Here is a 903,500-nt window from a genome sequence, read left to right on the forward strand (position 1 = left end):
GCTCGTCCAGGTGGAGCACGTCGGCGCTCTTGAGCGTGCCGTTGCTCGCGAAGTCACGGCCCTGGGCGACGCGCCTGCCGTCCACGCCGGTCAGCGCGGCGCTGAACTCGCGGGGGATCTCGTCACGGCCCGTGTCGAACAGCCCCTGCAGGTCCCAGTAGCTGGCGCTGGTGAACGCCAGGCGCTCGCGCTCGCGCTCCACGACCAGGCGGGTCGCCACGGACTGCACGCGGCCCGCGGACAGCCGGGGCTTGACCTTCTTCCACAGGACGGGGCTGACCTCGTAGCCGTAGAGGCGGTCGAGGATGCGGCGGGTCTCCTGGGCGTCGACCAGCCGCAGGTTCAGGGCGCGCGGGTTGGCGACCGCCTCCTGGATCGCCCTCGGGGTGATCTCGTGGAAGACCATGCGGTGGACCGGCACCTTGGGGTTGAGCACCTCGCGGAGGTGCCAGGCGATCGCCTCGCCCTCCCGGTCCTCGTCAGTGGCGAGATAGAGCTCGTCAGCGTCCTTGAGCAGCTGCTTGAGCTTGCTCACCTGCGCCTTCTTGTCATGGTTGACGACATAGAGCGGCTCGAACTCGTGGTCCACGTTGACACCCAGGCGGGCCCACGACTTCCCCTTGTACTTCTCCGGGATGTCGTCGGCCTTCTCGGGGAGGTCGCGAATATGTCCGATGCTGGACTCCACGACGTAGCCGCGGCCGAGGTACCCAGCGATGGTCTTCGCCTTGGAAGGCGACTCGACGATCACCAGGCGGGTTCCGCCGGCGTTGCCGTTCTTGGCTGGCACGCTGCTTCCTACCTCGCTGTTCGCATTCGTTCCCCGTTCACTTCCACTCGGGTTACCCGATCTGGATCGGGCACACTCCCAAGTAAAGCCGCAAGGACGCACAATAAAGCCCTATGGGAGCCGACGTCCCCTGCCCACCCTCGGAGACTAATCGCTGTGCTGGACTACTCCTACTTGGTTCTCCATCTTCCGCGTGGCACCTCCCGGGACACGGCCCGGCGGATACTGACCGAACACGCAGAATACGGCGACTGGGAACTCGACCGTCTGCGACTGTATCCCGACGGCCGTCGTGACATCCGACTGCGTCGCAAGATCATACGTGTGACCAGGACGATGTGACCCCGGACATGGCTTTGCCCGTCCCGGGCCGCGCCCCCGGAACGGGCAAAGCTTCTCTGCCCCACAGGGCGATCGAAGATCACGATGTGCAGTGACGATCTTCTCGCGCCATGCGTGGAGCGCCTGTGCGTCTCCCTCGATGGATCGGAGGGGACATGTCTGGCGAGTTACTAACGTCTTACTTCCGGGCGAACCGGATACGGCGAGCGGTCACGAAAAGCGTGGCGGAGGCGGCGGACATGGCGCCGAGCACCAGAGCGAGCAGCGAGCCGGAGTTCATCCCGGTCACGCCGATCGGCTGGGCGGCGCTCATGAGGCCGACGGGCAGGGCGTTGCCGATGGGCGTCGAGGGAACCAGACCGGCGGTGGGAGCCAGCGGCGAGTCGCCCTTCTTCGGCGAGGACTGAGCGGAGCGGGTCGCCGCGCCGGGCAGGCCCGAAACCCCGGCCGCGTCCGAAACCCCGGCCGAGTCGGCGACGGCGGCCGGGTCGGCGACGCCCGGCACCTCGGGAAGCTCGGGCAGGCCGGCCGCGTCGCGCGCCTCGTCGGCCACGGGCAGCGAGGAGGTCCCGGAGGCGCCGGCCTGCTGGGCCAGCCCGGCCACGCTCTTGGTCGGGTTCAGCCCCGGGACGACGGGAAGGGTGGACAGCAGACCGCTGGTCCTGTGCTTGGCGGGGACGCCGTTCCACTGGCCCTGGCCGGCGGCCTGCGCCGCGTTGCGGAGCCTGCCCTGGCCCCCGCCCACGTGCGAGCCGCCGAGGCAGCCCGCGGCCGCGTCGCCCAGGGCGGCGACGGCGTTGCCGCAGGCGTTGATCGGCGCGGTGATCGGGATGAGGACCTGGTTGCCGCCGAGGACGGACGACCGGCCCGAGGTGGTGTTGCCGCCGACCCCGCGACCGCCGCCGTGCCCTCCGCCCTTGATGGAGGCGCCGCCCCTGCAACCGGCGAAGGCGTCGCCGAGGACGGCGACGGCGTTGCCGCAGACGTTGATCGGCGCGGTGATCGGGATGAGGACCTGGTTGCCACCGAGGACGGACGACCGGCCCGAGGTGGTGTTGCCGCCGACCCCGCGACCGCCGCCGCGCCCGGGACGGCCGGCCTCGACCGAGGAGCCGCCCTTGCAGCCCGCCTCACCGTTGCCGACCGAGTTGCCGCAGAGGTTGATCGGCGCGGTGATCGGCGCGATCACCTGGTTGCCGCCCCCCACGGAGAAGCGGCCGTCGGTGCCGTTGCCGCCCGCACCCTGCTGGGGCCCGGGACGCGAGCCGTGCCCGCCCGGGTGCCCACCGGAGTGACCGCCCGGGTATCCGGGCTTGCCCGGCCGGCCGGGCCTGCCCGGGCCGTTCTCGCCGGGAACCCCGACGCCGCCCTTGCAGCCGGAGAGCGCCTTGCCGAAGACCGCGGCCGAGTTGCCGCAGACGTTGATCGGCGCGGTGATCGGCGCGACCACCTGGTTGCCGCCGAGCACGGACGACCGACCCGAGGTGGTGTTGCCGCCGGCCCCGCGGCCGCCGCCCGCCCCGGTGACGGAGGAGCCGCCCTTGCAGCCCGCCACGGCGTCACCGAAGATCGAGACGGCGTTGCCGCAGGCGTTGATCGGCGCGGTGATCGGAGCGACCACCTGGTTGCCGCCCAGGACGCTGTGCGCACCGGTCGTACGGTTGCCGCCGGACCCGCCGCCGCCGCGGCCCGACCTCGTGACGGAGGAGCCGCCCTTGCAGCCCGCCCGGGAACCGCCGAGGACCGCGACGGCGTTGCCGCAGGCGTTGATCGGCGCGGTGATCGGCGCGACCACCTGGTTGCCGCCGCCCACGGACGACGTGCCGGAGGTCTTGCCGGGGACGCCGGAAGCGCCGCCCGAGTCCTCGACGGAGGCGCCGCCCTGGGACGACCCCGCCGCTTCGCCCGCGACGCCCACGCCGTTGCCGCTGATGTCGACCGGCAGGGTGATCGGCGCCTTGACCTGGTTGCCGCCGAGGACCGAGTGGTCGCCGTCGGTGTCGGCGAAGGCCGTACCGCTGCCCAGGGACATGACACCCAGTGCGAGCAGTGCTGCGGGAGCCGTGCCCTTAGCCCACGTACGCATGATTTATGCTCCTTGCGGTTCTTAGGGGGATACCTGACGTCTCGTGACCGGCACGAAGCCAGGCGGGATCAGCCGAGAGCCCGCACAGCGGAAGCCTCGACGGCCTGTCACGAGGAACTGGGAACTACAACTGGGAACTACTTCGTCGCTGTTGACATCGCTGCTGACGGAGCGACTTCCCGGACAGGGAACCTGCGCGCTCCGCGACCGGCCGGCCCGTCCTGAGTGAGCCAGAAGCCGATCTGTGAGACGAGATCAGTCAGGAGAGAAAGAGGGGTCGTCCGCCGCTGTGCGGACGACAGGGGGAAGGGCGCACGCCGACGCGACGCGCCGCGCCGTCACCCGCGGGTCGTAGACGAACCGCGTGACATCCCCCACACCCGGGCCCGAAGGGCCGGACCCGCCACTGGTCTGGGGCACGAATCCGTTGGCTCCAGAACTGTGGTCAGCGGTCGCGGGCACCGGGGAACCCGGCTTCGACTGGCTGGTGAGCCCGTCCACGCCTCGGCCCGCCATGGCCTCGGCATTGCCCGTCACCGAGAATCCGCCACTGTCCGTGGGGAAGACATCGGCCTCGAAGGCCGACCCGGAAGTGGCTGGGTCGGGGACGCCGGAGCCGGCCACTCCTGTCACCGCGGTGGTGTCCGCGGCCGCCGGAGCGGCGCCGAGGAGTCCGAAGACGACGGCGAGCAGCCAACCGGCGGCCAGTAGGCCGCCGATCGCGAAGGCTCGCCTGACGATCAGCCAGGCACCGGCCGCGAACCGCGCCATCCGGTCAGCCCGGGCGAAGACGGCGTCGTCAGCGGAAACGGCCACGGGCGCACGCCGAGCAGCGGGCGAGGACGCCCTCCACTGCTCATGCGACACGCGCACCACGTGACCTCCCCGAAGCTCCTGGCCGGGCCCGCCTTGAGGCAGGCCTCAGCCCTTCAACGGAAAGTTACGTTAGCAGCACGGGGAGTTAGCGCGAAGGGTTTCCGGCGGCTTTCCGAAAGAACCTCTCAGCAGCCGTCAAGGAAGCGGTCAAGCACCCGCACCCCGAACTGGAGCGAATCCACCGGCACCCGCTCGTCCACCCCATGGAACATCCCGGAGAAGTCCAAGTCCGCGGGCAGCTTGAGCGGCGCGAACCCGAACCCGCGGATGCCGAGCGCGCTGAACGCCTTCAGGTCCGTGCCCCCGGAAAGGGTGTACGGCACGGCGAGGGCGCCCGGGTCCTCCGCCACGAGCGCGTCGGCCATGGCCCGCACCAGCGGGCCGTCGAACCCGGTCTCGAGGGCGATGTCGTGGTTGACGAACTCCCTGGTCACGTTGGGGCCGAGCAGCTCGTCGACGGTCTGGAAGAACTCCTCCTCGTATCCCGGCAGGAACCGGCCGTCCACGTGCGCTACGGCGGTCTGCGGGATCACGTTCGTCTTGTAGCCCGCCTCCAGCAGGGTGGGGTTGGTGGTGTTGCGCAACGTGGCGCCGATCATGCGGGCCAGCGGGCCCAGCTTGGCCACGGTCGCCTCGGGATCGTCGAGGTCGAGTTCGAGCTCCAACGCCTTGGAGAGCTCGGTGAGGAGGGTGCTGACCGTCTGCGTCAGCCGTACCGGCCACTCGTAACGCCCGATGCGGCCGACCGCCTCCGCCAGCTCGGTGACGGCGTTCTCCGCGTTGAGCATGGAGCCGTGCCCGGCCCTGCCGGTCGCGGTCAGCTTCATCCAGGCGATGCCCTTCTCCGCCGCCTCGATGAAGTACAGCCTGCGCGCCTCGTCGATGGAGACGCTGAACCCGCCCACCTCGCCGATCGCCTCGGTGCACCCGTCGAACAGGTCCTTGTGCTCGGCGGCCAGCCAGTGCGCGCCGTACCCGCCCCCGGCCTCCTCGTCGGCGGTGAACGCCAGCACCACGTCCCGGGGCGGCCTGCGCCCCTCGCTGAGCCGCTGCCGCACGACCGCGAGGATCATCGCGTCCATGTTCTTCATGTCGACGGCGCCGCGTCCCCAGACGCACCCGTCGGCGATCTCCCCGCTGAGCGGGTGCAGGGTCCAGTCGGCGGCGTCGAAGGGGACGACGTCGAGATGCCCGTGCAGGAGCAGCGCGTCGCGGGAGGAGTCCTCCCCCTCGACGCGGACGACCACGTTCGCCCTATGGCTGTCCGACTCCAGGATCCGCGGCTCCAGCCCGACCTCGGCCAGCTTCTCCGCCACGTACTCGGCCGCCGCCCGCTCACCGGGGCCCGAGTTGTCACCCGCGTTGGTCGAGTCGATCCGGATCAGGTCACGGCACAGCCCCGCGACCTCGTCCTCACCATTGAGCGTGGTCATGGCGACTCCTTAGGATTGATACGGCTTGCGCCTCCCATCCTGCCGCCGCCGAGGCCGTCCCGGCATCCCCGCGGGACCTGCTCGCATACCGATATGACGCAAGCCCAAGAGTTTGCTAACCTGATTCCGCCGACGCGGGATGACGGTCCAGCGTGCAGGCACCAAGTCCGGGTGGCGGAATAGGCAGACGCGCTAGCTTGAGGTGCTAGTGCCCTTTGCGGGGCATGGGGGTTCAAGTCCCCCCTCGGACACAAACCCTTCTCCTATGGAGTCCTGGTCACTTACAGAGGTGACCAGGACTTTTCTCTTTCCCGGGTGATACACCAGCCGGAGTCCGAGGTTCGCGTAGATCTTCGCCTTCCGCAACGGGTCGGCCTGGGCGAGGAGCTGCACCGCGTCGCCGAGCTCGCGCATGAGCGCCGCCAGCTGGCCTCGGTCGAGCACGCTCCGGCGGGGCGGCGGCATCCGGCGAAGCCTGTTCTCCGCCTCCGCCTTGCGGGCCTGCTCCTCCCGGATCCATCCGGCGACCACCGCGGGGTCGGCACCGGCCTCCAGGGCGGCACGGTGCTGGGAGAGCCTGCGGTCGCAGTCGGCGATCTGGCGGCGGGCCATCGCGATCCCCTGCGCCTCGGGCGGCAGCAGGTCCTGGGTGGCCAGCAGGTCCTCCAGGGTGCGGCCGACGTTCGAGGGTGAGAAGAGCCTGCCGAGCCAGCGGTCCAGCCGCGGCACCACGGCGTCCTCGCGCAGGTAGACGTTGCGGGGATGCATCACGTGGTTGGCCAGGGCGTACTCCTCGGGGAAGCGGCACCGGTAGTACGGCGCGTCGTTGGTCCACTGCCCCTGCATCCTGCGCTCGCAGGCACCGCAGAACAGCAGCCCGCGCAGCTGGTACGGCTTGGGCGTCCGCTTGCGCGTCTTGTCCGTCGGCCGGTCGCCCCGGCCGGCCAGCGTCGTCTGGGCGGCGGCGAAGTCATCCTGGCCGACGATCGGCGCGTGGGCCACGCTCTCCGACCACACCCACTCCTGGCGGGAGTTCCAGCGGAGTTTGGTGGTGTGGCCCAGGCCGACGTCGTCGACGTCGATCAGGACCTCGTCCTTGCGCTGCCTGTTCCACACCTGGTGGCCCGTGTAGCGGGGATTGGTGAGGATGGCCCGCACCGCGCTCTTGGACCAGGCGATGCCGACACGGTGCCGGTTGCGCCCGGGGTCGTGGGCCGACGGGCTGGGGATGCCGTCGCGGGTGAGCCTCTCGGCGATGGCGAACAGGCCGTACCCGTCGAGGAACTCGGCGAAGATCCGGGCCACCACGGGTGCGGCCGCCGGGTCGAGCTCCAGCCGGTGCAGGCGCCGGCCGTCGGCGGCCTTGGCCGGGTTGGGGTGCGGGCCCGCGTCGCCCAGGCGGTAGCCGTACGGCGGCCGCCCCCCGAGGAAGCGACCCTCCATCTGCGCCTGGGCGGACATCGCGGTCCGCACCCGGATCTTGACGCGGTTGCGCTCGCCCTTGCTCATCCCGCCGAACACGCTCATGACGAGGTCGTGCGCCTCGTTGGCCGGGTCGATCGGCCCGCCGACCTCAGGCACCCACAGCGGCACCCCAAAGTGCTCGAAGATCGGGAAGGTGAGGCCGTACTGGTTGCCGTAGAAGGCCCGATGCGGCTCGCCGATCACCACGGCCTCGAACCCCCGATGCGGGTCGCGCAGCTCGGCCAGCAGCGCCGCGGCCTGCGGGCGCCGCTGCCAGGGGATCGAGCGGGACTTGTCGACGTCGAAGAACTCGGTGACGATCTCCCCGCCACGCGACTCGATCAGCGCCCGCGACCGGGTGATCTGCCAGGCCCGCGACGAGGCGGGGTCCTGGTTGTCCTCGGTCGAGACCCGACCGTAGAAGGCGAACCGCATCGGTGCTCCAGCTCTCCGTTCCGGGTTCTCAGGCGACGTCGGGGACGGCTGCGCCGACCGACTCCGCGTGGGCCTCCAGCAGGATCTCCAGCAGCTCCCTGGCGGCGCCGGGGGTCAGCCGGGGCGGGCCCTGCGGGAGCACCACGTGCACGCCGGGCTGGCCGGATCCCTTGACGGTGGTCATGATGGTCACGCTCCTGTTCGTGGACGGGGGCGCGGCTCCGGTGGCTTGCTTGGCGGTGGGCTCCGGAGCCGTTTCGCGGTCGGGGGTCGTTTCGGGGTTCACGGGACGGCCGGGGTACGGCCGCGGCGGCACAGGGCGCACCGGGCGGGGTGGGAGGCGCCGTGCGGGCAGCCATCGGTCGCCAGGGCCTCGGCCAGGGTCCGGTCGGCCGGTCCGGCCCGGGGCGTGGTGTCGACCGGGTCCGGCAGCTCGGCCAGGCGGCTGCTCAGGACCGCGTACGGGTTGCGGACGCCGACGGTGTTGGCGCCGACGTGCTCGGCCAGCGAAGCAGGGCTCCAGCCGCCGGCGAGCGCGGCCGTGACGGCCGGGGCCAGGCGCCGGACCTGTGCCGGTGACAGCGGCCAGGCCGCGCCGAGCGCTGCGGCGAAGCTCCGGACCGGCTCGGGGATCTCCTGCCCCGGCTCACCGCCGCCTGAGGCCCGGCCCGGCGCCGGAGCGCCGCTCGCACGTGCCCGCGCAGGCGGTGGTGGTTCATGGTGGTTCTCTGGTGGATTGGGTGACGCCTGTGTCACCCCTCCCCTGACACCTGTGTCACCCCTCGCGGTCGCCTGTGTCAGCCCGGACGGATTGTCAGGGGTGACATCCCGTCCGGGGTCGAACGAGTTATCCACAGTTTCCACAGACTCGTACACAGGTTCGATATCGCTGTGCACAGGCTTGCGGAGCACCAGGGAATACCCGTTCGTCCCACGAGGTCCGATTCCGCGATGCACGACCAGGTGCCCGGCGGCGACCAGGTCGGCCATGACCCGCCGTACCGAGCGGGGGCTGATGTTGGCCTTGCGGGCGATGGTCGCCACCGCGGGCCAGCACCCGGTCCCGTCGTCGCGGGAGCAGGCGTCGGCCAGCGCCAGCAGCACCAGGCGCTGGTTGCCGGACGTCGGCGAGTGCTGCCACACCCAGTTCATGACCGCGATGCTCATCGTGCCTCCCCCGCTCCGGGCAGGCGCAGGCCCCGGAACGGCCGAACCACCGCCTGCCCGTCGACCCGCCGTACGAGGACGTTGCGTGGCGCCGGCCGGGGCGCCCGACGCCAGGTCGGCCACGAGGGGCGGCCGGGCAGCGGCCGGGCCTTCGACGGCGCCGCGTAGGCGACGACCACCGTGACGGCCCGGCCCCGCTCCAGATACGTGCGACCGATCACCGGACCGCCTCGGACTCGGCGACCGGGCCGATGGCCGCGACCCGGCGGAGAAGCCTGAGCATCTGGTGAGCCCGCTCCAGGGCATCGCCCACGGGCGGCTCCGGAGTCGCCGGCCTGTGCTCCGGCGGCCCGCCGTGGTGACCGCTCCAGTGCAGGACCCGCTCCGCCAGCTCGTGGCCGTGCCTCACCCGCCACTCCGGCAGGGCCCTGACGGCACCGTGGGCGGCGTGCCACCACCCGGCGAGGCCTCGCGTGAGGCCGTACATCTCCGAGCCTCTCCAGGCGACCAGCCGACGGCCGCCGAAGACCTCGACGAGCCTCTCGGCCACCTGGTCGAGAGGCACGGCGTCGGCCGCGACGTCGCGCTTACGCCGGGGCGGAGCCGACGGCGTCAGGGCGACGTCGACGAGGACCTGGCCGTCGACGGAGAGCACCACGACACGGCTCGGCGCAGTTCGCTCCCATACACCCTCGGCCGGGCGAACCGGGATCTCGGTGACCGCCACGACGGCCGCGGCCGGGTCGGCCAGCACCTCGCGGGCCCAGGCGGCCGCGGCGGCCCGGTCGCGCTGCCAGGCACGGTGCCGGGCGTCGTGGTTGCGGATGTCCATCATCGCCATGACGCACTCACCGCACGCGAGCGCGCGGTCCACCGACAGCTCCAGCGGGCGCGTCGACTCCGTCAGACACACCCCGCAGACGTAGGCGTGGGTACGGCGGGCCCGGGCGGCGGCCACCTGGGCCTCACTGAGCGGCCGCATGGGCCGGGCCGTCTCGATCTCGTACAGGGGCGCATGCTTGTTGCCGTGGTAGAACAGCCAGCCGCGCGGTGCCTGCCCCTCGGCGGGACGGCGCCGGTGGTCCCGGACCAGCTGTGTCCGGGTGGCCAGGCCGTCGGGCACCTCGTCGTAGCGGTAGACGGGCAGGCCGTCGATGTGGGAAGCCATGGGTTCACCTCGATCTGTGAAAGTCAGCATGAGCGTGCGCACCCCGCCCGGGGCGGGGGCGCGTTCGGGGCGAACGGTCAGAGCGCGAAGACGGCCGCGACCGCGAGGGCGGCCAGCGCGGCGAACGCCAGGTCGATCGCCAGCCGCAGCCGCCGGTACTTGGCCCGGGCGGTCCGTGACAGGTGGACGATGTCGCGCGCCCGCCGGGCCTGCGGGTCGTCGGCCAGTACGGCCAGCAGCTCCTCGGCGTCCCTGACGGCGGCGTGGGCGACGAACCCCGTCCCCGGCCCGGAGCGCGGCAGGGACGGCCGGATCACGCCCAACGCCACGGCCGAGGAGGCGCCCAGCAGCGCCACCGCGCCCGCCAGGCCGACGCGGGCCGGGACGGCCAGCTCAGGAGCCAGTACCGACAGCGCGGCCAGAACGCTGAAGGCGGTCCCCGCGAACGCGAGCACCGTGGCGGCCTTGGCGTCGGTACGGGCCAGCTCGGTGCGGACCGCCTCGGTCTCGGCGAGCAGCTCGGCGGCGCCGTGCTCGTCGAGACGGTCCGGCCGGGCCCGTACCGTTCCGGAGACGGCTACCGGTACGGCCTGCGTCGGCGTCTCCGAAGCCGGGGTGAGGGGCGGGCGGGTGGCGAGGTCCTCGACGAGGGCCAGGTCGAGGTCGTCGATGACGATGACGTGCGCGGTGGCCAGCAGGTCGACCCAGACCGGGGCCAGGCCGGGGCAGGCGGCGAACTGCTCGTCGGTGATCAGGCCGTGGGCGTGGTCGACGGTGCGGTAGGCCAGGGCCTGGACCTGGTGGGCCATCAGCCAGCGCGGACGGCCGGCCGCGCGGACGCTGGGCGCCACCTCTCCGGTCAGGGTCGTCTGGAACAGGTGCCAGTAGTGACCCGACCGGTCCACACCGGTGCACCGGTCGTAGCGGCCCGGGCGCCATCCTGCGGTGACGGGCGTCAGGTGGCCGACGATCAGGCCGGTCTGCTCGGCCACCAGGGCGCGGGCGGCCTGCTCGGGCTCGCCGTAGGGGGCGAGGTGCCCGGCGGGAGGCGCGATGCCGGGGGCGGTGGCCTGCTCGAACATCAGGTACTGGCCTGCGGCGTCCTGGACGATGACGCCCACGCTCCTGTGCTCACAGGCGGTCAGTGATGTCGTGGCCGGGGCCGGGGTGGTGCCGTTGGCGGCGGTGATGTGCATGATGGTGTTACCTCTCGATCTATTGGGTTTGGGAGGGTGCGGGCGCGCCCGGCGTGGGTTGTCTTGGCGGATTGGCCACGTTGGTGCGCGCCCGTCGGCGTGTCAGGCGGCGGAGCGGTCGCCGGCCAGCAGCTCCTGCAGCAGGGGCCGGTGCGCGGCGAACACCTGGCCGTCGTAGGTGCGCGCCAGGTGGGCCGTCAGGACGCGGTAGGTGTCGGCGCGCACCCACGCGGCCCGTTTGGCGTCGTCGGCACCCACCGGGACGGGGAAGTCTGTCCAGTGGCCGGTATCCAGGTGCGTCCGGGCAGGCACGGTGACCATCCACGCCTCATCGCTGGCGCGGGGGTCGGGGACGTACCGGGCCGGAAGCGCCGTCCAGATCACCCCCTCCAGGACGAGGCCGGTCTCCTCGGCCAGCTCCCGCACCGCCGCATCGGCCGGGCTCTCGCCGGGGTCGACCTCGCCGCCGGGCAGCGCCCAGCCGTGCCCGTCGGCCCGCTCGACCATGACCAGCCACCGGGCGCCCTCCTCGTCGACGGCGGTCACGACGGCGTCGGCGCACAGCTGCTCACCCCAGTGGCCCAGCTCGCCGCGACCGCGCCCGATACCGGTCTTCTCGCACGGGTTGAGCGGGCGGCCGTCGACGACCTGGAAGGGGATCGCGGCGGCGGCCTGCCGGGCGGGCCAGTCGATCACGGTCGGGTCGGTTTCGGGGTCGGCCCAGCCGTCGCGGACGCCCTCGACCAGGACGGCGGGGTGCGTGTAGGTGTTCTTTCTGATCATGAGGGTTGGCTCCTTTCTCTGGATGACGGGCTTGTCGAGGTCGCGGTGGGTGACGCTCGTGCTGACCTGTACGCGGCGCAGCAGGTCGGCCACGGCCTCGGCCAGGGCGACCGAGCGGTGGCGGCCGCCGACGCAGCCGATGGCGATCTGGATGGGGCGGCCGCCGGGCCGGTCCAGCGCACCGCGCAGGCCCAGGGCGGCCGAGGCCAGGCCGCGCACGGCCTCGATGGCGCCGGGCGTGGCCAGCACGTGGGCGCGGACCGTGGCGTCCAGGCCGGTGCGGTACCGCATCGCCGGGTCTACGTGCGGGTCGCGAAGTGAGGTATGCACATCGAGGGTGACGTCGGCGGTGGGAGCCGGGGCGTGGCCGTAGCCGAAACTGGTGACCACCACCGTCGTGTGGTCGCCGTTCCGGTCAGTGCCGTACATCTCGGCGGCGGCCGTGGGCAACTGGGCAACGGCCTGCTGCAGGGCGTAGTCGGTGCTCATGAACTGTCCTTCTCTGGGTTGAAGGGTGATAGGGCGGGTGCGGGTCAGGAGGCGGTGGCGACCGCGCGGCGGCGGGCACGCAGGGTGGGGTGGGTGCCGGTGATCCAGCCGCCGGCCCGGTACCACCACGGGTCAGCCGGAGCTTCGGCCAGGGTGGTGGTGACGATGGAGTGGCCGGGCAGTCCGGCGCCGTCCAGCAGCCGCACCGAGTAGACGTCGGCGGCGATCTCCTCGCGCCGCTCGTCGCGGCGCTCCAGGAGGGTGAGCACCACTCCGGCGGCCAGGCCCAGCACCATCAGCCATCCCGGGGCACCGGCGAGCACGGCGCCCATGGTGAGGGCGATGACGATGCGGACGTCCCGGCCGCGGGCGGAGCCGTGGGTGTGGCCCAGGGCGTGGTGAGCGACCTCGTGGGCCAGCGCCCCGTGCAGCCGCGCCGCCGGCCCGTTCAACAGGCCGGTGCCCAGGCCGATGCGGCGCACCCCGGTGCAGGGGTCGGTGTAGCTGACGGCCGCGTCCTCAAGGCCGGGCTCGATGACGACCAGGACGTCGTCGACCGTGGCGGTCCGGGTGAGCATCCCGGTCAGCCGGGCGAGTTCGGCCGCCTCGGCCGACGCGGCGGGGATGGGCGTGGAGGCCTCGGCCTCTTCACCGTCGGCCGGAGCGTCCGTCCGCGGCGCCTGGCGATCGTCGAGCGGGTCGGGATCGACGGCGGGTGGGATCAGGTCGGGCCAGTCGGCGGCGGAGATGACGCGCCCCTGCAGCGGGGCGTCGGTGCGGTTCATCGTGGTCCTTCCAGGCGGTGTACGGGGTGTGCGGGTGTACGGGTCCGGAGGGGGGTTCAGCAGGTTCGGAGATGTTCAGGAGGGGGGTCGTCATCCCCCGTACGCCCCGTACAGGTCCGGTGTTTTCGCTGCTCAGGTGGGTGTACGGGGCTGTTCGGGAGGGGTGTGCGGGTGTACGGGGCAGACGTGCGGCCCGTACACCGCGGCCCGTGGTCAGGCCGCGGGCCAGGCGGCCACCTGCGGCGGCACCTGGACTTCGCCGCGGTGGATGCGGTCGGCGGCCGCCAGGACATCGGCCAGGGCGTAGCCGCGCTTGTGCTTGCCCGACACCAGGAAGGCACGCGGCAGCGGCCGGATGCCCAGCGGCGCCAGCAGACCGGGTAAGTCGGCCTGCTCCAGACCGAGCAGCGCGGCCAGCGTTTCCGAATGCATCCGCTCGGCGGCACCGAAGGCGGCGATGGTGCGGCGCACGATCTCCGGCAGCGGCTGCTCGACCGCCGGAGCCGACGGGGCAGTGACCGGCGCGCCAGACAAACCACTCGGGGTGGTGGGCAGGGCCATCAGGTCCGGCCAGTCGGCCGCCGTACCGGTGGCCGCCGGAGCGGCCGGAGGCTGGGCGGGGGTCGTCAGGTCGGGCCAGTCGGCGGCCGCCCCGCCGGACAGGACCTCGAAGCGGGGCCGCGGAACGACCGCCGCCGCGACCGGCGCGGCAGAACCGGTGCTCGGGCCGGAGGGCAGGCAGGCGACCGGCGCCGGACCGCCGCCGTCGACGTCACCGTCTTCGTCGTCGAAGTCGTCGGCCATCGCGGCGAAGACGGCGCGCATCCGCTCCAGCCGGGTGGCGTAGGCCGGTCCGGCCGCCTGCGCCGAGGCCTCGTCCAGATCCGGCCGTAGACCGGCGATCGCCAAGGCGGCGGCCTCGATCTGGCTGGGGGTGATGTTGTAGGCCCGGAACGGCCGCGGCTGGGCGCCGTCGACGCTGATGAACCCGGTGCCCTTGCCGGCGAGCTGGTCCATGGCGATGCCCAGGTGCCAGCCGAACATGTGCCCCAGCTCGTCCTCATCGGGCCCGTACATCTGAATGCGCACGCCGGTCTGGCGGCGCATGTTCGTCGGCACCAGATCGCTGGTGGGCCGCAGCGAGGAGATGATCACGTTGACGGCCTCGTTACGGCCGATGTTCTGCAATTCCCCCAGCAGCGCCTCCAGCTGCCGGTCCTGCACGGCCTGGGCGCCCTCGTCGACCACGATGGTGATCTGCGGCAGCTGTGGGCTGACCGGCAGCAGGCTGGTGTCGTGGGCGCGCTTGAGCTTGCGGTAGGAGGCCTTGCGGTGCTTGGCGATCGTGATCCCTGAGGCCAGCATGAGCTTGCCCTCCTCGGCGTTGGGCGCGGCCCAGTCGATCGGGCACCGGGTGACCTTGCCGTCCAGCCACACGTCGATCCACGGCTGGGTCAGGCCACCGCCGTTGAGGTCCAGGTGCCACACCAGGTGATCGGCGCACCGGCCCAGAGCGACGGAGATGTCCTGCAACAGCGTGGTCTTGCCCGAGCCGCGTTTGCCGGAGACCAGCATCGACTCCTCGCGCACCACGGCGCCGACCAGGTCGGAGTTCGAGTACTCGCCGAAGACGACGGGCTCCAGCACGCTGCGCGGGCTGTGGTCGGCCGGGTAGGCGATGACCTGGGACAGGCGGTTGACGGTGTTGACCCGGGCGATGACCAGGCGGCGGTTGCCGCCGCCGACGAACTCCACCCCGCAGCCTTCGGGCAGGCAGGCGTCGGTGGCCAGCGCCTCGGCGCGGTCCTGCAGGTGCTTGCGGGTCACCCCGCCGCCGGGCAGGGTCAGGTGCACGTCGTATCCGGCCCGGGTGGGCCAGACGATGACGTTGGTGACCTCGACGCGGACGCTGCACACCCGCTGGATGCGGGCCTCCCAGTCGGTGCCGATCGCCGCGACGTTGCGGGTGACCAGCGCCGTACCGGGCACCACGGCCGGAGTGCGGCGGCGGGCGGTGGCCCTGCCCAGCGGGGACAGCACCCCGGAGGCCAGGGCGCCGACGCCCAGGGCCGCCCAGACGGGCTGGGCCCACACCGTGGTGGCCAGCGTGTAGGTCCACCAGCTTCCCGCCCCGATCCAGCAGCCGACCCGGTAGAGCAGCGGGGCCGTGGAAAGGTCGCGGTGAGCACCGGCCACGACCGTCCCCACGGTGCCGACCGTGCCCGCGGCCACGCCGACCAGCGGGTCGAGGTGGGTCACGTCGCCGACCACACCGAGCGCGGCCAGCGCCAAGGCGCCCTGCACGGTCGCGCTGACCGGGCCGCGCGGAACCAGCGACCAGTCCACGCGAGGTGCGTGGGCGGCGCGGTTTCGGGCGGTCCGAGGACGCGTTCTCGTGGTGGTGCTCACCGGAGTGTCTCCTTTCAGCGGTACTGCGAAGGCCACGGTCAGAGCCGAGGCCGGGGCGGCTAGATGCGGCCGGCGTCCCAGAGCGTTTCGTTGGTGCGGGGAGCGTCGCCGCGCTTGAGGTCCTCGGCGTGAGCCCGCTTGAACAGCGGCGCGACCTCCTGGGCCAGGCTGATCAGGTGGCGGTGGGCGGCGTACAGCTCGGCGAGCTTGTCCACCACGGCCGGGTGAATGGGGTATTCGGACTGCAGGCGGGCGGTGTAGGTGCGGATCGCCATCGCGACGTTGGCCGGGACCTCGGCCAGCTGGTCCATCTCCCGCGCCACGGTCCACATGTCCTCGGGGGCGTAGCGGGAAGCAGCGGCGTTGACGTCGGCCGCGGCAGCGGCGAGCGGGAAAGCCATCGGGCTCCTCCAGGTGGCAGGGCCGCCGGTGGGCGGCGTGTACGGATGACGGCGCCGGCGGGTGCCGGAGCCGGTGACGGCGGGCTCGACGTTCGCTCCGGTGGCCTCCGGACTCGGCGAGTCGCCGGGCCTGCTGGTGTCGGGCGCGCCGGCCGGGTCGGGTTTCTTGCCGGTCTCGGGGGTGTCGGCCTTCGTCTCTTCGGGCTGGGCCTCGGGGGCGGACGTGGCCTTGCGCGCCTTACGGGCCTGGTAGCGGTCGACCAGCAGGGCGAGCAGCGTCAGCAGGAACGCGGCGGCCTGGCCGTCCCAGCGCCACAGCAGCCCCGCCGCTCGACGCCGCATCGCGCGGAACCCGCCACCGGCCCGGACGGCACGCCAGGCGGCCGAGACGCGCCGCCCGGTGCGCCGGTCGGCCCAGGCCGCGGCGCGGCGTGCCTGCCGGAGCGTGAAGCGTCCGGCGGCCCGCCCGGCCCGGGATCCGGCCCGTCCGGCGGTCCGGCCGAGGCGACGCCCGGCCCGACCGGCCCAGGCGAACACGCGGCCGGCCCGGTGCCCGGTCTTGCGGTCGATCCACGCGGCGCCTTGGCGGGTACGGCGTGCGGCCGCACGGGCGCCTCGGCCAGCCAGGCGGCCGAACGCCCGCCCGGACCGCCCGACGCCCCGAGCCACGCCACCGACCGTCCGGACGGCTCCGGTAACCGCTCGGCTCGCCCGCCGGGTGACCCGGCCTGTCCCGGCGACCGCGCCGCCGATTCTGCGACCCGCGCGACCTGCCGCGGCCAGCGGACCCTGGCCACCCGAACGAGACGCCTTGGCGCCACCGGTAGCCGCGCCGCGACGGCCCGCACGGCCGGTGAACGCCGTACCACCGGACCGAGCTCCACCACCGGACCGCGACCCACCGGCCCGGCCGGCACCACCTGAGCGACTCGCGCCGCCCAGCAGCCCTGCGGACCGGCCGGAGCGACCGGACGAGAAGCCCAGGCCCCCGGTGCCGCGACGGCCACCGGACCCGGGCAAAAGGCCGGCGCCGGATCCACGGCCGGAGCGGCCGGTCGACCGGCCTCCGCTGAACAGGGCACTCGTCACGCCACCGCGGCGCGACGTGCCCGCCCCGCTACCGGCTGAGCCGGTCGACCGGGACGCTCCGGAGTGGCGGCCGGAGTGGTCGCGCCGGGAGCCGCGGCGCAGGTAGGCCACGGCACCGCCACCGGCCAGCACCCCACCGCCGATCAGGCCCGGCAGGCCCAGCAGCTGGTACAGGCTGCCCAGCACCACCGCGGAGGCCGACAGACCACCTGCGGCCAGGTGCGCGGCAGGCACCCCGGCATGCTCCTCCGAGCCGTCCTCGTCGTCCTGGTCGATGTCACCGGCCGGGTCGGCGCTGGACTCGCCGGGAGGGCTCCATACCTGGTCAGCCGGGGTGTTCGGGGGGGACGTACGGGGGGTGTTCGGGGGTTGGGAAGCGACCGCCGGGGCCTCGACGGGCTCGGTGCCGACGGGGCCGGCCGAGTCGGTGCCGGTGGAGTTGGCCGTGGTGCTCATCGGGTCACCTCCGCCGTGCTGCTCCAGTCCAGGCGGCACCACGCCGTGCGCCCGGCCGGACCGGTCGTGGCCTCGTAGGCGTCGGCCAAGCGGGCCACGATGTCGGCCAGGCCCCAGCCGGAGGCACCCGCCTCGCGGCGGACCGGGACCGGACGCGGCCCCTGGTCGATCACACTGACCTCCACCGCGGCCGCGGTGACCTCCACCCGAACCGTGAACGCGCCACCAGGCGCACCGGACAAGCTGTGCAGCACGGCGTTGGTGATCAGTTCGGAGGTGACCAGGGCCACGTCGGCGGTACGCGGACATCCGGCGGGCAAGCACTTCAGCGTCCACGCGCGAGCGGCGGGGACCTGCTCGGGCACCCCGGCGAAGGTGCGGGCCATCATGGCGCCACCTCCCGCAGCAGCGCGGTGATAGCGGCGTTGACGTCCAGGTGTTCATACTCGCGGCCCAGGGGCACCAGCCCGAACGCCCGATCCAGGAAGTCCTGGACGGCCTCGCGCTGGGCGTAGAGCGCGAAGGGGTAGCCGTGCTCGGGGGTGACGGTCAGGACGAGGTAGTCGTCGACCTCCTCGTGCGGGGCCACGGTGACGTCGCCCTGCCCGGCCCGGTCGAGCAGGCCGGCGGCCAGCAGCATCCGGGCGAAGCCGTACACGACGGTCTCCTTGCGACCCTGCACGAAGGCCAGGCGCACGGCGTACGGATCGCTGACGCGGTAGGAGAGCACCGCCGCGAGCGGATAGTCCGGCCGGTCCGTCGGCCACAGTGTGATGCCCTTGGTGATCTCACGGTTGCTCATGCCGCTGCCTCCTGGGCCAACTCCGCACGCAGCACGCGGGCGGTCTTGGGCGCGCAGCGCAGGGTGCGACGGATCTCCTCGACGGTGGTCTGCTGCGGGTCGATCGTCCCGGCGGTGATCGCGGCGTGCAGCGCGGCGCGGTGCTCTTCGATCGACCGGCGGGGGGTCGGTTCCTCGCCGTCATCGTCGATCGACCGAGGCGCCACCTGCTGGTCGATCGAGCGGCGAGGCGCGTCGATCGAGGCGAATCGATCGAGCGGCGCCATGCCCGCCTCGCCCGCCCGGGGAGCTGGGATCGACTGATGGTCGATCGACGGGCCCGGCTCGATCGAGGGGGAGGCGATCGACCCGGTGAACAGAATCGATCGGGCCACGTCGTCGCGGCGCTCAGCGAACGCCTTGAGCCTCGCCATGGCCTCCTCACCCGCCTCGATCGACTCGGCCGAGGTCGTGCCGGGGCGGACGATCGACCCGTCCACGATGACCAGACGGCCGTCTCTGGCAGCGGCTCGATCTGCCTTACGCTCGTACCTCACGATCGAGCGAGCCAGACGCCGGTCCCGGCGAGAAGCGGCCGGCCCGACCCCGTAACGGTCGATCCACGCCGCCGTCCACGCCTCCTCGGTCGAGCACTCCTCGCCGCGGGAGGCGCGGATCGAGGCTGCGGCCCAGGACAGGCGCGGGTAGCGCAGGCGCCGCCAGGCCGCCCGGCGAATCTCCGCCGCGGAGCGTTTGGCGGCGGTCTGCTGGGTCAGTGAGGCGGTCAGCTCCCACAGGGCGATGCCCAGCAGGGAGGCCAGCGCGAGGATCACCCCGACCTGCAGTCCGTCGCTCTTGCTGGCCGTGACGCCGTGCCAGAGGTTCATCGTGGCGGCGATGCCTGCCAGGCCCCAGGTCGCGGCCCGATAGCGGCCGATCGGCAGCTGGGCCGCGATGGCGCGGTGCACCAGGTAGGCGATGTACCAGACCCCACCCTCCAGCGCGATCGGCAGCGCCGGGGCCATGACGCCCAGGTGCATCACATCGCGGGCGAACTCCAGCTGCCCGCGCCAGGCGATCGCGATCGGCGCGCCCATCGCCACGGCGCCCACGATGACCGGCGCGCGGGTGACCACCACGGCGGCCAGGACTCCGACACCCCGGCGCACCGCAGTTCGACGGTCGACGCGAGAAGCAGCACGCTGGCGACGACGCTCGGCGCGACGGGCGGCCTTACTGGCAGCCCGCTCGGCACGAGCCTGTTCGGCCTGGCGAACCTGCTCGGTCGCCATCTGCATGCGCGCCTGCTCCAACCGCAGGGAGGTTTCGGCGCGGGTTGCCTCGGCCTCGGCCCGGCGCGCATCAGCCTCGGCGCTGGCGACGACCCGCTCAGCGCGGGAGTCGTAGTAGGAGGCGGTCATCACGCCACCGCCCCGGAGTCCTCAGTGAGCTGACGGGCGGCCATACGGCGGGCCGTACGGCGCCGGTTGTAGACCATGCTCTGCCGCTTCCAGGGAGCGGTGCCGCCGCGAATGCCGTGGAACCAGGTGCGGGGCAGGTCGTACTCCTCGCGCAGCGCAAGCTCCAGGCACTCAGCCCGTACGGGACAGTCACGACACAGCCGACGAGCGGTGGCCTCGTACTCGGCGCGACGCGCCATGACCGCTTCTGTCGGCTCACCGCCATTCGGGGAAGGCTCGGACGGAAACCAGGCGTCGGGGTCAGCACTGCCGACGCATGCTCCGACGCCAAGAACACGACGGGACAGGGTGGGGGTGGACGCGGCCGTCACGGCCGTGATCAGGGGTGGAATGATGGACAGCATCCGGGTGTGTCCTTTCCTGGGTGAACCCGGTTCTCGCGGCCCCGGTGTTGCACCACCGGGGCCGTCTTCGCTGATCTGTCTGCCGCCCCTCTAAGAAGACGGCTACAGGCTCACCTGTAGATGCCTACTCGACTAGAGGAGTTGCCTTCTCTTTATGACTCCTCTAGACGAGTTCGTCAAGGCTATCTGGCAGGCAATTCGTAGGAGAGCAGGTAAGCGTCGCTGGACATGACCGTGTCGCACACCTCAACGGGGCGGCCATCGACGGCGTAAGCCGTACGAACCAGACGGAACACAGGAACACCGGGGGCAAGCTTCAGTGCACGCACCTCGTCGCGGAACGGCATCCGAGACTGGATCTCCTCGACGAAATGGTCGAGCTGGTAGCCCAGCTCCTCCAGCCGGGCGTAGATGCCACCGGGCCCGCTGTCCGGCTGCTCGATGCGGGTACCTCTCGCGATCTCAGCCGGAACGTAAGAGACAGCTGTTTCCACTGGCTGCCCATTGATCAGGTATCGCCGAGAACGGGAGATGACCGAGCTGTTCTCCCCAAGCCGAAGGAGCTCGGCGACCTCGACCGGCGCCTGAATCTCAGCGATCCTGATGGAGTCCACCGACGGCTTCCCACCGGCCCCCTCAGTCTCCGCGATGAACGCGGCCTTCCCCTGGTCACGATGCCGACGGGCGAACCGGTCGGAGGCCAGTCGCCGAACCGGCGGCCGCGACCGCACGAAGACCCCGCGGCCATGCTCGGCCACCGTGAGCCCCTCGCTCTGCAGGACCTGGAGAGCGTTCCGGATGGTCATCCGAGCGACACCGTAGTGCTGCATGAGCTGAGCCTCGGAGGGCAGCTTGTCACCCTCACGGAGAGTCTCACGGCCGATCGCATCCCGGATGTGATCGGCTATCTGGCGGAACACAGCCCGGTCGCCGGCCGGGTCCAGCTCCGGCAGCGAGAGCTCCGCCATGCTCTAACTCCTCAACTCGTACATACGTGTACCGTCGAGTCTAGTGACGGCCAGCGCGAAAGGTCTGTAGCCATGGATCACGACAACATGCACTCCGTGAGCGTGGCTGGCGTGATCCTCGACGAGTGCGGACGCGCGCTTCTCATCCAACGGCGCGACAACGGGCACTGGGAAGCACCAGGGGGGATCCTCGAACGGGACGAGGACATCACTTCGGGCCTGCTCCGCGAGGTACGCGAAGAGACCGGCCTCAAAGTCGAGCCCGTGGCTCTGACCGGCGTCTACAAGAACATGTCCCGCGGCATCGTCGCTCTGGTCTTCCGCTGTCACGCTGTTGGAGGCCAACTCACGGAAACCGACGAATCATGCGCCTTCCATTGGGCCACTGCCGATGAGATTCGAGCGCTAGCATCAGAGGCATTTGCTGTTCGAGTTCTGGACGCGATGAACATGGGCCATCCCCCCGCCGTCCGCCAGCACGACGGTACTCACCTCCTAGGTATGGCTCGTAGCTACCTCTGAGAAATAGCAGCCGATGACCCACCTTTCATGAGGACGGGAAAATCAATACACATAATCGGCGCGACGAGGGCCGGCATTAGAACTACTATGGAGCCACGCCTACGTCGACCTGCACGATCTGTGCACGTCCGTCCCGCAATGAAGCCCGGCGATGAAGCCGGGGTGGAGCCCCGCACCAACCCCTGATACTGGCCAACCTCCTCCCCGCAATGAGGCCCGGCGATAGAGCCGAGGTGAAGCGTCGTAGCTGACCGCGCGAGCCCTGGTGCCAAGGTTCCTGCAATGAAGCTGGGCGATGGAGCCAGGATGAAACGCTCGCGGCGTTCCCGCATCGGTACGCCAGCTGTCCCCGAAAAGGCCCGGATATAGAGCCGGGTGGAGCATCTCGATCCGCTGAGACTCTTCAGAGACGTTGACGCCACCACAATAAGGCTCGGCGATGGAGCCGAGATGGAGCGTACTCACCCTCAGTAAAGTGACGTGCACCGATGCGATTCCGCAACGAGGCCCGGCGATGGAGCCGGGACGGAGCTCTCCAACACCAGCGCCGGTCAGGTCGCGATCTTCTCTCCGCAATGAGGCCCGGCGGTAGAGCCGGGGTGAAGCGGTTCGCAAGCTGGGAAGATAGCTGAAAGTATCCAATTGAGTGCGTTGAACTTGTCCGCTTTGCCTGCGAAACGGTTCGTTTGAGCTTAAGAACCTCCCCAGGAAAGCGGGTGCACTTGAGGTTCCAAACCCGCCCCGCTGGAGCTAGCAGGAAGAAGCAGCAGTGTGGTGTTGTCAAGGAGCAGCTGATCGGTGACTGCGGAGCAAAGGGTCAGTCTGGCTCATCGGCGATGCGTAGGGGAACGAGGACGCCGGCGCTTTTGCCGCCTTCGATAGGCTGGCGTTCCGCTCCAAAGACGTCAAAGACGCCCAGAGGGAGAAGTCTCATGCGGTCGACCGTGACGGTCTCTGCCTGTCCCTTCGGAGAGGGCCTCAGGAAGGGGTGATCAAGGAGGGCTTGGACGGCGTGGGCACCGAGGGCGGGTTTCCATAGGGGCCAGATCATTACGGTGCGTCGGTTGTGGCGGTGCCATAGGGCGGCAGAAACGGTGTGGCCGTCGCCGGTGATGTGCAACAGGGGCAGGGCCTGGGTGGCCAGCCAGGTGGCACCGGGGACTCCGGCCGGGATGGATTTCCCTGAAGGGTGGTCGGCGGCGCTGCGTAGGACGCGGTGGTCGAGGTATTCGCCGGTGAAGCCGTCTACCCGACGCCATCCAGTCAGGGCTTCGGTGAGCCTGGGCCAGTTCTGCCCGCACTACCTCCAGGAACTTATGGACTCCAGCAGCGCGAGCCCCCAACGGCCATAGCGCTGTCCGCTGAAGATTACCGCGAGCATCCAACACATCACGCAAATTCAGAGGCCGGGCTTCCGTGAACGCCGAGCTTTGCATAGGACTACAGAAATCTGTGCAGAGGATTACGGAAATCGACATTCGGTGTTAATTCTGTCGCCGATCGCCATATAGCTTGCGTGATTATACGTCTTCAGAGACCACAGGATCCCGCCCGGCCAAGATGATCAGGCGGGATCCTCGGTCAACATCCAGCAGCTTAACGGCCATGTCTCACAGGGCGACGGCGCCAGTCAATTCGGCTCTGTCGACCAATGAACTATTCAAGATTCTCTCTCAGACGATGCGGACTCAACGTCTGAATCTGACGTGCGAGGCGACTCGACCATGATCGTCGATCTCTACCCTTTCCAGATGATCCAGATCGCCACGTCGGGGCGTCCAGTCGCAGTACGGAAGATAGGACACTCGCCACATCCAGGATTCTCGGGACAGGAAGACATCTCGCTTTCGCATGGAGACCTTGGGTGCCATCAATGTTCCGACTACGCCGTATGGCAGAGTTACGACGAGAAGGGCGAGAGCGATCGATGCTATTTCGCTACGAGTGGGATCCATCCGGATGATGGTGAGGGCGAGCGCGAACGGAATTGCGGCCATCCCTAGCCACAGCAATGATGCCATGATTCGGCGATCCCTTAGCGGGCGCGGAGGATGCTCGCCTGAAGACAGTGGTCTCTTCGGAAGATCATCCTTCCATCCTGTTGGCAGCGGTTCCCGTTTCATAGCCCACGCTTCCAGCTGCTGTATTTAGTAGTCACCGTTACTCGAGTGAACCAGGGGCCGGTTTCTGTAATCCGAGGCGCATTGAATTTTGGGATGATAACTGTGATTACCCGCCAGCGCGTGGTGACCGTAGTTACGGTCCTCGTCCGCCTCTCCTGGACTGAACGCTTCTTCCCCTTCCTCTTAATGAGATCCTCCATAGGAGTATCCCATATGAGAACCGTCCGGGTCTCCAAATAGACGTTGACCGTCGTCGTCGTAACGGTCTCGACCGTCGTTTCGATGGATGAAACGGCGATCCCCGCTATAAGCCCGGCGGTACTGGCGACCCACCAGTTGGCCACGGGCTTGGTCGCGACCGTGACTATAGCTGCGAAGCCGACCTCAAGAAAATTGTCCGCGATCGTATCACGTTCTTTCTTCGACGAGGTGGTGGTACTGCTCCAGATAGGCTTCTCGCTCGTCCCGTCCACATCCAATTTGTTTACGGGGTCAGCGCTGCAGTAGTCGTAGGCATTAGCGCTACCGCTCGGGATCGGGTCGGTTTGGAGGAAGCGGCCGGTTTGGGGATTGTAGAGGCGTGCGCCCATGAAAACGAGACCTCCGATGGCGTCGGAGGAGCGCTCGTGGGAACCGAGCCAGCCGTAGCGCCGGGAACTATCGCCAGTCTGCGCACGAGGGGTTCCGAACTCCGTTGTTTCGGAATAAGCATGAACCCCGGTGGCATCGGGCCTGTTGTCGCTTGTGGCGACGATGTCTCCGTGCAGGTTGATCAGTTGGAGGGTAGATGTGCCGTCACTGTTCTGGATCGCACCGAGTCCAGACAAGCCAGGGACGTTTCGAGTCCAGGTGCCATCTGCTTCGCTGATCCAGGTGGGGGAATCTTCGGTGCCCGAGTAGTGATGGGTGGTCGTGCCTGGCCGGGGACCACCAATGGTGGTCATGGTCTTAATCCGTCCACCGGGGTCGAGGATGAAGGTGCTTTGCACACTTCCTTGTGTCAGCGCGGACGCCTTGTCATTGACGAAGTACTCAATCTCGAGGTCAGCGCCTCCAGTTACCTGGGCGGATGGCACTCGTGTCGTGCGGCCGAGGTTGTCGTAGGTGTAGCCGTCATCGGTGATGCGGTCAGCCGCGTCGTAATGATGCTGCTGGACGTTCGGAGTGGTCGTGGTGGAACAGGATCCAGCGTTGTCTGCGGGATAGCTGGTCAGACTCGTCCGGTTGGTGTTGCGGTCGAAGCCATAAATCCGGGTGGCACACGTCCCACCATAAGTGTCTTGGACCTTGGTCAGGCGTCCAGCGCCGTCGTAGTCGAAGCGCTGGGCACTACCTGCCGATCCTTGCTGAGCGGCGATGCGTCCGTTGAGATCATAGGCTGCAGTAAAGCTGAGCCACTCCGTGCCGTTTTTGGCATAGGACAGTCCGATCTGCTTGCCAGCGTTGTCGTAGCGGCTGGATGCCTCCAGCCCATTCGGGTAGCGCTGGAGAATGAGTCGTCCTGCGATGTCATACGCTCCTGCGAAGACACCCGCCCCGCCCGTATCGATCTTGGTGATCAGATTTCGGCGTTCTGCTCTTCCCTTCGCATCAATTCCACCGTAGGTGAAGGTGGTGACGCCCTTGCCGTCGTTGCTGGTAGCGATCTGCCCGTCGAGGTTGTATTCGGCCGTCGAGGTGACCCCGGTGGCGTCGGTCGTCGAATTCGCGCGACCAAAGGAGTCGTAGCCCATACTGATGGTGTCGCTGCCGATCGACTTGGTGGTCTGCAGACCGGTCGCCGGGTCGTAGGTGTACGTGGCCTCAGCGATGGGGGTGCTTGCGGAAGCCGGTTGTACGTCGATCTTCGACTTGATCGACCGTCCTGCGGCATCGTAAGTGAGCGTGGTCGTTCGCGTCACGGCACCGGAGGTCTCTGTGGTGGTGACTTCGTTTCCGTAGTACCCGTACGTGATGAGCTTGATCGAGATCGGTGCACCTGGGGGTTGACTCTTGGGCGCCGTTCGGCACATCAAGCCAGCCCACTGCGGCTTGTTGCCGCACGCTGTAACCGTTGGATGGGCTGCAGCCGTGTAATAGCTCACTGCTGTGGTTCCGGCGTCCGCGCCGTTGGACTCGGCCATGCGGCGTTCGATCTGCCGTCCTGCGGCGTCGTATCGGGTGCGCTGTACGATGTCGCTCTTTTGTGCCGACGAGCTCGTCGTCGGCTTGCGCAATGTCCAGCCGGATGGGTCACCCGACACCAGTGGGTCGTAGCCAGTTGTCACGGTCCGCTTGTCGTTCTCGTCAGCCACCCTGTCCAGCACCATGGGGGTGGTTGTCGTCGTGGTGACGAGGTGGTAGGTGATATCGGTCGTTGGCTTCCCTTCGTCGTAGACATTGGTGATGTTGTCGCGCACCGTAGCGAGCTCGCCCGAGGCGAGCGTCGCAAGGCGAGCCGGCCCTATCTCGGTAAGAATGTCGCTGTCCGCAGAGTATGTCGTGATGCGTGCGAGCAGATCGGCACGCTCCGCAGTATCCGGACGCGCTGCCACATAAGAGCTTGTGTCCGCGGTCGGCGTCAATGCCTGCGCCCGATTATCTGCCGACAGGTGCCAGACGGTGTTGCCCTTGTCGTCGTAGCGGCTTGAGGTGATCTGCCAGACTCCGGCGCCGTGGGCGGCGCTGTTGACCAGGCGGCCGTTGACATCAGTGTAGATAAGCTGGCCGTACTCCCAGTCACCCGCTGCGGGCTGGTAGGCGCCAGTGCCGCCTCGGGGCGGCAGGTGGGAAGCGGGGAAGATCGCTGTTCCCGTCATAGGCAAGTCCGTGCTCTGGCCCCACTTGGCGGTCTCGGTGACTGTGAGGTTGATAGGGGCGTCGGTGCCGCCGATCGGCACGTTATAGGCCACTGCCCAGGTCGGATCGACCGCGCCAGCCTCGCGCTGTACGTGGGCCAGGCGGCCGGTGGTGTCATACTCCATCCGCCACGGGGCCAGGCCGGGCGGGGTGAGCTGGGACAGGCGGCCCTCGGCGGTGTAGTAGTAGGTGGTGGCCAGGTTGGTGCGAGGGTCGGTGACCTGGCGCAGGTGGCCGGTGGAGTCATACAGGTAAGAGGCCAGTACGGTGGTCTTCATCGCATTGGTGGCCGGGTCGAAGGCGGTGAAGGAGACCTGCTTGACCTGCCCTGTGTAGTCACCCCAGCCCGAGGCGACCCCGGTGGCGGTGGTGGAGGAGGCGTAGCCGATCTCCAACGCCCGGCAGCCGGCTATCAGCGTCGCGCCGCACGTCACACCGGTTGGGACCGGTGCTAGGACCCGGGTCACTCGCCCTTGCGCATCCCGATGGTAGGTGACCGCAGACTCGGCGGCTGCCGTCTCGGCGCGGGCGACCACCCATTTGCCGTTCAGCCTCGTGTAGGTGGTCTTCGAGCCGCTGGCGTCGGTGACGGTCAGTTCCTCGGTGCCCACGGTGATCTGTGAGCCGTCGGCGGCGTCGTGCACGCCGGTGAACTTCTGGCCGTCGCGGACATAGTTCAGCGTTTCACCGCTGGGGCCGACAAACTGCAGTGAATCGGTCCCGGTGCTCGGATAGAAGTCCGCGATACTGGACGGCACTGCGGGGAAGCCCGCCCGCCAGCCGGGGCCGAAGACCTTGTTCTCAGTGAGTTGCTCGTCGTCCCGGTCGGCGGTGGGGTCCAGGGTGGTCAGCGTACGGCCGACCTCGACGCCGAACAGGCCGGCGTCGGTGGCCTTGACGGAGAAATCGCCGGTCTGCAGCGCCACCTCACCGGGGCCGATCTGTGCGGTGGCGTAGGAGCCGCCGAAGGCCGAGCGGTCGAGAGTGACTTTGGCGGCTGGGGAACACTGCTGCCCGGGGCCAGAGCTCTTGCTGAAACAGGCGCGGACCTCGACCGAGCCGTCCTTCTTGCCGGCGTCACGCAGGGTCTTGGCCACGTCCCAGGTGAGATCGGCGAAGTTCTTGGAGGTGTCGGTGCGGGTCTGCGGCCAGGCGGTGATCGGGGTCGGCGATCCGGGAACGGTCACATCGGCCGCTGGGACGACGATCGTGTCGTCCCAGGGCAGGAAGAAGCCGGTGCGGTACTCGTAGCGGACCCGGTCGTAGTCCGGTGCGGCCGCGGCGGCCAGGGTGACCGCTTGTCCGGTGCGACTGTTGAACTGCGGGCTGGTCACACCTCCGGCGCCGACGCCAAAGCTGTGCGTGGTGACCTGGGAAAGGTTGTGCGCCTTATCCCGGACTTTGACGTAGATGGTGTGCCAGCCGTCTACCGGGGCGATGGGAAAGTCCTTGACCATCTTGCCCTGGGACCAGCCCCAGCCGGTGGTGATCCGGTTCGGGGTGGACGGGTTGTCCAGCCCCCACCACAGCTCGACACCGGTATTTCCTGCGTTGAATTCGCTGGAGGTGGCCGCATCCGTTCCCAGCCAGCATTTGGCGTCCTGCTGCTGTGCGCTCCACTGGCCCGCAGGGTAAGTGCAGTCGAAGTAGGAGAGGGTGGGCGCGGTCACGTCAACGTTCAACGACTGCCATTGTGACCAGGCCGATGAGGAGGAGGCGTCGGAGGCACGGGCGCGCCAGCGGACCGTCCAGTTGTCGGCCAGCTTGCCCGCCGGAATCGTGATCTTCGCCTCAGTGTTGGCGGTCACATTGTCGACCTCACCCGACCAGATGAGACCGCTCCCCTGGGTGGGGACCGACGGGTCGTGCTCGACCTGGAACTCGGCTTTCAGCACACCACCGTCGGCGTCGTTGACCTCGGCGGCCAGTGCGGGGGTGAGGGTGGTGACGTAGAACTTGTTATTGGCCGCAGTCGCCGGCACCGCGCGCAACCTGCCGGTCCACGGGGTGGAACCGTAGGTGATCACCAGCTTGGGAGGATTGGCGGTACTGCTGTCATCAAAGAACCAGCCGAAAGTGTTGGCGCGGTTCGGTTCATCGCTGGCTGCCAGGACGAGCCCGTGGCCCGCGGCGCCGGAGGCCCACGCCTGGGCGATCGTCGTAACGGAGACCGACCAGGGGACCCTCTCCGGGTAGGAGGTCGGTCCGCAGACCGTCGGCGGTGCCGAGAGCACCTCACCGTCGCTCGTCGAGGAGGGCTGGTTGGACCAGAAGACGCCGGGGCCGTTCCACGGGTCCGGGTTCCAGCTGCTGGTGATGCGCCGGACACGGAGGCTCTGCCCGGTCGGGCACCTGACCAGGTCTCCGAGCAGGTCCAGGCGCGCGTCCACCACCTGCTGACCGGACAGGCTGGAGGTGTCGAAGTGGATCAGGGCGCGCTGAACGTTGGTGCCGCCCGACGTACAGGGCGTACTGTCACTGATGCCGGGTGTCAGCTCCAGGCCCATGCCGCCGCCTCCGCCGGTGGTGCAGGGGGAGTTGACGGTGAAGCCGTTCGGTGAGGTGAGCGTTGTGGTGGGGTCCACCGTCACCGGATACTTCGTGGTCGGGTCGGCCAGGAACTTCGGATCGGGCTTGAGCACCAGCGTCTGCTGCCCGTTGTCGTCCTTGACGACCTTCGTGTCGATGCCGGCTTCCGCCGACGCCGCGTTCGCTGGCTGGGCTGACTTGTCAGTGGAGGAGTCGTACATGAAAGGCTCGGGGGCGGCGGCGACGACCTTGCCCTTGGGGGTGATGAGCTCCAGTCCGCCCTGCTTGGTCGTGCCGAGCCGGAGTCCCTCGGTCTGCACCGGAAGCTTGAACTCCACCGGTCCGCTGGGGCGTTCCCGCAGCACCACGTCGTGGCGGAATCCGGTGGGCAGGGCGGTGACGACGAGGTCGGCGCCGACGCCGGCGGCGTTGACGTAAGTGGCGGTGTTGCCCTTGATCGTAGGCTTCGGCAACGGGGCGGGCCACTTCAGTGCGAACGACCGCTTGTCGCCGTGTGACATCTTCGCCAGTGGCCGGTCCTGGCCTCCGGTGGAGAACTCGACGCCGGCTTTAGCCGCTCTCGGTCGGAGGACACCGTTGTCCTCGATCAGTGTCGTGTCCACCGCGACCCATTGTTCGCCCTGCTTCACGCGGACGATACCGCTAACCGTTTCGGTGGTGAAAGTGGAGTCGGGGTTGGCATAGGTGAGATTCGATTCGGTCGTCTCATTGGTGATCAGCACCCGGCTGCCCTGGAGGCGGGCGGTCAGCGCGGCCGACACCCGGTCCGGGCGTTCGGTCACCGTCTTGGCCTGCGGTGGCTTGAGTTTGGGCGGGGGAGTGGGGGCTGCTTGGGCTGGCTGTGTCGATGTCGCCATCAGGGCGACGGTGAGGCCCGCGGCCAGGAGTCGTTCGAGTGACGGACGTCGGCGTAACGGCGTGGCGGAGCGGACCATCAGGGGGGAGTGCACCCACCCTCCATTCAGACAGAGGAAAGACAAGGCCGTCAGAACGTACGATGGAGATCAACGATCATGTAAGTGGCCATAAGGGATCAAAAGGATCACTCCAGGCGTATGCACCGCGAGGAAACGCCTCATGCGTCACAGGAGATAGGCATCTCAGTCGAGGCCTAGCCAGGGAGTGTCCTGAGAGCTCAGCAGATGGGCGAAGGGTTGGGGTCGCCCCTCGGACACACGTGATTCACCCATGAGGTGCTGGTCAGCTCCCAAGCCGACCAGCACTTTTCTTTTTCCCGGGTGATAGACGGGCCTCAACCCAAGGTTCGCGTAGATCTTCGCCTTCGGGCCGGTCCCGCCTCGCCGGGATCCGCGCCGTCCCACCGAGGGCGTGCGCCATCTCGGCCGGCCGGCCGGGCCGGTGCGGCGGGCGCCCGTCCCCCGGCGAGCGCGGTTCTGACAGCCGGAGCCGGACGCCGGACCCGTGCCGGTGACAGCGGCCAGGCCGCGCCGAAGCGCCGGACCGGTTCGGGGATCTCCTGCCTCGACTCCCCGCCGCCACCTGAGGCCCGGCCCGTCGCCGGAGCGCCGGTCGCGCGCCCGCGAAGGCGGTGGTGGTTCATGGCGGTTCTTGGGTGGACCGGGCAACACCTGCGTCACTCCCTTGCGGCCGCGGATGTCAGCCCGGACAGTTTGTCAGGGGTGACATCCCGCTCCGGAGTCGAATGAGTTATCCACAGTTTCCACAGACTCGTACACAGGTTCGATCTCGTTAGGCGCAGGCTTGCGGAGCGCCAGGAAGGACCTGTTCGTCCCTCGGGGTCCGATTCCGCGATGCACGATCAGGCGACTGGCGGTGACCAGGTCGACGAGGACCCGCCGCACCGAGCGGGGACTGATGTCGGCCTCGCGGGCGACGGTGGCCACCGCAGGCCGGCATCCGGTCCCCTCGTCACGTGAACAGGCGTCGGCCGGCGTCGACGGTCGCCGAAGACCTCGACGAGCCTTTCGGTCACCTGGTCGAGCGGCACGGCGTCGGCGGTCTCGGCGACCAGGTCGGCGACGTCCACCGCGTCGAGTTGGTCCAGCCGGGCCTGCGCCCGAGGAGCGGCACCGGACCCGGGGTGGGGGTGTTGGCAGTGGTGATGCGCATGATGGAAGTACCGCTTTGATCTGAGTGGATCGATGGGTTGCGGGCACGCCCGGTGTGGGCTGTCTTGGCGGATGACCACGCTGGTACGCGCCCGTGGGCGGGTCAGATGGCGGGGCGGTCGCCGGCGAGCAGGTCCGCCTCGGCCGTGGCCGAGGCGACCGAGCTTTTCCGGACCGAGGACTCGTCGATGCGCTTCGTCGGCGCGTGGTGATAGCGATTGGCCGCATGAACACTGATCACGCCGCTCCCGCCGACCTCGCCGCGCTTCGTACCGCCTTCGACGTCGGAGCATGTGAGCCACCCCTGGGTTGGGACGCTGTGCACGTTTTCGAGGCAGAGCACGGGGTCGTCCTGCCGGAGCCGTATCGAACGTTCGTCGCGGAGATCTGCGACGGGTCCTGTTCGGGCCCGCCTGACCACGGACTGGTGCCGTTGGCTGATCTGCCCGACGACTGGGGAGACGGTCGACCGCAGCGGGTCTTGGCCAGTCCCTTTCCATTGACGGAAATGTGGTCATGGGAGGAGGATCCGCGCCCCCAGGAGGAAGTCGATCTCCTTCTCAACCCGGTCTTCGACCATGGCTCGATCGTTCTGGGCACCGACGGGTGCGGCATGTACTGGCATCTCATCGTCAGCGGACCGCACCGGGGGCACGTCTGGCAGATCAGCGGCGAGGGCGCGGGCCCCTTCGGCGCCGAGTTCGGCTTCACCACGGGGGATCCGGGCTTCGCCGGATGGGTGAAGCACTGGGCTGCAGGCAAACCCTGGTTCGATGCCGCTTGAGGCGAGGATCACGACGCCCTCCCGATCAAAGCCACGACGGAGGTGGGTGCGAAGGCGTGCGATCTCGACGTCGCAGCCGCGGATGCGAATGCGTTGACCAAGGATTTCAACGGGACCAGCTGAACGACACCGGTCGCCGTCCCCGCCCAGCACTCGGTGGGCAGGGCGGTGGCCGGTGAGGCGACATGCGCCGATCAAGGCCCAGGACAGACGGCGTCGAGCGCGGCGCCGAAGCGCCGGACCGGTTCGGGGATCTCCTGCCTCGGCTCACCGCCGTCGCCTGGAGTCCGGTTCGTCGGGGCACCGGTCGTGCGCGCCCGCGTAGGCGGTGCTGGTTCCCGGCGGCTCCTCGGTGGATCAGGTGACGCCTGCGTCACTCCCTGCGGTCACCTGTGTCAGCCTGGACAGATGGTCAGGGGTGACGTCCCGCCGTGAGGTCGAACGGGTTATCCACAGTTTCCACAGACTCGTACACAGGTTCGATCTCACCATGCACAGGCCTGTGGAGTACGAGGGAGTACCCGTTCGTCCCTCGGGGTCTGATTCCGCGATGCACGATCAGGTGACCGGCGGCGGCCAGGGCGACAAGAACCCGCCGCTCAGCGGTTCGCCTCGGCCACCCCAGGGACCTTGAGGGAGGACCCAGCGGCGACAGTCGTCCAGGTCGACGTTGCCGCCGCAGATGATGGTGACCATGCGGCGGCCGACGAAGCGGTCGGGGTCTTCCAGGACGGCGGCGACACCGAGGGGCGCCGGGGGCTCGACGACCAGGCCCGCATGCTCCAGAAGCGTCCGCATGCCCGCGACGATGGACGTCTCTCGGACCAGGACGGCGTCATCGGCCACCTTCAGGAGGTCGTCCAGCACGGCGGGGATGGGGTATCGAACGGCGACGCCGTCCCGCTCACCGAAATCAAGGACGGTGACCCCGAGCAGGTCCAGATCTTCACCAAGCTCGGCCTGCGTCATTATCGAAAGAGCCCACTCAGCCTGCCCGAGCTCTGCAATCGTTCGGTCGGCGAAACCGTGCGGACGAGCGGCGTGGCTCCGACCGACGTCGGTGCGGTACTGCTGGCGACGACGGTCAACTCGATCCACGCCGTGGGGCTCGACTATCCCGAGGTGGCGCAGATCCTCGGCGACCATGGCCTCATCGACACCAAGCTGTGCTGTGGCGAGCCATCCCGCCGGACCACCCGCAGGAACGGATGGAAAAGGTCTTCTGCGGAAACTACAACATGCTGATCCAGCGCAGCCTGATGCGGGAGCTCGGCGTCGGCGAGAGGGCGTTCTATCTGGAGAACCTTCAACGACTGGGCCACGTGTTCTCCTGTGACGTATTGATCAACCTCAGCGACTACGCGGCCTCGACGTCCGTCGCGCCAGCCACGACCTTCACCTGCCTGACGGTGGGCTACTTCCGGTGGGGTTGTTTCGTCTTGCAGAAGACCTGACGACGCCGGTCGCCGGCCGTCACAGCTCGGTCTCGGCGATGATCTCCCTCATGATCTCGCTGGTTCCACCCGCGATCGTGCCGAGTCGCGTGTCCCTGAAGACGCGGGAGATCGGCGCCTCCGAGAGATATCCATGACCGCCGAAGATCTGTAGGCACTGCCCCGCCACCTCGACGGCGAGCTCGGTGGCCCGCAGCTTCGCCATGGCGCATTGAGACACCGCCGACTTCCCTTGACTGTGCAGCCAGGCCGCATGGTAGGTGAGCTGGCGCGCCGCCTCCGTGTGGCTCATCAGCTCGGCCAGGCGATGGCGTATCACCTGGTGACCTGCGATCGTCTTGCCGAAGACCTCGCGCTCGTTCGCGTATCGTCGGGCCAGCTCGAGCGCGTAGTCGATCTCCCCCAGCGCCAGGAGGGCCGCCGCAATCCGCTCGAGCTGAAACGCCTTCATGATCCAGAAAAACCCGGTGTTCCTCCGGCCGAGAAGCTGGCCGGTCTCGACCACGACGTCCTCGAATTGCACGCTCGCGGTGTCGGAGCAGTGCCACCCCACCTTTTCCACCGGGGTCCTCGTCACCCCCGGCGCTCGGGCGTCGACCACGAACAGGCAGATGTCGCCGGAGCCGGTGCTCGCCGCCGAGCCATCGCTCATCCTCACCGCCGTGACCATGAAGTCCGCATTCAGACCGTTGGTCACGAAGGCCTTGCTGCCTCGGATGGAGTATCGATCACCCACCGACATGGCCCGTGCTTCACAGCGGATGCTCGACACATCGGATCCGGCCTGGGGCTCCGTGATCGCCAGCGCAGCGATCTTGTCGCCCTGGATGGCCGGCTTCAGATACTCGAGCTTCTGATGATGGTCGCCCGCCAGCTGCAGGTAGGTCGTCGCCATGTAGCTGTGGACGGACATCGCGCCGCGAAAGCCGCTGTGGCCGAGCCGGCCCAGCTCCTCCAGGTAGGCGACCGAGTGAAAGAACGGGAGCTCGCGGCCGCCGTATGCGCTGGGGTAGTGCAGTCCCAGCAGCCCCTCCTCCGCGAGCAGCTTCCACGCGTCGCGTGGAATCCGGCGCTCCGATTCCCACGCCTCCAGATGCGGGGCGATGCGCTCGCACAGGAACCGCCGCGTTCGCACGCGGAACGCATCCGTCTCAGGAGAAAAGTAGATCGAGTTCACACCGTTGTCCTTGACCTGCTGGGGGCTTTCTCGCCGACGCGAGGGAGTGTCATCTGGCGCTGGCGCCGTAAAGGAACGTGCGCGCGTTCAGCTCGAACAGCCCGGCCTGCTCCCCGGGCGTCAAGCGGCTCCGCATCTCCTCGAGCTTCGCTCCTGGGTTTCCTGAGAGGTCATAGAGCGGTGCGTCGGATCCGAAGATGACCTGGTCGGGTGCCTTCGCGCAACCCTCCAGCACCATCTCCAGGCCATGATCCGAGAGCAGCTGAAAGGATGAGATGTCCGAGTAGAGGTTCCTGGGGTGCCGCTCGAGCAGCTCGATGGTCCCCTCCAGGTCCCAGACCATGCCGTGCGCCGGCGCGATCGGCACGTCAGGGAACCGCCGCATGACCTCCTCAAGGCTCTGCGGATACCGTTGCTCTCGGCCGAGCGTCGGCAGAGAGGCCCCCTCGCCGAGCGCCGGACCGAAGTCGGCGATCAGCAGGATCGACTCGACGATGGCGTGGGTGTCCGTCTGCGACAAGAGCCGCCGGGCGTTTCGGTCCGAGAGGTGGAGGCGTACGGCGCGCTCGACATTCCCGCCGCCGGACTGACCGCCGTCGAACATTGAGCCTGCGACGCCCGCGATGAATCCAGGTGAGATGCAGCGTGCGTCCGCCGGGTGGACATGGATGTCAATCATGGATGCCAATCAAGGACGCCAGTCATGGAGTCATGGAGATCCCAGTCCCCATGTCTAATCATCTGCCACGACGCGATGAAGCGTCGGGAAGATCTCGGGATCGCTGTAGCCAGGGAAGCCGTCCACCGCCTTTCGGCAGATGAGGTCATGGGAGTGCTGGAAAACCGGCTTCTCCTTGCTCATGAAATTCAGGTTGCGATAGCGATTCTCTCCGTCCTGCAGGTGGACCGACAGGGCGCGCCGCAGCGAGTCAATGGAACCCGGTGACTCTCTCGTTCTCGGCGGACTCGCGCGCGGGCGGCTTGTAGATGAGCTGGTCCTTCCAGTGCCTGATCTCCTTGGCGCCGATCAGGGCGGCCGCGATCGCCGAGATGATCGGCGGCCGGGATCGCCGACTGTGGAGATCTTGGAGAGCTCGATGTGCTCGGTGACCTCGTCGAGCTCTTTGCCGATGAGGTCCTCCAGGCTCAGCAGCAGGTTGATGTACTGCCTCGAGTCCAAGCCCGGCGACTGGAGCGGCGTGGACGGGGACAGGTCGGCCTGACGAACCGTCCCGTCCTGGCTGAGCATCGCGACCAGCACTCGGCACACTTCGCCATATGGGCTTACCTGAGTCGACATTGGCACTCTCCACTGGGCGTTCAAGGCGAGAACGGCTTGGACGGTCACCCGGACGGATCTGCGGTCAAGAATGGAGAAATGGTCACCGAGCAACAGGGGCTGCCATTGAGCTTCTCCATTTCATGGCACCGAACCAGCCTGCTGTCCTCGAAGAGTGCGACGCCGCCGTCGTGAATCGACACTTGATGGTCAGAGAGGTCAATCGTTGATTGCGCGCGTCCCGGCTTCGTTGTTCAAGCTTTGTCGTCGGGCGCCACGCTACCCTCAAGATCTTTCCGTTTCAAGGTTCGACGGTGGAGTGGCAGTTTCGGTCCGTTTCGATTTTGATTGTCGCCGAGAGACGCGACCTGGCGGTGTGTTCTCCGCGCACTGGGTGTCGCGCGCGAGAGCCTGCCGTGGCGGCAACCGGCCATGGACATCGGGGTTTCCGCCTCGACGATCTCGCGCACGGCCAACGGCCTGAAACCGATGTGACGGCAGAGGAAGTCATCGCTGCCGCCAGGCTCTTCCGCGTCGAACGTGACGCTGAGGGCCGCTGAACGGACTGGCCCCAGTACGTCACCGGCAAGCCGGCCTCGCTCGCCGCCCGCGTCGAAATCGACTAGGTCTGGGCAGTGCCGCGCGCACGCTAAAAGGCGGATCCAGCTCAAACGCGACCCCACAACGGACAGGACCGGCGCTTTCTCAAATGGCGAGATGAATGGCGAGTGACCTACGACAGGGCCCGGGTCGGCGACGCCGCACCGACACCGTGACCGGCAAGACCACCATCACCGCCGTGTCGGCCTATTGTCAACTCTCCTCTTCGAGGATTGCGTCGAAGACCCCCAGGGCGTACTCCTGAAGTCGGTCTCGCGTCGCTTGTTCTCCAGGCTGATCCAGGAAGCCTGGAGAATACGCACTCGCGACGGTCACCACTACTCCCGACCCTCGGGACACACGTCCGTCGGCGCGTCCGAAACCGCGCGGCGCCCATCGGTCGAGTTCCTGTTCGAGGTAGCTCCGTCGACTCGTCACAGCATCGAGAGTCCGCGGCGATTCGCGGTGTGACCAGCACTCCTTCGATCCGATTTTCACCTACGACGCGGTAACGGAGAACGCTCCGCCAGGTCGCACCTCTCGGCGATAATCAAAATTGAGTCGGACCGAAACTACCGCTCCACCGTCGAACCTTGAAACGGAAATATCTCGAGGGTAGCGTGGCGCCCGACAACAAAGCTTGGACAACGAAGCTGGGAAATGCGTAATCAACGACTGACCTCTCTGGGCATCAAGTTGAGCCACGACGGCAGCGTCGCCCTCTTCGAGGACAACAAGCTGGTTCAGTGTCATGAAATGGAGAAGCTTAATAACAACCCTCGTTACTCCGAGTACAGACTTACGGGGAGTGAGCTGTCCGACCTGCTCCGTGACATTGGATATGAGTGGAGCGAAGTGGACGCGCTCGTCATCGACGGCTGGCACACGACCCCGTTCGAGGTGACCCTGGGCGGGGAGACCGTGCCATTCGAGGTGGCGGACTATGGCCATCCCTACGACGTCCGCGCGAGTCCGCCGGCGAAGAAGCCCGCGTTCAGCCCCTATTTCGAGCGGGATTGCACGAGCTACCATCATATTGCCGGGCACATCTTCTCCGCCTATTGCAGCAGCCCCATGGCCCAACGAGGCGAGACCTCGTTCGTGTTCGCCTGGGATGGCATGTCGTTCCCCCAGCTCTTTCACTATGACCGGGGCGGCCAGCTCGAGTGCCTGGGCTACCTGTTTCTCATGAGCGGGTTCATCCACACGTACTTCGCCGCGAATTTCGCTCCGTACAAGGAGTGCCGGCCGAATGACCTCTCGCTTGCCGGCAAGCACATGGCCTACATCGCGAAGGGGCAGAAGCAGCCGTCCCTCATCGAGGGCTTTCACTCAATCTTCGGGAAGCCGGTCGCCAAGACCGGGAGCGTCACGACCCACGACCAGATGCTCGAGTTCGAGCAAGCACTGCTGTTGAAGCCCGTCTTCCGGGCCAAGGCCAGCCGCTTCAGCGACGACGACATCCTCACCGCCTTTCACCACTTCATCGAATTCATCGAAGAGGTGCTGGTCCGGACGCTGGCCGCGAGGCTGAACGAGTTCGACGCAGGAGCCCGGAACCTGTGCCACGCCGACGGGTGCGCGCCGAACATCAAGTGGAACAGCGCGATCCGGCGCTCCTGCGACCTGAAGGAGCTGTGGATTCCGCCGTTTCCCGACGACACCGGTGCCGCCATCGGCATCGTCTGCTGCGAGCTCGTCGCCAAGCACGGCTACGAGTCGATCGACTGGGATGTCTACAGCGGTCTTCCAGACCGAGGGCCCGCTGCAGACGGTCAACGAGCGAGAGAATCCGGAGATATACGCGCTGCTCAAGCACTACTCGGAGTACAGCGGGCTGCCGATCCTTTGCAACACCAGCGCGAACGACCTCGGTTCCGGGTTCTCTCCTGATGTCCAGAGCGTCGCCGAATGGGGCCATGTGAATTACATACGGAGCGACGGAACGCTTTACACGCGGACGACAGAGGTCGAGTGATCAGTAATTCACAGCGGCGAGAGGAACGGATGTCAACCAGTGCGGACGCCCCTCACGAATTCCGGGGTGGGCTTCATGAGGTCTTCCGCCAGCGGGCGAAAGAGCTGCCTTCGCGGACCGCGGTCGAGTTCGGCGGCGAGAGCCTGACCTACCAGGAGCTCGACGGCTCCTCCGATCGGCTCGCCGGCTGGCTTACCTCTCGGGGCGTGAAGACCGGCGATGTGATCGGTCTGTGCTTCCCGCGGGGAATCGACATGGTCGTCGCCGTGCTCAGCATCCTCAAGGCGGGGGCGGCCTACCTGCCCATCGATCCGGACCATCCGTCGCCCCGCACTCACCACATCGTCGAACACAGTCGAGTGAGCCTCGTCGTCGCCCCTCCGGAACTCGCGGGCTTGTTCGACCGACCCGATCTCACGCTCGTCGCGTACGAGCGCAGCGCGTTCGCCGACACCGCCCCGCCCGACTGGACCCCGGTGGCGGTGCCCGAAGACGCGTCGGCCTACGTCATCTACACCTCGGGAACGACCGGCAAGCCCCACGGCGTCATCGTCCGGCACGGGAACGTCGACAGACTGTTTCGTGAGACGGAGCGCTGGTTCGGGTTCTCCCAGGCCGACGTCTGGACCCTGTTCCACTCGATCGCGTTCGATTTCTCCGTATGGGAACTCTGGGGTGCGCTGCTGTACGGCGGCAAGGTGGTCATCGTGCCGTACGTGACCACCCGCACGCCCGAACGCTTCTACCAACTGGTCGTCGACAAGGGGGGCACGGTCCTGAGTCAGACGCCGACCGCGTTCCGCTCCTTTGACGCGGTCGACGCTCACCGCAGCGCCGACCTCTCTCTCCGGCACATCGTCCTGGGCGGTGAGCCGATCGACAAGGACGTCGCCGCGGCGTGGCTGGCGCGTCGCGGCGAGTCCCGCCCGCGGCTGGTGAACATGTACGGGATCACGGAGACGACCGTGCACGTGACGTACCGGCCGCTGACGCCGGACATACTCGAGGCGTCCGAGCACTCGCCCATCGGCGTGCCGATTCCCGACCTGACCATCCGGCTTCTGGACGACGCCGGGCAGCCGGTCGCGCACGGCGAGATCGGGGAGATCCACGTGGGCGGCGCCGGCGTCGCCGCCGGCTACCTGCACGACGCGGATCTCACGGCCTCTCGGTTCCCGCACCTGGACGCCGGCGACGCCAGGCCGGAGCGGATCTACCGCACGGGCGACCTCGGCGTCACCTACGACGGCCTCGAGCACTTCTTCGTCGGGCGCGCGGACACCCAGATCAAGCTGCACGGCTACCGGATCGATCCGCGGGAGATCGAGGCCGTCGCGGACGCGCAGCCGGGCCTCTCCGGCTCCGTCGTGCTGAAGGTGTCGCGCTCCGACGGCGACGCCCACCTCGTGCTGTTCTCCCTGTGTGGTCGGGGGACCACGCCTGCTCAGCGCGACGCCGCCCGCGAGGCGGTGATGACGCGCATCCGCGAGTCGCTCCCCGCGTACATGTGCCCCGTCCAGTGCATCCTGCTCGAGGAGCACCCAAGGAACCACAACGGCAAGGTCGACCACGACTCGCTGCGGGCGGTGTACCACGCGCAAGACCCGTCGCTGCGGCTGGACACGATCGACGGCTACTCCGAGAAGGTCCGGGCCATCTGGGAGCAGGTCCTGAGGAAGCCCGTCGTCTCGTCGGACATGGACTTCTTCGAGGGCGGCGGCACTTCGCTCGATCTCATCCGCATCATGGCGGAGACGAAGAACCAGTTCTCCGTGGAGGTCGACCTGGGTGTCTTCGCCGAGGGTCTGTCTCTCGACCTCTACGTCGAACAGGTCGGCAAGCAGCTCGCGTCCGAAGCCGATTGACCGCCGGTCTGTTAGCCCCAGATCTCGGGAGTTGATGTCATGAGTCAGTTCAAGCTCACGCCCACCGAGCTCGGCGAATTCCAGCGGAACGGCTACGCCGGGCCGTTCACGCTCTATGAGCCGTCGGAGATGGCCGACCGCTGGCGGAAGGAGCGGCTGAGGCTGCTCGATCGGAGCCAGTCCGTCTATCAGGACACGGAGGCGATCTCGCAAGGAACCAACATCTCCAACTACGACCGCCACCTCGACAACGGCTTCCTGGCCGAGCACATCGCGCGGCCCGAGATCGTCCAGCGCGTGACGAGCATCCTCGGCGACGACGTCATCTGCTGGCGATCCGAGTTCTTCCCGAAGTACCCCGGTGACGAGGGCACCGACTGGCATCAGGCGGACACGTTCGCCAACGCGGGAGGAGAACCCCAGATCGTCTGGGCCGAGGACAAGGAGTACGGCGGCACGATCACGGTGTGGACGGCTTTCACCGAGGCCACCGTCGAGACCGCCTGCCTGCAGTTCATCCCGGGCACCCACCGGCAGATGTTCTACGACGAGAGCCTGGGGATGCACTACGACCCCGAGGTGAACCGCAACAAGAACAAGAACGGCGTGAACCGGGGCTTCTTCGGCTACGACTATCGCCAGCTGCAGATCGATCCGGACTGGTCTCCGGACGAGAGCAAGGCAGTGTCGATGGAGCTGAAGCCGGGGCAGTTCATCATCTTCTGGTCGACGCTGATGCACGCCTCCCACAGCCACGCCGGGCGGACGCAGGAGATGCGCCTCGGCTTCGTCAGCCGCTACGTTCCGGCGTCGGTATACGTCTATCCGGACCTTGACGAGATCCGCGAGTACGGCGGGCGCATCTCGCTCGACCGCTTCGGGTGCGTGCTGGTGTCGGGTGAGGACCGGTACCGGCGAAACCGGCTCCTGACCCACACGACGACCGGCATCCCGTTTCGCAGGAACGGCACATGAGTGGGCCCAAGGAGTGGGCGGCGCACGCCGTCGAGGTCTTCGGCCAGGTCAAGCCGCTGGCCGATCGGCTGCCGCAGGACCGCTTCGAGGTGGTCGTGGAGGACCTCGAGCGTCTCGGCGAGGCTTCCCAGCGCCTGTTCGACCGCCTCGCGCACGAGGTCGGCCTGCGCCAGGCGATTCATGTCTGCTCCGCGCCGCAACAGGCCCCCAGCTCGTTCGGGCTCGCGATCGAGCGCCGGATCGGCGGCTTGCTCCGGGACGTCGAACCGCTCGAGGAGTGGGCCCGGGGCACCGGGGACGCGCTGCTCGAGCGCGCCGCGGCCAGGGCTCGCGACCAGGCGCCCCGGGTGGTGCGGATCAACACGCGCGACGGCCTGACGCTCGACGCGTTCACGGCCGGTGATCGGACGCGTCCCGCGGTGATGCTGGTCCCTCCCTGCGGCATGCCCGTCGAGCTGTCGCAGCGGTGGCTGCGAGCGCTCGGCGAGGAGCACTTCGTCATGACTTGGCAGACGCGCGGCCTGTTCTCCCCGCGTGATCCCGAGGCTGACATGGCGAGCGACGTGGCCACTCAGGCCGGCGATCTGCTGGCGGTCATGGACGCGCTCGACGTGCCGACCTGTCACGTGATGGGCCTCTGCGGCGGCGCGGTGATCGCGCTCGAGGCGGTCCACCGACGCCCCGAGCGCTTCCGGTCAATGAGCTTGTGGCACGGAGACTACGACTTCGGGGCCCACTCGACGAAGACCGATCACCAGCGGGACGTCCAGGCGCTGATGGAGATGGGAGCGGACAGCCAGGCGAAGGCGACCTCCTACCAGAAGCTCATGCGTCGCCCCGCCGCCCTGGCGACGATCCCCGAGCGGGTCGCACCGCTGGTGATCTATCCCTACGCCACGCCGACCCTGTTCCATCACTATTGTCGGCTGAACCTCGCGATCATGTCCTTCGACGTCACGGATCTGCTCGGCCGCGTTCCCCACCCGACGCTGGTCGTGACGAGCCGGACCGACACGACCGCACACCCGGAGGGTTCGCATCGCGTGGCGCGCGAGCTCGCCCGTGCCCGTCTCGTCAAGGAGCCCAGCGGGGATCATCTCTCCGTCTTTGACGCTTCGCCCCGATTGACCAAACTGGCCGTCGACTTCATGGCGGCGCAGCATTCGACCTACGTCTGAAGGACAATGATCAACACCGCATCCCTCGAAATCGAGAAACTCAATCGTGACCTCGGCGAACTCGCCGAGGAATGCGTCCTCGTGCGGGACAGGACAGGGGACCGGCGGGTCGTCGCGGTCTTCGTCGTACCGGGCGAGGCCGCCCCCGCGGTCCTGCGGGCAACGGCCCTCTGCGAGGAGGCCGACGCGGACGGCGAACTCTCCCTGTTCGAGCCCGACGACGACCTGATGATCTTCCACCGCAACCGGCGGGAGGCCGACTTCATCTTTCGCGAGGTGTTCCGGGACAACGAATACCTGCGCAACGGAGTGAGGTTGCCGGATCGCCCGACCGTGATCGACGTCGGCGCGAACATCGGCGGGGCCTCGGTGCTGTTCGGAAAGGCGCGCCCGGACGCCCGGATCTTCGCAATCGAGCCCGTCCCTCACCTCTGCCGGGCCATCGAGCTGAACGCCAGGCTGCACGACATCGACGTCGTGGTCATTCCCTGCGCGGTGGGCGACACGCGCCGGCAGACGGTGGTCACCTACTATCCGAAGAACACGGCGATGTCCGGTCTCCTCGCCGACCAGGCGGACCGGGAGGTCCTCAAGGCCTATCTCGTGGGCCATGAGGAAGCCGCCTCCGAGGCCGGGCTCGACGCCATGGTCGCCGAGCTGCTCGTCGGCGAGTCCATCGAGTGCAGCGTGAAGACGCTGGGGCAGGCGCTGGAGGGCCATCCCATCGACCGCGTCGATCTCTTGAAGATCGACGTCGAGAAGGCGGAGTGGCAGGTCCTGCACGGCATCAACGACGAGCTGTGGCAGCGAATCGATCAGGTGGTCATGGAGGTCCACGACATCGACGGCCGGGTCGCCGACTGCGTCTCCCTGTTGGAGAGCAAGGGCTTCAACCTGCTGGTCGATCGAAACCAGGACCTGTTGAACACGAACATGTACGGCGTCTACGGCCGACGGGGACCCGTGGGACCGGATCTCTCCTCCCCGCCCTGGCGCCGGCCGCTCTCGACGCGCCGGGCGCTGGCCGGAGCCATCCGTGACGAGCTCGCCGGCGAGCTCGCCGACCTGGCGGTGGAACGGTTCCAGTTCGCCACGGCCCTGCCGAGGGACGCCCACGGCGAGATCGACGCGGCCGCGCTCATCGCCCGGCTCTCGGAAGGACCCGCTGAGGGGGGCCCGCTGTCCGAGATCGAGGAGAAGCTCGCCTCCATCTGGCGCAGGATCTTAAAGGTTGAGGACATCTCGGCGTCCGACGACTTCTTCGCCCTGGGCGGGACGTCGCTGAAATCGGTGCGAATGGTGCTCGAGGTGGACGAGGTTTTCGGCGAGAACGTGCTGCCGCCGGATCAGCTGTTCGGCGGCAGCCGTTTCAACGAGATCGCGGCGATCATCCGCAGGAACATGAGATGAAGAGGTCGGCCCGGCCCCTGCTGCTCTATCCCCACGGGCTGGAGTTCATCCGCGCGTTCCGGGCCTGTCTCCTTTCCGGGGTCGCGCCCGTGCCCTGCCACCCGCCGAGGAACATGCGCACGGTAGAGCGTCTCCTTGCCGTCGCCCAGAACGCAGGCCTCCGTCGTCCTGACCGATGAGACGATTCGAAGCCGTGCGGGTGAGAGTCTCGCGGAGGCCGACAGCGCCGACGAAGGTCACGAGTGCGTGTGCGACCGGTCGGGCTCGGCCGCGACCGCGTTGATCGCAACCCACTCGCTCGGGTGACCCGGTCGCACTTCGGCGACCGTCCGGACCGCTCGTCCGCGCAGCTCGGCTTCGAGCCCCCCGAATCGCTCGGTTCTTCTGGAATCCGGACGAGGGTGCGATATGAAGGAAGCGGCGACACAACGCTCGATTCGCACACTAAAGTGATCTTGAGTGTGCGGCCGTGACATCACGGCAGGAGCAAGCGGAAGGCAGTGGTCAGAGATGTCAGACGCCCCCCAGGACCGGGTCGCCGCAGTCGACCTGCAGACCAACCGGCCGCACTCGGCGCGGGTCTACGACTACATCATGGGCGGCAAGGACAATTTCGCCGCTGACCGGGACACCGCGGCCAAGGTGCTGACCGACTGGCCCGGGCTGCGCACCTCGATGCTGGCCAACCGGGCCTGCATGCACCGGATGGCCCGCCATCTCACCGGCCTGGGGGTGCGGCAGTTCATCGATGTCGGCACCGGCATTCCCTCGTCGCCGAACCTGCACGAGGTGGTCCAGGAGACCGCGCCCGACGCGCACGTCGTCTACGTCGACAACGACCCCATCGTGCTGGCGCACGCGCGCGCCCTGCTGACCGGCACGCCCCAGGGGCACATCGCCTACATCCAGGCCGACATGCGCGCCCCCGAGACGCTTCTCGGCGACTCCACGCTCCACCAGGTGATCGACTTCTCCCAGCCGGTCGCGCTCACCGTGATAGCGATGCTCCAGTTCGTGGAGGACGCCCAGGGAATGGTGCAATCGCTCCTCGAACCGCTCCCCTCGGGCAGCCACTTCGCCGTCACCATCCCGACCGACGAGCTCGCCCCCGAGTCGGAGCGTCTCGCCCGCGAGTACACCGACAGAGGCATCCCCATGTACCTGCGCGGCCGCGCCGAGGTGGAACGCCTGTTCACCGGCCTGGAGCTGCTCGACCCGGGGATCGTCCCGATGCCCCGCTGGCACCCCGGCCCCGACGACGAGCCTCTCCCGGACACCGCCACCAACATGTACGCCGCGGTGGGCCGTAAACCGTAGGGAGGTCGACGACGGCGTCGCACCGAGACCGGCCGCAGGCGAGCCCGTCGAGCCGCCGCCTCCAACCTGGGGGACGCCCGCCCTCCCTGAGATCGCCGACCGCACCGCCCCCTTCTCAGGGCTCGGCATGGCAAGCGGATCGCTACACGAAGGCGACGACGGCATATCGCTCGTCCTGGACGGGCCGCCCCCACAAAGCGGCATCAAGCAGTGGCTCGACGCGCAACGTCCTGACCAGCGGGCGCAGTGCCTGGACAAGCCGCTCGGCCTCGACTCCGCCCATCCACGGCATCACCTCGGACCCGACCGCATAGGACTGGTCCTCGTCCGGTTCGGCAGACGCCCAGCGCCCCTCGACGAGCACCAGACGCCCTCCAGGGCGCAACAGGCCGATCCATCGGCGCAACGCCTCCTGCGGGTCGGGCAGGGTCCACAGCAGGTGACGGGAGAGGATCGCGTCGAAGGACGTCCCTGCCCGCGCGGGCGGGTCGCTCGCGTCGCCCACCGTCATCACGGCCTCGAAGCCGGCCTCCGTGAGCTTTCGCCGAGCCTGTTCGATCATCAGCGGCGCCAGGTCCACTCCGACCGGCCGGTGACCCTGCTCGGCGAGCACCAAGGACAACGAGCCGGTGCCGCACCCCAGGTCCAAGACATCGGCAGGCGAAGAAGGCATCCACGAGCGCAGGCGCTCTTCCCACACGGCCTTGACGCCGGGATCGCGAAGGCCGTGGTCGGCTTCCTCGTCGAAGGACGCGGCGAGAGCATCCCAGAAGGCCGCGACCGAAGCACTGATTTCCGGCATCGGCCGATCATGTCACCCGCCGCCGACAAGAGCGCGGGTCAGGCCGAGGTCCTCCTGCACCGGGCTGTCGCCGTCCATGATCGCCTGAGACCATCGGCGCGCGTCGTGGCGGCCGACACTGCGAAAGCCGAGCATTTCGCGGAGGCAGTCGGCGGCGAACGGGCCGGAGGAGGTTTCGACCAGGTCCGCGCCGGGACCGGCGTCACGCGACGCGGCGGGATACTTCCGCGTATTCGCCTCGAACACGCGACTCCAGTCCCGGGGAATCGCCTTCGGCTTGAGCACGTCGCCGGATGTCCTCCGTTCGGCCGTGTGTTCGGGATCGTCCTTGTCGGCACGTTGGCACTCCCTGCTTTTTCCTCCCTGCGCCGACGATTCCGACAGCTGGATTTCTTCTCACAAACCGCATATATCAAGGCATGTTTTCCTACCGAAACGACGAACGGGCCGCGCCCCACAAGTGAGGCGCGGCCCTGCCGATCGGGTGGCCGCCCGGATCGGTCGCGATCAGACCGTCCGGCTCAGCCGACCTGGTTGCTGGTCCAGCGCTGGGTGGGGGCGGAGGAGTTGCAGGTGGCGAGGACCAGGCCGGTGCCGCCGCTGGTGCCGCCGCCGCTCGCCTGGACGCACTGGTTGGTGCCGACGCTCGCCTTGATCTGGTAGGTGACCCCGGAGATCGAGGGGAACGTCCACTGCTGCGCGGTGGCCCCGGTGCAGGTGACCTGGACCACGGCCGTCCCGGCGGTGCCGCTGCCGCCCAGCGGGGTCAGGCACTTGCCGCTGTGCGCGCTGGCGATCGTGTACGCGCCGCCGCCGACCGCGTCCAGCAGCCACTGCTGGTTCTTCAGGTAGTTCAGCGGCCACTGCACGATGGAGGCGTTCTCCGAGGTGTCGAAGGCGTACAGGTCCATGGCCATGCTCGGTCCTGAGGAGTCGAAGACGTCGTTGGTGAAGACCGTGGTGATCCCGTCCGCCACGCCGCCGGCGGGGTCGCTGCTCGTGCTGGTCAGGACGATCAGCTGGTCGGACTCCGCCGAGGTACGGGTGACCCCGCTCTGGGTGACCCGCTCCCGGAGCCTGTAGCCCGCGCTGGTGTTGGACGGCAGGCCCGTCACCCGGATCGTCTTCTGCCAGGACGGGACGGTGGCGACAACCGTGCCGTTCCGCAGGAGCTGCACCTCATGGGTGACGCCGGTGCCGTAGACCTTGGTGCTCGGCGCGTACTTGAAGGCGATCTCGGTGCCCTCCACGTCCACTCCGGTGAGGAGTTGGGCCGGTAGCGGCGGGATCGTGGTCATGGCCGGAACCGAGGAGCCGTGCTCCAGGTAGAGGCTGTGGTTGGCGGCGTTCCAGGAGGTGGACAGGTAGGTGCCGACCGGGGTGACGCCGAAGTAGTCGTCCCTGCCGCAGTCCATCAGCCGGACCGCGAGCGGGTCGGGGCAGGCCACGGTGGCGCCGCCCTGGCAGAGCGTCTCGTTGGAGTCGCTGCAGTGGTAGCCGGGGATGTGGTTGGGGGCGTTCGTCAGAATCCCGCCCAGCGCGTGCGCGAGCTCGTGGGTCATCTCGTGCCCGGTGGCGCAGCCCGGTGAGAGGGCGACCCAGGTGGCGTACGAGTTGTGGCGGTTGCCGGTCCCGGACGAGTCGTCGTTGGCGATCGGACCGTCACCGATCGTGTCGCCACAGCCGTTGCGGCCCTCGACGTAGGCGATGTAGATGTGGTCGGTGTCGGTGTAACCGAGGTCCTGCAGCGACTCCATCCACTCGTCGTTGGCCTCGCCCGTGGGGATCTGGACGGAGTCGATGTCCAGGTCGCAGCCGGTGGAGCCGGTGGTCTCCCAGCGGATCCAGCGCTCGGCGCCGTCCCGGCGCGCGCTGTCGTTCACGTTCTCCTGCGTGACCCACGCGGCCTGCCGGATCAGCGGCTCCTTCTCGGTGAAGTGGTCGGAGCCTGATTCGTACGCGTAGATCAGTTTGACGCGATGGCCGCTGACGCCGTCGCCGACGCAGTGCACCTGCGGAACGACGATGGCACCGCCGGTGGCGGCGGCGGGCGTGGCGGGCGTCAGGCCGAGCAGAACGAGGACGGGCACCGCGACGGCGAGCACCCGCGCCCGGAAACCTCGTTTCACACTCATCGATGGCATCAGAAATTAACCTCTCCTGCGACGTCCAGCAGTTTTCGCGCACGCCGAATACGCCCGTGCAGCCTCATGTTGAAACGCATCGATGCCCGGTCGACGTGGAAGTCGTGCCAGAGTTACCGGTCGCGATCCGTGGTGGCGGATTTAACCCCGTTGGCTTGATCGATTCCATACGATAACCGCCGCCGAATCGCCCGGGAACCGTCTGACGGTAACAGAAAAGAAACTTTACAGATGTGAAAATTGTGACACATGTTAAAACAATCCCGTTCACGTGCGCTCGGACTTGTCAAGGAAATTGATTCCGAACGGGTGGCGAATGCCCGCCTCCGAGGCATTCGATCGGGATCCGCACCTGGTGAAAAGGTGTCGGCGGCAGGCCACGGCGCACGACGAGGCAACGGGATTCCCGGCCCCGGTCGTTTCACACGGACGTCCTCACCCGCCAAGGCGACGTCTCCGGCCAAGACGGCATCGGCCGAGTCCCCTTGACGCCCGCGGAAAGCGTGTCGATTTCCGGGAAAGCTCGGAGGTGCCGACATTGTCGTGGAAACGCGTCGACCGAGATCCGGCGAAGGAGCGTTCCAAGGGGGCAGGAAACGGGCGAAAGGGCGCGCCCCTCGGGCACATCTGCGACCCACGAAGTCCCACTCACGCGCGGAGGCGACCTTTTCCCGGGAGACGGCACGAGTTTCCGGGAGACGTGCGAACCCTCCCGAAGGACGCGCGAGCCGGAGCCCGAGGTTCGGGTGGATCCTCACCTCGGACCGGAGTCGTCCGGTCGGGACCGTCAGGGGCGAGGCGGCGCAGGGCAGGGCGGCGCAGGGCGGGGCGGCGGCTCCGTCAGTCGTCGCGGAGGGCGAGCCCCTGCTCCGCGAGGGCGACGCGCAGCATGCCCAGCGCCTTCGGGCCCATGCCGTGCAGGGTGAGGAGCTCGGCCGCGGTGACGCCGGGGAGTTGCTCCATCCGGGTGTAGCCCGCGTTGATCAGGGCGCGGCGCGCCGGTGCGCTCAGCCGGGGCAGGTCGCTCTCGCCGTCCACGCTCTTGTCTCCATCCCTGTGTCCGTCTTGCTCTGTGTTCACCTTGCGGTGGTGAGGGTACGGCCCGGGGCCGACAGTTTCTCCGCGACTCGGGTGGCGTCCGCCGCTCCAGTGATGACTGTGTCACCTTCTGTGGACGCGGAGATCCTCGGTGGACCCGAAGACCCTCAGACGGATCATGAGGGGCGTCCCTCCTCCAGGGCCGACCGAGTTATCCACAGGGCGTTCGGGCAATTGAGCCACTTATCCACAGATTTCGAGATGTTGTGCACAGACTTCCGAACAGTTCGAGGCGAGCGACAGATCTCCGTCCTGCCTCCGCAGCCCCTTCAGGCCCGCTCAGGAAGGCCGCCGGAACGGGCCCAGGCGACCGCCGGAGTCCACCGGGAACCCGCGTCCGTGGGCGGAACGGCGTCAGGGCCGCCTCAGGCCCCGTACTCCGCCTCGACCTGCCGCACGATCTCCGCGTTCCTGGGCCGGAAGGCGGGGTAGAACTCCCTGCCGCACTCGAGGTCCTCAAGGGCCACCTTGATCTCCCTGTCCAGGAGGGGGCGGGCCCGCGCGGGGGTGAGGCGGGGCAGGTAGTAGTGCCCCTTGGGCAGGTCGGTTTCGGGAGTGTCGTCCTTGCTGGCGATCTCGTCCCGCTCCGCGGTGAACAGCCGCCACCCCCAGACGTTCATGGCCGTCGGCTTGGTCGAGGTCAACCGGTACCCCTTGCCCGTGAGGCAGTCGGCCATGGCGGAGGCGAGTTCGACGAGCTTCGGATCGCCGTCGAGTTCGCGGCCCGTGCGCTGGTCGATGAGCGCGTTGGTCTGCGCCGACCAGTCGTCCATGGACTTCACGACCTTGCCGGTGATCTGCTTGTACGCCTGCGCGTCGCAGGCCTCCGACATCTCGTCGTAGGCGTCCTGCTGGGCGGGCGAGAGGTCGTTCTTGATGGCGAAGTTGGGGTTGACGGGCGCGTCGGCGGGCCTGGCCGCCGGGTTTCCCATCTCCCTGGGGTAGACGAACCAGGAGAAGATCTCGAAGCCGTACTTCGAGCGACGGGCCTTCATCGCCGCGTAGTCGCCGGAGTAGTCCTTCTCCTGCTCGTCGGTCCCCTTCATGGCGGACACGTACGGGACGTATCTGAAGCCCTTGCGCTTCATGCAGTCCGCTTTGATCGCCTGGAACCGGTGCCTGTTGTCCTGCTTCCCGGTGGGCGTGGCGGGTTGCCGCACGGCCCCGCCCCCGTCGGTGGCGGTGGCGGTGCCGCATCCGGCGAGCACGACGAGAACGGCGACAACCAGAAATGATCTCTTGGGCATGCCGAGGACCATACTCCGTTCAACGAAGTATGGTCAATCGGGAACGCGGCGGCGGTGACCGTACGGGACGAGGGCCGTCAGGGCGGTCAGGAAGACCAGCAGGCCCCAGTAGGCCAGGTGCTGGCGCGTCAGCTCGGCGAGGTGCTCGCCGAGCTGTACGGAGACCGCCAGGAGATAGACCACCGCCGCCAGCGCCCAACGGAGATCACGCGCCGTCCTGGCCGCCCACACGGCCAGGCAGAGCACGGCCAGTTCGAGGACCGTCCGGCTGAGGCTCAGCGGAAGGGGCGTGCCCTCCGGCATCCACCCGGGGCCTGTCCACGCGGCGAACGGCACCGCGGCCGCCCACCGCCAGGACCTGGTCCGCGGCGGTCCGCTCCCGGCCGCCAGCGCCAGCAGGCCGCAGCAGACGAACCCGTAGCCGAGCGCCACGGTGACCGGAGCACTCGCCGCGAACAACGGCTCGGCGGTGAGGAAACCCGGATAGACGGGAAGCAGCGTCACGTCGACCGGCTGCCAGGCGGTCGCGACCGCCATCGCCTTGGCCCCGGTGAGCGATACGAGCGGCAGCGCGAGCCGTACCCTGCCGCGCAGAACGGCCAGCAGCGCGAGCGCGGACAGCGCGACCCACCCGGGGATCGACCCGGCGTACGGCAGCAGCACCGCCAGCTGCGCGGTCATCACGACGGTCACGCCCAGGTGCAGACCGTCCCGCCACGCGTCACCACGCGCCGCCTGCCTGACCCGCTCACGCAGCCCGCCGGTGACGAGCCCGACCGCCTCCCGCACCTCGGGGGTCGTGCGCCCCGGGGCGGCGCAGTCGAGCAGCACGCCGAGGAGCTCCTGACCGTGCGCGGCGCGGTAGCCGGGCGGGTAGGCGAACAACAGCCACCGGTAGCGGCGTTCGAGCGGCGTCACGCGCGGGCGGCCTCCGGGCCGCCTCACGCGTAGCTGGTGCGGTTGATGACCAGGGACGCGGCCTGCTGCATGCGCCTCGCCTCCGCCTCGAGCACCGTCCGCCCCGACTCCAGGACACGGAAGTAACGGCGGACCCGGCCGTTGACCGTCTCCTCCCGGTCGACCGTGATCAGCCCCCGGTCGCCGAGCCGCTCCAGGATGCCGTAGAGGGTGCCGACCGAGGGTTTCACCCGGCCGCCGGAGAGCTCCCCGACGACCTTCATGATCGCGTGCCCGTGCAGCGGCCCGTCCAGCAGCGCGGTGAGCACGTAGTACATGGGTTCGCTGACCTCGTCCGTACCCCTGGGCATGCCGCCGAACATAACACGCGTGACGGCCGAACCGCCCCCGACGACGTGGCACCGCGAACCGGCCGACGGCCTTCCCTCGCCCCTGTCCCCCGCCGCTGATCCCGGCGCACGCCTCAGAATCGTCCGCTCCGGCTGGCCTGCTCGGGGCGCGGTCCGAGTGTGATGCGCGCGGAGCGCGGAGGGGTGGCGAGGTCCGTCCGTGCGCGGACCGTGCTCAGTGTTCGGTGAGACCTAATGGTCGGTGAGGGGGTTCTCGTTGGCGGCGACGTGGTCGAGGGCGGCCTGGGTGAAGGCGCGGACGCGGCTGGTCTCCGCCGTGGTCCGCCACAGCAGCCGCCACTCGAAGGGCGATCCGTCGGGGATGGGGACGTAGGCGACGTCCGGCCGCGCGTCGTAGCGGGCGGCGTGGGTGGGGACCGGGAAGACGCCCTTGCCCGCGCCGACGAGGGCGAACATCTCCTGGACGGTGCCGAAGGCGGGCCCGCGCTCGATGGGCTCGCCGTTGGGGGTCCTGCGGGGAACGAGGGCCTCGTCGATGTGTTCCGGGATCGAGCGGGGGCGCAGGACCCTGTCGCGGGCGAGGTCGTCGAGCGAGACCGAGGCGCGACGGGCGAAGGGGTGCCGGGCCGAGACCGCGAGCATGGGGTCCTCGCGGAACAGGACCGGGCTCGCGGTGAGGCCGGAGTCGCGCGGGGGCTGGACGACGGCCAGCAGGACGTCGATCTCGTCGGCGTCGAGCGGGGTGGTGCCGTCGCTGTACGGGCTCTCCCTGATCTGGACCTGACAGGTGGGATGGCGGGCACGGAAGACGTCCGCCACCTCGAGGACGAACCTGCCGACGGCCGTGCCGACGAATCCGACCCGCAGCACGCCGTCGACGCCCCGGCCCGCGGCGACCGCCCTGTCGACGCCTTCGCGGATCTGCCGGTAAGCGGGATCCAGGTCGTCGTACAGCCGTCGGCCGATCGGCGTCAGCGCCACCCTGCGACTGGTCCGCTCGAACAGCGGGGCGCCGATGCGGCGCTCCAGCTTCTTGATCGTCTGGCTGACCCTGGCCGTGGACACGTGAAGGTTCTCCGCGGCGCGTCCGAAATGCAGTTCCCTGCCGAGCTCCAGGAAGATCTCGATATCGCGCCGCTCCACCGTGAACCCCCGTTCGTGAACCTCCAGGTTAACGAACGTTGCGTAACCGATCATTGTTTCCGGTTCCGGCCTGGATGATCCTTGAGGAGGCGGGCTGGGACGGTGGTCCCGTGACTTCGCCGACCACGCCTGTGAAACCGCCGCAACCGGCATCTGGAACCTGGGAAAGCGCACCATGATCAAAATCCTCCAGACGGTCTCCCTGCTCGCCGCGACCGTCACCGCCGGACTCATGGCCGGACTGTTCGCCGCCTTCGCCTACGCGGTGATGCCCGGCCTCGGGCGCTCGCACGACCGCACCTTCGTCGAGGCGATGCAGCGGATCAACGTGGCCATCGTCAACGGCTGGTTCATGTTCTGCTTCCTGGGCGGGCTGCTGTTCACCGTCCTCGCCCTGGTGCTGCACCTGGGGTCGGGCCGGGAGGTCCTGCCGTGGATCGTCGCCGCGCTCGTCCTGTACGGGGTGATGTTCGTCGTCACCGCCGCCGTCAACGTGCCCCTCAACGACCAGCTGGCCAGGGCGGGCAGTCCCGGCGACATCGCGGACCTGGCCGAGGTGCGGCGGCTCTTCGAGTCCAGGTGGGTCACCTGGAACCTCGTCAGGGCGGTCGCGAACGTCGTCGCCTTCGCCGTCCTCGCCTGGGCCCTCGTCCTGCACGGCCGCGCCACCGCGACGGCCGCCCCCCGGCCGGACGCCGGACAGGTGGGGCACGGCGTGACCGCCGTCGCGACCCGTCTGTCCGTGCCTCATCTGTCCGGCCCGCCCTCCCGGTACGGCGACAGGCCCGCTTCCCAGGCGCGGTGACCGGGAACGTTCACCGGGTCGCGCACCGTTCGAAGGCACCGGGCAGGTCCGTGTCGGCACTCGCCGTACCGGCGCCCGGGAGAGACACCATGAACCCGGTGAGGGCATGCGGTCGCCGCACCGGCCTCCCCTACAGGGCACCGGACCCTTTCAGAGGCACCGCACCGGGCCCCTCAGCTGAGGGTCTGGAAGAACTCGCGGACGTCCTCGACGAGGAGGTCGGGCTGCTCAAGGGAGAGGAAGTTGCCGCCGCGCTCGAACTCCGTCCACCGGACGACGTCGAGCTCGCGCTCGGCGAAGCGGCGGACGGCGACGTCCGTCGTCAGGGCCACGGCCACGGCCACGGGGACGTCGCCGCGCTCCTTGGGGGCCCAGGCCGCGGGGTCGTGGGCCATCTCGTAGTAGAGGTTGGCCGAGGAGCCCGCCGTGCCGGTGAACCAGTAGACGCTGACGTTGGTCAGCAGGTGGTCACGGCCCACGGCGTCCTCGGGCAGGTCGGCGGCGGCGTCGGTCCACTCCTTGAACTTCTCGGTGATCCAGGCCAGCTGCCCCACCGGTGAGTCGTGCAGGCCGTAGGCGAGGGTCTGCGGGCGGGTGGACTGGATGACGTTGAAACCCATCATGTCGTCGCGGAAGTTCTGCAGCCGGGCCAGCCGCTCCTGCTCGCCCTCCGTCAGGCCCGCGAAGTCGGCCGGGTCGTCGGAGGGGAAGGTCACCAGGCCGTTGAGGTGGACGCCGACGACGCGGTCGGACGCCTGGCGGCTCATCTCGGCGGCGATCCAGGCGCCTCCGCCGCCGCCCTGGACCCCGTAGCGGTCGTATCCCAGCCGGGCCATCAGCTCGACGAACGCGCCCGCGATGCGGCCGGTGTTCCAGCCGGGGCCGCTGAGCGGCCCGGAGAAGCCGACCCCGGGGGTGGAGGTGACGATCACGTGGAAGTCCCGCGACAGCGGTTCGACCACCTCGGTGAACTGGGTGAAGGAGCCCGGCCAGTCGTGCAGGAGCAGCAGCGGCGTGGCGTCCTCCCTGGCGGAGCGGACGTGTACGAAGTGGATGTTCTGCCCGTCGATCTCGGTGGTGAACTGCGGGAACTCGTTCAGCCTCGCCTCGGCCCCGCGCCAGTCGTAGCCGTCGGCCCAGTAGTCGGCCAGGCCCTTCAGGTAGTCCACCGGCACGCCCCTGCTCCATCCCGCGCCGGGGACCTCGCCGCTCCAGCGGGTACGGCGGAGCCGGTCGCGCAGCTCCGACAGGTCGGCGTCTGAGATGTCGATGCGGAAGGGCTTGATCTCGGTCACGGCGACGCCTTTCTGAACCGTCGGGAAGCGGGGACTGAGCGTCTCCCGCCTCCCAAGCGAAGCGGAATGTTCTGTTCCAGAATAGCAGAACAAATCATTCCGTTCCACTTACACGTCGCCTTCGACGCCGCCCCGGCGTCCCCGTGCTCAGCCCGCCTTCCCCGAAACGCCCGCCGCCTCGGGGTCCGCGCTCGGCGGCGCCTCGATCACCGACGGCCAGCGCAGGAGTGCGGGCAGCGTGAACAGGGTCACGGTCAGGTGGACCACGCCGCCGATCACCCACGGCGCCGTCAGGCCGTACGCGGCGGCCACGAGACCGCCCGCGAGGGCGCCGAACGGGAGCGCGCCGAAGGCGACCATCCTGGTGGCGCTGCCGACCCTGCCCATCAGCTCGTTGGGGATCAGCCGCTGGCTGAGCGACTGGGCCATCACGTTCCAGACGGACAGGCCCGCCGACCAGACGCCGAACAGCGCGACCACGACGACGGGCTGCCTGCCGAACAGGCCGATCGCCACCAGGCTCAGCGCGCTGGCCACCGAGACCCCGATGACCACGGAACGGGTGCCGAAGCGGTTGACGACACGACGGCTGACCAGACCGCCGGCGACTCCGCCGATCGCCATCGCGGCCACCAGGATCCCGTAGCCCGCGTCCCCGACGCCCAGGACGTCCTTGGCGAAGAGCACGGTCACCGACTGCGCCATGAAGACGCTGAAGTTGCTGGTCGCGGCCAGCAGGACGGTGACGCGCAGCACCCGGTGCCCGGCCAGCCAGCGCAGGCCCTCCATCATCTCGGCCAGCACGCCGCGACGCTCCGCCGCCCGCGCCCCGTCCGCCGTGCCGGTCCGCCGCCGGTCCGGGGCCACCGTGCGGATCGCCCTGAAGTGGCCCGCCTCGCTGCGGATCCGGGCGATCAGCAGGAGCGACAGGAGGTAGGTCGCGGCGTTCACCCACAGCGGCAGCGGGACCAGGAGCACGAACAGCGCCGAGCCGAGGGCCGGGCCGAGGAACATCCGGCCCAGCGTCTCGGCCGTCACGTTCCGCCCGTTCGCGGTCTCCAGGTCGGCGCTCCGGACGATCGTGGGGATCAGCGCCCTGCTGGAGCCCATGAAGATGATGTCTCCCGCGCACAGGCCGAACGCCAGGATGTAGATCATCCAGATCTGGGTGCCGCCGAAGGTCACGACCAGCGCGACGGCGACGAGCAGGAACGTCTGCGCCGCCTGGGCTCCGATCATCAGCAGGCGCCGGTCGTACCGGTCGACGATCACACCGCCGACCAGGGCCAGCAGCAGCCAGGGCAGCTCGGTGGCCAGCGGCACCCAGGAGATCAGCCTCGGGTCGCTGGTGAGCTTGCTCGCCAGCAGCGGCAGGGCGGCGATCACGACGCCCTCGCCGAGCGTCTGGATCGAGTAGGCCGACAGGAGGTAGTGGTAGTTGCGGCCGAGACCGGAGGCCTTCCCGCCGGTTCGGGGCACGGCGGCGCCGTCGGTCACCATCGGGGCGCGCCCTCGCCCGCACCGGTCACGCCGCCGTCCGGCACGGCCACGCCGCCCGCCGTACCGGGACGGTCGGCGGTGTCCGGAGCCGTGTCCAGAGCTGTGTCGAGAGCTGTGTCCAGAGCTGTGTCCAGAGCTGTGTCCAGAGCCGTGTCCAGAGCTGTGCCGAGAGAGGCGCCGGGATGTGCGTCGGGATAGAAGAAGACGCCCGCCACCCGGGCCTGCGAGCCCGGCCCCAGGGCGGTGACATCGACCTGGCCGATCCTCTGGAGCCTGCAGCCGCCGCCCGCGTAGCCTCCCGCGGGCGTGTAGTACAGCCCCCAGCACGCCTCCCACTCCTCGGTATGGCCGGTCTCCAGGTCGACCACCGGCTCCGCGCGCGGGACGACCCTTTCCTGCACGACGGCGCCGGCCTCGGCCCCGTCCCGCAGAGCCTGCCACCACTCACGGTCGCCGACCTCCCAGCCGGCCGTGATCCCCCGCCCGCTGTAGGCGCTGTTCGGCTTGAGGATCAGATGCTCCCTCCGCTCCCTGCAGTGCTCGACCAGTTCCCTGTCCTTCAGCGCGGACTCGCCGGTCAGGGAGCGCGTCCAGGGCAGCATGCGGTCGACGAGCAGCCGCTCGTCCTCGGAGAGCCGCGTCCGCAGCCCAGGGTCGGACAGGAACGTCATGCACCCCTTCTGCCGGTGGATCTCCGTCTCGAGCGGGGTCCAGATCACCACGCGTCCCTCCTCGTGCGCGGTGAAGAGCTGCTCGGTGAGCCGGAGGCCCTCCGGGTGGTCGATGACCTGGTCGACCTCGAAGACGCGGTAGACCAGGTCGACCGGGGCGTCGCCGAACAGGACCCTGCCGTTCCTGACGCGCAGGTCGGTGATCTCGCCGAGATGGCATTCGAGGCCGAAGCCCCGCAGGAGTCTCTGCAGGGGACGCCAGGCCTCGCCGAACGCGGCCAGGCCGCCCTCCCCCTCGATCACGGCGACCACCGGGTCCCGGCCTCCGGTGACGGCCGAGCTCGCCTGGCGCAGGGCCTCGGCGACCATCTTCGGCGCGTCCGTGTAACGGAGCTCGTGCCGGTCGGCGAACGCGCGGAACGCGTCGAAGTCGAGCATGGCCTTCGTCGCGGGACCGACCCATTCGAGGCCGCCGGTCTCGCTGGTGGCGTTGAACTCCAGGATCTTGAACGACTCGCCGTCGTGGTAGGCGTCGACCCGGCCGAAGCGGGGCGGTCTCACCCCGCCGAGACGGCGCATGAGCCGTGCCCGGGGCGGGCTGATTCCCAGGGCCTCGCAGAACCGGCCGAGGTCTCCGTCGAAGAGCCGTTCGGGGAGCGAGGTGAGGATGTCGACGGTGCGGACCGTGTCGTCCGCGAACCGGTTCAGCTCGCTCTCGCCGATGAAGACGGGGCGGGTCAGGTACTTGCGGTCGAGGGTCGCCAGGTAGGGGAACCGTTCCTCGTCGTGCAGGTCGATCTCCGTCAGGAGGCTGTCTCCGCTGAGCAGCTCCTTGTTGAACAGCTCCGTGATGCGATTGGTCATGAGTCCGATCCCGTTCTCCACCGGTCCGCCAGATCAGGTCCTGCCGGGCACTACTCCAGACGCCGGTCGATCACCGGTTTGATCTTGCCGCTCACCGCGTTCCTCGGCAGGGCGCCCTCGCCGTGGCACTCGACGACCAGCCTGAACACCTCGAGGCCGTCGCCGAACGCGTGGCGGTCGCTGAGCGCCTCGAACTCACCGCTCAGCAGGTGGCGCACCTTCTCCGGGTCGAGGTCGAGCGGCGACTCGGTGCGGACGATCACGGTGTCCGTGCCGTCGCTCGAGGTGATCTCGACCTGCAGCCGCGACACCTGGAAGACGGAGAGCGCGGCGAGGATCTCGTTGTACAGCACCGTGCGGGCCTTGACCTTGATCAGGCCGTCGGACCTGCCGAGATACTCGAGGACCCGTCCCGAGACGCCGCAGCCGCAGTCGCGGACGGTGATCCTGCCGACGTCGCCTATCCGGTAGCGGATCAGCGGGCCCTCGAACTTCTGCAGGCTGGTGACGAGCAGCTCACCGGCCTCGCCGTCCGCCAGCGGCCTGCCGTCGTCGTCGACCACCTCGATCAGGTTGTAGTCGTCGCAGAGGTGGTGCAGCGTCCCGTCCAGCTCGCGGCACTGGTAGCCGAGCTGGGCGCCGTCGTTGGCCGCGACGATGCTGGAGATCACCCGGACTCCGAGGTGCTCGCGCAGCCACGCCTTGTCGGTCTCGGTCATCGCGGTGCCGCCGTAGACGACCTTCTCCAGACGAAGGCCCGCGTCGCGCGCCTTCGCCTCGCGCAACATCGGGAGGATGAGCGCGGGCTGGCCGACGACGGCGTTCACTGAGAAGCTCCGCACCAGCGTCAGCAGGTCGTCGACCGTGATGTGCTGACCTGTCGTGTAGCACTCGATCGGCATCTGCGAGAACTCGCAGCTGCTGGTGATCAGGCCGCCGTAGAGGCTCCCGCCGAACAGGGCGTTGATCAGTCGGTCGCCCTTCTCCAGGCCGACGCCGTACAGGACGGGGACGGCCTCCCGCACCATGTTCGACCAGTCGGCGAGGGAGTAGACGATGTAGCGCGGCCCGCCGGTCGTCGCCCCGCTGCGCAGCACCTCTCCGCTCGGCGGCGCGTCACTGGACATGTCCCTGCTGACCGGCAGCGTGTGGGCGTCGAGCTCCGCCTTGTCCAGGACGGGCAGCAGCGTCAGGTCCGACCGGTCGGCGACCCTGGGGAGGTCCCGGTAGTACGGCGTGCGGCGGGCCCGCTCGACCAGGTAGCGCAGCTTGGCCCCGACGCGCCCCGCGTCCTGTTCCGCGTCGCGGCTGCGGGCGACCGCGAGGCGGGTGCCCACCAGGTAGTCGCGGTTGAACAGCCGCCCGACCCACTCCGCCCTGCAGTCGGCGGCGAGGACGGCCGCCGCCCGCCCGGCCCGCGCCCCGGCCGCCGCGTCGATCCGGACGCGCGGTTCGGGGACGTCGACGAGCAGGCCGTCCGCCGTGTCGTCGTCCCCGTCCACGCCGTCCTTCCGCGGGCCCCTCACCGAGGCGTCCGGCAGGGGGAAGCCCGCCTGCCGGAGAAGACCGGTCACGGCCTGCCAGAGATCCCGCCGTCCGGTGCGGATGACGACCTCGTTGCCGGTCGCCCAGCCGAGCAGCAGCCCGCGCAGGGTGCGGGAGGGCACGTCGTCGTCCAGCAGGACCGTGCCGACCGGGGAGAACTCCTCGACGTCGTCGCTGCCGGACAGCGACCGCCAGGGGTACTGGCCGAGGCCGCCGAACAGCTCGTCGAGCCCCTCGGTCAGCGTCGTGCCGTCGAACAGGCCGGTCAGGTCGTGCGCGGCCAGCAGCCTCGCGGCCTCGGAGTCCGGCTCGGCCGCCACCAGCCGTTCGACGTGCTCGACCGCCAGCAGCAGGTCGGTCGGGTAGTGCCTCACCGCGGGCTCCCCGTACGGACGAGGGGCGCCAGGACGAACTCCCCGAGCAGTTGCCTGAGCACCCCGGGGTCGGGGTGCGACGCCTCGATGAAGACCGGTATCTCCCACTCCTGGTAGGTGATGTGGTCGGGCAGGGGCTGCGTCCCGTCCAGCGTGTGCACCCTGTCCACCCACGGGTGGTGGCGTATGTGATCCGGCACGTCGACCTCGTAGCCCTCCTCCGGGTTCAGGTGGTGCCCGGGGAAGATCGCGAAGCCGTGGTAGCGCCCGGTGACGGGTTCCGGCTCCGGCCTGGGCCAGCCGAGGCGGATGGCGATCTCGTGCGAGGGCAGGTGCACTCCCGTGTGGCGCAGGTGGGAGGTCACGATGCCCGCGCCGCCGAGGCGGTTGGCGATCTCGAGGAAGACGAGCTCCTGCTCCTTGGTCTCGAAGAACTCGAGGTGCACGCAGCCGGTGTCGATCTCCAGGGCCCTGAGGACCTGTTCGACGAAGGCGCGGTGGCGCTCGTCGTGCTGGATCTGGTGGGAGGCGATCGGCGTTCCCCGCGCGAAGTCCACCGGCGTCCTGACACATCTGCTGAACACGACGTTGACCAGTTCGCCGTTCTGGACCAGCCCGTCGGCGTGCAGGACGTCGCCGTCGACGTATTCCTCGAGCTCGAAGTCGCCGGGGTTGGCGAGCCTGCGGTAGGCGGCCAGCGCCTCGCCGGTCGTCTCGTGGATGACGACCTCCTTGCTCGAGGCCCCCTGCCGGGGCTTGAGGACGGTCCTGCCGGTCCAGGGCAGTGAGCCGTCCCGTGACGGGCCGGCGGCCGCGTCCCCGGCGTCGCCCGTCACGGGCAGGTCCGTCACGGGCAGGTCCGTCACGGGCAGGTCCGTGACAGGCGGATCCGCGACGGGCAGGTCCGCGACGAAGCGCGGGTAGCGCACGCCCGACCCCTCGAGCGCCTCCTTCATGGCGACCTTGTCGCGGACCCGCCGCAGCCGCTCCAGCGACGGGCCCTCGATCCCGAGGTGGCGCCGTACCCGCCAGGCCAGCAGGACACCGTCCTCCGACAGCGACAGGACCTGCTCGAACCCCTCGTCGGGAGAGATGTTCTCGACGATCCATCCCGCCAGGTCGTCGTGCGGGCCGACCGCGAAGCGGTGGCAGCGCAGCCATTCCGGCAGCTCGGCCATCCGCTCGGCGCGGCCGACGTAGGTGACGTCGTGCAGCTCGTGGTCGATGCCGAGGTGGTAGTCGATCTTGCGGTACGGAACCTGGTGGATGACCAGAATCTTCATCTCGCGCACTCCAATGCGGTGACGCCCCAGCTGAAGCCCATGGCGCTGGTGGCCAGGAGGATCAGGTCCCCGTGTCGCAGCGCTCCCCGCGTCTGGAGGTCGCGCAGCGCGATCAGGGTGTCGGCCCCGCCCATGTGGCCCAGCCGGTGGTAGTTGAAGACGCTCCTGGACTCCGGTATCCCGACGGTCCGCAGCAGCCGCTCGTGCATCCTCCGGTCGCCCTGGTTGATCAGGAAGTACGAGACGTCGTCCTTCTTGCCCCCGACCGCGGCCAGGGTCTCGTCGATCAGCCGGGTGAAGTTGTCCACGTACGCGTCGGCCAGCCCGGAGCGGTGCTCGCCCCGCCGGATGGTCAGGCGCTCCCGCCGGTGTTCGCCGAAGTAGTAGTCGGACCAGCTCGGATCCGTGCGCGCCGTCGAGTGGAGCACCTCGAAGGAGAGGCCCTCACCCGCCACCAGAACGGCCGCCGCCGCGTCGCCGAAGTTGAACAGTTCCTTGGAGCCGGGGTCGTCGTAGTCGACCATCTTGCTCAGCCGGTCGCCGACGAGCACCAGCGCGTGCCCGGTTCCGCCCGCCGCGATCCTGTCGAGGGCGATCTGGATCGCGGTCGTGCCCGCGTTGCAGAAGTTCGTCACCTCGAAGCAGTGCGCGCGGTCGGCACCGAGCGCCGCGGCCACCTTCGCCGCAGGCGACCAGAACGGGGTGTCCCACTCGCCGGACCCCGCGAAGATCACCTGCCGGATGTCCTCGGGGCGCGTCCCCGTGCGGTCGAGGAGCGCCGCGGCCGCCTCGAGGGCGAGCTCCCACGACAGCTCGTCCTCGCCCAGGGCGGGGATCTCCTCGCAGTGCGTGATCTCCCTGATGGCCTCGGCGGGCACGCCGGACGCCGCGTGCATCCGCGCCACGCTGACGCTCGACCGCGGGAGGCGGATCTCGAAGTCGACGATCCCGCCCATCACTCGCCGGATTCGATGCTGATGCGGTGCACGGTCCGTGACACGCCCGGCTCGACCTCGGTGGCGCAGTGGTAGGTCGTCGCGGTCTTCCAGATGACCAGGTCGTTGGGCGTCCAGCGGTGGGTGTAGACGTGGTCGGGGTCCTGGACCAGCTCGTCGACCAGCGCGAAGAACGCCTCGTTCTCGTTGGCGTCGAAGCCGACCACCGAGTCGAGGTACTCCGGCGCGCCGTACAGGTAGGGACGTCCCGTGTGGGGGTCCTCCCTGACCAGGGGGTGCTCCACCTTGGGGTGCTCGATGTCGATCAGCGCGCGGAACTCCGCGACCGAAAGGCCGATGTGCTCGCTGCGGATCCGCAGGCGCTTGCTGACGGTGGCCAGCGCGGTCCGGCCCGCGACCTTCCGCTTCCACTCCTCCGGCAGGCGTTCGTAGACGTCGGCCGCGTTGGCGTACAGGGTGTGGCCGCTGGTGGAGGGCACGTTCACGCCGTGCAGCATGGTGTAGGGCGCCGGGTTCGCGACGAAGGTGGAGTCCTGGTGCCAGAAGTTCCCGACCCTGGCCACGCCGATCGGCTTGTTGTCCCTGATCTCGTTCGAAGAGATCATGATCTCCTCGAACTCGGGGTGACGGTACTTCTCGAGGACGAAGGGAACCGGCTTCCCGAGGCGCGTCGCCAGCTTGATCTGCTGGTGGGGCGTCAGCTCCAGGCCTCGCACGACCACCAGTTCGCGCTGCCGCAGGCTCTCGACGAGCTGGTCGAAGACCTCGCGCCGCTCGAAGTCCTCGTAGGTGACGTCGGACAGCTCGGCGCCGATGAACGGGGTTATCTCACTGACCTTCATGTTGCCCTTCTCATCTGTTCGTGGACGAGTCTGTTCGTGGACGAGGCGGTCGTCCTGCCGCGTCCGTCTGTGCGCGAGGCCTTCCTGGTCCGGCCTCGCCGGCAGCGGGCGAGGCCTCCTCGACGGCCTCGCCGGTCGGAGGCGAGGCCTTCTCGTACGGCCTCGCCGGTCGGGGGTGAGAGCCCGGCTACTCGGGAGCGAGACTCTTCCGCAGCGCGGCGACGAAGTCGTCGATCTGCTCCGGCGTCCTGTACGGCGGGACCGTGACGCGGAAGCGCTCCGTTCCCCTGGGGACGGAGGGGAAGTTGATCGGGGTGACGTAGATCCCGTGCTCCTCGAGCAGGCGTCGTGACACGCGCCGTACGCGTTCCGCGCCGGGCACCATGACCGGCACGAGATGGCTTTCCGCGTCGATGAAGTCGATGCCCGCGGCGCGCAGCGCGCCCTTCAGGTACCGCACGTTGTCCATCAGTCTCCGCCTGAGGGCGTCGCCTTCCTGGACGAGGTCCAGGCCCTTGAGCGTCGCGTCCATGCTGGACTGCGGCAGGGCGGTGGTGAAGATGAATCCGGGGGCGTGGGAGCGGACGTAGTCGAGGGCGCCGTCGGGACCGGCGACGTATCCGCCGACGGTGCCGACGGCCTTGCCGAACACGCCCTGGACGAAGGTGGGGCGGTGTTCGCCGAGTTCCTCGCACACTCCCGCGCCCGTCGGGCCGATGGTGCCTATGGCGTGCGTCTCGTCGACGAACGTCAGCGCGTTGTACCTGTCCGCGAGGTCGCAGATGGCGCCGACCGGCGACACGTCCCCGTCCATCGAGTACACCGACTCGAAGACGATCAGCTTGGGGTGATCGTCGCCGTACTCGGCGAGCGCCCGCTCAAGCGCGTCGAGGTCGTTGTGCGGGAAGACGTGTTTCCTGCAGCCCGTGCGGAGGATTCCCTCGATCAGCGACCTGTGGTTGCGGGCGTCGGAGAACACCACGATGTCGGGAATCGCCGAGATGAGGGTGCTCAGCGTCTCGAAGTTGGCGACGTATCCGCTCGAGAAGATCAGCGCGCGTTCCTTGCCGTGCCAGGCCGCGAGTCTGGTCTCCAGTTCGACGTGGGTCGCGCTGGTCCCCGCGATGTTGCGCGATCCGCCGCTTCCCGTGCCGTGTTCGACGGTCGACTCGATCTGCGCCCGGACGAGTTCGGGGTGCTGGCTCAGCCCGAGGTAGTCGTTGCTGCACCAGACCTGGACCTTCTCCGCGCCGTGCGTCGCGTGACCGCGCTCGGCGGCCAGGTGGGAGCAGGGGAAGAAGCTGCGATAGAGGCCGTTCCGTCTGAGCTCCTCAAGCTTCCTCGGAAACACCTCCAATAACGTGTTCGGCTGTTCCGTCAACGCTTGCGTCATGAATCGACCCCGGTTCCTTGAGAATTCCACATGGCCTGCGGCCGGTAGAGACGGCGCTCGAAAGGAAAACGCGAGAAACAACGACCCCGACCCCGGGCACGCGACGGGGGAGACGAAAACGAAATCATGCGTGCCGATCCACGTGAACGACGTTCGTGACGTTCTTCCGGACCTGACGTGCGACCGCCTCGTCCGGTCCGGGAACACGGGCCCGGTGAACCCCGGATTCCCTGTCCGAATCCCGGCTATGTGGTCATGGGCCTGTTCCCGTCGAGGAACCGGTCAGCTCTCGTTCTTGCCATGGATCTCATCGCCCCTATCGAGAGACTGGCCACAGGGAGTGCTGTTCTGTGTGCGAAGCCGAATCCCGGCTGGATACCCGCACATTTTCCTCTATTACCTACAGGGATGGTAGGTAAGTGAAGAATAAGTGTCAAGGATGGAATTGCGGTGTAGCTCCGTCCGATTTGTGTCACACGCCGGGCACCGAACGTCATTCCGCCCTTCCGGCGGAAAGGGCGTCGATCAGGCGTGCCGCCGCTCGCGGACCAGTTCCACGATCGCGGCGATGTCGGAGTCGCCCCAGCCGTGCTCGGCCGCCTCCTCGTAGAGCCGCTGGACCAGTCGGGCGATCGGCAGGTCGAGGCCCAGCGACTCCGCGAGTTCGGCGGCGAGCCGTACGTCCTTGGCGCCGAGCCGTGTCGTGAACCAGCCGTGGTGGTCCCCGCCGATGACGTCGTCGAGCCGGTTGTGCAGTGCGGGGGCGACGGTCGGCCACTGGAAGAGGAAGTCGCGCAGCATCGACTCGTCGAGCCTCGCCGCCTGACCCGCCGCCACCGCCTCGGAGACGACGGCGAGGCCGGCCAGGAGCAGGTAGTTGTTCAGGAGCTTGTACGTCAGCGCGCTTCCCGGGTCGTCCCCGCAGTACCGCTGGACCGTGAACACGTCCCGCCAGACGGGGTCCAGCCTGCGCACGTGCTCCCGTTCGCCCCCCAGGAGTCCCATGGCCTGACCCTGCGCGACGGTGGCCGGCCCTCCGACGATCGGCGCGGCGACGAACCTGCGTCCCGGCGCCGTCTCCCGCAGCTCGCGGGAGGTGGCGGGGGAGACGGTGCTCATGTCGGCGATGATCGGGGTCTCGTTCGCGCCGAGACCGGTCAGCCGCGCCATGACGTCCCTGCTCGCCCGGTCGTCCGCGAGCGACATCAGCACACCCTCGACGTCGTACGCGGCGTCCATCGGCGAGGACGCCTCGACGGCGCCCGCCTCGACGACCTCGGCGGCTTTGCCCGGCGTGCGGTTCCAGACCCTCACCGTGTGGCCGCGCGCGAGCAGCCGCCGAGCCAGCGCCCTGCCCATCCCGCCCATACCGAGCACCGCCATCCGCATGTGCCCTCCCCCTTTTGCCCCGCTTCACGAAGAATTCCCGGATTCGCGGAACGACAACCACAAGGGGTGACAGCCGGTTGACCATGAGCCGACATCCCCTTCGACGCGCCTGAGCGCGGGGCGTCAGCGCCTCCGGCCGGAACCGTCGGCGTTCGGTCACCCGGCTCCGGCCGGGACCGTCAGCGTTCGGTCAGCGGCCCGTCAACGCCGCCGCCGAGGCTTCGGGCATGACCTCCTCCTCCGAGACCCCGGAAACCCCCAAGATCCCCGATCCCACCGACCCCGCCGGTCCCGTCGCCCCCTCCGGTTCCTCCGGCTCCCGGAAGTGGGGCACGCTGGCGATCGCCTGCCTCGCCATGCTGCTTCTCTCCATAGACCTCACGGTGCTCCACCTGGCCGCGCCCAAGCTGGTCGAGGACATGCGCCCCTCCGCCACCCAGTTCCTGTGGATCGTCGACGTGTACGGCTTCGCGCTGGCCGGACTCCTGGTCACCATGGGCAACGTCGGCGACCGGATCGGCCGCAAGCGGCTGCTGCTCACCGGCATGGTCGCCTTCGGGGGCGCGTCGGCGCTGACCGCGTACGCCGTGACCCCCGAGTGGCTGATCGCCGCCAGGGCGTTGCTCGGCGTCGCGGGCGCGACCGTCATGCCGTCGACCCTGTCGATGATCCGGAACGTCTTCACCGACCCCGGGGAGCGGACGACCGCGGTCGGTGTCTGGAGCAGCGTCTCCGCGCTCGGCTTCGCCGTCGGCCCCCTGGTCGGCGGGGTGTTGCTCGACGGCTTCTGGTGGGGGTCGGTCTTCCTCGTCAACGTCCCGGTCGCCGTGCTGATCGTCGCCGTCGGCGCGGTCGTGCTCCCCGAGTCGCGCAACCCGCGCCCCGGACGCCTCGACGTGGTGAGCGTGCCGCTGTCGATCGTCGGCGTCATCGCGGTGATCTACGCGCTGAAGACCGCCGCCCACGACGGGATCTCCGGAACCGGCGTCTGGGTCGCGGCCGCGGTCGGCGCCCTCTCGCTCGTCCTGTTCACCCGGCGGCAGACCCGGCTGGCCGAACCCCTCATCGACGTGCGTCTCTTCCGGCACCGCGCCTTCTCCGGCGCGGTGGGCGCCAACGTCGTCTGCATCTTCTCGATGCTCGCCGCCTCGCTCGCCTTCGCGCAGTACTTCCAGCTCGTCCTGGGCTGGTCGCCGCTCGTCTCGGGGCTGGCGAGCCTGCCCGGCGGGCTGGCCGCGGCGGTGGGCGGGAGTCTCGCCGCCCCACTGGTCGCCGCCGTCGGCAGGGCACGGGTCGTCGCGCTCGGGCTGGTCGTGAGCGCTGTGGGGTTCGTGCTGTACAGCCGGTTCGGAACGGACACGGGCTACGTGTACATGCTGGTCGCCATGGTCCTCACCGCCGTCGGCAACGGGTTCACCTTCGCCGTGACCAACGACACCGTCCTCGCCTCGGTCCCCAGGGAGCGCGCGGGCGCGGCGTCCGCGATCGCGGAGACCGGTCAGGAGATGGGAGGGGCGCTGGGCATCGCCGTGCTGGGGACCGTGCTCAACAGCGCCTACCGGGCCAACCTGCGGCTGCCCTCCGAGGTGCCCGCGCCCGCGGCGGACCAGATCGGGGAGTCGCTCGGCGGGGCGCTGCAGACCGCGGCCGCGCTGCCGGACCAGGTGGCGGGGGCCGTCGTGCGGGCCGCCAGGCAGGCGTTCGTCGAGGGCATGCAGACGACCCTGGTGACGGGGGCCGTGCTGCTCGCCGTTCTGGCGGCGGCCGTGCTGGTCGCGCTGCGCGGTGTTCCCAAGGTGATCCCCGAGGTGATCCTCGACGGTGAGGGCAGGGTCCAGGACGGGCCCGTCCCCGCCACGCAGAGCACGCGACGCTCACTGTGAGCATTCGCGACCCCCAAAAGGGTCAGACCCTAATTGCCCGGCCGACGCGCCTGATCGGGCGGCCCGAACACGTGAAAACCATTCGGATCGGACCCCGGGGAGGGCGGACGGCAATCCGCGCGTGGAAACGATTTCATACCCGTCGCCCACGGTGCGTAACCCGGCACAGGAAACCGGAAAAACAACGCAGGACCAACGGAAACCCCGCTTCAGGGAAATAGCGGATCAACAGTAAACGTCACAGACCAGCACAAACCATCAGATGTGCGGTTCTCCAGAGAAGCCCGACCCGACCCGTGGAGCACTCAACCGCAGGTCACCGCAGGGAGGGTTTCGGACATCCCATAATTGGCATTAGGTGTTATTTATAACCTAATAACCATAAGTGCCGATTACCATCTCCCTTTACCTTCCCAATAGATCACGGTCAGTCTAATATTTGGACCTATGTCATGGCGCGCATCAGATTTCCCAGACGAGGAAGCCTGGCCTCCCGGTCGTGGCGGCGCTTCCGTCGGAGACGAATCTGATGACGAGTCCGACTGGCACCCCGAGCGGCTTCCGACATTCAACTGGCGGAAGGTCATTCTGTTCGGGGCGTTCTCCGTGATCATTGGCGGAGCGGGCATCTGGTTGGTCAGGCAGAACGCGTCGGAACAGCAGACGCTGGTCGCCGACCCCTCTCCCCAGATCTTCACCGACTCCTCCCCCAAGCTCCCGGGAGCGGGCGACGATCCCGGGCTCTTCGGGACGGGCGGGAGCACTCCGCCGCCGAGCCCCTCATTGAGCCCCTCACTGAGCCCCTCATTGAGCCCCCCGCCGAGCACAGCCTCCCAGGGCGCGACCGACAGGCAGCCGATCCCCTCCGCCTCCGCCCAGGCGGGCCGGGGCGACGACGAGAAGGCGAAGTCCTCCACCGCCCCGACCGCCCCGGAGAAGGCGCGGATCGAGAGCTCCTCCCCGCCGCCCGGCGACGCCTCCCAGCTCACCATCCGGCAGGCGTACCGCATCCACGGCCGCTACCAGAAGGAGCTGTCGGCGGTCCAGGGGAAGCTGGACGAGGCCGCCATGGGAAAGCTCGAGGCCGGGCTCGCGGTGGAGCTGACCCGGGCGAGCTTCAAGACCGCCCGCATGCAGGGTGAGTCGGTGGCGTCCGGCACCTGGCCGAACCCGCAGGTGTGGGTGGCACGGCACGTCGAGGGCAGCCCCGACTGGTTCGTCGCGGTCTCCCACGAGCAGGGCATCGCCCGGGTCGTCGACCTGATGACCGAGACCTCCGCGGGCTGGCGTCTGGTGGCCTCCGGCGCCGACACGCGCGCCACCCCTCCGGACTTCCCCAGGATCGCGACGGACGCCGAGGGATACGCCACGAGCCTGCCGGAGAACGCGACCGGCCTGGTCGCGACGCCGCGCCAGATCGCCGCCGCGCACCTGGCGAGCCTGGAGAGCGCCAAGCCCGACCCGAGGTTCGAGGACGGACCGTGGACCAGCGAGACCGTGCGGTTCTGGCAGCAGGAACGCGCCCAGCTCGAGGAGGCGGGGTGGATTCTCAGCCTGTCGTACCGGCCTGAGGGGCCGGTACGAGCGCTGCGGACCGGGGACGGGGGCGCCCTGGTCTGGTACGCGGCACGCTCGACCGACTCCCGTATGGCCGAGCGGGTGGGGGCGAAGGTCACCCTGAAGGGGTCGGCCGCCGTCCGCACCAAGAAGAAGGCGTTCGCCCACTCGGCGAGCGCGACCTACGGACGGATGTACGTGACCTATGTCCCCCCCGCCGGCTCCACCGAGCCCGTCCGCGTGCTGGGCGAGTGGAGTGATGTCTTGGAGAGCCACGGCGACTGACATCCCACTGGAAGAAGAGGAACACCCATATGACACCTTCACGTAAGCCCTCACGCGCGACGGTGATCACTGCGAGTATCGCGATCGGCGTGTTCGGGGCCGGCGCCGGGCTGGGAACCGTCATCGCCGCCCGTTCCGAGCAGCCTGTCAAGGGCGAGGTCATTCGCCTGGCCGCCGGCACCTACACCCTGAACGACGGGGCGCAGGCGTGGACGTCCCAGAAGGCCGGGGGCGACCCCGCTCCGCCCGCCGGCTCCAACGCGGGCGGCGCGATCACCGACAAGGGGGCGGCCAAGACGTCGATGAACGCGAAGATCTGCCTGACCGCGACCATCGACGGGCACGCCGTCTCCGGCGGCGGAGGAGGGTGTCAAAACCTTCCCGTCCTGGCGAGCGCCCACGCCCCCCTGCAGCGTCCCGGCAACCCCAAGAGCGTGACGACCAAGGAGGCCGCGCCGCCGAAGACGGCGACCAACCCGCCCGCGGTCAAGCCCGTCAAGAACTCCACGCCCCAGGAGAACGGCGGCGGCGGTGGAGGCGGCGGAGGCAACGGCGGCGGTGGAGGCGGTGGAGGCACGCAGAAGGCCCCCGACCCCGCGCCGATCCAGCCGCCGAAGGCGACGACCAAGCCCGCTCCCGCCCCCGCGCCGACGAAGAAGGTCAGCGGCAACATCTCCGACAGCGGCAGCACGATCGACAAGCCCTCCCAGAATCTCGCCGAGAAGCCGAAGCTCAACATCGGGGCCTCGGCGGGACCGAAGAGCGCCGACGACCGGGAGGAGAAGAAGCAGCAGGAGCCTCCCGCTCCCAAGCAGGCCAAGCCGACGGGCACCCTCAAGCCCGCCCTGCCGAACAGCACCCAGAAGCCGAAGTCCCAAGGTACGTCCAAGCCGACGTCCCCCACCGCGGCTCCCAAGCCGTCCGGACCGCTCAAGCCCGCCCACCCCACCTCCGAGCCACTGGTCACGAACGGTCCCGCCGAGCCCGACCGGCCCGCGCAGGAAGCGCAGCTTCCCACCCCCGACTCCCAGCAGGAGCCCGACGGGAGCGTGCTGAGGCCCGCGGACCCGTCGCAGGAGGGCGGCGCCTCCGACGGCTCCGACTCCCTTCCGGTCTTCAAGGACCCCGAGCTCCTCAGGCGGGCCCAGGAGGCCCTGGGGCTCGACAAGAACATGCGCTACACCGACGAGAACGGCGTGTGGGACCTCAACATCGCTCCGCCTGGCACTCCGCCGTGCCGTGACTACTCCCCCGAGGAGCTTCAGGGGCTGGGCGCCGACCAGGAGGGCGCGGTCATCCCGCGCGACTCGTGCCAGTGGCCCGCCTTCGTCCGCTGGCTCTACGCCGAGCCCGCGCCGGGTGAGGTCAGCAACTGGACCAAGTTCACCGGCCTGCCCGAGCGGAACCTGGAGTTCGTGGTGACGAACCAGGCTCCGGAGCAGCCCGACCAGCAGAACCAGCAGGGCGAGCAGGGCCAGTCGGACCAGCAGGAGCCCGGCAACGAGCCCGGCCAGCTCCTGCCCGACCAGCCCGGCCAGCTCGACCCCGCGCAGCCCGACCAGCAGAACCAGCAGAACCAGCAGAACCAGTCCGATCCCGCGCAGCCCTCGGGGCCGGAGCAGCACTCCAGCCGGTTCGACCGGTCGGGCGGAGTCGACCCGGCGCAGCCTCCCCAGCACGACCGTCGTGGCTCCGGCCATGTCAAGTCCGGTCCCGGTCAGGTCGAGCCGTACCAGGACGGGTACACCGGCCCATGAGCACGTCCACCGGCGCCGGGCGTGACACGCCCGGCGCCGGCCAGGGGGCGGCATGGGTGAGCGAGCACGGCGCGCACCTGATGGACTACGCCGCCTCCCACCTCGCCTCCGACCGGGTGCTGCCCGCGGTGGCCTCCGCGCTGGCCGCGTGCCTGGCCGAGCCCCCTGCGCAGAACGTCGGCGTCAGAGGACGGCTGTTCGCCGTCCTCCGGCGTGACTGCCTGACCGCCCCGGGTCACCGGGAACGGTACGTCCCCGACACGGGACCCGGCATGCCGGACGAGGAGGTGACCGAGCGCGTCTGGTCGCTCGTCGAACCGCTGGGCACCGAGACGCTCAGGCTGATGTACCGTCACGGGCTCGCCACGGAGGACCTCTCCCACGTGCTGGCGATGCCCGTCGAGGACGTCACCAGGCTCGCCACCCGCACCCAGGACCTGATCGAGATCCTGGCGAGCGGACTGGACGCGCTCGCCAACAGGCGTCGTGGCTGCCAGGAACTCGAGCCCCTGGTCGAGACGCTCTTCCCCGAGGAGGAGTGGACGGCGTCACGGCTCGACCAGGACGCGCGGGCGAGCCTGCTGTCCCACATGGTCAAGTGCCCCGTGTGCGCGCGACCGATCAACATCCGCTACACGGTCCCGCAGATGGTCTCCCATCCGCGGATCCGCGCCCTGACCGCCCAGACCAGACGGCGACTGCTGGAGTCCCTGCCGCCCGCGGCGGACCAGCCCGCGCCCGCCCGCGGCGGCGCGCCCTCCGCGCCCGGACGCGGCACCTCGCCCTCCGTGCTCGCGGCGCCCACCGCGCCCCCTGCGGCCACCACGCCCGCCGAGGCGCCCGGACGCCCCAGGCCCGCCGCCTCCTCCTCGTCCGGGTCCTCCTCGACGGCCGGAGTTCCTCCAGCCGCGGGAACGCCCAAGGCGACCAGGCCCGCCAAGTCCTCCGCGCCCACCAGGGCCGCCAAGGCGACCGGGTCCTCCGCGCAGGCAAGGCCCCCCAAGGCGTCCGGCTCCCCGGCGCAGGGCAGGTCTCCTTCCCCCGACGGACCCTCCGGGGCGACCGGGTCGCCCGCCCCCGGCGCAACCACCAGGACCGGAGAGGCCTCCAGGACCGGAGGGGATCGCCGGTCCGCCGCGGGGGAGGCGACGGCCGCCCAGGGACCGACCGCCGACGCCAGGCAGGAGGCCGAGTCCGCACCGCCCCGAACGGCCAGGCAGGACCGCTCCAGGCTCCCCTACCACCCCGTTCACCCCGACCGCGCGGACCGTTCCGACAGCTCCGGCCATTCCGAACGCCCTGACCTGCGGGAGCAGCAGGAGTCCCAGGAGCGGCCCGGCCGCCAGGGCCGTCAGGACCGCTCCAGGATCCCGTACGGCCCCGCCCTGCGGGACCGCGCCGCCCACCAGGACCGCCCCACGCTGCCGTCCATGCCCGCCCTGCCCTCGGGCCCGTCGGGCACGGCGGGGCCGCCCCTCGCGCCGCCGGTCCCGGGGCAGGACACGCCGCTCTACGACGCGCTCTTCACCCAGGCGTGGGCACGCGGCGGCGACGCGACCACCACCATGCCGTCCATGCCGTCGGTGCCGTCCGCCGCGACCGGCCGCCCCTCCGGCGACGCCCGCGCGTCCGCGGCGAAGAAGTACCGCGACGTGGAGGAGGAGGAAAGCTTCGGCGGCGCCGGAGTCCGTTTCCTCGAGGCGATGTCGTGGGCGGGGGAACGGATCAGGACCACCACCGTCAAGATCATGATCATCGTGGTCGCGGGAGGAGCGGGCACCCTGACGGGGATGAACCTCCTGGCGCCCGCGATCACCCCGGAGGACGGCTCCCTGCGGGCGACCACCGCGCAGGAGCCCGCGCCCCGTGGGACCGCGCCCCTCGAGACGCCTCCCGAGACGCCCGCCGGAACCGCCCCCGCCGAGACGCCCTCCGAGGCGGCGCCCTCCGAGGCGGCGCCCTCGGGGAACACGCCCGCCGACCGGAACGGACTCGCCGCACGGGTGCGGATCCCGCCCCTGGTGACGCTCGACGAGTTCGGTCAGGGAAACATGCTCCTCACCGTGACGGGACCCGCCATGCGGTGGCGGATATCGGCTCCCGGGCTGGTCGTGAGCCCCTCCAGCGGCACCTCGAGACCGGGACATCCGGACGTGATCACCCTGCGCGCCCTCCGGATCCGCCACTGGTGCGGCACGCCCTTCTCCGCGACCGCCCCGCTGACCGTCCACGGCCCCGACGACTCGATCACCACGACGGTGCGCTGGCAGACGTGCTGACCACCCCCTCCCTCCCGATCTTCGCAAAGCTCTCTGTGAAAGGACCTTGGCCATGACGGAGACGTCCCCCCAGATCCAGTCCTCGCCGCCCCCGCAGGGCGAGCAGTTCCAGGAGACGGTCCCCCTCACCGCCGAACACCTGCTCATCAACCGGCGTCCGGAACCGGCCGGTGGATGGCGTCGCCTCGTGTGGCAGCTCTCCGGCGGGAGGATCATCCCCGCGGAGTCGGCGGCGGAGCTGGAACGCCGCACGCTGATAGCCCAGGCCCAGACTCCCGTGGCGAGCGGGCACCACCGGATCGCGGTGATGAGCCTCAAGGGCGGGGTCGGCAAGACCACGACGACCGTCGCCCTCGGCAACACCCTGGCCTCCCTGCGGGGCGACCGGGTGATCGCCATCGACGCCAACCCCGACCGGGGAACCCTCGGCATCAAGGTCAAGTCGGAGACCGCGGCGACCATCCGCACCATGCTCGCCGAGGCTCCCCACATCCTCCGCTACGCGGACGCGCGCGCCTTCACCTCCCAGTCGCCCGCACGGCTCGAGGTCCTCGCCTCGGACACCGACCCCGCGGTGAGCGAGGCGTTCAACGCCGAGGACTACCGCACGGTCGCCGGGCTCATCGAGCGCTACTACTCGATCTGCATCACCGACTGCGGGACCGGGCTCCTGCACGGGGCCATGGGGGCGACGTTGGAGTTGGCCGACCAGATCGTGCTGGTCAGCCTGGTGGCGGTGGACGGGGCGAGTTCGGCCGCCGCGACGCTGGACTGGCTGACCGCCCACGGGCACGCGGACCTGGTCAAGAACGCCATCGTCGTGCTGAACGCCGTCGAACCGAAGTCCGACGTGGACGTGGAGCTGCTGGAACGCCACTTCGGCTCCCGCTGCCGCGCCGTGATCCGCGTGCCGTACGACCCGCACCTCAAGGAGGGCGCCGAGGTGGACCTGGTCCGCCTGCGGCCGACCACCAGGGGCGCCTACCTTCGCCTGGCCGCAGCCGCGGGCCAGGCGTTCGGCCAGCGACAGGACCGGAGCCGTTAGTGCGACCACCGATCTCCGAGGACCGCGACCTCGACTGGGATCTGGGGCCTCCCCCGCGTAACAACCGCCGGATGGTCATCGTGGTGATCTCGATGGTGGGGGCGATCCTGCTGGCGGTCGGGGTCTGGCGCCTCATGGGATCCGGGTCGGACGATCCCCGGTCGGTCTCCACCGCGCAGGTCGCCGACACGAGAGTCGCGCTCGCCCCTCCCTCGGGCTACGAGAGCGAGGCGGGCTACCCGGTCGGGTTTCCCCGCACGGAGCTGGGGGCGGCCTCGGCCGCCGCGGCCGCGCTGGAGGCCGCCTGGACGCTGGACGTCGCCCAGGCCGAGCACGCGGCGGTCCTGTACGCCCCGCCCGACCAGCGGGAGGTGGCCCGGGCAGGCGCGCGGGCCTCGGTCGCCGGATGGCGGGAGACCCTCGGGCTTCCCAAGACCGGGGCGCTTCCCCCCGGGGCCGCCATGCGGACCAAGACGATCGGGATCCAGTGGCGACCCCGTTCCAAGGACCTGGTCCAGGTCTCCGTCCTGGTCCAGGTCACCGCGACGAAGGGGGTCGGGGACACCGACCCGACCTATTCGAGCCCGTACGCCATGAACCTGCTGATGACCTGGAACCCCACCATGCGCGGCCCGAGCCAGGGGGACTGGGTCAACATCCCCGACCCCGCCCCCGCGGCCGTGCCCCGCGTCGCCCCGCCCGGCACCCCCGAGTTCACCGCCGCGGGCTGGAAGCCCCTCTCCGGTCCCGATCCCACCCCCTAGATCGAGGAAGACCATCCATGCCTCCACGCAGTCCGTCCAGACGCGTCACCCTGGTGTCCGGCCTTCTGCTGGCCGGGGTGTCCGCCACGACCAGCGCGATCATCGCCCAGCCCTGGACCGCCCTGGCCGAGCCGGGAGGCGGGTCCTCGGCCTCCTCTCCCGCGCTCGCCCCCCAGTCCGCCTCCGACGACTCCCCGGCCACGGGGTCCGACCTGCCTCCGCTGTCGGACTCCGAGGGGTCGTCGGTGTCGGATGACTCCTCGAAGTCCGCACAGGAGCCGTCGGACACCGGCCCCTTCGCATCGGGGGACGACTCCCCGGCGCAGGAGGAGGGCCCGTCGGACACGGGGTCCGCCGCCAAGGACGATCCGCCCGCCGACGAACCGGAGGCGGTCGCGAAGAAGGTCGAGGAGCTCGAGAAGGCCGAGGAGCCCGAGGATCCCGAGGGCTCAGAAAAGTCCGAGGGCTCGGGGAAGTCCGGCAAGCCCGAGGGCTCGGGGAAGAAGGGCAAGGAGTCCGGGGAAGGGACGCAGGAGGCGCCTGCCGCCAAGAAGAAGGCTCCCTCGTCCGAGGTCCCCGCGCCGAAGCACCCTCCTGTCTCGGCCGACCAGCACCAGTCCGCCAAGGTCCCCGCGCCACACTCGAAGAGCAAGTCCGCCCAGGAGCCGCAGAAGGTCAAGGCCTTCCAGGAGCCTTCCGAGAAGTCCGGCACGTCATCCTCGAAGCAGGCCCCTGAGACGTCCGCGGATGACTCCGACCAGACGGCCTCGGAGAAGGCCGGCACGACCATGTTCTTCGCGGCGTCCCCCGTGACCGACGAGACGTCGGCTCCCGCGGAAAGCCAGGCTCCCGAACCGGCCCAGACCCCGGTTCCGGACAAGAACGGCAAGCCCGCGGCCACCCCGACGCCCACGGCCGCGCCCACGTCTTCCAGCACGCCGGAGCCCGCCCACAGCCCGACCCAAACCGTAAAACCCGAAAAGACTGGTAAGTCGGAAAAGTCCGCATCTTCACAGCCGAAGCCGCCGAAGAAGGCACCCGCGAAGAAGGCGCCGAAGCCCTCTGCGAGCCCGACCGCGAAGACCGCGACCCCGCGCCCGGCGACCCCGAAGCCGACCCCGCAGAAGGGAACACCGAAGAGCACGCCGAAGCCGGCCGTGAGCCCGACCGCGAAGACCACGGCCGCCCCGTCACCCACTCCCACGAGCCCCGTCTCCCCCACGCCGACCCCGACGTCGCAGACGGCGGAGCCCACGCCGACGGCGACCGGCGTTCCGACCGGCGTGCCCACCGTTCTCAGCTTCCCCGGCCCGACGGCCACCCCGACCGCCGTTCCCACCACACCCGCGCAGGAGCCGACCGGAGAGCCGGGGACCCAGCCGACCTTCGTGCCGTTCCCGGCGTCCCCGTCCCCGCGAGCGGTCGTCCCGCTGCCGCCGCTGCGCGGCTTCTTCGCCTCGGAGGTCTGCGGGTCGCAGCAGATCGCGGCGTGCTGGAGCCTCGCGCCCTGGCGTAGCCGTACCGCCGAATTCCCCATGACGCCGCCGGGCGCGGGACAGCACTCGCCGGCGACGCCCCGGTGGGTCTTCGAGTCGCCTGTCAGCCGTGCCGCCGCGCCGAACTCGTCCACGACCTGGTCACCGAACGTGGCCGGCTGCTGGAGCTTCAGCCCGTCCGCGCTCTGCGCCAGACCCGAGGAGAAGCAATCGTGATGTCCCGACCCCACGTGCGATTAGCCGTGCTCAGCGCGGTGGCCGCGCTGGCGGTGACCACCCTCACCGCGGCTCAGGGCGAGGTCGCCTCCCGTGCGGCCTGCTCCCCCTCGAGCGGCGGTTCGAGCGCCGCCGAGGCTCTCGGCTGGGGGACGCCGGACTGGTGCGCGGAGTTCGACGACTACCTCGACCCGGACGACTGGGTGGTCTACGACTCGCCGGGGCACGCCGGAAACGGCCGCCGCTCCTCGGGGCAGCTCTTCCTCGGCGACGGGGCCCTCTACCTGCACGGCACGGCCGACGGCACGACCGCGGGACTGGCCAGCCGCCACGGTCAGACCTACGGCCGCTGGGAGACCCGCATCCGGCTGTATCCAGGAGCCGGGTCGTACCACCCCGTCGCCCTGCTGTGGCCCCAGGAGGGCGGGGGGAACGTGCGGAGCGCCACCGACGAGGAGATCGACTTCCTCGAGGTCATCAACGACCCGGGCAGGCAGCGGCCCAACTTCTTCCTGCACACCCCGCAGGGCCAGGAACAGGCGCACGCCACCGTGGACATGACCGGCTGGCACACCTACGCCGTGGAGAACACCCCGCAGGGGGTCACCGGCTACCTCGACGGACGGGAGTGGTTCCGCTCGTCCAACGCCACCCACAGCCCGATGTCGGCCTGCCTGCAACTGGACTGGTTCCCCGGCCAGGGCGGCTCGGGGGAGGCGTGGATGGAGGTCGACTGGCTCCGCATCTACTCGCTGGACTCCAAGGGAAGCTCCAACGGGAGTTCCAACGGAAACGCCAACGGAAACGCCAACGGGAGCGGCAACGGGAGCGGGAGCGGCAACCAAAACCCCAACGGGAGCGGGAGCGGCAACGGGAGCGGCAACCAGAACCCCAACGGAAGCTCCGGCAAGAACTTCGACGAAAACCCCAACGGAAGTCCTGGCGACGGCTCCGACGAAGGCCCCGACGGGAGCTCCGGCAAAGGCTTCGACGAAGACCCCGACGGAAGCTCCGGCAAGAACTTCGACGAAGACCTCAACGGGAGCTACGGCGACGGCTTCGACGAAGGCTCCGACGTGGACTTCGACGGCGCGGAGTGAGCGACTCCTGGTCACCCACTCACACCGGAGGGCGCGGGATGCCGATCCCGCGCCCTCTCCGTCGTCTCGGACCTCCTACTCGCCCCCGGCTCGCCCCCGACCCTCTCCGCGCCCCGGACCTTCCCCGTCCCGGGACTCCGCGCTCCAGGCTCCACGTCCCGGGGGCCGCGTCCCAGGCTCCACGTCCCGGGATCCGCGTCCCAGGGGCCGTGTCCCGGGATCCGTGTTCCGGTCAGGGTGTGTACGGCCTGGCGGCACGCCCCTGGCTCAGGGTGGTCGCCCACCAGATGAGCTGGTCGAGCATGACCTTGGCCGCGCCGTTCGCACCGTCCGGCTCGGTCAGTCTCCCCTTCTCGTCGAACTGCGTGGGCGTCTGGTGGAAGCTCACGGTGTCCCGCAGGGTCATCACGTGCAGCTCGGCGAAGACCAGACGGAGCTGTTCCACCGCACGCAGGCCTCCGGAGCGGCCGCCGTACGAGACGAACCCCACCGGTTTCGCCGCCCACTCGTGGCGGACCGCGTCGACGGCCAGTTTCAGGCAGGCGGGGTAGGCGTGGTTGTACTCCGGAGTGATCACCACGAAGCCGTCGGCCGCGGCGATCCTGGCCGCGAGTGCGCGGGCCTCCTCACCGGGGCCGTCCGCGTTTCCTGACTGGATCGGGGGAAGCGGGGTGCGGCTCAGGTCCATCACGTCCAGGCGCAGGTCGGGCCGCTGTCCGGCCTGGTCGAGGAACCATCGGCCGATCATCGCGCCGACGCCGCCCTCTCTGGGGCTTGCGATGATCACTAGGATGTCCGGCACGATGGCCTCCCTGGTCGACGGCTCGTATGACCACCGTGCAACCTCAAGCGCACTTGAGGTCAAACCCCCGTGCGCGCCAAGGGCGTGGGCCGGGCGTCAGCCGGGCAGCCGCAGCTCGAGGACCTGTCCCGGCCACTCGCCGACCTTGAAGGGTTCGGTCCTGGTGAACCCCTGACTCTCGTAGTACTCCACGAGACGGCCGTCGTCACCGGCGTAGCAGTCGACCCTGAGGAGCGCGACTCCCCGCCCGGCCGCCTCGGCCCTGGCGTGCCCGAGCAGGGCGGAGCCCACACCGTGGCCGCGGAAGCGCTGATCGATGACCAGGCCCTGGACGTACAGCTCGGGCTCCCGCGCCGGGGGCACGTAGTCCACGGCAGCCCCGAGCACGGCGCATCCGGCGGGCTCCCCGTCGACCTCGGCGATCCACATGCCGCCGGAGGCCGCCCACTCGGTGACGCGCTCGACGCGGGCGGGGTCGGCGGAGAACGGCCGGCTGCCCCACTGACCGGTACGGCCCCGCGCCGCCAGCCACGCGACGGCGCTGTCGAACATGCCCAGCACGACGGAGACGTCGTCGGAACTTCCCTTTCGGATCACCATCGGCGGATGGTAACGGAGCAGGACACCGGGGGACCAGCCGATTCCACGCCCTTCTTCCAGCCACACAGGCCTTCCGGCCGCACAGGCAGCTTCTGGCCGCACAGGCAGACACACCGACTGATTCGCGGTTCTTATCCCACCCTTATGGAGGATTAGTACACTCGGCGACGGCCGGAAACCGGCTCCCCGGTCACGGGTGCACGCCCTGACCCACTTTCCACAGGAGTCACGTGAGTAGCGGGTTGACCGAGGCGCCTGCGAAGCCGGAGGGCCAGGCCCGACCCCGGCGGCGCCGTAGATGGCTGTGGTGGCTCGTGTCCGCGGTGACCATCGTCGTCCTCCTGGTGGCGGCCACGGTGACGGGCGCGTACTTCAAGCTGAGCGGGAACGTCAAGCACATCGACGTGCCCACGGAGGACCTGGGCGCCCGCCCCGTCAAGGTCGCGACCAAGGCGCTGAACGTCCTGGTCGTCGGGTCGGACCAGCGCGGCGGCAAGAACGCCAAGTACGGCAGGTTCCCCGGCGAGCGGACCGACACGATCATGCTCGCGCACATCTCGCCGAAGCGGGACAACGCCATGGTCGTCAGCTTCCCCAGGGACTCGATGGTCCAGTTGCCCGAGTGCCGGGCCAGGCAGGGGCTGGCGGGCCAGCAGGCGCACCTGGGCATGATCAACGAGTCGTTCAACTCGGGCGGGATCGCCTGCACCTGGAAGACTGTCGAGGCGCTCACCGGCATCCACATCGACCACTTCGTGAAAGTCGACTTCACCGGCTTCAAGGGCATGGTCGACGCGGTCGGCGGGGTCGAGGTCTGCGTTCCGGAGCCGATCAACGACAAGAAGGCCCTGCTCACCCTGCCCGCGGGCAAGCAGACGCTCAAGGGCGAGCAGGCGCTGGGCTACGTCAGGGCGCGCTACAGCCTGGGCGACGGCTCGGACATCGGACGCATCCAGCGCCAGCAGATGTTCATCGCCTCGATGGTCAAGAAGGTGATGAGCGGCGAGACGCTCACCGACCCGACCAAGCTCTTCGGTTTCCTCGACGCGGCCACCAAGTCGGTCACCACCGACCCCGGGCTCACCCCGGGAGTCATGAAGGACCTGGCCACCAGCGCCGAGGGGCTGGCCGCCGGGCAGATCCACTTCATCACCACCCCGTGGAGATACTCCGTCACCTACCCGGGGCGGGTCGAGTGGGTCCAGCCGCAGAGCAGGAAGCTCTTCCAGATCGTCGCCAGGGACATCGCGGTCGCCGGCTCCGGGGTCAAGGGCGGCCAGTCCAAGGTGCCCAGGTCGAAGATCCAGGTCGAGGTGCGAAACGGGACGGCACGCAGCGGGCTCGGCTCGCTGGTGGCCGTGCAGCTCGAGGAGCGGGGCTACCACATCGCCAAGATCGGCGACGCGCCGCACAAGCCGTACCCGAAGACCACGATCGCCTACTCCCCGAAGGGCGCTCCCGGAGCGCCCACCCTCTCCCGCGACGTACTCAAGTCCTCGGGCAGGCTCGTCCAGCGGGCGGTCACGCCCAGGCTCATCCTGACCGTCGGCGACGACTGGCAGGGCCTCAAGCCGCTGAAGCAGGACGACGTCGACAGCCTGAAGGGGTTCGACGCCACCCACGACTCCTGCGCGGGCACCTGATCGTCGGGGTTGAGTAGGGTTCGAGGCATGTTGCACGGGCGGACCGCCGAACAGGCCGTGATCGATCGCCTGCTGTCGGAGGCCCGCGCGGGCCGCAGCGGCGCCCTGCTCGTACGAGGCGAGCCGGGCATCGGCAAGACGGCGCTGCTGGACTACGCCGCCGCGGGGGACATGCGGGTGATCCGCGGCACCGGCGTCGAGTCGGAGGCGGAGCTGCCGTTCGCCGGGCTCCACCTGCTGCTGCGCCCCGTGCTCGACCGGGTGAGCGCCCTGCCGGAGCAGCAGGAGCGGGCCCTGCGGGCCGCCTTCGGACTGGCGTCGGCGCAGGCGGGCGACCGGTTGCTGGTCGGTCTCGCGGTGCTCTCCCTGCTGTCCGAACTCGCCGAGGACGGCCCGTTGCTGGTGCTGGTCGACGACGCCCAGTGGCTCGACCGGGCCTCGACCGACGCGCTGCTGTTCGCGGCGCGGCGGCTGGACGCCGAAGGGGTCGCGCTGATCCTCGCCGCGCGCGAGCCGTTCACCGCGCAGGGCGTCGCCGAGCTGCCGGTGAAGGGGCTCGACGCCACGGCGGCCTCCGCGCTTCTCGGCCCCGGCGTCGACCCCGTCGTGCGCTACCGCGTGCTGGCCGAGGCGCGGGGCAACCCGCTCGCCCTGATCGAGCTGCCGACGGCCGCCCCCGGCGACGGTACGGCGCTGCCGCTCACCAGCCGGGTCCAGGAGGCCTTCCTCGGGCAGGTGAGACGGCTTCCAGAAGCCACCCAGGGACTGCTGGCCGTGGCCTCGGCCGAGGACACCGGCGACCTGGGGGTCGTGCTGCGGGCGGCGGCCGGGTTCGGGGACTTCCTCGAGGACCTCCACCCCGCGGAGAGCGCGGACCTGGTCAGGGTCGACGCGGGGACGGTGACCTTCCGGCACCCTCTGGTCAGGGCGGCCGTCTACCAGGGGATCCCGCCCAGCCTCCGCCTGGCCGTGCACAGGGCGCTGGCCGACGCGCTGGAGGGGCAGGACGAGGCCGACCGGCGCGCCTGGCATCTGGCCATGGCCGCGACCGGGCCCGACGAGGAGGTCGCCGCCGAGCTGGAACGCACCGCGGCGCGGGCGAGCGACCGCAGCGGTTACGCCGCGGCGGCCACCGCCTACGAACGGGCGGCCCGGCTCAGCGCTCGCCCGGAGAGCCAGGCGCGACGACTGACGCTGGCGGCCGAGACGGCGGCGTGGGCCGGCGAGCTGGACCGGGCGGGGGCGCTCGCCGAACAGGGCGCCAGGCGACTCGCCGCGCTCGCCGGAAAGACGGGGGGACAGCTCGCCGGAAAGGCAGGGGAACAGCTCGTCGAAAAGGCGGGGGGACAGCTCGCCGGAAGGGCGGGGGGACAGGCGGATGACGGCGGAGAGCTGACCGGCGACGGCGACGAGCGGGCGGCGCTCGGTGCTCGGCTGACGCATGTCCGCGCGACGGCCGACTTCCTTCAGGGCGCGCCACACGCCGCCTGCGAGGCGCTGCTCGACGGGGCGGAGACCGCGAGCGCCCCCCGGGCGGCGCGCATGCTTCTGCAGGCGCTGCACAGCGCCTGGTACCTCGGCGCGCCCGAGCTCGAGCGCGCCGTCGCCAGGCTCGGCGCGCTGTCCCTGCCCGCCGAGGATCCGCTGACGCCGGTCGTCGCGTTCGTCACGACGACGCTGTCGCGGAACCAGCGGAACCAGGGGACGCCCCCACCGGCACGGACGTCCTCCTCGAACGCCCAGACGCCGCCGTCGCTGACGGAGGTGATCGCCGAGGCCAGGAGGGCGGGTGCGGACAGCCCGCGTGACCTGGTCCAGGCCTGCGGGGTCGGGCTGGCGGCCGGGCAGGACGAGGAGGTCCACGAGACCGCCAGGTCGCTGCTGGCCGAGGCCAGGACGCTGGGCAGCGTCGGGGTGCTGCCGACGCTGTTGTTCTTCCTCGCGGAGACCGAGCTGTTCGGCGGACGTCACCGCGACGCGCTGGCCACCGCCACGGAAGGCCTGCGCATCGCACGGGACACCGGGCAGCTGCAGTGGGCCGGGCAGATGAGCGCCTTCCTCGCCTACCTCGCCGCGGTCGAGGGCGACGAGGAGCGCTGCCGAGAACTCGTGGACGAGGCGCTCGCCGAGGGCTTCGCGGGAAGCGGGTGGACGACGTGGGCGCTGGGCGTCCTCGACCTCGGGCACGGACGAATCGAGGCCGCGCTGTCCCGCCTCGAACCGATGGCGGGCGGATACCAGATCTCCGAGACGCGCTGCGTGCCCGACCTGGTGGAGGCCGCGGTACGGCTCGGCTCCCCCGAACGCGCGGCCGAAGCCTTCGCCCACTACCGGAAGTGGGCCGACGGCACGCGGCGGCCGTGGGCGGCGGCCCTGGTGCTGCGCTGCCGGGCCCTGCTCGAAGAGTCGGAGGAGCACTTCGTCGAGGCGCTGCGACTGGACGGGCGGCCCTTCGAACGGGCCAGGACCGAGCTGCTCTACGGGGAGTGGCTGCGCCGTACCAGGAGGAAGGCTGACGCCCGCGCCCACCTGCGCGCCGCGCTGGAGACCTTCGAGCGACTCGAGGCCGCGCCGTGGGCGGGACGCGCGCGTGCCGAGCTGAACGCCACGGGATCAGCCGCTCCGGTGACGGCGGCCCCCGGCGCGCTGGCCCTGCTCACCCCGCAGGAGCTGCAGATCGTACGGCTGGCCGCACAGGGACTGTCGAACCGGGACATCGCCGCCCAGCTGTTCCTCAGCCCGCGCACGGTCGGCCACCACCTCTACAAGGCGTATCCCAAGCTCGGAGTCGCCTCGCGCGGCGAGCTGGGCTCGATCGCCCTGTCCGACTGAGGCGACACGTCAAACTAAAAGGACATAAGAGCTTATTCCACCTTTGCTTACCGATGAGGACACGCGCTCTATAAAGAGGTGAAGGGTCTTTCGGGGGGAACGGTGGTCTCATGGCAAGGGCCTCGCTCGATCCAGGCCCGAGCGACGCTCACCACAGTCATGATCTTCGCGGTGGTGCTGGGAATCGGCTCGTTCGCGACGTCACTGGCCGTGCGCACCAGGGTCCAGGAGCAGACCGTCCACACCTTGTCCCAGGCCGCCCGGCAGGCCTATGAGATCAACCGCAGGTTGCACAGCGACCTCCTCCCCACCCAGCAGGTCAGCCGCCTGCAGGTCGTCACCCGCGACGGCCGGGTCGCCGCGGCCAGCCCGATGATGCAGGGACGGCCCGCGCTCAGCGACGTGTGGCCTGCCGAGGACGACCCCCGGGTGGTGACCAGATCCTGCACGGCCGTCCCCGGAGACGAGCAGTCGTGCTTCATCATCGTGGGCCTACAGGACAGCGCGTCCTCCTTCGGCGACGTCATGGTCTACGCGGCGACGCCCGAACCCCCGTTGCTCACCGGTCACTCCCTGGAGATCGGCCTGGTCGGCTTCTCCGTCGCGATCCTCGCCCTGCTCGGCTGGGGCACCTGGCGGGCGGTCGGCCGGACCCTGGAGCCGGTGGAACAGATCCGCAGGGAGATGTCCGAGATAACCGCCTCCGACCTCAGCCGCCGGATGCCCGTGAGCGACGAAGAGAACGAGATGTCCGAGCTCACCAGGACCATCAACGCGACCCTCGAACGCCTGGAGAGGGCGGTGGAGCATCAGCGCCGTTTCGCCGCCGACGCCTCGCACGAGCTGCGCACCCCGCTGACCGGACTGCGCACCAAGCTCGAACTGGCGCTCGTCGATCCCGAGGCCGAGGATCCGGTCGCGACGATACGGTCGGTGCTGGACGACGCGGATCGCCTCCAGGCCATCGTGAACGACCTTCTTCTGCTCGCCCGCCTCGACGCGGGGGTGAGCACGGAGGACGAGCCGATCGACCTCGCCGAGCTCGTCGCAGGCGAGGTGGGACGACGCCCCTCCCGACACGAGATCCGCACGCACCTCACCCCCGACGTGATGGTCAGAGGCGACAGGCTCCAGCTGTGCCGGCTGCTGACCAACCTCCTGGCCAACGCCGACCGGCACGCGGCGAACAAGGTCGCGATCCGTGTCGACAGGGAGGGCAACGACGCCGTCGTGGAGATCTCCGACGACGGGCTCGGCATCCCGACCGAGGAACGTGAGCGGATCTTCCAGCGGTTCACCCGCCTGGACTCCGCGCGCAGTCGCGACGCCGGAGGGACCGGCCTCGGCCTGCCCATCGCCAGGGACATCGCCTCGGCGCACCGGGGCATCCTGTACGCCACCGACAGTGCGAACGGCCCCGGCGCCCGGCTGGTCCTCAGACTGCCGCTGGCCACCGTCATGCGCACGTGAACCGGCACGCGCGCCTGTCACGCCGAACCTCTCAGACGTCACACCGGATCTCAGAGGTCACGTCGGACCTCGGACGTCACACCGGATCTCGGACGTCATGCCGGACATGGACCGGATCGCCCACCCGCACCAGCTGGAAGAGCCGCTCGGCGACATGTGAGGGAACCCGGACGCACCCGGACGTGGAGGTGTCCGCCGGAGCCGGGGCCTGGGCCGCGGGCGCGGCAGAGCTCGCGGGCCTGCCTACGGGAGAGGCAGTGGGACGGACCACGGGAGAGACGGTGGGGCGCGCCGTGGAGGAACCAGTGGGACGAACGGTGAGGGAAGGGACAGGACGCACGGAAGGAACAGGACGCGCGGAAAGAGAAGGGCGCACGGAAGAAGGGGGGCGTGCGGAGAGAGCAGGACGCACGGAAGAGGCAGGGCGCGTGGAAGAAGGGGGGCGCACGGCGGAAGGAGCGGTGGAAGCGGTGGGGCGCGCCGAAGGGAAGACGGGGACTCCCTCCTTCAGCCAACGCACCGGCTTGACAGGGAGACGCGCCTCGACGCCGCTCAGCGCGCCTCCACGCACACCGACCTGCGTGCCTTCGCCCACACCGGCCTGCGCACCGCCTTGCACGCCGCCTTTGGCGTCGTCACCGAGAACCGGCCAGGAGTCGCGTTCGAAGGAGAACGTCTCGTACATCGACGCCAACGGGTCTCCGCCGGAGAGCGGAGCACGCTCGGCGACGCCGAAGTCGCCCTCCGGGGTGATCGCCGTCGAGCTGCGGCCGTACCGGCAGAAGTACGGTCCGTCACCGGTGAAGACGTAGGAGATCAGCGCTGGACGCTGGTTCTGGTAGACGGTGAGAAGCTGGCGGTCCAGGTCGATCTCCACCCGCCGGTCCCCTCCCGAGGGAACGAGCGGCGGCAGTGCGCGCGGGTGCGCGAGAGCCCGCCAGGTCTTCCGGTCGACTTTGTCCTCGGGCATGAGGCCCTGCGACTTCTGGAAGGCCCAGACGGCGGCCTGAGTCTCCATGCCGTAGTAGCCGTTCACCAGCCCCGGCAGGAAGTTCAGCTTCTGCAGCCTGCGCTGCAGTCGCTCGACGGGCTTGGCGTAGTCGCCTGGACGAAGCTGCCTGTCGGTCGGCGGCGGAGCCGCGAATCCCAGAACGCCGAAGGAGAGAACGATCGTCCCCGCCAAATACTTGATCACATGGCGATAGGTACCCCCACGACCGGGGACAGCCATGACATCGCGCGCAAAGAATCACCCAGCCAGAGTTGGCCTGAACTCATCATGTGCAAGGATCAGGTCATGCACAGAGTCGTCGTACTCGCCCTGGACGGTGTCATCCCGTTCGAGCTCGGCATCCCCTCCCGAATCTTCGCAATGGCGAAGGGACCGGCCGGCGAGCACCTGTACGAGGTCGTCACCTGCACCGTGGACGGCGGCCCCGTCAGCACCGAGGCCGATTTCTCGATCTCGGTCGATCACGGAGCCGAGGCCCTGGCCACGGCGGACACCGTGGTGATTCCCGCGACCCACAAGCTCGGCCCGATCTACCGGGAGGGACGGCTTCCGCAGCCGCTGGCGGAGGCGTTCGCCCACATCAGGCCGGGCACCCGCCTGGTCTCGATCTGCACCGCCGCCTACGTGCTCGCGGCGGCCGGACTGCTCGACGGCCGTCCCGCGACCACGCACTGGAGCAGAACGGATCTGTTCCAGAAGCTGTTTCCCCAGGTCAAGCTCAATCCCGACGTGTTGTTCGTCGACGACGGAGACGTGCTCACCTCGGCGGGCGTGGCCGCCGGGATCGACCTCTGCCTGCACATCGTCCGCCGCGACCACGGCAGCGAGGTGGCCAACAGTGTGGCCAGGCGCTGCGTCGTCCCGCCGTGGCGAGACGGAGGGCAGGCCCAGTTCATCGAACGCCCGATCCCCGAGCAGTCCACGGCGACCACCGCCGCGACCAGGGCCTGGGCGCTGGAGCGCCTCAACCTGCCGCTTCCCCTCACCGAGCTGGCCGCCCACGCCCGGATGAGCCGCCGCACCTTCACCCGCCGCTTCCGCGACGAGGTGGGCGTCAGTCCTGGCCAGTGGCTCATCCTGCAGCGGGTCGAGCTCGCCCGTCGCCTTCTGGAGACCAGCGACCTCCCCGTGGACGGCGTCGCCATCGAGGCCGGATTCGGCACCGCCGCCTCACTGCGGCAGCATCTGCAGACGGCCATCGGCGTCTCGCCGATGGCGTACCGCCGTACGTTCAAACCGGCGGCTGAGGTCGCGCCGCCGGTCAGCCGTGCCGCAGGTGCTCGCGACTGAGGTCGAGCAGCATCCGGACGTGGACGTCGGCGAGGCGATAGTAGATCATCCGCCCCGCCCTGCGACTGGACACGATGCCTGCGGTCCGCAGCAGTCTGAGCGCGTGCGACACCGCCGTGTCGCTGACCTCGACCGTCTCCGTGAGGTCGTAGACGCAGAGCTCACCCGCCTCGAGCAGGGCGTACAGGAGCTGGGCCCGGGTCGGATCGCCCAGCAGCCGGAACAGCTCGGCGAGCTGGGTGGCCTCCTGCGGGGTGACGAGCCGATCCTGTGTCACCGCCGCCCCGGCCTCGTCAGGGTCCATGGGAGTGCGTATGTCGAGAGCGGTGGCGACATCCATGGGCGAACTCCTGAACAGATGCTCAAATGATAATCACTATCATATCAAGTTCTCCGGCTTGGGTTATGGAATGTTGTGTACCCAAAGTTATGGAACATGCGTCCCCCGAGCGCTCCCGACACCCAGGCGGCGCATCCACAACACGCCTTGACCACCGTCTTTCTCCGCCATCCGCCGTCATCCTCCCTGATCCGCCGTCGCCGTCCGCCGGGGGCGCGCCACGGGTCGAACCCGTGGCGCGTCTGACCATCACATCCCTGATCGCGCCCCCGGCCTCAGCGGCGACGGCCTCCTGACCGCGCCCCTGAGCACGACCCTGAGCACCGCCGGCGTCAACGGGCCCTACGTGGCCGGAGCGGCACTCGTCGAAGCGGCACTCGCCGGGGTGGCGCTCAGCGGTTCCGCGATGTCCTCCAGGCTCTTGCCCTCCGCCTTGACGCCGAGGAACACCTCGACCAGGCCTGCGGCGATCATGAGAACCGCGCCGATGCAGAAGGCCAGCGCTGTGTCTCCGGGCCTGCCGCTCTCCACGAGGTTGGCGAAGACCAGCGGGCCCGCGATGCCGCCGACGAAGGTGCCGATCGCGTAGAAGAACGCGATGGCCATGGCCCGCGTCTCCATCGGGAAGATCTCACTGACGGTCAGGTAGGCCGCGCTCGCTCCCGCCGAGGCGAAGAAGAGCACCACGCACCAGCAGGCGGTCAGCGTGAAGGCGGTCAACACGCCCTGGTTGAACAGCCAGGCCGTACCGAGCAGCAGCAACCCCGAACCGATGTAGGTGGCGGAGATCATGGGCACGCGGCCGACGGTGTCGAACAGGTGCCCGAGCAGCAGGGGACCGAGGAAGTTGCCGATCGCGATGACGGCGAAGAAGTAGCCGGTGTTCGTGTCGACCTTGAAGAAGGTCGACAGGATCTGGGCGTACCCGAAGGTGATGGCGTTGTAGAGGAACGCCTGCCCGATGAAGAGTGAGAAGCCGAGGATCGTGCGCTTGGGGTAGCGGGCGACCATGGTGTGCGCGATCCGTCCGAAGCCGATCGACTGGCGCTGATGGATGGTCATCGACTGCGAGGGCTCCTCGAGCCGGACGTCCTTCTCCTGCTCGATCCGCCCCTCGATGTCGTCGACCAGTTTCTCCGCCTCCTGGTCACGGCCGTGAATGAACAGCCAGCGCGGGCTCTCCGGCACGTGCCGCCGGACGAGCAGGATGCCCAGGCCGAGCACCACGCCGAGACCGAACGCGATGCGCCAGCCCACGTTCACCGCGAAACTGTTCAGCAGCGGCACGGTCAGCAGGGCGCCGCCCGCCGCCCCGAGCCAGTAGCTGCCGTTGATGACGATGTCGATGCGGCCACGGTGACGGCTCGGGATGAGCTCGTCGATGGCCGAGTTGATCGCCGCGTACTCGCCGCCGATGCCGAACCCGGTCAGGAACCGGAACAGGAAGAACCACCACGCGGAGAACGACAACGCGGTCGCGGCGGTGGCGATCAGGTAGACGATCATCGTGATGATGAACAGCTTCTTGCGGCCGAACCTGTCGGTGAGCCAGCCGAAGAACAGCGCCCCGAGACAGGCTCCGGCCACGTAGAGGGCCGCCGCCGTACCGGCCACCTGGGTCTGGGTGATCTCCAGGCCGCTGCCCGGCTTGGCGAGCTGGGCGGAGAGGTTACCGATGATCGTCACTTCGAGGCCGTCGAGGATCCACACGGTTCCGAGGCCGATGATGATCATCCAGTGCCATCGTGACCATGGCAACCGGTCCAACCTCGCGGGGACCTTCGTGGTCACCGTCCCCGTCTCAACGTCACTCATGACGCCACCGGCTACCCCGGAGCGATCACCCCATTCCCGCCCACCCCCTTCTCCCACGTCACCCCGCCCCTCCCCCTACCTCCCCACCCTCACCGCCCCTTCGCGAGCCTCCCCACCCCTCGCCGCCCCTTCCCGAACCCCCACATGGCGATCCCCTGAACACCCCCTCCGCACCACCCCGAACGCCTCCCGCCAAGACCCTCCTCATCACCCCGAAGGCCTCCCGCCAACACCCTCCGCACCACCCTGAAGGCCTCCCGCCGACACCCCCCACACCACCCTGAAGGCCTCCCGCCGACACCCCCCACACCACCCTGAAGGCCTCCCGCCGACACCCCCCACACCACCCGAACGCGCACCCCACCGCCTCTCTCACCGCCTCTCTCTCGGGGCTCCTCCACGGCGCCGGTACGGCGAGCGGCGACATCGACCTGATCGGCGCCGATGAGCGGCGAGCGACCCGGTGAACCCGTCCAGCCGCGACACAGGCCATCGGGTCGTACGGCGGAAGGCACGGCGAACCGCAGGTCGGGCGAGGGCGACAGCGGCCTGACACACCGCTGCCGCCCTCACGGAATCACCGCCGGGACAGGTCCGACGCCTCGTCCGGCCTCGTGTCCGGCCTCACGGCGTCGAACCGGACCACCTGCCCGTCACCGTTCCGGCGACGCAGCCTGGCCTTCTCCAGCACGCGGACCGAGGCCGGGTTGGACAACTCCACGTTCGCGTACACCTCGTGCACACCGGGTGCGGTGAAGGCGAAGGCGACGATCGCCCGGGCGGCCTCAGGGGCATAGCCGCGTCCCCGCCGGGACGGCACGATGCCGTACCCGAACTCCAGGGCCTCCTCGGCGGGCGGCCAGAACAGGCCGACAGCGCCGACCACCAGGCCGCTCTCCCGCTCGACGACCTGGCGCTGGCCGTACTCGTTGCGGGCGTCCGGCTGCTCGGCGACGAACCCGGCGATGACACGGTCCCCCTCGGCGGGGAAGTCGTCGGCCCAGTGCGCCAACCGGCCGCCGTCGACAACGGCGGCGATCTCGTCATCGGACCACGGCCGCAGCACGAGGCGGTCAGTGATCAGATCCGTACCGGCAAGGGAGAAGGAAAAAGAAGAAGACACGCGACACTCCTGGTCGTTCGAACGACCCGGGCCGCGCCTCTAGGCTCGCGCGACCCGGACAAGGGCATGACGATGAAGCGTGGGGCTGACCATGGCCTCATCCTCCCTTGCCTCGGCGGAGTGCGACTCTCGCGTCAGGGCAGCGTAGACATTCGAAACACCCGCCGACAACCCATAAACCCGAGGCGACGAACCATCACAGCGAACCTGCCTCCCCCGGCGGTCTCCCGGCTCCTTCGGTGGTCTCCCGGTCAGGGCAGGCCGTACCTCTTCCTGATCACCTTGGCCTCCTCCTCGGTCACCTGACGCGGTGTGCGGGCCAGTGTCTGGCGCAGGTCGGACAAGATCTTGTCCGCCGAGCCACGGAGCCGCGTCCGATGGTGGACGAACTGCTCGTCAAAACGCTTCGCCGCAGGCCCCGACCACACCGTGCCGGAATGAAAAGCCTGAAATGGCGTCTCGACACCCCTCTCGATCTCCTGCACCAGCGGCTCGACCGTCCGCAGGGCGTCTTCCATCGCGGCATAGAGCGGATTGGGCACCAGGTCCGCCATGCTCCGATCAATCCTTCACCGGGGAGGGAGACGCTGCCTTGGTCGATGAGATGGCACTCGGGCTCTCAGACGGGGCACTGACATCGGTGATCAGCTTCGGCGCGATCAACTGCATCAGCGCGAGCACGTCGGCGGCGTTGTCACGCCCCTTGACACCCATCTCAAGTTGCACAGTGATTTGAGCCTTACCGCGCACGAGAAGAGCATATGCGGCGTTATTCTCACTGTCCACATCCTTGAAATAATACCCAATGGCTCCAGGAACTATTTTCGGCAGCGGCGAAGCGCCGTCTTTGACCTGCTCATCGACTTTCTCGGAGTAACCTCCCGAAGTAAGGCCTATCTGCAGCGCCTTTAACTGCTCCCCACCCCTTCGGTAGACCGTGCATGTTCCATATCCAATTCCTTCGTCTAACGCAAGATTGAAAGATCCGCGAACCAGCGGCTCCCTATCCCCAATCATCAGCCCAACAGCCTTCAATGGAACATAATTACATATGTAAGGAGGAGCGGCAGAGGTAGGCAACGGACTACGATCAGCCTTAACCTCCCCTTCTCCGCAGGCCGTCAAAGAAAAGAGCACCATCGCCGCCATCAAAGCGGACACTCCTCTTGCCGTCATCGGTTTTTAACAAAAGCATGTTCGAAGCCGTCTCTCATACGCCCTTCAACCTCCTGCAACAAATCTTTCGAGGGCCCTTCATGCAGCCACCGTTGATACGCGTTGAACCTGAGATTCTTCTCTTCATTACTAGAAAGACTTTTGTCGAACATCTCCTCATTGGACATGAGAGTTTTGCCGTCGTCTTTAAGGAAGTTCTTGGGGCTGTCACGAGGATCGTCTCCCTTCCGAAGCCCCTCCAGCGAAGCCCAAGGGTGAGCTGGATCAGCAGGGTCGGCCAAGCCGAACACGCCGTGATTCAGCATGGCCTGAGCGGTGATCCTCTCCATGATGACCACAGAGTTATCAACAGCGGCGTTGGCCACATCAGCGGCATCAGACTCCGCTTTCCCTTTGAACGAATCTTCGAGCATGCCCGTCCACGCGCCCACAACGCCAGCTGTAATGGGCCAGGTTCCTGTCTGCGGTACGGCAAGCGCGGTATTGATCACCCCCGTGAGGATCTTCATATTCCGCGCCTGAGCCTCATCCATTTTCTTCCCCTGCTCGATCTTCGTCAGCCCCGCCGCATCGGTGATCATTCCGAAACCCGCTCCAGCGCGTAGCGCATTGGTCTTGAGCGTGCTGCTTTCCCCGCTCTTGGACATCTGCTCAGCACCATAATCCAGAAGCCAACCGCTGAAGGCTGTCTGGGCGGCCAGAACAGAGGCGAACGCCTTGTCGTCCAAGAAAGCCTCTTTCATAACTGCTCGAAGTTCTTCTCTTTTGAACTCCGCTCCCCAGACATCACGTCCGCGCGCACTGGGGTTGTCGTCACCTCGCGCTGCAGGCACAAGAGCATCGGCAGCTTCCTGGGCGACGCGGTCGACGTCGCTGATGTAGCCGGCGAGGATGCGGCCGACGGTTGCGGGCTTCAGGATTGTTTCGATGGAGTCGCCCGCCTTGATCTGCTTAGCTCTCAGGTGCACGAACTCCGAGGCCAGCTTCGCCGACAGATAACCGCGTGACGGGTTCTGTGGTGAGCCCTCGTGGTCGCGGAAGGTGAGCATCGCGGCTTCCAGCGCCTTGCCCAGGGCCTCGCCGCCATCGGTCGTGTCCCAGTCGACCAGGAAACGCTCCATCGTCGTGGGGTCGCCCGCGAAGAAATCCTGCGCCGCAGCGGGGTTTCGGCCGAGCGCCTCCAGAAGAGGAATCATGACGTTCGAGTCGATGCCCGCGGGGACTGACGCGCGATCCCAGGCGTCGAGCTTCCTGGCGACCCCCAGGAGGAAGGGTGAGGCGATCGTGCCGTGTTTGAGTGCCAGCGCGACCGCGCGGTACTCCGTGCCCGCCCACCCCAGGGCAGGCTTGGACGTGAGTTCGTCGCGCCAGGCGTTGCTCAGTTTCGAGCTTGCCGTACCCAGTGTCTTACCGAGGGCGACCTGAAGCCGTTCCGCCTTCTTGCCGCCTCCTTCTTTCACGGCCGCCGCCATGACCTCGCGAAACTTCGTCGCCCCCAGCGTGTTCATCAGCGCCACCGCGAACGTCGCGTTCCCCGTCCGTTTCTCCAGCTCCGCCACGGTCTTCTCATCGATCTTGCCGTCCTCGGCGGCCTTGGCCAGCTTGGCGGTCGCGGCGTAGACGTCGGGGTCGTGGGCGGCCTTGCCGTACAGGGTCTCGTCGAAGGCGGTCAGGCCTGCCGGGACGGTGGCAGAGGCTCCCCACTCGGTGCGCTCGGTGCGGATCGTCTCGCTGCGGCGGCGTAGGTCGGGGCGGGCGGTCCCGATCCAGTTCTGGACCTCGCGCAGGACGTTGAGTCCGGAGGTGTCCAGGTCGAGCTTCTGCAGGGTGGTGCGGATCTGTGGCTCGTTCCTGCCGAGGGTGTCCTGCGCCCGGCCGAGGGCTCGCTCGAAGTCGTCCATCGAGGCGGGGTCGATGCCGGAGTACTCACCGTTCACGCCCTTGGGCTGGGTGGGAGGTTGGGGTGGGGGCGGTTGGGAGGTGGGTGAGGGCTTGGCGGCGACCTGTTGCGGAGGGGTGTCGGGCTGCTGGGTTGCGGGGGACGGTTTGGGGACCGGCGAAGGCGTCGGCAGCGGCGAAGGCGTGGGGTACGGGTGAGCCATGGGGGCGACGGACTCCAGCGCGGTCGACGGAACACGACAACTCCGGCGACAAGATTATTTTCAATCCGCCCTTTAGTAAAGATCCCCATCAAATTGGATATGTCGGCTAATACCCCTTCGCCTACGGCCTACGGACAGCGGACGAGTCTCGACGCCTACACGGCTCCGGCGGCCAGCACCTCGCGGAACTCGTTGACGGCGGGACGATCCCGCTGTTCGAGGGGTACAGCACGCAGCACCATTTGTCCGGTTTCGATGATGTAGGTGTCGCGACGGGAAGCAGGCAGGGAGTCGATCACTGCTGCGGCGCGCCGCATTCCCTCGTCCACCCCTCCGTTGACGACCGCACACAACCCTTCGTGGAGCCTGACATTCGTCTGGTATTGATGGCTTCCGGTGATTCTGAGAGTGTTTTCACGGGCGGCGTCCGCCTTGGCCTCGTCTCCCGCGCTGGCATACACCCAGCTTTCCGCGAAATGGATCTGGCTTTCCGTCCAGAAGCCAAACAAATCACCGGAAGCCCCCTTTTCGGTCAGATCACGAAGGGCGTTCAGCGTCTGGCGCGCCTCGTCGTGCCTGCCGAACAGCGCCAACGCCTTCGCCCGGGTGGCCAGCAGGGTGAGAGAGGGCTTACCTGTGAGCCGCTCGGCCTCGTCGAGCAGGCGCAGGACCGTTTGGAAAGGCCGCTGTCCGTAGAGCCCGCCTGCCGCCTCCTCCGCGCGGACCAACACGCGCGTCTCCCGATCCCCGGAGGCGTCGGCCGCCTGACGGGCCACCTGCGACCAGCGGATGGCGGGCCCGTGATGGCCCAGGCCGGTCAGCACGTTGGCCTGGATGTTGGAGAGCACGGCGGCGGCGCGCCGCAACCCCGCCTTCTCGGCGAAGCTGGAAGCCTCCAACTGACGCCCCAGAGTGAACAGGTCGACGCCGAGATCGGCCGCCACCTGTTCGGAACGCCGGGTGCGCATGGCGTGCAGGTGGTCGTCGCAGGCCAGGTTCCAGTCCTCCACGCTGCGGAAACCCTCTCCGAGCGACAGGTCGAGAAGGCGGCGGACCGGCTCGACGGAAACGCCCAGCGCTCCCATTCCGGCCGTTGCGAGTTGTAGAAGTCGGCGGCGCTCCATGGCGTCCTCCTCGTCGCGGATCGAGGGTTCCTTTTCGAGAGTACTCCCAGCCTGCCGTTCCAAATCTGCGATAAGAGCGCGAATTGCCACAAGCTGACCATTGGCCTCAAGGGCGTCGTCGATGGCTCGGACATGGCCGGGATGCGGACAGTTGAGACCGCGCTCCCAGCGGGACAGCTCCCCTTGGTCCACATACGCCTTTTCGGCCACCTCTCGTTGTGAGAAATGTCGGATTTCTTCCCGCCAATGACGCATCAAAGCGCCTAGAAGATGCCAAGGAGACGCGTGAGGATCCACGGGACGAGAGGCGTTGTCCATGTCCGCTCCGGATGATGGGTGATGGGAGCCGGTCTCCCATCAAAGCTTTCCTGCGGGAATTCCAAATCTCTTCCACTATGGCATCCACGAAATGAAAAGCCCCGGGAAACGAAGGACCCGCCCGGCGCTTACGCGACCGGACGGTTCCTCGACCAGGAAAGCCCCCCAACCATGACCAACCCCAGTGCCGCGTTCCCCGTCCTTGAGGCGGAGAGCGACTACCGTTGCCGCTGCTTCGACGACGTACCGCCCATGCCGATGGGCTGCGCCCGCTGCGGGTATCCGCCGTACGCGCACGGCTGCCTCGGCTTCGCCGTCGACCACGAGTACGAACAGCCGTCCGGCGCGCTGATGGCCGAACGGCTGGAGATCAGGCACCGCACGGGGCCGCACCGGTTGCCCGCCGCCAAGCCGCTGACGTCCGTCGCCCCGGTCCAGGTGACCTCGCCGACGCCCGTGCGACACCACCCGGCCGAGGCCGCGACCGCCCCCGCCGTGGCGTGGCGACCGGCCATGCCTGTCGCGCCGGAGCCACCGGTCGTGCTGACAGCCGACCACGCCAGAGGTGTGCCGGAGTCGCCGGTCGCGCCGACGGCCGATCGCGCCAGAGGTGTGCCGGAGGTGCCGAGACAGCCGACCGCCCCGACCGGGCCGACCGCGCCGGTCACGCCGATCCCGCAGGTCAGGCCGGACGTGCCGGAACAACCCGCCGCACCGGAGCGCCCCGCCGCCCCGAAACCGGAGCAAACCACCCAACCGGCCGTGCCGAAGCAACCGGGACCGTCGGAGCCGCCGAACGGTCCCTCGATCGGACAACGGAGGTCTGATCCATGGAACCCCCTGAGACCGCCCTCCATCCAGCGGAGATCCCTGGTTGGCGGACCATCCGCAGCGACGCGGGACGCTACTGGGCCAGCAGGAGACAACCCTTCCCCAACGGTTCCGAGTGGGACGGCCCCCCGTACCGGACCGTGGACGCCGACACCTTCGACGGGCTGCGCGCCATGGTCGCCCTGCAGGAGGAGGCCGCCCTGCACGTCCGCTCAAAGGACACGCACGACGGCTGACGAGCGGGCGCGGCGGCCCTTCCCCGGCAGCCGCCGCGCCGTACGACGTGCGGCTCGGGAAGGAGGGGCCCGGGCCGCACCCTGACGCGGTTTCCCGCACTTGCGGAGAACACGCTCCTCCGGCACAGGCCTGTGCGGAGAAGCCCTCTCCCTCATGGCTCACGCCGGTGGGACGCGTGTTCGCGGGGAAGCCGCCCCGCACCGGCCGCAGCCCCCTGCGGCCGGTGCGGTTCCATCCCCTGACGTGACCACGCCCTGAATCTCCTGACATGACCAAACCCTGAGCTGACCAGGACAATTGCCCGTCTTTTCGGTACATTGCCCGAATATTGAGAGACTTGGTGCCAGCTAGGGGGAGCATGAAAGCCCGGATCACGGGCGTCGCGACGTATCTGCCGCAGCGGACGATGACCAGCACAGAGGTCGAACGGCGGATCGAGGGATACGTCCCCCGCAGAGGCGTCGTCGAACGGCTGACCGGCATCCGATCGCGGCACGTCGCCGACGACGACCAGCAGGCGTCCGACCTGGCCGCTGAGGCGGCGAGAAAACTCGACCACGTGGACGTCGACCTGCTGATCTTCGCCTCGGCGTCGCAGGACATGGTCGAGCCGGCGACCGCGCACATCGTGGCGGCCAAGCTCGGCCTGTCCTGCCCGGTGTTCGACGTCAAGAACGCCTGCAACAGCGTGCTCAACGGGATCCAGGTCGCCGAGGCGCTGATCCTGACGGGCGCGCACCGCAGGGTGCTGGTCTGCTCGGGCGAGGTCCCGTCGCGGGCGATCAGGTGGCGGGTACGGGACCACGCGCAGTTCGTGGACTCCTTCGCCGGATACACGCTGTCGGACAGCGGGGCCGCCGTGCTGGTGAGCGCCGACGCGGAACGCGGCATCTTCTACCGTGACTTCTCCGCCGACTCGACGGCCTGGGCGATCGGCACGCTGCCCGGCGGAGGGTCCGCGCATCCTCGCGACCCGGAGTACTCCTACTTCAGGGGCGACGGGCGGCGGCTGAAGGAGGCGTTCGAGCTGGTCGGCCCGGACATCTTCCTCAACGCGCTCAAGCGCACCGGGCTGGGCTGGAACGACTTCGCCGTCGTCGCCGTGCACCAGGTGGCGGTGCCGTACCTCGAGTATCTGGCGGCGGAGCTGGACATCCCGCAGGACAGGCTCGTGGTCAGCCTTCCCGAGCACGGCAACTGCGCCTCCGCCACCCTGCCGCTCCAGCTCACGCTCGGCGAGTGGGAGCCGGGCGACCGGGTCGCGCTGCTCGGCCTGGGCGGCGGGATCAGCATGGGCGTGATGCTGGCGGAGATGTGACGAGACGTGTGTCCGGCACCGGCGGAGACGTGATGGACCTGTGGGTGATCGTTCCGGCCTACAACGAGGCCGGGGGCATCGAGGCGACGCTTCGGGCGCTGGCCGACCAGGACGACCGTGACTTCACGCTCGTCGTGGTGGACAACGCCAGCACCGATGAGACGGCCGAGATCGTCAGACGGCACGGCGTCCAGGTGATCACGGAGTCCAGGAAGGGCACGGGCGCCGCCTCCGACACCGGCGTGCGTCACGCCATCGCGAACGGCGCGACCCACATCGCCAGGACGGACGCCGACTGCCTGCCCCGCCCCGACTGGGTGCGCAACGTCAGGCGCGCGTTCGGCGACGGGCTGGAGATGGTCGGCGGCAGGCTGCTGCCCAGGACGGACGAGTTCCCGCTGAAGTTCTGGGAACGGAGGCTCATCCCGTTCGTGGTCGACGTGGCGGCGACGTTCGGCCGTTTCCGGCCGGGAAACCGGTCACCGGAGTATCTGGGGCCGTACGTGATGATCCCCGGCTGCGCCATGGCCATCACGGCCTCGCTGTACGAGCGGGCCGGAGGCTTCCCGAGGACCGCGATCGAGGAGGTCCACGAGGACCGGGCCCTGGTCAACCGGGTCCGCAAGGTCACCTCCGCGTACGGCTCGCGCCGTGACGTGGTCGTCTTCGGCTCCGTCCGCCGGCTTCGGGCGTACGGCCTCGCGGGCACCCTGGCCTGGTACGCCGACCACCGCTACCGTCCCGAAGTGATCGACATCCGGTGAACCACGAGACCCGGCTCTATCTGGCCGCGCATCCTTTCGTCTACCCCCTGATGCGGCTGCTGGCCCGTCTCGGCCCGGTGGTCCGGGTCCCGGGGCTCGGAGTCGTGGTGAACGACGCCGCCACCGCGCGTGCCGTACTGACCGACGAGCGGTTCCGCAAGGACGGCCCCGGCTCTCCCGGCGACCTGTGGACGCCGGTGCTCGGTCCTTCGGTGCTGCTCAACATGGAGGGGCCGGGCCACGCGGCGCTGCGCAGGAAGCTGATGCCGCTGTTCACCCCGGCGTACGTCTCGGCGCTGGTCGCCGACGTGCTGCGGGAACCGCTCGACGCCCTCTCCGCGCGTCTGGAGCGCGGCGAGACGGTCGACCTGGTCGACGCCATGCGGGTGATGGCCGGGGCGGTGATCTGCCGGGTGATCGGGTTGGGCGAGGTCTCCGAGGAACGGGCCAGACAGCTGTTCGCGGACGGGGAGCGGGTCGTCTCGATGGTCTCGCTGCGCTCCCGGCGGCTGAACGATCGACAGGTCGCGATCGCCGGACAGGTGCTGGACGGGATCGGGGACATCGCGCAGGCCGCCTACGAGGCGGGGGACGAGTCCACGGTCATGGGGCGGATGCGGGCACAGGGGCTGTCCGCCGCCGAGGCTCGCGGCGCGGCGGGCGCGTTCTTCCTGACGGGCACCGAGACCGTGGCCACCTTCGTGCCCCGGTTGATCGCCCTCCTGCACGACCACCGGACGTACGTCGACGACCTGGACCGGGTGATCGAGGAGGCCATGCGGTTCACCACGCCGACGCCGGTGATGCTGCGCTCCGTCGGCTCGGCGGCACGGGTCGGCCGGGTGGCGGTGCGTCCCGGAGACAGGGTGCTGATCGTGACGCACAACTGCGCCCGCGCGTACGGCCCGTTCGACCCCTCGCGGAAGCATCCACCCGAGCTGCGGCGGCTCTGGTTCGGCGCGGGCCCGCACTTCTGCATCGGCTACCCGCTGGCCCTGGCCGAGATCAGGGCGGTGGCCTCGGTCCTGCTCTCCCACCACGTGCGTGTCGTACGGCGACGCGCGGCCAGAGGAGTCCTCATCCCCACCTACGAGCACCTGTGGATCACGGCGGCATGAACGACATCATCACCGGGATCATGGCCACGGCCGAACGGGAACCGGACCGGGTCGCCCTCATCGACGGCCGTGGCCGCGAGATCCGCTACGGCGAGCTGGCCCGCCGCGTGAACGCGGTCCGTGACGCGATGGCCGACCGAGCTGAGAACACGTCACGGGACAGCGCGTCATGGGACAGGGGAAGCGGGGAGATCGGGGACGGCGTGCTGTTCGCGGTGCGGCCCGGGGTGGACGCCGTGGTGCTCGCGCTGGGTTCGGTCGCCGCGGGCGGGACCCTCGTGCTCGCCGATCCGGGGCTCGCCCCCGACGTGCTCGCCGCCCGCATGGAAGCCACCCGCCCCGGATGGGTGGTCGCCGAGTCTCTGCTCTACACGCTGAGCGGGCCGCTCAAGAGGCTGGCCCGCCGTCGCGGTCTGCTGCTGCCGAACCTCCGTGACCCGCTGCCCGGACGACCCGTCCGCCACCTCCACACCGGCCCCTGGCTGCCCGGCGTGCCCAGGGGGGCACTGCGCCTGTCCCGACTCCTCAGATCGTCCGGCTCGGCCCCTGCCAAGGACGACGTCCACGGCGACGCGCACCGGGTCGGCCACCGTGCATCCGCGCCGAACACGTCCGCGACGCCGCCCGCCGTACCGGCGCCTGAAAGCAGCAGCACGCTGGAGCGACGGGAAGAGGCGGAGCGGCCAGAAGGAACCACGCGGCGGGAAGAGGCGGAGCGGCAAGGAGAGGCGGAGCGGCGGGAAGGGGCGGAGCAGCGAGGAGAGGCGGATATGTCCGGCGCTGACGCGCCGGACATATCCGAAATTTCAACAGATCAGCCTGCGGCGGTGATCTTCACGTCGGGGACCACCGCGCGTCCGCGGGGCGTGGTGCACACGCGGGGGTCGCTGGCCGCCGGGCTGGCGTTGTTCCGGAGTGTCTTCCCGCTGGGGCCCGGCGACGTCGTGCACACCGACCAGCTGATGCTGGGGCTGCCCGCGCTGCTGGCCGGGGCGACCTGGTCCCTGCCGGGGGGCGGGGACCTCGCCGACGAGCTGGCCGTCAGGAAGGCCACCCACACCTTCGCCGTCCCCGTCCATCTGGACAGGCTGCTCCGCCGCACACCCAGGCTTCCCGACACACTGCGGTACCTGCTGCTCGGCGCGGCCCCCGCGCCTCCGGCCGTGCTTCGCAGGGCGGTCGAGGCCGGGCCCGAGGTGCTGTCGGTCTACGCGATGACCGAGGCGCTGCCGATCGCGATCGCCTCCGCCCAGGAGAAGCTGGCCCAGACGGAGGGGGACCTGCTCGGGACGCCCCTTCCCGGGGTCGGCGTGCGGATCGCGGACGACGGTGAGCTGTTCGTCTCCGGGCCGCACCTCGCCCAGCGTTATCTCGGCGAGGACCCGTTGGAGGAGATCGCGACCGGGGATCTGGCCCGTCTCGAGGAGGGCAGGCTGGTCCTGCTCGGCCGGAAGAAGGACATGATCCTTCGTGACGGGGTGAACATTTACCCCGGCCTCTACGAGCCCGCGATCGCCGCGCTGCCGGGGGTCGCGGAGGCCGCGATCGTCGGGCTCGCCGACCCGGAGACCGGGGACGAGGAGGTCGTGCTGGCGGTCATACCGGCCGACGGCTACGACGAGGTCCTGCTCAGGAAGGCCCTTCCCGAGATCGTGGACGCCGCGGCGCTCCCCGACCGCGTCGAGGCGCTCGACGCCTTTCCCCGCTCGGGGCGCGCGGACAAACTCGACCGCGCCGCCCTCCGCGAGCTGGTCACCCGCCGTGCCTGAGCACGAACACAGGAGCCACGGGCACGGGAGTCACGGCAGCGGGAGTAACGGCTGTAAAGACGGGCGCAGGGACGGGTGCGGCAAGAGGGTGGGACGGTGAGGGTCGGGGTGACGGGGGCCTCCGGGTTCGTGGGCGGGGCGGTCTGTCGCGCTGCCGTGGGCGAGGGCTGGGAGGTGTCCGCCTTCGGCAGGCGTCCTTCCGTCGAGCCCGCGCACGTCGGCGGCGCGCCGTACACCGCGTGGGACCTCCTCGGCGCCAGGCCCCGGCTGCCCGAGGTGGACGCGGTGATCCACTGCGCCGGGAGCGTCACCGACTGGGGGCCGCCGTCGGCCATCTGGGCGGCCAACGTGGACGGCACCCGCAACGCCGTCTCCGCCTTCCCGCGGGCCAGGTTCGTGCACGTCAGCACGGCGAGCGTCTACGATCCGCTCCTGCCGACCGTCATGGCCTCCGAGGAGGCGGCCCCGGTCCGCCGGTACGTCAACGCCTACGGCGCCTCGAAGGCCGCCGCGGAGCGGATCCTGGAGCGGCTGGGCGGAGGGGTCGTCCTCAGGCCGCACGCGATCTACGGCAGGGGGGACACGACGCTGCTCCCCCGGGTTCTCGGGGCGGTGCGGGGGCGCAGGCTGGTCGCGGTGGGGGACGGACGCCAGCGGATCAGCCTGACCTCGGTGGACAACCTGGCCCGCGCGTGTCTGCTCGCCGCCGCCGGTCCCGTGGAGCGCGGCGTGTTCAACGTGACGGACGCCGAGCCCGTCGTCCTCGACGACGCGCTGCGGGAGATCCTGCGGGAACGCGGCGTCGACGCCGAGCCGTGCTATCTGCCCCGCGCGCTCGTCGAGCCTCTCGCCGTCGCCGTGGAGACCGCGTTCCGGCTGCTCGGACGCCCGCACCCGCCCCGGCTCACCCGGTACGCGGTGGGCCACCTGGCCGTGGAGCGGACGCTGGACATCACGGCCGCCCGCGACCGGCTCGGCTACCGGCCGTCGGCGACGTCGTTCGCGGGCGCCTCAGGCTGGTGAGACGCGAACCGCTCTCTCCCGGCCGGCGATCACGAGGATCTTCGCACTCCAAACATAGGGTCAACACAAACTTGTAGTGACACCATGTTTTTCGTCTAAGGTGGGGGCATGACGTTCACCTTCGGCATCTATCCCGGCGCTCTCCTGGGCGACGAGACCGGAGCCGTGCCCCTCTCCCGTCCTGACGACCCCGAGCGGATCATCGCCGCGCTGCGGCTGCTCCAGGGGGACGCGCCGACCCTGCTCGTGCGCGCGTACCGCCCGTTCGCGCAGACCGTCGCGCCCGACGCGCCGCCGACCCCCGCCGATCCCGCGCGCTATCTCGGGCAGGGACGCAAGCTCGACCTGGTGCTCACCTTCCGCGAGCCGACCGGAGCGCTCGACGGCTGGCTGGACTTCGTCCGCGCCACCGTGCGGACCGAAGGGCCCCAGCTGGGGACGCTCCAGCTCTGCGAGGAACCCAACGCGAACCTTCCCGTGCTCGACGGCAGCACGCCGAACGTGCTTCAGGCCCTCGTCCAGGGGGTGGTCGCCGCCAAGGAGGAGGCCCTCGCCCACGGCCACGACGTCGCCGTCGGCTTCAACGCGGTGCCGACCTTCGACCCCGCCGACACCTTCTGGCAGGACCTGGGCGCACTGGCCGACGACCGCTTCCACCGGTCGCTGGACTACGTCGGCCTGGACTTCTTCCCCGACGTCTTCCGGCCGATTCCCGCCGAGCAGCTGGCGGAGGCGGTCACCGCGGTGGTCACGGGGTTCAGGAACACCAGTCTCCCGCGGGCGGGCATCGCCCCGACCGTGGCCGTCCGCGTCTGCGAGAACGGCTGGCCCACCGGCCCCGACCGCACCGACCGGCGCCAGGCCGAGGTCGTCGAGGAGGTGGTCCGGACCCTCACCGGACTCGGCGACGACCTCAATCTCACCGGCTACTCCCTGTTCGGCCTGCGAGACGCGAACAGCTCCGGCGCCTCCCTCTTCGACCGCTTCGGGCTCCTGCGGGACGACTACGCGCCCAAGCCCGCCTTCGACGTCTACCGCGGGCTGATCGGGGAGCTGACACGCTGAGTCGCCTGCCGGGAGGTCAGACGTCGGCCTCCGGCGGGCCCGCGCGGGACAGACGCGTCTGACGGACCGCGAAGACGGTCACGGCCAGGACCAGGCCGACGGCGAAGAGCACGCGCAGGCCGATCCGCAGAAACCCCGTCAGCGCGTCGAAGATCGCGGCGACGGCCTCGGCCTGCGATCCGTCGCCGGGGAAGTCGGGCAGGAAGAGGCCGCGGATCACGACCAGGACCACGGCCAGCACGACCATGCCGCCCGCCAGGCCGAGCCCGGCGCCGATCAGGGCGCACTGCCGGTCCCTCGCCAGCAGCGTCCCCGTCACCAGCAGGACCGCCGCCAGGATCGGCAGCGCCCCCTTCGCCCTGACCAGCCAGGCGTGGACGGTCCTGACCCTGACCAGGTCCCTCGTGAAGAGCAGGTCCATCGTCGGGTGCAGGCCGGGAAGGCGGGCGGCGACCGGCATGCCGACCTCCACCATGCCGGTCCTGGCCGTCTCGTACACCGGCGAGAGGTCGAGGCCGACGGTCCCGCCCCGTACGGCCGCCGCCTCGCCCCGCCCCGCCAGGATCGCGTGCACGCGGCGGTGCGTCACCTGGTTGACGCGCCTCCAGAGCGCGGGGAACCCCTCACCGGAGACGATCCTGTCCACGACCACGTGGACGGAGTGGTCGGACACGGAGGAGTCAAGCTCCTGCAGCGGATCGGTGATCGCCACGGTCACCCGGTCGGCGACGGCGTCCTGGACGGCGGGATTCTCGGCCAGCGGCGCGACCGTTTCGACATAACGCCCGGCATCGCCGACGACGTCCGCCGCCCAGAATGCGACGAGGGCGATCGGCGCGAGAACACAACCGAGCACGACGAAGATCACGCTGATCATTCTCCGCACAGGATCCTCCTCACCGCCCTAAACGGGGATCCCCCTCCTTACCAGGCAAAACCCACTAGACATTCTTTTTGACCGCGATTTGGAATTGCGCAATCCCCGCACCTGTCGGGAATTAATGCACCGAATCTTGACTGAGGCTTCTCAGCGCGTCGTTTGGGTACATAGCTCATTCATCCGAAAACCATTACTAACCTGCGACGTGGGGGGCACAGGGACAGGAGATGTTGACCGGATGGCAGGTAACAGCGATCGCCTGAGCGTCGGCTCGGGCCTGGCGCTCACGCTGGGTTCCGCCGCGCTGTGGGGTCTGGCACATGTGTGGGTGGGGCGGCGCGTCACCGGAGCCGTGCTGATGGGGATCTACCTCACCGTCGTCACGGCGGTCGTGGCCGCCTTCGTCGGGGCGAAGCTCGAGCTCCTCTCCCTGATCGTGCAGCCCGGCTGGCTGTGGACCCTCACGCTCGGCGCGTTCCTGTTCGCCGGCGCCACGGTGGCCGTGGTCGTCCGGTCGTACCAGCTGGTCCGTCCCAGGTCGCTGTCCGGCCCCGCCCGCTACCTGTCGGCCTTCGCCGTAGGCCTGCTGTGCGCGCTGGTGATCGCTCCGATGGCCTACGCGGCCAGGCTGGCCTACCTCTCCCAGAGCGTGGTGGCCTCCGTCTTCACCGAGAGCGCGACCCCGATCCCGGTGGACCCGTGGAAGGGGCACGAGCGGCTCAACATCCTGTTGATCGGCGCGGACGCGGCGGCCAACCGGACCGGCATCCGCACCGACAGCATGACCGTGGCCAGCGTCGACACCAGGACCGGCACGACCGTGCTCTTCGGTCTGCCCAGGAACCTGGAGAACGTCCCGATGCCCGCGGGCCCGGCCCGCGAGCACTTCCCCTTCGGCTTCGGCGGCGAGCCGCCGTACACCCCCGGCATGCTCAACGAGGTCTTCCAGTACGCCGAGGAGCACCCCGAGATGGTCCCCGGCCTCCCCGAGGGCCGCCGCGGCCCGGCCCTGCTGAAGAAGACGATCAGCGACTTCACCGGCCTCGACGTGACCCACTACGTGATGGTCGACATGTTCGGCTTCGCGAAGATCATCGACGCGATGGGCGGAGTGAGGGTCACCGTCAAGGCCCCCATCGTGTACGGCAGGCAGAACGAGGGCCTGATCCCGCCGGGAACGCGCAAGCTGTCGGGCGAGGAGGCGCTCTGGTTCGGCAGGGCCCGCACCTACAGTGACGACTACGTCAGGATGGGCAGGCAGAAGTGCCTGATGAACGCCGTCACGAAGCAGGCCGATCCGGTGACGGTGCTCAGGAGCTTCGAGAGGCTGGCCGACGCCACGACGAACGCGGTCTCCACCGACATCCCGAAGGAGTTGCTGCCGAACCTGATCGAGCTCTCCGAGAAGGTCAAGCACTCCAGGATCAAGAGCTTCCAGTTCGTCCCCCCGCTGATCGACACCGGCAATCCCGACTACGGCCTGATCAGGCACAAGGTCGCCGCCGTGCTGTCGAGGTCGGCCGACGTCTCCTCCGCGACCTCGGGCCCCTCCAGGAGCGCCAAACGGCAGCCGGCGAACGGTCCCGCCACGCTCGACGCCGTCTGCGGCTGATGACGGGGTCCGGTGAAACCGGGAGCGCGGGCGACGTCCCGGATGTTGTCATGGAGTGATTACTCTTCGTGACAATGGAGGTTCGGGGATGAAACGTCGCCCAGTGATCGCGAGCCTGTTCGCCACAGCCTTCCTCCTGCCCCTCGGCGGGTCGCCCGCCCTGGCCGATCCGCCGCCCGCGTTCTCCGTCACCGCCGACCCGCCGCCCGCGACGTCCGCCGTCCTCGATCCGCCGCCCGTGATCTCCGCCGTCCTCGATCCGCCGCCCGTGATCTCCGCCGTCCTCGATCCGCCGCCCGTGATCTCCGCCGTCCTCGATCCGCCGCCCGTGATCTCCGTCTCCCTCGATCCACCGCCTGCGGTCCCCGTCGTCGCCGACCCGCCGCCCGCGATCTCCGTCTCCCTCGACGACGGGGTCCGGCGGGCCGCCCCCGGCAGCGAGAGCGTCTACACGCTGCGGATCGTCAACCAGGGCGCGACCGCCCTCGAGGGCGTCACCCTCGCTCAGACGCTGCCCTCCTCGCTGATCTTCGTGAGCGCCGACGCGGGGGGACGCGTCCAGGAGGGGAAGGTCTCCTGGACGGTCGACGTCCCCGCGAAGCGGGAGACGGTCGTCCATCTGAGCGTCCGGGTCGGCGTGGTCGCGGCGGGCGAGACGCCGAACCTGGCGACGACCGCCTGCGCCCGCAGAGGCGGCGGGCCCGTGCTGGTGTGCGCCACCGACATCGACACCCTGGTTCCCGAGAAGAGGTCGCCGAGATGGCTCCTGCCGGTCTCGCTGCTCGCCGGCGGCGGCCTGGCGGTGGGAGTGTTCCTGGTCCGCCGTCGCCGCCACCGCCGGCGCCGCCAGGTCCTCTGAACGCCTGGCGCGCCCCCGCGCGAGGAAGATCCCTTCTGCCGGAGAGTGTCACCCGGTTCGCCGCGATCCGGGCGACGCCCTCCCCCGTGGCTTCCGGGGGCCACTCCGCCTGAGGGCACGACTTCCGACTTCTGGGCACCCACGCCACATCTGCCCCACTGAGCCCAAGGGCCCACTTCTGTCCCACCGATCCCGAAAAGGGTTACCGAGACCACACAAAAGAACACGAAGCGATAACAGTGCCACGTTCCACATCGCCCTGGCTTGACATGCGGCCTAGCCTGGCCCTTATATGCACATAACCGACTTATTAAGTAGGAATTAGGGAGTAGTCATGAACGCTCGCGGCGCTCGCGGGGTGGTGGCGGCACTGGCCGTACTGGCCCTCACGACCTTGGCAACCGCCTGCGGGAGCTCGGGAACGACAGGGGCGACCGGCAGCGGGGGCTCCGGCGGCAGCGGAGACAAGCTCGCGGAGGTCCGGCTCGGATACTTCCCGAACATCACTCACTCCACGGCACTGGTCGGCATCGAGAAGGGCCTGTACGCCAAGCACCTCGGCGGCACCAAGCTCACGGCCACCACCTTCAACGCGGGCCCGGCCGCGATCGAGGCGGTCTTCTCCGGTGCGATCGACGCCACCTACATCGGCCCCAACCCGGCCATCAACGCCTGGGCCAAGTCCAAGGGCAAGGCCATCAAGATCATCGCGGGAGCGGCCTCCGGCGGCGTCTTCCTGGTCGTCAAGCCCGAGATCAACGGCGTCGAGGACCTCAAGGGCAAGAAGATCGCCACCCCGCAGCTCGGCAACACCCAGGACGTCGCCCTGCGCTACTGGCTGCAGGAGAAGGGCCTGAAGACCGACACCAAGGGCGGCGGCGACGTCAACATCATCCCGCAGGAGAACTCCCAGACCCTGCAGACCTTCGCCACCGGCGACATCGACGGCGCGTGGGTGCCCGAGCCGTTCGCCAGCCGCCTCGTCCAGGAGAGCAAGGGCAAGATCCTCGTCGACGAGCGCGACCTCTGGCCCAACAAGCAGTTCGTGATCACCCACCTGATCGTCCGCCAGGAGTTCGCCGCCCAGCACCCCGAGGCGGTCAAGCAGCTCCTCGAAGGGCACGTCGAGGCCAACGCCGCCATCGCCGCCGACCCGGCGGACGCCGCCAAGACCGTGAACGCCGCGCTGGAGAAGCTGAGCGGCAAGCCGCTCAAGCAGGAGGTCCTGGACAGCGCGTTCAAGAACATCTCCTTCACCAACGACCCGATCGCCTCCTCGTTGACCGGCAGCGCCGACCACGCGATCAAGATCGGTCTGCTGCAGCCGGTCGACCTGAACGGCATCTACGACCTCAAGATCCTCAACGAGATCCTCAAGGCCAAGGGTCAGACCGAGGTCGTCGACAAGTAATCGCCTGATCCCAACCATCAGGAGGGCACAAGTGACAGCTCCGCTCACGGAGCGGGCGGCCCGCCGGACCGGGGGCGCCGAGCCCGCGGTCCGGCTGGACGGCGTCTCCAAGATCTACGGCCAGGGCAAGAACGGGCTGCTGGCCCTGGACAACATCTCACTCGCGGTCGAGCCTGGCGAGTTCGTCAGCCTGCTCGGCGCCTCGGGCTGCGGCAAGAGCACCCTGCTGTCACTGGTCGCCGGGCTGGACAGGCCCACGGCGGGCACGCTGGACACCGGGGGTCGAAAGATCGCCATGATGTTCCAGGAGCCCGCGCTCTTCCCGTGGCTCACCGTCGCCGCCAACGTCGAAATGGCCCTGCGGGTGCAGGGCGTGGGCAAGAAGGAGCGCCGGGAGCGGGCCACGGAGTTCCTGGAGATCGTCCATCTGGGCGGGTTCGGCGGCAAACGCCCGCACGAGCTGTCCGGCGGCATGCGCCAGCGGGTCTCCCTGGCCCGCGCGCTCGCCCAGGAGGCCGACGTGCTGCTGATGGACGAGCCGTTCGGCGCGCTGGACGCGATGACCCGCGACCTGCTCCACGACGAGCTCGAGCGGATCTGGCAGAAGCGCGGGCTCAGCGTGCTGTTCGTCACCCACAACGTCCGCGAGGCCGTACGGCTCGGCGACCGGGTCGTCCTGCTGAGCAGCAGGCCCGGCAAGGTCGCCGAGGACTTCCCCGTGGACATCGACCGTCCCCGCATCACGGACTCGCCGGAGGTCGCCGAGCTGGCCTCGACCATCACCGATCGGCTCCGCAAGGAGGTTCTGCGCCATGGCCGTTGACCAGGCACCCCCCGCCGGCCAGCCCGCCGACGTGCACGCCGCCCAGCTCGCGGGCCTCGACGCCCTCGAGCTCGGCGGCAGCACCAGCAGCGGCCTGGCGACGCGCGTCTGGGGCAGGGTCTGGCCGATGCTCCTCGCGATCGCCATCGTGCTGGCGATCTGGCAGGCCATCGTGTGGAGCGGCCGCTGGCCCGAGTACGTCTTCGCCGGTCCCGCCGAGACCTTCGGCAAACTCGGCGAGCGCCTGTCCGACCCCGAGTACTGGCAGGCCATCGGGGTGACCATGCGGCGCGCGGTCACCGGATTCGCGATCTCCGTGCTGGTCGGGCTGGTCATCGGCGCCCTGGTCTCCCGGATCAAGGTGCTCAGGGCCGCCTTCGGCTCGCTGATCACCGGCCTGCAGACCATGCCGTCGATCGCGTGGTTCCCGCTGGCCATCCTGCTGTTCGGACTGACCGAGAGCGCGATCACCTTCGTGGTCATCCTCGGCGCGGCGCCGTCCATCGCCAACGGCCTGATCACCGGGGTCGACTACACGCCGCCGATCCTGCTGCGCGCGAGCCACGTGCTCGGGTTCCGCCGCCTGCAGCTGTACCGCCACGTGATCCTGCCCGCGTCACTGCCGTCGTTCCTCGCCGGGCTCAAGCAGGGCTGGGCCTTCGCCTGGCGCTCGCTGATGGCCGGTGAGCTGGTGGTCATCATCGCCCACCAGGCCTCGCTGGGCGAGCGGCTCTACTACGACCGAGAGCTCGCCGACTCCGCCGGCCTGCTCGGCACGATGATCGTGATCCTGGTCATCGGCATCGGCATCGACCTGCTGTTCGAGACCGGCGACAACGCGTTGCGCCGCCGCTGGGGTCTTCAGCAGGTGCGCAACTAGCCGACATGCGGATCTCCGCCAGAACCCAGTACGCACTGCGGGCCGTCACCGAGCTGGCCGCCGCGCCTCCCGGACCCGTGCCCGCGGAGAAGATCGCCGTAGCCCAGAACATTCCCAGAAGGTTCCTGGACAACATCCTGCTGCAACTGCGGCGGGCCGGGATCATCCACAGCCAGCGCGGCCCCGACGGGGGCTACTGGCTGGCCCGGCCCGCCGAGGAGATCACCCTGGCCGACGTGATCATGGTCGTCGAGGGCAATCCCGAGCACTCCCAGCGCGTCGACTACCCAGGGGTCGCCAGGCCCCTGGCCGACGTGTGGAGCGCGTTGCGCGAGCACGAGGAGACGCTGCTCAGCGAGATCACCTTCGCCCACATCATGAAGGACGCGCTCCCCTGACGGCGGCCCTCGCCATGCCGCCGACCACCAGGTGATGGAAGGGCCGGATCACGTTGAAGTAGACCGGCCCCGTCCAGCGGTTGTACTTCACGATCGTGGCGACGTGGAAGCGCCCCGGCTCGGCCACGACCGCGAGATGGGCGGTGAGGTGCGACTCGGTGACGCCCGCCACGAAGTAGTGGTCCTCCTCCGCGTCGGCCACGGTGAAGAACATCATGCTGTCGCCGGGGGTGAAGGAGACGTCCTCGGGACGGATGACCCTCGCCGACGGGATCCCCTCCTGCCGCATGCCGAGCAGGCGCACGAACACGGCGCGCACCCGGTAGAGGAAACGCACCCAGCCCGGCTCCCACGAGGCGAGCCCGCAGAGGAACTCCCTGAGGGTGAGGTCGCCCTCGACGGTCTTGACGTCGACGTGGTCCGCGCCCTCGGCCAGGGCACGCAGCCGCGGCAGGCCGGCGGTCAGGGGGTGGAGCGGGGACGCCTGTCCGGTTCTTGTCATGGTCGCTCCCGGGTGGAGGGGTAGGGCCGCAGGGCCAGGTCGTAGACCTCGCGGAGTTCCTTGACGGTCAGCGCGGGGACCAGGTGGCCCGCGCCGATCAGGACCAGGTAGAGCAGCAACGCCATGTTCCGCGGCTCCTGTCCGCCGCGCTGCTCCCACAGGGCGCTCAGGTAGTCGATCCTGCGCCGGTCGACCCGCTCCTGCACGGCACGGGCCAGATCGTCCTGCTGGGCCCAGGCCCGCACCGCGACCTCCAGGGCCGGGGAGTCGCCGGAACCCGCGACCAGGTCGAGCAGTCGTTCCAGCCTGACCGTCGCCGGAGCGGGCGCGGCGGACTCGACGGCCTCGATGAACTCCGTGGTGAACCGTCTCTCGAAGTGCTCGAGCAGCGCGGCCCGGTAGGCGGGCATCCCCCTGAAGTGGTGGTAGAAGGACCCCTTGGTCAGTCCGAGCCGCTCGCACAGCAGCTCGATGGTCAGTGCTGGGACGCCCTGGACCGCCAGGATCGCGAGCCCCTCGTCCAGCCAGTCCTGCTCCGTCGCCATGCCTACACCATGCCATACGGTTTGGTATGTCGTCAGGGTGGGGCGGGAAGGGGTGGGCGATGACGTTCCGTACGATGATGGTTACGGACGGACGTCGAGCGAGGGGGAGTCCCCGACGAAACGCACAGCGCCCCACCAGCGGCACGCCTCCTCACGCCTTGAGCGCTGGGAGCGCGGGAGCGAGATCCCGCTCATCCTCGCCTCCCTGACCTTCCTGGCCGTCTTCGCGACGCTGGTGCTGGCTCCGGGCATGCCCCGCCCGCTGCGGACGGCGGGCTGGGCGATCATGCTGGGCATCTGGGCGCTGTTCGCCGTCGACGTCGCCGTACGGCTCGCGCTCGCCCCCGACCGCCGGGCGTTCCTGCGCCACAACTGGCTGGCGCTGGTGATCCTGGCCGTGCCGACGCTCTGCCCGCTGCGGGCGGTCGGCATGCTCAGCAGGGCGTCGATCCGGCACCGGCGGCGCATGCTGGAGTTCCACGCGCAGGTCGCGGCCTACGGCGGCCTCACCGCCCTGCTGTTCGGGCTCACCTCCGCCCTCGCCGTGCTCCACGTCGAACGCGACGCGCCGGACGCGACCATCAGAACCTTCGGCGACGCCGTGTGGTGGGCGGTCAGCACGATCGCCACCGTCGGCTACGGCGACACCTATCCGGTCACCGGGAGGGGCAGGTGGATCGGCGGCGTCCTCATGCTCGGCGGGGTCGGCCTGCTGGGCGTGGTCACGGCCTCCTTCGCCTCCTGGTTCACCTCCCGCTTCGAGGACCTGCGGGAGGAGGACCTCCACGGGAGGCCCCCCGCCGAAGGGGCCGGGGGCGGACAGGCCCGGAACCGGAAGGCCTCGGACGAGGGAACCCCGGACCGGGAAACCCCGGCCTGACCGTCCCCACCGGCCCGGAAAGCACCGATATCAGCCGCACCGACGCCCGACTCCCCGCGCCCACGCTGTGCTTTCCCTGCCCATAGCGGCGTTGGAGCCCCGGGGATCGTGGCATGATTATCACTCCCAGGACCTTGCAATGATTTTCATAATCAGATTGGATCGTCGTCGTGAGGGTGGCATTCGTCGGTAAGGGCGGCAGCGGCAAGACGACTCTGTCGGCGCTGTTCGCCAGATACGTCGCGAGCCAGGGGGCGCCGGTCGTCGCGATCGACGCCGACATCAACCAGCACCTGGGCATGGCGCTGGGCATGGACGAGGCCGAGCTGCCCCTGCCGATGGGCGCACACCTGACCGAGATCAAGGAGTACCTCCGCGGCGGCAACCCGCGCATCTCCTCGGCCGCGGCGATGGTCAAGACCACGCCGCCGGGACGGGGCTCGCGGCTGCTGCGGCTGGCCGAGGCCGACCCGATCCACACCCGCTTCGCGGCGCCCACCCCGCACGGGCCGCGGCTGATGGTCACCGGCCCGTTCGACGAGGACGACCTGGGGGTGGCCTGTTACCACTCCAAGGTCGGCGCGGTGGAGCTGTATCTCAACCATCTGCTGGACGAGGCGGGGGAGTACGTGGTGGTGGACATGACCGCCGGCGCCGACTCCTTCGCCTCGGGCCTGTTCACCCGGTTCGATCTGACGTTCCTGGTGGCCGAGCCGACCCGGCAGGGGGTGGGCGTCTACCGCCAGTACCGCGACTACGCGGCCGACTACGAGGTGCCGGTGGCGGTGGTGGGCAACAAGGTGCACGGTGAGGGCGACGTGGCGTTCCTGCGTGAGCAGGTGGGCGATGACCTGCTGGTGTGCCTGGAGCACTCGGCGGCGGTGCGGGCGATGGAGCAGGGGCGGCCGTTCGCGCTGGCGGATCTGGAGCCGGCCAACGTCAGGGCGCTGCGGGTGTTGCTGGCGCATCTGAACGGTCAGCGCAAGGACTGGGCGCGGTTCGGCCGTCAGGCGGCGCAGTTCCATCTGCGCAACGCCGAGGCGTGGGCCAACCGGGCCACCGGCGAGGACCTGGCCGCCCAGATCGACCCCGACTTCGTCTTCGGGCCCACGCGAGTGTTCCTCTCGCGCTAGATGGAGGCAAAACGGGCCCGCCTTAATGTCTGTAAATCCCCTTCTGAGAGGAGAAGGCAGCATGTCGCTGACCGTCCCGAACGAGCTTCTCGACCAGGCGAAGGCAGGTGAGGTGGACGACGCGGCATTCGTCGCCTGCGTTCGCGACTCCCTGCCCTACGCCTGGTCGCTGATCAGCGACCTGGTGCAGCAGCGTGACCGCACCGGTGCCGAGTTCACCGACAACACCGTTCCCCCGCCGGACGAGAGCGCCCGCGGCCAGCTCCTGCGCTGCCTCGCCAGCGACGCCATGCGCGGCGCGCTGGAGCGTCACTTCGGGGTGAAGCTGGCCTTCCAGAACTGCCACCGGGTCGCGGTCTTCGACCCGTCCGCCGTCAAGGCCCACGCCGAGTTCGTCACCGCCAGGTCCCAGATCCTCAACCAGCAGCCCGAGCTCGTCGACTGCTAGGGCCTGTTCTGTGGATCCCGCCTACGCCGCGGACCGTCCGGGCGGCGGGACCTGACGGACCCGGGGCAGCACCTCCGCCCCGAGCCGCCTGATGTTGTCGAGGGTGCGGGCCTGCAGGCCCGCACCCTCGACCATGAGGATCAGGTGACGCAGTCCCGTGCCGGCGACGGTCCGCTCTATCCTCTCCACGCACAGGTCGGCCGAGCCGACCGGATGCGTCCGGCAGAGGAAGTCCACATACTCGGCGACGTCGCGCCGCGGTCCCCGGCGCCCGTCGACCGGCACGTACCCCGCCAGGCCCGGCCCCAGCCATCCCGGCATGGCCGCCCTCAGCTCGGCCACGGCCCGCTCCGTCGAGTCGGCCACGTGTCCCACGGCCGCCGCCACGTGACCGGGATCCTCCGGGCCGTAGGACCGCAGCAGTCCGGCCCGCGCCTCGTCGTCGGCGTGCATGCCCAGCAGCATCGGCAGGCCCCGCTCGGCGGCCAGCGCCACGCTCCCCGGCGAGGTGCACGCCACGACCGGCCTGAGCCTGACGGCCGGGACCATCGGCACCTCCCTGAACCGGAAGAACTCCCCGTCCGCGGAGACGGTGTCCTGCCCGAGGGCCGCGCACAGCAGGTCGAGCGACTCGCGGAAGCCCCGCTCGAACCGGGCCAGCCCGGTCCCGAAGACCTCGAGCTCCAACCAGGGCCCGCCCCGCCCGACCCCGAGCGCGAACCGCCCCCCGGACACCTGGTCGAGGATCGCCGCCTGCTCGGCCAGCTCGACCGGGTGCCGCGCCGACAGCACGCTCACCGCCGTCCCCACCCGGATCCTGCTCGTACGGCCCAGCGCCACCCCGGCCAGCGTCACCGCCGACGGGCACACGCCGTACGACATGAAGTGGTGCTCGGCGATCCAGGCGTCGTCGAACCCCGCCTCCTCCGCCGCCACGACCGCCTCGACCGTGTCCCGCAACACCTGACCCGGCTCACGCCCGGGAAATCCCGCCGCCACGAGAAAGACACCGATACGCATGGTGCCTACCTTGAATCAGCGCGAACGAACAGGAAAGCCCCGATCTCCATTTCCACCGCCCTCCACGAGCGGACAGGCCGCGACGCAGATGATCACTTCATTTTGACGAGCGGATACATGATTCGTCCGAGGCCGAAAGGGGACGTCAAGTCGCCCGCCGAATGTCGGGGCGCGTGGCACGATGGAGAGGCAGACGAAGGAGGCGAGGATGGACTTCGGCGCACTGGAAGCACAGCTCGGCGCGCTCTGCCGACGGTTCGGAGTCAGCGAGCTCGCCGTCTTCGGATCCGTCGCCCGGGGAGAGGAGCGACCCGACAGCGACGTGGACCTGCTGTACGTCCGCGCCGAGGGCGCCCCGCTCGGCCTGCTGGAGATCGCAACCCTGCAGGGGGAGCTGGAAACTCTCTTCGGCCGTCCGGTCGACTTGGTGGCCAAGCACTACCTCAACGAGGCGATCAGGGACGAGGTGCTGCATGACGCCCAAGTCCTCTACGCGGCGTGACGAGCTCTATCTCTCCGACATCGTCAGGTCGGCAAGATCGATCGCGACCTTTCTCAAGGGTGTCGAAGAAGACCAGTGGCTGCGCGACGAGCAGCTGCAGTCGGCCGTGCAGTGGAAGATCATGAACATCGGCGAGGCCGCCAACGGTCTCAGTGAGGCCGCCAGAGCCAGACGCCCGGAGATCCCGTGGCGCGAGATCCGTGGCCTACGGAACATCCTCGCGCACGCGTACTTCTCGGTGGATCTTGGCGCGGTCTGGAGAACTTCCAGAATCGACGTTCCGGTCATGGAAAGGCAGGCTCTGGACCTCCTCTGGCTGATCAACCCCGAGGTCGCGAAACAGTTGGAGACAGACGGCGGTTCGGCGGGTGGGTGAGGGGTCTAGCCGAAGAGGTCGAGTTGGCCCTCGCCTGCCAGGGGGTTGCGGTGTCGCTTGAGGTGGCGCCAGCGGGGCAGGTCGTCGAGGTAGGACCACGACAGACGGTGGTGTTCCGTCGGGCCCAGGGCGGCCAGGGCCTTCTGGTGAACCGGGGAGGGATAGCCCGCGTTGTCGGCGAAGCCGTACTCCTCGAAGCCGAGCGAGGCCATGTGGGCGTCGCGGCGGACCTTGGCGATCACCGAGGCGGCGGCCACGCAGACGCAGGACAGGTCGCCCTTGATCTCGCACCGGACCGGCCACGGCGCTCCGAGGTAGTCGTGCTTGCCGTCGAGGATGACCACGTCCGGCCTGACCGGCAGCTCGGCCAGCGCCCGCCTCGCCGCCCTGCGCAGGGCCTCGGTCATGCCGAGCTCGTCGATCTCCTCGTGTGACGCCTCGCCGTACCCGATGCCGACGGCCCACGCGGTGATCTCGTCGAACATGGCGGCGCGGCGGGCGGGGGTGAGCATCTTGGAGTCGGTCAGGCCCGCCGGCGGCTCGGACAGGTCCGTGACCACCGCGCACACCGCGACAGGACCGGCCCAGGCTCCCCTGCCGACCTCGTCGACTCCGGCGACGATCTTCGATCCGCCCGAGGAGAGCAACCGTTCGAGCGCGTATGAGGGAGGCACGGTCCGACGTTACCGGCCGGCGAGGCGGACGGGGTCGAGGTCGGCTGCGAGGAGGCGGGCGGCGACGTGCACGGCCCGCAGGGTGACGGAGACGGCGGGACGGTGGACGCCGGAGGCCCTGGCGACGGCGTGGACGTCACGGCCGACGGGCGCTCCGGGAAACTCCCGCACCACGATGCCGCGAACTCCCGCGGCCAGGGCCAGGGCGGGGACGGCCGCGATGCCGATGCCCTTGGCGACCAGGCTGAGGATGGTCCCCAGCCCCTCGAACTCCCACGGCACCGGCTGCGCGCCGCCGACCTCGGCCAGCAGGTGGTCGACGGCGAGCCTGGAGGGTTCGCCGTCCGGCGTCGCCATCCACGGCTCGTCGCGCAGCTCGCGCAGGTCGACCGGCTCGTCCAGGGAGGCCAGGCGGTGCCTGCGCGGCACCACGAGCACCAGCGGGTCGTGCAGCAGCGGGAAGACCCGCATCGTCTCCGTCTCACGCACCCTGCCGTACCAGTCGTCGACCAGGGCGATGTCCGCCTCGCCCGAGCGGACCTCCCGCATCCCGCGTCCCGAGCGCTCCTGCCCCATCCGCAGGGTCAGCGCGCTGTGGCGGCGCAGCGACCTGGCCAGCGCGGGCGCGAAGGCCACGGCGGCGGTGGGGAACGCGGTGACGGTGACCCGCCCCGAGAGGGTCCCCTCGTGGGCGGACAGGTCCGACTCCGCGGTCTCGACCATCGACAGGATGCGTTCGGCGTGCTCGACCAGGCGACGCCCCGCGTCGGTCAGCTCCGCGCTGCGGGCGGTCCGGTCGAGCAGCACCGCCCCCGCCTCCCGCTCGAGGGCGGCCAGTTGCTGCGACACCGCGGACGGGCTGTAACCGAGGGAGGAGGCGGTGGCGGCGATGCTTCCCCTGCGGGCGAACTCGCAGATCAACACCAGACGACGAAAATCAAGCATCGGACTTCCTTACGCCCACCCACACCAACCGCAGCTTGTTCCGATGCCTGCAGCCCATCACGCTTGGGAACGTTCCGCAATGATCGAAGGGACATCCATGAACGTGACGCTCTCCGCCACCCTGGCGGCGAACGAGGACATCGAACGAAGACGGCGCGCCGGTGAGCGGGTGTTGCATCTGGCCTTCGGCGAGGCGGGTCTGCCCGTTCATCCGGCGCTGCGCGAGCGGCTGGTGGCCGCATCGGAACACAACGGATACGGCCCGGTCGCCGGAGCCTTCGAGCTGCGCGAGGCCGCGGCCGGATACTGGCGACGGCGCGGCCTGCCGACGGACCCCGAGCTGGTGGTCTGCGGTCCGGGCAGCAAACCCCTGCTGTACGGCCTGCTGCTGGCGGTCGGCGGCGACGTGGTGCTGCCGATGCCGAGCTGGGTCAGCTACGCCGCCCAGGCGGATCTGGTCGGGGCGCGCCCGCTGCTCGTCCCCGCGCCCCCCGGCGAGGGAGGGGTGCCCGATCCCGAGCGCGTCGTCTCCTCGGTCCTGCACGCGCGGTCCAGGGGACGTGACGTCCGCTCGATGCTTCTCACCCTGCCGGACAACCCCACCGGCACGCTGGCCTCCGCGGGAACGATCGGCCGCCTCGTCGAGGTCGCGCGCGACCTCGACCTCACGATCATCTCCGACGAGATCTACCGCGACCTCCTGCACGACCCGGCGGGCGGTTTCCTCAGCCCCGCCGACCTGGCGCCGGAACGCACGGTGATCACCAGCGGGCTCAGCAAGAGCCTGGCTCTGGGCGGCTGGCGGATCGGCGTGGCCAGGCTTCCCTCCGTCGTGCTGCGCGACCGGCTGCTCGCGGTGGCCAGCGAGATCTGGTCCAGCCCGGCGGCCCCCGTCCAGCAGGCGGCGGCGTACGCCTACACCGAGCCCGCCGAGCTCGTCGAGCGGATCGACCGCAGCAGGCGGCTGCACGGCACGGTGGCGCGGGCGGTGTGCGACAGGCTCGTCCGGGCGGGCGCGCGGGTCGACGCCCCCCGAGGCGGTTTCTATCTCTACCCCGACTTCACGGGCCTGCCCTTCGCGACCTCCGCCGAGCTGGCGGCGAGCCTGCTCGACGGGCACGGCGTCGGTGTGCTCCCCGGGCACGCCTTCGGCGACGACCCCAAGAACCTCAGGGTGCGGGTGGCGACCAGCCTGCTGTACGGCGAGACCGCCGAGCGGCGGCTGGCCGCGCTCGAAGCCGCCGACCCCCTCCAACTGCCCTGGATCAGAGCCTCTCTCGACCACCTGAGCGAGGCTCTGAACGGCCTGGGACAGGAGCGTCCCGCACCGGGCGGCAACAGGCATGCCACGGTCGTTCCCGCCCCGGTCACGGGGTGATCGTCAGGGGCGTCCCTTTGTGGAAACTTTACCTCGGCGTCGAGCGCGTCCGGGGTAGCATCTCCATGCTCTGACCTGGGGTTTTACACTCCATGCTGCAGGGCGCTAGGCACTTTCCTGGATGCTCACCAAGATGTCTCGTGTCATTTGGCACCAGGCATGCCCGTCAGCCCCCATCATGTGCTCATGCCCGCTTTTGTCACCCTGTCCGGGCGCTCCGTGCGCCTGGAACCGCTCAGCCTCGCGGTGGTCGACGACCTCGTCGCCGCGGCGAGTGAGGACCGTTCTACTTACGCCTTCACTCGCGTCCCGCAAGGCCGGGAGGAGATGGTCTCCTATGTGGAGGCCACTCTGGCTGAGCAGGCGGAGGGCCGCACGATGCCCTTCGCCATCCGGTGGCTGCACACCGACCGCATCGTCGGTGCCACCCGTCTCATGCACCTGGAGTACTGGCAGGGTCCCATGCCCTGGCCACCGGGCGCGCGTGGAGCGGTGGGCGAGGTCCCGTCCGTGGCGGACATCGGTTACACCTGGCTGGCCGCTTCGGCCCAGGGCACGGGTGTCAACCGGGAGAGCAAGTACCTGATGCTCTCGCTCGCCTTCGAGACCTGGCAGGTCCACCGCATCACGCTCAAGGCTGACGTGCGCAACGCACGCTCCCGGGCCGCCATCGAGGCCCTCGGCGCACACCTGGACGGTGTGCGACGGGCGGAGACCCGAGGCGCCGACGACACGGTCCGAGATACCGCCTACTACTCGATCCTGAGTTGCGAGTGGCCGGTCGTCCGAGAACGGCTCCACACGCGGCTCGGCCTGGTCGAGGCAGCGTAGAGGCGCCCTTCGTCACTTCGATGACTTCATGGAACAAAAGGCCCGCCCGGAGTTCCGAGCGGGCCTGATGTTCGTCTCGCGACCGTTCACCGACGGTCGCGACTTCGGTTTCGACATCTTTGTCGGTGTCAGCGTTTCTTCGGACTCCCCGATCGTCCGCGTCGGCTACTCGTCGTCGTCGCCGCCGTCGACCTCGTAGACGTAGTCCCACCTGCCGCAGTACTTCCGCGCATTGTGGTGGGCGTCCCAGTAGCAGGTCCGGACCTGGACGTTGTCGATGTCGTACCGCTGCAGGTGGAAGGCGCGGTAGCCGTTCGAGCCGCACTGCTTGTAGTCCTTGTAGGACTCGTCGCCGTTCTCGTTCTCGAACTTGATCTGGACGTAGCCGCACAGCCACTTCGGCGAGTACTTGTCGTAGAGCTTGCCCTGGATGTGGACCTCGCCGGGCTCGTCGTCCCACACGTGAACCCGCGCCTTGGCCCTGGAGCCGTCGTAGTACTTGGAGTAGTGGGTGCTCCACTCGTCATAGTCGGCGGAGGAGGAGACGGAGCTCGCGGTCGCGGTGGCGGCCGAGGCGGAGGAGGTCAGGCCCGGGACGCCGACCGCGAGGACGGCGGTCGCCGCGGCGAGACCCAGGAGGCTGCGGAACGTGCGGTTCATGGTGGTTCTCCCTGAGGGTGGGACTCCCTTTTCTTTCGCGGGAGTCATGGCTCATTGATAGAGCGCTCCACCTGCACCCCGCTTACAGCCTCTTTATCGACGCCTGCAGGCGGCTGACACGCCGGGCATGGCCGCCCCCGTATGGGGCCATGCCCGGCCCTCCATAGCATCCTCGTTGTGGTTCAACGCCCGATTGACGATGAATCAACACTCGGGTTAACGAGTGGGCGGTTTCCTTTGGAGGAGGCATCGAAGGACCTATCATGCGGTCATAAAGCTTTCCTTTAGGGCGGAGATCGAGGAAATGGCTGCTCACGGCAGCGAAGAGGGGCTGCGCTTCGCCTTGCTCGGCCCCGTCCAGGCTTGGCGCGACGGCGTCGAGCTCGATCTCGGCACCCCGCTGCAACGGTCCATCCTGACGATGCTGCTGTTGCGGGAGGGCAGGGCGGTGACCCCGGCCGAGATGATCGACGCGGTCTGGGGCGAGGACGCCCCGCCCCGCGCCCTCGGCGCGCTGCGCACCTACGTCTCGCGGCTACGGGCCGTGCTGGAGCCGGGCAGATCCCCTCGCACCCGCCCTGAGCTGCTCACCTCTGTCGGCAGGGGATACGCCCTGCGCCTGAACGACGCCTCCTTCGACCTGACGCTGTTCGAACAGGGCGTGCAGGAGGCCGAGGCCGCCCGGCGCACGGGAGACGGCCACGGAGCCGCGGAGAGCCTGCGCGCGAGCCTGGCGCTGTGGGGCGGCGAGCCGCTGGCCGGGGCCGTCGGCCCCTACGCCGAACACCAGCGCGGCAGGCTCGTCGAGCGCAGGATGAGCGTGCTGGAGACGCTCATGGACCTGGACCTCGAGCTGGGCAGGCACGCCGACGTCGTCTCCGAGCTGGTCGCGCTGACCGCCGACCACCCGCTGCGCGAGCGGCTGCACGCCCAGCTGATGCTCGCCTACTACCGCTGCGGGCGGCAGGCCGACGCGCTGGCGGTCTTCGCCGAGACCCGCACCGCGCTGGTCGACGAGCTCGGCATCGAGCCCGGCCCCGGCCTCACCGCCCTGCACCAGCGCATCCTCAACGGCGATCCCGGCCTCACCGCCGCCACCGCCGCCACCGCCTCGCCGCCGCGGGTCCCCGCCGCCGCCCAGGAGCAGGCGGGAGAGGCAGAGGCCGCCGAGGGGGAGATCCCCGAGCTGCCCCGTCCCGCGCAGTTGCCCGCGGCCGTGAACGACTTCACGGGACGCCGCCAGATCATCGCCAGGCTGCGGACCCTGCTGTCGGCCCACGCGGGCACGGACGGCGTTCCGGTGGCCGCCATCTCGGGCATCGGCGGCGTCGGCAAGACGGCGCTCGCGGTGCATCTCGCGCACACCATGCAGGACCTGTTCCCCGACGGTCAGCTCTACGCCGACCTGCGCGGCTACGGCGACGAGCCGACCGCCCCCGAGTCGGTGCTCGCGGCGTTCCTGCGCGGGCTCGGCCTGCCCCCGGACATCATCCCCGACGGCCTGGCCGAGCGGTCCGCGCTGTTCCGCTCGCTCCTGGCCGACCGGCGGATGCTGGTGCTGCTCGACAACGCCAGGGACGCCGCCCAGGTGGGCCACCTGCTGCCGGGCTCCGCGGGCTGCGCGGCGATCGTGACCAGCCGCCACAAGCTCGCCGACCTGGCCTCGGCCAGGCTGGTCGACCTGGACGTCATGGAGCCCGACGAGGCGCTGAGCCTGTTCGGCACCGTCGCGGGCGCGGAACGGGTGGCCGCGGAACGCGCCGCCGCCATGGACGTGGTCGCCGCCTGCGGCTTCCTGCCGCTCGCCGTGCGGATCGTGGCGGCGCGGCTGGCCGCCAGGCCCTCGTGGACGGTCGCCTCGCTGGTGCCCAGGCTGGCCGACGAGCGCCGCCGCCTCGACGAGATGCGCGTGGGCAACCTCGCGGTCGAGGCGACCTTCGCCCTCGGCTACGGCCAGCTCGCCCCGGCGCAGGCACGGGCGTTCAGGCTGCTCTCCCTGCCCGACGGCCCCGACATCTCGACCGGGGCCGCCGCCGCGCTGCTCGCGCTGAACCCGATGGACACCGAGGACATCCTGGAGTCCCTGGTGGACGCCAGCCTGCTGGAGGCTCCGGCTCCCGGGCGCTACCGCTTCCACGACCTGCTCAGGCTCTTCGCCCGCCGTACCGCGGAGCGCGGGGCGGACTCCGAGGCGGGCGTCCCCGCGCTGCGGCGGCTGCTCGACTTCTACCTGGCGTGCGCGCGCTCGGCGCACCGGCTCGCCTACGAGGGCAGCATGGTCGCCGACCAGCTCTCGGTGACCGGTTCGGGTCACACGTTCGCCTCGGCGGACGAGGCCGTCGCCTGGCTGTCCGCCGAGGCCGAGTCGCTGTTCGCGGCCGTAGCCCAGACGGCCGCGCACTCCGCGGGCGTGCGGGGGGCGGAGGCGCTGCTGCCCGCCGCCGACCTGCTGCTGGCCATGGAGCCGTTGCTGGAGTCGGGCAGCCACGCCCGCGAGTTCGAGCTGCGGACCAGGGAGATGCTCGCCGCGGCCCAGCGGCTCGGCGCGCCCTCCAGCGAGCTGCGCTGCCGCTACGTGCTGGGCAGGGTGCTGTTCGGCGCCAACCGCCTCACGGAGGCGCAGCGGGAGTTCCAGGCCTCGCTGAGCCTGGCCGTAGAAGGCGATCGCATCGTCAGCGGGGAGGCGCTCAACGCGCTGGCCGTGGTGGCCGGCCGCCAGCGCCGCCACCAGGAGGCGCTGGCCCTGTTCGACGCGGCCCGCAGGGCGTTCAGGGAGGTCGGCGCGCCGGGAGGCGAGGCGCTCACGCTCAGCTACTCGGCCAGGGACCACCTGTTCCTCGGCCAGGCCGAGGAGGCGATCGCCGCCGCCGAGCAGGGGCTGGCCATCTTCATCGAGATCGGTTCGAGTGCGGGGACCGCCCGCGCGCGCTACCACCTGGGGATGATGCTGTCGCGGGTCGGGCGTCTCAACGAGGCGGTCCACCACCACGCCGAGTGCCTGGCCTTCTTCCGCGCCAGCAGGCAGCGGGTGTGGGAGCAGCGCGTCTGCTCGCGCCTGGCGGAGACGTTCATCACCGCGGGCCGGTTCGCCGACGCGACCCGTCACGCGGAACAGGCGCTGACGGTGAGCCGCGAGATCGGCCACCCGTACGGCGAGGCCCTGTCGCTGTGGGTGCTAGGCAGAGCGCTCGCCGGGCAGGGCGACGCCCGGCGCAGCCGTGACTGCCTGCAGCGGGCCCACGACGTCTTCGACACGCTCGGCGCGCCCGAGGCCGCCGACCTGCGCGCCCTGCTCGATCGCGACCGCGTCGACAACTGATCCGTATCCGTCGTACAGGTCGTACAGGTCGTCGTCGAGACGTGTCATCCAGAAATGGTTGATCACTGGTATTCCCGTCGTCTGGAACCTTGGATGTCGGACGCGGGGGTGTCCGGCCGGCCGTCGGGCCGCCGGGGACGCGTAGGGGGCCCGGTTATCCGGTGCGTCGCCCGTCGGCCTGCCGCCTCACTGTGACGACCGGCCGGACCCGGCACGACCCCTTACCCCCCGGGCTCGTGCCGTGCCCACGACCAGAGCTTCCCGCCCGGCGCTCAACATCGGATCAACAACCGATCGGTGGCGATATCCAGAGATATGCACAGCCTGTGGATAATCACCCTGTGGATATGTGGAAAAATCCCTCGGCGAGCAGGGGCCGCAGTCCCTCGGGAGCCTTCGCCCGCAGGTCGTCCGGGTCCTCGCCGGTGAGCTCCGCTATCGCCGCGAGCAGCGGGTCCAAGGGGTAGTCGCCGTCGCAGACCCCGGCGAGAGCCGCCTCGACCGTCCCCACCGTCGCGGTACGGCGCAGCCCCCGCGTCTGCCTGAGCACGATCCTCGACGGGTCCTCCGCGCCCGGCGGGCCGACCCGCTCCTCGAGCACGCCCGCCGCCACCGCGAGCCTGGCGCCCAGGAGCTCCTCGTCGGTCAGGCGGTGCGTCGCGCCGATGGCGGCGAGCACCTCGTCCACGTAGTCCCCCACGGGAAGCTCGACCCGCTGGCCCAGTTCCTCGATCCGGACCACCGGGTCGAGGCTCCCGGAGTCGTACAGGCTGATCCAGCCGAAACCGACCCCGGTGACGCCCATGGACTCGAACCATCCGAGCCAGTCGTCATAGAGCTCCCGGTAGCGGGGGGTGCCCTGCTCCGCGGCGTCCCTCAGCCACAGCTCCACGTACTCGGCCGGGTCCTGGACGTCCCGCTGCACCACCCAGCCGTCGCAGCTGGTCCCCGCCAGCCATCCGCCGACCCTGTCCCGCCAGTCCTCACCGTCGACGTGCAGCCAGTTGGCCAGGAGCTGGCAGGTGCCGCCGGGGGAGAGGAAACGGGGAGCGAGCCGTACGAGGTCGCGGCAGAAGCCGTCGGCCTCGAAGCCGGACTCCCGGTAGGCGAACCGGCCGCGAGGAGAGATCACGAACGGGGGGTTGGAGACGACCAGGTCGAAGCGCTCGCCCTCGACGGGATCGAACAGGGAGCCCTGTCGGGCGTCGACGCCGTCGACGCCCGACAGGGCCCAGCTCAGCCGGGCCAGCTCGAGGGCGCGGGGGTTGACGTCGGTGGCCACGATCCGGCGCGCCCGATCCGCCAGGTGCAGCACCTGGACTCCGCACCCGGTGCCCAGGTCGAGAGCGCGCTCGACGGGACGGCGCGAGACCAGCTGGGCCAGGTTCGCCGACGCCCCTCCCGCGCCGACGACGTGGTCCTCGCGCAGCGCCGGGTCGCCCGGCCTGACCTTGCGGTCGGAGACGACGTAGCCGCCCGTCTCCCATGGCTGCAGGTGGACCGCGGAGGTGACGAGGCCTCCCTCGACGGTCACCAGCCCCGCGGCGGCCAGCCCGTCCACCGGGAGCCATCCGGGCGCCTCGACCGGCGCGCCCAGCCACCACAGCCGGATCAGCGTGCCGAGCGGGTCGCCGTCGCGGGTGGCGCGCAGCGCGGGCACCGTCTCCTCACGGGCGAGTGCCGTCGCGGCGACCTCGCCAAGGCGCTCGCGAACACCGTCGATCGTGTAGCCGGAGTCGAGCAACAGCTCTCTGAGGCGGTCAGGAAGATCGTTCACAGGGCCATCCTCTCGTACGGCACCCCAGGTGATGAGACCGTTACAGACCGCCGTAAGCGTTCTGCAAGCGGACCTCAAGTGAGAGGCGGTACTTATTTACTACCGCACCACCCTGTTCCAAAGGATCCAAGATGTTGATCCCCTGCTTCGCATGTGAGTCCCGTTTCCGTCCTGACGAGTATTTCCGCGCCTGCCACGACTACAACCGGGGCAAGGATCTGGTCGCGTGGACCTGTCCTCGGTGTGGAAACCAGGACGAGCTTCGGGTCCTGCCGGGCGAGCTGGGGTTCGGCTACCCACGTCGCGGCAGGTTCGACGTCAGCGACAGGGTGCGTGTGCCAGGTCTGCGGCGGCAGCGCCAGGACCTGCGACTGGACATCTCGCTGGACCGGAAGGTCTGGCGGGTCCCCTCCCGGCTGCGACAGCTGGCGGGAGCGCACTGAGACCGCTCCGGCCCGGAGGAGCCCCCGTGATCCGGGCCGGAGCACTCAGAGAGACTTGGGCTGCTGGCGCAGGCTCTGCCAGGCGGCCTCGCACAGAGCGGTGATCTCCTCCTGCGTCGGCTGGTGGGCCCCGGCGAACCACAGGCGGCACATCTCGGTCGCCGGTCCGAGCCAGAGCACGTAGCACATGGTGGTGGGGACGGGCTGGAGCAGGCCGCCCTTCATGTGCGGCCGCCACCAGTCGGAGACCTGCCTGAAGAAGGCCCTGCGCGACTCGGAGACCTCGGGACCGCCCGGCTCGTCACGCTTCGGCGGCCGCTCGCTGATCAGCAGGTGGGCCCGCTCCCGGTTGTCGCCGCACCATCTCATGTGCAGCTCGACGATGGCCTCGATGCCCTCCTGCGCGCCCTCGTGACGCCGCAGCTCGCCGAGGAACGCCTCCTGGTAGAGCCGCAGGGTGTCGGCGTAGAGCACGCCGAAGACGTGTTCCTTGCTGGCGAAGTGGTGGTAGAAGCTGCCGACGCTGACGCCGCTCTCCTCACGGAGACTGGCCAGCGTGGTCGCCGAGACGCCGTCCTGGCTGAATCGACGCAGCGCTCCCTCGATGATCCGGGTACGGCCGTCGCGTCCGTTCTTGGCACTCTTCACAGTGTCAATGGTGGGGCAACAGAACCTTGTTCCGCAAACGTTGTCGGAAACACCAGCGGACGGGTCGATCATAACGTCCCGCCGCCGGCGACCACACGCCTCGACATGCCCTGTCGAGCCCCGGGGCGGGATCAGCTTCGGGGTTCGACCGGCGCGGCCACCTCGACGACCCCGCAGGAGACCCTCATGGCCGCCTCGGGCCACAGCCTCCTGACCATCGCCAGGACCCTGCGGTTCTCGCCGAGCACGTCCATCGTCACGGTCCCGACGCCGTTGACCGACGCCCGGCGCAGCAGCCTGCGGACGAGACGGGAGCCGAGCCCCCGCCCCTGCCACTCGTCGGCCACGACCACGGCGATCTCGATCTCGGCCGCCGCGCCCGCCACCCCTGCGCCCCTGACCCCCATCGCGTGACCGACGACGGTCTCCCCCGTCACGGCGAGCAGCGCGTCCCTTCGCTCGTCGACCGCGAGCAACGCCCTGACCATGCTCGCGCTCGGGACGCCCACATCGACGAGGAAGCGCAGGTGGCGGGTCCGCGCCGACAGCCCCGTCAGGAAGCGGCGGATCGCCTCCTCGTCGCCGGGCCGGGCGGGTCTGATCTCGACGACGTCACCGGGCGGGGTCCGCGCCGGAGCGGGGCACGCGAGCACCGGCTGAGTTCGCATCATGGACTTAGGGTCGCGCCGGACATCTGGGTATGTCAACTAGACTTAGCTGACGTTGGAGGTGACGCCGTGGCCCCCTACGATGCGGACATGAGCGAGGCGGCCCTCGGCGACGCGCTCCTGCGCCCCGACAACTGCTCCATCGAGCGCGCCCTGGCCATCGTGGGCGAGAAGTGGACGTTCCTGGTGCTCAGGGAGGCGTTCGCGGGCGTGCGCCGGTTCGCCGACATGCAGGCGGCGACGGGAGCCCCCCGGCAGATCCTCAGCGCCCGGCTGACACGGCTGGTCGCGGAGGGGCTGCTGCGCAAGGTCCCCTACCGCGAACCGGGCCAGCGCCAGCGCGACGAGTACCGGCTGACGCAGATGGGCCTCGACCTCTTTCCGATCCTGGTGGCGCTGATGCGGTGGGGCGACCGCCATCTGGCCGACCCGCAGGGCCCCGCCGTGCTCCTCACCCACCGCGACTGCGGCGCGCCGGTCGAGCAGTACTTCCGCTGCGCCGACGGCCACGAGGTCTCCGGCCCCAGAGAGATCACCCCGATCCCCGGCCCCGGCGCGCCGCGTCCGCGGTGACCGGCGCGCTCTCCCCGTCGGGCGCCGGAGGCCCTAGCGCTCCAGCGCGCGCAGACAGCGCCTGAGGCTGAGCACCGAGATCACTCCCGCCCCGCCGAGCAGCACCGCGACCAGTGAGGTGCGCACGACGAGGTAGGTCTCCACGCTCTGGCTGAGCAGCAGCCACACGCTGAGAGAGGCGTTGAGGAACTGCGCACCACCCCACAGCATCGACTGCCCCAGGAAGAAGCGGCGCATCCGGGGATGCTCCAGCAGGTGATCGGGGAGCGGCACCAGGTCGGTCGCCACCCGTTGCACCAGCGGACGCCGCAACGGCGCGGTGAGCAGAAAACCCATGCTCGCGCAGAACACCCCGAGACAGGGCTGCAGGAAGAACAGCACCGGACTCCCTGTCGCCGCGGCCAGAACCGCCCTGACCGTGATCGTTCCCGCGGCCAGGAGCACGGTGCCGGGCACCGGGCTGCGCTTGACGAGCCGCCAGACGATGCCGCCGTAGACCCACGCGACCGCGACCGCGAGCGCGCCGTACAGGCCGAAGAACACCAGCCCGGCGTAGAAGACCGCGACGGGGAGGATCATGCCCTCCAGCACCCGGGGAGCGGCGTGCCGAAGCAGTGCGCCCAGACGGGGCAGTGCGACCGGAGCGGTGGGAGGCGACAGGAGCAAAGTCATCGGGCGCGAGCTCCGGGGGTGGTGGAACGGTCCGGGGGGACGGATCCATCTGACCGTACGCGATGTCCGGAGTGTCCGACAGCTTTTCTGGAACATCGGCATCGGGGGCACTGGAGCGTCCCGCCGCGGCAAACGACGCACTCGGGGGAGAGGGCGGTGCGTACGGTGCCTACCCTTGGGAGCGTGTACCGGTTCCTTCTGACTCCCCGATGGCTGGCGCTCCACGTGGTGGTTCTGCTGGTCATCCCCGCCTTCGTGTTCCTGGGCCGATGGCAGTTCGGACGTTTCGAGGAGCGGTCGACCAGCAGCCACCAGACCACCGCCAACCTGTCCGCCGCCCCCGTGCCCGTCGAGACGCTCACGGCACCGGGCGGCGGCGTGCCGGCCAAGGACAGATACCGGTCCGTGACGGTCAAGGGCACCTTCGACGCGACCCACCAACTGCTGGTCCGTCGCCGCGTCCAGGACAGCGTGGTCGGCTTCTACGTGCTGACCCCGCTGGAGACCGGTGAAGGCCGGGGGGTGCTGGTGAACCGGGGCTGGGTCAAGGCGGGCGCGACGGCGGACGCCTCCCCCGAGGTCCCCCCGCCGAGCACGGGTGAGGTGACTGTCACTGGACGGCTACAGCCCAGTGAGACCGAGGAGTCCTCGGGCATCCGGGACAGGAAGGGCCTTCCTCCCGGGCAGGTCCTGCTGATCAACACCGAGGCGATCGGGCGGGGCCTGCCGTACAAGCTGCTCGGCGGTTACGTGGACCTGACCGCGCAGTCACCCCAGGCCGCCGCGGCGCCCGCGCCCGTCCCCGCGCCGGACGTCGGCGGAGGCGGCGGCCTCAACCTGGCGTACGGCGTGCAGTGGTGGCTGTTCATCGGGATCGCGGTCGGCGGCTGGGCGCTGCTGATCCGCAGGGAGGCCGCGGACCTGCGGGCCGAGGCCGTGAAGAAGGAGCAGGCCGAGCCCGTCGACGCGTAGGCCCTCCCGCGACCACCCGGCAGCCTTCCGGCAGGCTCTCCGACCACCTCGGCGCTCATCCGGCAGGCTCCGCGGCTACCCCAGCACCCTTCTGGCAAGCTCCCCGACGCCCATGGCGGCGGCCACGGCGACCACGGACAGCAGGATCGACATCAGGCAGCCCGTCCCGCCGCCCAGCCTCCGGGTCGGCCGCGGTCGCCGCCCGCGCCGGTACCACAGCGGCCTGGGTTCGAGCAGCAGGAACGCGAGCGCGCCGATCTGGCCGGCGGTGAACATCCAGAACCACGCCCACCGGTTGCCCAGCCTTGGCGTCGAACCGAGCATGATCAGGAAGGTCAGCCCCCAGGCCAGGCCCACCCAGCCCAGGCCCAGGCGCGGGGGCACCTCGAACGGCCAGCGGATGAGCCCCCGGGACGACGTGCCCGTCTTCCGGTCCACCCTGGCCACGGCGGCGGCGTCGCGTCCGAGCCGCTCGACGGTGTAGCTCCGCTGCCCGTCCCCGACCGGCGTCCGGTCGATCCTGTGCCAGATCAGCGGCCCCTCCGACCACGTCAGCTCGTAGATCTCGCCTGTCTCCTGCTCCGGCGTCGACGTCCGGTACTCGACGCTGGAGACCCGGCCCGCGGCCAGCGCGGCGCGGAACTCCGGCAGCGTCCTCGGCGAGGGCGACAGGCTCAGCGCGACGACGAGGGCGCCGCCCAGGAGCGCGAGCAGCAGCACGATCCTGACGACGAGCCCGGCGATCCGCCAGCCCTCGCGCACCTCCGCCGGCTCGCTCCGGCCCGTCGCCCCCGGCCCGTGACTCGTCGTACCCGGCCCGTTCTGATTTTTCGCGTCCGGCCCGTTCTGGCTTTTCGCGTCCGGTCCGCCCCCGCCGGTCGCATCCGGCTCGTTCAGCTCTTCAGGACTTGTCGCGTCCGACCTGCTCCGGCCCGCTAAATCCGACTCATCCTCGGGTAACTCACTCGGCTCGCTCCGGCGTGACTCACCCGATTGACCGGATCCGCCAGGCTCTTCCCCGCCTAAGGTCATACATCCTTACTACCTCACGTCCAGGCGGCGACCATGCCGAGACCGAAGAAGATCGCCACAGCGAGCGCGAACCCCTGTGTCCCGTCGAGCCTGGGCCGCGTGGGCAGCGCCTCCTGCGGCCCGCGCCACAGCGGATACGGCTCCAGCAGCACGTAGAGCAGCGATCCGCCGACCAGGAACATCCACAGCCACGCCCAGCGGCTGGCCAGGCGGTTGTCCCCACGGGTGAGCATCAGCAGCCAGGCCAGCAACTCGGCGGCGACGGCGAGCGGCGCGAACGGCTCCCACCAGCGGGCGTACGCGGGCGAACCCATCAGCATCCCGGCCAGGCCGAACCGCTGGAACCCTCCCGAGCGCGTGATCTCCACCGACGGGTCGGCCGCCGCCCGCACCCTGTCCAGGAACTCCGCCTGACGACGCTCAAGCACCGGGCGGACGAGCCTGGTGGTCACCGGGTCCCAGACGTCGTCCGGCGGGTCGAAGTAGGCCTCGTTCCACGACAGCGGGCCGTTGGCCCACGTCAGGGTGCCGTACGCGGGCCAGTCACGGTCGTAGACGATCTCGGTCACGGTGCCCGCGCGCAGGTCGGAGACGAGCTCCTCCGCGCCGCGCAGCGTGGGATCCTGGTTCAGGTGGACCACGACGGTGGACAACGCCAGCACGAACAGCAACACGAGGCGCGCGCCGTACGGGACGCCCTTCCACGCCGGAGCCGTGCTCCACGCCGGAACCACGGTGTGCCCGCCCTGCATGTCCGCCCCCATCGCGAGATGTCCGCCGCTGGATAGATTAGGGCGCGTGACGCGGCACATCGAGTACGCACGGCTGCACAACTTCAGGGACGTGGGCGGTTACCCGACCGAGGACGGGCTCCAGGTGCGCTGGCGACGACTGTACCGGTCCGACTCGCTGCACTGGCTCGCCGACGACGACCTCGACAGGTTCCACGCCCTCGGCGTCCGCACGGTGATCGACCTGCGTCACCCGGAGGAGGTCGAGCGCAGGGGCCGGGCCCCGCACGGGCCCCGCTACCACAACCTCTCGGTCGAGCACCGGGGCTGGAACTTCGAGCAGTACGACCCCGAGGCGGGGATCGCGAGATTCTTCGCCGACCGCTACCGCGAGGTGACCCAGGACGGCAGCGGCGAGATCAGGCAGGCGCTCGAGGTGATCGCCGACGCGGACAACGCGCCCGTGGTGGTCCACTGCGCGGCGGGCAAGGACCGCACCGGGGTGCTCACGGCGCTGGTCCTGCGGCTGCTCGGGGTGTCAGAGGAGAACGTGATCGCCGACTACGCGCTGACCGGCCTGGCCACGCCCAGGGCGATCGCGTTCTGGAGGCAGCGGAACCCGGGCGAGCCGCTGCCGTGGCCCGGTTTCGGCCAGGCGCCCGCCGACGCCATGCGACTCTTCCTGACCGAACTGGGCTCGGTGCGTGACTACTGCATGACGACGCTCGGCGTGAGCGAAACGCTGACGAACGCCCTTCGCGGACATCTTTTGAAAAATCCCGTTATTCAGCCGATCCAGGGGTAGAGGCACGCTTCGAGACCCGCCGCGAGCGGCACCCTCGGCAGGCGGGTCCCCGTCCCCGGGGTCGCCGTTTCCCCCTCCAGCGGCCCCGGGGCCCACCCGAAAGTGCGTCGGAGCGCGACCGAAAGAGCGACAGGGCATGACCGGGACAGCGGTGAGCCGACACAGATACCAAGCGGATATCTTGCAGGTTGTTCAGTGTGATGTCAGCGACGTACGGTTTACCGCGTGACTACGCCGCTGCTGCCCGACCCCGAGCCACGGCGGCGGGACTATGTGATCATTTCGGCCGACGACCACCTGATCGAGCCGCCCGACATGTTCGAGGACCGGCTCCCCGAGAAATACACCGATCTCGCCCCCAAGGTGGTGGAGACCGACTCGGGTCACCAGGTCTGGCGGTACGGCGGCGCCACCTACCCGTGCGCCGGTCTCGACGTGGGCGCCGGGCTGCCCCGCGAGCAGTGGACGCTCGACCCGGTACGGTTCGAGCACATGCGTCCCGGCTGCCACGACATCGAGGCCCGGGTCGAGGACATGGACCGCGCCGGCATCTGGGCGGCGCTGTGCTTCCCCGGCATGCTCGCGGGCCAGTCGGGGATGGTCTTCGCCAAGACCCGCGACCAGGACCTCGGCCTGGCGGTCCTGCGGGCGTGGAACGACTGGCACGTCGACGTCTGGGCGGGCACCTACCCCGAGCGGATCATCGCCCTTCAGCTCCCCTGGCTCACCGACCCCGAGATCGCGGCCAAGGAGATCAGGGACAACGCGGCCAGGGGGTTCAAGGCCGTGCTCTTCCCCGAGTTCCCCACGCGGCTGCGGCTGCCGTCCATCCACAGCGACCACTGGGACCCGTTCTTCCAGGCCTGCGAGGAGACCGGCACCGTCGTCTGCCTGCACACCGGTTCGGCCTCCTGGACGCCTGTCCCGTCCACGGACACCCCGATCGAGGCGATCACCACGCTGATGCCCGCGAGCGCCATGTTCGCCTGCGCCGACTGGCTCTGGTCCGGCGTGCCGCTGCGCTTCCCCGCGCTGCGGATCCTGATCGTGGAAGGCGGCGTCGGCTGGCTGCCGATGCTGGCCGAGCGCGCCGACTACGCGCTGGACCACCCGGTCGCGGGCGAGGCGTCGTGGGAGGGCGGCCTGAAGCCCAGCGAGGTCCTGCGCCGTAACTTCTTCTTCGGCACCCTGAATGATCATGCTTTGTCCGGTGTGCGCTTCGCGGTCGGCCTGGAGCACGTGCTGCTGGAGAGCGGATATCCGCACTCCGACTCCACCTGGCCGGACACCCAGAAGGCCGTCGCGTCGAACCTGGGCAACCTGCCGCCCGCCGACATCGCCAGGGTGGCCTACGGCAACGCCGCCCGCCTGTTCGGCCACCCTCTGCCGTCACGGGCATGGCTCAGGATGGAGACACTCTGACCCGGGTGGAGGTCTGCTCGGGGTGGTCGGTCAGGGCTGGTGCGGTGACCGCACACCTCCACCGAGTTCCCTCCACCGGGTTCGCCGTGTTTTCAGGCGCCGGTACGGCGAGTGCTGACACGGACATGTCCGGCGCCTTCGAACGGCGCACGACCCGGCGAACGTCCCCGGTCACAGCACCAGGTGGTCCGGCCAGGGCCCGGGGGTCTCGGTCAGGGCCTGATGGTCGGTCAGGATCTGGATGGTCCGGTCAGGAGGGGAAAGCCCTGGCCTGGATGTTCCTGCGCTCCCAGTCAACGTAGCGCCCGCTCTCACCGAGCAGCGAGCCCATCAGCCAGAGGAAGACGCCGAAGTCGTCCGCGACTCCGACGAGCGCCAGGAAGTCGGGGATGACGTCGATCGGCGAGAGGATGTAGACCACGCCGAGTGCCAGCATGCCAAGCTTGCCCTTGGACATTCCGGGGTAGTGTCCGCGCGTCGTCGCGCCGATCATCTTGGGGATGGCACGCAGTCTGGCGCCGAGGCCCGGTGAGCCCGGCTGTGACACCTGCTTGTAAGCCCGCCACGCCTGTGCCGCACGCGCCGCCTTCACCATGTGAACCCTCCTTGGGGGAGCACGCTCGTCCAACGGCCTTCTACCCTGCCGTCTTGAGATATAACGCGTACCCTTCTTGCGCGGTTCCCGGCCATTCAGGCGTGTTCGCGGGTTCGCGCTCCGGGGGAGCTGGAAAAGCTACGCCCTCTCGAGAAGAGCCCCCACCCGTGGGACGCCGGCTTCGGTGAGGCAGTCGATGCCCCCACCCTCACACCTGGGCAAGTCCCCACGAAAGCTATGTCGGGCAGACAAGCCCCCGCCCTCTCCTGTCCACTTCCGTCCCCACCCGGCTCCCCACACCCACACCCACACCCAGCATGGAACACCTCAGACCCACACCCAGCATGGGACACCTCAGCCCCCAGCATGGGACACCTCAGGGCGCCGGAGCGGCGAGGGGGGAAGCGGGCCTGATCGGCGCCGGTGAACGGTGGGCAACCCGGCGAACGGGTCCATCTCACGTCATCGCTCGCCTTCGGCAGGCTCGTCCGCCAATGCTGGGACCGGAAACGTCTGCCGGGCCGCGCGGTCATTCGCCGAACGCCGAAGACGTCCGCGACAGGCGACGCAGGCGGCGACACTCCCTCTGTGTCATGCGGTCCGAGTGCGGAACCGCTGCGCTCACGTTCCGACGACGATGGCGACGATCATCGCGACGAGAAGGGGAGTGCCCAGCGCGCCCGTCCAGATGATCGCCTTCCTGGAACGCGTCATGAGCGCACAGAGGAACGCCATGGCAGCCAGCCCGAACGCGATGCCGCTGGGCACCAGGATCGCCCGCCACACGCCGCGTTCCCCTGTGGGCAGCACCCGGTCCCCCTCGGGAGTCAGTACGCCCGCGAAGACCTCGCCCACCTCCACCTCCGGGACGGTGTCGACGACGATCGGCTGCTTCGACCGGTCGTCGAACACGAAGTGCACCTCGCAGTCGTAATTCGTGCGCCTCGACCGCCCGGTCCCCACGGTGTAGGGCTCGCAGGACACGACGGTCGCGGTGCCGGGCGTGCCCTCGTGACCGAATGCCGCCTTCAACTCCACCGTGACGACCCCGGCGAGCGCGACCATCAGCCAGATGAACAGCCCCGTCGGAATGACCAGGCACAGCACCATCCCCACGGTCATCCCGATTCCGAAAGGCTCCTGCGCCTTGACCGACGCCGATCGCGATCCACGGGCCGGGATCTTCCTCGGCGGCCGGTTGGCCACCCCCTGATGGGGACGGCGTGTCCTGGTCTTCCTCGCGCGGCTCACGTCCTCCACTCTGTGCACCGGCACTTGAAAGCCACCTGTGATCGACTGGTCCGCGAGAAGGCCCGGCCTCAGCGGCCGGGGCGGCCGTTCAGCGCAGGAGTGACGTCGAGCCATCCGGCAAAAAGTCCTGGTTCAGCTTCTCGACCTGTACGGAGCAAGCGCCGTCGAAACGCAGGCCGTCCTTGACCTCGCACGCGAAGCGAACAAACGAGGATGGTGGCACACCTACGGTGACGCGGTGCCGCCGTGGTTTCAGGTCTTCATCGGCCTCGAAGCGGAGGCTGCGTCGATCCAGACGTACCAACCGCAACTTGTTCCCGGCCTTCTTCAGAGCGAGGCGTACGCGCGTGCCGTGATCGAAACCGACCAACCCGGCATCTCTGACGAGGAAATCGATCGGCTCGTCGGCCTCCGTCTGGCGAGGCAGAGGATTTTGACCCGGCCGAATCCACCCGCGTTGTGGGCGGTGATGAGTGAAGCAGCTCTCAGGAACACGATCGGCGGCTCTTCCATCATGCGTGAGCAGCTTCTCAAGCTCTGCGACACCCGGCGTCTCGGTGAAGTCACCCTTCAGATCCTGCCCTTCACCCGAGGCGCCCATCCTGGCATGCTCGGCCCTTTTCACCTGTTGGAGTTTCCCCGCCCCTCCGACATCGACGTCGCCTATGTCGAGTACCTCACAGGTTCTATTTATCTAGAGAAAACAGAAGAAGTGCGCAGGTATAGACTCGTTTTCGACCATCTTCGCGCGGCCGCCCTGCCGCCGAACGAGTCTCTTGCGCTCATAGGCGCGGTCATAGAGGAGATGACTTCGTGACCGTAGGAAAACCCACGCCGAGTGACTGTCCAGAACTGCATCAGGCTGTCTGGCGCAAAAGCAGTTACAGCGGCAACGGCGGTGCGGACTGCGTCGAGGTGGCTGACAATCTTCCCCGGGTCGTGGCGGTCCGGGACAGCAAAGACCCTCACGGTCCGGCCCTGATGTTCTCCCTCGCCGGGTGGCGTGGGTTCGTCGACGGCGTCAGGGGCGGCGAGTTCGACGACCTGGGCTGACCGCGTCACCTCATGTCCGAGAAACGGAGAAGCAGGTGGGCAGTCCGAGATCGGCGTCGGGCGTGATCGTCCAGAGGCGGCAGCCTCTGTGACCGGCCACGCCCCGACCACCGCGCTCCTCGACCGCTTCGTCGCCGACGTCGCACCGCTCGTGCCGCTGACGTCGGTGTGGGCGCACGGATCACTCGCCGGAGGCGACTACCAGCCGGGCCGCAGCGACCTCGACCTGATCGCCGTCCTGCACCGGCCCTGCGCTCCCGAAGAGGAGCGACGTCTCACCGAGGCTCACGAACGGCTGGGCGCGGCCGTGCCGCTCGCCGCGAAGCTCCACTGCAGTTACGCCGTCGTGACGGAGCTGGACGACCCGGAACGCCCCCATCTCACCTGGGCCCACGAGGAGATCATGCGGCGGCCGATCACCCCGGTGACCCGGCGCGAGCTGCACGAATTCGGGCTGGTCCTGTACGGCGGGCCCCCGGCGTCCGTGCTGCCGCCCGTGACCGACGAGGAGCTCACCGAGTTCGTCGTCAGGGACCTGAGGGAGTTCTGGCGTCCGCATCTCGACCATCCCGAGCTCTGGCTTCATGACATCTGGGTGGACGCCGCCCTGCTCACCCTGGCCAGGGGCACGGTGACGCTGCGGGACGGAAGACTCGTCACCAAACGTCAGGCCCTCGCCGTGCTCAGGGAGATGCGGGCTCCGGCACGGGTCGTCGACGACGTCGAGCGCCGCCGCTACGGCCCGCCCGGCTCTCCCGGCCAGGACTCCCATGAGACTCGGGGCACCCTGGACGACGCGCGATGGCTCGCTGATCGGGCGAGCCTGACGCTCGGCTTCCTCACCTCCGAGATCGACGCGATCATGGCCCGCCACCCCGTCGTGCCCACCCCGGATCCGTGTCCCTGACCCCTGCTGTGAAGCGGGGTTCAGGCCCTCACCATGGCGATCTCTCTCAGGCGACGGGACGCTTTTCCCGCGACCGATCAGCTGAGCGGCTCAGACACCTCGCCAGACCGCCGGACCACCGACCCGCCCCTGGGAGTGGCCCGCGAGCGGTCACCGCCTGATCGCGGTGTGGCGGAAGGGGCCAGCGGCCTCGATCTGGGAGGCGATCCTGATGAGGAGGTCCTCCCTGCCCGCCGCCGCCACGAGTTGGACGCCGACCGGCAGCCCCTCGGCGGTCCGGTGCAGGGGCAGGGAGATCGCGGGCTGGCCGGTGGCGTTGATCGGCGAGCTGAAGGCCACGGCCTGGTTCGTACGGCCCCGCGCCATGCTGACGTCGTCGGCGGGCAGCCAGCCGAGGGGGAAGGGCGCGACTCCGAGAGACGGTGTGAGCAGCAGGTCGTGAGACTCCCACCAGGCGGCCATCCGGCGGCGGAACCCGTCGATCCAGTCGCGGGAGGCCACATAGTCGACCGCGCCGAGCTCGCGGCCCGTCGCCCCCAGGATCCGGTTGCGCGTCTCCAACTCGTCGAGGTCGACGGGCTTGCCGCGCCAGCGGCCGATCTCCTCCAGGTCGGCCGCCACGTGGGTCGCGACGACCGTGCCGAAGTGCAGCGCGAAGTCCTCGTCCGCGAACGTCTCCGGGCCGCCCGGCTCGACGTCGTGGCCGAGCGACTCCAGCAACCCGGCCGCCCCGATCACGGCGGCCGCCAGGTCCGGGTCGGCCAGGACCGTTCCCCTCGGGTGCTCGGCCAGGAAGCCGATCCGCAGCCGTCCGGGGTCAGCCCCGACCTCCTCGGCGAGGGTCCGGGGCCAGGCGGGCGCGCCGTACGGGTCGCCCGGCATCGCTCCGGCGATCACGTCGAGGGTCGCGGCGCTGTCCCTGACCGTACGGCAGAGCATGCCCGGCGCGGAGAACCCCGCCCAGGCCTCGCCGAGGGACGGCCCGTAGCTGATCCGTCCCCGGCTCGGCTTCAGCCCGACCAGCCCGCACATGCTCGCCGGGATCCGGATCGACCCGCCGCCGTCGCTGCCGGTGGCCACCGCGACCAGGCCCGCCGCCACCGCCGCCGCGGATCCGCCGCTCGACCCGCCCGGGCTGTAGGCGGTGTCGTACGGGTTGCGTGTCGGCCCGAACGCCTTCGGCTCCGTGGTGATCGTGGTGCCGAACTCCGGGGTGTTGGTCCGCCCCAGGACCACGAACCCCGCCCCGCGCAGCTTGGCCACGCCGTAGCCGTCCCGCGCCACCTCGACCCCGTCGAGCACACGGGACCCGGCGCGGTACGGCTCTCCTGCCATGCTCCAGCCCAGGTCCTTCAGCAGGGTCGGCACCCCGTGGAAGGGGGCGTCCCGAGGGAGCGCGTCGATCTCCGCCAGCGCCCGCTCGAACCTGCGGTGGACGACCGCGTTGATCTCCCCGTCGTACGCCTCGATCCGCGCGATCGCCGCCTCGGTGAGCTCTCTCGGTGAGACCTCGCCCGTCCGCACGGCCGCCGCCTGACCGACCGCGTCGAGCTCGAACAGGTCGTCCAACGCCCCACTCCTTGCCGTCGTGCCAGGGGCCGACACTCCCTGCCGTCATGCCGGACGCTGGCTTCCGTGCGGCCCGACGGCCGGGATCACGCTCCCGGAGGGGAGCTGGGCATCGGCCTGTCGGGTCCCCGTCGCCCACATACTTCCGGATCGCGGCCTGGCGTGTGTCACGGCCACGCGCTTCCAGGGCCCGGTCTTTCCGACTTCACGGACGCGGTCTTTCGCCTCCGGCCTTCCGGAACACGGTCTGGTGCGTGTCGGGGCCCGTGTCGCCTCCGTGTCGGTCATCGTGCGACCGGGCGATCACGGGGCCGCTCCGGGAAGCCACTCGGCGAGTGGTCTCCGGCACGGAGCCCTGGGCGGGAAGGACGGGTCACGCCACTTCGGCGACACGTCAACATATCGGTTCCGCCAGGGATTCCATTACTCTCCCGTGACCCTCTGTTAGATGTTAGAACGTTTATGTGACGAAAAACCGGTGCGGGAAGCGACGACAGGCACTTCTTGGTGCGGCGGTGCTGGCGACCTGTGTGGCCGTCCCGGTGACGGCGGGAGCCGTGGTCGCGTCGGCCGACGTCCGAGATCTCTCCGACCGGTGTCTGGCGGCCGGTCTGAACGGGACACTCGTCAGTCTCTCCGCGTCGATGTGCGACGCGACGGGCGTCCCCTCCGCGGGAAACGGCCTCCCGTCTTCCGGGAGCGGCCTGGACGGCGAGGAGACGCGGGCCGGCGGTCAGCCGGTCGGCGACCCCCGGCTCCCCGCGGACGCCGCCTCCCCGTCGCGGAGCGCGAGCCCTGCCTCAGAAGGCGGAGCACCGGCAGAGGTCAGGGTCACACCGGAGCCTTCCCCTGAGTCCGCTCCTTCGTCCGGGACAGCCGCCGGGGGCGACGACGGACTCGGCGTCGATCTCGATCTCGGCCTCGATCTCGGCCTCGGAGGCGAGGACGGGGACGGAGCCGAGGCGGAGGTCAAGGTCGGGGTCGATGCCGCCCCTGAGCCCGAGTCCGGGGGCGGGGGCGGGATCCAGGCCGAGATCGGAGCCAAGGCAGGGGTCGGGGCCACTCCCGGGGTCGAGGTGGAGGCCGGGGTCGACGTCGGAACCGGAGCCGAAACGGAGGCCGGGGACGACGATGGGAACGGGGACGGGATCAAGGTGGGGGCCGAGGTCGGAGTCGGGTCCGGCCTGGAGGCCGAGGTCGGGGTGGAGGTCCGAGTCGGGTCCGGGGGGCGTTGCCGCAAGGGCGTGCTGGGGTCGCTGCTCGACCTGTCGGCGCCCTGTGGCCCGGTTCCCAGGATCGTGAAGCCTCTTTCCTGCCTCGGTGTCGTGTCGGTGCTGCTCGGTTCCGACTCCTCGTGTCACGAGTCGAAGCCCAGCGCGACGGCGACGCCCAGTCCGGCCCCCACACCGACTCCCGCACCGACTCCCAGTCCGGCCCCGACGCCGGCTCCCAGTCCCGTCCCCACCGTCACGCCGACACCCGCACCGACGCCGACGCCCCCGCAGACACCTGAACCGCAGACACCTGAACCGCCGTCGCCGTCCGCGTCCGTTCCCCTGCCCTCCACGCCCACGCCGTCGCCTCCGGCGACTCCGGAGCCTCCCGCGCCCACGCCGCCCGCCCTCCCGTCCGTCTCCCCGCCCCCGCGTCCCCTTCCCGCCGACACCCCGCCCGTGGTCATCGCACTGCCGACCCCGAGCCGCTCGCCCAGCCCGTCTCCGAGCGACACACCGACCGCCACGCCCTCCGACCCGGCTCTCGCCCTGCGCGGGCAGCGGATCCTCGACCGCTTCGCCGAGCGGCGGCACGGAACCGACCGCAGGATGGTCATCCTGGTGCTCTTCACCGGCGTCATCTCGGTGACCGCCATCGCCATGCTCAGCCGCAGAGCACGCAGGCGGTGACCGTGGGCCGTACGGCCCGGCGCTCCGGGCGCGGGCCGTGACCGGGCGCCTCGGTTCACCGGCGGGGGAGCGCCCGGTTCACCGGAGCGGAGCTCACTGCGTACGAGGCTGGCGGAAGCGCACCATGTTGCCGGAGGGATCGCGGAAGGCGCAGTCGCGGACGCCGTACGGCTGGTCGATCGGCTCCTGCAGCACCTCGCCGCCCGCGGCGCTGATGCGCTCGAAGGTGGCGTCGCAGTCGTCGGTCATGAAGATGACGCCGCGCAGATGCCCCTTCGCCAGCAGTTCCGCCACGGCCTCCCTGTCGGCGGGCGAGGCGTTCGGGTCCGCGAGGGGCGACTCGAGGACGATGTCCACGTCGGGCTGCGACGGCGCGCCGACGGTCACCCACCGCATCCCCCCGTACCCGACGTCGTTGCGCACCTCCAGGCCGAGAACGTCCCGGTAGAAGGGGAGCGCCTTGTCATGGTCGTCGATGGCGATGAAGCACTGTGAAAGCTTGATGTCCATGCGTTTCACGCTAGAGGTGGGGCGGCGGACTTCGCTTCTCCGTTCCTGATCGGTCGCGTGTGGATCTTGGAGATGCAGGCCGGGATCGCGGCGCCCTCGTCATGGCGGCGGGCCCGGTACGAGCTCGGGCTCTCGCCGACCAGCTCGGTGAACCGCGAGCTGAACGACCCCAGCGATGTACAGCCGACCTCGAAACAGACCTCCGTCACCGTCAGGTCACCCCGCCGCAGCAGCGCCTTGGCCCGCTCGATCCGGCGCGTCATCAGGTAGCTGTACGGCGTCTCGCCGAAGGCGGCGCGAAAGCTGCGGGAGAAATGCCCCGGCGACATGAGGGCGACGCGCGCCAGCGCGGAGACGTCGAGCGGCTCCGCGTAGTCGCGGTCCATCAGGTCGCGGGCCCGGCGCAGCCGGACGAGGTCTTCCAGCGTCACACGACCACCATGCCACAGCGCCCGGCGGCGTCTTCGTCGGCCCGGCGGCCGTGAACGTCACGATCCACGGCCGGAGGGTCGGCGAAGCGATCCCACGACCCGTGCCGGTCCGGGCGGTGTGGAGGAGGGCGGGAGCGCGAAGGGCCCGGGGCGGCGTGGAGGAGGGCGGGAGCACGAAGGGCCCGGGGCGGGGATCCGCCGCCGGGCCCTGTCGGGTGCTCGGAGGAGTCGCTCAGCCCGCGGGGAACTGCGCCGGGAACTGGGCGTCGATCTGGTCGTACTGCTTCTGCACGGCCACGAAGTCGTCGGGGCCGACCGCGCCCAGGCCGTTGAACGGATGGCTGATCAGCATGATGAAGCCGATCCCGATGACGACCACGCTCACCCGGACCAGGTCACCGACGATCGACGCGCCCGTCGGCCTGGTCCCGACCGTCCAGGGGAGCACGACGACCAGCAGTCCGGAGATGAGCATCGAGATGACGAAGATGCTCTCCAGGCCCGTGTTCGCGTCGTCCGCCCGCACCGCGCGGGCGTGGGCGATCTCGGAGACGTGGCTGACGGCGTTCTGCTGGAGGACCTTGCTCTCGTCGCTCGCGGGCCTGAGCCTGATCACCTCCGCGCGCATGTCCTCGAGCACCTTCGTGGGGACGGGGGACATCTCGCCACGGGCCATGAGGGGCCAGTCGAGGGAGACGCTCTTGGCGGAGTAATCCCGGATCCTGGCCCGCAGCGGCGCCGCCTCGGGGATGGGGGCGACCGACCAGTACATCTCGCTGAGCGTCTCCGTCTCGGCCTGGACGTCGGTCTGCGTGGTCGAGATGGCGTCCCGGCAGAGCACCACGGCGTAGGCCAGGACCAGAAGGTAGACGGCGAGTGCGAGGTTGGCGGCGAAGTCGACCGACGCCGAGCCGTGATCCTCTCCCTCGCGGCCCTTCCGCCTGAGCACGAGAAGCGCGATCAGCGTGATCGCGACGGAGACTACCACCAGCACGCTTATCCAGCCCATGAGACTCCCTCGAATCGGCCATGAAGGTAACTACCGAGGGTAATCTTTTCATTACGCAAATGCCTGCGGTTCGGGCCACAGTTCACGCACGAAGTTCGTGGACCCCCGCGATGAAGTCCCTGGCGACGCCGCGCAGGCCCGGCAGGTGCGAGAGCCCCACCAGCCGGTCCACCAGCGGGACGACCAGTTCGATGAACCTGTGGGTGCGCGCGCAGCCCTCCGAGGAGTCGTGCACCCAGAACAGCACGACTCCCATCGACATGAGCCAGAGCAGCTCGGGCAGTTCCGCCTTGAGTTCGGCGTCCATCCGGTCGGCCGACCCCTCGACCACCTTCCGGTAGAGCGCGATCGAGGCGTCCCGCGCGGGCGAGGACTCGGCGCTGAAGGGGCTGAGCGGGTTGCTCGGCTCCGCCGCGTGCTTGAAGAACTTCACCGCGAACTCGTGGTACGGCTCGGAGACCCGCACCCACTCCCGCAGCACGCCGCCGAGACGCGGGGCGAAGGCGCTCTCCACGGCCAGCAGCCTCTCGCACGCGGCCTCGTGTTCGGCCTGCGCCCGGTCGTAGTACGCCTGGACGAGGGCTTCCTTGGAGGCGAAGTAGTAGTAGGCGTTGCCGACGGACACCCCCGCCTCCGCGGCGATGGCCCGTATCGTGGTGGCCTCGTATCCACGCTCACGAAACAGCCTCAAAGCCGTTTCTACGATGATTTCCCGGGTCTTATCTGATCCCCGGCTTTTCTGGGTCGGCTCGGCCACGTTCGTCACTGTACGACCCATGACGCCGTTAGGTCAGCGAGGCGCACGATGATCGCCACCACACGGCAAATTTCATCGTGCCGGAGGGGTCACCGCGAGTCCGATGTGGGATTGATCCTTCTTGTGGAAGGGCTCCCGCGACAAGGGATAACAAATGGGGAAACGTCCCTGTAGACGGAGAGCGGCCCGACTTACGGCGGGGGCACTTCTGGCTCTGCAGATCTCGTTCATCGCGATGGCCTCGGACGGCAACGCCGCGGCCGGGACCGCGCACGCGCCGGTCGCCGTCATGGTCGTGGACCCGCCCGTGGTGGCCGGGACCGCGCGACGCGGCGTCGTCGGCGCTGTCGGCGGGGCGTACGACGTGGGCGTCCTGGAGACGGCCCGGCGCTACACCCGGGACCTGTACCGGCACGCCACCGCGCTGCGCGAGGCCGTCACGCCGCATGACGGCACCGTGCCCCGCAGGACCACCGTGTGGGCGCAGGAGGGACTGAGCGAGGCCCAGCCGCGGGAAAGGCTGGGCGGCGTCCAGGTCGCCGCCCAGCAGGCGCAGGAGACGCTGGAGACCCGGGAGGCGCCGCAGGGGAAGGCTCACGGCGCGCAGGCGCGGGAGGAGGCGGCGCGCCGCGTGCCCACCGTACGGCTGGGCCACCTGCAGGCCACGCAGCGCCTGAGGCAGGCGGGCCTGGGCTGGAAGTCCTCGGGAGGGTGCGTCAACCGCAACGTGAGAGTGTGCACCTCGCTGGAGGCCGTCAGGACGGCGACCGTGACCAAGGTGATCGACCTGAAGCGCAGGAGCGGGTGCCCCGTCGTGATCACCGGAGGCACCGAAGTCGGGCACGCCCCGGGCCCCTACAGCCATCACGAGGGCTACAAGCTGGACATCAAGCCCAACCGCTGCATCAGCGGCTACATCAAGCGCGAGTATCCCTACCAGCGGACGCGCGGTGACGGAGCCCCGCTCTACGGGGACTCGGAGACCGTCTACGCCAGGGAGCCCGACCACTGGGACATCCTCTTCCGCTGACGCCCGGAGCTCCGCAGACGGCGTGAGGACCGCGTGAGGAGCGCGCCCGCCCCGCCCGCCATGGGCCCCCGGCCGCACGCCCGGGACCCGGCTCGTCCGCGCGCCGTACGGTGAACGTCCACCGTACGGCGCGCGGCCCCACGCCGGGCCGCCCGCGGGCGGCCCGGCGTGGACCGCTACGCGAACTCGGCCGCGACCAGCTCGGCGATCTCCGCCGCGTTCAGGGCCGCGCCCTTGCGGAGGTTGTCACCGCAGACGAACAGGTCGAGGGTGTTCGGGAAGTCGAGCGCCTGACGGATCCGGCCCACGTAGGTGGGGTCGGTGCCGACGACGTCCGCGGGGGTCGGGTAGACGCCGTTGGCCGGGTCGTCCATGACGACCACGGTCGGGGCGGCCTCCAGGATCCGGTAGGCGTCGGCGACGGTGATCTCGCGCTCGAAGGTCGCGTGCACGGTCAGCGAGTGGGTCGTGATCACCGGGACGCGGACGCAGGTCGCGGAGACCTTCAGGTCGTCGATCCCGAGGATCTTCCTGGACTCGTTGCGGAGCTTGATCTCCTCGGAGGCCCAACCGCCGTCCTTGAGCGAGCCCGCCCACGGGACGACGTTGAACGCGATCGGCGCGGGGAAGGGCGACTCGCCCTCGCCCAGCTTGTTCTGCAGGACCTTGCGAACGTCGCCCGCGGTCTGTCCGACCGTCCTGTCGCCCGCCAGCGCCTCGATCTCGTCGTAGAGGCGGGCCGAACCCGCGACGCCCGCGCCGGAGACCGCCTGGTAGGAGGAGACGACCAGCTCGCGCAGGTTGTACTCCTCGTGGAGCGCGCCCATCGCGGCCATCATCGACAGCGTGGTGCAGTTGGGGGTCGAGATGATGCCCAGCGGACGGTTGCGGGCGGCCTCGGGGTTGACCTCGGGCACGACCAGCGGGACCTCGGGGTTCATCCGGAAGGTGCCCGACTTGTCGATGGCGATCGCGCCGCGCTCGGCGGCGATCGGCACCCACGTCGCGGAGACCTCGTCCGGCACGTCGAAGATCGCGATGTCGACGCCGTCGAAGACCTCGGGGGTCAGCTCCTGGACGACCAGGTCCTCCCCGCGGACCCGCAGGACCTTGCCCGCGGACCTGGCGGACGCGACGAGCTTGATGTCGCCGTAGATGTCCTCGCGGGTGGAGATGATGTCGCGCATGACGGTGCCGACGGCACCGGTCGCGCCGATCAGAGCGAGAGTGGGCTTGCGGCTCATCGGCCGGTACCTCCGTAGATCACAGCTTCAACCTGGTCGGCGTCGAGGTTGAACGCGCGGTGCGCGGCGCTGACGGCCGCGTCCACCTCGTCCTGCCCGACGATCACCGAGATGCGGATCTCCGAGGTGGAGATCATCTCGATGTTCACCCCCGCGTCGGCGAGGGCGGCGAAGAACGTCGCGGTGACGCCGGGGTGCGAGCGCATGCCCGCGCCGATCAGCGAGACCTTGCCGATCTGGTCGTCGAACAGCAGCGTCTCGAAGCCGATGTGCTGCTGGATCTTCTTCAGTGCGGTGAGGGCCGTGGAGCCGTCGCTCGCGGGCAGCGTGAAGGAGATGTCCGTCCGACCGGTCGCCGCCGCCGACACGTTCTGCACGATCATGTCGATGTTGACTTCGGCGTCGGCCAGCGTTTTGAAGATCGTGGCAGCCTCGCCGACCTTGTCGGGAACCCCGACAACGGTGATCTTGGCCTCGCTCCGGTCGTGCGCGACGCCGGAGATGATCGGCTGCTCCATCTGTGTTCCTTCACTGTCGGGGTCGGAGGTGACCCACGTGCCTTCCTTGGTGCTGAACGAGCTTCTTACGTGGATCGGCAGGTCGAAACGGCGGGCGTACTCGACGCAGCGCAGATGCAGGATCTTGGCGCCGCAGGCCGCCATCTCCATCATCTCCTCGTAGGAGATCTTGGGGATCTTGCGGGCGACCGGGACGATGCGCGGGTCCGCGGTGAAGACGCCGTCCACGTCGGTGTAGATCTCGCACACGTCGGCCTCGAGGGCCGCGGCGAGTGCGACGGCGGTCGTGTCGGAGCCGCCACGGCCGAGCGTGGTGATGTCCTTGGTGTCCTGGGAGACCCCCTGGAACCCGGCCACGATCGCCACCTGGCCGCCGTCGAGAGCCTCGCGGATCCGGCCCGGCGTCACGTCGATGATGCGGGCGCGGCCGTGCGAGGAGTCGGTGATCACACCCGCCTGGGAGCCGGTGAACGAGCGCGCCTCCTGGCCCAGGTTGGCGATCGCCATCGCCAGCAGCGCCATCGAGATGCGCTCACCGGAGGTGAGGAGCATGTCGAGCTCGCGCCCCGGCGGCAGCGGCGAGACCTGCTGGGCGAGGTCCAGCAGTTCGTCGGTGGTGTCGCCCATCGCCGAGACGATCACCACGACGTCGTTGCCGGCTTTTTTCGTCGCGACGATCCGCTGGGCGACCCGCTTGATGCAGGACGCGTCGGCGACGGACGAACCACCGTACTTCTGAACAACGAGCGCCACGAGATGTCTCCGAAGCAATCTAGGGCTGTGGAGCTCTCAGTCTACTGGCGCACCGGTAGAGCACTTCTGGTTTGGCCCACTATGTGGACAATCACACTGTTGTGCGCTCTTCTGCCACGTCCAACCTCGTGTGGGCGACAAGTGCCTGAAGGGCACGCATGGCCGCTCCCGCGTGGTTGCCCCACGTGTTGAAGTAGGAGTACTGCCACCACCACAGCGCCTCGAGGGGACGGCCCGCCTGGTAGTGCCTGAGCCCGTGCAGAAGGTCGGCCGCCACGGCCGTCAGGTCGTCGGAGAGGCGGTACGGCGTGACCGAGGTGTCCTTGTAGGGATCGAAGACCTCGGCGTAGTCGTCCACCGGGCCGAGCCGCTCGGCCAGGGCCGTGCGGACGGCGTCGACGTCCGGGTCCTCGCTCAGGTGCGGCTCCCAGTTGCCCGACAGGATCACGTCCTGGCTGGCGCCGAGCTGCGCGCCCGCCGAGCTGACCTGTGCGACCTCCACCAGCAGCAACGGCAGGATGGCGTCGCCGCCCTCGCCACCCGCCAGCCTGGTCAGGCCGTCGATGTAGTTCTCCGCGTGCCCGGCGACGTTTTCCGCCAGGGCACCCCATGCGTCAGACATCCAGCAGCCTCCTACCCTCGAACGCGCGGCCCAGGGTGACCTCGTCGGCGTATTCGAGGTCACCGCCCACGGGCAGGCCGCTGGCCAGTCGTGTGACCCTCAGACCCATCGGCTTCACCAGACGGGCGAGATAGGTCGCCGTCGCCTCCCCCTCCAGGTTGGGGTCGGTGGCGAGGATCAACTCGGTGACCTGGCCGTCGGCCAGGCGCGTCATCAGCTCCCGGATGCGCAGGTCGTCGGGACCCACCCCGTCGATGGGGCTGATCGCCCCGCCGAGCACGTGGTAGCGGCCCCTGAACTCGCGGGTCTTCTCGATCGCCACGACGTCCTTCGACTCTTCGACGACGCAGATCACGTGGGGATCGCGCCGGGCGTCACGGCAGATCCGGCACTCCTCCTCCGCCGCGACGTTCCCGCAGATCCGGCAGAAGCGGACCTTGTCCTTGACCTCGAGCAGCGCGTGGGCGAGCCGTTTCACGTCGGCGGGCTCGGCGGCCAGCAGGTGGAAGGCGATGCGCTGCGCGCTCTTCGGACCGACGCCGGGCAGCATGCCCAGCTCGTCGATCAGGTTCTGGACGACCCCCTCGTACATGGCTTCAGAACCCGGGCAGCTGGCCGAGGCCGCTCCCGCCTCCCAGCCCCTGCGCGAGCGGTCCGAGCTTCTCCTGCTGGAGGTCGGCGGCGGCGCGCACGGCGTCCCTGATCGCCGCGATGACCAGGTCGGCGATGGTGTCGGCCGTCTCCTGGGGGTCGCCGGGGTCGACGGCCTCGGGACTGATCCTCAGTTCGAGCAGTTCACCGCCCCCGTTGACCGTGGCCACGACCAGGCCTCCGCCCGCCGAGCCCTCGACCTGGGCGTCGTTCAACTCCTGCTGGGCGCTCACAAGCTGCTGTTGCATGAGCTGTGCCTGCTCCAGCAGTTGCTGCAGGTTGACATCCCCTGGATTCACCGTCGTGTGCTCCTCATCCGTGACGTCAGTCGTCACGAGCCTACGGGGTCCGTGGCAGGTGTTGCACTGGCGCATGCCCGTGTTCCCCAGGGACGGCGGCTAAACCCGCCCGCCCGGTCCGGGCCGACGGCCGCGCCGGGTCCCGGCCCCCCTCCAAGACGTCCGGGACCCGACGTCACACGCACCGGAGCGGCCGCACACGGCGGCGTGTGCTCAGAAGGTATCCGACGCCACGTTGCACACACGTTGCGATCGTTCAATCACCCTCCGCACTCCCTTTTGGCGGAACCGGTTGCGGCCGACCGCCCGCACCGCCGATGCTTCGGCAATCGGCCCGACCCTGGAGAGGCACATGTCCGGCAGCCGCCCGGGAGCCGTCCCGGACATCAACGCCCACTCGGTACGGCTGCGCCGTCTGCACGAGGCCGCCCTGGACGGCGCACGCCCCCGGGGCGAGACGCCGCGAAGCCTGATCTCCGCCTCATGGCGCAGGTCCATGGACGCGGGGGTCGACCCGGAGACCCGATCCGCCCCGCCCGCCTTCGAACGACGGGATCTCCGGGACGTCCGCTCCCGCCACCCCATGGGGGACCTGCTGCCGCTCATCGCCGGGACCCTCCTGGACGCCGCCTCCGCGAGCGCGCACATCCTGATGGTCACCGACGAGGAGGGCCGGGTGCTCTGGCGCGACGGCGACCGCGAGGTGATGCGCACGGCGGACGAGGTGGGGCTGGCCGACGGCTTCCACTGGGGCGAGCACGCGATCGGGACGAACGGCATGGGCACCGCGCTCGCGACCCGGCGACCCGTCCACGTCTTCTCGGCCGAGCACCTGGTCAGGGCGCTCCACTCCTGGTCGTGCTCCGCCGCGCCGATCGTCGACCCCGACGGCGGGCAGGTGCTCGGCTGCGTCGACATGAGCGGGAGCATGCACGCCCTGCACCCCGCGACCGTGGCCCTCGTCGAGACCACGGCGCGTCTGGCCGAGAGCCACCTCGCGCTGCGCATGCGCGAGCGCGACGACGTGTTCCGCGCGCGCAACGACAGGCACCTGCGGGCGCTGCGGGGCGAACCCGGCGCCCTGGTCACCGCGACGGGACGCGTCGTCTCCTGTGACAGGACCCGGCAGTGGGGCGACCGCGTCCGCCTGCCCGGGTCCGGCGACCGGGTGGTCCTGCCGGACGGCGGAACCGCGTTGCTCTCCCCCCTCGACGGCGGCTTCCTGCTCCGTCTCCCCGAGCGGGCGCACGCCCCCACCCTGACCCTGTCCTTCCTCGGCACGGACCACCCGGACGCCGACCTCGACGGCCTCCGCGTCCCGCTGTCCCCGCGCCACGCCGAGATCCTCACCCTGCTGGCCCTCAACCCCCGGGGCACGACCGCCGACCAGCTCTCCTTCCACCTGTACGGCGACGCGGGCAACCCGGTGACCGCCCGCGCGGAGATCCACCGGCTGCGCGTCCAGCTCGGCCCCGTCATCGCCGCCAGGCCGTACCGCCTGACGTGCGCGGTGCGGGCCGACTTCCTCGACCTCAGGCGTCTGCTCGCGGAGAAGGACGCCGCCGCGGTCGCCCATGCCTACCGGGGGCCGCTGCTGCCCCGTTCCGAGGCTCCCGCGGTGCGCGGCGAGCGAGAGGAGCTCGAAGGCCGGGTCCGCGCCCACCTGCTGTCACGAGGCTCCCCCGACGACCTGTGGACCTACGCGAACACCGAACACGCCAGGAACGACGTCCACGTCCTGGAACGCCTCCTCGTCATGCTCCCCCACGACGACCACCGCGCCGCGGTCGCCCGGATCCGCCTGTCCGCGCTCGCCCTCCACTGACCTCTCACGCCTCTCACCGCGCGCCGTCGCGTTCGAGATCCCCACGACGCCGGGACTTCGAGATCCCTACGACGCCGGGACGGAGAGCGGCGGGGCCGCCGCGGGCCGGGCGTCAGGTGTGGTCGATCTCGCCGATGATCTGGCCGCCGAGCTCGCGCTGGATGAGGGCCATGCCGCTGAGCGCGTCGACGTCCGCGTCGGCGTCGTTCAGCGGGTCGACCTCGTCGGTGTCGGAGGCGGGGGCGCGCCCCGGGACGGTCTCCGGCCAGGCGGACCTGTTGCCTCCGGCTTTCGGGCCCGTCTGTGCGGCGGCCATGGCCGCGGAGCGCGCGGCGGCGAGGCCGGGGCTCGGAGAGGGAGGCGACCCGGGGTCGTCGGGAAGCGGCGCGTCGGGCCAGGACTCGTCGGTCGCGGGCGGGGCCTGGCGGACCTGGGCCTGAGGACCCGTGTGAGAGGCCTGCGGGCTCCCCTGGCCGCCGTGCGCCCCCGGAGCCGGAGCGGCCGCAGCGACGGACGTGGGGCCCTGCGCGGGCTCCTGGCGCGGCTGGACGGGGGGCCGCGGCGGGGCGGCGGGAGGACGCGCGCCACCGGACGGCGCGGGCGCGCCGCCGACGACGGCCTCGACTTTCCAGTTTCCGCCGAGCACGTCCTGCAGCGCCGCGGCGACCACGACGTCCTTGCCGCCGCCGGTGAAGTTCCGCATCGCGCCCACCTGGGCGAACCCGAGCGTGACGACCTTGCCTTCGACGCCCACGACCTGGGCGTTGGTGTTGACGTTCGCCCAGACGACGATGCTGCGCTGCTTGAGAACCCCGAGCACCTGCGGCCAGGCCTGCTGGACGGATCCGACCTCCGCTCCGGAGACCGGCGCGGACACCGCCGCGCCCGAGGGCTGACCCGGCGGCTGGCTCGGCGGCTGGGAGGCCTGCTGTGCGCCCTGCTGGGTCTGCGCCTGCGGTACGCCGGCGCTCTGGCCCCCCGGCCTGGTGGGAGCGGGCCAGTCGTCGTTCCCGGAGCCGGAGCGGGCGGGCGGGGCGGTCGGGGCGGGCGCTGTGGAGATCACCTGAACGGGAGCCGGGACGGCCGCCGCGGGGGCCTGCGCGACGACGGGAACGGCCATGGGCGCCTGCGCGGCCACGGGGAGGGCCGCGACGCCGCCCTTCTCAAGGCGCTCGAGCCTGGCGAGCAGCGCCGCCTCGCCCTGCGCGACCCCGGGAAGAAGCGTCCTGGCGCACATCAGCTCGAGCAGCAGCCGCGGCGAGGCCGCGCCGCGCATCTCGATCAGGCCCGCGTTGAAGATCTCCGCGGCGCGGGTCAGCTCGGCCGGGCCCATCGAGGCGGCCTGCGCCTGGAGCCGCTCCAGCTCGTCGCCGGGCCGGTCGAGCAGGCCGCTGGTCGCCGCCTCGGGCACGTTGGCCAGGATCACCAGGTCGCGGAAACGCTCCAGCAGGTCCATCGCGAACCGGCGGGGGTCGTGGCCCCCCTCGATCACCCGGTTCACGGTCTGGAAGACCTTCGCGCCGTCACGGGCGGCGAAGGCGGCGATCATGTCGTCGAGCAGGTCCCCGTCGGTGTAGCCCAGCAGGGAGACCGCGCGCGCGTACGTGATGCCCGCCTCGTCCGATCCCGCGAACAGCTGGTCGAGGATCGAGAGCGAGTCACGTGCCGACCCGGCGCCCGCCCTGACCACCAGCGGCAGCGCGGCGGGCTCGAAGGGGACGTTCTCCGAGGTGAGGATCTCCTCCATGAGCGTGCGCAGCGCCGCGGGCGGGATCAGCCTGAACGGGTAGTGGTGGGTCCGGGACTTGATCGTCCCGATGACCTTCTCCGGCTCGGTGGTCGCGAAGACGAACTTCAGGTGCGGAGGAGGCTCCTCGACGAGCTTGAGCAGCGCGTTGAAACCCTCACGGGTCACCATGTGCGCCTCGTCGATGATGTAGATCTTGAAGCGCGCGGACACAGGCGCGAAGAAGGCCCGCTCCCGCAGGTCGCGGGCGTCGTCCACGCCACCGTGCGACGCGGCGTCGATCTCGATGACGTCGAGGTGTCCGGGGCCGGTCGGGGCCAGCGCCACGCAGGAGTCGCACTCCCCGCAGGGGTCGGGAGTCGGGCCCTTCTCGCAGTTCAGCGAGCGGGCCAGGATGCGGGCGCTGGAGGTCTTGCCGCAACCCCTCGGCCCGCTGAACAGGTAGGCGTGGTTGATCCGGCCGCTCCGCAGCGCCTGCCGCAGCGGCTCGGTGACGTGCTCCTGACCCTTGACCTCCGCGAAGGTCCCGGGCCGGTACTTTCGGTACAGCGCAAGACTCATGCGACGATCCCACCTGCGAGGGAGCCTGAAACGAAGAGACCCCTCGCACACCCGCCAGAGCCTGCTTATCCTTGCTGCCTTCCGGCCCTGGGGAGGTTCACAGGATGACGCCGCGCGAGGGGTCCGGGCACAGTCTAGCCTCTGATCCGACTGCTCGGGGCCGCGAACGCGGGGCGCGAATATGTGGTCAACGCACTCCTGAAAGTTCGGTAAGCTTCTCCACGGAGGATTCGCCTAGTTGGCCTAGGGCGCACGCTTGGAAAGCGTGTTGGGGGCAACCCCTCAGGAGTTCGAATCTCCTATCCTCCGCGCTTGGTTGAGCAGCAGAAACACGAAGGGCCCGGACTATCCACCCGGGCCCTTCGTGCTGTCCGGGTCCCGGTTCGGGTCTCAGCCGGTCTCTTCCAAGGGCTTCTCACCCCTGCCCGCCGCCGCCTCGCCGGCCTGCCAGAGCAGCCCGCCGACCTGCTTCGCCACGGTCCGCCGGACGGTGTCGGCGTGGCTCCGGCGCCCGCCGGATCACCTGGGACACCGCCTGACGACGGCCCTCGACACGACGGGGTCGACCTCGGCGACTGTGAGCGTGGGCGCCTGCGGATCCTCTCCCCAGGTCGACGGCTCGCCGCGAGAAGCAGGGCGCCGGGCCGGAGCGCTCTCGGGAACGTCCAGGGCGTACGGCGGGGTCCGGGGAGCCTCCGGAAGGACTCTCCGCGCGTCGCGCGGGCCGGGGGCGGCCTGTCCCACCTTGAAAAGGGGCTCCGCTGCACTTGTCGTCCCTGCTGCCGTTCGAGCCTCCGGAAAACACCGACTTTTCTGGAAAGTGACTGTCCGCCTTCTTTTCGACGCTCCCTGTCGGTCACTCCGGTCAAAATCTCAAAGGCGCGCGGATCACGGCGACCAAGAGTGCGGTCCGCACGAGAAACGGCGACCGCGACCGTCAAGAGGTCCGGGCCCGCCGAGTCCGCGACAGCCAGGACACGTCGCCGAGAGGCGGCCGCGCGCGTGCGAACCCGGGCCCTGGCGGCCCCCAGGCCCGCGACGAGCCTGGGAGCCCCGGCCGTGGCCCGGGGTGTGGAACCTCCTGTCCTTCGCCGTCCCTCAGTCTCCGGAGTGTCTGCCGAGTCTCACGGTCGTCGTGGCGGTCGAGCCGTCGGGCCGCCGGAGTCTCACCGTGGCCGTGTCACCGGGTTCGCGTGCGGAGAGCACCCTGCTCAGCGCCTGGACGGTCAGGGTCGGGACGCCGTCGACCGAGACGATCACGCTGCCTGGGCTGAGGACCGCGTGCGCCACGCCTGCGCCCGTCCGCATGACGCCGACGCCCGCGGGCCTTCCCCTGCGGTTGACCACGGTCCGCACGGCGACCCCGAGGGCGGCCCGGTCGGTCTTGGTGACCTTGCCGTCGCTGATGAGCTGGCGGGCGACGTCGGTGACGGTGTTGGAGGGGATCGCGAAGCCGATGCCCGGAAGCGTGCTGCCCGTCTCGACGCTGACGACGTTGGCGACCAGGATGCCGTCGACCTGACCCGACAGGTCGACCAGGGCGCCGCCGCTGTTGCCGGGGTTGATCGCGGCGGTGGTCTGGACGAGGCCCTTGATCGTCGTCGTGGCGGGAGTCGCGCCTTCCTGGGCCGCGAACTGGACGCTGCGGTCCAGCCCGGAGACGATGCCGTCCGAGACGCTGCCGGACAGGCCCAGCGGGTTGCCCATGGCCAGCACGATGTCGCCGATGGACAGGTCGTCGGAGTCGCCGAAGACGGCGGGGACGAGGTCCGTCGGGTCGTCCACTTCGAGCACGGCCAGGTCGTTGGCCGGGTAGGCCCCGACCAGCCTGGCGGGCCGGGAGGGGCCGCCCGTGGCCAGCGAGACGTCGAAGCCGGTGGCGCCGCTGACCACGTGGGCGTTGGTCACGATGTGCCCAGAGGTGTCATAGACGACGCCCGAGCCCTCGCCGAGTTCCTTCGAACCGGCCTTCGAGATGATCTGCACGACGGACGGGAGCACCTTGGCGATGCCCCTCCTGTAGTCGGCCTCCAGGGTCGTCGGGATCCTCGCCGCGGGGACGGCCACGCCGGCGCCCGCCTCGGGGCTTCCCTTCCCTCGCGGTCGCGGGTCCGCGCCTGGACCGCCGCCGACGAACAACACCATCACCACAGCCAGCGCATGAACGGTTACTGTCTGCATTCTCCCCATGCAGGGTATTTGCCCAGATCTCGGGGAAAACCGCAGGTCGGATGGAGTATTTCCCGGCTCCCGCCGTCCGTCGGCATGCCAGGCCCTCCTGGGGGCAGTGGGGGTCCCAAGCGGATCGAAGGGACGTCTGCGATGGATTTCAAGGACGATGTCCAGCTGGACAGCTCGCAGGTCGAGAGAGGCGGCCGGAGGGGGATCCCCGGCGGAGGGCTCGCGATCGGCGGCGGGGCCGCCGGAATTCTCGCGCTCATCGTGGCGCTGATATTCGGGATCAACCCCGGCGACGTCACCGGCGGCGAGCCGGCGCCGGTGGGGACCGGCTCGAACCTGAGCGCCCAGTGCAAGACCGGGCAGGACGCCGACCAGAACGAGGAGTGCCGGGTCGTCGGCGTGGTCAACAGCATCCAGGACTACTGGCCCACGGTCGTGCAGGACTACCGGCCGGCCAAGACCGTGATGTTCTCCGGCCAGGTCAACACCGGCTGCGGCGCCGCCGACGCCTCCGTCGGGCCGTTCTACTGCCCGGCCGACCAGAAGGTCTACCTCGATCTGAGCTTCTTCGAGCAGTTGCAGAGCAGGTTCGGCGCCAAGGGCGGCCCGTTCGCCCAGGCGTACGTCATCGGACACGAGTACGGCCACCACGTGCAGAACCTCCTGGGCACCAACGCCAGGGTCCAGGGCGACCGGCAGGGGCCGGAGAGCGGCTCGGTCAGGCTTGAGCTGCAGGCCGACTGCTACGCGGGCGCGTGGGCCAAGAACGCCTACCAGACGGGCCTGTTCGAGAAGCCCTTCACCGACCAGGACATCGAGGAGGCGCTGAGCGCCGCCTCCGCCGTCGGCGACGACAGCATCCAGGAACGCACCCAGGGCCGGGTCGACCCGGACGGATTCACCCACGGGACGTCCGCACAGCGTGTCAAGTGGTTCACCACAGGTTACGAGACCGGCGACCCCAGCAGGTGCGACACGTTCGCGGGGAGCATCTGAACGGCCCGCTGACCTGGTACAGGAGAGACCGGGCAGGCAAAGAATCCGAATCTCTCATAAACTACGTACTGTGATCTTCAAGTTGATCGGTGATGGACGGCCCTACCCCGAGCACGGCCTCTCGCATCGCGAGTGGGCGCAGATACCCCCGCGACAGGTCCGGCTCGACACGCTGATCACCACGAAAGCGGTGCTCGACCTGCACTCCCTGCTCGCCAAGGACTCCACGTTCTACGGCGACCTGTTCCCGCACGTGGTCCAGTGGCGCGGCGACCTCTATCTGGAGGACGGCCTGCACCGAGCGCTGCGCTCGGCCCTGCACCAGCGCTCCATCCTGCACGCCCGGGTCCTGGAGCTGCCCACGGACGGCTGAGCGCCTCAGGCGCCGGGGACAGGCGCGGAGGAAGGCCTGTGAAACGCGAAGAGGGCTCCCGGCGAACCGGGAGCCCTCTGTCTGTGGCGGTGGAGGTGGGATTTGAACCCACGGATAGGTTGCCCCATCACACGCTTTCGAGGCGTGCGCCCTCGGCCACTAGGCGACTCCACCGCGGAGCAGCTTACCGGATATCCGCTATTGCTCGCGCATCCGGCGAGAGGCGAAGAACTCGGTGAGAACTCCGGCGCACTCCTCGGCCAGCACGCCCATGACGACCTCGGGCCGGTGGTTGAGCCTGCGGTCCCGCAGCACGTCCCACAGCGAGCCCGCCGCGCCGCCCTTGACGTCCACGGCGCCGTAGACGACGCGGTCGACCCTGGCGAGCACCGCGGCCCCCGCGCACATCGTGCAGGGCTCCAGGGTGACCACCAGCGTGCAGCCGGTCAGCCGCCACTCGCCGCGGGCCCGCGCGGCCCCGCGCAGGGCGAGGATCTCGGCGTGCGCGGTCGGGTCGGCCAGCGACTCGCGGTCGTTGCCCGCCTGGGCCAGCACGGAGCCGTCCCGGTCCAGGACGAGCGCGCCGACCGGCACCTCGCCCCTGGCACCCGCGCTCACGGCCTGTGCCAGGGCCAGCCGCATCCCGGGAACGTAGTCGGCCGCTTCGGGGGAACGCTCCCACGGAACCCGCGCCCCGGGAACGGGGGTCTCGGGAAGGGGATCCGTCACCGAAGCCGGTCGAGCTCGTCCGCGAAGGCCAGCCGCTCCGCGATCACCGAGAGCGTGTCCGCGGGGAGCGCGCCCTCCTCCATGCTGAGCTCGATGAGCTCCTCCGGACTCAGCCCGAGGTCGCTCAGCAGCTCGAAGTCGCCCGCGGGCCGTACGCCCAGGTCGGGGGTCTCCTTGTCGGGGGCGACCCCGGCCAGCTCGGTGAAGAGCTCGCCGAGACCGTCCGACAGGCCCGCGTGCGCGTCGGACAGGAAGGCGCGGGGCTCCTGGTCGCCCTGGTAGCGGACGATCGCGAACCACTCGTCCTCCACCTCGACGCACAGCAGGGCCAGCTCGTCGCCGTTGAGCCCGAGGTGTTCCTGGACCGCGTCGCCCAGGTCGTCGGCTATCTCGGCGGCGCTGAGGTCCACCTCCGCGCCGTTCCACCCGTCCGCGGTGCGGACGAAGGCCGCCGAGAACACGCTGTTGGCGGATTGTCTGGAGGACATGGCCGATCTCCCGAGGTCAGCCGAACACCGAGTCGATTGCGCGTTCGAACGGCTCGGAGAATCCCAGCCGCGCGGCGATGCTGGACAGCACGTCCTCGGGGAGCAGGTCGATGTCCCCCGAGAGGATGCCGAGCTCCATCTCGTCGAGGCCCAGGTCCGCGAAGATCGACAGGTCTCCCGCGGGGAGCGCCGTCTCCTCGTCCTGGAGGATCGCGTCCAGCTCGTCCTCGTCAGGCACCGGCACGTCGAGGTACTCCAGCGCCTGCCGTGCGAGCGGGAAGTCCCAGGACGCGGCGATGTCCGAGAGGAAGACCTCCACGTGCTCACCAAACACCCGTAACGCCACGAAGAACTCATCCCCAACGGCGACCAGGCCAATCGTCCCGTTGATGCTCGGCTGCTGGCGCAGAGCATGGATCAGACCCTGGAGGTCGGAGGTCAGCGCCACGGGAAGCATCTCCGCTTCCCAGATGTCGTCCTCGCGATAGACCACGATGGCAAAGTCCAGAGAGTCTTCGTCTGACATGGCCATCCCCACCGGTGCGTTCTCTACGGACGTCAATGCTTTCAGAAGCATCGCGTCCGCGTACGCCTCCGGGGCCAAATTGTGATCCAAATCCGGGTGAGCGGGCGATGTCCCGCAGGTGCCCGGGGGTTGTCCCCTGAGCGGCCGTTCAGGATAGCGTGGGCGACCATGGAGACCCTCGTCGTCGACCACCCGCTCGTGGCGCACAAACTGACCGCCCTGCGGGACGCCGGCACGGACTCGCCCACCTTCCGGCGTCTGGCGGACGAGTTGGTGACGCTGCTCGCCTACGAGGCGACCCGCCACGTCCGCGTCACCGAGCTGACGGTCGAGACCCCCGTGGCGACGGCGCGGGGCGTACGGCTGGCGCAGCCGTACCCGTTGGTCGTCCCCATCCTCCGCGCGGGGCTGGGCATGCTGGAGGGCATGACCCGGCTGCTGCCGACGGCCGAGGTCGGCTTTCTCGGGATGATCCGCAACGAGACCACGCTCAAGGCGGAGACCTACGCCACCCGGTTGCCCGACGACCTGTCGGGCCGCCAGGTCTACGTGGTCGACCCGATGCTCGCCACGGGCGGCACGCTGGCCGCGGCGATCCAGTTCCTCTTCGAACGCGGCGCCGACGACGTGACCGCGCTGTGCCTGCTGGCCGCGCCCGAGGGCATCGCCCACATGGACGAGGTCTTCTCGGGCAGCGACAGGCCGATCCGCCTGGTGACCGCGGCCCTCGACGAGCGGCTGAACGAGCACGGCTACATCGTCCCCGGGCTCGGCGACGCGGGCGACCGTCTCTACGGCGTCGTCTGAGAAGATCTCCCTGGTCAAAAGGGAGTCGTTGCATCTTCTCTTCGTTACACAGCGTGCTTGAATGGGTACAAGCAGTAGCGAGGACATCTCTTCTGTGTCCCAGGCCGATGACCCGGGCGCACACCAGGGAGAAGCATGAGCGAGATAAGCATGACGGACCAGGAGCCCGACCCGTACGAGCACGTCAGTGCGGCGTTGCGGGACGAGTTCTCCGAGGTCCACCCGGCGACCACGGTGACCCGCTGCATCCAGGCGGCGCACTACGGCGCACTCGAGGTGACCGGCCAGGCCCATCCGGGGCTGGTCGAGCGGATCGCCCGCAAACACCTCGAGGTCCTCGCGCTGGTCGCGAGCGAACGCGGGTGACGGACATCACATCTGCGCGATCAGGCCTTCACCGAGAGCCCGCAGCCTGATCAACGAAGACGCTTTACCTCGCGAATGGCATGGGTAATGTATACGGCGGGTGCAGTGGGTGAGTGGTAGTAGGAGGCCGCAGTGCAGGTCAAGAAGGTTCTAACGTACAGCGCTATCGCTTTTGTAGCATTTTACCTGTTCACCCGACCAGGTGACGCAGCGAACACAGTTAGGGGCGCCATGGACTCGGTGTTCAACGCGGCCAATTCTCTGGCCCAATTCGTTTCCCATCTGTCATGAGACTGGTGACCCACGGGGACTCCGCTCCCTCGTCGGTCAACCGCTACCTCCTCCCCCACGAACAGCAAGTGATCATGGTACGGCGTCACCCGGCCGTACTCCTTCGCCCCGTCGCCGAGGTCTTCGGCGGCCTGATCCTCGCCGGACTGCTGAGCAGGTGGTTCGGCGACCAGGGCGGGAGCGGTGCTCTCGTCGTGGTCTGGTGGGCTTGGCTGCTGCTGCTGATCCGCTTCGTGTGGAAGGTGGCCGAGTGGTCGGTCGACTACTTCGTCGTCACCTCCAAGCGCATGTTGCTCACCACGGGCCTGATCACGCGCAAGGTCGACATGATGCCGCTCGGCAAGGTGACCGACATGAGCTTCCAGCGCTCGCTGCTCGGTCGCATGCTGGGATACGGCGAGTTCGTCCTGGAGTCGGCCGGTCAGGACCAGGCCCTGTCGAGGGTGAACTACATCCCCTACCCCGAGACGCTGTACCTCGAGGTCTGTCAGATGCTCTTCCCCGGCGGCAACGATTCGGATGATTAGTGCCCCTATGTCCCGTATGACATAGGGGCGGGGAGAGTCCGCAGGTGGATTCTCTTCACGTGGGGTTACCGATTCGACTGCTTCGTGCAATCATGGCGGGAACATTGACCATCCCCCGCCCTGAGAGATCAGATGCCGAGTCAGGGAACCATCGGTGACCGCGTCCGCGGACTGCGGCTGAGTAGGCGCATGTCTCAGGCCCAGCTGGCAGGGCCTGACCTCTCCGACAGTTATGTCTCCCTCATCGAGTCCGGCAAGCGGACGCCGACCCCCGTGGTCGCGCGTCTTCTCGCCGAACGGCTGGGGTGCACTACCGAGTTCTTGCTACACGGGATCGAGCCGCGCCAGCGCATCGACACCGAACTCGGCCTGCGCCACGCGGAGCTGGAGCTGCAACACGGCGACCCGTCCGTCGCCGCAGAACGGTTCGGTGAGATCGTCAAGGTCGCCGGCGAGGAGAACGCCATGCTGGCCGCGCACGCGCGGCTGGGGCGGGCTCGTTCGCTGGAGGCCCAGGGCAAGGTCGGGCCGGCGGTGGAGGCGTTCGAGCGGCTCCGCCGCGAGGCCGCCGCCCACCCCGAGCGACTGGCCGACCTGCCTCTGACGGTGGCTCTGAGCCGCTGCTACCAGCGCGCGGGCGACACGCTGCGCGCGCACGACCTGGCCTCCTACGCCCTCACCCAGGTCAACCACCTGGCTCTGACCCAGGGCGAGATCGCCATCGACCTGGCCTCCGCCCTGGTGGAGACAGAGGGCGGCAGGCCGCAGTCGCCTGGCCTGTCCTACGTCAGGCACATCCTGGCGGTCAACGGCGTGCCCGCGGCGGTCAACCGCACCTCCGAGATCCACTCCCTCTGGCAGGCGAGCATCGCCGCGGCGGAGGGCGAGGACTCGGCGCTGGCCGTACGGCTGGCCGACGACGCCATCGCGACGGGCCGCCCGGCCCGGATGGCGTTCAGGCTCGCCGGCATCGCGCTGGAGTGGGCACGGCTGACGGTCTCCATCGGAGACACCTCGTTCGAGGAGGTCTACGAGCTGGCGACCGCGGCGAGCGGGGTCTTCGCGGCCTTCACCGAGAAGGCCGGCGAACACGCGGGAAGTCTCGTCGTGCTCGCCAGGCTTCAGCTCAGCGGAGGCAACCCCGACAACGCGGTCAGCCTGGCCAGGTCCGCCCTCGACACCCTGGCCGGTCAGTCCGGCCCCATCGCCGCCACGGCGCACCTGGTCCTCGCCCAGGCCTCGCTCACGCGGGGAGAGGGTGACGTCGTGCCACGTCTCGACACCGCCAAAGGACTTCTTGACGCTCTGAGATCGGAGCGGTCCAATCCCGACCGGGAGGTCGCACGAGCCTGGCGTGAGCTAGGTGACCTCTACGGCAGGGGCGGCGTCGGCGAGGATCAGACAAACGCGTATCGTAGGGCTCTCGAGGCAGCCGGAGTCCGCGACACGATGGTGGGAATGACGGTCGATTCGACGTTGGTCCGATAAAGCAATCCGCCTCCCCCGGAACTCCGGATTTGTTTTTCTGCCTCCGGAATAACTAGGGTCTACCAGTCATTGACTCATAGGATGATTGGTTTCTCCGGAGGAGGCGGACTGTGAGTCTGCGTACGGCGCAGCGGGCGTCTCTCGTTGACCAGGTGATCGATCAGCTCAAGGAGCAGATCACGTCGAACTCCTGGCAGATGCACGCGAAGATCCCGACCGAGACCGTGCTCGCCGAGCAGCTCGGTGTCGGGCGCAACACCGTGCGTGAGGCGGTAAGGGCACTCACCCACGCAGGCCTGCTGGAGTGCCGTCAGGGCGACGGCACCTACGTCCGCGCCACCAGCGAGCTGTCGGGCGCCATGCTGCGGCGGCTGCGCACCGCCGAGCAGCTCGAGATCCTGGAAGTACGGCGCGCGCTGGAGGTCGAGGCCGCCCGGCTGGCCGCGACCAGGCGCACCGACGCCGACATCATCCGCATCGAGGCCGCCCTGGCCGAGCGGGAGCGGGCCTGGGAGCTCGGCGAGCCGACCGCCTTCGTGGAGGCGGACCTCGCCTTCCACGTCGCCGTCGTCCAGGCCACCCACAACCTGGTCCTGATCGATCTCTACGAGGACTTCTCCGCCGCCCTGCGGGCCAGCATCACCGCGGCGGGCACCTCGCTCAACAGCACCTACATCCCGCACGACGCCATCGCCCGCGCCATCACGGCGGGCGACGCGGCGGCAGCCGAGCGCGCGGGCCACGCGTGCATGGAGCACATCCTGATCGCCCTGACCGAGGCCCAGGAGCTCACCACCTGAGGCCGTGCGGCCTCACCTGATCCGAGACCTCTCACGGCGCGACGCTGTGGCCCCGTCCCTTGCCGGGCGGGGCCACAGCTGTGTGAGGCGACGGTCGGCCTACCGTGGAAGGGGCCGGTAGACGGTCTTCCTGGCGGATCCGCCGGGGAAGACCACGACCAGATGCTCCTCGCCCAGGTCGCGGCCCTCGTCCTCCCTGGCGTAGACCCGCAGCCGGTAGCGCCCCGGGCCCTTCAGCGCCAGGTTCGGCAGTCTCGCCCCGGCTCCCGAACCCCTGCCCTCCGAGTAGACGGGCACCCCGAGACGGCCGCTGCGGCTGACGATGCCGACCTCGGCCACCTGGTCCCATCCCTTGAGCCGCAACGGCGGGGCGGAGCCGAACGCCTTCACGGTCAGGCATATCGGCTCGTTCTCGCGGTAGGTCATCACGACCGCCGAGCTGCCGGAGACGCCGACGAACCCGTCGTCCAGGGCCACGTCGAAAGCGTCGTCCTCCGTGGGGTCCCCGAAGTCGTGGAGGCCGTATCCACCGCCCTCGAACAGGAAGTACGCGGCCGTCCTCTGCCGTCTGGCCCGCAGTCCCGGCCAGGGGTCGAAGCAGCGGGCGTTGGTCTCCGCCACGTAGCGCGCGTTCTCCGCCTGTTCCTCGACCTCGGAGCTCAGCAACTCGGGCGACCGCACGGCCACCGTGTCCGGGCACAGGAACACCAAGGCGTCCTGGTCGACGCCCCACGCGCTGCGCGCGCTGCCCGCCCGTTTCAGCAGCGCCCCCTGCTCCCTGCCGTCGGGGGCCGCGCACATGAGCCTTCCGTACGCGAGAATCTGCTGGTCGGAAAGGGTGTCGGGGAACATCGGCGGGATCCTGCCCGCCTCTGCGCGCGCGTGGCAGAGGAACGCCTTCTCCCTGTCCTGCGGCCTGGTGTCACCGTAGCGGCGGTGCAGGTCGGTCCATTCGAGGCACTCGTCCTCCCAACCGGTGTAGGTGAGCCGGGGAGTCACCTCCGGCTGGATCATCCCGAGGAGCGGCACGAGCACGACCGTCGCCGACGCCGTCCTGAGCAGGCGGGACGGCCTGCCGCCGGCCGCGAGGACGACCTGCCCGCCGGGGTCGGTGAGCTCGTGGGCGGAGCGGGCGATCCACACCGTGAAGAAGACGTTCAGCTCGCCCAGGAGCCAGAGCACGGCCGGGCTGAGGGGCAGGGAGACGAGGCCGACGAGCATGACCGCCAGCCGGATCACCATCGACGCCACGACGGAGAACCAGCCGATCCTGACGGTGGCGCTGCTCCAGCGGCCGTCCCGCCGCTGGCCGACGAGGATCACCGCCTGCCAGACGAAGGCGACCAGACCGAGGAGCATGAGGGCCGAGGGCAGGCGCACCCCGGGGATCTCGTCGGCCGCGACCATCGCCATGGCCGTCAGGTCGCCCCAGGCGCACAGAAGGGCGAGCGTCCGCAGTCGCCGGGATCCCCAGACGACGGCCAGGACGAACAGCACCTTCAGCGCGCCCCACAGAGCGCCCCTGAGGGCCTCGTCGAGGACGTCGGGGAGCCGGCCGGTCAGGACGGAGAGGAACAGGGAGTCGGCGACGGCCAGGTAGAGCAGCCGCCGCAACCGGACCGCCCGCCGTCCGGCAGGCCCCTTCCCGCGCGGGGGAAGGGTGAAGACCTGCCAGAGCATCCACGCCTTGAGCACGGCCAGCACGGCGAGCTCCGCCACCACCACGGGGAGGACGGCGAACGTCCCGCCGAAGACGTTCAGGATCCGTCCGCTCAGCGGGAGCCATGCGACGGCCGTCCAGACGTAGCCGATGTCGCCGGTGACGACGCTGACCACTGCGGCGACAGCCACGATCACCAGGTAGAGCCCAGCCACGAACTGCCCTAAACGGTGTCGGAACACACCAAATCCTTCCTGCAACAAGAAGGATGATCATAAAGTCCGGTCGCCCGAAGGCCGACGAGAAAACCACGGAGCCCGCGACCTCCACGAGCGCGGATCTCTCACCTCCGCCCGCCCCACACGGACGATGATCTTCCCGGTGAGCACGGAGGCACGACGCGGGTCGATCGTCGCCGTCTGCACCGTTTTCTTACACATGCCCGGCTTTCTTACACATGCCCGGCGAAACACCTGTTTTCGTCTGGGAAGATGATCATCTCGTATGCCCCTTTCCGAAGATCTCCCCGAAAAGGACACCGTCTCCATGAGGCTCTGGTTCGCCCTGGCGACTGCCGCACTGATCGCGACCATGCCGGTCTCCGCCCTTCCCGCCGTCGCGCAGAGCACCCCTCCGGACCCGGTGCGGGCGCTCAAGCAGCAGTTCCGGACCGAACGCGGCGTCCAGATCTCCGAGGTCACACGTCTTACCCGCGACGGCAGGACCCTGCTCAGGATGCGGGCCGGCGGCAGGCTGCAGTTCGGCCCCTCCGGCGCCGTCGCCTCCGACGGTCTCTGGCAGGAAGCCCCGGATCCCGCGACCCTGAAGAAGCGGGAAGGAACCGACGACGAGCTGGTGCGGATCGAGCTGATCAATGTCGGGGGGAACCGCTACCTCTCGGGCCTCGACTTCGGCTTCTACCCGGCCGCACGAGGCAAGACCTGGGTGCGGACGAAGTCGCCCCGGGGGGTCGAAGCCGACGCCGCGACCATCAGCACACAGACGATCGACGTGTTCGACCCCGCCGTCCTGAAGACCGTGTTGAAGGGGACGACAGGCAGGCCCGTCTCCGGCGGGTTCCTCTACCGGGGCTCGGTGAGCTACGCGCAGCTGTACCAGGCGGCCAGGAACGTCTACGCCGTGCCGCTCCGAGGCGCCGCCGTCGAGGAGCTCCACAAGATGAAGATCGCATGGCGGCTGTGGACCGACCCCACGGGCCTGCCCACACGTCTGATGACCTCCGAGGCCTCGGGCGGGAAGGGCCTCCCGATCCTCAGCCGGACCGACACCCGCTACACCGACTGGGGATCGCACGTCCTCGTCATCGCCCCGCCCGCCGACGAGGTCGTCGACGAGAAGGAGCTCAAACTCCCCGATCTCGCCGAGCTTCTCGACCGGCTGGAGCCCAACGAGCTCATCAGCGCGCTGAACGCCCGCCAGGACGGCGATGACTCCTCCTCCCGCGCCAGGACGTCCGCGCACTGAGCGTCCGCGCCGCTGACCCGCCACCGGTCTCGTGAGGCTCGCCTCTCGAGACCGGCTCGCGGTTCTGCCGGTCAGGCCAGGCGCAGGGACATCACGAGGTAGCGGAAGGCGGGCTCCGCGTCTCCGGGAACCTCGGTGACGAGGGCGGGGCGGCTCGGGGACTGCATGTTGAGCCGGACGAAATCGGTCTCGACCCCGCTCAGGCCGTCGAGCAGGAACTGGGACTGGAAGGCGATCTGGATCTCGTCGCCGACCAGGTCGGCGTCCAGGACCTCGGCTCCGCGACCGATGTCGCCGCCGCCCGCCTGGATGAGCACCTGCCCCTGGCCGAAGGCGAGCCGGACCGCGGTGTTGCGCTCGGCGACCAGCGCCACCCGCTTGATCGCGTCGACGAACGGGGCGACCCGCACGTCCGCCCTGATCGGCCAGTCGTCGGTCAGCCGGGAGCGGTAGTCGATGAACTGCTCGTCGAGCAGGCGGACCGTGGTGCTGCGGCCGACGCTCTCGAACCCGGCGACCCCGTCGCCCAGACCGACCGAGACCTCACCGCCGCGCAGCGACCTGGCCACCTCGACGAGCACCCGGGCGGGCACCATGGCGGCGGCCGTGACATCCGGCTTCTCGGGACGCCAGCCGAACTCCCTGGCCGCGATGCGGTAGCGGTCGGTGGCGGCCATGGTCACGCTCTCGCCCGCGATGTCGACGCGGACGCCGGTCAGCATGGGGAGCGTCTCGTCGCGGCTGGAGGCGGGAGCCACCTGGCCGACCGCGCTCGCGAAGACGCCGCCGCCGACCGCGCCGATCTTCGGCGGCGCGGCGGGCAGGGCAGGGAAGTCCTCCACCGGCATCGTGAGCAGGCCGAACTCGGCGCTTCCACAGGTCAGCACCGCCTCGGAGCCGTCGGTGACGATCTCGACCGGCTGGGAGGGCAGGCTGCGGGTGATCTCGGCGAGGATCCGGCCGGGGATCAGCACCCTGCCGGGCTCGGCCACGTCGGCCTCGACCGTGGCGCGGGCGGAGACGTCGTAGTCGAAGGCCGACAGCACGAGGTCCTCGCCGTCGGCCTCCAGCAACAGGCCGGAGAGCACGGGAACGGCCGGGCGGTTGGGCAGAGCGCGGGCGGCCCAGACAACGGCGTCGGCCAGGACATCGCGGTTGACCCGGAACTTCACCTGAGCATCCCTTCGTCCCGAACGGCACCACGTGCGGTGGCCGTACTCCGGAGAACGGTAGCCGCTGCCACCGACAGAACCCTCCGGCACTGACATATCACTCGGTGGGCCAAAGGTCACGTTCTGTCGTGGACGTCGCAGTGACGCCGCCCGGCCCTGACACAAGGACGGAGGGAAGCGGCGCAGGCGGGATACGTCGTTCGGAAGGCCTCCGTCAGCGGCCGAGCTCGGCCAGTTCGTCGCTGGTGAAGGTGAGTCTGACCGCGAGTTTGGTGTCGTCGGTGATGAAGCCGACGAAGTCGAGGTCCCAGAAGGGGCTCGTGCCGTCCCCGTGGATCGAGGTGGCGTCCTTGACCCCGTTGGTGCCGGGCTTGACGGCCTGCTGGCGGGCGTACCACTGGTCGACGAAGAAGCACGAGGGACCGTACGTGCCGATCTTGTGCAGGTCTCCGGGGGCACGGCCGACCAGCACGTAGGCGTGGCCCTGGCCGCCGACGGTGGCGAGGATGTTGACCAGCTCGACCGTGACGCCGGGGCCCAGCAGGTCGGGCCGGTCGGCGAACATCCCGATGACGCAGCAGGCGAACAGCGTGCAGTTGGCGCTGGTGGCCGTCTGGTACTTGGCCCGGCCCGCGGCGACGTACCGCTTCCTGAGCTCCACCCTGGCCCGCTCGAACGTGGCCCCGGTCACCGGCCCGTCGAGCCCCGCGGCCGCGCCCAGGTTGCCCAGCTGCACGGCTTTGAGGTCGGCGAACGTCTTGCCGTCCGCGATGATGTCGGGCACCTCGCCCCTCTTCGCCGGGGCCTCCAGGTCCGCGACGTCGAGGCTCGAGTCCACGACGTGCCGCCAGGGATTCCACACCTTCGCGGTGGCCAGCGGCGTCATGTCCAGCGCGGCCTGCACGGCGGCCATCTGTGTCTGCTTCAGGTTCACGGTGCCGTGCGTGTTCTCACTCATGGTGCTCTCCTGGTGCCGTTTCTGGTGCAACCCGACATTCCCACCCCGTCAATTCCAGGACAACGCGATGGCCTGTTGTGGACAGCCCGGATCGGCGGCCGGGGCCCGGCCGGTTCTCGCCGCGTGCCTGACCGCGGTCGGCCGTCCCGGGGCCGTGACCGGTTGTCGCGGACGCGACGCCGAACTATCGTCGCCAGATGATCCCCACCGTTTCAGGAAGATTCGCGTCCTTCCTCCTTGTGGGGTTCACGGCGGCGGCCTGCAGCACGGCGACGGCTCCCGTCACACCGTCCGAGGCCCGTCCATCCACGACCCGCACGCCCCTTCCGGCAGGCGGCTGCCCGCCCGGCTCCGTCCCCTCAAGCGCCGTCCCCTCAAGCGCCGTCCCCTCAAGCGCCGTCCCCTCAAGCGCCGTCCCCTCGGGTGCCGCCGCCTCCCCTGCCGCGAGCCTCCCCGTCTCCACCCGGAGGTTCCGCGAGCAGCACGACTACAACGGCGACGGCTACGCCGACCTCGCGATCGGCGTGTCACGCGCCACCGTGGACGGCAAGGCGGAGGCGGGGCGGGTCGACGTGCTGTACGGCTCCTCCACCGGCGCGACCTCCGGGAACTGTCAGGTCGTCACCAAGGGCACCGGTGCCGCCCGGGGCGGCCGCTTCGGCCAGGACCTCGCCTCCGGCGACTTCGACGGCGACGGCCACGCCGACCTGGCGAGCGCCACCGGAACGCGTGGCGGCGACCTCACGATCGTCTTCGGCTCCGACGACGGGCTGTCCGGTGAGCCGGTCGCGGTGGCGAGGCCCCCGGCGGGCTCCTTCGGCGGCCATCTGACCACGGGCGACTTCAACCGTGACGGCCGTCAGGACCTCGCGGTGGAGGGCGCCGACGCCACGGTGTGGGCGGCGTACGGCCACCGCGGCATCAGGACGGGAGAGGCGGGCTGGAAGCCCGTTCTGTCGAAGGGCGAGGCCGTCTCCGTCCGCGCGCTCGCGACCGGCGACGTCACCGGCGACGGCTTCGCCGACCTCGCCGTCACCTACTCCGAGGACGACCCCGCCGACGAGGGCAGGAGCGTGGTGTACCGCGGCTCGCCGACCGGCCTGGCGGGCCGGGTGCGCGGGACCTTCCCCGGCTGGGACGTGGGCGCCGTGGCGATCGGCGACCTCGACGGCGACGGCCACGGCGACGTGGTCGCGGGCATGGCCTGGGATCACGGTGAGGACCCCGGCGGCCAGATCTACGTCAGCCGAGGCTCCGCCGACGGGCCGGCCGCGCCTCGGGCGGTGGGACCCGCCTCGCCGGGCATGCCTCAGGAGCCGCGGGGAAACGGCGGCTTCGGCGCGTCGGTCGCGGTCGGTGACGTCGACGCCGACGGATACGCCGACGTCGCCGTCGGTGAGAGCGAGAGGCCGGGCGTCGTCTACGTCCTGTACGGCGGGCCCGGCGGGCTGTCGGTGGACGGCGCCCGGGTGCTGGACCCCGGGGCCGCGGGGATCCCCTCCGACTCCGCCTCCGATCAGAGATTCGGGACGGATGTCGCCCTGACCGATCTCGACGGCGACGGCGCCCTCGAACTCGTCGTCACCTCCGTCTCCGTACCGGCCGACGGCGTCGCCGAGACGCGCGTGACCGCGCTCTTCCCCGACGGACGCCGGGCACCGGTCCAGCTCGCCCACCAGCGGCTGGACCACGCGTTCGACCACACGTTGGAGTGACCCGCGTGCGCCGTCGCGGCGACGGCTCCCGGCACGCGGCACATGCGCCGGTGAGCCGGGCCGTACACCGATCGGTGTAGCGGCAGGTGTCACCGGACGGACGACGCCGGAGACACGCGCCGTTCCTAGCGTTGGGGCCATGAAGAAGACAGTCCTCGCCGGAGTCGGCGTCGGTACGGTGGCATTCACGATCTCGGACGTGGTCAACAGGGAGATGAGCCCCGTCGGCGAGACCATCAGCAGGTTCGTCAACACGGGCGCCGGATGGCTGGTCACACTCGGGTTGCTCGCCGTCGCGCTCGCCGCGGCGGCCCTCACGGTGGCCGTTGCCCGAAGCGGCGCGGGCCGTGCGGGAACCTGGCTGCTCGGCGTCTGGTCGGCGGGGCTTCTGGTGGCCGCGATCTTCCCTGCCGACCCGCCGGGACGGTGGGACGACCCGTCGGTGTCGGAGACCGTCCACGGGCTCGCCGCCTGGGTCGCTCTGACGGCGTTCACGGTCGCCGCCGTGCTGCTCACCAGGGCCTGGCCGCGAGACACCCTGCTCACCGGTGTCACGATCACGGTGGTGGTTGGGATGATTCTGTTCGTGGTCACCCTCGTCGATGTCATGGTCGCCCGGTCCCTGCCCCCGGTGGTCGGGGTGACCGAACGCGTCGCGATCGCCGCCGACCTCGCCTGGATGGCGCTGGCCGCCCTCCGCCTGCCCCGCCCGAACCCGCCCCGCCCGAACCTGTCCGCCCCGAGCCTGTCCCGTACGAGCCGATGATCATCACCTTGACGCCCGCGGTTCTCACGACCGTCGCCGTCCTCACCGGACTGGCGGCGGTCGGAGCCCCGATCGGCTGGCCTGCCGCCGCCCTGGCGCTCCTGCTCGGCGGCCTGCTGCTGGTGAGACGGCGATGGCCGGTCGGCGTCCTGCTGGCCTCGGCGATCGTGCTGGCCGCGTTCCAGGGGGCGGGGCTGTTCGAGGGCGGCTGGGTGTGGCCGCTGACGGCGGCCCTCCACACCGTGGCCGCGGCGGGCCGGACGCGCTGGGCCGCCGGTGTCGGACTGTTCCTGCTGACCTACGCGATGACCTGGGACTGGGCCGTGGCGGGTGGTTCCCCGGGCCGCGTGCTCGCCGCCGGCGGCACGGAGACGCTCTGGCTGGCGCTCGTGCTGGCGATCGGCAACGCCCGGCGCAACCAGCTGCGCTGGCGGGCGCAGCTGGAGGAGGCGCGCGAGGCGGACGCCCGCAGCCGGCTGGCCGAACAGCGGCTGGAGATCTCCCGCGAGCTCCATGACATCGTCGCCCACACCCTGGCCGTGGTCGGCGTCCACCTCAACGTGGCCGCCGACACGCTCGACGAGTCTCCCGAGGAGGCTCGCGAGGCGCTGCGCACGGCGATGGAGGTGCGGAACAAGGCGATGGGAGACCTCCGCTCCCTCGTCGGCGTCCTGCGGATCGACGGCGGCACCGCTCCTCAGCCGGACCTGGGCGGGATCGCCGCGCTCGCCGCCGCGGCCCGGACGACCGGCCTCGACGTCGCCCTGCACGAGGAGGGAGACCCCGCGTCGGTCCCCGCGCCCCAGGCCGTCGCGGCCCACCGGATCGTCCAGGAGGCGCTGACCAATACCATCAAGCATGCGGACGCCGCCCACGTCTCGGTACGGCTGCGCTACACGAGCGCCGCGGTGACCGTCGAGGTGACCGACGACGGCCACGGCGGGGCGGCTCCCGTCGAAGGGCACGGCCTGACCGGCATGCGTGAGCGCGTCACCGCGCTGGGCGGCTCGCTGAGCATCGAAAGGAGTGGGGGCTTCGCCGTACAGGCGCACATCCCCCTGAAGACGTGACGATCAAAGTGCTGCTCGCCGACGACCAGGCTCTCGTCCGGGCGGGCTTTCGCAGCCTGCTCGGCCGGTCCAGGGAGCTCACCGTGGTCGGCGAGGCCGCCACGGGTGACGAGGCTGTACGGCAGGCCAGGGCCACCGAGCCCGACGTGATCCTCATGGACATCCGCATGCCCGGCATGGACGGCATCGAGGCCACCCGCCGGGTGCTCGCCGAACGTCCCGCGACCAGGGTCGTCATCCTCACCACCTTCGACACCGACGAACACGTCTTCGCCGCCCTGCGCGCGGGCGCCAGCGGCTTCCTCACCAAGGAGGTCGAACCGGCCGAGCTGCGCCGCGCGGTCGCCCTGGTCGCCGCGGGAGAGGCGCTGCTGTCGCCGAGCGTCACCCGGCGGGTCGTCGAGCAGTTCGCCCACCGGCCCGTCCCGGTGAGCGGCGACGCGCTCGAGGCGCTCGAGGTGCTCACCGCCCGCGAGCGCGAGGTCGTCCGGCTGGTCGCCGAGGGGCTGTCCAACGACCAGATCGCCGCCAAGCTCGTGATCAGCCCGCTGACCGCCAAGACGCACATCACCCGGGCGTTGACGAAGCTGGACGTTCGCGACCGGGTGCAGTTGGTGATCCTCGCCTACGAGAGCGGCCTGGTGCGGCCGGGCTCCTGACACCGGACGGTCTTCGTCACCGGCCAGGCCCCGTCGTCGAACGGGTTGTGCCCGCGCCGGGGCGCGGAGCATGATCTTTTCCAGAGGTCGCCGCCGATGGCGTGACGGGAGCGGCGACGCCGTGGACTGGAGGAACGGGATGCGCACCGAAGGACGGATCGAGCGGGCCAGGCTGTTCTACGAGCGCGCGGTCTTCACCGGAGACGACGGCGAGTCGTCGGAGGTGGAGCGGGGGCTGGACGCGGTCGAGGCCGATCTCGCCCTGGCCCGAGGCCGGATCCTCCATGCGCGGTTCTTCGAGGAGCGGCGCGAGGACCCGCGTGAGCTGGAGCTGTTCGAGCACGCGGCGCGGCTGTACCACGCGCTCGGCGACGTGTCCGGCGAGAGTGACGCGCTGTTCTGGGTGGGGTGCGTCCACCAGGTGGTGCGGGGTGACGACGACACCGCCGTCCCCCTCTTCGAGCGGTCCCACGAGCTGGCGACGCAGGCGGGAAACCGGGCCGTCCAGGCCGAGGCGCTCCGGCACCTGGGCATCGCCGAGCACGCCGCGGGCCGGTTGGACGCCGCACGCGAGCGGCTGGAGGAGTCGGTACGGCTGCGCCGGGAGATCGGGCTCCTGGCCGGTGTCGCGTCCAACCAGGTGGGGCTGATCCACATCGCCGCCGCCCAGGGCCGCCGCGAGGACGCTCTGGCGCTGGCCGAGGAGGCGCACGCGCTCGCCGAGTCCTGCGGCGCGAAGCGCGTCACGCGCCAGGTCGAGGAGGCGCGAGCCCGGATATAGCCGCGGGCTCGCCGATCTCAGAGGCCGCGCACGGCGGCGACGCCGAAGGGGGTCCGCGGAGTGCCCGGCCCGAGCGGACCGCCCTTGTCGAACTGCGAGCCGACCACGTAGAGCGTCCCGTTCACACGCGCCAGCGTCGTCGGGAGCGCAACGCCTCGTCGGTCACCCGCTGCTCCACGTGGGCCGCCGAGCCGTCCTTGGCGACCTTCCACCGGCTGATGGCGTTGGCGGTGTTGTGGACCGCCCAGAGCCTGCCGTCCTGCGACTCCAGTCCGTCGGCGTGCAGCATGTCGCCTCCGCGCAGGGCCACCTTGCGGATCGCGCCGGAGGCGAGGTCGAGGCGGTACAGGTCGCCGCCGGTCATGTCCGCGGTCAGCAGGTAGCGTCCCGACGGGTCGGCGACGATCCCGTTGAGGGTGAACGCGTCGGGCGCGTGCGGTTCGAGGGCGTCGCCCAGGTCGAAGCGCGGGGTGAGCGTCGCCCGTCCCCCCGCCGCCCGCGCGAGCTGCCGGGGCGTGACGCGGTAGACCACGGCCCGGACGCTGTCGGTGAGGTAGGCGCTGCCGTCCGGGGCGACGGCGAGGTCGTTGACGAAGGTCGCGCCCTGTCCGGGGACGTCGAAACGGGCCAGCAGGCGGCGGCTGCGCGTGTCGTACACGGAGACTCCGGTCGTGGAGTCGGTCACCCACAACCGTCCCGCCCGGTCCACCTTCAGCCCGTTGGCGGTGTCACGCCCGTCCGCGCCCGCGGGCAGGAACACCTGGGCCGTCCGCCGGCCCGGCGTCATCTTGAAGATCGTGCCGTCGGCGTACGACCCGGCGTAGAGGTCGCCCGTGCGCGGGTCGGCGGCGACGCCCTCGGGGTAGACCCGGTCGCCGGGCAGCTCGTACGCCGTGGAGATCGTCACTGAGGTCGTCGGCGAGGTCGCCGTGGAGGTCGGCGTCCACGGGTGGGACACCGCGGAAAGGCCGGCGGCGGCCTGCGCGCCGGGGGTGAGGGAGAGGGCCGCGGCGAGAGCCGTGGCCACGATGGCTGTGGACGAGCGAAGCGGAGACATGACGCCTCTCTGTTCGGCTGTTCGCAAGGATCGAAAGAGCATTACCTTTGATTCGAACTCACACCATAGTTAGAGCTCTAATGATCGTCAACGCATTAACCTCGTGGGTCGTTACCATGCACAGGTGACCTCGATGCCCGTTTCCGAGCGCCTGGGCTCCCACCTCAAGCGCGCGGCGCAAGCGCTCAGCGCGGCCAAGCAGGCGACGTTGAAGCAGGCCGGTCTGACGGTGCCGCAGTACGCGGCGCTGCTGTACCTGTCCGACAACCCCGGCATGTCGGCCGCCGCGCTGGCCAGGGCGTGCGCGGTCACCCCGCCGACGATGAACACCGTGCTCAAGAACCTCCAGGAGCAGGGCCTGATCGAGCGCACCCCGCACGAGTGGCACAGGAACATCCTGGAAACCCGTCTCACCGAGAAGGGCGAAAGGGTGCTCGCCGACGCCGACCCCCGCGCGGTGCGTGTCGAACGGGGGCTCGCCGCGGAGTTCAGCCAGGAGGAGCGGGAGACGCTGGTCGCCCTGCTGGGCCGTTGCATCGGCTTCCTGGAGTCGGCCAGGCAGGCGGAGCACTGACAGCCGGGGAGCGCCCGAGCCGGGAGGCGCGGGCGTGGCGGACTAGCCGCGGGCGGCGTTGAGGTAGGCGAGAACGGCCAGGACGCGACGGTTGTCGTCGTCGGAGGGGGCCAGGTCGAGCTTGGCGAAGATGCTCGCCGTGTGCTTGCCGATCGCGCTCTCGCTGAGGAAGAGCCGCTGCGAGATGGCCGCGTTGGAACGGCCCTCGGCCATCAGCTCCAGCACCTCCCGCTCGCGCGGGCTCAGCGCGCCGAGCGGTTCGTGCCTGGCGGTGCTGGCCAGAAGCTTGGCGATCACCTCGGGGTCCATCGCGGTGCCCCCGGCCGCGACCCGGCGGACCGCGTCGACGAACTGCTCGGCGTTGAAGACGCGGTCCTTGAGGAGGTAGCCGATCGCTCCCGAGCCGTCGGCCAGCAGCTCGCGGGCGTAGAGCTGCTCGACGTGCTGGGACAGGACGAGGACCGGCAGGCCGGGGACGGCCCCGCGAGCCGTCAGCGCCGCCTGGAGGCCCTCGTCGGTGAAGGTCGGCGGGAGCCGCACGTCGACCACGGCGACGTCGGGCCGCAGCGTGGTCAGGGCCGCGAGCAGCTCGGGCCCCGACTCGACGGCGGCGACGACCTCGAAGCCGTGCGCCTGGAGCAGATGGACCATGCCGTCCCTCAGGAGGTAGAGGTCTTCGGCGATGACGACTCGGGGGCTCATCCGGGCAACCCTAGACAACACACCCGCCCGCCTCCAGGTGGGCAGGCGTGGTCTGGGCGATCGCGTGCTTGCGGGCGTGCGTGAGGGGCAGGCCGACGGCCAGGCCGTACAGGGTGAGGCCGAGGAAGACGTTGAACACCATCAGCGGCCACTGCAGCGGCTCCGGCAGGTAGAGCGCGACGAACCAGCTGCGCTCCGAGGCGCCGAAGATCTTCAGGAACATGGCGACCAGGCCCTGGGGGAACAGCGGAAGCCAGCCGATCCCCCAGCCGAGCGCGACGACGGCGTGCTTCCACTTGGGCATGGAAGGGGCCTTCCCCGTCTGGGGAGTGGGCAGCGCGTACGGAAGGTCGAGGGTGGCCGTGGTCGGGCCGCCGGGCGGGCTGCTGAGCGCGAGCACCCCGTCGAAGGCCGCCAGGCGCCGTTCGATGCCGTTCAGGCCGCTGCCGCGCGAGGGGTCGGCTCCTCCCGAGCCGTCGTCGGTGACGGTGACGCGCAGCGTACGGCCCTGGCCGCTGATGTCGACCCACGCCCGGTCGGCCCCGCCGTGTCTGACCGCGTTGGTGAGCAGCTCGCTGATCGAGAAGTAGGCCGCCGACTCCACGGGCGAGTCGGGGCGCGACTTCAGGTCGACGGTGACCGCGACCTTCAGCGGGCTGTCCAGCGCCAGCGCCCGTACGGCGTCGCCAAGACCGCGCTCGGCCAGGACCGGCGGGTGGATGCCCCTGACGAGGTCGCGCAGCTCGGTGAGCGCCGTGGACGAGGCCTCCCGCGACTTGGCGAGCAGCGCCTTGGCCGCCGCCGGGTCCTTGTCCATCAGCTCCTCGACCGCGCCCAGCGTCATGCCGATGGCGACGAGCCTGGCCTGGGCCCCGTCGTGCAGGTCGCGCTCGATCCGCCGCAGCTCGGCCGCCTGGGAGTCGACCGCGTCCAGCCTGACCTGGTCGAGCTTGTGGACCCGCCCCGCCAGCACGGACCTCGCGGTCGGCGCGAGCAGCAGGTGGTTCCACCACCCGTAGAAGCGGAGCAGCCACGGCGTCGCGAACACCCCGCCGACGGCGAGCACCGCCGCGAGGGGCGTGACCACCGGATGCCAGAACCACATCCTGGCCAGGCCGTACACGACGGCGGAGAACGGCAGCAGCAGCAGGACCCCGCCGATGATCGGGTTGAGGAGGAGCCAGAGCGCGTCCCGCCAGGTGGCGGGGTCGGAGAGCATCCACTTCAGGCGGTTGTTCCACGCGGGCCACCGCGGCGTCTTGTAGAGCTGACGCTCGTGGCGGTACCACCCGTCGGGCTGCGGCTTGGGAGGGGGAGGCGGCGGCAGGTAGGACGGCTCGATCCGGCTGCCGATCCACACCCCGTTCAGTCTTCTGGCGAACGTGACGCGGCTCCGGAGCAGCCTGGTGGTCGGCATGAAGAGAAAGATCATCCCCATGCCGAACGTCAGGATGGTCGACAACAGGACGAGGACGACCAGGAAGGCGTCCAGGAGAGCGAGCAGGCCCAGCGTGAACGCCCTGCCGGCCGCGACCGCGTATCGCTTCATGCGTCGAGTGTCGGCCATCGCGGCGTCCCCGCCCAGTGACGCTGGACGCCGCCGGACGGTGGAGGTAGCTCCACCCCCTCCGGGTGCCCAGACGGCTTCTGCGCGCCCGCCCCGCTTCCTAGCGTCTTCGGCATGAGAGTCATCGAGGTGGGCAACCTCCGCAAGCGGTACCGTGACCGGCTCGCGGTCGACGACGTGTCGTTCACCGTCGAGGAAGGCGAGATCTTCGGCGTCCTCGGTCCCAACGGCGCGGGCAAGACCACCACCGTCGAGTGCGTGGCGGGCCTGCGCGTCCCCGACGCGGGAACCGTGAAGGTGCTGGGCGGTCTCAGCGGCGCGGAGCTGAGGGAGAAGCTCGGCGTCCAGCTGCAGAGCTCAGCCATGCCCGCGAAGATCAAGGTGTGGGAGGCACTCGACCTCTACGCCTCCTTCTACCGGATGCCGGCCAACTGGATCACGCTGATGGAACGGGTGGGACTCGCCGACAAGCGGGACACGCCGTACGCCAAGCTCTCCGGCGGCCAGAAGCAGCGGCTGTCCATCGCGCTGGCGCTGGTCGGCAACCCCCGCGTGGTGATCCTCGACGAGCTGACCACCGGGCTCGACCCGCAGGCCAGGCGGGACACCTGGGAGCTCATCGAGCGGATCCGCGAGGACGGGGTGACGGTCCTGCTCGTCACCCACTTCATGGAGGAGGCCGAACGGCTCTGCGACCGGATCGCGCTGATCGACTCCGGCAGGGTGGTCGCCGTCGACAGCCCCGCCGGCCTGGTCGCGCGGCTCGACCGCTCGCAGCGCGTCAGGTTCCGGCCCTCCCGCCCCTTCGACGACGCGGTGCTGACCGCGCTGGCCGAGGTGGACGGGGTGCGCCACGACGGCGACCGGGTCGAGGTCACCGGCTCTGGCGACCTGCTGCTGGCGGTCACGACCGCGCTGGCCTCGGCAGGAGTCGTCCCCGCCGACCTGCGGGTGGAGCAGGCGACCCTCGACGACGCGTTCCTGGCCCTCACCGGAAAGAAGATCTCCGAATGAACAAGATGATCCTGACAGAGGCGAAGCTCTTCCTCCGCGAGCCGGGTGGCCCGATCTTCGCGATCCTGCTCCCGCTGGCCCTGCTGCTGGGGCTGGGCAGCATCCCCGGCTTCCAGGAGGCCAGCGCCGAGCTGGGCGGCCAGCGGGTGATCGACACCCAGCTCCCGGGCATGATGGTGATCCTCTCCGTGGTGACGATGGCGCTGACGGCGCTGCCCGCCGTGCTGGTGACCTACCGGGAGAGCGGCGTGCTGCGCCGGATGTCCACGACCCCGGTCGGGCCCGCCCGGCTGCTGGTCGCCCAGGTGGTGAACAACGTCGCGGTGGCGGTCGTCGCGACCGCGCTGCTGATCGGACTGGGCAACCTGCTCCTCGGGGTGGCCGCGCCCAGGAACCTCCCGGCCTTCCTGGGAGTGTTCCTGCTGGGCAGCGCCTCGGTGTTCGGCCTGGGGCTGCTCATCGCCGCGCTGGCCCCGAGCGCCAAGTCCGCGCCCGGCATCGGCTCGCTGCTGATGTTCCCGCTGCTGTTCGTGGCGGGCATGTGGATCCCCCGTGAGCTGCTCCCCGACCTGGTGCGGCGGATCGGCGACTTCCTGCCGCTGGCGCCGTTCGCCCAGGCGCTCCGCGACACGTGGGCGGGTCACGCGCCGCAGCCGCTGCACCTGGCGGTGATGGCGGCGACCGTGCTGGTCACCGGCGTGCTGGCGACGCGGTTCTTCCGGTGGGAGTGACCGGGCCTCCGGTGGGGCCGGGAGTGACCGGGCGTCCGGTGCCCCCGATACGGCCCGGGGCGTCCCGCGGGACGCCCCACGTCCGGTACGGCCCGCACCTTCGGGGGCGCGGGCCGTACCTTATTTGACTGATCGTTCTAGATTGCCCTACGGTTCCTCCATGGCGAGAACGAAGGAGTTCGATCCCGACGTCGCGCTCCAGGCGGCCCTTGAGCTGTTCTGGGAGCACGGCTACGAGGCGACCTCCATGAGCGACCTGGTCGACCGCCTGGGGATCGGCAGGGCGAGCCTGTACGCCACGTTCGGCGGCAAGCACGACCTCTACCTGAAGGCCCTGCGGCGCTACGCGGCCAACCGGACCCCCTCGCCCGTCGAGATGCTCTCGCAGCCGGGGCCGGCGCTGCCCGCCGTACGGGGGCTGATCGAGTTCTACACCGAGGACTCCATCCGCGACCGGCGGCGACGCGGTTGCATGATCGTGAACGCGGCGGGCGAGATGCTCCCCGGGGACGAGAAGGTCGCCGGGCTCGTCGACGCCAACTGGACCGCGCTGGAGACCGCGCTGACCTCGGCGCTCATCCGGGCGCGGGCGCAGGGCGAGCTGGCGGACGACCGGGATCCTCAGGCGCTGGCGAGGTTCCTGCTGGTCTTCCTGCAGGGGTTGCGGCTGATCTCCAAGGGGCCGCCCGACCCCGCGCGGCTGCGTGACGCGACCGCCCAGGCACTGACGATTCTTGACTGATCAATCCAATAAGGGGCTGGCATGAGGTTTCACGACAAGGTGGTTCTGGTGTCCGGCGGCGGCTCGGGCATAGGACGGGCCGTGGCCCTGGGGTTCGCCCGCGAGGGCGCCCGGGTCGTGGTGGCCGGGCGCGGCCGCGAGGCGCTCGACCAGACCGTGAAGCTGGCCGAGGGCGGGAAGGTCACCGCGCTGACCGCGGACGTCTCCGACTCCGGCTCCGTGGCCGGGCTGGTCGGCGAGATCGTCGAGCGGCACGGCAGACTGGACGTCGCGATCAACAACGCCGGGGTGCTGGCCACCGGCAAGGTCGCCGACCAGGCGGAGGAGGACTTCGCCAGAGTGGTCGACACCAACCTGACCGGCGTCTTCCTGGCGATGAAGCACGAGATCCCGGCGATGCTCGCCGGAGGCGGCGGGGTCATCGTCAACTTCAGCTCGCAGATAGGGCTGCACAAGCGCCTGCCCGGCTTCGGGGCCTACGCCGCGTCGAAGGCCGGGGTGACGGCGCTGACCCGCACGGCGGCGCTGGAGTACATCGGCCAGGGCATCCGCATCAACACGATCAGCCCGGGATCGCATGACACGACGATGTCCCTGCGCCCCGGCGAGACGGAGGCCGACCGGGCGGAGCGGGTGAGGGGCCAGGTCCCGATCGGCCGCGTCGGCTCCCTGGACGAGATCACCGGCACGGTCCTGTGGCTGGCCTCCGAGGACGCGGGCTACGTGGTGGGCGGTGACATCGTGGTGGACGGCGGCTCGACAGCCTGAACGGCGACGGGCCTGAACGGCGACGGCCAAGCGGACAGCCCGAACGGTGACGGACGCCTCTGCCGGGCACGCGACCTGCCGCCTCCGGATGCCCGGCCCCCACCGGCGCCGGTACGGCGAGGGGCGGCGTCGACCTGATCGGCGCCGATGAGCGGCGCGTTCCCGGTCACGACGCCAGGCGCGCGTCGTAGGCCTCGCGGGCGCTGCGGACCTGCTCGATGTTCCCCTCGGCCCACGACTTGATGGCCATCATGACCGGCTGAAGGTCCTGTCCGAGATCGGTCAGGGCGTAGTCGACGCGGACCGGCACCGAGGGCGTCACCGTACGGGAGACCAGGCCGTCGCGCTCCAGGCTCCGCAGGCTCTGGGTGAGCATCTTCTGGCTGATGCCCGCGATGACCCTGCCCAGGTCGCTGTAGCGCAGCGGACCTCCGGACAGGGCGTTCAGGATCAGGCTGACCCACTTGTCGCTGATCGTGTCGAGCAGTTCCCTCGCGGGGCAACCCGCCAGGTACGCGTCGTACGCGACCCGCGCCTCGTCTCGCCGCTGAGCGGCTGTCTGGGTGGCCATGACGCCCCTTCCGGTGCGGTACGCACTTCTGGGTGCGCACTTCCCGATAGAGAGTAACGCTCCATAAGTTTGCGCCACCGGAGGGGAGGTCCCCTCGGACGCCGGTCCGAGCCCCGATCGGAACCTGTGATCGGAACGTGTGGAGGCAGCGATGCGCGCAGTGGTGGTTCGTTCGTTCGGAGGTCCTGAGGCGCTGGAGGTGGAGGATGTCCCGGTCCCCCGTACCGGGGCGGGGCAGGTGCGGGTCAGGGTGGAGGCCGCGGCCGTCAATCCCGTCGACGTGGCGACCAGGACCGGGGCCCTCGTCGAGTTCGGGCTGGTGGACCGGCGTGAGGTCCACGGGATCGGCTGGGACGTGGCCGGAGTCGTCGAGGAGGTCGGCGCGGGGGTCACCGGATTCGCTCCGGGGGACCGGGTGATCGGCCTGGCCGACCGGCTCGACGTCTCCCTCGGCGCGTACGCCGAGCAGATCGTGCTGGACGCGGACGCGCTGGCCCCCGCCCCCTCGGGGGCGACCCCGGCGCAGGCCGCCACGCTCCCGCTCAACGCCCTCACCGCCGACCAGGCCCTCGACCTGCTGAACCTGACCGAGGGGCAGACCCTGCTGGTGACCGGCGCGGCGGGCGGGGTCGGCGGCTACGCGGTCGAGCTGGCCGTGCTGCGCGGCCTGCGGGTGGTCGCCGTGGCGAGCCCCGCGGACGAGAAACTCGTCCGCGGGTTCGGCGCGGAGTTCTTCGTGCCGCGCGACGCCGAGCTGAGCACCGCCGTACGGGAGCTGGTGCCGGGCGGCACGGACGGCGCGGTCGACGCCGCGGCCCTCGGCACCCCGGCGCTCACCGCGGTGCGCAACGGCGGCTCCCTCACCGCCGTCCTCGGCGGCGCGGCTCCTTTCCCGCTGCGCGGCACCAGGGTGGCCAACGTCTGGGTCCGCGCCGACGGCGAGCGGCTGGCCGAGCTCGCCGGGCTGGCCGACGAGGGACGGCTGACCCTCAGGGTCGAGGACACCTTCCCGCTCGACCAGGCCGCCGCCGCCCACGAGCGCTTCGCCGGGGGCGGTCTCAGGGGCCGCCTCGTCCTCATCCCCTGACGTCCTGCCGACGGGTCCCCTGGCGTCCTGTCCACGGCGGTCCGGATCAGCCGTGACCCCTGACGCCCGCTGGCGGCGAGCCGGATCAGGCACGATCCCCTGACATCCTGCCGACGGCGGTCCGGAACAGGCGTGACCCCTGACGTCCTGCCGACGGCGGTCCGGGACAGGCGTGATCTTCTGGCGGTTCCGTCGATGGCGAGGTCAGATCAGGCGTGCCAGGCTTGGACAATGCTGACCCTGGCTCATGTGAGCGACATCCACATCGACGACTCTCCCCGCAGCGTCGAGCGGACGCGGGCCGTCATGCGTCATCTGGAGAACCTGCCCGGACCGCTGGACGCCGTCATCGTGACCGGAGACATCGCCGACCACGGTTCGACCGAGGAGTACGAGGTGGCCCGCGAGCTGCTGGCCTCCCGCCACCCCACGGTGCTCTGCCCGGGAAACCACGACTCAAGGGCCGCCTTCCGCAAAGTCCTCCTGGGCCAGGACGGCGACGGGCCGGTCAACCAGGTCCTGCGGCTCGACGGCCTCACCGTCGCCCTGTGCGACTCCAGCGTTCCCGGCCGCCCGGAGGGCCTGCTGGAGGAGGAGACCCTGGTCTGGCTGGACTCGGTGCTCGCCGAGTCGTCGCAGACCCCGGTCATCGTGGGCATGCACCATCCGGCGGTCGCGCTGGGCATCCCGTACGTCGACGGGATCGGGCTGCGCGAGCCCGAGCGGCTGGAGGCGGTGCTGCGCCGCCACCCGCAGGCGGTGGCCGTGCTCGCCGGGCACGCCCACACGCCCGCGAGCACCTGGTTCGCCGGTCGCCCCCTGCTGGTGGCCCCGGGAGTGATCAACACCGCCCTCATCCCCGCGGAGGCCAGGGAACGCTACCCCGTCGACCTCGACCTGCCGCCCCAGATCGCCCTGCACGTCTTCGCCGAGGGCCGCCTCACCACCCACATCCGCCCGATCGTCTAGTCACGCCGCCCAAGGAGCCGGTACGGCGGGCGGCGACGCCGACCGGACCGCCGCCGACGCGCAGCCGTGAGGCTGCGGAGTTGATGCCGGCTGCTTGGGAACGTTGGCATTCGTAACTGGTGCTGTCCGCGTGACTTTGTCCGCCCCTGTGGCATTCAGCGAAGGCAGTCGCGTTGACGGGAAACCCGCCCACGGCCCGCCGGAGGACCGCCGACCGGCCGACTAGTGGGAGGCCATGTCGACGAAGCGGCTGTAGTGGCCCTGGAAGGCGACGGTGACCGTCGCGGTCGGGCCGTTACGGTGCTTGGCCACTATAAGGTCCGCCTCGCCCGCTCTGGGAGACTCACGCTCGTAGGCGTCCTCCCGGTGGAGCAGGATGACCATGTCCGCATCTTGCTCGATCGATCCGGACTCGCGCAGGTCACTGACCATGGGGCGCTTGTCGGTCCGCTGCTCGGGGCCACGGTTCAGCTGGGAGATCGCGATCACCGGGACCTCCAGCTCCTTGGCGAGGAGCTTGATCGCACGGGAGATCTCGGAGACCTCGTTCTGGCGGCTCTCGGTCTTCTTCGGCGAGGACATCAGCTGGAGGTAGTCGATGATGACGAACCGCAGGTCGTTGCGCTGCTTGAGACGGCGGCACTTGGCCCTGATCTCCATCATCGACATGTTGGGCGAGTCATCGATGAACAGCGGCGCCTCGGCCACCTCGCCCATCCGCCGGGCCAGCTTGGCCCAGTCGTCGTCGGTCATCGTGCCCGCCCGCATCGCGTGCAGCGCCACCTTGGCCTCCGCCGACAACAGACGCATGGTGATCTCGTTGCGGGACATCTCCAGCGAGAACACCACCGTGGTCATACCGTGCTTGATGGCGGCAGACCTGGCGAAATCCAGACCAAGGGTCGATTTTCCAATGGCAGGCCGGGCAGCCACAACGATCATCTGGCCGGGGTGGAGACCGTTGGTGAGGGTGTCGAGGTCCTGGAAGCCGGTGGGAACGCCGACCATCTGGCCGCTTCTGCCGCCGATGGCCTCCAGCTCGTCGAGGGCGCCCGGCATGATCTCGGCCAGCGGGATGTAGTCCTCGGAGGTGCGGCGCTCGGTGACCTTGTAGATCTCGGCCTGGGCACGGTCGACGAGGTCGTCGACCTCGGCGTCCTGTCCGCCGTAGCCGTAGGAGACGATGCGGGTCCCGGCCTCGATGAGGCGCCTGAGGATGGCCTGCTCCCGGACGATCCTCGCGTAGTAGCCCGCGTTGGCCGCGGTGGGCACGACGGCGGTCAGCGTGTGGAGGTAGGCGCCGCCGCCGACCCGGGCGACCTCGCCGCGCTTTTGCAGCTCGTCGAAGATGGTGACGGCGTCGGCCGGGTCACCCCTGCCGTAGAGGTCGGTGATGATGTCGTAGATGATCTGGTGGGCCGGACGGTAGAAGTCGTCGGACCTGAGGATCTCGACCACGTCGGCGATGGCGTCCTTGGAAAGGAGCATGCCACCGAGGACGGACTGCTCGGCCTCGATGTTGTTGGGCGGGGTGCGCTCGAACCCTGGCTCGAAGACCGGTGGCTCCGCGATGCTCACCGTGCACCCCCTCACTCGAACATGGTTTCGCTATCTTCAGTTGTAACCGACCGGTCTGACAGTCTCTCCGCTCCCGGGACCATGTGGCAACGCGACCTGTCGACAGAGGTGTGGATAAGGTGTGCAGTTTTCCCCCAGAGGTGTGGGAACGCTGTGGACAGTGCTGTGGATAACCGCCCCCCGCAATCCACAGTGCCGCACTGAACTGGGAAAACGTCATCCACCGCCTGTGGAGGAAAGAAAGTTGGGGTGACACGCCGAGACCCTCCTCACATTGCATTCCCTGCCTTCTTGATCCTCTTTACGGCCCCTGTGTCGCCTTCGCACATGTAAGAGACAAAATGGAGCCGTGCCACCTACCTCCACCACGGCTCGCGACCACGACAGACAGATCCTCCGCCTGGCGGTCCCGGCCTTCGGGGCTCTGGTGGCCGAACCCCTGTTCCTGCTGACGGACACCGTCGTCGTCAGCCGCCTGCCCGCGCCCGCGCTGGGCGCGGTGGGAGTGGCCAGCACGGTGCTGGGCGTGCTGGTGTCCCTGTGCGTCTTCCTCGCCTACGGCACGACGGCGGCGGTGGCCCGGCAGATCGGCGCGGGCAACACCCGGCAGGCCCTCCGGCAGGGAGTCGACGGTCTCTGGCTGGCCGCGGGAGTCGGACTGGCGATCATCGTGGTGGTGTGGCCGCTCGCCTCACCGATCGTCGGACTGGTCGGCGCGGAGGGCGAACTCGCCCGCCAGGCGGTGACCTACCTGAGGATCAGCCTCCTGGGCGTGCCCGCCATGCTGCTGGTGCTCGCCGGGACCGGAGTGCTGCGGGGCATGCAGGACACCACCACCCCGTTGCTGGTCTCCGTCGGCTCGTTCGCGCTCAACGCGGCGCTCAACGTCACCTTCGTCCTGGGGCTGGGCTGGGGCGTCGCGGGCTCGGCCTGGGGCACGGTCCTGGCCCAGTCGCTGGCCGCCGCGGTCTACCTGACCCTGATGTTCGGACGGCACAGGGCGCCGATCAGGCCCGACCTGGCGGGCATCAGAGCCGCGGGATCCGCAGGAGTCGCCCTGATCATCCGTACGGCCTGCCTCCAGGTGGTGCTGGCCGTCGCCGCCACGATGGCGACCCGTATGGGCGAGGAACAGATCGAGGCGCACACGATCGCCATCAGGATCTGGACGCTGCTGGCCTTCGCCCTGGACGCGATCGCCATCGCCGGGCAGGCCATCACGGGGCGCGCCCTGGGCGCCGGCGACACGGCCGGAACCCGCCAGGCGACCCGGAGGATGGTCGGGTGGGGGATCGGCTCCGGCGTGGTGCTCGGGCTCCTGGTGGTCCTGGCCAGGCCGTTCGTGCCCGGCATGTTCGACGCGGGCCCCGAGGTCGCGGGGCCGCTGTCCGACCTGCTGTGGTTGATAGCGGTCCTGCAGCCGGTCGCCGGGGTGGTCTTCGTCCTCGACGGGGTGCTCATCGGCGCGGGCGACCAGCGTTATCTCGCCCTGGCCGGGCTGTGGACGACCCTGGCGTACCTTCCCGCCGTGCTCGCGGTGGCCCTTCTCGGCGGCGGCCTGCCGGCCCTGTGGCTGGCGCTGGGACTGTGGATGGCGGCCAGGTTGATCACCCTCGGTTGGCGGGCGCGCGGCACCGCGTGGCTGGTGATCGGTGTGTGATCTGGAGGTGTCCACCACGTAACCAGCAGGCTCTTGTACCGCGGAACCCCCTGCGGCACTGTGAACAGTCCGGCAATACGGTTGTCCCACCCACCATGATTGGGTCGCGTCGTGCCCGAAGGTCACCCCTCGTCGATCATCCGCCGTCTCCCTCCGAGCGAAGCGACAAACCGTTGGACCGGCGGCGCGCGTCACGGCCTGCCCAAGGCCTACCGTCCGGCTGATCTCGTCGTCATGGGTGTCGGCGTCATGATCGGCGCGGGCATCTTCAGCCTCGCCGGACGCCAGGCGGCCACCATGGCGGGCCCCGGAGTCGTCCTCTCATTCATGATCGCCGGTATCACCAGCCTGCTCGTCGCCTTCTGCTTCGCGGAGCTGTCCTCGGCCCTGCCGAGTTCGGGCAGCGCCTACACCTTCGCCTACGTCATCTTCGGCGAGGTCTGGGCCTGGGCCGTCGGCTGGGCTCTGGTGATGGAGCTGCTGCTGGCCAGCGCGGTGGTGTCCCGCGTCTGGTCTCTGTACGCCTCGCAACTGCTCACCGACCTCGGTGTGCGCCTCCCCGCGCCACTCGCCGCGATCACCGGCCAGGCCGAGGGGTTCGACCTGTTCACGCTGTTCATCCTGGTGATCCTGACCGCCGTGGTGACGCTGGGCGCCCGGATCGGGCTGCGTGCCCTGCGGATCATCGTGGTCGCCAAGCTGCTGGCCATCGGTGCGGTCATCGTGGTCGGCGCCATGCACTTCGACCAGCGCAACCTGTCGGCCATCCCGGTGCCCGCCACTCCCGCCGAGTCCACCGCCGGCACCCTGGACTCCCCCCTGCTGGGCATCCTCTTCGGCCAGACGGGGGCGTTCGGCTGGTTCGGCATCTTCGCCGCCTCGGCGGTCATCACCTTCGCCTACATCGGCTTCGACGTCGTGGCCACCGCGGCCGAGGAGTCGGAGGACGCCTCGGGGTCGGTGCCGAAGGGCATCATCCGCAGCCTGGTCGTCACCACGGTCATCTACATAGCGGTGGCGCTGGTGATGGTCGGGATGACCTCCTACGAGAAGATCAACAGTGAAGCGCCGCTCGCCAACGCCTTCCGCGAGGCGGGCGAGGGCTTCATGGTGCACATCATCAACCTCGGCGCCGTCCTCGGGCTCACGACGGTCGTCCTGGTGCTGCTCGTCGGCCTGACCCGCGTCATGTTCTCCATGGCCAGGGACGGGCTGGTCCCGAGTCGCCTCGCCAGGATCAACAAGAGATACCGCAGCCCGACCAGGGTCACCCTGCTCATCGGCGTCCTGGCGATCCTGCTCGCCGAGTTCGTGCCGGTGCTCACCCTCGAACCGCTGGTGGTGATCGGCACCCTGTTCGTGTTCGTCTCCGTGGCGGCGGGCGTCCTCAGGATGCGGCAGACGATGCCCGACCTGCCCAGGGGTTTCCGCGTCCCGCTCTCCCCGGTCGTGCCGATCGCCTCGATCGTCGCCTGCCTGTGGCTCCTGGTGAACCTCCAGGTCGTCACCTGGCTGTACTTCATCGCCTGGATGGCCCTGGGCGTCCTGGTCTACCTGCTGTACGGCAGACGCAACAGCGCGCTCGCGGCGGGAGAGCAACCGGTGGACCCCCTCGCCCCCGGCCTCCGCGGACGCCACAGACGCTGAGCCCGCGCCCTCGCCCCGGTGAAGGCGCGGGGCCGGGCGGCGCGCGACCCGGTGGGGGCGCCCGGCCGCCGGATCAGATTCGCCGGGCGTCGAGGACGCTGCGCAGGAACTCCCGGGTTCGGGGCTGCCGGGGGTCGGTGAAGACCTGTTCGGGCGTTCCGCGCTCGAGGAGCACGCCGTCGTCGAGGAAGCAGACGGTGTCCGCGATCTCCCGGCAGAAGCCCATCTCGTGGGTGGTCAGGATCATCGTCATCCCCCCCTCCTTGAGCTCCCTGATGACGCTGAGCACCTCCGTGACCAGCGCGGGGTCCAGTGCCGAGGTCACCTCGTCCAGCAGCATCAGACGGGGACGGGTGGCCATGGCCCGGATGATGGCGGCGCGCTGCTGCTGGCCGCCGGAGAGCCGGTCGGGGTAGGAGGCCGCCTTGTCGGCCAGACCGAACCGTTCCAGCAGCTCACGGGCCTGGTGTTCGGCCTGCTCCCTGCCGACCTTGTGCACCTTGCGCGGGGCCAGCGTGATGTTGTCGAGCACGGTCATGTGCGGGAAGAGGTTGAACGCCTGGAACACGATGCCCATGCGCTTGCGCACGTCGTCGGCGTCGACGCGGACGTCGGTGATCTCCTTGCCATCGAGGTGGATCGTGCCGTCGTCCACGGTCTCCAGCAGGTTCACGCAGCGCAGCAGTGTGGACTTGCCCGATCCCGAGGCGCCGATCAGGCAGACCACCTCGTGCGCCTCGACGGACAGGTCGATGCCGCGCAGCACGCTGTGACCGTGGTAGTTCTTCCAGACGCCCTCGATGGTCAGCAGGCTCATGCGCTCTCCTCATCCGTCGGCCCGCCCGCCGACCTCCTTCTCGACCCGCCCGTCGGCGCGCCGTGCCCGTGAAGACCGCCGTGCCCATGAAGACCGCCGTGCCCATGAAGACCACCGTGCCCACGAGGGTCACCGTGCCCGCCGTACAGGTCGGACCTGTCGGAGCCGCCGCGACCGGCGGCCCGCCCGCTGCGGTCCCTCACTGGCCCCGCCGCTGCTGTGACCTGGCCGCCAGGTAGTCGGTGAAACGAGCCAGAGGGATGGTGAGCAGGATGAACAGCAGCGCCCCCACCAGGTAGGGCGTGTAGTTGAACGTGCTCGCGGCGTGGATCTGCGCCTGGCGGAGCGCCTCGAGCGGGCCGATCGTGGCGACCAGGGCGGTGTCCTTCTGCAGTGAGACGAAGTCGTTGAGCAGCGGCGGCGCCACCCGTCGCACGGCCTGCGGCAGCACCACGTGGCGCATGGTCATGCCGTGGCTCAGCCCGAGGGACCTGGCGGCGGCCCGCTGGCTCGGGTGGACCGAGTCGATTCCCGCCCTGAAGACCTCCGCCACGTACGCCCCGTAGGACAGGGTGAGCGCGATGACGCCCAGTGTCACCAGATCCGTCGGCACGCCCTGCAGGTCGAGCGCCGGCAGACCGAAACCGACGAGATAGATGACCAGGATGGTCGGCACACCGCGGAAGACGTCGGTGTAGGCGACCGCGAGGGCGCGCAGCGGGAAGAACACCGGCGCCCTGAGGTTGCGCACCAACGCGACCAGCAGGCCCACGACGAGGACCAGCGGCTCGGCGATCAGGAAGATCTTGACGTTGAGCAGGAACCCGTCCAGCACGTCGGGCAGCGCCTTGACGAACTGCTCGGGGTTGAAGAACGTCTCCCGGACCCTGGGCCAGCCGGGAGAGCCGGCCACACCCCAGACGAGCAGGACGATCACCAGGAGCGTCGAGACGGTCGCGACCGAGCCCGACCTGATCGACCGCCGCCTGCGCAGACGCTCCCGCTCCAGCTGCCGGGCGCTCTTCACCCAGCCGGGCGCGCCAGACGCGCCCGGGACGTCGGAGAGACCAGGCGTGCCTGCCGTGTCCGGGGCGCCGGACGCGGCGGTCTTCCGGTCACCGCCGTCCAACGAACACCTGCCCGCCGAATGCCCGGATCCCGCACCGGGAGTCCTCCCGCCCCGTGGAACGCCACACCGTCCGGCGGACGCGCGCCGAGACCACCGCGCCGGAGCTCTCCCGCCCCACGACACAGCGCGCGGTACGGCCGACACGTGTCAGCACCGTCCCGCGCGGCGAGTCCGCGTCACCGCGTGAATGTCTCGCTGTCACTACTTCAGCTCCGGCGCGCCCGCGGCGGAACCGAGCCACTCAGACTCGATCTTGGCCAGTTCGCCGGAGGCGGTGAGCTTATCGATCGCCTCGTTCACGCAGCTCACCAGCGGACTGCCCTTCTCGAAGACCGCGCCGAAGACCTCCGGCGTGCCCGAGGCGGTGCCGAACTGGCCGACCAGCTTGGAGTTCTCGACCTGGGCCGCGGTGACGTAGAACGCGGTCGGCAGGTCCACCACCACGGCGTCGACCTGCTTGTTCTTCAGCGCGTTCACCACGTCGATCTGCTCGTTGTAGACGTTGGGCTCCGCGGAGGGCTGGATGACGTCCTTGACCGCCTGCAGGGAGGTGGTCCCGACCTGCACACCGATCTTGGCGTTCTTCAGGCCCGCCAGGTCCGTGGCGGAGGCGGTCTTCGAGCCGTCCAGCGCGACCACGGCCTGCTTGACCGTGTAGTAGCCCTTGCTGAAGTCGACGACCTTGGCCCGGTCCGGGGTGACGGAGACCTGGTTGACGTCGAAGTCGAACTGCTTGGGGCCGGGGGCGAACGCGGAGTCGAACTTCACCGTCGACCAGGCGACCTCGCCGTCCTGGAAGCCGAGCTGCTTGGCGATCGCGTGGGCGACGGCACCCTCGAAGCCCTTGCCGTTCGCCGGGTCGTCGTCCTTGAACCACGGTTCGTAGGCGGGCTTGTCCGTGCCGATGGTCAGCTTGCCCGCCGTCTTCAGCGCGAGCTTGTCCTTCGCGCACGAGGCGGGCGCGGAGGAGGCGTCCGAGGAGGCGCCTGCCCGGGTCGTCGAGTCCGAAGCCGGCGCACAGGCAACGGCGGTCGCCGCGAGGGCACCGAGCGCGAGCAGCACCGAGGGACGGGGCATGACAAACCTCCAGGGAGAAGCGATGACCTCCGAATTGTATGTATCGGCGGTGACTGGGAGTAAAGCGGCTTCCCCGGGGGGAAATTCGGGGTTTCAGATGACCCTGTGGGCTGACACGGACAGGGCCCCCTTCCCGCGCGGGAAGGGGGCCCTGTCTGAAACGATCTCAAGCGATCTCAAACGACCGCTCAGGCCGCGACGACCTCGATGTCGAGGGCGGCGGAGACCTCCGGGTGCAGCTTGACGCTGACCCGGTGGGAGCCGAGGCTCTTGATCGCGGAGGCGATCTCGATGCGACGACGGTCGAGCACGGGACCGCCCGCGGCCTTGACGGCCTCGGCGACGTCACCCGTGGTGATGGAGCCGAAGAGACGGCCGGAGTCGCCCGCCTTGGTCTTCAGGACCACCTTGAGCGACTTGAGCTGGCCCGCGACCTCCTGGGCGGTGCCCAGGTCGCGGATCTCGCGCGCGTCGCGCGCCTTCTTGATCGAGGCGATCTGCTTCTCGCCGCCGCGCGTCCACACGATCGCGAACCCACGGGGGAGCAGGTAGTTGCGGCCGTAGCCGTCCTTGACCTCGACGATGTCGCCGGGGGCGCCGAGGCCGGTGACCTCACTGGTGAGAATGAGCTTCATCTGTCCGACCTCCTTAGCGCGCGGTGCTCATGTACGGCAGGAGCGCCATCTCACGAGCGTTCTTGATAGCGGTCGCCACGTCACGCTGGTGCTGGGTGCAGTTGCCCGTCACCCGGCGGGCACGGATCTTGCCGCGGTCGGAGATGAACTTCCGAAGCAGCGCCGTGTCCTTGTAGTCGACGTAGGAGATCTTGTCATGGCAGAACAGGCAAACCTTCTTCTTGGGCTTGCGCAGTGCCGGCTTGGCCATCGTGGTGCTCCTTTCAGAGCCCCGCCGTGAGGCGGGAATGGTCGCTGCGGATATGGACTGGTTTTCTCAGGCGCGGTCCGGGCCGTCCCGGAGGACGGCCGTCCTGAGACCTAGAAGGGCGGTTCGTCGCTGAAGTCGCCGCCGCCGCCGAAGTTGTTGCCGCCGCCGTAGTTGCCACCCGGCTGCTGACCGCCGCCGTAGTTGCCGCCCGACTGCTGGCCGCCGTAGTTGCCGCCGCCGCCGAAGTTGCCGCCGCCCTGAGGCGCGGCCGGCGCGGCGGATGCCCACGGGTCGTTGGCGGGACCGCCGCCGAAGCCGCCGCCACCGCCACCGCCCTGACGGGCGGTCTTGTTGACCTTGGCTGTGGCGTTCTTCAAGGAGGGGCCGACCTCGTCGACCTCGACCTCGTAGACCGTGCGCTTCTCGCCTTCCTTGGTCTCGTAGGACCGCTGGCGCAGCCGTCCCTGAACGATGACCCGCATGCCGCGCTGCAGGCTCTCGGCGACGTTCTCCGCCGCCTGCCGCCACACGTTGCAGGTCAGGAACAGGCCTTCGCCGTCCTTCCACTCGTTGGTCTGCTTGTCCAGGAACCTCGGAGTGGACGCGATGCGGAACCGGGCCACGGCTTGCCCCGTAGGGGTGAAACGCAGCTCGGGGTCGTCGACGAGATTGCCGACGATGGTGATCGTGGTGTCGCCTGCTGCCATGGCTAGCGCTGCCCTTCCTGCGGCCTTCGCGGTATATCGGCTCAGAGTACGGCTGCCGTCCGACAAAAGTCGGGGGTTAGTGCACGTCCGGACGCAGGACCTTGGTGCGGAGGATGCCCTCGTTGAGGTTCATCTGCCGGTCGAGCTCCTTGACCGTCGCGGGCTCGGCGGTCAGGTCGATCACGGCGTAGATGCCCTCGGGCTTCTTGGCGATGTCGTAGGACAGCCGACGACGACCCCACACGTCGACCTTCTCCACGGTGCCGCCGTCATTGCGGACGACCGTGAGGAACTGGTCGAGGGAAGGGGCCACCGTGCGCTCATCGAGCGAAGGGTCGAGGATGACCATCACTTCGTAACGACGCATGCTGGCTTCCAACCTCCTCTGGACTTTTGCGGTCACGACACCGTGCCGTGACAGGAGGACGCTGACGTCTTCGCCGCGGACGCCCATTTCGGCGGCCGTGGCGGAGGGTGGGCGATGACACACCCATACAACGCAGCCGTGCCAGCCTACCAGGGCGTCAAGGGTTGGGCCGTCACAACGCAGGGCAGTCATCTAGCAGAGGAAAGGGGAGGTGAAAACCATGCCGGACGCTTCTCGTCCCCTCGGGAACCTGATCTTCCGCACGCTGAACACCGACGGCCGGCGTCACCCGCTGCAGAACGTCCTGAGCGTCGTCACCATCGCCTGCGGGCTGATCGCCTTCGTCGCGGGGCTGTTCCCCGCCGCGCACGCGATCGCCGCGTGGCTCGGGGTGCTGGGATTCGTCGGAGGCCTCTACTCGCAGTACGTCTCGGCGACCACCCCGGAGCGTGCGCTGAACATCGTCGGCATCGTGGCGTCCTTCGTCGGCGTGGCCTTCGGCATCTACCACGGCGGTTTCTTCCCGTAGAGTCCCGAACGGCCCGATCCCGCGACGCCGCAGGCGTCGCGAGGGGTTCAGCCCAGGTGCAGGTCGACGCCGAGCAGGACGAGGAACCACAGGAAGACGGCCAGCAGCGCCTCCGCGACGTCCTTCAGCAGCGCCGGGGTGATGTAGTGGTGGATCCAGGCCACGTAGAGGCCGACCAGGATGTAGATCAGACCGATCAGGCTCATCCCTCTGCGGTAGCGGGCCACTTCGACTCCTCGGGGGGTTCGGCCCGCCTGGAGCGGGCGTCGGGGCGCGCCGTGCGACTGCCCTCGTACGGCGCGTCGAAACGGCTACGCTCGAACACATGCCGCTTATCGGAGCTCATGTCGACCAGGACGATCCGCTGACCCAGGCCAAGGCGCGCGGCGCCGACGTGGCGCAGTTCTTCCTCGGGGATCCACAGGGCTGGAAGGGCCCGGTCATCGGCGACAGGACGCGGGAGATCAAGGACTCCGGCGTCGAGGTCTACGTCCACGCCCCCTACGTGATCAACGTGGCCACGGCGAACAACCGGATCCGCATCCCCAGCCGCAAGCTGCTGAGCTCCCACCTCGCGGCGGCGGCCGAGCTCGGCGCCAAGGGCCTGATCGTGCACGGTGGGCACGTCAACGCGGGCGACGACCCGCAGAAGGGCTTCGACAACTGGCGCAAGGTGTTCGAGCGCCTCGAGGAGCACGAGGTCCCCGTCCTCATCGAGAACACCGCGGGCGGCGGCAACGCGATGGCGCGCAAGCTGGAGAGCATCGCCCGCCTCTGGGACGCCCTCGACGGCTTCGACGTGGGATTCTGCCTGGACACCTGCCACGCCCACGCGGCGGGCATCGACCTGGTGGACGCGGTCGAGCGGATCATGGCCATCACCGGCAGGATCGACCTGATCCACTGCAACGACTCCCGCGACGCCGCGGGCTCGGGCGCCGACCGGCACGCCAACCTCGGCGCGGGCCAGATCGACACCGAGCTCATCCTGGCGGTGTGCCGGAGCGCGGACGCGCCGATCGTGGTCGAGACGCCCGGGGACGGTCAGGCCGACGACATCGCCCTGCTCAGGAAGAGCCTGTAGGACGCCGGCACCCAGGCTGTGGAACGTCGGCGTCCACGGCCTGCGACCCCCGCTCGTGCCGCTCCGCTCGTGGCGTGCGCCTGTGCCGCCCCTGCTTGTGGCGTGCGCCCGGACCGCCCCGCTCGTGGACATCGCCTGGGGAGCGCCGCCTGTGGACAGGGCGTCAACAATCCCCAGCCTGTGGATAACTTTTCTGGATTACTTCGCGCCAAGAGTGGGTAGGGAAGTTCACCCCGCCCAGACGCCGTCCAGGAGAGTCAGCGTGTTGAGCGCCATCAGCGGGCCCGCGACCAGCGCGTAGACGACGATTCCCCAGTGCCTCGGCCACTGTCTCCAGCCGGGCAGCCGAGGCGGGGCCGGGGTGCTCGCCCTGCCCACGAGCAGGAACACCGGCCACCACAGCAGCGCGGCGCGCGGAATCGAGAGGTAGTAGGCGGAGCAGACCAGGGCGCCCACCTGGAGTCCCACGTAGACGAGTTCGCTCCACCGCCGCAGCCGGAGCAGGAGCAGGACGAGCCCGATCCCGACGAGAGCCCCGGCGAGCTCCAGCCGAAATATCCACACGAAGCGCCCGTCTCCCATGGCCGCCTGCCACGTCGTGGCCAGCGACTCCCACGGCCACGCCAGGTGCCGCCCCCAGCCCGCCTCCTGCGCCTGTCTCCAGTCCAGCCAGTCGCCGCCCCGGACACGCTGCCAGACGGCGGAGAGCGCCAGCGGCACGAACGGCACGGCCAGCCATCCCGCCTGCCGTACGGGACGCCGTTCGGGCCCCCGTTCGGGACCCCGCTCGGGACTTCGTGAGGTGAAGAACTCCACGACCAGCGCGAGGGCCAGGAACAGGCCGGTGATCCGTACGCAGGAGGCGCAGGCGGCGAGCCCCGCGGCCAGTGGCCACCGGTCCCGGCGCGCGGCCAGCCAGGCCGGGATCGCGAAGGCGAGGAAGAGGGTCTCGCTGTAGCCCGCGAACAGGAACACCGAGGTCGGCCAGAGCAGCAGCGCCGCGACCGCGCGCCACCCCGCCCCCCTCGGTCCCTCGAAGTCGGCCAGCCTGGCCAGCGCGACCGCGGCGACGACGGCCGCGACGGAGGAGACCAACGCCCCCGCGACCGTCCAGTCGTCGGTGAACAGGTGCGCCGCGCGGAGCGTCAACGACGTTCCCCTGAGCGACGGAGCGTCGACGGCGTTCCCCGTGAGGAACGCGGACGGCCCGTCGCCCGGCGGCGCCGGGAGGACTCCTCCATCACGACGCCCCGATCAGGACAGGGCGAGCCTGAACCTGTCGGGGGCCCCGTCGAAGACGCCGCCCGCCTGGTCGTCTGTCCCGTCCTGCCGGATCACGTCCTTGTCCGGCCTGAGGATGTCGCGCACCACGAAGGCCATCATGATCAGGATGGTGATCACGCGGCCCCACACGCCGGTGAAGTAGGTGTCGGCGGAGATGCCGAGGTAGGCGTTCTCCGGGTTCTGGGCCACCAGGTAGAGCCAGATCGCGAAGAAGTACCAGCACTCGGCGACCTGCCAGAGCGCGAACGGCTTCCAGCTGGGCCTGGCCAGCACCGCGAAGGGGATCAGCCAGAGCACGTACTGCGGCGACCACACCTTGTTGGTGATCATGAACGCGGCCAGGGTGAGGAAGCACAGCTGCATCAGCCGGGGCCGCGTCCTGGCCGTCACCGCCAGCACCGCGATCGCCAGGCAGAACGCGGCCAGCGCCACGATGCCCAGCGTGTCGAGCCGCTCGGCGTCACCGAGGATCGGCCACTGCTTGACGTTGAAGAAGTACCAGATCGACCCCCAGTCGGCGGGCCGCTCCTGGCTGAAGACGTAGAACCGGCTCCAGCCGGGGAAGGCGAAGATCATGATGGGCACGTTGACCACGAGCCAGGAGCCCACCACGCCGCCGACCGTCTTGAGGAAGGGCGCCCACCTGCCGGTGCGCAGCGTCAGCAGGAACAGCGGGCCGAGGAACATCACCGGGTAGAACTTGGTGGCGATCGCCAGCCCCAGCAGAATGCCCGCGAGCCACTGCCGCCGCTTCGACCAGGCGAGCAGCGCCCCCAGGGCGAGGGCGTTGGCCGCCAGGTCCCAGTTGATGTACGCGGTGAGGATCAGCGCGGGGGCCAGGGCGTACCAGAGCGCGTCCCAGCGCCTGGCCGGACCCGCGAGCGCGGCCATCAGCAGCACGCTGACGACCAGGGAGATCGCCATGAGGATCACGGTCAGGTCGTAGAAGGCGACCCCGGGATCGCTCATGGACGAGGCGATCCTGCGGAAGAACTCCATGATCCCGCCGATGCCGACGGGGTACTCGACCGGGTGGCCGAAGTAGGGGATCTTGCCCTCGTTGAGCTTCTCGTTCCACCACAGCGGATAGATGTCGGTGTAACAGAAGTTCGTGAACTGGCCGATTCCCTCGTTCCAGGCCCCGCCGAAACGGCAGGGCCACTTCCACAGGTAGGAGAGCACCGCTCCCAACGCCGCGAACAGGGCGAGAGGGACGTAGGGGATCACACGCGTACCGAAGTCGGGTAACGCGACCGGCGTCGTCTGGGTGCTCTTCGTCATCAGGGGTGCTGTCCCGTCGGCTTGGGGCTGGGCATGACCGCCGCTCCCGGGGCGACGCCCGTGTCGAGCCCCCCACCGGTGTCGGTGCCGGAGTCGTCAGGGGCCCGCTCCGCGCCGCCGTCGTCGATCTGGGGGTCACACGAGATGTCGCCCGGCTGGCACTCGTCGGTGATCGGCGGAGGCGTCACCCCGGTGTCGTCCGGCATGCCGTCGTCGCCGAAGTCGTCAGGGTCGTAGGACTCGGTCGGCGTCGGGGAGGGCGTGGGCTTCGGCGCGAGGTTCTTGTCCGTGCCGACGTTGGCGGGCTCGGGGAACTGCAGGACCTCCTTGCCCTTCATGGCCTCCTGCATGAAGGCGTGCCACACCCGGGTGGGATAGGTGGCGCCCTGGATGTCTCCCAGCGACACCTCGGCGTTGGTCTTCAGCTGCTGGCGGTACATGCCGACCGCGGTGGACAGCTGCGGGGTGAACCCGACGAACCACGCCTCCTTGTTCTCGTCGTTGGTGCCGGTCTTGCCGGCGACCGGACGGTCGAAGAGGGCCGCGGCCCTGCCGGTGCCCCGGGGGTCCTTGACCACCTGCTGGAGCGCGACGATGGCGTCGGCCGCGCTGTCGGCGCTGATGACCTGGGCGGGCTGGTCGTTCTCCCTGAGCACCGTTGTCTTGTCACGGTCGAGAACCTTGATCACGACGTGGTTCTCGAAGTGCTTGCCCCCGTTGGCGAAGATCGAGTAGCCGCCGGCCTGCTGGACCGGGGTGACGGGGCCCGAACCGATGGTGATGGCGTAGGAGTGACTCTTCTGCGCCTCCTTGAGCTTCTCCTCGCTGAGGCCCGCCCCCGCCGCGATCGCGATGACCTTGTCCAGCCCGACCTCCTCGCCCATCTGCACGAAGGCGGTGTTGACGGACTCGGCGGTGGCCCTGACGACGTTCACCGAGCCGCCGGGGATGTCGTGGGAGTTCTTGATCGGGTTGGTGCCGGGGGCCGTGATCGGCCCCTTGCCCAGCAGGTAGCTGTTGAGGCTGTTGCCCGCCTCGAGCCAGGCGGCCAGGACGTAGGGCTTGAAGGCCGACGCCGCCTGCTTCTCCGACATGAAGGCGTCGTTCCACTCCCGCTTGATGAAGTTGGGGCCGCCGTAGAAGGCGACGACCCGTCCGTTGCGGGGGTCGACGGCCGCGAGACCGGTGTGGATCTCCCTGGAGAGGCCGGAGGTGTTCTCCTGGACGGCGCGCTTGGCCGCGAGCATCAGCTTCTTGTCGAACGTGGAGTAGATCTTGTAACCGCCCTGCTCGACGTCCTCCTGGTCGATGCCCCTGCGCTTGAGCTCCTTGAGCACCTCAGTGATCATGTAGCCGTTGATGCCCTTGTAGTAGTCCTTCTGCCGGTAGGCGATCCGCTTGGGGGCGGTGGGGGACTTGGCGGGCAGCGAGCCGTACTTGGCGGGGTTGATCAGGGCCATGCCCTTGATCACGTAGTCGTAGCGCTCCTGGGTCGGCGCCAGGTTCTTGGCGTTCTCCGCGCGGTCGAAGGTGTCGGGGTTCTGGATGCGGCCCGCGAGGTAGGCGGCCATCTCCGGGGTCAGCTGATCGACGTTCTTGTTGAAGAACGCCTGCGCGGCGGCCTGGATGCCATGGGCGCCGCGCCCGAAGTAGATGGTGTTGAGGTACTGCGTGATGATCTGGTCTTTGCTCATCTGCTTGTCCAGCTTGATCGCGACGAAGATCTCCTTGATCTTCCGCTGGATCGACCGCTCCTGGCTGAGGCCGTCGTAGTAGTTACGGGCCATCTGCTGGGTGATGGTCGAGGCGCCCTGGACCTGCTCACCGCTCACCGTGCTCCACAGCGACCGGGCCATGCCCTTGAAGTCGATGCCGTGGTCCTCACGGAAGCTGCGGTTCTCCGCGGCGATCACCGCGTCCTTGACCTGCTCGGGGATCTTCTCGGCCGTGACGATCGTCCGCTTGACGCCGAGGCGGGCCAGCACGGTCTTGTCGCTGTAGTAGATGACGCTTCCCTGGTCGTCCGCCTCGTCCTGGGGGGTCGTGGGGACGGGGGTGTTGGCGTAGGCGACCGCGATCATGCCGAAGACGCCGGCGGCGAGGATCGTGAAGCTCGCCACCACGATCTTCCAGCTGGGCAGGAAGCGCTTCCATCCGGTACGCCTCGGCTTGCCGCCGCTCCTGCCGCTCCTGCCGTTCCCGCCGGGACCGTCAGGGCCGTCGGGACCGTCTCCACCACCGGGCCCACCACCGGGCCCACCGCCGGGCCCGCCGGGACCTCCCGGCCCCTCGGGCGCCCTGAAGGCCGCGCTCCCCTCGGGACCGCCCGCGCCGCGACCGCCGCGCGCGCGCCTGCTCCGTCCGCCACCGGCGGCGGGCCCCGATGGACGGCCTCCTCCCGCCTGGGCGGCGAGCATGGCCTGGGTGTCCTCGAAGGCGGCCTCCGCCCTGCGTCCGCCCGCCGGGTCGGTGTCCTGGCGGCGCATCCCGCCCGTCCTGGAGTCGGGTCCCTGCCCGCCCGCCGCGACCGTCCGAGGGTCAGGGCTCTGCCCGCCCATCACGACCGTCCGAGGGTCGGGGCCCTGGTTGCCCGCCGCGGCCGCTCTGGGATCGGGGCCCTGGTTGCCCGCTCCGACCGTCCTGGGGTCGGGGCCTCTGCGACCGGCTCCCGCGGCCGCGGGGTCGAAGCCCGCCTGTCGCGGCGCTCCCTGCGCCGGACCCCGGCTCATGTTTCCGGTTTGGGGAAGCGGGGGCGGGGGAACCTGCTGAGGAGCGGCTCCTGCGCCTGAGCGACGGCGCCGTCCCTGGGGAGCCGACGCGTCGGGCCCCTGCGGGCGCCCGTACGGCTCCGGGTCATGGCTGTTGCTGTAACTCACGCGTCCTCGTTCGGTCATCGGGGTCTACGACGGCGTGCAGGCGGGTGAGATTACCGTCTGCGAGCGGCTGCTCTCATCGCCTTGGCTCACTGGTAGCCGACCTATTCGGGTGGATCTCCGTTCCCGAGGACGAACGAGGCCGTCAAGTGGTTCCGAGAACAACCTTGGCAGACCTCTCCCACCTGAGCGTGGAATTCGCCGCATTGAGCGGTGGTCCCGGACATGCGGGGGCACGAGCCCACCACCGTTCGCTGTGACCACATAAGCGTCACACTACGGCTTTTTACTGTTTGCGCCCAACCTCTTGGGAAAGTCGTTAATTGCAGGGATATGTTGGTCCGACGTATCCTCAGGATGTATCGGCTCGATACATCGACGCGAGAGGTGGTGGTTTCCCGTGGCCAGCGGACGTGGCGGCGTGCTGGAGCTCGCCGTGCTCGGGTCGCTGCACGAGACCCCGCTCCATGGCTATGAGCTGCGCAAACGGCTCAACTCTCTCCTCGGAATGTTCCGCGCGTTCTCCTACGGCTCGCTCTACCCCTGCCTCCGTCAGCTGCTGACGGACGGGTTGATCGTGGAGGACGACGACTCCGACACCTCCACCGCCGAAGCCCCCATCACGCTCACGGGGCGTCGATCGAAGATCGTCTACAAGCTGACGGCGGAGGGCAAGGAGCGCCTCCAGGAGCTGCTCACCCAGGCCGGTCCATCAGCCTGGGAGGACGAGAGCTTCGGAATCCACTTCGCCTTCTTCAGGCACACCGAGGCCGAAGTCCGCCTGCGCATCCTCGAAGGACGCCGCAGCAGGCTGGAGGAACGGCTCGACGGCGTGCGCACGGCCCTCGCCAGGACGCGGGAGCGGCTCGACAGCTACACCCTCGAGCTGCAACGTCACGGACTGGAGTCGGTCGAGCGCGAAGTGCGCTGGTTGAATGAGCTGATCGCCACGGAGCGGCGAGGCTCCGCGATGGACGAAGAGCGGCGCTCCGCTCAGGAAGGAACCTCACGGGCGCCCGCGCCCGGAGCGGATAACACGGGGCGGCACTCCGCCCCGGAAGACAATTGACCATTCAGAACAAGGGGAGCGAGTGCCATGGGTTCGGTGCGCGTAGCCATTGTCGGTGTAGGCAACTGTGCCTCGTCGCTCGTGCAGGGCGTGCATTACTACAGGGACGCCGATCCGGGCAGCCGGGTGCCGGGCCTGATGCACGTCAAGTTCGGTGACTACCACGTCGGCGACGTCGAGTTCGTCGCGGCGTTCGACGTGGACGCGAAGAAGGTCGGGCGCGACCTCTCCGAGGCGATCGTCGCCTCGGAGAACAACACCATCAAGATCTGTGACGTGCCGCCGCTGGGCGTCACCGTGCAGCGTGGCCACACCTACGACGGTCTTGGCGAGTTCTACAGCGAGATGATCGAGGAGTCCGACGAGGCTCCGGTGGACGTTGTGCAGGTCCTGAAGGACAGCAAGGTCGACGTGCTCGTCTCCTACCTGCCGGTCGGGTCGGAGGACGCGGACCGCTTCTACGCCCAGTGCGCCATCGACGCCAAGGTGGCCTTCGTCAACGCGCTGCCGGTCTTCATCGCCTCCGACCCCGTCTGGGCGGAGAAGTTCACCCAGGCCGGTGTCCCCATCGTCGGCGACGACATCAAGTCCCAGGTCGGCGCGACCATCACGCACCGGGTGATGGCCAAGCTGTTCGAGGACAGGGGCGTGGAGCTGCTGCGCACCTACCAGCTGAACTTCGGCGGGAACATGGACTTCATGAACATGCTGGAGCGCAAGCGCCTGCAGTCCAAGAAGATCTCCAAGACCCAGTCGGTCACCTCCCAGATCCCGCACGAGATGGGCAAGGCGGACGTGCACATCGGCCCGTCCGACCACGTGCCGTGGCTCGACGACCGCAAGTGGGCCTACGTCCGCCTTGAGGGAAGGTCCTTCGGCGACACCCCGCTGAACCTGGAGTACAAGCTGGAGGTCTGGGACTCCCCCAACTCCGCCGGCGTCATCATCGACGCGGTCCGCGCCGCCAAGATCGCGCTGGACCGGGGCGTCGCGGGGCCGATCCTGTCCGCCTCCTCCTACTTCATGAAGTCCCCGCCGGAGCAGTACTCCGACGAGGAGGCCCACGAGTACGTGGAGAAGTTCATCCGCGGCGAGGTCGAGCGCTGACGCTCCCCCTCCTGCCTCCCCGCCAGCGCGGGCGGGGAACGGCACGGGGTCGTACGCCGTAGGCGTCATGGGAAAGCCCTCCGTCCCGACAGGACGGAGGGCTTTCTCGCGTGGGTCAGCGGGCGGCGGGCGGGAGTTCGGCGGAGTCGGCGACCGGCCAGCTGAGGGGATCGGCGCCGAGCTCGACGAGGTGGGGCACCTGCTCGCGGCACCACGGGGAGATCGCGAGGCGGTCGCCGAGCACCTCGGCCGTGAACTCCTTCCACGGCATCCAGCGCACCGCCTCGACCTCCTCGGGGTTGGGGACGGCCTCGGTCGTGACCACCGCCCGGTAGACCGGGCAGAGCTCCCGCTCGACGATCCCGCTGTCCATGACGGCGCGGTAGGAGAAGCGCGGCAGCAGCAGGTCGACGCCGCCCACGCCCAGCCCGAGCTCGTAGGAGAGCCTGCGGACGACCGCGTCGGCGAGCGACTCGCCGGGCAGGGGGTGGCCGCAGCAGCTGTTGGTCCACACCCCCGGCCAGGTGGTCTTGTGCGAGGCCCTGCGGGTCAGGAGGATCCGCCCCAGGTCGTCGAACACGTAGCTGGAGAAGGCGAGGTGCAGGGGCGTCTCGGTGCCGTGCACCGTGGCCTTCGGCGCCGTGCCGATCGCGTTTCCCGCTGGGTCGACGAGCACGACGTGTTCATCAGCTGTCACTCGTCCGAGGGTACGTGACCATGTCAGCTCGTTATGCCTGATCAGCGTTACGTCATGAAAGGTGGGGAACTGTCCGGCGGGTCGTTCTCAGGGTTGTTCCCGATGGTCGCTTCGGGGCGGTCACGCGTAGGCTGAGCGCGTGTCATTCGTGTCCGATCTACGCGTCGTCCTGGAGGGCCGGGACTTCAGGAGGCTGTTCGGCACCCGTCTGGTGTCGCAGTTCTCCGACGGCATCTTCCAGTTCGCGGTGGCCGGATTCGCCTTCTTCAGCCCGGAGAAGAGCACGAGCGCCGTGCAGATAGCCGCCGGGCTGGCCGTGCTGTTCCTGCCGTACTCGATCCTCGGGCCCTTCGTCGGGGTGTTCATCGACCGGTGGTCGCGGCGGCAGATCCTGGTGATCGCGCCGATCGTGCGCGGGGCGCTGCTGCTGCTGGCCGCCACCCTCGTCGCGACCGGCGTCCCCGACGCGTTCTTCTTCGCCGCCGCGCTCGCCGTGCTCGGCGTGAACCGCTTCTTCCTGGCCGCGCTCGGCGCCTCGCTGCCGCACGTCGTCTCCGCCGACCGGCTGCTGGTGGCCAACGCGGTCACCCCCACCTCGGGCACCGTCGTCACCTTCGTCGGCGCGGGAGTCGGCTACCTGGTGAACCGGCTCCTCGGGGGCGACCACTACGGCACGGCGATCCTGCTGGCCGTCTCCGGCCTCACCTTCGGGCTGAGCGCGCTGATCGCCAGGACCATGGACAGGCGGCTGCTCGGCCCCGCCTACGACTCGGAGATGCCGCAGACCCGCGAGGCGCTGCGCAACGTGGTGAGCGGCCTGGTGGACGGCGCGCGGCACATCGCGCACCACAGGGCCGCGGCCGCCGCGATGGGCGCGATGGCCACCCACCGGTTCATGTACGGCATGTGCACGGCGATGGTGGTGATGCTCTCGCGCTACTACTTCGCCGACAGCCCGGTGAACGCGCTGGACGCGGTCTCCCTCGTGCTGGCCACCTCGGGGGTGGGCTACGCCCTGGCCATCGTGCTCACGCCGTGGGCGACCGAGCGCTTCGAGATCGAGACCTGGGTCCCGATCATGCTCGTCACCGCGGGGGTGCTGTCGTTCGCGCTCTGCGCGCCGTTCCAGCAGTGGGGCTTCGCCGCGGGCGGCTTCGTGCTCGGCGTCGCCGGGCAGAGCATCAAGATCTGCGCGGACACGAGCGTCCAGCGGGACGTCGACGACGCCTACCTCGGCCGGGCCTTCTCGATCTACGACATGCTCTTCAACGGCACCTACGTGCTGGCCGCCGCCGTCGCGGCGGCACTGCTGCCGCCCAACGGCAGGTCGCTGCTGGTGCTCGGGATCATCTGCGCCGGATACGTCGGCGGCGCGGCGCTCTACCGGGTGGTCACGCCGAACCGGGCGGCCGACCCGCTGCCGTCGTCACGTCCCTGACCGGCCGGGCCCCCGGCCGAGTGACCTGGCCGCCGCCGTCATCGCGGTCGTGATCCGGTCGAGGTCGTCGCCGATCGAGTAGGGCGGCATGGTGTAGATCAGCCGGTTGAAGGGGCGGAGCCAGACCCCGTGTCCCATCACGACGTCCTGGACCCGCCGGACGTCGACGGGCTCGTGTGTCTCGACGACCCCGATCGCGCCGAGCACCCGCACGTCCTTGACCCCCGGGGCCGCCGCGGCCTCTGCCAGCCCCTCGGTCAGGCCGGCCTCGATCCGCTTGACCTCCTCGCGCCACGGACGCTCGGCGAGAAGGTCGAGGGAGGCCCCGGCGACGGCGGTCGCCAGCGGATTGCCCATGAAGGTGGGGCCGTGCATCAGCACCCCGATGCCCGCCGCGACCCGCTCGGTGCACAGCGTCGCCGCCAGGGACATGTAGCCGCCGGTCAGCGCCTTGCCCAGGCACATGATGTCGGGCCTGATCCCGGCGTGGTCGCAGCCGAACAGCTCTCCCGTCCTGCCGAACCCGGTGGCGATCTCGTCGGCGATCAGCAGGACGCCGTGCTCGTCGGCGAGCTCGCGGAGCCCGCGCAGGTAGGCCGGGTGGTAGAAGCGCATGCCGCCCGCCCCCTGGACGACCGGCTCCACGATGATCGCCGCCAGCTCGCCCGCGTGCGCGGCGACCGTCTCGGCGAGGTGGGCGAGGTAGGCCTCGTCGAACTCGGCGGGCGGCAGGTCGGCGAACACGTGCCGGGGCAGCGCGCCGGAGAACAGGTGGTGCATGCCGTTGACCGGGTCGCAGACGGCCATCGCCCCGAAGGTGTCGCCGTGGTAGCCGCCCCTGACCGTGAGCAGGCGGCTTCTGCCGGTGAACTGGAACGCCATCTTGATCGCGACCTCGACCGCGACCGAGCCCGAGTCGGCCAGGAACACCCGCGGCAGGCCGGTCATGTCGGCCAGCGTGCGCGCGAGCCGTACGGCGGGCTCGTGGGTGAGCCCCCCGAACATGACGTGCGCCATGTCCTGGAGCTGGTCGGTCAGGGCCCGGTTGAGCCTGGGGTGGTTGTAGCCGTGGATGGCCGCCCACCAGGACGACATGCCGTCGACCAGCTCCCGCCCGTCGGCGAGCGTCAGGCGCACCCCGTCCGCCCTGGAGACCACGTGCGCGGGCGCGTGCGACGGCACCGCGGCGTACGGGTGCCACACGTGCTCACGGTCCAGCTCCCGCAGCCTGTCGAGGCTCCGGGCGTCCGGGGGGCCTTCGGGGGACGGACCGGTCAGGGGAGGAGTCCGTTCTCTCCCGCCCAGGCGCGCAGGGCCTCCGTCGCCGCCTCCTTGCCGACGACGCCCTTGTCCAGGCGCATCTCCAGGAGGAACTTGTAGGCGCGCCCCACGGCCGGGCCGGGGGGCAGGCCGAGGAGCGCCTGGATCTCGTTGCCGTCGAGCTCGGGACGGATCTTGCCGAGCTCCTCCTCGTCGGCCAGCCTGGCGATGCGCTCCTCCAGGTGGTCGTAGGTCTGCGACAGCGCCTGGGCCTTGCGCCTGTTGCGGGTCGTGCAGTCGGCGCGGGTCAGCTTGTGGAGGCGTTCGAGCAGGTGCCCCGCGTCGCGGACGTAGCGGCGCACGGCCGAGTCGGTCCACTCGCCCGTGCCGTACCCGTGGAAGCGCAGGTGCAGCTCGACCAGGCGGGAGACGTCGGCGACCACGTCCTTGGGGAACTTCAGCTCGGTCATGCGCTTCTTGGCGAGCTGGGCGCCGACCACCTCGTGGTGGTGGAAGGAGACCCTGCCCCCCGGCTCGTGACGGCGGGTCTTCGGCTTGCCGACGTCGTGCAGCAGCGCGGCCCAGCGCAGGATCTTGTCGGGGCCGTTCTCCTCGAGGCCGATCGCCTGCTCGAGAACGATCAACGTGTGCTCGTAGACGTCCTTGTGCCGGTGGTGCTCGTCGATCTCCAGGCGGAGCTTGGGCAGCTCGGGCAGGACGTGGGCGGCGAGCCCCGACTCGACGAGAAGCGCCAGGCCCTCCCGGGGGTGGGCGCCGCAGATGAGCTTGTTCAGCTCCTCGCGGATCCGCTCCGCCGAGACGATCTCGATCCGCTCGGCCATCGCGGTCATCGCCTCGAGCGCCGCCCGGTCGACGGTGAAGCCGAGCTGGCTGGCGAACCTGGCCGCCCTGAGCATCCGCAGCGGGTCGTCGTCGAAGGACCGCTCGGGGGGACCCGGCGTGCGCAGCACCCTGGCGTGCAGGTCGTCGAGGCCGCCGTGCGGGTCGACGAACTCGCGTGAGGGCAGGCGCAGCGCCATCGCGTTGACCGCGAAGTCGCGCCTGGCCAGGTCGCCCTCGAGCGTGTCGCCGTAGACCACGTCCGGCTTGCGCGACTTGGGGTCGTAGGACTCGCTGCGATAGGTGGTGATCTCCAGCAGCCAGTTGCCCTTGCGGACGCCGACCGTGCCGAAGTCGATGCCGATCGTCCAGACGGAGTCGGCCCAGTCGCGGACGAGGTCGAGGACCGTCTCGGGGCGCGCGTCCGTGGTCAGGTCGAGATCGTTGCCGATCCTGCCGAGGAAGACGTCGCGCACCGAACCGCCCACGAGGGCTATCTGGTATCCCCTGGCGGCGAACAGCTCACCGAGCTCGTCGGCCACAGGGGCGATCTTCCGGAACAGCTCGCTCATGCCGTGCCGCTGGCTCTCAGTCAGGTTTGAAAGGGACAAGCCGGGTAGGTCCTTCGGTTACGGAACATGTTCCCCTCTGGGGATACACCTCAAGCGATCACCAGGTTACGGTCGGTAAGAGACCGTCGGGGGCCGTGCGTCGAGGCTAGTCGAGGCAAGGAGCACATACATGAAGGACGCCCTCGCGATCCACCGCTGGCTCCTCGCACACCAGGTTCACCATGAGATCGTACGCCTTCCGAGCGCGATGACGTGTGCCGAGGAGCTGCCGGAGCTGCTGGCCGCGAGTCCGGCGACCTGCGTCGCGGTCACGGTCTTCGAGGTCACGACCCGCCTGGGCCGTCAGCCCGTCGCCGTCGTCGCCTCCGTCGACTCCCCTCCCATGCCGGGCGTCGTCGGCGGCATCCTCGGCGCCCGCAGGGTCCGTCCCGCCTCCGCCTTCACCGTGAACTCCGCCACCGACTACGCGGCCGGGCTGGTCTGCCCGCTGCTGCTGCCCGACGGGCTGACCGTGCTGGTCGACGGACGCCTCGCAAACAGCGACGAAGTCGTTCACACCCCGACGGGAGAACGCCGTACGGCACTGCTGATCCGCGCCGATCACCTGCTCACACTTGTTTCAGGGAAAACCATCGACCTGGCCCAATCCCGGTCACGGAGGGAGCAGGCGACCTTCCCGCTCGCCGGATAGGCCATAGCATTACGGGCGTGCGCCGTACTCGACCCCTGGCCGGCACGTGAGCTACAAGGTCACGATGCTCGCCGTACTGACCGCCACGCTGCTCTCCCCAGCGGCCGTGGCGCTTCCGGGTACGGCGAACGCCCAGACGAACGCGGGAGCGTCCACGCGGACCGGCGCGGAGAGCTCCGTGGCCCGCCAGTCGCCCCAGCTGGTGCTCGAGGCCATGACGCCCGACGTGCCCCGCGAACCGACGACCGAGATCAGGATCTCCGGCTCCTTCGTCAACACCGGCACCCAGACCGTCAGCGGCATGCGGGTCCGGATGCACTACTCGTCCCAGCCGTTCCTGCGCCGTGCCGACATGGAGGCCTACGCCGGCGGCCAGGGTCTTCAGCCCGGCGCGTGGCGTGACGAGCGTTACCTCCAGCCGGGCACGCTCGCGCCCGCGGCGAAGGCCCCGTGGGAGTTCGTCTTCACCCCGCAGCAGCGGGGCATCTCCCGGTTCGGCGTCTACCCGATCATGATCGAGGTGATCGACGCCTTCGGGCAGCAGGTCGCCGTGCAGCGCACCTTCGTGGTCTACATGCCCAGGGGCATGAAGGTCCCCCGCACCAGGCTGGCCATGGTCATGCCGATCGTCGACCAGCCCCGCAGGGCCGTCGACGAGGTCTTCCTCGACGACACCCTGCCCGCGTCCATGGCCTCGGGCAAGCGTCTGGACGACCTGCTGAGGATCGCCAAGGACACCTCCGCCGCCAAGAACCTCACCTGGGTCGTCGACCCCGCGCTCCTCGACGACGCGCGGACGCTGGGCGCGCCGTACTCGGTGAAGGTGAAGGACAAGATCGAGAAGCGCTCCGCCGACGCCTCCGCCGCCAAGTGGCTCGCCGACCTCCGCGCCGCGCTCGCCGACTCCCCGGTCGTGGCGACTCCCTACGCCGATCCGGACGTCGCGGCCCTGGCCCACAGCGGCGTCGACGACTCCACGGGCACCGCGATCGAGGCGGCGAAACGCACCGGCCACGAGACTCTCGGCCGCGACACCCTGACCACCGTGAACTGGCCGGCGAACGGGATGATCGACTACGACGGCCTGGACCTGCTGTCCAAGGGCGGCGTCGACACCGTGCTGCTGAACGAGGCGAACCTGCCCCTCGTGACACCGTCCGCCACGACGCCGGACGCCTCGACGACCCTGAACAGCGTGAACGGCCCCGTCACCGCCCTCGTCACCGACAGGGCGCTGAGCGAGACCCTCGACACGGACACCTCGGTGGCCGGCGCCGCGGTGCTGAACCGCCAGCGGTTCGTCGCGGAGACCGCGATGATCGCCTCCGAGCCCGGGGCCGTCCCGAGGACCGTGATCGCCGCACCGCAGCGGCGCTGGTCCCCCGACCCCGCGTACGTCACGGGGCTGGTGAAGACGGCCTCGACCCTGCCGTGGCTCGCCCCGGCCACGCTCGACTCGGTGAAACGGGGCAAGGGGGTCGCGCCCCAGCGGGCCGACCTCACCTACACCGACCAGAACCGGCGCGAAGAGCTCGCCAAGCCGTACATGAAGAGCGTCAGGCGGGTCGGCCGCAAGGCGGACCTGACCGCGGCGGTCACCGACGCCCAGGACATCGACGTGTTCGACCTGGCGCTGCTGCGCCTGTCCTCGTCCGCGTGGCGGGGCAGGGGCGACGCGGCGGCGCCGTACGTCACGCAGGTGGGGACCGCGGTCGACGGCCGCATCCGCCAGGTCTCGATCACCGGCAACGAGCAGTCGCCGCTGCGCACCCTCGCGGGCACGAACGGCGAGGTGCCGATCAGCGTCCGCAACGGCCTGGCGGGGCCCGGCAGCAGGGTCTCGGTCCGCCTCAAGGTGACCTCGGAGCGGCCCAGGCTGTTGAAGATCGAGAACTACAAGGACGAGTTGACCATCATGGGCGGTCAGAACCAGACCGTCCGGGTTCCCATGACCGTGCTGGCCAGCGGCCAGACGAAGGTGAAGGTCCAGCTCATGACCGGCGACGGGCGCAGGTACGGCACGCCGGTCGAGCTCACGGTCCGCACCACCGGCTACACGGGGATCGCGCTGGTGATCGTCGGAGCGGCCATCGTGGTGCTGCTGGCCGCCGTCGTGCTGCGCATCCTGCGCCGCAGGGGAACCCGCCGCGTCGCGGCTCCGGCCGCGCCGAGACGCGCGAGCGCCCCGGCGGGCAACGAGTCGTGAGCACCTGGCGACACAGCCATCTGGCGTATCTGGCGGAGGAAAAGCAATGAGCAGGGTGCTGCGCGCGAGCGCGGTCATGGCGGCGGGCACGATGGTCTCCCGCGTCACGGGTTTCGTGCGCACGGCGGTGCTCGCCGCGGCCATCGGCACCTTCGCCCTCGGCGACGCCTACAACGTGGCCTACACGATCCCCCTCATCCTGTTCGACTTCCTCATCGGCGGCATCCTGAGCAGCGTCGTGGTGCCGATGATCGTCCGGCGGCAGCGCAGCGACGCCGACGGGGGCCGGGCCTACGAGCAGCGGCTGATGACGCTCGGGGTGATCGTGCTGACGCTGGTCGCGGTCGCGGGCGTGCTGATGGCCAGGCCGTTGATCGGCCTCTACAGCACGGACTGGAACCCCAGGAAGATCGAGGTCGCGATCAAGCTGGCGCAGTACATCCTTCCGCAGATCGCCTTCTTCGGCGTGGGGGCGATCGCGGGGGCGATCCTCAACACCCGTGACAGGTTCGCCGCCCCGATGTGGGCGCCGGTGCTGAACAACATCGTGATGATCGGCGTCTCCCTGGCCTACTACGTGAAGCTGGGCCTGGCGGGCACGGACGTCAGCACGGTGAGCGACGCCGACCTGGCCCTGCTCGGTCTGGGCACCACCGCGGGAATCGTGGCCCAGTGCGCGGTGCTGGTCGTCTCGCTGCACCGGGTCGGCTTCCGGTTCGTGCCCAGGCTGGACCTGCGGGAGGCGGGGCTCGGCGAGATGGGCCGCACCGCCGTGTGGACGTTCGCCTACGTCGGCATCAGCCAGCTCGGCTTCCTGATCACCACCAGGCTCTCCTCCGGGGCGGGCGAGCGGGCCCCGGGCGCGGGCAACTCCGCCTACGCGTACGCCTACCAGTTCTTCCAGCTCCCCTACGGGATCATCGCGGTCTCGGTGATCACCGCGATGCTGCCCCGGATGAGTCGGGCCGTGGCGGACGGGCAGCTCGAGACGGTCAGGGAGGAGTTCGGCTCGGGCGTGCGCCTGGTGTCGGCGCTGCTGGTGCCCTCCGGGCTGCTGCTGATGGTGCTGGGCCCCGCGGTGACCGTGCTGATCTTCTCGTGGGGCAACATGACCGTCGACTCGGCGGTCTACATCGGCAACGTGCTGCAGGTCTTCGGGCTGGCGCTGGTGCCGTTCTCGATCTTCCAGCTGCTGCTGCGCGTCTTCTACGCCTTCGGGGACACCAGGACGCCGGTCTTCGTCGCCTTCGGCAACGTGACGGTGAACGCCGCGCTCAGCCTCCTGGCCTACCTGACCCTGCCCGTCCAGTACATCGTGATGGGCCTGGCCTTCGCGTTCACCGTCACCTACGTCCTGGGCTCCGCGGTCGCCTGGGCCCTCGCCAGCCGCCGCGTGCACGGCCTCCAGGGACGCGCCGTGGCCGCGGGGCTCTCCCGGATGTACGTCGCCGCGCTCCCCGCCGCGCTGCTCGCGCTGGGCGTGCTGTGGCTGACCCAGGAGACGACCGGCCTGAACCCGCTCAGCGCGGCCGTCATGCTGGCCGCGGGCGGCGGTCTCGGTATGGTTCTGTACCTGGTCATCGCGCACCGGATGCGCATCCCCGAGGTGAGTTCGGTCGTTGAAATGGTCGCGGGCCGGGTACGCCGGTAATCCAAAGAGTTGTTCCAAGCGTCTGACAAGGAGAACACGGGCGGAACCTGCGCGGGACTAACATGGTGCAACGCGTGTGGTGACATGCGGCTAATGGAAGCAGGAGGGCGTGGGCGGATCCACCCGGCATCGCGTGATGTGTCCTGATGTGTCAATCTGGTGTGGCGCTGTCGTGTTCTCACTTGTGGAGAGCTCATGAGTTCCTCCGCCGTCGAGCCCGGTACGAAATTGGCCGAGCGTTTCCGGCTTGAGGATCGCGTCCACGAGTCCAGCGGGGCCACCTTGTGGAAGGCGATCGACGAGGTGCTCGCCAGGCCCGTCGCCGTGCACACCTTCAACCCCGACTTCCCCCGTCTGAACGAGGTCGTCTCCGCCGCGCGCGTCGCCAGCAGGCTGACCGACCCCCGGCTGACCCAGGTCTTCGACGCCACCGAGGACGACGGCCACTCCTACGTCGTCAGCGAGTGGGTCAGCGGGGAGACCCTCACCGACATGATCGCCGCGGGTCCGCTCGAACCCGAGCGGGCCGCCGCGCTGGTCGCGGAGGCCGCGGAGGCGCTGGCCCACGCCCACGAGGCCGGCCTCGCCCACCTCTACCTGACCCCTGAGCACCTGGTGTGGACGGCGGGCAGCACGGTCAAGCTGCTCGGCCTCGGCATCGACGCCGTGCTGATGGACGTCACGAGCGAGGACTCCGCCCGCGCCGACACCGAGGGCCTCGGCCGCCTGCTGTACGCCGGGCTGACGGGTCACTGGCCCGGCGAGGAGGACTTCGGGCTTCCTCCCGCCCCCATGGACGACGATCACTACTGCACACCGCGCCAGGTCACCGCAGGAGTGCCCGGCTACCTCGACACCATCGTCTGCCGGGCGTTGCTGCCGGAGAGCAAGCGCGGCCTCACCCCGTTCACGACGCCGGCCGAGCTCGCCGACGCTCTCAGCTCGGTTCCCAGGCCCGCGCCGATGCCGATGCCGATGCCGATGCCGATGCCGGCGGCGCCCCAGGTGACGGCCTCTCGCTCCGAGGGCCTGGACACCGCGGCGTCCCAGCGTCCCAGCCCGCCGCCGATCCAGCACATGCAGCCGCACAGGCCGCGCCCCTCCGGCGGCGGCGGAGTGCTCGGCAAGGTGGCCATGACCGTGGTCGTGCTGCTGGTGATGGCGGCCGTCGGCCTGGGCGCGTGGACGCTCGGCCGCAGCATCGGCAACGCCGGCACCCCGACCCCGGGGGTGACCGTCACGCCCACGCCGACCACGGCGGTGGCGACCCGCGAGGTGAAGCCCCAGTCGGTCTCCGGCTTCGACCCGCTGGGCGACGGCGAGGAGCGGGCCGAGCTGGCCCTCAACGCGGTCGACGGCAAGCCCTCCACCGACTGGCACTCCGAGTCCTACGAGTCGGTCGACTTCGGCAGGCTGAAGGCCGGAGTCGGTCTCCTGCTCGACCTGGGGCAGAACGTGCCGGTCAAGCAGGTGACGGTCGACTTCGGCGGCGAGAGCTCCGGCGGCACCGTTGAGCTCAGGATCGGCGACTCGGCCGACCTGAACAGCCTGTCGGTCGCCCACAGGTTCACCGACGCGTCGGGAAAGAAGACCTTCAGCGCTGACTCACCGCAGAAGGGCCGCTACGTCCTGCTCTGGTTCACCAAACTGCCCACCTACCAGGGGAAATACCGCGGCACCGTGCACGACGTGAAGGTCCTCGCCATCAAGTGATGCCAGAGCGATTTGATCGTTTTTACCCGGCTTCTTGCCGATCATGTGAGATTTCGTGGCACCATCTATCACGTAGTGGTGTTCTCCCCGGATCGGCACAGCCAGGACTCTCCTTGTGAATTCCCCACCCGAGACCCCGCCAGCGGCGGCACAGCAGATGGCGCGGCCCATGGTGTCCGACGCCGATCTGCTGACCCGGCACATCGCCGGAGACCCGCACGCCTTCAGTGAAATAGTCAAGCGACATCGAGACCGCATGTGGGCGGTCGCCCTGCGCACGCTGGGCGACCCCGACGAGGCGGCCGACGCCGTACAGGACGCCTTCGTCTCGGCCTATCGCAAGGCCGAGAGCTTCCGCGGCGAGGCGGCCGTCACCACGTGGCTGCACCGCATCGTGGTGAACGCCTGCCTGGACCGCATGCGCCGGAAGTCCGTCCGCCCGGTCGCCGACGACGAGCTCGTCGAGGCCGCCGAACGCGACACTCCGGTGCTCGACCAGACAGCCGAGCGCGAGGTCTCGATGGAGGTCTCCGCCGCGCTCAAGCTGCTGCCGTCCGACCAGCGGGCGGCACTCGTGCTCGTGGACATGATGGGGTACTCCGTGGAGGACGCGGCGCAGGTCCTGGAGGTGCCGAGCGGCACCGTGAAGAGCAGATGCGCGCGCGGACGCGCGAAACTCGCCCCAATTCTTTCGCACCTGCGGAACCGATCCGACCTGTCTCGCGTCTCATCCGCGAAGGGAGCAGAACTTCGTGACGGGTGATACGCACTACGACCTGGAGATCCTCGCCGAGCTGGCAGAGGGTCTTCTCGACGCCGCCACGGCCCTGCAGGTACGCGAGCATCTCGCGGTCTGCGACCCCTGTGGCGAAAGCCTCGCCGACCTCGCAGCGGTTCGTGAGGTGCTCGCGGCGACGCCCACACCGGCGATGCCGATGGGGGTCGCGCTCCGGATCGACCGCGCGCTGGCCGCAGAGGCCGAAAGCTTCCGTGGAGGTGGAGTAGGCCTGGTGGAAGCACCGGCCTGGGACGAAATAATGCGCGACGCGCCGTGGGAGACGAAGCCTCTCCCCGCGCCTGAGCCGGTTCTGCCGGAACCCGAGCCTGAGCCGGTGCCCAGACTCGGAGTCGTCGGCGACGACGGCGCCATCAGGCCCGCCAGGCGGCGCAAGGCCACGCAGCGGCGCCGCTGGGCGCTGCCCGCCGTGGCGGCCGGAGCGGCGGCGGCGGTCGTCGGCGCGGCCGTGGTGACGACCGGGGCTCTCAACGTGGCGGCGCCGCCGAGCCGCGTGTCGGTGGAGGCCCTGCCGGCCCCGGCGAAGAGCGACGGCTACCAGCTGACCGACAGCAACTGGAACTACACCGAGCAGGAGCTACGCGGGTCGCTGCTGGACTACATCGGTCCCGCGCAGATCGTGGACGCCCAGGACCAGTCTGAGGGCTACAAGCTCGCCCAGTGCGTCAAGCAGGTCTCCGGCAAGGTCGGCAAGTCACCGTTCGCCGTGGACCAGGGCTTCTACAACGGTCAGGAGGCCAACATCATGGTCTTCTGGAACAACCAGGCCAAGAACAGGGTGCGTGTCCACGTCGTGGGCCCGCAGTGTGACGACGTGCGCAAGCCCGCCCTCGCACACTGGAAGTAGGCCGCCGGCGTCGCCGGTGACGACTCACGCGAACAGAGCCCGGCATGGATTCGTCCATGCCGGGCTCTCGCGTGTCGTACGGGAATCACCGACGCCTAGGATCTGTTGACGCCACTGGCAACGACAGAGGGAAAGGCGCAGCAGTGATCGACGTCCGGAATGTGATCGTCATTGGATCGGGTCCCGCCGGTTACACCGCGGCCGTGTACTCCGCGCGCGCCGACCTCAAGCCGCTGGTCTTCGAAGGCTCGGTCACCGCGGGCGGCGCCCTGATGAACACCACCGAGGTGGAGAACTTCCCGGGCTTCCCCGACGGGATCATGGGCCCCGACCTCATGGACAACCTGCGCAAGCAGGCCGACCGGTTCGGCGCCGAGCTGGTCGCCGACGACGTGGTCGAGGTCGACCTGACCGTCACCCCCAAGGTCGTCAAGACCGCCACGGACACCTACCACGCCAAGGCCGTCATCCTGGCCACCGGCTCCGGCTACCGCGAGCTGGGCGTGCCCAACGAGAAGCGTCTGTCCGGCCACGGCGTCTCCTGGTGCGCCACCTGTGACGGCTTCTTCTTCCGCGGCCAGGACATCGTGGTCGTCGGCGGCGGCGACACCGCCATGGAGGAGGCCACCTTCCTGACCCGGTTCGCCAACTCGGTGACCGTCGTGCACCGCCGCGACGAGCTGCGCGCCAGCAAGATCATGCAGGATCGCGCGTTCGCGAACGAGAAGATCCGCTTCGTCTGGGACAGCGAGGTCGTCGACGTGCTGGGGGAGAAGAAGGTCTCCGGGGTGCGTCTGCGCAACCTCAAGACCGGCGAGGAGAGCGAGCTCGCGGCCACCGGCCTGTTCATCGCCATCGGTCACGACCCCCGCACCGAGCTGGTCAAGGGCCAGGTCGAGCTCGACGACGAGGGCTACATCAAGGTCGACTCCCCCTACACCCGCACCAACCTGGACGGCGTCTTCGCCGCGGGCGACGTCGTCGACCACATCTACCGCCAGGCGATCACCGCCGCCGGCACCGGCACCGCCGCGGCGCTGGACGCCGAGCGCTGGCTGGCCGAGCGCGACAGCTGACCGTCGACAACCACACCACCGCAGAGAGGGAGCAGCAAACCTTGGGCGCCATCAAGAACGTTACCGACGCCAGCTTCGACGCCGACGTCCTGAAGAGCGACAAGCCCGTCATCGTCGACTTCTGGGCGGAGTGGTGCGGCCCGTGCCGCCAGGTCGCTCCGATCCTGGAGGAGATCGCCAACGAGCAGGCGGAGAAGCTGACCATCGTCAAGCTCAACGTCGACGAGAACCCGACGACCGCGGGGAACTACGGCGTACTCCAGATTCCGACCCTGAACGTCTACAAGAACGGAGAGGTTGTGAAGCAGATCATCGGCGCCAAGCCGAAGGCCATGCTGCTTCGCGAGCTCGAGGGCATCATCTAGGTCCTCCTCCCGAAGCCGGGGAGAGGACCCAAGGGCCCCCTGCGGCTGTCGCACCCCACAGCGCCCGCCGTACCACCCGCTTTCCGAGCGGCACACCCACCGTGAAAGCCCCCTCGCGTCCCACCGCAGGGGGCTTTCGCACGTCCGCGCCCGTCGGCGACGACCGGTGGTCCCGCCTGCGGAGGCGGAATCCCCCACGCCGGGTCTTCCCAAAAATCGGGTCACGTTCAGCGGACCGAAATATGGCCTTAAAAGGCCCTCAGGCCGCCTCAGACAGGCCTCAGCGCCCTCTCCGGGGACATGGACCCCAGCAGCCTCTCCAGAGCCACCTCGACGTCCTCACGCCACGAGACGGCGGACTTGAGCTCCAGGCGGAGCCTGGGGAAGCGCAGATGCGGTCTCACCGTCTTGAACCCGACCGAAAGGAGGTACTCGGCGGGCATCAGGCACGCCCCCGGCTGCTCCCACTTCAGATCGCCGAACGCCTCGATCGCCCGCACCCCGCGCCGGGTCAGGTCCTTGGCCACGCCCTGCACCAGCATGCGGCCCAGGCCGCCGCCGGAGAACTCCGGGATGATGTGCGCGGTCATCAGCAGCACGGCGTCCGCGCTGACCGGCGACGTCGGGAACGCCACCGAACGGGGCACATGGTGCGGCGGCGCGTAGAGGACGAAGCCCGCCGCGACGCCGTCCACATAGACGATCTTTCCGCAGCTGCCCCACTCCAGCAGGGTCGAGGAGATCCAGGCCTCTTTCTCCAGCCCCGGATCACCCGCCTCGACGGCGCGGTTGCCGTTCACGGGATCCAGTTCCCAGAAGACGCACCGGCGGCACCGGTGCGGCAGGTCGTCGAGATTGTCAAGGGTGACGTTTGCCAGCCGACGCGACACCTGTTGGCCCCAATCCTGGCGAGACGAGTGCAAGCCATGGCGAAAAACGCGCGAAAACGGCGTCTCCAGCTGGCATCGTAGCTCAGTGAGGGCCCTGGTTTCAGGGTGTCCCGTCCCCACACGCAGACGACAACCGCCTCTGCCGTACCCTGGTTTCTCTAGCTTGAGCACTCCGTGCTCCTCATAGCCAAGGAGGTGGACCGTGCCCCAAGAGTCAGATCACGGTCAGGCCATCGCGTCCCACGGGTCGCGGATCGACGCCTATGTCGATCGGTACGCCGCACGAGCTACCGGGATGGTCGCCTCCGAGGTTCGAGCTCTTTTCGCCGTCGCGTCGAGGCCGGAAGTGGTCTCGCTCGCCGGTGGCATGCCGTACGTCACCGCTCTTCCCCTCGACGTCGTGGGAGAGCTCGTCGCCGACCTGGTGGCCCGCCGCGGCCCCGTCGCGCTCCAGTACGGCTCAGGCCAGGGTGACCCGCACCTGCGTGAGCAGATCTGCGACGTCATGAGCCTCGAGGGCATCGAGGCCAACTCCGACGACGTCGTGGTGACCGTGGGCTCGCAGCAGGCCCTCGACCTGGTCACCCGCATCTTCATCGACCCGGGCGACGTGATCCTGGCCGAGGGGCCCTCCTACGTGGGCGCGCTGGGCACCTTCTCCGCCTACCAGGCGAAGGTCGTCCACATCTCCATGGACGACGAGGGGATCATCCCCGAGTCGCTCGCCCAGACCATCTACGCGCTGAAGACGGCCGGCAACAGGATCAAGTTCCTGTACACCGTCCCCAACTTCCAGAACCCCGCCGGGGTCACCCTCAACGTCTCCCGCAGAGCGCAGATCCTCGACATCTGCCAGCGCGCGGGCGTGCTGATCGTGGAGGACAACCCGTACGGCCTGCTCGGCTTCGAGGGCGGATCCATGCGGGCGCTGCGCGCCGACTGCCCAGACGGGGTGGTCTACCTCGGCTCGTTCTCCAAGACCCTCGCTCCCGGCTTCCGCGTCGGCTGGGCGCTCGCCCCGCACGCCATCCGCGACAAGCTGGTGCTGGCGATGGAGTCCGCGGTCCTGTCCCACTCCGTCTTCAGCCAGCTCGCCGTCGGCCAGTACCTCGCCACCCAGCCGTGGCGTGAGCAGATCAAGACCTTCAGGGAGCTCTACTGCGAGCGGCGCGACGCCATGCTCGGAGCCCTGGAGGCGATGATGCCCGCGGGCTGCACCTGGACCCGCCCCGCCGGCGGGTTCTTCGTCTGGGCCACGCTCCCCGAGGGGCTGGACTCCAAGGCGCTGCTGCCCCGCGCGGTCGCGGAACGGGTGGCCTTCGTGCCGGGCACCGGCTTCTACGCCGACGGCAGCGGCTCGCGTCACATGCGCCTTTCCTACTGCTACCCGGAGCCGGAGCGCATCCGCGAAGGCGTCCGCCGTCTGGCCGGAGTGATCGAGCAGGAGCTGCGGGTGCGCGACACCTTCGGCCCCGGCGCGCCCGCTGACCACATCGGCGTCGACACCCCGGGCCCCGACCTCGCCTGACGGAGCCCTGACGGGTCCGTCCCCGAAGTCCGCAACGGGATCCCTGACGTTCCCGGACCGGTGAACGCCCGCCGTCACCACGTCCGGGACCGTCAGGACCGCCCTCCCATACCCCCTCAAACGCATCAGAACGGCAGTCCATCTCCCTGACCCGCCGTCGCCCCCTCACCGGCCCGGTCGCCGTCCATCACACCGACACGGCACGGCGTCCGCATCACCCGCCCTCACCGGCCCGTCACGACACGAAACCCCACAACCCCGCCCTCCTTGCCTTCGCACGCCTTCACCGGCCCGTCGCCGTCCACAGCGTCGGCACGGCGTCCGCACCACTCGCCACCGCCGCCCTCACCGGCCCGCCACCCCCGCACCACCGAGACGGCAAGGCATCCCGCATCCTCACCACTCGCCTTCGCACGCCTTCACCGACCCGTCGCCGTCCACAGCGTCGGCACGGCGTCCGCACCACTCGCCACCGCCGCCCTCACCGGCCCACCGCCCCCCACGCCAACGAGACGGCACGCCCCCGCATCTCCGCTGGTTCGTCGCCGCCCACACCACCGGTACGGCACGACATCCCGCATCCTCACCGATTCGCCATCGCTCACCTCGCGACACGACGCCTCCGCGCTCCAGCGGCTCGTCATCGCCCCCTCACCGATTCGTCGCCGCCCACACCCCCCAGCGCACCACGGCATCCCACACCCCACCGGCTCGCCAGCGCACACTCCACCGGTTCGTCGCCTCCCACAGCGCCGGTACGGCGAGCGGTGACGCTGAGCGGATCGGCGCGGATGCGCGGTGCGCGACCCGACGCATGGCGGTCGCCTCGCCGGACGAGGCGCTCCCTTGGGACCGGGTGGCGGCCCATGGACCGGAGGTTCGCCCGGTCGGTCGGTAGGCATCCTGGTTCGCCCGGAGGCCGCGTGGACGCTCCGGAGAGCTGTTCGGTGAACGGGCCTGTTCGGTGGGTCCGAAGGCCGGAAGGTGGCTTCTGAGATGCCGGGGGAGCACTCTGCGGTCATCTCAGGGACGGCTGTCGCGGCACGCCGGGAGGCGGCCGGTCCGCGTGCCGACGCGGTGATGCCGTACGGTGACGTCCGACGTTCCACTACGGCGTCACCTTGGACGCTGTGCCGTGACGTCACTTCGGGTGCCGTGCCGTACGGTGACTTCCGGCGCCGTTGTGCGGCGATCGTCCCGGTCGTGTGAGAGCGACCCCAAAGGCTCGGCGTGGGCCGCGAAGAGAGGTATTTTCGGATGGGTGATCTGGGCCACGTGCTCGTCCTGGCGGGTGGGCTGTCCTACGAGCGGGAGGTGTCCCTCCGGTCGGGTCGTCGCGTGAGCGAGGTGCTGCGCGGAGCGGGGATCTCGGTGGAGACACGCGACACTGACGCCTCCCTGGTGCCCTACGTGCTCGCCGATCCGCCGGACGCGGTCTTCGTCACCCTGCACGGCGGAGCCGGAGAGGACGGCGCCATCCGGTCGGTGCTCGAGCTTCTCTCCGTTCCCTATGTGGGCGCCGGCCCGGACGCCTGCAGGGTGGCCTTCGACAAGCCGACCGCCAAGGCGGTCGTCCGTTCGGTCGGCGTGCGCACCCCCGACTCGGTGACGCTTCCCAAGGAGACGTTCCACGACCTCGGCGCCTCCGCCGTACTGGCCCGCATCGTGGAACGCCTCGGTCTTCCGCTTTTCGTCAAGCCGTCCCGTGGCGGCTCGGCCCTCGGGGCGTCGGTCGTCCGTACCGCGGAGGAGCTTCCCTCCGCCATGGTCGGATGCTTCGCCTACGGCGACACCGCGCTCATCGAGCGCTACATCGAGGGAGTCGAGGTCTCCGTCTCCGTGGTCGACCTCGGTGAAGGGCCGGTGGCCCTGCCGCCGGTGGAGATCGTGCCGGACGCGGGCATGTACGACTACGCCGCGCGGTACACCGCGGGACACACCGAGTTCTTCGCTCCGGCGCGTCTGTCTCCCGAGGCCTCGGCCGCCTGTGCGGAGATGGCCGTCACGGCCCACACCGCCCTTGGTCTGCGTGACGTCTCCCGCACCGACATCATCGTCGACGGATCAGGGTTTCCCTACTTCCTCGAAGTCAACGTCGCTCCGGGGATGACCGAGACCTCCCTGCTTCCCATGGCGGTGGAGGCCGCGGGCGACGATCTCGGCACTCTCTGCCGGGTCCTCCTGGAACAGGCCGCAGCGCGTCACTCCTCCTGACCTTCTCCCCCTCACGGCCCGGCGTCGAAGCGAATCGTCGCCGGGTCTTCCGCGTGAACCCGCCGACGAGTCATCACCGGCCACGCCGTCGCGCTTCCAGTGGTGGTGCTCCACCCCGCAGGGGCAGCAGCAGAAAGATCCACAAAGCAGGTCCTAGGCTGGATCATGTGCTGACTTCCACTCCTTCCTTCCCCAAGAGCTTCGCCAGTGACAACCACGCCGGTGTGCATCCGGCGGTGCTCGCCGCCATCATCGATGCCAACACCGCGGACGCTCCGGCCTATGGCGGGGACCCGTGGACACGGGCGATGGAAGACGCCTTCCGCGTCGAGTTCGGCGCCCAGGCGACCGCTTACGCCATGTTCAACGGCACCGGCGCGAACGTCGTGGGACTGGGACTCGTCCTGCGCCCGTACGACGCCGTGCTCTGTCCGGAGAGCGCCCACATCAACGTCAACGAATGCGGTGCCGCCGAGCGCGCCCTCGGCGCCAAGCTCATTCCTCTCCCCACGGACAACGGCAAGATCACGGTGGAGGACGTCCGCGGTCAGCTCTCCGTCCTGGGCGACGAGCACCACGCTCAGCCCCGTGTCATCTCCATCTCCCAGGTGACCGAGTGCGGCACCTGCTACACCCCGGACGAGATCGCCAGGCTCGCCGAGTTCGCCCACACTCGCGGGCTCTTCCTCCACATGGACGGCGCCCGGCTGGCCAATGCCGCCGCCGAGCTCGGCTGCTCGATGCGCGCTCTCACCACCGAGGTCGGCGTGGACCTGCTCAGCTTCGGCGGCACCAAGAACGGCGCCATGGGAGCCGAAGCGCTCGTCCTCCTCAGACCGGAGCTGGGCGCTCCCGCGTTGTTCCTCCGCAAGCAGGGCATGCAGCTCGCCTCCAAGATGCGCTTCGTCTCCGCCCAGCTGACCGCGCTCCTCACCGAGGACCTCTGGCGTCAGAACGCCTCACACGCCAACGCCATGGCCCACCGTCTCGCCGACGGCATCGCCGACCTTCCGGGTGTCTCGCTTCGCTATCCCGTCCAGTCGAACGCCGTCTTCCCCGTGCTGCCGGAGAAGGTGATCTCCGACCTTCAGCAGCGCCACCTCTTCCACGTCTGGGACGAGGCCGAGAATGTGGTGCGCTGGGTGACGGCCTTCGACACCACTCCCGAGCACGTGGACGCGTTTGTCGCCGACGTTCGGCTGGCCGTACAGGGGGAGGCCGACGTCTGACGGCCAGACTGTTTCACGTGAAACAAGCGCGGGCGTGAGCCGTGTTTCACGTGAAACAGGACGCGGATCAGTTCGCCGGGCGGGAGTGTGTTTCACGTGAAACGCACTCCCGCCCGGCGGGCGGAGGCTCTCCGGAGAGTCCCCGCCCGTGGCTCTCCTCAGAGTCCCGGACGCACGGCTCCGCCGAAGAAACTCCCTTCCTCTGGGGCGCGTTCCACGCTTCCCGGGGTCGCATTCCACCTGCGCGTGACCGAGGCCATTCGGCCAAACCATCTCTTGTCCCCCGGTCACGTCGCCACCGGGCGAGAACCCGGCGGACGGGACGAGGGGACAAAGGGCGAGGGGCGGCGAGGGGCAAGGGGACAGCACCGGGCTTGGAGATCCTCCGCGATCGAAGGGGACGCTCTCCTGCACGCACCGGACGCGGCGCGTGATCTCGGGAGCATCCTGACGTGCCCACCTGCCGACAGCGCCCTCATGTCGTCGTTCGGGTTCTCACTGTCGAGCGGACATTCGCTGTGCGTCGCCGGAAGCTCCGCCAGCGGACGCGGCGGCTCCTCCGGTTCGGTCACAGGGCGGCCCCTCGGGCACGGCGACTCCTCCGGGCGCGGTGCTCCCTCCGGACGCGATGACCCCTGTGGTTCGGTCAGGGCGGCTCCCGGATGCGGTGGCCATCCGCCCACGGCCCTCGCGGATCCGCCCCTCGGTCAGTCTCTGACCGTCGTAGCCGGCCACGGTCAGCGGGGCGCGGCAGCCCTCGTGGTCGGCGATCGGCGGCTCCCTCGCCGCCCGCCGCCCGGACAGGCGGACACGAGCGACTCGCGTCGGCCCGAACGGCGGAGGCGACGATGACCACGTGGGACAGTCAACCGCCGACCAGCCTGACGGGGCTTGGCCAAAACGGGATACTCGAGCAGCTGTGCCCGGCCGGGGAATGCCACGGAGGTCGTGGCACTCGACCTTGCCGACGACGTCCTGGACGCGGGTCTGCTGTCCGGTGGCACGCCCTGCCTGTCGGCGGGGTCGGGTGGTGTCAACGGGTGAGCCGCCCTGGCCGACCGCGCGACTTCGGTGCCGCTTCGTCCCGTGCCCGTGGTCCGAGCCACGCACCTGCGCCCGGTGTGAATGCATCGCGGCAGCGACGTAGTGGGGCGGTCCGACGCCTCCGCTGTCGAGCGCCGGGCGAGACCCCACCTCACGCTGATGTCCCCAAGAGCGTGATCGCTCCGGAGACACCCGTGCTCCGGCCGGAGACTGAACGGCGTGTCGGAGTGGGTGAAGGCGTCAGGGCACACGAAACGGCCCTCGTGTTTCACGTGAAACACGAGGGCCGTGGAAGAGCCGAAGGGTCACTCCTCGGTCGGCTGCATGGAGCCCGGAGCCATTGTCGCGATGATGCGTTCCAGGTCGTCGATCGTGGCGAACTCCACGACGATGCGACCCTTACGGCGGCCGAAGTCGACCTTCACTCGGGTTTCGAAGCGGTCGGAGAGGCGATCGGCCAGATGGCGGAGCGCGGGCTCCTCGGCCGGTTTCGCCCGGGGCGTCTTGGGTGTCGTAGCCGGGGCCGGGGCCGCCATGGCGTCGCCCACCGCCACGATCTCCTCGACCGCCCGGACCGACAGCAGCTCCGCGACGATCCGGGCGGCGAGGTGCTCCTGCGCGGCGGGGTCGTCAAGAGTCAGCAGAGCGCGGCCGTGCCCGGCGGTGATCGTGCCCGCCGACACCCGGCGCTGGACCTTGGGCGGCAGGTTGAGCAGACGGATCGTGTTCGTCACGTGGGAGCGGGAGCGGCCGATGCGGGTGGCGAGCTGCTCGTGGGTCGCGCCGAAGTCGTCGAGCAACTGGCGGTAGGCCGCCGCCTCCTCCAGGGGGTTGAGCTGTTCGCGCTGGAGGTTCTCGATGAGCGCGTCCAGCAGGAGCTTGTCCTCCTGGGTGCTCCGTACGATCGCGGGGATCTTGGAGAGTCCGGCGAGCTTCGAGGCGCGCCACCGGCGCTCCCCCATGATCAGCTCGTAGCCCTCCTCCCCGGTTGCGCGCACCACGACGGGCTGGAGAAGACCCACCTCGCGGATCGAGGTGGCCAGCTCCTTCAGCGGCTCCTCGCTGAAGATCTCCCGGGGCTGGCGCGGGTTCGGCGCGATGTCCTCGATGGGGATCTCAAGGAAGTAGGCCCCCGCGACCGGCTTGGGACCGGCCAGCTGCGGGGTCACGGGCTGGGGCGCGGGCGCGGGCGCGGGCGCGACCATGATCGCGGATGCCGAGGGCGCGGACGTCTCGGTCACGGCCGGGCCCGTCGGAATGAGCGCTCCCAGCCCCTTGCCCAGGCCTCTGGGCGACTTACCTACCACAGTCCCTCCCCGTCAGGGTCCCGCCCTCGGTGGCCTTCACGACGACGGTCACGGATCTCTGCGCGTTCACACAGCGGCGCCACGGTAGGCGATCTCACGAGCGGCGTCCATGTAGGCCATCGCACCGCTGGAGCCAGGGTCGTAGGTCATGACGGACTGGCCGTAGCTCGGCGCCTCGGAGACCCGGACGCTCCGGGGAATGAGCGTCTTCAGCACCGTGTCCCCGAAGTGGGAGCGGACCTCTTCGGCGACCTGTGAGGCCAGTCTGGTCCTGCCGTCGTACATCGTCATCAGGATGGTGGACAGCTCGAGTGTGGGGTTGAGGTGGGCGCGGACCAGGTCCACGTTCCGCAGCAGCTGCCCCAGGCCCTCCAGCGCGTAGTACTCGCACTGGATGGGGATCAGCAGCTCGTTCGCCGCCATCAGCGCGTTGACGGTCAGCAGGCCGAGCGAGGGAGGGCAGTCGATGAGGATGTAGTCGAACTCGACCGCGGTGTACGCTCCCAGCGCGCGCTGCAGGCGGGCCTCACGCGCGACCATGGAGACCAGTTCGATCTCGGCGCCCGCCAGGTCGATCGTGGCGGGCGCGCAGTAGAGCCCGGGCATCTCCGGGACCTCCTTCACGACCTCCGCGAGAGGCACGTCCTCGACCAGGACCTTGTACATGTCGGGCACGTCACCACGGTGCTCGATGGACAGCGCCGTCGAGGCGTTGCCCTGCGGGTCGAGATCCACGACGAGCACCCGCTGGCCGTGCATGGAGAGCGCGGCCGCGAGGTTCACCGATGTCGTGGTCTTGCCCACGCCGCCCTTCTGGTTGGCGACGGTGAAGATGCGGGTCTTGGGCGGCCTGGGCCAGGCGTCGCCTCGGCTCCCAGTGGTGTCTCCAGGAGCGGCCGTAGTCGTCTGAGCCGATGTTTCACGTGAAACCACTGAGCTGAGTGCCTCTCGTACCAGCGGCGAGTCGCCGGGATTAAGGGGGGGCTGGGTCACGGTCGTCGTCCTTTCAACCGGCCTGACTGCCACGGCGGAAGCCGGTGCCGGCCAGCCCAGACCAGAAGGGCGTTCGTACGGTGAGGCGACGGGGCCTTCGGGCCAGCCGAGACCGCCTCCCGCGCTCACAGTCGCACTTCCACGGTCATTCACTGGCCTCGTACCCGCTTTGCTCGGTCTGTTCTACTGGCCTCGTGCCCGCTTCGCCCGCGGAGCACGATCCTTACGGCGAGCACCCTGCCGCGCTCCTCCGGCGGCCCGACCGGCGACCACCCGGATGAGAGTTGCAGGCGGCTCGACCTTACCGTGCCCGACCGAGACAAGCTCGGCGGTCTGCACCCCACTGGCCCGCAATTGCGCCTCGGCGTCCGCCAGCTCCTCCGCTGCCCGTTCTCCCTTCAGCGCCAGGAGCTCGCCCCCTTCACGCAGCAGCGGCAGCGACCACTTCAGCAACCGGTCGAGCGGCGCCACCGCGCGCGCGGAGGCGACGTCGAACTCGCGTTTGCCCACGAACTCCTCGGCCCGGCCGCGCAGCACCTCGACGTTGCCGAGTTTCAGGGTCTCCACGCACTCCTCGAGGAACACCGTCCTGCGCAGGAGAGGCTCGAGGAGGGTGACCCTGATGTCGGGCCGTACGATCGCCAGCACCAGGCCGGGCAGGCCCGCTCCCGATCCGATGTCCACAAGACGCACGTTCTCGGGCACAGCCTCGGCGACCACCGCGCAGTTGAGCAGGTGTCGGTCCCAGATGCGGGGCACCTCACGAGGACCGAGCAGGCCGCGCACCACTCCGGGACCGGCCAGCAACCCCGCGAACGTCTCCGCCCTGGACCAGGCGTCGCCGGTGAACACCTCGCGCGCAACCTCGGGCGGCTCGGGGATCTGGTCGCTCACTCGACGCTCACTCTTCCTCGGGATTTTCTCTGGCAGGGCGTTCTAAGGCTAACGGCCCACTCCGCACGGCTGTACAAGGGCAGGCCGTGAAAAAGGGCCGCGCCCCCTGGTTTCCAGGAGCCGCGGCCCTTTCATCATTTGTACGTCATACGGGGAGGCATCCCCTTGTGCGGAGAGCTCCGCTACGCGGGGAGGACCACCACGAAACGTCGGGGCTCCTCGCCCTCGGACTCGCTCCGCAGGCCCGCCGCCGCGACCGCGTCGTGCACGATCTTGCGCTCGAACGGGGTCATCGGCTGCAGCGACTTGGGCTCGCCGTTGCGCTTGACGTCTGCGGCGATCTTGGTGCCGAGCTCGGTGAGCTCGGTGCGGCGGCGTTCGCGGTACCCGCCGATGTCCAGCATGAGACGGGAGCGTTCTCCCGTCTGGCGGTGGACGGCGAGGCGGGTCAGCTCCTGGATCGCCTCCAGCACCTCACCGTTCGGCCCGACGAGGTCACCGCCCTTGACGTCGACGACCGACACCACTGCTCGGTCACCCTCGACGTCCATGTCGATGTCACCGTCGATGTCGGCGATGTCGAGCAGACCCTCGACATAGTCCGCCGCGATCTCGCCTTCCTGCTCCAGCGCAGCGAGATCAGGAGCCGCTTTCACGGTCTCCTTTTCGGCCTCGGCCTCGGTCACGTCCGGCCACTCCTTCGTGCTGTCGGGTTGATCGTCAGGACTTCTTACTACCCGTCCGCTTGCTGCGGGGCTGACGGGTCGGCTGCTGGCGGGCCACCTTGGGCTCCGGCGGAGCGGGAGGCGCCTCCGGCTCGGGAGCGCTCTTCTTGACCTTGCTCAGCAGGCCCGGCTTGGGCTCGGGCGTCACCATGTTGCCCTTGGCGTCGAGCACGGGAGAGGGGTTGCGGCTGTAGAACCAGTGCTGCTGCCCCAGGGTCCAGAGGTTGGTGGTGACCCAGTAGAGGATCAGGCCGAGGGGGAAGTTCAGCGAGAAGATGGCGAACAGCGGCGAGATGTACATCAGGATCTTCTGCTGCTGCGCCATCGGGTTGTCCGGCATCTGGGCCATCGAGCGGCCCACGCTCTGCCGGACGGTGAGGAAGGTGGTCAGCGAGCTGATCGCCACGAAGACCGCCAGGACGATCTTCGTCTGGATCGGGTTCGCGCCGAGCGCCTCGATCTGCGCGGAGTCGGTCCAGAAGGTCGCCGGCAGCGGCGCGCCGAAGATGTGCGCCGCTCTGGCGCTGTCGACCAGTTCCTTCGACATGCCGAACTTCAGCTCGCCGTGAGCCATGGCGTTCAGCACGGTGAACATCGAGATGAAGATCGGGAACTGGGCCACGATCGGCAGGCAGCCGCCGAGCGGGTTGGCCCCCTGTCCCTGGTACAGCGCCATGACCTCCTGGTTCATGCGCTGCTTGTCGTTCTTGTAACGCTTGCGAATCTCCTGGACCTTGGGGGCCAGCTCCTGCATCTTCTTCGACGAGCGCATCTGCTTGAGGAAGAGGGGGAAGATCAGCAGCCTCATCAGCACCGTCAGGGTGATGATGGTCAGCGCCCAGGTCAGCCCGCTGTTCGGGTCGAGGAAGCTGCTATAACCCTGGTGAATCCAGGTGATGACTTGAGCGACGGCTGTGTACAGCCAGTTCAGCCAGGACAGCTCCACCGAGCTAGCTCCCTTGCGTTTCGTCGGACCGGCCCGGGCTCGGGGGCACCGGGTCAAAACCTCCGGGATGGAATGGGTGGCAACGCCCGATTCTCCGGATCGTCAACCATGTGCCGCGCAGGGCTCCGTGAACAGCCACGGCCTCGAGCCCGTAGGCACTGCACGAGGGATGGAAACGGCAACGGGGACCCAGGAGAGGGCTCACGTAGGCCCGGTAGAACCGGATAGGAGCCATCAGGGTCCTGGCAGCCGGGGAGATCCCGGCGGTATGCTGCGCTGTCATCATCGCCCATCCCTGCGAGCCGTCGAAGGCTCTCGCCGCCTGAGTAAACGATCCAGCGCGACGTCGAGTTCGGCGGCAAGGCGCTCGCTTCGCGCGGACGCGGCCGGTGGATTGGCGCGTACAACCAGCAGGCTACCTCGCGGAAGGCGGTCGAGACGGTCTCGCATGAGGTGTCTCAACTGACGTTTGACGCGATTTCGGATGACCGCGCCGCCGACAGCGCGGCTCACAACAAATCCCACTAAGGGCGATTCATCCGTTTCCGCACGCACGCTCAAGTGCGCGACCAGGGTGGGACGGCCTGCTCGGCTTCCCTTTCTGACCGCGTTGGCGAACTCCTCGCCCCGGCGCATGCGGGACACGGGCGGCAACACGAGAGGACCTTGGTTGACCCTGGGCAGGTACGGCTATCGCCCGCCGACGTCACGGCCGGCGGGCGACGGATCTCTGCCACGGCCCGGCGAACCGGGCACACGGATGCGTCAGGCGGAGAGCTCGGCGCGGCCCTTGCGACGGCGGGCGGCCAGGATGGCGCGACCGGCGCGGGTGCGCATGCGCAGCCGGAAGCCGTGGGTCTTCGCGCGACGACGGTTGTTCGGCTGGAAAGTACGCTTGCTCACGAGTGGGCTCCAGGCTCAAGGCGCGCCCCCAGCACATGGGGACGCTCGACAATGGCTGGCTTGCCGGAAGCGGGGCATGCGAAATAGCCGCCGCGTGACAAGCCGACCGTCGTACGTTACGGGGAACGCGTGGCCCAGGTCAAACCGAAGAACACGCGGATATAGGTTATCCACGAATCCACAACCCCTTTTTCCACCGCCGCCCCGCCGTCCACAGGATGTGCACTCAGCCTCCCCCACACTGCCACTAGGCTGTGGACAACGTCTTGAACACAGGCTGTGGACAGGGCTACTGTCGGCCCTTCCAGCCCTGCTCTCAGCTGCCTGGACGTGCCGGGTGGCGGGTGCGGGGCTGTGCACACCGTGTGGATTCGATGTGGATTCCAGGCGGCGACCCCGGGCGGGCGGCAGGGGCGCCGGCATGTGGACAACGGGGGAATCCGATGGGCCCGGCGGCCATCGGTGTGGATAACAATCGCGATGGGCTCATGCGGGGGCCGCGTCGACAGGAGGATGGGCCGGGCATGGACGGAATGGACCTCGGTGAGGTGTGGGCGCGGGCGTTGGAGAACTCCCTCAACGCGAGCGTCCCGTCCCAGCAGCGCGTCTGGCTCAGCATGACCCGGCCTTTCGGTCTCATGAACGACACCGTGGTGCTCGCCGCCCCGACCGATTTCGCCAGAGATGTCCTGGAAAACAAGCTTCGTCCCCTGATCAGTCACGCGCTCTCCCAGGAGTTCGGGCGCCCGATGCGGGTCGCGGTCATGGTCGACCCCAGCGCCGCGGGCTCGGAACAGGGCGGCGTGCCCCGCGCGGAGACTTATCCCCAGGCGCCGCCGCAGAGTTATCCCCAGGGCGGCGGATCCCAGCAGGGTTATACACAGCCGGTAACCGCCCAGCACCACAGCGCTTCCGGCCTCCAGAACCCCTTCCACTCCCAGGGTCCCGCCGCCGCGCCGTCCACCGACTATCCACAGCGTCAACCACAGGGGCAGGCTTTCCCCTACTCCTATCAACACGCTGAGGAGCCTGCGCAGCCGTACCTCCCCTCAGAACCGCCGGCCTCGCCGCCGGTCGAGCAGTCCACCGGATACGGCCGCGGCGGCTACACCCCCCAGCCCTCTCCGCCCCGCCCTGAATCTGATGGTTTCGAACGCCCCGGCCAGAACTTCGAGCGCCCGGCGCAGACCGCGGGCCCCGTGCAGAACCGGTGGGACGCCAGGAGCGGCCGCACACAGGGGGAGCCCGCCCGCCTCAACCCCAAGTACACCTTCGAGACCTTCGTCATCGGTTCGAGCAACCGCTTCGCCCACGCCGCCGCGGTCGCGGTGGCCGAGGCGCCGGCGAAGGCCTACAACCCGCTGTTCATCTACGGCGACTCGGGCCTGGGCAAGACCCACCTGCTGCACGCGATCGGCCACTACGCCCAGAGCCTCTACGACGGCGCGCGGGTGAGATACGTCAGCTCGGAGGAGTTCACCAACGACTTCATCAACTCCATCCGCGACCACAAGGCCGACAACTTCCGCGGACGCTACCGGGCTGTGGACATCCTGCTCGTGGACGACATCCAGTTCCTCGAGGGCAAGGAGCAGACGCAGGAGGAGTTCTTCCACACCTTCAACACCCTGCACAACGCCAACAAGCAGATCGTCATCTCCAGCGACCGCGCCCCCAAGCAGCTGGTCACCCTGGAGGACCGGCTGCGCAACCGGTTCGAGTGGGGGCTGATCACCGACGTGCAGCCGCCCGAGCTGGAGACCCGCATCGCGATCCTGCGCAAGAAGGCGATCCAGGAGGGCCTGGCCGCGCCGCCCGAGGTGCTCGAGTACATCGCCAGCCGCATCTCCACCAACATCCGCGAGCTCGAGGGCGCCCTGATCCGGGTCACCGCGTTCGCCAGCCTGAACAGGCAGTCGGTCGACCTGCAGCTCACCGAGGTCGTGCTGAAGGACCTGATCACCGAGGACGCGGGCTCGGAGATAACGATCGCCACGATCATGGCGTCGACGGCCGCCTACTTCGGCCTGTCGATCGACGACCTGTGCGGCGGGTCGCGCTCGCGCGTCCTGGTCACCGCCCGGCAGATCGCCATGTACCTGTGCAGGGAGCTGACCGACATGTCGCTGCCGAAGATCGGACAGCAGTTCGGCGGACGCGACCACACCACGGTCATGCACGCCGACCGGAAGATCCGTTCCCTCATGGCCGAGCGCCGGTCGATCTACAACCAGGTCAACGAGCTGACCACCAGGATCAAGCAGCAGTCGCGCAATGGATGAGTTTTCCCCCGACGTGATGCACAGGCTGTGGAAAACCTTGTGGATCAGTGGTACGGCCCCGCCGGACGACACGGAGCGAGGCATTCCACCATGAACATGCCGGTTTCGACGGTTTCGGCACGCTCCAGCGAGCTGGGGACAACTCTGGGGAGAACCTGGGGAGAACCTGGGGAGAACTCGTGGACATCCTGGGGACGCCCTGTGAAGAGAGTTTTCCCCAGGGACAAAACGACCTCATACCCGGTGGAGAACCTGGGGAAACCTCGTGGATAACCGGTGGACGAAGGGCACGTGATCTGGGGACGGCCTGTGTGTACAGCCGGGTTCTCCCCAGGCCCAGGAGTTCTCCACACCTTCCGCCCACACCTCCGGTGGATGAAAAAACCATAGCTGAGCTGCGGAAACATAGGCTTTCCACAGTTTCCACCGCCCCTAATGCGATGACCCCTTGTATCTCTAACTAGGAAACTCAAGACCCATAGAAAGGGTTCCGGGGGAGCGAGCGTGCGGGACAGTGAACACTTGAACCCAAGGCACCGAGCGGACAGCGCTCGACACACAGGAGGCAGATCCACGTGATGTTCCGTATCGAGCGAGACGTGCTCGCTGAGGCGGTCGCATGGACGGCACGCAGCCTGCCGGCGCGCCCTTCCGTGCCGGTGCTCGCCGGCATGCGCCTGGAGGTCACCGAGAAGGGGCAGCTCAAGCTCTCCGGCTTCGACTACGAGGTGTCCGCCGAGGTGACCCTCGAACCGCAGAGCGGTGAGGCGGGCGTCGTGCTCGTCTCGGGCAAGCTCCTCGCCGAGATCACCAGGGCGCTGCCCGCACAGCCTGTGGACTTCGTCGTCGAGGGCGCGAAGGCGGTCGTCACCTGTGGCAGTGCCCGGTTCACACTTCTCACCATGCCTGTGGAGGACTACCCCTCCCTGCCGACCATGCCGCCCGCGGCCGGGCGCGTCGGCAGCGACGTGTTCGCCTCCGCCGTCGGTCAGGTCGCCGTGGCCGCGGGCAAGGACGACACGCTGCCGATGCTGACCGGCGTGCGCATGGAGATCGAGGGCGACACCGTCACCCTCGCCGCGACCGACCGCTACCGCCTCGCCGTACGCGAGCTGAAGTGGCAGCCGGGCCAGCCCGACTTCTCCGCGGTCGCGATGATCCCCGGCAAGACCCTCGCGGACGCGGCCAAGGCGCTGGGGAGCACGGGCGCCGAGGTCGAGGTCGCGATGAGCTCCGTCGGCGGCACCGGCGAGGGCATGATCGGCTTCTCCAGCGCCGGTCGCCGCACCACCACCCGCCTGCTCGACCCCGAGTTCCCCAAGTACCGCTCGCTGCTGCCGACGGAGTTCTCCGCCAGGGCCGAGCTGTCCACGAGCTCCTTCGTCGAGGCCGTCAAGCGCGTGGCCCTGGTCGCCGAGCGCAACACCCCGGTGCGGCTCGCCTTCCGCGACGGCGAGGTCGTCCTGGAGGCGGGCAGCGGCGACGAGGCGCAGGCGGTCGAGGTGCTGCCCGTCGACTTCGAGGGCGACGACATCAACATCGCCTTCAACCACCAGTTCCTGCTCGAGGGGCTCGGGGCGATCGACTCCGACGTGGCCAGACTGCAGATGACCACCTCGACCAAGCCCGCCATCCTCACCGGCGGGAAGCACGCGGACAAGGAGGGCGTGCCCGACTACCGCTACCTGATCATGCCCATCCGCCTGTCCAGCTGACGCGGCCCGCACCGGACGGCCCGCGCGGCCGCCGGTGCCGACGAGGCCGCCGAGGGGGGAAGAGGTCGCACAGGTGGGGAGACCAGGCGACGCCGGGGACGTGAACGCGGGGTCCGGCGGGGTAGGAGGCCGCCCATGAGTCCGATCATGGTGAAGGCCTGTCTCAACGGGAGCAGGAAACCCGGCGACCATCCGGCGCTCCCCCTGACGCCCCTGGAGCTCGCTGAGGCGGCCCGTGGGGCTCGTGAGGCGGGTGCGGCGGCTGTTCACATGCACCCGCGTGACGAGGCGGGCAGAGAGTCTCTCAGCCCCGCGCACATCGGGGCCGCCGTGCGCGCCGTGCGGCGGGCGTGTCCCGGCATGCCCGTCGGCGTGAGCACAGGCCTGTGGATAACCGGCGGAGACCCGCAGGCGCGGAGCGAGGCCGTGCGGACGTGGGCGGCGCTCCTCAGGGAGGACCGGCCCGACTTCGCCTCGGTGAACCTCTCCGAACCCGGCTTCCCGGAGCTGTGGCATGATCTTCGGCGGCTCGGCGTCGACGTCGAGGCCGGAGTCTGGACGACCGGCGACGCCGAGGCGCTCGCCGCGACAGGGCTCGAGTGCGCGCGGGTGCTCGTCGAGGTCATCGGCGGCGCCGAGGACACGGCCGTCTCCAGGGCGCACGCCGTGCTCGGCCGCCTCGACGAGCTCGGAGTCCCCGGTCCACGCCTCCTCCACGGGGAGGAGGCGCCGGCCTGGATACTTGTGGACGAGGCCGGGCAGTTGGGGCTGGCCACGCGCATCGGCCTGGAAGACGTTCTCCACAGCCCTGTGGGCGACCCCGTCGAGGGAAACGCCGACCTGGTACGACTCGCGATGGCACGCCTGGCGTAGGTGGATGATGGAACCCTGAAGGGGGTGCTCGTATGCAGATCGGCATGGTCGGGCTGGGCAAGATGGGCGGCAACATGGCCGAGCGGCTGCGCCGCGGCGGTCACGACGTCGTCGGTTACGACCGGGACCCGGCGGTCAGCGACGTCTCGAGCCTGAAGGAGCTGGTCGACCGGCTCCAGGAACCGCGCGCCGTGTGGGTCATGGTCCCTGCGGGCGCGCCGACCCAGGCGACGGTCGAGGAACTCGGCAACCTGCTGTCGGCGGGCGACATCGTGGTCGACGGCGGCAACTCTCACTATCTGGACGACCAGAAGCACGCGGCCGACCTCGGGGCCAAGGGGATCGGCTTCGTCGACTGCGGTGTGAGCGGCGGCGTCTGGGGCCTGCAGAACGGCTACGCCCTGATGGTCGGCGGCACGGAGGGCGACGTCGGGCGGCTGGCGCCGGTCTTCGAGACCCTCAAGCCCGAGGAGGACGGCTTCGTCCACGCGGGGCCCGTCGGCGCGGGCCACTTCGCCAAGATGGTCCACAACGGCATCGAGTACGGCATGATGCAGGCCTTCGCCGAGGGCTGGGAGCTGCTGGAGGCCTCCGACGTCGTGACCGACGTGCCCGGCGCGTTCGCCAGCTGGCGGCACGGCACCGTCATCCGCTCGTGGCTGCTGGACCTCATGGTCAGGGCGCTCGAGGAGGACCCGGCGCTGGCGGAGCTCAAGGGCTACGCGCAGGACTCGGGCGAGGGCAGGTGGACGGTGCAGGCGGCCGTCGACCACGCCGTGCCGCTGCCGGTCATCACCGCCGCGCTGTACGCCAGGTTCGCCTCGCGGCAGGACGACTCCCCTGCCATGAAGGTCGTCGCGGCCCTGCGCAACCAGTTCGGCGGCCACGCGGTCACCGCGAAGGAGGGCGAGGTCGCCAAGGGGGCGGACGCCCCCGGCGCCGACGTCACCCCTCCGGCCGAGGCCGACAGGTAGCGGCGAGCCCGCGTGGGCGTCGCAGGAGGCGCGGAGGTCGTGGCGCGCCCGGCCCCGTGGACCCGGGCGGGCGCCCGCGAGGCTCCGGTGACGGGCGGGGACGGCTAGTCTTCCTGGGGTGCATGTCGCCCACCTCTCGCTGACCGACTTCCGGTCCTACGACACCGTCGACCTCGGCCTCGAGCCGGGCGTCACGGCGTTCGTCGGGCCGAACGGGCAGGGCAAGACCAACCTGGTCGAGGCGCTGGGCTACGTCGCCACGCAGTCCAGCCACCGGGTCGCCAACGACGGCCCGCTGGTGCGCCAGGGCGCGGCGCGCGCCATCGTGCGCTCCGTGGTCGTGCGCGACGACCGGCGGGCGCTGATCGAGCTGGAGATCAACCCGGGCCGGGCCAACCGGGCCAGGCTGAACCGCTCGCCCGTCTCCCGCCCGCGCGACGTCATCGGCATGCTGCGCACGGTCCTGTTCGCCCCCGAGGACCTCGCCATGGTCAAGGGCGACCCCTCGGAGCGGCGTCGCTACCTCGACGACCTCCTGGTGGCCAGGGCCCCCCGTTTCGCGGGGGTGCGCGCCGACTACGACCGGGTCCTCAAGCAGCGCGGCGCCCTGCTGCGCACGGCGGCGCAGGCACGGCGCGGCGGCGGCCGGGGCGGGCGGCGCGCGGAGAACGACTCGGGGTTCGCGGCCGCGGGCGCGGGAGACCCGCTGAGCACCCTGGACGTCTGGGACGCCCACCTGGCCAGGCACGGCGCCGAGCTGCTCGCGGCCAGGCTCGAGCTGGTCGAGGAGCTGCGCCCGCTGGTCGCCGCCGCCTACGCCTCGCTCGCCCCCACCTCCGCTCCCGCGTGCCTCGACTACCGCGGCACCCTGCCCGCGCGGGCCCAGGCGGTGACGGAGGCCGCCGAACGGACGGCGACGGAGCGCCGCGAGGACCTGGAGGAGCGGATGCGCGCCGCGCTGCTCGAGGTCAGGAGCGCCGAGCTCGAACGCGGCGTCACGCTCGTCGGCCCGCACCGCGACGACCTGTTCCTCGGGCTCGGGGAGCTGCCCGCGCGCGGCTACGCCAGTCACGGCGAGTCGTGGTCGTTCGCGCTCGCGCTCAGGCTGGCGGCCTACGACCTCCTCAGGACCGACGGCGGCGACCCCGTCCTGATCCTCGACGACGTCTTCGCCGAGCTGGACAGCCAGCGCCGTCGTCGCCTCGCCGAGATCGTGGCCCCCGCCGAGCAGGTGCTGATCACCGCCGCGGTCGCGGCGGACGTGCCCGCCGAGCTGGTCGGGGCCCGGTTCGACGTCACGGAGGGAAGTGTGGTCCGTGTCCGATGACGGCCTGCGGGGCGGACGCGGCCAGGCGTCGCCCTCCGTGACATCTTCCGTGACACCTTCCGGGCCCTCCTCCTCGGCGCCCGAGGCGGGGCGGCGCGGAGCGGGAGCCGCGGAGAACGCGGCGGCCAGGGGCGCCGCGATGGCGAGGGAGAAACTGGCTCAGGCCAAGGCGGACGCCGCGAAGCGGGGCCAGCTTCCCCGGCGCGAGCCACGGCGCAGGGCGCACGGCGGCCCCCGCAGGGACTACGGCGATCCCCAGCTTTTCGGCAGGGCCATCGCCGATCTCCTCGCCGCCAGGGGGTGGGAGCAGCCCGTCGCGGTCGGCGGGGTGTTCGGCCGCTGGCAGGAGATCGTCGGCCCCGATCTGGCCGCCCACACCAAGCCCGAGACCTTCGCCGACGGGGAGGTCCTGGTGACCGCGGACTCGACGGCATGGGCGACCCAGGTCAGGCTGTTGGCAAGGACGCTGGTCAGAAGGTTGAATGAGGAGCTGGGGGACGGGACCGTGCAGCGGGTGAGGGTGCGGGGTCCGCAGAACGGACCGCGTCAGAGCGGTGGTCTGCGCGTCACCGGCAGCCGGGGACCCGGCGACACCTACGGGTGATCCACAACCGGGTGATCCACAACCCGGAAAACGGATCAGCGGCCTTTCAGACGCGACAACCCCCCTCCGCGTAGGGGGATGTTCGAGACGAGGGTCGACGCGCGACAGAGGCTTCTAGAGCCCGTCAATGCCACACGACACGTTCCGAGCCGCTAGAATGAAATCGAATTCCGGACACGTCCGCTTGCGTGTCACCCCGGCTTCCTGGCCGACTCCCCTGGGTGAACGCATCGGGGCATTCACGACGGTGACGGGCACGGCGGGGCTGACAGGCTCTCTCGCCGCGTGTCCGCGGCAGGAGGATTTCGCACTTGTCCTACGACGCTAGCTCAATCACCGTCCTCGAAGGACTCGAGGCGGTCCGTAAGCGCCCTGGCATGTACATCGGCTCGACCGGCGAACGCGGCCTCCACCACCTTGTTTACGAGGTCGTGGACAACTCCGTCGACGAGGCCCTGGCCGGACACGCGGACAGGATCGAGGTGACCCTCCTCGCCGACAACGGCGTGCGGGTCGTCGACAACGGCCGAGGCATCCCCGTCGGCATCGTGGAGGCCGAGGGACGTCCCGCGGTCGAGGTCGTCCTGACCGTGCTGCACGCGGGCGGCAAGTTCGACAGCAAGTCGTACGCCGTCTCCGGCGGTCTGCACGGCGTCGGCGTCTCGGTGGTGAACGCCCTGTCCACCGCGCTCGAGGTGGAGATCCGCACTGACGGCCACCACTGGCGGCAGAGCTACTCCCACTCCAAGCCGACCGCCCCCCTGGCGAAGGGGGAGCCGACGGAGGAGACCGGCACCTCGATCACCTTCTGGGCCGACGACACGATCTTCGAGACCACCACGTGGAACTTCGAGACGCTCTCCCGCCGCTTCCAGGAGATGGCCTTCCTGAACAAGGGCCTGACGATCACCCTGCGCGACGAGCGGCCCGACCACATCGTCAACGGCGAGCCCGCCGAGGTCGTCTACCACTACGAGGGCGGTCTGTCGGACTTCGTCCAGCACCTGAACTCCAAGAAGGAAGCCGCCCACGTCTCGGTGATCGACTTCGAGGAGCACGGCGAGGGGATCTCGGTCGAGATCGCCATGCAGTGGAACAACTCCTACAGCGAGTCGGTCTACACCTTCGCCAACACCATCAACACCGCGGAGGGCGGCACCCACGAGGAGGGCTTCCGCGCGGCGCTGACGTCGATCGTCAACCGCTACGCGCGCGAGCAGAAGTTCCTCAAGGAGGGCAAGGACGACAACCTCACCGGCGAGGACATCCGCGAGGGCCTCACCGCGATCATCTCGGTGAAGCTGGCCGACCCGCAGTTCGAGGGCCAGACCAAGACCAAGCTGGGCAACACCGAGGCCAAGTCCTTCGTGCAGAAGGCCTGCAACGACCACCTGCGCGACTGGTTCGAGCGCAACCCCGGCGAGGCCAAGGACGTCATCAACAAGTCCCTGCAGGCCTCGCGCGCCCGCATCGCGGCCCGCCAGGCCCGCGACCTCACCCGGCGCAAGTCGCTGCTCGAGTCGGGCTCCGGCCTGCCGGGCAAGCTGGCCGACTGCCAGTGGAGCGACCCGGAGAAGTGCGAGCTGTTCATCGTCGAGGGCGACTCGGCGGGCGGCTCGGCCAAGGGCGGCCGCGACTCCAAGTTCCAGGCCATCCTGCCCATCCGCGGCAAGATCCTGAACGTGGAGAAGGCCCGCATCGACAAGGTGCTGAAGAACGCCGAGGTCCAGGCGCTGATCACCGCCATGGGCACCGGCGTCCACGACGAGTTCGACATCGCCAAGCTCCGCTACCACAAGCTCATCCTGATGGCGGACGCCGACGTCGACGGCCAGCACATCAACACGCTGCTGCTGACGCTGCTGTTCCGCTTCATGCGTCCGCTGATCGAGGCAGGGCACGTCTACCTCTCCCAGCCGCCGCTCTACAAGATCAAGTGGGACCGCAGGGGCGAGGACGCCTCGTACGCCTACTCCGACCGCGAGCGCGACGCGATCATCGAGGACGGCATGTCCAGGGGCAAGCGCGACCCGCGCCTGCACGACGGCATCCAGCGGTTCAAGGGTCTGGGCGAGATGAACGCCGGCCAGCTCTGGGACACCACGATGAACCCCGAGACCCGGGTGCTCCTCCAGGTCACCCTCGACGACGCAGCCCAGGCCGACGAGCTGTTCAGCGTTCTCATGGGTGAGGACGTCGAGGCCCGCCGCTCCTTCATCATCAGGAACGCGAGAGACGTCCGTTTCCTCGATGTGTAGCGGCGGCCCCATACAGACTTCTCTTTCGAAAAGGACCCATCACCCGTGACGGATGTGAACACTCCGCCCGCAGAGCAGCGCATCGAACCCGTCGACATCCAGTCGGAGATGCAGCGCAGCTACATGGACTACGCGATGTCCGTCATCGTGTCCCGCGCGCTGCCCGACGTCCGCGACGGCCTCAAGCCGGTGCACCGCCGCGTGCTCTACGCGATGTACGACGGCGGCTACCGTCCCGACCGCGGCTACTTCAAGTGCTCACGCGTCGTCGGCGACGTGATGGGTTCCTACCACCCGCACGGCGACTCCTCGATCTACGGCACCGTGGTACGGCTCGCCCAGCCCTGGGCGCTGCGCTACACCCTGGTCGACGGCCAGGGCAACTTCGGATCGCCGGGCAACGACATGCCGGCCGCCATGCGGTACACCGAGTGCAAGCTCGCGCCGATCGCCATGGAGATGATCCGTGACATCGACAAGGACACCGTCGACTTCCAGCCCAACTACGACGGGCGCTCCCAGGAGCCGCTGGTCCTGCCGTCGCGGTTCCCGAACCTCCTGGTCAACGGGTCGGCCGGCATCGCGGTCGGCATGGCGACGAACATCCCGCCGCACAACCTGCGCGAGGTGTCCGACGGCATCAAGTGGGCCCTGCAGAACCCGGAGGCCGAGGACGAGGAGCTCCTCGAAGCGCTGATCGCCCGGGTCAAGGGCCCCGACTTCCCGACCGGCGCCCTGATCGTCGGCCGCAGGGGCATCGACGACACCTACCGCACCGGCCGCGGCTCGATCACCATGCGGGCGATCGTCGAGGTCGAGGAGGACGCCAAGGGCCGTCAGTGCCTGGTCGTCACCGAGCTGCCCTACATAGTCAACCCCGACAACCTGGCGTTGTCGATCGCCGAGTCGGTGAAGGACGGCCGGATCAGCGGCATCGCCGACGTCCGCGACGAGAGCTCCTCCCGGGTCGGCCAGCGCCTGGTCATCGTGCTCAAGCGCGACGCGGTCGCCAAGGTCGTGCTGAACAACCTCTACAAGCACACCCAGCTGCAGACCACCTTCGGCGCCAACATGCTGGCGCTGGTCGACGGCGTGCCGAGGACCCTGCGCCTCGACCAGTTCGTCCGTCACTACATCACCCACCAGATCGAGGTCGTGGTCCGCAGGACCCGCTACCTCCTGCGCAAGGCCGAGGAGCGGGCCCACATCCTGCGCGCGCTGCTCAAGGCGCTCGACCGGATGGACGAGGTCATCGCCCTGATCCGGCGCTCCCCGTCGGCGGCGGCGGCCCAGGGCGGCCTCATGACGCTCCTGGAGATCGACGAGATCCAGGCGCAGGCCATCCTCGACATGCAGCTGCGCAAGCTGGCCGCCCTGGAGCGGCAGCAGATCACCGACGAGTACGACGCGTTGATGGCGCACATCATCGACTACCAGGCGATCCTGGCCTCGCCCGAGCGGCAGCGGACGATCGTCTTCGACGAGCTCTCCGAGATCACCGCCAAGTACGGCGACGAGCGCAAGACGGAGATCATCGCCTACGAGGGCGACATGTCGATCGAGGACCTCCTCGCCGAGGAGGACATGGTCGTCACGATCACCCGGGGCGGTTACGCCAAGCGCACCAACACCGACCTCTACCGGGCGCAGAAGCGCGGCGGCAAAGGCGTGCGCGGCGCGCAGCTGCGCCAGGACGACATCGTCGACCACTTCTTCGTCACCACGACGCACCACTGGTTGCTGTTCTTCACGAACAAGGGCCGTGTCTACCGGGTCAAGGCCTACGAGCTTCCCGACTCGGGCAGGGACGCCCGGGGCCAGCACCTGGCCAACCTGCTCGCCATGCAGCCGGACGAGGTCGTGATGGAGGTGCTGGACCTGCGCGACTACGAGGTCGCGCCGTACCTCGTGCTTGCCACGCGCAGCGGCCTGGTGAAGAAGACGCGCCTGTCGGAGTACGACTCGCCGCGCTCCGGCGGTCTCATCGCCATCAACCTGCGGGAGGACGACGAGGTGATCGCCGCCAGGCTGGTCTCCGAGGAGGACGACCTCCTGCTGGTCTCCCGCGGCGCGCAGTCCATCCGCTTCACGGCCTCCGATGAGGCCCTGCGTCCGATGGGCCGGGCGACCAGCGGTGTGATCGGCATGCGGTTCCTCGAGGGCGACGAGCTCCTGGCGATGAACCGGATCGCGGACGGCGACGATGTGTTGGTCGCGACCGAGGGTGGGTATGCCAAGCGCACACCTGCCGATCAGTACCCTGTGCAGGGAAGAGGCGGCAAGGGCGTCCTGACCGCCAAGATCGTTAGTGCTCGTGGCAAGCTGGTTGGGGCTGTCATGGTCAGTCCGGAGGACGAGGTTTTCGCGATCACGTCCGTCGGCGGGGTTATCCGGACCAGCGCAGGAGAGATCAAGCAGTCTGGTCGCCAGACCATGGGGGTGCGTCTGATGAATCTGGTGGAGGGGGACAGCGTCGTGGCTCTCGCCCGCAACGCCGAGGCCTTGGAAACTGAGGAAAACGGGGAAGGTGAGTAGCCCGTGAGCTCTCAGGCAAGACCAGGACCACGTCCTGCTTCCTCGTCGACACGCGACCAGGTGACAGCGAAGATGGACAAGGCCACCGGAACGGACCCCGTTGAGGCGGCCGAGTCGCCGGCAGGCGGTAGCAAGCCCACGCCGGAGACCGATAATTCGGTAACCGATGACTTCAAGGGCAGGCAGAGCGTGACGGCTATCGAGGACGGCAAACCAGGCGATCCAGCGACGCGTCCGCGTCCGGCGTCGGGCGAGGCTGGAAACCCCTCCTGGGCTCCGGGAGGGCTGTCCGCGCCTCCCCCCGCCCCGGACGGCAGGAAACCGGCGTCTGACACCTCTCCGAGGACGCCGCGCAAGGCCCATCTGGTGCTGCGCAGAGTCGAGCCGTGGTCGGCCATGAAGTTCAGCTTCGTGGTCTCGCTGGTCTGTTTCGTGGTGCTGTTCGTCGCCGTCGCGGTCCTCTACATGGTGCTGAACGGCCTCGGGGTGTTCGACAACATCATCCAGACGGTCAACCAGTTCACCGTCTCGGACGGCAAGCCCTCGGCCAACGGCTTCGACATCGCCTCCTGGTTCGAGCCGGTCCGCATCCTCGGCTACACCGCCCTGATCGGCGCGGTGAACGTCGTCCTGATCACGGCACTGTCCACCCTCGGCGCGGTGATCTACAACATCGCCTCCGACCTGGTCGGCGGCGTCGAGGTCACCTTCAGCGAGGCCGAGTAGGCATCCGCCGCCATGTCCCCGGCCACCGAGCCGGGGACATGGCGCAAGCCGGTGCCGGGACAGGGTAAGCTTTTCCCTGTTCGAGCGAACGGATTCGCCTCCACAAGAGGGATGCGATACCGTTCTTGCACGCAACAAGGGGCTATAGCTCAGACGGTTAGAGCGCTTCCCTGATAAGGAAGAGGTCCCAGGTTCAAGTCCTGGTAGCCCCACACAGTTCTCCCAGCTCAGAGGCTAGATCCCAAGATCGCGGATCTGGCCTCTTGATCGTTTGTTAGCCGTTTGTTAGTGGGATCTCCCCCGATCAGGTGACAGAGATCAGTCCACATCGACAACAGGCGGAAGCCTTGGCGCTCCTGGTGTCACTCCTCTCGTGTCGGTTCGTAGCTTCAGGCGCAGGTGGACGTTCCTGCTTCTCGACTGGGATCTCATCCCAGAAGTACTCGTACTAGCCTGAGCCGGAGTTCGGAGGTGCCGGCTTCCAGGGAGAGATCATGCAGTTCGAAGTCCTGCCAGTTCGGAGGCGGCCACTATCGAATGCGAGAGGGGCGTTCCTGGTCAGAGACAACTGGGACGACTACACCTATAAGACAACGTTCTCCCTGTTCTACCGCGATGCTGACGAGCTTCATGAGATCGGGGATGTGAAGATCGGTCAATTCGGTATGGAGGATCAGAGTCGCCCCTCACTGCCGGACGGTTTCCGCTTCCATGAGCTGGGAGACGAGTTCTTCTCTCTCGGACAGGATGACTCCTACTACGAAAAACTTCGCGATCTGGGGGACGGGGTCCGAGAGACGGTACTGCGCGCTCTGCGTGATGTTGCGTTTGATCAGCAGCTGTACCGACGCGCCCTCACTGAAGATGTGATGACGACATCCTTGATGCGATCGGTCAAGGATGCAACGGTCACAGGGCAGTACCACCGCATCGCCGTAGGCGGGGTCACGTTGACCGCGTTCCAGTTCACTTACGAAGGACCACCGCTAGTTGAAGCTGAAGGTTCCCCTCTGAAGCTCTCTTTCGCGGTGGCACCAGATTCTCATCCTCCGACGAACATCCATGCCCTGATCGGTAGCAACGGCGTGGGTAAGACCCGCCTGCTGAACCACTTGGCCCGATCGATCGCGGACGGTTCCGCCTCGACGGCAGAGGTTGGAAAGATCACAGCCCTTACTGACCGCAACCATCACCCGTTTGCAAACCTGGTTTCTGTCTGTTTCAGTGCATTCGACCCATTCCAGCCGGTCAGGGTCCCTAACGGGATCAGTCATGCCTATGTGACCCTCAGCCGGGGCGGTGTGCACGACGGTAGGGTGCCGCAGCCTCCTAAGGACTACCGCGCTTTGGCGGCGGAGTTCGGAACCGCAGTGCGAGGCCTTAACGGTGCACGACTTCTTCGTTGGCAACATGCGGTGGGGACGCTGGAGGCTGACCCTCTCTTCCGGGATGCGCGGGTATCTGCCGTCACCGAGCCATTGCCTGGTTCATCGCTCCGTATGGAGCCTGAGGCGTTGTTCGATGGTCTCAGCTCTGGCCATAAGATCGTTTTGCTGGCGATCACTCGTCTGGCTGATCTTGTTGCAGAGCGCACACTTGTCTTGATCGACGAACCTGAAACGCACCTGCACCCTCCGCTGCTGGCAGCGTTTATACGAGCCCTATCTGATCTACTCATCGACCGCAATGGCGTTGCTATCATCGCCACCCACTCACCCGTCGTTCTACAGGAAACGCCCAGAAGCTGTGTCTGGAAGCTTCGTCGATCCGGGTACCTGCTGATGGCAGACCGCCCAGAGATTGAGACGTTCGGGGAGAACGTCGGTGTCCTAACTCGCGAGGCTTTCGGTCTTGAGGTCACTCGTTCGGGATTCCACAGCGAGCTGGAGGAGGCAGTGCGTGAAGGCTTGACCTACGAGCAAGTCCTGAACCGATTTGATGGACAGCTCGGTGGTGAGGCCAGAGGAATCGTACGTGCTTTGGTTGCAGTACGGGATCGTGAGGGCCGCCTCTGATGTGGTCGCTCCCACTGCCATCTCATACAGCCGACAGCGCGTATCGTGTCTGTATCAGCCGCGTTCGCGACGCGGAGCTCAAACAACGGCTCGTGGGGTTTGAGAGCAGTGTTAGCGATGCGGCAGCTCGTTTTGAGGAAGCAGCCCGGGCCGAGGCTCTGTTCACCCTTAATTCTGTGACTTTTGCACCCGCTTCGGAGAAAGATCGGGTAGATCTGACCAAGGTCTACACCGACCGTATGGCTAAGAACGGAGCTCCCGGGCGGGCGATCTACGACGCTCTGAAGCTGGCCGCGAAGCGCTGTCCGCTATGTGGCCACCGCGATGTCGCCACTCTCGACCATCACTTGCCGAAGGCTGGCTACCCTTTCCTGTCCGTTGCACCCGCGAACCTTGTTCCCGCCTGCAGTGACTGCAACAAGATCAAGTCAGATGCTTTCCCCTCTACAGCGGAAGAGCAGACTCTTCACCCCTACTTCGATGACATCGACCATGATCAATGGCTGAGCGCCGAGGTTGTCCCGGGGCGGCCCCCTTCGCTGAAGTTTTTCGTTGATCCGCCACAGCAATGGTCTACCTGCCTAACAGCGCGCGTTCGGCACCACTTTGCCACCTTCGGCCTTAGTGTTCTCTACAGTGTCCAGGCTGCTACGGAGCTGTCGGAAATCGCCCATGCCTTGAGGATCCAGTTCGACGTTGCGGGAGAAGAGGGAGTGCGTGGGTACGTCGAACAAGTAGCCGCTAGCCGCAGCGCGGTCCATCTCAACAGCTGGAGAGCTGCAACCTACAGGGCGCTGGCCAGTAGCTCCTGGTACTGCTCTGGCGGATTTTCGTTCGACTGGTAGTGATGGGGAGGGGCATCATGGCTCCTCTCCAGATGTCGGTCGTGGAATCTCGAAGAGACTTTGTCGCTCTCTATGAGAGATATGCAGGTGATTCGCTCTCGGAAGACCCGAGAGCGAATCACCTTTTTCTAGATCCTTTCATCTCCTAAGCTCAGCAACCGGAGCAAGCTGGCCGTGCTGACACGGTAGAGGTCGCAGATGCGGATGGTGCGTGCCGGGAATTCGTTCTTCTTGGCCAGTTCGTAGGCCTTGGTTCGGCCGATGCCGAGGATGCGGGCCGCGGTCATGAGGTCCACCGTGGGCGGCAGGTTCTGGAGGTCGCGGAGGGTGAGGTTCTTCATTCCGCCTCCCCTGCCGTGGGCGAGGACTCGCGGATGCGGGCGGCGGCCAGCCTGCTGTAGTCCTCGTTGAGTTCGATGCCGATGAACTGCCGACCGAGGTGTCGGGCGGCAAGAGCGGTCGTTGCCGCGCCGGAGAACGGGTCGAGGACGGTGCCGCCGGGGCGGCAGCCGGCGGCAATGGCGCGCAGGGGGATGTCGATGGGGAACGGGGTGTAGTGGGCGCCCGGGTAAGGACGGGTGGAGATGGTCCAGACGTCGCCGGGGTTGCGGCCGTTGAGGTGGGCGGTGTCAGAGGGGCCTGGCCGGTCGGTGGCAGGGCGATGTCGTGACCGTTGCCGTTGGTTGCCGCTTGGTCGTAGGCGCTGGGAGATGGCCAGGGGGTCTGGATGGAGATGGGTTTGGTGGCGCTGCGGCGGGCGCGGCGGGACAGGGGGCGGTCGCCGGTGTACGGCTCGCAGACGGCGTCGAGGTCGAACCAGTAGAAGCGCTGCTTGACGAGCAGGAAGATCAGCTCGTAGCGGGTGGACAGGCGGTCCAGGACGGACTGGGGCATGGCGTTGGGCTTGTGCCAGACGATGGCGTTGCGCAGGATCCAGCCGTCCTGCTGGAGGGCGAAGGCGACCCGCCAGGGCATGCCCGGCAAGTTCTTGGGCGCTACGGCAAGGCGGGAGCGGGGGCGCACCAGGGGCTGGTGCTCGTTGTAGTTCGTGCCGCGTAGGTAGCCGTCGGAGTTGGCGGCGTAGACGTCGCCGAGGTTCAGCCAGCAGGTGCCGTCGTCGGCCAGCACCCTTCGGGCTCGGTGAACGTCGCGCGGAGGGTGTCTAACGGCACCGTGGGATACCAGAACTGTCCGAACGGGTGCTTGATCACCGGACCTTTGCCTCGGTCCATGCTCGGGTGAGGATCTCGTTGACGGTGTCGTTTGGGGTTTGGTCGGAGGTGTCGAGCCAGAGTCCGAGGCGGGGGGTCTGGTTCCGCAGGCCGTCGTCGAGCAGGTCGATGGTCCACTGGTTGTAGGCATTCTTGCCGCGGGCTGCTTCCCGGGCGGCGATGGCCTCGGGTCGTGGGGCGAGCACCACGATGAGCAGCGGCCGTTGCTGGATGAGTTCGATCATCTCGGTGAGGTGTTCGCCGAGGATGACGTCTTGGGCGACCACCGTGAACCCCTCCCGGAAGTACTCATTGCAGGTCGCCGCTGTCAATCGGTGGCGCAGACGCAGCTGCCGCACCGCCTCCTCGGAAGGGTCGGGAGTCATGTCCGCCTGCCCGTTGATCACCATGCGCCGGAACAGGTCACCTCGGACGTGCACCGAGCGAGGCAGCCGTTCAGCCAGCAACTGCGCGATGGTCGACTTCCCGGCCGCCTGGATCCCGGTGATGAGGATGACGGCCTGCTGATGTGCTGGGGTCACTGCGCGGTGTCCTTCGTGGATCGGCGGCTGATGTCGGCGGCGTAGGTCATCCAGTCGCCGCTGCTGGCGCGTTGCCAGGCGACCGCGACGTCGATGTGGATGCCGAGCATGCGGGCGAGCAGGCAACGTTCGCCCTGTTGTGATGTGATGCGCCGCCCGGACTCTGTCGCGCGCGGCGCGCGGCCGTCATGCTGTGCGGGTGGCAGAGCTTATACGGACCGAGGGTGGCATCGGTAGCTTACGCCTCAGCCCAGACGCCCAGTTCGTTCCCGCTCGGGTCAGTGAAGTGGAACCGGCGTCCACCGGGGAACTCGTACGGCCCGTTCACCACCTGGCCGCCCGCGTTCTTCACAGCCTCCACAGACCGGTCCAGGTCGGTGGAATAGAGCAGCAGAAACGGGCCGCCTGCCCGCGCCTCCTGGCCTGTGCGGAGACCGCCCACTTCGGGTGCGGCTTCCCCCTGCGGGCTCTGGATGCCGGCGTACCCTGGCCCATAGTCGTTGAATCGCCAGCCGAACGCTTCGGTGTAGAAGCGCTTGGCCTGCTCAAGGTCGGTGACCGTGAGCTCCACGTAGTCAATGGCATGGTGTCGGTGCGGAGATAGCTGAGTCATGTGCTGCATTATGTGCTTCGGCTACGACATCGTGCGCTGACAACGCCGGCTCGCGTCGCGGAGCGGCAACATGCGGGTTGGCTGGGCAGGGATGGCCACGAGCCGGGCGGAATGGCTGACCAAATGGGTGGTCTTCTTGAGGTGTCCGTAGAGCTTGTCTTTGTCTAGGTCCAACGCGGCGAACAGATACAGGACTCGGTCCTCTTGAGGATCACCCGGAAGGCCCGCCGCACGTTGGCCGCGTCCACTCGGTCCCCTGCTTGCCGGCGAAGACGAGGTCGTTCTCCTGCCACAGATCCCCTGCCTTCTATCCTCGCGAGCGCCTGCCGTTCCCGGTGTCCGCGCAGGGCGTCCACACACAGCCTGGAAAGAGCGAGCGTCCGCCGGGACTTCTCCGTCTTGGTGTCTCCCCCGACCCGCACCGAACGCCGTACCATGATCGACGACAGGACCGGGGGATCGGCGTCCGGCTGGCCGTCCAGGTCGACGTGTGACCACGTGAGCGCCCGTAACTCCTCGGTCCTGGCGCCGATGAGCAGCGACACCACGACGCGGGCGTGTAGGGTCGCCCCCTCAGCCCCCTTAGCACCGACGCCGCCTGGCCGAGCGTCAACGACTTCGAGGGACGTCCTTACCCTTGGGGATCTCGCACAGCTGGGTGATACGGAGGAGTTCCCATGAACGGCGACGAGCACGAGTCCGATCTCGATGATCTCGACCTGACCCCCGAGGAGCGTGACCGGCTCACCGACGCACAACGCCCCTTATGGGAGATCGTCGCCGCGTCCCTACGCGCCGACGTCCTTGAAGGCCGCTACGCTGCCGGTGCGCCCCTGCCCAGCGAGACCGCCCTGTCGGCTCGCTACAGCGTTTCGCGTCCCACTGTCCGTGACGCCGTTGAAGCCCTCGTCGGTGAAGGGCTCGCCACCGTGGTACGCGGACGCGGCACCTTTGTCCGTGCCGTCCCCGACCGGTACGCCATCCTGCTCGGCGCATGGCCCCGCCACGACATCGCCAACGCGGAGTTCATCCCCATCGCCCGTGGCTGGGGATGGAGCCGTCTGCCCATCCCCTTTGGGGAGGACGACGAAGGCAGGGAGACCTATGAGCGGGTCGACTTCACCCCTGCCAACCGGGACATCGCCACCGCCCTTGGCCTGAGCACCGGCCACACGGTGTTCCACCGCTACAGCCGATGGCGTCACGCCGCAACCGGCCTGATCATCGGCGTCAGCTCCCACACCGTCCGCGAGGTCCTGTCCGACCGGCCCCTCAACCTTCTGAAGAGCGCCTACGGCATCACCTCACTGGGCTTCTACGAAGCGCTCACCAAAGATCGCGGTCCGGTCACCTGGGAGACCACCGTCACCGCCCGCATGCCCTACGCCGACGAACGCGAGCTGATGGCCCTGTCGGTCGGCAGTCCGATCCTGATCATCCGCCGCACCCTCGCCGACAAGGACGGCCGCCCCCTGGAGATGACCGAGGTCAAGGCCGACGCCGAACGTTTCGAGACCGTCTACGCCCGCGAGAACCCCGCTGTTCCCCCTGCCCCAATGGAAGACGTCGACCTCGACGACTTCGAGCCCGTCCCCGAGAAGCCGGAGCACGAGCAGGAGGAGCAGCCCGCCCCGGAACCCGAAGGCCGGATCCTGCTTCTGCTGTGATCAACTGCGCATCGGCATCCTGGTCTACGCCGCCAACTTCCTGCACGAGTCGTGGCCGGACTTCAACGACCTCCTCGCGACCAAGACGCGTCAGGGGTGCCGGGTGCGCGTCCTCTTGGGCGACGCCGACTCACCGGTCATCCGAGGCCGGGGAGCCGATCAACCGCTGTTGACCACGGCGCCCAGGAGTCGCATGTCGAGCATCTCCTTGGAGAAGGGAAAGCCAGTGATCTTCCTTGCCAGGGCGAAGGCGCGGGGGAACCCGGCGTCCACGTCCGGGCCGTCCTCGTTCAGGTCGGGCTCCAGTCCGACTTTGCGCATCATGTCGACAAGCCGGTCCGGTTCGTTGCCCCCACGTGCATCGGGACCCAGCAGGTCGAACCAGGTGACCAGTTCACCGTCGGCCGCATAGACGAAGTGGTCCGTGGCATGGAGGTTGCGGTCGATCGACACGACCTCGGTCTTCTGAGAGAGCCGCCTCAGCAGGGAAAAGTCGGCTCCGATCGATCCCGTCCAGAGCTGTATGAGCACCGACCAGCCATCCGTCTCCAGTGCGCCCACGTAGCCGGTGCGCATCGCATCCGAGTCGAAGCACGCCATCGTTCTCTCCTGGAGTTCCTCGAAGGTCACTCCTGTGATCGCGCCGCTGTCCGCGCCGAGACGAACCAGCGCCTCAGCGGGGGAAAGGGATCGGACGAAGGTCACGCAGGAGACGTCGTAGAACGGTCCGAACTCCTCAAGCCAGTCGAACATCTCGTGCAGGTCGGCCACCGTGACTCCCTCAGTCGGTTAGGGATCATGCTGGCAGTGGTCACCGACAAGGATGACGCCATCCACGGAGCGAGCGTTGACTCCGCTTCGGAGGGCACGCATATGGGTGACCAACTGGGTGACGACCGCCCCGGACGACGCCGGACGACGGTGGAACACTGCGGACCGTATGCGCAGGTGGGAGCGGGTGCAGCCCATGATCCCGCCCCCACCGGCTTTGCCTGACAAGGAAGAGGCCCCAGGTTCAAGTCCTGGTAGCCCCACCCAGTCTTCCCAGCTCAGAGGCTAGATTCCAAGATCGCGGATCTGGCCTCTTGATCGTTTGACCGTCGACTGGAACCCCACCAGAGGGCATCGACGTGTTCAAGTGAGTTTCCTGGGCACCTTGATCCGTTTCCTTGCGGAGCTGAGTACCTGCTTGAGGTTCAAGGGCCGCGTGCTGGGATTCTGACCAGAATGACCTTATGGATTTAGCTCTCTCCTGCCCCGTAGGTCTCGAAGGCAAAGAGTGAGCATCGATCGAAAGCCACCGCGTTCATCTCACTGCAGCTCTTGAGAGCAACGATCGTGCCCTGGTGATTGGAACGATCAAGGGCCTCGTGGAGGCCACCGCCAAAGTCGTGCTTGACGTGCGAGGAGAGACGGTTCCCGGGCGACTTTTCCGGGGCTGACGCCCTTCGCTCTCAGGGCGCGGAAGATCTTTTCCAGAAGCTGTGAGGTCTCCGTTGGATGCCGTGTTCCGGCATCGGCGGTGGACACCGCACGCCTGGTGAACAGGATGACAAGAGCCCGGTGACGGGAGACTGTCACGCCGGGATTCTGTGGGAGCCTGAGGCTGAGATGCCTCAGGCCACCCGACTGGCCGATGGGCGTGGATCTTCGGGCTCTGGCAGGAGGTGCTGGTCGGTCGCTCAGGTCTTCGTGGGTGAGGAACTTGAGGCGGCCCCTTGTTGAGTTGCCGCTCTGGGACCGCCTCGCTGAGTCCTCACGCGTCCCGCCTCGCAGGGGACGGGCTGATGAGTGGCAGGTGAAGGATAAAGCGCGCCCCGTGAGAGGACGCGTTCTGGACATGGAGGGTGCCGTGGTGGGCGTGGGCGATGCCGCGGGCGATGGCCAGTCCCAGTCCGGTGCCGCCGTGATCACGGCTGCGGGCGGTGTCCAGGCGGGTGAAGCTCTGGAAGATGTGGTCACACTCGCCTTCGGGGACTCCCGGACCATCGTCAGTGACGCTGAGCTCCGCCTCACCGACGATGCGGCGTACCCGCACCACGATGACGTGCGCGGCGTGGCGCTGGGCGTTGTCGAGCAGGTTGTGCAGAAGCCGACAGATCTGCGAGGGAACGACATCGACCGTCACACCGGGGTGCACATCCAGGCGTACCTCGTGGCGGTCGCCGGTACGGCTGCGGATTTCGGCTTCGGCGAGTTCGGCCAGGTCGATGCGTTCGAAGGCGGTAGGCGGGACGGCGCTGAGCCGGGCCAGCAGCGTCAGATCGTCAATGATGGCCTGAAGCCGGTTCACATCGCGCAGCGTGTGGTCGATCAGCTCGCTCAGGTGGGTCTGGTCGGGATGCAACTGTGCTTCCTCCAACTGTGCACGCAGCCCGGCAAGCGGGGTGCGCAGTTCGTGGGAGGCGTCGGTGGTGAATCGCCGCTGGAGTTCGAGTGACCGTTGCAGCGACGCGGTGGCACGTTCCAGTTCCAGCGAGATGGCGCGCTCGCGGGTGTAGCGGCGGGCGTTGTCGATGCACACCGCCGCGCGGCTGACCAGCTCCTCGGCCAGGGAGACATCGTCGTCCTCGAACGGATCGGACGCCTGCCACCGCGTGAACGTCACCGCCCCCAGCACCCTGTCCTGGGCCAGCAACGGCACCGCGATGACCGAGGAGGCCGGTTCCCCGGCCACCTGCACCGGCCGAGCGCCACCCGGATCCGGCCAGAGCACCGTCTCCCCTCTCGCCAGACAGCGCGCCTGCTGGGAGGAAGCGAGATAGTGCACCGGCTCGCCCGCGGCGACCGGGCTCACGTTCTCCCGGGCACTCTGGACGGCGACCCGGCGCAGGCCGCCAGCGAGCGCTGCGGCCTCCTCACCGCGCATGACGCCCTCGCTGAGATCGACGGTCACCAGGTCGGCGAACCGTGAGACGGTCACCTCGGCGAGTTCCTCGGCCGTCCGCACCACGTCGAGGGTCTGACCGATGTTCATGGTGGCCTCGCACAGCAACCTCAGGCGCTTGCGCGCCGCAGTGGCGAGCCTGCCGACCTCCGGTTCGCCGAAGAGGAACAGCCACGGGTCGACGGGCGTGGAGGCCTCCCGCGGGGAGCCGGACGGCGGCCGCGTCTCGTTCTTCTCGCCCATGCCGGGCCATGCGTTGCCCACCGCCAGGAGACGGGCCGCGCCGGGTGCGGTGCTCGCAGGATCGCCGCCGCCTGCGGCGCCGTCGTTGACGACAAGTTCTCCGTTCGCAGTGTTCTGGTTGTGCACGACGGTTGCCGGCGGGGCCGCCGACCGGCCCAGTCGATCGCATGCTGACGTGACGGGGTCGTCGGTGAGGCACTGCCACCGGCCGCCCTGGATCCGGACCTGCGCCACGACGCCGACCATACCGGCGGGTTCCGGCCCAGGCAGGGAGCGCAGTGTGGCGTTGCGACCATGGGACAGGGAGACCTCGACAGCCGCCCGCTGCCCGTACGCGATCAGCTCGGCGGCCTTCTCCTCCAGTGCGAGACGATCGCCGAGGGGGAGATCGCGGAGCAGCGATTCGGCCTCCTGAGCGGGCAGGAGGTCGGGCAGGTCCACGGTTCGCAGGTATGCGTCGAGCAGGGCGCGCTCCTGCGCGGTGCTCTGCTCCAGGAGCCGTTGTTCGATGGCCTCGGCCACCTGACGGGCGAGCACGCTCATCTCCGGATGCGCGTATTTGTTCAGGCACGCGATCGTCACCACACCGCGCGCGTACCCGGTGAGCGGGTCGAGGATCGGGACACCGGTGGCGGTGAACGGCTGCATGCACCCGGCCAGATGTTCGGAGCCCACCACCCGCACCAACCGCTTCTCACGCAGGGGAGTTTCTGCGGCGTTGGTCCCGAGGAGTGCTTCGGTGTACTGCACACCCGGGAAGTGACACTTGCGGTCGAGCGTTCTTTTCAGCTGCAGATCACTCTCATAGCGCTGCAGCATCCTGGCCTGCTCGTTGGTGAGGAGCAGAGACGCGCTCGTGTCCGCGATCACGGTCTGGAACCGCTCGAACACCGGTCGGGCCACCCGGGCGAAGGCGCAGTCCACGTCGATCTCAACCGGATCGGCGAACCCGAGTCGTTCCGGGACGAGCCCGAGCTCCTGACACCTGCGCCACGACTTCAAGATGACAGGCCGAACATCTCCCTCCACCGACTGCCCTTCGCAGAACCGCTCGAAGATCCGCTCGGTGCGTGCGGCCATGTTGATCCCCCGAAACCTGCAGCCGACGTCGTTCCTGACACACCTCTTCAAGATTAAATAGCCAGCATACGGAGCAAAACGCCGTAAATCACCATGTAATGCCAGGTCAGCGGCAAATTTCCGTCTATGTGGTCGCTGCTCGCGGCGGTCGGCATGGCCGGTGCCGACTCGCTTGACCTTGCCCCGGGTGAAGCTGCGCGGGTAGCGGCAGAACACGTCCGGTGAGCGCAGGTGAGCGCCCTTGGCCGAGGTCGACAAATCCCGTTGCGGACCCGAAGTCAGGCCTTGGGTCAGACCCCGCCGGGAGGCGTTCACCTACGTCATCACCGTCAGGCCTGGTCGGCCTGGCCCCCGGAGACCAGGTCGAGGGTGATGTCGACGATCATGTCCTCCTGGCCGCCGACAGGTGCACCGCGTGATGCTCGAACCGTTCCCCGCCCCGGGATCTCGACATCCACCAGTCCGAGCCTGATTCGCTCGTTGTCGTAGATCAGCCGCTCACCGTGCACGGTTCACCGTGTCTGCTCTTCGTCGGTGGCCACACTGTGAAACCACAGTCCAACATCACCGGCGTACATGGTCATCGCGACAGACAGCACCCGGTCGCGAATGTCCCATCATGATCATTACCGAACTGTTCTCATGGGGTGTCAAGCGCAGCGCGGCTTACCTCCTGCGTGCCGCTGGTCAGGCGAGGCGGGTCGGAACGGGGCCCTGCGCCAGGCCCTGGCGGACCTGGCGGGTGAGATCGTCGGCCAGGATTTCCGGCTGGCACCTGGCGAGCCCGTCAAGTGCCTGGGCGGCGACGTCGGCGGGGTCGGCCTTCGGGACGCCGGGCATCCCGGCGGTCATGTCGGTGTCCATGAAGCCGACGTGGAGCGCCGAGACGCTGATTCCTCGAGGTTGAAGTTCCTCACGGGCTGCGTCGGTCAGGGCCCATGCGGCGGCCTTGGCCGCCGCGTATGCCCCGGCCCGTGCCGGGTGCATCCACGAGATCACCGACAGGATGTTCAGGATCGCGCCGCCGCCGTTGGCCTCGATGACCGGCGTGAACGCCCGTGTGACGGCAAGGGGGCCGTAGAAGTTCGTCTCCAGTTCCCGGCGCACCGCGTCGATGTCGCCGGCGATCAGGGGCGTGCCGGTGGAGATCCCGGCGTTGTTGATCAGAAGGTTCGCGTTGGTGGCGATCTGAGCGGCGGCCCGGATTGATTCGTGGTCGGTGACGTCGAGTCGGAGCGGGGTGATGTCTGGCAGGTCCAGCTCGTCGGGGCGGCGTACTGCCGCATAGACCGATGCGCCGCGCTCCAGCAGCTGTGTCGCCAGATGACGTCCCAGGCCCCGGTTCGCACCGGTGACCACCGCGATCGCGCCGTTCAGCTCCATGTCTCCTCCTTGGGGGTGGACCCGTTCTCGGATCCCTAAATAGATTACGATCATAATCTATAGAAGGAGCGTAGGATAGATGATGACCAACATCCAACGAGGGGAACGCGAGTGGGTCGCGAATCACAGGCGCAGGCGCAGCAGAACCGCGAGCGTGTCGTCGACACGGCGTCCCGGCTCTTCCGCGAACAGGGCACCGAGGTCAGCGTCGCCGATCTGATGAAAGCGGCAGGGCTGACCCACGGCGGGTTCTACAAGCAGTTCGCCTCCAAGGGGGCGCTCATCGGCGAGGCGACCGCGCACGCCTTCGACGAACACACTCGCCTGCGCGCCACCGCACTCGAACGACACGCCGGGGACCACGACGCCGCCCAGCGGGCGTTCATCGACGCCTACCTCTCAACCGGGCACCGCGACAACGCCGCGGACGGCTGCCCTGTCGCCGGGCTTGCCGTCGACATCGCCCGCGGTCACGGCGACGCCGAAGCTCGCCGCGTCTTCACCGAGCAGGTCGGCGACACCGCCGCCTGGCTCGCCACCGCAGACCAGGACGGCATCGCCCGGCTGTGCACCATGGTCGGCGCCCTCGTCCTCGCCCGCGCCACCACAGGCAGCCCGCTGTCCGAAGACATCCTCGCCGCTGCACGCGCGGTGTTGACCGGCGCCGGCGACCAGTTCGCCCCGTAGGCGGCCACTCCGCGGGTGGGTCGCCGAGGCGTCTTGCGGTACCACGACGATTCGCGCTCGTGGGGCGGATGTCTTGATTCATGTGTTTTGAGGATCAGTACGGTGAACGCCCAAAAAACGATGAATCCTGAAAAATCACCTTCAGTAGAAGTAGACGGAGCGGGCCAGGCGTGGAACTGCGTGACATCGAGATCTTCCTGACCCTGGCCGAGGAACTGCACTTCGGCCGCACCGCCGCCCGACTGCGCGTATCACCCGCCCGCATCTCCCAGGCGATCCAGAAGCAGGAGCGGCAGATCGGCGCGCCGTTGTTCGAGCGCAACAGCCACACCGTACGGCTGTCGCCGGTCGGGCAGCAGCTGCGCGACGACCTTCGGCCTCTTTACGCCGGGCTGAAGGACAGCATGGAACGCGCCCAGCTCGCCGGCCAGGGCATCACCGGCGTCCTGCGCGTCGGCATGCTGCCCGCCAACGCCTTCGACCTGCGCCCTTACTGGGACGTCTTCCGCCTCCGGCACCCGCAGTGGAAGCTACGCGTCCAGAAAATCCAGTTCAGCGACGCCTTCGCCACGCTGCGCCGCGGGGACATCGACGTCCTGATCGCCTGGCTGCCCGTCGACGAGCCCGACCTCACCGTGGGACCCGTCCTGTTCGCCGAACCCCGGGTGCTGGCCGTCTCCACCGGCCACGAGCTCACCCGCCGCACGTCGGTCTCCCTGGAGATCGCCGCCGACTTCCAGCACCCGCAGTCCGACACCCGGCCCGACTACTGGTACGACGCCGCCATTCCGCGCGAGACCCGCCGCGGCCGCACGATCGAGCGTGGCCCGCTGGTGCATGACACGGAAGGCGCCATCACCCTCGCCAGCATGGCCGAGATCGTCGTGCTCTTCCCCGCCCACATGACCCGCTACTGGATGCGGCCGGACATCACCTACCTGCCGGTCACCGACATGGGGCCGCTGCCGTACGCGCTGGTGTGGCGCAGTGAGACGGAGAACGAGCTCGTTCGGGCCCTGGCCGAGGTCGTCCGCGATCTCGGCCCCCTCGCGCCACAGCACTGATCGCCGAACGACATGGTGAACCCGGAAGCGTTGGGCGGTCCGGACGTCATCAGGTGCAGCGCCGCCTGGGGAGGGGGGCTCCACCGGACGATCTCGACGGCGACGGTGCAGGCCACCTCCGGGATCAGGTGGCGGCGGTGCACGTAGCGCAAGCCCTCCTCGCTGCCGGCCCCAAGCGCGCTTCCGGTCCCCGGCCGGCGCGTCCAAGAACGCGTGCTCGCGCGACGTCAGCGTGAAGTACTTGATCAACTCCTCGCGCCCGATGTCTGGGAACGACCGAAGACGCTCCGGCTGCTCATCCGACAGAAACCTCGTCAACATCGACCACTCCATGCGCTACAGATCACCCAGGTCGTGACGAGCCGTAGCGGAGATGATCAACAAGGATCGTGGAAGGCGAGAAGCCGCAGGTCAGAGGTAGATCTGTTGGATTTCCGCCGTTTGCTACGGGAACCCCGTTAAGCCGGTGGTTAACGCGGCGTTGCGAGATCCGGCATTGCCGACAGCGAGCCGTACCGGCAGCCTTGATCCAGGACGAATCAGCACATGGAAGGGGAAACGTGGCATACAACCGCATACGAGCAGATTCATGAACATTATCGGCTCAACAGTCGTCTTCACCGTCGACGATCTGCCGAGGTCCCGCCACTTCTTCACCACCTACCTGGGTTTCCGCGAGGTGCTCGACACACCGGATCTCGTCTGGCTGAACCGCGATGACGCGGCCGTCGACATCATGCTGCACCAGCACGTCCTCGAACGGCCGCGCGAGCGGATCGCCCAGCCGGTGGTGGCGTTCGCGGTCACCGACCTGGTCAAGGAGTCCGCGCGGCTGAGCGCCGAGGGCGCGCCCGTCACCACGCGGTTGCGGCGCAGCCCGTGGGGCGAGCGGCTGATGCGCCTGACCGACCCCAACGGCATCGTCGTCGAGCTGACCGAGTGGATCTCGCCGAGCGGCGCCTGATCCGCCCCACCGGCTCTGCCGGGAGCACACGCCGCGGCCGGCGGCCGAGCAGCCGCCCGTCCCCGTCGCACCGCGCGCTGACAGGCGCACCGGCTGGTGTCAGCGGCCGCGTCAGAGCGGCGACGGTCCCGTCTCAGGGCAGCCGGCGATCGTAGACCCATCGAACTTCGTAACCGATTCCCAGGAGCTCACCACCATGTCTCTCCCCCTCACCGCCCAGGACAAGCTCACCCTCCGCACCGCCGCCTACGGCGCCGTCACCCTGCTGGCGTCCGCCGACGTCGCCGGCTCGCCGCACAAGGCCGCCACCGCCGGCTCGCTCGCCCTGTACGGCGCGACCGGGCCGGTCGGGCACGTGCTCGCCGAGAAGAAGCCGGGCGTCCACCTGGAGGGCAGGACGGTGGCCGCGATGGCCGACCACGTGCTGCCCGCCCTGACCGCCTCCATGACCCTGCTCACCCAGCAGGACCCGGCCGCGGCCGGAGACTTCCGCCAGGCCGTCCTGGTCGCCGTCGAGGCCGCGGCCCGCTCCCATCGGGGCGAGCCCAGCCCGACCGCGACCGAGATGACCCGCAAGATCACCGAAGCTCTCGACGCCGTCTGACGAGCCGGTCGCCCAGCGCGGCCGCAGCCGACCGGCTACGAACAATCACCAGGGATGTCCATGTCTCTTCGCCCATGGCGAGCCTCACTCGCCGCCGTCCCCCTCGCGGCCGTGACGGCGGTCGCGGGGGCTCCCGCCGCCTCCGCGACCGCTGAGCCGGAGATCGAAGTCTCCGGCGGAGTCACCCAGCCCGTCTTCTCCTACACCGATGCCATCCGCGAGCACGTCCGGGTGGAGTCGCCGCTCGACAGTGACGGCGACGGCAGGAAGGACCTGGTCCGGGTGGACATCATCCGGCCGAAGGAGTCCGACTTCGGGCTCAAGGTCCCGGTGATCATGCACCAGAGCCCGTACTTCGACAATCCCGGCGTCGGCTTCCAGCTGGATCACAAGAAATACGACGCGAACGACAATCTGACGAAGTTTCCGCTGTTCTATGACAACTACTTCGTGCCCCGCGGTTACGCGTTCGTGTCGGTCGACATGGTCGGCACCCGGTTGTCAGAAGGCTGCCCGACCGGAGGCGGCCCGTCCGACGTGCTGGGCGGCAAGGCGGTCGTGGACTGGCTGAACGGCCGCGCACCCGCCTACGACGACAACGGCGACCCGGTGAAGGCCACGTGGACCACCGGGCGCACCGGGATGATCGGTCACTCCTACGAGGGCGCGCTGGCCATCGGGGTGGCGGGCACCGGGGTGGCCGGGCTGGAAACGATCGTGCCGCTCGCCGCGCCGAGCAGTTGGTACGACATGTGGCGGGTGAACGGCACCCTCACGGACTTCAAGGGCGGGCAGGTGTGGCTGGCCAAGCGGGTCGACGCCGATCCGCCCGAGAAGTGCGCGGCGGTGCACCAGCGGATGACCGTCGGCTCCGACGACGCCACCGGCGACCACAACGCCTACTGGGGCGAGCTCGACTACCGGGACGGGCCGATCTCGAGCGCGCGCGACGTGCGCGCCAGCGTCTTCCCGGTGGTGGGCATGCACGACCGCAACGTGATGGGCAACCAGTTCTCCCGGTGGTGGGCCGCGTTGCCCCGCCGCGTCGAGCGCAAGGTGTGGGTCACGCAGTACGGTCACCTGGACCCGTTCTGGGCCCGCCGCGACGTGTGGGTCGACACCCTGCACAAGTGGTTCGACCACGAGCTGATGGGCGTGGCCAACGACATCATGCGCCGGCCGCGCGCCGACGTGCAGCTCGGCCCGGACCGCTGGATCACCCAGGCCGGCTGGCCGGCGCCGACGCGTACGGTGACCCTGAGGCCGCGGCAGGACGGCTCGCTGGTCCGCGGCCCCTCCAAGGGCGCTGGCAGCTTCCTCGACACCAAGCAGGCCGAGCTCGCGATGGCCGAGAGCCCCGCCACCGCCGACCCGAACCGGCTGGCCTACCTGACGCCGCCGTTGGAGGAGGCGGTGCGGTTGTCCGGAACGCCGACGGTGAGCCTCAAGGTCAAGCTGGACAGGTCCACCGCCAACCTGGGCGTCCTGCTCGTCGACTACGGCACCGACACCCGCATCCACGGCGTCGACCCCGCCCAGGGGCAGGGCCTCAAACTCGTCCACGGACAGGACTGCGTCGGCGAGGGCACGGCCGATGACGACGGCTGCTACTTCAGGGCCGGGGACAACACGATCACCTCCGGCCTCCAGGTGGTCTCCCGCGGCGTCATCGACGCGCAGAACCGCAGGTCGCTGAGCCGTCCGGCACCTTTGACCCCGGGCCGGCCGTACCAGATCACCTGGGAGATGTTGCCGCAGGACTACGAGTTCAAGGCCGGACACCGGCTGGGTCTGGTGCTGACCGGGACCAACGCCGACCTGGACCAGGCCGTCCTCGGCGAGGGCGAAACCGCCACCGGGGCCAGGGTCACCGTCGACCTGGCCGGCACCTCGATCACGCTGCCGCTGGCGATCTCCGGCTGACAGCGAGCCGGGCTTCCCTCCACACATGCAGGACAAGGCGGTTCACCTTGTCTCCTACCAGTTCAGGTTCACCTTGTCTCCTACCAGTTCAGGAGTATCCGCACATGAAAACCACCTGGTTCGTCACCGGTGCCGGTCGCGGTCTGGGCCGCGCCTATGCCGAGGCCGCGCTGGAGCGCGGTGACCAGGTCGTCGCCGTCTCCCGAAGCGTCGTGCGCGGCGACTTCGACGACGCCTACGGCGACCGCGTGCTGCCCTTGGCCGTCGACGTGACCGACCGGGACGCCGTGTTCACCGCGGTGTCCACCGCGGTCGAGCGCTTCGGGCGGCTCGACATCGTGGTGAACAACGCCGGGAACATGTCCTCGGGCATGGTGGAGGAGTTCACCGAGGCCGAGGCCCGCGCCCAACTGGAGGTCAACTTCTTCGGCGCGCTGTGGGTCAGCCAGGCGGCCCTGGGGCGGATGCGTGAGCAGGGGTCCGGTCACATCGTGCAGATCTCCAGCGTCGGCGGCCTGGGCGGCTTCCCGAGCACGGGGTTGTACAGCGCGAGCAAGTTCGCGCTGGAGGGCATGAGCGAGGCGCTGGCGCTGGAGGCGGCCGCCTTCGGGGTGAAGGTCACCATCGTCCAGCCGGGCGGCTACTGGACCGATCTGTACACCAGCATGACCTCGACCGCTCCGGCGGAGCCGTACGGTCCGCTACGTGCCGAGCTGGCCAAGCAGTGGGCCGAGGGGTCGATCGACAGCGATCCGAGGTTGGCCGCCGAGGCGATGCTGAAGCTGGTCGACAGCCCGGAGCCGCCGCTACGGTTGCTGCTCGGGAGCATGGTGTACGACCTGGCCTTTGACATCTCGCGCCGACGGATGGAGGTGTGGGCGGGCTGGGAGGAGGTCAGCCGGGCCGCCGAGCACGCCGTACCCGCTCCCGGGAGCGATGGCTGACCTTGATGCGGTCGAACGGTGCCGATCGCGCTCTCATCCGTGATCAGGGTCTGTGACGCCGTTGGGCGAGGGCCGGCGCGCACGTCGGGGGCGGACGAACACGCGAAGACGGAGTTGACCCCTCGGTCGGGACACACAGACCGGCAGCTGTCGGGGGCGAGGGAGGAACGGGCCAGGAATCCGCCGGGGTAACCCGTGACCCCGGCAGGCGTGGCGGCGCCGTCCCCCCAGATCCCACGCCGCCACGCCTGGTCCATCGGGGTCGTCCGGACAGCAGCTCCGTCCAGATCACCCCAGCCTCACGGATCGAGCAGGGCGGCGTCCCGTGCACCTCGGGCCTGCCGCCAAACCCGTGCGATCTTGGGCATGTCGCGCTTGTCGGTCGACTCGGCCTGGACGATGCTGGCGATGGTCATGATCTCCAGTGGCGTACGGCCGACACGCCTGGCAACGTCCACCAGGTCGCTGTCCTCGGCGGCGCGCTTGAAGCGTGTCACCATCGCGGCGAGGATCTCGTCGGGGCTCGACGTGGGCGAGAACTCGTAGGTTCCGGAGAAGAACTCGTAGGTTCCGGAGAAGAGGAATCCCTCCAGCGCGCCTTTGGCGTAGGCCGGAAGGCCAAGCGCCCTGCTGTCCTGGCGGCCCGCTTGAACTCCACCAGCGGTCTGTCGGTGGCGGTCGACAACTGCTGCAAGATATCTGAGAGCCGTAGTCCTTCTCGCACGGTCAGGGTGGTCTGTTCCTGTCTGGTCTCGACAGGCGCCTTGCCAGGGCCCTGCCCGGCCACGTCCTTGGGGGCCGCGACCTGGGAGGAGAGCCCCTGGACCACGAGCGTGGATCCGACCGCCATCACGGTGACGGCTGTCGCCGCCGCCAGGGCGAGGCTGCGGCGACGGGATCGGTTCCCGCTGACCTCCTGCCGCGACAGTCGCGCTTCTGCGCGTCCACTACCCGGGTGAGGGGAGGTTGTGGAGATGGACGACACCGGACATGGAGGGTGAAGTAGGCTGCCTCGGGCTCGGCGTCGCCGTATGGGCAGGGGTTCCTGGGGGTGGGTGACCTGACAGTTCGTCATCGGTCTGTGGCCGTTGTGTCGACGGCTCGCCGGGTGGGGAGAGCCCTGGCGCTGCTCGCGGCCGTGGCGGTCGTGCTGGCGGTGGTGTTGCTGTCGCCCTTCGTGCTGAAGGAGGTCTCCGGCGTCCAGGGGGTGGACTGGAACCGGCTGAGTCAGGCCGGTGCGGCGTACGGTTTCACGTCGGCGATCGTCTCGGCGCTGGCGCTGGCCGGCGTCGCCGTGTCGCTGATCGTTCAGAACCGGCAGGCCAGGGCGGAGCAGATTCAGGCGATCCGCGGCTACTACCTTGAGCTGGTCCGTCTGGAACTCGATGACATGGCGTTGTTCCAGCCTGTGTGGGGTGACACCGACATCGCCGACCCTCACGAGCGGAAGCGGCATGTCTACGCCGACCTCATGATGAACTACGCGTGGATGGGCTTTGAGATCGGGACCATTCGCGAGGGTCTGCTGCGGGACATGCTCGCCGGGATGTTCGCCGGCGAGGCCGGGCGGCGTTACTGGGGCAGGGCTCGTACCTCGTGGATCGCCGGTTCGTCGGGGAGTCGTGTGGGTCGTCGTTTCCTGGCCGTCGTGAGTGAGGAGCACGCTCGGGCGGTTGCCGCCGGACCTCCGGCCCGCTCGGTCGTCGTCTCCGATCCACCCGCCGCGCCCGCGGCGAGGGCGGCGCGCGTATGGCGGGTGTCGGTCGGCGCCCTGATCGGCCTGGGCGCGGGCCTGATACTCGGATCAGTGCTCCGCGACCGACGCTGAAGCCCGAACCTCCTCGCGTCAGGCCTTCTTCGTCGGCCCAGGAGACCGGCGACGCCGAGGATCAGTACATCGAGATGTGCGGATGGTCGAAGTGGTTGGCGGTGATGCTGCCGCGGTCGGACATGCCGCGCCAGCCTGAGCCGCTGTTGATGCGCTGACGCCAGATCACGTACTTGACGCCGAGCCGGTCCTTGTTCGCGATGGCCCAGGCGGCGATCTCGTCGCCGAGTGCGCGGTTGGCCGCCGACGGCATGGCGCCGCCGGTGCTCATCATGAAGTCGCAGGCACGGCCCAGAGGGTGCTCACCGCTGCCGCCGCTGCGGTGGCAGCCCACCGCGTAGGGGAGGTCGAAGCGCTTGGCGATGGCCTCACGCATGATCCGGGTGCGGTCGGTGATGTTGTCGGCGCCGATGGGACTCTGAGGCGCCCAGGTGCCGTCGGCGCGGCGGCCGGAACCGGTCGGGACGAGCCGATCGAGTCTGTTCTTGATGTCGCCGACCACCTCCTTGGCCTTGTCGCGCCGGATGTCGGCCTTCTCGACCTCGGCCTCGATCCTGTCGGTGAGGTCGGCCGCGCTCTCCGCGGTCTTCCTCGTGCGTTCCAGGCCGGTGGCGAAGCTCTGCACGTAGGAGCTCTGCTGGACGGTGAGCTGCCCCGCCGCCGTGGATCCCCTCAGGTCGGGGGCGAACAGCAGAGCGGGCAGGTTCCCCTCGCCGCTCTGGTAGCTCCCCTGGACGACGGCGTCGACCTGCCGCCTGACCTCGGCGTAGACCTCTTCGGCCTTGCTCAGGCTCTTCTTCGCGAGGGCCGCGGCTTTCTTTGCCTTCTTGAGGGACTTGCGTTTGGCCGCGTAGGCCTTGGTCAGTTTGTCGACCTTCGTGGCGGACTTGGCCAGATCGGTGCGGAGCTCCGCCTCGGTGGGGGCGGGGGCGGCGGCGGAAGCCGTGTTCGCGGGGCCGAGCGCGAGTGTGACCGCGGCGAGAACACCGGCCGTGAGGGATGCGTGACGACGGAACATGGGGGACGTGCGGGTCAACTGCTTTCCTCTCCTCTGCCGACCGGGTTAGCTGACGGGTTCGGGCTGGAGGAAGCCCGTCCACCGAAGTGGATTCACCCCACGTGCGGTGGGTCCCCGGTTCCCAGGCGAGGCGCCTGGGATTAGGCGTGTCGGCTGCTACAGCCGAGGCGAAACGGAGCTTAGTAGTAAATAACAGGTCATGTGAAGTCAAAGTGCACTAAAGGGGATGTTGATCTCAGTCAACATCAACTATGCATGAAACGGTCACCCATGTCTGAGGCCGCGCCCCCGATGCCCTGACGCCGCCGCCCGGTCTCGGTCCGCGGCACCCGTCCGGACAGCCGCAGAGGGATGTCCCGCCCGCGGAGGACTCGCCGTACGACGGTCAGCGCCTTGTCCTGCCCGTCCTCGTCGTCTCGCCGTCCCGTAGTCATGATCGTCGGAGTGTTAACCGCAGTCTTATCGAGGATTTGCGGTAATCAGGGCATGCGGATATTGGTGGCCGAAGACGAGCGTTTCCTCGCCGACCTGGTGGCCGAAGGACTGCGCGAGCAGGCGATGGCGGTCGACATCGTCCACGACGGGGCCGCCGCGCTGGAACACCTCGTGGTCAACGACTACGACGTGCTCGTGCTGGACCGGGACCTGCCCCGGGTGCACGGTGACGAGGTCTGCCGTGAGCTGGCCCAGCGCGGGGAGTCGGTGCGCATCCTGATGCTGACCGCCTCCGGCGCGGTGCACGAACGGGTCACCGGACTGAACCTGGGAGCAGACGACTACCTGGCCAAGCCCTTCGCCTTCGGCGAGTTGGTGGCGCGCATCCGCGCGCTCGCCCGGCGGGGCGGCCCGCCGCTGCCCCCGGTGCTGGAATGGGACGACGTCACCCTGGACACCGCGCGTCGGCAGGCCCACCGCGACGGCCGCTATCTGCCGCTGTCCCGTAAGGAGTATGCGGTGCTGGAGGTGCTGATGCAGGCACGGGGCAAGGTCGTCAGCACCGAGGAGCTCCTGGAACGGGCCTGGGACGAGCACACCGACCCGTTCACCACCGTCGTCAAGGTGACGATGAGCAAGCTGCGGGCCAAGCTCGGTGACCCGCCTGTCATCGTCACCGTCCCCGGAAGCGGATACCGGCTGTGAGCACGGCGCGGGTCGCGCGGCGGACACGGCCGTTGCTCCGTGGCTCGATACGGACCCGGATGACGCTGCTCTACGGTGGGGTCTTCACGGTCATCACCCTGGGGGTGCTGATCGCCGCACAGCAGTTCCAGCAGATCATCGTCGGCAGGCAGTTGCCGGACTCCCCCCTGAGGCTTCCGCTCAACACGGTCCCGTGCGATCGGCGCCCCGCCGACGCCCCCTGCTCGATCATCCCCTACAGCCCCCAGCAGACCGCGCCGGGGCCGGACCGGTTCCTCGCCAAGGACGGGACCGAGCTGAAACAGAACCTGGTGAACTCCCAGCGGATCATCACCGTGATCGCCATCGTGGTGATCACGGTGCTGGCGTTCACGGTGTGCTGGTGGCTCACCGGGCGGCTGCTGCGGCCACTTCACCGCATCACCACCACCGCCCGCCGGCTGTCGCTGTCCAACCTGCACGAACGCATCGCGCTCACCGGAGCGCAGGACGAGCTCAAGGAACTCGCCGACACCTTCGACGCCATGCTCGACCGGCTGGAACACGCGGTGGCCAGTCAGCGCCGCTTCGTCGCCAACGCCTCCCACGAACTGCGCACCCCCCTCGCCATCCAGCGAACCGCCATCGAGGTCGGCCTGGTCAATCCCTCACCCGCGAAGCTCGCCGTGATCCGGGCCGAGATGCTGCGCAACACCCAACGGTCCGAACGGCTCATCGAGGGCCTGCTCCTTCTCGCGCAGGGGGAACGGGGCCTCGACGCCCGGGCCCCGGTGGACCTCGCAGCGGTGGTCGAGCAGGTCATCAAGGACCACCTGCCGCTCGCCGAACGCGGCGACGTCGTCATCACCACGACCACCGTCCGCCCGGTCGTCGTCGCCGGTGACGAGGTGATGCTCATCCGGCTGTTCGCGAACCTGGTGCACAACGCGATCCGGCACAACCACCCCGGCGGGCACGTCACAGTCGAGCTGTCCCCCGAGAGCGGGGCGGTGGTCCGTAACACCGGCCCGCACGTTCCGCCCGACCGGATCGGCGAGCTCTTCGAACCCTTTCGGAGGCTGCACCGGGACCGGATCGGATCAGCCGACGGTGCGGGGCTGGGCCTTTCCATCGTCGCCGCCATCGCCCACGCCCACGGCGGCACCGTGCACACGACGGCCAACCCGGGCGGCGGGCTCTCCGTCACCGTGTCCCTCCCGGCCCTCACCCCGTCCTCCCCGGTCGAGTCGTCGGGCGTCTCCGGCAGGCGGTAGCGCCGACGCGCGAACAGCGGACGTCGCGGGGCCGGCCCTGCCGTTCGCCCGGCGCGGAGACTCCCCGTCACCCGTCCCTCCGCGATCAGGTTGACGGTCGAGGCCGTCGGATGACCGCGAGGGACGGGCGTCCCGCCGGACGGGTGAGCCGTCACCTCTTCGGGGCGGGGACCTCCTTGTTGCAGACGGTGAAGGCCGCCGTGAGCTTCTCCTGGGTGTCTCCGGGGCCCTGCTCGACGCTGAGGTTGGTTTCTCCAGGCCCGGGATCCTTGGCGTCGATTCCTTGCCTGCGCAGGCACTCCGCCGTCTTCAGGGCGTGGTCTGTCAGCTCCTGGGGCGGACCGCCCTCGTAACGGGCGGGAGGCGCCAGCTTCCCGCAGGCCGCCCGGGCCGCCGCCGACTTCGGGTCATTGGGGTCGGCCGTCACCTTGCCGCCGCCCGGAGGCCTCCCCTGGGAGTCGGGGACGGGAACCTCAACGCCGTTCTTCTTCATGCACTGGGCGAACTGCAGTGCCTTTTCGTACTCGTCCTTTGACAGCGTCTGCTGTTGCGCCTGGCCGCCGTCGCCGCACCCGGTCAGGCCGAGTGCGACGACGGCCAGAACCGCCGCGGCAAATGAGAGTCTTTTCACGCTCCCAGCATGGACGCCGCGGTATATCGGCACGGTGACCGGCAACGTTAACCATTCCCTTACGCGATCTTCCGGGCGGCGGATCGCGAAACCACCGCACGCATGTCGGTCGCCCGGGCGTCGGCGGAATTCCCGCGCGCGCAATTCCGTCAGGCAGGCGACTGGATTTTGTGAACCGGTCGCTTTTCGGCGTCGTGGCACGGCCCGGTGCGTTCGGAACGCCGGAGAAACCGCTCTGGAATCCTTCGAGGCGGCCCCGGCCCGGCGTGCCGGGTCGTCATCTCCGCGGAGCGGGGACCTCCCTGTCGCAGGCGGCGAAGGCCGCCCTGATCTTCTCGGGGGTGTCTCCGGGGGCCTCGTCAACGGTGAGGCCGATCTCTCCCGGCCTGGGGTCCTTGGCGTCGATCCCTCGCCTGCGCAGGCACTCCGCCGTCTTCAGGGCGTGGTCCACCATCTCCTGGGGCGGCTTTCCGTCGGAGTGGGCGGGCGGCGCCAGCCTTCCGCAGGCCGCACGGGCCGCCGCTGTCTTCGGATCGTTGGGATCAGCCGTCACAGAGACCCCCGCCGGCATTCTTCCGTCGGGGTCGGGGACGGGAACCTCAAGGCCGTACTTCCGCATGCACTGGGCGTACTTCAGCGCCTTGTCATATTCGTCTTTTGTCAGCGTTTTCGGTTCCGTCTGGCCGCCACCGCAACCGGTCAGTCCGAGCGTGACGGCGGCCAGGACCGCTGCGGCGAGCGAGAGTTTCTTCATGTTCCCAGCGTGAGGACCGCGGGGTTTCGGAACGGTGACCGCCGACGTTAACCGTTCTCTTACACGCTCTTCCGGCGGCGCCTAAGGCCGTGGTTAACGGTTGTGGTCACCTCGGAGAAACCGGTCGTCGTCCAGGCTGAGCGCCATGAAGTCGTGATCGTCGATCGGAGGGAGGTCGATCATGCTGGATTCCGACGTCGAAACGTCCGACGCGAGGAGAAGCCCGCCCCCGCCCGGCGGAACCCCGCGCCCGCGCCCGCGCCGTCGCCGCTGGGCGTCGCTGGGCGTGGCTCTGGCGCTGGTGATCGGCGCGTCAGGCGGGACCTACTACGCCCTGCGGGGCGGTGAGAGCTCGACGCCGCAGGCCAGTGCCGCGTTGCCGACGGTCCCGGTGGTCCGCGTCGACATGATCAGCGTGCGGAACGTGGACGGCACCCTCGAACACGCCGGCAGCTACACCGTGCTGGGCGGCGGCGGGCGGATCACGTGGCTGCCGGAGGCCGGTGACGTGATCCGGCGGGGTGAGCGGGTGTACGGGGTGGACGGCCACGGCGTCCCGTTGTTCTACGGGACGACGCCGTTCTGGCGTGACCTTCGGCAGGGGATGACCGGGCGCGACGTGCGGCAGCTGGAACGGAACCTGAAGGCACTCGGCTATGGCCGCGACCACGGCATGACCGTGGACCGCGAGTTCACCTGGGCGACCGCGCGGGCCGTCATGGACTGGCAGGACGACCTGAACGTCCCCCGGACCGGCGAGGTGAGGATGGACGCGGTGACGGTGCAGCCGGGCCCGATCCGGGTGACCGCACTCAACGCGGTCCTCGGCGCCCAGGCCGGCGGCACCGTGCTGACCGCCAGCGGCACCGAGCGGGTGATCACGGTGAAGCTGCCGGTCAACGACCAGAGACTGGCGAGGAAGGGGTCCGAGGTCCGGGTCACCCTGCCCGGCGGAAAGACCGCCACGGGACGGGTCACATCGATCGGAAGAGTGGCCTCCGCCGGCGCCACCAACGCTCAGTCGCAGACGGGAGAGGGCACCCGGAACGCCACCGTCGCGGTCCACGTCACCTTGGACGGGGTGAAGAGCGCGGGCGGCCTGGACGGCGCCCCGGCCACGGTCGGGTTCTCCGGCGTCAAGCACAGGGGCGTGCTGGCGGTGCCGATCAACGCGCTGCTCGCCTCGGGCGAGGGGGAGTACGCGGTGAAGGTCGTGGAGGCCGACGGGACCTCCCGTGACGTGCCGGTGAGGCTCGGCGTCTTCGACGGGGACAACGTCGAGGTGAGCGGCGACCTCGCCCCGGGAATGAGGGTGGAGGTGCCCCGGTCATGACCGGTGAGAGGGTGGCCCCGGTCGTGGTGGAGAACGCCACCAAGGAGTATCCCGGTGGTGTGCGAGCAGTGCGTCAGGTGTCGCTGACCGTCGAGGCCGGGGAACTGGTGGCGATCGTCGGCCCCTCCGGTTCGGGGAAGTCGAGCCTCCTGAACCTGATGGGGACGCTGGACAACCCCACCTCCGGCCGAGTCCTGATCCAGGGGCACGACGTCGCCAGGCTCCCCGACCGGCGGTTGGCGGCGGTGCGGGCCCGGTGGATCGGGTTCGTGTTCCAGCAGTTCTTCCTCACTCCGTACCTGACGGCTCTGGACAACGTCGCCACCGGGCTGCTGTATCACGGGGTGTCGCCGCGGCGGCGTCGCCGGCTGGCCCAGGTCGCGCTCGAACGGGTGGGGCTCGGCCACCGTATGGACCATCGGCCGAACCAGCTGTCGGGCGGGGAGAAGCAGCGGGTCGCGATCGCGCGGGCCGTGGTGGGTGACGCGCCGTTGCTGCTGGCCGACGAACCGACCGGCAACCTGGACTCGGTGTCGGGCGCCGGAGTGCTGGAGCTGCTGACCGAGCTGAACCGCGACGGCACCGCGGTGGTGGTCATCACCCACGACATGGATGTCGCGGCCGCGTTGCCGCGGCGCCTGGAGGTCCGGGACGGCCAGATTCACGCCGACGTCCGGGACGGCCGGATCCGCGCCGGCGTCCGGGACGTGGACACGGGGGTGTCGGCATGATCCCCCTGCCGGAACCGGAGCGGCTGCACCCGCGCGACCTGGTGACGACCGGCCTGGAAGGGTTGCGTGGACGGCCGCTGCGCGCCGTGCTGTCCGCGCTCGGCATCGCCATCGGCGTCGCCTCCATGGTCGGACTGGTGGGGATCAGCACGATCAGCATGGCCGGCCTGTTGGAGGAGATCCGCCAGCTGGGCACCAACATGCTCACCGTGGGACCCGGCACGACGCTGCTGGGCAAGGACGCCGACCTGCCACCCGGCGCGGAGGGCATGGTCTCCCGGATTCCGGGGGTGACCGGGGTGACGGCGGTCGGGCTGGTGCCGGACGCCACCGCGCGCCGTACCGACAGGATTCCCTCGTCGACGACCAGCGGGGTCGCCGTACAGGCCGCTCGGACCGACCTGCTGGAAGCGCTGGGCGGCACGGTGCGGTCCGGCGCGTTCCTCAACGCCGCCACCAGCCGGTATCCGGCGGTGGTGCTCGGCTCGGTCGCGGCGGCCCGGTTGGGCGTCGACCGCGCCGGCGCGCACATCCACATCGCCGGTCAGTGGTTCCTGGTGGTCGGGGTCCTCGACACGGTGAAGCTCGCCCCCGAGATCGACCGGTCGGCGTTGATCGGCTGGCACCACGCCACCCGGCTGGGGTTCGACGGGCACGCCACCACGCTGTACGAGCGGTCCACCAACGAGACCGTGGAGGCGGTGCGGGAGAAGCTGTCCTTCACCGTCAATCCCGAACACCCCGAAGAGGTGAAGGTCAGCCGTCCGTCGGACGCGCTGACCGCCGAGGTCGCCACCACCAGCGCGTTCAACGCGTTGTTCTTCGGGCTGGGCGCGGTGGCGTTGCTGGCCGGTGGCGTGGGGATCGCCAACATCATGGTGATCTCGGTGCTGGAACGCCGCCAGGAGATCGGGTTGCGCCGGTCGCTGGGAGCGACCCGCGGGCAGATCCGTCTGCAGTTCCTCACCGAATCGGTCACCCTCTCCACACTCGGCGGCGTGGTCGGAGTCGGTGTCGGGCTGGTCGTCTGCCTGGGCTTCGCCGGATACAGAGGCTGGCCGTTGGCGTTGCCCACGCAGGCCATCGCCGGCGGGGTGCTGGCCGCCGTCGCCATCGGCGCCGTCGCGGGCCTCTACCCCGCCCGCCGCGCCGCCCGGCTCACCCCCACCGAAGCCCTCGCCACCGCCTGACCGACCGCCTGACCAGCCGACCCCGGGCCGGTCGGGCCGGTCGGGCCGGTGACCGCACCGGGCGGGGAAGAGGCACTCCCCGGCCTCGTCGCCCCACGCGCCGGCGGAGGCCTCTTCCCGCCCTTACACACAGCTCGGCATGTTCTCTACGTGAGCCGGTCATGTGAATTTCACGCGCTGGTGGCCGGGTGTGGGGACAGTTCGACCATGAGCGTCCTTCTCGTCTCCGCTCTCGTCACCTCCCTTCTCGTTCCCGTGACCACCTCCGGCGCCGTCAGGGCGTGTTCCGGGGTGGCCTCTGACTTCGACGCGGACGGCCGCGCCGACGCGGTGATCACGGCGCCGTACGCCACGGTCGGCGACGGGTTCCGGGCCGGCGCGGTGACCGTCATGTACGGCGTGACCAGGGCCGAGCGGTTGTCCCAGGACAGCGAGGGCGTGCCCGACGCCGCGGAGACCGGCGACTCGTTCGGTTCCGCCGTCGCGACCGGAGACTTCGACGGCGACGGCTGCGCCGATCTCGCCGTCGGCGCGTCCGAGGAGTTCCTGGGCGGCAGGGAGCCGGGGGCGGACGGTGACGGCGTGGTGCACCTGTTCCACGGATCACCTCGTGGACTGCGCCCGGGAAGGACTCTGGACGTCACCGACTTCGGACTGCGCCCGGCCCGTGATCGCTTCGGCGCCGCGCTCGAGGCGGGGCAGCTCGACGGCGACGACGCCGACGAACTGGTCATCGGGACTCCCGGGCTCGACGTCGGGGGCGGCGTGGGCGTCTACGGGGTCAGGGGACGCAAGCCGTACATGATCACCAAGGCGACCCCGTGGGTCGCCCAGGAGGCGCTGAACACCGACGAGTTCGGATCGGTGATCGCGACCGGGGACTTCGACGGCGACGGCAGGGACGAGATCGCGGTGGGCGCGCCGGGGGACGGAGGGCTGCGCTCAGGGGCGGGGTCGGTGACGGTCCTGGACATCGCCGCGAGGCAGGCGGGTCCCTACACGCAGGAGAGCCCCAACGTGAAAGGCGCGGGAGAGAAGTGGGATCACTTCGGCGCGTCCCTGGCCTCCGGCGACTTCAACGCCGACGGTCGTGACGACCTGGCGATCGGCGTGCCCGGGGAGGACCTCGACGCGAACGTGCGCGCCCTCGAGTACGGCGCCGGAGCGGTCAACGTGCTGTACGGCTCGCCGCGAGGGCTGAGCTCCCTCGGCAGTGAGATGTGGACGCAGAACTCCCGAGGCGTCAGGGGGAGGACGCGTTACGCCGACCGCTTCGGCGCGTCACTCGCCGCGGGCGACTTCAACGGGGACGGAGACGACGACCTGGCGATCGGCGCGCCGGGGGAGAGCGCGGTACAGGTGCTGGCGGGCACCCGTTCCGGTGGCCTGACCAGCCGTCACAACGTTCTCATCCCCCACGGCGGGAACGGTTTCGGCTCGGCCCTGGCCGCGGTCCGGCGGGGAGGGAACGTCTTCGACGATCTGCTCGTCGGCTCCCCCGACAGCGGCGCGGTGGTCCTCATCGGCGGCGTCCGGAAGAAGGGGTCCTTCCCCGGGCTCGCGGCTCAGCGGCTCCGCACACTCGGAACAGGTCCGTCCGGAGCGCTGTACGGCTACGCGCTGCTCCCGTGAGAGGCGGCGGCCGAACATGGGCGAGCCCCGGAACGCACGGGTGAGCGGGCAGGAGCCCGCGCCGCGGAGACGCTCCGCGGGAACCGCCTGATCGCGAAGGAAACCGGGTTCTCCGGCAAATCATTTGATGGCAAACAAACAAATCATTTGACAACAAACGAACGGAACGAAACGAATTCCCCGTCGACCGTCCGGCGAACACGGTCTGTACGGGATATTCTTCGTTCCGTGTTCGGCCGCGAGCCGGAGCCCGTGTTCGGCCGCGCGCGTCGGACCGCTCCAGTCCGCCGCGGCGACGCGGTCCGCGGGGTTTTCCGGCTCCGCGTGTGCGACGGTCAATCGCCCTGTGGCCTGCGCGAGTGAATTATCGGCGTCCGCCGGGCTCGGCGGAAACCGCGCGGGGCCGACATTCGATGACTGGCGCTCAGGGCGGGGTCCTGTCTCTGCGTGCACAGTCAAGGCGAATGGCGGCCGCCCGAAAGGCATATGACTGCACCATTAAGAGTGCGTACAGTGACCGTTAAACATCTCAGTGTGCAGCATGCGACAAGTATTCGCTGGTCAGAGCCGTGTCCGCCGCCTTATTGATTAACAATCTAAAAGCCGTCATTGATGCCGAAATGTCCGTTATATATCGGTATATCCATATGTTGACAGCTTTTGGTCAACCGAGACGGTTGACGGTGGCGTTCCCCTCGGCATACCCTCCCGGAAGCGTCTAAAGCGCTCTTAAAGGACGCGCGCTGGAGCGTTCAAAGTTTCAATTATTTTGCTGGGGCGCAGAACTACTCGGCTGCGCCAAAACGGGCAAATGGGGAATGTAATCGTGTTGTTCAATGCTGTCGTCGGGGCTGGGCAGAAAAGCAAGAAGTTCATATGAGAAGGCCCGCCGTGGCCATTACCGGTGGCGCTGGATTCCTCGGCTCGCATCTTTGTGAGCGTTTTCTCGCCGAGGGTTATCACATCATCTGTGTCGACAACTTCCTCACCGGCTGCGTCGCCAACGTCGAGCACCTCATGGCTGACGACCACTTCCGCCTGGTTCGCGTGGACGTGTCCCAGCACCTGGTCGTCTCGGGAGCCGTGGACGCCGTGCTCCACTTCGCCTCGCCCGCCTCGCCCGTGGACTACCTCCGGCTGCCCATAGACACGCTCCGGGTCGGTTCGAGCGGCACGTACAACGCCCTTGAGCTGGCCAAGGAGAAGGGCGCGCGGTTCGTCCTCGCCTCCACCTCCGAGGCGTACGGCGACCCGCTCGTCCACCCGCAGCCGGAGAGCTACTGGGGCAACGTGAACCCGGTCGGGCCGCGTGGCGTCTACGACGAGGCCAAGCGCTTCGCCGAGGCCATGACCATGGCCTTCCGCCGGGCCTGCGGCGTCGACACCGCGATCCTGCGGATCTTCAACACGTTCGGCCCCAGGATGCGGCCCTTCGACGGCCGGGCGATCCCGACGTTCATCAGGCAGGCGCTGCTCGGCGAGCCGATCACCGTGTCCGGGGACGGCAGCCAGACCAGGTCGATCTGCTACGTGGACGACCTGGTCGAGGGGGTCTTCCGGGTGTTCAACTCCGACCTGGCCGGGCCGGTCAACATCGGCAACCCGCACGAGATCTCCATGCTCGCCCTGGCGGAGTGGATCAAGGAACTCACCGGCACCGCGTCGGAGATCGCGTTCGTGCCACGGCCGCAGGACGACCCCGAGGTGCGCCGTCCCGACATCACGCTCGCCGGAACCCGCCTCGGCTGGGCGCCGAGAACGCCGGTCGAGCAGGGGCTGCGGAACACCATCGCCTGGTTCCAGGAGCATCCGCAGCTGTGGAGCACCGAGAACCTGGCCGGTGCGGTCTCCTAGGGCAGGCGCATGAGCACGTCGGCGAGGGTCGGTTACACCGACCTGTTCAAACAGGACCGGTCCCATCCGCACTGGGCCTACCACTACGCGCAGCGCCTGGTCGAGCGGCACGGCCCCGGGCGACGGGTGGTGATCCAGACCAGCATGTCGCCGAGCGGCTGGTTCCATGTCGGGAACTTCCGCGACACCGCCTGCGCGTACCTGGTCCACCGGGCGCTGCGGCGCCTCGGACAGGACTCGCTGATCCTGCTCAGCTTCGACGACTACGACCCCATCAGGGTCAGCCAGGCGGTGGAGCAGCCTGACCTGGCGGGTTACGGGCTGCGCCCGCTGGGGGCCGCCACCGAGCGCAGCACCCGGATCTGCCGCCGCTACGTCGCCGAGCTGAAGCGGATGGGCATCTGCCCCGCCGACGCCGACGCCGACGGCCGTACCCCGGCCGACTCCCCCTGGCAGACCCACTACCAGCACGAACGCTATCTCGCCGGCACCTACGTGCCCCTGCAGCGCCGCTACCTGGCCGGCGCGGGGAAGCTGGCCAAACTCCTCGGACAGGCGCCCGAGCACCTGTTCAGCGTCTACTGCGAGCAGTGCGGCAGGGGGGCCACCCGCAACCTGAGGCTGGGCCGCGACCGGGTGCGCTACGCCTGCGCGTCCTGCGGCGCGCTCACCACCACCAGGCGCATCGAGCTGGTGAAGCCGTCCTGGGCGCTCGACTGGACGCTGCGGGTCACCCACGAGCGGATCGACTGCGAACCCGCGGGTCAGGACCACTGCAGCGCGGGCAGCACGATGGACCGCACCCGGGTGATCTACCGCGAGTACCTCCGCGCGCACCAGCCGGTGATCGTGCCGTACGGCCTCGTCCGCCAGTTCGGCGACCGCGGCAAGGTGTCGGGCTCCCGCGGCGGCGGCATGACGCTCGGCGACCTCATGCGGGTGATGCCGCCCCGGCTGATCCTCTTCCTGTACGGCAGGCCCAACTGCCTGTCCGACTTCCGGCTCAGCCTGGAGTTCGCGGCCTTCCTGTCCTACTACGACGCCTACGACCGCTTCCTGGCCAAGGTGCGGGCGGGCGACCGCCGAGCCGTCGCGCTCCACGACCTCATCACCGACGAGAACGACGAGACGGTCCGGCTGCCCGGGATGCGCGCCGTGCTCGGTCTGCTCCAGACCCACTGCTACGACGTCGAACGGGTGACCGCCGTCCTCGGCCAGGCCGCGGCGGAGCGGGTACGGCACGCCCACGCCTGGCTGGCCGCCCACGGCCGGTGCTGGATCGACCAGGTCGCCGAAGCCGAGCCAGGGGACCTGCTCGTCGGCGGCGACCTGCCGGAACGCTGGACCCGCGAGTCGTACCGGACGCTCTACCTGACCCTGTTCGGCACGGAGGCGGGCCCGCCGCTGAGGCGGCTCGAGGAGGTCTTCGACCGGGCCGAACTCGTCGCCGCGGTCCACGCCTACCGCGATCGCGGCGATCGCCCCCTGCGCGATCGGGTGCTCGCCCAGCTCAGGCCGGGGGAGTCCGATGCACGTTGAGATCATCGACCCCACCCTGGAACCGGTGCCCGCCGACTGGGAGGTCTTCCGCAAGCAGGAAGGCCTGATCGCCGCCTGGCAGGCGGAGGCGCTCACGGCGGTCGCCTGGTGTGCCGCCCGGCCGGTCTATCTGGGGATCGTGCGTGAGGGAAGCCAGGTCGTCGGCCTGTTCAGCGGCGCCGTGACGGGGCTGCCGCAGGTCCGGGGCAGGTACGCCGAGCCGGGGGCGCTGCCGTGGGTCGGCTGGTTCGACTGCCGCCTGCTCGTCGGGTTCACCAACGGGTTCGCGTTCGCGGCCGAGCTCGGCCCCGCGGATCGGAGCGAGGCGGTGGCCGCGTTCGAGAAAGCGCTGCGCCGCAGGCTGGGCAGACGCTGCCTGGGCGTCCTCTACCGGCAGATCACCGCGGACCTGCTCCCCACGGTGGGACGCAGGTTCCGGCCCAGGGTCACCACCGCGCCCAACACGCTGCTGCCGAACCGCTGGTCGGACATGGCCGGCTACTTCGCGGACCTGCCGCGTGACCGGCGGCGCCGACTGCGCCGCGTCCACGACGAGGCGTCCGAGCGGACGCGGGTGATGGCGGGCGTCGACGACATCGACCCCGTGCAGGCGAGCGTGCTCGCCCAGGCCACCGTGCGCAAGCACGGCCGTCTCGCCCCGCCCCTGCCCGCCCGCTACTTCAGGGCGCTCAGCGGTGAGGAAGGGGTGCGCTACTTCGGTCATCTCGACCAGGAGCTGCTGCTCTCCTTCGACCTGACGTTCGACGACGGCAGGCGACTGGTCACGACGGTGAACGGCTCGCTGGAAGTGCGGGACGGCGGTCGGCGCGACCTCTACTTCGACCTGTACCTGCGGGAGATCGGCTACATGATCGCGCATGGCCGTGAGGGCTGCGAGTTCGGCAAGGGGATGGCCGAGCTGAAACAGCGCTTCGGATGCGAGCTCGTTCCCCAGTCCACGGTGATCGCCGCGTGGTGACCGTAAAACCTCAGAGAGGAAAGACCATGGAGTTCTCACAGGCGCTCGGCACGCACCTGAAAGCGATCGAGGCACGTGACCTGGACGGTTACCTGGCGACCGTGCACGAGGACGCGTCGCTGATCCTGCCGAACGGAACGTTCCTTCGGGGCAGGGACGCCGTCGCCGAGTTCCACGCCACCTGGTTCGACGACCCCGACTGGTCGATGCGGGCCGAGATCGTCCGGACGGAGACGGTGGGGGACTCCGCGTTCACGGTGCTGTCGGTGGTCTACGACGACCTGGACCCGAACGGGCAGCCGTACCAGAAGGTCTACTACCTGACCCTGTACTTCACCCGCGTCGACGGGCAGTGGCTGCTCATCCACGATCAGAACACCTTCTACTGAGATGAACGGACGGGGATTCTCACAGTCGGCCTGGGACAGGGGATACCGGGCCGTCGTGGCGCGGGCGTTCGCGACCGTGCCGTACTACCGGGAGATGTGGGCGGAGGCGGGCGCGCGGCTCGACGAGCCCGTGGTGACGTCGGCGTCGCGGCTGGACTCGTTGCTGGAACGGCTGTATCCGCTGGGCGCGCCATACGAGCGGCGGCGGGAGGCGCCCGCGTGGGCCGGCGAGCCCGCCGAGCTGTTCGAGGCGTTGGAGCTGACGGGGAGCCACCGGCGCGACCGGCCGCTGTTCGAGGTGCGCGAAGCCCTGCTGGACTGGGACAGGATCGGCCCGGGCGGGGCGCGCTACCACGTCGTGCTCAGCGCTGCGGCGGAGGTGGCCGACCCGGAGCTGCGGTCGGCCGGCCTGCGGGCCCTGCGCGCCGCTCACGAGCCGGGACTGCTGGGCGACGCCGCGCAGATCGCGGAGCTGGACGACCGGCCCGACCGGGCGCGGATCTTCCTGCGTCGGTCCCCCGCGGCGCTCGGCACGCCCGGCGCGCCGCCCGAGGACCCGGACGGACCGTCGCGGGGCGCGGAGGTCCTGCACGACGTCCGCCTCGGCTACCTCGGCGCGCGCCATCGCGGCTGCGGCCGGGCGCACGTGAACTGGCGGCGCGTCCACACGCGCCAGGGCCAGGCGGGGCCGCTGTTCACCATGCTGCGGCGGCACAGGCCGACGCTGGCGAACATCAGCCTGCCGGGCACCGACCACCTCACCGTGGACCGCTGCGGGGAGCACGGGACGCCGATCCTGACGGCCGACGGGGTGAGGCCGTGAGCAGGCTGCGATCCACGATCAACCTCGTGCCGGTGGCCTACCATCTGGCCAGGATCCGTCGCCAGGAGCGCCTTCCCTACGGCGCGCAGCGGCACATCCAGTCCCGGCTGCTGCGCGCGCTGGTACGGCACGCCCACGCGAACGTCCCCCACTACCGGCGGGTCCTCACCCCGGCGCAGGTCGAGGGGCTGCGGACCGCGCACGACCTGGCCGGCTTCCCCGTGCTCGACCGCACGGACCTGCACGAGGCCGCCACCGGCACGGAGCTGCTCGCGGACGGTTTCACCGACGCCAACACCCGCGCCGCCACGACCAGCGGCTCCTCCGGAATACCGATCACGATCCGCAACTCGGAACGCGACCTGGGCTACCTCCGCGCGACCTACCTGCAGGACATGTTGTCCAACGGGCTGCGTCCCGCCGACCGCATCGCCTACTTCAGGGTCGCGCCGTTCCTGCGCCACCCGCTGGAGCGGGCGGGGGTGCTGCGCGGCTTCCACATCCCGACCGACCGGACGCTGGACGAGCAGGTGGCGGCGTTCCTGGCGGCCAGGCCCACGTTCCTGATCGGGTTCCCCAACGTCATCGCCAGCGTCGTGGACGAGCTGCGGCGACGCGGCCTCGCCCACGAGGGCGTCAGGACCGTGCTGTTCGGCGGCGAACGGCTCACCCCGACCGCCCGCGCGCACATCCTCGACTACTTCGGCGCGACCCACCGCGAGGTGTACGCCTCGGTCGAGGTCTTCACCATCGCCCGCACCTGCCCGCGGGGCAGCCTGCACCTTCGCACGACCGACCTGGTCGTCGAGGTCGAGCACGAGGACGGGACCGTCTCCGTCGAGGACGGCCAGGGCGAGATCCTCGTCACCAGGCTGCGCAGCGAGGCGATGCCGCTGATCCGCTACCGGCTCGGCGACCGGGTGCGGATCACCCCCAACGACTGCCCCTGCGGGGTGGCCGCGACCCCGATCGTCCGGGAGGTCGTCGGCCGCAGCGAGGACCGCATCGTCGCCGCCGACGGCAGGCGGTACTACGGGGACTTCCTCACCAGCGCCGTCCAGACCTTCCCCGAGGTGAGCAGGATGCAACTGCTCCAGAGCCGCCCGGGGGCGATCGAGGTGCTGGTGATCCTCGCCGAGGACGCCCGCGCCGACGTGCTGGACGACATCGGCCACGCGGTCCGGCGCAAGGCGCCCGACCTGGAGGTCACCGTACGGCGGGAGCGCCGGATCGTCCCAGAGGCCAACGGAAAGATCAAGATCGTGAAAGTGCTCGACGCCTCCCAGGGTCGTGCGCTTTCTGGTGATTCACCCTCATCTGAGGGGTCACCGTCAACAGAGAAAGGTCAGCTGTCAGATGTCGCTGAAGGAAACGATTGACCAGCGTCTCGCCGAGCACCTGACGTCCGCGTACGCGGACGAGCACGCCGTGCGCAAGCTGTCGCAGCACTTCCGCCGCGAAGGCTACGTGAAGCTGCCCGGACTGGTCCCCCAGGACCTGTTCCAGGAGGTCAGCACGGAGGTTCACCGGCTGCTCGACCTGCACGAGAAGCGGATCGACATCCAGCTGGCCGAGACCGGCAACTCACCCCGCTACATGAGCACGATCAGCCAGCAGGCGATCGCCAAGGACAGCGAGCTCATCCCCGCCGTCTACGAGTCGCAGGCGCTGATGGGCTTCCTGTCACAGCTGGCGGCGCAGCCGGTCAAGCTGTGCCCGTGGGAGGAGGAGAAGTACATCGCCATCCGCCAGCACAAGAGGGGGGACACGCACGGCTGGCACTGGGGCGACTTCAGCTTCACGGTGATCTGGATCATCGAGGCCCCGGGGGCCGAGTACGGCGGCCAGCTCCAGTGCGTCCCGCACACCGACTGGAACAAGCAGGACCCGCGCGTCGAGGAGTACCTCCAGGAGCACCCGATCAAGACGTACGGGCACGTCACCGGCGACCTGTACTTCCTGCGCTCCGACACCACGCTGCACCGCACCATCCCGCTGAACGCGGACAGGACCCGCATCATCCTCAACACCTGCTGGGCCAGTGAGTCGGACACCAAGAAGGAAGCCACTCACGAGACCATGCACGCGATGTTCGACTGACCTGATGTCCGACTCCTTACATTCGACGGGCGCGCATGCGGGCAGGAGGGCCGTCCGCATGCCGCGCCCCGGCATCACCGCGATGATCCCGTGTTACAACGAGATCGACTGCGTCGAGCGCGCGTACCGGGAGATCCGGGCCGAGCTGGTGAAGTACGAGGACGTCGAGCTCCTGTTCGTCGACGACGGCAGCACCGACGGCACCCTGGAGGCCATCAAGGGCTTCGCGGCCGAGGACCCCCTGGTGAAGTACATCTCCTTCGCCAGGAACTTCGGCCTGGAGGCGGCCTTCTCCGCGGGCTTCAAGTACGCCTCCAAGATGTGGACGGTGCAGTTCGACGCGGACCTGCAGTCGCCTCCGCACGAGGTGCACCGTCTGGTGGAGAAGGCGCTCGAGGGGTACGACGTGGTCTTCGCCGTGCGCGAGAACCGGCAGGACCCCTGGCACCGGCGGCTCGGCACGTGGGCGCACCAGACGATCGCCCGGCGGTGGCTCGGCATCGAGCTGCCGCAGGGCGCGTCGGTGTTCCGGATCGTCAGGACCAGCGTGGCGCACAAGGTGGTGGACAGCAGGCTGTCCACGCCGTACTTCATCGCCACCGCGCCGCTGCTCGGCGCCCGGTACACCACCTTGCCCACCGCGCACCATCCACGCCTGGACGGCACCGGCAAGTGGAACCTGCGCAAGCTGTTCTCGCACGCCATCGAGCTCTTCGTCGGGTTCTCGTTCAGGCCGCTGACCTGGCTGATCGGCCTGGCGGGCGCCGTACTGGCCGCGGGGGCGGCGACCATGGCGCTGACGCTGGCCGGGCGGCTCGGCCCTGTCGCGGTCGAGCTGGCCGGCCTGGCCGCGGCCCTGGTCACGCTCGCCCTGCTGCTCGTGGTCGCGCGCTACCTCGTGCGGGTGATGCGCGTACAGGCGATCGGCGTGCCCCGCTACCAGATTCGTGAGGCCAACATCCCGATCCGCGCGGATGAGGCCCTATACGGCTACGAGACACCCCACGTCGTCGGTCAGTTCAGGGAACCAGAGGTCTGGGAGGACGCCAGTTGAGAAACCTCATCGTGCTCGGCGGGGGCGAGGACCAGATCCCCGCCTATCGCGAGGGCCGCAGGCTCGGGTACCGGGTCATCGGCGTCGACCAGCGCCCGGACGCGCTCGGCGCGGCGGAAGCCGACCAGTTCCTCTGCATGACCAGCAGGGATCCGGAGGGGATCGCCCGCGCCCTGGGCCCGATCGACGTCGCGGCCGTCATCTCCCCCGCCAGCGACGCCGCCCAGGAGTCGGTGGCCGAGCTGAGCCGGATCTACCGCACGGCTCACCAGACCGCGCCCGACGCGCTGCGCTGCTCGGTGGACAAGGGATTCTTCCGGGAGGTGGTCGGCCGGGTGGGGCTGCCCTCCTACCGCCACGTCCAGCACGACAGCGCCGAGGAGCTCACCCGGGCGGCGGCGGACCTGGGCTACCCGCTGATCGTCAAGCCGGCCGACTCGTCGGGCAGCAAGGGGATCACCGTGCTCGACGGCCCCGACGACCTGCTGGGCGCGATCGAGTACGCCTGGAAGCACTCCTTCTCCCGCCAGGTGATCCTGGAGGAGCTGGTCGAGGGCAGGCACGGCGCGGTGGAGTCCTTCTTCGCCGGCGGCAGGCTCGCCTTCATGGCGGTCACCGACCGCGTCATCACCGGGCCACCGGCGATGATCAGCGTCTCCCACGTGGTGCCCGCCGACCTCGACGAGTCCGTCCACGCCCGGCTCGGCGAGGCGATCACCGCGATCTGCGCCGAGGTCGGGCACCGGCAGGGACCCGTCAACTTCGACTTCGTGCTCACCCCCGGCGGCGACATCCACTTCATCGAGATGGGCGCCAGGCTGGGCGGCAACGGCATGCCGCTGATGGTCCAGCACGCGTTCGGGCTGAACACCGTCGAGGCGGCCATCCGGCTCGCCCTGGGCGAGCCGCTGACGATCGACACCGCGCACCGGCGGACCGCCATGCTGCGGATCCTGGCCTCGGAGACCGACGGCGTGCTCACCGCCGTCGAGGGGCTGGAGGAGCTCGAGCGGATGCCCGAGGTCGTGGAGGTGCAGGTGTTCAAGTCGCCCGGCGACCACGTGCGCGCCTACACGCAGGCGGGACACAAGCTCGGCTACCTGGTCATGGTCGCCGACACGCGTGAGCTGCTGGAAGACGCCGTCGACCGGGCACTGCGCACCCTCAGATTCGAGATCGAGCCTGATACGAAAGGTTCCCCATGCTCCCCCGTAAGCCCCTCGGCTTCCTGATATTCGCGGGACTGGCCGTCGCCGCCGCGGCGTTCGTCTGGTTCGGCCTGCCACACGACCGGGAGGTGAAGTCGCTGTGGCTCTTCCTGGTGAAGCTGCTGCCCTTCGTCTTCGCCACCGAGGCCGTGGCCAGGCTCGACGTGGAATGGGCCAAGCGCATCAGGCTCGTGCTGTGGACCGTGCCGGTGGCGTTCCTGGTCTACTTCCTCTACTTCGTCCCCAAGATCTTCTTCTTCGGCGGAGTGGAGACCGGGACCAGGGAGTCCTTCTACGCCCTGTACTACCACGTGCTCACGCTGACGCCGCTGATCATCCTGTCGCTGACGCTGGCCAACCGGCTGGGCGGCGGCACCGCGGCGACGACGCGCAGGCTCGCCTACGGCATGCTGCTGCTGATGCTGTCGGGCCTGGAGGACTTCGCCTTCCTCACGGTCAACGACCACACCGACCCCGCCTACGCCACCATTCCCGACGTGTGGGACTGGGCCTCGCACATGACCGTGTTCCTCGGCCACCCGCCGACCAGGAACGAGGCGTACGCGTTCATCATCGTGCACGTGCTGCTGGCGCTCGGCGTGTTCTTCAGCCCGCAGCGCTGGTGGGACTCCCTGGCCGCCCGTACCACCAGGCCGCGCTCGGCGCAGCCGGAGAGCGTGTAGCTATGTTCACCCGGGAGGCGGGCTACATACCGCTCACCATCGCGCGGCAGTACGGCGGCGCGGCGGGGCTGCGCCGTCGTCAGCTCCGCGGGCTCAACCAGGTGCTGGAACTGGCCCGCACCCGGGTGCCCTACTACCGCGACGACCCCCGTTACGCCCGTGGCCCGCTGCGCGACCTCGCCGAGCTGTCCCAGCTTCCCGTGCTGGACAAGCAGGTGCTGCGCGAGCAGCCGCTGGAACGCATGCTCGCCGACGGGGTCGACCAGGACGACTGCCTGTCCTTCCAGACGAGCGGCAGCACCGGGCGACGGGTCAGGATCCTGCACGACCAGGACAGCCACGACTACCACATGGCCGCCTGTGTGCGCAGGTTCCTGGCCACCGGCCGATACCTGCCCACCGACCGGCTCACCCACATCCGCCCGTTCGCGCCGCCCGCCCGGATGTTCGAACGGTTCAACCTCTTCAGGAGGCATGTGATCCTCTCGCACCGGCCGATGCGGGAGATCAAGGCGGAGCTGCTGGCCAACCGGCCCAAGGTCCTGATCGGCTACCCCGTCCACCTGCGCGCGCTGTTGCGCGAGCTCACCCCCGCGGAGCTGGCGCGGCTGAGGCGGACCCTGCGGATCGTCATGACAGAGTCGGAGCTGCTGCTCCCCGAGCACCGGGCGCTGTTCAGCGCGCAGTTCGGCGCCCCCGTCTTCGACGAGTACTCGGCCTTCGAGGTGCTCAACGTCGCCTACGACTGCCGGTACGGCCGCGCCCACCTGGGCGAGGACCGCGTCTACTGCGAGATCGTGGACGAACACGGCAACGCGCTTCCCGACGGGGAGCCGGGTCACGTGGTCGTCACCGCCTTCCTGGAGCGCGCCATGCCGCTGCTGCGCTACAGCCTGGGCGACATCGGCCTCATCGAACCCGACCGCTGCCGCTGCGGCCGCCGTTTCCGCACCCTGCGCCTCACCACGGGACGCAGCAACGACTACGTCACCCTCCCCTCGGGGGAACGGCTCTACCCCGACGCCTTCCTGCACCTGGCCGCCACCCACCCCGGCGTCAGCGAGTGCTTCGTGCACCAGGACGCCGACGGCCTGGTGCGCCTGCACGTCGTCCCCAGCGACGACGCGGGCGAACAGGTGCGCGCGACCGTGCGCGAGAAGCTGTTCGCGCTGGCCGGCGGCGAGTTCCCGCTGGAGGTGGTGACCGCGGAGTCCGTGCAGATCACCCCCGGCGGCAAGGGGAAGTTCGTCACCTCCGACTACGCCGCGCCCTTCGCATGAGGCTTCCCGGGACGGCCACGCCGAAGAGGCTGGCGGCGCTGATCGGCGGGCGGGCGGCGTTCCGGGGAACCATGCTGCTGGCCAACCTCGTGCTGCTGGCCGTCTGGGGGGCGACGGACTACGCCGGATACGCGCAGGCCATGGGCAGCATGGCCTTCCTCGCCCCGCTCGCCTCGATCGGGATCGAGAAGTGCGCGCTGAAGCTGATCCCGCGCCTGAGGCACACCGTCGGCTCGCTGGTCGGCGTCTTCGTGACGCTCGCCGGACTGCTGTTCCTGGTGGCGCTCGCCGTCCTGGGGACCGTGCTGGCCGTGGGGAGGCCGGAGGCGTGGCTGCTGGCCGGGCTCGCCGGGCTGTACATGATCTGCGTGGGCGTCAACCAGGTGCTGCTCGGCCTGGCCAGGGCCCTCGGCAGGCCGGGGCGGGACGTGGCCAACCATCTCGTGCTGTGCGTGGCGCTGGCCTGCTGGACGGGGGCGGCGGCGTTCCTGGACGCCACGCCGACGGTCTTCCTGGCGCTGTGCGCGACCACCACGGCCGTGCTCAACGTGGTGGCGCTCGTCCTGCTGCGCCCCCGGTTCGGCGGGTTGCGGCGCCGCAGCCTGGTGCGGGCCGCGGTGGGGACGTCGCTGCTGATGTCGGTCGCCGACCTGGTCGGCGGGCTGTCGATGAGCCTGCTGTTCGTGGCGCTGTCGGTGTCCGGCGCGCAGGCGGAGAGCACCGGGCTCTACCTGGCCTCCGCCGCCTCCTCCGTACTCCTCAACGCCTTCTCCTACCTGCTGCGCATCCTGCAGCCCGACGTCTCCCGGTCCCTGCACCAGCGTGACCTGACCGCCGCCTACGACCGGCTGTCGCGCTGGCTGCGCCTGCTGGTGCTGGCGGGGACGCCCTACGTGCTGACCGTGCTCGGGGTGGCCCTGGCGGTGCTGCGCCCGTACGGCGGCGTGGGGGTCGTCATCGTCTACATCGCCTGCGTCCCGGTCATCTTCGCGGCGGGCAGCGCCAACTACATGATGGAGAACGCCAGCACCGAGGCGCTGACCGCGACCGCGGCGGGGGCGGCGGTCTCGCTCCTGGCGGTCGCGGCGCTGGCCTTCCTGACCGTGCCCCTGGCGGGCGCGCTCGGCGCGGTGACCGTGCTCGCCTTCGGCGAACTCGTCCACGCCGCGATGATCCTGCGCTGGCTGCGATCACGGCGCGCGCCCTCTCCCCGTCTCGTGCCGGGACGTGAACATGCGCGTTGAGACGCCGACGCCCAATCTGTCCCATCCCTCGCGGCGGTCCCTGTCGGGACCCGTGCCGCACCGTGCCGTCACCACCGGCGGAAAGGAAGCACTGCCATGACCTACACCTCACTTGTCACCGGAGGCGCCGGGTTCATCGGCTCCCACGTCGCGGCCGACCTGGTTCGCGCCGGTCACCGGGTCGTGGTGCTCGACGACCTGTCGGGCGGGGACGCGGCCAACGTGCCGGAGGGGGCCCACTTCCACCACGGCAGCGTCTGCGATCCCGAGGTGGTGGACGGCCTGTTCGCGACGTGGAAGTTCGACTACGTGTTCCACCTGGCCGCGTACGCCGCCGAGGGGCTGAGCCACTTCATCAAGCGCTACAACTACACCAACAACGTCATCGGCAGTGTCAACCTCATCAACGCGGCCGTCAACGCCGAGACCGTGCGGTGTTTCGTCTTCACCTCCTCCATCGCCGTCTACGGCCACGCGGAACCGCCGATGACCGAGGACCTGACGCCCGCGCCCGTGGACCCCTACGGGATCGCCAAGTACGCGGTCGAGCAGGAGCTGAAGGTCACCCATGAGATGTTCGGCCTGCCGTACATCATCTTCCGCCCCCACAACGTGTACGGCGAGCGGCAGAACATCGGCGACCGCTACCGCAACGTCATCGGCATCTTCATGAACCAGATCCTGCGCGGCGAGGAGTGCACCGTCTTCGGCGACGGCGAGCAGACCAGGGCCTTCAGCCACATCGACGACGTCGCCCTGCCGATCGCCCGGTCGATCGAGAACCCGCGTGCCTACGGGGAGACCTTCAACATCGGCGGCGACACGCCGTACACGGTCAACCATCTGGCAGGCGCCGTCGCCGCCGCCATGGACGCGCCGCTGCGTGTGCGGCACCTGGAGGCCAGGCACGAGGTGGTGCACGCCTTCTCCTCCCACGACAAGGCCCGTGACATCCTCGGCGTGGGCGCGGACTCGGTGTCCCTGGACGACGGGCTCGCCCAGATGGCCGCCTGGGCGAAGAAGCACGGACCGCAGGAGCCCTCGGTGTTCTCGGGGATCGAGGTCAGCCGCAACATGCCTCCCTCGTGGCAGGCCCTCGTCGTGCCCTCCGAACAGTCCGAGTGACCCGTTCGCCCGGCGCGTGACAGAGGTCGCGCGCGTGGCACGAAACGACCCGGGGCCCGCGTCGCGCGGGACCCGGGTCGTGGTGTTCCCGGGGGATTTCCGACTGACGGGGCGTGTCACCCGTGGGAGTGACGAAGTGTGCCGGGTTCCGACTCCGCGGCCCGGCCCGCGGGCGAATTCGCGCCGGTGGCCTGGCCTTCGTTCGGATACCGGATGACCTGCGGCTTCAAGCATCGAAACAGGGGTATGGCGTGCCCTGCTGCCGACTGTCGGCGCTCTGTCACGCACCGTCGGCGCGTCGGTGGGCGCATGCCCGAACTCGATTCTCGATGACGGCGACGGGCTTCCCGTCGCCGTGGCTCAGGGGGAGAAACGATGGAAGAGTCCCATCCGATCAGGGAAACGGTGGACAAGGTCGTCGACAAGGTGACCGATGTCGTGTCCGGTGGAGGGCCGTCCGGCGAGATCCCCGGCAGGCCGGGCAGCCGGCCGCCCACGGTCGACGAGCCGACCGAGCCCCGGGAGCCTCTCCCGCCCAAACCCGACCAGAGCGGTCCCGATCCGTTCAGCCCCACGGGGCAGTCCGTCGACGTGTCGGCGGCGGAGCGCGCGCAGGGCGGCGAGCGCCTCACGACGGCCCAGGGCCTGCGCCTGGTCGACACCGACCACTCGCTCAAGGCGGGCCCCCGGGGGCCGGTCCTGCTGCAGGACCACCACCTGCGCGAGAAGATCATGCATTTCGACCACGAGCGCATCCCCGAACGCGTCGTGCACGCCCGCGGAGCCGCCGCGCACGGCGTCTTCCGCGCGTACGGCACGGCCACGACGGTGACCAGGGCGGCGTTCCTCGCCAAGGACGTCGAGACTCCGGTCTTCGTGCGCTTCTCGACCGTGCTGGGGTCGCGCGGGTCGGCCGACACGGTGCGCGACACGCGCGGTTTCGCGACGAAGTTCTACACCGGCGAAGGCGTCTTCGACCTGGTGGGCAACAACATCCCGGTGTTCTTCATCCAGGACGCGATCAAGTTCCCCGACGTCATCCACGCGGGCAAGCCGCACCCCGACCGGGAGATCCCACAGGCGCAGAGCGCGCACGACACGTTCTGGGACTTCGTCTCCCTGCACACCGAGGCCACCCACCACACGCTGTGGAACATGTCCGACCGCGGCATTCCCCGCTCCTTCAGGACCATGGAGGGCTTCGGGGTCCACACCTTCAGGCTCGTCGACGCCGAGGGGGCGACGACGCTGGCGAAGTTCCACTGGAAGCCCAAGGCAGGGGTGCACTCGCTGGTGTGGGAGGAGGCGCAGATCATCAGCGGCGTGGACCCGGACTTCCACCGGCGCGACCTCGCCGACGCGATCGAGGCCGGGGCCCACCCGCAGTGGGAGCTGGGCATCCAGCTCTTCCCCGACACTCCGGAGCAGACCTTCGAGGGCATCGACCTGCTGGACCCGACGAAGATCGTTCCTGAGGAGCTGTCGCCGGTGCAGCCGGTCGGCGTGCTCACCCTCAACGCCAACCCGGTCAACTTCTTCGCCGAGACCGAGCAGGTCGCCTTTCACGTCGGCCACCTGGTGCCCGGCATCGACGTCACCGACGACCCGCTGCTGGCGGGACGCCTGTTCTCCTACCTGGACACCCAGATCACCCGTCTGGGCGGCCCCAACTTCGGGCAGATCCCGATCAACCGCACCCACGCCCCCGTCAACGACATGCTGCGTGACGGCTTCCACCAGGACGCGGTGCACTCCGGTGTCGCGCCGTACAAGCCGAACTCGCTGGACGGCGGCTGCCCCTTCTTCGCGGGGCAGCAGGAGGGCGGGTACCGGGAGACGCCCGTGCAGGTGCCCGCGGCGCGGAAGGTCCGGGAGGCTCCGGCGTCGTACGCCGACCACTTCAGCCAGCCCCGCCTGTTCTGGCTGAGCCTGACCCCGGTCGAGCGCGAGCACGTCATCGCCGCCTACACCTTCGAACTCGGCAAGGTCTACGAGCAGGCGATCAAGGAGCGCAACCTGAGGGTGCTCGCCGAGATCGACCCGTACCTGTGCGAGCAGGTGGCCCAGGGCCTGGGCCTGCCGGTCCCGAAGCCGGTGAACTCGCTGCCGTCCGTCGAGCCCAGCCCGGCGCTCTCCCAGCTGGGACACACCTGGCCGACCACCGGCAGGATCATCGGCGTCGTCGTCGACGGCGGCGGCGACCTGGACACGGTCCGCGCCGTCCGTCAGGCGGTCCTGGACGGCGGCATGGTGCCGCTGATCATCGCTCCCGCGGGCGGCGTGCTCGGAGCGGACGGCGACGACCCCGTCACGGTGCAGCGCACGTTCGCCACGGCCAGGTCCGTCGAGTTCGACGCTCTGCTGCTGGCCGGCACGCCCGCGCCCGGCAAGGACGCCTACGGGGCCAGGGACGCCAAGGCGGGAAACGGCACGGCCGCCGGGGCGCGCACCGATCCGCGGGTGCTGCTGATGCTCGGCGAGGCGTTCCGCCACGCCAAGCCGATCGGCGGCTGGGCGGATGCCGCCCAGGCGCTCACCGCCGTGGGGATCGACACGGACGCGCCGGGTGTGATCGTCCAGGACGACGCCGAGGCGGTGCTGGGAGAGGTCGTCCGGCTGCTGGGACAGCACCGGGTCTGGGAGCGCTTCCCCACCACGGCGGCCGTCGTCTGACCCGTCCCCGGTGCGCGGACGTCGCCCGATCCACCGCGGTGGACGTCGTCCGGTCCGCCGCGCGGAGCGGTCCGGTCTCCTTCGGGGGACCGGACCCGTGGCACGGGCGCCCCGCACGTCGGCCGTCATCCGAGGTCAGGCGGCGTTTTCGTCGCCTGACGCGGGGCAGGCATCCTCCAGGGGAACGTCGCGGGCCGGACGATCTCCACGGGGAACGAGGGGAACGGGGGCTCCCATGGCGCAGACGTTCGACGCGTCCGCATACGGCCGCGCGATCGCCGACGTCTACGACGACGTCTATGCCACGACCATATCCGGCGACTGCACGGCGTCCGCGGTGAACCGGCTTCACGAACTCGCCGAGGGAGGGCCCGTCCTGGAGTTCGGCATCGGCACCGGACGGCTGGCGCTTCCCCTGGCGGAGCGCGGCCTGAGCGTCGCGGGCGTCGAGGGCTCGGTGGAGATGGTGCGGGCGCTGCGCGCCAAGCCCGGAGGCGACCGCATCCCGGTGGAGATCGGCGACTTCGCCGCCACCCGGGTTGAGGGCGAGTTCGCCCTGGTCGTGCTGGCGATCAACACGATCTTCGCGTTGCCCTCCCAGGACGCCCAGGTGGCCTGCTTCCGCAACGCGGCGGCCCATCTGCGGCCCGGCGGCCGGTTCGTGGTCGAGGCGTGGATTCCCGATCTGGCCGCGTTCCGGAACGGGACGGCGCTGCGCCTGCTGTCACTGAGCGAGGACAGGGTGCTGGCGGAGGCGGCGCGGCTGTCCCCCGCCGACCAGATGATGTACACGACGAAGGTCAACATGACCTCCGACGGTCTGCGGCTGCTGCCCGCCAACCATCGTTACGCCTGGCCCGCCGAGCTCGACCTGATGGCCCGTCTCGCGGACATGGAACGCGAGGACCGGTGGGCCGACTGGAACGGCGCCCCGTTCACCGACGACAGCCGGGCGCACGTGTCGGTCTACCGCCGCTGACCGCCCGCCGGGGCTCTTCGCCGACTTCGCCCCGGCCCTTCGCCGAGCCGTTCACCGGGCCGTTCACCGGGCCGTTCACCGGGCCTTTCCTCATCTGGAGACCAAGATGCGCCTGCCCGTCCCACGAGGCCCCATCACCGCCGTGCTCTTCGAACGGCTGACGCGCCCGCCCCACGGGTTCGACCTCCCGCCCGTGCGCGCCGGGGAGGCGGCCCTCGAGGACGAGGACCTCCAGCTCGCGCTCTTCGCCTGCTACGAACTGCACTACCAGGGCTTCGACGAGGTGGACGACGGATGGGAGTGGGAACCGTCGCTGCTGGCGGCCAGGCAGGCGCTGGAACGGCGGTTCGAGGACGGGCTCGCGCGGACCGTGCCGCGCCCGCCCGAGGTGCCGCCCGCGCACGTGCGCCGCGCCCTGACCGAACTGGTGGCCGCAGAGGAGGGTCCCTCACTCGCGGCCTTCCTGGAGAGGAGGGCCGATCCCGAGCAGTTCCGCGAGTTCGTCGCGCACCGGTCGGTCTACCACCTGAAGGAGGCGGACCCCCACACATGGGCCATCCCCCGGCTGCGCGGCCGGGCCAAGGCCGCCCTGGTGGAGATCCAGGCCGACGAGTACGGCGGCGGCAGGCTGGAGCGGATGCACTCGGAGCTGTTCCGGGCCACGATGCGCGCCCTGGACCTGGACGACTCCTATGGCTCCTACGTCGACCGGGTGCCGGCGATCACCCTGGCGATCGGCAACGCCATGTCCATGTTCGGCCTGCACCGCCGGCACCGGGCCGCCCTGCTCGGCCACCTCGCGGCCTTCGAGATGACCTCCTCCCTGCCCAACCTCAGGTATGGCCGCGGCCTGCGACGACTGGGCGGCGACGCGACGGCCTGCCGCTTCTACGACGAGCACGTGCAGGCCGACGCCGTCCACGAGCAGATCGCCGCCCACGACATGTGCGGCGGGTTCGCCGCCGCGCACCCGGAGCTGATCGGCGACATCCTGTACGGAGCCGCCTGCGCCCTCACCCTCGACGGATTCTTCGCCGGACACGTCCTGGAGTGCTGGACCCGGGGAGGCACGTCGCTGCGCGAGGCGGGCCTGGCGGTGGGCGACCGATGACGGACCTCGACTACGTGCTGCCGTTGCGCTGGGACGACGATTCGGGGCTGGAGGAGCTGACCGCGTATCTGCGGTGGCTGGGACGCGGCCACCGGGTCATCGTCGTCGACGGCTCCCCCGACCCGCTCTTCGACCGGCACGCCGCCCTCTGGGACGGGCTCGTCGTGCACGTGCGGCCCGACGCCGACCTCGTCTTCGCCAACGGCAAGGTCAACGGGGTGATCACCGGGCTGCGCAGGGCGCGCGCCGAACACGTGGTCATCGCCGACGACGACGTCCGCTACGGCGAGGCGGAGCTGGCCAGGCTCGACGCCCTGCTGGAGGGGGCCGACCTGGTCAGGCCGCAGAACTACTTCGACCCCCTGCCCTGGCACGCCCGCTGGGACACCGCCCGCATGCTGCTCAACCGCGGCTTCGGCGCCGACTACCCGGGCACGTTCGGGGTGCGCAGGACGGCCTTCCTGGAGACGGGCGGCTACGACGGCGACGTGTTGTTCGAGAACCTGGAGCTCATCCGCACGGTCCGCGCTCACGGCGGACGTGAACGCCGTCCTCTTGATCTCTACGTGCGCCGTCTTCCGCCTGATTCGGCGAGGTTCTGGTCCCAGCGCGTGCGGCAGGCCTACGACGACCTGGCGCAGCCCCCTCGCATGCTGTTCTTCCTGGCCGTGCTGCCCGCGCTCGCCGTCGCTCTGCTGCGACGGCGCCGCCGGGCGGTCCTGGCCTGCGCCTGCCTGTCGGTCGGGGTGGCGGAGATCGGCCGCCGCAGGGCCGGCGGGCGGCGCGTCTTCCCCTTCTCCGCCGCGCTGTTCGCCCCGGTGTGGGTGCTTGAGCGGGCCACGTGCAGCTGGCTGGCGCTGGCGGCCAGGTTCCTGCGCGGCGGAGTTCCCTACGCCGGACGCCGGATGCGGATCGCCGCGCACTCGACGCGCCGGATACGGGCCACCGCGGGGTCGGCTCGCGGAGCCGGAACGCGGGCTCAGGCCGCGGGATCGGGCCCGCTCGTGGCCTGGAAGCCGGAAGGCTTGTGCGAGCCGTCGCAGAACGGCTTGGACGACGAGCGTCCGCAGCGGCACAACGCCACCGTCGATCTGCCGGGGTCGATGACGTCCCCGTCCTGAGTCATCAGCGTGAACGTCCCCCGAACCAGCAACGGTCCGTCCTCGCATGGGGTCACTGTGACCGGATTATCCGTTTTGTCCCTCACGTTGGAACTGTGCCCGCCGAGACGTCGGAGAAACGAGGGCGAAGCGGCCCCGCGTCGCCCCCGCCGTACGACGCCGGATCACGCGCGGCCTCGGGCCTGCCCCCACAACAGGGGGTTGCCCTGGAGCCGACTCCAGAACCTAGAGTACGCCGCATGATCACCTCGTTCACCAAGGGAGCATGACCATGCGCTACCGCGTCCTCGGCGGCACCGGCATCGAGGTAAGCGTCCACTGCCTCGGGACCATGATGTTCGGCTCCGTGGGCAACCCCGACCACGACGAGTGCGTCCGCGTCGTCCACGCCGCCCTCGACCAGGGCGTCAACTTCGTCGACACCGCGGACATGTACTCGGCGGGCGAGTCGGAGGAGATCGTGGGGAAGGCGCTGCAGGGCCGTCGTGACGACGTCGTGCTCGCCACCAAGGTGCACTTCCGGATGGGCGAGGGGCCGAACCGCAGCGGCAACTCCCGGCGCTGGATCGTCAGGGAGGTCGAGGAGAGCCTCAGACGCCTGCGGACCGACTGGATCGACCTCTACCAGATCCACCGCCCCGACCACACGACCGACATCGAGGAGACGCTCTCCACGCTGAGCGACCTCGTGCACCAGGGAAAGATCCGCGCCTTCGGCTGCTCCACGTTCCCCGCCGAGGAGATCGTCGAGGCGCACCACGTCGCCGAGCGTCGTGGCCTGCTGCGCTTCAGGACCGAGCAGCCGCCGTACTCGTTGCTGGCCCGGGGCGTCGAGACCTCCGTGCTGCCGGTCTGCCGCCGGCTGGGGATGGGGGTGCTGACCTGGAGCCCGCTGGCCTCGGGCTTCCTGACCGGCAAATACCGCAAGGGGCAGCCCGTCGACCTCGCCACGGGACGCGCGGCGCTGACGCCGGCGCGCTTCGACCCCTCGCTTCCCGTGAACGCCGCCAAGCTGGACGTCGTCGAACGGCTCGTCGAGGTCGCGGACGGCGTCGGCTGCTCGCTGCCCGAGCTGGCCGTGGCCTTCGCCGCCGCGCATCCCGCCGTCACCTCGGTGATCACGGGGCCGCGGACGATGAGCCAGCTGGAGGCACTGCTGAAGGGCGCCTCACTCACTCTCGACGACGAGACCCTCGACCGGATCGACGAGATCGTGCCGCCCGGCGTCAACGTCTACCACCCGGACGGCGCCTGGAAGCCGCCGGTCCTGGCCGACGCCGCCCGACGCCGCCGCCCCCTCGCGGACCGCTCCGCCGCCTAGGAAGGACCTAGGAAGGACATTGTCTCTCCTGTTCGTCAGCGCAGCCGGTCACGCCAGGGGTGCGTGCCGTGCTCGACCGCCAGGGCCTCCTCCAGCCAGCGTCGCTGCGCGCCGGTCAGCAGGGGCAGTGTCTCGGCGAAGTCCGTCTCGTCCTTGGCCCGTCGGCCCCTGGCCTTGTACAGCAGCTGGACCTCCGGAACGATCCTGTGGAAACCGTCCTCGGCCACGGTGAGCGAGCTCAGGGGGCGGCGGACGCGCGCGTCGCGCCGGTAGACCCATTCGTCGCCGTCGGCCTCGTCCAGCATCAGCTGGAAGCGCCACGGTCCGTCGGCGCGCTCGCGGACCCAGATGTCGTGTGCCCTGGCCGGCAGCGTCTCGCCCACCGGCCAGGGACGCAGCGTGCCCGGTGGGTCGGCCACGTGGCAGTCCCAGTCGGCCAGCAGGCGGCGTGCCGCGAGCTGGTCGCGCCGCAGCAGACCGACGTCGACGTCGCCGTGCTCGCGGTAAGCCCGGCCGACCACCAGCTCGATCGCGTACCCGCCGCTGATCCACCAGGGCGCGTCCAGGCCCTGGAACAGGGCGATCACCTCTGCCAGCGGCATCGGCTCCCACGGGGCCCCGACGGGCTCTCGCCGCGTCGTCACAGGACCGTCAGCCCGCGGGTCGCGAGAATGGCGGCGGCCTGGGCGGAGCTGATGACCGCGCCGGCGAGGGCGCGGAGCTGGCCGTCGTCGAGCTCGCCTATGTCGGCCTCTCGCAGGTCGGCCTTGGTGAACCTGGCCTCGACCAGCCTGGCGCGGATGAGACGGCAGTCTGTGAAGACGGCACCGGTGAAGTCACAGAAGGAGAGGTTGGCCTCGTCGAATCGGACGCCTTCGAACTCCTGCTTCTTGAAGGAGCACCCGGACAGGTCGGCCAGGGTGAGATTGGAGCGGGAAAGGCGGAAGGAGGTGCCGCGGGAGCCGGTGAGACTGGTGCCGATCATCCGGCAGCCGGTGAAGCTCGCGTCGGTCAGCAGCGCGTCGCCGAACCGGGCCCCCGACAGGTCGGTGTCGGTGAAGACCGCGTCGGTCAGCTCGGCCCGGACGAACGTGGTCTTCGCCCCTCCGCCGCCGCTGAAACGGGCGCCTTCGAGATCCGACTCTCTGAAGTCGGTCTGGTCGAGCACGCACTTGTCGAAGACGTGGCCCGCCAGGTCGGCCTCACTCAGATCGGCCCGCGTCAGATTGCAGTTCCTGAAGACGTACGGCTCCGCCGCCAGGACGTCGGTCAGCGCCATACCCGAAAGGTCCAGGTCCTCGATGTTCCGTTTCTCCGCCAGCAGCTCTGTGAGGTCCATGCCGAGCATCCAAGCAGAGGCTTGGCCGATCTTCGACCCCCGTGCCGCCGCCGTGGCGAGGCGCCATGCCACAGCACTGCCACACCCCTGCCATGACGGGGCCGCCACTGCGGTGAAGGGGGGCTGGAGGCTTTTGTGCTGATTCTCCCCGGCGGGACCGGCCAGGTGGTTGAGTGGATGTGCGCAGATGTTGATGTTCGACCTTCGTTCGGCTCATACGAAAGAGGCGAAAGATGCGCTGGCTGAAGACGAGCGCCCTCACGCTCGCGGTGGTGGCGATGTCGGTTGCGGTGTCGGCGTGCGGCGCGTCGGAGCCCGTCGGCGACGCACGGTCTCCTGCGGCCCGGTCGCCCGAGGCGACGCCGACGAGCACGGCGGTGGCGGGGATGTTCGGGGACGTGTGCCAGGCGACCCGGACCTCCGACCGTCCCGCGCAGCCGTCCGACGAGATGCGGAGGAAATTGCAGGCCATGGGGGGCGACCCCGCCGCCTGGTACGGCGAGAAGGGGCTGTGGGTCGTGCTGGAGACGTCGCGGTTCGCCTACGCGGCCAAGGAGGGAGAAGAGGCGCACATCAAGATGCCGTGGTGGCGTGAGCGCGACGAGCAGTTGACGTTCCAGGCCACGTCGCTGCAGACAGGGGAGACCGTCGTCGGTGACGTGCCCGGCGGTTACGCCGCGCCCGGCTTCCAGGCCAGCGGGGTGGACCTGCCGCACCTCGGCTGTTGGCGGGTCACCGGCGCGCTCGGCGCGACCAGGGTGAGCTTCGTCCTCGACGTCGTGTCCGCGCCGAAGGACTGACCCGGTCGGTGCGACCCGCGATTCGCCGCGGCGTCGTCACCCGGCACGCCGTGGACCGGTGGGCGCGTCGGGGCCGTGCCGTTCCGAGGACTCCGGAACGCGCCGCCGGGACTGTCGGGAACCGCCGTGCGAGGGGCGGTCCATCCCGGCGATCAGCTCCAGCTGTTCGAGCTGTGCGTCGAGGTTCGGGGCGGCGACGCGGCAGACCAGGTGTTCCGCGCCCGCCTCGGTGTAGCGGGCCAGCGTGGCGGCCACATGCTCGGCGGGGCCCGCGACCAGCACCTGGATCGTCCGCACCGTCTCGTACGGCAGGCCGTACACGGCCCGGCAGTAGGCGTCGAGCTCCCGCTCGCCCCGCTCCGCGTCGTCGGTGATCAGAACCGTGACGAACAGCGCGGGGGTGATCGCGTCCTGGAGGCGTCCCCCCGCGTTCGCGGCCCGCCGCACCGTCCGCAGACCGGCGCGGTAGTCGGCGGGGTCGGGCGGATAGGGCAGCCATCCGTCGTAGAGCCGTCCGGCGCGCTCGAGCGCCGACGGGCTCGCCCCGCCCAGCCAGATCGGCGGCCCGCCGGGCCGGTGGGCCGGTGTCGACTCGGGCAGTTCGTCGAAGCGCAGCACCTTGCCGTGGAAGGCCCGCTCGCCCGCCCACAGCGCCCGCCACAGGGCGACCGTGTCGTCCAGCCGCTGGAAACGACGCTCCCACGGCACCTCCGACACCGCGTACTCGATCTCCGACCGCCCCGGGAAGCCCGCGCCCACCGTGACGACCAGCCGCCCCGCGGACAGGTGGTCGACGGTGGCCAGTTCCTGCGCCGCCGTGACGGGACGACGGAGGGCGGGAAGCAGCGCCGCGGTGCCGAGCGTGACGCGTTCGGTCACCGGCGCGAGGGCGGCGAGCATGGCCAGCGGCTCGACACGCGCGCCGAGCAGGGTGTCGTTGGCCCATACCGAGTCGAAGCCGAGCCGTTCGGCGCGGACGGCGAAGTCGACCAGCCGCCGGGCGTCGTCCCACTGGCTGTGGTTGGCAGGGAGCAGAACCCCTAGTCGCGTGTTCATGGAACGAATGGTTCTTACATCGGTGAATGCCAACAATTCCCTCGAAGGAATAGACGGCCCCGGCAGACTGGGAACGTGGACTTCTCCCAGGCCCTGCGCGCGACCCGCCGGAGCAGGCACCTCAGTCAGCTCGACCTCGCCCTGCGCGCGGGCACGACGCAGCGCCATCTCAGCTTCATGGAGAGCGGTCGTTCCAGGCCGGGCAGGACCATGGTGGTACGGCTGGGCGAGTCGATGGAGCTGCCGTTGAGGGAACGCAACGAGCTCCTGCTCGCGGCAGGCTACGCCCCCGTCTACCCGCAGACCCCGCTCGACGACCCGAGCCTGGAGCACGTGCGCGCCGCGCTGGGGCACATCCTGACCGGGCATCTGCCCTACCCGGCGATCGTCGTGGACGCCGGGCACGATCTGGTGCTCGCCAACGACGCCTTCGGACTGCTCACCGAGGGCGTCGCCGAGCACCTGCTGCGCCCGCCCGTCAACGTGCTGCGCCTGTCCCTGCATCCGGAGGGCCTGGCGCCGCGGATCGTCAACCTGTCGCACTGGGCGCGGCACATCCTCGACCGCATCCCGCGCGACGACCTCCACGAGGAGCTGTCCGGCTACGTGCCGCACCTCGCGCCGGGGCCCGACCACGTGGGCTTCGCCGCGCCCATGCGGCTGAGTTCTCCCCGGGGGGAGCTGCGGCTGACGACCACGATCACGACGTTCGCCACCGCGATCGACGTGACCGTGGCGGAGCTGAAGCTGGAGGCGTTCCTGCCCGCCGACGCGGCCACGGCGGCGCTGCTGGCCCGGTGACGGGCCGGGCGAACTCCGCGGACCGCCGGATGTCGGCCCGGGGGGACTCCGCGAACCGCCGGACGCCGATCCGGGTGGACTCCGCCGGCCCGGATGAACCCGGCGAACCGCCGGAAGGCGTGTGAGGGCGCGCCCCGGGCGATCTCCGGCCGGGTGTCCGCGGAGCCGACCTCGTGCCGCCGGTGGACACCCGGCAGGCACTTGGCGGACGCCGGGTCGAGCGAGGCGTGAGACCGTTTCCGGCCGATCGTAACGGTCCGGAGCCATTGAGATCACGGGGCTGGGGCGGGTCGCCGCCGCCGTCTACGCTGCGATCATGCGTCGGGGTCTCGGAATCCTGCTGGCGGCCGCAGTGATCATGAGCGCCACGGGCTGCACGCCCGTCGGGGGCGGTCTGACCGGAGTCGGCGTCGACGCGGAGGGGCACCCGATCATCGTCCTGGCGTGGTGCGACGGCGCCGCTCCCGAGCATGCGATCGTTTTCCGTGCCAGGGGAAGCGCGGGCACGGCTCCCCAGGACGATCCCTCCGACCTCCCGGGGGGCACGGCGTCCGCCGAGGCCACGCGGGAGGTGAGGTTCAACGCGCCCTCCCTCGACGGGAACAGCGCGTCGTTCCGGCTTGACGCGCCGGCTGACGGCTGGGCGGCCGAGTCGGAGCCACTCGTCCTCGAGGCGGGGGTCACCTACAACGCGCGCGGCTGGAAGGGAAGCGGCTACACCCAGGTCAGCACCCAGGACGTCAGCTTCACCGCCGGTGACGTGGCGGAGCTCAAGCCGGGCCAGGTCCTCGTCCAGCAGCTCGACGAGAAGACGCAGGCGATCAGGTGGATCGACGCGGTGATCTCCCGGGAGGAGTTCGACCGGCAGGGACGGGATCCGGCCAGCTGCGAGTGATCCCGGACGGTTCGCGGAGTCCCCGGACGTCGCCGTCGGCCGGGCCGCTCACGGCGACCGTGTCCAGTCGTAGCCGGTGACCTCGACGACGCGGGCCACGACCACCGTCACGTCGTCGTCGGTCGACCGCCGGTAGGCGGCGTCGAGCAGCGCGCCCGCGCACAGGTACGGCGGTGCGTCGAAGTGCCGCCTCACCACGTTCTGGACGTCGAGGAACGACAGCACGTCGGTCAACCCGTTCGTGGCCACGACGATCAGCATGCCCGGCCGGACGTCGATCCTGTCCACGTCGCTGTACAACGTCTCCTCGGCGCCGACCGCGCGCAGCAGGGGACCTCCGCCGATGGAGTGCGGAGTGGTCAGGATCTGCCCCTCCCTCGGCCCCGTGAAAGAGTAGACGGCCCCGTCGCCCACGTGGGCGAAGGCCGCGAACCACGAGCCGTCGTCCTCCGCCAGGCTGACCAGGTCGAGCGTCGTGGCCATGCCGGTCAGCTCGGGGGCGTCGCGTCCCGCCCCTCGCAGGGTCTCGTTGGCGGCCTCAAGGCTGTCTCGCAGCCCGAGCAGCGGATCGGGCGAACCGCCCGCCTGTCCCCTCAGCACCGCCCCGAGGGCCAGCGCCGACGCCCAGCGGCTCGCGGTCGCCGCGCTGACGCCGTCGGCGACCGCGATCAGCCGGTCCTGGATCAGGAAACCGTCCGCGTTCGCTCCGCGGTTGCCCGCGTTCGTACGGCCTGCCGCGTCGAAGGCCAGGACGGGCGAGGGAAGCGGCCCAGGAGGGACGACGAGGGGGAAGGAGGGGGTTCCGCTCGTCGTCACGCTCTCCACCCCGGGGGACGCGTCCCCGCCGAACGGGCCGTCCGCCCGAGGGGAGGACGCCGGGGAGGGGGACGCCGGGGAGGGGGACGCCGGGGAGGGGGCTGGAGAGACGGAGGGCGCCGAGTCCCGGGGGGACGTCGGGAACACCAGGGCGTCAGGGTACGGCGGCCTGCCGACAGGGGACGTCCGGCCACCACGGGGCGGGCTGTCGCTCCGGGGCGGGGTGTCGTCGTGGGACGGGATGCCGGTAGGGAACAGGTCTCTGTCCTGGGGAGGGACGTCGGTGGGGAGCGGGCTTTCGGTTTCGAGGCCGTCCGCCGGTTTCCGGGGGGTCGCCGGGGCCAGCGGAGGGCGTGAAGGCGGCGGATCAGGGGTGTGGGACGGCGGATCAGGGGTGTGGGACAGAGTCGGCGGGTCCGGGGAGACCGTCGGGGTCCGGGCGGCCGGTGAGGACGGCGTCCGGGGGGTCCAGGGGACGAGGGCGGGCGGCGAGGTCCCGGGGACCGCGCCGCCTGTTCTTCCCCGCCTGGAGTCCGGGAGGGGGGCGGAGACCGCCAAGGGGCCGGAAGGCGTGCTCCGCCCGGTGTAGAGGGACTTCGTGCGGTTCATCTTGACGGCCAGTACGGAGATTCCCGCGATCACCACTGCGGCGGCGGCTACCGAGGCCACGAGAACGGTGAGCAATCACCTCACCGCCGAAGCAGTGGCGATCACGGCCGGCATGTTGCCTCCTTGATCTGTTCTGGTCTGATGGGGGCTGTCGCCGTCTGCCGGAAGAGTCCTAGTTCGAGGGGCTCTCTCCCTGCTCGCCGCCGAGGCCGCCGAGGCCGCCGAAGTCTCCGAGGCCGCTGGAAGTCCCGGAACCGTCGACACCCCCCGAACCATCAGGAACCGCGAGACCGTCAGAAGTATCGGAACCGACGAAGCCGACGGAGTCAACGGGCTGCGACGGCAGGCCCGTCGCCACCAGACGGTCCTCGGGGACGATCCGGGGCGCCTGGGCCTCGTTCGCCTCTCTCCGGCCGGCCTCCGCGGCCTCGTCCGCCCTCCGATGCACGGTGAGACCGACCCGCATGTCCGGGACGACGCCCAGCGTCTCGTTCAGCCTCTGCCTGGCCCAGCCGAGCGCGGCGGTAGGGGTGAGGCCCTCGGGGGCGCGGTCGGCGGGTCGGTGGCTGAGCCACCGGTCGACCAGCTCCCCCAGCTCGCGCGGCAGGCCGGGAACGAGCCTGTCGACGCGCTCGGGCCGTACTCCCGCCTCCATCAGGCGGCGTGCCTGCAGGATGTCGCCGTTGGCGTCGGCGCCGACCTCGCGGCGCAGCGGCGGCATGCCGGTCAGCAGCCAGTAGGCCAGGGCGCCCACGCCGTACAGGTCGGACAGGCTGTTGGGGGTGGCGTCGCCGTCGCCCAGCTGCTCGGGGCTGGCGAACCACTTCGTCCCGCCGGGGAAGACGGTCGACACGCTCTGCCCGGCCTCGTGCAGCTGGGACATCCCCCAGTCGATGATCCTGACGTTGCTCGGGCCGTCGAGCACGATGTTCTGCGGCTTGATGTCCAGGTGGATGATGTTGCTCATGCCGGCCGCCTCGAGTCCGGCCAGCACCTGGTCGAGGACCCACAGGCTCCACTTCAGCGGCACGCCCGCGCCCAGCTGCCGCTGGACGTAGAGGTTGAGGCTGCCTGGCCGGTACAGCGGGGAGACGAGGTAGACGGCCTTGGACTTGCGGTCCTGGCCCGAGTCGATGATCTCTCCGATGTGCGGGTTGCTCAGCCGCATGCCTCGCACCTCACGCAGGAAGGTGCGGAAGCGCTTGGGGTCGTTCTGGGCCTGGTGGAAGACCTTCGCCACGACGGTCCTGCCGGGGTTGGCCAGCTCGTAGGCCTTGTAGAGACCGGCCATGTCGCTCGAGTCGGCGTTCAGCGACTCGTACACGCACCACCTGTCGTTGAGCACCATGATCGGCGTGTGGTCGTGGCCGTCGGGGACGGACGGCTGGTGGAACACCTGGTGGCCGGGGTCCGGCCGCCGGGGCGACCTGGGCCCGTGGTCGGCTCCCACGTTCCCGTCCGACCAGAGCGGGGCCGTGGGGGTCGAGAGGTTCACCGGGGAACGGAAGGACGGCGGGTTCTGCTTCTGGACGCGCAGCCACTCCTTGATCGTCACCTTGACCAGCTCGTGCTGGGCCTCCAGCCAGGCATGCTTGCGCGCGTGTTCGTAGGCGATCGCCTGCAGCGTCACCTCGCCGTCTCCCCGGTGGCGGACGATCTTGCCGTTCAGCAGGACCATCTCCCTGTCGATCTGCTCCAGCTGGTCACTCCGTACCCGCTGGTCGTGCACGGTGTGCTTGAGCGTGGCCTTGAGCAGCACCGGCGCGAGGTCGACGCCGAGCAGGAGCAGGGTCAGCAGGATCCGCCAGACCAGGACCTCGCCGTTCTTCGCGGTGATCTCCAGGAAGGCCCGCTCCCGGTCCAGCAGGTCGTATCCGCCCTCCGTGAGGCCGGAGACCTCCTTGGCCTTCTTCCGTTGCTCGGCGCGGAGTGTGGAGATCTGCCTCTTGTTCTCCCCGCGGAGGGTCTCCAGGGCGTCCTGGGCCCTGGAGACCTTCTTCTCCAGGGTCTTCTGCCGTGCGAGCGCGGCCTTGTAGAGGTCGCCCGGTCCGGCGTCGTAGCCCTCGCACTTGCCGGTCAGCTGGCAGTTCGCCTCCTTCGTGGCCCTGTCGTAGGCCTTCTCCAGCTTGGTGACCGCCTTCTGTCGCGTGTCGACCGCCGCCTGCAGTTCCTTGATCTTGCGCTCGTACGGCACCGCCACCTGCTTGTCCCGCAGGTCGGCCGCCGCGGCCTTGTCGAGCGCGAGCTGCTCGCCGATCCTGAAGGAGAAGATCTGCAGGAGCAGCACCTCGGAGATGAGCAGGGACGCGATGACGGCGATGCCCACGCGGACCCACGTCGCCGCCGACCTGGTCCGCGCGGTCTTCACCAGAGCGGGCGTGGGGTGGTCCGCCGGGGCCGGAGGCGCGGAGCCCGGCTTCTGGTGGGGGATCTCCTGCAGCGGGCTGACGTGGCTCACGATGGAGCGGTCGATCATCAGCACGAACGCGGCGAAGAACAGGCCGACGGGCAGCATGGTCACGACGGGCAGGGACAGGCCCATCGCGGCGACCGACGCGGCGCTGTAGACCGCCATCCCCGCGGTGAGCAGCATGAGGGCGCCGAGGGTGACGAACCGGTGCCGCTCGTGCGTGCCGCCGATCAGCCGGGGAACTCCTCCGGTGACGAAGATGAGAAAGTCTCCGAAGCGGCGGAACACCGAGCGCCGGGGGCTGCCGCCTCCGCCGTGGTCCGGAGTCGTGTCCACGTGCGTGGACCCGTTGGGGAACAAACCGTTGATCAATTCAATCCCGTCCTCGCTTGGGCACGGGGTGAGCCGTGCTGAGCGGACTCGAACGGGGCGGGAACGCCTCGCCTTCGGGATCAGAGTCGGGTCGCGGGGCCGCGCGTAAGAAGAGGGGAGTTTCCACAGGCCCGTGATCCGGGAGAGCGCGGACCTTAGGTGTTTTTCCCCACACCGGGGTGAACGCGCTGGTCAGGCTCGACGAGCCCGCGCAGGCGCGTCTCCCAGAGCACCTCCGGGCTGCGGTGTCTCCTCATGTAGTAGAGGGCGAGCAGCAGGCGCTCGTGGGCGCTCGCGTGGGTCACGCCCGAGACCTCCTTCAGGCCGTTGTCGATGTGGTGCGCCACGGTTCTGACGCTGATGCCGAACTCGGCGGCGATGTCCTTGACGCGGTGCCCGTCGGCCAGCCGGCTGAGGACGTCCAGGTGCCGTTTCGTCGGCGATCCCACGAACCTCGGCTCCCTGATCGGCGCCATCGGGACGATGTGCAGCGGTCCCAGCTCCTCCGGGTCGGCCGAACGGCACGCCGCGACGATGCCGTCCCGCTCGGCGAGGAACCCGTCGGGGGTGAGCCGCGCGCGTTCGACGGCCAGGGAGAGGCGTGTGCCGTACGAGATCTCCCTGAGCAGGCCGAGCTGTGTCGCGGTGAGTTCGAACACGCCCCGGGTCGCGGCGTCCAGCAGGGCCGACGCCAGTTGCGGGGACAGGTGGACCTCCCGGCGCGAGGCGTGGAGCAGGGCCTCCTCGATGCTGGACGGGTGGACTTTTCCGCGGGGCAGCACGCTCCACACGCCCAGGAGGAAGGCCGCCGTCCGGAATCGCCAGTCCTCCCGGTCGGTCCACACCACCGTCGGCTGCCGCCCCACGACCTGGAGGGCGCTCTCCCGCGAGCCGTCGACCTCCAGGTCGAGCAGACACACCTCCGCGCTCACCTCGGAGGCGACCAGGGCCTGGGCGTCGGGCACGGACACGACGACGTCGAAGCGGCCGTTCAGGTTCAGCGCGGTGACGATCCCCTCTCGGGTGGCCGGGTGCGACTCGACGACGGCGACACGTATGGGCACGCTCACTTGCCTTCCTCCGCGGTGGTGCTGCCGGTGGGGAACTCGATGGTGACCCTGGTGTCCTCCTCGGGGCGCGATCTCCAGGTGAGCCGCCCGTCGAGGTCGCGCAGACGTCTTTCCAGGTGCGCGAGGGTGCGCAGGGCGGGTTTCTCGGGGAAGCCGCGGCCCTGGTCGGTGACCGAGACCCTGACCGTGCCCTCCTCGATGTCCGCCCTGACGTAGGCGTGGTCGATGCGGGCGTGCTCGGAGACGTTGGTGAGCACGGCGCGGAGCGCGTCGCCGAAGGCGTTCTGCACCGCCTCGGGGACCGTCTCCGAGTACTCCCTGAAGTCCTCGGAGATGACCGGCTCCACGATCAGCCTGCGATCGCGTATCTCGACGATCTCCCGGTGCAGGATGCGCAGCAGCGCGGCGCGGTCGCTCGGCCTTCCCGTGGCGAAGAAGGCCCGGAGCTGTCCGTAGTCGCTCACCAGCAGCTCACGTAGCTCCGCGAACTCCCCGGCGCGCGCGCAGTCGTGGCCGGTGACCTTGAGCAGGGTGTTGCCCCAGTGGTTGTAGAGCTCGTAGGCGAGCTGGAGGTAGGCGCGCTCCTCGGCGACGTGCCGGCTGAAGTCGGCCAGGTCGGCCGCGGTGCGCCGGAGGAAGGCGGCGCCTCGCTCGATCAGCACGGCGAGCACGAGGAAGCCCGTCACGGCGATGAGCGTCGGCGACTGGGTGAGCTCGCCCGGCCCGCCGCCGGCCACGACGGCCAGATAGGTCCCGGAGATCGCGACGGTTCCCACCCCCAGCAGCTTCGGGTCGCGCGACAGTGCCGCGCCGCTGATCTGGTCGGTGGTCCAGAAGACCAGCGGAGCCAGGGCCTCGGGGCGGTGAGCCGGGGGCGCGCCCCAGCTCGCGAGCAGGAGCATGACCACGCCGGTGCCGAGTTCGACGGAGGCGGTGAGGGTCCCGCCGTACCGCCTGCCACGGAGGATCCGCAGGAACAGCCAGGAGGTCTCGGCCGCCGCCACCACGAGGATCGCGATCCCCGCCCCGGGTCTCAGGCGGTTGATCATGTCGGGCGCGGTTCCGGCCATCTGGAAGATGTGGAGCAGACGGTAGAGCAGGAAGATCCTGGCGAGCTGCCACTCCATCCGTTCCCGGGCGAAGCGGTACTTCTCGGTGCGGTAGTACCCCGTCAGGTCCGCCCGCGGCTTCCGGCCGCGCCACGGCCCCTGGAAGATCGCACCGAATCCCATCCGGGTTCCTCCTCGTGATCGCTGTGTCGTACGGCGAGCCGCAGGGACGCGCGGGCACGGCGAGGAGTCGTCGCCGTGCCCGCCGCCGGGGCGGCGCTCCCGGACGTCCCGGGCGGCCCGGGCCCGGGGCGGCGGAGAGTCGTGGTTTCTGAAGACGCGTGCCCCTTGGACGTTCCAGGAGCGGTCACGGTTGCCGATTTAAGTGTGATAAGTAGGGACTCCAGATGTATTTATAGGCTGGTTTGGGAAAACCTCATAGAGGGTTCCCTGTCCTGGTGATATCAGAGGGAGGAGAGGGGGCTTATGCCCTTTTCCTGTTGCTCTGAGGTGCGATTTATTGGTAAGTCGTGGTTCTGCTTCCGTTGCCGGGGCGAGGAACTCGCTTCCCGGGCCGGGAAAGGCGCTTCACGTGGGGCGTCGCCGTACGGAGCGGGCGTCCGCGGTACGGTCCTCCCGGGCCGACAGGGCGGGAAGGAAACGGCGGGAGAAACACGGCGGGGGCTCCGGTGCTTTCCTGTTTCCCCGTCGGACTCCGGTTCCAGGGGCCGTCCGCCGCTTCCAGGAGTGACAGGGCCGTCCCGGCTTCCCGTTCGCGGATTTTCCGCCGTGCCCCAGAGGGCGGGGAGACGAGTGCGGACTGAGTCCGCAATGCGATAAATGGCCGGATTATGGAGCGGATTCCCGCTTGGACTGAGGAAACGAGACGACGCGGGGCCGTCGCACCTCACCGGGTGCGGCGGCCCCGCGCCCGTCCGGCCGGCGTCCCGCTGACGGGCGCAAGCCGTGCCCGCGCGCTGATCGGAGCCTGGAGGGGACGCGCACCCCTTGTTCCCGGGCGGGGCGTCCCCCCCTGATGCGAGACTTCCCTTATGGGAAGGATCGAGCCCGGTGGGCTGCTGCCGCACCTGCGGCTGGACGAGCTGTTGTCGGAGTTGCAGGTCCGTCTCGAGGCGGTGCTGGCCACCCGCGACCGGGTTCACGCCCTGCTGGACGCGGTCGTCTCGGTCGGCAGCGACCTGGACCTGGAGACGGTGCTGCGCCGGATCGTGGAGACCGCGACCACCCTGGTCGAGGCCACCTACGGCGCGATCGGCGCCATCGGCGAGCAGAACACGCTGGTGCAGTTCATCCCGGTCGGACTGACCGAGGAGGAGATCGCCCGCATCGAGCACTGGCCGCACGGCCTGGGGCTGCTCGGCCTGCTCATCAAGGATCCCCGGCCGCTGCGCCTGGCCCACATCTCCGACCATCCCGAGTCCTACGGGTTCCCGCCCGGGCATCCGCCGATGGGGTCGTTCCTGGGAGTGCCGATCCGGGTCCGCGAGGAGATCTTCGGCAACCTCTACCTCACCGAGAAACGCGGCGGCGGCGCTTTCGACGAGGAGGACGAGGCGATCGTCACCGCGCTGGCCACCGCCGCCGGCGTCGCGATCGAGAACGCCAGGCTGTACGAGGAGACCCGCAGGCGGGAGATGTGGCTGCAGGCGTCCTCCGAGGTCACGACCAGCCTGCTGTCGGGGGTCGAGCCCCGGCGGGTGCTCACGCTGATAGCGCGGCGGGCCCGGCAGATGGCCGGCGCCGACATCGTGACGGTGCTGCTGCCCGACGAGACCGGACGGGTCCTGCGAGCGATCATCACCGACGGGCCCGCCGCGGACACGCTCCCCGGCGACACGCCCGCGGGGCACGCGGACGACCGGGAGACCGGACAGCCGAAGGCGGGCGGCGAGCGGGCCGATGACCACGGGCGCGAGGGCGCGGAGGCCGGGGGCGAGGTCGCGGTCGACGACTCCCTGGCGGGCCGGGCGTTCGTCGGGGGCGAGCCGCTCATGGTGACCGACCCGGCCGAGGCCGGCGGTCCGCTCGCGATCGCCGGATACGCCTCGCTCGGCCCGGTCGCCGCGGTGCCCATCGGGGCGGCGGGAGCGGCTCGCGGGGTGCTGTCGCTGGGCAAGCGTTCGGGGCGCATCCCTTTCACCCAGGCCGAGCTGCGCACCCTGCACGCTTTCGCGGGGCAGGCCGCGATCGCCCTGGAGCTGGCCGAGAGCCGGATGGACGCCGAGCGGCTCGGCCTGCTGGAGGACCGCGACCGGATCGCCCGCGACCTGCACGACGTGGTGATCCAGCGGCTGTTCGCCGTGGCGATGACGCTGATGAGCACGGTGCGGCTGGTGGAGCGGCCCGAGGCCTCCTCAAGGGTGCAGAACGCGATCGACGAGCTGGACGCCACCATCCGGCAGATCCGCTCGACCATCTTCGCCCTGCAGACTCCCCATCGGGAGGGCCACGACGGAGAGGCGGGGCTGCGCGCGCGGATCGTGGGCCTGGTCGAGGGGGCTCGCGGCCACCTGGGGTTCATGCCGGGGCTGGAGATGCAGGGACAGCTGGACAACACCGTGCCGCCGGAGGTGGCCGAGCACCTGCTGGCCGTGCTGCGCGAGGCGCTGTCGAACGTCGTGCGCCACGCCAGGGCGTCGCGGGTCGACGTGCGCGCCGAGGTGAACGGCGACCGGCTCGTCCTGGTGGTGAGCGACAACGGGATCGGGCTGTCCGAGGAGGGCAGGCGCAGCGGGCTGCGCAATCTCGCCGAGCGCGCCGAACGGCTCGGCGGTTCCTTCGAGGTCGTCTCGCCGTCCCAGGGCGGCACCCGCCTGAGCTGGGGCGTGCCCCTCGACTGAGGTGGGAGACACCGGTTCCGCGCCGCGGGCGCCAGGCCTTTCGCCCACCGGGCTCTGATCGCCCAGGGGTGTCCGGTCAGTGCCGGATGCGGCGTCCGGAGAGCTGTTCGGCGCGCACCACGATGAAGTGGTTGCGGTCCCCGGGCGCCCAGGCCGTCAGCGGCAACCTGGACAGCCTGGCGATCTCCGCGGGGTCGCACACGGCGCGCGCGCGGCCCACGGCGGTGACCGACCATCCGGTGCGCGTGTCCGGGTCGAAGTCGTCGACCTCGAAGGCGACCACGGTGTGCCGGGTCGCGGCGGCCAACTTCGATCCCACGCCGGTGCGGATGACGATGTCCTCACCGTTCTCGCCGTCCAGGCAGAAGGTGACCGGCTGCACCGCGGGCAGAGCGCGGTCGGTGAAGACGATCCGCCCGATCGGGGTCGAGGACAGCAGATCGAGGCACTCCTGGCGGGAGAGCACGTCCAGCCCTGCCGAATCGACGTTCATGTCGACAAGCCTTCCGTGACACGCGTGCCACGGAGCAGAGGCGAAGGTCCCCTCATCGGCGGCGATCGGCCTTCAGCGGTACGGCGGGCGACCGTGAGACGCGGCCGTGCCGGCGCACGTCGCGGAAGTCCACCGGCACGGCCTTCTCCTCGGCGCGCGGGGAGACCGCCTGCAACTGGTGGAAGACGTACAGGTTGAGCACCTGCTGCGCCTCCGGCCTCTCCGCGCGGACGTGCGCCCGTTGCCACAGGCGCTCCCACGCCCGCGCGTGCCGCCTCGTGAGCGCCTCGAAGGAGCCCGCGCGCACCACCGCCGACCTGGCCGCGGCCTCGCTCTCCGTGACGGCCCGGTCCTCGGAGGTGTACAGGGCCACGACCTTCTCCACGGCGACCTCGTCGCCCGCCCGGACCTCGACGGCCAGGTCCTCGCTCACCCAGCCCTCTTCGACGCCCCGCTCACATCCCCTGCCGCCGCCCTTCCCGGCGCTCTCCCCGGCTTCCTCTCCGGCGCCGGCACGGCGTCGTCCTCCGGCCAGCGTGGTGCGGGCGGCCAGCGCGATCTCCACACCCGAGGCGGCCGTGCGCGTCAGCAGCTCGATCACGCCGTGGGCCGCGTGCGCGCAGACGGGGACGAGGCGCGGGTCGGTCCGCTCCCGGTCGGCAGCGTCCCCCGGACCGGCGACGCGTCCGTCGAGCACCGACCGGACCTCGAGTGTGCCGTCCCAGTTCTCCGGGACGAACGTCGTGGCCAGGGCGGCCAGGTGCGGATCGTCCATCGAGACCAGGCGTCGCTGTTCGATCCGGGTGATCCGGCCGAGGGGGTCACTGATCCGCAGCAGCCGACTGAGCACCCCCCGGCGCATGTCGAGGGTGTGCCGGCAGTCCAGGATCTCCGCGCCGCCGGGGGCGAACCAGTCGCCGCCGTTCGCGCGGAAGGTCAGAGGCAGCCAGTTCGGCACGTTGAGGAGGTCCTCGCTCCCCGTCGATCGGTCGGCGGAACGGGAGGCGGGCAGGTCGTGACAGCCCGCGACGTAGGTGCCGGGAGAGTGCACACCGTCCGCGCGCGCCTCCGGCACCGCGCCCCGGGTGGCGAAGTAGCCGTTGCCGAGCGTCGTCAGTGTCTCTCTCAGTCCCTCGAGGGCGGGATCGAAACCGTCGTAGGTGAGGAGCCAGGGGTCCACGTCTTCTCCCGTCAAGTCGCGGTCGCGCCACCGCGCCAGGCCGGTCCGGCGGGACCGTCCGGCACCGGGCGGCGCGGTGGCGCGACTGTCCGCATTCCACTACAGGAAGGCGTCGGGGACGAGGGTCGGAAGTCCCTGGCCGTCAGGTCTTTCGACCGCTGTGAAAGTGGACGACGAATGACATACCACTCTCTTTTGTTCAGAGTTAAATATGTCCGCTTTTTACCTATATGAGTTTTTTTGTCGGTTTCACGGGTAGGGGACAACCGATTCGGAAAGCAGACGCTTCCGACACGTTCAAAGCGGCAGACATCGGCTCTCAGCGGTGTCTTCCTCCTGCCCGGCGGCCCGTCAAGCCTCCTGGGCGTACGGAACTCACGATGAAGTGATCGTTTTAGGGGTGGCGATCGTGAAATGCGGAGTGCAGGTGGCCCTGGCCGTCGGCGCGGGTTACCTACTTGGTCGGCATCACAAGTTGCGGATGGCGCTCGCGCTGGCGGCGGCCGGCGCCACGGGCAGGCTGGGGGCGGGCGGAAGCGACCTGCTGCAGCAGGGCCTGAAGGTGCTCGGAGCCTCTCCTGAGCTGGAAAAGATCACCGAAAGCATTCGGGGTGAGCTGCTCGACGTCGGCAAGGCCGCGATCAAGGCGGCGGCGAGCAGGCAGGTCGACTCCCTGACCTCCAAACTCCACGAACGCGCCGAGTCGCTGCGCGTTCCAGGCGGTCTCCTGGGCGAGGAGGAGGAAGAAGAGGAGGAGGCCCCCACGCCCAGGCGTCGCGCCGCCGCAGGGCGGGGCCGTACGGCGCGCAAGGCCCGCGCGGAGGAACCCGAGGAGGAAGAGGAGGACTACGAGGACGAGGAACTCGAAGAGGAGGAACCCGAGGAGGAACCCGAGGAAGAAGAAGAGGAGGAGAGGCCGCAGCGCAGGACGACGAGAGCCCGAGCCCCGCAGCGCGAGCGGACGCCCAGGCGCGATCGACCCGTTCGCCGGGTCCGGGGATGAGGCGCGATGGCTGAGACGGCTGAGGAGAACAGGACCCAGCCAGCCGGTGGGAACGCGCAGACAGCGCCCATCGACCAGCTCACCGAAGAGCTCCGCAACCTCGCGGAGGCCGCCGGGGAGCGGCTCCTGTCGTCCGTGACGGAGAAGATCGGCGGGCTGACCGAACGGTTGACCGACTACGTCGGCGGCGGCGGTGGTGACGGTGGCGGTGGCGGTGGCGGGCTGAGCCTGATCGGCTCGGTGATCGGATCGAAACACCCCGTGGCGACCGGACTCAAGGGGGTGGCCAAGATGGCGGTGGGAGGCCTGTTCCAGAAGATCACCGGAGGCGGTGGAGGTGGCGGCAAGGGCGGAAAGGGAAAGAAGCTCAAGATCACCAACATCGTCGAGACGCTCGACGTGGGCGCTCCGCTCAGGGTCGTCTACAACCAGTGGACCCAGTTCGAGGACTTTCCCAGCTTCATGAAGAAGGTCGAGGGAGTCGAACAGAAGGCCGACGAGAAGCTCTCCTGGAAGGCACAGGTCTTCTGGTCCCACCGGGTCTGGGAGTCGACGATCATCGACCAGATGCCCGACCGGCAGATCGTCTGGCGGTCTCAGGGCCCCAAGGGCTGGGTCGACGGGGCTGTGACCTTCCACTCCCTCAGCCCCAACCTGACCCGGATCCTGCTCGTGCTGGAGTACCACCCGCAGGGCTTCTTCGAGAAGACCGGCAACCTGTGGCGGGCCCAGGGACGGCGGGCGCGTCTGGAGTTCAAGCACTTCCGGCGGCACGTCATGACGCAGACGCTGCTGCACCCCGACGACGTCGAGGGATGGCGCGGCGAGATCCACGAGAGCAAGGTCGTCAAGGACCACGAGACCGCCCTGCGGGAGGAGGAGGAACAGCGGGAGCGGGAGGAGGCGGAACAGGGGCCCGAGGCGGAGGGCGAGCAGGAAGGCGTGGAGCCGGAGGAGGCGGAGGCCGAGGAACCCGAGGAGGCCGAGGAGGCCGCGGAGCCTGAAGCGGAGGCCGAGGGGGAGCCCGAGGCGGCCGAGGAGGAACCGGAGGAGCCTGAGGCGGAGGCCGAGGAGGCCCAGGAGGAGGAACCGGAGGAGGAGCCCGAGCCGGTCAGACGTCCGGCACGGCGCAGGCGCCGCGACGTGAGCGCCGAGGAGGAACCGGCGGAGGAGACCGCGCAGGAGGAGCCCGAGGAGGAGCCCGAGCCGGCGAGGCGCCCGGCACGGCGCAGGCGTCGTGAGAGCGAGGCGGACACCGAGGACAGGCCGCCTCCACGCCCGACCCGCCGCAGGGCCGCGGCCCGGAGCACATGACGCGGGATCCGGGGAGAGGAGGTAGAAGATGACCATCGTGCAGCCTTCGGGAGGCGGCGCCGCCGGCCGTGGTGGGTCGTCCTCGTCGGGCCTGGCCGACGTGATCGACACGATTCTCGACAAGGGCCTCGTGATCGACGCCTTCGTCAGGGTCTCCCTGGTCGGCATCGAGCTCGTGACGATCGACGTGCGCGTCGTCGTGGCCAGCGTCGACACCTACCTGCGTTTCGCCGAGGCCGCCAACAGGCTCGACCTCACGCAGACGGGAGGCAAGGGGCTTCCCGAAGTCGTGCAGGACATGACGCAGGGCGTGGGCAGCGCGAAGACCAAGGGCATCGCCCAGGGGGCGATCGAGGCGGCGGGAGAGAAGCTCCAGGAGTTCCTCGGCGGTTCGGACGAGGAGTACGAGGAGCGCCGACCGGCGCCCCGCAGGCGGCGACGGCGGGAGGAAGAGTGAGATGCCCGGCTCCGCAGGAAAGACCGAGACCGCCAGGCCCGGACAGGACCCTCGGCGCGAGGAGACCGCCCGCCATGAGCCGGGCAGGGGCTCCTACGTCTACGGCATCGTGCCCGGTGACGTCGAGCTCGACCCCGAAGCCCGCGGGGTCGGCGACCCACCGGGCCGGATCCACCTGGTACGGCACGGCGACGTCGCCGCCCTGGTGAGCGAGGTCGCCCTCGACCGCCCGCTGGGCAGGCCGGACGACCTCGTCGCCCACCAACGGCTGCTGGACGGCGCCGCGGCCGAGGTGCCGGTGCTTCCGCTCCGTTTCGGCGCGGTGGTGACCGACAGCAAGGCGGTCGTCGAGGAGCTGCTCAAGCCCCACCACGACGAGTTCCTCACCGCCCTGAACGATCTCGAGGGGCAGGCGGAGTACGTCGTCAAGGGCCGCTACGTCGAGCGGGTGGTGATCGGCGAGGTCCTCGCGGAGAACCGCGAGGCCGCCAGGCTGCGCGAGGAGATCCGCGGCAAGCCGGAGGACGCGACGTGGGACGCCCGGATCAGACTCGGAGAGCTGCTCGGCGAGGGCGTCGAGGCCAGGCGCGACGCCGACACCGAGACGCTGGTCGCGGCTCTCGCGCCGCTGAGCGTCGCCGTCGCCCTGCGCGAGCCGACCCACGAGCAGGACGCCGTGCATGTGGCGTTCCTCGTCGAGGCCGAGAGGCAGGACGAGTTCGAGCAGGTCGTCGACGAGTTCGGCGAGCGCTGGACGGACAGGGTGACCCTGCGGCTGCTGGGGCCGCTGGCGCCGTACGACTTCGTCATGGCGCCCGCGCCCGAGGAGGGATGACGGATGGACCTGTTCGGTCTCACCTTCGGTCTGCCGTTCGCCCCGATCCGGGGCCTCATCAGGCTGGCGGAGATCATCCAGGAGCAGGTCGAGCTGGAGACGCGGTCCCCGGCCGCGGTCCGGCGTCGGCTCGAGGCGGTGGAGGAGGCCAGACGCTCCGGACTGATCACCGAGGAGGAGGAGGCCGAGGCGGTGACGCGGATCCTCGAACAGATGACGGCCCAGAGCGGCCCGCCCGGCGGCATCCCGCCGGGCGACGACGGCGGAAGGGGATGATCTCGTGCCCGCAAGGCGCGGAGCCCGCGACAGACGGGCCGCCGACCTCGAGGTCTCCGACGACCTCTACGAGGAGGACGAGGAGGTCCTCGACGACGAGGACGACCTCGACGAGGACGGGTCGCCGAGGGAGACCTCGGACAGGAGAGCGCGCTCCCGCGCCCTCTCGGCGGCGACCGCGGGAAGGGCGGGGCTGAGCTACATCGCCGAGCTGACCGCCAAGGAGATGGAGGGCGTCACGTTCGTGCAGCCGGAGGAGAACGGCTGGGTGGTCGGGGTGGAGGTCCTGGAGGACCGTCGCGTCCCGTCCTCCGGGGACATCCTCGCGCTCTACGAGGTGGAGATGGACCGGGAGGGGAGCCTGCTGTCATACCGCAGGACGAGCCGCTACAAGCGTGGCAAGGGCGACAACAGTGAGGCGTCGTTGAGATGACCTATCCGGCACGGCCAGGCTCCATGGCCTCGCAGGGGTACGGCAGCAGCAGGTCGCTCGCGGGACGGGAGACGACCAACCTGGGCGACATCCTGGAGCGCGTGCTCGACAGAGGCGTGGTGATCGTGGGCGACATCCGCGTGAACCTGCTGGACATCGAGCTGCTCACGATCAAGCTGCGCCTGCTGATCGCCTCCGTGGACACCGCGCGCGAGCTGGGCATCGACTGGTGGGAGCACGATCCGTGGCTGAGCTCCGGGGATCGTGACCTGGTCGAGGAGAACCGCAGGCTCCGCGAGCGGCTCGCCGCCGTCGAGGGGGACGGCGGGGAGCGCAGGGCCGTCGAGTCGTCGAGGGAGAGCGCCGAGGGGCGCGGATCCGCCGAGACGTCCGGGGAACGGTCACGTGGGGTGAGGCGGTCACGTGGGACGGGGGAACGCGGTGACTGAGGCTGGCACGTACGTGTACGCGATCACCCGCGACGCGGGCACTCCCCGCCCTGAGGGGCTGAGAGGGGTGGCCGGAGCGCCGGTGCGGACGGTGGAGCGCGCCGGGCTCGTCGCGTACGTCAGCACCGTGCCGCTGGACCAGTTCGGCGAGGAGCCGCTGCGGCGCTCGCTGGAGGATCTCGACTGGGTGGGGAGCACCGCCCGCGCCCACCACCACGTCGTCGAGACCGTGGCGCAGGCGGTCGCGACGGCCCCCGTCAGGCTCGTCACCGTCTACAGCGGCGAGGAGCAGGTGGGCGACCTGCTGGAGCGGCGGCACGACGACTTCGTCGAGGTGCTCTCCCGCGTCGCCGGACGGAGGGAGTGGGGGGTGAAGGCGTACGTCGGGCAGGTCGCGGAGTCTCCCCTGGCCGGTGGGCGGACCGGTGGAGATCCCGGTGGGCGGACAGGGGAGACCGGCGGTCCTGGGACGGCCTACCTGAAGCGGCGGCAGTCGAGCCTGCGCGACCGGGAGAACGTCTGGCGGCACGCGGCGGCCCAGGCCGAGCACGTCCACGCCTCACTGGCGGCCGCCGCCGTGGCGAGCAGACGCCACCGCCCCCAGGATCCCGAGCTTTCCGGGCGCACCGAGTGGATGGTGCTCAACGGCGCCTACCTCGTCGACGACGACCGGAGCGAGGAGTTCGTCGCCGCCCTCGACGCCCTGCGCGGGCACGGGCTCGACCTGGAGCTCACCGGGCCGTGGGCCCCCTACTCCTTCACGGCCGTCGATCTCGGCGCGGCGGATCGGGAGACGGCCGACTCCCCCGGCGTCGCCGGCCGGAGGAGGTCCGCTGATCCCGGCGGGACGGGCCGGGGGACATCTGCCGATCCCGGCGGGACGGGCCGGGGGACGTCTGCCGATCCCGGTAGGACGCGGGATGCGTCCGATGATCCCGGCGGGGCGGGGCGGGAGGCGTCCGGTGGTCCCGGCGGGGCGGACTCACGAGCGCACGGCGGTCCCGGCACGGCCAGGCGGGGGACGCCCGATGACGCCTGACATCTCCCGAGACGTCTCACGAGGCGCGGCGCTGGCCGACCAGGGGCGCATCCCGCCGCAGCGGGTGGCGCTCGTCGACCTCCTGGACCGGCTGCTGGCCGGAGGCGTCGTGGTGACCGGGGACATCGTCCTGTCCATCGCCGACATCGACCTCGTGCGGATCTCCCTGCGTGTGTTGATCATGTCCGTCCGGGAGTCGATCGAGACCGACCGGGAGACCGCCGAGGGGGAGACCACGACCGGGCGGGAGACCGCCGAACGGCAGACCATGACCGAGCGGGAGACCTCATATGACCCGGTCTGGACGTGAACACGTGACCCGGTCTGGACGTGAACCACGTGTGGTGTGGTCGCGCGGGACGCGGCCGGATGGGGCACGCCACGGGACGGCGAGATCGCAGGCGTCACGGTCGGACGCGGCACGGTCGGGACGCTGGCGCGTCAACACCGACCCCGAGCGGGTCGAACGTGATCTGACATGTCTCGTCCTCACCCTTGTCGAACTCGTGCGCCAGCTGGTCGAACGGCAGTGCGTGCGGCGCATGGAGCAGGGGGACCTGTCCGACGAGCAGATCGAGACGCTGGGCCTGACGCTGATGCGCCTCGAAGAGGCGATGGCGGAGCTGTGCGAACGTTTCGACCTGTCCCCCTCCGACCTCAACCTCGACCTCGGTCCCCTCGGCACGCTCCTTCCGATGGACTGATCACGTGGGCTGATCACGGCGTGTTCCCGGGGGACCGGCCATGGCGGCCCGCTCGATCTCGATGAGCGAGCCGCTCCTGCGCTCCGCCTCGTGGGCCGCCCGGCCGCCGCGCAGCCCGAACAGCCGTTTCGTCCAGGCCAGATAGGCGAGCAGGGCCAGATTGACCAGGAACGCGCCCAGCCGGAGCGGGGTGACCCGTTCGGCCAGTTCGTGGATCTCCAGCGGAAGGAAGACCCCGGTCGCGACGAACGCGAAGTACTCGCCCCAGCGTTTGAGCAGCCACAGTCCCACCGCCTCGACCAGCTCGATCACGGCGTAGCCGACCAGCGCGGCGGTGATCCAGCCGAGTGTGGCCTGGCTGGCTCCGAGCGCGTCCTGGATCCAGGACAGGACCCTGGAGCGCTGGACGTCGAGTCCGGCCTCACCGAGGATCGGCAGCGCCCGCTCGAAGATCTGCCGCAGCGATCCGCCGCCGCCCCTGAAACGCCATACGGCGTAGGCGGCCGTGATCAGCACGACCGCCCTGATCAGTCGCTCGACCGCGAAGAACCGCAGCACGACGGTGTCACGCAGGTGGCGCCCTCTGCTCACGTCCGGCGCCTCGTCCGCGGGTCCGCCGCCGTCGGCCGCGCCGACCGTGAAGTCGGCGCAGCGCAGGCAGCGCCACGCCTCACCCGCCGCCGTGCGCGCCCGCAACCGGTCGCGCAGCGCGGGATCGTCGGGAGCGTAGGTGCGGTGGCCGGTGAAGGCGCAGGTCAGCAGCGACCAGTCCATGATCGTCACGCTAGGCGCGCCCACCGGTTCCTATGGCGCGTAACACGCCCGGTTTGAGGTGTCATTACCGGAGTGCCGTCGCCCATTCATCGCATTCGATTCCCCGGCATCGGATTTTTGGAATCTGTCATGATCCCCGGTGTGCGAACTCGAATTCTTTTCGTGCGCCACGGGGATTCCCACCACACGAGGGACGGCGTGATCGGCGGTCCCAGAGGATGCCGCGGCCTCACCGACGCCGGACGCGAGCAGGCCGCGGAGGCCGGGCGGCGGATCGCCGCCGAGACCGTGGGCGAACGGGTGTCGATCCACTCCTCGGTCCTGCCGCGGGCGGTCGAGACAGCCGGCGCGATCTCCGCCGCCCTCGGCCTGCCCTTCTCCCAGGACTGCGGGCTCTGCACCTGGCACACGCCGCCCGAGGCGGACGGACTCACCCACGAGGAGTTCGCCAGACGCCTGGGCGTCGAGGGCGGCGGCGTCTACCGGCCGTTCCAGGAGGGCAACGAGACCTGGGCCGAGGTGGTGACGCGCACGAGCAGGACCGTCACCGACCTGGCCCACCGGCACCGGGGCGGGACCGTCGTCGTGGTCGGCCACGCGGAGACGGTCGAGATCTCGTTCAACGCCCTCGGCCTGATGTCGGTCTACCGGCCGTTCGACCTGAAGGTGTCCCCCTGCTCGGTGACGGAATGGGTCACCGAGCAGGACCCCGTCCAGTGGCCGCCGCCGAGGTGGACGCTCGTCCGGTTCAACGAGACCCCGGGCACGCCCGCCTGACGGCCTCCCCGCCGGGCTCTCCGCCGCTCTGTCCGTCAGGAGGCGGCTGTTGCCCGAGGCTCAGCCGTCGCGGTCCCGCCTCGCACGGCTCAGACGGTGCCGATCAGACGGTGCCGATCAGACGGTGCCGATCAGACGGTGCCGATCAGACGATGCCGCCGTTCGCCCTGATGACCTGGCCGTTGACCCAGTGGCCGGGACCGGCGAGGAAGGCGACGACCTCGGCGATGTCCGAGGGGGTGCCCAGGCGCTCGAGCGGCGGCTGAGCGGCCATCCTGGCGACGGTCTCCTCGTCCTTGCCGTCGAGGAACAGCGCGGTCGCGGTCGGGCCGGGGGCGACGGCGTTGACGGTGACGTCACGGCCGCGCAGCTCGCGGGCGAGGATCAGGGTGACGGCCTCGACGGCCCCCTTGCTGGCCGCGTAGGCCGCGTAGCCGGGCAGGGCCAGGCCGAGGACCGAGGTGGAGAAGTTGACGATCGCCCCGCCGGACCGCACTCGGCGCGCGGCCTGCTGGCCGACGACGAAGGTGCCGCGGATGTTGGTGCGGTGCATCCGGTCCAGGGCGTCGAGATCGATGTCGGCCACCGGGGACAGCACCATGATCCCGGCGGCGTGCACGACGACGTCGACCCCGCCGAAGGTCCGCTCCGCGACGTCGAACAGGGCGCTGACGGCCTTCTCGTCCGCCACGTCCGCCTGTACGGCGATCGCCCGCCCCCCGGCCCCGACGACGGCGTCCACCGCGGCGTCCGCCTCCGGCCGGTTGCCCCCGTAGTTGACGACGACGGCGTGTCCGTCGGCGGCCAGGCGTTCCACGACCTGGCGTCCGATGCCGCGCGACCCTCCGGTGACGATCGCGACACGAGCCGAAGTGGTGTTCATAGCGGCACATCCTCACTCATCACGGCTTCATGTGCAGTTCTTCCCCCCTTGTCCCGCCTTCCTGCCCGGCCGCACTGCCCGGCCGCACTGCCCGGCCGCACTGCCCGGCCGCACTGCCCGGCCGCACTGCCCGGCTGTACGGCGAGGTCAGCGGCTCGGCGCGGACCCGGCGACGGAGAAGGTCACCGGCAGCTCAAGCAGTCCGTGACTGCGGAAGGAGGGCTGCCAGCGAAGCTCCTCGACAGGCGTCGCCGGCGCCAGGCCGGGAAGGCGGCGGACCAGCGTGCCGATGGCGATCTGCGCCTCCGCGCGGGCCAGCGGAGCGCCCAGACAGTAGTGGACGCCGTGCCCGAAGGCCAGGTGGGAGTTCTCCCTGGGCCCTGGGGCGAAGCTTTCCGGGGCGAAGAAGACGCTCTCGTCGTGGTGGGCGCAGGCGAGCGACAGCAGCACGGTCTCCCCTGAGGGGATGGTGACGCCGCCGACGGTGACGTCCTCGACGGCGAAGCGCCGGATCGCGTACGGCGTGGGCGAGACGAAACGCAGCACCTCCTCCACGACGGACGGCGTCAGACGCGGATCGTCACGCACGGCGGCCAGCCACGCGGGGTGGCGCAGCAGGGTGAGGATCCCGTTGCCGATGAGGTGGACGGTGGCCTCGTAGCCCGCCCACAGGATCAGGAAGGCGAGCGAGGTCATCTCCTCCTCGCCGAGCCGGTCCTCCTCGTCCCGTGCCGCGATCATCGCCGATATGAGGTCGTCGGCCGGCTCGGCGCGCTTGTCGGCGACGAGGCGTGCCAGGAGGCGGCTCATCTGCCCGACCGCCTCCCTGGCCAGGGCGGGTTCGCCGGGGTCCGGGGCGATCAGCGTCGTCGTCCAGCTCCTGAACCTCTCCCGGTCACCGGAGGGCACCCCGAGCAGCTCCCCGATCACCGTGATCGGCAGCGGCACGGCGAGGGCCGCCATCAGGTCGGCCCGGCCGACCGGCGCGACGGCGTCGAGCAGCCGGCCGGTGATCTCCTGGATGCGGGGTCGCAGGCCCTCGACGCGCCTGGCGGTGAACGCCTTCGACACCAGCCGCCGGATCCGTGTGTGATCCGGCGGGTCCATGTTGAGCAGGTTCGTGTCCAGGGCGGGGGGAAGCCGGAAACCGCCGTACCCGCCGCCCGAGTTCTTCCTGTTCAACGACAGGCGCGGGTCGTTCAGCGCCGCGCGCACGTCGGCGTAGCGGGTCACCAGCCACACCGCGGTCCCGTCCGGGGTCGTCGTCCGCCGCACGGGACCGTCCTGGCGCCACCGCGCGTACGACGGATACGGGTCGGCCATGAAGTGCGGGTCGTCGGTCAGCCCGAACGACGGGGTGAGGTCGGTCTGGTCGGTCACTGGGGCTCCTCGGCGGTCGGACGCGTCCTTCCTCGCTCCGCGGTGGGACGGAGGTCGTGGCTCCAGCGTGGCACGGCGGCGCCGTACCGTGCCGAGGATCGGTCAAGGTCGCCGGTCAGAGCCGGCGCCCGGACGGGCGGGGCTCAGAGGGGGAGGGAGCCAGGGATCAGGGGGCAGGGCGGCGGGCAGAGGACAGGTGCTCAGTGAACGGACAGATAGCCGAACTCCACGATGCGCCTGGCCGACGCCTCGTAGCCCTCCCTGCCCTTGGGGGCCAGCGTGCCGAGCCCGTCGACGTACCGGTTGTACATGCAGAAGGCCGCCGCGATCAGCACGGTGTCGTGGATCTCCAGGTCGGTCGCCCCCTCCTCGCGCGCCGCGGCGACCAGTTCGGACGTGACCTTGCGGCCGGTCTCCTGCACCGCTCCCGCGATCCGCAGCAGGGCGCGCAGCTTCGGGGAGACGGGCGCCGAGTCCAGGTCGGCGCGCACCTGGTCGACCAGGGTCATGCCCGTGTCAAGCTGGGCGGCGGCGAACGCCGAGTGGGAGGCGCAGCAGAACGCGCACTCGTTGAGACCGGAGACGTAGGCGGCGATCAGCTCGCGCTCTCCGGGAGTCAGCGGGTGCGGCCCGCGCAGCAGTACCTCCGCCAGTTCGTTGAGCGGTTTGGCGGTCTCGGGCCGGAACCGCATGGGGCCGGTGATGCCGGGGTTCTCCTGCTCGTCCACGCCAAGGTCGATGTGTGCCACGAACGTCACTCCAGGGAGGTCGGTGAACACTGGCACGGCCCCGGAGGCAGGGCCGCCCGGACTCCGTCCGGCTCGCGGTCAGGGCCCGGCCGGTCGATGGTGGCACGGGACAGTCCCGGCTGTCTTCTCTCTTCGTGCGCAATAAGCCGACAAGTCCTCATCCGGCCAACCTGCTGTCGTTGACAGCGGGTTACCCGTCCCCCATCGTCGAAGGGATCACATGCGATGGCGTGGGGGAGATCATGTCCGAGGTCAGGATTTCCGGGTCGGCCTCCGAAGGGTCGGCCTCCGAAGGGGAGACGCACCAGTACGTCATCGTCGGCGCGGGGCCCGCGGGCCTGCAGCTGAGTTACTTCCTGCAGCGGGCGGGCGCCGACTACGTGACGCTGGAGCGTGAGGACGCCCCCGGGCACTTCTTCGCCGACTATCCGCGTCACCGACGGCTGATCTCCCTCAACAAGGTGCACACGGTGAGCACCGACCCGGAGATCCGGCTGCGCTGGGACTGGAACTCGCTGCTCAACGACTCGACCGAGCTGCTGTTCCCCAACTACAGCAGCGAGTACCTCCCGCAGGCCGACGACATGGTGCGCTACCTCGCCGACTTCCAGCGGCTGCACGGGCTGGCGGTGCGCTACGGCACGGCCGTCGAGCGGATCGAGCGGACCGGCGACGGCTTCCTCGTGCGCACCGCGGACGCCACGCTGCGCTGCCGGTGCGTCATCGTGGCCACCGGATGGGGCGTGCCGTACGTGCCGCCCGTCCAGGGGATCGAGCACGCCGTCGGCTACGAGGAGATGGAGGTCGACCCGGCGGCGTTCGCCGGTCAGCGGGTGCTCGTCGTCGGCAAGGGGAACTCCGCGTTCGAGACCGCCAGCGCGATCCTCGGCCACGCGGCGATGGTCCACCTGGCCAGCCGCAGGCCGCTCCGCCTGGCGTGGAACACCAAGCATCCCGGCGACGTGCGGGGGCAGTACGGCGCGATCCTGGACAGCTACCAGTTCAAGACGCTGCACTCGGTGCTCGACTGCACCATCGACGACATCCGTCCCGTGGGAGACCGCTTCGAGGTCCGCATCACCTACACGCACGCGGACGGCGAGCAGGCGGTCCTCGAGTACGACTCGGTGCTGCGGTGCACCGGCTTCCGGATGGACACCTCGATCTTCGACCCGGCGTGCCGCCCCGAGATGGTCCGCGACGAGAAGATGCCGGCGCTCCGCCCCGACTGGCAGTCGGCCAACGTGGACGGCCTCTACTTCGCGGGAACCATCGCCCAGGACCGCGACTTCAAACGGGCGTCCTCGCCCTTCATTGACGGGTTCCGCTACAACCTGCGCACGCTCACCGCCCTGTTGCGCGAACGCTACGACGAGGTTCCGCTGGGCTACGACATGGTGCCCGCCGACCCGCAGAAGCTGACGTCGCTGGTGCTGGACCGGGTGAACTGGAGCTCCGCGCTGTGGACCCAGTTCGAGTACCTGTGCGACGTGCTGGTGCTCGACGAGGCGACCGGGCAGATGCGGCACTACACGGACCTTCCCGAGGACTACGCGGTCTCCCGGTTCAAGGACGCGTCGCACTACTACACGGTCACGTTGCGCTGGGGCCGCGACGACTACGGCGACGTCTTCGCCATCGAGCGGCACCCCGAGCCGGGCAGGGCGCGGGAGAGCGCCTTCATCCACCCTGTCATCAGGCGCTACCGGGGCACGGAACTCCTCGCCGAACAGCACCTGCTGGAGGACCTGCTCGCCGAATGGCGCCGCCAGGACCGGCACGTCGAGCCCCTGCTGGCCTTCTTCAGCGAGGACCTGGCGTAGACCCTCTCAGCACCGGACCATCACCTCGCTGAGCGGTTTGCGGGACAGGTCGGGCACGCGGGCGTCCGCGGCCGGGTAACCCACCGGCATCACCAGGTACGGCCGCTCCTCGGGGGGCCGCTCGCACACCTCGTTGAGGAAGCGCATCGGGACCGGCGTGTGGGTCAGCGTGGCCAGACCGGCGTGATGCAGCGCCGCGATCAGCAGGCCGACCGCGATGCCCACGGACTCCTTGACGTAGTAGGGCTTGGGACTGCGCGGTCCCTGGTGCACCTCGAACACGACGATCACCACGGGGGCGGTCTCCAGGAACGGCTTGTGCCAGTCGGTGCCGATCGGGGCGATCGTGTCGAGCCACTCGGCAGGGGCGCGGCGGGAGTAGAACTCCCGCTCCTCGGCCTCCGCGGCCTCGCGCAGCCGCCGTTTGCGGGCCGGGCTCGTCACGACGGCGAACCGCCACGGTTGCAGGTTGGCGCCGCTCGGCGCGCTCGCCGCAGCCCTGACGGCCGCCTCTATCACCGCTTCCGGCACCGGGTCGGGCGAGAACTCCCGCACCGACCTGCGGGTCGTCATCAGGTCCGCGAACGCCCCCGCGTCGCGGGTCATGTCCGCGGGGCGCATTCTGCGGGCGTTCAGGGGAATCGTCGGGTGCTGCGCGGTCTCGGTCAACGAAACGCCTCCCAGTCCATGCGGCGTCTTCCCAGGACTCCCAGGATGACCCGCGGGCGGCGGCGATGTCCTTACGGTGGCGTGCTCTCTTCGCGGCGCGGTCCGTTCCCCGCGAACCTCCGCCACGTCGGCGTGTTCTCCCCGGGACGGGAGGCGGACACCGCGGAGGCGAGGGGCGGCGTGGAGGCGAGGGGCGGCGCCGTGCGCGCGACGAGGTGGTCCACGACGCCGGCGAGCCCGCCGCTCCCCGTGGCGGCCCGCCGCTGCCGCGTCGCCCCGTCCCCGCCCTCGACGAGACGTCGCAGCCAGTCGGTGACGAGCTCGAGGTCGCCGTGCTCCTCCAGCGTCGGAGCGGCGAGACGGAGCAGGCGCCGGGCGAGCTCGGCCGCGGGCACCGCCTCTCCCGTGCGCACGTCGACGCCGTGCCCGCCCAGCCCGTCGCGGGCGGCCCGCCAGTAGGCGATCCGCATCAGCTCGGCCGAGACGACCGGGCCGGGGTCGCCCCGGTCGACGGCCGCCAGCGCGGCGACCACCAGGCCGCGGACCAGTGCGGCGACCAGCGCCGACTCCTCGGCGGTGATCGGCACGTCGGACACCCGGATCTCCAGCGTCGGCTGGTGCGCGGACGGCCGGATGTCCCAGAAGACGGTGCCCACGTCGACCAGCGCGCCGGTCTCCTGGAGGGTCGCGACGAACTCGTCGTAGTGGGCCGCCGAGGTGAAGTACGGCGGCGGCCCGGCCACCGGCCAGCGGTTCCACACGAGGGTTCGCCAGCTGGCGTATCCGGTGTCCCGTTCGGCCCAGTACGGAGAGTTCGCCGCGAGCGCGATCAGAACGGGCAGGTGGGGACGGAGGTGGTTGCTCACCAGCACCGCCCGCTCCCGCTCCGGCAGCTCGACGTGCACGTGCAGCGCGCAGATGCTCAGCTCGTCGTGCAGCCCCCTGAAGGTCGCCGTGCCGAGGTCCTGCCGGGGACCCTCGGTGATCGGCGAGGGGATCACGTTCCCCAGCACGGGTGTGCCGCTGGCGATGATCCGCAGCCCCTCGGCCGAGGCCGCGGCGGCGAGCGCCACGCGGGCCTCGGCGAGCTGCCCGTGCAGTTCCGCGACCGTGTGACAGGGCTCGGTCCGCGTCTCCAGCTGGAGCTTGGTGATCTCTCCGCACACCCGCGTGCCGAGCCGCTCGCCCGCGCGGCGTAGCACCGCCTCCGCCCTGGGCACCGCGGACCTGGTCACCTGGTCCACGACCAGGAACTCCTCCTCGACCCCGAACCGCGGGCCCGCCGCGCCCTGCCCGTCAAGCCGTGAACCGTCGCTGTTCATACCTGCGCTCGCCTTCGCGGTAAACCCCAACGGCCGCTGAAGCGCGGCTGATCACAGCGTATTGGGGGACACCGCGCCAGGTGCGACTATTCGGTCAAGACGGTGCCGCCAGCACTCGCTCGACGAGGGCGGCCAGCAGCGCGGCCCGGTCCGGCATCGCCCGCACGTCGACGTACTCGCCGCGTGCGTGCGCTCCGCCCCCGACGGCGCCGAGCCCGTCCAGGGTCGGCACGCCGAGCGCGCCGGTGAAGTTGCCGTCGGAGGCGCCGGGCGCGTGCGCGCCGTCAGGCGGCGGCAGGCCGATGTCCTTCGCCGCCGCCTGCGCCATCGCCAGCAGCGGCAGCGCCGCCTCGGGCGTCAGCGGGTACCGGTTGATCCCGCCGTCGACGGACAGCGTGGCCTCGGCGAGGCACGGGGACAGCTTGCGGATCCTCTGGTCCACCCGGTCCAGCTCCTCCCGCGACCACGCGCGGACGTCGACGGACAGGACCGCGGTCTCCGGCACCGTGTTCGTCGTGGTGCCGCTCGTGAGCAGCGTGGGGGTCACACTCGTCCCCTCGGAGGCGGACGCCAGTGCCTGCAGGGTGAGGATCTGGTGGGCGACCTCCACGGTGGCGTTGACTCCCCGCTGCGGCTCGACACCGGCGTGGGCGGCCCTGCCGTGGACCGTGAACCGGTAGACGGACCCGCCCTTGCGCGCGACCTTCAGCTCTCCCGTGGGGGTGCTCGCCTCGCAGACCAGCACCGCCCCCGAACGCAGGGCCTCGCGCTCGATCAGGGAGCGCGAGGTGACCGAGCCGCTCTCCTCGTCGCAGGTGAGCAGCACCCCGACCCGGGAGGTGTCGGCCATCAGGGCCAGCGCGGCGAACATCTGCACGATGCCCGCCTTCATGTCGCACACCCCCGGCCCCGTCGCGGTCCCGCCGGTGACGGTGAACGGCCACTGCTGGATCGTGCCCGCGGGCCACACCGTGTCGAAGTGGCCCAGCAACAGCACCCGCTGCTCCGGAGCGGCCCACAGCAGGTGGGGCAGACCGTCCCTGACGACCCGCCGCGCCGGCCTGCCGAGCACGCTCTCCCCCCAGCTCGCCACCAGGTCGGCGCAGGCCGTCAGGTGGCCTGTCGAGCCGGGGGGCGACTCGCACGAGACCAGCTCTCCCAGCCGGTCCACCATCTTCGCGGCGTCTTCGTGCGCCGCCCATCGCATGGCGCTCAGTTGCTTCATCGGGCTCCTTCGGCGTGGACGCCCTCCGGCCGGGTGACGGGTGCCGGGGGCCTGGGAAACGCGGAGCGACGCCGTACTCCCACCGGTGCGCGTCCCGTGGACCCTCGCCGTGACGAGGGTCCACGGGACGCGCCTGGAGTTCGGCGTAGTGCTGGAAGTGCCTTGAAAAGATGCCAATTCGCTAAGTGTCGGAGATTTCATCCTTTGAGGCTTCTTCCGCGTTGCCCATCTCGCGCCCGTCGGTTCGGCGCGGGCGTGAACCGCACGGCGGCGGCACAGACGACGGGCACAGACGACGGGCACAGACGACGGGCACAGACGCGGTGAGTGCGGGCGCGGGCACGGGGCGAGAAATTCATGCGACATACGACCGAGAAACCGAGAAGATGGGTTCTCTTTGTGCTTTGTGTCGTTTTTGAAGGAGCCAGCAAGTGCACAGCTACCGGCGCGATCTCGACATGCTCCGGCACCGGGGGTTCGCCTTGCTGCTCACCGCCAGGACCATCTCGACGCTGGGCGCCTCGTTCGCCCCGGTGGCCCTCGCCTTCGGCGTCCTGGCGCTGCCCGGGGCGACGGCCAGGACGCTCTCGGTCGTCCTCACCGCCGAGGCGCTGCCGATGGTGGTGTTCATGCTCGTCGGCGGAGTGATCGCGGACAGGCTGCCCCGCCATCGGGTGATGATGGCGGGCGAGACGCTCAACGCGGCGGCCTTCTTCTGCCTCGCCGCGATGATGCTCACCGGTTGGACCCCGCTCCCCGCGATGGTCGTCGCGGCGGCGCTCAGCGGTGTCGCGATGGCGGTCCTCTTCCCCGCCCTGACCGGCATCATCCCCGACGTCGTCCCCGCGGACCGGCTGCAGACCGCCAACGCCCTGCTGGGACTGGGCACGAACATCTCGCGCGTCGCCGGGCTCGTCCTGGGCGGAGGCACGGTCGTCCTGCTCGGCGCGGGCTGGGCGCTGGTCGTGAGCGGCATGATGTTCGCCGTGGCGGCCGTGCTCGTGGCCGCGCTGCGCCTGCTTCCCGCGGAGCCCTCCGAGGCCGGGGAGTACGTCAAGGGCAACTCGGTGCTCGCCGACCTGCGCGACGGGTGGCGCGAGTTCATCTCCAGGCAGTGGCTGTGGGTCGTGGTCGCGCAGTTCTCCATGATGATCCTGGCCGTGCAGGCCGCGCACGGCGTGCTCGGGCCGCTGGTGGCCAAGGAGCATCTGGGCGGGGCGCCCGCCTGGGCGGCCGTCCTGGCGGGCGAGGCGGTCGGCATGATCGCCGGTGTCTTCGTCACGCTTCGGCTGCGGCCCCGCCGCCCCATCCTGGTCGCCACGCTTCTCACGCTGCCCACGGCGCTGCCGTACCTTCTGCTCGGGGTGGGGGCTCCGTTGTGGACGATCGTCATCGGGGCCGTCGTGATGGGCGTCTGCTTCGACATCTTCGGGGTGCTGTGGAACACCACGATGCAGCGGGAGATCCCGGCGGAGTCGCTGTCGCGGGTCAGCTCGTACGACGCCCTCGGGTCCCTGATGTTCGGTCCCATCGGCCTGATGCTGGCCGGACCGGCGGCGATCCTGGTCGGTCCGAGACCCGCGCTGCTGGGATGCGCCGCGATCGTCCTGCTGGCCTCGCTGGCCGCGCTGCTGTCGCCCGGGGTGCGGAACCTGCGGGCCCCCGACCCCGTGGAGGAGGTCGCGGCGCACTGAGCGTCCTGGCCGCGCCGAGCGTCATGGGCGGGCTGGGGTGTGGCGCGCCGGGGACGCGCGGGGGCACTCGGGGCGCGCCACGGAGGTGATCACGGCGGGCGGAGGCAGGTCTGTTCTGTCGGTTTTCTTCCCCCTTGCTGTGCTGTCCTTCCGTCGTTGACACCCCCTGGGGCACGTGAAACCGTACGGGCGCCGTACGTCCGCGTGCCCATGGAGGCGGTCATCGTGTCGACTCACCAGCTCTACACCTCCGCTGTCAACGAGCCCGTCTGGGACGTCCCGATGTCGGGTGACGCCCGTTTCGCCTGGGAGTACGACGAAAACAGGGAGAAGCTGCTGGCCCTGTACCAGAAGGGCAAGGACAAACAGTGGGACTCGGTCAAACGCATCGACTGGGACCTGGAGGTCGACCCCTACGACGCGCTCGGCCTCCCCGACCGGTCACTGGCCGTCTACGGCACCAGGCACTGGGAGAGGATGAGCGACCGGCAGCGCAGGGAGGTGCGCCGTCACTACGCGTCCTGGCAGTTCTCCCAGTTCCTGCACGGTGAGCAGGGAGCGATGGTCACCGGGGCCAGGATCGTCGAGACCGTGCCCGACATGGACGCCAAGCTCTATTCGGCGACCCAGACCATGGACGAGGCCCGGCACGTCGAGATCTTCTCCCGGTTCCTGCACGAGAAGATCGGGATGATCTATCCGATCAACGGCAAGCTGCAGGGCCTGCTCGGCGAGACGCTCACGGACTCGCGCTGGGACATGCCCTACCTCGGGATGCAGGTCCTCATCGAGGGGCTCGCGCTGGCCGCCTTCGGCGTCATCCGCGACGCCAGCACCAGGCCGCTGCCCAAGCAGATCCTGGCCTACGTCATGCAGGACGAGGCGCGGCACGTCGCCTTCGGCCGTCTGGCACTGCGCGACTACTACGGTCAGCTGTCGTCGGCCGAGCTGCGCGAGCGCGAGGACTTCGTCATCGAGGGCTGCTACCTGATGCGCGACCGTCTCCGCGGGGTCGAGATCTGGGAGAACTTCGGGATCGGCCGTGACGAGGCCATGGAGATGCTCAAGGACTCGCCGTACATCAGGATGTTCCAGAGCCTGCTGTTCAGCCGCATCGTCCCGTGCGTCAAGGACATCGGCCTGTGGAGCGACCGCATCCGTCAGGCCTACGACGACATGGGCGTGCTGGAGATGTCCAAGGGTGACCTCGACGCCCTCATGAGGCAGGACGAGGAGATCGCGGACCGGATCGACAGCGAGCGCTTCGCCGCCGAGGAGACGGAACGCCGTCAGGAGGTCGACGCGGTGATCGCCGAGGCGGCGGCCTCGTCCTGACCCGGTCTCCTCCCACAGGGGCGCGTCCGGCCCGCCGTACTCCGGCACCCCTTGTGCATGCCGGTCTTACCAGGCGAAAACCAGTGATGTCTCGCAGGGGGGACCTGGTAGTACTGGGTACGGCTCCGCGCGCCCACGGCGTCTCCGAGCCCCGTGAGCCCAGGGCCGAGAGGAGAGCAGACGCGTGGACCTGACCGCCGTTTCCGGAGAAGGGCCATGTGAGGGTCCCGCGACCGCCATCGCCACGGTCCCGCGAGGACGGCACGCCTTGAAGGCCGGCTCCGCGACGTGCGCGGAGGTGACCGCGTGAGGTTCAGGGACCAGGTGCTCGTCTTCGACGCCGACGACACCCTCTGGGAGAACAACGTCCTCTTCGAGCGGGTCATCGACGACTTCCTCGACTGGCTGGAGCACCCCACCCTCGACAGGACCGAGATCCGCGCCATCCTCGACGACGTCGAGGCGGCCAACGCGGCGGCCCACGGGTACGGCAGCAAGGTCTTCCTGCGCAGCCTCGGCGAGTGCCTGGAACGGCTGTACGAAAGGCCCGCGACCGAGGAGGAACGACGCCGGATCGACGAACTGGTCGTCGCGCTCGTCGAGCACCGCGTCGAGCTGGTCCCCGGCGTCGCCGAGACGCTCGCCGAGCTCGGAACCAGGCACCGGCTGCTCCTGCTCACCAAGGGCGACCCGGAGGAGCAGCGGCGCAAGCTGGACGCCTCCGACCTCGCGCACCACTTCGGCGACATCCACATCGTGGCCGAGAAGGACGTCGACGTCTATCTGTGGCTGGCCAGGGAGCACGACCTGACGCCCGCGAACACCTGGATGATCGGAAACTCCCCGAAATCGGACATCCTTCCCGCTCGCCAGGCCGGAATGAACGCGGTCTTCATCCCGAACGACAACACCTGGGTGCTCGAACAGACCGAGCTCGACCCTGACGACGAGCGGGTGCTCCGGCTGCGGACGTTCCCCGAACTCCTCGACCACTTCTGATCCGAGCCGTCCCCGCTCCGGCACGTCCCCGCTCCGGCACGTCCCTGCTCCGGCACGTTCGAGAAAGGCCTCTCCATGACCGCAGGCCAGTCACCTGACGTCGTAGGCGTCCCGTCCGGATCCGCCGGACGCGAGCCGAGGACGCCCGCCGTCTCATGCGTGTTCGTCTGCCACGACGGTCAGGGCCGGGTGCTGCTGGCCCGGCGCGGCGCGGGCGCGCGGGACGAGCCGGGAACCTGGGACTGCGGCGCCGGGGCACTGGAGTACGGCGAGTCGTTCGAGACGGCCGTCGCCCGCGAGGTCCGCGAGGAGTACTCGGCGGAGGTGCTGGAGGCCGAGACGATCGGCGTCCGCAACGTCCTCCGCGAGAACCCCGCCTCCCACTGGGTCGCGGTGATCTTCGCGGTCAGGGTGAATCCCGGTGAGGTCGCGATCGGGGAACCGCACAAGTTCGACAGACTGGACTGGTTCTCCCGGGACGCGCTGCCGAGCCCGCTGCACTCGCAGCTCGCCGAGACCCTCGCGCTCTTCCACACGTGGCGTGAACGCACCTCGCCGCACGGGGAGGACGTCTCCGCGCGATGACGGACACCCGCGTGGCAAGGCCCGTGTGACGGTGCCCGGCGGCGCCTGGGGCGATCGGGCGGCCCTCACCGGCCGGTGGCCTTCACCGGTCGGTGGCTCTGGCCGGCCCGAGAAGGCCGCCCGAGACCGATGGAGCCGTTCCCGTCACCGGTCCCGGAGCCGGTACGGCGGTGGCTCCCCAGGTCAGTACGGCAGCGAGCGGTCGCTGAACCGCTTCGTCACGAAAGGCGCCTTGAACTTCGGGAAGGCGACCGTCTTCACGTCACCGTCCGAGGTGTAGCGCTCGTCACTGTGCGCCTGCAGCCAGTCGAGCCAGGCGGTCGAGCAGAATTTCGCGCAGTCGCCGGTCTTGTCCATCGAACGGATCCTCGGGATGCCGACCGGATTGAACTTCTTGCTGAACGGCGACTCCGCCGGGGTGTACCCGGCCAGGAACACCCCGCCGTAGTCGTAGGAGACGCCCTCGGAGGAGCCCTTGAGGCCCCACTCCTTGGTGCTGGGCTGGTTGCCGTACGGCAGCGCCAGGGTGATCGGGGCCGAGGCGATCAGACCGGTGATGAGCCTGTGCCCGGCGGCGACCTCGGCGGCGACCTGGGCCTGCGACTTTCCTCCCAGGCTCAGGTGGTCCTTGGTGTGGTTGCCGATGTCGAACCCCTTGTCGCGGAGCCACGTCAGCATCTGCGCCTGCTCCTCGGGCGTCGCCTTTCCGAACATGTCACGCGTCACGTAGAGCGTGGCCACGGGCCTGAACCCCGGATGCCGTTTGGCGACGTCCTGGAGGATGGCGACGGCGGTGCCCGGCTTGGGGGTCCCCATCCCGTCCAGGTCCAGCTGCGAGGGTGACGAGTCGTCGAAGGTGAGGACGACAGGGTGCCGTCCCGCGGGGATGTCGATGCGCCCGGTGACGTACTCGGCCGCCGTGATCGGGACGTAGTTCTCCTTGGCCAGCCGTTCCAGCTCCGTGCGGAACTGCTGGGGAGTGCGGTCATCCTGGGTCGTGGGCTTGTCGATCACCCGGTGGTACATGAGCACGGGGATCTGCCCCAGCTCGTTGGCGTGAACCTGCGCCGCCGCGGCCGTTCTGGACTTGGTCGAGGCCGCCTTCCGCGCCTCCGCGGAGGCGGCCGACGCCTTCGCGGCCGCGGCGACCGCGGCTGGGTCCTTGTCCCCCGCCTCTTCCTGTCCCATGCAACCAGCCAGTGCGGCGCCCGTCGCCGCGGTCGTCACAACGATGCAGATCCCCCTGAGACGGCTCATCGACTCCCCCTCACGCGCTGACGATACGCAGGTGATCCCCCGCTGACCTGCGAATCGATCCCCGCGTGAAGCAAAGCTTCGTATCCGGCGAAGTGTTCGCGGGCGGAGGAGGCGTCGGACGCGCGGTGAGGTTCCACGGAGCGGGGACCCACGGGCGAGGATCACCGAGAGACCCCACGGCCCCGGGCCGCGCCCCGGAGCGAGGTCCTACGGGGCGGAGTCCTGACGGGTCGCCCCCGGGTCGCCCCCGGGTCGCCCCCGGGTCGCCCCCGGGTCGCCCCCGGGTCGCCCCCGTAGAGGAAGTCCCATGCCGTCCTGTGCGCAACGGCCCCATGTCGTGTCCTGCGCGTCACGGTTCCCGCAGGGCGGAGTCCTACCGGTCCTACGACCCTTCGGTCCTGCGGCCCTGCAGGGCGGGGACGGGATTCAGGCACATCCGCAGGCGAACCCGTGATCCGCCGGAGGCCTGATGGATGGTGAACTCGTCGCACAGCTGGCTCATCAGCCACAGGCCGAACCCCCGTACGGTGCCCGCGGGCCGTTGCCTCGGGACGTCATGAGGAGTGAGATGGCCCACGGTGTCGACGATGTCCACGGTGATGCGGACGTCGTCATGCCAGACGCTCACCGTGCCCTGGCCGCCGCCGTGCTCGAGGACGTTGATGACGGCCTCGTTGACGGCGATCAGCAGGTCGTCCAGACGGGTGCCTCGCATGCCCGCCAGGGTCGCGTGCCGGAGGAGCCGGTCTCGCAGAGCGCTGAGATCGTCGTCGATCGGCCACTGCTGACCGTGGTCGCCGGTCACGGCACCCCCCTTGACATCGCCTTGTCTGGCAGTCGCCGGGAGAGCGGGTTCACCCGCTCCAGAATCAGGGCGTTGCTGACGAGTTCCATGATGCTAGACATCTGCCCGGTCGTTGCCAACTTACGACCGAGCGGACACCGGAGATCCACGTGGGCGGCCGCGATCACTGCAGCGGCGACCGGCGAGACCTCAGGGACTCGACCGCTTCGGCGACGGTGGGCCGGATGCCGAAGGCCTGGGTGAGCCCGGTCAGATGGAAGAGCCTTTCCAGGCGATGGTGAGGGTTGGCCAGCGCGATCCCGCACCCCCGGTCGTGGACGAGTTTGCGGACGGCCAGGAACACCTGGATGCCGGTGGAGTCGCAGAAGCTCAGGTCTGTCAGGTCGATGACCAGGTCACGCGGCTCCGGGCCGACGGCCTCGTGCAGATCGTGACGGAACCGCTCGGCGTTGGTGTAGTCGAGCTCCCCGGACAGGGCGAGGACGGACACCTGCTCCAGGGTGTCGTCGGGGACGGCGGTGACATGGACGACGGCGGTCACGGGGCTACCTCTGCAAACGGTCGGGTGGGAGAAAGGGGCGGGAAAGGCGCGGCGCGCCGCCGTACGGCGGGGCCGAGGGGCGACGGCGTCGCGGTGCTGTCAGGCGCACCGCCCCGGAAGCCGGAGCACTTCGCTGAATGCCGACGTCGTTCACCCGCAATCTCGAGTCCTCCACGAGGGCGCCGACGCGAGGGAGCCGGCGCGAGGGCGCCGACGCGAGGGCGCCGACCGTCTCGCGATGTGCCATGGTCGACATCACCGTGATGGACCTCAGTTTACCGACCCGCCGAAATCTCGTTGAGTACCTTTTAAGCACCTGTTCACGGGTGAGGTGTCACCGCTCATCCGTGCCCCGCCGCCCCGGGACACCCGCGAGGCGCGCCCGGGGAATGAATCCTCCCGAGGATCGGCTGATCGATACGTCGCCGACCGGCGGCCCGACGAAGGAGGCTCCCGTGCACATCGACGTCAAGCTCTCGCCCACCGGTGACTTCTACGAGGCGGAGGTGGACGGCAAGCACGCGGGCAAGCTGGAGTTCGCCCGACGTGACGGCGTCATCGTCTACATCCACACCGAGGTCGACCCGGAGTTCGAAGGCAAGGGAGTCGGCGGGGCGCTCGCCCGCACCGCCCTGGACGCGGCCCGTGCCGAAGGCGTCCGGATCGTCCCGCGCTGCCCGTTCGTCGGAGGATGGATCAGGCGGCACCCCGAATACGCCGACCTCATCAAGGACTCCTGACCACCCCGGGTCTCTCTGCCCGTCTCCGCTAGGATTCAGGCGTCTCGGGGGAGAAGTGAGTGGAGATGCCTGTTCTTTCCCGCGTGCTCGCCTCCGCGGCGATTCTGGCGGCCACGCTGTCGGCTCCCCTGGCACCGGCCGAGGCCGCGTGCGCGCCGGGAAGCGGGCCGAAGCTGGCAGGCAAGGACCTCACCAGGGTCGCCCTGCCCGCCGACCTCACCTGCGCCGACCTCCACGGCGCCAAGCTGGACGGCGTGAGGGTGCGCAGCACGCTCACGCGGGCCGACCTCAGGGGCGCCTCCCTCAAGGGGGCGGAGCTGTACGACGCGAAGCTGGCGGGCGCGGACCTGCGCGAGGCCGATCTCACCGAGGCGTCCTTCCCCAACGCCGACCTTCGAGGGGCCGACCTTCGCGAGGCGATCCTCGACGACGCCACGCTCCAGCACTCCCATCTGGAGGGGGCCGACCTCTCCGGGGCCACGATGGTCCGGGCCGAGGCGTACTACGCCCAGTTCGACGACGCCAAGCTCGTGGGCGTGGACCTGCGAGAAGCCGACGCCTACTACGCGGACCTGCGCCGTGCCGACCTCACCCGGGTGAAGGCGGGCAAGGCCCGGCTCTACAACTCGATCATGATCAAGACGGTGCTCACGGACGCCGACCTGGCGGGCGCGGAGCTCTACTCCACGGCCGCGGACGGGGCGACCTTCCAGGGGGCCGACGTCACCGAGGCCGACCTGCGCGACGCCATGGGGCTCGACCTCTCCGGCAGCACGGGCGTGCCCAAGGAACTGCCCGCTCCCGCTCCCGGATGCGAGCCCGGCAGCGGCCAGAAGTACGCGGGCCGCGACCTCACCGAGGTCAGGGAGTTTCCCGACGATCTGAGCTGCGCCGACCTGACCGGCGCCAAGCTGGACGGGGTCGACCTGAGCTCCGTACGGCTCGACCGCGCGATCCTACGCGGAGCCTCGCTCACCGGAACCAGGTTCCGCTCCCTCAAGGGAGCCGACCTGCGGGGCGCCCGTCTCGTCGGCGCGGAGTTCGGCAGCGCCGACCTGAGCGGGGCCGACCTCGGTTCCGCCCACCTGTCCAGGGCGAACTTCGGCAGCGCCGAGCTCAGGGGAGCCAGGTTCGTCGGCGCCGACCTCCGCGACGCCCGTTTCGGCAGTGCCAAGGGCGACCGGGCCGACTTCACCAAGGCCCGGATGGATCACGCCGACCTGAGCAGCGGCCAGTTCTTCGACGCGGTCTTCCGCGACGCCGCGCTGATCGGCGCCGACCTGACCTTCACACGTCTCAAGGGCGCGACCTTCAAGGGCGCCGACGTCACCGACGCGGCGACGGACCGCGCGCGGGACGCCGACCTCTCGGGTTCGACGAGCAGGATGGCGGTCGGCTGGATCGTCGTCCTCTGGCTGGCCGGTCTGGTCGCGGCCTTCGTCGCCGTCAGGGTGGCGCTGAGGATCCTGCGGGGCAGGCGGGCGGCCAGACGTTCGGCCGCGGAGTCTCAGGTCCGGTTCGAGGCCTCCAGGCTGCGGGCCGAGGAGGAGGTGACCTCGCTGGGCGAGGAGATCGACCTCCTGGACCAGGAGGGGGCGGAGGCCGAGGCGGACGCCTGGCACGAGGCCCTCGACGCCTACGACGCCGCCAAGGTGGCGCTCGCGGCGGCGAAGGACGACAAGGACCTCAAAGCGGTGAGGGCCATCGTGCACCGAGGGCGCGACGCGCTGACCCGTCCCAGGGGACAGACGGCACGCGAGAGGCCCAAGCCATAGCCGTCGTAGCCGTTGGGAAGACGGCCTGATCGGGCGTTTCATTCCGTTCGCCCTTTCGGCACTTTCAGTCTGTTCGGCCTTCCGCGTAATCACGGTAATCGCACCTGAACGGATGTAATGCCTGGTCAGAAGGGTGTGGAGGGGATGTGCGGCGTTGCCGCCCGCCGATCTTCCCTCGAGGGCAGGCGCCATCGGCCTCTTTCGCGGGCTATCGTGAAGCGGGTATGGCTCGAAGCCCGACTCGTCGCGTATTGCGGCTGTTTGGATGCGGGCCGTACAGCAGGATGATTAGAATCAGCCGGTTGGTGGAGATTGGCCGTTTCGGCTTGTCGCCCGGACCGGATCATGGCCCGATCCCTTGCTAGGCTGCAGGGAAACGTTGGAACCGGGCGTTGTCTCACCCCGGCAGGTGAGACCGTCAAGAAGTGGGGTCACACCGTGAAGAAGCTGCTCGTTCTGGCGCTCGTCGCGCTTGGGGGACTGCTGATCTGGCGCAAGGTGCAGGCGGACCGAGCCGAGCTCGATCTGTGGACTGAGGCCACCGGCAGCGAGAACTGAACAACGCGGCTACCGATTCGGGTGCTTTCATGGTCCTTGCCCAAGATGGGGGAGTAACACCCATCAGGCTTGCCTGTCTGGATCTGGCAGGCACCACGATCGGTGATATCGCCATGGTCGAACGGGCGTTCGCCGAGGCGATCGCCACGCAGGGCATCGTGCCCGGGACCGGTGCGTACGCACGTGCCATGGTGCACGTGCACCGGTCCCGGGGCTGCTCGACGATCGACGTCTTCCGGGGCATCTTCCCCGACAACGAGGCCCAGGCCCAGGCGGCGAACCTGACCTTCGAACGCTCCTACGAGGGCGCGATCGGACGCTCCGGCCTCATCCCGATGCCCGGCACCGTGGAGACCCTGGACAAGCTCCGTGACGGCGGCGTCAAGGTCTGCCTGATCACCGGCTTCAGCCGGACCGCACTCAGCCGCGTCCTGGCGGCCCTGAGCTGGTCCGACAGGATCGACCTCGCCCTCTGCCCGGAAGACGCGGGCCGTGGCCGTCCGATGCCCGACATGGTGCTGGCCGCGGTCCTGCGCCTCGGCGTCCAGGACGTCCGCCAGGTCGCGGTGGCCGGAGACTCGGAGAGCGACATGCTCTGCGGACGCCGAGCCGGCGCGTCGGTGGTCGCCGGAGTCCTGAACGGAGTCCACAGCCGGGAACGCCTCCTCAAGGGCGGCGCCACCCACATCCTGGACTCCATCACCGACCTGCCCAGCCTGGTGCTGGACGGCAGCCCGATCGAAACCCCCGTAGGCGCCTCCGCCCACTGAGCGCATCCCTCGGCGTGGCACGGCGACCGCATGTCCTCCGGGGGGCGTCTGCCCTGTTCCAAGGGCTGTCATCCCCCCGATGCGAACCTCCGGCCGCCACAGCGGACAGCACGCCCGCCTTCCGCGACCGGTAACCCCATCGGCACGCCCCCCGGCCCAATGCCCCCAGGGAAGCCTGCTCTGTCTCCAGACAGGAAGCGGCTTGACCGCCCCTCCGCCGCACGCGACTCGCCCGGGCTGAGGCCGTCACCTCGGAAGGTCCTCAGACCTCAACAAGGACACCAAAGGCAACAAAGCCTGAAATACAGTCCACTCCCTGGCACGTCCGCGGTCTCCTCGTGACCACCGGACAGCGGAAGCCGAGTGGCGCGAGAGGGGGTCCTGTTGCTACGGTGTACGACTGAAGCAGGTCGCGAGCGCGTTCTTCCACGCATGCCGGCGACTTGATCTCGGGGCCTTAGCTCAGTTGGCAGAGCGCCTGCTTTGCAAGCAGGATGTCAGGAGTTCGAATCTCCTAGGCTCCACCAGCGCAAACACCCCTCACGCGATCTTCGCTCAGCTCCCTCAGGCTATTAGCCCGCCTTGAGTGGTGGTTTCGCGCTGCCGGGTCACGTCCAGCGAAGTGGTATATGAGCTGACCTTCGGGTGCCTACGGCACTCTGTCGGCCGCGCCACTCCGAACGGGTCTTCGGCTGTGCCTGCGGGCGCTCCACCTTGACCAGTTCCTCGGGCCCTGCGTGGTTTCTCTTAGTAATGTCGTTGACCATGCGGATTCTTGTTCTTGGCGGTACATCATTTGTGGGTCGCGCCATCGTAGAGGACGCTCTGCATGCCGGTGCCGAGGTGACCTTGTTCGGTCGAGGCAGGACCGGGACCGACTTGTTCCCCCTGCTGTCCCGGCTCATCGGCGACCGTGACACCGGCGACTACGCGGCACTGCACGATGGCACATGGGACGCGGTGGTGGACGTCAGCGGTTACGTACCGCGCCACGTCGCGCAGTCGATGGACGCGCTCCGGGACCGGGTGGGCCGATATCTGTTCATCTCAAGCCACATGGTGTACCAACGTACGGGCGTGGGGCCAGGCTCGGATGAGGACACTCCACGTCGGCCGGTAGTGCGCGACACCGAGGAGCGCGATGACGACACCTACGGTCCGCTCAAGGCGGCATGTGAGGACGACGTGGTGGCCCGGTACGGCTCGCGGGCAACGATCGTGCGGCCGGGAAAGGTCGTCGGGCCACACGACCCATCGGACATGTTCCCGTACTGGGTACGGCGGGCCTCGTACGGCGGGCGGGTGGCGCTGCCCGCAGACCCCGAGCAGCCGGTGCAGATCATCGACTCGCGCGACCTGGCCCGCCTGGTGGTGCGGTTGCTCGTTGATGAGCGCCCCGGCGCGTTCAACGCGGTGGGACCTGCTGAGCCGACCACGCTCGGGGCGCTCATCGAGACCTGCGCGCGGGTGGCGGGCACTGAAGTCGAGATCGTGCCGGTGTCGCCCGACGCGGCGCCACCGCTGTTTCCGCTGGTGCGGACGAACTGGCCGACGCAGCAGCGCAGCTCGGCACGGGCCCGTGCGGCGGGAATGCCCGCGACTCCGCTGGAGGTGACGGTGGCTGACGTCTTGTCCTGGGACCGTGAGCGCGGAGAGCCTCCCCTGCGGAATGGTTTCTCTCCGGAGGAGGAGCAGGCCCTACTGGCGCTCCAGGGACGGTAGGGCATCCGCAACCCGCTCGTCATGGGACTTATGGGAGTCGTCCAGACTCCCTATCTACGGCGCTGTAATGTCGGCGATTACCACCGGACACCGTTATGCCCCCGGCGGGGGCCTCAGGGGCCGGGATGATCAGGCGGGCGGGGTGTGCGCGTCGCGCGGGGAAGACCAGCTCACGGCGCTGATCGTCGGGCCATCAGCGGGCCATTAAGGGCGGTCAACAGCGGTCAGTCACGGTCACTCGCGGGGAGTCCGCCGCCCAGCTCAGAGCCCGTACAGTCCAAGATCAGACCGATTCGCAAGCAGGATGTCAGGAGTTCGAATCTCCTGGGCTCCACCGGCTCCCCGACACGAAAAAGCCCAGGTCGGACGTTACAGTCGTCACCTGGGTCCTGATCTTCATCAAGCCCCGTTTCGCCTCCGTGCCCGTTGAGTGCCCGATCCCTCCTTGAGTGCCCCATGGGCGAAGCCGTCAAGGCGGCGACGCTCCGCGCCGCCTCGCGGTCCTCGCCCGCTCGGCGGCCAGGCATACGGCCTGGGGGCCGGTCCCGGCCGCCGGCGACTCGGCCCCGCCCATTGCCCACCGCCCAAGCGCATGACATCAACCTGCTACCGCCGAACGTCGTACCGGCCGCGTCCCATGCATTCCGCGAGGCAGAATGATCAACTATGGCGACGACAATGCGTCAATACGGTGGTGCTCCCGATCTGCGGGCGATGCAGGAACTCACGCAGCGCTTATGGTCGCCCGCAAGTCCACACCACGTGGGCGATCTGGCGTGGGGCCGCTTCATGTACACGCCCGACCAAGCCGACTGGCCCATCGCTCTCTGGGAGGACCACGGCCGTGTGATCGCATGGGGCTGGGCACAGTTCCCCGACGACCTCAAACTCCAGGTCGATCCCGCCCATCCCCAACTGCTCGACGAGGTCCTCGACTGGCTCGACGACCTCGCCGCCGGCAACCCCTGCGAGATCAACTCGCTGGACAGCCAAGAGGAAGTACAGACGGCTCTGCTCCGCCATGGATACCGACGACGAGAGAGCGGCCCCTACTTCGCCTACCACATGCGGGATCTGACCGATCTGCCCGCAGTTGTGCTGCCGGAAGGGTTCACCGCACGCGTCGTCGACGATGAGGCCGACCTGGACCAGCGCGTGGCCGTGCACCAGGCGGCATGGAACTCAACCCATGTCACCACCGACTCCTATCGAGCCGTCATGGCCTCATGGCCTTACCGCTCCGACCTGGACTGGATCGTCGAGGCTGCCGACGGGAGCTTCGCCGCGAACTGCCTGATCTGGCTCGACGACGCCAACAAGGTCGGCCTCATCGAACCCGTCGGCACTCATCCCGAGTTCCGCCGCCTCGGCCTGTCCCACGCCGTATGCCTCGCCGCCCTCCATGCTCTCAAGGATCTCGGGGCGACCACCGCGATCGTCTATCCTCGCGGGGATCCCGCCTATCCAATCCCCCAGCACCTCTACCGCGGCCTCGGCTTCAGGCCGTACGACCGCACACGTACATACACCAAAGCAGGCCAACGATGATGTACTGACCCTGCGGACACAGCCACGACCGAGCCACGGCGGGATCAACAGGAGAAGCAGCGCCTCCGGCGGGGGCACTCCGGCTCCGGGATGATCAGGCGGGCGGGTGTGCGCGTCCGCGCAAGGGTCTCAGGCCGTGCCCGTCGCGTGCCCGATGGGGCGGGAAACGAGAGGGAACAGCGGGAGTCACGGGAAATGCGATCAGTGCTGTGAGCTGCGTCTTCGCAGGTCGAGCAAGATTGGCATGCGTCTTTGCAAGCAGGATGTCAGGAGTTCGGACCTCCTGGGCTCCCCGCCAGCTCAAAGGCCACCTCCCATGATCGAGAAGTGGCCTTTTCATGTCTGTACGGAGTACGGCTACGGCTCCGCCTCTCACCAAGGTCTGATCTAGCCGATGAGGGCCTCGGTGATCTGACGGGTGGTCTGCGCGGCGACCCTCGGGTTGACAGCTGCATAGGTGGTGTAGGCGTTCAGACCGGTGGCAAGGGCCCAGCCGCGCCCCCGGGTCCAGGTGGCGTCGTCTACATCGAGCGTGGCGCGGAAGGCGGCCCGGCTGTCGGCCGACATCAGGGTGAAAGCGATGATCAGATCACAGGCCGGATCGCCGATGCCGAGCCCGCCGAAGTCGATGACCGCGCTGAGACGGCCGTCGACGGTCAGCAGGTTGCCGGTGTGGAAGTCGCCGTGGAACCAGACCGGAGGGCGATCCCAACCGGGGGCGCTCACGGCCGCGTTCCACAGTTCGGTCATGGCGGTGGTGTCGAACACGCCGTCGGCCTCTGCGATGGCGGTCCGCGTCGCGCGATCCCGGCCCGCCAACGGCTGGTCGGCGAGGTCCTCGCGGGCCTCCATGGCCTGAACGTCCTCGGACATGAACTGCTGAAGGGCAGTTAGGAATTCCGCCAGTTGGACGGCGGCCACGGACGAGTCGGCCAGTGCTTCGACGGTCGCCACCTCGCCCTCCAGCCAGCGGGACACCGCCCACCGCCACGGATAGCCGAAGTCGGGCTCACCCACTCCCACCGGTACCGGGACGGCCAGGGGCAGTCGCGGGGCGAGCCGGGGCAGCCACTCAAGTTCCTTTTCGGCCTGCCCGATGGCGCCGTCGTGGCGGGGCAGCCGGACGGACAGCCGCTCGCCCAGCCGGTAGATCACATGGTCCGAGCCGGCCGGATCGAGCAACTTCAGAGGCAACGCGGCCCACTGCGGGAACTGCGTATCGACCAGCCTCCTGACCAGCGCGGCATTGATCGTGGGGCGGGTGTCCGCGGTTCTCACGGTTGCCAAGAGCAACTCCTGCGATCGGCCCGCTCCGTACGGCGGGGGCCGGACTATCCCAGTGCACTGTGGCTTGCCTTGTCGACCGGATTTCCCTCAGCCGGACTGACCGGGCCACCAAGGCCATATCCATGGAATCGGCCTTGGTGGTGCGTGAGGGCCTGGAAACCGAGGGCCGGACGCGTCCGTCTTCGTCTGGCGGTGCAGCAGCTTGCCCGCGACGCGCTGGAGCCGCCAGAGGATGGAGGCGGACTGGGGACGGGTCGTGCGTGGTGCACCGTGCAGGTCGTGAGCGTGATCACCGGGCCATTGAGGGCGGTCAACGGGGGCCGGTCACGGTCACTCACAGGGAGCCCGCCGCACAGTTCAAGGCCTGTATGAACCAAGATCAGGCCGATTTGCAAGCAGGATGTCAGGAGTTCGAATCTCCTAGGCTCCACCAGCTCCCTGGACACAAGAAAGCCCAGGTCGGACGCTATGGTCGTCACCTGGGTTTTGATCTTCGTTCGATCTGGTTCCGCCTCCGTGCCCGATTCCCATACGTGACTGGCGTGATGTAGCTGTGGTCACAGTGCGTCAACATCATCTTCTGCAGACTCGTGTCACGGGATTCCTGAGCGGTTCTGACCGGAGTCTGTAGGCTCTATGAGCAGGGAAAGGAGTCCAGCATGACCGCGCAGCCGGATGACTTCGTGCCGTCCGGTCCGTCGATTCCTGAGAAGAACCTGCGGGCCATCCGCGCCGCTTTGGGGGTGGCGCAGGACCGAGAGGCGTTCGATGCAGGGCTCAAGGCGGTGCTCGATGAGGTTCGAGTCAGTTTGGATCTCGGCGCGTTGAACGCTTTCGTCCATCGCTGGTGGATCTCCGCGTGCGACTCGGTGAGAGATCTGGAAGGCCGCCGCCGAATGCACGCCAAGGCCGAGCAGGTCCTTGCCGGTGGGCCGATCCCCTCAGGAAGGCCATGGCGTGAGGTGCTTGGTGACCGCGGAGTCGACCTGTAGGTTTACCAGATCACGCTTGATTCCTTCGCCGAAGAGCAGATCGCTGCGATTCCGGCGGAAGCGCTACGTCCACTCGCTGAGTTGCTCACCCTCCTTGAGGTCGCACCGTGGAGCGGCCAGCCGTACAACCCGGCCAACCCCAAGGCCAACATGCTTACGCACACGTTCGGCGAGCGGGGCCTCGCGACGTACATGGTTCTGGACGAGCAACGCGAGGTGTATCTCATACGTGTTGAGTGGCCATGATTCTGGACGAGGCGGTAGGGGGCGCGGCCATTCGACAGACGCTGGATGTCCGGCAACTGAGATCTTCCGAAGAGCGGTTCTCTGAGTGACCAACTGAGTGACAACGGCTCCGGACGTCCACAGACGACGGTGGATCACCATGGACTGTTTATGCAGGTGGGGGCGGGTATTCGCCGAGGTCCCGCCCCACCTGAGGTGCTTTGCAAGCAGGATGTCAGGAGTTCGAATCTCCTAGGCTCCACCAAAGAAAAGTCCAGGCCAGGGGTGGTTTCCCGGTCTGGGCCTGGGCCGTTCAGGGCCCTTTGCGAGCCGTACGGCACGGAAATGCGGCAACGGTTACGTACTCAGCCGGCACCGGTCTTTTCGGCTGTCTTTCGCTCATCCGCTGTCCCACCGTGGTCGGGTGACCGGAACCACGGAGAGCAGGTGGTTCAGGCCCTTGAAGTCCTTGGGGTTGCAGGTGTAAAGGGGCAGCCGGTTCGCGACGGCCACGCAGGCGATCATCAGGTCCGCGGTACGGGGGCGGGGTTTACGGCCTGAGGCGATGACAGCCGTCCATAGTTGGCCGTACTCGCGGGCGGCGGCGTCGTCGAAGGGAAGTGGATCGAACTCGGCCTCGACAGTCTGCAGGATCTTCATCCGTTGGGCGAGCTCCTGCGGTCCAGTGGCCACCAGCACACCGACTGACAGCTCCGCGGTGGTGATGGCACTGATCATCATCTCGTCGGGGAGCTCGTCGGGGTCGATGCCGGCGCGCAGGATGAGGATGTTGGTGTCGAGCAACCCCTGGGCATGGGTCATTCCTTGTTCTCCGTGAACTCGCCTCTGCCGTAAGCGCGGTCATAGGGATCGTAGAGTTCGTCGTTGACGTGGCGGTCCATGTCCTCGCGGTATTTCCGGTCGTCCAGCCATGGCATGCCACGAGACACGGCGGTGAATTCCGCTCGTGAGACGGCCCGGCGTCGGCGGCGGATGGGGACGAGGTCGCCGATGTGGTGGCCGTTTCGGGTGACGGCGTACCGTTCCCCTCGTTCCAGCCCATCCATGATCTCGGCTGACCGGTTACGCAGGTCGCGCTGGGAGATCTGATGGGAGGGTTCAGGTTGAGGAGTGTTCACTCTTCGACCTTACAAGGATGTGCCACCGCGTGCTACAGGATGGCACAACTTGGCGAGGTCATCTGGGATCTTGATCTGAAAGCCTCGGTGATGGGGAGAAGACGGAGGGCAGAGGGCAGCCGAGGCTTTGAATTGGGTAGGTCGAGGAACGCCGCCGGGCCATTGAGGGCGGTCAACCAGATCATCGTCGTCCGCCTGCCCGCGTTCGACCTCAGATCGGCGAAGACGAGTCCCTCGCCGGTGATCTGCATCAACTGACGTTCGATCCGCACGGTTCCGGCGCCGCCACCGCGTCCACACAGAGGACAGCTCGGGCAAGGCTCCTGTGGCCGCCCGGGTCTCGCCATCGTGGCCAAGGCCTGTATCAAAGATCTTGTGACAGGATCGCGGGGTGCTGCGACTCACCGATTTCATCATCGACTGCCCGGACACGATGAAGCTGGCGGCCTTCTACTCTGAGGTGACGGGACGCCCGATCAAGGAAGGCAGCCACGAGAACTGGGCCGGCATCAAGTTCGGCGAGATCGAGCTGGCCTTCATCCGGGTGGACGACTACCGCGCTCCGCAGTGGCCCGACAGCGAGCACCCCAAGCAGTTCCACCTCGACTTCGAAGTGGACGAGATCGAGTCCGAGCAGCGCCGCGTCCTCGACCTCGGCGCGACGCTGCAGCAGGACTTCATCGGCCCCGACGGCTACGGCTGGCGGATCTACACCGACCCGATCGGCCACCCCTTCTGCCTGTGCCGGAACAAGGGCGTCGTCTGGACCGACCAAGGCCCGATCTGGCCCTAGTCGTGGGTCGGCCACCACACCCATACAGGTCGCGATCACACTGTGGCTGATCACCGGAATCACCGAATGATCTCCGCTACGGTGACCACTCGGTGAGCGCGTGATTCGCCCTCAGACGGACCGGAGGAGACGGGACGATTCCGCTCTGCGCAGATCCGGCCGAACTCGAACGCGCCGTCTATCTAAGGTGAGGCATGGCCTCTTCTGTCCCGCCGCTACGTCCAGCGATCGACCGGACCGACTCCAAGCCGTCTCCGGCTCGCGAGCCGCTGTGGCGGCACGCGCTCGGTGAGTGTCTCCGAGGCCTTCGTCACGAGCGGGGCGAGAAGTTGAGCGAGACGGCACGTCGCGCCGGAGTCTCGCCGCAGTATCTCTCCGAGATGGAACGAGGCGTCAAAGAGCCGTCGAGTGAAATGATCGCTGCGGTCGCCGGCGCGCTGGATGTGACCCTGGTCGATCTGACCCTTGCCGTCGCCGAGAGCCTGCGGTCTGCTCAGAGCAGCGCGTCGAGAGGTGCTACCTGCTCGGCGGCGTACGCTCTGGCCGCGTAGCGTGGCCTGCCGGGATCATCCACCGGCCTACGAACGCTCCTCGATGATCTGATCGAGGAGCCCGTACTCCAAGGCCGTGGTCGCGGTGAACACGCGATCGTGATCGGTGTCGGCGCGTAGGGTCTCGATCGTCTGGCCGGTGTGCCGTGACAGTATGCGCTCGATGTCCGCTCGGACACGGACGACCTCGTCGGCTTGCAGGATGAGATCGGGGATCGTTCCGCGCCCCTGAGCAGCTGGTTGGTGCAGGATCACTCGTGCGTGTGGGAGAGCGGCACGTTTTCCCTCGGCACCCGCGGCGAGAAGGACCGCGCCCACCGCGACGGCCTGTCCAACGCAGGTTGTCGAAACCCGCGGGCGGATATAGCGCATGGTGTCATATATCGCGAGCATCGCGCTCGGATCCCCGCCTTCACAGTTGATGTAGAACTGTATTTCGGCATCGGGGTTGTCCGACTCCAGGAAAATCAGCTGCGCGATGAGCGCGTTTGCGACGCCCGCATCGATTGCGGTGCCCAGATAGATGATTCGCTCGGTGAGCAGGTGCGAGTAGACATCCATGATCCGCTCGCCACGAGAATTCTGAGTGATGACGTTCGGAATCGTATACGTGGTCATCGGCCGGCTCCTTCGGTGACGTCGAATCCGAGCCGTGGGCGATTGCGTGGCGCGATTTCGGCGAAGTTTTGCACGATTGCGTCTATGAAGCCGTAGTCCAGTGCCTCTTGCGCTGTGTACCAACGATCGTGCAGAGAGTCCTCGAATATGCGCTCGACGGGTTGCCCCGTGTCCTCGGCGATGAGACCGAGCACCGTGTCGCGAGTATGCCGAAGGTCGCCGGCCTGCAGTTCGATGTCGACCGCGGTGCCACCGATTCCCGCCGAGCCCTGGTGCATCAGGACACGTGCGTGCGGCAGGGCGCGGCGCTTCCCTCGGGCCCCCGATGACAGCAAGAATTGCCCGGCGCTGTAAGCAATGCCCAGCACGAGGGTCGACACGTCACAGGGAATGAGTCGGATGATGTCGCGGATCGCAAGCATCGAGGGAACCGACCCGCCCGGCGAGTGAATCCACAATGCGATGTCCGTCGACGCGTCCTGCGCGGCGAGTGCTATCAGTTGCGTGGCCAGCAGTGTCCCGTTGTCGTCGTCGAGGGGGCCGTCGAGAACGAGAACACGCTGCTCGTAGAGCTCGCGCCTTACCTGCGCATTGAACAGTGGAAGATTTGATTCTCCGCTCATGCGTCCATCATGTGAGGCGGTCCGGACCGGCGTCGACACGATCTGCCTGGGGCAGATCTGCTCTGAGCAGCGCGAGCTCGGTTTCCAGCCCGGTTCGTGGCGTTGCGTTCGGGAATCGAGTGGGGCGAGCGCGTCGGCGGGAGCCTCGGTCTCGATTCCGTCATGATCAACGGCGCGCGCAGCCCGTTCGATCCGGTGACAGGCGTCGGTTCAGGCTCCACCAGCTCCCCTGATACGAAAAAGCCCAGGTCGGACGCTATGGTCGTCACCTGAGCCTTGATCTTCGTTTGGCTTGCCTATGCCTCTGTGCCCGTGGTTGCTGTGGACCCTTCGCCAAAGATCATGCGGTGCCCGCGGGCTGTGTCCACGTATTCGCGGACCCGGTGGATGAGCTCGTCCCGGAGTTCGAAGACGAAACAGTAGTCGTTGGCGTATCGATTGCCATTGGCGAGCCTCGCCGTCATGGTCGCCTCCACGGTCACCCGCTCGCCGTCGGTGTGGGACCCGTGAAAGGTGACGGTGACGTCACGCGCGAACAGGCGGGGGAAGTCCTCGACGAAGAAGTGCACGATCGCCTTCCTGCCTACCATGTGGTTGGTCGTCTCGAGCGCGACGGCAGTGGCGTTCCCAGGGGGTGACAGCCATTCGGCGTCCTCGGTGAGGACCGCGGAGATCCGGTCGGGGTCGTTGCCGGCGAACGCTTGGAAGGCGTTCTGGATGATGTTGTAGCTCATGACCCCACTGTCACCGTCACTGCGTGCCGGTGTATTGGACAAATGTTCCGGTTGATCGCTCTTAGCATGGGGCCATGCGACCTGCCGCGCACGAGCATTGGACTGTGGCCGGGTGGGATGTCGTGAGGTCGCCGAGGCCCAACCGGGTAGCCGGTGTCACCATGGCCGGGTTCCACAGCCGCAGTACGGGCTCGGTCGACGTGCGGGTGGTTCCCCACCCGGCCATCACACTGGTTCTGGAGTTCGGCAACGGCCCGCTCGTCGTGGACGCCGCCACCGGCCGGCAGCAGCGGGGAAACCTTGTCGCCGGGTTCTTGCACAGCGCTGTTCGGGTGCGAGGCGAGAACGTCGAGTGTGTGCAGGTGCGCCTGTCCCCGGTGGTCGCACGCGCCGTGCTGGACGTCTCCCCATCGGAGCTGGACCATACCGTGGTCGCCCTCGACGACCTGTGGGGCCAGGACGCGGCACGAATCCGACAGCAACTCGGCGATGCCACGTCGTGGCAGCATCGTTTCGCGTTGGTGGAAGCGTTGCTCGCCCGCCGAGCGGAAAGGGAGCCGTCGGTAGACCCCGAGGTGGCCTGGGTCTGGGAGCGGGTCATGGTCAGCCGCGGCCGGGTCCGGGTCGAGGACCTGGCGGCCGAGGTCGGGTGGAGTCGCAAACGCCTGTGGTCCCGGTTCCGGTCACAGGTCGGCCTTCCCCCCAAGCGCGCCGCGATGCTGGTCCGCTTCGACCATGCCGCCCATCGCCTGGCCGCAGGCGAAGACGCGGCCCGGGTGGCGGCGGACAGCGGCTACGTCGACCAGTCCCATCTGCATCGGGACGTTCTGGCGTTCACCGCGGTGACTCCGGCGACCGTGGTCAGCCAGCCGTGGCTGGCGGTGGACGGCATCGCGTGGGCGGGGCACGGCGCGGGCGGGACGGTCTGACACCTTGCTGCGCGCAGTACGCATCGCTCGGCACGGCACGGCACAGGGACAGCGTCCACCCTCGTGGAGCGCGATCCGTGTTCCTCGGCTGATCACCGTCCGTGAACGCGGAACCGGCCGTACGCGCAGAACTCGAAGTGCGTCACAGCAAGAACCCGTCCGGCCCGGCGTCGGCTTCCCCGGATCACCCCGCCGTTCGCGTCGGCGGTCGCTCCGGACCGACGTGACACGCCCCGCCCGCCGGATGTCTCAGCCCCGGCCCACCGGGGAGCCGGGTCGCTGTCCTGTCAGCCGCTGATGTCGTGCGGTGCATCGGGAGGGCGCCGGGTGGGACCAGAGATCAGGACAGGGTGTCCTTGATCGCGAACTGGCCGTTGTTGATCACGAACTTCTGGTTGGTGTTGTTGCTGTCGCACTGCCACAGGTACACCTGGGTGCCGTTGCCGCGGTCGTTGGTGACGTCCAGGCACAGGGGGTTGCCTGAGTTGAGGGTGGACCTGAGGATGATCGCGCCTCTCCGGACGACCCAGAGCTGGTTGGGGTTGCCCAGGCACTGCCACTGGTAGACCCGGGTGCCGTTGGTGCGGTTGTTGGAGGAGTCCAGGCACATCGTCTGGTTCCTGCCGATGGTGTCTTCCACCTTGATGAGGCCGTTGTCGATGACGAACTTCTGGTTGGTGTTGTTGCTGTCGCACTGCCACTGGTACATCAAGGTGCCATTGCCACGGTTGTTGCTGACGTCGATGCACATTGGGGGCCAGGCCAGGGCGGTGCGACCGGCGGGCTGGAGAGCGGAGGCGGTGGCGGGCTGGAGGGCGGAGGCGGTGGCGGGCAGGGCGGTTGCCGCGCCCACCGCGGTGGAGATGAGAGCGACGGCTAGCAGACGGTGAGCAGGCATGATTGGCTCCCAGGAGAGTTGATCAGGTCCCAAGCACCATGTCATGACTGAAAGTCCTCGATCAATTACTCTGAGTGTGATTCCTCTGCGTGTCGGAACGTTCGGATCCCCGGACCATTGGCTCTCCCCGGCAGGCACCCCGGTCACGTTGACGGACGATTCCACGCCTACGGACTCCAAGGGAGAGGAGTGATCGACCTGCCGAGCGGTGGCGCTTCCCGTCGCGGAGCAGGATCGTTCGGAGCTGTTCAGGATGGGCCGCGTATGCCCTCTGATCCGCGTTGAACCGTCCGGAACAGCCTGAAGCCGATCTTTCGATCCGTGGATTCCGGGTTTGAGAGCTTGCCACAATCGGGCCGTGGACTCTCAGGACTCTCCGCTTCGCAGGGCTGTCCGGCTCTGTCTCGCAGGCACTCACGCCGACGAGGTCGCCGCCGGCGCTCTCCATGTCATGGAGTGCCTGGAAGACGACGACTGGGAGACAGCCCTCATCCTTCTCGAGGATCTCGGCGACGCTCGTCCACAACTGCCCGAGTTCTGGAGCCTGCTGGCCGACGCGGCCCGCTTGCTATGGCTCCGGGATGACGCCGCCTGGTACGAATGGCGGCGCGGTCAGGCCCGCAACGGCGCTCTCCGGGCCGAGCTCTGCCTGATGCGTGCCGAGGAGGGAGGCCGAGCGGTGCCGATACCTCCCGGCGGGTCGCTCCGGCCCATGTGGGACATCGGCCACCGTACGCCCGAGGGGGATCCCCTGCTCGGCGTCGCCTTCCTCTGGGTCGAGGGCCGTGATCCGCTGGAACCAGGCGAGTGCGCGCCGGTGAGGCTCATTCCCCTGACTCCTGGGAACTGGCGGCACCTCAGGCCGGATGACGTGATCACCATGCATGAGCTGCGGCCGCCCGTCGCAACGGCGCGCATCATCGAGGTCATGCCGCCCGCGGCGGGTGTCTCCCAGGGGCGGGAAAGGCTCTCAGGGACGCGTACTACGACGAGCGCTGCGACATGGGCGCACGACGGCTCATGTTCACATCCGTCCAGCACCGGTCAGGATCGGGTTCCGAACCCTCGTGCATGGCTGGGACGGTCCTGACAAGAGGCTCGTGGACGCCGGCCGTCGGGCCTCTGGTGGAGCCGCTCATGGTGTGGCCCTCGGCCGGACACGTAGGGCTTCGGGCATTGGCGTCGGCCTAAGATCAACTCATGCGAACCGGCTACAACGAGGCTTTGGCGATGCTCGGATACCTGTTGGGCGCGGTGGCCTCGTCTGTGCTCGTCGAATGGGCGCACGAGGGCGGTCGGGAGTCGCTCGGTGAAGTTCTGCTCATGTGCTCCCTGTTGTTCGAGGTCGCTTTTCTCTTCGGGGTGGTCCGGCTTCTCTTCCGGGGGGTGCGGTGGGGCGGTCGCGTCTTCGCACGCCGGGGGCGGACAACGACCCCACAGGACCCTCCCGGCTCGCCGGGCCGTTAAGGGGTCGACGGCGGTCGGTCACGGTCACTCCCGGGAAGGCCGCCCGGCTCGGACCCCCTACGGCCGAAGATCGGACCGGTTCGCAAGCCGGATGTCAGGAGTTCGAGTCTCCCGGGCTCCACCCACTCGAAGGCCAGGTGACGGATCAGGGCTGCGCCAGGTAGTCGGCGAGGGCGCCGCGGCTACGTTGGAGGCTGTCGATGCGCTCGTCCATGGCCGCCAGTTCCCCGTTCAGGATGTCCCACAGGTCCGCGCACCAGTCGAAGTCCGGGCGCTCGCCCCGTGCGCACGGCAGCACGGAGCGGATCACCTCGGTGGACAGACCGGCCTTCAGCAAGGCGCGGACCTGCCGCACCGTGACCACGGAGTCCTCGTCGTAGTAACGGTAGCCGTTCCGCCCACGTCTGGTGTCGAGCAACCCTTGCGCCTCGTAGTAGCGCAGCAACCGCGGGCTGACCCCGGTACGCCGGGACAACTCTCCGATCAGCATTCGACCCGCCCGCCCGTAGTTGACCTTTCCATTGATGTGAGGCCCTAACGTCGCCCCATGGCCGGACATTCCATGTGGTTTGTCCGCAGATCATTAATTTCGCACTGCTGGAGCCATGTATGTCCTCTTTTGTTGCTCAACGTAACGGCCACGCGGCGAGCGCCGAGGAGTTGGCGCCGCTCGCCTTCGCGGGCTATGCCCACTTCACCGCCATGCAGGCGCGTGGAGGTCAGGTCCGGGGTCTCGACCTCCACCTGGAGCGGTTGCGATTCGCCTCCGAGGAGCTGTTCGGTCAGGCACTGCCCGACGATCGGGTGCGGGCCTGTCTGCGGGCGGCGCTGCAGGCCGGTCCGGCCGACCTTTCGTTGACGGCCACGGTGTACTCCTCAGGGGGCGAGTTCACGGTGGAAGGGGCTCATCCGGAACTCGAACTGCTGGTGCGTACCGGACCGGCCGCGTCCGGCCCGCGGGGCCCGCTCACGCTGGCGGTGGTCGAGTACGAACGGTTCCTCCCGACCGTGAAGCATGTCGGCGAGGTGGCCAAGACGTATTTTCTCCGCCAGGCCGTTCGGCAGGGCTTCGACGACGCCGCCTTCGTCGACCGCCGGGGGCGGCTCAGTGAGGGGTCGATCTGGAATCTGGCCTTCTGGGACGGCGCCACGGTGGTGTGGCCCGAGGCTGAGATGCTGGGCGGCATCACGATGGGTGTCGTCCGTCGGCAGTTGGACCGCCTCGGTGTGCCCCAACGCGTCCAGGAGGTCACGCACGCGGACCTGCCGACGTTGGCGGGAGCCGCCGTCATGAACTCATGGACGCCGGGAGTGGCGGTGCGTCGGATCGGCTCCGTGTCCCTGCCTGAAGCGTCGTCCTTCGTCGAGGTGCTGCACCGGGCCTACCAGGCCGAACCGCTCACCTCGCCGTAGGAGCCGGTCCGGGCGCGGAGGCTCCGCGCCAGGGCGGGGATCATCACCGTCGCGGGGACGAGGTGCAGCCCGAGGAGGGCGGTGACGGTGGCGGTGTTCGCCCCGCAGAGGAGGGGCGGAACCAGCGAGATCGCGGTCAGCGACACCGCCGTCCACACGAATCGCTCGGCGGGGCGGGCGCTCCAGCGAAGAAGAGCGGCGGCGATGACGATGCCCACGACCGAGAAGAAGCCGGTCACCACGGCGAACCCGGGCAACGGGATCGTCTCGCCGCCATCGGGGACCTCGAAGTCGACGCCGACGGCCTGGGCGAGCGCGGCGGCGAGGGTGGTGGCCGCCATCGCTGCGAGCGTGGCGACGAAGCCGGTGCCGGCGAGCCCGCGGAGTCGGCGGGTGTGGCTTGTCCGGCCCGACGCCGGGCCTGCGACGACCCCGGTGTCATTCGTGCTGTTCATGTCATCCTCCATCGTTCGGTGACCGGCGTAGGGGTGTGTCGACACACGCGCGCCGCCGCGCAGCGCGAGCGTCCGCACCGGGACTACTCCGTGCCGTCCGCCGGCAGGCGCTCCGGCAGGCCGAGCCGCGGGAACCGGTCGTCGTGGAATATGACGATCTCGGTGATCGCCCCGCCGGTGACGCGCAGGACGTCGATCGTCAGCGGCAGGTACGCGCCCTCCCGCTGCCGCCAGAGGTAGAAGGCGACGGCGGGTTGCCGGTTCACGGAGGTGGGGACGGCGCGCAGGCGCTTCAGGTCCTTGAAGCCGCTCTCGACCCAGTCGTTCACCACCGTGTCGCGGCCGACGTACAGGCCCGGCGTGGGCGGCATCGAGCAGCGGACGTCGTCCCGCAGCAGTGCGGCGAGCCCGTCGATGTCCGTGGCCACGCTGGCGTCGGTGAAGCGGCGCACCACCTCTCGCGTCCCGGCGTCCTCCTGGCCGCCGGTCCAGTCCTGCCGCTCGGCGGGCAGGTGCTCCCGCATGCCGGCGCGGGCCCGCTGCAGCGCGCTGTTCACGGAGTTGACGGAGTCCCCGAGGAGCTCCGCGACGTCCTTCGCCGGCCAGCCGAGCACGTCCCGCAGGATCAGCACGGCCCGCGGGCGCGGCGCGAGGTGCTGGACCGCGACCAGGTACGCCAGCTCGATCGTCTCCCGCGCGACGGCGACGGTCTCCGGCTCGTCCGCGTCGCCCGCGGGCAGCTCGTCGAGCAGCCGGTCCGGGTAGGGCTGCAGCCACAGCACCTCGCCGCCGGTCGCAGGCTCCGGGCGGCACTTGGCGAGCAGGTCCAGGCAGGCGTTGGTGGCGATCCGGTACAGCCAGGCCCGGAACGTCGACCGCCCCTCGAAGGTCTCCCGCCGCCGCCAGGCACGGAGGAACGTCTCCTGCACGGTGTCCTCGGCGTCCTCGAACGATCCGAGCATCCGGTAGCAGTGCACGTGCAGCTCCCGCCGGTGCCGCTCCGCCAGCCCCGAGAACGCCGGCTCGTCGACCTCGCCCAGACCGCTCCCGCCCAGACCGCTCCCGCCCAGACCGCTCACGCCCAGCTCCTCCAGCCGCGTGTCCGCACTCATCGCGTCATCCTTCCGCCTCGTCGTGTCCCGTCGTAGGTATGACGGGTGCGGGCGCGACAACTCATCACCGGGGTCGGCCGGCATGGCTGATCCGGTGACGGATCCGGTGGCGGAGCACGACGCGCGGTACGGCGAGGAGGGCGCGGGTCCGCCGGAGCAGGCGCGGCGCAGGTTCCGGACGAGGGCGCGGCCGGCGATCACGACTTCGCGGTCCGGTCGGTTCGCAGGCCGCGCATCGGTCCTGGCCTGCGCTTCGGGTGACCGTGATCGGCTTCGATCGGGGTGTTCGCACACTGAGCCTTCTCGTCCTGCGTAGCGGTCGGTCTCGGACCGCCGCCACTGTCGTTGCCCTTCCACCGAAGGGCCCTTAACGTGTCGCAGCGTGACAGCGTCCAAGCCCCTCGTGTATCTCCTCACGGGTCACCCCGGCTCCGGCAAGACCACATACGCCAAGCAGCTTGCGCGACGCGGCGTCGTACGCCTGTCCGTCGACGAAGAAGTCATGGCCCGCCACGGGCGCTTCGGTGTGGACTACCCCGCCCACGACCACCTTGAACGGCAGCGCCCCGTCCTCAAGGAAATCCAGGAAAGGCTGATCCAGCTCATCGGATCGGGCCACTCGGTCGTACTGGACCACGGACTCGGCCGGCGCGGCGACCGCGACCACTACAAGGGCGTGGTCGAACGGCACGGGGGCTCTTGGCGGCTCCTGCACTTCAAGGTCGACGCCGACGAGCTCATCCGCAGGGTGACGGACCGTAACCAGCGTCAGGAGGGCAGCCCGATGAGCCTGGAGATCCTGAGATGGATCATCGAAAACTCCGAGGAGCCGGTTGACGAAGGTCAGGTACTCGTGACCGCCGAGCGCCCCTTCCACGGTCAGGACCTCGTTCCCGGCCCAGGGTGAGCGCGTGCCGCCGTGTTCCTGGCGGGCGGTGGTTCCCGCCAGGTTCGAGATCACGGTCGGCTCACGTCAGCTTCCGCTGCCGCCTTTCCACGTCGGGTCTTCGATCGCGACGCACGGCCCGACCTGGCCGGTGATCATGTGCGCCGTCAGCCGCCACAGCATTTCCCGCTTCTCCGTCTCGGGGGTCTCCTCCTCGTTTCCGGCGAACTCCAGCACCAGTGTCTGGTCTTCGCCGATGCGCCGGGGGTCGATCTCCAGCCCGCCGTCGACCATACGGGCGACCGCGGTGGAGTCCGGCCCCATGGCCGTCACCCGGCCGACCGTCTTTCCCCTGCCCGTCCTGCACTCCTTGCCGGGCGGGAGGTAGCTGATGTCGGCCCTGACGCCCGCCGCGTCCAGGTCCCGCTCCAGCCGGTCGGCGTCCTTGAACTCGTGGATCCGCACTTCGACCGTGCCGTCGGCGTTCTTGCTCACGGCGTAGGCGGACGTCTCCGTCCCCGTCAGCACGGAGACCGCGAACGCCGCCGCCGGGACGACGAGGGCCAGCGCGCTCCCTGCGAGCAGTCGGCGGGCTGGATCGGCGTCCGGTCTCCCTACAATGGCCCGGTGAACCGCGCATTTCGGCTAGATGACCTCAAAGTGCTACGTGTCGGTGTGAAATGGGCTGACGTGGGCCCGGGTGTGCTTCCCGTCTGGATCGCCGGAACGGACGTCCCCATGCGCGTGTTCGCCGTCCCGGCCCCGGTCACGGCGGAGATCCTCGACCGGGTCTCCCGAATGACGTGCTGAGCGCCGCGGGGCTGAGCGCCGAGGAGGAGGCCGCCTACCGGCTGCTGGTCAGAACCGCCGGAGTCGAGCCCGCCGAGCTGGCGGAAGAGCTCGGCGTCGAGAGTGAGGCGGCACGGCGGACGCTCGGCTCCCTGCTCGCCAAGGGGCTGGCGCGGGCCGTACCGGGAGAGTCCGACAGGTTCACCGCTGTCGCGCCCGACGTGGCGCTCGCGGCCCGGCTGCACAGGCGGCAGGAGGAGGTGGACCGGGCCAGGCAGGCCGTGGAGCAGCTCACCGGGGAGTACCTGGTCCATGCGCGACGCCGCGAGGCCGCCCAGCTGATCGAGGTGATCACCAGCAGGACGGCGCTGCGCGAGCAGTTGCGCCTGCTGCAGGACAACGCCCGCCACGAGGTCGTCAGCCTCTGCCGGGCCGGGCACGTGGCGATGACCTCGCAGGAGAACACCGAGGAGCTGGCCGCGCTGCGACGCGGGGTCGGCTATCGCGTCCTGTACGAAAGCGTCCTGCTTGAGGAACCGGGCATGCTGGTCAACCTCGCCGAGGGAATCAGGCTGGGTGAGCGGGCACGCGCCCTGCCCACCCTGCCGGTACGGATGATCATCGCGGACGGCGAGCTGGGCGTGCTCCCGCTGATCCAGCACACCGGCGGGCTGACCCAGCTCACCGCGGCGCTGATCAGGCCGAGCAGCCTGCTGGACGCGCTCGGGGCGCTGTTCGAGAGCCTCTGGGAGCGGGCCACCCCCGTCAGTCTCACCAGGTCGGAAAGCCCGCTCGACTCCGACCACCTCTACCTGCTGTCGCTGCTGGTGGCGGGCGTCTCCGACAAGTCGATCGCCACGCAGCTGAAGGTGTCGCAGCGAACCGTCCAGCGCCGGATCACCCACCTGATGGAGCAGGCGGGCGCCCAGACCAGAATGCAGCTGGCCTGGCACGCCGCCCGTGAGAACTGGTTGTGACGGTCAGTACGCCCTGATCACCGTCTGCCTTATCTGGTTGCCGCCGGAGTCGGCGGCGGTGACGCGAAGCGACGGACGCGGGCGGAGGACGACCGCGCTGTAGCGACCGTGGCCGAGGGGGAGAACCGGCTGCCTGCGCCAGGTCGCGCCGTCGTCGTAGGACAGCTCCAGCCGCAGGTCCTTGACGGTCAGTCCGCTCACGCCCTTCTGGTGCCGTACGGCGAAGCCGAGCAGGCCGGGCCGCACGTCGTAGTCGACCTGCAGCAGCGGCAGCACCTGCTGGCCCCGCTTCGACCTGAACGTCCAGGACGTCTCGGTCGCGATCGCCCGCGTCCACTGCTCGGAGGTCCGCTTGGTGGACAGCTCAAGGCGGTACTCGGCCTCCTGCGGCACGGCGGGGAAGGCGCCCCAGGCGTCCTCGCGTTCCTCCACGAGCTCGCCGTTCCTCAGGAGTCTCGCCGAGACGCCGTCGTTGTCGACCCCCGCGCGGGAGGCGTGGCCGGAGGCGTCGACGAACTCGGGGACGCGGATCTCCAGGGTGTCGCCGGTGCGGGTGGAGGGAGTCAGCCAGTCGGGGATGGCGGGCCGTACGACGGGCGCGTGCCAGCTCTCGCCGATCCGCTGACCGGGCTGGTAGGCGCGGGGCGGCTCGGTCAGTCCGTCCCGCAGCCGGTTCATGTCGTCCCAGGTGAACTGGTGGTTGACGATGTGCTGCCAGAAGGAGCCGTTCGCGCTGACGTGCTCGGCCCGGCGCGACGGCGTCCTCACGATCCGCTGCGTCTCCATCTGGTTGCCCAGGGAGTAGGCCTGCCAGGGCCGCCAGCCGAACCGCTGCTCCTTGGCCCAGCCGAACCCGCCCGTGTGATGGTATTCGGTGTCCACGCGCGCGGTGTTGCGGTTGCTCACCTCGTGCACGATCTTGTCCGGCACGTGCCCGCCGGAGACCTGCATGACGTCGTAGAGGTACGGCGACGCCGTCGTCCCGCTGATGTCCAGCAGGGTGTGGCCCTTCCTGACCTGTTCGAGCAGCCGCTGTCCGTGATCGTTGGCGATCAGCATGACCGGGATGGGCAGCGACACCCTGCCCGGGTTCCAGCCGCGCCCGAGCGCGTCGTCGGGAGTCATCACGATGATCGCGGCGACCGCTCCCGCCGCCACCGCCGCCTCGGCGGCGTCTCCCCACCCCACTGACGGGTCGTCCAGCACGGCGACCTTGCCCCGGGCGCCGCCCGTCCCCTGCACGAGCCGCCACAGGTGACGGCCCTCCACGCCGGGCGAGCCGCCCAGGAAGCCCATCGGGTACGGGGAACCCGCCACCCGTGCGGAGATCTTCGGAGCGGTCAGCTGCCAGCGGGAGGCGAACTCGAACGTGCCCTCGCCGACCGGCCGGGTCGGTGAGACGTTGAGCCCCTCGACGACGTCGAAGTTCATGACGCCCTGGGAGATCTCGCGCGAGCCGAAGGCGCGGTGGGTGAAGTAGGTGAAGATCCCCACCTGCTCCGCCGGCTCGCTCACCTTGACGGTGACGGGGCTGGTTCTGCGATAGTCGAGGAGCACCTCCAGGTCGCGGTCGACCTTGAGCTCCGGAATGACGACGAGCCCGTCGCGCGGGTGCATGCGGCCCCACCCGGTCGCCAGGTTGATCGCCTGCGTCATGTAGGTGCCCTCGGAGACCTCCACGGTCAGGCCCTGCTCGGGCACCCAGGTGAAGACGTCGTCCTGCTGCGACGCGCCGAACATCGACAGGGTGTCGGTGCTGGTGGGCTTGCCCGCCGCGTCCACGGCGGTGAAGCGGACGCTGTGCTGGGGTCCCTTCCAGGTGAGCGCCAGCGTGGTGTGCACGGTCTCGGCTCCCGCGGTCGCGGTGACGTGCCCGCCGTATCTGCCGAAGGGCAGCGTGGCCAGGTCCACGCGGACCTGGACCTCGGCGGTGCCGCCGGCCGCGACGGTGACGCTCCGCGCGCTGAGCACGGCGTCCTTGAGGGTGCTGGAGAGCTCCAGCGTGACCGGCGCCGCCGTGCCGTTGGTGTAGACGATCGTGCCCTCGGCCGTGCCCGTCCCCTCACCCTTCTGGTGTTTGCCGAGGTTGACCACGCCGGTGGCCGTCACGCCCTGCCGCAGGGCACGCGCCACGTCGAGCCTGCCCGCGCCCGCGTCGTCGACCTGCTGGCCGGCCACCGTCGTGGCCGAGTCCATCAGGGCGTCCTTGATCTGCCCCGCCTTCCACTCCGGATGGCGCTGTTTGAGGATCGCGGCGGCCCCCGCCACGTGCGGAGTGGCCATGGAGGTGCCCGACGCGGCCGTGTAGTGCTCGTCGACGGGCTGGCCCATGCCGGTGCCCGCCGCCCTGGCCGCGACGATGCCCACGCCCGGCGCCGTGAGGTCCGGCTTGGGCGCGTCGTCCAGGCGCGGACCCCTGCTGGAGAAGTCCGCGATGACGTCCTTGCCGTCGACGGCGCCGACGGTCAGCGCGGAGGTGGCCGCTCCCGGGCTGCCCACGGAGTAGGCCGCGCCGTCGTTGCCCGCCGCGACCACGAAGAGCGCACCGGTCCGCTCGGTGAGATTGTCGACGGCGACGCTGAGCGGGTCGGTGCCGTCGGTGACGTCACCGCCGAGGCTCATGTTGATCACCGACGCCCCCTCGGCGGCGGCCCATTCCATGCCTTCGATGACGCCGGACAGGGTGCCGGACCCGTCGTCGCCGAGCACCTTGCCGATGATCAGCTCCGCGCCGGGGGCGACGCCCTTCTTGCCGACCCCGCCCGCGATGGTGGCGGCCACGTGGGTGCCGTGCCCGTGGGCGTCGTTCACGTTCGGGTCGCCGGTGAACACCCTGGTCTGCTTCACCCGGCCCGCGAGATCCCGGTGGGTCGCGTCGACCCCGGTGTCGAGGACGGCGACCTTGACGCCCTTGCCGTCGAACCCGGCCTGCCACGCCTCAGGCGCTCCCACCTGCGGCACACTGTGGTCGAGCGAGACCTTGACCTTGGCGTCGAGCCAGATCTTCGTCACGCCCTGGGCCAGGCTCGCCCGCTCCTCGGCCAGAGACTTCCACAGCTGGCCGATCGTGCGCTTGTCCGCGGAGACGGCCCGCCCGTTGACGCTCTCCAGCGGAGTCGCGGTCCTGGTGGTCATGGCGTCGTAGACGAACAGCAGTGGCAGCCTGTCCGCCGCCGCGTCGTCGTAGCCCTGCTCGATCAGGTCGGTCACGGAGAACAGGCTCGGGTCCAGCCGCTTGGCCGCCAGGTAGGGCACCATGTCAGCCGGCAGGACCCGCAGCTCGCCGTTCTCCTCGGTGGTGTGGAAGCCCATCCGGTCTCGGCCGGGGCCCGGCTTCACCTCCACCGCGTGTCTGCCCTGCCCCGCTTCCCTGACGGTCACCACGTCACCGGTGATCAGGGTGACGCGGTGGACGTCGAAAGCGGCGGGTTGCGTCGTTGCCGGGTACGGAGAGCTCAGGAGGGCGGCGGCGGACACTCCCACCGCCGCCACATGTGCGGACCAGTGCATGGGGGGCAAACCTCTCGCGTCAACAAACCGTGATCACGAGAGTGAGCGCCGACAGGCCCTGCCCGCCAGCGTTCAGGCCTGCCGTTTGTCTGCCATGTCGTTGATGCGACACGGCCCGCCGCCCTGACGCCGCCCGAGCACGCGGCGTGGACACCGGTCCCGGCCTGTGGCGGGACCACGGGCCGCCCCTCGAACCGCGTGCCCTGGGCCGGCATCCGATACCGGCCCGCACGGGTCGGGCGGCGGGTTCGTCCCCATGACGTGACCGGCGAGGGCCGCCGGGGGCCGGGTGCTTCGGCCGGGCACCCGACCGTCTCTCAACATGTGCTCACATCAGAACTATTGCATGCCCATCTCCCGATGTGTATACATCTCGTTAACGAAAGCACACATCCGAAGGAGGTGTGGCGTGAGCTGGTTCGCCCTCGCCACTTATCGGGCCGCCGACGAGACCAGACCGGCCCTGGCGCTGGCCCCCGACCGTGTGCACGACCTGGGCGCGATCATGACCGCGCTCGACCGCTCCGGGCCGGTGCCGACCGTCGCCGAGCTGATGTCGGCCTGGCCCGAGCACGAGGAGGACATCTGCGCCCTGGCCGAACAGGCCAGGGAACTCGACGGGCTGGCCGACGTGAGCGCCCATGTCGTCGAGCCCTACCGCCCTGCCCGGATCTTCGCCGCGGCCTCGAACTTCGTGGACCACGCCGACGAGATGGGCACGGTGCTCGCGGCCAAGGCGGACAGCCAGCCGTTCGTGTTCATGAAGGCCGACTCCTCGGTGATCGGACCCGGCGAGAGCGTGGTGATCCCCGCGACGTCGGAGCAGGTGGACTGGGAGGTCGAGCTGGCCGCCGTGATCGGCGTCGGCGGCCGGGACATCCCCGTCGAGCGGGCGCTCGACCACGTGGCGGGTTACTCGATCCTCAACGACGTCTCCGCCCGCGACCTCAACATGCGCACCGACTTCCCCTTCGCCTTCGACTGGTTCAGGGGGAAGTGCTTCGACACGTTCGCGCCGTTCGGTCCCTGGGTGGTGCCCGCCCGGTTCGTGCCCGACCCGCAGCAGGTCGGGCTCCGCCTGGCGGTCAACGGCGAGGTCATGCAGGACGGCAAGACCAACGAGATGATCTTCACGCTGGCGGAGCAGATCGCCTACCTGTCGAGCATCCTCACACTCCGCCCCGGCGACGTGCTGGCCACCGGCACACCCGACGGGGTCGGCATGGGCCGTGGCGTCTACCTCGCGCGTGGCGATGTCATGCGCGCCGAGATCGACGTCATCGGCGTTCTGGAGAACCCGGTGCGCTAGCCCCGCACCGGCAAACCCCCCAAAGGAGTCCAGATGGACATTGCCCGGCGCGCGGCAGCGCTCCTCGTCCTGCCGTTGCTGGCCGCGTGCGGCGCGACAGAGGCGGAGGCGGGCGGGGACCTGACGAAGGTGACCTTCAACCTCGCCTGGTTCCCGCAGGGCAGCCTGGGCGGCGTCTTCGCCGCGATCGACCAGGGGTACTACAAGGAGGAAGGCCTGAGCGTGGAGCCCGTCCGGGGGTACGGCGGCACGCGTACGGTCAACGAGATCGACCAGGGCCAGTTCGACTACGGCTACGCCGACCCGATCAGCGTCATCCTGAACCGCGCCAAGAAGGGCGGCACGGTCATGGTCGGCGCGCTCAACACCGTCTGGCCCGGCGGGCTCTGCTACGACGCGGGCAAGCGGACCGTCGACGACCTGGCCGGCCTGAAGGGCCTGGTGCTGGGCGGCGGCTCGACCTCGCCGATCCAGAGCCTGCTGCCGGTCTGGCTGGCGCGCAACGGCCTGCCCGCCGACCACATCAAGATCATCAAGATGGATCCGGCGGTCATCGACTCCGCCCTGGTCCAGGGCAAGATCGACCTGTCGGACTGCTGGGCCGGCAGCAACCGGGCCACCGTGCTCGACCTGGCCAAGAAGGCCGGCAAGCAGATCAAGTGGCTCGACTACCGCGATCACAACCTCGACATGTACGGCAACGGCATCGTCACCTCCGCCGACCGTCTTCAGAAGGATCCCGAGCAGGTCAGGAAGTTCCTGCGGGCGACCTACAAGGGCTACGCCTACATGAAGGCCAACCCGGACGAGGTCGTCGGAATCATCGCGAAGAAGTATCCGGAGATGAACCGCGAGGTGCTCGCCAGCCAGGTCGGCGACATGAACACGCTCATCGGCGACGGCAAGGGGCTCTTCGACGAGGCCCGGATGAAGTCCACCGCCGAGATCATCGGGACCGCCTTCAAGGTCGACGTCCCGGCCACCGACGTCTACACCAACGACTACCTGAAGTGAGGCGGTACCCATGCCCAAGCCTCGTCCCCGCAAGCTCGGCCACCTGGTCCTGCAGGTGCGCGACATCCAGGCGTCCGCCAGGTTCTACACCGAGATCGTCGGTCTGACCGTCTCGGACTGGATCGGCGACCAGATGTGCTTCCTGCGTGCCGGAACCGACCACCACGACCTGGGCCTGGCCCAGCTCCCGCCCGAGACCGCCGCGCTGCCGCCCCGCGAGGTCGGCGAGCGCGCAGGGCTGGAGCACTTCTCCTACGAGGTCGGCAGCCTGGCCGAGATCGAGGGGATCGCCGACTTCCTGGAGGAGAAGGGCGTCGAGATCGTCCGCGGAATCGGCAAGCACGGCCCCGGCGAGAACCTCTTCCTGGTCTTCCGCGACCCCGACGGCAACTTCGTGGAGTTCTACGCCGACATGGTGCGGATCGACGCCGACCACCCGTACGAGCCGTCGGTGTGGGAGGACAACCTCGACGCCTACGACCAGTGGCGCTTCGAGAAGTTCCGGGTGCCGGCGCCCGGCCTCTACCAGGAAAAGGCGTGAGGCGGATCGCCGAACCGGCTCTGCTGGCCGCGGTGCTGCTGGCGCTGTGGGAGTGGCTGCCGGGACTGCTCGGGCTCAAGTCCTACCTGCTGCCGCGACTGAGCGAGGTGGCGGCGGCGGGCTGGGAGTCGCGGGAGACGATGCTGGAGTATCTCTGGATCACCACCGGCGAGGTGCTCATCGGTTTCCTCACCGCGGCGGTCGGAGGCGTCGCGCTGGCGGTGCTGATCTACGGTTCGCCGGCGCTGCGGCGCACGCTCTACCCGCTGCTGGTCGGGCTGCAGGGACTGCCCAAAGTGGCGCTCGCCCCGCTGTTCGTCGTGTGGTTCGGCTACGGGCTGGGCTCGAAGGCGCTGATGGCCTTCCTGTTCGCGTTCTTCCCCGTGGCCATCGCCACCCTCGGCGGCCTGGCCGGCACGCCGCTGCACCTGGAGGAACACTTCCGGGCGCTGCGGGCCTCCCGCTGGGCCACCTTCACCCAGCTGCGCGTGCCGTACGCGCTGCCGGCGGTCGTCGACGGCTGCAAGGTCGCGATGCCGCTCGCGGTGATCGGCGCGATCGTCGGCGAGTTCGTCGGGGCGGAGAAGGGGCTGGGCAGCCAGATCCAGTTCGCCGCCTCCAGCAACCGCACCGACCTGGTGTTCGCCGCGCTCGTCCTGATCAGCGCGCTGTCCTTCGTGCTCTACGGCGTCATCGAACTGCTCGGCCGCCTCGTGTGGTGGCGCGGGCGCTCCACCACCTGACCCCACCATTCGAAAGCCATCTGAAAGGGAAACGACCATGGCGAAGTTGCGTCACGTGGCGCTGGCCGTACAGGACGTCGAGGCCTCGGCGAAGTTCTACAGCGAGACGTTCGAGATGGAGATCGTCGGCAAGACCGAGTCGCCGATCGCGTCGGGACTCTACCTGTCCGACGGCACGGTCTGTCTGGCACTGCTCAACTACAAGACCGACGAGGCCGCCGGGCTTGAGCGCGGCAAGGACTACGTGGGAATCCACCACTTCGGCTTCTGGTGCGACGACCTCGACCGGCAGGGCGCCACGATCAAGGACAACGGCGGCGAGTACTTCATGGATCTGCCGCTGGAGAAGGACTCGCTGTACTACGAGGCCAAGTACCGCGACCCCGACGGCGTCATCTTCGACATCACCCAGAACGGCTGGGTCGGAGCGACGAAGTGACGATTCCCGCGACCGCCGCCCCCGCGCAGGGGGCGGCGCCCGCCGCGGCCGCGATCACGCTGAAGGGCGTCTCCAAGACGTTCCCCGGCGGGATGCGAGCCCTGGAGGGGGTTGACCTGACCGTCCCCGCGGGCGAGTTCGTGGCGATCCTCGGTCCGAGCGGTTGCGGCAAGAGCACGCTGCTGCGGATCGTGGCCGACCTCATGGAGGCCGACCCGGGCGGCTCCGTCGAGGTGGACACGCCCAAGGAGCTCGGGGTGGTGTTCCAGACCAGCAACCTGCTGCCGTGGCTCACGGTCGAGGGCAACCTGACCCTGGGCGCGCGGCTGCGCGGCGTGCCGAAGGCGGACATCGCCGCCCGGGTCGGGCCGATGCTGGAGACACTGGGCCTGGAGAGCTTCGCCCGCAAGCACCCGCACGAACTGTCGGGCGGCATGCGGCAGCGGGCCGCGCTCGGCCAGACGCTGATCTGCCGCCCGAAGACCGTGCTGTTGGACGAGCCGTTCGGCGCGCTCGACGCCCTCACCCGCGACCGTCTCAACGTCGAGCTGCTGCGGCTGTGGCAGGACCTTCGCCAGACCGTGCTGCTGGTCACCCACAGCATCCCCGAGGCGGTCTTCCTGGCCGACCGGGTCATCGTGATGAGCGGCCGTCCCGGCGCGATCGCCGAGGATCTGCGCATCGACATCCCCCGCCCGCGCGACCCGGCCGAGACCCGGGCGCTGCCGGAGTTCACCGAAGCCGCGCAGCACCTGCGCAAACTGATGGGAGTCGTCTGACATGCACGAACTGCACGGCGTCGTCACCGCCACGCCGACCCCGTTCACCACGTCGGGTGAGGTGGACGAGGCACGTTTCCGCGAGCTGATCCGCTGGTTCCTGACCAGCGGCGTACACGGGATCTCCGTGGCCGGCAGCCAGGGCGAGTTCTACAGCCTGGAGACCGCCGAGCGGCTGCGCCTCATCGAGATCGCCGTGGAGGAGACCGACGGCCGGGTGCCGGTCTACGCGGGCACCGGCGCGGTCTCCACCCGCGACTCGGTCGCGCTGACCCGCGCCGCGGAGTCGATCGGCGCCGACGTCGCGATGGTCATCACCCCCTACTTCGTCTCCCCGTCCCCCGCCGAGCTGGCCGAGCACTTCCGCCAGGTCGCCGCCGCCACGACGCTGCCGGTGCTGCTCTACAACAACCCGCCGCGCACCGGCGTCACCCTCGTCCCCGCCGACCTGAGCGCCCTGGGCGGCAACGTCGTGGGAGTCAAGGACAGCGGCGGCGACCTCACCGTGGCGATCGAGCACATGCTGAACGGCGCACTGCTCTTCTCAGGGCGCGACACGATCACCCTCGCCCTGCTGCTGCACGGCGCGGCGGGCGCGATCTCCCCCGCCGCGTGCGTCTTCCCCCGTCTGCTGGTCAGGATGTACGACGAGGCCAGGGCAGGGCGGTTCGAGCAGGCCAGGGCGATCAGCGACGCCCTCGCCCCGCTGCGCCGGGCCTGGGATCTCGGTTCCTTCCCCGTCGTCATCAAGGAGGCGATGGCCCTGGCAGGGCACGACCCAGGGCCGGCCCGCGCGCCGATCGCACCGCTGTCCCCGTCCGGCAGAGCCGCGCTGGCCGAGGTCGTCGAGCGGATCCAGAAGATCGAGTCGGAGCTGCTCTGATGCTGGACCGGCTGTTCCGCGACGCCCGCACCGCCAACCGGTTCACCGCGGAGCCGGTGCCCGACGAGCTGTTGCGAGAGCTGTACGACCTGGTGAAGCTGGGCCCCACCTCGGGCAACCTGTGCCCGGCCCGCTTCGTCTTCGTCCGCACCCCCGAGGCCAGGCAACGGCTGCTCGCCTGCCTGGACGCGGGCAACGTCGTGCGCACCGGTGAGGCGCCCGTGACCGTCATCGTGGGGTGGGACGAGCGGTTCCACGAGATGGCACCCCGTCTTTTCCCCGGCCGGGACGATCTGATAACGGCCTACGCGGGGGATAATAGGAAGGATCATCGGCACGAGGTGGGCCTTCGTAACTCCAGCCTTCAGGGGGCGTATCTCATCATGGCCGCACGAGCACTCGGCCTTGACTGCGGGCCCCTGTCGGGTTTCGACAGCGTGAAGCTGGAGGCGGAGTTCTTCCCCGACGGACGGACCAAGGTGAATTTCCTGTGCAATCTGGGCCGCGCCGACCGGGCCGCGTTGTTTCCACGACTACCCCGGCTCTCATTCGAGGACGCATGCACGCTTCTGTAGGGAAGACCAGGTCGGAGGAGATCCGGCAGCGCATCGCCGACGACATCGTCTCCGGGCGGCTGAAGCCCGGACAGAAGCTCGACGAGCCCGCGCTCGCCGAGCACTACCAGGTGTCGCGCACCCCGGTGCGTGACGCGCTGCGCCAGCTCAGCGGCACGGGGTTGGTCCGCATCCTGCCCAAGAGGGGCGCGTGGGTGGCTGAGATCGACCCGCAGCAGCTCGACGAGCTGTTTGAGGCGTGCGCGGAGATCGACGCGCTGTGCGCCAAGCTGGCAGCCGTCCGGCTGACCGGCATCGAGCGCCGTCAGCTGGAGCTCGCGCACACCCAGTCCGAAGACTACGTCAGCGGCGGCGACGACGCCGGCTACGCCGTGTGCAACGAGAAGCTGCACGATCTGATCTACCAGGGCAGCCGCAACCGGGCGCTGGTCGACATCGCACGCGGCCTGCGCCAGCGGGCGGCCCCGTTCCGGCTGCCGCAGTTCTACGTCCGCAACGAGCGGATGAACGCCTCCTTCAAGGAGCACGCGCTGCTGGTCAAGGCGGTGGAGGCCGGCGACGCCGAGGCCGCCTACGTGGCGATGCACACCCACATCACGAACTCCTCGGTGCACGTCATCGAGTTCTTCAAAGAGAGCATGGCCGTGTGGTGACGACCGGCCGCGGCCGGTGAGCCCTCCCGGTCGCACGCCCCTGACGGCGGTCACCCGCCGTGTCCACGGAGGCCGACGGCCCGGTCGACGTGAGGCCGAGCGCGCCCGGCCACGACGTGTCCCCGCTCCTGGACCGGATCGTCAGGAGGTCGCTCGTGTGTAGCGGTCGGCCAGGCGGCGCAGGTGCACGAGGAGCTCCGGCGGCCCGCTGACGTGGAAGTCCGCGCCGAGCAGGCCCAGGTAGACGCCGAGGGTCTCGACCGTGTCCGCGCCGGTGTGCAGGACGCAGGTGTGTTCGTCGACGCTTTCGACCGTTCCGACCGCCGGGCTGATCCGGTCGGCGACGACCTCGGCCGGCGCGTGCACGGTGACCCGTGCCCGATGGCGCCAGGCGGCCGCGGACGCCCGGCGTGAGACGTACGCGGCGACGTCGTCGTCGGGCAGGTCGCGCGGCGTGAAGCGGGGCCCGGTCGGGGTCCGGGGGCGTACCCGGTCGACGCGGAAGGTGCGCCAGTCGCTCCGCTCGACGTCCCACGCCAGCAGGTACCAGCGGCGGCCCCAGTTGACCAGCCGGTACGGTTCGACGGTGCGCACCGTGGTCGCGCCGACATGGTCGAGGTAGTCGAACCGGAGCCGTTCCCGGTCGCGGCAGACCGCGGCCAGGGCGGTCAGGATCGCGGGGTCGACCCTGGGCCCGACGTCGTCACGGGGGACCGGCACCGTGTAGGTCTGCAGGGTGTTGACCCGGCGTCGCAGCCGGGACGGCAGCACCTGCTCCAGCTTCGCCAGCGCCCGCAGGGACGCCTCCTCGATTCCCGCGACGGCGCCGCCGGTCGCGGTCCGGAGGCCGACGGTGACGGCGACCGCCTCCTCGTCGTCGAGCAGCAGCGGCGGCAGGGCCGCGCCGGCGCCGAGCCGGTAGCCGCCGACGGCGCCGCGCGTGGCCAGCACCGGGTAGCCGAGGCCGCGCAGGCGCTCCACGTCGGTGCGGACGGTCCGCCCACTCACCCCGAGGCGCTCGGCGAGCTCGGCGCCGGTCCAGTCGCGCGGGGTTTGCAGGAGGGAGAGCAGCCGCAGCAGGCGGGCGGAGGTTTCCAACATCGCCCAAGGTTTTCAGATAATTAGGAGCGAACCCTTCCTAATGCTCCGGCAGAGTTGCCGGCATGACCGAGATCCACGAATTCCGCATCGACATCCCGCAGGCCGACCTGGACGACCTGAACGAGCGCCTGGCCCGGGTCCGCTGGACCGACGAGCTGCCCGACGCCGGCACCGACTACGGCGTCTCGCTGCGGTACCTGCAGAGCCTCGTCCAGCGGTGGCGCGACGGGTACGACTGGCGCGCCTGGGAGGCGAAGCTCAATGAGCACCCGCAGTTCACCACGACCGTCGACGGGCAGAACGTGCACTTCCTGCACGTCCGCTCACCCGAGGCGGACGCCACGCCGCTGCTGCTCACGCACGGCTGGCCGACCACGATCGTCGAGTACCTGGACGTGATCGGCCCGCTGAGCGACCCGCGGGCCCACGGCGGCGACCCGGCCGACGCCTTCCACCTGGTGATCCCCTCGGTGCCCGGTTTCGGCTTCTCCGGTCATACCGCGGAGCGGGGCTGGAACAGGTACCGGATCGCGAAGGCGTGGGCCGAGCTGATGCGCCGCCTCGGATACGAGCGGTACGGCGCGCACGGCAACGACGGCGGCTCGCTCATCTCGCCCGAGGTGGGCCGCCACGATCCCGAGCACGTCATCGGCGTGCACGTCACCCAGGTCTTCTCCTTCCCGTCCGGCGACCCGGCCGAGCTGGCCGGCCTGTCCGAAGAGGACCTGAAGAAGGTCGAGTTCCTGCGGTGGTGGCTGGACAACGGCGGCGCGTACGACAAACTGCAGTCCACCGCGCCGCAGACCCTGGCGCACGCGCTGGCCGACTCGCCGGTGGGGCAGCTGGGCTGGAACGCGCAGTTGCTCGGCCCGAACCTCGATCCGGACTACGTGCTGACCAACACGATGATCTACTGGCTGACCAACACCGCCGCGTCGTCCGCCCGCCTCTACTACGAGGACTTCCACGCCGCCGACAAGCCGGCCGAGCCCACCACCGTGCCGCTCGGGCTGGCGAACTTCGCCTGGGACTTCCAGTCGATCCGCCCGTTCGCCGAACGCGACCACAAGAACATCCTGTCCTGGAACGTCTACGACACCGGCAGCCACTTCGCCGCGCACGACGCGCCCGACCTGCTGGTCGACGACATCCGCGGCTTCTTCCGCTGGCTCCGCACCTGATCGGCTCATCACCCGGGCCATGGCCTGACCGGGAGCGTCGACGGCCTCCGTCCCCAGGGAAATCGTCGTCGACGCCCCACCCGACGAGACGCCTGAGGACCTCGGCCGGTCAGCGGTTCGTCGCCGCTCCGCAGGCCGGGCGCGAGGTGGCCGTACGGCCGGACGTCCACGGCCGAGAGTGACCGGACGGAAGACGCTGGGACATGTTTTCGAGATGGAGGGCCATTACGCGACTCATTCGATCTCCCTAACGTTGAGGGCGTCAAACCGAACGACAAGGGAGAGCTCCCATGCGTGCTGTTGTCCAGAACTCCTTCGGCGGTCCCGAGGTCCTGGAGGTCGTCGATGTCGACCGCCCCGAGCTCCTCAGTGGTGAGGTGCTCATCCGGGTCCGGGCGAGTGGCGTGAACCCCGTGGACGTCGCCGTCAGGTCGGGGGTCTATCCGTTGCTGGGTGAGCCCGGTTTCGGGGTGGGGTGGGATGTCTCCGGCGTCGTGGAGGAGGTCAGTCCGGGGGCTCGGTTCAAGGTGGGCGACGAGGTCTTCGGAATGCCCTTCTTCCCACGTGCCGCGACCGGATACGCCGAGTACGTCGCCGCCCCCTCACGGCAGGTCGCTCGTAAGCCCGCCTCGCTCGACCATGTGGAGGCCGCCGCCGTGCCGCTGGCCGCGCTGACGGCCTGGCAGGGGCTGGTGGACGCGGCGCGGGTGAAGGCCGGCGACCGGGTGCTGATCAACCGCGCCGCCGGAGGAGTCGGGCACTTCGCGGTGCAGATCGCCAAGGCGCGCGGGGCGTATGTGATCGCGTCGGCGAGCGAGGCGCGGCACGAGTTCCTGCGGAGCCTCGGAGCGGACGAGGTGATCGACTACCGGGTCACCGACTTCGAGGACGTAGTAAGTGATCTTGACATCGTCTTCGACTCGAACGCCCAGGGTTCGCGTTCACTGAGCGTGTTGCGGCGGGGCGGCACGCTGGTGACCATCATGGAGCACTGGAACCGAGAACTGGAGGCCGAGGTCGAGGCGGCCGGGCGGCACTTCGCGGGGGTTTCGGTCGAGCCTGACTACGCGTCCCTGGAGGCGATCGCCGAGCTGATCGACGCGGGACGGATCCGGCCTCACGTACAGGAGACCTTCCCGCTCGAAGAAGCGGGCAAGGCCCACGAGCTGGTCGGTTCCGGACAGGTGCAGGGAAAGGTCGTCCTGACCGTAGGGTGAGGGCGTGGACATCCTGACCGAGGCTCTGAGTTCGATGCGGACCGGGCGGCCGACGTCCGTCCGCACCGACGGCCGCGCCCCCTGGGGGCTTCGGCTTCCGGCGGTCGCGGGGGCAGGCTTCCACGTGGTGCTGCACGGGACGTGCTGGCTGGTGTCCGTGGAGGACGCTCCCGGCCATGTGAGGCCGATCGCGCTGAGCCCGGGGGACGTGGTCTTCCTGCGCGACGGCAGCGGCCACATCCTCGCCGACCACCCGTCCACACCAGCTGAGGTGGAAAGGCCGGAGCAGTTCCACCCGGGGTCGCCGATCGGCACGGTCAGGACAGGCGGCGACGGCGCGCTGACCAGCCTGCTGTGCGGCAACTACCACCTGGACCAGGGGCGGCCGCACCCGCTGGTGCGGCAACTGCCCGAGGTGATCCATCTGCGGACGGGGCCCGGTCGCCACCCGGAGCTGAGCGCCGCCGTCCAACTGCTCGGCGCGGAGCTGGAGAACCCGCGGATGGGATCGGTCGGCATCGTGCCCACGCTGATCGATTCGCTGCTGCTCTACATTCTGCGCGCCTGGCTGGAGGCTCAGCCTCCGGCGGAGGCGAAGGGGTGGGCCGCCGCGCTCGGCGACTCGGCGGTCGCACCGGCGCTGGCGGCCATTCACGAGAACCCGTCGGCCCAGTGGACCGTCGAGTCGCTGGCCGAGCGGGCCGGGCTCTCCCGCGCCGCCTTCGCCCGGCGGTTCGCGGCGCTGGTGGGGGAACCGCCCATGGCCTATCTGACCCGTTGGCGCATGACGATCGCAGCCCGGCTGCTGCGCGAGTCCGACATCCCCCTGACCGCGGTCGCGGCCCAGACCGGATACGGCTCGGAGTTCGCCTTCGCGAAAGCCTTCAAACGCGAGTACAGCCTGGCCCCCGGTGGATACCGCCGCCAGGTCAGGACGGCCTGACGGCGGAACGGTCCCCGGTGGGTGAGATCGTGCGGCGACATGGCGCACCGGCCGCCGGCGGTCCCCACCGCGTTACACGGGGGCGCTCGACACGCGATGCGATCCCCGGGCGGTTCCGTGGAGATCGCGCGGGAAATGTCGTAGCGGGACGCTAACTTCGTCATGTGTCGAGCCAAGCGATCACCGCCCGTGAGTCGGTCAAGCAGGTCGGGCGCCCTGCCCACTGACCCCCCGCATCACGCTGACGCCGCAGACGTGGCGTTCATCGGTCCCGGACCGGGGTCATGGGTCACTCTTCATAACTTCAACGACAAAGGGCAGCGAAATGGGCAAAATCATCTCGAACTTCTTCATCTCTCTGGACGGCGTGGTCGAGTCGCCGGACCAGTGGCACTTCTCGTACTTCGACGAGGAGATGGGCGCCGCGATCGGGGCGGGCATGCAGATCGCGGGGGCGTTCCTGATGGGCCGCAAGCTGTACGAGGAGTGGTCGGCCTACTGGCCGACGACGGGCGTGGACCAGGAGTTCGGCGAGTTCATCAACAACATCCCCAAGTACGTCGTGTCGAACACCCTGGAGAAGGCGGAGTGGAACAACACCACCGTCGTCTCCGGTGACGTGGCGGCCAGGCTGCGCGAGATCAAGGAGCAGACCGACGGCGCCGTCCAGATGTCCGGCTCCGCGACGACCGTGCGCTGGCTTCTCGCCAACGGGCTCCTCGACGAGCTGAACCTGCTCGTCCACCCGATCGCCGTCGGGCACGGCCGGCGGCTGTTCGAGGACACCCCGACCTACCCGCTGAAGCTGGTCAAGTCGGAGACGCTCAAGAGCGGCGTGCTCAACCTGAGCTACGTTCCGAACGTCGACTGACCGCTGCCCGCGGGACGCCGCCATGGTTCACGTTCGTCATCATGGCGACGCCCCCTTCACAGCCGCCGAACAGGAGCTGGGTGAAGCCGGGCGTCGCGCCCGGGTCCACCGTCGCCGAGATCGAGCGGCTGGAGGAGCGTCGTCTCCAGATCCGGGAGGCCGGCCTCGCGGCCGTCTTCCCCGTGGATGAGGAGGCGTCGGAGGGTTCACGCCGTGGGGCGGGCCGTCACGGCTTCAGCTTGTCGGCCTCCCGGATGTCGTGGAGGTGGATGAGGACGTCGAAGGAGCGGGCGATCGCGATGTTGGCGGGCGGATAGGGGTACTGCGTGCCGATGTTGCGCGTGGGCCGGGTGACGCCCAGCCAGGCACGCGCGGCGGCCGGGGCCTTGCGGATGTCGAGGTAGTAGTCCTGGTAACGGACCTTGTCCAGGGTGTACTCGTTCATGCCGGGCTCGGACGCCCCCACGGAGAACTTCTTCCATTCACCGCCGACAGCGGTGTCCTTCGACAGGAAGGAGCCCTGGTTGAAGGTGAAGCCGATGGGGAGGTACTTCTTGCCCATCGTGTCGCGCAGGAACGACCCCTGCGTCTTGGGATACAGCTTGGGATCACCGGCGACGTAGCCGACGTGGTCGTTCTGCGCCGACAGAAGGACCTTGTGGCCGGTGTGCCGCACCCACCAGGTGACGTTCTGGGCCATCACCTCGTCGCGGAAGCGCTCGAAGGCGGGCAGCGAGTCCGGGTCGGTGACGTCCACGGTGAAGAACTTGGTGGTCTGGGCGATGGAACGGGCGTTCTGCTCGGCCCATTCGAACGCCTCTCCGCCGGCGCCCTTCTGACTGCTGATCAGTTCCAGGGCCTGCTGCGCCTTGGCGGCGAGCTGCCGGCGTTCCGCGAGCGGCTTGCCCAGATAGGCGAAGGCGTCGTCGATCGGGCGCAGGCCGGTGTAGAGCTCGTTGAGCCGCGGCAGCGACTCCGGGTGGGTCCGCTTCACGTAGTCGGTCACCCGGCCGAAGAACTCGTCGCTCAGGGTGGGGGCGCCGAGGTCGTCGCCCATGAAGTGGACGGTGCGGCCGGGGTGGCGGCGGTTGTAGTCGCGCATCCACTCGATGAGGCTCAAGAACTCCTCGCGGTCCCACGGGGAGTTGGCCAGCGCCTCCTTGGCGATCTTACGGGCGTCGCCCTTGCCGGTCTGCAGGTAGTCGTCGATCTGGAGTCCCGCCGACCAGCTCATCTCCAGGGCGAAGGTGGTGAAGCCCTTCTCCTCGACGAGGTAGCGGAAGACCCGCTCCTTCATGGCGAAGAACTCGTGCGAGCCGTGGGTGGCCTCGCCGAGGCCGACCACCCTGGCGTCGCCGATCATCGCGCCCAGAGCTCGCAGGTCGGCCGTGTTCCCCCCGGGTTCGGTCGAGCGCAGCGGGCGGGCCGTCTGCTCCAGTGCGAAGATCGGGCTCTGCTTCTCACCGGCCGTAGCGGCCACGGCCCCCACGGGGGCGAGGACCGCCCCCATCACGATCACCGCCGCCCCCAGCAGTCTCCTCCGGCCGACGCGCTTCCGGTCCCTAGCCACGCGGTGTCCCCTTAACGTGCGTATTGCCACTTGAGAAGGATCAGACCTCATGGTGTGATCCGTACGCCAACGAGACTACGGATCACGGCAGCACGCCCCCCATGCCGCTGACCAGCGTCTTTCGGGTGAGGCGCGCCGGTGCGTCAGGGTAGGGCGGGCCCTACCCCGGGTCGCTGCGAGCCGGACGGGCGGCCCGCTCGCAGCTCTCCGTCGGATCGCCGCCCGTGCCGGATGGCTCTGTCGCGGACCACGGCGTTCTTCTCACATGGATTCGTAGCGGGTTTCGCCGAGGCGGTGTACCGCGCGAACACTTCTTTCACCGATGGAGTGCTCAGCCGCCTTGTCCATACGGTGATCCCTGTCCTCAGGCGCCCAGCAGACCGGCAACCGGTAATTGTCGCCGTCCAACGGGTTCGCGTAGCCCACGCCGACCGTTTCGGCGGGGTCCCCCTGCTTCTCGCAGATCGAATAGCTGACTTCGTCCCAGTTCGCGCCACGTGTGCAGGGCGTGGAGGCGTCGAAATCCAACCCCCTGGATCCGGAACAGTTTTTGAGGAGCCTGTCCCAGGCGGAGTCGCATGTCGCGATCCGCAGGAAGACGCCGGTCTTGAGATCTCGCAGACAGTTGACCCTCATGTTCAGGCCGAATGCGCACTCGTTGGGAGAGAGCCCTTCGACACCGCAGCCGAGATACTTGTCGAGAAGGCCGGAGCAGTTCACCCCGAGTGCGCGGCACGTGCCGAGGACCTCGAGGTACGTCGGGCAGGACAGGTCATCGCCTCGCGTGTCGCCGCGACATTCGTAGTAGGCGTCCCGCGCCCTCACACAGTCGAAACCGCTGGCCGGGTCGAAACCGTCCGGACAGCGCAGGAACTCCCTCTCGCCTCCGGCGCACACGTCGTCGGACCGCTTCGGAGTTCCTGTCCGGCACGACACGTATGATTCGAACGACGAGGCGCAGTCCTGTCCGCTGTGAAAGGACGACCGTTCTCCGGAAGAGCATTCGACTCGGACGATCAGTGCTTGCTGGCACACCGTGGATGAGTCATCCGTCGAAAGCCGCTCCACGCATTCCCGGTAACCAGGGGCTTTCGAACGGCAGTCCAAACCTCTCGGCCCTCGCCCCTTCGGGCAGACGTCGTCGGCCGCGACATGCGAATCACGGTCACTGTGAATCTCGTGCCATGTCGGCTGCGGCCGCGAGATGCTCGGGGCGGTCGTGGTCGTGGAACAGCCGACCAGGATGGAAACGGCCGCGAACACGACCAGGAAGACCCGGATTCGCCGCCTCGCTGCGGCCATTCACCCTCCCGGTCGATTTCGTGTTCGGCGTGCGGGCGTGGACGGAACGGGCCTGCCATGACGATATATCACGGTGGATCAGTCGCGGCGTCTCGCGTGGAAACGCACCCGGAGTCGAAAGCCGGAAAAGCGCGACGGGTGAATCGGGCGTCTGTCAGGCCCGCGTCTTGATCGCGCTGTGGACCGCCTCGAGGAGGGCGGCGGCTCTTCTGTCCGGCACGCCTTCTCGGATGTGGTTCATGACGTAGCCGAAGGCGAGGCCGAGCGCCGGGTCGGCGAAGCCGAGCGATCCGCCGTAGCCGGGAAACCCGAAGGCGGTCGGGCTGTACCAGAAGGCGTCGGGCGTCGGCAGGCCGAAACCGGTGCCGAGCCGGACGGGCACCCGCAGGACGCGGTCGACGCCGCTGACCTGTTCCGCGGTCGCCGCGGCCAGGGTGTCGGGGGTGAGAACGCGATGCCCGTCGACCTCGCCGATGAGCGCGGCGTAGAAGCGGGCCAGTGCGCGGGCCGTGCAGACGCCGTTGGTCGAAGGCATCTCGGCGGACTGCTCGTCGGGGTCGTCGTGGTTCAGCATCGGCGTGACGACGCTCATCGACCTCATGGTCAGGGAGGTGGGATCGGCGTAGGCCCTCATCATCTCGCGCGCGGGCTCGGGAAGGGCGTCCAGGTCGATCCGGGCCAGGGCGTCCAGGTCGAGCGGGGCGGCGACGATCCGGCTGACCCGGTGCCGCTCGGTTTTCGGCAGTCCGATCCACAGGTCCAGGCCGAGCGGCGCGGCGATCTCTTCGGCGAGGAAGGTGCCGAGGCTGCGGCCGGTCACCCGGCGGACGACTTCTCCGACCAGCCAGCCGTAGGTGTGCGCGTGATAGCCGTGCTCGGCGCCCGGCTCCCAGGAGGGGCGCTGGGCGGCCAGCGCGGTCGTCATCGGGTGCCAGGCGATCGCCTCCGCCGGGGTGATCGGATGGTCGATCGCGGGCAGCCCGGCCTGGTGGGTGAGCAGCCAGCGGACCGGGATGCGGTCCTTTCCGTTCGCCGCGAACTCCGGCCAGTACTCGGCGACGGGTGCGTCGAGGTCCAGTTCGCCCCGCTGGGCCAGCAGGTGCGCGCAGGCGGCGGTGATGCCCTTGGTGGTGGAGAACACGACCTGCAGGGTGTCGCGCTCCCAACGGCGGCCGGTCCCGGGATCGGCGATTCCGCCCCACAGGTCGACGACTTTCCGGCCGTGCAGGTAGACGCCGACGGCGGCCCCCACTTCCTGCCCGCCGGCCAGGTTGGCCGCGAACGCCTCGCGCACTCCTTCGAACCCCGGTGCGGTGGTACCGCTGATTTCGGGCATGCGTCATCGCCTTCCGGATGGGTGTTCGTCAACGGGGAAGGGCTACCTGCGCCACGTCTCGATGAGCCAGGCGCAGATCTCCGGCTCGGTCATCTCGGGGAACTCTTCGGTGAACGTGGCGAGCGCGCGCATCGCCTCGTCTCGGTCCAGGCCACGCACCGTCGCCGCCCTGAGGTACTCCTGACGCGCGGCGGAAGGACGGCCACCGCCCGCGCCGCGGCCCGGCAGGCCGTCGCGCCACCGCACGATTTCCGCCAGCCGATCAGCCCGCCAGCCTGGAGCTCCGTCGACCTCGACGTCGGGCTCAGGAAACGGGTGGTTCGAGTCGCTCGGATAGCGGGAGCGCCATTTGTGCACCGCGTGCCGGCTCACCCCCAGCGCCTCGCCGATGCCGAGAACGCCGAGAAAGTGCTCGGTCATGGCGCACCAACTTGTCTGTCCGGCCTCCTCCGTTGGTCTCATTCCTACCACGCCTGAGCCGGCGTCCCCGCGTCCACAGGATGCGTCGAACGTCGTCTCTGTTGGAGACAATATTAGAAGGCGCGACAAAACATCGTCAACAACGAAGACGAGGTTCTCCCCGAAGGTCTCCGGCGCCAGGCTGGTGGGTGCCTCCGGCACGGGTCGTGGCGTGATCGGTCGTTTCCGTCGCCGAGCTTGGATAGCGTCGAGGTCATGCGGCTTCATGTGGGATGCGCGATGTGGACGCACGCGCCATGGCAGGGGCGTTTTCTGCCCCACCCGCTTCCTCCCGGGGAACGACTGCGGGCCTACGCGACCTGGTGCAACGCGGTGGAGGGGAACACGACGTTCTACGCGACGCCGACGAGGAGCACGGTGGAGTCGTGGGCGCGCCAGACGGATCCCGACTTCCGCTTCGTGGTCAAGCTGCCCAAGCCGATCACGCATGAGCGTCGTCTCACCGGCGGTGAGGAGGAGCTTCGGTCGTTCCTGGAGGCGATCGAACCGCTCGGGCTGCGAGCTCACGCCCTCTGGGTGCAGCTGCCGGGGTCGTTCTCTCCCGCCGACCTCGGCACCCTGGCGGGCTTTCTTCGCCGGCTCCCTCGTTCGTACAGATACGCCGTCGAAGTCCGTCATCGTGCGTTCTTCGACGACGCGCGATCTGTGCGGCTTCTCGAAAGGGTGCTCGCCGGCGTCGACGCCGAATGGGTCCCGTTCGACACCGTCACCCTCTTCCAGAGCCCTCCGACCAGCGACGCCGAGCGGGATGCGTGGACGAAGAAGCCGCGCGTGCCGCGTAGGTCGGACGCTCTCACCGACCGGCCGATCATCCGCTATCTCGGCCGGGACGCCACGGAGCGCACGGTCGAGGGCTGGCGGCACTGGGTCGACACGGTCACGGAGTGGCTCCGCGAAGGTCGTTCGCCGACCGTTTTCATCCACACCCCCGACAACGCCGACGCGCTGACGCTCGCCCGTCGTTTTCACGAGGAGGTGCGGACCCGGCTGCCCGGGCTCGAGCCGCTGCCCGAGCCCATGCCGGCCGAGCCGCTGACCCTGTTCTGACCGCGGAGCCCCCGGGTTCCTCACGCCGGGGCGCGGGTCACAGGATCGGATCGGCTCCGCTCACCGGCTGGCGGGTCCAGGCTCGGTGCTCGGACTCCCGGATCTCCTCCTCGGCGGTCTGCTCCACCCTGGCCATGGCGATCCGCAGGATCGGCGGGGCCATCAGCGAGGTCACGATCGCGACGAGCACCACGATGGTGTACGCCTCGACGCCGAGGATGCCCAGCCGCAGGCCTACCATGGCGACCACCACCTCGATCACGCCGCGGGCGTTGAGCCCGGCGCCGAGCGCGAGTGCCTCCCACTTGTTGAGCCTGCTCAGCCGCGCCCCGGCGTAGGCGCCGAGGAACTTGCCGATGATCGCGACGGCCAGTACGGCGAGCCCGCTGAGCAGCACCTCGGGCCTGGTCAGCGCGGTCAGGTCCATCCGCAGGCCCGCGGTGGCGAAGAAGATCGGCGCGAACACCGACAGCACGATCGTGCGCAGCGGGGCGAGCCTGACCGGATCGACCTTGCCCGCGTTGCCGATGAGGATGCCGCAGACGAAGGCACCGAAGACCGCTTCGAGCCCCAGGGCGTGGGTTCCGGCCGAGGCGAGCAGGATGAGCACAGCCGCGGTGGCGACGGTCAGCCCTGGTTCGTCCGACTTGTCGGCCAGCCGGAGCGCGCCCCTGACCATCGGGCGGCCGAGCGTGAGCGCGAACACGATGATGGCGGCCAGGCAGGCCAACGAGGTCAGCACGGTTCCGGTGGTCACCGCGTTCACCGCCATCGCGCTCACGATCGACAGCATGAGCCAGCCGAAGGCGTCGTCGATCATGCCGGCGGTCAGCGTGAGCTGGCCGATGTTACGGTGCAGCAGCTTCATGTCCATGAGGGTCTTGGCGATGACCGGGATCGCGCTGACGCACATCGCCACGCCCAGGAACAGCGCGAAGACGGTGGTGTCGGTGCCGTCGGGGATCAGCGCCCCGGGCAGCAGGAAGCCGACGCCGATGCCGAATCCGAGCGGGAGGACGAGGCCGCCGACGCTGACCCCGGCGGCCGTGGCGCCGCGTCGGCGGACCAGACCCATGTCCATGTGGATGCCGGTGAGGCCGACCAGCAGGATCACGCCGATCTGGCCGACGGCGTCGAGCAGGTGGAACTGTTCGAGGTTGGCGGGGAACAGCCAGTTGTGCAGGTCAGGGGCGATGTGCGCGAGGAAGGAGGGGCCGAGGACCACGCCGACGAACAGTTCGCCGACGACGGCGGGCATGCCGAAACGGGCGGCGAGCCGGCCGAGGACCAGTGCCAGCATGAGCAGCAGGCCGACCTGTAGAAGGAACACAAGCAGGTTGTGCGCGGCGATCGGCGCTACGGGAGCACCTGACAAGGCGAGCATGATCCCCCTTGAAGGGTAAGCGATTCCCAGAATGTCTATCTGTGCCTGCTTGGAGCCCACTTGTAGGTGAATCACAAACTAATCGAAGGAGGGTTGCCGTCAATAGCCTTTAAGGTTGGCCGGATAAGCGGTGACGCATTTCATGACGGCCCTTCCGGCGGGCCCGTATGGGGACCATGATCGAATTCATGGGATGCGATGACATTCTTGCCGGTGGGAACGGTGTTTTTCGCCGGGGGGCCAGAACGGCCCGGCGGGGGGCGTTTCCCCTGGTCGGCCGCGCTCGCGGACGGGCCTGCCGCGTACGGCCCACACCCCTGTCCGTCCGGTCACCTGGACCGTCCCGCCGGGACGGGGCGGAGAAAGGCGCATGACGCCGATGTGTGACCGCGATATGGCATCGCGTCACCCGTTCGAAGTCCGGCGTCGTTGTTCGCCGCGGTGAGCGTCATGACGGTCGCGGCTGATTTCCGAGGGACGCCGGGCTTTCTGGAGCCTTTCTCCGTCAGACGTGTTTCAGGCGGCCCCTGGAACGGCTCCCGCCCCGACGGCGGTTTCCGCCGCCGGGGCGGGAGCGAACGCAGCCGGCTACGAAACGGGGCGAAAAGCGGTATGGCGGATATGGGATGCAATCCTGCCCCCTCTTTCCCGCCCGCTGTCATCCGGCCGGAAGCGAGAAGCGCGAAACGGCGGACCGGCCGGTCAGGTGGCCGACGGTCCAGGCGAGGCCGGAGCCTCGGCTGCCGTCGAGCCCGTCGAGGATGCGGATCACTCCGTACGCCAGGACCAGCAGGGAGGCTGCGACAAACGCGACGCGGGGCTTCATGCAGGGGCTCCTCAGTGACGTGCTCACCCCTCAAGCCTGGCTTTCCCCGGCCCGGAAGTAATCGCCGAGAAGGGCTGTCCCAGCACTCCTTCGCACGAGGGAGCGGCTCTTTCCCGCGTCGGCGGCTCAGGCCCGCCGGCGCTCCCGTTCCGCGGGCGCCGGGGCCGCCCGCATGGCCTGACCCGGCACCCGTCGGAAGCCCACGACTCCGCACGGCCTGACCCGGCACCCGCCGGAGGGCCACGACTCCGACATGTGACGGCACGCGTGAAAGCGCCTCCAACGCATACGCTGCGCTCCATGGCTCACGCACCCGCAACGGATCCCGTCATCCCGGGCGTTCGCCCGACACCTCTCGGCGCGGGTGAGAAAGCCCGCCTCCGTCCCGCGAGCAGCCGAGCAACCGCGATCATCGTCGCTCCCGGCGGGCGGCGCTCCGACCTGGGCGGGTGACGGTTCTCGATGGCGCCGAACGGCACCGACGCCTACGACGGCCTGGACGTCCCTCCGCTCGTGGCCCGCGCGGTCGAGCTGGCGAGGAGGCGGGGCTTCCCCTTCTCCTGCCGTCCCGAGCAGGGGCGTCTGCTCCAGGTCCTGGCCGGAGGAGCCCGCTCCTCCGTCGCGGAGACGGGCACGGGATGCGGGGTGGGTCTCGCCTGGCTCGTCACCGGAGCGCGTCCGCGCACCGACATCGTCAGCGTGGAGCGCGAGCCCGACCTCGCACGGGCGTCGGCCGAGCTTTTCGCGGACGTGCCCGGCGTCACCGTGATCTGCGGCGACTGGAGCGTGATCTACGACCGCGCGCCGTACGACCTCGTGGTCCTCGACGGCGGCGGCCACGGCAAGGTCGGTGCTCCCGCCGATCCGTCCCGTCTGCTCCAACCCGGCGGAACGCTCGTGGTCGACGACTTCACCCCGGCTCTGACGTGGCCGCCCATGCACGAGAACGAGCCCGACCTGGCTCGTCTGCACTGGCTGGAGCACCCCCTCCTCGACGCCGTCGAACTCCGCCTGGCCCCCGACCTGGCGGCCGTCGTCGCCGTCCGCCCGCCCCACGGGCGATGACGCGGCACGGCGACCGGCACGGTGACCGGCGCGTCGGCCTCAGCGGGGAAGACGCAGGGCGACGACGAGCCCTCCCTCGGGGCGGGCGCTGGCGGTGACGGTGCCGCCGTGGGCGTCGGTGATGGCCCGCACGATGGACAGGCCGAGCCCGGCCCCGCGCGCCGAGCGGACGCGTTCCCCCTGCAGCCTGCGGAACGGCTCGAACAGTTCGTCCACCTCGTACGGCGGGACCACGGGGCCCGTGTTCTCCACCGTGACGACCGCGGCGTCGTCGTCCTGGTGGACGGTCACCCAGACATCGCCGCCGCTGACGTTGTACTTGACCGCGTTCTCCAGGAGGTTGAACACACAGCGTTCCAGGAAGAGCGGGTCGCCCACGGCGAGCGCCTGACGCGGATCCTCGTGGACGGTCACCCGCCGCCTGCGCGGTTCGAGGGAGATCTGCTCCAGCGCGGTGCGCACGACCTGGCACAGGTCGACGGGCTTGCGGACGGTGAGCTCCTGCTCGGACTGCGCGAGCAGGAGCAGCCCCTCGATCAGCCGCTCGTATCTGGCGTTGGTGCCCAGGAGCGCGCGGGCCAGCGCCTTGAGGTCCGCGGAGGCCGTCGGCTCCTCCAGCGACACCTCCAGGATGGTGCGGTTGATCGTCAACGGGGTGCGCAGTTCGTGGGAGGCGTCGGCGACGAAGCGGCGCTGGGCGTCGAACACCCGGTGCAGGCGGTCGAGCATCGCGTCGAAGGTGTCGGCGAGCCGCTTGACCTCGTCCTGCGGGCCGTGGAGCGCGATCCGTTCGTGCAGGGTGCTCTCCGAGAGCCGCTGCGCGGTCTCGGTGACCCGGTCGAGGGGCCGCAGCGCGCGGTCGGCCACCAGGTAGCCGACCACCACCGCGATGATCCCGATCAGGATCATGACGACCAGCGAGGAGCGCACCATCTCGTCGAGCACGCTGGCCGCCCGCTGCTCGACCTCCGTCCTCAGCTGCTGGGCCGCCTGCCCGGTGGGCGTGTCGTCGATGAGGGTCTTGGGAAAGGTCTGGTCGGTCGCGCCCGGGGGCAGCACCGCCTTGTTGAGCTTCACGACGAACTGCTGGTTCAGCGCCCTGGCGGTCAGCAGGTAGGTGAGCCAGAGCAGCACCGATCCCGCGGCGAAGAACAGCCCGCCGTACAGCAGGGTGAGCCGCATGCGCAGGCCCGGTCTGTTCCAGGGGAGACCGAAGGGAAGGGCTCTTCTCACGAGGGTCCCTTTACCGCGCGACGGGTTCGGGACCGTCAAAACCGGTACCCCCTGCCCGGCACGTTCTCGATCACCGAGGGAGCGCCGAGCTTCTTGCGCAACGAGGTGATGGTGACGCGCAGCACGCCGGTGCCCGCCTCCGCGTACTCGTCCCACACGCTCCTGCGCAGCTCCGCCGAGCTGACGAGATCCCCGTCCGCTCGCAGCAGCACCCGCAGGACGTCGAACTCCTTGCGGTTCAGCGCGATCTCCCGCCCGTCCCTGGTGACCGTACGGCGGGCGGGGTCGAGCCTGATCCCGGCCCGTTCGAGCACGGACGGCGCCGATCTGGGGGAACGGCGGGCCAGCGTCCGTATCCTGGCCACCAGCTCGGCGAACGCGAACGGCTTGGTCAGGTAGTCGTCCGCGCCCATGGAGAGCCCGTCGACCCGGTCGCGAATCTGCCCCGCCGCGGTCAGCATGAGGATCCTGCCGTGCTCGTTCTTGCCGGTCAGCTCGCGGCAGACGTCGTCGCCGTGGACCTCGGGGAGGTCGCGGTCGAGGACGACGACGTCGTAGTCGACGTAGGCGGCCATCTCCAGCGCGTCCTGCCCGTCGTAGGCCACGTCGACGGCGATGGCGTGCAGCCGCAGGCCTCGCGCGATGGTGTCGGCCAGCTGTTCCTCGTCCTCGACGACAAGCACTCGCATTCCGCCTCCCTGTTCTCTGACGAGAGTGGCCGAAGGTGTGTTAGACGCGGGTAAGACGGTCGCCGGGGTTCACGGCTTATCCAGGTTTAGCACCGCGCCCGCTGAAGTGAGGCCGCGCCCCGGGCGAGCGACCCGCGGCGCGAAGGAGTGAGCCATGAGGGTTCGACCGTTGCTGGCCGCCGTCTCGCTGACCCTGTCACTGACCGCGTGCGGCGCCGGAGCCGGAACCGCGTCCGGGACGGGAGCGGGCAACGACGGCGTCGCCGGCGTGGGCGGCGGCTCTGCCACGCCGGCCGCCTCCGCCTCGGGGTCCGCCCCGACCGACCGGCGGGAGGCGCAGCTGAAGTTCGCCCAGTGCATGCGGGAGCACGGCATGGACGTGCCCGACCCGGGACCCGACGGCAGGGTCATGATCAGGCAGGGCAAGGGCGGCGGCGAGGCCACGGCGCAGAAGGCGATGCAGGAGTGCGAGCACTTCATGAAGGACGTGGTCAGCGACAAGGGGCCCGCGAACGACCCGAAGGCCCGTGACCAGATGCTGAAGTACGCCCAGTGCATGCGGCAGCACGGCGTCGACATGCCGGACCCCGGCACCGACGGCCGGTTCAGGGTGGAGATCCCCAAGGGCGGGGAGCCGAAGCTCAAAGAGGCCGAGGAGGCGTGCAAGGAGTTCGCGCCGAACCTGAAGGGGCCGCAGTGAGGAAGGGGCTCACCGCCGTCGCGGGCCTTCTCGTGCTCGCCGCCGCCTGGACGGCGGTCGCGGTCCTCGGCGACGGCGGCACGCAGGCGGCGGCGCCGAGCAGGCCGCCCCTGCCCGCCACGGCGACGATCACCCGGCAGGACCTGGTGGACACCAAGACCGTGGACGGCTCGCTCACCTACGCCGGTGAGCGGCGGCTCGGCACGGACGCCTCCGGCACGGTGACGTGGGTGGCGGCGGAGGGCGCGGTGGTCCGCAGAGGCCGCCCGCTCCTCAAGATCGACCGGAAGCCGGTCGTCGTGATGTACGGCTCGCTGCCGCTCTACCGCCCGCTGCGCCAGGGCGTGTCGGACGGGCCCGACGTCGAACAGCTGGAACGCAACCTCAAGGCGCTCGGTCACGGCGACTACCTGACGGTGGACGACCACTTCAGCTACGCGACCCACCTCGCCGTCAAGGAGTGGCAGGACGACGCGGGCCTGCCGGAGACCGGGCAGGTGGACGCCGCCCAGGTGATCTTCCTGCCCTCGGCGGTCCGGGTCACCGACGCGAAGGTCGCGGTCGGCGAGAAGGTTGCCCCGGGGCGGCCGGTCCTCACGGTCAGCGGCATGCGGCGGCTGGTGCACGTGGACCTCGACACCGGTGACCAGACGCTGGTCAGGAAGGGCGCGAAGGTGTCCGTCGAACTGCCTGGCGGCGAGCGGGCGACCGGCAGGATCAGCGCGGTCGGCACGGTCGCCGAACCGGTCGAGTCCGGCCAGGGTGGCGACGGCGGCACCACCGTCGACGTCGACATCACCCTCGACAGGACCCCGAAGACCAGGCTCGACCAGGCCCCGGTCGAGGTGGAGCTGGTGAGCGAACGACGCGAGAACGTCCTGACCGTGCCGGTCGAGGCGCTGCTCGCGCTGCGCGAGGGCGGATTCGGCGTCGAGGTCGTCGAGGGCGGCGCGACCCGCGTCGTGTCCGTGGAGACGGGCGGCTTCGGCAGCGGCCTGGTGGAGATCACCGGTAAGGGGCTCTCCGAGGGCATGAAGGTCGGAGTGCCCGCCCCATGAGCGAGCCGTACACGGGGGAGACGGACAAGCCTGACACGGCGGGCGGGGCGCTCGCGGTGGGAAGGAGCGGGCCGTACACGGTGGGCGGGCCGCGTGTGGTGGGGAGGAGCGGGCCGGACGCGGGAGACAAGGGCGGCCCGGACGCGGTGGGCGGGCCGTACGTGGTGGAGCTGCGCGATGTGACCAAGCTCTACAACGGGCACGTGCAGGCGCTGCGCGGGGTGGATCTGACGGTCGGGCACGGCGAGCTGGTGGCCATCGTGGGACCTTCGGGTTCGGGGAAGTCCACCCTGCTCCACATGATCGGAACCCTGGACCGGCCGACCACCGGGGTCGTGCGCATCGCGGGCCGTGACGTGGCCGAGCTCTCCGACCGCGAGCTGTCCGCGCTGCGCGCACGCCACCTGGGGTTCGTGTTCCAGCAGTTCCACCTGTCCCCCGGGGTCACCGCGCTGGACAACGTGGCCGACGGCCTCCTCTACACCGGCGTCGCGCTGCGGAGCAGGCGGGAGCGGGCCGCGGCGGCACTGGAACGGGTGGGACTCGGCCACCGGCTGGGGCACAGGCCGAACCAGCTCTCCGGGGGCGAGCAGCAGCGGGTCGCGGTGGCCCGCGCGGTGGCGGGCGACCCGCCGCTGCTGCTCGCGGACGAGCCGACGGGCAACCTGGACTCCGCGGCGGGGACCGAGGTGCTGCGGGTCCTACGGGACCTGCACGCGGCCGGAACCACGATCGCGGTCATCACCCACGACGCGGAGATCGCCGAATGGTGCCCCAGACAGGTCAGGGTCCGCGACGGCCAGATCATCGCCGACCGGGGCGACGGCCGCGAACCCCCGGCGGAGATCACGAAGGGAGGCGCGACGTGACGCGCACGGCAGGGCGGCTGACGCCCGCCAGGCTCAGCCCCTCCGACGTCCTGCGGGTCGGCGCGGTGGGGCTCCGCACCCGTCCCACGAGGGTGATCCTGTCCGCGCTGGGGATCGCCATCGGCATCGCCACCATGATCGCGGTGATCGGCATCTCGTCCTCCTCGCAGGAACAGCTGCTGCGCCAGCTCGACCGGCTCGGCACCAACCTGCTCACCGTCTCGGCGGGCCGCACCCTCTTCGGGGAGGAGGCCAAGCTGCCCACCGGGGCGGTCAGCATGGTCAAGCGCGTCGGCCCGGTCATCACGGCCTCCGCCACCGGAGTCATCGAGGCGACCGTGCGGCGGACCGACCGCATTCCCAAGGAGGTGACCGGGGGCATCGCCGTACAGGCGGCGACCACCGAGCTGCTCACCACGCTCGAGGGAGGCGTCACGAAGGGGGCCTGGTTGAACGCCGCCACCGAGCGGCAGCCCGCCGTCGTCCTGGGGTCGAAGGCCGCAGAACGGCTCGGCGTCACCAGGACCGGCGTGCGGGTGTGGATGGGAAAGCGGTGGTTCACCGTCATCGGGCTCCTGGGCCCCATGCCGCTCGCCCCCGAGATCGAACGGTCGGCGCTCGTCGGGTTCCCCGCCGCAGAGGAACACCTGGGCTTCGACGGGCATCCGACGACGATCTACGAGAGGTCGGCGGAGGAGGCGGTCGAGGCGGTCAGAGGGGTCCTGCCCCGCACGGTCAATCCGGAGAACCCGGAGGAGGTCGACATCAGCAGGCCCTCGGACGCGCTGGTCGCCAGGGCCGCCGCGGCGGGTGCGTTCACCAACCTGCTGCTCGGCCTCGGCGCGGTCGCGCTGCTGGTCGGCGGGGTCGGGGTGGCCAACACCATGGTGATCTCGGTGCTGGAGCGTCGTAAGGAGATCGGCCTGCGCCGTTCGTTCGGGGCGACCCGTGGGCAGGTACGCGTCCAGTTCCTGGCCGAGTCCCTGCTGCTGTCCGCGCTGGGCGGGGTGGTGGGGGCGGTGCTCGGCGCGCTCGCGACCGCCGGATACGCCCTGTCGCGAGACTGGCCTCCCATCGTGCCGCCCTGGGCGATCGGCGGCGCGGTCGCCGCGACCCTCGTCATCGGCACGGTCGCCGGGATCTACCCCGCCATGCGCGCCGCCCGCCTGTCTCCGACGGTCGCCCTGGCCACCACATGACCGGACGCGGGCGGCGGCACCCGTCGTCGCCCGCCCGTCGCGCCGTGTTCCGGGCACGTCCACGACGTCGGCACGGCGGGCGGTGACGCCGTGCGGTGATGGTGGGCGGCGACGGCGGGCGGGTCGGCGGCGGGTCGGCGCCGGCTCCGGGGCTGGGGCTGGGGCAGAGGCGGGGGCGGGTGCGGGGCTGGGGCGACCTCCGCGGGGGGCGAGACGGTGTTCCTCGAGGTGACATTCCTGTGTGAAAGGCGGTAACTCGAGTGACGACCGCCCTCGGTTCTTGCGGTTCCTCGTGATCATCAGTCAGGATCTTGCCCGTTGCCGCGCGGAGGGTGATGGATTCACGTGAAACACATGTCTCTGCTGGTCGCGCCTGTCGTGGCGGTGGTGTGCCTTTCGGGAACCGCTCACGCGGAGCCGGGGGTGACCGAGACATCGGGGATCCGTGGAGTCGACGTCAGCAACTGGACGGGGCAGGTCGACTGGGCGGCCGTCGCCGCCGGCGGCGGCGCGTTCGCCTTCGTGCACGCCTCGGAGGGGCTGAACTACCGTAATCCCCTGTTCGCCGAGCAGGAGGGCGGAGCCGCGGCGGCGGGACTGATCCGGGGCGCCTACCATTTCGCCCAGCCTCACGAGTCGGACGGCGCGGCGCAGGCCGACTTCTTCGTCGACAACGGCGGCGGCTGGGCTCCGGACGGTCAGACCCTGCCCGGCGTGCTGGACATCGAGGACAATCCGTACACCAGCAGAAACGGCCTCGACAACTGCTACGGAATGGACCAGGGGCAGGCGGTCGCCTGGCTGGACGCCTTCACCTCCCGATACCGGGAGCGGACCGGACGGGACGCGATCATCTACACCACCACGAGCTGGTGGCGGACCTGCACGGGAAACTCCACGACCTTCGGCCGCAACCCCCTGTGGCTGGCCCGGTGGGGCGCCGAGCCCGGGGCGCTTCCCGCGGGCTGGCTGCGCCACACCTTCTGGCAGGCCGCCGACAAGGGGGCGCTTCCCGGCGGGCAGAACGTCTTCAACGGCACCCTGTCGCAACTGAGGACGCTCGCCCAGCCTCCGGCGGAGCTGGCCGCCGCGGGCAGGGTGGCGGGCGACAACGCCTACGTCGTCACGGTCCTCAACACCGCCCCGATTCCCGCCGCCGGAATCGAGGTGGTCGGCAGGTCCCTCGGCGGGCGGAAGATCGTCAAAGCGGGCCCCGGATGCCTGTTCAGCGGTACGGAGGCGCACTGTTCGATCGCCGAGCTGAGCCCGGGGGGCACGGCCGAGCTGCGCTTCGTCACCAAGCCGAACAGGCAGGGCAGGAAAGAGGGGGCGGGAGCCGGCAGGGCGGACAAGGCGGGCCGGGCGGCCAGGGAAGACCGGACGCCTCGGGAGGAGCGGACGGCCCGGGAGGAGCGGGCGGCCGGGGATGATCAGGCGGTCCGGGAAGAACGGACGGTCAGGGAGGAGCGGGCGGCCAGGGGTGATCAGGCGGCCAGGGAGAACCTGGCGGGCGGGGACGACCAGGCGGACCGGACGAACGGGGATGACCAGGCGGCCCGGGAGGGGCGGACAGTCGGGGATGACCAGGTGGCCCGGGAAGAACGGACGGTCAGGGAGGAGCGGGCGGCCAGGGGTGATCAGGCGGCCAGGGAGAACCTGGCGGGCGGGGACGACCGGGCGGGCAGGACGAACGGGGAGGACCGGGAGCGAGGAATGAGGGTCACCATCGGCACGGTGGTCCTCACCGTCGGCTCCGAGCGATAGGGCCGGAGGGCCCGGCCTGACGGGACGTCGGCCGGAGCGGCCCGGCGACGGCGTCGGCACGGCCGTCCTGATCGATCAGTGGTGTGCTTCGCGCTTCAATAGTGCATAATGCAATAAAGAGGTTTGCATTAGGAGTCGTGATGCCGCGAAGCCCAGATCTGGTCGGACTGACCGTGCTCGCGCTGCTCTCGGTCAAGGCGAGTCACCCCTACGAGATGCACCGGCTGATCCTGGACACGCACAAGGACTACGTGACCGGGCTGCCGCGCAGTCTCTACCACGCGGTCGACCGTCTGGCCGGGGACGAGCTGATCGTGCCCGTCGAGACGAGCCGGGAGGGGCGCAGGCCGGAGCGGACGGTCTACCGGCTCAGCGACGAGGGCAGGGCGGAGCTGGGGACCCGGCTGCGGCGGCTGCTGGCGGAGCCGGGACAGGACAGACGGCACTTCCTCGCCGCGATCTCGCTCATCGGATGCCTGTCCGAGCCTGACGCCGAGCGGGCGCTGCTGACCCGTGCCGCGGCCCTGGAGAGCGCGGTCTTCGCCTGTGACGCGCACCTGAGGAGCCTGGAGGAGAGCGGGCTGCCCCGGCTGCTGCTCCTCGAACTCGAATGCGAGCGCGCGCTCCGCGGAGCGGAGCTCGACTGGGTGCGAAGCGTCCTGGAGCGGCTCGGGACAGGGGAGCTGTCCTGGAAGGACCGTCCTGGTTTCGACATGATGGGAGCGTCGGATGAAGAAGACCCTGCTGTATGAGGTGGCGGGGGTGGTCGAGACCTCGCCGGAGCGGGTGAAGCGGCTGATCCTCGCGGTGCGTCCCGGTCCCGTCGGCCCGGACAACGTCTGGCTGCTGTCCTCGGCGGGAGGAACGGTCGAGGGAGGCCCGGGACGGTTCACCCTGCGGATGCCGGGCCACGCGATGACCGTCGAGGTGACCGAGGAGACCTTCGCCGCCCAGGGCGGATGGTGGTACAGGGGGGAGTACACCGTCGAGCCGCATCCCGAGGGCACGCTCTTCGTCCACCGCGTCTTCAACGTCGCCGCCCGGGGCCGCTGGGCGGCTCCGCTGGCCAACCGGCTCTTCGTCGGCTTCGGCGGGAAGACCAGGAGTGGTTTCGCCGACGGGCTCCGGCTGATCGGGCGGGAGCTGGACTGCGGGACGCGCCTGCTCTGACGCGCCCACGTCGTCCCGGGCTCTCGATCGCCCGCCGGACCCGAGGGAAAACCTTTCGCGATCACGACATAAGTGATCATATGCTCCGCCTCATGACGTTCGAGTGGACTCCGCTGGCCATAACGGGTGTGAGCGAATGGGCGGAGCTGCTCGCGGCGGTCGAGGCCGAGGACGGGACCGGGGAGCACCACAGCCAGGACGACCTCGTCGACGAGCTCGGCCTCGCGCTGCTCGACCTCGAGGACGGCACCCGCGCCGTATGGGACGGGGACAGGATGGTGGCCTTCGGAGCCGTCTACGCCAGACAGGCGGCGGACCCGGTTCACCTCATGCGCCTGTGGTGCGCGGTGCATCCGGACTACCGGCGTCGCGGCCTCGGCGGGCGACTGGTGGACTGGGCGGTCCAGGCCGCCAGGGTGATCCACGAACGGCGCTTTCCCGGCCTGCCTCTCGAGCTTCACGCCTATGTGAACGACCGCAACCGGTGGGCCGGGGCCGTGGTGACGGCGGCCGGTCTGACGCCGATCCGGTTCTTCTACGACATGGGCCGCGGCCTGGACGACCCCCTGCCGGTGGGCGTCATGCCCGAAGGCCTGAGGGTCGTCCCCTATGCCGAGGACCTCGACGAGACGGCCATGCGGGTGCGCAACGAGGCCTTCGTCGATCACTGGGGCAGCGTGCCGCACACCCGGGAGAGCTGGCGGAGCATGGTCGTCGGGGCGGGGGCCTTCAGCCCGGAGGACTCCTTCGTCGTCCAGGAGGAGTCGGGAAGGGGCGTCGGGCTGCTGATCACCCACTACTTCGAGGCCGAAACCGAGATCACCGGCGTCCGTGAGGCGTGGATCCAGATCATCGGCACCCTGCGCGAGTGGCGGGGCAGAGGGGTGGCGGGCGCGCTGCTCGCCCACGCCCTCACCGAGTTCCGCGCCAGGGGATACCACAGGGCCGGTCTGGGGGTGGACGTGGCCAACTCGACCGGCGCGCTGGGCGTCTACACGCGTGCGGGATTCGAGGTCAAGCAGCGCACGACGGCCTACGGGATCGAGCTCAGCCCAGGCGGATGACGCCCTTGGAGACCTTGATCCTCCGTCGGGGGAGCGCCTGCGAGGCCGGTCCCCTGACGACGGAGCCGTCGGTGACGCTGAACCTGCTGCCGTGGCAGGGGCAGTTGATGGTGCCGCCGCTGATGGTCCCGACCGTGCAGCCCTGGTGCGTGCACTTGGCGCTGAAAGCCCGGAAGGTGCCCCTGACCGGCTGAGTGACCACCCATGTGCCCTTGATGATCTTTCCGCCGCCGACAGGGATGCTCTTGGTCTTGACCAGGACGGGAGCGGCGTCCGTCTCCGCCTCTGAGGCCTCGGCGGGGCGCGCCCACGTGACGGCGGAGGCGACCAGGGCGGTGGCGCCGCCCAGCAGACTCCGGAAGATCATCAACCTGCGGGTGGGGAACGGCATGGCGGGCCTCCCGTGACGAGGGCTCCTCAGTGAGCCACGGGTGATTCATATCACGGGAAAACGGGCGCGCAACCACGCTCCCCGGGATCCGGCGACGAGGTCGAGGCGGCCGCCGTGCCGTACCGCGATGTCCCTGGCGATGGCGAGCCCGAGCCCTGATCCGCCCGCGTCCCTGTCCCTGGCCTCGTCCAGCCGGGTGAACCGGTCGAAGACCGCCTCACGGTGCTCGTCGGGGATGCCTGGCCCGTCGTCGCGCACGTCGAGCAGGGCCTCGCCCTCGTCGAGGGCCAGACGGACGGTGACCGTGGAGTCCGCGTGCCGTACCGCGTTGTCCACCAGGTTGGCCACCAGGCGGCGCAACTGGTCGGCCGAGCCCCGGACCACCGCGTCCACCGCCACGTCGAGCGCCACCTGGATCTCGGGCCTGGGGCGGGACCTCGTGGCCTCCTCGGCGGCCACCTGGCCGAGGTCCACCTCCTCGTGGCAGGCGGGCTCTCCCGCGTCCAGGCGGGCCAGCAGCAGCAGGTCGGAGGTGAGCTTCTGGAGCCGTTCGACGTCGGTCAGCGCCTCCGCCGCCAACGGCTCCGGCGGGGCGAGCTCCAGGCGGGTGCGCAGGACGGCCAGCGGGCTGCGCAGTTCGTGGGCGGCGTCGGCGACGAAGCGCTTGTGCCGGTCGACGGCGAGCTCCAGCCGGTCGAGCGTGCGGTTCATGGTCTCGGCGAGCCGGGCGATCTCGTCGCGCGAGCGCGGCACGGGGACCCGGCGGTGCAGGTCGCTGGCGGTGATGTCGGCCACCTCGGCGCGGATGGCCGAGACCGGCGCGAGCGCCCTGCCGACCACCAGCCAGGTCAGCGCCGCGACCAGCAGGAGCAGCGCGGGGATGCCGGGCAGCAGCAGGCCCTGCAGGGACTGCAGGGCGGCCTTGGTCGGCTCCAGGGAGGCCCTGGCCCGCACCAGCAGCGGTCCCTTCGCCGTGGCGACCGGCATGGTGGCCACGGCGAAGGAGCCACAGGACGTCCACTTCCGAGTCGGCGCCCCGGCGGGAGGCGTGGCCGAGGACTCGACGGAGAACACCGGCTCCGTGGGCACGCAGGAGAGCGCGGAGACGGAACCGGAGACGGTCGAGGAGACCTTCGAGAGGAGGGCCGGTCGGTCGTCGGGGGTGGTGAGGTCGAACCGGGGGTCCGCGCCCCGGACGGACTCGTCGATGATCATGATGTCCGGATCGATGACCCGTTCGGCGACTCCGCCGACGCTGTCGGCCTTGCTGTCGGCCTTGAGCCGGGTGAGGAGCGCCTCGGCGGTGGCGTCGGCACGCCTGGTGGCCTCAAGGGACGCGCTCTCCACCAGGCTGCCCCTGAGCACGCCGACGAGCACGGCCGCCGCGACCCCCAGCGCGACCGCGACGATGACGGTGGCCGCCAGGGTGGCTCTCACCCGGACCGACAGACGTGGCATCTCAGGCCTCCAGCCGGTAACCGGCGCCGCGCACGGTCACCAGGGACGTCCGGCCGAACGGTGAGTCGATCTTGCGACGCAGCGCGCTGATGTACACCTCGACGATGTTCGGGTCGCCGTCGTAGGCGAAGTCCCAGGCCTGGGCCAGCAGCTCGCTCTTGGAGACCACCTCGCCCGCCCTGCGGGCCAGACCGTGCAGGACCGCGAACTCCTTGGGGGTGAGGGAGATCTCGACCTCTCCCCTGCGGCAGCGGAGCCCGGCCGGGTCGACGGCCAGGTCGCCGACCACGATGGAGACGGGCCGCGCCCTGCCTCCCCTGCGGGTCAGCGCGCGCAGCCGGGCCAGCAGCACCACGTAGGAGAACGGCTTGGACAGGAAGTCGTCGGCGCCGGTGTCCAGGGCCTCGGCCTCGTCGTGCACCCCGTCCTTCGCGGTGAGCATCAGGATCGGCGTCCAGTTCTCGGCGTCACGAAGCCTGGCGCAGACGGTGTAGCCGTTCATGCGCGGCAGCATGACGTCGAGCACGATCACGTCGTAGGCGTTCTCACTCGCCATCCACAGCCCGTCGCGTCCGTCGTGGGCGACATCGACGGCGAAGCCCTCGGCGGCCAGGCCGCCCTTCAGCAGGTCGGCCAGGCGCTTCTCGTCCTCAACCAGCAGCATGCGCATGCCGTCCAGCGTGCCGCAGCCCGCCTAAAGCCAACCTGAAGACGACTTCTGCCGCCTTCAGGCTGGGTTCAGCCGACGGGCGCGAGCCTGTGATCTCCAGATCCACCGAGCCAGAAAGGGAGAACAGGCATGCGTACCCGCATCCTCGCCGCCGTCACGCTGACGGCCGGTGTCCTGATGAGCACGCTGACCGGCGCGGCCAACGCCGACACCCCGCCTCCGGCGACCGTCACGGACACTCCGACCCCGGCGCCCACCGTGGAGAACCCCGCCCTCGACGAGGGCGCCTTCGTCGTCCGCTGCGAGGGCGGCGCGGTGATCGCGAGGGTGCGCAAGCTCTCCGAGGAGGAGATCAGGAAGCTCAAGGAGAAAGGCGCTCTGTTCCATGAGAGGAGGCTGAAGGGAGACGTGCGGCTCAGGGGCGGGGAGTCGACGGTGATCACCCCCGACGCTCTCGGCGAGCTCCCCGACCCGGCGAAGCTCAAGGAGCTCAAGGAGCAGCTCAAGGAGAAGGCCTTCGAGATCCGGGTGGGCGGTGTCGAGGAGGCGCCGGGGGGCACGAAGGGCTCGGGCGAGGGCGCCGTCGCGCAGTCGTACTCGATCTTCGGTGAGGCCGCCCCCGGGGAGCCGAACCCGGTCTTCGACGAGGCCGTTCCCGATGTCAAGGGGCCGGCCGACGACACGGCGGCACCCGTCAAGCCCCATGTCGAGGGCGCCGAGGAGCCCGCGTCCGAGCTCTTCACCAAGGTGCTGCCGGACGGTGACATCACGATCGTGGAGTCGCCGGCCGCCGGGGCGGAGAAGAAGGCCTTCTCGCTCGAGAAGCACGGCCCGATCCACTGCGTCAAGCGGCCCTGACCTCGCGCGGGCCGTGCCGCACGGGGGACCGGCACGGCGCACGCGGGCCGTACCGCACGGAGGACCGGTACGGCGGCGGCGCGGAGAGGTGAGCGCGGGGGTGCCGGACGAGCCGAGGGGAAAGGCCATGGCGCCCGCCGGTGACGATCCCGGTACGGTCGCCCCCCGAAGACGCCGGAGTCCGCGCGGACGGTCTCTCCCGCGCGGACGGTCCCTCCCGCGCGTTCGGGCTCTCACGTGTGCGGACGGAAGAGCCCGAACGCGCGGATACGGCCCGCACCAGGCTGGTGCGGGCCGTATCCGTGTGGATCAGGGCAGCTTCTTCGAAGCCTGATCCGCCGCGTGCTCGGCCTTCTCGCCGGCCTGGTCGGCCTTGGCGCCGATCTTCGCCTTGGCCTCCTCCGCCACGTCGGAGACCTTCGCCGACGCGGACCGCGCCTTCTCCGACGCCCACCGCGAGGCGTCCGAGGCGTTCTCCTTCATCGCGTCGGTCCACTGGTCGGCGCTCTTGCGGTACAACGCGAAGCCGACCGCGCCCACCGCGAGGCCCGTGAGCAACAGGAGCGTCGGCCACCTGCGGGACCTGGTCCGAGGCGTGGGATCGACCTTGCTGGCGGCCTGCGACAGCAGGGCGCTGACCTTCGGTGCGAGCTGCTCCTCAACCGAGTGGGCGGCAGCGTCCAGCTTGGGCGCCGCCCATTCCCTGGCGACATAGATCCTGTCGCCGGCCGCGCCACGGGCGTGGCTGGCGGCCTCACGGGCCTGGATGGCCGCCTCGCGGGCCTGGGCGGCCACCGGGCCGACCCGCTCGGAGGCGAGATCGGCGGCACGGACCACCTGAGCTTTCACCTGATTAAGCCGCGTGTCCGGAATCACAATCGTGTGGCGCTTTCCAAATAGTGCAAGAGGCACGTCAACCTCCCCAGTCGTCGGGGCCCCGTTGCCTCCCCTTCCCGCTCGAAGGCGGCTCAATCATTACCGGCCGTGGGAGGATGCTAGGTGGACCGGCTACGGCCGCAGCCATCAGAACACCATGAAACAGCACGTTGCAGAGGCTTTAGCCAACGACATGAAGGGGGAGCCCGATCGTGGCTGAGAAGTTGATAGCGAACCTGAACACCAATCGCGGCACCGTGAAGATCCAGCTTTTCCCGGACCACGCGCCCAAGACCGTGCGCAACTTCGTCGAGCTGGCAGAGGGCACCCGCGAGTGGGTGCACCCGGAGACCGGCCAGAAGACCAACGCCAAGCTCTACGACGGCACGATTTTCCACCGGGTCATCGACAACTTCATGATTCAGGGCGGCGACCCGCTGGGCCAGGGCATCGGTGGCCCGGGTTACAAGTTCGACGACGAGATCCACCCGGATCTGTACTTCAACCGCCCCTACCTGTTCGCCATGGCCAACGCCGGCATCCAGGGGGGCCGGGGCACCAACGGCTCGCAGTTCTTCATCACCGTGGTTCCCACGCCGCACCTCAACGGCAAGCACACCATCTTCGGTGAGGTCGTCGAGGGGCAGGACGTCGTCGACGCCATCGTCAAGACCGAGACCGACGCCCGCGACCGTCCCACCGACCCCGTCGTCCTGGAGTCGGTCACCGTCGAGCGCGTCCAGGGCTGAGCGATCCGGGCGGTGGACTCCCCTCGCGGAGGCCACCGCCCGGAGATCGCGGGCTCGTTCGCTGGTGCGTGTGCTCGGGATCATGCATAGGCTGGCAGTCTGTGGATAACAGCACGGTCGAAGGGGCCAGCGACACGCCATGACCACCCAGCCACCCAGCGAGTCCGAAACCGCTGCCGTTCCCACGTGTTACCGGCATCCGGGTCGTGAGACCTACGTGCGCTGCCAGCGCTGTGAGCGGCCCATCTGTCCCGACTGCATGCGCGACGCCGCCGTCGGCTTCCAGTGTCCCGAGTGCGTGAGCCAGGGCAACAAGACGGTACGGCAGGCGCAGTCGGTCTTCGGCGGCAGGGCGGTCGCCACGCCCAGGGTCACCTGGACGCTGCTCGTCGTCAACGTCCTGGCCTATGTCGCGGAGACCCTCAGCACCAACCGGGTGCTGGCCGACTTCGCCATGGACTCGGGTTCCGTCGCCTACGGCGAGTGGTGGCGTCTGATCACCGGCGCTTTCCTGCACGCGCCGCTGAGCGGCGGCGCGTGGGCGATCACCCACATCGTGTTCAACATGTGGGCGCTGTACGCCATCGGCCCCGAGCTGGAGCGGCGTCTGGGCTCCGTGCGCTTCCTGGCGCTCTACCTGCTGTCCGCGCTCGGCGGATCGGTCGCGGTCTACCTGTTCGGCATCGCGGCGGTCGGCGCCTCCGGCGCGATCTACGGCATGTTCGGCGCGCTGTTCGTGGTCGCCAGAAGGCTGGGATACGACGCCCGCGGCGTGCTCTGGCTGATCGGCATCAACGCGGTGCTCACCTTCACCTTTCCCGGCATCAGCTGGCAGGGGCACCTCGGCGGCCTGATCACCGGCGCCGTGGTCGGCGGCATCCTCGCCTACGCGCCCGCGAAGAACCGCAACGCCTTCCAGTGGGGAGGCTGCGCGCTGGTGCTGGTGGCGCTCGTCGCGGTGGTCCTGCTGCTGCCGCCGTACGTCTACCAGATGCAGTTCGGTCTTTCCGGCTGATCCACACCCTGATGCTTCCCCAGGGTGTGGATAAACACTGTGGAAAAAACTAACGCCAGCGAGTGGACAGCACCACGCCGAAGATGATGAAAACGAACCCGATCAGCAGGTTCCAGTTGTGCAGGGCGCCGAGCCCGGGTGCGTTGGGCGCGACGTAGTAGACGGCGATCCACAGGATCCCGATGATCCAGGAGGCCACCATGACCGGCGCCAGCCAGCGCGGGCTCATCTTGACCTGCTGGGAGGTCTGCGGCGGCGTGTAGACCGCCTTCTTGCGAGTCTTGGACTTGGGCACTGGGTTCTCCTGCGTCAACCCTGCGCGGTCGGATCGTGCGCAGGCCGTGTCAACTAGCGTAATCGCTGGTGGCGAAGACCCGAGTAAGAATAGTCGGCGCACCCATGACATGGCGATCCCATAGAGGGCCATAACCACGCAAACCTTGATTCAACGGTGTGATTCTCGCTGTTACCCGGTGATTCCTCGTGGTTGTGGCGCTCGTCGCGGGGTGCCCGCCGGGCCGGCAGCGGCCGTAGTCTGGTGTGTCGTGTTCTCCTGGATCGAACCCCGCGCCCTCCTCGACCGCTCCGCCGTGGGCCGATGACCCGCGTCCTGGTCGTGGACAACCATGACAGCTTCGTCCACACCATCGTCCAGTACCTCCGCATGCTCGGCGCGACCTGCGACGTGCGCCCGCGGGACCACGTGGTGCCCGAGGACGCGGCGGGCTTCGACGGGGTCCTGATCAGTCCGGGCCCCGGCGCCCCCGAGGACGCCGGGGTGAGCGTCCCGCTCGTCGGCTACTGCGAGGCGCACGCGCTACCGCTGCTCGGCGTCTGCCTCGGCCACCAGGCCATCGCGATCGCCCACGGGGCCACCGTCGCGCGGGCCCCCGAGCTGATGCACGGCCGCACCAGCCTGATCACCCACGACGGGCGCGGCGTCTTCGCCGGACTGCCGTCCCCGGTGACCATGACGCGCTACCACTCGCTGGCCGTCGTGCCCGAGACGATCCCCGAGATCCTCGAGGTCACCGCGACCACCGACGACGGCGTGGTCATGGGGTTGCGCCACCGCGCCGCGCCCGTCGAGGGGGTGCAGTTCCATCCCGAGTCGGTGATCTCCGAACACGGCCACCTGCTGCTCGGAAACTGGCTCGCGAGGACCGTGTAACGCCCCAGCCGCCTTGAACGACTAACCAGTGAGCCCTTCCGCCATCGCCCCCGAGTGGCGGAAGGGCTCTTTTCCGTCCCGGGGAGAAACCGTCGTCCATCGGGGAGACTCCCGGCGCGAAAGGCCCCGCGCACCAGCGGCCCGTACGGCGGGAGCCCGGCACGCAGGGCCCAGAACGCGAAGGACCCCCGCCGTGCGGCGGGGGTCCTCCCACGTCCTCGAAGGAGCGCGGAGTCCGCGATCCCGGCCCCTGCTGGGCCGCTGGGGGTCAGTTCAGGTTGCCCTCGTCGTCCGGCGGGGTGTCGAAGATGGGACCGTCGTCGGTCTCCGTCGGCTCCGGGTCCGGCTGCTGGGTCTCCGTCGGCAACTGCTCCTCCGGATACGAGGGCTGCTCGGTCGGCTCAGGGGCCTTCCCGCTGGAGACGACCAGCGTGATCGTGGTGCCCGGGTTGAGCTTGGCGCCCGCCTCGGGAGCCTGGCTGAGAACGGTGCCCTCGGGCAGGTCGCTCTCCTGCTTGACCACCTTGACCTTGAAGCCCGCTCCCTTGAGCGTCGAGGTGGCGTCGCCGACCGTGAGGTTGACCACGCCGGGAAGCTCGACGGCCTCCTTGGGGATGTAGATCCGGACCGTGCTCTCCTTGGCGGCCTTCTTGCCCGCCTCGGGGTCGGTCTGGAAGACCTTGCCCTGCGGAAGGCTGGAGATCTTGGACTGCACGCTCACCTCGAAGCCCTTGGCCTCGAGCGCGGCCGTCGCCTCCTCCACGGTCATGTTGAGCACGTCGGGAACCGCGATCTTCTCCGCGCCCTTGGAGACCTTGAGCGTGACCACGCTGTTCGGGGCGACCTCGGTGTCCGCGGGGGGATCGGTGTCGATGACCGTGTCCTTCGGCAGCTTGTCGTCGAACACCTCCTCGACCTTGGCCTGCAGCTTGAGGTCGCTCAACGCCTTCTTCGCCGAGGCGAGGGTCTGGGTGGCCAGCGCGGGGATCTTCACCTTGCCCTCGCCGGCGTTGTCGCTCGGCGAGCTCAGGAACATGTAGCCCACGCCGATGAAGGCGCCGATGATCAGCAGCGGCACCAGGATCCACGCCGCCGTCTTGACCGCGGTGTTGTCGCCGCCGCCCTGCTGGCGGCGACGGCCGCGCTCGCCCCTGCCGCCCTCCTGCGTGCCGTACTCGTAGGCGGGGACGGCGGTGGTGCGCTGGGTGGCCGGGCCGGGAGCGGGAGGCTGCTGCTGCATGGTGCGGGTGGCCGCGCCGTAGTTGTTGGCCAGGGCCATCGTCTGGGCGTCCATCGGGATGCCCGACATCGCCCGCTGGATGTCGGCCCGCATCTCCGCCGCGCCCTGGTAGCGGTGCGCCGGGTCCTTGGCCATCGACTTCAGCACGATGGCGTCGGCCCACTTGGGGATGTCGGGGTCGATCTGCGACGGCGGGATCGGGTCCTCGCGCACGTGCTGGTAGGCGATCGCCACGGGGGAGTCGCCGGTGAACGGCGGCTGCCCGGTCAGCAGCTCGTACAGCACGCAGCCGGTGGAGTAGATGTCGCTGCGGGCGTCGACCCGCTCGCCCCTGGCCTGCTCGGGAGAGAGGTACTGGGCGGTGCCGATGACCTGCGCGGTCTGCGTCATGGTCGCGGCCGAGTCGGCCATCGCGCGGGCGATGCCGAAGTCCATGACCTTGACGTCGCCGTTGCGGGTGATCATGATGTTCGCCGGCTTGATGTCCCGGTGGACGATGCCGCCGCGGTGGCTGTAGTCCAGCGCCCGCAGGATCCCGTCGACGAGTTCGGCCGCGCGCTCGGGCAGCAGTCGCCGGTCGGTGCGCAGCAGGTCGCGCAGCGTGCGGCCGTCGACGTACTCCATCACGATGTACGGCACCGGAGCGCCGTCCGTCACGTCCTCGCCGGTGTCGTAGACCGCGACGATGGACGGGTGGTTCAGTGACGCGGCGGACTGCGCCTCCCGGCGGAAACGGGCCTGGAAGATGTGGTCCCTTGCCAGGTCCGCGCGGAGGGTTTTGATGGCGACGATCCGATCCAGCCGGATGTCTCGTGCGCGATAGACCTCGGCCATGCCGCCACGCCCGACGACGCCGTCAAGCTCGTAGCGATCGCCGAGGCGTCGGGGCTGAGTCATTTCCTGCACTGTCCCTTACCGTTCATCTTGGGTGCCGCTGACCTCTTGGGCCACCGGTGTCCATCATCGACCCGTTGCCGCATCACGTCTCCCCGTTCGGCTGGTTTGTGTCGCCGGGTGTGGGGCTGCTGCTCGGTGTGGGGCTCGGTGTCGCCGGCGGGGTGGTGGGTGTTGGGGTCGGGGTGGTCGGACTGGGGCTGGGCGATGGTGACTTCGTCGGCCGGACACTGGGCGTGGCCGATGTGCTTACCGTAGCCGAAGGCGTGGGCGTAGGTCTGAGCGACTTCGTCGGGAAGACCGGCGGTCTGGACGTCACAGGCTTGGTCCTGCTCGGCCTGGCCGAGGGGGTCCTGGTGACCGAGGGTGTCGGGACGGCGGGCTCGGTGGGGCCGCTGTCGCCTGGCCGTTCGGTCAGGTCCCGGACCACCAGGGTGCCCAGTCCCAGAGCCGCGGCGCATCCCGCGGCCGCGGCGACGATCACCGTTGTCCGTCGCAGTCCCCGGCGGCGTGCGGGGGGCCGCGCGGCGCCAGAAGAGGGCGGCCCCGCGGGGACGGTCCCCGGCGGCGGCGGGCCCTCGGGAGCGGTCGCCGGGGTGGGCTCCCCGGGGGCGGCCAGGGCGGGGGCCACCTCTCTCGGCCACTCGCCCGCGGGCTCCGCCCGCCAGCCCGCCGGATCGGTGAGCATGGCCAGGTCGGTGTGCTCCGCGGCGGCCATCGACCCGCGCAGGGCGTGCGCCCGTTCGGCCAGCAGCCCCGCGTCGGGGGGACGGAGCGCGGGGTCCTTCGACAGGCAGGACATGACCAGGTCGCGCACCGGGAGCGGCACACCGGGCGGCAGCGGCGGCGGGTTGTCGTTGATGTGCATGAGCGCGATCGCCACCTGCGTCTCGGCCCTGAACGGCGGCCTGCCCGCCAGGCACTCGTAGGCCACCACGCCCAGGGAGTAGATGTCGGTCGCGAAGGTGAGCCGCGCCCCCGAGGCCTGTTCGGGGCTGAGGTACTGCGCGGTGCCGAGCACGGTGCCCGTCTGGGTCACCGGCGCGGCCTCCAGGGCCCTGGCGATGCCGAAGTCTGTGATCTTGATCACGCCGGTTCCGGTGACGAGCAGGTTGCCCGGCTTGATGTCGCGGTGGATGATCCCCGCACTGTGGGCGGCCCGCAGGCCTCTGGCGGTCTGGTGGACCACGTCGAGGGTGACCTCGGGGCCGAGGGCGCCGTCGCGCGCCAGGATGCTCGCCAACGACTCGCCGGGCACCAGCTCCATGACGAGGTAGGCGACGTCGTCGGCCTCGCCGTAGTCGAAGACCTGGGCGATCGCCGGGTCGGCCAGCCTCGCCGCGATCCTGGCCTCCATCCTGAAGCGGTCGCGGAAGGCCGGGTCCGCGGCCACGTGTCTGCGAAGCAGCTTGACCGCGACCTCGCGGCCGAGCAGCTCGTCCTTCGCCCGCCAGACCTCGCCCATGCCGCCCGTCGCGATCCGCCCGAGCGGGCGGTATCGGCCTCCGAGCAGGGCGGTCATCTGCCCAGCACCGCTTCCATCACGCTCTTGGCGATGGGTGCGGCGGTGTGACCGCCGGAGGCGTCGTCACCGGCGCTGCCGGACTCGACGATGAGCGCCAGAGCGACCTTGGGATCCTCCGCGGGCGCGAAGGAGATGAACCACGCGTGCGGGGCCTTGCCCTGCGAGGTCTCCGCCGTGCCGGTCTTGCCCGCGACACTCACCCCGTCGATCTTCGCGGCGCTCGCGGTTCCGTTGTTGACGACGCTGACCATCATCTCCCTGAGCTTGCCCGCGGTCTCCTCGCTCACCGCGGTGGACAGCTCCTCCGGGTCGGCCGAGTCGATCTCGCTGCCCTCGGCGTCGGCGACCCTGTTGACGAGGTACGGCTTCATGACCACGCCGTTGTTGGCGATGCCCGCCGCGACCATGGCCATCTGCAGCGGCGTCATCTGGTTGCTGCGCTGGCCGATCGACGTCTGGGCGAGCGCGGCCTGGTCCTCCTCGGGGCCGATCCCGCTGCCCGCGACCGCGAGCGGGATCTCCAGCGGCTCGCCGCCGATGCCGAACTTCTCGGCCTGCTCCTTCAGGGCGTCGTAGCCCAGGCTCATCGCGATCTTGGCGAACGGCGTGTTGCACGAGCGCTCCAGCGCGAACGTCAGCGTCACGCGCCCTGAACCGCACGCCGCGCCGCCGGAGTTGGGCAGGTCGGCGGTGGTGTTGGGCAGGTCGAGCCGCTGCGGGGCGTCCACCTCGGTCTGCGGGCCCACGGTGTCGTCGCTCTCGAGGTAGGCGGCCAGGGTGACCACCTTGAACGTCGAGCCCGGCGGGTAGGTGCGCTCGATCGCCCGGTCGAGCAGCGGCTGGTTGTCGTCCTTCGCGAGCTTGTCGTAGGCCGTGTTGACGGTGGCCTTGTCGGGCTTGGACAGCGGGTTGGGGTCGTAGGTGGGGATCGAGACCATGGCGAGGATCGCCCCGGTCTTCGGCTCGATCGCGACCAGCGCGCCCTTCTTGCCGCTGGCGCCCAGCGCCTTGTAGGCGGCCTCCTGCGCCTTGGGGTTGATCGTCAGGTCGACGTTCGCGCCCTTCGACGTCTTGGCGGTGAGCAGGTCGATGCCGCGCCGGATCAGCAGGTCGGCGTCGCTCCCGTCGAGCAGGCTGTTCTTCGACGCCTCCATGTCGCGCGCGCTCTCCGGCGCGAAGAACCCGGTGACGGGCGCGTAGACCTTGCCCTCGGGGTAGCGCCGCTGGAAGCGGTACTTGTTGCTGCCGGTGTCCACCGACTCGGCAAGCACCTTGTTGCCCGCGGTGATGCGGCCGCGCTCGATCTCGTAGCGGGCGTAGAAGTTGCGGGTGTTGCGCGAGTCTTCGCGCAACCCCTGGGCCCGCACGACCTGCAGGTAGTTCACGTTGAGCATGAGCAGGCCGAACATCAGCAGGCAGACGAGGGCCGCGCGCTTGAGGGGACCGTTCATCGCTGGAACACCTGCGTCATTCCTTCGTCCTGGATGGCCTGGGGCGGCGGCTTCCTGGCCGCGTCTGACATGCGTACCAGCAGCGCGATAAGGATCCAGTTAGCCAGCAGCGCCGAACCGCCCTGTGACATGAACGGTGTGACCAGGCCGGTCAGCGGGATCAGGTTGGTGACGCCGCCCACGATGATGAAGACCTGCCAGGCGAGGATGAACGACAGGCCGCCCGCCAGCAGCTTGGAGAACGGGTCGCGGGCCGCGATGGAGGTGCGCAGGCCGCGCTCGACGATCAGGGCGTAGATCATCAGCAGGGCCATCAGCCCGGTCAGGCCGAGCTCCTCGCCGGTGGCGGGGAAGATGAAGTCGGAGAAGGCCAGCGGGATCTGCTCGGGGTGGCCCTGGCCGAGGCCGGTGCCGATCACGCCGCCCTGCCCCATGCCGAAAAGGCCCTGCAGGAGCTGGAAGCTGCCGCCGACCTTGTCGTAGAGGGCGGGGTCCTCGGGGTTGAGGTAGACCGTGAAGCGGTCCTGCACGTGGCTGAACAGCATTCCGGCGAGGATCGCGCCGCCCACGAAGAGCAGGATGCCGATCAGCACCCACGAGGTGCGCTGGGTGGCGATGTAGAGCATCGCGATGAACGTGCCGAAGATCAGCAGGGAGGAGCCGAGGTCCTTCTGCAGGACCAGCACGCCCAGGCTGAAGCCCCAGGTGATGAGGACCGGGCCGAGGTCGCGGGCGCGGGGCAGGTCGATGAACAGCAGCCGCCGCCCCGCCAGGGCCAGCACGTCGCGCTTGGCGACGAGGTATCCGGCGAAGAAGACGACGAGCGCGAGCTTGGCGAACTCGGCGGGCTGGAGCGTCGCGCCGCCGACCCCGATCCAGATCCGGGCTCCGTTGATCTCCTTGCCGAGGAACGGGATCAGCGGCGAGACCAGCAGGAGCAGGCCGACCGCGCCCGCGGTGTAGGTCAGCCGCTGGAGCGCGCGATGGTCGCGCAGCACGATCAGCGTCACGGAGAACAGGACGACCCCGACTCCGGTCCACACGAGCTGGTTGGTCGCGGAGGCTCCGCCCATCTTCGCGGCCTCGAGGCGGTAGATCATCACCAGGCCGAGGCCGTTGACCAGCGTCACCAGGGGGAGGATCAGCGGGTCCGCCCAGGGGGCGAACTTCGCCAGCACGAGGTAGGCGGCCAGCATGAACCCGCCCAGGCCGAGACCGTAGGTGAGCATGCCTGAGGGGATCTGCTTGTCGATCGCCAGCCCCACGTTGGCGTACGCGCCCATGATGATCACGACCGCGAAGGCGAGCATGGCCAGCTGGGCCACTCGCCGTTTGGCGGGCAGGAGAACGGGCTCGACGCTTGGGGTGCTCATGTCTCTACTTTGTGGGTTCCGTGGTGGGAGTGCCGCTCGGCGGAGGGGATTGCTTGTCTTTTTCGTCGGGTTTCTGGGAGGGCGTGGGCTTCTGCGGGGAGGCCGCGGTGGAGGTCTTCAGCTCGGCGATCTTCTTCAGCCCGGCGTCGACGCCGTCGACGGGGATGCCGTTGCGGACCAGCCCCTGCTGGAACGCGCCGAGGGCCGAGACCGACTCGGTGGTGCTCCGGGCGACGTCGAAGAGCTCGAAGGGGCCGAGATTGGTTTTCACACCCTGGAAAACCACTATCTCGTCACCTTTCGCCCCCACGAAGTACTGATCATCGAGCCACTGGTTCCCGAAATACCAGCCTAGGCCGCCGCCGACGAGGACGACGCCTCCCACGGAGGCCAGAAGCGGCCACAGCCGGCGGCGCTTGGCCGGCCGCCCCGTGGCCCTGGCGACCGGCTCCTCGGGGTCGTCGTCCGTGAAGACGGGCTGCGGCATGGTGACCGCGCTCGCGCGGCCCGCGGGGGTGTCCGGCGGCTGGGACCGCTGCCTGGTCGACCCCGCCGCGCCGACCACGGCGGCCTCGGCGGGCGGGGAGGTCCCCTCGTCCACCTCCAGCACGTCGGCGAGCACGCAGGTGATGTTGTCGGGCCCGCCTCCCCGGTTGGCCAGGTCGATGAGCGCGCGGACCACCGTCTCCGGGTCGTCGATCGTGGAGAGCGTCTGGTGCAGCGTCTCCGCGGTCACGACCCCGGACAGCCCGTCGGAGCACAACAGGTAGCGGTCGCCGATCTGGGCCTCGCGCAGGGACAGGTCGGGCTCGACCTCGCCGCTGCCGTCGAGCGCCCGGAGCAGGATCGACCGCTGCGGGTGGGTGGCGGCCTCCTCCTGTGTGATCCGGCCGTCGTCGACGAGCGACTGCACCAGGGTGTGGTCGTGGGTGATCTGGTAGAGCTCACCCGACCGCAGCAGGTAGGCGCGGGAGTCGCCGACGTGGACCAGCGCGACTCTCGTCCCCGACCACAGCATGGCGGTCAGGGTCGTGCCCATGCCCTTGAGGCTGGGGTCGCGGCCCACCATCTGGTGCAGCCTGCGGTTGGCGTCGCGGACCGCGGCCTCGATGGCGCTGAGCAGGTCGGCGCCCTGGGTGTCCTCGTCGAGGGAGGACATGGCGGCGATGGCGACCGAGCTGGCCACCTCGCCGTGTGCGTGACCGCCCATGCCGTCCGCGACGGCGAGCAGTCGGCCGCTTGCGTACGCCGAGTCCTCGTTGCCTTCGCGGAGGAGGCCGACGTCGGAGCGGGCGGCGTAACGGAGTGCGATGGTCATTTGCGCAATTCGATGACGGTCTTGCCGATGCGGATCGGAACACCGAGCGGCACCGGAGTCGGACGGGTGACTTTAGAGCGGTCGAGGTATGTTCCGTTGGTAGAACCGAGATCTTCCACGATCCACTGACCGTCCTGGGGAAAGAGCCGGGCGTGCCGGCTCGACGCGTAGTCGTCGCTGACCACCAACGTGGCGTCGTTCGCCCTGCCGATGGTGATGGGCGTCTCCGAGAGAGTGATTGTGGTGCCCTGGAGGGGCCCGCCGGTGACGACCATCTGCCGTGGCTCCCCCTTCTTGGATTTCGCGGGCGGCTTGACGGCCTTCGGCGCCTTGCGCGCGGGGACGGCCGCGGTGGTGCGTGACCCGAACAAGTCTGTCCGGATCACGCCGACCGCGGCAATCACGAAGAACCACAGCACCGCTAGGAACGCGAGGCGGATCAGTAGCAGCGTGAGGTCGGACATGGACCGTCTGTTTACCTTTAATCGCGCCGGAAAACCAGAGTCGTCCGCCCCAACGTCACGCGAGTGCCGTTCTGGAGCTCGACCCGGCGAACCGGCTGGCCGTTGACGAAGGTGCCGTTCGTGGAGCCCAGGTCGACGAGCACGACCTGCGGGCCCTCCACACGCAGCTCGGCGTGGTGCCGGGACACTCCCGGGTCGACCAGCCGCAGATCACAGTCGGTGCCCCTGCCGAGCAACGTCACCGGTGTGGTCAGGTCGTAGGAACGCTGCCCCTGCGGGTCGTCCTGGGTCGAGACCAGCAGGCGGGGGCGGCCGCCGAAGGCGTGCGGCCTGGCGGCGGGCACGTCGCTGACCGGCTGGCGGATCTCGTCCTGCTCGACCGTCGCCCCGCGGATCACCCCGGAGCGGATGCGGAACAGGCCGACCGCCAGGTCGTCCGCGGTCTCGAAGCGCACGCGCACCGGCCCCACGAAGGAGTAGCCCTGTTCCTTGGCGTACTCCCTGGCGAGGTTGGCCAGTTCGTGGCTGATGCTGTCGGCGTAGACCTCCAGGCGCTCGCTGTCGGTCGTCGACAGCTCGACCACGAAGTCGTTCGGCACGAGCGTGCGTCCCTGGGCGACGATCGCCGCCCGCTCGTCCATCTCCCGCTGAACCGCGCTGGCCACCTCGACCGGTTGAAGGTCGGATTTGAACGCCCGCGCAAAGGCCCCCTCAACCAGACCTTCGAGCCTCCGCTCGAAGCGCTGAAGGACTCCCACCGGGTCCCTCCCTTCTTCCGTCTATGTAGGTCACGGCCGCTTGGGGCTTCTTCCTCGCTCTCTCGCACCCAGCTACTCCGCTCCGCGTCTAGGAGGATCGTATCCGGGTTCGTGGGCATCGGCTGATCCGTGCTAATGTTTCAACGCACCCAACAAGGGCGGGTGGCGGAACGGCAGACGCGCACGGTTCAGGTCCGTGTGTCCGAAAGGACGTGAGGGTTCAAATCCCTCCTCGCCCACTCACATTAGACCCCGGTCTCGCGTAAGCGGATCGGGGTCTTTTCTTCGTATCGGAAACGGCGCGCTCATCGGACCATCCGTCGTTCCGGCGGGGGGTGGGTCGATCATCGATCAAGGTAGTCGTTCGCTCCGTCGTAGAGAAGTCCCGGCCGCCGCGCGTTCCTCTCCGGCTTCCGATCCGGCGCGGGCGGTCCGTACGTTTTAGCCGTCTGCCCTTGCCGATCACTTTCGAACCGCTTACAGAGGGCGGCGGCCGTGAGTGATTACGCTGACAGAGAAAACGGGCCGGGGAAGATTCTTTCCCCGGCCCGTTTCACTCCGGTCGCCGAGCGCCGTGCCCCGTGTCGCGTGTGAGGCCGGTGGGAGAGCCCTCCCAGCGGGCCCTCCCGGCGGTGCGGCGCGGGCCCGGCCGGGACGCCGCCGGGACACGGTCAGGACACGACGAGAGCCCGCACGTCCAAAAGCTCGCCGAGCAGGTCGGTGAGGCTGACCATGCCGACCACCTCGCCGCCCTCTGTGACGAGACCCACATGGGCGTGCGCCTCCTGCAGCGCGGAGACGGCCTCGGGGATCGTCGTCTCCCGCGCCAGGCGGGGAACGGGGCGGGCGAGCTCGGCCGGCGTCGCGCCGGGACGGACCAGCAGGTCCCTGACGTGCAGCACCCCCAGGACGTCACCGGGCCTGCCCGAGTTGACCAGCAGGCGCAGGTGCCCGCTCTCCGCGGCCGTCCTGCGCACCTGGGCGTCGCTCGCGTCCCCGGTCACGCAGGTGGCCTTCGCGATGGGCAGGGTCAGACGCTCGATCGGCTGCTGGTGGACCCGCAGCGCCCGGGTGAGCAGGTCGTGCTCCGCCCGGTCGAGCAGGCCCATCCGCCCTGACTCGCCGACGAGCATCGCCAGCTGGACCGGGGTCCTGGTGGTGGCCAGCTCGTCCCTCGGGCGCACGCCGAACAGTCCGAGCAGCCCGTTGGTCAGGCCGTTGAGCGCGGCCAGCACGGGGCGGACCACCCGGGTGAAGCCGCGGAACGGCAGGGCCAGGCCCATCGCCGCGGTCTCCGGGTGGGTCAGCGCCCACGACTTGGGAGCCATCTCGCCGACCACCATGTGCAGGAAGGTGATCAGCGCGAGCGCGATCGTCAGCGAGATGGGGACCCGCAGGGACTCGGGCACGCCGACCGCCGCGAAGACCGGCTCCAGCAGGTGCTCGACGGCGGGCTCCGTCACCATGCCCAGGCCCAGGGAGCACAGCGTGATGCCCAGCTGGGCCCCGGCGAGCATCAGCGACAGCTCCCTGCCGCCGCGTACGGCGGCGCGGGCGGTGACCCTGGCCAGCCTGCCCCCCTTGCCCGCGAGCTCCTCGAGGCGGTGCCTGCGGGCCGAGATGACCGCGAACTCGGCGGCGACGAAGAAGGCGTTGCCGATCAGCAGCGCGACGCCCAGCAGCAGGGCTCCGGTCGTGCTCATCGCTCGCTCGCCTCGTTCCTTGCCGTGTCCTGTCCCGCCGTCCGCGACGAGGCCATGGCGGGCTCGGTGTCGCCCTCGCCCTCACCGCCCTCGCTCTCGCTCTCGCCCTCGCCCTCGGCGTCGGTCCCGTCGTCGCTCTCCGTCCCGGCCGCGGGGAAGGTCAGCCGCACCCACTCGGGGACCCTGCGGTGCACCGACAGCACGGTGAGCGTCGCGTCGGCCTCCTCCTCGCCGTCGTCTTCGAGCAGGTCGGTCTCCAGGGTCAGGGTGACCGTGACCTGGTCGCCGGGCTCGGCCATCCTGCCGAGGGTGGCCAGGACCAGGCCGGCGACGGTGTCGTAGCCGTCGCTCTCGGGGAGCGACAGCTTCGTCGCGCGCTCCACCTCGTCGAGCCGGAGCGTGCCCGGCAGGTCCCAGACGCCGTCGCCGTTCGCGACGACCCCCGCGGGCTCCGGGTCGTTCTCGTCGATCAGCTCGCCGACGAGCTCCTCCGCGAGGTCCTCGACAGTGACCACGCCCGCGAGCCCGCCGTACTCGTCGATGACGCACGCCAGGTCGTCCCGGGCGGCGCGCATGCGCTCCAGCACGACGGGCAGCGGCAGCGAGTCGGGGACCAGCAGCGCCGAGCGGGTGATCTGCTCGATCGGGCCCTCGGTCAGGCCGGACCGGAGCAGCTCCCGCACGCCGGTGACGCCGACCACGTCCTCGCCGTTGTCGCTGCACAGCACCGGATAGCGGGAGTGGCCGTGCTCGGCGACGGCGTCGAGCAGGTCGGAGATCGGACGCTCGGCGCGCAGCAGCACCACGCGGGGGCGCGGCACCATGACGTCCTCCGCGGTGCGGTCGCCGAACTCGAGCGCCCGCTCGAGCAGGTCGGAAAGGCGCGGGGGAAGGTCGCCCGCCGTCGCCGACTCGGAGATGATCCGGGACAGCTCCTCGGGGCTCGCGCCGTGCTCGATCTCCTCGACGGGCTCGACGCCGACCCGGCGCAGCAGGCCGGTGGCGGCGGAGTCGAAAAGCCGGATGACCGGGCCCGCGATCTTGAGGTATAGGATCGTCGAGCGGGCCAGGAACTTGGCCACCGGCTCGGGCCTGGCGATGCCCAGGTTCTTCGGGGCGAGCTCGCCGAGCACCATCTGGACCACGGTGGCGACGGCGACGGCCAGCGCGAGCGCGAGGCCCGGCACCGCGGCTCCCGGCACCCCGGCCGACTCCAGCAGGGGACGGATCACGGTGGCGATGGCGGGTTCGGAGATGAAGCCGACCAGCAGGGCGGTGACGGTGATGCCGAGCTGCGCGCCCGACAGCATGAACGACAGGCGTCCTGTCACCGCCAGGGCGCGTTCGGCCGCCGCGTCGCCTGCGTCGGCCTGCTCGCGCAGCACGCCGCGGTCGGCGGCGACGAAGGCGAACTCCTGGGCGACGAAGTAGCCCGTCGCCAGGGTGAGGAGCAGTACGGCCAGCAGGCCTAGAGCCGTGTTCACCGGGTGGCTCTCCCGGTTGGGTCAGCGCTTCCCGTGCGTTCGCACGGGCAGGTACTCCATGGGTCCGGAGTGGACACGATCTTCCTTTCGAGCAGAGGACGTCCTCTACCGTAACGATCCGCGTGGGGGTCGATGTTTCCAGATCGGCCAGCGATCCTAATGTTGGTTGATAAGCACCCTTTTATGTACTTTTCCATAGGGAAAGCTTGGGAACGCGTCTGCGGGCGACGGACTCACGACGTAGCGTCGATAATGACGGTCTCATCGTGAGTTCGAGAGGTGGCTGGGATACGACGTGGGTGACTGGACGGAAGACGACGATCGCACCCGCGCGCTGCGGTCGCCCACGCCCGGGCCCCCGCCGTCGCGAGCGGCAGGGCAGCCCGCCTATCCGACGCAGGGCCTCGACCCCCACCAGGGTCGTCCCGAGCAGGGCCGTCCCGGCGAGGAGTCGCCGCGGGACGACACGAGGCAGAGGGCGACCTCCCGGGTCTACGGCAAGCCCAGGGAGGGATCGAGGCCGGTCAGGCCCCTGCCGGGTTCGGCGGGATCCGCCGACGGCCCGCACGGACCGTCGGGAGGCTCCTCCGGCGGCGAGGGCGGCGGGTCGCGCGTGCCCGGCCTCTCCTGGCGGCCGAAGCGGCCGGGCAGGCTGGCCGTACGGATCCTCGTCGGGCTGCTCGTCGTCCTGCTGGTGGTCGCCGTCGGCGGATACTTCACGATCAACTCGCGGATGCAGCGGATCGACGCGCTCGGCGACTACAAGGGCCGCCCCGCGGACACCCCGGGCTCGAACTGGCTGCTGGTCGGCTCCGACAGCCGGGAGGGCCTGAGCAAGGCGCAGCGCAAGAAGTTCGCCACCGGCTCGGCCGTCGGGCGCAGGACCGACACGATGATGCTCCTGCACATCCCCGACACCGGAGACCGCCCGACCCTGGTCAGCCTCCCGCGCGACTCCTACGTGCCGATCGACGGCCATGGCCGCGGCAAGCTGAACGCCGCCTACGCCTTCGGCGACGGCGGGCCCAAGCTGCTCGCCAAGACCGTCGAGCAGGTGACCGGCATCCGGATCGACCACTACATGGAGATCGGCTTCGGCGGCTTCGTGGGCATCGTCGACGCCATCGGCGGAGTCGAGATCGACGTCAAGCAGAACATCAAGGACCGCAAGGCCGGGATCAACCTGAAGAAGGGCAAGCAGGTGCTGGACGGCGGCACCGCCCTCGGCTACGTCCGCACCCGCGCGACCGGCGCCATCCCCGACTTCGAGCGGACCCAGCGCCAGCGCCAGTTCTTCTCCGCCGTGGTGAAGAAGGCCGCCAGCCCGGGAGTCCTGATCAACCCCTTCACCTCCGTCCCGCTCGCGCTGAGCGCGGCCGACTCGGTCACGGTCGGCGAGGAGACCGGCGCCTTCAACCTGCTCTCCCTGGGCCTGGCCATGGGGGACAACCCGATCACCACCGTCGTCCCGATCGGCTCCCTGCCGACCATCAACGGCGAGGCCGTCGTCCAGTGGGACCGCGCCAAGGCCCTGCGCATGTTCGAGGCCCTCGCCCAGGACAAGCCGGTGCCCAAGGACGCCCTCGGCAAGTAGCCCCCGCGGGCGGCCTCAGCCGCTCGCGGCGATGCTGCCCGCGACGGCTCCCGCGACCACCGCGGACATGATGGCGGCGTTGACGGCGGCGATGGTCTTGGCCACGGCGTCGCCGGCCCAGTTGCCCTCGGTGATCTCCTTGATGCGCTCCTTGCTCGCGCCGGGGAACGCCTTACGGTCGATCTTGGCGGCGTGCAGGACGGCGATCAGCACCGCTGTCCGCTCGTCGGGGTCGGCCCCGGCCAGCACGGCTTCGACGCGCTCGCGGACGCCCTGCTCGACGCTCGGGTCGCGCTCCGGGTAGCGGGTGCTGGGGAAGACGCTGAGGATCTTGCGCTGTTCCTCGCCCAGCACGCCCCGCTCGGCCAGGCCGGACAGCAGGCGCTTGCGGAGCTTGGCGGAGTGCAGCCTGTGAACCCACCAGTCGGGCTTGCGCTCCTTCGGCTCCGCGGCGATCCTGGCCAGCGTCGCGTCCAGCTCCTCCTCGCCCAGCGGCGTGGGGTCCAGGACGGTGACCTTCTTGTCGGCCAGGTCGATCCGGCCGTTGACCGCCAGCTCGGCCAGGAGGGAGCCGCCCAGCGCGGCGTCCAGCTCCGCCGAGCTGACCAGTTGCCTGCCCTCCGCCTCGCTGTAGGCGAGCAGGAGGACCTCCTCAGCGATGATCGTCATGTCTCGACCCTATGCCGTAAGCACTCCGTAAGCGCCGCTGCCCCGCCCGCGGGATATTTTCGGCCCAGGGCCGCGAGGACACGGGGGTGCGGTCGCCGTACCGGGCCCGGGAGGAAACGTCATGAGGATCAAGAGACTGCTGCGTCATCCCGCCACCTGGGTGGTTCTGACGGCGGGCGCCGTCGCGTTCGGCGTCGCCCTCTACCTCTTCCAGCCGTGGCGCCTGTTCACCACGGTCGAGGTGAACGAGGCGTCGCCGGTCGCCGCCGCGCCGTCGTCGCCCCAGGGCACGCGGCCCACGGGCTCGGAGGCGTCCGGCGGGGCCGCACGGCCCGAAGGCCAGGGAGCCACGGGCCAGGGGAACGGCGGAGGCGCTGCGGTCCTGGCGGAGGGCGCGTTCGTCTCGCACGAGCACACGACCACGGGCAAGGCCGTGCTGCTGCGCCTGGCCGACGGGAGCAGGGTGCTCAGGATCGAGGACCTGGCCACCTCGGACGGCCCCGACCTGCGGGTCTGGCTGAGCGACCAGCCGGTGAGGAAGGGCAACGCCGGGTGGTTCAACCTGGACGACGGCAGGCACCTCGAACTGGGGGCCCTCAAGGGCAACAAGGGCGACGCGAACTACGCCGTGCCCGCCGGGGCCGACCTGACCGGCCTGAACTCCGTCACCATCTGGTGCAGGAGGTTCTCGGTCTCCTTCGGCGCGGCGTCCCTCACCTGAGAGCGGCCGTCCCGCCCCGGCCTGAGAGAATGCCCGGTCTATGAGCATCTCCGAGGAACTCCACGCCATCGGCCGCCCTCTCGTGGAGGCGCAGCTCGCCCATCCGACAGTGGCGGGGATCGCCAGAGGAGACCTGCCGGAGCCGGTGTTCCGGTCGTGGCTCGAACAGGACTACCTGTTCCTCCTGGACTACGTGCGGGTCTTCTCCCGGCTGGCCTGGCAGGCCCCCGACGGTCACCTGGGCGATCTGGTCGACCTGGCCCATGCCACCTTCCACGAGGAGCTGGACCTGCACCGCTCGCTGTCCGCCGAGTTCGGCGCGGACCTCGCGGGCGCGAGGAAGGGGCCGGCGTGCGCCGCCTACACCTCGTTCCTGCTCGATTCGGCCGCGGACTACGCCGACGGGCTGGCCGCGCTCTATCCCTGCATGTGGGGCTACTCCACCCTCGGGCGCGTCCTGGCGGAGGACCCTCCGGCCGAACCCCGCTACCGGGCCTGGGTCGACACCTACGCCCACCCCGCCTTCGCCGAGCTGACCGAGCGCGTCGCCGTGATGATCGACGAGGCCGTTCCCGACCTCGGCAGAGCGGGGAAACTGTTCACCGAGGGGATGGCCCACGAACTCGCCTTCTGGGACGTCCCCTGATCTAGCCTGGAGGCATGCCCGAGCTTCCCGAGGTGGAGTCGCTCGCCGAGTTCCTGCGTGAGCGCGCGGTCGGCAGGCCGGTCCTCGCCGTCGACGTGTTCGCCTTCCAGGCGCTGAAGACCGTGGACCCGCCGGTCGCCGCCCTCGTCGGGCTGACCGTGACCGGGGTGGTCAGGCACGGAAAGTTCCTCGACGTCGACTGCGACGGCCTGCACCTCGTCACGCACCTGGCACGTGGCGGCTGGCTGCGCTGGCACGACGACCTCTCGGGCGCGAAGCCCGTCAGGCCGGGCAGGAGCCCCCTGGCCGTCCGGGTACGGCTGGCGCCCGCCTCCGAGGACGGCGGGGAGCCGGGTTTCGAGCTGACCGAGGCCGGGACGCAGAAGCGCCTGGCCGTCCACGTCGTGAGAGAGCCGACGGAGGTCCCCGGGATCGCCGGGCTCGGCCCCGACCCCCTCTCCGCCGACTTCACCGTGCAGACCCTCAGGGAGATCGTGGGCGGCAGCCGCGCCCATATCAAGGGTCTTCTCCGCGACCAGCGGGTGGTCGCCGGGATCGGCAACGCCTACTCGGACGAGGTCCTGCACGCCGCGAGGATCTCTCCCTTCAAGGTCGCGGGGACCCTGACGGACGATCAGGTCGCGGAGCTCCACGAGGCCGTCGTCGGCACCCTGGGCGCGGCGCTCGCCCGGGCGCGCGGCCTGGCGGCCAGGGACCTCAAGGCGGAGAAGAAGTCGGGCCTGCGGGTGCACGGCAGGACGGGGCAGCCCTGCGAGGTCTGCGGCGACACGGTCCGCGAGGTCTCCTTCGCGGACTCCGCGCTGCAGTACTGCCCGACCTGCCAGACGGGCGGCGAACCGCTGGCCGACCGCCGCATGTCCCGCCTGCTCAAGTGATCACTGCGCCCACGGCGGCAGGATGATCTGGCCGCCCAGGGTCGCCCTGATCCCGGCCGAGGCGCACGCGGTTCCGGTGGCCCGCTCGGTCGGGGAGTCGTTGCGGATCGAGAACGGGACGCCCGGCGCGACGATCAGCGCGTCACCCGCCTCGATCACGTGCTCCACACCGTCGAGGGTGCCCACCATCCGCCCCGAGTTGGCGACGAACACCTCCTCGCGGTCGACGGTGTGCTCCTTGCCCACCGTTCCCGGAGCCATCTCGAACGACCAGACGGCCAGTTCCGCCGAACCCCGCGAGGGGACGGCCAGGGAGCGCACGGTCATCCCGCCGTTGTCGAAGACGGGAGCGTCAGCCAGGTTCGCGACGGTCATCGATCCTCCAAATGGTAAACCTAGTTGTCTGTCTCTCAAAAGGTAAACCTGGTTGTCTGTATCGTCAAGGGGGCGGCGGGTGCGACGAGAGGTACATGGCCGCTTGTGGACGAGATGGGGGCGGTCGGACTGCTTTGCGCCCCGCAGGTCGGCGGACTTGGAACAATGGAGGCATGAGTGTTCCTGAGGTCGAAGCGCAGGCCGTGCCGGAGAGCGCGTTCCTGCTTGACGTGCGCGAGAACGACGAGTGGCAGGCCGGACACGCGCCGACGGCCGTTCACATCCCGCTGGGCGAGTTGCAGGCCCGGGTCGAGGAGGTGCCGAAGGACACGCCCGTCTACGTGGTCTGCCGGGTCGGAGGCCGTTCGGCGAACGCCGCCGCCTGGCTCAACCATGTCGGCTGGGACGCGATCAACGTCGGCGGCGGCATGCAGTCATGGAGCTTCGCGGGCCGCCCCATGGTCAGCGAGAGCGGCCAGGCCCCGTTCGTCGCCTGAGACGCCCCTCGGCGCCCGGATCCCGCCAGGGGCGTGGTCATTGACGGCCGATGCCCCTGGGGGCGGGGTTCTGGGCCCTCTCCAGGGTCGCGAGGGCGTTGATGACCGCCGCGCGTTCCCTCGGGGCGGCGGGTGAGCCGCGTGGCTCGATTCCAGCCCGGCCCGGAGCTCTCCGGGGGAGACAGTGTCCCGTCACCCCTGGTTCCGCCATTCCGCGCGGACGGGGCCTGACACGCCGCCCGGCCGCCTGTTTGGCTGGTCTCATGACGACCTTCCGGCGTCCCGCCCGGTCCTTCTGGCGTGCCCTGGCAAGGCTGGTCGCGCTGTCGGTCCTGGTGGGAGGCACGCTCGGCGTGGTCATGTGGTGGCTGCTGGCGTCATTGGGGGAGACGTTGTCGCGGGTGATGTGGAGCCTGCCGTCGCTCCCCTTCAACCCGTAGGCGTTCGCGCCCGGCCTCCCGTCACCCGGCCGTCACCCGGTCGTGCCGCCTCAGGTCGCGACCTTGACGCTGAGGGCGGGCGGCGAGACGAACGACTGTGACCTCGTCTGGGCGACCCCGGCGACGCGCCGCCCCGTGCAGTCGGTGGAGGCGAAGAACCCCTTCCCCAGGTCGGGAGGTGTTCTCCGGAGGCCGTACGGCCGGGTTCACGGAGGGCGCCGTGCTTTCACGGGCGGGCGTGGAGGTGCGAGACCGGGTTCCGGACGCGTCAGACGGTAACCGGGAGTGGACAAAAGATGCATCATTGGGGCGCGAACTGGGCTGATCCCAGTTCGGGACGTAAGCAACAGCCGGGAGCTTGGGACGGCCAGGCTGAGAGGGCGACTACGGCTGTCGCCGACCGCATGAACCTGTCCGGCCAGTGCGGCTTCGTGATGGCGGAGAGCGTAAGCCCAGCTTAAAGGCCGTCTTTCTGTCCCTGGTTGCCCTCGCTGCTCTCTGTGCAGCTATGAAGTACGACAGCCTGAGGCCGATTCGCAGTCTGATCGCCTTGACAGAGCCAAGTATGCCGATAAGTAATCTCTACTTGCGGTACGGGCTGCATCTGTGATGTGCTCGGCTGCCGTAATTAAGTGGCTCTGTCCTTAATCAAATGGGGTGTGCCGTTGAGTGGCGGCGCAACGGAGGTGTTTGAGCAGAAAATTCCTATAAACAAAAATTTCTGCCGTGGTTTCCCTGTCTCCCCGAAGGCGGCCTGCAATGCGGAAGTCAGTCAAGTTGGCGCTGGTGAATGTGAGTGCTTGTATATCATTGGTTGCCGGTTCCGCCGTCGGTGCCACCCCCGCTTGGGCGGCAGGGTGCCGCAAGGTGGAGGCGTCGTCAATTAAATACTATCAATTTCCCACCGGCAACCCCACGCTTTATCCGCACCGTTTGCGTAAGGGCGCGAAGGTGTGGGTGGACGGGCACTCAAATTCGCGGTACTACGTTCGCACCAAGGTGGGGGAGCAATGGTGGTGGGGCTGGATCAACGATGGTCTCAGCAAGACGAAGTCGACTAGATGTTAGTGCTGACCGCCCCCTTGGGCTCTGTACGTCAAGGGAGGGGTTGAGTGCCCCTTCCCTGTGTTTTCAATCAGCGTTGTCGGCTTGGTCCAAGGCGTCGGCAAGTTGCCTCGGAGTCTCACTGGTTGCCTTACCGGTGGTGTCAGCATAAACCTCCGTTGTCATTTTAGTGCTGCTGTGGCGTAGAAGTCGCATGACTGCGCGGAGGTGAATACGGAAAGGCCGTGCCCCAAAGCCCATGGCCGCTTGACGAATCCCATGGGGACACTCCGCGGAACCGGCGGCCGTCTTCCGTCGTTGATCGTTTCAAAGCGATCCTCTCCGAGAGTCGAGGGCATTTGTCTCCCAGGGTTCTCCGATTGTCGTGCGCGCTCCTCACCACCGTCCTGCTTTCCGGCTGCGCCTCCGGCCTCCCGGCGTACCGTTCCACCCCGGGCGCTGAGGAGTTCGAGTCCTCCGGCGAGGACGACCTATGGCCGGGCGACGAGGAGATGGAGGAGAGCGACGACGAACTGTATGTCGCGATCTGCGTGAGCAAGCGAACGCGGAGCCGCGTGGCCTACCGTCCCTGCGACGACGCCCAGCCCGGCTTCACCTGGTACTTCATACCGGAAGAAGGGAAGATCCCGGCCACGGACCAGAAGGCGAAGGGCGGTTCGTTCACCGACCCCGGCTACGAGGGCTTTCGCGCCCGCGCCCGTGGTGGTCCCGTCTCCGAGGCCATCGTCTCCGACGAGGAGAACCGGGTCAGCGTGTGTGTACGCAAGCGCACGCGCGTCCGGGTGGCCGACGACAGGTGCGACGACGAGGACGACGGTTTCGCCTGGTACAACATTCCCCTCGACGGCTACGCCCCCGCGGTGGGCCGGAAGGCCGAGGGGGGATCCTTCTACTTCACCGGCTGGGACGGCCTCAGAGCCCGCAAGAAGGGCGGTAAGGCGAGAGACGCCGTCATCGAGCGGGTCCAGCAACCCCAGAGCAGGCCGACCAGGGGCCCTCGCTGCACCATGACGATCAACGGAAGGTGCGCGAACGCGGGCAGCGGCTGCACCTACACCGTCAACGGAGCCTGCAGGGACAACGGCGGCTTTCCCGGCCTGCCCCCGGGGAGGGCGGACGTCCACGGACGCGCATCGTGACATGTTCCTCGCCGGGGGTGGTAGCCGGGAGCGGACAAATGGTGCATCATTGGGGCGCGAACTGGGCTGATCCCGGTTCGGCACGTAAGCAAGAGCGGGAGCTTGGGGCAACCAGGCTGAGAGGGCGACTACGGCTGTCGCCGACCGCATGAACCTGTCCGGGTAATGCCGGCGTAGGGAGCACGTCATGGCGTCCGACGTCATTCATTCCAAACATGCCGAGGCACCCCTCACCCTCGACCAGGCCGCTCCGAAGACCCTCGGCATGCTCGACCAGGGCGCGTTCTGGGCCAACCTGGGCGTCAGCCTGCTCGGCTTCTCCTTCGCGCTGTTCCTGATCAACCCGCTGGGCGACAGGCCGCTCACCTTCACCGCCGCGCTGCTCGCCGCCCTCGTCGGCAGCCTCATCGGCACGGCCATGGTCGGCCTCGCCGCGATCCCCGGCGTGCAGACGGGCCAGCCCGCGATGGTGCTGCTGCGCGGGCTGTTCGGCGCGAAACTCTCCTACGTCCCGACCGTGCTCAACATCATCCAGATGATCGGCTGGGGCGCGTTCGAGCTGTGGGTCGTCGCGATGGGCGCACAGGCGATCTTCGGGGACTCGGTCCCCTACGCGGTCTGGGCGATCGCGGCGGGAGTCCTGACGACGGCGCTGACCATCTATCCGCTGGGAGCGATCAGGCTGCTGCGGCGGTTCGTCACGGTCGGCGTGATCATCTCCGTGGCCTGGTTCGCGGTGGTCTTCCTGCGCGAGACCCCCGCCCAGAGCGGCGGCTCGTGGGACGCCTTCGCGGCGGCGGTCGACTTCGTGGTCGCCCTGTCGGTGTCCTGGGTGCCCGTCGCCGCCGACTACGCCAGGCATTCGCGGTCGAGCCGCGCGGCCTTCACCGGCGTCGTCGGCGGCTACACCATCGGCCAGGTGGCCTGCCTGGCCGTCGGCGTCTACGCGGTCGCGCTCGCCGGCCACGACGTGGTGCTGAACCAGCCGACCGCCGTGTTCGCGCCGTTCGTCGCGGCCCCGCTGGGCGCGCTCTTCTTCGGCATCCTGGTGCTGCGCGAGACCGACCAGTCGTTCGCGAACGTCTACTCGACCGCGATGTCGCTGCAGAACCTGATGCCGAGGGTGGACCGCCGCGTCTTCTCCGTGGCCATCGGCGTGCTGACCACGGCCGTCGCCCTCGTCGTCGACGTGAACTCCTACGGAGCCTTCCTCAGCATCATCGGCGCGGTGTTCGTGCCGATGCTCGGAGTGCTGGCGGTCGACTACTTCCTGCTCGGCCGGGGCAGGAACTGGGACACCTCGGAGAACGCGCCCTCCCGCCCGGCCATGGTGATCCCGTGGGCGCTCGGCTTCTTCACCTGGTGGCTGCTCACCACCTCCTCCCAGGTGTCCTGGTGGGCGGCGATCTGGGACGAGGTCAGGTCCTTCCTCGGCTTCGCCCCGCAGCCCTGGATGAGCGCCGCCCTCGGCGCGTTCCTCGTCTCGGGCCTGGTCACACTCGGCCTGGGAGCCGTCCGCCGCCGTCGGTAGGGGCCGCGGTGCGCTCCATGCGCAGCAGTCGTTCCTTGGCGGTCGCGCCCCCCGCGTAACCGCCGAGGACGGCGTCGCTCTCGACCACCCGGTGGCAGGGCACGATCACGCAGACGGGGTTGCTCCCCAGCGCGTTGCCGACCGCGCGCAGCGCCCTCGGCCTGCCGATCCGTTCGGCGATCTCGCGGTAGGTGGTCACCGTTCCGTACGGCACCGCGAGCATCATCTGCAGCACCGTCCTGGCGAAGGGGGTGGCAAGCTGCAGGTCGACCGTCGTGGTGAAGGTGCGGAGCCTGGCGGAGAAGTAGGCGTCCAGCTCCCTGCGGACCGGGTCGAGCCGCCGGGGGTCGGGGCCGATGAACGAGCCGATCTCCCTGCTGACGCGCTCGAAGACGACGTTCTCGTCCTCGTAGCTGCAGGCCACGACGCCTCGGTGCGTCACCGCCAGGGTCAGCCGCCCCACCGGGCCGTCGAGGGTGCCGAACGCGATGTCCGGGTGGGTTTTTCCTATGTAGGTGGGCGAGGTCACCCGTAGCAGTGCGTCGAGGTCGCCGGATGACATGGCCCCACCCTTCCGTATCCAGGTGTGTGGTGACCGCAGCGTATCGGACGGATCTCCTCAACGAGTGTCAGCACATGCGGACGAAAGGCCAAGATCAGGCCAGTTGACAGGGCACTATGGGGATGTGGGTGACGACAGGGCCGAAAGTGATGAGGGCATCGGCCGCGCGGTCGTCGCCGGTGCGCCCAACGCGATAGTCGCCCTGGACCGAGATCAGGCGGTCCTGGCGTGGAACCCGGCCGCCGAACGCCTCTTCGGCTGGTCGGCGGAGGAGATGGTCGGCCGCAGGCCTCCGGTGGTCCCCGAGGAGCTGACGGCCGAGCACAACGCCGTCCTGGAGAGGGTCCGCACCGGAGGCCAGGTCTCGCTGCGGACCAAACGCTTCCGCAGGGACGGCAGCCTGCTCGACGTGCGGGTGGACACCAGCGCGCTGCGTTCGGAGGCGGGGGCGCTGCTCGGCTATGTCAGCGTCTACCACCTGGCGCAGGACGACGAGAGCGCCCAGGACCGGGTCGTCCGCAGGGCCCGGCTCGTCCGCAGGCTCACCGACGTGGTCGCCGACATCAACGCCGAGCGGGAGCTGCCCGCGGTGCTCGACCGGATCGCGGCCAGCCTCACCGAGCTGACCGGGGCGGACGCGGGCGGGTTCGTGCTCATCGAGGGCGACAGGCTCCGCCTCGTGGCCAGCCACAAGCTGCCCGAGTCGCTGCGCGACTCGACCGCCCACATGCGGACCAGCCTGGTCGGCAAGCTGCTGCGCACCGGCAGGACCGTGATGCTGGAGACCGGCGACCAGGCCCGTCTCGACGAGCTGATCTGGTCACAGCTCCCCGGTCTGCACACCATCGCGCTCGGTCTCGCGACGGCGGGCGGCAGGCCGTACGGCGCCCTCTACGCCCTGTTCGCCAAGCACAAGGCGGGCCACGTGGAGCTGGAGCTGCTCGAACTGCTCGCCGGGCACGCCGGGATCGCGGTCGGCAACGCCATGGCCTACCAGGAGGCCGTACGGCAGCGCGCCCACCAGCGGGCCGTGTTCGACGCCAGCGCCGACGGCATCGCCGTCCTCGACGACCGGGGCAGGGTCATCCAGTGGAACCCCGCGGCCACCGAGCTGACCGGGTTCGACGCCGCCGAGGTGATCGGCGGGCCGCCGCCGTTCGAGCTGCCCGCGCCCGGCGACAAGCTCGCCCTCCAGCTTCCCTCGGGAGCCTGGCTGGACGTGCTCTGCGCGGAGATCGTGGAGACGGGCGAGATCGTCGTCGACTTCCGCGACGTCACCAGGGCCAAGGAGCTGGAGGAGGCCAAGGATCTCTTCCTCGCCACGACCAGCCACGAGCTGCGCACCCCGATCACCGTGGTCCAGGGCTTCGCGGGCACTCTCGACGCCCGCTGGGACGGCATGACCGACACGGAACGCCGTTCCGCCGTGCACATCATCGCCGAGCGGGCGCGTTCCCTCGGCAAGCTCATGGACAACCTCCTGCTCGGCTCCCGCGCGGGAGCCGGGGAGCTCACACTCAGGATCGAGGGCATCGACCTCGGTGAACTGCTCAGGGCCGCCACCCTGGGGCTGCCGGTTCTGTCTGATGTGCACAGAGTTGAGGTGATCGTCCCTGAAGACCTCCCCCCGGTGTCCGGTGACGCTTTGGCCACCGATATCGTGCTGGGCCAGCTGTTGGAGAACGCCTTCAAATATTCGCCGGACGGTGGCCTGATCAGGGTCGAGGCTTGGGCGGACGGTGACTGGGTGGTGGTGGTAGTGGACGACGAGGGTGTCGGCATAGCGCCCGCGAGCAGGGAGCGGGTCTTCGAACGCTTCGTGCAGGCGGACACCGGAGACCGCCGCCGCTTCGGCGGAGTCGGCCTCGGACTGTACATCGTCCGCAGCCTGGCCCGGGCCCAGGGCGGAGAGGTGTCCGCGCATCCTCGGCAGGGAGGCGGCACCCGGATGCGGCTGGCGCTGCGCATTGCCGACACGCCGGGCGCCCTTACCTAATCGACACGCCGATCCGGTAACAAGCCGGTAACGGATGAGCTGATCTATTGTCGAATGTGCACAAGCTGTAATTGGCGCTCGGTTTCTAAGACCAACTAACGGGGCATTTCGGTCGTACTGGGGTGTGTTCCTCAGGGGGAACAGGGATACGGGGAGGTGAGTGCGTCGAGCGTCGTGTTGTTGCCGTATGCACCGTCCAGCGTCGCTGTCGCACGCCAACGCCTCTGCTCTGACCTGCAGGAATGGGGATTCTGCGAGACCGCGATAGATGATGCGGTCCTCGTGGTGAGCGAGCTGCTGAGCAATGCGCTCCGGCACGCGCATCCGTTGCCGTCCGGTCAGATCAGAGTGGCGTGGCGCTGGACCGACGAGCACGTGGAAGTAGCGGTGAGTGACGGTGGGGCCGCCACGGAACCGCGTGCGGGACGCCCAACGCTCTCCTCCCTGGGGGGCAGGGGCCTCGGCATCGTCGAGTATCTGGCCACCAGCTGGGGGGTCAGGCACGAAGGCGAGATGACCACGGTCTGGGCGGTGGTCACAACCGTGAGCACGGTAGGTAACGGCAAGGTTTCCGTCCCCGAGCCCGCGTTGAGGGAATGCGGATAGGGCGCGTCCCGCCTCACCCGATGAGGCGGGGCACGATCCTGGTGACCTGGAGAGACATTCCTTCGCACGGCGTGCCGACTTCCCGAAGCCGTGGCTACGCAGAGTGCCGGCCTCCCGAACGCCGACGCCGCAGGACGCCGAGCGTCCGGGCTCCCGCGGCGCCGCCTCCCCTGACGCGGAGCCGCACACGTCGCCTTCCCTGACGCGGAGCCGTACGGCCAGGCCGGTCGCGGCCCGGCCGGCGCCCGGTCAGTGTCCCGCGAGCGCGGGGCGGTACAGCACGGCCCTCTCCGCGGCGGCCCACGCCGTCGTGACCAGCAGGTAGAGCCCGGCCGCGAGCGGCAGCACGGCGGCGGCCAGGATCGTCGCGAACGGCAGCAGCGGCATCACCTTGTGCAGGACCTCCGGCTGGACCTCCTCGCCCATCGTCCGCCGTATCCGCCACGAGGTGGCCAGCGCCACGGCGAACAGCAGCAGGAAGAGACAGGCGAAGACCAGCGTCGGCCCGCTGAGCAGGCCGAATCCGGCGACCGTGCTCGCGAACTGCTGCCCGAGCGGCACCCCGAACAGTCCGTGGGTGAGCAGCGCGTTCGCGTGCCCGGCGATCGTCGAGGAGACGAAGACCCGGTACATGACCATGAAGAACGGCAGCTGCGCCAGGCCCGGCAGGACGCCCCCGAAGGGAGAGGCCTTCTCCCGCGCGTAGAGGGCCCTGGTCTCCTGGTACAGCCGTTGCGGGTCACGGCCGTGCCGCTTCCGCAGCTCCTTGATCTTCGGTGCGAGCCTGGCCTGGACCCGCGCGCTCCTGGCCTGCTTCACGCTGAGCGGCAGGAGCAGTGCCCGGACGGCGAGGGTGAACACGACGATGGCGGCGGCGGTCGAGCCGAGTGGCTGGGAGAGAGCGGTGATGAGATCCGCGGTGAACTCGATGACGGGGTCGAACATGGGAGAGCCCTTCTGACTGGAAAAGAATTCAGTGCAGAAGGCGCCCGCGCCGGGACGTCCTTATGCGGGCGCCGGGCCCGTGGACGGCGCTCTCGGTCGTGACCGCCCCGCTCGGTCGGGGTCGCGCTGGCGGACGAACATGATCCGTCCCGCCCGCTCCCGCTCCGCCATCGGCGAGGGCCGCTCCGCCCGCGAGGCGCCCGGCACCCCGCGCAGCGCCCAGGCGAGCAGGAGCACGCCGAGGCCGACGACGGCGGTCGCCGTCACGGCGCCGCCGCCGTCGAACATCCAGACGAACAGCGTCTGGACTGCGAGCAGTGCGTTCACTTGGAGAACTTGCTCACCGCCGTGACCGCGGCGACGATCAGGAAGGCCACGATCGCCAGCACGAAGACGAACTTCAGCAGCCCGAACAGCGCGGGGAGCACGAGTCCGAAGACCACGTAGAGCGCGAGGATGCCGCCTATGACGGCCAACACGGTACGACCCATGGCAGCCACCGTACGTCCGGCGCGGGCCGGGCGAGTGCGCGAACCATAACGATCTAGTCCTTACGGAGTGGTGACGGCGCGTGGCATTCGCGGAGGACGGGCCTACCGTGGGAACCATGAGTGCGCGGATTCTGGTGGTCGAGGACGATCCGACGGTGGCCGAGGTCGTCACCCGGTACCTGGAACGCGACGGTCACCTGGTCGAATGCGTGGGAGACGGCGCGGAGGCGCTCAGGCGCGCGCTGTCCAACCCGCCCGACCTGCTCGTGCTCGACCTGATGCTGCCCAAGATGGACGGGCTCCAGGTCTGCAGGAAGCTGAGGGAGCGCTGGCCGGTCCCCGTCATCATGCTGACCGCGCTGGGCGAGGAGATCGACAGGGTCGTCGGCCTGGAGACCGGAGCGGACGACTACGTCACCAAACCCTTCAGCCCCCGTGAGCTGGCCCTGCGGGTGCAGTCCGTGCTGCGACGGGCACGCGGCGCCTCACTGCCCGCGGGAACCGGCGTGCTCAGGGACGGCGACCTGACGGTCGACGTCGGCGCCCACGAGGTGCGGCTCGGCGACGACGAGGTCATGCTGACCGCCAGGGAGTTCGACCTCCTGGCCCACCTGATGCGCAACCCCCGCCAGGCCTTCAGCCGTTCCGCGCTGCTCGACCAGGTCTGGGGCTGGTCCTTCGGCGACTCCTCGACGGTCACCGTCCACGTCCGCAGGCTCCGCGAGAAGATCGAGCCTGATCCGACCGCCCCCCGACGCATCGTCACGGTGTGGGGCGTGGGATACCGCTACGAACCCCTGGCCGTGCCGTGATCCCCGAGATCGTGGTGATCGTCGCGGTCACGGCGGGGCTCGGCCTCCTGGTCGCGCTGGCGGGCCTGGGCGTGATGCGGCTGCTCAGGGAGCGGTCGATCGGGGTCATGCTCGCCGTGGTCGCCGTGGTGACCGTCGTCGCGACGGTCGGCGGCGTGGTCGCCGTCACCCTGAAAATGATCATCGATGGCACCCCGAGGGACATCGTGCTCAGCGTGGTCGCGGTCGGCGGCCTGGTCGGTCTCGGCGTCGCGACGGTGCTCGCCCGCCGGGTCGTGGCGGCCAGCCGCAGGCTCGTCGCCGCCGTGCACGCGGTGCCGCCGACAGGGGAGTTCACGCCGCCTCGCGGCCTGCCCGCCGAGCTCGACACCATCGCCAGGACCCTGGACGAGGCGTACGAGCGCCTCCGCCTGGGCCACGAGCGCGAGCGCGCGCTGGAGAGCGCCCGCCGCGAGCTCGTCGCCTGGGTCAGCCACGACCTGCGCACCCCGCTGGCCGGGATGCGGGCCATGGCGGAGGCCCTGGAGGACGGCGTCGTCGCCGACCCGGAGACCGTCAGCCGTTACCACGCCCAGATCCGCCTCGAGGTGGACCGGCTGTCCGGCATGGTCGGAGACCTGTTCGAGCTGTCCAGGATCCACGCGGGCGCCCTGCGCCTGTCCCGGCGGCGGATCGGCCTCGGCGACCTGGTCGCCGACGCGCTGGCCGGGGCGGAGCCGTTGGCCAGGGCCAAGGGAGTACGGCTCGCCTGCGAGGCCGAACAGGTGGTCCCGGTCCAGGCCGACGCGGGGGAGCTGTCAAGGGCGCTGCGCAACCTGGTGGTCAACGCCATCAGGCACACCCCCGGCGACGGCACCGTGTGGGTACGGGCGAGCGTGAGGGACGGCGTCGCCTGCCTGTCGGTCGCCGACTGTTGCGGCGGCATCCCCGAGGACGACCTGCCCCGTGTCTTCGACGTCGCGTTCCGCGGCGAGGCGGCCAGGAGCCCCGCCGTGGACGGCGCGGGAGCGGGCCTCGGCCTGGCGATCACCAGGGGCATCGTCGAGGCCCACGAGGGAGCCGTCGACGTCGTCAACGCGGGCCCCGGCTGCCGTTTCGAGATCCGCCTCCCGCTGTCCGCCTGAGATCTTCCCCGGCAGGGAGGTCAGGGGTCGCGCGCCAGGAGCCGCAGCCGGTGGGGCGCCTCGGTGGTCTCGGTGGCCTCGCCGCCCGTGCCGCCCCCGCGGCCGGGCTTCGTGCCGCCCTCGTGACCGGAGCCCGTGCCGTTCTCACGTCCGGGGTCCGTGCCGTTCTCGTGGTCGGGCTTCGGGCCCTCGTCGCGGTCGGGCTCGACGTGCTGGCAGGAGTTCGGGGCCCTCGGCGTGCAGAAGGACTCCGCCATGGCGCGGAACGTCGGGCACGGCCACCGCCACATGCAGCTGCGGCAGCGCAGGATCGGGTTGGCGGCGTCGCTGGTGATGCCCCCCGCGTCGCGGGGCTGGTGCAGGTCGAGCAGCCTGACCCCGAGGGCCGCGAAGCCGAGCAGCTCCTCTCGCGCGCCCTCGAGGAAGTCGAGATCCGCGCTCGTCAGGCGGGTTCTGATCGGGACATATCCCTCGTGGTTCACCAGGCCGCGTAGCGAGTTCGCGGCGTCGTGCCACGACGTGGCCTTCTCGGTGCGCGTGACCATGGACTCCAGGTGCTTCCGGAGTCGTTGTCGCTGGGGATCCTCAGGAAGGTCGGTGTTCATCGATGTGTTCGAGCCCGTTTCTACTCAACGGCCGCCACTGTCGTAGCGCAGGGACGGTCGGGAGGTTCCGGGTCTCCCCCCTTTCCGGCTAAGCCGGTGTTGCTCAGAGTCAAGTTTCGCGCACTCAGAGTTTTCATGAGGCCTAAACGGGGGACAAAGGGCCGACGACTCGTGGTTGGGCGAGAGAACGTGACCAGTGGCCTTCGCGCCGCTAGTGTGCCCGCTGTGGAGCTAAAAGTCTCAACTCGATCACATGCCGGGCACACCGTCATGGTCATTGTCGGGGAAATCGACCTGTACACCGCGCCTGGCCTGCAGGCCGAGTTCACTCGGCTGCTCCAGGAGAGCCCGGCCACACACGTGGTCATCGACATGTCCGGCGTGGAGTTCTGCGACTCCACCGGGATGAACGTGCTGCTGTCCGCGCTCAAGCGGCTGCGAGAACGCGGCGGCGTCCTGGAACTGGCGGCGCCCAGACCCGCCGTCCGTAAGATTCTTCAGGTCACCGGCCTCGACTCGGTCTTCACCGTGCACGAGACGGTGCCCGAGAAGCTGCTGACGGTCAAGCGCCAAGCATGACCGGGACAGCGGTGATCATCCCGGCCAAGGACGAGGCCGACCGGATCGGCGCGACCGTGGCCGCGGCCCTGGCGTTGTCCGGCGTCGACCTCGTCATGGTCGTGGACGACGGCTCGGCCGACCAGACGGGCCGGGTGGCCAAGGCCGCCGGAGCCCGTGTCATACGGCACAGCCGCAACCGGGGCAAGGCCGCCGCCATGGAGAGCGGAGCGGAGGCCGTACGCCTGCTCGACGGTGGGCCCCCCCGCCACCTGCTCTTCCTCGACGCCGATCTGGGGGAGACCGCGCGGGCGGCCGAAGCCCTGATCAAACCGGTCGAGGCGGGCGAGGCCGACATGACCGTCGCCGTGTTCGTCACCCGCGTGAAGCTGGGCGGTCACGGGTTCGTGGTGAAGCTGGCACGCCAGGGCATCGAACGCGCGACCGGCTGGACCCCGGCCCAGCCGCTCAACGGTCAGCGCTGCCTGACCAGGGCGGCCTTCGAGGCCGCGCGTCCGCTGGCCCGAGGGTTCGGCGTCGAGACGGCTCTGACGATCGACCTGATCCGCAAGGGGTTCCGCGTCCGCGAGGTCGAGGTGGAGATGGCGCACCGGGCCACCGGCACCGACTGGAAGGCCCAGCTTCACCGGGCCAGGCAGTTCCGCGACGTCGCATGGGCCCTGCTGGTCCGCAGGTAGGCCACCTTGGGCGGGGACGGGCCGGGCACCGTGCCGGATGTGCTGGAATTTGCGGGTGACTCGGGAAGCGTCAGTAGTCGATGACACGCGGGTTCCCGCGCGTGACACGCCGCGGGGGCTCGACGTCGTCGCGTTCGCGGCCGTCGGGCTGTCCGTCGGGCTGACGATCCTGATCGGGCTGCTCGGGCCGTCGACCATGGTCCCGGGGCTCGCGGGGCCCTCCTGGCAGCCGCCCTACTCGTTCCAGGCGCGTCCCGACGGGCATCTGGTGATCGCCATGGCCGCGGTCGCGATCGTGCTGGGCGGAGCGGGGCTGGCGGGCGCTCTGCGCTCCCGGTGGAGGCCCGATCCGCGATGGCCGCTCGTGGCGGGCTGTGCGGCGGCCGTGCTGCTGGCGTTCCTGCCGCCTTCCGGCTCGCCCGACCATCTCAACTACGCCGCCTACGGCCGCCTGGTCACGCTCGGGCAGAACCCCTACGTCACGCCCCCCTCCGCGCTTCCCGCCGATCCCGTGCTCGGCGCCGTGGAGGAGTGGACCGGGGTGACCAGCGTCTACGGCCCGGTCGCGACCGCCGTACAGGCACTGGCGAGCTTCGTCGGCGGCGACTCGGTCAGGCTCACGGTCTTCGTGATGGCTCTGGTCAACGCGGCCGCGTTCGTCGGGACCGCGCTGCTGATCGACCGCTTCACCAGGGGAGACGCGGACCTGCGCCGGCGGGCGGCGCTGCTCTGGGCGGCCAACCCGCTGATGATCTACCACCTGGCCGCGGGGATGCACGTCGACACCCTGGCCGTGGCCTGCATGGTCGCCGCCCTCACGGCCAGAGGGGCGGCGTCGGGGCTGCTGCTCGGCGTGGGGATCGGGGTGAAGCTGAACGCCGGGCTCGTCGCGCTCGGCCCCGCGTGGGAGCTGCGCCGCTCGCCGGGCAGGCTCGCCGTCGTCGCGGGGACGGCCACGGCGACCGTGCTCGTGATCTACGGCCTCGCGGGATCGCACGTGTTCGACCAGGTCGGCGCGGCCAGCAAGAAGGTCTCGTTCGGCACGCCGTGGTACCTCGTCAAGGTCGGGCTGCAGGAGCTGTTCGGATCGGGCTCGTACTCCGCCTGGACCCAGACGGGTTCGCTGCTCCTCATGGTCGTCCTGGCCTGGCTGATCCTGCGGGCCGCGCCCCGGGACACCGCCCCCGTCGTCGCCGCGGGGATCGTGGTCGCCTGGCTGTTCGCCGCGACGTACGCGCTGCCCTGGTACGACGGGCTGGCCTTCGCGCTGCTGGCCATGGCCTCGTGGCCCGCGCTGGAGGGCTTCATGATCGCGAGAGTGGTCGTCCTGTCCCTGGGCTACCTTCCCGCCAGGGAGGCCATGCGCCCCGAGGACCTGTCCTGGCTGAAGACCGTGGTCAGGGAACGGGCGGTGCCGTGGTCTCTGCTCGCGCTGACGGTCGCGCTGGCGTGGTGGGCTGCGAGAGCTGGAGCGCGCGCACGCAGGCGGTCAGCGTCAGCGGCACCGCGACCGTGAGCGCCATCGCCGGGATCGCGATGCCGGAGTCGTTCATCAGGAACCCGATCAGCGCGCAGGCCAGCGCGCCGATCAGTCCGGCGCGCAGCGGCGGGGCGAGCGAGTAGGCCCGGTCGAGCGCGGAGGCCCCCCACCGGGAGGGACGGTCGAGCACCAGGAAGAGGAACGCGAGCGCGACCAGCGAGAGCAGGGTCAGCGACCAGTTGCCGACCGTGACGCCGACCATCGCCCCGAACTTGCGGCCGACGACCGTCCAGGCCTCGCCGTCCAGCACCTGCTGCACGAAGGCGCCCAGGTGGGTGCGCTGGCCCGCGGGCTTGAGCCAGTCGACGACCGCGATCGCGCCGATCAGCAGGGCGCCCGCGACGCCGACCAGGGCGAGTTTGACCGGTGAGACCCGCTTTCCCGCCAGCAGGATCAGGAAGACGGCCACCCCGACGAGGAAGGCGGGGACTCCGCCGAAGTCGGCTCCCCACGCGGGCCAGCCGTCCGCGAAGACCGCGAGCCCGCCGTAGAGCGCGCAGACCGCGAGCGCGAGCGGACGCCGTCCCGCGGAGATCAGCCACTGGGCGATCCCCGCCATGGCCAGGATCGTCCCCGCGGAGTAGACCGCGAAGGCGATGTTGCTGAAGCCGTAGAAGCGCCCGCCGGTGACGGGCTCGTAGCCGGTGACGGCGTTCACCTGAAGGCTGGAGCCGGTCATCACGTCGGCCAGCAGGGCGAGCGAGGTGATCGCGGCGACCGCGGTCAGCGGGCCGAGGACGTGTGCCCGCCACGGTCCCGCGAAGGCGATCGCGGCGACCGCGCAGGCGATGCCGAGGATGGTCAGGATCACCGACGCCATCGGGGCGGGGAACGTCCACCAGGGCACGAGCTGGGCGAGGAAGGTCGCGATCGGGATCGCGCCGCCGACCGCCGCGACGCCCTTGGTGGCCGTCAGCGCCCGCGAGCCGCCCCAGCCCCGCCGGACGGCGAAGGCGGCCAGCAGGTAGAACAGGATCTGCACGCTGACGAACACCGCGAAGAACGGCCCCTGCACCCTGCGCAGCACCTGGCTGGCCAGGTCCTCGTCCGCCAGGTTCCCCACGATGGCCGAGGTCGGCTCCCCGCCGGACCCCGCGCTTCGCCAGGGGTGGCCGACGACGCCGTTCGGGGTCTCGAGGCCGAGCAGGCCGATCGCGGTCGCCGTCAGGTCGGTGTTGGTGACCAGCCCGTCCTGCCGGGTCGAGGAGGCGCTCAGGTAGCCGTGGGCGTACGGCGCGCCGTCGGCCGAGGGGCCGTGGGCGATCGCCACGTGCAGGTGCGCCGAGGCCTCGGCGTCCGACAGACCCGCGAGCAGGACCGTGCTCCCCTGCGGCAGCCGGGCCAGGAGCGCGCCGACCTGACCGTCGGCGCTCACGACCGCGTCCTGCCTGGCCTGGCCGGTCAGCCCGACCGGCGCGCCGCCGGCGTCGACGCCCCGCGCGATCCACACCCTGGCGAGGTCGGCGATCTCGACCGTGACCAGCCGGTACGGCGCGAGGTCGCCGAGCGCCTCAACGCTAGCCGCGTATTTACCGACTTTTCCGGACTTGTCGGCGGCGCCGAGGGCGGCTCCCGGCCCGACCGCGGCCACCTTCCCCCCGGCGTCGACGGTGAGCTGGCCGAGCCGGCCGAGCACCGGCCGGTAGGAGGTCTGGGTGGCGTTGTACGTCACGAGCGCGGACCAGCCGGGCACGCTCGCCCCGCCGTCCGGGGCGGGAAGCGGCGGCGCGGGCAGCTCGCAGGCAGAGCCCGGAGCGCCCGCCCGCTGGCCCGCGGAGACGGTCAGCCAGCCCGCGACCGGGCAGGTGAGGCTCCGCGTCGGCGGAGGCACCGCCCTGGTGGACATCGACGCCGCGCCGCCCTCGTCCACGAGCCTCCACAGGTTCGGCGTCCGCGTCCGGTCCAGGTCGCTCCACTCAAGGCCGGGCACGCCGACCACCACGACCCTGGCGGGAAGCGCCCTCGCCGCCGAGTCGGCGACCGCCGTGCCCGCGCCGAGAAGCCCGGCGAGCCCGGACAGCGACAGCAGGAGGGCGACCAGCGCGACACGCCAGGCGGGAGACGGGGCGACACGCCGGGCGGGACGCGGAGTGCCGTGCGGGCCCGCGCGCCAGGCCTCGGCGCGCGGAACGGAGAGAGGACCGGCGTGCCCGTCGGTGCGCCGAGCGGCTTTCCGAGTGACGGTGTGCTGAGCGGCGTGTCGGTCGTCATGCCGACCGCCGTGCGCCGAACCCATTCGGTTCCCCCGTATCCGTACCCGTTGGCGGCGGTTTCCTCCAGGCCCACGGTAACCTGCCTGGTCGTGAAGACTGGCGAGGTGACCACGACCAGGCGGCCACCGTGGACGTGGCCGCTCGCGCTGCTGCTCGTCGCGGTGGCCGTCGCCCCGCTGGTGCTTCAGTGGCTGGGCAACGCCGACGACCAGCGTCTGGTCGACCTGGATGTGTACCGTACCGGGGGGCAGGCCCTCCTGGGGGGGCGACCGGTCTACGACTTCGTCACACCCGCGCCGCAGCTCCTGCCGTTCACCTACCCGCCGGTCGCGGCGATGCTGGCCGTCCCGCTGGCGGTGATGTCGTGGCCGCTGGCGCAGTGGGTGTGGACGGCGGGGGTCTTCGCGGCGCTGGCCGTCACCGTCGGGCACGCCTTCCGCGCCTTCCTGGACAGGGCGGCCGTGCCGTACCCGGGGGGCGCGGGCGTCCCCGGCGGGGGGCGGGGGGAGGCGTCAGGGCGGGGCGGCGCGCCGTACCGGAAAGGCGTTTCCCGGCTGCCCGGCGGCCTCGGGCTGCCGGCGGTGTTCGCGTTCCTGACGGTCGCCTGCACGTATCTGATGCCGATCAGGGACCAGGTCCGCTTCGGTCAGGTGGACATCCTGCTGGTCGCGCTCTGCCTGGCCGACTGCGTGGCGCGCAGGCCGGTGTGGCCGCGCGGCATGCTGATCGGCCTGGCCACCGCGGTCAAGCTCACCCCGGGCGTCTTCCTGGTCTACCTGCTCATCACCGGTTTCGGCCCCGGCGCGCGCCCGGAACAGCGCAGGGCCTTCCTCATGGCGGCCTTCACCGCCGCCCTGCTGACCCTCCTGCCGTTCCTGGTGATCCCGGGCGACGCCGCCGACTTCTGGTTCGGCGCGCTGTTCGACCCCGAGCGGCTCGGCGCGAATGCCGCCACCACCAACCAGTCCATGCGCGGCATGCTCATCCGGCTCTACCTGCCCGACCAGCTGACCAGCCTGCTGTGGCTCGCACTGGTCGCGGTCGTCGCCTGGTACGGCTTCCGCCACGCGCGCAGGGCGCTGCTCGACGGGCACACGATGACGGCGGTCGCGCTCGTCGGCCTGATGGCCGTCCTGCTGTCGCCGGTCGCCTGGATCCACCACCTGGCCTGGGTGGTCGTGGTCCTCGGCGCGCTGGTCGGCGACGGGCGGGATCCGGTGCGGATCCGGGTCGCCGCGGGGGTCTGGCTCTACTACGTGCTGCCGATCCCCTGGTGGGGAGTGTCGATCAAAGCGGCGGAGGTGCCGGTGCTCAGCCCGGTGCTGGGAAAGATCGTGCAGAACGGGTTCGGGCTGGGCGCGCTCGTCCTGGTCTGGCTGCTCGGGGTGTGGCTGCCGAGGCGCAGGAGAGTTTTCCCGCAGCCTTCCGAACCGGCGATCCCCCTGGACCGCGGGCCCGCCGGTCGACGGTGAGCTGCCCGAATATGCAATTTCGCGCACACTTTCGGACAGGCGCCGGATAGCCTGGGAGGCATGCCCAGACTCGCCTACCTGGGACCGGAGGGCACCTTCACCGAGGAGGCCCTGCGGATCCTGGCACCGCACGCCGAGCGTCTGCCGAGCGCCAACGTCGGCGCCGCGCTGGACGCCGCCCGTCATGGCGAGGCCGACGGCGCCGTCGTCCCGCTGGAGAACTCACTCGAGGGCGGCATCACCAGCACCCTGGACGAGCTCGCCCGGGGTGAGCCGCTGCTCATCGTCGCCGAGCTGCTGCTGCCCGTCGAGTTCTCGCTCCTGGTCCGGCCCGGCACCCGCATGCGGGACATCAAGCGGATCTTCACCCATCCGGCGGCCATCACCCAGTGCCGCAACTTCACCGCCCGCGAGTTCCCCGACGCCGTGGTGGTCTCGGCCCCTTCGACCGCCGCGGCGGCCCAGGAGGTCTCGCTGCCCGACTCGCCGTACGACGCGGCCATCGCGGCGCGCATCGCCGGAGACAACTACGGCCTGGTCGAGCTCGCCTCCGACGTCGGCGACCGCTCCGACACCGTGACCAGGTTCGTCCGGGTGGCCCGTCCGGGGGCGCTGCCCGAGCCCACCGGCTCCGACCGCACCTCCCTGGTCGCCTTCCTCGCCGACGACCACCCGGGCGCGCTGCTGGAGATGCTCACCGAGTTCTCCGTGCGCGGCGTCAACCTGACCCGCATCGAGTCGCGTCCGACCGGTGACGGCATCGGCCGCTACTTCTTCCACTTCGACTTCGAGGGCCACGTGGCCGACGCCAGAGTCGGCGAGGCCGTCTCCGGGCTCCACCGGGTCTGCTCGGACGTGCGCTTCCTCGGCAGCTATCCGCGGGCGGACGGCCTGTCGCCGCAGATCAAGCGGGGCACGGCCGACGACGACTTCGCCGAGGCCGCGAGCTGGCTGGCCAGGATCCGCGGCGGTCAGGTCTGAGCTCCCGCGAAACGCGGGGCCGAAAGGGGACGGGGCGCGCGGACCGGAGGGCATGACACCTGAAGGGGGTAATAGGGGCGCGGGCGCGAGCCGTACGTCGGTAGCCTTGTTCTGTGATTGACCTGCGTACCCTTCGTGAGGATCCCGACCGGCTACGGGCGTCGCAGCGTGCCCGCGGTGAGGACGACTCTGTCGTCGAAACGCTGCTCGACCTGGACGAGCGCAGGCGCGGCGCGCTGAGTCGCTTCGAGACGCTGCGCGCCGAGCAGAAGAGCATCGGCAAGTCGGTCTCCCGCGCCTCGGGAGAGGAGAAGGCGGCGCTGCTCGACCGGGCCAAGGACCTCGCCGTGCAGGTCAAGTCGGCCGAGACCGAGGCCGAGAAGCTCGCGGGGGAGCTCGACGGGCTGCTCTACACGGTGCCCAACCTCGTCGAGGAGGGCGCTCCCCACGGCGGCGAGGACGACTACGTCGTGCTCGAGGAGGTCGGCGAGAAGCCGGTCTTCGACTTCGAGCCGCGTGACCACCTGGAGCTCGGCGAGCTGCTCGGCGCGATCGACATGGAGCGCGGCGCGAAGGTCTCCGGCTCGCGGTTCTTCTTCCTGAAGGGCGTCGGCGCCAGACTCCAGCTCGGGCTGCTCAACATGGCGATGCAGCAGGCGATCGAGGCGGGTTTCATCCCGATGATCCCCCCGGTGCTGGTGAAGCCGGAGTCGATGCAGGGCACCGGCTTCCTCGGCGCCCACGCGAGCGAGGTCTACCACCTGCCGGAGGAGAACCTGTTCCTGGTCGGCACGAGCGAGGTGCCGATGGCGGCCTACCACGCCGACGAGATCCTCGACGGCTCGGCGCTGCCGTACCGCTACGCCGGATGGTCCTCCTGCTTCCGCAGGGAGGCCGGGTCGTACGGCAAGGACACCCGGGGCATCATCCGGGTCCACCAGTTCGACAAGATCGAGATGTTCTCCTACTGCCGTCCCGAGGACGCGGCGCAGGAGCACCGGCGTCTGCTCGACTGGGAGAAGGAGATGCTCGCCAAGGTCGAGCTGCCCTACCGGATCATCGACACCGCCGCCGGAGACCTCGGGACGAGCGCCGCGCGGAAGTTCGACTGCGAGGCGTGGGTGCCCAGCCAGGGCCAGTACCGCGAGCTCACCTCGACCTCCAACTGCACCGACTTCCAGGCGCGCCGCCTCGCCGTGCGCTTCCGCGACTCCGGCGGCAAGCCCCAGCACGTGGCCACGCTGAACGGCACCCTCGCCACCACCCGCTGGATCGTCGCCATCCTGGAGAACCACCAGCGGGCCGACGGCTCCGTCGAGGTCCCCAAGGCCCTGCGCCCCTACGTCGGCCTCGACGTCCTCGAGCCGGTCAAGTAGCACTCCGCGGTCAGGGTCGCGCCTGACGCCGAGGGCCCACGCCGTACGTCGGCGTGGGCCCTCGGCGTTCACGTCTCGGGAGTGGTGCGGGGCTTCGCGTTCACGTCTCCGGGGGTGGACGGAGCCGGGGCCGAGGCGGCGCCCGGGACTCTCGCGGCCCTCCAGCCGATGGCGGCGGACCCCACGACCCCGGCGCCGCCGACGATCCAGGCGAGGAACGTCGCCGTCGAGTAGTCGTCGGGAACGCCCGAGCTCCAGCCGGAGAAGATCAGGCGGATCGTGAGCGCCGTGCAGACGGCCGTGACGGCGGGAGCGAGCCAGGCCAGGACGGACACGCGCGACCTGGCCGCCGCCGTGGCCGCGAGGCACACCGCGAGGAAGGCGCAGGCGAGGCCGAGGAGCACCAGCGGGGCGAAACCGGTGACGCTCCACACGAACCCGAGCGAGGCCAGGAGACAGGCGGCCACGGACAGGCCGCTGACCCGTCGTTCGTGACGGCGTGCCATGGACAGGCAGAGCAGGAAGCCGAGCAGACCGGCGAAGAGGCCGGAGACGTACTCCGGCGTCAGATCGAGGTCCGGCGCGTGGAGCGGGGTCGCGGCCTCCTCGGAGAAACCCTCGGCCGAGAAGCCGAGCCGCCGCCAGGTTCCCCGCACGTCCCGTACGGCGATGCCGTCGGAGCCGTTAGTCATCACCACCACGTGCCCGTCTGGCCGGGACTGGACCGCGAGGCTCGAAGAGCCCTGCCACAGTGACCCGTGGCGCTCGTCGTCGTGTCGCCGCAGCACCTCCTCCCGCCCCGGAGTCACCCCCCACACCGTCTTCCAGCTCGTCCCGCCGTCCAGGGACTCGTCCACGGCCATGCGCGGAGGGGCGACGCGGTAGCAGTGCCGCGGTTCGTCCGGCAGGCAGGCGCTGGTCGCCCCCTGGGGGATCGGGGTGGGGGTGGGGGCCGGAGAGGAGGTGGGGTCCGGCCGTCTGTTCCAGGTCCGGCCACCGTCGCGAGAGACGACCTTCCCGTGGGAGTCGTAGTCGAGGAAGACGGTGATCGCCTCGCTGTCAGCCAGAGCCGACACGGCCGAGGGCGGTGGGGTCGCCTGGGAGGTGGCGGTCACCGCGACCAGGGCGACGGGGACGACGATCAGCGCGCGGGCCCGCCGTACGGCGTGGCCGGAGCGGCAGCGGCGCCAGACCAGCCAGGCGAGGCCGAGCGCGGGCAGGGCGGCCAGGTCGGACGGGTCGGCCAGCACCCGGGAGGGCCCCGCGAGCAGGGACCAGGCGTGGGAGGCGAGAGCCGCCCCCGCCTCCGTGGACTTGACCAGGGCGAAGCCGACGCCGGTGGCGACCGTCGCGGCCAGGGGAGGGACACGGACCAGGGCGAGCAGGGGCGGAGCCACGAACAGGCCCGCCACGTCGCTCAACTTGCCGGTGACCGGTCCGGGCCAGAGGCCCTTGAGCACGTGGTCGTTGACCAGCAGCACGAAGACGGCGATCACGGTGACGGGATGGCCGAGCCAGGGCAGGGCAGAGCCGGAAGGATGCCTCATGCCGGGATAGACGCCTCGCTCCCGGGCCTGGTTCGGACGGCGCGTCCCTCGTGATCAGGCTGTGTCGTGCCCGTCACCCACGGGACGCCGCCGAGGGCGCCGTGTGCGCGTCACCCACGAGATATCGCTGGAGGGTGGGTCCCAGCCAGTCCACGACGTCCTCGCGTGACATGGCGACCACGGGCGGCAGGCGGAGCACGTAGCGGCACAGGGCCATGCCGAGGACCTGGGTGGCGACGAGGCCCGCCCTGACCGGCGCCGGCCGGGCGGCGTCGCCGATCCCGGCGATCAGGGGGCCGAGCTGGCCCGCGAAGATGTCGCGCATGCGCTCGGCCACGGCCTCGTTGGTCACGCCGGTGCGCAACAGGATCATCATGCCCTCGTCCTGTTCCCAGCGGTCCATGAAGTGCCCGGCGAGCGCCCTGCCCACCTCGTCGCGGGGGATCGTCGTCAGGTCGGGCAACCTCAGGTCGAAGTCCGCGGCGGCGGCGAACAGCTTCTCCTTGTTGCCGAAGTAGCGCATCACCATGGCCGGGTCGATTCCCGCGTCGGAGGCGATGGCGCGGATGGTGGCCGCCTGGAAGCCGTCGGCGGCGAAGCGTTCCCGCGCCGCCGCCAGGATCGCGGCCTTGGTGTCCTCGGAGGATCTCCTCATGTCAACAAGTGTAGGCCAACATGTGTTGACATCCATCTCGCGGAGGGGCACTGTTGTGTCAACAGGCGTTGGCCAACATGTGTTGACATAGCTGCGGAGGTTGAGATGCCCGAGACGCTTCCCAAGACGCTCCACGAGACGCTTCCCGAGACCACGGACGTCCTCGTCGTCGGCGCGGGACCGACCGGCCTCACCGTCGCCCTCTCCCTCGTCGAACAGGGGGTCGACGTGACCGTCGTCGACGGCCAGGCGGCCGGCGCCAACACCTCCAGGGCCGCCGTGGTCCACGCCAGGACGCTGGAGGTCCTGGAGGGCCTCGGCGTCTCGGAGCGGCTGACCGCCCTGGGCGTCCACGCCCCCCGGTTCACGATCAGGGACCGGGACAGGACGCTCGTGCCGGTCGCGTTCGACGACCTCCCGACCCGCTACCCCTACACGCTGATGGTCTCCCAGGCGGTCACGGAGCGGGTCCTGCTGGAGCGCCTGACCGAGCTGGGCGGCCGGGTCGCCAGGCCGTACACCCTGGAGAGCCTCACCCAGGACGACCGGGGGGTGACCGCGGTGCTCGCCGGCGGCGCGACCGTCACCGCGAAGTACCTGGTCGGCGCGGACGGCATGCACAGCACCGTCCGTGAGCAGGCGGGCGTCGGGTTCACCGGCGGGGAGTACGGCGAGTCGTTCACCCTGGCCGACGTACGTCTCACCGGCGACCTGCCGGGAGACGAGGTCGTCCTTTACTTCTCACCCGCAGGGCTGGTCGTGGTCGCCCCGCTGCCCGGCGGCGTTCACCGGATCGTCTCCATCGTGGACGAGGCGCCGGCCAGGCCGGATGCGGCGTTCGTCCAGGAACTGCTGGACGGCCGGGGGCCCGAGAGGGGCCGGGTCGTGGTGCGGGAGGTCGTCTGGGGGTCGCGGTTCCGGATCCACCACCGGGTGGCCGACGCCTTCCGCGCGGGACGGGTGCTGCTGGCCGGGGACGCCGCGCACGTCCACAGCCCCGCGGGGGGCCAGGGAATGAACACCGGCATCCAGGACGCCACCGCGCTGGGCTCGGCGCTCACGGCGGCCCTCAGGGGCGACCAGGCGGCTCTGGACGTTTACGCGGAGGCGCGCCGCCCGGTCGCCAGGCAGGTCGTCGCGTTCGCGGGGCGTCTGTCGCGACTGGCCAACATGAACAGACGCCTGCGCCCGGCCAGGAACCTGGTTCTCCGGGCCCTGGCGCTCAGCCCGGCCTTCCGCAGGGCTCTCGCCTGGCGGTTGTCAGGCCTGGTCTACCGCTGAGACGGAACCTCGCGGACGCCCGGGCCTCGGCGGCGGCACGCGGGCGGGGCTCACGGCGGGCCGCGTGGCCCTGTGAGGGCCCGTAGGGGCTCGTGGGGGTGTGTTCGGCCTTGGGAGTGGCTTGGGTGAGAGAGGGGGCGTCTGAGGGCCGTGGGGGCTTCAGAGAGCCAAGCGGGGGGCGGAGGGCCTCGAAGGGGGCTCCGAGAGGCCGAACGGGATCCGGCGGGCCCGCCGGTCCCTGCGGCGCCGGAAAGCCCCGACAGAGGCCTGAAAGGTCGGATAGAGCCCGAAAAAGGAGCAAGGCGGGGTTCGCTCGAAGCGAACCCCGCCTTACTCCTCTACCAGAGGTCTATGCGTCAGACGGCGCGGACCTGCGAGGCCTGCGGACCCTTCTGGCCCTGCGTGATCTCGAACTCGACCCGCTGGCCGTCCTCGAGGCTACGGTAGCCGTTGCCCTGGATCTCGGAGAAGTGCACGAACACGTCCGGTGCACCGCCGTCCGGTGCGATGAAGCCGAAGCCCTTTTCAGCGTTGAACCACTTGACGGTTCCCTGAGCCATTAAAGCTCTCCCTCAGGATTTGAAACTTTGGGATTCACACCTCATGAACCCCATGTGTCGTACAGCGGGCCCCGGGGTGGTTCAGTCAAACTGGTTTTCACAACGGGATTCAGCTAATACAACGCCATCACATCTAACACTATCTGGCGCGGTCGTGTTCCCGCCACGAGGAAGATTCCTCCGAGACGGATCCCGGGGGTGGTGTCCGTCGCATCACAGTGCAGACTGGAGCCTGTTATGGGATGCCCCCGGCTCGTCGCCACAGACCTCGACGGCACCGCTCTGCGCTCCGACGGCACCGTCTCCCCCCGGACCGCGGCGGCCTTCGCCCTGGTGGAGGGCGCGGGGGCCACGCTGGTCTTCGTGACGGGACGTCCGCCCAGGTGGATGCACACGGTCGCGGGAGCCGTACGGCACCGGGGGCTGGCCATATGCGCCAACGGCGCGCTGGTCTACGACCTGCACACCGAGCAGGTCGTGAAATCTCATCTCATCGCCACAGACGTCCTTGAGGAGGTCGTGAGGCGGCTCCGCGAGAAGGTGCCGGACCTCGTGTTCTCCGTGGAGTACGAGGGCGGGTTCGCCCACGAGGCCGCCTTCCGTCCCGGCCGCCTCGACCTCATGACGGGGGTGGGAGTCCAGGTCGACGCGGACGCGCTCATCTCGCGGCCGTGCGCCAAGCTTCTGGCCCTGCACCCCGGGATGGACGCCGACATCCTGCAGGCGGCGGTGCAGGGGCTGGTCGGCGAGTTGGTCACGCCCACCCACTCCAGCGGTCGCGCCATGATCGAGATGAGCGCCCACGGCGTGACGAAGGCGTCCGCCCTGGCCGCCCTCGCCGAGGACGGGGACATCACGCCCTCGGAGGTCATCGCCTTCGGCGACATGCCGAACGACCTGCCGATGCTGAGATGGGCAGGCACCTCCTACGCCGTCGCCAACGCCCATACGGAGGTGCTGGCCGCGGTCGACCACGTGACGGCGGCCAACGACGACGACGGGGTCGCCAGGGTCCTCGAAACCCTTTACAGCGAGTGATTGACAGTTGTTTACGATGGATAACGTCCCTTTTACGGTAAGTAGCCCCTTTTGTGGCAAGTGGCGGCCCTTTACGGCAGGTGACACCGAGCCTTACGGTGAGTGATCCCGAACCCGCTGCGGTCGACGCCCGCGAACTCCTCTCGGGCAGGCATTCGCCGACCTTCGAGCGGCCCCCTCACCCGCGCCTCACGGCCGCTTCCCGGGACCTTTCCCGCTTCCGCGGTCGCCGGGGTCTCCGGGGCCGTTGAGGGCCGGTGGCCCACGGAGCGGCCAGGGACCGCTCGGGCCCGTCGGCGGGAGCCCGTACGACTCACGGCCACTCACGGCCAGAAGGCTCGCGGAGGCGCACGGCGCACGGCCAGAAGGCTCGCGGAGGCTCACGGCTCACGACTCACGGCCAGAAGGCTCGCAGGGGCGGAGGCCCACAGCCCACGGCTCACAGTCAGGAGGCTCGGGGCCAGGAGGCTCGCACGGGCTCCCCGGCCAGAGGCCCACGCCTCACGGCCAGGGGCCTCATGGACGGGAGACCGCGCCGAGACACAGCCGGAGACGCGCGGTCAGGGGCTCGGCGGGGACTCGTCAGGGGTTCGTGGTCAGGGGCTCGCACCGGGTGACCGCGGTCAGGAGCCCTGCCCGATCACAGGTAGGGGCCCGAGCTGCCCTGCTGGCCCTCCTGCGACAGGGACACTCCACCCGGCAACGCCCTGCGCATGTTCTCCAGCTGGGCGCGGGCCGCCATCTGCTGGGCGAAAAGCGTCGTCTGGATCCCGTGGAACAGCCCCTCGAGCCAGCCGACCAGCTGGGCGTGGGCGACCCGCAGCTCCGCCTCACTGGGCGGGGTGCCGTTGCCGTCCTCGGTGAAGGGAAGCGAAAGCCGTTCCAACTCGTCGACCAGCTCGGGAGCCAGACCGTCCTCGAGCTCCTTGATGGAGCTCTGGTGGATCTCCTTGAGCCGCTTGCGACTGGCCTCGTCCAGCGGAGCCGCCCTGACCTCCTCGAGGAGCTGGCGGATCATGCTGCCGATGCGCATCACCTTGGCGGGCTGCTCGACCAGGTCGGCGACAGAGCGCCCTTCGCCGTCCTCCTCGGTCGTGACCCCCTGAGGGCCAACGACCACTACATGCGGGGTGCTCTCCTCAGCGTTCATAGTCCTCAACTTACTAGCAGGATTTTGCCGACGTGTTCCCCGGATTCCAGGATCCGGTGAGCTTCCGCGGCGTCGTCCATCGGCACCCGAGAGTGGATCACCGGGCGGACCACTCCCGCATCCACCAGGGGCCAGACGTTTTCCACGACGCCGCGCACGATGACCCCCTTCTCGTCGACAGGACGCGCACGCAGCGTGGTGCCGTGCACCGAGGCTCGTTTCGCCAGAAGCGCACCCAGGTCCAGCTCTCCCCTGGAGCCCCCCTGCATGCCGATCACGACGAGCCTGCCGCCGCTCCTGAGCGCTCTCACGTTCTTCTGGAGGTACGGACCGCCGACGATGTCGAGAATGACGTCGGCCTGGACCTTCTCCGAGAAGTCCTCCCCGTGATAGTCGATCCCCTCGTCCGCTCCCAGCTCCAGACAGCGGGCGATCTTCTCCGCGGATCCCGCCGTGACGACCACGCGCGAGCCGAACGCCTTCGCCAGCTGCACGGCCAGCGTGCCTATCCCGCTGGCGCCGCCGTGGACGAGCAGCGTCTCGCCCTTCCTGAGCCGCGCGGTCATGAACACGTTGGACCAGACGGTGCACGCCACCTCGGGCAGCCCGGCCGCCTCGACCAGGTCCACGCCGTCGGGCACGCGCATGAGCTGCTGCCACGGCACGGCGACCCGCTCCGCGTAGCCGCCGCCCGCCAGCAGGGCGCACACCCGGTCACCGACCCTGAAGCCCTCGACGTCCGAACCCACCTCGGCGACCACCCCGGAGCACTCCAGCCCCGGGTACGGCGAGGCCCCGGGCGGAGGGTTGTAGCGCCCCTGTCTCTGCAGGATGTCGGCCCGGTTGACCGCGGAGGCGGCCACGTCGACGAGGACCTCGCCCGGCTCAGGACGGGGATCGGGGACCTCCCGCCAGTCCAGCACCTCGGGTCCGCCAGGTTTATCGATCACGATGGCGTGCATGTCTCCAAAGCTATCCGCTGGGGATCAACTTGGTGGTTGCCAGCATTGACGAGAACACAGGGCGTTAACCTGCTATGTGTTTGCTGCCCTTTTACGCCCATCCCGAGGGGGAACACGGTGGCAAGACACGATCGTGAGGAATCTCTCGAGGAACAGCTTGCCTGGCTCGACGCTATCAAGGAACAGGAGGAGGCGCCCTCCATCGCGTTAAAGAGCGGTTCGATGGACGACGCCGTCATTTCGCCATATCCGAAGGACCCCTGGAGCTCGGTGCCCGCCGAGCCTGACGCGGCGTCGTCATCGCTGTTCCGCACGGCCGCCGACTCCTCCCGCGACCTCCCGGGCACGGCCACGGCCGTGCCGGGCCTGTCCGCCGAGGACGCCGACGCGGCCGACTGGATGGAGGCGTCGGGGCCGGTGAGCTCCTTCACCGTGCCTCCCGCGACATCGGCCCCCTCACGGGACGACGAGGGTTTCCTCGCTCCCCTCAAGCCGTTGCCCCGCTACGAGGCGGACGACGCGGACGACTACTCCACGGGCAAGCTCACGGACGGTCACACCGTCGGCGAGTTCGCCGAGCCCGAAGCCCGCACGCCGTACATCGAGCCCGAGCCCGAGCGGTCCCGCGGTCTGTTCGAACAACCCCACCGTCCGCTCGACGCGTCGGAGACCTTTCCTCTGGTCGACGCGGAGTCGCGCGGTCCCGGCGTGTCGCACGGCTCCGAGACGTCGCACGACCACGGCCTCTCACCTGAGCCGGGTCTTTCACGAGGCTCCGAGCTCATGTCAGAGCCCGGCTCCTCCCACGGGCCCGACCAGCCGCACGGGCCCGACGCCTCCCACGGCCCGCACGGCTCCCGCGGCGACCTTCCGCGCGAGCCCGAACTCGAACCGTTCAGACCCTCGGCCCCCGAGTCGGGGGCGTTCACACCCGGCGGCACGACCTCCGTCCACGAGCGGTTCACACCCGCGGACAGCGGCCCCGATCGCGACCGGTTCGGCTTCGGTGGTTTCGAGCAGGACGACGCCGGTCAGGAGCGCGCCCCGTCCGGCTCTCCTGAGGCCGAGCCCGACCGCGCCCACGGCAGGTTCGGTTTCAGAGACACCGATCAGGAACGCGACCAGTCCGCGTTCGCGAGCGGTGAGCAGGACCGTGGCGGCTCGGTGTTCGAGGCCGCCGCGCCGTTGACGGCCGAGGAGCCGCCCCAGCGTGCCCCTGAGCGCGTTGAGCGCACTGAGCGCACTGAGCGCACTGAGCGCCTTGAGCATGCCGAACGCGCCGAGCATGCCGGCCGTCCTGAGCGTGCCGAGCCCGAGGCCGCGGAGTCGTTCCGGACCACGGGTTCCTTCGGCGCCGACGCGCCGAAGGAGGCGGTGCCTGAGCGCTCCTCCAAGAGCGGCACAGGGGCGTTCGGCGCGGAGCCCTCTCCGGCTCCTGCCGCCGCTCCGGCTTTCGACCGGAACTGGGACAGGCCTTTCGGCCAGGACAGCCCCTTCGGTCAGGACAAGCCCTTCGGGCAGCGAGGCGGGCCCTTCACCCAGGAGGAGCCGGGCAGACCGGACAAGCAGGGCGGGTCAGGGGGGCCGGACAAGCAGGACAGGTCCACAAGAGGAGACAGGGAAGCCTCCTTCACCTCGGAGAGGGACACCACCTTCGCCCCCGGCCAGGACAAGTCCTTCGTCCCGGAGACGCCTTCCGCGCCCGAGCGGGAGACACCCTTCGCCCCCAGCAGGGACACGGCCGAGCCGGTGCGGGAGCCGTACCAGCCTCGCCGCCGTCACTCGGCCCCGCCGCCCGCTTTCAGCGCCCCGTCCCGGCAGGCCTCAGGAGGCAGGCCGTCAGCCGACAGCCTGGACCCCGAGTCGCTGCTCAGAGGACGTCGCAACGCGCCGTCCGGCGGCTGGCGCAGGCTGATCTACAAGGCGTCCGCCGGACTGATCAAGCCCGGTGAGTCCCCCGAGGCCCGCCGCCGCCGCGAACTGGTCGCCCGCGCCCGCACCCCCGTCGCGACGGGCCACCACCGCGTCGCCGTACTGAGCCTGAAGGGCGGCGTCGGAAAGACCACCACCACGGTCGGGCTCGGCGCGACCCTCGCCCAGTCCCGCGGCGACAGGGTCATCGCGGTCGACGCCAACCCCGACCGCGGCACCCTGTCGGACAAGGTGGAGCTCGAAACCTCCGCCACGGTCCGCGACCTGCTCAACGAGCGCCAGCAGATCAAGCGCTACGTCGACATCAGGGCCTTCACCTCACAGGCTCCCTCGCGCCTGGAGATCCTCGCCTCCGATCGCGACCCGTCGGTCTCCGAGGCGTTCAGCTCCTCCGACTACCAGTCGGTGGCCCAGGTCCTGGAGAACTTCTACTCGATCTGCATCACCGACTGCGGCACCGGCCTGCTCCACTCGGCCATGTCCGGCGTCCTCGGCCTGGCCGACCAGCTCGTCCTGGTGAGCTCACCGTCCGTAGACGGCGCCCGCGCCGCCTCGGCGACCCTGGACTGGCTGGAAGCCCACCACTACGAGGAACTGGTCCGCTCCGCCACGGTGGTGCTGTGCAGCGTCCGCCCCCGGTCGAAGTCCACCGTGGACCTCGACCGCCTCGAAGCCCACTTCGCAGCCCGCTGCCGGGCCGTGATCCGCATTCCCTACGACCCCCATCTGGAGGAGGGAGCCGAGATCGAACTGGACAGGCTCCAACCCGCGACCCGTGACTCCTACCTCCGCCTGGCCGCCTCCGTCGGCGATGGCTTCGCCGGTCAGCAACCCTGAGTCCCGATACGGCGGACGCCCCGCCCCCGAAACGGAGACGGGGCGTCCGCCGAGTCCCGGGCACGCCCGGAGCAGTGAGAGACTAAGGTGCAATCTGACACGTTCTTATCGCGTGTCGCCCAGGAGAGCTCGCCTAGTGGACGATGGCGGCGGTCTTGAAAACCGCTAGGGCCGGTGACGGTCCTCGTGGGTTCGAATCCCACGCTCTCCGCCAACCTCCGAAAACGGCGTCTGACCAGGGGTTTTCCCTCGGTGGGGCGCCGTTAGTCGTTTCGGGGCTGCGCAGCCGTACGCCACCGTGAGCACCCCTCGGCCGGTGCTCGCGGAATATACGCGGAATGATGTTGGTCACGTTTCCCCAGGTCACGCTGTGAAACCCGATGAGACGTGCCGGTTCGACGCGAAGCCAAGTCGCCGGATCCCGGACCGTGACCGACACCATCTGACGTCGGAGAAACGGTTCTTGGGAGTCCAAGGTCGTCCGGCTACGTCCATGGCCGTTGTCGCTCAGTCCGAAGGGCTTGGCCGTACCTCAGACATCCCAAACCGTTGGCTGGTGCGAGTGCTTTCCCCGCCTTCCCTCGTCATGGGAAACCAGCCGTCAGGCAACGTGGGATGCCGGCGCGGTCCAGGTGTTGCACGCGGCCGGGGAGGCGGCGGTGAACCCCTTCTGCAGCCAGGCGACCCGATTCTTCCCAGTGCCGTGGCTGCGTTCCTTGTTGACCTCCTCATCGCCGCTCTGCCGGTAGAGGTCCACGACGTCCTTCCAGTCCCTGTCCTGGTACTCCTGTGAGGCCCAGACGCTGCCCATGAACGCCGCCCCCAGGCAGTCGGCCTGCAGTTCCAAACGGCGGCTCTGTGTCAACGCTTGAGCTTTGGTGCGGGCCGGCATGTTCTGGTAGGCGGTTGCCATGCCGGTGAGATTCTGAAGGTGATGGGCATACTCGTGCGCGATGAGGTGCAGCGTCACCGGGTCGGCCGGGTCCGTGATGGCGTAGTCGCTGATCAGGATCACCAACTGCCGGCCGTTGTCGCAGTAGCGGCCGGTGACGTTCTTGCCCCAGGCCGACCCGCACGCGCGACTGGGCTTTGCCATGAACCGGATCTTCGGCTTCTTGAACGGTAGGCCGACCTTCTTCAGCTGCGCAGACCACGAGGCGTCCAAGCAGTTCAGCATCGCTGTCAGGTGCTTTTTGGCGGCGGTGAAGCTGCCGGAGTCCTCCAGTTGGTGGCCGCAGGGCACCGTTAGCTTGCCGCTGCGGTACAGCGGGTTGCGGGTCAGTGCTTCAGTGCCGGTGGGAACAGGTACGCCAGCGGCGCCGGTGCCGGCATGGGCAGTGCCGGTAAACAGTAGACCGGCCAGCGCCCCGGCCAGCAGGGCGATACGGGGGGTATGCACGGGGCCAAACCCTATAGAAGCGGTGATAGGGACCGAAGGCATTTAATCCTCACCGTGCCAGCCCGCTGGCGACAGGCTGGCAGCGAATCAACCGCATGGCTTCCGAACAGCGAAAAGGCCCGGCTCCATCATCTGGAACCAGGCCGTGCCCCGGTGGAGATGAGGGGATTCGAACCCCTGCCCCCTTCGTTCCGAGCGAAAGGCCCCGTGGTGAAGGGACCCTTGAGCGTAGGTGCGATCATGCTGCGAGTGCATCCTCGATTCGCCGGTTGGCGACCTCCACACCCCCGTCGATGCACTTGGCGTAGACCCTGAGCAGCACGTCCACCCCGTGCCCCGCCCGCTCAGCCACATCGGGGGCCGCCACCCCGGCGTTGAGCCAGAGCGACACAGCCGCGTGTCGTAGATCGTACGGCCGGGCCGCCAGAGGGGACACCTGCTGTTCGGGAGTCAGCGCCAGAAGTCGAGCCGCCTTCCACGTCTCGCAGTAGGTCCCGATGGAGATCACCCCGCCACGCGAGGTCCGGAACAGTCGGCCGTCCTCGTGCGCGCCGAACTCGTCGAGGTGCTCCCGCAGGATCGCCACCAGCTCCGGCGGGATGGGCACCGGTCGCCCTTCGTCCTCGGCCCGGTGCTTGAGGCCCCGGTCGTCATGAGCCTGCCCGCTGTCGGTCCACCTCTTGTTCGCCTGTGGCTTGGACTTGGCCAGGACGAGCCGCCCCCAGCCGGTCTCGGGAAGGCGGCAGTCCTGCTTGCGCAGCCCGAGGGCCTCGGCCGGGCGCAGACCGCCGAAGTAGAGGCAGGCGAAGAAGCCCCGCAGGTGCCGGCCACGGTCGAGGCGGCCCACGTAGGTCACCGCGGTCAGCAGTTCCCGAGCCTGGACAGGATTGACCACCACCCGCCGGTCCACGACCTCCCGGACCTTCGGCGGCTTCCACGCCTTCACCTTGCCGATCGGGTTGGAGGCCAGCTCCTCCAGGTCCACGGCGTACTGCAGGGCGTTGTAGAAGACCGACCGCTTCCGGGCGATCGTGGTGGCAGCGGCGGCCCCACCGTCGAGGTTGAGCGTCAGCGCGTCCAGGCCGAGCCGTACGTTACGCACCTTGGAGAGGGCGTGCACGGACAAGGAATGGCGCTCAAGCCACATAAGGGCCGACCGAATCGTTTCCGGGCGCTTCACCTGCCGGGTGGCGGGAGGAAGCGCGTACTCTCGCAGAGCCTCCCGGAGAACGAGCGGCTCAGGCTTACCGGGCGCATTCTCATCGACGAGAGCAGGGGGTGACAGTTGCCAGTGCGTCAGTGAGGCTGTCACGGGTCTTGGCCGCGACATGAGGCCATTTCATGTCCACGTACGCCCAGGCGAAGGCGAACCACGTGACCGCGTTCTTCACCTTGGTCATGGAGACGGGTAACCCGGTTTCCGGGCCGAAGGCCTCACCCCGCTTGGCCGCCTGGCGGAGGTCGGAGAGAAAGCTCTCGGCGAGAGCCTTCGTACGCAACGTCTTCGACTTCTGACGGCCGCCTACTTTCCAGCGGACCTTGTAAGAGCTCGTAAGAGGCGGTCTTACTCGACTGGTTACGCCGCACCTCCCAGAACTTCACGTCATAGGAGGTGATCACGCGGCCTCCCGGAGGGATTCCAGCCAGGTCGTGACCTCGCTGCGCCACACGCGGATCTCGCCGTTCGGGAGCTTGAGGTCCTGGGGAGCGTGGCCGATCTTCCGCCAGCGGTAGAAGGCGCGCCGGGACACCCCGCCGAGCTTGTTGAGGATCTCCGGCAGGTCATGAGCTCGTCGCGGTTCTTGTTCATGCCGCCTCCCTCAGCGCCGTGGTTGCCGAAAGATCAAGGACGGGTCTGCCGTCGGCTCTGGCCCGGAGTTCGTCGAGGCGGGCGCGGGTTCGGTGGCGGTTGGCCACGCCGCGCAGCAGCCGGACCTGCAGCGGGGTGCGGGGCGGGTCCTTGGTCGAGACGGGCCGCCAGATGTAGCGGTGCGGGTCGGTGGCGGTGTCGTCGGCGGGTAGACCGAGCATGTCGAGCACCCAGGCGCGGTGGTCGGCCTTGTGGTCGCGCAGGGTCTTGTTCGACCACTTGCGGAGAGCAGGACGCGGCGTCCGGCGTAACCGAGGTGTTCGGCCTTGTGCGCCTTGCCGTACCTGTCCCTGGACGCCCACCACCTGGCCCGCTGGCACGGTAACTGCCTGGTGCGTTTCGGTGACCCCGGCACCGTCGAGGACCTGCGCTCAGCCCTGGCCGGGATGGACGGCACCTACAACCGCGCCGAATCCGGAGTCCGCTGCGACCTTGCCCACGCCCTCCTCGCCCAAGGCGAAGCCGAGGCAGCCCAACCCCACATCCAGCGAGCCCGGCAACTGGCGACCATGATCGGCTCACGCCGCCAACGCCGCCGCATCGAGAAACTCACCAAGGCCGTCAGGCGCGCCCTGAGTTGAGCCGATCCCGGGCGGCGTACAAACCGATCAGCGTCCCTGAAGTCCAGATGTCCCCGTGGGCGATGATGTCCGGGATCTGCGCCATCGGAATCCACTCGACGAGATCCGCCTCGATCTCCCCGGTCGGACTGCCGACCAGCTCGGCCCCACGGGCGAGAAACAGGTTGTGCTCGGAGTCGACCATGCCCGCCATCGGCTGATAGGTGAGCAGGTGCTCGATCTCCTTGACCCGGTACCCGGTCTCCTCCTCCACCTCCCGGGCCGCCGTGTCGATGGCCTCCTCACCCGCGTCGATCAGGCCGCCGGGCAACTCCCAGCCCCATCGGTCGGCCAGGAACCGGTGCCGCCACATCAGCAGCACCCGGTCCCGTTCGTCGACCACCACGGCGATCGCCGCCCGGTCCAGGTGCACCGCGTGATGCTCGAACCGCTCCCCGTCCGGGATCTCGACATCGACGAGCCCGAGCCGGATCCCCCGGTTGTCATAGATCAGTCGCTCACCGTGCACGACCCAGCGCGACCGCTCCTCATCGGTAGCCACACGGCGAAGCTACTGCTGACCGTGCCTGACATGTAGCCCTGTTGGCCGCTATACAGCTTCGAACGAGCCCACGGTGACTTTCCCCGCCAGTCATCCCAGGAGGAGAACAGTGATCAAATCGCTGCCCACCGCGACCACCACCGAGGAACGCCACCGCAACGCCCCCATCGCGATCCTGCCCGTCGGCAGCTTCGAACAGCACGGCGACCACCTGCCGCTCAGCACCGACACGATCATCGCCACCCTCATCTGCCGAAAGATCGCCGACGCCTACCCCGTGCTGCTGCCGCCCCCGATCACCATCTCCTGCTCCCACGAGCACAGCGCCTGGCCCGGCACCGTCAGCATCTCCGCCCGCACCCTGCACGCCGTCATCACCGACATCCACGACTCGGTCACCCGCGCCGGGCCCCCGCGCCCTGGTGGTGGTCAACGCCCACGGCGGCAACTACGTGCTGAGCAACGTCGTCCAGGAGGCCGGCGCCGAAGGTCGCACGATGGCCCTGTTCCCCACCCGTGAAGACTGGCAGCAGGCCCGGGCCGCCGCCGAGCTGGCCAACTCCATGCACGAGGACATGCACGCCGGAGAGATCGAGACCTCGATCCTGCTGCACGCCTGCCCCGAGGTGATCCGCCCCGGCTACCAGGACGCCGACCACATCGCCGACGACCGCCGCCACCTGCTGACCGAGGGCATGCGGGCCTACACCGACAGCGGGGTCATCGGTCGTCCGTCCCTGGCCACTGCCGAAAAGGACAAGGCCGTCCTCGACGCCCTGACCAGCGGTTTCGCCGACGTGGTAGCCCTGCTCGCCAAGTCCTGAGCATTGCCGTCCGCTCTGGGAGAAGAACAAGGAGATGTTTCAGGGGTGGCGTTAGCGTGACGTCATGCCAGTGGAGATCGTGTTCGAGACACACTCATGGAGCCAGGACAACGATCAGGGGATCGCCACCGGATGGCTACCCGGACGGCTGTCCGAACGAGGCCAACGCTTGGCCGTGGAGCTGGGGGAGCGGCGGCGCGAGGACGGTCTCACCGCTGTTTTCACCTCGGATCTTACCCGGGCGGTGGAGACCGCTTCCCTGGCCTTCGCCGACACCGGTGTTCCGGTCCTGCATGACTGGCGGCTTCGGGAGTGCGACTACGGCGACGGCAACGGCATGCCTGCGGTTCAGCTGCACCGCAACCGGTCCGCGTATCTCGACAAGCCTTATCCCGGGGGAGAGAGCTGGCGGCAGGCGGTACACCGGGTGGGCCGCTTCCTCAACGATCTGCCCCTGCGCTGGTCCGGCACCCGGGTCCTGGTGATCGGACACGTCGCGACGCGATGGGCGTTCGATCACCTCATCGACGGCACACCCCTGGAAGAGCTGGTGAACTCCGACTTCGGCTGGCGTGAGGGATGGGAGTACCGACTGACCTGACGGGGGTTGGACCGCGCGTCAGTCAGTCGTGGAAGGCTGCTCGATGCCCAGAACCACGCACAGGATCAGGACACCGTGCGGGAAGCCGTGCGCGAACACTGCCGAATTGTTCTTATGAGTATCAAGCGGCGGCGCGCCGTACCCCCGGCCCTCCGCCCGCCCGCCCGCCGTCCGGGCGTGCGGCCTGGGGGCCGGTCCCGGACGGCGGCGGGACACCGGGCCGGGCACCGCACGCCGGCCCCGCCGTACCGATCGAACGCGCCGGTCAGGGGTGCCGCGCCGCCGCACGGATGCAGCTCTACGATCGCCACGGCATGGCTGGCCGCCGGACATGGTTGGGGGCGATCGAAGGTCCAGAGCTTCGTTCCTCAGTCCTGGCCCACCGAGTAACGTGGCTGATCTTCGAACTGCGGACAGCTGGCCGGTCTATCGGTGGCGGACTCTACGATCGCCACCTATGAGCCCCTATGCGGAGACCGTCCGGGTGGAAGTAGACGTCGAGGACTGCAGCACTGTCTTACTGGCGGACTGGGACGGCGACGACGCGGGCGACGTGGTGTGGTCCGTCGCGCTCGTCACGGTACGGAAGGCCATGGCCGAACTGTCGATCGTGTATCAGCACGGCGACGGCATTCCCTTCACGGTGACCATCGCCGACCACGACCCGGGCGCCGACCTCGACGGGTACGAGGAGATCGTGGAGATCGACTTCCTGTCAGCGACCGGCGAGATCTCCCTGATCGGATGGTGCATGGACTGGGACGATACGGCGATGCGCCGCCTTCCTCCGCTACCAGCCGGTCCAGGCCTCCACCGGCTGCGTTACCACGTCTGCAGCACGCTTGAGAAGCGGCCGGATTTCGCTGGCAACCATCACTACCTACAGATCTGGCCCGCACAGCCGTCCCCGCCCGTCGTCGTCAAACAGGGCGAATGGATCGCTCATTTGAACGACGCCGCCACCTGAGCCTCGTGGCCGGGCGGCGTGTGCAATATGCGTGCAATGATCAAGAGCATGAAGGTGCGCCTCGGAGGTTCCACCGTAGGTGGAAGGACGTGCATAGTTCGCAACGGTCACGAGCTGTAAAACCGTCGGCTCAGCCTACGCGGGTTCAAGTCCTGCACCTACCACACCAGCAGAAAGAGCCTTCTTACCACTGGAAATGCGGTGCGAGGGCTCTTCTCGTATGTCTCACCATGTTCCGGTCGAAAGGTCGACAAGGCCGATATCAGCGGTATCAACACTCGGTCAACGGCAAGAGTGTGTGATCAGCGCTATTGGCGAATGACAGTCCCGCTCAACATCACCGACCGGGTCAAGGGCGCCTGCGGCGTCGCTTCGCGGTCAACTTCGTTGACCCTTGACACGGCGGCAGTGGGATGGTGGTCGGGCGCAGATGGGGAGCGGGACGTTCTTGACTCGCGGCGTCCAGGGCGTATCTTCCTTTTAGGAAAGTTTCTTAACGGAAGCGCCATTTACCTTCGGAATCGGAGGAAGCGCACATGAGAAGAAGCTGGGCCGCGGCCGTGTCCGCCACCGCCCTGCTCACCGCGTCGCTGCTGGTGGGCTCCGCGTCCCCCGCCCACGCCGCCCCGACGGGCTGCACCACCTGGCAGGTGGGGTACGTCGTCTACAGCAAGTGCACGGGCGGCACGGGCACGCAAGCGGTTCACGCGAGCGGCCTGCACGTGAACCCTGTATGGGGACCGTACTCTATGGACGGTCCTCGGGTGGGGGTGGGCGAGATATCGTCGGTCAACTTCCCGGGCACCGTGCAGTACCGAGGCGTCACCTTGTACGACTGACGCGACAACGAGCGACATGACGACGCCCGCTCCTCCCCCTTCGGGAGGAGCGGGCGTCGCGTTCAGACACCACTCATTGGAAAGCTGCGCATTCAGCACAGCGGGGAGATGAAGAGCCAGCCCCGGTACCAGTACGCCAAAGTCGTGGGGCAGAACAGTCGAGGGCCTTTCCTGCATGCGGTGCCCATCTGATGCCCATTCCCATGGCTCCAGGCTTATTCGGGCTGGGCAGAGCGTTATAGGCGCGGGTCTGTAAAACCGTCGAGGCTTAGGAGCCCGGCAGCAGGCATCCGTGGTCTTCTCCTAACATGATCGAATGAGTGGCCGTCGAGGTGACCGGGAAGCAGCCGAGGGAAACTGGAGCTCCCTTCGGGAGGCTGTACACCACCTCGCTCTGCCCGCACACGGACAGCTTCAATGGATCGGATCCATGTGCGTGGACGAACTGGCCCTCGATTTCGATGCTGTCTATCCCGCCTCGTGGCAGTCACGTGAGGCCGGATGGATCTCCGAAGGACTCGCTGCCGTCCTCAGCACCATCGACCAGAAGCTGACTGCCCTCACTGAGCAAGGCTCTTCGGCATGGACCGAGGAAGCCTTGCATTCCCATCCCGGATGGCAGGAGCTGAGGGGACTCGCTCACCGTGCGCTCACCCTCATGCTGGCCGAGCCTTGGTCTGTCCCCTCTTGATCGAATCGCGCCGCTCGCCTACCAACACGACCGCGGGATATACGCGGGATGATCTTTGGTGGTCGAGGCGCGGGAAGGTGCTGCCGCCCTGGTCAGAGACCCTGCCAGGGCTTGGAACGCAGTGCTCTTGAAAACGACTGGGGCCGGTGACGGTCCTCGTGGGTTCGAATCCCACGCTCTCCGCTCACCTCGCAAAACGGCGCCTGACCAGGGGTTTCCCCTCGGTGGGGCGTCGTTGGTCGTTTCGGAGGTGCGCAGCCGTACGCCACCGAGAGCGGTTCCATGTCGTCGGTCGTGGGATGTCCGTGGGATGGAACTCAGTGAGTTTCCCCCGGTCAAGCCTGAGAAAACTGCGCCGAGGCAGCCGAGGCAATGGGAGGACAGTAGTGGAACAGGTCTACTGGGACCGGATACCGGGGCCACGTCGGCGCCTTTCCGAGGCCGCTCAGGCCGCGACGGAGACACTGGCCTGATCCGTGTCCGCCCAGCAGGCCGCCCGCGCGTTGGCCGATCTCCGGTACGCGGTCACGGACGACCATGCTGGAACCCTCTACCTGGCCGCCGTGCCCGCGACGACTGTGCTCCGGCCGTCCCTCTACCACGGAGGGCGCCTCGCGAAACGGCACAGGTTGACACCTCGGCAGGCGGTGGAAAACTCCTCTCGGGGAGAGGGTGATCCTAAGAAAGGTCCACGGTGTCACTGCGCCAGTCATGGACAGCGGACTATGAACCACTGTGCCGCCCGTTCGACAATTGGACTCTGCCCATCGAAGAACTCAACCTCACGGTTCGTCCGTACAACCGTCTCAAGCGCGCGGGCATCCACACCTACAGCGAGTTGACCGCCCGCAGTGAGCAGGACCTGCTGGCGATCGAGGGCTTCGATCCCACGATGGTCGAAGAGGTCAAACAGCGACTCGCCGATGTCGACAAGTCGCTGCGCCCCCTTCCACCCGACACGGCCCGGGAACACGTCGCCGTCATCGAACTCAGCGGTACGCCGTCCGTCCGAGCGGTGGCCTTTCACCCTGACGGCCGCCTGCTGGCCACCACAGGCGAGGCCGACACCGTGCGGCTGTGGGACACCACCACCGGCCAAGCCGTCGGCGCCCTGCTCACGGGCCACACCGACACCGTCCACGCGGTGGCCTTTCACCCTGACGGCCATCTGCTGGCCACCGCCGCCGCGGACGACACCGCGCGGCTGTGGGACACCACTACCGGCCAACCCGTCGGCACTCCCTTGGCCGGCCACATCAGATCTGTCTTCGCGGTGGCCTTCCATCCTGACGGCCACCTGCTGACCACCGCCGGCTGGGACTATGGGGTGCGGCTGTGGGAGGTCTCCACCCGCAGGCTCATCGCCCTGTTCACCGGCCATACCGGCACCATCTGGTCGGCGGCCTTTCACCCCGACGGCCACTACCTGGCCACCGCGAGCGAGGACGGCACCGTACGGCTGTGGGACGCCACCGGCCAGACCGTCGCCCTGTTCAGCCACGCCAAGCCTGTCCACACGCTGGCCTTTCACCCTGACGGCCACCTGCTGGTCACCGCAGGCGAAGACGGCGCAGTACGGTTGTGGGACATCGCCACCGGCCAGTCCGTCGACGCCCCGCTCACCGGCCACACCGAAGCCGTCTGGTCAGCGGCCTTCCACCCCGGCGGCCGCATCCTGGCCACTGCCAGTGTGGACGGCACGGTGCGGTTGTGGGACATCGCCACCGGCCAGACCGTCGCCCTGTTCATCGGCCGCTTCAGGTTCTTCTATCCAGTGGCCTTTCACCCCGACGGCCACCACCTGGCCATCGCGGGCAACGATGGCACAGCACGGTTGTGGGACATCCCAACGCCACTTGGGACCGTACCACCGGTCGCAAAGTAGCTTTGGGCGACGAAACAGGGGCAAGTCATGCGCTCTCCAGATCGCGGGTGGTGAGCATCGTCCCTCTGTGAAGCTGCGGTACTGGCCGCCCCTCGTCCTCGGCCCGGTGCTTCAGGCCTCGATCGTCGTGGGCCTGCCCGGAATCGGTCCACCTCATCGAGTACGACCGCGGCGGGCTCAGCCGTTGACGAAGGCGAGGTTGGTCGCGTCGTAGCGGGTGCCCGCGACCTGCTCGGGCGGGGCGGCGGCCTCGATGGCGGTCAGGTCCTCGGCGGACAGCTCGACGGCCAGGGCCGCGAGGTTCTCCTCCAGGTATCGCTGCCGCCGGGTACCGGGAATCGGCACCACGTCGTCGCCCCGGTGCTGCACCCAGGCCAGGGCGAGTTGGCCGGCGGTGACCCCCTTCGCCGCGGCCAGCTCGTTCAGCTTCGCGACGATCGCCAGGTTCCGCTCGAGATTGCCGTCGGCGAAACGTGGCTGGCTGCGCCGCATGTCGGTCTCCGCCAGCTCTTCGACCGAGCTGTACCGGCCGGTCAGGAAGCCGCGCCCAAGCGGGGAGAACGGGACCAGGCCGATGCCGAGCTCGCGGCAGAGCGGGACGATCTCCGCTTCCAGGTCGCGGGTCCACAGCGACCACTCGCTCTGCAGCGCGGCGATCGGGTGCACCGCGTGCGCGCGCCGGATGGTTCGCGCGCCGGCCTCGGACAGCCCGAGGTGGCGGACCTTTCCGGCCCGCACCAGCTCGGCCATGGCGCCGACGGTCTCCTCGATCGGCACCTGCGGATCGACCCGGTGCTGGTAGTACAGGTCGATGTGGTCGACCCGGAGCCGGCGCAGCGACGCCTCGCACGCCTGCCGCACATAGGCGGCGTCACCGCGGATCCGGGTGGGCTCGCCCAGGCGGTTGGCGAAGCCGAACTTCGTGGCGAGCACCACCTCGTCGCGGCGTCCGGCGATGGCCCGCCCGATCAACTGCTCGTTGTGCCCGGCACCGTAGAAGTCGGAGGTGTCCAGGAAGGTCACCCCGAGGTCGAGGGCGTGACGCAGCGTCGCGATCGACTGCGCGTCGTCCGCGGCGCCGTAGCCGTGGCTCATGCCCATGCACCCCAGGCCCTGCGCGGAGACTGCCAGTTCGCCTAGGTGTCGGGTGGGGATGTCGGTCATGCTGCTGCCTCCTAGGTTCGAAGCCGTCTGACCACGACGCTAGGTGCTGGAGCACGCTCCACGTCAACCGGGCGTGAACGTCGTCACCGGCCCTTCGCGACAGCCACCACCCGAGCCCGAACCAGCCTGACGGGCCACCTCGCCGACCCGGCGACACCCTGACCGGCGACTTCGGCAGCCCGGAACCAACGAAATCCCGCCCGATCAAGCCGATCGACGGGATCCCGCCAACTTCCTTCACGCCGTCTCAAGAACGGCCTCTGGTGGGGTGTTCACGAGTGTGATCGAGCTGGGACGAAGGAGGGGAGGCGAAGATCGTTTCCCGGGTCCAGGTTGATCGTTTTCCGAGGTCGACGCTTTGGGCGGCTTGGTTGTGGCTCCTGTCGGCTGCGGGGATGCAAGGCGCAGGCTCAGCGGGATCGGGGGAGTGACCATAGGTACATCGCCATGAGGAGAGCGGTCAGTCCGCCGCAGATCATCGCGGTGGAGACCGAGAAGGCGTCGACGACGCGTCCGCCGAGGAACGCGCCGAGTGCGAAGGTCGCCTGGAAGGAGGAGGTGAAGACGACCGTGGCGGCTTCGGGCGTGTGAGGGGAGGCGGTGATGAACGATGCCTGCGAACAGACGGGCACGCCTCCGTAGGCCAGGCCCCAGACCACGAGCAACACCACGGCGCCGGCGGTTGTGCCGCCGACCGAGGGCAGCAGCAGGGTGGTGGCCGCGATCAGGCAGCCGCAGGTTGCGAAAGCGGCTCGCAGGCGGGTGGAGGTGGCCTTGCCGGCCAGGAAGTTGCCGGCGATTCCGGCGATGCCGTACGCCAGCAGGACGGCGCTGACGGCTGCGGGACGCAGGCCGGTGACGTCCTGGAGGAAGGGCGTGACGTAGGTATAGGTGCCGAAATGGGCCAAGACGATGAGGAAGGTGGCCAGCAGGGCGGTTCTGGCGCCCCGCGTACGCAGCAGGCCGAGCAGGACGCGAGGGCTGGTGACCTGGTGGGCGGGCAGTGGCGGCAGCAGCATCAGCAGGGCGGCCAGGACGAGGACGGCCAGCGCGGCCAGGACCAGGAAGGCGGTTCGCCAGCCGGCGAGGTCGCCGATGAAGGTGCCGGTCGGTACGCCGAGCACGGAGCCCAGCGGCACCGCAGAGAAGATCACGGCGGTGGCAGTGCCGACGGCGTGCGGCGGCATCAGGCGGCCGGCCAGCCCGGCCCCGATGGACCAGAAGCCGCCGATGGTGAGGCCGACGAGCACCCTGGAGATCAGCATGACCCAGTAGGAGGTCGCCACTGCGGCCAGCACGTCGGCGGCGGCGAGCACCGCCATCAGGACGCACAACATCACGCGGCGGTCCAGGCGCGCGGTGGTCAGTGTGACGGTGGGGGCGGCGACCGCGGCGACGATGCCGGGCAGGGTCATGGTCAGCCCTGTGGCGCCGTCGGAGATGCCGAAGTCGGCGCCGATGGTGGTCAGCAGGCCGATGGGCAGGATTTCGCTGGTGACGATGGCGAAGATGCCCAGCATGAGCGAGGTGACCGTGAGCCAGCTGACGAAGGGCGAGCGGGACTGGGCGAGGGTGGTGGACATCGTTCCCGTTCAGGCAGGTGCGAGTGGACTGCGAACACAGCCAAGCAGTGGTGAGGCAGCGGGCACTGGCATGTTTCGGACGCGACCGTCGCCGTGACGACATCCGGTAGTCGCGGGGCTGTAGTCCTGCACGCATCGCCGATCACGCACGGATCCCGTCAACTTCCTTCAGGCCATCCCAAGAACGGCCATTGGAGGGGTGTTCACGAGTGAGCGTGAGCTGGACGGATGACACGGAATGGAAGATCGCTTCCCGCCGCCGACCTGATCGTTTCCCGTGGCCGGCCAGCTCTGTGTCTCTCGGGTGTCCACGGTCGCTGTGAGGTCGGTGACTCTTCAGCTGTCGTTCTTCTCTCGGTTCTTTCTCAGTCAGATCGTCGTGACAGGGGAGAGTCGATGGACACAGCGGATCGGTGTCGGCGCCTCGCGGCCATGGAGGCTCGCGGGCGTTCCATGGCTTATGACGTGTTGGCGGGGCAGATCGCCGGCGATGCCGAACTGATCGCCTTGACCGAGGAGCTTCCTGTCTCGGAACGGGGGTCAGCCGAGACGGCGGGAATTTCGACCATGGGTGGATCTTGAGTCCTCTGGCCTGCGACAACGTCGAGGTGTTCGAGTTCCGCCGTGCGACTCACGCCAGCCGAACTTCCGAGATGACCCAATCTCGGAGGTGGTCTGCGGGCCGTACTTCCGAGATTCCGCGCTCCAGGACTCCGGAAGTGCCAGTCCGCTTCCGAGGTTACGAACATGATCGACTGTTTGGCCGCTTCTGCTCGCATCTCGGCTCGACCCGTCGTCGGTGTGCCCGGCGGGGTTGCGGAAGGACATGATGCCGCGGCCGTAGCCGGTGACGAGTACCCGGTGCCCACCCCGGGGTGGCCTGCGGATCTCTTTCCGCACCGCGGTCATGGCCAAGTGGTCGGCCGCGGCGAGAGGTCAGACAGCGGGGTTGCGGAACTGTTCGATCAACGCCGCGTAGCTGTCGTCGGCCCGGCCACCCGCTGCCGCGCGCGTGGCCAGTTCCAGAAAGAGCTTCGGCACCTCGGCATTGACCCCCAGCACCTCACTCTCCTGGACAAGATGCTCCATCCCACCCACGTGAACGGCGATGGTGGCATCCGCGGCCGGGTAGGCGCCCTCGTCGATCTGCCGTGCGTACGCGCTCACGTAACCGGTCGTCACGTTGATCGCGGTGGTGGCCAGGGCTGCGAAGGTCGAGGCCTTGACGTTCGCGGTGCCCAGTAGCGCGGCGCCCTGCAGGAAGCCGTTCAAGACACCCCACATGATGCTCAGGACCGACATGTCGTACAGGGCAGACAGTCCGTGGTCCTCATCGAGGTACACCGCCCCGCTCTCGCCGAGCGCCCGCAGAGTGACCTCGTGCTCCTCGAAGGCGGCCTTCGGGCCCGCGTACAACACCGTGGCCTGCGCGGTGCCGATGGCCTGGGGCAGGGCGAGGATCGCCCCGTCGAGGTAAGCGCTGCCGATCTTGGCCGCCCATCCGGCGGTTTCACGGGCCTGGGTGGAACTGGCCGTGGTCAGGTTGACGAGGGTACGGCCGGCCAGTGAGGAGGCGACCGGGTCGAGCAACGCGCGCACGGCGTCATAGTCCGAGACGCAGACCACGACGAGCGGGCTGGCCTCGACGGCGCTCTTGATCGAGCCGGCCAGGGTGGCGCCGCCGGCGACGAGATCGCCAGCCTTGGCCGCCGAACGATTCCAGACGGTGGTCGGGTGACCGCTCGCCAGGAAGGCAGCCGCCAGCGCATGGCCCATCAGTCCCAGGCCGACAACGGTGACCGGTGACTGTGAGGCGGAAATAGGGGACATGGATGCTCCTGTGGGTTTCATGCGGCATCCGCCGCGTTTGGATGGGTTCGTACGGCACAGCCAGGCCGCGAGCACTTCAGACGAAGAACCCGACGATGCTGTGGATGCGGCCGTCGGCGAACTCGACCACGTCGTAGCCGGTGGCGACCGTGCCAAGTCTCCACGTGAAGAGCGCGCGGCCATGGTGGGCGCCTATCACGGCGCCGAGGGTGAACTTCGCCTCGCCGACCTGCGCACGCATGCGGCCGATCACCTCCGACAGCTCGGCGTGCCCGCGCAGGCCCACGTTGTTGGGGTCGACGTAGAGCGAGTCCTCGGTGAGGACGGACTTCATCAGCGTCATCCGGGCGGTGTCGTCCCGCTCGTTCCAGATGTCGAGGTAGGCGAGGATCACGTCGGTCGTGCTCACGTGCCGACTCCTTTCGCAGTACACATCGTCCAATTACTACACGCCGTTTAGAAAGGACACGTCGTACAATATGGCAACGTTGTAGACTGTCAAGTGTGAGCGACCACACGACGAGCCGTCGCGACCGGCTGCGCGCCCAGACCAGCGCCGAAATCAAGGCGATCGCCATGAAACTCATGGCCGACGGGGGCCCGGACGCCATCACCCTGCGCGCCATTGCCCGCGAGATGGGCATGACGGCCGGAGCGATCTACAGCTACTTCGCCACCCGCGACGACCTGATCACCACGCTCATCGGCGACGTCTACACCTCCGCCGTCGACGCCGCCGAGGCCGCCCGTGACGCGGTACCGCCAACCGATCCCGGCGCCCGGATCCTGGCCTGGGCACTGGCCATGCGCGGGTGGGCGTTGGCCAACCCTGAAGGCTTCCGGCTGATCTACGGCGACCCGGTGCCCGGCTACCGCCCGCCCGGCGACGGCCCGGGCAAGCACGCCGAGGTGCGCGCCTGCAACGGCCTGGTCGGCCTCGTCGCCGCAGCCTGGCCGACAGTCCCGGCACGCCAAAGCACCGACCGCGCCTATGACTGGGCTGACTTCGACCCGGACTTTGTCGCCCATGTCCGGGCGGACTTCCCCGACCTGCCACCGGCGGCCATCGCGATGACGCTGAGGGTGTGGGGCCGGATGCACGGGCTCATGGCATTGGAGATCTACGGCCACATCCGGCCCCTCGTCCACGACCCGAGCGCGGTCTACCGCGACGAGATGCGCGACCTCATCGCTTCCCTGGGTGCGTGTACGGAGTAAGACCAGAGGGCTGCTGCGGGAGGGCGGTGGTCATGGTGGGGTTCAGTCCTGGCACCCAGTGACGGAGGTGGGGTTCAGGCGCACAAAGTTCGCCGTCTACGTATGGCGGGCCGACCGCCTGTAGTCCCGAGAACTGCGCCACTCGTTCGTCTCCATCCTGAGTGACCAAGGCGTACCTCGAGACCGTCGCCGATCTCGTCGGGCACGCGGGCACAGCGCCACCGAAGCGGTCCACCGGCACCAGCTCACGCCAGTGATCACCACCTTCGGCGACAGCCGGCACGGTAGAGAACCCGACTGAGATGGCTCCCCTTGGCTTCCAGACATGAGAAAAGGGCCCTCGGATTACTCCGAAGACCCTTCTCGCCTGCATCTTCCTGTGGGTGGGATGTTCACGAATCGGGCTGACCTGGGGCGCAAGAGGGGTTGAGAAGATCGCTTCCCGGGAAGAGAATGATCGCTTCCCGCGTACGCAGGCCGGGCGTTGACCGTTCAGGGGTCAGCGGGTCGCGTCGGGCATGTGAACTGTCACGTAGGGATGCGGCTGCTCCAGCCACTCGCCGGTCAGTCGCGCCCCGGTGGTGTGGTCGATGACTGCGAGGCAGGCGGGCTTCCAGTCGTGGTCGGCGCGGCCATCGAGGTCGTCCTCATCCTCGTCCTCGTCGAGGTCCTCAGGCAGGGGCTCGGCGAAGAAGTCCGTCATCGCCTGCAGTTCGGGCCATCGGGCCAGGCCGGCATGGTGTTCCGGCCGCCCGGGGAAGAGCGCGTCGATCGCCAGGACGTGCTCGCCTGCGGCCGCGAAGCTCAGCAGATTGTTGGCATTCACGTTCCACCAGGCGTTGTAGACGCGCGCTCCCTCACTGAGCCGCCGGAGCACGGCGGGGCTTGTCCCGAGACAGCCCCACTCGAAGAGAACGGTGGTCGAGCCGCACTGGTCGACGAGGACGGGGTAGGCGTCGCGCTCGGGGGGCGCGATGGCGTCGAGCGGTGCCGGCTCGTGCAGCTGGTAGGGCGTGTTCCCGGCGAGCCGGGCGGTGACCTGGTCCAAGGTGAGTGCTCGGCCGTTGTCGGCAACTATCGCCGTCCAGCACATGCCTGCGCTGAGCCACTGCGTGTTGCTTATCAGTCGCTGGTAATGCTCGCGCAGGTCGGCGGTCGGCGGCTGCCCGGTGTTCAAGCAGGGCTCCTCGGCTCGGCGGGAACGGACCGTCGAGATCATCCCAGAGGCGCAGCGGAAGCGGCCAGACGATCCACGCTCAGAGCTTTCCGCTGACTCTGTGAGGTTCCGCAAGGGTCTTGCAGTCTTTGGTGCCAGCAATGCCATTGCGCCTACAGTGTGGAGTCGCCGTTATGCGTTGAGTGATGTCAGCGGTCCTGGTGACTGCTGCGAGGGAGGCGATGGTGACGTCGCTGCTGACAAACACCGGGGCGTTGGGGTGTTGTCTGGCCACAGCCGGACAACGAGGGTTGAGCCACAGCGACACGGCCGCGTGCCGCAGGTCGTACGGCCGGGCCGCCAGCGGGGAGACCTGCTGCTCGGAGTCAGCGCCAGGGGCCGGGCCGCCTTCCATGCCTCGCAGTACGTCCCGATGGAGATCACCCCGCCGCGTGAGGTCCCGAACGGTCGCCCGTCCTCGTGGACGCCGAACTCGTCGAGGTGCTCCCGCAGGATGGCCACCAGCTCCGGCGGGATCAGGGAAATCAGGGGACGATGTAGTCCACGTAGCCGCCGTCGACGCGCAACGCGCCGCCGGTGGTCGCCGAGGCGTGGTCCGAGCTGAGGTAGACCACCATGGCGGCGATCTCGTCCGGCTCGATCAGGCGTTGGATCAGCGATCCCGGCCGGTGCTGCTTCATGAACTCGGTCTGAGCCCGATCCCAGGGCAGCTCGTCACCGACGAGGGCGCGGACGAAATCCTCCACCCCCTCGGTGTGCGTCGGCCCGGCGATCACCGTGTTGACCGTCACGCCCGTACCGGCCGCCGCCTTGGCGAAGCCCCGCGAAACACCGAGCAGCGCCGTCTTCGTCACGCCGTAGTGGACCATCTCCTCGGGGATCACCAGGGCGGAGTCGCTGGCCATGAACAATGCCCGGCCCCAGCCCCGGTCGCGCATTCCAGGCAGGTAGTGGCGCGTCAGCCGGACGGCCGACATGACGTTCACGTCCCAGAACCTCTGCCAGGTGTCGTCGTCGACCTCCAGCACTGGTCGCGGAGCGAAGATGCCGAGGTTGTTGACGAGGATGTCCACCGAAGGCAGTCGATCGACGACCACGGCGACGCCCTCCGGGGTGGACACGTCGGCTGCCACACCATCGAGCCGCGTGCCCGGCAGCAGCTCCGCGCGTAGTTCCGCGACCACCGCATCGACGCGTTCGGCGTCGCGACCGTTGATCGTGGTGTCCGCACCCGCAGCGGCCAGCCGCGCGGCGATCACACGACCGATCCCCTGGGTCGATCCGCTGACGAAGGCCGTCCTGTCAGTGAGGTCAATCAGCATGGTTTCATCCCTACCCGGCACTGGAACGACGGCTCGCCAGGGTGAGGGGGGAGGCCTGATCCATGGCGAAAGTTTCCCGCCCGTTTCCGGTGGTCGGCGACACCGCGGCGGGCGACGGAACCTGACCAGGGGCCGCGGCTCATGGCCTCGCGCGTAGGAGAAGAGTCTGAGGGTCCTGACCTGCGGAAAGGCTGACGGAAGCCGACAGCTCAGCACGTCACCCCGCGTCGGGGTGACGTCTGGTTCTCCCCTCGTAGCCTGGAGATCTGACCTGAAGGGGGAGGTCGGACATGGCAGAGACCAGACGCGGTTTCGATCCGGAGTCTCGGGCGGGCGCGGTGCGCATCGTCCGGGAGACCGGCGATCCGATCGCTCAGGTCGCCAGAGAGATGGGCGTCAACGCCAACACCCTGTCCGACTGGACACGGGCCGGACCCGACCCGGTCTCGACCCTGGAGAAGGTTCCCCCTGTGTCAGGTCCGCCGTGGTCTCGGAGGAATCCAGCGTGACCTGCGGCCCGACAAGTCAGTCCGGACGGGGAACGACATGGTCGTCCGGACTGACTTGTCGGTTTCTGCCTCAGCCAGCCTTGCGCTCGCGGTCACCGTCCACCGATCGACATGACGGTGGGGAGGTCTCCGCCGTCGTCGGCCACGCTGTCCCACAGCGGTTCGCGCGGGTCGGACGGGAGCTGTCAACGGCCATGAGCGTGTCGGACAGGCGATCGGGACTTCAGCGTCCGGACGGCCGGCCCACTCGCACGCGCTGCAGGTCTTCTCCGACCACGACGGTGCCGTCGTAGTCTCGCCTGATCGTCGACCGCCAGTGTCCGACCGGGAGCTTCGGCGGCGTGGGCGAGGTGATCGAGAGCGGCACGATGTGCGACAGGGCGAGGGTGCGCGCTCCGGCCCTCGCAGCGATACCACCGATCTCGGTGATATCGGTGTGACAGCCACGCAAACCGGTCACCATGAATTCCGCCATGCCGTGGTCCAGCATGCTCTGGCCGTCCATGATCTCGTGCACCAGCACGTTGGTGTTCCGGGCCAGCTCCACGAGGTTGTCGCTCGGTGTGGTGTCGCCCGAGAATGTGACGCTGCCGTGGTCGGTGTCGAACCGGAAGCCGAACGCCGGGAAGGGCCAGTAGTGGTTGACCAGGGTGGCGCTCACTCGCACGCGATCGTCCTCGTACATGGTGAAAGGACGCATCCGGGGCGGAGCCGGAAGGTCGGCCGACGCGTTCACCCGAAGGTCGTGTGGCACGACGATGTCCCGGATATCCGGTCCGAGCCGGGCCCGGATTCCCTGGCTATTCGTCGTGGTGGCGAATCCGGACAGCACTCCGTTGTGGACATCGGTCATGCCCGGGTGCGGGTTGTCCGGTTGGATCAGCTCCACCCCCGGCATCGGCACCCCGGGCGGCAGGCCCAGCGACGGCGGACCGTAGACGTGCAGCTGACCGGGGTAGCCGTAGTCGTGTCCGGGCAGTGACCGTCCGAACAGGATCAGCGGGAGGTAGTCGGAGAAGTGGTCGGCGTGGAAGTGGGTCACGAACAACGCCCGCAGCATCGCATGGGTCACCCCGGCCGCGTACATTTGCCGGACCACGCCGCTGCCGCAGTCGACCACGTACGCCGCACCGTCGACCACCACGACCTGGGAGGTCATCTGCCGGTCCGTCATGGGTACCGGACCACCGCCGGTGCCCAGCAGTACCACGCTCGTACCGGACCAATTCTGCTTGCCCGGCCCTGGCCTGGCCGATTCCGCGTTCGCCGCGGCGGGGGCGAGCACGGCACCGGCCAAACCGGCCACACTCGCCCCGCCGAGCGCACCGATGCCCTTGAGCACGCTGCGCCGCGAGCTGCCCGATCCGGACGTCGCGCAGCAGGAGGACATGGGGAATTTCATATGACACCACTTCTTTCGACAGCGGCACCGATGCCGCCTTTGATACGCGGAAAGGGCACGAGTGAGCGTGCTGACGCGCCAGCGCGGGTGCGACGGAGCGCATCGCGAGCATGAGCGGGGCGTTCCACGGCGTGATCACCCCGACGACCCCGACAGGCACCCGGCGAGTGCTCGGCACGGAGGCGTCCTCGTGCGGTGGCAGCTCGTCGTAGGGCACGTCTCACACTCCGTTTCCGAACACAGGGCGTCCTCGGACGTCGACTGTGGCCGCCGATGCTACGTGCCGCAGACCACGGAGCACCTCGCCTGCCGTGTCCTAATCTCAGGCCGGATGATGCGACACCGTGTCTGAGAAGGAGGCGAGGGCATGGCGCTGGACGACGCGGTCCACCCCCTCGCGGGGCCGGCGCCTTCTGCGCAGTGTGAGAGGGGGCGCGAGATGCTTCCTTCCTGGTCAGAGCTCCTGTCGTCGCGCACAACGCAGTTCTCCTGAAAACTGCTGGGGCCGGTCGATGAGAACTGACGGCGTCACGGGAGCTCTCACCGCCGTCGAGGTCTATCCGCCGGACACGAACGCCAGGATGTCGCCTACCGCGTCGCGCAGGCTTTCGAAGTGACGGTGCGCTCCGTCCGCGGCGACAGGTGTGTTGACGTTCCACACGGTCATCCCCGCCCGCAGCCCGGCCTGCACGCCGGAAGGAGCGTCCTCGACGACCAGGCAGTGTTCCGGTGTGACACCGAACCGCCCGGCGGCCAGGAGATAGGGGGCGGGAGACGGCTTGCCCTGCTCGACCGCGGCCGCGTCCACGATCACCTCCGGCATCGGTAACCGGGTACGAAGGAAACGTCCGCGGACTCGGTGAGCGTAGTTCGAGGTCACCAACGCCCATGATCCCGGCGGCAGGCCGTACAGCAGTTCCGATGCTCCGTCGAAGGCCGCGTAGACGCCGGATCGCACGTCCTCGTCCTCCAACTCGTGAAGCACGGTCAAGCAGGTGTGAGGATCCCGGTCCGGTGCGACGGCGGCGAAGGTCTCCGTCGGCCGGGTTCGAAGCGCCACACGGTAGACCTCCTCGGGATCCAGGCCATGCCGCACCGCCCACGTCTCCCAGACGCGACGCTGGTTGTCCAGGGCATCGATCAACGTGCCGTCGACGTCGAAGAGGACACGTCTCCCAGGTCTTGGGGGTTGATGAGCGGCGGACACGCGTTGATCATGTGCAACCACCGGGGCGGTGTCAAAGCTCGGCAACGCCGCTCGACGTGTGCTGGAGCTGACGTACGAATCGTGTCGCAGTCACTTGCGAAGCGACAAAGGGGTCCCGCGACGTAGGCTCCCGTTCATGACCTCGCGCCGGGCCGATGTCTACACCTCGGTCTCAACGTGGCAGCAGCCTCATCCCGCCCCCACCTCACCCGAGCGCACCGCGCTGGTCAAACGGGTCGCCGACCGCGTTCTGGCGCTCGGTGACGGACGGCTCCGGGTGGGCGTCGACGGGCCGACCGCGGTGGGCAAGACAAGCTTCGGTCACGAGCTCGCCGAGCAGATCAGCAGAGCGGGCGGATCACGCAGGGCTGATCGCCTGTCGAGGTCGGCCCGTCTTGCGGCCCTGTTCTCTCGCCGGCCCCGGCGCCACCTGATGGGCTACCCCATAATGGGGGTCGTGCCCGGATTTGATCACGATGCGCGAGCGATTCTGGCGGAACTGTACGCGTCACTGGATCAACGGCGACGACCTGAGGACATCGCTGATTTGATCTTGAGGGCCAATCTGGCACTGGAACCAGATGGGCAGGGCCTGACGAATCGGGAGCGCGCACTGCTGGAGCGGGCGGCGGCCAATTCGGGACGGCGACGCGGGTATGTGACCTCGATGAATGAGGATTTCGCCCGGCCTGTCGGTGGGGCACGGCAGGTGGCGGCCACGGCGCGACTGTTCGAGGTGCCCGACGGATCGGCCACGGTGGACACCGACACGCCGGATGCGCTCATGGCGTTCGCCGCGCAGGTGGGAAGTGAGGTCGGCTGGACTCCGGGTCACAGCGATTTCCTTGCTGATCGGCTGGATCGGAGGAAACGGGAAGCAGCCGGTATGGAGGTGTCGAAACGACAGTACAACCGGCGGTTTCGTGCGCTGCGGCGGCTGGAGGCCAAAGCCGGCACACTGCGCGGTGAACAGGACAAGAGACGTCTGACGCTGCTCGGCCGATCAGGGCTCGCGGCCCGGATCACGCTGGAGCGGTTCCAGAGCGACCCCGCTGCGGCGTACTTCGTGGCCTACTACGTGGCCCGGCGCAATCTGCGCCGCGAGTTCTCACTGTCGGGCAGGGGAAATCCGTTCGACGAGGTCGCTGAGATGCTGCTACGCCGGTGCGGGAACGGGACGGACTGGTGGATGATCTCGTTGGTGTACACGGCCGCCCAGGTACTGGCGCGGCTGAGCGACACCGAGCGGGGGCAGTTGCTGGGGATGTGGTCGGCGGCCATGCGGGAATGCGCGGATCTGCTGGAGGAACTGTGGGAGCGCAGTGACTTCGACCGCGAGGAAATGGTGGTGTACCGAGGAGACGACTCCACCACCTGGAACCTCATGGCGCAGGCGTACAACATCGCCCGGTTGTCATGGCTCGATTGCCTGGCGGCGATGGGGGCGCTTCATCTGCTGGATGTGGCATGCCCGGGCAAGGTGATGCGGCTGATGGCCTACGACCTGGTGCGTTGGCACCGCAGTACAGGCTCTGACGTGGACCCGGACACCCTCGTATGGACGCGGCTGCCCCTGCCGTGGGATGTGCTCAACGGGAGAGCCTCCTGCACCCGGCAGCAGGTGGAGATGGTCTGCCTGCGCGCCGGGATCACTGCGAGCCAGCGTGGATGGACCGCGCCACGCCCGAAGCGCAGCGTGCCGCTCTTCCAACTGACGCCCGAACTGGTGCACGGGGTCACGGTCGCCGACCCCGTATGGGCGTCACTGCTGCGCAGCGCCGGAGTGTTCAGCGGCAAACGCGTCAAGCCGGGCCGCGATGCGGAGATCGCCCATGCGCTTGGTTCCGGTGTGGTGACCGGGGAACTGCCGGCTCCACCGGAAACCGGTGGCGGCCCCGGCACCGGCCGACCATAATGATCAAAGGCTTCGCCGTAGCTCAGTGGTAGAGCGCCCGGCTCGTCATTCCGGGTGGACGCCGGTTCGAGCCCGGTCGGCGAAGCCCATTTCGGTGCGACCCGGGACGCCCGGGTCCCTGGCGGTCGGGTCGCCTGCGACGCGCGATTCCGGGAGCCGTCCTGGGAGCCGACCAGAGGGACGATCACGAACCTGGTTGGACTCCTCCGAACAGCTGAATCATCTGGAGACCCTACGGCGGATCGGCCTGAACGGCCTTGGACGTCGTTCGGGGACCTGCGGATCAGAAGGCGGGACCGTGCCACTCGACCCAGGAGCGCAGCCGATGGAGGATCTCGTGTAGACGGGCGTCATCGGCGAGGCCGGGAGGTGCCCAACGCCGTCAGATCAGAAGCAGGGTCTTACCCAGGGCACGGCGTGACTCGATCGCGGCGTGTGCGTCCGCGGCGCGCTCCAGGGGGAAGGTCTGCCCGATGATCGGCCTGATCCGGCCCGCCACCGCCGCCGACATCACGTGCTCAGCCCAGTCCCGCATCTGTGGCCCGAAGCCGAAGAGCTGCTCGATCCCGATCACCCTGACTCCGCGCCGTCGCGCCTGAGCAGGGTCGATCGCTGTGACCTCGCCGCTGGAGGCACCGTGGACGGAGAAGCGGCCACCGTCCGCCGTCACCTCGAACGCGGTCCGCCCGATCTCTCCACCGACCCCGTCGAACACCACGTCGGGCCCCGCGCCACCGGTCGCCTCGCGTACCTGCTTCGCCCAGTCCGGATCGGAGTAGTCGACCACGGCAGCCGCGCCCAGATCGCGAACCAGGTCCAGTTTCCCCGCGCCGCGCGCGGCTCCGACGACTTTGGCGCCGGCTGCCCGAGCCAACTGCACCAGCAGAGTGCCGACACCTCCGGCCGCCGCCTCGACCAGCACCCACTCCCCGGGAAGGATCCGGGCACCCTCCACCAGGCCCGACGCGGTGCTGCCGTCGGTGTGCAGGGCGGTGGCCTCGGGCAGCCCCAGCCCTTCGGGCACCGGGATCAGGTTCTCCACGACGGTCACCGCACGCTCGGCGAAGCCGCCGGTCTCCCCGATGTCGGCGATGACGCGTCGTCCGGACCAGCTCGGATCCACGCCCTCCCCGACCGAGCTCACCCGGCCGGCCACCGTACCGCCCGGCACGTACGGCAGTGCGGGCCTGCTGTGCCACCTGTCGACACCACGCCGGATCTGCGTCTCGACGAACGTCATGCCCGCGACGGACACGTCGACCACCACCTGCTCCGGTCCGGCGACCGGGTCCGGCGCCTCGCTCGGAACCAGCACCTCAGGACCCCCGAAACGCGTCACCTGCACCACTCGCACGTCAATCGCTCCCCTGCGCTCAGCTTGTCCGGCACCGGCGCAGAGAAGTCTTCAACCTCAATCGAAGTCGAGGTCAAGGGATCACTTCCGCGGCGTACGGCTTCGAACCCTCCGCAGACGAGCCGAGCCCGCCTACGGCGACGCCCTGCGCGTCCCGCTGGGGCCACGTCTTTCGGGGCTTCACCCGACCCCCAGGTGAAGAGTGGTTCCTTCCAGCGTCTTCCCAGCTCAGCGACCAGGCGCGATGGAGACTTCCTGAGCTGACGGTGTGGGTTCGGCTCCCGTCACCCGCCCCAAGCTCCCTCATCGCACCGAGCCAGGTCTTCGACCAGGAGACGCGCCAGTCCTTCCTCAAGCCTCAAGTCGATTTTCATGCTGACGGCGCGGGTCCGATTTCTTCATGCTCGAGGGCGGCGTGAAATCGCATGTCGCCGAACTGGACGTCTCTGGCATACTCCGCCGATGTGACAACTGATTCTGTCGCCACTCTGACCGTCGGCGATCGCGATCCCGAGCTGAGCAAGCGGCTCGACGACGCGCTGACCGCCTTCAACGCCGCCGTCACAGGCGTGTCCGAACAGGGATCTTTCTTCGTCAAGGTCATTGACGAGGACGGAGAACTGGTAGGCGGGCTGACCGCCTGGACCTGGGGAGGCCTCTGCGGTATCGCGATGCTGTGGGTGCGGGAAGACCGTCGCAAGGACGGATGGGGCAGCAAGATCCTTCAGGCCGCCGAGGCCGAGGCGCTACGGCGCGGCTGCGACCGTGTCGCGGTTTCATCGTTCACCTTCCAGGCTCCCGGCTTCTATCAGCGGCACGGCTACGAAGAGACCGGCCGGATGCTCGGGATCCCCGGCGGGCACGAAGACGTGCACATGTTCAAATCTCTGACGGGTCCTTCCGAGGCCAAATGACCGCCGTTCCCGATTCGTCAGCTCATGGCGGCGAATCATCCAAAGATGATCTTGCAGTACGGCTCACTCCGAAGGCGCTTCCTGGCGCGTTCGCAAGGACAGGACACGGGCTGCGCCCTCGACGCTGTCAGATCGGAAGGCGGACGTGGCCGCCCTGCCAGCGGGCGCGCAACCAGCGGTCGTGGCTGGCGACCACGATCGCGCCGGGCCCGTCGGCGCGCAGGGCCTCTTCCAGTTCGTCGGAAAGGCGGGGGGAGAGGTGGTTGGTGGGCTCGTCGAGCAGGAGCAGCTCGGGAGGGTCGGCCACCAGCAGCGCCAGCGCGAGTCGGCGGCGCTGACCGACCGACAGCTCTCCCACTCGCAGGTCCATGTCACGCGGGCCGATCAGGCCCAGCGAGCGCAACGGTACGGATTCGGCGCGCTCCGGACCGAGCACGCGCTCGTACGTCTCCCGCACCGTGCGCTCCGGCCGCTCGAACGCGGTGTCCTGGGTCAGCAGTCCGACGGTCAGTCCGCGCCGTCGCCGTATCTCTCCCCGCGCGTCCAGCCGTCCGGCCAGCACCGCCAGGAGCGTGGACTTGCCCGCGCCGTTCGATCCGGTGACCAGCAGCCGATCGCCCGGCGCCAGATCAAGCCGGTCGATCGCGAGCCGGCCCGGCACCCGCACGTCCCGCAGCGACAGCAAGGTCTCCCCCTGAGGATCGCAGGAGTCGGCGGCCTGGGCGGCCTTCGTGGCATCGGCGGCGGCCACCACGGTGCGGGGGCGGAAGCGGAGCGGGGACGGTGGGGCGGGGACCTGTTCGCGTTCCAGCTCGGCGAGTCGTCGGGCGGCGTCGCGCACCCGCCGCGAGATCTGCTGCTGCACGCGTCCCGCGCGGTGCCCGTACCCCATCTTCTCGTTGTCGCGCCGCAGCCCGTCCAACGCCACCCGTCGCGCCGTCACCGCGACGGCACGGCGCAGCTCGCCGAGCTCCTCCTGTTCCTCGGCGTGGCGTCGCTCCCAGCGTTCGCGCTCGGCGCGCTTCTCGGCCAGGTACGCGCCGTATCCGCCGCCGTACCGAACGGGTCCGTCCAGCGCCGGGTCGAGGTCGACCAGATCCGTGCAGACCGCGTCCAGGAACGCCCGGTCATGGCTCGCCACGACCACCACCCCGGTCATGCCGCGGAGCTCCTCCTCCACGAACACCGCGGCGGCGTCGTCCAGGTGGTTGGTGGGCTCGTCCAGCAACAGTGCGGCGGGCCGTCTGACCAGCAGTGCCGCCAGAGCGATCCGCCCACGCTGCCCGCCCGACAACGACGCGAGCGAACGCCCGTGCGGCACGCCGCCCAGGCCGAGCCGGTCGAGGATGATCTCCGCGCGCCGGTCGGCGTCCCAGGACTCGCGTTGTTGCGCCTGGTCGAGCCGGGCTCCGTACGCTTCGAGCAGAGCGGCGTCCTCCGGGGACTCCGCGAGCGCCCGGGTGAGCCGGTCGAGCTCGGCCAGGTCCGTACGGGCCTCCCGCAGGGCGTCGTCGAGCACGTCGGCGATCGTGCTGTCACCGGCGAACGGCAGCTCCTGGTGCAGGAAGCCCAGGTCGGCGGGCCGTATGACGGCGCCGGAATCAGGCCGGTCCACCCCGGCCAGCAGCCGCAGGAGTGTGGACTTGCCCGCGCCGTTCTCGCCGATCAGCCCGATCCGGTGGCCGGGCGCGGCGGTGAGCGAGACGCCGTCGAGCACGCGCCGCGCGCCCAGCGTCCGTACGAGATCGCGTGCGAGCAGCGCGTCACTCACCGGCGGACCCTCCCGCCTCCAGAAGCCGGCCGCCCGGCGGCGCCGCCCCGGTCTGCTCCACGAACCGCTCGTCATGGCTGACCGCCACGTTGGGGGCGATCAGGCCGGTACGGCCGCCGCCCACGCCGAAGGAGAGACCGCCGAAGGAGAGACCGCGGAAGGACAGGCCGGCGCAGGACAGGCCGGAACAGACGATGAGCGCATCGGACATGCGGAAGACCTCGTAGGAGAACACGGGCGCGCCGAAGCCGCCCGGAAGGGGACAGGGGGTCGGGGAACGACGACGAGGGCCACATCGGCGGCGGTCATGCGCGCCTGCCGGGGCCTGTCAACCTCCGGTATCACCCGGAGATGTCGTCGTCACCTGCCACGTCTGGTCTCCTGGCTTCCGATCTCAAGCGTCTCTCACCATAGCAGCCGCAAAATCAGCGTCTCGTCGGTCGTCCGCGCCGGACGGGTCCTGGCGGAGGAACAGGTTCAGCCCCCGGTCCGCCCACAGCTCCTCGTCCAGGTGGTGGTCTCGCCATTCCTCCGGCGGGTCGGCCAGCCAGTCATGGCCGAAGATCGCGTACGGATGCTCCGCCCGCCCGCGCTCCAGCTCGTACTGGCCCAGATACTCCATCAACGGTCGCCACAACTGCCTGTTCGCGACGACCAGGTACGAGGCCGCCAAGCCCGGTTCGTGCAGCCAGCCGCGCGTCATCCGCGCCTGGAACACGTCGGTGACGGGAGACGGCTTGGCGTCGAAGGCCGGGCAGATCAGGTGCCGCGCGACCGCGATGTGCGCCCCGGGAGGCATTGTCATGCGCCGGCGCACGTCGTGCCAGACGTCCCCCACGACAGGGTCGGCCTCCAGCTCCTGCCGATCCGGCGTCCGCAGGGTCAGCCAGCTCATGAAGGCCCGCAGGCGGTTGCTCCTGCGGCACCGGAGCAGGGAGAACGCCTCTGGCTGACGGCCCAGCCAGAACCGGACGGACGCGGCCGTGAACTCGCCGTGGATCTCGCGCGCCATGGTGACGAGCTCGTCGTGGTCGGCGGGAGTCGCCCCGACCGACCGCAGGTCCTCCTCACCCACCAGCGAGACGTACCGGCCCATGACTCCGCCGCGCCGGCGCAGATGCCTGATCGTCCGCATGACCGTCACGCACGCGTGCGGGTCGCGGGCGTCGCGCAGGAGCTCGCCCATGACGTAATCGCGAATCCGCCGGTGCATCCGCTCGTAACCGACGGGGTCCCGCCACCGCAGGTGGTCGTCGAGGGCTTCGCGCAGCACGCCGTTGACGTCCAGGCCGTCGGCGGCGATCTCGACGTACGGTTGCGCGCGGAGCCAGTCGAACAGCTCCGCCGCCCGGCCGCCGGGCAGCACCGCGTCGAGGAGGCCCTCGGTGGTGTGGCGGGCGTGCGCGCACACGTGCAGCGCCCACCGGTGCGGCTTCGTCGGAACGTCACCGGCCAGGCGGGCGAGCACGTTGTCGACGACGTGACGTACGGCGTCGCGGCGCGAGGGCTGTCCCGTGGCCGACATGTTCCTGCCGACCTCGGCGGCGAGCGACAGGGCGAAGGGGTGGCCGGCGGCGAAGTCCACGACGGACCTCCGCAGGCCGGGGTCGACACCGTGGGCCTCGAGCAGCGCGGTCGACTCCGTGGCCGTGAGGGTTCCGAGACACCGGGTCAGGATCGTCCCGGACCAGGCCGGATCGGTGAGCCAGGCGGCGCTCGGCCCGGTCCTGCCCGCCACCACGACGACCGCGTCACCGGGCAGCCGCCGGAGGTGTTCCTCGCGCAGCCACGGCTCGAGATCGCCCAGCTCCTCGAAGGAGTCGATGAGGAGAACCGGGCCGGAGACGCCGGAGAGCTGCTCGGTGAGTCGTTCGAGTCGTTCGAGTCGTTCGGGGCGTTCGCGTGCTTCGGCGATCGCCGAAGCGTGGAGGCGCCATACCCGCCGTCCCGCGGCGGTGGCGTCGTCGGCGAGCTCGCCCAGGAGCGCCGACTTGCCGATGCCGGCGGGCCCGTGAACGAAGAGAAGAGCGACGCGTTCGCCGCGGCTCTTCTTCAGCAGATCCTGGAAGGCCGCGCGTTCGGCGCCCCTTCCGACGAACTGCCAGGCGGGCGGCCGTTCCGGCGTCGCGCCTGCCGGCTCAGGCAGGGCCTGCGGCTCCTCCGAGGGGCGCGCGGCAGGCCGCTCGTCCCCCAGGACGGGCATGAGCTCGTCGTCCGAGAGCTCGTCGTCGTGGTCCGCGTCGGCCCGCAGGATCTTGTCGTGGATCGCCCGCAGCCGCGGCCCCGGCCCTGCGCCCAGCTCCTTTCCCAGCAGGTCGTAGACCATCCGGTAGACCTCCAACGCCTCTGCCCGCCTGCCGCTGCGGTACAGGGCGAGGAGGTAGATCTCATACAGCGACTCTTCGAGCCGGTTCAGCTGGATGAGCAGCGGGACCTCGGCCGCCACCTCGGCGTGCTCCCCCTGCTCCAGGCGGAGCCGCAGCGACTCCTGGGTGGCGATCAGCCTCAGTCGTTCCAGCCGGAACCGCTCGCGTTCGGCGGCCTCGCCCGGGACCCCGGCCAGCGCCGAGCCCGTCCAGAGGCCGAGCGCCTGCTCCAGAAGCTTCACGGCCGCCGTGAGGTCGCCGTTCGCGCGTTCGTGCCGGGCGGTTTCGAGCAGATCGGCGAACTCGGCGGCGTCCAACGCGAACAGCGACGGGTCGAGTGTGTAACCCCCCGACTGGGAGCTGATCGCCGAGTCCAGTCCGTGCGCCGACAGCAGCCGCCGGATCCGGGAGACATAGGTCCGGATGACGGCTTCGCCCGTGGCCGGCGCCTGCTTGCCCCACAGGCCGTCGACCAGCTCGCCGATCCGCACGAGGCTTCCGCCGTTGGCCAGCAACACCATCAGGACGGCCTGTTGCTGCGGCGCGCCGAGATCCAGCCGCGTGCCGGCGCAGTCGAGGCCGGGGGGACCTAGAACGGTGAACCTGCACGGAGCCGAGACCACCTTCGGCTGTCCAATCACGACCGGGACGCTTTCCTTCACGAGACGGCACGGCGGCCGGCCTGTCGCACGGGTCCGCAGTAGTACACGCCAGAAGGTAGGTTCGCCCGGATCGTTGTCGCGAGCGTCATATGACGCTGTTCGTGTACGTCATGCCGGGGCGGCGCGACATGCCGGAGAACGAACGGGCCTCCGGCGAACCCGGCGACGCGTCAACGGCCCCGCGCGGCGTCAGTAGTCTCGGTCGGAGACGTCCGGGAGCGGCTTCAGGGCGTCAGCGACGGGGCACGCGACGCGAGAGGGGCGGGGAACCTCGATGGCCGGGGTGAGCTTTGGGCTGTTAGGTCCGATCAAGGTCTGGCGCGGTGGGAAAGAGGTGGAGGCGGGGGCCCCGCAACAGCGCGGAGTGCTCGCCCTGCTGCTCCTCGGCGAGGGGCGTCAGGTCGCGCTCGACGAGATAGTGGGCGCGTTGTGGGGCTCCGAGACGCCGCGCAGCGCCATCGTGAGCACCCGCGCCTACGTCTCCCGCCTGCGCCGGATGCTGACCGGCGGCGATGCCGACGGACCGGGCGGCGAAGCGGAGATCAGGTCGGCGGGTGGCGGTTATCAGCTGCTCGTGGATCCCGGCGCGGTCGACGTGACGGTGTTCCGGCAGGCCACCGCCGCCGCTCGGGAGGCCCGCGAGCAGGGGAGGGCCGCGGAGGCCTCCCGGCTGCTGCGCGGCGCGCTGGCGCTGTGGCGCGGACCGGCGTTCGACGGGCTGGGCGGGGCCTTCTTCGAGGGCCGGCGTACCTGGCTGGAGCAGTTACGGGCCTCGGCCATGGAGGAGCGTTGGGCGCTCGCCATCAAGCGGGGCGACTGCGGCGAGGCGATCGCCGAACTGACGCTGGCGACGGCGGCGGAGCCTTATCGCGAGCGGTTGTGGGAGTTGCTGATGTGGGCCCTCGACCGCGACGGCCGCTGGGAGGAGGCGTTGTCGGTCTACCGGCGGATCGCCCGGTTGCTGGACGACGATCTCGGGCTGGACCCGGGTCCCGGCCTGCGCAGGATGCACGCCCGGATCGGCGCGGCGGCGAACGCCTCGCTGGTCTGACCGGCGACTCTCACAACGCCTCGCTGGTCTGACCGGCGACTCTCACTCGGAGGACCTCTCCTGAAGGGGTTTGAGCATCAGCGCGAGATCATCCCGGGAGCTCACCCCCAGTTTGGGGAAGATCCGGTGCAGGTGGGTGCCCACGGTCCGGTGAGAAAGGTACAGCCGTTGCCCGATCTCCCGGTTCGTCAGCCCCTCGGCGGCCAACTGCGCGATGCTCAGCTCGTGCGGGGTGAGCTTCTCCCGCGTGTCCGGGTCCCGGTTCGGGCTCGACTCTCCCGCACCGCGCAGCTCCCGTCGCGCTCGCTCGCCCCAGGTGGCCATGCCGAGCGCGTCGAAGGTCTCCCTGGCCGTACGCAGGTGCGTCCGGGACTCCACGGCCCGGCGCTGCCGCCGCAGCCATTCGCCGAACGCCAGATGGAGCCGTCCCCGCTCCGCGGGCCATCCGGTCAGGTCCGCCCGCAGCGCGGCCGTGAACAGCTCCTCCGCCTCCTCGTTCCGGGCGAGCACGGCGCGCGCGTAGCGCAACCCGATGTGCAACGCCGGTGAGGACGTCGACGCGGCCTGCGGCTCAAGCTCGCGCAGGATGTCGCGCATGGCGGCGGTCTGCCCGGCACGCACGGCGGCCTCGGTGAGCTCCGCGAGGCAGTAAGCGCGCAGGGCCAGCTGATAGGCGGGGTCCGCGGGATCGAGCATCCGGCTCAGGTCGGCGAACGCGTTGTCGAAACGCCCTTCGCCCATGGCCGCGAGCCCGCGCGCGAGCTGGACGGTGGCCAGGACGGGCCGGGCGCCGGCGGCGAGTCCGACCCGTCCGGCCTCGTCGGCGAGTGCTCCGGCCTGGTCGTGGTCGCCTCTCAGCGCGGCGATCTCGGCCTGGACGGCCGTGGCCAGCCCGTACATGAACGGCTGGCCGGTCTCCTGGGCGAACGTGGCGGCCTCAGCCGCGACCGGCACGGCCGTGGCGAGGTCGCCGAGCCGGGCCAGGCTCCACGCCTGAACGGCCAGCGCCCGGGGCAGCAGCCCGAGCCGGCCCTGGGCGCGCAGTCCGGGCGCGGCCGCCGCGGAGAAGCGGGCGGCCAGGTCGAACGCCCCGACCTGCAGCGCCGCGCTGCCCAGGTAGCGGTCGACCTCCGGGTCGGCGCCGGCCGCGCCGGCCAGTTCGCGCAGCCGTTCGAGCACGGCGGCGCCCCGCTCGAACGGCGCGACGTACGCGGCGATCGCGACCATGCGCGGGTCGTCGGCGGGAACGGGCAACCGGTCGGCGACGCCCAGGAGCGAGCGGCGGGCGGCCGGGCCCGGTTCGGACCAGAAGCAGCGCATCGCGGCGCCCCACAGGATTCGGACAGCCGACTCGACCTGCCCGTCGGCGGCGACCGACGCGGCCAGCCCGGCCAGCTCCGACACGCGGGAGACGTCCTCGCGCACCCCGTCCTCGAAGCCGCTGAGCAACCAGGCGGCGGTGGCGCGTCGGCGCGGCGAGAGCCCGAGGGCCTGTGCGTCGCGCACCAGACGCTCGGCTGTGTCGCGGCGGCCGGATTCGACCGCGAGCTCGGCCGCCTCCAGCAGCCTGGCAGCCTTCCGGTCCTGCTGCTCGCTCAGCCTGGCCGCCTGCTCCAGCGCCGCGACCGCGGCGGCGACCCCGCCTCGGTGCCGGGCCCGCTGAGCCGCGTGGTCCAGTTCGTCGGCCACTTCCTCGTCGGCTTCGACCGTCGCGGCGGCCCGGTGCCAGGCCCGCCGGTCCGGATGTTCGCGCAACGTCTCGGCGAGGGCCAGGTGGGCCCGCCGGCGCTCGGCGAGCGTCGAGGCCGCCGGGATCGCCGACCGCATCAAGGGATGACGGAACCTCACCGCGTCGATGGACAGCTCGATCAGCCGAAGCTCGGCGGCCGGTGCGAGGATCTCCAGTCCGATCACCGGTCCCAGGATCAGGCCCGTGGCCGCGAGCGTCTCCGCGACCGAGTCGCTCTGGTTGAGCGCCGCGACCAGCAGGGCGGTGCGGCCCGGCCCTGACAGGGCGGCGACCCGTGTGGTGAACGCGCGCTCAAGACGTTCGCTCAGCGGCGGCGCGGAGCCGGGCCCGCCGAGGCGATCGCTCGGCGAAAGCGGCGAACCGGCTCCGCCGTGGCCTTCCATGGCCGCCGGCAGCTCGGTCAGCGCCAGAGGGTTCCCGGCAGCCTCCTCCAGCAGCCGTGCCCGGGCCGCCGGAGTGAGACCGGGTGCGATCGAGTCGAGAAGCTCGGCGGCGACCGTGTCGGAGAGCCGGCCGACGGGCATCGGGGACAGGCCGGCGTCCGGCAAGGGGGAGCGTTCGCCTTCCCGGAGCGTCGCGACCATGACGATGGGCTCGGATTCGATCCGGCGCGCCACGAAGGCGAGAACGTCGAGGCTGGCGCGGTCGAGCCAGTGCACGTCCTCGGCGACGACCAGCAACGACCGGGCGGCGGCGGCCTCGGCCAGCAGGGTCAGCGTGGCCAGGCCGACGAGGTAGGCGCTGGGTTCCGCCGGGTCGGCGAGGCCCAGCGCGCTGCGCAGGGCGTCACGCTGCGGGGCCGGCAGCGCGTCCACGCCTGCCCGGACCGGGTACAGCAGCTGCTGCAAGCCTGCGTAGGCGAGGTTCTGCTCGGCCTCCACGCCGGTCGTCGTCAGCACGCGCAGGCCCGCGAGCGACGCCGCGGAGACGGCTTCCGCCGCGAGCGCGGACTTGCCGATGCCGGCCTCTCCCCGAAGGAGGACGCCGCTGCGGTCCCCGGGGCGGTCGACGATCTCGGCCAAGGCCTTCAGCTCGGGTTCCCGTCCGAAAAGCGGCATGGTCTGGCACTTCTCCCTTCGGCGTCCCCCGCCGCGCGAGTCCTGCGGCGACCCTACCGAAAGCGCCCGGCGCCGGTGCTCGACGTCACGGGGTGCTCTGTTGGGTGAGGCCTCCGCAGGTGAAGCCGGCCTCGCGCGCGGGGTCGAGCTCGATCTGGCCGAGGTTGGTGGTCTCCATGGGCCTGCGGAAGGTCTCCATCTTGTCGCAGTCGTACAGGACGTACGTGCCGTCGCTCTCGCCCAGCAGCATCATCCAGCGGCCGTCGTAAAGCGGTTTGTCGTCCTCGGCGCTCTTGAGCACCGCCCACTGGTCCTGGAAGCCGACGGCGTTCAACAGCTCGTTGGCCTGGCCGCTCTCCTGGACCTCGACCGCGCCCTCGACGAGTCCCAGGATGAGCAGGAAGCCCAGGCCGACCCCGGTCATGCCGCCGACGATCACCTTCGCGCCGGCGCGCCCGACCGGTTTACGGCGCAGCAGCCGGAACGGAACCAGGAAGGCCAGCACGCCCAGCCCCACCGCTACGACGACCATGACGAACAGATCCAGCTCGCCGAAGAGGAGAAGAGTGCCCCAGTACGTCGCCCCGCACCACAGCGCCGCCAGTGCCGCGCTGATCCAGGGCCGCTCCCTGATCCTCCGCACGAGCCTGCGGGCCGCACCTCGGGTGATCTTGTCGGCCAGCCAGCCGAGGCCGACGAGGACGCCGAGCGTCGGGGCCGCGATCAGCAGGAGAAGGACCAGGGTGCTTGTCATCCGGCCGAGCAGAACCGCCTGGTCGACGCCCACCTGCTGCGGGTTGACGCCGAAGACGGCGTACATCTGCTCGATGCCGATGTAGAGGACCGCGTAGAGCGCCACCGCGATCGGCACCACGACGGATCCGATGCGTTCGAGCAGTTCCAGGACACCGCCTCCGTCCTCCTGCGGCACGGGGGCGTGGTCATCCGGAATCGCCGGTGTCTGCGGTGGTTCGAGGGATATCGGGTAGCTCGACATGGCGCCTGACCATAGGCACCGTCCGCGTATACAACGTTGACAACACGTATGCGCCGGGGCCGCGCCCGCCACTCCCGCCGCGACGGGCTACGGCGGCGACGCTCACCGAGGGATAGTCGGCGAGCGGGCGGGCGTCCCTGCTCAGCGGCGTTCCAGGTTGCGTGTCGTCCGCTCCCACCTCTCCAGGCTGCTCGGCAATGCGCCGTATACAGACACTCATGACACGCCCAGGCGAAGTACGTAGAGTTGGCCGTCACGTGGTGTGACGCGTCTCCTGGAGGCGTGTCGCCCCCGCTGCGACGGTGCCGAACAGGGGAACGGCCCATGGCAAGACGGCCCGCGTTCGGTGTGGACGATCGGCTTTATGGACTTGATAGTCCAATTTAGGTTTTCTAGGCTCCGCTTGCCACAGGCTTCTTCGAAGAGCGGCGAACACCGGGCCTTCCTGTTCCCGACCGACTACATGACCGGATTCCCCGATCGACCGCGTGCCCGGCCCCGACCGGTGCGGCGGCGGTGAAAGGAGTGGGAGAACCGTGGAACAGCGCGTGCCAGCGATGGTGGGCCGGGATGACGAACAGGAACAGCTGTCCGCGTTCGTGACGGCCGTCGGCGGGCGGGCCCTCATCCTCAGGGGCGAGACCGGGATCGGCAAGAGCGCCCTGCTCGACCACGCGGTCGGCCTCGCGACCCCGCACCACCAGGTGATCCGGGCCGCCGGAGTCGAAGCGGAGGCGGAGCTGCCCTACGCCGGTCTGCACCAGTTGCTGTACCCGCTGCTCGCCCACCTGTCCGGACTCGACGACGGGCACCGCGCCGTCTTCGACGTCGTCTTCGGGCCGGGCCAGGGAAGAACGCCGTCGGTCATGTCGCTCGGCATCGCCGTGCTGGACCTGCTGGCCCTGGCGGCCTCGAGCAAACCGCTGCTGCTGGTGCTCGACGACGGTCAGTGGCTGGACGCCTCCAGCATCGAGGTGTGCGGTTTCGTGGGACGCCGGCTGGCCGGCGGCGCGGTGAAGATGCTGATCACCGTACGCTCCGACGTCGCCTCGCGGTTCGACACCGCCGCCCTCGCCGAGCTGGCCGTGACCGCCCTCACGGACCAGGCCGCCGAGCGCCTGCTGGACGCCCACCATCCGCGGCTCGAGGCGCGGACCCGGCGCATCGTCCTGGAACAGGCCAGAGGCAACCCCCTGGCCCTGCTCGAACTGCCGTCCTACGTCAGCGGCGGCCACGCGGGCCGCCCGGGCGACGAACTGCCCACCCTCGACGGCATCCCGCTGTCGCGCCGGCTCCAGCACGTCTACGGCATGCGCATCCAACGCCTCGACGCCACCGTGCGCGCGGAACTGCTGCGAGGCGCCCTGGACGGCGTCGCGGCGGGGCCGGGCACGAACCGCGCGCACGGCGTCCGCTACCGCATGCGCGACATCGACGAGGCGGCGGCGGCAGGCCTGCTGGGCACCGACCCCCTCACCGGCGACGTCGTCTTCCGCCACCCGCTGATCCGGTCGACCATCGTGCAACTGGCGACGCCCAACCAGCGGCGCGCGGCGCACGCCGAGCTCGCGCGGGTGCACCACGACGACATCGAACGGCGCGCCCGCCACCTGGCGGCCGCACAGATCGACCCCGACGAGGAGGTGGCCGCCGCGCTGGAGGCCGCGGCCAACTCGGCGACCCGGCGGGGCGGCGCGGTGGCGGCCGTGGCCTGGCTGACCCGTGCGGCGGAGCTGAGCGAGACCTCCGCGGACCGGTCCAGGCGGCTCGGCGACGCCGCCTTCATCGCCGGGCACGCCGCGCTGCTGGACCAGGCGCGCGAACTCCTGCGCTTCGACTCGGCGCCGGGCGGCCGGAGCCCGTCGCCCGCCACCGTCGTCACCACCGCGTACGCGGCCCTGTACGAAGACGGCGACATACGATCGGCGCACCGCCAGGTCACCGCCGCGATCGAGGGCCCGCACACCGGCCACGAGCCGGCCCAGACGCTCACCCGGCTGGTGAACCTGCTGCTGGCCATCAGCCAGTACGCCGGCGACGCCACCCTGTGGAAACGCGCCCGACACCTCACGACGGCCCTGGGCGACCGCCTCGACCCGCGCTCGGCGATCTACCGCGACGCCTGGAGCGACGTCGTCCGCCACGGCGAGGGCGTGCACGAGCGCGTCGAACAGGCGTTCACCGCCTCCCCCGTCCTGGAGCCGTGGGACCTCTCACGGCTGGCCGTCGCCGCCTACCACGCCGACACCCTCAGCCGGTACCGGCCCCACCTGCAACGCGCCGTGGACCAGGAGGTGGAGACCGGCGCCGTGGCCAACGGCATGACCATGCTGCACCTGATCATGCTCGACCAGATGGCCGTCGGCGAGTGGGACGACGCCGAGCGGACGGGACAACGCGCGCTGGAGCTGACCACCTCCCACGGATACACGCTGTTCGCCCACCACACCCGCGCCTACCTTGGGCTGCTGGCCGCTCTGCGCGGTCAGGTGGAACACGCCCGCGAGCTGCAGGCCGTCGTGGACGCCTGGGCCCGCCCCAGAGGCGTCGGCTTCCTGACACAGATCGCCGACGCCGTCGGCACCACCGCGGCCCTGAGCGAAGGCGACCACGAGGCCGCCTACCTGCACGCCATCGGCATCACGTCTCCAGGCTCCTTCGAGCCCTACGCGCACCAGGCCTCCCGTACCCTGCTCGACCTGGTGGAGGCGGCCGTGCACACGGGCCGCCTGCAGCAGGCCCGCCTGCACGCCCAAGCCGCGCTGGACGCCGGCCTGCCCGGCATATCGCCCCGGCTGGCCCTGGTCACCTACGGCGCTCTGGCGATGACCGCCGCCGACGACAACGAGGCCGAGGAACTGCACGCCCGAGCCGAAACCGGCTCGGCGGAAACCGACTTCCCATTCGAACTGGCACGCATCCGCCTCGCTCACGGCATCCGGCTACGGCACACCCGAGGTCCCAGAACGGCCCGGCCTCTCCTGATCCGCGCCGCCGAAGCCTTCGACCGGCTTGGCGCCGCGGGCTGGGCCGAACGGGCGCACGCCGAACTGCGGGCCACCGGAATGCCCGACTCCGCCTCGCCCTCGTATCTGACCGCGCTGACCTGGCAGGAACGCCGGATCGCCGACCTGGCCGCCGGCGGGCTGACGAACAAGGAGATCGGCGAACGGATGCACCTGTCGCCGCGCACCGTCAGCTCCCACCTCTATCGGGTCTTCCCCAAACTGGGCGTCGCGTCCCGCGCCGCGCTGCGCGACGCGTTGAGCAAGCGCGGGGACGAACCCCCGTCACACTGACGGCCCTGCCCGGACGCCCCGCTCGGCGAGCCAGCGCAGAACGTAGTCGGCGACCGTCCGCCAGCCGCTGTCGACGACCAGCGAATGGGCCCGGTCGGGGAACTGCTTCAGGCCGCTCACCGCCGTCGAGTCGCCGTACAGCTTGTACACGGCGCGGGTGGCGGCGTCGGGCACCAGCCGGTCCTCCTGCCCGGAGATCAGCAGCAGCGGGCCGCGGGCGGCGTTGCCGGTGTCCACGAAGGGCCGGGGATGCCCGACGGCGCCGCCGCCCAGCTCGGCCAGCAGCCGGCGCGGCGCGGGAACGACGTGGCGCTCGAAGAGCCCGGCCGCCTCCTCCTCCGTGACCGCGTTGGCGAAGACCTCGCCGAACCGCGTGGCGTCGAGACAGGCCGGCCACGGCCCGCTCACAGGCGCCGAGACGTCACCGACCGGGACGGGGGCGATGGCGACCGCGGCGCGACCCAGGTTCGTGCCGATGAGGTGCTGCGCGATCAGCCCGCCCACCGAGTGACCGACGATCACGGGCGGGGTGTCGAAGGAGCGGACGATCCGCGCGTAGTGGTCGGTGAGGGCGTCGAGCCCCAGGTCCGACAGCGCCTCGGGACGCCGGCGGGCTTCGGCCACCGTGGCGGGTTCCCCCGGCCAGCCCGGCGCGGAGACGGCGAAGCCGAAACGGGAGAAGCGCTCGTCCCACGGCTCCCAGGACAGCGCGTGCAGCCACGCGCCGTGGATGAAGACGACAGGAGTGGGGTTCACGAATCCTCCGGGAGCGGCGACGAACGCACAGGACAAGAATCACCGAGGCGTGCGACCGGTGGGAACAGTCGAATGACTCAATGTCGCGGACCGGCTTCGCGCGACCGTCGTCCCGCTGACGGGCCCGCGGCTCTCGAGGCGCGGCGGGCCGGTCGGCGCCGGGGCGGCGCGCAGCGGTAGCCCGCGGCAGTCACGACGGCCGGGTCAGGGGCAGGGGGACATGACGGCCGGGTCAGAGCCCGGGGAACATGTAGTCGGTGATGACGCGGTCACCCTCGCCGAGCACGAGCACCTCCAGGCCGCCGCCCACCGCCTCGTCGCCACCGACAGGCACCATCTCCCAGGTGAACTTGACGACGTCGTGCAGACGGAGGGCGTCGCCGCGGGGGCGGAAGAAGAACTCTCCGGGGGCGACGAACTTCTCGTAGGAGCGCATCACCCGCACTTCGATCTCGTCGTACCCGTGGGCCTCAAGGGTGGTGGAGTCGAAGCCCAGCCCCGCGGCGACCTCCCGGATCTCCTGCGGCGGCCGGAGGACGTGGGTCCCGTCCCCGGCCCACACCTCCTCGATCGCCTTTCGGCGCAGTCCGGCGTCCGGCTCGTTCCAGAGCGCGATGTAGCGGTCGGCCAGTTCCTGTGTCTGGATGTCGGTCACCGTTTCTCCTCGGTCGCCGGGTTCGTGTGCCCGCTCACCTTGCGAGAAAGGACCTTCACCCGACAATTCCCCGAAGGGAATGGCCGACGGCGCACGCACGGTGACCACGTACGGCGTCAGGGGCGCGGCATGGAGCGCACGGCGCCGACGGACGCCGGTCCCGCAGCGACCGCGGCCTGTCAAGCGGCGGCCGCGGTTTTCGCATCGGTGTCGCAGTCCAGGCCGACCGAGTCGGCTGTGCCGATGAGAATGAGCGTCGTTCAGGAGTATTTGCCCGGAGACGGAATTCCGCTGTTTTCCGGCCCCCATTTCTCGCCGTACGGAGCGCCAGGTCTCTTCGTGGTCCGACCCTTTTCAGGGGGCCGTACGCGCATCCGGACAATGGTCGATGCCGACGTTTCAAAGGGCCCGGGCGGGCCTGTTCCCGGCTCCGGTTCGGAACCGGCGGACAACAGCCGGAAACACGTTTGTGTCACGGATCCGCCGTGTGCCGGACGGCGTGGATGAGCCCGCGCCGGCGGGGCCGGCGCGGGCTCACGGTCGTTGGTCGGACGGGGTGTGTCAGTTCGTGTCGAGAGCGAGGGCGATGTCGGTGATGAGCAGGGGGAGCGTGCCGAGATGGGTGGCGGTTCCGGTGAGCAGGTCGACCGAGTTGAGCGTCGCCTCGATCGTCCCGTCCTCCTCGTTCGGGACGAGAAGGGTGGCGAAGGCCGAGTTCGAGACGGTCTTGCCGCCGCTCAGGTCGCTGTAGATGTCGAGGCCCGCGTTGGTCTCGGCAGCCCTGCCGAGCGCGCCGGTCGGGGCCAGCAGGCCGTTGTTGGCCGGTGACTGGACGACGACCTGGTCGCTCGCCGTGTTGATGTCGAACAGTGTGGTCGAGGTGGCGCCGTTGAGGTCGTTGTTGGTGTAGGCGGCCGCGGTGACCCCGGCGATCGCCGGGGAGCCCGGGGCGGAGCTCAGGGAGTAGTCCGACACCGTTGCGTGGTTGGCGAGGTTGTGCCGCAGGTTCTGGCCGGTGTCGCTGACCACGCGCAGCCGGTCGGCGGCGGGGTTGAAGTCGACGCCGAAGAACGTGCCGTTCAGCGCGACGCTGAGCTGGGAGACCTTCGTGACGACCACCTCCTCGCCGACGTTCGTCGGGATCTTGAGCGTGTAGATGCCGCCGCGGTTGCCGACGGCGTAGAACTTGCCGTCCTGCACACGGAAGTCGATCCCGATCACGGAGGTGTCGTTGGTCAGCCCGTTGAACCGCCTGACCCAGTTGAGCTCGTAGGGATTGTCGGTCGTGAACGTGGCCATCAGCTTGCCGTCACTGGTGATCCCGTACGCCCGCAGCGAGGCGACCGCGGCCGACCCCGAGCCGGCCGCCGAACCGGAGCTCGCCGCCGAACCCGTCCCCGCCGATCCAACGGTGAGCGCCGCCGCGGCCGCCAGCGCGACCAGCGCGGTGACCCCCCTCTTGATCCGTCCCTGCATCAATGCCTCCATCGAGTCGTGCTGGCACGTTCAGCTGACAGCCCTTGTCGTCTGGATTCGACGACGCTGTCAGCGGCAACAACCTTGCCTGGAGACGAGGGCAGTGTCGTCGTGACATGTGTGGAAGTGCCCCGTCGTGATCAAGGTCGAATTGTCATTTATCGCAATCACGGCGCCGGTGGAAATCGGATTTGAGAAGGCCCGCGGCGATACCGATCCCGGCTTTGGGTGCGCCCTTTATGTATTTGTAATGTGCTCGACAGGGGGCGCCTGCTGCGAAAACGGCGTTGTGCCGCCACTGCCGGCCGGACTCGGTGATTATCCGGACGTTCATCTGCTGAGTGTCGCGCCGTGACGGGCTACCATCGGGACGTGCTCGGCTAGTTCGGACAAATCGGTTCGAAAACATGAGGGTTGTTCGGCCGGCGCGGTGCGTGCGATGCCGCCCGCACCAAAGGAGAGATCGATCGGCATGGGCGATCTTCTGCGTTTGTTGATGAAACGATCCGACGCCAACGCGCGAGCCGAAGTGAGCGTGTACATGCGTGAGCTGCCGGACTATCGCAGGGAGGCCGCCAACCCGCAGGCGTACGCGGAGACGCTGGAGTACGCCGTCTGGCTTCGTCGACGCACGATCGAGTGCGTCAGCGAGGACCAACCGCTCGCGGCGGAGGACCTGGCCTTCGTCGGGAGCATCGGTCAACAGCGTGTGCGGCACGGCTTCTCCCTCCATACGGCACGGCGGGTGCTGGCGCTGCACACCAACCTGATGCTCCGCGAGTTCTACGACGCGGCCGAAGGTCAGGACGTGCAGGAACTGCTGCACCTGCTGTCGTGGTTCGGCACCCAGGGCACGCCGGGCGCCGCCGCCTATCTCCAGGCGTACATAGACGCCGAGCACCTGCGTCTTTCGGTGGCGGCTCGGGTGCGCACGCTCACCCAGCTGCTGCTCACCGGCGACGCCACCGCGCCCAGCCTCGCGCGCAGCCTGGGCGTCGACGTGCACGACCACTATCTGGTGGTCATCGTCAGGATGCCGAGCCAGCTGTTCGGCCGCGCCGACGCCACACACGACGATCTCGTCGCGAGCGTGTTCAAGAACCACCTCGCGCTATTGTCCTGGCAGCAGCCGAACGAGTTGCTCGTCCTGGTGCCGCATGACGGCTCCGTGTCGTTGTCTCCCATGTCGTTGTCGCCCATGGCGTCCGACGGCGACCGACTCATGAGCCTGGTCCGCGAGATCGTGGAACGGGTGGCCCGGCCCTGCGCGGTGGGGACGGCCGCCGGCGCGGCGAACGCCCTGAACAAGGCGGTGGAGCTGGCGCGGCGCGTGGCCCACGTCGCACCGGTGGAAGCCACGCCGCGAACCCTCTCCGGAGTCGCCGACGTGTTCGTCGAACTCGGCGCCGCGCAACTCCCCGAGGTCGACCACTGGCTGCGTGAGATCGCCCGCCGCCTGGCGAACGGCCCCGATCTGGTGGTGACACTGGACGCCTACTATCGCGCCGACATGAACCGGCTCGCCACCGCGGCCGCCCTGCACATCCATCCACGGACGCTGGACTACCGCCTGCAACGCGTGTACAACTTGGTCAACGTCGACCCCGGCTCGGTGCGCGGTGTGCGGATCCTGAGCACCACCGTCGCCCGAGTGCTGGCCGGCGCCTGGACCCAGGCCCAGGCGCTGGTTCCTCCCGCCCCGGCGTTCCGCGTCCCACCTGACTTCGGCCCCGCCACCACCGGCGTACCGTACTGACCTCTCCCGTCGGTTCTGACCACGAAGCCGCCCGCCGACGGTCACGCACCCTCGCCTGCCACCGGACAGAATCGGGTTGGACGACGGAAGGCACTGGATGATCCGCCTGCGGAAAGCAGTCAAAGGGTTCGCATTCACGATGGCCATAGGGCTGGTCGGATTCGGCGTGATCTTCGGGGTGTCCGCGCTGTTCGACCTACCGTGGCTGGTGGACGTGCTGGGCAGCGGCTCCATGCCACTGGTCATGGGCTTGCTCGTCCTGCTGGGACCGGTGGCCTTCGTCGCGTGGTCGGTGCGGAAGATCGGGGGAAGGCGGCGTCGGCGGTCCTCGTAGGCCGGAGTCACGGCATGAAGTACATGGCGCTGATGTACGCCGATCCCGCGGCGACCGGGCGACGACCGCTTGATCAGGAACAGGGAGCGGTGCGCGGCGCGCGTTCAAGCTCCCCGTTCCACCTCAGCGCTTCGTCGACGGAGGCGCGGCTCAGTCCGATCTCTGGGGCGATCGTGATCAGCAACGTGGGTTCTTGCCGGTTTTCGGCCCAGTCCAGGGCTTCGGGAGTATGGGCGTCGTCGATCCACACAGCGGGCCGCTCGGCCGCGTACGCCGCGATGACCGGAACCTTCGCTCCTGGCCGGAACGGCGCCTGGGGCATGGTGAGCACCGGCAGAGGAGAGATCCCCAGCACGGGCGTCAGCAGACGGTTCGCGTCGTCGTTCCAGCTTGTGGCCCACACCACGTCGAACAGCCGGCCGAGTTCGGTGATCCATCGGCCGTGCGCCGGACAGAGGCGTACCGGGTCCTCGTCGACGAACATCGCGTACTCGCCGAACCCCGGAGGGCATCGAGGCGCGGCGAAGGGATTGAGAACGCCGTCCACGTCGAGAAGGAGTACGGGGCGCGTCATCGACCCAGTATCGAGTCCCTGAATCAGCGGCGCCAGCACTACGGCGGCCCTGTCCCCCCGTCTCACTCGAGCGCGTCCCGCTGGTCGAACGGCGGCATGCCCGCTGATCCTGGAGACGGCGGAGGGGCGGGACCACGCGGTCGGCCGGGCGGAGGATGGGGAACCGGACGGGACCCCAGTACGCTCGCGGAGTTCGCCCCCGCGTCTGATCCACATCGGATTCCGCCTGTCGGGGTCGCGTGAGGGGCGACGGAAGGGAACGCCTGTGTCTGCCGTGTCGCCCCCGCATCCGGTTCGCTGCTGTGGGCAGGAGCCGTTCGGGCAGCGTGTGGCTCTGGTGAGCGCGAACGGCACGCTTGTGCGCCCGCCGGATCTGCGGCGGGTCGGGCGGTTCGACGCGGTCACCCCGTACGGCGCGGCCGGGGCGGCCGGTTACGTCGCGCCGGCGCAGGCACTGGACGGGCGGTGGGGGTACGTCGACCAGACCGGCAGGTGGCTGGTCGAACCCGCTCTTGAGCGGGCGAAGGCGTTCAGCGGCGGGCTGGCGCGCTTCCGGCGCGACGGGCGCTGGGGGTACCTGAACGACCAGGGCGAGATCGTGATCGAGCCCCGGTTCGGCGACGCGGCGGGGTTCGGTGACGGGAGCGGGCTCGGTGACGGGGCCGGGGCCGGATTGGCTCCCGTGCGCGTGGACGAGGGCTGGTGCTACGTCGACCGCGGTGGCCGGGTCGTGATCTCCGGTCCGTTCACGGACGCCGAGCGGTTCTCCGCCGGGCTGGCGGCGGTGAGGATCGGCGATCGGTGGGGCTACATCGACGCGGACGGCGTCCTGGTGATCAGGCCGAGGTTCGCGTTCGCGAAGCCGTTCTCATCCAAAGGAGCGGCGCCGGTGCAGGACCCCGAGGCCGCGTGGGGGCAGGGGTGGGGGCTGATCGACCGTCAGGGAGGCTGGATCGTCGAGCCTCGGTACCTCCACATGGGGGAGTTCACCGGAGAGGGCCTTGTGTCCGCGCACCTCTGGGACAGCGGTGAGGGATTCGTCGACGCGCACGGCTCCACGGTCGTGGCCCACCAGAGCGGTCTCAGCGGTCGGATGGTGTGCGGACTCGCGCGTCTCGGGCACGGGAGCTCGTCGGTGAGCTTCGTCGGCGGGACGGGCGCCGTGGCGATCGCCGGGCCGTTCACCTGGGCCATGGACTTCCGGCCCTGCGGCGCGACCGTCGCGCTCCGCGGCGAGGACTGGGGGGTGCTGCGCGCCGACGGCGAATTCATCCCCCTCTCCCACCGTGAGCCGCTGGCCGACCAGGACGAGGACCACGGCGGCGTGCACGGCTTCAGCCTGAGCGGGCTCGCCCCGTTCGTCACCTACGAGGGGGACGTCGTCCACGTCGACACCCATGGGCGTGAGGTGTGCCGGATCGAGGTCGCCGTCCCCGGCGCGGCGGGCCGCGCGACCGGGACGAGCGGGCAGACGCCGTTCACCCGCGACGAGGGCGAAGGGGGCCTGCCCGTCCGGGACGCGGTGAGCGGCGGGCCGGAGCGGGTGTCCCGCATCCGCGACGCGGGGGGCGGCGAAGTGTGGCGGAGCGACCCGGCGTCGGGCGTCTTCTCCCCGGAACCGGCCTTCCTGCGCCGGGACGCGGCGTACCACTTCGCCGACCTGGCTCACTGGGAGGGCGACGTCGTCGCCACGGCCGAGAAGCTGCTCGCCGCCGAGCCGCGCCGCTTCCTGCCGTACACGGTGTCGTACGGCGGTGATCGCGACGGCGACGTCTACGATCTCTCCGGAGCGGACGAGGACGACGTCGAGGAGTACGCCGGACTCGGCGCCCTGGAGGAGCTCGCCGCCGACTACGCGTACGAGAGCACGTGGGGCGCCTACCCCTTCCTGGGCGCCGACGCGGAAACGGCCTTCGAGCACTACTTCGCCACGCTCGCCGAACGGCTCAGCGCGAGGTACGGCCCGGCGGACGTCGCCGGGCCCGGCTGTCTCCTCCAGGGCGACGGCGACGACCTGCGGGCGTGGCGGGTCGGGGACCGGTTCCTGGTGTTGCAGCGGTGGGCCGCCTATCCCGGTGGGAGCTTCGAGCACCAGCTGTGGCTCGCCGCCGTTCTCGTCCGCCCGGAGACGTCGGGCGGATGACGGGCCGCCGCCTGATCAAGCGGTCGGGTGTGGCGGTCGGCGGAGCGGACAGGCGGGTCAGGGGGTTCTGGTGAGGGGGAGGCCGGTGAGGAGGCGCTCGCGGAGGGCGGAGCCGCGGATGCCGATCTCGGGGAGGTCGTCGGGGTGGGGAGCGCCGGTGGTCAGCAGTTCGGGAGTCAGGAGGCCGCTGAGCGGGGCGTCGGGCGTCGGGTCGACGAGACCGCCGACGGGGGCGGTGGAGAGGTCGAGGTAGGCGGGAGCGAGGACCCTGCCGTAGAGGGTGCCGGTGACCAGGTCGGGGCAGAACTCGTCCCAGAAGATCGACACGGTGGTGCGCAGATCGCCGTGGATCATCACCAGCTTCTCGGTCATGTCGCCGAAGAAGGTCTCCGTCGTCACATGACCGAGCACGATCAGCTTCGTGTCGCCCGCCAGGTAGATGTTCTTCGCCCGTAGGTTCCCCAGGACGATCAGCGCGGCGGCGCCGTCGTCCACGTCGGTGATGTTGCCGTCGACGGTCAGGTCGCCGTCCACGACGTACCCGGTGGCCCCGTCGGGCGTGCCCTCCCGCCACGGGGTCCGCTCGTGCTCGTCGAGGGGGAGCTCTCCGGTCACCGAGGCGGGACCGGGCACCAGGATGTACTCCTCCTCGTACAGGTTCTCGTATGTGCTCCTCGGCAGTCTCCGCTGCTCGAACAGGCGCACCGCGTCGTCCCACGCGAGGTAACCGCTTCGCATGCGCGTGACCATAACACCCGTCCCCGACATCCGCCGCCGGTGCGGCCGAGGGAGTCGTGAGTCGAGTCCGGCCGCCGGGAACGTGCTTCGCCGCGTCGCGGAGGGTCCGTCCGAGGCCGGGGCGTCCTGCCGCGAAAGCGCTGTCAGTCAGGATCGATGAGGCCGGTCGTGGTGACTTCGGCGCGGAGGGTCACTCCCAGGAGTCCGGTGGGTCGATGACGAGATCCTCCGGGCGGGGAAGCGGCGCCGGTGCGTCTTCGCAGGAGTAGACCTCCAGGCACGAAAGACGCCCCTCTTCGACGAAGAGCAGGACACCGTCACCGCGCCCGCGCACGCCGGCGGAGACCACGACTCCCTTCCGCGCCGGAACGGCGAGCGCGAGGGGGCCGCCTTCCGTGCGAAGGTTCACCGTCGCGCATCCGCATCCGCACCCCCCGGTCACGACCGCCGAGGGAACCTGGGCCCGAAGTTCGTCCACGCCGGGGAAGTCCTGGGCCAGAAGGGTCAGGATCACGGCTTGTTCCTCGGCTGAGAGGTGACGCTCGCTGGTCGGCACACCTCCACGGTACCGAACCAGACACACGGCATGATCTTACGTAAACGGGATACGGGGCCGACGCGAATTTCGGAGCCTTCGGCGCTTCGGGTCCGTCGTGTGGGACGAAAAACACGAAAGCATGACTGGCATCCCAAAACCCCGACAATGATGCCCATATTACGCATTATGGCGATGAAACAAAGCTAGCGGATCGATAAAAAATAGAATAAGAAAGAGGTGTTATATCCGTTCGCATCAGCATAATTCCGTCGAATCGCTGTCGATCGATCAGCCGTCCTCGCCGCCACCACTCGTACTCCGTGACGCCCACCCGCCCTGACCGGCTGTTCGGCGCGCCGCGGAGGTAGGCCCATGCCGTCAGAAGGCGGAGCGCCTCCGGCTCTCCGGTTCGTGGAAAGGGAATCGTTCATGCCGTCAACCGAAACGACCGCACCGTCCGGAAAGGCGGCGCGCGGCGCCGCGCCCGTGCCGGTGACGAGAGCGCGGGCCACGAGGCTGGGCAGGGCCGCCTTCGGCGCGCTGGCCGCCATGGTGATGGCTCTGTCGACCACCGCCGCCGGCGCGAGTGCGGTTCCCGGCGGGGGCGCGCACGCTCCCGCGGGCTTCCCCGCCGGGTTCAGGGGCGGGAAGGTCGCCGTGGACGGCGGCGCCGTTCACTACGTTCGCGGCGGGTCGGGTCCGGCCGTCGTGCTCCTGCACGGCTGGCCGGAGACCTCGTTGATGTGGCGCAAGGTGATGCCGGGACTGGCCCGCAATCACACCGTGGTCGCGATCGACCTGCCGGGACTCGGAGGGTCCGACATCCCGAACGGCGGCTACGACAAGGTGACCGCCGCGCACCGGGTCCGTCAGGCCGTCAACGCGCTCGGCCTCGGGCAGGTGGAGATCCTCGCCCACGACATAGGCGTCCTGGTCGCCTACCCCTACGCGCGTGACTTCCCCGGCGAGGTGAGGCGGCTCGTCATGATCGAGGCGCCGTTGGCGGGCTTCGGGCTCGAGGACCTCTACGGGGTGAGCTGGCACCTGCGGTTCAACTCGTCCCCGGCGCCGATTCCCGAGAAGATCGTGGACAACGACGACGTCAGCACCTACCTCGGCATGATGTTCGACTTCAGTCATCGTCCCGAGGCGATCGAGCGCGAGCCCTACTACCGGGCCTACGCGAGCCCGGCCAGGCGCACCGCGAGCTACGAGTACTACCGGGCGTTCGCCGGGGACGCGGTGAACAACAGGGCCAACGCGGCCAGGCGCCTGCCGATGCCGGTGCTGGCGGTGGGCGGGCAGCACTCCTTCGGAGCGCGTGTCGCCGACTCCTTCCGCCAGGTCGCCGACGACGTCCGTCCCGTGGTCGTTCCTGATTCCGGTCACTTCGTCCCCGAGGAGAATCCGGGCTTCGTGACCGACTGCGCGAGCCTGTTCCTCGGCGCGCCGAACGGCGCCCCGCAGCGGCCGGAACTCGCCCCCTGCGCGCCCTGACACCGTCCGGCGGGCGGCGTCCGGCGGGGCGGGACCCCGGCGGGCACCGCCGGCCGTCGCTCCGAGGCTTCCGGCCGGACGCCGCCGTCGTCCCCTCGACGCGCCCGGCCGGGTTCCGCGGGCGCGGCCCGGTCAGCGAATGCGCTTCAACGTCAGCCACCAGGAGGCCGCGGCGGCCAGGAGTCCCAGTGTCATCAGCCCGATCACGAGCCCGTAGGGCAGGTCCGTCGTCTGGGGCACGACGAGCATCGTTATGAACGCGGCCATCAGCAGTTTCGCCCACCCGTACGCCTGCGGCTCGTGCCGGTCGTTCTCGCGGACCCAGCGGGGCAGCCGGTCGGTCGCCAGCACGTACAGCCCGAGCGCGCAGAGTGCGAAGGCGAACAGCATCGCGATCCCGGCGTGCGCGTTCATCTGGACCCGCCTCCGTCCTTTCCTGCGGGAGCGCGAATCGGTTGCCCGAAAAGGCATCCGATCCCACGATATTCTTGCTTTTCTGGTGATTCCACGCAGTTGACGGATGATTTGCGAGACACGGAACTGCGCGACCTCGTGCGCGTTCCCTGCGGCGGGGTCAGCTCAGGGACGGAGTCGGGGCCGGGGCGTAGGTCGGGGACGCGGTGGGAGTCGGGGGAGAAGCCGGAGCCTCGGTGGGAGCCGCGGTGGGAGCCGCGGTGGGCGTGGAGGTCAGGGGCGCGGTGGGGGGCGACGTGGGGGCGGCCGCGCCGCAGGCGCCCGCGGAGCGCTGTTCCTGGGCCAGCTGGTCGACCGTCTTGGTCCGGTAATCCTGCTGTTGCCGGGACGACGGTGTGTACCGCCATGACCCCCCCTCGAAGACGAAGGCGAAGTCCTCCGCCTCCCCGGCCCCGGTCGCGAGCACCGTGGCGTCGTCGCCGGTGATCGTGATGTCGGAGACGGTGAACCGGGTGTCCAGCGAGAGGGGCGGGCAGAGCTCGAACAGCCTGACGTAGTCCTCACGTTTGACCAGTCCCTGCGCCTGCGCGCTCCACAGGTCCCAGAAGTCGCCGTACGACCCGCTGGAGTAGCTGTCGAGCGCCAGCTGGGCGGCCTGGCGCACAGCGGACTCCGAGTGCTCCGCCCCCTGGGAGGTGTGGGCGCCCTTCGGCCCGGAAGTGGGGTTGAACACCGCGACCACGGTGACGACCGCCGCGACGAGCACGCCGACGACCATGGTCAGTATCGCGGCCACGCCCCGGCCTGTCTCGCCTCTCTGCGACCTGCCGTGCTGCGGCGGATAGCCCACGTGAGGCCTCCGGGGGGCCGACGGGAACGGACGGGCGAGCGAAGGGCGGGGAGCGGACGGGCGTGACGTGCATGACGAGCGGCGACGAACATGATCTTAACTCCCGGCGCCCGGGGTCGGCCATGGCGGCCCGGGGAGGAACGGGCCCGCAGGCCGCATAATGCCCTCCGTGGGCGAAACGATCGGTACGGCCGCCGCGGTCTTCACCGGAACCAACGTGGACGACGTCATCATCCTGACGGTGCTGTTTCTGACGGCCAGAGCGGGCGGTGTTCCCCGCCCGTGGCAGATCGTCGTGGGCCAGTACGCGGGCATCGCCGTACTGGTCGCCGTCTCCGCCGTCGCGGCGCTCGGGCTGACCGTGGTGCCCGACCGGTGGGTGGGGCTGCTCGGGCTGGTGCCGTTCGGCCTGGGGGTGCGAGGGCTCTTCAGGAAGGGCGACGACGCCGCGCCGGTCGCCTCGGGGGTCGTCTCGATCGCCGGGGTGACCGTCGCCAACGGCGCGGACAACATCTCGGTCTACACCCCGCTGTTCCGCACGATCGGCGTGGGCTCCAGCCTGGTCACGGTCGCGGTGTTCGGCGTGCTCGTGGCGGTCTGGTGCGTGGCGGCCTCCTGGCTCGGATCGCACCGGAGGGTCATCGACCTGGTGGAGCGGTCGGGGCGGTGGCTCGTGCCCGTGGTTTTCATGGTGATCGGCGCGGTCATCATGGCAGGGATGATCTTTAGGGAATAATGCACCATTCGCCCGAATTTGCGTAACCCCAAACGGGGAATTACTTCGTATGCGAGGACATTTAAGGTTCTATCGGCATAGATGGTTCAAAGTGTGGATCGCAATGATGGCGCTGTCGGCCTCACTGATCTTCATGATGGAGGCGGTCGGCAACCAGGCGGTGATGCCCGCGGCCTTCTTCTACGGCGCGGCCGCGGGGCCGGTCGCACTCCTCGTCGCCATTCACGACAGGACCGGCATCGGTGACAGCGTGCCAGGCATCACGCTGGTGGGGATGTTCCTGTTCGGCGGAGGAGTGGCCCTCCTGCTCGGTGGATACTTCGACTCCCTGCTCATCACGGACAAGGGCGGCCCCTCGATCCTGCGGGTCGGATGGATCGAGGAGGCGGCCAAGTTCGTCCCCCTCCTCGCGGTCGCGCTCACCGGGCAACACCTCACCAAATCCGCCGGTGTCGCGCTCGGTCTGTCCTGCGCGACCGGCTTCGCCATCATGGAGTCGATGTCGTACGCCTGGAAGAGCATCAACCACGACAGCGCCGTCGGGGCGGGCATGGTGCTGTTCGTACGAGGGCTCACCACGCCCTTCAGCCACCTGGCCTGGACCGGCCTGGTCTGCGCGGTCGCCTTCGGGGTCTGGCAGACCATGGGGCGGGTCGTGCTGACGAGCGCCGTCACCGGGACCTTCGCGGTGGCCGCCATACTCCACTCGCTCAACGACGGCCTGCTCACCCTCGACGTTCCCGGCCCCGTCAGACTCTTCTTCCCCGTCGTCGCCGCGGTGAGCTACTGGCTCTTCCACCGGGCCACCCGCGACCTGACCTCGGCCGCTCTGCCGGATCCGACGCCCTCCCGCACCTGACGGACGGCCTCTCCGCCGCGGCGAAGGGCGTCACCCGCGCGGGAAGGCCACGACACCCGCCCGCGGGGCCTACTCGTACGGCTCGGCCGGCGCGTCGACCCTCGCCAGGTCCGTGCCGGCCAGCTCCGGATAGACGACCCCGTTGGGCATTTCGCCGAACGTCTGGGGGATCCAGGTCCCGACGACCTCCACCCAGGCGTTCTCGGGCGGCGCCTGCAGCCCTTTGACCGCGACCTTCAGCGGGAAGGCGTCCGCGGCGCAGCAGGCGATCTGCATGCGGGTGACGTACCACTGGCCTTTCCTCTTCGAGGGGACGACGAAGCCGGTCAGCCTGACCTCGCGGCCGGTGAGGGACCTTTCGCCGTCGTCCCACGCCCGGCCGATGAACTCGCCGATCGGCATGTCCACCGGCCCCTTTCCGGTCAGCGGGGTGAAGGAGCTGAGAGCCTGGCCGCGGGGCGGCGGAGTGTCGGACCTGGCCGCGGCGAACGAGCCGAGCGCGGGCGGGGCGACAAGGAAGATCGCGAAAACCGGCAGGAACATCAGCCACGCGACCCGCGGTCCACGGGAGTGGTCGTGCCCGTGCCCTCCGTGGTCCCCGTGGTCCCCGTGCCCCTCGTGTTCCTCGTGCCCCTCGTGGTCCCCGGGCCCTCCGTGGTCCCTGTGCCCTCCGTGGTCCCCGTGATCTCGGGGCTCCTCCTGTCCGGAGGAGCCCCTCGACCTGAAGGCCTGGAGCAGTCCGGCGAGGCCCAGGACCACCAGCACCGCCCCCGCGGCGATCAGGAACGGCCTGAAACCGGGCTTCACATAGTTCAGGTACGTCGAGGAGAACGCCGAGATCCGCAGCACGGCGCAGCCCAACATGGTCAGCAGGAGGTTCTGGGTCACACGGTTCACAGCAGGGACCACCCGAAGACGATGCTCACCAGGACGGCGAGCGCGAAGGTCAGTGGAACGAACCTGACCGCGAACGCCCTGCCGAACGTGCCCGCCTGAAGCGCGATCAGCTTCAGGTCGACCATCGGCCCGACCACCAGGAAGGCCAGTTTCGCGGTCGGCGAGAACGCGGTCATCGAGGCCGCCACGAACGCGTCGGCCTCGGAGCAGATCGACAGCAGCACGGCCAGCAGGGCCATCACCAGCACGGACAGCCACGGCACATCGGCCACCGCCGTCAACCACTCCCTGGGAACGGCGACGTTGAGCGTGGCGGCGGCCAGGCCGCCGACGATGAGGAATCCGCCCGCGTGCAACAGGTCGTGGCGCATCGCCTCGCCGAAACGCGTCCACTTCCGGCCGTCCCCGTGCGGGCGGGCGGGCACACGCAGCCACTCACTCCGGCCGAACCGCAGCCAGAGCCAGCCGACCAGCACCGCGACGAGCAGCGACGCCCCGAACCTGGCGACCGCCATCATCGGCTGTCCGGGGAAGGCGACGGCCGTCGCGACCAGCACGACGGGGTTGATCGCCGGTGAGGCGAGCAGGAAGGCCAGCGCGGCGGCCGGAGTCACCCCGCGCGCCATCAGGCCGGACGCCACGGGCACCGACGCGCACTCGCACCCGGGCAGCACCGCGCCCGCGACCCCCGCGACGGGCACGGCGACGGCCGGGTTCCTGGGCAGGGCCCTGCTCCAGAACGACGCCGGGACGAACGCGGTGATCGCGGCGGACAGCGCCACCCCGAAGACCAGGAACGGCAGCGCCTGCACGCAGATGGCGACGAAGACCGTGGCCCACGTCTGGAGCGCGGGCGCCGTCAGGCGGGACGCGAGCGTGAACCGGCCCACGACCAGCAGGACGACGACGAGCGCGAACCCCCACGGCAACGCGCGTCCCGGCGAGGCACGCCGTCCCCACGAGTCGGGAGGAACAGCCTCGTCCTGGTCGTCCCAGGCGCTCCGCGAGTCGGTCCGCAGCTCGAACATGATCCATATCGTGGCAGATTCCAGTCGTGTTCCACGCGGAACATTCGAAGCCTGGTCGTTCGGGGCGGCGCAGCCCGGACCGGTGCCGTCCGGGCGGGCCGCCCGCTCACCGCCAGGGCGTCACCACCCCCAGCCGGGACGTCACCACCCCCAGCCGGGGCGTCGCCCCTCACCGCCGGGACGTCACCACCCCCAGCCGGGACGTCGTCCGCATCGCCGGGGCGTCGCCCCTCACCGCCGGGGCGTCATCCACACACCGCCGGACGTCATCCGCATCGCCGGGGCGTCACCCGCTCACCGCCGGGGGCGTCACCCGCTCACAGCTGGGCCAGCAGCCACCGGGGGCCGATCACGTCGGCCCCCAGAGCGGTGACCCGCTCCCGCAGCCCCCGGTCCGCGGTGACGACCAGGACGCGCTCCCACGCAGCGGCATCCCGTACGGCCCGCACGACGGCGTCGTCGCCGCTCCCCGGGGCCGAGACCAGCGAGACGCCGGGAACGGCGGCGACGTCGCGGGCGGCGCCCTCGACCACCACGGTGAAGCGGGGGAACCACCGGGCCATCGCGAGCGTCTCGTCGGGGAGCGTGCGCACACCGCCCGCGCTGAGCGCGCCGACCTCGGAGATCAGCTTGGCGGTCGCTCCGGCGCGGTCCTTCCACCAGCCGTGCTCGGCGCGGGCGCCGACGATGTTCGCGGCGTCGAGGACGACCAGCCGGGGACCGAGCGCCGGCCTGATCGCCGGCCAAGACTCGGCGAAGCCGGGATGCAGCTTCCTGTCCGAGATCTCGCCAGGGGTGAGCCAGCGCAGGTCGGCGCTCTCGCTGTTGGCCGGGACCGCCTCCAGCAGCGCGGAGGCCTCGGCGATCACCGTCTGGAAGGACCAGCCGCCGTGGTCGTCGACGTAGACGCCCTGGACCCGCAGGCCCTCGCCGTCCAGGGCGGCCTCCTCGCGGGCCTCGCGGAACGCGCCCGCGACGGCGTCCTCGTGGCTGTCCAGAGCGCCTCCCGGCAGCCCCCAGGTGCCGCCGTGATGGCTCCACATGGAGCGTTTCTGCATCAGCACACGGGGTGTCCCCGAGGTGTCGTGGTGGACGGCGAGCAGCCCGGACGCCCCGTGCACTCCCCAGTGCTGATGCCCACGGTCACACAGGGCCCATCCGTCTCCGTCCTTGGCCACCATGGGACCAATCATGCACCAGCGGCCCTCGCCCTCCGGGAGAGGACCGTTCGGAGACGAACGGTCCTCTTGCCCTCGTCGTGTTCGGGAACGTTCGCGGCGCCGGTACGGCGAGCGGCGGCGACGGCCTGTTCGGCGCCGGTGAGCGGCGTGCCGTCCGACGAAGGTCTCCGGGCGCCGCGTCGGAGGTCCCCAGGAGGAGGCCGGGGGCGTCGCGGCTCAGTTGCCGCCCTCGCTGAAGTGCTGGTAGTCCTTGATCCCCGTCCAGTAGCCGCCCCACTCCCAGCCTTCCCGCTTGAACGCCAGGACCACCCGGTCGCCGGGGTTGATCACTCCGGGCGCGTCCACCGGGCGTTTGGCGAACTTGCGGGCGTTCTTGTGGGCCACGGTGCCGTTCGAGGACAGGTAGGGGTTCTCGCGGGGATTGAGGTCCACGGCCCTGCCGTACGCGTGCTGGGACCAGTTGCTCGACCCGGTCGCCGGGCGGCAGTTGAACGCCGAGGTGTTGTCGGCGTCGATGGAGTCGAAGTCGTCGCCCTTGTAGGCGTCGACGAGTTCCATCTTGTAGATGGGCCAGCGCCAGCCGTACAGGCGGCCGAAGACCGTGACGATGGCGTCGGTGGCGTCCTTGTTCACGACCATCCGCCCGGTGTGCGGCTTGTCGTCGAATCCCCAGTAGGTCATCGTGATCAGCCGCAGGTTCTCCAGGGGGACGGGGCAGCCGGGCCGCCAGGAGTATCTGACCTGGTCGCGGGTGACCTTGGACACCTTGGCCGAGAACTTCGGCGGTCCTGTGCGGGTCGGGGCGGGGGAGGCGGAGGTCGGCTCCGGCGACGGCGTCGGTGAGGACGCCGGTGAGGACGCCGAGGAGGGCTGGGCGGGCGGCGTGCCCTGGGGCGTCTGCGCCTGCCGGCCTGGCTGGGGGGCGGCGGCCGTGCCGCACGCCGTCGCGAGGCAGCCGACGGCCACCGCGAGCGTCGCCTGGATGCGTATCACGAATCGAGAGCTTCTCACCTGTCGTCACCCCGCACCGGATAAATAGGACAAGCCTTCATTGTAGTTGTCCGGCTACGCGAAGTGATAAAGGCGGCGATCGCCTCGCCGCTGTCCGTGTCGTCCTGCCTGGGACTCAAGCGGCGCTGTCTTGCACCTTTCACCCTGGTTTCGGGTGAGGCGGCGCGTGCGCCGACGTTCTTTGGCTGAGCTTTTCTTCGAAAATCTCGTCCCTGTGTTCGAAGTGGCGCTACAGTCGACGACATCGGATCGAACACGGGTTCGGGCGACGTCTGTCCAGGTGAGGGGTGTGTCATGGCGATGCTCGCGACGTTGCCGACGACCTGCGCCCCGATCCCGCGGGCTCCCGCACGGCGCCGCGCGACACGCCGTAGCGCTTTCTACGGAAATCTACGTCGGCCGCTATATCCCGTCATAAAGTCCGAGAGCGTGGACCCCGTGCGCAATCCTTACGCCCCCGGCGCGGGGCAGCGCCCCCCAGAGCTCGCCGGGCGCGACCGTGAGCTACAGCAGTTCGAGATCGTCCTGGAACGGGTGGCCCGTGGCCGTCCCGAGCGCAGCATGGTCGTCACCGGGCTTCGCGGCGTCGGCAAGACCGTCCTGCTGAACACCTTCAAGTCCATGGCCATGCAGCGGCTGTGGGGCACCGGCAAGATCGAGGCCAGACCCGACCAGTCGATCCGGCGTCCGGTGGCCGCCGCGCTGCACCTGGCCGTCCGCGAGCTGGCCCCCAGGCACCGCGCGCCCGAGCGCATCGAGGAGTTCCTCGGGGTGCTCAAGGCGTTCGCGATGCGCGACCCCAGCGCGGCCAAGGGCACCTCGCACTGGTCGCCCGGGATCGACGTGCCCGCGAGCAGGGGGCGTGCCGACTCCGGCGACCTGGAGATCGACCTCACCGAGCTGTTCGTCGACGCCGCCGCGGTCGCCACCGACCTCGGCGTCGGCATCGCCCTGTTCATCGACGAGATGCAGGACGTGCAGACGCCGGACGTCTCCGCGCTCTGCGCGGCCTGCCACGAGCTGTCCCAGAGCGGCGGACCGCTGATCGTGGTCGGGGCGGGCCTGCCGCACCTGCCCAGCGTGCTGTCGGCCAGCAAGAGCTACTCCGAGCGGCTGTTCCGCTACGCCAGGATCGACCGGCTCGACCGTGAGGCGGCCGATCTGGCGCTCATCGCTCCGGCCGAGAGCGAGGGGGTGGAGTTCACCCAGGAGGCCCTCGACGCGCTCTACGAGGCGGCCGACGGCTACCCCTACTTCGTCCAGGCCTATGGCAAGGTCGCCTGGGACCTGGCGTTGCGCAGCCCGATCACCGCCGACGACATCAGGGTCTCCGCCCCCGAGGCCGAGGAGGAGCTGGCGGTCGGGTTCTTCGGCAGCCGCTACGAGCGGGCGACCCCTGCCGAGCGCGACTACATGCACGCGATGGCCTCCATCGGCGATGAGCCGGTGGCGACCGCCGACGTGGCCGAAGGCCTTGGCCGCAAGCCGTCCAGCCTCTCCCCGGCCCGTGACAGCCTCATCAAGAAGGGCCTGATCTACAGCGCCGAGCGCGGGCTGATCGCGTTCACCGTGCCTCATTTCGGAAAGTTTCTGCGTTCTCAGCCCGCCTGAACATATGTTCGATATACTGTGGCAAGGCCCTAGGCCTCTATACGGCTCTCTAGTGGGGAAGCTAGAGAGCCGTATAGATCTGAATCGTGCCTGCCTAAAAAGATCTAGGTGTTTCTAGCGCCCAGCCGATACAGGCATAGATTCCGGCAGAGGAGCCACCTCGACGGGCTGGCCGTCGAAGCCGACCGTCGCCACACGCACAGCCGGATGCCGCCCGCTCAGATAGACCGCGAAGACCACGTCCACCGGGTCGCCCGACCGGCTCCGCCCCTCGTAGACGAAGAACCGCCAGCAGAGCTCCCGCCAGCTGTCCACGGGGTCGGTGCTCGACAACAGCTTCTCGTGCGCGCGCCAGGCCGTGCTCGTCCGCAGGCGGTTGAGCGCGGGCGCAGGGTCGAGCGGGCGTTGCTCACACGGCGCGCGATAGCGGAGCCGGGCGACGGTCTCCTCGATCTCCGGCGACAGCGCGGCGAGCACCAGCAACCCCGCTGCGGCGGCCAGCGCCTGCGGCCAGGTCATGCCGCTCAGCAACGACCAGCCGGGAACCGGCGGAGTCCAGATGAGTCCCGCGGCCATGGCGGTCAGCACCATCGTGCGTCCCAGCGAACGCAGCCCCACCGGCACCGCGCTGACCTCGCCGAAACAGCCACAGCCCACGTCGGGACGGCGTCGCCGTAGCTCCCACAGCACATAGGTGGAGACGGCGAAGAACGCGGCCGTGCCCCAGCGGAACACAGGATGGCCCGTCAGCACCAGGCCCGCCAGCAGGGCCGCCTCCCCGGCCGCGCAGCCGAGCATGGCGGGCGCGCGCCAGCGATCGGGAACCAGCACCGCGGGCCCGAGCCTGCTCAGGGCGCCCGGCTCGGTCTCTCCTCTGGCCGTCCACACCTTGGACAGCGCACCAGCCGCCAGGAGCGCGCCCAGCACCGGGAGCTGCGCGGCGGCGATCATCGTCAGCATCTGTGTCACCCCAATCCGACCCGGGCGTTGAAGCACCCCTTGGTCAGGTCTCCGCCGAGCTCCACGAAGGAGACCGGCGACAGCTCCACGATCCGGCCGCGCGGAGAGGTGCCGCACTCCAGGCAGCGGTCGCAGAACCGGCCCGCCATGCAGCCGCACGCCACAATGGGCAGCACCGAGGTCCGCCCGGTGCACACGTTGCGCACGCTGAGCGCCGAGCCCAGCGCGAGATAGGGCAGCGCCGTACAGGACACGCCCGCGTCCTGGCAGTCGCTGTCGGCACGTTCCAACATGGGGTACGCCACCCCCTGCTCACCCCAGTCGAAGGCGTCCGACCAGGTCGCGGTTCCGGAGATCCGCGACTGCAGGCCGCTGTAGCCGGGAGGCGGTTTCGGCACGGCCGTCCAGCGGTAGGGCGGCTGAGAGGTGGCGGGCAGACGGGCATGGGCCACGCCGCCCTCACGGACCCCGATGGCGTCGAAAAGGTAACCCGCCTCGAACTTCGGGTGCCTGACCCGCAGTCGCCCCGAGGCGCCGTAGGGGATGACGATCGTGCGTCTTCCCCCGTGGGGCCCGCAGTACAACTCCACGGTGAGGTCCTTGCGCTGGGTGCCGATGGACTGGATCACGCCGGTTATCCGGGTGATGTCCGCCCAGATCCGGTCCGCGACCCGGCCGTTCCGCAGTGCTCTGATGATCACATGGGCGCCGACCGGCAGGTCGGCGGGAGAGACGGTCTCACCCCGCCAGGCGGTGGCCCACGGCGCGATGACGAGCCGTTCCTCCCTGCCCTCCGGGGTGTCGACGATGATCAGATGCGGACTGACGTCCAGGATCTCGCCGATGACCGGGCGCAGCGGCTCGCCCTCGCCCTCGTCGGGAGCGGACTCGGAACCGGTCCCCGGCTCGAGCTCGGCTCCGGGTTCCGTGAGGGGTCTGCCAAGCGCGGCCGCGGCCAGCACGCGGCGGCGGTCGGCGCTGCGGTACGGCATCGTCACTCCCCAGGTTTCGCAAAGGTCTCCCCGTCAGCGTCACATGCTTGCGAGGGTCTCGCCGTTCGCTTCCGCCAATAATTCCGGCAGGTAGCCGACGAGGTATCAAAATTCCCATCCCTGGTGGAACGCGTTGCCTCCCGTTCTAGGGCAAACCAGTACCCGAGAGCACCTGGGGCCTCAGTGGCAGGACTGGGGTGTTCTTTGCCGTTGACGGGATGAAATATAGGTTCTGGTTCAGCCGGATTAGGGGGTCAGGCTGCGATTCTGGCCACGAGACGCACCTGACCACGGGCTGGTGATCGCGGTGACCGGCGGGACCCACGAGGAGTTCCGCGAGTACGTCGTTGCTCGCGGTCCCGCGCTGCTGCGCGCCGCCTACCAGCTCACCGGGCATCCGAACGACGCCGAGGACCTGCTGCAGGCCGCCCTGTTCAAGACCTATCTCGCCTGGGACCGCATCCAGGACCACACCGCTCTGGACGCCTACGTGCGCCGGGCGATGGTCAACATCAACATCTCCTGGTGGCGGCGGCGCAAGCTGGAGGAGTATCCGTCCGAGGAGATTCCCGAACCGGTTCTCGCCGGTGGTCCCGGCCATCTGCCCGAGCAGGTGGAACAGGCCCTCGACCGGTTGCCCAACCGGATGCGGACCGCCGTCGTGCTGCGCTACTACGAGGACATGACCGAACCGGAGATAGCCAAGGCGCTGGGCATCAGCGTGGGAACGGTCAAGAGCACCGTCTCCAGGGCGATGGCCAGGCTCAGGGGTGACCTCACCGTCCCCGCGCAGCGCCGGCTGGAGTCGCAGTCGTGGTCCCGGCAGCCTGCCGACCTGAGATAGCCGTGGTCCCGACGGCCGGTCGACGTGGGGTCGTCATGGTCTCGGCAGTCTGCCGACCAGGGATCGCCGTGGTCCCGACGGCGGCCGGTCGACCTGAGACGGCCGTGGTCCCGGCGGCCGGCTGACGTGGGTTCGTCCGCCCGAGGCCGTCGCCGCGGCGTCGCCGTCCCCGCGGCGGAGGTGGGTCCGCCGTCGTCCGGGGTGAGGGGCGACGTCACTCGACGAAGGCGTCCTCGGCTCCCGCCGTCGCGCACGGCCGTACGGCGTCGCGGATCGTTCTGAGGGCGTCCAGGAAGGCGCTGAGCTGCTCGGGTGAGAGCAGGCCCGTGAACCACTCGTCGATGTCCGCCAGATGCTGGGGGAGCACCGTGCTGAGCCGTTCGGTGCCCGCCTCGGTGATGGCGGCGTAGGAGGCCCTGCGGTCGGTGGCGCACGCCTGCCTCACCACCAGGCCGTCGCGCTCGAGCCGGTCGACCACGCGGGTCACTCCGCTGGTGGACAGGCTGGTCTGCGCGGCGAGGTCGCTCATTCGCAGGCGTCTGCCGGGGGAACGCGCCAGCCGTATCAGGGTTTCGAAGTCGATGTCCGAAAGGCCCGCGGCGGCGAAGGACAGGTGCGTCTTCGCCATGAGGCCGCCGAAGGCCTCGGCCAGCAAGCCCATCGCCGTAAGCCGGGAGTCGTCAAAGGGGATCACAACCACACTGTATCCGACGATAGTTGACGAGAGGAATATTCCTCGTGTAGAAATATGTTGACGCAAACATCCGCACAGCAAGCACCCCTTCGGGAGTAGACATGACCACTCGGACCTGGGAAGACCTTCAGCTCCCCACCCCCGGCACCTTCAACCTCGACGCCGCCCACACCCGGATCGGCTTCGTCGTCAAGCACATGATGGTGAGCAAGGTCCGCGGTCACTTCGACCAGTTCTCCGGCAGCGTCACCGTGGCGGAGAACCCGCTGGAGTCGTCCGCCGAGCTGTCCATCAAGACGGAGAGCATCAGCACCGGTGTCGCCGACCGTGACGGCCACCTGCGCAGCGACGACTTCCTCGCCACGGAGAAGTTCCCCGAGATCACCTTCCGCAGCACCCGCGTGGTCGGCCACTCCGGCGACGAGTTCACCGTGGTCGGCGACCTCACCATCCGTGACGTCACCAAGCAGGTCGAGCTCACCGTCGAGTACGGCGGCGCCGGCACCAACCCCTGGGGCCAGAACGTGTGGGGCTTCTCCATCACGACCGAGATCGACCGCGAGGAGTTCGGCCTGACCTGGAACCAGGCCCTGGAGACCGGCGGCGTCCTGGTCGGCAAGAAGATCAAGATCGAGATCGAGGGCGAGGCCAACCCCGCCTGATCCTCGCGATCCACAGGGGCCTCCCTCCCTCGCGGAAGGGGGCCCTTCGCTGTGTCCACAGAGCGGGACCCGTGATCTCACACAGCAAGAATCCCCAGCCCGACCCCGCCGGTCATCTGGGAAAACCCACCCTCGTCCACAGGTGTGCACGAAGTTATCCACAGGGGTGGATAACTTCTCTCGCCCCTCCGAAGGCGACGCGATCCATAACCGCTTTGCCGCCTCGCCTGATGGCCGGTACTCTGTGCTGAGCCACACGGCAACCAGGAGGCTTCGCCTAGTCAGGTCTATGGCGCCGCACTGCTAATGCGGTTTGGGTTTACCGCCCATCCGGGGTTCAAATCCCCGAGCCTCCGCAGATGAAAGGCCCCCTCTCGAAAATCGAGAGGGGGCCTTTTTGATCTCCGAACCCTGTCAGGGTTGCAGCTCGGGTTGCGGTTGCCGCTCGGCCTTCACCCGTCGCCCCGGAGAGCGGTCCCCATGCGCGTGCTCGCGTCCTGCACGAGAGCACCGGCCACATGGTGTACCGCTCGGTTGTGGTCACCCGCGCGTGGCCGAGGATCTCCTGCACGACACGGATGTGCACACCCTGTTCCACAAGGAGCGTCCCGGCCGTGTGCCGGGCGTCGTGAAGCCTGGCGTCACGGACACCGGCCCGCTTGAGGAGCGCCTTCCACGCCTTGTAGTCCTCGCTGCGTTCCATCGGCCTGCCGTGCCGGGTGGCGAAGACGAGGTCGTGTTCCTCCCACAGATGCCCGGCTCTGGCCCGCTCGGCTGCCTGTGCTTCGCGGTGAGCCCGAAGCAGGGGCAGCAACTCGGGAGGGCACTGGAGGGTGAGCTTGCCCCTTACGACGATCCATGCTTGCGAGCCAGGAGGCAGACATGTTGCCGCTTCTGCCCCTCGCCTGGCTCTTCGAGTAGTCGGGCGGTGACGACCAACCCGGCCTCGGCGAGCAACTCGGTGATGCGGTCGGGCGGCCGTAGATAGGAACCGATCGACACCGGGTGGCCGTATGCGTGCTGGAGATGCCGATGCTCGTCGCCGACGTGGGTTCCCAGCAACAGGTGGCCGCCTGGTGCAAGCGTCCGATGAAACTCGGCGAACACCGTCGGCAACTGCTCCGCTGGGATGTGATGGGTCGAGTACCAGGCGATGACCCCGCCCAACTCGCCGTCCTTGAGATCCAGCGCGGTCATCGAACCCACCTCGAACCGTAGACCCGAGTATCTCCGCCGAGCCACCTCGACCATCTTGGGCGACAGATCGATGCCGAACACCGGCACTCCCAGTGCGTTCAGGTGCGCCGCCACATGGCCGGGCCCGCACCCGATGTCGGCGACCGGCCCCTGCCCGGCGGCTTGTACGAGCTCGGCGAACGCGGCCAACATCGCGCGTGTCAGTGGCATTGACGTGAGCGCGTCTCCGACGAGCTCTGCATAGTCGACGGCGACGGTGTCGTAAGACTCGCGAGTAGCCGCCAGGTAGGGGGGTTCGACCATGCCGATCACCGTAGCCGTCACCAAGCGCGCGAGGACCGATGTGATCAGTACTGAGGCACTCTGTCTTCAATGGGGCACGGATGCCGCTACCACCCTCACGATCGCCTGAGGGTGGCTGATCACCCCACGGGGCGGGGCGATCGACGGTCCGAGGCTTCGTTCCTCAGCTCCGGCCCACTGGACAGCGTGGCTGGTCGCGGTTCATCCTGACGGCATGGCGGAGACGCCGAGGACTGCCGATCAAAGTGGATCGTGCAAGCCCTCTGACCTGCATTGAACCGTCCCGAACGACCCCAGGCGATCTTTTGGGCAGCGGCCACGTTCACACCGATCCGGCGCTGCTGGCGGGCGTCGTCGGCGAGCCGCCGCACAACACGGACGTTCACGGCGCCGAACCGGTGACCATGCACGCGGCCGGCACCTCGGCGTGGGTGGTGATTGAAGCCACCGATTCCGGCCGGGGGATCGAGCCCGAGGATATGGCCCATATTTTCGAGCCGTTGTTCAGGGCCGCCCCCTCACGCGTGGACGGCGGCGGTTTCGGTCTCGGCCTGCCGATCGCTCAGGCGCAGGCGGCTTTGCTGGGTGGCGGCATCAACGTCATGTCCACGCCCGGTGCCGGAACCTCGTTCGCCGTCTACTTCCCGCGTTTCACCCGTTTGTGAGCCCAGGCCGGTGAAAGAGCTGTGGAGCGCCTCGCACCGCATCATCCACGGCGCGAAACGCCCCACACTTTCCTGTCCTAAGCGGCTAAAAGCCCACTTGTCCGCTCAGGTCGTCAGTTTTGCTTTTCAGCAACTCTCGAGCCTGTTGAATGAGCCGAATGACTCATGGCTGGTGCCGTTGCCCGGTGCGATGTCGAGACACACCGAGTCGGGCCCCCAGTCCCAGATCGCGTAGACGCTGACCCAGTAGGAGCAATGGTTGACGATGCCCACGCCCTCGAACGGGCCTTCAACCCAGTACGGCTGTGCCTTGACGCAGGAGGGTACCGCCAGGGCGGACGAGGCGGCTTGAGGCCCGGTCGCTTGCGTATCGTCGAGTACGCGGGCCGAGGCGGGGGCGGCGAACAGCCCGATGGCGGAGACCGCGGCGAGGCTGGCGACTAGCGTCTTCATTGCATTCTTCATAAATTATCTCCTTTGCTTGGAGTGCTGATATTGCACACCGAAAGAAGGGCTGGATGGATGGGCCTTTTTCAGTAGAGCATGGCAAAAGTGCTAGATCAAGACGCAAAGGCAAGTACATGCTTAATTACACAGAGTGCTCTTTTGTGGGATAAATAGCATCGATCATCCATAACGTCAAGAGGTGTCTTTGAATGAATTGAACATATAGGGTCGGGGTTCGTCTGAACGCGCATTTCGGCTTAAGGTTAATTTTGGATGCTCAGAAATACCCGAATACGCAGCACTGTTTTCGCAAGCGTGTTGTCGGCGGCGGCCCTCGTGGCCACGTCCTTCACGCTCGCTTCACCGGCCTGTACAACACGCGATGGCGAGCGGACGTAGGAACCCGACACAAGTCCGAGGCGCGAGAGCGCGTCAAGCGTTTCGTCCAGGACCCGAGGTTCGCACGCGGCTCGTGTGCGGACTTCGGCCTGGTCGTCACGAAAGAGAACTGGGTTATCTTCGACTTCGACCACAAATCACCTGAGATGAAGGCACACAACGTCTCCGAGGTCTGCAAGACCGAGTCGATGGAGATTGCCGAGATCAAGGTCTCCAAGTGTGGCGTGCGATGCGCGAACTGCCATCGGTTGTGGACGTATCGAGAACGGCACTGAGGCGCCACACGCGACGTCGTCCAGGTTGGCCGTCCAACTCTGTTCCAGGAGGTGACCATGCCCCCTCGCCGCGTCGGCTCGCCGCAGCACCTGAACCGCCCACGCGGAAGCGTGCGCCGGACCTGCGCGACGCCGTACACGCGGCCGTCAAGTCGATGGACTGGCTGACCGCCTCTGACCAGGTGATGCGGGCGCTGTCGCTGCGGCAGGCTGAGGAGATCGAGAAGGTGATCGACCGGGCCGAGGAACCGGCGGAGCTGCGCCGGGACCTACCCGGGGACAAAGGCGCGCTGCGGCGGCTGCGGGCTCTGGAGTCGATGTGCGAGGTGACCAAGACCGTCGGCTGGCTCGGCCCGCAGCTTCAGGGCGTGCTGTGTGACCTCGGCGGAACCCCGGCGGCCCGCAGGGCGATGGCAGCGCTTTCGCTGGACGACGCAGATCCCGAACGGTTACTCGCCCTGTTCGTTGTGTTTCTGTACTTCTGGGTGCAGCACAGTCTGTGGGGACAGACGCCAGGCAAGCGTCTGCTGCGCATCCGCCTCATCTCCACGCGGACGACAGTACGGCCGACGGCGGGAAGGACAGCCCTGCGCGCGCTGATCTTCCCGCTCCTGGTCTTCGTGCCGGTCGCTGGGCCGATCGCTCTCATCGTGGACGGGGTGTGGGCGCTTCTCGACCCTGAAGGCCGGACGCTTCACGACCGGTGGGCGAACACCGACGTCACACGGAAGGTGTCGAAGGTCCAAGCCCAGATGTAGCGGAACCGACAGCCGGCCTCCAGCGGAGGACCCCACCTTGACCCGGCCCTACCCCGCTTCCCTGTGGGCAGGGCGACGGCAGACGAAGCCGTACGGCGATCGGCAGTGTCCGGACGGCGGCCGCCTCTCACTCGATGACGTGAACCAGGCTCTTGTCCATGAACGCATACTCTTGCAAGACTAGTCGTGTGTCGTCGATACGTGTCTTCATCCTTGGTGCGTTGTCCGAGCGCGGTCCGATGCACGGCCATCAGCTGCGACTCCTGGCCGAGGAGGAGCACCTCGACCTGTGGACCGACATCACCGTCGGCGGGCTCTACGGGGCGATCAAGCGCCTCGCGGCGGAAGAACTGATCGAGGAGGTGCGGACAGAGCAGGTCGGCTCATACCCGCAACGCAAGATCTGGCGGATCACCGACGCCGGCTCTCAGACGTTGTCGTCGCTCCGGCTGAGCGGGTTGCGCGAGATCGTGCTGAAGCCCGACCCGTTCGACCTCGTCCTCACCCGGCTCGATCCGGACCATCTCGATGACCTGCCCCTTGTCATCGGCGCTCGGATCACGTCGCTGGAGGCGATGCTCACCGAGTACGAGGCGCATACGCGGGCGATCGCCCGCTATCTGACCCTGGCGGAATCCCTCGCCATGGAGCACCGCGTCGTCCGACTGCGCGCGGAGATCGCCTGGCATGAGCGGCTGGCGTCGCAGTTGCACAAGCTGATCATTGACGAGAGGGCTCGGAGGGACTCGCATGACCCAACGGGGTGAAGTACGGCCGACGGCGCGTTCCCCCTTGTTCGCACGGCCGTCCTGTTGAGGGCGCGTCCATGGCGCTGCCGGTCCCCGCAGGACGCGTCGGTGGTCGGTGCGGGTACAAGCCGGTCTTCCTCGCCGGGCTGATCCTGTCGCCCAGGCGAAGTAGCGGCGAACCGGGCCCAGTGCTGGAAACGCCGGACCGGCAGGAATCCTTCACGGCTCATCAACGCGGCAGACCCCGTAGGAGGAAGAACTCATATGTCACGTGACCGCGTCTTCGCCTGGCACCTCGAGCTGCGAAGCGTTCATCGCCGCCTGGAGAAGGCTCTGGAGGACGCTCGAAGGGCGATCCGTTCCGGACAGCGCACCCAGGCTCTCAATCCCGAGCTCCGCAGCTTCTGCTACACCTTCTGCTCCGTGCTGGGGAACCATCACCGCAGCGAGGACGCCGACTTCTTCCCGGCCCTGCTGAAGCAGATGCCGGAGCTGGAGCCCGTGATCACACGCCTGGGCCGCGAGCACCAGGTCCTCGCGCAGCTCCTCGCCGACTTCCAGCAGAGCCTGGACTCCCCGGAAACACCGCCGCAGCAGCTTTTCCTGCAGATCAACAACATCAAGGCCTTCATGAAGGCCCATTTCGCCTATGAGGAAGGCTCCCTGAACCGGGCGCTTCGTGCGCTCGACGCCTCAGAGAGCGAAAAAGGCCGGATGTTCGGCGACTTCTCATCGGCTGAGAGCGTTTCGGGAGGACGCCAGGACGAACCGGCATGGTGGAGGAAATGGAATGGTTCTGCGTCGAAGGGGTAGCGGGCCTGCCGAAAACGCGTCCACGCGGTTCAAGCCGCAGCGCGCCGCGTTACCCGGTCCTCCGCCGCCCGCCGTTCCGCAGGCCGTGTCGCTTCACCGAACGCGGCTGATCACAGGACGAGATCACGATGCCACCAGTACAGGGTGATGTCATGGCCCTTGCGTTTAAAGGTGACCGGTTCGTCGTCGGCCAGGTGAAAGCCGGTAGCCCGCGCCACCGCGACGCTTGCTGCGTTCTCTGGATCAATCCGTAGGATCAGGCCGCGCATCCCGAGTGAGGTGCGTGCGTAGTCGGCCATCAACTCGACAGCACGAGCCGCCAGCCGTTCTCTCCGGTGCCGAGCGCCGATCGCGTAAGCGAGTTGGGCCACGCCGCTCTCACTGGCCGTGCGGAAGAGCAGAACCTCCCCTTGTGCTTCGCCGCCATCCCTGGTGATCGCGAGTTGTACGCCGCGATCGGCGGCACGCGCTTCACGCGACTGAGACAGATACTCCTGAGCGGCGTCGAAGTCGAAGGGCGAACGCAGCGGAGTCCAGCGAGCGACCTGCGGTTCATCGAAAAGGGCAGACATGACAGGAAGGTCCTCATCGGTCCACTCACGCAGGTGAATCCCGAGGCCCGACAGTTGAATGTGGAGAGGGAACCGGCCTTTGGTGCCGTCCAGCGCCGTCATGGAGTCGATTCTGCTGGAGAACGCATCTTGTGATCAAGATACTGGAGACTTCCCGGCTGGCGAGGAAGGGCCGTGACCCGTACGGCTCTCACTTTCCGATCACGTCGTCAAGGACAGGCGGCGGGGGTGATCGACCCCGTTCGGGCTGTCGTCATCAGGTCTCGTCGCGCTCGCGGAATGTCAAGTAGCAGGCCAGCGCACCCGCCGCGAGCACGGGCGCTCCCACCAGGATCGGCGCTGTCAGCCCCCAAGCAGCCGCGATGAATCCACCGGCGAGGGCACCCAGGGGCGCCGCGCCCATCACGACGGTCATCGAGACACTGCTGATTCGGCCGAGCAGCTCAGGCGGAGTGAGCCGTTGGCGAAGTGTCCGGGCCGCGACCGCCCACACCCCGAACGCGCCGCTCGTGGCCGCCAGCCCGACGACCACGACAGGAACCGACGTGCTGAGCCCGAGCATCAGCTGTCCCGCCGCGGCGCACATGAGACAGCTCGTCAGCGTCGCCGTGGATCCGATCAAGCGCGTGATGCGCGCGGCGAGGTAGCCGCCGACCAGGCCGCCCACGGCGCCCACACCCAGCAACCCGCCGTAGGCCCACGCGGGCAGTCCGAGAACCTTGTCGACGTAGAGCACGAAAATGGGGAACCAGACGCTGTCCATCAACGCGAACAGACCGCCCAGGACGACAAGGGCACGCGCGCGCCGATGGTGCGCCAGCCACCGCAGACCCGCTCGCGTGTCAGCCCATATCCGACTCCTGCGAGCGGGGGACACGGCTTTCTTCGCGAACACGTTCGGCAGACTGAAGATCAGGGCCGCCACCAACGCCAGCGCACTGCCGTTGACCGCGAATGGAAGCACCATCGCGACACCGAACAGGTATCCGCCCAGCGGTGGCCCCACCAGCTCGTTGCCCGCGACTTCGGCGTTGACCAGGCCGCCGTTGGCCCGATCGAGGTCGGCGTCACTGACCAGAGGGGGAAGGAGCGTGGCCGTCGCCGTATCACGCAGAGTTTCTCCGACACCGCACGCGAACGCCACTGCGTACACCAGGAAAATACTGGCGACACCAAAAGAAAGCGCGACTACGAGAAGCCCCAGCAACAGCACACGTGCCGCATCGACGAGAACCGTCAGGCGACGCTGATCATAACGATCGACGACGGCGCCCGCGAACAGGCCGAATATCAACCACGGGCTCTGGCCGGCAACGGCCACGCCGGCCACCACGACCGGGTCTGAACTCATGACAGCCGCCAGCAACGGCAAAGCCGCCATCCGAATCCCGTCACCGAGATTGGACAACGCCGTCGCCAACCACAGACGGTGATACGCCGGTCCTAAAGACATCGAAACCATGGCCGCCCTCCGGCCCGTGATTATTTCAACGACTCATCTGATTGCCAAGCCGTTGACGCGTTTCCGTATGAGCCTTCGGTGTGCTGACACAGAGAGGCGTTTGCCGCACGCAGTGTGAGACCTGTGCGCCGTGAGCCTGGCCGCACAGCGAAAAAGGCAGTCGAAAGTGCAGCCAAGAGTGCGCTCAAGAGGACGGGCGACAGCGGACGTCCCCGGACGTCGCTCCCGCAGGTGAGATTCTCAGACCTCGACGAATCGGCTTCTCTTAATCCGCCGACTTTGGCTGTTCTTGTTCGGGGACGAGACCGAAGCCGTTGTCGACGAGCGCCGTGATCGCGGCTTCCATGCGGTCGCGTGTGACCCGGTCGATCACGACGAGGTCGGGCTTTCTGAAGAAGGCGGCACCACGCGCCAGTTCGTCGGTGGTACCCGGCCGTCGGCCTCCGCACCGGGCCGCACCGCCGCTCGCTTTCCGCTCCAGCGGCGCCGACCATGTGCTTTCGCCTGCATCGCCACGACCTCTCTGTTCCTGTCCGGCGTTATGGAATGCTTTGCTCCATGTCTGAGTCGGATAAGACCACCGCGAGCGAGATAGGCACCGTAGGGGACGCCCTGACCGTGAGGACCTTGGGAAACGTCGCCCTTGTGCTTGCGGTGGCGGTTGCCGTCTTTGCTCTCATCCTCTATCAGGAGATTTCCACCAACGCCCTCCTCGGGATGCTCATCCTCACCGGAGTCGGAGTAGGGCTTCGCATCGAAGCCGCGGTCCGTCTTCGTGGCTGACGGAACCCCCGTAACCCTCACGAGAGCCTTGCGGCGGCAAGAAGCGCCTTCCGCTTTCAAGAGGAACTCGTGGGCGACGCCGAGCGCGCCGTCAGGCCGGGCGCGACGAGCACGCGGAAGGGATCACCGGGAGGGAGGGCCGTACGGTGACGCCTCGTCGTCCTCGCCCTCCTCCAGGGACTCGGCGAGAGTCTCCGGGGGCAGGACGGCGGACGCGCCGATGACCTCGATGCCCAGAAGACAGCCCCGCTCGTCGAGGTCGAGGATCACCTCGCCGGACATCTCCTGGGCCTCGACCAGAACCTGGGTCTTGGCCTCGCCCGAAGCGATCTCGTCCACCAGGTAGATGTAGGCGACGTCGTTTTCCCTGTCGTATTCGATCCGCAAGGTCAACCTCTCGCGCTTTCGCGGGACTGTTCCTACCTGCGCCACATGGCCGAGACCACTTTCCCGGCACTGTTCACCACGACGCGGACGCGCTGGCTTTCGTGGACCTTCGTGCCCTTGGTGTTGCCGGGTTTCCCCGGTGACCGCCTGGCCTGTTCGATCATATCGTCGCTGATGCCGCGCTGAACCTGACGAATCTCGGCATGTCCCGACTTGGCCTCGTCGCCGCCGCTCCGGCGGCCGCCGTTGGCGTTGCCGCCGCTGCCGCCGCTGCGCCTGCCGCCGCCTCTGCGGCCGTTGCCTCCGGCTCTGGCGTTGTTGTTGCTGCGGCCCATCAGGGCCATGCCGTCCCGGGGGGACCGGGGGCCCGCCGCCGCCCTCGGGCCGACGGTGCGGATCGGGACGCGGCCTCCGGCTCCGGCGAGCGCGAGAGGCGGGCCGCCGGGGCGGCGGAGGTTGTCGAGGACGCGGCGGAACTGCTCGGTGACCCGGCGGTTGAGCGCCGGGGCCAGCACCCTGCCCGCGCCCTCGGCTCCCTCGCGCTGGATGCGGCCGATCACCGCGCGCGTGCGGTACATCTCCGCCGAGGCCGCGGCCCCGCCGAACGGGCCGCCCGCGAGGAACGCCCTGGCCACTCTCACGGACGCGTAGACGGCGGCCGTTCCCACAGCGAGTTTCACGCCCGTGGTCAGCCAGGCCGCGTTGTCGAGGACCACCGGGGCCGTCCTGGCGGCGTTGGCCGCCTGGCTCAGGTGTCCCCCGTTCCCGCCGGTCTCGTCCCAGTGGCTCGCCAGGGCGGTCGCGGAGTCGCCGCGGTAGTTCTGCTTCGTTCGCCGGATCGTCGCGTCGGCCTCGGCCGCGGCGGGCTCGGCGTGCGCCAGCACGGTCCGCCAGGCGTCGGCGTCCTTGCGGATCTCGTCCTCGTCGACATTCGGCCAGGGAACGCCGAGCAGACCCAGCATCGCGTCGACCTGCGGCGGCACCGTCACGCCCACGTCAGATCCGCCTTTCGCCGTAGGGGGCGTAGGGGTCGTCCTGCGCGCCGTACAGGCCGCTCGACTGCTCGATGCTGGCGGCTTCGGCCGTGTCCGTGTTGGCGAGCACGGTGTTCATGGTCTCGCCGGTGCCGTCGATCACCTCGGACAGGCCGGTCATGGCTCGCAGCCCGAGCGTGCTGGCTTCGGTGTACGGTCCGATGAGCATGGAGAGCAGCCCGTCGTCCCTCCAGGACGCGCCACCGGATCCGCGTTCCGTGAGCCGCCGCACCGCCGCGGCGTAGTCCTCGCCGTGAATCCGCATCCGGGAGGCTTCCTGCCCCACAGCCTCCCGGGAGATCTCAAGTCCAGAAGCCATGCGGAAGACCCTAGCTGGAAGATCCACCTAGTAGGCGATATTTGGTGCTCTATATCTCTTTGTCACTGTCAGTCACTTTATTTGCTAACTATCCGCCGAACGAGAACATGCGCTCTTTGTTCTAGAGTGGATGGCTTATCAGCGCCTCACCGCCGGAGCCGACATGCCGACGCCCCCTTCGCCCGACGACGACGTCGAGCGCCTGGAGCAGGTGCTGATCCAGGGGCGCAGGATGATGGAGCGGCTCCAGGAGGCGCGGGCCGGGATTCGTGACCTGACCGGAAACGCCGAGAGCGCCGACGGTCTGGTGAAGGCCGTCTCGAACGGGCAGGGCGACATCGTGGAGCTCCGCTTCGATCCACGCGTCATGCGTCTCGACCCCGCGGCCCTTGGCGGGCAGGTGACCAGGGTGCTCCAGGCGGCCCAGGACGACGCGGCGAGGCAGGCCCGGACGATCGTCGACGACGCCCTCGCCGACACCGCGAATCTGCCGGAACCGCTGGACGAGCGCTTCATCCGAGACCGGGTCGACCAGGTGGCCCGCAATCTGCTCTGACCGGAGGCACGTGTGTACGGCTCTCGCATCAACCCGGCCGACATCCGGGAGGAGGACCTCGTCCGGGCCGACGAGCAGGCGGACAGGGTGCTGGCCTGGATCGAGGAGGCCCAAGCCGGTCTCGACGAGGTCACCGGCACCGGCGAAGGGGCGTCCGGGCAGGTCACAGCGAGGGTGACGGCCGAAGGCAGGGTGCTGGACGTCGCGTTCGGACCCCGTGCGATGCGGCTCGACAGCCGCACCTTGGCCGAGGAGGTGGTGTCGGCCGTCGCGCGGGCCAGGCTCGACGCGGCGCGTCAGACCGACGAGCTGATGCGCGAGGGGCTTCCCGGGTTCGACCCCGTCGAGGCCGCCGCACAGTTCGAAGGCCTTCTGGACACCCCGTGGCGCCGGTAGCGCTTCGCCCCCGGCCCCGCCGCGGCCGAGGTCTCCGCCCAGTCTCCGCCCGGTCGCCGGCTCGGGAACGGGCGCGGACGGTTCGGGAACGGCCACGGACGGTTCGGGAACGGCACGGACGGTTCAGGGACGGGCACGGACGGTTCGAGAACGGGCACGGACGGTTCAGGGACGGGCACGGACGGTTCAGGGACGGGCACGGACGGTTCGGGAACGGGCGCGGACGGTTCAGGGGCGGGCACGGAGCGGTCGCCGGTTCCGGGCTGCTGAGGGGCGGGCGCTACGCGGGCTCCGCGGCGTCGGCCGTCCCGCTCCCGCCGTGGGCGGAGAGCCGGTCGGGGTGCCACGGCATCCACTTCCGCTCGACCTCCGCCTCCAGATCGACCCTGTGGTGCCGCGCCATGAGCAGGACCTGGGACAGGACGTCCGCCAGTTCGGCGCGGAAGCCCGAGTCCAGCTCCTCGGGGGAGCGCCCCTTGGTCCTGGCCTGTCCTGAGCGCATGAGGAACGCCTGCGTCAGCTCGCCGACCTCCTCCTGGAGCTTCAGCAGGAACCAGGTGTCGTCGCGGGTGATCCCGTGTGCGCGGGCGTAACCGCTCGACACCGCTTCGACCTTGTCCGTGAGCCGCTCCAGGTCCATGCCGGGAGTGTAGGGAGGCGGGTCGGCTTCGTGCTCGCCGTACGGACATCGAGCCGCGTCTCGCACGCGCGCCGCTCGCCGAGGAGGAGGGATGGCAGGGCGTCGGCCTCCGCGACGAGGGGGAGAGCGACGCTCCGCGACGAAGCTTCGCGACCGCCGAGGGGGAGACCGACGCTCCGGAGAGAACCCTCGCGAGATCGGTTCGCCGCTCCTGCCCGATCCCGCGGCGGAGTTCATCGGCCCGGCTTACGAGTTCCTGATCAGTTCGGCGCGGACGATGGTGTCGTCGACCCAGAAGTCCGTGTTCGAGTTGGGGGTGTTCACCTGGACAGTGATCTTCTTGTCGCAGTTCGCCGTGGCGTAGTCGGCGGGGCACCGCACGATTCCCGTACGGATCATCGAGCCGGAATGCCAGCGCCAGACGCCGGGCTCGGCGCTGTCCCAGGCGAAGTCGCCGCTGCCGTCCTCGTTGCTCGGTCTGAGGAGCTGGCCGTCGGCGAGGACGCGGCCGCCGCACCATCCGGTGTCGCTCGGTCCCTTGCACCGGACCTCGGCGTTGACCCAGACGGTGAGGTGCGCCGTCGTGCCCTTGGGCACCTGGACGGTCACCGAGCCGCAGCTGAGATCGGTCCACGCCGTGCTCGTGATGCTCTGTGGTGTTCCGTTGGTGACGACTTCGACCTGGGTGTTCCGTCCCCGGTGCCAGTTCCTGTTGCATGTGTCGAGGCCGCCGCCTTCGTGGGCGGCCGGTGAGACGGAGGCGGGCTGTTCCTGCGCGAGCGCGGCCGGCGAAAAGACGAAGACCAGCGATGCGCTTGCTGTAGCGAAAATCGGAACAAAGCTTGTTTTCAACGCCTGTTTTCCCATTTATCGTCCTTTCCTTGTGTGGGCGAATGCCCACGTCTCCAGGGGCTCCGATCGGGCGGCACCGGAACTGCGGTGACGGGTCCCTTCTATCCCACGCTCTGGATCTTTTCCGGAACGGCGCGCACGAGGCCGGTGGCAGGTGGCGTATCAGGGGTCCGATGTGAACGTTCGATGACCCGGCGCTTTTCGCGAGAAGGCTTCTCCGGGCTCGCCGGGCAAGGACGATCACTGATATTTCCGCTTTTGTGAGCTGCTTCGCGGAGGGCGGGAGCGTTTCCCCACGACGCCGGATTCGGACGTCTCACCTGCGCCGGGCAGCGCCTCGCGGGGTCGCCGTACGGCGCGCGGGGGTCGCCGCGCGGCGCCGGTGAGACGTATTCTTGCGTCGCACACGAAAACGCAGTCCGGTTGGTAGCCCGGGCACCGCTCGTCGTAACCGCCCTCTCCAGGGATGTCCGGTGTGCCGTAAGCGGCCTCGTCAGGCCGTCTGTCGGCATACCCCTGGGAGGGCGTCATGGTTTCGCTGTCCGTTTACTTCGAGGGCCCCTTCTGGGTCGGCGTCCTGGAGATGGTCGACGACGACCGGATCCGCGTGACGCGGTTCGTCCTCGGTTCCGAGCCCACCGATCCCGAGCTCTACGAGTTCCTGATGCGGCACGGGAGCGCGCTCCTGGAGCAGACCGCGAGCGCGCGTGCCGTGCCGGCCGGCACGCGCGCGGTGAAAAGGGTCAACCCCAAGCGGGCGGCCAAGCTCGCCGCCCGCGAGGCCGCTCGGGTGTCCACCAGGAGTACGGCTTCGCAGGAGGCCATGCGGGTCGAACTGGAGAGCCGTAAACAGGAGGCGGCGACCGACCACCGGGCCCGTGAGCGGGAGCTGGCCGAACATCGGCGGGAGGTCGCCAGGAGGAAGCGCGTCGAACGCCGCCGGGACAGGTGACCGGGCGTGTGCGAACGCGACGGCGGCGGGGCGGCCGGGGGTATGAACGTGCCGTCAGGGCAGCCGGGGGTGCGAACGCGGCGTCAGGGCGGCCAGGGGTGCGACGCGGCCGAGGTCAGACGCCGCCGGTCACGGAGATGGCCTGGCCGGTGATGCCCGTGTTGGCGGCTGAGCCGAGGTAGACGACCGCGTTGGCCACCTCGGCGGCTCCCAGCAGGCGGCGGACGGGCGCGCGGTCGCTGTACACGTGGCTGATCGGCCCGATCCGCTCCCCGTTGCGGGCGGTCGTGGTGAGGCCGGGCATGACCACGTTGGACAGGATGTCGCCGTCCTTGCCGAGGCTGAAGGCCGCCGACCGGTTGAACCCGTGCAACGCCGCCTTGGCCGCCGTGTAGTACTCCGCGCCGATCATGCCCTCGACCACGAGACCGGAGGAGATGTGCACCAGGCGTCCGAAACGACGCCCGCGCATGACCGGGGCGACCAGTCTGCTCAGCCCGATGTAGCCCTCGATGTTGCGCCGCAGCACCTCGAGCCACTCCTCGTCGGCCACGTCCTCGAAGACGTGGTCCGGCGAGGGCGTCCAACCGCTCGCGCGCAGGGCGTTGTTGACCAGCAAGTCGATCCGGCCGGTCCAGTCCAGCGCCGCGGAGACCAGGGCGTCGGCCGATGCGGCGTCGCCCAGCTCGTAGGGGACGACCAGGGCGCGCTCGCCGATCTCCTTCGCCAGCGTCTCGACGTCCTCGCGCGAGCTGCGGTAGGTGAGCACCACGTCGGCGCCCTCGGCCGCGTAACCGCGGGCGATCTCCCTGCCGATGCCTCCGGACGCCCCGGTCACGATCACGGTGCGGCCGTTCAGTCCCAGGTCCATGGAAACTCCTTAACCGTTTAACTAAATGGGCGAGATCCAACCGGGTGTTCTCGATCACTTCAGTCGGCGGAGGGCGTCGCGCTGGGACTCGGTCAGATCAGACAGAAAGGCGTTCTCAGCGGTCCGCCACAGCTCGGTGATCGGTTCTTCCAGGGCCCTGCCCGCATCGGTCAGCCAGATCCGCTGGACGCGGGCGTCGGCGTCGTCGCGTCGCCGTACGACCAGACCCTGGCCCTCCATGCGACGCAACACCTGTGTGATGTTGGCGGGGGTGACTCCCGTGCGGGCGGCCAGGACTCCCTGGCAGATCCCGTCCTCGCGCCAGAGCTGGGCCAGGTAGACGTCCTGGCCCAGGTGCAGGCCGTGCGTCTCCAGGCCGACGGCGATCCGGCGCTTGTGCGGGCCCAGCCGAGCCAGAAGCGCGTACATCGCGCCGTCCAGCAGGCAGTAGCCGTCCTCCACTCCTCGAAAGGTAATTAACCCATTAACTGATGTCAACGGCCCGCCCCCGCCTCGCCGGAGGAGCCGGCCCGCCCCCGCCTCGCCGGAGGAACCGGCCCTCCCGTCATGCCGGGAGGGCCTCCAGGAGGTCGTCGCGGTCCCGCCTCCCACGGGTCACGGGCGGACGGCCACGGGCGAGGGACGACAGCCGGTCACAGGTAGACGCGGGGGTCGGCCAGCAGCGGGCGCGACAGCCGTACGGTGATGAACTCGTTGTCGTCGGGCCTGCCCGGCGTGCGACCGGCGGCGAACGGGAAGTTGTTGTCGTCCAGCACGCCCAGGGTCCGGTCGTTGAGGATCACGACGTCCTCGATGGTCTGGAACGGGAAGCGGAAGGTCTCCCCGAACCCGCCCAGCCCACGGGGGTTGGCCAGGTCGAGCAGGTCGGCGACGAGGGTCTTGCGCAGGTTCTGGTCCCGGGCGTCCACCAGGTAGACGAGCTTGGTCCTCGCCGCGTCGCCCTGGAGGTTGTCACGCTCGATCACCAGGAAGCGGTGCCGGTCGACCGCGATCATGTCGCCGATCGCGTTGTCCGGACTGTCCAGCCGGTAGGTCCACCGCTTGCCGGTGTAGGCCCGCTTGCGCAGGTCGAACTCGTGCATCCGCAGTGCCCCCGCGGGGTCGCCCGTCACGGTCCCCTCGAGCAGCGGGTAGAGGGCACGGCCGTCGACCGAACGGGCCATGCCCTCGAAGCCCTTGCTCCGCCCCAGGTTCGGCTGCTCGCCGTCGAGGAACGGGTTCTCCGGAGCCTTCACGCCGGGCAGGGGGACCGGCGCCTCCAGCAGCCTGCCCGTGGACGAGAAGTGCAGCAGGAACGGGCCGAACTCGTCACCGATCCAGTAGGTGCCGTCGACGGTCCGCACGATCGACTCCACGTCGAAGTCCGCGCCGGTCAGCGTCCTGTCGGGGCGGGTCAGCGGCCAGGTCACGTGGCCGTCGGGGTCTTTCAGGTCGAACCCGCCCAGCACCTCGACCCCGCCCTTGCGGAAGTCGGGTCTGATCCGGTGGACCCTCAGCAGGAAGTCGGCGCTGTTGGCCTTGGCGCCGTAGCCGTTGTCGGACAACACGTCGAAGGTGCCGTCGTGCCGACGCACGACGCCGCTGAAGCCCTGCACCGGCTGCGCGGCGAACGGCGGGGTCACGCCGTTGATCGGGGCCGTGCCGAGCTGCGCCCCCGACGGCTCGCTGCCGGGCACGAACGTCTGGGCGGGCAGGGAGGCGAAGCCGGTCAGCGTGGCCCGCTCGAAGCCGGGACGCCAGGGGTCGGCCGTCGCGGGCGCGGACATCGCCAGTGCCAGCACGGCCGCCCCGAGCGTGATCGTCATGCGTCGTCTCATGGCGGGCAGGTTAGGAAACCCATGTGAACAGCTGATGTTGCGCCGCGGGCCGTACAGCGAAGAACCGTGCGGCGGGTCGGAGACGTGAGAAAAAAACGGATGCAACAGAACAGCGGCCTCAGACGTCCCTGGGGCTGTGGAGTTCACCGATTTCGTCGCCGTGCGGGGAAGTGCTCTGTACCGGTACGGATACGTTCTCACCGGTAACGCCGAAGACGCGGCCGACCTGACCCAGGAGGCGCTGATGCGCCTGGGGGACGCGTGGTCAAGGATCAGGAAGAAGGACGACCCCGAAGGATACGTCCGTACGACCATGGCCCGTCTGCACATCAGCCTCTGGCGGCGATTACGCCGAGAACGCCTGGTCGCTGCGGTTCCAGAGGCCGCCTACACCGACGACCACCTCGGTGGCGACACCGGCCTGTGGAACGAGCTGAAGACCCTGCCGCCGAAACAGCGGGCGGTGCTGGTCCTGCGGTACTACGAGGACCTCTCGGATCAGGAGATCGCCGAGCTGCTCGGCATCTCACGCGGCACGGTGCGCAGTCAGGCCGCCCGTGCGCTGGACAAACTCAGAGTTCGGGTGACCGAAGCAGAGACGGAGGCGGTGAGATGAACGACAGGAGCGAGGCGGAGCTGATCCGCGTGCTGGCCGACGCCGCGGACGCCGCGCCCGGGCCCGAGGGAGACCTGGTCGAGACGGTGCGCATGCGGTGGAGGCGGCGCGCCCGCAGGCGGCTCCAGTCGGCGTTCGCCGTCCTGGGGGTGCTCGCCGTGGTGGGCGGCGGCACGGCGGTCGCCAGAGGTGCCTTCTTCCGTGGGGGCGGAGAAGGCGACGTCTTCACCGCGGTCACGCCGACGGCCGCCCAGTCGTCCGCGCTGGACCCCGACGTCGTCGACATACGGCCGGTCAGCGAGATCTGGCCCTCCGCGGTCTTCAAGATCCCCGCCGCGGCGGCCGACGGCTGGAAGTACCGGCCGATCACGGGACTGAGCGCCACGCAGCTCCTGCTCTCCGCCGAGTCGTCGTTCGAGAAGGCGGGCAGGCTGGAGGTCTACGACACGACGGCGGGCCGAAGCACCGTGCTCACCCAGATGCCTGCTCCCGAGGGAGTGAAGGGCTACTTCGCCCAGGACGTCGAAGTGGGGACCGACTACGTCGCATGGTGGGGGGAGACCCCCAACACCCCCGACAAGTGGGCCGACTTCTGGGTGGCGCCCAGGACCGGCGGGCCGGCCAGGCGCGTCGGCGAGGTCACAGGGGCCCTCGCCGAGGTGACACGGCTCGGCGTCACGAGGGACTCCGTCGTCTGGTCGGCGGGAGACGGCGGGATCTACCGCATGCCGCTGGGCGGAGGCGCCTCCGAACGGATCGAGGGGACCGAGGGACTCCACCTGCTGACATGGCCCTGGGCGGCCGACGCCGGTGGGAAGGACGAGGAGACGGTGCCGGGAAACCAGACCAGGCTGGTCAACCTGGAGACCGGGCAGACGACCGAGGTGGACGTCCAGGAAGAGGTGAAGGGCCTCCGCTGCGGCCCGGTCTGGTGTTTCGGGGCCGAAGGGGGCGCGGCCCTGGCACAACGGCCGGACGGCTCGGACCGCAGGACGCTGCCCGGTCTGGGGGAGGGAAGCGAGCCCTCCCTCCTCACCGGAGGGACGGGGTTCCTCGGCTTCTTCGGAGTCCTCGGAGTCGGTCCGCAGGAGGCGGACGAGAACCGGTACGTGCCGCTTGCGGTGGTGTACGACCCGGCCACCGGGGCGACGGCCGGGATCGGCGAGCGGGACCGGAACGGAGGCGGCGGCTTCGGCGTCGGCATCTCCTCCTCACCCACCTCGATCGTCTACTGGGACGCGGACGAGAAACAGGCGCAGGAGTGCGAGCAGGTCGACGCCACCTCGCTCCCCCTTACCGGCCCTTCGGGCGCTCCCACTCCCACGGGGAAGGTCAGGGCGTGCACGACGACCCAGAAGGGGGGCGGAAAGGAGTTCACCGTCGTCAACCTTCTCGCTGTTCCGGCCATCACACAGTGACGGTCACCGTGTGCTGACGCGGCGCCGGTCCGGTTCACCGGTCGTGGGGTGCTCGAGACTGCGGCCTCGAGCGCCCCGCGACCGTCACAACCCGACCGGCGTCACGCCCGGTCGGCATCACAACCCGACCGCCGTCACGCCCCGACCGGCGTCACAATCCGACCGACGGAGGGCCAGTCACACGACGTTCGTGTGACTGCCAGAGTCTTTTGGGACTACCGAGGGCCGGGGGCGGGGCCCTCGGGGTCCTCGAAGCCTCCGGGAGTGCCCCGCGCCTCTCGACGGCGCTCCCTTCGGGGCCTGTCGGAAACCCACGACGGTTTTCCCAGGTCGCCCCGATTCCGCTACGTCCCCGACGAGAGCTCCTGGGCCAGGATCGCCGCCTGGACGCGGCTGCGGAGACCCAGCTTGTTCAGCAACCTGCTGACATGCGTCTTCGTGGTCGCCTCGGCCATGTCCAGCTCGGCGGCGATCTCCGCGTTCGACATCCCCCTCCCGATGCATGCCAACACCTCGCGCTCACGCGGGGTCAGACCCCCCGCCCCGGGTGTCGGACCCCCCACCCCGAGTGGCCTGTGCTCGTCGTACGGCCTGCGCTCAGGGACGGCCGCCCCGAAGGCCGAGATCAACCGGCGGGTGACCGACGGAGAGATCAGCCCGTCGCCCCGGGCGACCACCCGCACCGCCTCCACCAGCGCGTCGGCGTCGGTGTTCTTGAGCAGGAACCCGACGGCCCCGGCCCGCAACGCGCCGAAGACGTACTCGTCGATGTCGAAGGTGGTCAGGATCAGCACGTCCGTGACCTCGCTCAACTCGCGCGTCGCGCTGATCCCGTCCAGTTTCGGCATCCGGATGTCCATCAACACCACGTCTGGCCGTAGCTCGCGGGCCATCGCCACCGCCTGCTCACCGTCCGCGGCCTGCCCGACGACCTCGATGTCCCCATGACCGTCAAGGATGAGGACGATCCCGGCCCGGACGGCTGCGTGGTCGTCGGCGACCAGGACTTTGATTGTCATGAGATCTCCCCGGTGGGCAACTCGGCGTGAACACGCCATCCGTCGTCGTACGGCCCGGCCTCGAAGACGCCACCGACCAGGGCGACCCGCTCCCGCATCCCGGTGATCCCGGCACCCGCACTGGGGAGCTCCCCGGCGACGCCCCATCTTGCTCGTCCGGCACCGTCGGAGGACCTCCGTCCCGTCTCAGGGGAATGCTCGCGCCCCCCGGAAAGCCTCCCCTCCGCCGAAGACCTCCTTCCCGCCCGATTCTCCACGCTGTGACTTCCCACGCCCGGGGATTCCTGGAGGTCTGGCGTGAACTCCCGCCTCATCCCGGAAACCTCCCGTCCTCCCACGGAGACCTCTTCGACTTCCGTCACTCCGAAGGTCTCCCAGCCCGCGCCGACGGACCGGCCCGCGCCGACGGACCAGCCCGCTCCTCCGCGGAGCGGATTGACCGCGGTGAGCGTGACGACGCCGGGGCGATAGCCGATCATCAGGTCGACGACCTCCCCGCCGTGCTTGAGCGCGTTCGTCAGCGCCTCCTGAATGATCCGGTACCCGGCGAGGTCCACCGCGGCGGGCAGATCCCTGGCCTCGCCCTCCACGCGCAGCCGTACCTCCAGACCGGCCTTCCGCGCCCGCGCCGCGAGCTGGTCCGCCTCCGCCACCCGCCGCCGGGTCGCCTCGACCTCCTCACCGTCCTGCCGGAGCAGCCCGATCATGGTGCGCATCTCGGCCATGCCCTGGACGCTGTTCTCCCGAATCGACTCCAGCACCCCCCGCACGGTCAGCGCGTCGAGGTCCTTGCGGGAGAGTACGGCCGTCGACTGAATGGCGATCGCGCTGAAGTGATTGGCGATCATGTCGTGCAGTTCACGCGCCATCCTGGCCCGCTCGGCGTCCACCGCCGCCCGCCGGTCGAGCTCGGCCAGCCGCGCGACCTGCTCGGCCCTGGCCCGCTCTGACTCGGCCTGGTTCCTGAACTGTCTCACGATCAGCGCGCTGATGACCGGAGTGGTCCCGACCAGGGCGAGCTGTACGGCGGACATCGCGAGGAAGGCCAGGTCCCGGTAGATGAAACCGGCCACTGCGCCGCCTATGACGGACAGGACCGAGGCGATGCCGAGCAGCCACCTGCCCAGCCTGGCAGGGCCGTACAGGGTGGCCGCGTAGAGGTTGTCGGTGAAGACGAGGATCGTGGACAGGGAGTACCCCACCATGAGGTCCATCGTGATCCCGACAACGCCCAGCGCGAGGGCGCCGACCGGGAAGGTCCGCCGTACCGCGACACCGAGGCAGGTGATCAGCAGTGGTACGGCGAGCAGGTAGACGGGCACGGTGTCGGGGAGCTGGGGAACGAGGGCGAGGAGATAGCCGGGCGTCGCCCGACGGGTGTAGACGCCGGAGGCCAGCAGGGCGAGACCACCCACGAAGGCCGTCACGGCCCACAGTCCGTCATCCCGTCTCATACGCTTCATCTCATCATCCCGCGCCGGGCCGCTGATCCGGCCACAGGCGGGTTCGCCGTACATAGAAGGATGTAGACCGGTTCATCAGCGTCGACGATGCCCCGCACGGGTTCGCCGCCGATCCTGGAATCATGATTCTGGCGGTAATCATCGGCTGCGAGATCGGGTTCTGGGTTCTCCTCGGGCTGGGGCTCGCCTCGCGCTACCTGTGGCGCATGCGGCGGCTCAGCACGATCCTGCTGGTCTCGGTGCCGCTCCTCGACGTGATCCTGCTGGCCGCCGCCGTGATCGACATGCGTGCCGGCGCCGAGGGAAGCTGGCGTCACGGCCTGGCCGCGGCCTACCTCGCCTACTCGATCGTCTTCGGCCACCGAACCCTCAAGTGGGCCGACGCGAAGTTCGCGCACCGCTTCGCCGAAGGCCCCGAACCCTGGAAGCCTCCGGAGGGCGGCATGGCCAGGGCTCGTTACGAATGGGGCATGTGGCTGCGGATCGTCCTCGCGTACGGCATCGCCTGCGCTCTGCTCTTCGGCCTGACCTGGATGGTCGACGACCCCTCCAGAACGGCCGCCCTGACCGCCTTCATGGGCAGTCTCCTACGGGTCCCGTTGATCGCCGTGCTCTGGCCGGTGAGCTACACGCTTTTCCCGAAGAAGGTCAAGCAGGCCGAGCGACCGGAGGAGGTCACCACCGGTCCCAGTGCGTGACCTCCTCCATCGGCACTCTCCGCGCGGGCCTGAAGCCCGTCCCGATCGTGTACGCGACGGGAACGAACGCCACCTGCATGACTCGTTCGTACGGTATGCCGAGCACCTCGGCCCCCTCCCGCTCCAGCCTCAGCGGCCCCAGCCACGCCGTGCCCAGCGCACGAGCCCGCGCCGCCAGCATGAAGCTCCAGGCCGCGGGCATGATCGAGCCGAACGTGTTGGCCTGCTCGAGCACGCTCGCGTTCTCCGTCCGCCCGGTGATGCACGGGATGAGGAACGCGGGCACCTCGTGGATGTGCTCATAGAGATGCTGGAGCCCCTCCCACACCCGCTCCATCGACCCGGGGAAAGCGTAGGCCCGCCGCGCGTCCTCCTCCGGCATCGGCGTCCCCGGCTGGTTCATCCCCGCCCGCCACACCGCCGCGAGCCTCTCCCGCTGTTCCCTGTCGGTGACGACGACGAAGTGCCAGCGCTGCCGGTTACGCCCGGTCGGCGCCTGTACGGCCAGCCTCAGGCACTCCTCGATGAGCTCGCGGGGAACCGGCCTGGTGAGATCGAGCCGCTTGCGGACGGCCCTGGTCGTGGAGAGCAGTTCGTCGGGCGTCATCCGGCCTCCTCAGGATTTCGATAACGGTCGAATTGTGTGGCCAGATTTCGACGTTTGTCAAAGCCTCGAAGTACGATGCCGGTATGCGCGCCCTCCACCACCCGGACGTCTCCACCGTCGCCCTGCCCAGCGTGCTGAACGCCCTGGCGGACGAGGTCCGACTGATGGTCGTCCGCCAGCTGGCCGAGGCCGGAGGTGTGGTCTGCGGTCAGTTCGACGTCCCCGTGAGCATGTCGACCCTCTCCCACCACCTGAAGGTCCTCCGCGAAGCGGGCATCCTCCGTGTCACCCCCCAAGGCAGCTTCCGCCGCCACGAGCTCCGCCTCCCCGAAATGGAAGCCCGCTTCCCCGGCGTCCTCACCTCGATCCTCCAGGCCACCCCCTGACCCCCCACCCCTCCGACGACCACCTCACACCCGGATCCCCTAACTGGTTCGAGGCATCGCTCAGGACCCGCTATGATTACTTACGCAGCGAGCGGCCGTAGCTCAATGGATAGAGCATCTGACTACGGATCAGAAGGTTAGGGGTTCGAGTCCTCTCGGCCGCGCCACTGTGACCAGGGCGTTCCTTGATCATCAAGGGGCGCCCTGTTCATTTTGTAGCAACGGGTGTAGCAACGCGCTCAGGACGCGGATTTCTCTCGCTTCGCCCGGGGCGCGGTCAGGTCCGCCAGGACACCGTCCAGCGTGTCGGCCGCGCCCCGCTTCACCTCCTCCAGCAGATGCACATACACGTTCGCCGTCGTCGCCTGCCGGGTGTGGCGGAGAACACCCTGGATCGTCTTCAGATCGGCGCCCTCGGCGAACAGGAACGACCCGCAGGCGTGCCGCAGGTCGTGCAGCCGCACCCGCCGCCCGATCCCGGCACGCTCACACAACGCGTCCCAGGACCGGTTGACGTTACGCGGCTCCAGCGCCGTGCCCACGCCCGTGGTGAAGACCAGATCCGGATCGGCCCACACCTTCGCCCGCAGCCGCTCGGCGTTCTGCGCCCGGCGGTGCACCGCGAGGGCCTGGAGCGCCGTGGCCGGGATGAGCATCGTCGCCTTCGACGCGCGGGTCTTCAGCTTCTTCTCCACGAGCTGGCCCTTACGGCGACCGGTCGCCTCGTCCTTCTCGCCGCGCAGACGCTGGATGCTCTTGACCAGCCGCACCGTCCCGGCCTCGAGGTCGATGTGCGACCAGCGCATGCCGAGCCCTTCACCGCGGCGAAGCCCGAGCGCCAGGAGCATCAACCAGTAGACCCACAGCGGGTCGCCCGCGGCCTCGGCCAGGAGCTGGCCGGCCTCCTGCTTGGTCAGCGGTTGCACCTCTTCCCGCTCGACTGCGGGGGCGTCCACCAGCAGGCACACGTTGCGCCCGAGGCTCTCGTCGTCCACCGCGTCGGCCAGGGCCTTGCGCAGCACCGCGTGCGAGTAGGCGACCGTGCGGGCCGACAGCTTCGGTGGCGGCGGCAGCTCGGTCTCGCCGGGCCGCAGCTTACGCCGTACCCGGCCGCTCGGCTTGTCGGCCAGCTCCAGCAGCCACCTGCGGATGTCGGTGGTGGACAGCTCCACCAGCTTCACCCTGCCCAGGTGCGGGATGATGTGCTTCTCCGCCGTGTCCTGGTAGGAGTCGAGAGTGGACGGCGCGATCCGTCCGGCGGCCACGCGCTGGGGCAGCGTCACCGCCAGCCACACCTTGGTCAGGTAGTGCTCCACGGTGTCGGTCCGGCCCGCCGTCACCGGCAGGCCCGCGGAGATTTCGGCCTCGGCTTTCTTCTTCTTGTCGGCGGCCTCCTTGCGGGTCTTGCCGTAGACCGGCTTGCGCTTGCCGTTCGGCAGATACACCGTGGCGACCCATAAGCCGTCGGAGGCGCGCTGGAACGGGCGCCCGTCGCGGTTGCCGCGCGTGCGCTCTTTGCGGGGGGAGTTGTCCGTCATCCTGCCTTTCCTTTTTTTCCGGGGGGAAGGTGTCCACGGCGTCGTGCCTCGCGGACCCATCGGTGAACGGCCGACACCAGGACCCCGGCCTCCTGCGCCAAGACCACCGCAGGCCGCGAGCTTTCCGCGGCGGCCGAGGCGTAGGCGCGGGCAACCTCCTGATAGAAGGCGTCCGAGCCGTCCGGGCGTCCCAGCGGCGTGCGTGCGGATGACGCGGGGGCGGCGGCCAGGGCGCGTAGCTCGCCCAGCGTGAGCTGGTCGTCCTCCGGCTGCTCCTGCTGCTCCAGCGACAGGGCCAGCGCGGCGAGGTCGGTGTTGGCCAGCGCCTCCAGACGGCCCAGGGAGATTTTCCGCAGGGTGTCGGAGGTGATCGCCTCACCCTCGACGAGCACCCCGGTGACCGTCCAGCGGCCGTCAGGGTTCTGCTCGATCCGGGCTCGGACCTCGGTGTCTTTCGGGCCGGTGATCGCGGTCCATCCGAGACGGCGTGCTCGCTGGGAGCCTGGTGTGCGGCTGCTCATGGCGCACACCGTACTGCGAACTCTGGCGTTCGTCTAGGTTCGCTGACGTACACGCGCAACCTAGCGCACTTGTATGAACGATCGAGTCGTGCAAGTCTCAAGAGGCGGACATGCGTGCCCGCGAGCTTGCAGGAGGTGCCGCATGGCTGTGGACGATCAAATCGCGTACCGGCCGGAGCAGGCGTTGAAGGTCTTCCCGATCGGCCGGACGCTGCTGTTTTCGCTGCTGAAGTCCGGCGAGATCGAGTCGTTCACCGTCGGCCGCGCCCGCTTCATCCCGCGCGAGGCCCTGGAGGAGTACATGGAGCGTCTTCGCGCGGCGGCGCGGTGTGGCACAGCCGAGTAGACGGGCCAGGCCCGGCCCGGGATCGCCGGGCCGGGTCTCGACGCCGCTGGAGAAGGCCGTCACTCCTTCCCGTGTGGGGTGAAGTGACGGGCGGGCCGTCGCGCACTGGAGCGTTCCGGCGCCCGGGGCGGAATAGGGATCGAGCGCGTGGTGGACTCCGCTGTGGCCATCGTCTCGGCCACGACCACGACCGCGACAGGGGGAGGCTCCAGCGCAACCGGTGACTCGACGACCGCCACCGTGCCGCACAGGCTCACGGCGGTGACCGATCCGCACAGCACGTCACGCAGGCCGGCCAGTGCCAGCAGTGGCAGGGCGAGCAGGCCATGGTTGCGCTCGGCCCGCAGCGCTGCGGCGACCGCGGCCCGCCGCTCGTCGTGCGGCAGTTGGGAGTTCACGATGATGACGAGCTTGCCGTCCTCCTCTCGGTAGGTCTCTACGGGGACGTCGTCGGGCAGTTCCCGGTAGCGGATGACGTGGGTCACGCCGCCCCCTGTATTTCGTGATGCACCTCCCGCCAGACCTGTTGGACCCGGTGCCAGTCATGGGCTTCACGTAATGGGTCGGCGGCCCGTGGCGGACCGTGCACTATGAGCGTGACGGCCGCGCCGTCGATCTCGACGGTGACCGGGAGGTAGTCCGGGCTTCCCGCGCGCCAGGCGGCGATGAGCTGCGGGGGCGGCAGGGTGGGGGAGTTCGGGCCGAGGATGCTCTGCTGGATGACGATCAGCGCGCGTGCCTGTGCAAGATCGGCTTTAGCTTGCAGGAGCTGCCGGTGGAGTGAGGTCTCCGAGTCGGCGGCGCGTGCCTGCCAGGTGGCCAGGGTGGTGATGTGGCGGATGCGCGCCTGGATGCGATCGAGAGCAGCTTCTGCATCCGTGCCGGGGGGTTGTGAATGCATGGGTTACACACCTTTGTGCATGTTGCGACGACCGTGCAGTGTGCTTCCCAGGCGCCCCGCGGTGAACTGGCGTTCCCATCATCGACGGGTTTAGTCCTGCCGCTATCGGATCGTTACGTCCTGACCGGTTCAGCCCGTGTTGGTGCGCCGTTCATTGTCATTGGTCTGCGACTGCAACGGGACCGAACGCATCGCCTCGATCAGAGTGATCGCGGCTAGGCGCTCGTGCTCGGGAAGATCTGCTTCCCAGATCGCCTGGAGACCTGGATCTGGGTAGCGAGGTGCCTGCTCGGCCTGCTCGGCTGGCTGCTCTTCGTCGGCCAGGATGCGGAACACCTCTCCCTGTGGCCAGCTCAGTGCAACTTCCAACCCTCGCGCGGCCCAGGCCGTGACGGGGCCAGGGCCGTTGCGGATGCGCTTGAGGGTGGGAACAGAGATCTTGGCTCTTTCGGCCACCTCTTGCCACTTCAGCCGCAGGTCATTGCGGCGCTCATTCATCGCCTTCTCCAGTCGGAGGCGGGCGTCGTCCTCGGGCTCCATGTCCTCGCCCTTCATGTGTCCGAGAGCTTTTATTAGCGAACATTAGCGCTGATGAGCTTGTCCAGCTCGCGAACAAGGATCTAACCTTCCGGTTATCCTTGACGACTAGCAATGAGCCCTAATGAGCCGTAGCGTGGGGTCATGGCTCACTTGCGACTCCCCTTCGACGGCGACCGCCTGCGGGATCGGCGCGAGCGGCGCGGCCTGTCACAGACCAAACTCGCTGCTCTCGTCGGCGCGTCTCCCAGCCGCATCAGTCAGCTGGAGGCAGGCGAAAAGCCCACGCCCGCCCTGCTGCTGCGCCTGGTCGCCGCGCTGGACGTCGAGATCGACGACCTGCTCACCCCGCCCCCGGTCGACCAGCCATCGGAGAGGGCCAAGCAGAAGGCGAGCTGATGGCCAGCGCCGACCACTTGAGCGCGGCCTGTGACCACTCCTCAATCACTCCCTGAAGGAGATCCCCCGTGAGAGGCATCAAGACCATCGAGTCCGACGGCACGGCCGTCATCACCCCCATGGCCGCCGCCCGACCCGACATCGAGGCGCTGCTGACCCCGGCCGAGGTCGCCACCATGTTCCGGGTCGACCCCAAGACCGTCACCCGGTGGGCCAAGGCGGGCAGGCTGTCGTCCATCCGTACCCTGGGCGGCCACCGTCGTTACAAGGAGGCCGAGGTCCGCGCGCTGCTGCGTGGCGAGCAGGTTGCGGGCGCGTGATGAGCCGCATCGACGACCTCCGGCAGAACTGGCCCGAGCGCACCGCCGTACGGCACAAGGAGACCGGCGCGACCGGCGAGATCGCGTCGTGCCCGCTGCGGGACCCGATCGCCCGTGACCGCCGTCTCCGGCCCACGCCGCACCTGCTGCTCAACAGCAGCGACCCTGGCGTGGTCTGGGTCCGGTGGGACGACCGGCCGGGCTGCTGGATGCGGCCCCGCTGGCTCCAGAAGATCCGCGTCCGGGGAAGGCACTGATGGGCACCGTCGCCGTCCTTCCCTCCTCGGTGTCGCTGCCCGAGGCCGCCGGGCCGGTCATCACGGCCGCGACGCCCGGTGGGCTGATCTTCCTGGAGATTCCCAGCTCCGGGTTCACGACCGTGGAACCCGACGCCCTGCCGCCTGGCCTGTCGCAGGCAGCGATCGACGAGCTGTGCGCCATCGCGCAGCGCACCCGCGAGGCCCTGACCGAATGGGCCGCCCGGCACACCACGACCCCTCGTCTGGAGGTCCTGCCATGATCCCCCTGCCCGCCTGCCGGACCGTCCTGGGCGAGTACGCCGCCTACCAGCTCGCCCACGTCGGCCACCGGGTGACCGGCCAGGCCGAGGCCGTCGCGCTGGTCACGCCGTACGACCACGCCCACCGGCCGACCTACCTCACCTTCCGCCGCGACCCTGGCAAGGCGTGGCAGGCACTTGCCGGGGAGCGCGCCGTCCTGACCGACGCGATCCACGCGGCCGGGTCCGAGACCCGCATCGTCGGGATGGGCAGCGATGAGCTGGCCGCCCTGCTGACCATGGCGGAGGCGGCGCGATGACCACGCCCCCGCCCGAGGTCCACGTCCTAGACGACCCGCTGGAGATGGCGAACAACCTCGTGGCCGCCGTCGGGCGGCTGGCCGCGCACACCGCCCGCGACCCGATGCAGGCCGCCATCCACGGCTTGGCCTCCCGGGCGGTCGCCGCCGCCGAGCAGGCCGAGCGGCTGGCCACGGTCTCCATCGCCCGGGACCTGCGACGCCTCACCGACCACCTCACCGGCAGCACCGCCGAGCGCACCGCCGACCAGCCGACCGAGGAGCCCGACACCCTCACCGAGGCCGTCCTACGCGAGGCGCGACGCCACAGCACCGGCTATCTCCGGGACACCTACGCCCGAAGCACAGAGTTCGGCCACCCCTGGCTGTTCCTCAAGAACGCGATCGAGATCGTCCTGACCGAACGCGGCGAACCGATCCCCACCACCCCCGAGGAGTCGTGATGGGTCTTCCTCTGAACGTCCACCTCTACACACAGCTCACACCGGACCAGGTCCGCAAGACCCTGAGCGATGACGGCTGGTCGAGCCTGGACATCGGCCCCCTGCGAGTGCAGATCCCGCGCGGCGACCTCACCCGCATCCGGGCGGCTCGGATCCTCGCCGAGGCCATCGCCGCCCAGGCGGACTTTTGGGGCAAGGACCTGGCCGAGCTGGAGCGCGAGCTGGTGTCTGCCGAGGAGGCCGCCACCGCTCACGTCCCGGAGACCAGCGGCCCGATCCCGGCCCCGCCCGCTGAGGAGCCGTCCGCCGAGGAGCCCGTCGGCGGTGACGATCCGGCCCTGGACGCCCGGGTGACCGCCTTCATGAAGGCACCGGAGAGCCACCGCCGAGGCCGCAGAGGGGGTCAGTGATGGGTCGCCATCGGCAGGAGCCCTACGAGGAGTGGGCCGCGACCTGGAATGAGCAGAACCCTGACGTCTGGCTGGCACCGCTGACCGGTAGCCGCACCGAGAGGCAGGTCCGGCCGACCCTCACCGAGCGCGGGCTGCGCCTGGCCCGCCGGGTCGGTCTCCGTGCCCAGCGTCTGCGCCAAGCCCTGGCGAAGGGCGGTCCGCGATGAGCTACGCCCCACTGTGGCCCGACTGGGCCGACCAGACCCGGCAAGCCCTCGCCTGCGTGGAGGAGCTTCCCGAGGACAGCCGCACCGTGTTGCAGGACCTCGCCGCGTACATCGGCGAGGAGCTGCGCATGGAGTTCCCCGACGTCGAGCCCGGCCTGGTCGGCTGGATCACGCTCCGGGCGGCCTCCCACCTCGGCGGTCTCATCCGCGAGGCGTCCGGCCCGATCGAGCCCTCCACGTACGTCACCATCGGCCTGCTGGCCGGTGACCACCTGGTGGGGTCCCCGTGAGCGCGGCCCGCACTCAAGACGAGATCGTCGCCCGTGTCCGCGCTGTGGCCGATGAGGACGTCTTCGGTTTCCGCCGCGAGATCCTGATCATGGCCCTGCACTACCAGCGAGCCCGCGAGTTCCTTGCAGAGGACGCGACGGATGACGGCTGGGAGGTCGCGGACGCCGAGACGGTGGTCCAGGAGGCGCGCGAGTACTACGCCTTCGCCCTCGGCAAGATCGCAGCCCACCGAGGCATCTCGGCGAACCGTTCCGTGGACCGGCTGACGGAATACGCCTGGCTGCTCGGCCGAGACGACGTGGTGGCCGCGATGGACGCCGCTTCCTATCCGCAGTACGGCGCACCGAAGGTCCGCGCGTTCGGGCTCGGCCTCGAACTGAAGTGGCCGGACACGGCCGAGATGACCCGCATGGCGGCCGGAGAGCCGTGCCGCCCCGGGTGCGATGAGGGGTGCGGACGATGACCGGTCTCATCACGCCCGCCGCGCGCCTGCTCGCACCCGCCGGCCTGTCCCGCGAGGAGTGGCTGGAGGTCCGCCGGACCGGCGTCGGGGGCTCGGACGTGGCCGCGATCCTCGGCATGGACACCCGCCGTGGGCCGCTGCACGTCTACCTGTCCAAGCGCGGTGAGGGAGAGCTGGCCGAGCGCCGTGACCCACGCCTGGACCGGGCCGCCCGGCGCGGTCACCGGCTCGAAGGGCTCATCGCCGAGTTCTTCGCCGAGGAGACCGGCCACGCTGTGGTCGAGTCTCCCGGAACGCTCCAGAACGCCGAACGGCCATGGATGCTCGCCAACGTCGACCGCCTGGTGGTCGAGGCACCGCCGGACGGCGTGGCCGCCGCCGTCTACGAACCGGACGGCGTCCTGCCGTACGGCGTGACCGGGCCGCTGGAGTGCAAGAGCCGCACCTGGCGCTCGGCCCGCCGGGAGGACTGGAAGGGCGAGGAACCGCCGGACGGTCCGGCCCTCCAGGCGTACTGGTACCTGGCCGTCACCGGCTACCAGCGCGCCTGGGTGGCCGGAAGCGTCGATGACGACTTCGTGTGGTTCCGGCTGGAGCGCGACGAGGAGCTGATCGGCCACCTCGTCACGCTGGTCACCGAGTTCTGGCATGACCACGTGCTCACCGGAGTCGAGCCGGACCCGGGCGACCTGGAGGCCACGGACGAGCTGCTCGGCCACCTGTGGGACGTGAAGCCCGACGCGGTGAAGTTCTTCGCGGGGGCCGAGGTCGCCGAGATCGACGCGCTGCTGACCGAACGGGACGGCATCCTCGCCCAACGCAAGGAGCTGAAGCGCGACCTCGGCCGGATCGAGAACCGGCTGAAGGCCAAGCTCGGCCCCAACGAGATCGCCGAGGTCGCACTCGCGCCCGGCCGGGAGCTGTACTCCTGGCACCGCAATGGGACCTTCGCCAGTAAGCGGTTCCGTGAGGCTGAGCCGGAGCTGGCCGCCGAGTACGTCCACCTCGTCAAGGCCATCGACCGTGAGCGCCTGGCCGCCGAGAAGCCCGACATCTACGCGCGCTTCCGCGCCCGCGTCTTCCGTACCCCCGGAGGATCATCATGAGCACCGACCTAAAGGGCCGGGTCGCCCAGCGTGCGACCGGCAACCGGCAGGTGAACAAGGAACTGGCCGTCAAGGCGAAGGTCCGCGACGTCCGCCAGCTCTTCCAGAAGATGCGGCCCCAGTTCGAGATGGCGCTGCCCCGGCACGTCACCGTGGACCGCTTCCTGCGCATGGCGCTGACGGCCGTGCAGAAGACGCCGAAGCTGCTGGACTGCACGCCGGAGAGCCTGCTGGCCGCGCTGCTGGAGTCGGCGCGTCTGGGTCTGGAGCCCGGTACCAAGCAGGCCGCCATCGTGCCCTACGGCAAGCAGGCCACGTTCATCGCCCAGTGGCAGGGCCTGGTGGACCTGATGTATCGCTCCGGCCAGGTCGCCAGTGTGGTCGCCGAGTTCGTCCATGAGGGCGACGAGTGGGGCTACCGGATCGGCGACGGCGGGCAGTTCTGGCACGAGCCGGACCTGCTCGCCTCGCCCGAGGAGCGCGGCCCGATCGTCATGGTGTACGCCTACGCGGAGATCAAGGGCGGCGGCCGGTCGAAGATCGTGACGCTGAACCGGTGGCAAGCCATCGAAATCCGCGACCGCTACAGCAAGGCGTACGCCCTGGCCGAGCAGCACCGCCGTGAGGACCCCGAGGACTTCGCTCTCAACCCTGACAAGGGGTGGTTCAACAGCACGTGGCACACGGAGTTCGACGCGATGTGGCGCAAGTCGGCAGTTCGGAGGCTGGCCGACTGGGTGCCGCAGAGTCCGGAGTTGGTCGAGCTGCTGTCCCGGGAGAACGAGGCGGGCGAGAGCGAGCTGCCCGACTTCGACTTCGAGGGCGAGGTCGTCGGCGAGAGCGAGGAGCCCGAGACGTCGGCCGACGCCCCGCCCGGCCAGACGGCCGAGCCGCCCGCCAGGCCCGCGCCGGACTACGTGTGCGAGCGGTGCCAGGCCGTCGGTCAGCACTTCGAGGACGAGTGCCCGGGGACCGCATCATGAGCGTCATCGGCCAGGCCGAGGGTATCGAGCACGGCACCGTCAAGGGCTACAAGCAGCACACCTATAGGCAGATCAAGCCCTGTGACGACTGCAAGAGGGCACTGCGCGAGGACAGGGCCGCCGTGCGGCGAGGCGAACGTCCGAAGCAGACCGGTCAGACGGAGAAGGTCGTCCGGCGTCCGTCATCCAAGAAGCAGGCACATACGCAGGTTCAGGAGGCTGTGCCCGTCCGGCTGATGCCGCCGCCTCCCGCTCCGTTCACCGACCGCTCGCGCCTCGGCGTCCCCGTCCAGGGGCACGAGCTGGCCATCGGCGATGTGATCGTCTTCCTCGGCAACCACCACCGGATCGACCGCTTCGAGCCCTACACCGGGTCGCTTCTCGCCGAGCTGGGTGAGGGCACCCGCGTGGCGTGCGCGGGCGCGTGGGGGATGACCGTCGGGCCGCGCAGCACGGTGCGGATCCTGCCGCGACCGGCGGGAGGTGAGCGCCGTGAACCGGTATAGCATCGCCGCCCAGCTACGGCGGATCGCCGGGGAGAAGCCCACCGACATCACGGCGGCGTTGCTGCACCTGGCGGCCGACCTGGAGGGGGGCCGCTACCAGGCCAGGACCCCACCGGTTCCTGAACCGGTCGTCGAGCAGTCCGCGCCGCCGGTCATGGAACCGCCTGTGGAACAGCCCGCGCCGGTCCCCGGGACGGCGGAGGCCAAACCCGAGGAGGAGACACCCGTCAGGCGCGGCCTGCTCGGCATCTTCCGGCGGCTGTCATGAGCGAGCCTGAAGGGCTGCGGCTGACCGTCACCTGGGAGTTCACCGGCCGCGCGTCGGTGGAGCGGGTCTTGGGCTTCGTCGAGCGGTGGACCGCCGAACAGGTCGGAGTCGACATCCCTGAGCTGCGGCCGGTCCAGGTCCAAGCCGTGGACGTGCAGCTCGACGCCGCGTCGATCCGGCGCACACGGGCAGGCACCGCACTCCGTCGACGGCGCAAGGCGCTCGGCCTGACTCAGGAAGAGCTGGGCGAGCTGGCGGGCCTGAGCAATAGCGCCGTCAGCAACTGCGAGACCGGGCGCGTCACCATCGACAGCCCCTCATACCGGCAGCTTCGCCAGGCGCTCGACACAGCGGAGAAGGCCCGGCCATGACCAGATCCAGACTCGCCACGCCGGTTGAGCCCTGCTCCCGTCGTGGCGACGCTCGGCGGCGGTACCGCGCCACCGTCGCCGGGCCGTGCCCGCCTCGCCCTTTCTGGGGGGTGAGGGCGAGGCGGGCACCCATGCGTCCAGGCCCGGGTGCTGGGGGGTCCCCGGGCCTGGACTCGAGCGCCCGGTCGGGTGGCGTGCGCGACGCCGCCCGGCCGGGCGGGGGATCCGCCGCGGAACGGGGGCCGTGGCGGATCCCCCTCGATGCCGAGGAGAAACGTGATGAGACAGCGTGACCGGTACGGCGCGTGGGGGCTCGACAGCCCGCGAGGCAAGACCTGGCAGGACCGGGCCGCCTGCGTCGGGGCCGACCCCGAGATCTTCTACCCCAAGGTCAGCACCGCACGGAAACAAGAAGGGGCCGAAAGGCGCGCGTACGACAAGGCCAAGAAGGTGTGCGCCCGCTGCACGGTCCGCCAGGAATGCGGCGAGTACGCGCTCGCCAGGGACGACCGGTACGGCATGTGGGGCGGCCTGACGCCCCGCCAGCGCCGGATCCTGCTCAACCAGCGGATGAAGGCGGCGGGATGAACGAGTACGACCACCGCGCCCGCGACCTGGCCGCCGAACGCCTTCGCCCGGACCGCAAGCCCCCGACGCTCGACGAACTGCTGACCGAGCTGATCGCCACATTGCACCGGCTCTACACCACGCGACCAGGCAGGGGGAGCAGATGAGGGTCTCCGTAGACGCCATCACGATCGGTGAGCGGGACCGCACAGATCTCGGCGACCTGGACGAGCTGGCGGCCTCCATCGCCAAGGTGGGCTTGCTGCATCCGGTCGTCATCACCGAGGCCCGGGAGCTGGTCGCAGGAGGCCGGCGGCTGGCGGCCGTACGGCTGCTCGGCTGGAGCGAGGTTCCCGTAACGAGCGTGGACCTCGCGACGGCGGCCGAAGTGCTGAAGGCCGAGGCCGACGAGAACACCTGCCGTAAGCCGCTCACGCCGTACGAGGCCAGCCGGGCACGCGAGCGGCGGACGCGAGTGCTGGCACCGAAGGCGAAGGAACGCCAGGGAAGACGTACTGACCTCGAACTTTCCGCCAAGTTGGCGGAAGGTTCCCAGGCGGATCGTGAAACCCGGAAAGTCGCCGCGGTCGGCACCGGCTACTCGGGCTCGACCCTCGACAAGGTGGATCGGATCCGCGACGTCGCCGAGCGCGGCGTCGTCCGCCAGGGCAAGGCCGAGGTGGTCGTTCCTGAGCCGGTGCGCGAGGTCGCCCGCCAGGCCCTCGGCGAGGTGAAGACCACCGGGGCCGCTGTGGAACCGGCCGCCCGCAGGGTGGACCAGGCCTTGGCCGAGTACGTCGCGGAGTCGGCCGACGTGCAGGCCGCGCGACTGCGCAAGGAGACGTTCCGCCTGATCGGCCAGCTCGGCGACGGCCTGCCCAAGCTCGACGCCGGCCGCGTGGCCGCGCTGTGTGACGAGGACATGTGGGAGGCGATCACCACGGCGCGCGACCGCCTGGAGGCGTGGATGCACGACGTGGGCGAACGGCGTGGGTCGGGCCTGCGCGTGATCAAGGGGGAGAAGTGAGTGACATCTACCGGATGCTCTCGCCGGAGGAACGTGCCGAGTACGACGCGCTGCTCCACGAGGCCGGATACGACGACAACGGCGTGCAGCGACCGGCACACGAGATCAAGGACCGGATGCACAGGCTGCTCCAGCAAGCCGTCCAGGCCCATCGGACCTGGGCCGGGTATGTCCTCGACGCTGACGTCCGAGAGGGCCATCACAGGCGGTTCAAAGGATGGGACCGCGCCCGCCAGGTGGTGAGCACTCGCCACGGTGGCCGGGTGGTCAAGCGCTCGGCCGTCATGTCCCTGCGCCGACGCGACCCCGACAACGGCCGGACCTACTGGCAAGGGACGTTCTACCCCGACATGACACGTCAGGACCTTCTCGACGTGATCAACGGGTCCGAGGTCCGGATGGGCTCCGAGCGCATCACGATCGCGACGGCCCGCAGGCTCATGTCCCTCCTGGAGGAGACCGGCGTGGTCACGGTCGCCGAGGCGCTGGAAGCGCGCGGTGTGGAGCTGGAGACCTACCTGCTGGAGGAGAGCGCCTGATGCCGAGGATCCGAAGCGTCAAGCCCGAGTTCTGGTCGGACCGCAAGCTCGCCCGCCAGCACTCCCGCGATGCCCGCCTGCTGTATATCGCGCTGTGGAACCAGGCCGACGAACACGGCCGCGTACTCGGCGACCCGCGGTGGATCAAGGGCAACTGCCTGCCTTACGACGACGACATCGACGATCAGGCGATCAAGAGCCTCCTCGGCGAGCTGATCGCCTCCGGACGCGTTCAGCCGTACGTCGTCGAGGACGACCCTTACCTGTTCCTGCCGAAGCTGGCCAAGCACCAGCGGCTCGAAGCCGCCAAGGTCCCGAGCCGTTTGCCCGAGCCTCCCGAGATGAGTGGCCCGGACGATCCTCCGCCCGGTGGCACGCATCTGTCCGAGCCGGACGCGATCGAATCCGAGCCGCGCGCAGACGAGTCCGTGCGGGACTCAGACGAGTCAGCGCTTTCTTATGTGGCAGGTAGCAGGGGGCATGTAGCAGGTGGCAGGGAGCAAGGTTCTCCGGTTACCGCCGCAGGCGGTCCTACGCGCCGTAACGCGCGCACGCGCGAGAGAGCGCCTGCGGCGCAACCGGAAGATCTCCTTGCTCGCCGGGTCATCCACGCCATCCCGCGCTACCGGACCGCGCCCGGCTGGGTCCGTAAGCACCTCGCCGCCCTGACCCGTGGAGCCCTGGGTGCCGGATACGGCTCCGAGGCGCTCACCCGCTACGCCCGGATGGTCATCGAGGAGGAGCGCTTCCTCGGCCATCAGCACATTCCGGAGCTGCGCGATGCCCTGCGGCGCCTGGAGCTCGATGTCCGCCAGGGCGACGCCTGCCCCTGCTGCGGCCGAGACCCCGACGACTGCCCGACCGCCCCGGCATCGGCCGTCGACGACCGGGCGTGGACCGACGACGACCGGGCCGCCTGGGAGCGCATCGTGGCCCACCTCGGTGCCGACCCTGACGAACTGGCCAGGGGGGCGTGATGAGCGGACCGTTCGAGGCCGACGTCCGCCGCCTGGTCGCCGTCTTCACCCGCCGATTGCGTGAGATGGCCGGTGCTGACCCGGAGATCCTTGCTGCCGACCTGGTGGCCATCGTCCGCGGTCACGGCTGGCGTCCGGTCGAGGCCCTGAAGCCACCCGCCCCGGTCATCGGCGACGGCAACGGCCGCGCCGAGTACGCCGCGCGCCGGGCCGCCCTGGATAGCCGCCCGCCCTGCGTGTGCGGCGCGGCCGTCACCGACCACCAGCTCGACGGCGGACGCCGCACCGGGTGTGCGGCCACCGCCTGCACCCGCTACGCCCCCATCCCCACCCCGACCTCCGAGAGGAGTGCCTGATGCCGCCCCGGATCATCGTCGCGATCGAGCTGGTCAACGGTGGCCGCGCGCAGGCCGTATGCCGCACCGACCACTGCACCGCCCTGAAAGGCAAGCGCTGGAAGGGCGAGCCGCGCGCTGCTAAGGCCGACGCCGCCGAGGACGCTCGCCTGCACCGGCTGTGGCACCGCCGCCAGCAGCCCATCCCGACCGAGGTCGTAGAGGCAGGAGCATGACCGCAGATCTCGGCGCGCTGCGCATCCACCTGGAGGCCCTGCTGCCGCTCGCCGTGGCGGAGCTGCGTCAGCACGACCACACGCCGGAGCAGCTCGTCGCGATGGCGGCCCGCTCCGGCAAGGAACTCGGGCACCTCGGCGACGCCGTGCAGTGGCCCGGCCGCCACAGCGGGGAGGCCCTCGGCGCGCTGCTGACCGGCATCGCCGTGGCCGAGCTGGTCACCCCCGGCACCGCGCGCCAGATGCTCGCGATCCTCGGCAGGGGGCACTGATGCAGCTCACCTACTACGTCGCGCCCTGGGACGCGGACGACGCCGAACAGCCGCCGGAGGAGGTGCAGGCGCGCGACGGCCTGCGCTGGGGGTACGTGGCCGCTGATCTCGACCGGTTCACCCGCATGGCCCTGTCCCGGCAGATCGGCCTTCTCGCCTTCGCGCCGGCCGAGCGGTACGAGATCGTATGGTCGGCCGTCGCGCTGGCGCTGTACGAGGCTGACCGGCAGCCCGCGCCTGCGGACCTCATCACGGCGGGCTGGCAGGCCATCACCGTCGCGATCCAGACGGAGGCCCGTCACCATGGACGTGACCTGATCCGGCACAAGGGCACGACCCGCCGGTCTTACGTCATGTACTGGGATGCCGCCGCCCCTCGCCATATTTCCAGCCCGGAGAACGGCATCGTCGAGCGCCTGGCTGTCGATCAGATCTGGCCCATGCTCACGGCGGGTCAGCAGGAGGCACTGGCCGCCCTCGCGGTCCACGGCAGCGTAGCCGCCGCCGCGCAGGCGCTCGGCAAGTCCACCGCGGCTGTTCACGTGATCGCCCGCGCCGGTCGGCTGCGCTTCAAGCAGTGGTGGCACGAGGGCGAGACGCCTTCCCTGCCGTGGGGCCGAGACCGGCGCCGCTCGGAACCCGCCACGCACTGCCCGGCCGGGCACGAACGGACCTCCGAGACCTCCTACATCAAGCACACCATGTGGCGCGGCAAGCCCAAGCGGCAGATCGTGTGCCGAATCTGCCGTGAAGAGCGCCGAGCTGGAGGACGGTCATGAGCGACTCTCTCTCGCCAGCGCTCGCCGCGGCCGTCCACCTGGAGATCGAGAACCTCCGGCGTGTGGACGACGATCTGCGCGCCACCCAGATCGCCGCCGTCCTCGATGCCAGCCGCCGCTCCATGAACATCCCTACGCACGGCGATGACCTGTTGTTCGGCGGTCGCCACTGCGTCCCCACCTTCGCCGAGATGGCGCGCGTTCTCGCCTGCCTGGCCTGGCAGCCCGGCGGGGTGACCGTGTTCGGCATGCACCTGTGCGCCCGCCACGAGCTGTGCCTGGCGGCCGAGAGCGGGCGGAGGACGGCGTCATGACGACCCCGCTGTTGATCCTCACTGTGAAGGGCACGCCCGCCGGACAGGGCAACTTGAAGACCGGCGCGCACGGCAAGAGCTACCACGCCAACGGGGGCGAGCTGAAGGCGTGGCGGGAGAAGGTCCGGGCCGCCGCTCTCGACGCCCTCGGCCGTCACGAATGGGTCGCCACCGGCAAGCAGCCGTGCATCTTCTGCGCGGTCGGACCGAAGGAGCACGCCGAGCTGCTCGGCCCAGTCCGGCTGGAGACCGTCGTCACCGTGGCCAAGCCGCGAACCGTGACCGCTGAGTGGCCGATCACCCGGTCCTCCTCGGACTGGGACCACTACGCCCGCGCGATCGGAGACGCCCTGACCGGCGTGGTCTACGCCGACGACTCCCAGGTCGTCGACGGCCGCCTGATCAAGACCTACCCGTACGGCCACGAGCACGCGCTGGGCGAACCGGGCGCGGCGATCCGGGTCTGGCCGGTGGACGCATGAGCACCGTTACCGCCCGCCGCCGTCCCCTCGCCGACGAGGTCGCGCATCCTGTGGCGCGTACTACGGTTCCCGCCTGCCGGGGTCACGACCCTGAGCTGTGGTTCGCCCACGGCCTCGACGCCACGCTGGCACGGGCCGTGAATATCTGCCGCACCTGCCCCCTGATGAAGCCCTGCCGGGCGTACGCCACCGCCTATGACGTCGATGGCGTCTGGGGCGCGACGACCCGCGCCGAGCGCGACGACTACCGCCGCGCCCACGGCATCCGGCCACGCAACATCCTCGGCTTCGCCTCGCGAAAGAAGGCCAACTCCTCCCCACGGCCGAAGCGGCAGCGGCGGACGCTTTCGGCGCCCGCCGCGCCTGAGCCCGCATCGGAGATCGTGCCTACCAAGCACTGCCCGCGCTGCGGCACTGACCGGCCGCTGAATCGCTGGTACCGCAACAGGGCCACCGCTGACCGCCTGTCGGCCTGGTGCAAGCCCTGCCTTCACGAGATCGCCCAGAAAGGTTCGCATCCGTGACGACCCTGAAGTTCGACAGCAAGCTCGGTGCCGCGGCCTCGGCGGCTCTGGAGGAGCACATCCGGCCGATCTACGACCGGCCCGGGTGCTCGCGTCTGGCCATCATTGAGTTCCGCCACATCGAGCGCACTCAGCCCGCGCCGGAGTCCGACAAGGACCCCTCGGTGAAGGTCCGCATCAGTCACTGCGAGATCCCCGGCCGAGACCAGGAGGGTTACGTCCGCGAGGCCCAGCGGGCGCTGTACCTCCAGCGCACCGCCGCCGGAACGCTCGACGATGACGGCCAGCTCCAGCTCACCCAGAGCACCCTGTCCCACATCGGCGGCCTGCTGCACGAGGTCGAGGTGGCCCGGCTGCGCGCCGGCCTGCGCTACTGGGTGGACTACGCCGCCCGGGTCAACGCCAACGGCAACCTGACCATCTCCGAGATGCACCACGAGCTGGACACCGTCGCCCGGGGCCTGGCCGCGTTGCTGCACAACACCCCCGAGGAGGAAGCGTGATCGACCCGTCCGTGTTCGCCGCCGAGGTCGCCCGCCAGATCGACGCCCACACCGCGTGGGACTCCCTGCACGAGTTCAGGACCCTGCATTGGGACGGCGAGCGGCTCACCACCGGCACCCTGGCCGCCATCGCGCCGAACGTCCCGCCGGACGCCTACCCCGACCTGATGGCCGGCGTCGCCCAGAAGGAGATCCTCAAGCAGCAGGAGCAGGGCAAGCACACCCTGTACGCCTTCAGCCTGCTGTTCGAGGCGCACGCCGTCATGCACGACTCGGCCCAGGCCACGGCTGAGGAGAACGCGCGCTTCCAGCGGGACCGGCTGGAGCGCCGCTTCCACCAGCGGGAGGATGCCGTCGAGGTCCTCGGCATCTACCTCGTGGACGTCCATGGCCGCCTGTGGACCGGGACGAAGCGACGCGACACCGGGAAGGTCGAGCAGCACTACTACCCTGACCCGGCGCGTACGCCCATCGGAGGCGGCTTCATCCAAGGGCTGCGCACGGTGGCCGCGGTTACCAGGGCCACGCTGCACGGTCTTCCGATGCCGTCGAGGCTGCGATGAGCAGCCACGTCCACCACGGGACCGCGTCCCTGACGATCGCGATCCGGCAGGCCGACGGCAGCATGGTCTCCCGCCGCTGGCTGACGTGCGAGCACTGCGCTGAGCACCTGGCCGCGCAGCTCGGCCCGCCGTTCGACGAGGTGCTGGCCACGGCCGATGCCCGCCAGACGCTCCAGGAGATCGCCGGGACCATGCCCGGCTACATCCAGACCGATCTGCGGGGCGAGCCGTGAACGCCGTCGAGGCCGGCGACCTGTTCCGGCTGCTGAGCTGGATCTTTGGGACGGCGCCGTCCGGCGAGGAGCCGGTGAACGACGCCGAGGCGATGGAGTCCGCCGCGGTGCTGGCCGACCGGGCACACCAAGCACTCGGCACCGGGCCGGACGGCCAGGGCGTGCGGGCGCTGTGGTGTCAGGTGAAGCCGGTCATCACGGTGGACCGGGTGCCGCACGACTCCGGTGGTGTGCTGCCGTCCGGCCTGCGCCTGGTCCGCAACACGACCGGTCAGCCCGAGCCCGTACGGCTGGACGGCCGTGATGGCTGAGGAACTGATGCTGTTCGGCACCCCCGACGTCCCCAGGCCCGAGCCGCCGAAGGAGTCACCGGGAGTGCGCCGGACTCGGCGGCAGGCCGGCCTGCTCGCCGTGGGCGTCCACCCGCTGTCGGTCGTGCTCAGCTCGACGCTTCGCCTGCCCGAGCAGGCCGCACCACATGACGACCGCCGCGCGCCCGGCCGCCGCTGTGGCAACTGCGCCTTCCGCCGGACGAACGCCTGGGGCTACCCCAAGTGCGCCTTCGGCGACGGTGTCCGGGCCAGCCACAGCGCCGCGACCGAGTGCCGCGCCTGGTGGCCCGGCTGCACAGACCACGAGTGGAAGGAGAAGGCGGATGGCTGATCTGCGTATTGATCTACGTGCTTGCCGAGCCTGGCAAGGGGATAAGGAACTCCGTCTCACGCACCTTGAGTTCCGGTTGCTCACTCTGCTGGCTGATCACGTCGGGACCGTAGTGACCCGCAAGCAGATCATGCGCGAGGTGTGGGGAATCGACCGGTGGGACTCCACCAAGACCGTGGACATGCATATCTCGTGGCTGCGCCGGAAGCTCGATGACGACGCCACCAGGCCGTACTACATCAGCACCGTGCGGGGCGTCGGCTTCCGCTTCGACGGATCCGCAGAGATCATCGGTGATCCCGCCTCGTCTGCTTCGGCCGGCGACGGCTTGGCCCTGGCCCGCGCCGTGGTGGCCGACTTGCGGACGCTGGCCGACCAGGCGGAGAAGCGTCTCGCCGAGCTGGAGCACGCCGCCGTGGATACCCACCCGGCTCGGTCTGGCCCGACTGCAACCCGCACGGCGAGATCCACCGCGATCTCGTCGGCGCCTGTCATGAGCGGCACCAGCTGGAGATGACCGCCCGTTCGACTGGTCGCCGTGACACCTACCGGATCGCCGAGGTGTGCCTGATCGAGGACGGCGACCACGACCGATGAACCCACCTCTTACAGCGAGCTGGCCGAGCTGCAAGAGTCCCTGGCGGTTCACGGAAGCTCGCTGAGGCTATCACTCAGTTTCTCACTCAGAAAACACTAGGCTGTTTCAAAGGCAGGTGAGCCAGTCATTGATGGCAGTGATGTGGATGACGGCCTCGTAATGAACAGCGAGCTTGTCGCACTGGGTGGAGACGGCACGATGACGTTTGATCCGGTTGATGCTACATTCCACGGCATGCCGGTTCCGGTAGTTGGCGGAGTTAAAATCCGGGGGCCAGCCGTCACTGCTACGCGCCATAGCTGGCCTATATATCATTGTTCATTCTTGTTAAGTTATTGGGCTGGATTCCTGACTTCTACACAGCCCTCGCCTACCCGAAAGACAGCTTCATAGTTCACGGCATTCAGGAGATCGCAGATAGCTCGCAACATCACCGTAGCTACCTGTGACTCGAAGTTGACCATTTCCTCAATGGTTCCACTGCTACTGTTTGCGAGGCCTCGATTAGTTGTCCACGTCACTGAGATACTCTCCGAATGGAGATCTATTAGAAATCCTCCATTGGCGTCGGCTGGCGCGAGCCCAGATATCTTGAGATGCCACTCGACATCTCTGAATAGACGCTTCACAGCTGCTGAGGTATCTTTCATGAACTTTATCCTAGATCTCGAACATAAGACCAGGGACGGCTTCGTGGAGCCGTCCCTGAGATCGAAGGCTAGCTATCGCACGGTCAGAACGGGATGCCAGTCCTCGTCCGCCGCGCCGTCCTTGCGGTAGCTGGAAAGCTGGGTGACCTGCTTGCCATCTACGCTGACTAGAACGAGGCCGTTTCGGAACTCATTCGAACAGGCGCCTTCACAGCCCAGCGCGATCAGGTGATCGTCATCAGCCCAAGCCAGTAGTTGTAGAACCGGCTGAGTTCCGACTGCCTGATCTGTTGCTAGCTCTCTCACCTGCGTGGGGAGTCCAGGAGCGCCTGCCACGAGCTTGCCGTTAGGGGAAATCCCTGCCGCTCCGATCTCATCTCCTGCGGCCGTTGCTCCGAAAGGAGCCCTTAACTGGCCGTCCAGACTACGCCAGGACTTTCCGTTCGATGAGGTAAAAGAAGGAGCAGATATTGCGTCGCCGGATTCCCATTTGAAATCTTGTCGAGTACCGCCGGAACGTTCCGAGGCGATCTTATTGAATTTGGTCTTTTTGTCTGCGGTATTGACTATATAGAAACCGGTGCGGGTTGAGGGCTTGTGTCGCCGGAGAGCTTCCGAGAAGAACTCGGCCTCGTCAGGGTGACTGGTGTATGTCGTAGCAAGGATCTTGCTGCCGTCCGGCGACCAGGCAACGCTTCCGGCGGGTTGTCCAAGGTTGATCCAGGAAACGATGTTACCAGTAGATACGTCGAGGATACCGAGCCTCTTTGAGGGAAGTTCTCCGTCCAGAACTGCTGCAAACTTGAGTCCTGGGGCCACATCGAGCCATGACCATGGAGTAGCTTCGTAAGATCCGGAGCGCGGGTTGTGCAGATACCATGTGCGATGAAGGCGCTTCACGTTCCCCTGCACGGTGCCCCATTGGCCGATCCAGTATGCAGAAACTGCCATACGGCCCGCCGCTATAAGGCTCTTGGGAGGACTGTTTCGAATGTCGGAAGAGACACCCGCCGGAGCCACTCTAGTACGAGTGTCAGACGAGTTTCCTGCATTGGCGCCCGATGCCAGCTCGGCTGCATTTGCAGATTGCAGCCCTTTTAGCATCAAAGAGCCTCCGCTTACCAGAGCCATCGTTGTCACGGCGGCAATTATTGGGATGATTATCTTCCGTCGGCTACTGCGTCTCGAACAAGACGGGTCGTCTACGTGGTCGGCATTGGCTCGCATATACACCCCATTTAATAAGCGTTGATGATCTATAGATGTCGGAAGATAGTTGTATATGCCACTAGCCAAGCTGACAATCAGGCGAGGTTGCCGTGTTGGAGGGATATCCGGTGGAGCCCTCTTGGCGCCAGGTAAGCAGATCCCGAAAGCCGGATCCGCTAGCCCAAGTGGTGGGGCCACATACGCCGTTATTTCCGTTAGTGTCATACGCCTCCCAGCTCATGATATCGAAATCTCTAAGTCCCGCCCCTGCGCGCATGCCGTCTGTGGATTTGTCGCATGCTTGAAGAGCGTCTACGGCAGGATTATAGACTGCCTGCGAGTAACTAGTTGATACTTCGCAGACGGGAAGCGCGCGTGCGGGCGTAGAGAAGCTAATCGTTACGGTACATGCCAGAGTTCCGGTTATAAGTAACTGCACTGCTCGCGATCGACGCACAATAGTCCTTTCGTCTGCCGAAGCTATTTAAAAGATCTTATCGTGATCGCTTGACCGAAGACAAGGTCATATCTGTCAGCAGTAAGTTGCGGAGTGCATTATCCCTAGTCAGGTAGGTCTCGCGCGACTTCTAGCTAAGCTAAAAGAGTGGCCGATATATCCAATTTAGTGCCCACATAAACCCATCACCGTCATGCTAAGCCCTGGGATGGTCACCGCCCAGTCGAGGGGTTTGGCCACGTCAGGTCGGACGTCTGGAAAAGCCGTTGCTCACGTGCACATGTTTCCGGCGACCCCCTCGTTCGCTGGTTGCCTTGCCAACAAGCTTGAAAGGCCGGTGTTACAGCGGGGGCTGGTTAGGGCCTGCGGCGATCGGCTATCCCGGAGGTATGAGGTATGCCGTGGGCGGCGGGCTGACCGCCACGGAACGCGCCCGGCGGGAGCGGTTGCGCTTCGAGGCCGCGGAGTTGTTCGCACAAGGGGTGCCCGCGCCGGAGGTGGCGCGGCGGTTTCGGGTGAGCCGCATGTCGGCCAACCGCTGGTACCGCACCTGGCAGACCGGCGGGCCGGAGGCGCTGGCCTCCAAGGGGCCGGGCGGGGAGAAGTGCCGATTGAATGCGCAGCGCCTGGATCGGCTGTGCTGTGAGCTGGGGCGCGGTCCGGTCGCGCACGGCTTCGTCGAGGACCAGTGCTGGACGCTGGCGCGAGTTGCCGACCTGATCGCGGCCTTGTTTCATGTCCGCTACACCTTGCGCGGGGTGTCGTATCTGCTGCACTGGATCAGCTGGACGCCGCAGATGCCGGTTCATCGGGCTGTCGAGCGCGAAAGGGGGTGATCGAGTTGTGGGTCGCCGAGGAATGGCCGGCGACAAAAGGGCGGCGCTCGACCTGGGTGCCTGGCTGTGCTGGGCCGATGAGGCTGGGCAAAGTCTGAGGCCGCCCGGGACGCGGACTTGGGCGCCGCCCGGCCGCGTACTCCGGTGGTGAAGGTGACCGGCAAGGGATATGGCCGGGTGGTGCTGGCCGGTCTGGCGTACCGGGTCCTGATCCGGCGCGGGCAGCCGGGCGAGATCAAAGCCTTCACGCCCTGGCATCTGACCGCTCTGCTGGATGCCACCCATACCCAGCTCGGCGGGCCGCTTGTGTTGGTGTGGGACAACGACCGCCGCCACCTGTCACGGGCGATGCGCACCGCGATCGAGGCGCGTCCCTGGCTGACGGTCTTCCAATTGCCCGTTTACGCCCCGGAGTTGAACCCGGCCGAAGGAGTGTGGTCGGTTCTCAAACCGCGGCCTGGCCAACCTCGCCCCCCATGACACCGACCAACTGCTGCACTGGTCAAGAACAAGCTTAGACGGATGCAGGACCACCCTGCGCTGCTCGACGGTTTCATCGCCCAGACCAGCCTCATCCTCAAAGCGCTGTAACACCAGCTTTTCAAGCTCAGCTGCCGATCAGGTGACATTTCTGTCCGCCATGCATGATCTTCAGAAGACTGTTCGTGGCCTTCAGATGGACGAGGGAACCCTCCCGTAATCATCGAAATTTGTAATATCCTCTGTCGGGGTGAATCCGCGAAAGGAAAATGAATGAGCGAAAACAGCAAGAGAATCGTCGCTACTGTGCTCCTGGTGACCGACGGCATCGGCGAACAGCTCGACATGGCCCACGTTGCGATCGGTGGCACGAACGCCTCGACCCTGGTCCCGGCTTCCCGCATCGCCGAGGACACGGGCGTCCCGGTGAACGAGCTGCCGGGCCGGAAGTTCGGCGCCCTGTGGACGATCGGCGAAGACGATGAGGAGCTTTCGGATTTCCGTCTTTTGAATGATCCCCGCATTTATCGGGGTTAGGGAATATAGCGTCCGGGGGAGAGAAAATGTCAGTCGGTCAGCCTATCATTAATCGTAGGAAATGGGGCAGGCAACCCCATCCGCTGAGAAATGGAGGAGCCTCCAATGACCGAGTTCCCCGAAATTCCCCCGGAGCGCGAGGAGCGGACGGACCACCTGCTGGCCCACGCCGCGCACACCCTCACGCATGTGGCGAAGGTCCTCGCCCGGATCGGGATCCGCATCCCGCTGGACGTCGAGGACTCCGACACGCTCACGGACGCCCTGGAGCGGACGCTGGACCTGATCGACGACCGTCCCGAGGCTCCGGAGCAGGCCAAGGGCGCGATCTTCGCCCTGACGCTGCGCTGGCTCATCGCGATGGACATGGTCGCCGCCTACCGGATGATGGGCCGCGACTGGCGGGAAGCTGCCGCACTCGACACCCTCAAGCAGGTCGAGATGCTCACGATCATCGCGCTGAACCTGCTGGACGGTCGCGACTCGCTGAACTGATCCCCCCGCCGAAGCGCCCCCGTTTCGGCGGGGGTGCTTCCTTGTGCATGAGGACCGGCGGGGCAGGCCGAGGCCCGCAGGCAACCCGCCGGTCAGGCCCGCTGAGAAAGGGGCCACTTCCATGGTAGAAGGCACCGGCCCCGCTGCGGAGGTCACACTTCTGGTCGCCGAACTGGCCGAGCTGCTGGCCCGCCTGGAGGAGCTGCTCGCCGAGCCGGTCGCCGACCCCACCTCGGGCACGATGAGCCATCACAAGGTGACCGGTTCGCCCGCGCCCTGGCACGCCGAGGCCGGGCCGGTCCTGATGGACATCCACGAGGGCGTCCGTCGCCTGGAGGCGAGCCTGCGCCGAGAGGTCGCCGGACACCTCGGCGACCGCCGTGGCGGGTCCGACGCCAACACCGCGGCGGCCCTGGCCTCGATCGCCCGCCTCGTGCACGCCGTGCCCGAGGAGGCCGCCCGTCGTACGGCGCGCATCCTGTCCGGTTGGATCCGCCGGGCCTCGGAGGTGCGCGACATCGGCGAGGCCGAGCGGTGGGAGCCGCTACGTGCCCCGGCCGGCGAGCTGCCGCCGGCCTGCCCGTACTGCAAGACCTTCTCGCTGCGGGTCGGTCGCCGAGAGGGCCGGGTCAGGTGCGCTAACCGGCGGTGCGTGGATAGCGATGGGCGTCCGCCGGTTGCGACGATCGACAAGAACCGGCTGAACGGGGACGCCATGCTCGTCTGGGTGGACGGCCGGACGATCTACTACGGGGACATACCATAAGAGGCTGACCCGATGTTGACGGCTCTGCCGCTTCGACCGGATTTGTGCCGGTCGTGGTACGTATGCATTCCGCTTCCTGCGGATAATTGGAATACCCCGTCGGGGCACCGCTATCTAGCTGAGCGGTGCCCCTTTTGTTAGTCGAGCTGTTTTTATGCCTGTCAAACTCCGATCACTCTTTCGGAGATCGGAGCAACAGTGGCCGCTAAGGTGAGAGGTCGAACTGGAAATATTAAGGCATATTTATTTGCTGGTCAGCAGCTCGCTACTGCGCCAACAATGATTGACTGTGCCCCCTGATAAGCGGCGGGAATCGTGGTGGCGGCCCCTGGGTTGATGCAGTAGGACCAACCTGTGCCGTTCCCGTACTGCCTAAGATAGGAGCGTCGGGTGCAGTAGGAAGCGACCCCCGTGATCGGCGGGCTGAAACTCGTTAGGCCTGCGGTGCAGGGAAGCGTAGCAAAAACAGTTCCGCTTCTGCTTAGGTAGATCTCCGCAGGGGCGGCTTTAGAGCTCTCCGCCGATGCTACCTGTGGGATCATCAACGCACATGACGCTGCGATAAATGCTGCAGCTAGCCGACGCATCCACTGGCTCCTCTCGTTGTTTGCCACAGTTTTGGCCGCACTGGAGGAGAATAAGCTTCTTCGGTTCGTTAAATCAAGCGATAACCTATTGTGCTCATTTGTGTGCAGGTAGTGAAAGCTGAGGAGTGAGGTCGACTAGAATCTCTGGGTTGAGGGCTTTTAGGGGAGCGGGTCGGCTGGTCGCGACCGGTAGGTTATGGGCTGATGCCGCATAGACGACTGACGCCATGGTGAGGGCGTAGGGGTTGGAGGGGCGGAGCAGCTTAGCTATGCCAGCTGCCGTGATGTAGGTCACATCGAACATGTGTGTGGAAGGGAGGCTGATTAAAAGGGAGAAGATCGGGTGTAGCTCCTCGGGGGTTTGCGTCATTGCGGTAGCTAGAGATGCTGCCGGAATCACTAGGAGTTCCGATTTCGTTACACTGGACCACACGATGGCTTCTAGATATTTGGCTCGCCCTGTGGCAAGTTCCCTGATCGCAACATGGTCAAACACTCGTCCCGTTGCAAGAGCGCCACCGTTTTCAAGAAGCTCATGATTCCGCTGCTGCACAAGTTCGAGCATCTGCGACGAGGGCTCCCCAAATAGTGCTTGGAGTCTAGACAATGCCTCTTCGGGTTCGATGTGGGCAGGAGGGGCCGCTTCACCGGTGATGGGTTGCTCGACATGCATGTCGTCAGGCTAACCGCTACACCTGGGAAGGTCACGATTTGACTTGGACGTCTTAGGCGTACAGATGCGGGCAATGAGCTGAAGGACCCGATGCGAGGTACTCCCTGTGAGCCAGGTGGTCGAGCTGCTGGGCGAGCACATCACCACCGACCATCCCGACTGGCCCAAGGAGATGAGGCTGTGATGGACGAGCTGATCGCGTTCTTCTCGGCAGGTCGCCGACCTGGAAGCCGGCGACCATCACCGGCTGGCAGCGGCCGGACGCCTCGACCCGCCGCGGCCGTCCCCCGCGCCGACCTACCATAGAAGGCGCGTGACCGACGCCTGAAGCGGAAACCGGTGATGGTGGGGAAGAAGTCAGTCGTTCAGCAATGCCTGAAAGTTAGGGCAGTCGATAGCATGCCACTCTCGTGCAAAGATCTCTGAACCGTCCCTAATCACCTCTACGTGCCATGGCAGGCATTCGTGGCATGGCTAGATCTCGCATGGGGTGCCATCCTCCTCCTCGGCTGCAAGATCAATTGATCCGACTGGCGCTGAATAAGTGGTGTTCGGCTTGCGGCCTTTGGGGGTCTCCACCGTGCCAGTATCGAACAGGTGGAAGAGCGGAAGCGGCATGATGGGGGCATGGACGCCTGGACCGTGGAGGACGCCGCCGCCCTGCTCCATCCGCCGCTCACCGCGGCGGAGGTGCGGGAGATGATCGACCTCCTCCACCTCCAGCCGTGCGGCTCCCGCCGCACCGGCCGCCGCGGACGACCGGCCCCCACATACGATCCGACCGTCCTGCAACACGCCCATGCCCTCGTAATCCGAGGACGAGTTGACCTTGCTCGAATTCGGGCAGCATAATTCGAAGCAAGTTCCGCATGTCCTCAGACGGAATACGGACGCCTCGCCAGCCTCTCGGCCAGCTCTACCGCCGCCTCGATCGCCTCGGCCTTGGCCTTCCCTCGAAGTGTTCGCGGGATGGTGAAGAACAGGCGGGAACCGTCCCGCAGCGTGACTTTGATGGCTTGTCGCTCGTCGGTGAACATTCGCGACCACCTGCCTAAACATGTGCTGAACCCGCATTACAACACGAATGCCGGATTTAGGCCAGGCCCAATTGCCGCCTTATGGTCGGACTTCCCAGGGGAGGTACGGGTCAGAGCAGGCCCAAGCTTCCGATGATCAGCAGGGTGAGCGTCACCGCTCCGACGAAGGCCACGCCGCCCCTGCCTAGCGCGGCATGAGGTGTGTCTCCACTGGCTCGCGCGAAGAAGCCTGCAATCAGGGCGACGATGATCCCAATGAGGATGGCCACGAAGACAAGCAGGGTCTTGAGGGGGGTCATGCTCTCTCGACTCTCTATCTAGGTCGAGGCCGAGCTGATGTACGGGTAATCCGACAAAGGCTCGACCTCACGTGAACAACAACGTGTGGTGCTGCAATGCCGGAGCTCCGTACCCTGTTGGCGTCGTGCTCCGCAGCTACGGGGCAACCATCGTGGCCCCCCATAGACCGACTGCTCTTTCAGCGTGACATATGTACGCGATGCTTCGATGCAAAATGCAGACATTCCCCAATGCGATGGTGGGCTGGATGTGGCCAGAAGTAAGGGACGCTCAGGCCGTCCCTACCGCCGTCTCCGCGACCAGGTCCGCGCCGCCTCCCGCGTCTGCTGGATCTGCGGGCACGCCATCGACCTCACCCTTCCCCCTCGCCACCCCCTGAGCTGGACCCTCGACCACCTCGTGCCCCTGTCCAAGGGCGGCGACCCGCTCGACCCGAGCAACGCGAGGGCAGCGCACTACCGATGCAACAGCGGACGCGGTAACCGCCTCCGCGCACGCCAGCCCACCACCTCGCGACGCTGGTAAGTCTCTGACCTGTGAGAACGTGAGTATGTCCGTTTTTGATCACGGTCATTGGTCGACCCGCGCCCCAGTCTCCCTTTTTCTCCCCCCGGCCTCGGGGGTGCCCGGTCGGAGGTGACCATGCCCCCTCGCCGTCGTCGGCTCGCCGCAGCACCCGAACCGCCCGCGCGAGAGCGTGCGCCGGACCTGCGCGACGCCGTCCGCGCGGCCGTCGAGGCGATGGACTGGCTGACCGACTCCGACCAGGCCATGCGAGTGCTCGCGCTGCGGCAGGCCGAGGAGATCGAGAAGGCCATCGACCGGGCCGAGGAACTGGCCGAACTGCGCCGGGACCTGGCCGGGGATGAGGGCGCGCTGCGGCGGCTACGGGCGCTGGAGTCGATGTGCGAGGTCACCAAGACCGTCGGCTGGCTCGGCCCGCAGCTCCAGGGCGTGCTGCGTGATCTCGGCGGCACCCCGGCGGCCCGCAAGGCGATGAAGACGGACAAGCCGATCGGGGGACGTCTTGCTCAGCTACGCGCCGACGCTGCTGGGGAGCACGATTCCTAGGATCTGGACGCCGCCGCTGGTGACCGGCCCGCCGGGGCCGTGTGGGTGCGGGTGCGCCCTGACGCCGGCGACCTCGCGCGGGTTCTCCGCCGTGGACTTCGGCCGCGACGTCATCGGTGTCCGGCCGATCCCGTGGCAGCGCTGGCTGCTGATCCACGCGCTGGAGGTGCGGCCCGACGGGAGGTTCCGGTTCCGCACGGTGCTGGTGCTGGTGGCCCGGCAGAACGGCAAGACCACGATCGTCGAGGTCAAGAACCTGTGGAAGATGTTCGTCCTCGGCGTCGGCCTGGTGATCGGCACCGCCCAGAACCTCGACATCTCCGAGGAGTCGTGGGACAAGGCGGTCGAGATCGTCGAGGGCACGCCGGAGCTGGCGGCCGAGGTCGCGGCGATTGACCGGACGAACGGCAAGAAGGCGTTGCGCCTGGCCTCGGGCTCCCGCTGGAAGATCGCAGCGGCCTCCCGCCGCGGCGGCCGAGGACTGAGCGGCGATGACGTCAACCTCGACGAGCTGCGCGAGCACCAGACGTGGGACGCCTGGGGCGCGGTCACCAAGACCACGATGGCCCGTCGCGACCCGCAGGTCTGGGCCTTCAGCAACGCCGGAGACGATCGCTCGATTGTGCTGAACGAGCTGCTGACCGCTGGCCGCCTGGTCGCTGCCGACCCTGCTCTCGACCCGTCGATGGGCCTGTTCGAGTGGTCGGCCCCGGACGAGGTGAAATGCACCTGCGGACGGCCGAGCAACAAGCACACCGCGACATGCCGACTTCAGGACCGTACGGCGTGGGCGCAGGCCAACCCGAGCCTCGGCTACACGGTCACCGAGGAGGCCCTGGCGAGCGCACTGGCCACCGACCCCGAACCGATCTTCCGCACTGAGTGCCTGTGCCAGAGGGTCGAGTCCCTCATCCCGGAGTGGTCCGTGATCCCCCAGGACGCCTGGAGTGCGGTCGCCGACCCGGCGTCGAAGCTGGTCGACCCGGTGGCCTTCGCCTTGGACGCGACCCCGGACCGGAGCATGGGCGCGATCGGCGTGGCCGGCCGGCGGGCCGACGGCCTGGACCACGTCGAGGTCGTCGAGCACCACCCCGGCACCGGATGGATGGTGGCCCGCACGCTGGAGCTGGTGCGGCGCTGGCGGCCGTGCGCCGTGGTGGTCGACGGCGCAGGTCCGGCCGGCTCGCTCATCGCGCCGCTGGAGGCGGCGGGGATCGAGGTGGTCAAGCCCAGCGCCCGGGAGTACGCCCAGGCGTGCGGGTCCTTCTACGACGCGGTGGTGCCGCCGGTGAACGCCGCAGAGGACTGGGCATCGACGCTGCGCCACCTCGATCAGGCCCCGCTGAACGCGGCGCTGGCCGGAGCAGCGAAGCGCGACTTGGCGGACCTGTGGGCTTGGACCCGCCGCGGCGCCAGCGTGGACATCTCCCCGCTGGTCACGGTGACGCTGGCCCGTTGGGGACACGCGACCCGGGCGCACCTGCTCGACGACACCGACCCCATGAACAACATCTGGTGACCTGGTGAGGAGGACGATGGCGCGCTCCTCGCTCATGGCCGACCTGGCGGGCTCGGCCGGTACGGCGCTCCGCTGGCTGGTCACGGTGCTGCCCGGCCTGGCCGGTCTGGTGCTGGTCTCCTACGGCGCGTGGCTGGCCTGGCCGCCAGCCGGGTGGATGACAGCGGGCGGGCTGCTGCTGGCCGACCGGGCGTGGGAGCAGATCCGCACCGATCGGAGTGAGTCGTGAGCATGCTGTTCGGTACGGTCCGGCGCGCGGAGCCGCTCGAGCGCCGGGAGTCCGCGGACCCGCCGATCCCGCCGAACAGCGCGCTGTCCAGCAGCTACGCCCGGGTGGACCTGAACCGCGCCGAAGCCTCGCTCCAGAAGGTCGCGGTCTGGGCATCGGTCACCCTGTTGGCGGGCACCGCGGCGATGCTGCCCGTCGACGTCCTGTCTGGCACCGGGGCGGACAAGCGCGAGCGGCCCAAGCCGCGGTGGCTGCTCGATCCGGCCGGGGACGGCAACGGCCTGGAGGACTGGACGTGGCAGCTCATGTATTCGTGGCTGCTGCGCGGCAACGGCTTCGGCCTGGTCGGCGAGCGCGATCCGCGCACGGGTGCCGCGACGCAGATCCTCTTGCAGCACCCGGACGAGGTCGCGGCCTGGAAGGACCAGGAGGGCAAGCCTCGCTACCGGATCGGCGGCAAAGAGGTTCCGAAGGACCAGGTATGGCACAAGCGCGTCTTTCCGGTGCCCGGCCGCCTGAAGGGCCTGAGCCCGATCGAGCATCACGCGCTGACCGTCGGCGTCGGTATCGCGGCGTTGCGCTTCGGTAGCCAGTGGTTCGAGGAGGGTGCCCACCCGACCGGCATCCTGACCTCGGACAAGAACCTGGATCAGGAGCAGGCGAGCACGGCCAAGCAGCGGTTCCTCGCCGCGATCCGCGGAAAGCGTGAGCCCGTCGTCATGGGGGCGGGCTGGCAGTACAAGGCCATCCAGATCGCGCCCGGCGAGTCGCAGTTCCTGGAGACCAATCAGTTCACCTCGGCGGAGTGCGCCCGGATCTTCGGGCCGGGCCTGGCCGAAGTCTTGGGTTACGAGTCTGGCGGGAGCATGACCTACTCTAACGTGGAGTCCCGCAGCCTGCACCTGCTGATCTACGCACTGGACCCGTGGCTGACCCGGCTGGAGCGGGTGCTGACGGAGCTGTTGCCGCGCCCGCAGTACGTGAAGGTCAACAGGAACGCCCTGCTGCGCACGGACCTGCTCACCAGGTTCCGCGCCTACCAGATCGGTATCCGCAACCACTTCCAGACGCCGGACGAGGCGAGGGAGCTGGAGGACAGGCCGCCGCTGACCCCCGAGCAGATCACCCAGTTCACCACGCTCCCGCCGACCGGCGGCTCGGGCGCGTCGGACAGCACCAGCCAGGAGGAGTAGATGAACCTCGCCGAACGCGCGAAGACCGGCGGGCGCGAGCGTCGCGCCTACCCCGTCCAGCTCGAGGTCCGCGGCAAGGCCGGGGCGCTCGTGGAGATCACCGGCTACGCCACGGTGTACGAGCAGACCTACGAGATGTGGGACATGTTCGGTGCCTATGACGAGGTGGTCCGCGAGGGTGCTGGCACCAAGACCCTGGGCGAGAACCCGCAGACGCAGCTCCTGCTCAACCACGGCGGCCTGTCGATGGCCTACACCCACGCCGGGACGCTGCGCCTGGCCGAGGAACCGCAGGGCCTGCATCTGGCGGCCGACGTCAACACCGCCCGCGGCGACATCCGGGACATGGTGCTGGCCATCGAGGACGGAAACGTCGACGAGATGTCGTTTGCGTTCAGAGTGACTCGCCAGCAGTGGAGCCCGGACTACATGCAGCGCGACATCATCGAGTACAGCCTGCACCGCGGCGACGTGAGCGTGGTCAACTTCGGCGCGAACCCCGCAACCAGTGTCGCGCTGCGCGGCCTGGACCTCGACCGCATGGGCGACGAGCAGGCCCGCGCCCTGTACGAGCGGCTCGGCCAGCGACTCGCGCCGCCCGCCCCGCCTGCTCCCCCCGCACCTGAGACCCAGCGACGCAATCCGCTGTCGCTGTTCGAGGCCGAGGCCGCAGTCCTCGGCTGATCCCGCCTGACCCCTGACGCGCCGGAGCCACGCCGGAGCGTCCTGCGGCATGCCCGCAGGTCGCCACCACCTGGCCACCACCCGGACGGACGACGGCACGACCCACTCACGAAGGAGGGCTCCATGCTGGAGTTCCTGCGCCAGCAGCTCGCGAAGCTGCTGGAGGAGAGGGCCGCGCTGCGTACCGAGCTGGACGCCGTTCTGACGGCTCCCCGGGCTGAGCAGCGCGACCTCAATGAGGAAGAGGCCACCGCGTTCGCCGAGAAGCGCGAAGCGATCAAGGCCAAGGACACCGAGATCGAGCAGCGTCGCGAGCGCATCGCCGAGCTGGAGGAGGACGCGAAGCGCGAGGCCCGCGCCGCCGAGCTGACCGCCCAGTACGGCCAGACCGGCGAGGCCCGGGAGCGTGCCTCCGGCGTGCAGGTCACCGCCGAGCCGGAGACCTACCGCCGCGGCGGCAAGGTCTCCTACTTCCGGGACCTGGTCCGCGCCCAGCTCCAGGGCTCGCGCGACGCGGTCGAGCGGCTCGCGAGGAACGACCGCGAGGTGGCCGCCGCCCTGGAGAAGAGGGCGTTGTCCACGACCGACGGCGCCGGCGGTGAGTTCGTGCCGCCCCTGTGGATGATCGACGAGTACGTGGGCCTGGCCCGCGCCGCCCGGGTGGTGGCCAACCGGATGCGGCCGATGCCCCTGCCGGGCGGCACCGACTCCATCAACCTTCCGAGGCTCGCCACCGGTACGGCGGTCGCCGAGCAGGCGACGCAGAACACCGCGGTCCAGAACACCGACGCGACCACGGGCAGCGTGGCGGCGGCCGTGGCCACGATCGCCGGCCAGCAGGTGGTCTCGCTCCAGCTCATCGAGCAGAGCCCGATCAACATGGACGATGTCCTCCTGGCCGACTTGGCGGCGGACTACGCCATCAAGGCCGACGTCTTCGTTCTCACGAACAACGCCGCCGGGAAGCGTGGCCTGCTCAACGTGTCCGGTGCCAACGCCGTGACCTACACGGACGCGAGCCCCACGGCGGGCGAGCTGTACGCCAAGGTGGCTGACGCGATCCAGCAGATTCACACGGGCCGGTTCATGCCGCCGGATGTGATCTTCATGCACCCGCGGCGCTGGGCGATGCTGCTGAGCGCCCTGGACTCGGCGGGCCGTCCGCTGGTGACCCCGGCGGCCAACGCGCCGCAGAACGTCCTGGCGGCCGTCGGTGAGATCAACTCCGAGGGCTTCGTAGGAAGCATGCAGGGATTGCCGGTCTTCGTGGATCCCAATATCCCGATCAACCTCGGTGCGGGCACCAACGAGGACCGGATCATCGTCGCGCGTAGCTCCGACGTGATCCTGTTCGAGGGCACCCCGAGGTCGGAGACGTTCCGGGAGACGAAGGCAGCCGAGCTGTCGGTCCTGCTCCGGTTCTACAACTACGTGGCGCTGCACTCCGAGCGCTACCCGAAGTCGATCAGCGTGATCAGCGGTACGGGCCTGGTCACCCCGACGTTCTAGTACGCCACCGGACCGGGCGGGGCCGCGCGCTCCGCCCGGCCGGTCCCGCACACCCATCTACCTGGAGGCATCACCCATGGCTGAGATCGACGGCGTGCAGCCGACCCCGGAGAAGGCCGAGGAGCAGCAGGCCGACAACTCGTGGCCGAAGCCGGGCGAGGAGGGCTACGTCCACCCCGACGGCACCCCGCAGAGCGTGCAGCAGCTCGAAGACAACCGCAGGGCGGCGGCCGACCGGGCGGCTGCGGGCAGCGTCGTCCACGGTGCTCCGCTGGCGACCCCAGGGCCGGACGTGCAGGCCGAGCGGGACAAGGCTGTCGAGCGGGCCGAGTCCTACGACGGCACCACCACCGAGCAGGCCGAGGAGCACCTGACCGAGTGGATCGAGGAGAAGACCGAGGAGAAGGCCGACGAGGCGGCCGACGACGAGCAGGCCAAGCCCGCCGCCCGCCGGACCCGGGCCTCGCGGTCCGCGGACACCAAGAAGGAGTAGGACATGCCGGAGCAGGTGCCGGTCCGCTCGGTGCGGACCGGCGGCACCGACTACATCGAGGTCCCGACTCCTGAAGAGCAGCAGGTCGCGGCCCTGCGTCGAGAGCACGCCGGCTACCTGACGCGCGGCCTGGGCGACCGGGCCGAGCAGGTGGCCGCCGAGCTGCGGCGCCTGGGTGCGGACGTCGAGGAGGGCCAGGAGCAGCGGGAGACGCCGCGCGTTCCGGAGCCGGAGAACACCGCCGACTCCCGGCCGCTCCAGCGCACCGCCCGGCGCGGTCGCCGCGAGTAGGCGATGACCTACGCCTTCGGGGCACCGGCCCGGCTAACCACGGAGATCCGCTCCAGCGGCCAGCTCGTCACCCCGGCGTCCATCACGCTGACGATCCGGCTGCCGGACGGTACGACCGCCGGGCCGCTGACCCCGCCCGCGGACGGCGTAGGGCTCTACCACTACGACTACGTCTCACCCCAGGCCGGGCGGCACATCGCCCGATGGACCAGCACCGGCCCGGCGACCGCGACCGAGGAGCCGTTCGACGTCGCGCCGATGTGGGACGCCGGAATCGTCTCCCTCGCCGAGACGAAGAAGCACCTGAACATCACCTCGACGGCCGATGACGCCGAGCTGGCCGAGGTGGTTCGCGCGGTGACGCCGGTCGTCGAGCGGCACGCCGGGGCGGTGACGCGCCGGATCCACGTCGAGGACCACCCGGGCGGCTACGCCTTGGCGCTCCAGCACACTCCGGTCCTGACCATCACCTCGATCACCGGGGCGCGGCCGGGCGTGCTGAACCAGGCGGTGGACCAGCTCGCCGACGCCCAGGTGACCGGCGTGGTTCAGCGTCTCGACGGCGGGTGGATCTCCGGGCCGGTGCGGGTGACCTACACCGCGGGCCGCACCGAGGTACCGGCGAACGTCCGCCTGGCCGCGCTGATCATCATCGGCCACCTGTGGGAGATCCAGCGCGGCACCGTGGCCCCGCGGCTCGGCGGCGACGACGAGGTGTGGGATCCGCGGGCCGGGTTCGCCGTGCCAAGGCGGGCGCTGGAGCTTCTGGGCGAGCAGGTATCAGGAATCGCGTGAGGTGACATGAGGCTGTCGATCGCCGGGATGCCGTATCGGGCGGACTACCGGTTGGAGCTGGACGGGCACAACGTGGCCCGCGGCCTCCAGCGGGCGGTGCTGGATCTGGACCGCAACAGCATGCCGACGCTGGAGCTGGAGATTCGCGTCCACGAGGTCGAGCGGCTCGACGTCGAGGAGGTCGAGGTGGTCCTGCCGGAGGCGACCCGGGACCTACTGACCCGAATCGGCTGGACGCCGCCCGGAGGTCAGGTTGAACCTGACCCCGTGACAGGTCAGGTTCAACCTGACCCCGGACCGGCGGCCGGAGCATAAGCCATGCCGCAGACTGTGAGCACCGTCCCGGCCGTCCTGGAAGCCCTGGTGGCCGCCGCCCGCCGAGTGCTTCCCGGTGTGCAGGTGGTGGACGGCCAGCCGCTCGCGGCCGATCAGGAGATCATCTGTGTCGGCTTCACCGGGGAGCCCGGTGAGACGTCCGTGGAGAACGTCCGCACCCGCGAGCAGGTGACGCTGGACCCTGACCGCGAGTCCTACGAGATCACCTGTCTGGTCGCCGTACTGCGCGGAGAGGCCGACGCCGCCGCCGTGCGGGCGCGGGTCTACGAGATGGTGAGCATCCTGGCTGGCGAGCTGGCCACCGACCCGACCCTCGGCGGGGTGTGTGGGCGAACGCAGCTCACCACTGAGGACCTGGCCCAAGAGCAGACCACCAAGGGCGCACAGGCTGTCGTCCGGTTCGTGATCACCGTGGATGCCTGGACGTACTGATGGCCAAGGAGCAGAGCGGCACCGACGAACTGCGGCGGCTGGTGCGTGACCTGGGGGCACTGCCCGCCGAGGTGCGCAAGGAGCTGCGGCCTGCGCTGCGCAAGGCCGGGACGCGGGCGCGCACCCGGGCGAAGGCGAACGCGAGCTGGTCGCGGCGCATCCCGCGAGCGATCCGCCTTCAGGTGAGCTTCGCCAAACGCCGGCCAGGCGTGGCCCTGTCGGTGAACAAGCAGCGGGCACCGCACGCGAGGCCGCTGGAGAACCTCGGCAAGCCGGGCACCTTCCGCCACCCGCTGTTCGGCGACCGCAAACGCTGGGTGGCACAGCGCGCCCGCCCCTTCTTCTTCCCTGCCGCCGCGGCCGAGTGGCAGCAGATCGACCGCGACGTGGCCACCGCCGTGGACGCCGCCGCGCGCAAGCACGGATTCCGATGAGAGGACGAACCGATGCCCCTTGATTCGCGGCTGCTGGTCCAGCTCGCCGCCAACCTGACCAGCTCGCTGGACCTGACCACGGTCAGCGCGCCGCTGTCGTTCGCCCGGCAGCTCAACCTCGCCGACGGCACCGGCCTCAACCAGGCGAACCGGCTCTGGTCGGATGAGCGCACGCTGGCCGCCTCGGCGAGCGAGGACCTCGACCTGGCCGGGGTGCTCACCGACCCGTTCGGCGCTTCGATCACCTTCGCTCGAGTGAAGGGCCTGATCGTCGCGGCCCCGCTGGCGAACGCCAACAACGTGGTCGTCGGAGGCGCGAGCAGCAACCCGTTCGTCGGCCCGTTCGGTGCCGGAACCCACACGGTCGCGGTGCGGCCCGGCGGCCTGCTGGTGCTCATGGCTCCTGACGCGACCGGCTACGCGGTGACCGCGGGCACGGGCGACCTGCTGAAGGTGGCGAACTCGGGCGCGGGCTCCAGCGTGACCTACCAGATCGTCGTCATCGGCGCGGCGTCGTAAGGGGGCGGCCATGGCAGAGCTGGAGCTGATCCGCATCCGTCATCCGCGGATCGACGACGGGCAGCGGGTGATCGAGGTCCCCGCCTCGGCGCTGAGCCACTACCAGCGCTCCGGCTGGGAGTCGGCAGTCGATCCCGTCGAGGAGCCACCGGGCGAGGCCCCGGCCGATCCGCCGCCCGACGGCAAGACCGCACCCGAGCAGGACACCGAAGCCCTGGCACCCGCCGGGGCTTCGCCATTGGAAGGCACTGAGCAGCCGCCGCGGCGTCGGCGCGCAACCAGGGGGAATGAGTAATGGCCGCCACGCCCATCGCAGCCGTCCAGCGCTACTGGCCCAAGGGCACGCTCAAGTGGTACTGGGTGCCCACCATCGCCAACATCAACGCGCCCACCCGGGCCGAGCTGAACGCGGGCGTCGACCTGTCCCGCGAGGTCGCCGCCTACGAGGGCTGGACCACCAGCTCCAACTTCGAGGACGCGCCGGACGTGAATTCGAGGTTCGTCTCCAAGGTGGCGGGCGACATCGAGGCCGAGGACTCCAGCCTGACGATGTACGCCGACCCGTCCGGCAACGACGCCCGCACTCTCATGCCGAGAGGTACCGAGGGCAACGTCGTGCGTTTCGGGGGTGGCGACGTTCCCGGTCGGAAGATGGATGTCTTTCCGGTCGCCGTTGGCGCAGTGAGCAAGCCGTTCGAGATGGACGCGGTTCCCGTGTGCCAGTTCCAGTTCGCGATCACCGACGAGCCCGCCGAGGACGTCACCGTTCCCGCCTGAGTGCGCGAGCTGCTGCGGCTCATCTGGGCCGACTTGCGGCGTCTGGGCCGATTCCTTGAAGACCTACGAGAGCGAGAGATCATGGCACTTCTGGGCCGCGAGCAGATCCTGGCCGTCGACGACCTGCCCGTGGAGGACGTCCCCGTTCCCGAGTGGGGCGGAGAGGTCCGCCTGCGCGGCCTGACCGGCGCTGAGCTGGACGAGTACCAGGCGTCCCTGGTCGTGCAGACCCGGGACGGCACGCAGAAGACGAACCTGCGCAACGCCACGGCCAAGCTCGTCTCCCGGTGCGCGATCGACGAAGACGGCGCTCCGCTGTTCGAGCCGAAGGACTTGCTCAAGCTCAGCAGCAAGAGCGCTGTCGCCCTCCAGCGCCTGGCCAACGTCGCCCAGCGCCTCAACGGCCTGACCGACGACGACCTGAAGGAGCTGACCGAGGATTTCGGCGACGGCCCGAGCGCCTCGACCACCACCGACTAGCGCTCGCCCTCGGCTGCACCGTCGCCGAGCTGCTCGCCCGCATCAGCGCCCGTGAGCTGGCGGCCTGGCAGGTGTTCGAGCGGCTGACCGGCCCGATCGACCTGCGTGTGCGGATCGACCAAGCCGCCGCGCTGATCGCCGAGCGCATCACCAACAGCCTGACCGAGACCAAGGGCAAGACCCCCGAGGCCGCCGACTTCATGCCGCGCTGGGACGCACCCGCACCGATCGAGTGGGAGCAGGGGGGAGGCGACGATGGCGACGATTCGTAACCTCCTCATCCGGCTCGGCGTGGACTTCTCCGAGCGCGGCATCAAGAAGGCCGAGCGGGCGGTCGCACGGTTCGAGAAGCGGCTGGTCGGGGTGAGCCGGCTCGCGGCGGGCGGTGCCGGCCTGGCATCCCTGGCCGGCGGGGCGACCGCGCTGAGTGCTGCCCTGGTCCCGGCCGCCGGGGCGCTGCTGGTGTTGCCGGCCCGCCTTGCTGCGACCCAGGCGGCGGCGGCCACGCTCAAGGTTGGTTTGTACGGCGTAGGCGAGGCCATGTCCGCGGCGGCCTCCAAGGACGCCAAGGCCCTGGACGAGGCTCTGAAGAAGCTGTCACCCAGCGCCCGCGCGTTCGTACGAGAGAGCACCGGGATCTCCAAGTCCTTCCGGCCGATCCGCGCAGCCGTACAAGAGCGCATGTTCGACGGTCTGGCCAAGCAGGTGCGGCCGATCGCGGGCAACCTGCTGCCAGCCGTGCGGCGCGGCATGGTCGGTGTGGCGGGCGGCCTCAACGCCGGAGCACGGGAGGCTGCGGCGTTCGCCAGGACGCCGCTGGCCCGCGGAGCCCTGGCAGCCGTGTTCGCCACCACCGAGCGCGTCACGCGACGGCTGAGCAGCGCTGTCCAGCCCGCGCTGCGCGGCATCACCTCGCTGACGGTCAACAGCCTGCCTCTGCTCGAGCGGATGGCGGGCTGGGCGACCAACGGGGCCAAGGCCGCAGGCGCGTTCCTGTCGTCCGAGCGCGGCGCGACCATGCTCCGCAACGCGGTCCAGCGCGCCGGGGACACCCTCGCCCAGCTCGGCCGGATCGCCGGGAACGTGGGCCGTTTCCTGGCCGGTGTCTTCCGCTCCGCCAAGGGCTCCGGCGACGGGGTCCTGACCACCATCGAGCAGGTCACCGCCAAGATGGCGGCTTTCTCCGCCTCCGTCGGCGGCCAGCAGCGGATGACCGAGGCATTCCGGCTACTGCTGGAGATCCTGCGCGCGGTGACTGGAGTGCTGCCCATCTTCCTCGGGCCACTGGGTGCCGTCCTGAAGATCATGACGTCGCTGCCGGAACCGGTGCGCGGGGTGGCCGTCCAGCTCTTGGCGTTCTCCGTCGTCGCCGTCGCGCTGGGCGGCAAGCTGTCGTTCCTGTTCAAGACGATCACGAGCGTCTCCGGAGCGGCGATCACCGCAGGCGGCGCGATGATCAAATTCGGGTCTGGCCTGCTGCGTGGCGGGGCGGCGCTGGGAGAGAACGCCTCGGCGGCGGCACGGGCCGGTGTGGCGGTGCGCAACTTCAGCGTCCTGGCCTATCAGGGGATGCAGACCACATCGCTTCTCGCCGTGAGTATGGCGAAACTGGCCTGGGAGAAGGGGCGGGCCGCCGCTCAGGCCGTGCTCGCCACCACACGTACGGTGGCCATGACGGTTGCCCAGAAGGCGGCGGCGGTCGCCTCGCGGGTGTTCGCAGTCGCGATCCGTCTGGTCAACGCCGCGATGCGGGCCAACCCCATCGGCATCGTCATCACCCTGCTGATCGCGATCGGCGGGGCGTTGGTCCTGGCCTACAAGAAGAGCGCCACGTTCCGAGCGATCGTGGACGGCGCGTTCCGGGCGGTCGGCAGGGTCGGGTCCTGGTTGTGGAACAACGCCCTCGGACCGGCGTTGAAGGCCCTCCGCGATTTCCTGGTGGTCACCCTCGCGCCGAAGTTCCTGTGGTTCCACAACACGATCGCGGCCCCTACCTTCCGCAAGATCGGCCAGGTCATCAGCTTCGTCGTGAACTCGATGATCAGGCCGGTGCTCTCGTTCCTGGCCAAGACGGTGACTCAGACCATCCCCAACGCCTTCCGGACCGGCGTGGATGCGGTCAAGCGGTTCTGGGATCGGCTGGTCGACATCGCGAAGGCGCCGGTCAACTTCGTGATCCGCTTCTACAACCAGGGCGTCGGCAAACTGATCAACCAGCTGGCGGAGTTCGTCGGCATCAAGGCCCGCCTTCCCGGCATCCCGTACTTCGCCCGCGGCGGTGTGCTGCCCGGATACGCGCCCGGCCGGGACACGATGCTCGCGGCGGTGAGCCCTGGAGAGTCCATCTTCCGGCCGGAGTTCACCCGGGCCGTGGGCAGCGGGTTCGTCGAGCAGGCCAACCAGATCGCGCGCCGCGGCGGCCCAGAGAGCGTACGGCGGTGGCTGACCGGCCCTGACGCCCTCGGCGGCGAAGGACTCGCGTTCGCCCGTGGTGGCATCGTCCCCTTCGCCGGCCGATACGCCTTCGGCGGCATCATCGGGAAGTTCATCCAGGGCGTGAAGGACTTCACGATCGGCAACGTCGCCAAGGGCGCGCGGACCCTGCTGGACAAGGTGCTCGGCGTCATCCCCGGCGCGGGCATGATCCGCGACGTCATCGCGGGCATCCCGTCCTGGATCAAGGACAGCGTCGTCAACTGGGTCAAGGCGAAGGTCGGCATCGACGGCGGCGGAACGGGCGGCCCCGGCGTCCAGAAGGCGCTGGCCTTCGCTCGCGCGCAGGCGGGCAAGCCGTACCTGTGGGGCGGCGTCGGCCCCGGCGGCTACGACTGCTCGGGCTTCATATCGGCGCTCGTGAACGTCATCAAGGGCCGTAACCCGTACTCACGCCTGTTCACCACGTTCTCCTTCACCGGGGGCAATCAGGGGCCGCAGGGGTTCGTGCGCAACCTCCGCTCAGGGATGATGGTCGGCGTCACCAACGCCGGGGTCGGCCACATGGCCGGCACCCTCGGCGGCGTTAACGTCGAGTCGCGCGGGTCCGCGGGCGTCGTCGTCGGCCCGGCCGCCCGCGGCTTCAACAACGGGTTGTTCCCCATGAGGTACGGCCTGAAGTTCGATTCCGGCGGCGTCATGCCTCCAGGCCACGGGGCCTACTACAACGGCACCGGGAAACCGGAGTACGTCTTCACCCAGCGGCAGATGGCCAGCATGGGCGGCACCATCGTGATCCAGAAGCTCGAGCTGCGCTTCGCCGACGACCGCAACATGTATGAGAAGGGCCGTGAATTCGCCGAGGGCCTGCGCGAGTACAAGCGCCGCGGCGGGAAGCTGCCCACGCCATGACCCAGGCGCCGGACATGCCTCGCCTGGTGGTCGAGGTCGCGTTCACCTCGGGTGCGAACCTGGGGACGGCGTTGCACCTGGACGACGCCAGCCGGGGACGGCTGGGCACCGGCACTCTCGCCGCAGGCGACACGTGGGTGGAGGTCTCGGCCGACGTCAAGGTGCCCGCCATCACGACCCGGCGCGGCTCCACCCGCGTGGAGTCCCCGCTGGTCCGCTACGAGGCGGGCACCGGCACGGTAGTGCTGGACGACCCCGACCAGCGCTTCGACCCGACGAACCTGTCCGGGCCGTACGTCTCCGGCGGCCGGAGCCAGGTCACCGCGATGCGGGCGGTCCGCATCCGGGCCGTCTGGAACAACACCGCCTACCCGCTGTTTCGCGGCTTCGCCGACTCCTGGGATCTGGACTGGGGGCCGACGACGGCCACGGTGAGCGTTCCATGCACGGACGCCTTCAAGGCGCTGGCCGCCAAGCGGCGCAGCACCGGTATGCCCGTCGGGGACGGGGAGGACATCGGAGCCCGCATCCACCGCATTCTCGACTCGGCGGGCTGGCCGGCCGAGGACCGCCTGATCGGCACTGGCAGCACTGCGTTGCAGGCCACCACCCTGGAGGGCGACCCGCTGGCCGAGGCGCAGCTCGCCGCGGACACCGAGATCGGCGAGCTGTACGCCGATGCCGAGGGGCGGGTCCGCTTCCGCGGGCGCATGGCCCTGCTGACCGATGCCCGCTCGGCTGTCTCGCAGGCCACGTTCGGTGCCACGCCCGGCGTGGTCGAGCTGCCCATCAGCACCGACGACGCCCAGCTCTACAACGAAGTGAAGATCACACGGGTGGACGGCGTCGAGCAGATCGTGACCGACCCCGGCAGCATGGACGAGTTCCTGCCGCACACCTTCGAGCGCAGCGACCTGCTCATGACCACCGACGCCGAGGCCGCCAGCTACGCCGCCTGGATCCTCTACATCAGCAGCGAGCCCGAAGTCCGCTTCGACAAGATCGTGATCTATCCGCGGCGGGACCCAGCCGTGCTGTGGCCGCAGGTCCTCGGCCGCGAGATCGGCGACCGCATCACCTGCGTGCGCGTGCCGCCGACCGGTGGCTCCCCGGTGATCCGCGACAGCTTCATCCGCGGCATCGAGCACGAGATCGAGGGCCAGCGCTGGAAGACCACATGGCATCTCCAGTCCGCCACGAAGGTCGGCTCCTTCCTGACGCTGAACAACGCGACCACCGGTCGCCTGGACTTCAACGCCCTGGCCTACTGAGGGGGACGGATGAGCTTCAAGACCTTCAACGCCGGAGACGTACTGACGGCGGCCGACATCAACAACTACCTGATGGCCCAGTCGGTCATCGTCTGCACTTCCGGCACCCGGCCCGCATCGCCGATCGAGGGCATGACGGTCTACGAGACCGACACCGACCGGTACGCCAGCTACACCAACGGGTCGTGGTCGGAGATGATGACCATGGGTGCCTGGGCCAACTACGCCCCCGGCTGGAACGGCGCGATCGGCAACGGCACCATCGTGGCCCGGTACACGCGCCTGGCGGGCCGCACCATCATGTTCCAGATCCTCCTCACCTGGGGCGGCACCACCACGGCCCCGGGCGCGCAGTGGCAGTTCTCCATCCCGGTGGCCGCCGCCCGGAACTTCGCCGGCGTGGCGACGGTGTTCGACTCTTCCGCCGGCCGTCTGTGGACCGGCTCGTTCCGCGCGCTCAGCTCCTCCACTCAGATCGACCGGGTCTTCGTGGACTCCGCGGACGGTGACACGGGCAACGTGAACCGCTCCTGGGTCCTGAACAGCAACACCGCACCGTTCACCTGGGCGTCTCCGGACGAGCTGTCCATCTCCGGGTTCTATGAAGCAGCGACCGGATGACGACCCGGCGGACGAAGGCGCTCGGCGAACATCCCTTCGAGCTGTTCTTCGGCGGCCTGGCGGTGTTCGCCGGTGCCTTCGCCGTGCTCGGCGTCGTCGGCTCGGCCAGCGTCAACGCGCTACTCCCGCTGCCGGTGGTGCGCGCCTGGGGTGCTCTGCAACTGCTGGCGGGCGTGCTGATGGTGGCCGGGATCCTGTTGCCTTACGTCCGGCCTCGCGCTCTGGTGCTGGGCTGGCGGATCGAGCGGGCCGGGCTGTGGCCGCTGGCCGCGACCGCAGTCATCTACGCCGTCGTCGTGCTGGCCTACTCCGGTACCCGGGCGCTGTACCCGGCGGGCGTCTACCTGGCCCTCGCCGCCACCTGCCTGGCCCGCGCCGCGACCGTCACCCGGCTGGAGCGTGAGCTGCGCCAGGTCGGCGGGCGCGATGGCGGTTGACTGGCTGACCCCGGCCGTCATCGCGCTGCTGGCCGGCGGCGCCGGGCAGCTCCTGACCACCCTGGTCCGTACTCACATCGACCTGCGCCGGGCGCGGTCGGACGAGCGACGCGCCCCGGTCGATCTGGACGCCGCGGCCCTCGGTGGCGCCGAGCTGGCGGTCGGCACGGTGGTGGCCGCGCTGCGCGAGGCCGAGGCACGCATCGCCCGCCTGGAGCGTGAAGCCGCTGACAAGGACCGCCGCATCGAGCACCTGGAGCAGGACCTGACCCGGGCACACGCCCGGATCGGACGCATGCAGGGCGAGCTGGACCGCCTGCGGCCCGACCCATGAGCCGCGCGTCCGCCCGCCTCGACCGATCGGAGGGAACGTGATCGACCTCGTCAGCCGCGCCGACTGGGGTGCCCGCGCGCCGAGCGGCTCCTACACCACGCTCACCGCCACCCGGGGCGTGAAGGTCCACTACACCGGGGGGCATGTGGACCCGGCGACCTTGGCGAACCACGGCCAGTGCGTGGCGGCCGTGCGCGGCATCCAGGGCGGCCATATGAACGGCAACGGCTGGATCGACATCGGATATTCGCTGATCGTCTGCTCGCACCGGAAGGTCTTCGTCGGCCGCGGCCTGCACCACGTCCCAGCAGCTAACGGCCCCGGCCTCAACAGCGGGCACTACGCCGTGCTCGGCCTGGTCGGCACCTCCGGCGTCGTCACCCCGCCGGACGCAATGCTGCACGGCATCCGCGACGCAATCGAGTACCTGCGTGAGGAGGGTGACGCCGGGACCGAGATCCGGGGCCACCGCGACGGCTACGCCACAAGCTGCCCCGGCGATGCGCTCTACACCTGGGTCCAGGCCGGAGCGCCCCGACCATTCACGACCACCCCACCCACCGAACCGCCCGAGGAGGAAGAAGTGCCCGAAGTCGTCTCGCTCGGCCTGAGCGCCGAGACCACCATCAAGCCGAACATCACCCATCAGCCCTGGTGGACCGAGGAGTACCGGGACACAGCCAGCTGGCACCCGGCCGGCGGCCAGTCCATCGCGCCGGACGCCGACGTGTGGGCTGACGTCGCCGCGTTCATCGCGCTGCGCGGTCTGACGCCCGGCGAGAAGGTCGAGATCGGCTTCACCCGGCACCTGGCCGAGGGCACGCTGGTGGACTACGCATGGCCGACCGGCCGCCTCATGACCGTCCACGCCGACGCCGACGGCCGCGTGGAGGCCAACATCGGCGGCCACCTCAAGCTGTCGGCGACCCAGCGGGGCCGGGTGACCATCCGGCACGCCAGCGCAGGCACGGTGACCATGGAGACCGCCTCCGCCTTCAAGGCCATCCTGCACCGCTACACCTGATCCTCGAAGGAGGAGTCATGCCCAACGTGCTCACCTCGATCGCCCGGACCATCGCGTCCAAGCTCGTCGGCGGCCTGATCGGCGCCGGGGCCGCGCTCGGCGTCGTCGTTCCCACAGACCTGTCCGAACAGACCACGGTGGCGGTCTCCGGCGCCGTGTTCTTCGTGGTCCAGGTTGTCTACTACGTCGTTGCTCGGTGGGTAGAGCGCCGGTATCCGTGGCTCGGCCAGCTCCTGCTGTGGAGCAAGTTCCAGCCGGTCTACCAGGAGGCGCGCACGGTCCGCGCCACCGAGGCGGCGCGTCCTCTGCCGTAGCTGGGCAAGTTCATCAGCGGCCCCTGCTGTCCTTCGGGACGGCGGGGGCTTTTTCGGTTGCACTCTGACCCCTCATAGGATCGTCCGTAACCACGCAGCACCTAGGGGGACTATGGCCGACTACGAGTTCCCGTCTGACCTGATCGAGGCGCAGCAGGCCTACTGGGCGGCCGACGCTCGCGTGCAGGAGGTCACCGACGCTCTGCCGTCCTCGCTCGCGATCGTGTCAGGGGAGGCCGTGATGAGCGACGAGCAGCGGGCCGAGCTGGAGCAGGTGCGTGCGGCCCGCCTGGACGCCCTGGAGGTGCTGGACCGGCACCCGCGGTGGGCGACGGTGGAGGACCGGTACGCCGCCCGGCTGGCGCTGCGGCGGGCCGCTGAAGCGTGATCGCAGTCCGGGACGCCCGGCTCAGTCGATGGAGACGGCCTTGAACCAGTAGTAGCCGTCCGGGCCGATCCAGCACTGGGTGACCCAGACGTGCGCCCCATAGCGCTGGATGATGTGATCCCGATCCGCCTGGCACTGCGCCAGGGTGGAGAAGGGGCCGCGCGTGACCGACGGGGGAGGGTCGCCCGCGAGGGCGGCGGCGGGCGCTGCGCCGGCCAGGACGGCGGTGCCCAGCGCTGCCGCGAGCAGGGCGGCGGCTGATAATCGGCGGATTTTCACGGGCGACTCCTTGTGGCTGGGTGGGAGGACACCTCAAGGTGACCATCGATCAGCGAGGGTGGGGAGCTACCGGTTTCCCATATTTCGGCTGCATGGCGTGCCGTCCGCAGGCTGTTTCGCATGGCTGAACAGCCTCGCTCTCCCCAGGCGGGTGGCCTTGCGGAAGGCCGCCAAGGGCTGAGCGGGCACGCCCCGCGCTGGTGTCCGAGGCGTGCCTGTCAGGGTCAGGGGAGGTACACCGCGTAGTAATAGCCGTCCTGCCACTGGTATCGCCGGTCCTCATAGTGGCAGGCCCTCACCCCGTTCACTCCGTATTCGATCTCCTGTTGGAGGTCCCTCCGGCAGGCCTCCGGGGTCGAGTAGGGACCCCTCTCGTACCAGTCGGGCGGCAGCAAAGAGGAGTGCACCCCGGTGGCGAGCGCGCCGCTGGTCTGGGTGGTGGCGGCGGCGGGCGCTGCGCCGGTCAGGACGGCGGTGCCCAGCGCTGCTGCGAGCAGGACTGCAGCAGGTAGTCGACGGACCTTCAAGGTGGCTCCTCAGCTCGGGAACGAGAAGAACACCTCAATATGACCATGCAGCGCCGAAAGCGAGGAGCTCCCATTTCCTCATATTTTGGATGCATAGATCGCTTTTTCTGGTTATTTTCTTCCACTCCGAATGTGGCGTTTTTATCCTCTCTTACGAAATGCAGTGATATTTCACTATCAAATTCACGCAAAAGGGCATTGACGTACCGTGAGACACCTGGCGCGAACCCTGCGGTGTGGCGATACCAGGGCGACGCCGGCTGACGGGTGGGGCCGGACGGCAGAAAGCCCCCGCCCCGGTGAGGGGCGAGGGCGCCGGTGTCGGCTGCGACGTTGGTGGCGGCGCCGACCGGGGCGGCGGAGGTCACGGAGAAGCAGCGGGCCGAGCTCGCCGGGGTGCGGGAGGCGCGGCTCGTCGCGCTGGAGGTGCCGGATCGGCACCCGTGGTGGGCGACGGTGGAGGACCGGTACGCCGCCCGGCTGGCACTGCGGCGGGCCGCTAAAGCGTGATCGCACCCCAGGTCGCGGGGTGGGTTCAGACGGTGAAGACCCTCTTGAACCAGTAGTAGCCATCCGGGCCGACCTGGCACGGGGTGACATAGAAGTACGACCCATAGCGCTGGACGACGAGATCCCGGTCCACCTTGCACGAGTCCACGGTGGAGTAGGGGCCGTACGTGACCCCCGGGGGAGACTCGGGAGATATGGCGGCGGCGGGCGCCGCGCCAGCCAAGGCAGCGGCGCCCAGCGTTGCCGCGAGCAGGGCTGCGGCTGACAATTGACGGACCTTCACGGTGACTCCTTACGGCTGGATAGTCGGACACCTTCAGAGGATCATCGATCGCCGAAGGCGAGGAGCTACCGCTTCTCCATATTTCGGCAGCATGGCGCACTGCCCTGCGGCTGTTTCACTTGGCCTGAACAGCAGAGGGCCCCGCTCACCCTCCCTCAGGAGGACGAGCGGGGCGCTTGGTGCGTCTGGCGTCAGCGGGTAGCGCCCTCACTGCTCTCGGCGGCGGTGGAGAGTGGCACGTTCGGGCAGGCTCCGGCGAGCTCGGTCAGGGTGTCCCGTTCGGCGGCGTCGACGGTGAGTGCCCACCGGAGCTTGACCGCGACCCATTCGGTGACGTACCGGCAGCGGGCTGGCTGGTAGGGCGGCAGCCACTGGCTGGGGTCCTTGTCCGCCTTGGACCTGTTGCTGCGCGCGGTGACCGCCACCAAGTGGCCGGGGTCGTCGAGGTCGTTGGCATACTCCTGCCGCTGGGCGGCCGTCCAGGTGGAGGCGCCGGAGTCCCACGCCTCCGCGAGCGGCACCAGGTGGTCGACGTCGAGGCGGCCGGCCTCTTCGACGATCGTGTCGTCGTAGTAGGAGTACCACCTACCTCCTACGAGGTCGCAGCCTGGCTGCTCGACCTGGGGGCGGTCGCGGCTTCCTCGATCAGCGCCTCCTCCCGGGTGTTGCAGCCGTCGCGGTCGCTGTCGGTCCAGTGCTTGAAGGACGTGCGCTTGTAGCCGGTGCGGTCCTCGAGGGCTACGGGGAGGACGGCGACGGCCTCTCGCAGGAGCGGGCCTGGGGTGCGGGCTGAGGTGGCGGCGCTGGCGGGGATGGCGGTGACGGTCAGGGTGAGGAGCAGGGGGAGGGTGGCGGCGGTGCGCCGGGTCGAGGTAGGCATGGGCCACAGCTATCAGGCTTCGTTGCTCTATGTGGTTAATCTGCTACCTGAAGTGCCGAATGGGTTGGGGTGACCGCCACGAACGGCACGAAACCCCCGCCGCCCAGAAGGGCAGCGAGGGCTCGTTCGCCTCCGAATCAGGCGCGCTTCCACCGCCACTGGCCGTTGTCGTACTGCGAGCACTTGTAGCGTCGGTTGGTGACCTTGGCGTAGCCGTACCGGTTGTGGGCCGCCTTCGGGCAGTAGGCGCCCGGGGTAATGCAGTTCCAGTGGTTACCAGACCGCTGGTAGGTGCACGCGGCCGTCGCCGCAGAGGCACCGCCCTGAATGCTGGCGGCGGCGGGCATCGCGGTGGCGGGAACAAAGGCGGCGACGACGAGGGCGATGGAGACGATGAGGCGCTTGAGCAAGGATGCTCCCAGAACGTGGGGGATGAACATAAGGGAGACGGGCGGTGTCCGCACGGAGTTGGCCCGCGGTGGTGTCCTCATCCGGACAACGCGAGAGAGCAAATCCCGTTACTCGTTCGACTGATCTCCGACTGCTCTGCTGCGCCGCTTCACTTCCACGCCCCAGCGCTTACGCAACCACTCGATCCCGGCGTAGAAGCCGACGATGCCCGGCAGGGTGAACAAAGCTGAGCCCCACCCTTGGGAGAGGTTCACGTTGATCACTCCGAAGGCCAGGAGAGGGCCGAGTAGACCCCAGGTGCGCCAGTCCGACGTAAGCACCCAGCATGCTGCCTGGTACAGCCGGTAGAAGCGTGGCTGGTCTGGTGCCTGGAGAGCAATGCGGAGTTCCCACACGCGGCCGAGCTGCTGGAGGGCATACATGATCTGCATGGCTCCAGTGGCTTTCGCCTGCGCTAGGTCGTACAGCTCAGCCTTCAACTCTTCGGTGAAACGGCTTCGATGCTGAGCTGGGAGCAGTCTCATCGCGAGGCTCACGAGGTGCTCGGCTGAGTGAGATGTGGAGGCAGGCTCCTCCCTTGCTATGAGCGATTTTGATCTTTCAGCTGATATATCGACTTCTCCTAGAGCGACAAGGAGATCACTAACTTGACGTAGGGCGTTATCGAGGTCGTGTACAAGGTCGTGGGCGTGAGTGTCGGCAAGGTCGTGGGCGCGCATGAGGTTCTGCGCTAGCTCGTGAGCGTGGGTATGGGTGAGGTCGTGAACGGGATGGCAGGGACAGATGAAGGCGCGAATGTGAAGCCGAGTGAGGTCACGAGTGAGGGTACGAGTAAGAGCGCGGGCCCGCGGTAGGTCGTGTTCAAGAGCGAGCGTGAGATCCTGGGCGCGGACGCTGCTGCGGGCTAGGCCAAGTGTGAGATCAACGGTCTGGTCGAGAACCTCAAGGGTGCCTACGGTGACGCCGGGCCCATAATTACGCTGGTCAGGCTTGTTAGTTAAACGAGGATCACTCACGCCGTACCACCCATAGGCCGTTGGGTCAGATCGCGCAGCATGCCGACTTTGGTGCGGGCCTGAGCGAGTGCAAGACGGGCGCGCTCGGCGCCATCCGGGGTGAGCTGGTAGTAGCGACGGCGAGGCCGGGCTGCCTCGTGAGGATCGACGTCCTCGAACCGGGATTCCAACCAGCCGATGCCCTCGAACCGGGCGAGGATGGGGTGGATGGTGCCGCTGGCCAGGCCAGAGGCAGCGCAGATCTCCAGCCCGTACATCTCCCTTGTGGGGTCGTCAAGGAAGGCGCGCAGTACGAGCTGGGTCGGGATGGTCATTTTGGGAGTGCTACCCATGCTGTAACTCTAGCTAGGGGTAGGGGTATGCGTAGCGAAAACCTCATATCTCCCATATGGCCGGGCTGAAGCTGAGTCTCCCCCGGCGATCACAGCTCCTACATCAGTGCAGTTGCCCTGCCCGAAGACCTTCGGGGAGTCCCTTGCGCACGGCGCGCATGATGGCCGCCCGTGCACCTCGCTCAGTGCGGCCTTCGAGGGGAAGGGGGGTGCCGGTCAGGGTGTACCACTCCTCGGCGCCGGTGTACTGGATCTGCACATGTACTCGGTCGTCGCAGATCTCGGTGCGTACGGTGACGTCTCCAGTGATGACGCCGACTTCATCGGTCATCACCCCGCCTGGTCCGGCAACCGCGTGCGATTCGTGGCTGTGACTGCCGGCCACTCGTCCCCTCCCCGTCCTCCCGCCCTGCCGAGGTTATCGGCAGGTGTCCAGCATCTCGCCCAGCGCCGCCTTCTCTGTCTGGGTGATGGACAGGGCGTAGTGCTGCTTGACCTGTACCCAGGCGCGGGCGTAGGTGCACCAGTAGCTGCGCAGCGGCGGCTTCCACTGGTCCGGCGATTGGTCGCCCTTGGATCGGTTGCTGGCGGCGGAGACGGCAATGAGCTGCGGCCTGCTCAGGTCGTTGGCGAACGCGCGCCGGCGTTGGGTGGACCAGGTGTCGGCGCCGGAGCGCCAGGCGTTGGCGAGGGGCACCATGTGATCGATGTCGACGCTGGAGGAGCGGGTGTAGGACCGGCCGTCGTAGACCGACTTCCACCGGCCGGAGACGGCGCGGCATTCGTCGTCATGGCGAACCGCCGTGCCGTCCCGTTTGAGGACGACCTCGCGGGTGTCGCAGCCGGGACCCTTGAGGGATTGACTCTGCCAGTGGGGGAACTTCGCCCGTGAGTAGCCGGTCATGGAGTGGGGTTGGGCGACGGTTAGCCCGGCCAGCGCGGTGCGAGCCGCGGTGGTGGTGATTGGGGCTGGTGGCGCAGCGGCGGAAGCGGCTTGCACGGGGAGAACGGAGGCTGTGAGGAAGGCGGCCGAGGCGCCGAGGATCAGGGGAAAACGCACCGAGTGCTCCAGCGGGAGGGGATGGGCTGTTTGGAAGACGGTTAGGGAGGGTGAGAGGTTGGCGGCCGGGGCCGAGGATGACGCCGGATCGGTGCGGCTATCAACGGGGATCGCCGTAGTCACGGGTGGTACAGGGCGCATGGAAGTCTTGTATTTCTCTATTGCGTTGTTTGTGGCGATATGTGGATGCGCATACAGGCAGGTCCTTATGGAAATGACACATAGCTGCCTGCCGAAACGGTCTCCACGGAAAGGCGTGGTCAACTAGCCTTTCCCTCGCATGGGTCACAAGACGCTCACCTGAGTGCTTCTTTCGCCTGTCTCAAGTCATCGGGTCGGTACTGCCCGATGAACATCGGGCGGAGGGGGCCGGCCTTCCCGGTCATCAGGTGAGGAGCTGTCGCGTGACGTCAGCACCCCTCCCGTCACCTGACGGGAACAAGCGTGAGAAGGGCTTGTGGATCTATGCCGCAGCGAAGAAGGTGGCTTTCTTCCTGGTAGCCCGCGGGCTCTGGGAAGCAGTCCGCCTGCTGTGGCGGAGGATCCGTGAGGGTACTCCCTGGGACGACATCCTGTAAGGGATACCGCCCCGGAGAGCCTTCTCCACGCTGCCCTCGGTTTGACGCACCAGCTGGCAAGCACCGCGTCAGGCCGGGGGCTTCTTCGTTTTCAGTGGACTGTCCACAGCATGCTAGCGAGCTTCGGCTACTTTTGCAGACTTTTGGCACTGTTAAAAGTGCGCCAAAAGTCCAAAAGTCCAGCGGGGGTAGGTCCCTCATCGAGGAATACCCGCTGGTCAGCAGCTTCCGCCTTCTGACTCTCGGAGTCAACTACCAGTTATTTTATCGCTGACTTCTGTCATCGGTTGAAAGTAGAGACGCAGGCTGTGCCTCTCCTTGCTCAGGTGCCGTCGCCTGTCTGGCCGCGCAGCAGCGCGCGCACCTCGGTCTCCCAGTACCTCCGTTGTCCACCCGGAGTACGGGTGAAGGTGAGCCGACCCTCTCTCGCCCAGCGGGTGACGGTCTTGGGGTCGACTCGGAACATGCTCGCGACTTCGCCGGGGGTCAGGAGCCGCCCGGTGGTGCCGTCGATGGCGAAGGAGCCGTCAGAGCCGGTGACCATGATGGTCGCCATAGGAGATCTCCCGGGGAGTGTGGGGGCGGAAGCGGCCGGACGGCTCGCGGAGCGTGTCAGCACGAGCCGTCCGGGGATCAGGGGATTCGCCGCTCTCAAGCGGGGAATCGGGGGCGGCACACCTGGCAGGGACGCCACCAGATGAACCGTCCCTGAAGCATTCGCCAAGGCCCGGCGGTGGGGTACTGGAACGAGGCCAGCACCAGCATCCGGAAGACCAGCACGGTCGGGCCTTGGCGGATGAAGTCGTGCAGCTGGCGGTGGGAGTCGCACATCTCCTTGGGCGGGAGGCGTACGAGCTTACGGGCGAGTACGAGCTGGTGGACGAACAGGACCACTACGGCGACGGCGTAGGCGACGGCCGTGTAGGTGGTGATCAACCCGATCGTTTCCAACGGGTCTACTCCTCAGGAGGGCAGGCAGGGGGATTGCCGGACCCGGTCGAGGATCTCGGCATGGTGGGCGAGCGCTTTGGCCAGGCGCTGGGGCGTGGAGCGGCCGATGGAGGCCCGCGCTCCGGCCGCGCGCTGAGCGGCGGTCACCGGCTGGTGGCGGTGCGCCCACCAGCGAGGCAGGCCCGGCAGGTCGCGCGCCTCGTAGTGCCAGCCCGGGTAGAGGGTGCTCAGCAGGGCGATGACGTCGGAGTCACGGGTCATGCGCGGCTCCTCAAGAGGCCACGCCACACCAGCGCGTAAGTCCACGGCCAGGCGGCGGCGCACCCGATCAGGCCCAGGACGACCAGGGCGCGGGGGCCGATGCCAAGGCAGGAGGCGTGCGGGGTGAACATGCGCTGGGTGAAGCGGGGGGTGGTGGCGACGTACAGCGTGCATATGGCAAGGCAGGTGAGTGCGCCGGAGCCGTACAGGCACAGCACGTTGAGCAGCGACTCGAGCACGGGTTTCCTGACGGGACGTGGTGGGACGACGGATATACGCGCTGGGGTAGTGCCCGGCCGGGGTGAGATCCGGCCGGGCACCAGGTGCCGGTCGTGGGGTCAGGCGACCGGCGGCGGTTTCCCTTCCCCGACGTGTGGAAACCGCGCTTGTGTGCGGCCCGAGGCCCTCTTTCCCGGGTCGCACGTCGAGAGGTGCGGCGGCGGTGAACCGTGCCGTCGCCGCACCGGCTTTCAAGACCGCAGGAAGCTCCGGAGAGCAGCAGGAGACCGAGGAAGGTCAGGCAGGGTCTTCAGGAGCTCGGCCTGACGGGTCAGCTCCTCGTCCATTCGCTCCGAGGAGGGCGTCTTGATCAGGAGCCTGATACCCGCGTCGATCTCTCGCTGGTCGGGGAACGGGCTGCGGAGGGCGCTCCAGACGCGGATGCCCGAGTCGTAGGAGAGGTGCCAGCCGGGATGCTTCTGCCGTAGCGCGAGGAGCTGCTCACTGAGCAGGCCCACGTCCACGGGCGGTGTTCGCGGCCTCGTCACGCGACCCTCCGGTACGGATGGCGTGAGGGCTGCGGCGCGGCGGCGTGCGCCTGGGAAAGGATGCCGCCGCGCCTGCTCGGGGGAGGCGGAGACACAGGGGCGGGCGGGGGTGCCTCGCCTCGGGCGACCCTGGCCATCTCCTCCTCGTACATCAGGGCCTCCAGGCCCTCGGCCGTGTCGGACTCGACCAGTACCGGCTGAGGCGCCGACCAGCCCGCCACGGCGTAGAAGCGGCGGTTGCCCAGGCTGTAGAACACGGTCCACTCCGGCCACTTCTCGTCCAGCTGCTTGGCCTGCTCGCGGGCCGGGCCGTCCCACAGGCGGCGATACACCTCGGAGACGATGGCCTGCCCGTCACGGTGCCGTCCCGGCGCGCGGGATGGGCGGCCGATCATGACATCCCCCGCGTGGCTACTTCCTCCTGGTGGTGAACCTCGTCGAGCAACTGTCCGTAGGTGTCGGCGTCCACGGTGCGGAACGGCGGCGAGGACAGCTCTCCCTCCGCCACGTCGTTCGGGAAGGGCTGCTCCCGGGTGGCCCAGTAGCGCCCGGCGTCGCTGAGCATCACTCGCCAGCCCGGGATGGCCGGTTCGGGCGTTACGGATCTACCATCTCCCATGGGTCGGACCTCCTGAGTCCGGTCAAGGGCCTGTCCCGGCGCTCGCATCGTCGGGCAGGTCCGCCTTATGCGGTGAGGAAGAAAGATCTGGAGCCCGCCGTACGGCACGGGCAGGCGTCGCGTCGGCGGAGCGGCGTCCGCCCTGCCGGAGCCGCGGGCACTCGCGCGGGGGTCGCCGAATGTGGGCCGCCGGTCGTCGTCGCGCCGGGGCGGTCGGCCGGCAACGGGGCGCGACCAGGGACGAGGGAAGGGCCGGGGCGCCCGTCTGGGCAGCGGCGTTACGGCGGGTGCGGCCGGGAGCGGAGCCTGCTGCGGGGCCGCGGCGGGCACGGGCGCGAGGGACTGCTGGACGAGCGGCTCGGGGCGGCGCTGCGCGGGCACGAGGGGGATCACCTCGACCGGTGCGACGTCGGCGGGCGGCTCGACGCGGGGGAGGACCTGCGGGCCACCGCGACGCCGGGCCTCCAGGCGGGCGTTCATCAGCGCGCCGTCCGGCTGAACGTACTCGTGATCGGTGGACTGGCCGGGGCAGCCGTGCGCGTAGGGCGCGTGCCCACAGGCGGCGCACCCCATCGGCATCGGTGCCGCATCGGCGAAGCAGCCGCAGCCGTCCCGAGAGGCCGTGTTCCGGTCGAGGACCGGAGCACTAGGGTTGTTCATGGGTCAGGACTCGCTTCCTGATCAAGGACCCGTCCTCGGTGTGCGATACCGGTGGCGGGTCCGCTTCGTCTAAAGCGGAAAATCGAGCGGTAGAGCGTGCCTAGGCATGCCTAGGCGTGTCTATGCGTGCTTAGGCATGCTGGAGATCGCCCAAGCGCGATGCAACCAAATACCGTCGCGTCCATGATCGAATTCGAGCCAGGCCGACCCAAGTGGGAGCAGATCGCCGAGGTCTACGAGCAGCGCATTCGCAGTGGCGAGTGGCCGCCTGGGCACAAGCTCCCGAGCATCGTGGCGATCATGGGAGAGTACGGCGTAGGGAACAACACTGGTCGTCACGTTCTTCAGCACCTGCGGGATCTCGGGCTCGTGAAGCTCGTGCCGAGCCTGGGCACTTTCGTGCTGCCGCAGGGGTAGACCGCCGTTCGGGACGGCCGATCCGGGTACCCCTGTCATGATGGCCTCACTCACAGTGTTGATATTGCGAGCTCATCATGCGCGTGCCGACGGCACGCGCGCAAGACGTCGGCACAGAGAAATATCGCGTTGGACACGGCACACTGGTGCCCATGCCTATGAAGTCCCCCACTGTCCGGCATCGTCGCCTGGGCCGTGAGCTGCGCAGACTCCGTGAGGAGGCTGGTCTCAGTACCAATGAGGCGGCGCTTCGGCTCGGATGGTCGCTCAGCAAAGTCCATCGCGCCGAGGGCGGCCGAATCATGGTCTCCGAGACGGACTTGACCCACGCCTGCGATCTGTTCGGGGCCGACAGTTACACCAAGGGCGGGCTGATCCAGCTGGCTCGCGACGCCAACCGCCGTGGCTGGTGGACGGCTTACTCCGACGTGTTCACTGGTAACTACGTCGCACTCGAAGCGGAGGCCACGGCCATCCGCACATGGGAGACGGCGGTGATCCCCGGACTGCTCCAGAGCGAGGACTACGCACGGGAGGTCATCCGCGCACGGCATCCGGACCTGAGCGCGGGCGAGCTGAAGCGGCGCGTGGACGCCCGCATGGTTCGCAAGATCAATGTTGTTGGGTCGACTGCCCCGACACTGCACGCCTTGATCGACGAGGCAGCCATACGCCGTCCCGTGGACTCTCCAGACACCATGGACCGCCAGCTCGGCGACCTTCTCCAGGTCATGGAATGGCCGCACATCACAGTGCAGATCTTGCCGTTCAGTGCCGGAGCCCATCCGGGGATGGAGGGAGCCTTCTCAGTCCTGCACTTCGACCCGGAGGACCCGGCCGTCGGCTACGTTGAGAGCCCGGCGGGAGAGGTATACGTCGAAGCAGCCGACCAGGTGCGGAACCTTATCCTGCTGTTTGAGCGCCTCGCTGGCGCGTGCCTGTCCCCCGAGGAGTCCGCGGCGCTCATTGCCGCGGTAAGGAGCAAAGCATGATCTCCCCCGACCTGTCCGGCGCCGAGTTCCGCAAGTCCAGCCTCAGCGGCGGCAACAACAATTGCGTCGAAGTGGCGACGAACCTTCCCGGCGTCGTCGCCATCCGTGACAGCAAGGACCCGTCTGGCCCGGCGTTGACCTTCTCGGCGACGGCCTGGGGGAACTTCCTGGAGGACATCCGCAGCGAGGGTTTTTGATCGAGGACGACGAGTCCGCGGCCGCGCGCCTGGGAAGCTTCGGCCGCGTGGCTCGTTCGCCCCTCACCGCAGAGATTTCGGTGCGCAGACGATAGCCTGTCGGCTTTGTTTTTACATCGGTAGATGCGCCTATATTGGTCCGTAAAAGTGGACGGAATTCCAGATACGCCATGCTAGTAACCCCGCGTCCCATCTCAGGACGCGGGGTTTCGGTTTTCAGGGTCAGACCGCGCGCCGTTCGATCGCGCGCTCGGGGACGCCGGCCTCGGCCAGTCGGGCGCGACGGCGGTCCCGCAGGACGACGACACCGAGCCGGGTGCGCTGGGCCTCCAGGAGCGTCTGGCCCTTGCGCATCAGCTCGTGCAGGGACTGCTTGCGGATGCCGAGGATGCCGGCAATGTGGTTGATGGAGTAGTCGCCGCCCTCCTTGGCGGCCGAGGCCGCGCGGGCGATGGCGCGGAGTTTGGCCTGGCGGAGGGTCTCGGTCAGCTCGTCGATGAGGACGAGGTTCGCGGGGTCGTCGGCGGCGTGGTCCTCCAGCCGATTGAAGAACCGGGCGAGGTTGGCCGCGAGCTCGGCGGGCTCGGTGACCCGCTTGGCACGTCGGGGAGCGGTCATCGGAGACCTCTTTCAGGAGAAGCTGCTGGGGCCGAACGGAGCGCCGAGTAGCGCGGGATGGTACGCGCGTTTTCCCAGTACAGAGCGCGGTTTCGTGTAGCGGCTGGTGTAGCAACGCGTGTAGCAACGCGGCGACGTTCACTGTCATCCGCCGACGTTCACCGAAGTCCGTGAGCTGGGAAGACGTACTTCGGTGAACGTCAGCGACCCCTCTGCCTAGGGCTACGGATCAGAAGGTTAGGGGTTCGAGTCCTCTCGGCCGCGCAGCAGGTCAGAGGCCCTCCGGGATCATCCTGGAGGGCCTCTTTCATGTCCGTACAGCAGCGCAATACAGCAAGGGGATCTACCGCCTCCGCCGCCGGCCCTGACGGGTGCCGGAGAGAGTTCATGAGAGCCTGCTGACGAGCCCCTGTTCTGTCTCACCCGTCTGCGAAGATCCTGAACTCCGCGTACCCGAAGTGACGGAGTCTCACGAAATGAGCGATGAGCGGCCCGCAGGCGTCGACATGTACCGCCACTATCGGCGTCTTCTCAAAGACAACTGGCTGGGGGAGGCCATCTGCTGGACCGTTGTCGTCCCCAACGACGGAATACCGCTCACGCTCGCCGAGATCGGGGAACGAGTGAGCGGCGGCACGAGCTACGAGATCCACGAGAAGGCATCCTTCGAGGACGACTACTCCGACGAGGCCGACTGGGCGATGCTGGCAGGGCAGTCCGGTTCGGTGACCGAGTTGTTCGAGTACAACGGCTGCCACGGCACCTATCCGCCCACGCTTCCACGTCTCAGTGTCGGTGCCCGGGCCTACAGCGTCTACTGGAACGTGAACGCCAACAACCGCGTTGCCTTCGCCGCCGATGGAGAACTGCTCCTGATGGTCGATGCCATGTACCCGGAGGAGTGGGCGCAAGAGCCGAATCTGACGCGCTGGCCCGAACTGGTGGCCATGGCGCCGCACTTCAAATGGAGAAACGGGAAGAGCTGGCGAGCGGCGGCGCTGGCGACGATCGAGCTGACCACAGGAGCCAGGCTGAGCCTGGACTGGTTTGACCAGGAGCGCCCCTATCTCACTTCCCAAGATCCTGTATCGGGTTGAGCAGAGATGAGGCCAAATGCGATCGGAGGAGGCGCGGAAGAGGGCCCTCAGAGTCTTTGAGGGCCTTCTTGCTGACTGCGGTCGTCGTTAACCGTTGAGGCTGGCGTTCAATCGATCGAGTGCCTTACGCGTCTCGGGCGACGGGATCTGGGTGTAGACGTCCATGGTCATCGAGATCTGCGAGTGTCGCAGGACGCGCATCGCGACGCGGGGGTGGACGTCGAGGGCGGCCAGGAGCGAGGCGCAGGTGTGCCGGGTGTCGTGGACGCGGATCGTCGGTACGCCCGCCCGCTGGCAGTGGGCTTCGAAGGCCCGGTTGAAGTTGCGCGGTTCGATCGGTGTGCCGTTCCGTGTGGTGAAGACGAGGTCGGAGTCCTGCCACTTCTTCCCGGCGGCCTTACGGGTGTCCTCCTGGACGTGCTGACGGTGCTTGAGGGCGGTGACGCACAGGCCGAGGAGCGGCAGCGAGGTCGTCGAGTCGTCGGTCTTGGTCGTCTCCCGGTGAAGAAGCTGGCCACGGACCCGGTTGAGCTGACGGGAGATCCACAGCTGCTCGCCACCGAGGTCGACACAGTCCCAGGCCAGCCCGAGCACCTCACCACGCCGCAGGCCCAGGACGAGGATCAGCACGTAGGCCGCGTAGAGCGGGTCGTCAATCGCCCGCAGATGTTCGAGAAACCGTCGTGCCTCGTCGACGCCCCACACCACACGCTGTCGCTTCTTCTTCGTCTTACTGGCGGCGGGCAGGGTGGTCAGCGCCGCGACGTTCTTGGAGATCAGCTCCTCCCGTACGGCGTTGCCCAGCGCGGAGCGCAGGACACGGCGGATGCTCGCGATGGTGCTCCGGGAGGGATACCCCTTGCAGCACTTCCCGACGGCGCAGCATCGTCGCTTGTTCTCCAGGCGCCGGTGGTCCTTCTTCTGGTCACAGCAGGTGCACAGGGTCGGCAGCGTGTTGAGCCAGATCTGCACGTCGCGGACCGTGAGCTTGTCGAGGCGCTTCTTCCCCAGGCTGGGGATGATGTAGAGCCGGACCAGCGGTTCGTAGGCCACGTAGGTCGTCGGCTCCCGGTTGGGCTCGATCACCTCGGCGAGCCAGCGCGTCAGGTAGGCGGCAAGGGCGGGGTGCTTGGTCGGCACCGGCCCCTTGCGCGCCAACTCGTGGAGCTTGAGCCACTTCTCGTGGGTCTCCTGACGGGTCTTGCCATAGGCCCACTTCCGGGTCCTCTTGCCCTCCGGCGTGGTGACCCAGACGTAGCCCGCCCAGCCGTCCTTGTACGGGAAGACCGACCCCTCACCGTTCGAGTGCTTTCCCATCAGGCCGCCTCCTCGCGAAGTCGGGTCACGTAGTCGTTCAGCGCGGACTCCGGGATACGGCGGCAGCGAACGCCGACCACGACGGAGGCGAGCTCGCCAGATCGGATGAGGGTGTAGAGCGTCCACCGGCTGACCTTGAGCTTGGCCATCACCTCGGGCACCGTCAGCATGTCGTCGGTCTTCATCGGCCGCCTCCACCGTCCGGTGAAGCGGATGGGGGCGGGTCACCACTCAGGAGAGCGGCAAGCAGGGCATCTCCGGTGGACAGGCCCTTGCCCGCGTACTCCCAGTGAGAGATCACGAGGACGGTGTCCTCGTCGAACAGGGGCAGGCGGCCGGTGGTGATCTCGTCGGTGCGGGCGTGGTCGCGGCGTTCGTCGCGGATGGCGCCCATAGTGGTGGAGTAGTGCCGGGACCGGGTGGAGAAGTGGCCGCGGAAACCCAACATGTGGGCCCACTGGGTCAGCCGCAGGTCGGCGTACTCGTCGAGGTCGCCCAAGCGCATGCACTCGGCGATGAGGCGGCGGGGATGGTCGCGCAGGTCGAAGGCGGTCAGGTCGTCGAGGGGGTTGATGCGCCGATCGAGGGTGCCGACGCATTCGGCGGCCTTGGTGGCGTACTTGGCGATGTAGCCGGCCACCGCCTGGTCCGACAACTCCCCGTCCATGGTGATCTCGCGGACGTCGAGCTGCCGTCCCCACCGCAGGACCCGTGCAGGTTCGTCGGCGGTGGCGGGAGTGGTCACGGTGACAGCGTGAGCGGCGTGCCGTACGGCGTCGGCCAGCATTTCCGCTGTGGCCCAGGCCGGAGGCGGAGAGTCCGGCCCGTCGGGGCCGTCGAGGCGGATGACGGCGTGGAAGTGCACCATCCCGCGCCGCTGGTACTCGGCGACCTTGGCAAACGAGATCGTGCACTGGTCGCGCAGTTCCCGCAGCGTCAGGCCCGCGGTTTTGGCGACGCGGCGGCGCAGGGCGTCGGTGAAGTACTTCCACAGCTGCGGGGCCAGCGCGTTGAACAGCACGCTGCCGGTGTAGTCGTAGCAGTCCGGGCACAACGGTTCGCCCAGGCAGGACTCCTCGGCTCCGTGGCGGACGGTGCAGGACATCACCCGGCCGTGCGGGCAGGTGACGGCGTCCCGGCGGGCGTGGCAGGGCAGCGGCCTTCCGTTCTTCTCCCGCCGGGTGTGCACGGTGCCGAAGGAGGGGGCGGTGAGGGTGACGAACAGGCATGGATGAGCGGTCACCGAGGCCGGGACGCCCTTGCCGCCGACGAGCCCGGCGCGGATGAGGTGGTAGGTGTCGGCCCGGTAGACCTCGGCGCAGGTCGGGCACCGGGAGGCCCGCCGGGTCTTGCACGGCAGCCGAAGGACGCCGTCGGGTTCGGTGGCGGTGGTGTAGGAGTGCAGGAGCCGGCCGGTCGCACGGTCGACGTGCAGGACGCGACCCCGCAGGTGGATCGGCTGACGGCACCCGCCCGTCCGGTGGATCTGGAAGGCCCAGCGGGGGTAGTTGCGGTCGTTGAGACGGGTGATCATGCCTGCGATCGCGTGCGGATCAGGGTGGATTGTGGGCAAGATGGTCTCCTCCTTTCACTCGTTCGGGTGAGGGGGGATGGCCCCCGACCTGGCAGGCGTCTTGGCGGATGTACGGCCAGGCCGGGGGCGCCGACGACTCAGCAGAAGCCGAGGCCGTCGCAGTGGGTGCAGGTGGTGCCGAGGCTGTCGCTTCCGGTGCCGCCGCAGGTGCAGCACCGCCACCACCGGGACGGGATCTCAGCCGACGTCACCGGCTCGGCCGACGTCACCGGCTCCTCAGGCGGGTCAGAACTCATGACGCGGCTGGGGAACGTCGGGATGGGCGGTGCTGAGGATGGCGGTCCACTCGACGTGGACGGCGCCGAAGCAGCGCGAGACCGTGTAGAGGCCCAGCGGCAGCAGCCGCGGGTCCACGGTGGTGCCGCACAGGGCGGCGATCCGGTCGATTTCGGCGCACAACTCCTCGTCGGTGCCCTGCTCGGGGTAGTAGGTGATGATCGCCGGGTCGATCGGGACAGGGACGGCGGGGTTGGCCTCCAGGAAGATGGCCAGGTCCCGCAGGCCGCCGATGAAGGCGGTACGGCGCTGGGTGTCGGTGGACATGGTTGGTTCTCCTTCTCATAGGGCGTCCGGCGCGGTGCGCAGGGTGCGCAGCAGGTCGGAGGCCAGTTGGTGGGACACACCCAGACGGGCGCGCAGCGTGTCGCGGCTGATCGGCCTGCTGTGCGCGGTCTGGTATTCCTCGGCCACGCGCCGGGCGTAGTCGAGGAGCTCTGAGGACGGCCCGTCCTGTTCGGCCTCGACGGCCTGGACGGGCGCGGAAACCGAGACCGGTTCGGAGACGATCTCCGGTACGAAGGACGAGGCTAGGGACGACTCGGGCCGGGGGCCGGTTGCTCGCCGTTCGAGCATGGAGACCGCGACGAGGAACGCCCCGGCCGGGGTCGCGGCGGTGATCCAACCCCAGGGGGACGGGTCGGCCTGGTTGAGATTGGCGGCCAGGGACAAGACAACCCCGGCGACCAAGACAAGGGTGGGCCAGGAGATCCAGCCGTTCTGGGTACGTCCGGTGTGCTTGTCGCGCTGGCGTTCCCGGGCGGCCATGACACAGGTCAGGTCGACGCACACCGCCACCGCCCAGGACATCCACCCGGTCTGGCCGTGTTCGGCGGCGGTGTCGCGGATGTGGGTGAACGATCCGGCACCCGCGATGGCGGCCAGCGCCAGGATCGGCCCGGCGTCCAGCACCCAACGGATGAGGCGTCGCATCGTGTCCCCCTTCCTTTCAGCGGCTCAGGCGGTGAGGAGTTCGTCCAGGTCGGCGGGATCGAACTCGGTCGTCGGAGCATGGGCGGTGATCTCCGCCCAGGACGGGGCGAGATCGGCGTACATCCGGGCCGCGTGTTCGGCGGCCTGCTCGGAGACGTGGAAGGAGCGGGCGCGGTACCACTGGCCGTCCTGGGAGGCCACGATCGCCACCCCCGGTGTCTCCGAGGGGATCGCCCGCGCTGAGGCCAGGGCGGCCGGGTCGAGGTCGCCGAGGGTCATGGTGGCTGTCTCTGGATCGTTGACCCGGTGGCAGATCCGCCCCGAGCACTGGGCCCGCAGCGCGGTGACGCCGGGGCCGAGGTCGGAGCCGATGCGCTGGCCGCAGCAGAACAGGTAGATGCCGAACGCCCGTCCGAGCTGCGCCACCCGCAGCAGCGCCGTGGAGGTGCGGGCGATCTCGTCTTTCTCGCTCTTGTCGGCCATCAGGTACAGCTCGGCCAGCTCGTCGACCAGGACCACGACCGGCACCGGTCGTACCGCCGGGGGAAGCTGCCAGATGTTGCGGGCGCCTGCCGTCCGGCACAGGCCCATCCGCTCCAGCATGAGCGCCACCAGGTCATCGAGCAGGCCGGTGGCCTCGGTGCGGGTGGTGGCCAGCGCCGACAGCCGGGGCGTGTAGGGGGTGAACTCCACGCCGCCCTTGAGGTCGACGCCGACCAGCGCCACCGGCTGCGGCGCCAGCCCGACGAGCAGCGCGTTGGCCAGGTTCGACTTACCCGACTGCGTCGCTCCGGCGTTCAGCCAGTGCGGCACGGTGCGAAAGTCCATCACCCACGGCTTACCGGTCTCCAACCGGCCCACCGTCACCGTGAGCAGTTCCCCCGAGGGCGGCAGCTGATCGGCCCGCACGAGTGGATCTCGGATGGTGGCGGCCAGGACGACCCGTCCGGGACGCGGGGACGACACCCGGACGGCGTGCACGCCCCAGGAGTGCACCAGCCGTTCGGCGACCTCGGCGTAGTCGGCGGGGATCTGCCCCTCCAGCAGGCAGACGGTGACGCGCCAGCCGTGCCGGGTCGGCAGCGGGAACCGCATCCACGGCGTGGTGTCGACGGCGATGCGGCGGAAGCGGCGCCGTACCTTCACGGTGCCGGTGGAGATGAGCGCGCCCGGGGTGAGAGTGAAGGCCCAGCGGGCGCGCTTCTTGGTCAGCCCGCACCCCAGGGCGACCTTGCGCCAGGAGGCCCGCACGCTGAATGCGGTGAGCGGGTAGCCGGCCACCGGCCAGAACGACCGAGGGTGCAGGCGCCGCCAGGCCGTCAGCACGACCAGCGCGCAGGCCAGGACGAGCAGCGACTGCAGTAGGTCAGGCATCGTCGCCCCCGCCTGGTCTGCCGGAGACGGGGACGATGGAGGCGGCCTTGTAGCTGATGCCCCAGCGGGTGGTGCCGTTGCTGGGGATCTCCCAGACGTAGCCGACCATGCTGGTCGGGACGACGTCCTGGCCGGGAGCGATGGGTGGTTCTCCGGAGGTTCCGACCTTGACCAGTTCGATCCGGCCCAACTCGTCCTCGGCGAGGAGCACGGATTCGTAGACCTTGTTGCCGTCCTTGTCGGTCTTGATCTTTCCGCTGTCCTGGTCGATGACGCGAGGACGAGCGGCCTTGACGCAGGTGAAGCGAAGCCGGTGGGTGTCGACGGGGATCGGGATGTTGCGCATGGGTGGACCTCCTTGTTCGTCTCGGCCAACATAGTCAACCTAGTTAGCTTGGATGTCAACGTTCTCATGGTTGGCCTGGTCGCGTGTCTGTGCTGAACTAGAGACACCCACGACCGAAGAAGAGGGCGGATGGTCAAGAACACCGGGCGGCCCGGCTACCTGCAGATCGCCGACGACCTGCGCGACCAGATCCGGCGCGGCACCCTCGCGCCCGGCGAGGCGCTGCCCTCCACCGCCCAGCTCGCGACCGCCTACGACGCCTCGCTGAGCGTGGTGAAACTCGCCGTCGGAGTACTACGGAACGAAGGGCTGGTGATCGGCCAGCAGGGCAAGGGCGTGTTCGTCCGCGAGGACGCCGCCCCCGCCCCGCCGGCCTCCGACGAACTGGCCGAGATCCGCGCCACGCTGCGTGACCTGTCGGCCCGGCTCGAACGAGTGGAGTCGAAACTCGCCGACGAGTAGCGCGCTCATCCGCGCACGTGGCAGCCGGTGACCCGACGAGCCAGGCCCGCCGCCCGGCTCGGCGGCGCCGCACCCAGCTGCATCCGCCGGTCCTCCTGACGCATCCCGACCAGGACGACCACATAGCCGACGACAACCACCGCGCCCAGCACCAGACCGACGATCAGCGGGATCATGGTCGCGCTCACGTCCAGATCACCCCCGCCTCGGCGGTGCCGTACGGGCGGTTGGCCGGACGCCGCACCTGACCACGCCGCCGGTTCGTCCTGCGCCGGGCCACCTGACGGCGAACCCACCGCTCACGCGCCCGGCACTTACGGCAGACGAACTGCCCCTCCTCCAGCGCCCCGCCGCACTCGCAGGCGGGCGTCTCGTCGATCGGCCGGATGTAGTTGATCACTGCTGTCTCTCCTCTCGTCGCTGCCAGTGATGCCTTGCGATACCGAGAGTGCGACGAAGAGTCAGGACGTGATCACTACAGGATGGGACATGTACAGGACGTCCGGTCTACGATTGCCACGTCCCTGGACGTCCCGGCTTTCAGGCAGGTGAGATGGCGAACGAGCGGTTACGGATAGCCCTTCTCGAACACGGCACCACCGTCGACGCACTGGCCGAAGCCGTCCAGGTCGACGCCAAGACCGTGGAGCGGTGGATCACCCAGGGCCGCATACCGTACCGAAAGCACCGATTCGCGGTCGCCAAACTCCTCGGCGTGGAAGAGGCCTACCTATGGCCGGACGCGCTGACCCCTGCGCAGGCCGCAGCCGTCTCCGGAAGCGAACTCGTCACCGTCTACCCGCACCGCTGGGCCGTCCCCAAGGACACCTGGGGACGTCTGTTTTCCACGGCCCGGGAGGAGATCGGCGTACTGGTCTACAGCGGCATCTTCATCGCCCAGGACACCGGCATCATGCGCACCTTCGCTGAGAAGGCCACGGCCGGTGTGCGCATCCGTATCCTGCTCGGTAACCCGGACGCGCTCGAAGTCGCCCAGCGCGGCGCGGACGAAGGCGTCGGCGACGGCATGGCCGCGCAGACCCGGATGGCCCTGATGCTCTACCGGCCGCTACAGCAGGTCGAGGGCATCGAGATCCGGCTGCACCACACCATCCTGTACAACTCCATCTACCGCGCCGACGACCAGCTTCTCGTCAACACCCACATCTACGGCAAGTTCGCCGCCGACGCCCCGGTCATGCACCTGCGCAAGGTCACCGGCGGGGACATGGTCTCGACCTACGCCGACAGCTTCGAAGCCGTCTGGGCCGGCGCCACCCCCGTAGAGTCCTGAGTCATGGCCCGCCGCATCGACTTCTACGACGACCCCACCGCACCCGCACCCAACAGCCTCGTCCCCTCGGTCAACGTCATCGTCGTCAACGACGCCGGTGACATCCTGATGATCCGCCGCACCGACAACGACAACTGGGCCGTGCCCGGCGGAGCCATCGACCTCGGCGAGTCCCTGCCCCAGGCGGCGATCCGGGAGACGCTGGAGGAGACCGGCATCACCTGCGAGATCACCGGCCTGGTCGGCACCTACACCGACCCCCGCCACGTGATCCTCTACACCTCCAATGGCGAGGCCCGCCAGGAGTTCTCCATCGTCCTCACCGCCCGACCCGTCAGCGGTGAGCCGACCCCGAGCGACGAGTCCCGCGAAGTCCGCTGGGTCCCCCGCGACCAGATCGACTCCCTGACCATGGACCGATCAATGCGGCTACGGCTCGGTCACTTCCTCGACGGCGCCGGGCCGCACATCGGGTAAGCACGCTCACGCCGTCGAACGTCACGACGACCCAAGATGCCTGTACGTTCATATCCCGGAACGTTCCCTCGTCTTGGAAGGCGGTCTCATGGCCGAGCGCACCCTTACCGATGAGCTGTATGAGGCAGAACGCCGCCTGCAGGCGGCCATGCTCGCCGGAGACGTCGAGGAACTCGATCGGCTGCTCGACGAGCGGCTTGTCTTCACTGGCCCGCCGGACGGCGCGTGCCACCCGCAGGCCAAGCAACTCGACCTGGACAACCACCGCTCACGCCGACAGGTCATGACCAAGCTCGTCGAGGAAGACCTGACCGTGGTCGTCGCGGACACCACCGGCGTCACCTGCTTCCTCGGCACGCTGGAGGGCACGTTCGCGGGGGAGCCGTTCGCCATGCGTCTGCGCTACACCCGTACCTGGGTCCACACCGACGAGCACGGCTGGCGCATCCTGGCCGCCCACGCCAGCCCGGCGTAACGTCAGGTCCCCGCGTCCAGGGCAGCCTGTACGGCGTGCACGGCCGCGGTGATGCACGGAGTCGCCTTCGTGATCGACCGGCTGACCAGATGTTCCGGGCCGTACCGAGAATGGATCTCCAGCAGCCGAGCCTCCGCCTCGACCGGCAGACCATCCGGACTGGTGGTCATGTCGCAGTAGGTCAGCGCCCCGACCAGCTCCGGACGTTCTTTGTCGAACTCGGCGTTCAGCACGTCCAGCAGGCCGCGCTCGGCCGCCTCGTACTCCGCGCACGTGTGGTGAGCCACCAATCGGGCGATCGTGCCATCGGCCCGCTGAACGTCGCGCAGATACCGGGCGCCATCCAGCGCGTGGGAGCCCGTGTCGACCAGCGCGGGGGAGTAGCCGATGTCGTGCAGCCAGGCCGCCGCGGTCAGCAGATCGGCCTCCGCACCCAGGATCGGCGCCAGCGACACCGCTCGCGCGGCCACCCCCTGAGTGTGCGCCCACCGGCGCGGCAGAGGCTCTTCCAGCAGCTGCCGGGCCAGGTCACGCGCCCATTCGGCTTGTCCCATGCGCTTCACCATAGAAACCGTCCCCAGAATCCTTCCAGAGATGACACCAGACGTCCTAAGACGTCTCAAAGCGCCGCAGGGCGGACGAACCGCCCCTTACCGTGCAGTGTCACAACCAGCCCCTCACCCTCCAGTTCGGCTAGAGCCTGCCGGACAGTGTTGCGAGATGCCCCGTACCGCCGTCGCAGCGCGCTCTCACTCGGCAGAGCCGTCCCCACCGCCAAGACCCCCGTGATGATCTGCTCACGCACCTCGGCGGCGATCTCCTGGTAGCGATACAGCGCCGCCCGCCGCTCGGGGTCTTTCACCCGGCGTCCCGCACCGGGCATCGTATCGATCAGCCCCTCTTCCTCCAGGACGGCCAGCGCGCGCCGGACCGTACTGCGAGCCACGCGAAAACGCTGGGCCAGCGCCGCCTCCGAAGGCAGGGCGCCGGCCGGAGGATAGTGACCGGCAGTGATCTGCGCGCGGAGCCGTTCGGCGATCCGGTCGTAGACCTGCTTGCCGGTCAGCCACCCATCGGTGTCCTCAGTCATGCGTCATCAGCGGCCGTGCGCGCCGCGAATGCTACCCAGGTCGATGTTGAGCGTGCCCTGCTCACCCTCACGCCAGCCCCGCCGTACAGCTGCGGCGATGTCCTCGGCGGCCATCGGTAGGTGGATGGTGGAGGTGCGTTCGTCGGGCTGGTCACCCCAGTAGAACCAGTAGAAGACGACCTGGACGTAAATGCGGCGGGTACGGGCGTTGTGGTCGGTGATCTCCAGGCAGGGCTGGCCGTTGTGGTCAGCGGTCAGGAAGGTCGGCACGTACAGCGCGGCGAGGTAGCCGCGCAGCGTGGTCAGCTGGTCCTGCTGATAGGCGACGATCTTCTCTCTGGACATGGTCGGGTGCTCCCGTCGGCTCAAGACCCCGGTAGGAGGTACCGGGCGTGATGCCGCTGAGTTTTCTGCGCGGGGTCGGACACAGGCACCACGACCTGAGGGACGTCTGGGGACGTCTTATGTTAGCGTCGCTGGTACCGACCTGCTCCGGGAGGTACACCCGCATGAACGAGAACCTTCGCCACGCCCTCATCCGGGCCCGCCTGCACCCCCTCGACGTGGCCACCCACCTGACCGTCGACCCCAAAACCGTCTCCCGCTGGCTCGCCGGCCGCGTCCCCCACCCCCGCCACCGCCTCGCCGTCGCCGACCTCCTCCACGTCGACGAGAACGACCTGTGGCCCGAAAGCGACCGCCGCCGCCCAGGACTGTCGCCCGAGATCAAGGCCGTCTACCCGCACCGATGGGCCGTCCCGGCCAACGTCTGGCGTACCTTCTTCGACTCCGCACAGACCGAGATCGGCATCCTCGTCTACAGCGGCCTGTTCCTCGCCGAAGACGCCGGACTGCTCCGCATCCTGACCCAGCGGGCCGCTACTGGAGTGCGAGTGCGCATCCTGCTCGGCGACCCCACCAGCCCCCATGTCGCCACCCGCGGAGTCGACGAAGGCGTCGGAGGCGACGTCATGGTCTCCAGAACCCGAAACGCCCTCACCCTCTACCAGCCCCTCCAGACCGTCGACGGGGTCGAGATCCGGCTCCACGACACGATCCTGTACAACTCCATCTACCGCGCCGACAACGACCTCCTGGTCAACCTGCACGTCTACGGCACCCGCGCCCCCGAAGCCCCCGTCATCTACGTCACCGGCAACGAACCCGACAGCACCGCCACCACCTACCTCGACAGCTTCGAACGAGTCTGGTCCAGCGCAACACCCGCAGTTCAGAGCGGCTGACGACAACCACTCCAAGATCGGAAGAAACTTATCTATCCGTCTTCAAGGCGGTCCGCCTGCGGCGGCCCGCACGCGTCGGGCGGTCGTTGGCCGCACTGCGGCTCTTCGGCTGGTCGCGGCCACCGCCGCCCACGCGCCTGACCATTGCACGAACAACTTAAGTCGGTAGAAGCTCATCACGATCGACGGCGTGTCGACCGATGTGCAGATCATGGGCAGTGGCCGTTAGAGCCTGCCTCTGGCGGGGGCTCCGGCTCCGCGCTGATCATCTCACGTGGGGTGAACTTGCGAGATAGCTGGTGTGGAACCTGATCACCTCGCACACCGTCAACCCAGGCAAGCCTAGACCGGCTCCTCCGGCTCAAGCCCGGTTATGACGTAGAACTCACCTCCACCAATTCAGGAAAAATCATCCTTCGGGAAACTCGGCGTGGTTTACGAAGCTCACTTCACGTGGAATGACAGAATTGCGTCGCGAGATTCGGCCACGAGAGGAGGCGGGTATGCCGACAGCAAATAATACGTTGATTTTCTTTGGGCTTCTCGGCGGATTGCTGCCCGACTTGCTGCGCTTCATCAAGGGCAGAAACCAAGGATTCCCTGATTATTGGAGGAAGTCGAGCTTTTGGTTAGGTTTAATACTCCTCATGTTACTGGGCGGTTTTGCGGCGTGGATTGGCCGCGCAGATGAAGTCACAGAAGCACTCGCTTACGGGTACGGCGCCCCCGAAATACTCAGCAGGATCCTCGGGAAGGATCCGGAAACAGAAGCTACTCGGGGAGGAAAATTCCGTCTGCGGGCGTGGTGGGACAGCTGACGAGGGAAGCTCAATCGATGGAGATTACGAGATTCGAGGTGGGTTGGAGGCAGGACGGCCGACGTAGCGGCTGGCAATGCCTACCTGGCCAAAATGCGCTCCTCGGGACAGAGGAGTTCTATCCACTAAGGCGGTGGACGCGATGGAGAGTATGGCGGCTCCGTAAAGCGTACGGCTTGGATACCCAGAGGCGCTTCTGGGACCTTGTCGAGGACAAGGAGTTCTTGGCGTGGTGGAATCAGGCTGCCGCTGGCGGACACGACAAACTTTTTTTACTACGTTTTCCTCCGAAAGTGTGGGAGCTGCCATGGGAACTGCTAGTTGAAAATCTTAAAGCCACTCGCATTCATCCGCATGTCCTGATTGCCCGAGGGGTCGATACCTCAATCCCGGAGTCACCTAGAGTCTTCGATAAGCCCCTGAAGATTCTTATTCTCAAAGGCGCAATACATGCACGCGGGTATAGTCGGCTGAATCTCGACGGCGAGACGAAATTGATCATGAGTGCCTGGAGTGGATTGCCTCAGGAGGCGCGCCGGTGCGTTTTGGAGCCAGTTATTACGGACAAAATCAAAGGTAAGGCTATGACCATAACAGAGCTACCAGACCTCTTGCGAGAACATTTGCCAGACGTCTTATGGTTCAGTGGGCACGGTCGACGGGATCCGAAACCGGGTCTGCTGTTCGCTGACGGCACCTGGGTTCCGCCTCAACGCTTCGCTGAGTCGATCACAGCATCTGGTCATGTACCGCTGTATACGGTGTTCTGGGCGTGTGACACTGGCCGGAGTGACCCTTCTGACGCTGGCAATGTGTCATCGCCGGCATTCTTTGCTGCCCTCACGCAAGCCGGAGTCATGTCGAGCCTCCTCGTGCAGGCACCCATCGGGGACATCAGCGCAACGAAGCTCGCTCACAAGCTGTTTTTTTCACTTGCAACTGGCCTTTCGCTAGAGGCCGCGACCGCCAGAGCGCGAGCTGATCTCCTTGACGATGCCGCCGCCCGGAAACTGGACTGGTCACTTCCGGTTGTGTGGAGTTCGGGCCTACCAGAATTGCGCCTTGAGTGGGACTCAGTGGAACGAGCGCGCCTGCAATTTCTGGGGGCTGAGATCCTGGCCCGGGCGCTGCTCAGTCCTTCGCAGCTTCTCGGCGCGCCGACTTCGCAAGAACGGGACCGCGCCTCGGCGTGGGTAAGGCGACTTGGGAACTGGATAGTCGGGGAGTTCAGCAGCGAGAACAAGTACGTCTGGTTGCGAACACTGCAGGCAATACAGGCGGATACCTCGCTTCTGGTGATCTGCGTCGACCTGTCCGTAGATGTGGGTAGGCCCCAGACTGTGGAGGACCGCCTAGCGAGCTGGGCCGAGCAGGTCTACCTCCGCATCCGCCCTGGGAAGATCCCCAGGCAGATGACGAGCATCCTCACAATGATGCAAGAGCACCCACAGAAAGGTTGGCGAGATCTGTGCTCTATGACCGATATCTTCCTGGCGGTCGTGCAGCCGCCGACTTACGAGGCCACGTGGTTCTGGCAGAACCTCCAGCGTGCCGCAGTAGCCGCGGTCCTTAGCCCTAACCAGGTTCCCCACGACATCATCAACGGTTGGGGATGGGCTGCGGACCGCATCAGCGCGATGCTTGATGATCAGATAATCGAGGCGGCCGTCCGGCAAGCCCCCAGGCTGGCCCAGGCCCTTGCAGTGCTCGGCACCCCGATTCCACCCACCTACCTGCGGCTCACGGGTATAACGGACGGACAGCCCAGCACCGTTCGTGACTGGGAGCTAGCCGATACTGTCCTGGTTAAGACGCTTTCAGGCGGACGGGTGATGGCAGCGGCCGCCCAAGACTACATAATGCGGGCACTGCCCGATCGAGAGATACGGCAGGCGCATCAGGACTGCATAGCAATCCTCTCCGAGCTCCGGCCGAGCTTGGAGGTCAGCGACAACCTGCTGGGGCACCTGATCAACGCCCGTATGGACGACGAGGCACTCATGCAGGCTGCCTACCTCTGCCAGCAATACTGGAGAGATAACCAGCCACAGGCGGTTCGCCGCACGATCCGGCGTCTCGGTAGCCTGCAAACCGATCTTCCCAGCGAGGCGCGGCTCATAGCGGCGTGGGCGCACGTAGTCCTTGGGGATATGGTGCGGGCTAGGTATTGGCTTGATCGGGCACACCCGGTAGCCCTTCTCGACAGCGCGTGGAAGTGCGCACTTCTAGCCGAGCTCCTCAAGAGTGAGGGAACCGAGGTTTCAAGACAGGGCACGCTCGACAACATCAACCAGGCAGTGGAGTTCTGTACCGAGGCACTCCGGAGTGGGGACGACCAGACTCGGTTCGGGGCGCAGCGGCAACAGCGGGCATACCGACAGAACCGGGCCCGAATCATGCAGTATCTATTTTACGATGCCAGCGGTGCGGCGGCTGAATACCACAGCTTGATCAATGAGTCGCGTAATGACCTAGGGGCTGACCTGGATGTGGCCATTATGAGGCGGAATTATGCGGAGTGCCTTACAGTCCTCGCCACAGGCCCTGAGGACCACCGATGGGATGATGCCCGGACGAAGTTGCAAGAAGCTCTCGAAGCAGCCAGCGCCTACCCGCAACTGCCAGTGATATCGGAGATCCTTTACGAGCAAGCCGGGATGGCTGAAGCCGAGTCCGCACGCGCCGTGGCAGAGCGACTTCTTGGCGAATGCATCGAGGCGGCGAGCGAGGCAGGACACGAGATGATGGTCGCTATCGCCGAGAACAAGCGATTCTGGCTGACCGGGCCATTCTCAATGGATACGTGGCAGGAAATCGCCGACCGGCTGGAAGGCTATGCCAATCATGGCTGGGCTGCCCGGAGCCTCATGAACAGCCGCATCCGGGCGGCACAGGTGCTTGCCGTAGAGCACGACTTTAACCGTGCCTGGTCTCTTCTCCAAGAAAATCGCAGCCTCCTCGCCCATAGTCGCGCTTTTTATATCGGTAGAAGCGACGAGTGGAGGATCGTGCTCACATATAGCGGGCTGGAGGTCCTCGCAGCGGAAAACAGCAGCGCGGGGCAGTACTGGCAAGAGTTCCTTCAGAGATATCCGTGGAGTAGTGAATGGCTGGAAGAACGGGCTATTCATGATCCGGCACAGGCGTGGGGGCAGTTGTGATGGGGACAGGTTCGCTTGGCGGCGGCGGAAGCGGAGGTAGCGGAGGAGGGGGAGGTTCCGGCCGCGCCGGTCTGGTCAGCTACCGTTTCTGCGGCGGCTCGATGTCTAACGCAAAGATTTCACAAAACGATATTAGAAAGGAAATATCAGACCTGTTAAGTCGGCGAGCCAGCGCAGCATTCCTGAAAAAGCAGTTCACCAGCCCGATCGTGGCAAACATCTACAAGCACCTAATGAACCTCGCGCTCGCCAGGACTACAGCTGACCCGCTGGATCGACTCACCGAGGGCTTACAGGTCGACTCTACACCTGGCTTTCTTGTGCGGCTCGCCAACGAAATCGTCAGTGCGGATGCCAGCAGTGAGCCTGACCGACGGGTGCGCGAGACGGCACGTGTTTGCCTAGAAGACTTCCTGATCCTAGCTACCGGGAACGACCTCGACCTTTACACGTCAGGGACCCGTCAGGAGGCTGCCCAGAGGCTGAAGTCGTCAGTGCTCGAAAACACTCTGGGAAACTTCCTGGCTAGTCTGATAGTGCGCGTCGTTGAACGGGAAGAAATAGAGAGGCTCTCGGCTGAGGCCGTGCTGCAGCTTCAGGAAGACGCACAGCGGCGGGCTAATATGGCGATTGACAGCTTTAAGAGCAAGTTTCCGGCCTACAAATACCGCGACTTCTTCAAGTATGTCCAGCAGGAACCGGCCTGGTTGCTGAGGGAGATTTCCTCATGACCAAAGAGACCACGGTTCGCTGTGAGGTCAGAGGGTTTCGCACCTCATACGGAAGCCAGTACATCCAGTTTGATATCGGCTCAGACCTGGTCATGCGAGCTGAAGGAGAGTTCGGTCGACGCGGACTGTCCCCCATAGCAGCCGACCTAGTCGATCTCGGCGCGGCCGTTTACCAGATCGAGCGCCAGCTACGTGGCAGGCAACGCACGAACCCTGCAGTGAAATTCGACCTTCACATCGCATTGCGGGATCCTGGGTCCTGGACCACTCCGGCGTTGACGGCGCTCACTGCGATCCTCGCAGATCTTGGGAACGCAGAATGGGACGTTAAGGTCCATCAGCGGCGAGACATCCAGGTCGCCGGGCATCAGCGCAACACCGAGCGCAAGGTCGATCGGGTGGTGCTGCTCTCGGGTGGCCTCGACAGTGCGAGTGGCGCGGCAACCTGCAAAGCTAACGCATCGAGAACCTGCCTCGTCTCCTTCTATACGCGCCAGAAAGCTTCGCAACGTGATATTTCCAAGATGCTCGGATTCCATCCGCCAGTGCAGTGGCGCATGTCGAGGCGGCCGGGTGGCCGGGGGCACACGTTCCGTTACCGGAGCTTTTTCTTCCTATGTTTGGGAGTGGCAGTTGCTGATTCGTGGGAAGCGCGGAAAGTGCTGCAGTATGAGAACGGCGTCCTAGCTACTGCCATGCCGCCGGGGCCATCATGGTTCATGACCCGCCATGCGTATCCGGTGATGCAAGCTCAGATGGCGACGCTCGCGGGTGCCCTTCTCGGCGGCACCTGGAGTGTGGAGAACCCCTTCCTTCAACTGACCAAGCGGCAGTGCCTTGAGGCCGCCCGGCGTGTGGCAGGGACACAAATGATGGAGGAGGTCGCTGCGCGGACCGAGACATGCTGGTTCCACTGGTCGAACCGCACCGCGGGCGGTCTAAAGGCTCCTGGCATCCCGTGCGGCGTATGTGTTCCTTGTATCGTCCGTAGAACTGCGCTGTCGGACGGTGCCTACGCGTGGGACCTGTGCGAGGACGAGGTGAAAAATGATCTCTATCATGGCCGGGCTTTCCGGGCCTACTATGGATTCCTCAGTGACGTGCACAGCGCTGGCGACTCGCTCAGTAAATTCTACGGGCTTATGCCAGCCGCTGGACGGGAACTGTACGTCAGAGACATCTTCACGCTTCAAGAATTTCTTGATCTCTTCGGACGATTCGCATGCGAGTTCATGGAGACATTTCAGCCATGAGTGAGCCGATTCGCGCCTTGAGCGTCCGCCAGCCATGGGCCGAACTTATAATCAGCGGGCGGAAGACAATCGAGCTAAGAACGTGGACATCTGACTATCGCGGGCAACTGTGGCTGCATGTGGGGAGGAGAGAGGATTTCCGGCTTGAATCAGAGTTTGGACTGAAAGGATTATTTCGGGGAGGGTTCATAGGAGCTGTGGAACTGATCGCGATCGTGCCAATGGACGCCCAACGATGGGAATCCTGGCGAGAACGGCACTGCGAGACCGGCGCCTACCGGCCTGGGCTGTTCGGCTTGATTCTCAAGGATCCCCGCCGCTTCAACACTCCTATCCAGGCGCCCGGCGCCCTCCGCCTGTTCATTCCTTCTCCTGAGTTTCAGGACCAACTCCGACAAGCAATCAGCATTGAGTAAATTCGCAGCGCTGCCCCCTCCGGTCAAATGCTATATTGCAGTGGTAGACGGCAAATTAGCTCCGCGCTGGTCATAAGCTAACATGCTGCGCAATGCATGGGCGACAAAGATCGAGTGCACGACTGTTGAGGCCGGATCAATAGTCTGCTCAATGCGGAGAAAAGCCACACCGTTCTCGACGGCTTCGGCATCCACACGCTGACAGCGCAGGCTACAACCGCCGTCGAAGACAACGGTTCACGGATCATCGACGTCGAAGCCGTCAACATCATCCGTACCAGCTTCGAACGGCTCGGCGGGACCACACTCGTCGACCGCACAGAAGCGCTACTTGTGCAGAGCTATCAGGCCACCCTCAGTGGTACGGCAGCCCGTATCCGCACCCCGGCCGGCATCACCGACCTCTATGTCGTCACACCTGATGACGTAGAGATCGTGGAAGCCAAACGATCGGCGGAGCATGCCTTCGTCCGCCAGGCGCTCGGGCAGCTTCTCGATTACGCGCCTCACAGCCCGCAGCCGGTGACTCGACTCACTGGACTGTTCCCTACGCGACCTGCTGATGCCGATGTGCGGCTGCTTCATCGCTACGGCATCGATTGCGTCCACAAGTCCGAGTCGGGAGCCTTCGTGCGATTGCCGGCGTCTGCGCCGCAGCGAGAAGCCATGATGAAAATCATCCACGGCGATGACGGCGCGGACGAAGGTCTATCTGTCATCTGATGACCAGATGGTGTATCGGCCGGAGGGATGAATCCCCAAATACCTGAAGATCACATTCGTCGGCTCGGTATGATCTTCCACCTCTTGCTGACTCGGGCTGAGGAAGGGATCTCAGAAGGTATCGCGGCCTTCGTGCGCTCCTCCCCAAACGCCACTCCTCACCGCACGTGAGGAATTCTTCACCGGATACCTTGGCAGGACCTCTTGATCATTCCGCCGCGACCGGGCCCGAACTGGTCGTTCAACCCAACGCCCAGTTGGATCGTTCCCGATGGATGGGAACCTCCTGCCGATTGGTCCGCCCCTGAGACCGGCTGGTCATCCCCTCCCTCAAACTGGCTTTGGTGGATTGAGAAAGACACGAAGACACCGCCCATGCCTGCTCCCTCACTGCTGCCCCTGACGCAGGGCGGGACGTTCCCCCTTGAACGTGGACACCTTGGAGACTGGATCTTGAGGTCCAGGGGAAGATATGTCCCTGATGGTGATGAAGAACTACCCACCCGAGTTCAAGGCCGACGCGGTGGCGCTGGCGCTGTCGAGGCCGGACCGGACGATCACGTCGATCGCCCGGGATCTGGGCGTCAGCCGTGAGACGCTGCGGGTCTGGGTGCGGCCCGACACCGTCGGGGCAAGGCATGGTCCCACCCCGCCAGCCTGACGAAACCAACGCGTCCCCACCGCCGGCGACACGCCGATCTCCATCGCGGCGTCCTCTGAACTCACTCCACGAGCGATCGCTCGCCAGAACCGCACACGATCCTCACGCCAGGCGACAGCCAGCCGTCCCAGTGAGGGGATCTGACCGCGATACAACCGGACAGCCTGCTGCTTCTTGCCCAGGCCCAATTCGCCAACACCTCCAACGACGAAGTGTTGCGAGCACCGATTGAATCCACCCTCGCTACCGCGATCGGTGTAGAAGATCACCCCGTCGATGTTCCCGCCCCGCATGACCGCGGCCATCTGCAGCGAGGCGACCGTCAGGGCGGCATCGTGATGCTCACTCATGGCATAGCCGAGCAGGCGGCGGGAGAACAGGTCCTCCACCGTGGCCAGATACAGCTTGCCCTCATCGGTGAGGATCTCGGTGACGTCGCCGCACCACAACACGTCCGCGGCGACCGCATTGAACTGGCGGTGCACCAGCTCCGGTGCCGCAGGCGCTTTGCCCTGCCGGGTCAGCGAGCGGGGCAAACGCCGTATACGAGCCATCAGGCCGAGCTCCGACATCCGGGTCGCGACCGTGTTCACCGACACCTGCCAGCCGTGTTCGCGCAGGTCATGGGTGATGCGCGGGGAGCCGTAGGTGCGGCCGGAGTCCTCGAAGGCGGCGGTGATCGCCGCATCCAGCTCCTCTCGCCACCGCTGGCGGTCACCCGGCGCGCGATCACGCCACTTGTAGAACCAGGACTGCGAGACTCCCAGGATCCGGCAGGCCGTGGCGTGGGGAACGCCATGCTCGGTCTTCTGGGAGGCGATGAAGGCTGCCACGCTCACCGGCCCGTCGCCTCTTTGACCCACAAGACCACCGAGCGCTTGAGCACTGTGAGGATGGGTGACGTGCCCCCGGGCCCACTCGGCCTTTTGCCGACGCAGCCGGGCCAGCTCCTCACGCTCGGACTCGATCAGTTCCCCATCAGCATCACGCTCACGGGCCAGGCGGTCCATCTGCATCCAGTTGGCCAGCGTGCTCGCGTTCATCCCCAGGTCCCTGGCGACCGAGGCGATCGATTTCCCGGCCTCCCGCACGATGCGCACCGCACCGACCCGAAACTCCGGATCGAAGCTGCGTCTGGTCTCTCTCATGCTCCGACCTCCCCCTGGTCAGGTCTCCACATTACGAGGGGAGGCTCACTGCGTTGTTGCCCGCCCTTCGTCCACACTTGATGATCAGCTCCTCATCCAAGGTGGAGGCACATATGATCGAGCTGTTGGCAGTGCTTCTAGCCTCGGGGCTGGCGTGGCTGATCGGCAGCCAGATCACCTACCGCTGGGACGACGTCAAACGGCGGCGGGAACTCGATCTAGCTGCCGTCGAGAGCTTCTACCGCGCCTACGGGTCCTTCATCGAGGTCTGGCGGCTGTGGAACGCACACAAACGCCGTTCGGAGCAGGTTGCGGCCCCCGCCGACATGCAGTGGCAGTGCCTACAGCGGGCGGCCGCCGTAGAGGGGAGCCTTGAGGCGATTCTGATCAAGATCGTGCTGGAGCGGCGGCTGACGAAGGACGACCGGCTGCTGCTGGGCTGCTTCCGGCAGGCATACCAGTCGCTGCGAGAAAGTGTGCGGGAGGATCGTGAACTGAAGTGGTATGCCAGGAAGGACGACTACGAGGCTCACCGCCGATACAGGGCGTTTAAGGCACTGGCGGTGTATTCGGCCAGACTCCTGCAGACCAACAGTACGCGGTGGCTGATCGGGACGCGGCGCACAGACATCCCGTCGAGCGAGGAGAGCATCTGCTTCTTGCTCGCAGCAACCGACGCGGCTCGAAGATACGACTGGCTGGAGACGGCCGAGCGCATCCTCAACATCACCTCCCTAGTCCCGCAGCGGGACGATGTTCGCCCTGTCGAGGGCACCTCATGAGTTCATCGGCGAGCAGGGCTTGATGTCGGCCTGCTGCATCGCTGCGGCAGTCCCAGATGGGTGTTGAGCAGGGACTGCAGGATTTCGCGACGCCTTGGGGGATCCTTACGGTTCCCTGCGCTCACCACCGCCCCCTGATCAGCCGTACGAGCCTGCGCAGCCGGGCACGCCAGCGCGGCAACGGCGCCTGCTGGCTGGGCACGAAGCCGAACGGCAACCAGCAGTGCACGAGCCGCAGCCCCTCCCGCCACTCGTGCGCCAGAACGTGAACCGGCGGCCGCCAGCGTCCGCGCTCAGCACGAGCGGACGTCGTGGTTTGCCCGCCATCCCTCCATTAGATGACGAAACTCAAAACCGGGACACTACTCGATGCGCCGCGCAGCCGCAGCTGTGAGACTTGGCGATCCTTGCCGAGTGGGAGGCGGGTTCCATCATGTCGTCACTGGAGGCTCAGGTTCGAGTACGTCATAGCGGAGCCTAAGGGCCGGAGGCGTCAGCAGCGGGATACGGCGGCGCTGCGTCCACAGCAGGGGTGTTCCGTCGGTGCGCCGGGCCAGCATCGCGCGCCGCTCCAGCCGCAGGCCATCGGTCGGGATGGCAGCGGGCTCGATTTCGTGGACCGGATGGACGGCGGACACGCGCAGCAGGTCGCTCTCCGGCTCGGGCAGCGGGGTGGGCTCGGTAGACAGGTCGGCGGCCCGGCCTTGGACGAATCGTCGACGGCCCGCGATCTCCTCAATGAGATAGGGGTGCCAGCGCGGGGGAATTCGTGTGGCCACTTGGTAGGTGAAGCTTGGCCGCCCGATCGCGTTCACGCTTTCGGGCGGTGCTGGATGTGGGTCTTCGGGAGTTGCCTTGTCCCGGCCGCGGAGGCGCTGCTCGACGGCCCAGACGAGGTTGGCGTCCTCATCAATGCCAAGCGTCACTTCGTCGAGGACTGGTCCGGTCAGGGGGGCTGCGGCCGTTGCCCACACCACCAGTGATTGCGGGTCAAGGCCCTCCGTAGCGAACAGACTCCAGCCGTCGGCGGGCGGGGACAGCGGCCAGCTTTCGCCGAAGGAGTCGATCACGGTGACGTCGGAGAGTGTGATGATGTGACCTGTGAGGGCGTCGATGGGGAAGCTGAACCAGTCGTCGGACTGGTTCATGATGAGGTCGATGAGCAGCAGCGTCGCGAAGTGTGAACGGTCCGGTGGGTAGCCGCCGATGTCGACCTTGCCGTTCTCGATCTGCCACCAGCGGGGCAGCGGCGCCCCCGGGTAGTGGATCCGGCCTGGATAGGCGGATACCTGACAAGTGAGGGTCGAGGCGACAGATCCGGTGGCGTCCGCGCTGAACCAATCCAGATGTCCGCCGTCGTGCCGCTGCACGCGCAGATTCGCGTCTCCCGCACTGAACTCTGCGTCGTAGCTGAACTCTGCCGGGTTCCACAGGTCTTCGGGATCGGCGGGAGGCTGCAGGGTTCCAAACCAGTTGAGGTCGAGCCCAAGGTCGGTGCGGTCCCACAGTGCGCGGCCGTCGTAGCCACTGCCGTCGAGCAGATCGTAGGGCGTCGGCAGCTCGGCCAGAAGTAGCGTCGGGTCGTCGGTAGGTAGTGGGCGGCCCGCTGCGGCGGCGGCGGCCTCGACGAGCCGCCCAGCGGTCACCCTGCGCCCCGCGGTCCAGAAGTCGCCCGGCTCCGACTCTACGATCGCTTCTGCCGGTGTGGTCAGCGGATCGGCCCCGTCCGGCACCTGGATCGGAGTCAGCCGGATGTTGTAGGAGATTTGGACCGGTGAGGAGGCGTCCTCGCCTTGATGCTCGCCGAGCTGCCACTGCCGCCCGAGCAGCCATGCCGGGTCAGCGACCTCGGCCGCGAAGCCACGAGCGAGGTCGTCCAGCAGTGGTTCGGCTTCTAGCCTGCGCACGATGTCGTAGATGGTGACCATAACTTCACCCCTGGGGATCGAGGAAGGTTTCGATCCGGCCGGCGGCGGGCAGCAGCGCAGTCGGCAGGAGCCCGCGGAGTTGCGGATCGAGGTCGGCCGGGCGGGCCATGCGGGCATGGGCCAGCTGGCGAGTTTCAACGATCACATCGAGCAGCGTGGCCGGGTCGAGCGAACCTCCCGAATCCGGCGGCACGGCTAGCAGGATCGCCTGCGGGGCGCGGGCCGCCGGGGCATCGAACCCGAATGCGGCAGCCGTGGTGTGTTCGGTATCGGGAATCACCTCGGTCCACCGGTCGATCACGGTCGCCGCCACCTGGTCGAGGGTCGGCGGACCATATGCCACCACGAGCCGCTCGGTGTTGGCCGGACCGCTTTGCCAGGGGTCGGTGGGCTTGGTCGCCCACGCTTGCAGCGGTTGCCTGGCGAGGAACTGATGGACTTCGAGGCGGGCAAGGGCCGGTCGCACTGCCGCGACCACCGTCAGCCATTCGAGGTCGAGGTCGGCCTGAGCGAAGGACGGCAGGCCGTCGGGCCGTGACAGCAGGGCCAGTTGCCCGGTCGGACACACCAACGCGGTGATTGCCTCCAGCAGGCCGTCCCGGTCGAGTTGCTGCGCGGAAGGCGCCATCGCGCGCCGTGCCAGCAGCAATTCCCGAGCCATCAGTGGAGAGTTGGTAAGGATGCCCCATCGGCGGCAGGCCAGCAGCAGCCGCTCCAGCGCCGTCGCGTCGGTGACCGTGCCGAGGAGGTCGGTGAGCACCTCGCTGGTCCTCAGCAGCCGCAGGTATCGCCCCCGCAGATCGTCTTCAATGCCGCTCGGCCCTGTCGGCTTGCCGGGGCGGGTAGTGATCGCGTCAGGTTCCGCCGGTGAGCGACCCAGCAGGCCAACCAACCGCACCGCGGCTTCGTAGCGTTCAGAACCGTCGAAGCCGTCGAAGCTGTCGATGTCGCCCAGCGCGTCGGTGGCGAGCCGCTCCAACTCGGTGCGCGAGAGCGTCAGCGCATCGGCGGGGCCAAGCCCGAGGTCGGCAAGTGTGACCGAGGAAGAGCCAGCTGTCCACACCCAGTCGATGGCCTCACCCGCCTGGGTGGCCACGAATCTGGCCACGGCAGGGTCGGCGATCTCGATTGGGGACTGCTCGGCCCGCGCGAAGTTGTCGGCGGGCTCGGGCGGGGCGGCGGCGTCGGGGATGAGCACCAGCACGCTGGTGGCGACGGCTCGGCCCTGCCGCGGTGTGCGTATGACTTCGAGCTCGGGCGGCCGGGACAGACCCGCGGCAGCGTCCATCGCGGCGCCTGCCACTGTGGCGCGTCCCTGGGTGACGTGGTGTACGGCTTCGGCGACGAGGAGATCGCCGTAGGCATTCACTGCGGCCCGCAGCTCCTCGAGCTGGGCGCGCTGCTGGGCAGAGAAGCCCAGCCCAGCCGGGTCGGTGGCGAGAACGGCTAGGCCATCGCACACCCGTCGCCCGGCGTGCTCGGTGCGTAGCCGGAACTGGTCTCGGAGCTGGTCGACCAAGGCGCGGGAACCGGCGATACGCTCCACTTCACGACCGAGCGCCTCGGCGAGATGAGCACCAAGGCGGACGTGTTCGCCGATGCGGGCTGCCTCCCGTACGGTACGAGAGGTGAGGTCCATGTGCCATCGGCTCGGTTCAGGGTCGCTGACTGCGCGATCGCGCAGCACGGTCGCGGTCAGCGCCTGACCTGGGGAGGGAGCGTGCAGCAGTCCGGCGGAGGTGGGGCCGGGGCTGCCCGGGCGGGGCGCGTCCACCCAGCCGTATGCGCCCAGCACGGGCTCCACACCTGCATCGAGCAGGGTCTGCAAGCGGCGGGTCGGCGGGCCAAGCAGCCAGGGGTCGAGCCGGTAGAGCGCGGTGTCGACGGTGGCGCGCAGCAGCCGCTCTAGCCGATCCTCGGGTATGTCGGCCAGCTGCTCTATGCTCTTGGCGACCATCTGGAACGCGTGGGCGGCGGGCGTGGCGCCGCTCACCAGCGCCTGGGTGGTGCGGTTGATCCAGTGCTCGAGCCGACCCGGCTCAGTGAATGGCCGAGCCACCGGCTCTGGACCCGGGGTGGTGTCGCCCAGTGCCTCGCGGCCGACGTCGCCGATAGCCACCTGCAGGGCCCGGATCACCAACCGCAGCAACAGACTGGCGGGGCGGAACCGTAGGAACGCCTCCTCCAGGAGCTCGATGGACTGGAACGTCGTCGGGTTCCTGTGGGCGAGTTCGACGAGCTGCTTGAGCACATCTGTGACCGTGCGGTTCGCGGGAAGCTCCGCTGGCACCACGAGCGGCAGCGCCAGCGGTCGTGACCTGCCGCGCGCGCCGTAGCGCCGGGTCGGATCGAGACCGAGCTCGGCACTGAGCGGGTGGTCATCACGCCATGCCTCATCGAATTCCGTCCAGCTCACGTCGGCGCCAAGCAAAAGCAGCGACAGCCACCAAAGCTCCAGCGGGAATGCGCGCCGGTGGCGGTAGCCGGGAGCGCTGGGCACATGTCCGATCAGGTCGAGCAGTTCCTCGGCGGAGGCGCCCGCGGCCGTGCCACGGCCTTCGGCTGCGGCCTGCCACTGCTCGCGCAGCAGCATAAGTGGCCTGATCAGGGCGGCTTCGACATCGTCGGCGTCGGCGATCCAGCGAGACAGTGCCGTCGCCGGGAGCAAACCGTAGGGCTGTGAGCCGACGCGCAGCACGGGAAACGGCCCCTCGGGAAAGAGCGCCTGGCGCGCCCAGGCGGCGGCTTCTGCGGCGAGTGGCAGGCCCCACACGTCCGTGGCGGCAAAGCCCCACAGTGCGGGCCACAGTGCCCCGACCATCGCTGTGGAGTCGGAAAAGTGTTGTCCGGGCGGCCCGGGGAGGGCGCCGAGCGCGTCGGGGTCACCCGTGAGAGCCATGCTGATCGTGCGGTCGTTGTCAGTGGGGAGGGCGTGGAGGAGATCGAACCAGGTGTCGGCGTCCTGGGCCAGGTTTGCGGCGGGGGTGCCGTCGACGGAGTTGGTGGCGGTGCCGAGGGCGATCAGGCCGAGCGACCCCGCGTCGCGGTGGTCGCCGAACAGCGTTCTGGGCATGCCTTGTCCGAGGCCGGTGACGACGAGTAGGTCGATGTCGTCACCGTTGCCGTCAAGCTCAATTTCGCCCGCCAGTCCGGCGAGTTTGGCCTCCTCCCAGTCCTCCCACCACCGCACGACTGAGAGATTGTCGGGATCGTAAGGCTCGATGGTGAGCCGGTCGTGATCCACCTGCAGGGTAAGCACGTGCCGAGGTGCTCCACCGCCGGAAGCTAGCCATACGAGCAGTTCGGTCGGAAAGCTGGATATCCGGGGGAAGACGGGCCTGACCCTGAGCTCACCGGGGTCGATCACCGCCCCTTCTGGCATGTAAGTGCGAACGAGGAACGCCGCTCGGGGAGCGCCCACCGCCGTGGCGAATTCGTTCCATGCCGCGCGGTCGACCTGTTGAGCGTAACGCTGAAGCGCGGTCATCTCGGCCTCGGTCGGCCGCGGGTCGTGGCGGGTGAGCCATGGCTCGTCCGGCACGACGCGCAGGCATAGCCGAGATCCGGAGAACCGGGTCTCGATTCTCAGCGGCAGCAGCACGCCTACCTCGGTCATCACAGTCTCCTCAACTTGTCGGCGGCGGTGATGGTGGGGATGGGCGCTGCGGGGTCAGGCTGTTGCCGGCGATCAGCACGCGGACCGGCTCGGCGAACGCCTGGTCGGCATACAGCGCGCCGTCGGCGTTGGCGGGGACGGGCTGGCCGTCCCCTGGGATCGGTCCGCCAGGTGGTTCACCGACGAGTGGTTTGTTGTAGAAGCGGTAGCCCGTGGGAGGCTCCTCCAGCACGACCCAGTGGGTTTCAATCTGGTCGGGCTGGAACCCCTGGAAACCGAAGAACGTGACGTCGGCACCGATGCGACCCTGAAAGCTCGGCAGCACGCGGGCCGCGTCGTCTGGCGGGTCAAGGTCGAAGCGGACCTGCCCGGCGTGCTTGGCGGACACCAGGTACAAGAGGGTCTTGGGGTAGCGGAGGAAGAGCTGCCCGCGGAAGACGAGCACCAGGTCGGTGCCGGAGGCCCCACCGGGGCGGTGGGCTGCGGCGCCGAGGTCGCTCGCGTCCGGCCAGTTGGCCACGCCGATGATGTCGTCGATCCGCTCTCCGCTGCCGGTGTTCGCGCGCTCCCAGAACACCCGCAACGGGGTGCATCCCGCGGCGACTGGCATGTTGCGCCAGCGCAGCTCGGTGAGGAGCTGGGTGTTGTAGCCGAGAAGGAAGGCATCGGTGAAGACCGGATTAGTCTCCAGCGCGATGACGGTGTTGTCCTTCAGCTCGCCGACGCCGGGCAGCAGCCACTCGGCGAAGTTGTCGTTCAAGTCGCGCCAGACCGGCCGGGGAAGCCCGACGCATACTTCGGGCGGGGTCAACGGCTGGCTCGGGTCGAGGCCGTCGATCGTGCCCAGCACGCGCACGCGCGCCGGGGCGTCCTCGGCGGTGGGGTCGAAAAGCGGGACGACACTGTCGGCGAGGGATTCCAGGTCGACCAGTCGGCAGTCCGACTCCGGGATGTCCTCTTCCAGGGCCCTGATCAGTCTGATCAGGTCCGCGAGATTTTCGCGCGGGTCGGGGAAGGTTGCCAGCACCTCCGCCAGCCGCCTGCGCATCGCCTCGACGGCCCTCTCATCACCGGCGTCGACTCGGGTGGCGGCCGTGAGCGTCTCGATGGCCCGTCCCCACGCCAGATCCAGGCGCCCACCGCCGGCCGCGTCCAGCAGCCTTTGTCGCAGCGTGGTGCTCTGGCTGCGTAGTGGCGACGGCACGCCGGACAAGTCGAGGCGCCCCAGGCCGTTCACCGCTCCGGTCGGGTCGATCTCACCGGAGAGGCTGGCTTGCCAACGGCGCTCATCGAAGTCGGAGACACCGAGCCGCTGGAACGACGGTACGCCGTCTTGCGAGGGCTGGGCGTCTTGCCGGCAGCGGTTGGCCGCCTTGAGCACCTCTGCCGGATCGGCGCTGCCCTGGGCGGCCAGTGCCGTACGAGCGGGGCCCAGCCGCAGCGCGCGGCGCACCGCTGTGGAGAACACGCCGCGGGGCAGGGCCCGCCCAGGGGCGGTGGCGAGGTCGGCCACCGGGCCATCCGGGGTGACTACGCGGCGCAGCGCCGGGCCGAGCAGCCACAACCGACGCAGCGCGTCAGAGGGCAGGCGTTTCGCCCACAATGCCCCCGAGGCGGCCAGCCCCAGTGACAGATACGCCAGGCGCTGCGCGGCCACTGCTTGCGCGCCCGCGTGCTCGCGCGCCTCCTCAACCAGGGTCTCCTGCAACCGGATGCCGAGCTCTAAGCCGAGGCCGGCGGCGCCCCGGTGACGCGGATCGCCATTGAGAGTCCGGCTCCAGGTGCTGAGCTGGCCGCCCCAGGCCTCGCCGTACCCGGGTGGGCCGATCACCGGACGGTCCAGGGGGTCGGGATCCGGGGTGATGCGCTCGACCAGGTCGGAGGCGACGTCGGAATCCAGGGCATCGTCGGATGACCTGACTGGAGCCAGCGCGCCACGGATCTTCAAGGCGGTGTCGAGGCCGTAGGGATAGAGCGCCGGTGCGCGGCCCGTCTCCGGGTCGGCGTCCCCAGGCCGCAGCCGCTCCGCCAAGATGGGGAAGCTACCCGCCGGCGTCGCGGTACGAAACCGCCAGGTGTCGAAGACCGGCAGCGTCACCGGCGCGCTGCCGTCCCACGCCGTGACGATCTGGCTGCCGGCCTGCCGATAGGTCGGCACCAACACGGCGACATAGGCCAGGCCACCGGTCAGCGGCCGCCGAGACAGCAAACGGGCGATGCGGTGGCCGTCCGCGTGCTGCACGTGGGCGAACGGGCAGATCGCGGACGGCCCGGCCAGCGTGTGCAGCGCCTGTACGGTGGCCCCGAGTGTGACCTGTTGCCCGGTGACGGTCAGCTCGTCTTCGGTACCGACGACGAGGGCCAGCCACGTGTGCAGGTTCCCGGTCCCGTCCGGCGGGTTGCTCGCGGGGGTGTAGCGCCAGGGCAACGCCGGGTCGGCCAATTCGATGTGGGAGCACTTGTCGGTCTCGGCATCGATCGCACCGGGCGCCGGATACCGGCCCACGATCGCGCCGGGTTTGAGACCGACGACGTCCTGCGGACCGGTCAGGAGGAATCGCACGTCGCCAGCGGCGGTGTTGGTGATCGTCACGTCGTCGGGGCCGCGCCCGGTCAGCGTGACGCTCGTGCTCACGAGAAGGCGCCCCTGCTCGGTTCCGGTCACCAGATCGGCGACGCGTTCGCGTGTCCAGCTGAGGAACGTCAAGCTCGAGGGCACGGCAATCTCCTCTAAAAACTGATCCGCGACACGTGATCGGATGCGGGCAGAGCCGCTGCGCCGACCCCGGCGGCAGTGAGCTGGTGGGCCTGGCTTTCGCTGATGTCGTCGACCCGTACGGCGCCATCACCGCTGCGGACCTGCCATCGCTCGTCGGCGACGGCGATCGCGGCATCGACGGGTTCACGTGCCAGGTGCCCGGTACGGTTTCCGACGGCGTTGACCAGCCAGCCCGGTACGGGGAACGCGAAACCCGTCACCGGCTCGGTCTGTGGCAGTCGGATCTGCTGCACCTGCACATCAAGGACGCGGGTCGAGCCCTCGGCCAGCCCGGCGACGCCAAGTTTCACCCCACCGTCGAGGCGCTCGAAGGCCTTGCGGTTGAGCGCGTCTGCGTCGGACAGCTCGGCGAAACTCCCGGGCGCGAACCAGTCGACAGCACTGCCGGTCACGGCCGTGCCTCTGGCGCTGACGGTCTCAGGCTGGCTCAGCGGTGAGCCCTCAAAGCGCTGGAGCAGCAGGTTGAGCGGAGCTCTGGACTGGGTCCACAAGATCTGCCCGAGCGGGGAGAAAACCGGCAACGCCAGCCCAGAGGCGGGCTCGACCACAGCGAAACGATCCTCGCCGCCCTCCACCGACAGGTTGGACGGCTTGACGAGCTCCCTTGCGAGCTCGAGGACGGCGCTGGCCACAGGGCTGGCTACGGGCCGCGCCTGCGAGCCGATACTGAAGGAATCCTCCCAGCAGATGTCGAAAAACAAGATCTCGATGCAGAATCTGCCGTGGAAGGTGATCGGGCCGGGGCCGGACAGTTCTCCTCTGAGCGACACCCCCGCCAGGTTTCTGCGCCCAAACCGGACCCGAAACGAGGCCCTGAAGTCGATCTGGAAGAAGAACGGCTCAAAGCGGATCAGCGCATCGAAACCGAGGAAGCCCCGGGCGGTGATCGATCCTGAGTTGATCGCCACCTCCACCGAGGCGCCGAGCTGGAGGGTGTTCGTGGTGATCGCGAAGTAGCCCTCGAAGCGCAGGTACAGAAAATCGCCGGGGCTGCCTCGGGTCATGGCCACGCGGGTGAGCGAGGGCGGCATCACCAGCGGAGCGGGAGAGTAGGCGGGGTGGAGACCACCCACCGAGAGCAGTGCGTAGGGCTGGTCACCCCAGCTGAGCCGAAACGCTGCCCCGCCGGCCAGTTCCAGCACCTCCATGAGAGTGCTATCGATCAACACCGCGTCGAACTCGAGCACCTTCTTGGCGACGTCGAGCAGGCCGATGATGTTGAGGCGGATCTTCAGCAGCGGGCCGTTGCCTAAGGGGTTGGCGATCGTCGCGCGCGCCGACCCCAGCACCATGATCTTGGTAGGTCCAGGCAGCTCAATAAAGATCCCGAGGTCGAAGTGGACCAACTCGACCCACGAGAGCTGGAGTGTCGGCCCCACCATGATCACGCCTGCGGCGCGGGGGAAGACCGTGTCGAGCTCTCGGTTCAGGGCGGCCGCGTTGCCGATCGGGTCTTCGGGGGCGAGGATGCGCCGGGCCGCGCCGGAGGCGATCCTGGCTCGCAGAACATCGACATCGATGCGCCGATTCAGCGCAAGCAGGCCACCCACCGACGACAGAGTGAAACCGAAGCCCAACTGGACCGGCGGAAAGGATGCCCGCAGCACGACCAGCAGCGCAAAACCGCCACCGGGCAGCTTGGTATCGAGCAGAGCCAGGGCGTCGACGCCGATGTCGCCGATGCCGACCTGAAAGTCTCCGGCGTAACGGCCCGCGTCCTGGTCGAAGGCGATGAACCCGCCGCCCTTCACCGGACCGGCCTCGATCGCCAGGCCCAGCCCGCGCGGCGCCAGGAACCGCACCCCGATCGCCGCCACACCGAGATCGAAGGTGCCGGGCGGCGGCGGGCCTTCGCGCCCGCCGCGCAACAGCAGGTCGGCTCCAGTACCGACGCCCTCGACGGAGGCGGTGAACGGCCCGAGCGTCACCTGGCCGGTGAGCCGGGCCTCGACCGTGACCGTGGGCGTGGTGCCCGCGACGAACAGCAGCGCGAGGTCAAGCCGGTCCAGCCGGGCCGGGCCCAGTTCCACCTCGAGAGGAACGGCGACTGCCAGACCCGCCCCGCCGCGGAAAGTCAGTCCTTCCTCCTGGGTCCAACGCACCCCGAGGTCGAACTCCATCTGGAGGTTTTCGGGCAACAGGGAGGCGAGGAAGCCATCCGCATCGGCGAGTGAGACGACGAACTTTCCCTCACGCACTCGGGCATCGACGATGAGATCGGCCCGCACACCGTCCGCCCTGGCTGCGAACTTCGCCCCGACGGCTGCCTGCAGCGCTTCCGCGGTGAGCCGAGTGCCGCCCACCTCACCAAAGATCAGCAGCGCCTGGCCGGGCGAGGCGAGGCGGGCGGCACTGAGGATGATCTCGCCCTTGACAGCACCGACCAGCGTGATCGCCTCCACCGTCCCCGGCGGATGCAGCCGCAGGCCGTCGCCGACATCCAGCGTGCCGGACGTGCTCAACCGGACCTGCCAGGCAGCGTCAGGCGGGGAAAGCACCACATCGGCCTCGGGCAGCGAGGCAATCCCTATGGACAGGTCGAGTGCGGTCGGCAGCGTGCCCTGGCTGTCCGGTGCGAGGTCGAACAGCACGACGCGCAGCTCGGGCACGGCCGGGTTGAACGCGGCCGGCATACGCACCGCGTCCAGCAGCGCCCTGAGCCGCTCCAGCACCAGCAGTGCGTCCAACGGGGCGGTCGGCGAACCCCACCCGTACACCTCCCGCAGCAGTGTGGCCGGGTCGCTGAGGAACGTCCCCACGCGGTCGAAGTGCAGCTCGCGGTGGGTTCCGGCGGGACGGTCGGCGGTAGCGGGGATGGACGTGTTCTCGGCGAGCCCGAGCAGGGTGAGCGTGCGGGCGAGGATCGGCCGATGACCCTCCACGAACCCGACGACGATGTAATCGAGGAGCCGCTCGGGCAGGTGCTCGATGATCGCGCGCACTTCCCCGGCGAAGCCGCCCAAATCCGCCGGATAGGCGTTCCTCACCCGCTCGGCCAGCGCCTTCACCTTGAAGAAGGCATCCTTCACCAGGGGTACGAGCTCCTGAACCGCCGCCCTGATCGCACCGGCATTGCCGTCGCCGATCGCGTCGATCAGCGGCTGGACCTTCGGTGCTACGGCGGCGACCGCGGCCGCCGCCGCCGGCACCTCCGGAGCGGTCTCGACCGCGGCGCGTACCTCGGGCGGCAGCGGCAGACCCAACTCCTCAAAGAACTGAACCGCCGCCGCCGGGCTGGCCAGTCGCTGCTGCACCGGCTCCAGCGCATGAGCCAGCACCAGCGCCAGGCCCTCCACCGTTCCGGCCATCAAGCACCTCTACCGCGGAGCATTCGAACCAGCGGCCCGACTACCGCTCGGCGCAGCACGCGCGCCAGACGGGGCCGGCCAGTCAACCGGCGCGTCAGCCAGGGACCGACCCGGCGATAGACGAAGTCTATGGCTCGCATCACTGTCCGCTCCTCGGCCAGATGACGGTTCCGCCAGGATCGCAGCCACACCAGGTCAGGGTGATAGATGGCGCCGCACAGGATCAACGTCAGGGGACATTGTGTACAGCTGAGCTTGAGGATCTCCTTCGTCATTGCATCCCGGCAAACCGCGCAGAAGGGTGTCGGGGGAGTCACGGTGCGCATCGCGCAGTCGTGCTCCGAGCGATAGACGCCGCAATGGCTGTACAGCGCCCCCTCGAACAGGCCCACCGTGCCGGGCGGGTATTTACTCGGCGTCCCTTTGTTAGATGTGGTGCAGGTCTGATCGGCTTTCAACTTGGGCAGCGAACCTATAGCGGGCGCGAGGTGGTGGCGCCACTTCAGTTTGGATTGGTCAGTCTCGATCGTGACGTTGGGCTGAGGTGGTTCTTCACCACTGGCGTAGCGGTCGGGACCGTCATAGTCGTACTCGTCGGCGAGCCCCAAGACATGGCCCAGTTCGTGAGCGACCACCTCCTTCAGGTTAGCCGTCAGTGAGACAGCGGCGACCTGCCCCACCTTTGCCCCGCCCTCCAGCGTCGAGTTGACGAGCACCACGATCGCCTCCCAGTCGGCCACCTCGTCGTTCACCGTGTCCAGCACGAGGTCGTTATCAACCGTGAGCACACGCCGTCTAGTGTCATCTCCGCAGCGAGTTGCATCGAAGTACGTCCGCCGGAGCGCCCCGGTGCCGCCGATATCCTCATTCCCACAGGCTTTGGGGTCGTCCACACCGCGCTCGGTCGAATGCACGTCGATCCGGTGGACGTTGATGAGGCCCCATAGCGTCGTGAAGGGCTCAATCGCCCTGAGACCATTTACCACCTCATCGACTTTGGTGTGGTAAAACTCCATATCCTCCGCCAGGAACCCATCTCCTAGAATCACCAAGGTCCAGCGGAAGCGGTCATCCCCATGATCGACGATCTTCTTTTTGGTGTCGACCAAGCCGTCTGAGGCGCCCATGTCAGCCCAGAGGCTCCTCTCGAAGCGGGAACCGACCCAGCTCGACCGGCACATGGCCAGGCAGATCATCCCGCATCACCGCCCGCAGGGCCGATGGCAGCGCGTCCGGCTGTGCGAGGAGTACGACCTCGCGGGCGAGCTCGTCGAGAGGAACGATGACACTGAATGCGCCTGAAGTCAGACGGTTGGGCACCGTGGAGGCCCCTTCCGAGCCACCGAAGATCTCGATCGTTGCCGGCATGGCGCTGGGCACCGCCTGGCGATATATCACCTGGCCCTCAAGGGTGTGCAGCTCGGCCGTCACCGCGTCGGCCCGCAACTGGACCGTTGTGTCCTCTCCCTCCGGCGCGGCTTTACCGACCGGCGTCCGGGACCTCAACCGGATGCCCTTGGTGTCGTAGGCGAACGTGAGCCTCACGGCTGGTGTTCCGACAGCCATCACGCCCTCCTAATGGCCATTTGTATGGGCCGTTGTACTCCATCATAGGGTCGGGCAACTATTCGTGACGTTAGATATAGGTAAAGACAGGCAGGTGAACGAACAGGATGAGCGGCGTGAGAAGCGCCTACAGTTTCCTCACTTCTGCCGTTCTCTGCTCATGGGCTAGGGCGACGCGCAAAAGGCTGTCCAAACCGTGCGGGATTTCATTGCTAAGACTATGGTTGCTGACGCCACACGCTTGGCGTGCGACCAATTAGCTCGTATAGGTCCTCCTGATCCCGAGTGATGGCGCGAAATGCCGAAGAGGTGAAGCCTCCCACCGGACCGGAGCACCCACGGTCACATTGCCCGCGTTGTCGGGGCCGGGCAGGTTGGTGGCCAAGTACCAGGTGGCCTTGTCGGGCAAGGTGGCCGGGTCGGTGGTGGCGACCACCAGCCGGGTGGCACCGTCCGGACCCCAAAAGCCCAGCCTCGCCTCGGCGGCCCACCACATCTCGGTGTGTCCGTCGCGTAAGCGGCGGTGCATCGGCGTCCAATCCCCGGGATCATTCGGGTCGGCGCAGGCCAGCACGGCGGCGGCCTCACGCGGGGTGTAGGCATCCGCGCCGTAGGCCCAGACACCGTGCCGCGGGCGCACCGCCACCACCCAGCCCAGTCCTGCCCGGCGCAGCTCAGCGCGGAAATCGTCCAGGTCGCCATAGGCGCAGTCGGCCAGCGCCGCACGAAACCGCACCCCGGTCGCGACCGCGCGGCGGCCAGCTCGACGGGGATCTTCCACTTGGTACGGAAGACCGGGTCGCTCTTACCACGCGCGAAATGACGGGCCGGGGTGTAGGGCTGGGCGTGCAGCGGATAGTAGAGCCGCTCATCGGCCCATAGCGTGCTCACCGTCACCACGCCGTTGTCAGTCTTGCCGACTCGGCCAAGCCATTGGCGGCCCACATGCGCGGTGGCCGTGCCGTCTTTGCGGTCGCCGCTGTCATCGATCACCAGCACCCCACCCGCGTGCGGGACGGTCACCGGCTCGGCCAGCAACAGCTCCAGGCGCCGGGTATTGACCCGATCTGGATCTCAGCACGATTCGGACAGGAAATACTGCAGCCGCTGCGCCGCCGCGCTCTTGGATCCGGTCACCGACATGATCAGCCCGCTGACAGATGAAGGGTCAACGCCGGCGGGTAGGACGAGCCGGGCGGTGAACTGGCCGTCGCTGTCGAGGTCCTCGCGCACCTCCAGGGCCTGGGTCTCCTCAGGTAGGCCGGTGGCCCAGTCGAGCACGGCGCGCAGCAGCTCGGCGTGCTGGGCGGTGGTCAGCTCGCGGCCGCGCGCCAGCGGCGCGCGGGTGCCGCCGCGCAGCGGGACGGCCAGCGCCTGGATGGTCACGCCGTCGAGGGCGCCGATGCAGCTGTGTCCGCCGGCGTCGAGTCGGCGCAGCGGCTAGCCTGTCCGGGAGGCGAGCGTGCGGGGCAGGGAGGCCTGCTCGGCCTCGCGCAGGCGCAGGGACGCGAGGGTTAGGGTGATCGGCGGCAGAAACCGCTCGTGTGGGCTGCAGGTGACGGGGTCATGTCCACGGACGTGGTGTACAGCAGCGCCGTACAGCAACGCTGCCTTACGGGATCACGCCGCTCCAACCAGCATCCACCGCTTCACCAGCGCGGGAAGCCGCTGACCAGACCTCTGCTCTTCCCTACGGATCAGAAGGTTAGGGGTTCGAGTCCTCTCGGCCGCGCAAGCGCAGAAAGGCTCCTGAGCAGGGATTATCCGCTCAGGAGCCTTTCTTCTTTTGTGGCTCACCCGGTCTCCTCGGCGTCCGTGGGAGCCAACCTGGGAGCCAAAGGCACCGGCCTGCTCAGCAGAACACCGGAGATCGCCTCCGTCGCCGCGCGCTTGTCGCCTTCCATCAGGTGCCCGTAGACATCCTTCGTGATCGCGATGCTCGCGTGCCCGAGGACGTCGGAGACCACGTGCAGTGGTGTGCCCTGGGCGAGCATGAGCGAGGCCCCGGAGTGCCGTAGCTCGTGCGGGTGCCAGTGGCCGAGCCCGGCCTTCCGGGCGAGCTTGGAGAACAGGTGGGAGAAGGTGTCGGGGTCGGACGGATTGCCGAAAGCGGTCGGGAAGATCAGCCCGTGCTCGGTCCACTCCTGTCCGGCCTGAAGGCGTTCTCTGTTGTGCGCGCTCCTGTGCTGCCTGAGCGCGTCGACCAGCTCGGGAGTCAGGCAGAGCGTCCGGCGTGACTTGCGGGTCTTCAGCTCGGAGATCACGAGCTTGGTCTTGCGGTCGGTGTCGGCATCGCGGTTCTTGACCCGCTTCACCGCGTGTGTCACGCGCAGCGTTCGCGCTTCCGAGTCGAAGCCGCTCCACATCAATCCGAGCGCCTCACCGCGGCGGAGCCCGAAGACGAGGGAGAGCAGGACGAGCGTCCCCATCCGATGTTCGGCGACCTGGTCGAGGAGCATGCGGGACTGGTCGACTGTGAGCGTCCTGCCCTCGTCGGTGTTGATCCGGGGAGGCATGGACAGCGCCGCGACGTTGCGTGCGACCAGGCCCTCACGCTCGGCCTGCCCCAGCGCCTTACGGAGCACGGCCCGCATGATCCGGACGCTGTTGGGCTTGTAGGTCGCTCGCTTGGTCTGCCAGAGCGCGTCGACATGGGCGACGGTCAACGCGGTGAGCTTGTGCCGCCCGAGCCCCGGCTTGAGGTGGAGCCGTACCGTGTCCTCGTAGTCGTCCAAGGTCGAATCGGCGATGTGCCCGGGGAGCGTGGACAGCCACCGGTCGAGGAACGCACCTACGGTGATCTTGTCATCGGGGACCGGAAGTCCCTTGGCGATGCCCTCGCGGATCTTCTGGACCTTCTCCACGACCTCGGTCCGCGTCTTGCCGGAGACCTTCTTACGGAGGCGCTCTCCGCTCGGCCTGTAGCCGATGGAGATGGCACCGCGCCACCGGTCGCCGTCCTTGTAGATCGAGTCCTCGTTGCGGCCGCGTTTCTTCGTGCTCATGCTGCTTGCTCCTCTTCCAGATGCGCGACGAACTCGGCGAGCGCGGCGGAGGGAATCCTGCGAAGGGTGCCGACACGGACCGAGCGGAGCGCGCCCGATCGCATCAGCGCGTAGACCGTGGTCCGGCCGATACCGAGAAGCTCCGCCGCCTTCTCCGGCCGGAGAAGCACAGGGGCGAGGTCATCGATCATGCCGCCTCCCTCAGTGCCGTGGTTGCCGAAAGGTCTGGGATGGGTCTGCCGTCGGCTCTGGCGCGTAGTTCGTCGAGCCGGGCGCGGGTTCGGTGGCGGTTGGCCACGCCGCGCAGCAGCCGGACCGGCAGCGGGGTTCGGGTCGGGTCCTTGGTGGAGACCGGCCGCCAGACATAGCGGTGTGGGTCGGTCTCGATGTCGTCGGGCAGGCCGAGCATGTCGAGTACCCAGGCCCGGCGATCAGCCTTGTGGTCGCGCAGGGTTTTGTTCGACCACTTGCGGGAGACCAGGACGCGGCGTCCGGCGTAGCCGAGGTGTTCGGCCTTGTGGGCCTTGGAACGGCACCGGCCCGGCGTCATGCCCGCCTTGGCGTCCTTGGGCTGGATGCCGTAGCGCAGCCAGTTGGCGCAGGTGGGGGAGCAGGGTTCGTAGCGCAGCGCCTCGACCAGCGGGCGGCGTGGTCCCGGCGGGCCCGGTTGACCGCTGCGCGGGCAGTCGACGCGGCCGGGGTCTCGTCGCCCTGCTCGTCCTCGTCGGGGTCGAGGTCGAGGGTGTCGCCCAAGCTTTTGGTGAGGTACTTGGTCAGGTAGCCGATCCGCTTGTGCGCGTCCGGTGACCCGGCCAGAAGGCCCTGCACGTCGACCTGGGCACCGAAGCGCATCACATGCAGGGGCTCGGCCTCGTCGTCCTGGTCGAGCCGGTCGAGGGCTTCGTGCCAGGTGGGCAGGAGTTCGCCGGTGGCGGGGTCGAGGTAGTCGCCGGCCTGCCCGTCCGGGTACGGCGCGGGCTGCTCGTCCCGCTCGGCCCAGACCGGCAGGTGATCGCCCTCAAAGCGCACCTCGTCGATGGAGGGCCACCACACCTGGTGATAGGTGGCGGCGGCGATGGCCTTGATCTCCGCACGCGGCAGGGTCCCGCGGATCGCCATGTGCAGGTGTGGCGCGAAGCGCTTCTGGGGTTCGACGGTGGCGAAGTACTGCACGTCGTATCCGGCGACCCTGCGCAGGTTCTGCACGAACCGGTCGATGAGCTTGGAGAAGTGCAGTGCGTCGCGGGCCGCCGTCGCGTAGTCGTAGGTGGCCGGGTCGACGGGCACGCCCTGGCCGGGGCGGACCTTGCCGTAGGAGGGCAGGGTGAGGGTGACGAACAGCGAGGGCCGGAACACCTGCCCGTCCGGGGCGACGTAGGTTCGGCCCAGGGTGGTGTTCTGCCGGGCCCGCTTGGGAAGGTCCGGGGCGTCCTGGCGGCACCGGGTGGAGCGGGAGCGGCGGGGCGCGGTTCGGCCGCCGGTGACGTTGCCGCGCATCCCGGCGGCGTTGATCTCGGCGTCGATGCCCGCGATGGCCTCGTCCCAGTCGGCGGTGTCCTGACTATCACGCTCGGCTTGGTCGCGCTTGGCCTGGACGTCGGCGCGGAACTCGATCAGCCACCTCTGGTCATCGGTGGCCGGGTGCGGTTCGGCGACGGGTTCGGCGTCGAGGTGCCAGCCCTCGCGGCATTGAGCCTTGCGGAGCTGCTTGTTGCGCTGGGCGCAGGGCGGGCACTTGGCTTCGCTGGTGGTGCCGCAGGGGATGTCGAAGGGCTCTGAGGTGCCGGTGTGGGTGTCGAAGCGGCGTAGTTCGATGGGGCGGATGCAGACGCCGTTGAGTTTGGCGACTTCGACGGCGACGTCGAGGGCCAGGGGCAGGGTGTCGCGGACGGTGCGGGGAAGGGTGCGGTCGGCTCCGTTGGGGGGTGCAGAGGCGGACGGGTGGGCGGTGTCGGTCACCTGGCCTCCTTCCGGGGCGGGTCGAGGATGTCGGCGTGCAGCCGGTAGGCGTCGCTGTGGGGGTGCTTGTGCAGCCGGGCGGTGTTCAGGTCGATGATCACGACGACTTCGGCGAGGTCGGAGCCGTCGAGGGGCCGCAGCCGCCGGAAGGGCAGGGCGTCGATCTCGTCGGCGGTGCCGTGGATGGTGATTTTCATCAGGCCACCTCGGGCAGCGGCAGGGTGTCGGCGCTGAACAGGGCGACCATGTCGCGGATGTCGTCGTCGGAGACGTAGGCGGCGCGGGCCCGGATCGGGTCGGGCGAGGTTTCCAGGCGGACGTAGGCGATGCCCGCGCCCTGTTCGGGGATCGGGGAGATGTGGTCGGCCAGTGCGCCCCGGTCCCGGGAGCCGTCGCCGAGAATCATGTCGACCTGTTCGGACTCGTCGAGTCGGAGGGCGATCTTGTCGGGGAACAGGTTGCGGATGGTCAGCACGTCCTTGCGCGGGTCCTGGAGCGCCGCGAGTACCCCGACGCCGACCGCGCGACCTTGGGTAGTGAGCGTGGCCAGGGCGGCGATGGTGCGGACCCGCAGGCCCTTGTCGGGCTGGTAGGCGGTGAGGAACGCCACCTCATCCACGACCACCAGGACGAACGGGTCCTCCATGGTGGGGACGTGGGTGCGCCTGACCCCGGCGAAGCGGCCCGCTCGTTCCTGCATGACCTTCACCGCGGCTTCCAGCAGTTCGACGCAGGCGAGCGGGTCGGCGGCGTAGTGGTCGCCGAACAGGTCCCGGCCGAAGCTCAGCTCCATGAGTTTGGGGTCCAGCGCCCAGATCTCGGCCAGGCCCACGCCGGCGGCGGGTAGCAGCCCTCGGATCGTGGACCAGATCACCGAGCCCTTGCCCGCCCCGGTAGCGCCCGCGACCAGGACATGGGTGCCGTGGACCTTGAGCCGCCACGGAGTGCCGTCCTCGCAGCGGCCGATCTCCACCGGCCCCACCGACGCCACGGCCGGGATCGGGAGGGCGGGCAGCGGAACGGCCAGCGGGTCGCGGCGGGGAAGGTGAGCAGCAGCCGGCCGGACCGGGTGATGGTGACCCGGCAGGAGGCCGCGCCGAACCCGTGGGCCAGGTGTTCGACGCGGTCGGCCCAGTCGGTGACGGCCTGACCGGTGAGGATCTTGACGGTGACCAGGTCGGCCCACGAGGTGCACGAGACGGCCACCAGGTGAGGCAGGTATTCGCGCCCGCTGACCTGCCGCGCTAACCCGGAGATGGTCATCACCGGTTGCCAGTGCCGCCGGTACACCCAGACCAGCCGCCAGAAGGCCAGCAGCCGCCAGCCGATCAGGTGCAGGAACGAGGGCCGGTGGATCAGCGCCCATCCGGTCGGGACGGCCAGCAGCAGGGCCACGACGCCGAGGCCGTATGGCCAGCCGTAGACGGTCCAGATCACGCCAGGCAGCGCGGCGACGGCCGAGGCGATCGGGTGCCGCCAGAGCAGGCGCATCAGACCGGCCAACAGCCGCCAGGCATAGATGACCAGGGTCACCAGAGCGGGGGTGCGGACGATGGCCGGACGGAACACGACAGCGGTGTCGGGGGTGGTGGAGACGAGGCGCTGTGCCTCGTCGCCGGGTAGCTTTTTGAACATTAGGCTGAAGACCTCTTCCTTGATTGCGTGTCGGGAGAGAACCGAGGGGCCGCCGGGAGCTGCAACTTCCAGCGGCCCCGCTTACGTGGTCAGGCCGGGTCGTCGTCCCGGTTGGGCGAGGGCGCGGGAACGACGGCCTGACCGGTGTGCAGGCGCTCGCACTCGTCCCGGTAGCGGGCGGCGGCATCGGCGATCTCCCGGGCCAGGTCCAGGTCGGCGGAGGTGACCGGTCCGCCGCCGGTGGTGGAGATCGACAGCTGGCCCTCGGCACTGCCGATGCAGAGGTAGGGCCGGATGCCGTGGACGTTCATCGCGATGACCGACAGTTCGGCGGTGTGGAAGGACACCCCGAGGCGGGTGTTTCCCTCGTGGATGGACGCGGTGACGTAGGTGTAGGGCCGGTAGTCGTCGTGGGTGCTCATGCTGCGATCTCCTTGCTGGTCGTGGTGCTGGCGGTGTCCTTGGCCGACGCCGAGGTGGTGGTGTGCTTGGTCGGGACGGCAGCCCTACGGGGAGCACGCATGGCGCGGACCTTGATCGAGTAGGCGAGGCGTCCGGCGCCGTTGACGTAGGGGGTGACGGTGACGTTGTCGAACTCGACCGGGGTGAACGGCGAGTCGGGCAGCGGGGCCGGGGGAACCGGCTGGACGGTGGACAGGATCTTGACGGCGACGGTCTTCTGTCCGGCCTTCACCGTCGGGTCGGCGTCCATGACGGCGACCTGCCACACTGGGTCTCCGGTGAGCTTGTCGCGGGACTGGACGAACCGGCCGTTGGTGGAGGCGTCGAAGTCCTTGACGGGCTCGACGTCGCCGACGACGTAGCAGCCGTGCGGGAAGACCATGTCGAAGCTGACGGGGATGGGGCCTTGCAGAGCCATGATGGCACTCCTCTGTCGTTTGACAGGCACTTAACCTGTCATGTGCTTCGAGGATAAGAAAGCCCGCTTGGTAGGTCAAGTACCTAAGTGGGCTCGCGTGGTGAGACTTGTCTACCCGATCGGATAGACGTCCTCCAGCTCGTGGCGATCGGCCGGGAGAAGCACCTCCACCACGGCCAACGCCTGTCCCGAGGCATCCCTGACCGCGCCGTAGACCGCCAGAAGCGGCGTGTTCTTCGGCATGCCGAGTCGCTTGGCCTCGTCGGCTGTGGGCATCCGTGCGGTGATCTGCTGCACGATGTGATCGAACCGCACCCCCTTCCGGGAGCGCAGATGTTCACCCAGCCCCTCGGTCAACAGGTCGGCGCTGGTCAGGTCGGTGCCCTCGGTCAGCTCAAGCGGCACCCACGCCGAGACGATCTCGGCGGGTCCGCCGTCACGGCTGATCAGCCGACGGCGCAGGAACGCCTTGCTTTTCGGGGCGATGTCCAGCAATGTCGCGATCCGCTCAGGGGCGACCAGCGCGGCCACCTCCGTCACCTCGCCGTCGGAGGAAGTCTCGGGGCTGGTGAGGTGTGCCTGTCCAGGGCGGGACTGCTCCACCGAGGCCGTCACCGGACGGCCGCGCACGAACCGGCCCTTGCCCTGCTGAGACTCGATCCACCCTTGTTCCCGCAGGACTCGCAGGGCGGCGACCACGGTGGGCCGGGAGACGCCGAACTCGTTGATGAGCTGGTTCTCGCTGGGCAGCATGGAGCCCGGAGGGTAGTCCCCCGACTCGATGCGCCGCTGTAGCGCCTGGACAAGTTGCGCGTACTTCGGCGGTACGGACTCTAGCGACATAACGACCGTCCATCACCCAACAGGTTGTTTTACCAAGCTAGAGCGTAACTTGGCTTTCCTCCCCTGTCACGTGTTCGAGGGCGGGGAGGCTGGAGGAAAAGAAGGTCCCGGCAGACAGGAGCGGGGGAAAGGGCGTGCGGTGCCGGGGTGGGCCGCATGCGTCCGCTTGAGCTGTCTGCCGGGACGGTGGGAGGCGCGACGGGACAGGGGTAACGCTCCTCGGCCCCCTCCAGCACCGAGGGACCCTGCCCCGCCGCGCCCGCTTATCGGCCGACGTACTCGGCCAGGACTTGTGTCGCGCCTTCCAGGTCGTTGACCGGGTGGCGCTTCTCGGCGGACTGCCAGGAGAAGTAGGCGCCGCCGTATCCGACGAACACCCACACCGGCATCCCCACCCTGGGGCGGGGAATCATCAGTGCCGTGCCGTTGTCCCGCAGCTCGGCACGCACCCCGCGCCGCAACAGCGCATCCTGCAGGAGGGCGAGGAGGACCGTTTCACTCTGCTGCTCGTCTTGAGGGCCTGCCTGTGGGGGAACGGCGATGGCCTGAGGAAGGGGGTTCATGTCACGTTCCTTTCGACCCGGCCGCTTGCGAGGCAGTCGAGACATTCCTGTTCTCCGTACGTCTCGTGACCACCGCCGCTCTCACCGACGAGAAGGGCACGGCTTGAGCTGCGGAACTTGGTCCCCCGCCCTCGGCAAGAGGGGCAGGGCATCTCTTCGCTGGACTCGTCTGGCCGGGTCACCGTCGCCATCTCCTCGACATTTGATCCGCGCTCCCTGCGGCGGAAGGCGGGCTGACGTAGCGTGGTTGCTTGATGACAAGTCCACCGGCAAACCGGAGACAGCAGGACCCCCACGTGGTCCCCTGTTCGCTCCCCTCTTGACTCCCCCCGCTGAGAGGAAAGGCAGGAGATGCCCGAGAAGGCCCCGAACGCCCTGCTGCGGGCATGGCGCACCGCCAACCGGCTCACCCGGCTGGAGATGGCCGAGCGGATCAACGCCACCCCGACCGGCATCGCCGAACGCCTGGCGTGCGACGAGGAACGGGTCCGCCGATGGGAAACCGGAGAGGTCAGGTGGCCCAGCACCTTCTATCGCCTGGCGCTCACCCAGCTCGCCGGCCTGACTCCGGAACAACTCGGCTTCTCCCGGTCCATCCGCCACGAGACCCGCAAGGCAGTCGCGAGCGTCTCCGCCCGAAACGACCACCCCGCGAAGGCTAACGCTCCGGCGGGTGTGCCGCGTACCGTGGATCTCGTCAGCGAGGGGGAGGACGAGGGTGCGATGCGACGCCGCGAGTTCGTCGGACTGACCGGAGCCGCCCTGTTCAGCGCGGTTTTCCACCAGCCCGAGCCATCCCACGACAAGGGCCTGGACACCGACGATCTCGCCGTCGCACTGCTCGAACACTCCAGCTTCACCGACGGCCCCGCGGACCTGGCATCGATCGCCGCCATGGTGGCCCAGGCCAAACGGAGCTACCAGGCCAGCCACTACTCCCAGGTGATCGCCGGGCTACCGTCCCTGATCCGCACGCTCCGCACCGCCTGCTTCGCGCTGGACGGCGACGAGAAACTACGAGCGCACGTCTTGTCCGCCGAGGCGCACCACATCGCGGCGTCCATCCTGCTCAAGCAGGAGAACAAGGGGCTGGCCTGGCTCGCCGCGGACCGCAGCCTCCTGGCCGCCCACGCCAGCCACAGTCCCCTGGCGATCGGATCGAGCTCCCGGGTCATCACCCGCGCCCTCATGGACGGCGCACACCACCGAGTCGCCGTCAGCACCGCCAACACCGCAGCCGCCCGCATGGACGCCGACCTCAAGCAGCCTTCCGGTGACGAGCTGTCGATCTACGGATCGTTGCTGCTGAGCGGTGCCGTCGCCGCAGCGCAGACCGGCAACAGGCACGTCATTGCCGAACTGCTCGACGAGGCCGCCCAGGCGGCCCGGCGACTCGGCTACGACGGCAACCACCAGTGGACCGCCTTCGGCCCGACCAACGTCCTGTGCCACCGGGTCAACATCGCCCTGCGGCTCGGCGACGCGGGAACCGCGATCGACCACGCCCGCCAGATCGACCTGGACAGGCTGCCCACCAACGAGCGCAAGGGCACCCTCCTGATCGACACCGCCCAGGCGTTCCTCATGTGCGGCAAACACGACAAGGCTCTCCAGGTCCTGCGCGCCGCCGGACAGATCGCCGCCGAGGAGGTCACCGGCCGACCGGCCGCTCTTCGCCTTGTCCGCGACATCACCGTCACAGCCCCGATCAGCGTCCGGCGGGAAGCTCGCGAGTACGCCACATCCCTGGGAGTCGTCGCCTGATGCAGCCCGGCAAGGTCCTCTACGTCATCGTGTGCGCCGCTGGAGCCGCAGGTGACGTCGGTCGCCTGGTCGCTCTCGCCCAGGACGACGGGTGGATCGTCCAGATCGTCGCCACCCCGCCCGCCCGGGACTTCATCGACGTCCCCGCCCTGGAACAGCAGACCGGCCGCCCGGTGCGCAGCCAGTACCGCAAGCCGCACGAACCCCGGCCCCCGCGAGCCGACGCGATCATCGTCGCCCCCGCCACCTACAACACCATCAACAAGTTCGCCCAGGGCCTCACCGACACCTACGCCCTGGGCCTGCTCGCCGAAGCCCCCGGCCTGGACATCCCCGTGGTCGTGCTGCCCTTCGTCAACACCGCCTTCGCCTCCCGCGCCCCCTTCCGCCGAAGCGTCGAAACCCTGCGCGCCGAAGGCATCCCCGTCCTGCTCGGCCCCGGCCAGTTCGAACCCCACCCACCCGGCACCGGAGGCGACATTCTGGACGCCTACCCGTGGGCCTTGGCCCTCAAAGAGATCGAGCAGTACCTACCCCGGTAGGGGGGCGGATTCCGTAGCGCGGACACTGCCGAATTGTTCTCATGGGTTGTCAAGCGGCGGCGCGCCGCGCCGCCGTACCCGGCCCTCTGCCGCACGCCGCCCGGGCGTGCGGCGTGGGCGCCGGTCCCGGCCGGCGGCGACCCGGGCCGTAACCGCACCGCGCGCCCGCCGTAGCCGATGTGACACGCCGACCCGTGCGACGCACCGCCGTACTGCTTTGCCCCTCACGATCGCCTAATTGTGGTTGACCTGCGTTGATAGTTGGGGGCGATCGACGATCCGGGACTTCGTTCCTCAGCCCCGGCTCACCGGGGATCGTGGTAGACGACCGCTCTCATGCGGCCACAAGCTACGGCACATGGCGTGAGATTAGTTCTCGGATATACCCCACCCAGGTTAAGGCAGAGAGCTGATCAGCGCATCCGCTGTCAGTGGGGCAGGGCCCCCGGCATGCTGCATGACCAGGTCAGAGATATGGCAGTCAGCTTGAGGGACACTGTCCCGTGCATCCGTACTGGACTCGCCTGCCAAGACGAACGATGCAACGTGCTGGCAGTCAAGACCGAGCGCCGTTGCAACCAAATCCCAAGTGCTGTGTCGCTGTAGCTGGGTGACGTAAGTGTCCCGCGCGTCAGTGACGGCATTGGGCGCGCCACCCGCGGGTCGAAGACTGCGCGCGGCGCGCCCTGGAACACCCTTGTCCTTACCACCCTCTGCCTGGCTCGCTATGACAGATCGGGACCACCATCGTCGGAATCCTGCTCGCTACGTTTCCTCCGAGCTGAGATCAGAGCAGTTGCCAGGCCCACACCACCAATAGCTAGCTGCACTAACAGATTCAAAAACTCAAGAGTATGGATCACGGCGCTCTCCTTGAAAGCTGTAAATCTTCCGGCGGGATTCCGTTCCCGTGTGCTTATTCCAGAAAAGAGGAAGCAGCGCCGTCCGGTTAGATAGATGGACAGCTACAAGCCGATCATGTTCCAGCGAGCGAGCAATAACGGACATAACTACATGCGTTCGGACAATCACCAGACAGGCGCGGCCGGCCTGGTCTACGCTGACGGACATTCGCGGACATCACCGGACACCCCTGGAAGACCCCCATGGACACCTCCTCCCCTCCTCCTCATGACCACAACGATCAGACCTTGCGTGTGGAAACAGTTCGTACTCGCCAGGAGCTCAGCGATGCACTACATGTTTTGCATGTACGCGCTGATCGGCCGTCCTATCGAGAGCTAGAAAAAAGGACTACCCATGAAGGAGTACGCCTGGCACGGACCACAATCTCGGAAATGCTTTCCGGTAAACGATTAGCCCCTAAGGCCGTCACGCTTGCTTTTGTAAAAGCATGCGGAATCATCGATATAGAACCGTGGCAGCAAGCTTGGGAACGTGTTGCCACAGTAGAGCGTAGTCCAATACTGGAAATTCCAGACCCTGAGCTTGTCGCTTTGCGAAAGGAAAATTCGCGATTACAAGCCCAGCTAGAAGCTGAACGAGCTAATCATGAAGTCGAATCTGCTTCTCTCCGAACGACTCTCGACGATGAGAATGAGCGAAATCTAAAAACTATCGAGCATTGGCTTGAAATAGCAGAAAAGATCGCCCACGAATTGGCTGATAATGGCCACTATAAAAGCGCTAGAGATCTCCAGCAGCGTGTGTATAATTCCAGTGCCGAGATGCTTGGAGATGAAGATTTAGGCACTTTAATCATCCGAAACGACCTTTCATTCTGGACGGGGAAAGCTGGAGATATATTAAAGGCGCGGAATATGTACAAGGAGCTATCTTCTCTATGCGTAAAAGTGTTGGAGCCTAAAGCATACGAAACATTGCACGTCTTTAATAATTACTCCTGGTGGCTTGGCGAGGCGGGAGACTATGAAAGTGCCCGTAAGATATCCAGTGATATATTATCGATCTGCGAGAAGCAATGGGGTATTGAAAATGAAGAAACTCTCGCCGTGCGAGCTAACTATATTTGGTTGGTCGGTAAGGCTGGGGATCCCGTGGCCGCATGTGATCTATATAAAAGATGGATTCCTGTCTATGCAAAAGTCTGGGGCACTGAGAATCCTCAAACTCTTGTTGCTCGGAATTGTTTCGCTCACTGGACTGGCGAAGCAGGAAGCGCGGTAGAAGCTCTCGAAATGTGCACTAATCTATTGCCCTTTTGCGAGCGGATATTGGGGTCTGAACACCCTGACACGCTCGCAGTGCGAAGCAACATTGCACGATGGACCGCTGAAACGGGCGATACGAAAGCGGCCCTAAATCTATATACGAAGATAGTTAATATTTATGATCGCGTATTGGGTAGAGACCACCCTGAAACCCTCATCGCTGTGGCGGGGGCGGCCAATTGTATGGGTGAGACCGGTTATATAGTAACAGCGCGTGACGCATTGGCTCATGTGGTCAATACTTGTTTGGAAAAATTGGGAAATACTCATCCGAGTACTCTGGAGGCTCATAAAATGTACGCACGATGGGCACAAAAGGTGAGTGATTTTGAATTGCGTCGCGAACTCCATCAGCAATAAGGTCATGTCGTAGCAGGAAAAGTCACGGGTTGTAAAACCATCGGCTATGAGAGACGCCTGGCGGATCTTCCAGGAATGGATCGTTTCCTAGCGCTATGCTCACCGGCGTAGTGCCAGGGATAGGAAGGGCGTTGTCATGGCGGAGAAGACTAAGAGCGACGCCCGCCGGGCCTTCCTTGACACGCTGCAGAATGGTCAGGTCCGTAAGGGTGTTGTGTCCTCGGTCGCTAACTTCGGTGCGTTCGTAGATCTTGGTGGTGCGGATGGACTGGTACGCGTCCCTAACCTGTCCTGGAGACGCTTCGACCATCCGTCCGAGGTTGTGCAGGTGGGGCAGGAGATCACCGTCACGGTTCTGCACGTGGATATGGAGCGTGAGCAGGTCTCGCTGTCGCTCAAGGCCCTGCAACCAGACCCGTTGCAGCAGTTCGCCCGCACCCAGCTCGGCCGCGTCCTTTCTGGACACGTCACGAAGGTCACCCCGATCGGGGTATTCGTCGGCGTCCACGAGGATGTGGAGGGGCTGGTGCCCCTCTCCGAATTCACAGCGCATCACATCGACGACCCCGAGCACGTGCTGCAGCTCGGTGACGAGGTTGTCGTCCAAGTCGTTGATATCAACATCGACACGCGTCGCGTCAGCTTCGTCCTTCAGTTTTCGGTATCTGATTGACCAGTCGGCGCTAAGGGGCAGCGCGGAAGGTCAAGTTGGATGAGGTATATGCGCCTGCACGAGGCGCGATCGGTCACCGGAACGGCGCGCATCATCGAGATCACGCCGCCCGTAACGACGAGTCCTTAGTTGCAGTTCTAGTTGCAATCCAGCCCCGTTCAACTGCGTTCCGTAAGGACCGTCCGTGCCCCTTGGTCCAGATGGAACGAATCAGGACGGGCAGGATCAGAGCTGCTAATGCGGTTTGGCAGCAATGCCATCGGGAGTTCAAATCTCCCAGCTTCTGCAGGTCAGAAGCCCTCTCCCAGGATCTAAGGGAGGGCCTTTGATGTCTGAACCCTGCCGGGTTGTAGTTCTCACCCGTCGCCCAGAGTGCACTCGTGAGGATCACTGCAACCGTGCTGCCAGGGTTTGCGCTCTGTCACACCGCTAGGTCGCCGAGCGAACCCTGGGACGGCTGATGCTCTACCGCCGCCTGGTACGCGGTTACGAAGCCCTGCTGTACCGATCCGAAGCCATGATCCACGTCGCCATGATCGACCTCATGACCCGCGAACCCACCCCAACCTGGGGAGACGCCTGAAAGTCCAATCAGACGGAACTCGCGGGATCAAACACCTACTAGACGTGACGGGCGTATCCGCGGGCAACGGTGGGGCGCCTTCCAAGTAGGCAGTGCCAAGCTGAAGGGGGAATGGAAGAACTGCGGGGAGAGATATTTGAACTGCGGGGTGACTTAGCTGGAGTCTCAGTCCCCGCAGTTGACAGTTGATCGATATTCGTCGTACGGTCTTCTCTGTCTGGCAGAGGTCGCGCTGGAACACAGGTCCACCTCGACACGAGAGGATCCCCCTTGGACACCACCACGCCCGTTACGACCGGACTCCCGGTGAGACTGACTCCGTTCCGCAGCTGCGCTGCAATCGGCGTCGGTAACTGGGAGAACATGCTCTCCCTGCTTCCGAATCCCGTTGCTGTGGAGCAGGACGCGATCAAGTTCTCTCGGCGTACCTCGAATTCATATGCCGATCTGCGTGCGGAGGTGCAGCGCACCCTTCATGGCACGGCGAAGGGCCGGAACGTCCCCCACTACGCGGACTACCTGGCAGCGGGCCACCGCGGGGACCTGGGAGATGCCTGGTCCTCTCCGCCTCTCTGCCTGTGGTCGCCGCGTCCCTTGATCATCGGCGAGTCCGGCAATACGCATCTTCCGATCGGCGGAGGACTCATAGCGATTGACGCTGAGACCCAGCTCGCAGCCATGCATGAGGTAGCAGACAACCTGGAGCACTACGAGCTCAAGGACGGCAGCCTCTCTGAAATGCTGGTGGCCTACGAGGTGTACTGGGGTATCAGCCTGGAGGACGCGCGACAGATCTTCCACGACCGTAACCTGAAGGGCGTTGCGGTCGACAAGAACCTCTCCCTGAACATGGACCAGCGTGACGCGGGCACAATAATCGCTCGACAGATCCTTCAGAACGAAGTCATCCCCGCCCTTGGCGCCGACCCGAAGCCCTTCAGCAGCTTCGTCAACATGTCCTCCCGCCAGATCGGCAAGAAGTCTCATCACTGGGTGACTCTTTCCGCTGTCCGTTCCCTGGCGGTGACCGCTCTCCTCGGCAAGGCCGGAATCGAGGCAACCTCCGGCTCGGTCAGTACAGACCGCCTGCCTGCCGGAGTCACGATCCAGGAAGCAGCACGAGAGATCTCCGAAGCCGTGGCTCGAATCCTGGGCACGCACACCAGCGCTTTCGCTGATCGGTCCGCTATCACCGCTCCGGCTGTAATGGCTGGGCTGGGTGCGGTCCTGCATCACACGCTGCCGTGGGCCAATGACGAGGACATACGCCTTACGCCCACTGAGCTAGAGGACATCTTGGCCGATGTCCAGTGGGAACGTAAGGGCTGGGTTGGGGTAGCCGCCAAGTACACCCCTAAGGGATCCCTGTCCTTCGCAGGTGGTGTAAAGGACTCCGGTAACGCGGTCTATAACGCCTTGCTCCACCCCCATACCAAGGGTGGTCACAAGATCCGGGGGAAGATCTTCACGGATGTCAATGAGGTATCCACCAACAGCTGACCTTCCAGATAGCCCATGGTTAGGGCTCGGAGACCCGCTTCCGAGCAGGTCGCATTGAGACCGTTGACGCTCCAACTCTGGGAGCCAACTTGGGAGCCATCAAGCCGCATGACCCTGGACCGAGCTGAATCGATGTGAACAGGCGGATCGTGCGCGACCTGCGCGGCGAACTGGTCTGAACGCCTCTGGTGACTGTTCGGGGACCTACGGATCAGAAGGTTAGGGGTTCGAGTCCTCTCGGCCGCGCTAGGCGAAAGCCCAGGTCATCAGCCGGTGACCTGGGCTTTTTCGTGCTCTGGATCAGCTGTTGGTGTCCGGCTGTCGTCGGCTGTCTCCGGTTGATCGTGCCGAATACGTGCCGAAGGTTCAGCCCAGAGCTTCGCTGATCCGGCGCATGGAGACCTCGTCCTGGCCCACGAGGCACTTGGCGTAGGTGCGCAAGAGCACTTCCACGCTGTTGCCTGCCCACTCGGCCACCTGCTTCGGCGAGATGCCAGCGTTGAGCCAGGTGGACAGGCACACATGACGGAGGTCGTAGACGCGCTTCGCCGGCGGTGAGCCGTACTCCTCCGGACTGAGGGCGGCGCGGCGGGCCTTGTCCCAGACCCGCTGAATGGTGCTGGTGGCGAGCACCCACCGTGAGCGCCGTAGAAGACCCGCCCGTCCGGACCGGCGCCGAAGGTTTTGAGGTGCTCGCGGAGGATGGTGACGAGTTCGGAGGCGCACGGCCTCTTGGCTCTCGCTCTGGCGGCGTTCCGCCCACCTGTGCTGGCCCTCACCAGTTCTCCGGTCACCGAGCAGGGCAGAAGGAGCGCACCGCGGCAAGAAGAACCGGGGCGGGCAGGAGAGGAGACGGGGCGGTCAGTTCTCCGGGTCAGGGAGCAGGACGGAGAGGAGGGAGGTGTCGGGGGGCAGGCGTAGTAGTTGGTAGAGCATGCCGCCCACTCCCGGCATCAGACCTGGGCTGAAGGCGTCACGTGAAAGGCCACTCACCGGGCCGTGCTCGTCCATGCTGCCGATCATGTACGCGGCGAGGTACTCCGGAGTCAGCTCTTCGGGCCCGACACCCACATCGATCGCGTGGCGCACGATTTCCCAGTTGCCGAGGTCTCCGTGGCAGAGCGTGTGGTTCCAGCCGATGCCCCTCGACCAGGACGACGCGGCGGCCCGGCGCAGCACGTCCGCCCAGCGTGGGTCACCTTCGCGGGCCAGCCGGTCGGCCGCGACGAGGCCGATGCCGGCGGCTCCGTGGCACCATGCGCTGGAGGTCACGCGAAGGTCATCCACTTCGCGCAGGTCACGCCAGCCCTTTTCCGCCGGGTCGTACAGTGACTCCTCGTACAGAAAGGCCCTGTCTGCCAGGGCGCGAAAGTCCGCAGCGCGGGCCGTGGCGCTGTCGGCGAGCCGGGCCAGCGCCCAGGCGATCCCGGTGGCGCCGTGTGAGACCCCGCCTAACCCTTGTGGGAACGCGGTGCTGGGCCAGCGTGCTCCCCGGTCGTCGATGTGGGCCAGTGAGAGCAGGCGCTCCCCGATGCGGTCGGCCTGCGTGGACCACTGCTGGTCACCGGTCTGTTCCGACAGGCGGAGCAACGGCACGATGGCGCCTGCCATACCGGTGAGCAGGTCGTACACCCCGTCGGCGGCCACCGCCTCGGGCAGTTGCCCCGCCAGGGCGCCGGCCCGGGCGACCGCCTCCTCCGAGCCGACGGTGCCCAGCCTGCGCAGCAGCAGCCAGCTCCAGATTTGCGAGCCGACGCCGACATAGCCGCCTGGGGTGGCGGGGCGGCGCCGCGGCCCGGTGCGGCGTGCCTCCGCGTCGCGCTCCTCGGCCAGCCTGATCGTATGGAGGAGATCGGCGAGCAGTCCGTCCAGCCCTGGCACCTCGTCGGCTCTGCCCTGCCCGGTCTCACTCACGTAGGCGGCCAGAGTGATGGCGACCCCGTACGCCCCGCCGTACACGTCGGGAGACAGCGACTGTACGAACCAGCCGTCGGAGGTGAGCACCGGCGCGGTCCAGGTGACGGTGCCGTCGTCGCCCCGGACCGCCGTGTCAAGCATGCTGCGGGCGATCCCGGCCGCGATCCGACGCCGGCGCCGCTCGAGGTCCTGGTGCCGGATGGGAGGCACGGGCATACGCTTGTTGGCAGGCATCCACCCTTCATTGAGGTAGGCGCTGACCAGAGCGGACCGGATCACCTCGCGGTCCAGGGCCGCGTCGCGGTCGCGCCAGCGCCGCAGCGCGTCCGCGATGAGGTCCTGCTCGTCTCCGTAAGAGGTTCCGCCAGGGCCGTCCAGACGGCCGCGAGCAGGGGTCGTGGCGAAGAAGGGGATGTCGCCGACCAGCAACTCGGCCACCTCGGCGTCGATCACCTCGGGGTCCGATGGTGCGCTGGGCAGGTTCTCGGCATGCTGGGCCAGCAACCCCGCCGCCTTGCCCATCGCGGTCGGCTCGTCGTGCAGTGAGGTCGGGTGCCACAACATGCGGGCCAGCTCGGCGTACGCCTCGGTGGCGCGGAGCACGACCCGGATCGGACGGTCGGCGAAGTCCGTGAGCAGCCCGGCGAGCTCATCCCGCCGATCCAGCATGTCGAGGTGCTCGACCAGCTCGGTGAATCCGGACAGCACCAGCTCCCAGTAGTGGACGAGGATCGGATCGGGGCTCGGGTGGTTGCTCACCGCTCCCAGCTCGACCCGTTCCATCCCCAATCTCGCCATGTCCGTGCCCGCGTCGACGACGACCGGCACCTGCGTGTACGGCTGCTGGCCAGGCAGGCCTCCGACGGCGGACATGTCGACGCCGCGCCAGGCGAGCGAGACGCCGCGTCCGGGAAGGAGTCCGGTGCGCAGCACCGATCCGCTGAGCAGGTCGGTCGCCTGGTCGACGGCGTCGCCGTATCCGGACGGTTTGGCCGGGACGTGCGGGGTGAACAGCGTCTCGCAGTCGACGACGACGGGCGCGGGACCGGCCGCGATGAGGTTCTCCATGTGCAGGTCGCTGCCGCCGATCAGCCGCATCAGCGCCAGCCAGTGCCCGACACCGCGGTAGAAGGACCGCAGCTCCGTCTCGTCGGCGCAGTAGCGGTGCTGGATGTGCTCCGCCCAGCCGTACCCCTGGCGAATCAGCACGTCGGGTACGCGGATGCGGCTGCCGGCGGGCAGCTGGGGTGCCAGGCGGTCGATCAGCCGCGCCAGCGCCTCGTCCACGGCGAGGGACCGGGGCTTGTAGACCACCTTGCCCTGCGAGCCGTGCAGGACGGCGACGCTGTGCCCTCCGCGATGGCTGTCTCCCGCCCCGAAGTCGACTCCGACCAGCTCGCCTCGGAGACCGCCGGGCAGTGCGGTGAGCGCCGCGCGGTCGGCGGCGAACCTGCGGGCCAGTTCCACGGCCGCGGCGCACCTGTTGTCGATGATCGTGCCGAGCCTGGACAGCATCGTGGGGTAGTGCCCGGTCAGGGACAGCCAGAACTCGGGCGTCGCGGCCGTCGCCTTCCACTCCTGCCACCGCAGCTGCGGCGTCTCGGCGGTCAGCCTTCCGGTGATCCTGGCGGCGTTGAGTTCCAGCAGCAGGACCCTGTTGACCTTGAGGCGGACGGTCTCCTCCAGCGCTTCGGCGGTTCTCTGGCATATCAGCCGGGCCTCCGCCTCCGTGAGGCCGGGGATCGATCCCAGCGTGGCGGACAGCCCGACCAGCGCCGGTGCGGTCAAAAAGTCCAGCGACGGGTCGAAGTCCCCGGCCATTCGGATTATCCTTCCTTGATCAGCAGCAGAAGCGGCTGCAGGTGCACGAGCTCGCCAGCCGGGTGTCCAGGGCCGTCAGCGTGATCTCCGACTCGGCGTAGTCACCGATGAACAGCGGGCCAGCCGGGCTGTCCCAGCCCTCGACGTCGGCTCCGCTGCGCCACGCGGAGACGATCTCCTCAGAGCGTTCCAGGGTGACAGGCATTCTTACTCCCTCCATGACCAGGCGTCCCGATCAGCGTTAGTCGGCCGATCGAAAAAATCAATACATAGCGGACGAAATGTAGACTTGTCGGCATTCAGCAGAAATGGCGAAAGCTGCCGTTGGCTGTGACGGAGCTTGCCCAGACGCCGACGGGATGTCCGGAACGCGCGAGCGAGACCGGCCACCCTCCACACCACCGGCCCACGCCCATCAAGGGGACGACAGCGCACGTCAGGGGTTTCGTCCCGCAACGGGCCATGACCACCACCTCGGCGACGGCGCTCATGTGCGGGACGACCCAGCGAACCGCTTTCATACGGAAGGGGAGGCCGCGAGAAGGTTTCCGCTGTTCGGGAGCGCGGCAGACGGCGGGGAACAGCCCCGACCACGGGCCGTCCGGCTGGATCCGTCGGGCCTCGGAGGTGCGCGGTATCGGCGAGGCCGAGCGATGGGAGCCACTGCGCGCCCCGGCCGGCCAGCTCCGCCTGCCTGTCTCACTGCCGCACGTTCTCCCTGCGGGTCGGCTGCCGGGAGGGCCGGGTCCGGTGCGCGAACCGGCGGTGTGTGGACGGCGACGGGCGTCCGCCGGTTACGACGATCGACAAGAACCGGCTGAATGGGGATGCCATGCTCGTATGGGCAGACGGCCGGACGATCTACTACGATGCAACTTAGTGACCTGTGGAATCCACATGGTATATAGATAATTTCGAGAAATTGTCTATATTGTTTTTCTGTGTGGAATATGGGCAAGGTCAAGGTTGATTCCTTTCGCTGGCCAGAATTGAATTCTCCACTCTTCTATACCTGAGGGGGGAGATTCTTCATCGGGCCAGATCCAGCCACTCCCAGGGCGGCTACTTGCTCTGATCACCCACTCGCTAGCTTCCTTACGAAGGTCCATTGGAACCAGGGGAGAGTTGCTGTCAAACAGCTTACTTAAGTAAATTATTCCTGAGCTGGAATAGAATGGTGCATTCTTGCTTCTTGTCCAATGCGAGGTGTCCTCGGGAGGAGGGCCATCCCATAGCTCTAATGTGACCTTGATATCGTGCCAGGGAGCCTCGCTCCAGAAAATTGCCTCATTCAAGGTTGCCTCAAACCAGGAATTTTCGGGAAGGCGGGCCGCGAGTTCTTCTAGACGGGGCCATCCATCTGGCTCGTCCAGAATGCCATCTTGATCTTCAAGTAGAAACTGGCTCCGCTCCACGGTGATTACTTCTTGGAGCTTTTCAATAAGTTGTGACATTTATTTTCCATGAATTCGAGAATGCGCAATGCGTGGCTTCTTGATGGAAGCGCACGCATTGCGTTTTGGGGGACGTATGTCTATTTCCTTACGTCAAGGATTGATTCGCTTTCCGTTTTTATCGTAGAGGCGAATGAAGAATTCCTCGCCGTCCAGTAGGCGATCGTAGACATAGTAGTAGCGGATGCCCCCTCGTGTGCGTCCTCTCCATGAACCGTTTTCTCCAGTGGGAATCGGCTTCACGCTGTAGTTTACTCCTCGCGGCCTGTAGTTTATTCCATCGACTGGAAGATTCTCCTGCCAGGATACCCGCGCACCTTCATAGGTCGAAGCGAACGGGAATTCGTCACATTGGTTCCCTGCGGCTACCCAAGGAAATGAATTTGAGCCACTAGTGGGAACCCATTTTGGATAATAGGACCATCGGCAAGCCGACTGTGCCCGGCTCGTGTTTCGAGCACTACGATCGCCATCCCGGGCGATTTCGTCGTCGTACTGGTAGAGGCGATGACGAGGCGTCTGTCCTTCCCTGCGGATCAGAAGGTCAGGGGTTCGAGTCCTCTCGGCCGCGCAGATGCAAGGAAGCCTCTGAACAGGGATTACCTGCTCAGAGGCCTTCTGGTTTCTCGATTGTCTCGGCGTCTTGCCAACACCCTCGCTAACAGCGGGTCCCTCATTGTCCGCCAACGCTCGCTAACAGCGGGTCCCTCACTGTCCGCCGACGGCCTTGCGAAGACGTCGGCGGCGGAGGCCTCCGCCGCCCGGATCACATGGGCGTGGACGCGCAGGGCGATGAACAGGGCGGCATGGCCGAGACGGGCTGTGACGACGCGGAAGGGGACACGGTCGGGAGCAGTGTTGTGGCGCGGATGTGCCGCGGGTCGTGGGGCCGGGCGGGCGGGAGCGGCTCCTGGCTTCGGGCCGTTCTTCGGATCGTTGTGGCAGGGGATCATGGTCGCGACGAGCGAGCTGACTGTGTCGGGTGGGAACGCGCGATTCATCGGACACGCGGTGACATTGTGTCTGCCGCCTCAGTTTGAGGCCATCAGTGTTCGCGTCGTCACCAAAGGCGATTGGCCCATCTGTCCGCAGGTCACCGAGGCCGGTGGCCCTTCTTTTTACGGCTGGCCGGCACGGCCCGGCGGCCGGAGCCGTTCTGTGCGGGTTTTTGTGATTGCCGCTGTGCCGGTTTCTCCGCAGAGGGGGCGGGGGTACGGCCCCGCGAGCTGTTCACCGTCCGGCCGCGGACGATGCCGATGAAATCTTCCACCAGGTCAGTGGTCGCGTCCGTGGGCCAGCTCAGGGCGACCTGGGACTGCGGCGCGTCCAGCACCGGCCGGTACGTGAGATCCCTGCGGTGGTGGAGGCGTGCCAGCGACAGCGGAACCAGGAGAATCCCCGTGCCGGCCGCTACCAGCTCGACCGCGTCCGCAGTTGTGGCCGGGCGGGTGAACGCGGGCAGCCCGGGCCGGAGCGTCCACTCGATGGTGTCGTCCAGAGGATGGAACACCTCGTCGTCGACAAGGTCGGCGACGGCCACCTCCTCGGCGGCGGTCACCACGTGGTCCTTGGGCACCACGACCACCGTGGTCTCCACGTAGAGAGGAATCACGCTGAGCCCGTCCCGGTCGACCGGCAGCCTGACGAGTCCGGCGTCGGCGCCGCCACTCCGTAGGAGTCCCACCACCTCGGCGGCGGGAACCGCGACCAGGGTAACCGGCACGTCGGGCATTCTCTCGGTCCAGACGTTGACCCATTTCGCGGGTGTCACCCCGGGCACGTACGCCAGTCGAAACATCCTGCCGGTCTCTCCGTCAGTCACATCCTCAGGGTACCGATGTCAAGGGAACCTGTTCCGGCTGACTACTCTTGACGCCATGACCTCGCCCAAACCGAAGACCACCCAGACAATGAAGCCTGCGACCGCGGCCAAGAAGCTGGGTGTCCCCCTCTCGGCCACTCCCGCCGAGTTCCAGGAGGGTGTCGTCTCCAGGGACGAGCTGAACGAGTTGCAGTCGACGCCACCCGCCTGGCTCGCTGACCTGCGCCGCAACGGCCCGCACACCAAGCAGGTCATCGCCGCGAAGCTCAAGGTCTCCGTCGCCGGCCTGCTCAGAAACGGGATCACCGAACCGCTCACCACCGCTGAGATCGAGGCGCTGAAAGCGGAGAACCCGGAGTGGCTGGAGCGTGAGCAGTCCCTCCAGGTCGAGGTCCGCAAGGAAGCACTCCGCCTCAAGCAACGCTAGACAGCTGAGATCTCAAGCAACGCTAGACGGCTGAGATCCTGCACGTTTCGGACCCCAGACGCGTCTCCAGGCTGCCGCCACCGCCTCGCTGAGTGACTGTCCGGGTGACAACGCCCTGGACGAGGGCCAGTCCGGTTGCGTCCACGGGCGTGGCACCTCTCTGTGTCAAGTGGTCGAGAACAGGGAGGTGTCCCGGTCGCGGCGCATGGTGCGGTAGACGATGTCGGCCAGGCGGATCAGGCGGTCAGGTGTCGTATGAGCCGTCCCAGGGTTCGTGGAAGCCGAGGGTGTCCGGGTAGAGCTCGGCGTGTTCGGTGCCTTCGAAGGTCTCGATGACGAGGCCGAACAGCACGCCGTCGAACTCGTGCCGGAAGGGCCGGATGGCGATGTCGCCGTAACAGCGGCCAGGGAGGGCGTCGAGCCACTGCTTCAGCAGGTCCTGGGCGGCGTCGACGGACGCCCGGTGGTGGACTTCGGTTCCGGTGCGCTCGATGCGAGAGCCGAGGTGATGGCCGGCGGTGTCGAAGGTGTGCAGGACGGCGTGCCAGTGTTTGTGGGCCGGCCAGTCGTCGGTGTGGGTGTAGCCCCTGGGGAAGACGGCGACGACGGAGCCGAGGAACTGCCCGCCGTCCCAATGGCCGATCGTGTCGGTGCGGTAGTCGGGCTCGTAGCCGATGGGGATGATCTTCGGGACCGTCATGCGCTGGAGAGTAGCCACCCGGTACGACAACACCTCGGCGCTGCTCCTGCTCTGCTGGCGGAAGTGCTGACACCGTCCCCGGACGAAGGCGGACGCTCACAGAATAGGCAGTCGTCTGCGGATCTCACGCTTGAGGCTGGAAGCCTCCGGCGGAGCTGGGAGTTGTCCGGCAGACCGGGAAACATCGGTCGATCCGGTGGAAGGCCCGCCCGTACCCCGTACAGGGTGGCCCTGTGCTCCGGCATGCCGGCGAACGTCGACCGGCCCGCGTCGTGCACGCTCTTGGCGAGCCGGGTGCGAGTGGCGTGAGACGCCGTCGTACAAGACTCTGAGCTTATGAGCGACGACGTTCACCCGGGTCACCACTGGCGCTCCTTGTACGAGAGCATCCTCGACCATGAGGGCGATGGGCTGACCGGCGTGCTGTTGCGGTGGCTGGAGGAGCATCCGGCGCATGTGGCGGAGGTGCGGGAGGCGGGCAGGCCGGAAAGTCACCTGATCCCGTTGGGGAGATCTCATGAGGGGGGCTACAGCCCACTGGAGCGGTTGTACGCCGTGAGCCGCATCCTCGACCTGCTCACCCTGAACCACCAGAATCCCCAGGACGGTTCGGCGGCGATTCCGGACGAGGCTTATCCGCCGGTCGGCGTCTATCCCGTCTTCTGTGAGGCGCTGGGCGCGGATCGTATCGGCAGGCGGGCGTTCCACCCGTTCTTCCACGAGATCGTCGAGGTACGGCAGGCCGGCGACCCCGACAGGCCTCCCTCGATCATTGAGGAACGCTGGCCTGGTTACCTGATGGGCTCGATGCTGCTGAAGCGGGCCGGGGTGGTCGTCACCGCCGGGGCGCGACACCTGGCCTCGGGGGTCGCCGACCGCTCCACCCTGTACTGGACCTTCTGGCGCCGCTCACGATCCACCCATGACCTTTCGCACGGCTGGGGGCACAACTCGCAGTGGTCGACCGATTTCCGCCGTGACTACCTGGTCGACGGCCGGTTGCACTACAACGTGGACAAGGCCCTGGACCCGGATGACAGGGGGTGGGGAGAAGACGAGAAGGGCCTCGGCCCGGCGTCGATGATCGAGCTTGTCCGATACCGGTGCGGCACCGTCGCCGACCACGGGGACGACCTCTTCCCCTACGACGATCACCACGTCGAGCCGGCCCCCGCGGGCTGACTCGGTGTAAAGGTGTCGGGGACGGATGGACTGCCGAAGGCGGTCGGGAAGATCAGTCCATGCTCGGTCCACTCCTGTCCGGCCTGAAGGCGTTCCCTGTTGTGCGCACCCCTGGGCCGTTGAGCGCGTCGACCGGTTCGGGAGTCAGGCGCATTCACTCATGACCGACCCGAGCCGCGGGTCAACCGGCCTACGAGATTCCCAGGCTGACAGCGGGTTCGAGTCCCGTCACCCGATCCAAAGCCAAAGGTCCAGGCCAGGGGTACATCCCAACCCCGGGCTTGATCGTTTCCGCGGGGTTTCTTCGTTCGACCGGTCGGCAGGAGACGGCCGGACCTCAGAAGGCGCTCACCGGGTGGTCGGGCTCGAGCGGTCGCCCGGTCCCGGGGTCCAGCACGACCACCTGCCCACCCCAGATCTTCCGATCATCGCCCGGCCTGTCGTCCAGGCGCACGTGCGAGGGATCGACCCAGGTCACCACAGGCAGGCCGTCAGCGTGTTCGGAGCTGAAGCGCTCCACCAAGGGCCACTCGCGCGTCAGCAGGCCGTCGTTCTTGCGGACCACGAGCGCCCAGTCGGGGATGATCCAGTCGTCGTACAGGACACGCGTCTCCAGCCCGCTGCCGGTCGGGCCGGGGATCTGGGCGTACACCTGCCAGTTGTTCACGTAGGTGACCAACCCCGCCGTCGTCCAGATCATCGCAAGCGCGACGGCGGGCCCGCGGGGCCCTCCCCCGAAGACGATCGCCCCGGAGACGATGATCAGGCTCGCGGCCAGGGTGCCCAGCAGGACCGGCCGGTCGAGGACCGCGTAGTGCCCGACGGCGCCGACCAGGGCGCTCGCCACCGCGAGGACCGCCAGGAGAAAGAGGACACCGGCGGTCCGTGTGCGTAGGTGCGAACTCATGGCGGCACGCTACGGACCGGGACTTGTGATCCACTGGGAGTGGAGGAAGGCGAACAGCCGGTGCATCCCGCGCCGGGTCGGTGTGGCCGGCAGTCGATGTCCGTTCCCGCCTGCGAAGGCTCTCAGGACGACCGTACGATCTCGTCGATGAGGGCGGCCAGCCGGCGTGGCTGGGACAGGAACGGAGAGTGACCGCTGGCGAGCCGGCGGATCTCGGCGGCTTGGGCTGCCATCCGCTCCTGCAGTGTGGGAGGGATGGCCCTGTCCTGCTCTGTGATGACGTAGGTGGACGGGATGCTCCGCCAGGCGGCTACGGAGACCTTCTCCGCGAACGATCGAACGGTCTGGTTGACCAGCTCGCTCACCGCCTGCTCGGCCTCCGCGTCGGGCAGATCGCCGTAGAGCGAGGTACGCGGTTCGTTGATGAGCGGGAACAGGCCGTCTGTGTCCTCGGGGTCGGGGACGCCGTGGATGGTGTACATCGACTGTCCCCTGTCCGGCATGTAGGCGGCGAGGTAGATCAGCCGATCGACATTGTCCGCTCCGGCGGCGGCCTCGGTGATCGGGATGCCTCCGTAGGAGTGGCCGAGCAGCACGACCGGTCCTGCGATCGACGCCAGTTCCGCAGCCAGCACGGCGGCATCGTCATGCATGCCCGCGGTGGGATGTTCGCCGGCGCTCGAGAGCGCCGGCGTGTGCGTGCCATGGCCGAGCGCGTGCAACTCGGCCTCGAGCTTCGCCCAACTGCTCGGCCGGTGCCAGGCGCCGTGGACGAGCATCACGGTAGTCATGAATGGTGCTCCAAGATTCTCATGCGATATTGCGGCATATCGGACATGGTGACGCTCCTGTGTCTGTCAACCTGCCGCCGGAGAAGCCCGATGGCCGTCGGCGAACTCGTACTCGATGCGAGCGGACTCCGCCCCAGGAGTTTCTCCCGACAGCGGTCCGGCCGCGCCGGTGACGAGGCTCCGGTCAGCGGTCCGCTGTCGCGGTGAGCGCGTAGTCCCAGAGACGGTCGGCGGCGGCCGGGTCCACCGACCAGGCCGCGACGCCTGCGGTCGCGCCCGGGCCGCCCGGCACCACCTCGGCCTCCTGGTTGTCCGAGGAGAAGAACCGGCCCGTCACGCCGTCCAGCAGCGGGGACCCGGCGAGCAGCGCCGAGGTGGCGGCGCCCTGCTCCGGGGTCTTGTAGTAGTCGGGGGTCACCAGGTTCCCCTCGTCGTCCATCGCGCCCGCTGCCCGCATGGTGTCCTCGTCAAGGTGCCGCTGCAGGTTGGTGTGGATGTAACCGGGCTCGAGCGCGTTCGCGGTGATTCCGTCGGCGGCCCAGCGCCGGGCGGTGCCGACCGCGAGCAGCACGTCGGCCGTCTTCGACTGCGCGTACGCGACCCACGGGTCGTACGGGCGGCGCTCGAAGTGCGGATCGTCGAAGTCGAACGGCGCCAGCAGCTGAGCGCCGGAGCTCACCATGACCACCCGCGCGTCGCCGGCCTGCCTCAGGTTCTCCCGCAGGCCGGTGATCAGTGCGAAATGTCCGAGAAAGTTGGTCGCCACCTGCAGCTCCCAGCCGTTGGCGGCGACCTGGCGGGTGGGCAACGCCATGATCCCGGCGTTCGCCACGATCGCGTGCACCGGCCCGATCCAGTCGGCCGCGAACGCACGCACCGAGCCGAGATCGCTCAGGTCCAAGGCTCGCCGGCCGTCCGCGGGGTTGCGGGTCGCGACGGCGACCTCGGCTCCCGCGGCCCGCAGCGCCCGGACGGTCTCCAAGCCGATCCCCGAGGCTCCGCCGGTGACGATGATCCGCCGCCCGGTGAGGTCGACACCGGCGAGGATCTCGGCGGCCGTGGTCTCGGCGTTGAACGGGGTGCTCATGCGTGTCATGACCGCAACGGTAAAGACCGGACGTTGGACGCGGAATGGCTCAGGGTCCAACATAGTTGAGTGAGCGTCCAGCAAGCCGATCCTCTTGAAGACGTCCTCGCCCTCCTCGGCACGACCAGCCGCCTGTCCGTCAGGCTGGTGGCCGGTGGCGAGTGGGCGGTGTCGTACGAGCCGCCGCCGGCGGTCAAGTTCGTCGCGGTGCGCCGCGGCCACTGCCTGCTCACCGTCGACGGCGTACCGGAGCCGATCGAGCTGGCCGAGGGCGACTGCTTCCTGCTCACCCAGCCATGCGCATACGCCATGGCCAGTGGTCCAGGGATGCGGCCGGTCCCGGCAGGACCGGTCTTCGCGGCGGCGGCCGACGGCGTGGCCCGGGTGGGGACCGGCGAGGACGCGGTCTTCATCGGCGGCCGGTTCGACTTCGGCGAGCGAGCCCGCGAACTGCTGCTCGACGTGCTGCCGCCGGTGATCCACGTGCCCGGCCGCACCGCCGAGGCCGCGACCGTACGCTGGGCGCTCGAGCAGATCGACGCCGAGCTGCGCGACCGGTCGCTCGCCTCGACGCTGGTCACCGAGCATCTCGCCCTGGTCATGCTGATCCATCTGCTGCGCCTGCACCTGGCCGTCGCCGGGCCGGGCGCGGCGTCCGGCTGGATGGCCGGGCTCAGCGACCCGATCGTGGCCCCGGCGCTACGGGCCATGCACGCCCGTCCGGCCCACGCCTGGACGGTGGCGGAGCTGGCCGAGGCCGCGGCGGTGTCCCGGTCGACACTCGCCGCCCGCTTCAGGCGAACCGTCGGGCAGAGCCCGCTGGGCTACCTGACCGGCTGGCGGATCGAGCTGGCGACCGACCGCCTGCGCCGCGGCGACGACACGGTGGCGATGATCGCCCGCAAGGTCGGTTACGGCTCGGAGAGCGCACTGAGCAACGCGTTCAAGCGGGTCACCGGCGCGTCCCCGCGCGAGTACCGCCGCCGGACCAGAACGGCGGGCGGCGGTCGGATCGTGCACGGAGCCGGGTTCGGCCTTGGCGCGTAGGGGCCCTACGGCGAAGTCTCCCAGGAAACATCAACTGGATGAGCGCGGTGACGGAGGCGGAGAGGCTTCCCGCCCGAGAGCACTTGGGGCGCGTGTGAGGGCGAGCGCGCATTCCGTGATGTGCCGCAGGGCTTACCGGTGGTCGTCATGGACCTCGTCCAGATCGAAGCCCACCGAGAGGATGTCCATGAGGTGCATGGCCATCTTCAGTTCCTCCGGCCGTACGGTGATGTCACCCCTGGGGGCGATGCCGGTTGGGCGGCGGACCTCTCCAGGCCGGCTCATGGTCTGCAGGACGAGGAGGTCGTCGTGGACACGGAGCACTGCCAGGGATTCGCGGGCACCGAGGGTGACCCTGGTGACGGCGACCTGTCCGGATTCCCGCAGCGCATCCCGGAACAGGACGTACCACTGGTCGGTGATCGGGTCTGTTCTTCCAACGTAGTAGGCCTGCCCTAACAACATCAGGTCGATGCTGCCCTCGTCGACGGAGGCCAGCACGTTGATCCGCTTCTTGCCCGGTAGGGGCAGGCCGGCCGGGGCCTTGTCGCCCAGGACGGTCTTCCGGTCGTCGGGGTGCCGGTAGCCCTTCGTCGCTTTTCGACGCTCGATCTCCCGGTCCTCTTTCTTGCGCCACCGTTTGCGGCGCACCGATGAACCGTCCTTGGCGTGGACCTGGTGCGGGTCGAGATCGCCGTGCTCCTCGGTGATCTCATAGAGGGCTACCGGGATATCGATGCTGCCGAAGGAAATGGCGCCTTTCCAGATGGCCTTCATTTCTTCCCCTTTCACAGGCTATCCCGCAGGGGGCACGGTGACAGCCGACGGCCGCGGGGCGGCTCTCGGCACCGACTGACCGTCACTCGGGACGGCCGCATCGTCCAGGGCGGGATCCGGCGATGACGACGGAGAACGTGGGCACGCCGACGCCGGCGTTCCTCCTCTTCACAGGTGGTTGAACGGACGCCTGAGAGGGGCCAGGAGCAGGCAAGGTGGCCCGCTGTGGCAGCCGTACGGCGGCATGCCGCGCCGCTCGCAGCCGGTCCATCTCGTTCTAGGCCCCGCTACCAAGAGGCAAGCTTTCGGCAAAAGGGTTTGATTCCCTGCTTCGTCTGTGCCTAGCGTGAGGTTCAGGCATTTCGAATAAACATTCGAACAAGGCGACGGCCGTCGGGATGCATGTTCTGCCGGGCAGGACCGTGTTCCGTCCCTCCCCAGGCCCATCTCGAACCGCCGTCCAAGACGCCAGGGGAGCACGGCGTGAATCACTTTACCTTCACCACCGCCACCAAGGAGCAGGCCAAGGCCCGCATCGCGCTCATCGGGCCCACCGGATCGGGTAAGACCTACACCGCCCTGCTCGCCGCCACCGGACTCGGCGGGCGGATCGCCCTCGTCGACACCGAGCACGGCAGCGCTGCCAAGTACGCCGACGAGTTCGCCTTCGACACCCTCCCGCTCACCGTGTTCCGGCCCACCACGCTCGTCGACGTGCTCGCGGTAGCCGCCCACGACGGCTACGACGTCATGATCGTCGACTCCCTGAGCCACTTTTGGTCCGGCGCAGGCGGGATGCTGGAGCAGGTCGACGACGCGGCCAAGCGCGTCGGGGCGGGTGGCAGCTTCGCCGGCTGGAAGGAGGCCCGCCCCCAGGAGCGGGCGATGATCGACGCCCTGCTCGCCTATCCCGGCCACCTCATCGTCACCATGCGCACCAAGACCGAGTACGTCGTCGAGGCCGACGAACGCGGGCGCAAAGTGCCGCGCAAGGTCGGGCTCAAGCCCGAGCAGCGCGAGGGCATCGAGTACGAGTTCGACATCGTCGGCGACCTCGACCAGGAGAACACCCTGGTGATCTCCAAGTCCCGGGCGAAGCCGCTGTCCGGGATGGTGTTCCACAAGCCGGGCCTGGAGTTCGCCGAGGCCGTCCTCGGCTGGCTCGAGGCCGGCAAGCCGGCTAGGTCGGTGCACGATTACGTCACGGCGGCCATGGCCTCGGACGCCACCCCCGACGGGCTGCGCGGCCTGTACGAGCAGGCCCGCCGACACAATCTGCTCGGTGCCGCCGTCCTGGACAGCGACGGAGAGACCCACACGCTTGGCGAGCTGATCGTGCGCCACGGCACCGCGGCACGGAACCGGGCCACCCAGGAGGTCGCATCGGTGGCCGGGATCAAGCGGAAGAAGGGTGAGGTGGTGTGAACCTCAAGGACAGCGCCACCCGGGTCGCCGTGCTTCGGGTGCTGCGCGACATCGTGGACGCCGCGTACGAGGCCGAGCGCCGTACGGTGCTCGACGGGTTGCGCGCGGCCCGCGCCGAGTTCGCCGTCAAGTCGATCCGGACGACCCTGCCAGACCACACGCCCATCGCCACCATCACGCTCATCGACCCGCAGCCGGCGGTCGTGGTCGCCGACGAGGACGCCTTCACCGCCTGGGTGGTCGCGAACCACCCCAGCGAGGTGGAGACACTCATCCGGGTGCGCCCCGCCTGGCAGCGGGCATTCCTCACCCACCTCGTCGCCCGCGACCCGGTCGCCGACCCGCACACCGGCGAGGTGATTCCGGGGCTGACGGCGGTTCCGGCCTCCGCGCCGCGGTCGTTCAGCCTCCGGCTGCTGCCCGGCGGGCCGGAGGAGATCACCCAGGCCTGGCGCAGCGGCCGGCTCGACCTGCGCCAACTGCTCGCCCTCGACGGCGGCGAGGCGTGATGACCACCGTCACCACCTACTCCGACCGAGCCGCGCTCGCCACTGTGCGGTTCCCGGCCTCCCAGGCCGGTCACCTCGACTGCGGCGGCTGGACGTTCGAGGACGACTCGCCGACCCGGCTTCAGGCCGCCCGTCGAACTCGAACAGGCATGGGTGAGGAATCACCCATCGCACGAGAGGAAGCCCATGGCTGATGAAACCGTCATCACCGTCGTCGGCAACCTGACCGACGACCCCGAACTGCGCTTCAGCTCCAGCGGAGTCGCGGTCGCGCACTTCACCGTCGCGTCCACGTCCCGCGTGTACGACCGGGAGGCCAAGGAGTGGCGGGACGCCGGGACGCTGTTCCTGCGCTGCTCGGTCTGGCGGCAGGAGGCGGAGCACGTCGCACAGTCCCTGCCGCGCGGCGCGCGCGTCATCGTCCAGGGGCGACTGCGCCAACGAACATACGAGACCAAGGAAGGCGAGCGCCGCACCGTGGTCGAGTGTGAGGTCGACGAGATCGGTCCCTCGCTGCGGTTCGCCTCCGCGCGCATCATCGAGGCCCCGCGTGCGAGCGTCCGCGCCCGTGCCTACGCCGGCGCCAAACCGTCCGCCGACGACCTGTTCGCCCAGCACGACGAGGGCGGGCCGCATGCCCCCCGGAGGAGTGAGGAGCCCTTCTGATCGTCAGAGCACTGCACAAAGGCTGATCGACATGATCATCTCGGTGTCAACGGACCTCCCGGCGGCCTGGACACCGCAGGTGGCCCTCGGTCCGCTCCACATCCGCCGCCATCCCGAACACCAGGTCGACCCGGCCCGTCCGGACGCTCCTCGAGACGCCTCCGGGGAATCCCAGGGGGCGCGGCGTCCCGCCACCGACCCGGAGCCCGACGGCGCGCCGCGGTGGCAACGACACGCACAGCATCCCACCCAAGGTGGACCCATGAGAGAACAGGACCGCGAGGGGGCGCTCGAGCTCGCCCTCGCTCAGATCGAAAAACGCTTCGGCAAGGGCTCGATCATGCGCCTGGGCGACGACCCGAGGGCCCCGACCGAGGTGATCCCGACCGGGTCGATCGCCCTGGACCTCGCCCTTGGCGTCGGCGGGCTGCCCCGGGGGCGGGTGGTGGAGATCTACGGCCCGGAGTCCTCGGGCAAGACCACGATCGCCCTGCACGCGCTGGCCAACGCCCAGCGGACCGGCGGCACGGTGGCTTTCATCGACGCCGAGTACGGCCTGGACACCGAGTACGCCAGGCGGCTGGGTGTGGACACCGACGCCCTGCTGATCTGCCAGCCCGACGACGGCGAGCAGGCCCTGCAGATCGCAGACACCCTCATCCGCTCCGCCGCTCTCGACCTCATCGCCATCGACTCCGTCGCCGCCCTGGTGCCGCGCGCGGAGATCGAGGGCGAGATGGGCGATTCCCACGTGGGCCTGCAGGCGAGACTGATGAGCCAGGCGCTGCGGAAGATCACCGGCGCGCTGAGCCAGTCGAGAACCACCGCGATCTTCATCAACCAGCTCCGTGAGAAGATCGGCACGCCGTTCCCGGAGGTCACCCCCGGCGGCCGGGCGCTGAAGTTCTACGCCGCGGTGCGCCTGGACGTCCGCCGGATCGAGACGCTCAAGAACGGCACCGAGCCTGTCGGCAACCGCACCCGCGTCAAGGTGGCCAAGAACAAGATCGCTCCGCCGTTCAAGCAGGCCGAGTTCGACATTCTCTACGGGATCGGCATCTCACGAGAGGGCGGCCTGATCGACATGGGCGTCGAGCACGGCTTCATCCGCAAGTCCGGCGCCTGGTACACCTACCAGGGCGACCAGCTCAGCCAGGGCAGGGAGAACACCCGCACCTTCCTCAGAGACCACCCCGACCTCACCGACGAGATCGAGAAGAAGATCAAGGAGAAGTTGGGCATCGGGCCGAATCTGAGTATCACCCCCGCTACGCCGGCCGAACGCTGATCCGGTGACCGTCGCCCATCGAGCAACTGACGGCACTGAACCGTCCGGGACCACCGCAGGCCGTCCGCCGCGGATCACTCGCAACGGCGACCACAAGCGGCCCACACCGTTACATCGCACCAGCCGTGTGTTTCCGACCGGGAGACGGGATTGATATGGAGGGACAGCCGTTGCCACTGAAATCTCTCCTGCAGAGGCGGAGAACCGCGCGCCGTGCCGATTCGGTCGAGTCCGCGGCACGGGTGACGACGTCATCTGCGGTCCACGTCATGCCGGTGGAGTCCTGACGGATGAGCAGGTCGAGGCATGCGGGGTTCCGAAACCACCCCAAGCCATGGGGAGAAGGCCGACAGACTCGCACAACGACCCACAGACGAGACGGTCACGGTAAGGGGAACGTCCTCACACCAGGCGATGGTCCGTCGCAAGACCTGTTGCGACACCCGTCGGGCAGACGGACTCCTGAACGCCACATCAGCCAGCAGAAGACCAGCACACGCGCACACGCCGTACCTCAGCAACGTTCTCGGATGCCGAGGAGCATCACATGAGCGACACCGCTCGGGCCATTCGCCGCGTCTACCTCGCCTGCGAATTCCTTCCCGCCGACCCCACCGTACGCGGCCTCGTTTCCATCGGCCTCACCGACGACGCCGGCCGCGACTATTACGCCGTCAACAACGACATGGATTTCACCGCCGTGCTCGACGTCCCGTGGATGGTCGACGACGTGTGGCCCTGGCTGCCGCGGTGCACCGCCGACGGCTATCCCTACCTCCTCGACCGCGTCCACCCCGACGTCAAGCTCATCAAGGAGATCCGTGACGAGGTGGCGATGTACTTCGCCTGCGGTCCCCCGGAGACTCACCTGTATGCCGCCTGCGGCGGCCAGCACATCCACCGTCTGCACTCCCTGTGGGACAACCACTGGGAGGTGATGCCGTCAGCGGTGCCGCGCTGGTTCCACGAGCTGTGGTCCCTCGCCGTCCAGGCCGGAAACCCACCACTGCCGGAGCGGCCCCGCAGAGAGCACCACGCGCTCACACACGCCCGCTACTACCGCACCCTGCATGAGCGCCTGCTCACCCTCACCGCCTGCCCACGGTGTGGCGGTGACGGTTTCCGACCCGCTCGTGGCTTTCATCGGACGCCCGCCGGCCGGCAGTGGGCCGCACCCCCGCGGATCGGGTGCGTGGACGAGAGCCCTGCGACTCGCCGGGTGCCGGAAGATCACGGCTACCCCCCGTACCGGCCGGACACGGGAAGTGATCGGTCGACACGTCTCCCCACCCGCCAGATGCACTCCGTCGTCTGCGATGTCTGTGCCTACGTCTACGACGAGGACGGCGACGGCATCCTGGTGTTCGTCGACCCGGAGGAAGCCGTGCGGGACGTGTTACGGCACCACTGGATGTGCCTGACCGACGGACGGGCGATCTGCCCGCGCGACGACGAGGAACACCGAGCCGTGTATGACGAACTGATGCCGCCCGAGCCGGGAGCCGGGGGCGACGAGCGGATCCCGCCCGACGAGGAGATCGACGAGCGGATCCCGCCCGACGAGGAGATCGACGAGCGGATCCCGCCCGACGAGGAGAGATGAAGTTCCTGCACACATCCGACTGGCACGTCGGCAAGGTGCTCAAGGGCCACAGCCGGCTCGACGAGCAGCGGGCGGTCCTGCGCGAGATCGTCCAGGTGGCACAGGAGCACCAGGTCGACGCGGTTCTCGTCGCCAGCGACCTGTACGAGTCGTCCGCCCCGTCGGCAGACGCCCAGCAGCTGGTCGTTCAGGTGCTGCTCGCACTTCGACGCACCGGTGCCGAGGTCATCGCGATCGCCGGCAATCACGACCATGCCGCCACCTTCGACGCCTACCGGCCGCTCATGGCGAGCGCGGGGATCACCTTGGCCGGCAGTGCGCGCGTCGCGGCCGACGGCGGGGTGGTGGAGTTCACCGCGCGCTCGACAAGGGAGCCGGTCATCGTCGCCCTGCTGCCGTTCCTCTCCCCGCGCCACGCGGTGCGTGCTGCCCAGCTGGTCACCAAGACGCCCGGGGAAGCCGCGGCCGGCTATGGCCGGCTGGTGCGGGACCTGCTCGCCGCGCTCACGACCGGCTTCCGCGATGACGCGGTCAACCTCGTGATGTCGCACCTGATGGCGGCCCAGGGAAAGCTTGGCGGGGGCGAGCGGTCCGCCCAGTCGATCGCCGAGTACTGGGTGCCGGATGACGCCTTCCCACCCGACGCGCACTATGTCGCCCTCGGACACCTGCACCGTCGCCAGTCGCTGCCCGCGCCGTGTCCGGTTCACTACTGCGGCAGCCCGATCGCCCTCGATTTCGGGGAGCAAGACAACCCCTCGGTGGTTCTCGTCGTCGAGGCCGAGGTCGGCGCGCTCACCCGCGTTGTCGCCGAGGTGCCGATCAGATCCGGACGGCGGCTGCGCACCGTACGTGGCACCGTTGACGAGCTGACCCAGCGCGCCGACTCGTTCGGCGACGACTACCTGAGGGTCCTGCTGTGTGAACCAGCGCGCGCAGGTCTGCAGCAGGACGTGCGGCGGTTGCTCCCCAACACGCTGGAAGTGCGCGTCGACCCGACGTTCACCGCGTCGGCGGACCCGGTGAACAGTGCCCGGCCGTCCACGCCGGTCGTCGGCGTGGAACGCGGCCCTGACGAGCTGTTCCACGAATACTGCGTCACCCGGAAGCTGGTCGACGAACGGGTCGAAGCGCTGTTCGCCAGGCTCCATGACCAGGTCACCACCGGGAACACCTGACGGCGCAAAGACATCTCAGGAGAGGAAATGGCAGGCCACGCGCTTCTCGACACGATGCGACCAAGCGGTCGCCTCGTCGTGGAGGATGCCGGTCGTGAGGCATCCGTGCGGGATGCCGACAAGGGCGATCAACTCGCTGACACCGGTTGGGAACCTCGATGAGACCGGTGCTGCTGGAGATGAACGGCTTCGCCTCGTTCCGGGAGGCGGCCACGGTGGACCTCCGCGAGGTGGACTACTTCGCGCTCGTCGGCCCAACCGGGGCGGGCAAGTCCACCGTCGTCGACGCGATCACGTTCGCCCTGTACGGATCGGCGCCGCGCTGGGACAACCGGCGCACCATCACGCACGCGCTCGCGCCGACCACCGACCGGGGCACCGTCCGGCTTGTCTTCGACCTCGCCGGACACCGCTACGTCGCCGCCCGGGAGCTGCGTCGAACCGCCCACGGTGGCGTCCACGTGAGGAACGCCAGGCTGGAGCGACTCGCCGCCCCGGGCGCGCTTGGCATGCCGGGCGACGCCGCTGAAGTGCTCGCCTCCGACTCCGAGGTCACACCTGCGGTGGAGAAGCTGTTCGGGCTGTCGTTCGAGCACTTTCTCACCTGTGTGGTGCTGCCGCAGGGGGACTTCGCCGAATTCCTGCATGCGCGACCGGCCAAGCGGCAGGAGATCTTCGTCAAACTGATGGGGCTGGAGGTCTACCCCCGGATCGCGCAGGCGGCGAACGCGGAGGCCGAAGGCGGAAAGCAGCGCGCCGAACTCCTCGCCCGGCAGCTTGAGGAGTTCGGCGATGCGACCGAACGCGCCCAACAGGTGGCCCAAGGCCGAGTGGCCGTGTTGGAGAAGGTCGCCGAGCGGGTCCGTACGGCGCTGCCCGGACTCAGGGAACATGGCTCGGCCGTCACCGAGGCGCGGAAAGCGTGCGAGACGCTGACCGCGGAGCGAGACCGGCTGGGAACGGTTGCCGCGCCGGCTGGACTCGAGGAGCTCGGGAGGCGGGAACGCGAGATCAGAACCGTCGGCGAGCTGGTCGACAAGGAACTCACCGAGGCTGAGGCAGCCGACACAACCGCCCGCGAGCGACTCGCGGCAGCATCGCCCCGAACCCTCCTCGAGCAGACCCGCCGCGACCACACGGAGCTCGACGAAGCGGAGAGAAGGCTGCTCAAGACGCAGGCGCTGCTGCGGCGGCATGCCACAGCGCTCTCTGACGCGACCGCTGCCGGGGAGGAGGCCGAGAGGCTCGCACTGCGGGCGCGACGGACGGAGCAGGGGGCGGCGCGCTTCCACCTCGCGGCAGCGCTGCGACCGCATCTGCGAGACGGCGCGGCGTGCCCGGTATGTGGGCAGCGGGTCACCACGATGCCCGGCCCACTGGTCGCGCCCGACCTCGAAGCGGCCGAGCGAGCACGAGTCCGGGCTGACCGTGAAGTGGAGCGGCTGGGCGACGAGCGGACGAAGATGACCCGGATCGAGCAGCAGGCCACCAGCGAGCTGAACGCGCTCACCGGCCGGATCACCGCCCTGCGTTCCGTCCTCGCCGACGCACCCACCCTGGAACAGGTGACCGCCGCGCTCACCTGTCGGGAGCAGTTGGAAAGGGCGGCCGACGAGGCGGACACAAGGCTGCGGCGCGCGCGAGCCGACAGGGCGAGCACCGAGGAGGCCATGGCGAGCGTCCGCCGGGAGGTGCGGGCGGCCTGGTCGGCGCTTGAGCGCGTTCGTGACCCGCTCGTCGCGCTCGGGGCTCCGACGCTGGACCGTGATGACCTGACCGCGGCGTGGACGGCCCTTGTCTCCTGGGCGGCCGGGGCCGCCGCCGTCCGCGAAAGGGCGCTGTCCGACGCGCACGAAAGACTGGTGAGGGTCCGCGGCGAGCTCTCCGCCGCCGAAGACCGGCTTGCCGACGTGCTCGCCGCCCACGAGGTGAACCCCAACACGGGACGGCCGCTCACCGAGACGGCCGAGCCGGCGGTCGCTGTGGCGCTGGAGGAAGCTCGGCAGGGGGTGCGGCGTCTCATCGAACGACGGGAGCAGGCCGCGAAACTCGACGTACGGCGGCAGGAGGCAGCGCAGACACATCAGGTGGCGAAGACGCTTGGCCACCTCCTGCGCGCGGACGGGTTTCCCCGCTGGCTCGTCGCGACGGCCCTTGACACACTCGTCACGGACGCCTCCGAGACGCTCGCCGAGTTGTCCGGTGGGCAGTTCGGGCTGATCCACGACGACGGGGCCTTTTTCGTCGTCGACCATGCTGACGCGGACAGCCTGCGGCCGGTCAGGACGCTGTCCGGCGGCGAGACCTTCCAGGCCAGCCTCGCCCTCGCCCTGGCGCTTTCGGCACAGCTGCCGACCATGGCCGCGGCCGGCGCCGTCCAACTGGAGTCGATCTTCCTCGATGAGGGGTTCGGCATGCTGGACGAGACGACACTCGAGACGGTCGCCGTCACGCTGGAGGAACTCGTGGCCCACAAGGACAAGATGGTCGGCATCGTCACGCACAGTAGCGCCCTGGCCGAACGGGTGCCGACCCGCTTCACCGTCCACCGGGACCAGCGAACATCCTCGGTACGGCGGGAAGCTCCGTGACCTCGCATGTCGCCGCGGATGAGATGGCGCTCCTCGATCGACACGATTGCGACGTCCGATCCGGCCCGGCCGCCGCTCCCAGATCACCAGGCCAGGGAGCCGATGACCTTGGCGAAGACGTCGGTCGCGGGTGACTCCGCCGCCGGTGAAAACCGGGCGGCATTTCGCGTAACTTGTCGGGATGGTGGGTATAGGTGATGAGTTTTGTCGGTGGCGTAGGTCAGTCTTTGTATGACCACGACTTTTCATGAGACCCGCGGCTGGAACGTCAGCAACGACGAGGTCATGTCCGACAACTCCGATCGAGGTGCCGTGTCCATCGCACAGCTCGACTCATCCGCCAAGTCCTCGACCACCGTTTCAGGTCGCCCTCCGGCCGTGATCCGGCTGCTGGTGCTCGCCACGTTCGTGGTGATCCTCAATGAAACGATCATGATCAACGCGATCCCACGGTTAATGGGCGCGCTGCACATCACCGAGCAGACCGCGCAGTGGCTCTCGACCGCCTTCATGCTGACCATGGCCGCCGTCATCCCGGTCACCGGATGGTTCCTGCAGCGGGTGTCCACCCGCGTCGCGTACACCACCGCGATGGGTCTGTTCCTGCTCGGCACGGCGTTGGCCGCCGCCGCGCCGACGTTCGAGGTGCTGCTGGGCGCCCGCATCATCCAGGCGTCCGGGACGGCGGTGATGATGCCGCTGCTGATGACCACGCTGATGCAGGTGGTGTCCGAGAAGGACCGGGGCAGGGTGATGGGCAACGTCATGCTGGCCATCTCGGTCGCGCCCGCGATGGGCCCGGCGATCTCGGGGGTGATCCTTCAGTTCGGGTCCTGGCGGCTGCTGTTCGTCGTGGTGCTCCCCATCGCCGCCGTGATCACCTGGGGCGGACTTAAGCAGCTCAAGAACGTCGGGGAGCCCCGGTTCAGCACCATCGACTGGTTGAGCGTGGTGACCGCCTCCGCCGGCTTCGGCGGCCTGGTCTACGGACTCAGCCGGTTCGAGGGGGGTGACGTCCGTGTCGCCGCCGCGATCGTGGGGGCTGGCCTGGTGGCCATCGCAGTCTTCGTCTTCCGCCAGCTGTCGTTGCAGAAGCGTGGTACGCCGCTGCTGGACCTGCGTGCCCTGCGCCACCGCACCTACACGGTCGCGCTGATTCTGATGGCGGTGGCCTGCATGGCGATGCTCGGCGCAATGATCCTGCTGCCGCTGTACCTGCAGAACGTCCGCGGGCTCATCCCCCTGGAGGCCGGGCTCCTCATGATGCCGGGCAGTCTCGCGATGGGGCTGCTCGGTCCGACCGTCGGCCGCCTGTTCGACCGGTTCGGCGGCCGGGTTCTGGTCATCCCCGGCGCGATCGGAATCACGCTCGCGCTCGCCGGCTTCACCCAGGTCACGATGACCATGCCGATCTGGCAGCTCCTCGGTCTGCACGCGCTGCTGATGGTGAGTCTGGCCGCGACCTTCACCCCGGTGTTCACCCTCGGGCTCGGAGCGGTTCCGCCGTCGCTCTACTCTCACGGCAGCTCGATCCTGAGCACGCTGCAGCAGGTCTCCTCAGCCATCGGCACCGCGCTCGTGATCACCGTGATGAGCGCGCGAGCCGATGTCCTGAGATCCACGGGGGCCACGGAGGCGCTCGCCAACCTCGACGGCATGCGGCTGGCCTTCGTCGTCAGCGCGGTGCTGTCCGTGGTCGTGATCGTCACCGCCTTGCTTCTGCCGGCCCGGGCGGACAGCGCCGGCAAGTCCGAGGGAGCCGACCGATGAAACCGGCGTCGGCGACGCCGAGCTGCTGACAGCTGTGGATCGGAGCGGCGGCCACCCGCGAGCTGTTCCGATTCCAGGTCAGGAGATTTCGTCGAGAGGAGCGAACATGGAGTCGGGATCGGCCAGCGGCAGCGGGACTCCGACCGGTCGGGCGCCCATTGACTGCGCCTGCCGTTCCGCTCAAACCATTGAGGAAACGGTGGGATGGTGGATCTCTCCCGTTTGGAGCGCCAGCGCTTGGTCGCGGTCACCGCCGCCCTGTTCACCGACGAGTCTGACGTCTCTGAAGTGTTCGAGGTCTGGCTTCATCTGGAATCGGCGACCGTCGAGGTTCGTGTCGCGGCTGATTGGACGCTGCGGATCACACCGGACGAGCCGGGGGAGAGTTACGTGATGCCGGAGTTCGGCAGCCGCGTCGATGTCGTCCGGGCTCCTGACGAGGTTCCGTTCACACGTCATGTCGGTGAACGGCTTGTGCGGGTGATCGAGCGATTCGACGTAGAGGCTTTCGGTCAGTGCATGGAGGCGGAGTTCGTCTTCGGCACGGGGAACGTGGTCGCCTGGAGCTTCGGAGGCGATCTTCATCTGGCCGACCGGTGAGCCCGTGAGACGGAGGACGACATGGCATTCCAGCATTTGACGGAGCACTACGAGGGTCTCCTCCGGGCGTGTTCGGGCTGGTTGTCGGAGGGGCTGGCCTGGACCGCCGTCCTGCCGGTCGACGGCCCGCTGTCGCTGGAGGAGACGGTGTCCCGCCTGCTCGACGGCGAGCGGCCACCGTTGATCGAACTGGAGGACGAGGAGGCGTACGAGGAGGACGCCGTCCTGCTGGGACAGGCGGGGAACGCGACGATGATCGTCCAGACCTTCGGGAAGAACTATGTCTGGGAATCGGATGCTCTCGGCAGGCTCAGTGTGAACGCGCGGGTCTGGCATGTGGCGTGGGAGGTGACGAGGAACTCCCGGCTGATCCACGCCGCGCACGGGCGGGTTCTGGCCGAGGTCCCGCATCTGGACCCCGCCTACGTCATGGGAGACGACCCCACCGCCGTCGAAGCCGAACTGGCGGCCTTGGGATCGGTCGTCGACGCGCCCTGGCCGGCCTCGCAGGCCATGGCCATGGCCATCGTGGAGGGCAGCACCGGCGTGCGCCTGGACCAGGACTGGTTCGAGCGTTCCCATCCGGCCGTCGTCGTCGGCGAGCCCGAGTAGCCGCGCGACACCGGAGGGCCGCGGTCGCAGGGGCCGATGCCGGGCTTGATCCCGGCCGCGTCGGCCTCGACTCATTCGTCGAGATACCCGCGTGGTCCCGCTCCTCGATTGTGACTTGTCCGTAAGCTGAGGTTGTGTCCCCCACACTCGTCTTGCTCGACGGCGTCCGCTGGCAGGGGGCGCGCGTCATCGGCGATCGCGCGCAAGCCCTGCTGGCCGCGCTCGCCATGCACGGGCGGGCGGGGGTCGGCGACGAGCGCCTGATCGAGGAGCTGTGGCCCGACGAGGCTCCGGCCAACCCGGCGAAGGCGCTGCAGGTGGTCGTCTCGCGGACCAGGGCGGCGACCTGTGCCGACGTCGTGGTGCGGATCCCGCGTGGTTACCGGCTCGGGCTGCCCGCCGGTCAGGTGGACGCGCTGCTGCTCGGCGCGCTGGTGGAGCAGGCACGGGCCGCACTGGGCGAGGACGACATGGCGCTCGCGCGTCGCCGCGCCGAAGAGGCCATGGGGCTCGTGGCCGGCGGCCTGGGCGACGCCGCGGGCCCACTCGCCGAGCTGAGGGCCGTCGCGGCGGGGCAGGCGGCCGAGGCGCGACGGGTGGCGGCGATCGCGCGGGGCCGGAGCGGCGCTCACGAGGGCGCGCTGCCGCTGCTGGAGGAGGTCGCGGCGGACCGGCCGCACGACGAGGAACTGCTCGCCTGCCTGCTGCGCAGCGAGGCCGCCGTACGGGGTGTCGCCGCCGCTCTGGAGCGCTACGAGCGGTATCGCACGGGCGTGGTCGCGCGGCTCGGCGCCGAACCAGGGCCTGAGCTCGCCCGTGTGTACGCCGAACTCCTCGTCGCCGATCGGCCGGTACGCGAGGGCATCCTGTTCGACGGTTCCTCGCTGCTCGGCCGCGACGGCGACATCCGCGCGGTGCACGCCCTGTTGCAGACGAACCGGGTGGTCTCCATCGTCGGCCCCGGCGGGCTGGGCAAGACGAGGCTGGCTCATGCCGTCGGCAGGAACGCCGCGCAGCCCGTCGCTCACTTCGTCGAGCTCGTCGGCGTCTCCTCGCCGGAGGGCGTGGTGGGCGAGGTGGGCTCGGCGCTCGGGGTCCGCGACTCGGTCAGCGGGCGTCGTGCCCTGACCGCCGGGCAGCGCTCCGACGTTCGCGCCCGGATCGCCCGGCATCTCGACCAGGCTCCGGTGCTGCTGATCCTGGACAACTGCGAGCACGTGATCGAGGCCGTCGCCGACCTGGTGGCGTTCCTGACCGTGACGACTCGCGACCTGCGGGTGCTCGTCACCTCGCGCGCCCCCTTGTCGATCCCCGCCGAACGCGTCTACCCGCTCGGCGAGCTGCCCGCGGGCGACGCGGTCGAGCTGTTCCGCCAGCGCGCCACGGCCGCCCGCGCGGGTGTGCGGATCGACGAGGGAGTGGTCGAGGAGGTCGTCGCCCGCCTCGACGGGCTGCCGCTCGCGATCGAGCTGGCCGCGGCCAAGGTGCGGGTGATGTCGGTGGAGGAGATCGCGCGGCGCCTGGCGGACCGGTTCGCCCTGCTGCGCGGCGGGAACCGTACGGCCCCCGACCGGCACCAGACGCTGCTCGCGGTCATCGACTGGTCGTGGAATCTGCTGGACGAGCCGGAACGGCGGGCGTTGCGGTGGTTGTCGCTGTTCGGCGACGGTTTCACGCTGGCCGCGGCCGAGCGCGTACTCGGCCCGGACGCCCTGCACGTCGTGGACGTGCTGATCGAGCAGTCGATGTTGAGCGTCCGCGAGACGACGTACGGCCTCCGCTACCGGATGCTGGAGACCGTCAGGGAGTTCGGGCGGATGCGGCTGAAGGAGGCCGGTGAGGAGGCATCCGCTCGGGGGGCGCAGCGGGCCTGGGCGACGGCGTACGCCCTCGAGCACACCTTCGAGATGTTCGGTCCGGCGCAGTTCGCGGCGGTCGACGCGTTGCACGCCGAGGAGAGCAACCTCGCCGATCTGCTTCGGCAGGCTCTCGGCGAGCCCGATCCGGTCACGACGGTCCAGCTGCTGGTCGGCGTCGGCGCGCTGTGGTCGATCCGCGGCGACCACCCCCGGATCCTCGTGCACCGGGACGCGATCATCCAAGTGATCACCGGCTGGACGCCGCCGCCGCACCTCGTCGAGGAGACCAGGGCCGCCGTGCTGATCACGCTCGTGAACACCGTGATCATCACTGATCACCGCAGCGATCCGTTGCGCGACCTCCTCCGTTCGCTGCCCGTCGGTGACACGACGAACTCCCGGGTGGCGGCGATGGCCACGGTGCTGCTCGCGTGCGACGTGGCCGACGGCGCCGACGTGCGCCGCCGGCTGGCGGAGTTGTGCCGGAGCGCCGACCGGGAGGTGGCCCTGGCGGCGACGCATATGAACGTCCACGTCCTGGAGAACGCGGGAGACGTGACCGGGGCGATCGAGGCCGCCGAGCGGACCCTGACGATGCTTCCCGAGGACGAGGGGCCATGGTTCGCCGCGACCATGCACGCCGTGCTGGCCCACCTGGTCATGCAGCTCGGCGACCGCCGACGGGCGGTCGGACACGCGCGGACCGCCATCCCGGTGCTGAGCCGGCTCGGCGCCACCGACGACGAGACCCAGCTCCGTTCGGTACTGCTGATCTCCGCGCTCGCCGACGGCGATCTCGACACCGCCGAGGCCGAGCTCGCCGAGATCACCCGGATCAACGACAGCGAGGCGGTGTTCGCCGGAGGGGCGATCGTCTCGTTGTGCGCGGCCGAGCTCGCTCTCGCCCGCGGCGAGACGGCCGCCGCGCTCGCGGAGTACCGCCTGGCCGTCCAGCGGGTGCGTGACATGCGCCTGCCGGGGGTGCCGCACGCGGAGTTCACACCGTGGACGACCATCGTGATGTCGGTCGCCCTGACGGCGTACGCGTATCACGCCCCGCCGGAAGACGTCCGGTACGGCGAGGAGTTGTTCTCCACCGTCCGGGGCCACGACCTGCTGGCCGCGGAGAACCCGGTCTTCGACTACCCGGTGTGCGGCTCGATGCTCTTCGCGTTCGGCGCCTGGGGGCTGCTGCGCGGAGCCATGGCTCCGCGCGAGGCCATCGGGTTGCTGGTGCTGGCCGAGCGGTTCGCGTACAGCGGCAACATGCCCAGCATGACCTTCGAGCGGATCGAACCGTACGCGGAGCGGGCCGCGCCCGGGGTGATCGACGCCGTGCGGGCAGAGTACGGCGACCGACGCGGCCCCGACCTGCTGGACGAGGCGCGGAGTCTCGTCGCGCGGATCTCCGGCCATGATGGGCGGAGGTCACATGTGCCGCTTGTAGCTGCGCACCGACAGCGGCGCGAAGATCGCGATGACGATCAGGCTCGCCAGGAGCGTCCAGGCCACCTCCCCGCTGACCAGGGCGTTGTTGGCGAGGTCGCGGGCGGCCGTGACCAGGTGTGAGACCGGGTTGACCCGTACGAACGCGGCCAGCGGGTCGGGCATGGTCTCGACGGGGACGAACGCGTTCGACAGGAACGTCAGCGGGAACAGGATCATCATGGAGATGCCCTGTACGGCCTGGGCGCTCCGGGCGATGGTGCCGACCCAGGTGAAGACCCACGCCAGCGACCAGCCCGTGAAGATCGCCAGCAGGATCGCAGCGAGCACGCCGCCCACTCCGCCGCCCGGGCGATAGCCCATCACCAGGCCCATGCCGAAGGTCAGGGTGGCCGCGATCGTGTAGCGCAGCAGGTCGGCCACCATCGGACCGGCGAGCGGCGCGATCCGGGCGATCGGCAACGACTTGAACCGGTCGAAGACGCCCTTCTCCAGGTCCTCGCGGAGTTGGGTGCCCGTGGCCATGCACGTCGTCAGCACGGTCTGGGCGAGGATGCCGGGGATCATCAGGGGGAGGTAGCTCTCCACGTCGCCGGAGATGGCGCCGCCGAAGACGAAGGCGAACATCGCGGTGAACAGGAGCGGCTGCAGCGCCACGTCGAAGAACTGCTCCGGGTTGCGGCGCATCTTCTTGAGCGCCCGCCATGCCATCATCAGGGTTTGGCTGAGGGTCTCCCCCATGGAGACGCGCCGCCGGGCGGCCGCGACGCGGTCGGTGGCATGGAACGTCTCGCGGGTGGGTGCGATCAGGGTGCTCATCGGTTCTCCTCCGTGCCGGTCTTGTCGTCCCCGTCCGTCTCGTGGCCGGTGAGGGCGAGGAACACCTCGTCCAGGCTGGGCTTGGCCACGCTCACCGAGGTGATCGACACTCCGGCGGTGCGCAGCGCGATCAGTACGTCCGCGGCCAGGTCGGCCTGGTCGAGGGCGACGTTGAGGCGGCCCTGCTCCGGGCTGAGGATCGGCTCTGAGCCGAGGACGCGCCGCACGACCTCCACGGCGGCGGGCACCTCGCCCGGCTCGGCGAGCCGCAGTTGGAGGGTGGAGTTGCCGACCGCGGTCTTCAACTCGTCGGGGGTGCCCTCGGCGACCTTGCGGCCGTGGTCGATGACGGCGACGCGATCGGCGAGCTGGTCGGCCTCGTCCAGGTACTGCGTGGTCAGCAGCACCGTGCAACCGTCGGTGACCAGGCCGCGGATGGTGTCCCACATCTGGCCGCGCGTGCGCGGATCGAGACCGGTGGTCGGCTCGTCGAGGAAGATCAGCGGTGGTCTGGTGATCAGGCTGGCCGCCAGGTCGAGGCGCCGGCGCATGCCGCCGGAGAACTGCGCGATCGGTTTGTCGGCGGCCTCCTCCAGGCCGAACTGGCCCAGCAGCTCCGTGGCGATGCTCCGGGCGCGCGGCGCGGCGATGCCCTGCAGGCGACTGAAGAGCCAGAGGTTCTCGCGGGCGGTCAGGTTCTCGTCGACCGACGCGTACTGTCCGGTGACGCCGACCAGCTGTCGGATCACGTGCGGGTTGCCGGCCACGTCGACCCCGAAGATCTCCGCGCGTCCCGCGTCGATCTTCAACAGGGTGGCCAGCATCCGTAGCGTGGTGGTCTTTCCGGCGCCGTTCGGGCCCAAGACGCCGAAGATCTCACCCGGGTGTACCTCCAGGTCGATCCCGTCGACGGCACGGTGCTCGCCGAACGTCTTCACCAGCCCTTCCACACGTACGGCCAGATCGGTGCCCCCGTCGAGGGCCGGGCCGCCCCCGGTACGTCCGAGTTCTGTGATGCTCATGGCTTCACTCTCGGCGGCGCCGGTTTCACGGCGCCCTCGACCGGGTTTCACCGGTTGCCGGGAGCCTCACGGATCCGTCTCCATGTCCAGCTCGCGCATGTGCCGCGGCAAGCGGTCGGGGTCCTTGCCGGTTCAGCCGATCGCGCGCGGCGCGTGAGTCACTCCGAGGCGGCCGGCCCTGTCGAGCAGGTATCGCCGCTCGACCTGGTTGTCCGTCAAGGCGGCCGCCTCGCGGTACAGCGTCGCCGCGCCGGCCGTGTCGCCGGTCATCTGGAGCAGGTGGGCGCGCACCGCGCGTTCCCGTTGCCGGGTCAGGGGTTCCTGATCCAGCCGGTGGTTCCGGTTGAGGTCGTCCAGGAGTGCCAGCCCCCGGGGCGGTCCGTACGCCTGGGCCACTGCCACCACCCGGCTCAGCCGCACCGGCGCGGTCGGGGTGAGCCGTTCGAGCCACAGGTACAGCACCGCGATCTGCGGCCAGTCCGTCTGCTCCGGTGACACGGCCGCGGCGTGCACGGCTGCGATCGCCGCCTGCAGTTGGTACGGGCCCACCTCGCGCCGGCTCCAGACGCTGTCGATCAGCTCGGTGCCCTCGCGGATCAGGCCGGGATCCCACTGTGTCCGGTCCTGTTCGTCCAGTGGCACCAGCTCGTCGTCACGGCTGGTGCGAGCGGGGCGTCGTGACTCGGTGAGCAGCATCAACGCGAGCAGACCGGTCACCTCGGCGTCGTCCGGCAGGGAGTCACGGAGCATGCGGGTCAGCCGGATCGCCTCACGGGTCAGGTCGACGCGGGCGAGTTCGCCGCCGGTGGAGGCCGTGTAACCCTCGTTGAAGATCAGGTAGAGCACCTGCGTCACGGCGACCATCCGACTGTCGCGGTCGGCGTCGGTCGGCGGGGTGAAGCGGGCGCCGGCGCGGGCCAGTCGCTGTTTGGCGCGGCTGATCCGGGTGCCCATGGTGTTCTCGGCCGTCCCGTAGGCGTGCGCGATCTCGGCGGTCGTCAGACCGCCCACCGCGCGCAGCGTGAGCGCCACCTGGGAGGCGGTGCTCAGCGCGGGGTGGCAGCAGAGCAGCAGCAGGGTGAGGCTGTCGTCGGTCTCCTGCGAGGGGGGCGCGTGGCGGGCCGGTTCCCGCATGGCCAGTTCGGCGATCCCGGCTTCCTGCTCGCGCCGACGCCGGGCCTGGTCGGAGCGGAGCAGGTCGACCATCCGCCGGTAGCCGATCCGGATCAGCCAGCTGCGCGGGTTCTCCGGCACGCCGTCGACCGGCCATGCCCGGCTCGCGGCGAGCAGCGCCTCCTGCACCGCGTCCTCGGCGACGTCGAAGTGGCCGAAGCGCCGGGTCAGCGCGCCGAGCACCTGCGGCGCCTCCACGCGCAGCAGGTGCTCGACGTCCGCGCTCATGCCGGGTCCGCCTTCCGCGTGCCCTCCCGGTCCTTCACCTCCGCCGGGTGTCGCCCGGTCACGCCGTGAACTCCTCATCCATGATGGGTCGGATCTCGATCGGCTCGCCCAGCACCTCGACGATCCGCGAGGCGATCTCCACGGCTCGTTCCCGGCCGGCCACGTCGATCACGGCGAAGCTGGCCAGGACCTCCTTGAGCTCGGCGAACGGTCCGTCGGTCGCCACCACCCCGTCCGACGTCCTGCGGACCGTGGTGCTGACCACCGGGTGGCCGAGGCCCTCGCTGCCGACGAACTCGCCGGTCTCGATCAGCTCTCGCTCGAACCTCTGGTATGCGGCGAAGGCGGCCGTCGCCTCCTCGGAGGGCGTGTCGGCGGTCGCGGCGTCCCAGGCGGCGGCCGGTGTGTAGCCGAGCAACAGGTATTTCACGGCGGATCCTTTTTGATCGTTGTCGGTAACTGTACGTCGGGTCAGGCGGAGCGGCGCATGGACGGCGCGAGGGCGGTCGTCCAGGTGAAGGCGACGGCGGCCATGACTTCCTCCATGGTGGGTCCGTCGTCACCTCGTGGCCGAGTCCGGGATCTCGACACGGATGAGATGTGATCCACATCACATGCGGCGGGCGTCGAGGCGTGTGGCCCGCCTCCGAGGTATCGGCAAGTACTCACCAAGGAGGACGAGATGTCTGAGACCAACCAGCCGAGTGCCGAACTGAAGGCTCTGGATCGCCTGGTCGGCGCCTGGGCGATCACCGGCGGCGCGGAGGGAACCGTGCGGTACGAGTGGATGCCCGGCGGGTTCTTCCTGCTCCAGCACGTCGAGCTCACTCAGTTCGGCCAGCCGATCACCGGTCTGGAGGTGATCGGAAACCTGCGCCCGTTCGGCGAGCCGGTCGGCGCGGACGTGGTGTCGCGGTTCTACGACTCCGCCGGCAACACCCTCGACTACGTCTACGAGCTGACCGGTGACAAGCTGACCATCTGGGGAGGCGTGAAGGGCGGCCCGGCGTACTACGAGGGCAGGTTCAGCGCGGACGGCGCCACGGTCACCGGCGAATGGGTCTATCCGGGTGGGGGCGGATACGCGTCGACCATGACCCGGATCTGACGTCGGTCCGCATCACTGCTCCGAACGGCCGGGGATCGGGGAGGCTCCCTGAACGGGGAGGTCACCGCTCTCCGACCGGTTCGCCCGGCGCTGCGGCCTTCGCCTCCGCCGCCGCGGGGCGAGGCGATGTCGTGGTCGGCGCCGACCGTTCGGCGGAGGAGGTCTCCGCCGAACGGCGGAGACCGGGCGTGGACGACTCCACGTCTCAGCCGTGGTGACCGCATGTGCCGGGTGGATAGTGTCAGGTCGTGCTCGTGAACATCCGGAATGCCGCATGACGATCAGATTGGTCATCGCCGACGACCATGTCATGATCAGAGCGGGCCTGCGGCTGGTCGCGGAGAACGCGGACGGCATCGAGGTGGTCGGTGAGGCGGCTGACGGGAACGAGGCCGTCGCCCTCGCCCGGTCCGAGCGTCCCGACGTGCTGCTGCTGGACCTCGCGATGCCGGTCGTCGACGGTCTGGAGGCCGCCCGCACACTGCTCGGCGACCCCACGCCGCCCGGGATCGTGATGCTGACGACGTTCGGCAGCGACGAGAACCTGGACCGGGCGCTGCGTACCGGTGTCAACGGGTTCCTGCTGAAGAGCTCGCCCCCTGAACACCTTGTCGAGGCCATCCGGGTGGCGGCGGCCGGTGACGGGCTCATCGACCCCGCGGTGACCATGCGGGTGATCGCCTCCTTCGTGGCGCGACCGGTGCTGAAGCCGCCGCCGGGGCTGGACGCGCTCACCGAGCGTGAGCGCGACGTGCTGCTCCTGATGGCGCGCGGGCTGTCCAACCGCGAGATCGCCGGAGAGGCAGGCGTCGGGGAGGCCACGGTCCGCAGCCATGTCGCCCAGATCCTGCGCAAGCTGGGCCTCCGCGGTCGTCTGCAGGCGGTGGTTCTGGCCTATGAGTCCGGCTTCGTACGTCCTGGCGAGGTGTGATGCTCTCCGTGCGAGGCGGCCGGCGGCTTCTGATCGGGTTCCGCCTGCCCGATGGATGGCGGCCGAGCCGCATGGACATGCTGCTCGCTCTCGCTGTGGTGGTGGCCGGGCAGGTCGAGTCGTTCGGGAGGCAGGGGCTGGATCCGGGCCAGGTCCGCCATCCCGTGCCGCTCGCGGCGGGCGCCGTCGTCGCCGGGGCGCTCCTGGCCCTGCGCCGCAGATCCCCGGTGGGAACGCTGCTGGTGCTGATGGCCGTCGGCGCAGCTGTGCGGGTGGTCACAGGCGGCCTGTACTACCCCGCCTGGCACTTCTACTCCACCCTCATCCTCGTGCACACCGTGGCCGGCGCGGCGGAGTTGCGCAGCCGACGCGGGGCGGCCGGCCTCGCGTCCGTGCTGACCGCCTACCTCTTCCTGCAGGCCTTCCAGTACAACGACCTGGCCGAGGTGCTGATCAGCGCCGTCTTCATCGGCGTCGCGTACGTCAGCGGCATCCTGCTTCGCCGCCAGATCGACCAGACGCTGCGCCTGGCGAGGCGGACCGCCAGGCTGGAGGCCGAACGCGAGGAACAGGCCAGGCGCGCCGTGGACGAGGAACGGGCCAGGATCGCCCGTGAGCTGCACGACATCGTCTCGCACAACGTCAGCCTGATGACACTGCAGGCGGGCGGTGTGCGCACGATGCTGGGCGAGGAAGCGCGGCGCGAGCGCGATCTGCTGCTCAACGTCGAGCGGGCGGGCCGCGAGGCCGTGGAGGAACTGCGGCTCATGCTCGGCATGCTGCGCGATCCCGGCGGGACGGGCGTCCAGCCGCCGTCCGCGGGCCTGGACGGCCTGGACGCGCTGGTCGCGCAGGTCAAGGACACGGGCGTGGCGGTCGGCGTAGGCGTGAAGGGCCGGCCACGACCGTTGCCGCCGGGGCTCGACCTGTCGGCGTACCGGGTGGTCCAGGAGGCGCTGACCAACGCGCTCAAGCACGCCCGCGCCGGCCGTATCGACGTCACCGTCACCCATTCACCCGGCGCGCTGGTCCTGGAGGTCGTCGATGACGGCACGGGCGACGGCGGCGGCCAGGGCAGCGGGCACGGCCTGATCGGGATGCGCGAGCGGGTGGCGATGTACGGCGGCGAACTGACCGCGGGGCCCACGCCGGGCGGCCGCGGCTACCGCGTGCACGCCAGGTTTCCGCTCGGCTGAGTCCCCGTGCGGTGGCGAGGTTTCCGCTCGGCCAGGTCCCGCACGACGGCGGAGACGAGGTCGTCCGGCAGGCGGACGACCGTCCTGTGCGGCCCGATCTAGCGTCCTTCTCCAACGGTCTGTCGCCGACGAAGGAGAACGCCCATGTCACCGCTGTCAGATCCGGTCCGGTTTCGCCGCCTGGCCGCAGGGGTGTGTCTCATCGCCGCGCCGGTCATGTACGTCGCGGGGATTCTCGCCGACCCCGCGCTGAGGCTGGGCGGTGGCGTCGACACGGTCGGCGTCTACGGACGGCATCTGGAGCAGGTTTCGCTGAGCGCGGCGCTCCTGCACTGGAGCTGGGTGCTGCTGGTGCCGGGCGTGATCGGCATGATCCACCTCGTACGGCGGCGCGCGGTGCTGCTCGGGCACATCACGGGCGCTCTCGCGCTGCTGGGCGTGGTGAACTTCTCCGCCCTCATGCTGGGAGACTTCTTCTACGCCCGGCTGGAGCGTGAGCTGGTCCCCGCCACCGGCGCCGCGCTGGCCGATCAGGCCCTGGCCGACCCCGGGGCCGTTTTCGGCTTCCAGATCCCCGGCTTCGTGGGGCTGGCCGGGCTGTTCCTGCTCGGCCTGGTCCTGGCCTACGGCCGCCGGGCGCCGTGGTGGGCCCCGTTCGCCATACTGGCGGGTGTTCTCACCGCGCCCGTGTTCTGGGTCGGCACGGTGATCGGAGGACTTCTGTACCTGGCCGGGGCGGGCGCCGTCGGAGTTCGCATGATCCGGATGACCGACGTCGAGTGGGCCGACTCCGGCACCCGCGAACACCGCGAACACGATGAAGGCGTGCGGTCACCGCACTAGACGGCGCGGGTCAGTCGCTTCGCGGCGTCGGGGAAGAGGTCTGCCGCGCGTCGCCTGACACCTTCGGCCTCCTCGACGGACAGGGCGCCGCACTCCGCCAGACCGCGAAGGTTCGCGTCGGCGGACGCCTCGGTCGTGCACGGGGCGCCCCAGTCGCTGCCGTAGACGATGTGGTCGGCGCCGACGGTGGCCACCGCCGGAAGCAGCGACTGCACGGCGGCGGTCGCCGCCGTGTCGACATAGAGCTTCGAGACCTGCTCGTCGATCTCGTTCGCCGTCATTCCCTGTGGCACCCATGCCTCGCCGCCGAGAAGGCGGAGCCGTCCGGTCAGCGCGGGGAAGGCGCCTCCGCAGTGGGCGATGACGAAGGTGATGTTCGGGTACCGCGTGAACGTCTTGCGGAACAGCATGTCGAAGACGGTCCGGGCGGTCTCGAAGGCCACCTCGTACAACGGCGCCGGGTGATCCAGGACAGGGGGGCGACGCGCGTCCGGGTGGACGAACACCACGGCTCCCCAGTCGTCGAGCTGCGCCCACAACGGCGCGAGTGAGTCGTCGCCCAGGTGGACGCCGTTGTAGTCGGCCGTGACCGCGAACCCGTCGGCGTCGAGGTGCTTGTGCGCCCGCCTCGCCTCCTGCAGGGCGGCTGACGGATCGTCGGTGGGCAGCCCCGCCAGGAGACCGAACCTCGACGGATGGTCCGCCACGAGTTTCGCGCCGTGGTCGTTCGAGGCGCGAACGGCGGCCACCGTGCTCGGGACGTTGCTCAACAGCTGCATGGCGGTTCCCGAGGAGTCCATGTAGGCCAGTGTCCGCTCCAGGGACCACTCGTAGGGCTCCGGGAAGTAGATCCCCCTGCCGAGCATGGCCTGCCATGCCCGGGTGCGCTCGTCCTTCGTGCTCGGCGGGGAGAAGTGTGCGTGGATGTCGATGCATCCGTCGGCACGGGCGGTCGTTCGGTGTGGTGCGGTGACCATGGGCGTTCTCGCCTTTCCGTACTGGTGTCAGTCGCGACGCGGATCCGCTCGGGTGACCATCGGTGGTGTCAGTCGTGACGCGGATCCGCTCGGGTGATAACCGGTGGTGTCAGTCGCGGTGCGGATCCGCTCGGGTGACCATCGGTGGTGTCAGTCGTGACGCGGATCCGCTCGGGTGATAACCGGTGGTGTCAGTCGCGGTGCGGATCCGCTCGGGTGACCACCGGCTCCCCTCGGCGCGGTCCGCGGAGCGACCGGGCGTGAACGGATGATCACCGTCTTCCGGTTCTCGGCGCGGGGTTACGCGCGCCGCGGCTGCCCGCCGGTGAACAGCGCTAGGCCCTCCTCGATCTCCCGGAGCGGGCTCTGCTCCAGAATCGGCGCCAGCAGCGCCCGGGCCTCGGCCGGTGAGACCAACGCCGACGGGTCCACCTCGTCCACCCGCCAGCTGCCGCTGTCGTCGTAGATGTACTCGCCTGCGAGCCGCCCGTCGCGATAGGGCCAGCACGCCGCGAAGTTGTGCGAGACCTGGTAGACGCCCCGGGGGTCGACGTCCTCGCCGGCGAGCGCCGGATCCGTGCCGCGGACCACCTGGGCGAAGACGGCCTCGATGAAGACGCCGTGGTCCGAGACGGCCACCTGCTCCTCCAGGGCGCCGAACACGTTGACTCCCTCGGAGACGATGTGCGAGTAGAAGCTGCGGACCTCGTCCATGCCGTCGCACACCGTGGTCCTGCCCCGCTCGGTGATCCGGTAGATCGGGTGGTCCACCATCATGGCCGGCGTGAGGATGTCCTCCCAGAAGCCCGACACCTCCAGCAGCGCGTGCCGACGGTAGTTCTTCAGCATGTGCCGATGCGTCGGGTTCTCGACGACCGCGAGTGCGGCGTCGACGCCTTCGGTGATGTCACGGACGTCAAACACCTTCATCGTTCTCTCCTTTTTCGTTGTCAGCTGATGTCGGCACGGACGAGGGGACCGTCCGCTCTCCGAGGTAGGCGCCGGCCAGTTCGTCGATCCTGGGCCGCATCTCGTCCGTGGTCCCCGAGGCCGCCATCGTCCCGCCGGCCATGACATGGACGCGGTCGACCCACCGCAGTGCCACGTGGACGTGTTGCTCGACGATGAGGACCCCGCATCCCCGCTCGGCCGCGATGCGGCGAAGCACCGGGAAGAAGGCGTTGACGACCAGCGGCGCGAGACCCAGGCTCATCTCGTCCACGATCAGCAGGCTCGGATCGCGGCACAGAGCCCGCGCGAGCGCGAGCATCTGCTGCTCTCCGCCGGAGAGCGCGGCGACCCTGCGGCCGCCGAGCTCTCCCAGCGCGGGGAAGTACTCCAGCACCCACTTCGGCGGCCTCCGCGCACCGCAGGCGAGCCTGATGGTCTCGTCCACGGTCAGGGACGGGAACAGCGAGCGGTCCTCGGGGACGTGCTGTATGCCCGCCCGTGCGCGTTGCGCCGGCGCCAGCCCGGCGATCGAGCCCGCGTCCAGTCGGATCTCGCCCGAGTACACGCTCACCAGGCCGGAGATCGCAAGGAGCGTCGTGGTCTTTCCCGCGCCGTTGGCGCCGAGCAGGGCCACCAGTTCGCCCCGCTCCACCGAGAGGCTGACGTCGCGCACGACGGGCACGGACGCGTATCCGGCCGTCAGGCGTCTCACTTCCAGCAGGCTCACCGCGCCCCCTCGGTCGGCAGGCTCGGCTGGAGCCGCTCCTCGTCTCGTGTCTCCGGGTCGTCGGCGCCCAGATAGGCCGCGACGACCGCGGGGTCGTTCCGCACCTGCCGGGGCGCGCCGCTGGCGATGACCGCGCCGAAGTCGAGGACGTACAGCCGGTCGCAGATCCCGAGGACGAGCGGCATGTCGTGATCGACGAGGACGACCGACGTGCCCGAGGCGACGACGTCCCGCAGGATCTCGCCCAGCAGGTCGCGTTCGCTTCCGTCCAGGCCGGCCGCGGGTTCGTCCATCAGCAGCAGCTTCGGGTCGCCGGCCAGCGCACGGGCGATGCCGACCAGAACACGCTGTCCGTGCGACAGCTCGCCGGGCATCCGGTCGGCCAGCCCGCCTATTCCCAGGCGTGCGAGAGCGTCGTGTTCCGCCCGCTCGCCGCCCCGGCGGGGAAGGACCCCGACGGCTTTCGGCCGGCGGGGAACCGCCATCCGCACGTTCTCGGAGACGGTCAGGTCCTCGAAGAGTTGCAGTGTCTGCCAGGTCCGGGCGATCCCCATGCGGGCCCGCTCCGACGGCCGGCGGCGCAGGACGTCCTGTCCGTCGAACGTGAGGGCGCCACTCGTGGGCGTGGCGAATCCGGTGATCGCGTCAAGCAGCGTGCTCTTCCCCGCGCCGTTCGGGCCGATCACGCCGACCAGTTCCGTCGGCGTGATCTCGACGTCGACCTCGTTGAGCGCGCGCACGCCGCCGTAGTGCAGGCAGAGCGCCTCGGCGCGAAGGAGGGGGCCGGCCATCATGACTCTCCCGTCGCGGTCACGCCACGTCGCCGCTGTCTCCGCCATGTCTCCCGCAGGGCGCGTGCTCCGTCGGCGACGCTCACGGCGACGCCGTTCGGCGATCCGATCACGGTCAGGATCACGGCGAGTCCCGCGAACAGGGGCTGGTAGTCCGGGCCTATCCCGAACCACGTCGTCACGGCGTGGAACAGGAGACCCTGTGACACCAACAGGCCGCCCACGAGTGCGCCGCTGACCGTTCCGACGCCTCCCAGTACGGCGACGCCGAAGAACGCGATGGAGGTCAGCGGCCCGAAGCGATCCGCGCTGACGCCGGCGAAGTTGTAGCCGTACAGCACACCGGCGACCCCCGCGAGCAGGCCGCCCATCGCGAAGGCGGCGGTCTTGACGGCCCCCACGTTCACGCCGGTCGCCACGGCGGCGGCCTCGCTGGAGCGGACGGCCAGCATCCGCGCGCCGAGGGCTGATCGCCGGACCCTGACCACGAGGAGCGCGCACCCCAGAAGGGCGACGAAGACGACGAGGCCGAATCCGCTGCTGGGCGACTCCGTCCCCCAGAACGAGTGGGACGGGGAGATCTCCGTGCCGAAGACCGTGATCGGCGCGACGTTCGCGGGACGCAGTCCGCTGCCCCACTGCGGGTTGCCGAACCAGAACCGCTGGGCGGCCACGCCGCCGGCCAGCGTCAGCACCGCCAGCTGGAGCCCGCGCACCCGGCGTGCCGGCACCGAGAACAGCAGGCTCGTCGCCACCGCTGCCGCGATGCCGGCGATCGGGGGCAGGGGGAAGGGAAGGTTCGCGTCGGTTCCGATCGCGGCGGTCACATATCCGGCGGCCCCGGCCACGGCCATCTGGGCGAAGGAGATCTGGCCCACGAAGCCCGTCGTGACGACGACCGACAGGCAGAGCACGGCCCCGAGCATCGTGTTGATCAACGCCTGGCGCCAGTCGAACGAAAGCCCTGCCAGTGCCGCGACGACGACCACGGCGCCCACGACGGCGGCGGGCCCGACGTGCCGAGGCCGGGGCGCGCGGGGCATCGGGGGCGCGACCGCCGTCAGCCTGTCCGGCAACGCGCGTCCCCTGAGGTAGAGCACGACGGCGAGCACGAGGAAGGGCGCCAACTCGGTCACGCCCGGCAGCGGTGCGCCGTCGACCTTGGGAAACCACGGCTGTCCCTGGAAGAGGGCGATCAGCGAGTTCACCGCCCCGAGTCCGAACGCCGTGGCGACGGTGACGCCGAACGACGAGAAACCACCGAGCAGGGCGGCGGTCAGCACCGGGACGACCAGGAGCGTGAAGGTCGTCGGCTGCAGCTGTGTCGTGGGCGCCGCGAGCATGCCGAACAGTCCTCCGAGCACGCTCGCGATCACCCAGTTGGCGGACTCAAGACGGGCGGTGGACAGTCCCAGGAGCACCGAGCCCTTCCTGCTGTCCGCGGCCGCGCGGGTCGCGATCCCGAACCGGGTGTAGCGGTAGAGCGTCCAGAGCAGGGCCGTCACCACGACCACGAGGCCGGCCAGGAGCAGGCGGTCCTCCGGAATGGAGACGCCGAGCAGGTCGACCGGCGCCTGCGGCAGGACCGCCGGGGCGGCGACCGGGTCGGCTCCCCAGCGAAGGACGATCACCGCCTGCACCGTCAGCAGGACGCCCGACGACGCGACGATCTTGGCAAGCGGACCTGCCTTCGCCAGCGGCCGGTAGACCAGCAGGTACTGCAGCACGCCGAGGCCGGCCGCCAGGGCCAGGCCGATCGCCAGGGCGGGCAGTGCGCCGAGCGGTTCGCGGTCGGCCGTCAGCGGGATCGACGGCGGCAGTACCAGGGTCCCGGTCGTACGCAGCTCGGAGTACACGTAGGCGGAGTAGGCCGCGGTGGCGCCCGCGGCGATGTTGATGACGCCCGTCGAGCGGTACGTCACCACCATGCCGGTGGCGAGCCCGGCGATGAGCGCGCCGTACCCGAGCCCGAGCATCATGAAGGCGAGGATCTGTTCGGTGCTCATCGGCGGACCTCGGGGGCGGCGTCAGCCGGTGGAACGCGTCGCGCTGTCATTTCGTGATGCCGATGCTCTCGGCGTTCACTTCGACGGAACGTTCCCACCGGTCGCCGCCCTGGTACTCGGCCAGGAAGACGGTGGTCGAGCAGAGCGACGGAAGGCCCTTGTCGGCGAGGAAGCCGCAGGCGACGCGGTCGGGTCCGAGGAACAGCGGGCCGCCGAACCCCTTCCACCAGTCGGAGACCGCCGCGGGTGTGGGGTCGGCGCCCAGCTGGTTGAGCATCTTCGCGTCCAGAATGATCGAGTCCCAGGCGTAGGGTGCGAGCCCGCCGACCTTCGCGCGCGGAGCGTAGGCGTTCATGACGCTTCGGTAGATCGCGGCCTGCTGGTCCGTTCGGGGGGACAACACGTTGCGGGACTGTCCCACGTACGTCCACTTCGGCAGGTCGCCGCCGTTCGCCTGGCGCACGGAGTCGTCCGTGCAGAAGTCGAGCGCGATGATCGGCGCCTTGACGCCGAGCTGCTGTACGGCGCGCGCGGTGGGAACGCAGCTGGGGGTGTTCGAGATCCGCACCACCGCGTCCGCGTCGAGTGCTCCCGCCGAGACGAGCGCGGAGGCGACGTCGGCGGAGCCGGTCTGGGTGGCGACCTGTTTGAACGAGACTCCGAGGTGGCCGAACGCGGCCGCGACCGACTTGGCGCCGAAGGCCGAGCCGGGGTCGTCGCCGTCGTAGACCACGGCGACGCGCTTGGCCTTGAGGACGTCGGCGACGTACTTCGCGATACCGCCCTGGATTCCGTACGAGCCGGGCCAGGGCTGGTACACGCCCTTCGCGGCGACGTCCGTGGGGGAGGCGGGCGTCTGCCCGACGACCGCCTTCCGGTCGCTCAGGGTCTCGTAGACGGCCGCGGTCCCGACGGTCAGCAGGCTGAGCTGGACGACCTTCACCCGTTCGTCGTTGGCCATCTTCTGCGCACAGTTCAGCGCCTCCTCCTGCGCGGAGACGACCACGCAGGGGACGAGCGCGAGCGGACGGCCGCCGATGCCTCCCAGCTTGTCGTTCACGAACTTGACGGCCGCCTCCGCCGCGACCTGCGACTCGGGGAAACTCGGGATGCCGCCGTGCTGGGTGATGAACCCGATGTGCACCGGCGGCTTGCCGGCGTCCGCACTCCCCGGCGTGCCGCCGACGTAGGCGCTCAGCGTGCTCTGCGCGACGCTCAGGCTCGGCAGTCCGGCCGTGCTCGCCGGCGTCGCGTTCGCGCCCGTCTGTCCGTTCGACTCCGGGCCGGAGCAACCGGTGAGTCCCAGGAGGACTCCGGCGCCCGCCGCCGCGACCGCACGCCAGTTGCGCCTGCGGCCAGATATGTAGCCGGTCATTCGTTGACGCCCCTCATGTCGCGGCCGTTCGACGTGAGCTCGATCACCGGGTCGTGACCGTAGATCCATCCGTTGTGCGTCAACGGGTCCTCCTTCGCGAATGACTCGTCCCTGGCCTGTTGCGCCGGTCCGTCGGGCAGGTGGTTGGTCTCGGCCCTGCCTCGGCTCGCCTGCTGCACCCGGGTGGCCCGTGGACGGCGGATCCTCTCGTAGCGTTCGAGAGCGCCCTGCGGGTCCGCCGGCCGGTCGGCGAGGCAGTGAGCGAGCACCGCGGCGTCTTCGAGCGCCTGGGCGGCCCCTTGGGCGTAGAACGGGAACATGGGGTGTGCGGCGTCGCCGATCAGCGCGATCGGGCCGCTGGTCCAACGGGGCAGCGGATCACGGTCCAGGAGCGCCCACTGGCCGGTGCTGTCCGCCGCCGCGAGCAGCGCGGTCAGCTCGGGCGCCCATCCGCCGAACTCCGCTCGCAGGTCCTCGATCCGGCCCTCGGCCGACCAGGACTCGGTCGTCCAGTCATGCGCCGGTCCGAAGGCGACGATGTTGACCAGTGCGCCCGCGGAGATCGGGTAGTGCACGAGGTGGCGGTCGGGCCCCAGCCAGAGTGTCTGGACGGGACGCAGCGCGAACGCCGGAGCCCGGTGCGCCGGCACCAGGCAGCGGTAGGCGCACATCCCCGAGAACCGCGGCGGCCCGGTCCGCCCCACGAACCGTCCGACGGTGGTGTGCACCCCGTCGGCGCCGACGACGACGTCGGCCACCGCCCGTGATCCGTCGGCGAAGGCGATCTCGACGCCCCGGGTGAGTCGCTCCAGCCCGACGACGCGGCTGTTCAGCCGCAGCGCCGACTCGGGAACCGCTGCCCGGACCACGTCGAGGAGATCGGCGCGGTGGGTGACGTAGCACTGCTCGCCGTAGCGGCGCTCGCACTCGTCGCCGAGTCGCTGGGAGAACAGCACCCGTCCGTCGGCCCAGCGCCGGAACTCCCAGCCGGTCCGCAGTGCCACCGCGCGTTCCCTCAACCGCTCGAACTGGCCGAGGCGGCGCAGCAGCCGTACGGCGTTGGGTGACACGACGAGTCCCGCCCCCACCTCGGCGAGCTCTCTGGCCTGCTCGTACACGGTCACTTCGATTCCGGCGCGGTGGAGGAAGGCCGCAGCGGCGAGGCCGCCGATCCCCCCGCCGACCACGGCCACCCGTGGGCCCGGCGGGGACGGCTTGTCGCTGATGCCCATTCGCATGCTCCTGTCGATCTGAGGGGTGAAACCGGCGACGCCGCCGACGTGAGCGGCAGGGGCGTTCCGGGGCGCGAGCGCGAATGTCCCGTCGGTGAGGCGGCAGGTGTGTCGGCGGCCAGACCGTAGACTCGCTTTGCGGGCTGCCCCTACGATCCACGGCGGGCGCGGCGTGCCGCAGCATGATGTCCGTTGAACGGACTCCTTCCTGGTCCGCGCCGCTCGGCGAGCCGCACAATGACACCGATGCCACTGCCATCCCGAGTAGGTGATCGACATGGCCAACAGCACCGAACGCGGCCGAACGGTCACGTCCCGGGCATTCGCCGTCCTGGGCGCGTTCACCCCGGCGCAGCCGGAGTTGACGCTCGCCCAGATCTGCCGGATCACGGGCCTTCGCCACGCCACCGCGCATCGGCTGATTCGCGAGCTGGTCGGCTGGGGGGCGCTGGAGCGCACTTCACGCGGCGCCTATGTGATCGGCCTGCGGCTGTGGGAGCTCGGCACGCTCAACCCGCGGGGGTTGCCGCTGCGCGTTCGTGCGATGCCGTTCATGGAAGACCTCCACGCCGTCACGCGACAGCATGTGCAGCTCGCCGTCCTTGACGGCGGTGAGGCTCTCGTGGTCGAACGGATCTCCGCGGCCGACGCGATCCCCGTCGTGTCCCAGGTGGGCGGGCGGCTGCCGCTGCACGCCTCCGCCGTGGGCAAGGTGCTCCTGGCGCACGCGGACGAGGAGCTGTTCGCCGGGGTGGTCCGGGACGGCCTGGCCCGCTTCACCGCCTCGACGGTCACCGACGAGGCGGGACTGCGCGTGGCGCTGGCCGAATGCCGGCGGACGGGCGTCGCCGTCGTACGGGAGGAGATGAGCGCGGGCGCCTACTCGGTGGCGACGCCGATCACCGACGCGAAGGGACGCGTGGTCGCCGGGCTCTCCGTGGTGGGGCCTGACCCGGCGATCCACCGGCTGGTGCCGGCCGTCGTGATGGCGGGGCGCGGCATCTCCCGCGGCCTGACCTCGGTGCCCGGCCCGGCCGGCGGGGACGACGCCGCTCTCCTCTGCGGACGGTCGTCGACCCGCGAACCGGCCGGGGCGGGCGGTGAATGAGCGCCCGAACGACGTCCGGGCCGAGATGAGCGGGAACGCGGAGGACTGGCTGTCGTCACGCCCGCGCGGGCGCGAGCACGATGTCGAAGCGCGCCCTGGACCAGGCGCCGTCGACGGACCGGCCGTCCGGCGTCGGCGTGCCGGCCGGCTGCCGCTCGAAGTCCTTGACCAGTGACTCCCTGACCCCGAAGACGCTGTCCTTGTCGAGCAGTTCGTCCCCTCGGACGAAGATGTGCGTCACCAGCCGCCGACACCCCTCCGCGGTGACCATGAAGTGCAGGTGGGAGGCGCGCATCGGGGATCGGCCGACCGCGGCGAGCAGTTCGCCGACCGGGCCGTCATGCGGGATCGGGTACGGCGTCGGGGTGATTCCCCAGAACGAGTAGCGCCCGTCGTCGTCGGTGAACAGATGGGCCCGGGCGGCTGTCCGCTCGTCGTCGTACTGCACGTCGTACCTGCCGTGCTCGTCGGCCTCCCAGACTTCGATCCTGGCCCCGGGCACGGGCCGGCCCGCCGTGTCGGTGACGGTCCCGTCGACCAGGCACGGCTCGCCGGCGGCGCCGAAGGCGATGTCCCCGCCGATCGGCGCCTCCGGGCTGTTCTCGACGAAGAAAGGCCCGAAGACGGTGGCCTCGGTCGCGTCGCCGTCGGCCTCGTTGTTGATCGTGATGGTCTGCATCGAGGCCCCGAGGACGTCGGAGAGCAGGATGAACTCCTGCCGCCTGGCGTCGGTGATGTGACCGGCCGCGGTGAGGAAGGCGATCGCCGCCGCCCACTCCTCCTCGGTGAGCCGCGTCTCGCGCAGGAAGCCGTGGAGGTGACGCGTCAACGACCGCATCACCTCCCTGAGCCGGGGGTCCCGGCATCCGTCGAACGACCTCAGCACCCTGTCGGTCAAGGCGGTCTCCCGGCGCTCCTGTTCGGCCGGGACACCGGCGGAGGCGATGGTCGACGGCGTGGTCACGGCGCTCCTCCAGCCTGGACGGCCCGTCCTTCGGGGCGGGAAGGAGACGCGGAACGGTTCTTCACGGTGTTCTCCGGATCTTGTCGGTGGAGCTTCCCACGGTGATCGGGCGGCCGGTGACCAGGCCGATGTCGCAGGGCCGCCCCAGGGCATGGGGGGCGGTGCGGGGAGGACGTCAAGGCGCGTCTCCCGTCCAGGCGGCGTGCAGGAGCGCCGTCAGTTCGGGCCGGTTCACCGGCCGCGGATTGGCGTACGGCCCGGCCAGCACCTCCTCGGCCACCCGGGCGAGATCGCTCTCGGCGACCCCCAGGTCTCTGAGACTCCCGGGAGCGCCGAGCCTTGCCGTGAGGGCCGTGAGAGCGGCGACGGCGTCGGCGGCGTCGGCGGTGTCGTTCAGGCCCAGGGACCGGCGCAGGGCGGCGGCCGCGGCCGGAACCGCGGGCAGGTTGTACGCGGCGACATGAGGGAGCATGACGGCGTGGGTCGCGGCGTGCGGGAGGTCCAGCATGCCGCCGAGAACATGGCACAGCTTGTGGTGCAGGCCCATCGTGGTGGCACCGAGGCAGGCTCCGCACAGCCACGCCCCCCGCAGCGCCGTCGCCCGTCCCACCCGGTCGCGGGGGTCGTCGGCGATGAGCGGCAGGGCGGTCGCGAGATCCCGGACGCCCTGTTCCGCCATGGCCGTGACCACCGGAGAGCCGTCCGGGGCGTACAGGGCCTCGACGGCGTGGGCGACCGCGTTGAGCCCGCTGGTCACCGAGACGTCGACCGGAAGCGTCATGGTCAGCTCCGGGTCGTAGACCACGCTTCGCGGCAGGACGGCGGGGGCGCGTCCGGTCCGCTTGCGGGCGTTCTCGGTGAGTCCCCAGATCGGCGTCATCTCCGAGCCGGCGTAGGTCGTGGGCAGCGCCAGCACGGGCAGCCCCCGCCGGAGCGCGAGCGCCTTGCCGAGGCCGACCGTCGACCCGCCTCCCGCGGCGACGCAGCCGTCGACGGCCAGGTCGGCCGCGACCGCCTCCGCGGCGGCGACGGTCTCGACCGGCACGTGCATCCGCGCCTCGTCGAACACGCCCACGGCGCGCTCACCGAGCAGCGCGGTCACCCGCTGGGCCAGCTCCCGCTGCTGCGGGGTGGACAGGACCAGTATTCGTCGCGACCCGATCCGTTCGGCCTCGTCGGGAAGCCGGGCCATGCTCCCCGCACCGAACACGACCCGCATCGGCAGGGCCTCGTGGACAAAGCTGTCTGTCATTCGTCGTCTCCAGTGCGGCATGTGCCGGATGTCAGGATCGGGCCGGCGGAACGGCGCGGGCGCGCCGAACCGTTCCGCCACGGCCGCGTGGTCCTTTCGCTCACGCGTTGCTCGGAAAGTCGAAGCTGGCCCCGGAGTTCCCGTGGGGAGCGCCGTGCGGCCGAGGCCACCGGGTCGTGACGACCTTGGCGCGGGTGTAGAAGCTGACGCCCTCAGGACCGTGCACGTGCTTGTCGCCGAAGAGCGACTCCTTCCACCCGCCGAAGGAGTAGAAGGCCATCGGGACCGGCACCGGGACGTTGACGCCGATCATCCCCACGTGGACGCCGCGCTGGAACCGGCGCGCCGCCTCACCGCTGGAGGTGAAGACGGCCGTGCCGTTGCCGTACGGGTTCGCGTTGATCAGCGCGATCGCCTCGTCGACGTCGTCGGCGCGCACGACGCACAGCACGGGACCGAAGATCTCCTCCCGGTAGACGTCCATGTCCCGCCGCACCTGGTCGATCAGTGTGGGACCGAGGAAGAAGCCCTGCTCGTGTCCGGGCACGACGTGTCCGCGACCGTCGACCACGACCCGTCCGCCCTGCTCGGCCCCGGTTTCGATCAACCCGGCGATCCGCTCCCGCGCCTGACGGGTGACGACGGGGCCCATCTCGCTGTCCGGGTCCCCGCCGGGCCCGACCCGCACCGCGCGCGCTCGCCGGGCGACCGCGTCGACCACCCTGTCGGCCTCGGAGCCGACCGCGACCGCCGCGGAGACGGCCATGCAGCGTTCTCCCGCCGAACCGAAGGCGGCGGCGACGAGATGGTCCGCCGCGAAGTCGACGTCGGCGTCGGGCAGGACGACGGCGTGGTTCTTGGCCCCGCCGAGCGCCTGGACCCGCTTGCCCGTCGCCGAGGCGCGTTCATGGACGTAGCGGGCGATGGGCGTGGAGCCGACAAAGGAGACCGCGGCCACCTCCGGTGAGTCGATGAGGGCGTCGACGGCGACCTTGTCCCCGTGCAGGACGTTGAAGACGCCGTCCGGCAACCCGGCCTCCTGCCACAGCCGGGCCAGCAGCATCGACGCCGACGGGTCACGCTCACTCGGCTTGAGAACGAAGGTGTTGCCGCAGGCGATGGCGACCGGGAACATCCACATCGGAACCATCGCCGGAAAGTTGAACGGCGTGATCCCGACGCACGCGCCGATCGGCTCGCGGAACGACCAGGTGTCCACCCCTGTCGAGACCTGGTCGGAGTAGTCGCCCTTGAGCAGGGTCGGGATGCCGCAGGCGAACTCGACCACCTCCAGGCCGCGGTGCACCTCCCCGAGCGCGTCGGACAGCACCTTGCCGTGCTCGGCGGTGATCAGCTCGGCGAGCCTTCCCGCGTCGCGGTTGACCAGCTCCCGGAAGGCGAACAGCACCCGGGTGCGTCGCATCAGCGACGTCTGGCTCCATCCGTCGTATGCCGCCCTGGCGGCGTCCACCGCGGCGGCCGCGTCCTCGGGCGTCGCGAGGAGCACCTCGTTCCGCTGTCGGCCTGTGGCGGGGTCGTAGACGGGGGCGGTTCGCACCGACCGTCCCGCGACGGCCCTGCCGCCGATCCAGTGCTCGATGACAGCCATGTGTTCCTCCTTGATCGTGCGGGCGGGCCCGCGCTCACGTGTTTTCCGCGCCGGCCTGCCCGCGTCGCCGGGCCAGCAGGGTGGAGATCGCCACGGCGACGACGAGAGCCACGCCGTTGAACACGTCCGGCACCCAGTCCGCGGCGCCCGCCAGCGTGAGTCCGCTCACCGAGAGCGCGACGAACAGCGCGCCGACCACGGTGCCGAGCACGTTGTAGCGGCCGGGGTCTATCGCGGTGCCGCCGAGGAAGACGGCGGCCAGCGCGGGAAAGAGCAGGTCGACTCCGCTGTTCACCAGACCTCCGCCGTTGCGCGCGGTGAGCAGGACGCCGGCGACGCCGGCGAGTCCCCCGGAGATCACGAAGGCCAGGAAGGACATCCGGGTGACCGAGATGCCGACCAGGCGGGCGGCGGAGGGGTTGCCGCCCACGGCGTGGAGACGGCGGCCGACGGCGGTCTGGCCGAGCACGAACCAGCAGGCGGCGATGACGGCCGCCACCGGCCAGATCACCCGGGGCAGACCGAGCCAGGTCCCCGAGCCGAGGTCACGCAGCGGCTGCGCGATGTCGCGGGTGATGCCCACGCCGCCCGTGTACCACTGCACGACTCCGGGAAGAAGCGTGGCGGTGCCGATCGTGACGATGAACGCGTTGAGCCGGAGCGCCGCCACGAGGGTCGCGTTGACGACGCCGACGGCGAGTCCGGCCAGCAGGCCACCGGCCACGCCCACCGGCAGCGGGACGTGATGGTCGGACAGCAGCGCCGCGCAGGCGATCGAGGAGACGAGCGAGGTCGCCGCGACGGAGAAGTCGAAGTGCCCGCCGACCAGCGGGAAGATCGCCGCGATTCCCAGCACGGAGACCACGGCGATGTTGCCCAGGACCGCCTGGAGGTTCGCCGTCGTGGGGAAGGCCGGGGAACTCGCGGGCAGGACGCTGAAGAACAGGCACACCGCGCCGAGCAGCAGGACCAGGCCGTACCGCTCACCCAGCCTCCGTAGCGCGTGGGACCTCGCGGACGCCGCTCCCGGCGGCGTGATGGCGCTCATGACGCCTCCCGGTCGGCGTAGGAGTGCTTGACGATGGCGGGGATGGCGACCTCGGCGCCGCACAGGCGCGCGGCCACACGTCCGGCCCGCAGCACCACGACGCGGTCGCAGAGGTGGGCCAGTTCCTCGACGTCGGAGGAGGCGACCACCACGGCGGCGCCGCGGGCGGCCACGGCCCGGAGCCGTTGGTAGATGTCGGCCCTGGCCATCACGTCGACGCCCTGGGTGGGCTCGTCGAGCAGGAGCACCCGGGGCGCTCGCTGGAGCCAGCGGGCGACCACGACCTTCTGCTGGTTGCCTCCCGACAGCCGGGTGATCGCCTGACCCGGACCCGAAGTCTTGATATTGAAGTCGTCGATCGCGCTCTGAGTCGCGGCCCGTTCGCTGGACGGTCGCAGCCACGACCACCGCACATGCCGCCTGAGGGTGGCGATCGTGGTGTTCCGCACGATCGAGAAGTCACCGAACAACGCGTCACCGTGACGGTCCTCGGGCACCAGCGCCACCCCTGCCCGCATGGCGGCCCGCACGGACGGCGGCAGCGGCCGCCCCTCGATCAGGATCGTGCCGGATCGCGGCGAAACGGCGCCGAACAGGCTGCGGAGCAGCGTCGAGCGCCCGGAGCCGAGCAGTCCGGCGACGCCCACGATCTCCCCGGCGTGCGCCTCCAGGCTGACCTCGCGCAGGGGGCCGACGCAGAGCCCCCGGACCTGGACCGCCGGCTGCGCCGACGACCTGTCCCGCCCGGGCGCGGCGGCGCGCGCCGGGTAGAGGGCCTCCACCGTCCGCCCCGCGATGAGCTCGGCCAGCCGGAGCCGGTCGAGGTCCGCTGTGGGCAGGCTCTCGGCGACCACCCCGTCCCGCAGGACCGTCACCCAGTGCGCCAGCGACAGCACCTCGGCCAGCCGATGGCTGACGTAGAGGATCGCCTGCCCGGCGGCGGCTCTGCGGGCGAGCGCCTCAAGGAGGACGTCCACCTCGTGGTGGGGCAGGCTGGCGGTCGGCTCGTCGAGCACGAGGACCTGGCCCGGCTCGTCGTCGGCGAGCGCACGGGCGATCGCCACCATGGTGCGGTCCGCCGGACGCAGACTCGCCACCTTCGCCCCGGGGTCGACCGAGAGGTCGAAGCGTTCCAGCTCGGCGGCCGTGGAGCGACGCAACCGCGACCACGACACGGATCCGAGCCGGGTCGGAAATCCGCGGGAGAGCGCGAAGTTCTCCGCCACGGTCATGTCGAGGACCAGGCCCAGGTCCTGGTGCACGAAGCGCAGCCCGGCCCGATCGGCCGCCGCCGCCGTGAAACCGGCGAGGTCGGCGCCGGGGCGTCCCCGCCCGCGCAGGGTGCCGGCGTCCGCGTGTTCGATGCCGGCCAGCACCTTGATCAGGGTGGACTTGCCCGACCCGTTGCCTCCGGCGAGGGCGTGTATCCGCCCGGGGCGCAGGGTCAGGGAGACACCCTTGAGCACCGGGACCGCGCCGTAGGACTTCCGCACGTCCTCGACGTGGAGGACGGCGTCGTGCGGGCCGGGAGCTTCGGCGCTCATCGCCCCCACGCCTTTCTGTACGCCGCGCGGAAGTCCATCGGCGCCACGTAGGGGCCCGACCGCGGCAGGTTGGCGCGTGAGTCGACGGTCTGGAAACCCAGGCCCGCGGGTATCGGGTTCTGCCCGGCGAAGACCCTGATCAGGGTGTCCACGGCGGCCCACCCGTACCAGTCGATGGGCTGGCCGACCGCGGCGTTCTGCCCCTGGCCGCCGCGAATGAGGTTCAGGTTGGGCGGCAGGCCCTCTCCCCCGATCAGCTGGAGCTCGGCGCGGCGCGGCGAGCCGGCGACCGCCTGTGCGGCTCCGGCCAGGACGAGCGAGTCGAGCGGGATCGACACCCAGGTGGCGTCGGGGTGCCGCAGGAGGGCCGATTCGACGAGCTGGCGCACGTCGCCGAACGTGCTGAGCGTCACGTCCACGGGGTGGACCTTGCATCCGGAGCACGAGGCGATGCCCGTGGCGAACCCCTCGTGCAGCGCCGAACCGATGTTCGTTCCCTTGAAGACCAACTCGATGATCGACGCCCGGCCGCGTGACCGTGCCATGATCCACTGGGCTCGTGCCTGGCCGATGGCCTTCTGGTACTCCTCGTTGGTGGGGTACTCGTCGGCCGGTATGACAGAGGCGGTGAACAGCCGCTCGCCACTGGCGCCGACTCCGGTGTCGCAGTCGAAACCCCAGAAGTCGACGGTGAGCACGCCCGCGGCCTTGGCCTCCCGGAGCGGCTGCCGGATGTCCGAGCAGTCGACGGCCTCGGTGATGATCGCGTCCTGGCGGGCGGCGACGCCCTGGCGGACGCACTGGGCGAAGGCGCCGCCGGCGTTCAGTCTGCCGTCGCAGATCTGGGCCTCCCAGCCGACGGTCTCGGCCGCCTCCTTGACGGCCTCCGCGCCGGTCTGGCACCCGATCGCGCTCTGCCCGCAGGACACGATCCACACCTTCTTGCCCGGGGGCACGGAGGGAGCGGCCGTCGGCGGGACGCCGTAGGAGGAGCCCTTGATGAGTTCGTCGATGAGTTTGTCGAGGTCCTTGTTCCCCTCACCCGTGGCGTCCGTGGACGAGGCGACGCCGGATGAGGTGACGCCGGACGAGGTGGTGCCGGACGAGCAGGCGCCGAGGGCGAGCATCCCGGCGCAGAGCAGGGCGAGCGGATTCCGCCTCCAGGTCTTGCTGAACAACGTCGTACCTCCTGATCGGTCCTGGTAGCGAAGCGGCACCCCCTGCGCCGCGAGGCTGAACGTGATGGGTCGTCAGCCGAGTGCCGCCGCGAACAGCGCGGTGAGCTCGGTGACGGCCCGGTCCGCGCCGGGCGACACGGCCGGCATTCCGAAGAAGGGGTGGATGAGACCGGAGTAGACCCTGAGCGTGGCGGGCACGCCTGCCTGGAGCAGCCGGGCCGCGAAGACGACGCCGTCGTCGCGCAGCGGGTCGAAACCGGCGACGCCCACCACGGTGGGAGGCAGTTCGCCGAGGTCCTCGGCGAGGGCCGGGGACACCCGCGCGTCCTGCGCGGCCTCACGGTCGCCGCGGAAGTAGAGCTTGCTGATCACGGTCAGGTCCTCGGCCTCGAAGAAGTACCCCGTGGCGTTCTCGGTCATCGAGGGGTACGACGCCGTGAAGTCCGTGACGGGCGAGGCGAGCAGCAGGGCCCGGACCGGGTTCCCGCTCCGGGCGGCGAGCAGCGCGGTGACGGCGGCCAGGTTGCCGCCGGAGCTCTCCCCGGCCAGGCCGATCCGCCCGGCGTCGGCGCCGAGGCGATCGATGTTGGCCCGTACCCAGTCGAGCGCGGCCGAGGCGTCCTCGACGGCGGCCGGGAACGGGTTCTCCGGGGCCAGCCGGTAGTCGACCGACACCACGACGGCGGACAGCTCGTGGCTCAGGCGGCGGGCGACGTCCTGCATGAGGTGGGCGCTCCCCATGACGAAGCCGCCGGGGTGGAAGTACAGCACCGTCGGGACCGGCTCGACGGCCTCGGGCCGGAACACCTTCAGGCGCAGGCGTCCGACGGCGACGTCCTCCTCCGAGGCGATCGGCGCGAAGGCCGCGGGGTTCCACCCGCCTTCGACGGCCTGGGTCATCCGGGCTCGCATCTCGTCAGGCTCACCGTCGAACGATCCCGGTGCTCCGACGGAGCGGAGCAGGCCGAGCAGGTCGGCGAATCCACCGTCGAGTTCACTGCCGAGGGGCATGGGGTTCCTCATCTTCCTCGTTGGGTCTGGTTCTGGTCCGCGGGCGCGCGAGGTCGCGCGGCCCGGGTGAGCGTTCGGGCACGGCCCGGTAGTGCTGGGCGCGATCCGGGTGAGCGCTCGGGCACGGCCCGGTCAGTGCTCGGGGCGGGGCAGGGCGGGCGGGGTTCAGGGCGCGAGGACGCGTCGGTGGGACTCCTCGGCGAGGGCGCGCAGCCGATCGAGGTCGACGCCGACCAGGACGCCGCCCCGCTTGCGGACCACCCCGGCGACGACGACCGTGTCGACATTGCCGGCGTGTGCCGCGTTCACCACCGCGGCCACCGGGTCGGTCACCGGATGGAGGTTGAGGTCGGTCGCCCGGACCAGCACGATGTCGGCGGCCTTGCCGGGCGACAGGCTCCCCACCCGATCGCCGAGCCCGAGCGCGTCGGCGGCGCCCTGGGTGGCCAGGTGGAACGCGTCACCGGCGGAGAAGGCGCTCGGCGGGTCCTCGAAGCGCGACTCCCCGGTGTTCACCCGGCTCCGGGTGGCGGCCAGCGCCACCTTCATCTGGGTGAACAGGTCCGAGGCGCCGAACGCCTCGGTGTCGCTGCTGAGCCCGGTCGTGACGCCGAGGCCGCGCAGACGGTCGATCGGGGTGTGCCCGATGCCGGGGAAGCCCTGCTCGTGCTGCGGGGCGACCGCGGCGCTGACGCCGTGGTCGGCCATCATCCGCAGCTCGTCGTCGCTGTTCTCGCTGCAGTGCACGAACGTCAGGTCGGGACCGAGCAGGCCGGCGTCGTTCATCTGGGCGATCGCGGCCATCGCGCCGAAGTCCTTGCCGCAGCCCATGTGGATGGACGTGCGGATGCCGAGGTCGCGGGCCATCGCGAGGTCGTTGCGGGTCACGTCCATCGTCGACAGCTCAGGGCCGCGCCCGGCCAGTGCCAGCGTGACGAGGGCGTCGTCGTCGAAGAGCAGGTCGTTGCGGATCCGGCGCAGGTCGTCGGTGTGGTCGCGATCGCTCCCCATGATCCACCCGGGCAGGTCCACCAGCGGCCAGCCGTGGCCGAACACCGCGCGTCCGCCCGCCTCCCGCAGTCCCCGGATCGCGGCGTCGCCGTGTTCTGGGGAGTTCTGCACGTGCGACCAGTCCATGAGCGTCGTCGTGCCCGCGTCGAGGGCGGCGAGCGCGCCGAGCAGGTTGCCGACGTAGACGTCGTCGGGCCGGTACCGCGAGCCGAGTCTGCCGAACATCTCCCCGAAGTAGGTCATCAGGTCCATGCCGGTGCACCGGTGGCGCACGGCGGACTGCCAGGTGTGTTTGTGGGCGTCGACGAGTCCGGGCAGCACGAGCATCCCGGACGCGTCGAGCACCTCGGCGTCGGGCGCCACGATCTTCTGCCCGACCTCGGCGATCGCTCCGTTCCGCACCAGGACGTCGGTGTCCTTCGCGGTTCCGATCACGGGGTCGCCGGAGACGACCCAGCCACCCGTGATCAGCAGGGCGGTGGCGGCGTTGCTCATCCGATGCACCTTCCGTGGTCTGTCAGTGGCCGGCGAGCGTCAGCTCGGCGCGGACGTCATGGCCGATCGCCTCGGCGTACGCCGCCTGGAGCTCCGGGTCGGACGGACTGGTCGTCCAGGCCCGCGCGACGTACGCGTCGGGACGGACGAGGACCGCGGCCGCGCCGGCCAGCTCGCGGGTGAAACCGGGGTCGTCGGCCACGACCCGGGTGACCCGGGAGAGCGGCTTCCGGGTGGCGGGCGCCTGGTCCGCGCGCTCGACGAGCACGAACGCGCTCCGGGCCGCGACCTCGGTGTAGCGGCGCTCGCCAAGGCGGAGCTCGCCGACGCGGGTGCCGTCCGCCGGGTGCGGGTCGGTCTCCCGGTGGTAGGTGGTTTTGAAGCCGCTCAGCCGGTCACGCAGGATCGTGTTCACCTCGGGGACGGGGATGAGCTCCGTCTCGACGAACTCCTTGAGCTTGAGACCGCCCGGGGTGAAGTCGAAGTGCAGCTTGCACTGGGTCGCGACGTCGTCCATGAGGTCCTGGAGCACCGGATGCCGCTCGTCGTCGTAGGTCTGGAGCAGCGCCTCGGGCGCGTCGCCGGTCGCGACCAGACCGAGTTTCCAGCCGAGGTTGAAGGCGTCCTGGATGCAGTAGTTCATGCCGATGCCGCTGGCCGGGTAGTGCACCCGGGTGGATTCGCCGACGAGCGACACCCGGCCCCGGTGGAGGTAGGGCGTCATCTTGTGGGTGTCGCCGTACCGCGAGACCCACTTGGCGGTGGTGATGCCGAAGTCCTCGCCGAAGATCGCGCGCAGGCTCTCGCGTACCTCCTCGATCGTCACCGGCTCGGTGCGCGGCACGGTGCGACGCGCCTCGGCGACGATGATGAAGCGGGTGGTCCGCTGACCGAACGGATAGGCCAGGACCCAGCCGTTCTCGTTGCGCCGCATCTGCATCGACGCCGCCCACGGGAACGTCAGGTCGGCGTCGATCGACACCGCGGTCATCTCCGCCTCCCGCCCCTCGAACGGGACGCCGGCGCGGGTCCGCACCTCGCTGCGGGCGCCGTCCGCGCCGACCAGGAACCGGGCGTCGAGCCGAACGGTCGCCCCGTCGGCGTCGAGCGCGGTCACGGTGACGCCGCCTGTGCCCTCGGTGTGCTCGACGTAGGTCATCCCTCGCCGCACCTCGGCGCCGGACTCGACGGCCCAGGCGCGCAGCAGGTGCTCGGTGGTGGTCTGCGGCAGGATCAGCGCGTACGGGTGCGCGCTGTCCAGCAGGTCGTAGCGCAGGCCCACGAGCCCGGCGTAGATGTAGCGAGGAACCTCGAAGTCGGGCCGCCAGTTCTTCGCGGCCTCACGGAAGCGGCCCATGAGCCCTCGGGCGTCGAGGAGTTCGAGCACGCGCGGCTGGATGACGCCGGCCCTCGACGGGCTGTCGCCCTCCCGCTTCTCCAAAACGATCACACGTGCCCCGACCCGGGCGGCCTCGGCCGCGACGGTCGCACCGGAGGGGCCGCCACCGATGACGATGACGTCCGCGTCAGTCCTTCGCATTTCTCTGCCTCGCTCCCTGCCAGCCTGTCCGCTCCACGGACAACTGTCCGCTCACCGGCGTGCGGCTGAGCATAGGTTGGCTGCAATCCCGCGTCAATGCCGTCAACACCCTGTAAAACAGCTGTACAGCACAGGGGAGCGCAGATGCGTACACTTGTCCGTTGTACGGATGATCGCCTTTTCCTGGGCGCAAAAATCGAGGACGGTGACCATGGCTCGGGAGAACACAGGCCCCGATTTCATCGAGGCCCTCGCACGCGGCCTCGACGTGATCAGGTCCTTCGGCGTGCACCGCCGGCCGATGTCCCTCAGCGAGATCGCCGGCGAGTCGTCCCTGGCCCGCCCGACCGCGCGACGGGTCCTGCTCACGCTCGAGCACCTCGGCTACGTGCGTCCCGCCGACGGCGGTTTCACGCTGACCCCCCGTGTCCTGGAGCTCGGCGTCGCCTACACGCTGTCGGCGGGCCTGTGGGACGTCGCGCAGCCGTACCTGTGGGATCTGGTCCGCTCGACGAACCAGGCGGCCTCGGTCGCCCTGCTCGACGGCTCGGACATCATCTACGTCGCCCGTGCCGCCGTTCCGAAGGTGGTCTCGGCCAACATCAACGTCGGCATGCGCCTACCCGCGCGCAGCACCGCGCTCGGCAAGGTCCTGCTGTCCTCGCTCGACCGCGACCGGCTCGACAAGGTCCTGGCCACCCCGTCGACCGCGGTGACCCGCCCCTTCAGGGAACAGCCCCTCGAAAACCTCCAGGACGAGCTCCGCGAGATCCGGGCCCGCGGATGGGCCGCTACCAACGAGGAGATGACCCCCGGTGTCCGGTCGATCGCCGCGCCCGTCCGCGACGGCGACGCCGCCGTCGTCGCCGCCGTCAACCTCAGCGCCATCGCCGCCGAGGTCACCCACGAGCAGATGACGGAGGACTTCCCGCCCCTGGTCCTCCTGGCGGCCAGCGAGATCGGAAAGAACTACGCCCTGATCCGGAACATCCCCCAGACCCTCGTCTCGGAGCAGGCCGGGCGCGGGCCGGATCAGGCCTGAACCAGGTCCTGGCGGATGTGCGCCAGGTCGTTCGTGATCCGGGCCGCGGTCTCGGTGAGCACGGGCAGGACGTCGCGCAGCAGGTCGTCGACGGTGGCACGGCTGACATGGGTGGCCACGTTCAGCGCGGCGACGACCCGCCCGTTCCGGTCGTGGAGGGGGACGGCGACGGAGCGGACGCCGTCCTCCAGCTCCTGGTCGACCAGGGCGTACCCGTCGTTCCTCGCCCGCCGTACGGCTGCCGCGAGTTCGGCGGACGAGGTGACGGTGTGCCCGGTCAGCGGCTGAGGGGTGATCGCGGACAGCCGGTCGTCGGGGAGGCCGGCCAGCAGCACCCGGCCCATCGAGGTCGCGTACGCGGGGAAGCGGGTGCCCACGGTGATGTCGACGCTCATGATGCTCGTGACGGGCACGCGCGCCACGTAGACGACCTCGTCGCCGGAGAGCATCGCGACCGACGCCGACTCGCGGACCCGCGCCACCAGGTCTGCCAGGTGTGGCTGGATGACCTCCTGGAGGGTCCGTGAGGACAGGTGGGCGTAGCCGAGCTCCAGGACCTTGGGCAGGAGAACGAAACGGGCGCCTTCCGCGGCCGCGTACCCGAGCCGCTCCAGGCTCAGGATCGCCCGCCGTACCGTGGCCCTGGGCAGGCCGGTCACCCTGGCGGCGCCGGCGAGGGGCAGCCCGCCGCGTGCCGAGCCGAGGGAGACCAGCACGGCCAGGCCGCGGGCCAGCGACTGGAGATACTCGGCGCCCAGTTCCTGTTTCGCGGCGCGGGAGGCGTCCACGGCGGCGGACGGCGCGGACGGCGGCGCCGGCGCGGACAGCGCCGTCTCCATTTCGGCGACCGCCTTCCTGAGGCGGGGCAGGGCATGGGCGCGCAGCCCGGCGACGGTGTGCCTGCTGGTGTGGCTGGCCACGCTCAACGCGCAGACCGCCCTGCCGCTCCCGTCCCGTACCGGCATCGCCACCGTGATCAGCCCCGGTTCCATGAGCTGGTCGTCCTCGGCCCACGGCGCGGCAGGGTCGAGCAGCGCCAGACCGGCCGCGCAGCGGTCGGCGGGCAGCAGTTCCCCGGTGCGGAAGGCGACGGACATCGTGCGCCGCCGGGTGAACCGGCCGACGAGGCGCACCCCGTCCCCGTCGGGAACGGCCAGCGACACCGACTCGTCCAGTTCTCGCGCGAGCCTGTCCGCGTGCGGGCCGAGGATCTCCGCCAGGCCGCAGCAGGCGAGATACGCCTCGCCGAGCTCCAGCAGGGGAGGGGCGAGCAGCACGTCGCGGTCCTCGACCCGCAGGTGGCCGAGATGGGCGAGGGTCGCCACGACGCGGTCGACCGTGGACCTGGCCAGGCCGGTCGCGCGTGTCAGGTCGGTCGCGCGCATCCGCCGCCCGGGGTCGGCCGACAGGGCGCGCAGCACGGCCAGACCGCGTTCGAGGGTGCCGGCCCGCTCCATTCGATCTCCTCTTCGCTCGATGGAAGCACTTTGACAGGCACGTTCACGCCGCGCATACTCGTCGCATATTAGTGAACTAAAGTTCACTATACGAACACCTGGAGAGCTGTGGGCAGAAACAAGGTGGTCGCCACCGCCGGGGAGGCACTGGCGGACGTGCGCGACGGCGCGTCTTTCGCGGTCGGCGGTTTCGGTCTCAGCGGCATCCCGAACGTGCTGATCCGAGCCCTCTACGACACGGGGGTGACCGGCATCGGCGTGGTGTCGAACAACTGCGGTGTGGACGGCGGCGGCCTGGGCGTCCTGCTGGCCGCCGGGCGCATCGCCCGGGTGACCGCCTCCTACATCGGTGAGAACCGGGAGTTCGCCCGCCAGTACCTCGCGGGGGAGCTGGAGGTCGAGCTGACCCCGCAGGGCAGCCTGGCCGAACGGCTCCGCGCGGGCGGCTGCGGCATCCCCGCCTTCTACACCCCCGCGGGGGTCGGCACCCCGGTCGCCGACGGCGGGCTGCCGCTGCGCCACGCGAAGGACGGCTCGGTCGCCGTGACCTCGCAGCCCAAGGAGGTGCGCGAGTTCGACGGCGTGGAGTACGTCATGGAGCGCGGCATCACCACGGATTTCGCGCTGGTCAGGGCGGCGCGCGGGGACCGGCACGGGAACCTGGTGTTCAGGAAGGCGAGCCGCAACTTCAACCCGCTGGCGGCGATGGCGGGGCGCGTCACGGTCGCCGAAGTGGAGGAGCTCACCGACCTGGACCCCGACGAGGTGCACCTGCCCGGCGTCTTCGTGCAGCGCGTGGTCGTGCTCACCCCCGAGCAGGCCGCCGACAAGGGCATCGAGAAGAGGACGGTCCGCTCATGACGTGGTCACGGGACGAGATGGTCGCCAGGGCCGCGGCCGAGCTGCGCGACGGCGACCACGTCAACCTCGGCATCGGGCTGCCCACCCGCATCCCGTCGTTCCTGCCGCCCGAGGTGGACGTCGTGCTCCACTCGGAGAACGGCGTCCTCGGAGTCGGCCGCTATCCCACCGAGGACGAGGTCGACCCCGATCTGATCAACGCGGGCAAGGAGACGGTCACCGTCCTGCCGGGGGCCTCCTTCTTCGACTCCGCGCTGTCGTTCGGCATGATCCGCGGCGGCCACATCGACGTCGCCGTGCTCGGCGCGATGCAGGTCTCCGCCCGCGGCGACCTGTCCAACTGGATGGTTCCCGGCAAACTGGTCAAGGGAATGGGCGGGGCCATGGACCTGGTGCACGGCGCCCGCAGGGTCATCGTGATCATGGATCATGTGGCCAAAGACGGCTCACCGAAGATCGTCGAAGAGTGCTCCCTGCCGCTCACCGGAAGGGCCTGCGTCCACCGCGTGATCACCGACCTCGGCGTCCTCGACGTCACGGGCGAGGGGCTGGCGCTCGTGGAGACCGCACCCGGGGTGAGCGTGGAGGAACTGCGAAGCCGTACGGCAGCGAAGGTGATCGCATGAAGGACGTCTACATCGTCGACTCGCTCAGGACCCCCGTCGGCAGGTACGGCGGAGCGCTGTCCGGCGTCCGCCCCGACGATCTGGCCGCGCACGTCGTCGGGGCACTGGCCGAGCGCACCGGCCTGGAGCACGCCGACGAGGTGATCCTCGGCAACGCCAACGGCGCCGGTGAGGAGAACCGCAACGTCGCCAGGATGGCCGCGCTGCTGGCCGGGCTGCCGGTGACCACGCCGGGCGTGACCGTCAACAGGCTCTGCGGCTCCGGCATGGAGGCCGTCATCCAGGCCTATCGGGCGATCGCCGTGGGCGACGCCTCGGTGGTGATCGCCGGCGGTGTGGAGTCGATGACCCGCGCCCCCTGGGTGCTGCCCAAGCCGGAGCGGGCCTTCCCCGTCGGCGGCCAGGAACTGGTCTCCACCTCACTCGGCTGGCGTCTGGTCAACCCGAGGATGCCGCGGGAGCACACTGTGGCCCTCGGCGAGGGAGCCGAGCTGATCGCCGACAAGCACGGCGTCACCCGCGAGGAGCAGGACGCCTTCGCCCTGGCCAGCCATCAGAAGGCGGCCAAGGCGTCCTTCGAGCGCGAGATCGTCGCCGTGGGCGGCCTTTCCCGGGACGAGGGCATCCGCGAGGACACCTCCATGGAGGCGCTGGCCCGTCTCAAGCCGGTCTTCCGCGAGCACGGCACCGTGACGGCGGGCAACTCCTCCCCGCTCAGCGACGGCGCGGCGGCGCTGCTGCTCACCGACGAGGCGGGGCTCGCCGGGCGCGAGCCGCTGGCCAGGATCGTCGCCACCGGCGTCAGCGCGCTCGACCCCCGCCACTTCGGCCTCGGCCCGGTCGAGGCGACCAGGAAGGCACTGGCCAGGGCGGGCGTCGGCTTCGGCGAGCTGACCACGGCCGAGCTGAACGAGGCGTTCGCCGCCCAGGCGCTCGGCTGCCTGGCCGAGCTGCCCGACCTCGATCCCTCGATCGTCAACCCGTGCGGCGGCGCGATCGCGCTCGGCCACCCCCTGGGCGCGTCGGGCGCGCGCATCACCGGCGCCGTCGCCCACCGGCTCGCCGAGGCCGGTTCGGGCACCGGCCTGGCCTGTCTCTGCATCGGTGTCGGCCAGGGGCTCGCCATCGTGCTCGAAAGGTGACCCCCGCGCCTCCGCCAGAGCCTGAGCGCGTCGGTCCGGCCTCGTGAGACGACGTGGACGACGGGCGGGCCACCTCTTCGGCCCGGCCCGCCACGACCCTTCGGCCGCGCAGGAGAGAGCCCGGCTCACCACCCGGTGAGCCGGGCTTTTTCGTGCTCTCGACCGGTCGTCGGCGTCCGGCCGGCACCGGGCGGTACTTCAGCGCGCCCGCCGCGGCGCGCCAGGGGAGACGCACGTCACATCCGTTCCTGTTACATCCTGCCGGGCTGTCTCGTCCGAGAGGTGTACCCATCGACAACGACAAGGAGTGCACCATGGATGCTCGCCTGAACCTCCTCGGCAACCCGGTCGCGGCCAAGTTCCTGCGGCACATCATCTCGGCGGACAAGGCGGTCTCGGACTCGACGCTGCCGGCCGCGACGCAGGAGCTGGTGAAGATCCGTGCCAGTCAGATCAACGGCTGCGGTTTCTGCCTCGACATGCACACCAAAGAGGCCGCGCACGCCGGGGAGACCTCGGTGCGCCTCAACCTGATCGCGACCTGGCGGGAGGCCACGGTGTTCACCGACGCCGAGCGCGCCGCCCTGGAACTGACGGAGCAGGGCACCCGCATCGCCGACGCGGCCGGTGGCGTCACGGATGAGGCCTGGGCGGACGCCGCCAAGCACTACGACGAGGACCAGCTCGCCGCCCTGGTGTCCCTCATCGCCCTCATCAACGCCTTCAACCGCGTGAACGTCGTCGTCCAGCAGCCCGCCGGCGACTATCAGATCGGCCAGTTCGGATAACGAGGAGCATCCGGCGGGGACGTGCCGCCGCCGTCGGCGGCACGTCCCGAATCTCAACCGAGGACCTCGCCGCGGCCGTCCTCGACGAGATTGAGAACTCACACGAGAACAAACGCTTCACCGTCGGTCACCAGGGCCGACAAGGCTCGCCGACCTCCCGGTCGCGGTGCCCGAGGGAAGCGGCCGAGCGGCCGTGCACGCCGCCGCGCCGGCTCTTCACGCGCGCCGGAGGCGAGACGTACGCTTCGTAAAGTACGTGCTTGACGTTCGTTGCGGAGTTGGCGCGAGTGAATCCTTCGGAGATCGAGTTCGTCGATCGCATGGGACTGATCATGGAGCGACTGGGCGGGGCGCGAACGATGGGCCGTCTGCACGCGTGGCTCATGATCTGCGACCCGCCCGACCAGTCCCTCACCGACCTGGCGGCGGAGCTCGGCGTGAGCAAGACCGCGGTCAGCACGGTCGCCAGGCAGCTGGAGCTGAGCGGAATGGTGGAACGCGTCCCCACCTCCACCCGCGAGCACCGCTACCGGATGGTCGGCGGCGGGTGGGACCAGGTCATGCGGATCCAGCTGGCCGTCGTCAGGCAGAGCCTCGACACGCTCGACTTCGGGCTGTCGATCCTCGGCGACGACCGGCCCGTCCAGCGCGGTCAGCTGAAGGACACCCGGGATTTCTTCGCCTTCGTCCTGCAGGACTCGGACGCGATGTTCGAGCGCTGGAAGGAGTACCGCGAGACGTCGTCCTGACGTACATCAACAGAGGGATCCTCAACCAAGGAGAGGCGATGCCGGACATCGTCGAACGGTACGACATCCCCAAACGGCACTTCTGGCTGCACGGGCCCCGATCGGGCCCGGCGGTCGAGTTCGACGCCCGCACCGGGCTGTGGAACGTCTACGGTTACCCGGAGCTGCACGAGGTCCTCGGCGACCCCGCGACATACTCCTCCGACACCATGCGCGTGGTCCCCAAGGAGCTGATGCCCAGCGAGGACGACTTCTCGCTGAAGGGCTTCATCACCCAGATCGACCCGCCGGACCACGGCAAGCTGCGCAAACTGGTCAGCAGCGCCTTCACCCGCAAGGTCGTGGCGGATCTCGAACCGAGGATCGCCGCGCTCACCCACGAGCTGCTCGACGCGGCGCGCGAGCACGACCGGTTCGAGCTCGTGAGAGATCTGGCCTATCCGCTGCCGGTCATCGTCATCGCCGAGCTGCTCGGGGTGCCCAGCGGAGATCGCGCCCTGTTCAAGCGGTGGGCCGACGCGCTGTTCCAGCGCGACAGCGAGATCTCACTCAACCGGTCCGCCGAGGAGCGCAGCGCGGACCTCGAGGCCGCGATGGAACCGTGGAAGGAGATGTCCGCCTATCTCGCCGCCCACGCCGCCGAACGACGGCGACAGCCGCGCGCCGACCTGCTCACCAGGCTGGTGGAGGCCCAGGTGGACGGCGAGCGCCTGCCCGACGAGCAGGTGGTCAACTTCGCGATCATCCTCCTGCTCGCGGGGCACATCACCACGACGATGCTGCTCGGCAACACGGTGCTGTGCCTGGACGCCTTCCCCGAGCAGCAGGACAGGGTGCGTGCCGACCGCTCCTCGCTCCCGGCCGTCATCGAGGAGTCCATCCGCTTCCTGACCCCGTTCGCCCTCCTCGGCCGCGCCACCACCCGCGAGGCCCGGCTCGGCGGCGTGACGATCCCGGCGGACCAGATGGTCATGATCTGGCTCGCGGCGGCCAACCGGGATCCGCGCCAGTTCTCCGACCCCGACGTCTTCGACCCCGGCCGCGACCCCAACCCGCACCTCGGCTTCGGCCGCGGCATCCACTTCTGCCTGGGCGCGCCCTTGGCCCGGCTGGAGGGACGGGTCGCGCTGAACATCCTGCTCGACCGGTTCGACACCTTGCGTACCGACCCGGACGACCCCGTGCAGTTCATCCCCACGCCGTCCCTGACAGGAGTGCGCCGCCTTCCGCTCATTCGGGGGTGACGCCGAGCCGTACAGCGGCTTCACGCGGCGACACCGCCTCACGCGACCACACGCCGCCGACCGTGTCCACCGTCTGACCAGGACCCGAGCCGCGTGACGTGTGCGCCGCCCTTCCGGCGAGGACCGGAAGGTCAGGGGCTCGCGTCCTGTCGGCCGCACAGATGTAGGAAGGCCCCTGAGCAGGGTTCGCCCGCTCAGGGGCCTTCTGGTTTCCCGACCGCCCTGACGATCGCCCGGCGGCGGCCGATCTCCGTACGCGGCCGGGGGCGATCACCGGGCCGGGGAGGACGAGCGCGCCGGGTTCCGGCCCGGCGTGGGCCGGTGAATCCGTAGCCGGGTGAATCGGGTAAATAGGTCGCATCCCGACGCCGCGTTGTCACGGATCGGAATGCTTTCCTGTCTTTCACAGGAGGGAATCATCGAGCGACAGGAGCGAGCCCTTGCCACCCGCCAGCACCAAGTTCCGGATCCGAGTCCGGATGCGCGCTCGCCCCGTCGACGAGCCGCACCGCGTCGCGAGCCCGCTCGAGCTCCTGTTCGACCTCACCTTCGTGGTCGCGGTCGCGGCCGCCACCGCCCAGCTCGCCCACACCATCGCCGACGGTCACGCCCTGACCGGGCTGGTCCCGTTCCTCCAGGTGTTCTTCGCGATCTGGTGGGCCTGGATGAACTTCACGTGGTTCGCCTCGTCCTACGACACCGACGACGTCGCCTACCGGCTGCTGACCATGGTGCAGATGGCCGGCGTGCTGGTGCTCGCCGCCGGTGTGCCGGCCGCGGCCGACCACTCCGCCTACGGCGTCGTCACCCTGGGCTACCTCATCATGAGGGCCGGACTCGTCGTCCAGTGGCTGCGGGTCGGCCTTGAGGATCCGGTGAGTCGTCGCACCGCGCTGCGCTACGCCGCAGGCATCAGCCTCGTGCAGATGGGGTGGATACTTCGCTTCCTGCTCGTGGAGACGGGCGTCCTGCCCCCGTCGTCCGCGCTGCCGTTCTTCGGCTGCCTGGTCGCCCTGGAACTCGCGGTGCCGTGGTGGGCGGAGCGGGCCAGGGCCACCAACTGGCACCCGCACCACATCACCGAACGCTACGGCCTGTTCACGATCATTCTGCTCGGCGAGAGCGTCCTCGCCGCGAGCAGGGGAGTCGAGGGAGCGCTCGAAAGCGGCGAGATCGGGGGGTCCTTCCTCGTCATCGCAGGCTCCGGCCTCGTCCTGCTGTTCGCCCTCTGGTGGCTGTACTTCCTCGTACAGGACGCCGAAGGTCTCAGCGACCGCCGTAACTGGTCCTACCTGTGGGGGTACGGCCACTACGGCATCTTCGCGGCCCTGGCGGCCCTCGGCGCCGGGCTCGAAGTCGCGGTGGAGCAGAGCGGGCACAAGGTGGAGGCGTCACCGCTCACGCTCGGCTACGCCGTCGCGATTCCGGTCGGCTCCTATCTCGCCCTGCTGTGGGCGGTGCACGCGCCTGTCGTCACCGAACGTCTCCTGCGTCCCGCCGCGGTTCTGGGATGCGCCGCCGTCATCCTGTCGCTGCCGCTCGCGACGCCCTGGATCGGCGTGGCCCCGGTGGTCGCGGCGATCGCGGCCATCTGCGTCCTGCTGGTCGCGGGCACGATCGCGACCCATGCCGATCGGGGCCGAGCGGGCTGACACCGGAGCGCACGGGTCTTCCGCGGCCCGCGCGGGTCAGGGCGCGGCGGACACTGCGGTGATCTTGGCGGGGTTCATCATCCACAGCACCTGGTCGATGCCCTGCGGCGAGGCGTTCACCGTCAGGACCGCGAACACCTCGCCGTCGCGGCGCAGCAGGGCGGACGTCTGCCCGTTGGTGCTCGCCCACGCCACGTCGACCCCGGTCCAGAAGTGGCTCGCGAACGCCCTGACGTACTTCGCCACCCTGGGCGCGCCGACCACGGGGATGTGCGAGGCGCGGACGGCGCCGCCCCCGTCGGAGTAGCTGATCACGTCCGCGGCCAGGAGCTTCTCCAGTGCGGCCAGGTCGCCGGAGCGGGCGGCGGTGACGAAGGCCGCCAGCAGCCTGCTCTGTTCGGCGGCGCTCACCGGCGTGCGGCGCTCGGCGCGCACGCGTTTGCGGGCCCTGCTGACCAGCTGGCGTACCGCCACCTCGCTGAGCTGGACGATGTCGGCGATCTGCCGGTAGGGGTAGTCGAAGGCCTCCCGCAGCACGTACGCGGCGCGTTCGGTGGGGGAGAGCCTCTCCAGGAGCAGCAGGACGGCGAACTCCAGCGCCTCCCCGCGTTCGGCGCCGAGGTACGGATCCGCACCGGTGTCGACGGGCTCGGGCAGCCACGGGCCGATGTACGTCTCGCGGCGGACGCGTGCGGACTGGACGGCGTTGATGGCCAGCCTGGTGGCCGCCGTCGCCAGGAACGCGGCCGGGTCGCGCACCGCGGCGCGGTCGCTGCTCTGCCAGCGCAGCCAGACGTCCTGCAGCAGATCCTCCGCCTCGGCGGCGCTTCCCAGCATCCGGTACGCGATTCCGAACAGGCGCGACCGCAGGCCCGCGAAGACCGCCGCGGCCTGTTCGAGATCTTCCGGCCCGCCTGACTCGGAATCCGTCACTGCCACCCCCCTGCCGTGACAGTCTCCCATCCCGGGTCGCCGCCCGCCGTTCACCCCCCGTGCGCCCGCCAGCGGAAAGATCTGCCGCCGGCGTGTTCTCGCCACAGGTCAGAGGGTATTCAGAGGCAGAGGCATTGATCGTTCTCGAGGGGCTTCCTCCGCGGCCTGAAAAAGAGTTTCGCGGTGGCTGTCACAAGTCCGGATGCTGCCCTGTCTTAGCTGGCGACCGGTCGGCAAGGGGTGCCCCGGTGGACAGAGAGGGTTTGCCATGAAGATCGTCGTAGTCGGTGGAACCGGGCTGATCGGGTCGAAGCTGGTGGCGAAGCTGGGTGAGCACGGCCACGAGGCGGTGGCGGCGGCGCCGAACACCGGCGTCAACACCATCACCGGCGAAGGGCTGGCCGAGGTGCTTGACGGCGCGCAGGTGGTGGTCGACGTGTCGAACTCCCCGTCGTTCGAGGCCGCCGCGGTGCTGGAGTTCTTCGAGACCTCCACCCGCAACCTGCTCGCCGCGGAGGCGGCGGCCGGCGTCGGTCACCACGTCGCGGTGTCGGTGGTGGGAACGGAGCGGATGCCGGAGAACGGCTACTTCCGGGCGAAGATCGCCCAGGAGCAGCTGATCGAGAAGTCGTCGATCCCGTTCTCGCTCGTGCACGCGACCCAGTTCTTCGAGTTCGTCCGCCACATCGCCGACGAGGCCACGGACGGCGACACGGTGCGGGTGGCGCCCGTGTTCTTCCAGCCCATGGCCGGCGACGACGTCGCGGAGGCGGTCGGCAGGGTCGCGGTGGGCGCGCCCCTGAACGGCAGGATCGAGATCGCCGGGCCTGAGCGGTTCCGGATGGACGAGTTCTTCCGCGACGTGCTGGGCGGCTGGGGCGATCCGCGTCAGGTCGTCACCGACGTGCACGCGCACTACTTCGGCAGCGAGCTGGGCGAGCGGACGCTGGTGCCGGGTGACGACGGCGCCGCCCTCGGCCAGATCCGCTACCGCGACTGGGCCAGCCGGAACGACGCAGGGAAGTAGGCGCGTTCCCGCCCGGGCTCCATCGCCCTCAGGTTACGAAAGGTGGTTTCCCATGTCCGACAACGACCCGGCGGTCACCGGGCCCAAGCCGAGATCGACCGCGTGGCAGACGGCGCTGACCGTGCTGCAGGAGGCCGAACCGCCGTTCATCCCGCAGGGAACGCACGTGATGACCGTGGTGATCGAGTTCCCGCCCGGCGACCCCGGCACGCCGCCGCACCGGCACTCCGGACCGGCGTTCGGCTTCGTGCTGGAGGGCGAGATGCTGCTGGAGGTGGAGGGCGAGCCGGAGCGGGTCGTGCGCGCCGGGGAGGCGTTCTGGGAACCGGGCGGTGACGTCATCCACTACCAGGACGGCAACAACCGCGAGGACGTCCCGCTGCGGTTCACCGTCACGATGCTGTGCGAGCCGGGCAAGCCGATGCTCACCCTGGTGGACGAGGAAGAGCTCGCCCAGCGCAGGGAACGCCGCGCCCCGCGCCCGTCCTGAGCGAGGACGGGCCGCTCGCACCATGACGCGGCTGACGCACGCGACCAGCCGGCCCGCCGGACATCCACCCACGTCACGCATGGAGGAAAGATGAGCGTTCCGAGCGGAGAAGGCGACTTCCTGTACGAGCTCGAGGTCGAGGTCGAGATGGAGCTGACCGTGGCCGAGGCGAGCCGTCCTGAGGAGGCCGCCGGCCTGCCGGTCACCGAATGGCTGTTCGATCCGACGGACGTCGAACGCGAGGAGGTCGGCCTGCGGGGTCTGCTCGGCGCCCTCGAGGCGCTGGAGGGCGACTCCCGACCCGACGATCACCGTATGTGAGGAGCACCGCCCCGGGCCGTCCGGCGGAGGTGGAATCCGCCCTTTTCCGACAGTCGAGGCAGGACACGAATGAGACTCGTAGAACCCCAGCCCCCTTCCGCTCCTACCTCTCCGGCACGGATCGACACGCTCGAAAGCCTGCGCGAGCACCTTCAGTGGGCGATCGAGCTGGAGCACGCGACCCTGCCGCCGTACCTGTGCGCGCTCTATTCGCTCGACCCGGAGCGCAACCCGGAGGCCGCCGCAGTGGTGGGCAGCGTCTTCGTCGAGGAGATGCTGCACCTGGCGCTGGCCGCGAACCTGCTCAACGCCGTCGGCGGCCGGCCACGACTGGACATGCCGGGAATGCTGCCGCCGCATCCCCGGCGGTTGCCGCACGGGGATCGCCACCTGGAGCTGTCGCTGCTTCCCTTCGGCGCGGAGGCACTCGAGATGTTCCTGCGGATCGAAAGGCCGGCGCCGCCCGGCGCTCCGGCGGAGGGCGCGGGCTACGAGACGATCGGGCAGTTCTACGCCGCGATCGAACAAGGTCTGCGCCACCTGTGCGAACGGCTCGGCGAGCGGGAGGTCTTCCGCGGCGATCCGGCTCGCCAGGTGGGCGCCGCCCACTTCCGGCACACCGCCGGGCGACTGGTCGTGGTCGACGGTCTGGACTCCGCCCTGGCGGCGCTGGAGGAGATCGTCGAGCAGGGCGAGGGCATGGCCGGCGGCGAGGTGTGGGACGGCGACCAGGAGGTCTTCCATCCCGAACGGGAGGAGGTCGCGCACTACTACCGGTTCCAGGAGCTCAAGACCGGCCGGCGGTACCGGCGGGGCGACACCCCGCAGTCCGGGCCCACCGGCGAGACGATCTCCGTGGACCTCGCCGGCGTGCGTCCGATGAGGCGCGACCCCCGTCTGGCCGACCATGCTCCGGGCAGCGCGATCCGCACCGCGCAGGAGGAGTTCAACCACACCTACTGCGCCGTCCTGCATCTGCTGGAGCAGGCGTTCAACGGCAGCCCGAAGCTGCTCGCGGTCGCCACCGGCACCATGTACGCGCTCAGGGCCCAGGCCCGGGCCCTGATGCGGATGCCCGACGAGGACGGCACGACGGCCGGTCCCACCTTCGAGTACGTGGCGCCCGAACTGCGCCGGTGGAGCGTCGGCGACCGGCAGCGGATCGCCGTCCTCGCCGACGGCCCGTACGTCGTGTACGGCGGCGTCCCGCTCAGGCGCAAACGCAAGATCGTCTCAGCGGAGAACGACGCGCTGACCTGGAAAACCGGCGAAACGATGGAGACCGAGGAGACGTACGCGCTGTGCCGCTGCGGCCACTCGGGCTCCAAACCCTTCTGCGACGGGACCCACGCCGTGATCGGGTTCGACGGGACCGAGACCGCGGGCACGCGGCCGTACGCGGAACTGCAGCACGTGCACGACGGGGTGGGCGTCTCGGCCCAGCGGGTGGGGGAGCTGTGCGTCCACGCCGCCTTCTGCCTGGGACGCACCAGGCCGATCGCCGAGATGCTCGCCGACACCGGCGACAGCGACGTGCGCTCCGACGTCATGGGCCGCATCGATCACTGTCCCTCCGGCTCCTACAGCTACGCGCTCCAACGCGGCGGCGAGGCGATCGAGCCCGACCTGCCGCGGGCCGTCTCGATCCTGGAGGAGGAGGAAGGGCTGGCCAGTGCGCTGTGGGTCACCGGTGGAGTGCCGGTTCTGCGGGCGGACGGCCTGCCGCTGGAGACCCGCAACAGGGTCACGCTGTGCCGCTGCGGGCACTCCGGCAACAAACCGCTGTGCGACGGGACCCACCGCGAGATCGGCTTCCGCGAGGAGACACCGGACCGGTAAGGCTCGCCGTCCCCGCCGTCCCCGCCGTCCCCGCCGTCCCCGCCGTCCCCGCCGTCCCCGCCGTCCCCGCCGGCTCCGGCGGGGACGGTCAGCGGGACGGTTCCCCGCCGCGCCGAGCAAGGCCTGACAGCGCCAGAATGATCGCGAGAGGTCTATATATCCCTATTGGGGGGGATTATGCTCTGGGCAGTTCTGAAGTGGATCACACGGAGGTGCCTGTGAGAAAGATGACCGTCCGCCGCAAGAGCGCGCTGCGCCTGCTGTCCGGCGCCCGTCGGCTCTGGATCGAGTGGTGCTGGTAGCTGTCGGCGCGGCGGGTGCTTCCGGGCACCCGCCCCTGCGGTGATCGACCCGGCCGTGACCGGCGAGACGGGCGGCTACGACTGCCACCGCGACCGCGGGCCGTACGCCGGCGTCGGGGCCTTCCTCGGCCGGATCGCCGCCGACCGTCCCCGTCTGGCCTCCCGTCACAAGATCGAGCTGCACGCCATCGCACCCTGGCTCGACCGCGCGGCACGACCGGCCGCCGAGGAGGAGTCGATCCGGTTCCATCCCGCCCGGCGCACCGCCTGCCTGGCCTACGGCGCCGCGGAGTTCGTGGCGGCCTGGGCGGACACGCTCCGGCGCCCGGTCACGGTGCGGTTCGACCACGTCGGCGACGCCGACGAGACCACCCGCGAGCTGCTGGACGCGCTGACCCGCCGGATCGGGGCGTCCCGGGTGCGTCTGGACCTGCGCGACGGCGGCGCCCGCGAGCCGGCGGCGGCCGACCCGACGCCGGAGGCGACGCGCACGGCACTGGGCGACAGCCTGGCCCGCGGCTTCTACCACCACGCGGCGCGAATCGCGGGGCGCGGGCGCGCCGCGGTGACCCCGGACGGCGACCTGCGGCACTGGTGGGCGTTCACCACCGGCCTGGCCACCGCCCTGGCGGCACTGGACCGCGCCGCCGAAGCGCTCGACCTCTACCACGAGGCACGCGCCGTCACCGACGACCCGAAGATCACCATGTCGGCCGCGTACTCCACCGCCATGCTGTACGCCAGGCACCTGTCGGCGGCCGACCGGGATCCGGCGCGGGCGCGGCGCTGGCTGGAGGAGGCGCTCCGCCTCGCCGCCGGGCTGGACGACCCGCGGCAGCGGGTGCTGTCCACCGTCTTCTACGAGCAGGGCCTGGCGCTGCTGGACGCCAGGGAGGGCGATCCCGCCCGCGCGCTGCGGCTGATCGACGACGGGCTGGCCCGGCTCGCGGCGGTGCTCGCCCCGGGCGAGCGCCCGCAGGACCTGGCCCGGCTGCGCCACAACCGGGCGCAGGTGCACCTGGCCCTGGGCGATCCGGCGCGGGCCCTGGCCGATCTCGACACCGTGATCGCACACGACCCCGGCAACTGTGAGTACTACGTGGACCGGGCGGCCCTGCATCGTGCGGCGGGCCGGTCCCAGGCCGCGATCAGGGACTACGGGACCGCGATCCGTCTGGGACCGCACCTGCCCGAGGCGTACTACAACCGGGCCGTGCTCCAGCAGGAGCGAGGCCGCCCCGAGCGGGCGTGTGACGACCTGGAGCACGTGCTCGCCGTCGACCCCGGGCACCTCGACGCCCGGATCGCCCTGGTCAACCTGCGGGTGGAGCGCGGCGCGCTCGACGCGGCCGAGGCGGGCGCGCGGGCCGGGCTGGCGCTGGCCCCGCGGGAGCCCGCGCTGCTGTGCACCCTCGGGCTGATCCGCTCGGAGCGCGGCGGTCTCGCCGAAGCCGACGAGCTGCTCACCCAGGCCCTGGCCGGGGATCCGGAGCTGGTCGAGGCATGGACGAACCGGGCCGCCGTCCGGTTCGAGCGCGGCGACGTGACCGCCGCCGTGGCCGACCTGGACCGGGCGGTGGCGCTGTCGGCGGCGCCGGTGCCCCGCTACAACCGGGGCACCGCGCTGATGCGGCTGGGGCGCTGGGACGAGGCCGCCCGCGACTTCGCCCACGCGCTCGCCCAGCCCGGCCTGGACCGGGCGCTACGACGCGACCTGCGCGCGGAGCTGGCCCGCTGTCGTCGCGTCATGTCCGGATGACCGCCGAGTCCCTCCACTTCTCTCCGGCGGTTTCGCGCGCGCCCTTCTGATTTCGTCGGCGATTCGGCCCTCGCGGAATTGTCGGCAGGCCTGGCTAGCATCTGTTCCTCCAAGGGGGCGGACTAATCCGTTATTCCTTGCATATCTAGACCTTTCTAGATATGTCGCTGCAGATCGTAAGAGAGGAATGTTGTGGGATTATCAGGTAGGGCGGGGCGTCGAATCGGGGGGCTGGTGGCCGTTGTCGCCCTGGCGTCCTGCGCCTTCGCCCCGGGAGCGCAGGCGGCCCCGAACCCGGTGGTCTTCGGTACGGCCTCCGCCTCACCGAAGACCCATACCGGCGTCTGCCCGAAGACCGTGACGCTGTCCACCACGGTGAAGGTCAAGGCGCCGGTGGCGCTCAAGTACGCGTGGATCTTCAGCGACGGAGACAGGAGCGGCACCAGGACCTACCGGGTCGGCGGCAAGGGCCTGAAGACCGTCCGGCTGTCCACATCGGTCAAGGTCACCGGCGACGCTCGTGGCTGGGGCGCGGTTCGCCTGGTCAGCCCGGTGAAGAAGACCTCCGGGAAGGTCTCGTTCGCCGTCACCTGTGCCGGTGAGGGGCAGACCATCGGCGACGTGTGGGACAGCGTGGCCACATCCGCCGAGGGAGCCGACACGCCGGACGCCCCGGCCACGCCGCCGCCCACCGGGCAGGACGACGACAAGCCCGCTCAGAACCCGGTGCGGAAGGCCGCCATCGTCTTCGAGCGGACGACCGCGTCGAAGTGCCCGCTGACCTTCAAGGTCCACGGCTACTTCGAGGGGCTTCCCGCCGGTGCGCAGACTGTTCAGTACCGCCTCGTCGGCGCCCAGGAGTGGAAGAGCGTCAACGTGCCGGCCGACCACGGTGAGGTGTTCACCGCCGTGCTGGAGACACTCGAGTGGGACTGGGAGACGGACAGGACCTCGGTGCAGATCGAGGTCAGGCAGCCGAACGGCCTCAGGTCCAACATCCTCTACTACTTCGAGTGCGGTTCGCCGAGCGACAGCGAAAGGGCGGGGTTCGGCGCCACCGCTGAGAAGATCGCGCTGACCGCCGCCGGCGGCCCGCTCGTCGAACTGGTCGCCGACGCCTACCTGGACGCGGTCCAGGCCGTCTCCGGCGCACAGGTCGCCCTTGTCAGCAGGTACGGGTTCCGCACGGACCTGGACGCGGGTCCGGTCACCTACGACGAACTCTATGTCGCCCAGCCCGCCGGGCTCGCCATCGACGTGCACTCCATGACCGGCGCACAGCTCAAGAAGCTGCTGGCGTACAAGAATCCCTCGGGCTGGGTGCTGACCCCCTCGGCCTCGCTTCGCTACACGGTGAAGGACGGGGCGGTCACCGAGCTCACGCTGAACGGCGCTCCGGTGACCGACACCCAGGTGATCAAGATCGCGGCCAACTACATCCTGATGGGCGGCTGGCAGGGCTTCCCGCAATGGGAGGGAAGCACCGGCGTCTATCACGGCGGGCCGGACGACAGAGGAGCTCTGGCGTCCTACATCTCGAAGAACTCGCCGGTCAAGGCGCCGAAGGGAGACCGCGTCACCATTCGATGAGTGACCCGACCGGCCGGGCGGCATGACGCCGTACGGCCGCGCCGATCGCCGGGCGGAGTGCGTTCCGCCCGGCGGTTCGCCGCAGGGCGAACCGGGTGCGCTCCGAGAGGTCCGGGGTGCCCTCAGGTGTTCCCGGAGTCTGTCGGCGCGTCCGCGTTCTGCTCGCGGGAGTACTCCATCAGCTCGTCCTCGTCGATGACCTCGTCGGCGGGCGGGGCGGTGACGACGAGACGGAACCCCCAGTCGGTGTAACGGGTGTCGATCCACCTGATCAGCGGATCCTTCCCGTCTCCCATGGTGTCGACGGTGATCAGGCGCTCGGGCAGACCGTCACGGCCGGTCCAGAGCCGCCAGGAGACCTTTCCCTTGCTCTTGCGGCCGACGGGCCGGCCCGAGACCCAGTTGTAGGCCCCCTTGGAGACCTCGCTCAGCTCCCTGTAACTCATGACGCCCCGGTGCAGGAGGCCGCCGGAGACGGGTTCGCTCGCCGAGCGCTTCAGCAGGGTCCTCATCGTGGTCGCGTCGTACACGTCGAACGGCTGCAGGCTGACGTCCTCGGCCAGGTCGCGGCCCATGAGGCCCCTGTGCTTGTTCTGGAACCGGATCCACTTCTTGCCGTCGGGAACCGGCCCGGGATACACGCTGGCGGCGTCGTAGGCGTCCTTGCCGACGCGGATCACCCGGTAACGGTCGGGCTTCTCAGACTTCGACCGGGGGAGGTTCCACCAGGTGAAGTCCGCGGCCACCGGGCCTGACGGGCCGAACTGGAGGCCGCCGGTGACCCGGAACCCGCCCGTGGTGCTCTTCGGCTTCCTGCCGTAGTGGTGGCGGATGGTCTCGGCGATCCGGACGCCGTGCTCGTTCCTGAACTGCCGCTTGATCGCGCGAGCCGGATCGGGGGCGCCGGCCTGGGCGGCGGCGGGATTCGCGGCGACCGGTACGGACGCGAGCAGTACGGCGACCGCCAGGGCAGCCCATCGTCTCATGGGGGATTCGTCCTTATTTATGAGCTATTGAGGCATTCAACCGAAAGCGCCGGCATCTCGAGTATGGCGCGTGCGCCGCGTTCTCGACAGTCAGCGGCCGTCCATGACGTCGACGAGGACTCGCGGATACCTGTCACATCTTTAATATGTTTTTAACATGTCCGCATATTTCGTGGTAAGACGGACAAGGCGAATTTCAAGATCGGCTGGATGGTCCGCGCTTCGCCTACTCGCGGTGACCGCTCACCACCGGATTCGGAGCCGTCGACGGGGTTGATCACAGACGGCCGAATGCCTCGGGGGAGGCCAGCCGACGACGATTGGAGCAATGTGCGACGGAAGTACCCCCTGCTCGCCGCTGTCTTCGTAACGGTGGCGGCGTTGTTACCCGTCTCTACGGCCGCAGGCGCGGCCACCCGAGACGAAATCTCGGCGGACGTCGCGAAGGGCGGCATCGTCTGGGCGCCCTGCGAGGAGGAGCCCTCCGCCGAGTGCGGCACACTGGCCGTCCCCATCGACTGGTCCCGGCCCGGCGGGCCCACCGTCGACCTCGCCCTCGCCCGCCGCAGGGCCACCGACCCCGCGGCCCGGATCGGGTCCATGCTGGTCAACCCGGGCGGTCCGGGCGGATCGGGTGTCGAGTTCGCCTACGGCGCCCCCGGCTTCTTCACCGAGGAGCTCCAGCGGCGGTTCGACATCGTCGGCTTCGACCCCCGGGGCGTGGGCCGCAGCCACCCGGTCATCTGCTCGGCGTCGGTGTACAACCAGATGCCGTACGCGGTCATGACCAGCCAGGCCGACTTCGACAGGTGGACCGCCTACAACAAGAGGCTGCGCCAGGACTGCCGGGCCCGTACCGGCCCCCTGTACGACCATGTCGACTCGGTGAGCGTCGCGCGCGACATGGACGCGATCCGCGCCGCGCTCGGCGAGGAGAAGCTCACCTACTACGGGGTCTCCTACGGCACGCTGATGGGGCAGATGTACGCCGAGCTCTTCCCGCAGCGGGTTCGCGCTCTGGCCCTGGACAGCAACATGGACCACAGCCTCGGCGTCAGGGCGTTCCTCGACACCGAGGCCGCCGCCGTCGAGGACGCCTTCGACGAGTTCGTCGCCTGGTGCGAGCAGGAGCCCGGCTGCGCCCTGCACGGACAGGACGTCCGGGCGGTGTGGGAGAGGCTGCTGGCCAAGGCGCGCGACGGCGAGCTGTACTACCCGGGCGTCCCGGATCGCCCGATGACCGAGGTGCAGGTCCTCTGGCAGGGCGTGCTGGGCACCGAAGGCCCCGCCTGGCAGCTGCTGAGCGAGATGCTGCACGCCCTGGACGGCGGGCCGCTGCCGCCGTGGGTGCCTCCGCTGCCCGGCCGGCAGCCCGTGACGGGGGAGGTCGCCCAGCTGCCGACCGCGATCCTCTGCCAGGACTACAACCTCCGGGTGCGTGACTACAGGGAGTACGCGGCGCTGCTGCGGAGCTCCGCCCGCCTGGCTCCTGACATGCGTCTGAACCCGATGCCGATCGAGGACCTGTCCGTCTGCCTCAACCACCCCACGGGCAACCCGCAGCACCGTCTCCGCTACACCGGGAGCGCTCCGCTGCTGCTGGGCAACTCGCTCCACGACCCCTCCACGCCGTACGGCTGGTCGGCCAACGCGGCCTGCCAGCTCGGCTCCAAGGCGGTGCTGCTCACCTACGAGGGCTGGGGCCACCGCATCTACGGCAAGGACGAGTGCAGCACGGTCCCGATCGACGACTACCTGATCTCGCAGGTCGTGCCGCCGCACGGCTTCCGCTGCCCCGTGGGGGGCGGAGCCGGGGCCAGGGCCGGGCAGCGGCCCGAGGTGTGGCCGACGGACCGGCTCCCCTGGGCCGGCCCGGTCGCGATCCCGTCCTTCCCGCGGCCGATCCCGTCCAGAACGGCCGGGTGAGCCGTAACCGCGCCTGATCACGCACAACGGCGCCCGTGGCCCGCACGAGGCCACGGGCGCCGTCGTCTGTGACGACCGCTCACGCCACCAGGTGCTGCTCGGCCAGTTCGGTCAGCTTCACGGTGTACAGGCCGCCGCGCTCGGCCTTCACGTCGGTCACCTCGAGCTGCGTGCCGGGGGCGAGGATGTACTCCTCCTCGCCGGTGAAGGCGGAGAAACCGCGGATGCCCACGGCCCGCGCGGGCAGCACCTCGAAGAGCGTCCGCTTGCCGCGACGTCCGAGGAACGCCTGGGCCACGCTGAGCTCCGACGTGCACGAGGACACGCCCCACCACGTCACGGTCCGGCCGAGAGGGTACTGCGCCCGCAGGTCCAGCGACACCCCGCGCCACAGCGGCTCCTTGCGGGCGGGCAGACGCGACACGGCCGAGAACAGGAGTCGTAGATAGGGGAGGTACGGGACGATCCGAGTGCGGTCCGGGTCGCGCAGGGTGGCGTTGATCTGCCGGTAGAACGCCGACTCGCAGGTGTAGAGGTAGAGGGCCGCGATCTCGTCGGCGGACAGCTCGCCGGCCGCGCCGTCCGCCTGCTGCTCGCCGAACCGGTACGACCGCGTCGTGTGCCGGTCGAGGCCCGACAGCAGCTTGGCCACCGGGGCGACGGCCTCGCGGAAGTCCATGAGCGGGGTGTCGAACACGCCGGTGATCGCCGGGAGCTCCAGCCCCTCGTCCTTGACGCCGGCGAGCCGTTCGAGGTAGAGCTTGTGCAGCTCCATCGTGGAGGCGATGAACGCCCCCATGCGGCCGGCCGTGTCCTCGTCCGCTCCGCCGGCCCGCGCGGCGAGTTTGTCCCATCCCTTGCCGGGCAGCCAGTCGATCTCGTCGGCCCCGAGCGCCCTGAGCGCCGTGTTCACGGCGGCGAAGTGGTCCCCGTCGCAGAAGATGTCGCCCTGTGCCGCGGGGTTGGGGTGGTCGATGTGCCAGACCTCCACCTCGGGATACTTCTGCTGGAGCCGGAGCACGACCTCCTTCAGGCTGCGGGCGTGCACTCCCCACCACGCGAACACCACGCCCCGGTCCTGCTCGTCGGCGTTCTGCTTGGCCCTCAGGATCTCCTCGACGAGCCTCTCGACGACCGGTCGCCAGAACGCGGTGTGCCGGTCGGTGGCCATCGCCCCGTCGCCGCTGGCGGTGAGCGCCGCGTTCAGCAGCAGAACGCCCTGCGTGAGCATCGCCTGGAACCACTCCGGCGGCTGCACGGTGTCGTGCTCCTTCAGGAGCGCGCGGATGTCGGCGATCGGCGTCTTCTTGGGGATGCCGTGCTTCCACATCGCCGCCGCCTTGATGATGCAGCGGATGGTGATGACCTTGCCGAACTGGCTGTCCTTCCAGTCGTGGAAGGTGTTGTCGAACATGGCGATGCCGGTGGCGCTCTCAGCCCGCGGGTACGGGTTCTGGCCGAAGACGACGACCTTCCACTTGTGCGGCGGGTTGGGCTTGAGCGCCTGGAAGGTCAGTTCCCGGACGGGCACGATCTGCGGGCTGCGTTCCAGGCCGATGAACGTGGCCGCGGCGGGCTGCGCCTCGATGACCGGCTTCAGGAGCGGCAGCCACGGCTCGCCGCCGCCCTTGAAGAGCTCGGCGAGGGCCAACGGGTCGTTCGGGGCGTTCGGGTCGGGTGGAGTGGGGACGTCGGCGTCTCTCATCGTGAGCTCCCGGATCGGCGAGCCGTACCGGTGACGGCACGGGGGATTGAGGTGGGGGAATTGTGCCGTACGAAGATCCAGAACGCGATCGTCGCTCCCGGGTCTCCAACCAAGATCCTGTTTGTCGGTGGGGAGCGGTACCTTCGGGGGCGTTGGAGACAGCCTTCCCCCCCGTCCGGAGTGAACGATGACCGTCAAGCATGTGCAGCCGCCGCTCAGGGTGGTGCTGGTGGACGTCAACGCGCAGGTGGTGCAGGCGTGGCGGGCGGCGTTCGCCGACACCCCCGAGGTCGAGATCCGCCAGGGGTCGATCCTCGACCAGCACGTCGACGCCTGGGTCACTCCGACCAACTCTCGCGGGCGGATGGACGGCGGGGTCGACGCGGTCATCAAGCGCCACCTCGGGGCGGGGATCCAACTGCGCGTCCAGCGGGCGATCCGCGACCGGTTCGGGGGGACGCTGCCGGTGGGAAGCGCCGTGTGCGTGCCGTCAGGGGCGACCAACCCGAAGTTCCTGATCTCGACGCCGACGATGACGCGGTCGGCGCAGGACGTGAGCGAGACGCTGAACGTGGCGCTGGCGTGCGCCGCCGCGTTCCAGGCCATCCACATGCAGAACGAGGAGCAGCCGGGCGGCATCGGGTCGGTGGCGCTGGTCGGCATGGGCGCGGCGACGGGCCAGGTGCCGCCGCGGGTGTGCGCCAACCTGATGTGGACCGGCCACACCCTGTTCAACGACCACCGCTTCCGCGACTACGACGACCTGCGCAAGACGATCCGCGAGCAACTCGACGACCTCGAGAGCGGCCACGAGGAGGAGCGGGTGCGGATCAAGCCGCCCGCGGGCCGTTCCCGTGGCTGACGAGGCGAACGCGACCCGGTCGAGCGGCTTCCCGCGTTCCGCGTGACGCGGGCCCGCCGTCGCCCCGCGGCTCCTCGCCGTTCCGGTCGTCGACGGTCTGGATGGTCCAGGGATTCCGGTCGATGCCATGAGCCTTTTTCGTCCCCTGGCGGCAGGGCGCCGGTCACAGCGTGATCGCGAGCTTGGCGGTCGCCTGACGACGTAAGAAACCCTGGTGGATGGATTGATCACCACGACCAGATCCGTCACGACCAGGGGTCTCGGACGCTGTTCTGTCGTGCTGCCGTCGATGTGTCGCGTTCAACGGGCACAGGGACCGAGCGTCACGCCGTACAGGGCAGGAACAGGCCCGCCTCCCAGAAACAGGCCAACCGCTCCCACGCCGGGCTCCGCAGCCTCGGCGAACGCGCCGACGCTCAGCTGAAGAGCTGGAAGATCCTCCGCGAGCCGCGTTGCGGCCCCGGCAGAGCCGGCCACCTGTGCGAGGCCCTCGCCGTCCTGCGAAATCATCGTGCCACCAGGACCGCCTGAGGATGAAAAAGGCTCTCCGGATCGATTCTTCAACGAGGGCCGTCGTCGCAGACGAGAGCTCTTCAATATCGAACACGGGCGGTCTGCCCTACCGTCAGGGATACATATATGGCAGATTGGTGTGAGACGTCTGGAAAGCGTTGACACTGAGGGTCGCTCGGCGCCTGGTCAACCAATACGCCATGAAATGCGACCTGAGACTGTTGCTTCATGTCCAATGAGATCACCGACACCAAGTGGAGGAATGTTGACTCTCAACCTGAAGTCTCACGCAACAACGGTGGTTGGCCATACCGCGGTTCTCGTTCTGGTGCTCAGTGGATGCGGCGTGTCGGCCTTGGAGGCAAGCGGCTCGCCGTCAACTCCCCCAAATTCGCCTGCCGTAAGGTTTTTAGGCGACGACCCCCGCATTCTGGTGCACCGTCTCCCCGAGCCCATGGAAGCTCCTGTCGAGGGAAGGCTTGGCTATGACAAGGAAGGGGCATGCCTGGTCATAGAAGACTGGGGAGGCGCCGGGGCGGTCGGGATTCCCGTGTGGCACGAAGGTGTCAAGCCGATTCGAAAACAACAGAAGGCGGGAATCCAGCGCGACGACGGCCTGGTTCTCCTTGAAGGAGACAGGTTCACCGCCTCCGGCGGAATGGTCCGGCGAACCGCAAAGGAGTTCGCGCACCTGAAGGCATCGTCCTGGTGTTCAAAAGCGCCAGACCACTACGTGGTGATAAATGACGACGTTAAGAAGTCCTGAGCCGTCGTGGAGTCGCCGAATTCTCTGCCATAGGAACCCGGCGACTCCACTCACTGTGACTACCTGGTCCACACTTGCCAGCTCGAACCCCACGGACTGTATCCTACGCCGGTGAATCGCGACGGACCGTCTGTGTAGGCTCTGCCCGCATGGATGCCGTATGCGGTGTTGTTCCAGAACCAGGGGCCACCGCTGTCGCCGCCGGTTGTGACTGCGTGCTCGACAATGACGTTTCCACGTTCACCCGTGTGGTAGTCCACGATGCTGCATGCATGTCCGCTGACCCGGCCATAAACGCATACGGGGACGCCGTCATCGGCCCACAGGGCGTCGTCCGCATATCTCGGACTGTTCACATTCGCGTAGAAGGTGCGCGTGAGTGTTTTCCCTCCCTCGTTGTACGAGGCGACATCGAAGGACGTCGATCTAAACATTCGCGATATAGTGGTGCGATCGCCACCTTGGGTCGGATGGTTGATGTACCAGAGGTACGGATCGTCCGCACAGTGTTCCGCGGTCGAAGAGCGACGCGTGGTGCCGTTCGTGATGTTGAATCCCATAGTGCACCAGGGAGTTCCGTCGGTACGCTCCTGGTGCCCACCCCCACGCAAATAGGAGTCTTCGTTCACGGGCACTGTGAGACCGTCATCACGGCTGACCACGGCGTTGATGTTCTTCTGTGTCGTTGATGACCGAATCAGTTCTTGAAGCGATTCCGCCGCGACACCCGCAGCCGCCTCCTTGAACTTCACCTTGAATTCGATCTTTCCCGTGAACGGCTCCGCGTCCGCTACCGCAGCGACAGCGACACCTGGCTGCTCGGAGAGAGTCTGGAGAAGCTGTGACGTTGTCGCGCGGAACTCTTCCTCGGTGTATCCCCGATCACCGGCGAGTTCGACTCGCGCCGGCAACTTTCTCGCCGACTCCAGCGCCGCAGGCGGGACAGGCCCTTTGAACCCGAATTGAGCCCCGCGACCGTCGTCCACCATGGCTACAGCGGCGATCTGCCCGGGGAACTCGTTGCGGAGGCCGGCGGCAAACTTCGTGAACTCCTCCGCCCAGCCCCATCGGTCGATCGACTCTTCGAGGGTGATGCCTTTGGTTTTCGCCAGTGCACCGAGATCGTCGATCTCGGTCAGTGACAGGTCGTCGATTTCAATTTCTGGACGCCCAGGAGGGCCGTCGGGCCAGTTGGGTCGCACCTTGCGAGCGGCTTCCGCCTTCTTGGCGTACTGTTCGATCGCTTCTGCAAGAGGTGTTCCGTGCCGCTCGGCGTCGGACTTGACTTGCTGCAGCCGGGGTCGCTCCACGGAATCACCCTGGATGACGACGGGGTCGCCCACTCCCGCCAACGCCTCCGAAGGGCTGATAACACTCGTACCTGTGAGGAGAAGGGGGATGGCCGCCAGGTACCTTTTCACGCCGTTTCCTTTCGACGGATGATCACGGACGTATGATCAAAGGTAAGCCAATATCGGAGAATGTAAACACCTTGACAAATGTTGACTGACATGAATAATCAATATTATTTGTTGCATGATTGCGTCCTAGTGTGACCGTCATGCCGCTCCCGGTGATCGTCCTGGGCCTCCCGCGCTCCGGTCGGCCTCCATAATGCGCCGGTGTCCGACGCCGGCGAGGTCGAGGAAATCACGAGCCGATCCGCCGATGCGGACAGGAGAATTGGACTGAATGTGCACGTCGTACACGGCGCGCAGGCAGTAAAGCCGCCTCTCTTCGCAGCGAATGCCGTACGGCAAGACATGCGGCACCGCCGTCGCACACATACGAGTACCGTTACATCGCGCCAGACGTTTGAGCGGCACCAAACGTCAGCGACGAGAACCCGACTGCGAGACCACATTGAAGTGGTCAGGGTCGTCCGATCGCTCGCTTCGCCACTCGCCGTACCTGGCCGGGGTGATCACCGCCGCCCTCTTTCGTCGGGCGATCCCGCCCAGTCCAAGCACCTCCACACACCCGCTCCCGAGCAGTCCGACGGGGAGAATGAAAAGCTCACTGATCGAGGGGTACGTCACGCCGCGTTGCGCCCAGCCCCTGAAAACTCGTTGCCGACGGCGTGAGTCTCTTCCTACGGTCCTTCCGTGACGATTGCATACGAGTGGCGAGGCCACTTCGACAACACGGCGATCAACGCGCTGCACGCGGAGGGCTTCGGTCATGCGCCTTTGAAGGATGACTGGTGGGCTCAGGTCAACCGGCACAGCCTCGGGTGGGTCTGCGCCACGGAGAGCGGTGAGCTCGTCGGCTTCGTCAATGTGGCATGGGACGGCGCCGTCCACGCCTTCATCCTCGACACCCTCGTGACGGGAAGAGCCCGGCGGCACGGTGTCGGGACCGAACTCATCGCCGTCGCCGTCAGAGAGGCCCGCGCGGCCAAGTGTGAATGGCTCCACGTCGACTTCGACGACGACCTGAAGGACTTCTACTTCGGGGCCTGCGGGTTTCAGCCGACACATGCCGGCCTCATCGCCCTGTAGCCAGGCACGATACGGCAGCCGCTTTCCGGCCCGGGATCCGCGACAGCCCCGCGACCTGTGTCGCCAAGATGAGATGGGCGCCATGTGTCCGGTGCGGTGTGATCTGTCGTGTCCGGCATGCGGTGAAACGCCGCGCGTCGTACCGAACGCTGATGTTTACTGTGGGAGTGGACATCGCGCAACTCGCCGACCAGATCGTTCCGTACGCTGCAGCGGCGCTGGGCGCATATGGCACCGGCGCCATCGCAAAAATAGGCGAGAACACCACAGACGGCGCCGCCTCCATCGGTCGGAGGCTCGTCATCCGAATCTTCGGTGAGAAGCCGAGTGAGCAGGCGCAGGAGGCACTCGACGATCTGTCCGGCGCTCCCGGTGACCCGGACCTTCGCGCGGTGCTCCGCGTCCAGATCAGAAAGGCGCTCGCGGCCGATCCCGTGCTGGCCCGCGAGGTCGCGGAGATGGTCCGGAGCTCGGGCGTCGTCGCCTCCGGCGAACGGTCGGTCGCGGCGCACGAGATCTCCGGCATCGTCGTCACCGGCGATGGCGCCCAGATCAGAAAAGCGTGATGAAGGCGGCCGGTGACCGGTCGGTCGCCGTCGACAGGAACTCCGGGGTGGTCGCGACCGGCGACAGTCCACAGATATATCTCAGCGAACCGCAGCCCAGGGCGGAGCCCCGGTCGTTCTCCCTGCACCCTCCGTTCGGCCGCCTGCCCCGGATCATCCGCGGCCGCGAGGACATCCTCCACGACCTTCTCGGGATGCTCGACGCCCCTCCTGCCAGGCCTCAGGTGCTGCACGGACTGGGGGGATGCGGCAAGACGACCGTGGCGCTGGGAATCGCCAGACAGGCCTGGGAACGGGGGCACACGGTCGCCTGGGTGTCGGCGTCCGAGCCCGACCGCCTTCTGCTCGGGATGCGCGAGCTCGCACGGAGGCTAGGCGCGACGGAGCAGGAGATCAAGGCCGCGTGGAGCGGAGAGGCCAGCCCGATGGACCTCATCTGGGACCTGCTCAACGCGGCCGCCCGGCCGTGGCTTCTCGTGTTCGACGAGGCCGACGATCCGACGTGGCTCGGCGGTGAGAACGGATACCCCGATGACGGGACGGGCTGGATCAGGGCGGGCCGGGGCGGACTGACCCTGGTGACCACCAGGGTCTCCAACCGGCTGGTCTGGGGCTCGGAGGCCGACATGCACCCCGTCGCCACCCTGGACGTCCAGCAGGCCGGGGCGCTTCTGATGGACCTCGCGCCCGCCGCGGGCGTGGTCGCCGAGGCACTCGTCCTGGCCGAACGGCTCGGCGGCCTGCCGCTCGCGCTGACCGCGGCGGGCTCGTATCTCTCCCAGGTCGGCACCGGGGTCGGCCTGCTACGACCGGCGCACATCCGGACGTTCCTGCAGTACGACGCCGCTCTCTCCGCGGGCGGCAGCGCGCTCCTCGACCAGCAGGACGAACGCAGGCACCGGCGCCTCGTCGGACACACCTGGGAGATGAGCCTCGACCATCTGGAAGGACAGGGGCTCACCCAGGCGCGGTCGCTCATGCGGCTGCTGTCCTGCTTCGCCGTCGCCCCCCTGCCGGTCGCGGTGCTCAGCCCGTCGGCGTCGACGGTGCGCTCGCTGGAGGGGCTCATCCACTACGGGCTCGTGGACGTGCAGGACTTCGCCGAGGGCGAGGGAGAGGATCCGGTCCCCGCACTGCTCGTCCACCGGGTCGTGCACGACGTGAACGCGGCCAAGCTCGCCGAGTCGCCGACCGGGACCCGCCACGCGACCTGGGCGGAGGCCGCGACGCTGCTGGCCCGGGCGGCCGCCCAGGCAGCGCCCGAGACCTCTGACGGGTGGCCGTGGTGGCGCCTGATCGGAGTGCACGTCGCGGGACTCCTGACGGACCTGCCGGTCGAAGTGCCGCAGGAGACCCTCCAGAACGCGCTGCGGGCGGGGCTGCGCGCGTACGCGTACATGTCCTTCTCCGGTGAGAGCGACACCGAGGCGATGGCGGAGAGCCTGATGGCGCGGGCCGCCGTCCTCGCGGCCGACGACCCCACCCGGCTGGCGGTCGAGCATCGGCACACCCTGTCCGTCCTGCCGTGCGCGGAGAAGTACGAGGTGTACGCGAGGGGGCTGGCCGCCCAGGAGGCGGTGCTCGGCCCCGAGCACCCGGAGACTCTGATCACCCGGCACAACTGGGTTCTGCACGCGTGGCAGCACGGCCTGATGGCCGACGACGTCGCGGAGCTCGAGACACGACGGCTGCTGGAGGCCCGGTCGAGGGTGCTCGGGCCTGCTGACCCCTACACCATCCTCACCCACGCCGAACTCGCCCTGATGATCGGCCACCGGGGACACTCCGAGCAGGCCAAGGCGGAGTACCTCCAGATCATCAAGCACTGCGGTACCTCCAGTGAGCTGCGAGACCACCGCTTCCTTCCGAACAACATCCGTCACCAGCTCGGACATGTCCTCGACGAGCAGGCCCAGTACGTCGAGGCCGAACGCGCCTACCGCTCGCTCATCCACGACATGGAAGCCGCGGAGAGCCTCGGAGGGGAGTACCTACGGCTGCGGCTGGCCCTGGCCAGGAACCTGCGCGAGCAGGGCCGTCGTGCCGAGTCCAAGGCGGAGTACGACGCGTACATGGCGTTGTTGCGGGAGCTCGCCGACACCCCCGCCATGCTGCTGCTCCAGGCCCGCCACGAGTACGCGGAGATCCTCGTCGAGGAGGGGGCCCTGGCGGAGGCGGAGGCGGAGTACCGGGCGGTGCTCGCCGAACGCCTCCCGGTCATGGTGCCCGACGACTCGGTCGTCCTCAGCGAGCGCCACTGCCTCGCCCACTGTCTGGAGGCCCAGGAGCGGTACGAAGAGGCCGAGCGCGAGCTGGCCGGGATCGCCGCGGCCTTCGAGGCGATTCTCGGCGAGAGCTCGAAGGAGGCGAGGTCGGTTCGACGGTGCCACGCCAGGCTCCTCATGACGATGGACAGGCTCGACGAGGCGGAGCGCCGGTACCGGGCCGTTCTCGAGGACGAGGACGACTCGCTGAGCCGGTACAGGCTCGCGCGGATCCTGCAGAGACGAGGCGAGTTCCAGGAGGCGGCCGAGCACTTCCGGTCGGTTCTGGCCGAGGAGACCGCCCGGCTGGGAGCGGGCCACTCCGACACGCTCATCACACGTCTTCACCTGGCCCAGGTGCGTCACGAGCTCGGGGAGGTCTCCGGCGCGGACGCGAAAGCCGAGTGCCAGGAGATATACGACGCCCACGCGGGCCTCGCCGACGCGGACCCTGAGAGAACAGAAATGATCGAGGAGGTGCTGACGCTCTTCAAGGACAGGTGAGAGCGCGGACCCGCCCCGTCGGCCACTTCGGGAGGTCGAAGACATTCCCTCTAGATCATATATGATCTTCTATGTTATATTGGCCCGCGTGTCCACCACCGACTCGACCGCGGGAGCGGTACACGCGTCGACAGCCGCGCACGCATCGCGGGAAACGGCCGTCACTGTCACCGGCGGCGTCGCACCGAGCTCGCTCGGCGCGACACTTCCCCACGAGCATCTCCTGAGCGATTTCGCCCCGCCCGGCGACACGGCCGAGTCCTGGGCCAGAGTGGGGCGCGTACGGCCCTCTGGCGCGAGCCGACTTCAGCTCTACCGCGCGCCGCTCACGATGGAGCTGCTCGGCGAGATCGGCATGGGCGCGCCCAACAGGGACGACTGGCTGCTGGGCGAGGAGGAACTCGCTGCGAACGAGGCCGCCGCGTTCAAGCTCGCCGGCGGCGGCACCCTGGTGGACGTCACGAGCGTCGGCCTCGGTCGTGATCCGGCCGGCCTGCGCCGGATCGCCGAGACGACCGGCCTCAACGTCGTCATGGGCTCGGGGTGGTACCACCCGGCGTGGGTCGAAGGACTCGCCGACCGCGATGTCGAGAGCCTCACCGAAGAGATCGTCCGGGACCTCGTCGAGGGCGTGGACGGGGTGCGCGCGGGCATCATCGGCGAGCTCGCGGCACTTGATCCGGAAGAGCCCGCCGAGCGCGCCGTCCTCGTCGCGGCGGCCCGGGCGTCGGCCGCCACGGGCGCCGCGATCACGCTCGACCGTTCCGGCGACCCCGCCGTCCAGCAGCGCGTGCTCGATCTGCTCGCCGAAGAGGGCGCGGACCTCACCCGCGTCGCCGTCGGGCACTGCGACGCGCTCTCCCCGCGCCCCGACGAGCTCGAACCGCTCCTCGAGCGCGGGGTGTTCGTCCAGTTCGACCAGCTCGGCAGGCTGCCCTCGGCGCTGAGCGTGTCCGACGACCAGGACGTCGTCGCGGCCGTGCTCGAGCTCGCCCGCCGGGGCCACGCCGAGCGGATCCTCCTGTCGCAGGACGTCTCCACCAAGTCGCAGCTCCTCGCCTACGGCGGCGGCGGCTACGGCTTCATCCTTCAGCAGTTCGTCCCGTACATGAGGATGCTCGGAGCCGACGACGCCCTCATCGAGTCCGTCACCGTGCGGAACCCGAGGCGACTCCTCACCATCCAGACCCCGAAGGCAGATTCGTGAGCCGCTATCCCTTCGAGATCCCGAACATCGCCGGCAAGGCGCTCACCGTCGCGGGTCCCGTGGACCCGTCGACGCTCGGGGAGACGCTCATGCACGAGCACATCTTCGTCGACCTGAGGCGTCCGCCGCAGTTCCGTCGTCCTGGCGAGGACTCTCCCGAGACCGCCGAGCCCCTCACGCTCGCCAACCTCGCGCGTACGCGCCACGGTGGCCCGAACGCCGACAACGACGTGATGGGCGACTTCGACGAGATGCTCTCCGAGGTGCTCGCCTTCGCCCACAACGGGGGAAGCACGATGGTCGAGGTCTCTCCCATCGGCGTGGGCAGAGACCCCGAGGCGCTCCTTCGGCTCTCCCGCGCGAGCGGGCTCAACATCGTCATGGGCGGCGGCTGGTACACCCCGACCTTCCACCCGGCGTACATGAGCGAGCGCGGCGTCGACGAACTCGCCGACATCATCGTGCGCGACGTGGCGGTCGGGGCCGACGACACCGGCGTCCGCTCGGGCATCATCGGCGAGGTCGGCGCGGAGTCGGTGCCGCTGACCGACAACGAGCTCAAGAGCGTACGCGCCAGCGGACGCGCGAGCAGGATCACGGGCGCTCCCATCACCTTCCACTTCGGCGGCGTCGGCGAGGAGAAGTTCCAGGTTCTCGACATCCTCGAGGAGGAGGGCGTCGCCCCGTCGAACATCGTCATGGGGCACTGCATGGACGTCCTGGGGCCGTCCTTCGGCGACCGCCTCCTCGCGCGCGGCGTCTTCGTGGAGTTCGACTTCATGGCCTCGCCGGGAAGCCCGTGGGGGCACCTCGTCCTCGGGAGCGACCACAAGGTCGTCCGGGGCATCGCGGACCTGGTCGAACGGGGCTACGCGAGCCAGATCGTGCTCGGCCACGACGTGTGCCAGAAGATCCAGCTCAAGCGGTACGGCGGCAAGGGATACGACTACATCTCGCGCTACTTCCTGCCCGCCCTGCGCCGCCTCGGCGTGAGCGAGGAGGCCATCCGCACGATCATGGTCGAGAATCCGGCGCGAGCGCTCGCCTTCGCGGAACCGCGCTGACCAGGATCGCACGTCCACAACAATTCGATCACTCAACGAGGGCAGAGCCATGTCAGTCGCCCCAGTTCCCTTTGACCCTGCCCTGAACGCGATGCTCGAGAGCATGCCCCGGTCCGAGGGGCCGGCGTCGCCCGCCGAGGCCATCACGATGATGCGCGAGACCGGCGGGGGCATGCCCACGCTGTCGGTCGCAGAGGTCATCGGCACGCGTGAGATCGACGCCGAGGAGCGCACGATCCCCGGGCCCGACGGCGCCCCGGACCTTGAGATCACCGTGCTGCGTCCGCGAAACCTGACCGCCCCGGTTCCCGGTCTGTACGACATCCACGGCGGCGGCATGATCAGCGGCCACCGCCACCAGGACACCCCTCGCCTCGCCGACCTCGTCGAGCAGCTCGGCGTCGTCGCCGTCAGCGTCGAGTACCGCCTCGCTCCCGAGAACCCCGACCCCGCCCCGGTCGAGGACTGCTACGCCGGCCTGAAGTGGATGTCGGAGAACGCCGCCGAACTCGGCGTCGACCCCCGGCGCATCGTCGTCATGGGCGGCAGCGCCGGAGGCGGCCTCTCGGCCGGAGTCTCCCTGCTGGCGCGCGACCGCAAGGGACCGCACCTGGCCGGGCAGCTGCTGCTGTGCCCGATGCTCGACGACGGCAACACCACCCCCTCAAGCCACCAGTACGACGGCCGCGGCACCTGGCCGCGCGCGATGAACCTGATCGGATGGCGGTCACTGCTCGGCGAGAAGGCGGGCGACCCCGCCGCCGACGTGTCGATCTACGCCGCCCCCGCGCGGGCGACCGACCTGTCGGGCCTGCCGCCCGCGTTCGTCGAGGCGGGCAGCGCCGAGCTGTTCCGCGACGAGAACGTGGAGTACGCCTCCCGCATCTGGGCCGCGGGAGGCCAGGCGGAGCTGCACATCTGGAGCGGCGCCTTCCACGGTTTCGACGTCTTCGCCCCCGATCACGAGATGACGCGGGCCGCCCTCGCGACGCGCCTGTCGTGGTTCCGCCGCGTGCTCGATCTCTGATCACCTCAGTCTTCCCGACAAGCCGATTCGACAGCTCGCATCGGCTACGACGAATGCCCTCGTCCCCGGCAAAGGATCTCTGTGACTGAACCGTTAATTCTTGGGATCGCAGCGTCGCACAACGGAGGAGCGTGCCTTCTGCGCGGCTCCGAAGTGCTCGTCGCGATACAGGAGGAACGACTCGCTCGGCAGAAGCGGATCTACCTCCAGCCCGCGGACCCCGCGCTCTCGGTGAGCTACTGTCTCGACCGCGCCGGAGTCACCGTCGACGATCTCGACGCGGTCGTGGTCTGCACCCAGGAACCCCAGGGGAGCCGCGCGAACAGGCTCGACCTCAACCCCCAGTTGCGACCGGCCGTCGAGAACGGCCGGGCGTACCCGATCTCCCATCACTACGGCCACGCGGTGAGCGCCTTCTGCACGTCGGGCTACGAGGACGCGGCGATCCTCGTGATCGACGGGCTGGGCTCGCCCTGGGCCGACCTGTCCGACGAGGAGCGCGCCACCTGCGTCGGCGCCGCGGAGGGCTGGGAGTCGATCTCGATCTACCGCGCGAGCGGAACCGAGATGGTCCCGGTGGAGAAGCAGCTCGCCGTCGACCTGTACGTGGAACCCGACGGCGGACGGTACCGCTGGGATCAGCCCCACACCGGCATGCCGCGATTCCGCACGCTCGGCGGGATGTACTCGGCCGTGTCCTGGCAGCTCTTCGAGCACGGGCTCGAAGGACCGGGCAAGACCATGAGCCTCGCCGGGCTGAACGAGCCCAGCTTCCCCGTGTCGGACTTCCTGAGCGTCGAGGAGTCCGGCCTCGTCACCTTCAGGGACACCGTTCCCGAGCACTTCACCGACGACGTCCGCTGGCCGGAGCGCACCGACGCCTACACCGCGCTCGCGGCGTCGGTGCAGGCGGCGCTCGAACACGCCGTCATCGCCCTCGCGGAGAGGGCTCTCGCCCTCACGGGAAGCACGCGCCTGTGCTTCGTCGGCGGCGTGGCCCTCAACGGCATCGTCAACGACATCCTCGCCAAGCGACTGGGACCCGAGAACGTCTACGTGATCCCGGCCGCGGAGGACAGCGGAACCGCCATCGGCGCCGCCTACGCGGGCCTGTGGCGACTCGGCCGCGGCCACCCCGCCAACCGCGTCACCCACGACTTCCACGGCGCGCCGTACCCGAACGACGTCATCCGGGCCGAAGCCGAGTCGAACCCCGTCGTCCGCTGGCGTGAGGAGCGCGACCCGGTGGCGGCGGCGGCCGGACGCGTCGCGGAGGGCCAGATCGTGGGCTGGTTCCGCGGCGGAGCCGAATTCGGTCCCCGCGCGCTCGGACACCGGAGCATCATCGCCGACCCGCGGCGCGCCGAGAACAAGCTCCTGCTCAACAGCAGACTCAAGCGCCGCGAGGAGTTCCGTCCCTTCGCTCCCGCCGTGCTCGAGGAGTACGCCTCCGAGTGGTTCGACATCGAGGACGCGCCGGAGGCCTCGCCGTTCATGCTGCGCGTGGCCGCGGTGCTGCCCGGCAAGACGGAGCTGATCCCGGCGGTCGTCCACACGGACGGCACCGCGCGGGTCCAGACGGTCTCACGCGAGGGCAACCCCGACTTCTACCGGGTGATCGAGGAGTTCCACCGCCTCACCGGTGTGCCGATGCTGCTCAACACCTCGATGAACGGCAGAGGCGAGCCCATCGTCGAGCGTCCGTTCGAGGCCATGCAGCTCGCCGTGACGGCGCCCCTCGACGCCGTCTACTTCGAGGAGTCGGTCATCGAGCCGCTCGAGACGGAGGTGGCGAAGCTCACGCCTCGTCACGTGAACGGTCTGGCCTTCATCGAGATGCCCGGGACGGAGTTCATGCCGCTGGACGTGAGCAGGCAGTACGACCACGCCGTCAGCGTCCCGACTCCGTGGGGACCCGTCGTGCACCGGCTGGACAAGCAGGCGCAGGCCGTCCTCGAGGCGGTGGACGGCGAAAGAACCGTCGCCGAACTCGGCTTCAGCACGGGTGAGGTCGTGCGACTGCAGCGCATCGGACTCCTGGAGTTCCGGCCGTACCTGCCCTGAACGAAGGGAGGCTCCAGCACGCGAAAGCCGGAGCCTCCCTTCTTCGACCGGCGGACACGCTGACGGGCGGTCGGCGCGCGCGGTCGTTCTGTGGGTACGGCGACGGCTCCCGCTCAGGGCTGGGCGGATGAGAAGAGAGGCCCGTTCCCGGTTTCCCCGGGAACGGGCCTCTCGTCTGTTCTGGCGATCTCCGGATCTCCCGGCCGGAACGGGGCCCCGCGGCGGTCCCAGCCGCGCCGTCCCGGCGTCCGGAACGGCGTCACGACACCGGATCCGTGGGACTCGCACCGCTGTGCCCGGTTTCCGGGAATGTGGAAAGTTTTGCGACCAGATGGGCATCTTCATGCCCGCGGTGCTTCGAATTGAAGCGTATGAGGTCCGTCACGCGCGCAACGTCGTCGCCGTGCTTCGCCGGCCGGGCCTCAGCGAGGAGAACGCCGTGACTGACACCGATGTCGTCTACCTCCGTCAGGCCCTGCCGGTTCTGGTCGCCTACACCCGCCAGGTCGTGATGCAGATGGATCTGGAGCGGCTGCACTGCGCCGCCGAGGAGGCGAGACTGCCCGCCGAGCAGGTGGCGTTCCTGACCGCCGTGCGGACGTTCCAGCGGACGGTCCGCGGCCTCGAGGTGGACGAGGGCGCGCTGGTGTGACCCGCGCCGCGGCCGACGGCCCGGTGTTTCGGGTCGCCGCTCACCGCTCCGGTGTCCGGTCGCGCAAGGCCCGGACGGTCCAGTCGAACACCGGCGTCAGGCTTTCCGGGGCCGGCCAGCCGTTGATCACTGCGAGCAGCCGGAGGTACCGCTCCCTGCGAGGGTCGTTCGCGGTCTCCAGCCGGGCCAGCAGGCGGCGCCGGAGGTCGACGTCGTCGGGGAGGCCGGACAGGTGCGCGTACTCGGCCGTGACCGCCGCGACGACCGGATCGGCCTGGGGGGAGAGCGGGTCGACGCCGGTCGCCACGGCCGGGCCGACACGGTCGCGGACCACCGCGGCGGCGTCGCGGCGCGGACCCGTGGTCCCGCCCAGGGCGCGATCGGCCGCGTGCTGCTCGGCCATGCGCCGGAAGCCGGCGCGGAAATCCGGGTCCTGTGACAGTTCGGCCAGCTCCACCCACGCCTCGACCTGCTCGGCCTCGGGGTCGTCGGGGAGCTCGGGGGTCATCGAACGGGCGATCCCCGTGAATCCGTGGTCGGCGTCCAGTCCGCCGAAGGCGGCGTCGAGGAAGTCGCCGATCAGGCGTCGGCGTTCGTCCTCGGAGAGTTTGGCCAGCTTGTGCATGAGATCCATCTCCTCGGGGGTGGACCCGCGCCTGGCCACCGCCGTCAGCACCGCGCGCCGCAGGCGCAGCGTTCGGATCTGCGCCTCCAGCGCCTCGGCGTGCGCCGCGGCGACCTCGGGAAGTGAGGCCTCCCGATCCACGACCGTCCTGATCGTGGGGAGGTCCAGTCCCAGGTCGCGCAGCGTCCGCACGAGGTCCAGGCGCGCGACGGCGTCGATGCCGTACAGGCGGTAACCGGCCGGGCTGCGGTCGGTCGGCGGCACGATCCCGCGATCGGAGTAGAACCGGATGGCCTTGACCGTAAGCCCGGTCCGCCGGGCCAGGTCGCCGATCGAGTAGAGAGTGCCGCCGTTCATGCCCTCACCTTCGCGTCTCCCCCTGCGGGAGACTCAAGCTCATTCGCCCGCCGACGGCCGGTCGGCGTGCCGCAGCCAGACGTAGTCGACCGGCTGGGCGGAGTTCCACTCCGCGGCCAGATGGGCGTCGACCGGCAGGAAACCGGCTCGCCGGTAGCAGCGCAGAGCCCGTTCGTTGTCCGGGTGCACGCGCATGAAGACGTCCGCGTAGCCCGCCTCCCGGGCCAGCGCGACCAGCTCTCGCACCAGCTCGCGCCCGACTCCTGCGCCCCGGGCGCCGGGTGCCACGATGATCCGGGCGAGCTCGACCTCGTCCTCCTTGGCGTCGAACCACAGCTCCCCGTAGCCGAGCGGTTCCCGGCCCTCGAAGAGCATGTGGGACCGTACGTCCTGCGCCGCCTGCCAGTCGGCGACGGCCTGTGAGGGCAGAGGGAACTCCTGCCGCCCGCACCACATCGCCACCTCCCGCGCCGAGGCGGGCCAGCCCGCGACCGTGGCCGCGTACGTCGTGGCGAAGGGCAGCAGATTCATGCCTGATCCATCCGTTTCATGCGTCCGGTGGACACGACGTCGCGTCCAGTGGTCACGATGCCGCAGAACGCCGTCGTCGGGAGACGCCGTGAACGCCGTCGTCGGCCGGGAACCGCCTCCGCTCAGGCGGCCCCGTCGGTCGCCGCCTTCACGAAGATGTCGGCCAGTTCCCGCGCGTAGTCCTCGCACTCGGTCTCGGGGCGCTGCCGCAGTCGTTTCGGCACCGCCTGCATCGTGGCGAACATGGCGTCGGTGAAGACCTCCGGGTCGAAGCCGCGGAACTCTCCGGCGCGCTGTCCTTCGACGAGGAAGGCGATCAGCTCGCCCCGGCCCGACTCGTCTCGCTCGGTGACCTCCCGGAGGACGGCGGGAGAGGTCGTGGCGGTGTTGATCTCCCGTAGCGCGGCCATGTCCTCGGGGTGGCGCGCGCAGTGGCGGACGTAGCCGGTGAGAATGCGCCGCAGCCCCTCCTCGTAGCTCGCCACCGGCTCCGGGCCGCCCTCCATGGCCTTGTCCAGGCGGGAGCCGACATGGTCGAGCACCTTCCTGACCAGCTCGTCCTTGGTCCCGAAGTGGTAGGTGATCAGGCCAGGGCTGATCGACGCGCGCTTGGAGATCCGCACGAAGGACGCGCGCGCGAAGCCCTCCTCCGCGATGGTCGCGATCGCGGCGGCCATGATCTGCTCGCGCCGGGCGGCCTCGATGAAGGACTCGCCGCCGTCGCCGTCCTTGGCTGTTTGCACGTATAGAATTCTATATGGTCAACTAGTCGCGTGCCCACCGCCATCCGAACCGCATCGGCGAGCCCGCGATGAACGACCGCGCACTCGCGCTGACCGGCGCGACGGTCCTCGTCGGCGACACCCTGGAGCCGTGTGAGAGCGCGACCGTCCTCGTCGAGAACGGCCTCATCGCGGCCGTCGGCCAGAACGTGGCGGCGCCGCGCTCCGCCCTCGTCCTCGACATGACCGGACGCACGGTGCTCCCGGGTCTGATCGACTCCCATGTCCATCTCGGCCCGCCGGAGACGACGCGCGGCGTCAGACCGGGTCCGCTGGCCCGCTCCAGGGCGGTCGTCGACTGGATGCGCTTCCAGCCGGGCAAGCGGCGCGGCTTCCTCGGCCACGGGGTCACCACGGTGTGCAGCCTGGGCGACGAGAACGACTGGGTTCACGACTTCCGCCGCAGGAGCGCGACGGGCGCGTTGACGGGGCCGCGCCTCCTGATCGCCGGGCCGATCTTCACCTCTCCCGGCGGGCACCCGGTCGCCACCGTCGGCGCTTCGCCCGGCGCGGACTGGGTCCGGGTCCCCCGTGGCCCGGACGAGGCGCGCGAGCAGGTGGGCACGCTCGTCACGGGCGCCGATCCCGTCGACGTCGTCAAGGTCGTGCACGACCGCGGAGACCCCCGCCGCCTGAGCCTTCAGCCGCTCGAACCGGAGATCCTGGACGCGATCGTCGCCGAGGCCCACCGCCACGGAACGAAGGTCGTGGCCCACTGGGGGACGCTGGAGGACCTGGAGGAACTGCTCGCCGCCGGTGTCGACGGCCTCCACCACCTCGAACCGCGCGGACCCCTCGCGGGGTGGCCGCCGCACCTCCTCGCGGCCATGGTGCGGCGCGGCGTCACCCTCGCGCCGACGCTGGCCGCGACCGACGTCGTCCTCGACGCCGACACCGCCGCCGTCATGAGGGAACGGGTCGCCGAGTTCCACGCCGCGGGCGGCACGCTCATCGCGGCCAGCGACGCGGGCATGCCCTCGGTGCGCGCAGGGGCAGGCCTGATCCGCGACATCACGCTGCTCGCCGAGTCGGGCCTCACCAACCGCGCGGCGCTGGTCGCCGCCACGTCGGCGCCCGCCCAGGCGATGGGGGCGCGTCACATCGGCGTGATCGCGGCCGGTCGCGCCGCCGACCTCCTCGTCGTCGACGGCGACCCGCTCACCCGGCTGGGTGCGCTGAGCGAGGTGGCGATGGTCCTGCGCGACGGCCGTGTCGTCGTCGATCGAACCCGGCAGAAAGTGTGATCCACATGACGAAGAACAGCCAGGCGGAGCCGTCCGTCGTGCGGCACTCCGCCGGAACCCACCTGTTCCTGTGGACGGTCTTCCCGTTCGGCGGCGCCGCGGTCGGCTGGCTGCTGTCCCAGGCGCCCGGGTGGATCACCCGGATTCCGGCGCTGCCGACGATGGAGAAGATAGAGTTCCTCGCCCGGCTGAGCGGCCCGGTCATGACGGCCGTCCTGGTCGTGGCCGGTCTCGTCGCCGGGTGCGTGGTCACCCTGATGGCCTACGACGACATCGTCACCGTCGAGGTGACCCCCGACAGGACGAGCATCACCCGCTCGGGCGACACGAAGACGCTCGATCGCGAACTGGTCGGCGCGGTGTTCGTCGACGGGAAGCACCTCGTCCTCCTCGGCGGGGACACCGGGGAACTCGCCCGGGAGAAGACCGACCACGGAGGCGACAAGCTCCGCTCGGCCTTCGAGGCGCACGGCTACCCCTGGCACGACGGAGATCCGCACAAGGGCGAGTTCCAGCGGTGGGTCGACGGGATGCCGGGGCTCGACAGTCATGCCCAGGCGATCCTGCGGGCACGCCAGAAGGCACTGGAGGCCAAGGACTCCGACGACGTCGCCGAACTCCGTGCGGAACTCAGCCGGCACGGCGTCGTCGTGCGGGAGGACGGGAACCGCCAGTACTGGCGCCCGACGCGGCGCGCCGACACCTGAGCGCGCGTCGCCGCCCTCGCCGTCATCGGCTCTCGGTGACGGCCGGGACCGGCGGCGTGCGGCCCAACGGGTGGACGGCGGTCGTTTTCGCTCCTCCGGCGGGGCGGCGGCCCGCCAGCCGGCACGCGAGGCAGTCGCGATGGCCCGTCATGGGGTCCTTCACCCTCCAGTCCCACTGTTCCGCGGGCCGTGGCCCGCTGGGCTTGCCCCAGCCCCTCAGGTGCAGCGCCCAGGTGACCAGGCCGCCGAAGAGGATCACGCCGAGTCCGAGCCAGACTCCGGGGAGGCGGTTCACGCACATGGCGACACCCGCTCCGGCGAACCCGGTCAGGGCGATGACGCATCCGCTCCATCCCGCGACGGTGTGTCCAAGGTCGACGTCGTCGTGCACACCGCTCATGGATCTCCTCGGCGTATCGGTGAGATACTTATCTCACGTACTAATTATCTTAGATGCTAAGGAGATTGTCGATGGAAGGCAAGTCGCGGTCCGTGGCGTCGGCCGAGCAGGCGGTGGCGGGAATGGACGGGCTCATCGCGCTCAGCCTCGTCGGCCAGCACGACATCGCCCAGCGACTGGGGTTGAACGTCACGGATCTGACCTGCCTCGGCCACATCCTGGGGGCCGCAGGCGGTCCGATCAGCGCGGGCGAGCTCGCCGAACGGGCCAACCTCACCACCGGCGCCGTGACCGGGGTGCTGAACCGCCTCGAACAGGCTGGATACGCGCACCGGCAGGCCGACCCCTCGGACCGGCGGCGGGTGCGAGTCGTCGCCGACGCGTCCGCGGCCACCCGTGTCGCCGCCGTCTACGAGCCCTTCTACCGGCGGCTCTTCGAGCTGTTCGCCGACTACACGCCTGACGAGATCGGCGTGCTGGCCGACTGGTTCACCCGCGCCACCGCCCTGATGCGGACGTCCCTGGAGGAGATCCGGCAGGAGACGTCCGCCTGACGCGGAGCGCGTGCTCGGGGAGGCGGGGCGGCGGCGGTGCGCTCGGCGTCGTCCGCCTCGACGGCGTCGCCGTCCTCAGGGGCCGCCCGCCAGGGGGAGGGAGCCGTACGGCTCAGCCGTGCCTGAGCCGCTGGAGGAAGGAACGTCTTTTGCGGGGCGCGGGTTCGGGGGCGGGCTTCTCCTCCTCGGCGGGACGGCGTGCCCGCCAGTCGTCCACGACCTCCTCCACGTCGATGAGCGGCTGGACGAGCGGCGGGCCCGACAGGGACTTTCCGTAGCTCTCACGGATCTTGTCGTTGACGGCCCCGATGATCCGGCGGGCTTCGTCCTCGCTCCGGGCGGCCACCGCCGCCGCCCGGGACTCCTCGGCCTCCTTGCGCAGCGCGAGCGTCCCCGGCAGCGGGAACGACAGGTTCTCCGCCTGCATCTTCTGCCTGATCCACCACATCTCGTCATGCGGTCTGCCCTCGCCCGGCAGGGGTTTGCCCGTGCCCGGAAGGTCGTCGAACTCCCCGCGCTCGGTGGCCTCGCGGATCTGCCGGTCGATCCATGTCTCGAAGCTGACTCCAGGCGGCTTGCGTTCGGTCACGGCTTCACCTCCGCGTCGCGATCGGCGTCACCTTCGAGGATAACCAGGGGTCCAGCGCGGAAGGCGGGCTCTGCGAGAGGTCCGCACCCCTCTCCTGTCCAGAGGTCGTCGCGTCACGGGAGGGGGATCGCGGCCGTCGCGTGGCCCTGGAGACACCCTGACGGCCGTCGGCGACACCCCGGCGGTGATCGCGCTTCTCGGCGTCCGAATCTGACAACGGTCGAAAACTGGGCTGACTGCGGCATTCACTGTTAGGAAACTTTCTTTTATATTTGACTTACCCCTCAGCGAAGGAAGCGACAACATGCGACGAACGATCTCAGTCTTATCGGCGGCGGTCATCGCCATCGCCACGGTGGTGTTCACCGCCACGCCCGCCCTGGCGCATGGCTACATCACCTCCCCGCCCAGCAGGCAGGCCCTCTGCGCCCAGGGGAAGGTCGCCAACTGCGGCCAGATCATCTGGGAGCCGGCCAGCGTCGAAGGCCCCAAGGGGCAGCGGAACTGCAGCGGCGGCGACGCCCGCTGGGCACCCCTCGACGACGACAGCAAGGCGTGGCCGGTCACCAACGTCGGCAACTCGATCACCTTCAACTGGCGGATCGAGGCCCGTCACGCCACCAGCACGTGGGAGTACTTCGTCGGCGGCACCCGCATCGCGGTGTTCGACGACCGCGGCAGGCTGCCGGGCTCCACGGTCTCGCACACGGTCGACCTGGGCGGCCGGACCGGCCGTCTCAAGATCCTCGCCATCTGGAACATCGCCGACACCGCGATGGCCTTCTACAACTGCGTCGACGTGAAGGTCGGCGGCGGAAACGAGCCGTCCCCCACGCCCACCTCGAACCCCACGCCGACCGTCACCCCGACCGTCACCCCGACCTCGTCCCCGACCCCCACGGTGTCGCCCACCCAGGGACCCGCCACCCCCTGGACCTCGGGCACCGTCTACGAGGCCGGCGCTCAGGCCACCTACGGCGGCGGCACCTACAAGTGCCTCCAGAAGCACACCGCGCTGCCCGGATGGGAGCCGCCGAACGTTCCGGCGCTCTGGCAGCGGCTGTGAGCTGATCCTTCGATAGCGAAAAAGCGCCCGGCGCCCCACAGGGGCTCCGGGCGTTTTTCCGTCGGGGCGCTCCACGCCGAGCCCGTTCTCTCCCCAGACTCTCTCCGGACTCTCTCCGGACTCTCTCCGGACCTGGAAGACGCCACGAAGGAGGACGTCAGGGCCGTCCGGCGTCCCGGGGCTCCGCGCGGAATCGAGACTCCACGTCGCCGTGTCAGGAGGGGTACCGATCGCGGGCGGGCACAGGGATGTCAGTAGCCGACATTGAAGTGCCTTCTTCCGCGATCGCTCCCGCCTGCCAAGAATGACGCTACGTCCAAGGAGTCCAGGGGAGAGTTCTCATGATCGTGATCAGCGGGGCGTCCGGCCGGCTCGGCAGGCTCACCGTCCGGCACCTGTCCGAACGCGTCGATCCGTCGCGGATCGTCGCCCTCACCCGCACCCCGGAGAAGATCGCCGACCTCGCCGGCCTCGGCGTCCGGGTACGGCAGGCGAGCTTCGACGACACCGAGTCCCTGGCCCGCGCGATCGACGGCGCCGAACGGATGCTCGTCATCAGCACGGGCACCCTGGGGCGCCGGGTCGAACAGCACGCCGGCGCGATCGACGTCGCCGTCAAGGCGGGGGTCGGGCACGTGCTCTACACCTCGATGACCCGCGCGGGGGAGCCGGGCAACCCCCTGGCGATCCTCGCCGACCATCGTGACACCGAACGGATCCTGGCCGACTCGGGAGTGCCGTTCACCGTTCTGCGCAACAGCGTCTACGCGGACATGCTGTCGCTGAGCCTGCCACTCGACAGGGCCGTCGAGACGGGAGTCCTGGCAGGCAGCTCAGGAGCGGGACACGTTCCGTACGTCACCCGGTCCGACTGCGCGGCCGTCGCCGCCGCCGTCCTCGCCGACGGCGGCCACGAGGGGCAGTTCCTTGACGTCACCGGCCCGCAGGCGCTGGACCACCACGGGATCGCGGCGGCGTTGTCGCAGGCCACGGGGCGTCCGGTCCGCTACGAGCCACAGGCGGAGGACGAGGCGAGGCAGGAACTCGTCGCGCGCCTGCCCCCTGAGGTGCTGGCCAAGGGGGCCGAAGCGGCACTGGAGAGCGCGTTCCGGTTCTGGGGGCACGTCCAGGACGGCTGGCTCGACGTCACCACCCACACGGTCGAGCGTCTCACCGGCCGTCCCGGCACCACGCTGGCCGAGTTCTTCGCCACGTCCGGGATGTTCGACGCAACGGCCGCGAGGACACGGGAAGGCTCGTGAACGGGAGCCACGCCGCCGAACCGCTCCTCGCCCGCTGTCACCGGGAACCTCGCGGAAACCAGGGCCTGCCGGACGAGGGCCTACAGGAGCCGGCGTAGCCTGTCGGCCGTCTCGTCCATCCGGTCGGCCGAGACGGCGTCGGCGCGCCCCAGCAGGCCGAACACCCCGGGGCCCCGGAACTCGCCGGGCAGGTCGCCCATCCGTGGCACGAGGTGGAAGTGCACGTGACCGAAGCCCTCCGCCTCGGCGAACTGCACCACGTACGTCTTCACGCAACCGGTCACCTCGTGCAGCGCCCGCGACAGCCGGACCTGCCAGCCGCCGAGGGCGGCCGCCTCGGCGTCGGTCAGGGCCGCCACGGCGGTGACATGACGCCGGGGAACCAGCACCAGCCATCCCGGCAGCGCCGTGCCGAACGCGTGGGCCACCCGCCAGTGCTCGTCGAAGGCGACCCTCTCCCGGGGCGGCAGCGCGTCGAACTCCGCCTCCCTGTCACAGGGGTGGCACGCCGTGGAGATCGTCATGCCGCCCGATGCTACGGGGGCCGCACGCCGCCTCACCAGGCTTGCGGGCAGGTCCCGGTCCCGCCCGATCCGCGGTCGGAGGGAGCCGGCGGCGACGACCGGCGGGCGACGGTCCCGCCCTTCGCGCTCCGCGGGCGGGCGGCGGGCTCACGGGCGAACCGATCTCGGACAGAGCGGCCCGGCACTGGCTAGGATCGGATCACCAGCTTGTCCCGATGGAGGGATGGAGGATGGTGACCGAGCACCCGCATCCGGACGGCCGCCCGCGCAACTCCGTCGCGGCGGCCGCGGCCGCGCTGTCCCATCTGGGACGGCTGCGTGATCTGCCGGTCATCCTCATGCTGGCATGGGTGGGCTGGCTGGCCATCCCGTGGCCGTTCGGCGGCCTCGCCCAGGCTCGCGGCGCGACGGGGCAGCCGCTGACCACGGGCCTGCAGTCCCCGATCGCCGGAGTCCGGCCGCAGACCTCCGAGGTCGTCGTCGAACGGGTTCACGGCGGCGCGCCCGCCGGTCAGGGCGCGGTGGCCTCCACGGGCTGGACCCTGGCCGCGGAGCCCGCCGCCCGCCCGGCGCTGCTCGTGAAACCGGCGCGGTCCTCGGCGGAGGGCAGGCCAGGGGACGCGTGCCCCGGGCCGACCACCGAGGTGGAGGGAGCCGCGTGCCCCGGGCCGGTCGTCGGCGAAGGAGAGGCGGCGTGTCCCGGCTCGGAACCGGCGCCGGGCACATGTCCCGAACCGGCCGCCGGGGCCGCGCCGACGTCGGCGAGCGTGGGGGAGCTCATCGCCTCGGAGCGGGCGCGCATCGCCGGGGAGGTGCACGACGCCGCTGGACACGGCCTCGCGACCATCGCCATGCAGGCCGGGGTCGCCCTGCTGATGCTCGACGAGCGTCCCGACCAGGTCCGCGAGTCGCTGGAGGCGATCCGGACGACCAGCGTGCAGGCGCTCAGCCGCCTCCGTTCCGCCCTCGACCTCATCGACCCGAAGGTCTCGGAGCACGACCTTCCCGGTCTGATCGCCGGGGTGCGCGCGGCGGGGCTGCCCGTCGACGTCGAGCCCGCGGAGCCGGACGTCCCCGCGCACCTCGCGGACGCGGTCTACCGGGTCGTGCGCGAGTCGCTGACCAACGTCCTGCGCCACGCCGGTCCGACGGAAGCCTCGGTCCGCGTGGCCGCCGAGCCGCGCGAACTCGTCCTGGAGATCGCCGACAGGGGAGGCGGCCTGCCGGGGACGGGCGAGGCACACCTGACTCCGGCCGTCGAGGGGCGGGGGCTGACCGGGATGCGGGCCCGGGTGACAGAGGCCGGCGGCTCGTTCAGCGCGGGTCCCCGCGAGGGCGGCGGCTTCCGCGTCGAGGCCAGGTTCCCCGTGGACACCGTGTGACCCGAGACCCCATGACCTCGGAGACCCCATGACCCGAGACCTCATGACCTCGGAGACCCCATGACCCGGGAAGCCGCATGACCTCTCCCACGGGCCCGATCCGCGTGGCGCTCGCCGACGACCAGGCCGTCGTGCGCATGGGCCTTCGAGCGCTCATCGACCGCGAGCCCGACCTGGAGTTCGCCGGTGAGGCCGCCGACGGCGCCGGGGCTCTCCGGTTGCTGGGCGAGACGCGTCCCGACGTCCTGCTGCTGGACATCCGCATGCCCGGCATGGACGGCATCGACACCCTGCGGGCCATCGCGGCCGATCCCGCCCTCAACGCCACCCGCGTGGTCGTCGTCACCACCTTCGAGGTCGACCACTACGTCTTCGCCGCGCTCCAGGCGGGCGCCAGCGGGTTCGTCCTGAAGGACAGCGCACCCGAGGAGCTCACCCGCGCCGTCCGGGTCGTCGCCTCGGGTGAGGCCCTGCTCTCCCCGTCCGTCACCAGGAAGGTCATCGGCCTGTTCGGCCGTCACGACGTCACCCCTGTCGCGGGCCTGGAGACCCTCACCCCACGGGAGCGCGAGATGGTGGCCTGGGTCGCCACCGGGCGGTCGAACGACGAGATCGCCGCGGAGCTGCTCATCAGCCGCGACACGGTCCGCACCCACGTCAGCCGCGCCATGGTCAAGCTGCACGCCCGCGACCGCGCCCAGCTGGTCGTCTTCGCCGTCAGGTCCGGCTTGACGATCCCTTGAGGAAGCCCTTGTAGGCGCGCTGCTCCACCTGCGCCTCGATCTGCTTGATCGTGTCGAGCCCCACACCGACCATGATCAGGATCGTCGCCCCGCCGAACGGGAAGTTCTGCTGGGTCCCCGGATCCCGCAGCAGTGTGAACGCGATGATCGGCAGCATCGACAGCGCCCCCAGATAGGCCGCCCCCGGCGCCGTCAGCCGGGAGAGCACGAACCGGAGGTGCTCCGCGGTCGGCCGTCCAGGGCGGATGCCGGGCACGAAGCCGTTGAGACCCTTCATGTGCTCGGCCACCTCGGCCGGGTTGAAGGTGATCGACACGTAGAAGTAGGTGAAGGCCACGATCAGCAGGAGATAGGTCGTGATGTAGATCGGGTGGTCACCCGACAGGAGGTAACGCGCGATCCACTCGGAGACCGGTCCGGTGCCGCCCGTCAGCTGCGTCACCAGCTGCGGCAGGAAGAGCAGCGAGGAGGTGAAGATGACGGGGACGATCCCGGCCTGGTTGACCTTCATCGGCAGGTAGGTCGCGCTCCCCGGGTACGTCTTGCGGCCGATCATCTGCTTGGCGTACCGCACCGGGATCCGGCGCTGTGCCTGCTCGATGAACACCACGGCCGCCACCAGCACGACCCCGGTGACCAGCATGGTCACCAGCGCGAACGGGCTGATCACGAAGATGTTCGACAGGTAGGAGGGGAAGACGGCGACCACCTGCGTGAAGATCAGGATGGACATGCCGTTTCCGATGCCCCGGTCGGTGACCAGTTCGCCCAGCCACATGACCACGCACGTCCCGGCCACCATGGTGACCACGATCACGATGAGTGCCAGCAGGCTCTGGTCGTGCAGCATCCGCTGGTCGCAGTTGGGGAAGATCTGGTTCGCGCGGGCCAGCGAGACGACCGTGGTCGCGTTGAGCAGGGCCATCGCCACGGTGAGATATCTCGTGTACTGCGTGATCCTCGCCTGGCCCTCCCGCCCTTCCTTCCTGAGCGCGTCCAGGCGTGGGATCACCGTGGTGAGCAGCTGGACCACGATGCTGGCGGTGATGTACGGCATGATCCCCAGCGCGAACACCGACAGCTTCAGCATCGCCCCGCCGCTGAACAGCTGGAGCAGGTCGACGAGCCCGCCGCGCGTGTTGCTCAGACAGGCCCGCACCCCGGCCACGTTCACCCCGGGGGCGGGCAGCAGCTGCCCGAACCGGAACAGCACGACCATCGCCAGGGTGAAGAGGATCTTCTTCCGGAGATCCGGCACGCGGAAAGCACGGAGGAGGACAGTCAGCATGCGCCGAGTCTGGCCGCGTGGCCGCGCGGGGACATCCGCTCACCGGAGGCTTCGCCGTACGCAGATCCGCGTACCTGATCCGGCGGAGGGGCCGGAGAAGGGGACCGACTCCGGAGAGAAGCCGTCCGCCGCGGGCAGGTCGAGCCGTCCGGCGCGTCGGCCGTCTCCGCCGTGGGGACGTCGGTGCGGCCGCGGGCGTGGTCAGCCGGTGAGGCCGAGCTCTCGGGCGCGCAGGCCCGCCTCGAACCGGGACCTGGCGTCGAGCAGTCTCATCAGCTCGGCGACCCGGCGGCGGTAGGTGCGCAGCGAGAGGCCGAGCTCGCGCGCCGCGGCCTCGTCCTTGTGGCCGGCGCCGAGCATGGCCAGGATCCGCAGGCTCTCCTGGCCGAGCACGGGCGGGCGGACGCGGCGGAACTCGGCCAGCTCGGTGGCGGCGTCCCAGGTCGCCCGGAACAGCGAGCTCACGCTCCTGACCACGTCGGGGGAGCGGACCACGGTGTAGGCGCGCTCGCCGCGGACCGGTGGCCCGGCGAGGATCGCGACCCTGTCGTCGATGACGATGGTCTCGTACGGCAGGCCGGTCGTGCAGATCCGTACGTGAGCGCCTCGGTCCGCCACCTCGAAGAGATGCCGTTCGGCCCTCTCGTCACCGAGGACCTGTGGGTTGAAAAGCTTTCGGACGGTCAGGGGCGTGGCCGTGCGACGCCTGGCCTCGACGATCCGCGCGCGCATGCCGGGCATGGCCCAGGTTCGCAGGTCGCCCGCGGCGCAGACGAACTCCCGCTCAGCGCCGAGGAACAGATGACCCGCGCGCTCGGCCAGCTCCTGCTCGCCGCGCAGGGTCACGTTCCGGTCCGGATCGACGGTCATCACGTCAAGTGTGCGGGCTGTCGTGGCGCGGGGCAAAACGGCGAGGCGCGACGGCGTGAGCGGCGCGGTGGCGTTCCAGATGGGCGGCCTGCCGTGGGACGGGGAGGAAGTGGCAACTTGCTGCCACCGCCTCGCCTCGCGGGTGGGGGGAACGGGAGGGTCGGGGCATGACGCACACACGGATCGACACGGCCGGACACTGGAAGCTGGAAGGCGAGACCCGCATCGCTCGCATCGGGTTCGGCGCGATGCGGCTGCCCGCGCGGGGCTGGGACGGGCCCGCCGGAGAGCGGGACAGCGCGCTGGCGGTGCTGCGGAGGGCGGTCGAGCTGGGCGTCGACCACATCGACACCGCCGCGTTCTACTTCTACGAGGACCTCGCGGCCAACGAGCTGATCCGCGCCGCGCTGCGTCCCTATCCCGAGCATCTGGTGATCGCCACCAAGGTCGGCCCTCGGCGAGGCCCGGAGGGGTGGCTTCCCACGGCGGGTCCGAAGGAGCTGCGTGCGGACGTCGAACAGAACCTCCGCGAGCTCGGCCGTGACTCCCTCGACCTGGTCTACCTGCGGGTCGGCCACATCGGACCGTCCACGGAGTCGATCGCGGAGCGGTTCGCCGTGCTGGCCGCCATGCGGGAGGAGGGGCTCATCCGGCACCTCGGGCTCAGCAACGTGTCGAAGGCGCAGCTCGCCGAGGCACGGGCGCTCGCCCCGGTGGCGGCGGTGCAGAACCACTTCCACCTCCTGCGGCAGCGGGAGGACGCGGACATGCTCGCGGAGTGCGAGCGGGAGGGCATCGCGTACGCGCCGTTCTTCCCGCTGGGCGGGTTCGGCCTGCCGGACGACGGGCGGATCAGGCGGGTCGCCGACCGGCACGGCGTCACGGTCGCCAAGGTCATGCTCGCCTGGCTGCTCGCCCGCTCCCCGGTGACGCTGGCCATCCCGGGCACCTCCTCGCCGGCGCACCTCGCCGAGAACGTGGCGGCCGCCGAGCTCCGGCTGACGCCCGAGGACATGGACGAGCTGGCTGTGGTCCGTGCCCCTGAAGAGGAAAACTGACTTTCTAATGTGAGATTAGTGGGCTAAATCTTCTGATCACCCGCGGGCCCGCGTAGGGTCGCCGCCATGAGGACCATGATTCCCGTGGCCGCCCCGTCCGCGCCGGGCCCGCATGCCAGGCCCGCCAGGTCCACCCGGTCCGCCAGGCAGGCCAGGCAGGCCCGGCAGGCCCGGTCCGCCGCCCGGCAGGCACGGGCGAGGCCGTCGCGGCGTCGCGAAGCCGTGCGGAGGCGCGGATGATCGTCACGGAGCTGACCGTCTACCCGCTCAAGAGCGGCGGCGGCACCGCGCTGCGGGAGGCCGAGATCACCCCGCGCGGCATACGCCACGACCGCGCACTCATGCTGGTCACGCCGTCGGGCAGGCACCTGTCGCAGCGGGAGGTCCCGAGGATGGCGCTCCTGAGGCCGGTCTACGACGGATGGAAGCTCAGGATCGACCCCGTCGACCCCGCCGTCGTCGAGACCCCGCTCGTCCTCGACGTGCGCCGCGACGGGCCGGCGCGGGACATCACCCTCTTCCGCGCCCCCTCCCGCGGCGTCGACCAGGGCGACGCCGCGGCCGGCTGGTTCTCCGCGGTGCTCGGCGTCCCGTGCCGCCTGGTGAGCTTCCCCGACGACCTTGTCCGCCCCGTCGACCCCGGCCACGTCCGGGGCGAGGTGGGGTACGCCGACACCTACCCGCTGCTCGTCGCCTCCCCCGAGTCGCTGGCCGAGCTGAACACGAGGCTGCGGGAGCCCGTGCCGATGAACCGCTTCCGGCCGAACATCGTCGTCTCCGGCTGGGGCGAGCCGTTCGGCGAGGACAGGGCGCGGCGGCTGCGCGTCGGCGACGTGGAGATCGAGCTGGTGAAGCCGTGCGGGCGCTGCATGATCGTCAACGTGGACCAGGAGACGGGGGTCAGAGGGCGCGAGCCGCTGCGCGCGCTCGCCGCCTTCAGGACCGTCGAGCAGAGGATCCTCTTCGGTCAGCGGGGCGTGCCCCGCACAGCGGGCGTCATCCGCGTCGGCGACCCCGTCGTCGTCTTGGACCGCTGACGGCGACCTGAACCATTGAGGGTGGCCTCTGAACCTTTTGAGGGGGCTCTGGACCGTTGAGGGGCCCTGGACCATTGGCGGCGACACACGCCCGGCCTGACATGCCGGACACACAATCTTTCATGAGATTGTCATTTTCTGTCACCCCTCCCCACCTCTGACGAGGCGCCCCTGGATCGTCGGCCCCGGCCCCTGTCGGCGCGTAGACCCGGCGGGGACGCTCTCCCTCGGGAAATGTCGCTCCCGTCTGGGAGGGTGACCTCGTGGAAGAGGAAGTCATCCCCATCCTGCGCGTCGAAGACGCCTCCGCGGCGGTCGAGTGGTACGAACGCCTGGGCTTCGCCAAGCAGTGGGAGCATCGCTTCGAACCGGGCTTCCCCGCCTTCGTCGAGGTCGCCCGCGGCTCTGTGCGGATCTTCCTGTCAGAGCACAGGGGAGACGCCCGCCCCGGCACGCTGGTCTACCTTCGCGTCCGCGACGTCGACGCCGTGGCCGCCGAGTTCGGCGGGCAGGCGGAGGATCTCCCCTGGGGGCGGGAGATCGAGCTCCGTGACCCGGACGGCAACCGCCTACGGGTCGCCACCCCGGCCTCCTGACTTCTTCCCCCGCCCTGGGGACAGACGCCGGGTTCGCCACCCGGACCACGCACCGCGCCGCTCACCGGCACCGAGCCGCTCCGTGTCGCCGCTCGCCGTACCGGCGCTCGGTGGAGGAGTCCGGTGTGGTGAGGGTGGCCTGGTCGTGTGCGGGGTGGGGCTGGCCGGTCGCGGGACCTGTGGCGTGCGAGTCCACGCGCGTGGATTCGTGGGGCGGTGGCGGTCAGCGGCCTGTGGCGTGCGAGTCCACGCGCGTGGACTCGTGGGGCGATGGCGGTCGGTCGTGGCGGTCAGAGGGTGGTGCCGTCGAACGCCAGGCCGTTCCACAGGGCGCGTTCGTTCCCCCGGGGGTCGTCGGACACCTTCGGGGGGAGATCCCAGATCATCGTGGCGCGCCGCGGGGTGCGGTAGGGCGGCCACGCGGGCCTGGAGATCGTGCGGCGCGCGGCGGGGTCTCCGGTGCGGGCGAAGGAGGTCCAGGCGTCGACCATCTGGTTCGACAGCGTCGTCAGCCGTGCCCGGTCGGTCCGCAGCGCCTCGTCACCGCCGGGGACGCCCCTGAACCGCAGGGTGCCGAACACGAAGGGCAGCTCGATCGTGTGCACCGCCCCGATCCCCTTCGGAGGAGCCCAGTCGAACTGGTACACGTAGGTGGGACGCCAGCGGCTCTGCGCCTCGGCGAGCCTGAGGGCGGGGATCCGCACGCTCTGGTCGGTGAACATCGCCAGGGCCGCCTCCCGACGTGTCCTGCCCTTCCGGTAGACCGCGGTCATCCGCTCGCGCCGGGCCGCGAGCTCCTTCGGGAAGAACGCGTCGTACTGCCGCGCGAGGCCGCTCAGCCCGTTCGGGGTGAATTGGCCGAAGAAGTTGACCTCGTCGCGGTCGCTGCCGACGAGGAGGTCCACCCCGCGGGCGTTGCCGGCCGCGACACGCTTGACCACCGATTCGCGGACCAGCGTCCCGTCGACGTACGGGCCGAAGTAGAGCGCGCCGCCCGCCGCGCCGGGGAGGGCGGCGACGGCCTTCTCCTGGACCTTGAGCACATCGGCCACGGGCATGGTCCTCAGCGCGGCGATGTCACGGATGGGGAAGGCGGCGGCGAGTTCGCGCTCGAACGCCGGGGTGTGGACGAGGGCTCCACTGCCGCTCTGCAGGACGGCCCGGCGGAACAGCCTCTCCGGGTGGTCGGTGGCGAGCATCGCGCTGATCGAGGCGGCGCCCGCGGACTCGCCGACCACGGTGACGTTCGCCGGGTCGCCGCCGAAGTCGGCCACGTGCCGTCTCACCCAGCGCAGCGCGGTCATCTGGTCGCGCAGCCCGTTGTTGCCCGAGCCGCGGTAGGACGGGTCGAGGCCGCCCAGCTCGGTCCAGCCGAGCACCCCGAGGCGGTAGTTGAGGGAGACGACCACCGCGTCCCCCCTGGCGGCCAGACGCCTCCCGTCGTAGCGCGGCTCGTTGCCGGTCCCGTACCTGGCCGCGCCGCCGTGGACGAACACGATCACGGGACGCTTCGCGCGATCCGGTCGCGGCGTCCACACGTTGAGGTGGAGGCAGTCCTCGTCGGTGTAGACCTTCCGGTCGTCGGGGTAGTCCTCCGTCAGCACATCCCGGTCCTGGGGACAGACCCGGGCGTCGTCGACGGCTCTGAGCGTGCCCTTCCACGGGCTCACGGGTTGCGGCGGCCGGAAACGCCGCTCCCCGACGGGTGGCGCGGCGTACGGGATCCCCCGGAAGACGCACAGGCCCGCGTCGGCCGTTCCCGAGACGACGCCGAGCGAGGTGCGGGTCACGCAGGCCGTACGGTCGCCGACACCGTCGGTTGCCGTTGCCGTTGCCGTTGCCGTTGCGGTTGCGGTTGCGGTTGCCGTGCCGGTGGCGGTGGCCAGTGCGAGGGCGGTCCCGGCGACGGCGAGAACGGAGGGAACACGGAACATGAAGGTCTCCTTTGCGAAGGCTGCGGTAGAGCCTCGCGGCGCAGGACGCCGGGCCGGATCGGCTCGCGGGGTGAATCCGTGCTCGCTCGTGAGAGTGAGGCCGGAGCCGAAGACCGGAGGAGCGAGAGACCGAAACGGGGCCGTGTGCTTCGTGGACCGGGGTTCGGGGTGTGCTGCCGGAGTTGCTCCTTTCGCGGTGTGAGGTTGACGGCTGTTCATGCTGCGGGGCATGGGGCCGGCCGTCTGGGTTTCCCTCTGGTGAGTCAACCTCGGTCACCCGGTTCCCTCCCAGCCAGACGGTTCCCCCCACCCGTGCAGCCCGTGCTTCGGTGAAGCGGTCGTTGCCCACCCCTCACCTGCCTGGTCGGCTCCAGCCCAGAGGCCAATCCCCTTGGAAGCGCTTCTGGTGATGGCTGAGAAGAACGACCACGCATAGGCTGATCACATGACTCCTTATCTTGAGGTACATGTGACCACTGACACTCAAGAAGAGGCAGAAAAGATCTGTAATGCCGCTGTGCGGGGGCGCGTGGCGGCGGGCGCACAGATCATCGGCCCAATCACTTCCATCTACTGGTGGAAGGGTGAGATTCAGCGAGATGAAGAGTTCTTGATCCTGATGAAAACCACCAAGGATCGGTTGGATGAACTCATTTCGGTGGTGAAGGCTGAGCACTCATATGAGACACCCGAAATTGTGGCAATCCCAATCGAGGGCGGATTGGTGGAATACTTGACCTGGATTAAAGTAGAGACGGCGGAGTTGCCGTCGGTCGAGTAGCGGCGTATTCGGCATGGAATTCACGGGCGGCAGCGGTTCGGGACTCTCTGAGTTCCTTTGCGACCTGGCCGAGACGGTCCCAACCGAGTGGCGAAGCCATGGCGTCGGTGGCGGCGAGCGAGGAACGGGCGTGGTCTATTCCTTCTTTGATGTCGCCTACTCTGATGCGAGCTATGGCCATATCGGCCTTGACGACGCACAGCTTTTTTATTTCGGGTTCTGCTCCGAGACTTGCCGTGATGCCGTCTAATGCCATGAAAGATTTCTCTTCGTGGCGTATGCGAGTGTAAACCGCGAGTTTCATTGAGGCGAAACGGGCCGCATCCAGGAAGCACGTCCAAGGTCGGTCGTTGATGTCAGCGGTGGCGTATACCTCTTCGGCTCTGGCGATGGCGTTCAGAGCGGTGTTCCGGTCGCCAAGAAGTGCGGCGTCCTCGGCCAGTCGGGCAAGCAGCCAAGCCTGTGTGGCCGGTGCGGCTTCCCCAAGCCTTTCAAGCGCTGTCTTCGCAAGCCGTACGCTATAAGCGCCGTCGCCTCCGGTCATGTAGGTGCGATAGCCGGTCCATACTGCCGCTGTGGCTGGGTCATGGCCCTGCTTGGCAGCCATGCCGACCAGGCGTGAGAGCGAAACGGCCTGTCTTGTGTCTCCCAGCTCCCAGGCAAACCAGCCCGCAAGTACCGCGCTTTCTCCTGCAGTGACGGCGAGGCGCTTCCGCAGAGCCTCAGAAGGACCACTTTCAAGAAGGGTGCTGATCTCGCTTAGATGGGTCATGAGAGCTGGATACAAGGCGTGCGCGGGAAAATTCTCTTCTAGCCGATGAAACCCTCGTGTTCTGGATTCGAGATGGCTCACAGTCACGTTGTCGGGCCGATGGTCTCCGGCGAGAGCACGCAAAAGACGTTCGGCAGGGTCGAGCACTGTGCTTGTTGTGACGGTTGCAGCAAGCTGCAACAGGGCACGCCTGTCCATACGCTGGTCTAACCTTCCCACAGTCCATGCAAGTGTGAGCGGATCGCCCATCTTTTCACTCGCGTAGCTTGAGGTGGCGGACGTCGGCAACGGCAGAGGTAGAAGTCGCCGACTCTCCGTCGGCGATTCTTCGACAAGATCGGCCTCCGTCGACGGGCCGCGTTGTGTAAGACCTGCGACATCGTCGCAAAATAGCTCATCTTCGTCCAGGCCAAGCACGCGGCAGTAGAGAAGCCGGTATGGGTCTTTGGGCTTGTGTCTACCTGCCTCCCAGTCTCTAATCATTCGTGTGATGGAGTCTCGCCCCGGCAAGCCATCACGAACGCGCCCGTCTGCGGCATTCATGAGCGCACGCGCCATGTCCCGCTGAGACCAAAACTTGTCGCGTCGCCCGGCACGTAGCCGTAATGCCCAGAATGGGGCATTTTTCATTGCGGCACCTCTGGGGGCAGGAGACGTTTCTATCTCCTCCAGTCTCCTCTGGTCCAGCCTGTCCGCGAGGTAATTCCTGCAGATGTGATGGGAGAACAAAAAGCGGGACCCGTAGGCGCTGTCACGCCGCACGGGCCCCTTGACCGCACGCTGGAGGTGCGATCCATGAACAACTCTAGGAGCGCTCGGTGTCAGCAAGGAACAGGAGGCGGCCAAGAAAAAGATCAAGAGGACCAGTTCATTCATCTGATGCGTCTGGCCTGGGATCTGCGGTGCCTGGGGCTGGGGATTTCGGTGGAGCTTGCGCAGGGGCAGGAGCCCTGCGTGGTGGTGCGGCGGGCGTCGGGGCCGGTGCGGGTCGCGGCGGTGAGGCGGCACGGCGGGTGGGTGTTCGCCTGGGGGCGAGGCCGGGATCACTGGGGACCCGCCCTGGACGGTGAGACCCCGCACCGGATCCGGGCGGCGGCGTGGTGAGGGCTGTGACGCTGGGCGTCGTCGACCTGCCAGGAGTGGCGCACTCGGTTCCTGCGGCGCGGCGGTATGTGGCGGAACTGCTCACGAACGCGGGCCACGCGGAGGTGGAGGACGTGCTCTTGCTGGTGAGCGAGGTCGTGACGAACGCCGTGGTGCACACCGGGTCGGGCAGGCCGGGCGGTGTGGTGACCGTGGAGGTCACCGCCGCCGGTCGGCGCATGGTCTGCGTCGAGGTCCTCGACGACGGCCCGTCCTCACCGGTCGTCCCGCCGGGTGTTCCGGTACTGCGCCGCCCCGAGGGCGACGGCGAAGGAGCTGTGCCGGAGGCGGGCGGGCGCGGGCTGTGGCTGGTCGACACGATCGCCGAGAGCTGGGGCGTGCGCCGGGTGGAACGGGGCCGGACGGCGGTCTGGATGTGCGTCTCCACCTCGGCGAAGCCCGGAAGGTAGCCGGGCGGCGGCACGTGTCTCCGGACGGACGAACACCGGGAACGGGCGGGTGGGCAACGACCGTTTCACCGAAGTGCGGGCTGCAGGGGTGGGGAGAACCGCTTGGCCGGGAGGCGAACGGGCCGGAAGGCACGTCTCAGCCGGAGCCCGCGACGGCGAGGCCGGACTCGTAGGCGAACACGACGGCCTGGGCCCGGTCCCGCAGGCCGAGCTTGGCCAGCAGGTTGCTCACGTGAGACTTCACCGTGTGCTCGCTGACCACCAGCTCGGCGGCGATCTCGGCGTTGGACAGGCCCCGGGCGACCTGTCTGAGGGTGTCGGTCTCCCGGTCGGTCAGCTCGCCGAGCCGCCTGCGCAGCGCGGGTCTGGCGGCGCCGCGCCGTACGACGTCCTCGATCAGCCGCCGGGTGACGGCCGGGGCGAGCAGGGACTCTCCCGCCGCGACGAGGCGGGCCGCGCGCACCAGGTCGTCGCGGCGCACGTCCTTGAGCAGGAAGCCGCTCGCCCCGGCGCGCAGCGCGTCGTACACGTAGTCGTCGATGTCGTACATCGTCAGGACCAGCACCTTCGCGGAGGTGCGACGACAGATCTCCGCCGTGGCCGCGACGCCGTCCATGCGGGGCATGCGGATGTCCATGAGCACCAGGTCGGGGTCGAGCTCGACGGCCTTCTCGACGGCCTCCGCCCCGTCCGCCGCCTCGCCGACGACCGTGATGTCGTCGTGCGCGTTGAGGATCATGGCGAAGCCGCCACGGAACAGGTCCTGGTCGTCGGCGACGAGTACGCGCATGTGAGTCATCCGATGGGAAGCGTCGCGGTGACGGTGAAACCACGTGGGTCGACAGTGAGGCTACCTCCGCAGGCCCCCGCCCGCTCACGCATCCCGACGATGCCGTGTCCCTCGCGGAAGTCGGCGTCGCCGCCGCCCCCGTCGGCGACCTCGACCGTCAGCGTGCTCCGTGACCAGGTCAGGCACAGCCGCGCGGTGCGGACGGCCGCGTGCCGCAGGACGTTCGTCAGGCACTCCTGGACGATCCGGTAGGCGGCGATGTCCGCCGCCGTCGAGACGGGCAGCCGTGTCCCCCGTTCTTCGACGACCACGTCGAGACCGGCGTGCCGGGTGCGCTCGACCAGGTCGGCGAGGGTGTCGAGGCCCGGCTGGGGTTCGCGCGCCAGGGTGCCCCGCAGCGCCCCGAGGATCAGGCGGAGCTGGCCGACGGCGTCCCGCCCCGTCTCCGCGATCGCCTCGAACGCCGCCTCCGCCTTCGCCGGGTCACCGCGGACGACCAGGGGCCCGGCCTCGGCCTGCACGACCATGAGGCCGACCGAGTGCGTCACAATGTCGTGCATGTCGCGCGCGATGCGTGTGCGCTCCTCCGCGACCGCCGCGGCGCGTTCCTCCCGCAGCCGCAGGGCGCGTTCCTCGGTCACCGCCCGCTGTGCGCGCCTGGCCCTGGCCCCGACGCCCAGGGCGTAGGCGGCGACGTACGCCGTCACGACGGAGCGGAAGGTCTCGAAGTTCTCGTGCGGCAGGATGAGGGACAGCAGCACCCCCGCCGTCAGCAGTCCGACGCCGATCCTCCGCAGCACCGTCGGAGCCAGCGCCGCGAACGTGTAGGTGCAGACCAGCGGTCCGTACGGCACCAGCAGGAACGGCTTGTGCGCCAGCTGTCCCTGCACCAGCGCGAACGCCGTCATCGACAGGCCCGTCACCAGACCGGCGGGGACGAGCAGCGTGCGCCTCCACAGGACCGGGACCGACGCCGTCAGGGCCAGTGCCACGACCCACCACGGCTGCACGTGGGGCACGAGAACGGGCATCGTCGTCGCGGCCGTGACGACGGATGCGATCGCGGCGTCGGCCCGCGGCACGCGGAGGAGGTTCACTGCCCTGTCACCACCGGGTTCTGGAGTCACGTCAGGCTATGCCCGCGTGCTCTCCCGCGCCTCCCTCCACTGATTGAGGTCCCCCTGGCTCCTGAGAACGAGACCTGTGAGAGAACCGGCGGCGTGGTCAGGACGCGGGCAGCCGGAAGAGGGAGAGCCGAAAGAGGGGAGAACGGTGGCACTCCACAGGTGCGCGCGGTGTGACGCCGTCGAGCTCCACGACCTCATCCGCGAGGTCGAGGCCGTCGCCAGGCGGGCATCGGAAGCGGCGACCGCCGACCCAGCGTTCCGCGCAGCACCCTGAACACGGTGGCGGGGGCCATGAGCCGGGCGGGCGGATCGATCAGGTTGAGGACACGGATGAAGGCGGCGCCGAGCGCGGGGTCGGTGACCGCCGCCGCGTGCAGCATGCCGACATAGGCGTTGACGAGGCGGACGGTCATGGATCGCCGTCCCTCAACCTCGGGGAAGCGCAGATCGGTTCCCACCGAGATCGACCACGGGGCGTCGATCAGCCGGGCCGCGCCGCGGAAGAACCGCCGCGCGAGATCGTCGGTTCCCGAGGCGATCAGGCGGCGAAGCAGCAGCGCCTCCAGCGCGGCGACCGTCATGCCCTGGCCGTAGACGGGGTTGAAGCCGCACAGGGCGTCCGCCGTCACGAGATAGCCGCCGGGGAAGCGGCGCAGCCGCTCGTAGCGCCGCCTCACGCTGGCGGGGAAGCGCATCTTCGCCGGTGCGCTCACCGGCACCGCCGACCGCACGATCTCGGCGATCTGCGGCGCGGCCAGCGTCTCGGCGTACCTGACCATGCCCTCGTCGTCGGTGGGGGGTTCCTCACCCAGCACGCCGGACAGGGCGACGCCGAGCCGGTCGTCCTCCTGGACGGCGACGATCCCTCCCCGGGGCAGCCCGGGGACGGCGTTGGTGAGAGCGCCGAGCAGCCCGTCGAGGTGGTGCGGCTCCCGTTTGTAGACGCGGGTCACGTAGGTGAGGTCGACCTGCACGCGCTCCTCGGGAGCGCGCGCGTATCCCAGCTCCTCCAGCCAGATCGGGGAGCGGGAGGCGCGTCCCCCGGCGTCCACGACCATGTCCGCGTCGATGACCGACTCCGCCGTCTCGCCGCGAGGGAGCACCCGCACGCCTGTGACCCGCCGGGAGTCGGGCGTCGCGGTGAGTCCCAGCACCTCGCACCCGGAGACGAGCCTCACTCCGGGCAGCGCCGCGACCCTGGCCCGCACCGTGTGCTCCAGCAGCGGCCTGCTGATTCCGAAGGCCAGCAGGGGGGACGGCGCCCTGCGCATCCGGTGTCCGTCGTTGTACCAGTGGACCTGGTGCTGCAGGTCGACCAGCGGCGACCCCAGCCGGGCCAGCTCGGTGGACATGCCGGGGAACAGCGTGTCGAACGCCTCCCTGCCGCGGGCGAGCAGCACGTGCAGCTGGCGTCCCTGCGGCACGCCCTTGCGGGCCGCGGAACCCTCGGGTATGAGGTCGCGGTCCACCACGACGACCTCGGCGTACGTCTCGCTGAGCGCGCGTGCCGCGAGCAAGCCACCCATGCCGGAGCCGATCACGACCGCGCGGTCAGCGTGTGTCATGCGCAGCAGCGTATGTCGGCGGGGTGCGGGCCGACGTATTCGTTCTTGCTCGATTCGCCGGTCGATCGTCCTCACCGGCGCCGGGTCATCCCCGGCCCGGATCCTCGAGGAACTCGCCGAGCGCGCGGTGGTACGGCGCGATCGTCGTGATGTCGGCGTGTTCGTCGGGGCCGTGCTGACCGTCGCCCCCGATGCCGAAGATGACGGCGTCCACGCCCCGCTGGTAGTAGAAGCGCCCGTCGGCTGCGCCGTGTTTGCGCAGGAAGTCCGCCTGGTAGCCCTGGTTCCTCGCGGCCCGCTGGAGCCTGAGCACCTCGGGGCGGTCCTGGTCCGCGTGGTGCGGCGGGTCGACGTGATCGACGACGGGGATGACGCCGGGCTCGCAGAAGGACGCCAGGTGCGCGCCGATCTCCTCGGCGGTCCTGCCGTCGAGATCCGGGTCCATGGCGGGGAAGCGGATGTCCAGCCACGCCTCGGCCAGGGCGGGGACCTGGTTGCGGGCCTGGTTCGGGGTCTCGATCCGTGCCACGGTCACCGTGGTCCGCCAGACCTCCTCGGTGGCCACGGGATACCTGGCCAGCGTGTTGTCCAGGCTGCGTTGCAGCTTGAGCAGGGCGTTGTCGCCGAGCCACTGGTAGGCGCCGTGGGCGCTGCGGCCCGTGGCCCGCAGGTTCGCGGTGACCATCCCCTTCGAGTCGGTCACGACACGCAGCCCGCTCTGCTCGCCGATGACGACGAAGTCGCCGCTGACGCCCTGTTCGAGCTGGTGCAGCGTGCCGTTCCGCCCGCCGACCTCCTCGTCGGTGACCAGCTGCAGCCCGACCGGGTACGGCAGCCGCCCGGCCAGCTCGCGGAAGACCTGGGCCTGGACCAGCGCCGAGACCTTCATGTCCTGCGCGCCCCTGGCGTAGAGGCGGTCGCCGTCGAGGCGCGGCCGGAACTGGTGCGGCGGGGCGGGCACGACGTCGAGGTGGGCGTTGAGGATGACCCCGAAGTGGGGCCGCCGGTCCCCCGCGTAGACCAGCACGCTCGGCTTGCCGCCGGACTCGAACCGCTCGACCGTGAACCCGCCGCCCCCGCCGCCCCCGCCGCCCCCGGCGGCCCCGTCGGGTTCGAGGACGAAGGCGAGCACGAGATCGAGCGCCCTGCGCAGGTCGTCCGGCCGGTCGGCGGTCGACGGCACCGCGAGCAGTCTCTGGGCCGTCGCGAGGAAGGATTCGAGATCCACCGCTTCATCGTGCCCGCAGCGCCCTCTTCCCGCCACCCCCGCACCGCGCTTGTTTCGAGGTCATGGAAGGCGGCGGTCGAGGACCTCGGCGAGGGCGTGCAGGGTCTCCGATGAGGCGCCGGGGGGCGGCGAGACGCGGAGCACCGGGGTCGGCAGGTCGTCCGGGGCGCGGCTGACCGGTGCGACGCCGACCGTCAGGGACGCTCGCGCCGCCCGCGAGGCCGCCTCCTCGACGGCGGCCGCCGGGTCCGCGCCCGGCGGAGGCCTGAGGGTGACGATGGCCGAGGGCTCGTCGAGCGGTTCGGCCGCGCGCCAGCCGCCGACCCCGTCGAGCAGGCGTCGCGCCGTGACGCCCAGTTCCGCCAGGCGGGCGCGCACCGCGGCGGGACCGAGGGCGTGGTGTTCCAGTACGGCGACGCCAAGCCCGGCCCGCGCGGCGATCGCCCCCTCGAAGGTCTCGTAGCGCGCCGCCCCCGCCACCGGCGCCGGTTCCCCGTCCACCCAGATGTGCCCGTTGAGGGAGGGGACCGCCGCGTCCATGCCCCCGCCGCCCCCGCCGCCCCCGCCGCCCCTGTCGTCCCCGCCACCCTCGGAGTCCTCGGCGAGGCCGGGCACGATCAGGAAGCCGACTCCGCGCGGCCCGGCGAGCCACTTGCGGGAGGTGCCCACGTAGGCGGTCGCGCCGACGCCGCCGACGTCCACGTGGCCGAGGGACTGGCAGACGTCGAGGACCAGGGGGACCCCGGCGTCGCGGCACAGCCCGCCCACCTCGGCCGCGGGCTGCACCACGCCCCGGTGGGAGGCGACGTGCGGGAGGGTGACCAGGTCGAGCCCGGCGGCCAGCGCGGTCTTCAGGCCGTCCAGGTCGAGGCGGGAGTCGTCGTCGACGGGCAGTTCGACCAGCTCCCAGCCGTGCTGGCGCGCCAGGCGGCGCAGCAGCATGAGCGTGTTGCCGTACTCGGTGCGGGTGACGCCGACGCGGCTGCCCTCCGGCAGCCGCCACCCGCCGAGCAGGGCCGCCATCGCGGTCGTCCCGCTCTCCAGGAAGGCGACGTCGCCCGCGGCGGCGCCGACGAGCCCGGCCAGCGCGGACCTGGAGGCGTCGAGGTCGGGGAGCGCCTGGTAGGCGCCCTTCTCGCGTTCGTCCCTGAGGTGCCCGACGACGGCCTCGAACACCTGGTCGCTGGGGATGTTGCACCCTGCGGCGTTGAGGTGTCCGGGCGGCGCGCAGGAGCGCGCCGCCCGCCACCTCTCGGCGACCCCGCCCGGCTCGGGGCGGCTCCCGTCGGTCATGCGTGGGCCAGGACGAGGCTGAAGTCACCCGTGGGGTCGGTGTAGTGGAAGGTCGGGGTGAACCCGGCCGCGACCAGCTCCCTGTGCAGGCCCTCCCTGCGGAACTTGGCGCTGATCTCGGTGCGCATCTCCTCCCCGGCGGCGAAGGAGACGGACAGGTCGAGGTCGTCGAGGCGCACGTGCATGGCCCGGGTCGCGCGCAGCCGCATCTCGATCCAGTCGTTGCGCATGTCGTACAGCGCGACGTGCTCGAAGGCGTCCGGCTCGAAGTCGGCGTCGAGCTGCCGGTTGATCACGTGCAGGACGTTCCTGTTGAAGGCCGCGGTCACTCCGGCCGCGTCGTCGTAGGCCGCCACCAGCCGTCCCGTGTCCTTGACCAGGTCGGCCCCGAGCAGGAAGGAGTCGCCGGGGTTGAGGGTCGCGCGCAGTTCCTTCAGGAACACCTCGCGCGCCGCCGGGTCGAGGTTGCCGATGGTGCCGCCGAGGAAGGCGACCATCCGCCGCCCCTCCCTCGGCAGGAGCGCCAGGTGCTGCTCGAAGTCGGCGCACACCGCGTGCACGTCCAGCCCCGGGTAGCGGGCGGTGAGCCGCCGTGCCGCGTCGGTGAGGGTGACCGCGTCGACGTCCACCGGCGTGTAGGCGCGCAACGCCCCCGCGGCGGCGAGGGCGTCGAGCAGCAGGACGGTCTTCTCACTGGTGCCCGAGCCGAGCTCGACCAGGGTGTCCGCCCCGCTGCGCCTGACGATGTCGGCTGCCTGGGCGCGCAGGATGGCCAGCTCGCGGCGGGTGGGATAGTACTCGGGCAGCCGGGTGATCTGGGAGAACAGATCGCTTCCCGTCGCGTCGTAGAACCACTTCGGCGGCAGGTGCTTGGGCGTCGACGCCAGTCCGCCGCGGACGTCGTTCTCGAGTGCCTGACGCAGGTAGTCGTGGCCGAGATGGTTGGTCAGGCGTACTGCCGACTGGCTGACGGGCATGGGATCTCCTTGAGGGCTATGGGTGTCACAGCGGCTGGATGCGCACGCCGTCCGGAGAGGCGAGGACAAGGCTCCGATCCGGTACGGCCTGCCAGCCGGGCCGGTCGTCCAGCGGCTCGCTCGCCACGAGCACGCCGTCGTCGAGGTTGAGGAAGAGCGTGTCGCCCCAGACGGTCGCGGCGAGTGACGCGCCGTCGCAGGCGAGCAGGTTGAGGCGGCCCCCCGGGTCCTTCGTGCCCGCGTGGACGACGACCTCGGACAGGGCGTCGCCGAGCGTCAGGCCCGCGCGCCGCCGGGCGAACACGGCGGCGGCGACCCACGCGGCGTCGCAGGTGCTCTCCGCGCCGCCGTCGCCCGCCAGTTCCCTGACCGGGCCCCGCGCGACGCGGCCGTTGTGGCTGAGCAGCCACGGTCCGTCGGCGAAGGGCGCGGTCGCGGTCTCCTCGACGGGCATGCCCGCGCTGGCCGACCGTACGGCGGCCAGCAGGCAACCGGAGCGGGCGATCTCGGCGAGGGCGGGCAGGTTGGCGTCGGTCCACATGGGGACGGCTCGGCGGTAGCGGACCGGTTCCGCGCGGACGGAGTCGTACCAGCCGATGCCGAACCCGTCGGCGTTGATCATTCCGTGGCGCTGCATGCGCGGGGCGTACGACTGTCTCATCAGTCCGTGCTCCGGCTCGCTGATCAGCGAGGCCATGGAGCGGGGCGCGCCCAGCCAGGCGGCGTGGCGGCACATCTACCCGTGCTCCGGGGAGGCGGAGCGGGCGCAGCGGAAGCCGGTGAAGATCTGCCTGCGGATGGGGTGGTCCCAGTTTCTGAACGTCGTGCGGACTGCGGCGGGGTCGGCCGCCCAGGATCCGCCGCGCAGCACCCGGTAGTCGCCGCCGAAGAAGACCTCGCTGTACTCGCGGTAGGGGAAGCTGCGGAAGCCGGGGTAGGGCAGGAACCGCGAGGCGGTCCACTCCCACACGTCCCCGACCATCTGCTCGGCGCCGTAGGCGCTGGCCCCGGCGGGGTAGGCCCCGAGCGGGGCGGGCCGCGCCGCCCTGTGCCCGAGGTTGGCCCGGTCGGGACCCGGGTCCTCGTCCCCCCACGGATACTTCCGCGCCCGCCCCGCCGAGGGGTCCCAGCCGCAGGCCTTCTCCCACTCGGCCTCCGTGGGCAGCCTCTTGCCCGCCCATCGGGCGTAGGCGTCGGCCTCGTGCCAGGACACGTGCTGGACCGGCTCGTCCATGGGCACGGGCTCCGTCCTGCCGAACCTGGTCCGCCACCAGGCGTCGCCGTCCCTGGTCCAGAACAGCGGGGCGAAGGCCCGGGTCTCCTGCCGCCAGAGCCACCCCTCGGGGCTCCACCAGCGCGGGTCGTCGTAGCCGCCGTCCTCGACGAAGGCGGCGTAGGCGCGGTTGCCGACGGGGAGCCTGTCGATCCAGTAGGCGGACAGCTCGACCCGGTGGGCGGGGCGTTCGTTGTCGTAGGCCCACGGCTGGGTGTCGGTCCCCATCAGGAAGGAGCCGGCGGGGACGAACACCTCCTCCGGACCCTGCGGCCTGCCGGGCGGCAGGTCGCCGTCGCGGACCAGGCCCGGCTCCTTCGACAGCTGCAGGGTGGCGAGCATGGTCTCGTCGTGCTGGTGCTCGTGCTGGATCACCAGGCCGAAGACGAAGGCGTCCCGGTGGAGGGGGTCGGGGCCGTTCGGGTCGATGGCGTCCAGGACGTCGAGCACCCGCCCCCGCACGCCCTCGATGTACCGGCGCGCCTCGACGGGGCCCAGGATCGGCAGGCTCGGGCGGTTCTTGCGCGGGTGCTTGAACGCGTCGTACAGGTCGTCGATCTCGGGGCGGAGCGGGGTGATCCCACCGGCCTCCCGCAGCACCCACAACTCCTCGTAGTTGCCCACGTGCGCCAGGTCCCACACCAGGGGCGACATCAGCGGTGAGTGCTGCTTGACCAGCAGGTCGTCCTCGGCGTCGGTGTAGGCCAGCGACCGGTCGCGCACCGCGATCAGCTCGGCGGCGATCCGCTCCTTGAAGTCGTTCATGCCGGTCCTTCCTCGGTCAACCAGTCCGACAGGCGTCGTCCCGGTCCTTTCGCCAGTTCCAGCAGGTCGAGGGCGGGGGGCCGCCCCGTCGTCACGTGCCGGTCGGCGAAGGCGGCCACCTCGCCGACCAGTTCGGGAGTCGCCCCCAGGCGGGGCAGCGCTTCGAGGGCCGCGCGGAAGCAGGCGTCGGCCGCCTCGCGGAGCCTCGGCTCGGTGAGGCCGCAGCGCGCCGCCTCGAGCCACATCCCCGCGTACGGCTCCGCAGCCGCCAGCGCCGTGTCCGCCGCCCGGTCGTCCACCATCAGGGCGTGGGTCACCGCCACGCACACCGGCCAGTTCGCCGGATGCTGGGCGTCGAGGTAGCGGATCTCCAGCCAGCCGCGCGGCCGTACCGGAGGGAAGATGGTCGTGGCGTGGTAGGCCAGGTCCGCCACGGTCGGCGGCCGCACGGGCGCGCTCAGCCAGTCGCGGAAGGTCGAGCCGTCACGGATCGGGCGGTAGTGCTCGCCGTCCTCGCGCACGAGCATGAGCCTGGCGTCGAGGAGGTACTCCGCCCACGCGGAGGCCGGGTCGGCGGTCGCCGGGACGGGAGCGGTCCTGGTGCGGTCGAGGTTCTCCCACACCTCCTGGCGGCCCGACATCCACCCGCACGGCACGCCCTCGCGGAGCGAGGAGTTGGCGAAGGCCGCGACCAGGACGGGGCCGAGCAGGTGCGCCCGCTCCCACCGCACCCACGGTTTCTCCCCCAGGTCCAGGTTGACCTGGATCGACGCCGTCGAGCACATCATCAGCGAGCCGTACGGCGTGCCGAGGAACTCGGCCATCGCGTCGTAGCGGGGCAGACGCAACTGCCGTTTCGCCGGTCGCACCGGATCGAGGCCGACCCCCGCGAGGGCCAGACCGGCGTTCCGCAGCGCCTCGCGGGTCGCGTCCACGTCGGCGCGGAGGAGTGTGATCGCCTCGGACAGGGTGCCCGCGGGACCTGACAGTTCGAGCTGGCCGCCCGGTTCGAAGGTCACCCGGCTTCCCCCGGACAGCCGCGGCAGGACGTCGCCTGTTCTGGCCAGCGGGACCTGAAGCTCGGAAGCCGCGCGGTCGAAGACCAGGAACTCCAGTTCGACTCCCACCTGGTCTCCGACGGCGCCGGGGAAGCAGTGCTGGGCGAAAGCCTCCACATCCGAGGCATCCCGGATCGGCGTGTCCTCGGCCGCAAGACCGGTCATCGTCCCCCCTTTTCGCCTGATGTGTATGGATCTATAGACCCGCGAGGCGCGCAAGCGTTACAGGGGAAGGCCGGAGAACGCCGGGAGAACATCGGGAAACGCCGGGAGGCGTCGGAGACGTCCGGAAACGGCTGGGACACGCTGGAAACAGCGGGAGGCGACGGGGGCGGCGTCAGGAAACCGGGGGTCGGACGGACGGCCGCCGGAGAACGCCGGGGCACACGGTGTAACGGATCGCTCCCCATGCGGCACTGCGCCATATGGAGCGGGGGCTGCGATGAGGCGAGCGACGACGCGATCCGGGCGACCGGCGGACTGCCGGGAGGCGCTGGAACTTGTCACGGGCTATCTCGACGGGGTTCTGCCCGCCGGGCGGCGGCGGCGTCTCGAGGAGCATCTGGCCGGATGCGCCGAGTGTCCCGTCCAGCTGGAACAGATCAGGGTGACGGTCGAGATCCTGCGCTGTTTCGGCGCCGGGGACATCCCGCAGGACACGCTCGCGAAGTTGTGGGCCGCCTTCGCGCGCCCCTGAGCGCCGTCCGGCCCCGGTCCCGGATCTCCGTCGCCGTCCGGCTCAGGAGCTTCGCCGCTCCTCGACCCGGGAGTCCCGCCGGTTCCTGAAGGCGGACAGCAGCCGGTCGCGCATGTCATCCGGTGGGGGGTCCGGGGGCAGGGCGCCGAGGGCGGTGACCGTCACGCGGAACTGGTGGAGGTAGTGGCCGCAGCACTCGCACTCGGCCAGGTGCTCCTCGAACCGCTGCCGGGTGGGTTCGTCGAGGTCGTTTTCCAGGTAAGCGGTGACGAGTTCCACCCACTCGTCGCAACTGAACCGCTTCACGACGTGGACCGCCTTACCGTCTATGAACTGAACCGATTTCACTACGCCGACCGCCTCGCCGTCTCGAAGTAGTCCTCAAGCCGCCCCCGCACCGCCACACGGGCGCGGTGCAGAAGGACCCGCTGGTTGGCCGCGGAGATCTCCAGGATCTCGCACACCTCCTCCGAGGTGCACCCCTCGACGTCGCGGAGGGTGATGACAGCACGCTGTCTCGGGGGAAGCTCAGCCAGGGCCGCCGCGATCAGACCGCGCACCTCGGCGGCCAGCACCTCGCCCTCGGGGGTCGACCAGGCCGTGGGGACGTTCTTCCAGTGCCCGGGGAACGGGTCGTCCGCGCTCTGGAAACACGCGGGGTCGACGGACGGCTCCTCCCTGTGCTCGAAGGCGCTGCTCCACGGGACCGTGCGGTTCTCGCGCACGCCCCGTTTCCTGGCCGTGTTGACCAGGATGCGGTAGACCCAGGTCTTGACCGATGAGCGGCCCTCGAAGCCGTCTATCCCTCTGATCACCGCCAGCCAGGTGTCCTGCACGACCTCTTCGGCCGAGTCGTTCGTCGAGACGTGGGAGCGGGCCAGCCACAGCATCCCTCGCGACCAGGTGTCCAGCAGCGCCGCGAACATCGACTCGTCTCCGGCGCGCAGGGCCGCGACGACGACGTCGTCAGGGGGGAGCCTACTGCCCGTGAAGGACTCCACGATCGCCTCCTCGCGGTCGGACATCTGGGATATCCGTGTCACAGGGACGCTCCTCCGCTCCTCGCGGGCCCGGAGACGTCTGGATCATCGTGGTGTGTCCTCTCCGATGAGACGCTCGCTGAGCGCTGTCGGCCCGAGGATGAGGATTCCCGTCCTGAAATGAGCCGACACCTCCTCCTTCGCCTCCGGGCGTGTGGGCGGTTGCCGCCTTCCGTTCGCACAGTTCCCGCACCGGCCCGTTCGTTACACCGATCGGGCCTTTCACGCTTCGGGAAGTTTCAGCATGCGGTCGAGCAGCTGGTGGAGGTGGGCCTGGAGGCGGGGCTTCGTCTTGGGGTTGTCGGGGTCGGGCGGGTCGGGAGGGGCGAGGGCCTCGCCGTGGAGGAAGCCGTACACGCTCCAGACCAGCGTCCGCACCATCAGGTCCGCGTCGATGCCGTCGTCGATGAAGCCGTCCCTGGCCGCCGAGCGCAGCGCGTCCCGGGTGAGGTTGATGAGCGGGACCGCGTACCTCTGTTCGAGGTCGGGGATGTCGGCGGCGTCGCCGAGCCAGCGATGCATCCACAGCGCGGGGATCTGCGGGTTGGACAGGCACAGATCCAGGTAACGGTCGACGAGGGTGTACAGGGCCGAGGCGACCCCGGCGGGGTCGCGGGCGGGAAGCGCCGCCAGAGCGCCCTCGACGACGGCGCGCTGGGCCAGGCTGGCGCGTTCGATGACGGAGAGGTAGAGGTCGCGTTTGTCACCGAAGGTGTCGTGTATCCATTCGACGTCGTATCCCATGGCCTCCGCCAACCCCTGCAGGGTTGTGCCGTCGTAGCCGAACGCGGCGAAAAGCCGGGTCGCGAAATCTATGACCGCTTCGCTCTGCTGCTCCTCCGCAGAAGTCATGGTTCGATTCAAGTCCTTGACACTGGTGGAGCTAGCTAAGCGCTGGTTTTGGCGTGGTCAAACCTGTGTGCGCAATGTCCCGGCCTGGGCTGATCGGTCGTTCCCGGGAGGAGCAGGGCGGGGCCGTAAGGACTGTTTCCCGGCACGGGTCGTGACGGCCGCGCCGGGTGGATCACCGCGAGGGTCGTGACGGCCGCGCCGGGTGGATCACCGTGCCGGTCGTGACGGTCACGCCGGGTGCGTCACGACAGCCGTGCCGTGTAGGTCACGACGGCCGTGCCGTGTAGGTCACGACGGCCGTGCCGTGTAGGTCATGACGGCCGTGCCGTGTAGGTCATGACGGCCGCGCCGCTCCCGAAGACACGGCTGTCGGCCAGCTCGAACTGCGTGGGGGCGAACCCCCCGGCGAACAGGGGGATCCCCGACCCGACGATGACCGGGTACACCTTCACGATCAGCTCGTCGATCTCGGGCAGCAGCGTTCCCGCGAGCCGCGCCCCACCGGCGAGCCAGATCCCCTTGCCGTCCTGCCGTTTCAGCTCCCTGACCGCCGCGACCGGGTCGCCGGAGACGATCCGGACCGCCGGGTCGGGGGCCTCGGTGACGCTCCCCGAGACCACGTACTGCCGCAGGTGCCCGTACGGGCTGGTGATCCCCTCCCGCAGCGCGGGGTCGTAGGTCGCGCGCCCCATCACGACGGTGTCGAAGCGCGTGGTCGGCGGGTCGATCCCGATCGCCTTCCGCACGTGCGTCGGAACGGCGTCCGCGTACTCGGCGAGGATGTGTTCGAGGATGTCGTCGCCCATGGGGAAGAAGTCGACGGAGCCGTCAGGGCCCGCGATGAAGCCGTCGATGGACGACCCCACGTAGTAGACGAGCTTTCGCATCCGGTCCTCCTCGTGTGGCGGCGGGCGCGCCGAACCCCGCCTCTGACCACTCCATTTATAGTGCTCCTTCCTCAGCGGGGAGGACGACCGGGGCCGGGCGGACCGGACGCGCGAGGGGCCGCTGACCGGCCGGGCGCTCCGCTGCGGCCCTGGCTCCGGGCCGCGCGCCGTACGGGCACCCGCAGCGCGGCGGTCAGCCGCCGGCGGCGGGGAAGGGCGGCTCGCAACCGGGACCGTACGGCGTCCGCCAGGGCCCAGGCGCGGTCGCCGTCCTCGGCGGTCGCCGCGTGGGAGCCGTACAACGCCCTGTCGACGACCTCGGCCAGGTCGTGCGCGGCGTCGGTGACGGCGGGGAACCTCTCCGCCGCGCCGGTGGCGACCTCACCGCCGGTGGCCGCCGCGGTGGAGGGGAGACCGGCCTCCGCGTACCGGTCCAGGGTGTCCCGCCAGGCTCCGACCACCCGTTCCAGCGGATCCGCGGCCCGGCGTCGCCGCGCGCGAAGCGCCGCCTTGGACAGCGGTACGGCGGCGGCAGAGGAGACCAGGACCGCCCCCGCCGCGAGCCACAGCGGCCACCACCGCCACGGCGAGGCGGGCGGGGACGCGGGGGAACGCCTGGCGGGTGTGCGTTCCCGTCTCTCGTCCCCGGTGTCCGCGGGGTCCCGCTCCTGGGCGCTCTGTTCTTCGGGAGAACGCGAGCCGGGGTCGTCGGGGCGTCGCTCGCCGTCCCGCGCCGGGGTGGGGAAGAACGGCGCCCAGCCCGATTCGGCGAACCGCACCTCGGCCCAGGCGTCGACGTCGCGTCCGGAGATCCGGTACCTGCCCTCCTGCCCCGGCTTCTCGGAGCGGAAGCCGACCGCGACGCGGACGTCGTATCCCAGGGCCCTCGCCATCGCCGCGAACGCGGAGGTGTACTGCTCCGCCGTGCCGCGGCGCTCCTCGAGGAGGCGGTTGATCTGGAAGAGGCCGTGACCGCTGGGCGCGTCGGGGCCCGTGGCCACCGTGAAGCCGCCGTTCTCGGCGAAGTGGTCGGACAGGCGGCGCAACGCGCCGTAGTCGCGCCGGTCGCCCGTGATCTCCCTGGCCCTGGCGGTGAGCTCCCTGACCGCGGACTCCCCGGAGGCCCTGTCACTGGCGGGGTCGGCGGCGGGGACGGCGGGGGAGTCGGTCTCCAGCACGGCCCCGTCGACGACGGGTACGGCGCTGCGGACGGTGTACTCGGCCGGTGTGGACCGATCCTCGGGGAAGACGACGTCGCCGCTCTCACGGTCGACGCCGAGACCGCTCACCGACACCTCGACGGGGCGTCCGCTGGAGACGACCCAGCTCACCGGGCCCGCCTTCTCGACCCGCACCCGCTCCTGCGCCGTCTCGCTCCGGCCGTCCTCTTTCGGCGCGGGCAGCAGCGTGCCCGCGCGCCAGTAGGCGGCGGCGCTCGTCCAGTAGACGCCGTCGAACTCCGTGAGGGTGGCGTAGCGCAACCGGAGGGGCCGTGCGGCGGAGGTCACGCTCAGGATCATCGGGAGCCTGCCGTTGAGCAGGGCGGGAAACTGCGTCAGGGGGCTGGTGGCCTGCCGGGGGACGACCGGCCTGCCGACCAGGTCCCGGGCGTCCACCGGGCTCCGCTGCCCGGAGAGGGCCAGCAGCCCGGGGCCCGCGAGGCTCGTCGCCACCGCGACGGCGACGAACAGGACGGGAGCCAGGGCCGTCGGTCGCGCCCACGGCGCTCGGCCGCCGGACCCCCGGGACGTCCCCTTCCCTCCGGCCGCCTCGCCCGTCGCGGCCCCGGAGGCCTTCGCGTCTTTCGCGCCTTCGGCCGTCGCGTCGTCGGGGGCCGGAACCGTCGCGACGACCCCGGAGCGCCCCAGCCGAGCCCGTACGGCGAGCAGCGCCCCGCACGACAGCGCGACGGCGGGCGCGAGCCAGGCCGCGCCACTGGACGGCGCCGCGACGGCGAGCCCGGCGCCCGTCGCCAGCAGCGGCGACGGCATCGACCACGCGGCCGACCTCCCGCGCAGGGCGGGCTCGACGGCGCCCAGTGTGGCGAGCCCGGTGACGAGCACGACGAAGGCCAGCTCGGGCCCGGACGGGTCGGCGGGCGGCGCCGAGGTGAGCAGCCTGCGCGGGCCGTCGAGAACCGCCGACGGCACGGCCAGTCCCAGATAGGCGGCCAGCAGCGCCGCCGCGACCGTGACGCGGGTGACGGGGGCGACGCGGGTGGCCGAGGCGAGCACGAGGCACGCGGCGGCGGTCACCAGACAGGCCCCCGCGACGGGCAGCGCGTAGCGGGGATCGGCGAGCGCCTCGGCCGGGGTGCGCGCGAACGCCCCGGCGAACGCGACGGCGGGGGCGAGGCCGAGCAGCACGGCCACGACGGCGGGGACGGCGTCGGTGCGGGTGCGGGTGCGGGTGCGGGTGCGGGGGCGGATGTCGGTGTGGGTGCCGGTGCCGGTGTGGACGTCGGTGTGGGTGCGGACGTCGGTGTGGGGGGCGGGCCGGGGGGCAGAAGTCATCTCCGGCCTCCCGCGAGGCCGCCGAGCCTGTTCAGCGCCGTGACCGCCTGCGCCCCCGACGCGGCGCGGAGCACCGACACCCCCGCGCGGCCGGTCACCGTGGGGGAACCCACGGCGGCGGACAGCTGCACGACCGTCGTCGCCGCCCGGTGCCGGGCGGCGGGGAGCAGGGACACCAGGGCGTCGTCCGCGCCGGTCACCACGACCAGGGAGGCGTTCCCCGCGACCCGCCTGACCAGCGAGACCAGCGCGGCGAGGTCGTGCTCCTCGGTGCGGCGCACCGCCGCGAGCCGGTCCATCGGCCCCCTGCCCCCGGCCAGGGCGACCTCGCCCCCGTTCTCCCCGAGGACGGTCAGGGCGGCGGCCCGACTTCCCCTGCCCGCCGCCGTGACCAGCGAGGCCGCGACCTCGACCGCCTCCTCGAACTCGTCGGCGGACAGCACCGCCGCGCGGGTGTCGACGACGACGGCGGCGGTCGGCTCGGCCGTGTCGACCCGCTCCCGCACGATGAGGCTGCCGCTCCTGGCGGTCGACCGCCAGTGGATCTGCCGGGGGTCGTCTCCCGGCCGGTACTCGCGCAGCGACGCGAACGTGGTCGTTCCCCGGGGCGCGCGGTCGTCCAGGGGGCCTTCGACGTCGGGGGCGCTCCCGACCGCCGAGGGACGCAGCGGGTGGACTCTCGGGCGCACCCACAGCCGGGCCGGGGAGCCTGCCCGCTCGGTGCGCCGGGCGAGCCCGAGAGGGTCGCGTCGTTCGAGCAGGAGGGGGCCGAGGGTCAGCAGCCCCCGCCTGGGCGTGGCCAGCGCGTACTCGACGCGGGCCGTCGCCCCGGGGGCGAGCGGGGGCACGGCGACGCGCGACGGGGCCCCGTCGACCAGGTCCTTCACCTCGACCCAGCCGGTCGGCAGCCGCCCGGCGTTGCGTATCTCCAGGTCCGCGACGGCCCCCGTGTTCACGGTGACCCGATCCGGGGTCACCGTGCGGCGTCCGCCGAGCCGTACGGGGACGGAGACGAGCACGACGGCGAGGACGACCACCGCCTGCGCGGCCGCTCCCACCCCCGCCAGGCCCGGGTAGCCGCCCGCCAGCCCGGCGGCGAGCAGTACGGCTCCGCCGAGCGTCACGGCCGTGCCGGTGCCGCTGAGCCGGGGAGCGTTCGCGAGCCTCCCCGGCGCCCCCACGGGACGCCGGTTCCGGCCTGGGCCCGCGAGTGTGCCGACCCGGCGGAGGCCGGGCCGGGCGGGCGTCCTCGCCGGGTCCTCGCCCCGGCCGGAACCGGAACGCCAGAGCGTTCTCACCGTGCCCCGGTCATCGTGGGGACGGGAACGGCGGCCAGCACCTCGCGCAGCACGTCGGCGGCGAGCAGGCCGTCGATCTCGGCCTGCGCGTCCAGGATCAACCGGTGTGCCAGGGCGGGCTCGGCCACCGCCTTCACGTCGTCGGGGACGACGTAACCCCGGTTGGAGCAGGCCGCCCACGCCTGCGCGGCGCTCACCAGCGCGAGGCTGCCACGCGGGCTGACGCCCAGGTGGAGGCGGGGATGCGAGCGGGTGCTCTCGGCGATGCGCGCCACGTACTCGGCCACCGCGTCCGCCACGTGGATCCGGCTGACGTATTCGATCATCCAGCGGATCTGGTCCACCTTGGCGACCGGCCTGAGCGGGGGCGGCGCGCCCGCCCGCGCCCGGTTGACCAGGATGTCGCGCTCGGCGGCGACGTCGGGGTAGCCGATCGCGACGCGCAGCAGGAAACGGTCGAGTTGCGCCTCGGGCAGCCGGTAGGTGCCCTCAAGGTCGACCGGGTTCTGCGTGGCGACCACCAGGAAGGGGGTCGGCACGGGATGGCTGCGCCCGTCGATCGTGACCTGACGCTCCTCCATCACCTCCAGGAGCGCCGACTGCGTCTTCGGCGACGCCCGGTTGATCTCGTCGGCGAGCACGACGTGCGCGAAGGCGGGCCCCGGGCGGAAGTCGAACGTTCCCGACTGCTGGTCGTAGACGGTGGTGCCGGTGATGTCCGAGGGCAGCAGGTCGGGGGTGAACTGGATCCGGTTCCAGCTCGCGTCGACGGAGGTGGCGACGGCCTTGGCGAGGGTCGTCTTGCCGACCCCGGGGACGTCCTCGACCAGGAGATGACCGCCCGCGAAAAGGCAGGTCAGGGCGAGTCGAACGGCCTGTGGCTTGCCGGAGAGGGCCTGTTCGACGTTGGCGCGGACGGCCGCGTATCCGGCGGCGAAGTAGGCCGCCGCGTCCGTGCCGGTCTCCGTCGCACTGCTGGACATCTCGTCTCCGCGGGTCGTTGTCGTCGTCGGGGTCACTGTCGGGGTCACTGCCGGGATCACTGTCGCCGGCTGGTCGTCGGGCGTCCGTCGGCCACCCGGCAGGCGGGTCTGGGCCTGGCGGGCGCGGGCCTGTCGGTCCTGACCAGCGCCCAGACCTCGAAGCAGTACCGGGAACGGCGATCCAGGCCGGGCACGAGGTAGGAGGGGCCCTGGTCGGCTCTCAACTGCGCGAGCTGCCTCCTGCCCCGGTACACGACGTAGGACACGAAGCCGGGCATCTCCGAGACGTCGCTGAAGTCGAGACGGATGGTGCCCGCGTCCGGGCTGGTCACCGTCACCGGCAGGTAGTACTGCCGGTAGCCGAGGCTCGGAGACGGGGAGGGGGAGGCCGGTGCGGCGGAAGGCCGAGACCCGCCGAACCACAGTCCCGCCCCGACGGCCACCGCCAGCAGGGCCGCCAGACCGCCCGTCACGGGCCACAGCCACGAGCGCCGCGCGACCCGCGCCTCCGCGGGCGCGTCGGGCACCGGCACGGTCGCCCCACTGGTCGGCAGCGACTCGGCGTGCGCTTCCGGGAGCCTCCTCGCCACCTCGGCGGGACTGCCTGTCTCGGCGGGGCTCCCCGCCGAGGGCGCGACTCCGGCGAGGGTCCCCAGATACGGCGGAGCCCCGGGAACGGGCGAGCCGTACGGCGGTTCACCGGGGGAGGCGGGGGCGCGTGGCGGTTCACCGGGCGGGACGGGGGCGTACGGCGGGGCGGCGGCCCCGGCGGACCGGTACGGGGGTGGCGGGGGCAGCGGCGGCGGCGCCCCCGAGGGCAGGTCGGCGGGGTGAGGGGACGCGGGGCGGCCGGTCACGCCGTCCGTGTGCGAGGCGAAGGGCAGATCGGGTGGCGGGCCGACCGCGGGACCCGGGTACGGGGCGAAGGGCAGATCGGGCGGCGGGCCGACCGCGGGACCCGGGTACGGGGCGAAGGGAGTGCCGGACGCAGGGGCGACCCCGTGGTCCGGGATCGCGTGACCTGGGAGAGGCGGGATCGCGTGACCTGGGAGAGGAACGAAGGATCCGCCGGATGCCGGGCGGGCCGCATGATTCGGAAGGGAGGCGGGGGATCCGCCGGACGCGGGACCGGCCGTGCGGCCGGGGGGCGAGGCGGGTAATCGGGCGGCCAGCAGGGCGAACCGCTCGGCGACCTCCCCCGCTCCCGGGCGGTCCTGCGGCCGCTTCGCCAGGCAGGAGCGGATGAGCTCCCACACCGCCTCGTCGAGCCCTCCGGGACGGAGGGGTTCGTCCTCCAGGTGGGCGCGCATCAGGGCCACCGGGTTGTCCCCGGTGAAGGGCCTGTGCCCGGCGAACAGCTCGTAGGCGGTGACTCCCAGCGCGTACACGTCGGCGGGCGCGCCCGTCGGTCGTTTCTGCGCGGCCTCGGGAGCGAGATACGCCTGGGTGCCGACCACCTGTGAGACGTGGGTGAGCGCCTGGCCGTCGGCGATCAGGGCGACCCCGAAGTCGGTCAGCCGGGCCCAGGGCCTGCCGCCAGGCCAGGTGACGAGAACGTTCTCCGGTTTGACGTCGCGGTGCACGACACCGGCCGCGTGGATCGCGGCCAGTGCCTCGGAGACCTGGCCGAGCAGCATCGCGGCCAGGGCGGGGGTGAACGCTCCCCGCGCCGCGGCGGCCCGCAGGTTCTCCCCTTCCACGAGCTCCATGACGATGGCCATGGTGACGCCCTCCGCGACGTGGTCGTAGACCGGCACCAGATGGGGGTGGCGCACCGCCTGCTGTGCCGTGCGCTCACGCAGGAACCGGTTGACCGCGTCCTGCTGGGAGGCGTGGTGCTCGTGGAGCAGTTTGACGGCGACGGGATGGCCGTCGGCGTGGCGGCGTCCCCGCCACACCACGCCCGCCGCGCCCCTGCCGATGATCTCCTCCAGCAGGTAGCCGCTGCCCACCGCCAGTGGTCCGCCGCTTCCCTGGGATCCCCTTCGGGACGACGTCGGCGGTTGGACCGCGGGGAACGTCGGCGGCGAGGTGGGCAGCTCGGCCGGATCGGTGTCCAAAACGCTCGGGGTCTCCCAGGAGAGGCTGCGTTGCGTGCGTGACACTGGCCGGGGACGGGATCCCCGTGGCGCTGCCGTCGTACTATAGCCGTCCAAAGTCGGTGTAACCGGGCTCATTTGCTAATCGCTCCGTCGGGCATCGGCACCTGTACGGCCCCGCACTGCCCGCGCGTGACGAGCAGACCGCGTCCCGGCGGCCAGCCGCCCCTGGTCCAGGACGGCAGCCTGACCTCGAAGACCTCCCCGTCGACCGGTGAGGCCGGGTTGAGCAGCAGCCCGGAGCGGGCGCGGCGCAGCATCGACAGCCATCCCCTGAAGCGGTGCGCCTGCAGGTCGTCCGTGGTGCAGGCGGCGACCAGCAGGCTGCCGGAGTCACGCGCGGCCCGTGCCATCTCCTCCAGGGCCGGCGCCGCGGGCCCGTCCGTGAGCAGCTCCGCGTCGTCGACGACGACGCAGAACGGCGGGTCGAGGGCGGTGAGCACGCCGTACAGGTTCGCGACCTCGTCACCGGACACGACCGCGGCCACTCCGGGACGGCCCGCCAGCTCCCGCAGCGGGGAGGGACGCGGGCAGACCAGCACGGACGGCATGGCGACGGACCGGACCACGGCCAGTAGCGCGCCGCTCCTGCCGGAGCCGGGCGGCCCCGCGACCAGGAAGCCGTGGCCGAGCTCGGCCAGGTCGACGTCGACCGGCCCCAGCCGGTCTCCGCCGACGCCGACGGTGCAGACGGTCGGCGCGAGCGGCCTGCCGCCGACCCGCATGGCCTCCGCCTCCGCCGAGGTGATCGTCACGGGCAGCGGGTCGGCCCTGCGGGGCAGGGCCTCGGCGGGGACGGCCTTCCAGCGCTCCCGGCTCTCCCGGGCGAACCGTTCGGCGGCCGTCGCCTGCGCGACGCCGTCGGGGTCCGCGTCGAGCAGCGCGACCTGCACCTCCACCGTCCCGGGCATCGCGATCATCCGTCCCGGCGGCATCGCGCGGGGCGCCTGCCGTGGGGCGACGCCGTACACCGCCAGCTCGTCGGGGTCGGCGTGGCGCAGCACCAGGCGCGTGGCGATCGCGCCGCCGAGCCGCTGGGTGAACCCCGAACGGTCGGCGGCCACCACGGTCACCACTCCCACGGACGGGCCTCGGCGCAGCAGCCCGTCGAGGACGTCGACCAGCTTGCCCCCGTCCACTTCGAGGTGACGCGCCAGGAACGTCTCGTACCGATCGAGCATCAGCACCAGGTGCGGCAACGCCTCCCCGCCGCCCTCGGACAGCAGCCGCTGCCTGCGGCCGATCTCCTCCGTCAGCAGCGTCAGCACCCGCACGGCGCGGTCGGCGTCCTCGCCGTCGACGTACGCCCCGCAGTGCGGCAGGGCGGCGAGCGGGGCGAGCGCCCTGTTGCCCATGTCCAGCACGTAGAGGTGCACGTCAGCGGGGCTGTTGCGGCGGGCCAGCTCGACGCCGATCACGCGCAGCAGGGTCGATCGGCCGCTGCGGGTCATGCCCGCGACGAGCACGGTTCCGGCCTGCTCCAGGTCGAGCAGGTAGGGGCGTCGCGCCTGCTGTCCGGGAAGATCGGCCAGCCCGATCGGCACCCGCAGGGGAGCGCCGGTCTCCCGCGCGGCCAGGTCCTCGACCGTCAGCGCTTCGGGCAGCGGCGGCAGCCAGGGGCTGCGGGACGAGGTCGTGCCCGTCAGCTCGGCGGCGGCCCTGATCGCCGTGACGAGCACGCCCAGATCCGTCTCCCCGTCGTGCTCTCCCCGCGCGCCGGAACCGGTCCCCGTGCCGGAGACCCCCATCACGCCGGAGACGCCCCGGATGCCGCGATCACCGGACGCGCCGGAGACGCCCGGGACCTCCTGGGGGCCTGAACCGCGTGACGGATCGGAACCGTCCGGGTCGTCCGAGGGGGCGGACGGGCCGTTCCCCAGCTCGTGCACCAGCCGGGGACGGATCGTGACCCGCTCCGCGTCGGCCGCCGCCTCCCCGCGCGGCCAGCCGATCCTGGCGGTCTGCATCAGGGCGAGGTCGGAGTGGCCCGCCCGCAGGTACGCACGTCCTGGGCGGTGGCGGGACAGCCGGGCGGCGTCCGGGACGTCGATCACGTCGCCGCTGTCCGAGGCGCCGGTGACGCGCAGGCAGATCCGCAGGTTCAGGTTCGCGCGCAACTCGCCGCTGACCACGCCCGCCGGACGCTGGGTCGCCAGCACCACGTGCACGCCGAGGCTGCGGCCCCGCATCCCGATGCCCACGACCCCCGTGACGAACTCCGGCACCTCCTCGACGAGCGAGGCGAACTCGTCGACGACGATGACCAGCCGGGGAAGCCTGCCGCCCGTCACGGCCCAGTAGTCCTCGATGTCCTTGGCGCCCGCCTCGGCCAGCAACTCCTCACGCCTGCGCAGTTCGGCGCCGAGGGAGGCGAGGGCGCGGGAGACCAGGTGGCCGTCGAGGTCGGTCACCATGCCCACGCAGTGCGGGAGCTCACGGCACTCGGCGAACGCGCTGCCGCCCTTGTAGTCCACCAGCACCATCGACAGCGCGTCCGGCGCGTTCTCCAGGGCCAGGCCCGCGACCAGCGTCTGCAGCAGTTCGGACTTGCCCGCGCCGCTGGTGCCCGCGACGAGGGCGTGCGGGCCGTCGCGGCGCAGGTCGACGGTGACGGGCCCGCTCGCGCCCATGCCCAGCGGCACGGTCGTGCCGCGTCCTCCCGGGTTGCGCGCCCAGCGCCCGGCCACCGTCTCCGGAGCGGGATCACGGCCGAGCCCGGCCAGGTCGAGGAGCCGTACGGCCTCGGGCAGCTCGGCCTCGGCCCCCCACCGGCCGCCGAGGACCCGCATGGGAGCCAGGGCGTGGCCGAGGACTCGCGCGTCCTCCAGGGTGAGGCGGTCGAGCAGCACCCCCTCGACGGGATCGCCGCCCGGACGGCTCACCCGTGCCCGGGTGCCGGACGAGCTCGTCACCACGGCGGTCGCCCGGCACTCGTCGGGCAGGTTGGTCTCGTCGTCGTCCAGGCAGAGGGCGTAGACGCCCGCCTCGGGTCCCTCCGCGAGCAGCTCCGCCAGCCCAGGGAGGCCGCGCAGCCGCCGGGCCCCGTCGGCCACGACCACCATGCGCCGCCCCGAAGGCGTCCCGGCCCTGAGCGTGGCCCGCTGCTCGGCGCGTCTGTCCTCGACGATCCGCCGCAGCTCCGCCAGCCGTACGGCGGCCTGCCGCGCGTCGGTGGCGATCGTCCGGCGGCAGGCCGACTCGGCGGTGTGCGGCAGCGTGTGCGGCAGCCAGGTCGCCCACTCCCACTCGGCCGCCTCGTCTCCGCCGGTCAGCACCACGAGGCCGACGTCGTGCGGCCCGTGCAGGACGGCGAGGTGGGCCAGCGCGGCCCGGGCGGCGGCCAGGACGGCCTGCCGGGGGCCCGCCACGCCCAGCACCCCCACGGCGGGCAGGTCGACGGCGACCGGCGCGTGGCCGACGGCGGGCGCCGCGATCTCCTCGCCGGGCACATGGTCGGTGAAGGCGACCTCGACCGGCCGCGCGGCCAGTCCCAGGCGCAGGCGCAGGAAGTCGTCGTCATGGGGGCGGCGCTCGAACAGCCGCCGGGTCGGGCCCGTGGCGATCCGCAACAGCCTGCCGGGGTCGGGCAGTGCCTCGCGCGCCGAACGTCCCTGCTCGTCGGCGAGCTCGGCGAGCCGCTCGGCGATCTCCGCCCGCCGTCGCTCGTACTCCTCCACGGCCGTACGGAACTCGCGCCTGCCGCCGCGCCGGTCGGACACGACGTTGGCGAGCACCAGGATCGGGGAGAGCGCGAGGAAGATCAGGAAATAGCCCGCTCCGGGGAAGACCGCGTACGCCACGCCCGCGAGCAGGAGCGGAAGCAGGATCGCCACGAGGGGGAAACGCGGGTTGCGTGGCTCCTCCGGGCGGCGCGGCAGGGCGAGCGACGGGATCGAGGGGCGGGCGGGGATGCGCGGAGGCCGGTTGCACAGCAGCGTCTCGCCTCCCGGAGCGGGCTCGACCGCCGCGTCCGCGGGGTCGATCGCGCGTACCGTCAGAACGGTCTCGCCGACGGTGAAGACGTCGCCGGGAGAGACCGCCACCGGCCCGGTGAGGCGGGCGCCGTGCCAGGCCGTGCCGTTCCGCGATCCCGCGTCGGCAAGCTCGACGGTGCCGTCCCGCGAGGGCAGCAGCCCGGCGTGCGTCCGGCTGACCTCGGGATCCGCGAGGGCGAGGCCGGAGCCGGCCGCGCGCCCGACGGTGACGGGCGTCCCGGGGCACAGTGTCGCCCGTGCCGCCGCTCCCGCGCCACCCGCCACGGCCACCTCGAAGCCGACGCCGGGAGAGACGAGGGCGACGTCCGCGACGGGCGGGGCGGTCCGCGCGAGCAGGGACCCGGTCGGCAGCGCGAGGTCCGCGATCAGCGTGCCTGACGGCAGCGCCCGGTCTCCCAGCCACAGCGAGGCCTCCGGACCGGCGGTGTTCCCGAGATCCCTCCGGTCTTCGAGGAGCCCCGGGTTTCCCGAGAACCGGGAAACCCACGAACGCCCGGGTGCAGCCGAATGCTCTGAACATCCCGAACGCCCCGGCCCCGCCAGACCTCCCGGGCCTCCTGGACTTCCCGGCCTCCTCGGACATTCTGAGCCCGTCGGGCTTTCTGTGTTCTCCGGACCTCCCGGACCTCCCGGACCTCCCGGATCTCCTGGACCTCCTGGACCTCCGGGGCCTCCCAGGCCTCTGGGGTGTTCCGCATGCAGGGCGTCCGCCAGGTCACCGGTCGTGGCCTCCGACCCGGTCCGTACGAGGAGCGGCACCTCCCCGCCGCGGACGACGACGCGCAGCTCCCGCTCCATGGGTGTCCTCTCCCGTCCGTGTCGTCCGTGTCGTCAGGGTCGTCGGGGACCGCTCAGCCGCCGACCTGCTCCAGGGCGTCGGCGCGCCGGCGGACCTCGGAGGCCGCGTCCTGAAGCGCCGCGGAGAGCCGGGTCAGCGCGGGCTCGAACTCGCCGCTCCACGACGAGCGGAACCGGTCGGCGGCGCCGCCGCGCCAGTAGGTGTTGGCCAGCTCGTTGCGCAGCTCGCGCAGCAGGCTGTCCACGGTGGCGCTCTGCCGCTGGAAGTTCCCGTTGAGCGAGTGCAGCTGTGGGATCTCGCCGCCGATGACCGACATCTCTTCTCCTTCGCCTTCGCCGGTGGATGTCGGCAACGACGCTAGGGAGGTCCGCCCGCCGGGGAAATGGGAAGGGGTTCCCATCGCGGGCGGTCGTGGCCGGCGGCGCGGGAGGGCCGGGCCCTCGGCGTGGGGGCACGTCCTGGTCGTGGCCGGCGGTGCGGAGGGACGGGTCCTGGTCGTGGCCGGCGATGCGGGAGGACGGCGCGGGAGGGGCGGGTCCTGGTCGCGGTCAGTGCTCGGGAGGATCAGCTGCTTGCCGTGGTCAGCGGCGCAGGAGGGCCAGGTCCTCGCGGGTCACGAGGCCGCGGCTGATGGCGTACTCGGCGAGGTTCACCAGCGCGTTGAACCCCTTCATGTTCGGCACTCCCGCGGCGTCGAGCCGGGTGCGCAGGTATTCGACGCGCTTGACCAGGGCAGTGCGGCTGCATCCGATGCGTGCCGCCGCCGCGGCGTAGTCCTTCGGATAGGGGTCGTACCTGGGCGGCTCCTCCAGGTATCCCGCGAACAGCGCCACCATCGCCAGCCGGTCCGCCGCGTTGACCATCACCTCGGCGCCGACCGCCGTGGGCGTGCTGCCGACCGCCGTGCCTGTCCCGTCGGGCGCGGGGCCGGGGGACGCGGAGGCCGTGCCTTCCGGGGACCGCGCGGGGGCCGGGGCGGGGGACGGGGCGGGGGACGGCGGAAGGAGGGCGAGGTCGTGCCGCCTCCGGGTGCCGTCGACGAGGACCTTCGTCGGGGCCTCGACCGCGATTCGGCGTCCCGGCGGGAGCAGGCTGCGAAAGCCCAGCTCGTCGACCACCGCGAGGGGGCGGCTGCCGGAGCTGTTGGCCAGCCACCAGGTGCCGCTCTCCCGGGAGACCGTGCCCGTGATCCGGGAGATGCCGGTGTCCTCCGGGTCAAGGCAGATCCCGCACTCGCGGGAGCGGCCGAAGGTCAGCCGCTCGTTCTCGGCGATCTCCGTGACGCGACCCGCCACCTCGACCCGCATCCGTGCCATCGTCCCTCCGAATCGCCGTTTCCCTGTCACCGCTGTTGTGAGGCGTTCGCACCGCGGTGAAGCGCCGCGAGGCCCTTCACCGTTGTGAACCGCCGCGCCGTACCCCATTTCACAATGGGAAGCCTTTCCCATCCTGAATGGCGGCGCTGAAAGCCGGAGACGCCTATTGTCGGACATCGCCGGGAAGTGCTGCCAGGATTTGCCCCATTCTGTACTCGCTGGAGGACCGCGATGTCAGGCTCGAACGCGCCCTCCCCTCCCGTCGCGCGTCCGGGCGGGAATCGGGACGGGCGTGGAGCGCGGGGGAGGGCATGGGGGAGGTCGCGGGCCCTCCTGCCAGGGCTGACCGGCACGCTGCCAGGGCTGACCGGCACGCACGTCAACCGCGTGGTGCTGGTCGTCGCCGCCGCCGTGCTGGTGGTCGGCATCGGGTTCGGCACGGGGTACCGCTCCTCCCAGGCCGCCTTCGGCGACGGAAGCGCGTATTTACAGAAGGGCGGGTCGGTCGTCCACGTCAACGCCGATAACCAGAGCGTGGACGCGCAAACCGCGAAAAACCTTGCAAGTGGTGATGAAACCCTTGAAGTAGTACAGGTTGGTCCGGACTCCGTATATGTCGTCAACAACGACACAGGTGAGGTGACCCGCCTGCCCACGGCGACGCTGGCGGCCGAACAGGTCGAGCGCCGTCCCGCCTCGAAGGGGGAGCTCGACGTCGTGACCGGCGGCGGCCAGACCTACCTGGTCGACGCCAAGACCGGCACCCTGAGCAAGCTGGAGGGCAAGGGGGCCGGGCCGGGGCAGGTCGCCGTCCCCGCGCCGGTCACCGGAGCGGTCGTCGACTCCAAAGGCACCGCGTGGGCCTACGCGCCCGCCAGCGGCGAACTCCTGGAGATCGTCGACGGCAGGGTCGCCAACCGGCAGCGGGTGGCGGAGCCGGGTGAGCGCGCCGCGCTGACGCTGGTCGCGGACGCCCCGGTGCTCTACCGGGAGGAGACCGGCGAGGCCGGGCTGTACGGCTCAGGCGGGCTGCGCCGCCAGCTCCACCTGGACGCCCAGCACGGCGTCGTCGCCGCACCCGGCGCGTCGGGCACGACGCTGGCGGTCGTCGTGCCCGGCGGCCGCGTCCTGGTGACCGGTGACTTCGCCTCCGACGCCGTCAGGAAGGTCGAGCTGCCGGGACGCGGCAGCCACGCCTTCGGGCCGCCGGTCGTCCACCGTGGGCGGGTGTACGTCCCCGACTTCACCGTGCACCGGGTGCTGGTGGTCGAACCCGTCACGGGAGAGGTCTCCTCGGTGCAGGTCCCCGGCTCCTCGGACGACTTCCAGCTCGTCTCGCGCGACGACCGGGTCTGGGTCAGCGACCCCTACAGCCGGATCGTGATGGCCTTCGACTCCACGGGCAGGAAAACCTCCATCGACGTCGGCGACGGCCGGGGGGTCGCCGACAAGCCGCTCACGACGCCGACCCCCACGCCGTCCGCCGTCTCGACGCCGACCCCCGCCTCGACCCCCAGCCACGTCTCCGCTCCGCCCCCGCCGGTCATCACGGCCACGAGACGCGGCCCCACTCCCCGGAGCACGGGGAAACCCCCCGTCGCCAAGCCGAGCCGTACGGCCGAGCCCGAACTGGAGACGGTCCCCGACCTCGTGGGGCTCGACCGGGAGGAGGCCTGCGCGCGGCTGCGGCCGAACCTGCGCTGCAGCGCCGTGGCTCAGCCGGACGGTGAGGGCGAGACGGGCAAGGTGATCTCGAGTGACCCGGCGGCGGGCGAGCGCGTCGAGCGGGGCGCCGTGGTCGCCGTCGTCTACCGGGGACCCGCCACCGTGCCCAACCTCGTCGGGATGCCCGCGACGCAGGCCTGCGCGGCCCTGCAGCAGGCCAGGCTCACCTGCCGCGAGCAGGACCAGGGGCTGGCCGCGACCGCCGCCCAGATCGGGGTCGTGACCACCCAGGAGCCGAAGGCCGGCGCCCAGGCCGCCACGGGCACCGCCGTCGTCGTCGGCCGCCCCTCGCAGGTCCAGGTCGGCTCGTACGTCAACCAGTCGGTGGACGCGGCGTGCGCGGCGGTCCAGCAGGCGGGGCTCACCTGTGTCCAGCGGGAGGCGGGCCAGGGCGCCCCGGCACGAGTCGTGCAGGCCCAGAGCCCGGCGGCGGGAACCGGTCTGGCCGCGGGCGGCACGGTCACCGTCGACTTCCTGGGCGACCCCGCCGTCCCCGACGTGCGGGGCCAGACGCCCGACGCCGCCTGCCAGGCGCTGCGCGCGGCCAAGCTGGAGTGCGCGCCCAACGACAACGCCCAGACGCAGGACGTCAACAAGGTGCTGGCGCAGGACCCGGCCCCCGGCACCCGTGTGCAGGCGGGCAAGGCCGTCTCCTACACCTTCGAGAGCACCGCGCCGGTCACGCTGAACCGCTTCAAGTCACCGGCGCCCAACCGCGCCAACCACCTGTCGATCGGCGGCGGCCCCGCGGGATGGTCGGCCCAGTCCTCCCTTGGCCGCGTCTACCCGCAGGACCAGGCCGGTTCGATCGCCGGGCTCGCCGTGGTCCACCAGTTCCGCTGCGCGAAGGCGGGCTGTGCCGAGCCGGGCAGCTACTACTTCTCGACGAACCCGGCGGAGAGCGCTGGATTCGTCCGTGAGGGGCCCGCCTTCGCCTGCTTCCAGGACGCGGTCGCGGGCACCCGTGAACTGCACGCTCTCATGAACGGCCAGGGCACCTGGGTGTGGGCGGTCCCGGGGACCGGGGAGTGGAACCAGTTCACGAGCACGGGCTTCAGCGACAGGTTCCGCGTCTGCAACATCTGGTGACGCGTCCGCCCGGGCCGTGGCCGCACCGGTGACTCGTGGTCCGCGGTCCGTGGCTCGTCGTCACGGACCGCAGGCTGCGGGCCACGGTCGCTCCCACCTCCCTGGCCTGCGGCTTCGGCCGTGAAAAATCTTGCATCAAGCGCTTATCTGCATCTGTTGCAATTCTTCCCTTGGTGCGGTTTTCTGGAGGAGAGCATGAGCGTCCCACTTCAGAGGAGCACGCCGTGAACGAAGCCGAAAGCGGCCCCGTAACGCTTTCCGTGAACCGTCAGAACACCTTCGAGCCGCCCCAGGAGCTGACGCGCTGGCGGCACGAAGCGCCGATCCGTCGCATGACCTACGCCGACGGGCATCTCGGCTGGCTGGTGACGAGTCACTCCGCCGTCCGCTCGGTCCTGGCCGACAACCGCTTCAGCACCCGCCCGGACCTTCAGCACCCCGCTCTGCCGTACCTGATCCGGCAGCGGCAGCTGCCGCTGCCCGCGGGCTTCTTCCTGCGCATGGACCCGCCCGACCACACGCGCTACCGGAGGCTGCTGACCGGACAGTTCACCGTCCGCCGCATGAAGCAGCTCGAACCCGGGATCGAGAAGATCGTCGCCGAACGGCTGGACGAGATGGAGCGCCGGGGGCCGTCCCTGGACCTCGTGGAGTCGTTCGCGTTGCCGATCCCCTCCCTGGTGATCTGCGAGCTGCTCGGCGTCCCCTACGCCGATCACGACCGGTTCCAGGGAGACTCGGCGGTGATCGTCAGTCGTGAGGAGACGATGGAGCGCAAGCAGGCCGCGGTCGCCGACCTGCTCGCCTACCTTCACGACCTGGTGCGCCGCAAGCGCGCCGAACCGGCCGACGACCTGCTCAGCGGCCTGGCGGAGGGCGGAGAGCTGACGGACGAGGAGCTCACGGGGGTCGCGTTGCTCCTGCTCGTCGCGGGACACGAGACGACGGCGAACATGATCGCGCTGGGCGTCTTCGCGCTGCTGTCCAACCCCCCGCAGCTGGCAGCGCTGCGTGACGACCCCTCCCTGGCGGCGAGCACCGTCGAGGAGCTGCTGCGTTACCTCAGCATCGTCGACTTCACGGTCAGGGCCGCGCTGGAGGACGTGGAGCTGGAAGGGCAGACGATCAGAGCGGGCGAGACCGTGACGGTCTCGATCCCCGCCGCCAACCACGACCCCGAGCGGTTCGACGGGCCGGGGGCCCTCGACGTCACCCGGAACGCCACCGGCCACCTGTCCTTCGGGCACGGCATCCACCAGTGCCTCGGTCAGCAGCTCGCCCGCAACGAGATGCGCCTGGCCATCCCCGCCCTGCTGGAACGCCTGCCGGGGCTGCGCCTCGCCGTGCCTCCCGAGGAGGTCCCGATGCGCTCGGACATGGCCATCTACGGCGTGCACCGGCTGCCGGTCACCTGGTAGGCGACGGGCCTCGCGCGAATCGCGGCGACCGGGGAGCGTGTCCGCCCCGTCCCGTGCCGCGCGAGGCCCGGTCCGCCGCCGGGCCGTCCTCCGACCTCCGATCCCAAAAGATAACCCCATAGGGGGTATTCATGGGTTATAAATGAGGACGGCCGTCGAGCAGCACGTTCGCACCGTTCGTGAGCCGTCGCCGGCCCCGCCAGGCCCGATCCTCGGGCTGGGCGGAGCACGAGCCGTTCGCGCCGGATCGCGGCCGTCAGGGGCGGGATCCGCTGCGGTCGCCGAAAGGATCACGTGGTGAAGCGCGTACTGCTGCTGGCGACCGGCGACGTCATCGCCTACTCCAGCCGCCCAGGCCGTTCGGGAATCGCCACGGGCGCGCGTCTGCTGGAGACCGTTCCCCCGGACGCCCTGGCGGCCGAGGTGGTGGTCGAGGACGTGCTGGCCGAGCCCAGCTGGGACACCTCGCCCTCGACCATGCTGCTGCTGGCCCGCAGGGCTCGCGCGGCCATCCTGGACCAGGGGTTCGACGGTGTCGTGATCACTCACGGCACCGACACCATGGAGGAGACCGCCTTCCTCGTCGACCTGCTCGCGGGCAGGGCCGCGCGGCAGGGCGCGATCGTCCTGACCGGCGCGATGCGTCCGCTGGACGACCTGTCCGCCGACGGACCGCGAAACCTGGCCTCGTCCCTCCGTGCCGCCGCCGACCCCGCGCTGCGCGGAGCGGGGGTCGTCGTGTGCGTCAACGACGAACTGCACGCGGCCCGGTGGGCCACCGTGGTCGACGCCGCGAACGTGTCGGCGTTCTCCTCGGCCCCCCATCCCGTGCTGGGGCGCGTGATCGACGGACGGGTGGAGCTGTCGGCCACCCCGCCGGGCAGGCCGCCCACGGTGGCGGGAGACCCCGAGTCGGACGTCGCCCTGATCAAGACCTACCCGGGCATGGACTCCGCGCTGCTCACCGCCGCCGTGGACGCGGGCGCCCGGGGCGTCGTGCTTGAGGGGACCGGGATGGCCAACGTGCCGGTCAGCCTGTTCACGACGATCATCGAGCTGACCGAGTGGGGGATCCCGGTCGTCGTCGCCTCCCGCAGCCGCACCGGCCCCGTCTCCCTGGAGGATCTGCCCTTCGGAATGGGTCTCGCCGCCAAGATGGGGGCGATCGGAGCACGCGGCCTCGCCCCCGCGAAGGCGCGCGTGGCCCTGATGGTCGCCCTCGGGACGGGCGGGGTCGAGGCCGTCCGCGACTGGTTCGCCAGACTCTGATCCGGGTCTCCGGGACCCGAAGCCGAGGTCCCGGTTCCCGACGCCGGCCTCTCCGCGGCGCCTCTACTTGAGGGGGTCGTGACCCCAGTTCATCAGGGAGTGTCTCCAGCGGGTCTCCCTGACGTCGCCTGAAGGGCGCTGTGCGAGGTGGCGGTGGACGTAGCCGGTCACCTTCCGCATGTGAGCGTAGTCGTCGTCGGACAGGTCGCCCTTGCGCTTGCGCAGGATCTCCGTGATTCGGCGGCCCGACTCATGGCCCGTCGACTCGTCGCCTCCCGACCTGTCCCCGACGGCCTTCGACTCGTCCGTGCCCAGCCAGTGCTCCAGCTCCCCGGCTGTCATGTTGACCGCCTCGTCGAAGTCCGCGGCGACCTGTCGCCTGTCCTCGGTCATGTCACACTCCTCCTCCGTGGTGCGGAGGCTCCCGGCGGCGTCGCGCACACGTCCTCGTCTACCCGGTCGGACCTGCGCCTCAGGGCCGGCGCGGCTCACTTGACCCCAACCTTCCCCAGAAAGGGGGAGACACGTACGTGAAAGGGGGAGGCGCGTGCGTCGTCACACCCGCGAGCTTGACGTGAACAAAGGTTCAAGTTCCAGGCTGGTCCCAGGAAGTCGTCGACGACGAAGGAGACCCCTGATGATCCTGGTCACCGGAGCGACCGGCAAGGTCGGCCGAAGCCTCGTGTCCCAGCTGAACGACGCGGGTGTCGCCGTGCGCGCGCTGGCTCGCACCCCGGAAACCGCCGACCTGCCGGACGGCGTCGAGGTCGCACAGGGCGACCTGTCGACGCCGGACACGCTGGACAAGGCCCTGGACGGAGTCGACTCCGTCTTCCTCGTCTGGCCCGGCCTTCCTGCCGAGTTCGCGCCCCCCGTTCTGGACGTGGTCGGCGGGCACGCCCGCCGACTCGTCTACCTCTCCTCCCACGGGGTGCCCGACGACGACGTCGAGCGGGAAACCGATCCGATCACCGGGTTCCACACCGCCGTCGAGCGCGCGGTCCAGCGGACCGGGCTGGAGTGGACCTTCCTGCGGGCGGGCGGGTTCGCGTCCAACACCCTGGGCTGGGCGGCGCAGATCCGCGCGGACGGCGTCGTGCGGTGGCCGTACGGCGAGGCGGGCAGGTCGCTGATCCATGAACAGGACATCGCGGCGGTCGCGGTCCGCGCGCTCACCGACGACGGGCACGCCGGGGCGAAGCACCATCTGACCGGCCCCCAGACGTTGACCCAGGTCGAGCAGGTGCGCGTCATCGGCGAAGTGATCGGCAGGCCGCTGCGGTGGGAGGAGGTCGCGCCGGAGGCCGCGAGGGAGCGGATGCTCGCCGAGGGATGGCCCCCGGCGTTCGTCGACGGCGCGCTCGACGCCTGGGCCGGGATGGTGACGCGGCCCGAAGCGGTCTCACCGGCGGTCGAGGAGATCACCGGGGCGCCCGCGCGCACCTTCCGCGAGTGGGTGACCGACCACGCGGCCTCCTTCCGCTGAGCACCGCCGTACCCGCCCGAGCCCTCGAGCCTTTGAGCTCCTGGGACCCCGAGTCCTTCGGACTCCGGCAGCCCCGAGTCCCCGAGCCTCTGAGACCCCGAGTTCCTGGGAGCCCGAGTTCCCGAGCCTCTGAGACCCCGAGCTCCTGGGAGCCCGAGTTCCCGAGTCCTGGGCTCGGACGGCGGGTGCTGAGGCCCAGGACGGGGCTCGGGAACGCCGGGTCACTGCTCGTCGTCCAGCTTGCGCGTGTCGCGAGGCTCGACGTAGGGCTCCTCGTCCGCAGGCTGTCCCGCCTTCATCGCGCGTTCGCGGGCGAGTTCGGCGTCGAACTCCAGCCCGAGCAGCACGGCGATGTTGGAGATCCACAGCCAGATCAGGAAGACGACGACGCTCGCCAGCGCCGCGTAGGTCTTGCTGTAGGAGCTGAAGTTGGTCACGTAGAACCCGAACGCGGCCGACGCGACGATCCACAGGACGACGGCCAGGAGGCTGCCGGGGGTCAGCCAGCGGAACCCGGGCTGCTCGACGTTGGGCGCGGCCCAGTACAGCAGGGCCAGGACCAGCGCCACCATGAGCACCAGGATCGGCCATTTGACGACGCTCCAGACGGCGACGGCGGTCTGGCCCACCCCCAGAAGCCTCCCCGCCCGCTCGGCCAGGTCTCCGGTGAACACGACGGCGACCGCGCCGACCGCCATCATGACGATCAGCAGGGCGGTGATGGCCACGCGCAGCGGCAGCGTCTTCCAGATGGGCCTGCCTTCCCGCATCTCGTACACGACGTTGCCGACCCGCATGAAGGCCCCCACGTAACCGGAGGCCGACCAGAGCGCGACGACGATGCCCAGGACGGCGGCGAACCCGGCGGCTCCCTGACTGCCCTGGAGCGCCTGGACGACGGTGTTGAGGGTCTGGCGGGCCGGTCCCGGCGCCAGCGCGCTCAGGTTGTCGATGAGCGTCTGGGTGGCCGAGGCGCCGAACAGGCCGAGCAGCGAGATCACGGCCAGCAGGGCCGGAAAGATCGACAGCACCGCGTAGTAGGTGAGGGCGGCGGCCCAGTCGCTGAGGTTGTCCCCCTGGAACTCCTTGACCGTCCGCTTGAGCACCCTCCACCACGACCGCTTCGGCAGGTCGGTCGGGCTGTCGGGGGCGTTCGCGTCCTCCGGGGGCCGGTCGTGCTCTTTCGCCGGGGAAGGGGCCTTGTCGTGACCCCGTTCTCTCAGCCGGTGGCGGACGTCCTCGGAGTCCGCTTCCCCCGCCGGACGCCGGGTGTCGCGCTGCGATATGTGTCGAGTGTCGTGACGTGACATGTGATGCACCACTTCGAGCGGGCCACCGCCGCCCCCGGCGGAGGCGGCGGTGGCGGTGGCGTTGTCGGACTGTCAGGAGCCGAAGGTGGAACGGCCCTGGTCGGTCACCTGCTGGGCCTGGTCGCGAGCCTGCTGCCCGGTGTTCCTCGCCGCCTCGGTCGCGGTCTCCTTGACGTGCTGGGCGGCGTCCTGGGCGAAGCCCCTGGCCTCCTGGCCCAGCTGCTGGGCCGACTCCTGAACCGCTTCCCTGATCGGCTCGATCACGTCGCCGGCCTGCTCCTTGAGCTGGGTGGCGGCCCGTTCCTCGGTCTCGGTGCCGGGAATGAGGGTGGCCGCCAGCAGTCCGGCGCCGAAGGCGATCAGCCCGGCCGCCAGCGGGTTGCCCTGCGTGCTGCGCATCGCCTGTTCCGGAGCCTCCTTGACGATTCCCACTGCCTGCTGCGTTCCATGCCTGACGGCGTCGGTCGCCTCGAGCGCGGTGTCGCGGACCGTGCCCGCCGCGCTCGCGGCGGTGTCCCGCACGCCTCCCGCCACCTGTCCGGCCTGGTGCTTCGCGTGGTGGGCGGCGTGGCTCGGCGTGCCCATCACCCGCTCGCGCACCGAACGCACCGTCTGGCGTACCCGGTTGGTACGGCGCTGCACGATCCGTGACGGACTGGTCCGGTCGGCCAGCCGGTCGACGTCGTAGGCCAGCTCCGCCCGGGTGGCGGCGATCTCGTTCCTTATTTCCTCAGGTCCCGCGCCCATCGCGCATCCTCCTTGAGCGTTTCGACGGTCTGCTCCGGCATCGGTGACACCTGCTTCATCCGGGTGCGGCCGGTCGTGAACAGCACCCCGGCGATCGCGGCCCATATGACCGCGACGACGAGCGCGGCCCAGCCCAGGCCCATCACCTCGCCCAGGCCGAACATCACCGCCAGCGTCACGAACAGGGCCACCATGTGGCCGGCGACCCCGGCGCCGCCGAGCATCCCGGCGGCCTTGCCCGCCTTGGTCGCCTCCTGGCGGATCTCGACCTTGGCGAGCTCCAGCTCCTGCCGGAACAGCTTCGACAGGTCCTCGCCGATCTCACCGACCAGCTCCCCCAGCGACGGCTCGTGCGGCGCGGGGCTGGGATAGCTCATCGCCGTTCACCTCCCCAGCCCCCGGTCGCGGGCGGCTCCTCGACCGGCGGGTACGACGAGGCGGGCCGGGTGCCGGTTCCGAGGGACGCCAGCGGGTCCGCGACGCCGCTGTAGCCCTGTCCGGTGCTCGAGGAGGACCCTCCGACGCCCGTTCCCGGGTAGGAACCGGGGCCTGTGGGGTCCGGGTAGGTCTGTCCGGTGGAGTAGGGCTGCCCCGTGCCCGTCGTGGTGGGGTACGCCTGCCCGGTGCCGGAGGAGCTGTCGGGGTATGTCTGCCCGGTGCCGGAGGAGCTCTGCGTCGCGCCGGTGGTCGCCTTGGCGATCCGCCCGGCCAGGAAGCCTGCGGCCGCGGCCGCCGCGAGGAACACCCCGGGACGGCGGCGGGCGAAGGTCTGAACCTCCTGCACCACTCCTGCCAGCCCGTGCCGCTCCAGATAGTCGGCCGCCTGGTGTCCCCTGTTCGCGACCTGCTGGACCACTCCGTTGACCGGGGAGTCGGGTTTGGCCGCCTCACTCATCGAGTTCAGCTCGTCGGCCCACTGGCGGATGCCCTGCGCGGCGCGCCTGCTCTGCTCCCGCGCCTGCTCGCCCGCGCGCTCGCGCAGTTGCCCGACCGCCTGGCGTGCCTGCTCCCTGGCCTCGGCCGCCACTGCCTGCGCCTGATCTTTGGCGGTTTCCGCCACCTCTCCGACCGCGGCCTTTCCCTGCTGCGCGGTCGCCTGTAGTCCCCCGCTCTGCCCCGCGCCCCGGTCAGGGCCGGTGGGATACTCACTCATCGATGCCTCCAAAGATTGCGCATCTGGATTGCCCCAGCGCTACCCCTGCGCCTTGTTTCCACGCGTAAATCCGCCAAAAAGGCAACAAAAGGCCTCAAAAATGGGCGCTAACCACGGGATTCCTTGATCTTTTCGTCAGGGGGTCCCGGCCTTCACGCCTGCCGCGTCCGCCCTGCCCGTGCGCCCGTGTCCCGTCCGCGACCGCCGTGGTTCCGCTGTTCCCGCTGCGCCCTCGCGGGTTTCGCCGCCTGGCAGGGGGTGAACGGACGTGGTGTCGAAGGGGGCGTCATGAATGACCGATAGGACTGCCCCCGAGGTGATGAGGAAAACGATGTCGTGGATCTTTTGCCGCGACAGCACGCGCTGATCCGGGGTCTTTCGATGAAGTCGAGAAAGCGCCCGCCGGTGAGCGCGCCGAGCCGTTCCAGCGGCCGGTGCGGCTGCCGGCCGTGCACGAGACGGTTGAGAGGGGAACCCCGACCCGGCGACGCTCACATCGGCCGTCGTGCGCCTGGACGGACCGCTGAAGACGAGAAAACTTAGATGTGACCTGAAATGTCGGCGTCCTATGGTGCCGGTATGGAACAGACCACCACGACAGACGGCCACGTGGACCGCAGGGCGTTGGCGGCGGTGGGCGTCACCGTGCTGCTGTGGGCCTCGGCCTTCGTGGCCATCCGGAGCGCCGCCCAGTACTTCAGCCCCGGAGCCCTGGCCCTGGGCCGCCTGCTCGCGGGCTCGGCGGTCCTCGGGGTCATCTGGCTGGCACGGCGCGAGGGCCTGCCGCCCCGTGCCGCGTGGCCCGGCATCCTGGGATCGGGAGTCCTGTGGTTCGGCCTCTACATGGTCGCCCTCAACTGGGGCGAGCACGAGGTGGACGCGGGCACCGCGGCCATGCTCGTCACCATCGGCCCCGTGCTGATCGCGCTTCTCGGCGGCTGGCTGCTCAAAGAGGGTTTTCCGCCCCGCCTGATGATCGGGATGGCGGTCTCGTTCGCCGGGGCCGTCGTGGTGGGGATCTCCATGGCGGACGGCGGCGGCGCGTCGGCGTCGGACGGCGGAGGCACGTCCGTCCTCGGAGTCCTGCTCTGCCTGCTCGCGGCCGTGACGTACGCCGCGGGTGTGGTCTGCCAGAAACCCGCCCTGCGGCACGGTTCCGCCCTGCAGGTCACCACCTTCGGCTGTTTCGTCGGTACGGCGGCCTGCCTGCCGTTCGCGGGACAGCTGGTCTCGCAGGTCGCCGCCGCCCCGTTGCCCGCGACGCTGAACGTCGTCTACCTGGGCGTCTTCCCGACAGCCCTGGCGTTCACCACCTGGGCCTACGCGCTGGCCCGCACCACCGCGGGCAAGATGGGCGCCACGAGCTATGTCGTCCCCGCCCTGGTGGTCCTGATGTCATGGGTCGTCCTGAGCGAGGTACCCGCCTGGCTGACCCTCGCCGGCGGCCTGCTGTGTCTCGTGGGTGTGGCCGTCTCGCGGGGAGGGGGACGGCGAGCCCCCAAGGGGGCCGCCCCGGCCTCTGACACGGTGGTCCCGCCCTCTTCGGAGAGCACGCGTCCCCGGTAACGTGAGATCCACTACGTGATCCACGAGGGATGGCGGCCGTTCCGCTCCCTCGGGCGACTCGGGGGGACGCGGATGCGAGACCAGACAATCAGTGACTTTCTCGACCGGTTGGCCGCCCGGGTGCCCGCGCCGGGCGGGGGCGCGTCCGCGGCCCTGCACGGCGCGCAGGCCGCCGCGCTGCTGGGGATGGTGGCCCGCTACAGCGACGGCCGGAAACACGCCGAACACGAGCGGGTGATCGGGCGCGTTCTCGCCGAGGCGGACGCCCTGCGGGACGAGGCGCTCCAGCTCGCGGAGGACGACGCGGCGGCGTTCACGTCGGTCACCGACGCCTACCGGCTGCCCAAGGCGACCGAGGAGGAGAGAGCGACCCGCTCGGCGGCGATCGCCGAGGCGCTGGTCGCCGCCGCAGGGCCTCCGGCCAGGACCATCGACGTCGCGCGACGCCTGGTCGGGCTCGCGGAGGAACTGCTGCCCGTCGGCAACCGCAACGTCATCACCGACGTGGCCGCGGCCACGGAGGCGGCCAGGGCCGCGGCGACCACCGCCCGGGTCAACGTCGAGATCAACCTCGCGGGCATCGGGGACGAACGGATCCGCGCCGAGTTGGCCGGGCGGGCGGCAGGAGTGGACGAGATCGCCGACAGGGCCGAGAGGGTCACCGCCGCCGTGCGTGAGGAGATCGCCAAATGAGCGCCGAGGCAGTGAGAGGCGGGGAAGCGTCGGCGGGGAGGTCGCCGGACGAGGTACGGCAGAGCGGAGAGACGCAGGCCGGACAGCCGCAGGGCGGACAGCCGCAGGCCGGACAGCCGCAGGGCGGACAGCCGCAGGGCGGACAGCCGCAGGGCGGACAGCCGCAGGCCGGACAGCCGCAGGGCGGACAGCCGCAGGCCGGACAGCCGCGGGGCGGACAGCCGCGGGGCGGAGAGCTGTCGGGCAGGGAGCAGGCCGCGGCCATCCGGGCGGACGTCGCGGAGCGGGCCGCCAGGCTCACGGCCGAAGGCCGCCCTCCGAGGCTCGCCGTGGTCACGGCCACCGAGGACGAGGCCAGCGCCTGGTACGTGCGTTCCATCGTGAACGCGGCGGGCAAGGTCGGCATCGAGTGCGACGTGGTCGACCTCGGCCCGCAGGCGTCCCCCGAGGAGATCCGCGGCCGTCTGGAGGCGCTGAGCGCGGACGACCACGTGAACGGGATCATCCTGCAGACCCCGCTTCCCAGCGGCGCGAAGCTGGAGGACCTGGCCTCGGGCATCGCCCCCGCCAAGGACGTCGACGGCGCCAACCCGCTCTCCCTGGGCCGCCTGGCCGCGGGGCTTCCCGCCTTCGCGCCCGCGACCGCCGAGGCCGTGGTGAGGATCCTGGAGCACCACGGCGTGGAGGTGGCCGGTCGCCACGCGGTCGTGGTCGGCCGTTCCACGGTGGTCGGCAAGCCCGCCGCCCACCTGCTGCTGGACCGCAACGCCACGGTGACGGTGTGCCATTCGCGCACCGCGGACCTGGCGGCCGTGACCGTCACGGGCGACATCCTGGTCGCCGCCGTCGGCAGGGCGGGGCTCATCACCCCCGAGCACGTCAGACCAGGAGCCGTGGTGGTGGACGTGGGAACGAACCAGGCGGAGGACGGCAGCCTCGTCGGCGACGTCGATCCGGCGGCGGCCGCCAGGGCCTCGGCGATGACGCCGGTGCCGGGAGGCGTCGGGCCGGTGACCACCGCCCTGCTCCTGCTGCACACCGTGCGGGCCGCCGGGGGGTAGCGCCCCCGCCGGGAGGCGTTCACGGGGTGAGAGACGGCGCGTGATCACATGTTCTGACCGTGAAGATAATTCATGGTTAACCCATAGAGATAGTAGATTTACCAGGGACCCGCCCAGAGGTCGCCGATCATCGGCTCCTGCCATCGGGGAGGACCTTCGGATGCACGTCACGGCCCGCAGTGACTACGCCATACGCGCGATGCTGGTCATCGCGGCGCATGATCCCGCGTCGGTCACCGCAGAGACCCTGGCTCATGCCCAGCAGATTCCCCCGAGTTTTCTGCGGGGCATCCTGACCGACCTGCGTCGGGCCAACCTCGTCTTCGCCCAGCGGGGCAACGAGGGCGGCTTCACACTCGCCAGGAGAGCGGAGGCCATATTCGTCGGCGACGTCCTGCGAGCGGTCGGCGGAGGCTTCACCTCCGTGCGGGGGTTCCCCACCGCCGACATCGTCTACTTCGGCGAAGCGGCGCCGTTGCGCGCCGTGTGGCTGGACGTCGAGGCCTCCATCGGGGCGGTCGTCGACAGCGTCAGCCTCGCCACCCTCCTCGCCCCTCAGGCCGAGATCTCACAACAGCAGACGGCCTGAGACCGGCGGCACCGGATCCCAGCACGGTGGCCGTGTGTCTTCGCGGTTGCCCGGGGCGGTGTCCGCGCCCGGTGTGGTGGCCGTGTGCCTTCGCGGCGTTCGCGGTCGTCCGGGGTGTGGGTGTGGTGAGCGGTCGTGTGGGGCGGTGTCCGCGCCCGGTGTGGTGGCCGTGTGTCTTCGCGGCGTTCGCGGTCGTCCGGGCGCCGGTACGGCGAGCGGTCGAGCGGGGCGGGTCGGCGCCGGTGGGCGGCGCTCGACCCGGTGGGCGTTCGTGGTCGCAGCCCCGGCGGGAGGCCGGTGGTCGGCGGCCTCACCCTTGGGGCGACCGGCGACCGGCCGGTGGGGGTGGGGTGCCGGGGCGGATGGGGCCGTCAGACGGGGATGGAGACGCCGAGGCCGCCGCGGGTCTGCGCGCCGTACCGCTCCTTCTCCCTGGCGAGGTCGAGCGGCTTGATGCCGCTGCGTCCCTGCAGCGTCTCCTCGGTCAGCAGGTCGGCCGGGACCAGCCAGGACACCTCGAACTCCAGCCCGTCGGGGTCCTTGGCGTACAGGGCCTTGGTCGTGGAGTGGTCGGAGGCGCCGACCAGTGAGTCCAGCTCGGTGAGCTTGACCGCGATCCGCTCCAGCTCCTCCAGGGTGTCGACCTCCCAGGCGAGGTGGTAGAGCCCGACGGTCGAGCGCCCCGCGCCGGAGGGGCCCGCCTGGGCTCCCAGCTCGAACAGGCCGAGGTCGTGGTCGTTCGTGGAGCCCGAGGCCTGCAGGAACGCCGCGCCCCTGCCGCCCATGACGACCCTGAAGCCGAGGGCCTCCTGGTAGAAGGCGACGCTGCGTTCGACGTCGCGCACGAACAGTACCGCGTGGTTGAGTCGTTGGACCGGCACGTTTCCTCCCCTGAAACTTGAACTCTCAAGTACGCTACCCTCATATGCTTGAGAGTTCAAGTAAGGTGGGTTACGTGACCCGATGGCTGGACGACGACGAGCAGCGGGCGTGGCGTGCGTTCATGGGGGCCTCGCAGCTCGTCCAGGAGGAGCTGGATCGGCAGCTCCAGCGGGACTCCGGCATGCCGCACGCCTATTACGCGATCCTGGTGAAGCTGTCCGAGGCCCCGGAGCGCATGCTGCGGATGAGCGAGCTGGCCGCCGAGCTCAGCTCCTCGCAGAGCAGGCTCTCGCACGCGGTCGCCCGCCTCGAGGAACGGGGCTGGGTGCGGCGCGAGCCGTGCGCGGCCGACAAGCGGGTGAGCTGGGCGGTGCTCACCGAGCGAGGGCTCACGGTGCTCGCCGCCGCCGCGCCCGGCCACGTGGAGGCCGTACGGCAGAGCCTGTTCGACCTGCTCGACCCCGAGCAGGTCCGCCGGCTCACCGAGATCTGCACGGCGGTGTTGGACAGGGCGAAAGCCGGCGGAGCGGGGGAACCGGGGCGGCGGAAGGGCTGAACGCAGGGACGGCGAGGCGGCGGAAAGGCTGAACGTCGGGGTCTGTCGGAGGGGCGTGGGCCCGGGGCCTGTGCCGGGGCACCGCGTGGCTGCGCCCCCATCCTCATCAGGCGGCTGATCAGCGCCTTCGCCGAGCGGAGACCCTCACGGGCGCAGGCGGCCCGGGACCGGTTGCGGGTCCTGACCCGACAGGGAGACCACGGAGACGGGGCGGAGAGTCGAACAGGGCGGGAATCCGAGCGGGTCTCCCCCCGGACGTCGGCGGTCCGTCGTACCGTTGCCCCCGACCATTCGGCTCAACAGGGGGATGCGGACATGGCGGAGAGTTCTCTGATGCGGGCGAACGGCGAGCATGAGGCGAACCGCGCGCTCTTCGGGGTCGTTCACGAGGTCGCGGTGGGATACGCCGGGGCGGACGTGCCCCTGGTGATGGCCGTGCTCCGGAGGCGGCTGTCCGGCGTGCCGGGCATGGACGACCACGGGCTCAGGCGGATCGCCGAGGAGATCAACGTGGGCCGGGACCCCTCCGGCCTGTAGGGCCCGGCCTCGGCGGTGCGGGCGCGGGTTCCAGCTGGCCGGTGCGGACGTGGGTGACGCTTCAGGTGGTGCTGGGAAGGGTCGTGGGCGGGCGGTGTGTCAGGCGGTGTCGGAACGGGGCGCGGGCGGTTCGGCGGGCACGGGTTCCGGCCGGGCGGTGTGGGCGCGGGCGGTGTGTCAGGCGGTGCCGGGGCGGGTCGTGGTCAGGTGGGCTCCGGGGTCGGCGATGATTCGGTGGATGACCTGTCCGGCCGCGCCCAGGGTCGCGGCGGCGCCGCCGAGGCGGGAGACGCCGAGGCCGGGCACGGCCTGGCGCGTCCCGGCCAGCCTGGCGGTCAGCATGTCGCGGGTCCTGCCGCCGATCCAGGGGAAGAGCGGGGCGAAGATGCCGCCGAGCACGATCGCTCCCGGGTCCGTCAGGCGCACCGCGGAGGTGAGGGCGACACCGAGGGCCTGTCCGGCGCGGTCGCAGGCCCGCAACGCGGTCGTCTCGCCGCCTCTGAGGCGTTCCACCAGCTCGGGGATCCCGCCGAGGACGTCCGCGGCCTTCAACAGCGCCTCCTGGCCGGCGTACTGCTCCAGGCAGCCCCTGCCGCCGCAGTGGCAGGCGGGGCCGCCGGGGGAGACGATCACATGGCCGAGCTCCCCCGCGTGGCCGCGGGCGCCCCTGAACAGGGCGCCGCCGACCACCAGCCCGGCGCCGATGTTCGCCTCGCCGGACACGTGGAGGAAGTCGTCGTGCCCGGAGCCGAACCAGAGCTCGCCCAGCGCGGCGAGGTTGGCCTCGTTCTCCACGGTCACGGGGAAGTCCAGCAGATCGCCCACACGGACGTCGCGCCAGCCGAGGTTCGGGGCGGCGCGCAGCAGCCCGTCGTCCACGGGGCCGGGGACCGCGAGGGTCGATCCGGCGATGACAAGTCCCTTCGAACGCGCTTCGTCCACAGCCCTGTGGGCAAGTTTCCGCAGGTGATGAAGAGTTTCCACAGGAGAGGTGGATCGGTTGTCCACAGCCTGTGTACGGCGCAGCCGCACCGAGAGCGTGAGGTCGACGACGCACGCGGACAGGTGGTCCACGCCGATCTCCAGGCCGAGTGCCGCGACGCGGTCCCCGCTGAGGCTGACCGCCGTGCCGGGACGTCCCCGTTCGCCCTCCCTGAGCGCGCCCGACTCCACGACCATGCCCCCGCCGAGCAGGTCGCCGACCATCTTGGACACGGTCGTCTTGGTCAGCCCGGTGATCTCCGCCAGCGCCGCGCGGGTGATCGGCCCGCTCCTGCGGATCTCATGGAGCACCACGCCGAGGTTGCGTGCCCGCATCGAGTCATGGCGTACGGCCTGCGTCATGAACCCCTCACTCCCTGACGATCCCACCTCGTGGGATCATGTTAAGTCCAGAAGATGGATTAAAACGGGAGACGCAGATGGCGCTCGTCGCCGGGGTCGACTCCTCGACCCAGAGTTGCAAGGTGGTGATCAGGGACGTCGAGACCGGCGCCCTGGTACGGCACGGCCGCGCGGCCCATCCCGGCGGGACGGAGGTCCATCCCGACGTCTGGTGGGCGGCGCTCCTGGCGGCGGTCGAGAGCGCGGGAGGCCTCGACGACGTCGCGGCGCTGAGCGTCGCCGCCCAGCAGCACGGCATGGTCTGCCTGGACGCGACAGGGGAGGTCGTGCGGGACGCCCTGCTGTGGAACGACACCCGCTCGGCCGGAGCCGCCAGGGACCTGGTCGCCGAGCTCGGCGGGCCGCGGAGGTGGGCCGAGGCGGTCGGCAGCGTGCCGGTCGCGGCGTTCACGGTCGCCAAGCTTCGCTGGCTGGCCGAACACGAGCCGGGCAACGCCCGCCGTACCGCGAGCGTCTGTCTGCCGCACGACTGGCTCACCTGGCGGCTCGGCGGCCCCGCCGGAGACGGCGGCGGTAGAGATGGCGGAGAGCTCGTCACGGATCGGGGCGACGCCTCGGGGACCGGGTACTGGTCGCCCGCGACGGGTTCCTACCGGACCGACCTCCTTGAGGCGGCCTTCGGTGCGGTCCCCGGACTGCCGCGGGTGCTGGGGCCGAGGGAGCAGGCGGGGGAGTTGCGCGCGTTCGGCGCGGGAGAGGCGGGCCGCGTCCCGCTCGCGCCGGGGACCGGGGACAACATGGCGGCCGCGCTCGGGGTCGGGGCCGAACCAGGGGACGTGGTCGTCTCGATCGGGACGTCGGGCACGGCGTTCGCGGTCGCGGCGACCCCGAGCGCCGACCCCGGCGGCGCGGTGGCCGGGTTCGCCGACGCCACGGGGCGCTTCCTGCCGCTGGTGTGCACGCTCAACGCGGCCAGGGTGCTCGACGCCGCGGCCAGGCTGCTCGGAGTCGACCCCGAAGGGCTCGACCGGCTCGCCCTCGAGGCTCCCGCGGGCGCGGGCGGCCTCGTCTGCGTGCCGTACCTGGAGGGGGAGCGCACCCCGAACCTCCCCGACGCGACCGGATCGCTGCACGGCCTGACCCTGGGCACCTCTACCCCGGCCCACCTGGCCAGGGCCGCGGTGGAGGGCATGCTGTGCCACCTGGCCGACGCCTTCGACGCCCTGGGCCTCGATCCGGCCAGGGTGCTGCTCGTCGGCGGCGGGGCCAGGTCGCGGGCGGTGCGGGGGATCGCCCCCGCGGTCTTCGGGCGGCCGGTGGTCGTGCCCCAGCCCGGGGAGTACGTCGCGGACGGAGCGGCGAGGCAGGCCGCCTGGCTGCTCGCCGGGGGCGACGAGCCCCCGCTCTGGGAGACGGGCGGGGCCGAGCGCTTCGAGGCGGACGCGACCCCGGATGTCAGGGCCCGCTACGCGGAGGTCCGCGACACGAGGTTCCACGACGCGTAGCCCGCCTTCTCCATGCGCTTCCGGAGAGATCCGACGGGGGACACTCCGTTCGACTCAGGGGTGGGTCAGGGTCGGGTCAGGGTGTGGCCGGATGTGTCAGGGGTACTTCGGCGGACAGTCTTGGACCATGCTCGCGTTGAAGAGGCTCTACCCGCTGATCGCCTGTTCCGGCATCGCGGTGGCCGTCGTGGCCATGATCGTCGGTCAGGTCGCCTCGGCTCCCCGCCCGGACGCGCTCGACCTGACGATCGGTGAGTACGCCGCCGTCGAGGGCAGTGGGGCGACCGAGTTGGCCATGGCGTCGCTGGCGATCGCCTCCCTCGCGCTGGTCGCGGGGCTGCGGGCGGCCAGGGCGCCGCTGGGGACGATGGTCGAGCGGCTGATGCTGGTGTGGAGCGCGGCGCTGACCGTCATGGCGCTCGTGCCCGCGGGCGTGCCCGGCTCCGCGCCGGGGCTGACCGACCGGATGCACGGTTACGCCTCGGTCGTGGTGTTCTTCGCCCTGCCCGCCGCCGGGGCGCTGATGGTCACGCGTCTGGGGGAGGACGAGCGGTGGCGGGCGGTCGCGAGGCCGGTGGAGTGGCTGGCGCTGGCCTGCGGGTTCGGGCTGGTCGCGGTCACCTACGTGGCGCTTCCGGGTGACCGGATGCTCATCGGGCTCGCGGAGCGGGCGCTGCTCGTCGCCGAGATCGCCCTGGTCGCGGTGCTCGCCGTACGGCTGGCGCACCTGAACCGGGTGCGGGGCGCGGCCCGTGCCTCTCGCGCCGCTCTGGGCTGACTTGTCATTTTCCTTTACTACTTCATGACATGTCACAAATAGGATACGAATACTCTGCCTCCTCAGTGCTATCCTCGTCGGCGATCTAGAGATCGTGCGGAACTCTCCGCCCGCCGCTCCGGGACCGAACCGATGAGGTGACATGGCATCGAGCAAGCCCATCCGGTTCAAGATCTCGGCGCTTCTGGCGATCCCCCTGATCTCGCTGCTCGCCCTGTGGGGATTCGCCGCGACCGTCACGGTCGGCGACTCGATGAACCTGCTCACCATCTCCACCCTGTACGACACCGTCGGCAAGCCCGGTGACGAGCTGAGCAACGCCCTGCAGCACGAGCACCTGCTGTCGGCCGAGTACCTCGCCAACCGCAGCGACTCGGCCAGGGCCGCGCTCTCCGTGCAGCGTGGCGTCACCAACCAGGCGCGGCTGCGCTTCCGCGAGCGGACGACCACCGAGTCGGCCAAGTCCGCGATGTCGCCGGACATGAGGATCCGGTTCAACGAGGTGATGAACCGGATCAACGCGCTCGACACGATCCGCGCCAAGGTCGACACCGGCAGGACCGGCCTCGTCGGCCTCTCCCGTGACTTCTCCCTGGTGCCCGACGCGCTGAACCGGCTCTTCAACATCATGAGCCTCAACAACGACCTGCCGCTCTACCAGCAGTCGCGCAGCCTCAGCATGATCAGCTACGCCAAGGACCTCATGAGCCGCGAGCGGGCGATGGCCGCGGGGGCGATGGCCATGGGGCGCGTGCTGTCGCCGAGCGAGCTGCGGCTGTTCAACGAGCTCGCGATCAACCGGCGCTTCCTCCTCGAACAGGGTCTGCCGGACCTGGAGCCGAGGCTGCGCCTGCCCTTCGCCGGGATGCAGACCTCGACGATCTACACCAGGTTCACCGGCCTCGAGGAGACCCTTCAGGAGGGCGAGATCGTCTCCGCCGCGGAGTGGCGCTCCGCGGGCGACGATCTGGAGGCCGTCTACGAGCGGGCGCTGACGGCGGTCAGCCTCTCCCTCGCCGACAGGGCGGCCCCGTCCGCCGCGGAGACCTTCACCAGGGCCGGGATCGCGGGCGTGCTCGGGCTCGTCGCGGTCGTCGCCTCGCTGCTGGTCTCCTACCGGGTGGGAAGCGGGATCACCCGCGAGCTCGCCGGGGTGCGGCGGGCCGCGATGGAGGTCGCCGAGGTACGGCTGCCGCGGGTCATGGAGAAGCTTCGCCGGGGCGACCACGTGGACGTGGCCGCGGAGGCGCCGCCGCTGGAGCCGCTGGGCAGCACCGCGGAGATCCACGACGTGGCCGCCGCCTTCGACAGCGTCCAGGAGCGCGCGATGCAGTCGGCCGTCGAGCAGGCCAAGCTGCGTGAGGGCGTCGCCCAGTCCTTCCGGAACCTGGCCCGCCGCAGCCAGTCGCTGCTCCAGCGGCAGCTCAAGCTGCTGGACGGGATGCAGAAGCAGGCCGAGGACCCCGTCGCCCTGGAGAACCTGTTCCTGCTCGACCACCTGACCACCCGCATGCGCCGCCACGCCGAGGGCCTGGTGATCCTGTCCGGCGGGGCCGCGGGCCGCAAGTGGCGCTCCTCGGTCCTGATGGAGGACGTGCTGCGCGGCGCCGCCGCCCAGGTCGAGGACTACGCCCGGGTGCGGATCTACCCCATGGCGGGCAGCACCCTGGTCGGCGGCGCGGTCGCCGACATGATGCACCTGTTCGCCGAGATCATCGAGAACGCCACGGTCTTCTCCCCGCCGGGAGGCGAGGTGTCGATCCGCGGCGAGCTCGTGGGCCGCGGTTTCGCGATCGAGATCGAGGACAGGGGCCTCGGCATGACCGCGGAGAAGCGCGCGGCGATCAACGAGCGCCTGGCCAGCCCGCCGGAGTTCGACCCGGCGGAGACCGACCGCCTCGGGTTCGCGGTGGTCGGCCTCCTCGCCGCGAGGTACGGGGTCAGCGTGACGCTGCGGCCCTCGCCGTACGGCGGGACCGGGGTGGTCGTCCTGCTCCCCGAGAACCTGCTGGGAGACCCTGAGCCGGTCGAGCCGGTGGTGCCGCTGCGCGTCGAGTCCCTGCCCTCCGAGCTTCCCGGCTCCGTCGAGCCGGTGCTGCCGGTCCCCGCGGACCTGTGGAAGACGTCGGCGCGGCGTGGCAACGGCGGGCTGCCCCGCCGGGTCCGTCAGGCCAATCTGTCGCCCAGCCTGCGCCATGAGGGCTCACGCGACGACGGCCCGCGTCACACTGCCGATGCGGATCCCGAGAGTGTGGGACGGTCGCCGGAGGAGGCGCGCGCGTTGCTGAACTCCTTCCAGTCGGGGTGGCGGCGGGGACGGGCCGAGAGCGAAGAGGACGGTACCGAGCGGTGAGCCGGGTCAGGGCACGGAAGGCGGGCCTGTCACACCGGGTCCTCGACCGGCCGGGCCCCACAGCAAGCGTGAGCATCAAAGGGGAAGGGGTTTAACCACGTGCCGGGTGAGCTTTATTGGCTTCTGGATGACTTCGTCACGAGTGTGGCGGACGTCTCCCACGCGCTGATCCTGTCGAACGACGGGTTGATGATGGCCTCCTCCCGAGGCCTGAGCAAGGAGGACGCCGACCATCTGTCCGCGGTCGCCTCCGGTTTCCAGAGTCTGGCCAAGGGGACCAGTCTCCAGTTCGGAGGCGGGGCCGTACGGCAGACCATGGTGGAGATGGACTCCGCGTTCCTCTTCGTCACATCGGCGGGGCAGGGGAGCTGTCTGTCGGTTATGACCAGCGGCGCCGCCGACGTCGGCCTGATCGCCTACGAGATGGCCCGCCTCGTGACCCGCGTCGGCCAACATCTGGCCACCGCCCCCCGGGTGGCCGGCCAATGAGCGACGTCGAGTGGGTCGACGAGGAGGCGGGCCCTGTCGTCCGCCCCTACGCGCTGACCGGCGGACGGACGACGACGTCGACGTCCTCCACCGCGTTCGACCTGCTGTCCATGGTGGTGGCGAACGGCTCGGTGATCTCGGCGAGCTCGCACCTGGGGTCCGAGCACCGGCGGCTGCTCGGCATGATGAGGCGGACCAGGCCGATCGTCGAGCTCGCCTCCGAGGCGGGCCTGCCGATCGGCGTGATCAAGGTTCTGCTCGGCGACCTGCTCGACCAGGGCCTGATCCTGGTGCGCTCGCCGCTTCCCGCGAACACCTCCCCCGCGGAGGGGCTGCTGCGAGAGGTCATCAGCGGCCTGCGGGCCCTGTGAACGATCCCGTGGGCGTTGCCGCGTACGGTCTGGTGGGGGTGGCCGACCGTACGGTGAACGGCACCGCGAACGCCCCGTGCGCCGCCGGAGGGCACGGGGAGAGCGCCACGGAGCGCTAGCTCGTCGTCCCTCGTCCCAGAGGGCCGGCGCGTCCGCGTCTTCCGGGCATCCGGCCGACCGCGTCGTCAGCGACCCCGACGTCGGCCCGAACGCCGCCGCGACGCGTGACCACACCCTCCGGCGGTCACCCACCGTCATCGCGTGAGACTCCGGTGTACGGCCTCTCACTCGCACGTGAGACTCCGGCGTACGGCTTCCCGCTCGCACGTGAGACTCCGGCGTGCAGCCTGCCGCCCGCATGTGTCCGTTCTCGTCGCAGTCGGTCCGGGGCCCTCATCCCCTCGGGCCGTAAACCGTGCCGAGGATGTGTCCGCCGATGAGGACGACGATCCAGAACACGGCGCGTCTACTGGGCGGGGGGCCGCTGCGCAGCAGGGAGACGCCCATGGGAACGAAGACGGCGCAGAGGCAGCATGCGGCGATGACGGACTGCGGGATCTGGGTGCCTTTGAGCGTCCCGAGCGCGAGCATCGACATGAAGCCGAGCGCGACCGAGCGGCCCAGCCCCAGGGCGCCGGAGCGGTAGGCGCCGACGGCCAGCACGATCCAGCCGAAGAAGGCTGGTCCGGACAGTGTCCTGAACGGGTGCCAGCGCGTGTCCCGCCATGCCACGTAGTAGTCGTCGATGCCGTTGATCATCGACTGCAGGCCGAGGCTGTCGGTCAGGTGGAAGGCCAGGTGGTCGGTGCCGAACTGGAAGGTTCGGGTGAACAGGCCGACGATCACCAGACAGCCGCCCCACAGTCCCCACAGCGGGCTGGTGGCCATGATCCGTTGCGCGAGTGTCATGACCGCCGGCCACAGCAGGATGATCCCGCAGGCGAAGCAGGTGTAGGCGGCGGTGATGAGGGCGGGGTGACGGGTGTAGGCGGCGAGCTGGTCCGGGAAGAAGAAGTGGAACCGGGCGCGTAGGAGAATTCCGGTCAGGATCAGGGCGGGGCCGCAGATCAACGCGATGGCGCTCACCCAGCGTCCGGGAAACGAGGGTTGCCTGTTCAGGTTGGCCGTGGCGTTGGCGGCGCGCCGGTCCGCGGCGGCCCGTCGCCATTGTGCGATTCGCCCGCGAAACTCGACATTCATGCGTTCCTGCCCATCTTGTCGATGTCAGCACGTCTCGGCGTGGTGTGCCGGGTGCATCAGCATGGTGATGGGCGGCGCGCCGGGGGCGCGTCTGACTCGGGTCGCATCTTGGCGTGGCATGCGCGAGCCGGTGGTCCGACCCCGGGCGGACGCGGATGTCTGACCGTGGGCAGATGCCAGGTGATCCGATGAGGCGATAATTTCGCGGCATGAAGTGGGTTCGACGGTTCGGCGGAAGAGGCGTCGCCGACGTGGCGGCCGCGCTCGCCGTGACACTGATCATCGGATACGCCGTCGTCGATCCGCCGGGGCCGTCGTCGCCGTGGCCCGCCTGGTCGGCATGGCCGGTGGCGGCGGTGGTGAGCTTCCCGGTCGCCGTCCGGCGGCGCCGGCCGCGGGCCATGCTCGCCCTGGCGTGCGCCGCGGCCACGGTGGTGACCGTGGCCGGCGCCGTCGCGGCGGGCGCGATCTGGGTGTCGTTCGTGCCGACCGTGCTCGTGCTGTACCTGGTGGCCTGCACCACCTCGATCGCATGGTCGGCGGCGGGCCTGGCGGCCTGCCTGTCCGCCGCGGTGACCGCGGTCCTGATCTTCTACGCGCAGGTGTTCCCCGGCCTGGCGCCCGCGCACTCGCCCAGCGAGCTGCCGCAGGCCTGGCCGATCGAGATCGGCGCGATCGCCGTGCTCCTGACCGCCGGATGGGCCACCGGGACGGCCGTGCGCTGGAACCGGCAGACGACCGCCCGCCTCGTCGGCCACCTCGCCGAGACCGCGGTGGCCGACGAGCGCAGGCGCATCGCCCGGGAACTGCATGACGTCATCGGCCACAGCATGAGCCTGATCACCGTCAAGGCCACCGTGGCCAACCACGTCGCCGACGCCCGCCCACAGGAGGCGCGCGCCGCGCTGGCCGTCATCGAGCAGACCAGCCGAAGCACGCTGGCCGAGATCCACCGGGTGCTCGACCTGCTGCGATCCGACGGCGATCCCCAGCAGGCCCGCCTGCCCGCGCCCGGCATGGCCGACCTGCCCGAGCTGGCCGCCCACGCCCGCTCGGCCGGGGTCGAGGTGGAGCTGACCGTCCGCGAGGAGGCCGCGCTGCCTCCCGCGGTCGCGATGTCGGTGTACCGGATCGTGCAACAGGCCCTGACCAACGTCATCACCCACGCGGGGCCCGCCCGCTGCTCGGTCACCGTGGACGTCGACGGGCGGCAGGCGGTGATCGAGGTCGTCGACGACGGTTCCCGCCACGGCCGACCGCCACGGCAGGACCGCAGCGGACACGGACTGATCGGCATGCGCGAGCGGGCCAGGATGTACGGCGGCGCCTTCGACGCGGGCCCCCGGCCCGAAGGAGGCTTTCGCGTGTCGGCCCGCCTGCCCTACAACCCGGACGGCACCACACCATGACCACCAACCCGGACGGCACCACACCATGACCACCGACGCCCCTTCACCCCACCCGCCCGTCCGGATCCTGCTCGCCGAGGACCAGGTCCTGGTCCGCGACAGCCTCAAGGTCCTCATCGACACCACACCGGGGCTGGCCGTCGTGGGCGAGGCGGGCACCGGCGCCGAAGCCGTGCTCCTGGCCCACCGGCACCGGCCCGACGTCGTCCTCATGGACGTGCGCATGCCCGACATGGACGGCATCGAGGCGACACGGCGGATCTGCGCCGACCCCACCGTCGCCGGTGTGCGCGTGCTGATCCTCACCACGTTCGATCTGGACGAGTACGTGTACGCGGCGCTGCGGGCCGGGGCGAGCGGCTTCCTGCTCAAGAGCGCCACCGCGACCGAGCTGCTGGCCGCCATCCAGGTCGTCGCCTCCGGCGAAGCACTGCTCGCGCCCACCGTGACCCGCCGGCTCATCGCCGAGTTCCTGCACGCCCCCCGCCCCGCCCCGGCCGTGCGGGACCTCGACGGCGTCACCCAGCGCGAGCGCGAGGTGCTCACCCTCATCGGCAGGGGGATGTCCAACTCCGAGATCGCCGGGCACCTTCACCTCACCGTCGGCACGGTCAAGACCCACATCGGTCGTCTCCTGGCCAAACTGCACGCCCGGGACCGGGCCCAGCTCGTCATCGCCGCCTACGAAGGCGGGCTCGTCACCAACCCGTCCGCCCGCCCGACGCCATGACCGCTGGTCAGCGTCGTGCCCCCGTCGACGCCACCCGTGTTCGAACATCGCGGGGATCACCCGGACAGGACGAGGCGAACTCCGGTGTGCCGCCTCGAGTTCGTGCCGTTGCCCTTGAACGAGTTGTTAGGTAAGCCGGATTTGCCAGTCAAATGCTTCTTCCCCAAGGCATGATCGACGCAGCATGATCTGAACAGCAGAGGTGACGGTTCTTCTCCCGGCTGCCCGCGGTCGGATGGCTCCACCGGTTACGGCCCAGGCGCACGCCGGTGGGAAAGGACGGCGCACGGTGCCTGATGCAGGCCGGCTGAACGCGAACGACCCCGAGCACATCGGCGCCTACCGGCTGCTGGGAGTGTTGGGCAGCGGCGGTCAGGGCACCGTCTACCTGGGTCGGAGTCCCTCGGGGCAGCAGGTGGCGGTCAAGGTGTTGCACGCGCGCATGGCCGCCGACTCCGCCGCGGTACGGCGCTTCGAGCGTGAGGTCGCGCTCGCGCGACAGGTGGCGGCCTTCTGCACCGCCACGGTGCTGGAGGCGGGTCTCAGCGAGGGGCGGCCCTATCTGGTCAGCGAGTACGTGCCCGGCCCCTCCCTCCAGGAGCTGATCGCCACCGACGGCCCCCGCAAGGGAAGCGGCCTGGAGCGTCTGGCGATCGCCACCGTCACCGCGCTCGAGGCGATCCACCGGGCCGGCATCGTGCACCGCGACTTCAAACCCACCAATGTGATCATGGGGCCCGAGGGGCCGGTGGTCATCGACTTCGGGATCGCCCGCATCCTGGAGGCCACCGTCGCCACCACGGTCTCGTCGCTGGTCGGCACCCCGGCCTACCTGGCGCCCGAACAGCTCGCCAACCAGCCCGCCAGCGAGGCCTCCGACCTGTTCTCCTGGGCGGCCACCATGGTCTACGCCGCCACCGGTCACCAGGCCTTCGCCGGAGGGCACGCCGCGGCGGTCATGAGCTCCATCCTCACCCATGAGCCGAACCTGGAGGGGGTGTCCGAGCCGCCGCGTGCGCTGCTGGCCGCCTGCCTGGCCAAGGACCCCCGGGACCGTCCGGGAGTGGACGAGGTGCTGGCGGCGCTGACCGGCCGTTCCCGGAGCGCGCGACCGGTCCGGCAGGCCGACGCCCCCGTCAGGTCTCCCACCGTGGAGGAGGCCGTTCCACCGGCCTCCAGCCCCGGGGCGGACACTCCTGTGGGCGAGTCGTCGCCCCGCGGCCCTGTGGGTGAGCCGTCGCCCCTCGATTCCGCGACACCGGTCTCCTCGGCCGCACAGGACATGATCGACACCGGGGACAGGCCGGTGAGGACGGCGCGGCCGGGGTTGTCCCTCCTGCGCGGCCGTACCGGATGGATCGCCGGGGCGACGGCCTGCGTCGCGCTCGTCGTGCTCGCCGTGGTCTTCTGGCCCTTCTCGAGGGAACCGACGACGGGCGCCAGTGCAGGACCGGCGGTGACGTCGGGGGTGCTCGGCCACCAGGGCGACGACATCTGGGCTGTGGCGATCGAGCAGGTGGCCGGTCGGCCCGTCGCCGTCACCGGCAGTAAGGACGACACCGCGCAGATGTGGGACCTGACCACGCGCAAGCCCGTCGGCGGGCCGATGGCGGGACATACGGAGGATGTGTGCGCGGTGGCGGTCGGGCAGGTGGGCGGCAAGCCGGTCGCGGTCACCGGCAGTATGGACGACACGGTTCGGGTGTGGGACCTGACCACGCGCCAACCTGTCGGCGGGCCGATGAAGGGGCATACGGAGGATGTGTGCGCGGTGGCGGTCGGGCAGGTGGCCGGCAGGCCGGTCGCGGTCACCGGCAGCGAGGACGACACGGTCCGGGTGTGGGACCTGACGACGCGCAAGGCCGTCGGCGAGCCGATGAAGGGGCATGCCAAGGCCATCTGGGGAGTGGCGGTCGGGCAGGTGGCCGGCAGGCCGGTCGCGGTCACCGGCGGCGTGGACCACACGGTTCGGGTGTGGGACCTGACCACGCGCCAACCCGTCGGCCAGCCGATGACGGGTCATGAGGCGAATGTGTACGCGGTGGCGATCGGGCAGGTGGACAGCAGGCCGGTCGCGGTCACCGGCGGCGCGGACGGCATGGTCCGGGTGTGGGACCTGACCACGCGTACGATCATGGGCCAGCCGATGACCGGCCACACCCACATCGTCACGTCGGTGGCGGTCGGGCAGGTGGCCGGTCGGCCCGTCGCCGTCACCGGCAGCTGGGACAGGAGCGCGCGGGTGTGGGACCTGACCACGCACGAACCCCTCGGCCAGCCGTTGACCGGTCACACCAGCACCGTCTACGCGGTGGCGGTCGGGCAGGTGGCCGGTCGGCCCATCGCCCTCACCGGCAGCAGGGACACGGCCTTGCGGATGTGGGACCTGAGCGGTCGCACACAGTGAGCCATGACCGTCGAGGAGCCCGCGTCGTGGTCCGCACGGGCGCGCCACGCGGGACCCGGAACCGCCTCGCCCGCCTGCCGAGGTCCTGACGAGAACAGGCGGGAGTCCCGAAATCATGATGTCAATTCCGGAAACACATCGATGTCAAGATGCTTTCCTGGGAAAACTACTTTCCGTGACTCCCCGCCGTTCGCCGAGCGCGCCGCCCTTCCCCTTCCAAGATCTCGAAAATGTGTCCGAGCGGGGCGTACGAGTGGGCTGTATAGGCATTTCACACGGTCTGTGGCAGGGTTTCATATGCTGTGCGACGCCCTGTGAGAATCGGTGACCCGTGTGTTTCACGGCCTTTTCCGGAGCCGTGAAGCATGACACGATAAATGATCACATCGGTTGCTGACGGAGAGGGGCGCGGCCCATGCCGTATGCGATTGTCGGGCACGAAGGTCCCCTCGCCGGACAGCGGTTCCCGATCGGCGACGAGCCGATGACCTTCGGCCGCCGGGGCGACAACAACGTGGTGATCACGAGCGAGAGGGCGTCCCGCTTTCACGCGGAGGTGCGTCGCGAGGGCGACGACCACGTGCTGCACGACCGCCAGAGTCGCAACGGGACGTTCGTCAACGGGAGAAAGATCGCCTCCCACGTGCTCCGGCCCGGCGACACGATCGCCGTCGGCGGGGAGACGTTCCGCTTCGAGGTGGTCGACGAGCTGGAGACGGTCGTGGACACCTCCGAGCTCCAGACGGTCGTCAGACGCATTCCCGGCGTCGAGTCAGGGCAGGTCCTGCACGTCACGATCTCCGGTGGCGGCCCCGCGGGGCTGAGTCTCGCCCTGCTGCTCGAACACCTCATGGGGCACCGGGTGTCCATCACGATGTACGACGGCCGCTGGGCCAGGGACGGGTCGCGGGTCGTGTGGCGGAACGCGGCCCAGGGCAACAACCGGCGGCAGCAGGTCGTGACGGTCCAGAGCCGCCAGTATCTCAACCTGCCTGAGGAGGTCCAGGCGCGGCTGTTCACCCCCGGGTCCTACACCGAGATGTGGCCCGCAGGCCCCGATTCGATTCGCGGCTACAGCCCGCGGAACATTCGGATCGCCTATATCGAGGACACGCTGCTCGACATGGTGAACGAGAAACCCGACCGCATCCACCTGGTTCCCGAGAACTTCGACCCGGTCGAGTACCACGACGCCGTGGCGCAGGACCATGTGCTGGCCATCTGCGAGGGAGGGCGCTCCCGAACCCGGGAGCATTTCACCGACAAGTTCGGCACGGCCGACAAGTCCATATACTCACTTGACGGTCACCACGTGCAGGACATCGTGCTCGGCATACGGGTGAAGTCCGATCTCTCGGACCCCATGACCGTCCTTCTGACCGTGGCCCAGAATCGTTTCCTGCTGAACTCGTTGCGCGGCGAGGGATTCCTGAACATGCGCCTCACCGACGAGGAGGCCAGGGAGGTCATCGGCATCGACCCCGTCCGGCAGGTGTTCGAGGAGTGCATCGCCTCCAATCCCTGCCTGATGGAACGGACCGAGGACGGCAACTTCCACTGCTCGACCCACCGGACGCTGTTCCTGCCCGCCCTGATCAGGGGGTCGGCGCTCTGGAGGCGGGTGCAGGAGGGGCTGACGTTCTTCGGCGTCACGGAGGACAACGTGAGCGCGGTCACCGGTTTCCGGCTGGACATGGTGCAGCGTCCGCGGTTCACCGCCCGGCTGTTCTCCCCGACGTCGGTCAACCCGGGAACGTACGGGTTCCTCCTGGGGGACGCGGCCAACGCGATCCACTTCTGGCCGGGACGCGGGCTCAACAGCGGGCTGGCGTCGGTCATCTCGCTGGCACGGTCCCTCAACCGCAACTGGCGGGGCAGGCCGTTCCGCGACGCCGACTTCGTCCGCCACGAGGCCGCGATGTCGATGCTGCAGTACCGGCACAAGAGCCGCGCGTGGAACGCGATGGTGGCCGCCGACGAGCACGGGGTCACCCAGGCGATCAAAGACAAGATCGCTCAGGGCATCGACGAGGGCCGCGCGGGCTCGGACAGGAACGCGGACACCGACGCCCTGATGGAGCGGTTCCGGCAGATCCGCGCCCGTCTGGCGCCGCGGGTCTCCGGCATGCCCGATGACGCGACCCTCATCGAGCAGTTGCGCGCGCTGAAGGACGAGACGGTGCGGTCCCTGGTGGTCAGCGGCGCGTGGGACACGCTGACCGTCGGAGGCGAGGAGGTCGACATCGACATCTTCGACTCACCGGTCCCGCCGGAGACGCCCCGCCCTGACACCGCTCTGTCACCGGTCCCGCCGGAGACCTCCCGGAGGGAGGACACGCTGCCCGGGAGCTCCGGCGAGGAAGCACGCGACCGGACCGAGGTGATCTTCGGGGGCTCGGGCACGCAACGGACGCGGGAGCGCAGCGAGACCGAATGAGGGCCGGATCCCGGGTGGCACTTCCCGCCCGACCCCCGGCCGCGCGGGCCCCCTCGCCCACCGGGTTCGTGGCCTCTCCGGAGCTTCACGGCCTGTCCGTGGATCCACTGTCCGCACTTCCGGCGTTTCTCTGTTTCCCCGGTGGCCGCCCATATCTTCGCGACGGGTCAGGAGCACTGCGGGCGAAGCTGTGGAACTACTGTGACGTCCTCCGCGACGCTGGCCAGCAACCCGGGAAACCGGGAGACACAGCGCATGTACGAGCGGTGGGAATGGAGCAGGGTGGGGCGAACTCCGGGAGTCGAGGGGGAGACCTTGGACGCGTTCGACCTCTACGTGATCGCCCTGCGGTCTGCCGAAGAGGCGAGTGGCTCCCGGTGACCGGCCACGGCGAGGGTTGTCCATTCGGCTGTGGGCGTCGCCTCAAGGACCTCGTCGGCCAGCCGGGTCACCATGCTGCCTCCGAGTTCGGAGACAGTGCCTTGACAGTGCCCTTGGCCGCGCCCGACCGTTGTCCTTTAGTAGGAGACCAACCCTCTGACCTGCTACATGTCAACCCAATTAGACGGCAGAGGTGTTTGTCGAATCTGATTCGACGTGCGCGGTCAAATGTCTCATTTGAACTGGCATGTGATCACGGAGTGCCATGGTGACAGTCCTCTGTGAGAAGGTGTTCTTATCGGCCTTCTCGACAGGTGAGCTGCTGATGTACTCGTGGACGAACGCGGCGTCGCGGAAGGCGTAGCGGAGGATCGCCCGGGTGTGGGTAACCGTTGAGATCGTGAGCGGCTCGCGATTGAACCCTCAGTGACCAACGGAAGGCGGGGCCAGCGGAGCGATTTCTCGGTCGAAGAACTCCTCGAAACGCTCTCCTCGGTCAAAGAGGACGTCGAACCCGGCGGACGTTTCGTGGATCACTTTGCGATCCGTAAATCGGTTGGCTCCCGCAGCATTGCCTTCGTCGTCGTACATCACCTCGTACATAACCTCGTTCCCGAGGATCACGACCTCAGGTACGGGCCGTTCCTGTTCGATGTCGGAGATGTTACGAGCGTCCATCACGCGGATGTTGTCGCCTAATTCCACGCGCAGGCGGAGGACGAAGAACTCCCATTGGACATACGGGGTGACAGGGAACTCCACGACGCGAAGACGGCGCTCCAAAATCCCAAGCTCGGCAGCTTTCTGGAACTGCTGGGTGTAGATTTCACGCTTCTCTTCTATCAGAGACAGCGCCTCATTCCATTTGCCGACCGCGAAGGACTCCCAGCTCGCAAAGCCTCGCTCCTTGAAGTTCTGTCCACGTTCGAGCTTTTTCAAGGAGTGGATGCCGCTCTCATAGATGCGGCGAAAATCCTTGTGATATTTTGATCGTGTCAGGTTTTCGGAGTTGCTGTATCGAAATAATTCAAACACTAGGAATGTCCGGCTTTGCTGCAATCATCATACTTCGCGGAATCACTACGAGGCTTTCGTCGGCCCCGATCGAGACCCCTGTCGGCAGGGAGTTCTTGAGCGGGATCGTCAGATCCCTGCCGATGATGGCGATGTCCCCGTTGTCGAGTTCCCATATATCGGGGCAGTCGGGATTATCGGTTGTAATCTCCAACTCCTGTGGTGACCTGCCCAGACGCCTCTTGAATCCCGTCGTCGGGTCGGCTTCCCATGGTCTTGTCATGTCCACCCTCTCTGGGGAGACGCCTGCAATGTGCAGTTGACTCAAAATAGCTCTGACCCACCCGACGGTCAACCTGCTTCAGAGGACCTTGCCCGTTCGCCTCGGCGGTGCGATCATGTTATCTATAAATTAGAGTAATTGCGTCAACGTGTTACGAGCATTAATGTCTGGTTTTCGCTCGTAAGGCGGGGGTTGCGAAGTTAGGAAGGCCGTGGATGAGATCTGATCTCGCTGCAGGTCACCGGCACCACTCTGGTCACAGCCATGGCCACTGATGTCTCGCGGCGTACCCGTGATGAGATGATCAGCCCGTGGTGGCGATCGAAGCCACGCACGCGAGTGGAATTGGTTTTCGCTGGATTTAAGGTGAGTCACGAAGAGGTGTTGCGGGCTTGCATGACCGGCGACCAAGAGATGCCACGTGAGCCGCGTTCGCAACGGCATCTCCAGCGCTTACGTGTTGCTCATTCAAACACGGTCGAGGAACCGCGCGGGTTGCTCGATGAATTCAGGCCGACCTGCGCCACCGGCATCCCGGCGATCGCGCAGCACGGCAGCGCACCCGGTCCTGTGCGGGGTCACCAGGGAGGGCGAGACCACCACGGCACCGAGTCATGAGAGGCGCGATGGACGGCCACGCCGAGGATGGTGGCCGCGTCTACCAGACATCAGGTGATCAACACATCAATGAGCACCACCACTACGGTGGCGAAGGAGCGGCCCACGCCGGTCCAGACTCGGTTCGGCGGCCGGCGGTCGGCCGGACACCGGTGGTTCTGCGTGATCGCCTTGAGGTGCTGGAGCGCTTACGGAAGAGTGTCGCAGCGGACGCGGGCGGTGAAGTCTTCGTTCTTCACGGTATGGGAGGCTGCGGCAAGACGGCTGTTGCCCACGCCTTCTTCCAATTCGCAACAGAGATCGGTGACCGAGTCGGCCTGTGGGTCAATGCCGCCGAGCGCGCGAGCTTACGTGCCGGCATGCTCGCTGTCGCCGCCGACCGCGGTGCCAGTGACGGTGAACTGTTGGCTGCTCGAAACGGCCTTCGTCCTGGAGCCGACCTTGTGTGGGAACGCCTTGACCGATCCACTGAGTCTTGGCTGCTGGTGCTCGACAACGCCGACGATCCTGAGATTCTCTGGGACGGCAGCTGGTTGCGTACCAGTCCGCGCGGAACAGTTGTGGTCACCACGCGCCGGGCGGCCGCCCGCTGGTGGCCAGGGGCGGAGCTCCAGCACATCGGGGTGTTACCGCGCGAGGACGCCGCGCAGGTGTTGTGTGACCTGGCTCCGCAGAGTGGCACGATAGAAGAGGCCACCAAGATCGCGGAGCGGCTTGGGCGACTACCACTTGCACTCACGCTCGCCGGTGGCTTCCTCTCTCACCAGGTGCTCGCCCCCTGGACAATGGACGCCTATGGGCGCCGCCTTGAGACAGGGAAACGCGTCGAGCTCATAGACCAGGGGGCTGATGCATTGTCTGCTGAGGATCCTAGGCACTTGGTTGGACGGACCTGGCAGCTGACGCTGGACGCATTCGACGCCCGTGGGCTGCCTGAAGCGGTGGCTCTGCTCAGACTGCTGGCTCGCTTCGCTCCCGAGCCACTGCCGCTGTCTCTGCTGGACAGCTCTGAAATCAGTGGTGTTCTGCCTCGTGCCCGTACTGAAACAGCATTGCGAGCGCTGCTCGATCAATCACTCACCGAGCTGGTTGACGTTGGCGTTCGGTGTGTTCAGACCCACGCTGTGCTGCTTGACAGCGTCGCCACGGCCACGCCGCCTGAATCACTCGCAACTCTCAACTCGACAGCCGGCCGGTTGCTCGATGCCGCGGTACCTGCGATTCCCGACGCCGGTCCGTACAATCCGCGGCTACGCCTGTTCGCACCCCACATGCTTGCCCTGTTGCGTCGGGTTAGGGACCCCGCCACTGTGGCTGACGTTCTGAGCGTGGCGACACGTTTGTCCGTGGCGCTTTATCGAACCGGAGACTACCTGTCAGCCCGGGACACCTCCCGCACCGCGATAGCTCTTGCGGAGCAAACCCTCAGCGCGGAGCACCGGCTCGTGCTGAGCGCCCGCTCCAGGGCCGGCCGAGCGCTGTTCCGATTGGGAAAATATGCTGAGGCGGAGGCGATGCTGCATCATGTCCGCACCACTCAGGAACGACTGTTCGGCGCCGACGATCCCGACACCCTGGACAGCGGTCACGGCCTCCAGTTGGTGGTAAGAAACCTCGGCAGACATGATGAGGCGCTCTCTCTCCTCCGGGCCACGGTGACGGGCCGACGAAGGGTGCTGGGACCTTTCCATCCGCTGACTCTCCGGTCCCAGGCCAGCCTGCTGACGATGCTGTCCGCTTCCGAGCTCGCCGCCGAAGAGAACGCCGCACTGCTTTCCCTGCCCGCACAGTGTGAGCGGCACCTCGGCCCCGAGCACACTGTCACCCTGGGCGCGAGGCACAACCACGCTTGGGCGCTGTACGTGCTAGGACGATTTGAGGAGGCAAACGAGCAGATCCGATTAGTGGTCGATGGATATGAACGCCGCTTTGGCCCTGACTACCCGATCGCCCTCTCCGCACAACAGCTTCACGCCCGAATCCAGGCCGCGCTCGGGCACTTGGACTCGGCTGTCGAGCTGATGAGCGATGTCGTGGCACGGAGGGAAGACGCTCTCGGGCCTGATCACCCTTTCACGGCCGCGAGTAGAGAGCTTTTGACCGAGTTCGAGGAGAAGCGGCGGCTTTCCTCCCGCTAGCTCTCCGGATGATCATTTACAGAGGTCAGTGGACGAGCCGCGTTGCCGGTGGGGTGTGAGGGAGCAGGCGCGGGAACACAGCGCGTGAGGGAGTGACGGAGGACTGCCTGCCGAGTCGTTCATCGCTCGGTGATGTGCTGATCCCGGCCGGCTTGATACACACGGCCCTGGCCACTGGCGGTCGCCTTCATCGTGATTTCGCCGTACTGCTCTCGCTCGTTGAGAGACAGGGCCGGGGTGAGAACGTTGTCCAGCACTTGCTTCAGCTCGTTGGCAAGATCAGGGTCTTCTCGTAGAAGTTGCTGGAGTCGTATCTGCCAGGCTCCGGCAAGCGCACGTTCCGTGTCGGTGTCTCCGTCGTCGCGAGCGGCCAGGATCTGGAGGCGGACCTCTGCCAGTTCGTCTTCAACGGCCTTTTCCTGCTCGGGCCGCACTCGTCGCCACAGCGCGACCGCCCCTGAACGGGCCTGCTGCCACGTGTCTGTGGCCATCGCCGTCACCAGAGCGGTCCCAGCGGCCAACACGATCGGATCCATACCGTACCCTTCCGATCAAACCACTTCCCGCCCCACGCTAAATGCTTGGCTCAGTTCCAGCCAGAGAGGATTAGTCCAAACTCAATGGTTCTGGACGGCTGCTGACTTGAAGTGCGCGATGGAGCAAGAGGGTCAGGTGCAGGGGATCGGTCACGATTCTCTCCTTGCCACAGCGATGAGCGCCGCAGACTCCTCGGGGGACAGGCATGCGCCGATAAGGCGCTCAAACCTCAGCATAAGGTCGCGCACCTGATCGGCCGCCTCCACGTGAATCTCACCGGCCGGGCATTCGGCGTACCCGATGTCGGGGCCTTCGTCCAAGCTTTCAGCTATCTGCGACTGGCTCCCTCGGGCCAGATGACGGTTACCGGCAGGCCGCGTCGTCGGGCTTCCGCCACGACGCTCGCCGTCCCGCCCGCGTCCACGGGAGACTCACCGTCCCACACTGCCACGAGCTCGGTGACTGAGCCCAGCATCGCCTCGTTCGCGGCGACGTACGCCTCCCGGTTGGCGTGCTCGAAGGCCATGACATGCACCTGGGCGGCCTTGCCGAGTAGCCGATCGAACCGCTCGGCATGATCCGGCTTGACCTTGGCGGCCCGGTAGTCCTGGGAAGGCAGGACCACCTCCAGCGTCCCGCCCATCTCCAGGACGGTCTCGGCGAACAGCGAGTCGGCTCCCTGAGCGATGCACGACACCCCGACCAGGTCGTGGCCCACCCGGCGAAGATGAGAACGGAGCTCGTCCCGGACAAGGTGGGTCGTAGCCGGGGTCAAGTTCATGTGGCCGGTCACACCGATACGCACCATTGGCATCTCCTGCTCGATGACAGTGATCTCCCAGCGTGCCAGCAACTCCTGGGGCTGCTGTCTCATTGCGGCAGGGGACTCACCAGGCGCCTCAAGGATGAGCTGCTCGGATCGCGAGTAGAGGAGCGGGTGACCCGGGCCATCAACCCGGAGTTGAAGGGGAGACCTCGGATGCGTTCGACCTCTACGTGATCGCTCTACGGTTTACGGGAGAGGCGAGCAGTTCCCGGTAACCGGTCACGGAAGGTGATCTCCGTTCGGCTGCGGGCACCGCCTCAAGGACCTCGTCGGCCAGCCGGGTCACCATGGTGGCCCGCTGCTCGGCCGGGCAGGCCGCGTAGGCGGCCTGGGCGTGCCGGACGCCTTCGGTCACATCGCCGGAGCGTACGTGCCCCGTGGCCTGGAGGAGGGCCAGCTGAGTCCGGAAACGGGGGCTGGGGTCGGACGGATCCAACGTCTTGTGTGTCTGGCTCACGGCCTGGTCAAGCCGATCGCGGTCGCCGAGGTAGGCGTACACCCACGCCTGCGTGTAGCTCAGCCGCTCGGCTCCCCACCCTTCGATGGACCGGGTGTTGCCCGTGACCGATCCGGGCAGCCTCTCGAACGCCTCACCGCAACGGCGCAGCTCCGCCAGCGCCTCGGCGGGCATGCCATGCATCACGAGCACCTGCGCACGGGCGGCCGAGATACCGGGGACCCCCCGATACGCGGAGTCGGCGTATTCACTGAGCGCGGCGTCGGCGTGACGCAGGAGGACCGGCGTGGGACGCCGGTCGTAGAGTCCGTGAATCAGCTGCTCCCCCCTGATCCACGTGCTCAGGTGGTGGTCGCCGGAAAGCTCCGCGGCGTTCAGGGCGGTCGCCCACCAGGGGCGGGCCTGGCGGGACTGTCCGAGGTTGCACAGCGTCTTGGCCATGAGCAACGACAGGCCGCCGGTCACGCGGCACCACGAGCGGAACAGCCGGTCGCGACTCCCGGCGCGGGACATGGCCTGCCTGACCGCGACGAGGTCGGCCGCCACCTCCTGGAGCAGCTGCTGTGGAGGAGTCAGCTGGTAGCTGTAGCCGTACTCGGAGACGGCCTCCTCCCACATCTCCACATCGAGGCGTTCGTCCCGCCCCAGGGACTGACCGACGCTCTCCCTGATCGTGTGGAGCGAGTCGAAGATCGGCGACGAGGTGACGCCGAGCGTCGCGAGTGTCTGCAGAAGCCTGCGTCGTTCCATCTCATCGTCCTCGGGTAAGGCTTTTTTCTTGGAGAATAGGACGTCTTCGTCAAGGCCGAACACCCGCGCATACGTTACTGCCCAGTCACGCGGGTAATGCTTACCTTTCTCCCAATCACGGATCGATCGGGACAAAGAAGCGACCATCGAGGTGTCGCATCCGGCCTCTTCGAGCAGGTGGCGGGCCATTTCGTTCTTGCTCCAGCCGCGCTTCTCGCGCTCGGACCGCAAACGTGATGCCCATGCCGGGCATTCCTGAAAAGACACGGCCATATCACCCGCCCGCCAGTCACCGGGGCGGAGACAAAGTCTCCGCCTTCTCTCCGGCATTTTCCGTTACGCAGCGTGTTTCCGCTGGGGTTCACTGACAAAGCCCGAAAACGACAGCGGCCCCGGACGCGGTGATCTCAACACCGGCCGGGGCCTTGATCAGGAAAGGCCTCCTGACCCGTGAGCAACCCTAGTGCTCCGGTCCTCGACCGGCCCACGCCAATCCAGGGCTGCGGCTGCCTCCCCGACGCCGTCCCTATGCCGATGGGATGCGTCTTATGCGGGCACGCCCCTTACGCGCACGGCTGCCCCGGCCGACCCGCCGATCATGACTACGCGCAGCCGGACGGCGCGCTGATGAACGCCCGGCTGGAGGCCCGTCGCCGGTACGGCCCGCGAGGCATGCCCGCCGTCGCACCGCCGACCGAGGTCATCCCCCTGGTGCCCACGCAGCGCCACCCCACCCCCGAGCCGTCCGTCCCTGAGCCGTCCGCGCCCGAACCATCCGTGCCCGCTCCGATGCCGCCCGCCGTACCGGACACCCGGCAGCCCCTTATCCCGGCTCCCGCCGACGATCCGGAGCCGCCGGCCGTCGCGACCGCCGTACAGCCTGCCCGTCCGCCGCTGCCCCGGCGGGTACACCGCCCCTTTCCCCGGCCTGGAACACAGCCTGGAACGCGGTCCGGTGTACGGCCCGCCGCCAGGGCCGCCCGGCGTGGCGGCAGCCGATGTCCCGCGTCCGCCGTTCGCGTGTACGCCCGCGCACCCGGCGAGGCGGGAACCGTCCCGCCGACGCTTCGGCCGCCCGAGTCGTACGGTTCGGCCCAGATCCTTCTTCCCCACCGCACAAGACGGACCTGCCCGGCGTCGCGACCGCCGGGACAGGTCCTCAACCGGACACCGGAGGTCCGATTCATGGGAAATGGTAAGTCCCCCGTCCTCGCCGAGACGATCCCCGGCTGGCGGGTGATGCGCAGTGACGCCGGACGCTACTGGGCCACCCGGAACGAGCCCTTCCTTGACGCCGTGACGCGCGGGCCGCTCGACGCGCCGCCGTTTCGCACCGTGGACGCCGACACCTACGGTGAACTGCTCGACGAGGTCCACCGGCAGGAGCGCGCGGCGGAACAGGCCACCAGGAAAATCCCGCGACAGGCCGGGCGGGTGACCTCGTGATCGGCCGCTCCCGTGCCCCGGGTCGCCACCGCGCCGGACAGCCCGTCGTCCCGGTGGTGCACCGTCGCCTCTGGGACGGCCCCGCCCGTGCCGAAGCCGACCGCCTCACCCGGGCGTGGCCCGCCTGGCTGGTGCTGTACAGCCTGGGCCGCCGCCGTTTCTACGCCATCGCCGCCTGGCCGACGCCCGAACCGTCGACGGTCGCCGACGACACGGCCGAGGGCCTGGAAGAACAGATGCGCGAGGTGGAGACCGCCTTCCCTCCGACCGTCTCGACCCCTTTCATCTCCTTGCCTTCCCCCTCTCCGGAGAGGCCGACGGCATCGCCTCTCCAGGCGTCGCCGAGGGTCCCGCCTTCCCCGGGCAGGCCCGGCGGCACCGCCTCCTCCGGACGGGCATGGCGGCGCGCCACGGCGCAGGCGTACGCCGCCGCGCCCCAGCACTCACGCCACCCCTACCGGAGGGCCGCGTGATCACTCCGAGAAGGCCGCCCCCGGCAGACCCGGGTGCGCTCGCCGAACGGCTCCGCGCGCTGCGGCAGGCCCACCCCGCCTGGCACATCACCTACGACGACGGAGTCCGCGTCTGGAGCGCCCTGCGCGACCCGTTCCCCACCAAGCAGGAGATCGACGCGGGCGTCAAGCTTCTGATCAAGACCCCCTCCCCGGAACGGATGGACCAGGAGCTGACCGGCCAGGCCGAGATCCTGAAGAACCTGCCCGCCACTTCCAGGGCCTTCCCACGGCTCTGAAAGCCGGTGCGGCGGCCAGGAGCCTCCTTCCCGTTCCTGGCCGCCGCGCCTCACGACGTGTGGCCACTGCGGCGACGAAAGTGTGCCCCGAGCGTCACAGTCCGTGACGTTACGCTTGCCGATGAATGCTCCGAGTCAGGAGCCTGAGGAGAGAGGAGAGACGGATGGGAGATCACGCGGGGAAGCCGGCTGAGGACAAAAGGCTCATCCCAGGCGCGCCGAAGGGGCCGGAGCTGGATGGTGGCGCACCACCCGGGCAGCACGAGAAGCCGAAGCCGGATCCGAAGAAGTGATTCCGGAAACCGGGCGGCGGAGGTTGCGCGACCTTCTGGTGGAGACGGGCGTGCTGACCTCCGACTGGATGGCCGCCTACGAGGCGGCTCCCCGGGAGCTGTTCCTGCCCGACGTGATGTGGCCCGACGGCGGGATCGCCGTCTCCAAGCTCGACGACCCCGAGGAGTGGCGGTACTGGGCCGACGCCGATGTGCCCATCGCCACCCAGTGGGACGACGGCCGGCACACCGGAACCGCTCCCGGTGAGGTGGCCAGCAGCTCCAGCTCCGCGCCGAGCCTGGTGTTCTGGATGCTCGCCGAGCTGTCGGTGTTCGACGGAGCGAAGGTGCTGGAGGTCGGCACCGGTACCGGTTGGTGCGCCGCCCTGCTGTCGGCCAGGCTCGGCGAGGAGAACGTCGTCTCGGTCGAGGTGGACGAGGCGGTGGCCGAGACCGCGCGCGAGGCTCTGGCTTCGGCCGGTTGGCATCCGCGACTCGTCGTCGGTGATGGCCTGCTCGGCTGGCCGGAAGGCGCGCCGTACGACAGGATTCTGGTGACCGCGGGCGTCCGGCAGGTACCTCGGGTCTGGATCGAGCAGACTCGTCCCGGCGGTGTGCTGGTGATGCCATGGGGGACCCACTACAGCGGGCAGAGCGCCGCCGTCCGGCTGGCTGTGGCCGACGACGGAACTGCGAGCGGACGCTTTTTCAGAGCCACCCGGTTCATGCGGATTCGGGCCCAGCGCCTGGACTGGCCCGCCCACGAGGACTACCTTCCCCCCGGCGACGACTGGCCTGAGGACACCCGCCGGTCGACCACCGCGCTTCCGGTCGCGGAGGTGGTGGACGAGTCCGGCTACGCCGCCTTCGACTTCGTGACCGGCCTGCTGCTGCCCGAGTGCGTCCACACCTACGCCCGCTCCCCGAGCGGCACCATGACCATGTGGCTGTACGGCCTGGGTGACCGGTCGTGGGCGGCGGTGTACTTCGACGAGGACGACCCCGCAGCCTCGCGGGTCTACCAGGGCGGGCCGCGCGGTCTGTGGGACGAGGTCGAGGCCGCCCACCGGTGGTGGGCCGAGCGGGGGCGGCCGGGGCACGAGGAGTTCGGGCTGACCGTCACCGCGGACGGCCGCCAGCAGGTGTGGCTGCGGGAGCCGTCCGCGCTCGTTCCGCAGGCCGTACGCACTCGGTGAGATCGCCCGCGGCGGCTCAGGGCGCGAAGGGACGCTTCTCCCGCCTCTTGGCGGTCGCTCGGTGGAGGGGGCGGGGCCGTCGCCGGCCCCGCGGGGTTTCGAGGTCGCCGTCTCGGCGCTCCCGGCGCAGGCTCAGGGCTGACTGGCCGTCAGCACCTTCAGCGAGTGCTCGACCAGCGTCACCAGCACGGTCTTGGCCGAGGTGCGGCGCCGTACGTCGCACAGCAGCACCGGCACGTCGAGATCCAGGTCGAGGGCGACCCGCACCTCCTCCGCCTCGTACCGGTCGGCGCCGTCGAAGCAGTTGACCGCCACGATGAACGGCGTCCCGCGCTGCTCGAAGTAGTCGATCGAGGGGAAGCAGTCGGTCAGCCGCCGGGTGTCGGCGAGCACGACCGCGCCGAGCGCTCCGTAGGACAGCTCGTCCCACATGAACCAGAACCGCTCCTGGCCGGGAGTGCCGAACAGGTAGACGACCAGGCCCTCCCTGATCGTGATGCGGCCGAAGTCCATCGCGACCGTGGTCGTGGTCTTGCTCTCCACGCCCTCGACGTCGTCGATGCCGATGCCGCGGTCGGAGAGCACCTCCTCGGTGCGCAGCGGGCGGATCTCGCTGATCGAACCGACGAGCGTGGTCTTGCCCACCCCGAAGCCGCCCGCGATGAGAATCTTGAGCGCGACAGGTTCGTCAGAGGGCCCGAAGTCCATTGATCACTTCCTTGAGAATGCGCTCGCTCGCCGATGCGCGCCCGATCGAAATGAGCTTGTGGTCCTTGAGGTCGCCGAGGAGCACGCGGACCACGCCGAGCGGCAGGTCCAGCTCCGAGGCGACGTCGGCGACCGAGGTCGCCTCGGTGACCAGGGAGAGGATGCGTTCCTGTTCCGGGCTCGGGACGAACCCGTTCGAGGGGAAGGCCCCTGTCGCGGTGACCAGCGCGACCAGGTCCAGCGTGTCGCCCGAGGACCGGGTGCGGCCCCCGATCAGCGCGTACGGCCGGACGATCGGTCCCGCCTCCTCGTCCATCCAGCGCGTCATCCGCCCGCCTCGCCGTCGGCTCGGCGCGCGGACGACCCGTGGACTCCGTGCCGGTCGCCTCGCGCTCTCACGAGGTCCCTTGGCGCGGCTGGGTCGAGATGTGCTGGCCGACCCGCTTGACCAGCATCGCCATCTCGTAGGCGATGTGGCCGACGTCGCCGTCGGCGTCGCTCAGCACGGCCAGGCAGGTTCCCTGCCCCGCGGCCGTGACGAACAGGAACGCCGACTCCATCTCCACGATGGTCTGGCGCACCTCGCCGCCGCCGAAGTGGCGTCCCGCCCCGCGCGCCAGGCTCTGGAAGCCGGCGGCGATGGCGGACAGATGTTCGGCGTCCTCCCTGCTGAGGCCCTTGGAAGAGCCTACGGCGAGCCCGTCGGTGGACAGGATCACCGCCTGGCGTACCGCGCCCACCCTGCTGGTCAGGTCGTCGAGGAGCCAGTTGAGCTCGCCGGTGCTTGTGAATTTGCCGGTCATTAGTCCCCCTTGTCGCCTGTCGTCTGGTGTGGGAAGTCGTTTCCGTCCTCTTCTCGCCCGCGTCGCGCCCCCGCCTGGAAGGCGGAGAACAGCGCCCGTGTCTCGTCGGGTGAGCGTTCGGCGGCCTCGGGAGCGGGCTCCGCGGGCGGCTGTGACGTCTCCTGGCGGAGTTGCGGGGCCAGATTGGCCTGCCGTACCCGCCGGGGCAGGGGACGGGTCCCTGGGGAGCCCGAGGCGGGCTCGCGGGACGTCCCCGGAGCTCTGTCCCCGGACGCGTCGGAGAGGCCTCCGAGGGCCGCTCTCCTGGTCGACGTGTCGGCGACCACGGACAGGGTCGGGGCGGCCAGGGGGTGATCGCCGGGGGAGGTGCGGCCCGCGGACGCCGGGGACAGGACGGGCGGCGCCGCCGGGGCCGCGGGGGACCCGGTGGAAGGCGCCGAGGGCCCTGAGGGGGTCGTCCTGGTCCGGCGCGGCAGGCCGCCGCCCGCGGCGCCGTTGCGGGATGTCCCGTTGCCGGAGACGCCGTTGCGCGGGCCCGTGGTGCGAGAGGCGGCGTGGGAGGCTCCGTCGCCGGGGAAGCCGCTCCCCGAGGCGTCGCCTGGGGAGGCGGGCGCGGCGGTCAGCGCGCTCGGCACGCCCGATTCGAAGAGCTCGGCGGCGTCGGCGGGGTGCTCGTCGACACGTTCCGCGGTCAGGGTGAGCGGGGCGGAGGCGTCGGCGAGCACGGCGCGGGGGATGAGGGCGATGGCCGTGGTGCCGCCGAAGGGCGAGCCGCGCAGGATGACCCTGATGCCGTGCCTGGCGGCGAGCTGGCCGACCACGAAGAGGCCGAGCTTGTCGCTGTCGGCCAGGTCGAACTCCGGCGGGTTGGCCAGCCGCTCGTTGAGCGCCTCGTACTCCTCCGCGCGCAGGCCCAGGCCCCGGTCCTCCACCTCGAGGGCGAAGCCGTTGGCCACGACGTCGCCGCGCACGGTCACCGTGGTCTGCGCCGGGGAGTAGATCGTGGCGTTCTCGATCAGCTCGGCGATCAGGTGGGTGATGTCGGCGACCGCCGCGCCGTCGAGCGCGGCGTTGGGCAGCGGCGCCACGCTGACCCTGGTGTAGTCCTCGACCTCGGCGATCGCCGCCCTGACGATGTCGACCACCGCGACCGGGTTGCGCCAGGCCCGTCCCGGCGCGGCGCCCGACAGGATGATCAGGCCCTCCGCGTGCCGTCGCATGCGGGTGGTCAGGTGGTCGAGACGGAACAGGTCGTCGAGGCTGTCCGGGTCGGTCGACCTGCGCTGCATGCTGTCGAGCAGGGTGAGCTGGCGCTGCAGGAGACTCTGCTTGCGGCGGGCCAGGTTCACGAAGACGTGGCTGACGCCGCGGCGCAGGTTGGCCTGGCCGACGGCGGCCTCGACGGCGGTGCGGCGCACCGAGTCGAACGCGTGGGCGACGTCCTTGACCTCGGTCGAGCCGCCCACGTTGATCGGCGGGACCTCGGTCGGCACGTCGACCTCCTCGCCGCGTCGCAGCCGTTCGACGACGTGCGGGAGCCGTACGTCCGCCAGGTCCAGGGCGGCCGAGCGGAGGTCGGCGAGCTCGCTCGCCAGGCGGCGGCCGAAGCGGACCGACAGGATGATCGACGCGATCACCGCGAGCAGGCCGAGGCCGCCCGCGACCGCGATCCTGACCATGATCCCCGTCGCCACCGACTGCGACCGCTCGGACAGGATGTTCGAGGAGGCGACGCCGAGCTGGTCGAGCCAGGTCGACAGGCCGTTGGTGGTCTGCTTCCACCGCTCGGCCTCCACGGGCAGCCGTCCGCCGGTCGCTCCCGTGATGGCCTTCTCCATCGCGACGAACCTCTCGAAGGCGGTCGAGTCGAAGGTGTCGCGGTACGGCTTGCCGAGCTCGGAGTCCAGGGCGGACAGGCCGCGGGCGTGCAGGTAGCGCCTGGTCGAGGCGTACTCGCTGAAGGCCTCGCGCTCCTGCGCGGAGAGGCGGTAGTTGATCAGCGCGCCGCTGATCAGCGCGTTCTCCCTGGCGATCATCTCGCGGGCGTTGCCCATCGACTGCATGGCCGCGGCCTGCTGGTAGATCCCCAGGTCGGGGACCGCGACCAGCTGGTCGTACAGCAGGAAGACCGAGTCCAGGATCTGGTTGTAGTTCGACAGCACCTCGAGCCGGGAGTGACGTCCGCTGTCGATGCCGGAGCGGATGATCGCCAGCCGGTCGACCTGCCTGAGCACCCCGTGCAGCGCGGTGCGGATTTCCGGACTTCCGGAATCGTCGGCGAGCGCCGCCGTGCGGAACTTCTCGACCGCCCGGTCGGTACGGCCGCGCTGGTCGCCGATCCCGCTGGTGAGGACCCGGGAGCTGATGGCGACCGAGGACTGCGTCCGCTCGGCCTGAAGCTGGAGTCCCAGCTCGGTCGAGGTGAGGCCGACCGTCTGGTAGAGGCTGTTCGACCGCAGCAGAGCTGCGCCGTCGCCGACGGTCAGGTTAAGGGCAAAACCCCACAATGCACTCAACGATAAGAGGGGTAAGAGCAGCAGCAAAAAGATCTTGAACCGAATTGACCGGTTTCCAGAGCCCATGCCCACTCGTCCCAACTTCTGAGTGTGTGGAGGCCCGCGCTGCCTTGGGGATGGTTACGCCTCCGGAAGATCGCACAGGAGACTAGCACCGATAAGGTTTTCGCGCAGTGGAGGATCTGATGATTAATGTGATTACCGGGGCAAGTGCCGGAATCGGTGAGGCCGCTGCGGTCGAGCTCGCCCGTCGCGGGCGGCAGGTCGTTCTGGTCGGCCGGAACACCGCCAGGCTGACTCACGTCGCGGAGCGGGTCAGGGCCGTCTCGGGTGCCGTGCCCGACACGCTGACCTGTGACTACACCTCCCTTGAGGACGTCAGGAGGCTCGCCGCCGAACTGGCGTCCCGTTACGAGCGAATCGACGTCCTGGTGAACAACGCGGGGGTCATGACCACCCGGAGGAGCCTCACCGGCGACGGCCACGAGACGATGATCCAGGTCAATCACCTCGCGCCCTTCCTGCTGACGAATCTGCTGCTCGAGCGGGTGACGGGACGGGTGATCACCACCTCCTCCCGGGCGGGCAGGACGGGCCGTCTCGACCCCGCCGACCTGAACCGCGACCGGCGCAGATGGAGCGGCTGGCTGCAGTACGGCGACTCCAAGCAGGCCAACGCGCTGTTCACGGTCGAGCTGGCCCGGCGTCTCTCCGGAACCGGGGTGACCGCGACCTGCTTCCACCCGGGTGTGATCAAGACCGAGTTCGCCCCGAAGACGTTCATGATGTGGATGGTCAAGAACGTCCCCGGCATGGGCAGGAGCGCCGAGGAGGGCGCGAGCACGCTGGTCCATCTCGCCACCCACCCCGACGGCGCCGCCCATCCCGGCCGCTACTTCGCCGACGGCGCTCCCGCCGCGGTCCCCAGGGGCATGACCGACCCCGACCTGGCCCGCGCCCTCTGGGACGCCAGCGCGGAGGCCGTCGCCTGACGGCCCCGGCCCTGTGTCCGGCGCTGTGTCCGGCGCAGTCCCCGGCCCTGTCCTCGACGCCGTTCCCAGGGGAAGTTCCCCGGGAGGTCATCGGCAGTTCGCCGCGCGTTGAACAGGGGCGACTACGGTGCGTGCCCTGTGAGTGTCGCGAGCCCGCGCCGGGTGGCCTTCCCACCTTCGGCAGACAGGGACCCCTTCTTCGACAACGCCAAGTTCCTGGCGATCACGCTGGTCGTCTCCGGGCACCTGATCGAGGACCTGCGCGACGTGCCGGTCGCGCACGCGGCCTACTTCTTCGTGTACGTGTTCCACATGCCGCTGTTCATCGTGCTCAGCGGCTACCTGTCACGTAACTTCACCTTCTCCTCGGGCAAGGCGCGCAAGCTGATCAGCACGCTCGCCGTGCCGTACGTGATCTTCGAGCTGGTCTACTCGCTGCCGCGTCTGATCATGTACGGCAAGCTGGACATCAGCCTCCTCGACCCCTACTACCTGACCTGGTTCCTGATGTCGCTGTTCCTGTGGCGGCTGTCCACGCCGGTCTGGCAGCAGCTCAGGTGGCCGCTGGTGGTCGCGGTCGGCCTCTCGCTGCTGTCGGGGACGAGCAGGCTCCCCGACGAGCTGTCGATGAACCGCACGCTCGGGCTGCTCCCGTTCTACGTGCTCGGGCTCATGCTGCGTCCCGAGCACTTCGAACTGCTCAGACGCCCCAGGGTCAGGATCGCCGGCGCGGTCACGCTGGTCGCGGGGGCGGCGACGGCGCTGGCCGTGCACTCCTCGGTGAGGACCGAGTGGATCCGCTGGCGGCACGCGAACGACGCCATCGGGGTCGACGACCTCACCGGCAGCCTGATCAGGCTGGCCCTGCTGGGCGCGGGGGCGCTGCTGGTCGCGGCGTTCCTGGCCGTCACCCCGTCCCGCCGCACGTGGTACTCGGGACTGGGCATGGCGACCATGTACGCCTACCTGCTCCACGGCCTGGTCGTGAAGGTCGCCGAGCGTTTCTACGGCGACTGGGCGGAGACCGTGCCGGGAGTCGCGGCCGTCGCGGCGTTCGGGGTCGCGCTCGCCGCGCTGCTGTGCGCACCCCCGGTGCGGAAGCTGACCCACTGGGCGGTCGAACCCAGGATGAGCTGGGCGTTCACCCGCCTGCGCCGGCCTGCTTAATTGCGACGCCTTCGGCGTCGCGGGGGCTTGGGCGCCCTCGATGCCGGTGTCTTCACTCGTCGTTCAGTCGCTGCGCTCCCTCACTCCTCCCTCAGCCACCGGCGCGCCCAAGCCGACAACCAGTCCCCAACAGGGAAGTAGAGCGGGGCCCGAACAGGGAGGGACGTGGGGCGGCGTCGCGGGGCTTGGGCTTGGGGTCACTCCTGTAGTTCTTGGACGGCGCGGTAGGCGGCGGTGATCGCCGCGTCGGCGTAGGCGGCGGGCACCGAGTCGGAGTTGGCGATCGCGATCCGCCCCGCGCGGCGGCGGGCCAGGGTCGCGGGGAACTCTCCGTGGGGGTAGAAGTCGAGGTTCCACGGGGTGGCGTACTCGGGCGCGTAACCGTGGCCCCACCGGTTCACCGTGATCGCCTGGATGTCGCGCGCCGGGTCGAAGCCGCCGGGCCCGAGCAGGCGGGCGAGCTGGTCGCGGATGCTGTGCTCCAGGTAGGCGTACGGCGTCCTGAGCAGTTCGCGGCGTCCGGCGGCCGAGCCGTCCGCGGGCGACATGCCCCGCGCCGCGGGGGTGCGGACCATGTGCACGTTGATCGGCTCATCGGGGGCCGTCGGACACCGGTAGTCGCCCACGCTGACCGGATGGTCCAGCTCGGCGACGCACCAGTAGGCCCCGGTGAAGCGGGCACGGCTGACCCCCACCCTCCGCCAGGCCTCCCAGCCGCGCAGCTGGACCGTCGCGTACAGCAGCGGCACCTTGACGGCCGCGCGCAGCGCCCGCTTCTGCTCGGGCGCGAGCTCGTCGACCAGGTAGGGGATCACCATGTTCCAGCAGGCCATGATCACGCCGGCGGCCTGGACCGTCCTGACCCGCTCCCCGTCGAAGTAGCCGACCGTCGCGGTGGTCGCGGTCGCGGGGTCGCCGTCGTTCGCGACGGAGACGACCGTGCTGGACAGGCGGACGCGGACCGCGTTGCCCGGCAGGTCGAGCCTGCCGTAGTCGAACCTCGCGGTGGTCACGCCCTCCATGTCGACCGCCGTGGCGAAGCCGGGGACCATCCGGCCGATCATCATCCGGACCAGCGCCTGGTTGCCCTCGGGGAAGTGGCAGGCGTGCGGGTCGTCGGCGCCCCACCTTCTGGCCACACTCGGCGAGTTGTACTCGGAGGGCCTGGAGGCGTCGAGCCCCAGCCCGGAGAACCCCGGATAGCCGTACTCGTCCGCGCTGCCCCAGGCGTCGATCGCGCCGAAGGCGTCGGAGCCGTAGCCCCACTCGTCGTTCGGCATGGTCTGGACGAACCGCAGCACGTCCGGGTGGACCCCGCAGACGTCCCTGAGGAAGCCCGCGTAGGTCAGCCCGGCCAGGCGCTCCTTCTTCTGGCCGTCCGACAGGCCGGGGAACCAGTCGGGCGGGTTCTCGTAGAGCATGAGCAGGTCCCGCCTGGCCCGCTCGGCCACGGGCAGCTCCGCGATCCAGCGCGCGGGCTCCCGGCCGGGCGGGAGGGCGACGAGTCTGTCGACGCCGAAGGTCTCCCGGTCGCAGAGAACGCCGGCGTGCATGCCGAGGCCGGGGTAGAGCCCCCGGTCGAGGCGGTCGCCGAGTCCGCGGACCTGGACGCCGAGCTTGCCGAGCAGGTCCCTGCCCTCGGGCGTCCAGGTCGAGGGACTCTCGATCGACTGGGATCCGCCGTATCCGACCAGCGGCCCCCTGCGGCCTTCCGGGTGGAACTCGTTGCGCCGGGCGTGCCCGCCGAACTCGTCGTGGTTGTCGAGGATCAGGATCCGCGCGCCGGGGGCGCTCTCCAGCCACCGGTGGGCCGCGCTGACCCCGCTGATCCCGCCGCCGACCACGACCAGGTCGTAGCGCTCCCCGGTCGGGACGGGCGTGCCCGCGTGGATCCAGAACCGGTTGTCACGCAGGGCGTGGGGCACGCCGAGGGTCTCCGCGGTGTCGCCCCGCAGCCCGGTCAGGACCGGAGGGAAGCGGGGCTCGGGCGCGATCCCCAGGGGCTCGGGAGCCCAGGGCCCGTCGGCGTCCGCCGTCCCCGGCGCGCCCCCGCCGTCGAGTCCGGGGAGCGAGCCGAGAGCCGCGATCCCCGCGGTCGCCGCCACGCCGTCGAAGAAGTCACGGCGGGAGATCGGGCGGTTCATTCCCAGCTCCCCGGCTCCGCGAGAAGTGATCTCCTGGGGATCGGTCATGGAGGGATCATCACGAACCGGACGGCCTGAGATGGGCGTCTCACGGGGTCGGCGGGAACTTTTTACCCGACGTATTGAAATGTCATTCACGATTTCCGCCGGACAGGCGGTTATCGCCCATCCGGCGGAAATACGTCTTATAGGAAAAGATATACCGTGTGCGGGGCCGGGGCGGTCAATGGGAAATGCGTGGTCAGCCTCCCCTGCGGACCGGCGCCCACAGGGCGGGCGCCCTGGGCGGCTCCCAGCCGGGCATGGAGGTGTGGCCGGTCAGGCACCGGTAGGTGGAGCCGTTGTAGGCGACCACGTCACCGGGCCTGTACGCGGTGTAAGCCCGCCAGGCGGGGACGGGGCGGGGGACGACGGTCAGGGTGTAGGTCGCCGAGTGCGTGACCGACCCCGTCACGGTGACCGTGATCGGATAGGTGCCCGGCGGGGTGGCGGCCGACGTGGTGACCTTGATCCCGCTGTAGGAGTCGGAGTCGATGGAGGCGGGGTTCGCCGTCACGGTCGCGTTCGGCGGAGCGCCGCCGACGGTGACGGTGACCCGCTGGCGTCCGCCCGCGACGGTCGAGGTCCTGAGGGTGGTCGAGATCACGTTGCCCGCCTCGACGGTGGCCTTGGGGGGCAGGAGGGTGACGGAGAAGTCGTCGGGGCGCGGGTCGCGCACGGTCAGTCGCAGCGCGGCCGTACGGCGGGAGGCGCCGGTCGCGCGGATGGTGACGGGGTAGCCGATGTAGGGCGTCAGCTTCGAGGGGTGGATGGTGACCCTGGCGCTCTGCCCTGTGGTGATCTTGGCGGGGTTGAAGGTGACGGAGACGGAGTCGGGGACGCCGACGGCGGTGAGCGCGACCTGCTGCGGGGCGCCCGCCGTGGTCGCGGTGGTGAGCGTCAGCGTGGCCGTGGTCTCCCGGTCGACGGAGATCTGGTCGCGGTCGAGCGCGACGGAGAAGTCGTTCTGCGGGGCGGCCGGGGTGACGGTCAGCCGGTAGCTCGCCGTACGGGACACGGTTCCCGTGCCGCGGACGAGGATGGTGTGGACGCCGGGAGGGGTCGTCGCGGAGGTGGTGACCGTCATCGTGGAGTCGGCGTCGCTCGAGATGCGGTTGGGGGAGAAGGCGACGGTCGCGCCCTCGGGGACGCCCTCGGCGGACAGGTCGACGTACTGACCGTGGCCGCCCACGGTACGGGTGCGCAGCGCCACCGTCGTCGAGGCGCCCTGGTCGATGATCCCGTTCGACTCGGCCAGGTTCACCGCGAAGTCCTGGCTCTCCGGCGGGCAGCCCGGCTCGGAGTCGGACGCCGGGACGCCGACCGCGTCCCAGGTGTCCTTGACCTGCCGCAGTTCGGCGCAGCCCGGATACAGGGCCCGCGCGGCCTGGACGGTGGCCAGACGGACCTTGGCGTAGGTCCAGGGCACGGTCTTGAGGTTCAGGGCGGTCATGTAGATCTCACCGGCCTTGCGGATGCCCATGCCGTTCACGCCCTCACCCGCGCAGACCGGGCTCTGGGGCTTGCCGACGGTGCGGTTGCCCTCGGCCAGCAGGTAGAACCAGTGGTTCTGCACGCCCGCGGCCTTGTACGAGTTCTGGTTGGGCACGTCGTCGGTGTAGCAGGCCGTGTCGCCGAGGGAGGCCGGGTCGTACATGTTGCGGATCGGGCCCGGGCCGGCGAGCTCGACCTCCTCGCCGACCAGGTAGTCGGCCTCGTCGAGCTCGGGCGGGTGGTTGACGTAGTGCTCGGTGAGGGCGCCGACGATGTCGCCGGTCGACTCGTTGAGGGCGTGGCTCTCGTTGCCGCTGCCGTTGCCGCCGCTGGTGTACTCGAAGATGGCGTGGCCGTACTCGTGACCGACGACGTCCAGGGAGGTGAGCTGCCTGGTGGCGCTCTCGTTGCGGCCGATCCACACGCCGCTGCCGGTCCAGGTGGCGTTGGCGAAGTTCTGGCCGACCCGGATCGGGAAGCCGCGGCCGTCGCCGGTGAAGCCGTTGCGGCCGAGCCAGTCGCGCGCCATGTCCCACGCGTGCTGCGCGGCGAACAGGGCGTCGACGCAGCCGGTCTCCAGGTCGGTCGCCGAGCCGTTGCCCCACTCGTCGTCCTCGCCGCTGAAGACGGTGCCGTTGGGGGCCGCGCAGCTCAGGCCGGGCCGGGTGAGGTCGGTCATGCGGTAGGAGCCGGGGGAGCCCGAGGTGTCGAGATAGACGGGGTCGCCGTTGTAGTGGGAGTGGCCGATGCCGTGGCGCACGTCGTCCCATCGGTCGGCGATCGAGCCGTCGGCGGCGTCGACGTAGACGTGCAGCTTCGACGGGCCCTCCGCCGAGGCGCCGGTGACGACGGTCTCCCAGGTCAGGCGGGGGCGGACGCCCGCCGCGTGCACCACGAGACGGGGGGCGGTCTGGCCGGTGACGGAGCGCAGCAGGTCGCGGGCGGTCGCGCGGGCCCGTTCCGCGGTGACGACGGGCTTGGTCCCGACCTCGTCGAGGTCTTCGCGCTGGCCGGTCGTGACGGCGAGGACCGAGCCGCCGTCGCGGTCGGTGGCGACGATCACGTCGCCGCCGTAGACCGGGAGGCCCCGGTGCAGGCGTTCGTAGGTCAGGTACTGCAGGCCGCGGGGGCCGAAGACGACGGCCGGGCGCCTGAAGGCGTCACCGTCGCCGGTGCGGAGGTCCGCGGCCCGTGCCGACAGGGCCCGGTCGGCGCTGTCGAGGGCGCGGGCGCGGGCCCGCGCGTCCGGCGGCGCGTACGGCGGGACCTCCGGCTGGGCGTGAGGGGGAGCCTGCCCGGCGCTCTGCCCGGCGCTCTGTCCGGCGCTCTGCCCGGCGCTCTGTCCGACGGCGGCCGGGGCGATCGCCGCAGGGGCCTGGCCGACGGGGTGGGGGGCGGGAGAGGCGGCGGCGGGCGGGACGCCCTGCAGGGCGCCGACGCTCAGCGCCGCCGTGAGTAACGCCGCGACGCGTGATCTGCTGTTCGGTTTCAATGCGTGACTCCTCTGGATGTCCCTGGGGGGAGGGGACCGGAACCGGGCCGTCAGGCTCAACTCGAAGCGAAACTCAACGTGACACCGGTTGTCTGAGGCGAGTAGCCAACGCTTTTCCATTCAGTGGTGTTATGGGCGTTCCTGACGCGCCTGGATGTCGCGGCCAGGGGAGGTCGAGGCGTCGCGAACGCGTGAGTGGCGGGCGCTCATCGCACGAGACGCGAACCGGCCGTCGGGAGCGGGACGGAACGTCGCCGATTCCGTGATCGTTGACGGGAGGGAACGAGCGACGAGGGACCGCTGGGCGTGACGAGACGGCCGGTGTTCGCGAAGGAGCTCGGTGGCGTCCGTTCCACGCCGTAAAGGGTGGTGGAACAGGACATGTCGGAGTAGCGTCCGCAGTCGCGGATCTGTTTCACGGCGGGTGGGTCCGCTTCACGATGGGACGGGGAGCCTACGTGGTCGGTAAGCAGGGCAGGGTGACCGGCAAGATCGGCCCCGGCCTGGTCGGGGAGGTGCTGCTGGCGGTCCGCGGCGGCGTCGAGGCCTTCTACGCGCACCCCACGGTCCCCGAAGAGGTGATCCCCACCGGCTCGATCGTCGTCGTCGTGGAGTACTTCCCACCTCGCACGGTCTACGTCGCCCGCGCGCTCGTCTGACCTCCCCCTTCTTTCGCTGTGGAGGCCACCTTGCCAACCTCTCCCACCGCGGAGGCCACATTGCCAACCGAGTATCTCGTCGTGGGCGGCGCCGTCCTCGTCGTCCTCGTCATCCTCATCCTGCTGTTCAAGGCCGTCTGGCGGGTGGCCGAGCCCAACGAGGCGCTGATCATCTCCGGCCTCGGCGCCCGGGGCAGGTCCGAGCAGACCGACAGCCTCGGCTTCAAGATCGTCACCGGCAAGGGCACCGCCGTGCTCCCCGGCTTCCAGACCGCCCGCCGCCTGCGCCTGGACAGCCGCGCGGCCAACCTCCAGGTCTCCTGCGTCACCCAGCAGGGCATCCCGGTGGTCGTGAGGGGCGTGGTGATCTACAAGGTCGGCGACGACCTCCACTCCATCGCCAACGCCGCCCGCCGCTTCCTCGACCAGCAGGACTCGATGAACGGCGCCATCCACGAGCTGTTCACCGGTCACCTGCGTTCGATCATCGGCAACCTGACCGTCGAGGACCTCATCCTCAACCGCGAGCGGCTGACCGGCGAGACCCGCGCCTCCGCCGCCGACGAGATGATCAAACTCGGTCTGATCGTCGACTCGCTGCAGATCCAGGAGATCGACGACGAGACCGGCTACATCACCAACCTCGGCAAGCCGCACGCCGCGAAGATCGCCGCCTCCGCCCGCATCGCCGAGGCCCAGCGCGACCAGGAGGCCACGGAGGCCGAGCAGATCGCCGCCGCGAACAAGGCGGCCGCGTGGCGCGACTCCCAGATCAAGCAGGCCGCCTACCAGGCCGAGATCGACGAGGCCCAGGCCAGGTCCCGTCAGGCGGGCCCGCTGTCGGAGGCCTCGGCCCGCCAGGAGGTCGTCGTCCAGGAGACCCGCGCCGCCGAGCTGGAGGCCCAGCTCGCCGAGCAGCGTCTGCAGTCCCAGGTGCGCAAGCCCGCGGACGCCAGGGCGTACGAGACCGTGACGATCTCCCAGGCCGAACGCGACGCCCGCATCGCCCAGGCCGAGGCCGAGGCCCGCGAGACCGAGCTCCGCGCCGCCGCCCAGGCCTCCCAGGTCAAGCAGGCCGCCGCGGCCGAGGCCGAGTCCGTACGGCTGCGCGGCCTCGCCGCCGCCGAGGCGACCAAGGCCACCGGTCTCGGTGAGGCGGAGGCCGCGAAGGCCAGAGGCCTGGCCGCCGCCGAGGCCGCCAGGGCGCAGGGCCTCGCGGAGGCGGAGGCGGCGAAGGCGAAGGGCCTGGCCGAGGCCGAGGCGATCCGCGCCCGCTCCGAGGCTCTCGCCGAGAACCAGGAGGCGGTCATCGCCCAGCAGCTCGCCGAGAACTGGCCGCAGATCGTCGAGGCGGGCGCGAAGGCGATCGGCAATGTGGATCACATGGTGGTCCTCAACGGCGCCCAGGGCATCGAGGAGATGCTCGCCAAGGCCCTCACCCTCGGCGGGGCCGGTCTCGGCCTCGCCCGTTCCCTTCTCAACGGCGGGCTCCCCGTCCCCAGCCTCACCGTCCCCGAGGCCAACGGCGCCGCCCCGGAGACCAACGGCAAGGCGGCGGACCCCGCTTCCTGAGCGCCGGCCCGCACACTGAACGCCAGGCCCGCTCCCTGAACGTCGGCCTCGCTCTCTGAACGCCGGGACACCCTTTCGCCGGGACGCGGCCGCCCTTCCCCCGCAGGGAGGGCGGCCGCGTCCCGGCCCCGCCCGGCGGCGGGCTCGGGGGTCAGGGCGCGTCGTGCGGCTGGAGGGGGCGCAGGGCGTTCAGGACGAGGCTCGGGTCGTCGGCGAAGAAGCGGATCGAGGTGGCCTCGGCGCGACGGCCGAGGGGGCGGACGAAGGCGACCGGTCCGGCCAGTTCGACGACCACGTTGGTCTGGGAGGACACCGCCACGCCGAGCCGCCCGTCGGTCAGGGTGACCATGCCGCTCTCGTTGTAGCTGCGCGACAGCCGTACCGAGGAGATCAGGTCGCGGGGGACGCGCACGTCGAAGTAGCCGCCGTAGCGGACGCGCAGCTCCTGCGAGGTCACGACGTGGGGTCGGGTGACGCAGGACGCGCCGAGCGCCAGCCCGAGCACGATTCCGTAGACGTCGGCCGCCAGCACCACCAGACGCGGCCCGGTCGGCACGTCCAGCGCCACGAGCATCAGATCGACGACGACCGTCTCGACGCCCGTCACGAACAGCAGCACCAGCAGCGTCGAGGACTGTTCCGCCGAGTACGGCACGGCGACGGCGCCGGGCGGCACGCCGTCACGGCGGCGCGCGACCCACAGGGCGAGGCTCACGATCCCCTTCAGCTCGAACTCCAGGACCTTGCGCACCTGCACGGGCACCAGCCGGTGAACGGTCGCCCGCAGCGCCGCCCCACGGTCCGCGCCGCCCCGGCGCTCGGCCCTGAACAGCCGGTAGGCGGTCACCGCCTCCAGGGCGAGCACCAGCGCGACGGCCGACTCGGCCGCCACGAGCACCGGGCCGGGCAGCGAGACCCCCGACACGGTCAGGACCACGAGCAGCAGCTCTACGGGAAGCACGGCGAACAGCGCGGCGCGCGCGACCCTGAGCATCACCCTCTCTCCTTCAGCGCGATCATGACCAGGCGGAACGCCTCGGCCTGGGCGGGAGACACCTCGGCGTGCAGCGTCTCCATCCACCGCCTGCCGGTCGGGTTCTCCACCGGCCCGGGGCCGGGCGGGCGCAGGTGTTCCGAGACCGCGTCCAGGTTCGCGACGATCACCGCGGCCATCTCGTCGGGGATGTGGGCGGCGAGGTCCGCGGCGAGCACGGCGACGCGGGGGTCGCGGGGGTCGGCGTCGGCGAGGTCGTCGAGCCGTCCGTAGAGGGCGTGTCCTCGCGCGAGCGCGTCCGGTTCGGTGAGCGGGAGCATCAGGTCGAGCATCCGGGCCCGGTCGGCGGGGTCGGCCACGCTGTCCACCAGCGCCAGCAGCTCGCGGTCGACCTCGGCGAGCCTCGAACCCCCCGCCGGGAGGTCGCGCAGCACCGCGGCCATGTCGGGGGACACCGTCGAGTCGGGGTGCAGGTCGGCCTCCGCCAGCAGGGCGGCCAGCCTGCTCCGTCTGACGCCGATCTCCTCCTGCTGTCTGGCCAGGTCGGCGTCCAGCTCCGCGAGCACCTCGCGAAGCTCCCTGCCCCGGTCGTCGGCCAGCACGTCGCGGATCTCGTCCAGCGACAGACCGAGCTCCGCCAGCCGCCGTACCCGGGCCAGGACCACCGCGTCGCGCAGCCGGTATTCCCGGTAGCCGTTGGCCAGCCGTACGGGCTCCGGCAGCAGGCCCAGGTGGTGGTAGTGGCGCACGGTCCGGGAGGACACCCCGACCAGTGCGGCGAGTTCACCGATTCGCATGCCCTGATTAGAAACGTTGACGCTACGGCAAGGTCAACGGGGAGCGGCGGCGTCGCCGGTGGAGGAGCCGCCCGGCGTCCGAAGCCCGTGGAGGGCGGCGGTCACGAGGCGCGGACCTCGGGAGCGGGATGCCAGGCGAAGAACTGCGCGATGTCGAACCTGCGGACCCGGATGGGGACGGAGTATCTGCTGATCAGGTGGATCCTCCTGATGCGGGTCTCATGATCGATCTTGACCTTCACGCACTTCAGGCAGACCTCGTGGACTCCGGGAAGCGCGTAGTAGGAGATCGAGACGGCGTCGCGGCCGAGGCCCCTCTTGGAGATCCCTATCCCGACCTCCCGGTAGAGCCGCCTCGAACCCCTGAGGTTGAACGCGGTCGAGCCGACGAGCGCGTGGTTCGCCTCTGGGGGGCAGTGCACGAACACCCGGACGTCGTTGTGCTGGCGGGGCCACTCCGGCAGGACCCTGAGCGAGGTGATGTTCTTCCAGTTGGGAGGGAGGAACTCCGGAGGAAGACGGTCGTCGGAGGACTTCCGCGTGCTCGCGGTGGGGGCGGCGCTCGGGGACGGCGAGACGCCCGGAGACGGCGCGCCCCTCAGGGAGACGCCCGCGGACGACGGCGGCGAGACCGCGGACGAGGCGTCCTGCCCCATGGCGAGAGCGGCGGCCACTCCCAGCCCTACAACGGAACGCATGTGCTTCTCCTGCCAGACGGACGCCCAACGCGGGTGACACGTCCCCACCGGACGCCGGAAGACTGACGAGGACGGAGCCCGTATCGGGAGCACCCAGGCGAAGACGCCGGACACCCGCCCTGACCAGGCTGTATCTCATTATGTCGATCACACCCCCTCGGGGAAGACGCCACGCTGGCCCCTCCAGGAGCGGGAGGCGTCCGCCCCGCCGCGGTCTTCTCCCGGCGTCGGCCTCCGCTCCGGTCTTCTCCCGGCGTCGGCCTCCGCTCCGGTCTTCTCCCGGCGTCCGCCCCGCCGCGGTTCCCCTCGGCGTCCGCCTCCGCTGCGGCCGCCCGGATCGGCCCACCGTCGGCTCCGCTGCCAATGTTCGCGGGTTTCCCGCCATCCCCTGTTCCGGCCGATGACCGGGCCTTGAGGCGACGGTTAGTTTGACGACGGTCCGGCCCCCGCGCGGCACCTCCCCGCACAGGGACCTCCCGCGTACGGCGGCGCGGGCCGTTGGAAGGACGATCCGTGCCTACCGATGAAAGGGCGTGTTGACGTGGGCGAATTCGATCTTGATCCGAGGGTTGAGGGCGCTGCCGGCTTCGGCTGGGAGGCACACTTCCGCAGCGCCGCCCCCGACGGCATGAGGATGGCCGACGACTCCGACGGCTGCGTGTACGCGTGCGACCCCACGTGGCACACCTGCAGCTACACCTGTTACGCCTGCGGGAACACACACACCTGCGGAGCCACCGGCAGGCCGTGCATCTGCTGATCGAACGGCCGCGATGAGAGAGCAGTCGACCGCGAGCGGGCGACACGACGCGCGGGCCTCCGCCCGGACGGCGGAGACCGATCCGCTGTTCGGGCAGGGCCTGCGTCTCCCCCACGAGCACGGCGCCGCCTCCGGCGCCGGAACCGGTGCGACGCTGCGGAGGATCCCCTCCGTCGTCGGGACCACCCTCAGGCTCGGCTACCGGGCCGATCCGGCCGCCCTGGCGGCCGTGGCGACGAGCCAGCTCGTCATGGGCCTCGCGACCTCGGCGACCTACCTCACCACGCAGCGACTCCTCACCGGTCTCTTCTCGGCCGCGCCCGCGCAGGCGAAGCTTCACGCGCTGGCGCCGGTCGCGGTGTTCATGGTCGGCGCGATGGCGGTCCGCGGCGTCTGCGACGCCGTGGCCGTCGCCGCCTCCGGCAGGCTCGGACCACGCGTCGCCGAACTCGCCAACACGACCCTGCTGGAACGAGTCGTGGCGGTCGAGCTCGTCACGACGGAGAGCCCCGACTTCCACAACCGGCTCAGCGCCGCCCGGCAGGGCGCGGAGGCCACCCGGCGGATGACCGAACGCGCCGTGGGCCTGAGCGGCGGACTCGTGTCGATCGTCGCCGCCCTCTCCGTGCTCCTCGCGCTGAACCCGATCCTCGTGCCGCTGCTCCTGCTGGCGCTTGTCCCCAAGGCGTGGAGCATCGCGCGCACGGTCGGCGCGCGACACGCGTCGATGAAGCGCTGGATGGACATGTCCCGCCAGCTCGACGTGCTGTCCCAGCTGATGACCAGCAGGGAGAGCGCCGAGGAGATACGGGCGCACCGGGTGGGGCCCTTCCTGCTCTCGCACTACCGGCGCCTGTCGGCCAGGTCCGCGCAGGAGCAGGCCAGGCTGGCCGGACAGGAGGCCCGCACCCGCTCCGTGGCGGGCGGCGTCGGCGGCCTCGCCGCCCTCGCGACCTACGGAGCGCTCCTGCTCCTGGTGATCAACGACCAGATGGCGTTCGCGACGGCCGGGACCGCGGCGTTCGCGATCCGTTCGAGCATGATGACCCTGACGTCCTTCGTCATGCAGTTCCAGCAGCTCTACCAGGACGGGCTGCTCACGGTCGAGTGGCGCGACGCCTGCGTCAGGGCCGAGGCCGAGGCCATCCCGGCGGGCGGCAGGCCTCCCGCGCCGCGGGTGGGGACGATCGCCACACGCGGGCTGCGCTTCACCTACCCAGGCGCTCGGACGCCCGCGCTGGACGGCGTCGACGTCGACATCCGGCGCGGCGAGGTCGTCGCGCTGGTCGGGGAGAACGGGTCGGGGAAGTCCACCCTGGCCAGACTCCTGACCGGCCTGTACCTCCCCTCGGGCGGAACGGTCCTGTGGGACGGCGTGCCCACCGGAGAGCTGGACCGCGACGCGCTGTTCGACCAGGTCGCCCTGGTCTCCCAGGACTTCGTGCAGTGGCCGTTCACCGCGGAGACGAACATCGTGATCGGCCGCCCCGAGCGGGCCGTCGACCGGCGATGGCTGGCGTACGCGCTGCGGTCGACCGGCGCCGACGCCGTGCTGAGCCGTCTCGACGACGGGATGGGGACGTTGCTCGCCCGGGAGTTCTGGGGCGGCGTCAACCTGTCCAACGGCCAGTGGCAACGCCTCGGCCTGGCCCGCGCCTGGTACCGCCACGCGCCGGTCCTCGTCGTGGACGAGCCGACGTCGGCCCTCGACCCCGCGGCCGAGATAGAGACCTTCAACAGGATCACCGAGCTGACCGGACACGGCACGACGGTCATCCTGATCAGCCACCAGCTCGCCCTGGTCGCCCGCGCCGACCGGATCTACGTGCTCGACGCGGGCCGGGTCGTCGAGCGGGGCACGCACGCCGAGCTCATGGAGGCCGACGGCGGATACGCCGCCACGTACCGGCTCCAGGCCGAGCAGTTCACGGGCGTGAGCCCCATGACAGAAAGCCGTCAGTAGAGGTCGTCAGAGGAGGGGACATGTCACAGGCATCGCAGTTCCGCGCGCTGGATGTGGCCGTCGCACGGCTGTCCGCGACAGGGGCGGGGCCCTCGCTGCCCGAGCCGCCGGACAACCTCGACGAGCCGGAGGCGATGCGGGCCTTCCTCCGCGAGGTGGCGGAGCATCCCGTCGCACGCGAGGCGATCGCCGTGTCGAGCGCCGGGCTCGACGCGGGCCTGGACCGGGTCGCGTCCGGGGGCGTGGTCTCACCCGCGAGGCTGCGGCGGATGGTGTTCGCGACCAGCCGGTACCTGTCCCGCATGGCGCACCGGGCGACCCCCTTCGGGCTGATGGCGGGCGTCGCCCCGGCGCGGTTCGACCCGGAGTCGAAGTTCAGGATCGGCGCCGAGCACCGCAAGCACGTCCGCGCCGACATGGGGTGGCTCATCGAGGTGATCCGGCCGTGGGAGACCCATCCGGCCGTGCTGGAAGGTCTGCGCCTGGTCGTCAACGACCTCTGCCTGATCCGCGGCGACCGGCTGGTCCTGCCCCTGGTCAGGAAGGAGACGGACGAGAGGGCCCCGGACGACCGGGAGAGGACCGTCCGGCTGACGGGCGCGGTGCGAGGAGTGCTGGCCGCCGCGGAGCGCCCGATCCCCCACCCCGAACTGGTCGACCTGCTCCGCGGCGACTTCCCCGACGTTCCACGGGAGACGGTGCGGCGCATGGTGGCGCAGCTCGTCGAAGGGGAGTTCCTGCTCACCGACCTGCGTCCGCCGGCCACCGTGGACGACCCCCTCGGGCACGCGCTGAAGCGGCTCCCGGAGGAGGCGGGACTGGCCGAGGTCCGCGACGCGCTGACCGCCTACGCCCGGACCTCCCCCGGAGAGGGAGGGCAGGCGTGGCGGGCGGCGACCTCCGTGATGCGCCGCCTGCGCGCCGCCGACCGGCTGATCCAGGTCGACCTGGCGATGGACGCCGACGTCGTCCTGCCCGACGCGGTCGCCTCCGAGTTCGAGCAGGCGGCCACGGTCGCCTGGCGGATCGCCCCGCCCGACCTGGCCCCGTTCGACCCGCTGGCCGACTACCGGGCCGACTTCGTCGAACGGTACGGGACGGGCGCACTGGTCCCGATCAAGGAGGTGCTCGACCCCGAGGCCGGCATAGGGCCCCCGGCGGGCTACCTGCTGCCCCCCGGCGTCCGGCGGCCCCGCGATCGCGCGGCGGAGCACGCGGGGCGCGACGCCCTGCTGCTGGGGCTGGCCCAGCGCGGCGACCCGGAGATCGTGCTGGACGACGAGCTGGTCGCCCGGCTGTCCCGGCCGGGAAGCGCGGACGAGCGGACCTCCTACGTGGAGATGTGCGCCCAGCTTCTCGCCGACTCCGCGGACGCCCTGCGGACAGGCGACTTCCGGCTGGTCGTGGCCCCGGCCAACTTCACCCGGCCGGGCGCGATGTTCGGCCGGTTCCTCCACCTTCTGCCCGAGCTGGGTCCGGCGGTGGCGGCCGCGGCGCGCGACGAGGCCGCCCCGGCCGTACCGGCCCAGCTGGTGGGGCCGACGGTGCACTCCCGCACCTCGAACGTCGCCCAGGTGCCGCGGCTGACCGAGGACGTCCTGCGGATCGGCGTGTTCGCCGACCGCCCGGGGGACCTGGGCCTGGACGACCTGCTGGTCGGCGCGGACCGTCACCGCTTCTTCGTGGTCTCCAGGCACGACCGCCGTGAGCTGGCGCCGATGACGTTCAACGCGCTGAACCCGCAGCTCACGATGCCGAACGCGGCGCGGTTCCTGATGGAGGTCGGCGAGAGCCGCACGCCGCACTGGCCGCTGTGGACCTGGGGGGCGGCGGAGCGGCTGCCGTACCTGCCGCGGGTGCGCCGGGGCCGCACGATATTCGCCTCCGCCCGCTGGCTTCCCGACCCGCGCCTGAGAGGGGAGGAGGACTGGGCCGCCTGGCGGCGGGTCTTCGACCGTTGGCGGGCCGACTGGGCGGTGCCCGACGTCGTGTACGCGACGAGCGCCGACCATCGGGTGCGCCTCGACCTGACCAGCGCGTCCCACGTTCGGCTTCTCCACGCTGACCTGCGCAAACGCCCCGGCATCGTGCTCCAGGAGGAGCCCGCGGGCGGCCGTCACGGCTCCGGGTGGGCGGGGGGTCACGCGACGGAGGTCGTGGTCCCGTTGCGTCCGGTCCGGCCGAGGAAGACAGAGCTGAGGAAGACGGCGCCGAGGAAGACGGTGCCGAGGAAGACGGTGCTGAGGAAGACGGTGGAGAGCGTCCGGCGGCCCGCCGTCCGGCGGGTTCACCTGCCCGGCGGCGAATGGCTGTACCTGAAGGTCTACGCCACGGCGGGCCGGCACGGCGAGCTGCTCAGCCGCCACCTCCCCGAACTCGTCCGCCAGGCCGCCCCGGTCAGCGACCGGTGGTTCTTCGTCCGTTACCGCGACGAGGATCCCCACCTGCGGCTCCGTTTCCACGGGGAGCCCGCGGAGCTCAACACGCACCTGCTGCCGATCGCGCACCGCTGGGCGGCCGACCTCGCCGACGCCAACCTGATCAGCGGGATCGTCATCGACGCCTACCGTCCGGAGATCGCCAGATACGGCGGCCCCGAACTGGTCGAGGCGGCCGAACGAGCCTTCCACGCCGACGCGGAGAGCGTCCTGGAGCAACTGACGTTGCGGGAGCAGAGGATGCTGGACCTGCCGATGCTGCTCCTGCTGGCCGCCAACCACGTCGACATGGCCGAGCACCTGCACGGCGACGGATGGCGCGACTGGCTGCTCCGCGCCTACCCCAAGGGCGAGCGGCACGGCGCCTTCCGGCAGCACCGCTCGGAGGCGACACGGCTGCTCGACCCCGTGACGGGCGCCGCGGAGCTGGCGAGACTTCCCGGCGGGCCGCGTGTGCTGGAGAGCTGGCGGCGTCGCGCCGAGGCGCTCGCGGCCTACGGCAGGCTGGCCCGCGAGACCCTCGACGACCCCTCGGACGCCTTCGCGAGCATGCTGCACATGCACCACAACCGGCTCGCCGGCATCGACCCGCACACGGAACGAGACGCCTACGCCGTCGCCCGCGGCGCCGTACAGGCGCACCACGACCGAGAGCGACACCTGAACCGATGACAACGCGGATCGTCGAAGCGGTCGCCGACAAACTGGCCGACCCCCTGAAGGTCGCGGCGATCGCCGCGCGGCCGGGCAACGAACTGGCCCTGCCCGCGCGGACGACGCCCTCGTGGGAGCCGGTCGGGCTGTCCGACGCCCACCCCGCCGTGGCGCTGCTGTTCGCCGAGCTCGGCGCGGCCGACCCGGCGCAGCGGGCCCGCGCGCACGCCCACCTGACGGCGGCGCTCGCCGCCGACGCGCCCCCGCCGACCCCCTCCCTGTACGGCGGCGCCGTGTCCCTGGCGTTCGCCGCCCACGCGGCCGCCCGCACGTCGGGCGGGTACACGAAGCTGCTGTCCTATCTGGACCAGGCCGTCGTCGGCCAGGTCCGGCACTGGGCCGACGCCCGGCGGGCCCGGCTCGACGCGGCCGAGCCGATCGGCGACTGGGGCGGATACGACGTGATCTCCGGCGGGGCCGGATTCGGCAGGCACCTGCTGGCCCGGTACGAGTCGACCGGGGACGACGCGGTCGGGGACGCGCTCCGGCGGACGCTCGACGTGCTCGTGCGCACCGCGCTCGCCCCGGACGTCACGGTCGACGGCCGTCGCGTGCCTGCCTGGTGGGTCCACCACGACATGGGGCACGGGGCCGGCGGAGGACACCTCAACCTGGGCCTGGCGCACGGGCTGGGCGGTCCGCTCGGGCTGCTGGCCCTGGCGTGGCGCGCGGACGTGCGGGTCGAACGGCACGCCGAGGCGATGGCCGCCGTCGTGGCCTCGCTCGACGCCTGGCGGCTCGAGGACGCGGCGGGGCCGTACTGGCCGCACTCGGTCACGTCCGACCGGGCCGGTGATCCGAGACGGGTGCGTGACGTCTGGTGCTACGGGGCCGCGGGCCTGGGGCGCGCCCTGTATCTCGCGGGCGCGGCCCTGGAGGAGAAGGACTGGCAGGACACCGCGAACGCCGCGATACGCGGCGTGCTCGAGACCTCGGGTGAGCAGCCCGTCTTCGACTTCGCCCTGTGCCACGGCTGGGCGGGCCTGCTGCAGATCGCCTGGCGCATGTCCCACGACACCGGCGACCCCGTCTACGCGGCGGCCGCCGACGGGTTCGCGGCCCGGATCCGCGAGGCCTTCGACCCGCGGGCGCCGTTCGGATTCCGGTACGCCCACCCGGCCGCGGCGGCGGAGACGGACCGGCCGGGGTTCCTCGAGGGCGCCGCGGGCATCGCGCTCGCCCTGCACTGCCACGCCACCGGCGAGCCGCCCGTCACCGGCTGGGACGCCGCACTGCTGCTCAACTGACCAGGAGGAAGCCCGATGAGCTGGTCCGACATATTCGCCGACCCTGCGGACCGGGAGCGCGTCCGGTGGGGCACAGAGCACCTGCGGTTCGCCGCGTCCCCGGCGACCGCCTCGCTGCTGAGCTTCCAGCGGATCGACGACTGGATCCGATACGGCCAGGTCCGCTATCCGCAGTTCCAGGTGAACATGCCGGCGGGCGGCATGCCGCCCACGATGTTCACCGAGACCCGTCAGTACCTCGCGCTGAGCATGCCCGGCTACCCGGTCACCGCCGCGATCGCCGAACAGCTCCGCCGGGGGGCCACGCTGCGGTTCGTCGGAATGGAGGACTGGTATCCGCCCGTCGCGGAGCTCGCCGACCGTCTCACCGAGACCGTCGGGGCGTCCGTCGCCGCCTACGCCTTCTACACGCCCCCCGGGGACGACGGGGTGGGGGCGCACTGGGACATGGCCGACGTCTTCGCACTGCAGGTCGAAGGCACCAAGAGATGGCACCTGTGGAACATCCGGGACGGTGTCGACTGGCAGCGCGACCAGACCCTGCGCACCGGCGAGGAGCCCGACCACGTCGTCGAGCTGTCGCCGGGCGACGGCCTGTACATTCCCGCGGGAACCGGTCACCGGGCGTTCGCCGGAGCCGAGGGCTCGCTCCACCTGTCGCTCACGGTGTCCACGACCACGCACCGCAGGGTCGTCGCGACGTGGTTCGAGGCGTTCCTGGCCGGGATCCCCCTGCTGGACCGGCTGCCGGTGGACGGGGACCGCCTCACGCCGGTCGCCGAACTGCTCCGCGAACTCGCCGCCGCGGCGGAGAAGGCCGATCCGGCGGAGCTCCTGGCGACGGCGGACGCCCACGAGCCCCAGGTCAGCCAGACGCCGCTCATCACCGGAGCGGTCCCCGGCCGCCGTCTTCCGTGATCGCAGCTCTTTCAGGAGCGCTCCCAGGACGCCTTCCGCGACGCCGTGTCCGGACGACGCGGCGGACTCTCCGCGCCGTCGCCGGGCACGTCAGGCGGCGGCGCGGAGGTCGTGTTCTCCTGGATGGCGCGTCCATCCGCGACGGCCTCCGGAGACGGGCGGAAACATGGAACGGGAGGTCGCCCGGCATCCCTGGAGCGGGTCACGCGCCAGGATCGGTGGCGGCGCTGTCCGGCGTGCTGTCCCGGGGCGCGCGGGGCGGCGCCTCGGCGGGGAACAGGATCGGGCTGAGCAGGTGCCGCGTGCGTTCGGGTGAGGGCTCGTTGCCCATCCGGGACACGATCACGTCGCGCATGTCGCTGATCATCTCGTCGCGCTCGTCCTGGCTCAGCCAGAGCGTGTGCTGGCGGTAGCCCACGGAGTCGGCGGCCGGGTCGGCGTGGTCCCGGTCGAGATAGGCGTTGAACTCGGCCAGCAGGATGGCCATGGCCGTGGCGAACACGCGGCGGTGGTCCTCCGGTGACGTGGCCGCGGCCGTTTCCGCGTCGATCACCGCCCGCGCCCGGCGCAGCCGGTACCGGCGTTCGACGGCCCCGCGCACCCGCTGTTCGCCCTCCACCTCAAGGAGGCCGCCGTCGGCCAGCAGGCCGACCTGCCGGTACACGGTGGCCTTGGAGACGTCGGGCAGCAGGGCGCACACCTGGGAGGTCGTGAGTGTCCGGCCGCCGGACATGGCGTGCACGATGCGGAGCCGCACCGGATGCAGGAGCAGGTCCACCGTGTTCATGGACATATGATCTCATAGTTGATACCTTTCTCAAAGTTGAGAATAGTTGAGTCGAGGGAGCGGACAGTGCCACACCGATCATCTGAAGCCCCGCCGGAGGCCGCCGTCGTCCCCGGGCCGCCGCTGGGACGCCTGTACGACGTCGGCGGGCGGCGGCTGATGCTGCACCGCTCCGGCGCCGGAGGCCCGGCCGTGGTGTTCCTGCCGGGAGCGGGCCTGGTCGGCCTGGACTTCCTGAACATCCACGACCGCGCCGCCGAGCTGAGCACCTGTGTGCTCTATGACCGCGCGGGCACCGGCTGGAGCGAGCCGGTCGAGCTGCCCCGCACCGCCGCCGAGGTCACCGGCGAACTGCGCGACCTGCTGCGCGCCGCCGATGTGCCCGCCCCCTACCTGCTGGTGGGACACTCCCTGGGCGGGGCCTACGTGCGCCACTACGCGCAGCGCTTCCCCGACGAGGTGGCCGGTCTGCTCCTGCTGGACCCCTTCCACGAGGACATGGTCGCCCGCGCGCCCGAGGAGGCGCGGCAGATGCTGGAGCGGATGAAGAATCCCCAGCTGCCGGAGCCGACGGAGGAGCAGATCCGGCTCTCCCGGGACCTGCTCGCGCGGATGTTCGCGAAGTGGCCGGACCCCGTCCGCGGGCCACTCGTCGAACAGCACCTCACCTCGTGGCGGACCGGCTGGCACGAGGGCAGGAACCTCTATGACGAGGTCACCGAGGAGCTCCGGCACGCGTCAGACCTCCCCGACGTGCCCCTGATCGTGCTCACCGCCCTGGGACACGACGCCACCCAGGCCCAGATCTGGCCGGAACACCTCCTGCGCGAGATCAACGACGCCAAACGCGCCCTGCACGCGCGACTGGCCGTGTCTGTCCCCCGCGGCGAGCACCGCGTCCTCGACGACGCCGGGCACGGCTGGATCCACGAGGAGCGTCCGGATCTCGTGCTCCAGGCGATCGGCGACCTGCTCCACAGAGCGGACGGCGGTCGCTGAGGAAGCCCGGTCGTTCTCAGGGGAGTCCGTCGGCGAAGCCCTGCCGCTCAGGGCGAGGCCGCCTCCGCGCCGTGACGGAGGTGGCGCACGAGGGCGAAGGCGCACGCCAGCCCGATGACCGTCTCCACCACGGCCGCGAGCACGAGCCCGCTCCCCGGCACCCCGTCCACCGCGATGCTCAGGACGCGGGACAGGCCGTAGGAGAGGTAGAGCAGGGTGCCGACGACCGCGGCGGTGAACGCCAGCCGGGAGACGAACGCGCCGAGCGCGATCAGCACGCCGGACGCCAGCAGGGCGCCGCCCGCGGCCCGCGTCTCACTGAGCAGGCCGACGTCGTCGCCGAGCCGGATGCCGTTGACCTCGTGGAAGGCCACCGGCGCGAACAGCGTCGCCGCGCCGATCCCGATCACCACCAGCCCGGACACGAACAGTATGGATCTCAGCAACCTCAGGTCTCGCATCTTCTCTCGTCCTTTCGCTTCCTCCCGGGTCCTCCGGGCCGCTTCCTCGGGGTCCTCCCGGCGTGTGGGGCGTTTCGCGTGACGGGGGCCGCGTCCGGAGGGAGGTCTTCGATCCGCCGGGTGGGCGGGCTCATCGTTCCCACGCGCCGGACGCGGCCGCGGCGCGGCAGAAGTCGGTGAAGTCGCGAGGCTCGCGGCCGAGCGCCTCTCGCACGCCGTGGCCCAGCGACGCGTTGCGTCCGTCGAGCACCTCGTCGCAGAGGGCCGTGAGCAGGTCGGCCGCCTCGGGGCCGACGCTCCGCGTGAGGGCGGCGCGGAACTGCTCCGACGAGACGGAGACGTACTCGACCTCCCGGCCCAGGGCCTTCGAGATCTCGGCCGCGGCCTCGTGGAACGTCAGCAGACGCGGCCCGGTGAGCTCGTAGAGGCGTCCGGAGTGGCGGTCGTCGGTGAGTGCGGCGACGGCGACGTCCGCGATGTCGTCGGCGTCGACGAACGGTTCGCCGACGTCGCCCGCGGGCAGCGCGATCACGCCGTCGAGCACCGACTCGAACAGGTGGCCTTCGGTGAAGTTCTGCGAGAACCAGCTCGCCCGGATGAGCGTGTGGCTCAGCCCGGACCCGCGGACGATCTCCTCGCAGCGCTGCGCGTTGGCCTCGCCCCGCCCGGAGAGCAGCACCAGCCGCCTGACCCCCGCGTCGACCGCGCACGAGGTCAGCTCCTCGATCGCGGCCGGTGCGCCGGGCACGGCGAGGTCGGGGAAGAACGAGACGTAGGCGGACTCGACGCCGTGAAGGGCCCGCGGCCAGGTGGAGGGCTCCTGCCAGTCGAAGGGCGGGTCGGAGTGCCGCGAGACCCCCCTGACCGAGTGGCCGCGCTCCTCAAGCCGGTGGACGATCCGTCGGCCGGTCTTCCCGGTCGAGCCGATGACGAGAGTGGAGGGCTGTCCCATGATTCCGTGCTCCTTGGTTGGTGACGGATTCCATCCTGGAGCTGAGTGAATGGACTAACAATAGTGAACAGTCCGGGTTTCCTTGCTGTTCGTCCAGAGTCGTGGACGTCTGATCATCCGGGGTGACACGATGGCCCCATGCCGAGTGTCGCCCGCGCCTTCCCTCCGCCCGCCGACCTCCTCGGCGAGGCCCTGCACCTGCTGCGGCTCACGGGCACCCTCTACTGCCGTGCCGAGCTCACCGCGCCCTGGGGGGTCGACATCCCGGCGCTCGAGGGATTCATGACCTTCCAGGTCGTCACCGCGGGGCACTGCTGGCTCGAGGTCGACGGAGCCGAGCCGCGCCTGCTCCGGCAGGGCAGCCTCACGTTGATCCCGCACGGCGTCCCGCACCGCATGCGGAGCAGCCCGCAGGCCGACACGGAACCGCTCTTCGAGATTCCGGTCGAGCAGGTCAGCGACTGTTACGAGATCATGCGCCACGGCGGCGGCGGGGATCTCACGCACGTCACCTACGGCGTGGTGCGCTTCGACCACGTGGTGGCCCAGCGTCTCGTCTCGCAGCTCCCCACGGTTCTGCAGATCGACACCTGGGACGACGCCGGCTGGCTCCACAGCACGCTCCGCCTCATCACCCGGGAGGCCCTCTCGTTGCGGCCGGGCGGGGAGACCGTCATCACCCGGCTCGCCGACGTCCTCGTCATCCAGGCGATCCGCTCCTGGCTCGACTCGGCTCCCGAGGCGAACCAGGGCTGGCTGGCCGCCCTGCGCGACGAACAGGTGGGGCGGGCGCTCGCGTCGATGCACCGCGCGCCCGAACGGGAGTGGAGCGTCGCCGCGCTCGCGCGGGAGGCGGGCATGTCGCGCTCGGCCTTCTCGGCGAGGTTCACCGACCTGGTCGGCGAGTCCGCCATGCGCTACCTCGCGCAGTGGCGCATGCAACTCGCCCGCACGCACCTGCGGCAGACGCCGGAGCCGCTGTCGGTCGTCGCCCGCCGGTTCGGCTACCAGTCGGAGGCGGCGTTCAGCAGGGCGTACAAACGCGCCTTCGGCGTGTCGCCGGGAAGCGCCCGCCGGCCCGAGGTCGCGCCGACCGTTCCGACGGGGCCGCCGGTGGGGTGAGCCACGGAGGCAGGGCCCGTCAACGGACCGGGTTTCTGTCAGTTTCCGGTGATATCTCTGATCTTCACTATGACAGCCGAACTCGACGCCTTCACTCGCTCCCACGGCTACCTGGTCGGGTACCTCGAGGAGGAGACCAAAGAGACCTACCGCCGCTTCGACGCGCTCTTCGAGCAGGGCTTGCCGCCGGGCCCCGAGGTCGACTGGCGGGAGTACGGTCACTGGGCGCTGCTGAAGCTCAACCTGGGGGTGGAGGGCGGGCACGACCACGACGAGCGCGCCCTGGAGCTGGTCCGCTCGGTGGCCGAGCGCGACATCCCGTGGACCGCCGGAGACGCGCATGTCCTGATGTACCGGGCGGGGCAGATGGCCCGCCGGGGCCACACCCGCTACGAGGAGATCTACCGGCTGCCGTTCGCGGTGACGCGCCGCTTCGGCTTCCAGGAGCGTCGCGAGATCCTCGGCTGGCTGGGGGAGCGGCGTCGGCGCTCCTCGGCACGGACACCGGAGTGGGAGCTGTGGGCCGAGGGGGTGCAGGAGGCGCTGGCCGGGCAGATCGAGGAGCTGGTGGTCGAACCGGCCGAGCACGGCCCGGCCGGCGCGGTGCGGAACGTGATCTGGGAGGGCGACCCCTTCGCCCGGCTGCTGGCCGAGGAGTACGGCCCGCGCCTGGCCGCCCCCGAGGTCCTGCCGCTGCTGCGCCACTGGAACACCGCCCACTCCACCAAGCCGAGCGGCAGATGGCTCAAGACCGCCGGGACGCTCCTCACCCCTGACACGGTCTCCCTGGTCCGGGAGATCCTCACCCGGCTGGCGGCCCACCGGGAGCGGAAGGTCACCCGGGGCGACGACGGTCACGAGTGGACCGAGACGGTCTTCCTGCACGAGCGCACCATCGTGCCGGTGCGCGGCATGATCTGGACGTGCGAGGTGATCGATGAGCGGTGGGTGACCTCGCTCCTCGGCGACGTCGCGCTGACCTGCGGCACCGGAAGCAACGGGATGGGCTCCACCTGCCGCAGCGAGAAGCTCACCAACGCCGCCGTCGGCGTCCTGGCCCGCCGTGGAGGGCCGGCGGCGATCGTGCCGCTGGCCCGCGTCCAGGCCAAGGTCCGTGCGAGGTCCGTGCTGAAGAACGTGGCGCGCACCCTGGACGAGGTGGCCGAGCAGGCGGGGCTGACCCGCGAGCAGCTGCTCGACCGGACCGTGCCGGCCTTCGGGCTCGGCCAGGACGGGATCCGGGAGGAGAGAATCGGCGACTACCTCGTACGGCTCTGCGCCGACGGCCCTGCGCTGCGGTTCGTCAACCCGGCGGGCAGGACCGTCAAGTCGGCCCCGCAGGCGATCCGCAGGGATCCGGCGCTGGCCGATCTCAGGATCACGCTGAAGGAGCTCAAGCAGACGCTCGCGGCCGAGCGGTTCCGGCTGGAGCAGGCGCTGATCAGGGAACGCACGTGGAACTGGCGTCAGGTGGAGGAGTTCTTCCTCGACCACCCGGTCACCGGCCTGTACGCCCGTGCCCTGATCTGGCAGGTGCCGCAGGGGCAGGCGGGACTCCCCGTGCGGACCGGCGACGGCTGGGAGCTGACCGACCCGCGGGGTCGCAGGACCCGCCCTGAGCCCGACGCCCCGGTCCTGCTGTGGCACCCGATCCGCGAGACGGCCGAGGACGTGCGGGCCTGGCGCGACCACCTGCTGGAGCGCGGGGTGCGCCAGCCGTACAAGCAGGCCTTCCGCGAGGTCTACCTGCTGACCCCGGCCGAGGAGCGGACCCGCACCTTCTCCAACCGGTTCGCCGAGCACGTGCTCCGGTACGGCCAGGCCAAGGCGCTGCTGAACCAGCGCGGCTGGACCGGCCTGGCGATCGGCCACTGGGACTACGAGTGCGGCGGCGACCAGGGTGAGGCGATCAAGGAGCTGTCCGGCTGGCGGGCCCGCTGGGGCATGCACGTCACCGGCGATCCGCGGGCCGACGGGTGGGACACGGCGTCCTTCTGCGTCAGCGAGCAGATCACCTTCTACCGGGAGGGGCAGGAGAAGCTCTCCGGCCACGACCGGATGGGAAACCGCGTCGCACTGGAGGGGGCCCCGCTGGCCGAGGTGCCGCCGCTGGTGCTGTCGGAGGTGCTCCGCGACGCCGACCTGGCCGTGGGCGTCACCTCGGTCGGCCTCGACCAGCGGGCGACGGGCGGTCACGAAGGCTACTGGCACTCCTACGGGTTCGGCGAGCTCACCGAGACCGCCCGCACCCGGCGCGACGTCCTCACCCGCCTGTTGCCCCGCCTCCGGATCGCCGACCGGGCCGAGCTCACCGACCGCTTCCTGCGGGTGCGCGGCGACCTGCGGACCTACCGGATCCACCTGGGCTCGGGCAACATCCTGATGGAGCCCAACGACGCCTACCTGTGCGTCGTCCCCGGCCACGACCGCGAAACCGCGTCCGTCTTCCTGCCCTTCGAGGAGGACGGCGGCATGCTCTCGGTCATCCTGTCCAAGGCCTTCCTGCTGGCCGACGACACCTCCATCACCGACCCGTCGATCACCCGCCAGCTCACCGGATGAGACAGGACGCGATCGGGGACAGGCGCGGCGGCGAGCTCGCCCGCCACCCTGGCCCCCGACGCGTCGCGCCGACCGGGTGCGGCCCGTTCCGGAGATGTCCGTCCGGACGGGCCGCACCGCGACGAACCGCTACGGGGTCAGGCGGTGCAGGTCACGGGGGAACAGGGTGGCGCGGCGGACGTTGTCCGCCCCGGTCAGCCGGGTGGTCCACCGTTCCAGGCCGAGGGCGAAGCCGCCGTGCGGAGGCATGCCGTGCCGGAAGGCGGCGAGATAGCCCGCGTACGGCTCCGGCGACTCCCCCCGGGCCGCCAGCGCCGCGAGATAGTCCTCGTGGCGGTGCAGGCGCTGGCCTCCGGTCACCAGCTCCAGCCCGCGGAAGAGCAGGTCGAAACTGTTGGAGTACTCCGGCCTGCCGGGTTCGGGGTGGGTGTAGAAGGGACGCTTGGCCATCGGATAGCCGGTGACGAACAGGAACTCGCTGCCGTGCTCGCGCAGCGCCCACTGCGACAGCCAGCGTTCGTGGGCCGGGGCGAGGTCCGGCTCACCCCGCGGGTCCTCGCCGGTGTGGGCGGCCAGGAGCTCCTGGGCCTCGGCGAAGTGGATCTCCGGAATCCGTTCGGGGACGGCGGGCAGCTCGACGTCCAGCAGCGCGCACGCCTCACCCGCCTGCCGTCCGACGGTGGCCGTCATCCCGGCGAGGACCTCGCGCAGCACGGCCATCACCTCCCGGTGGTCGGTGACGAAGCCGAGCTCGGCGTCCAGCGAGGTGTACTGGGCCAGGTGCCGCGCGGTGTCGTGGGGCTCGGCGCGGAAGACCGGACCGGTCTCGTAGACGCGCTCGAAGACGCCGACCATGGCCTGCTTGAAGAACTGCGGAGACTGGGCCAGGTAGGCGGGGGAGCCGAACCAGTCGATCGCGAAGACGTTGGCTCCGGACTCGGTCGCCGAGGCCACCACCTTGGGCGTGTGGATCTCGGTGAAGCCGAGCGTGTCCAGCGTCGTCCTGAAGCCCGCCACCGAGGCCGCCGAGATGGCGTGGGGGGCGCGCAGCAGCGGATGCCGCAGGGCGATCGGGGCGTGGTCGAGGATGGTCGGCAGCGTGGCCGGAACCGAGGGACGGTAGAGGTCGAACGGCGGGGGCGCGGCCGGTCCCGAAAGGGCGGCCACCGTCGGGGAGGTCACCTCGACCCCGCCGGGAGCCTGGGGGTTGGCGGTCGCCGTTCCGGTGATCTGCAGGACGGTCTCCTCGGGGTGGCCGTCGGCCACGCTCATGGCCTCGGGCCCGGTGAACACGGCCTGGGCCAGCCCCGAGCGGTCCCGCAGGACGAGGAACACCACGGATTTCAGAGTCCGTCTGCGGTGGAGCCATCCCTGGACGGTCACCTGCCGGCCGATCCGTCGCGGAAGCTCCGCGGCCAGGGTCCGGTGGACGGGGGAAACGGTTGCGGTTTCGGAGATCATCACAAACCTCTGGTCAGTGAGTGGTGATCCCTTGGGAGTGCGGGCGAGAAGGGAACTCGCGGTGCCACCGCACTTTCGCCGCCGCCATGGCGGCGGCCTCGAAGGCCCGATGACGGGGGCCGGCCGGCGGGGCATTGGGCGCGGACGCCGTTCCTCCCCGCGCTCAGGAGGGTCTTCGTCGCCGGGGGCGGGTCCGCCTTCGCAGCTGCCGGCGGCTCTCTCCTACCTGCCCTGTCCGGTGACTACTCGTCTCCGTCAACGCGTTGCCGGAAGAGTACGCACACGCCGCCGCGTATCGCAACCGAGATCGCCGCGTGTCGCACAGGAGCGCCGTCGCACCGCGACCTGCTCACCGGCCACGTCGCCGACTCCACCCTCGACGACACGCTCCTGCTGCTGAGCGAGGTGGTCACCAACGCGATCGTCCACTCCGACTCCGGGCACAGGCCGTACGGGTCGGTGACGGTGTGCGTCGCCCTGTCCGTCGACCACCCCGACCAGGCCGCCGAGCCTGACCAACGGGGGTGACCGAGCCGTTCACCGCGCATCGGCGCCGATCAGGTCCGCGCCGCCCCTCGCCGTCCCGGCGCTGCGAAGCATCACATGTGGGGTGGTGGTGTGGGGCGGTGGTGAGGGCGGCAGGGGTGTGGTGAGGGGAGGTCGTGGGGCGGTGGGAGGAGGCCGTGGGGCGGTGGTGGAGGGGAGGGCGGGGTGTGGGGGTGAGGGGAGGTCGTGGGGCGGTGGGCGGAGGTCGTGGGGCGGTGGTGGAGGGGAGGGCGGGGTGTGGGGGTGAGGGCGGGGGGCCGGGTTGTACGCCTCTCGTTGTAGCCGAGGAGTATCCCCAGGTGGGACGACCGCCGATGGTCGCGGGGACGACGATCGCAGTCTGACTCCCCGAACCCCCAAGGAAACCAGCCTCATGTCCACTTCGCGTTTTCTCCCGGCGCTGCGCGTCATGCTCGCCCTTCAGACGGTGGCGCTCCTGCTTCAGGCGATCACCGCGGGGCTCCTGCTCTCCACGCCCGGCGGCCGAGGGCTGCACAACGCCTCGGCGGGCGTCGTGCTCGTGACGGCGCTGCTGTACCTCGTCGTCGCGATCCTGGTGTGGCGTCCCGGCGGTGGCTCGCCGCGCGCCGTCGCCCCCGCCGTCGCCATGGTCGTCCTCGTCCTGGCGCAGGCGATGCTCGGCGCGTTGCACATGAAGGCGCTGCACGTGCCGCTCGGCGTGCTGATGTTCGGCGGGAGCCTCGTACAGCTCGTCCAGGTCCTGCTCGCCCGCCGGGCCGTCGCGGCATGACGCTGACCAGACGGCAGGCGCTGCGGTTGCTCGCCCTCGGGACCGTCGCGGCCGGGACCTCCGGCTGCTCGCTGTTCGCCGGCACCCCGCAACCCCGGCTGCTGCCCAGCGCCGCGCCGCTGCCCGCGCCGTTCAGGGTGCCGTTGCCCGTCCCCGTGATCGCCAAGCCGACGCGGACCGACGGAGCCGCCGACTACTACGACCTCGCCCAGCGCGCGGCGGACCTGGAGATCCTGCCCGGTCTGACCACCAGGATCCGGGGATACGACGGGAGCTTCCCCGGCCCGACGATCCAGGCGCGCAGCGGCCGCAGGACCGTCGTGCGCGTCTCCAACGGCCTCGACGCGCCTACCGTGACCCACCTGCACGGCGGCCACACCCCACCGGAGTCCGACGGCTACCCCACCGACCTGGTCCAGCCGGGAACCCGGCGCGACCACACCTTCCCGCTCGACCAGCGGGCCGCGACGCTGTGGTACCACGACCACCGCATGGACTACACCGGGCCGCAGGTCTGGAACGGCCTGGCCGGGTTCTTCCTGGTCGGGGACGCCGAGGAGGAGGCGCTCCCGCTTCCGGCCGGAGAACGCGACATCCCGCTGATGATCTGCGACCGCTCCTTCGCCGCGGACGGCTCCATGCACTATCCGGGCTTCGCCGACCGGCCGGGCGTGCGCGAGCCGTACATGGGCGGGGTGCTGGGCGACGTCATCCTGGTCAACGGCGCGCCCTGGCCCGAGCTGCGGGTCGCCCGCGCGCGCTACCGCCTCCGGCTGCTCAACGCCTCCAACGCGCGCGCCTACGAGCTCTCGCTCTCCCCGGGCGGGACCATCGTGCAGATCGGCAGCGACGGCGGCCTGCTCACCGCGCCGAAACCGCTGAGCCGGCTACGGCTCGCCCCCGCCGAGCGGGCCGACGTGATCGTCGACTTCTCCGCCCACCGGGTCGGCGACCACGTGGAGCTGCGCAACCTCGCGGGGGAGGGCCCGCAGGCCAGGGTGATGCGCTTCCTCGTCGACCGGGCGGAGAAGGACGACTCGGCGATCCCCAGGACGCTGTCGGTGGTCGAGCGGCTGGACCCGGCGAAGGCGAGGATGACGCGGGACTTCGAGTTCACCAGCGGGAGCCTGCACGGCGGGACCGGATGGCTGATCAACGGCAGGCCCTACGCCCCGGGGCGGATCGAGGCCCGTCCCCGGCTGGGCGACGTCGAGATCTGGCGTCTGACGAGTGACGTCGCCCACCCCGTGCACCTGCATCTGGCGCACTTCCAGGTGCTGTCCGTCAACGGCGAACGCCAGGCGGGACCCCCGGAGTGGAAGGACACGGTCGAGCTGCGCGACGCCCAGACGGTCGAGATCATCACCCGGTTCACCGGTTATCGGGGACGCTACGTCATGCACTGCCACAACCTCGAACACGAGGACATGGCCATGATGGCCGACTTCGAGGTCGTCTGATCTCTTCGCCGTACTGATGCCGGGGTGGCGAGCCCGACGGGGTGACCGGAGTCACGTGGTCGCGGTGACGCCTGCGACCGGGTGGTCGACGAGGTCGAAGACCGTGGACGGGTCGCGCCCGCCGAACAGCAGCGAGATCACGATCGCGGCCATCGCCTCAAGGTGGTGGGCGTGCCGGAGACCGCCGACCGACCAGGTGTCCGCCACCAGTTCCAACGTCGTACGGGCAGGGCAGTCGGAGCGGATCGGGCGCCGGAGCCGTCAGAAGCCGGGGAGTTCCAGGCTGCCGGCCCAGGTCCGGTAGGCGTAGGTCTCAGAGAGGCGACCTGTTCGGTGCGGACGTTCACGCGGTAGGTCCGCTCGCCGAGAGCGGGGGTGTCCTTCCAAGGGAGAACGCCCCCGCCACACGTTCCGGTTGGAACCGGCGGACCGGGCGATGAACGCTCACCCGGGTTCTGGAGGCTCCACGGGCCGCAGGAACCCCAGGACCGCTTCGGTGAACTCCCGCGGCCGAGCGGCGTGCACCATGTGCCCGGCCGCGATGGTGACGGTCAGGCTGTCGGGGATCCGCCGGGCCATCTCGGCGATCCGGTCCTGCGGCACATGGCTCCGCGGCCCGCCGCCGATGAGAAGGGTCGGCGCGGTGATCTCACCGAGGCGCGCCCACCACGCCGGATCGGGGTCGTCGACCTGTTTCCTGATCGCCAGCACTGTCGCCCAGTCGTACGGCAACAGCCCGTCCGGCCTTTCAGGGGTGGTCGGCTCCCGGGGAAACGGAGGCGGGACGTCCTCCAGGACCAGCCGTTCGACCCGCTCCGGATGATCCTCGGCGAGCAGGTAGGCCACTATCCCGCCCATCGAGTGCCCGACCAGGGACACCCGGTCGAGCCCCAGAGCGTCCAGGAATCCGACCACGTCGTCGCGCATGAGCTCCAGGGAGTAGTCACCGGGCCAGTCGCTCCGCCCGTGGCCGCGCAGGTCCAGCACGTGAACCCGCCAGTGACGCGCGAAAGCGGGCGCCACGCCGTCCCAGTCCGTCGCGTCCTCGCCCAGGGAGTGCAGCAGCACGAGCGGCGGGGCCTCAGGGGCGCCGGACACCTGACAGGCGAGCTGGACGCCGCCGACGGCGACCGTACGGTGATCAGCCATGCCTCAAAGATATTCGCGCGTCGCCTTTGGGGCCTCACTCCCCAGGCGGCTCAGCGCCTGCATGGCCTCGCGCTCTATTCGTGAAAGATCGCAGAGGACGGTGCCTGCCTGTGCGAGGCACCGCGCATCACCTGATTCACCGGCTTCTGTGATCAGTACTGCGACTTCCGTCCACAGGGCGGCCGCCTCGGCGTACAGCCCGTAGCCGGTGCGCAGATGGCTGCTGTCGAGCAGTCGGGCGCATTCGGCGAGGAAGTCGCGGTAAAGGTTACGGAACAGGGCGCCGCCGGTGCCGGCCTTCTCCATCAGGAGGGCGGCCTGCGGCAGGTCCCGCCGCGGGTCGCCGGTGCGCTGGAGCCACGTGCGTACCAGCTTGCCGGCCTTCTCGATGCCTCGGTGGCCCAGGTTGGCGATAGGCGGGTTGAGGAAGGCGTCGGCGCAGGCGGTGACGGCGGAAATGATCTGGCCTTCTGGGGAGGGCGGGTTCCTCGGAGCGGTGAGGGTGAAGGAGCGGTGCCTGGCGGTCATCGGACCGCGTGCGGCCCTGGCCCGAGCGAGGCTGGCCAGGCTGGTGGACACCGCTCCGCCTTGCTGGTCGGTGTCCACCAGGTAGGCGTCGTGGTCGTCGTAGCCGTACATGGCGACGACATGGCCGCCGAAGTGCACCTTCGACCCGAAGTAGTCCAGGTGGTAGCTGTCGAGCTGCAGTCCGACTGGGTGACCGGCGTCGATGGGGGCCACCACGTTCTCCCATGCCCTGTGGGGCGAGGTGGTCTCCTGGACCAGGAGCTCCAGCTTGAGCCTGGCGGCCAGGTTTCTGGTGAGGTCGAAGGGCTTGACCCGTCCCCCGAGGAAGGGGAAGTCCATGTTCTTGCCGTCCCAGTAGATGAAGGACAGACCGGAGCCGAGGCCGAAGAGCATGGGCTCGGACAGATCGAGTCCCTGGTGCCGCAGCAGCACCCCCAGAGCCGTCGTCTCGCAGTGCTGCGTACTGCGGGCGTCGATGTCTATTACCGTGGTCATGCCGTGCTCTCCTGGACGGGGATGATCAACCGGATCGTCGGTTCTTCTTGCGGGGCCTCTGCCGGTCCGGCGGGACAGGCCTCACGTACGGGTGCTCGCGGGCGCAGTCCGCGCTCGTGGACGGCGGCGAAGAGAGCGTCGTAGGTCAAGGGCGGCCGGCGGTGGCCGGGGTCGGCGTCCACGCGGACCGGAGCCGACGCCCCATCTCGTCGTAGTGCCCCGACTGCTTGACGCTGAGGCGGCACAGGCGGGCGAAGCGCCCGATGGGGAGAAGTTCGTCTTGCACGCCGTCATGCTGGACTCTCCCACGGTGGGAGAGTCCAACGCTGCACTCGTCAGCCCCGAGGTGGCCCTGCTCCTCGTGGAGACGCCGAGCAGGGAGTGCCGGAGCGGACGAGGCGCGTCGCGGTCTTGAACCTCCCGCGACGGGAGGTTCTAGCGTTGCCGACGTGAGCGAGAAGGACGCCGTCGAGCGTCGGTGGAGCATCGGGGAGTTGGCGCGGGCCAGCGGGACGACCGTGCGCGCGCTGTACCACTACGACGAGATCGGCCTGCTGCGGGCGAGCGAGCGCACCGCGTCGGGGCACCGCCGCTACACCGAGGGCGACCTGCGGCGGCTGTACCGGGTGCGGGCCCTGCGCGCGCTCGGCCTGTCGCTGGAGGAGATCGCGGGCGTGCTCGCCGACTCGCCGGACGACCTGGAGACGATGCGCGCCCTGCTGGCCGCCCAGCTTCACGACCTGGAGGACCAGGCGGGACGGATCGACCGGCTCAGGCAGCGCCTCCACGGGCTGCTGGGGAAACTCGATGACGCCTCAATGCCCGACACAGACCAGTTCATGATGACCCTGGAGACGATGTCCGTGTTCGAGACCTATTTCACGCAGGAACAGCAGGACCAACTGGCCGAACGCAGGGCAGACCTCGGCCCCGCGGCCGTCGAGGAGGCCAAGGCGAGATGGGTCGACCTGGTCGGGGAGCTTCTGCCCCACGTACAGGCGGACACCCCGGTCGACGATCCCCGGGTGCGCGACCTCGTCTCCCGCTGGGACGCCCTGGGGTCCGCCTTCCACGCCGACGGAGAACAGGGCGAGCGGACCAAGGCGGCGGCGCAGCGGATGTGGGACGACAACAGCGCCGACCTCGGCCGCCGCCTGCCCTGGCCCGCCGACCAGATGGTCGCCCTGGTGGCGTACGTGGGCCGGGTACGGCAGGCGAGCTGACGGCTGCTCGGCGGGACGCCGTCAGGTCAGGGACCCGGCCCGCCGGGCCGGCCGGAGAACGTGTCGGAGAGAGGTCTCTGGTCGGCTGCGCGCCTGGGCGTCCGTACAGGGCGATCTCGTACTTCTCCTGCTGTCGCCTCGTCAGAGTCCGCAGGTACTCCCTGCTCCCTGGCCTTCCTGTCGGCCTCGTCCGTCGGCTCCTGACGCGGCCTGTCGGGCGTTGGCCCGGGCCGGAGCCGGTCCGCGGCACTGGCGGCCTTCGCCGTCTTCGCGGATCTCCGAGGGGCGGCAGAGCGATCGGAGGCCGCCGATAGGGTGGGCCCATTGTGGAGGCAGGCGTGGGAGACGAGATGGTCGCCGTCCCGTCGGGGCGGGTGACGCTGTCGGACCGGCGGACGCGGCGTAGCTGGCCGGTCGAGGTCGCGCCGTTCCAGATGTCGGCGTTCCCGGTCACCCAGTCGTGGTACGCGCAGGTCACCGGTCAGTGGCCGAGCGCCGCCCGAGGCGACCGGCTGCCCGTCGAGGGCGTTTCGTGGTGGGACGCGCTCCGGTTCTGCGACGCCCTGTCCCAGCGCGAGGGGCTGACGCCCGCGTACCGCCTCCGTGGCGAGGACGAGTCGGTCGAATGGGACGCCTCCGCCGATGGGTACCGGCTGCCGACCGAGGCCGAGTGGGAGCACGCCTGTCGTGCCGGCACCACGGGCCCACGATACGGCCGTCTCGACGAGATCGCCTGGTACCAGGAGAACGCGGACGGGCGGATCCACGCCGTGGGTGGCAGGCGGCCCAACGCGTGGGGCCTGTACGACATGCTGGGCAACGTCTGGAACTGGTGCTGGGACGTCTACGACGCCGAGGTGTACGGCACGTACCGGGTGCTCCGCGGAGGCGGATGGTCCGACGAGCACTGGAGCTGCCGCGCCTCGGTACGGCGCCGCAGCCACCCGACCTTCCGCATCGACGACGTGGGGTTCCGCGTCGCACGCTCCACACCGATGTCCCGGCCGTGACAGCTCTGTTTGTCCCGGTCGTGACAGCTCCGTTTCGAAGTGACCGGTACGTGAATCTCCGCCTGTGAGCCGTCGCTCTGCCGCCCCTCGTGAAGGACCGCCGGTCCTGTGCGGTTTTCGGTGGGCGCGTGCCGGCTCCGGCGGCCGTCGGAGAAGCGACCCCTTCCGCCCGCGGGGCGGCCGTCATCCCGCCGCCGCGCACGGCTCCGGCTTGGGCTCTCCAGGCTCGCCCGCCGCGTACGGCGACCGTCATCCGGCTCTCACCGCGTCAGCCCGGCAGGTCGAACTCGCTGCTTTTGACGCCCGAGAAGAATGAAAGCAAACAAAAGTGGTGTTTTCGAAGGCTCCAAAGGGTGACGCCTTCGTTCTTCGGGGGATTGCCGTCTTCGTTCGCGCGTACTCTTCAAGGGGAATGGCCGATTGCGGTCGTGTGGGATCCTTGGCGTCTTCGCCGTCTTCCCGTAGCGGGCGATTATCGGTTTTTTGTTGAAATACCCTTTGTCTCCGGAAAGGGTCGCGCTATGCGGCATTTCTTGAAGAAGTGTGCATCCATGCTCGTTCTCGCGGTGGTCGTCCCCGCCCTCCCGCCCTCGGCGCTCGCCGATTCGGCGAAGCTCCGAGAGCCCGATCGGTCGTCGGCCGCGGTCTGCGGATTCTGGGAGAACGCGATCTCCGCGTACTACGAACACTGCAACGCGCCCAGGAGGATCCTGATCCGGGTGGACTATTCGGGTGGTGGCGAGGAGAACGACCGATGCCGCCTGGTCAGCGCCCGAAGGACCTACCTCGGCAGCGACGACGAGATCGACAACGCGTACTACATCAGTTCGGGGATCTGCCCGGTCTGACCCCTCAGCGCTTCGCTCTCGACGAGGGGACCTCGGCGGATCGCTTCAGCCTCCCGCGGGTCGTCCGGCGGCCGGAAAGCGAGCGACTGCGGCGCGCCGGTCATCGCCCAGGGGCCAGGAAACCAGACACCTGAAGGGCGGATGGGCCTCGCGCAGAGGGTGATGCATGATCAAATGACCGTTGTGTCTCTTCCTCTGTTGCCTGGCGACCCCGAGCGGATAGGGCGCTACGAGCTGGTGGGCCGTCTGGGGGCGGGCGGTCAGGGCGTCGTGTACGCCGGGCGCGGGGCGCGGGGCGAGCAGGTGGCGGTCAAGCTGCTGCAGGCCTGGTTCGCCGACGACGCCGGAGCGCGGGAACGGTTCGTCCGTGAGCTGGCGTTCGCCGAGAAGGTCGCGGACTTCTGTACCGCGCGGGTCATCGAGGCCAACGTCGAGGGCGACCGGCCGTACATCGTCAGCGAGTTCGTGTCCGGGCCGTCACTGCAGCAGCTCGTCCGCAGCGAGGGACCCCGTACCGGTGCCGACCTGCGGCGCCTGGCGATCGGCACGGTCACCGCGCTGGCGGCGATCCACCAGGCGAAGATCGTGCACCGGGACTTCAAACCGCCCAACGTCCTGATGGGGCGGGACGGCCCCCGGGTCATCGACTTCGGCATCGCCAAGGCGCTCGACACGACGTCCACGACGACCAGCCACGTCGTGGGCACTCCGGCGTACATGGCGCCCGAGCAGTTCGGCGGGGGGAGCCTCGGCCCGTGGACCGACATGTTCGCCTGGGGCTCGACGATGCTGTTCGCCGCGACCGGCCGGGCGCCGTTCGGCGACGACACCGTTCCGGCGGTGATACACCGGATCCTGTCCGCCGAGCCCGACCTCGGCGCGCTGCCGGAACCGCTGGCCGGGCTGGTCGGCGCCTGCCTGGCCAAGGATCCCGCGAGGCGGCCGGCCGCACCTCAGGTCCTGCTCGCCCTCGTCGGCCTCGATCCCTCGTCGGAACCCACGCCCGGTGGCGAGGCCGTCCTCGCCGCGGGGGCGGCCGCCGTCGGCGGGTCCGGGAGCGCGCCGCACGGGCCGCCTCCCCCTCACCTCTCCGCGGGGCATTCCCCGCATTCCCCGGTGGAGCCGCCTCATCGCCATCCCGGGGAGAGGGCTCACCGGGATTCCCCGGCGGAGACCCACCGGCATCTCACGGAGGGGCGTCGGCCCGTCGTGCCGGGGCCGCTCAGGCGTGGGAAGGTTCTCGCCGGCGCGGCCGTCGCGCTGGTGGCGCTCGGGACATCGAGCGCCGTCGTGTGGTGGGCGGTCGGGAACGGCGTCTCGGCGCGCGACACACCGGCCGTGGCCGGTGGGCGGACTCCGTCTCTCTTCGCGACACCCGCCCCCGGGAAGACCGCGGCCGGAACCCCGACCGACGCCCGGGACCTCTCCAGGCTTCCCGACCCGTGCGCCCTCGTCCCGCGGAAGCTGCTCGACTCCTTTCACCTCGACGGCGGAGGCGATCACACGGACGACACCGACGGGCGGCGAAACTGCACCTGGTGGCCCGAGGGCCGCGACACGACCCCCTACTACTTCGTGGACGTCTTCACCTATCCCACTCCCGTCCCCAAGGACTCCTCGGCCCGTTTTCTCGTGATCAAGAACAAGACGGCCTGGCAGTCCGTGATTCGCGACTCCGGTGCCCCCCACAAGCTGAGCTGCAGCATTTCCTGGGCCACCTCATACGGCCACGTGCGGGTCAATCTCCGCAATCACGAGCCGAATTGGGCTAAGTCCTGGAAACTCTGTAAGTACGCCCACAAGTTCGCGACAGGCGTCTTCCCTCTGAGCCGGCGGTGACCTCCTGGAGCTCCGGCCTCTCGAGGGCGCCGTCTCCGGGTGAGACAGACCCGCATGCGAGACACCCGCTCTCCGTGTGAGGCGGACCCGCTCCGCGGGGTGCCGCGGACCGGTACGTCCGGATTCCTGAGGGAGCCGGTGGAGGGACCCGGTGCACGGCCGCGCCGCCGGGTCCCGGCCGGTCAGATCATCACGTGCGCCTCGGGATGCCCGACGAAGGAGAACTGCGCGTTGCGGGTGAGCTTGATGTCGTCGGCCTGCCAGGTGTGCATCGACGCGTCACCGCTGCGCCAGTACACGAAGTTGAACCGGTCGGCGGAGTAGATCTTGACCCGGTCCTCCTTCAGCCGCCGCACCAGCCGCGTGTCCTCGCCCCGCGTCACGTCCTCGAACCCGTAGTGCCGGAACATCTCGGCCTTTCCGAGGAACGTCCCGCCCTGCACCAGCCAGCTGTAGCGGTGCTCCAGTCCTGGGAGCCGCAGCATCGTCGTGTTGCTGCCCTCGAAATAGGCGTAGTGCGCGCCCTTCCCGACCAACTCCGCGTCGGAATAGTCGAAAGCACGCACCAGGTCCGACAGATAGTGCTCCCCGTACAGGTTGTCGTCGTCCATTTTCGCGACGAGCTCGCCCTCCGCCGCCGCGATGCCCATGTTCATGCAGGCTCCCAACGACAACGAGGGGTCCGCGGGCAGCACCACCACGTCGGAGATCCCCGCGACCCGTGCCTTGTCGGCCACCACCACCGGGTCGATGTCCAGTCCGTGCAGCACCATCACCAGCTGCAACGGCCGGTGGATCTGCTTGGCCACCGAGGAGATGGCGTGCTCGATCTGCGAGGCCCGGTTCGTCGGCAGCACCACCGACACCGATCGCGACCGGGTCTCGACGGGCTTGCCGAGGACCCGCAGAATCTGGTCCACCCGGTGCGTGAACAGATGCTTGTCGAAGACCTCGCGCATCGCCAGGTGCCCCTGCCGGGCGCGCAGCTCAGGGCTGTTGATCAGGTGCAGCACCTGGTTGTAGGACTCCAGCTCGTCCCTGGCGATGGGAATCAGCGCCCCGAAGGTCTCCTCGATCGCCCGGGACCACCCGGAGACCACCGACGTCGCGCACGCCGACAGCTCGAAGACGCGGCGGGCGCACATGGTCGGCGAGTCGAGCACCGAGTTCACGTTCAGGAAGACCTTGTACATCTTGTACGCGGCCAGCATCTGGTCGTACGGCAGCTCGCCCACGATGTGCGGGACGTACTCGGCGGGCCAGGCGTACTTCTCGTCGACCGTGCCGTTGCGGGCGAAGATGTGCAGCCCCAGCTCGCGGATCGGCGCCAGCACGGTCTCCATCTGCTCGCGCCGCTCGGGGTGCTTGTCGCGGAAGTACATCCCCGCGAAAACCACGTCGTGCAGCCGTCCCTGCCGCTCCTGGATCGGGTTGTGCACCCGGGGCTGCGCGGCGAACTGCAGGACGTCGACCCGGTCGTGCCCCAGCACCTCGCGGTAGCGCGGCACCATGTCCCCGTCGCACGTGAAGACGTGGTCGAACAGTTTCGCCGTGTCGATGAAGAAGTCGAAGTTCGGCGGGTCCTCCTTGTTCCAGAAGACCGTCGGGATCCCCTCGTCCCTGCACCAGTCGATCAGGGCGCGCAGCTCCGGTTTCGGGGCGTTGGACCCGGTCATCTGGTAGCGCCAGCGGCCCTGGTTGCCGTGCCAGGCCGACTCGGCGAACAGCACGTCGGGCCTGCGCTCGGCGAAGATCTCCGGCCAGTCGCGCAGCCCGAACTCGATCTGGTCCCACTCGTACTTGAACGCCATCCTGGAGAAGTCGTCCAGGATCACCGCGACCTTCAGGTCGGGCCGGTTGATCGGCCCGGCGGGCCACTTCACCTGCGGCACGTTCACCGCGGGACCCTGCTGGTCGAGCTCCTCGACCACCTCGCTCACCGGCCTGGGCGGTTTGGGCCCCTTGCGGGCCTCCATCGCGGCCTTCAGCTTCCCCGGCAGCCGGGCGACCCCGGACCCCTTCGCCCCGGTCAGCGCCTCGGCGACCCGGTAGGGCCGCTGGACCTTGGTGGACTCCAGTTTCCACTGCGCGTAGTCGGCGCGGGCCTCGGCGATGGCGAGACGCCGCTCCAGGTCCCTGACGCGCTCCTCGAAGCGCTCGACGACCTTGCGCTCCTCAGGAAGCCAGTTGATCGGCCCGAGACGCTGGAACTTCGGCTCTTCTGGGGTCTGCTCAGGGGAACTCATGGGGAATCGCCTTTACACCGAGGTCGTGCCAGCGTACGACTTACGCCGTACCGAAAAAGCCGTTTTACAGGGATTTGGGCGGTACGGCCTACCCCGCTCACGCGGTACGGCTCTTCCGTCCACACGGCGACCTGCCCTGCCTGCGGGGACTGCGGGGCCTGCGGGGCCTACAGGGACTCGGACGGTACGGCCTGCCCCGCGGGAGAGAGGTTCCCTCCCCTGAGCCAGGCCTCGATCACCCGGGCGATCCTGGGCCCCGCCTTGCCGTCCCAGAGCGGGGGCAGGTCGCCCGAGGGCGTCACCGCGCCCTCGGCCAGGGCCCGGTCGGCGGCGGCCGCCAGCTGCGCCGGGGTCACCAGGCGGTTGGTGCCGTGGGTGATGGTGATCGGCCGCTCGGTGTTGGGGCGCACCGTGAGGCAGGGGACGCCGAGCATGGTCGTCTCCTCCTGCACGCCGCCGGAGTCGGTGACGACCAGCGCCGCGCCGCGCACCAGCGACAGGAAGTCGACATAGCCGAGCGGGTCGACGATGAGCAGGTTCCCGCCGGTCACCAGTCCCGCCTCGGCCAGGCGCTCACGGCCCCTGGGGTGGATCGGCACCACGATCGGCAGGCGCTCGCTCACCTCGAGCACGGCGTCCACGAGCTCCTTGGCCGACGCGGGGTCGTCCACGTTCGCGGGCCGGTGCAGCGTGGCCACGCCGTACCGCTCGGGCAGTTCCAGGCGGGCGCGGACCGGGGCGGGGTCGAGGCGGTCGAGCGCGGAGAACAGGCTGTCGATCATCGGGTTGCCGACGAGGTGGACGCGCGCCGGGTCCACGCCCTCGTTCGACAGGTGGGACAGCGCGTCGGGCGAGGTGGCGAAGAGGATGTCGGACAGGGCGTCGGTGACGATCCGGTTGACCTCCTCGGGCATCTCGCGGTCGAAGGAGCGCAGGCCCGCCTCGACGTGCGCGGTCGGGATGTGGAGCTTGGCGCAGACGAGGATCGCGGCCAGCGTGGAGTTCACGTCGCCGTAGACGACGACCAGGGTGGGCCGGTGCTCGAGCGCCACCTCCTCGAGGCCGGTCAGCAGGGCGGCGGTCTGGCGCGCGTGCGAGCCCGATCCGACTCCCAGGTTGGCGATCGGCTCGGGCAGCCCGAGGTCGGCGAAGAACACGTCCGACATCAGCGCGTCGTAGTGCTGACCGGTGTGCACGATGCCCTGCCGCACCCCCAGCTCGGCGAGCCCGCGCACGACGGGGGCCGCCTTCACGAAGTTGGGCCGTGCGCCCAGCACGTGCAGGACGAGGGGATTGTCAGGGGCCGGGGTCGTCCCCGTGGGGGCGTAGTCCCTCATTGACCTCGCCTTTCATGCGGGAGTAGGGCAAACGTTGCCTATGGTACGGTCACGGCGTGGTATCCGAAGCCAGCTCGCCAGACTCTCCCAAAGTTTCCGCGAAGTCGGCCCGTGCCGGGTTGAGCGGGCTTCTGAGAGGGTTCGCCAAGCACCCTGTGATCGTCTCCCGGATCGTGGTGACCAAGGTCAAGTCCGATCCGGTGCGGGTGGCCCAGGCCGCCGCCGAGACCCTGCCGCCGAAGCTGCGTCCCGTCGTGGGCCGCTTCGCCTGGCCGGCCGCGCGCCGGGCCAGGCTCGTCGTCCGCAAGCTCGGCATGCGCGTGGTCAAGGGGCCGTGGGCCGAGGCCAAGGAGCACTTCGACGCGGGCCGGATGAGCGAGGCCGTCGCCGTCCTCCAGACGCACACCAGATACCCCTTCGTCAAGCGCAGGGCGACCTACTACGCCGGTGAGCTGGCCGCGATCCAGCCCAACCCGATCCCGCCGAAGGAGAAGGTGATCGTCGGCGAGCGCGTCCAGGGACGGGTGCTGCACTGCGTCACCAACGCGCTGCCGTACACGCAGGCCGGATACACCGTGCGCACCCACCGGATCGTCACCGCGCAGAAGGCGGCCGGTCTCGACCCGCACATCGTGACCAGCTGGGGCTGGCCGATGATGCAGGGCCACGCGGACGCGACGCCGTACGAGGAGATCGACGGCATCCCCTACCACCGGCTGATCCCCGACGGCGGCGACGTGCCGTTCGAGAGCCACGGGCGGATGCTCAGGGGCGCGGCCGAGGTGACCGAGCTGGTCAGGACCCTCAGGCCGCAGGTCCTGCACGCCGCGACCGACCACCGCAACGGCTCGGTCGCGCTGGCCGTGCGGGAGCGGACGGGGACGCCGATGGTCTACGAGGTCAGAGGCTTCCTCGAGGAGACCTGGGCCTCCCGTGACCCCAAGCGCGTCGGCAGCCAGCGGCACGTGCTCCAGCGCGACCGCGAGGCGTTCATCATGCGCTCGGCGGACGCCGTGGTGACCCTCGCGGAGACCATGGCCACCGAGATCGTCGAGCGGGGCGTGCCGAGGGAGAAGATCTTCCTGGCGCCGAACGCGGTCGACGACTCGCTGCTGACCGCCGAGTACGACGGCGAGGCGTTCCGCTCCGCCTACGGCATCGAGCCCGGCGAGATCATCATGGGCTCGGTCTCGAGCATCGTGGCCTACGAGGGCTTCGCGACCATGATCAACGCGGCGGCGCTGCTGCGGGACCAGGGCGCCCCGATCAAGGTGCTCCTCGTCGGAGACGGCGCGGAGCGGGCCGCGCTGCTCGAGCAGGTCGAGGAGCTCGGTCTCGGGGACGTCGCGATCCTGCCGGGCAGGGTCGGCCCCGACGAGGCGCTTCAGGCGCAGGCGGCCATCGACATCTTCGTCTGCCCTCGCGAGGACCTGCGCGTATGCCGACTTGTTACACCATTGAAACCCGTCGAGGCCATGGCGCTCGGAAAGCCGGTCGTGCTGAGCGATCTGCCCGCCCTGTCGGAGCTCGTGGGCACCGGAGGCGCGGGGCTCCTGGTTCCCGCCGGTGACCCCCAGGCGCTCGCGGAGGCGCTCGCCGCACTCCGTGACGACCCGGAGCGGAGGGCCGCGATGGGAGAGGCGGGACGGGCGGAAGTGGCGGCGAAGCGCACGTGGAGCCGTGTCGCGGAGACGTATCGTGACCTTTACCGATCACTTACGGATTGATGACCTTCGCCAGGTGACCCGGCAACTGGCAGTTTGCGATGCGTTCAATCGCATTAGACGTGGCTCGTGCCGACTTGAGATAGCCTTTGCGACCATGAAGTGTTGTTTCCGGCATCCGAGGGCCTCCCTGTGAGTGGCACAGCGAGCTCGCCGGAGACCTGGCGCCCTTGTGGGGCAGGGCTGACGAAGGAGGCCGTGTGAGCACCTATGACCTGGCCGTCATCGGTCTCGGGTATGTCGGCATGCCCCTGGCCAAAGAGGCGGTGCGGGCCGGACTGCGCGTCGTCGGCTTCGAGGTCGACCCCCGCAAGGTCGAGGCCCTCAACGAGGGGCGCTCCTACATCGACGACCTGACCGACGCCGACCTGGCGCACATGCTGACGCACGGCTTCAGCGCCACCCTGGACGAGTCGGTGCTCGCCGAGAGCCGGACCATCGTCATCTGCGTGCCGACCCCGCTGGACGAGGACCACCGCCCCGACCTGTCCGCCGTCGAGGGCGCGACCGCCACGGTCGCCCGCAACCTCTCCGCGGACACCCTCGTGGTCCTGGAGTCCACCACCTGGCCGGGCACGACGGACGAGGTCGCCCGCCCCATCCTGGAGGCCTCGGGCCTCGTCGCGGGCGAGAGCTTCCACCTCGCCTTCTCGCCCGAGCGCATCGACCCGGGCAACACCAAGTACGGCATGAGCAACACCCCCAAGGTGGTCGGCGGCTACACCCCCGCCTGCAGGGAGCGCGCCGTCGGGTTCTACTCCCGGTTCGTCGAGCAGGTCGTGCCGGTCAGCGGCACCCGCGAGGCCGAGATGGCCAAGCTCCTGGAGAACACCTACCGGCACGTCAACATCGCCCTCGTCAACGAGATGGCGATCTTCTGCGACGAGCTCGGGGTCAACCTCTGGGAGGCCATCGAGGCCGCGGCGACCAAGCCGTTCGGCTTCCAGAAGTTCCTGCCGGGACCGGGCGTCGGCGGCCACTGCATCCCGGTGGACCCGTCCTACCTGTCCTACACCGTGCGCAAGCTGGGCTACCCGTTCCGGTTCGTCGAGCTCGCCCAGGAGATCAACGAGCGGATGCCGGCCTACGTGGTCGCCCGCGTCCAGCGGCTGCTCAACCGGCACAAGAAGGCTGTCAACGGCTCCAAGGTGCTGCTGCTCGGCGTCACCTACAAGCCCGACATCGCCGACGAGCGCGAGACCCCGGCCCTGCCGGTGGCGCGGGCGCTCCTCGAACTCGGCGCGGACCTGACCTTCGCCGACCCGTATGTCAAGGAATGGCGCGTGGACGGTGCTCCGGTGCCACGCGAGGAAGACCTCACCAGGGCGGTCGCCGAAGCCGACGTGACGCTGCTGTTGCAGCAGCACGCCGCCTTCGACCTGTCGATCGTCGAGGACCACGGCAAGCTCGTGCTCGACACCCGAGGCGTGCTCGCCGAGGGTGAACGCGTCGAGCGGCTCTAGCAACGAAGGGCTGCGCGCAGTGCACGTGCTCGTCATGACAGTGGTGCATCACCCCGAGGACGCCCGGATCCTGCACCGGCAGATCCGCGCGCTGGTGGACGCCGGTCATGAGGTCACGTATGCCGCGCCGTACACCGCGCGGGGCGTCATGGCCCGGTCGTGGGTGAACGGCGTCGACCTTCCCCGGGCGGCGGAGCGCAAGCGGCTTTCCGCCGTGCGCGCCGCCCGCAAGGTGTTCAAGCGCATGCGAGGCCAGGTCGATCTGGCGATCGTCCACGACCCGGAGCTGCTGCTCGCGGTCGTGGGCGTGCGCAAGCGGCCCCCGGTGGTCTGGGACGTCCACGAGGACACTCCGGCGACGCTGTCGCTCAAGCCCTGGCTGCCGCCGTTCCTGCGGCCTCCGGTGCGTTTCCTGGCCCGCCTGCTCGAGGGCACGGCCGAGCGTCACCTGCACCTGCTGCTGGCCGAGAGCGCCTACGCGGGCAGGTTCCGCAGGACGCACCTCGTGGTGCCGAACGAGACGTGGGTCCCCGACGAGGTGACCGAGCCCGCGGACGACCGCGTCGTCTACCTCGGCTGGCTGTCGGAGGCGCGGGGAGTGCGCGAGGCCATCGAGGTCGCCAGGCTGCTCCAGCCGTACCGGGTCGCGGTCGAGCTGATCGGCTACGCCGACCCGCAGTCGCGCCCGATCCTGAACGACGCGGTCGCGCAGGGCCTGCTGGAGTGGCGCGACTTCATGCCGAACGACGAGGCGCTCAAGCGCCTCGACGGCGCGCTGGCCGGTCTGTCGCTCCTGCGCGACGAGCCCAACTACCGGCACTCCATGCCCACGAAGATCGTGGAGTACATGGCCCACGGGATCCCGGTGATCACCACCCCGTCGCCGCGCGCGGTCGAGCTGGTCGAGCGCTACCACAGCGGCATGGTCGTGCCCTGGCAGGACCCGAAGGCGGTGGCCCAGGCCGTGCTCTTCCTGCGCGACGACGTCAGGGAGCGGCATGCTCAGGGTGCGCGAGGGTATGCGGCGGCCCGTGCGAACCACCACTGGCCCAACTCGGCCCGCCGTTTCGTCTCCCAGCTTGAGGCGTGGGCAGGCGTCAAAAGCTGATTTCTTGTCCGGCGAAGCTGTTTATGTCCGCCTGATCGCAAGAACGGTAGTGTCCTGAACGTGCGCTGGCTCACCGCTTTTCTCGGAGTGGCGCTCCTCGCGGTGGCGGCGGCGGTCGCGATGGTCCTGCCACGCGGTGAGAGCACCCCGACCGCCGACGGCTCGGCGATCGCCTCGGTCTCCCCCTCGCCCTCCGCGACGGGTTCCACGGCCCGGCCGACGGCGGGGGCCACCCCCTTCACCGACCCGTGCGGGACGTTCGACACGGCCATGCGCACGCCGTACGCGCTGACGGGCTACTGGCTCATCCCCACCACGGACCACTGCACCTGGCGCAGGCAGTTCGCGGCCATCCACGAGGTGGGCGGCGACACGGTGATCCGGATCGGCTGGGGCCTGCAGGCCCGCAGGACCGAGGAGGACGGCCGGATCCTCGACAAGGAGGGCAAGGAGGTCGACCCCCGCTACGAGCCCTGCGTCGAGGACGGGACGCCGTGCGTGGCGGCGGCGGAGCGGGACCTCAAGGCGGCCAATCCGGGCAACCGGGTGAGCTGGACGTTCGTCTACCGGACCGACGAGGCGTTCGGCGACGGGCTGTTCCGCTGTCCCGAGTTCGAGCGCCGGATCACGGTCGGCGACACCGTCTTCTACCGGCTCCTGGCGCCCGACGACGGCACCGACGACCCCAGCTGCGCCAACATCAGGAACAAGGGGCGCGGCTACCACCTGATCCTGGTCGCCGCCGCGGCGCAGGACAGCCTGACCGAGTTGCTGGACCTCGGCGACCGGTTCGGCGTGAAGGTCTTCCCCGCGCTGCCGCTGGCTCCGCGCGACCCGGCGCAGAGCACCCGCGCCTCGGAGCGCGGCACCGACACCCTCACCACGCTCACCCGGCGCATCCTGCAGGACTACGGCGACCGGTTCGCGGACAGGACCTCCCTCAGCGGCTTCTACCAGCCGTTCGAGCTGCAGCTGCGGGACATGAAGGCCGACCACCCCACGCTCGCGGTCTACGCCTCCCAGCACGAGATCGTCGAGCAGGAGATGCCGGGCAAGCCCATCCTGGTCAGCCCCTACCTGGACGCGCGCAGACGGCTGCCCTTCAGCGCGACCCCCAAGCAGGTCGCCAAGGGCTTCGAGGCGCTGGCCAGGACCGGGGTCGGCATCATCGCGCCGCAGGACAGCCGCGGCACCGGCAAGGTCGGCCTGTTCTGGCCCGACCAGCGTGAGGAGCGGGTCGACGACCGGCTGAGGCCCGTCGTCGGCGAGACGACCAACGGGACCGCCTACCACGGCTCGACCCGTGACTACTACCGGGAGATGGCCGCGGCGCGGACCAGGATGGTCGAACAGGGCTACGACGTGCAGCTGTGGGCCAACGTCGAGGCCTTCGAGCCGTCGACGGACGAGCCGTGCGCCCCGAGGACCGGCACCAGGGGACGCACGGACAAGAAACGGCTCGACACCGCCGTGACGCAGGTCGGCCGGTATGTTTCCAAGATCGTCTCCTACATGTGGAGCGACTTCTTCACCTGCGGCTCGCCGTCCCTGGCAGAGGAGATCGCCCGCGACGCCGACCGGCCGATCCCGGTGGACGCGGTCCGCCTGCCCCGCGACATCCAGGACGGGGTGGAGATCCGGGGCTACAACCTCCCGATGGGCTCCAAGGTGACGATCACCTGGGACGGGCAGGAGACCCCCAGGGTCGTCGAGGTGGCGGGGGTCGACCTGACGCCGCCGCCGCCGGACCTGCCCGAACGGATCAGGACGGCGTGGATCCCGTTCGACTGGACGAAGGTTCCGCCGGACGCCTGGATCAGGCTCGAGGTCGCCTCGCCGGACGGTCGGGCGGCGGCCGAGCCGTTGCACGTCCGCGTGAACCTCTGATCGGTGTAACGTGCCTGGCATGGTTCCGCGCATTCCCGTCAGCGTGGACCTGGTCGTCCTCACGGTGCGCTGCCAGGCGCTGAGCGCGCTCGTCTGGCGGCGGGACAAGCCACCCTACGAGGGACGCTGGGCCCTGTCAGGCGGCTTCATCCAGCTCGACGAGGATCTGCCCGCCGCGGCGGCCAGGGTGCTGGCCGAGCGGGCGGGTCTGCCGGGCGCGCCCGTGCACCTGGAGCAGTTGCAGACCTACGGCTACCCCGACCGCGACCCGCGTCAGCGCGTCCTGAGCGTCGCCTACCTCGGCCTGGCCCCCGACCTGCCCGCCTCGACCGAGGCCCACATGAGCTGGCAGCCGGTCTCCTCGCTGAGCGAGATGGCCTTCGACCACCGGCGCATCATGGTCGACGGAATCGAGCGCGCCAGGGGCAAGCTCGAGTACACCCCGCTGGGCGCGGCGTTCTGTCCGCCAGAGTTCACCGTCGCCGATCTTCGCAGGGTCTACGAGATCGTTTGGGGCCGTCCCCTTGATCCGCGAAACTTCCACAGGAAGGTCACGAAGGCCGAGGGCTTCCTGGTGCCGACGGGCGGCACGACCACCCGTGACGGAGGCCGCCCCGCCAAGCTCTACCGCAGGGGACCTGCGGTTTTCCTCCATCCCCCGATGCTCCGCTCCCTCAAGGAGTAGTCCCTCAGGGGAAAGCTTCCGGCGCATCGAATCTCGAGGGATGAAAACCATTACCGAATTGTAGACATGAAAATGGTTATCGCTTACGCTATTCCCATAGTAAGAGTTAAGACCGCGAAAATCTGAAATTCCAGGATGTGGTAAGGGGAGTTCTACGACGATTGTCCTGGTGGTCTCGGCGACCGTGAACCCGGCACCGGGCGGCGACGGCTCACCCGGTTCGCGACCGTGCTCTCATCACCGTTCGACGGTGAGAGGCCGATCGCGCGGGTCGCCGCGCACCGTCCGGACGCGCGACGCCCTTCCCCTGCACGGAACAGGCTTTTCTCAGGACAGGAGAGTGCTGATGGCGCGGCGGACACTGGCGCCCGGCGTGGAGGTCTTCTCGGTGACGACCGGGACGGCACGGCAGGCGGCGGTCGAATCAGCGGTCGGAACGGCGGGTTACCCGGAGACCGAGCCCCGGGGCGCGACAGCGCCCAAGACGCCGGTCGAGGCGGCGTCAGGGGTGGTCGGCGCGGTGGCGAGGGAGACGGTCCTGCGGACCGCCTCGGGCGAGTTCCTCCCCCTCCAGCGGGAGCTGGGCGACGACCTGGAGCAGCTCGACCCGGGGACACTGCGGGCCTTCGAGGCCGAAGGGGTTCTGGTCGAGCGAAAACCGCGTTCGTGGCCGGGCCCGGTGGCCGTGGTCGGCTCGGGAGCCATCGCCCTCGCGCTGTCCGAACTGCTCGCCCGGGTCGGCGCGGAGGTCCGCAGGGTGCCGACCCCGGACGCGGCCTTCGGCTGCGCCGCCGTCAGCTGGTGTCACGAGGACCACCCGCCCGTCGAATGGGCCAAGGCGGACGTCATGCTGGCCGAGCGCGCGATCGCCTGGCAGCGGTGCTCCGTCGAGGGCGCGACCGCGGTGATCGAGCCCATCTCCCACGGCCCCGAGGACGTCACCCACGCCGACGTCAGGGCCAGGCGGCTGGCCGCCTCCGCCTCTCCCGGCCACCTCCAGGCCTACTGGAGCAGCGAACGACGCAGGGGACCCTCCCCGATCGGCCCGGCCGAGGCCTGGTTCGTCGCCGCGCTGCTCGCCGCCGACCTTGAGGCGTGGGCGGCCCGCCGTACGGCCTCGCGAAGGCTGAGGCTGGTCGACCTCATCGGGCTCACCGTGACGGAGCAGCCGATCCTCCCGCTGCACCCCGCCGCCTCGCGGGAGCCCTGACCCACCAGGACCGGCGCCGGATCCCCGGGGGGGTGGATACGGCGTCGCGCCGGTCGGCGGCCAGGACGGGCGACCGTCCCGGCCGCCGGCCGGTCACACGAGGCTCGTGAACGCCGCCGGAGGCGGCCTCGCGGGCTCGGAGGCTCCGGCGGAGGCACTGCGGCGGATCTGGCAGAGGCCCCGCCAGAGGCGGCGTCAGATGTCGCCGACCTCGGCCAGGTCGATGTCGATCTCGAACGGCAGGGAGACCTTCAGACGGTCGTGGTGGATCCCCATGAGGGCGTAGCGCCGGGTGGCGGGGTCCAGCTCGTAGACGTAGACGGTCGGCTGACCCTGGGTGTTCTCGACCCGCCAGAAGTGCGGGATGCCCGCCTCGGCGTAGAGCTCGGGCTTGCGCTGCCTGTCGCGGATCTCGGACTCACTGGAGACCACCTCGACGACCAGGAGGACGTCGTCGGGCCGGTAGGTGGTCTGCTCCAGCCCTTTGACCGCCTCGGCGTGGAGCACCATGATGTCCGGCTCGGGGCGCTGCCGCCTGCCGAGCGTCACGGTCATCTCCCTACGAACCCGCAGTTCTGCGGGAGCCGCGCTACGCAGCTTGTACAGCAGGACTTCCACGGTGAGTGCGTGAAAGTTGGTCTGGGGGCTCACGAAGACGAGAGTGCCATCGATCAGTTCGGTGTGCGGGGGAATCCCCGGCAGCCGGTCGAGGTCCTCGGCCGTGAAGCCCTCTTTGGGGGGGATCGCCCAGGCAGGAAGGGGCTCCACCTCGGGCGTAGGCAGGGGCTCCGCCTCGGTCAGCGGTGCGATGCTCATGTCGTCCTCCTGGTCGGGCACGCTCTCACCTCCAGCATTCCAGGATGATGCCCCATCCGCTCGCTCCTCATAAAGTAAGGTCATGCCTCGTTTCCGCGCGATCCTGGACACAATGCCCCCTTACAAGGCGGGCAAGGCCGTGGTGTCAGCCGACGGCCGGTCCTACAAGCTGTCCTCGAACGAATCCCCCTATGAGCCGCTGCCCTCGGTGATCGAGGCGATCTCCAAGGCCGCGTCGCAGATCCACCTGTATCCCGACCCGGCGGCGACGGGCCTGACCAACGCCCTCGCGGAGCGCTACGGCGTGCCGCCGGAGCACGTCGCGCTCGGCGCGGGGTCGGTGACCGTGGCCCAGCAGCTCTTCGAGACCGTGAGCGAGCCCGGGGCCGAGGTGGTCTACGCCTGGCGCTCCTTCGAGGCCTACCCCCTGCTGGCCGACCTGGCGGGGGCCACCTCCGTGCGGGTCCCGCTCCTGGGCGAGACGCACCACCTGGAGGCCATGGCCGACGCGATCACCCCGCGGACCCGCATGGTCTTCGTCTGCAACCCGAACAACCCCACGGGCACCGTGGTCCACGCGGCCGAGCTCGAGGCCTTCCTCGACAGGGTCCCCGAGGACGTGCTGGTCGTCCTCGACGAGGCCTACCGGGAGTACGTCAGGGACGCCGACGTCACCGACGGGCTCACCGTCTACCGTGACCGGCCGAACGTCGCCGTGCTGCGCACCTTCTCCAAGGCGTACGGCCTGGCCGGGCTGCGGGTCGGCTACCTGATCGCCAACGAGCCGGTGGCGGCCGCGGTGCGCAAGACGATCGTGCCCTTCGCGGTCAACCACATCGCCCAGACCGCCGCGATCGCCTCCCTGGCCGCGGAGGAGGAGCTGCTCGAGCGGGTTGACAGTGTTGTCAAGGAGCGCACCCGGGTCCGTGAGGCCCTGATCGCCCAGGGGTGGACGGTGCCCATCACCGAGGCCAACTTCGTCTGGCTCCGCCTGGAGGAGCGCACCACGGAGTTCGCGGACGCCTGCGCGGCGGAGGGCGTCGCGGTGCGTCCCTTCGCGGGCGAGGGAGCGCGGGTCTCCATCGGCTCGCCCGAGGCCAACGACACCTTCCTGGCCGCCGCGGCGGCCTTCAGGAACGCCTGACACCGTTCCCGGGAGCAGGAGCGCCCAAGGGCTCGTCCGTGAGCCCCGCGGGCGTCCTGGCCCCTTTTCCGTGGGTCCGCTGCACGTGGGTCCGCTGCACGTGGGTCCGCTCTGCGCGGTCCGCCGCACGTGAGTCCGTTTTGCGTGGGTCCGCTGCACGTGGTCCGTGCCCTACACGGGCGCCGGTTCCTCCTCGGGCGTCTCCTGCGCCTTCTTCCCGCGCTCCGTCGAGACCACCAGTGCCACGCCGACGACGATCACCAGCCCCGCCACGACCATCGAGCCGGTGACCGGTTCGCCCAGCACGAGCGCGCCGAGAAGGACCGCCACGACGGGGTTGACGTAGGCGTAGGTCGAGACCAGGGAGATCGGGGCGCTGCCCAGCAGCCAGATGTAGGCGGTGAAGGCGACCAGGGAGCCCATCACGACCAGGTATGCCAGCGCGGCCCACGAACGCCCGGAGACGGTCGCGAGGTCGAAGGGCTCGCCTGCGATCCTGCTCGTCAGCGTCAGCCCGACGCCGCCGACGAGCATCTCGACGGCGCTCGCCGCGAAGGGGTCGGCGGGCATCGGGATCCGGGACGACAGGAAGGAGCCGACCGACCACGACAGCGACGCCAGCAGGACGATCACGATCCCCGAGACGCCCGAGGAGCCGCCTCCGCCCGTCAGCGACAGCACCGCCACGCCGCCGAACCCGATGAGCACCCCGGTCAGCGTCATCACCTGTGGCCTGTCCCGCGCGACCAGCCTGAGGACGACCAGCCAGAGCGGCACCGAGGCCACCAGCAGCGCGGCCAGCCCGCTGGAGATGTGCTGTTCGGCCAGCGCGACCATGCCGTTGCCCGCGGTCAGCAGCAACAGCCCGACGAGCGCGGCCCCGCCGAACTGCCTGAGGGTCATCCTGAAGGCGCGCGGCCCCCGCAGCAGCATGATGACGACGCCCAGCACCAGAGCGGCCGTGGTGAAGCGCATGGCCCCGCTGAGCAGCGGGGGAATCGTCTCGATCGTGATCCTGATCGCGAGGTAGGTGGACCCCCACACCACGTACACGATCGCCAATGCTCCCCAGACGACGAGTGATGCGCGTTTGTCAGTAGCGTCATGGGACATAGCTCATGACCATATCCCTTATGTCGGTAAACCTCCCGCGAGTTTCAGACCTTGAGACCGGAGGAGGGGAAACCTTTGGGCGAACGGCCGCACACAGGGCTTTTCCGGAGACTCCCGGTGCTCGGGTCGGCCGCGCCCGAGCCGACGTGACCGCTCGGTCGCGGTGAGTGACGACTCCGCTCATGGCGGACCCGCCCGCGAGGCCTTCAAGTCCCGCTCGTGGCGGACCCGCCCGCGAGACCTTCGAGTCCCGCTCGTGGCGGGCCCGCCGCCGAAACCTCCAGGTCCCGTTCATGACGGACCCGCCCGTGAGACCTACCGGTGCGGCCGTGGAGGCCCGCCGGGTACGGCCCCGGGACGTACGCCGCGCTGCGGGCGGCGAGGGCCCCGAGGCCGCACGGAGACGACCGGAAGAACCTCAGCGACCGCCGAGCTTCTCCACGATCAGCCGGTAGAGCTGGCGCGGACGGCCAGGCTGAGGAGTGCGGTTCGGCGGAAGCGGCCACGCGAGCCCCTCGTCGACCAGCGTGCGCAGCAACCGCCGTGCCGTACGCGGCGTGACGCCGAGCATCTTGCCCGCGCCCTCCGCGTCCACCACGGTGTCCCCGCCCTCCAGTTTGGCCGCGAGCCGGGCCAGGACCTCCACGCCCTTCGGCTTCAGCGGTCCGCCGCCCTGAGGCGGCATCCTGGGCGCCGGGATCAGCGCCCGGCCCTCCCTGTCGACCGCGAAGCCCTGGGCCTGCTTGCCCGCCTGCGTGCGCGCCAGGGCGGCCCTGGCGTGCGACTCGGCGTCGTGGGTCGTACGGCCCATGCCGACCCCCACCTCGACCGCCAGGCCCAGCTCGTCGCGCACCCGCGCCGCGAACGGCAGGACCCGGAAGCCCTCGGTGGCCGTGGCCACGGAGCCGCGGGTCGCGGTCACCATGTAGCTGTGGTCGTCGACCGCGGTCACCGACGCGTTGATCCGGTTGGCCTCCTGCACCAGTAATCGGTGCAGTGACAGCCTGAGCTCGTCACGCCAGTAGCGTGGCGCGGCCCTTCTGACCGGTTCGCGGAGCGTGGGCACCTCGACCAGGACCACGGTGAGCTGCGACTCCTCCAACCTGTGGTGCGCCCCGAGCAGCGCGGCCGTGTGCAGCGCCGTACGGACCGCGGCCGAGGTCGGGCGGATCCTGACCACCGGGACCCCGGCCGTCTGCAGGCGGTCGGCGACCGCGGGCAGACAGGTCAGCGCCCCGCTGGTGTTGCCCTGGCGTGCCAGGCGTTCGTGAAACGACGCGATCGTGCCGGTCGCTCCCGGCTCGTCGCGGCTGTGCACGTCTCCAGCGGGCAGACCGAGGTCGGCGTACGCCTCCTCGATGTCGGCCCTGCCGAGCACGTCGACGCTGACCCTTCTGGGGTCGATCCGTTCGTCCAGCGCCGCCCTCGCCAGCGCGGCGATCAGCGCGGCGCCGCCGAGCTGGACATACGTCGCGGGCATCGTCAGCACCCCCGAACGCCTGGCCAGATCGTAGGGCACCGGGCTGGCGAACAGACAGGCGTCCACTCCCGCTCCGAGGCGGGTCACCTTGTCGGCGGCCTCCTGCTCGTCCCGGTAGGCAGCGGCTACCAGGCGGCAAGGCAGAGGCGCCGCCGCATGTCCCATAAGCATCACTCTTTCGACGAGGTCATGGGGGCCCACCACACCGATAGTGAGGTCCGGTGTCATGGCACCCGGGCGTGACACTCGTGGAGTTTCTTCGGCCCGCTCGACCAATGTTCGTCCCATCCTGCCGTCCATCTGTTTCGGCTCTCTTTTGGAACGATCGCTTGTGGGGGCCGTAATGTCACGCCCGTTTAGACATCAATTCTTGGAGGAACCCACGGTCTAAACCCTGACTGTCAGTGTTTACACAGGTCAGAACGCTTTTTGGGAGACTGAAACCGGCTGATTATCAGGCAGAAATCTCTCGCCGCACATCTGCCCCCAGGGCCTGCATACGCTCGGCGAGATATGAGTGGCCCCGGTCGATGAGATATCCCGACCCGATCACGGTCTCCCCTTGGGCCGCGAGGCCGGCGAGCACCAGCGCGATTCCTGAACGCAGGTCGTGCGCCGTCACGTCCGTTCCGGTGAGCGGAGTCGCGCCTCGGACGACGGCGCTGTTCTCCTTCACCTCGATGTCGGCGCCCATTTTGTTCAGCTCGGAGGCCAGGGCGAATCGGCCGTCGAAAATGCGTTCGTGAATGTAGCTCGCGCCGTCCGCCAGGCAGGCGACCGTCATGATCGGCGACTGCAGGTCGGTGGCGAAGCCGGGATAGGTGTCGGTGATCACGTTGATCGGACGCAGCGGACGGTCCCTGCGCACGTGCAGCACGGCGCCGTGGTCGGCGAACTCGACCCCCATCTGCTCCAGCTTGTAGCGGACCACGCCGAGGTGGTCCAGGTCGGCGCCGACCAGGTTGACCTCGCCGCCGGTGATCGCCGCGGCCATGGCGAACACGCCCGCGTCGAGACGGTCGGGCATCACGGTGTGCTCGACGGCCTGCAGCTCCTCGACGCCCTCCACGGTGATGAACCCGGTCCCGCCGCCACTGATCTTCGCACCCATCCGGGTCAGCATCTCGATCACGTCGAGGACCTCGGGCTCGAGCGCCGCGTTCTCGATCACGGTCGTGCCGCGTCCGAGGACGCCCGCCATGATCAGGTTCTCGGTGCCGGTGTGCGAGGGGGTGTCGAGGTAGAGCGTGGCGCCGGTGAAGCCGGCCGTCTTGACGTGGATGACGGAGTCGCCCTCGTCGACGACCGCGCCGAGGCGCTTGTAGCCCAGGTAGTGGAAGTCGAGGTTGCGGCTGCCGAGGTTGCAGCCGCCCACGCCCTCGATGATCGCCTCGCCGAGGCGGTGCAGCAGCGCGGGCACGAACAGCACCGAGCCGCGGAAGCGCCGGGCGATCTCCGCGGGCAGCACGGGGCTGCTCAGCGTGGAGGCGTCGATCACCAGCGTGCGCTCCGCCTCGTGGAGCTCGACCTTGGCGCCGATCGCCTCGGCCAACTCGACCGCGCGGCGCACGTCCTCGATGATCGGGACATTGCGCAGCACAGTACGGCCCTTGGCCGCCAGGAGCGCGGCGCCGATCATGGGCAGCACGGCGTTCTTGGCACCCTGGATGAAAGCGGTTCCACGGAGGGGGTTGCCACCGCGCACGCGGTAACGGACCATGCGTCATGCTCCTTGGGGTGGAGGTGATATTCGTACGACGACGGGGGCGGCAGCCCGGGGGCGTCGGCCAACACTAGCCGCTTGATGCCCCTGAACCGGCTATTTCGTGCAGGAACTACCCCTAGGACCACCGATCAGTCGGCTCTTCGAAGCTTTCGTGCGGAGGCCGCGCGACCCCCGGCACGGACGTGACGGCTTCTTCGCCGTGGCACGCGCGCGACGCCTCCGCCGGACCGCCTCCGGCGACGCCTTCGCCGTCCGGCCCCGGGGAGACGGGTTCGACACCCGTGCCACCGGCCCGAGTGTATTCACGCGGCCCGGGTGCCCCTGCCAGAGGGGGTGAGCGGGGAGGCGGCCGACAGGAGGGTGTCGGCCCGCTGGTCGACGAAGCGGGTGACGATCTGCTGGCCGTACCCGAACGCCATGGCCCACACCAGGATCGCGGGCTGGGAGCTGAGCCCGGAGAAGCCGGGGACGAAACCGGAGTTCAGGATCAGCAGCCCGAGCACCGCGGTCGCCACCCCCGCGGGGGCCTTGAGCAGGTTCTGGACCACCGCCAGCGAGTAGCGCGTGGACAGCTCGGAGCGGGTGGACAGCGAGGTCGCGGCGGACAGCGCCGCGCCCAGGATGCCGACCAGGGCGACGAGGGGGACGTCGCCGTGGCCGGGGCGCAGCCCGCCGGTCGGGCAGATCTGCGCGGGCAGGAGTCCCTGCGCCGGGACCACCGACTGGTTGCCGCACATCGGCACGGAGTTCGGCCAGATCGCGCCGACGAGCACCACGCCCAGCACGATCAGGCTCAACATGACGATCCCGCCGAGCAAGAGGTTGCGGAAGCTGCGGACCCTGCCGGTCTCCAGCGCCTGGGCGGTGTAGGCGGCCCGCAGCACCGACTGCATCAGCGGCCTGTCGTCCTCGCCCAGGTCCCCGGCGGCGAGCCTGGCCTGGAGCTGGACCAGCCGCGGGTCGTCGCTCGGCAGGTAGGCCCGGCCGATCGCGACCACCTCGGCGACCCGGCCGCACAGCTCCGCCGTCGGCAGCACGCCGTACAGCATCACGGTCGCGCTGTTGACGTTCGACCAGGCTCCCTCGATGGCGTGGCCGGTCAGCCAGCGCCGCAGGCCGTGCCTGCCCCTGGCGTAGGACTCGGCGCGGGCCAGGTGCGTGCCGATGCCCTCGCCGACGGACACGAGCTGGCCCGCCTCGTCGCGCATGGTCAGGGCGCGCTCCGCGTCGGCCCTGATCTCCTCGCTGCGCGTGGCCACGTACACCCGCCAGGTGCCGGGCCAGCGCAGCACGCCGGTGTCGCCGATCCGTTCTGGGGACATCGAGTCCAGCGACATCGTTCCTCCGGGGGGCGGAGCCATGGGGCGGAGCGGCCAGGACGAACAGAGACTTCCCCCGGCCCTCCGCGTCATGCCGACACGATGCTACGTCTCGAGATCACCGGGCGGCGTGTCCCAGGGAGGGGCCGGACGCCGCACGCCTCGCGGGGCCCGACGCCGCGCCCGCCCCCGACGGTCAGAGGGCCTGTGCCGCGATGTCCGTGCGGTGGTGGGAGCCACGCAGCCGTACGCGGCCGACCGCCTCGTAGGCGGCCTCACGCGCGGCGGCGACGTCGGGTCCCGTGCCGACCACGCTGAGCACCCGCCCGCCGCTGGAGACGACGCGGTCGCCGTCGAACGCGGTCCCCGAGTGCAGCACGTAGGCGTCGCCCGTGACGTCGGACAGCCCCTCGACGGCGTCGCCCTTGACCGGGTCCGCGGGGTAGTTCTCCGCGGCCACCACCACGGTCACCGCCGCACCCTCGCGGTAGGACAGCGGCCCGAACCGGTCGAGCGTCCCGTTCGCGCAGGCGAGCAGCAGACCGGCGAGCGGCGTGTCGAGCCGGTCGAGCACGACCTGGGTCTCCGGGTCGCCGAACCGCGCGTTGAACTCGATCACCTTCGGGCCCGTCTTCGTCAGGGCGAGCCCGACGAAGAGCACCCCGGTGTAGGGCGTGCCGCGCCCGGCCAGCTCGGTCACGGTCGGCAGGACGGTCTCCGCCATCACCCGCTCCGCGAGATCGGCGGGAGCCCACGGCAGCGGTGTGTAGGCGCCCATGCCGCCGGTGTTGGGGCCCAGGTCGCCGTCGTAGGCGCGCTTGTGGTCCTGGGCGGGCTGGAGGGGCACGGCCGTCGATCCGTCGCAGAGCGCGAACAGCGACACCTCGGGCCCGTCGAGGAACTCCTCGATGACAACCCGCCCGCACGCCGCCGCGTGCCTGAGCGCCTCGTCCCTGTCGTCGGTGACGACCACGCCCTTGCCCGCCGCGAGCCCGTCGTCCTTGACCACGTACGGCGTGCCGAACTCGTCCAGCGCCGTCGCGGCCTCCTCGGGCGTGACGCAGGTGCGGGAACGCGCGGTCGGCACGCCGGCGGCGGCCATGACGTCCTTGGCGAAGGCCTTCGAGCCCTCGATCCTGGCCGCCTCCGCCGAGGGGCCGAAGCACGGGACGCCCGCCTGCCTGACCGCGTCGGCCACCCCGGCGACCAGCGGCGCCTCCGGGCCGATCACGACCAGGTCGGCGCCCAGCTCACCGGCCAGGCGGGCGACCGCCGCCGGGTCGGTGGGGACCACCGGGTGCAGGGTCGCGACCTGCGCGACGCCCGCGTTTCCCGGAGCACAGTGGACTTCGGTGACCTGGGGGTCCGCCGCCAGCGACCGGCACAGGGCATGCTCACGCCCGCCGGATCCAATCACAAGAACGCGCACTTGCGAGAGCTTATCGGCCGTGAGCGGGCCACTCGTCCACAGGCTGTGGACAGACGTTTTCGCGGCCTCCGCCGTTCCACCCCGCGGGCCCCGCTCAACCCGGGCCTGTGCTGACCTTCTTGGCATATCTGGCTGAAATGGTTGATATAGCCGTAAACGGGATGTGAATTCATCGGGTTCCGCATGATCACCCCTTGTGACCCGGGGTATCCTGGGAAGCGTCCCCCGGATCTGTGCTAAGTTTGGGCGGCTTTGGCCTGTCTGATGCTGATTGGAGGTGGTTGGGGATGTCCTCTGGCGATCCCAGCAGTACGTGCTCGCGCACTCGTTCCGTGCGCACTCTCGACCACTTCACACCGGTGTCCGACCGGCATCGCGCGCATTCTCTTTCGAACTGAGGTGACATCGCGTCGCGCGCGATCAGTGCCAGGTCGGGCGGGAAGGCCTGCCATGCGCTCCTCGCTCCTTTTCCCCCGCATCAAGCACGCACGTGCTGTCCGCACCCCGCTCCCCGTCGCCCCGGTCGCCGACCGGGTGAGCGCCCAGTGCGTCCCGCCGAGCGACTCGCTCGTCGAGTACGCCGCCTACATCGGCGGCAAGAAGATCGAAGCCCTGGGCATCGTCGACGCCCTGGAGCTGGTCCGCGAGCACAACGCCGCCGAGGAGAAGGGCAACGCCTTCGTCTGGGTCGGTCTGCATGAACCCGACGCCCCCGAGGTCGAGTGGCTGGCGGAGGTCTTCGCCCTGCACCCGCTCGCCGTCGAGGACGCCGTCAAGGCTCATCAGCGACCGAAGGTCGAGCGCTACGGCGACTCCCTGTTCGTGGTCCTGAAGACCGTCGCCTACCTCGACCACGACGTGCTGACCGCCACCAGCGAGATCATCGGCACCGGTGAGATCATGGCGTTCGTCGGGCCCGACTTCGTGGTGACCGTACGGCACGGCGTGCACTGCCCGCTGACCGAGGTGCGCGAGCGCCTCGAGGACAAGCCCAAGCTCCTCAACCGGGGGCCGACCGGCGTGCTGCACGCGATCGCCGACCACGTCGTCGACAAGTACCTCACCGTGGCCGACCTGATGCAGGCCGAGCTCGAGGACGTCGAGGCCATGGTCTTCGCCGACGTCAGCGCCCGTGACATCGGCCGGATCTACAACCTCAAGCGCGAGATGATCGAGATGAAGCGGTCGGTCACCCCGCTGCAGTCTCCCCTCGCGACGCTGGCCCAGCGCCGGATGATCTCCTCGGAGATGCGGGAGTACTTCCGCGACGTCGTCGACCACCTGGCCCGCGTCTGCGAGCAGGTCGAGTCGTCGAACGAGCTGTGCAACTCCATCCTGCAGGCGGCGCTCGCCCGCTCGAACGCGCTCGCCAACGAGGACATGCGGAAGATCTCCTCGTGGGTCGCCATCATGGCCGTCCCCACGATGATCGCCGGGATCTACGGCATGAACTTCGACCACATGCCCGAGCTGAGGTCCGCGTTCGGCTACCCGATCGTGCTCGGCGTCATGGTGGTCGCCTGCACGCTGCTCTACCGGGGGTTCCGCCGCAACGGCTGGATGTGACCTCCGCGCGTCCCTCAGGAGCCCGTCCCGCGCATCGGGGAGACCCGCGCGGGCACGGGCATGCCCCGCTCGGCCCACAGGGCGCGCATCCGGTCGGGATAGTCGGTGACGATCCCGGCCACCCCGAGGTCGAGCATCAGGGCGGCCCTGCCGGGCTCGTTGACGGTCCACACGACCAGCGGCAGCTCGGACTTCTCCGCCCTGCGCGCCAGCTCCTCGTCCACCATGACGTGGTCAGGGGACAGCACGGTCCCTCCCGCCGCCAGCGCGGCGGCCGAGAGGTCGCCGTCGAAGTCCTCGAGCCGCAGGCCGTCGAACCAGACGGGGGCGACGGTCTCCCGCTCCACCAGGGCGTAGCGGGGGGTCGCGGGGGCGAGGGAACGGGCCGCCCTGAGGATCCGCCAGTCGAAGCTGAGGATCGCCGCCCCGCCGAGCCTGTCGTGCCGGTCGAGCTCGGCGACCACCAGCTCCGTGAGCTCGAGGGGATCGGCGCTGAGCTCGGGTCTCGTCGGGTCCGACTTCAGCTCCACGTGCAGCCGCACCCTGTCGGCCCCGTAGGCGTCGACCAGCCCCAGCACCGCGCCGAGCGTCGGCATCCGGGTCTCCGGCACCGGCACCTGCGTCGCGGCGAAACGGTCGTCCGGGGTGCGCGGCAGCCGTACCCCGCAGTCGAGGGTGCGCAGCTGGGCCAGCGTCAGCTCGCCCACGGCCCTGCCGACGTAGGGGAACAGCGGGTCGTCGCGGAAGGCGGGACGGGAGTCGGCACTGGTCACCGGTGACACCGTCAAGTCGTGTGTCAGCACGAGGCGGCGGTCGGCCGTGAGCGCCACGTCGAACTCCAGCGCGTCGACGCCCAGCTCAAGGGCGTGAGCGAGGCCGGGCAGCGTGTTCTCCGGCCGGAGCCCGCGGGCTCCCCTGTGTCCATGGATCTCGGCATGCACACAGGGGACCTTACCGATCCCGTGTCTCGATTCCCCGCCACGGCTCGCATCCCGCCTCGACAGGATGTCAACTTCTCCGTGGAGACCTCCGGCTCGGCCCCGCTCGCGTACGGCGGGCGTCGGCCGCCGGACCGATCGACCAGGCGAGACCCCGTCGTTCACGCACGGGCACTTCCGCGGCCGTGCCGTCTCCCGCAGTGGAGGTGACTCGGCCTCAGGGTTCGCGGGCGCGGAGGTACACGTCCAGGTCGGCGGCGCCCTTGAGCATGGCGCGGCCCCGGGCGGACAGGCGGGCGTGCCAGTCGCGCAGGGCCGACTCCAGCGGGGCGACGCCTCCGGCGGAGCGGACCTGGGCGATCAGCGGGGCGATCTGCTCCAGCAGGTATCCGCCCCGCCTGAGCTGGTGGGCCAGCCGGACGTCCCGGACGTCGGCCGCGCTGTAGATCCGGTAGCCCGTCCGCGGGTCGCGGCGCGGCCGGACCAGCCCGGCGTTCTCCCATTTGCGCAGGGTGGCGGGGCGGATGCCGAGCCTCTCGGCCAGGGGGCCGATGAACGTGTCGCCGCGCTCCTGCGGCACGGGCGCCAGATCGCGGAGCGCGGCTTCGACGGCCTGGAGGATGCGGCGATCGTCGAGGAGCTGACCGTGGCTCTCGTCGATGAGCCGCAGGGCGTCCTCGGTGGCGCCCCGGTTGACCGCCTGCATGATCGGCGTGGCCGTCTGGTGGCCGTGTCCGGGCACGAGGGAGAGGAACGCGCGCAGGGCGTGCGCGTGCAGCGGCGTATAGGTGCGATAGCCGTGGACGGAGCGTTCGGCGGCGGGCAGGACGCCGGCGTCCTCGTAGTTTCTGATCGCCTGGGTGGACAGGCCGTGCTCGCGCGCCAGGTCCACCGGCCTCATGGGTGCATCACCGTTTGAAGGTCCATTGCGATGAGAGCGAGGATTTTCCTGGAAAAGTTTACACCGAGTGTTCAACGATACCGTTTAAGGCATGGATATCAAGGACACGGCCCGGCCGCTCGACGGGGCGGGCGTCTCGGCGTTCCTCCGGTCGCTTCCCGCCAAGCCCCTGCTGCTCGGCCTGGGCGAGGCCAGGCACTTCGTGGGGGAGCTGGGCGAGCTGCGCAACGAGATCTTCCGGCATCTGGTCGAGCACGAGGGCTACCGGTCGTTCGCCATCGAGAGCGACTGCCTCATGGGCCTTGTGGTGGACGACCACATCACGACGGGCGCGGGCACGCTCGACGACGTCATGGAACGCGGCTTCAGCCACGGCTTCGGCGCTTTCCCGGCCAACCGCGAGCTCGTGCGCTGGATGCGGGCCTACAACGAGGAGCACGACGAGAAGCTTCGGTTCTTCGGGTTCGACGGTCCTCTGGAGTATTGGGCGGCGAGCCCGCGCCAGGCGCTCACCGCCCTCCACGCCCTCCTCGAAGGCCCGCTGCCCTGCACCGGGGAAACCCTCGACGCGCTGCTCGGCCCGGACGACCGGTGGACGAACGAGGCCACGGTCATGGACCCGTCCCAGTCGATCGGCCGGTCCGCCGACGCCCAGCGGCTGCGGCTGCTCGCCGACGACCTGGTGGCGCTGCTCGACACGCAGGCGCCGCGGCTGAGCGCGGAGGACAGGCGGCGGGCGGCACTGTACGGGCGCACCGCCGTCGGCCTGCTCCGTTACCACGACGGGATGGCCGACACGTCCCCGGAGCGGATAGCCCGGCTGTCGGCCCTGCGGGACGCGATGATGGCCGCCAACCTGCGCGCCGTCGCCGAGCACGGCCCGGCCCTGGTCTTCGCCCACAACCTCCACCTGCAGCGGAACAAGAGCCTCATGCACCTCGGCGACCAGCCGCTGGAGTGGTGGAGCGCGGGGGCGATCGCCGAAGCGCACCTGGGCGACCGGTACGCCTTCCTGGCCTCAGCCCTCGGCACGGCCGGCGGCGACACCCCGCCCCCGGACACCGTCGAGGGCGTCCTGTCCACGCTCCCGTGGGACCGCTCGCTCATCGACGCCCGCCGCCTGGCCGAGGCCGTCACGAAGCCCGCCCCGCGCGTCTCCCACGATTTCCGCTATTTCCCGCTGGACCCGGCCCAGCTCGGCATGATCGACGGCGTCGTCTTCCTCAGAGAGGCCGTCAAGCTGGACTGACAGGGCGCGTACGCGTCAGGCATGGCTGACACGCACGCGCGCCGTACGTCCGCCGGAGCCGGGGGAAGAACGTAAAACGGCTCCTCCAGGCCGGGAAGCCTGTTCACCCGTGTGCGCCCGTCCTCCGGCCGGTTCTACGGCGTCCCCGCTGTCGGGGGGTGTGAGGGACCGGCAGGTCCCTCACACCGGGGTCCGGGGCGAAGGAGCGCGGCCCGGGTGCGAACCGCGCGCGGCGCGAGGACTCGGCGAGACCCGTGGAACGGGCCGCGCCTCAACGTCCGATGATCCAGGAACGCACGGTGATCCAGGAACGCACGGTGATCCAGGAAACGGGGGCCTAGATCAGCGGGTGGATCTGGAGGGTCTCGGTCCGGCCGGGGCCGACGCCGATGGCGGAGACGCGGGCGCCGCTCATGCTCTCCAGGGCCTTCACGTAGGCCTGCGCGTTCGCGGGCAGGTCCTCGAAGGTCTTGGCGCCGGTGATGTCCTCCTGCCAGCCGGGGAACTCCTCGTAGACGGGCTTGGCGTGGTGGAAGTCGGTCTGGGTCATCGGGATCTCGTCGTAGCGGACGCCGTCGACCTCGTAGGCGACGCACACCGGGATCTTCTCCAGGCCGGACAGCACGTCCAGCTTGGTGAGGAAGAAGTCGGTGACGCCGTTGATCCGGCTGGCGTAGCGGGCGATCACCGCGTCGAACCAGCCGCAGCGGCGGTTGCGGCCCGTGGTCACGCCGTACTCGCCGCCGGTGGTGCGCAGCCAGTCGCCCATCTCGTCCTCGAGCTCGGTCGGGAACGGGCCGGAGCCGACGCGGGTGGTGTAGGCCTTGAGGATGCCGATCACGCGGGTGAGGCGGGTCGGCGGGATGCCCGAGCCGGAGCAGGCGCCGCCGCTCGTCGGTGAGGAGGAGGTGACGAACGGGTAGGTGCCGTGGTCGATGTCGAGCAGGTTGCCCTGGCCGCCCTCGAGCAGGACGACCTTGTTCTCGTCCAGGGCCTTGTTCAGGATCAGCGAGGTGTCGGCGATGTGCGGCTTGAGGCGCTCGGCGTAGCCGAGGTACTCCTCCAGGACCTTGTCCGCGTCGATCGCCCTGCGGTTGTAGATCTTGGTGAGGATCTGGTTCTTCTCACCGAGGGCGACCTCGATCTTCTTCTGCAGGATGCCCGGGTCGAGCAGGTCCTGGACCCGCACGCCCATCCGGTAGATCTTGTCGCCGTACGCGGGGCCGATGCCCCGGCCGGTGGTGCCGATCTTGGCCTTGCCGAGGTAGCGCTCGGTGACCTTGTCGAGGGCCTTGTGGTGGGGCATGATCAGGTGCGCGTTCGCGGAGATCAGCAGCCGCTCGGAGGAGACCCCGCGGGCCTCGAGGCCGTCGATCTCGCTCAGCAGCACGCCCGGGTCGATGACCACGCCGTTGCCGATCACCGGGATGACGTTCGGAGAGAGCACTCCCGTCGGCAGCAGGTGCAGCGCGTACTTCTGGTCGCCGATGACGACCGTGTGACCCGCGTTGTTGCCACCCTGGTATCTGACGACGTAGTCGACCTGGTCGCCGAGCAGGTCGGTCGCCTTACCCTTGCCCTCATCGCCCCATTGGGCGCCCACGAGAACGACAGCCGGCATCGTTAATCTCCCACCACACAAACCAAAGCCCCTGACGCAATCGCGGCAGGGGCTCTTGCGTGGTGAGAATACCCGACCTGGTCAGAAATGGGGATCTCCCATCCTGGCGGAGAGGTCCGGCGAGGCTCAGCGACCGCTCAGTTCCTCGACGGCTTCGGCGCTGGAGTCCTTCAGGAACTGTTGGCAACGTTCCGCTTCGTCCTTCTCGCCGATGGCCTGAGCGGCCCGGCCCAGCGCGTGGAGACACCGCAGGAAGCCGCGGTTGGGCGCGTGCTCCCAGGGGATCGGGCCGTGTCCCTTCCAGCCCGCCCTGCGCAGCTGGTCGAGGCCCCTGTGGTATCCGGTGCGCGCGAACGCGTACGACGTCACGGCGTGTCCGGCCGCGAAGTACTCGTCCGCGAGCGCGGCCCAGGCGGCCGGATAGGCCGGGAAGCGGGCTGCCACGTCGGATGCTTGGGCGCCGGACTCCAGCGCCTGCCTGGCCTCGGGCAGGTCCGGCAGCCGGGTGGGCGGCGGACCCGCGAGGAGGTTCTCGTGCGATTCCATAGGACAGTCCTACCCGCAACGACGGGGTCAGGCCAAGATCGGCCCTCGGAGACGTGCCCCACATCCGGCGCTCACACGCGCGGCTGCCCGTTTTCCGGGTCTTTCCGCGGTCTTTCCCGCGCTCCTTCCCACGGTCCCTCCCGCGTGGAGCCCCGCTGTCACCGCGGGGTCTGCCGGTAGCCGGGGTGGACGCCCTGGGTGAGGCCCTGCTGGGCGGCGACCGCCCCGAGCAGCCCGGCGAGCTGTTCGCGCTGGGTCTCGTCGAGCGCGGCGCAGATCTCGTCCTCGTGCGCGGCGCCGAGCTCGCGCATCTCGGACATCACGTGCGCGCCCTCGTCCGTGAGGTGCAGCGCGTAGTGGCGGCGGTCCTGCGGGTTCCGCCGGCGTTCGACGAGCTTCTTGCGTTCCAGGCCGTCGACCAGCGCGACGACCCGGCTCGGCACGACCCCCAGCTCCTCTGCCAGGGACTGCTGGCTGCGTCCCGGCCGCATGGCGATCATGCGCAGCAGTCCGACGTCGGCGGGGACGACGCCCAGACCGCTGATCCGCTCGGCGAACCGCGCGGCGGCGTGGGCGCCCACCTGTGCGAGCAGGAACGCCGTGCCCCTGGGCCTGAACCGCGCCGTGGCCCCGTCTTCGTGTCCGGCCTGCCCCTCTGTGGTCATGCAGCGATGGTAGTCGCAGTGAATAGTTCTGTGCTATGAATAATTCACTCAAGAGAACGGAGGGGGATGTGTCCAGCGACATGGACGACGCCCCGCCGCGCCACCTGGCCCTGGCGGGCAGGGTGGCGCTGGTGACCGGTGGTTCACGGGGGATCGGCGCGGCGACCTGCCGCGCCCTGGCGCGCAGTGGTGCGAGGGTCGCGGTGAACGGCCGCGACCAGGCGGCGATCGACGCGGTCGTCGACGAGATCGTCGCGAGCGGAGGCGAGGCGGTCGGGGCGCCCGCGGACGTCACCGACGAGGCCGAGGTGCTGGCCATGCGCGACGCGGTCGAGCGCGAACTGGGACCGGTGGGGATCCTCGCCGCGTTCGCGGGCGGTCAGGGAGCGCCCGCGCCGACCGCCGACCTCGGGGCCGGCCGGTGGCGCTCGGTCATCGAGTCCGACCTGACGTCGGTCTACCTGACGGTGGCCGCCTTCCTGCCCGGCATGGTCGACCGGGGCGAAGGGGCGATCATCACCATGTCCTCGACGGCGGGCCGCGCGCCCGGAGGCGCGAACGCCGCCTACGCGGCGGCGAAGGCGGGCGTGGTGATGTTCACCAGGCACCTGGCGAACGAGGTCGGCCGGCACGGCGTCCGCGTCAACTGCCTGGCCCCCTCCGCGGTGCTCAACGACCGCATGCGACGGTTCATGACCGGGGAACAGCTCGACGAACTGGCCGCGACCTACCCTCTGGGCCGCATCGGGCGCCCGGAGGACGTCGCGGAGGCCGTCCTGTATCTCGCCTCGGACGCCTCGTCCTGGGTCACCGGGGTCACCCTCGACCTGACCGGCGGGCGGGTGATCGTGTGATCACTCCTGCCCAGGCCCCTACGCCCGCCCGGCGGCGGAACGAGGCGGGGCCGCCGCCGGGAATCCTCGGCGTCGTGTTCACCGCGCTGTTCCTGGCGGGGATCGCCGTCAGCACGATCATGGCGGGAGGCGAGACCTTCCCCTCGCCCTTCGGGCCCTCCGCCGGGATCCAGGCCTACTTCCACGACCACGGGGACGCCGTGGGGGTGAGCGGATTCCTGCAGTTCGCCGCCTCGGTCCCGATGGCGATCTACGCCGCGACCGTCTCGGCCCGCCTGCGCAACCTCGGCATCCGCGCGCCGGGCGCCACCATCGCCCTGACCGGCGGCGTGCTGGCCTCGGCCATGCTGGCCCTGTCCGCGCTGTTCAGCTGGACGCTGTCACGCCCCGAGGTGGTCGCCGAACCCGCACTGGTCCACGCCCTGCAGAGCCTCGCCTTCGCCACCGGCGGCACCGGGCACGTCGTCTTCCTGGGACTGCTCGTCGCGGGCGTCGCCGTACCCGGGTGGCTGGCCGGGCTGCTGCCGCGCCCGTTCGCGCTGGCCGGCCTGGCCGTCGCCCTCGTGGCCGAGCTGTCCACGCTCACCCTGCTGCTGTCCGGCGCGGCCGTCCTGCTGCCCGTCGCCCGCTTCACCGGCCTGGCCTGGCTCATCGCCGCTGGATTCCTGCTGCCCCGCACCCGGGCCCGCAGGACGGACGCCCGCGCGACGTCGTCGACAGACAAGGACGAGACCCCGTGAACACAGCGCTGCTCGAACGGCTCATCAGGTTCCAGCACCCGGAGAAGGTCCTGAGATATCTCGGTGACCTCGACGACGCGCGCCTCGCCGCGCTGTTCGGCCTGGAGACAGACTCCTACCTGCGGGCACGGCGAGCCCACGAGGAGCAGGCGCGCCAGGCCGCGGCCGACCTGCTCGACGATCCCGGGTTCGCGAAGAAGATCGACGACCTGCCCTTCGCGCCCGGCCAGCGCGTCGTGGCCGTGGGCGAGAGCACCACCGACGACCTGCTGTCCTGGTTCGAGATCCTGCGCCACGCCATCGGTCTCAGGCGTCCCGCCGACGGGATCGTCCTGGTGAACCTGGGGGTCAGCGGGCAGACGAGCACACAGGCTCTGGCCGGTTTCGCCGCGGTGGTCCTCCAGCGGCCCGACTGGGTGCTGTGCATGCTGGGCGCGAACGACGTCCGGCGTCTCGGCGCGGAAGGGCCGACCCTGGTCGGCCTCTCCGAGACCGAGCGCAACCTGCGCGCGCTGCGCGACCTCGTCACGCGGCGCACCGCCGCCCGCTGGGTCTGGCTCACCCCGAGCCCGGTCGACGAGGCGCGCGTCGCGGCCTACCAGCCGTTCCAGTGGGGCGAGACCAGCTGGAGCAACCATGACCTCGCCCTCGTCGGGCGGTTCCTGGCCGCGCAACCGGAACCCGTGGTCGACAGCGGCGCCGTCATCGGTCCGGCCGTCAGCACTGTCATCGGCACCGTCACCGGCTCGGCCGTCAGCCCGGTCGTCGGCCCGGTCGTCGCGGAGCAGGGCGCGGAGCCGTTCCACCTCGACGACGGGGTGCACCTGTCCCTCGCCGGACAGCGCGCCCTGGCCGTGGCCCTGGTCGACACCCTCACGGACAGCGCATAGGACCGCTCGTGTCCGGCTCTACGGGTGGGGCCGGCCGCCAGGTCATGGCCCAGGCGCCCGACGCCGGTCACGGCGGCGTGGGCGGCCGGACGCGGACATGGGGCGCTGTGGGCCTGTGCGGCGGGCCGCCGAGGGACGGCGGCCCGCCGGACGGCGGCCCTGGCGGGGAGAGGCTCAGGTGAGCTTGGTGCCCGCGGACTTCAGGTGCTGGCAGGCCTCGACGATCCGGGCGGCCATGGAGGTCTCGGCCGCCTTGCCGTACGAACGGGGGTCGTAGGTCTTCTTGTTGCCGACGTCGCCGTCCACCTTGAGGACGCCGTCGTAGTTCTTGAACATGTGGTCGGCGATCGGGCGGGTGAAGGCGTACTGCGTGTCGGTGTCGATGTTCATCTTGATCACGCCGTACGCGATCGCCTCGTGGATCTCCTCGAGCAGCGAGCCGGAGCCGCCGTGGAAGACCAGGTCGAAGGGCTTCTCCTTGCCGTACTTGGCGCCGACGGCCTCCTGGATCTCCTTCAGCACACCGGGACGGAGCTTGACGTGGCCCGGCTTGTAGACGCCGTGCACGTTGCCGAAGGTCGCGGCGAGCATGTAGCGGCCCCGCTCGCCCAGACCCAGGGCCTCGGCGGTCGCGAGGGCGTCCTCGGCAGTGGTGTAGAGCTTCTCGTTGATCTCGCCGACGACGCCGTCCTCCTCACCGCCGACGACGCCGATCTCCACCTCGAGGACGATTTTCGCGCGGGAGGTCTTCTCCAGGAGCTCCTGCGCGATCTGCAGGTTCTCCTCGAGCGGCACGGCGGAGCCGTCCCACATGTGCGACTGGAACAGCGGGTCCTGGCCCCGCGCCACCCGCTCAAGTGAGATGTCGACCAACGGGCGGACGAAGCCGTCGAGCTTGTCCTTGGGACAGTGGTCGGTGTGCAGGGCGACCGTCACGGGGTACTTGGCCGCGACGACCCTGGCGTACTCCGCCAGCGCCACGGACCCGGTCACCATGTCCTTCACGGTCGTGCCGGAAAGGAACTCGGCGCCGCCGGTCGACACCTGGATGATGCCGTCGCTCTCCGCCTCGGCGAAACCTCTGAGCGCGGCGTTGAGGGTCTGGGACGAGGTCACGTTGATCGCCGGATAGGCGAACTCGCCGGCCTTGGCCCGGTCGAGCATCTCGGCGTAGACCTCTGGAGTCGCGATAGGCATCGGTGTCATCTCCCTAGAGACGGCGGTCAACAGCTGCGCGGGGCCATGGCGAAGACAGGGCCCGTTGGCCAGTATTCCGGGTTCCTTCCCGGCCCGACAGCTGGGGCAACACTTCCGCCTGTGCGGATCTCTCGATCACAGGCCCCGGCACAGGTAGGCTTCACGCCGATGGACCTCCTGCATAACATCCTCGACCCGAAGTGGTGGCTCGGCCTGCTCGGCCCTTTCGCCACCATCGGCGTGCTCGGCATCATCTTCGCCGAGACCGGGCTGCTGCTCGGCTTCTTCCTGCCCGGTGACTCGCTGCTCGTCGCGGCCGGGGTCTTCAGCACGGCCGAGGCGGCCAAGGCCATCCCCGGCCTCGAACCGCTGTCGTTCCCGCTGCTGCTCCTCCTGGCGCCCATCTGCGCCATCGTGGGCGCGCAACTGGGCCACCACCTCGGCTCGACGTACGGCCGCAGGATGTTCGACCGGCCGGACTCCAGGCTCTTCAAGCGGGAGTACGTCGAGAAGGCCGAATACTACTTCCAGAGGTTCGGCCCGGCCAGGGCCGTGGTGATCGCCCGGTTCATCCCGATCGTGCGGACGTTCCTCAACCCGGTCGCGGGCATGCTCGGCATGGACCGCAAGCGGTTCTTCCTGTGGAACTGCATCGGCGCCGTCCTGTGGACCGACGGAATGCTGATCTTCGGCCGCCTGGTCGGCTCCGCGGTGCCCAACATCGACAGGTACATCCTGCCGGGCGCGATGGTGATCATCCTGCTGTCCATCATCCCGATCATCCTGGAGATCGTGAAGAGCCGTAAGGCCGGTGGCGGCGCCTCCGAACCGCAGGGCAAGCACCACCGCGCCGCGCCCACCTCGTCCGGCGACCCCCGTCTCTGACCCTTCTTCCCGGGTCGGTCGTGCGTCTCATCGCCGAACGCTACCCTCCACAGTGTGGGACGCCACAGGTCTGATCCGATGGGCATCGCCCGTCTCGCGCTCGTGGGTCTGGCGGTCCTCGCGCTGGTCGCCCTGATCGTGGCCGGTGTCCTGGCGCTTTTCGGCTCCCTCGGCTCCGAACCGGAGCCGAGACCCTCTCCCACGCCGACCGCCGCGGTCTCCTCCGCCTCTCCCGAGCGGGTCCCGACGGTCCTCGTGCAGTGCCTGCGGGAGCGCTGCCCTACGGTCTTCCTCAGGGTCGCCGGGGGCGACGTGCTGCTCAACCGGGAGATGGTCAGGGACGAGCAGGCCCGGTTCTTCGAGGACAAGATCGACGTGGTGCTGGCCGACTCCGCCTCGGTGAGGGTGAGGGTGAACGGCGTCGAGCGCTCCCCGGGCGGACCGGGGGAGCGTCAGGAGTTCACCGCCTCCCGGGAGTGACTCCCGAGGCGCGGCGACCCCCCGCTCCCGGGGCCGCCTCAGGCGAGTCCGAGGTCCTTGAGGTCATAGGCGGTGAGATACTCCAGGCCCGCGTCCGCGATCGCCGAGGCCGCGCCTCTGTCGACGATCGTGGCCACCGCCACCACCTCGGCGCCCGCCTCGCGCAGCGCCTCGACCGCCGTCAGAGGGGACCCGCCGGTCGTCGAGGTGTCCTCGACCGCCAGCACCCGCCGCCCCTTCACGTCGGGCCCCTCGATCCTGCGCTGCATGCCGTGCGCCTTCTGCGCCTTGCGGACGACGAAGGCGTCGAGCCTCCGGCCGCGCGCGGCCGCCGCGTGCAGCATGGCCGTCGCCACGGGGTCGGCGCCGAGGGTCAGCCCGCCGACCGCGTCGTAGTCGAGATCCGCCGTGAGGTCCAGCATGACCCGGCCGACGAGCGGCGCCGCGTGCCCGTCGAGGGTCACCCTGCGCATGTCGATGTAGAAGTCGGCCTCCCTGCCGGAGGACAGCACGACCTTGCCGTGCACGACTCCCTTGTCCTTGATCTCGGCCAGCAGGTTCTCGCGATCGCTCATGGCAACAAGATTAGGGCGACCGGGGACGGGGGCGGTCGGGGTGGGTCGGGAACGGCCGGGGCGGTGAGAACAGAGGGTCGGGGGCGGTCGGGGTGGGAGAACCGGGGTGGGGAGAAGAGAGCCGTCGGGGCAGGTCTCAGGAACGGGACAAACTGGTACGGTCTGCGTGAACACTCCGACGGATGGTCACGCGCGGGTCGAATCGTCGGGATTCACCCTCGGACGATCAGTCGCTTGATTACCCTGAGAAAGGGCCGCCTGTTCTGGTCTCTCAGGGGTTCTTTCAGGCTTGTCTGAGCCGGAAAGGCCGGGCCACGGAGAAAGGGCGGTGTCGCGTGGATCGCTGCGCGCTTTTCGTGGACGCTGGCTACCTGCTGGCTGACGGTGCGATGGCCGTGCACGGCACCCGTCACCGCGAGGCGGTCTCCTGGGACTACCCAGGGCTGCTCAAACTGCTCAACAACCTGGCCAAGGAGCGCACCGGACTGCCGCTGCTGCGCTGCTACTGGTACGAGGCGACCGTCGAGGGCCGCCGCACCCCCGAGCACGACACGCTGGCCGACATCCCCGGCCTCAAGCTCCGCCTCTCCCGCATCCGCCCCGGACGCCGCGAGGGTGTGGACGCACAGGTCCACCGCGACCTGATGACGCTGGCCCGCAACAGCGCGGTCTGCGACGCGGTCGTGGTCAGCGGTGACGAGGACCTGGCACAGGTCGTCTGCGACGCCCAGGATCTCGGCATCCGTGTCACCGTCGTGCACATCACCGCCGACGGCAGCTGGGCCGTCTCCCGCTCGCTCCGCCAGGAGTGCGACGACCTGATCGAGATCGGCGCGAGCCACCTGCGGCCCCATGTCACCCTGGCCGCGAGCGAGCCGCCCGCCCTGGCCAACGGCCACCAGTCGGGCGTCAACGGCCAGGCGGCGTCCCCTTCCGTCAACGGCGGCCCGCAGACCAGCCCCGTGCCCGCGGTCGTCCAGCCGTCGAGGGCGGCCCACGCCCAGCCCGCGCTGCCCGCCTACCAGGGCTACTCCCCTGAGCCTCCCGCCGTGCCGGCCTCGCCGCCGCCACCGTCGCCGCAACCGGCGCAGCAGCAGGTTCCCGCCGCGCCGCCCGTCACCCCCGTCACCCCCTCCAGCCCGACGGGGCCGCTGTCCGCGCCCCCGTCGTACACCTCGGCGAGCACCGGCGGCTCCCCCGGATACCAGCCGGGCCAGCTCGGCGCCTACACCGGCCCCCAGGCCTCGCCCATGCCCTCCGCCGCGCCGCTGCAGAGCGCGGGCTCCGGCGGCACGACCACCCTCTCCGACGCGGTGAAGGCCGCCCACAAGGAGGGCTACGACTTCGGGGAGTCCGTCGCCAAGGACGCCCCCGCGCTGTGGCTTGAGGCCGTGCTGGCCCGCAAGCCCCGCATGCCCTCCGATCTCGAGGCCCGGCTCCTGCAGGGCTCCTCCCTGCCGATCGACTTCCTGCTGCACGACGAGGTCCGCCACGCCCTGCGCCGCGGCTTCTGGGACGCCCTGGAGCGCGCCCGCCGCTAGGACCTCCCGATTCCGCTGTGACCAACGGCACGGCGGACAACCAGCTCGGGAAGATCCGTCACACCGGCCTGGCCGACGCTGTCGACGGCTACGCCCTCTCGGGCGTCGAGGGCATCCGCAAGCCCGACACCGGACTGTTCGAGATCGTCGCGCAACGCTGCGGAACGACCCTCACCGAGGGCGGATGGATGTCGGCGACAACCCCGTCGCCGACATCGAGATGGGCCAGGCAGCCGGGTCGCGAACGATCTGGATCGACCGCGGCACCCGGCCAGGTCGCGACCACTCGGCACACCACGTCGTCACCGATGTCATCCAGGCGACGGAGATCCTGCACCAGGACGACGCACTCATCTGAAGCAGGCATGACAAAGGCCCCGGCAGATGCCAGGGCCGACGTCTTTCGTTTTATCGAGGTCTACTGCAACCGCAAGCGGCTCCATTCAGCCCTGGGCTGTCGCACACCCCGCAAGACGCGGGTGGGCTACAGTCGAGGCGTCACCCTTGCAGCGTAAAAGTTGAGTGCCCACTCCGCTGGGGGAACTTCACGTACTCCTCTCCATCCCGTTCACCGGACCCGCACCATCTGGCAGTACCGGCACGTCCCGGCTTTGTCAGGGCTGCTCCCACTCTCCCCGGCGCCACCCGGATCAGGCTGCCCCCAGCTCCACCTTCCTGCTACGACAGGGCAGACGGCGAATGTCTTTCACCTCCGCTCGAATCACAGCGCCTCACGGCGCAGGCTCTTATTCATACAGTCCCGGGATTCTCATGCTTGGCCAGCTTTCTAGCTTGTTTTTAGAGGGGTGCGGGCATCGACAAATTGGGAGGTCACGGGCATGAGTTCGCGGAAAGTGAATTCATCTCTGAACTTCGGAGCGGGTACAGGCGGGAGAAGACCACATGTCATTGCAGGGCGATCCGACCATCGAGGAGACGACAGGCACGGTGGGGGTGGGAAGCCGTCAGGGGGTCGGTACCGCCACAGCGGACCTTGAGACTCGGGAAGATCCGACGGGCGAGGGGGGCGACCTAGAGGCGCTCGGGGTCGGCGTGGAGGCCTCAATGCTGGGGGCGGTGCAGGCGAGTAACGGGGAGGCGGTGCAGGTCGCGACCGCAGCGCCGCCACAGGCAGCGCCATTTCCACCGCCGATACCGGTGCCGCGTCGGCTCACCCGGGGCCGGTACCGGGGTGGCGGGTTCGGGTTCCAGTTGGAGCTGCGGGTGGACGTGGACGGCCACCGGCCGCAGCGGCGAGTCAGCGGTGACTTCTTCAACACCGTCGGCGGGACCACCGCGTACTTCGGGTCGTTCATCGTGCACGCCCCGACCGTCACCGTGACGGCCTCCACCGTGGTCATAGAGGGCCTGGGCAGCTTCACCTGGGCGGCGGGCGCCCCAAGGATACGGGTGACCGTACAGCGACGGCAGATCATCCAGCCACCGGGCAGCGCGACCGTGGAGTTTGTCACCACCTCGGGGCAACCGGGGGCGAGCTACCTGTGCGCGTTCGTCTCGCAGTACTTCCGCTCGGTCCAGTGGGAGCAGGACTCGGTCGCCGGCGCGGTGCCGTTCGTGGCGTACAACACCGGCTCGCTCCCGCAGCCGCCGTCCAGCCCGAGCCGCGTCCTGACCGTACCTCAGGCGTACGCGGAGGCGGGGATCGAGCTGCAGATCGCGGGTACGGCCAACGTGATCGCCCCGGACTCGGGCGGATGGGACGACGCGGAGCTGCACGCCGCCATGGCGAGCCAGTTCAGCCTCTGGGCGAACACGCCGCAGTGGATGGTGTGGCTGCTGGTGGCCAACCGACACGTCAACGGCTGGCGCGGGATCATGTTCGACTACAGCGACGCGTTCCAGCGGCAGGGCTGCGCGGTGTTCTACGACCAGATCCAGGGGGCCGATCCGGCGAGCCAGCGAGCCGCGCTCCGCACCTATGTACACGAACTCGGACATGCCTTCAATCTGATGCATTCCTGGCAGAAGGACGTCGCTGTACCGCCACAGCCACTCGGCCCCAGGAACGGGTTCGGGGATCTGTCCTGGATGAACTATGCGCAGAACTACCAGCGCGCCTCGGATGGTACGGCGGGCACCGCCGCATACTGGGCCGACTTCCCGTTCCAGTTCACCGATAGCGAGCTGGTACACCTACGGCACGCCTTCTACCGCAACGTGGTCATGGGCGGCAACGCCTTCAGTGTGGGGGCGAGTGAGGTCGACCCGGACATTTTCGACGAGCCGCTCGCGGACCGGTCGGGACTGCGACTGGAACTGCGGGCCAAGGACGCGTTCGAGTTCGGTGAGCCGGTCGTCGTCGAACTCAAGCTGAGCCTGACCGACCTGCGCGGCAAAACGACGCACGGTCACCTGCACCCTGGGGCCGACTTCGTCAACATCGCCATCTCCGGACCCGCCGGGCGCGCCGTCGTGTTCCGGCCGATGATCCGCCACTGCGTGGACACCGCCGACAACGTACGGCTCGACATCGACAACCCGGCGATCTATCGCAGCGCGTACATCGGTTACGGGCAGGAGGGGTTCTACTTCGAGCAGCCGGGTGTCTACCGGCTGCGCGCGCAGTACATGGCCGCGGACGGCTCCCGGATCGTTTCCCCGGTGCTCAGAATCAAGGTCAGGCATCCGCTGACCAGGAACGACGAGCAGGTCGGCGAGTTGATGATGGGTGAGGACCAAGGCAAACTGCTGGCCCTGCTCGGCTCGGACTCGCCCTCGCTCAGCTCCGGCAATGAAGCGTTGCAGGAGGTCATCGAGAAGCACGGCAAGCATCCACTGGCCGTCTACGCTCGCCTGGTGTGCGGAATCAACGCCGAGCGCGACTTCAAGCTCCTGACTCCGGACAAGGAGCTCACCGTCCGACAGGCGGACACCAAGGAGAGCATCCAGCAACTCTCGGTGGTGACCGATCTCTCTGCCAACGGCAAGGGCATCGACAACATCACCTTGAACCAGGCCATGCGGCGCCTGGCGAGGGCGCAGGCGAAGCAGGGCGACCTGGAGGAGGCCACGGCTGTGCTCGACCGAATGGTGCAACTCTTCGCCGCCAAGAAGCTCAAGGCACCGGTGATGGATACGATCCGCACACAGGCGGAGACCACCAAGGCCGAACTCATCGCCGAAACCGAGAAGTAGCGGAAACCACTCGCGTCTGGTCCGCCTTGAGCCGGGCGGCCCAGACGCGGAAAAGGCATAGCACAGGACGGGCGACACATGGGAAACGCAACGATCGAAGTCGTCCTGATGGCCCCGAGGGAACCGCAACCCATCGGCTGGCCGGTCGCCATCGACATTACAGTGATCAACCGCAGCACCGCGGACATCTGGCTCCCGGGAGTTCTCGACGGCTCCGAGGCAGGCATCCGGTACCCGTTCTACCTACCGGAGATCACCCGCGAGGGCACGGTCGTCGCCCGCCCCGAACCGCCGGAGGACCCCCTGTTCACCCCGCTCCGCACGCTGGATTTCCGGCGTTTGACGCCCGGGGAGGATTTCAACCCCACGTCCGGCAAATATCACCCATTAACCACCTTCAGCAGCTATGCACCCGACCGCCCCGGCCACTATCGCTACACCCTCACGCTATCCACCGAGAGCCCCCTCCCGGAGAACTGGCTGAGCTCCTTCGGCCAGGAGGACACCTTGACCGAAGTCATGAAGCTCATCTCCCTGGTTCCCCGGCTCACCGTCCGCTCCGCGCCGTTGGACGTCACGGTCGGCTGAGAGGTCCTGGCGAACACCCACCATTGCGATCAACCAGGTCGGCAACCGCATGCACTGATGCTGTCAGTGAGTGCGACCTCGTTGGTGATCTTGGAAATTCCCGGACTGTCGGCTTCCGCGCCACCGCACGGCCCGAGTGGGCCAGGGGCACATGTTCGAATCATGCCGGAACACATGGTTGATCAGGCGTTTCGGCGTTTGACCTGCGGCTTTCCAGTCGCAGGTCTTTCGCTCACCAGGTAACCGCGTGCTGTCGCAGGCAGCCGTAGGACATCGAGGCAGCAAGGGCGGGCGCCCGCCGGTCTTCGGTCGAGAGGTCTACAGGCGCCGCAACGTCATCGAACGCTGTTTCAACCGGCTCAGGCAGTTTCGCGGTCTGGCCACTCGTCACGACAAGACCGCCACCTCCTGCACCGCCGTGATCACCTTCGCATCCGTACTGCTCTGGCTATGATCCACAACTTTGAAGACAAGCTTTAGGGGCCGAGGCGGCCTCGGCCCCGCGGTCGTCGGCCGGCCCGTCACCCGTGTCGCCCGCCCCTGTGGTCCGCGGGGGCGGTTCAGGAGAGGGCGTCGAGGCCCGCCCTGAGGTGGTTGAGGCGGTGGGTCAGGTCGGACAGGGGGCCGACCAGGGTGGGGTCGTTGGCCTTGCGGGCCAGCTCGACGACGCGGGCGAGCTCGTCCTCGACCGCGGTCAGCCGCCTCGACAGCTCGGGGAGGACGGCCGCCTGGATGTCGGCGTCACCGGGGGGAAGCTCGGCGCCCAGACGCTCGCGGAGCATGGTCGCCTGCTCGGCCAGGCGGCGGTTCATGTTGTACAGCTCCACGAAGACCGACACCTTCGCCCGCAGCACCCAGGGGTCGAACGGTTTGGTGAGGTAGTCGACCGCGCCCGCGGCGTAGCTGCGGAAGGCGTAGTCGGGGGCGCTGTCGACCACCGTCAGGAAGATGATCGGGATGTTGCGGGTGCGCTCGCGGCGCTTGATGTGGGAGGCGGTCTCGAAACCATCCATGCCGGGCATCCGCACGTCCAGCAGGATCAGTGCGAACTCCGTGTTGAGCAGGGCTTTCAGTGCCTCCTCGCCCGACCTGGCCCGCACGGGCACCAGGTCGAGCGAGCTGAGGATGGCCTCGAGCGCGATGAGGTTCTCCTCCCGGTCGTCGACCAGGAGGATCTTTGCGCGGTCCGGCATCTACTGTGCCCCTTCGTTGGAGTCGCCCGCTGGCTTGCCCCGGGTGAGCCAGCCGCGCAGCCTTTCCAGCAGGCGGTCGACGTCCACCGGCTTGGGAACGTAGTCGGAGGCGCCGGAGGCGATGCTCTTCTCCCTGTCGCCGCGCATGACCTTGGCGGTGAGCGCGATGATCGGCAGGTCGGCGAACTGCGGCATCCGGCGGATCGCGGAGGTGGTGGCCCAGCCGTCCATCTCGGGCATCATGATGTCCATCA

883 protein-coding genes, 12 tRNA genes, 1 other RNA gene, 11 pseudogenes and 2 riboswitches (2 of these 909 only partly in view) are annotated in these 903,500 nt (G+C 69.6%); of the genes and pseudogenes, 481 read left to right on the plus strand and 426 right to left on the minus strand.

The features are described from left to right. Positions 1-790: the beginning of a type I DNA topoisomerase gene (gene topA, locus PKF00_RS00645; protein ID WP_271215325.1), read on the minus strand. 1,862 nt of this gene lie to the left of the window's left edge; only the first 790 of its 2,652 coding nucleotides appear in the window; its start codon is at positions 788-790; its stop codon lies off the left edge, out of view. A gap of 156 nt (positions 791-946) precedes the next feature. Between topA and PKF00_RS00650 the strand changes: the two genes are divergently transcribed. Continuing rightward, positions 947-1,132 carry a DUF5703 family protein gene (locus PKF00_RS00650; RefSeq protein WP_271215326.1) on the plus strand — a complete coding sequence of 62 codons (186 nt, stop codon included), beginning with the start codon at positions 947-949 and terminating at the stop codon, positions 1,130-1,132. Positions 1,133-1,310: 178 nt separating this feature from the next. On the opposite strand, the gene PKF00_RS00655 is transcribed toward PKF00_RS00650, so the two are convergent. From PKF00_RS00655 to PKF00_RS00665, 3 genes are all read right to left on the minus strand, one after another. Next, positions 1,311-3,218, minus strand: coding sequence for a chaplin family protein (locus PKF00_RS00655; RefSeq protein WP_271215327.1), 1,908 nt, complete (start codon positions 3,216-3,218; stop codon positions 1,311-1,313). 255 nt (positions 3,219-3,473) lie between these two features. After that, positions 3,474-4,034 (minus strand): hypothetical protein, encoded by a 561-nt coding sequence (locus tag PKF00_RS00660; RefSeq protein ID WP_271215328.1) that lies wholly within the window; start codon positions 4,032-4,034, stop codon positions 3,474-3,476. A gap of 185 nt (positions 4,035-4,219) precedes the next feature. Then, on the minus strand, positions 4,220-5,527 hold the full coding sequence (locus PKF00_RS00665; RefSeq protein WP_271215329.1) for a M20/M25/M40 family metallo-hydrolase: 1,308 nt from the start codon (positions 5,525-5,527) through the stop codon (positions 4,220-4,222). A gap of 165 nt (positions 5,528-5,692) precedes the next feature. Here PKF00_RS00665 and PKF00_RS00670 point away from each other — a divergent pair. Then, positions 5,693-5,778, plus strand: a tRNA-Leu gene (locus tag PKF00_RS00670). Positions 5,779-5,842: 64 nt separating this feature from the next. Continuing rightward, positions 5,843-6,220, plus strand: a complete 378-nt coding sequence (locus tag PKF00_RS00675) for a hypothetical protein (RefSeq protein WP_271215330.1) — start codon at positions 5,843-5,845, stop codon at positions 6,218-6,220. A 99-nt stretch (positions 6,221-6,319) separates the two neighbouring features. Here PKF00_RS00675 and PKF00_RS44565 read toward each other — a convergent pair. From PKF00_RS44565 to PKF00_RS00755, 15 genes and pseudogenes are all read right to left on the minus strand, one after another. After that, positions 6,320-7,426, minus strand: a pseudogene (locus PKF00_RS44565) (recombinase family protein); the annotation flags it as partial. A 28-nt stretch (positions 7,427-7,454) separates the two neighbouring features. Then, positions 7,455-7,610, minus strand: coding sequence for a hypothetical protein (locus PKF00_RS00690; RefSeq protein ID WP_271215333.1), 156 nt, complete (start codon positions 7,608-7,610; stop codon positions 7,455-7,457). Between the two features lie 98 nt (positions 7,611-7,708). Next, positions 7,709-8,593, minus strand: coding sequence for a helix-turn-helix domain-containing protein (locus PKF00_RS00695; RefSeq protein WP_271215334.1), 885 nt, complete (start codon positions 8,591-8,593; stop codon positions 7,709-7,711). After that, entirely contained in the window at positions 8,590-8,814 is a 225-nt protein-coding gene (locus PKF00_RS00700; RefSeq protein ID WP_271215335.1) for a hypothetical protein, read from the minus strand. The genes PKF00_RS00695 and PKF00_RS00700 overlap by 4 nt, the downstream gene beginning before the upstream one ends. Further along, a complete protein-coding gene (locus PKF00_RS00705) occupies positions 8,811-9,761 on the minus strand; it encodes a hypothetical protein (protein WP_271215336.1) in 951 nt (316 codons plus the stop codon). The genes PKF00_RS00700 and PKF00_RS00705 overlap by 4 nt, the downstream gene beginning before the upstream one ends. Before the next feature lie 77 nt (positions 9,762-9,838). After that, positions 9,839-10,957, minus strand: coding sequence for a Pycsar system effector family protein (locus PKF00_RS00710; RefSeq protein ID WP_271215337.1), 1,119 nt, complete (start codon positions 10,955-10,957; stop codon positions 9,839-9,841). Positions 10,958-11,059: 102 nt separating this feature from the next. Next, positions 11,060-12,229 (minus strand): RapZ C-terminal domain-containing protein, encoded by a 1,170-nt coding sequence (locus tag PKF00_RS00715; RefSeq protein ID WP_271215338.1) that lies wholly within the window; start codon positions 12,227-12,229, stop codon positions 11,060-11,062. Between the two features lie 44 nt (positions 12,230-12,273). After that, the gene (locus PKF00_RS00720) at positions 12,274-13,014 is read right to left on the minus strand and encodes a M48 family metalloprotease (protein WP_271215339.1); all 741 of its coding nucleotides are present in this window, start codon (positions 13,012-13,014) and stop codon (positions 12,274-12,276) included. A 213-nt stretch (positions 13,015-13,227) separates the two neighbouring features. After that, positions 13,228-15,360, minus strand: coding sequence for a hypothetical protein (locus PKF00_RS00725; RefSeq protein WP_271215340.1), 2,133 nt, complete (start codon positions 15,358-15,360; stop codon positions 13,228-13,230). Positions 15,361-15,482: 122 nt separating this feature from the next. Continuing rightward, complete coding sequence (locus tag PKF00_RS00730) at positions 15,483-17,369, minus strand: hypothetical protein (RefSeq protein WP_271215341.1); 1,887 nt, start codon at positions 17,367-17,369, stop codon at positions 15,483-15,485. Then, positions 17,366-17,758: an ATP-binding protein gene (locus tag PKF00_RS00735; protein WP_271215342.1), complete on the minus strand. Its 393-nt coding sequence runs from the start codon at positions 17,756-17,758 to the stop codon at positions 17,366-17,368. The genes PKF00_RS00730 and PKF00_RS00735 overlap by 4 nt, the downstream gene beginning before the upstream one ends. Beyond that, the gene (locus tag PKF00_RS00740; RefSeq protein WP_271215343.1) at positions 17,755-18,171 is read right to left on the minus strand and encodes an SsgA family sporulation/cell division regulator; all 417 of its coding nucleotides are present in this window, start codon (positions 18,169-18,171) and stop codon (positions 17,755-17,757) included. The genes PKF00_RS00735 and PKF00_RS00740 overlap by 4 nt, the downstream gene beginning before the upstream one ends. Continuing rightward, on the minus strand, positions 18,168-19,571 hold the full coding sequence (locus PKF00_RS00745) for a DUF2637 domain-containing protein (RefSeq protein WP_271215344.1): 1,404 nt from the start codon (positions 19,569-19,571) through the stop codon (positions 18,168-18,170). Before PKF00_RS00745 ends, PKF00_RS00740 begins: the two co-directional genes overlap by 4 nt. Beyond that, positions 19,571-19,975, minus strand: a complete 405-nt coding sequence (locus PKF00_RS00750; RefSeq protein ID WP_271215345.1) for a WhiB family transcriptional regulator — start codon at positions 19,973-19,975, stop codon at positions 19,571-19,573. The genes PKF00_RS00745 and PKF00_RS00750 overlap by 1 nt, the downstream gene beginning before the upstream one ends. A 182-nt stretch (positions 19,976-20,157) precedes the next feature. Next, positions 20,158-20,943, minus strand: coding sequence for a GntR family transcriptional regulator (locus tag PKF00_RS00755; protein WP_271215346.1), 786 nt, complete (start codon positions 20,941-20,943; stop codon positions 20,158-20,160). Positions 20,944-21,015: 72 nt separating this feature from the next. Between PKF00_RS00755 and PKF00_RS00760 the strand changes: the two genes are divergently transcribed. After that, on the plus strand, positions 21,016-21,465 hold the full coding sequence (locus tag PKF00_RS00760) for an NUDIX hydrolase (RefSeq protein ID WP_271215347.1): 450 nt from the start codon (positions 21,016-21,018) through the stop codon (positions 21,463-21,465). A gap of 817 nt (positions 21,466-22,282) precedes the next feature. Here PKF00_RS00760 and PKF00_RS45140 read toward each other — a convergent pair. Continuing rightward, the gene (locus PKF00_RS45140; RefSeq protein ID WP_438827842.1) at positions 22,283-22,732 is read right to left on the minus strand and encodes a type I-G CRISPR-associated protein, Cas3-extension family; all 450 of its coding nucleotides are present in this window, start codon (positions 22,730-22,732) and stop codon (positions 22,283-22,285) included. A gap of 852 nt (positions 22,733-23,584) precedes the next feature. Further along, positions 23,585-29,926 carry a DNRLRE domain-containing protein gene (locus tag PKF00_RS00765; protein WP_271215348.1) on the minus strand — a complete coding sequence of 2,114 codons (6,342 nt, stop codon included), beginning with the start codon at positions 29,924-29,926 and terminating at the stop codon, positions 23,585-23,587. A gap of 944 nt (positions 29,927-30,870) precedes the next feature. Between PKF00_RS00765 and PKF00_RS00770 the strand changes: the two genes are divergently transcribed. Further along, positions 30,871-31,086, plus strand: a complete 216-nt coding sequence (locus PKF00_RS00770) for a hypothetical protein (RefSeq protein WP_271215349.1) — start codon at positions 30,871-30,873, stop codon at positions 31,084-31,086. An 83-nt stretch (positions 31,087-31,169) separates the two neighbouring features. Here PKF00_RS00770 and PKF00_RS00775 read toward each other — a convergent pair whose 3' ends face one another. Next, on the minus strand, positions 31,170-31,409 hold the full coding sequence (locus tag PKF00_RS00775) for a hypothetical protein (RefSeq protein WP_271216363.1): 240 nt from the start codon (positions 31,407-31,409) through the stop codon (positions 31,170-31,172). Between PKF00_RS00775 and PKF00_RS00780 the strand changes: the two genes are divergently transcribed. From PKF00_RS00780 to PKF00_RS00790, 3 genes are all read left to right on the plus strand, one after another. After that, on the plus strand, positions 31,293-31,850 hold the full coding sequence (locus PKF00_RS00780; RefSeq protein ID WP_271215350.1) for an SMI1/KNR4 family protein: 558 nt from the start codon (positions 31,293-31,295) through the stop codon (positions 31,848-31,850). The genes PKF00_RS00775 and PKF00_RS00780 overlap by 117 nt on opposite strands. Before the next feature lie 630 nt (positions 31,851-32,480). Beyond that, positions 32,481-33,095, plus strand: coding sequence for a hypothetical protein (locus PKF00_RS00785; protein WP_271215351.1), 615 nt, complete (start codon positions 32,481-32,483; stop codon positions 33,093-33,095). Continuing rightward, positions 33,059-33,304, plus strand: a complete 246-nt coding sequence (locus tag PKF00_RS00790; RefSeq protein ID WP_271215352.1) for a hypothetical protein — start codon at positions 33,059-33,061, stop codon at positions 33,302-33,304. Before PKF00_RS00785 ends, PKF00_RS00790 begins: the two co-directional genes overlap by 37 nt. 19 nt (positions 33,305-33,323) lie before the next feature. Here PKF00_RS00790 and PKF00_RS00795 read toward each other — a convergent pair whose 3' ends face one another. The 4 genes from PKF00_RS00795 to PKF00_RS00810 form a co-directional block, all read right to left on the minus strand. After that, complete coding sequence (locus PKF00_RS00795; protein ID WP_271215353.1) at positions 33,324-34,481, minus strand: acyl-CoA dehydrogenase family protein; 1,158 nt, start codon at positions 34,479-34,481, stop codon at positions 33,324-33,326. Positions 34,482-34,530: 49 nt separating this feature from the next. Next, positions 34,531-35,160: an amidohydrolase family protein gene (locus tag PKF00_RS00800; protein ID WP_271215354.1), complete on the minus strand. Its 630-nt coding sequence runs from the start codon at positions 35,158-35,160 to the stop codon at positions 34,531-34,533. A gap of 54 nt (positions 35,161-35,214) precedes the next feature. After that, positions 35,215-35,343 carry a hypothetical protein gene (locus PKF00_RS00805; RefSeq protein WP_271215355.1) on the minus strand — a complete coding sequence of 43 codons (129 nt, stop codon included), beginning with the start codon at positions 35,341-35,343 and terminating at the stop codon, positions 35,215-35,217. A 165-nt stretch (positions 35,344-35,508) separates the two neighbouring features. Beyond that, a complete protein-coding gene (locus tag PKF00_RS00810) occupies positions 35,509-35,781 on the minus strand; it encodes a hypothetical protein (RefSeq protein WP_271215356.1) in 273 nt (90 codons plus the stop codon). Between the two features lie 1,239 nt (positions 35,782-37,020). Here PKF00_RS00810 and PKF00_RS00815 point away from each other — a divergent pair. From PKF00_RS00815 to PKF00_RS00840, 7 genes and pseudogenes are all read left to right on the plus strand, one after another. Continuing rightward, positions 37,021-38,037 (plus strand): annotated as a pseudogene (locus PKF00_RS00815) (carbamoyltransferase N-terminal domain-containing protein); the annotation flags it as partial. 55 nt (positions 38,038-38,092) lie between these two features. Then, complete coding sequence (locus PKF00_RS44570; protein WP_369011143.1) at positions 38,093-38,338, plus strand: carbamoyltransferase C-terminal domain-containing protein; 246 nt, start codon at positions 38,093-38,095, stop codon at positions 38,336-38,338. 29 nt (positions 38,339-38,367) lie between these two features. Beyond that, complete coding sequence (locus PKF00_RS00820) at positions 38,368-40,203, plus strand: non-ribosomal peptide synthetase (RefSeq protein WP_271215358.1); 1,836 nt, start codon at positions 38,368-38,370, stop codon at positions 40,201-40,203. A gap of 39 nt (positions 40,204-40,242) precedes the next feature. After that, positions 40,243-41,178 (plus strand): chlorinating enzyme, encoded by a 936-nt coding sequence (locus PKF00_RS00825; RefSeq protein WP_271215359.1) that lies wholly within the window; start codon positions 40,243-40,245, stop codon positions 41,176-41,178. After that, positions 41,175-42,356 carry an alpha/beta fold hydrolase gene (locus PKF00_RS00830; protein WP_271215360.1) on the plus strand — a complete coding sequence of 394 codons (1,182 nt, stop codon included), beginning with the start codon at positions 41,175-41,177 and terminating at the stop codon, positions 42,354-42,356. Before PKF00_RS00825 ends, PKF00_RS00830 begins: the two co-directional genes overlap by 4 nt. A 6-nt stretch (positions 42,357-42,362) precedes the next feature. Then, positions 42,363-43,766 carry an FkbM family methyltransferase gene (locus PKF00_RS00835; RefSeq protein ID WP_271215361.1) on the plus strand — a complete coding sequence of 468 codons (1,404 nt, stop codon included), beginning with the start codon at positions 42,363-42,365 and terminating at the stop codon, positions 43,764-43,766. A gap of 510 nt (positions 43,767-44,276) precedes the next feature. After that, positions 44,277-45,083 carry an SAM-dependent methyltransferase gene (locus PKF00_RS00840; protein ID WP_271215362.1) on the plus strand — a complete coding sequence of 269 codons (807 nt, stop codon included), beginning with the start codon at positions 44,277-44,279 and terminating at the stop codon, positions 45,081-45,083. A gap of 142 nt (positions 45,084-45,225) precedes the next feature. Here PKF00_RS00840 and PKF00_RS00845 read toward each other — a convergent pair whose 3' ends face one another. The 8 genes from PKF00_RS00845 to PKF00_RS00880 form a co-directional block, all read right to left on the minus strand. Continuing rightward, entirely contained in the window at positions 45,226-45,885 is a 660-nt protein-coding gene (locus tag PKF00_RS00845) for a class I SAM-dependent methyltransferase (protein WP_271215363.1), read from the minus strand. A 12-nt stretch (positions 45,886-45,897) separates the two neighbouring features. Next, positions 45,898-46,170 carry a hypothetical protein gene (locus tag PKF00_RS00850; protein WP_271215364.1) on the minus strand — a complete coding sequence of 91 codons (273 nt, stop codon included), beginning with the start codon at positions 46,168-46,170 and terminating at the stop codon, positions 45,898-45,900. Between the two features lie 236 nt (positions 46,171-46,406). Further along, complete coding sequence (locus PKF00_RS00855) at positions 46,407-48,020, minus strand: RICIN domain-containing protein (protein WP_271215365.1); 1,614 nt, start codon at positions 48,018-48,020, stop codon at positions 46,407-46,409. An 849-nt stretch (positions 48,021-48,869) separates the two neighbouring features. After that, positions 48,870-49,067 carry a helix-hairpin-helix domain-containing protein gene (locus tag PKF00_RS00860; RefSeq protein ID WP_271215366.1) on the minus strand — a complete coding sequence of 66 codons (198 nt, stop codon included), beginning with the start codon at positions 49,065-49,067 and terminating at the stop codon, positions 48,870-48,872. Positions 49,068-49,492: 425 nt separating this feature from the next. Then, positions 49,493-50,374, minus strand: coding sequence for a hypothetical protein (locus PKF00_RS00865; RefSeq protein ID WP_271215367.1), 882 nt, complete (start codon positions 50,372-50,374; stop codon positions 49,493-49,495). A 33-nt stretch (positions 50,375-50,407) separates the two neighbouring features. After that, positions 50,408-51,292: a hypothetical protein gene (locus PKF00_RS00870; protein WP_271215368.1), complete on the minus strand. Its 885-nt coding sequence runs from the start codon at positions 51,290-51,292 to the stop codon at positions 50,408-50,410. Between the two features lie 23 nt (positions 51,293-51,315). Next, positions 51,316-51,642, minus strand: coding sequence for a PadR family transcriptional regulator (locus PKF00_RS00875; RefSeq protein ID WP_271215369.1), 327 nt, complete (start codon positions 51,640-51,642; stop codon positions 51,316-51,318). A 231-nt stretch (positions 51,643-51,873) separates the two neighbouring features. After that, complete coding sequence (locus PKF00_RS00880) at positions 51,874-52,785, minus strand: LysR family transcriptional regulator (RefSeq protein WP_271215370.1); 912 nt, start codon at positions 52,783-52,785, stop codon at positions 51,874-51,876. Between the two features lie 175 nt (positions 52,786-52,960). Between PKF00_RS00880 and PKF00_RS00885 the strand changes: the two genes are divergently transcribed. Continuing rightward, complete coding sequence (locus PKF00_RS00885) at positions 52,961-53,590, plus strand: anthrone oxygenase family protein (protein WP_271215371.1); 630 nt, start codon at positions 52,961-52,963, stop codon at positions 53,588-53,590. Positions 53,591-53,763: 173 nt separating this feature from the next. Here PKF00_RS00885 and PKF00_RS00890 read toward each other — a convergent pair whose 3' ends face one another. The 9 genes from PKF00_RS00890 to PKF00_RS00930 form a co-directional block, all read right to left on the minus strand. Continuing rightward, a complete protein-coding gene (locus PKF00_RS00890) occupies positions 53,764-54,885 on the minus strand; it encodes an epoxide hydrolase family protein (protein ID WP_271215372.1) in 1,122 nt (373 codons plus the stop codon). Positions 54,886-55,032: 147 nt separating this feature from the next. Continuing rightward, complete coding sequence (locus PKF00_RS00895) at positions 55,033-56,385, minus strand: MFS transporter (protein WP_271215373.1); 1,353 nt, start codon at positions 56,383-56,385, stop codon at positions 55,033-55,035. Continuing rightward, positions 56,379-57,920 (minus strand): hypothetical protein, encoded by a 1,542-nt coding sequence (locus PKF00_RS00900; protein WP_271215374.1) that lies wholly within the window; start codon positions 57,918-57,920, stop codon positions 56,379-56,381. Before PKF00_RS00900 ends, PKF00_RS00895 begins: the two co-directional genes overlap by 7 nt. A gap of 50 nt (positions 57,921-57,970) precedes the next feature. Continuing rightward, a complete protein-coding gene (locus PKF00_RS00905; RefSeq protein WP_271215375.1) occupies positions 57,971-59,839 on the minus strand; it encodes a phenylacetate--CoA ligase family protein in 1,869 nt (622 codons plus the stop codon). Next, complete coding sequence (locus tag PKF00_RS00910; protein WP_271215376.1) at positions 59,836-61,122, minus strand: ATP-grasp domain-containing protein; 1,287 nt, start codon at positions 61,120-61,122, stop codon at positions 59,836-59,838. The genes PKF00_RS00905 and PKF00_RS00910 overlap by 4 nt, the downstream gene beginning before the upstream one ends. Beyond that, the gene (locus PKF00_RS00915) at positions 61,119-62,078 is read right to left on the minus strand and encodes a 3-oxoacyl-ACP synthase III family protein (protein ID WP_271216330.1); all 960 of its coding nucleotides are present in this window, start codon (positions 62,076-62,078) and stop codon (positions 61,119-61,121) included. Before PKF00_RS00915 ends, PKF00_RS00910 begins: the two co-directional genes overlap by 4 nt. After that, positions 62,078-62,920, minus strand: coding sequence for a TauD/TfdA dioxygenase family protein (locus PKF00_RS00920; RefSeq protein ID WP_271215377.1), 843 nt, complete (start codon positions 62,918-62,920; stop codon positions 62,078-62,080). Before PKF00_RS00920 ends, PKF00_RS00915 begins: the two co-directional genes overlap by 1 nt. A gap of 187 nt (positions 62,921-63,107) precedes the next feature. After that, entirely contained in the window at positions 63,108-64,271 is a 1,164-nt protein-coding gene (gene hemA, locus PKF00_RS00925; protein WP_271215378.1) for a 5-aminolevulinate synthase, read from the minus strand. 567 nt (positions 64,272-64,838) lie between these two features. Further along, the gene (locus PKF00_RS00930) at positions 64,839-65,696 is read right to left on the minus strand and encodes an NAD(P)-dependent oxidoreductase (protein ID WP_271215379.1); all 858 of its coding nucleotides are present in this window, start codon (positions 65,694-65,696) and stop codon (positions 64,839-64,841) included. Positions 65,697-65,929: 233 nt separating this feature from the next. Here PKF00_RS00930 and PKF00_RS00935 point away from each other — a divergent pair, with 233 nt between their 5' ends. The 8 genes from PKF00_RS00935 to PKF00_RS00970 all read left to right on the plus strand — a co-directional run bounded on the left by PKF00_RS00935 (position 65,930) and on the right by PKF00_RS00970 (position 78,084). Further along, positions 65,930-67,585 (plus strand): MFS transporter, encoded by a 1,656-nt coding sequence (locus PKF00_RS00935; RefSeq protein WP_271215380.1) that lies wholly within the window; start codon positions 65,930-65,932, stop codon positions 67,583-67,585. Between the two features lie 606 nt (positions 67,586-68,191). Next, positions 68,192-69,427: a DUF8094 domain-containing protein gene (locus PKF00_RS00940; RefSeq protein WP_271215381.1), complete on the plus strand. Its 1,236-nt coding sequence runs from the start codon at positions 68,192-68,194 to the stop codon at positions 69,425-69,427. A gap of 29 nt (positions 69,428-69,456) precedes the next feature. Next, a complete protein-coding gene (locus PKF00_RS00945) occupies positions 69,457-71,184 on the plus strand; it encodes a hypothetical protein (RefSeq protein WP_271215382.1) in 1,728 nt (575 codons plus the stop codon). Next, the gene (locus tag PKF00_RS00950; protein WP_271215383.1) at positions 71,181-73,463 is read left to right on the plus strand and encodes a hypothetical protein; all 2,283 of its coding nucleotides are present in this window, start codon (positions 71,181-71,183) and stop codon (positions 73,461-73,463) included. The genes PKF00_RS00945 and PKF00_RS00950 overlap by 4 nt, the downstream gene beginning before the upstream one ends. A gap of 52 nt (positions 73,464-73,515) precedes the next feature. Beyond that, positions 73,516-74,508 carry a MinD/ParA family ATP-binding protein gene (locus PKF00_RS00955; protein WP_271215384.1) on the plus strand — a complete coding sequence of 331 codons (993 nt, stop codon included), beginning with the start codon at positions 73,516-73,518 and terminating at the stop codon, positions 74,506-74,508. Beyond that, a complete protein-coding gene (locus tag PKF00_RS00960; RefSeq protein ID WP_271215385.1) occupies positions 74,508-75,272 on the plus strand; it encodes a flagellar basal body-associated FliL family protein in 765 nt (254 codons plus the stop codon). The genes PKF00_RS00955 and PKF00_RS00960 overlap by 1 nt, the downstream gene beginning before the upstream one ends. Before the next feature lie 17 nt (positions 75,273-75,289). Continuing rightward, entirely contained in the window at positions 75,290-76,984 is a 1,695-nt protein-coding gene (locus PKF00_RS00965; protein ID WP_271215386.1) for a hypothetical protein, read from the plus strand. Continuing rightward, positions 76,984-78,084 carry a glycoside hydrolase family 16 protein gene (locus PKF00_RS00970; RefSeq protein WP_271215387.1) on the plus strand — a complete coding sequence of 367 codons (1,101 nt, stop codon included), beginning with the start codon at positions 76,984-76,986 and terminating at the stop codon, positions 78,082-78,084. Before PKF00_RS00965 ends, PKF00_RS00970 begins: the two co-directional genes overlap by 1 nt. Positions 78,085-78,316: 232 nt before the next feature. Here the strand turns inward: PKF00_RS00970 and PKF00_RS00975 are convergent, their stop codons facing one another. Beyond that, positions 78,317-78,886, minus strand: a complete 570-nt coding sequence (locus tag PKF00_RS00975; protein WP_271215388.1) for an NADPH-dependent FMN reductase — start codon at positions 78,884-78,886, stop codon at positions 78,317-78,319. A gap of 96 nt (positions 78,887-78,982) precedes the next feature. Further along, a complete protein-coding gene (locus PKF00_RS00980) occupies positions 78,983-79,486 on the minus strand; it encodes a GNAT family N-acetyltransferase (RefSeq protein WP_271215389.1) in 504 nt (167 codons plus the stop codon). A 323-nt stretch (positions 79,487-79,809) separates the two neighbouring features. Here PKF00_RS00980 and PKF00_RS00985 point away from each other — a divergent pair, with 323 nt between their 5' ends. The 3 genes from PKF00_RS00985 to PKF00_RS00995 all read left to right on the plus strand — a co-directional run bounded on the left by PKF00_RS00985 (position 79,810) and on the right by PKF00_RS00995 (position 85,431). Then, on the plus strand, positions 79,810-81,129 hold the full coding sequence (locus PKF00_RS00985) for an LCP family protein (RefSeq protein WP_271215390.1): 1,320 nt from the start codon (positions 79,810-79,812) through the stop codon (positions 81,127-81,129). A gap of 27 nt (positions 81,130-81,156) precedes the next feature. After that, positions 81,157-83,961, plus strand: coding sequence for a helix-turn-helix transcriptional regulator (locus PKF00_RS00990; RefSeq protein ID WP_271215391.1), 2,805 nt, complete (start codon positions 81,157-81,159; stop codon positions 83,959-83,961). Positions 83,962-84,120: 159 nt separating this feature from the next. Continuing rightward, positions 84,121-85,431 (plus strand): sensor histidine kinase, encoded by a 1,311-nt coding sequence (locus tag PKF00_RS00995; RefSeq protein WP_271215392.1) that lies wholly within the window; start codon positions 84,121-84,123, stop codon positions 85,429-85,431. Between the two features lie 76 nt (positions 85,432-85,507). Here PKF00_RS00995 and PKF00_RS01000 read toward each other — a convergent pair whose 3' ends face one another. Then, on the minus strand, positions 85,508-86,626 hold the full coding sequence (locus PKF00_RS01000; protein WP_271215393.1) for a peptidoglycan-binding protein: 1,119 nt from the start codon (positions 86,624-86,626) through the stop codon (positions 85,508-85,510). Positions 86,627-86,728: 102 nt separating this feature from the next. Here PKF00_RS01000 and PKF00_RS01005 point away from each other — a divergent pair, with 102 nt between their 5' ends. After that, positions 86,729-87,733 (plus strand): GlxA family transcriptional regulator, encoded by a 1,005-nt coding sequence (locus tag PKF00_RS01005; RefSeq protein ID WP_271215394.1) that lies wholly within the window; start codon positions 86,729-86,731, stop codon positions 87,731-87,733. On the opposite strand, the gene PKF00_RS01010 is transcribed toward PKF00_RS01005, so the two are convergent. The 8 genes from PKF00_RS01010 to PKF00_RS01045 form a co-directional block, all read right to left on the minus strand. Next, positions 87,705-88,073, minus strand: coding sequence for an ArsR/SmtB family transcription factor (locus PKF00_RS01010; RefSeq protein ID WP_271215395.1), 369 nt, complete (start codon positions 88,071-88,073; stop codon positions 87,705-87,707). The genes PKF00_RS01005 and PKF00_RS01010 overlap by 29 nt on opposite strands. Positions 88,074-88,415: 342 nt before the next feature. Continuing rightward, positions 88,416-89,888: an MFS transporter gene (locus tag PKF00_RS01015; RefSeq protein WP_271215396.1), complete on the minus strand. Its 1,473-nt coding sequence runs from the start codon at positions 89,886-89,888 to the stop codon at positions 88,416-88,418. A gap of 577 nt (positions 89,889-90,465) precedes the next feature. Then, positions 90,466-91,011 (minus strand): GNAT family N-acetyltransferase, encoded by a 546-nt coding sequence (locus PKF00_RS01020; protein WP_271215397.1) that lies wholly within the window; start codon positions 91,009-91,011, stop codon positions 90,466-90,468. A gap of 251 nt (positions 91,012-91,262) precedes the next feature. After that, entirely contained in the window at positions 91,263-91,565 is a 303-nt protein-coding gene (locus PKF00_RS01025; protein ID WP_271215398.1) for a hypothetical protein, read from the minus strand. 7 nt (positions 91,566-91,572) lie between these two features. Then, positions 91,573-92,160 (minus strand): hypothetical protein, encoded by a 588-nt coding sequence (locus PKF00_RS01030; protein WP_271215399.1) that lies wholly within the window; start codon positions 92,158-92,160, stop codon positions 91,573-91,575. Positions 92,161-92,183: 23 nt separating this feature from the next. Continuing rightward, entirely contained in the window at positions 92,184-94,124 is a 1,941-nt protein-coding gene (locus tag PKF00_RS01035) for a hypothetical protein (RefSeq protein WP_271215400.1), read from the minus strand. Between the two features lie 320 nt (positions 94,125-94,444). After that, on the minus strand, positions 94,445-95,731 hold the full coding sequence (locus PKF00_RS01040) for a helix-turn-helix domain-containing protein (RefSeq protein ID WP_309298360.1): 1,287 nt from the start codon (positions 95,729-95,731) through the stop codon (positions 94,445-94,447). A 218-nt stretch (positions 95,732-95,949) separates the two neighbouring features. Next, a complete protein-coding gene (locus tag PKF00_RS01045) occupies positions 95,950-96,483 on the minus strand; it encodes a hypothetical protein (protein WP_271215402.1) in 534 nt (177 codons plus the stop codon). A gap of 78 nt (positions 96,484-96,561) precedes the next feature. On the opposite strand from PKF00_RS01045, the gene PKF00_RS01050 reads away from it, so the two are divergent. The 7 genes from PKF00_RS01050 to PKF00_RS01080 all read left to right on the plus strand — a co-directional run bounded on the left by PKF00_RS01050 (position 96,562) and on the right by PKF00_RS01080 (position 103,856). Continuing rightward, the gene (locus PKF00_RS01050; RefSeq protein WP_271215403.1) at positions 96,562-96,798 is read left to right on the plus strand and encodes a hypothetical protein; all 237 of its coding nucleotides are present in this window, start codon (positions 96,562-96,564) and stop codon (positions 96,796-96,798) included. 359 nt (positions 96,799-97,157) lie between these two features. Next, positions 97,158-98,117: a 3-oxoacyl-ACP synthase III family protein gene (locus tag PKF00_RS01055; RefSeq protein WP_271215404.1), complete on the plus strand. Its 960-nt coding sequence runs from the start codon at positions 97,158-97,160 to the stop codon at positions 98,115-98,117. Then, entirely contained in the window at positions 98,114-98,881 is a 768-nt protein-coding gene (locus PKF00_RS01060) for a glycosyltransferase family 2 protein (RefSeq protein ID WP_271215405.1), read from the plus strand. The genes PKF00_RS01055 and PKF00_RS01060 overlap by 4 nt, the downstream gene beginning before the upstream one ends. Further along, positions 98,878-99,999: a cytochrome P450 gene (locus tag PKF00_RS01065; RefSeq protein ID WP_271215406.1), complete on the plus strand. Its 1,122-nt coding sequence runs from the start codon at positions 98,878-98,880 to the stop codon at positions 99,997-99,999. Before PKF00_RS01060 ends, PKF00_RS01065 begins: the two co-directional genes overlap by 4 nt. After that, the gene (locus tag PKF00_RS01070) at positions 99,996-101,768 is read left to right on the plus strand and encodes a class I adenylate-forming enzyme family protein (RefSeq protein WP_271215407.1); all 1,773 of its coding nucleotides are present in this window, start codon (positions 99,996-99,998) and stop codon (positions 101,766-101,768) included. Before PKF00_RS01065 ends, PKF00_RS01070 begins: the two co-directional genes overlap by 4 nt. A 96-nt stretch (positions 101,769-101,864) precedes the next feature. Then, positions 101,865-102,791 carry an NAD-dependent epimerase/dehydratase family protein gene (locus PKF00_RS01075; protein WP_271215408.1) on the plus strand — a complete coding sequence of 309 codons (927 nt, stop codon included), beginning with the start codon at positions 101,865-101,867 and terminating at the stop codon, positions 102,789-102,791. Positions 102,792-102,899: 108 nt separating this feature from the next. Then, positions 102,900-103,856: a hypothetical protein gene (locus tag PKF00_RS01080; RefSeq protein ID WP_271215409.1), complete on the plus strand. Its 957-nt coding sequence runs from the start codon at positions 102,900-102,902 to the stop codon at positions 103,854-103,856. A 16-nt stretch (positions 103,857-103,872) separates the two neighbouring features. Here the strand turns inward: PKF00_RS01080 and PKF00_RS01085 are convergent, their stop codons facing one another. Continuing rightward, a complete protein-coding gene (locus PKF00_RS01085; protein WP_271215410.1) occupies positions 103,873-104,742 on the minus strand; it encodes a hypothetical protein in 870 nt (289 codons plus the stop codon). Positions 104,743-104,974: 232 nt separating this feature from the next. Between PKF00_RS01085 and PKF00_RS01090 the strand changes: the two genes are divergently transcribed. The 6 genes from PKF00_RS01090 (at position 104,975) to PKF00_RS01115 (ending at position 110,719) form a co-directional block, all read left to right on the plus strand. Next, complete coding sequence (locus tag PKF00_RS01090; RefSeq protein WP_271215411.1) at positions 104,975-106,348, plus strand: LCP family protein; 1,374 nt, start codon at positions 104,975-104,977, stop codon at positions 106,346-106,348. An 88-nt stretch (positions 106,349-106,436) separates the two neighbouring features. Continuing rightward, on the plus strand, positions 106,437-107,207 hold the full coding sequence (locus tag PKF00_RS01095; protein WP_271215412.1) for a hypothetical protein: 771 nt from the start codon (positions 106,437-106,439) through the stop codon (positions 107,205-107,207). A gap of 334 nt (positions 107,208-107,541) precedes the next feature. Next, positions 107,542-108,618, plus strand: coding sequence for an ABC transporter substrate-binding protein (locus tag PKF00_RS01100; protein WP_271215413.1), 1,077 nt, complete (start codon positions 107,542-107,544; stop codon positions 108,616-108,618). A 31-nt stretch (positions 108,619-108,649) separates the two neighbouring features. Beyond that, entirely contained in the window at positions 108,650-109,441 is a 792-nt protein-coding gene (locus PKF00_RS01105) for an ABC transporter ATP-binding protein (protein ID WP_271215414.1), read from the plus strand. Then, positions 109,431-110,321 carry an ABC transporter permease gene (locus tag PKF00_RS01110; protein ID WP_271215415.1) on the plus strand — a complete coding sequence of 297 codons (891 nt, stop codon included), beginning with the start codon at positions 109,431-109,433 and terminating at the stop codon, positions 110,319-110,321. The genes PKF00_RS01105 and PKF00_RS01110 overlap by 11 nt, the downstream gene beginning before the upstream one ends. Positions 110,322-110,326: 5 nt before the next feature. Then, positions 110,327-110,719, plus strand: a complete 393-nt coding sequence (locus PKF00_RS01115; RefSeq protein WP_271215416.1) for an RrF2 family transcriptional regulator — start codon at positions 110,327-110,329, stop codon at positions 110,717-110,719. Here PKF00_RS01115 and PKF00_RS01120 read toward each other — a convergent pair. Continuing rightward, positions 110,697-111,221 carry a DUF2867 domain-containing protein gene (locus PKF00_RS01120; protein ID WP_271215417.1) on the minus strand — a complete coding sequence of 175 codons (525 nt, stop codon included), beginning with the start codon at positions 111,219-111,221 and terminating at the stop codon, positions 110,697-110,699. The two genes, PKF00_RS01115 and PKF00_RS01120, sit on opposite strands and share 23 nt — an antisense overlap. Further along, positions 111,218-111,766, minus strand: a complete 549-nt coding sequence (locus tag PKF00_RS01125; protein WP_271215418.1) for a TetR/AcrR family transcriptional regulator — start codon at positions 111,764-111,766, stop codon at positions 111,218-111,220. Before PKF00_RS01125 ends, PKF00_RS01120 begins: the two co-directional genes overlap by 4 nt. Before the next feature lie 52 nt (positions 111,767-111,818). Between PKF00_RS01125 and PKF00_RS01130 the strand changes: the two genes are divergently transcribed. The 3 genes from PKF00_RS01130 (at position 111,819) to PKF00_RS01140 (ending at position 114,227) form a co-directional block, all read left to right on the plus strand. Then, positions 111,819-112,646 carry a potassium channel family protein gene (locus tag PKF00_RS01130; protein WP_271215419.1) on the plus strand — a complete coding sequence of 276 codons (828 nt, stop codon included), beginning with the start codon at positions 111,819-111,821 and terminating at the stop codon, positions 112,644-112,646. A gap of 170 nt (positions 112,647-112,816) precedes the next feature. Continuing rightward, a complete protein-coding gene (locus PKF00_RS01135) occupies positions 112,817-113,779 on the plus strand; it encodes an ATP-binding protein (RefSeq protein ID WP_271215420.1) in 963 nt (320 codons plus the stop codon). 61 nt (positions 113,780-113,840) lie between these two features. Further along, positions 113,841-114,227, plus strand: a complete 387-nt coding sequence (locus PKF00_RS01140) for an SCO5389 family protein (RefSeq protein ID WP_271215421.1) — start codon at positions 113,841-113,843, stop codon at positions 114,225-114,227. 21 nt (positions 114,228-114,248) lie between these two features. On the opposite strand, the gene PKF00_RS01145 is transcribed toward PKF00_RS01140, so the two are convergent. Then, on the minus strand, positions 114,249-115,247 hold the full coding sequence (locus tag PKF00_RS01145; protein ID WP_271215422.1) for an LLM class flavin-dependent oxidoreductase: 999 nt from the start codon (positions 115,245-115,247) through the stop codon (positions 114,249-114,251). A gap of 208 nt (positions 115,248-115,455) precedes the next feature. Here PKF00_RS01145 and PKF00_RS01150 point away from each other — a divergent pair, with 208 nt between their 5' ends. Together PKF00_RS01150 and PKF00_RS01155 are read left to right on the plus strand one after the other, a co-directional pair. Further along, complete coding sequence (locus tag PKF00_RS01150) at positions 115,456-115,749, plus strand: nucleotidyltransferase family protein (protein WP_271215423.1); 294 nt, start codon at positions 115,456-115,458, stop codon at positions 115,747-115,749. After that, positions 115,721-116,125, plus strand: coding sequence for a HepT-like ribonuclease domain-containing protein (locus tag PKF00_RS01155; RefSeq protein ID WP_271215424.1), 405 nt, complete (start codon positions 115,721-115,723; stop codon positions 116,123-116,125). Before PKF00_RS01150 ends, PKF00_RS01155 begins: the two co-directional genes overlap by 29 nt. A 5-nt stretch (positions 116,126-116,130) precedes the next feature. Here the strand turns inward: PKF00_RS01155 and rnhB are convergent, their stop codons facing one another. Next, positions 116,131-116,799 (minus strand): ribonuclease HII, encoded by a 669-nt coding sequence (gene rnhB, locus PKF00_RS01160; protein ID WP_271215425.1) that lies wholly within the window; start codon positions 116,797-116,799, stop codon positions 116,131-116,133. Positions 116,800-116,808: 9 nt separating this feature from the next. Beyond that, positions 116,809-117,744, minus strand: a complete 936-nt coding sequence (locus tag PKF00_RS01165) for a LysR family transcriptional regulator (protein ID WP_271215426.1) — start codon at positions 117,742-117,744, stop codon at positions 116,809-116,811. 97 nt (positions 117,745-117,841) lie between these two features. Here PKF00_RS01165 and PKF00_RS01170 point away from each other — a divergent pair, with 97 nt between their 5' ends. Then, positions 117,842-119,122: a pyridoxal phosphate-dependent aminotransferase gene (locus PKF00_RS01170; protein WP_271215427.1), complete on the plus strand. Its 1,281-nt coding sequence runs from the start codon at positions 117,842-117,844 to the stop codon at positions 119,120-119,122. A gap of 186 nt (positions 119,123-119,308) precedes the next feature. Beyond that, positions 119,309-119,953, plus strand: a complete 645-nt coding sequence (locus PKF00_RS01175; protein ID WP_271215428.1) for a GNAT family N-acetyltransferase — start codon at positions 119,309-119,311, stop codon at positions 119,951-119,953. A 165-nt stretch (positions 119,954-120,118) separates the two neighbouring features. Here PKF00_RS01175 and PKF00_RS01180 read toward each other — a convergent pair whose 3' ends face one another. Further along, entirely contained in the window at positions 120,119-120,613 is a 495-nt protein-coding gene (locus PKF00_RS01180) for a hypothetical protein (protein ID WP_271215429.1), read from the minus strand. Positions 120,614-120,917: 304 nt separating this feature from the next. Here PKF00_RS01180 and PKF00_RS01185 point away from each other — a divergent pair, with 304 nt between their 5' ends. Beyond that, complete coding sequence (locus PKF00_RS01185) at positions 120,918-123,932, plus strand: AfsR/SARP family transcriptional regulator (protein WP_271215430.1); 3,015 nt, start codon at positions 120,918-120,920, stop codon at positions 123,930-123,932. Positions 123,933-124,266: 334 nt separating this feature from the next. Here the strand turns inward: PKF00_RS01185 and PKF00_RS01190 are convergent, their stop codons facing one another. Beyond that, positions 124,267-125,709: a DUF7059 domain-containing protein gene (locus PKF00_RS01190; RefSeq protein WP_271215431.1), complete on the minus strand. Its 1,443-nt coding sequence runs from the start codon at positions 125,707-125,709 to the stop codon at positions 124,267-124,269. Between the two features lie 131 nt (positions 125,710-125,840). Between PKF00_RS01190 and PKF00_RS01195 the strand changes: the two genes are divergently transcribed. Beyond that, a complete protein-coding gene (locus PKF00_RS01195) occupies positions 125,841-126,152 on the plus strand; it encodes a hypothetical protein (protein WP_271215432.1) in 312 nt (103 codons plus the stop codon). Positions 126,153-126,197: 45 nt separating this feature from the next. Here PKF00_RS01195 and PKF00_RS01200 read toward each other — a convergent pair whose 3' ends face one another. Together PKF00_RS01200 and PKF00_RS01205 are read right to left on the minus strand one after the other, a co-directional pair. Continuing rightward, positions 126,198-126,800 (minus strand): TetR/AcrR family transcriptional regulator, encoded by a 603-nt coding sequence (locus PKF00_RS01200; protein WP_271215433.1) that lies wholly within the window; start codon positions 126,798-126,800, stop codon positions 126,198-126,200. Positions 126,801-126,931: 131 nt separating this feature from the next. Continuing rightward, positions 126,932-127,471 (minus strand): GNAT family N-acetyltransferase, encoded by a 540-nt coding sequence (locus PKF00_RS01205; protein WP_271215434.1) that lies wholly within the window; start codon positions 127,469-127,471, stop codon positions 126,932-126,934. 87 nt (positions 127,472-127,558) lie between these two features. Here PKF00_RS01205 and PKF00_RS01210 point away from each other — a divergent pair, with 87 nt between their 5' ends. Beyond that, on the plus strand, positions 127,559-128,041 hold the full coding sequence (locus tag PKF00_RS01210) for a winged helix-turn-helix transcriptional regulator (protein ID WP_271215435.1): 483 nt from the start codon (positions 127,559-127,561) through the stop codon (positions 128,039-128,041). Positions 128,042-128,074: 33 nt separating this feature from the next. On the opposite strand, the gene PKF00_RS01215 is transcribed toward PKF00_RS01210, so the two are convergent. Continuing rightward, complete coding sequence (locus PKF00_RS01215; RefSeq protein WP_271215436.1) at positions 128,075-128,713, minus strand: VC0807 family protein; 639 nt, start codon at positions 128,711-128,713, stop codon at positions 128,075-128,077. A gap of 183 nt (positions 128,714-128,896) precedes the next feature. Between PKF00_RS01215 and PKF00_RS01220 the strand changes: the two genes are divergently transcribed. After that, positions 128,897-129,685: an SURF1 family cytochrome oxidase biogenesis protein gene (locus PKF00_RS01220; RefSeq protein ID WP_271215437.1), complete on the plus strand. Its 789-nt coding sequence runs from the start codon at positions 128,897-128,899 to the stop codon at positions 129,683-129,685. 75 nt (positions 129,686-129,760) lie between these two features. Here PKF00_RS01220 and PKF00_RS01225 read toward each other — a convergent pair whose 3' ends face one another. Then, positions 129,761-130,447 carry a hypothetical protein gene (locus PKF00_RS01225; RefSeq protein ID WP_271215438.1) on the minus strand — a complete coding sequence of 229 codons (687 nt, stop codon included), beginning with the start codon at positions 130,445-130,447 and terminating at the stop codon, positions 129,761-129,763. Positions 130,448-130,731: 284 nt separating this feature from the next. Further along, the gene (locus tag PKF00_RS01230) at positions 130,732-131,469 is read right to left on the minus strand and encodes a hypothetical protein (RefSeq protein ID WP_271215439.1); all 738 of its coding nucleotides are present in this window, start codon (positions 131,467-131,469) and stop codon (positions 130,732-130,734) included. Between the two features lie 46 nt (positions 131,470-131,515). On the opposite strand from PKF00_RS01230, the gene PKF00_RS01235 reads away from it, so the two are divergent. Then, positions 131,516-132,253, plus strand: a complete 738-nt coding sequence (locus PKF00_RS01235; protein ID WP_271215440.1) for a tyrosine-protein phosphatase — start codon at positions 131,516-131,518, stop codon at positions 132,251-132,253. Between the two features lie 225 nt (positions 132,254-132,478). Then, positions 132,479-133,675, plus strand: a complete 1,197-nt coding sequence (locus tag PKF00_RS01240; RefSeq protein WP_271215441.1) for an amidohydrolase family protein — start codon at positions 132,479-132,481, stop codon at positions 133,673-133,675. 250 nt (positions 133,676-133,925) lie between these two features. Here the strand turns inward: PKF00_RS01240 and PKF00_RS01245 are convergent, their stop codons facing one another. Next, a complete protein-coding gene (locus PKF00_RS01245) occupies positions 133,926-134,270 on the minus strand; it encodes a YkvA family protein (RefSeq protein ID WP_271215442.1) in 345 nt (114 codons plus the stop codon). A gap of 621 nt (positions 134,271-134,891) precedes the next feature. Then, complete coding sequence (locus PKF00_RS01250) at positions 134,892-135,392, minus strand: hypothetical protein (protein ID WP_271215443.1); 501 nt, start codon at positions 135,390-135,392, stop codon at positions 134,892-134,894. Positions 135,393-135,759: 367 nt separating this feature from the next. Here PKF00_RS01250 and PKF00_RS01255 point away from each other — a divergent pair, with 367 nt between their 5' ends. The 3 genes from PKF00_RS01255 to PKF00_RS01265 all read left to right on the plus strand — a co-directional run bounded on the left by PKF00_RS01255 (position 135,760) and on the right by PKF00_RS01265 (position 137,481). Then, positions 135,760-136,338: a DUF5753 domain-containing protein gene (locus PKF00_RS01255; RefSeq protein ID WP_271215444.1), complete on the plus strand. Its 579-nt coding sequence runs from the start codon at positions 135,760-135,762 to the stop codon at positions 136,336-136,338. Beyond that, positions 136,335-136,574 carry a DUF397 domain-containing protein gene (locus PKF00_RS01260; RefSeq protein ID WP_271215445.1) on the plus strand — a complete coding sequence of 80 codons (240 nt, stop codon included), beginning with the start codon at positions 136,335-136,337 and terminating at the stop codon, positions 136,572-136,574. Before PKF00_RS01255 ends, PKF00_RS01260 begins: the two co-directional genes overlap by 4 nt. A gap of 88 nt (positions 136,575-136,662) precedes the next feature. Next, positions 136,663-137,481, plus strand: a complete 819-nt coding sequence (locus tag PKF00_RS01265; protein WP_271215446.1) for a nucleotidyltransferase domain-containing protein — start codon at positions 136,663-136,665, stop codon at positions 137,479-137,481. Positions 137,482-137,631: 150 nt separating this feature from the next. Here the strand turns inward: PKF00_RS01265 and PKF00_RS01270 are convergent, their stop codons facing one another. The 3 genes from PKF00_RS01270 to PKF00_RS01280 form a co-directional block, all read right to left on the minus strand. Next, the gene (locus PKF00_RS01270) at positions 137,632-139,050 is read right to left on the minus strand and encodes an amidase (protein ID WP_271215447.1); all 1,419 of its coding nucleotides are present in this window, start codon (positions 139,048-139,050) and stop codon (positions 137,632-137,634) included. Positions 139,051-139,850: 800 nt separating this feature from the next. Beyond that, entirely contained in the window at positions 139,851-140,411 is a 561-nt protein-coding gene (locus PKF00_RS01275) for a hypothetical protein (protein ID WP_271215448.1), read from the minus strand. Continuing rightward, a complete protein-coding gene (locus tag PKF00_RS01280) occupies positions 140,408-140,731 on the minus strand; it encodes a hypothetical protein (RefSeq protein ID WP_271215449.1) in 324 nt (107 codons plus the stop codon). Before PKF00_RS01280 ends, PKF00_RS01275 begins: the two co-directional genes overlap by 4 nt. Between PKF00_RS01280 and PKF00_RS01285 the strand changes: the two genes are divergently transcribed. Then, positions 140,724-140,954: a hypothetical protein gene (locus tag PKF00_RS01285; RefSeq protein ID WP_271215450.1), complete on the plus strand. Its 231-nt coding sequence runs from the start codon at positions 140,724-140,726 to the stop codon at positions 140,952-140,954. The genes PKF00_RS01280 and PKF00_RS01285 overlap by 8 nt on opposite strands. Before the next feature lie 93 nt (positions 140,955-141,047). On the opposite strand, the gene PKF00_RS01290 is transcribed toward PKF00_RS01285, so the two are convergent. The 4 genes from PKF00_RS01290 to PKF00_RS01305 all read right to left on the minus strand — a co-directional run bounded on the left by PKF00_RS01290 (position 141,048) and on the right by PKF00_RS01305 (position 143,682). Beyond that, positions 141,048-141,464, minus strand: coding sequence for a VOC family protein (locus PKF00_RS01290; RefSeq protein ID WP_271215451.1), 417 nt, complete (start codon positions 141,462-141,464; stop codon positions 141,048-141,050). A gap of 5 nt (positions 141,465-141,469) precedes the next feature. Further along, the gene (locus tag PKF00_RS01295; protein WP_271216331.1) at positions 141,470-141,850 is read right to left on the minus strand and encodes a helix-turn-helix transcriptional regulator; all 381 of its coding nucleotides are present in this window, start codon (positions 141,848-141,850) and stop codon (positions 141,470-141,472) included. 277 nt (positions 141,851-142,127) lie between these two features. Continuing rightward, positions 142,128-142,904: a bestrophin-like domain gene (locus PKF00_RS01300; RefSeq protein ID WP_271215452.1), complete on the minus strand. Its 777-nt coding sequence runs from the start codon at positions 142,902-142,904 to the stop codon at positions 142,128-142,130. 82 nt (positions 142,905-142,986) lie between these two features. Further along, a complete protein-coding gene (locus PKF00_RS01305) occupies positions 142,987-143,682 on the minus strand; it encodes a TetR/AcrR family transcriptional regulator (protein ID WP_271215453.1) in 696 nt (231 codons plus the stop codon). A gap of 214 nt (positions 143,683-143,896) precedes the next feature. Between PKF00_RS01305 and PKF00_RS01310 the strand changes: the two genes are divergently transcribed. Then, complete coding sequence (locus PKF00_RS01310; protein ID WP_271215454.1) at positions 143,897-144,691, plus strand: hypothetical protein; 795 nt, start codon at positions 143,897-143,899, stop codon at positions 144,689-144,691. Positions 144,692-144,867: 176 nt separating this feature from the next. Here PKF00_RS01310 and PKF00_RS01315 read toward each other — a convergent pair whose 3' ends face one another. The 5 genes from PKF00_RS01315 to PKF00_RS01335 all read right to left on the minus strand — a co-directional run bounded on the left by PKF00_RS01315 (position 144,868) and on the right by PKF00_RS01335 (position 148,778). Further along, a complete protein-coding gene (locus tag PKF00_RS01315; RefSeq protein WP_271215455.1) occupies positions 144,868-145,935 on the minus strand; it encodes an aspartate-semialdehyde dehydrogenase in 1,068 nt (355 codons plus the stop codon). Beyond that, on the minus strand, positions 145,932-147,206 hold the full coding sequence (locus tag PKF00_RS01320; RefSeq protein WP_271215456.1) for an aspartate kinase: 1,275 nt from the start codon (positions 147,204-147,206) through the stop codon (positions 145,932-145,934). Before PKF00_RS01320 ends, PKF00_RS01315 begins: the two co-directional genes overlap by 4 nt. A 91-nt stretch (positions 147,207-147,297) precedes the next feature. After that, on the minus strand, positions 147,298-147,828 hold the full coding sequence (locus PKF00_RS01325; protein WP_271215457.1) for a DUF5063 domain-containing protein: 531 nt from the start codon (positions 147,826-147,828) through the stop codon (positions 147,298-147,300). Further along, a complete protein-coding gene (gene recR, locus PKF00_RS01330; RefSeq protein WP_271215458.1) occupies positions 147,821-148,420 on the minus strand; it encodes a recombination mediator RecR in 600 nt (199 codons plus the stop codon). The genes PKF00_RS01325 and recR overlap by 8 nt, the downstream gene beginning before the upstream one ends. A gap of 4 nt (positions 148,421-148,424) precedes the next feature. Then, positions 148,425-148,778: a YbaB/EbfC family nucleoid-associated protein gene (locus PKF00_RS01335; RefSeq protein WP_271215459.1), complete on the minus strand. Its 354-nt coding sequence runs from the start codon at positions 148,776-148,778 to the stop codon at positions 148,425-148,427. Positions 148,779-149,130: 352 nt separating this feature from the next. Here PKF00_RS01335 and PKF00_RS01340 point away from each other — a divergent pair, with 352 nt between their 5' ends. Beyond that, the gene (locus tag PKF00_RS01340; protein WP_271215460.1) at positions 149,131-150,603 is read left to right on the plus strand and encodes a helix-turn-helix domain-containing protein; all 1,473 of its coding nucleotides are present in this window, start codon (positions 149,131-149,133) and stop codon (positions 150,601-150,603) included. Positions 150,604-150,715: 112 nt separating this feature from the next. Here the strand turns inward: PKF00_RS01340 and PKF00_RS01345 are convergent, their stop codons facing one another. Further along, entirely contained in the window at positions 150,716-152,911 is a 2,196-nt protein-coding gene (locus PKF00_RS01345) for a DNA polymerase III subunit gamma and tau (RefSeq protein ID WP_271215461.1), read from the minus strand. Positions 152,912-152,942: 31 nt separating this feature from the next. Then, positions 152,943-153,038, minus strand: an RNA gene (ffs, locus tag PKF00_RS01350) — signal recognition particle sRNA small type. A 96-nt stretch (positions 153,039-153,134) separates the two neighbouring features. On the opposite strand from ffs, the gene PKF00_RS01355 reads away from it, so the two are divergent. Further along, positions 153,135-153,220, plus strand: a tRNA-Ser gene (locus PKF00_RS01355). Between the two features lie 789 nt (positions 153,221-154,009). Here the strand turns inward: PKF00_RS01355 and PKF00_RS01360 are convergent. Next, entirely contained in the window at positions 154,010-155,092 is a 1,083-nt protein-coding gene (locus tag PKF00_RS01360; RefSeq protein WP_271215462.1) for a S1C family serine protease, read from the minus strand. A gap of 141 nt (positions 155,093-155,233) precedes the next feature. Here PKF00_RS01360 and ypfJ point away from each other — a divergent pair, with 141 nt between their 5' ends. After that, complete coding sequence (ypfJ, locus tag PKF00_RS01365; protein ID WP_271215463.1) at positions 155,234-156,088, plus strand: KPN_02809 family neutral zinc metallopeptidase; 855 nt, start codon at positions 155,234-155,236, stop codon at positions 156,086-156,088. Between the two features lie 70 nt (positions 156,089-156,158). Continuing rightward, positions 156,159-156,461: a type II toxin-antitoxin system VapB family antitoxin gene (locus PKF00_RS01370; RefSeq protein ID WP_271215464.1), complete on the plus strand. Its 303-nt coding sequence runs from the start codon at positions 156,159-156,161 to the stop codon at positions 156,459-156,461. Positions 156,462-156,545: 84 nt separating this feature from the next. Here PKF00_RS01370 and PKF00_RS01375 read toward each other — a convergent pair. The 4 genes from PKF00_RS01375 to PKF00_RS01390 form a co-directional block, all read right to left on the minus strand. After that, positions 156,546-156,635, minus strand: a tRNA-Ser gene (locus PKF00_RS01375). Between the two features lie 24 nt (positions 156,636-156,659). Further along, positions 156,660-157,103 (minus strand): tRNA adenosine(34) deaminase TadA, encoded by a 444-nt coding sequence (gene tadA / locus PKF00_RS01380; protein ID WP_271216332.1) that lies wholly within the window; start codon positions 157,101-157,103, stop codon positions 156,660-156,662. A gap of 83 nt (positions 157,104-157,186) precedes the next feature. Continuing rightward, positions 157,187-157,678, minus strand: coding sequence for a tRNA adenosine deaminase-associated protein (locus PKF00_RS01385; protein ID WP_271215465.1), 492 nt, complete (start codon positions 157,676-157,678; stop codon positions 157,187-157,189). A gap of 16 nt (positions 157,679-157,694) precedes the next feature. Further along, complete coding sequence (locus tag PKF00_RS01390; protein WP_271215466.1) at positions 157,695-158,204, minus strand: tRNA adenosine deaminase-associated protein; 510 nt, start codon at positions 158,202-158,204, stop codon at positions 157,695-157,697. Between the two features lie 168 nt (positions 158,205-158,372). Here PKF00_RS01390 and upp point away from each other — a divergent pair, with 168 nt between their 5' ends. From upp to PKF00_RS01415, 5 genes are all read left to right on the plus strand, one after another. Continuing rightward, complete coding sequence (gene upp, locus PKF00_RS01395; protein ID WP_271215467.1) at positions 158,373-159,011, plus strand: uracil phosphoribosyltransferase; 639 nt, start codon at positions 158,373-158,375, stop codon at positions 159,009-159,011. 135 nt (positions 159,012-159,146) lie between these two features. Further along, positions 159,147-159,377, plus strand: coding sequence for a hypothetical protein (locus PKF00_RS01400; RefSeq protein ID WP_271215468.1), 231 nt, complete (start codon positions 159,147-159,149; stop codon positions 159,375-159,377). 287 nt (positions 159,378-159,664) lie between these two features. Continuing rightward, a complete protein-coding gene (locus PKF00_RS01405) occupies positions 159,665-160,195 on the plus strand; it encodes a PH domain-containing protein (RefSeq protein WP_271215469.1) in 531 nt (176 codons plus the stop codon). Between the two features lie 132 nt (positions 160,196-160,327). After that, positions 160,328-161,683, plus strand: coding sequence for a helix-turn-helix domain-containing protein (locus PKF00_RS01410; RefSeq protein ID WP_271215470.1), 1,356 nt, complete (start codon positions 160,328-160,330; stop codon positions 161,681-161,683). Between the two features lie 110 nt (positions 161,684-161,793). Continuing rightward, positions 161,794-162,483, plus strand: coding sequence for a FadR/GntR family transcriptional regulator (locus PKF00_RS01415; protein WP_271215471.1), 690 nt, complete (start codon positions 161,794-161,796; stop codon positions 162,481-162,483). 99 nt (positions 162,484-162,582) lie between these two features. Here PKF00_RS01415 and PKF00_RS01420 read toward each other — a convergent pair whose 3' ends face one another. Continuing rightward, a complete protein-coding gene (locus PKF00_RS01420; RefSeq protein ID WP_271215472.1) occupies positions 162,583-164,358 on the minus strand; it encodes a hypothetical protein in 1,776 nt (591 codons plus the stop codon). Positions 164,359-164,689: 331 nt separating this feature from the next. Here PKF00_RS01420 and PKF00_RS01425 point away from each other — a divergent pair, with 331 nt between their 5' ends. Beyond that, positions 164,690-165,628 (plus strand): hypothetical protein, encoded by a 939-nt coding sequence (locus tag PKF00_RS01425; RefSeq protein WP_271215473.1) that lies wholly within the window; start codon positions 164,690-164,692, stop codon positions 165,626-165,628. 71 nt (positions 165,629-165,699) lie between these two features. Here PKF00_RS01425 and dnaN (PKF00_RS01430) read toward each other — a convergent pair whose 3' ends face one another. Both dnaN (PKF00_RS01430) and PKF00_RS01435 read right to left on the minus strand, forming a co-directional pair. Continuing rightward, the gene (dnaN, locus tag PKF00_RS01430; protein WP_271215474.1) at positions 165,700-166,800 is read right to left on the minus strand and encodes a DNA polymerase III subunit beta; all 1,101 of its coding nucleotides are present in this window, start codon (positions 166,798-166,800) and stop codon (positions 165,700-165,702) included. Between the two features lie 214 nt (positions 166,801-167,014). Then, complete coding sequence (locus PKF00_RS01435) at positions 167,015-167,758, minus strand: hypothetical protein (protein WP_271215475.1); 744 nt, start codon at positions 167,756-167,758, stop codon at positions 167,015-167,017. A 197-nt stretch (positions 167,759-167,955) separates the two neighbouring features. Here PKF00_RS01435 and PKF00_RS01440 point away from each other — a divergent pair, with 197 nt between their 5' ends. From PKF00_RS01440 to PKF00_RS01460, 5 genes are all read left to right on the plus strand, one after another. Next, positions 167,956-169,473: an FG-GAP-like repeat-containing protein gene (locus tag PKF00_RS01440; RefSeq protein WP_271215476.1), complete on the plus strand. Its 1,518-nt coding sequence runs from the start codon at positions 167,956-167,958 to the stop codon at positions 169,471-169,473. A gap of 139 nt (positions 169,474-169,612) precedes the next feature. After that, a complete protein-coding gene (locus PKF00_RS01445) occupies positions 169,613-170,239 on the plus strand; it encodes a DUF998 domain-containing protein (RefSeq protein WP_271215477.1) in 627 nt (208 codons plus the stop codon). Beyond that, complete coding sequence (locus PKF00_RS01450) at positions 170,236-171,309, plus strand: sensor histidine kinase (RefSeq protein ID WP_271215478.1); 1,074 nt, start codon at positions 170,236-170,238, stop codon at positions 171,307-171,309. The genes PKF00_RS01445 and PKF00_RS01450 overlap by 4 nt, the downstream gene beginning before the upstream one ends. Continuing rightward, entirely contained in the window at positions 171,306-171,968 is a 663-nt protein-coding gene (locus PKF00_RS01455) for a response regulator (protein ID WP_271215479.1), read from the plus strand. Before PKF00_RS01450 ends, PKF00_RS01455 begins: the two co-directional genes overlap by 4 nt. A gap of 139 nt (positions 171,969-172,107) precedes the next feature. After that, entirely contained in the window at positions 172,108-172,749 is a 642-nt protein-coding gene (locus tag PKF00_RS01460; protein ID WP_271215480.1) for a tetratricopeptide repeat protein, read from the plus strand. Between the two features lie 121 nt (positions 172,750-172,870). On the opposite strand, the gene PKF00_RS01465 is transcribed toward PKF00_RS01460, so the two are convergent. Beyond that, on the minus strand, positions 172,871-173,806 hold the full coding sequence (locus tag PKF00_RS01465) for an SMP-30/gluconolactonase/LRE family protein (RefSeq protein ID WP_271215481.1): 936 nt from the start codon (positions 173,804-173,806) through the stop codon (positions 172,871-172,873). Between the two features lie 133 nt (positions 173,807-173,939). Between PKF00_RS01465 and PKF00_RS01470 the strand changes: the two genes are divergently transcribed. Continuing rightward, positions 173,940-174,380, plus strand: coding sequence for a MarR family winged helix-turn-helix transcriptional regulator (locus PKF00_RS01470; RefSeq protein WP_271216333.1), 441 nt, complete (start codon positions 173,940-173,942; stop codon positions 174,378-174,380). A 42-nt stretch (positions 174,381-174,422) separates the two neighbouring features. On the opposite strand, the gene PKF00_RS01475 is transcribed toward PKF00_RS01470, so the two are convergent. Next, complete coding sequence (locus tag PKF00_RS01475) at positions 174,423-175,082, minus strand: response regulator transcription factor (protein WP_271215482.1); 660 nt, start codon at positions 175,080-175,082, stop codon at positions 174,423-174,425. 10 nt (positions 175,083-175,092) lie between these two features. After that, positions 175,093-176,631 carry a sensor histidine kinase gene (locus tag PKF00_RS01480; RefSeq protein WP_271215483.1) on the minus strand — a complete coding sequence of 513 codons (1,539 nt, stop codon included), beginning with the start codon at positions 176,629-176,631 and terminating at the stop codon, positions 175,093-175,095. 132 nt (positions 176,632-176,763) lie between these two features. Here PKF00_RS01480 and PKF00_RS01485 point away from each other — a divergent pair, with 132 nt between their 5' ends. From PKF00_RS01485 to PKF00_RS01500, 4 genes are all read left to right on the plus strand, one after another. Beyond that, on the plus strand, positions 176,764-177,663 hold the full coding sequence (locus tag PKF00_RS01485) for an ABC transporter ATP-binding protein (RefSeq protein ID WP_271215484.1): 900 nt from the start codon (positions 176,764-176,766) through the stop codon (positions 177,661-177,663). Beyond that, positions 177,660-178,394: an ABC transporter permease gene (locus tag PKF00_RS01490; protein WP_271215485.1), complete on the plus strand. Its 735-nt coding sequence runs from the start codon at positions 177,660-177,662 to the stop codon at positions 178,392-178,394. Before PKF00_RS01485 ends, PKF00_RS01490 begins: the two co-directional genes overlap by 4 nt. Positions 178,395-178,554: 160 nt before the next feature. Then, positions 178,555-179,136: a TetR/AcrR family transcriptional regulator gene (locus PKF00_RS01495; RefSeq protein ID WP_271215486.1), complete on the plus strand. Its 582-nt coding sequence runs from the start codon at positions 178,555-178,557 to the stop codon at positions 179,134-179,136. A 21-nt stretch (positions 179,137-179,157) separates the two neighbouring features. Then, on the plus strand, positions 179,158-179,904 hold the full coding sequence (locus PKF00_RS01500) for an SDR family NAD(P)-dependent oxidoreductase (RefSeq protein ID WP_271215487.1): 747 nt from the start codon (positions 179,158-179,160) through the stop codon (positions 179,902-179,904). A 166-nt stretch (positions 179,905-180,070) separates the two neighbouring features. Here the strand turns inward: PKF00_RS01500 and PKF00_RS01505 are convergent, their stop codons facing one another. Continuing rightward, the gene (locus tag PKF00_RS01505) at positions 180,071-180,475 is read right to left on the minus strand and encodes a winged helix-turn-helix transcriptional regulator (protein WP_271215488.1); all 405 of its coding nucleotides are present in this window, start codon (positions 180,473-180,475) and stop codon (positions 180,071-180,073) included. Positions 180,476-180,626: 151 nt separating this feature from the next. On the opposite strand from PKF00_RS01505, the gene PKF00_RS01510 reads away from it, so the two are divergent. Both PKF00_RS01510 and PKF00_RS01515 read left to right on the plus strand, forming a co-directional pair. Beyond that, positions 180,627-181,562, plus strand: coding sequence for an NADP-dependent oxidoreductase (locus tag PKF00_RS01510; RefSeq protein ID WP_271215489.1), 936 nt, complete (start codon positions 180,627-180,629; stop codon positions 181,560-181,562). A 231-nt stretch (positions 181,563-181,793) separates the two neighbouring features. After that, complete coding sequence (locus PKF00_RS01515) at positions 181,794-182,531, plus strand: phosphodiesterase (protein WP_271215490.1); 738 nt, start codon at positions 181,794-181,796, stop codon at positions 182,529-182,531. Positions 182,532-182,753: 222 nt separating this feature from the next. Here the strand turns inward: PKF00_RS01515 and dnaB are convergent, their stop codons facing one another. Continuing rightward, a complete protein-coding gene (dnaB, locus tag PKF00_RS01520) occupies positions 182,754-184,109 on the minus strand; it encodes a replicative DNA helicase (RefSeq protein ID WP_271215491.1) in 1,356 nt (451 codons plus the stop codon). A 349-nt stretch (positions 184,110-184,458) separates the two neighbouring features. Here dnaB and PKF00_RS01525 point away from each other — a divergent pair, with 349 nt between their 5' ends. Continuing rightward, the gene (locus tag PKF00_RS01525) at positions 184,459-185,769 is read left to right on the plus strand and encodes an MATE family efflux transporter (protein WP_271215492.1); all 1,311 of its coding nucleotides are present in this window, start codon (positions 184,459-184,461) and stop codon (positions 185,767-185,769) included. Positions 185,770-186,003: 234 nt separating this feature from the next. Then, positions 186,004-187,416, plus strand: coding sequence for an APC family permease (locus tag PKF00_RS01530; protein ID WP_271215493.1), 1,413 nt, complete (start codon positions 186,004-186,006; stop codon positions 187,414-187,416). Between the two features lie 73 nt (positions 187,417-187,489). On the opposite strand, the gene PKF00_RS01535 is transcribed toward PKF00_RS01530, so the two are convergent. From PKF00_RS01535 to rpsF, 7 genes are all read right to left on the minus strand, one after another. Beyond that, the gene (locus tag PKF00_RS01535) at positions 187,490-188,233 is read right to left on the minus strand and encodes an amino acid ABC transporter ATP-binding protein (protein WP_271215494.1); all 744 of its coding nucleotides are present in this window, start codon (positions 188,231-188,233) and stop codon (positions 187,490-187,492) included. Positions 188,234-188,432: 199 nt separating this feature from the next. Further along, entirely contained in the window at positions 188,433-189,362 is a 930-nt protein-coding gene (locus tag PKF00_RS01540; protein WP_271215495.1) for an amino acid ABC transporter permease, read from the minus strand. A gap of 201 nt (positions 189,363-189,563) precedes the next feature. After that, on the minus strand, positions 189,564-190,439 hold the full coding sequence (locus PKF00_RS01545) for an ABC transporter substrate-binding protein (protein WP_271215496.1): 876 nt from the start codon (positions 190,437-190,439) through the stop codon (positions 189,564-189,566). Positions 190,440-190,627: 188 nt separating this feature from the next. Next, a complete protein-coding gene (gene rplI / locus PKF00_RS01550) occupies positions 190,628-191,074 on the minus strand; it encodes a 50S ribosomal protein L9 (protein ID WP_271215497.1) in 447 nt (148 codons plus the stop codon). A gap of 13 nt (positions 191,075-191,087) precedes the next feature. Continuing rightward, positions 191,088-191,324, minus strand: a complete 237-nt coding sequence (gene rpsR / locus PKF00_RS01555; RefSeq protein ID WP_012895699.1) for a 30S ribosomal protein S18 — start codon at positions 191,322-191,324, stop codon at positions 191,088-191,090. Positions 191,325-191,434: 110 nt separating this feature from the next. Continuing rightward, positions 191,435-192,031 (minus strand): single-stranded DNA-binding protein, encoded by a 597-nt coding sequence (locus PKF00_RS01560; RefSeq protein ID WP_271215498.1) that lies wholly within the window; start codon positions 192,029-192,031, stop codon positions 191,435-191,437. Between the two features lie 76 nt (positions 192,032-192,107). Further along, positions 192,108-192,398: a 30S ribosomal protein S6 gene (rpsF, locus tag PKF00_RS01565; protein WP_184947277.1), complete on the minus strand. Its 291-nt coding sequence runs from the start codon at positions 192,396-192,398 to the stop codon at positions 192,108-192,110. 220 nt (positions 192,399-192,618) lie between these two features. Between rpsF and PKF00_RS01570 the strand changes: the two genes are divergently transcribed. Beyond that, on the plus strand, positions 192,619-192,927 hold the full coding sequence (locus PKF00_RS01570) for a hypothetical protein (protein ID WP_271215499.1): 309 nt from the start codon (positions 192,619-192,621) through the stop codon (positions 192,925-192,927). Between the two features lie 47 nt (positions 192,928-192,974). Here PKF00_RS01570 and PKF00_RS01575 read toward each other — a convergent pair whose 3' ends face one another. Continuing rightward, positions 192,975-193,133, minus strand: coding sequence for a hypothetical protein (locus PKF00_RS01575; protein WP_271215500.1), 159 nt, complete (start codon positions 193,131-193,133; stop codon positions 192,975-192,977). A gap of 119 nt (positions 193,134-193,252) precedes the next feature. On the opposite strand from PKF00_RS01575, the gene PKF00_RS01580 reads away from it, so the two are divergent. Further along, the gene (locus PKF00_RS01580) at positions 193,253-194,011 is read left to right on the plus strand and encodes a deoxyribonuclease IV (RefSeq protein WP_271215501.1); all 759 of its coding nucleotides are present in this window, start codon (positions 193,253-193,255) and stop codon (positions 194,009-194,011) included. A 228-nt stretch (positions 194,012-194,239) separates the two neighbouring features. On the opposite strand, the gene PKF00_RS01585 is transcribed toward PKF00_RS01580, so the two are convergent. The 3 genes from PKF00_RS01585 to PKF00_RS01595 form a co-directional block, all read right to left on the minus strand. Further along, positions 194,240-195,160, minus strand: coding sequence for a hypothetical protein (locus PKF00_RS01585; RefSeq protein ID WP_271215502.1), 921 nt, complete (start codon positions 195,158-195,160; stop codon positions 194,240-194,242). A 105-nt stretch (positions 195,161-195,265) separates the two neighbouring features. Then, the gene (locus tag PKF00_RS01590) at positions 195,266-196,576 is read right to left on the minus strand and encodes a glycosyltransferase family 87 protein (protein ID WP_271215503.1); all 1,311 of its coding nucleotides are present in this window, start codon (positions 196,574-196,576) and stop codon (positions 195,266-195,268) included. Then, positions 196,576-199,305 carry a transglycosylase domain-containing protein gene (locus PKF00_RS01595; protein WP_271215504.1) on the minus strand — a complete coding sequence of 910 codons (2,730 nt, stop codon included), beginning with the start codon at positions 199,303-199,305 and terminating at the stop codon, positions 196,576-196,578. The genes PKF00_RS01590 and PKF00_RS01595 overlap by 1 nt, the downstream gene beginning before the upstream one ends. 544 nt (positions 199,306-199,849) lie before the next feature. On the opposite strand from PKF00_RS01595, the gene PKF00_RS01600 reads away from it, so the two are divergent. Both PKF00_RS01600 and PKF00_RS01605 read left to right on the plus strand, forming a co-directional pair. After that, positions 199,850-200,518, plus strand: coding sequence for a PadR family transcriptional regulator (locus tag PKF00_RS01600; RefSeq protein WP_271215505.1), 669 nt, complete (start codon positions 199,850-199,852; stop codon positions 200,516-200,518). Positions 200,519-200,545: 27 nt separating this feature from the next. After that, on the plus strand, positions 200,546-201,625 hold the full coding sequence (locus PKF00_RS01605; protein ID WP_271215506.1) for an inositol-3-phosphate synthase: 1,080 nt from the start codon (positions 200,546-200,548) through the stop codon (positions 201,623-201,625). Between the two features lie 115 nt (positions 201,626-201,740). On the opposite strand, the gene idi is transcribed toward PKF00_RS01605, so the two are convergent. Beyond that, positions 201,741-202,322, minus strand: a complete 582-nt coding sequence (gene idi / locus PKF00_RS01610; RefSeq protein WP_271215507.1) for an isopentenyl-diphosphate Delta-isomerase — start codon at positions 202,320-202,322, stop codon at positions 201,741-201,743. Positions 202,323-202,461: 139 nt separating this feature from the next. Here idi and PKF00_RS01615 point away from each other — a divergent pair, with 139 nt between their 5' ends. Continuing rightward, positions 202,462-203,760: an MFS transporter gene (locus PKF00_RS01615; protein ID WP_271215508.1), complete on the plus strand. Its 1,299-nt coding sequence runs from the start codon at positions 202,462-202,464 to the stop codon at positions 203,758-203,760. Here the strand turns inward: PKF00_RS01615 and PKF00_RS01620 are convergent. Both PKF00_RS01620 and PKF00_RS01625 read right to left on the minus strand, forming a co-directional pair. After that, on the minus strand, positions 203,749-204,987 hold the full coding sequence (locus tag PKF00_RS01620; protein WP_271216334.1) for an adenosylmethionine--8-amino-7-oxononanoate transaminase: 1,239 nt from the start codon (positions 204,985-204,987) through the stop codon (positions 203,749-203,751). The genes PKF00_RS01615 and PKF00_RS01620 overlap by 12 nt on opposite strands. 47 nt (positions 204,988-205,034) lie before the next feature. Then, positions 205,035-206,432, minus strand: a complete 1,398-nt coding sequence (locus PKF00_RS01625) for a CCA tRNA nucleotidyltransferase (protein ID WP_271215509.1) — start codon at positions 206,430-206,432, stop codon at positions 205,035-205,037. Positions 206,433-206,601: 169 nt separating this feature from the next. On the opposite strand from PKF00_RS01625, the gene PKF00_RS01630 reads away from it, so the two are divergent. The 8 genes from PKF00_RS01630 (at position 206,602) to trxA (ending at position 215,777) form a co-directional block, all read left to right on the plus strand. Then, the gene (locus PKF00_RS01630) at positions 206,602-207,123 is read left to right on the plus strand and encodes an aminoacyl-tRNA deacylase (protein ID WP_271215510.1); all 522 of its coding nucleotides are present in this window, start codon (positions 206,602-206,604) and stop codon (positions 207,121-207,123) included. Positions 207,124-207,169: 46 nt separating this feature from the next. Further along, positions 207,170-209,329 (plus strand): DUF6049 family protein, encoded by a 2,160-nt coding sequence (locus tag PKF00_RS01635; RefSeq protein ID WP_271215511.1) that lies wholly within the window; start codon positions 207,170-207,172, stop codon positions 209,327-209,329. A gap of 46 nt (positions 209,330-209,375) precedes the next feature. After that, a complete protein-coding gene (gene murJ / locus PKF00_RS01640) occupies positions 209,376-210,980 on the plus strand; it encodes a murein biosynthesis integral membrane protein MurJ (RefSeq protein ID WP_271215512.1) in 1,605 nt (534 codons plus the stop codon). A 195-nt stretch (positions 210,981-211,175) separates the two neighbouring features. Then, positions 211,176-212,693, plus strand: coding sequence for a protein kinase family protein (locus PKF00_RS01645; RefSeq protein ID WP_271215513.1), 1,518 nt, complete (start codon positions 211,176-211,178; stop codon positions 212,691-212,693). Positions 212,694-212,850: 157 nt separating this feature from the next. Continuing rightward, positions 212,851-213,456 carry an RNA polymerase sigma factor SigM gene (gene sigM / locus PKF00_RS01650; protein ID WP_271216335.1) on the plus strand — a complete coding sequence of 202 codons (606 nt, stop codon included), beginning with the start codon at positions 212,851-212,853 and terminating at the stop codon, positions 213,454-213,456. Continuing rightward, positions 213,446-214,336: an anti-sigma factor family protein gene (locus tag PKF00_RS01655; protein WP_271215514.1), complete on the plus strand. Its 891-nt coding sequence runs from the start codon at positions 213,446-213,448 to the stop codon at positions 214,334-214,336. The genes sigM and PKF00_RS01655 overlap by 11 nt, the downstream gene beginning before the upstream one ends. A gap of 143 nt (positions 214,337-214,479) precedes the next feature. Next, complete coding sequence (gene trxB, locus PKF00_RS01660; RefSeq protein ID WP_271215515.1) at positions 214,480-215,412, plus strand: thioredoxin-disulfide reductase; 933 nt, start codon at positions 214,480-214,482, stop codon at positions 215,410-215,412. A gap of 41 nt (positions 215,413-215,453) precedes the next feature. Further along, positions 215,454-215,777 (plus strand): thioredoxin, encoded by a 324-nt coding sequence (gene trxA, locus PKF00_RS01665; RefSeq protein WP_271215516.1) that lies wholly within the window; start codon positions 215,454-215,456, stop codon positions 215,775-215,777. 269 nt (positions 215,778-216,046) lie between these two features. Here the strand turns inward: trxA and PKF00_RS01670 are convergent, their stop codons facing one another. Continuing rightward, positions 216,047-216,667, minus strand: coding sequence for a GNAT family N-acetyltransferase (locus PKF00_RS01670; RefSeq protein ID WP_271215517.1), 621 nt, complete (start codon positions 216,665-216,667; stop codon positions 216,047-216,049). A 295-nt stretch (positions 216,668-216,962) separates the two neighbouring features. Between PKF00_RS01670 and PKF00_RS01675 the strand changes: the two genes are divergently transcribed. The 3 genes from PKF00_RS01675 to PKF00_RS01685 all read left to right on the plus strand — a co-directional run bounded on the left by PKF00_RS01675 (position 216,963) and on the right by PKF00_RS01685 (position 221,638). Beyond that, entirely contained in the window at positions 216,963-218,195 is a 1,233-nt protein-coding gene (locus tag PKF00_RS01675; RefSeq protein ID WP_271215518.1) for an aminotransferase-like domain-containing protein, read from the plus strand. A 1,257-nt stretch (positions 218,196-219,452) separates the two neighbouring features. Continuing rightward, the gene (locus tag PKF00_RS01680; RefSeq protein WP_271215519.1) at positions 219,453-220,409 is read left to right on the plus strand and encodes a D-alanine--D-alanine ligase family protein; all 957 of its coding nucleotides are present in this window, start codon (positions 219,453-219,455) and stop codon (positions 220,407-220,409) included. A 167-nt stretch (positions 220,410-220,576) separates the two neighbouring features. Next, positions 220,577-221,638, plus strand: a complete 1,062-nt coding sequence (locus PKF00_RS01685; protein ID WP_271215520.1) for a threonine aldolase family protein — start codon at positions 220,577-220,579, stop codon at positions 221,636-221,638. A 1,349-nt stretch (positions 221,639-222,987) separates the two neighbouring features. On the opposite strand, the gene PKF00_RS01690 is transcribed toward PKF00_RS01685, so the two are convergent. The 8 genes from PKF00_RS01690 to rpmH form a co-directional block, all read right to left on the minus strand. Continuing rightward, positions 222,988-223,989: a ParB/RepB/Spo0J family partition protein gene (locus tag PKF00_RS01690; protein WP_271215521.1), complete on the minus strand. Its 1,002-nt coding sequence runs from the start codon at positions 223,987-223,989 to the stop codon at positions 222,988-222,990. Positions 223,990-224,055: 66 nt separating this feature from the next. Next, a complete protein-coding gene (locus PKF00_RS01695) occupies positions 224,056-224,922 on the minus strand; it encodes a ParA family protein (protein ID WP_425582177.1) in 867 nt (288 codons plus the stop codon). Positions 224,923-225,165: 243 nt separating this feature from the next. Further along, positions 225,166-225,876, minus strand: a complete 711-nt coding sequence (gene rsmG / locus PKF00_RS01700; RefSeq protein ID WP_271215522.1) for a 16S rRNA (guanine(527)-N(7))-methyltransferase RsmG — start codon at positions 225,874-225,876, stop codon at positions 225,166-225,168. 182 nt (positions 225,877-226,058) lie between these two features. Beyond that, positions 226,059-226,562, minus strand: coding sequence for a Jag family protein (locus PKF00_RS01705; RefSeq protein WP_271215523.1), 504 nt, complete (start codon positions 226,560-226,562; stop codon positions 226,059-226,061). A gap of 34 nt (positions 226,563-226,596) precedes the next feature. Further along, positions 226,597-227,547, minus strand: coding sequence for a membrane protein insertase YidC (yidC, locus tag PKF00_RS01710; protein ID WP_271215524.1), 951 nt, complete (start codon positions 227,545-227,547; stop codon positions 226,597-226,599). Positions 227,548-227,551: 4 nt separating this feature from the next. Continuing rightward, the gene (yidD, locus tag PKF00_RS01715) at positions 227,552-227,833 is read right to left on the minus strand and encodes a membrane protein insertion efficiency factor YidD (protein ID WP_425582176.1); all 282 of its coding nucleotides are present in this window, start codon (positions 227,831-227,833) and stop codon (positions 227,552-227,554) included. Next, positions 227,830-228,204 (minus strand): ribonuclease P protein component, encoded by a 375-nt coding sequence (gene rnpA / locus PKF00_RS01720; protein ID WP_309298361.1) that lies wholly within the window; start codon positions 228,202-228,204, stop codon positions 227,830-227,832. Before rnpA ends, yidD begins: the two co-directional genes overlap by 4 nt. Positions 228,205-228,312: 108 nt before the next feature. After that, positions 228,313-228,450 carry a 50S ribosomal protein L34 gene (rpmH, locus tag PKF00_RS01725; protein ID WP_010849920.1) on the minus strand — a complete coding sequence of 46 codons (138 nt, stop codon included), beginning with the start codon at positions 228,448-228,450 and terminating at the stop codon, positions 228,313-228,315. A gap of 524 nt (positions 228,451-228,974) precedes the next feature. Between rpmH and dnaA the strand changes: the two genes are divergently transcribed. The 12 genes from dnaA (at position 228,975) to PKF00_RS01785 (ending at position 244,604) form a co-directional block, all read left to right on the plus strand. Then, positions 228,975-230,732, plus strand: a complete 1,758-nt coding sequence (dnaA, locus tag PKF00_RS01730) for a chromosomal replication initiator protein DnaA (RefSeq protein WP_271215525.1) — start codon at positions 228,975-228,977, stop codon at positions 230,730-230,732. A 575-nt stretch (positions 230,733-231,307) separates the two neighbouring features. Further along, a complete protein-coding gene (gene dnaN, locus PKF00_RS01735) occupies positions 231,308-232,447 on the plus strand; it encodes a DNA polymerase III subunit beta (RefSeq protein ID WP_271215526.1) in 1,140 nt (379 codons plus the stop codon). A 135-nt stretch (positions 232,448-232,582) separates the two neighbouring features. Beyond that, positions 232,583-233,320, plus strand: a complete 738-nt coding sequence (locus PKF00_RS01740) for a 3-keto-5-aminohexanoate cleavage protein (RefSeq protein WP_271215527.1) — start codon at positions 232,583-232,585, stop codon at positions 233,318-233,320. A gap of 32 nt (positions 233,321-233,352) precedes the next feature. Beyond that, positions 233,353-234,294: a phosphogluconate dehydrogenase (NAD(+)-dependent, decarboxylating) gene (gene gnd, locus PKF00_RS01745; RefSeq protein ID WP_271215528.1), complete on the plus strand. Its 942-nt coding sequence runs from the start codon at positions 233,353-233,355 to the stop codon at positions 234,292-234,294. Between the two features lie 118 nt (positions 234,295-234,412). Next, complete coding sequence (recF, locus tag PKF00_RS01750) at positions 234,413-235,621, plus strand: DNA replication/repair protein RecF (RefSeq protein ID WP_271215529.1); 1,209 nt, start codon at positions 234,413-234,415, stop codon at positions 235,619-235,621. Positions 235,622-235,658: 37 nt separating this feature from the next. Then, positions 235,659-236,225: a DciA family protein gene (locus PKF00_RS01755; RefSeq protein ID WP_271215530.1), complete on the plus strand. Its 567-nt coding sequence runs from the start codon at positions 235,659-235,661 to the stop codon at positions 236,223-236,225. Positions 236,226-236,536: 311 nt separating this feature from the next. Next, entirely contained in the window at positions 236,537-238,483 is a 1,947-nt protein-coding gene (gyrB, locus tag PKF00_RS01760) for a DNA topoisomerase (ATP-hydrolyzing) subunit B (RefSeq protein WP_271215531.1), read from the plus strand. A gap of 45 nt (positions 238,484-238,528) precedes the next feature. After that, complete coding sequence (gyrA, locus tag PKF00_RS01765) at positions 238,529-241,018, plus strand: DNA gyrase subunit A (RefSeq protein ID WP_271215532.1); 2,490 nt, start codon at positions 238,529-238,531, stop codon at positions 241,016-241,018. Positions 241,019-241,384: 366 nt separating this feature from the next. Further along, positions 241,385-241,744 (plus strand): DUF3566 domain-containing protein, encoded by a 360-nt coding sequence (locus PKF00_RS45145; RefSeq protein ID WP_425582175.1) that lies wholly within the window; start codon positions 241,385-241,387, stop codon positions 241,742-241,744. A 138-nt stretch (positions 241,745-241,882) separates the two neighbouring features. Beyond that, positions 241,883-241,956: transfer RNA gene (locus PKF00_RS01775), tRNA-Ile, on the plus strand. A 282-nt stretch (positions 241,957-242,238) separates the two neighbouring features. Beyond that, positions 242,239-243,759 (plus strand): AAA family ATPase, encoded by a 1,521-nt coding sequence (locus PKF00_RS01780; protein WP_271215534.1) that lies wholly within the window; start codon positions 242,239-242,241, stop codon positions 243,757-243,759. 92 nt (positions 243,760-243,851) lie between these two features. Then, the gene (locus PKF00_RS01785) at positions 243,852-244,604 is read left to right on the plus strand and encodes an HNH endonuclease (RefSeq protein WP_271215535.1); all 753 of its coding nucleotides are present in this window, start codon (positions 243,852-243,854) and stop codon (positions 244,602-244,604) included. A gap of 128 nt (positions 244,605-244,732) precedes the next feature. Here the strand turns inward: PKF00_RS01785 and PKF00_RS01790 are convergent, their stop codons facing one another. The 5 genes and pseudogenes from PKF00_RS01790 to PKF00_RS01800 all read right to left on the minus strand — a co-directional run bounded on the left by PKF00_RS01790 (position 244,733) and on the right by PKF00_RS01800 (position 246,970). Further along, complete coding sequence (locus tag PKF00_RS01790) at positions 244,733-244,945, minus strand: helix-turn-helix domain-containing protein (protein WP_271215536.1); 213 nt, start codon at positions 244,943-244,945, stop codon at positions 244,733-244,735. Continuing rightward, positions 244,942-245,322, minus strand: coding sequence for a DNA-methyltransferase (locus PKF00_RS44575; protein WP_369011154.1), 381 nt, complete (start codon positions 245,320-245,322; stop codon positions 244,942-244,944). The genes PKF00_RS01790 and PKF00_RS44575 overlap by 4 nt, the downstream gene beginning before the upstream one ends. Further along, positions 245,268-245,789, minus strand: a pseudogene (locus PKF00_RS44580) (DNA methyltransferase); the annotation flags it as partial. The gene PKF00_RS44575 and the pseudogene PKF00_RS44580, both read right to left, overlap by 55 nt. Positions 245,790-245,811: 22 nt before the next feature. Further along, a complete protein-coding gene (locus tag PKF00_RS01795) occupies positions 245,812-246,357 on the minus strand; it encodes an AAA family ATPase (protein ID WP_271215537.1) in 546 nt (181 codons plus the stop codon). Between the two features lie 238 nt (positions 246,358-246,595). After that, positions 246,596-246,970: a VOC family protein gene (locus PKF00_RS01800; protein ID WP_271215538.1), complete on the minus strand. Its 375-nt coding sequence runs from the start codon at positions 246,968-246,970 to the stop codon at positions 246,596-246,598. Between the two features lie 677 nt (positions 246,971-247,647). On the opposite strand from PKF00_RS01800, the gene PKF00_RS01805 reads away from it, so the two are divergent. Next, positions 247,648-248,637, plus strand: a complete 990-nt coding sequence (locus PKF00_RS01805) for a GntR family transcriptional regulator (protein WP_271215539.1) — start codon at positions 247,648-247,650, stop codon at positions 248,635-248,637. A gap of 159 nt (positions 248,638-248,796) precedes the next feature. Here the strand turns inward: PKF00_RS01805 and PKF00_RS01810 are convergent, their stop codons facing one another. The 4 genes from PKF00_RS01810 to PKF00_RS01825 form a co-directional block, all read right to left on the minus strand. Continuing rightward, positions 248,797-249,408: a DUF6461 domain-containing protein gene (locus PKF00_RS01810; protein ID WP_271215540.1), complete on the minus strand. Its 612-nt coding sequence runs from the start codon at positions 249,406-249,408 to the stop codon at positions 248,797-248,799. A 985-nt stretch (positions 249,409-250,393) separates the two neighbouring features. Next, a complete protein-coding gene (locus PKF00_RS01815; RefSeq protein ID WP_271215541.1) occupies positions 250,394-252,847 on the minus strand; it encodes an ATP-binding protein in 2,454 nt (817 codons plus the stop codon). Positions 252,848-253,176: 329 nt separating this feature from the next. Then, the gene (locus PKF00_RS01820) at positions 253,177-253,356 is read right to left on the minus strand and encodes a hypothetical protein (RefSeq protein ID WP_271215542.1); all 180 of its coding nucleotides are present in this window, start codon (positions 253,354-253,356) and stop codon (positions 253,177-253,179) included. Positions 253,357-253,534: 178 nt separating this feature from the next. Continuing rightward, positions 253,535-254,230 (minus strand): SDR family oxidoreductase, encoded by a 696-nt coding sequence (locus PKF00_RS01825; protein ID WP_271215543.1) that lies wholly within the window; start codon positions 254,228-254,230, stop codon positions 253,535-253,537. 111 nt (positions 254,231-254,341) lie between these two features. Here PKF00_RS01825 and PKF00_RS01830 point away from each other — a divergent pair, with 111 nt between their 5' ends. The 6 genes from PKF00_RS01830 (at position 254,342) to PKF00_RS01855 (ending at position 260,416) form a co-directional block, all read left to right on the plus strand. Further along, on the plus strand, positions 254,342-254,917 hold the full coding sequence (locus PKF00_RS01830) for a TetR/AcrR family transcriptional regulator (RefSeq protein WP_271215544.1): 576 nt from the start codon (positions 254,342-254,344) through the stop codon (positions 254,915-254,917). Positions 254,918-255,087: 170 nt separating this feature from the next. Then, on the plus strand, positions 255,088-255,981 hold the full coding sequence (locus PKF00_RS01835) for a LysR family transcriptional regulator (protein ID WP_271215545.1): 894 nt from the start codon (positions 255,088-255,090) through the stop codon (positions 255,979-255,981). Between the two features lie 589 nt (positions 255,982-256,570). After that, positions 256,571-256,945, plus strand: coding sequence for a VOC family protein (locus PKF00_RS01840; protein ID WP_271215546.1), 375 nt, complete (start codon positions 256,571-256,573; stop codon positions 256,943-256,945). A 196-nt stretch (positions 256,946-257,141) separates the two neighbouring features. Then, complete coding sequence (locus PKF00_RS01845; protein ID WP_271215547.1) at positions 257,142-257,549, plus strand: hypothetical protein; 408 nt, start codon at positions 257,142-257,144, stop codon at positions 257,547-257,549. A gap of 60 nt (positions 257,550-257,609) precedes the next feature. Then, a complete protein-coding gene (locus PKF00_RS01850; protein ID WP_271215548.1) occupies positions 257,610-259,472 on the plus strand; it encodes a CocE/NonD family hydrolase in 1,863 nt (620 codons plus the stop codon). Positions 259,473-259,576: 104 nt separating this feature from the next. Continuing rightward, complete coding sequence (locus PKF00_RS01855) at positions 259,577-260,416, plus strand: SDR family oxidoreductase (RefSeq protein ID WP_271215549.1); 840 nt, start codon at positions 259,577-259,579, stop codon at positions 260,414-260,416. A gap of 299 nt (positions 260,417-260,715) precedes the next feature. Here PKF00_RS01855 and PKF00_RS01860 read toward each other — a convergent pair whose 3' ends face one another. Next, complete coding sequence (locus PKF00_RS01860) at positions 260,716-261,315, minus strand: endolytic transglycosylase MltG (RefSeq protein WP_309298375.1); 600 nt, start codon at positions 261,313-261,315, stop codon at positions 260,716-260,718. A gap of 182 nt (positions 261,316-261,497) precedes the next feature. Here PKF00_RS01860 and PKF00_RS01865 point away from each other — a divergent pair, with 182 nt between their 5' ends. Beyond that, positions 261,498-262,244, plus strand: coding sequence for a DUF6082 family protein (locus tag PKF00_RS01865; protein WP_271215550.1), 747 nt, complete (start codon positions 261,498-261,500; stop codon positions 262,242-262,244). A 61-nt stretch (positions 262,245-262,305) separates the two neighbouring features. Here PKF00_RS01865 and PKF00_RS01870 read toward each other — a convergent pair whose 3' ends face one another. Continuing rightward, positions 262,306-263,280 carry a VldE C-terminal domain-containing protein gene (locus PKF00_RS01870; RefSeq protein WP_271215551.1) on the minus strand — a complete coding sequence of 325 codons (975 nt, stop codon included), beginning with the start codon at positions 263,278-263,280 and terminating at the stop codon, positions 262,306-262,308. Position 263,281: 1 nt separating this feature from the next. Continuing rightward, positions 263,282-263,419: riboswitch (cyclic di-AMP (ydaO/yuaA leader) on the minus strand. Positions 263,420-263,748: 329 nt separating this feature from the next. On the opposite strand from PKF00_RS01870, the gene PKF00_RS01875 reads away from it, so the two are divergent. Both PKF00_RS01875 and PKF00_RS01880 read left to right on the plus strand, forming a co-directional pair. Next, positions 263,749-264,402 carry a response regulator transcription factor gene (locus PKF00_RS01875; protein WP_271215552.1) on the plus strand — a complete coding sequence of 218 codons (654 nt, stop codon included), beginning with the start codon at positions 263,749-263,751 and terminating at the stop codon, positions 264,400-264,402. 59 nt (positions 264,403-264,461) lie between these two features. Further along, a complete protein-coding gene (locus PKF00_RS01880) occupies positions 264,462-265,655 on the plus strand; it encodes a sensor histidine kinase (RefSeq protein ID WP_271215553.1) in 1,194 nt (397 codons plus the stop codon). A gap of 151 nt (positions 265,656-265,806) precedes the next feature. Here the strand turns inward: PKF00_RS01880 and PKF00_RS01885 are convergent, their stop codons facing one another. Further along, complete coding sequence (locus PKF00_RS01885) at positions 265,807-266,286, minus strand: hypothetical protein (protein WP_271215554.1); 480 nt, start codon at positions 266,284-266,286, stop codon at positions 265,807-265,809. A gap of 277 nt (positions 266,287-266,563) precedes the next feature. Continuing rightward, entirely contained in the window at positions 266,564-267,040 is a 477-nt protein-coding gene (locus PKF00_RS01890; RefSeq protein WP_271215555.1) for a hypothetical protein, read from the minus strand. Positions 267,041-267,221: 181 nt separating this feature from the next. Here PKF00_RS01890 and PKF00_RS01895 point away from each other — a divergent pair, with 181 nt between their 5' ends. The 20 genes from PKF00_RS01895 (at position 267,222) to PKF00_RS01990 (ending at position 290,967) form a co-directional block, all read left to right on the plus strand. Next, positions 267,222-268,373, plus strand: coding sequence for a peptidoglycan-binding protein (locus PKF00_RS01895; protein WP_271215556.1), 1,152 nt, complete (start codon positions 267,222-267,224; stop codon positions 268,371-268,373). After that, a complete protein-coding gene (locus tag PKF00_RS01900; RefSeq protein ID WP_271215557.1) occupies positions 268,370-269,104 on the plus strand; it encodes an ABC transporter ATP-binding protein in 735 nt (244 codons plus the stop codon). Before PKF00_RS01895 ends, PKF00_RS01900 begins: the two co-directional genes overlap by 4 nt. Next, on the plus strand, positions 269,101-270,294 hold the full coding sequence (locus PKF00_RS01905) for an ABC transporter permease (protein ID WP_271215558.1): 1,194 nt from the start codon (positions 269,101-269,103) through the stop codon (positions 270,292-270,294). Before PKF00_RS01900 ends, PKF00_RS01905 begins: the two co-directional genes overlap by 4 nt. A gap of 207 nt (positions 270,295-270,501) precedes the next feature. Beyond that, on the plus strand, positions 270,502-271,926 hold the full coding sequence (locus PKF00_RS01910) for an FG-GAP repeat protein (RefSeq protein ID WP_271215559.1): 1,425 nt from the start codon (positions 270,502-270,504) through the stop codon (positions 271,924-271,926). Between the two features lie 876 nt (positions 271,927-272,802). Next, positions 272,803-273,780: a UDP-glucuronic acid decarboxylase family protein gene (locus tag PKF00_RS01915; RefSeq protein ID WP_271215560.1), complete on the plus strand. Its 978-nt coding sequence runs from the start codon at positions 272,803-272,805 to the stop codon at positions 273,778-273,780. Positions 273,781-273,789: 9 nt separating this feature from the next. Next, positions 273,790-275,319 (plus strand): nucleotidyl transferase family protein, encoded by a 1,530-nt coding sequence (locus PKF00_RS01920; RefSeq protein WP_271215561.1) that lies wholly within the window; start codon positions 273,790-273,792, stop codon positions 275,317-275,319. Further along, a complete protein-coding gene (locus tag PKF00_RS01925) occupies positions 275,309-276,298 on the plus strand; it encodes a hypothetical protein (protein ID WP_271215562.1) in 990 nt (329 codons plus the stop codon). Before PKF00_RS01920 ends, PKF00_RS01925 begins: the two co-directional genes overlap by 11 nt. A gap of 26 nt (positions 276,299-276,324) precedes the next feature. Beyond that, positions 276,325-276,687 (plus strand): YybH family protein, encoded by a 363-nt coding sequence (locus PKF00_RS01930; RefSeq protein ID WP_271215563.1) that lies wholly within the window; start codon positions 276,325-276,327, stop codon positions 276,685-276,687. Position 276,688: 1 nt separating this feature from the next. After that, positions 276,689-277,510: a hypothetical protein gene (locus PKF00_RS01935; protein WP_271215564.1), complete on the plus strand. Its 822-nt coding sequence runs from the start codon at positions 276,689-276,691 to the stop codon at positions 277,508-277,510. Continuing rightward, complete coding sequence (locus PKF00_RS01940; RefSeq protein ID WP_271215565.1) at positions 277,507-278,889, plus strand: phenylacetate--CoA ligase family protein; 1,383 nt, start codon at positions 277,507-277,509, stop codon at positions 278,887-278,889. Before PKF00_RS01935 ends, PKF00_RS01940 begins: the two co-directional genes overlap by 4 nt. Further along, entirely contained in the window at positions 278,867-279,610 is a 744-nt protein-coding gene (locus PKF00_RS01945) for a HalD/BesD family halogenase (protein WP_271215566.1), read from the plus strand. Before PKF00_RS01940 ends, PKF00_RS01945 begins: the two co-directional genes overlap by 23 nt. A gap of 58 nt (positions 279,611-279,668) precedes the next feature. Then, a complete protein-coding gene (locus PKF00_RS01950; protein ID WP_271215567.1) occupies positions 279,669-280,664 on the plus strand; it encodes a glycosyltransferase family 2 protein in 996 nt (331 codons plus the stop codon). Beyond that, the gene (locus tag PKF00_RS01955; RefSeq protein ID WP_271215568.1) at positions 280,661-281,896 is read left to right on the plus strand and encodes an ATP-grasp domain-containing protein; all 1,236 of its coding nucleotides are present in this window, start codon (positions 280,661-280,663) and stop codon (positions 281,894-281,896) included. Before PKF00_RS01950 ends, PKF00_RS01955 begins: the two co-directional genes overlap by 4 nt. Then, entirely contained in the window at positions 281,866-282,555 is a 690-nt protein-coding gene (locus PKF00_RS01960; RefSeq protein WP_271215569.1) for a hypothetical protein, read from the plus strand. The genes PKF00_RS01955 and PKF00_RS01960 overlap by 31 nt, the downstream gene beginning before the upstream one ends. Positions 282,556-282,557: 2 nt before the next feature. Beyond that, complete coding sequence (locus PKF00_RS01965) at positions 282,558-283,835, plus strand: phenylacetate--CoA ligase family protein (protein WP_271215570.1); 1,278 nt, start codon at positions 282,558-282,560, stop codon at positions 283,833-283,835. Beyond that, the gene (locus PKF00_RS01970; RefSeq protein ID WP_271215571.1) at positions 283,832-285,079 is read left to right on the plus strand and encodes a hypothetical protein; all 1,248 of its coding nucleotides are present in this window, start codon (positions 283,832-283,834) and stop codon (positions 285,077-285,079) included. Before PKF00_RS01965 ends, PKF00_RS01970 begins: the two co-directional genes overlap by 4 nt. Before the next feature lie 96 nt (positions 285,080-285,175). Then, a complete protein-coding gene (locus PKF00_RS01975; RefSeq protein ID WP_271215572.1) occupies positions 285,176-286,204 on the plus strand; it encodes an NAD-dependent epimerase/dehydratase family protein in 1,029 nt (342 codons plus the stop codon). Positions 286,205-286,579: 375 nt separating this feature from the next. Then, positions 286,580-288,877, plus strand: a complete 2,298-nt coding sequence (locus PKF00_RS01980) for a catalase (RefSeq protein WP_271215573.1) — start codon at positions 286,580-286,582, stop codon at positions 288,875-288,877. Between the two features lie 235 nt (positions 288,878-289,112). After that, positions 289,113-289,856 carry a class I SAM-dependent DNA methyltransferase gene (locus PKF00_RS01985; RefSeq protein WP_271215574.1) on the plus strand — a complete coding sequence of 248 codons (744 nt, stop codon included), beginning with the start codon at positions 289,113-289,115 and terminating at the stop codon, positions 289,854-289,856. Between the two features lie 106 nt (positions 289,857-289,962). Beyond that, positions 289,963-290,967 (plus strand): iron-containing redox enzyme family protein, encoded by a 1,005-nt coding sequence (locus tag PKF00_RS01990; RefSeq protein ID WP_271215575.1) that lies wholly within the window; start codon positions 289,963-289,965, stop codon positions 290,965-290,967. Between the two features lie 979 nt (positions 290,968-291,946). On the opposite strand, the gene PKF00_RS02000 is transcribed toward PKF00_RS01990, so the two are convergent. Beyond that, positions 291,947-292,093 (minus strand): CDGSH iron-sulfur domain-containing protein, encoded by a 147-nt coding sequence (locus PKF00_RS02000; protein WP_271216340.1) that lies wholly within the window; start codon positions 292,091-292,093, stop codon positions 291,947-291,949. A 260-nt stretch (positions 292,094-292,353) separates the two neighbouring features. Here PKF00_RS02000 and PKF00_RS02005 point away from each other — a divergent pair, with 260 nt between their 5' ends. Continuing rightward, complete coding sequence (locus PKF00_RS02005; protein WP_271215576.1) at positions 292,354-293,409, plus strand: aldo/keto reductase; 1,056 nt, start codon at positions 292,354-292,356, stop codon at positions 293,407-293,409. 35 nt (positions 293,410-293,444) lie between these two features. Here PKF00_RS02005 and PKF00_RS02010 read toward each other — a convergent pair whose 3' ends face one another. Further along, complete coding sequence (locus PKF00_RS02010; RefSeq protein ID WP_271215577.1) at positions 293,445-294,011, minus strand: nucleotidyltransferase domain-containing protein; 567 nt, start codon at positions 294,009-294,011, stop codon at positions 293,445-293,447. Between the two features lie 38 nt (positions 294,012-294,049). Further along, positions 294,050-294,748 carry a pentapeptide repeat-containing protein gene (locus PKF00_RS02015; protein ID WP_271215578.1) on the minus strand — a complete coding sequence of 233 codons (699 nt, stop codon included), beginning with the start codon at positions 294,746-294,748 and terminating at the stop codon, positions 294,050-294,052. A 233-nt stretch (positions 294,749-294,981) separates the two neighbouring features. On the opposite strand from PKF00_RS02015, the gene PKF00_RS02020 reads away from it, so the two are divergent. Next, positions 294,982-295,548: a hypothetical protein gene (locus tag PKF00_RS02020; RefSeq protein WP_271215579.1), complete on the plus strand. Its 567-nt coding sequence runs from the start codon at positions 294,982-294,984 to the stop codon at positions 295,546-295,548. A 36-nt stretch (positions 295,549-295,584) separates the two neighbouring features. Here PKF00_RS02020 and PKF00_RS02025 read toward each other — a convergent pair whose 3' ends face one another. Beyond that, complete coding sequence (locus PKF00_RS02025; RefSeq protein WP_271215580.1) at positions 295,585-296,604, minus strand: LLM class flavin-dependent oxidoreductase; 1,020 nt, start codon at positions 296,602-296,604, stop codon at positions 295,585-295,587. Between the two features lie 75 nt (positions 296,605-296,679). Between PKF00_RS02025 and PKF00_RS02030 the strand changes: the two genes are divergently transcribed. Both PKF00_RS02030 and PKF00_RS02035 read left to right on the plus strand, forming a co-directional pair. After that, the gene (locus PKF00_RS02030) at positions 296,680-297,405 is read left to right on the plus strand and encodes a helix-turn-helix domain-containing protein (RefSeq protein ID WP_271215581.1); all 726 of its coding nucleotides are present in this window, start codon (positions 296,680-296,682) and stop codon (positions 297,403-297,405) included. A 316-nt stretch (positions 297,406-297,721) separates the two neighbouring features. Further along, positions 297,722-298,300, plus strand: coding sequence for a hypothetical protein (locus PKF00_RS02035; protein WP_271215582.1), 579 nt, complete (start codon positions 297,722-297,724; stop codon positions 298,298-298,300). 48 nt (positions 298,301-298,348) lie between these two features. Here the strand turns inward: PKF00_RS02035 and PKF00_RS02040 are convergent, their stop codons facing one another. The 4 genes from PKF00_RS02040 to PKF00_RS02055 all read right to left on the minus strand — a co-directional run bounded on the left by PKF00_RS02040 (position 298,349) and on the right by PKF00_RS02055 (position 304,809). Further along, the gene (locus tag PKF00_RS02040; protein WP_271215583.1) at positions 298,349-299,116 is read right to left on the minus strand and encodes a PP2C family protein-serine/threonine phosphatase; all 768 of its coding nucleotides are present in this window, start codon (positions 299,114-299,116) and stop codon (positions 298,349-298,351) included. 781 nt (positions 299,117-299,897) lie between these two features. Next, positions 299,898-302,507: a DUF4407 domain-containing protein gene (locus tag PKF00_RS02045; RefSeq protein ID WP_271215584.1), complete on the minus strand. Its 2,610-nt coding sequence runs from the start codon at positions 302,505-302,507 to the stop codon at positions 299,898-299,900. A gap of 155 nt (positions 302,508-302,662) precedes the next feature. Beyond that, on the minus strand, positions 302,663-303,577 hold the full coding sequence (locus tag PKF00_RS02050; protein ID WP_271215585.1) for a LuxR C-terminal-related transcriptional regulator: 915 nt from the start codon (positions 303,575-303,577) through the stop codon (positions 302,663-302,665). Then, a complete protein-coding gene (locus PKF00_RS02055; RefSeq protein ID WP_271215586.1) occupies positions 303,574-304,809 on the minus strand; it encodes a sensor histidine kinase in 1,236 nt (411 codons plus the stop codon). The genes PKF00_RS02050 and PKF00_RS02055 overlap by 4 nt, the downstream gene beginning before the upstream one ends. A gap of 869 nt (positions 304,810-305,678) precedes the next feature. Here PKF00_RS02055 and PKF00_RS02060 point away from each other — a divergent pair. Continuing rightward, positions 305,679-307,487, plus strand: a complete 1,809-nt coding sequence (locus PKF00_RS02060; protein ID WP_271215587.1) for a sensor histidine kinase — start codon at positions 305,679-305,681, stop codon at positions 307,485-307,487. A gap of 76 nt (positions 307,488-307,563) precedes the next feature. Here PKF00_RS02060 and PKF00_RS02065 read toward each other — a convergent pair whose 3' ends face one another. Next, positions 307,564-307,980, minus strand: a complete 417-nt coding sequence (locus tag PKF00_RS02065; RefSeq protein WP_271215588.1) for a pyridoxamine 5'-phosphate oxidase family protein — start codon at positions 307,978-307,980, stop codon at positions 307,564-307,566. Positions 307,981-308,032: 52 nt separating this feature from the next. Further along, complete coding sequence (locus tag PKF00_RS02070; RefSeq protein ID WP_271215589.1) at positions 308,033-309,160, minus strand: glycoside hydrolase family 65 protein; 1,128 nt, start codon at positions 309,158-309,160, stop codon at positions 308,033-308,035. Between the two features lie 400 nt (positions 309,161-309,560). On the opposite strand from PKF00_RS02070, the gene PKF00_RS02075 reads away from it, so the two are divergent. From PKF00_RS02075 to PKF00_RS02120, 10 genes are read left to right on the plus strand one after another with little or no spacing between them, the layout of a single operon-like run. After that, positions 309,561-310,163: a hypothetical protein gene (locus tag PKF00_RS02075; RefSeq protein ID WP_271215590.1), complete on the plus strand. Its 603-nt coding sequence runs from the start codon at positions 309,561-309,563 to the stop codon at positions 310,161-310,163. A 6-nt stretch (positions 310,164-310,169) separates the two neighbouring features. Then, positions 310,170-311,477, plus strand: coding sequence for an SRPBCC family protein (locus PKF00_RS02080; protein ID WP_271215591.1), 1,308 nt, complete (start codon positions 310,170-310,172; stop codon positions 311,475-311,477). A 28-nt stretch (positions 311,478-311,505) separates the two neighbouring features. After that, the gene (gvpJ, locus tag PKF00_RS02085; protein WP_271215592.1) at positions 311,506-311,934 is read left to right on the plus strand and encodes a gas vesicle protein GvpJ; all 429 of its coding nucleotides are present in this window, start codon (positions 311,506-311,508) and stop codon (positions 311,932-311,934) included. A 1-nt stretch (position 311,935) separates the two neighbouring features. Continuing rightward, a complete protein-coding gene (locus tag PKF00_RS02090) occupies positions 311,936-312,769 on the plus strand; it encodes a GvpL/GvpF family gas vesicle protein (RefSeq protein ID WP_271215593.1) in 834 nt (277 codons plus the stop codon). A gap of 3 nt (positions 312,770-312,772) precedes the next feature. Next, positions 312,773-313,045: a gas vesicle protein GvpG gene (locus tag PKF00_RS02095; RefSeq protein WP_271215594.1), complete on the plus strand. Its 273-nt coding sequence runs from the start codon at positions 312,773-312,775 to the stop codon at positions 313,043-313,045. Between the two features lie 4 nt (positions 313,046-313,049). Continuing rightward, positions 313,050-313,478, plus strand: a complete 429-nt coding sequence (locus tag PKF00_RS02100; protein WP_271215595.1) for a gas vesicle protein GvpO — start codon at positions 313,050-313,052, stop codon at positions 313,476-313,478. Beyond that, positions 313,475-313,927 (plus strand): gas vesicle protein, encoded by a 453-nt coding sequence (locus tag PKF00_RS02105; protein WP_425582174.1) that lies wholly within the window; start codon positions 313,475-313,477, stop codon positions 313,925-313,927. The genes PKF00_RS02100 and PKF00_RS02105 overlap by 4 nt, the downstream gene beginning before the upstream one ends. Continuing rightward, entirely contained in the window at positions 313,920-314,966 is a 1,047-nt protein-coding gene (locus PKF00_RS02110; protein ID WP_271215596.1) for a GvpL/GvpF family gas vesicle protein, read from the plus strand. The genes PKF00_RS02105 and PKF00_RS02110 overlap by 8 nt, the downstream gene beginning before the upstream one ends. Further along, positions 314,956-315,276 (plus strand): gas vesicle protein, encoded by a 321-nt coding sequence (locus PKF00_RS02115; protein WP_271215597.1) that lies wholly within the window; start codon positions 314,956-314,958, stop codon positions 315,274-315,276. Before PKF00_RS02110 ends, PKF00_RS02115 begins: the two co-directional genes overlap by 11 nt. After that, complete coding sequence (locus tag PKF00_RS02120; protein ID WP_271215598.1) at positions 315,257-315,670, plus strand: gas vesicle protein K; 414 nt, start codon at positions 315,257-315,259, stop codon at positions 315,668-315,670. The genes PKF00_RS02115 and PKF00_RS02120 overlap by 20 nt, the downstream gene beginning before the upstream one ends. Here the strand turns inward: PKF00_RS02120 and PKF00_RS02125 are convergent, their stop codons facing one another. Further along, positions 315,671-316,444, minus strand: a complete 774-nt coding sequence (locus PKF00_RS02125; RefSeq protein WP_271215599.1) for a DUF2127 domain-containing protein — start codon at positions 316,442-316,444, stop codon at positions 315,671-315,673. 162 nt (positions 316,445-316,606) lie between these two features. On the opposite strand from PKF00_RS02125, the gene PKF00_RS02130 reads away from it, so the two are divergent. Further along, positions 316,607-317,221 carry a histidine phosphatase family protein gene (locus tag PKF00_RS02130; RefSeq protein WP_271215600.1) on the plus strand — a complete coding sequence of 205 codons (615 nt, stop codon included), beginning with the start codon at positions 316,607-316,609 and terminating at the stop codon, positions 317,219-317,221. A gap of 145 nt (positions 317,222-317,366) precedes the next feature. Here the strand turns inward: PKF00_RS02130 and PKF00_RS02135 are convergent, their stop codons facing one another. The 3 genes from PKF00_RS02135 to PKF00_RS02145 form a co-directional block, all read right to left on the minus strand. Next, entirely contained in the window at positions 317,367-318,104 is a 738-nt protein-coding gene (locus PKF00_RS02135) for an SDR family oxidoreductase (protein WP_271215601.1), read from the minus strand. Positions 318,105-318,251: 147 nt separating this feature from the next. Further along, the gene (locus PKF00_RS02140) at positions 318,252-319,484 is read right to left on the minus strand and encodes a cytochrome P450 family protein (protein ID WP_271215602.1); all 1,233 of its coding nucleotides are present in this window, start codon (positions 319,482-319,484) and stop codon (positions 318,252-318,254) included. Between the two features lie 200 nt (positions 319,485-319,684). Next, positions 319,685-320,233, minus strand: a complete 549-nt coding sequence (locus tag PKF00_RS02145) for a carboxymuconolactone decarboxylase family protein (protein WP_271215603.1) — start codon at positions 320,231-320,233, stop codon at positions 319,685-319,687. 242 nt (positions 320,234-320,475) lie between these two features. Between PKF00_RS02145 and PKF00_RS02150 the strand changes: the two genes are divergently transcribed. Beyond that, positions 320,476-322,056 (plus strand): NAD(P)-binding domain-containing protein, encoded by a 1,581-nt coding sequence (locus tag PKF00_RS02150; protein ID WP_271215604.1) that lies wholly within the window; start codon positions 320,476-320,478, stop codon positions 322,054-322,056. A gap of 6 nt (positions 322,057-322,062) precedes the next feature. Here PKF00_RS02150 and PKF00_RS02155 read toward each other — a convergent pair whose 3' ends face one another. The 3 genes from PKF00_RS02155 to PKF00_RS02165 form a co-directional block, all read right to left on the minus strand. Continuing rightward, complete coding sequence (locus tag PKF00_RS02155) at positions 322,063-322,725, minus strand: nitroreductase family protein (RefSeq protein WP_271215605.1); 663 nt, start codon at positions 322,723-322,725, stop codon at positions 322,063-322,065. 71 nt (positions 322,726-322,796) lie between these two features. Further along, a complete protein-coding gene (locus PKF00_RS02160; RefSeq protein WP_271215606.1) occupies positions 322,797-324,047 on the minus strand; it encodes a carboxylate-amine ligase in 1,251 nt (416 codons plus the stop codon). Between the two features lie 94 nt (positions 324,048-324,141). After that, the gene (locus PKF00_RS02165; protein WP_271215607.1) at positions 324,142-325,272 is read right to left on the minus strand and encodes a M20 family metallopeptidase; all 1,131 of its coding nucleotides are present in this window, start codon (positions 325,270-325,272) and stop codon (positions 324,142-324,144) included. 431 nt (positions 325,273-325,703) lie between these two features. Between PKF00_RS02165 and PKF00_RS02170 the strand changes: the two genes are divergently transcribed. From PKF00_RS02170 to PKF00_RS02185, 4 genes are all read left to right on the plus strand, one after another. Then, the gene (locus PKF00_RS02170) at positions 325,704-326,966 is read left to right on the plus strand and encodes an MFS transporter (protein WP_271215608.1); all 1,263 of its coding nucleotides are present in this window, start codon (positions 325,704-325,706) and stop codon (positions 326,964-326,966) included. Between the two features lie 225 nt (positions 326,967-327,191). Next, positions 327,192-328,301, plus strand: a complete 1,110-nt coding sequence (locus tag PKF00_RS02175) for a ferritin-like domain-containing protein (protein WP_271215609.1) — start codon at positions 327,192-327,194, stop codon at positions 328,299-328,301. Positions 328,302-328,607: 306 nt separating this feature from the next. Next, positions 328,608-329,300: an HAD family hydrolase gene (locus PKF00_RS02180; RefSeq protein ID WP_271215610.1), complete on the plus strand. Its 693-nt coding sequence runs from the start codon at positions 328,608-328,610 to the stop codon at positions 329,298-329,300. Between the two features lie 75 nt (positions 329,301-329,375). Further along, positions 329,376-329,885, plus strand: coding sequence for an NUDIX domain-containing protein (locus PKF00_RS02185; protein ID WP_271215611.1), 510 nt, complete (start codon positions 329,376-329,378; stop codon positions 329,883-329,885). A 183-nt stretch (positions 329,886-330,068) separates the two neighbouring features. On the opposite strand, the gene PKF00_RS02190 is transcribed toward PKF00_RS02185, so the two are convergent. From PKF00_RS02190 to PKF00_RS02200, 3 genes are all read right to left on the minus strand, one after another. Beyond that, positions 330,069-331,142, minus strand: a complete 1,074-nt coding sequence (locus PKF00_RS02190; RefSeq protein ID WP_271215612.1) for a polysaccharide deacetylase family protein — start codon at positions 331,140-331,142, stop codon at positions 330,069-330,071. A gap of 382 nt (positions 331,143-331,524) precedes the next feature. Further along, positions 331,525-331,947 carry an ATP-binding protein gene (locus tag PKF00_RS02195; protein WP_271215613.1) on the minus strand — a complete coding sequence of 141 codons (423 nt, stop codon included), beginning with the start codon at positions 331,945-331,947 and terminating at the stop codon, positions 331,525-331,527. Positions 331,948-332,110: 163 nt separating this feature from the next. Further along, positions 332,111-332,488, minus strand: coding sequence for an STAS domain-containing protein (locus PKF00_RS02200; RefSeq protein ID WP_271215614.1), 378 nt, complete (start codon positions 332,486-332,488; stop codon positions 332,111-332,113). Between the two features lie 455 nt (positions 332,489-332,943). Between PKF00_RS02200 and PKF00_RS02205 the strand changes: the two genes are divergently transcribed. From PKF00_RS02205 to PKF00_RS02235, 7 genes are all read left to right on the plus strand, one after another. Beyond that, a complete protein-coding gene (locus PKF00_RS02205; RefSeq protein WP_271215615.1) occupies positions 332,944-333,228 on the plus strand; it encodes a GNAT family N-acetyltransferase in 285 nt (94 codons plus the stop codon). 65 nt (positions 333,229-333,293) lie between these two features. Further along, positions 333,294-335,003: a pentapeptide repeat-containing protein gene (locus PKF00_RS02210; RefSeq protein ID WP_271215616.1), complete on the plus strand. Its 1,710-nt coding sequence runs from the start codon at positions 333,294-333,296 to the stop codon at positions 335,001-335,003. A 438-nt stretch (positions 335,004-335,441) separates the two neighbouring features. Further along, on the plus strand, positions 335,442-335,561 hold the full coding sequence (locus tag PKF00_RS02215) for a DLW-39 family protein (RefSeq protein ID WP_013130296.1): 120 nt from the start codon (positions 335,442-335,444) through the stop codon (positions 335,559-335,561). A gap of 29 nt (positions 335,562-335,590) precedes the next feature. Beyond that, the gene (locus tag PKF00_RS02220; RefSeq protein WP_344925742.1) at positions 335,591-336,331 is read left to right on the plus strand and encodes an HAD-IA family hydrolase; all 741 of its coding nucleotides are present in this window, start codon (positions 335,591-335,593) and stop codon (positions 336,329-336,331) included. A gap of 451 nt (positions 336,332-336,782) precedes the next feature. Next, positions 336,783-336,858: transfer RNA gene (locus PKF00_RS02225), tRNA-Ala, on the plus strand. A 226-nt stretch (positions 336,859-337,084) separates the two neighbouring features. Continuing rightward, on the plus strand, positions 337,085-338,053 hold the full coding sequence (locus tag PKF00_RS02230; protein ID WP_271215618.1) for an NAD-dependent epimerase/dehydratase family protein: 969 nt from the start codon (positions 337,085-337,087) through the stop codon (positions 338,051-338,053). Between the two features lie 666 nt (positions 338,054-338,719). Then, complete coding sequence (locus PKF00_RS02235) at positions 338,720-339,601, plus strand: GNAT family N-acetyltransferase (RefSeq protein WP_271215619.1); 882 nt, start codon at positions 338,720-338,722, stop codon at positions 339,599-339,601. 387 nt (positions 339,602-339,988) lie between these two features. Here PKF00_RS02235 and PKF00_RS02240 read toward each other — a convergent pair whose 3' ends face one another. Further along, positions 339,989-340,879, minus strand: coding sequence for an aminoglycoside phosphotransferase family protein (locus PKF00_RS02240; RefSeq protein WP_271216342.1), 891 nt, complete (start codon positions 340,877-340,879; stop codon positions 339,989-339,991). A gap of 668 nt (positions 340,880-341,547) precedes the next feature. On the opposite strand from PKF00_RS02240, the gene PKF00_RS02245 reads away from it, so the two are divergent. Further along, a complete protein-coding gene (locus tag PKF00_RS02245; RefSeq protein ID WP_271215620.1) occupies positions 341,548-341,880 on the plus strand; it encodes a DUF6247 family protein in 333 nt (110 codons plus the stop codon). An 81-nt stretch (positions 341,881-341,961) separates the two neighbouring features. After that, positions 341,962-342,126, plus strand: a complete 165-nt coding sequence (locus PKF00_RS02250; protein WP_271215621.1) for a hypothetical protein — start codon at positions 341,962-341,964, stop codon at positions 342,124-342,126. A 378-nt stretch (positions 342,127-342,504) separates the two neighbouring features. Here PKF00_RS02250 and PKF00_RS02255 read toward each other — a convergent pair whose 3' ends face one another. After that, entirely contained in the window at positions 342,505-342,927 is a 423-nt protein-coding gene (locus PKF00_RS02255) for a type II toxin-antitoxin system VapC family toxin (RefSeq protein ID WP_271215622.1), read from the minus strand. Further along, a complete protein-coding gene (locus PKF00_RS02260) occupies positions 342,924-343,244 on the minus strand; it encodes a type II toxin-antitoxin system Phd/YefM family antitoxin (protein WP_271215623.1) in 321 nt (106 codons plus the stop codon). Before PKF00_RS02260 ends, PKF00_RS02255 begins: the two co-directional genes overlap by 4 nt. A gap of 391 nt (positions 343,245-343,635) precedes the next feature. Between PKF00_RS02260 and PKF00_RS02265 the strand changes: the two genes are divergently transcribed. Both PKF00_RS02265 and PKF00_RS02270 read left to right on the plus strand, forming a co-directional pair. Beyond that, positions 343,636-344,037, plus strand: coding sequence for a VOC family protein (locus PKF00_RS02265; RefSeq protein WP_271215624.1), 402 nt, complete (start codon positions 343,636-343,638; stop codon positions 344,035-344,037). A 194-nt stretch (positions 344,038-344,231) separates the two neighbouring features. After that, positions 344,232-344,588: a helix-turn-helix domain-containing protein gene (locus PKF00_RS02270; RefSeq protein ID WP_271215625.1), complete on the plus strand. Its 357-nt coding sequence runs from the start codon at positions 344,232-344,234 to the stop codon at positions 344,586-344,588. Positions 344,589-344,615: 27 nt separating this feature from the next. Here the strand turns inward: PKF00_RS02270 and PKF00_RS02275 are convergent, their stop codons facing one another. The 3 genes from PKF00_RS02275 to PKF00_RS02285 all read right to left on the minus strand — a co-directional run bounded on the left by PKF00_RS02275 (position 344,616) and on the right by PKF00_RS02285 (position 346,563). Continuing rightward, positions 344,616-345,206, minus strand: coding sequence for a ClpP family protease (locus PKF00_RS02275; protein WP_271215626.1), 591 nt, complete (start codon positions 345,204-345,206; stop codon positions 344,616-344,618). Then, positions 345,203-345,829: a ClpP family protease gene (locus PKF00_RS02280; protein ID WP_271215627.1), complete on the minus strand. Its 627-nt coding sequence runs from the start codon at positions 345,827-345,829 to the stop codon at positions 345,203-345,205. Before PKF00_RS02280 ends, PKF00_RS02275 begins: the two co-directional genes overlap by 4 nt. Before the next feature lie 296 nt (positions 345,830-346,125). Then, the gene (locus PKF00_RS02285) at positions 346,126-346,563 is read right to left on the minus strand and encodes a nuclear transport factor 2 family protein (protein WP_271215628.1); all 438 of its coding nucleotides are present in this window, start codon (positions 346,561-346,563) and stop codon (positions 346,126-346,128) included. A gap of 122 nt (positions 346,564-346,685) precedes the next feature. Between PKF00_RS02285 and PKF00_RS02290 the strand changes: the two genes are divergently transcribed. Continuing rightward, a complete protein-coding gene (locus tag PKF00_RS02290; protein WP_271215629.1) occupies positions 346,686-347,492 on the plus strand; it encodes a helix-turn-helix domain-containing protein in 807 nt (268 codons plus the stop codon). A gap of 340 nt (positions 347,493-347,832) precedes the next feature. Here the strand turns inward: PKF00_RS02290 and PKF00_RS02295 are convergent, their stop codons facing one another. Next, a complete protein-coding gene (locus PKF00_RS02295) occupies positions 347,833-348,390 on the minus strand; it encodes an RICIN domain-containing protein (RefSeq protein ID WP_271215630.1) in 558 nt (185 codons plus the stop codon). A gap of 358 nt (positions 348,391-348,748) precedes the next feature. On the opposite strand from PKF00_RS02295, the gene PKF00_RS02300 reads away from it, so the two are divergent. Next, positions 348,749-349,480, plus strand: coding sequence for a hypothetical protein (locus tag PKF00_RS02300; RefSeq protein ID WP_271215631.1), 732 nt, complete (start codon positions 348,749-348,751; stop codon positions 349,478-349,480). A 522-nt stretch (positions 349,481-350,002) separates the two neighbouring features. Here the strand turns inward: PKF00_RS02300 and PKF00_RS02305 are convergent. Next, the gene (locus PKF00_RS02305) at positions 350,003-350,347 is read right to left on the minus strand and encodes a MerR family transcriptional regulator (protein ID WP_271215632.1); all 345 of its coding nucleotides are present in this window, start codon (positions 350,345-350,347) and stop codon (positions 350,003-350,005) included. 119 nt (positions 350,348-350,466) lie between these two features. Here PKF00_RS02305 and PKF00_RS02310 point away from each other — a divergent pair, with 119 nt between their 5' ends. Next, positions 350,467-351,270, plus strand: a complete 804-nt coding sequence (locus PKF00_RS02310; protein WP_271215633.1) for an aminotransferase class IV family protein — start codon at positions 350,467-350,469, stop codon at positions 351,268-351,270. On the opposite strand, the gene PKF00_RS02315 is transcribed toward PKF00_RS02310, so the two are convergent. Both PKF00_RS02315 and PKF00_RS02320 read right to left on the minus strand, forming a co-directional pair. Next, positions 351,240-351,725 (minus strand): DUF6069 family protein, encoded by a 486-nt coding sequence (locus tag PKF00_RS02315; RefSeq protein ID WP_271215634.1) that lies wholly within the window; start codon positions 351,723-351,725, stop codon positions 351,240-351,242. The genes PKF00_RS02310 and PKF00_RS02315 overlap by 31 nt on opposite strands. A gap of 83 nt (positions 351,726-351,808) precedes the next feature. Next, a complete protein-coding gene (locus PKF00_RS02320) occupies positions 351,809-352,837 on the minus strand; it encodes an RNA polymerase subunit sigma-70 (RefSeq protein ID WP_271215635.1) in 1,029 nt (342 codons plus the stop codon). Positions 352,838-353,219: 382 nt separating this feature from the next. Here PKF00_RS02320 and PKF00_RS02325 point away from each other — a divergent pair, with 382 nt between their 5' ends. Continuing rightward, positions 353,220-353,744: a P-loop nucleotide/nucleoside kinase family protein gene (locus PKF00_RS02325; RefSeq protein ID WP_271215636.1), complete on the plus strand. Its 525-nt coding sequence runs from the start codon at positions 353,220-353,222 to the stop codon at positions 353,742-353,744. A gap of 66 nt (positions 353,745-353,810) precedes the next feature. Here the strand turns inward: PKF00_RS02325 and PKF00_RS02330 are convergent, their stop codons facing one another. Then, the gene (locus tag PKF00_RS02330; RefSeq protein WP_271215637.1) at positions 353,811-354,251 is read right to left on the minus strand and encodes a hypothetical protein; all 441 of its coding nucleotides are present in this window, start codon (positions 354,249-354,251) and stop codon (positions 353,811-353,813) included. Positions 354,252-354,526: 275 nt separating this feature from the next. Between PKF00_RS02330 and PKF00_RS02335 the strand changes: the two genes are divergently transcribed. Further along, positions 354,527-355,489 carry a helix-turn-helix domain-containing protein gene (locus PKF00_RS02335; RefSeq protein ID WP_271215638.1) on the plus strand — a complete coding sequence of 321 codons (963 nt, stop codon included), beginning with the start codon at positions 354,527-354,529 and terminating at the stop codon, positions 355,487-355,489. A gap of 3 nt (positions 355,490-355,492) precedes the next feature. Here the strand turns inward: PKF00_RS02335 and PKF00_RS02340 are convergent, their stop codons facing one another. Continuing rightward, positions 355,493-358,999 carry a S8 family peptidase gene (locus PKF00_RS02340; protein WP_271215639.1) on the minus strand — a complete coding sequence of 1,169 codons (3,507 nt, stop codon included), beginning with the start codon at positions 358,997-358,999 and terminating at the stop codon, positions 355,493-355,495. A 409-nt stretch (positions 359,000-359,408) separates the two neighbouring features. Between PKF00_RS02340 and PKF00_RS02345 the strand changes: the two genes are divergently transcribed. Genes PKF00_RS02345 through PKF00_RS02385 form a run of 9 tightly spaced genes read left to right on the plus strand, consistent with a single transcriptional unit; the run spans position 359,409 to position 365,935 of the window. Next, positions 359,409-360,308 (plus strand): fumarylacetoacetate hydrolase family protein, encoded by a 900-nt coding sequence (locus PKF00_RS02345; RefSeq protein WP_271215640.1) that lies wholly within the window; start codon positions 359,409-359,411, stop codon positions 360,306-360,308. A 33-nt stretch (positions 360,309-360,341) separates the two neighbouring features. Beyond that, positions 360,342-361,322 carry an ABC transporter substrate-binding protein gene (locus PKF00_RS02350; RefSeq protein WP_271215641.1) on the plus strand — a complete coding sequence of 327 codons (981 nt, stop codon included), beginning with the start codon at positions 360,342-360,344 and terminating at the stop codon, positions 361,320-361,322. Positions 361,323-361,332: 10 nt separating this feature from the next. After that, positions 361,333-361,863 (plus strand): VOC family protein, encoded by a 531-nt coding sequence (locus tag PKF00_RS02355; protein WP_271215642.1) that lies wholly within the window; start codon positions 361,333-361,335, stop codon positions 361,861-361,863. Then, positions 361,860-362,606, plus strand: a complete 747-nt coding sequence (locus PKF00_RS02360) for an ABC transporter permease (protein ID WP_271215643.1) — start codon at positions 361,860-361,862, stop codon at positions 362,604-362,606. Before PKF00_RS02355 ends, PKF00_RS02360 begins: the two co-directional genes overlap by 4 nt. A 37-nt stretch (positions 362,607-362,643) precedes the next feature. Then, positions 362,644-363,045, plus strand: coding sequence for a VOC family protein (locus tag PKF00_RS02365; protein ID WP_271215644.1), 402 nt, complete (start codon positions 362,644-362,646; stop codon positions 363,043-363,045). Further along, the gene (locus PKF00_RS02370) at positions 363,042-363,824 is read left to right on the plus strand and encodes an ABC transporter ATP-binding protein (RefSeq protein WP_271215645.1); all 783 of its coding nucleotides are present in this window, start codon (positions 363,042-363,044) and stop codon (positions 363,822-363,824) included. The genes PKF00_RS02365 and PKF00_RS02370 overlap by 4 nt, the downstream gene beginning before the upstream one ends. A 1-nt stretch (position 363,825) precedes the next feature. Next, positions 363,826-364,707: a dihydrodipicolinate synthase family protein gene (locus tag PKF00_RS02375; RefSeq protein ID WP_271215646.1), complete on the plus strand. Its 882-nt coding sequence runs from the start codon at positions 363,826-363,828 to the stop codon at positions 364,705-364,707. Next, positions 364,707-365,282, plus strand: a complete 576-nt coding sequence (locus PKF00_RS02380; protein ID WP_271215647.1) for a malonic semialdehyde reductase — start codon at positions 364,707-364,709, stop codon at positions 365,280-365,282. The genes PKF00_RS02375 and PKF00_RS02380 overlap by 1 nt, the downstream gene beginning before the upstream one ends. Continuing rightward, a complete protein-coding gene (locus PKF00_RS02385; protein WP_271215648.1) occupies positions 365,267-365,935 on the plus strand; it encodes a GntR family transcriptional regulator in 669 nt (222 codons plus the stop codon). Before PKF00_RS02380 ends, PKF00_RS02385 begins: the two co-directional genes overlap by 16 nt. A gap of 141 nt (positions 365,936-366,076) precedes the next feature. On the opposite strand, the gene PKF00_RS02390 is transcribed toward PKF00_RS02385, so the two are convergent. Beyond that, positions 366,077-367,036, minus strand: coding sequence for a helix-turn-helix transcriptional regulator (locus tag PKF00_RS02390; protein WP_271215649.1), 960 nt, complete (start codon positions 367,034-367,036; stop codon positions 366,077-366,079). 62 nt (positions 367,037-367,098) lie between these two features. On the opposite strand from PKF00_RS02390, the gene PKF00_RS02395 reads away from it, so the two are divergent. From PKF00_RS02395 to PKF00_RS02410, 4 genes are all read left to right on the plus strand, one after another. Beyond that, positions 367,099-368,217: an epoxide hydrolase family protein gene (locus tag PKF00_RS02395; protein WP_271215650.1), complete on the plus strand. Its 1,119-nt coding sequence runs from the start codon at positions 367,099-367,101 to the stop codon at positions 368,215-368,217. A 290-nt stretch (positions 368,218-368,507) separates the two neighbouring features. Beyond that, positions 368,508-369,434, plus strand: a complete 927-nt coding sequence (locus PKF00_RS02400; protein ID WP_271215651.1) for an NADP-dependent oxidoreductase — start codon at positions 368,508-368,510, stop codon at positions 369,432-369,434. Positions 369,435-369,438: 4 nt separating this feature from the next. Continuing rightward, complete coding sequence (locus PKF00_RS02405) at positions 369,439-370,377, plus strand: AraC family transcriptional regulator (RefSeq protein ID WP_271215652.1); 939 nt, start codon at positions 369,439-369,441, stop codon at positions 370,375-370,377. A gap of 325 nt (positions 370,378-370,702) precedes the next feature. After that, positions 370,703-371,248: a dihydrofolate reductase family protein gene (locus PKF00_RS02410; protein ID WP_271215653.1), complete on the plus strand. Its 546-nt coding sequence runs from the start codon at positions 370,703-370,705 to the stop codon at positions 371,246-371,248. A gap of 226 nt (positions 371,249-371,474) precedes the next feature. Here PKF00_RS02410 and PKF00_RS02415 read toward each other — a convergent pair whose 3' ends face one another. The 4 genes from PKF00_RS02415 to PKF00_RS02430 all read right to left on the minus strand — a co-directional run bounded on the left by PKF00_RS02415 (position 371,475) and on the right by PKF00_RS02430 (position 375,876). Beyond that, positions 371,475-372,818 (minus strand): erythromycin esterase family protein, encoded by a 1,344-nt coding sequence (locus PKF00_RS02415; RefSeq protein WP_271215654.1) that lies wholly within the window; start codon positions 372,816-372,818, stop codon positions 371,475-371,477. Positions 372,819-373,079: 261 nt separating this feature from the next. Continuing rightward, positions 373,080-374,120: a hypothetical protein gene (locus tag PKF00_RS02420; RefSeq protein WP_271215655.1), complete on the minus strand. Its 1,041-nt coding sequence runs from the start codon at positions 374,118-374,120 to the stop codon at positions 373,080-373,082. A 154-nt stretch (positions 374,121-374,274) separates the two neighbouring features. Continuing rightward, positions 374,275-375,456 (minus strand): serine hydrolase domain-containing protein, encoded by a 1,182-nt coding sequence (locus tag PKF00_RS02425; RefSeq protein WP_271215656.1) that lies wholly within the window; start codon positions 375,454-375,456, stop codon positions 374,275-374,277. Positions 375,457-375,498: 42 nt separating this feature from the next. Next, positions 375,499-375,876: a hypothetical protein gene (locus tag PKF00_RS02430; RefSeq protein WP_271215657.1), complete on the minus strand. Its 378-nt coding sequence runs from the start codon at positions 375,874-375,876 to the stop codon at positions 375,499-375,501. A gap of 255 nt (positions 375,877-376,131) precedes the next feature. Between PKF00_RS02430 and PKF00_RS02435 the strand changes: the two genes are divergently transcribed. Continuing rightward, complete coding sequence (locus tag PKF00_RS02435; protein WP_271215658.1) at positions 376,132-376,983, plus strand: DUF72 domain-containing protein; 852 nt, start codon at positions 376,132-376,134, stop codon at positions 376,981-376,983. Between the two features lie 37 nt (positions 376,984-377,020). On the opposite strand, the gene PKF00_RS02440 is transcribed toward PKF00_RS02435, so the two are convergent. Continuing rightward, complete coding sequence (locus PKF00_RS02440) at positions 377,021-378,367, minus strand: cation:proton antiporter (protein WP_271215659.1); 1,347 nt, start codon at positions 378,365-378,367, stop codon at positions 377,021-377,023. A 658-nt stretch (positions 378,368-379,025) separates the two neighbouring features. Beyond that, positions 379,026-379,193: a hypothetical protein gene (locus PKF00_RS02445; RefSeq protein WP_271215660.1), complete on the minus strand. Its 168-nt coding sequence runs from the start codon at positions 379,191-379,193 to the stop codon at positions 379,026-379,028. A 462-nt stretch (positions 379,194-379,655) separates the two neighbouring features. Between PKF00_RS02445 and PKF00_RS02450 the strand changes: the two genes are divergently transcribed. Then, entirely contained in the window at positions 379,656-380,258 is a 603-nt protein-coding gene (locus PKF00_RS02450) for an O-methyltransferase (RefSeq protein ID WP_271215661.1), read from the plus strand. 39 nt (positions 380,259-380,297) lie between these two features. Here the strand turns inward: PKF00_RS02450 and PKF00_RS02455 are convergent, their stop codons facing one another. Both PKF00_RS02455 and PKF00_RS02460 read right to left on the minus strand, forming a co-directional pair. Beyond that, entirely contained in the window at positions 380,298-381,491 is a 1,194-nt protein-coding gene (locus tag PKF00_RS02455; protein ID WP_271215662.1) for a sensor histidine kinase, read from the minus strand. A gap of 35 nt (positions 381,492-381,526) precedes the next feature. Further along, positions 381,527-382,180, minus strand: coding sequence for a response regulator transcription factor (locus PKF00_RS02460; RefSeq protein ID WP_271215663.1), 654 nt, complete (start codon positions 382,178-382,180; stop codon positions 381,527-381,529). 154 nt (positions 382,181-382,334) lie between these two features. On the opposite strand from PKF00_RS02460, the gene PKF00_RS02465 reads away from it, so the two are divergent. The 8 genes from PKF00_RS02465 to PKF00_RS02500 all read left to right on the plus strand — a co-directional run bounded on the left by PKF00_RS02465 (position 382,335) and on the right by PKF00_RS02500 (position 390,004). Beyond that, complete coding sequence (locus PKF00_RS02465) at positions 382,335-382,880, plus strand: hypothetical protein (RefSeq protein WP_271215664.1); 546 nt, start codon at positions 382,335-382,337, stop codon at positions 382,878-382,880. Next, positions 382,877-383,938: an efflux RND transporter periplasmic adaptor subunit gene (locus PKF00_RS02470; RefSeq protein WP_271215665.1), complete on the plus strand. Its 1,062-nt coding sequence runs from the start codon at positions 382,877-382,879 to the stop codon at positions 383,936-383,938. The genes PKF00_RS02465 and PKF00_RS02470 overlap by 4 nt, the downstream gene beginning before the upstream one ends. After that, entirely contained in the window at positions 383,935-384,807 is an 873-nt protein-coding gene (locus PKF00_RS02475; protein ID WP_271215666.1) for an ABC transporter ATP-binding protein, read from the plus strand. The genes PKF00_RS02470 and PKF00_RS02475 overlap by 4 nt, the downstream gene beginning before the upstream one ends. After that, a complete protein-coding gene (locus tag PKF00_RS02480) occupies positions 384,804-386,006 on the plus strand; it encodes an ABC transporter permease (RefSeq protein WP_271215667.1) in 1,203 nt (400 codons plus the stop codon). Before PKF00_RS02475 ends, PKF00_RS02480 begins: the two co-directional genes overlap by 4 nt. Before the next feature lie 354 nt (positions 386,007-386,360). Beyond that, positions 386,361-387,770: a GH25 family lysozyme gene (locus PKF00_RS02485; protein ID WP_271216343.1), complete on the plus strand. Its 1,410-nt coding sequence runs from the start codon at positions 386,361-386,363 to the stop codon at positions 387,768-387,770. A 140-nt stretch (positions 387,771-387,910) separates the two neighbouring features. Next, positions 387,911-388,522: a PadR family transcriptional regulator gene (locus PKF00_RS02490; protein ID WP_271215668.1), complete on the plus strand. Its 612-nt coding sequence runs from the start codon at positions 387,911-387,913 to the stop codon at positions 388,520-388,522. Continuing rightward, positions 388,500-388,940 carry a hypothetical protein gene (locus PKF00_RS02495; protein WP_271215669.1) on the plus strand — a complete coding sequence of 147 codons (441 nt, stop codon included), beginning with the start codon at positions 388,500-388,502 and terminating at the stop codon, positions 388,938-388,940. The genes PKF00_RS02490 and PKF00_RS02495 overlap by 23 nt, the downstream gene beginning before the upstream one ends. Before the next feature lie 92 nt (positions 388,941-389,032). Then, positions 389,033-390,004, plus strand: a complete 972-nt coding sequence (locus PKF00_RS02500) for a GNAT family N-acetyltransferase (protein WP_271215670.1) — start codon at positions 389,033-389,035, stop codon at positions 390,002-390,004. Here the strand turns inward: PKF00_RS02500 and PKF00_RS02505 are convergent. The 3 genes from PKF00_RS02505 to PKF00_RS02515 are packed head-to-tail and all read right to left on the minus strand — an operon-like array spanning position 389,988 to position 392,523. Further along, a complete protein-coding gene (locus tag PKF00_RS02505; RefSeq protein WP_271215671.1) occupies positions 389,988-390,395 on the minus strand; it encodes a QcrA and Rieske domain-containing protein in 408 nt (135 codons plus the stop codon). The genes PKF00_RS02500 and PKF00_RS02505 overlap by 17 nt on opposite strands. Positions 390,396-390,440: 45 nt before the next feature. Next, complete coding sequence (locus PKF00_RS02510; protein ID WP_271215672.1) at positions 390,441-391,853, minus strand: sensor histidine kinase; 1,413 nt, start codon at positions 391,851-391,853, stop codon at positions 390,441-390,443. 1 nt (position 391,854) lies between these two features. Then, a complete protein-coding gene (locus PKF00_RS02515) occupies positions 391,855-392,523 on the minus strand; it encodes a response regulator transcription factor (RefSeq protein WP_271215673.1) in 669 nt (222 codons plus the stop codon). A 129-nt stretch (positions 392,524-392,652) separates the two neighbouring features. Here PKF00_RS02515 and PKF00_RS02520 point away from each other — a divergent pair, with 129 nt between their 5' ends. Further along, positions 392,653-393,381 (plus strand): hypothetical protein, encoded by a 729-nt coding sequence (locus PKF00_RS02520; protein WP_271215674.1) that lies wholly within the window; start codon positions 392,653-392,655, stop codon positions 393,379-393,381. Positions 393,382-393,690: 309 nt separating this feature from the next. Here PKF00_RS02520 and PKF00_RS02525 read toward each other — a convergent pair whose 3' ends face one another. After that, complete coding sequence (locus PKF00_RS02525) at positions 393,691-394,230, minus strand: hypothetical protein (RefSeq protein ID WP_271215675.1); 540 nt, start codon at positions 394,228-394,230, stop codon at positions 393,691-393,693. A 239-nt stretch (positions 394,231-394,469) separates the two neighbouring features. Between PKF00_RS02525 and PKF00_RS02530 the strand changes: the two genes are divergently transcribed. Next, positions 394,470-395,006 (plus strand): peptidylprolyl isomerase, encoded by a 537-nt coding sequence (locus tag PKF00_RS02530; protein ID WP_271215676.1) that lies wholly within the window; start codon positions 394,470-394,472, stop codon positions 395,004-395,006. Between the two features lie 139 nt (positions 395,007-395,145). After that, entirely contained in the window at positions 395,146-396,021 is an 876-nt protein-coding gene (locus PKF00_RS02535; protein ID WP_271215677.1) for a rhomboid family intramembrane serine protease, read from the plus strand. A gap of 49 nt (positions 396,022-396,070) precedes the next feature. On the opposite strand, the gene PKF00_RS02540 is transcribed toward PKF00_RS02535, so the two are convergent. Continuing rightward, entirely contained in the window at positions 396,071-396,316 is a 246-nt protein-coding gene (locus PKF00_RS02540; protein ID WP_271215678.1) for a cell division protein CrgA, read from the minus strand. Positions 396,317-396,619: 303 nt separating this feature from the next. On the opposite strand from PKF00_RS02540, the gene PKF00_RS02545 reads away from it, so the two are divergent. Continuing rightward, positions 396,620-397,192: an anthranilate synthase component II gene (locus tag PKF00_RS02545; protein WP_271215679.1), complete on the plus strand. Its 573-nt coding sequence runs from the start codon at positions 396,620-396,622 to the stop codon at positions 397,190-397,192. Between the two features lie 268 nt (positions 397,193-397,460). Here PKF00_RS02545 and pknB read toward each other — a convergent pair whose 3' ends face one another. The 7 genes from pknB to PKF00_RS02580 all read right to left on the minus strand — a co-directional run bounded on the left by pknB (position 397,461) and on the right by PKF00_RS02580 (position 406,215). Then, a complete protein-coding gene (pknB, locus tag PKF00_RS02550) occupies positions 397,461-399,329 on the minus strand; it encodes a Stk1 family PASTA domain-containing Ser/Thr kinase (RefSeq protein ID WP_271215680.1) in 1,869 nt (622 codons plus the stop codon). Between the two features lie 82 nt (positions 399,330-399,411). Next, positions 399,412-400,848 carry a protein kinase domain-containing protein gene (locus PKF00_RS02555; protein ID WP_271215681.1) on the minus strand — a complete coding sequence of 479 codons (1,437 nt, stop codon included), beginning with the start codon at positions 400,846-400,848 and terminating at the stop codon, positions 399,412-399,414. Then, positions 400,845-402,302 carry a peptidoglycan D,D-transpeptidase FtsI family protein gene (locus tag PKF00_RS02560; RefSeq protein ID WP_271215682.1) on the minus strand — a complete coding sequence of 486 codons (1,458 nt, stop codon included), beginning with the start codon at positions 402,300-402,302 and terminating at the stop codon, positions 400,845-400,847. Before PKF00_RS02560 ends, PKF00_RS02555 begins: the two co-directional genes overlap by 4 nt. Continuing rightward, positions 402,299-403,675, minus strand: a complete 1,377-nt coding sequence (locus PKF00_RS02565) for an FtsW/RodA/SpoVE family cell cycle protein (protein ID WP_271215683.1) — start codon at positions 403,673-403,675, stop codon at positions 402,299-402,301. Before PKF00_RS02565 ends, PKF00_RS02560 begins: the two co-directional genes overlap by 4 nt. 4 nt (positions 403,676-403,679) lie before the next feature. Then, positions 403,680-404,993: a Stp1/IreP family PP2C-type Ser/Thr phosphatase gene (locus PKF00_RS02570; RefSeq protein WP_271215684.1), complete on the minus strand. Its 1,314-nt coding sequence runs from the start codon at positions 404,991-404,993 to the stop codon at positions 403,680-403,682. Further along, positions 404,990-405,457, minus strand: coding sequence for an FHA domain-containing protein FhaB/FipA (locus PKF00_RS02575; RefSeq protein ID WP_271215685.1), 468 nt, complete (start codon positions 405,455-405,457; stop codon positions 404,990-404,992). Before PKF00_RS02575 ends, PKF00_RS02570 begins: the two co-directional genes overlap by 4 nt. A 17-nt stretch (positions 405,458-405,474) precedes the next feature. Beyond that, positions 405,475-406,215: an FHA domain-containing protein gene (locus tag PKF00_RS02580; protein WP_271215686.1), complete on the minus strand. Its 741-nt coding sequence runs from the start codon at positions 406,213-406,215 to the stop codon at positions 405,475-405,477. Positions 406,216-406,371: 156 nt separating this feature from the next. Here PKF00_RS02580 and PKF00_RS02585 point away from each other — a divergent pair. Further along, positions 406,372-406,454: transfer RNA gene (locus PKF00_RS02585), tRNA-Leu, on the plus strand. 432 nt (positions 406,455-406,886) lie between these two features. Here PKF00_RS02585 and PKF00_RS02590 read toward each other — a convergent pair. Further along, complete coding sequence (locus PKF00_RS02590; protein WP_271215687.1) at positions 406,887-407,918, minus strand: hemolysin family protein; 1,032 nt, start codon at positions 407,916-407,918, stop codon at positions 406,887-406,889. Next, positions 407,915-409,402: a hemolysin family protein gene (locus PKF00_RS02595; protein WP_271215688.1), complete on the minus strand. Its 1,488-nt coding sequence runs from the start codon at positions 409,400-409,402 to the stop codon at positions 407,915-407,917. The genes PKF00_RS02590 and PKF00_RS02595 overlap by 4 nt, the downstream gene beginning before the upstream one ends. Positions 409,403-409,697: 295 nt before the next feature. Here PKF00_RS02595 and PKF00_RS02600 point away from each other — a divergent pair, with 295 nt between their 5' ends. Further along, a complete protein-coding gene (locus tag PKF00_RS02600) occupies positions 409,698-410,996 on the plus strand; it encodes an LCP family protein (protein ID WP_271215689.1) in 1,299 nt (432 codons plus the stop codon). A gap of 15 nt (positions 410,997-411,011) precedes the next feature. On the opposite strand, the gene PKF00_RS02605 is transcribed toward PKF00_RS02600, so the two are convergent. After that, the gene (locus tag PKF00_RS02605; RefSeq protein ID WP_271215690.1) at positions 411,012-411,665 is read right to left on the minus strand and encodes a GOLPH3/VPS74 family protein; all 654 of its coding nucleotides are present in this window, start codon (positions 411,663-411,665) and stop codon (positions 411,012-411,014) included. Between the two features lie 121 nt (positions 411,666-411,786). Between PKF00_RS02605 and PKF00_RS02610 the strand changes: the two genes are divergently transcribed. From PKF00_RS02610 to PKF00_RS02620, 3 genes are read left to right on the plus strand one after another with little or no spacing between them, the layout of a single operon-like run. Beyond that, positions 411,787-412,386, plus strand: coding sequence for a DM13 domain-containing protein (locus tag PKF00_RS02610; protein ID WP_271215691.1), 600 nt, complete (start codon positions 411,787-411,789; stop codon positions 412,384-412,386). A gap of 40 nt (positions 412,387-412,426) precedes the next feature. Next, positions 412,427-413,032 (plus strand): TenA family protein, encoded by a 606-nt coding sequence (locus tag PKF00_RS02615; protein ID WP_271215692.1) that lies wholly within the window; start codon positions 412,427-412,429, stop codon positions 413,030-413,032. Positions 413,033-413,046: 14 nt separating this feature from the next. Further along, the gene (locus tag PKF00_RS02620) at positions 413,047-413,928 is read left to right on the plus strand and encodes an Fpg/Nei family DNA glycosylase (protein ID WP_271215693.1); all 882 of its coding nucleotides are present in this window, start codon (positions 413,047-413,049) and stop codon (positions 413,926-413,928) included. On the opposite strand, the gene PKF00_RS02625 is transcribed toward PKF00_RS02620, so the two are convergent. Then, positions 413,929-414,303 carry a cupin domain-containing protein gene (locus tag PKF00_RS02625; RefSeq protein ID WP_271215694.1) on the minus strand — a complete coding sequence of 125 codons (375 nt, stop codon included), beginning with the start codon at positions 414,301-414,303 and terminating at the stop codon, positions 413,929-413,931. It abuts the gene before it with no gap. 173 nt (positions 414,304-414,476) lie between these two features. Here PKF00_RS02625 and PKF00_RS02630 point away from each other — a divergent pair, with 173 nt between their 5' ends. The 4 genes from PKF00_RS02630 to PKF00_RS02645 all read left to right on the plus strand — a co-directional run bounded on the left by PKF00_RS02630 (position 414,477) and on the right by PKF00_RS02645 (position 418,975). Next, the gene (locus PKF00_RS02630; protein ID WP_271215695.1) at positions 414,477-414,800 is read left to right on the plus strand and encodes a rhodanese-like domain-containing protein; all 324 of its coding nucleotides are present in this window, start codon (positions 414,477-414,479) and stop codon (positions 414,798-414,800) included. Between the two features lie 263 nt (positions 414,801-415,063). Then, complete coding sequence (locus PKF00_RS02635; protein WP_271215696.1) at positions 415,064-415,240, plus strand: hypothetical protein; 177 nt, start codon at positions 415,064-415,066, stop codon at positions 415,238-415,240. 1,424 nt (positions 415,241-416,664) lie between these two features. Then, a complete protein-coding gene (locus tag PKF00_RS02640) occupies positions 416,665-417,444 on the plus strand; it encodes a hypothetical protein (RefSeq protein ID WP_271215697.1) in 780 nt (259 codons plus the stop codon). A gap of 84 nt (positions 417,445-417,528) precedes the next feature. After that, positions 417,529-417,641, plus strand: a riboswitch (TPP riboswitch). Next, positions 417,632-418,975: a purine-cytosine permease family protein gene (locus PKF00_RS02645; protein ID WP_271215698.1), complete on the plus strand. Its 1,344-nt coding sequence runs from the start codon at positions 417,632-417,634 to the stop codon at positions 418,973-418,975. (Overlaps the previous riboswitch by 10 nt.) Here the strand turns inward: PKF00_RS02645 and PKF00_RS02650 are convergent. Beyond that, a complete protein-coding gene (locus tag PKF00_RS02650; RefSeq protein ID WP_271215699.1) occupies positions 418,938-419,537 on the minus strand; it encodes a methylated-DNA--[protein]-cysteine S-methyltransferase in 600 nt (199 codons plus the stop codon). The two genes, PKF00_RS02645 and PKF00_RS02650, sit on opposite strands and share 38 nt — an antisense overlap. A 124-nt stretch (positions 419,538-419,661) precedes the next feature. Between PKF00_RS02650 and PKF00_RS02655 the strand changes: the two genes are divergently transcribed. Continuing rightward, positions 419,662-421,533, plus strand: coding sequence for a sensor histidine kinase (locus tag PKF00_RS02655; protein WP_271215700.1), 1,872 nt, complete (start codon positions 419,662-419,664; stop codon positions 421,531-421,533). Between the two features lie 174 nt (positions 421,534-421,707). Then, a complete protein-coding gene (locus tag PKF00_RS02660; RefSeq protein WP_271216344.1) occupies positions 421,708-422,139 on the plus strand; it encodes an ATP-binding protein in 432 nt (143 codons plus the stop codon). 249 nt (positions 422,140-422,388) lie between these two features. Here PKF00_RS02660 and PKF00_RS02665 read toward each other — a convergent pair whose 3' ends face one another. The 3 genes from PKF00_RS02665 to PKF00_RS02675 are packed head-to-tail and all read right to left on the minus strand — an operon-like array spanning position 422,389 to position 423,575. After that, the gene (locus tag PKF00_RS02665; RefSeq protein ID WP_271215701.1) at positions 422,389-423,084 is read right to left on the minus strand and encodes a YidC/Oxa1 family membrane protein insertase; all 696 of its coding nucleotides are present in this window, start codon (positions 423,082-423,084) and stop codon (positions 422,389-422,391) included. A 60-nt stretch (positions 423,085-423,144) separates the two neighbouring features. Then, positions 423,145-423,411 (minus strand): DUF6412 domain-containing protein, encoded by a 267-nt coding sequence (locus PKF00_RS02670; RefSeq protein ID WP_271215702.1) that lies wholly within the window; start codon positions 423,409-423,411, stop codon positions 423,145-423,147. Further along, positions 423,408-423,575, minus strand: a complete 168-nt coding sequence (locus PKF00_RS02675) for a hypothetical protein (RefSeq protein ID WP_271215703.1) — start codon at positions 423,573-423,575, stop codon at positions 423,408-423,410. Before PKF00_RS02675 ends, PKF00_RS02670 begins: the two co-directional genes overlap by 4 nt. Before the next feature lie 116 nt (positions 423,576-423,691). Here PKF00_RS02675 and PKF00_RS02680 point away from each other — a divergent pair, with 116 nt between their 5' ends. Continuing rightward, the gene (locus tag PKF00_RS02680) at positions 423,692-424,387 is read left to right on the plus strand and encodes a response regulator transcription factor (RefSeq protein WP_271215704.1); all 696 of its coding nucleotides are present in this window, start codon (positions 423,692-423,694) and stop codon (positions 424,385-424,387) included. Next, complete coding sequence (locus tag PKF00_RS02685) at positions 424,384-425,511, plus strand: sensor histidine kinase (RefSeq protein ID WP_271215705.1); 1,128 nt, start codon at positions 424,384-424,386, stop codon at positions 425,509-425,511. Before PKF00_RS02680 ends, PKF00_RS02685 begins: the two co-directional genes overlap by 4 nt. Positions 425,512-425,531: 20 nt before the next feature. Here PKF00_RS02685 and PKF00_RS02690 read toward each other — a convergent pair whose 3' ends face one another. After that, positions 425,532-426,056, minus strand: a complete 525-nt coding sequence (locus PKF00_RS02690; RefSeq protein ID WP_271215706.1) for a hypothetical protein — start codon at positions 426,054-426,056, stop codon at positions 425,532-425,534. Between the two features lie 285 nt (positions 426,057-426,341). Between PKF00_RS02690 and PKF00_RS02695 the strand changes: the two genes are divergently transcribed. From PKF00_RS02695 to PKF00_RS02705, 3 genes are read left to right on the plus strand one after another with little or no spacing between them, the layout of a single operon-like run. Next, positions 426,342-426,695: an STAS domain-containing protein gene (locus PKF00_RS02695; protein ID WP_271215707.1), complete on the plus strand. Its 354-nt coding sequence runs from the start codon at positions 426,342-426,344 to the stop codon at positions 426,693-426,695. Continuing rightward, a complete protein-coding gene (locus tag PKF00_RS02700) occupies positions 426,692-427,372 on the plus strand; it encodes a glycosyltransferase family 2 protein (RefSeq protein WP_271215708.1) in 681 nt (226 codons plus the stop codon). Before PKF00_RS02695 ends, PKF00_RS02700 begins: the two co-directional genes overlap by 4 nt. Before the next feature lie 55 nt (positions 427,373-427,427). Next, on the plus strand, positions 427,428-428,888 hold the full coding sequence (locus PKF00_RS02705) for an MptA/MptB family glycosyltransferase (protein ID WP_271215709.1): 1,461 nt from the start codon (positions 427,428-427,430) through the stop codon (positions 428,886-428,888). Here the strand turns inward: PKF00_RS02705 and PKF00_RS02710 are convergent. Next, positions 428,770-431,148 (minus strand): hypothetical protein, encoded by a 2,379-nt coding sequence (locus PKF00_RS02710; RefSeq protein ID WP_271215710.1) that lies wholly within the window; start codon positions 431,146-431,148, stop codon positions 428,770-428,772. The genes PKF00_RS02705 and PKF00_RS02710 overlap by 119 nt on opposite strands. Positions 431,149-431,214: 66 nt before the next feature. Between PKF00_RS02710 and PKF00_RS02715 the strand changes: the two genes are divergently transcribed. The 3 genes from PKF00_RS02715 (at position 431,215) to serS (ending at position 434,954) form a co-directional block, all read left to right on the plus strand. Next, positions 431,215-432,597, plus strand: a complete 1,383-nt coding sequence (locus PKF00_RS02715; protein WP_271215711.1) for a glycosyltransferase 87 family protein — start codon at positions 431,215-431,217, stop codon at positions 432,595-432,597. 60 nt (positions 432,598-432,657) lie between these two features. After that, complete coding sequence (pheA, locus tag PKF00_RS02720; RefSeq protein ID WP_271215712.1) at positions 432,658-433,578, plus strand: prephenate dehydratase; 921 nt, start codon at positions 432,658-432,660, stop codon at positions 433,576-433,578. A gap of 113 nt (positions 433,579-433,691) precedes the next feature. Then, the gene (serS, locus tag PKF00_RS02725; protein WP_271215713.1) at positions 433,692-434,954 is read left to right on the plus strand and encodes a serine--tRNA ligase; all 1,263 of its coding nucleotides are present in this window, start codon (positions 433,692-433,694) and stop codon (positions 434,952-434,954) included. A gap of 68 nt (positions 434,955-435,022) precedes the next feature. On the opposite strand, the gene PKF00_RS02730 is transcribed toward serS, so the two are convergent. Then, positions 435,023-436,501, minus strand: coding sequence for a hypothetical protein (locus tag PKF00_RS02730; protein WP_271215714.1), 1,479 nt, complete (start codon positions 436,499-436,501; stop codon positions 435,023-435,025). A gap of 73 nt (positions 436,502-436,574) precedes the next feature. Continuing rightward, the gene (locus tag PKF00_RS02735) at positions 436,575-437,156 is read right to left on the minus strand and encodes a TetR/AcrR family transcriptional regulator (protein ID WP_271215715.1); all 582 of its coding nucleotides are present in this window, start codon (positions 437,154-437,156) and stop codon (positions 436,575-436,577) included. Positions 437,157-437,261: 105 nt separating this feature from the next. Here PKF00_RS02735 and PKF00_RS02740 point away from each other — a divergent pair, with 105 nt between their 5' ends. Further along, the gene (locus PKF00_RS02740) at positions 437,262-438,437 is read left to right on the plus strand and encodes an FAD-dependent oxidoreductase (RefSeq protein WP_271215716.1); all 1,176 of its coding nucleotides are present in this window, start codon (positions 437,262-437,264) and stop codon (positions 438,435-438,437) included. Positions 438,438-438,793: 356 nt separating this feature from the next. Here the strand turns inward: PKF00_RS02740 and PKF00_RS02745 are convergent, their stop codons facing one another. Further along, a complete protein-coding gene (locus PKF00_RS02745; RefSeq protein WP_012886943.1) occupies positions 438,794-438,997 on the minus strand; it encodes a cold-shock protein in 204 nt (67 codons plus the stop codon). Positions 438,998-439,234: 237 nt separating this feature from the next. Between PKF00_RS02745 and PKF00_RS02750 the strand changes: the two genes are divergently transcribed. Next, a complete protein-coding gene (locus tag PKF00_RS02750; RefSeq protein WP_271215717.1) occupies positions 439,235-440,035 on the plus strand; it encodes an HAD family hydrolase in 801 nt (266 codons plus the stop codon). Between the two features lie 640 nt (positions 440,036-440,675). Here PKF00_RS02750 and PKF00_RS02755 read toward each other — a convergent pair. Beyond that, positions 440,676-441,185 carry a bacterial proteasome activator family protein gene (locus PKF00_RS02755; RefSeq protein WP_271215718.1) on the minus strand — a complete coding sequence of 170 codons (510 nt, stop codon included), beginning with the start codon at positions 441,183-441,185 and terminating at the stop codon, positions 440,676-440,678. A gap of 5 nt (positions 441,186-441,190) precedes the next feature. After that, positions 441,191-442,147 carry an NAD(P)H-quinone oxidoreductase gene (locus tag PKF00_RS02760; protein ID WP_271215719.1) on the minus strand — a complete coding sequence of 319 codons (957 nt, stop codon included), beginning with the start codon at positions 442,145-442,147 and terminating at the stop codon, positions 441,191-441,193. Positions 442,148-442,369: 222 nt separating this feature from the next. Between PKF00_RS02760 and PKF00_RS02765 the strand changes: the two genes are divergently transcribed. Beyond that, positions 442,370-444,916 carry a MinD/ParA family ATP-binding protein gene (locus PKF00_RS02765; protein ID WP_271215720.1) on the plus strand — a complete coding sequence of 849 codons (2,547 nt, stop codon included), beginning with the start codon at positions 442,370-442,372 and terminating at the stop codon, positions 444,914-444,916. A 122-nt stretch (positions 444,917-445,038) separates the two neighbouring features. Beyond that, positions 445,039-445,130, plus strand: a tRNA-Ser gene (locus PKF00_RS02770). A 387-nt stretch (positions 445,131-445,517) separates the two neighbouring features. Here PKF00_RS02770 and PKF00_RS02775 read toward each other — a convergent pair. Both PKF00_RS02775 and PKF00_RS02780 read right to left on the minus strand, forming a co-directional pair. Then, positions 445,518-446,315: a neutral zinc metallopeptidase gene (locus PKF00_RS02775; RefSeq protein ID WP_271215721.1), complete on the minus strand. Its 798-nt coding sequence runs from the start codon at positions 446,313-446,315 to the stop codon at positions 445,518-445,520. Between the two features lie 154 nt (positions 446,316-446,469). Then, positions 446,470-446,604 (minus strand) — tRNA-Pro (locus PKF00_RS02780). 255 nt (positions 446,605-446,859) lie between these two features. Between PKF00_RS02780 and PKF00_RS44585 the strand changes: the two genes are divergently transcribed. Together PKF00_RS44585 and PKF00_RS02790 are read left to right on the plus strand one after the other, a co-directional pair. Next, a complete protein-coding gene (locus PKF00_RS44585; protein WP_344925659.1) occupies positions 446,860-447,597 on the plus strand; it encodes a hypothetical protein in 738 nt (245 codons plus the stop codon). 59 nt (positions 447,598-447,656) lie between these two features. Beyond that, positions 447,657-447,830, plus strand: coding sequence for a hypothetical protein (locus PKF00_RS02790; protein WP_271215722.1), 174 nt, complete (start codon positions 447,657-447,659; stop codon positions 447,828-447,830). 101 nt (positions 447,831-447,931) lie between these two features. Here PKF00_RS02790 and PKF00_RS02795 read toward each other — a convergent pair whose 3' ends face one another. After that, on the minus strand, positions 447,932-448,066 hold the full coding sequence (locus PKF00_RS02795) for a helix-turn-helix transcriptional regulator (RefSeq protein WP_271215723.1): 135 nt from the start codon (positions 448,064-448,066) through the stop codon (positions 447,932-447,934). A gap of 55 nt (positions 448,067-448,121) precedes the next feature. After that, complete coding sequence (locus PKF00_RS02800) at positions 448,122-448,346, minus strand: hypothetical protein (RefSeq protein ID WP_271215724.1); 225 nt, start codon at positions 448,344-448,346, stop codon at positions 448,122-448,124. A gap of 105 nt (positions 448,347-448,451) precedes the next feature. Between PKF00_RS02800 and PKF00_RS02805 the strand changes: the two genes are divergently transcribed. Next, positions 448,452-448,766 carry a hypothetical protein gene (locus PKF00_RS02805; RefSeq protein ID WP_271215725.1) on the plus strand — a complete coding sequence of 105 codons (315 nt, stop codon included), beginning with the start codon at positions 448,452-448,454 and terminating at the stop codon, positions 448,764-448,766. On the opposite strand, the gene PKF00_RS02810 is transcribed toward PKF00_RS02805, so the two are convergent. Further along, on the minus strand, positions 448,747-449,307 hold the full coding sequence (locus tag PKF00_RS02810; RefSeq protein ID WP_271215726.1) for an NUDIX hydrolase: 561 nt from the start codon (positions 449,305-449,307) through the stop codon (positions 448,747-448,749). The genes PKF00_RS02805 and PKF00_RS02810 overlap by 20 nt on opposite strands. A gap of 109 nt (positions 449,308-449,416) precedes the next feature. On the opposite strand from PKF00_RS02810, the gene PKF00_RS44450 reads away from it, so the two are divergent. The 7 genes from PKF00_RS44450 to PKF00_RS02840 all read left to right on the plus strand — a co-directional run bounded on the left by PKF00_RS44450 (position 449,417) and on the right by PKF00_RS02840 (position 455,114). Beyond that, on the plus strand, positions 449,417-449,827 hold the full coding sequence (locus tag PKF00_RS44450) for a creatininase family protein (protein WP_309298363.1): 411 nt from the start codon (positions 449,417-449,419) through the stop codon (positions 449,825-449,827). After that, entirely contained in the window at positions 449,760-450,131 is a 372-nt protein-coding gene (locus PKF00_RS44455) for a creatininase family protein (RefSeq protein WP_309298364.1), read from the plus strand. The genes PKF00_RS44450 and PKF00_RS44455 overlap by 68 nt, the downstream gene beginning before the upstream one ends. Before the next feature lie 70 nt (positions 450,132-450,201). Next, the gene (locus PKF00_RS02820) at positions 450,202-450,732 is read left to right on the plus strand and encodes a histidine phosphatase family protein (RefSeq protein WP_271215727.1); all 531 of its coding nucleotides are present in this window, start codon (positions 450,202-450,204) and stop codon (positions 450,730-450,732) included. A gap of 457 nt (positions 450,733-451,189) precedes the next feature. Beyond that, positions 451,190-451,699, plus strand: a complete 510-nt coding sequence (locus tag PKF00_RS02825; protein WP_271215728.1) for a hypothetical protein — start codon at positions 451,190-451,192, stop codon at positions 451,697-451,699. 536 nt (positions 451,700-452,235) lie between these two features. Then, positions 452,236-452,538 (plus strand): hypothetical protein, encoded by a 303-nt coding sequence (locus PKF00_RS02830; RefSeq protein WP_271215729.1) that lies wholly within the window; start codon positions 452,236-452,238, stop codon positions 452,536-452,538. Between the two features lie 436 nt (positions 452,539-452,974). After that, entirely contained in the window at positions 452,975-453,229 is a 255-nt protein-coding gene (locus PKF00_RS02835; protein ID WP_271215730.1) for a hypothetical protein, read from the plus strand. A 694-nt stretch (positions 453,230-453,923) separates the two neighbouring features. Next, a complete protein-coding gene (locus PKF00_RS02840; protein WP_271215731.1) occupies positions 453,924-455,114 on the plus strand; it encodes a WD40 domain-containing protein in 1,191 nt (396 codons plus the stop codon). A gap of 177 nt (positions 455,115-455,291) precedes the next feature. On the opposite strand, the gene PKF00_RS02845 is transcribed toward PKF00_RS02840, so the two are convergent. The 4 genes from PKF00_RS02845 to PKF00_RS02860 form a co-directional block, all read right to left on the minus strand. Continuing rightward, positions 455,292-456,278 (minus strand): aldo/keto reductase, encoded by a 987-nt coding sequence (locus tag PKF00_RS02845; RefSeq protein WP_271215732.1) that lies wholly within the window; start codon positions 456,276-456,278, stop codon positions 455,292-455,294. Positions 456,279-456,688: 410 nt separating this feature from the next. Then, positions 456,689-457,861 (minus strand): MFS transporter, encoded by a 1,173-nt coding sequence (locus tag PKF00_RS02850; RefSeq protein ID WP_271215733.1) that lies wholly within the window; start codon positions 457,859-457,861, stop codon positions 456,689-456,691. A gap of 936 nt (positions 457,862-458,797) precedes the next feature. Continuing rightward, positions 458,798-459,691 (minus strand): NAD(P)-dependent oxidoreductase, encoded by an 894-nt coding sequence (locus tag PKF00_RS02855; RefSeq protein WP_271215734.1) that lies wholly within the window; start codon positions 459,689-459,691, stop codon positions 458,798-458,800. Between the two features lie 76 nt (positions 459,692-459,767). Next, entirely contained in the window at positions 459,768-460,100 is a 333-nt protein-coding gene (locus PKF00_RS02860) for a nuclear transport factor 2 family protein (RefSeq protein WP_271215735.1), read from the minus strand. A gap of 95 nt (positions 460,101-460,195) precedes the next feature. Here PKF00_RS02860 and PKF00_RS02865 point away from each other — a divergent pair, with 95 nt between their 5' ends. Beyond that, the gene (locus PKF00_RS02865; RefSeq protein WP_271215736.1) at positions 460,196-460,909 is read left to right on the plus strand and encodes a TetR/AcrR family transcriptional regulator; all 714 of its coding nucleotides are present in this window, start codon (positions 460,196-460,198) and stop codon (positions 460,907-460,909) included. A 499-nt stretch (positions 460,910-461,408) separates the two neighbouring features. Here PKF00_RS02865 and PKF00_RS02870 read toward each other — a convergent pair whose 3' ends face one another. Continuing rightward, complete coding sequence (locus PKF00_RS02870) at positions 461,409-462,086, minus strand: DUF6461 domain-containing protein (RefSeq protein WP_271215737.1); 678 nt, start codon at positions 462,084-462,086, stop codon at positions 461,409-461,411. 524 nt (positions 462,087-462,610) lie between these two features. Continuing rightward, positions 462,611-463,408 (minus strand): SDR family NAD(P)-dependent oxidoreductase, encoded by a 798-nt coding sequence (locus tag PKF00_RS02875; protein WP_271215738.1) that lies wholly within the window; start codon positions 463,406-463,408, stop codon positions 462,611-462,613. 290 nt (positions 463,409-463,698) lie between these two features. On the opposite strand from PKF00_RS02875, the gene PKF00_RS02880 reads away from it, so the two are divergent. Further along, on the plus strand, positions 463,699-463,917 hold the full coding sequence (locus PKF00_RS02880; RefSeq protein ID WP_271215739.1) for a transposase: 219 nt from the start codon (positions 463,699-463,701) through the stop codon (positions 463,915-463,917). 223 nt (positions 463,918-464,140) lie between these two features. On the opposite strand, the gene PKF00_RS02885 is transcribed toward PKF00_RS02880, so the two are convergent. The 3 genes and pseudogenes from PKF00_RS02885 to PKF00_RS02895 all read right to left on the minus strand — a co-directional run bounded on the left by PKF00_RS02885 (position 464,141) and on the right by PKF00_RS02895 (position 466,547). Beyond that, positions 464,141-465,319 carry an MBL fold metallo-hydrolase gene (locus tag PKF00_RS02885; RefSeq protein WP_271215740.1) on the minus strand — a complete coding sequence of 393 codons (1,179 nt, stop codon included), beginning with the start codon at positions 465,317-465,319 and terminating at the stop codon, positions 464,141-464,143. 88 nt (positions 465,320-465,407) lie between these two features. Then, a pseudogene (locus PKF00_RS45150) lies at positions 465,408-465,536 on the minus strand (aldehyde dehydrogenase family protein); the annotation flags it as partial. 339 nt (positions 465,537-465,875) lie between these two features. After that, complete coding sequence (locus PKF00_RS02895; RefSeq protein ID WP_309298365.1) at positions 465,876-466,547, minus strand: HAD-IA family hydrolase; 672 nt, start codon at positions 466,545-466,547, stop codon at positions 465,876-465,878. Positions 466,548-466,662: 115 nt separating this feature from the next. On the opposite strand from PKF00_RS02895, the gene PKF00_RS02900 reads away from it, so the two are divergent. Further along, positions 466,663-468,441, plus strand: a complete 1,779-nt coding sequence (locus PKF00_RS02900) for a nucleoside/nucleotide kinase family protein (RefSeq protein WP_271215742.1) — start codon at positions 466,663-466,665, stop codon at positions 468,439-468,441. Positions 468,442-468,452: 11 nt separating this feature from the next. Beyond that, a tRNA-Thr gene (locus PKF00_RS02905) sits at positions 468,453-468,526 on the plus strand. Positions 468,527-468,823: 297 nt separating this feature from the next. Here PKF00_RS02905 and PKF00_RS02910 read toward each other — a convergent pair. Continuing rightward, positions 468,824-469,795, minus strand: coding sequence for a zinc-binding dehydrogenase (locus tag PKF00_RS02910; RefSeq protein WP_271215743.1), 972 nt, complete (start codon positions 469,793-469,795; stop codon positions 468,824-468,826). Between the two features lie 425 nt (positions 469,796-470,220). Between PKF00_RS02910 and PKF00_RS02915 the strand changes: the two genes are divergently transcribed. Beyond that, the gene (locus PKF00_RS02915; protein WP_271215744.1) at positions 470,221-470,709 is read left to right on the plus strand and encodes a GNAT family N-acetyltransferase; all 489 of its coding nucleotides are present in this window, start codon (positions 470,221-470,223) and stop codon (positions 470,707-470,709) included. A gap of 127 nt (positions 470,710-470,836) precedes the next feature. Here the strand turns inward: PKF00_RS02915 and PKF00_RS02920 are convergent, their stop codons facing one another. The 3 genes from PKF00_RS02920 to PKF00_RS02930 form a co-directional block, all read right to left on the minus strand. Continuing rightward, complete coding sequence (locus tag PKF00_RS02920) at positions 470,837-472,480, minus strand: ABC-F family ATP-binding cassette domain-containing protein (protein ID WP_271215745.1); 1,644 nt, start codon at positions 472,478-472,480, stop codon at positions 470,837-470,839. Further along, positions 472,473-472,691: a hypothetical protein gene (locus tag PKF00_RS02925; RefSeq protein WP_271215746.1), complete on the minus strand. Its 219-nt coding sequence runs from the start codon at positions 472,689-472,691 to the stop codon at positions 472,473-472,475. The genes PKF00_RS02920 and PKF00_RS02925 overlap by 8 nt, the downstream gene beginning before the upstream one ends. A 183-nt stretch (positions 472,692-472,874) precedes the next feature. Then, on the minus strand, positions 472,875-475,487 hold the full coding sequence (locus PKF00_RS02930; protein ID WP_271215747.1) for a BTAD domain-containing putative transcriptional regulator: 2,613 nt from the start codon (positions 475,485-475,487) through the stop codon (positions 472,875-472,877). A gap of 304 nt (positions 475,488-475,791) precedes the next feature. Between PKF00_RS02930 and PKF00_RS02935 the strand changes: the two genes are divergently transcribed. Further along, on the plus strand, positions 475,792-476,559 hold the full coding sequence (locus PKF00_RS02935) for an AfsR/SARP family transcriptional regulator (RefSeq protein WP_271215748.1): 768 nt from the start codon (positions 475,792-475,794) through the stop codon (positions 476,557-476,559). A 42-nt stretch (positions 476,560-476,601) separates the two neighbouring features. On the opposite strand, the gene PKF00_RS02940 is transcribed toward PKF00_RS02935, so the two are convergent. After that, positions 476,602-479,367 carry an ATP-binding protein gene (locus PKF00_RS02940; protein WP_271215749.1) on the minus strand — a complete coding sequence of 922 codons (2,766 nt, stop codon included), beginning with the start codon at positions 479,365-479,367 and terminating at the stop codon, positions 476,602-476,604. An 85-nt stretch (positions 479,368-479,452) separates the two neighbouring features. After that, positions 479,453-480,364 (minus strand): hypothetical protein, encoded by a 912-nt coding sequence (locus tag PKF00_RS02945; protein WP_271215750.1) that lies wholly within the window; start codon positions 480,362-480,364, stop codon positions 479,453-479,455. A 536-nt stretch (positions 480,365-480,900) separates the two neighbouring features. Between PKF00_RS02945 and PKF00_RS02950 the strand changes: the two genes are divergently transcribed. Further along, positions 480,901-483,663: a helix-turn-helix transcriptional regulator gene (locus PKF00_RS02950; protein WP_271215751.1), complete on the plus strand. Its 2,763-nt coding sequence runs from the start codon at positions 480,901-480,903 to the stop codon at positions 483,661-483,663. Here PKF00_RS02950 and PKF00_RS02955 read toward each other — a convergent pair. The 3 genes from PKF00_RS02955 to PKF00_RS02965 form a co-directional block, all read right to left on the minus strand. Beyond that, the gene (locus PKF00_RS02955) at positions 483,655-484,419 is read right to left on the minus strand and encodes an alpha/beta hydrolase (protein ID WP_271215752.1); all 765 of its coding nucleotides are present in this window, start codon (positions 484,417-484,419) and stop codon (positions 483,655-483,657) included. The two genes, PKF00_RS02950 and PKF00_RS02955, sit on opposite strands and share 9 nt — an antisense overlap. Positions 484,420-484,651: 232 nt before the next feature. After that, positions 484,652-485,074 (minus strand): hypothetical protein, encoded by a 423-nt coding sequence (locus PKF00_RS02960; RefSeq protein ID WP_271215753.1) that lies wholly within the window; start codon positions 485,072-485,074, stop codon positions 484,652-484,654. A 561-nt stretch (positions 485,075-485,635) separates the two neighbouring features. Then, positions 485,636-486,550: a DUF4394 domain-containing protein gene (locus PKF00_RS02965; RefSeq protein ID WP_271215754.1), complete on the minus strand. Its 915-nt coding sequence runs from the start codon at positions 486,548-486,550 to the stop codon at positions 485,636-485,638. A 136-nt stretch (positions 486,551-486,686) separates the two neighbouring features. Here PKF00_RS02965 and PKF00_RS02970 point away from each other — a divergent pair, with 136 nt between their 5' ends. The 3 genes from PKF00_RS02970 to PKF00_RS02980 all read left to right on the plus strand — a co-directional run bounded on the left by PKF00_RS02970 (position 486,687) and on the right by PKF00_RS02980 (position 488,640). Beyond that, positions 486,687-486,905, plus strand: coding sequence for a hypothetical protein (locus tag PKF00_RS02970; RefSeq protein WP_271215755.1), 219 nt, complete (start codon positions 486,687-486,689; stop codon positions 486,903-486,905). A gap of 141 nt (positions 486,906-487,046) precedes the next feature. Next, positions 487,047-488,306: a PucR family transcriptional regulator gene (locus PKF00_RS02975; protein ID WP_271215756.1), complete on the plus strand. Its 1,260-nt coding sequence runs from the start codon at positions 487,047-487,049 to the stop codon at positions 488,304-488,306. 139 nt (positions 488,307-488,445) lie between these two features. After that, entirely contained in the window at positions 488,446-488,640 is a 195-nt protein-coding gene (locus tag PKF00_RS02980) for a hypothetical protein (protein WP_271215757.1), read from the plus strand. Between the two features lie 73 nt (positions 488,641-488,713). Here PKF00_RS02980 and PKF00_RS02985 read toward each other — a convergent pair whose 3' ends face one another. Next, on the minus strand, positions 488,714-489,253 hold the full coding sequence (locus PKF00_RS02985) for an HAD domain-containing protein (protein WP_271215758.1): 540 nt from the start codon (positions 489,251-489,253) through the stop codon (positions 488,714-488,716). 298 nt (positions 489,254-489,551) lie between these two features. Here PKF00_RS02985 and PKF00_RS02990 point away from each other — a divergent pair, with 298 nt between their 5' ends. After that, positions 489,552-491,357 carry a WG repeat-containing protein gene (locus tag PKF00_RS02990; RefSeq protein ID WP_271215759.1) on the plus strand — a complete coding sequence of 602 codons (1,806 nt, stop codon included), beginning with the start codon at positions 489,552-489,554 and terminating at the stop codon, positions 491,355-491,357. A gap of 57 nt (positions 491,358-491,414) precedes the next feature. Here PKF00_RS02990 and PKF00_RS02995 read toward each other — a convergent pair whose 3' ends face one another. Both PKF00_RS02995 and PKF00_RS03000 read right to left on the minus strand, forming a co-directional pair. Next, a complete protein-coding gene (locus tag PKF00_RS02995; protein ID WP_271215760.1) occupies positions 491,415-492,095 on the minus strand; it encodes a hypothetical protein in 681 nt (226 codons plus the stop codon). Positions 492,096-492,285: 190 nt separating this feature from the next. Continuing rightward, entirely contained in the window at positions 492,286-492,609 is a 324-nt protein-coding gene (locus PKF00_RS03000) for a hypothetical protein (protein WP_271215761.1), read from the minus strand. A 453-nt stretch (positions 492,610-493,062) separates the two neighbouring features. Between PKF00_RS03000 and PKF00_RS03005 the strand changes: the two genes are divergently transcribed. After that, positions 493,063-494,130: an alpha/beta fold hydrolase gene (locus tag PKF00_RS03005; RefSeq protein WP_271215762.1), complete on the plus strand. Its 1,068-nt coding sequence runs from the start codon at positions 493,063-493,065 to the stop codon at positions 494,128-494,130. A 132-nt stretch (positions 494,131-494,262) separates the two neighbouring features. On the opposite strand, the gene PKF00_RS03010 is transcribed toward PKF00_RS03005, so the two are convergent. Continuing rightward, positions 494,263-494,544 (minus strand): hypothetical protein, encoded by a 282-nt coding sequence (locus PKF00_RS03010; protein WP_271215763.1) that lies wholly within the window; start codon positions 494,542-494,544, stop codon positions 494,263-494,265. Positions 494,545-494,704: 160 nt separating this feature from the next. After that, positions 494,705-495,394: a hypothetical protein gene (locus tag PKF00_RS03015; protein WP_271215764.1), complete on the minus strand. Its 690-nt coding sequence runs from the start codon at positions 495,392-495,394 to the stop codon at positions 494,705-494,707. Between the two features lie 160 nt (positions 495,395-495,554). On the opposite strand from PKF00_RS03015, the gene PKF00_RS03020 reads away from it, so the two are divergent. Both PKF00_RS03020 and PKF00_RS03025 read left to right on the plus strand, forming a co-directional pair. Then, positions 495,555-496,130: a cadmium resistance transporter gene (locus tag PKF00_RS03020; RefSeq protein WP_425582173.1), complete on the plus strand. Its 576-nt coding sequence runs from the start codon at positions 495,555-495,557 to the stop codon at positions 496,128-496,130. A 91-nt stretch (positions 496,131-496,221) separates the two neighbouring features. Beyond that, entirely contained in the window at positions 496,222-496,989 is a 768-nt protein-coding gene (locus tag PKF00_RS03025; protein ID WP_271215766.1) for a PrsW family glutamic-type intramembrane protease, read from the plus strand. Positions 496,990-497,058: 69 nt separating this feature from the next. Here the strand turns inward: PKF00_RS03025 and PKF00_RS03030 are convergent, their stop codons facing one another. From PKF00_RS03030 to PKF00_RS03045, 4 genes are all read right to left on the minus strand, one after another. Continuing rightward, positions 497,059-497,877 carry a TIGR03943 family putative permease subunit gene (locus tag PKF00_RS03030; protein ID WP_271215767.1) on the minus strand — a complete coding sequence of 273 codons (819 nt, stop codon included), beginning with the start codon at positions 497,875-497,877 and terminating at the stop codon, positions 497,059-497,061. 5 nt (positions 497,878-497,882) lie between these two features. Continuing rightward, positions 497,883-498,914 carry a permease gene (locus PKF00_RS03035; protein WP_271215768.1) on the minus strand — a complete coding sequence of 344 codons (1,032 nt, stop codon included), beginning with the start codon at positions 498,912-498,914 and terminating at the stop codon, positions 497,883-497,885. Between the two features lie 317 nt (positions 498,915-499,231). After that, positions 499,232-500,095 carry an NUDIX hydrolase gene (locus PKF00_RS03040; RefSeq protein WP_271215769.1) on the minus strand — a complete coding sequence of 288 codons (864 nt, stop codon included), beginning with the start codon at positions 500,093-500,095 and terminating at the stop codon, positions 499,232-499,234. 216 nt (positions 500,096-500,311) lie between these two features. Then, a complete protein-coding gene (locus PKF00_RS03045; protein WP_271215770.1) occupies positions 500,312-501,106 on the minus strand; it encodes a M15 family metallopeptidase in 795 nt (264 codons plus the stop codon). Between the two features lie 438 nt (positions 501,107-501,544). Between PKF00_RS03045 and PKF00_RS03050 the strand changes: the two genes are divergently transcribed. Further along, positions 501,545-502,717 (plus strand): DUF8462 domain-containing protein, encoded by a 1,173-nt coding sequence (locus PKF00_RS03050; RefSeq protein ID WP_425582172.1) that lies wholly within the window; start codon positions 501,545-501,547, stop codon positions 502,715-502,717. 114 nt (positions 502,718-502,831) lie between these two features. Here PKF00_RS03050 and PKF00_RS03055 read toward each other — a convergent pair whose 3' ends face one another. Beyond that, positions 502,832-503,677, minus strand: coding sequence for a MauE/DoxX family redox-associated membrane protein (locus PKF00_RS03055; RefSeq protein ID WP_271215772.1), 846 nt, complete (start codon positions 503,675-503,677; stop codon positions 502,832-502,834). Between the two features lie 5 nt (positions 503,678-503,682). Beyond that, entirely contained in the window at positions 503,683-504,669 is a 987-nt protein-coding gene (locus PKF00_RS03060) for a hypothetical protein (RefSeq protein ID WP_271215773.1), read from the minus strand. A gap of 298 nt (positions 504,670-504,967) precedes the next feature. On the opposite strand from PKF00_RS03060, the gene PKF00_RS03065 reads away from it, so the two are divergent. Continuing rightward, entirely contained in the window at positions 504,968-505,513 is a 546-nt protein-coding gene (locus tag PKF00_RS03065) for a SigE family RNA polymerase sigma factor (RefSeq protein WP_271215774.1), read from the plus strand. A gap of 214 nt (positions 505,514-505,727) precedes the next feature. On the opposite strand, the gene PKF00_RS03070 is transcribed toward PKF00_RS03065, so the two are convergent. Beyond that, complete coding sequence (locus PKF00_RS03070; protein WP_271215775.1) at positions 505,728-506,207, minus strand: MarR family winged helix-turn-helix transcriptional regulator; 480 nt, start codon at positions 506,205-506,207, stop codon at positions 505,728-505,730. Positions 506,208-506,308: 101 nt separating this feature from the next. Between PKF00_RS03070 and PKF00_RS03075 the strand changes: the two genes are divergently transcribed. Further along, entirely contained in the window at positions 506,309-506,869 is a 561-nt protein-coding gene (locus tag PKF00_RS03075; protein WP_271215776.1) for a YceI family protein, read from the plus strand. A 266-nt stretch (positions 506,870-507,135) separates the two neighbouring features. Continuing rightward, positions 507,136-507,225, plus strand: a tRNA-Ser gene (locus tag PKF00_RS03080). On the opposite strand, the gene PKF00_RS03085 is transcribed toward PKF00_RS03080, so the two are convergent. Together PKF00_RS03085 and PKF00_RS03090 are read right to left on the minus strand one after the other, a co-directional pair. Beyond that, positions 507,207-507,683: a tyrosine-type recombinase/integrase gene (locus tag PKF00_RS03085; protein WP_271215777.1), complete on the minus strand. Its 477-nt coding sequence runs from the start codon at positions 507,681-507,683 to the stop codon at positions 507,207-507,209. The two genes, PKF00_RS03080 and PKF00_RS03085, sit on opposite strands and share 19 nt — an antisense overlap. A 32-nt stretch (positions 507,684-507,715) precedes the next feature. Further along, positions 507,716-508,369: a class I SAM-dependent DNA methyltransferase gene (locus tag PKF00_RS03090; RefSeq protein ID WP_271215778.1), complete on the minus strand. Its 654-nt coding sequence runs from the start codon at positions 508,367-508,369 to the stop codon at positions 507,716-507,718. A 305-nt stretch (positions 508,370-508,674) separates the two neighbouring features. Between PKF00_RS03090 and PKF00_RS03095 the strand changes: the two genes are divergently transcribed. Next, on the plus strand, positions 508,675-509,034 hold the full coding sequence (locus PKF00_RS03095) for a sensor histidine kinase (protein WP_271215779.1): 360 nt from the start codon (positions 508,675-508,677) through the stop codon (positions 509,032-509,034). Between the two features lie 126 nt (positions 509,035-509,160). Here the strand turns inward: PKF00_RS03095 and PKF00_RS03100 are convergent, their stop codons facing one another. Next, positions 509,161-509,499 (minus strand): alpha-amylase inhibitor, encoded by a 339-nt coding sequence (locus tag PKF00_RS03100; RefSeq protein WP_271215780.1) that lies wholly within the window; start codon positions 509,497-509,499, stop codon positions 509,161-509,163. A gap of 251 nt (positions 509,500-509,750) precedes the next feature. Here PKF00_RS03100 and PKF00_RS03105 point away from each other — a divergent pair, with 251 nt between their 5' ends. The 4 genes from PKF00_RS03105 (at position 509,751) to PKF00_RS03120 (ending at position 512,475) form a co-directional block, all read left to right on the plus strand. Further along, a complete protein-coding gene (locus PKF00_RS03105; protein WP_271215781.1) occupies positions 509,751-510,155 on the plus strand; it encodes a hypothetical protein in 405 nt (134 codons plus the stop codon). Further along, positions 510,110-510,913 (plus strand): RDD family protein, encoded by an 804-nt coding sequence (locus tag PKF00_RS03110; protein ID WP_425582180.1) that lies wholly within the window; start codon positions 510,110-510,112, stop codon positions 510,911-510,913. Before PKF00_RS03105 ends, PKF00_RS03110 begins: the two co-directional genes overlap by 46 nt. A 221-nt stretch (positions 510,914-511,134) precedes the next feature. Then, complete coding sequence (locus PKF00_RS03115; protein ID WP_271215783.1) at positions 511,135-511,680, plus strand: PadR family transcriptional regulator; 546 nt, start codon at positions 511,135-511,137, stop codon at positions 511,678-511,680. Between the two features lie 246 nt (positions 511,681-511,926). Beyond that, positions 511,927-512,475, plus strand: a complete 549-nt coding sequence (locus PKF00_RS03120) for a hemerythrin domain-containing protein (RefSeq protein ID WP_271215784.1) — start codon at positions 511,927-511,929, stop codon at positions 512,473-512,475. A 110-nt stretch (positions 512,476-512,585) separates the two neighbouring features. Here the strand turns inward: PKF00_RS03120 and PKF00_RS03125 are convergent, their stop codons facing one another. Both PKF00_RS03125 and PKF00_RS03130 read right to left on the minus strand, forming a co-directional pair. Further along, complete coding sequence (locus tag PKF00_RS03125) at positions 512,586-513,149, minus strand: GNAT family N-acetyltransferase (protein WP_271215785.1); 564 nt, start codon at positions 513,147-513,149, stop codon at positions 512,586-512,588. A gap of 154 nt (positions 513,150-513,303) precedes the next feature. Continuing rightward, the gene (locus PKF00_RS03130) at positions 513,304-514,509 is read right to left on the minus strand and encodes an MFS transporter (protein WP_309298366.1); all 1,206 of its coding nucleotides are present in this window, start codon (positions 514,507-514,509) and stop codon (positions 513,304-513,306) included. A gap of 558 nt (positions 514,510-515,067) precedes the next feature. Here PKF00_RS03130 and PKF00_RS03135 point away from each other — a divergent pair. Next, a complete protein-coding gene (locus PKF00_RS03135) occupies positions 515,068-515,292 on the plus strand; it encodes a hypothetical protein (RefSeq protein WP_271215786.1) in 225 nt (74 codons plus the stop codon). A gap of 123 nt (positions 515,293-515,415) precedes the next feature. On the opposite strand, the gene PKF00_RS03140 is transcribed toward PKF00_RS03135, so the two are convergent. The 3 genes from PKF00_RS03140 to PKF00_RS03150 are packed head-to-tail and all read right to left on the minus strand — an operon-like array spanning position 515,416 to position 517,032. Next, positions 515,416-515,679: a DUF2283 domain-containing protein gene (locus PKF00_RS03140; RefSeq protein WP_271215787.1), complete on the minus strand. Its 264-nt coding sequence runs from the start codon at positions 515,677-515,679 to the stop codon at positions 515,416-515,418. Positions 515,680-515,711: 32 nt separating this feature from the next. Next, a complete protein-coding gene (locus tag PKF00_RS03145) occupies positions 515,712-516,674 on the minus strand; it encodes a WXG100-like domain-containing protein (RefSeq protein ID WP_271215788.1) in 963 nt (320 codons plus the stop codon). Between the two features lies 1 nt (position 516,675). Continuing rightward, entirely contained in the window at positions 516,676-517,032 is a 357-nt protein-coding gene (locus PKF00_RS03150) for a hypothetical protein (protein ID WP_271215789.1), read from the minus strand. A 130-nt stretch (positions 517,033-517,162) separates the two neighbouring features. Here PKF00_RS03150 and PKF00_RS03155 point away from each other — a divergent pair, with 130 nt between their 5' ends. Both PKF00_RS03155 and PKF00_RS03160 read left to right on the plus strand, forming a co-directional pair. Beyond that, positions 517,163-517,588, plus strand: a complete 426-nt coding sequence (locus tag PKF00_RS03155; RefSeq protein WP_271215790.1) for a YbaB/EbfC family nucleoid-associated protein — start codon at positions 517,163-517,165, stop codon at positions 517,586-517,588. A 12-nt stretch (positions 517,589-517,600) separates the two neighbouring features. Then, the gene (locus PKF00_RS03160) at positions 517,601-517,984 is read left to right on the plus strand and encodes a YbaB/EbfC family nucleoid-associated protein (RefSeq protein ID WP_271215791.1); all 384 of its coding nucleotides are present in this window, start codon (positions 517,601-517,603) and stop codon (positions 517,982-517,984) included. A 280-nt stretch (positions 517,985-518,264) separates the two neighbouring features. Here PKF00_RS03160 and PKF00_RS03165 read toward each other — a convergent pair whose 3' ends face one another. Together PKF00_RS03165 and PKF00_RS03170 are read right to left on the minus strand one after the other, a co-directional pair. Continuing rightward, positions 518,265-518,624, minus strand: a complete 360-nt coding sequence (locus tag PKF00_RS03165; protein ID WP_271215792.1) for a nucleoside triphosphate pyrophosphohydrolase family protein — start codon at positions 518,622-518,624, stop codon at positions 518,265-518,267. 246 nt (positions 518,625-518,870) lie between these two features. After that, positions 518,871-519,233 carry a hypothetical protein gene (locus tag PKF00_RS03170; RefSeq protein WP_271215793.1) on the minus strand — a complete coding sequence of 121 codons (363 nt, stop codon included), beginning with the start codon at positions 519,231-519,233 and terminating at the stop codon, positions 518,871-518,873. A 772-nt stretch (positions 519,234-520,005) separates the two neighbouring features. On the opposite strand from PKF00_RS03170, the gene PKF00_RS03175 reads away from it, so the two are divergent. Next, positions 520,006-520,428 carry a YjdF family protein gene (locus PKF00_RS03175; protein WP_271215794.1) on the plus strand — a complete coding sequence of 141 codons (423 nt, stop codon included), beginning with the start codon at positions 520,006-520,008 and terminating at the stop codon, positions 520,426-520,428. 115 nt (positions 520,429-520,543) lie between these two features. Here PKF00_RS03175 and PKF00_RS03180 read toward each other — a convergent pair whose 3' ends face one another. The 3 genes from PKF00_RS03180 to PKF00_RS03190 all read right to left on the minus strand — a co-directional run bounded on the left by PKF00_RS03180 (position 520,544) and on the right by PKF00_RS03190 (position 523,137). Then, positions 520,544-521,299, minus strand: coding sequence for an SDR family NAD(P)-dependent oxidoreductase (locus PKF00_RS03180; protein ID WP_271215795.1), 756 nt, complete (start codon positions 521,297-521,299; stop codon positions 520,544-520,546). Positions 521,300-521,353: 54 nt separating this feature from the next. Then, positions 521,354-521,761, minus strand: coding sequence for a MarR family winged helix-turn-helix transcriptional regulator (locus PKF00_RS03185; protein ID WP_271215796.1), 408 nt, complete (start codon positions 521,759-521,761; stop codon positions 521,354-521,356). 191 nt (positions 521,762-521,952) lie between these two features. Beyond that, positions 521,953-523,137 carry an esterase-like activity of phytase family protein gene (locus PKF00_RS03190; protein ID WP_271215797.1) on the minus strand — a complete coding sequence of 395 codons (1,185 nt, stop codon included), beginning with the start codon at positions 523,135-523,137 and terminating at the stop codon, positions 521,953-521,955. A gap of 136 nt (positions 523,138-523,273) precedes the next feature. On the opposite strand from PKF00_RS03190, the gene PKF00_RS03195 reads away from it, so the two are divergent. Beyond that, the gene (locus PKF00_RS03195) at positions 523,274-523,753 is read left to right on the plus strand and encodes a SigE family RNA polymerase sigma factor (protein WP_271215798.1); all 480 of its coding nucleotides are present in this window, start codon (positions 523,274-523,276) and stop codon (positions 523,751-523,753) included. Beyond that, positions 523,750-525,171: a hypothetical protein gene (locus tag PKF00_RS03200; protein ID WP_271215799.1), complete on the plus strand. Its 1,422-nt coding sequence runs from the start codon at positions 523,750-523,752 to the stop codon at positions 525,169-525,171. The genes PKF00_RS03195 and PKF00_RS03200 overlap by 4 nt, the downstream gene beginning before the upstream one ends. 344 nt (positions 525,172-525,515) lie before the next feature. Here the strand turns inward: PKF00_RS03200 and PKF00_RS03205 are convergent, their stop codons facing one another. Further along, positions 525,516-526,190: a response regulator gene (locus tag PKF00_RS03205; RefSeq protein ID WP_271215800.1), complete on the minus strand. Its 675-nt coding sequence runs from the start codon at positions 526,188-526,190 to the stop codon at positions 525,516-525,518. Next, positions 526,187-527,644, minus strand: a complete 1,458-nt coding sequence (locus PKF00_RS03210) for a histidine kinase (RefSeq protein ID WP_271215801.1) — start codon at positions 527,642-527,644, stop codon at positions 526,187-526,189. The genes PKF00_RS03205 and PKF00_RS03210 overlap by 4 nt, the downstream gene beginning before the upstream one ends. Positions 527,645-527,775: 131 nt before the next feature. On the opposite strand from PKF00_RS03210, the gene PKF00_RS03215 reads away from it, so the two are divergent. Further along, on the plus strand, positions 527,776-528,351 hold the full coding sequence (locus tag PKF00_RS03215) for a hypothetical protein (RefSeq protein ID WP_271215802.1): 576 nt from the start codon (positions 527,776-527,778) through the stop codon (positions 528,349-528,351). On the opposite strand, the gene PKF00_RS03220 is transcribed toward PKF00_RS03215, so the two are convergent. After that, the gene (locus tag PKF00_RS03220; RefSeq protein ID WP_271215803.1) at positions 528,329-528,958 is read right to left on the minus strand and encodes a nitroreductase family protein; all 630 of its coding nucleotides are present in this window, start codon (positions 528,956-528,958) and stop codon (positions 528,329-528,331) included. The two genes, PKF00_RS03215 and PKF00_RS03220, sit on opposite strands and share 23 nt — an antisense overlap. Positions 528,959-529,041: 83 nt before the next feature. Between PKF00_RS03220 and PKF00_RS03225 the strand changes: the two genes are divergently transcribed. Both PKF00_RS03225 and PKF00_RS03230 read left to right on the plus strand, forming a co-directional pair. Further along, the gene (locus PKF00_RS03225; protein ID WP_271215804.1) at positions 529,042-529,344 is read left to right on the plus strand and encodes an ArsR/SmtB family transcription factor; all 303 of its coding nucleotides are present in this window, start codon (positions 529,042-529,044) and stop codon (positions 529,342-529,344) included. 91 nt (positions 529,345-529,435) lie between these two features. Next, positions 529,436-529,511 (plus strand) — tRNA-Arg (locus PKF00_RS03230). A 72-nt stretch (positions 529,512-529,583) separates the two neighbouring features. On the opposite strand, the gene PKF00_RS03235 is transcribed toward PKF00_RS03230, so the two are convergent. Together PKF00_RS03235 and PKF00_RS03240 are read right to left on the minus strand one after the other, a co-directional pair. Further along, positions 529,584-530,882 carry a tyrosine-type recombinase/integrase gene (locus tag PKF00_RS03235; protein ID WP_271215805.1) on the minus strand — a complete coding sequence of 433 codons (1,299 nt, stop codon included), beginning with the start codon at positions 530,880-530,882 and terminating at the stop codon, positions 529,584-529,586. Then, positions 530,879-531,403: a hypothetical protein gene (locus PKF00_RS03240; protein WP_271215806.1), complete on the minus strand. Its 525-nt coding sequence runs from the start codon at positions 531,401-531,403 to the stop codon at positions 530,879-530,881. Before PKF00_RS03240 ends, PKF00_RS03235 begins: the two co-directional genes overlap by 4 nt. A gap of 142 nt (positions 531,404-531,545) precedes the next feature. On the opposite strand from PKF00_RS03240, the gene PKF00_RS03245 reads away from it, so the two are divergent. Further along, the gene (locus PKF00_RS03245; RefSeq protein ID WP_271215807.1) at positions 531,546-531,749 is read left to right on the plus strand and encodes a helix-turn-helix domain-containing protein; all 204 of its coding nucleotides are present in this window, start codon (positions 531,546-531,548) and stop codon (positions 531,747-531,749) included. 59 nt (positions 531,750-531,808) lie between these two features. Here PKF00_RS03245 and PKF00_RS03250 read toward each other — a convergent pair whose 3' ends face one another. The 3 genes from PKF00_RS03250 to PKF00_RS03260 all read right to left on the minus strand — a co-directional run bounded on the left by PKF00_RS03250 (position 531,809) and on the right by PKF00_RS03260 (position 533,205). Continuing rightward, the gene (locus PKF00_RS03250) at positions 531,809-532,234 is read right to left on the minus strand and encodes a hypothetical protein (RefSeq protein WP_271215808.1); all 426 of its coding nucleotides are present in this window, start codon (positions 532,232-532,234) and stop codon (positions 531,809-531,811) included. Beyond that, entirely contained in the window at positions 532,231-532,650 is a 420-nt protein-coding gene (locus tag PKF00_RS03255; RefSeq protein ID WP_271215809.1) for a hypothetical protein, read from the minus strand. Before PKF00_RS03255 ends, PKF00_RS03250 begins: the two co-directional genes overlap by 4 nt. A gap of 129 nt (positions 532,651-532,779) precedes the next feature. Then, positions 532,780-533,205, minus strand: coding sequence for a helix-turn-helix domain-containing protein (locus tag PKF00_RS03260; protein ID WP_271215810.1), 426 nt, complete (start codon positions 533,203-533,205; stop codon positions 532,780-532,782). A 126-nt stretch (positions 533,206-533,331) separates the two neighbouring features. Between PKF00_RS03260 and PKF00_RS03265 the strand changes: the two genes are divergently transcribed. From PKF00_RS03265 to PKF00_RS44465, 33 genes and pseudogenes are all read left to right on the plus strand, one after another. Next, positions 533,332-533,586 carry a helix-turn-helix domain-containing protein gene (locus PKF00_RS03265; protein ID WP_271215811.1) on the plus strand — a complete coding sequence of 85 codons (255 nt, stop codon included), beginning with the start codon at positions 533,332-533,334 and terminating at the stop codon, positions 533,584-533,586. Between the two features lie 119 nt (positions 533,587-533,705). Next, positions 533,706-533,906, plus strand: coding sequence for a BldC family transcriptional regulator (locus tag PKF00_RS03270; RefSeq protein WP_271216346.1), 201 nt, complete (start codon positions 533,706-533,708; stop codon positions 533,904-533,906). Next, positions 533,906-534,163, plus strand: coding sequence for a hypothetical protein (locus PKF00_RS03275; protein ID WP_271215812.1), 258 nt, complete (start codon positions 533,906-533,908; stop codon positions 534,161-534,163). The genes PKF00_RS03270 and PKF00_RS03275 overlap by 1 nt, the downstream gene beginning before the upstream one ends. Next, on the plus strand, positions 534,163-534,426 hold the full coding sequence (locus PKF00_RS03280; RefSeq protein WP_271215813.1) for a hypothetical protein: 264 nt from the start codon (positions 534,163-534,165) through the stop codon (positions 534,424-534,426). The genes PKF00_RS03275 and PKF00_RS03280 overlap by 1 nt, the downstream gene beginning before the upstream one ends. Continuing rightward, complete coding sequence (locus PKF00_RS03285) at positions 534,423-534,725, plus strand: hypothetical protein (protein WP_271215814.1); 303 nt, start codon at positions 534,423-534,425, stop codon at positions 534,723-534,725. Before PKF00_RS03280 ends, PKF00_RS03285 begins: the two co-directional genes overlap by 4 nt. Next, positions 534,722-535,168, plus strand: a complete 447-nt coding sequence (locus tag PKF00_RS03290; RefSeq protein ID WP_271215815.1) for a hypothetical protein — start codon at positions 534,722-534,724, stop codon at positions 535,166-535,168. Before PKF00_RS03285 ends, PKF00_RS03290 begins: the two co-directional genes overlap by 4 nt. Beyond that, positions 535,168-535,578: a hypothetical protein gene (locus PKF00_RS03295; protein ID WP_271215816.1), complete on the plus strand. Its 411-nt coding sequence runs from the start codon at positions 535,168-535,170 to the stop codon at positions 535,576-535,578. The genes PKF00_RS03290 and PKF00_RS03295 overlap by 1 nt, the downstream gene beginning before the upstream one ends. After that, positions 535,578-535,787 carry a hypothetical protein gene (locus PKF00_RS03300; RefSeq protein WP_271215817.1) on the plus strand — a complete coding sequence of 70 codons (210 nt, stop codon included), beginning with the start codon at positions 535,578-535,580 and terminating at the stop codon, positions 535,785-535,787. The genes PKF00_RS03295 and PKF00_RS03300 overlap by 1 nt, the downstream gene beginning before the upstream one ends. Beyond that, entirely contained in the window at positions 535,784-536,077 is a 294-nt protein-coding gene (locus PKF00_RS03305) for a hypothetical protein (protein ID WP_271215818.1), read from the plus strand. Before PKF00_RS03300 ends, PKF00_RS03305 begins: the two co-directional genes overlap by 4 nt. Positions 536,078-536,121: 44 nt before the next feature. Beyond that, entirely contained in the window at positions 536,122-536,541 is a 420-nt protein-coding gene (locus tag PKF00_RS03310) for a hypothetical protein (RefSeq protein WP_271215819.1), read from the plus strand. Further along, positions 536,538-537,647, plus strand: a complete 1,110-nt coding sequence (locus PKF00_RS03315; RefSeq protein WP_271215820.1) for a YqaJ viral recombinase family nuclease — start codon at positions 536,538-536,540, stop codon at positions 537,645-537,647. The genes PKF00_RS03310 and PKF00_RS03315 overlap by 4 nt, the downstream gene beginning before the upstream one ends. After that, on the plus strand, positions 537,644-538,630 hold the full coding sequence (locus PKF00_RS03320; RefSeq protein ID WP_271215821.1) for a recombinase RecT: 987 nt from the start codon (positions 537,644-537,646) through the stop codon (positions 538,628-538,630). The genes PKF00_RS03315 and PKF00_RS03320 overlap by 4 nt, the downstream gene beginning before the upstream one ends. Next, positions 538,627-539,136, plus strand: coding sequence for a hypothetical protein (locus tag PKF00_RS03325; protein WP_271215822.1), 510 nt, complete (start codon positions 538,627-538,629; stop codon positions 539,134-539,136). The genes PKF00_RS03320 and PKF00_RS03325 overlap by 4 nt, the downstream gene beginning before the upstream one ends. Then, positions 539,123-539,404: a hypothetical protein gene (locus PKF00_RS03330; protein WP_271215823.1), complete on the plus strand. Its 282-nt coding sequence runs from the start codon at positions 539,123-539,125 to the stop codon at positions 539,402-539,404. Before PKF00_RS03325 ends, PKF00_RS03330 begins: the two co-directional genes overlap by 14 nt. After that, positions 539,401-539,775 carry a helix-turn-helix domain-containing protein gene (locus tag PKF00_RS03335; protein WP_271215824.1) on the plus strand — a complete coding sequence of 125 codons (375 nt, stop codon included), beginning with the start codon at positions 539,401-539,403 and terminating at the stop codon, positions 539,773-539,775. The genes PKF00_RS03330 and PKF00_RS03335 overlap by 4 nt, the downstream gene beginning before the upstream one ends. Before the next feature lie 279 nt (positions 539,776-540,054). Then, entirely contained in the window at positions 540,055-540,363 is a 309-nt protein-coding gene (locus PKF00_RS03340; RefSeq protein ID WP_271215825.1) for a WhiB family transcriptional regulator, read from the plus strand. Beyond that, the gene (locus PKF00_RS03345; protein ID WP_271215826.1) at positions 540,360-540,509 is read left to right on the plus strand and encodes a hypothetical protein; all 150 of its coding nucleotides are present in this window, start codon (positions 540,360-540,362) and stop codon (positions 540,507-540,509) included. Before PKF00_RS03340 ends, PKF00_RS03345 begins: the two co-directional genes overlap by 4 nt. Beyond that, the gene (locus PKF00_RS03350) at positions 540,506-541,369 is read left to right on the plus strand and encodes a ParB N-terminal domain-containing protein (RefSeq protein WP_271215827.1); all 864 of its coding nucleotides are present in this window, start codon (positions 540,506-540,508) and stop codon (positions 541,367-541,369) included. Before PKF00_RS03345 ends, PKF00_RS03350 begins: the two co-directional genes overlap by 4 nt. Continuing rightward, complete coding sequence (locus tag PKF00_RS03355) at positions 541,366-541,908, plus strand: hypothetical protein (protein ID WP_271215828.1); 543 nt, start codon at positions 541,366-541,368, stop codon at positions 541,906-541,908. The genes PKF00_RS03350 and PKF00_RS03355 overlap by 4 nt, the downstream gene beginning before the upstream one ends. Next, positions 541,908-542,885 (plus strand): hypothetical protein, encoded by a 978-nt coding sequence (locus PKF00_RS03360; protein ID WP_271215829.1) that lies wholly within the window; start codon positions 541,908-541,910, stop codon positions 542,883-542,885. The genes PKF00_RS03355 and PKF00_RS03360 overlap by 1 nt, the downstream gene beginning before the upstream one ends. Further along, positions 542,885-543,241 (plus strand): hypothetical protein, encoded by a 357-nt coding sequence (locus tag PKF00_RS03365; protein WP_271215830.1) that lies wholly within the window; start codon positions 542,885-542,887, stop codon positions 543,239-543,241. The genes PKF00_RS03360 and PKF00_RS03365 overlap by 1 nt, the downstream gene beginning before the upstream one ends. Beyond that, positions 543,241-543,456, plus strand: a complete 216-nt coding sequence (locus tag PKF00_RS03370) for a hypothetical protein (protein WP_271215831.1) — start codon at positions 543,241-543,243, stop codon at positions 543,454-543,456. The genes PKF00_RS03365 and PKF00_RS03370 overlap by 1 nt, the downstream gene beginning before the upstream one ends. Then, the gene (locus PKF00_RS03375; protein WP_271215832.1) at positions 543,453-543,728 is read left to right on the plus strand and encodes a hypothetical protein; all 276 of its coding nucleotides are present in this window, start codon (positions 543,453-543,455) and stop codon (positions 543,726-543,728) included. Before PKF00_RS03370 ends, PKF00_RS03375 begins: the two co-directional genes overlap by 4 nt. Further along, on the plus strand, positions 543,728-544,507 hold the full coding sequence (locus PKF00_RS03380; protein ID WP_271215833.1) for a hypothetical protein: 780 nt from the start codon (positions 543,728-543,730) through the stop codon (positions 544,505-544,507). Before PKF00_RS03375 ends, PKF00_RS03380 begins: the two co-directional genes overlap by 1 nt. Next, positions 544,504-544,821 carry a hypothetical protein gene (locus PKF00_RS03385; protein WP_271215834.1) on the plus strand — a complete coding sequence of 106 codons (318 nt, stop codon included), beginning with the start codon at positions 544,504-544,506 and terminating at the stop codon, positions 544,819-544,821. Before PKF00_RS03380 ends, PKF00_RS03385 begins: the two co-directional genes overlap by 4 nt. After that, positions 544,818-545,303, plus strand: coding sequence for a RusA family crossover junction endodeoxyribonuclease (locus PKF00_RS03390; protein WP_271215835.1), 486 nt, complete (start codon positions 544,818-544,820; stop codon positions 545,301-545,303). Before PKF00_RS03385 ends, PKF00_RS03390 begins: the two co-directional genes overlap by 4 nt. Next, positions 545,300-545,827 carry a WhiB family transcriptional regulator gene (locus tag PKF00_RS03395; RefSeq protein WP_271215836.1) on the plus strand — a complete coding sequence of 176 codons (528 nt, stop codon included), beginning with the start codon at positions 545,300-545,302 and terminating at the stop codon, positions 545,825-545,827. The genes PKF00_RS03390 and PKF00_RS03395 overlap by 4 nt, the downstream gene beginning before the upstream one ends. Then, on the plus strand, positions 545,824-546,330 hold the full coding sequence (locus PKF00_RS03400) for a hypothetical protein (RefSeq protein WP_271215837.1): 507 nt from the start codon (positions 545,824-545,826) through the stop codon (positions 546,328-546,330). The genes PKF00_RS03395 and PKF00_RS03400 overlap by 4 nt, the downstream gene beginning before the upstream one ends. Next, positions 546,327-546,893 (plus strand): hypothetical protein, encoded by a 567-nt coding sequence (locus PKF00_RS03405; RefSeq protein ID WP_271215838.1) that lies wholly within the window; start codon positions 546,327-546,329, stop codon positions 546,891-546,893. The genes PKF00_RS03400 and PKF00_RS03405 overlap by 4 nt, the downstream gene beginning before the upstream one ends. Beyond that, on the plus strand, positions 546,890-547,126 hold the full coding sequence (locus PKF00_RS03410; RefSeq protein ID WP_271215839.1) for a hypothetical protein: 237 nt from the start codon (positions 546,890-546,892) through the stop codon (positions 547,124-547,126). The genes PKF00_RS03405 and PKF00_RS03410 overlap by 4 nt, the downstream gene beginning before the upstream one ends. Then, entirely contained in the window at positions 547,123-547,437 is a 315-nt protein-coding gene (locus tag PKF00_RS03415; RefSeq protein WP_271215840.1) for a hypothetical protein, read from the plus strand. The genes PKF00_RS03410 and PKF00_RS03415 overlap by 4 nt, the downstream gene beginning before the upstream one ends. Further along, positions 547,430-547,789 (plus strand): hypothetical protein, encoded by a 360-nt coding sequence (locus tag PKF00_RS03420; protein ID WP_271215841.1) that lies wholly within the window; start codon positions 547,430-547,432, stop codon positions 547,787-547,789. Before PKF00_RS03415 ends, PKF00_RS03420 begins: the two co-directional genes overlap by 8 nt. Before the next feature lies 1 nt (position 547,790). Next, positions 547,791-548,063, plus strand: a pseudogene (locus PKF00_RS44465) (winged helix-turn-helix domain-containing protein); the annotation flags it as partial. A 429-nt stretch (positions 548,064-548,492) separates the two neighbouring features. Here PKF00_RS44465 and PKF00_RS03430 read toward each other — a convergent pair. Together PKF00_RS03430 and PKF00_RS03435 are read right to left on the minus strand one after the other, a co-directional pair. Beyond that, positions 548,493-548,684 (minus strand): transposase, encoded by a 192-nt coding sequence (locus tag PKF00_RS03430; RefSeq protein WP_271215843.1) that lies wholly within the window; start codon positions 548,682-548,684, stop codon positions 548,493-548,495. 425 nt (positions 548,685-549,109) lie between these two features. Continuing rightward, positions 549,110-550,177 carry a hypothetical protein gene (locus PKF00_RS03435; protein ID WP_271215844.1) on the minus strand — a complete coding sequence of 356 codons (1,068 nt, stop codon included), beginning with the start codon at positions 550,175-550,177 and terminating at the stop codon, positions 549,110-549,112. Between the two features lie 915 nt (positions 550,178-551,092). On the opposite strand from PKF00_RS03435, the gene PKF00_RS03440 reads away from it, so the two are divergent. The 5 genes from PKF00_RS03440 (at position 551,093) to PKF00_RS03460 (ending at position 553,817) form a co-directional block, all read left to right on the plus strand. Continuing rightward, on the plus strand, positions 551,093-551,539 hold the full coding sequence (locus tag PKF00_RS03440; RefSeq protein ID WP_271215845.1) for a helix-turn-helix domain-containing protein: 447 nt from the start codon (positions 551,093-551,095) through the stop codon (positions 551,537-551,539). Between the two features lie 144 nt (positions 551,540-551,683). Beyond that, complete coding sequence (locus tag PKF00_RS03445) at positions 551,684-552,019, plus strand: transposase (RefSeq protein WP_271215846.1); 336 nt, start codon at positions 551,684-551,686, stop codon at positions 552,017-552,019. Between the two features lie 273 nt (positions 552,020-552,292). Then, complete coding sequence (locus tag PKF00_RS03450) at positions 552,293-552,556, plus strand: hypothetical protein (RefSeq protein WP_271215847.1); 264 nt, start codon at positions 552,293-552,295, stop codon at positions 552,554-552,556. Positions 552,557-552,661: 105 nt separating this feature from the next. Then, on the plus strand, positions 552,662-553,051 hold the full coding sequence (locus PKF00_RS03455; protein ID WP_271215848.1) for a hypothetical protein: 390 nt from the start codon (positions 552,662-552,664) through the stop codon (positions 553,049-553,051). A gap of 121 nt (positions 553,052-553,172) precedes the next feature. Then, positions 553,173-553,817 (plus strand): hypothetical protein, encoded by a 645-nt coding sequence (locus PKF00_RS03460; RefSeq protein ID WP_271215849.1) that lies wholly within the window; start codon positions 553,173-553,175, stop codon positions 553,815-553,817. A gap of 681 nt (positions 553,818-554,498) precedes the next feature. On the opposite strand, the gene PKF00_RS03465 is transcribed toward PKF00_RS03460, so the two are convergent. The 3 genes from PKF00_RS03465 to PKF00_RS03475 form a co-directional block, all read right to left on the minus strand. Next, positions 554,499-555,077 carry a hypothetical protein gene (locus PKF00_RS03465; RefSeq protein ID WP_271215850.1) on the minus strand — a complete coding sequence of 193 codons (579 nt, stop codon included), beginning with the start codon at positions 555,075-555,077 and terminating at the stop codon, positions 554,499-554,501. Between the two features lie 875 nt (positions 555,078-555,952). After that, a complete protein-coding gene (locus tag PKF00_RS03470) occupies positions 555,953-556,114 on the minus strand; it encodes a hypothetical protein (RefSeq protein WP_271215851.1) in 162 nt (53 codons plus the stop codon). Between the two features lie 110 nt (positions 556,115-556,224). Next, on the minus strand, positions 556,225-556,413 hold the full coding sequence (locus PKF00_RS03475) for a hypothetical protein (protein WP_271215852.1): 189 nt from the start codon (positions 556,411-556,413) through the stop codon (positions 556,225-556,227). A 250-nt stretch (positions 556,414-556,663) separates the two neighbouring features. On the opposite strand from PKF00_RS03475, the gene PKF00_RS03480 reads away from it, so the two are divergent. The 26 genes from PKF00_RS03480 (at position 556,664) to PKF00_RS03605 (ending at position 574,910) form a co-directional block, all read left to right on the plus strand. Further along, positions 556,664-556,939, plus strand: coding sequence for an HNH endonuclease (locus tag PKF00_RS03480; protein WP_271215853.1), 276 nt, complete (start codon positions 556,664-556,666; stop codon positions 556,937-556,939). Between the two features lie 117 nt (positions 556,940-557,056). Continuing rightward, the gene (locus PKF00_RS03485) at positions 557,057-557,485 is read left to right on the plus strand and encodes a terminase small subunit (protein ID WP_271215854.1); all 429 of its coding nucleotides are present in this window, start codon (positions 557,057-557,059) and stop codon (positions 557,483-557,485) included. Between the two features lie 91 nt (positions 557,486-557,576). Beyond that, positions 557,577-559,004, plus strand: a complete 1,428-nt coding sequence (locus tag PKF00_RS03490) for a terminase large subunit domain-containing protein (protein WP_271215855.1) — start codon at positions 557,577-557,579, stop codon at positions 559,002-559,004. Between the two features lie 16 nt (positions 559,005-559,020). Further along, positions 559,021-559,233 carry a hypothetical protein gene (locus PKF00_RS03495; protein WP_271215856.1) on the plus strand — a complete coding sequence of 71 codons (213 nt, stop codon included), beginning with the start codon at positions 559,021-559,023 and terminating at the stop codon, positions 559,231-559,233. A 2-nt stretch (positions 559,234-559,235) separates the two neighbouring features. Next, positions 559,236-560,426: a phage portal protein gene (locus PKF00_RS03500; protein ID WP_271216347.1), complete on the plus strand. Its 1,191-nt coding sequence runs from the start codon at positions 559,236-559,238 to the stop codon at positions 560,424-560,426. Beyond that, positions 560,427-561,110 carry an HK97 family phage prohead protease gene (locus tag PKF00_RS03505; RefSeq protein ID WP_271215857.1) on the plus strand — a complete coding sequence of 228 codons (684 nt, stop codon included), beginning with the start codon at positions 560,427-560,429 and terminating at the stop codon, positions 561,108-561,110. It begins immediately after the preceding gene. 123 nt (positions 561,111-561,233) lie between these two features. Next, on the plus strand, positions 561,234-562,619 hold the full coding sequence (locus tag PKF00_RS03510) for a phage major capsid protein (protein ID WP_271215858.1): 1,386 nt from the start codon (positions 561,234-561,236) through the stop codon (positions 562,617-562,619). Positions 562,620-562,695: 76 nt separating this feature from the next. Continuing rightward, positions 562,696-563,112 (plus strand): hypothetical protein, encoded by a 417-nt coding sequence (locus PKF00_RS03515; RefSeq protein ID WP_271215859.1) that lies wholly within the window; start codon positions 562,696-562,698, stop codon positions 563,110-563,112. Between the two features lie 3 nt (positions 563,113-563,115). Further along, positions 563,116-563,403 (plus strand): hypothetical protein, encoded by a 288-nt coding sequence (locus tag PKF00_RS03520; RefSeq protein WP_271215860.1) that lies wholly within the window; start codon positions 563,116-563,118, stop codon positions 563,401-563,403. A 3-nt stretch (positions 563,404-563,406) separates the two neighbouring features. Next, a complete protein-coding gene (locus PKF00_RS03525; RefSeq protein ID WP_271215861.1) occupies positions 563,407-564,198 on the plus strand; it encodes a head-tail connector protein in 792 nt (263 codons plus the stop codon). A gap of 6 nt (positions 564,199-564,204) precedes the next feature. Continuing rightward, positions 564,205-564,513, plus strand: a complete 309-nt coding sequence (locus PKF00_RS03530; protein WP_271215862.1) for a hypothetical protein — start codon at positions 564,205-564,207, stop codon at positions 564,511-564,513. 3 nt (positions 564,514-564,516) lie between these two features. Then, the gene (locus tag PKF00_RS03535; RefSeq protein WP_271215863.1) at positions 564,517-564,966 is read left to right on the plus strand and encodes a hypothetical protein; all 450 of its coding nucleotides are present in this window, start codon (positions 564,517-564,519) and stop codon (positions 564,964-564,966) included. Further along, the gene (locus PKF00_RS03540; protein WP_271215864.1) at positions 564,966-565,400 is read left to right on the plus strand and encodes an HK97 gp10 family phage protein; all 435 of its coding nucleotides are present in this window, start codon (positions 564,966-564,968) and stop codon (positions 565,398-565,400) included. Before PKF00_RS03535 ends, PKF00_RS03540 begins: the two co-directional genes overlap by 1 nt. 12 nt (positions 565,401-565,412) lie before the next feature. Then, positions 565,413-565,919: a hypothetical protein gene (locus tag PKF00_RS03545; RefSeq protein ID WP_271215865.1), complete on the plus strand. Its 507-nt coding sequence runs from the start codon at positions 565,413-565,415 to the stop codon at positions 565,917-565,919. 10 nt (positions 565,920-565,929) lie between these two features. Beyond that, the gene (locus tag PKF00_RS03550; RefSeq protein WP_271215866.1) at positions 565,930-566,214 is read left to right on the plus strand and encodes a hypothetical protein; all 285 of its coding nucleotides are present in this window, start codon (positions 565,930-565,932) and stop codon (positions 566,212-566,214) included. Then, positions 566,214-566,696, plus strand: a complete 483-nt coding sequence (locus PKF00_RS03555) for a phage tail tube protein (RefSeq protein ID WP_271215867.1) — start codon at positions 566,214-566,216, stop codon at positions 566,694-566,696. The genes PKF00_RS03550 and PKF00_RS03555 overlap by 1 nt, the downstream gene beginning before the upstream one ends. Before the next feature lie 81 nt (positions 566,697-566,777). Next, positions 566,778-567,176: a phage tail assembly chaperone gene (locus PKF00_RS03560; protein ID WP_271215868.1), complete on the plus strand. Its 399-nt coding sequence runs from the start codon at positions 566,778-566,780 to the stop codon at positions 567,174-567,176. A 56-nt stretch (positions 567,177-567,232) separates the two neighbouring features. Next, complete coding sequence (locus PKF00_RS03565) at positions 567,233-567,448, plus strand: phage tail assembly protein T (RefSeq protein WP_438827843.1); 216 nt, start codon at positions 567,233-567,235, stop codon at positions 567,446-567,448. Then, entirely contained in the window at positions 567,432-570,521 is a 3,090-nt protein-coding gene (locus PKF00_RS03570) for a C40 family peptidase (protein ID WP_271216364.1), read from the plus strand. Before PKF00_RS03565 ends, PKF00_RS03570 begins: the two co-directional genes overlap by 17 nt. 14 nt (positions 570,522-570,535) lie before the next feature. Then, the gene (locus PKF00_RS03575; protein ID WP_271215870.1) at positions 570,536-571,792 is read left to right on the plus strand and encodes a hypothetical protein; all 1,257 of its coding nucleotides are present in this window, start codon (positions 570,536-570,538) and stop codon (positions 571,790-571,792) included. A gap of 9 nt (positions 571,793-571,801) precedes the next feature. Continuing rightward, positions 571,802-572,413 (plus strand): hypothetical protein, encoded by a 612-nt coding sequence (locus PKF00_RS03580; protein WP_271215871.1) that lies wholly within the window; start codon positions 571,802-571,804, stop codon positions 572,411-572,413. Further along, positions 572,410-572,850: a hypothetical protein gene (locus PKF00_RS03585; RefSeq protein WP_271215872.1), complete on the plus strand. Its 441-nt coding sequence runs from the start codon at positions 572,410-572,412 to the stop codon at positions 572,848-572,850. Before PKF00_RS03580 ends, PKF00_RS03585 begins: the two co-directional genes overlap by 4 nt. Next, positions 572,840-573,184 carry a hypothetical protein gene (locus PKF00_RS03590; RefSeq protein WP_271215873.1) on the plus strand — a complete coding sequence of 115 codons (345 nt, stop codon included), beginning with the start codon at positions 572,840-572,842 and terminating at the stop codon, positions 573,182-573,184. The genes PKF00_RS03585 and PKF00_RS03590 overlap by 11 nt, the downstream gene beginning before the upstream one ends. A gap of 37 nt (positions 573,185-573,221) precedes the next feature. Next, entirely contained in the window at positions 573,222-574,208 is a 987-nt protein-coding gene (locus PKF00_RS03595) for a peptidoglycan recognition protein family protein (protein WP_271215874.1), read from the plus strand. Between the two features lie 17 nt (positions 574,209-574,225). Then, complete coding sequence (locus tag PKF00_RS03600) at positions 574,226-574,522, plus strand: hypothetical protein (RefSeq protein WP_271215875.1); 297 nt, start codon at positions 574,226-574,228, stop codon at positions 574,520-574,522. 112 nt (positions 574,523-574,634) lie between these two features. After that, on the plus strand, positions 574,635-574,910 hold the full coding sequence (locus PKF00_RS03605) for a DUF8825 domain-containing protein (protein WP_271215876.1): 276 nt from the start codon (positions 574,635-574,637) through the stop codon (positions 574,908-574,910). A 21-nt stretch (positions 574,911-574,931) separates the two neighbouring features. On the opposite strand, the gene PKF00_RS03610 is transcribed toward PKF00_RS03605, so the two are convergent. Then, complete coding sequence (locus tag PKF00_RS03610; RefSeq protein ID WP_271215877.1) at positions 574,932-575,189, minus strand: hypothetical protein; 258 nt, start codon at positions 575,187-575,189, stop codon at positions 574,932-574,934. A 224-nt stretch (positions 575,190-575,413) separates the two neighbouring features. Next, a complete protein-coding gene (locus PKF00_RS03615; protein WP_271215878.1) occupies positions 575,414-575,716 on the minus strand; it encodes a hypothetical protein in 303 nt (100 codons plus the stop codon). A gap of 318 nt (positions 575,717-576,034) precedes the next feature. Here PKF00_RS03615 and PKF00_RS03620 point away from each other — a divergent pair, with 318 nt between their 5' ends. Then, entirely contained in the window at positions 576,035-576,226 is a 192-nt protein-coding gene (locus PKF00_RS03620) for a DUF8825 domain-containing protein (RefSeq protein ID WP_271215879.1), read from the plus strand. 25 nt (positions 576,227-576,251) lie between these two features. Here the strand turns inward: PKF00_RS03620 and PKF00_RS03625 are convergent, their stop codons facing one another. The 15 genes from PKF00_RS03625 to PKF00_RS03690 form a co-directional block, all read right to left on the minus strand. Further along, positions 576,252-576,509, minus strand: a complete 258-nt coding sequence (locus tag PKF00_RS03625) for a hypothetical protein (RefSeq protein WP_271215880.1) — start codon at positions 576,507-576,509, stop codon at positions 576,252-576,254. Positions 576,510-576,700: 191 nt separating this feature from the next. Next, a complete protein-coding gene (locus PKF00_RS44470; protein ID WP_438827844.1) occupies positions 576,701-577,204 on the minus strand; it encodes an HNH endonuclease family protein in 504 nt (167 codons plus the stop codon). Continuing rightward, positions 577,102-577,389 (minus strand): hypothetical protein, encoded by a 288-nt coding sequence (locus PKF00_RS44475; RefSeq protein WP_309298368.1) that lies wholly within the window; start codon positions 577,387-577,389, stop codon positions 577,102-577,104. The genes PKF00_RS44470 and PKF00_RS44475 overlap by 103 nt, the downstream gene beginning before the upstream one ends. 137 nt (positions 577,390-577,526) lie before the next feature. Beyond that, complete coding sequence (locus PKF00_RS03635) at positions 577,527-577,799, minus strand: hypothetical protein (protein ID WP_271215881.1); 273 nt, start codon at positions 577,797-577,799, stop codon at positions 577,527-577,529. Between the two features lie 108 nt (positions 577,800-577,907). Next, a complete protein-coding gene (locus tag PKF00_RS03640) occupies positions 577,908-578,324 on the minus strand; it encodes a hypothetical protein (protein WP_271215882.1) in 417 nt (138 codons plus the stop codon). 488 nt (positions 578,325-578,812) lie between these two features. Continuing rightward, entirely contained in the window at positions 578,813-579,130 is a 318-nt protein-coding gene (locus tag PKF00_RS03645; RefSeq protein ID WP_271215883.1) for a PadR family transcriptional regulator, read from the minus strand. Positions 579,131-579,251: 121 nt separating this feature from the next. Beyond that, complete coding sequence (locus PKF00_RS03650; RefSeq protein WP_271215884.1) at positions 579,252-579,479, minus strand: hypothetical protein; 228 nt, start codon at positions 579,477-579,479, stop codon at positions 579,252-579,254. Positions 579,480-579,566: 87 nt separating this feature from the next. Beyond that, positions 579,567-580,052, minus strand: coding sequence for an HNH endonuclease family protein (locus tag PKF00_RS03655; RefSeq protein WP_271215885.1), 486 nt, complete (start codon positions 580,050-580,052; stop codon positions 579,567-579,569). 1,056 nt (positions 580,053-581,108) lie between these two features. Further along, positions 581,109-581,330 carry a BldC family transcriptional regulator gene (locus PKF00_RS03660; protein ID WP_271216348.1) on the minus strand — a complete coding sequence of 74 codons (222 nt, stop codon included), beginning with the start codon at positions 581,328-581,330 and terminating at the stop codon, positions 581,109-581,111. Between the two features lie 107 nt (positions 581,331-581,437). After that, positions 581,438-581,737: a hypothetical protein gene (locus PKF00_RS03665; protein ID WP_271215886.1), complete on the minus strand. Its 300-nt coding sequence runs from the start codon at positions 581,735-581,737 to the stop codon at positions 581,438-581,440. 12 nt (positions 581,738-581,749) lie between these two features. After that, positions 581,750-581,998 carry a hypothetical protein gene (locus tag PKF00_RS03670; RefSeq protein ID WP_271215887.1) on the minus strand — a complete coding sequence of 83 codons (249 nt, stop codon included), beginning with the start codon at positions 581,996-581,998 and terminating at the stop codon, positions 581,750-581,752. Further along, a complete protein-coding gene (locus tag PKF00_RS03675) occupies positions 581,995-582,237 on the minus strand; it encodes a hypothetical protein (protein ID WP_271215888.1) in 243 nt (80 codons plus the stop codon). The genes PKF00_RS03670 and PKF00_RS03675 overlap by 4 nt, the downstream gene beginning before the upstream one ends. 231 nt (positions 582,238-582,468) lie before the next feature. Continuing rightward, positions 582,469-582,765, minus strand: a complete 297-nt coding sequence (locus tag PKF00_RS03680; protein WP_271215889.1) for a hypothetical protein — start codon at positions 582,763-582,765, stop codon at positions 582,469-582,471. Beyond that, positions 582,762-583,160: a hypothetical protein gene (locus PKF00_RS03685; protein ID WP_271215890.1), complete on the minus strand. Its 399-nt coding sequence runs from the start codon at positions 583,158-583,160 to the stop codon at positions 582,762-582,764. Before PKF00_RS03685 ends, PKF00_RS03680 begins: the two co-directional genes overlap by 4 nt. Further along, positions 583,157-584,044, minus strand: a complete 888-nt coding sequence (locus PKF00_RS03690) for a hypothetical protein (RefSeq protein WP_271215891.1) — start codon at positions 584,042-584,044, stop codon at positions 583,157-583,159. The genes PKF00_RS03685 and PKF00_RS03690 overlap by 4 nt, the downstream gene beginning before the upstream one ends. A gap of 183 nt (positions 584,045-584,227) precedes the next feature. Between PKF00_RS03690 and PKF00_RS03695 the strand changes: the two genes are divergently transcribed. The 3 genes from PKF00_RS03695 (at position 584,228) to PKF00_RS03705 (ending at position 585,650) form a co-directional block, all read left to right on the plus strand. After that, positions 584,228-584,461 carry a winged helix-turn-helix domain-containing protein gene (locus PKF00_RS03695; protein ID WP_271215892.1) on the plus strand — a complete coding sequence of 78 codons (234 nt, stop codon included), beginning with the start codon at positions 584,228-584,230 and terminating at the stop codon, positions 584,459-584,461. Positions 584,462-584,619: 158 nt separating this feature from the next. Beyond that, positions 584,620-585,453 carry a helix-turn-helix domain-containing protein gene (locus PKF00_RS03700; protein ID WP_271216349.1) on the plus strand — a complete coding sequence of 278 codons (834 nt, stop codon included), beginning with the start codon at positions 584,620-584,622 and terminating at the stop codon, positions 585,451-585,453. Continuing rightward, positions 585,450-585,650 (plus strand): DUF397 domain-containing protein, encoded by a 201-nt coding sequence (locus PKF00_RS03705; protein ID WP_271215893.1) that lies wholly within the window; start codon positions 585,450-585,452, stop codon positions 585,648-585,650. Before PKF00_RS03700 ends, PKF00_RS03705 begins: the two co-directional genes overlap by 4 nt. 222 nt (positions 585,651-585,872) lie before the next feature. On the opposite strand, the gene PKF00_RS03710 is transcribed toward PKF00_RS03705, so the two are convergent. Further along, entirely contained in the window at positions 585,873-586,268 is a 396-nt protein-coding gene (locus tag PKF00_RS03710; protein WP_271215894.1) for a hypothetical protein, read from the minus strand. Positions 586,269-586,744: 476 nt separating this feature from the next. Here PKF00_RS03710 and PKF00_RS03715 point away from each other — a divergent pair, with 476 nt between their 5' ends. Beyond that, positions 586,745-587,365 carry a DUF6461 domain-containing protein gene (locus PKF00_RS03715; RefSeq protein ID WP_271215895.1) on the plus strand — a complete coding sequence of 207 codons (621 nt, stop codon included), beginning with the start codon at positions 586,745-586,747 and terminating at the stop codon, positions 587,363-587,365. Positions 587,366-587,452: 87 nt separating this feature from the next. Here the strand turns inward: PKF00_RS03715 and PKF00_RS03720 are convergent, their stop codons facing one another. From PKF00_RS03720 to PKF00_RS03755, 8 genes are all read right to left on the minus strand, one after another. Then, on the minus strand, positions 587,453-588,682 hold the full coding sequence (locus PKF00_RS03720; protein ID WP_271215896.1) for a site-specific integrase: 1,230 nt from the start codon (positions 588,680-588,682) through the stop codon (positions 587,453-587,455). Next, positions 588,682-588,867, minus strand: coding sequence for a helix-turn-helix transcriptional regulator (locus tag PKF00_RS03725; RefSeq protein WP_271215897.1), 186 nt, complete (start codon positions 588,865-588,867; stop codon positions 588,682-588,684). The genes PKF00_RS03720 and PKF00_RS03725 overlap by 1 nt, the downstream gene beginning before the upstream one ends. Further along, entirely contained in the window at positions 588,864-590,255 is a 1,392-nt protein-coding gene (locus PKF00_RS03730; RefSeq protein ID WP_271215898.1) for a replication initiator, read from the minus strand. Before PKF00_RS03730 ends, PKF00_RS03725 begins: the two co-directional genes overlap by 4 nt. A 98-nt stretch (positions 590,256-590,353) precedes the next feature. After that, the gene (locus PKF00_RS03735) at positions 590,354-590,512 is read right to left on the minus strand and encodes a hypothetical protein (RefSeq protein WP_271215899.1); all 159 of its coding nucleotides are present in this window, start codon (positions 590,510-590,512) and stop codon (positions 590,354-590,356) included. Beyond that, positions 590,502-590,819, minus strand: coding sequence for a hypothetical protein (locus tag PKF00_RS03740; protein ID WP_271215900.1), 318 nt, complete (start codon positions 590,817-590,819; stop codon positions 590,502-590,504). The genes PKF00_RS03735 and PKF00_RS03740 overlap by 11 nt, the downstream gene beginning before the upstream one ends. 15 nt (positions 590,820-590,834) lie before the next feature. After that, positions 590,835-591,485, minus strand: coding sequence for a DUF2637 domain-containing protein (locus PKF00_RS03745; protein ID WP_271215901.1), 651 nt, complete (start codon positions 591,483-591,485; stop codon positions 590,835-590,837). A gap of 24 nt (positions 591,486-591,509) precedes the next feature. Next, positions 591,510-592,859: an FtsK/SpoIIIE domain-containing protein gene (locus PKF00_RS03750; RefSeq protein WP_271215902.1), complete on the minus strand. Its 1,350-nt coding sequence runs from the start codon at positions 592,857-592,859 to the stop codon at positions 591,510-591,512. Next, positions 592,852-593,205 (minus strand): SCO3933 family regulatory protein, encoded by a 354-nt coding sequence (locus tag PKF00_RS03755; protein ID WP_271215903.1) that lies wholly within the window; start codon positions 593,203-593,205, stop codon positions 592,852-592,854. Before PKF00_RS03755 ends, PKF00_RS03750 begins: the two co-directional genes overlap by 8 nt. Positions 593,206-593,334: 129 nt before the next feature. Here PKF00_RS03755 and PKF00_RS03760 point away from each other — a divergent pair, with 129 nt between their 5' ends. Further along, positions 593,335-593,667, plus strand: a complete 333-nt coding sequence (locus PKF00_RS03760; RefSeq protein ID WP_271215904.1) for a GntR family transcriptional regulator — start codon at positions 593,335-593,337, stop codon at positions 593,665-593,667. Between the two features lie 5 nt (positions 593,668-593,672). Here the strand turns inward: PKF00_RS03760 and PKF00_RS03765 are convergent, their stop codons facing one another. Both PKF00_RS03765 and PKF00_RS03770 read right to left on the minus strand, forming a co-directional pair. After that, positions 593,673-593,855 carry a hypothetical protein gene (locus PKF00_RS03765; RefSeq protein WP_271215905.1) on the minus strand — a complete coding sequence of 61 codons (183 nt, stop codon included), beginning with the start codon at positions 593,853-593,855 and terminating at the stop codon, positions 593,673-593,675. After that, positions 593,852-594,067, minus strand: coding sequence for a hypothetical protein (locus PKF00_RS03770; protein ID WP_271215906.1), 216 nt, complete (start codon positions 594,065-594,067; stop codon positions 593,852-593,854). Before PKF00_RS03770 ends, PKF00_RS03765 begins: the two co-directional genes overlap by 4 nt. Positions 594,068-594,220: 153 nt before the next feature. Between PKF00_RS03770 and PKF00_RS03775 the strand changes: the two genes are divergently transcribed. The 3 genes from PKF00_RS03775 (at position 594,221) to PKF00_RS03785 (ending at position 595,913) form a co-directional block, all read left to right on the plus strand. After that, a complete protein-coding gene (locus PKF00_RS03775) occupies positions 594,221-594,961 on the plus strand; it encodes a DUF5919 domain-containing protein (protein ID WP_271215907.1) in 741 nt (246 codons plus the stop codon). 3 nt (positions 594,962-594,964) lie between these two features. Continuing rightward, a complete protein-coding gene (locus PKF00_RS03780; protein ID WP_271215908.1) occupies positions 594,965-595,438 on the plus strand; it encodes an NUDIX hydrolase in 474 nt (157 codons plus the stop codon). A gap of 88 nt (positions 595,439-595,526) precedes the next feature. Beyond that, the gene (locus PKF00_RS03785; RefSeq protein WP_271215909.1) at positions 595,527-595,913 is read left to right on the plus strand and encodes a nuclear transport factor 2 family protein; all 387 of its coding nucleotides are present in this window, start codon (positions 595,527-595,529) and stop codon (positions 595,911-595,913) included. 2 nt (positions 595,914-595,915) lie between these two features. On the opposite strand, the gene PKF00_RS03790 is transcribed toward PKF00_RS03785, so the two are convergent. The 3 genes from PKF00_RS03790 to PKF00_RS03800 all read right to left on the minus strand — a co-directional run bounded on the left by PKF00_RS03790 (position 595,916) and on the right by PKF00_RS03800 (position 597,348). Beyond that, complete coding sequence (locus PKF00_RS03790) at positions 595,916-596,467, minus strand: HD domain-containing protein (protein ID WP_271215910.1); 552 nt, start codon at positions 596,465-596,467, stop codon at positions 595,916-595,918. A 65-nt stretch (positions 596,468-596,532) separates the two neighbouring features. Then, positions 596,533-597,003, minus strand: a complete 471-nt coding sequence (locus tag PKF00_RS03795) for a GntR family transcriptional regulator (protein ID WP_271215911.1) — start codon at positions 597,001-597,003, stop codon at positions 596,533-596,535. Positions 597,004-597,009: 6 nt separating this feature from the next. Continuing rightward, positions 597,010-597,348, minus strand: a complete 339-nt coding sequence (locus tag PKF00_RS03800) for a hypothetical protein (protein ID WP_271215912.1) — start codon at positions 597,346-597,348, stop codon at positions 597,010-597,012. Between the two features lie 164 nt (positions 597,349-597,512). On the opposite strand from PKF00_RS03800, the gene PKF00_RS03805 reads away from it, so the two are divergent. The 8 genes and pseudogenes from PKF00_RS03805 to PKF00_RS03840 all read left to right on the plus strand — a co-directional run. Next, positions 597,513-598,247, plus strand: a complete 735-nt coding sequence (locus tag PKF00_RS03805) for a helix-turn-helix domain-containing protein (protein WP_271215913.1) — start codon at positions 597,513-597,515, stop codon at positions 598,245-598,247. 503 nt (positions 598,248-598,750) lie between these two features. Next, entirely contained in the window at positions 598,751-599,065 is a 315-nt protein-coding gene (locus PKF00_RS03810; protein WP_271215914.1) for a hypothetical protein, read from the plus strand. A gap of 176 nt (positions 599,066-599,241) precedes the next feature. Beyond that, a complete protein-coding gene (locus PKF00_RS03815) occupies positions 599,242-602,226 on the plus strand; it encodes a CHAT domain-containing protein (RefSeq protein ID WP_271215915.1) in 2,985 nt (994 codons plus the stop codon). Next, positions 602,211-602,957 carry a hypothetical protein gene (locus PKF00_RS03820; RefSeq protein WP_271215916.1) on the plus strand — a complete coding sequence of 249 codons (747 nt, stop codon included), beginning with the start codon at positions 602,211-602,213 and terminating at the stop codon, positions 602,955-602,957. Before PKF00_RS03815 ends, PKF00_RS03820 begins: the two co-directional genes overlap by 16 nt. Next, positions 602,954-604,210 (plus strand): adenine nucleotide alpha hydrolase family protein, encoded by a 1,257-nt coding sequence (locus PKF00_RS03825; protein ID WP_271215917.1) that lies wholly within the window; start codon positions 602,954-602,956, stop codon positions 604,208-604,210. Before PKF00_RS03820 ends, PKF00_RS03825 begins: the two co-directional genes overlap by 4 nt. Continuing rightward, positions 604,207-604,626, plus strand: a complete 420-nt coding sequence (locus tag PKF00_RS03830; RefSeq protein WP_271215918.1) for an ASCH domain-containing protein — start codon at positions 604,207-604,209, stop codon at positions 604,624-604,626. Before PKF00_RS03825 ends, PKF00_RS03830 begins: the two co-directional genes overlap by 4 nt. A gap of 333 nt (positions 604,627-604,959) precedes the next feature. Beyond that, positions 604,960-605,349 (plus strand): hypothetical protein, encoded by a 390-nt coding sequence (locus tag PKF00_RS03835; RefSeq protein ID WP_271215919.1) that lies wholly within the window; start codon positions 604,960-604,962, stop codon positions 605,347-605,349. Positions 605,350-605,830: 481 nt separating this feature from the next. Next, a pseudogene (locus tag PKF00_RS03840) lies at positions 605,831-605,971 on the plus strand (transposase); the annotation flags it as partial. On the opposite strand, the pseudogene PKF00_RS45155 reads toward PKF00_RS03840, so the two are convergent. Both PKF00_RS45155 and PKF00_RS03845 read right to left on the minus strand, forming a co-directional pair. Next, a pseudogene (locus PKF00_RS45155) lies at positions 605,962-606,198 on the minus strand (IS30 family transposase); the annotation flags it as partial. The pseudogenes PKF00_RS03840 and PKF00_RS45155 overlap by 10 nt on opposite strands. 60 nt (positions 606,199-606,258) lie before the next feature. Then, a pseudogene (locus tag PKF00_RS03845) lies at positions 606,259-607,158 on the minus strand (IS3 family transposase); the annotation flags it as partial. 113 nt (positions 607,159-607,271) lie between these two features. Between PKF00_RS03845 and PKF00_RS03850 the strand changes: the two are divergent. Beyond that, a complete protein-coding gene (locus PKF00_RS03850) occupies positions 607,272-607,940 on the plus strand; it encodes a hypothetical protein (RefSeq protein ID WP_271215920.1) in 669 nt (222 codons plus the stop codon). A 431-nt stretch (positions 607,941-608,371) separates the two neighbouring features. Here PKF00_RS03850 and PKF00_RS03855 read toward each other — a convergent pair whose 3' ends face one another. From PKF00_RS03855 to PKF00_RS03940, 18 genes and pseudogenes are all read right to left on the minus strand, one after another. After that, positions 608,372-609,868: a hypothetical protein gene (locus PKF00_RS03855; protein WP_271215921.1), complete on the minus strand. Its 1,497-nt coding sequence runs from the start codon at positions 609,866-609,868 to the stop codon at positions 608,372-608,374. Between the two features lie 4 nt (positions 609,869-609,872). Next, the gene (locus tag PKF00_RS03860) at positions 609,873-613,484 is read right to left on the minus strand and encodes a hypothetical protein (RefSeq protein WP_271215922.1); all 3,612 of its coding nucleotides are present in this window, start codon (positions 613,482-613,484) and stop codon (positions 609,873-609,875) included. A gap of 10 nt (positions 613,485-613,494) precedes the next feature. Continuing rightward, complete coding sequence (locus PKF00_RS03865) at positions 613,495-616,203, minus strand: hypothetical protein (protein ID WP_271215923.1); 2,709 nt, start codon at positions 616,201-616,203, stop codon at positions 613,495-613,497. Between the two features lie 11 nt (positions 616,204-616,214). After that, positions 616,215-619,571 carry a DUF6603 domain-containing protein gene (locus PKF00_RS03870; RefSeq protein WP_271215924.1) on the minus strand — a complete coding sequence of 1,119 codons (3,357 nt, stop codon included), beginning with the start codon at positions 619,569-619,571 and terminating at the stop codon, positions 616,215-616,217. Continuing rightward, the gene (locus PKF00_RS03875) at positions 619,571-620,698 is read right to left on the minus strand and encodes a M64 family metallopeptidase (RefSeq protein ID WP_271215925.1); all 1,128 of its coding nucleotides are present in this window, start codon (positions 620,696-620,698) and stop codon (positions 619,571-619,573) included. The genes PKF00_RS03870 and PKF00_RS03875 overlap by 1 nt, the downstream gene beginning before the upstream one ends. 1 nt (position 620,699) lies before the next feature. Further along, entirely contained in the window at positions 620,700-621,137 is a 438-nt protein-coding gene (locus PKF00_RS03880; protein ID WP_271215926.1) for a hypothetical protein, read from the minus strand. 361 nt (positions 621,138-621,498) lie between these two features. Beyond that, positions 621,499-622,259: pseudogene (locus PKF00_RS45160) on the minus strand (IS701 family transposase); the annotation flags it as partial. A gap of 671 nt (positions 622,260-622,930) precedes the next feature. Further along, positions 622,931-624,142, minus strand: a complete 1,212-nt coding sequence (locus tag PKF00_RS03895; protein WP_271215929.1) for a tyrosine-type recombinase/integrase — start codon at positions 624,140-624,142, stop codon at positions 622,931-622,933. Continuing rightward, positions 624,139-624,333: a helix-turn-helix domain-containing protein gene (locus PKF00_RS03900; RefSeq protein ID WP_271215930.1), complete on the minus strand. Its 195-nt coding sequence runs from the start codon at positions 624,331-624,333 to the stop codon at positions 624,139-624,141. The genes PKF00_RS03895 and PKF00_RS03900 overlap by 4 nt, the downstream gene beginning before the upstream one ends. Then, positions 624,330-624,782, minus strand: coding sequence for a replication initiator (locus PKF00_RS44600; RefSeq protein ID WP_369011155.1), 453 nt, complete (start codon positions 624,780-624,782; stop codon positions 624,330-624,332). Before PKF00_RS44600 ends, PKF00_RS03900 begins: the two co-directional genes overlap by 4 nt. After that, the gene (locus tag PKF00_RS03905) at positions 624,689-626,101 is read right to left on the minus strand and encodes a replication initiator (protein WP_344925509.1); all 1,413 of its coding nucleotides are present in this window, start codon (positions 626,099-626,101) and stop codon (positions 624,689-624,691) included. The genes PKF00_RS44600 and PKF00_RS03905 overlap by 94 nt, the downstream gene beginning before the upstream one ends. Next, positions 626,098-626,298: a hypothetical protein gene (locus tag PKF00_RS03910; protein WP_271215931.1), complete on the minus strand. Its 201-nt coding sequence runs from the start codon at positions 626,296-626,298 to the stop codon at positions 626,098-626,100. The genes PKF00_RS03905 and PKF00_RS03910 overlap by 4 nt, the downstream gene beginning before the upstream one ends. Further along, the gene (locus PKF00_RS03915; protein ID WP_271215932.1) at positions 626,298-627,074 is read right to left on the minus strand and encodes an FtsK/SpoIIIE domain-containing protein; all 777 of its coding nucleotides are present in this window, start codon (positions 627,072-627,074) and stop codon (positions 626,298-626,300) included. Before PKF00_RS03915 ends, PKF00_RS03910 begins: the two co-directional genes overlap by 1 nt. Next, positions 626,972-627,736, minus strand: coding sequence for a hypothetical protein (locus PKF00_RS03920; RefSeq protein WP_271215933.1), 765 nt, complete (start codon positions 627,734-627,736; stop codon positions 626,972-626,974). Before PKF00_RS03920 ends, PKF00_RS03915 begins: the two co-directional genes overlap by 103 nt. A gap of 89 nt (positions 627,737-627,825) precedes the next feature. After that, on the minus strand, positions 627,826-628,158 hold the full coding sequence (locus PKF00_RS03925; protein WP_271215934.1) for a hypothetical protein: 333 nt from the start codon (positions 628,156-628,158) through the stop codon (positions 627,826-627,828). Then, positions 628,155-628,616 carry a plasmid replication, integration and excision activator gene (locus tag PKF00_RS03930; protein WP_271215935.1) on the minus strand — a complete coding sequence of 154 codons (462 nt, stop codon included), beginning with the start codon at positions 628,614-628,616 and terminating at the stop codon, positions 628,155-628,157. The genes PKF00_RS03925 and PKF00_RS03930 overlap by 4 nt, the downstream gene beginning before the upstream one ends. A 111-nt stretch (positions 628,617-628,727) precedes the next feature. Beyond that, positions 628,728-629,459 carry a GntR family transcriptional regulator gene (locus PKF00_RS03935; RefSeq protein ID WP_271215936.1) on the minus strand — a complete coding sequence of 244 codons (732 nt, stop codon included), beginning with the start codon at positions 629,457-629,459 and terminating at the stop codon, positions 628,728-628,730. 263 nt (positions 629,460-629,722) lie between these two features. Further along, the gene (locus PKF00_RS03940) at positions 629,723-630,022 is read right to left on the minus strand and encodes a hypothetical protein (RefSeq protein ID WP_271215937.1); all 300 of its coding nucleotides are present in this window, start codon (positions 630,020-630,022) and stop codon (positions 629,723-629,725) included. Between the two features lie 351 nt (positions 630,023-630,373). Between PKF00_RS03940 and PKF00_RS03945 the strand changes: the two genes are divergently transcribed. The 7 genes and pseudogenes from PKF00_RS03945 to PKF00_RS03975 all read left to right on the plus strand — a co-directional run bounded on the left by PKF00_RS03945 (position 630,374) and on the right by PKF00_RS03975 (position 637,882). Then, positions 630,374-631,786 (plus strand): XRE family transcriptional regulator, encoded by a 1,413-nt coding sequence (locus PKF00_RS03945; RefSeq protein ID WP_271215938.1) that lies wholly within the window; start codon positions 630,374-630,376, stop codon positions 631,784-631,786. Continuing rightward, positions 631,786-632,328, plus strand: a complete 543-nt coding sequence (locus PKF00_RS03950) for a flavoprotein (RefSeq protein ID WP_271215939.1) — start codon at positions 631,786-631,788, stop codon at positions 632,326-632,328. The genes PKF00_RS03945 and PKF00_RS03950 overlap by 1 nt, the downstream gene beginning before the upstream one ends. Before the next feature lie 1,106 nt (positions 632,329-633,434). Next, positions 633,435-634,880, plus strand: coding sequence for a tetratricopeptide repeat protein (locus PKF00_RS03955; protein ID WP_271215940.1), 1,446 nt, complete (start codon positions 633,435-633,437; stop codon positions 634,878-634,880). A 115-nt stretch (positions 634,881-634,995) separates the two neighbouring features. Beyond that, positions 634,996-635,535, plus strand: a pseudogene (locus tag PKF00_RS03960) (S1 RNA-binding domain-containing protein); the annotation flags it as partial. Positions 635,536-636,013: 478 nt separating this feature from the next. Beyond that, positions 636,014-636,136, plus strand: a complete 123-nt coding sequence (locus tag PKF00_RS03965; RefSeq protein ID WP_271215941.1) for a hypothetical protein — start codon at positions 636,014-636,016, stop codon at positions 636,134-636,136. A 270-nt stretch (positions 636,137-636,406) separates the two neighbouring features. Next, positions 636,407-637,636 carry a DNA sulfur modification protein DndB gene (locus tag PKF00_RS03970; RefSeq protein WP_271215942.1) on the plus strand — a complete coding sequence of 410 codons (1,230 nt, stop codon included), beginning with the start codon at positions 636,407-636,409 and terminating at the stop codon, positions 637,634-637,636. A gap of 160 nt (positions 637,637-637,796) precedes the next feature. Next, a tRNA-OTHER gene (locus PKF00_RS03975) sits at positions 637,797-637,882 on the plus strand. 120 nt (positions 637,883-638,002) lie between these two features. Here the strand turns inward: PKF00_RS03975 and PKF00_RS03980 are convergent. The 6 genes from PKF00_RS03980 to PKF00_RS04000 all read right to left on the minus strand — a co-directional run bounded on the left by PKF00_RS03980 (position 638,003) and on the right by PKF00_RS04000 (position 644,650). Then, entirely contained in the window at positions 638,003-638,269 is a 267-nt protein-coding gene (locus tag PKF00_RS03980; protein ID WP_271215943.1) for a site-specific integrase, read from the minus strand. Positions 638,270-638,497: 228 nt separating this feature from the next. Continuing rightward, positions 638,498-641,374, minus strand: a complete 2,877-nt coding sequence (locus PKF00_RS03985; RefSeq protein ID WP_271215944.1) for a type 2 lanthipeptide synthetase LanM family protein — start codon at positions 641,372-641,374, stop codon at positions 638,498-638,500. A gap of 19 nt (positions 641,375-641,393) precedes the next feature. Beyond that, positions 641,394-641,579, minus strand: a complete 186-nt coding sequence (locus tag PKF00_RS03990; RefSeq protein ID WP_271215945.1) for a DUF6229 family protein — start codon at positions 641,577-641,579, stop codon at positions 641,394-641,396. Between the two features lie 721 nt (positions 641,580-642,300). Then, complete coding sequence (locus tag PKF00_RS03995) at positions 642,301-642,828, minus strand: hypothetical protein (protein WP_271215946.1); 528 nt, start codon at positions 642,826-642,828, stop codon at positions 642,301-642,303. A gap of 93 nt (positions 642,829-642,921) precedes the next feature. Next, positions 642,922-643,515: a NucA/NucB deoxyribonuclease domain-containing protein gene (locus PKF00_RS44605; protein WP_369011147.1), complete on the minus strand. Its 594-nt coding sequence runs from the start codon at positions 643,513-643,515 to the stop codon at positions 642,922-642,924. A 406-nt stretch (positions 643,516-643,921) separates the two neighbouring features. After that, positions 643,922-644,650 (minus strand): LysR substrate-binding domain-containing protein, encoded by a 729-nt coding sequence (locus tag PKF00_RS04000; RefSeq protein ID WP_271215947.1) that lies wholly within the window; start codon positions 644,648-644,650, stop codon positions 643,922-643,924. 55 nt (positions 644,651-644,705) lie between these two features. Here PKF00_RS04000 and PKF00_RS04005 point away from each other — a divergent pair, with 55 nt between their 5' ends. Then, entirely contained in the window at positions 644,706-645,077 is a 372-nt protein-coding gene (locus PKF00_RS04005; RefSeq protein ID WP_271215948.1) for a DUF5997 family protein, read from the plus strand. A gap of 244 nt (positions 645,078-645,321) precedes the next feature. Here the strand turns inward: PKF00_RS04005 and PKF00_RS04010 are convergent, their stop codons facing one another. Next, positions 645,322-645,777 carry a hypothetical protein gene (locus PKF00_RS04010; protein WP_271215949.1) on the minus strand — a complete coding sequence of 152 codons (456 nt, stop codon included), beginning with the start codon at positions 645,775-645,777 and terminating at the stop codon, positions 645,322-645,324. 336 nt (positions 645,778-646,113) lie between these two features. Here PKF00_RS04010 and PKF00_RS04015 point away from each other — a divergent pair, with 336 nt between their 5' ends. Further along, on the plus strand, positions 646,114-646,959 hold the full coding sequence (locus PKF00_RS04015) for a hypothetical protein (RefSeq protein ID WP_271215950.1): 846 nt from the start codon (positions 646,114-646,116) through the stop codon (positions 646,957-646,959). 337 nt (positions 646,960-647,296) lie between these two features. Here the strand turns inward: PKF00_RS04015 and PKF00_RS04020 are convergent, their stop codons facing one another. The 3 genes from PKF00_RS04020 to PKF00_RS04030 all read right to left on the minus strand — a co-directional run bounded on the left by PKF00_RS04020 (position 647,297) and on the right by PKF00_RS04030 (position 649,753). Next, complete coding sequence (locus PKF00_RS04020) at positions 647,297-647,866, minus strand: hypothetical protein (RefSeq protein WP_271215951.1); 570 nt, start codon at positions 647,864-647,866, stop codon at positions 647,297-647,299. A 122-nt stretch (positions 647,867-647,988) separates the two neighbouring features. Next, positions 647,989-648,657: an alpha/beta hydrolase gene (locus tag PKF00_RS04025; protein WP_271215952.1), complete on the minus strand. Its 669-nt coding sequence runs from the start codon at positions 648,655-648,657 to the stop codon at positions 647,989-647,991. A 184-nt stretch (positions 648,658-648,841) separates the two neighbouring features. Further along, positions 648,842-649,753, minus strand: a complete 912-nt coding sequence (locus PKF00_RS04030) for an SDR family NAD(P)-dependent oxidoreductase (protein WP_271215953.1) — start codon at positions 649,751-649,753, stop codon at positions 648,842-648,844. Positions 649,754-649,813: 60 nt separating this feature from the next. Here PKF00_RS04030 and PKF00_RS04035 point away from each other — a divergent pair, with 60 nt between their 5' ends. Continuing rightward, the gene (locus PKF00_RS04035; protein ID WP_271215954.1) at positions 649,814-650,791 is read left to right on the plus strand and encodes an AraC family transcriptional regulator; all 978 of its coding nucleotides are present in this window, start codon (positions 649,814-649,816) and stop codon (positions 650,789-650,791) included. Positions 650,792-650,923: 132 nt separating this feature from the next. Here PKF00_RS04035 and ku read toward each other — a convergent pair whose 3' ends face one another. Further along, positions 650,924-651,568 carry a non-homologous end joining protein Ku gene (gene ku, locus PKF00_RS04040; RefSeq protein ID WP_271215955.1) on the minus strand — a complete coding sequence of 215 codons (645 nt, stop codon included), beginning with the start codon at positions 651,566-651,568 and terminating at the stop codon, positions 650,924-650,926. A 483-nt stretch (positions 651,569-652,051) separates the two neighbouring features. Between ku and PKF00_RS04045 the strand changes: the two genes are divergently transcribed. From PKF00_RS04045 to PKF00_RS04095, 11 genes and pseudogenes are all read left to right on the plus strand, one after another. After that, positions 652,052-652,993 carry an ATP-binding protein gene (locus tag PKF00_RS04045; protein ID WP_271215956.1) on the plus strand — a complete coding sequence of 314 codons (942 nt, stop codon included), beginning with the start codon at positions 652,052-652,054 and terminating at the stop codon, positions 652,991-652,993. Continuing rightward, positions 652,990-653,502, plus strand: coding sequence for a hypothetical protein (locus PKF00_RS04050; RefSeq protein ID WP_271215957.1), 513 nt, complete (start codon positions 652,990-652,992; stop codon positions 653,500-653,502). The genes PKF00_RS04045 and PKF00_RS04050 overlap by 4 nt, the downstream gene beginning before the upstream one ends. 186 nt (positions 653,503-653,688) lie before the next feature. Further along, positions 653,689-654,168 (plus strand): single-stranded DNA-binding protein, encoded by a 480-nt coding sequence (locus tag PKF00_RS04055; RefSeq protein ID WP_271215958.1) that lies wholly within the window; start codon positions 653,689-653,691, stop codon positions 654,166-654,168. Between the two features lie 262 nt (positions 654,169-654,430). After that, a complete protein-coding gene (gene recA, locus PKF00_RS04060; protein WP_271215959.1) occupies positions 654,431-655,456 on the plus strand; it encodes a recombinase RecA in 1,026 nt (341 codons plus the stop codon). A gap of 547 nt (positions 655,457-656,003) precedes the next feature. Beyond that, entirely contained in the window at positions 656,004-657,059 is a 1,056-nt protein-coding gene (locus PKF00_RS04065) for a hypothetical protein (protein WP_271215960.1), read from the plus strand. Then, a complete protein-coding gene (locus PKF00_RS04070; RefSeq protein WP_271215961.1) occupies positions 657,056-658,237 on the plus strand; it encodes an exonuclease SbcCD subunit D in 1,182 nt (393 codons plus the stop codon). The genes PKF00_RS04065 and PKF00_RS04070 overlap by 4 nt, the downstream gene beginning before the upstream one ends. 158 nt (positions 658,238-658,395) lie before the next feature. Further along, complete coding sequence (locus tag PKF00_RS04075; RefSeq protein ID WP_271215962.1) at positions 658,396-660,828, plus strand: AAA family ATPase; 2,433 nt, start codon at positions 658,396-658,398, stop codon at positions 660,826-660,828. Positions 660,829-661,059: 231 nt separating this feature from the next. Beyond that, positions 661,060-662,598 (plus strand): MDR family MFS transporter, encoded by a 1,539-nt coding sequence (locus tag PKF00_RS04080; protein ID WP_271215963.1) that lies wholly within the window; start codon positions 661,060-661,062, stop codon positions 662,596-662,598. A gap of 204 nt (positions 662,599-662,802) precedes the next feature. Continuing rightward, positions 662,803-663,198 carry a hypothetical protein gene (locus tag PKF00_RS04085; protein WP_271215964.1) on the plus strand — a complete coding sequence of 132 codons (396 nt, stop codon included), beginning with the start codon at positions 662,803-662,805 and terminating at the stop codon, positions 663,196-663,198. A 21-nt stretch (positions 663,199-663,219) separates the two neighbouring features. Then, complete coding sequence (locus PKF00_RS04090) at positions 663,220-663,810, plus strand: hypothetical protein (RefSeq protein ID WP_271215965.1); 591 nt, start codon at positions 663,220-663,222, stop codon at positions 663,808-663,810. A 227-nt stretch (positions 663,811-664,037) separates the two neighbouring features. Further along, a pseudogene (locus tag PKF00_RS04095) lies at positions 664,038-665,081 on the plus strand (BTAD domain-containing putative transcriptional regulator); the annotation flags it as partial. Between the two features lie 2,016 nt (positions 665,082-667,097). Here PKF00_RS04095 and PKF00_RS04100 read toward each other — a convergent pair. From PKF00_RS04100 to PKF00_RS04115, 4 genes are all read right to left on the minus strand, one after another. Next, on the minus strand, positions 667,098-667,934 hold the full coding sequence (locus PKF00_RS04100; RefSeq protein ID WP_271215966.1) for an ABC transporter permease: 837 nt from the start codon (positions 667,932-667,934) through the stop codon (positions 667,098-667,100). Next, positions 667,931-668,956 carry an ATP-binding cassette domain-containing protein gene (locus PKF00_RS04105; protein ID WP_271215967.1) on the minus strand — a complete coding sequence of 342 codons (1,026 nt, stop codon included), beginning with the start codon at positions 668,954-668,956 and terminating at the stop codon, positions 667,931-667,933. Before PKF00_RS04105 ends, PKF00_RS04100 begins: the two co-directional genes overlap by 4 nt. A gap of 132 nt (positions 668,957-669,088) precedes the next feature. Next, entirely contained in the window at positions 669,089-670,357 is a 1,269-nt protein-coding gene (locus tag PKF00_RS04110) for an RNA polymerase sigma factor (RefSeq protein WP_271215968.1), read from the minus strand. Between the two features lie 58 nt (positions 670,358-670,415). Beyond that, the gene (locus PKF00_RS04115; protein ID WP_271215969.1) at positions 670,416-670,787 is read right to left on the minus strand and encodes a YciI family protein; all 372 of its coding nucleotides are present in this window, start codon (positions 670,785-670,787) and stop codon (positions 670,416-670,418) included. A gap of 252 nt (positions 670,788-671,039) precedes the next feature. Between PKF00_RS04115 and PKF00_RS04120 the strand changes: the two genes are divergently transcribed. From PKF00_RS04120 to PKF00_RS04135, 4 genes are all read left to right on the plus strand, one after another. Continuing rightward, positions 671,040-671,465: a hypothetical protein gene (locus tag PKF00_RS04120; protein ID WP_271215970.1), complete on the plus strand. Its 426-nt coding sequence runs from the start codon at positions 671,040-671,042 to the stop codon at positions 671,463-671,465. Between the two features lie 274 nt (positions 671,466-671,739). Next, positions 671,740-672,396, plus strand: coding sequence for a response regulator (locus PKF00_RS04125; protein WP_271215971.1), 657 nt, complete (start codon positions 671,740-671,742; stop codon positions 672,394-672,396). Continuing rightward, positions 672,396-673,592, plus strand: a complete 1,197-nt coding sequence (locus PKF00_RS04130) for a sensor histidine kinase (RefSeq protein ID WP_271215972.1) — start codon at positions 672,396-672,398, stop codon at positions 673,590-673,592. The genes PKF00_RS04125 and PKF00_RS04130 overlap by 1 nt, the downstream gene beginning before the upstream one ends. 144 nt (positions 673,593-673,736) lie before the next feature. Beyond that, positions 673,737-674,435: a hypothetical protein gene (locus tag PKF00_RS04135; RefSeq protein WP_271215973.1), complete on the plus strand. Its 699-nt coding sequence runs from the start codon at positions 673,737-673,739 to the stop codon at positions 674,433-674,435. Here the strand turns inward: PKF00_RS04135 and PKF00_RS04140 are convergent. The 7 genes from PKF00_RS04140 to PKF00_RS04170 all read right to left on the minus strand — a co-directional run bounded on the left by PKF00_RS04140 (position 674,432) and on the right by PKF00_RS04170 (position 682,494). Next, positions 674,432-675,412, minus strand: a complete 981-nt coding sequence (locus tag PKF00_RS04140) for an amidohydrolase family protein (protein WP_271215974.1) — start codon at positions 675,410-675,412, stop codon at positions 674,432-674,434. The two genes, PKF00_RS04135 and PKF00_RS04140, sit on opposite strands and share 4 nt — an antisense overlap. Positions 675,413-675,712: 300 nt before the next feature. Then, positions 675,713-676,342: a hypothetical protein gene (locus PKF00_RS04145; RefSeq protein ID WP_271215975.1), complete on the minus strand. Its 630-nt coding sequence runs from the start codon at positions 676,340-676,342 to the stop codon at positions 675,713-675,715. Beyond that, positions 676,329-677,090, minus strand: a complete 762-nt coding sequence (locus PKF00_RS04150) for an ABC transporter ATP-binding protein (RefSeq protein WP_271215976.1) — start codon at positions 677,088-677,090, stop codon at positions 676,329-676,331. Before PKF00_RS04150 ends, PKF00_RS04145 begins: the two co-directional genes overlap by 14 nt. After that, on the minus strand, positions 677,087-677,884 hold the full coding sequence (locus PKF00_RS04155; RefSeq protein WP_271215977.1) for an ABC transporter ATP-binding protein: 798 nt from the start codon (positions 677,882-677,884) through the stop codon (positions 677,087-677,089). The genes PKF00_RS04150 and PKF00_RS04155 overlap by 4 nt, the downstream gene beginning before the upstream one ends. Then, entirely contained in the window at positions 677,881-679,887 is a 2,007-nt protein-coding gene (locus PKF00_RS04160) for an ABC transporter permease (protein ID WP_271215978.1), read from the minus strand. The genes PKF00_RS04155 and PKF00_RS04160 overlap by 4 nt, the downstream gene beginning before the upstream one ends. 46 nt (positions 679,888-679,933) lie before the next feature. Continuing rightward, entirely contained in the window at positions 679,934-681,262 is a 1,329-nt protein-coding gene (locus tag PKF00_RS04165; RefSeq protein WP_271215979.1) for an ABC transporter substrate-binding protein, read from the minus strand. After that, a complete protein-coding gene (locus PKF00_RS04170) occupies positions 681,259-682,494 on the minus strand; it encodes an FAD-dependent monooxygenase (protein ID WP_271215980.1) in 1,236 nt (411 codons plus the stop codon). Before PKF00_RS04170 ends, PKF00_RS04165 begins: the two co-directional genes overlap by 4 nt. Positions 682,495-682,771: 277 nt before the next feature. On the opposite strand from PKF00_RS04170, the gene PKF00_RS04175 reads away from it, so the two are divergent. Further along, positions 682,772-683,602: an IclR family transcriptional regulator gene (locus PKF00_RS04175; protein WP_271215981.1), complete on the plus strand. Its 831-nt coding sequence runs from the start codon at positions 682,772-682,774 to the stop codon at positions 683,600-683,602. A gap of 55 nt (positions 683,603-683,657) precedes the next feature. Here the strand turns inward: PKF00_RS04175 and PKF00_RS04180 are convergent, their stop codons facing one another. The 9 genes from PKF00_RS04180 to PKF00_RS04220 form a co-directional block, all read right to left on the minus strand. After that, on the minus strand, positions 683,658-684,566 hold the full coding sequence (locus PKF00_RS04180) for a dioxygenase family protein (protein ID WP_271215982.1): 909 nt from the start codon (positions 684,564-684,566) through the stop codon (positions 683,658-683,660). Between the two features lie 175 nt (positions 684,567-684,741). Further along, on the minus strand, positions 684,742-685,818 hold the full coding sequence (locus tag PKF00_RS04185) for a maleylacetate reductase (protein WP_271215983.1): 1,077 nt from the start codon (positions 685,816-685,818) through the stop codon (positions 684,742-684,744). Between the two features lie 100 nt (positions 685,819-685,918). Continuing rightward, positions 685,919-687,427, minus strand: a complete 1,509-nt coding sequence (locus tag PKF00_RS04190; protein WP_271215984.1) for a CoA-acylating methylmalonate-semialdehyde dehydrogenase — start codon at positions 687,425-687,427, stop codon at positions 685,919-685,921. 34 nt (positions 687,428-687,461) lie between these two features. Further along, positions 687,462-688,475, minus strand: a complete 1,014-nt coding sequence (locus tag PKF00_RS04195) for an ABC transporter permease (RefSeq protein WP_271215985.1) — start codon at positions 688,473-688,475, stop codon at positions 687,462-687,464. Beyond that, positions 688,472-690,019 carry a sugar ABC transporter ATP-binding protein gene (locus PKF00_RS04200; protein WP_271215986.1) on the minus strand — a complete coding sequence of 516 codons (1,548 nt, stop codon included), beginning with the start codon at positions 690,017-690,019 and terminating at the stop codon, positions 688,472-688,474. Before PKF00_RS04200 ends, PKF00_RS04195 begins: the two co-directional genes overlap by 4 nt. After that, entirely contained in the window at positions 690,016-691,197 is a 1,182-nt protein-coding gene (locus PKF00_RS04205) for a sugar ABC transporter substrate-binding protein (protein ID WP_271215987.1), read from the minus strand. Before PKF00_RS04205 ends, PKF00_RS04200 begins: the two co-directional genes overlap by 4 nt. Before the next feature lie 72 nt (positions 691,198-691,269). Then, a complete protein-coding gene (locus tag PKF00_RS04210) occupies positions 691,270-692,208 on the minus strand; it encodes an alpha/beta hydrolase (RefSeq protein ID WP_271215988.1) in 939 nt (312 codons plus the stop codon). 165 nt (positions 692,209-692,373) lie between these two features. Then, a complete protein-coding gene (locus tag PKF00_RS04215) occupies positions 692,374-693,714 on the minus strand; it encodes an amidohydrolase family protein (RefSeq protein ID WP_271215989.1) in 1,341 nt (446 codons plus the stop codon). A 22-nt stretch (positions 693,715-693,736) separates the two neighbouring features. After that, entirely contained in the window at positions 693,737-695,254 is a 1,518-nt protein-coding gene (locus tag PKF00_RS04220; RefSeq protein WP_271215990.1) for an FAD-dependent oxidoreductase, read from the minus strand. A gap of 211 nt (positions 695,255-695,465) precedes the next feature. Between PKF00_RS04220 and PKF00_RS04225 the strand changes: the two genes are divergently transcribed. Then, positions 695,466-696,296 carry an IclR family transcriptional regulator domain-containing protein gene (locus tag PKF00_RS04225; RefSeq protein ID WP_271215991.1) on the plus strand — a complete coding sequence of 277 codons (831 nt, stop codon included), beginning with the start codon at positions 695,466-695,468 and terminating at the stop codon, positions 696,294-696,296. Here PKF00_RS04225 and PKF00_RS44480 read toward each other — a convergent pair. Next, a complete protein-coding gene (locus PKF00_RS44480; protein WP_309298370.1) occupies positions 696,287-697,753 on the minus strand; it encodes an IclR family transcriptional regulator domain-containing protein in 1,467 nt (488 codons plus the stop codon). The two genes, PKF00_RS04225 and PKF00_RS44480, sit on opposite strands and share 10 nt — an antisense overlap. A 108-nt stretch (positions 697,754-697,861) precedes the next feature. Here PKF00_RS44480 and PKF00_RS04240 point away from each other — a divergent pair, with 108 nt between their 5' ends. The 7 genes from PKF00_RS04240 to PKF00_RS04270 all read left to right on the plus strand — a co-directional run bounded on the left by PKF00_RS04240 (position 697,862) and on the right by PKF00_RS04270 (position 704,815). Continuing rightward, positions 697,862-698,614, plus strand: coding sequence for a CoA transferase subunit A (locus PKF00_RS04240; protein ID WP_271215992.1), 753 nt, complete (start codon positions 697,862-697,864; stop codon positions 698,612-698,614). Next, on the plus strand, positions 698,611-699,240 hold the full coding sequence (locus tag PKF00_RS04245; RefSeq protein WP_271215993.1) for a CoA transferase subunit B: 630 nt from the start codon (positions 698,611-698,613) through the stop codon (positions 699,238-699,240). Before PKF00_RS04240 ends, PKF00_RS04245 begins: the two co-directional genes overlap by 4 nt. Next, positions 699,237-700,382 (plus strand): thiolase family protein, encoded by a 1,146-nt coding sequence (locus PKF00_RS04250; protein ID WP_271215994.1) that lies wholly within the window; start codon positions 699,237-699,239, stop codon positions 700,380-700,382. The genes PKF00_RS04245 and PKF00_RS04250 overlap by 4 nt, the downstream gene beginning before the upstream one ends. Before the next feature lie 314 nt (positions 700,383-700,696). Continuing rightward, positions 700,697-701,170, plus strand: a complete 474-nt coding sequence (locus tag PKF00_RS04255) for a carboxymuconolactone decarboxylase family protein (RefSeq protein ID WP_271215995.1) — start codon at positions 700,697-700,699, stop codon at positions 701,168-701,170. Between the two features lie 260 nt (positions 701,171-701,430). After that, the gene (locus tag PKF00_RS04260) at positions 701,431-701,919 is read left to right on the plus strand and encodes a GbsR/MarR family transcriptional regulator (protein ID WP_271215996.1); all 489 of its coding nucleotides are present in this window, start codon (positions 701,431-701,433) and stop codon (positions 701,917-701,919) included. Positions 701,920-701,957: 38 nt separating this feature from the next. Continuing rightward, positions 701,958-703,163 (plus strand): cytochrome P450, encoded by a 1,206-nt coding sequence (locus PKF00_RS04265; protein WP_271215997.1) that lies wholly within the window; start codon positions 701,958-701,960, stop codon positions 703,161-703,163. 479 nt (positions 703,164-703,642) lie between these two features. Further along, positions 703,643-704,815, plus strand: coding sequence for a low temperature requirement protein A (locus tag PKF00_RS04270; protein ID WP_271215998.1), 1,173 nt, complete (start codon positions 703,643-703,645; stop codon positions 704,813-704,815). 36 nt (positions 704,816-704,851) lie between these two features. On the opposite strand, the gene PKF00_RS04275 is transcribed toward PKF00_RS04270, so the two are convergent. Continuing rightward, positions 704,852-705,748 (minus strand): RNA polymerase sigma-70 factor, encoded by an 897-nt coding sequence (locus PKF00_RS04275; RefSeq protein WP_271215999.1) that lies wholly within the window; start codon positions 705,746-705,748, stop codon positions 704,852-704,854. Between the two features lie 268 nt (positions 705,749-706,016). Between PKF00_RS04275 and PKF00_RS04280 the strand changes: the two genes are divergently transcribed. The 6 genes from PKF00_RS04280 (at position 706,017) to PKF00_RS04305 (ending at position 713,076) form a co-directional block, all read left to right on the plus strand. Continuing rightward, positions 706,017-706,775, plus strand: a complete 759-nt coding sequence (locus tag PKF00_RS04280) for an SDR family oxidoreductase (protein ID WP_271216000.1) — start codon at positions 706,017-706,019, stop codon at positions 706,773-706,775. Between the two features lie 52 nt (positions 706,776-706,827). Continuing rightward, the gene (locus PKF00_RS04285) at positions 706,828-707,265 is read left to right on the plus strand and encodes a cupin domain-containing protein (RefSeq protein WP_271216001.1); all 438 of its coding nucleotides are present in this window, start codon (positions 706,828-706,830) and stop codon (positions 707,263-707,265) included. A 90-nt stretch (positions 707,266-707,355) separates the two neighbouring features. Next, on the plus strand, positions 707,356-707,586 hold the full coding sequence (locus tag PKF00_RS04290) for a hypothetical protein (RefSeq protein ID WP_271216002.1): 231 nt from the start codon (positions 707,356-707,358) through the stop codon (positions 707,584-707,586). Positions 707,587-707,655: 69 nt separating this feature from the next. Further along, complete coding sequence (locus PKF00_RS04295; protein WP_271216003.1) at positions 707,656-709,425, plus strand: ferritin-like domain-containing protein; 1,770 nt, start codon at positions 707,656-707,658, stop codon at positions 709,423-709,425. Between the two features lie 357 nt (positions 709,426-709,782). Continuing rightward, positions 709,783-711,486, plus strand: coding sequence for a tetratricopeptide repeat protein (locus PKF00_RS04300; RefSeq protein WP_271216004.1), 1,704 nt, complete (start codon positions 709,783-709,785; stop codon positions 711,484-711,486). Between the two features lie 234 nt (positions 711,487-711,720). Further along, entirely contained in the window at positions 711,721-713,076 is a 1,356-nt protein-coding gene (locus tag PKF00_RS04305; protein ID WP_271216005.1) for a 5'-nucleotidase C-terminal domain-containing protein, read from the plus strand. Positions 713,077-713,198: 122 nt separating this feature from the next. Here the strand turns inward: PKF00_RS04305 and PKF00_RS04310 are convergent, their stop codons facing one another. After that, positions 713,199-714,062, minus strand: coding sequence for a hypothetical protein (locus PKF00_RS04310; protein ID WP_271216006.1), 864 nt, complete (start codon positions 714,060-714,062; stop codon positions 713,199-713,201). A 330-nt stretch (positions 714,063-714,392) separates the two neighbouring features. Between PKF00_RS04310 and PKF00_RS04315 the strand changes: the two genes are divergently transcribed. Continuing rightward, positions 714,393-715,988, plus strand: a complete 1,596-nt coding sequence (locus tag PKF00_RS04315) for an alpha/beta fold hydrolase (RefSeq protein WP_271216007.1) — start codon at positions 714,393-714,395, stop codon at positions 715,986-715,988. A gap of 79 nt (positions 715,989-716,067) precedes the next feature. Here PKF00_RS04315 and PKF00_RS04320 read toward each other — a convergent pair whose 3' ends face one another. Next, the gene (locus PKF00_RS04320; RefSeq protein WP_271216008.1) at positions 716,068-717,693 is read right to left on the minus strand and encodes an ADP-ribosyltransferase domain-containing protein; all 1,626 of its coding nucleotides are present in this window, start codon (positions 717,691-717,693) and stop codon (positions 716,068-716,070) included. 187 nt (positions 717,694-717,880) lie between these two features. Here PKF00_RS04320 and PKF00_RS04325 point away from each other — a divergent pair, with 187 nt between their 5' ends. From PKF00_RS04325 to PKF00_RS04335, 3 genes are all read left to right on the plus strand, one after another. Next, positions 717,881-718,555, plus strand: coding sequence for a macro domain-containing protein (locus PKF00_RS04325; protein ID WP_271216009.1), 675 nt, complete (start codon positions 717,881-717,883; stop codon positions 718,553-718,555). 291 nt (positions 718,556-718,846) lie between these two features. Then, a complete protein-coding gene (locus PKF00_RS04330; RefSeq protein ID WP_425582168.1) occupies positions 718,847-719,086 on the plus strand; it encodes a hypothetical protein in 240 nt (79 codons plus the stop codon). A gap of 244 nt (positions 719,087-719,330) precedes the next feature. Beyond that, a complete protein-coding gene (locus PKF00_RS04335) occupies positions 719,331-719,834 on the plus strand; it encodes a hypothetical protein (RefSeq protein ID WP_271216010.1) in 504 nt (167 codons plus the stop codon). Positions 719,835-719,893: 59 nt separating this feature from the next. Here the strand turns inward: PKF00_RS04335 and PKF00_RS04340 are convergent, their stop codons facing one another. Next, positions 719,894-721,255, minus strand: a complete 1,362-nt coding sequence (locus PKF00_RS04340) for a chymotrypsin family serine protease (protein ID WP_271216011.1) — start codon at positions 721,253-721,255, stop codon at positions 719,894-719,896. A 684-nt stretch (positions 721,256-721,939) separates the two neighbouring features. Between PKF00_RS04340 and PKF00_RS04345 the strand changes: the two genes are divergently transcribed. The 8 genes from PKF00_RS04345 (at position 721,940) to PKF00_RS04380 (ending at position 731,683) form a co-directional block, all read left to right on the plus strand. Next, a complete protein-coding gene (locus PKF00_RS04345; RefSeq protein WP_271216012.1) occupies positions 721,940-722,335 on the plus strand; it encodes a GNAT family N-acetyltransferase in 396 nt (131 codons plus the stop codon). Between the two features lie 167 nt (positions 722,336-722,502). Beyond that, positions 722,503-722,901, plus strand: coding sequence for a hypothetical protein (locus tag PKF00_RS04350; RefSeq protein WP_271216013.1), 399 nt, complete (start codon positions 722,503-722,505; stop codon positions 722,899-722,901). Next, positions 722,901-725,669: a tetratricopeptide repeat-containing protein gene (locus PKF00_RS04355; RefSeq protein ID WP_271216014.1), complete on the plus strand. Its 2,769-nt coding sequence runs from the start codon at positions 722,901-722,903 to the stop codon at positions 725,667-725,669. Before PKF00_RS04350 ends, PKF00_RS04355 begins: the two co-directional genes overlap by 1 nt. Positions 725,670-725,757: 88 nt before the next feature. After that, positions 725,758-726,876: a phosphotriesterase family protein gene (locus PKF00_RS04360; RefSeq protein ID WP_271216015.1), complete on the plus strand. Its 1,119-nt coding sequence runs from the start codon at positions 725,758-725,760 to the stop codon at positions 726,874-726,876. Beyond that, positions 726,873-727,940, plus strand: a complete 1,068-nt coding sequence (locus PKF00_RS04365) for a phosphotriesterase family protein (protein WP_271216016.1) — start codon at positions 726,873-726,875, stop codon at positions 727,938-727,940. The genes PKF00_RS04360 and PKF00_RS04365 overlap by 4 nt, the downstream gene beginning before the upstream one ends. 103 nt (positions 727,941-728,043) lie before the next feature. Continuing rightward, positions 728,044-728,967: an alpha/beta hydrolase gene (locus PKF00_RS04370; protein ID WP_271216017.1), complete on the plus strand. Its 924-nt coding sequence runs from the start codon at positions 728,044-728,046 to the stop codon at positions 728,965-728,967. A gap of 81 nt (positions 728,968-729,048) precedes the next feature. Continuing rightward, positions 729,049-731,031, plus strand: coding sequence for a carbamoyltransferase family protein (locus PKF00_RS04375; protein ID WP_271216018.1), 1,983 nt, complete (start codon positions 729,049-729,051; stop codon positions 731,029-731,031). Between the two features lie 439 nt (positions 731,032-731,470). Further along, positions 731,471-731,683, plus strand: a complete 213-nt coding sequence (locus PKF00_RS04380; protein ID WP_271216019.1) for a hypothetical protein — start codon at positions 731,471-731,473, stop codon at positions 731,681-731,683. A 40-nt stretch (positions 731,684-731,723) separates the two neighbouring features. On the opposite strand, the gene PKF00_RS04385 is transcribed toward PKF00_RS04380, so the two are convergent. The 3 genes from PKF00_RS04385 to PKF00_RS04395 form a co-directional block, all read right to left on the minus strand. Further along, on the minus strand, positions 731,724-732,665 hold the full coding sequence (locus PKF00_RS04385) for a MerR family transcriptional regulator (RefSeq protein WP_271216020.1): 942 nt from the start codon (positions 732,663-732,665) through the stop codon (positions 731,724-731,726). A gap of 39 nt (positions 732,666-732,704) precedes the next feature. Next, positions 732,705-733,196, minus strand: coding sequence for a GNAT family N-acetyltransferase (locus tag PKF00_RS04390; protein ID WP_271216021.1), 492 nt, complete (start codon positions 733,194-733,196; stop codon positions 732,705-732,707). Between the two features lie 122 nt (positions 733,197-733,318). Beyond that, the gene (locus PKF00_RS04395) at positions 733,319-733,939 is read right to left on the minus strand and encodes a TetR/AcrR family transcriptional regulator (RefSeq protein WP_271216022.1); all 621 of its coding nucleotides are present in this window, start codon (positions 733,937-733,939) and stop codon (positions 733,319-733,321) included. Between the two features lie 68 nt (positions 733,940-734,007). On the opposite strand from PKF00_RS04395, the gene PKF00_RS04400 reads away from it, so the two are divergent. After that, positions 734,008-735,222 carry an amidohydrolase family protein gene (locus PKF00_RS04400; RefSeq protein ID WP_271216023.1) on the plus strand — a complete coding sequence of 405 codons (1,215 nt, stop codon included), beginning with the start codon at positions 734,008-734,010 and terminating at the stop codon, positions 735,220-735,222. A gap of 5 nt (positions 735,223-735,227) precedes the next feature. Continuing rightward, a complete protein-coding gene (locus tag PKF00_RS04405) occupies positions 735,228-735,929 on the plus strand; it encodes a YqeB family protein (RefSeq protein WP_271216024.1) in 702 nt (233 codons plus the stop codon). Positions 735,930-735,951: 22 nt separating this feature from the next. On the opposite strand, the gene PKF00_RS04410 is transcribed toward PKF00_RS04405, so the two are convergent. Beyond that, positions 735,952-736,329 (minus strand): HGxxPAAW family protein, encoded by a 378-nt coding sequence (locus tag PKF00_RS04410; protein WP_271216025.1) that lies wholly within the window; start codon positions 736,327-736,329, stop codon positions 735,952-735,954. A 71-nt stretch (positions 736,330-736,400) separates the two neighbouring features. Here PKF00_RS04410 and PKF00_RS04415 point away from each other — a divergent pair, with 71 nt between their 5' ends. Further along, complete coding sequence (locus PKF00_RS04415) at positions 736,401-736,883, plus strand: MarR family transcriptional regulator (RefSeq protein ID WP_271216026.1); 483 nt, start codon at positions 736,401-736,403, stop codon at positions 736,881-736,883. A 112-nt stretch (positions 736,884-736,995) separates the two neighbouring features. On the opposite strand, the gene PKF00_RS04420 is transcribed toward PKF00_RS04415, so the two are convergent. Next, the gene (locus PKF00_RS04420) at positions 736,996-737,472 is read right to left on the minus strand and encodes a DnaJ family domain-containing protein (protein WP_271216027.1); all 477 of its coding nucleotides are present in this window, start codon (positions 737,470-737,472) and stop codon (positions 736,996-736,998) included. Between the two features lie 304 nt (positions 737,473-737,776). On the opposite strand from PKF00_RS04420, the gene PKF00_RS04425 reads away from it, so the two are divergent. Both PKF00_RS04425 and PKF00_RS04430 read left to right on the plus strand, forming a co-directional pair. Then, positions 737,777-738,538: a lytic polysaccharide monooxygenase gene (locus PKF00_RS04425; protein ID WP_271216028.1), complete on the plus strand. Its 762-nt coding sequence runs from the start codon at positions 737,777-737,779 to the stop codon at positions 738,536-738,538. A gap of 341 nt (positions 738,539-738,879) precedes the next feature. Further along, complete coding sequence (locus PKF00_RS04430; RefSeq protein WP_271216029.1) at positions 738,880-739,800, plus strand: SDR family oxidoreductase; 921 nt, start codon at positions 738,880-738,882, stop codon at positions 739,798-739,800. 80 nt (positions 739,801-739,880) lie between these two features. Here PKF00_RS04430 and PKF00_RS04435 read toward each other — a convergent pair whose 3' ends face one another. Beyond that, complete coding sequence (locus tag PKF00_RS04435; RefSeq protein ID WP_271216030.1) at positions 739,881-740,324, minus strand: HIT family protein; 444 nt, start codon at positions 740,322-740,324, stop codon at positions 739,881-739,883. Between the two features lie 215 nt (positions 740,325-740,539). On the opposite strand from PKF00_RS04435, the gene PKF00_RS04440 reads away from it, so the two are divergent. Then, the gene (locus PKF00_RS04440; protein ID WP_271216031.1) at positions 740,540-741,706 is read left to right on the plus strand and encodes a sensor histidine kinase; all 1,167 of its coding nucleotides are present in this window, start codon (positions 740,540-740,542) and stop codon (positions 741,704-741,706) included. 77 nt (positions 741,707-741,783) lie between these two features. After that, positions 741,784-742,449 carry a response regulator gene (locus PKF00_RS04445; RefSeq protein WP_271216032.1) on the plus strand — a complete coding sequence of 222 codons (666 nt, stop codon included), beginning with the start codon at positions 741,784-741,786 and terminating at the stop codon, positions 742,447-742,449. On the opposite strand, the gene secY is transcribed toward PKF00_RS04445, so the two are convergent. Together secY and PKF00_RS04455 are read right to left on the minus strand one after the other, a co-directional pair. Further along, the gene (gene secY, locus PKF00_RS04450; RefSeq protein WP_271216033.1) at positions 742,424-743,737 is read right to left on the minus strand and encodes a preprotein translocase subunit SecY; all 1,314 of its coding nucleotides are present in this window, start codon (positions 743,735-743,737) and stop codon (positions 742,424-742,426) included. The two genes, PKF00_RS04445 and secY, sit on opposite strands and share 26 nt — an antisense overlap. Positions 743,738-743,938: 201 nt before the next feature. Further along, on the minus strand, positions 743,939-744,607 hold the full coding sequence (locus tag PKF00_RS04455) for a helix-turn-helix transcriptional regulator (protein WP_271216034.1): 669 nt from the start codon (positions 744,605-744,607) through the stop codon (positions 743,939-743,941). 167 nt (positions 744,608-744,774) lie between these two features. Between PKF00_RS04455 and PKF00_RS04460 the strand changes: the two genes are divergently transcribed. The 3 genes from PKF00_RS04460 (at position 744,775) to PKF00_RS04470 (ending at position 747,298) form a co-directional block, all read left to right on the plus strand. Beyond that, on the plus strand, positions 744,775-745,665 hold the full coding sequence (locus PKF00_RS04460; RefSeq protein WP_271216035.1) for an oxidoreductase: 891 nt from the start codon (positions 744,775-744,777) through the stop codon (positions 745,663-745,665). A gap of 236 nt (positions 745,666-745,901) precedes the next feature. Next, positions 745,902-746,702, plus strand: coding sequence for an MOSC domain-containing protein (locus tag PKF00_RS04465; RefSeq protein WP_271216036.1), 801 nt, complete (start codon positions 745,902-745,904; stop codon positions 746,700-746,702). Positions 746,703-746,965: 263 nt separating this feature from the next. Further along, positions 746,966-747,298 carry a glyoxalase superfamily protein gene (locus tag PKF00_RS04470; protein WP_271216037.1) on the plus strand — a complete coding sequence of 111 codons (333 nt, stop codon included), beginning with the start codon at positions 746,966-746,968 and terminating at the stop codon, positions 747,296-747,298. Positions 747,299-747,588: 290 nt separating this feature from the next. On the opposite strand, the gene PKF00_RS04475 is transcribed toward PKF00_RS04470, so the two are convergent. After that, positions 747,589-749,232 carry a carboxylesterase/lipase family protein gene (locus PKF00_RS04475; RefSeq protein WP_271216038.1) on the minus strand — a complete coding sequence of 548 codons (1,644 nt, stop codon included), beginning with the start codon at positions 749,230-749,232 and terminating at the stop codon, positions 747,589-747,591. Between the two features lie 445 nt (positions 749,233-749,677). On the opposite strand from PKF00_RS04475, the gene cutA reads away from it, so the two are divergent. Further along, positions 749,678-750,013 carry a divalent-cation tolerance protein CutA gene (gene cutA, locus PKF00_RS04480; RefSeq protein WP_271216039.1) on the plus strand — a complete coding sequence of 112 codons (336 nt, stop codon included), beginning with the start codon at positions 749,678-749,680 and terminating at the stop codon, positions 750,011-750,013. Here the strand turns inward: cutA and PKF00_RS04485 are convergent. Continuing rightward, positions 749,976-751,661, minus strand: coding sequence for a helix-turn-helix transcriptional regulator (locus tag PKF00_RS04485; RefSeq protein WP_498073057.1), 1,686 nt, complete (start codon positions 751,659-751,661; stop codon positions 749,976-749,978). The two genes, cutA and PKF00_RS04485, sit on opposite strands and share 38 nt — an antisense overlap. 48 nt (positions 751,662-751,709) lie before the next feature. Between PKF00_RS04485 and PKF00_RS04490 the strand changes: the two genes are divergently transcribed. Together PKF00_RS04490 and PKF00_RS04495 are read left to right on the plus strand one after the other, a co-directional pair. Continuing rightward, positions 751,710-751,889 carry a hypothetical protein gene (locus PKF00_RS04490; RefSeq protein ID WP_271216041.1) on the plus strand — a complete coding sequence of 60 codons (180 nt, stop codon included), beginning with the start codon at positions 751,710-751,712 and terminating at the stop codon, positions 751,887-751,889. 5 nt (positions 751,890-751,894) lie between these two features. Further along, entirely contained in the window at positions 751,895-752,338 is a 444-nt protein-coding gene (locus PKF00_RS04495) for an ATP-binding protein (RefSeq protein WP_271216042.1), read from the plus strand. A gap of 136 nt (positions 752,339-752,474) precedes the next feature. On the opposite strand, the gene PKF00_RS04500 is transcribed toward PKF00_RS04495, so the two are convergent. From PKF00_RS04500 to egtA, 9 genes are all read right to left on the minus strand, one after another. After that, positions 752,475-753,137, minus strand: a complete 663-nt coding sequence (locus PKF00_RS04500) for a response regulator (RefSeq protein WP_271216043.1) — start codon at positions 753,135-753,137, stop codon at positions 752,475-752,477. Next, entirely contained in the window at positions 753,134-754,225 is a 1,092-nt protein-coding gene (locus PKF00_RS04505) for a sensor histidine kinase (RefSeq protein WP_271216044.1), read from the minus strand. The genes PKF00_RS04500 and PKF00_RS04505 overlap by 4 nt, the downstream gene beginning before the upstream one ends. Positions 754,226-754,449: 224 nt before the next feature. After that, positions 754,450-755,820, minus strand: coding sequence for an FAD-dependent oxidoreductase (locus tag PKF00_RS04510; RefSeq protein WP_271216045.1), 1,371 nt, complete (start codon positions 755,818-755,820; stop codon positions 754,450-754,452). A gap of 85 nt (positions 755,821-755,905) precedes the next feature. Then, positions 755,906-757,048, minus strand: coding sequence for a M20 family metallopeptidase (locus tag PKF00_RS04515; RefSeq protein ID WP_271216046.1), 1,143 nt, complete (start codon positions 757,046-757,048; stop codon positions 755,906-755,908). A 60-nt stretch (positions 757,049-757,108) separates the two neighbouring features. After that, the gene (gene egtE / locus PKF00_RS04520; protein ID WP_271216047.1) at positions 757,109-758,341 is read right to left on the minus strand and encodes an ergothioneine biosynthesis PLP-dependent enzyme EgtE; all 1,233 of its coding nucleotides are present in this window, start codon (positions 758,339-758,341) and stop codon (positions 757,109-757,111) included. Further along, positions 758,338-759,318, minus strand: coding sequence for an L-histidine N(alpha)-methyltransferase (gene egtD, locus PKF00_RS04525; RefSeq protein WP_271216048.1), 981 nt, complete (start codon positions 759,316-759,318; stop codon positions 758,338-758,340). The genes egtE and egtD overlap by 4 nt, the downstream gene beginning before the upstream one ends. Before the next feature lie 25 nt (positions 759,319-759,343). Next, on the minus strand, positions 759,344-760,054 hold the full coding sequence (gene egtC / locus PKF00_RS04530) for an ergothioneine biosynthesis protein EgtC (RefSeq protein ID WP_271216049.1): 711 nt from the start codon (positions 760,052-760,054) through the stop codon (positions 759,344-759,346). After that, positions 760,055-761,356 carry an ergothioneine biosynthesis protein EgtB gene (egtB, locus tag PKF00_RS04535; RefSeq protein WP_271216050.1) on the minus strand — a complete coding sequence of 434 codons (1,302 nt, stop codon included), beginning with the start codon at positions 761,354-761,356 and terminating at the stop codon, positions 760,055-760,057. After that, on the minus strand, positions 761,353-762,579 hold the full coding sequence (gene egtA, locus PKF00_RS04540) for an ergothioneine biosynthesis glutamate--cysteine ligase EgtA (RefSeq protein WP_271216051.1): 1,227 nt from the start codon (positions 762,577-762,579) through the stop codon (positions 761,353-761,355). The genes egtB and egtA overlap by 4 nt, the downstream gene beginning before the upstream one ends. 277 nt (positions 762,580-762,856) lie before the next feature. Here egtA and PKF00_RS04545 point away from each other — a divergent pair, with 277 nt between their 5' ends. Then, positions 762,857-763,111, plus strand: coding sequence for an anti-sigma factor family protein (locus PKF00_RS04545; protein WP_271216052.1), 255 nt, complete (start codon positions 762,857-762,859; stop codon positions 763,109-763,111). A 42-nt stretch (positions 763,112-763,153) separates the two neighbouring features. Here the strand turns inward: PKF00_RS04545 and PKF00_RS04550 are convergent, their stop codons facing one another. The 11 genes from PKF00_RS04550 to PKF00_RS04600 form a co-directional block, all read right to left on the minus strand. Further along, positions 763,154-763,417: an anti-sigma factor family protein gene (locus PKF00_RS04550; protein ID WP_271216053.1), complete on the minus strand. Its 264-nt coding sequence runs from the start codon at positions 763,415-763,417 to the stop codon at positions 763,154-763,156. 41 nt (positions 763,418-763,458) lie between these two features. Next, positions 763,459-764,154, minus strand: a complete 696-nt coding sequence (locus PKF00_RS04555) for an RNA polymerase sigma factor (RefSeq protein ID WP_271216054.1) — start codon at positions 764,152-764,154, stop codon at positions 763,459-763,461. A 219-nt stretch (positions 764,155-764,373) separates the two neighbouring features. Beyond that, complete coding sequence (locus PKF00_RS04560; RefSeq protein ID WP_271216055.1) at positions 764,374-765,003, minus strand: TetR/AcrR family transcriptional regulator; 630 nt, start codon at positions 765,001-765,003, stop codon at positions 764,374-764,376. A 311-nt stretch (positions 765,004-765,314) separates the two neighbouring features. Next, complete coding sequence (locus tag PKF00_RS04565; RefSeq protein WP_271216056.1) at positions 765,315-765,890, minus strand: dihydrofolate reductase family protein; 576 nt, start codon at positions 765,888-765,890, stop codon at positions 765,315-765,317. 71 nt (positions 765,891-765,961) lie between these two features. Continuing rightward, on the minus strand, positions 765,962-768,403 hold the full coding sequence (locus PKF00_RS04570; protein WP_271216057.1) for a transglutaminase domain-containing protein: 2,442 nt from the start codon (positions 768,401-768,403) through the stop codon (positions 765,962-765,964). Beyond that, on the minus strand, positions 768,400-769,701 hold the full coding sequence (locus tag PKF00_RS04575) for a DUF58 domain-containing protein (protein WP_271216058.1): 1,302 nt from the start codon (positions 769,699-769,701) through the stop codon (positions 768,400-768,402). Before PKF00_RS04575 ends, PKF00_RS04570 begins: the two co-directional genes overlap by 4 nt. Then, complete coding sequence (locus tag PKF00_RS04580) at positions 769,698-770,684, minus strand: AAA family ATPase (RefSeq protein WP_271216059.1); 987 nt, start codon at positions 770,682-770,684, stop codon at positions 769,698-769,700. The genes PKF00_RS04575 and PKF00_RS04580 overlap by 4 nt, the downstream gene beginning before the upstream one ends. A 56-nt stretch (positions 770,685-770,740) precedes the next feature. Then, complete coding sequence (locus PKF00_RS04585) at positions 770,741-772,744, minus strand: serine/threonine-protein kinase (RefSeq protein WP_271216060.1); 2,004 nt, start codon at positions 772,742-772,744, stop codon at positions 770,741-770,743. 113 nt (positions 772,745-772,857) lie between these two features. Next, on the minus strand, positions 772,858-777,042 hold the full coding sequence (locus PKF00_RS04590) for a type VII secretion EssC family protein (protein ID WP_271216061.1): 4,185 nt from the start codon (positions 777,040-777,042) through the stop codon (positions 772,858-772,860). Between the two features lie 587 nt (positions 777,043-777,629). Further along, entirely contained in the window at positions 777,630-777,893 is a 264-nt protein-coding gene (locus PKF00_RS04595) for a WXG100 family type VII secretion target (RefSeq protein WP_271216062.1), read from the minus strand. Between the two features lie 265 nt (positions 777,894-778,158). Continuing rightward, positions 778,159-778,893, minus strand: a complete 735-nt coding sequence (locus PKF00_RS04600; protein ID WP_271216063.1) for an FHA domain-containing protein — start codon at positions 778,891-778,893, stop codon at positions 778,159-778,161. 231 nt (positions 778,894-779,124) lie between these two features. Here PKF00_RS04600 and PKF00_RS04605 point away from each other — a divergent pair, with 231 nt between their 5' ends. The 3 genes from PKF00_RS04605 to PKF00_RS04615 all read left to right on the plus strand — a co-directional run bounded on the left by PKF00_RS04605 (position 779,125) and on the right by PKF00_RS04615 (position 784,394). Continuing rightward, complete coding sequence (locus tag PKF00_RS04605) at positions 779,125-781,707, plus strand: PASTA domain-containing protein (protein WP_271216064.1); 2,583 nt, start codon at positions 779,125-779,127, stop codon at positions 781,705-781,707. Between the two features lie 224 nt (positions 781,708-781,931). After that, entirely contained in the window at positions 781,932-783,125 is a 1,194-nt protein-coding gene (locus tag PKF00_RS04610) for a cytochrome P450 (protein WP_271216065.1), read from the plus strand. A gap of 297 nt (positions 783,126-783,422) precedes the next feature. Next, positions 783,423-784,394: an asparaginase gene (locus PKF00_RS04615; RefSeq protein ID WP_271216066.1), complete on the plus strand. Its 972-nt coding sequence runs from the start codon at positions 783,423-783,425 to the stop codon at positions 784,392-784,394. A 63-nt stretch (positions 784,395-784,457) separates the two neighbouring features. On the opposite strand, the gene PKF00_RS04620 is transcribed toward PKF00_RS04615, so the two are convergent. Beyond that, a complete protein-coding gene (locus PKF00_RS04620; RefSeq protein ID WP_271216067.1) occupies positions 784,458-784,787 on the minus strand; it encodes a DUF3140 domain-containing protein in 330 nt (109 codons plus the stop codon). A 244-nt stretch (positions 784,788-785,031) separates the two neighbouring features. Between PKF00_RS04620 and PKF00_RS04625 the strand changes: the two genes are divergently transcribed. After that, positions 785,032-785,880 carry an NAD(P)H-binding protein gene (locus PKF00_RS04625; protein WP_271216068.1) on the plus strand — a complete coding sequence of 283 codons (849 nt, stop codon included), beginning with the start codon at positions 785,032-785,034 and terminating at the stop codon, positions 785,878-785,880. A 221-nt stretch (positions 785,881-786,101) separates the two neighbouring features. Here the strand turns inward: PKF00_RS04625 and PKF00_RS04630 are convergent, their stop codons facing one another. The 4 genes from PKF00_RS04630 to PKF00_RS04645 all read right to left on the minus strand — a co-directional run bounded on the left by PKF00_RS04630 (position 786,102) and on the right by PKF00_RS04645 (position 789,090). Continuing rightward, entirely contained in the window at positions 786,102-787,190 is a 1,089-nt protein-coding gene (locus PKF00_RS04630) for a YihY/virulence factor BrkB family protein (RefSeq protein WP_271216069.1), read from the minus strand. A gap of 72 nt (positions 787,191-787,262) precedes the next feature. Beyond that, positions 787,263-787,937 carry a DUF3618 domain-containing protein gene (locus PKF00_RS04635; protein ID WP_271216070.1) on the minus strand — a complete coding sequence of 225 codons (675 nt, stop codon included), beginning with the start codon at positions 787,935-787,937 and terminating at the stop codon, positions 787,263-787,265. Then, positions 787,913-788,314 (minus strand): phage holin family protein, encoded by a 402-nt coding sequence (locus tag PKF00_RS04640; protein WP_271216071.1) that lies wholly within the window; start codon positions 788,312-788,314, stop codon positions 787,913-787,915. Before PKF00_RS04640 ends, PKF00_RS04635 begins: the two co-directional genes overlap by 25 nt. Then, the gene (locus tag PKF00_RS04645; RefSeq protein WP_271216072.1) at positions 788,311-789,090 is read right to left on the minus strand and encodes an ATP synthase subunit B family protein; all 780 of its coding nucleotides are present in this window, start codon (positions 789,088-789,090) and stop codon (positions 788,311-788,313) included. Before PKF00_RS04645 ends, PKF00_RS04640 begins: the two co-directional genes overlap by 4 nt. 579 nt (positions 789,091-789,669) lie before the next feature. Between PKF00_RS04645 and PKF00_RS04650 the strand changes: the two genes are divergently transcribed. From PKF00_RS04650 to PKF00_RS04665, 4 genes are all read left to right on the plus strand, one after another. After that, entirely contained in the window at positions 789,670-790,656 is a 987-nt protein-coding gene (locus PKF00_RS04650) for a DMT family transporter (protein WP_271216073.1), read from the plus strand. A gap of 72 nt (positions 790,657-790,728) precedes the next feature. After that, on the plus strand, positions 790,729-791,349 hold the full coding sequence (locus tag PKF00_RS04655) for a cyclodeaminase/cyclohydrolase family protein (protein ID WP_271216074.1): 621 nt from the start codon (positions 790,729-790,731) through the stop codon (positions 791,347-791,349). After that, positions 791,346-792,410, plus strand: a complete 1,065-nt coding sequence (locus PKF00_RS04660) for a bifunctional 5,10-methylenetetrahydrofolate dehydrogenase/5,10-methenyltetrahydrofolate cyclohydrolase (protein WP_271216075.1) — start codon at positions 791,346-791,348, stop codon at positions 792,408-792,410. The genes PKF00_RS04655 and PKF00_RS04660 overlap by 4 nt, the downstream gene beginning before the upstream one ends. Positions 792,411-792,570: 160 nt before the next feature. Further along, positions 792,571-792,999: an RrF2 family transcriptional regulator gene (locus PKF00_RS04665; protein ID WP_271216076.1), complete on the plus strand. Its 429-nt coding sequence runs from the start codon at positions 792,571-792,573 to the stop codon at positions 792,997-792,999. Between the two features lie 371 nt (positions 793,000-793,370). Here the strand turns inward: PKF00_RS04665 and PKF00_RS04670 are convergent, their stop codons facing one another. After that, on the minus strand, positions 793,371-793,880 hold the full coding sequence (locus tag PKF00_RS04670; protein WP_271216077.1) for a VOC family protein: 510 nt from the start codon (positions 793,878-793,880) through the stop codon (positions 793,371-793,373). Positions 793,881-793,954: 74 nt separating this feature from the next. Between PKF00_RS04670 and PKF00_RS04675 the strand changes: the two genes are divergently transcribed. Both PKF00_RS04675 and PKF00_RS04680 read left to right on the plus strand, forming a co-directional pair. Next, positions 793,955-794,437: a MarR family winged helix-turn-helix transcriptional regulator gene (locus PKF00_RS04675; protein WP_271216078.1), complete on the plus strand. Its 483-nt coding sequence runs from the start codon at positions 793,955-793,957 to the stop codon at positions 794,435-794,437. 315 nt (positions 794,438-794,752) lie between these two features. Continuing rightward, positions 794,753-794,974 (plus strand): hypothetical protein, encoded by a 222-nt coding sequence (locus PKF00_RS04680; RefSeq protein ID WP_271216079.1) that lies wholly within the window; start codon positions 794,753-794,755, stop codon positions 794,972-794,974. Between the two features lie 177 nt (positions 794,975-795,151). Here the strand turns inward: PKF00_RS04680 and PKF00_RS04685 are convergent, their stop codons facing one another. Next, complete coding sequence (locus PKF00_RS04685) at positions 795,152-796,318, minus strand: ROK family transcriptional regulator (protein ID WP_271216080.1); 1,167 nt, start codon at positions 796,316-796,318, stop codon at positions 795,152-795,154. Positions 796,319-796,395: 77 nt separating this feature from the next. Between PKF00_RS04685 and xylB the strand changes: the two genes are divergently transcribed. The 5 genes from xylB to PKF00_RS04710 all read left to right on the plus strand — a co-directional run bounded on the left by xylB (position 796,396) and on the right by PKF00_RS04710 (position 801,814). After that, the gene (gene xylB / locus PKF00_RS04690) at positions 796,396-797,823 is read left to right on the plus strand and encodes a xylulokinase (protein ID WP_271216081.1); all 1,428 of its coding nucleotides are present in this window, start codon (positions 796,396-796,398) and stop codon (positions 797,821-797,823) included. A gap of 127 nt (positions 797,824-797,950) precedes the next feature. Further along, positions 797,951-798,601, plus strand: coding sequence for a DUF998 domain-containing protein (locus tag PKF00_RS04695; RefSeq protein WP_271216082.1), 651 nt, complete (start codon positions 797,951-797,953; stop codon positions 798,599-798,601). Positions 798,602-798,743: 142 nt separating this feature from the next. Beyond that, positions 798,744-800,954 carry a sensor histidine kinase gene (locus PKF00_RS04700; RefSeq protein WP_271216083.1) on the plus strand — a complete coding sequence of 737 codons (2,211 nt, stop codon included), beginning with the start codon at positions 798,744-798,746 and terminating at the stop codon, positions 800,952-800,954. 99 nt (positions 800,955-801,053) lie between these two features. Beyond that, positions 801,054-801,443: a roadblock/LC7 domain-containing protein gene (locus PKF00_RS04705; protein WP_271216084.1), complete on the plus strand. Its 390-nt coding sequence runs from the start codon at positions 801,054-801,056 to the stop codon at positions 801,441-801,443. Then, positions 801,440-801,814, plus strand: coding sequence for a DUF742 domain-containing protein (locus PKF00_RS04710; RefSeq protein ID WP_271216085.1), 375 nt, complete (start codon positions 801,440-801,442; stop codon positions 801,812-801,814). The genes PKF00_RS04705 and PKF00_RS04710 overlap by 4 nt, the downstream gene beginning before the upstream one ends. Positions 801,815-802,207: 393 nt before the next feature. Here the strand turns inward: PKF00_RS04710 and PKF00_RS04715 are convergent, their stop codons facing one another. Beyond that, positions 802,208-803,014, minus strand: a complete 807-nt coding sequence (locus PKF00_RS04715) for a hypothetical protein (protein WP_271216086.1) — start codon at positions 803,012-803,014, stop codon at positions 802,208-802,210. Positions 803,015-803,223: 209 nt separating this feature from the next. On the opposite strand from PKF00_RS04715, the gene PKF00_RS04720 reads away from it, so the two are divergent. From PKF00_RS04720 to PKF00_RS04740, 5 genes are all read left to right on the plus strand, one after another. Further along, entirely contained in the window at positions 803,224-804,423 is a 1,200-nt protein-coding gene (locus PKF00_RS04720) for a sensor histidine kinase (protein ID WP_271216087.1), read from the plus strand. Between the two features lie 25 nt (positions 804,424-804,448). Then, positions 804,449-805,153, plus strand: a complete 705-nt coding sequence (locus tag PKF00_RS04725; protein ID WP_271216088.1) for a response regulator — start codon at positions 804,449-804,451, stop codon at positions 805,151-805,153. A 289-nt stretch (positions 805,154-805,442) separates the two neighbouring features. Beyond that, a complete protein-coding gene (locus tag PKF00_RS04730; RefSeq protein WP_271216089.1) occupies positions 805,443-807,560 on the plus strand; it encodes a serine/threonine-protein kinase in 2,118 nt (705 codons plus the stop codon). 415 nt (positions 807,561-807,975) lie between these two features. Continuing rightward, positions 807,976-809,997, plus strand: coding sequence for an FHA domain-containing protein (locus tag PKF00_RS04735; protein ID WP_271216090.1), 2,022 nt, complete (start codon positions 807,976-807,978; stop codon positions 809,995-809,997). Positions 809,998-810,198: 201 nt separating this feature from the next. Continuing rightward, on the plus strand, positions 810,199-810,378 hold the full coding sequence (locus PKF00_RS04740; protein WP_271216091.1) for a hypothetical protein: 180 nt from the start codon (positions 810,199-810,201) through the stop codon (positions 810,376-810,378). A 423-nt stretch (positions 810,379-810,801) separates the two neighbouring features. On the opposite strand, the gene PKF00_RS04745 is transcribed toward PKF00_RS04740, so the two are convergent. Then, complete coding sequence (locus tag PKF00_RS04745; protein WP_271216092.1) at positions 810,802-811,413, minus strand: DUF6879 family protein; 612 nt, start codon at positions 811,411-811,413, stop codon at positions 810,802-810,804. Further along, positions 811,406-811,675 (minus strand): hypothetical protein, encoded by a 270-nt coding sequence (locus PKF00_RS04750; protein WP_271216093.1) that lies wholly within the window; start codon positions 811,673-811,675, stop codon positions 811,406-811,408. Before PKF00_RS04750 ends, PKF00_RS04745 begins: the two co-directional genes overlap by 8 nt. Positions 811,676-812,301: 626 nt before the next feature. Between PKF00_RS04750 and PKF00_RS04755 the strand changes: the two genes are divergently transcribed. Further along, the gene (locus PKF00_RS04755) at positions 812,302-814,431 is read left to right on the plus strand and encodes a tetratricopeptide repeat protein (RefSeq protein WP_271216094.1); all 2,130 of its coding nucleotides are present in this window, start codon (positions 812,302-812,304) and stop codon (positions 814,429-814,431) included. Between the two features lie 119 nt (positions 814,432-814,550). On the opposite strand, the gene PKF00_RS04760 is transcribed toward PKF00_RS04755, so the two are convergent. The 4 genes from PKF00_RS04760 to PKF00_RS04775 form a co-directional block, all read right to left on the minus strand. Next, positions 814,551-814,967 (minus strand): hypothetical protein, encoded by a 417-nt coding sequence (locus PKF00_RS04760; protein ID WP_271216095.1) that lies wholly within the window; start codon positions 814,965-814,967, stop codon positions 814,551-814,553. 329 nt (positions 814,968-815,296) lie between these two features. Continuing rightward, on the minus strand, positions 815,297-815,842 hold the full coding sequence (locus PKF00_RS04765) for a hypothetical protein (protein ID WP_309298371.1): 546 nt from the start codon (positions 815,840-815,842) through the stop codon (positions 815,297-815,299). Positions 815,843-815,960: 118 nt separating this feature from the next. Next, the gene (locus tag PKF00_RS04770; RefSeq protein ID WP_498073058.1) at positions 815,961-817,331 is read right to left on the minus strand and encodes a helix-turn-helix domain-containing protein; all 1,371 of its coding nucleotides are present in this window, start codon (positions 817,329-817,331) and stop codon (positions 815,961-815,963) included. 272 nt (positions 817,332-817,603) lie between these two features. After that, entirely contained in the window at positions 817,604-817,813 is a 210-nt protein-coding gene (locus tag PKF00_RS04775) for a hypothetical protein (protein ID WP_271216097.1), read from the minus strand. A 373-nt stretch (positions 817,814-818,186) separates the two neighbouring features. Between PKF00_RS04775 and PKF00_RS04780 the strand changes: the two genes are divergently transcribed. The 4 genes from PKF00_RS04780 to PKF00_RS04795 all read left to right on the plus strand — a co-directional run bounded on the left by PKF00_RS04780 (position 818,187) and on the right by PKF00_RS04795 (position 820,666). After that, a complete protein-coding gene (locus PKF00_RS04780) occupies positions 818,187-818,447 on the plus strand; it encodes a hypothetical protein (RefSeq protein ID WP_271216098.1) in 261 nt (86 codons plus the stop codon). A 56-nt stretch (positions 818,448-818,503) separates the two neighbouring features. Continuing rightward, complete coding sequence (locus PKF00_RS04785; protein ID WP_271216099.1) at positions 818,504-818,920, plus strand: hypothetical protein; 417 nt, start codon at positions 818,504-818,506, stop codon at positions 818,918-818,920. Next, positions 818,917-819,198: a hypothetical protein gene (locus tag PKF00_RS04790; protein WP_271216100.1), complete on the plus strand. Its 282-nt coding sequence runs from the start codon at positions 818,917-818,919 to the stop codon at positions 819,196-819,198. Before PKF00_RS04785 ends, PKF00_RS04790 begins: the two co-directional genes overlap by 4 nt. A gap of 316 nt (positions 819,199-819,514) precedes the next feature. Beyond that, positions 819,515-820,666: a methyltransferase domain-containing protein gene (locus tag PKF00_RS04795; RefSeq protein ID WP_271216101.1), complete on the plus strand. Its 1,152-nt coding sequence runs from the start codon at positions 819,515-819,517 to the stop codon at positions 820,664-820,666. Positions 820,667-820,798: 132 nt separating this feature from the next. On the opposite strand, the gene PKF00_RS04800 is transcribed toward PKF00_RS04795, so the two are convergent. The 4 genes from PKF00_RS04800 to PKF00_RS04815 form a co-directional block, all read right to left on the minus strand. Continuing rightward, positions 820,799-821,374 carry a GTP-binding protein gene (locus PKF00_RS04800; RefSeq protein WP_271216102.1) on the minus strand — a complete coding sequence of 192 codons (576 nt, stop codon included), beginning with the start codon at positions 821,372-821,374 and terminating at the stop codon, positions 820,799-820,801. Next, positions 821,355-821,702 (minus strand): DUF742 domain-containing protein, encoded by a 348-nt coding sequence (locus PKF00_RS04805; protein WP_271216103.1) that lies wholly within the window; start codon positions 821,700-821,702, stop codon positions 821,355-821,357. Before PKF00_RS04805 ends, PKF00_RS04800 begins: the two co-directional genes overlap by 20 nt. A gap of 67 nt (positions 821,703-821,769) precedes the next feature. Next, positions 821,770-822,177, minus strand: coding sequence for a roadblock/LC7 domain-containing protein (locus PKF00_RS04810; RefSeq protein WP_271216104.1), 408 nt, complete (start codon positions 822,175-822,177; stop codon positions 821,770-821,772). Further along, entirely contained in the window at positions 822,177-824,684 is a 2,508-nt protein-coding gene (locus PKF00_RS04815) for a sensor histidine kinase (RefSeq protein ID WP_271216105.1), read from the minus strand. The genes PKF00_RS04810 and PKF00_RS04815 overlap by 1 nt, the downstream gene beginning before the upstream one ends. A 194-nt stretch (positions 824,685-824,878) precedes the next feature. On the opposite strand from PKF00_RS04815, the gene PKF00_RS04820 reads away from it, so the two are divergent. Further along, a complete protein-coding gene (locus PKF00_RS04820) occupies positions 824,879-825,685 on the plus strand; it encodes an SDR family NAD(P)-dependent oxidoreductase (protein WP_271216106.1) in 807 nt (268 codons plus the stop codon). A 138-nt stretch (positions 825,686-825,823) separates the two neighbouring features. Continuing rightward, complete coding sequence (locus PKF00_RS04825) at positions 825,824-826,852, plus strand: acyltransferase family protein (protein ID WP_271216107.1); 1,029 nt, start codon at positions 825,824-825,826, stop codon at positions 826,850-826,852. A 197-nt stretch (positions 826,853-827,049) separates the two neighbouring features. Here the strand turns inward: PKF00_RS04825 and PKF00_RS04830 are convergent, their stop codons facing one another. After that, entirely contained in the window at positions 827,050-829,044 is a 1,995-nt protein-coding gene (locus PKF00_RS04830) for an NAD(P)-binding protein (RefSeq protein WP_271216108.1), read from the minus strand. Positions 829,045-829,237: 193 nt separating this feature from the next. Continuing rightward, complete coding sequence (locus PKF00_RS04835) at positions 829,238-832,021, minus strand: M4 family metallopeptidase (RefSeq protein WP_271216109.1); 2,784 nt, start codon at positions 832,019-832,021, stop codon at positions 829,238-829,240. 458 nt (positions 832,022-832,479) lie between these two features. Between PKF00_RS04835 and PKF00_RS04840 the strand changes: the two genes are divergently transcribed. Next, complete coding sequence (locus tag PKF00_RS04840) at positions 832,480-832,680, plus strand: NfeD C-terminal domain-containing protein (RefSeq protein ID WP_271216110.1); 201 nt, start codon at positions 832,480-832,482, stop codon at positions 832,678-832,680. A 60-nt stretch (positions 832,681-832,740) separates the two neighbouring features. Further along, positions 832,741-834,252 carry an SPFH domain-containing protein gene (locus tag PKF00_RS04845; protein WP_271216111.1) on the plus strand — a complete coding sequence of 504 codons (1,512 nt, stop codon included), beginning with the start codon at positions 832,741-832,743 and terminating at the stop codon, positions 834,250-834,252. Between the two features lie 151 nt (positions 834,253-834,403). Here PKF00_RS04845 and PKF00_RS04850 read toward each other — a convergent pair whose 3' ends face one another. The 3 genes from PKF00_RS04850 to PKF00_RS04860 form a co-directional block, all read right to left on the minus strand. Then, the gene (locus tag PKF00_RS04850) at positions 834,404-835,246 is read right to left on the minus strand and encodes a hypothetical protein (RefSeq protein ID WP_271216112.1); all 843 of its coding nucleotides are present in this window, start codon (positions 835,244-835,246) and stop codon (positions 834,404-834,406) included. Then, the gene (locus tag PKF00_RS04855; protein WP_271216113.1) at positions 835,246-836,043 is read right to left on the minus strand and encodes a MerR family transcriptional regulator; all 798 of its coding nucleotides are present in this window, start codon (positions 836,041-836,043) and stop codon (positions 835,246-835,248) included. Before PKF00_RS04855 ends, PKF00_RS04850 begins: the two co-directional genes overlap by 1 nt. 101 nt (positions 836,044-836,144) lie before the next feature. Continuing rightward, positions 836,145-836,741: a hypothetical protein gene (locus PKF00_RS04860; RefSeq protein WP_271216114.1), complete on the minus strand. Its 597-nt coding sequence runs from the start codon at positions 836,739-836,741 to the stop codon at positions 836,145-836,147. 541 nt (positions 836,742-837,282) lie between these two features. Here PKF00_RS04860 and PKF00_RS04865 point away from each other — a divergent pair. From PKF00_RS04865 to PKF00_RS04885, 5 genes are read left to right on the plus strand one after another with little or no spacing between them, the layout of a single operon-like run. After that, on the plus strand, positions 837,283-837,501 hold the full coding sequence (locus tag PKF00_RS04865; RefSeq protein WP_271216115.1) for a hypothetical protein: 219 nt from the start codon (positions 837,283-837,285) through the stop codon (positions 837,499-837,501). A gap of 13 nt (positions 837,502-837,514) precedes the next feature. Beyond that, entirely contained in the window at positions 837,515-839,464 is a 1,950-nt protein-coding gene (locus tag PKF00_RS04870; RefSeq protein ID WP_271216116.1) for an ABC transporter ATP-binding protein, read from the plus strand. Between the two features lie 20 nt (positions 839,465-839,484). After that, complete coding sequence (locus PKF00_RS04875; protein WP_271216117.1) at positions 839,485-842,574, plus strand: lantibiotic dehydratase; 3,090 nt, start codon at positions 839,485-839,487, stop codon at positions 842,572-842,574. Beyond that, on the plus strand, positions 842,571-843,863 hold the full coding sequence (locus PKF00_RS04880) for a lanthionine synthetase LanC family protein (protein WP_271216118.1): 1,293 nt from the start codon (positions 842,571-842,573) through the stop codon (positions 843,861-843,863). Before PKF00_RS04875 ends, PKF00_RS04880 begins: the two co-directional genes overlap by 4 nt. A gap of 15 nt (positions 843,864-843,878) precedes the next feature. Further along, positions 843,879-844,781 (plus strand): JmjC domain-containing protein, encoded by a 903-nt coding sequence (locus PKF00_RS04885; protein WP_271216119.1) that lies wholly within the window; start codon positions 843,879-843,881, stop codon positions 844,779-844,781. A 202-nt stretch (positions 844,782-844,983) separates the two neighbouring features. Here PKF00_RS04885 and PKF00_RS04890 read toward each other — a convergent pair whose 3' ends face one another. Further along, positions 844,984-845,568 (minus strand): helix-turn-helix domain-containing protein, encoded by a 585-nt coding sequence (locus PKF00_RS04890; protein ID WP_271216120.1) that lies wholly within the window; start codon positions 845,566-845,568, stop codon positions 844,984-844,986. Positions 845,569-845,634: 66 nt separating this feature from the next. Here PKF00_RS04890 and PKF00_RS04895 point away from each other — a divergent pair, with 66 nt between their 5' ends. Continuing rightward, positions 845,635-846,567: an alpha/beta fold hydrolase gene (locus tag PKF00_RS04895; protein ID WP_271216121.1), complete on the plus strand. Its 933-nt coding sequence runs from the start codon at positions 845,635-845,637 to the stop codon at positions 846,565-846,567. Positions 846,568-846,614: 47 nt separating this feature from the next. Here PKF00_RS04895 and PKF00_RS04900 read toward each other — a convergent pair whose 3' ends face one another. Continuing rightward, positions 846,615-847,028, minus strand: a complete 414-nt coding sequence (locus PKF00_RS04900) for a DUF4345 domain-containing protein (protein ID WP_271216122.1) — start codon at positions 847,026-847,028, stop codon at positions 846,615-846,617. A 130-nt stretch (positions 847,029-847,158) separates the two neighbouring features. After that, positions 847,159-847,980, minus strand: coding sequence for an NmrA family NAD(P)-binding protein (locus PKF00_RS04905; protein WP_271216123.1), 822 nt, complete (start codon positions 847,978-847,980; stop codon positions 847,159-847,161). A gap of 138 nt (positions 847,981-848,118) precedes the next feature. Here PKF00_RS04905 and PKF00_RS04910 point away from each other — a divergent pair, with 138 nt between their 5' ends. Continuing rightward, the gene (locus PKF00_RS04910; protein WP_271216124.1) at positions 848,119-849,102 is read left to right on the plus strand and encodes an AraC family transcriptional regulator; all 984 of its coding nucleotides are present in this window, start codon (positions 848,119-848,121) and stop codon (positions 849,100-849,102) included. Between the two features lie 69 nt (positions 849,103-849,171). After that, positions 849,172-851,664 (plus strand): DUF4132 domain-containing protein, encoded by a 2,493-nt coding sequence (locus tag PKF00_RS04915; RefSeq protein WP_271216125.1) that lies wholly within the window; start codon positions 849,172-849,174, stop codon positions 851,662-851,664. A gap of 129 nt (positions 851,665-851,793) precedes the next feature. Here PKF00_RS04915 and aspS read toward each other — a convergent pair whose 3' ends face one another. Next, a complete protein-coding gene (gene aspS / locus PKF00_RS04920; RefSeq protein ID WP_271216126.1) occupies positions 851,794-853,125 on the minus strand; it encodes an aspartate--tRNA(Asn) ligase in 1,332 nt (443 codons plus the stop codon). A 405-nt stretch (positions 853,126-853,530) separates the two neighbouring features. On the opposite strand from aspS, the gene PKF00_RS04925 reads away from it, so the two are divergent. From PKF00_RS04925 to PKF00_RS04935, 3 genes are all read left to right on the plus strand, one after another. Then, positions 853,531-853,653: a hypothetical protein gene (locus tag PKF00_RS04925; protein ID WP_271216127.1), complete on the plus strand. Its 123-nt coding sequence runs from the start codon at positions 853,531-853,533 to the stop codon at positions 853,651-853,653. A gap of 391 nt (positions 853,654-854,044) precedes the next feature. Continuing rightward, entirely contained in the window at positions 854,045-854,422 is a 378-nt protein-coding gene (locus PKF00_RS04930; RefSeq protein ID WP_271216128.1) for a hypothetical protein, read from the plus strand. After that, positions 854,419-855,882, plus strand: a complete 1,464-nt coding sequence (locus tag PKF00_RS04935) for a multicopper oxidase family protein (RefSeq protein WP_271216129.1) — start codon at positions 854,419-854,421, stop codon at positions 855,880-855,882. Before PKF00_RS04930 ends, PKF00_RS04935 begins: the two co-directional genes overlap by 4 nt. A 51-nt stretch (positions 855,883-855,933) precedes the next feature. On the opposite strand, the gene PKF00_RS04940 is transcribed toward PKF00_RS04935, so the two are convergent. The 4 genes from PKF00_RS04940 to PKF00_RS04955 all read right to left on the minus strand — a co-directional run bounded on the left by PKF00_RS04940 (position 855,934) and on the right by PKF00_RS04955 (position 858,340). Further along, the gene (locus tag PKF00_RS04940; RefSeq protein ID WP_271216130.1) at positions 855,934-856,089 is read right to left on the minus strand and encodes a hypothetical protein; all 156 of its coding nucleotides are present in this window, start codon (positions 856,087-856,089) and stop codon (positions 855,934-855,936) included. 237 nt (positions 856,090-856,326) lie between these two features. Beyond that, a complete protein-coding gene (locus PKF00_RS04945; protein WP_271216131.1) occupies positions 856,327-857,031 on the minus strand; it encodes an alpha/beta fold hydrolase in 705 nt (234 codons plus the stop codon). 3 nt (positions 857,032-857,034) lie between these two features. Further along, entirely contained in the window at positions 857,035-858,054 is a 1,020-nt protein-coding gene (locus PKF00_RS04950) for a BtrH N-terminal domain-containing protein (protein ID WP_271216132.1), read from the minus strand. Between the two features lie 145 nt (positions 858,055-858,199). Then, positions 858,200-858,340 (minus strand): MerR family transcriptional regulator, encoded by a 141-nt coding sequence (locus tag PKF00_RS04955; RefSeq protein ID WP_271216133.1) that lies wholly within the window; start codon positions 858,338-858,340, stop codon positions 858,200-858,202. Between the two features lie 163 nt (positions 858,341-858,503). On the opposite strand from PKF00_RS04955, the gene PKF00_RS04960 reads away from it, so the two are divergent. From PKF00_RS04960 to PKF00_RS04975, 4 genes are all read left to right on the plus strand, one after another. Then, on the plus strand, positions 858,504-859,277 hold the full coding sequence (locus PKF00_RS04960; RefSeq protein ID WP_271216134.1) for a MerR family transcriptional regulator: 774 nt from the start codon (positions 858,504-858,506) through the stop codon (positions 859,275-859,277). A 350-nt stretch (positions 859,278-859,627) separates the two neighbouring features. Further along, positions 859,628-860,287, plus strand: coding sequence for a formylglycine-generating enzyme family protein (locus PKF00_RS04965; protein WP_271216352.1), 660 nt, complete (start codon positions 859,628-859,630; stop codon positions 860,285-860,287). Between the two features lie 551 nt (positions 860,288-860,838). Then, positions 860,839-861,135 carry a DUF6355 family natural product biosynthesis protein gene (locus tag PKF00_RS04970; protein ID WP_271216135.1) on the plus strand — a complete coding sequence of 99 codons (297 nt, stop codon included), beginning with the start codon at positions 860,839-860,841 and terminating at the stop codon, positions 861,133-861,135. A 183-nt stretch (positions 861,136-861,318) separates the two neighbouring features. Then, a complete protein-coding gene (locus PKF00_RS04975; RefSeq protein WP_271216136.1) occupies positions 861,319-862,974 on the plus strand; it encodes a serine/threonine protein kinase in 1,656 nt (551 codons plus the stop codon). Between the two features lie 182 nt (positions 862,975-863,156). On the opposite strand, the gene PKF00_RS04980 is transcribed toward PKF00_RS04975, so the two are convergent. Together PKF00_RS04980 and wecB are read right to left on the minus strand one after the other, a co-directional pair. Next, positions 863,157-865,220: a glycosyltransferase family protein gene (locus PKF00_RS04980; RefSeq protein ID WP_271216137.1), complete on the minus strand. Its 2,064-nt coding sequence runs from the start codon at positions 865,218-865,220 to the stop codon at positions 863,157-863,159. 167 nt (positions 865,221-865,387) lie between these two features. Continuing rightward, positions 865,388-866,557 (minus strand): non-hydrolyzing UDP-N-acetylglucosamine 2-epimerase, encoded by a 1,170-nt coding sequence (wecB, locus tag PKF00_RS04985; RefSeq protein WP_271216138.1) that lies wholly within the window; start codon positions 866,555-866,557, stop codon positions 865,388-865,390. 119 nt (positions 866,558-866,676) lie between these two features. On the opposite strand from wecB, the gene PKF00_RS04990 reads away from it, so the two are divergent. From PKF00_RS04990 to PKF00_RS05015, 6 genes are all read left to right on the plus strand, one after another. After that, positions 866,677-868,284, plus strand: a complete 1,608-nt coding sequence (locus tag PKF00_RS04990; protein ID WP_271216139.1) for a glycosyltransferase family 4 protein — start codon at positions 866,677-866,679, stop codon at positions 868,282-868,284. A gap of 197 nt (positions 868,285-868,481) precedes the next feature. Further along, the gene (locus PKF00_RS04995; RefSeq protein WP_271216140.1) at positions 868,482-869,744 is read left to right on the plus strand and encodes a nucleotide sugar dehydrogenase; all 1,263 of its coding nucleotides are present in this window, start codon (positions 868,482-868,484) and stop codon (positions 869,742-869,744) included. 19 nt (positions 869,745-869,763) lie between these two features. Then, complete coding sequence (locus PKF00_RS05000; protein ID WP_271216141.1) at positions 869,764-870,852, plus strand: glycosyltransferase; 1,089 nt, start codon at positions 869,764-869,766, stop codon at positions 870,850-870,852. A 60-nt stretch (positions 870,853-870,912) separates the two neighbouring features. Then, entirely contained in the window at positions 870,913-872,739 is a 1,827-nt protein-coding gene (locus PKF00_RS05005; protein ID WP_271216142.1) for a DUF4434 domain-containing protein, read from the plus strand. 19 nt (positions 872,740-872,758) lie between these two features. Then, positions 872,759-873,424, plus strand: coding sequence for an NUDIX hydrolase (locus tag PKF00_RS05010; protein ID WP_271216143.1), 666 nt, complete (start codon positions 872,759-872,761; stop codon positions 873,422-873,424). 346 nt (positions 873,425-873,770) lie between these two features. Continuing rightward, entirely contained in the window at positions 873,771-874,634 is an 864-nt protein-coding gene (locus PKF00_RS05015; RefSeq protein ID WP_271216144.1) for a hypothetical protein, read from the plus strand. A gap of 195 nt (positions 874,635-874,829) precedes the next feature. On the opposite strand, the gene PKF00_RS05020 is transcribed toward PKF00_RS05015, so the two are convergent. Further along, a complete protein-coding gene (locus PKF00_RS05020; RefSeq protein WP_271216353.1) occupies positions 874,830-875,450 on the minus strand; it encodes a Uma2 family endonuclease in 621 nt (206 codons plus the stop codon). 82 nt (positions 875,451-875,532) lie between these two features. Between PKF00_RS05020 and hisC the strand changes: the two genes are divergently transcribed. Next, positions 875,533-876,594: a histidinol-phosphate transaminase gene (gene hisC / locus PKF00_RS05025; protein WP_271216145.1), complete on the plus strand. Its 1,062-nt coding sequence runs from the start codon at positions 875,533-875,535 to the stop codon at positions 876,592-876,594. Positions 876,595-876,765: 171 nt separating this feature from the next. On the opposite strand, the gene PKF00_RS05030 is transcribed toward hisC, so the two are convergent. The 5 genes from PKF00_RS05030 to purD all read right to left on the minus strand — a co-directional run bounded on the left by PKF00_RS05030 (position 876,766) and on the right by purD (position 883,661). Then, positions 876,766-877,647, minus strand: a complete 882-nt coding sequence (locus PKF00_RS05030) for an EamA family transporter (RefSeq protein ID WP_271216354.1) — start codon at positions 877,645-877,647, stop codon at positions 876,766-876,768. Positions 877,648-878,125: 478 nt separating this feature from the next. Beyond that, positions 878,126-879,415: a GTP cyclohydrolase IIa gene (locus tag PKF00_RS05035; protein WP_271216146.1), complete on the minus strand. Its 1,290-nt coding sequence runs from the start codon at positions 879,413-879,415 to the stop codon at positions 878,126-878,128. Positions 879,416-879,641: 226 nt separating this feature from the next. Then, entirely contained in the window at positions 879,642-880,907 is a 1,266-nt protein-coding gene (gene murA / locus PKF00_RS05040) for a UDP-N-acetylglucosamine 1-carboxyvinyltransferase (RefSeq protein ID WP_271216147.1), read from the minus strand. Between the two features lie 308 nt (positions 880,908-881,215). Then, entirely contained in the window at positions 881,216-882,250 is a 1,035-nt protein-coding gene (locus PKF00_RS05045; protein ID WP_271216148.1) for a hypothetical protein, read from the minus strand. 178 nt (positions 882,251-882,428) lie between these two features. Further along, the gene (gene purD / locus PKF00_RS05050) at positions 882,429-883,661 is read right to left on the minus strand and encodes a phosphoribosylamine--glycine ligase (protein ID WP_271216149.1); all 1,233 of its coding nucleotides are present in this window, start codon (positions 883,659-883,661) and stop codon (positions 882,429-882,431) included. A 450-nt stretch (positions 883,662-884,111) separates the two neighbouring features. Here purD and corA point away from each other — a divergent pair, with 450 nt between their 5' ends. Beyond that, positions 884,112-885,227: a magnesium/cobalt transporter CorA gene (gene corA, locus PKF00_RS05055; protein WP_271216150.1), complete on the plus strand. Its 1,116-nt coding sequence runs from the start codon at positions 884,112-884,114 to the stop codon at positions 885,225-885,227. Positions 885,228-885,241: 14 nt separating this feature from the next. Here corA and PKF00_RS05060 read toward each other — a convergent pair whose 3' ends face one another. After that, positions 885,242-886,168 carry a glycerophosphodiester phosphodiesterase family protein gene (locus tag PKF00_RS05060; RefSeq protein ID WP_271216151.1) on the minus strand — a complete coding sequence of 309 codons (927 nt, stop codon included), beginning with the start codon at positions 886,166-886,168 and terminating at the stop codon, positions 885,242-885,244. Positions 886,169-886,382: 214 nt separating this feature from the next. Continuing rightward, positions 886,383-887,066 (minus strand): TioE family transcriptional regulator, encoded by a 684-nt coding sequence (locus tag PKF00_RS05065; protein ID WP_271216152.1) that lies wholly within the window; start codon positions 887,064-887,066, stop codon positions 886,383-886,385. A gap of 91 nt (positions 887,067-887,157) precedes the next feature. Between PKF00_RS05065 and PKF00_RS05070 the strand changes: the two genes are divergently transcribed. Continuing rightward, positions 887,158-888,315 carry an erythromycin esterase family protein gene (locus PKF00_RS05070; protein ID WP_271216153.1) on the plus strand — a complete coding sequence of 386 codons (1,158 nt, stop codon included), beginning with the start codon at positions 887,158-887,160 and terminating at the stop codon, positions 888,313-888,315. Between the two features lie 337 nt (positions 888,316-888,652). Here the strand turns inward: PKF00_RS05070 and PKF00_RS05075 are convergent, their stop codons facing one another. From PKF00_RS05075 to PKF00_RS05085, 3 genes are all read right to left on the minus strand, one after another. After that, entirely contained in the window at positions 888,653-889,936 is a 1,284-nt protein-coding gene (locus PKF00_RS05075) for an adenylosuccinate synthase (protein WP_271216154.1), read from the minus strand. 126 nt (positions 889,937-890,062) lie between these two features. Then, positions 890,063-890,482, minus strand: coding sequence for a DUF3151 domain-containing protein (locus tag PKF00_RS05080; RefSeq protein WP_271216155.1), 420 nt, complete (start codon positions 890,480-890,482; stop codon positions 890,063-890,065). A gap of 158 nt (positions 890,483-890,640) precedes the next feature. Then, positions 890,641-891,147 (minus strand): MarR family winged helix-turn-helix transcriptional regulator, encoded by a 507-nt coding sequence (locus tag PKF00_RS05085; protein ID WP_271216156.1) that lies wholly within the window; start codon positions 891,145-891,147, stop codon positions 890,641-890,643. Between the two features lie 68 nt (positions 891,148-891,215). On the opposite strand from PKF00_RS05085, the gene PKF00_RS05090 reads away from it, so the two are divergent. Genes PKF00_RS05090 through PKF00_RS05100 form a run of 3 tightly spaced genes read left to right on the plus strand, consistent with a single transcriptional unit; the run spans position 891,216 to position 893,631 of the window. Continuing rightward, the gene (locus tag PKF00_RS05090; RefSeq protein WP_271216157.1) at positions 891,216-892,001 is read left to right on the plus strand and encodes an SDR family NAD(P)-dependent oxidoreductase; all 786 of its coding nucleotides are present in this window, start codon (positions 891,216-891,218) and stop codon (positions 891,999-892,001) included. Further along, positions 891,998-892,741, plus strand: coding sequence for a hypothetical protein (locus PKF00_RS05095; RefSeq protein WP_271216158.1), 744 nt, complete (start codon positions 891,998-892,000; stop codon positions 892,739-892,741). The genes PKF00_RS05090 and PKF00_RS05095 overlap by 4 nt, the downstream gene beginning before the upstream one ends. Then, complete coding sequence (locus PKF00_RS05100) at positions 892,738-893,631, plus strand: SGNH/GDSL hydrolase family protein (RefSeq protein WP_271216159.1); 894 nt, start codon at positions 892,738-892,740, stop codon at positions 893,629-893,631. The genes PKF00_RS05095 and PKF00_RS05100 overlap by 4 nt, the downstream gene beginning before the upstream one ends. A 174-nt stretch (positions 893,632-893,805) precedes the next feature. Here the strand turns inward: PKF00_RS05100 and fbaA are convergent, their stop codons facing one another. After that, the gene (gene fbaA / locus PKF00_RS05105) at positions 893,806-894,828 is read right to left on the minus strand and encodes a class II fructose-bisphosphate aldolase (protein ID WP_271216160.1); all 1,023 of its coding nucleotides are present in this window, start codon (positions 894,826-894,828) and stop codon (positions 893,806-893,808) included. A 168-nt stretch (positions 894,829-894,996) separates the two neighbouring features. On the opposite strand from fbaA, the gene PKF00_RS05110 reads away from it, so the two are divergent. Both PKF00_RS05110 and PKF00_RS05115 read left to right on the plus strand, forming a co-directional pair. Beyond that, positions 894,997-895,713 carry a DedA family protein gene (locus PKF00_RS05110; protein WP_271216161.1) on the plus strand — a complete coding sequence of 239 codons (717 nt, stop codon included), beginning with the start codon at positions 894,997-894,999 and terminating at the stop codon, positions 895,711-895,713. A gap of 54 nt (positions 895,714-895,767) precedes the next feature. Beyond that, the gene (locus PKF00_RS05115) at positions 895,768-896,193 is read left to right on the plus strand and encodes a hypothetical protein (RefSeq protein WP_271216162.1); all 426 of its coding nucleotides are present in this window, start codon (positions 895,768-895,770) and stop codon (positions 896,191-896,193) included. A gap of 38 nt (positions 896,194-896,231) precedes the next feature. On the opposite strand, the gene pyrE is transcribed toward PKF00_RS05115, so the two are convergent. Then, positions 896,232-896,768: an orotate phosphoribosyltransferase gene (pyrE, locus tag PKF00_RS05120; RefSeq protein ID WP_271216163.1), complete on the minus strand. Its 537-nt coding sequence runs from the start codon at positions 896,766-896,768 to the stop codon at positions 896,232-896,234. A 356-nt stretch (positions 896,769-897,124) separates the two neighbouring features. On the opposite strand from pyrE, the gene PKF00_RS05125 reads away from it, so the two are divergent. The 4 genes from PKF00_RS05125 (at position 897,125) to PKF00_RS05140 (ending at position 902,053) form a co-directional block, all read left to right on the plus strand. Next, positions 897,125-898,309 carry an NYN domain-containing protein gene (locus PKF00_RS05125; protein ID WP_438827840.1) on the plus strand — a complete coding sequence of 395 codons (1,185 nt, stop codon included), beginning with the start codon at positions 897,125-897,127 and terminating at the stop codon, positions 898,307-898,309. Between the two features lie 184 nt (positions 898,310-898,493). Next, positions 898,494-898,667 (plus strand): HAD hydrolase-like protein, encoded by a 174-nt coding sequence (locus tag PKF00_RS05130; protein ID WP_271216165.1) that lies wholly within the window; start codon positions 898,494-898,496, stop codon positions 898,665-898,667. Between the two features lie 800 nt (positions 898,668-899,467). Further along, complete coding sequence (locus PKF00_RS05135; RefSeq protein WP_271216166.1) at positions 899,468-901,465, plus strand: tetratricopeptide repeat protein; 1,998 nt, start codon at positions 899,468-899,470, stop codon at positions 901,463-901,465. A gap of 78 nt (positions 901,466-901,543) precedes the next feature. Further along, positions 901,544-902,053 carry a hypothetical protein gene (locus PKF00_RS05140; RefSeq protein ID WP_271216167.1) on the plus strand — a complete coding sequence of 170 codons (510 nt, stop codon included), beginning with the start codon at positions 901,544-901,546 and terminating at the stop codon, positions 902,051-902,053. Positions 902,054-902,613: 560 nt separating this feature from the next. Here PKF00_RS05140 and PKF00_RS05150 read toward each other — a convergent pair. Continuing rightward, positions 902,614-903,246 (minus strand): response regulator, encoded by a 633-nt coding sequence (locus tag PKF00_RS05150; RefSeq protein ID WP_271216168.1) that lies wholly within the window; start codon positions 903,244-903,246, stop codon positions 902,614-902,616. Continuing rightward, positions 903,247-903,500 carry the final stretch of a HAMP domain-containing protein gene (locus tag PKF00_RS05155; RefSeq protein WP_271216169.1) on the minus strand. 3,925 nt of this gene lie beyond the right edge of the window, so the window shows 254 of its 4,179 coding nt (coding positions 3,926-4,179); the start codon falls outside the window, past its right edge; the stop codon is at positions 903,247-903,249. It lies immediately after the preceding gene.

The sequence above is a fragment of the Streptosporangium carneum genome, assembly GCF_027922005.1.
Lineage (GTDB): Bacteria > Actinomycetota > Actinomycetes > Streptosporangiales > Streptosporangiaceae > Streptosporangium > Streptosporangium carneum.

What these genes read in the sequence shown, in the direction of transcription:
- PKF00_RS00655 (WP_271215327.1), bottom strand. Translation starts at nt 3,218, where the DNA reads ATGCGTACGTGGGCTAAGGGCACGGCTCCCGCAGCACTGCTCGCACTG.
- PKF00_RS00665 (WP_271215329.1), bottom strand. Translation starts at nt 5,527, where the DNA reads ATGACCACGCTCAATGGTGAGGACGAGGTCGCGGGGCTGTGCCGTGAC.
- PKF00_RS00690 (WP_271215333.1), bottom strand. Translation starts at nt 7,610, where the DNA reads ATGACCACCGTCAAGGGATCCGGCCAGCCCGGCGTGCACGTGGTGCTC.
- PKF00_RS00695 (WP_271215334.1), bottom strand. Translation starts at nt 8,593, where the DNA reads ATGAGCATCGCGGTCATGAACTGGGTGTGGCAGCACTCGCCGACGTCC.
- PKF00_RS00705 (WP_271215336.1), bottom strand. Translation starts at nt 9,761, where the DNA reads ATGGCTTCCCACATCGACGGCCTGCCCGTCTACCGCTACGACGAGGTG.
- PKF00_RS00710 (WP_271215337.1), bottom strand. Translation starts at nt 10,957, where the DNA reads ATGCACATCACCGCCGCCAACGGCACCACCCCGGCCCCGGCCACGACA.
- PKF00_RS00715 (WP_271215338.1), bottom strand. Translation starts at nt 12,229, where the DNA reads ATGAGCACCGACTACGCCCTGCAGCAGGCCGTTGCCCAGTTGCCCACG.
- PKF00_RS00720 (WP_271215339.1), bottom strand. Translation starts at nt 13,014, where the DNA reads ATGAACCGCACCGACGCCCCGCTGCAGGGGCGCGTCATCTCCGCCGCC.
- PKF00_RS00730 (WP_271215341.1), bottom strand. Translation starts at nt 17,369, where the DNA reads ATGAGCACCACGGCCAACTCCACCGGCACCGACTCGGCCGGCCCCGTC.
- PKF00_RS00735 (WP_271215342.1), bottom strand. Translation starts at nt 17,758, where the DNA reads ATGATGGCCCGCACCTTCGCCGGGGTGCCCGAGCAGGTCCCCGCCGCT.
- PKF00_RS00740 (WP_271215343.1), bottom strand. Translation starts at nt 18,171, where the DNA reads ATGAGCAACCGTGAGATCACCAAGGGCATCACACTGTGGCCGACGGAC.
- PKF00_RS00745 (WP_271215344.1), bottom strand. Translation starts at nt 19,571, where the DNA reads ATGACCGCCTCCTACTACGACTCCCGCGCTGAGCGGGTCGTCGCCAGC.
- PKF00_RS00750 (WP_271215345.1), bottom strand. Translation starts at nt 19,975, where the DNA reads ATGCTGTCCATCATTCCACCCCTGATCACGGCCGTGACGGCCGCGTCC.
- PKF00_RS00755 (WP_271215346.1), bottom strand. Translation starts at nt 20,943, where the DNA reads ATGGCGGAGCTCTCGCTGCCGGAGCTGGACCCGGCCGGCGACCGGGCT.
- PKF00_RS00760 (WP_271215347.1), top strand. Translation starts at nt 21,016, where the DNA reads ATGGATCACGACAACATGCACTCCGTGAGCGTGGCTGGCGTGATCCTC.
- PKF00_RS00780 (WP_271215350.1), top strand. Translation starts at nt 31,293, where the DNA reads ATGAACACTGATCACGCCGCTCCCGCCGACCTCGCCGCGCTTCGTACC.
- PKF00_RS00790 (WP_271215352.1), top strand. Translation starts at nt 33,059, where the DNA reads ATGGAAAAGGTCTTCTGCGGAAACTACAACATGCTGATCCAGCGCAGC.
- PKF00_RS00800 (WP_271215354.1), bottom strand. Translation starts at nt 35,160, where the DNA reads ATGATTGACATCCATGTCCACCCGGCGGACGCACGCTGCATCTCACCT.
- PKF00_RS00805 (WP_271215355.1), bottom strand. Translation starts at nt 35,343, where the DNA reads ATGAGCAAGGAGAAGCCGGTTTTCCAGCACTCCCATGACCTCATCTGC.
- PKF00_RS00810 (WP_271215356.1), bottom strand. Translation starts at nt 35,781, where the DNA reads ATGTCGACTCAGGTAAGCCCATATGGCGAAGTGTGCCGAGTGCTGGTC.
- PKF00_RS44570 (WP_369011143.1), top strand. Translation starts at nt 38,093, where the DNA reads ATGTCTACAGCGGTCTTCCAGACCGAGGGCCCGCTGCAGACGGTCAAC.
- PKF00_RS00820 (WP_271215358.1), top strand. Translation starts at nt 38,368, where the DNA reads ATGTCAACCAGTGCGGACGCCCCTCACGAATTCCGGGGTGGGCTTCAT.
- PKF00_RS00825 (WP_271215359.1), top strand. Translation starts at nt 40,243, where the DNA reads ATGAGTCAGTTCAAGCTCACGCCCACCGAGCTCGGCGAATTCCAGCGG.
- PKF00_RS00830 (WP_271215360.1), top strand. Translation starts at nt 41,175, where the DNA reads ATGAGTGGGCCCAAGGAGTGGGCGGCGCACGCCGTCGAGGTCTTCGGC.
- PKF00_RS00835 (WP_271215361.1), top strand. Translation starts at nt 42,363, where the DNA reads ATGATCAACACCGCATCCCTCGAAATCGAGAAACTCAATCGTGACCTC.
- PKF00_RS00840 (WP_271215362.1), top strand. Translation starts at nt 44,277, where the DNA reads ATGTCAGACGCCCCCCAGGACCGGGTCGCCGCAGTCGACCTGCAGACC.
- PKF00_RS00845 (WP_271215363.1), bottom strand. Translation starts at nt 45,885, where the DNA reads ATGCCGGAAATCAGTGCTTCGGTCGCGGCCTTCTGGGATGCTCTCGCC.
- PKF00_RS00855 (WP_271215365.1), bottom strand. Translation starts at nt 48,020, where the DNA reads ATGAGTGTGAAACGAGGTTTCCGGGCGCGGGTGCTCGCCGTCGCGGTG.
- PKF00_RS00865 (WP_271215367.1), bottom strand. Translation starts at nt 50,374, where the DNA reads ATGCCCAAGAGATCATTTCTGGTTGTCGCCGTTCTCGTCGTGCTCGCC.
- PKF00_RS00875 (WP_271215369.1), bottom strand. Translation starts at nt 51,642, where the DNA reads ATGCCCAGGGGTACGGACGAGGTCAGCGAACCCATGTACTACGTGCTC.
- PKF00_RS00885 (WP_271215371.1), top strand. Translation starts at nt 52,961, where the DNA reads ATGATCAAAATCCTCCAGACGGTCTCCCTGCTCGCCGCGACCGTCACC.
- PKF00_RS00895 (WP_271215373.1), bottom strand. Translation starts at nt 56,385, where the DNA reads ATGGTGACCGACGGCGCCGCCGTGCCCCGAACCGGCGGGAAGGCCTCC.
- PKF00_RS00900 (WP_271215374.1), bottom strand. Translation starts at nt 57,920, where the DNA reads ATGACCAATCGCATCACGGAGCTGTTCAACAAGGAGCTGCTCAGCGGA.
- PKF00_RS00910 (WP_271215376.1), bottom strand. Translation starts at nt 61,122, where the DNA reads ATGAAGATTCTGGTCATCCACCAGGTTCCGTACCGCAAGATCGACTAC.
- PKF00_RS00915 (WP_271216330.1), bottom strand. Translation starts at nt 62,078, where the DNA reads ATGGGCGGGATCGTCGACTTCGAGATCCGCCTCCCGCGGTCGAGCGTC.
- PKF00_RS00920 (WP_271215377.1), bottom strand. Translation starts at nt 62,920, where the DNA reads ATGAAGGTCAGTGAGATAACCCCGTTCATCGGCGCCGAGCTGTCCGAC.
- PKF00_RS00930 (WP_271215379.1), bottom strand. Translation starts at nt 65,696, where the DNA reads ATGGCGGTGCTCGGTATGGGCGGGATGGGCAGGGCGCTGGCTCGGCGG.
- PKF00_RS00935 (WP_271215380.1), top strand. Translation starts at nt 65,930, where the DNA reads ATGACCTCCTCCTCCGAGACCCCGGAAACCCCCAAGATCCCCGATCCC.
- PKF00_RS00945 (WP_271215382.1), top strand. Translation starts at nt 69,457, where the DNA reads ATGACACCTTCACGTAAGCCCTCACGCGCGACGGTGATCACTGCGAGT.
- PKF00_RS00950 (WP_271215383.1), top strand. Translation starts at nt 71,181, where the DNA reads ATGAGCACGTCCACCGGCGCCGGGCGTGACACGCCCGGCGCCGGCCAG.
- PKF00_RS00955 (WP_271215384.1), top strand. Translation starts at nt 73,516, where the DNA reads ATGACGGAGACGTCCCCCCAGATCCAGTCCTCGCCGCCCCCGCAGGGC.
- PKF00_RS00965 (WP_271215386.1), top strand. Translation starts at nt 75,290, where the DNA reads ATGCCTCCACGCAGTCCGTCCAGACGCGTCACCCTGGTGTCCGGCCTT.
- PKF00_RS00970 (WP_271215387.1), top strand. Translation starts at nt 76,984, where the DNA reads ATGTCCCGACCCCACGTGCGATTAGCCGTGCTCAGCGCGGTGGCCGCG.
- PKF00_RS00980 (WP_271215389.1), bottom strand. Translation starts at nt 79,486, where the DNA reads ATGGTGATCCGAAAGGGAAGTTCCGACGACGTCTCCGTCGTGCTGGGC.
- PKF00_RS00990 (WP_271215391.1), top strand. Translation starts at nt 81,157, where the DNA reads ATGTTGCACGGGCGGACCGCCGAACAGGCCGTGATCGATCGCCTGCTG.
- PKF00_RS00995 (WP_271215392.1), top strand. Translation starts at nt 84,121, where the DNA reads ATGATCTTCGCGGTGGTGCTGGGAATCGGCTCGTTCGCGACGTCACTG.
- PKF00_RS01005 (WP_271215394.1), top strand. Translation starts at nt 86,729, where the DNA reads ATGCACAGAGTCGTCGTACTCGCCCTGGACGGTGTCATCCCGTTCGAG.
- PKF00_RS01010 (WP_271215395.1), bottom strand. Translation starts at nt 88,073, where the DNA reads ATGGATGTCGCCACCGCTCTCGACATACGCACTCCCATGGACCCTGAC.
- PKF00_RS01015 (WP_271215396.1), bottom strand. Translation starts at nt 89,888, where the DNA reads ATGAGTGACGTTGAGACGGGGACGGTGACCACGAAGGTCCCCGCGAGG.
- PKF00_RS01025 (WP_271215398.1), bottom strand. Translation starts at nt 91,565, where the DNA reads ATGGCGGACCTGGTGCCCAATCCGCTCTATGCCGCGATGGAAGACGCC.
- PKF00_RS01030 (WP_271215399.1), bottom strand. Translation starts at nt 92,160, where the DNA reads ATGGCGGCGATGGTGCTCTTTTCTTTGACGGCCTGCGGAGAAGGGGAG.
- PKF00_RS01040 (WP_309298360.1), bottom strand. Translation starts at nt 95,731, where the DNA reads ATGGACAACGCCTCTCGTCCCGTGGATCCTCACGCGTCTCCTTGGCAT.
- PKF00_RS01050 (WP_271215403.1), top strand. Translation starts at nt 96,562, where the DNA reads ATGGAACCCCCTGAGACCGCCCTCCATCCAGCGGAGATCCCTGGTTGG.
- PKF00_RS01055 (WP_271215404.1), top strand. Translation starts at nt 97,158, where the DNA reads ATGAAAGCCCGGATCACGGGCGTCGCGACGTATCTGCCGCAGCGGACG.
- PKF00_RS01070 (WP_271215407.1), top strand. Translation starts at nt 99,996, where the DNA reads ATGAACGACATCATCACCGGGATCATGGCCACGGCCGAACGGGAACCG.
- PKF00_RS01080 (WP_271215409.1), top strand. Translation starts at nt 102,900, where the DNA reads ATGACGTTCACCTTCGGCATCTATCCCGGCGCTCTCCTGGGCGACGAG.
- PKF00_RS01090 (WP_271215411.1), top strand. Translation starts at nt 104,975, where the DNA reads ATGGCAGGTAACAGCGATCGCCTGAGCGTCGGCTCGGGCCTGGCGCTC.
- PKF00_RS01095 (WP_271215412.1), top strand. Translation starts at nt 106,437, where the DNA reads ATGAAACGTCGCCCAGTGATCGCGAGCCTGTTCGCCACAGCCTTCCTC.
- PKF00_RS01100 (WP_271215413.1), top strand. Translation starts at nt 107,542, where the DNA reads ATGAACGCTCGCGGCGCTCGCGGGGTGGTGGCGGCACTGGCCGTACTG.
- PKF00_RS01110 (WP_271215415.1), top strand. Translation starts at nt 109,431, where the DNA reads ATGGCCGTTGACCAGGCACCCCCCGCCGGCCAGCCCGCCGACGTGCAC.
- PKF00_RS01115 (WP_271215416.1), top strand. Translation starts at nt 110,327, where the DNA reads ATGCGGATCTCCGCCAGAACCCAGTACGCACTGCGGGCCGTCACCGAG.
- PKF00_RS01120 (WP_271215417.1), bottom strand. Translation starts at nt 111,221, where the DNA reads ATGACAAGAACCGGACAGGCGTCCCCGCTCCACCCCCTGACCGCCGGC.
- PKF00_RS01125 (WP_271215418.1), bottom strand. Translation starts at nt 111,766, where the DNA reads ATGGCGACGGAGCAGGACTGGCTGGACGAGGGGCTCGCGATCCTGGCG.
- PKF00_RS01140 (WP_271215421.1), top strand. Translation starts at nt 113,841, where the DNA reads ATGTCGCTGACCGTCCCGAACGAGCTTCTCGACCAGGCGAAGGCAGGT.
- PKF00_RS01145 (WP_271215422.1), bottom strand. Translation starts at nt 115,247, where the DNA reads ATGCGTATCGGTGTCTTTCTCGTGGCGGCGGGATTTCCCGGGCGTGAG.
- PKF00_RS01150 (WP_271215423.1), top strand. Translation starts at nt 115,456, where the DNA reads ATGGACTTCGGCGCACTGGAAGCACAGCTCGGCGCGCTCTGCCGACGG.
- PKF00_RS01155 (WP_271215424.1), top strand. Translation starts at nt 115,721, where the DNA reads ATGACGCCCAAGTCCTCTACGCGGCGTGACGAGCTCTATCTCTCCGAC.
- PKF00_RS01165 (WP_271215426.1), bottom strand. Translation starts at nt 117,744, where the DNA reads ATGCTTGATTTTCGTCGTCTGGTGTTGATCTGCGAGTTCGCCCGCAGG.
- PKF00_RS01170 (WP_271215427.1), top strand. Translation starts at nt 117,842, where the DNA reads ATGAACGTGACGCTCTCCGCCACCCTGGCGGCGAACGAGGACATCGAA.
- PKF00_RS01175 (WP_271215428.1), top strand. Translation starts at nt 119,309, where the DNA reads ATGCCCGCTTTTGTCACCCTGTCCGGGCGCTCCGTGCGCCTGGAACCG.
- PKF00_RS01180 (WP_271215429.1), bottom strand. Translation starts at nt 120,613, where the DNA reads ATGAACCGCACGTTCCGCAGCCTCCTGGGTCTCGCCGCGGCGACCGCC.
- PKF00_RS01185 (WP_271215430.1), top strand. Translation starts at nt 120,918, where the DNA reads ATGGCTGCTCACGGCAGCGAAGAGGGGCTGCGCTTCGCCTTGCTCGGC.
- PKF00_RS01195 (WP_271215432.1), top strand. Translation starts at nt 125,841, where the DNA reads ATGTTGATCCCCTGCTTCGCATGTGAGTCCCGTTTCCGTCCTGACGAG.
- PKF00_RS01205 (WP_271215434.1), bottom strand. Translation starts at nt 127,471, where the DNA reads ATGATGCGAACTCAGCCGGTGCTCGCGTGCCCCGCTCCGGCGCGGACC.
- PKF00_RS01210 (WP_271215435.1), top strand. Translation starts at nt 127,559, where the DNA reads ATGAGCGAGGCGGCCCTCGGCGACGCGCTCCTGCGCCCCGACAACTGC.
- PKF00_RS01215 (WP_271215436.1), bottom strand. Translation starts at nt 128,713, where the DNA reads ATGACTTTGCTCCTGTCGCCTCCCACCGCTCCGGTCGCACTGCCCCGT.
- PKF00_RS01230 (WP_271215439.1), bottom strand. Translation starts at nt 131,469, where the DNA reads ATGCAGGGCGGGCACACCGTGGTTCCGGCGTGGAGCACGGCTCCGGCG.
- PKF00_RS01245 (WP_271215442.1), bottom strand. Translation starts at nt 134,270, where the DNA reads ATGGTGAAGGCGGCGCGTGCGGCACAGGCGTGGCGGGCTTACAAGCAG.
- PKF00_RS01250 (WP_271215443.1), bottom strand. Translation starts at nt 135,392, where the DNA reads ATGACCGTGGGGATGGTGCTGTGCCTGGTCATTCCGACGGGGCTGTTC.
- PKF00_RS01280 (WP_271215449.1), bottom strand. Translation starts at nt 140,731, where the DNA reads ATGACCACGGGCGGGGTGTCGGCGGGAAGGGGACGCGGGGGCGGGGAG.
- PKF00_RS01290 (WP_271215451.1), bottom strand. Translation starts at nt 141,464, where the DNA reads ATGGACATCAAGCTTTCACAGTGCTTCATCGCCATCGACGACCATGAC.
- PKF00_RS01295 (WP_271216331.1), bottom strand. Translation starts at nt 141,850, where the DNA reads ATGGACCGCGACTACGCGGAGCCGCTCGACGTCTCCGCGCTGGCGCGC.
- PKF00_RS01300 (WP_271215452.1), bottom strand. Translation starts at nt 142,904, where the DNA reads ATGGGCTGGATAAGCGTGCTGGTGGTAGTCTCCGTCGCGATCACGCTG.
- PKF00_RS01305 (WP_271215453.1), bottom strand. Translation starts at nt 143,682, where the DNA reads ATGGGTCGTACAGTGACGAACGTGGCCGAGCCGACCCAGAAAAGCCGG.
- PKF00_RS01310 (WP_271215454.1), top strand. Translation starts at nt 143,897, where the DNA reads ATGGCCTCGGACGGCAACGCCGCGGCCGGGACCGCGCACGCGCCGGTC.
- PKF00_RS01315 (WP_271215455.1), bottom strand. Translation starts at nt 145,935, where the DNA reads ATGAGCCGCAAGCCCACTCTCGCTCTGATCGGCGCGACCGGTGCCGTC.
- PKF00_RS01325 (WP_271215457.1), bottom strand. Translation starts at nt 147,828, where the DNA reads ATGTCTGACGCATGGGGTGCCCTGGCGGAAAACGTCGCCGGGCACGCG.
- recR (WP_271215458.1), bottom strand. Translation starts at nt 148,420, where the DNA reads ATGTACGAGGGGGTCGTCCAGAACCTGATCGACGAGCTGGGCATGCTG.
- PKF00_RS01340 (WP_271215460.1), top strand. Translation starts at nt 149,131, where the DNA reads ATGTCCGGCAGCCGCCCGGGAGCCGTCCCGGACATCAACGCCCACTCG.
- PKF00_RS01345 (WP_271215461.1), bottom strand. Translation starts at nt 152,911, where the DNA reads ATGAGTCTTGCGCTGTACCGAAAGTACCGGCCCGGGACCTTCGCGGAG.
- PKF00_RS01360 (WP_271215462.1), bottom strand. Translation starts at nt 155,092, where the DNA reads ATGCAGACAGTAACCGTTCATGCGCTGGCTGTGGTGATGGTGTTGTTC.
- ypfJ (WP_271215463.1), top strand. Translation starts at nt 155,234, where the DNA reads ATGGATTTCAAGGACGATGTCCAGCTGGACAGCTCGCAGGTCGAGAGA.
- tadA (WP_271216332.1), bottom strand. Translation starts at nt 157,103, where the DNA reads ATGCGGCTGGCCCTGGCACAGGCCGTGAGCGCGGGTGCCAGGGGCGAG.
- PKF00_RS01385 (WP_271215465.1), bottom strand. Translation starts at nt 157,678, where the DNA reads ATGTCCTCCAGACAATCCGCCAACAGCGTGTTCTCGGCGGCCTTCGTC.
- PKF00_RS01390 (WP_271215466.1), bottom strand. Translation starts at nt 158,204, where the DNA reads ATGTCAGACGAAGACTCTCTGGACTTTGCCATCGTGGTCTATCGCGAG.
- upp (WP_271215467.1), top strand. Translation starts at nt 158,373, where the DNA reads ATGGAGACCCTCGTCGTCGACCACCCGCTCGTGGCGCACAAACTGACC.
- PKF00_RS01400 (WP_271215468.1), top strand. Translation starts at nt 159,147, where the DNA reads ATGAGCGAGATAAGCATGACGGACCAGGAGCCCGACCCGTACGAGCAC.
- PKF00_RS01405 (WP_271215469.1), top strand. Translation starts at nt 159,665, where the DNA reads ATGAGACTGGTGACCCACGGGGACTCCGCTCCCTCGTCGGTCAACCGC.
- PKF00_RS01410 (WP_271215470.1), top strand. Translation starts at nt 160,328, where the DNA reads ATGCCGAGTCAGGGAACCATCGGTGACCGCGTCCGCGGACTGCGGCTG.
- PKF00_RS01425 (WP_271215473.1), top strand. Translation starts at nt 164,690, where the DNA reads ATGAGGCTCTGGTTCGCCCTGGCGACTGCCGCACTGATCGCGACCATG.
- PKF00_RS01435 (WP_271215475.1), bottom strand. Translation starts at nt 167,758, where the DNA reads ATGAGTGAGAACACGCACGGCACCGTGAACCTGAAGCAGACACAGATG.
- PKF00_RS01440 (WP_271215476.1), top strand. Translation starts at nt 167,956, where the DNA reads ATGATCCCCACCGTTTCAGGAAGATTCGCGTCCTTCCTCCTTGTGGGG.
- PKF00_RS01445 (WP_271215477.1), top strand. Translation starts at nt 169,613, where the DNA reads ATGAAGAAGACAGTCCTCGCCGGAGTCGGCGTCGGTACGGTGGCATTC.
- PKF00_RS01450 (WP_271215478.1), top strand. Translation starts at nt 170,236, where the DNA reads ATGATCATCACCTTGACGCCCGCGGTTCTCACGACCGTCGCCGTCCTC.
- PKF00_RS01460 (WP_271215480.1), top strand. Translation starts at nt 172,108, where the DNA reads ATGCGCACCGAAGGACGGATCGAGCGGGCCAGGCTGTTCTACGAGCGC.
- PKF00_RS01465 (WP_271215481.1), bottom strand. Translation starts at nt 173,806, where the DNA reads ATGTCTCCGCTTCGCTCGTCCACAGCCATCGTGGCCACGGCTCTCGCC.
- PKF00_RS01470 (WP_271216333.1), top strand. Translation starts at nt 173,940, where the DNA reads ATGCCCGTTTCCGAGCGCCTGGGCTCCCACCTCAAGCGCGCGGCGCAA.
- PKF00_RS01475 (WP_271215482.1), bottom strand. Translation starts at nt 175,082, where the DNA reads ATGAGCCCCCGAGTCGTCATCGCCGAAGACCTCTACCTCCTGAGGGAC.
- PKF00_RS01480 (WP_271215483.1), bottom strand. Translation starts at nt 176,631, where the DNA reads ATGAAGCGATACGCGGTCGCGGCCGGCAGGGCGTTCACGCTGGGCCTG.
- PKF00_RS01485 (WP_271215484.1), top strand. Translation starts at nt 176,764, where the DNA reads ATGAGAGTCATCGAGGTGGGCAACCTCCGCAAGCGGTACCGTGACCGG.
- PKF00_RS01490 (WP_271215485.1), top strand. Translation starts at nt 177,660, where the DNA reads ATGAACAAGATGATCCTGACAGAGGCGAAGCTCTTCCTCCGCGAGCCG.
- PKF00_RS01495 (WP_271215486.1), top strand. Translation starts at nt 178,555, where the DNA reads ATGGCGAGAACGAAGGAGTTCGATCCCGACGTCGCGCTCCAGGCGGCC.
- PKF00_RS01500 (WP_271215487.1), top strand. Translation starts at nt 179,158, where the DNA reads ATGAGGTTTCACGACAAGGTGGTTCTGGTGTCCGGCGGCGGCTCGGGC.
- PKF00_RS01505 (WP_271215488.1), bottom strand. Translation starts at nt 180,475, where the DNA reads ATGGCCACCCAGACAGCCGCTCAGCGGCGAGACGAGGCGCGGGTCGCG.
- PKF00_RS01510 (WP_271215489.1), top strand. Translation starts at nt 180,627, where the DNA reads ATGCGCGCAGTGGTGGTTCGTTCGTTCGGAGGTCCTGAGGCGCTGGAG.
- PKF00_RS01515 (WP_271215490.1), top strand. Translation starts at nt 181,794, where the DNA reads ATGCTGACCCTGGCTCATGTGAGCGACATCCACATCGACGACTCTCCC.
- PKF00_RS01530 (WP_271215493.1), top strand. Translation starts at nt 186,004, where the DNA reads ATGGGTGTCGGCGTCATGATCGGCGCGGGCATCTTCAGCCTCGCCGGA.
- PKF00_RS01535 (WP_271215494.1), bottom strand. Translation starts at nt 188,233, where the DNA reads ATGAGCCTGCTGACCATCGAGGGCGTCTGGAAGAACTACCACGGTCAC.
- PKF00_RS01545 (WP_271215496.1), bottom strand. Translation starts at nt 190,439, where the DNA reads ATGCCCCGTCCCTCGGTGCTGCTCGCGCTCGGTGCCCTCGCGGCGACC.
- rplI (WP_271215497.1), bottom strand. Translation starts at nt 191,074, where the DNA reads ATGAAGCTCATTCTCACCAGTGAGGTCACCGGCCTCGGCGCCCCCGGC.
- rpsR (WP_012895699.1), bottom strand. Translation starts at nt 191,324, where the DNA reads ATGGCCAAGCCGGCACTGCGCAAGCCCAAGAAGAAGGTTTGCCTGTTC.
- PKF00_RS01560 (WP_271215498.1), bottom strand. Translation starts at nt 192,031, where the DNA reads ATGGCAGCAGGCGACACCACGATCACCATCGTCGGCAATCTCGTCGAC.
- rpsF (WP_184947277.1), bottom strand. Translation starts at nt 192,398, where the DNA reads ATGCGTCGTTACGAAGTGATGGTCATCCTCGACCCTTCGCTCGATGAG.
- PKF00_RS01570 (WP_271215499.1), top strand. Translation starts at nt 192,619, where the DNA reads ATGCCGGACGCTTCTCGTCCCCTCGGGAACCTGATCTTCCGCACGCTG.
- PKF00_RS01575 (WP_271215500.1), bottom strand. Translation starts at nt 193,133, where the DNA reads ATGAGCCTGATCGGTCTGATCTACATCCTGGTCGGCCTCTACGTGGCC.
- PKF00_RS01580 (WP_271215501.1), top strand. Translation starts at nt 193,253, where the DNA reads ATGCCGCTTATCGGAGCTCATGTCGACCAGGACGATCCGCTGACCCAG.
- PKF00_RS01590 (WP_271215503.1), bottom strand. Translation starts at nt 196,576, where the DNA reads ATGACGAAGAGCACCCAGACGACGCCGGTCGCGTTACCCGACTTCGGT.
- PKF00_RS01595 (WP_271215504.1), bottom strand. Translation starts at nt 199,305, where the DNA reads ATGAGCCGGGGTCCGGCGCAGGGAGCGCCGCGACAGGCGGGCTTCGAC.
- PKF00_RS01605 (WP_271215506.1), top strand. Translation starts at nt 200,546, where the DNA reads ATGGGTTCGGTGCGCGTAGCCATTGTCGGTGTAGGCAACTGTGCCTCG.
- PKF00_RS01625 (WP_271215509.1), bottom strand. Translation starts at nt 206,432, where the DNA reads ATGAGCGAGCTGTTCCGGAAGATCGCCCCTGTGGCCGACGAGCTCGGT.
- PKF00_RS01630 (WP_271215510.1), top strand. Translation starts at nt 206,602, where the DNA reads ATGAAGGACGCCCTCGCGATCCACCGCTGGCTCCTCGCACACCAGGTT.
- murJ (WP_271215512.1), top strand. Translation starts at nt 209,376, where the DNA reads ATGAGCAGGGTGCTGCGCGCGAGCGCGGTCATGGCGGCGGGCACGATG.
- PKF00_RS01645 (WP_271215513.1), top strand. Translation starts at nt 211,176, where the DNA reads ATGAGTTCCTCCGCCGTCGAGCCCGGTACGAAATTGGCCGAGCGTTTC.
- sigM (WP_271216335.1), top strand. Translation starts at nt 212,851, where the DNA reads ATGGCGCGGCCCATGGTGTCCGACGCCGATCTGCTGACCCGGCACATC.
- PKF00_RS01675 (WP_271215518.1), top strand. Translation starts at nt 216,963, where the DNA reads ATGGTCGCCTCCGAGGTTCGAGCTCTTTTCGCCGTCGCGTCGAGGCCG.
- PKF00_RS01680 (WP_271215519.1), top strand. Translation starts at nt 219,453, where the DNA reads ATGGGTGATCTGGGCCACGTGCTCGTCCTGGCGGGTGGGCTGTCCTAC.
- yidD (WP_425582176.1), bottom strand. Translation starts at nt 227,833, where the DNA reads ATGATGACAGCGCAGCATACCGCCGGGATCTCCCCGGCTGCCAGGACC.
- dnaA (WP_271215525.1), top strand. Translation starts at nt 228,975, where the DNA reads ATGGACGGAATGGACCTCGGTGAGGTGTGGGCGCGGGCGTTGGAGAAC.
- PKF00_RS01740 (WP_271215527.1), top strand. Translation starts at nt 232,583, where the DNA reads ATGAGTCCGATCATGGTGAAGGCCTGTCTCAACGGGAGCAGGAAACCC.
- gnd (WP_271215528.1), top strand. Translation starts at nt 233,353, where the DNA reads ATGCAGATCGGCATGGTCGGGCTGGGCAAGATGGGCGGCAACATGGCC.
- PKF00_RS01780 (WP_271215534.1), top strand. Translation starts at nt 242,239, where the DNA reads ATGCAGTTCGAAGTCCTGCCAGTTCGGAGGCGGCCACTATCGAATGCG.
- PKF00_RS01790 (WP_271215536.1), bottom strand. Translation starts at nt 244,945, where the DNA reads ATGAAGAACCTCACCCTCCGCGACCTCCAGAACCTGCCGCCCACGGTG.
- PKF00_RS01800 (WP_271215538.1), bottom strand. Translation starts at nt 246,970, where the DNA reads ATGACTCAGCTATCTCCGCACCGACACCATGCCATTGACTACGTGGAG.
- PKF00_RS01805 (WP_271215539.1), top strand. Translation starts at nt 247,648, where the DNA reads ATGAACGGCGACGAGCACGAGTCCGATCTCGATGATCTCGACCTGACC.
- PKF00_RS01815 (WP_271215541.1), bottom strand. Translation starts at nt 252,847, where the DNA reads ATGGCCGCACGCACCGAGCGGATCTTCGAGCGGTTCTGCGAAGGGCAG.
- PKF00_RS01825 (WP_271215543.1), bottom strand. Translation starts at nt 254,230, where the DNA reads ATGGAGCTGAACGGCGCGATCGCGGTGGTCACCGGTGCGAACCGGGGC.
- PKF00_RS01840 (WP_271215546.1), top strand. Translation starts at nt 256,571, where the DNA reads ATGAACATTATCGGCTCAACAGTCGTCTTCACCGTCGACGATCTGCCG.
- PKF00_RS01845 (WP_271215547.1), top strand. Translation starts at nt 257,142, where the DNA reads ATGTCTCTCCCCCTCACCGCCCAGGACAAGCTCACCCTCCGCACCGCC.
- PKF00_RS01850 (WP_271215548.1), top strand. Translation starts at nt 257,610, where the DNA reads ATGTCTCTTCGCCCATGGCGAGCCTCACTCGCCGCCGTCCCCCTCGCG.
- PKF00_RS01855 (WP_271215549.1), top strand. Translation starts at nt 259,577, where the DNA reads ATGAAAACCACCTGGTTCGTCACCGGTGCCGGTCGCGGTCTGGGCCGC.
- PKF00_RS01875 (WP_271215552.1), top strand. Translation starts at nt 263,749, where the DNA reads ATGCGGATATTGGTGGCCGAAGACGAGCGTTTCCTCGCCGACCTGGTG.
- PKF00_RS01880 (WP_271215553.1), top strand. Translation starts at nt 264,462, where the DNA reads ATGACGCTGCTCTACGGTGGGGTCTTCACGGTCATCACCCTGGGGGTG.
- PKF00_RS01890 (WP_271215555.1), bottom strand. Translation starts at nt 267,040, where the DNA reads ATGAAGAAACTCTCGCTCGCCGCAGCGGTCCTGGCCGCCGTCACGCTC.
- PKF00_RS01895 (WP_271215556.1), top strand. Translation starts at nt 267,222, where the DNA reads ATGCTGGATTCCGACGTCGAAACGTCCGACGCGAGGAGAAGCCCGCCC.
- PKF00_RS01900 (WP_271215557.1), top strand. Translation starts at nt 268,370, where the DNA reads ATGACCGGTGAGAGGGTGGCCCCGGTCGTGGTGGAGAACGCCACCAAG.
- PKF00_RS01905 (WP_271215558.1), top strand. Translation starts at nt 269,101, where the DNA reads ATGATCCCCCTGCCGGAACCGGAGCGGCTGCACCCGCGCGACCTGGTG.
- PKF00_RS01910 (WP_271215559.1), top strand. Translation starts at nt 270,502, where the DNA reads ATGAGCGTCCTTCTCGTCTCCGCTCTCGTCACCTCCCTTCTCGTTCCC.
- PKF00_RS01915 (WP_271215560.1), top strand. Translation starts at nt 272,803, where the DNA reads ATGAGAAGGCCCGCCGTGGCCATTACCGGTGGCGCTGGATTCCTCGGC.
- PKF00_RS01920 (WP_271215561.1), top strand. Translation starts at nt 273,790, where the DNA reads ATGAGCACGTCGGCGAGGGTCGGTTACACCGACCTGTTCAAACAGGAC.
- PKF00_RS01925 (WP_271215562.1), top strand. Translation starts at nt 275,309, where the DNA reads ATGCACGTTGAGATCATCGACCCCACCCTGGAACCGGTGCCCGCCGAC.
- PKF00_RS01930 (WP_271215563.1), top strand. Translation starts at nt 276,325, where the DNA reads ATGGAGTTCTCACAGGCGCTCGGCACGCACCTGAAAGCGATCGAGGCA.
- PKF00_RS01935 (WP_271215564.1), top strand. Translation starts at nt 276,689, where the DNA reads ATGAACGGACGGGGATTCTCACAGTCGGCCTGGGACAGGGGATACCGG.
- PKF00_RS01945 (WP_271215566.1), top strand. Translation starts at nt 278,867, where the DNA reads ATGTCGCTGAAGGAAACGATTGACCAGCGTCTCGCCGAGCACCTGACG.
- PKF00_RS01950 (WP_271215567.1), top strand. Translation starts at nt 279,669, where the DNA reads ATGCCGCGCCCCGGCATCACCGCGATGATCCCGTGTTACAACGAGATC.
- PKF00_RS01960 (WP_271215569.1), top strand. Translation starts at nt 281,866, where the DNA reads ATGCTCCCCCGTAAGCCCCTCGGCTTCCTGATATTCGCGGGACTGGCC.
- PKF00_RS01965 (WP_271215570.1), top strand. Translation starts at nt 282,558, where the DNA reads ATGTTCACCCGGGAGGCGGGCTACATACCGCTCACCATCGCGCGGCAG.
- PKF00_RS01970 (WP_271215571.1), top strand. Translation starts at nt 283,832, where the DNA reads ATGAGGCTTCCCGGGACGGCCACGCCGAAGAGGCTGGCGGCGCTGATC.
- PKF00_RS01975 (WP_271215572.1), top strand. Translation starts at nt 285,176, where the DNA reads ATGACCTACACCTCACTTGTCACCGGAGGCGCCGGGTTCATCGGCTCC.
- PKF00_RS01980 (WP_271215573.1), top strand. Translation starts at nt 286,580, where the DNA reads ATGGAAGAGTCCCATCCGATCAGGGAAACGGTGGACAAGGTCGTCGAC.
- PKF00_RS01985 (WP_271215574.1), top strand. Translation starts at nt 289,113, where the DNA reads ATGGCGCAGACGTTCGACGCGTCCGCATACGGCCGCGCGATCGCCGAC.
- PKF00_RS01990 (WP_271215575.1), top strand. Translation starts at nt 289,963, where the DNA reads ATGCGCCTGCCCGTCCCACGAGGCCCCATCACCGCCGTGCTCTTCGAA.
- PKF00_RS02000 (WP_271216340.1), bottom strand. Translation starts at nt 292,093, where the DNA reads ATGACTCAGGACGGGGACGTCATCGACCCCGGCAGATCGACGGTGGCG.
- PKF00_RS02005 (WP_271215576.1), top strand. Translation starts at nt 292,354, where the DNA reads ATGACCATGCGCTACCGCGTCCTCGGCGGCACCGGCATCGAGGTAAGC.
- PKF00_RS02010 (WP_271215577.1), bottom strand. Translation starts at nt 294,011, where the DNA reads ATGCCGCTGGCAGAGGTGATCGCCCTGTTCCAGGGCCTGGACGCGCCC.
- PKF00_RS02015 (WP_271215578.1), bottom strand. Translation starts at nt 294,748, where the DNA reads ATGGACCTCACAGAGCTGCTGGCGGAGAAACGGAACATCGAGGACCTG.
- PKF00_RS02020 (WP_271215579.1), top strand. Translation starts at nt 294,982, where the DNA reads ATGCGCTGGCTGAAGACGAGCGCCCTCACGCTCGCGGTGGTGGCGATG.
- PKF00_RS02025 (WP_271215580.1), bottom strand. Translation starts at nt 296,604, where the DNA reads ATGAACACGCGACTAGGGGTTCTGCTCCCTGCCAACCACAGCCAGTGG.
- PKF00_RS02035 (WP_271215582.1), top strand. Translation starts at nt 297,722, where the DNA reads ATGCGTCGGGGTCTCGGAATCCTGCTGGCGGCCGCAGTGATCATGAGC.
- PKF00_RS02055 (WP_271215586.1), bottom strand. Translation starts at nt 304,809, where the DNA reads ATGGGATTCGGTGCGATCTTCCAGGGGCCGTGGCGCGGCCGGAAGCCG.
- PKF00_RS02060 (WP_271215587.1), top strand. Translation starts at nt 305,679, where the DNA reads ATGGGAAGGATCGAGCCCGGTGGGCTGCTGCCGCACCTGCGGCTGGAC.
- PKF00_RS02065 (WP_271215588.1), bottom strand. Translation starts at nt 307,980, where the DNA reads ATGAACGTCGATTCGGCAGGGCTGGACGTGCTCTCCCGCCAGGAGTGC.
- PKF00_RS02080 (WP_271215591.1), top strand. Translation starts at nt 310,170, where the DNA reads ATGGCTGAGACGGCTGAGGAGAACAGGACCCAGCCAGCCGGTGGGAAC.
- gvpJ (WP_271215592.1), top strand. Translation starts at nt 311,506, where the DNA reads ATGACCATCGTGCAGCCTTCGGGAGGCGGCGCCGCCGGCCGTGGTGGG.
- PKF00_RS02090 (WP_271215593.1), top strand. Translation starts at nt 311,936, where the DNA reads ATGCCCGGCTCCGCAGGAAAGACCGAGACCGCCAGGCCCGGACAGGAC.
- PKF00_RS02095 (WP_271215594.1), top strand. Translation starts at nt 312,773, where the DNA reads ATGGACCTGTTCGGTCTCACCTTCGGTCTGCCGTTCGCCCCGATCCGG.
- PKF00_RS02105 (WP_425582174.1), top strand. Translation starts at nt 313,475, where the DNA reads ATGACCTATCCGGCACGGCCAGGCTCCATGGCCTCGCAGGGGTACGGC.
- PKF00_RS02115 (WP_271215597.1), top strand. Translation starts at nt 314,956, where the DNA reads ATGACGCCTGACATCTCCCGAGACGTCTCACGAGGCGCGGCGCTGGCC.
- PKF00_RS02120 (WP_271215598.1), top strand. Translation starts at nt 315,257, where the DNA reads ATGACCCGGTCTGGACGTGAACACGTGACCCGGTCTGGACGTGAACCA.
- PKF00_RS02125 (WP_271215599.1), bottom strand. Translation starts at nt 316,444, where the DNA reads ATGGACTGGTCGCTGCTGACCTGCGCCTTCACCGGCCACCGCACCTAC.
- PKF00_RS02135 (WP_271215601.1), bottom strand. Translation starts at nt 318,104, where the DNA reads ATGAACACCACTTCGGCTCGTGTCGCGATCGTCACCGGAGGGTCGCGC.
- PKF00_RS02150 (WP_271215604.1), top strand. Translation starts at nt 320,476, where the DNA reads ATGTCCGAGGTCAGGATTTCCGGGTCGGCCTCCGAAGGGTCGGCCTCC.
- PKF00_RS02160 (WP_271215606.1), bottom strand. Translation starts at nt 324,047, where the DNA reads ATGAACAGCGACGGTTCACGGCTTGACGGGCAGGGCGCGGCGGGCCCG.
- PKF00_RS02165 (WP_271215607.1), bottom strand. Translation starts at nt 325,272, where the DNA reads ATGAAGCAACTGAGCGCCATGCGATGGGCGGCGCACGAAGACGCCGCG.
- PKF00_RS02185 (WP_271215611.1), top strand. Translation starts at nt 329,376, where the DNA reads ATGACCGCAGGCCAGTCACCTGACGTCGTAGGCGTCCCGTCCGGATCC.
- PKF00_RS02190 (WP_271215612.1), bottom strand. Translation starts at nt 331,142, where the DNA reads ATGAGCCGTCTCAGGGGGATCTGCATCGTTGTGACGACCGCGGCGACG.
- PKF00_RS02210 (WP_271215616.1), top strand. Translation starts at nt 333,294, where the DNA reads ATGCCTGTTCTTTCCCGCGTGCTCGCCTCCGCGGCGATTCTGGCGGCC.
- PKF00_RS02220 (WP_344925742.1), top strand. Translation starts at nt 335,591, where the DNA reads ATGGTCCTTGCCCAAGATGGGGGAGTAACACCCATCAGGCTTGCCTGT.
- PKF00_RS02230 (WP_271215618.1), top strand. Translation starts at nt 337,085, where the DNA reads ATGTCGTTGACCATGCGGATTCTTGTTCTTGGCGGTACATCATTTGTG.
- PKF00_RS02235 (WP_271215619.1), top strand. Translation starts at nt 338,720, where the DNA reads ATGGCGACGACAATGCGTCAATACGGTGGTGCTCCCGATCTGCGGGCG.
- PKF00_RS02245 (WP_271215620.1), top strand. Translation starts at nt 341,548, where the DNA reads ATGACCGCGCAGCCGGATGACTTCGTGCCGTCCGGTCCGTCGATTCCT.
- PKF00_RS02255 (WP_271215622.1), bottom strand. Translation starts at nt 342,927, where the DNA reads ATGACCCATGCCCAGGGGTTGCTCGACACCAACATCCTCATCCTGCGC.
- PKF00_RS02270 (WP_271215625.1), top strand. Translation starts at nt 344,232, where the DNA reads ATGGCCTCTTCTGTCCCGCCGCTACGTCCAGCGATCGACCGGACCGAC.
- PKF00_RS02275 (WP_271215626.1), bottom strand. Translation starts at nt 345,206, where the DNA reads ATGACCACGTATACGATTCCGAACGTCATCACTCAGAATTCTCGTGGC.
- PKF00_RS02280 (WP_271215627.1), bottom strand. Translation starts at nt 345,829, where the DNA reads ATGAGCGGAGAATCAAATCTTCCACTGTTCAATGCGCAGGTAAGGCGC.
- PKF00_RS02285 (WP_271215628.1), bottom strand. Translation starts at nt 346,563, where the DNA reads ATGAGCTACAACATCATCCAGAACGCCTTCCAAGCGTTCGCCGGCAAC.
- PKF00_RS02295 (WP_271215630.1), bottom strand. Translation starts at nt 348,390, where the DNA reads ATGCCTGCTCACCGTCTGCTAGCCGTCGCTCTCATCTCCACCGCGGTG.
- PKF00_RS02305 (WP_271215632.1), bottom strand. Translation starts at nt 350,347, where the DNA reads ATGCTGATCGGAGAGTTGTCCCGGCGTACCGGGGTCAGCCCGCGGTTG.
- PKF00_RS02310 (WP_271215633.1), top strand. Translation starts at nt 350,467, where the DNA reads ATGTCCTCTTTTGTTGCTCAACGTAACGGCCACGCGGCGAGCGCCGAG.
- PKF00_RS02315 (WP_271215634.1), bottom strand. Translation starts at nt 351,725, where the DNA reads ATGAACAGCACGAATGACACCGGGGTCGTCGCAGGCCCGGCGTCGGGC.
- PKF00_RS02320 (WP_271215635.1), bottom strand. Translation starts at nt 352,837, where the DNA reads ATGAGTGCGGACACGCGGCTGGAGGAGCTGGGCGTGAGCGGTCTGGGC.
- PKF00_RS02340 (WP_271215639.1), bottom strand. Translation starts at nt 358,999, where the DNA reads ATGCACTGGTCCGCACATGTGGCGGCGGTGGGAGTGTCCGCCGCCGCC.
- PKF00_RS02350 (WP_271215641.1), top strand. Translation starts at nt 360,342, where the DNA reads ATGGACATTGCCCGGCGCGCGGCAGCGCTCCTCGTCCTGCCGTTGCTG.
- PKF00_RS02355 (WP_271215642.1), top strand. Translation starts at nt 361,333, where the DNA reads ATGCCCAAGCCTCGTCCCCGCAAGCTCGGCCACCTGGTCCTGCAGGTG.
- PKF00_RS02365 (WP_271215644.1), top strand. Translation starts at nt 362,644, where the DNA reads ATGGCGAAGTTGCGTCACGTGGCGCTGGCCGTACAGGACGTCGAGGCC.
- PKF00_RS02375 (WP_271215646.1), top strand. Translation starts at nt 363,826, where the DNA reads ATGCACGAACTGCACGGCGTCGTCACCGCCACGCCGACCCCGTTCACC.
- PKF00_RS02380 (WP_271215647.1), top strand. Translation starts at nt 364,707, where the DNA reads ATGCTGGACCGGCTGTTCCGCGACGCCCGCACCGCCAACCGGTTCACC.
- PKF00_RS02385 (WP_271215648.1), top strand. Translation starts at nt 365,267, where the DNA reads ATGCACGCTTCTGTAGGGAAGACCAGGTCGGAGGAGATCCGGCAGCGC.
- PKF00_RS02390 (WP_271215649.1), bottom strand. Translation starts at nt 367,036, where the DNA reads ATGTTGGAAACCTCCGCCCGCCTGCTGCGGCTGCTCTCCCTCCTGCAA.
- PKF00_RS02395 (WP_271215650.1), top strand. Translation starts at nt 367,099, where the DNA reads ATGACCGAGATCCACGAATTCCGCATCGACATCCCGCAGGCCGACCTG.
- PKF00_RS02400 (WP_271215651.1), top strand. Translation starts at nt 368,508, where the DNA reads ATGCGTGCTGTTGTCCAGAACTCCTTCGGCGGTCCCGAGGTCCTGGAG.
- PKF00_RS02410 (WP_271215653.1), top strand. Translation starts at nt 370,703, where the DNA reads ATGGGCAAAATCATCTCGAACTTCTTCATCTCTCTGGACGGCGTGGTC.
- PKF00_RS02420 (WP_271215655.1), bottom strand. Translation starts at nt 374,120, where the DNA reads ATGGCCGCAGCGAGGCGGCGAATCCGGGTCTTCCTGGTCGTGTTCGCG.
- PKF00_RS02425 (WP_271215656.1), bottom strand. Translation starts at nt 375,456, where the DNA reads ATGCCCGAAATCAGCGGTACCACCGCACCGGGGTTCGAAGGAGTGCGC.
- PKF00_RS02430 (WP_271215657.1), bottom strand. Translation starts at nt 375,876, where the DNA reads ATGACCGAGCACTTTCTCGGCGTTCTCGGCATCGGCGAGGCGCTGGGG.
- PKF00_RS02435 (WP_271215658.1), top strand. Translation starts at nt 376,132, where the DNA reads ATGCGGCTTCATGTGGGATGCGCGATGTGGACGCACGCGCCATGGCAG.
- PKF00_RS02440 (WP_271215659.1), bottom strand. Translation starts at nt 378,367, where the DNA reads ATGCTCGCCTTGTCAGGTGCTCCCGTAGCGCCGATCGCCGCGCACAAC.
- PKF00_RS02445 (WP_271215660.1), bottom strand. Translation starts at nt 379,193, where the DNA reads ATGAAGCCCCGCGTCGCGTTTGTCGCAGCCTCCCTGCTGGTCCTGGCG.
- PKF00_RS02450 (WP_271215661.1), top strand. Translation starts at nt 379,656, where the DNA reads ATGGCGCCGAACGGCACCGACGCCTACGACGGCCTGGACGTCCCTCCG.
- PKF00_RS02460 (WP_271215663.1), bottom strand. Translation starts at nt 382,180, where the DNA reads ATGCGAGTGCTTGTCGTCGAGGACGAGGAACAGCTGGCCGACACCATC.
- PKF00_RS02465 (WP_271215664.1), top strand. Translation starts at nt 382,335, where the DNA reads ATGAGGGTTCGACCGTTGCTGGCCGCCGTCTCGCTGACCCTGTCACTG.
- PKF00_RS02475 (WP_271215666.1), top strand. Translation starts at nt 383,935, where the DNA reads ATGAGCGAGCCGTACACGGGGGAGACGGACAAGCCTGACACGGCGGGC.
- PKF00_RS02485 (WP_271216343.1), top strand. Translation starts at nt 386,361, where the DNA reads ATGTCTCTGCTGGTCGCGCCTGTCGTGGCGGTGGTGTGCCTTTCGGGA.
- PKF00_RS02490 (WP_271215668.1), top strand. Translation starts at nt 387,911, where the DNA reads ATGCCGCGAAGCCCAGATCTGGTCGGACTGACCGTGCTCGCGCTGCTC.
- PKF00_RS02495 (WP_271215669.1), top strand. Translation starts at nt 388,500, where the DNA reads ATGAAGAAGACCCTGCTGTATGAGGTGGCGGGGGTGGTCGAGACCTCG.
- PKF00_RS02500 (WP_271215670.1), top strand. Translation starts at nt 389,033, where the DNA reads ATGACGTTCGAGTGGACTCCGCTGGCCATAACGGGTGTGAGCGAATGG.
- PKF00_RS02505 (WP_271215671.1), bottom strand. Translation starts at nt 390,395, where the DNA reads ATGCCGTTCCCCACCCGCAGGTTGATGATCTTCCGGAGTCTGCTGGGC.
- PKF00_RS02510 (WP_271215672.1), bottom strand. Translation starts at nt 391,853, where the DNA reads ATGCCACGTCTGTCGGTCCGGGTGAGAGCCACCCTGGCGGCCACCGTC.
- PKF00_RS02515 (WP_271215673.1), bottom strand. Translation starts at nt 392,523, where the DNA reads ATGCGCATGCTGCTGGTTGAGGACGAGAAGCGCCTGGCCGACCTGCTG.
- PKF00_RS02520 (WP_271215674.1), top strand. Translation starts at nt 392,653, where the DNA reads ATGCGTACCCGCATCCTCGCCGCCGTCACGCTGACGGCCGGTGTCCTG.
- PKF00_RS02535 (WP_271215677.1), top strand. Translation starts at nt 395,146, where the DNA reads ATGACCACCCAGCCACCCAGCGAGTCCGAAACCGCTGCCGTTCCCACG.
- PKF00_RS02545 (WP_271215679.1), top strand. Translation starts at nt 396,620, where the DNA reads ATGACCCGCGTCCTGGTCGTGGACAACCATGACAGCTTCGTCCACACC.
- pknB (WP_271215680.1), bottom strand. Translation starts at nt 399,329, where the DNA reads ATGACTCAGCCCCGACGCCTCGGCGATCGCTACGAGCTTGACGGCGTC.
- PKF00_RS02555 (WP_271215681.1), bottom strand. Translation starts at nt 400,848, where the DNA reads ATGACCGCCCTGCTCGGAGGCCGATACCGCCCGCTCGGGCGGATCGCG.
- PKF00_RS02560 (WP_271215682.1), bottom strand. Translation starts at nt 402,302, where the DNA reads ATGAACGGTCCCCTCAAGCGCGCGGCCCTCGTCTGCCTGCTGATGTTC.
- PKF00_RS02565 (WP_271215683.1), bottom strand. Translation starts at nt 403,675, where the DNA reads ATGAGCACCCCAAGCGTCGAGCCCGTTCTCCTGCCCGCCAAACGGCGA.
- PKF00_RS02570 (WP_271215684.1), bottom strand. Translation starts at nt 404,993, where the DNA reads ATGACCATCGCACTCCGTTACGCCGCCCGCTCCGACGTCGGCCTCCTC.
- PKF00_RS02575 (WP_271215685.1), bottom strand. Translation starts at nt 405,457, where the DNA reads ATGTCCGACCTCACGCTGCTACTGATCCGCCTCGCGTTCCTAGCGGTG.
- PKF00_RS02590 (WP_271215687.1), bottom strand. Translation starts at nt 407,918, where the DNA reads ATGAGCACGACCGGAGCCCTGCTGCTGGGCGTCGCGCTGCTGATCGGC.
- PKF00_RS02605 (WP_271215690.1), bottom strand. Translation starts at nt 411,665, where the DNA reads ATGACGATCATCGCTGAGGAGGTCCTCCTGCTCGCCTACAGCGAGGCG.
- PKF00_RS02610 (WP_271215691.1), top strand. Translation starts at nt 411,787, where the DNA reads ATGAGGATCAAGAGACTGCTGCGTCATCCCGCCACCTGGGTGGTTCTG.
- PKF00_RS02615 (WP_271215692.1), top strand. Translation starts at nt 412,427, where the DNA reads ATGAGCATCTCCGAGGAACTCCACGCCATCGGCCGCCCTCTCGTGGAG.
- PKF00_RS02620 (WP_271215693.1), top strand. Translation starts at nt 413,047, where the DNA reads ATGCCCGAGCTTCCCGAGGTGGAGTCGCTCGCCGAGTTCCTGCGTGAG.
- PKF00_RS02625 (WP_271215694.1), bottom strand. Translation starts at nt 414,303, where the DNA reads ATGACCGTCGCGAACCTGGCTGACGCTCCCGTCTTCGACAACGGCGGG.
- PKF00_RS02630 (WP_271215695.1), top strand. Translation starts at nt 414,477, where the DNA reads ATGAGTGTTCCTGAGGTCGAAGCGCAGGCCGTGCCGGAGAGCGCGTTC.
- PKF00_RS02635 (WP_271215696.1), top strand. Translation starts at nt 415,064, where the DNA reads ATGACGACCTTCCGGCGTCCCGCCCGGTCCTTCTGGCGTGCCCTGGCA.
- PKF00_RS02645 (WP_271215698.1), top strand. Translation starts at nt 417,632, where the DNA reads ATGGCGTCCGACGTCATTCATTCCAAACATGCCGAGGCACCCCTCACC.
- PKF00_RS02650 (WP_271215699.1), bottom strand. Translation starts at nt 419,537, where the DNA reads ATGTCATCCGGCGACCTCGACGCACTGCTACGGGTGACCTCGCCCACC.
- PKF00_RS02665 (WP_271215701.1), bottom strand. Translation starts at nt 423,084, where the DNA reads ATGTTCGACCCCGTCATCGAGTTCACCGCGGATCTCATCACCGCTCTC.
- PKF00_RS02675 (WP_271215703.1), bottom strand. Translation starts at nt 423,575, where the DNA reads ATGGGTCGTACCGTGTTGGCCGTCATAGGCGGCATCCTCGCGCTCTAC.
- PKF00_RS02680 (WP_271215704.1), top strand. Translation starts at nt 423,692, where the DNA reads ATGAGTGCGCGGATTCTGGTGGTCGAGGACGATCCGACGGTGGCCGAG.
- PKF00_RS02690 (WP_271215706.1), bottom strand. Translation starts at nt 426,056, where the DNA reads ATGGTCACGCGCACCGAGAAGGCCACGTCGTGGCACGACGCCGCGAAC.
- PKF00_RS02700 (WP_271215708.1), top strand. Translation starts at nt 426,692, where the DNA reads ATGACCGGGACAGCGGTGATCATCCCGGCCAAGGACGAGGCCGACCGG.
- PKF00_RS02710 (WP_271215710.1), bottom strand. Translation starts at nt 431,148, where the DNA reads ATGGGTTCGGCGCACGGCGGTCGGCATGACGACCGACACGCCGCTCAG.
- pheA (WP_271215712.1), top strand. Translation starts at nt 432,658, where the DNA reads ATGCCCAGACTCGCCTACCTGGGACCGGAGGGCACCTTCACCGAGGAG.
- PKF00_RS02730 (WP_271215714.1), bottom strand. Translation starts at nt 436,501, where the DNA reads ATGAGGCATCCTTCCGGCTCTGCCCTGCCCTGGCTCGGCCATCCCGTC.
- PKF00_RS02735 (WP_271215715.1), bottom strand. Translation starts at nt 437,156, where the DNA reads ATGAGGAGATCCTCCGAGGACACCAAGGCCGCGATCCTGGCGGCGGCG.
- PKF00_RS02740 (WP_271215716.1), top strand. Translation starts at nt 437,262, where the DNA reads ATGCCCGAGACGCTTCCCAAGACGCTCCACGAGACGCTTCCCGAGACC.
- PKF00_RS02745 (WP_012886943.1), bottom strand. Translation starts at nt 438,997, where the DNA reads ATGGCTCAGGGAACCGTCAAGTGGTTCAACGCTGAAAAGGGCTTCGGC.
- PKF00_RS02750 (WP_271215717.1), top strand. Translation starts at nt 439,235, where the DNA reads ATGGGATGCCCCCGGCTCGTCGCCACAGACCTCGACGGCACCGCTCTG.
- PKF00_RS02755 (WP_271215718.1), bottom strand. Translation starts at nt 441,185, where the DNA reads ATGAACGCTGAGGAGAGCACCCCGCATGTAGTGGTCGTTGGCCCTCAG.
- PKF00_RS02760 (WP_271215719.1), bottom strand. Translation starts at nt 442,147, where the DNA reads ATGCACGCCATCGTGATCGATAAACCTGGCGGACCCGAGGTGCTGGAC.
- PKF00_RS02765 (WP_271215720.1), top strand. Translation starts at nt 442,370, where the DNA reads ATGGACGACGCCGTCATTTCGCCATATCCGAAGGACCCCTGGAGCTCG.
- PKF00_RS02790 (WP_271215722.1), top strand. Translation starts at nt 447,657, where the DNA reads ATGTCCACGTACGCCCAGGCGAAGGCGAACCACGTGACCGCGTTCTTC.
- PKF00_RS02800 (WP_271215724.1), bottom strand. Translation starts at nt 448,346, where the DNA reads ATGCTCGGTCTACCCGCCGACGACACCGCCACCGACCCGCACCGCTAC.
- PKF00_RS02825 (WP_271215728.1), top strand. Translation starts at nt 451,190, where the DNA reads ATGAGCCCCTATGCGGAGACCGTCCGGGTGGAAGTAGACGTCGAGGAC.
- PKF00_RS02830 (WP_271215729.1), top strand. Translation starts at nt 452,236, where the DNA reads ATGAGAAGAAGCTGGGCCGCGGCCGTGTCCGCCACCGCCCTGCTCACC.
- PKF00_RS02845 (WP_271215732.1), bottom strand. Translation starts at nt 456,278, where the DNA reads ATGACCGACATCCCCACCCGACACCTAGGCGAACTGGCAGTCTCCGCG.
- PKF00_RS02850 (WP_271215733.1), bottom strand. Translation starts at nt 457,861, where the DNA reads ATGTCCACCACCCTCGCCCAGTCCCGCTCGCCCTTCGTCAGCTGGCTC.
- PKF00_RS02855 (WP_271215734.1), bottom strand. Translation starts at nt 459,691, where the DNA reads ATGTCCCCTATTTCCGCCTCACAGTCACCGGTCACCGTTGTCGGCCTG.
- PKF00_RS02875 (WP_271215738.1), bottom strand. Translation starts at nt 463,408, where the DNA reads ATGCTGATTGACCTCACTGACAGGACGGCCTTCGTCAGCGGATCGACC.
- PKF00_RS02880 (WP_271215739.1), top strand. Translation starts at nt 463,699, where the DNA reads ATGGCAGAGACCAGACGCGGTTTCGATCCGGAGTCTCGGGCGGGCGCG.
- PKF00_RS02885 (WP_271215740.1), bottom strand. Translation starts at nt 465,319, where the DNA reads ATGAAATTCCCCATGTCCTCCTGCTGCGCGACGTCCGGATCGGGCAGC.
- PKF00_RS02900 (WP_271215742.1), top strand. Translation starts at nt 466,663, where the DNA reads ATGACCTCGCGCCGGGCCGATGTCTACACCTCGGTCTCAACGTGGCAG.
- PKF00_RS02915 (WP_271215744.1), top strand. Translation starts at nt 470,221, where the DNA reads ATGTCGCCGAACTGGACGTCTCTGGCATACTCCGCCGATGTGACAACT.
- PKF00_RS02925 (WP_271215746.1), bottom strand. Translation starts at nt 472,691, where the DNA reads ATGTCCGATGCGCTCATCGTCTGTTCCGGCCTGTCCTGCGCCGGCCTG.
- PKF00_RS02940 (WP_271215749.1), bottom strand. Translation starts at nt 479,367, where the DNA reads ATGCCGCTTTTCGGACGGGAACCCGAGCTGAAGGCCTTGGCCGAGATC.
- PKF00_RS02945 (WP_271215750.1), bottom strand. Translation starts at nt 480,364, where the DNA reads ATGTCGAGCTACCCGATATCCCTCGAACCACCGCAGACACCGGCGATT.
- PKF00_RS02965 (WP_271215754.1), bottom strand. Translation starts at nt 486,550, where the DNA reads ATGCAGGGACGGATCAAGAGGGGGGTCACCGCGCTGGTCGCGCTGGCG.
- PKF00_RS02975 (WP_271215756.1), top strand. Translation starts at nt 487,047, where the DNA reads ATGAAACGATCCGACGCCAACGCGCGAGCCGAAGTGAGCGTGTACATG.
- PKF00_RS02980 (WP_271215757.1), top strand. Translation starts at nt 488,446, where the DNA reads ATGGCCATAGGGCTGGTCGGATTCGGCGTGATCTTCGGGGTGTCCGCG.
- PKF00_RS02995 (WP_271215760.1), bottom strand. Translation starts at nt 492,095, where the DNA reads ATGCGAAGCGGTTACCTCGCGTGGGACGACGCGGTGCGCCTGTTCGAG.
- PKF00_RS03005 (WP_271215762.1), top strand. Translation starts at nt 493,063, where the DNA reads ATGCCGTCAACCGAAACGACCGCACCGTCCGGAAAGGCGGCGCGCGGC.
- PKF00_RS03010 (WP_271215763.1), bottom strand. Translation starts at nt 494,544, where the DNA reads ATGAACGCGCACGCCGGGATCGCGATGCTGTTCGCCTTCGCACTCTGC.
- PKF00_RS03020 (WP_425582173.1), top strand. Translation starts at nt 495,555, where the DNA reads ATGCCCTCCGTGGGCGAAACGATCGGTACGGCCGCCGCGGTCTTCACC.
- PKF00_RS03035 (WP_271215768.1), bottom strand. Translation starts at nt 498,914, where the DNA reads ATGTTCGAGCTGCGGACCGACTCGCGGAGCGCCTGGGACGACCAGGAC.
- PKF00_RS03040 (WP_271215769.1), bottom strand. Translation starts at nt 500,095, where the DNA reads ATGGTGGCCAAGGACGGAGACGGATGGGCCCTGTGTGACCGTGGGCAT.
- PKF00_RS03055 (WP_271215772.1), bottom strand. Translation starts at nt 503,677, where the DNA reads ATGCTGACGATGATCGCCGCCGCGCAGCTCCCGGTGCTGGGCGCGCTC.
- PKF00_RS03060 (WP_271215773.1), bottom strand. Translation starts at nt 504,669, where the DNA reads ATGCCGTACCGCAGCGCCGACCGCCGCCGCGTGCTGGCCGCGGCCGCG.
- PKF00_RS03075 (WP_271215776.1), top strand. Translation starts at nt 506,309, where the DNA reads ATGACCACTCGGACCTGGGAAGACCTTCAGCTCCCCACCCCCGGCACC.
- PKF00_RS03090 (WP_271215778.1), bottom strand. Translation starts at nt 508,369, where the DNA reads ATGGTCGAACCCCCCTACCTGGCGGCTACTCGCGAGTCTTACGACACC.
- PKF00_RS03100 (WP_271215780.1), bottom strand. Translation starts at nt 509,499, where the DNA reads ATGAAGAATGCAATGAAGACGCTAGTCGCCAGCCTCGCCGCGGTCTCC.
- PKF00_RS03110 (WP_425582180.1), top strand. Translation starts at nt 510,110, where the DNA reads ATGCGCGAACTGCCATCGGTTGTGGACGTATCGAGAACGGCACTGAGG.
- PKF00_RS03120 (WP_271215784.1), top strand. Translation starts at nt 511,927, where the DNA reads ATGTCACGTGACCGCGTCTTCGCCTGGCACCTCGAGCTGCGAAGCGTT.
- PKF00_RS03125 (WP_271215785.1), bottom strand. Translation starts at nt 513,149, where the DNA reads ATGACGGCGCTGGACGGCACCAAAGGCCGGTTCCCTCTCCACATTCAA.
- PKF00_RS03130 (WP_309298366.1), bottom strand. Translation starts at nt 514,509, where the DNA reads ATGGTTTCGATGTCTTTAGGACCGGCGTATCACCGTCTGTGGTTGGCG.
- PKF00_RS03135 (WP_271215786.1), top strand. Translation starts at nt 515,068, where the DNA reads ATGTCTGAGTCGGATAAGACCACCGCGAGCGAGATAGGCACCGTAGGG.
- PKF00_RS03150 (WP_271215789.1), bottom strand. Translation starts at nt 517,032, where the DNA reads ATGGCTTCTGGACTTGAGATCTCCCGGGAGGCTGTGGGGCAGGAAGCC.
- PKF00_RS03155 (WP_271215790.1), top strand. Translation starts at nt 517,163, where the DNA reads ATGGCTTATCAGCGCCTCACCGCCGGAGCCGACATGCCGACGCCCCCT.
- PKF00_RS03165 (WP_271215792.1), bottom strand. Translation starts at nt 518,624, where the DNA reads ATGGACCTGGAGCGGCTCACGGACAAGGTCGAAGCGGTGTCGAGCGGT.
- PKF00_RS03175 (WP_271215794.1), top strand. Translation starts at nt 520,006, where the DNA reads ATGGTTTCGCTGTCCGTTTACTTCGAGGGCCCCTTCTGGGTCGGCGTC.
- PKF00_RS03180 (WP_271215795.1), bottom strand. Translation starts at nt 521,299, where the DNA reads ATGGACCTGGGACTGAACGGCCGCACCGTGATCGTGACCGGGGCGTCC.
- PKF00_RS03190 (WP_271215797.1), bottom strand. Translation starts at nt 523,137, where the DNA reads ATGAGACGACGCATGACGATCACGCTCGGGGCGGCCGTGCTGGCACTG.
- PKF00_RS03200 (WP_271215799.1), top strand. Translation starts at nt 523,750, where the DNA reads ATGAACGACAGGAGCGAGGCGGAGCTGATCCGCGTGCTGGCCGACGCC.
- PKF00_RS03205 (WP_271215800.1), bottom strand. Translation starts at nt 526,190, where the DNA reads ATGACAATCAAAGTCCTGGTCGCCGACGACCACGCAGCCGTCCGGGCC.
- PKF00_RS03210 (WP_271215801.1), bottom strand. Translation starts at nt 527,644, where the DNA reads ATGAGACGGGATGACGGACTGTGGGCCGTGACGGCCTTCGTGGGTGGT.
- PKF00_RS03215 (WP_271215802.1), top strand. Translation starts at nt 527,776, where the DNA reads ATGATTCTGGCGGTAATCATCGGCTGCGAGATCGGGTTCTGGGTTCTC.
- PKF00_RS03220 (WP_271215803.1), bottom strand. Translation starts at nt 528,958, where the DNA reads ATGACGCCCGACGAACTGCTCTCCACGACCAGGGCCGTCCGCAAGCGG.
- PKF00_RS03225 (WP_271215804.1), top strand. Translation starts at nt 529,042, where the DNA reads ATGCGCGCCCTCCACCACCCGGACGTCTCCACCGTCGCCCTGCCCAGC.
- PKF00_RS03235 (WP_271215805.1), bottom strand. Translation starts at nt 530,882, where the DNA reads ATGACGGACAACTCCCCCCGCAAAGAGCGCACGCGCGGCAACCGCGAC.
- PKF00_RS03240 (WP_271215806.1), bottom strand. Translation starts at nt 531,403, where the DNA reads ATGAGCAGCCGCACACCAGGCTCCCAGCGAGCACGCCGTCTCGGATGG.
- PKF00_RS03245 (WP_271215807.1), top strand. Translation starts at nt 531,546, where the DNA reads ATGGCTGTGGACGATCAAATCGCGTACCGGCCGGAGCAGGCGTTGAAG.
- PKF00_RS03255 (WP_271215809.1), bottom strand. Translation starts at nt 532,650, where the DNA reads ATGCATTCACAACCCCCCGGCACGGATGCAGAAGCTGCTCTCGATCGC.
- PKF00_RS03260 (WP_271215810.1), bottom strand. Translation starts at nt 533,205, where the DNA reads ATGAAGGGCGAGGACATGGAGCCCGAGGACGACGCCCGCCTCCGACTG.
- PKF00_RS03265 (WP_271215811.1), top strand. Translation starts at nt 533,332, where the DNA reads ATGGCTCACTTGCGACTCCCCTTCGACGGCGACCGCCTGCGGGATCGG.
- PKF00_RS03270 (WP_271216346.1), top strand. Translation starts at nt 533,706, where the DNA reads ATGGCCGCCGCCCGACCCGACATCGAGGCGCTGCTGACCCCGGCCGAG.
- PKF00_RS03275 (WP_271215812.1), top strand. Translation starts at nt 533,906, where the DNA reads ATGAGCCGCATCGACGACCTCCGGCAGAACTGGCCCGAGCGCACCGCC.
- PKF00_RS03280 (WP_271215813.1), top strand. Translation starts at nt 534,163, where the DNA reads ATGGGCACCGTCGCCGTCCTTCCCTCCTCGGTGTCGCTGCCCGAGGCC.
- PKF00_RS03285 (WP_271215814.1), top strand. Translation starts at nt 534,423, where the DNA reads ATGATCCCCCTGCCCGCCTGCCGGACCGTCCTGGGCGAGTACGCCGCC.
- PKF00_RS03290 (WP_271215815.1), top strand. Translation starts at nt 534,722, where the DNA reads ATGACCACGCCCCCGCCCGAGGTCCACGTCCTAGACGACCCGCTGGAG.
- PKF00_RS03295 (WP_271215816.1), top strand. Translation starts at nt 535,168, where the DNA reads ATGGGTCTTCCTCTGAACGTCCACCTCTACACACAGCTCACACCGGAC.
- PKF00_RS03300 (WP_271215817.1), top strand. Translation starts at nt 535,578, where the DNA reads ATGGGTCGCCATCGGCAGGAGCCCTACGAGGAGTGGGCCGCGACCTGG.
- PKF00_RS03305 (WP_271215818.1), top strand. Translation starts at nt 535,784, where the DNA reads ATGAGCTACGCCCCACTGTGGCCCGACTGGGCCGACCAGACCCGGCAA.
- PKF00_RS03315 (WP_271215820.1), top strand. Translation starts at nt 536,538, where the DNA reads ATGACCGGTCTCATCACGCCCGCCGCGCGCCTGCTCGCACCCGCCGGC.
- PKF00_RS03320 (WP_271215821.1), top strand. Translation starts at nt 537,644, where the DNA reads ATGAGCACCGACCTAAAGGGCCGGGTCGCCCAGCGTGCGACCGGCAAC.
- PKF00_RS03325 (WP_271215822.1), top strand. Translation starts at nt 538,627, where the DNA reads ATGAGCGTCATCGGCCAGGCCGAGGGTATCGAGCACGGCACCGTCAAG.
- PKF00_RS03335 (WP_271215824.1), top strand. Translation starts at nt 539,401, where the DNA reads ATGAGCGAGCCTGAAGGGCTGCGGCTGACCGTCACCTGGGAGTTCACC.
- PKF00_RS03340 (WP_271215825.1), top strand. Translation starts at nt 540,055, where the DNA reads ATGAGACAGCGTGACCGGTACGGCGCGTGGGGGCTCGACAGCCCGCGA.
- PKF00_RS03345 (WP_271215826.1), top strand. Translation starts at nt 540,360, where the DNA reads ATGAACGAGTACGACCACCGCGCCCGCGACCTGGCCGCCGAACGCCTT.
- PKF00_RS03350 (WP_271215827.1), top strand. Translation starts at nt 540,506, where the DNA reads ATGAGGGTCTCCGTAGACGCCATCACGATCGGTGAGCGGGACCGCACA.
- PKF00_RS03360 (WP_271215829.1), top strand. Translation starts at nt 541,908, where the DNA reads ATGCCGAGGATCCGAAGCGTCAAGCCCGAGTTCTGGTCGGACCGCAAG.
- PKF00_RS03365 (WP_271215830.1), top strand. Translation starts at nt 542,885, where the DNA reads ATGAGCGGACCGTTCGAGGCCGACGTCCGCCGCCTGGTCGCCGTCTTC.
- PKF00_RS03370 (WP_271215831.1), top strand. Translation starts at nt 543,241, where the DNA reads ATGCCGCCCCGGATCATCGTCGCGATCGAGCTGGTCAACGGTGGCCGC.
- PKF00_RS03375 (WP_271215832.1), top strand. Translation starts at nt 543,453, where the DNA reads ATGACCGCAGATCTCGGCGCGCTGCGCATCCACCTGGAGGCCCTGCTG.
- PKF00_RS03380 (WP_271215833.1), top strand. Translation starts at nt 543,728, where the DNA reads ATGCAGCTCACCTACTACGTCGCGCCCTGGGACGCGGACGACGCCGAA.
- PKF00_RS03385 (WP_271215834.1), top strand. Translation starts at nt 544,504, where the DNA reads ATGAGCGACTCTCTCTCGCCAGCGCTCGCCGCGGCCGTCCACCTGGAG.
- PKF00_RS03390 (WP_271215835.1), top strand. Translation starts at nt 544,818, where the DNA reads ATGACGACCCCGCTGTTGATCCTCACTGTGAAGGGCACGCCCGCCGGA.
- PKF00_RS03395 (WP_271215836.1), top strand. Translation starts at nt 545,300, where the DNA reads ATGAGCACCGTTACCGCCCGCCGCCGTCCCCTCGCCGACGAGGTCGCG.
- PKF00_RS03410 (WP_271215839.1), top strand. Translation starts at nt 546,890, where the DNA reads ATGAGCAGCCACGTCCACCACGGGACCGCGTCCCTGACGATCGCGATC.
- PKF00_RS03420 (WP_271215841.1), top strand. Translation starts at nt 547,430, where the DNA reads ATGGCTGAGGAACTGATGCTGTTCGGCACCCCCGACGTCCCCAGGCCC.
- PKF00_RS03430 (WP_271215843.1), bottom strand. Translation starts at nt 548,684, where the DNA reads ATGGCGCGTAGCAGTGACGGCTGGCCCCCGGATTTTAACTCCGCCAAC.
- PKF00_RS03440 (WP_271215845.1), top strand. Translation starts at nt 551,093, where the DNA reads ATGAGGTATGCCGTGGGCGGCGGGCTGACCGCCACGGAACGCGCCCGG.
- PKF00_RS03450 (WP_271215847.1), top strand. Translation starts at nt 552,293, where the DNA reads ATGAGCGAAAACAGCAAGAGAATCGTCGCTACTGTGCTCCTGGTGACC.
- PKF00_RS03455 (WP_271215848.1), top strand. Translation starts at nt 552,662, where the DNA reads ATGACCGAGTTCCCCGAAATTCCCCCGGAGCGCGAGGAGCGGACGGAC.
- PKF00_RS03460 (WP_271215849.1), top strand. Translation starts at nt 553,173, where the DNA reads ATGGTAGAAGGCACCGGCCCCGCTGCGGAGGTCACACTTCTGGTCGCC.
- PKF00_RS03465 (WP_271215850.1), bottom strand. Translation starts at nt 555,077, where the DNA reads ATGCATGTCGAGCAACCCATCACCGGTGAAGCGGCCCCTCCTGCCCAC.
- PKF00_RS03470 (WP_271215851.1), bottom strand. Translation starts at nt 556,114, where the DNA reads ATGTTCACCGACGAGCGACAAGCCATCAAAGTCACGCTGCGGGACGGT.
- PKF00_RS03475 (WP_271215852.1), bottom strand. Translation starts at nt 556,413, where the DNA reads ATGACCCCCCTCAAGACCCTGCTTGTCTTCGTGGCCATCCTCATTGGG.
- PKF00_RS03485 (WP_271215854.1), top strand. Translation starts at nt 557,057, where the DNA reads ATGCCCCCTCGCCGTCGTCGGCTCGCCGCAGCACCCGAACCGCCCGCG.
- PKF00_RS03495 (WP_271215856.1), top strand. Translation starts at nt 559,021, where the DNA reads ATGGCGCGCTCCTCGCTCATGGCCGACCTGGCGGGCTCGGCCGGTACG.
- PKF00_RS03500 (WP_271216347.1), top strand. Translation starts at nt 559,236, where the DNA reads ATGCTGTTCGGTACGGTCCGGCGCGCGGAGCCGCTCGAGCGCCGGGAG.
- PKF00_RS03505 (WP_271215857.1), top strand. Translation starts at nt 560,427, where the DNA reads ATGAACCTCGCCGAACGCGCGAAGACCGGCGGGCGCGAGCGTCGCGCC.
- PKF00_RS03510 (WP_271215858.1), top strand. Translation starts at nt 561,234, where the DNA reads ATGCTGGAGTTCCTGCGCCAGCAGCTCGCGAAGCTGCTGGAGGAGAGG.
- PKF00_RS03515 (WP_271215859.1), top strand. Translation starts at nt 562,696, where the DNA reads ATGGCTGAGATCGACGGCGTGCAGCCGACCCCGGAGAAGGCCGAGGAG.
- PKF00_RS03520 (WP_271215860.1), top strand. Translation starts at nt 563,116, where the DNA reads ATGCCGGAGCAGGTGCCGGTCCGCTCGGTGCGGACCGGCGGCACCGAC.
- PKF00_RS03525 (WP_271215861.1), top strand. Translation starts at nt 563,407, where the DNA reads ATGACCTACGCCTTCGGGGCACCGGCCCGGCTAACCACGGAGATCCGC.
- PKF00_RS03530 (WP_271215862.1), top strand. Translation starts at nt 564,205, where the DNA reads ATGAGGCTGTCGATCGCCGGGATGCCGTATCGGGCGGACTACCGGTTG.
- PKF00_RS03535 (WP_271215863.1), top strand. Translation starts at nt 564,517, where the DNA reads ATGCCGCAGACTGTGAGCACCGTCCCGGCCGTCCTGGAAGCCCTGGTG.
- PKF00_RS03540 (WP_271215864.1), top strand. Translation starts at nt 564,966, where the DNA reads ATGGCCAAGGAGCAGAGCGGCACCGACGAACTGCGGCGGCTGGTGCGT.
- PKF00_RS03545 (WP_271215865.1), top strand. Translation starts at nt 565,413, where the DNA reads ATGCCCCTTGATTCGCGGCTGCTGGTCCAGCTCGCCGCCAACCTGACC.
- PKF00_RS03550 (WP_271215866.1), top strand. Translation starts at nt 565,930, where the DNA reads ATGGCAGAGCTGGAGCTGATCCGCATCCGTCATCCGCGGATCGACGAC.
- PKF00_RS03555 (WP_271215867.1), top strand. Translation starts at nt 566,214, where the DNA reads ATGGCCGCCACGCCCATCGCAGCCGTCCAGCGCTACTGGCCCAAGGGC.
- PKF00_RS03560 (WP_271215868.1), top strand. Translation starts at nt 566,778, where the DNA reads ATGGCACTTCTGGGCCGCGAGCAGATCCTGGCCGTCGACGACCTGCCC.
- PKF00_RS03570 (WP_271216364.1), top strand. Translation starts at nt 567,432, where the DNA reads ATGGCGACGATTCGTAACCTCCTCATCCGGCTCGGCGTGGACTTCTCC.
- PKF00_RS03575 (WP_271215870.1), top strand. Translation starts at nt 570,536, where the DNA reads ATGCCTCGCCTGGTGGTCGAGGTCGCGTTCACCTCGGGTGCGAACCTG.
- PKF00_RS03580 (WP_271215871.1), top strand. Translation starts at nt 571,802, where the DNA reads ATGAGCTTCAAGACCTTCAACGCCGGAGACGTACTGACGGCGGCCGAC.
- PKF00_RS03585 (WP_271215872.1), top strand. Translation starts at nt 572,410, where the DNA reads ATGACGACCCGGCGGACGAAGGCGCTCGGCGAACATCCCTTCGAGCTG.
- PKF00_RS03590 (WP_271215873.1), top strand. Translation starts at nt 572,840, where the DNA reads ATGGCGGTTGACTGGCTGACCCCGGCCGTCATCGCGCTGCTGGCCGGC.
- PKF00_RS03600 (WP_271215875.1), top strand. Translation starts at nt 574,226, where the DNA reads ATGCCCAACGTGCTCACCTCGATCGCCCGGACCATCGCGTCCAAGCTC.
- PKF00_RS03605 (WP_271215876.1), top strand. Translation starts at nt 574,635, where the DNA reads ATGGCCGACTACGAGTTCCCGTCTGACCTGATCGAGGCGCAGCAGGCC.
- PKF00_RS44475 (WP_309298368.1), bottom strand. Translation starts at nt 577,389, where the DNA reads ATGCCTACCTCGACCCGGCGCACCGCCGCCACCCTCCCCCTGCTCCTC.
- PKF00_RS03640 (WP_271215882.1), bottom strand. Translation starts at nt 578,324, where the DNA reads ATGAGACTGCTCCCAGCTCAGCATCGAAGCCGTTTCACCGAAGAGTTG.
- PKF00_RS03645 (WP_271215883.1), bottom strand. Translation starts at nt 579,130, where the DNA reads ATGACCATCCCGACCCAGCTCGTACTGCGCGCCTTCCTTGACGACCCC.
- PKF00_RS03650 (WP_271215884.1), bottom strand. Translation starts at nt 579,479, where the DNA reads ATGACCGATGAAGTCGGCGTCATCACTGGAGACGTCACCGTACGCACC.
- PKF00_RS03655 (WP_271215885.1), bottom strand. Translation starts at nt 580,052, where the DNA reads ATGACCGGCTACTCACGGGCGAAGTTCCCCCACTGGCAGAGTCAATCC.
- PKF00_RS03660 (WP_271216348.1), bottom strand. Translation starts at nt 581,330, where the DNA reads ATGGTCACCGGCTCTGACGGCTCCTTCGCCATCGACGGCACCACCGGG.
- PKF00_RS03670 (WP_271215887.1), bottom strand. Translation starts at nt 581,998, where the DNA reads ATGACCCGTGACTCCGACGTCATCGCCCTGCTGAGCACCCTCTACCCG.
- PKF00_RS03685 (WP_271215890.1), bottom strand. Translation starts at nt 583,160, where the DNA reads ATGATCGGCCGCCCATCCCGCGCGCCGGGACGGCACCGTGACGGGCAG.
- PKF00_RS03690 (WP_271215891.1), bottom strand. Translation starts at nt 584,044, where the DNA reads ATGAACAACCCTAGTGCTCCGGTCCTCGACCGGAACACGGCCTCTCGG.
- PKF00_RS03695 (WP_271215892.1), top strand. Translation starts at nt 584,228, where the DNA reads ATGATCGAATTCGAGCCAGGCCGACCCAAGTGGGAGCAGATCGCCGAG.
- PKF00_RS03700 (WP_271216349.1), top strand. Translation starts at nt 584,620, where the DNA reads ATGAAGTCCCCCACTGTCCGGCATCGTCGCCTGGGCCGTGAGCTGCGC.
- PKF00_RS03705 (WP_271215893.1), top strand. Translation starts at nt 585,450, where the DNA reads ATGATCTCCCCCGACCTGTCCGGCGCCGAGTTCCGCAAGTCCAGCCTC.
- PKF00_RS03710 (WP_271215894.1), bottom strand. Translation starts at nt 586,268, where the DNA reads ATGACCGCTCCCCGACGTGCCAAGCGGGTCACCGAGCCCGCCGAGCTC.
- PKF00_RS03715 (WP_271215895.1), top strand. Translation starts at nt 586,745, where the DNA reads ATGAGCGATGAGCGGCCCGCAGGCGTCGACATGTACCGCCACTATCGG.
- PKF00_RS03720 (WP_271215896.1), bottom strand. Translation starts at nt 588,682, where the DNA reads ATGGGAAAGCACTCGAACGGTGAGGGGTCGGTCTTCCCGTACAAGGAC.
- PKF00_RS03725 (WP_271215897.1), bottom strand. Translation starts at nt 588,867, where the DNA reads ATGAAGACCGACGACATGCTGACGGTGCCCGAGGTGATGGCCAAGCTC.
- PKF00_RS03735 (WP_271215899.1), bottom strand. Translation starts at nt 590,512, where the DNA reads ATGAGTTCTGACCCGCCTGAGGAGCCGGTGACGTCGGCCGAGCCGGTG.
- PKF00_RS03740 (WP_271215900.1), bottom strand. Translation starts at nt 590,819, where the DNA reads ATGTCCACCGACACCCAGCGCCGTACCGCCTTCATCGGCGGCCTGCGG.
- PKF00_RS03745 (WP_271215901.1), bottom strand. Translation starts at nt 591,485, where the DNA reads ATGCGACGCCTCATCCGTTGGGTGCTGGACGCCGGGCCGATCCTGGCG.
- PKF00_RS03750 (WP_271215902.1), bottom strand. Translation starts at nt 592,859, where the DNA reads ATGCCTGACCTACTGCAGTCGCTGCTCGTCCTGGCCTGCGCGCTGGTC.
- PKF00_RS03755 (WP_271215903.1), bottom strand. Translation starts at nt 593,205, where the DNA reads ATGCGCAACATCCCGATCCCCGTCGACACCCACCGGCTTCGCTTCACC.
- PKF00_RS03760 (WP_271215904.1), top strand. Translation starts at nt 593,335, where the DNA reads ATGGTCAAGAACACCGGGCGGCCCGGCTACCTGCAGATCGCCGACGAC.
- PKF00_RS03775 (WP_271215907.1), top strand. Translation starts at nt 594,221, where the DNA reads ATGGCGAACGAGCGGTTACGGATAGCCCTTCTCGAACACGGCACCACC.
- PKF00_RS03780 (WP_271215908.1), top strand. Translation starts at nt 594,965, where the DNA reads ATGGCCCGCCGCATCGACTTCTACGACGACCCCACCGCACCCGCACCC.
- PKF00_RS03785 (WP_271215909.1), top strand. Translation starts at nt 595,527, where the DNA reads ATGGCCGAGCGCACCCTTACCGATGAGCTGTATGAGGCAGAACGCCGC.
- PKF00_RS03790 (WP_271215910.1), bottom strand. Translation starts at nt 596,467, where the DNA reads ATGGGACAAGCCGAATGGGCGCGTGACCTGGCCCGGCAGCTGCTGGAA.
- PKF00_RS03795 (WP_271215911.1), bottom strand. Translation starts at nt 597,003, where the DNA reads ATGACTGAGGACACCGATGGGTGGCTGACCGGCAAGCAGGTCTACGAC.
- PKF00_RS03800 (WP_271215912.1), bottom strand. Translation starts at nt 597,348, where the DNA reads ATGTCCAGAGAGAAGATCGTCGCCTATCAGCAGGACCAGCTGACCACG.
- PKF00_RS03805 (WP_271215913.1), top strand. Translation starts at nt 597,513, where the DNA reads ATGAACGAGAACCTTCGCCACGCCCTCATCCGGGCCCGCCTGCACCCC.
- PKF00_RS03810 (WP_271215914.1), top strand. Translation starts at nt 598,751, where the DNA reads ATGCCGACAGCAAATAATACGTTGATTTTCTTTGGGCTTCTCGGCGGA.
- PKF00_RS03825 (WP_271215917.1), top strand. Translation starts at nt 602,954, where the DNA reads ATGACCAAAGAGACCACGGTTCGCTGTGAGGTCAGAGGGTTTCGCACC.
- PKF00_RS03830 (WP_271215918.1), top strand. Translation starts at nt 604,207, where the DNA reads ATGAGTGAGCCGATTCGCGCCTTGAGCGTCCGCCAGCCATGGGCCGAA.
- PKF00_RS03850 (WP_271215920.1), top strand. Translation starts at nt 607,272, where the DNA reads ATGATCGAGCTGTTGGCAGTGCTTCTAGCCTCGGGGCTGGCGTGGCTG.
- PKF00_RS03855 (WP_271215921.1), bottom strand. Translation starts at nt 609,868, where the DNA reads ATGGTCACCATCTACGACATCGTGCGCAGGCTAGAAGCCGAACCACTG.
- PKF00_RS03860 (WP_271215922.1), bottom strand. Translation starts at nt 613,484, where the DNA reads ATGACCGAGGTAGGCGTGCTGCTGCCGCTGAGAATCGAGACCCGGTTC.
- PKF00_RS03870 (WP_271215924.1), bottom strand. Translation starts at nt 619,571, where the DNA reads ATGGCCGGAACGGTGGAGGGCCTGGCGCTGGTGCTGGCTCATGCGCTG.
- PKF00_RS03875 (WP_271215925.1), bottom strand. Translation starts at nt 620,698, where the DNA reads ATGGGCGCCTCAGACGGCTTGGTCGACACCAAAAAGAAGATCGTCGAT.
- PKF00_RS03880 (WP_271215926.1), bottom strand. Translation starts at nt 621,137, where the DNA reads ATGGCTGTCGGAACACCAGCCGTGAGGCTCACGTTCGCCTACGACACC.
- PKF00_RS03895 (WP_271215929.1), bottom strand. Translation starts at nt 624,142, where the DNA reads ATGAGCACGAAGAAACGCGGCCGCAACGAGGACTCGATCTACAAGGAC.
- PKF00_RS03900 (WP_271215930.1), bottom strand. Translation starts at nt 624,333, where the DNA reads ATGATCGATGACCTCGCCCCTGTGCTTCTCCGGCCGGAGAAGGCGGCG.
- PKF00_RS03910 (WP_271215931.1), bottom strand. Translation starts at nt 626,298, where the DNA reads ATGAAAATCACCATCCACGGCACCGCCGACGAGATCGACGCCCTGCCC.
- PKF00_RS03920 (WP_271215933.1), bottom strand. Translation starts at nt 627,736, where the DNA reads ATGTTCAAAAAGCTACCCGGCGACGAGGCACAGCGCCTCGTCTCCACC.
- PKF00_RS03925 (WP_271215934.1), bottom strand. Translation starts at nt 628,158, where the DNA reads ATGAGCACCCACGACGACTACCGGCCCTACACCTACGTCACCGCGTCC.
- PKF00_RS03930 (WP_271215935.1), bottom strand. Translation starts at nt 628,616, where the DNA reads ATGGCTCTGCAAGGCCCCATCCCCGTCAGCTTCGACATGGTCTTCCCG.
- PKF00_RS03935 (WP_271215936.1), bottom strand. Translation starts at nt 629,459, where the DNA reads ATGTCGCTAGAGTCCGTACCGCCGAAGTACGCGCAACTTGTCCAGGCG.
- PKF00_RS03940 (WP_271215937.1), bottom strand. Translation starts at nt 630,022, where the DNA reads ATGAACCCCCTTCCTCAGGCCATCGCCGTTCCCCCACAGGCAGGCCCT.
- PKF00_RS03945 (WP_271215938.1), top strand. Translation starts at nt 630,374, where the DNA reads ATGCCCGAGAAGGCCCCGAACGCCCTGCTGCGGGCATGGCGCACCGCC.
- PKF00_RS03950 (WP_271215939.1), top strand. Translation starts at nt 631,786, where the DNA reads ATGCAGCCCGGCAAGGTCCTCTACGTCATCGTGTGCGCCGCTGGAGCC.
- PKF00_RS03955 (WP_271215940.1), top strand. Translation starts at nt 633,435, where the DNA reads ATGGACACCTCCTCCCCTCCTCCTCATGACCACAACGATCAGACCTTG.
- PKF00_RS03965 (WP_271215941.1), top strand. Translation starts at nt 636,014, where the DNA reads ATGCTCTACCGCCGCCTGGTACGCGGTTACGAAGCCCTGCTGTACCGA.
- PKF00_RS03985 (WP_271215944.1), bottom strand. Translation starts at nt 641,374, where the DNA reads ATGGCCGGGGACTTCGACCCGTCGCTGGACTTTTTGACCGCACCGGCG.
- PKF00_RS03990 (WP_271215945.1), bottom strand. Translation starts at nt 641,579, where the DNA reads ATGCCTGTCACCCTGGAACGCTCTGAGGAGATCGTCTCCGCGTGGCGC.
- PKF00_RS03995 (WP_271215946.1), bottom strand. Translation starts at nt 642,828, where the DNA reads ATGTCACAACTTATTGAAAAGCTCCAAGAAGTAATCACCGTGGAGCGG.
- PKF00_RS04005 (WP_271215948.1), top strand. Translation starts at nt 644,706, where the DNA reads ATGACCTCGCCCAAACCGAAGACCACCCAGACAATGAAGCCTGCGACC.
- PKF00_RS04010 (WP_271215949.1), bottom strand. Translation starts at nt 645,777, where the DNA reads ATGACGGTCCCGAAGATCATCCCCATCGGCTACGAGCCCGACTACCGC.
- PKF00_RS04015 (WP_271215950.1), top strand. Translation starts at nt 646,114, where the DNA reads ATGAGCGACGACGTTCACCCGGGTCACCACTGGCGCTCCTTGTACGAG.
- PKF00_RS04020 (WP_271215951.1), bottom strand. Translation starts at nt 647,866, where the DNA reads ATGAGTTCGCACCTACGCACACGGACCGCCGGTGTCCTCTTTCTCCTG.
- PKF00_RS04025 (WP_271215952.1), bottom strand. Translation starts at nt 648,657, where the DNA reads ATGACTACCGTGATGCTCGTCCACGGCGCCTGGCACCGGCCGAGCAGT.
- PKF00_RS04030 (WP_271215953.1), bottom strand. Translation starts at nt 649,753, where the DNA reads ATGACACGCATGAGCACCCCGTTCAACGCCGAGACCACGGCCGCCGAG.
- ku (WP_271215955.1), bottom strand. Translation starts at nt 651,568, where the DNA reads ATGAAGGCCATCTGGAAAGGCGCCATTTCCTTCGGCAGCATCGATATC.
- PKF00_RS04055 (WP_271215958.1), top strand. Translation starts at nt 653,689, where the DNA reads ATGGCTGATGAAACCGTCATCACCGTCGTCGGCAACCTGACCGACGAC.
- recA (WP_271215959.1), top strand. Translation starts at nt 654,431, where the DNA reads ATGAGAGAACAGGACCGCGAGGGGGCGCTCGAGCTCGCCCTCGCTCAG.
- PKF00_RS04065 (WP_271215960.1), top strand. Translation starts at nt 656,004, where the DNA reads ATGAGCGACACCGCTCGGGCCATTCGCCGCGTCTACCTCGCCTGCGAA.
- PKF00_RS04070 (WP_271215961.1), top strand. Translation starts at nt 657,056, where the DNA reads ATGAAGTTCCTGCACACATCCGACTGGCACGTCGGCAAGGTGCTCAAG.
- PKF00_RS04075 (WP_271215962.1), top strand. Translation starts at nt 658,396, where the DNA reads ATGAGACCGGTGCTGCTGGAGATGAACGGCTTCGCCTCGTTCCGGGAG.
- PKF00_RS04080 (WP_271215963.1), top strand. Translation starts at nt 661,060, where the DNA reads ATGACCACGACTTTTCATGAGACCCGCGGCTGGAACGTCAGCAACGAC.
- PKF00_RS04085 (WP_271215964.1), top strand. Translation starts at nt 662,803, where the DNA reads ATGGTGGATCTCTCCCGTTTGGAGCGCCAGCGCTTGGTCGCGGTCACC.
- PKF00_RS04090 (WP_271215965.1), top strand. Translation starts at nt 663,220, where the DNA reads ATGGCATTCCAGCATTTGACGGAGCACTACGAGGGTCTCCTCCGGGCG.
- PKF00_RS04100 (WP_271215966.1), bottom strand. Translation starts at nt 667,934, where the DNA reads ATGAGCACCCTGATCGCACCCACCCGCGAGACGTTCCATGCCACCGAC.
- PKF00_RS04105 (WP_271215967.1), bottom strand. Translation starts at nt 668,956, where the DNA reads ATGAGCATCACAGAACTCGGACGTACCGGGGGCGGCCCGGCCCTCGAC.
- PKF00_RS04110 (WP_271215968.1), bottom strand. Translation starts at nt 670,357, where the DNA reads ATGAGCGCGGACGTCGAGCACCTGCTGCGCGTGGAGGCGCCGCAGGTG.
- PKF00_RS04120 (WP_271215970.1), top strand. Translation starts at nt 671,040, where the DNA reads ATGTCTGAGACCAACCAGCCGAGTGCCGAACTGAAGGCTCTGGATCGC.
- PKF00_RS04125 (WP_271215971.1), top strand. Translation starts at nt 671,740, where the DNA reads ATGACGATCAGATTGGTCATCGCCGACGACCATGTCATGATCAGAGCG.
- PKF00_RS04130 (WP_271215972.1), top strand. Translation starts at nt 672,396, where the DNA reads ATGCTCTCCGTGCGAGGCGGCCGGCGGCTTCTGATCGGGTTCCGCCTG.
- PKF00_RS04135 (WP_271215973.1), top strand. Translation starts at nt 673,737, where the DNA reads ATGTCACCGCTGTCAGATCCGGTCCGGTTTCGCCGCCTGGCCGCAGGG.
- PKF00_RS04140 (WP_271215974.1), bottom strand. Translation starts at nt 675,412, where the DNA reads ATGGTCACCGCACCACACCGAACGACCGCCCGTGCCGACGGATGCATC.
- PKF00_RS04145 (WP_271215975.1), bottom strand. Translation starts at nt 676,342, where the DNA reads ATGAAGGTGTTTGACGTCCGTGACATCACCGAAGGCGTCGACGCCGCA.
- PKF00_RS04155 (WP_271215977.1), bottom strand. Translation starts at nt 677,884, where the DNA reads ATGATGGCCGGCCCCCTCCTTCGCGCCGAGGCGCTCTGCCTGCACTAC.
- PKF00_RS04160 (WP_271215978.1), bottom strand. Translation starts at nt 679,887, where the DNA reads ATGAGCACCGAACAGATCCTCGCCTTCATGATGCTCGGGCTCGGGTAC.
- PKF00_RS04165 (WP_271215979.1), bottom strand. Translation starts at nt 681,262, where the DNA reads ATGACCGGCTACATATCTGGCCGCAGGCGCAACTGGCGTGCGGTCGCG.
- PKF00_RS04170 (WP_271215980.1), bottom strand. Translation starts at nt 682,494, where the DNA reads ATGGGCATCAGCGACAAGCCGTCCCCGCCGGGCCCACGGGTGGCCGTG.
- PKF00_RS04175 (WP_271215981.1), top strand. Translation starts at nt 682,772, where the DNA reads ATGGCCAACAGCACCGAACGCGGCCGAACGGTCACGTCCCGGGCATTC.
- PKF00_RS04185 (WP_271215983.1), bottom strand. Translation starts at nt 685,818, where the DNA reads ATGACAGACAGCTTTGTCCACGAGGCCCTGCCGATGCGGGTCGTGTTC.
- PKF00_RS04190 (WP_271215984.1), bottom strand. Translation starts at nt 687,427, where the DNA reads ATGGCTGTCATCGAGCACTGGATCGGCGGCAGGGCCGTCGCGGGACGG.
- PKF00_RS04195 (WP_271215985.1), bottom strand. Translation starts at nt 688,475, where the DNA reads ATGAGCGCCATCACGCCGCCGGGAGCGGCGTCCGCGAGGTCCCACGCG.
- PKF00_RS04200 (WP_271215986.1), bottom strand. Translation starts at nt 690,019, where the DNA reads ATGAGCGCCGAAGCTCCCGGCCCGCACGACGCCGTCCTCCACGTCGAG.
- PKF00_RS04210 (WP_271215988.1), bottom strand. Translation starts at nt 692,208, where the DNA reads ATGCCCCTCGGCAGTGAACTCGACGGTGGATTCGCCGACCTGCTCGGC.
- PKF00_RS04215 (WP_271215989.1), bottom strand. Translation starts at nt 693,714, where the DNA reads ATGAGCAACGCCGCCACCGCCCTGCTGATCACGGGTGGCTGGGTCGTC.
- PKF00_RS04220 (WP_271215990.1), bottom strand. Translation starts at nt 695,254, where the DNA reads ATGCGAAGGACTGACGCGGACGTCATCGTCATCGGTGGCGGCCCCTCC.
- PKF00_RS04225 (WP_271215991.1), top strand. Translation starts at nt 695,466, where the DNA reads ATGGCTCGGGAGAACACAGGCCCCGATTTCATCGAGGCCCTCGCACGC.
- PKF00_RS44480 (WP_309298370.1), bottom strand. Translation starts at nt 697,753, where the DNA reads ATGGAGCGGGCCGGCACCCTCGAACGCGGTCTGGCCGTGCTGCGCGCC.
- PKF00_RS04245 (WP_271215993.1), top strand. Translation starts at nt 698,611, where the DNA reads ATGACGTGGTCACGGGACGAGATGGTCGCCAGGGCCGCGGCCGAGCTG.
- PKF00_RS04250 (WP_271215994.1), top strand. Translation starts at nt 699,237, where the DNA reads ATGAAGGACGTCTACATCGTCGACTCGCTCAGGACCCCCGTCGGCAGG.
- PKF00_RS04255 (WP_271215995.1), top strand. Translation starts at nt 700,697, where the DNA reads ATGGATGCTCGCCTGAACCTCCTCGGCAACCCGGTCGCGGCCAAGTTC.
- PKF00_RS04265 (WP_271215997.1), top strand. Translation starts at nt 701,958, where the DNA reads ATGCCGGACATCGTCGAACGGTACGACATCCCCAAACGGCACTTCTGG.
- PKF00_RS04270 (WP_271215998.1), top strand. Translation starts at nt 703,643, where the DNA reads ATGCGCGCTCGCCCCGTCGACGAGCCGCACCGCGTCGCGAGCCCGCTC.
- PKF00_RS04280 (WP_271216000.1), top strand. Translation starts at nt 706,017, where the DNA reads ATGAAGATCGTCGTAGTCGGTGGAACCGGGCTGATCGGGTCGAAGCTG.
- PKF00_RS04285 (WP_271216001.1), top strand. Translation starts at nt 706,828, where the DNA reads ATGTCCGACAACGACCCGGCGGTCACCGGGCCCAAGCCGAGATCGACC.
- PKF00_RS04290 (WP_271216002.1), top strand. Translation starts at nt 707,356, where the DNA reads ATGAGCGTTCCGAGCGGAGAAGGCGACTTCCTGTACGAGCTCGAGGTC.
- PKF00_RS04295 (WP_271216003.1), top strand. Translation starts at nt 707,656, where the DNA reads ATGAGACTCGTAGAACCCCAGCCCCCTTCCGCTCCTACCTCTCCGGCA.
- PKF00_RS04310 (WP_271216006.1), bottom strand. Translation starts at nt 714,062, where the DNA reads ATGAGACGATGGGCTGCCCTGGCGGTCGCCGTACTGCTCGCGTCCGTA.
- PKF00_RS04320 (WP_271216008.1), bottom strand. Translation starts at nt 717,693, where the DNA reads ATGAGAGACGCCGACGTCCCCACTCCACCCGACCCGAACGCCCCGAAC.
- PKF00_RS04325 (WP_271216009.1), top strand. Translation starts at nt 717,881, where the DNA reads ATGACCGTCAAGCATGTGCAGCCGCCGCTCAGGGTGGTGCTGGTGGAC.
- PKF00_RS04335 (WP_271216010.1), top strand. Translation starts at nt 719,331, where the DNA reads ATGTTGACTCTCAACCTGAAGTCTCACGCAACAACGGTGGTTGGCCAT.
- PKF00_RS04355 (WP_271216014.1), top strand. Translation starts at nt 722,901, where the DNA reads ATGAAGGCGGCCGGTGACCGGTCGGTCGCCGTCGACAGGAACTCCGGG.
- PKF00_RS04370 (WP_271216017.1), top strand. Translation starts at nt 728,044, where the DNA reads ATGCCCCGGTCCGAGGGGCCGGCGTCGCCCGCCGAGGCCATCACGATG.
- PKF00_RS04385 (WP_271216020.1), bottom strand. Translation starts at nt 732,665, where the DNA reads ATGAACGGCGGCACTCTCTACTCGATCGGCGACCTGGCCCGGCGGACC.
- PKF00_RS04390 (WP_271216021.1), bottom strand. Translation starts at nt 733,196, where the DNA reads ATGAATCTGCTGCCCTTCGCCACGACGTACGCGGCCACGGTCGCGGGC.
- PKF00_RS04400 (WP_271216023.1), top strand. Translation starts at nt 734,008, where the DNA reads ATGAACGACCGCGCACTCGCGCTGACCGGCGCGACGGTCCTCGTCGGC.
- PKF00_RS04405 (WP_271216024.1), top strand. Translation starts at nt 735,228, where the DNA reads ATGACGAAGAACAGCCAGGCGGAGCCGTCCGTCGTGCGGCACTCCGCC.
- PKF00_RS04410 (WP_271216025.1), bottom strand. Translation starts at nt 736,329, where the DNA reads ATGAGCGGTGTGCACGACGACGTCGACCTTGGACACACCGTCGCGGGA.
- PKF00_RS04415 (WP_271216026.1), top strand. Translation starts at nt 736,401, where the DNA reads ATGGAAGGCAAGTCGCGGTCCGTGGCGTCGGCCGAGCAGGCGGTGGCG.
- PKF00_RS04425 (WP_271216028.1), top strand. Translation starts at nt 737,777, where the DNA reads ATGCGACGAACGATCTCAGTCTTATCGGCGGCGGTCATCGCCATCGCC.
- PKF00_RS04430 (WP_271216029.1), top strand. Translation starts at nt 738,880, where the DNA reads ATGATCGTGATCAGCGGGGCGTCCGGCCGGCTCGGCAGGCTCACCGTC.
- PKF00_RS04435 (WP_271216030.1), bottom strand. Translation starts at nt 740,324, where the DNA reads ATGACGATCTCCACGGCGTGCCACCCCTGTGACAGGGAGGCGGAGTTC.
- PKF00_RS04440 (WP_271216031.1), top strand. Translation starts at nt 740,540, where the DNA reads ATGGAGGGATGGAGGATGGTGACCGAGCACCCGCATCCGGACGGCCGC.
- PKF00_RS04445 (WP_271216032.1), top strand. Translation starts at nt 741,784, where the DNA reads ATGACCTCTCCCACGGGCCCGATCCGCGTGGCGCTCGCCGACGACCAG.
- secY (WP_271216033.1), bottom strand. Translation starts at nt 743,737, where the DNA reads ATGCTGACTGTCCTCCTCCGTGCTTTCCGCGTGCCGGATCTCCGGAAG.
- PKF00_RS04455 (WP_271216034.1), bottom strand. Translation starts at nt 744,607, where the DNA reads ATGACCGTCGATCCGGACCGGAACGTGACCCTGCGCGGCGAGCAGGAG.
- PKF00_RS04460 (WP_271216035.1), top strand. Translation starts at nt 744,775, where the DNA reads ATGACGCACACACGGATCGACACGGCCGGACACTGGAAGCTGGAAGGC.
- PKF00_RS04465 (WP_271216036.1), top strand. Translation starts at nt 745,902, where the DNA reads ATGATCGTCACGGAGCTGACCGTCTACCCGCTCAAGAGCGGCGGCGGC.
- PKF00_RS04475 (WP_271216038.1), bottom strand. Translation starts at nt 749,232, where the DNA reads ATGTTCCGTGTTCCCTCCGTTCTCGCCGTCGCCGGGACCGCCCTCGCA.
- cutA (WP_271216039.1), top strand. Translation starts at nt 749,678, where the DNA reads ATGACTCCTTATCTTGAGGTACATGTGACCACTGACACTCAAGAAGAG.
- PKF00_RS04485 (WP_498073057.1), bottom strand. Translation starts at nt 751,661, where the DNA reads ATGAATGAACTGGTCCTCTTGATCTTTTTCTTGGCCGCCTCCTGTTCC.
- PKF00_RS04500 (WP_271216043.1), bottom strand. Translation starts at nt 753,137, where the DNA reads ATGACTCACATGCGCGTACTCGTCGCCGACGACCAGGACCTGTTCCGT.
- PKF00_RS04510 (WP_271216045.1), bottom strand. Translation starts at nt 755,820, where the DNA reads ATGACACACGCTGACCGCGCGGTCGTGATCGGCTCCGGCATGGGTGGC.
- egtE (WP_271216047.1), bottom strand. Translation starts at nt 758,341, where the DNA reads ATGACCGACGGGAGCCGCCCCGAGCCGGGCGGGGTCGCCGAGAGGTGG.
- egtD (WP_271216048.1), bottom strand. Translation starts at nt 759,318, where the DNA reads ATGCCCGTCAGCCAGTCGGCAGTACGCCTGACCAACCATCTCGGCCAC.
- egtC (WP_271216049.1), bottom strand. Translation starts at nt 760,054, where the DNA reads ATGTGCCGCCACGCCGCCTGGCTGGGCGCGCCCCGCTCCATGGCCTCG.
- egtB (WP_271216050.1), bottom strand. Translation starts at nt 761,356, where the DNA reads ATGAACGACTTCAAGGAGCGGATCGCCGCCGAGCTGATCGCGGTGCGC.
- egtA (WP_271216051.1), bottom strand. Translation starts at nt 762,579, where the DNA reads ATGACCGGTCTTGCGGCCGAGGACACGCCGATCCGGGATGCCTCGGAT.
- PKF00_RS04545 (WP_271216052.1), top strand. Translation starts at nt 762,857, where the DNA reads ATGAGGCGAGCGACGACGCGATCCGGGCGACCGGCGGACTGCCGGGAG.
- PKF00_RS04560 (WP_271216055.1), bottom strand. Translation starts at nt 765,003, where the DNA reads ATGACTTCTGCGGAGGAGCAGCAGAGCGAAGCGGTCATAGATTTCGCG.
- PKF00_RS04565 (WP_271216056.1), bottom strand. Translation starts at nt 765,890, where the DNA reads ATGCGAAAGCTCGTCTACTACGTGGGGTCGTCCATCGACGGCTTCATC.
- PKF00_RS04570 (WP_271216057.1), bottom strand. Translation starts at nt 768,403, where the DNA reads ATGACTTCTGCCCCCCGGCCCGCCCCCCACACCGACGTCCGCACCCAC.
- PKF00_RS04580 (WP_271216059.1), bottom strand. Translation starts at nt 770,684, where the DNA reads ATGTCCAGCAGTGCGACGGAGACCGGCACGGACGCGGCGGCCTACTTC.
- PKF00_RS04595 (WP_271216062.1), bottom strand. Translation starts at nt 777,893, where the DNA reads ATGTCGGTCATCGGCGGCGAGATCCCACAGCTGCACTCGCTCAACGGG.
- PKF00_RS04600 (WP_271216063.1), bottom strand. Translation starts at nt 778,893, where the DNA reads ATGGCACGGATGCGGGTCGAGGTGGCGGGTCGCGTCACGGAGATCGCC.
- PKF00_RS04605 (WP_271216064.1), top strand. Translation starts at nt 779,125, where the DNA reads ATGTCAGGCTCGAACGCGCCCTCCCCTCCCGTCGCGCGTCCGGGCGGG.
- PKF00_RS04620 (WP_271216067.1), bottom strand. Translation starts at nt 784,787, where the DNA reads ATGACCGAGGACAGGCGACAGGTCGCCGCGGACTTCGACGAGGCGGTC.
- PKF00_RS04625 (WP_271216068.1), top strand. Translation starts at nt 785,032, where the DNA reads ATGATCCTGGTCACCGGAGCGACCGGCAAGGTCGGCCGAAGCCTCGTG.
- PKF00_RS04630 (WP_271216069.1), bottom strand. Translation starts at nt 787,190, where the DNA reads ATGTCACGTCACGACACTCGACACATATCGCAGCGCGACACCCGGCGT.
- PKF00_RS04635 (WP_271216070.1), bottom strand. Translation starts at nt 787,937, where the DNA reads ATGGGCGCGGGACCTGAGGAAATAAGGAACGAGATCGCCGCCACCCGG.
- PKF00_RS04640 (WP_271216071.1), bottom strand. Translation starts at nt 788,314, where the DNA reads ATGAGCTATCCCAGCCCCGCGCCGCACGAGCCGTCGCTGGGGGAGCTG.
- PKF00_RS04645 (WP_271216072.1), bottom strand. Translation starts at nt 789,090, where the DNA reads ATGAGTGAGTATCCCACCGGCCCTGACCGGGGCGCGGGGCAGAGCGGG.
- PKF00_RS04650 (WP_271216073.1), top strand. Translation starts at nt 789,670, where the DNA reads ATGGAACAGACCACCACGACAGACGGCCACGTGGACCGCAGGGCGTTG.
- PKF00_RS04655 (WP_271216074.1), top strand. Translation starts at nt 790,729, where the DNA reads ATGCGAGACCAGACAATCAGTGACTTTCTCGACCGGTTGGCCGCCCGG.
- PKF00_RS04660 (WP_271216075.1), top strand. Translation starts at nt 791,346, where the DNA reads ATGAGCGCCGAGGCAGTGAGAGGCGGGGAAGCGTCGGCGGGGAGGTCG.
- PKF00_RS04665 (WP_271216076.1), top strand. Translation starts at nt 792,571, where the DNA reads ATGCACGTCACGGCCCGCAGTGACTACGCCATACGCGCGATGCTGGTC.
- PKF00_RS04680 (WP_271216079.1), top strand. Translation starts at nt 794,753, where the DNA reads ATGGCGGAGAGTTCTCTGATGCGGGCGAACGGCGAGCATGAGGCGAAC.
- PKF00_RS04685 (WP_271216080.1), bottom strand. Translation starts at nt 796,318, where the DNA reads ATGACGCAGGCCGTACGCCATGACTCGATGCGGGCACGCAACCTCGGC.
- xylB (WP_271216081.1), top strand. Translation starts at nt 796,396, where the DNA reads ATGGCGCTCGTCGCCGGGGTCGACTCCTCGACCCAGAGTTGCAAGGTG.
- PKF00_RS04695 (WP_271216082.1), top strand. Translation starts at nt 797,951, where the DNA reads ATGCTCGCGTTGAAGAGGCTCTACCCGCTGATCGCCTGTTCCGGCATC.
- PKF00_RS04700 (WP_271216083.1), top strand. Translation starts at nt 798,744, where the DNA reads ATGGCATCGAGCAAGCCCATCCGGTTCAAGATCTCGGCGCTTCTGGCG.
- PKF00_RS04710 (WP_271216085.1), top strand. Translation starts at nt 801,440, where the DNA reads ATGAGCGACGTCGAGTGGGTCGACGAGGAGGCGGGCCCTGTCGTCCGC.
- PKF00_RS04715 (WP_271216086.1), bottom strand. Translation starts at nt 803,014, where the DNA reads ATGAATGTCGAGTTTCGCGGGCGAATCGCACAATGGCGACGGGCCGCC.
- PKF00_RS04720 (WP_271216087.1), top strand. Translation starts at nt 803,224, where the DNA reads ATGAAGTGGGTTCGACGGTTCGGCGGAAGAGGCGTCGCCGACGTGGCG.
- PKF00_RS04725 (WP_271216088.1), top strand. Translation starts at nt 804,449, where the DNA reads ATGACCACCGACGCCCCTTCACCCCACCCGCCCGTCCGGATCCTGCTC.
- PKF00_RS04735 (WP_271216090.1), top strand. Translation starts at nt 807,976, where the DNA reads ATGCCGTATGCGATTGTCGGGCACGAAGGTCCCCTCGCCGGACAGCGG.
- PKF00_RS04750 (WP_271216093.1), bottom strand. Translation starts at nt 811,675, where the DNA reads ATGACAAGACCATGGGAAGCCGACCCGACGACGGGATTCAAGAGGCGT.
- PKF00_RS04755 (WP_271216094.1), top strand. Translation starts at nt 812,302, where the DNA reads ATGGACGGCCACGCCGAGGATGGTGGCCGCGTCTACCAGACATCAGGT.
- PKF00_RS04760 (WP_271216095.1), bottom strand. Translation starts at nt 814,967, where the DNA reads ATGGATCCGATCGTGTTGGCCGCTGGGACCGCTCTGGTGACGGCGATG.
- PKF00_RS04765 (WP_309298371.1), bottom strand. Translation starts at nt 815,842, where the DNA reads ATGAGACAGCAGCCCCAGGAGTTGCTGGCACGCTGGGAGATCACTGTC.
- PKF00_RS04770 (WP_498073058.1), bottom strand. Translation starts at nt 817,331, where the DNA reads ATGCCGGAGAGAAGGCGGAGACTTTGTCTCCGCCCCGGTGACTGGCGG.
- PKF00_RS04780 (WP_271216098.1), top strand. Translation starts at nt 818,187, where the DNA reads ATGGGAAATGGTAAGTCCCCCGTCCTCGCCGAGACGATCCCCGGCTGG.
- PKF00_RS04800 (WP_271216102.1), bottom strand. Translation starts at nt 821,374, where the DNA reads ATGGACTTCGGGCCCTCTGACGAACCTGTCGCGCTCAAGATTCTCATC.
- PKF00_RS04805 (WP_271216103.1), bottom strand. Translation starts at nt 821,702, where the DNA reads ATGACGCGCTGGATGGACGAGGAGGCGGGACCGATCGTCCGGCCGTAC.
- PKF00_RS04810 (WP_271216104.1), bottom strand. Translation starts at nt 822,177, where the DNA reads ATGACCGGCAAATTCACAAGCACCGGCGAGCTCAACTGGCTCCTCGAC.
- PKF00_RS04820 (WP_271216106.1), top strand. Translation starts at nt 824,879, where the DNA reads ATGATTAATGTGATTACCGGGGCAAGTGCCGGAATCGGTGAGGCCGCT.
- PKF00_RS04830 (WP_271216108.1), bottom strand. Translation starts at nt 829,044, where the DNA reads ATGACCGATCCCCAGGAGATCACTTCTCGCGGAGCCGGGGAGCTGGGA.
- PKF00_RS04850 (WP_271216112.1), bottom strand. Translation starts at nt 835,246, where the DNA reads ATGCTCAGGGTCGCGCGCGCCGCGCTGTTCGCCGTGCTTCCCGTAGAG.
- PKF00_RS04855 (WP_271216113.1), bottom strand. Translation starts at nt 836,043, where the DNA reads ATGCGAATCGGTGAACTCGCCGCACTGGTCGGGGTGTCCTCCCGGACC.
- PKF00_RS04860 (WP_271216114.1), bottom strand. Translation starts at nt 836,741, where the DNA reads ATGCGTTCCGTTGTAGGGCTGGGAGTGGCCGCCGCTCTCGCCATGGGG.
- PKF00_RS04870 (WP_271216116.1), top strand. Translation starts at nt 837,515, where the DNA reads ATGAGAGAGCAGTCGACCGCGAGCGGGCGACACGACGCGCGGGCCTCC.
- PKF00_RS04875 (WP_271216117.1), top strand. Translation starts at nt 839,485, where the DNA reads ATGTCACAGGCATCGCAGTTCCGCGCGCTGGATGTGGCCGTCGCACGG.
- PKF00_RS04880 (WP_271216118.1), top strand. Translation starts at nt 842,571, where the DNA reads ATGACAACGCGGATCGTCGAAGCGGTCGCCGACAAACTGGCCGACCCC.
- PKF00_RS04885 (WP_271216119.1), top strand. Translation starts at nt 843,879, where the DNA reads ATGAGCTGGTCCGACATATTCGCCGACCCTGCGGACCGGGAGCGCGTC.
- PKF00_RS04890 (WP_271216120.1), bottom strand. Translation starts at nt 845,568, where the DNA reads ATGAACACGGTGGACCTGCTCCTGCATCCGGTGCGGCTCCGCATCGTG.
- PKF00_RS04900 (WP_271216122.1), bottom strand. Translation starts at nt 847,028, where the DNA reads ATGCGAGACCTGAGGTTGCTGAGATCCATACTGTTCGTGTCCGGGCTG.
- PKF00_RS04905 (WP_271216123.1), bottom strand. Translation starts at nt 847,980, where the DNA reads ATGGGACAGCCCTCCACTCTCGTCATCGGCTCGACCGGGAAGACCGGC.
- PKF00_RS04910 (WP_271216124.1), top strand. Translation starts at nt 848,119, where the DNA reads ATGCCGAGTGTCGCCCGCGCCTTCCCTCCGCCCGCCGACCTCCTCGGC.
- PKF00_RS04915 (WP_271216125.1), top strand. Translation starts at nt 849,172, where the DNA reads ATGACAGCCGAACTCGACGCCTTCACTCGCTCCCACGGCTACCTGGTC.
- aspS (WP_271216126.1), bottom strand. Translation starts at nt 853,125, where the DNA reads ATGATCTCCGAAACCGCAACCGTTTCCCCCGTCCACCGGACCCTGGCC.
- PKF00_RS04930 (WP_271216128.1), top strand. Translation starts at nt 854,045, where the DNA reads ATGTCCACTTCGCGTTTTCTCCCGGCGCTGCGCGTCATGCTCGCCCTT.
- PKF00_RS04935 (WP_271216129.1), top strand. Translation starts at nt 854,419, where the DNA reads ATGACGCTGACCAGACGGCAGGCGCTGCGGTTGCTCGCCCTCGGGACC.
- PKF00_RS04945 (WP_271216131.1), bottom strand. Translation starts at nt 857,031, where the DNA reads ATGGCTGATCACCGTACGGTCGCCGTCGGCGGCGTCCAGCTCGCCTGT.
- PKF00_RS04950 (WP_271216132.1), bottom strand. Translation starts at nt 858,054, where the DNA reads ATGACCACGGTAATAGACATCGACGCCCGCAGTACGCAGCACTGCGAG.
- PKF00_RS04965 (WP_271216352.1), top strand. Translation starts at nt 859,628, where the DNA reads ATGGTCGCCGTCCCGTCGGGGCGGGTGACGCTGTCGGACCGGCGGACG.
- PKF00_RS04970 (WP_271216135.1), top strand. Translation starts at nt 860,839, where the DNA reads ATGCTCGTTCTCGCGGTGGTCGTCCCCGCCCTCCCGCCCTCGGCGCTC.
- PKF00_RS04980 (WP_271216137.1), bottom strand. Translation starts at nt 865,220, where the DNA reads ATGAGTTCCCCTGAGCAGACCCCAGAAGAGCCGAAGTTCCAGCGTCTC.
- wecB (WP_271216138.1), bottom strand. Translation starts at nt 866,557, where the DNA reads ATGAGGGACTACGCCCCCACGGGGACGACCCCGGCCCCTGACAATCCC.
- PKF00_RS05010 (WP_271216143.1), top strand. Translation starts at nt 872,759, where the DNA reads ATGGTTCCGCGCATTCCCGTCAGCGTGGACCTGGTCGTCCTCACGGTG.
- PKF00_RS05015 (WP_271216144.1), top strand. Translation starts at nt 873,771, where the DNA reads ATGGCGCGGCGGACACTGGCGCCCGGCGTGGAGGTCTTCTCGGTGACG.
- PKF00_RS05020 (WP_271216353.1), bottom strand. Translation starts at nt 875,450, where the DNA reads ATGAGCATCGCACCGCTGACCGAGGCGGAGCCCCTGCCTACGCCCGAG.
- hisC (WP_271216145.1), top strand. Translation starts at nt 875,533, where the DNA reads ATGCCTCGTTTCCGCGCGATCCTGGACACAATGCCCCCTTACAAGGCG.
- PKF00_RS05035 (WP_271216146.1), bottom strand. Translation starts at nt 879,415, where the DNA reads ATGACACCGGACCTCACTATCGGTGTGGTGGGCCCCCATGACCTCGTC.
- murA (WP_271216147.1), bottom strand. Translation starts at nt 880,907, where the DNA reads ATGGTCCGTTACCGCGTGCGCGGTGGCAACCCCCTCCGTGGAACCGCT.
- PKF00_RS05045 (WP_271216148.1), bottom strand. Translation starts at nt 882,250, where the DNA reads ATGTCGCTGGACTCGATGTCCCCAGAACGGATCGGCGACACCGGCGTG.
- corA (WP_271216150.1), top strand. Translation starts at nt 884,112, where the DNA reads ATGCGCTCCTCGCTCCTTTTCCCCCGCATCAAGCACGCACGTGCTGTC.
- PKF00_RS05065 (WP_271216152.1), bottom strand. Translation starts at nt 887,066, where the DNA reads ATGAGGCCGGTGGACCTGGCGCGCGAGCACGGCCTGTCCACCCAGGCG.
- PKF00_RS05070 (WP_271216153.1), top strand. Translation starts at nt 887,158, where the DNA reads ATGGATATCAAGGACACGGCCCGGCCGCTCGACGGGGCGGGCGTCTCG.
- PKF00_RS05075 (WP_271216154.1), bottom strand. Translation starts at nt 889,936, where the DNA reads ATGCCGGCTGTCGTTCTCGTGGGCGCCCAATGGGGCGATGAGGGCAAG.
- PKF00_RS05080 (WP_271216155.1), bottom strand. Translation starts at nt 890,482, where the DNA reads ATGGAATCGCACGAGAACCTCCTCGCGGGTCCGCCGCCCACCCGGCTG.
- PKF00_RS05085 (WP_271216156.1), bottom strand. Translation starts at nt 891,147, where the DNA reads ATGACCACAGAGGGGCAGGCCGGACACGAAGACGGGGCCACGGCGCGG.
- fbaA (WP_271216160.1), bottom strand. Translation starts at nt 894,828, where the DNA reads ATGCCTATCGCGACTCCAGAGGTCTACGCCGAGATGCTCGACCGGGCC.
- PKF00_RS05110 (WP_271216161.1), top strand. Translation starts at nt 894,997, where the DNA reads ATGGACCTCCTGCATAACATCCTCGACCCGAAGTGGTGGCTCGGCCTG.
- pyrE (WP_271216163.1), bottom strand. Translation starts at nt 896,768, where the DNA reads ATGAGCGATCGCGAGAACCTGCTGGCCGAGATCAAGGACAAGGGAGTC.
- PKF00_RS05130 (WP_271216165.1), top strand. Translation starts at nt 898,494, where the DNA reads ATGGATGTCGGCGACAACCCCGTCGCCGACATCGAGATGGGCCAGGCA.
- PKF00_RS05140 (WP_271216167.1), top strand. Translation starts at nt 901,544, where the DNA reads ATGGGAAACGCAACGATCGAAGTCGTCCTGATGGCCCCGAGGGAACCG.
- PKF00_RS05150 (WP_271216168.1), bottom strand. Translation starts at nt 903,246, where the DNA reads ATGCCGGACCGCGCAAAGATCCTCCTGGTCGACGACCGGGAGGAGAAC.